The following is a 922,746-nucleotide window of genomic DNA, read 5'->3' as shown; positions in this document are numbered from 1 at the left end:
AAATGCCGCAAGGTTCATTGACTGCAATCGTGGGTCCCTCCGGCAGCGGAAAGAGTACAGTGCTGCGTTTGATCTCGCGTTTCTATGATCCTGACGAGGGAAGTGTTCTGCTAGGCGGACGCAATATTAAAGATATTGATCCAGAACATTTGCTAGGGTCTGTGTCGGTTGTGTTTCAGGATGTGTATCTGTTCCAAGATACCATTGGAAACAACATTGCCTTTGGGCGGCCGGGCGCGTCGCAGCAGGATATTCAACAAGCAGCAGAAATGGCCCGTTGCCATGATTTCATTATGAAATTACCGCTAGGTTATGACACGCCGGTAGGCGAGGGTGGCAGTACGCTTTCCGGAGGGGAGAAGCAGCGGATCTCCATTGCTCGTGCGATTCTTAAGAACGCTCCTATTGTATTGCTGGATGAGGCTACTGCATCGCTTGACCCGCAGAATGAAGCCGAAATCCAGAAGGGAATTGATGCGCTGATTACGGGCAGAACCGTTATTGTTATCGCGCATCGGCTGAAAACCATACGAGGTGCAGACAACATTATTGTGCTGGAAGATGGCCGACTGGTGGAGCAGGGACGACATGAAGCCTTACTACTACGAGGCGGATTGTACGACCGTCTCTGGAAGCTGCAGCAGCAATCCGTCGGATTCCGCATCACATCATAGGAAACTTCATTCACGCTTTTAGGAGGCAAACGTATGGTTATCACAAAGGATGAATCTACCTGAAGCCATCTAAATATAAAGACGAAGCCATTTATGGCTTCGTCTTTTGTAGGTTTACATACCCTTTTAATCCTAGAGAATAATGTCCTTTTTACAAATGAACTATTGCACCGAAAGTACAGTCTCCAGCTCAGGGATATATTCCTTGACCATATTGTTGTCTTCCCAAAGTCTCTTAGTCCCAGCTGGAGCTTGACCTTCGGAAACGACTAAGTACGGTTTGATGGTTACGGTACTCGGTATAGTCTTGAAGGGTTCAAAACGAACATTATAAGATTCGCTTAAGGGGTGAGCACCGATGGGCTTCAGTTGAACACCATGTTCATCCACAATGTCAAACTGAAGAGCGATGACGCCCCCGTTAGCAACCTTATATTTCGAAGGGACAGAAGCGAGCATTTCTTCTACGCTCTGGCCAGGTTTGGTTTTGTACTCAACGGAGACCTGCGTTGTGATTGGGGTGATTTCCACCTTACTGATCTGCAAGTTAATGTTATCGTGATGCTTGGTTTCCTCTGAAGTTAGAGCGGTAACGGGCGTTGAATTTGTAACGGGCAGAACGAATTCGAACGGGACATCGTAACCCTTTAACGTTACATTTACAGTCAAGTCAAATTGATCAGGGAACTGGACAGAATGGTTTGAGCTAGTAGTGCTGGTAACATCAACCATTAGGCTGGAAGCAGTCTCACCGTCCATGAATTCATAACCTGCGTTCAGAGATTGGCCTTTATAGAGAACCTCTAACGTATCCACCGCCCCTTTATTTGCATCGGAAGCCGGCGAATTGGGCTCCGAAGCCAGACGGTTTCCAGGAGTGGTTATGTTCATAAGAATTCGGGTCCCGTCAAATAACAACGTTGGAATATTCATAGTAACATTGCCATGGGTCACGCTTTGGTTTACGTTTGTGATGAAATCTTCGGCTTGTTGAACACCGGGATCTCCGTTGTTTTCGCCCCATAATGAATAGATTTGTCCCAGAACCGGAATTTGCTTGAGTGCATCAGCCATTGCGGGCGATACAAAGCCGGAAGCAAGGACTGTAACTCCAAGAATTGCAGCGGCTGCAGTGGAAATCAACCATTTATTAAAAGTTTTAGATACATTTTTCTTTTTCTGAACGGGGGAAATGGAATTATCGGTTTCCCTGATGATTTGGTAAGTCTCATTCAGCTTGGAGCGGGCAATATCCGATAACTGATCGGGAAGCAGGCTTTGGCAGTTCTTTAATTGTTCTTCTAACTTAGTGTTTACCATGTCGCAACTCCATTTCTTGATTAAATTGAGATGAATGCTTTAGCTTTTTGCGGGCGCGATGCAGCCGGGTCTTCACGGCTACCGTAGAAATTTCGAGAATGTCGGAAATTTGACTGATCGGCATGTCCTGTAGGTAATGAAGGTGAATGACAATCCGTAGATTCTCCTCAAGATGTTGAACGGCATCCCATATTTCGATTTTCTCATAATCCTTGGAAATGGAAGGGACTTCGGGAAGCTCTCCATAAGGGAGGGCTCTTGCGTTGTTTTTGATCATTTTGTTGCATTCATTAATCAGGATCCGGAAGATCCACGTTTTGAAAAAAGCGGGCTCTCTGAGTGTATGGATGGACTTAAAGGCTTTAAGCATCGTCTCTTGCAGGGCATCTGCACAATCCTCGTCTTTGTTGACGATGGACCTTGCAGTTCTATACAGAGGTAACTCTATCTCTTGCATCAGCTGCACGAATGCTTCAGAGTCCCCAGCTTTGGCTTTGACGACAATAGGATTAATATGCAAAGATTTACCTGCTTTCTTGACTAAAAGTCTTAGGATATTCGTAACGTTACTTAAATATTAGATCGGGTAGGTAGCTAGAAGGTTACAACGAAAGTAAACCTAAGATATCGGGGGACTGCACCGCTTGGGCAAATCAGCACACATGGGATTCTCCAAGCATTCTGGACTCACAAAATAATGTAGTATCTGGTGGGGCAGTTTTGCTTACTAAAAGCAAAAGCCCCCTCCGCCGTTTTGGCGGAAAGGGCCAGTCGTCCATGTTATTTGGTATTTTTATAAATGTTAGGTTTGTTTATTCAACATTATCTTTAAATTTTCTATTTCTCTCTTATAAAAATCAACGGTCTTACCCTCTGTGACTTTCCAGTCCCTTTCTAGCAGCTCAATTATTTCGTGATGCTTTTCAATAGACTTATCATATTCCCCTTTTATTATATATATATGAGAAATGGCTTCAAATGCATCTGTATACTTTGGACTTGGCTGTAGTTCGTAACCTTTGGAATAGTATTCTATGGCTTCGTCGTACCTGCAAAGTTTAGCCATACAGTCTCCTCTGGAGGACCATGCAAGCCAATCCTCAGGATACAAATCAGTCATTTGCTCCCAGAGAGCCAGCGCCTGAGAAAGGTTGCCCTCTTCCTTGCATATCAGCCCTCCATATTTTTGATATAAATGACCAGGATGGATTTGGTTCAATTGTTCCAGAATTTCTTTTGCTTCAATACATCTGCCGTCTGCGATTAAGTAGTTCATAAGCCAAACATAAGCCTGCCAGTAATCCGGGTGATTCGGCACGAAATTCTTATAATACGCAATGAGTTTATGGTGATTTGAAAAGTTCCAATCAAAAATGATTCCATTCTCCGCATCTCGCAAGGCATTATGATTACTTTTGCTGTCCGGAGCTAATAGCAGCGCATCCTTAGCATAATGGGAAGCCAATTCACGGTGCTCATCTGAACGATGAATGTGTAACTGAGCTAGCAAGGTGAGGGATGGGGATTTTTTTTGCGCATCATTTATTTTTCCTTTTAAAAATTGTTCAGCATAGTTAAAATCGTCTTCGGATATAAAATGTTCAGTACTAATCATATTTCCAATTCGTTCTAAATGGGTATCATCGGTTAATGCAAATAATTCATCAATTGTAACACCAAAAATCACGGATAAATCAGGAAGAATTTGAATATCAGGCATGGTTACATTATTTTCCCACTTAGATACTGCTTGGGATGACAGATTCAGTTTTGCTGCTAGTTCTTCCTGAGTCATTTCTTTTTGTAAACGAAGAGTCTTTATTTTTTTTCCTATCTCAACATTCATTTGGATAACCTCCAATTCGTATCATTTCGACTAGTCAATTGAATTATAACTTTTAGTATAAAATATCCTCAATGACCGCTTGGTTAAGCGAATTAACCTATCAGGTTACCTTGTAGGACATTGGTTCAATTTATAAGAAGGGCGATTTGAGATTTATCGACAATTCTCCTCTGAGGGTTGGAGGCGACGGAATGTAAAAAATTTACTTGTGATCTCGATTTTCTTTCTCAAGGTTGCGGAGCATATCTTGTTATGACATACTCGTCAGCAAATGGTTCACTAAGTTAAACGATTGAACGAAACGAAAGCGGTGAGAATCATTAATAAACAGCAACAAGTCGAAGTCATCAAAGACGATTTCAAGATGTGTCAGAAGGTCTTTTTAGCTATTGGTAATGAGACAAGACAATCTATTATTACTGTACTTATGGAGACTACCTGTACGAACGGGTTACGCGTAGGTGAGATTACTGAAAAAACGCATCTATCACGACCTGCTGTCTCCCATCATCTAAGAATCTTAAGAGAAGCTGGAATTATAATGGTGAGGGAAGAAGGCTCTAAAAATTATTATTTTATGGACGTTAGAACAAAATTAGGAGTGTTAAAAAATCTTATAAACCATCTCGATGAATTTATGGAACAATATTATTAGAATTGGAGGTTTCTTAATGAAAGCGATGATCATTGAAAAATACGGGAAAAGTCCTCTTCTAATGGCAGACATTCCAACTCCTTCAGTAGGTGATTATGATGTGTTGGCAGAAATCCATGCAGCGAGTATTAATCCTATCGATTTCAAGGTGCGGGATGGCAAAACTCGTATGTTGTTGAAATACGATATGCCGCTTGTGTTAGGAAATGATTTTTCAGGTATAGTCACCAAAGTAGGAAACAAAGTAACTAAATTCAAAATAGGCGATGCAATATACGGACGGCCAAGAAAAAATAGAATTGGAACTTTCGCAGAATATATATCCATACATGAGGACGATATAGCCTTAAAGCCACAAAATCTTTCTTTTGAGGAAGCGGCGTCAATCCCATTAGTCGGGCTTACATCCTATCAAGCATTACATGATATATTACAGCTATCGGCAGGGCAAAAGGTATTGATTCAAGCTGGTTCGGGCGGCGTTGGGACCTTTGCTATCCAGCTTGCTAAAGCGATGGGAGTTTATGTAGCTACAACTACTAGCGATGCTGGAGCTAATCTGGTCAAATCTCTTGGGGCCGATCAAATAATCAATTATAAAACAGAACAATTTGATAAGGTCTTACAAAATTATGATGGAGTATTCGATACGATTGGCGGAGAGACATTAGAAAAGGCTTTTAAAATAGTCAAACCAGGCGGACAAATTGTATCGGTTTCTGGGCTGCCCAATGCACGCTTCGGAGTTGAATATGGGTCTGGTTTTATAAAAACGAGTCTTTTTCGATTGGTTACTCGTAAGCTAACAAAATTAGAAAAGCAATATAATGCCAAATACAGCTTCTTGTTCATGAAACCAAGCGGGAGACAATTGGAGATCATTTCGGAGCTTATAGAAGCAGGGAAAATAAAGCCTGTAATTGATCAAATATTCTCTTTCGAAGAAGCTCAGAAGGCGATGGAGTATTCTGAATTGGGCAGGGCAAAAGGAAAGATCGTATTAAAGATAAAGTGATAGGGAATTTAACCCCACTCGTAGAATATAACTACTTGTGCCAAGAAAGGAGAATTTCGATGTGTTTTCACTGTTATAGGAAGATAAGAATCCGCCACCTCTCCGAAACCAACGTGTTAAAGTAAGATACTACACAAATCATATGGGGTGTACCGGATGAAGATAAATAATAATTATTTGAAGGAACAATTAAAACATGTTTACTGGCTTAATGGGGGGCCTTGTGCTGGGAAGACTACCATGACCAAGAAATTTGTAGAGGAGCTAGGCTTTCAAACATTGGGGGATGATGTCTTAAAATACAGACCATTCACTAGTCCTGTTGAATACCCTGCCCTTCAATTTCCTAATCCTGATTTGGATTGGAATAAGTGGTTCAATAAACCTGTAGATGAGCACTGCCAATGGCTATTTCAAATCGTCGAAGAGATGATGGACTTCTTTATCATTGATTTGTTAACAATGCCTAATGATAAACCAATAATAATTGATCTAGGAATAATGCCTGAGCGTATACTACCTTTTATTCCAAAAGAGAGAATGGTTTGTTTTTATACGTCCGACGAAGAGATAGAGAGATTATATTACTTTAGAGAAGATCATAAGATGATTTTAGATTGTATTAACGCCTACACGATAAATCCAGAAGAAGCGATTAAACACGGTAACAAATCTATGGTTAAGTTCTCCAATGAGATTAAGACTGCTTGTAATAAAATGGGGATCAAAACCGTTGAAAGAATACCAAGTATGAGCGTGGAAGAACAATTTAGGTTAGTTAGAGAACATTTTGGATTGTAGAGATAACCAAAAGGCAGATCTATTACAAAGACCCCTTCCTTGTTTAGGAGGGGGTTGTCTTTATATATTGGTGTAAATTTTAATATAAGTGCAACCCATCCTAAGAATTCTCTACTATATAGATAAGAGTGTTTAAAAGGAGAAAAACGAATGGAAGACCAAGGAATAATCCACCTATACTTACAGCGTTCACAGCAAGCCATTTTAGAGACTAAAAATAAATACGGGGCTTACTGCAGAGTCATTGCAAGAAACATTATTTCGAATTTCTCGGATGTTGAAGAGTGTGAGAACGATACATACTTAGCGGCATGGAATGCGATACCGCCTAATCTGCCTAGGAATTTTTCGGTATTTTTAGGGAAGATCACCCGTAATATTGCGCTTGATAAGTATGGTTATAACACAGCGAAAAAGCGTAATCGTGAGTTTGAAGTCATTCTAACGGAACTAGAAGAATGTCTAGCTTCGCCTGATACTGTAGAAACAGAGTATGAAGAAGGTGAGATCGCAAACTTAATAAATCAATTTTTATATGGCATAGATGAGCAAGCGAGAAACATATTTATTGGAAGGTACTGGTATTCCTATTCAATAGATGAGCTTTCTATGAGATTTAATATGAGTAGTAGTAAAGTGAAATCCATATTATTTAGGACAAGAAATAAACTTCGAGTTCATCTAGACAAAGAGGGGGTTAACCTATGAAAAAAGAAGATTTATTTAAGGAGATCGGACTCATTGATGAAAACTTAATTGAAGCGGCTGGGCACAATGGAACAGAGAAAAGGAAAAAAGGAATTTCTAAAAAGTGGGTTATTTTGGTTGCCTGTCTTGTCCTATATAGTTCAACCGCTTCAGCTTTATTAGCAACAGAATATTATAAAAATCAAAATTCAGAGCCTTACATACGTTATTTAAATGCTGAAGACATGGAGTTAGAGCCTGCTACTCAATATGATGCGGAAAAATTTCTACATGCTTTAAAAAGTGATAATAATGAATATGTATATATTGCTATTAATAGGCTGGTAGAAAGCTTTAATGATCCCACGTTGAGAGTAAAAGCGTTAAAAGAACTTCAGCCATTTATAAAAAATGAGAATCAAAAAATCGCTGATGCGGCTGCTTTTGCCGTAGATATTTTGTCGAAAAGTTATCGGAGCCCTTATATTGTTAAGCTAGCAGATGGAAGTATGATATTTACGTTGTTTAATAATTATTCGGACTATGGAAGTCAAAATGTCATTTGGAGAATAAAAGACAATGTGCTTAAAGAATATTTAAGTTTTTCTGCACCATCTATGTATATTACAAAAATGATCCCTTCTCCAAATCATAAATTAATTGCGATCGTAACATGCTCTAATAAAAGTAATTTCGTTCAAATTAGCAATATTGAAGAGGGAATGACAAGTCCAGAGTTAATAGAATCTGCAAGAGTCAAATATGGTGCACAAAAAGAATTAGATACATGGATTCGCACCGATCATGAGAATTATAGCTATGCTGATAACCTGGTGTGGAAAGACAATGATACATTAGTATTTGAAGGTTCTCTTGCCTACCAGAATACTGAGATTATTGAGAATGTTACAGTGAAATATCAGTTTAGTAAAAAGATAATAGAAGTAAAAGAGAAGGGGTTGTGACCATCGGATAAACGTACTTTTATTTCTTGTCCACATTTATACCTTACCAAAACGATGGAATTGCATTTAATGAATAATATCGATAATAAGGGAGGTTTTGAGGATGGGAAATAGAAAAGCTGGCGGTTATGACCCCGTACAGATCGTTAACTCCACATCGTTTAATGCATTTGGAAAAGTTGAATATGCATCCATCTTATGTAGTGATGACAATTATAATGTTCAGCGTGATGAGACTTGGAAAGCTTCTAGCCGTGGAGTCTGTTTGGTGACTAGAATCACTGCAACGGTTAGAACGCCGAGTGGAAATATTCAAGCGGAACCTTATACGTCTTCCGGCACTTCTTACAGCCAGTTTGCCATTATACAGGTAGGGGTAAATAAGTTCCAAGTGACGCGTGTTGTAAGTAACAAAAGACGTAAGTAAAATTGCAAGCGGGGTATTATCAAGGATAGGCACCAAGCATGAAAAGACGACAGACCAAAGATAAGAGGCTGGTCGTCTTTTTTTCGTTCTAATGTTTCTTATACCATAATATTCTGCGATGCATTGAGGAATCTTTCAAGAGTCGGAATGGGCGTAAGTCCGGTTGATAATTGCCTTCAATGATCCAAATCCGGCAGTTCCTGTCGATGCCTATATCGAACCCGACTTGTCTAAGCTTGGGGTAACGCTCTCCCAGTCGTGTGGCTGCCAATAATGCGATCTGTTCCGCTTTGATAAGCAAGCTCCGATCTCCGATTCGGGCTAATTTGAGTGCCTCAAGGACTGGAATGGTGCGGCTAGCCACATTCGTGACTAGATATCCTTGCTCCGCAACTTTCGCGTATGAACCTGTCACGTTCCAAGTGGATGAAGTGCTCTTTTGTCGCTGAACCATTACCCGAATGTCGAATGGCTTGTGTTGAATTTGGGCAAGCTGCAGACGCCTTTGGACGATATATCCACGACCTCTATTTTTTTTACGGAACAATTTAAATAACTTATCGCTGTCTGTCATGGTGAAAGCTTTCTTTTCGTTATGAATACGATAGGCGTTTGCACCGTTTCGTTTAATGAACAGGATATCCCTTCCGTAACTCCCGTTGCGAGGTTTCAATACGACGCTTTGATAGTGAAGCAGCATATTCGTTAATGCGTTCTTCTTAAGCAACTGTGTCTCTGGCAGCCGTCCGGCGAGAAAGGAGCCTTTGCGAAGGATGCGATATTGCAACCATTTGTCTCTTTTGATTAACATTAGAATCACAGCCTTTTTCAATCTTCTACGGTAATTCTAAGTCAAATTAGGAATCAGCATAAGTGGATATTCGTCCATATTTATGAGCCGAAGCAGGTGAAAAAGGCTTTTAGGCGGCTTAATTTCATTACTGTTCAGCTTCGGCTGGGCGCGGATTATTTATTGGCATTCGCCCAAACACTCTTTCCGCGAATGCATATGATGATTGTGCCTACTCATTGAAAGGAGTGATAACATATGGGATTTTTTCCAACGCCGGGAAGCGGCCAATTCCCAGGGTTTCCGGGTGGACCAGGTGGATTTCCTGGGACTCCGGGACCTCCAGGAGCTGCACCGGGAGGCGTTCAAGCGCCGACGGCACCTCCACCGCAATTCGTACCGCAAATGTCGGCCACCGCATTTGCCATCGACCCCGGTGCGATCAGAGGCTGTTTGTTCCGCAACACATACATTTGGCTGAACAACGGCGAGCAATTCTGGTTCTTCCCGGTATTCGTCGGGCGTAATTCTGTTGCAGGGTTCAGATGGTTCGGTCTCTTCTGGGGGTACTTCGGTATTGATCTGAATCGGATTCGCTCGTTCACCTGCTTCTAAGGCAGACAGCGAAAGAGAACAGTCTGGGGGCTGTTCTCTTTGGGGGTCTTTTATGGATTCATATCCTGGTATTTGTCGATATACAGACTCCCGTCCAATTGGAGCTCTGCGTAAAATACTTGATCTAAAGAATGAATGTTGGCTTTCTTTAATTGTTGGTTGAGCCAGACAACGGAGACATCTATTTTATTAAGATTCTTTTCTACGATTTTACCATCAACGATAAGCTCAGTTGGGATATTGTGAATAGGTGCAACATTTACTTTTATATCTTTTTTTGTTGCAGGCAGCAGTTCTTCTTTTACCAACACGCTAAGTTTACCGTCAGGTTCCAGAATTGCAAATTCGACTTCTTCGGGTGAGAAGACATCCTTATTCCGAAGCAACATGCTTAAATCGTCGATGTTGAGGTGCTGCTTAGCTAATGCCTCTTCCAGAATCTTGCCTTGTTTGACGAGAATCGTAGGTTGGCCGTCGAGAATCTCACGTGCTTTGACAGAGCGCAGTCCGATCAATGCAACGCTGAACGCCAAGAGTGACCATAAGACCAAGCTAGATATTCCTTGCAGCAGCGTGATTTGTCTGTTGACGATAATTTCCGCAGTGGTGGAGCCGAAGGTGATCCCTGTTACATAATTGAAAAACGTTAGATGTCCGACTTGTTTTTTACCGAGAAGACGCGTCAAAACGAGTAGAGCAACGAAAGACGTTGCCGTACGAAATAGAATTTCTCCATATGTCATATGCTGAGCCCCTTCTTGCATAACAGATAGTCTTAAAGTGACCCCCATTTTCCTCGCTTATACTTGTTAAGTGAAAGGAATCGAATGAACATGAACGGCTGGACGAACGTTTAGATAGGACATGCCGTTATGTTTTTAGTTAGAAACTGACAAAAAAGTATCCTGACTTTATAATTGTTTTATATATCCAAGTTGTGTCGCTGATCAGGAGGACGGAATGCAATTTCAACCAATGTATTATGACGGGGAATTATTACTACCGATGATTGAATTAAATATGACATTGAACCAATCGGTTGCCATTATAACGGACTTGAAGCGAAAGCAGCTTTTAATGAATCAATTGGTGGACCATTCTCAATATTATATATTTCGGGCTGGGCAAAGCGAGTATATGCGTTTAACGGTGGAAGAGCTAATTACTTTTCTTATCCAAGTAACGGAGAGGAATGAGCGTGCCGAGTTGTTAATGGATTATTTTGTTCTAAAAGAAGAACGGAAGGTGAGGATCAAGGATCTAAGCTCATCGAAAAGGATGAATGTGACCTTGCTACGTGTTTTTTTGCGCATCAGCCTACACTTGTACTGGAGGAACCTTATTTTTACTTGGAAGAGGAGGATCGTCGTCAATTCAAACGGATTCTGGATGATCTTTCGCAAGAAAAGCAGATATTGATTTTAACTTCGAATTTAGAGGATGCCCTTATTTCCTGTGATACCATTTATCGGTTGAACGAGTCCGGATTTCATCCATTGGATATTCGGGACATCGAAGAGGATAAGCAGGAATTACGGAAACAAGACGAGACCAATATAACCTTGCAGAAGATCTCAACCAAAAGAAATGACAAAGTGATTTTATTTAATCCGCCTGAAATCGATTTTAGCCCCCATAAATATGAACGCCACAGGGAGTATAGATAATGAGGCTTCAAGCAACGTCTTGGAGAATAAACCGCAAATCGTCCCGGCTGCAGTGTACAGAATAATCGAAAGAATGATTACTGCCACAAACGCCCATATATTAGCTGGCTCATAGCACCATGGGGAACGTTACTAGTGGATGATTTTCCTATCTTCAAAGTGCTGGAGTACGTACCAAGCACTCAACTTGTGTATTTCTTAGAAATAAGCATTATAAGCTTTACGACGGGAGATTTATTAAAACCCCTCCTCATTACCTTGGCATGGACGGTTGTGCTAACAGTAGTGTCTGTCATTTTGTATCAGCGGCGGTTGAAGGACGAGTAAGGGAGCTCTGAAGGGACTTTAGCCAGCCTTCGATGGGTCTTTGGTAGGGTCGAAACAAGCGGCCGACTGAGACTATATGACGATTATTCTCTAATTGAGGCTGTGATGTTGTCATGACGGGGCCTGCTGGGTAATAAAGATGATTAGAACTTTCAAATTTGGCTGAATTTGGATTGGTAGCCATGGAAACGGAGGGAAAGATCATGGCGGCACAGACAGTATCAGGCATCAGCTCCGTACAGACCATTGCGGCCTACGGCGGTACACAGAGTGATGTCAGTTCCCTGGAGAAACAGCGGAACCGGCTGATGATGGAACTGGATAAAGTAAACGCGGCACAAGGAAGTGAGATGCAGACTCCTTATCGCCGAGAGCAGCTGCAGCGGCAAATCCGGCTGCTGGAGTCCCAACTCGTACAGAAAAGCGGGAGTAGCGCCCCCGTAAATTTTGTACCGGCTTCTCCGCTTCAAGATCACCTCCCCCTCTCGCGGATTGAGTGGAAGGGAGGCCTCAAGGGCATCGGTCTGACCGATCCCCGGACGGCGACGGTGAACTCGGAGGGCCATTTCGACGCGTTAATTTAGGCAAGAGAGAGAAGGTGCGAAAAGCGTCCGGTGATGAACCGGCTTTTCGCACCTCTTTTTTGAATGCGCGGTGAACCGTATCTTAAGTAGCGGCAAGTTTCTCCTAGGTACCCAGCAAAACTGTGCATGAGATGTCGGATGGATGCCGACGATACTTGCTATATTGTTAGTGAAGGGAGGTCATTCGAATGGATTTGCTTGCAAATCTGAACGGGGCTCTACAATACATTGAAGAGAATCTTGCTGATGATATAGACCTGAAGGAAGCGGCGAGGTTGGCTTGTTGTTCCGAATATCATTTTTCTAGAATGTTCTCATTTCTTGCAGGCATCACGCTATCAGAATACATCCGTCGGAGACGCCTGACATCTGCGGCATTTGAGCTTCAAGCTGGAGAATTAAGAGTTATGGATGTGGCGGTGAAATATGGATATAGCTCAGCAGACGCATTTTCTAGAGCTTTCCAAGGCTTGCACGGTATTCCGCCCTCTTCGGTAAAGTTGCATGGCCCTTCATTAAAAGCCTATCCGCGCTTGACCTTTCAATTAACGATTCAAGGGGGAAGTGCAATGAACTATCGTATCATTGAAAAAGAGTCATTCTGTATCGTAGGCATTACGAGAAGGGTACCTATCCAATTTAATGGCGTAAATCCGGAAATCGCATCTATGTGGAAAAGCTTAACTAGCGATGACATCGACCAGCTCAAAAAGCTCTCGAATGTCGAACCTCAGGGACTGATTCAAGCATCGATGAATTTTTCTGAGGGGAGAATGGAAGAAAAGGGGGAACTTGACCATTATGTTGGCGTTGCTACAACCAAGGAATGCCCCAAAAATTTAACGAAACTAGATGTTCCTGCAGCAACATGGGCTGTATTCGAAGCCGTTGGATCATTCCCCGATACATTGCAAAATGTCTGGGGACGCATCTATTCTGAATGGTTCCCTACCGCTAATTATGAGTTGGCAAGAGGCCCGGAGATTTTATGGAATGAGAGTAAGGATATATCTTCACCCACCTTCAGAAGTGAGATTTGGATACCGGTTTTGAAAAAATAATAAACGGTGATTACTATTGTACTTCTGATTTGTCAGGCCATCCCATCGAAGGATGGCCTTTTTTTGTTGTGGGGGATGGTTTGTAAAGTTGAGATTGACCCTTATTTTTACATATGAGAGAATAATGGAAATTTAAAAATGAAAGGAAAATAATGTATGAGCAATCTTTTCCGATTCATTCCTATTAGTCAACTAGCAGATAAATTTCCGGAAGGATCTTGGTGGGCGAAGTTTTACCAGGATTTCAGTGACGAGCAGCTAGCCGCTTATTATGAAGGGGATTTGACGCTGCCTTCTCTTAATCTGGATTGGGAGCAGGCTTTCCCGCAACAAAAAGAGGTAATCATCATTTTTATCGATGGGAATTTTACTGTAGAGAATCTCTATAATAAAGAAACAGATGGTGCCATAGGGCTTATGGTAACCGGTAATTTGAATGCGAAAAATATAGCTGTAGGCGGTCAGGAAATCTATGTTTCGGGCAATCTGATGGTTGAGGAAATATTGTGCGGCACCTACAATCATGGGGAAACAATTGTTATAGGTGATCTTAGCGCTGCGGTTTTAGTTCAGGATGACGAGTACAGCATCAAAGTAGACGGGCAGAAATCTATTGCATGCTTAGTAAATGTATGGGAGGGAGACGGCGTATTTCAGGAGCTTCCGGTGGACATTCATGAGGTGTTGATTGATGAAGTTTTTCTGGATATGGATGAGGAGGACATGGAATTTTCCTTTTGCACGCTGGTGAATGTTATTGTAGAAGGGCGTTCCGCATTGAAAAAAGTAAATGAACCCCTCAAGAGAAAGAAACCTGTTCATTTATATTTTACCCATAACACGATCAATGAGGAAAATATATTGAAATTGACTCAGTGTATTTTAATGACGGATGACAAACCATCTTTTGATTTTCAGGAGCAAGGCGTATTTTTCAAAGTTCAACTGGAGCATATTGATGCAGACGGGGATGAGCGGGATCTCAGCGTTTATATGAAAGATCACCGGCATCACTATTATATTTGGCTGGAGCAAGATCATTCCATCGGTTTGTTGAGGAGAACCATAGATGAAGGGTCTGAGTGGGAGGATATTACAGAAGAGTCTCAGGAACAGCTAGCGGAGATTAGCGATTGCTGGACTATGCTGTTGACCTGTATTAATATGGCTGAGCTTTATTTACGAAACATTGAGGTCCAATATGTGCAAGACATTTTGCAACACACTGTAATTCAGGAATTATATTCGGAAGAGGAGGAGGATGACGGGTTCTGGGACGGCTCAAAATATTACAGCTTCCGTAAAGCGCATACGGACGAGGACGGAGACTACCTGCATGCCCGGATTGAAATCAAGACTCCTGATGAAGCGTATTATTTTTATACAGTGGATCATGGAACTTATGTCTCTCGGCATTATCAGCCGCCCAATCAATATGGCAAACAGGACATGTCTTTTTTGGACCTTAGGCGCTGGGAGGCATCAGAGCAGTATTTTACAAGATTCAAGCAATTTATTGATCAGAAGATAGAGTTTGGTGTAAATAGTTAAGCTTGATGACGTTCTAAGAGGTGAATTTTGTCGTCAAGGAGGTCACGCATCACGCATGGCAACAAATCTTCCACCTTGGAGACCAGCATGGCTGAAACAACAAAACAGGCGAGAAGGAAGCACCAGCACTTCCTCCTCGCCTGTTTGTGTTCATGTATTTTGCCTAGGGTTTATCCATTTTACTCCGGTGTTCCTTGGGTTACCCCATGGATATACGTTAAGGTCGGGGAATCGACGGCCCCTAGCCCCGGATTATAGGTAAAGGAGTACTCGATGGTATCCCCGTGTTGCAGGTTATTTACAGGGTAGGTATAGTTACCATTCCCTGCCGGGGTCATGGCTACGTTTAGCTGCCCTATTTCGATTTTCAATACCTACATCCCATCTGGTAGAATAGGGAAAACCATATTTCTCTATATTCTAGTAACTTGATTATAAGCTTTGGGAGGTAGACCATGGACAAAGAACTAACCGCACAGCTGACACAGTGGCATGAAGATGATGAACACCAGAAGATTGTAGACACCCTGATGGCGATTCCTCCAGAGGACAGAGATTACGAGGTAGTCAGCAGTCTGGCAAGAGCGCATAACAATTTGGGACGTTATGAAGAAGCGCTTGGACACTTCGCGATAATTGCGGAACAGGGGCAGAATGACCATCTGTGGCATTTTCGTGTGGGATATTCCTACTATTATTTGAATCAATATGAGGAAGCGGTGAGAGTGCTGGGTATTGCCCATGACCTCGATCCGGATGATGAGAATACGGTCATGTTTTTGAAATTCAGCCAGCGCAAGCTACGCAAAGAACAGCACGCCGCAGCCAGACAGGCAATCAGAGAGCAACATAATGATTCGGGGACGACTGCCACTCCTTTTGAAGGGATGGACCTCTCCGAATTTTGGAAAGATAGCGATTATGCGCTAAAAGAATATGTTTCGGCCCCGCCTACGGATGAGCTGATTGCTTCTGTAGAAGAAGAACTGGGTTACAAGCTTCCTGCCTCTTATATCAGTCTGATGAAGCAGCACAATGGGGGAGTGCCTTATAATACCTGTTTTCCTACGGAGGATGCGACCTCATGGGCTGAGGATCATATTGCGATTACGGGCATTATGGGCATCGGACGTGAGAAAAGCTATTCACTCTGCGGCGATCTCGGCAGTCCGTTTATGATTGAGGAGTGGGGATACCCTGACATTGGCGTGGTAATTTGCGATTGCCCTTCGGCAGGTCATGATGTCGTGATGCTGGATTACCGGAATTGCGGGGAGGACGGTGAACCCGAGGTGATTCATGTGGATCAGGAAGATAATTATGAGATTACGTTTCTGGCCCCAGACTTCGAGACGTTTATACGCGGCCTGGTGAGTGATGAAGAATACGACACCTCTGAAGAAGATAAAGAGGAGGATTTGCGCAAAGTAGCCGTAGGCCAATTCTCGCCTTTGCTTGCGAAGCTGTGCAGCCATGTGTCTGAGGTAGATCAGCTTGAGCAGAAGATCCGTAGAGTCTGTACCCGAATCGTAGAAGAGAAGGGACACTTTTCCTTTCATGCGGATGAGCTTTCTACTCTGATGTACGATGTGCAGTTCTGGCTGTACACAAGCTCTTATCCAAATATGAGCCGTCAACAATATCTGGATGTATATGAGGAAATGATCGCTTTTGGCGGCGAGTTCGGTCAAGGCGGGTATGCTCCGGGCTGGATCAGCGACTGGCTGGATGGGCGAATACGGGAAGGGCTGATTGTTCAGAAAAACGGGGTACTTTGCTTCACGGATCAAGCCCGCTCTGAGGTCATTGCACGGCTGGAAGCAGAATCCGCAGAAGAGGACGTTGCCCCTTTTATACTCGTGGATCAGCAAGGTGGAGGCATGTCTGTCATTCTAAATGTGGGTAGCTACCGATCGGAAGTGTTCGAGGCCCGGGCAGACGAAGGATTTGAAGGTAACGGGTACGATTGGGCTTCTTTGGCGGCTGTGTTTGTGAACGAATATATGCCTGAATGGGTAGATACGATTCATTTTGACCCGGAAGCGGATATGTTCTGTGCTTATTCGGAGAATAGCGAAGCTATTAAGCAGTTCGCGGTGCGGTTGAAGCAGGCCTGTGAAAATGAGACGTTGATCCGGGATCTATTCTCCCGCGCGGAGCTCGATTGATCACAACAGTATTCAGGGGCTCGTCACACAGAAGGTTGAGAGAAAGCGTCAGGTAGGAATCCGTTTCAAGGTTTGTTTTCGATGGTACCAATATATGGATGATACGGTTTTTAGCTGACCGTCAGCATCTGCTGCAAGGATGAAGGCTATAAGTCTTGGCCGATTTGCAGCAGATGCTCTTTTTTAGAAAGTTACGGGCATAGATTTGAACATGTGAAGTGGATTATTTTTGATATAATATAGTTAAAATTTTAGTTATTGTATTCTATTGATAGGGAATAATGAGAGAAAAGGAGAGATGGAAATGACGTATATCGTTGATTTTAAAAATGTGTCTACGGTCGGAGTAGAGTCTTCACCTGTAGCAGAAGCGCTTGCTGGTTTACGTGCGAATGAAGCTCGTTATTTTATGAACAAGTACAAGCATGAATTTACAGTTGTCCCAGCTAGCGAAAGCCAGGAAAACCTTGATTATGTGAGCCGAATTTTAAAAGAAGAACGTAATATTGAGTTTGCGGCAAAACCTTTAGAAACATCGCGTTTTCAAGTGGAAAATATTAAATTCACTTATGTCTTTTATGAAGATGGACTTGAGGTTAATGTCATGTATACGGTTGATGATCCTAAGAAGCGAGCCGTTGGTTTTAAGCTTTCTGAGGGGATGGAGATACCAAAGGAGTTAGAAGAGAAGTTTAAATTTGCTAGGCAAAAGTCTAAACTAGCCGGTACAATCCGTGGCTCGTATTTTGTAATCAAAGGAGAGTACTAAAGGAGTAAGAATAATACAAGCCTCTATTCCGAGTGGCGGGATAGAGGCTTTATTTATTTGCTATCTGCATAAGCCAAGTATCTTAAAATTAGAGCGTAACCAAGGGATTCACGGTAACTGTAACCATCGGACCAAGTAATTTAAAGTCCATACTTTCTTTTAATTTATCTAATCCTGCGGAAATGATTTTACAGAATTATCTCCGCAAGGCGATGTATCCCCTGCTCAATTGATGCTTCATCTACTTTTGCAAACCCCAATACCCATCCCTTTCTTTTGCTATCCAGACAATAGGGTCCAAGAGGGTAAACACGTATTCCATGTTGTAGGGCTAAATTTGTCACAGTTCCTTCGTCGTATGATTCCTCAGCCTCAAGTAACATATGCAATCCTGTTTCTACTCCACTGAGTGTAAAACGCTCCCCTAAACCACTAGCCATAATAGCTTTTGTCATGACTTCGTGTCTTCTTCGATATACATTTCTGACTCTTCTCATATGCCGCATAAAATGACCATTTTTAATGAAATGGGTTAGTGTTAGCTGATCCATAATCGGAAGATGACGGTAAGTCAGTTCCTGTACCTTCGCTAGTTGAGCAATTGCCTCGACTGAACCTATAATAGCCGAAATACGAATGCCAGGAGCAATCATTTTAGAGAAACTCATGAGATACAAAGTATTATTGGATGCCTGACTAAACAACGTTGGCAGTGGCTCCCCACGATACCGGAATTCACTATCATAATCGTCTTCAATGATCCAAAACCGTTCTTGAATCGCTTTATGTAGCAATTGTTGCCGACGGGGCTCCGACATAACGACCCCTACTGCGCACTGGTGAGAAGGGGTGGCAAAGATCAGTTTGGATTGAGGGTGAATATGCTCCACCACTAGACCATACTCATCAACGGGAATAGGTACCACATTCATTCGTCGATATTTCATCGCCATCCAAGCAGCTGGGAAACCTGGATCTTCTACTGAAACTGTGTCCCCATCAGCTAAAAGCGACTGTGCGATTAAATCGATACTATGCTGAGCTCCTGAGGTCAACAGAATCTGATTAGTTTGGATATGTATGCCCCGTTCAAGGGATAAATAACGCTGTATTTGCTCACGTAATGGTGTGTAACCGTAGCAATTACCGTAAGCCCAGCTTGATAAATCCATTTCAGCAGATGCGTGGAGCAGCGATTGCCGCCAGCTTTTTTGAAATTGTTCATCCAAATAGGGTTCATGAGGACTGAAATCAATATCCACTTCTAGCTGTTCTTTACCTCTGAACCAGTCATGTAAATGATCAACAGCTGAGTCTAACAAGGAGAGTGAAGGAGGTGTGGGACCCTCTGTTTCTATTTCCTTCGTTGACACATTGAATTGCTTCCATCTACTAACTCGCGTTCCTCCTCGGCGAGAGGTAACTGTATAACCTCGACTTAACAATTCCTCATAGACGATTTGTATAGTTGAGCGTGAGACACCTACGATGTGAGCAAGTTCGCGGGTAGGGATTAGTAATTCTCCTGGCGCCCAGACTCCGCTAGTAATATTATGAATTGCTTGATCAAGCAATTGCTGCCAGATCGGTCTCTTATCATTACGAATTACTTTCATCATCGTACACACCTCCAAATAGAAGCCCAATCATAATAATATTAATTATGGATTGCATTAAACGGTCATTTTTGGATATTTTAATGCAATCCATACATTGATATACTACCGTAACAACGCTGGTATTCGCAATTTGGTCGTTGCCGCACGCTAGAGTTAAAGGAGAGATATCGATATGAATTCGGTTCGTTACAAGAGCAGGGAATGCCTGGATCAAGAGAAGATTGAAAGGTTCCTTCAGCAAGCGAGATTGGGTTATCTTGGGTTGGCTGATGGCAATCTCCCCTATGTTGTGCCACTTAATTATGTATGGACAGAAGGGAAACTCTATTTTCACGGGGCTGGAGACGGAAGGCGTAATCAGGTGATGAGTGATAATTCAGAGGTGTGTTTTACGGTATGTGAGGAATACGGAACCATTACGGATCCGGTACCTGCGAAAACGGATACAGCTTATATGAGCGTAATGATATTCGGACAAGCAGAACCGATCACGGATTTGGATGAAGCCACTCATGTACTTCAGGAAATGATGAATAAGTATGTACCAGGTTACTATAATCGCCCCCTGTCCAAGCAGCATGTGGAGAAGTATAGATCAGCTGTATTCGGCGGTCCGGTTCAAGTTTATCGGGTAATTCCAAGCCATATGACGGCAAAAGAGAGTCCTATTGAAGCGGAAAAAATGTATAAAAAGGACATGGATACTGAACGCCAAGTTTAACCACAAGATATTCCCAATAACATTATTCAATAATGAAATTAGAGATTAGTCCTTAAGCTAACGAGTATCGATAGCTCAATAAACACGATAAGGCAGCCGATCAGTCAACGTGATCGGCTGCCTTTATTCAACTAACGGGCAGTTTAGTTGAACACTTTTACAACAAAATTGTTCAAATGATGAAATAACCCCTAACTTTAAGTACAATTATTTACCATTTGTTATTTGTTTTGAAATAAGCTATTATGAAGTTTGTTTCACATGAAGTAAACTTCATATGAAACAAACTTCACTTCAGAAGAATAAGTTAGTTAGGAGAATTACATTTGAAAAAACTATTCATACAGCGACTTTTATTATCAATCTTGTTAATGGTATTGGGATTTATTCAATTATATCTCGATACATCGGAAGGATTTAATTATGGTTATGTCATGTTATTCATAGGTGGAATAATTTTGTTGATTTCAATAATTTCTTACCTTAAATCCCGCAATAACAAAATATTGGAAAGGAACATGTCAAAGGAATATGATGAAAGAGATATTTTAATTGATGGAAAAGTTTCTAACTTTTCAATGCGGTTTTTGATGTATGTAATTATAATTATTATGTTTTTAACTAATTTTGTAGTAATTCCTACAAATACTGCATTATTAATTGTTTTAATATCTTTAATCATTAGTGAATTTGGTTCTAGAAAATATTATAATCATGTCCTTTAATCAAGGAGATATTTAATGAAAAATAGAGTGAAAGAATTACGACTAGAACAAGGAATAACTCAACAAGAGCTAGCTGATAAAGTAAGTGTATCTTCTAGAACAATCATCTCATTAGAAAAAGAAAAGTATAATCCATCTGTGCTACTTGCGTATAAAATAGCTTCAGTTTTTAATTTATCAATTGAAGAAACGTTTATTTTTGATGAAGATGACAAATAATATTTTTCATAAATATGCACATGTGAAACAAATAATGGAGGAATATAATTGCTTAGTATATTATTTATTTTCGGGGTAGTTTTGATAGTTTGGGGTCTTTATCTTATGAGAAAAGAAGATGGTTTATTTGGGAAAAATAGAAAAAGTAAAAACATATTCAATTTCATACTAATGGGACAAGCTTCAGGATTAGGACAATTTATAAGTGGGATTTTGTGTATTATAGTAGGGATTATCGCAATTATTATGAAGTAGTCATAAATATGAATTTCGATTTTTTTAGTATGTGTTAGCGGCGGATCCTCCTTTAGAGATCCGCCGCTTATTCAGTTTAAAGGGGCTACTCATGATTTCAATAAATTCCTCAATTCCTATTTCTGTCTCGTCCCTTTTTCTTGAACATGAGCAATGCTAATCTCCACAAAGTTCAGTACTTCGTCGGATATGGGATATAGTCCTGACTCTAATGTAGGGAGCTTCCTCACTTCCCAAAACTTCTCCATCAATTTCTCGTCTCCATTAAAGGTTTCGTGTGATAGCTTCATTAACTCGCAGGCAATGTTATAACCTTCATCAGATTCAGGTGGAACAGATTGCTGTATGCACCATTCAATCCGGCGCAGCAAAGAGGCATATTGCTGAGTGGTCTGGTCATTACTGTTGAGATTGGGGAGTGCATTCTGTAGAAATGCACTTTCGTCATCGTTGAAATAATCGATCCACTGTTTAGAAATGGGTTGTACGTTATGGACCAGATGACAAACCCGATCCCAGGAGAGTGTACCTTCTAGATCAATCATGTTGATCAAAGACGTAGTATTTGCAATACTGCCCTGAAGAGAAGTAAGCTGCTCCTGAAGATGATTATGATGTGCGATTAGAATATGACGAAAAGATAGCTTGTCCATTACATTTTGAATGTCTTCAAGCGGTAGTGATAGTGATTTAAGCAACGTTATCTTTTCGAGAGTGAATAAATCTTCCTCTGAATAATAACGGCGGCCGTTATCTTCCTTATAACTCGGTGTAAGAAGACCGATTTGATCATAATAACGTAGGGTTCGAACGGAAATGTTCCGCTGTTTGGATACTTGTCCTGTTGTCCATCTATTCATTTTTTCTTTCCTCTCGAAAATAATGCTTGTAGGTGACGTAACGTCACCTAATATCATTAAATTATATCACAGAGGATTGAGGGATTAAGGATGACCAGTACGGAAATGTGGAAGAAGATGGATCAGTGGACATGGCGTGAGTTTATTGCTTTACTTGCGCTTGAATTTGTATTCGTTATATTCGTTATCAAGTATGCGGTACAGTCAATGTATGAGCAATGGTTGGGGAATACTCTTTACTCAGGGACTCCTACAGGGCTTACCATCGCGATTGTACTTTTGTTAGGATTATATTTCATTGCTTTACGACCGAAGAAAATGTCCTGGACAGAGGTAGGAGTAAAGGGGTTTCCTGCGAAAGATTGGTGGAGGATTGCCCTGTGGACACTCATTCTCATCGTATTTAGTGTGGCCACTCTCTATCTCACGAGTTTTCTTGGGAATACGGTGGACAACAGCAAAACAGAGAGTCTGAAGCAAAATGTCACTCTATTTACTATAATTATTGGTATCGTGTCGGCAGGGATCGTGTCACCCTTTTATGAGGAGATATTTTACCGTGGATTTATATATCGTTGGCTACGGGCTCGTGTTAGTATGAGATGGGCGATTGTGATTAGTTCGCTAATCTTTACTTTTGCACATTTTCCCACTATGAATGCCATGCCCGTGAATTTTATTAGTGGAGTTGTGCTTGCATGGACCTATGAACGTACGGGATCGGTCGTGCCTGGTATGATTGTTCACGGTGTGTTTAATACGATTGCCGTATTGTTAACAGCGATGAGTTAGAATGATGATTATATTATGTATACACGATGAGCGCTGATGACAGGACACGATAGTTGAGTAATTATAAATAACTTAAGGATATGCCGGTTTCGCTAGAAATTTCATCAAAAAAAAGCCTTTTGGAATAAAATCCAAAGGCTTTTTGTATGCTTATTTTTTTCAAGACCTTATTCAACATCATAATTGATCAGAAAGAAAAAGTCTATACTTTGGGCTGGATTTTATTTACTATTGTGAAGCCGGCAAAACTTAATCAATGGAGTGTTGTTAATGGACGTTACCTATCATCTCGATCAGGCCGACTTACAGGATTATATTGGACGGATTTTTGGCACCAGTTATTTAGTTACTCGTGTTTCACGAATGCATGGTGGCGCACAAAAGGTGGTCTACAAGATTGAGTGCAGTAATGGATTTTCCTGCGTTTTGTATGTGTGGGATCTTTCCATGAATTATTTTGAAGAAGAAAAAGCGAATGAAGATATAAATGAACAGTCCTATGGAAGTGATTTGTTTGAATTAAACAATAAGTATTTAACACAACGTGGAATTCAGACCCCAGCACTTTATGATCTGAATAAGGAAAGAGACCGTTACCCATTTGATTATGCGCTTGTTGAGTATATAGATGGACGTAAGGCGGAAACCTTTTTCCAACATTCCGAATTGGCTGTTCAAGATAAAGTGTTTCAGCAGTTGGGGAATATGCTTACTACTATGCATACCACCGAAAGGCAGATTTTTGGGAAAGCCAATGCTAACGAGATCAGTACAGAACAATGTCATTCATTACAAATGAAAAATGCGAAAGTACAGCTAGCTTACGCCTCTCAGCATATGGAGAAGATCGGGTCTAATCAAAGTAAATTGCTCGATAAGTTGTATGAGCTTGAATCAAGAATTAAGCCTAGAAAGCAGTATGGATTTATTCATGGGGAACTGGGTCCTGACCATGTATTGGTTAATGATAAGCTGGAGCCCTTTCTGATCGATATCGAAGGAGCAGCGTTCTTTGATATTGAGCATGAGCATAGTTTTTTGGAGATGCGATTTGGAGATTTCTATCGGTATCTTAAGAACGATAAGCTTGATCCGGATAGGCTGTTATTTTATCAATTGCATCACCATATATCATTAACTTCAGCGGGTTTAAAGCTACAGCATAGAGGATTTCCCGATCAACAATTCGCAAAAGGTCTAGCTGAATATCAATCAGAACGTGCGCTTAGGTTTGTCGAAAAATGAAGAAATGGAAATGAAGCAAGAAGCGGCGCGTCATCTCTTGTCAAATATCGTGGGGAGCTGAATATTCGAGTGAATACACGGTAACGTTTCAACGAAGGGGGAGTCAACCTAACCTAGGGAGACTCCCTCTCTCTTGTGCGTTCTAGGGACAAGCCTGACGGTAGTCAAGAGGTGTATACGAAAGTAAAGACTAGTATATAGATGGGGGTCCTTTCCTTTCCTATACTAGAACTAGGAAGAGAAGCAGCATGAAGTAGATGCACGACCTATTTTGAGACAATGTGGAGGGGTAATATGAAGAAAAAAAGTAGAATACTTCTGATCGTCGCATTGATCCTAAGTTTAACTATCACGGCATGCGGCAAAACCACAAATGAAGGGGAGAAGCAGCCTGAGAAGCAGCCTGAGACACCTGTGGAACAAAAAAATGAAGTGATTGAAGTTTCAACAGTTTCGGCAAGCGATCAGTATCTCAAATTCGATGAGGGCGAAAGCTTTGAGAAGAACTCGGTCTATGATGCGTATGAGAAAGATATCGGTGTGAAGCTCACGAATAAATGGGTGTCCGCCGATGACGTTCAATTCAAGGAAAAAGTGAAGATGTCCATCGCCTCCAATGATCTTCCGGACTTCATGAAGGTTAATGCTACACAGCTGAAAGAGCTGACCGAAGCGGATATGATTATGGATATCACGGACGTATATGACAAGAATGCGACGGATGAGACGAAGAAATTCTTGTCGATGGATGGCGGAATGCAACTGAAGACCGCCACTTTCGACGGTAAACTCATGGGGATTCCAAGTTCTTATAATCCGTACCAGTATCAGTTCCTCTATGTACGTACGGACTGGCTGAAGAAATTGAACCTGCCGGAACCGAAGACGATGGCGGATCTCTTGACGATCGCAGAAGCGTTCAAAACAAAAGATCCAGGCGGCACTGGGAAACCGTATGGAATTGTAATTAGCAAAGATCCATTTAACAACCAGTCCACAGCTGTAACAGGACTAATAGCATTCTTGAATAGTTACCATGCTTATGAAAATCTTTGGATGGAAGACGGAAATGGCAATTTGGTCAACAGTGACATTCAGCCTCAAGTGAAAGACGCACTTAAGGCGCTGCAGGAAATGTTCAAGAAAGGATTAATTGATCCTGAGTTCGTCGTTAAAGATGTGGAGAAAGCAGCAGAGCTCCTCTATAACAACAACGCAGGTATCGTATACGGCCAGTCTTGGGTACCGGCTCAGCTCGCTAAAGGCGCAGTAAAGGATGGTAAAGTCGTACAAGAGTGGGGCGTATTCCCGATTCCATCGGTGGATAGCGAACCTGCACTATCGCAGATAGGTTTGGGTGTTGACGAATATTATGTTATCTCCAAGCAAGCGAAGCATCCGGAAGGCGTTATTAAATTGCTGAACCATTGGATTGTCGTGGATAATCATCCGACGCCAGAACAGAAAGTGTATGAGTATGGTAAAGACCTGAAGGAGAAAGGCAACAACTACTGGCTTCTAAGCCCGCTTCGTGTTGGTAAACAAAAGGATAATAACGGTGAAATATTGCCAAAAGCGATCGAGAACAAAGACGAGAGCATTTTGGAGACGAAAGATCAAAAAACTCGTTACGAGCGTGCCATGAAGTATGTTGACGGTACCGATATCAACATGTGGTGGGAATATCTGATCTCAGGTCCAAAAGGTGCATATTCACTTGTTCCTGAAATTCAGAACAATAAACAGTACCTACAAAACAAATTCTACGGCGCACCGACTCCAACCATGGCAGATCGACAAGAAATCCTGAAGAAGAAGCGGGATGAAGTATACTTCAAGATTATGATGAATCAAGTATCCGTGGATGAATTCGATAAATTCGTAGAAGAGTGGAAAAAGCTTGGCGGCGACGAAATGACCAAAGAAGTCAATGAATGGTACGCGACTCACAAACAATGATAGCAGGAGAATCGAGGGGTTGAACACAAACGACCTCTCTTTTCTTTAACCTAGTTCTTCATTTTTAGTCCTATAGCGAGGTGGATGGCATGAATGTATTAACGCGTATGTGGAAGAGGGAGTGGCCGCTTCACTTGATGTTGGTTCCTGGGATCGTATTGGTCCTCATCTTCAGTTATATCCCGATGGCCGGCATTATGATGGCCTTTCAGAAATACGTACCGAATAAAGGGTTGTTCGGCTCACCATTTATTGGTCTTAAAAACCTTCAATTACTGATGGATTACCCCGATATCGGCCGGATATTCTTCAATACAGTATACATTGCGGTGATGAAAATTGTAGCAGGTATGATCGTTCCGGTCACCATAGCGATACTTCTGAATGAGCTGCGGAAAGAATGGGTCAAACGGACCTTCCAGACGCTCGTGTACTTGCCGCATTTTCTATCATGGGTCTTGTTAAGCGGTATTCTAATCGATGTATTGTCTCCATCTTCCGGTATTCTCAATCAAGTGCTTGGCTTGTTTGGTATAGACCCTGTTTTTTTCCTGGGAGACAACAAATGGTTCCCTTATGTCATGGTCATATCGGATGTATGGAAAGAGTTCGGATTTGGTACGATTGTCTATCTGGCTGCGCTTACCAGTATTAATCCGTCACTGTACGAGGCAGCGGAGATCGACGGCGCAGGACGCTTTAAGCAGACGTTACATGTGACGCTGCCGGGGATGCTTCCTATTATCGTTCTCATGTTTACGCTTAGTATCGGGAATGTACTGAATGCCGGATTTGATCAAATCTTCAACCTATACAGTCCTCCGGTCTATGAAAGCGCGGATATTATCGATACCTTCGTATATCGTATGGGGATTGAGCAAGCACAGTTCGGTTTCGCTACGGCCGTAGGACTGCTGAAATCCGTCATCTCTTTCATATTCGTATCTATGTCCTATATCTTAGCCTATCGTGTAGCGAATTACCGCATTTTCTAATGCTATTGGCGGTAATTCAGAAGGGAGACACATCGTGCGTACTAACAGATCATTCGGAAGAAAATTGTTTTTGATATGTAATTTTATTTTTCTGGCATCCGTATCTTTGTTATGCCTCATGCCTATTATTCATATTTTGGCGCTCTCGTTCAGCTCCGGGCAGGCAGCATCCGCCGGAAAAGTCATCCTGTGGCCAGTTGAATTCACAACGGCTGCTTATGCTAACGTATTTGGAAAACCTGAATATTTACGCGCATTCTGGGTATCGATTCAGCGGGTCCTTATGGGAACGACAATCAGCATGTTCCTGACGATTATCACGGCCTATCCATTATCCAAAGATTCTCGCCAATTTCGGCTGCGGACCTTCTATTCATGGTTTTTCGTATTCACGATTTTATTCAGTGGCGGGCTTATTCCAAACTATTTAACCGTGAAGAACCTTGGGATGCTCGATACAATCTGGGCTTTGGTGCTGCCGGGAGCGGTCACGGTGTTCAACGTTATTCTGCTGCTGAATTTCTACCGCAGTCTGCCCAAAGAACTTGAGGAATCTTCGCTGCTCGATGGGGCGGGTCAATTTACTACCTTATGGAAAATATATGTGCCGCTATCGTTGCCGGCATTGGCAACGACAGGTCTTTTCACTATGGTGGGGCATTGGAATAGCTGGTTTGATGGTATGATTTACATGAATCATCCCGAGAATTATCCGCTGCAGACCTTCCTGCAGACGATCATTATCAAAATGGATTTCCGCTTTATTAAACCTGAGAGGGCAGAATTAATGATCAAATTGTCCGATCGTACGAGCAGGGCAGCTCAAATATTCGTAGCAGCATTTCCGATTCTTATCGTGTATCCGTTCTTGCAGCGGTTCTTCATTAAAGGAATTGTGATGGGGAGTGTCAAAGAATAAAATAGGGCACTCAAACTATGACATTGCATTGCAGGAGAACAAACGATGAAAATCCGATTCTTGATTAAAGATTCCTCTATATTCCAGAAAATAATGGCTGCCTTTCTGGCAGCCTTGTTTCCGCTCATGGCGATTACCTGGTTGATTAATGAGAAGGGTTCGGACAATATTCGGAGTGAAATTTCCGAGTCTATTCTAAATACGACTCGCTTCTATCTGGATTCACTCGACAAGGAAGCAGACCGGATCAGCCGTTATTTGCCGAACTATGTGATGGACAAAGACTTGATGGAAATTGCAACTACAGGCAATTACATGAGTTATTACGATCGTGCGCAAAAAATATTAGATATCCAAAGACGGCTTGAATTGATGAAGAACTCAAGTCCATTTATTCAAGAAGCAAGGGCGTATATCCCTCTTATCGACCGAACGATTCTTAGCAATAAATTTGAAACTTCGATGAATAAGCAGGAATATGCTTCTATGCAGCAAAACAAGAGATTATACGAAGAACCTTTCATTTACTGGAACGATCGATTATTTATTTCCATGCAATACCCTATTAATACCGTTAAAAATCCGATTTATATCGTAGCGGTTGAATTATCGACTATCAAAATCAGAGAAACGTTATCTCAAATCGGCAGCTCGCGTGGTGGACAGAGCGTATTGCTCAATCTGGAACGTGGTTGGGAGATCGAGAGTAACATGGATCCGGAACTGCTGGAACAAATGAAATCCTTCGCTGCGGATAAGCGGGAATTGCAAAAAGACGAAGGATACGAAACGATTATGTATAATGGTAAGCGGTTTCTTACGGTATATAAATACTCCAGTCTCTGGAATTCCTATTCGATTATGTGCATTCCCGAAGAGACGATTTTGGGTTCTCTTGAGATCTATCGAACATTGTTCTGGTGGGCTTGCGCGCTAGCTGTGGGTATTGTCGTTTTCTTCTCCTACTTTCTATTACGATTTATCTATCGGCCATTAATGAAACTTGTGCATTCCTTTCGGCGCGTTCAGCAGAATAGGCTGGAACCGATCGTGATCGATCGTGGAGCCGATGAGTTCGGGTATTTGTACCAAGCTTTTAATAATACGATCCGATCCTTGAAAACACTAATCGAGGAAAATTACGAGCAGCAAATCAGGAACCAGCGTTCCGAACTGAAACGATTGCAATCGCAAATTAATCCTCATTTTTTATATAATTGTTTTTTTGTATTGTGCCGGTTAATTAAATCCGAGAATCAGAAGGAAAAGGCTTATCAATTCTGCCTGTACATCGGACAATATTTTCAGTTCATTACTCGCGATGACGAGGATGATATTCCGCTGGGGCTGGAGGTCAATCATTCTCGCACGTATGTAGACATGCAAACCATATGTTACGGAGACCGTATACAAGTCAAGTTCGAAGGTGATGTTCCCGATCTCTTCGTGCCGAGGCTGATTCTGCAGCCGATCATCGAAAATGCTTATAAGCATGCCTTGGGCAATATGATTCAGCAGGGTGAGCTATGGGTTCATTGTGAGCGGGTGGGCGATGTATTCTCCATCTATGTCGAAGATAATGGCCGAAGCATCTCCGATGCGGAGATCGAACAGCTTCAGAAGCGACTGCGTCAATCCACCACTAGGATGGAGGAAACAACCGGAATCATAAATGTACATCGCAGAATACAGCTGCGGTACGGTGAGGAATATGGCATTACAGTGTCACGTTCTGCTCTTGGTGGACTTCAAGTAAGAATCAATCTGAGCGCGAACTAGAGGAGGAATCAGCATGTACCGACTGCTAATCGTCGATGACCTTCCCATTATTGTCGATGGTCTTCTGGAGCTATTCAATGAGACCGATCATTTACAACTCGAGGTTATGAAGGCATATTCAGGTGAAGAAGCACTGGAGGTACTGTCTCATCATCGTATTGATATCGTGATTTCCGACATTAAGATGCCTGGACTAGAAGGGATTGAGCTGCTTCGGGAAATCAAATCTCAGTGGCCGGCCTGCAAAGTTATTTTCTTAACAGGATACAATGATTTTCATTATGCTAAGAGCGCAATTACGTACGGTGGGTTCGATTATATTCTGAAGGTCGAAAGTGATGAGAAAATTATTCAGTCCGTAGAACGGGCGATTGAGAAAATTGAAGAAGAAAATAACCAAGAACAGATGATCGCTAGAGCGCAATCCAAAATGAGACTGGCATTGCCCTCCCTGCAAAAAGAGTATGTGTGGGAGCTCTTTCAAGGCAAGCATGTATCGGATAGCCAATTAAAGCAGGCGTTCAAAGAAATCGATATCCGGCTTGATGCGACATTGCCGGTTTACTTGCTCATAGGCAGGGTAGACGCATGGAAAGAAATGTTCACGACGCCGGATAAAGCGTTATTGACTTACGCCGTACAGAACATTTGCGATGAGTATTTGTCCACGCAGGTCAGATGCTATTCCGTTGTATTCGAGTTATCCAAAATCGTCTGGATGATTCAACCGAAAATCCCGGATGGATCGTCTATCGAATATGGGGATCAGGATTGGATCAGAGCTCATCGGTATACGAGCGGAATTCTGGAGACTGTGCAGGGAAATTGCAAGAGATTGCTGAGTTTATCGGTTTCTTTCCTTCTTGGAAGTGAAGCAACGACATGGGATAACATATCTGATCGGTTTCACTCGATCAAATACGGCCTGGTACAAGGACATGGATTATTTAATGAGGTCATATTGACCGATAAAGACATTCAAAGAGAAGTGAACGGTGATCTGAGTGGGAACTACCACGATGACTTCTATCACGCCCGTGTTCAATTGCTGATGTCTTGTCTCGAGAATAATCATCGGGAGCAATTCAACAAGCTGTATGCCGAACTAACGTCGATTTGGAATGATGAGGAGTCGCCGAATGAGCGGAAGATCGAACTGTATCATTCGCTTTCAGCTATTTTTCTGTTCTATATCCATAAGAATCGGGAAATTCGGGATTACATCAATACGCTGATGGATCTGGATAAGTTATATCGCTATGGAGATTCCGCATCATGGTCGGAGCTGATTCAATACTTCTCGCAAATGGCGGATTGCTTCTTCGAATGGAATGCGCTGCGGGGTACGCAATTGCCGACAGAGGTCGTGAATAAGGTACATCGATATATTGAAGAACATATTTCCACTGATATTTCCTTAAATGCGCTGGCCGATTACGTGAGCTTGAATCCATCGTATTTGTCCCGACTTTATAAGCAAATCACTGGAATGGGGTTATCTAAATATGTGAACGACTATCGTAACCTGATTGCCAAGGATATGCTGCTCAACACATCGATGAAAGTGAATGAAATTGCTGCTGCCCTGGGGTACAACTCAGCACTTGCGTTTATTCGCTTCTTCAAGAAGCAGAACGAAACGACGCCGCAAGATTTCCGTATGGCAAGGATCCATATACAGAATCAAGGTCAATAAATGTATATGAAATGTCAGTAACGATCTCTTTTGCCTCCGTGCCTACCGCCTTACAATGGAAGTACACTAGGTGCGCAAGAGGAGGAGTAGTCTTGAGAACATTAACAGCTGTATTACTTGGCGCTGGCAGTCGAGGAAGATATATTTATGGGCCCTACGCGGAGAAGTTCCCGAATGAATTAAAGATTGTTGCCGTAGCTGAGCCGGATGATGAACGTAGAAATCGATTTGCAGAGATTCATAGAATTGCCCCAGAACATGTCTACGATTCTTGGGAGAAAGTATTCGATCAGGGTCAAATGGCGGACGTGATGATAATTGCTACGCTCGATCGGATGCATTATATACCAGCGATGAAAGCGATGGAGCTAGGCTATCATGTCATGTTAGAGAAGCCGATGTCTCCTTCCATGGAAGAATGCATCGAATTGGAGCAAGCTTCGCTTCGGTATAAGCGATTGCTCGTCGTAACTCATGTCCTGCGATATTCCCCGTTCTGGTCTGGGATCAAAAAATGCATCGAAGACGGTGAACTCGGAACGATAGGTACGATTCAATTAACCGAAAATGTGGGTTACATGCATATGACACACAGTTATGTCCGCGGGAATTGGCGCAATTCGGAGGAGACGAGTCCCATGATCCTGGCCAAATCATGCCATGATCTGGATCTCATCTCATGGCTTATGAATCAACCGTGTACAAGCGTGAGCTCGTACGGATCATTACTGCATTTCAGGGCGGAGAACGCTCCGGAAGGCTCCGCGGATCGCTGTATCAACGGCTGTGAGGTTGAGAAGGAATGCGCCTTCTCGGCGATGAAAATATATATTCAGCCCCCGGAACACCCTTGGGCACGCTATATGACGAATGATTTGTCGCAAGAGGGTATCTTGAAGGCGCTGAAGGAAGGACCGTGGGGTCGCTGCGTGTATCGCTGCGATAATAATGTCGTGGATCACCAGGTAGTCAACATGGAGTTCGAGAACGGAGCGAATGCATCGTTCATCATGTCAGGGCTGACACAGAGCGGCACGCGCCGGGTTCAAATTATGGGAACACAAGGCGAGATCATCGGGGATATGGACAAAGGATCTTTCACGCTGTACCGCTATGTATCGGGCGAGAAGGTTGAGATTGGCTGCAATGTGGAAGGCGATGGCCATGGAGGCGGCGATGACCGTATGGTAAGCTCATTCCTGCGGAATGTGCGTCAATTCGACAGCAATCCATCGCAAGGTTTGACCTCGGCGACGGCATCCCTGCAGAGTCATTTGATCGCATTCGCGTCGGAACATTCGAGATTGAACGCAGGTCAGGCGGTCAAGCTTTCGGACTTGCAGAAGAAAGGACAAATGTCTGTATAAGATCAAATGATACTAGGAAGCCTCTTTCGAAGTGATGGGATGCCGTCATGGAGAGGGAGGTTTTTTAGTATGTATTTGATTCAAGAAATCGAGTCAATATGGAAAAGGTTTTTCGTTACATAATCTCAAGGCATAATAAAAGACCGCTCTACTGGAATGATTTCCGGATCTGCGGCCTTAGGACAAGATTCTATTATAGGGTCAATCTGTATCTAAAGGTGGTGAGATTAATGGAATTTAACAGTCTTGATACGAGCTTCTTCTTCATAGGTGAGTGGTTTTGGGGATCTTGGAGTGTGCAAGTGGCGTTGCACAGAATATTCCATTTTTTGATAATCCTCATTACCTGAATTCATCGTTGGATTCCAATTTTCCGTTACCCAATTTTTAAGTTCTTTAAGACCTGCTAGCATTTCCTCCAGCCTCCTTTGGCGAAGAAACAATATATTTTGTATTGTTCTGGTTACGCTTTCATTATATCATAGAAATTAGTTTTTTAAAGCTGTGTCCACGTGAAAAACACAGTTTTTAAGTGAACATTGTGTGTTAATTAGGGTTTGTGCTTCCTATGGAGAAAAGTGTCTCCTTGTAGGAGACACTTTTATTAGATTTAAAGGGATAATCTATTGCCCTTGCGAATCGCAAAGGATTTCTAATAATTACCGATTTGGCAGATGACTTTAAGGTCGTAGATAGTGTTACTCTGATAATAACTAGAGCTGCATATATCGTTCGATATTCTATTTTTAATTGGAAAATAAGGTCTTATTTTATGGGCGTTCACTTAAATGAAACTATTTTTTTAGTATGATTGTTATTCTGGTGGAAATAAATTTTATTTTTTAAAAAATAGAGAAAATAATTTACAGAACCAAATTTAAGTGATATCTTGATTATGTAGAAAAGAAACCGTTCACATCTTAAGGGGGATTATCAATGACACTCAACAAGTTCCACGGAATTATACCTGCCTTCTATGCTTGCTATGACGATCAAGGAAATATTTCCGAATCCCGGACACATGCCTTATGTGATTACTTATTTGAAAAAGGAGTTCAAGGTGTTTATGTGGGAGGTAGTTCTGGAGAATGTATCTACCAGAGTCTGGACGAACGCAAAGCGGTACTTAGCTATGTAGCTAGTAACCTGAAAGGTAAAATGACACTGATTGCTCATGTAGGAGCCCCTTCTACTAGAGATAGTATCGAATTAGCAAAACATGCGGCGAGCTTAGGATATGATGCACTATCCGCAATCCCACCTATATATTTCAAATTACCTGATAGTGCAGTAACTAAATACTGGAGCGATATTATGGAGGCAACTCCTCTACCGTTCATTATCTACAACATTCCTCAGACTACGGGATATACACTAACTCCAGCTTTATTCGAGAAACTGCTTACTAATAAAAAAGTTATCGGCGTTAAGAATTCTTCTATGCCACCTATGGATATTGAACGCTTCAAAAGAGTGGGTGGAAAAGATGTAGTGGTCTTTAATGGACCGGATGAACAGTATGTTGCGGGAAGAATCATGGGAGCTGATGCTGGCATTGGTGGTACTTATGCAGTTATGCCAGAGCTGTTCTTGCAAGCTAATACATTTGTACTTGCCGGCAAGTTTGAGGAAGCAGGACAACTTCAAAGTGAGATCAACGATATCATCATCGCGCTTTGTTCCCTCAAGGGTTCTATGTATGCGGAAATTAAAGAGGTTCTGAGATTAAGAGGCGTAAACATTGGTAGTGTAAGAGCACCGCTTGAAGGGGTAGCCGCTGAAGATGCTGGTCCAATCGCAGATATTATGAAATTGATTGATCAAGCGATCGAAAAATATTGTGGTTAATGCAATAAAGAGAACCATCGTATGCTTTGGTGATTCCAATACTTGGGGCTACGACGCAAAGACGGACCAAAGGTTTAATGATGAAATACGTTGGACCGGGCTTCTGCATGCAGAACTGGGCGACGCTTATCGTGTCATAGAAGAAGGGCTTCCTGGTAGAACCAGTGTTAGTGACGATCCGCTATTTGAAGGGTTAGCCGGAATAGCTTATCTCTATCCATGCCTCATGTCACATGCACCACTTGATTTGGTAGTGATCATGCTTGGGACGAATGATACGAAAGAAAGATTTGCACTAACTTCTTATAACATCGCACAAGGTATTGTTAGGCTCGCTCATAAAGCTAGAGGGAGCGGGGCAGGTCCAGCCGGAAAAGCTCCAGAAGTGCTTGTGATCGCTCCTCCTCCCATTGGGGCAGAGTATTTGAATACTCCTATTGGTAAGCCAATGGGAAGTAATTGTAGCGAGAAATCTATGGAGCTCTCTCAGCATCTTGCAGCTTTGCTTTCGGGGACAGATATCCACTTTATTGATTCCAGAGAATATGTATCGATGAATGAAATTGATTACATGCATCTTGATATACAAGGACATCGGAACATGGCTGATTTAGTGAAATATCATGTCAAACGGATACTAGAATAGGGGAGGATTTAAAATGAAGAAGAAACGTTTACTCTCGACAATGGTTGCATTAATGGTAATTATTTCACTGATTTCAGGATGCTCTGGTAACAACGCAGCAAGCTCTAATACATCCGATAATACTGCTAAATCTGGCAAGGAAAAAGTGGCGATTAAAGTATGGCTGACCCCTCAGTGGAAGGGTGTTGTGGATGCAACGGAACAAGGAGCTGACTATGATAGCTTCCTTAAGGCTGCAGCTGAAAAATTCAAGGCACAATATGATAAATATGATGCTGACATTCAGGTCGAAGTCATTGCCGGAGATCAGCGAGACCAACTCCTCAATGTTAACTTGAGCGGAGGAACGCCACCAAATGTCTTCTTTGAAAGCGTATTCCCGATGGGCGATTATGTTCACCGTGGAGCTTTGGAGCCTTTGACTGACATCATCGATGAGGACGCAAAAAGTGATATCGCACAAAATTACTGGGATGCAGTAACGTTCGGAAAAGATGTGTACTTCTACCCATTCCAACACAATCCAGGCACTTTGGTCTACAACGCAGACATGTTTAAAGCGGCTGGTTTAGAAAAGTTCGTTGGTGGAGAGTCCGAAATTAAGACTTGGAACTTGGATGAATATCAACAAATCTTGGATGGTCTGAAAAATAATCTTCCGAAGGACAAATATTCTAATGCCTATCCAATGGCACTGTACGCTGTAAATAACCAAGGAGATACGTGGAACCTTGCATACTTAAGAATGTTCGGCAACAAGTTCTTCGATGACCAAGGGAATATTGTTCTGAATGATGCGAATGGAGTTAAAGCTGCTACATGGTTGAAAAAATTATATGACGGTGGATATACAAATCCAGGTGCTGAATCTGTATCCTCCAATGATGCCAATGCCATGTTCCAGAATCAACAGCTAGCGATCAGTTTCACTAATCCAATCTTGTTCAATGGAACAAAAGCAAATATGGAATCCGGAACGTCTCCAAAGTTTGATATGCGTCTTGCTAATATTCCGTCCGAAAGCGGAGATCCTCTATCCTTTACTTATGTAGTGGGTGCTAGTGTATTCAAGTCTAAAGATGCGAAGAAGACTGAAGTAGCTAAAGATTTCGTGAAGTTCTTTTCAAGTGATCCTGAACTAGTTAAATCCTCTAAGAATGGTATTCCTGTGAGAAGCTCCGTGGCAGAAGAACTTAAGTCGGAGAATCCTCTCTTTGCTGCTTATGATGCCAACTCAAAATATTTGTTTAACTTCACGGGCAACGTTCCAGGATATAGCCAATTAAGAGAAGTTTTGTACCCTGATCTACAGGCGCTTTACATGGGAGCAAAGACACCAGAACAGTTTGTACAAGATTATCAGACCAATGGTAATAAAGTGATTGATACGAATAAAGCTAGCTCTGTTATTTTCCAATAATCTAAGAACAGGTAAACAATAAACGATTAACAGCCTTTAGAGTCTGAAGAGGCTCCAAGGGCTGTTAATTAGAAAGGTAAACGATATGAAACTACGTAGTAATTACCTAAAAGAGAATATTACAGGTTATCTGTTTATTTTACCTCAGATGATAGTATTCTTAGCCTTTCTTGTCTATCCGATCTTAGAAGGGATGCGCCTGAGTTTATACCAAATTAATTATGATAGTGAGAAGTTTGTGGGTCTGGCTAATTACACCACATTGTTTAATGATCCGGTATTCTTCAAGGCGATCTTCAATACGATTATATTCGTAGTCTTTATCGTCCTACTTACAGTGGGCTTTGCATTATTTGTAGCCTCGGCTGTATTTGATAAGAACGCTAAGTACGTTTCCTTTATAAGAGGGAGCTATTATATCCCGGTCATGGTATCCATGGTTGTAATGAGTATGGTGTGGAGTTTCCTGCTGAATCCTGCTAATGGACTTATTTCTTTTATATATAAAGATATGGGTCTTGGGACGATCAATCTTCTAGGAAATCCAAAGACAGTTTTGCCAGTGGTGATCTTTGTGACCTTCGCGACTAACGTGGGCCAAGCCATTATTCTGTATATTGCTTCGATGATTGGTGTATCTAAAGAGCTTTTTGAAGCAGCAGAAATCGACGGTGCAAGCAGATGGCAAGTAATTTCGAAGATCCTCATTCCTTCTGTAGGACCAACAACGACCTATATTACGATTATCAATATTATTGCTGTTCTAAAAATATTTGTAGTCATCCAGTTATTAACCGGCGGCGGACCGAACAACTCATCGGTAACCTTGATGTACTACCTCTATAATAATGCCTTTAAGTACAACCAACTCGGCGTAGCTTCTGCGGTAGGCGTTATCATGTTCGTGATTACATTGTTATTATCTGTGCCTCAGCTACGAAGCATGATTAAGGTGAAGTGAGGGGGAATACAACATGTCGAAAATAAGAAATAAGAAGAAGAGAGAGAAGTTTGATGTGATATCGAATGTGATCATTGTCCTCTTCGCGCTCCTTAATCTTTTTCCATTGTATTGGTTATTCACTAGTTCGCTTAAGAACAGTTCAGATGTTGTGAAGATGCCTCCAGACTGGTGGCCTAAATCGATCACATTCTCCAACTATGTGGATGTGTTTCAGAACCAACCGGCTTTAAGATGGACGTTTAATAGTATTTATGTCTCAGGCGTATCTACGATTATCGTTATTATTGTAGGCGCTATGGCTGCCTATGCATTCTCAAAGATCAATTTTAAAGGTAAAGATATCATCTTCATTATTTTCATATCGAGCTTGATGATTCCTAAGGAAATTATGATCGTGCCTTTATTCCGGATTACACAGCAATTTGGAATGGTGAATTCGTATAACGGTATGATTTGGCCGAACGTTGCGGGTGCATTTGGAGTGTTCCTATTAAAAGGATTCTTCGATTTAACCCCTAACGCTTTGAGAGAAGCCGGGAGAATAGATGGTGCAAATGAATGGAGAATCTTTACTCGCATCATGGTGCCTATTATTAAACCTGGTATTGGAGCCTTATTTATTCTGAATTTCGTGCAAGTCTGGAATGATTATTTGTGGCAGCTGGTTATAGGCCAAGAGAACAAAATGAAAACATTAATGGTTGGTACTGCAACCTTAATGCAGGATCTGAATCCTAATTTCGCATATAAAATGGCCGGAGCCACCATTGCTGCAATTCCGATGTTGCTAGTGTTCATGTTATTCCAACGTTTCTTCACCAATGGAATTACAGCAGGAGCAGTCAAAGAATAAATAAAAATGTGGAGTGGGTTACTGATGAATACTGAAAATAATGTACTTAAAAAGATAAAACATAAACTAGTCGTCTCCAGTCAAGCCTTACCCGAAGAACCGCTGCATAGTCCGTTTATAATGGGAAGAATGGCTTATGCAGCATACTTGGGTGGTGCTTCAGGCATTCGGGCAAATAGCGTAGCGGATATTCAAGAAATTAAGAAAACAGTGGATCTACCTATCATTGGGATCATCAAAAGGGTATACGAAGGTTCTGAAGTGTTTATTACACCAACCCTGAAGGAAGTAGATGAGCTTTACCGCGAAGGGGTAGATATCATTGCTATGGATGCGACAGACCGGACTCGTCCGGATGGATCAACCATCTCAGAACTATTTCCTCACATAAGAGAGACCTATAAAGATCAACTGTTTATGGCAGATTGCTCTACATTTGAAGAAGCTGCTAAAGCCGTTGAGCTGGGGTTTGATCTTGTGGGAACTACCTTAAGCGGATATACAGAATACACCAAAGAGCGGTCACTTCCAGATTTTGAGCTAGTCAAGCAAATCGTAAGCAACTTCTCTGTGCCTGTGATAGCTGAAGGCGGTGTTTCCACTCCTGAAGAACTGAAGAAAATGTTTGATCTAGGTGTTTTTTCAGCAGTAGTCGGCTCAGCGATTACAAGACCAATGGAGATTACCAAAAGGTTTGTAGACGCTATTCAGTAGATTGCCGGAGAGGGTAGATAAGGATGAGAATTCTCGCTGTAGATATTGGCGGTACCAATACCAAGATGTGTATATGCGATAAACTTGGGAATGTTCATAACTTTAAGGAGTATGCAACTGAGAGCCACTTGGGAGGGCCGCATGTAATCTCAAGATTGCTTGATAAAATTGCAGAAAATGATGATTTTGATGTCATTGCTATAAGTACGGCCGGTCAAGTCAATGCTGAAGAAGGAATTATAGTCTATGCTAACGAAAATATACCTAGATATACAGGGATGAAGATTAAGGAAATTGTAACTAATCATTTTCATAAACCTGTTATGGTAGAGAACGATGTGAATTCAGCAGCATTAGGCGAGGCTCATTATGGTGCTGCCCAGAACTTTAACAATTTCTTATGCTTGACGTTTGGCACGGGCATTGGTGGTGCCATTGTATTGAACCGCCAAATCTATAAAGGAGCAGATGGGGTGGCGGCCGAATTTGGTCATATCCTGACACATCCATTGTCAGATGCGGTGGAGGGACTGCCTTTTTATGAGAAGTATGCTTCAACTACTGCTTTAGTCAAGATGGCTCAGCAAGCAGATCCCGAATGTACAGACGGAAAAGTCCTTTTTGATAAAATTCACAAAGGGGACGAAGCTCTGAAACAGATCTTGGATTCATGGGTAACTGAGGTGTCCGCGGGTTTAGCCTCAATTATTCATATTTTCAATCCATCCGCTATAATTATTGGGGGCGGTGTTATGGAACAAGAAGATTTAGTTCAAAGGGTAGAGGAACGGACGAAGTCTTTAATTATGGAGAGTTTTGCGGGTGTAAGAATTGTTAAGGCCTCACTTGGGAATAAGGCAGGCTTGCTTGGCGCTTCCTCTTTATTCGCACATTAAATCATTGTAAAGGAGGGGCTTATTTGCGAACAATCAGTATTTTTTCTTCTATTCATTCCAAGTACAATAATTTGACGAATACGGAGAAGAAGGTAGCGGACTACGTCCTGGAGAACACGAGAAGTGTTGTCTATATGTCGATTACTGATCTTGCAGATGCGTGCGATGTAGGTGAATCAAGTATTTTTCGATTTTGCAAATCTTTAAGTTATAAAGGGTATCAAGAGTTCAAGATTGCACTCGCTCATAGTATCACTGTGGAGAATGAGATCCCGCAGCTTACGGATCAAATTCTAATGGACGACACTACTGAAGCTGTGGCTTCCAAAGTGCTGACCACAAATGTAAGTGCACTGAACGAGACCTATAATTTAATTGATATACAGAAGATCAATGAAGCTATTGATTATATGATAAACGCGGAACGAGTATCATTTTTCGGCGTAGGCTCTTCATTAATCACGGCGATGGAAGCCAAAATTAAATTTATGCGCATTACAAACAAAACGGAGTGTTTGATGGATTCACATCTTCAGATGATGTCTGCGGCGCTAATGTCTAACCGAGATGTAGCTGTAATCATTTCTTACTCCGGTTCAACGAAAGATAGTATCGAGGTTGCAAGAAAGGCGAAGGAACGAGGCGCTAAGGTGGTGTCCATTACGAGATTTGAAAAGTCACCTTTAACGTCGTATTCGGATCTTACCTTACTTTGTGGTGCTAATGAGGGTCCTCTGCAGGGCGGTTCATTATCTGCTAAGATCTCACAGCTCTATCTGCTGGATATTTTATATGTGGAATATTTCAAAAAGACTAGTGAGCAGTCCATTATCAATAAAGAAACAACAGCTGCAGCAGTTAGTGAGAAGCTCCTATAAGTGCGAGTTCAAAAAGTATGGTTTTCAACACCGAGAAGATTGGATGAAGGTAGAAACTGAGGAGCGGAGCGTAGTGGAAGCTACGTGAGCACCGGAAGTTTCGCCTGAATTCAATATTCGATGTCGAGTAAGCTTCTTGGGCTACTTCGTGATCAAAAGCGGACTTTTTGAACAACCTCTGTAAGATAATTGAGATGTGGGGAGAATGAGACATTATGATCTTAGGTTCATTGTCATCTTGGGAAGAGCATAGCAGATACGAGAATTCAGTCATTGTAGAGGCTATTGAGGAATTGAAAGTCATCTTACAACACGATCCTGATCTTGGGCGAATCGAGATCCACGGTAACGAGATATACGTTTCGATTATGGCGCTTGAGGCGAAGTCGCTAGAGGAACAGGTTGCTGAAAAGCATGAGGCTTATATTGATGTGCATTATCTGATCGAAGGTGAAGAAACGATCGGTTGGTCCCCTTTGCAAGAAGGGATCGAGGCTACTAAGCCTTACGATGCCGAAGCAGATTATGCGCTTTATCCTCCGTCATCCGATGAAATTTTGTTAACTTTGAAGCCGGGGATGTTCGCAGTCTTTTTCCCGCATGATGTACACAGACCTGGTATGGGTCAACCGGGCATGAAGATTAAGAAGGCTGTTATTAAGATACATGTAGGGTTATTAAGTTCATAGATTTTGTACAAGAGTGACAGACACATTCGATATTCTGAACGGTAAAAGTCAAGAAAGCAGCGATTCTCCTTTTTATTGGAGGATCGCTGCTTTGCGTTTCGGTCATTTGCAGCTTGCTTCTGTAGATTATGGGCAGGTAAAAGCCAAATCGACTTCTAGCACTACTGAAGAAGTGAAACGGAAGCTCTGATAGATAATTAGGGAAAATCTCCGTAAAATTCTGCGATTTTTGCTTATTTGACTAATAATTAGGGAAAATCTCCCTCTAATTCAACTGATTCGTTGGTGAATATAGATATTACCACGATTTTTAGGGAGGAATTCCCTAATTCTATTCATTAAAAGCAATTATCGGCTATAATCAGGGAGATTTTCCCTAATTACTCTCTACAAAGAATCCGTCCGATAATCAGGTTTCTCTAATTTTGTGACAACCACGTCTAATTTTACGTATAAACATTATAACGTTATATTTACTTAACGCGCTATTCGTGTTATTTTAAAGATTATAATGTTATATGGAAAAAGGTGAGAACAATGGATGAAAGATACGTGCTCCGTCAGGTGAAACGGGTAAGCGGAGAAGAGATCGACATTGTAATCGAAAATGGCAAGATCGCTGAGATCACCCCGGCAGGTGAGGCGCATGGGGAGCAGGAGTGGGAAGGTTCAGGCGCGTACGTATCCAGTGGCTGGATCGATATGCATGTGCATGCCTTTCGCGAATTTGATCCGTATGGTGACGAGATCGATGAGATCGGTGTCCGGCAAGGGGTGACCACCCTAGTCGATGCCGGTAGCTGCGGGGCGGATCGGATAGGTGATCTGGCTTTGGACGCGTCTCAGGCTAAGACGAATGTGCTGGCTTTCTTAAATATCTCGCGGATCGGACTGCTAAGAATTGATGAATTGTCCAACTTGGAATGGATTGATAAGGAGAAGATCCTGCAATCCGTCCGAACCTACGGGGAGATAATCGTGGGATTAAAGGCTAGGATCAGCAAGAGCGTTGTCGGCGCGAGCGGGATTGAGCCGCTGCATATTGCACGAAGCCTTTCAATGGAGACGGGCCTGCCGTTAATGGTACATATCGGTTCAGCACCGCCAGATATCAGAGAGGTTATGCCCCTTTTGCAGCGTAAGGATATCGTGACCCATTATCTCAACGGAAAAGAGAATAATTTGTTTGCTGCGGATGGTCAGCCTCTTCAGGTATTGACTGAGGCCATTGAACGGGGAGTTCATCTCGATGTGGGGCATGGAACAGCAAGCTTCTCTTTTAAGGTAGCTGAGGCTGCTAAACGTAATGGGATTGGATTGAATACGATTAGCACGGATATCTATCGAGTGAACCGATTGAAGGGACCTGTCTTTGGCATGTCTAATGTACTTTCCAAGTTTCTATGTTTGGGCTATGCTCTGGATGAGATTGTGGCAGCGGTTACTTCCAATGCGGCGGAATGGCTGGGCAGGCCGGAGCTGGGCCGAATTCAGGTGGGAGATCCTGCAAACTTGACTCTCTTCACCCTGCAGCATAAGTCTGCAGTGCTTGTTGATTCTGAAGGAGAAGAAAGAATGACGGATAAAGTAATCCATGCAAAAGGAGTGGTTATAGGTGGGGAATTCATTAAATGCGAAATACGGGCTTAAACGCGTAATCAATGCAAGCGGCAGAATGAGTATCCTGGGGGTGTCGGCTCCGTCTGACACAGTGATGGAGGCGATGAAGCAAGGCGGACAGAGTTATGTGGAAATAGCGGATCTGGTGGATAAAGCCGGAGACTACACGGCACGAATTCTCGGCGCTGAAGCAGCGCTTATCGTTAACTCAGCCTCCAGCGGTATTGCATTGTCCGTTGCGGCGCTAGTGACCCAAGGCAATCGGCGCCGCAGTGAACGTTTGCACCAAGAAGCCATTCCACGCAATGAAATCATCATTCTGAAGGGGCATAATGTACAGTACGGAGCTCCTGTGGAAACGATGGTCTATCTAGGTGGTGGGAAACTAATTGAGGTCGGTTATGCGAATGAAGGCCGTGCCGAGCATATAGAGGATGCCATTTGTGAGCAGACGGCTGCCATTCTGTACGTAAAGTCCCACCATGCGGTGCAGAAGAATATGTTATCCGTCGAAGAAGTATGGGAGATCGCAAACCGTAGGGGCATTCCACTAATCGTAGATGCCGCAGCGGAAGAAGACCTCTGTAAATATGTGAAATACTCTGACCTGGCAATTTATAGTGGTTCTAAAGCTATTGAAGGGCCTACATCCGGTATTATCGCCGGCAAACGTAATTATGTGGAATGGGTTAAGGTCCAATTGTATGGAATAGGACGCAGTATGAAGGTTGGTAAAGAAACTTCCTTTGGTCTGCTGCAAGCACTAGAGGAATACATGGTCAAGGAAGACAAGAGTGACACCGAGAAAGCGTCTTTGCAGGGATTGATGGTGTTGAATGAACTTCCGGGAATTCGTGTAACCATTGTGCAGGACGAGGCGGGCCGTGCCATCTATCGCGGCCGGGTTCAGGTTGATCCACAGCAGGCCGGAATTACGGCGAAAGAATTGGTGGAGGGGTTGCAGAAGGGCGAGATTGCGATCTACACCCGCGATTATGGAGTGAAGCAGGGATATTTCGATATTGATCCACGGCCGCTTCTGGGGGATGATCTGCACGTGATTGTAGACAGCATTCATAAATTAATAGGGGGACAATAAGATGACGATTTCACAACGTTTTTATAAGGGCCGCACCGCATTAAATGTACTCGCTAAAGATATCACTAATGCTAAAGAAATTTATGAAGCGGCGGAAGGTTATGTACTGGTCGGTGTGCTCTCTAAGGATTATAAGACGGTAGAAGAAGCCGTAACCGCCATGAAGCAATATGGTCAAGAGATTGAAGATGCGGTATCCATTGGCTTAGGTGCAGGGGATAATCGCCAAGCGGCAATTGTGGCCGAGATTGCTAAGCATTATCCGGGTAGTCATATTAACCAGGCATTCCCGGTGGTTGGAGCTACACGCGCTAATCTTGGTGGGAAAGACAGTTGGATCAACAGCATGATCGCCCCTTCTGGTCACGCTGGTTATGTGAATATTTCTACAGGAGTCTTCAGCGCTGCGCAGAGTGAAGCGGCGATTGTACCTATAGCATCGGCAATTGCGCTTGTTCGGGATATGGGTGGTAATGCACTGAAGTATTTCCCGATGGAGGGATTAAGCCGTGAAGAGGAATACCGCTCTGTCGCTAAGGCCTGTGCTGAGGCAGGGTTCGCACTCGAACCAACCGGTGGAATTGATATGGACAATTTCGAGGAAATACTAGAGATTGCGCTTGAAGCAGGGGTGCCACAAGTGATTCCGCATGTCTACTCATCCATTATCGATAAAGAATCGGGCCAGACCCGGACCCAGGATGTGCGTGATTTGCTTGGAATTATGAAGAGGCTGACAGATAAATATGCCTAAACGAATCGGGGCATTCGGAGAAGTGATGATGCGTCTGCAGGTGCCGGGAGTTCAGCTGCTATCCCAGGGAAACAGCTTAAACTATTCATTCTCTGGTACCGGGGTTAATGTCAGCGCTGCACTGGCACGCTTCGGGCATGAAGGTTATTTGATTTCCCGTTTGCCGACTACTTCCTTGGGAGAGGCCGCCGCCGCGTATTTGCGGAAGCTGGGCATCTCTTCTAGCCTCGTTATACGAGGAGGAGAATATCTGGGCTTGTATTTCTTGGAGAACGGATTTGGTGCACGTCCAAGCAAGGTAACTTACAGCAATCGTCTGGAGAGTAGCTTCAATACGGCTCCTGAGGAAACTTATAATTATGAAGAGATTGCGCGAAGCCTGGATGTGATCCATTTCTGCGGCATTACGCTGGCTATGAACGATAGTGTACGTCATCATATGAAATCCTTGGCTAGAGCTGTCAAGCAGCAGGGTGGGACTGTGATCTTTGATTGCAACTATCGTCCGTCCTTGTGGGGACCGGAAGGCTATTCACAAGCGAAGCCGCATTACGAGGAGATGCTGCAGCTGGCCGATATCGTAATGATGAATGAGAAGGACGCAATCTTTATCTTGGGGATCAGCACTGAACAAGCTGAACGTGAAGAGCAACTGATCGAACTGATTCCAGCAGTTGCGAAGCATTACGATATCTCGGTGATCGCAGGCACCCATCGCAGTATTCATGGCGACAACTCACATTCACTGCGTGGGTTTCTTTATAAGAATCAGAGCTTCTTCTTTTCGGATACGCTGAGATTTCTCGTCTATGATAGAATAGGGGCTGGAGATGCCTATACGAGCGGAATTGTGCATGGCGAGCTAACAGGATTTACACCTGAGCAGACAGTACGGTTTGCCGCTGCCGCTAGTATGTTAGCCCATACTGTCGAGGGCGACACTCCCATGGCTTCAGAAGCGGATATACTTCGAGCTATGACTCTATCCGTAGGCGATGTAGAAAGGTAGTGAACCTCTTGAGTTTGTCCCGAAAAGATAAGCCCTTATATATGCAAATTGCAAATATTATAAAGGATCGGATTCTACACGGAGTCTATCCTATTGGATTGAATATTCCTTCCGAGCCTCAGCTAGAGCAGGAATTCAATGTCAGCAAGATCACTGTACGCGGTGCCATTCAGGAGCTCGTCCAAGAAGGATTTCTGGAAAAGGGGAGCGGCAAGGGGACGAAGGTGATCCGTAATACCTCATCATCCAAGCTGTCCAAGTGGAAAAAATTCACGGAAATTCTAGTGGATGAAGGGCACCAAATTCGGAAGCAATGGCTGAAGGCGGAGCGAGTATATAATGAAGTTCAAAGCGAAGCCTTTCGTTTATTCGGCGAACGTTGTATACGCTTGGAACGCATATATAGTCTCAATGATATTCCATACGTTCATTACACGCATTATTTAGTAAATGGTATGGATGATTTGGATCTACTGGACTTAAATGCCCAGTCCTTGTATGAACTGCTTGAAGAGCGGAGCGTTTCCTTAGAGAAACTGCGTGATGAATTTTCCGTTGCCGTTCCTCCGCCTGATGTAGAGGAGATATTGCTCCTTGATAAGAAGTGTCCCTTGCTGAAGCGAACTCGTTATTCTTATGATGAGCTGGGCAAGGTAACTGAGTATAGTGTAGGCTTTTACAATACAGAGCTGCAGAATTATGTAGTGAACTATGAGGTGTAGTTAAAACGACTCGTGATATCGCGGGTCAATTATTCATTAGCAAGAAAACCATGCGCAATCACATCTCCAACATAATGCAGAAATTAAAAGTTAAAGGCCGTTCACAAGCGGTTGTCGAGCTGATTAGGCTTGGGGAGCTAAAAGTGACGCATTTATACCTTCTCCACCTTTACGGGTGTGGGGAGGTTTTTTGTGGTAGAGGAAAACTAAAACCAAGCGATTGCTGTCCACTGATGGATGTCATCGCTTGGTTTAGTGTTTAAGATCGATATTCATGGTGTCAAAATCAACCTTGCATTTAGCTCTTATCATAAAATCGATATATAATGGAAGTGAATGTTATAATTGTAGTTATATGTGCGGTTGATAAGACCTACATAAATTTCTTATATCTGAATCAATACCATATAAGCGATTGTACCGAATGCTATGGATAATAGCATATTTCTTCGCCAGAGATGAAGCAACGCGACGATTGCGACGGATATTAGCTCCGGTAATCCGTGATTACCGGACAATACGTTAGTGTTCTTTAGGCTATAAATAACAAGGAGTCCAATCGTTGCTGATGGAAGAACTCTACCTAGGTATTGAATGTACTTTGGGGTTGGACGTCCCGGTGGGAAAATAATGAACGGAATAAAACGTGTCATCATCGTGCCTAGCACAACCATAGCAATTGTAATGATCTGCTGAAAAGTAGACATCGTCATGCGGTTTCACCTACCGGTTCCTGTTGTTTACGAGTGATCGTAAGTGCTGCAATAATTAGGATCATTGCGGGGATCATGAAGCTGTCACGTCCAAATATGATAAGGCACAGTATGGAGATAACAACGCCTACTAGAGCACTTCTATGGGTGGATCCACTCTTCCATTGCTCAATAAAGATAACAACGAATAGTGCTGTCATCACAAATTCGAGACCTTCCATATTCATGTGAAAAATCGATCCGAATACTCCCCCGATACAAGCGCCTACGACCCAATAGCAATGATTTAGCAGCGTGACGAAGAACATATACCAACCGCGATCCACTCCTTCAGGGATCTTCGCGGAATAATTGATGGTGAATGATTCATCACAGAGACCAAAAATCAAATAAAGCTTCTTCAGCCCCGTACCTTTAAACTTCTCCAGCATAGATATGCCATAAAATAGATGTCGTGCATTAACCATTAAAGCAAACAATAATGCACTTAATGGATGATAAGCACCTAATAACAAGTGAACCGTTAGAAATTCCATCGATCCAGCATAAATAAGAGAGCTCATTAGAAAGGTATTGATCACATGAAACCCTGATACATTCATGTAAATTCCGTAGGCGATCCCCAAGAATAAAAAAGCGGCAAGAATGGGAAAGGTAGCGGGAGCCGCGGTGCGGAATGCTACATAAAGTTTGTTATTGTTACGCATGTTACTTACAACCCCTTAGCTTATGTCCATGTCATTGTAGCAGTGCGAATCCATACAATCAACGGTATAATTGTATGGATTACAATTTTGTGGGAGGACAATATGCCGATCAATTCTTTTGTTAATTACCCGATGTCGTGGCGACCTGACAGACATACTCTGAAGCGTCCGATCTATCATTCCATAGCCTCATTGCTTGAACAAGATATAGCTAGCGGTCTTTTGGTACCCGGAACGAAGCTTCCCCCTCAACGTGAGCTAGCGGATTTTTTAGATGTTAATTTCACAACAATTACACGCGCTTATAAGCTATGCGAAGCTAAAGGACTCATCTATGCTATTACAGGAAGTGGTACCTTTGTGGCAACGAATGCAACGCGCTCGATAGCAATATCGAAGGACAAAATTTCTCATGACTGTATTGATCTGGGGCTTGTTGCTTCGTTTGAGCAGAGTAACTCGATCGTAGCTCAGGTCGCAAGAAGGGTTATGCATAGAGGCAATATAGAGGAACTATTAAATTACAATGATCCTACAGGAATGCCACATCATAAACTGGCAGGCCTATCATGGATGCAAGCATTTGGAATACAGGCAAATATCAATAACATCGCAATTGCATCCGGTGGCCTGAATGCGTTGGTCATTACGTTATTTGCTCTCTTCGAACCTGGACAACGGATTGCCGTTGATGTATTCACCTATTCTAATTTTATTGAGCTTGCCCGAATGTATCGTATTCAGCTTGTTCCAATTCCAGGCGATGCCTCTGGAATGCTACCGCAAGTGCTGGATAACCAGTGCCAGCTGCTGGATATACGTGGTATATTCCTGATGCCTTCTTGTACGAATCCTACAACCGTTATGATGACTGATGGGCGGAAGCGTGATATTGCTAACGTTATCCAGAAACATAACTTGCTGCTCATAGAAGATGATATTCATGCGTTCTTAACGGCAGGTCATTTAGAAGAATACAAACAACCGATGTACTCATTGCTTCCTGATCAGACCATCTATATTAGCAGTACGACAAAATCTATTTGCTCTGGACTTAGGATCGCTTATATCGTATTTGGAGAGAAATTCAAAGAGAGAATTGAGCGGGCTATTTTCAATATTAATGTGAAGACATCCTCCCTAGATGCCGAGATTATTTCTGAGCTTATTGTATCGGGTAGTGCTGCTGAGATTGTCGCATATAAAAAAGAACTGGTCCAAGCTGCGAACAAGCTATTTTCGACATATTTTCCACAAACAGCAGCCGAAGGGCACCCCTTAAGTTTTTTTAAATGGATTCCCTTATCAGGATACCGTACAGCCGCTGAACTGGAGTCAGAACTGTTACAACAAGGCGTTCGAATATTCCATTCCGATTGGTTTCTTAGTGGTGCCAGCACACCGGACAAGTATGTACGTGTAGCCTTATCGTCGTCATCCTCATTGGATGAGCTGGACACTGGACTGAAGATTCTGAAGCAACATATGTCCTTAGACTAGGATGTGTCTGAAAGCTCAGCTTACAGAGAGATTCTCTGTGGGCTGATTCGGATTTTTTGCATCTTAGTATGTGATAAATATAACTATTTAAATTTATGAATATACAAGCTGTGATGACTGATGTAAAATTACACTACCTGAAGCGTTCTGGAACAGCTTAAGGGCTTTTTGCATGCTCTTTTGCAGATTGCAAAGAATAGGGGCATGTCTACTATAGAAAGATTAATGGAGGTAGGAGAGTTTTATGAAGAAAAAAGCATTAAAAAGAATGTTGATGTTGTCGATGATGGTCGTTGTCGTCGCTGTACTTGCAGTAGGTTGTGGTTCAAAGAATAACACGAATACAGCATCGACAGAGGGTAACGCAGCAGAGGACTCAAAAGAAGCTGTTACTTTGTCGCTTGGCTTACTCCCTTCGATTGATGCGATTCCTTTTGTAATTGCTCATGAGCAAGGTTTTGATAAGAAGCATGGAGTGAACCTAGATATCCAAACGTTCAAGAGTGCAAAAGACCGTGATGTCGCCTTTCAAGCAGGCAAGTTAGAGGGTATCAGTGCTGATTTGGTTGCGATTTCTATCTACAATGAAGCCGGGCTGGATGTGAAGATCACTAGCACAACTTTTGGTGAATTCGATTTATTGACTGGGAATGACGCCATCCAAGATGTGAAGGATCTCAAAGGCAAAACTGTGATTTTGTCCAAAAATACCTCCACACAATATACTGTGGCGATGATGCTGAAACAAGCGGGTTTAACAGAAGATGATATTACGGTAACTGAGGTCCCACAAATCCCTACCCGTTTAGAATTGCTTAAGAATAATAAGGCAGATGCAGCTATTTTGCCTGAACCATTTGTAACTATGGGTAAAGCTTCAGGCTTGCGCGTGCTTAGCTCCACGCATACAGCGGGAGTGAATCCATTTGTATTGGCTTTCCCACAAACCGCTATTGATGCTAAGGCAGATGCGATTCGCAATATGTATGCTGCTTATGACGAGGCGGTAGCGTATATGAAATCTCATGATCAATCTGAATATATCGATCTTGTGATCAAAGAAGTTGGTTATCCAGAAACGTTGAAAGATGAGATCAAGGTACCTGATTATGTCCCTGCCAATCAAGTGGATGTGAAAGAAGTAGAAGCCGCATTTGCATGGGCACGGGAAAAAGGTTTGCTTAGCAAAAATATCTCGGCTGAAGATGTGATTTCTGATGTCCAATTCAAAAAATAAGGGACTCGTCATTAAGGGTCTTAAAGTAGAGTACAAGACAGGTCAACTGGCCTTAGGAAAGATGGATCTATCTTTACCGGAGCATGGGATTTACACGATCATCGGACCCTCTGGCAGCGGAAAATCAACTTTATTACGGGCGATTGCGGGCTTGCTGCCAAGCTATATGGGGCAAATTCTTTTTAATGAAAAATCCGTGCATGATAAAGAAACTCTGATCGGCCTGGTACCGCAAAACTACGGGCTTCTTCCATGGAAGACTGTACATGATAATATTCAAATCGCAATGAAAATCTCGCATACTGCGAGTACATCCAAGCAAGAACGGGAGAATCAGATTAATCAGTGGCTGTCATCGATGGGAATCTCTGATTTAGCTGATCGTTATCCTCTTTCTCTTAGTGGAGGACAGCAGCAAAGAGTGGCAATCGCCAGAGCGTTCGCCATTTTGCCCACTATTTTACTCCTGGACGAGCCTTTCTCCGCACTGGATGCGATTACGCGGGAAACACTACAGATTCTGTTTTTGGATAACTGGTTAGCGCATCCGGCGACTACCTTATTTGTTACCCATGATGTGGAAGAAGCTATTCTGCTGGGGCAGAAAATTATTGTTATGCCATCTAATAAAGAAGAAGCTCCGGAAATGATCGACAATCAATTGGTATTTCAGATGAAACATGAAGATAAGCGGGACAGTGTAGATTTCTTTGAGCAGACTAAGCGAATCAGAAAGGTAATGCAGGAGATATGGTGAGAAAAAATCGGATTCATCACATAATAAGACTGTTGTTTGTGTTCTTTTGTATGAATGTGGTTTGGTATATTGCCTATTTGCTTATGAATCATTCGATTTTGCCGAGTCCATTCGCGGTATATAACGCTATGTTTCACTTAGGTGGTCAGGAGATTGCTTTAAATGTAGGGTATAGCTTGTTCAGAATTTTTGCAGGTGTAGTGCTGGCATTAATCATTGGACTGCTCATTGGTCTTCTGATGGGACGTTCGCTGACTTGGAATAAGCTGCTGGACCCTGTGGTCTACTTGACCTATCCTGTTCCCAAAATTGCCCTGCTTCCCGTTGTGATGCTGTTCTTCGGGCTTGGTGAAACGTCTAAAATCTTAATGATCATGCTGATTCTCTTGTTCCAGATTATTATCTCCGTTAGGGATGGTGTGAAGGCTATTCCTGAGAATACCTATGATGTCTTAACGAGTATAGGGGCAAGTACAGTGCAGAAATTCTGGCATGTGACACTGCCAGGTGCACTGTCGGTCATTCTGAGTACGATTCGTATTTCACTGGGAACAGCGATATCTGTACTCTTTTTCACGGAGATTTATGGAACTGAGCATGGCATGGGCTTCTTCATTATGGATGCTTGGTTAAGACTGGATTATCCGGAGATGTATGCGGGAATTATGCTGTTCAGCTTGGTGGGATTTGTCCTCTTCTTACTTGTTGATTATCTTGATTACAAGTTTATGAAGTGGCGGAATTAGTTGGAGATATAACTATAGCTTTCCTTTGTCGATTTTAGGCAAGGGGGAGCTTTTTTTGTGTGATTTTAGAGTGGCAACAAAGGGGCTTCAAATTAGTATATCAATTCGGTTAAGATGGATAAGTATTCGATAAACTGTATTGGATACACATCCAAACTAAGGGAGTAAAACGATGAATAAGCGCACATCGGGATTTGAGCACGGCACAGCATCCTTTGCTGAGAAGAAAGTTACCTGGCTGGAACTATTTTATGATCTGCTTTTTGTAGCTGCAGTTTCAAAAGCGAGTCATGTCTTGTTGCATGTAGAGGCGGGTACAATTCCACTTGAATATTTATCTAAATTTATCTTAATATTCATTCCGATCTGGTGGGCCTGGGTGGGACAATCGCTTTTTGTAAATCGGTTTGGACAGGACATCTTTTCACACCGAATATTTCTGATTCTACAATTATTTTTTGTATTAATCATGACAGCCAGCTTATCGGTTAACTTTGATCAATACTATATGCCATTTCTAATCGGTTATGTTGGCTTAAGAGCTATGACTGCCATTCAATATCTTACGGTAAATAAGAATGAAGCAGCTGATAGAAAGGACACTGCCCGTTATCTGGGAAGTCGTTTTTGGATTGGATTAGTGATCTCTGCTTTATCACTTTTCTTTGACTCTTGGATACGTTATGTAGTTTTGTATGCGGGAATTACAGTAGACATATTGCTTCCATTAATCGGTCGGAAATACTTGGTGAAAAGCCCGATAAATACTCATCATTTATTAGAACGTTTCTCGTTGTTTACCCTCATTCTACTTGGTGAATCAGTGGTCAGTATACTTGCAGTCCTACAGTCTAGCCACTGGACGTGGCAATCTATTTTATTTGCATTATTAACTTTTTTATTAATTATAGCTATGTGGTGGCAATACTTTGATAATGTTGAAAAGAAAGTGGACAAAACCATAGAGACTGCCGGGCAAACCATAATTTATGGGCATTTATTTATTTATGTATCCTTAAGCATGATTGCAGCTTCAATCCAATTGCTATTTTTAGAACAATTAAATTATACATTTATGGTATGTTTTATTTTTGGATCGGTCCTGCTCTACTTCTTCTCTACCTCGTTGGTCTTCCATAAATACAGACGTTTACAGCAAAGATTAGGGATGTTTCATTTAGCGTTATTATTAGGTCTACTTGGCGTTTTTTTCGCAGTAGATTTGTTGTTCCTTATACCCAATTACCTGATTATTGGAGAAATGGTGTTATTTTTTGCTGTGTATGCAAAATTAACGACTTGAGCTTCGTTGTATCGAAGCTGAATAAATTGAAGAAGGAAGCCGGGTCATTGCAACCCGGCTTCCTTCTTTCATAATGGGAGTGTGCGGTATCCCCCTGTCGTTATTGCCCAAGAAGCGCTGGCACGATAAATCGGCCGAACACATTAGCTGGTGAGCCTTTCTTGTATTTATCCGCAGTAATGACTGCAACCAGCTCATAGGATGGAACCACAATAATATGCTGGCCCATGAAGCCAAGCGCAAAATAATAAGGGATCTCCTTTGGCTGCTGCTCCGTACCTGCATTGAATGATGATACCCACCAGTGCCATCCGTAGAAGCCCTTCTGTGGTAGCGTGGCTGCGACATAGGGGCGAGTGGACTTCTGAACAGTACCCGAATGAATGAGCTGTTGATCCTTCCAGCGCCCTTCTTGCAAATAAAGGAGACCAAATTTAAGCATATCCTCAGGCATCATATAAAGGCCAAACCCACCAGTATGTATGCCTTGTGGATCACTGTCCCAGCGATAGCTTTCGATGCCAAGCGGCTGAAATAGCTGATCTTCAGCAAATGCTGCAACGTCTTGTCCAGAACATTCACGCAGGATAGCGGATAAAATCTGGGAGCAGCCGGAGTTATAGTTCATCTCAGTGCCTGGCGTATGAGATAGCGGCTGGGCGAGCACAAACTTTATCCAGTCTGCGGTTCTAGTCATGGTCGGAAAGGAATTTTGCCCCCCAAATTCTGTCCAGTTAAAGCCTGCTGTCATTGTTAATAAGTGACCGATCGTGATCTCTCTTTTTCTTGGGTCCTGATCCTCTTTTAATAAAGGGAAAAATAGAGAAATAGGGGTATCCGGTGGTGGAACGATTTGTTTATCTATGGCTATGCTGACTAAGGCGGCGAGCACGCTTTTGGTGCATGAGTTAATTTTACCTAGCTCTTTAGCGATTTCAGGCTCACGATAATGCTCCAGTATAGGTTTTCCATGTTGAATGATTAGACAACTGCGAATTTCTAGGCCAGTAATACCGTCTATAAGCGGCTGAAGGTTCCAGGCAGTGATGTGGATGGCCCCCTTTCATAGATGATTTGAAGCTGTAGCTGCCTACCATTATAGCTTATAGAGCACACATTACATAAACATTGTAATTTCCTGTCGTTAATTAAATATGGAAAATATAAGTAATTATCTGTATAATATTATGAATCACGTGTTAGAGGAGGATGAATTCTTTTGAAAAGCAATAATACTCACTTTGTTCATCAGACAGCTAAAACGGTATTGATTACTTCAGTGGCGCTCGCGTTATTATTACCCCCTGGCTTGGCCGCAGCCGATTCTACATCTGTTAGTAGCAACACTACGGTAACACAGGTTAGCTCACAAGCGCCGGTGACTACAACGAACTCTGAGGCAGATCTTACAAAAGTGAAATTCACGCAGGAGCAAGCGATTGCGAAGCTAAAAGAATTATTCCCATCCCTAAAAGATGCAACGGTAAACAATGTACAACTGGGATCTAATCAAAGCTACCCCCCTCCAGCAAATCAAATGATCTGGAATATTCAGTGGCAGATTCAAGAGGGGAATTCGGGATTTGGCTTTAGCAGTGAGGTAGATGCCATTAATGGAGATATCATCAGTACGTATATTTCATACCCTCGTGAGAATAACGAATCCTATTATCCACCGAAAGTATCGCAGACTCAGGCACTGGAGATCGCCAAGGCTTTTGTGACTAAGGCAGCCTCATCGGTTAAGAGCAGTGATCTCCAATTAAATGAGAATGCTGGTTATAATTATTTTTCGAACTCTTTATTCGGTCCTGTTCAATACAGCTATTACTTCAGTGTCATGAAGAATGGTCTTCCTTCTGGATCGGATAACATTAATATAGCCGTGGATGGCAACGGTAATGTAATTCAATTCTCTAAGTTTTCTCAAGGGCTTGAGTATCCGTCTGCACAGCCGAAGATTACCTTGGAGCAAGCACAGAAGCAATTTGCGGAACAGTTTGATGTAGGCCTTTTTTTCACTCCTATTTATAAGAACGGAAAACCTAACAACTGGATCCTAGGCTGGCGTCCAGTGGATCAGTCTCTATATCCTATCGATGCATTGACGGGCAAGAGAATAGATTATGAAGGAAAAGAATACGCATCTACCCCAGTCGTGTATTCAGATGTAGCAAAGGGTAAGGATGTCTTTCAAGCAAGAACTTCAACTACAGAGCTTACTGCAAAAGAAGCGGAACAGCTTGTAAAGAAGGTTGCATATATTCCAGCAGATCGTAAATTGATCTCCCAAAGCTTGAGAAATGACTATCAGGATACGAATCGGAAGATCTGGCAGTTATACTGGGGTAGTGCTAGTGGAAATGAACGTTACATTGGTGCTGGCTTTCCAGAACAATCCTCTGCTGAGATCGATGCAAAGACCGGTGAAATATTACAGTACCAGATTCAAACATATGGTGCTACTCAGGATAATAAGAAGGAAGAACCGGCTCCTGCTGGAGGGAAGAAGCTTAGTGAGGCTGAAGCTAAGACTAAAGTACTTAGTATAATTAATAGCCTGTATCCTCAGGCGAGCCAGAAGCTAAAACTTTTAGAATATGGAGATAACTCAAGCGTGACTTCAGACGGAACAGGATTTAGATATCAGTTTATTAGATATCATCAAGGGATTCCTGTGAGTGACAGTAACCTTACGGTAAGCTTGGATCTTTACGGCAGACTGATTTCTTACATGGGGAATCGGATAGACGGTATCGATGAAATTACACTATCGCCGAAGGCTACAATTTCCAAGAAGGAAGCGCTCGAAAGTTATAAACCTAAATATCAGACTAAGCTGAAGTATACTCAGGTTGGTGGATACTATAGTTATAATAGCTATGCCGCGCCAAAGGTGAAGCTGGTATATGATACAACTTTTGATGAATCTAATGGATTATATCAGGTTTTAGATGCAGCCACTGGAAAATGGGTAGCGGTCTATGATTACCTCGGTCAGCAAGATGCTCAAATATCTGCAACGGATATCAAAGGTCATGCAGCAGAACAACCCTTATCAGAATTAGTAAAATATCATGTGATTACTCCGGATGCCGATGGTAAAGTAAACCCAGATCAAGAAATAACAGTTGGCGATTGGTTAACCTATCTTGCCAAGGCTTCTAATCCGAATTTCAGCAGTTATATTGCTAATAATGAACGGAAAACTGTGGCAGGTGTGAAGCCTGAGAATTCATATTATGATGTTGTTACTTATGCAGCAGATCGTAAGTGGATCAACAAGGATCAAAGCCTGCAAATTGATAGTAAGTTAACCCGGGAACAGCTTGCTGTTCAGCTGGCTAATTTTTTGAAATACAACAAACTCACAGCCTATCTTGATAAAGATGTAACGGTAAGTCAGTTCAGTGATAGTGCATCTATAAACAATAAGGGTGCAGTGGCTCTTGTAGTGAAATTGGGAATCCTAAAGGATGACAACGGCAAGTTTAATCCGCAGCAGACGGTAACGAAAGCGCTGGCGGCTACGGTGATTATGAAGCTAGTGGAACTGCAAGGTAAGACTGATCAGATTATAGGTCAATAAAAATATATAATGCAGAGCCTGCTTCCTATTTGATGGTGGAAGCAGGCTTTTCTGTATGAGGAGCAAAATAGGGAATAAAAGAAAACAACCCGAAAGACAAACACCTTTACAGAAGGGGTGTGTCTTTCGGGTGATATTTGTTTTTGCTATTCAAATACAATTAATGGAGCTGTTTATCTACTTCTTTAACTGGATTCTCGTTAGCGTTCTCTTCTACCTTGCTGCTCATAAACCAACCGATTGCAGCGATGAGCACGAGTACAACATAGAAGGTAACCTTCCAAATGGTACTGTGCGCGAAATCCTCGGAAAGAACACCAAGTGAAGGGTGTGCCAAGGTAATGACTGCGAGCTTAACGCCGACCCAGCCTACGATGAAGAAGGCTGCAATTTCAAGACCTGGACGGGTGTGAAGCAGCTTAACGAAGAAGGAAGCTGCAAAACGCATAATGACCAATCCGATAAATCCGCCGGCAAAGATGACGAGGAATTGTCCACCGTCAAGGCCTCCGATTTTTGGAAGACCACTTGCAGGTAGTGCAACCGCAAGTGCAACTGCGGCTAGGATGGAATCGACCGCGAAGGCGATGTCAGCAACTTCTACTTTAAAGACAGTAAACCAAAAGCTGGATTTCTTTTTGTTGACTGCGCCGTCCGTACCGCTTTCAGCTGCTTCATCCGTAACGGGCTTCTTGATTAATAGTTTTCGGAAGATATGGTTCCCCGCGATAAACAGTAAATAAAGTGCGCCGATGGCTTGTACTTGCCAAATATCAACCAGGTAAGAGATGACAAATAGTGAACCGAAGCGGAACACGAAGGCTCCGGCTAATCCGTAGAATAGTGCTTTTTTTCTTTCCTCATCAGGAAGGTGTTTAACCATAATTGCCAATACCAGTGCGTTATCTGCGGCTAGTAGTCCTTCAAGTGCTACAAGAACTAGTAATACCCAGCCGTACTCTAATAATAATCCCCAATCCATTACTGTTGTCCTCCCTTTTCTTATGCAAATATCTACTAAAAGATACTCACCTTACCATTTTAACCAATTTTATATAAAAAAGACCTTTACCAAACAGATTAGCCTTTGGAATAAAGGTCTAACCTGATTGGTAAAGGTCTCGCTAACAATGTTAAATTGCCAATAAAGCCGGAGAATATCCTCATATTCTCGTATTGACGACTTTATTTAACAGCTACTCCCCTTTACGGGATATATTAAATTTTTGATTTAATTCGTTGTGATTTTGCCTAAGGAGATCATATACGAGTTGAAAGTTAATGTCAATAAAATGTTGGAGGAATAAAGCTAGAGTTCTCCACGCTTTTTGTATTAGCCCTTAACCGCTCCAGCGGTAATTCCCTTAGTCATCTGTTCTGTGAAGAGCAGATAGATCAGGATGGTTGGAATCGCAATGATCGTCATAACAGCGAACTGAGCACCGTAGTTGGACGAGTATTCTCCGGCGAATTTCATAATGGAGAACGGAATGGTTTTGAGATCCTCCGAGGTGAGGAAGGTGTTCGCCATAATAAATTCATTCCATGTGCTGATGAAATTGAGTACACAGATGGTAGCTAATGCGGGTTTCGTAATAGGGAAGATGATGCGGAAGATCACACCGTAAATGCCGCAGCCATCGATAACCGCCGACTCTTCAATCGCACGAGGGATGGTCTCTAGAAAACCAGTCATGATGAGCACACTCATTGGGATGACAATGGCCGAATAAGGCAGAATCAGTGTGTACATATTGTTCAGCATTCCGAGCTTGTTAAACAGAATAAAGTTCGGCAGCAGTGTCGCGTGAATGGGAATGATCATGCCCATCATGATAAGTGACAACACGATACCACTTAGCTTCCATTTCATACGGGTGAACGCATACCCCATCATCAGTGACACTAGTGCGGACAGCGCAACGGTAATTACTGTAATGATAAGACTGTTGGCAAAATAGCGTGGTACACGCCCATAGGTAAAAGCGTTTCTATAATTCTCCCATTGCGGAGGGGATGGCCATTTCAGAAAAGAGCTTCCGAAAAAATCACCACTCTTTAGCAGGGAGTAATCGATCAGCCAGATGAGCGGAAATAACTGAATCAAAGCAATGAGACAAAGAAACAACATCATTAGGATTTTGCCAGTTGTAGGTTTACTGCGCTTCTGTTTATGAAGCTTCAGATTGAGGGGCGAAGCGGCAGGTGCTAATGAATTATTCATATGATTTCCTCCGGTTACAGGGATTCTAAAACTCTCCGATATCTTTCTTCAGAACCTTGTTGAGTATTACGGTCAGTACAAGGCAGAACACAATGAATAGGATGGATATGGCATTACCGTAGCCGTATAGCGACGATGAGAAGGCTGTTTTGTAAAGGTAGTTCCCTAAGAATTGCGTGCTGTTCGCCGGGCCGCCGTTGGTCATTAAGAACACGGTTTCCATTTGCTTAAGACAGGTTGTTACCGCGATGATAATGGCAACTCGCATCATAGGCGAAAGAAGCGGTATGATGATGCGCGTGTAGAGGGTATAGTTGTTCGCGCCATCGATCTTTGCGGCTTCGCTTAGATCACTTGGAATGCCTTGCAGACCTGAATAATATAGCAGCAGTGCGTATCCAAAGCCTTGCCACATTACAACAATGATGATGCACCAGATCGCTGTCTTCGGATCTCCAAGCCAATCATGTGTGAGTGAATCCAGCCCAACGCCGCTAAGCAACTTGTTAAGCAATCCGTAATTGGGATGAAAAATCCCGCTCCACAGCTTGGCTGTAACCACAACAGAAATTACTGCGGGGATGAAAAAGATCGTCCGGAATATTTTTTCGTATTTGCCGGAATTGGTCAGGAATATCCCTATGAGAATTGCAAAGGGATGCTGTAAGAATACAGTAGCAGCGGTCAGTAACAGGGCATTGCCCAGTGAAGTCCAGAATACTTTGTCATGAAATAGGATTTCGCGATAGTTATCAAAGCCGATAAAATTGTACTTGCCGATCCCGCCCCAGTCCGTAGAGCCGTAATAAGCGCTCATGAAGATAGGGATGCAAATCATAAAAGCAAACAGGAATAGCCCGGGTGCGATGAGTAGGAATATCGCTTTTTTGTCGCTTAACACTCTGTGCATGGAAATCTCCGTCCTTTGAAAGAGTAATCTATCTACTACCATCGTAACGGGAAGCTAGACCCTGGAACATGCCGTATATTTCAGATGATTGTACACATTTTTTAAATTATGGAATGATAATTTTCTCTGATGTCGAAGGCGCTTATGCTCGAACAACAAACCCCCGACCTCTGGGGGAAGTCGGGGGTTGTACGCCACTATTTATGATGTTAAATCAGAAGCGCCGCCATTCATGTACTTAGTATTAGAGTTTATTTACCAGCCAATTTATCGGATGCAGCGTCAAGTGCTTTGGCGAATTCCGCTGTATTCATAGCGCCGGAGAGTAGACTTTGGTGAGCTTCCATTACCTTTTGCTTGAACTCGTCGTTACCAATATCCTGTAGCGGAGTTCCGCTAGAAGAGGTCATCGAGCTGAAGACATCGACTAGTTCTTTTTGGAGTTGAGTTTCATTACCAGTCAAGAATTCATCGAATTTTTGCGCAGGTGTACCCGCGCCAGCTTGCCATAACATCTTGGACCAGTTCTCAGGAGCGAAGAAATATTTCAAGAAATCAACAGCAGCTTCAGGATGCTTGGAGTTTTTACTTACTGCATATCCACCACCGTACCAAGCAGCATCATCCGTTGATTTACCTTTATCTGAACCAGGGAAGGCGAATGCGCCTACATTATTGCGGAATTCTTCAGAGAAGTTCACATCTGTAGCTAGGCCAGACTCCCAAGCGCCCATAAAGAACATAGCGGCTTGTCCTTGTCCGAACAAGTTACGCGCTGCACCGTAATCGGCGGTCAGCCAGCCGTCGGCAAAACCTTTAGCATTTGCGAAATCTTGCATTTCAGTTGCAGCTGCAACAAGACTAGGATCATTAAAGGATATTTTACGAGCAACAGCTTCATCCATCTTATTAAAATCACCATTTTGACGTTGAGCAACAAACTCATACCAGATTGGCAGTGTCCATGCATCCATACCGTTCATAGCGATAGGGTTAATCTTGTTTGCACGTAATGTTTTGACAGCTGCGAGCAGGTCAGCGGTAGTCTTTGGAACCTCGATGCCGTTGTCAGCAAAGATTTTTTTGTTATAAAACATAACCATATAGTCGGCACTACGTGGCAATCCATACAGTTTGCCATCTTTGCTGAAGCCGTCCATGGAACCAGAAACAAACTGATCACCTTCGAAGTCAGCGCTGTTCAGTTCAAGCAGTAAGTCATTATCGAGCAGAGGACTCAGGAAAGAAGGCTGACCCCAAGCTTGAATGATATCAGGCATCTGATTGCTGGAAGCATATACTTTGATTTTTGATTTATAAGGTTCATCTTGAAGCGCTTCCACTTCTATCTTGACGTTAGGGTGCTCTTTCATATAAGCGTCGATAATGTCTTGCTCCACCTTGCCTGAACCGTTTGCCCGATCCGCAAGTGCGGTGAAGAACTTCAGTGTAATTTTTTCGGCTGGTGCGTTCGCTGTGGCCTCGGCAGTAGCTTCGGCTTTGTCATTTGCAGGAGCATTTGTAGCTTTCGCATTGTTATTTCCGCCACCACAGCCTGCAAGCAGAGCTGGAAGCATTAGACTCATAAGCATTAGCTTGATTCCTTTACTTTTCATCAAAAACCCACCTTTTTAGAATGATGTATTTTGAAGAAACGATTGTTATCCATCAAGGAAGACGACAACCTCGTTTCTTCTTGAAATATAAGAATGTATAAGTTTCACGCTATACATTATCCTTATATTTCTCGCATAAACGCTGACCGTCTATAAGAGACGTCGAAGGCGTTTTTGCTTGCATCCTCATCTTAAGAGTTTCTGGCTAATAGAAACATGGTTCATATTTAAGAATGATGTAGGCATTTTTTAGCGAATGTAAAAAGCCGGTTCAGGGTGTAATGATTTCAGTTATACTTGCTTTACACATCTTTCTATTATATAAGAAGGTGGTTCTCATGAATCGAAACTTTCGCTTAGTCAGCCGTTATCGCCATCTTCCGCTCCAATTTAAGCTGTTGTTATGGTTCGTCCCCCTGCTTCTGGTGACCATATTCGCAATGGGCTGGAACTCGTATCAGATCTCTTCACAGCAGGTGGTGGAGAAAATGAAACAGTCGCAGGATCATCTTACCAAAAAAACAGCAGAGCAGATCGATGAGATGGTGCGAGGCATGATATCTTTTTCGAATACACTCTTTCTGGATGAAAGTGTGCAGCGGCTCTTAGCATCGTCTGAAGCACAAAAGGAACGTAATTCTGTATTTAAGACCGTTACCAATCTTATGGTTGCAGGCAATTCTATTCAATCTCTGATTCTGTATTCTTTAGACAATAACAATGGAGCAGAGCCTTTTGCTGCGAATCAGGCAGGATTGACGACAGGTATGAAGTACTCAGATTTTATCAAAACCTCGTATTATAAAGAAGCTATTAAAGCAGCAGGTAGCCCAACCTTTGGACTCTCCAGGCCGACTGACGGCATTTTTGTAGGCGATCATTATCATAAGATTGTGCTTTCCAGAATCATCATGAATATTTACACCTTAAAGCCGGCAGGACTCGCTGTGATCGGTGTGGATGCAGGGAAGATTGGGAGCCAATATCTCGACAATGCTGAAGATGATGTAGATATGTTCGTGATTGATCGGGATGGGTTGATTATTACGGCTTCGAATCCGAGCTGGATTGGCAAAAGAGATCTGGAACTTCCGTATTTTGCGGACAGCGACCCTAAGCTGACTGTGAAAAAAAGGCTGGAATCTACAGCGGATCATAAACAGTGGATTGTGTCGCATCTGCAGTCGGAGACGACAGGCTGGTATGTGGTGGTGGCTCATTCCAAGCGGCAGCTTGTTAAAGAGCTCGGTCAGATTTTACAGGTCACGATGACGATTGCTATTCTGTGTTTAGTAGTTAGCCTAATGGTTACCTGGCTGGCAGCTGCCGCTATCACGAAACCACTGAAGAAGCTTTCCCGTTCGATGCGCAGACTGCAGACAGGTGATTTTACGCAGCGGGTATTTTTTGAAGGAAATGACGAGATCGGCTTACTCGGGCATGGTTATAATCTAATGGTGCAGCGGATTAAATCGCTCATCAATGATGTATACGCCTCAAGAATGAAGCAACAGGAGGCAGAGTTGAAAACGCTTCAAGCTCAAATTAGGCCGCACTTTTTATATAACACGTTAAATACAATTTGTTGGGAAGCCGAGAAGAAGGGAGATAAAGAAATTGCCGATATGGTATATTCTCTCTCTCAAGTGTTCCGACTGAGCTTAAATGATGGACGGGATACGTTTACTTTGGAGCAGGAAGTAGAGCTGGTGACCAATTACTTGTTCCTGCAGAAAAATCGCTTTAAGGAGCGTTTTGAATTCGAAATTTCTCTGGATGAGAGTATCAAGGATTTCACAGTACCAAAGCTGCTGCTGCAGCCACTAGCTGAGAACGCAGTGATTCACGGGATTGAGCCGCTGTCTGGAAGCGGGCTGATATCCGTTCGAGCTTACCGTATAGAGAAGACTATTGTGCTTGAGGTACAGGATAATGGTGCAGGGATCACGGCAGATAGACTTCTAGAGCTTCATCAACGTTTAGCAAGGGGAAATTCTTTACCTGAGGAAGACAATGTTGGACGCACAGGATTTGCGCTCATGAATGTGCAGGAACGACTGGCCTTATTTTTTGCAGGAGCTTCTTTACAACTAGAGAGTGTGGAAGGGGCAGGCACACGTATTATTATTCATATCACTGTGGAGGGGCCATAAATGATGAAGCTGCTGATTGCTGAAGACGAAGATACGATCCGTGAGGGCATTGTGAATATGATTGATTGGAAGTCACATCAGATTGAGGTCATGGGTGAGGCGGGGAACGGAAGTGAAGCGCTGGCTTTGATGGAGAATGAACAGCCCGATCTTTTGTTAACGGATATTCGTATGCCACAAATGGGTGGTCTCGAGCTGATTGAAGTCGCACGGCGTAGAGGTTACGGCTTCCGGTCGATTATTTTATCCGGATATAACGAGTTCTCTTATGCGAAGCAAGCGATTTCCCTCGGTGTTGTTGATTATGTGCTGAAGCCATGCCGACCTGAGGAAATTCTGAAGACGGTACTGAAGGCCAAGGAACTCATTGAAAGACAACGATATCAGGAGGATGAACAGCTTAAAAGAGATCGTTCTTGGCATAAAAATGCACCGCTTGTCAAAAGCCAGGTTCTGTCTCAATGGATTTATCATCCCCCGGTTCCGCTAGAACGGCGACAGGAGCTGATCGGAGAGTTATCTATGGCGATTGGCTTTGAAGGACCACAAATTGGTCTGGTCAGCTTTGATTTTGATCCACCCTCCGCTACAGGAACAGGACAGGATTTTGTACTTCTACGTTACGCAGCGTTAAATATTATCAGTGAGACCTTGTCGCCTATCTATAGAGGAAAAATAGAGACTTTTCATGATGGCAATAACTTGCTATGGATTGGCAGCGGATTAGCCGGAACCGATTCTCGCAAGCCTTACCGAGCACCCCTCCAATTGAAAGAGCAGATTGAGAAGCTGCAGAGTAATTTGGAGAAATATCTCAAACTGTCAATCAGTATTGCCGTTGGCTCCTGTCGTTCGGATATTTCTGAAGCGCATCTGTCGTATAAAGAAGCCCTTCAGGCGATGGAATCGCGATTTTTGAACGGAAAAGGTGGTGTCTATTACTATACAGAAGGAACGGGAGTAATAGGTGGCGCTCCACAGGAAATCGGGATTTTAGATGATTCTGAATTAAATGTGCTGGAGGATGAAATGCTTGTGGCGGTGGGGGCTGGGAGCAATGAGCTCGCACTCGATCTGCTGGAGAAATGGCTGGATCGTTTTCGTAGCAATCCGGGATGTCTTAAGCAAGAAGTGAATATTCGGGCAACTGCTTTTGTAGTTCGATTAAAGAGACTCGCGCAGGAAAAACAAGTCGCTGGCTTCGAATGGAAGCAGCATTTGGTCAATTGGATGGAGCAGGCTCCACAGATAGAGACGTTGGAAGAATTGTCTACGATTTTGAATAAGGTCATGCAGAATGTGGTGGAGGCTTTTTCTAAACATCGTCCACTCCATCGTACAGTAGTCACTGCTATGGAGATCATCCGCAATAAATACAATACCAATCTGACACTAGAGTATGTCGCGAAAGAAGCCTATGTTTCTAATACTTATTTAAGCTCACTTTTCCGTCAGGAGCTTGGTGTGAATTTTCTCGATTACTTGCACCAATACCGGGTAGAAGAAGCGAAAAAGCTGCTCCGCCAAAATCTAAAGATGTACGCCGTTGCAAAATTGGTAGGGTACGGTGAAGAGCGTCACTTCAGTGCTACTTTTAAAAAATGGACTGGACTTACACCTTCACAATATCAAAAGGGATTAGGGAAGTAGGGGGGATTTGTTATCTACTAGGCTCTGTGTGGTTAAACTCTACATATAGCTAAATAGGAGGTAACCGAGTTATGAACCCCAAATGGTGGAAAGAAAGCGTCGTGTATCAGATTTATCCGATCAGCTTCATGGACAGTAACGGAGATGGAATCGGAGATTTGCAAGGTATTATATCCAGACTGGATTATTTACAGGATCTAGGTGTAGATGTGATCTGGGTCTGTCCTATTTATAAATCACCTAACCATGATAACGGGTATGATATCAGTGATTACTGTGACATTATGAAGGAATTCGGTACGATGGATGATTTTGACCGGTTGCTCAGGGAGTTGCACGCACGTGGAATGAAGCTGATGATGGATTTGGTTCTGAACCACACGTCACATGAGCATCCTTGGTTTGTAGAATCCAGGTCGTCGAAGGACAATCCTAAACGGGACTATTATATTTGGCGAAAAGGTAAAAATGGCGGCCCCCCGAACAACTGGGAGTCTTATTTCAGTGGCTCGGTATGGGAGCTTGATCCGCGGACGGATGAATATTATCTACATCTCTACTCCAAATACCAGCCCGATCTGAACTGGGAGAATCCTGTGGTCATTGATAAGCTGCATGAAATGGTGGAGTGGTGGCTGAAGAAGGGTGTGGATGGATTTCGTTTTGATGCGATTGCACATATCGTGAAGACGAAAGGGTATCCAGATGCAGACAACCCGAACGGAACACCTACGGTAAGGGCCTACGGTATGTTCTCCAATCTGGAGGATGTGCATACCTTGCTACAGAATCTATACGATAAGGTGTTATATTTCTACGATATTATGACGGTAGGAGAGACTTCGGGACTCGGACCAGAGCAGGCGCTGGATTATGTAGGTGACGGACGCCGGGAGCTGAATATGACTTTTCAGTTTGAACATATGTTTCTGGATGCCGCTTCGCCGGGTAGTGGGAAATGGGACGTGGTTCCCTGGAGTCTACTTGAACTGAAAAAGATCATGAGTAGCTGGCAGACAGTTTTACATGAGAGAGGCTGGAATGCGAACTATTTATGTAACCATGATCAGCCGCGTTCGGTGTCTCGGTTCGGGAACGATCTCTTTTACCGGATTCCTTCTGCAAAAATGCTTGCGACCTTTATTCATATGCTGGAAGGCACACCTTACATTTATCAAGGAGAAGAAATCGGCATGACGAATGTCTGTTTCGATTCCATTGATGAATACCGGGATGTGGAGACACTTAATTATTATGAAGAAAAGCGAAAAAACGGTGTTCCAGAAGAGCAGATTATGTCTGCGATTCATCATAAAAGCCGGGACAATGCCCGTACCCCCATGCAATGGGACGATGGACATGCAGGTGGCTTTACAACAGGGACACCCTGGATTGAAGTGAATTCCAACCATATGGAGATTAACGCTGGCAATGCGGTTAAAGATCCGGATTCTATCTACAACTACTATAAACAGCTGATAGCGTTAAGAAAAAAATACAAGGTGATCGTGTACGGATCATATGAGCTACTGCTTGCAGAGCATACTGAGATTTATGTGTATACCAGAACTTTAGAGGATCAGCGATTGTTGGTTATTTTGAATTTTTTTGATAGAGAGCCTGAATTCGAATGGCCAGCGGGGTTCGATCCCGATCAGCTGGAGTTATTAATCAGTAATTACCCGGAGTCAAAAGATCAGGATATTCGTTCTTTCAAGCTTCGTCCTTATGAAGCAAGGGTATATTTGCAGCAGCGTGTGTAAAGGAAGTTTCAATAAGAGTTGTCATTAAAGCCCAAGAGGTCAAGATGATGACTCTTCTTTGAGTTTGTCAGCAAAAGACTGTACAATGGCGATACATTAGCATACATGAAGTGGAGTTGCGGGATGACGCCTGTAGGAGGAGAGGAGAGACAACATGACTGAATGGTATGAAAAGAGCTTCGGAGAGGATTACCTGATCGTGTATAAGCACCGGGATTTCGGTGGAGCACGTAAAGAAGTAGATCAGATGATCGCCTGGCTGAGACTGCCCCCAGGTTCGAAAGTGCTGGATTTATGTTGTGGGATGGGACGTCATTCTCTGGCACTTGCGAAGGAAGGATACGAGGTTACCGGAGTGGATTTGTCGGAGGTCTTGCTGCGTGAAGCTCGATCTCAAGTCGGGGCGGAGGAGGTAACCTGGATCCGTTCCGACATGCGTGATTTACCACTAGATGGAGGATTCGATGCCGTAGTTAATCTGTTCACTTCTTTTGGTTATTTTGAAAAAGATGAGGAGCAAGTAAAGGTTCTGCGTGAAATTTATCGTCTGCTGAAGCCAGGTGGCAAGTTCGTTATTGATTTTTTGAATCCTGCGCATGTGATTCGTCATCTGGTGCCGCATTCTACGCGTGAGGACGGAGAGAATTTGATAGATGAGTCACGCCGGATTGAGGATGGTTATGTGAAGAAGGACATCATTCTAACCACTAAGAATGACCCTACGCCTCGTCAATATCATGAGCGTGTGAAGCTTTATTCACTGGAGGAGTTCAAGGAAATGATTGAGAAAGCGGGCTTGCAGCTCGAAGCTGTACATGGCAGCTATGAAGATGAGGTTTATGATGCAGAAAGGTCCACGCGGATGATCTTTGGTGGAACACGTCCCTAAATGGTTTCCGGAAAAAGATTTAAAGGTGGTGAACGCTCCATGTCTAAGGCAGAGCTTACTTCATGGGACAAGAACATTCTCCAAGTCTCGGTACCCATGGACTCGCCTCTTCGTCAAGTGAACAGCTATATTCTTTCGGACGAAGATGGCAGAGTCACTATTATCGATCCGGGTCCGCGCAGCCCGGATACAGAGAATTGCTGGCTCGGCATTCTGCAGGAGCTGGACTTGTCGTGGATGGATATTCGGGATATCGTCGTCACGCATCATCATCCCGATCATTATGGATTAGCCGGGTGGCTGCAGTCACAGAGTGGCTGTAAAGTGTGGATGACGGAGCGCGCCCATGCGGAGGCTAGGTTGATGTGGGGCTTGGGCACTGGTGAAGATCAGGGGAATGACATGGATGAAGATACGGGAAATGGCGTAGACAATGATGTAGGCATAAATGAGATCTTACCGGATTATTTCATCCGGCATGGGATGACGGAACAGTGGTCGAACGGGATTAAAGCCCACTTGGAAAGCTTTAATTCCCAAGTGGAGCCGCAGCCTGCCGTTTCTTATTTCAATGTGGCGGAGCCCTTCAAGATGGGCGGCCGTGAATGGCAGCTCATTATTACCGGCGGACATGCACCGGGGCATGTGAGCCTGTATCATGCTGACAGCGGGCTTATGATCTGTGGGGACGCTGTGCTCCCGCAGATCTCGCCCAATGTCAGCCTGCTGCCAGGCAGCGATCCACAGCCGCTGCAGACGTTCATTCAGGGGCTGCGGGAACTGGGCAGCTACCCGGTCAGCATGGCGTTCCCGGGTCATCGCGAGCCCTTCGCTGGCTTCGCGCACCGGGTAAGCAGCCTGCTCGCTCATCATGAGGAGCGGCTGGATACAGCGGCGGCGCTGCTCACCAGCGGTCCGCTCAGCGGATTCGCGGTGTGCGAATTCCTGTTTCGCAGCCGAGTAACGACTGTTCATCAGATGCGCTTTGCGATGAGTGAGACCCTGGCGCATTTGGCGGAATTAGTGCGCCGGGGACGGGCAGTCATGCTGAAGGCAGACGGCGGTTTCTTGTTCGACGCAGCTGAAAGTGTTGGAGAACATATCAGCTAGAGAGTATCATGCAAGATCGAAGTGAAGTAGATGAGTATAAAGTTTAAGAGCAGTCCTGATTGTGGGGACTGCTCTTTTTGTATTTGAGTAACCTTGTCCCTCCGTCCCTCTATTCATCCTTCGATCGCTTCCATATTCATGCGTTAGCGTATGTATTCGGACTCAGATGACGCTATTCGTTGATTTTGGAGCTTTTGAGGTTAGTATCGGACCGGAAAGGCGTTATTACTTGTGCAGAGTAGTGTTTTGGTCATTTTTGAGCGAATAGCGTCTCTGGAGTCCGAAAGTGTTCAAATTAAGGGTGATTAGTGAGTATAGCGTCTGCTGAGTCCGACAACGTGTGCGAAACGCTTCTTATGTAGAGTAACTAACTGTTGGTAGCTATTATAGGGAATTTCACCCTATAATTTTGGGTTTAATGATTCTAAATCTGTTTATAGGGAATTTCTCCTTATGATTCTACTGATTTGGCTATAGATTGAGATTTTCATAGAGATTATAGGGAAGAATTCCGTATAATCTCTGGATTTGAGCCAAAGTCGTTATTTTATAGGGAGGATTTCCCTATAGGCAACGAGCTCCTGTAGAATCCCCACCGTAGAACCCCCATAGTAGAAGCACCATCGTAGAACTCCTCGTCCGCTACCCACAAAAAAGCGATTGTCTCAACAGCCCGCAGGGCTGTGAAACAATCGCTTTTTCCTCAGAGTTTCATATAGTCGATCTGAAACTCATCATTCAGGTGTACCTAAAACTCCTCACTCCGGAGTTTCATCATATTCCGCAAGTTTCCTAGCGGCCTCTTCGCGATCCTCTGGTGTGTGAGGCAGATCCAGCTCAATTTCGCGCTCCGCTTGCTTGCGGTGTGCGATTCGGCTACTGGCTGCCGCCGCCACGGCTCCAACGATGTCGTCGAGATAGGTGTGGATTTGTCCGGTACTTTTGTCATTTAGCCTTTGAAGAACGCCTGGCTTCAGCTTGTCCACATAGCCATAGTTGGTAAATCCGATACTGCCGTATACGTTCACGATAGAGAAGGCAAGAATCTCATCTACGCCGTACAATCCCTCATCATTTTCGATCATATCTTGAAGTGGGGAGAACAGCTTGCCCTCTTCTGCCAGTACATCTAATTGAATGCCTGTTAGTACAGCATTTTGTACTTCTCGCTTGCTAAGCACCATCTCTACATTATGGATACATTCATCCATCGTTAAATTCGGATAGTATTTCTGTTGCAGGAACATAACGAGTTCCGCGATTTCTTCCAGGGTTACTCCACGCTTGTTCAGCCAGAATTTGGTCGCATCTGCGACGGCCTTGCTGTTCAGACTGTACGGAATTTTTTCGATTTTGTCATCAGCCATGTTCAGTCACCTCGTTGTTTAGTAAGTCATTTCATTACAGCAAACGTTAGTATGATGTTAAGGACTGTTGTTACCTCAGATTGTACGTTTACTGGAAGTATTTGTCCAGCGAGGGAAGTTTCAGCGAACTGAAATCCAGGCCCTACTTGAGATGAAGAAGTAGTTCACAGGCTTTTCCAACAATTTAGGATAAGCTGTTGTTATTTTTTGGACAAAGGTCTCGTATACATAGCAGTACAAATGATATCTAACCTTGAAAGGGGTAATAAATGATGAAACCTATGCAACAAATCCGCGGAATCTCCGCAGTATGCTTACTCGCAGTTCCACTGGCACTGTCCGGCTGTGGGCTGTTTGGTTCAGAATCGGCATCGATTGATGCTCCGCCACCAGAGGTTGAAGCACAAATGTTACAGACTAGTGGAAATACTACGTTGGATTCAGGTGTATTCGGTCCTGTGACACAGGATGATACACAGACAGCGGTTAAAGGCAGCACCAAAACTTCACAGGGCAATGCTTCCGGAGATCGCACAACTGTATTTTTGGAAGATGGTAATGGATTACTCGCTCCTGTATCCCTAAGCTTGCCAAAGAGCAAAGATTCCAGCGCACTCAAAAACTCGTTAATGGCATTAGTGAGCAAGGGAGAATATGCCTCATCAGTGCCTGAAGGCTTCCTAGGCGTTCTTCCAGCTGGAACGGAAGTTCAAAATATTACGGTAGATAAGAAGTCGAATTTAGCTGTCGTGGAATTTAATAAAGAATTCAATAACTATGATCCTTTAGAGGAACGTAAAATCCTCGAAGCTATCACTTGGACGCTGACCGGTCAAGATGACATTAAAAGTGTACAGCTCTGGGTAGATGGTAAAAAGCTCACAGAGATGCCGCTTCAAGGAACTCCGCTGGATCGTCCATTAACCCGCACAATGGGCATAAACTTGCCGAAGCAAGGTCCACTTCTGATGAACTCCAGTGCGGTTACTGTTTATTTTTCCACAACATCTCCTGACGGTATCCAATATTATGTACCTGTAACCCGATTTGTACCCGCCGGACAAGAACAGCTGACTGCTGCTTTGAACGAATTGATTGCAGGTCCTGAATCCGGAAATGGGCTGGAAATGGTCATGACACAGGGGACGATACTTGATTCCGTTGATGCTGGGCAGAACGGTGTAGTTACCGTGTCCTTGACGGATGATATGTTCACAGATGGTAAAGGTGTACCCGCTGAAATGCTGGAATCGGTCGTACTGACGGTTGCGCAAAATTCGGATGATTCTCTGGTACAAATTCGCTTGAACGGCAAGGAATCGATTACGGATACAGATAATGTGGACTACAGCAAACCTGTTTCCGCACCTGAATATTTGAATGAGATCCCGTTATAGAATGACCCTGTAAGGTTTAAAAGATGCTTTTGTGCCTCCTCTTTGGTAGAATAAAAGTTGCTCAAAAAGACGTTACGTCCCAAGCATTGTGCTACTCGGTATTTATGACGGGGCAATGGGACTCACGCTAAACTTTTAGCTATACGATGTAGGAGGCAGAAAAGATGAGATCAAACGGGCGAAACGACGACCAATTACGGCCGCTGACAATAACAACCCAAACGAATAAATATGCTGAGGGCTCCGTGATCATTGAAATGGGAGATACCAAAGTCATTTGTACGGCTACTGTGGAGGAAAAAGTGCCTCCATTTCTTAAAGGGCAAGGAAAAGGCTGGGTAACCGCTGAATATTCGATGCTTCCTCGGGCAACTCAATCCCGTAATCAGCGTGAAGCTGCACGTGGTAAGCTTACCGGACGGACTATGGAGATCCAACGGCTGATCGGACGAGCGCTTCGTTCCGTAGTGAATTTACAAGCGTTAGGCGAGCGTAGTATTACGCTGGATTGTGATGTGATTCAGGCGGATGGTGGTACGCGGACCGCTTCGATTACAGGTGCTTTTGTTGCTATGGCATTTGCTATTAACAAAATTGCACTTCAGCACAAGTTGCCTGTGTTTCCTATAACAGATTTCTTGGGAGCAATCAGTGTCGGTGTTGTAGGGGATAAAACGCTGCTCGATTTGAATTATGAAGAAGATTCCAAAGCAAAAGTAGATATGAATGTTGTTATGACTGGCGGTGGTGCCTTTGTTGAACTTCAAGGGACTGGCGAAGAAAGACCGTTCACTCGTCAAGAGTTGGATCTTTTGCTGGGTCTAGGTGAGAAGGGAATCTATGAACTGATTGCTGCGCAGAAAGAAGCGCTTGGAGCGATCGCTCTGAAAATCCCTTCTGGCCAGCCGGGCCAAGAGGTGTAGCATGAAGTCTGACGGCGGTATTCTTATTGTTGCGACGAAGAATAAGGGGAAAGTACGCGAATTCGAGCATGCTTTTGCCCCGTTAGGGCTGACAGTGAAAAGTATGTACGACTATCCGGATCTGCCCGATGTGGTGGAAGACGGAGCCACTTTTGCCGAGAACGCCTTTAAAAAATCCAAAGCCGTAGGTGACGCCCTTGGAATCCCGGTACTCGCTGATGATTCGGGTCTTTGCGTAGACGCTTTGGATGGCCAACCGGGTGTGTACTCTGCACGTTACGCAGGGGAAAATGCAGGAGATGAAGAGAACAATCTGAAGCTGCTTAGCGAACTTGAGAAGCTAAAACAGGGTGAGGATACCGGACAGCCTTTGCTAAGTACAGCTCGGTTTGTCTGTACATTGTCCTTATACGATCCAAGCTCAGGACGGGAGTTAACCGCTGAAGGTGCAGTGGAGGGATGGATCACATCCGAACCTGCTGGTGGTGGAGGCTTCGGCTACGATCCGTTGTTTTACTTAGCGGAATATGAAAAGACGATGGCCGAGCTAACGCTCGAAGAGAAGCAGCGGATTAGCCACCGAGGCACTGCGCTAAGGTTGCTGACGGAGAAGCTGGCAGCTGCAGATGACTTGAATTCCTAATCCTACATCTCTATGCGGTCGCATATGAGATGAAATAAAGAAGCTTGCAAATCCAAGGGGTGTACCTTGATTTGCAAGCTTCTTTTGATTTGTAAGGCTAGGCTTATAATTTTATTGAATTAGTTCAGCTTCCAGAGTGCGGGTGTAGCGGTCGGTTCCCAGCCCAGCAGTGAAGTGTGGGGCTGTAAACATGTATACGTTAACCCGTTGTAGCTAACCTTATCACCCGCTTTGTATGCGACTCCCGCTGCCCAGGCAGATACTCCTGGACTCGGTGTTGCAGTTGGCGTTGGTGTTACGGTTGGTGTTGAAGTAGGTACTGTAGTTGGTGTCGGCGTTGGTGCAACGGTTGGCGTTGGAGTAGGTGCTATAGTTGGTGCAACGGTTGGTGTTGGAGTAGGTGCTATGGTTGCAGTCGGCGTCGGTGTTACAGTGGGCTTCGGTGTTGGCGTTGCGGTTGGCGTCGCCGTTGGTGTTGCTGTCGGTGTCGGTGTCGCTGTTGGAGTAGGTGTAGGCGTTGGAGTGATGCCTCCATACAGTTTGTCGTATTCCTGCTGGGACGAGCTTCCGTTCAGTGTAATTCGCTGAGGACCACCCGAGAAATTCAGCTTCATCATGCCTGGAACTTCCAGTGTGGCTCCGTTTGCAATCGTTTGAGATGCAGTCCCGGTAATACGATAGCGATTAAAGTCCCAATCCGTAGAGATTTGCTCTACAGTACCGGCTCCCCATGCAGAGGTCAAGGTTGTTGTTGTCGGTAGATCGAATTCCAGCTTCCAGCCACCGGAGATATCCGCGCCTGTGTTATTCGTTATTTTCAGGGAGTAGGTATAATTCGGATGATCGTATGCGCCACTGAAGCTAAGACTGAAGTTCGTAGGTGCAGGTAGTTGTGGCTTCGGAGTTCCACCTGGCAGAGAGGCTGTCTTAAGCTGGTCATAGGCAAAATCGGTCAAGGAGTTGCCATACGTGTAAGTGCCATCACTCTTTTCAGAGTAGTCGCCGGTCAGTTCCCAGAACATCATCCCTCCCAAGCCTTTTTGCTTGATATAATCCAGTTTATAGCCGAGTGACTCCTTATCTTCATACGTAAGAAAGACCTTCTTGTCTGCGTTGAACAAATATGGAGTTTTGGTAACAGGATCGAAATAACGTTTGTTCGCTGGATCTTTGAGCAGATTCAGCACATGCCAGATTGGATTTGCGCCAGCCGGCTGCTCTGGTGCAGGATCATTCCAGATTCCGTATACGCCGTCGGCTCCACCTCCGGTTGTAGGAGCTGTACCATAAAGACCGGTGTTGTTGATGCCTCCATTTACATTCTTCCAGCCACGTGAGTAATAAGGAACTCCGATGACGATTTTTTCTGGAGGAAGCGTACCCAAATAGTATCGAACAGCCCAGTCGGTATTCAGAACCGGAGTGCCCAGCGCAGCTGTTTCAGTATCACGAGAATCCGGGTACAGGGCGGAATGCGGCCCTACATATCCATTCCAAGCGCCGTGGAAATCATAGGTCATAAGGTTCGCCCAGTCCAAATACTGGTTAGCTTCCCCAAGCTTCATTCCGCCCAGAATCCAGGAGGAGGCGGTTGCAGCAATGGTTAGATCATATTTCTGATTGTCCTGTGCGCCAGCCTGATCCAGCTTTTCACGAAGCTTTTTCATGAGGAGAACATAGTTGTTGTAATTCACTGTGCGCAGCGGCTCCGCCACACCGAAGTCATTCGGGTTACCGGATTGACCAGTACCGGATGGGTACTCCCAATCAATGTCCACACCGTTGAATTGGTAGGTACGTAGAAAATCCACAACACTGTTGGCAAAGGTCTCGCGGCCAGCTTCCGAATTGGCCATGTTATAAAAACCACCAGAACCCGACCAACCACCAACCGAAATTAGGGTGCGGACATCGGGATATAACTGCTTATACTTTACGAGTTGATTAAAATGTCCTTTATACGGCAAATTAGTTAATTGGTCAGGGTAGTCTTTTTCGATAGCTGCTGTACGGTCCATCAGATCAATCTTGTTCGTTTGAGAGTTTACCTTGGCGAACGCATAGTTAATGTGAGTGATTTTGCCCCACGGTATTTTATCGACAGTATAAAATCCTTTGTTCTCCTGATCTCCCCACTCCGGGAAGTAAGCTACAATTTTACGCGGATGATCTGCAGCCGGAGCTGGAGCAGTAGGCGTCGTCCCTGCTGCTAAGACTACTTGCGACGATCCACCTGCACTTGTGTATAGCGGAAGCAGAATGATGGCGCTCATTAAGGCCGCAATGTAGCGTGCGGATTTACTTCGCCTATTACGTGTACTTATGTTCATTTAACATTCCTCCAAAAGGGATAATATAACTGCGGGAGTAGATTAGGAACGGTGATCCTTTCGCGTTAATAATGAGTCTTAATTCAGCTTCCAAAGTGCGGGTGTGGTCGCTGGTTCCCAGCCTTGAAGTGAAGTATGGGGCTGGAGGCAAGTATACGTTTTGGCGTTGTAGCTAACGATGTCACCCGTTTTGTAAGCGATTCCTACAATCCAGCTAGAACTCCCAGGGGTCGGTGCTACAGTTGCGGTTGGAGCCGGAGTTGCTGTCGGTGCTACTGTTGCGGTTGGTGCTACTGTTGCTGTCGGTGTTACAGTGGCCGTTGGTGTGGGAGTTGCGGTTGGTGCCACTGTTGCCGTCGGAGTCGGAGTTGCTGTCCCGCATACGTTGATGAATTTCCAGACTCCAGCAGCACCGCTAAGGTCGGGACGATCGCCTTGAGTCCACCACTTAGCTTCATAGACTGAACCGTTGTAAGAAACTTGCTGGCCGCCAGTATATACGGCAGTCTGGTTCCACGCCGCTGCGCATTGTCCTGGAGTAGCTGTCGGCGTTGGAGTTACCGTAGGAGTCGGAGTTGCGGTTGGAGTTGCTGTTGCCGTAGGCGATGGTGTGGGAGTTGTTGTTGCGGTTGGTGTCGGTGTCGGCTGTACCACTCCTCCGCCAAGGTCGGCGTTCAGCTTGTTGGTCAGTGTTTTGTTCCGGTCACCACTTGTCTCCCAGAACATGGCACCCGCTAGGCCTTTTGATTTGAGATAACTGATCTTATGGCCAAAAGATTCTACGTCGTCATAGCTGATATAAGTTTGGTTTGTTGGATTATAGAGATAAGGCACTTTAGAAATGTCATTCCAATAACGGGTATAGCCGTTTTTGTTAATGTAATTAGCTTCGAGGTCATAGAAGTCATAACTGCCCTTTTCCCATGTACCCGTGGACGAAATACCAGCGGACAATTGATATTGGCCATTTCCTGCGGCAGGAGCACCTCCCCAACCACGGCCATAGAATCCCATACCAAGCACTAACTTGTTCGCGGGTACGCCATTTGCTAAATAGCTGGATACTGCGTTATCGACGTTGAAATTTTGCGGTTCGGTCAGGCCTGATGCAGAAGCGGCTGGATCATAGTACAAAGGAGCATTGTGACCGGTGGTCTTATTCCAGCTCCCGTTGAAGTCATAGGTCATAATATTAATCCAGTCAACAATGGAAGCAATACCTGCAAGATTATTGTTATTGACGTACGTCGGTCCTGCACCGGAAGCAATGGTCAGCAGATAGGTTTTTCCGTCGGTCTGACCGGCAGCATTTAGCTTCTCACGGATTTTTTGCAGAAGAAGGACATAGTTCTCCTTGTCTTCGGGACGGTAGCTGTTGCCTGCAAGCCCACCGCTGACTGGGTACTCCCAGTCGAGATCGACTCCGTCCATTTTATATTTACGAATAAAGTCTACCGCAGAGTTGGCAAAAACCTCACGGGTTACGGCCGTAGCCGCCACATCCGAGAAGCGGTTCGACCAGGTCCAGCCTCCAACGGAGATCAACGTTTTCAGGTTCGGGTTCTTTTCTTTCAGCTTCCACAGCTGCTTCAGGTTACCTTTGATGGGATCATCCCATTTGTCATCCCCAAAGCTCTTTCCGGTGTCAATCCACGGGTCACCCAGTACAATCGTGCCGTTCGGAACGTTAATGGTCTGTGCTTGCTCATTTTGACAGCTCCAAGTTACCGGATTAGGGCCAGTAGGGTCAGGGTTGCCGTGAATACCATTCCAACAAATATCTGCAAAGGCGTAGTTAATGACATTCATTTTGGTGGGATCGATATCTGATACATTGTAAGCCCGCCCGTAAGCGGCCCAAGAAGCGTAATAACCAACCAGTTTATAATCCTGTGCGGCGTTGGCCGTTTTGGCACTACTACCCAGGGCTGAAAAAAGTGTAAGAACAAGCGCGGCGATCATCGCGATCGCAAAGGTCTTACGTGAACTTTTTTTCGTGAATATCATTGATTTTATACCTCCAAGGTTCAATGTGTAGTTCGAAATTCTTTTCGGCAAGAAATCCCAACCTTCACCTCCCATAGTTTGAAATTCACTGTACCTTCACCCTTGCAAATCTCTCATTCTACTGACACCCATTTCATAGATTTAGCAGCAAAAAAAGCGGTCCACATAAAGCTTACACAACAAGTAAGCGCTTTCTAAACTGCTGTTTTAAGGATTCCTTTTTGATAAACTTGTAAATGTAACATTGTTGAAGGGGTGTAGGGTGAGTAGAAGAGTGGGTTTGAAGTTCAATAATTAGGATTAATTTCTTATTTATGGGTGAAGGCATTTCTTATTTTCAAGCATAGAGAGCGATTATGCTAGGGATAAAATTCAGTAATATAGGGGGATATTTTTCTAATTCATGGATACTTGTTTATTGGGAACTTTGATAGAAAAGGTGTATGTCCTCTTTTTAAGGAAACTCATGCAGAACACATAACCTCCGATGTTATGAATATAAATTATATACATGCCTGCAATAATTTTACGGAACTATGCAACGCATCGCTGTTTCTTTTCGTTATAGTAGTATCATAAGGAAGGTGGTGGGTTCACCGATGGTTGTGTTTTGGTTGATCGCAGCCGGTGTCCTGTTTGTTGTAGAGATGATGACGCTTACTTTTTATTTGCTATGGCTTAGTATTGGTGCGTTGGCCGCAGGTTTGGTGTCGTTGATTGTTCCTGAAGCCATTTTGTTTCAGGTGATCCTCGGATCACTGGTCGCACTTGGTCTGACTATATTCTCGAAACCACTGGTTTCTAAATTTCGCAGTTCACGTGGGTTCAAGGATACAGGCACAGAAATCGTAGGCAGGCAAGGAGTCGTCATTGAGCCGATTGAGCAAGGGCGCTATGGGCAAGTGAAGGTAGGCGGAGATACGTGGAGCGCGAGCTCTGACCAGTCTTTGGGCAAGGACGAAGTAGTCAGAGTAGTGAAGAGAGGCACAACCATTATCGAAGTAGAACGATGGGGGGACATGAACTAATGGAATGGGCAATTATTTCAATTATTCTAGTGGTAGTCGTAGTATTTGTAGCATTAACGATCAAAATCGTACCGCAACAACGGGTAGGTGTAGTGGAACGTCTGGGTAAATTCAATCGTCTACTGACGCCGGGTCTGAACATTCTGATACCTGTGATTGATCAGGTGCGTACTTACCATGATCTAAGGATTCAACAAGCGAATGTGCCTCCGCAAACGGTGATCACGAAGGATAACGTGCAGGTGCAGATCGACACGATTATTTTCTATCAGGTAGTGGGACCAGAGGAAGCTACGTATGGCATTTCCGATTATGTATATGGGGTAAGAAACATTTCAACGGCAACAATGCGGCAAATTATTGGTAAGCTGGAATTGGACGAAACGCTGTCTGGGCGTGAAAAAATCTCAACTGATATTCGTCTGGCGCTTGATGAAGCTACAGAGAAGTGGGGCGTAAGAATCGAGCGTGTGGAAGTCATCGATATCAAGCCGCCGCTCGATATTCAAGAAGCAATGGATAAGCAGATGAAAGCGGAGCGGAGCAAACGGGCGATTGTTTTGGAAGCGGAAGCTGCCAAGCAAGATATGATCCTGCGTGCTGAAGGGGATAAGCAGAGCAAGATTCTGAAGGCAGAAGGCGACAAGGAAGCACGTATCCGCCAAGCAGAGGGTTCAAGACAAGCACAGGAGCTGGAAGCTCATGGTGAGGCGAAAGCAATTCAAGCCGTGGCTGAAGCAGAAAAATCACGCATTGAGCTGATTCGCTCAGCAGGTCTGGATGAGCAGGTGCTCGCATATCGCTCCTTCGAGGCTCTGGCTGAAATCGCCAAAGGTCCTGCAAATAAAGTGTTCTTGCCGACAAGCGCTGTTGAAACGCTGGGAAGTCTTGGGGCGATCGCTGAGGTATTCAAAGCGAGCAAGGATAGTAAATAGATTTTACAATTCGTGCTTCTTCCGTTAAAGTAAAAAGCAAAAACAACCTTATGCATACGAAGCTATTGTTGCTCATGCAAACTTTGAAGGAGAGAAGCTACCGTGACACAAAAAGAAATCTCACCGTTAGTTGAACTGCTCGGATTACAGCCCCATGTTGAGGGCGGTTGGTACAAAAGACTTTGGAACTCCGAATTTGAAATTCCGCAGGAAGTGCTTGGGGATAGCTATTCCGGATCGCGCCATTCGGCATCTTCAATTTATTTTCTACTTCACGAGGGGGAACAATCTGATTGGCATACTGTTTTGTCCGATGAAGTTTGGTTCTGGCATTCCGGTAGTCCAATAGTTCTTAGTCTCGGAGGTAATGGAGATAAGCCTGAGAATGTGCAGGAAGTTATTCTGGGTCTCGATATTGCTGCAGGTCAACAGCCGCAGGTAGTAGTTCCAGCAGGCGTATGGCAGGCGGCTCGCCCGTTAGGATCAGAACCAGTACTGGTATCCTGTATCGTTTCTCCTGAATTCCATTTTGATGATTTCAAACTGATTGAGAAATAAACCCCTTTATCCTTTCAAAACGGTAAAACAAAAAGTAGCGAGTCTCCTATCTTGGGAGGCTCGCTACTTTTTGTTTTACCCCAAATATTAAGTCCTCTTCTACCATAAATGCACAATGTAAAAATCCTCGGAGTCTTGTAAATATCCTCTATTCCAGTAGAACCGGGCAATTCATATGATGGAGTTACTAAAAACATACGAACAAGGGGTTCGTAAGTGGAAGGAGTAACACCATGAAGCCAAATTTAGAAACTAATCTCTCTCTACACAAGTCAAAAAGCGGATTCGGGTCAAGATTGTCCGAATTGGGAAGTTCATCAAATTTCGTAGGCTACTTGTTTGTCGCCCCCATCCTGATCTTGATGGGAATCTGGTTTTATTACCCGCTGGTTCAATCGTTAATTTACAGCTTCCAGGACATTAGCTTCCTAAATCCGGATGCGGCAAAATTTATTGGATTCGGAAACTATGCGGAGATTGTCCAGGATAAGGACTTCTGGACGGCCTTGAGCCATTCTTTATTGTTGACAGTAGTAGCGGTACCACTGCAAGCAATCATCGCCTTGGTGATTGCAGTAAACCTGAACAAGGTGATGCGCTTTAAAGGTGTGTTCCGCACGCTGTATTACATGCCTTATATTACCTCAACCATTGCAGTGACGACCGTATTTATGTATCTGTTCATGCAGAATGAAGGGATTGCAACACAATTGCTGACTTGGTTTGGTTTCCCCGACGTTTCTTGGTATGCCAACGTTAAGTATGCACTTCCATTTTTGATGATTCTGACGATTTGGACTTATGTGGGATTCTACATGGTCGTGTACTTGGGGGGATTGCAAACCATTCCAAACGATATTTATGAAGCAGGACGTGTGGACGGAGCGAACGGATGGCAGCAGTTCTGGAAGCTTACGGTACCTATGTTGAAACCAGTGACCTTCCTTGTCATCATGTCCGGGATTATTAACGTCATGCAACTTTTTGACCAGCCTTATGCCTTGGCGAGAAACGGCTCGCTCGGAAGTCCGGCCGGCGCAACGAGCACGATAGTAACCTATTTCTATAGTCAGGCATTCAGCTTCAATCGTTCCGGTTACGGTAGTGCGGCTGCATTTATTATTTTCGCCCTTATTATTGCGCTATCCATGCTTCAAAAACGCTTTCTTAAGGAGGAGATTTAGATGATGCATAGCCGGAAAACTCAAATTTTACGATATGTACTACTGTTCGCATTCTCCATATTTTTCGTCGTACCGTTTGGTTATGCCATCTATACTTCACTTTTGTCCAAAGCAGACATCGGGCATCTTGTGCTTCCAAGCCAGTGGACATTTGAGAACTACAGGGACATCTTCGAAACTTCCGATATATTGATTTGGTATAAAAACTCGATCATCGTAACGTTCGGTATTTTGATTGGTAACTTGTTTGTTAATACGACGGCTGCCTACTCCTTGGCTCGTATTAATTTTCGGGGCAGAGGTGTAGTGTTTTTCCTAGTGATCGGGATGATGATGGTGCCTTACCAAGTGATGATTATTCCGATTTTCTCCATGATCGTTGATATGAAATGGCTTAACAGCTACCAAGGTCTCATTATTCCATTTCTGTTCCAGGGCTTCCTTGTCTTTCTGATGCGTCAATTCTTCTTGACCGTGCCGAAGGAACTTGAAGAGGCAGCGGAGGTTGACGGATTAAGCAAGATCGGTATTTTCTACCGGATTATGCTTCCGTTATCCAAAGGTGCAATCGGGACACAGATTATATTCAGTTTTACCGGTACATGGAACTCTTTCGTTTGGCCGGTGACCTTGGTGAATGACAGTCGTTGGTATGTAATGACTGTTGGTCTGAACACACTTAAGAATCGTTATTTTGAATGGCCAAACCTCACGATGACTGGTGTTGTACTCTTGACCCTGCCAATCATTATCGTCTTTTTGATGTTCCAGCGCCATATGGTGCAAGGCATTGCGACTACAGGATTGAAAGGTTAATACAGAATACGTTCAGACAGGAGGATGTAAAGTGATTGAATATACAGGATTGAATGCGCTCGATGACGGATGGGTGATTGCGGAAACAGAGTTTGACGCTAGATTTTTAGGGAAGTTTGAAACAATTTTTTGTCAGGGTAACGGATATCTTGGGCTAAGAGCTGCTACAGAGGAGTCCTATCCGGGTGAACGCCGCAACTTGTTTGTTGCAGGAGCGTTTAACCGCTTTGCCAATCAGGAGGTTACTGAGCTTCCGAATGGCGCAGATATGGTGCAGCTCGATATCCGTCTGAACGGTAAACCATTTCATTTAGAAAAAGGGAAAATTCACAGTTACCGTCGGGAGCTGGATTTACGGCAAGGAGAGCTCCGGCGTGACATCCTCTGGGAGGATGAGAACGGCGATCAGTTTAAGATGACTTTCTTGCGGTTCGTATCGCTACAGGACCGGCATCTAATGGGTATGCGGGTGGAAATCACCCCGCTGACGAAATCCGCGGAAATTACAATTCGTTCCGGTATCAACGGGCAGATGACAAATTCGGGCGCACAGCATTTTATAGAAGGTGAGCGGAGGGTGTTTGATAAAGAGCTGCTCCAGCTTACCGCAACGACATCGGAGTCGAATATTGAATTTGTACATACGTGTGTCCATCAGATGTATGAGGGGGGGGGACGTCTTACAACTGCGCCAGCTCCGAGCATGGATCGCAGAAGAGTTTCACTGACTTACAAGCTTAAAGCGGAAGTAGGCAAGTGCATTACGCTGGATAAAGTGGCTTCGGTGCATACGAGTTATGATAAGGAGTGGAGAGATCGGGGGGCCGCGCATCAAGCTTTGCAGGATACCGCCCGGGAATATCTCAGCAAGAAGGCAGAAAAAGGCTTTGATGTACTATTCAATGAAAACGAGCAGGCTTGGAAAAGTGTATGGGCTAAAACGAACATTGAGATCAAGAGCAGCGACTCCTTTGATCAGTTGGCCATCCGGTTTGCACAGTATCATTTGCTTCTGATGACACCTGCCCATGACAGTCGTTTCTCTGTAGGTGCCAAAGGACTTACAGGAGAGGGATACAAGGGACATGTATTCTGGGACACAGAAATTTTTATTCTGCCATACTTTTTGTATATGGACCCGCAAACAGCCCGTAAGCTGGTGGAATATCGCTATCACACCTTGAACGGTGCGAGAACAAAAGCGCGTGACAATGGTTATCGCGGCGCGATGTACCCTTGGGAATCCGCAGCAACCGGCGAGGAAGAGACGCCAGAGTGGGGCCCTGTAGATATCGTTACCGGAAAGCCAACCTTTATTTGGACAGGCAAAATCGAACAGCATATTACAGCGGACGTGGCATATGGCGTGTGGCATTATTATCAGGCTACCGGTGATCAGGAATATATGGATCGGTACGGATATGAGATTATATTCGAAACAGCGACCTTCTGGGCAAGCCGGCTGGAGTGGAGCGATAAGGAACAGAAGTATCATATCTGTGATGTGATTGGTCCGGACGAATATAAGGAACATGTCTCTAACAATGCATTCACCAACTATATGGCCTACTGGAATATGACAAAAGCAATCGAATGCTCCCGCAAGCTTATGCAAGCGCAAAGCGATGTTTATTTGACTTTGGAAAGTAAGTTGGCTGTAACCGAGCGATTGAAGGAATGGGAGGATAAATCCAAGCAGATCTATCTGCCGCAGCCGGATATGCATTCGTTCATCATTCCGCAGGACGATACTTATTTGAACAAGCAAATTATTGATCTGGAGAAGTACCGTAATCAGGAGCAGGTGGCTTCCATTCTTGCCGACTACAGCATGCCCCAGCTCAGTGAAATACAGGTTTCGAAGCAGGCGGACATTCTCGTTTTGTTTTACTTACTGGAAGACTGGTTCTCTAAAGAGACTAAAGCGGCGAATTGGCATTATTATGAGCCGAAAACGTTGCATGACTCTTCGCTCAGCTTATCCACGCACAGTATGCTGGCTAGCGATGTCAATGAACTGGAATTGGCTTACGATATGTTTACCAAGGCAGCCCGCATTGATTTAGGTACGAACATGCATAGCTGCGATGAAGGTATTCATTCTGCTTCGATTGGCGGCATTTGGAAGGCAGCGATCATGGGTTTTGGCGGGGTTCGTTCCTGGGAGGGCTCTCTTCGCCTGAACCCGAAACTTCCACAGGCCTGGGAGCGCTTGTCTTTCCCGCTTGCCTGGCAGGGTGAGCGTCTGCAGGTGACGGTTACCCGTGACAAGCTGGAGGTGGAGCGCCTAACTTCAGGATTGGGTGAGCTTACCTTGCTCATTCATGGCTGGGAATACGTGTTGAAGGATCGTATCGTTACAGACTTGAAGGAGGCTAAGTGAAGTGAATAAAGAACATCAGGAGATTCAAGCCTTTATTTTTGATCTGGACGGAGTGATAACCGATACGGCGAAATATCATTATGAAGCGTGGAAACAGCTGGCAGATGAGCTGGGTATTCCCTTTGACCTGGAATTTAATGAGCAGCTCAAGGGGATCGACCGCATGGCTTCCTTGGAAAAAATACTGAGTCAACTACCGGACGGCGGTGCAGCCTTCACTTTGGAACAAAAAAAGGAATGGGCTGATCGGAAGAACAACAATTATAAGCGATTGATTCAGACTGTGGATAAATCTGAAATATTGCCAGGCATCCTGGATTTGTTCCATGATCTCGAGTATGCCGGAATACCGATCGGGTTAGCTTCGGCCAGCCGTAATGCCGGGACACTGCTACGGCAGTTGAAGGTAGATTCATATTTTCATGTGATTGCCGATCCGGAAAATGTAGCCCATGGGAAACCGGCTCCGGATATTTTTTTGAAGGCAGCGGAGGAGCTGGGGGTTGATCCCCATTATTGTGTTGGAGTAGAGGATGCAGAGGCTGGAGTTCAGGCGATAAAAAGTGCGGGGATGTTTGCCGTAGGGGTTGGTGATGCTGAGATTCTGTCGAAAGCGGACTATATTATCTCGGAAACATCGAAGCTATCTTTGTCCGAGATTCAGCAGCATATGGCCGGACGCTAACTTAAAAGTTAAATCTCAAAATACTATGTAAGTTGAACGAATTCGTATGAATAGTTCAGCTTACATAGTTTGCTATTGAAGCAAACCAGGATATGACATAAGATTGATTCGTCATAATACAACAATTTTCTACAGGAGGAAGGAATCTCTTCATGCGGAAATGGAGTCGGTTTCGGGATCGCAATATACGGCAAAAGCTGTTTTTGACCTACACGCTGTTGATGATTGTTCCTCTCGTGGTCATTAGTATTTACTTTTACATATACGCTATGTCTGTTTTTGAATCCCGCATTGTGAAATCGTTTCAGGAGACCAATCAGCAGATGGTATCCACTGCGGACTCGTTTGTTAGCAGCATGTTCAAATCCTCGGAGCAGCCTTTTTATGATGAAAGGCTGATGCAAATTTTGTCGAAAGATTATTCTACTGTAACCTATGAGACTTTTGAAAAAAGTATGGATTACCGCTACATAAGTGACAACGTTTTTAAAGAGTTGATGACATTTAATCCAGATATCGATTCTATTCTGATCTACCCTGTGAATAGTTCATTAATCTACCGCAGGGGTTATGATACGACATTCAATTATAGATATAGTCCGGTGTATGAATCATGGTACCGAACTATTGTGGATAATGCGGAGAGACCCATTCTGGTCGGCATGCACGAGGAGAAACAAATGTATGCCAAGCCTCGTCCTGTACTATCTGTAGGCCGTGTACTAGTGGATGTGGGCACCTATCAGAAGCTTGGTGTGCTGCTCGTTAATTTCCGGATGGATAAGCTTGAAAAGCTATTCAGCGGACTGGATGACAAACAGGATGTAAACCAGTTCATCGTGGATGATGAAGGGATGGTAGTGTTCAGCTCAGATCCGGCCATGATTGGGATGGAATATAGTCAGGTCATGGCAAAAATGAAGCCGGACAATGAGAACTACTATGTTGTTCACGATGAATCCAATATGTCTGGATGGCAATTCTACAGCATCGTTCTTCGTGACAAGCTGCTCGCCGAAAGTAACCAGATACGCAATTTTTCTACACTCTTGCTTCTTTTGTTGATTGTGCTGGGATTCGTAACTGCTTATCTAGTATCCGGCAGTATCTCCAATCCGATTCGAAGACTCAATCGACTGATGCGAAAGGTAGAGAAGGGGGATTTTGATGTTACCGCTCAGCAGGATAGTCTGGATGAAGTAGGGCATCTGTCGCGTACCTTTAACCGAATGACTGTCGAAATCAAAGATTTGATTGAGCAAACCAAGATTGAAGAGAAGAAGAAGCGGAGTGCAGAACTTAATGCGCTGCAAAATCAAATTAATCCGCATTTCATTTATAATACGCTCTCCGTGATTAAATGGATGGCGCAGGCTCAAATGGCGAACAACATTACGGAAACAGTAGATGACATGATCAAAGTTCTGTCCTTTTCCACACGTAATACTCAGGAGTTTGTTTCTATTGAGGAAGAAGCGTCCTTTATACACAGCTACCTGGAACTGCTGCAGCTCAGGTATTTCAATGTGTTTGATTTTGAAATCGATGTTGCACCGGATGTTCTGGAATGCAGAACGTTAAAATTTATGGTGCAGCCTTTTGTAGAGAATGCGGTGTTTCACGGCTTTGCAGAAGATTCCCGTCAATATAACTTGAGTATACGCGTGCAGAGAAAAGGCAGCGATATTCAGTTTACGATCTCGGACAACGGGATGGGAATCTCGGAGGAACAGCTAAGTAGGCTCTTGCAACAGGAAATGTCAGACGGTCAAACGATGAATTCCATTGGTGTGGGCAATGTCTCCAGAAGATTGAAGCTTCATTTTGGAGAAAAGTACGGGGTGACTATAAATAGCGTAAAAGGGGAAGGAACCACCGTTCTTATCCTGATTCCTACCATGGAGCATCCTCAGAACTACGCTGGAACAAGGAAAGAGGGATACGCATGAAAATCATGATTGTGGACGACGAGTCCTTTATTCGAATGAATTTTAAGACATTTGTGGACTGGAAGCATCATGGCTATTACCTAGTAGGCGAAGCTGCAAACGGTAAAGAGGCTTTGGAGAAAATGGATGAGCTTCATCCGGATGTGGTCTTTTTGGATATCCGAATGCCACTGATGGATGGGCTTGAGGTTCTAAGGCAGCTCCGGCATGCCAAACATTCCTGCAAAGTTATTATTCTCAGCAGCCATAATGAGTTTGAGTATGCCCAAGAGGCGCTTAGGCTAGGTGCATGCGATTATATTCATAAACCGAATCTAACCCAGTCCGCTGTATTTGAAGCGTTGGAGCGTGTCCGGGCACAGGTGAATCATCAGCCTGTGGGAGATCATCTTGTTTCTTTACAGCAAAATATGGAGAAGAACCGAAATGAGTTGAAAACGCTTTTTTTACGGGATTTAGCGATCGGTGTTGTTCGTCATGAGTGGGAAATTGAGCAAAAGACAAAGCTGTACGATTTGAATCTGAAACAGCCTAATGTGCTTTGCATCGTCATGTTGATTGATCAGTATGACAAGGTGAAGGAACGTTACAATAAGGGAATGGAGCATTTACTCGGCTTTTCGATCCTCAACATTTTGCAAGAGGTGCTGCATCGGTACAGCGAGCTAGAGCTGTTTCTGATGAGTCCGAACGAGCTGGTTATTATAAAAACGTATTCCGGCATCAGAAGTATGAATGAGATTCTTGAAGAACGCTGGGGACTTATCCGTAAAATTGAAAAGACATTGAAACAGTTTTTGAACATACAAGTTAGTTTTCTTATCAGCGGGCTGCATGCCCGTCTGCTTGATATTCCCAAAGCCTATCATGAAGCTCAGGAATCTGCTGAAATGCTATTTTATGAGGATTGCAGCAACGTTGTTGTCTACGAACCAGGCAGCATCAAGGAAATGAATGATAAGGCACTGTTTACCCTGTTTGAACAGCGTATCCGCAAGGAAATGGATGAAAAGCACGTATCTTCTGCTATCGCCATAGTTCATGAGATGTTTGCTACGATCAAGGATAAGAGATCTTTAGGTCGGCATGCCACCTTGGAAATGTGCGTGAATCTCCACTGCCAGATTCAGTCCCATATGAAGGAGGACAGTGGGGAGGAAGACTATACCGGGATGCAGGAAATTATGTCAGCCGAGCGTTTGGAGCATCTTCATCTGCTGCTGATCCAGGAGTTGGAGAGTCTACAGGAGAGTTATACGGATGCGGCGACATCTACGAACTACAAGATTAAAAGGGTCATTGATTATATTCACCAGAATTACAATCAAGATTTGACACTGAATGAGCTAGCAGGTTATGTCGGTCTGAACAACAGCTATCTGAGTCGTATTTTTAAGGAGCAAACGGGTTCCATGCTGATTCCATATATCAACGGCTATCGTGTGAAAAAGTCTCTAGAGCTACTTAAAGAAGGAAAACTTAAAACGTATGAGATTGCGGAGAGGGTAGGGTTTAACAGTATTGACAACTACTATATCAGCTTTAAGAAGATTTATGGGCTCCCTCCGAACGAATACCGTAAGACTAGTATGGGAAAGTAAAAAATCACAAAGATATGTAAAGATCCTCTGTTTGCTCTCGATTGCTGTGTAGCTAAGATGAAGATAACACCACTTACGGTGAATCTTCTTAAATAAAAGGGGTAGTGACAAATGAGAAAGAAGTCAGTCCTGTTATTGTGCTCTCTGATGTTGATGCTGTCTACGGCAGCGTGTGGAACCAAATCTAATACCGGTAACTCTGGCAACGGAGCTTCAGACAACGCCGGAGCGGCAAAGCCGGAGAAGCAAGAAACCGTCGAAGTCACGATGGCATACTGGGCTAATGCGTCCGAGCAAAAGAACTTCGAATTTATGGTGGATGGCATTGATAAAGAATATCCGAACATTAAAGTTAAGATGCAAATGTACCCAACCAGTGATGAATTTTGGAAAGCGGTTCCAACGGCGATTGCTGCCGGGGTAGGGCCTGATATCATTGCTATGTCGGATGAAGGAAACTATGAGTATATCAAGAAAGGCGTACTCGCTCCACTCGATGAGATGATCGACAAAGTGGGGTTTGATAAAGAACGTATTACTGGATCGCTGTACAAAGGCTGGACAGATGATAATAAACTTTACGGAATTCCTTATGATTCTTCTACTTCTATGCTGGCGATCAACAAAGAGATGTTTGAAAAGTCCGGAATCACTAAATATCCAGAAACAATGGATGAGGTTGTTGAGTTGGCAAAAGCCATGACTAAAGATGGTGTGAAAGGTATTATCGGCAGTATCGATCCATTCCACATCACTCAATATGTTCACGCTTTCGGCGGAGACTGGGGCTTCGGAAAAACGATCAATTCCAAAGAAAACGTAGCTGGTGTGCAGTTCTTCGTGGACCTTTTCCTCAAAAATAAGGTTGCTATTGCTCCAATCGAAGTAGGGGCTCCATGGGACGGCGAAGTATTCAGTCAAGAAAAAGGGGCTATGTCCACGGCTGGTCCATGGTATGTAGGTCATTTGAAAGAAGCTAACCCTGATATGGGATTGATTGCTCTGCCGATGCCTAAAGGTACGGTAGAAGCACAAAGCGCTTACTCTCACGGCTTGTCGATACTGGACGGCAGCAAGCATAAGGAAGAAGCTATGCAAGTGATCAAGTATGCGCTGCGTGATGAAGCACAATTGAATGCAATTGAGGCAGTTGGATATTCACCGGCAGTATCTTCCCTGCTTCCTAAATATTTGGAGAAGAATCCTGAATTGAAAGCGGTATTCGACAATATGGAAAAAGTCGGTATGCCCTTTGCTTACCCTGAACAAACCAAAGCGTTTCATGCCGATCTGCTTAAAGGCGTAGAGGAAATCATCTTTAAGCAAGACGGCTTGACGGTTGAAAAGCTGCTGAATGATCTTCAAAGTAAATACGGTGAAAACTAGTTATCAAACGGTTGGACTTTGCCATAACCAAAGTCCAACCATTTTTTTCACAATCATTTAAGGAGGTCTAAGGGGAAAATGAAAAAGTCGTTTAACAGTGTCATTTCAAAGATTGTACTCATGTGCTTGTTCATCACATCCATCGGTCCTGTGTACTCTATGCAGGCAGCACCCGCAGCACCTGCTCCTAAGATTAATGAAGGCGTGGTCAATGGTGAGTTTCCACTGAATTTAACACAAACGGGAGATATCGACTGGCTACATTTTAAAGCGGATAATTTGAATCAGCTTCAACGAATTCAGAAGGCAGGCCCTAATTCAGTTACCTTCAGTGTATATGGAGATACAGCAACTGAGGGTAAGTTGAACAGAGGCACCGATGCCGATTACATGTCCTATACCTGGAGTAATGGTATGCCAGGATTTGAATATGGATTAAATGACACTGGGACGGGTTTATTTTATCCAAAATCCAGTCGAGACAAAGGAAGCTATAACAATGTTGGCTGGGACATTGAAGTAGCAGCGCAGCCACAGGATTCCACCCTAGTATTTGGTCTTGGGTTATGGCAAGCGGATGTAGATCTCAATATCTATACTGACGATGTACTCTCGGTAACCCGAAGCGTATACGGCGATTCTGTTTCCAAGAACTATAAATATCAAGTTAACGTGCCTGCGAATGTGAAGCTGAAAATTGAAGGGCGTTTGACAAAGGTTGTCGCGAAGAACGGAAATATATCATTCTCTGGACTCGCTTTAAGCAGTATGGCACTTGCGGATAAATTGGCGCTGCAAAATGAATACAACCGAGTTAGCAATATGACACAAGGTCTTTATACAAATGAGACGTGGCAAGTTCTGGTGAATACGCTGGCAGCTACCAAGCTTATGCTTGATAGAACAGAGGCAACGCAGACGGAAGTTGACAGCGCTATCAATGCTTTGGTAGCAGCGCAGCTTGGTCTGGTGAAGAGAGAATCGAACATTGTAATCGATTTTACGGATAAAGCGTTCAAGGAGTATACTTTCGGTGCAAAAACCGATCAACAGGACAGATATCAAACCTTCACAGTGAAGGAAGCTGTTGATATGAAGTATGTTCAGGTCAATGTCAAAAGATATAAAGAGCCTGTGAGCGACTTGATTATCAAGTTGCATGCAGTAAACAGTGAAGGGCTGCCGACTGGAGATCCGCTAGTCCAAACGACAGTGGACAAAAACCGGATTGTGGACGGAGGACTCACTACTGCGGAGCTTAGCTACAGTCTCCTTCAGGATACGCGATATGCGCTCGTTCTCACTCAACAAGAGCGGGGCTCCGGGGAATACCGCTGGGTCATTATGTCCAAAAACTTTGAATCTCAAAAGGAGTTCTTTGGTAAATCGGCATCAGGTGTCTTTAAATCTGAAGCAGGTCTGGGCACAGGCATCATGAGAATTGTCAAAGAGGGTAACGTGGATCGGGCCCCGCTGCAGGGCTTGATTGAAGAGCTTAAGCAATATAACAGACAACTTTACACGCTCCAGAGCTGGTCTTCCTTGGAGATAGCATTGAGCAGCGCTCATGAGCGCTTGAACGATGTGGATGTTAAACAGGCAGAGCTTGATACGGTATTAAATCAGGTGCAAACAGCCTTTAATAACCTAGTGCTAAGTACGAACCTGGATGTAATGGCTAAACAGATGAAGACAATCAGCCAAGCGGCCCTGATTGGCTACACCAGTCAGTCGGCAGATGCTTTGCATCAAGCGATCCAGGAAGCACAAGCTTTGAATATCGGTGCATCCGAGCAAGAACGAATCAAGGTGTATTCAAAAGTACTGAATGCAATGGATGGATTGCAACTGGAAATGAAATATCAGTACGAATTGAACCCTAAAATGACGGCTGGTTTTGGTTTTGAGGGTGACAAGAACGCCACGCTGGCTTTCCTTGACGGATCCTATCAGATCGGCGGAACCCGCCCTATGCAGAATGGGTTTGTGGCAACGAAACAAATCGTTACGTTCGGTGCCACAAATACGTCAGGCATCAAATGGTATAATGCCGAAGGCTATCTGCCAGTCTTTATAAATGAGTTTACCAAAGATAATATGGACTATAGAATTGAATCGTTTGGCAACAAGCAGACGGTAGAAAGCAAGGACTACGTGATTAATTATTCCAGAATGACGGTTACCAATCATTCGGATGAGACGCGCCTGCTGCCGGTTGTATCTGCCAATCTGGTTCCGATGAATCAGGCTGCAAACGAAGTTTATACGATCAAACCTGGTGAGACTGTTGTCAGAGAGTTTGCTATTGAAGGGGATAAGTATGAATATTTCGATGCGGGAAAAACGAGCTTTACATCCTTAACGAGAGAGCAAGTGTCGAAACTAGGTACGTTTGATAGCAACTACAGTGAGATGAAATCCTACTGGAATAACAGACTGTCCACAATAGTTGATATCGATCTGCCGAATAAAGAGCTGGTCAATGCTTTTAAAGCAGGCTACATTTACAATATGATTATTAAAGACGGCAATTATCTGCATGTGGGTGAGAATGGTTATGCCAGACTTTACTCTCACGATACCATCGGGATTGTTGTTCAATTGATTCAGAGCGGTGACTTTGCACACGCAAGAGAGTATCTGGAAAGCATACCTCTTACCGGCGGAATTAACATCGAGACCGGTCAAGTGGACCCGAACCTGTTCTGGGATGCCAACTGGAAGCTTCCGTGGACGTATGCTGTATATTTGAGCAAAACCGGCGATACATCCTTATTTGATGAAAAGATGAAAGCGGATGACGGATCAGAGGGTACCGTTTTCGATAAGCGGGTAAAATTCGGAGCAAGAAGCATTGAAAGCGACCGTGCTGGAGATGGCCGAATTATGAAAGAAACGAAAGCCATAGATTCATTGGGCTATTGGACGATTGACAATTACTCCGCTCTGACAGGATTGGCATCTTATGAATATATTGCGCGTGAGCTGTATAAGGTGAAAGGCCAAGCAAGTTATCTGGCAGAGGCGGAGTGGGCTAACGCTCAATACGAGGATCTGCTCGCTGCTTTTACGGATAAATTGCAAAAAACAATTACCGACAAAGCACTAAACTATATTCCTGCATCTGTTGTGCAAAGTAATGACGAGAACCGGATGAAGGACTCCCGTGATGCCAACTGGGCTTCCATGTTCCTCTTCGGAAGATGGCTGTGGGATGGATATTTGTATGGTGCGAACCAGCCAGAGGACAATATCAACCTGACGATGCTAGATGATACTTATACCTATGGTATGGATCGACGCGTCAAGGAAGGGACAACCGATTCTATTTATAACTTTGGCGGTTATCCGCATGGCTTTTACTCCAGTGCGTATAACGCCGGTTACGGTAGCGCCGCGCTTCGCGGTGAGAAATACAGAGACATGGGGATTAAAGCTTACGAGTTTATGATTGAAAACTCCATGAGTGGACCGTTTAGTTGGTGGGAAGGCGTAGCTTACCCTACCGCAGAATCTAGCCCTTGGACGGCAACCAATGATGAACTTGGTGTGCGTAATACGCCTGGCGGTGGCGGATCGGCCCAGCATATGTGGGGGCAGGCCGTCAATTCAAAGGTATTGGTGGACTCGCTGATCACTGAGCGTATCTACGATCAGAACACAAAATACGAAATTATTGTGGGACGTGGTATTCCTAAAGAGTGGGTTACGGATGCCGATAAGAACAACAATGTGGTAGTGGATGTTCAGAACTATCCTGCATTCCAAGGTGGAAGAGTAGGATACAATGTGGTTAGAAAAGCAAACCAGCTTGTGGTTACATTTACGACCAGTCTGGAGCAAGCCAAGGCTGATACGAGCAATGCACAAATCAGCATTCAATTGCCTAGTATGGTTAACAACATTCTGGAGTCTTCTGAGGGTGTTGTTGATAACGCCAAAGGTATCGTTACCGTTCCGCTCAGTACAAAAACATTAGCAATCACTTTGAGTGATCTACCTAAGCCTACCGATGTAGAGCTTGATAGAGAGGAGCTTACCATTGGATTTGCTACCGGCGACTCCAGTGACTCGGTAACCCAAAACGTGGTGTTGAGAGCGGAAGGAAAGCGCGGTAGCTCAATCACTTGGTCTTCAAGCGAACCGAATATAATTTCTAATACGGGTAAGGTGAAGCGCCCGACTGTTTCTACTCCAGTGACGTTGAAAGCAATTTTGGAAAAAGACGGCGTTCAGGTTGAAAAGACGTTTGTTTTAACGGTTATCAAGGCAAATGAAGATTCGGGCAATAACGGAAACAATAGCAACAACGGTAACAATAGTAATAATAGCAACAGCGGAAACACCAGCGATAATGGTAATAACGGGAACACCGGAAACAACGGAGGTTCGGTTCATCTACCGAAATTTCCGGACATTTCGAATCACTGGGCATTCGATTCTATTGTTACCGCAATAGAACGTGGAATTATCAAGGGTTATGAAGACGGAACATTCCGTCCGAATGCTGTGGTGAAACGCAGTGAGCTGATGGTTATGCTTGGCCGTGCGTTGAAACTCTCGGATACGGATACTACAACTCTTCCGTTTGAAGATGCAACTAGCATTCCGTCATGGGCGAAAACTTACATCTCCAGTGCAGTCAAATCTGGACTTATTAAGGGATACGAGGATAATTCTTTCCGTCCTGATGGTAAGGTGACCCGGATCGAATTTGTAGCGATGGTTGCACGTGCACTCGATTTGAAGAGCGGTACGAAGACAAGCTTGCCTTTTGCTGATGCTGATCAAATTCCTGCCTGGGGAAAAGATTATGCAGCAGCGGCATATGAGGCAGGTCTGATCCAAGGTAAAGGAAATGACCGATTTGCTCCAAATGATCCGGTGACGAGAGCGGAAGCGGTGACCCTGCTTTTGAGAATGTCTAAATAAGATTAGAATAATTTAGTTGGATAAACAAGTTAGAGGCTTGCGGGTAAGATGCAAGCCTCTTTTGATTTTACTCAGCACCTGTTTTTTATGAGGATTTTGGGAATGATGAAGCAGTCTGCTATACTTTTGTGGTAGCGCTTGCTTCTGAAGCGTGAATTTAGGTTAAGTAAGATTAATGAAATAACAATAAGCTTGGAGGGTTAAGAGATGAGTGAATTGAATGCACCGTTCTCGGGAGGTCCGACTTTAAATGATGGAGTGACCATGCCGTGGCTAGGCCTTGGCGTGTATCAGACTAAAGATGGGGAAGAGGTTATTCACGCGGTCAAGACCGCAGTGGAGCTTGGATATCGCAGTATTGATACGGCTGCAGGTTACAATAACGAAGAAGGTGTAGGTCAGGCTATTCGTGAATGTGGAGTGGCCCGTGATGAACTGTTTATTACGACGAAAGTGCGCAACCCTGATCAAGGCTATGAATCAACGCTGAAAGCGTTCGAGGTTAGCCGGCGCAAGCTGGGGCTGGACTATATAGATTTGTATCTCATACATTGGCCGGTGGCAGGAAAGTATCGGGAGACTTGGAAGGCTCTGATTCATCTGCAAAAAGAGGGTCTCATCAAATCTATCGGTGTGAGCAATTTTCAGATTCATCATCTGAAGGATATCATCGAGGACACTAGCGTAGTTCCAGTGGTAAACCAGGTGGAATTCCATCCGCTATTGACTCAGCGCGAGTTGCTGAAGTATGCCAATGAGCAAGGAGTCCAGCTTGAAGCTTGGAGTCCGCTAATGCAAGGGAACTTAGATCTCCCCCTCCTTAAAGAGCTGGCTGGAAAGTATGATAAGACCCCTGCTCAAATTGTACTTCGTTGGGATTTGCAGCAAGGCGTCATTACGATTCCGAAATCAGTACATGCGGATCGAATCAAGGAGAATGCGGGATTCTTTGACTTCACGTTAAGTGATGAGGATGTTAAAGCTATCGAAGATTTGAACAGAGACCATCGTTTCGGTCCGGATCCGGACAATTTTAATTTCTAAAAATTACGAATACAAGCCAAACAGCAAGCCACCGATACGGGGACTTGCTGTTTGGCTTGTCGCTTATTGGATGGAGACGTTATATTTACGCAGCCAGAGATCTACTTGAGCTAGGTAAGCAAACAGCTGAGGACCGGACATGAGCTGACCGAACCAAGGCAGATTGGTAGAGGATTCTGGGGAAGCGGCGATCTCACGGATTTTGGCAGCATCGATTAAAGGAAGTATAGGCGAAGTTGAGTCATCTAGAATGTTCAATACTTGTGTTCGTACTGCGTTTAAATAGGCTGGATTGTGGGTTTTCGGGTAAGGACTTTTTTTGCGATATAGCACATCATCTGGAAGAATTCCCTCAAGCGATTTGCGCAAAATCCCTTTTTCACGACCGTTCAGGTTCTTGATTTCCCAAGGAATATTAAAGACATATTGAACGAGGCGATGATCACAATAAGGAACACGTACCTCTAGTCCGGCGCCCATACTCATTCGGTCCTTACGGTCGAGCAAAGTAGGCATGAAGCGGGTGATGTTTAAATAGGACATTACGCGCATTTGTGCTTGTTTACCTGTCTCCCCATCTAATGTTGGGACTTCGGCTACTGCATCACTGTATCTGTCACCCAAATATTCCAGCGGCCGAATCCATTCATTAACTTCAGGGGATAATAGACTTGCACGCATTTTAGGAGCAACTGACCAAGGAAAAGTGCCCGAGGAGAGCATCTCCTCCCGGTGGAACCAAGGATATCCGCCAAAAATCTCATCGGCAGCTTCGCCGGAGATGGCTACAGTAGCATTCTTTTTAATCTCACGGCAAAATAAATACAAAGAAGAGTCCACATCGGTCATCCCAGGTAAATCGCGTGTGTACAGCGCATTATCAAGTGCTTCTACAAGCTCTGGCGTATCAAATGAGATATAGTGATGGTTCGTATTTAATTCATCGACCATTCGCTTAATCCATGGACCATCTGCTCCGGGCTGAAAAGTATGGCTCTTGAAGTGCTTGTCGTTGTCGACATAATCGACGGAATACGTATCCACTCGTCCCTGACCATTTCGGTTGTAGTAATCGACTGCAAGTGCTGTTAGCGCACTGGAGTCCAGCCCTCCTGACAAGAGCGAGCAGACTGGAACATCTGAAACCAGTTGGCGTTCGAGCGTATCCTGCAGCAGTTCACGTACTTTAGCGGCTGTCTCTGCTTCATTGTCAGTATGTTTTGCGCTTTCCAGCTTCCAATAAGCGTAACTACGCAGACCTTCACGACTATAGATCATGGCATGCCCCGGACGAAGCTCCTGCATATCCTTATAAACACCGTGTCCTGGCGTACGGGCTGGACCGATAATAAAAATTTCCGCTAACCCTTCGGGCCCGACTATTGGCTGTACCTTGGGGTGCTGCAGCAGCGCCTTAGGCTCTGATCCGAAAACTAAGACGTCATCCACTTTACTATAGAACAGAGGCTTCACACCTAAGCGGTCACGTGCAAAAAAGACCTGATCCCGAAGTCCGTCCCACACTGCAAAGGCAAAGATCCCATTGAGCTTTTCTGCACAATCCGGTCCCCATTCGATATAGGCATGCAGCAGAACCTCGGTGTCACATTGGGTACGGAATTGATGACCCCGCTGCTTAAGTTCTTGTTTGAGCTCGGGTGCGTTATATAATTCGCCATTGTACACAATCGCGTATACCTGTTCGTCATGGCGGGTGATCATAGGCTGCGCGCCGTTCTCTGGATCGATAACGCTAAGTCTGCGGTGACCGAATGCGCAAGGACCTGAAATCCAAGTTCCAGCTGCATCGGGTCCGCGGTTTGCTAAAGTTTCAGTCATTTTGACCAGCAACTGCGAGTGCTGCGTGAGATCTCCGCGCCACTGGATAAATCCGGTTATTCCGCACATGATGGTTCATCCTCTCTTTTTGTGCGATTGTTGTCCTTACTTTTTTGCCAAGTAATACAGATATATGCCGAAGGAAGGCATAAAATGTATGTCCTTATCCGAACACTAGGGGAGAGAGGAATTTGCCAGGAGGGAAGGATGACAGGTGTATTATATTAAAGATGCCAAAATTCGCAGAATGATGGAGTATGACGGTGCGCCTTGTGCAGAAGTAGGTGTATTGCCAGGTGCTGTTAGTGATCCTGCGCTTTTGGTGTATATCGTGGAAGATCAGCGCGAGGAAGGATACGAGATTGTCCGTATCCTCACTAACGACGCGGATACTTCTACCGATTGGTTTGATAACAATATGCATGACGCTTTTAAAGATGTTACTTCGAGCGCGTTTACAGGCAGTACGATTATGTCGCCAGAAGATGAACGTTCTAAATTTCAGAGAGAATTAATGACATACGGAGATTTAAAAAAGCAGCTGGAGCAGCATTTTCGGAATTTGGAGTAATATGGAGTAGATACGAGGGTATCCGTAAGCTATGAAAATAGCTAGGATACCCTTGTTATTATTAAAATAGGATTAAGATTACTTATTTTCCAAAATGTTTGATCTTGAAAATTCTGCTGAATAAGGTATAATAAATATCGTTGCGTCAATACATATCATTAATTCTTATATGTCCCGGTAGCTCAGCTGGATAGAGCATGCGCCTTCTAAGCGCACGGTCAGGGGTTCGAATCCCTTCCGGGACGTCAAGTAACAGCCTTCCTTCGGGAAGGCTGTTTTTGCGTGCAGGGAAAGAGAAGCCCGGGTGGTTCGTCGGAGCATAAGCATCGATAGGATCAGCTTCGCAGTCAGCCCGAAAGGGCTGCATCCCGCTCGGGGCAAGTAACAGCCTTCCTTCGGGAGGGCTGTTTTTGCGTGCAGAGAAAGAGAAGCCCGGGTGGTCGTCGGAGCATAAGCATCGATAGGATCAGCTTCGCAGTCAGCCCGAAAGGGCTGCATCCCGCTCGGGGCAAGTAACAGCCTTCCTTCGGGAAGGCTGTTTTTGCGTGCAGAGCATCCTCGCCAAAGTAAGTAAACTGAAGCTCTGATAGATAATTAGGGAAAATCTCGCTATAATTCAGAGCTTTCTGCTCAATAGACTAATAATTAGGGAAATCCTCCCTGTAATTTAACTAATTCGTTGGCGAATATAGATATTCCCCCGATTTTTAGGGAGGATTTCCCTCTTTTCATTCATTTCAAGCAATTATCGGCTAAATACAGGGAGCTTTTCCCTAATTATACGAAAAGAAGGTGCCGAGAAAGTAGTTTTCACTACTTTCTCGGCACCTTGAGCCTTCACGTGAGAAGGTTGTCTTGCATATGCCCACCGCTAAAGAAGCGGCCAGATCTCCTCCCAGACAGTGTCTAGAATAGCCTGCATATTATCTTCCATACTGTTAATAGCGATTACCACTTGTGCATCCGGTACAACAATGCAGAATTGACCATGAGCGCCATCGGCACGATAAGCATCGTGCGTACACAACCAGAATTGACAGCCGTACCCTTGGCCCCAATCACCAGCTCCGTTATTTTCGATCTGCTTTTGTGTAACAAAATCAACCCAAGCTGCGGGAATAAGCTGCTGTCCCTTCCACATTCCTTTTTGCAAAAGAAGCTGTCCAAATCGGCTTAGTTCTTCCGTATTGATCTGAAGTCCGGCACAACCGAGGGTGATCCCTTGAGGGGCCGTTTCCCAATCGACGTTTTCTATGCCTAGTGGGGTAAAGAGACGGGGAACGAGGTAATCTTTTACGGTTTGTCCGACACGGGCCTGAACCATTGCAGAGATCATAATGGTATCCCCGCTGCTGTAGGTAAATTGTTCCCCAGGAGGTCTGTCTAAAGGTAGCGATAGATAATGTTGTATCCAATTTACATCCTTCAAGGCCATTCTTTCTTCAACCCAAAATGGTGGGGAATCATGCCCTGTACTCATACGTAGTAAATCGAACAAGGTCAACTCCCCAGGTTGCATGGAAGGAAGGACTTCTTTATGAGTGAATGCATATTCTGGAAACACATCCTTAAGTGTTGTATTTAGTGATAGTTTTCCTTCTTCGATGGCTAGACCCACCGCCATGCATGTAAAAGATTTGCTGACCGAATGCTGCAAGCGCCGAATATCCTCTGCGAGATCCACTTTCCCCACTAACGTTCCATTTTTAAGCACAAGAACATTGAACACATTCAATCCACGTTCGCGGATCTGGGCTTCGAAGCGAGTCATGTTTAACATAAAATGTAGCCCTCTCTTTCTTAGATTCCAAGCTGGGATTAGGAAGTTTGGTAGTCGAAATCATTGAAAATGATGTGGAAACGTTTCCTCTGACTAGATATTAAATAGCTAAATCGATGCTATTCTATTCTTATTTTAAAGTCAATGCAAGCAGAAAGACTACTATTTAACATCGAAACAATTAAAATTTAAAACGAATTTGAGATGCGAATCATTTTTAGTCAAAAATCATAGGTTGACTTCTAAAAAATATCTGTCCATAATGAACGTATTAAGCGATTTAGATCCGAAAACAGTCAAAATGATGTCATGGGAAACGTTTCCCATCATTTTATGCGTTTCCACTAAGCTGATTATATCAGGTGCAGGGGGAGCTCATTATAGGGGTGAAACAGGGGGAATTATGAATATCAAGGATATTGCAAGGCTATCAGGCGTTGGTATCGCCACGGTCTCCAGGGTAATTAATAACTCCGGTGTCGTAAGTGATGCAACCAGAGCTAAAGTAATGGCTGTTGTAAGAGAACATAATTACATTCCAAATGGAAATGCAAGCAATCTGAAAAAAACGCGTTCTAATACGATAGCGCTTATGGTTAAGGGGATTGCAAATCCGTTTTTTGCAGACATGATCAAAGAAGTAGAGCGTCAAGTGAATCTGCGCGGCTGCCCGCTTCTGATCCAGCATGTTGAAGATGGAGTGGATGAGATCAATGCTGCTCTTCAGCTTGTGAAGGAAAAGAATTTATACGGGGTAATCTTTATGGGTGGTACATATGACCATTCTGAAGAAAAATTCAAACAATTGCCGATCCCATTCGTTTTGACTACCATCACGACTACGAAGGATGTTGATCCTGCTGTATTCTCCAGTGTGATCATTGATGATATGCAAGAGTCTTATAAAGCTGTGAGCTATCTAATTTCACTCGGACACCGGAACATTTGCTTTTTGGCCAGATTTCCTTTGGTTCAGCATACTACCGGAAACCGTCGTCTTATGGGTTATATTAAGGCGCTTGAGGATCATGGGATTGAGTATGATGCTTCCTTGGTAGAGGATTGTGAATACAGTCCAAGTTCTGGTTTCACGGCTACGAAAAGACTGCTTAATAAGAAAAAAGATATCACCGCTGTATTTGCCGCATCAGATACCATCGCTATCGGAGCTGCCAAGGCTTTATTGTCTTTGGGTCTATCGATTCCAAATGATATTTCGATCATCGGATTTGACGGTATAGAGATGGCAGAATACTATCACCCATCGCTGGATACGATTAGCCAACCTGGGGTGGATATGGCGAAAGCCAGTGTTGAAATTCTGTTTGACCTGATTTCGGGACAATCGGAGAACAAACATGTGGTATTCGAGTCTGTTTTGGTAAAGCGGGGATCTTGCAAGAAGATTAATAAACAAGCATAAACGCCTTCGGCATAATTTCTTATATTTTAAAAAAAGGTTCCGTAAGGAGATGACATATGGCACTTCTAACCGTTGAGACTGGTTCTCCTACCTTAAGAATGACAACGTCCATCAGTATCATCTCCCCCGTTGATTCGGGCAATACCACCGGAGGAACGCTCTATCTGTTACATGGTGCTGGCGACAATGCTAGCACATGGTACAGGCTGACTACCATTGAGCAGTATGCTAACAAGTATGGCTGTACAGTCATAATGCCTCAGGTAGGAAGAAGCTATTATACAGATATGGAGTACGGCCTGGATTACTTCCACTATGTTACGCAAGAGCTTCCTGAGCTTTGTGGCCGAATGATGAGGCTGGATGATGATCCGCAAAAGACGTATGTTGCCGGACTATCGATGGGCGGATATGGGGCACTAAAATGTGCACTTACCTATCCTGAGCGTTACAGCAAAGTAGTTTCCTTATCAGGCGTTACAGATATTCAGAAAAGATTGAAAGACCCGCAAATGTCTTCGGATATGGCGAGGGAGATGGCAGGCACTTTCGGAAAACGCTTACAAGTTAAGCCGGATCAAGATCTGTATGCTTTAGCGGCTAAATTGGTCGACGATAAACGTAAGCTGCCTTCAATTTTGACCTGCTGTGGCTCGGAAGATCCATTTGTGGAGATGAACCGGGAATTTGCTTCTCATATGCAAGTGAGTCCCTATACATTTCAATATGTTGAGACTCCGGGAACACATGAATGGAGATTCTGGGAGGAACATCTGAAGACAACTTTTGATTTTTTGTACAACTAAGAGCAATGAGCAATTGCAGAAAGAGATATTATGGAGGATTTGAGATGAAAGACCAGCAACTGACGTCGCTGCTAAACCAGATGACGCTTGAAGAGAAAATAGCACAATTGCAGCAGCTAGCTGCTAATTTCTATGAAGGAGCGGAAGAAGGAGGGCAAATCACTGGCCCTATGGCATCCATGGGGATTACGGATCACATGATTGAGAACAGTGGTTCAGTACTTGGACTTTCGGGCGCAGAGCAAGTCATTGCCGTCCAAGAAGCTCATTTACGTAAAAATAGATTGGGTATTCCATTGTTGATGATGGCGGATATCGTGCACGGCTTTAAGACGATTTTTCCGGTGCCATTGGCGATTGGCTGCTCTTGGGATATGGAGCGAGCAGAGCTAAGCGCCGAGATTGCGGCTAAAGAAGCGGCAGTCTCCGGTGTACACGTCACTTTTGCACCTATGGCGGACCTTGTTCGAGACCCGCGCTGGGGACGAGTGATGGAGTCTACTGGTGAAGATCCTTATTTGAATGGTAGGTTTGCCCGTGCATTTGTACGCGGATTTCAGGGGAATGACTTGACGGATGATGTAAATCGTCTGGCGGCTTGCGTTAAGCACTTTGCAGCCTATGGTCTATCCGAAGGCGGACGGGATTATAATACGGTCGATTTATCAGAACGTCAGCTACGAGAATATTATCTGCCAGCCTATCGTGCAGCACTGGATGAGGGTGCAGAAATGGTTATGACTTCGTTCAACACGATTGATGGGATTCCAATAAGCGGAAACGTTAAGCTGCTTCGTCAGCTGCTGCGTGAGGAATGGGGCTTTGACGGCGTGTTGATCTCCGATTGGGGCGCGGTGAAGGAACTGATCCCGCATGGTGTCGCCGAGGATGAGGCTGAAGCAGCACTTAAAGCTATCAAAGCTAGCGTGGATATTGAGATGATGACAGAGTGTTATGTGCACCAATTGCCAGCTCTTGTAGCTGACGGGCAAGTGGATGAAAGTATCATTGATGAAGCCGTACTTCGTATTTTGAAATTGAAGCAAAGACTGGGCTTGTTTGAGAATCCGTTACGTGGGGCAGATATAGAGAAAGAGCGCGAGGTAATTTTCTGTGATGCTCACCGGACAGCAGCGAGAGAATTAGCGGTTAAATCCTGCGTTCTACTGAAGAATGATCAGGTTCTGCCGCTTGCGACAGAGCAGCGGATTGCGCTAATCGGACCGTTTGCTAATAACGGAGATATTCTTGGACCATGGTCCTGGTTGGGTTCAACAGAAGAAGCTAGCAGTCTTGCTCCAGCTTTTGAAGCTCGTGCAGCTGCAGGTAAGGTTACCGTTGCAGAAGGCTCCGGGATTGAGAGCTTTACAGAAGAGCAATGGCTGGAGGCGAAAGCGGCAGCGCTGGAAGCCGATGTGATTGTGCTGGCGCTTGGAGAACATTCGGATATGAGCGGAGAAGCTGGAAGTCGTTCAGATATCCGCTTGCCGGAAGCGCAGCGTGAGCTTTTGCAACGTATGAAGACGTTGGGTAAGCCTGTTGTTGTGGTGTTGTTTAACGGACGCCCACTGGATCTTAGTGGTGTGATCGAGAATGCGGATGCTATTCTGGAAGCCTGGTTCCCAGGAAGCGAGGGCGGCGCGGCGATTACCAGTCTACTGTATGGTGACGAGAATCCGTCAGGAAGATTAACGATGTCTTTCCCTGTATCTGTTGGGCAAATTCCGGTCTATTACAATCATTTCAACACTGGACGTCCTCTACATGCACCGGGTGCGGACAAGCGTTATGTCTCACAATATCTGGACATTCCTAATGAGCCGTTCCTGCCATTTGGCTTTGGTCTTAGCTATACGACATTTGGCTACAGTGAACCGATCCTTTCCGGTGAAATAATGACGAAGGATCAGCCTATTAAAGTAACTGTTACGGTGACTAATACGGGTAATGTACAAGGTGAAGAGGTAGTGCAGCTCTATATCCGAGACATTTCAGGAGAAGTTGTCAGACCAATGAAGGAACTGAAAGATTTTGCTAAGATCAGCCTCTCCCCGGGAGAAAGCCAGGAAGTGAGCTTTACGCTTACAGAAGAACAGCTTCGTTACTATCATAGCGACTTAAGCTTTAGCAGTGATCCGGGACAATTCAAATTGTTTGTGGGTCCAAATAGCCAAGAGGTTAAAGAACGCGATTTTCGCTTAACATTAGCTTAAGTAGAATATATACGACACAGGCTGTCGTAATAGAGGAGTGCAAGAATATGACTACTAATATGAATTCTAACATCCATTTAAACGCTGGAGACTTATCATTCACTTTTACAAACAGCGGGGACTTGTTCCAAGTTCTCCATGAACGGACAATGATCAATCAATTGCTGCCTAATATCGTGGATGGCTCCTTATCCAACCTATATTTACGCATTCATAGTAATGGAAGCATTCAAGCTGTTCCTTTGCTGGGCATTCATTCCTCAAGCACTGTACGTAAGGCTGGGAACCGCTTAGTTTGGGAAGGTACTGCGGAAAATATCGAGTATCAGGTTATTTTTACTCCGACGGCTCAAGGCGCTTGGTTCTGGGACGTGAAGCTTAAAGGGCAAGATGCAGATGTGGATCTCGTGTACGGACAAGATGTGGGTATTGCCGATATCGGTGCTGTTCGCAGTAATGAAGCCTATCTGTCACAGTATATTGACCACGCCGTATTCGAGGATCAGTCAAAGGGATATGTAGTATGTTCCAGACAGAATCAACCGCAAGGTGGCAAATTTCCATACCTACAACAGGGTGCAATCACTAAGGCAGCAAGCTTCTCAACAGATGGTTTCCAATTCTTTGGATTGTCTTATAAAGAGACCAATCAACCAGAAAGCCTGAGCCGTGAGCAATTAAGTAATGAAATCTATCAATATGAATTCGCTTATACTGCGCTGCAATCGGAGCGGGTGAAGCTGAGTGGGGAAGCCCGGTTTGTATTTTATGGATTGTTCAAGCAAGATCATCCAGAAGCGATTACCTCGTTAGAATTCACGAAGGATGTTGCTGCGGCTTGGGAAACGGTAAAAGAGTTGCCTTTAGAAGCTGAAGCACCGCTCGAGCGTTCTTTCTTGACAAAAGAGCTGGGAGCACCACTAGCTGCAAATTCTCTGACGAGCGAAGAGATCGAAGCCTTGTTCCCGGTTCGCTATCAAGAGGAAAAAGAGGGAGACCAGCTTCTGTCTTTCTTCACGGAAAATTATGAGCATGTTGTATTAAAAGAGAAGGAACTTAAGGTAGAGCGTCCTCATGGTCATATTCTAATGAGTGGGGATAATGCCCGACTTAACGATAAGGTAATCACTACGACTTCCTATATGTACGGAATATTTAACTCTCAAATCGTTATTGGCAATACCAATTTCAACAAGCTCATGACCAATGCCAGAAATGCACTTAACATTCCAAAGGCTTCGGGACAAAGAATCTATGTACAGTGGAATGGCGAATATCGCCTCTTGACCATGCCTTCATTGTTCGAGGTTGGTTTCAACTATGCCCGTTGGTATTACAGAACAGATGGCGAATGCTTTATTATTACGAACTACACTACTGCAGATTCTCCGGAGATATTCCTGAATGTGCGTACGGAAAGTGGAAAAGCTTATCGCTATCTAGTCACTAATCAAATCACTATGAACGTTAACGAATACGAGCTTCCATATCAATTCAAACAAGAAGAGGGAACCGTAACCTTCTCGGCTGATAGAAGTGCACTAAGTGCAGGAGAATATCCTGATCTGCAATATAAATTCCAGGTACAGGGAGCGGATTTCACTCTTCAAAATGAAGGTAGACTTGTCTCTCATGCTGACCAGTCAGATGCGCCGCTAGCTATTCTGGAACTGTCGGAGAGCAGTGAATGGACATTGAACATTCAAGGTCTTCTGGATGGTAAGGAGATTCAATCGAGCAGCCGTACAGCCGAAGAGGAGATTTCCGCATACCGCGAGTTCTACAGCGGGGTTATGAATGGCTTCCGCTTGACGTTAGGTGATGGGTCCGAAGGTGAGTTGTTTAAGGTAAATGCTCTAGCTTGGTGGTATACACATAATATGCTCGTCCATTATTCAGTCCCTCACGGATTGGAACAATACGGCGGCGCTGCTTGGGGAACCCGTGACGTGTGTCAGGGACCAGTGGAATACTTCATGGCTACGCAAAAATACGATCAGGTTCGCGAAATATTGCTGACCCTGTATGCTCATCAATATGAAGATGATGGTAACTGGCCACAGTGGTTCATGTTTGATAAATATACGAAGATTCAGCAAGAGGAGAGCCACGGAGATATTATCGTATGGCCACTCAAAGTGCTTGGAGACTATTTGGCGGTAACGCAAGACTACAGTATTTTGCAAGCGACTGTGCCTTATACTCGTAAGCATAGCTTTGATTTTACAGAGGAAAAAGCGACGCTGCTGGATCATGCACGGAAGGAAGTTGCTTATATTAAGAATCACTTCCTGCATGACACGCATTTGTCTTCTTACGGTGATGGTGACTGGGATGATACACTCCAACCGGCTAATCCACAGCTGAAGCAGTACATGGTTAGCAGCTGGACAGTGGCGCTTACCTATCAGACATTGAATCAGTTCTCAGAAGTGCTTCATAAAGTTGATCCAGCAGGTTCGGAAGAGCTGAAAGCGATGGTGGAGGGAATCCGTGAGGATTTCAACACACATATGCTTCAATCTGAGGTAATTCCAGGCTTCTTGTATATGGAGGACCCAGAGCAAGTGAAGCTTATGGTACATCCAAGTGATACGGAAACAGGGATCCAATACCGTCTGCTGCCAATGACGCGCAGTATGATCAGTGAGCTGCTTACACCAGAACAAGCCGAAGCCCACTATGAAGTAATCCAGGATAAACTGTTCTGTCCAGATGGCGTTCGTCTGATGAACCGTCCAGCTCAATATGTTGGCGGCGTAAGCACCCATTTCAAACGTGCGGAGCAAGCTTCTAACTTTGGTCGGGAAATTGGACTTCAATATGTACATGCACACATCCGTTATGTAGAAGCTATGGCTAAGCTAGGGAAAACCGATCAGGTCTGGAATGGCCTAGCGGCGATCAATCCGATCGGAATCCGCGACGTGGTGCCAAACGCTGAACTACGTCAGGCTAACTCTTATTTCAGTAGCTCGGATGGTAAATTTAACACCCGTTACGAGGCGCAGGAGAATTTCGATAAACTGCGTAATGGTGACGTAGCGGTTAAAGGTGGCTGGAGAATCTATTCAAGCGGTCCTGGGATCTACATGAACCAGTTGATCTCGAATGCACTGGGGATCCGTACGGAAGGTGGAGATTTAATCGTCGATCCAATTCTGCCGGAGTCGCTGGACGGAATGCGCTTTAGCTTTGAATATGCAGGCACTAAGGTAGACTTTATTTATCACCTTACGGGCTCTGATAACAGTCGGATTACTGTTAACGGTACAGAAGTTCAAGCCGAAGGTACGCTTAATCGCTACCGTAGTGGTGGTATGCGTATCAAACGTGAGGACTTTGATCGTCTCTGCGTAGAAGCTGGAAATGTGATAGACATTTATAAGTAAGATAATAAAAGAAGGGCAATCTCCGCGATAAGCGTGGAGATTGCCCTTTTTGTACTACATACGGCTCGGTGTCGGTAACCCAAGAACCTCTAGCACATCACCTAAAGTGTCCTTAAATCTCGAAGTGAGCCAGAGGCGGAACGCGATGGTGTCCTCCGCACCTTTTAAAATCGGACATATAGAATAGAAGTTATTGAAAAGTGTGGCTAAGGTATGCGCATACGTGCAGAGTATATTCGGCATTAATTCTATGCTGGCAGAATACAATGTCTCTTGCCAGACGCCAAGCTGTCTCAGCAAAGCGAGCTCTGCTTTTTCCATTTCGAGTGGAAATTGAAGCTTTGAGGCATCTGTAATTAATGGGGTTGTTGATTTGCCCAAAACACTGCTAGCACGCGCATAGGTGTACATCAGATAAACCCCGGTATTGCCGGATATTTCGGTAGCCTGTTTGAAATCAAACACGATTTCCGTTCCCAGATTAAACCGCAGCAGATAATAACGAATAGCAGCAGCTGCAACGATGTGGCTGGAAAGACCCTCTTTATCGGAGCGTGAATGTTCTATGTTCTGTTCCATAAGCTTTACTAAATCGCTCACCTTAACGCCGATTCCTTGGCGTCCGGACATGGCATAAGAAGATTTTCCTTCTGAAATATCTATCCCCAGCTCAGCAGCAGAGGCCGGACTAAGAGAAACAACGCCATAACTTACATGATGGAGCTTCTCAGCCTGTTCGTTATATCCTAGTGCTCCTAAAGCCTGCTTAACCATTTGTTGCGGATATTCCTGTCTATAATCGATCACATTAATAACACGGTTGGCATGTCCATAGGGCTCATGGGTTCCAGTTAATCCTGTGGTCCATAAACCAGACGAGAATTCACTGTAGGTGAAATCTTTGGTTAGTAGACCGAATTTCCAGAGATGATAAGCAATGTCTTTGGCTGTGTACGTCAAAATCCCATTCGAACGCACAAGCACCTTATCCATCTGATGATCCTCTGAATCCGCTCCACTGCTAACCTCTGTCCCTTGCTTTAGCACCCAGCAGCCCGCAAGTTTGCCTTCAGTCTCCTGTACAAAAACTGCCGTTTGCTTCAATAGCTCAGATGCGGCTGTCCAGAAGCCCTCTTTTAAAATATTACTCTCCCACACCAGCAGGTCATAGTGAATACCAAAACGCTTCATTTCCGATACATGTTCTCTCACAATACGTTCAGCAACTAAGTTGCCTAGCCACGCCTCATTACCATCACCCTTTTCAAGGGCATGCAGCATATCCGTGCGCTTGTGAGTGATCTCTGGATTCCGTGCGTATTCTTTGTTCACTTTGGCATATAGATCCCAGCAATAATCACCGAAACGTTGATGATCCCCTTCCAAGGGTACATTTAATAAACCAACGACTGTATCTGCCAGCTGGTTGCCCAGATCATCCACGTAGTTATGGACCTCTACGTTATGTCCGGTTCTTTTCATGATTCTGACCAGCGCATCGCCGATGCAGGCATTTCTCAGATGACCTACATGAGCAGCTTTATTTGGATTGATTGAAGTGTGCTCGATGATGACCTTTTCCCTTGTGCTGTTAGGCAGATCAAAGGAATGTTTAGCCCACACCTGCCAATTCATATACAAATTAATAAATCCAGGAGCAGCTACTTCGACTTTTTGTAAAAGACCCGTGTAACTCTCTTGTAATTTGATTTCTGCTTTTACTAACTCTGCTATGACGAGAGGGGATTTACGCAGGAGTTTGGCTAGCTGCATAGCAATATTGCAGGAATAATCACCATGCTCTAGATTAGCTGGCTGTTCGATCAGAATTGCAACATCTTTTGGGTAGGCAACTTCTAAGGTGTGGAATACTTTTTTTACACTTTGTTCAATGCTGTTTTTGATGATTTGACTTAACATTTTATACCCTCCTTTGAAAATACAAAAAAGCCCTCGTCTCAAAAGAGACGAGGGCTTTAGCGCTCGCGGTACCACTCTCGTTGCTAAACAGATGTTTAGCCACCTTACAGGATAACGGTCTTTAGCCGGGACTTCCTACTTAGGTTCAGAAGTCCATCTCACGGGTGCGCTTCATTAGGTGATCTGTACCGGCTTGCACTTACCCGGCTCGCTGAGGACTAGAACACGTTAACTACTCTCCCGCTCATCGATGCTTGAATAATTTTTACCAGTATAACGAATATTTCGAAAAAAGCAATAGGGTGTTAGTTAGAATACGTAGAAAATGCTTGAGTTTAAGATTGTCCGATTAGTAGATTACAAATTCAAAGAATAGAAGGTTGTCTTTTTTTTGAGTGGCAATTCCTTTGCATAAATGTCCACACATTAACTTTGAATACAGAATATTACTATATAGAGCTATTAATTATGAACCATGTTACTAGTTTTATAGTTTTTTTATTTTTCAAACTGCAGCAGAAGAGAGGAGTGAAAAAGATGGCTTTATTCTCAACCGGACCTATAGATAATAGTCCAATTCTAGGGGTCAGACAGACACAAATCGTAACAGTAAAAGTAGTTAATCGTGATTCTCTTAATCCATATAATCTTGTTATTCAGGGATTTTTGCTAAATGGGTCAAGATCGATGTATGTGAATGAAATGATTAATCTCGCACCTAACCAAGTTCTAACTAGGAACTATTTTGCAGATTTAGATGCATTTGAATTTGAGTTTACGACATTAGAAGTTGTTGAAGCAGAGGTAGGGATCTCGGTCTGGGGAAAACAGGCTTCAGGGGAATTAGTAGAACCTCATCGTATAGTAGCGTGGGAAAAACATGTAGGAATAATCTAAAGGAGTGTTGAGAATTGAGCTATTTATCTACTGGGCCGATAGATAATACCATGGTGGGAGGTATACGACCTACTCAACATGTTACGATCAAAATCGATAACCGAAGTGACGTTGTTTCTTCTACGGTTCTCGTTCAAGGATATTATATGAATGGGACAAGAACCATGTATGTTAGTCAGCTTGTTAATGTTATGCCTGATCAAGTTGTAACAACAGATTATTATGCGGATTTTGATGCATTTGAATTTATTTTTACGACTTTAAGCCTAGTAGATGATCCAATTCAAATTTCAGTCTGGGGAAAAAATAGTGTGGGTCAAATTGTGGGTGCTCACCGACTAGTCCATTCTGAATTACTCGGAGCAACGGTAGGGGTAACTGGGGCAACAGGAGCAGGTGGAGCGACTGGAGCAACAGGAGCAACTGGAGCAACGGGAGCCGACGGAGCGACTGGAGCAACAGGAGCAGACGGAGCAACAGGAGCAACGGGAGCAGACGGAGCAGACGGAGCGACAGGAGCAACAGGAGCAGATGGAGCAGACGGAGCGACAGGAGCAACGGGAGCGACTGGAGCAACAGGAGCAGATGGAGCAGACGGAGCGACAGGAGCAACGGGAGCGACTGGAGCAACAGGAGCAACGGGAGCAGACGGAGCAGACGGAGCGACAGGAGCAACAGGAGCAACTGGAGCAACGGGAGCAGACGGAGCAGACGGAGCGACAGGAGCAACGGGAGCGACTGGAGCAACAGGAGCAACGGGAGCAGATGGAGCGACCGGAGCAACAGGAGCGCCCGGAGGAGCGACCGGGGCAACAGGAGCAGATGGAGCAACAGGAGCCGATGGAGTTACTGGGGCAACGGGAGCAACAGGAGCAACGGGAGCGACTGGTGCAACAGGAGCGGCTGGAGTGACCGGAGCAACGGGAGCGGATGGAGTGACCGGAGCAACGGGAGCAGTTGGAGCGACTGGAGCAACAGGGGCAGACGGAGCGACTGGAGCAACAGGAGCGGTAGGTGTAACAGGAGCAACGGGAGCCGACGGAGTGACTGGAGCAACAGGAGCAGATGGAGTGACTGGAGCAACAGGAGCGGCAGGTGTAACTGGAGCAACGGGAGCGGCTGGAGCCACTGGAGCAACAGGGGCAGCTGGAGTGACTGGGGCAACTGGAGCGGCAGGTGTAACTGGAGCAACGGGAGCCGACGGAGCGACTGGTGCAACAGGAGCCGACGGGGTGACTGGAGCGACGGGAGCGGCAGGTGTAACTGGAGCAACAGGAGCGGCAGGTGTGACTGGAGCAACGGGAGCCGACGGGGTGACTGGAGCGACTGGAACGGCAGGTGTAACTGGAGCAACAGGAGCGGCAGGTGTGACTGGAGCAACGGGAGCGGCTGGAGTGACCGGAGCAACAGGAGCCGATGGAGTGACCGGAGCAACGGGAGCAGCTGGAGCGACTGGAGCAACAGGAGCAGTTGGAGCGACTGGAGCAACAGGAGCCGACGGTGTGACTGGAGCAACGGGAGCGGACGGAGTGACTGGAGCAACGGGAGCGGCTGGAGCCACTGGAGCAACAGGGGCAGCTGGTGTGACTGGGGCAACTGGAGCGGCAGGTGTAACTGGAGCAACGGGAGCCGACGGAGTGACTGGAGCAACAGGGGCAGCTGGAGTGACCGGAGCAACCGGAGCAGTTGGAGCGACTGGTGCAACAGGAGCCGACGGGGTGACTGGAGCGACGGGAGCGGCAGGTGTAACAGGAGCAACCGGAGCGGCAGGTGTGACTGGAGCAACGGGAGCGGACGGAGTGACTGGAGCAACAGGGGCAGCTGGAGTGACCGGAGCAACCGGAGCAGTTGGAGCGACTGGTGCAACAGGAGCCGACGGGGTGACTGGAGCGACTGGAGCGGCAGGTGTAACAGGAGCAACGGGAGCGGCAGGTGTAACAGGAGCAACAGGAGCGGCAGGTGTGACTGGAGCAACGGGAGCGGACGGAGTTACCGGAGCAACGGGAGCAGCTGGAGTGACTGGAGCAACAGGAGCCGACGGAGTGACCGGAGCAACAGGAGCGGCAGGTGTGACTGGAGCAACTGGAGCAGCTGGAGCGACTGGAGCAACGGGGGCAACTGGAGTAACTGGAGCGACTGGTGTAACGGGAGTAACAGGAATAACTGGTGTGACTGGAGCAACAGGGCCGAATATTCAAGCTGAGGGATTCTCAGCGTTCCTATCAGCTTTGTCAGTTTCTACTTCTTCCCAACTGACTGGATGGTCTGTGGCTTCTCCTTTCTATTCTGATCCTTCCTTTAACCCAGTTACGGGAAATTACACAGTTCCGACAACGGGTAGATATTCTATTGAAGCGACCATTAACTATTCCACAACTGCCTCAATCTCAATTAGTCTTGGCAGTGGTATCAATCCAGCTTTCGTAGTTCAGAGAACTTCTCCTACTTCAACAAATCTGGTAAGTGGATTATTCCCTGTGTTGGATGTGAATGTTGCGCTTATTCTAGATTTGAGAGCTATTTTGGGAAGTGGGACTGTAACGCTGGTTGGAGAATTTGCACTAACAGCAGGTGATGTTATTGGCTTGTTCTATGTTTCTAATGGCTTGACGGTTCCTTTGAATCTGGGCGGTGCCAATACTTCTGGTATAGTTTGGTCTGTTCATGAATTGACGTAAATTTATCTCTGAGTTTGATTGTGAAAAAAGAGGATGCTCAGTAGCCGTAAGATGGCTTCCTGAGCTATCCTCTGTTTTGTGAACGGGACGAGTTGTGGGCAAAACGGAGTAATGCTCCTGAGATTTACAATCTATAAATATTGATAGGTTTCCGGATCCTTTTAAAAGTATTCAATATGTATAGTAGTAGCTTTTGATGGATGTCCACACATTAATACGAGATAAGAATATTACTATTAAGAGCCGAAAAATTCATTCTTAAAAATATAATAGGCTCATTGTTAGCGATTTAGAGTAGATCGGAGGAATGATTATAGTAACGCTACTATTCAGAATTTTTTTGGAGGACAATCTTGTTGTAGGCAATCTATTTTAAAATAAAAGGAGTTGAGAACTTGAGTTATTTATCCACTGGACCTATAGAAAATAATTTGGTAAGCGGTGAAAGACCTACTCAGCTTATTACTATTAAACTTGTTAATCAGAGTGATGTCACTACATCGTTGATTCAAGTCGAAGGATATTATATGAACGGGACAAGAACACTATATGTTAGTGAGCTTTATACTGTGGGACCTAATGAAGTATTAACGAAAGATTATTATGCGAATTTTGATTCATTCGAATTTGTATTCACAACTCCTATTCTATTAGACGATCCAATTCAAGTCTCAGTTTGGGGGAAAAGCAGCACAGGCCAATTAGTGACTGCACATCGGCTTGTCTACTCTGAATTGTATGGTGAGAATATAGGTTATTCAGGAGCTACTGGAGCTACTGGAGCCACAGGAGACACAGGAGACACTGGTGCGACGGGAAGTACAGGTGCGACCGGAGCAGCAGGAAGTACTGGCGTAACTGGGGCAACGGGGACAGCTGGAGCGACGGGAACAGCAGGAGCAACTGGAGCAGCGGGAATAGCAGGTGTAACTGGAGCCACAGGAAGCGCAGGCGTGACTGGAGCAACAGGAAGTGCAGGCGTAACTGGAGCCACAGGAAGTGCAGGTGTAACCGGGGCGACCGGGCCGGCTGGTTCAGGTGCAATCATTCCTTATGCTTCGGGCCTACCTGTAGCTATGACAACTGTATTGGGAGGCTTACTGAATACTTCGAGTATCATAGGATTCGGAAGTAGTGCAACAAATATAAGTGTTACTGGCGGTACGATAGATCTTACAGGTGCGGCTGGAACCTTGTTGAACTTTGCATTCTCCGTTCCACGTACGGGAACGATTACCTCTTTAGCGGCCTATTTCAGCACAACAGCTGCACTTAGTTTATTGGGTTCTACATTATCAATAACAGCTCGTTTATTTAGTTCTTCTACATCTAATAATATCTTTACAGCAGTACCTGGGGCTGTAGTAACATTAACTCCTTCCCTTCAAGGAATACTTGCTCTTGGTACGATTAGCTCGGGAACAACCACAGGTTTGAGTATCCCTGTGACTCTTGGAGAACGCTTATTATTAGTCTTTAGTGCATCAGTCATAGATGGAGTTGACGTTGCGACAACCATTGCCGGGTACGGTAGTGCTGGAGTTACCATCGTATAATGATGAATACAGAAATAGGGATATCCCAAAAACCGTATGGTTAGAGGATATCCCTTTATTTAGATCATCAGAATTTCTCGGATGTCTTGTTCTGTAAGGGTAGATAACCCTTCCTGACCTGGCTGGATCACTTCATCGATTAAGTTCCTTTTTTTCTGTTGTAGCTCATACATCTTCTCCTCCACAGTGCCTTGGGTGACGAGTCTGATCACTTGAACTACTTTTTTCTGTCCGATTCGGTGAGCCCGATCTGCAGCTTGCTGTTCGACGGCAGGGTTCCACCATAGATCGTATAGAATGACAGTGTCTGCCCCTGTTAAGTTGAGTCCGGTTCCGCCAGCTTTTAAGGAGATCAGGAAAATATCCCGCTCTCCTTCATTAAATTGATTACATAAATCTACCCGCTGAGACACAGGCGTTTGACCGTCTAGGTAAAAATATGGAATGCCTTGATAGCCGAGTTCACGTCCAATCAAACCGAGCATTTCTGTGAACTGGGAGAATACTAGCATTCGTTTACCCGAACTGCGGCATTCCTCTATGATTTCAAACAGCTGCTCGAACTTGGCAGAGCTTCCTTCATACCCATCCACAAATAGAGCCGGGTGACAGCATAGCTGGCGCAGACGGGTGAGACCAGCAAGGATTTTAATCCGATTATTATTACCGAAGCTATCCTGGGTCAGATGCTTAAGCGCCTCTTTTTTCAAACGGGCGAGATAAGCGACATATAACTTCTTCTGCTCAGGGAACAGCTCACAGGCTTGGAGTGATTCGATTTTCTCAGGCAATTCTTTTAACACATCATTCTTTAAGCGCCGCAGCAAAAAAGGACGTGCCCGTTTAGCGATAGTTTCCCTCGGCAAATCGTGAAAAGCCTTCTTACCTGGAAACAACCCGGGAAACACAGTGCCGAAGATGGACCATAGATCTTCTAGCGCATTCTCAACAGGAGTCCCAGTAAGTGCAAAACGATGCCGGGCTTGAAGAGCCATAACTGCTTGAGCGGTCTGCGTCGTATGGTTCTTTATGGTTTGCGCTTCATCGAGAATCAGGGTGTGAAAAGATTTCTTAGCATACAACTGAACATCTCTTCGAAGCAGCGGGTAAGAGGTGATAATTACATCCGCGTTCGCTGCATTTTTTAAAATTCGACCGCGTTCCGTTAAGCTTCCATCTGCAATAACAGCCTTAATCTCAGGCGTGAACTTTTTAAGCTCATTATGCCAATTGTAGGTGAGAGAGGCAGGAGCGACAATAAGAGCGGGCAGACCACTCTGACGAATATCCGGAAGCTCAGAGAGCAGAAAAGCGATACTTTGCAGCGTTTTGCCAAGACCCATATCATCCGCTAAAATTCCCCCGAAACGGTAATGGGCCAGCGTCTTCAGCCACTGAAATCCATACTGCTGATAATCCCGGAGCACAGGGGCCAGACTCTCTGGTATAGGGAAGTCAAGGTTCTCAGGATTGTGCATATTCGCAAGTAACCTTTTAAAGGATCTGCTCAGTTTGACTGAGTCACTTTGAGAATCGGAAGAGGTTAAGTGTAACCCACGAACGACTGGTAAAGAAAATTGCACACCTTTAATCTCACCTTCTCGGATGCCCATCTCGTTCATAAAGGTGATGATTTCTTGGAGCTCCTCGCTCTCCAGTGGTAGCAGTGCCCCTTCTGGCAAGCGGTAGTATTTACGTTTATCCTGAAGTGATTTTAAGACCATCACAATCTCAGATTCGGGAATACCACCCATGTCGAATTTAAAATCAAGCCAGTCGGTTTTCTCATTCCAACTAATACTCACTTTTGGTGGCGTGGTTCCCGTGAATAGTCTTTCTTTGACAGCGGTGGTCGCATAGACCGTTAATAGTGGTTCAAGCAACGGAATCGTGTGGTATAAAAAATCGTACTCACCGTCCTCATCCGTCATAACATACCCGCCTTCGGTTTTGGCGAAGGATTCATGCTCCATCAGCTCCAGAATTCGGGTCTCTCCTTCACCGTCGCGTATAAGAATCAAGTCCGTACCGCGAACATGGGCTTTTTCATCCAAAGGATTGATGATAATGTCACCATACTGAAACTCTAGCCCGGCGAGCAGTCGATCTCGCACGCGGTCCAGATAGAGCCTGGCTATAAGCTTATGTTGCACAATTCGATCAGCAATAGATTCGGCAATATGCACGTTTCCCAGTTTTTTCAGACCAGGAATAACCTTGTCCATAAAAGGCTCCATTTGTTCGGGGGCAATATCGATGCCATCTCGACGAGAGGATTCCAGCATTTTCTTCATCTCAGATAGGCGCATGCATTCCTGAGCAGTTAGCTTCAACAGCTTACCTTCAGACAGCACGAGTCCGTAATCTTCCAGAACTGAGATCTGCTCCAGTCCTTGAATATCCAGATGGTATCCTTCACCTTCGGCTTGCTCGAACGCAAAGCTAAGGGGTGGTGCTTCATTAGACATATGAATGCCTTCGTACAACACCTCTTCTTGTTGCAGATATACCGACTGAACCTCTGAAAGTGCGGGCTGAAGCGTCTCCCAGAAAAAAGGAGGGATAGCCAGCAGGCGATCTCCCCCCAGGTTGCCACCATATGGAGAGTAGTTAGTGACGTTATCGCGATACATTTTTTCATTTAAGACAATTTCAATTAGCTTCTGAAGAACGATGTTATCTTCCTTCCGAAAGCTGTGAATGGAAGGGTCATAGACGAAATGCTTCGAGAATTCGAAGGTTTCTCCACGATGCACACGTTCCAGAAAACCTCTTATTCTATGAACGACATATAGTCGTTTCGAGCCGATTTTCATTTCTATTCCCAGCATGGTAGTGCTATAGCTGTAAGTGAATGGCTTGCAGATGAACTCGACATTTAAAGGGATCCTATTATCTACAAAAGCCCCAGTACCGCTCGGACGCGGCTTATGGTTACTGAACATGCCTAGCAGGCTGCTCACAAGATGCTGGTCTCTGGACCTTCCTCCCATGTCTCGCGTAGAATCCGTAACATTACGTGGGGTTAAGACTCCAGTATCTTCAATAGTAGAATGACTGGAAGTTCCGGTACGGTCTGGCCGTTCTCCAGCAGTTTCAAGGGCATCAATGCTGATCAGTACGGCTGCGATATGTTTGCAGAAAGGCCCTCCATGCGTGTAAGCAGGACAAGTACATTCTGCCGTGACATCACCGTCGATATCGATGACAACCATGACTTCGTAGCCAATGCCCCCTTGAACGAGCGCTTCATAACGAGAGCGGGGAAGATCTGGGATGGATTCATTACGTTCTTCAACATCTATTATATCGACGCTTCCAGACTGGTAATAAGCCAATCCTTTTTCAAAAATAGACTTGCCGCACAGCAGCTTAATTACCCGTTCTGTCACACTAAAGCCCATAACATAATTCCTTCCTCGTAACTTGTTCTTCGAAAAGTCCGACTATTATATAGTCCTTATGATAACAGAACGGGCGTGCGCATCAAATAGGGGCTGCTACTCCACTAATCCCGTGCATAATAAAACGGATCGTCAGGTTAATCTCTTCCTCATCGTTCCAGTCCTTCTCCGGTTGGAGCAGCAGGCGATTAAGCAAATACCCACCAATGGATGAAATAGTGAAACGTAGAATAGCGGGTGTGGGTAATTCAATGACTTCACCTTTTGCCTTGAAGTGTTCAACAATTTCGATGACGCGCTCCAGCACCTTGCTTAGAATATTTTCTGCGAACTGTTCTCTGAGCAACGGTTGGAAAGGAATCTCCTGTATCAGAATCTTTAGCATTTTAAAATTTCTACGGGCGAACTCCAGACGATTGACGATAAATGATCGTAGGAATTCTTCAAAGCTGTCATAGGGAACATCGAGTACCCCGTTGAAATTCCGCAGTACAAAAGGAGCGAGCATACGACTCATGGTAGGGCCAATGATGGAGAGCAGTAAATCTTTTTTGGTTTTGTAATATCGGAAAATCGTACCCTCTGCTACGCCTGCCTTTTGAGCAATTTCACTAGTCGCAGCAGCAGCGTAACCTTTTTCGGAGAACACCTCAATCGCCGCATGCAAAATGGAAATCTGCTTCGGTGTCAGTTTATCCTCTTCACTTATGGCCAGCAGCTCTTCAATCCACTGCTCTTCTATATTTTGTTCCGCAGAATCATGTTCTTTCATTACAATTATCCTCCAAACTTGGTTCATTCCGTTCAACCGATGAATGTTCTTAGTGAGGCTACATTTTCCGGTGTTTGCGCAGTGCCAATACATTCAGCACCATGAATAATAGTGAGAATCCGATCAGTACATAGACATCCAGAGCGATGGAATTCCATCCTTTGCCGCGGATCATGATGTTCATAAGCGCTTCTGATCCATAATAAATTGGGGTTGCGTAGCCGATGTGCTGTAGCCATAGCGGTAGGGTGTCGAGTGGGAACAGTCCGCTGAGGAAAACTTGTGGCACGATAATAAGCGGGATGAACTGAATCATCTGTAGCTCGTTGGCTGCAAAAGCAGATAATAGCGTGCCCAGCGTCAAAGCTGTCATCGACAGGAGTAAGGTGATCAGCATTACGTAACCAAAGCTTCCCGTCATCATAATGCCAAGAATCTGAATAGAGAACCATGAGATCAACAGCGCTTGGAATACGGTGAAAATGCCGAAACCACATACATACCCGAGCACAATCTCCCATCTTTTTAAAGGAGTGGAAAGTAAACGTTCAAGGGTGCCTGTAGTCCGCTCTCGCAGGAAAGAAACACCGGCAATCAGGAATACGAAAAAGAAAACAAATACACCAATCATAATCGGACCGAAGCGGTCAATCGTCTTCATATTCTCAGAACCGTATAAGTAGCTGATCTGGGGCTGTAATTGCAGCTGTTTCTCTGTACTTGGAAGGAGCTTCTGAGAAAGCTTTTGAAGCGTCATAATTACCGCCTTGTTGGCTGTAGGGTTGCTCCCCTCTAACAACACTTGAGGGATGACTCCTGAATTCCCAACGTTTCCGTCCAAAGTGATCAAAGCGTCAATCTTTCCTTCTACTAGAGCACTTTTCCCTAGCTCTTCGGTGGCATACTCTTTAATTGTGGTATTTTCTTCTTTTAACGCAGCTGAGATATTTAGTGGCACACCGGATACTCCGATTTTTGGCTCATAGGCGTCCCCGTTGAATACCAAGCTCATTAAACTTAGAACGATGAGCGGTGCAATGAACATTAAGGCCATCGTTCTTTTATCATGAATAAATTGTCGCAAAATCCGTAAGGTGATCGCTCGGATTCTCATGAACGGACACCTCCATAATATAGAAAGGCTTCTTCAATAGAAGCTGAGCCAGTGGCTTCAAGCAATCCGGCAGGTGTGTCGGCGGCAAGCAGCTTGCCATCACGGATCATTCCAAGGCGATCACATTTCTCAGCTTCATCCATGACATGCGTAGTGAGTACAATCGTGGTACCTTTCTCGTTCAGAGCTTTTAGTTCTTTCCAGATGGATAGTCGGAGTACAGGATCGATACCTACTGTTGGTTCATCAAGAAGAAGTAGCGGAGGCTCATGGAGCAGCGCAATCGCCAGGGATAGGCGGCGTTTCATTCCGCCAGAGTATTGATCTACTCTTTTGCGCAGATGCTCCTGAAGATCTACTAGTTCCATAACAGCTTTGATGCGTTTGCCGCGCTCCGCACCTTTTAGTCCATATAGCGCAGCGAAGAACTCCAGATTTTCTTTTGCGCTGAGTTCTGTATATAGGGCATCAGATTGAGCCATGTATCCAATTTGCTGCAGCATGGATAACTTAGGCATGGTAACACCAAGCACCTTTACCTCACCTGAGGTCGCCTCATCGATACCTGTAAGCAGCTTTACTAACGTTGTTTTTCCGGAGCCAGAGGGTCCTAGTATGCCGAAGGTTTCCGCACGCTCCACTTGAAGTGAAATATCTTCGAGCACCTGTTTGTCTCCAAAGGCTTTACCAACATGGCTCACTGAAATGACTGGAACTTCCGAACCCATATTCATCTCCTCGATTCTGAATAGTCTGGGATACAAAGTGGTGTTACTGAGTGCTCTGCACAACAATAATGAGTGAGCGCTCACTCATTATTGTGCTCCGGAATCCAGTAAATGTAAAGTGCTAGATTTCCGCTACTTGAAACTAACTTACAATTAGGTGTAAATCGCAAAGTAGCGGCATTTTTGCACAAGATGCGAATACCTGCTCACGAACCAACTTGATATGATGTTAATAAGGAATACAGCTGGGATGTTCGACACCTCAATGATGCAAATGCCATTGCTTCCGAAATTGATTAGGCGTTGTGCCGAAATGGGTTTTGAACAATTTGCAAAAATGAGAGCAATTTGTAATTCCCACTTCCTCGGCGATGTGTGCAACTGTGTATTTGCTTGAAGTCAGAAGATGAACGGCTTCCTGCATTCTTTTGACCGTTAAATAATCGGAAATACTGCTGCCTGTACATTCCTTGAACAAGTGGGATAAATGATGGGGTGAAAGATGCAGATCCTTGCTCATTTGATCGAGCCGCAAAGGTTCCTTGTAATGCAGCTGTAGCCATTCCATAATACGTTCTGCCTGATGTGGTTTACGAAGCAATTGTTCCATGGAGGCCGGCTTCTGCTGTGTATCCCAAAGCGGCTTTAAAGTACGTAGGAACGTGATGAGAAACAATGAGACCTCTTCCATGAAATCATTTTTGTGCAAAGTTGGAAGCGCTTTATCCAGATCCTTTAGAAGAACTATCAGGGATTGCAGGTCCTGCTGTTCATACCATCGAGGTGAGGCAGAATTGCCGCTGTGAATATGATTGAAAAAGCTTTGTAGGATGGGCCACTTTTCAAAATAAGCTTTAAATATGCTGGGCTCATAATGCACGATCGAACGCACGAACGGAACCGCCTCATTAATTTCAATTTGAATATGATGCAGTTGATACGGCTGGAAAATACAAATCATCCCTGGCTTTATTTCATAGCTATTTTGATCAATGATCAGCGTCCCTTTACCTTCATGAACAATAAGAATTTCAACACCCTGATGAGCATGGAATGTACCTTGATAGTCGTCTGTATTTGTACTTGTTCTTTTATATACAAAATAGAGATGGAACGGTTGTAAGTCCTGCTGCTCATGGTACGTCACATTCGTGTTCCTCCTATTAGTAGGGATGCGGATAACCTATCGTTTACAAAAGTATAAGAGAACCATTGCACAGCTAGCAACATCTAGATTAAAAAGTCTTACTCACTAATGGAGGACACCGAATTATGGCAGAACAAAAGACAGAATTACATAACGCAGGGTATAAAGCTTGGCTCGAATATCCATATATTCAATCGAGTGCAGTAAGAGAGTGCTATTCTCCTTGGTGCTATAACATTTTGACAGTCAAACAAGATCATCCAGTGATCAAAAGTGCTGTGCAAGAACTAACACGTGGCATACTAGGAATGCTCGATATAGAAGCTACCATTGCTGAATCTCAGGATAAAGATAAACAAGCTTGTATTGCAATCGGTACGTTTGATAGTAATCATCCGTTGATTACGCATACCTTTAGCGAGGCTACAAGGACAGCAATTGGACCAGAAGGATATGCCATTCGAACAAACACGGAGAAGGACTGTATTGCAATTGGTGCTTCCACACCCGTGGGTTTACTGTACGGTGTATTTGCATTCCTACGCTTGCTTGGAACGGGTCAATCGATTAAGGCGTTGGATATGTTGGATCAGCCGGTAAATACGCTCCGCATGATGAATCAATGGGATAACATCGATGGAAGCATCGAACGTGGTTACGCAGGGAAGTCCATATTTTACTCAGACAACGAAATCACTAAGGACTTTGATCGATTGCAAGATTATGCGAGAATGCTCGCTTCGATAGGAATTAATGCGATTGCTATAAACAATGTCAATGTACATCGGTTTGAAACGATGTTTATTACGGAGCGCTATCTTCCTGACATCGCGAAAATTGCCGATATCTTCCGTACCTACGGGGTGAAGCTATTCCTAAGTATTAACTATGCTAGCCCGATCGAAATCGGTGGATTGAATACAGCTGATCCGTTAGATTCTGATGTACGCCAATGGTGGAAGGCAAAGGCAGTAGAAATTTATAAATTGATTCCAGATTTCGGCGGTTTCCTCGTAAAAGCTGATTCAGAGAATCGTCCAGGTCCATTCACTTATGATCGTGATCATGCAGAAGGTTCGAACATGCTGGCTGAAGTTTTATTGCCTTTCGGGGGAATCGTCATCTGGCGCTGCTTCGTTTACAATTGCAAACAGGATTGGCGGGATCGCTCCACCGATCGTGCACGAGCGGCATATGATCACTTTAAACCGCTAGATGGTCGATTCATGGATAATGTTATTTTGCAGGTGAAGAATGGACCGATGGATTTTCAAGTACGGGAAGGTGTGTCTCCGCTGTTCGGTGCCATGGAGCATACTAATATGATGATTGAGTTTCAGGTTACGCAGGAATATACAGGCCAACAGCGTCATGTCTGCTACCTCATTCCTCAATGGAAGGAAGTTCTTGATTTTAATACTTACGCAACGGATTCGGAGTCATCGGTGAAACGGGTCGTCGATGGATCCATGTACGGTTATAAATATAGCGGCTTCGCTGCTGTTTCAAATATTGGTAATGATCATAACTGGACGGGGCATTTGTTAGCGCAGGCCAATCTATATGGTTACGGGCGTCTCGCTTGGAATCCGGAATTAAGTGCAGAGCAAATCGCGAAGGAATGGACAATGCTCACGTTCAGTGCAGAGGATGAGCAGTTAATAGATACGATTCGTGAGATCTTGTTAACCTCATGGCATATCTATGAATCTTATACTTCGCCACTTGGGGTAGGCTGGATGGTCAATCCTGATCATCATTACGGTCCAAATGTGGATGGATATGAATATTCGAAATGGGGAACGTATCATTTTGCAGACTTACAAGGGATTGGCGTAGACCGAACAATAAAGACGGGTACGGGATATGTTGCTCAGTATCAAGGAGCGAATGTAGATTTGTATGAATCGGTAGCTACTTGTCCAGATGAGCTATTACTGTTCTTTCATCATGTACCGTATACGCATACTCTTAAATCTGGTAAAACGGTCATCCAGCATATTTATGATACGCATTTTGATGGCGTGGATCGCGCAGCAGGGCTGAAAGAGAAGTGGCAATCCCTTGGGGGGAAAATGGATGGCAGCAGGTTTGGACAGGTGGCAGACCGTCTGCACGAACAGGTACTACATGCCCGCGAGTGGAGAGATATCATCAATACGTATTTCTTTCGAAAAAGCGGTATCCCAGACCAGCATCAACGTACAATATACTAAATATTAGCAGTAGGAGGAGTGTGTCCAGCAGGGCCACTCCTTCTATTGCTCCATCCCTTTGTTTCATAATCCTATGAGAAGAAAGGAAGATACACCTTGAATCAGAAAAGATTATTTAATGAGGACTGGGAATTCGCCAAGAGTACTTTAGAAGTGACGAATGCTGAGTCCTTGGATTTCCATCCCATCGATCTCCCACATGATTGGTTGATTTATAACACGTTAGACTTATATGAGAATAGTATTGGCTGGTATCGAAAATATTTTATAAATACGAAGAACGATGAGCAGCTATTGCTGTGTTTTGATGGTATTTATATGGACTCCACGATTTATGTGAATCATCAATGGGTTGGGGAATGGAAATACGGTTATTCTTCCTTTGAATACGAAATTACAGATATGCTCATAGACGGGGAAAATGAAATTCTAGTGAAGGTCGTGCATCAGAGTCCGAATAGTAGATGGTATTCAGGAGCGGGTATCTATCGGAATGTATGGCTCAAGACAAGAGATTGCAATCACATCGTGACAGATGGAATTTACATTCATACGGTACAAAAAAATGAAGTTTGGCGGGTGGAAATCGACACCGACCTAAACATAACAGAAGATATGAGGCTTTCCCAAACCGTTCTGTACAAGGATCGAGAGATAAAGACCTGTGTTGAGAAAATCTCGGCTGGAGATCAAACACAAGCCACCTCACGTGTAAGTCAGGTGCTGACTGTAGAGAATGCTTTATTATGGAGCCCCGGTGAGCCGCATTTATATCAGCTAAAAACGGAATTGCAGCATAAGGCACCTGATCAGGGTTCTGATGAAGTGTGGACAACAATAGAAGAAGTAACACAGTTTATAGGCTTTCGAACGATTGTACTGGATCCGCAAGAGGGAATGCTTCTGAATGGGGTAAAGACTAAGCTTAACGGAGTTTGTGAGCATCATGATCTTGGAGCATTGGGTTCGGCGTTTCATACAGCAGCATTGCGAAGAAGACTTGAGATCTTAAAGGACATGGGCGTAAATGCAATACGCACCGCTCATAATATGCCTGCTGCAGAGCTTATGGATCTGGCGGACGAAATGGGGCTGCTTGTGGTTTCAGAAGCCTTTGATATGTGGGAGCGATCGAAGACCACATATGATTACGCAAGATTTTTCAAGGACTGGGCGTTAAAAGATGTGAGAAGCTGGGTCATGCGAGATCGTAATCATCCAAGCTTGTTCATGTGGAGTATTGGCAATGAAATTTATGATACGCATGCTGACAAGAAAGGGCAAGAATTGACGAGCATGTTGATGGAAGCCGTGCTTCAATATGAGCCGAAAGGCAACGGGAAAGTGACCATTGGATCGAACTATATGCCATGGGAGAATGCTCAGAAATGTGCGGACATCGTAAAGGTGGCAGGCTACAATTATGCGGAAAAATATTACCATCAGCATCACGCGGAACATCCTGACTGGATTATCTATGGTAGTGAAACCGCCTCTATTGTGCAGAGCAGGGGAATATATCATTTCCCATTCGAGCAATCCATCCTGGCTGATGACGATGAGCAGTGCTCTGCACTAGGTAATAGCTCTACAAGCTGGGGAGCGAAGTCAGCAGAAGCGTGTATTATCGCGGAGCGAGATGCAGCGTTCTCATTAGGGCAATTTATATGGACGGGTTTTGATTATATTGGTGAACCTACACCGTATCATACGAAGAATTCGTATTTTGGACAGATTGATACAGCGACCTTTAAAAAGGATTCATATTACATCTATCAAGCGGCTTGGACAAATTACAAGGAGCATCCGATGGTGCATATTTTTCCCTATTGGGATTTCAATCCCGGTCAAATGATCGATGTTCGAGTCTGCTCGAATGCTCCCAAGATAGAATTGCAGTTCAATGGTGAGACTGTTGGGACCTATGAAATCGATCATGTACATGGAACGCAGCTAGCGGGCTGGTGGAAGCTTCCTTATGAACCAGGCGAGCTCAAGGCAATCGCTTATGATGAGGCTGGCCAAATCATTGCAGTAGACATCAGGAAATCGTTCGGGGATGCGAGTCGAATCTGCTTAAAAGCTGATAAGGGTACACTCCTTGCGAACGGCACAGATTTAATCTTCATCGAAATTACGATGGAGGATGAGCGCGGGAATGCCGTTGAGAATGCAAACAATCGCGTTCAGGTTCAGGTGGGCGGAGCAGGCCGTTTGATCGGTTTAGATAATGGAGACAGCACGGACTATGATCCATACAAAGGAACGAGTAGACGCTTGTTCAGCGGTAAGCTTATGGCGATTGTTGCTGCGAGTTTAGAAGCGGGTACGATAACAGTTGAGGTTACATCGAAAGGTGTAGTAGGTAGTAAGCTACAGCTTCAATCGCTCCCTGTGGCAGATCGTGGAATAGGCATTTCAGCTAACACTAGAAATCTAGCATTGCCCTGTGTGATGGGAAATGTAGAAGAAATTCCTTTACGAAAGATAGAAATTATAAGTCATTCTGGACAACAGTTTAATGAAAATAGAAGAGAAATGAATGTACACGCCATCCTTTACCCTAAAGACACTTCCTATACTGAAGTGGAGTGGAGTATTGTAAATGATGCAGGGATTGAGTCCAATCTAGCGCGGCTCGAACAACTGGGACAAGAAGCCAAGATCACGGCGTTAGGAGATGGGAGTTTCCGCATTCGCTGTATGAGTAAGAACGGTACGGAAAAGACAAAGCTGATTTCACAGTTGGAATTTACAGCGTGCGGTCTGGGGACGGCTTACAAGGATCCGTATGGATTTATATCTGGCGGTCTATATGACGAGGTTAAAGGCGAAGTCGGAAACGGAAATGAACGAGGCGTAGCAACGAGTCGAGATGGTGAGACGCAGGTTGCTTATCGCGAGATTGACTTTGGAACTTACGGCTCGGATTTGATAACGATTCCCCTATTCGCATTGTCTAGCGAAGCCTACGAGCTCCAGATTTGGGAAGGCATGCCGGACGAAGAGAACAGTGAGCTTTTGGCAGACGTCATTTATCAGAAGGAATCGCAATGGAATGTTTATCAGGAGGCAACCTATCTATTATCCAAGAGACTCACGGGTATCAGCTCTATTTGTTTCGTATTACAGAAGAAGGTGCACATTAAAGGCTTCTCATTTGTGAAAAAGAACCGAGCATTCGAGCAGAATAGGGCTGTGGATTGTGATCGCATTTATGGTGATACGTTCACCATCGCGGAACAGGGTGTTGAAGGAATCGGGAATAACGTATCTCTCGTGTTCGAACAGATGGATTTTACGACGGAAGGTACTTCAAAGCTTATCATTTGTGGGAGATCTCCGATCGATAAGAATACCATTCATCTTCGCTTCGAAGAGGGTGAAGCATCTAACAATCAACTGATCGAATTTACACAGTCAGATGGATATGTAGAGCGAGTATTTGAGTTGGAGAAAGTGACAGGGGATCAGAAGGTAACGTTTATCTTCTTGCCTGGAAGTCAGTTCGATTTCGGTTGGTTTCGGTTTGAATGATCGATTGTCCTTTCAACTACTACGATAAATGAGGTGCGTGTACATGTTAACAGGCAAGATGAATGCTGCAATAATGGATGAGCAATTATCGATTTCTGTGAAGCAAATAGATATTCCTGTTCCTAAGGATAATGAAGCGCTAATTAAGGTGTATTGTATCGGAATTTGCGGGTCAGATGTTCATTACTATGAGCATGGAAGAATCGGTCGTTATGTAGTAAAGGAACCGATCATATTAGGCCATGAGCTGGCTGGTGAAGTCGTTGAGGTTGGTAAGCAGGTATCAAATATAGCTGTAGGTGACCGAGTAGCGGTTGAGCCAGGAGTGACCTGTGGACAATGCGACTATTGTAAATCAGGACGTTATAATTTGTGTCCAGATGTGGTCTTTCTTGCAACACCCCCAGTAAATGGGGCTTGGGCAGAATACATTGTCATGCCAAGCGATTATCTATTTAAACTTCCGGATTCTATGAGTTATGAGGAAGGCGCAATGCTGGAGCCATTGTCGGTTGGTTTTCATGCGATGATGCGTGGTAAGGTTCAACCGTTTGATCGAGTGCTAATAACGGGTCTTGGTCCGATCGGACTGCTTGCAGGACAAGCAGCAAAGCTATTTGGCGTTTCTGAAATTTATGGTACGGATGTCGTACCTTTTCGGCGTCAACTTGCAATGGAGATGGGCTTCACTGCAGCATTAGATCCAGTAAAAGAGAATGTTGGACAGCGACTCAACGAGTTAACGAACGGATTTGGAGTTACACTCGTCGTAGAATCATCGGGTAACGCAAGGGCGATGGCGGATACAATTAAGTGGGTTCGCCGTGGCGGGAGAATTGTATTTGTCGGTTTACCAGCCGATAGTGCTATTCCGATGGACATGGGACAATTTATCGATGGTGAGATCGATGCTTATGGTGTTTTTCGTTACGCGAATACCTATCCGGCTGCGATCCAAGCGTTGCAGCATTCTTCATTAGATATTGAGAAAATAGTTACGCATCGCTTTGCGCTTACAGATACTCAAGAAGCTCTTGAAGTAGCACGTAAAGAGAAGGATACAAGTATTAAGGTAATGATTTATCCGAATATGCCTTAATGCGTGTTATTTAAAAAGAGACCGTCCCAAAAGCCATGAAAATGGCTGCTTGAGGCGGTCTTTTTGTGTTTACGTAGGAGCAACTATTGCTTTTTATATGGACGCTCCGCGAACGGACCGTTGTTCCAATCGCTGTGGTCTCCAGATTTAATTTATTTTCCCTACGCGGTAAAAATCCGGAGACCAAGGCGAACGCTATCGCTTTTCCACAATCAGTCCGTCCTCTCCGCTGTTTTAGAGGGGGAAGTTTCAACAAAAACAACGAGACCGAAGACACATAGATATGCCAAGTTGGACAAATCTTTCTACTGTAGGACAGCCTCTTCGCGTATTACGCTTTAATATAATCTGCAAAATTCTCCAGTAAGTATAAGGAGTTCATATCTTCACGCAAATGATGCTGGACTAGCTCATCCACTTTGTCTGGTTCATGGTTTGTCATACAATCCAGGATCATGTGATGCTCGCTCAAAATTTTCTCCAGCTTTTCTGCCTTTAGCGTATGCAAGCGTCGATATCTTTCATAATGCACATGGGAAAACTTAATTTGCTCCCACAAAAATTCATGTCCTGCTAATGTGAATAACGTCTTATGATAGGCGTTATCCAAAGCAAAAAAGTGCTCAATGGAATGTTCTTGATGTATGGCATTTTTTTGTTCTTCTAGGTTCTTCTTAAGTTCTATAATTCCTTTAAGAGTAAGGCTATCGCATAGACCTTTGATAATATCCTTTTCTAAAACGCTTCTTAAATAGATCATTTGCTCGACAGATTCCAAATCAATGTATGAAACCAGATTCCCTTTCTTCGGATACACATCAATATAGGACTCGAGGGATAGCTGCTTTAGTACATCGCGCAAAGGTGTTCTGGATATCTGAAACCGTTCGGATAACACGGTCTCACTTAGAATGGTTCCAGGTTTTAGCGTTAAATTAAGAATTTCGTGCTTTAATAGGTTCAAAATATCATTTTTGGTGGACATGAGGTTGCGTCTCCATTGCCGTTGAATTTGTAATGCGGATATCTGAAACGGGATCCTGAAATAAGATAGTGATTTCATTATATAATTTTTTAATCTTGTATACAAGATCGGGAATATTGATTTTATGTCATTGACAAAGGTATTATTTAAATCTAATATTTGAGTATATTATATTGTATACAAGATCTCGACACATGAAATATAGGAGGTTTTATCTAGATGAACATGACATGGAGATGGTATGGAGAAGGCAATGACAACATTACGCTTGATCATATCCGGCAAATTCCGGGGGTAATGGGTATTGTCTGGTCACTACATCATAAGGTAGCGGGCGAAGTGTGGGAAATGGATGACATTCAAAAGGTTGCGGATCAAATTACGAGCAAAGGGTTTAGTACTGCCGTAGTAGAGAGTGTGAACGTCCATGATGATATCAAGATTGGACTCCCGACGCGTGATAAATATATCGATATTTACATAGACACCATACGGAAGCTAGCCAAGGTCGGTACTAAAGTGATCTGTTACAATTTCATGCCCATCTTTGACTGGACTCGGACGGAGCTGTACAAGGAATTGCCAGATGGCTCGAATGCTCTTTTTTATGAAAATGCGGCCATTAATGAGAACCCGCGCGACATGGTGAATCGTATTCTCAAGGGGGCCGGCGAATTTACGATGCCTGGCTGGGAGCCAGAGCGTCTTGCGAAGCTCGATGAGCTATTCGCCGCTTATGCAGATGTAACGGAAGAGAAGCTGTTCGAGAACTTGGTCTATTTTCTGAAGCGCATTATTCCTGTCTGTGAAGAAGTCGATATCAAAATGGCTATTCATCCCGATGATCCTGCTTGGCCGATCTTTGGCTTGCCCCGCATTGTCCGCAGCCGTGATACGATCCGTCGTTTACTTGACGCAGTAGATAGTCCGTATAATGGATTAACCTTCTGCACTGGGTCGCTCGGTACGAATCCGAAGAACGATCTGCCGGCTATGATTCGGGAATTCTGTAATCGCATTCATTTTGCTCATATTCGAAATGTTAAGGTTTTTGAGAACGGAGATTTTATTGAGGTCTCTCATCGTGGACGGGATGGCAGTGTGGATGTGGCAGAGGTTGTTAAAGCGTATCATGAGAATGGATATACGGGGTATGTGCGTCCAGATCATGGTCGACATTTGTGGGGGGAAGAGAAGACTTGCCGCCCGGGGTACGGGCTGTACGATAGAGCAATGGGGATCATGTATTTACTTGGTGTGTGGGATAGTCTCGACAATACGATGGGGGTGAAGTGAATGCTGCTTCTGACAAGAGAGAGTATTCAATCATGTGCAGAGGCGTGGAAGGACGCTGACGTGGAGCTTCCTCAGTTTGATTATGAGCAGGTGGCGGAGAATACGCGCGTTAGGCCGGAATGGGTTCATTTTGGAGCGGGAAATATTTTTCGGGGATTTGTTGCGAATGCTCACCAGAAGCTGTTGGATCTTGGAAAAGCAGATACAGGTATTATTGCCGCTACCTCCTCTGACTACGAGCTGATTGACAAAATTTATAAACCGCATGATCATTTAACACTTCTCGTACTAATGAATGCGAGTGGCGAGTTTACAAAAAAGGTCATTAGCAGCATTACCGAAGCTATTATGGCAAACAAGAATCGAGCGCAGGATTACTGCCGTTTGGTTGAAATTTTTGAAAACCCGAGCCTGCAGATGGCCAGCTTCACCATTACAGAGAAAGGTTATACCTTGACCGGTCCTGATGGAATGTACCTTGATATCGTGAAGAAGGATATGGAGCAAGGGCCAGAGCAGCCATCCCACAGCATGAGTGTTATCGCTTCTCTAGCGTACCGTCGATATCTTAAGGGGCAGTATCCGATGACTTTTGTCAGTATGGATAACTGTTCGCACAATGGGGATATGTTGAAAAATAGCGTGATTACAATCGCCAAGGCATGGGCTGCGAAAGGGGTTGTGGAGCAAGGTTTTGTTGCGTACCTCGAAGACGAGAGTCGCATAACATTCCCCTTATCGATGATCGATAAAATCACACCACGTCCATCCGAGGTAGTACGTAATGCTTTACAGGAGCAAGGGATTGGCGGCATGGATATACTTATTACCTCGAGGAACGCTCATACCGCGCCTTTTGTTAACGCAGAAGTTAGTGAATATCTGGTCATTGAGGATAAGTTTACGAATGGGCGACCTTTATTAGAAGAAGCCGGCATTATATTCACAGATCGTGAGACCGTGAACAGGGTAGAAACGATGAAAGTTACCACCTGTCTAAACCCCTTGCATACTGCATTAGCGGTCACTGGCTGTCTACTAGGCTACACACAGATTTCGGATGAGATGCAGGATCAGACCCTACGTACATTAGTCGAGCGGATTGGGTATAAGGAAGGATTGCCTGTAGTTGTAGATCCTATCATTCTACGTCCACAGCAGTTTTTGGATGAAGTACTGCAAGAGCGCTTGGCGAATCCATTTATTCCGGACACCCCGCAGCGAATTGCGACAGATACGTCGCAGAAGGTAGGCATTCGTTATGGGGAAACGATCAAATCCTATGTACAACGCGAAAATCTTCATCCAGCTGAATTGACGGCGATTCCACTAGCAATTGCTGCTTGGTGCCGCTATTTGATCGGAGTGGATGACGAAGGGAATTCATTTGAGCTAAGTCCCGATCCGTTAATGGAGTCGCTTCAAGCGCATCTGCAGGGAGTGACTTTGAGAGATTCAACCTCTAATGTGCATAGAATTCTAGATAATGAGAAGATCTTTGGTGTACCGTTATATGAAATCGGTCTGGGTAGCAAGATTGAAAGTTACTTCTATGAGATGCTGAAAGGCCCAGGAGCTGTACGGAGAACGTTGGAAAAGCACTTAAATGAAGAGTTAGTGTAGATCACATTTACAAAAATCCTCATGGAGTAAAAGCTACTGCACACCGCAGAGCTATCCCCCATGAGGCTTTTTCGTGTCTAGTCCATTTGGTTTATCTGAATTTAGCAGTCTAGTACGCTAATATACCTACTTTTTCAAAAAAATAATTATAGTTAATATTTCCATAACATTCCTCTGCAACAGAGTTGACAATTGTAGACGAAAATGACATTAGCAGTTACCTATACGAAAAGGGTGAATCTAATTGAAAAACAGTAAATGGATTAGCGCAACGTTGGCTTCAGCACTTCTTGCAACTGTAGGCGTTGGGAGTGTATCTGCAGCTAGCATCGGCAGTAATGTAAAATCTGTGGCTACCAATCAAACCGCTGCAAAAACAGCAGTTAAAGAAGGTACAGCCACTTGGAATGTAAATGGTACGCAGATTGTGTTTAACACCATTAATAGCAGTGGTTACAAGTTGTACTCGCTGAATCAGGTAGCTGGTGAAATTGGAGCTAAGTTAGTACTTGGAGCTGGCGGGTTTGAACTTAATGACAGCAAAGGATTACATAATGTGAAGCTCAAAACAGGCTCAAAGAGCTATCAAGTAGATGGTAATTCCGAGACATTCACAGTTGCTCCAGTATTTTATAACGGTAAAACCTATGTAGAGCTTTCAAAGTTAGTTTATGCATTAGGTGGAGAACTGGATGCTGACGCTAGCACGATTCTAAGCTTTGCTCGTCCTGAAGGATTGTTTGATACTTTGCACTGGACAGCAGCTGGAAGTCTGATTGCGAACAAAAGTGATGCTGAATCTGCTCAACTTATCAAGTTCAGCACAGAGCCAGGTAACTACGAAGTATTTTCATCAAATGACAGTGCAGTGGATTTTGCAGTATCGCCGGATGGGCAGTGGGGAGCTTTCAATGATGAGACTGGTTTGTTGAATCTGATTAACCTGTCTAGCGGAGCTACTAAGACACTTGGTACTGACAATAGCGTAAAAACGGATCTGGTGTGGTCGAACGATGGTAAAAGTATTTACTTCGTCCAAGGTGACAAGCAAGAGAAACTCGCAAAAATCGCTGTAGACACTGGTGAAGTTAAATCCGTATTGGCAGACAAAGTAGAAAACAAATCCGAACTGCGCATTTCCGCTGATGAAAAGAGCGCCGTTTATATCGTTAACTTGACGGGTGTTGCTAAAAACGATGCGGACAGCACAGAAGATTCTCTTACTGTAGACTTCAGCTCTGCTGGAGAGCAGCTTTATAAGCTTGACCTGGCTACGAAAGATGCTAAACCAGCTGCACTGACAACTACACCGGATAACAAGCTGTACCCTGAAATTTCTGCTGATGGTAGCGTCGTTTACCTGAGTGCAGATGCTGAAGGTAACGCAGCTAACACATTGAAGGTTCTAAAAGCAGACGGAAAAAGCAGCAACATTGCACTTGATGTTGAAGTAACTTGGTCTACTGGCGTTAAGAACGGCTTGGTTGTAGCAGGTTCAGCGGCAGATGGAAGCACAGTAGTCTATTCCGTTGATAACAATGGAGCTAAGACTGAGCTGTTCCGCTCCACTGAAGATGTATCTGAAGTAGCTGTTTCGAATGATGGAAGCAAGCTTGCTATCGTAAGTGATGGCGGTGTATGGGTGGTTCAAGGCGGTAAAGCATTGCAACTGTCGAAATAATAAATATCCCTAATCATATTTTAACGGCGTAGAGCCGAGAGGAGAAATAATACAAATGAAGATTTTCAAAAAGCTAACAGTAACGGCTCTAACGGCTGTAATTGCGGTAACCGCATCTTTCGCAGGGGTTGCAGCAGCAGCCGATTCACTTAAAGGTAAAATCACAGTTAACGGTTCAACCGCACTTCTTCCATTGACGCTTCAAGCGGCAAAAGAATTCCAAAAGCTGCACCCTAAAGTGAAAATCGCAGCCTCAGGTAAAGGTTCAGTAACTGGACCTCAAGCTGTTAAAAAAGGCATCGCTGATATCGGCGCTTGCGACTGGGATGCTAGCATCGACGTACCAGGCTTCAAAGCTTTTGACGGTCAAGTAGCAAACAAAGTAGCAGTTATTCCTTTTGCTACAATCGTTAACAAAAATGTTGGTGTAGATAACCTTACAACTGAACAGCTTAAAGGTATTTTCGCAGGTAAAATCACGAACTGGAAAGAAGTAGGCGGTTCAGATGCTGACATCGTGGTTATCACTCGCTCTTTCGGTTCCGGTACACGCGTTAACTATCAAGCTAAAGCTTTGGATGGCGGAGATATCGTTAAAAAAGCTAAAAACTACAAAGAAACAGGTTCATCCGGTGACATGAAGACTGCCGTAGGAACAACTCCTAACTCTATCGGTTATATCGACCTTGTATATGTAAGTGGCGACGTAAAAGCTGTTAAACACAACGGTATAGCTGCTACTACAGACAACGTAATCAATGGATCTTATAAGATCTGGGCTTATGGTTACTACATGACTAAAGGCCAACCTACTGGTGCTACAAAAGAATTCATCGAATACGTACAAAGCAAGAAGTTCCAACAAGGTTCCCTGAAAAAGCTTAAATTTATTCCGATCGCAGCAATGAAGGGCTAATAACATCTAAAGATCATATTGAACGGTAACAGCGGCCAGCTCCGATCTTGATACGGGGGTGGCCGCTTACAGGAGGGAAAGTATGGGGGCACCAGTCCAAGGCTTGGCAACTAGGGGAAAAGAGAGCGTAACGCAGGTTAGCGCTAATCCTAAACGTCATGGTAGACATTTGTTTAGCAACAAATTGTTTAAGTTTTATTTTTTATTCAGCATTCTTGCGCTTTGCTTCGTGCTTGGACTTGTAATTCTATTTATCGGCAAAACGGCTATGCTTCTGTTCGGCCATCTCTCGCCTGCGGACTTTTTCTTTTCCTTTAACTGGACGCCGGAAGAGGATTCTTTTGGAGCGGCTGCCTTCATTGTAAATACACTTTCACTAACTGCATTAACGCTGCTGATTGCAGTTCCTATTTCGGTAGGGATGGCAGTACTTTGTGCAGAGATTGCTCCAAAATGGATGAAGACTTTTATCCGTCCAGTGCTAGATTTATTGGTAGGTATTCCTTCAATTGTTTACGGATATATAGGCTTAACGGTATTACTTCCTTTCTTGCGCAGAATTAGTGGGGAGAGCTTAGGCGATGGCTTGTTAGCCGCTGCACTTGTGCTCGCATTAATGGTGCTGCCAACGATTTGCCGAATCAGTGATGATGCCATTGTCTCTGTACCGCGCAAATATCGGGATGCTGCATATGCTCTTGGATCTACCCGTTTACAGGTCATCATGCGTGTAGTACTGCCTGCGGCTAGCCGGGGAATTATCTCTGCGGTTATTCTAGGTATGACTCGTGCTGTGGGTGAGACGATGGCTGTAGTTATGGTTATCGGAAATACACCGCAATTGGCGAAGACGTTATTCACGCCAGCATCGGTGCTGACTAGTAACATCGTTATGCAAATCTCCAATGTAGAGTTTGACTCTACATGGAACTATGCGCTACATATGATGGCATTTCTCCTGCTAGTAATATCATTTGTATTAATTCTGATCATCCGCGTGCTGGGTAGAAAAAGGAGGGATGCAGCGTGAACGGATTCGCAAGTACAAAGCATACAGCGCGTGCTCAAAGAAACAATAAAATTGCAACCATAGGGTTTTATACGCTTGGGGCTTTAGTCATGCTGCTGATCTTCTGGCTGCTCTTCACGATTCTTAGTAAAGGTTTACCGGCACTTCGGCCCGATTTCTTGATTAAACAGCCTGAAGAGATTGACGCAGGTGGTGGGATTGGCCCGGTACTGTTTAACTCCTTTTACATTTTGTTCATCTCGCTGTTTATTTCCGTTCCAATTGGTTTGGGTGCGGGAATCTATATGGCTGAATATGCACCAGACAATAAATTTACAGGCGCACTACGTATTTGCGTAGAATCTCTATCATCGGTTCCATCGATTGTGTTCGGTATGCTCGGACTCGCAATTTTTGCGGAATATTTCGATATCGGTCTGACGATTCTTGGCGGAGGCGTCAGCTTGGCGCTGCTGAATCTACCTATGCTTGCGCGAGTGACAGAGGAAGCGGTACGTGCTGTCCCCGGGGAGATCCGCGAGGCTGGTTATGCGCTTGGGATGACTAAATTCCACGTGATCCGCACGGTAGTCCTGCCTGTTGCAATGTCTGCCATTGTTACTGGGATTTGTCTCGTTGCTGGACGCGCCTTCGGAGAGTCTGCGGTTATTATCCTTACCGCTGGTCTCAGTACCTCGGGCGAAATGTGGGATTTCAATCTGTTCTCGCCGGGTGAAACACTGGCCGTACATCTTTGGTATGTACAATCCGAGGCGATTGTAGAAGATGCGCGTCAAATTGCTGATAAGTCGGCAGCCGTACTTGTATTTGTAGTTTTGTTTATCAATTTTGTATTTCGATTTCCGCTGTGGCTGGGAAATCGCCGGAAGTAATGAATTGGGGTCTACGGGGGAAGCCTGTAGGCCTTTATTTGTTTATAGGGTTATTGATGGGGTGTCGATAGATTAGTAATGGATTGAAGTTGTTTATTCGTAATTAGGGAATATCTCCCTAAAATTCAGCGTTTTATGCTCTTTAGAAGCATAATTAGGGAAAACCTCCCTGAAATATCCTTGATTACTCATGATTAGCGGTTTTCAGGAAATATTTAGGGAGGAATTCCCTGAAAAGTTTGTTTTTTAGAGATTATAGGTAAATATCAGGGAGGATTTCCCTAAAACTATAGTCTCGGCAGGAAATAACCATTCGATCTGTTCAACCTATGTAGCTCCAAAAACTGAAAGGTCCTCGTCCTAATGTAAGCTGCCACGAATCCGATACCCAGTTGCTCATAATACGCCACCGTCGAGCTCCTAGTTCCCTCAACCAATCTAGTGTATCGAGCGTACCGCAGTTGATACAGCGCCCAAGGATGGTATGAGGAACGCCAACTGTACTCGGCCGAGACTTAGTTACTCAACAAGCCTAGTGCACTGATCATAGACCAGCCGACACACCACCTTAAGATGCCCCGAGAAGCATCACCAGCTGTCGGGTCAGGGCTGACTGCGAAGCGTATGCTTTCGATGCCTATACTCCGACGAACCTCTGTGCTTCTCATCCCCTGAACGCAAAAACAGCCTCCCCGAAGGAAGGCTGTTACTCTGACGTCCCGGAAGGGATTCGAACCCCTGACCGTGCGCTTAGAAGGCGCATGCTCTATCCAGCTGAGCTACCGGGACATGATTGCTGGCTGAAAAGCAAGCAGGAGTTATCATATCATGTACGCCAATGTTTTTCAAGCTGTTTTTTAAAAAGAGTACGGGGTATGCTATAATCTACAATTATTAAGTTTCGGAAGAAGCTTAAGGTCTTAATAACATTTATGACGTTTTAGAATTCAATTCACATAATTAGCTATAAGGAGGTGCCCTCATTAAAGATTCAGATTCCCCCGCCACAAAAGAGAATATCGTCCTGTTTCCCAAGACACTGGACTATTATCAAATCCAGCTTACGGTGATGCTGGAGAGTGAACGATACGGGGAAGCGATGGAGCTGCTGCGTTTTTTGTTGCAGTGTCAAGGACAGGAAGAACGAAATTACGAGGAATGGCGGTCTCTGCTGGAATGGCTCGAAACAGCTTTCCCCTACGCCTCTCAGAATGGAGATGCGGAAGGAGCCGTTCACCCCGAAGACGAAGATTTAAGGGAAGAAGATATGGCCCGTTTCTTGGCCAAATCAAAAATGACTGAGGATGCGGGGTATCCTCAAAAGCTGCTGCAGCGGATAATGAATGAGCCGCTGTCAGAGGCGACCATCCTAGCACTAGAGCAGCTTTCATATCTGGAAGGCGGCGGAGTCGATGAGGCGCTGACGGCATGGCTGCAGGGGGATAATGTTCACCCGCTGCTGCAATTTCGGACCCTGCAGACCCTTCGGCGGCGTGGGATGCAGGGAACAGTGAATCTGATTCGTGGTCACGAAACAGCAATTGTAGAGATTGAAAGTGTGCCGCTGCAGACAGAGGATTTTCCACCACAGGTGAGTCAGGTGCTCGAGCGGGTAGCCGAGCAGGCGGAGGTACATGAGCCTACGCTGTATTATTTTGCACAGGAGCTCTGGGGCCAGTTCGTCATGTCGATTTATGGATCGGAAGAGTATCGGAAAATACTGGATGGGGAAGACGCGCTACTAGATATTTGGGCGGGGGCGTTACACCAGTTTGTATCTGAGAGCTTAAACGGTACACGGCAAGAGGAGGAGACTCGTGGAATGTACGGCATTACAGACGGCATGCGCTTTCAATTTGAGGGGGCATATCGTGCGCTCAAGGGTTTTGTAAAGACTTCTCTACTTGATAAATAAAGTAATGTTGTATATAATATAATGGTTATTCTGTGCGTGGATTGTATCATTTTTTGAAGTAAACTTGTGAACCTATATTTTGGAGGGAAAAGTATAATATGAAAGCAACATGGGAAAAAATAGAGAAGAACCTTGGAGTTCTTGAAGTAGAAGTTGACGCAGAACGCGTTGCAGCAGCACTTGATAAAGCTTTTAACAAAGTCGTTAAGAAAGCTAACGTACCAGGCTTCCGTAAAGGTAAAGTGCCACGCCCGATCTTTGAATCCCGTTTTGGTGTAGAAAGCTTGTACCAAGATGCAATCGACATTCTTCTTCCTGAAGCTTACGGTGAAGCAGTTGAACAAACTGACATCTTCCCTGTAGACCGTCCTGAAGTTGATATTGAGCAATTTGCTAAAGGTCAATCCTTTATCTTCAAAGCGAAGATCACGGTTAAACCTGAAGTGAAGCTCGGCGATTACAAAGGTCTGGAAGTTCCAGTACAAAAAGCTGAAGTGACTGAAGAAGAGCTGAGCGCTGAGCTTGCTCGTCTGCAAGAGCGTCATGCTGAACTCGTAGTAGTTGAAGAAGAAGCAGCAGCTAACGGCGACATCGCTGTGATCGATTTTGACGGATATGTTGATGACGTACCGTTCGAAGGCGGAAAAGCTGAGCGTCATTCTCTTGAACTTGGTAGCAACTCCTTCATTCCTGGATTTGAAGAGCAAGTAGTGGGAATGTCCACTGGAGATTTCAAAGATGTTGAAGTTACTTTCCCTGACGAATACCATGCAGAGAACCTTGCGGGTAAGAAAGCAGTATTCAAAGTGAAACTGCACGAAATCAAACGCAAACAACTTCCTGCACTCGATGATGAGTTCGCTAAAGATGTAAGTGAATTCGAAACTTTGGAAGAGTACAAAGCAGATCTGAAAGCTCAGCTCGAATCCCGTAAACAGGATGAACTGAAAGGCCTTCGCGAGAACGCAGTTGTTGATAAAGCAGCAGCAAACGCTGAAGTTGAAATCCCAGAAGCAATGATCAACAGCGAAGTTGAGAACATGGTTCGTGACTTCGACACTCGTCTTCGCCAACAAGGTATGAACATGGATATGTTCCTTAGCTTCTCGGGTCAAACTCGTGAAGACTTGCAGAACCAAATGAAAGGCGATGCTGAAAAACGCGTTCGCAACAACCTGGTACTGGAAGTTATCGCTAAACAAGAGAACATTGAAGTTTCTGAAGAAGAAGTTAACGAAGAATTGGCTACTATGGCTGAAGCTTACAAACGTACTCCAGAAGAAATTCGCAGCATCTTGGCAGCTAACGGTTCACTGGGCAGCTTGAGCGAAGAACTTTCTTTGCGCAAAACCATTGATTTCCTTGTTAGCAATAGTGTAGAAGTTGAAGCAGTAGAAGAAGCAGCTGCTGAAGACACTAAAGCTGAGTAAGATTTTTTAAACTACCTAGAACGGCCGAGCAATCGGCCTCCATACAGATATGATAAGGCACGTAAGTTTCGTTACGTGCCTTATTTTTATCCTCGGGCACAGATATATGTGATTACATAGGTATCCGTATGAGCGTATGGTATTAAGGAAATTGGCGTGATGACGTCACTATCACAAGCAGTGGACAGGTCCGCTGTAGTGAAAAAATGACATCGGGCCGTGAACGTGTTAAAATATTTTTGAAACGATAAGACTAATCTGTATAGAGAAAAGAGGTTGGTGGCATGAGTCTGGTACCAATGGTTGTGGAATCAACAAGTCGTGGGGAACGTTCATACGATATCTATTCCAGATTGCTCAAGGATCGCATTATTTTCTTAAGCAGTGCGATTGACGATGATGTCGCCAATCTGGTTATTGCTCAACTGCTGTTCCTTGCAGCAGATGATCCCGAGAAGGACATTCACTTGTACCTCAACTCACCCGGTGGTTCAGTAACAGCCGGCATGGGTATATACGATACGATGCAATATATCAAACCGGATGTTTCAACCATTTGTGTAGGGATGGCGGCAAGCATGGGATCGCTCCTTTTAACAGCTGGGGCTCCGGGCAAAAGATACGCGCTGACTAACAGCGAAGTTATGATTCATCAACCGCTCGGTGGTGTTCAAGGTCAAGCGTCCGACATTTGGATTCATACCGATTGGATCCTCAAGACGAAACAGAAGTTGAATCAAATTTATGTAGATCGCACAGGTCAGCCCCTTGAAAAAATCGAACGGGACACAGACCGCGATAACTTCATGAGCGCGGAAGAAGCCAAGGAATATGGGCTTATTGACCAGGTTCTTTCTTCACCGATGAAATCTTAAAGGGGTGGTTAGATGTTTAAATTTAATGATGAAAAAGGGCAATTGAAATGTTCTTTTTGCGGCAAATCACAAGAGCAGGTTCGTAAGCTTGTAGCAGGACCGGGCGTTTATATATGTGACGAATGTATCGAGCTTTGCACGGAAATCGTGGAAGAAGAGCTCGGTCATGAGGAAGAGCTTGATCTGAAGGATATTCCGAAACCAAAGGAAATCCGTGATATTTTGGATCAATATGTAATCGGTCAAGAGCAAGCGAAGAAATCGCTGTCTGTTGCGGTTTACAATCACTATAAGCGTGTGAATAGCCAAAGCAAAATCGAAGATGTTGAACTGACGAAGAGTAATATTCTTTTGCTCGGTCCAACAGGTTCGGGTAAAACTTTGCTCGCACAGACGATGGCGAAGATTATCAACGTTCCATTTGCGATTGCAGATGCTACTTCCCTAACGGAAGCTGGTTATGTCGGCGAGGATGTTGAGAACATTCTGCTTAAGCTGATTCAAGCGGCAGATTATGATGTGGAGAAAGCCGAACGCGGCATTATCTATATTGATGAGATTGATAAAGTGGCACGTAAATCCGAGAACCCGTCTATTACTCGTGACGTATCCGGTGAAGGTGTACAGCAGGCGCTTCTGAAGATTCTCGAAGGAACGGTTGCTTCCGTACCTCCACAAGGTGGTCGTAAGCATCCTCATCAAGAGTTTATTCAAATTGATACGACGAACATCTTGTTCATCGTAGGCGGTGCCTTTGACGGTCTGGAGCAAATGATTAAACGCCGTATCGGTAAAAAAGTCATTGGCTTCAACGCAGCAGTTGAAGGACAAAAGGATCTCAAGCCTGGCGAATATTTGTCGATGGTATTGCCTGAAGACTTGCTCAAATTCGGATTAATCCCTGAATTTGTAGGCCGTCTACCGGTCATCTCGACTTTGGAGCCGCTTGATGAGAATACGCTGGTGCGTATCCTTTCCGAGCCTAAGAATGCACTCACGAAACAATACATCAAGCTGCTGGAAATGGATAACGTAGCGCTGAAGTTCGAACCGTTGGCACTCGAAGCGATTGCCAAGGAAGCGATCAAACGCAATACGGGAGCCCGTGGACTGCGCGCGATTATTGAGAGCATCATGCTTGATGTGATGTATGAAGTTCCTTCACGCGATGATATTAAAGATTGTGTGATCACGGAGCAGGTCGTTCAAGAGAAGGCTTTGCCTGAATTGAACCTTAAGAAAGACAAAAAGAAAGAGGAAAGCGCGTAAGTCGCTTACCTTAACAATACATGTCACTGTCTCCACCTTTCTTCCGCTTATCCCGCTTCACTAGCGGTTGCGAAGGGGTGGAGCTTTGGCGTTATGGGGGAGAAAAATCATGTTCTTGAGACACCAAACCCGTCCTGTCAATGTTGGCGGGCTCATTATTGGGGGAAACAACGAGGTTGCGATTCAAAGCATGTGTACAACCAAAACAGCTGATGTGGAGGCTACTGTAGCCGAAATTTTACGGCTTGAGGAAGCAGGCTGCCAACTGGTACGCGTTACTGTCAACAATGAAGAGGCAGCCGCCGCGATTAAGGAGATCAAGAAGCAGATTCATATCCCACTCGTAGCGGATATTCATTTTAACTATAAGCTCGCGCTGATGGCTATTGAGAACGGCATCGATAAAGTACGGATTAATCCGGGCAATATCGGTCGTCGGGAGAAGGTAGAAGCAGTAGTTAAAGCGTGTAAAGAAAAAGGAATTCCGATTCGGATTGGTGTAAACGCCGGTTCTTTGGAGAATCATCTCTTGGAGAAATACGGATATCCGACTCCAGAAGCTATGGTAGAAAGTGCACTGTACCATATTGGTATTTTGGAAGAGCTGGATTTCCACGACATTATCGTATCTTTAAAAGCATCCGATGTGCCAATGGCCATCGAAGCTTACCGTCAGGCTGCGGAAGTTATTCCTTATCCGCTGCACCTCGGGATTACAGAATCCGGTACCTTGTTTGCCGGTACAGTAAAAAGCTCCGCGGGTATCGGTGCACTGCTCTCTATGGGTATCGGCAGCACCCTGCGTATCTCGCTTAGCGCTGATCCAGTGGAAGAGGTTAAGGTGGCACGCGAGCTGCTGAAGACCTTCGGTCTGATCTCTAACGCGGCAACACTCATTTCTTGTCCGACTTGCGGACGACTTGATATAGATCTCTTCTCCATCGCTAATGAGGTGGAAGAATACATTTCGAAGCTTAAGGTGCCTATTAAAGTATCCGTGCTCGGCTGTGCCGTTAATGGTCCTGGTGAGGCGCGTGAAGCGGATATTGGTATTGCTGGTGCCCGTGGGGAAGGTTTGTTGTTCCGTTACGGTCAGATGATTCGTAAGGTGCCTGAAGCGGAACTCGTGAACGAGCTGAAGAAGGAAATCGATGCGATTGTTGTAGCGTATGAGGAAACTGGTGAAATTCCAGGGCGTGCTCACGCTAATCTTGCACCTCCGGTGCAATCAAAGTAATTTGGTCTTTTACGAATTAATGATTCAATTCATAATAAGTGGCGAAGAACGCCCTGTTACACCCCGGTATATCCGGTGGTGGGAACGGGGCGTTTTTTTTGTGTGGAATTAATGATTAAGGGGGGACATTGAATGCATTATGAACAAGCCCATGAAGCATTTATTGAGAAACATCTAGCAAGCAGGAATGGGGAACGACGAGGAAGGCTAGAGAGAGGGCATCGTCATGCCGAAGAAATGTTTTTACAGAATGTATGGTGGCCGCTTCGTGGAGATTTCAATGATCTACATCCGGAGTATGAAGTGCTGGATTGGCGCGGACGATCTTATTTCGCGGATTATGCTTTTTTGCCGGGGCCTATCAAGCTCTTGTTCGAGATCAAAGGGTATGCAGCGCATGTGAGGGACATGGACAGGCTGAAGTATTGTAATGAGCTAAATCGTGAGACGTTTCTGTACGGAATGGGTTACCAAGTAATTTCATTTGCCTATGACGATGTGGAACAGCGCCCAGAGCTATGCATTACACTGCTACGTGTGGTGCTAAGCCGTTACTTAATTGTAGATGCACCGCATGGAAAATTACTATTTGCAGAGAAGGAAATTATGCGATTAGTGGTTCGCCAAGCGGGGACAGTCCGTCCTAAAGATGTAGCTGATTATTTTGCTATAGACCCCAAAACGGTACGTTTGATGTTGGTGAAGTTGTGTGAAAAGGGCTGGTTGAAGCCTGTGAGAAGAGGGATCGGTGTTAAAAATGTTGAGTATAGGCTGGCTCGTGATGTCCTTTATTACTGGGATTAACATAGTAAGTTTAATGGTTGATGGGCTAATGTTTAAGGAATTACCTGCAGATGGGATGCTGGAAGTGCGAATGACTTGATTAGAAGGAGTGGGGTATGGAGTATGGTAAGGAAGTTGGTATGTTATATGTAGTTAGTATGGAATGTGATAAGGAATGTGGTGAGGAGTGCCGTAAGATGTGTACTATGGAGCGAAATTTGAAGCATTAATAAATAATTAGGGAAAACCTCCTTGAAAAAAGCCTAATATCGTTCCAAATCGATCTTTTTAGGGAAAACCTCCCTAATAAATGAGCGATTCACCTTATTTATAACCATTTTGGCTGATAATCAGGGAATAATTCCCTAATTATCAGCCTAGAGTCCATAAACAACATATAATCAGGGAGGAAATCCCTAATTATCCGCTTAGAGATCATCTTAAGCTTCTTCCATAGATGACTTAACGCCATTGAGCACACAGTCGACAGAAATAGGGGCCTATCGAACGTGAATGTAGCACCAAGTTCTATGGCTGTTCATACTCATCTTCCAGCTAGAGGGGGTGGTGAAGAATCTGAGGTGCATCTAGCACTCCTTAGAACTTTCAACCCCCCAATTATAAATTCCTGCTACTTGTCGTACACCAACAATTCAACAAATCCTCAATTGTGCGTTTACTAATTACCGAAACGGCTATACTACCTAATAGTAGCCAAAGGTGGAAAGGTAGACTGAACGAAACAGGAGGATGACCTATGGAATTAAGTATAGTTGTGATGATCGTGCAGCTCTTTTTCGCGCTGGTTATCGGCGTATACTTTTGGAATCTGCTGCGGGGTCAGAAGACAAACAAGACGGCGGTAGACCGAGAGTCGCGTAAGGAACTGGATAAACTACGGAAGATGCGTATGATTTCACTAACCAAACCATTGTCGGAGAAAACTAGGCCGGCTTCTATTGGAGATATTGTTGGGCAAAAAGATGGGCTCCGCGCCCTGAAGGCCGCACTATGTAGTGCTAATCCGCAGCATGTGATTATTTATGGTCCGCCAGGAGTCGGCAAGACTGCAGCGGCGCGCGTGGTCATGGAAGAGGCGAAAAAAAATGTCCTTTCCCCTTTTAAAAGTGACGCCAAATTCACTGAAATTGATGCGACGACCGCTCGTTTTGATGAGCGTGGTATTGCCGACCCTTTGATCGGATCGGTGCATGATCCTATCTATCAAGGTGCTGGAGCCATGGGCGTAGCAGGTGTGCCGCAGCCAAAGCCAGGAGCGGTGACGAAGGCGCATGGCGGGATTCTTTTTTTGGATGAGATCGGTGAGCTTCACCCCATTCAGATGAATAAGCTGCTAAAGGTGCTGGAGGACCGGAAGGTTCTGCTAGAGAGCGCGTATTATAATTCGGAGGACAATAATACTCCGGCTTATATTCATGATATTTTTCAAAATGGCTTACCCGCTGATTTCCGGTTAGTAGGCGCGACTACGCGATCCCCGGATGAGATTTCTCCCGCGCTGCGTTCACGCTGCATGGAGATTTATTTCCGTCCGCTATTGCCGGATGAGATTGCAGTCATCGCGCGTGACGCGATACAGAAGATCGGACTGAAGCCAAGCCCTGAAGCAGTCACTGTTGTGCAGCAATATGCAACAAATGGCCGGGAGGCAGTCAATATGATTCAGCTCGCAGCTGGATTAGCGCTAACGGAGCAGAGAGATACGCTAAGTGCTGCTGATGTAGAATGGGTGGCAGGCAGTAGCCAGCTTCCACTTCGAACAGAGCGCAAGATTCCTTCCGCGCCGCAGATTGGATTGGTTAACGGACTTGCAGTGTATGGGCCGGGAATGGGTACCTTGCTTGAGATCGAAGTATCCGCAGCACCTGCGCAGAACGGTCAAGGTAGACTGAACGTAACCGGAGTGGTGGATGAGGAAGAGATCGGTGGAGGTTCTCGCACGATTCGGAGAAAGAGCATGGCTAAAGGCTCCGTTGAGAACGTATTGACCGTACTGCGTACCATGAATCTGGAACCAGACCGTTATGATCTGCATGTGAACTTTCCAGGTGGAACACCCATTGACGGACCCTCAGCAGGGGTTGCGATGGCAGTTGCTATCGTCTCCGCCATTCGTGGTCTTCCCGTGGATAATACCGTAGCAATCACTGGTGAGATAGGCATACATGGGCGTGTGAAGCCTGTTGGTGGTGTAATTGCGAAGGTGGAGGCTGCTTTTCAGGCAGGAGCTACTACGGTGCTTATTCCAAAAGAAAACTGGCAGTCCCTATTCGCTGACCTCGCCCCACTACGCGTCATTCCAATGGAAACGGTGGAGGAAGTATTCCGTCATCTGTTTGGCGCCGATACAGCAGATGTAAGGCTTCCAGCAGTAGCTGGAGAGCTATTCTCAGCAGCACCCTCACTTCTGAAGGCCGATGCCGCTGGCGAGTCTGCAAAGGGTTGAGCTTAAATTATTACCTAAAATGTTAGCTAGGGTGTGTTATGGTTTCGATAAGTAAATCGTGACTTGCCACTGTGAAATAAAGGGAGCCGCAGGCGTGTCTGCTGCTTCCTTTTTTAAAGTATAGATTCACACTTTCCATAATCCTTACATTTCTTTGAGAAACGTTGCCGTTTTTTAAGGATAATAAGGTTGTTTATTCTTAAATTGCAAGTACTTTGTTGGTGTTTTGGGGCTGCTTTTGTTAGAATGAATTCATATGAGATTAATTGAGAGCCATGGGAGGTGCGAAAGCGATGATGACAAATAAAACAAAAGGTCGTCGTTTTCCTTTATTACCGCTAAGAGGTCTTCTTGTGTACCCAAGCATGGTTCTTCACTTGGATGTGGGCCGTGAGAAGTCAGTTCGGGCACTAGAAAAAGCTATGGTTGAAGATAATTTAATTCTTCTGTGTTCACAGTCGGAAGTGAATATTGAAGAGCCTGGTCAGGACGATATTTTTCGGGTCGGTACTGTCGCGAATGTGCGGCAAATGCTGAAGCTGCCAAACGGTACGATTCGTGTACTGGTTGAGGGTGTAGAACGAGCCGAAATTATTAATTATATCGATAATGATGAGTATTATGAGGTTATGGCGCGCGAGCTACCAGAAGAGGAAGATGGCGATCAAGAGTGTGACGCGCTGATGCGTACAGTACTTAATCAGTTCGAACACTATATAACGTTATCCAAAAAAGTGACACCAGAGACATTGGCTGCTGTATCCGATATTGAGGAGCCGGGTCGTCTTGCGGATGTCATTACGAGTCATTTATCGCTAAAGATTAAGGATAAGCAAGAAATTCTAGAGACTATTGATGTTAGTAAACGGCTAGAGAAGCTTCTTGATATTCTTAATAATGAGCGTGAAGTGCTGGAGCTTGAACGCAAGATCAATCAACGTGTGAAGAAGCAGATGGAGAAGACGCAGAAGGAATATTATTTGCGCGAGCAAATGAAAGCGATCCAGAAAGAACTCGGCGAGAAGGAAGGCCGGGTGGGAGAAGCGGAAGAACTGCGGAATCTCATGGAAGAGAAGAATTTGCCGGAACGCGTGAAAGAGAAGATGGAGAAGGAAATCGATCGTCTGGAAAAAATGCCAGTGAGCTCAGCGGAAGGTGGCGTAATTCGCAATTATGTGGATTGGCTGCTGGGTCTTCCTTGGAATGAACAGACAGAAGATGACCTTGACATCAAGAAGGCAGAACAGGTACTTGATGAGGACCACTACGGTTTGGAAAAACCAAAAGAACGGGTATTGGAGTATTTAGCGGTTCAGCAGTTGGTGAAGAAGCTAAAAGGTCCGATCCTATGTCTTGTAGGGCCTCCAGGTGTGGGAAAAACTTCACTCGCTCGTTCCATCGCCCGTTCACTTAATCGTAAGTTCGTTCGCATTTCGCTTGGTGGTGTACGTGATGAAGCGGAGATCCGTGGTCATCGCCGGACTTATGTGGGTGCGATGCCAGGCCGAATCATTCAAGGGATGAAGACGGCAGGCACGATTAATCCGGTTATCCTGCTAGATGAGATTGATAAAATGGCTGCAGATTTCCGTGGCGACCCATCCTCAGCATTGCTTGAGGTATTGGACCCAGAACAGAACAATACGTTCAGCGATCATTTCGTCGAGCTGCCGTTTGATTTATCGAACGTTATGTTTGTTACAACAGCGAATGTAGTGCATAACATTCCGCGTCCGCTACTCGATCGGATGGAAATGCTGTTCATTCCGGGTTATACGGAACTGGAGAAATTGCAGATCGGTAGCCGTTATCTTTTGCCGAAGCAGAAGAAGAATCATGGTCTTGCAGAAGATCAGCTGATCATCGAAGACGACAGTTTATTGCGTATCGTGCGCGAATATACTCGTGAATCCGGTGTGCGTAATTTGGAGCAGCAGATTGCAGCGTTATGCCGCAAAGCCGCGAAACAGATTGTGTCCAAGGAAAAAGAAAGTGTAGTCATTCTTCCGGATGACATCAAGGATTACCTGGGTGCATCGAAATACCGTTACGGTATGGCGGAGCTTGAAGATCAGATTGGCACAGTAACTGGACTGGCCTGGACTGAGGTTGGTGGCGATACGCTGCTGATCGAAGTGACTGTCGTGCAGGGAACGGGCAAGCTGACACTTACTGGACAACTGGGCGATGTAATGAAGGAGTCGGCGCAGGCCGCTTTCAGTTATACACGTTCGAAGGCGGAGGAGCTGGGACTCCAGCCCGATTTTTATGAGAAGATTGATATTCATATCCACATTCCTGAAGGTGCGATTCCGAAGGATGGCCCGTCTGCAGGGATTACGATTGCTACCGCATTGATCTCCGCACTTACGAAGCGTTATGTTTCGAAGGATGTGGCCATGACCGGTGAGATCACCCTACGTGGACGTGTATTGCCGATCGGTGGACTGAAAGAGAAGTCTTTAGCTGCACACCGTGCTGGATATAAAAAGATCCTTCTTCCTAAAGACAATGAACGTGATCTGAAAGAAATTCCAGAGAGCGTACGTAATGATGTGGAGTTCATACCAGTATCTAACATGGATCAGGTCTTGCATCATGCGTTAGTTGAGCATCATAATGAAATTAGCAGTGAGCCACCGAGTAGTGTGCATTAGAAAGGAAGTCCTATGAAAGTTAATATTGCCGAATTTATAATCAGTGCCGTTGGCCCTGATCAATACCCTGATGATGCTTTGCCAGAGGTTGCTCTGGCAGGGCGCTCCAATGTAGGGAAGTCATCCCTCATTAACCGAATGATTAACCGCAAGAATCTGGCTCGGACAAGCTCCACTCCAGGTAAGACCCAGCATATGAACTATTACCGTATCAATGAAGACAGCATGTATTTTGTTGACTTTCCAGGTTACGGATATGCTAAAGTGTCGAAGACGCAACGTGCAACATGGGGCAAGATGGTAGAAAAATATCTATCTGAGCGCGATACGTTGAAGCTTGTTCTGCTCATCGTGGATCTGCGTCATCCGCCGACCAGCAATGATAAGATGATGTTCGACTGGTTGAAGCATTATGATCTTCCTATGTGTGTAGTAGCGACTAAGGCGGATAAGATTCCGAAGACTCGCTGGCAAAAGCATATCAAGATCATGAAGCAGGAGCTTGGCGTGCTGCCAGGGGATAATTTCATTCCATTCTCTTCAGAGATTGGCCTTGGTAAAGAAGAACTTTGGGGATTGATTGATGGGTATGTTCTCTCCTCTCCAGATTCTGAAGATGCTGAAATAGATGGAAATGAACCTCAGCAAGAGGAACCTACTGAAGCATAAGACAAGAACTCATTTACAATCAAGCAACCATTCCATTTGGGAATGGTTGTATTTTTTTATGGGTAAAACTAAATTTTCTATGTGAAGGGACCGATAGATAACATATGAAAGATATCCATTGCCACATCTTACCCTTTATGGATGACGGAGCTACTGATTGGGAATCCGCTCTCGCCATGGCGCAAGACGCCTATAGGGACGGGATTACATCCGTCATTGCCACACCACATCACGCCAACGGTCAATATATGAATAACTCCGCTAGTATAAGAGAAGCAGTGGATCTGATGAATGAGAAACTTCGTCAGCATGGCAATCCACTGCTTGTTCTTCCAGGTCAGGAAATCAGAGTGTACGGAGATTTACTGGATGATCTGGAGCGGGGGCAACTGCTAAGTCTTGCAGACTCGCGGTATATTTTGCTAGAAATGCCTTCTTCACGAGTCCCACGCAACATGGAAGAAATCTGTCACGAGTTGATCATTCAAGGGTTCGTTCCGGTCATCGCCCATCCGGAGCGTAATGCTGAAGTAGCTGCCGATCCTTCTAAGTTAGAAAGATTGATAGAGCTGGGATCACTCGGTCAGGTAACCGCACAAAGTCTTGCAGGCGTCTTCGGGAATAAACTTCAGAAGCTATCTCTGGAGTTATGTCGTAGAAATGCAGTACATGTGTTGGCCTCTGATGCACATGACAGTGTTCATCGTCCTTTTGGATTAAATGCTGCTTATGTGGTTTTAGAGAAACAATTAGGTCCTGAGATGCGCGACTATATGCGCGAGAACTCTCAGCAAATTGTGGCAAATGGAGAGGTTATTCGTGGTAATCACGTACAAAAAAGGGGGAATCGACACAAATTGTTTGGGATTTTTTCCCGAAAGGGCTGACTAATCTACCTAATAGTGGTAGAATGGGTTTTATTGGGTGAATCGTTGATATACGTAATAGTGTAGATATAAGGTGAAATAGTCTAGGACTATAGTAACAAAAGGGATTTAAATACATATAAAGAGGTGGATATTTAGTGACTTTGAAAAAGAAACTAGTAGTATCAACATTGGCAGTTAGCATGGCAGCGGTTGCAGTAGCAGGACTTCCGCTTAGCAGCAAAGGATTGGCAGCGCAGTTTGGAATCGTTGGAACAGCATCCGCTGCGACTAGCGTGGATTTTGCAAGCTTGAAGGAGCGTGCAACGAAGCTTTATAGCACGCTTACTGATGCAGATAAGCAGACGCTTCGTGATTTCCGTACTGAGCTTCAAGGTCTTTCACGTGAGCAACTGGAAAAAGATTTCGCGCCTGTTTTGGCTCAACTTGAGCTTAGCGATGCAGAAAAAACTACATTGTTTGATCTCTATTTAAAAGTAGTATCATCTATCTATACTCCGGATTTATCCGCAGTGACAGATATTCTGAAGTCCCCAAATTATGAGGCTTATCAAGCACTACTTAAGGAGATCGGTAAACAAGCTGGTATAACTGATCTTTCCGTTGAAGAAGTTTACAGCTTCATCTTTGGTTCAAACGGTGTTGAACAGAAACTAATCAACCTGCTAAAAGGAAAATCAGAATCGGATCTGGCTGACCTTATTATTCATCCGAACAGTGAGTTGGCGAATCAAGTGAAGACTATTGTTCTCGACAGCACCATTGGTACTGCCAACTATTCCTTGAGAGCGTCTCTTGCAAATCTTAAGATTACTAAAGATATGATTGCGGCAACCAAGAATAATGTTGAATCCAGACTTACGAATGAAAAAGCAGCCGCTTTAGTTCTGGCGAAAGCTTACTATAACGCGTATCTGAAACCATCTACACCTACTAAACCAACAGATCCTAGCACGCCTGGATCTTCCAACTCCGGTTCAGATTTCACAACGAAACCACTAACTGTAGATCAGAAATTAGCAGCTGCAGCTACTTATGATGTATCTAAACTGGTACAAGTAGTAGATGGTAAAGCAACTGTGAAATTGGTAGATACCGATACAATCAATGCATTGGCTAATCTTGCTGCTGCAGCTAAAGCTGCCGGTAAAGAAGGTACTGCCCTTACGCTGACATTGAATCTTGGCACGATCACTGCGCCTACTGTTGAAGTTCCGTTGTCCAAAGCTATTGTTGAAGCAGCTAAGACTAATGGCATTGCGAATATCGCAGTAACCTTTAATGGCGTAACCGTAACAATTCCAGTGAGTCAGTTCAGCACAGCAATCGCATTGACTGTAACAACTGCTAAACCAGAAGTGGTAACTTCTGTTACCAAACTGAAATTGGCTTCGGATGTATACGAGTTCGGACTCAGTGTGGATGGTGTAGCGACTAGCACATTCAAACAACCAATCACCATTAAACTTCCGCTTAAGAATACTGATGGTCTTGATAAAGAATTGCTGTCCGTAGCGAAGCTTGTATACGGTAGCCTGCAATTCCAAGGTGGTGTGCTTGACGGAGAGTTCATCGTAGAACCACGTGATACTTTCTCATCCTATGCAGTGCTTGAGAATAAAGTAAACTTTACGGATATTGCTAGTGTACAAGCATGGGCTGGCAAACAAATTCAAGTCGTAGCTGCAAAAGGCGCGATTGAAGGCGTAGGCGAAGGTAAATTTGCACCGAAGAGCAATGTAACTCGTGCAGAGTTCGCTAAAATGCTGATTCGTGCGCTTAATCTGGAGAATAATTCAGCTGTACAAAGCTTTAGCGATGTAAGTTCAACTGCTTGGTATGCACCATATGTAGCAGTTGCAGCAGAAAAAGGAATCATTACTGGACGCAGTGCGGCTAAGTTCGATCCTAATGCAACCATCACACGTGCAGAGATGGCAACAATGATCGCCCGCGCAGTGAAATCTATCAATCCAGCTGCAACAACGAATGTAACGGCAATTAGCCAATTCTCCGATGCTGCTAAGATCAGCGCATCTTTGAGAGATGGCGTAGCATTCGCAGCAGATCATAACTTGGTTATCGGAAATGCTGGTAAGTTCAACCCGAACGATACAGCAACTCGTGCTGAAGCAGCAGTAATTATCTACCGTACCATTAATTTCAAGTAAGTAAATAAAAAAGTATAGTATACAGCCTCCTCTCATGTAGGTGAGAGGAGGCAATTTTTTGCCAATAGGGAAGTGCTGTAATATAGTAACGAAATATTTCAGAAATAGCTTGGAGGTAATTACACTTGTCATCACAAGAATTGGATCTTCGCGATTATTTTCAGATCGTCAGGAAGAGACTATGGCTGATTGTTAGCATAGTTGTTTTGGTGTGCGGTGTTGCTGGTGTGTACAGTCTGTATATTAAGAATCCGGTGTATGAAGCATCCACTAAGATTATTGTTAACCAGACTCCGACTCAATCGGCAGCAGCGCAGCTTGATTTGAACCAGATTAATACTAATATTCAATTGATTAATACGTATAAGGAAATTATTAAGACTCCGGCCATCCTTGATATTGTTACGAGAGATTATCCGCAGTTCAATATTACTGCAGAAGAGCTGTTGAAGAAGGTTAATGTGAGCTCCGTCAATAATACGCAGGTGATGACACTTGTCGTTCGAGATAATTCGCATCAGCGAGCCGCTGAAATCGTGAATGCCATTTCACTTGTATTCAAGGATGAGATTCCTAACCTATTTAACGTGGAGAACGTATCGATTCTGAATGAGGCCAAAGTGAATCCACTTATCGAGCCAGGACCTGTAGAACCGAATGTCTTAATGAATATGGCTATAGCTTTCATCGTTTCCCTGATGATTGGTTTAGGGATTGCTTTCTTGCTGGAATACATGGATGATACGCTGAAGACTGAGGCCGATATTGAGAAATATCTTGGTTTACCAACGATAGCTATGATTACAAGATTGGGTTCAGAAGAGAGCAAACAAGGCGCAACACAGGCACAGCCGCAAACATCCAGAAAGGCGGGCGAACTTGAACATGTCACAGCTGCCAAATAAACAACGTCATCTGATTACCGTTACGAACCCTCGCTCCCCTGTATCTGAAGCGTTTCGCGCGCTACGCACGAATATTGATTTTTCCTCTGTAGATGAGACTATCCAAGTAATCATGGTAACTTCGTCCGGACCGGAAGAAGGTAAATCAACAGTTTCTGCTAATTTAGCTGCGGCTTACGCACAGGCAGATAAGAAGGTATTGTTGATTGACGGTGATTTGCGAAAACCGACAGCACATAAGACTTTTTCGCTTAGTAACCGATTTGGGCTATCTTCACTACTGTCGCAGCAGGCGGTTCTTGAGGATACTGTCCAAGATTCTGGTGTTTCCAATCTTTCCATTATGACCTCAGGACCGATTCCTCCGAACCCAGCAGAAATGATGGCTTCTAATCGGATGAGTACTCTTTTGCAGGACTTGCGCCAGCGTTATGATGTCATTCTTATTGATACTCCACCGTTATTGGCGGTTACAGATGCGCAGATCATGGCTTCCAAGAGTGATGGTGTCATTATGGTTGTCAGCTATGGCAAGGTGAAACGCGATATTGCTGTAAAAGCTAAAGCTAACCTTGATCGTGTAGGTGCGAAAATGCTTGGCGTGGTTCTCAATAATGTAAAACGTAAAGCCAGCGAAGGTTACTATTACTACTACTATGGAAATTGATTTGTTCTTTAACAATAATGTTGTTTTTGGAGGCACTGAAAATGACAGCGAAATCTAGAGTGATTCTTTTATTCTTCATTGATCTTGCGATCATTTGGTTCAGTATTGTGACATCTTATTTGTTTCGGTACCCTAACCATGCTCTTCAGGAATACGTTGTACAGATGCTGCAATTTGGTTTGATTGCAACATTTGCATTCGGTGGAAGCCTGATATACTTCGGTCTTTACCGAAGAATGTGGCAATATGCCAGTATCGGTGAGATTATATCGGTTTCTAAAGCTATTGTAGTAGGATCTTTATTTTCATTTGCACTGGCGTATCTAATTTTGCCGGATAGAGTACCTCTTGCCATAGAAGTTCGGTCGATGGAGACTATTCTTTTATTAGTAGGTGGAGTTCGATTTTTGTGGAGAGTACTTCATAATGATCGAATCAATTACAAAGACACTCAGACCCATACACTTATTGTAGGTGCAGGCGATTGCGGAATATTAATTGCCAGGGAAATGATGGGACCTTCTTTTGCTCATACGAAGCTAGTAGGTTTCATTGATGATAGTATCAATAAATATCATTTGTCTATATTGGGTGTGCCAGTGTTGGGCAATCGTTACGCGATTCCCGCTATTGTGAAAGAACGGGAAATTCATGAGATTATTATCGCCATGCCTTCCGTTTCACGTACTGAAATCTCTGAAATTATTAATCTGGCGAAGAAGACAGGGGCTAAACTTAAGATTATACCGGCGCTTAACGATCTGATCGCGGGAAAAATATCAGTGAAGAAATTGCGAGATGTTAGCGTTGAAGATTTACTAGGTCGTGAGCCGATTATAGCAGATTTGAACAGTATTCTAGGTTATGTACACCACAAGACTGTGTTAGTTACGGGGGCTGGTGGATCTATTGGTTCAGAGCTATGTCGGCAGATTGCCCCATTTGGTCCCGACAAGCTAATGCTGCTTGGACATGGAGAGAACAGCATTTACATGATTGAAATGGAGCTTCGTAAGAAGTTTCCGGATCTGAATATTGTTACGGTAATCGCGGATGTACAGGACCGCAGTCGGATGATGGACATATTCAGCAGCCATAAGCCACATGTTGTCTTTCATGCGGCAGCACATAAACACGTCCCATTGATGGAGCGGAACCCTTCAGAAGCCATTAAGAATAATGTCTTCGGAACAAGGAATGTTGCGGATTGTGCAGATAAATATGGTGCGGAGAGATTTGTAATGATCTCCTCGGATAAAGCGGTTAACCCAACGAGTGTGATGGGTGCAACTAAGCGTATTGCTGAAATGTATGTGCAAAGTCTGCATACCACAAGTAGCACGAAGTTCTCAGCCGTGCGTTTTGGGAACGTGCTTGGTAGTCGTGGAAGTGTAATTCCGGCCTTTAAAGAGCAGATTGCTGCTGGTGGACCAGTCACTGTTACTCATCCGGAAATGGTCCGATATTTTATGACGATTCCAGAAGCTGTTCAGCTTGTAATCCAGTCGGGTTCTTTTGCCAAAGGTGGCGAAGTGTTCATTCTGGATATGGGAGAACCCGTAAAGATTCTAACGTTAGCAGAAGATTTGATTACACTTTCTGGTTATGAACCTTATAGAGATATTGATATTCAGTTCTCCGGTATTCGTGAGGGCGAGAAGTTATATGAAGAACTGTTAACAGATGAAGAGAATTTAGGCTCTACAGATCACGGAAGAATCTTTATCGGTAGACCTAATGTGATAAGTCTGAATCAGCTAGAACTGGAATTCAAACGATTGGATCGTGTGCTTGCTGAAGAACCAGAAGTTATTCGTGAAGTGATCAATCAGATTGTACCCATGCAGCCCGTTGCCCAAGTTGCTATCAGCTAATTTATTCATAAAGGGGGATACATAAGTGTTCAACAAACGATGGAAAAAGATCCTTTTATGGACGCTGTCAATCATTGTAGTTCTGGGTGTAGGTGGTCTGTTCGCTGCGAATTATGCTGTGGATAAGCTGATGAATTCAATGGCAGATGGTTTTGATCTGGAGTCTGAGGATCAAGTTAATGGTGTTCAAGATCAAGGAACTGCACCTGAAGATACAGTAGCAGATGATAAGGTCGAACCTGTAGCTTCTGCAACACCTGCTCCATCAACTGATGATAAGGGAAGCAAAGATACTGGGGAAACTGGAAAAGATACAACAGCTTCTACTACTAGTGAACCTACGAAAGCTCCATCAACAGATCAAAAAGATACCTCTTCAGATGGTTATACAGCGCAGGTCTCAACAGATAAAGCTAAAGAAATTCAAGATAACGTAACGATGAAGGATAAAGCAGATGTAGCTGCTATTGTGCTCGGTCAACTAAGTGTATCTGATATCAACCGTCTAAAAGATCTAGCCAAGGGTGGCCTAACGCTTGATGAGAAGCGGGAAGCACGCAGTATCATTCTCGGTAAGGTTTCCGAAGAACAATACAATGAGCTTTCACAGGTTGCCAAGAAATATGGTATCAGTCGCGGGAAGACACATGATGAAATTCTTAAAGAAGAAGAACAATTAAAAGCGAAAGAAAAGGGAAGTGAATAAGAATGTCTAAAGCAACAATACCAGTCATAGCTCTATCGTTAATAGCTTCAATAGGGTTAGCACCCTTAACGGCATCGGCTCCTATATCTGTTTCGGCAGCAGCTGCAACTAGTACAACGAGTAAGGCAGCAACAGCAACAGTCAAAGTACAAAGCATGAATGTGAAGATGATTTTTGACGGTGTTAGTATTCAACCGCCAACAGGTCAGTACGTCTTCATGTACAATAATACAACTTATGTTCCATTGCGGTTTATGTCATATGCCTTACAGAAGAGTGTAAGCTGGGATGCTAAGAACGTTAAGGTTATCGTAGCAGAGCCTAACAGCTCAGAACTAGTAGTGATTAAAGAGTATCTAATGAATGCAACAAACGGGAATAGTGCTTCAGCAGTATCTAAGAATCTTGTACTCAATCAAGTTAAGGCGAGTTATGTATTTAACGGTGTAACCAAGGCATTACCTACGGGCCAATCCAGCTTTATCTTGAATGGCTCCTTATATGTGCCGCTACGTTTTTTATCGGAATCTGTAGGTCATAACATTAGCTGGGATCAGAAGACGAAGATCATTACTGCTGCTTCAAAAGCTTATCAAGAACAAGGTGACACTAAGGCCCCATCTCCAGTAGCGACACCAGCACCAACCGGTACAACAGTTGGTGGTGCTGCGGGAAATGGAAAAATTTCTTATGAAACCATAACAAGTGAAACTGAAGCTAAACTTGTTGCGCTTAGAGAACAAAGCGAATCGACTTTAATGAGCATTTTAGGAGAGTATCTTGGAGCAAAAGATGAAGTGAGTAAGCAAAGCATTATGGCTAAAGGGGGACAACAGCTAGCTTCATTTACTTCCAATTTCAACAGTATAATAGCCGACACTGAACAAAAACTGAACAGTAACGGATATAGTACGGAGATTATTAAACAGTATAGAAGTGAATTTAAAGCGACGCTTGAGTTGGGGAAAAAATTAGCTGCGGGAATGGCGAACTAAACAAGATAAGACGATCACCTCTATGTCTCTCTGACATAGAGATGATGTACATAGATTGAAAATAGTAACTTAAAGGATCAGGTGAACTTATGAGACCTTATGTTTACGTGAAACAAACCATTGATTTCCTGATGGCTTTAATTGGGATGATAGTGTTATGGCCTGTTTTCTTGATCATTGCGATCGCGATTAAGACAAGCTCTAAAGGCCCTGTCCTATTTAAACAAAAGCGATTAAGCAAAAATAAATCGCAATTCTACATACTGAAATTTAGAACGATGCGAACAGATACACCACAAGACATGCCAACTCATCTGCTAGAAGATCCTGATTTCTTTATCACGAAAATAGGAAAGTTTCTAAGAAAAACAAGTTTGGATGAATTACCTCAGATTATCAATATTCTTAAAGGTGAAATGAGTATAGTTGGACCTCGCCCGGCGTTGTGGAATCAATACGACTTGATTGCTGAAAGAGATAAATACGGAGCTAATGATATTAAACCTGGGTTGACTGGGTGGGCTCAGATTAATGGTCGGGATGAATTGCCTATTGAAAAGAAGGCGAACCTGGATGGGGAATATGTTGCAAGTCTTTCTTTTATGTTTGATATAAAAGTGTTTTTTATGACGATCCTAAGTGTTCTTAAATCTGATGGTGTAAAAGAAGGAACAACCAAAAAGGAAGTGTCTTCTACTAAAGGGGTAACCTTATAACATGAGCAAACGAAAGATATTAATAACTGGTAAAGGTAGTTATGTAGGCACAAGTCTTATGAAATGGTTGCAGCAGTGGTCTGATCTATACAGTGTAGAATTCTTATCTTTAAGAGGAGAAGAATGGAGAAGTAAGGACTTAACTAAATACGATGTCGTTTTCCATGTTGCAGCACTTGTCCACAAAAAAGAAAAGAGTTCTATGGAAGATCAATATTTTAAAGTAAACAGAGATTTAACTATGGAACTAGCGATTAAAGCAAAGGAATCAGGAATTGGTCATTTTATCTTTATGAGTTCATTTTCAGTGTATGGTTTGAACGGAGAAATTGGTGGAAAAGGTGTAATAACAAATGATACACCGTGTAAACCAACTTCTTTTTATGGGAAGAGTAAACTTGAGGCTGAGAAGAAAATACAGCAAATAGCCAATAAGGATTTTAAGGTTGCTATAGTAAGAACGCCTATGGTTTATGGACCTAACTCTCCTGGAAACTATGAGCGATTAAGAAAAGTTATTTTAAAAATCAATGTGTTTCCATATATAAATAATCAAAGAAGCATGATATTTATTGATTACCTTTCTGAATTTATCAGAATGGTTATTGACAATCAGGCAGAAGGCCTTTTTTTTCCTCAAAACAGAGGATATGTGAATACACTTGAATTAATGAAATTAATTTCTAAAGAAAATAATAGGAATGTATTTTTTTCGAGAATTCTAGGTGCAGTGTTTTCTACCATTGGGAAACATATAAATGCTGTTAATAAAGTATTTGGAAATTTAGTATTTGATTTGGAGGATTCTAATCATTTTGAACATAAGTATTGCTTTGCAGACTTATCAGAATCGATTAGTATTTGCGAAAAAAAAGCGTGTGAAAGGATTGCTGGAAATTGAAAAAGGATGTACTAATTTTATGTCAGTATTTCTATCCGGAATATGTATCCTCTGCAACGCTTCCTACCGAGATGGCTGAAGATCTAGTTGAGAATGGATTAAGTGTTGATGTGCTCTGTGGTTATCCTTCAGAGTACAGTACAGATAAGGATTTACCGAAAAAACAAAAATACAAGAATATTAATATTAGACGAGTAAAATATATTCAATTAAATAAGAAGAGAACTTTAAGTAGGCTCATTAATTATTTCTCTTTTATTTTTAGCATGTTATTAAGATGGCCAAGAATGATGAATTATAAATGCATAATTGTTTATTCTAATCCTCCGTTGTTACCAATTATTCCAGCTATATTAAGTGCTATTTTTCGTAAAAAGTTTATATTTGTCTCTTATGATATTTATCCCGACTTAGCTGTACTCATGGATACTATAAAAAAAGGAAATATGATTTATAAATTGATGAGTTTCACTAATAAACTTGTTTATAAACATGCCTCGAAAGTAATTGCTTTAGGTGAGGAAATGAAAACATACATGCTAGATAATAAATTTACAACAGTTGAAGAAAAAATTATGGTTATACCCAATTGGTATGATGGAACTAAGATCCAACAAGTCAGTTCTAATACTAAGATGAATCCGATTGAAGATAACAAATTTAGAGTATTATATAGTGGTAATATGGGCACTTGTCAGGATATGGATACGATAATGAAATGTATTTACATAATGAATGACAATAGAAATGTTCAGTTTATATTAACCGGGCACGGGAATAAAGTTAATGAAATAAAACAATATATTGATGCTAATAATCTATTGAATGTAAAAATGTATGGTTTTCTTGTAGGCGATGAATATTTGAAAATGCTGGAATCAGCTGATTGTTACTTAGTGAGCTTAGAACGTGGAGTAGAAGGGATGAGTGTACCGAGTAAAACATACAGTTATCTGGCAGCTGGTCGTCCGCTACTTTCGATTATGTCCTCAGATACTGACATCTCTAAACAGCTAAACACAAATAACGCAGGTTATAGCTTCAACCAAGGAGATGCTAGAGGATTAGCTAATAAGATTGAGTTTTTATCTAACAATCTTGAAGTTTGTGAATATATGGGGTTGAATGCCAGGAAGATCTTTGATGAGAATTACGAGAGAAAAATTAGTACCGGTAAATATTTTGATGTCATTCGGTCGTTAATTACATAGTTATATTTCAGGAATAAAACTACTGGAATTATTTTGAGGAGTGGAATTACGTGTTTAAGGATAAAACATTATTGATAACTGGTGGTACAGGTTCTTTTGGTAACGCAGTCTTAAAAAGATTTCTAAATACTGAAATCAAAGAAATAAGAATCTTTTCGCGTGATGAGAAGAAACAAGATGACATGCGTAAAGAGCTAAGAAATGACAAGGTTAAGTTTTTTATTGGAGATGTTCGAGACTATAATAGCATCACTTCGGCTATGCATAATGTTGATTATGTATTCCATGCAGCGGCACTTAAGCAAGTGCCTTCTTGTGAATTCTTCCCTATGGAAGCGGTCAAGACAAATGTAATAGGAACTGAGAATGTCTTAAACGCTGCAATTGCATTTGGAGTGAAAAAGGTAGTATGTCTCTCAACAGATAAAGCAGTGTACCCAATTAATGCGATGGGGATATCTAAAGCAATGATGGAAAAGGTTATGGTCGCTAAGTCCAGAACGGTTTCTTCTGAGAACACATTAATCTGTGGAACTCGTTATGGTAATGTGATGTGCTCCCGAGGTTCGGTAATTCCATTGTTTATTGATCAAATTAAGAATTACGAGGATATTACAATTACAGATCCAGATATGACTCGTTATCTAATGTCATTGGAAGATGCTGTGGAACTTGTGCTATTTGCGTTCAATAAAGCAGTACAAGGTGATATATTCGTTCAAAAAGCTCCTGCATCTACTATTGGAGATCTAGCTCTTGCGTTGAAGGAATTATTCCAGTCAGACAGTCAAACGAGAGTCATTGGAACTCGACATGGTGAGAAGTTATATGAAACGTTGTTAACACGGGAGGAAATGGCTAAAGCAGAGGATTTGGGGAGTTATTATCGCATCTCGGCAGATACTAGAGATTTGAATTATGATAAGTTTTTTGAAGAAGGCGACAAGGAAATCTCTGAGGGGTGGGAATATAATTCTCATAATACAGAGAGATTAGATATTCAAGGAATAAAAGAACTTCTATTAAGTTTAGAATCAATCAAAAAAGAACTATTGGCAGGAGTACATTGATATGAAGACTGTCTTGGTAACAGGTGCTTTTGGATTTATTGGACGTAATTTAGTAGCAACATTAGACAGAAGAGAAGACATTGAAGTAATGAAGGTTGGTTCCAAGCATTCATTAAATGAGTTAGAAGAGTACGCTATTAAAGCAGATTTTATCTTTCATTTAGCGGGAGTTAATCGTCCTGAGAATATTGAAGATTTTACGAGTGGTAACACAGAATTTACTCAACAACTAATCGATATACTGAATGCTAACAATAAAAGAACTCCAATATTACTATCCTCTTCCATACAAGCCGAACATAATAATCCGTATGGTATTAGTAAACATGCAGCTGAGGAATCTATTTTGAATTATGGTAGATCGGCAGGAGTGAATACTTTTATTTATAGATTACCTAATGTATTTGGAAAATGGGGTAAACCTAATTATAACAGTGTAATCGCCACCTTTTGCAACAATATCGCTAATGATATTCCTATTATTATTAATGATCCTAGCGTTATTATGAATTTAGTTTATGTTGATGATGTGGTTGAAGAAATGATTAATGCATTACAAGGTAAGAGGAATATTAAAGAGAATTTTTATGAAGTCTCGGTTGTACACTCTATTAGCCTTGGTGAAATCGTTAAGCTGATTTATTCATTTAAGAATAGTAGACTAGATCGGACTATTCCGAACATGGCAGATTCTTTAACAAAAAAGTTATATAGCACATATTTAAGTTATCTTCCTGAAGATCGATTTAGCTATGATCTTCAGATGAATGTGGATGATAGGGGCTCTTTTACTGAATTTATAAAAACACCAGATAGAGGACAAGTCTCTGTTAATATTTCAAAAGCAGGAATAACAAAAGGAAATCATTGGCACCATACAAAAAATGAGAAGTTCCTTGTCGTAAGCGGTGAGGGCGTTATTCGATTTAGAAAAGTAGAAACAAGTGAAATAATAGAATATTACGTAAGTGGAGAAAAATTGAAAGTAATAGATATACCAGTTGGTTATACTCACAATATCGAAAACCTCGGTGAGAACGATATGGTCACTATCATGTGGGCTAATGAATTTTTTGACCCAGAGAAGCCGGATACATACTACTTGGAGGTTTAATAAATATGAAAAAGCTTAAAGTAATGACAGTCGTTGGTACACGGCCGGAGATAATAAGACTATCTGCTGTTATCAATAAGCTTGAAAAATCAAATGCGATAGAACATACACTTGTTCATACTGGACAAAATTATGATTATGAATTAAATGAAGTATTCTTTAAAGACTTTAATTTGAAAAAACCTGATTATTTTCTTAATGCTGCCGTCGGGGGCGCAATAGAAACTATAGGTAATATTCTTATTAAGATAGATCCCATAATGGAAGAAGTTAAACCCGATGCCTTCTTAGTTCTTGGAGATACAAACAGCTGTTTGTGTGCTTTAGCAGCAAAAAGAAGGCACATTCCTATTTTTCATATGGAAGCAGGTAATAGATGTTTTGACCAGAGAGTGCCAGAAGAGACCAATAGGAAAATTGTTGATCATATATCAGATATAAACCTAACTTATAGTGATATTGCACGAGAATATCTACTAAGAGAAGGTATCTCAGCAGATAGAATTATTAAAACCGGAAGTCCGATGTTTGAAGTTATTAACTCAAGAAGAGAAGATATTGAGAAGTCGGATATCATTAAAAGATTAGATCTTGTTGAAAGGGAATATTTTGTAGTTTCTGCTCACAGAGAAGAAAATATTAATTCAGAAACAAACTTTTTAGATTTAGTAGAAAGCTTGAATGCTATTGCTGATAAATATAATATGCCTGTTATAGTCAGTACACATCCTAGAACTAGAAATATGATTGAAGCCAAGAAGGTAGAATTTAACCCATTGGTAAAGATGATGAAACCTTTAGGCTTTAATGACTATATTAAGCTTCAAATGCAGGCTAAAACAGTACTTAGTGATAGTGGAACAATTAGTGAAGAATCATCAATATTAGGGCTAAGAGCACTGAATATCAGACAGGCTCATGAAAGACCTGAAGCAATGGAAGAAGCGGCCGTTATGATGGTTGGATTAAAAAAAGAGCGTATTTTACAAGGCATAGAAATACTCGATACTCAAGTGAAAGAAACACTGAGAAGTGTTTCTGATTATAGCATGCCTAATATATCGGATAAAATTCTTAGAATTATTTTGTCATATACCGATTATGTAAATCGAACCATCTGGGGGATTTGGTAATATGTAGATTTTATTCATTCTTTTTGAAATTGATCGAAAATTTAAGATAGATTCATCTATTTTAATTACTCAAGTACTGTAATAAATATAGTTTTTCAAACACCTACTTAATTCTCTTCTTTTGTTTATGAGGATCTTTTTAATTTGCTTGCATTACTATTAACAGGAGGCACTTTTCTTCTATTTGGTAGTATTTTGGCTAACCCACTTTACCAAATAATAAAGGTGTCTATTCTTATGTATAAAGTCGTAAAGATTAGGAGCTTAAGTTGCTAACTATTGTTTGTGTCCGTACATTAGAACTTTTATTTAGCGGTGAATGTTGAGTTATAAAAACTAGCAATTAATGAAAAAAATGCTTCTGATTTTTATAATTATTAAATTGCTTACTAAGATGGTGGGGAGGAAATGTCTTGAAAAGTAAAAAAATATTGTTATTTACTACTTACTATACACCTGGTATTAAAGGTGGTGGTCCTATTCAATCGATTAAAAATATTGTTGAGAATCTCTCAGATCAGATAACGTTCAACATTATTACAAGCGATAGAGATTTGGGAGATAGACATCCTTTCGAAAATATCCAAACGAATGTTTGGAATAGAGTTGGGAAAGCTAATGTGAAATATTTAAATGCAAATTCTTTTAACTTGCAGTTATTAATTAAAATGATAAAGGGTATGGATTATGACGTAATATATCTAAATAGTTTTTTTTCATTTAAATATAGTATTCTGCCTATTCTAATAAATAAATTAATCGGAGATCCGAATAAATTAATCGTTTTATCACCTAGAGGTGAATTTTCTGAAGGAGCACTTGGTTTAAAACGTATAAAAAAGTTGATTTATTTAAGGATAGTTAAAATATTGGGTATATATAAAAAAGTTAAATGGCATGCGACTGCTGAAGGAGAAAAAAAAGATATTATTAAAATTTTTGGTGAATACTCTAATGTTGTGGTCGCTAGTAATTTAACCGCTAATTATAGAGAATTAAAGTACATTGAGGAAAAAAGTAAATTTAGTGGCGAACTGAATATAGTTTTTTTATCACGAATACATCCTAAAAAGAACCTGAAAAAGGCCATAGAATATCTTAATTTTGTAAAGGGAAATGTTAGATTAACCATTTTTGGACCGATTGAAGACGATTCATATTGGAACGAATGTAGCTCAGAAATAAAAAAACTACCTCTTAATATCAAAGTTGAGTATAAGGGTACAATTGAACATAATGAAATCTTAAATATGTATAAAAATCATCATATTTTTTTACTTCCTACTCTTGGCGAGAATTTTGGCCATGTTATATCGGAAGCCTTGGTAGGTGGATGCCCTATTATCATAAGTGATAATACTCCATGGAGGAATTTAAACGATGAGAAAGTAGGCTTTGATATTTCATTGAAGGATGATTACAAATATATAAGTGCAATTCAATATTTTGTTGATATGAAGAGTGATGAATACCTTATATACTCTAAAAATGCATTTGAGTATGGTATCAAAATGTCAAATCATGAAGAGAATATTCAACTTACGTATGATATTTTTCAATAATGAAATATTAAACATTAAATCTTATTAAATTTGGATATTGCATAAGGAAATAATTGAGTGAGGTTAGGGAATAATGGCTGAAAAAATTGTTATAACAATATATATTTTATCTCATATTATTTCAGGTACATATATGATTATAAATCATAGGTATACTGGTGAAGCAAAAGCAATGGGTGATTTATTGGTAAATGAATTCACTGTTTTCTGGATATTGTTTATATTAGTCATTGGATACTTTTTTTTATATGGATTCTATAAAGCGACTAAGAATAAAAAATTTAGGTTTAGTTTTATGCCAAGTAAAATTGAAATTAATAAGAGTAAAGCCCATAAATTCATATTAATTATTCTAATAGCCCAATTAATTTTCACTTTTACAACTGGGGTAGGTAAGGTAGGATCGACTGCTACTTCTAATTTTTCTTTTCTTTTTGCTTTCTTTAGAGTTGAAAGTATTTTTTTGTTCTACTATATATTATGTCGTGATAAGAACAAAAATTATATTCTAAACTGTATTTTATTTTTTATTTATAGGCTATCGCTAGGCTGGACTATGTTTATTTTTCAATATGCTATTATCGAGTTATTCTTATATTTCAACAAGCGGCAAACAATTATTAAGTTTAGCAATATAAAAACAATAATGTTTACTGGAGTGTTATTACTACTAGGAGCAAAAGCGTACCAATTTTTTTATCAATTAAAATTTTATATCAGACTTAATACATGGAATTTTAAATTAAATTATTTTGATAGTCTTGAAGCGTTAACGAATAGATTTTCGTTTTTTCCATTATCGGTTTCGAATATTCAGAATTTAGAGATAATTAAGTTGTTATACAATCAAGAAGGAATTATATTGAAAGATATTTTAGCAATGTTTAGACCGTTAGTACCTGGTCTATTAATGCCATTTAAATATTTTAGACCTATGAATAATGTCTTTGTTCAAGCTATTCATAATGATATTACTCCTATTACAAGTTCAAATGCAGGATTACTTTCATATGCAGGTACGTTATTTTATTCAAATTTTTCTACTGGATTAATATGGTTGATAATAACTATTTTCTTGTTTATTGTAATTTCTTCGATAATAAGAGCTTTAGAGGAGTACAAAGGGCAACTAGATATTATTTATTTTTTGTTAATTATTGAAATATATAATGTTGCAGCTCTCGAACAAGTATTTTCATACGGGTATTTAAGTTTATTCTATATTGGTCCATTTTTATGGTTTTTTAAAATTATTAAAGTTAAGTATGGGAGGGAAATGAATGTTTAGCCAGAATAAAAGGTTTCTATTTGTTACATGTAATAATTATGATGATACTACATATGGAGGCGGTCAATGCTCAAATCGAAACCTAAAGGCACTTGAACAATTATCTCATGTTATAAAATTACGAATAAAGAAAAAATCCTCTTATAGAAGTTTGAAAACGATGTGTAGGGGCTTTTTTCCACCTATAGAAAGAAATGAACTAGGTTTAATAGAAAATATAATTCAATCGGAGCAAATTAATGTTATTTTTTTTGATGGATCCATATTCGGAATATTTGCACGTGAATTAAGATGTAAATATCCTGACGTAAAAATAGTCACTTTCTTTCACAATGTTGAATATGATTATGTTGAGGTTAGATTTGGGAAAAAAATCAGAAAATATCTATACCGGTTAATAGTGAAAAATAATGAAAAGTACATAGTGAAGAATAGTGATGAACTAATTGTATTAAATGAGAGAGATGCAAAAAGGGTGGAAAAGTTGTATTTGAGAAAACCAAATATGAAAATTCCAATTACATTTGAAGATAGAGCTAAGCTATCAGAGAATAGCGAGTTAGAGTATTTAAATGAAGAAGTATGCTTGATAGTTGGATCATTGAAAAGAGATACATATGAAGGTGTTGAGTGGTTTGTAAAAAATGTCTCTCCATTTATAAATGCAAAGACGCTCATAGTGGGTAAGGGCTTTGAAAATAAAAGAGATGAGTTAAGTAGTACCAAGGTTGAAGTTTTAGGCACAGTTGATGATTTGAGTGAATATTATAATAAGGCGAGTTTCGTAGCACTCCCTATACTAAGTGGTGCAGGAATGAAGGTTAAAACGGCTGAGGCATTGATGTATGGAAAAACTATATTTGGTACTAAAGAAGCATTCGAGGGATACGAATTTAATTATAGTAGCGCAGGAGGTTTATGTAATACTGCTCAAGACTTCATTGATCAGATAAATTTATACTCAAATAGAGCTAATAAAAATAAATTGAATAGCTATACTAGAGGTATATTTAATGATAAATATAGTTTCAATATATCGAATGAACTATTTAAAAAATTAATTTCGGAATTATAAATATAATGGATCATTCATGAAAATGCTAGGAGAGAGATTATGGGGATAAGAACATCAAAAAGTGATGTTATATGGAGCTATATAGGAACTTTTATGTCGTTGGCGGGTAACTTTTTATTATTACCATTCATGATGTATTATCTTACAGGTGATGCTCTTGGTTTATGGTATGTTTTTTTAAGTATTGGTGGGGTTGTGATTCTTTTTGATTTTGGCTTTAATCCAACTATAGCAAGGAATGTAGCTTACAGTTGGAATGGGGCCATAGAATTAAGGAAAAATGATGTTCACTTTGTTCAAAACTCAAAACCCAATATAAAATTATTAATTAAAATAATAGCTACATGTAAAAGAATATATTTGTTGATATCGTTAGTTGCATTACTAATATTATCAACAGCTGGAACATTTTATATAATTCATTTATCCGGTAAAGGTGAGGTGGGAAATTACTTAGTAGCTTGGTTTATATATAGTTTAGCGGTCTTTTTAAATATTTATTATGGATACTTTGCTACTCTATTACGAGGTGTAGGTGCAATAAAAGAGATTAATATAGCAACAGTTATCTCTAGACTAACACAAATTTTACTTTCAATTATATTGTTATATTCAGGGCTAGGATTAGTGGCTGTAGCATTAGGCTATCTGTGTTATGGATTGATTTTTAGAGTTATATCGAAGATCTTTTTTTATAAATACAAAAATATTGGTGAATTGTTATCGGAAAATAAGTTGATGTTAAGTTCATTAGAAATCAAAGATACATTCTCTATCGTATGGCATAATGCTTGGAGAGACGGACTAGTATCGTTATCATCTTATTTATCAAGCCAAGCATCAGTTATTATTTTCTCGATATACTTCAGCCTGACATTAACAGCTATGTATTCGATTTCGATTCAATTAGTCACCGCTATTGCAACGATTGCTGGTTCGCTTTACAATGCATATCAACCATCTTTACAAGCTGCATATGTAAAAAATGACGTTAAAGAGTCTAAGAGATTAATGGCAGTTGCGATGACAGTATATACCATTTTATTTTGGGTTGGGATTGCGCTAATAATTATTGGGTTGCCCGTACTATCGTTATTTAAATCAGACCTTGAATTTAGTATTCCAATACTTTTAGCAATATCAATTTATACGTTCCTACTTAAACATCATTCATTCTATGCTTCTTTTATTTCGAATACAAATAAGGTGCCCTATACAAGAGCATTTATATTATCTAGTTTTCTTAGCGTTATTTTCTCTATCTTTTTAATTTCATTTACTAATTTAAGTATTTGGGGTGTGTTATTGTCACAAATCCTGATTCAACTTTTATATAATAATTGGAAATGGCCGAAAGTAGTTATGAATTATTTAAATACGAATCCTATTGAAGTGTACAAAATTGGTCTCCGAGAAATTAAAAAAATGTATAATTACCGTCTGTGATTATTTTACTAACATAAAGAGACTTGAAATATGCTATATATGCTTCAAAAAAACATAACAAGAGGGGAGAAAGAGGCGTGTTTAGCTAATCTTTAAAATTCAAGTGTAATCTAAATTGTGTTTACTTTTGACTAAGGTACGGAATCTCCCCTCTTCCATTGGAAGTGTAAAATAGTATGATATCGGAGCAATTGAAGAGAATTCTCCATTAAAATCCCTTAGAATTAGCCTTCTACTATGATCGGAACTTCATTTATTTGCTCAAAAACCGCCGTTATTCAGTAGATAGACCAAATTAGAGGGATTAGTATTCACAGAGGGCGGTAAAAGAGATCAATCCCTAAAAGTAAAAGATGTTGTAGAGACACTGAAAATAAACAAAGATCCTAGGGCTGAATATCATATTCATAACTATCGTCCATGGGGCCAATATAAGATATTAGAAGAAGAAAAAGAAGTGTTTAAAATTAATAAAATACAGTTGGATCCGGGAAAACGTTTATCCTATCAACTTCACCAATATAGAAGTTAACACTGGATTGTGGTTAGTGGAGTTGCAAAAGTAACTATCGATCATGAAAAAAAATTGTACATGCTGGCAAAAGTATATATATGAAATCAGGACAAAAGCATAGGCTTGAAAATCCTGGAACAATCCCTCTTACTATAATTGAAGTTCAAATAGGGGATTATTTAGAAGAAGATGATATAACTAGATTTGATTAAGGACGAGGGACAATTAATTATATTTAATAAGGAGTTTATTGAAAATGAAAATAACAGTTGTTGGAGCAGGTTATGTAGGTCTATCTAACGCAATATTGCTAGCTCAACATAATGAGGTCATAGTACTCGACATTATGCAGGAAAAAGTAGAATTGCTTAATAATAAGAAGTCTCCTGTAATCGATTATGAGATCGAAAATTATTTATCAAAAGTAGAGCTAAACTTACAAGCTACAACCGATCTTAGGTTAGCATTTGAAAATGCAGAAGTTGTTGTAATTGCTACACCAACAGATTATGATCCTGAAAAAAATTATTTTAATACTAATACAGTGGAGGAAATAATTTCAAATGTAATTACTATAAATCCAAAGGCTGTAATGCTTATTAAGTCTACAGTACCAGTTGGATTTACAGAAAGATTGAAAAAAGAATATAAGTCATTAAATATTATCTTCTCACCAGAGTTTTTGAGAGAAGGTAGGGCTCTTTACGATAATCTGTATCCTTCTAGAATTGTGATAGGAGAAATATCAAATAGAGCTCAAGTAATTGCGAATCTTTTAATTGAAGGAGCCATTAAAAAAGAAATTTCAGTTTTATTTACTGATTCGACTGAAGCTGAAGCAATAAAACTCTTCTCAAACACTTATTTAGCTTTGCGTGTAGCATATTTCAACGAATTAGATTCTTATGCAGAAGTTCGTGGATTAGATTCAAAGCAAATTATCGAAGGTGTTGGACTTGACCCTCGTATCGGTGATTTTTATAACAATCCTTCATTTGGTTACGGCGGATACTGCCTACCTAAAGATACAAAGCAGTTACTAGCTAATTACACTGACGTGCCACAGAATATCATGTCTGCCATCGTTGATGCAAACAGAACAAGAAAAGATCATATCGCAAATATGATACTTAGAAAAAAACCTAAAATTGTGGGGATTTACAGGCTTACGATGAAACTGGATTCGGATAATTTTCGTCAATCTGCCATTCAAGGAGTAATGAAAAGGATTCAAGCACAGGGAATTGAGGTAGTGATATATGAACCAACAATTAATAAGGATGAATTCTTTCAAACAAAACTAATTAATAATATTGCTGAATTCAAGAGAATATCTGATGTAATTGTAGCAAATAGGCTGTATGATGAATTAGAGGATGTCTTAGAGAAGGTGTATACAAGAGATCTATTTAGTAGAGATTAAATAATCTGTTTTCTTGTTTTACAGTGAGGTATAATGTCTGTCTTATGAAACACTGTTGATATTACCGGTTATGTAATAATAATGGAGGAAGATGTGTAGGTGTGGGTAATATTTAGTTGCGGAGAGAAATTCTGAGTACTGGAATTTTAAAGTTGAATTGGAGTTTAAGTCTTGCTAGTGAGTATATGTTATGGATATCTGAAATGTGAGAACATACATACATTTATATATTAGATTACAAATACTAATCAAATTTCATTATCATCAGAAAGATGACCCATAGTTCTTATTTTATTTGAAATGTAAGAGTTGAGTCTTATGTGTGAAATGCCCGCGAAAGTGACAGACTGTGAGTTCCGTGAGCACGATACTCACATGTGAACTAGTGGTTACCTATTCTTAAAAGAACCAATAACTTCATTGTATCTAACAGATGAAATGCTTATTTGGACTTCTCCTCATTTCACCCCAACATTATTAATTTGTTGATGCAGAATACGAGGTCGTATTATTTGCAATGAAAGATAAAGAACATGGTGGTAATGGAACATTTAACTGGATTCTCGACTGAACATAATGAGAAAATTAAACAAACGGAAAAAACTAGAACACTAAGCTGTGTCTTTTTTCACCATCTACAATCCTCGTTATGTTTTGGGTGGATCCTAATGCCGGGGGAAATCATTTCTACAGACGGCAGAGGATAAAAAAGAATTCTACTCCTCCTGTCGAAAAGCGTTGACCTGTATCCTCTGCTCGAAAAGTAAGGTAGTTTTATGGGGACACTTATCTATTCGATGCCATTGCTGAAAAGCTTGGTATCACCTAAAATTGAACTAAATATTTCCAGATATAGTTTAGCAAATTTCATCTATTGTTTATTACATCATTCTTAATGATCTCAAATCGCTTTATCGCTTCGAGAAATGGAGTTTTCTACATAAGCATCCATAAGGCAAGAACATATTTTTCTAACATCGTAGTGGAATTTTACCTCTATTACAGAATAGGTTAAGATCAATTCTTCTGCTAACAAGGAAGACAGCTTACGGACAGAGAGTATTATGCTCACGAAATTACAGAAAATTTCAATTACTATGAAGGGCTGCGTAAGGTGCAATACGGTCGAATTGAAGAAGGTGACCCGTTAGCGCAACTGAATCTATTGTGTATATTGGGTGAATATTCCAATCCTACTTTTTATACCGCAAGCTGATGGGAAACATTCCAGATGTCGAAACGTCTGTCAACTTGCTGTCCGACTTCGCCACACCTGGATTTTCTAAAGTAAAGCTAGTCACGGATCACAGATTTTATATTGAGAGCAACATCAACGCCTTGTTTAAAACTCATTTGAAATTTCTTATTCCTGCCAAGATGTCGCTATTTTTCGCTGCTATGAATTGGAGGGCATGTATGATCGTTTTAGTACCTTCGTTTCCTACATTGAGAAAACTGCAATACGGTACAGACGCAATGGAACTACACCGAACACCTTCATTACAAAGGAGATACACTGATCGAGTCTAGTGACCTGTACATTTATTATATTACAACATTAATAAAGCCGTTGAGGAGGGAAAAGCTTTTGATCGAAAGCTTCTTAATGAACTGGAGTCAGGTCGTCGAGTTCCAGAGCATGAGTCACTATACAAGTAATACTTTGACTTTGAGGAACTGTCCACACCCAAACGTGGAACTCGCGTTACAGTCAGAGAGGACGCCGTTTTCAAAGCTAAACGTTATTAAGGTTATTTCGCTTTAATAACGAATGAAACGATGGATGCCGTCACTGCGCTTGAGTTGTTCCGGAACAATGATGTGGTGGAGAAAGCGTTTGGAAATCTAAAGGAACGGCTTAATATGCGTCGTACTTTAGTTTCTTCCGAACAAAATCTCGATGGTAAGCTGTTTGTAGAATTTGTCGCACTCATCTATCTTTCAAACATAAAAAAACAAATACAAGATACCTGACTATTTAAGTTGTACACAATGCAAGGGGCTCTAGACAGGCTTGATGTTACTGAATGCTTTGAAGCCCCAGGAGAGAAACTGCGAGTGGGTGAGCTTCTAGAGAAACAGAAGAACATCTACTTCAGCTTGGGAGTGGACCCGCCATCCTCGTTATGAGTTGGCGGGAATCTAGGATATAATAACTAATATTAAAGCCAATAGATCGGGGTGCATTCATTGATTAAGCAAAAGATGCTGGTTACAGGTGGTGCCGGATTTATTGGAGGCAACTTTGTACAGTATATGGTAGATAAGTATCCGTATTATGATATTGTGAATTTGGATTTACTAACTTATGCGGGTGATCTAACGAAGCATAAGGATATTGAATCCAAATCGAATTATCGGTTTGTTCAAGCTGATATTGCTGAGCGAGAGGCAATACTGTCTCTTTTTGAGCAGGAAAGATTCGATTACATTGTCCATTTCGCTGCGGAGAGCCATGTGGATCGCTCCATTACTGATCCTGCGATTTTCGTTCGCACGAATGTTATGGGGACACAGGTGCTACTGGATGCTGCTAAAAAGTTTGGGATTACTAAATTCGTACATGTCTCTACGGATGAAGTGTATGGTGAACTCGATTTTGACCCTACTGTATTTTTCACAGAGGGAACACCTTTACAGCCTAACAGTCCTTATAGTGCTAGTAAAACAGCATCTGATTTGCTAGTGCGTGCATATTATGAGACCTATGGTTTACCAATGAACATAACACGCTGCTCGAATAATTACGGGCCGTATCATTTCCCTGAGAAATTGATTCCACTAACAATCTCAAGAGTATTGAATGACGAGAAGGTTCCTGTCTACGGTGATGGAAAAAACATTCGCGACTGGCTCCATGTCTGGGATCACTGCGCAGCTATTGACCTCGTTGTACACCAAGGAGTAAGTGGTGAAGTTTACAATGTAGGTGGTCATAATGAGAGAACTAATCTTGAAGTAGTTAAGACAATTATCAGCACCTTAGGAAAATCTGATGATTTGTTTCAATTCGTACCTGATAGATTAGGACATGATAAACGCTATGCCATTGATCCAACGAAACTTGAGAATTTAGGTTGGAAGCCAACTTATACTTTTGAGACAGGAATTGCTCAGACAATCCAGTGGTATATTGATAATACTGAATGGTGGCAACAAATCCTTAGTAACGAATCGCATAAGTGATTTATGAGTAACTTATCTGTTAAGAAAAGAAAAAGTCATTTAACTATTAGGAAATTTGTTCTTTTCATATGCTTACTATTGTTGATCACTGTTTTCTTCACTGCTGGTCGTTTTCTGCCCCTAACTCAACCTTCAAAACAAGCAGATGCCATTATCGTACTCAGCGGTGGCCAAGGTCGAGTAGAAAAGGCAGCCGAGTTATATAAAGCTGGTTACGCTCCTTATATAATTCTTTCCAACTCTAAAGAGTCAGCGAGTTCATCAGGTGACATGCTCCAAACCGCCCTTAATCTCGGTATACCACAGGACGCGATCTATACCGAGAACGCGGCCGAAAGCACCTATCAGAATGCTGAGTTCACTCTCCCTATAATGAAGGAACACGATTTTCAATCTGCGATTGTCGTGTCTTCGGAATTTCACATGCGGCGGATAAAGCTTCTTTTTGAACGTGTGTACAAAAAATCAGATATTGAGCTTACGTATGTAGGATCTGCCTCAGGATATAACGCTAAGCGCTGGTGGAGTGACCGAAAGAGTCGGGAAACTACGTTCAACGAGTATGTAAAAATGATCGGCAACACCTTCGGTTACAATGGACCGGAGGCAAAAAGCACTCTTGATCAAATTAAGAACTGGTTCCGTTAGCTTCCTCTAAAGGAATGGAGTCTTTCATTTAGATAATCATCGTAACGTATGGAATACCGTATACTTTATCCGAGGTGATCGTTTTGAGTGAATCGAACTTAGTTTGTAAATCATGTGGTAGCACTACATTCACCAAAGGCGAAGTAAGCAGCGCAGATGCTAACCTTATGCCTATTGGAAAATCCTTTTCTTTTGGCTCACCACTTATCTACACATTTTGTAAAAGGTGCGGAGAAGTAGCTTCGATAAAAGTTGAAAAACCCGAGAAATTTTGAGTTAGTTAATAATTAATCACAAAATAACCCATCCTAACCGTAGCCACACTACGGTTTTTTATTTATAATAATTATTATCTGGATTTCATAAAGCGTTCAAAAAATCTGTAAAAAGTCGTATTTTCGTGTGATATACTTAACACAGTGTTTTGAGATGTTGTGAAAGTGAATATTATGTAAAAATATTCTTTAATATAACTGTACACAGTAATGAATAGAGACTAGGATGGTGAACTATCGATGCACATCGTCGTCGTTGGCCTGAATTATCGTACGGCTCCCGTGGAGGTTAGGGAACAGTTTGCTTTTGCGGAGAGTGATCTTCCGGCAGCGCTTCATCAACTGATGAAGACGAAGGGTGTGCTGGAAGGGGTCGTAGTAGCCACCTGCAACCGTACGGAAATTTATGTGGTCATGGACCGCCTTCATATGGGAGGCTATTTCCTCCGCGGCTTTATGGAGCAGTGGTTTGGAGTGAAAAATGAGCAATTTGCACAGCATATGTATATATATGAAGACGAGCAGGCGATTGCGCATTTGTTCCGCGTGACCTGCGGCCTGGATTCCATGGTGATTGGCGAGACGCAGATCCTGGGACAGGTGCGAAGTTCTTTTCTCACGGCTCAGGCTGAGGGTGTAACTGGAACTTGGTTCAATCGGCTATTTAAACAAGCGGTGACACTCGGCAAAAGAGCACATAGTGAAACGTCAATCGGCGAAAGCGCAGTATCTGTCAGTTATGCGGCAGTGGAGCTGGGCAAGCGGATTTTTGGCATGTTCACTGGTAAAAGAGTGCTGATTCTCGGCGCCGGCAAAATGAGCGAGCTCACTGTAAAGCATCTATATAGTAGTGGTGCGGCTGAGGTAATTGTCGCTAACCGTACGCTGTCGCGTGCGATTGAACTGGCAGAGAAGTTCTCGGGTAAGCCGAGCACGATTGAAGATGCGCTAAAAACTCTTAATGAGGTAGATATCGTGATCAGCTCAACGGGAGCTGACGGCTATGTACTTTCGGCAGATCAGGTAGTGAATGCTATGAAGCGTCGTCCTTCACGGCCGCTTTTTATGATTGATATAGCTGTACCCCGTGATATCGATCCTGCGGCGGCTAATGTGCCAGATGTTTTTTTGTATGATATTGACGATCTGGAGGGCATTGTGGAGAGTAACCTGGAAATGCGCCGGAGTGAAGCAGCGAAGATTGAAGTGATGATCGGTGAGGAAATGGATGAGTTCCAGCTGTGGCTTAAGACGCTTGGCGTGAGACCGGTAATCCGGGCGCTTCAAGATAAGTCGAATGCGATTCATGAGGAAACGATGGAGAGTCTGTTCAATAAGCTGCCTGAGCTGGACGAGCATCAGCGCAAGGTGATCCGTCGTTTGACCAAAAGCATTGTGAACCAAATGATGCATGATCCAATCAATGTTATTAAAGAGATGTCCGGTGGCAAGCAGGGGAATGAAGCTCTTGATTATTTCTCCAAAATCTTTGCGCTACAGGAACAGCTCGAATCTAATTCAGATGGCGGAGATTCCGCCCCGGTTAAGCAGTCTAGTTCCACAGAACGTACTGCCGGTAGCGGCGATTTTTCTGTGCCTAAGACGGTGCTTGCTCCGGCAGGCCTGTTGGGTAGGTGAGTGATATGCAACTGCTGAACGGAATATATGATGCCGCTCTGCTGCTATATGCCCTGAGCCTGCTGTTTGTTTTCTCGGATTGCCTTTATCGCAACCCGAGTGGGAAGCGGTTAGGCACGGGGCTTCTTGTTGTTGTGGGTCTTTTGCAAGCTGCAGGACTGGGGATTCGTTTCTCTCAGGAGAAGGGACTGCCCATTTTCACACCTTATGATTTCTTGTTCTGGTTTGCATTTAGTATTGTGCTGACTTCGCTTGCGGTGGCTTTTACACGTGGAGGCGAGTTTACGATTCTGCTGCTTAGTGTGGCTGGATTCTGTGTTTTTCTCCTAAATCGGGTGTGGCTGACGGCGGGGGGACATACGCTTGAGACTTGGAGCTCGGTGTATGGCTGGTTGACAATGCATGTGATTTTGGCCAATTTGAGTTTTGCTGCACTGACACTTGGGACGGTATTTGCAATATTGTACTTATTCCTGCACACCAGACTCAAAAGCAAGCAATGGAGTGACCGAATTCGTCGTTTACCGAACTTAGAGACTACAGATAAATATTCTTATACCGCTATTCTGGTGGGGACTCCTTTGCTGGCAATCTCTCTGGTGGTGGCTAGCTTATCTATTGTTTCTGAGGGACGGACACTATTATTGAAGGATTTAAAAGTACTAACGACACTTATTGGCCTTGGAATTTACATATTTTATATTATCTTTAAGAAATCCGGGCGGAAAAGTGGAGTAAGTATGGCTCGCTGGGCGATTTTAGGATATGCTTTTATTATCTTGAATTTTTTGTTGAATTCATTATCTGGTTTTCACGGTTGGAGCGGGGAGTGAAGAGTATGACTCGGTATTTGCCCATAATGCTGGATTGTGAAAAGCAACAGGTTGTGGTTATTGGCGGTGGTGCCGTGGCTGAACGGAAGGTGAGTGGGCTGCTGGAAGCTGGAGCGGTGGTTAAGATGATTAGTCCCTCTTTGACAGATACGCTTGCCTCTCTAGTGAAAAAGGGTCTCATGACCTGGCATGACCGCCCTTATGCTCCCGGAGATCTCCGTGGGGCCTTTCTCGTATATGCAGCCACTAACGATAGAACGGTTAATGAAGAGGTTGCGCAGGAGTCTAGGCGACTTGGCATTCATGTGAATGTGGCTAGCCATGCGGAAGCGGGGGATTTTATTACGCCCGGAGTTGTACGTAGGGGCCGTTTGACGGTAGCTGTATCTACTTCGGGTGCTGGTCCGCTTGCGGCTGCGAAGATTAAAAGTGTGCTTGAAGAGGCGCTGGATGCGGCGTATGAGCCATATTTGGATTTTGTACATACCATGCGAACCCGGATTAAGGAACAAGAATCTTCTGCTGAAGTTCGTAGCAGACTTTTGCGGAAGCTTGGGACGCTCGATGTATTGAATGAAATGAGAAACGGTAGCTTTATTGCGTGGAGCCCGGAGGATATGGATGCTTGGATTGCTGATCATCGGGCGGAGTAAAAGTGCGTGTGGACACTGTGAAGATTACAAAACTAGGTTAGATTAATGATATGAGTACGGCTAAAGTGGCTGAAATGGTCGAAAGAGCGGCAAAAATACCTCTTAATTGAGTAATAGTCGCAGATAGAGATAAATGAAGGGTATAAATACCCTTGAATTGCTCTAAAACGCTCATATTAGTCAAAAGAGGGGCAAAAATACCCCTTAATTGAGTAATAGTCGTCAAAAGAGATAAATGAAGGGTATAAATACCCCTGAATTGCACTAAAACGCTCATATCAGCAAAATGAGGGGCAGAAATACCCCTAAATTGAGCTATAACCGACGAAGGAGCTAAATAAAGGGCAAAAATGCCCTTTAAATAGTGCGTAGTAGCTTTTGGTTAGTTTGGATTACTATATACGGTCTACGGTGAAGAGTAAGAGGCAGACGTAATCAGGAGGAATGGACAATGCGTAAGATTATTGTGGGGAGTAGACAGAGTGCGCTTGCGTTGACGCAGACAGGGCATGTGATTGCGGATCTGGAGCGACTGAGCGAGGAGCATGGTTTTGGATTCACTTTTGAAGTGAAAAAGATTGTTACCAAAGGGGACCGCATCCTAGATGTCACCTTGTCCAAGGTAGGGGGCAAAGGGTTGTTCGTGAAGGAAATCGAGCAGGCCATGCTGGAAAAGGAAATCGACATGGCGGTGCACAGCATGAAGGACATGCCCTCCGAGCTGCCGGAGGGGCTGATCAACGGTGCTGTGCCGAAGCGCGTCGATCCGCGCGATGCACTGATCTCTAACGGAGGCGTCTCGCTGGACGAGTTGCCTCAGGGCGCACGCGTAGGCACAAGCAGCCTACGCCGTTCCAGCCAGCTAGCTGCGCTGCGGCCTGATCTGGTCATTGAGCCTGTGCGCGGCAACATTGACTCGCGGTTGGGCAAGCTGGAGAGCGGCGAATACGACGCGATCCTGCTTGCAGCCGCGGGGCTGTCGCGCATGGGCTGGCAGGATCGCGTGAGCGCCTACCTGCCGCCGGAAGTTTGCCTGCCCGCTGTAGGGCAGGGCGCACTCGGCATCGAGTGCCGCGCAGATGACGCCGACCTGCGGAAGCTGCTGGCGTTATACAACGACGCCAATACAGCGTTGACGGTGGCGGCGGAGCGCACTTTCCTTGGCGCGCTGAACGGCGGCTGCCAAGTGCCAATTGGCGCTTATGCGGTGCTTGACGCAGCCGCGGAAGCCACTACTGCGGAGCACAAAATAATCTCCTTAACCGGGATGGTGGGAACACCTGACGGTTCAACGATTTTGAAAGAAACTTGCACTGGAGTGGATCCGGTACAGCTCGGCGAAGAAGTCGCTAAGAAGCTGATCGCAAGAGGAGCGGAGAAGATACTGTCAGACGTTAGGGGATGAGGGGATTGACGGGGAAGGTTTATTTGGTAGGTGCAGGTCCCGGGGACGCAAAGCTGATTACTGTAAAAGGCCTCGAGTGTATTCGAAAAAGCGACGTGCTGGTGTACGATCGGCTGGCAAGTCCTAGATTGCTGAAATGCATGAAGCCCGGCGGCGAGAAGATTTATGTTGGCAAGCTGCCGGATCGCCACACGATGAAGCAGGAAGAGATTAATCAATTGTTAGTTGATCTGGCTTTACAGGGGAAAACAGTGGTGCGGCTGAAGGGTGGGGACCCTACGATTTTTGGCCGCGTAGGTGAAGAAGCGGAGCTGCTGCGCAAAAATGGGATCTATTACGAAATCGTACCGGGTATCACGTCGGCGATCAGCGTACCTGCTTATGCGGGTATACCTGTCACGCACCGCGATCATGCTTCTTCCCTGTCGATTATCACCGGACATGAGAGTCCAGATAAACTGGATCATTCCATTCATTGGGATAAAGTAACGAATGCCACGGGGACGTTAGTGTTCCTGATGGGCGTAGCTAAAATAGGATATATCAGCGCCCAGCTGATCAAGCATGGGCGTCCGCCAGAAACACCAGTGGCGCTGGTGCGCTGGGGTACCCGCGCAGATCAGGAGACGCTGACGGGAACCCTCGCCGATATTGAGGCGAAGGTGAAGGCGGCGGATTTTCAGCCGCCGGCCGTCATCGTTGTTGGCGACGTGGTGCTGCAGCGTGAGCAGCTGAAGTGGGCCGAGGCGATGCCGTTGTTCGGCAAACGCATCGTGGTGACACGGGCTCGCAGCCAAGCGAGCGAGCTGGTGGATATGATTGAGGAACTCGGCGGGGAACCCTACGAGTTCCCGGTGATCGAGACGATCATGCCGGAAGGCGCAGAGAAGAAGGAGAAGATTGCAGCGGCGTTTGGCGCGCTGGAATCGTACGACTGGGTATTCTTCACCAGCCCGAACGGCGTGGAGTTTTTTTGGCGCCACTTAGCGGAGCAGGGGGCGGACATTCGGGGGCTTCACCGCGCAAGGATTGCAGCGGTGGGGCCGGGTACAGCAGCCGCGCTGGCGCAGCGCGGGGTGATTGCTGAGGAGCTTCCGGCGAAGTTTCAGGCGGAAGGCCTGATTGAGAAGTTCGGTCCCCAGCTGCTGCCGGGGCAGAACGTGCTGTTGCCGCGCGGCGATCTGGGGCGCGACTGGCTGCCGGACAAGCTGAGACAGCTTGGCCTTCAAGTCACAGACGTCGATACCTATGAGACGGTTGTGACGGGTGAGGATGACGACGAGCTGCTGAAGCTGCTGGAGGAGGGGCGCGTTCACGCGGTGACTTTTACTAGTTCTTCGACGGTGCGCAATTTCATCCACATTCTGAAAAGAATGGGGATCGAAGATCCACTCCCATTGCTAGCTAACGTGAAAATAGCCTGCATCGGGCCATTAACCGAGCAGACTGCCGTGGAAGCGGGGCTTACCCCGGGACTGCTACCTGAAGAAGCAACTATTAATAGTCTGGTGCAGGAACTCTGTCGCTGGAATGCGGAGACTAGGCTCAAGTAGTTTCATAGAGATAGGTGAGCAATAGCCATATTAATATAAGTAACCTTAGACTGGTTGTAGTTTGTACAATAGAATCTCTTAAATTTAGAATCAATTTTAATTCTAAGTTTTTTCTATTGCACATTCTGCAATGAAATCAGATTGTTAACTAACTGGCAGTTAGACGGGCAAACTATAAATGTCCGTTGTGTCTATATATTTTATTTTCAGGAGGATGAACAAATGAGCTTTCCAATTACACGTCACCGTCGTCTACGCGGTTCTGCTGGAATTCGCGGTATGGTGCGGGAGACAGTACTGAATGTACTGGATTTTGTACAGCCTATATTTGTGACTTATGGAACAGGTGTGAAGAATGAGATTAGCTCGATGCCGGGCGTGTACCATTTTTCGCTGGATACTTTAAAAGCTGAAGTGGACGAGATTGCCGCACTAGGCATTCCGGCTGTACTGTTATTCGGGATTCCTGAAACGAAGGATGCAATCGGTTCTTCCGGTTTCGCAGAGGATGGAATTGTGCAAGAGGCTACTCGCTTGATCAAGCAGTGGTACCCTGAGCTGTTGGTCGTTGCAGATACCTGCCTTTGTGAATTTACGGATCACGGACATTGCGGGATGGTGCATACGCATACGGTAAATGGTGTGGTACACGGTGATGTCATCAACGATGCTTCGCTAGAGCTGTTGACCCGTACGGCGGTATCCCAAGCTAAAGCTGGAGCAGATATAATTGCCCCTTCGAATATGATGGATGGATTCGTACATGCGATTCGTGCGGGACTAGATGAGAATGGCTTTGAACATGTGCCGATTATGTCGTATTCGGTCAAATATGCTTCGGCATTTTATGGCCCTTTCCGCGAAGCTGCGGATTCAGCGCCACAGTTCGGAAATCGCAAAACCTATCAAATGGACCCTGCCAATCTGCGCGAAGCGCTTCGTGAAGCAGAATCCGATGTGCTGGAAGGTGCAGATATGTTAATGGTGAAGCCGGCTCTGGCTTACTTGGATGTGATTCGTACGATCCGCGACCAGTTTGATTTGCCTCTTGTGGCTTACAATGTGAGTGGCGAATATTCCATGGTAAAAGCAGCAGCGCTGCAAGGCTGGATTGACGAGCAAGCCGTTGTGCTGGAAATGCTGACTGGCATGAAACGCGCCGGCGCGGACATTATTATTACTTATTTTGCAAAAGATGCTGCGCGCTGGCTGCGTGGTTAATCTATACCTGTGTGACCAAGAACAGAATAGGAGTGAAGATAGATGAGCAATGAGCCAATGGCGCGTAAAGAGGAAGCGTCCCGCAAGGCTTTTGATGAAGCAAAACAATATATTCCCGGTGGGGTGAATAGCCCTGTACGGGCGTTCAAATCCGTAGGTCTGACTCCGATTTATGTGGATCATGGGATCGGATCGCGTATTTATGATATCGACGGCAACAGCTTTATCGACTATGTATGTTCATGGGGACCGCTGATTATGGGTCATGCGCATCCTGAGGTTGTAAAGGCATTGCAGGAGACGGCGGTAAAAGGGACAAGCTTTGGTGCACCAACTTTACTTGAAACTGAAATGGCAAAAACGGTTGTCGAACGTGTAGCCTCTGTAGATATCGTACGTATGGTTAACTCCGGAACGGAAGCGACGATGAGTGCGATTCGTTTGGCACGTGGTTATACAGGACGCAGTAAAATTTTGAAATTCGAAGGCTCCTACCATGGTCACGCGGATAGTCTGCTTATTAAAGCGGGTTCCGGTGTAGCCACATTAGGTTTGCCAGACAGCCCAGGTGTTCCCGAAGGTGTGGCAGTAAATACGATTACAGTTCCATACAATGATTTAGAGTCCACTCAGATTGCTTTCGAACGTTTTGGCAGTGAGATTGCCGCAGTGATCGTAGAGCCGATTGCCGGCAACATGGGTGTTGTACCACCACTTCCGGGATTTCTAGAAGGACTTCGTAAGTTAACTTCAGACAATGGATCTTTGCTTATCTTTGATGAGGTAATGACAGGCTTCCGTGTCAATCGTGGCTGTGCTCAAGGCTTGTTCAACATTACTCCGGATATTACCTGCTTCGGCAAAGTTATCGGTGGAGGACTTCCAGTCGGCGCTTATGGCGGCAAAAGAGAGATTATGGAGCAAATCGCTCCTACGGGACCGATCTATCAGGCTGGCACACTTAGCGGTAATCCATTAGCGATGGCGGCAGGACTCACTACACTGAAGCTGCTGACACCGGAAGTATATGATCGTCTGGAGCAATTAGGGGCGCGTCTGGAAGCAGGCTTGAAAAAGAATGCAATCGAGACCGGTGTTCCGCTGACAATTAACCGTGTGGGCTCGATGGTCTGTCCGTTCTTCACGGAAGGACCAGTAACTAATTTTGAAACGGCCAAGACTAGCAACACGGATCTATTCTGTCGTTATTTTGGTCATATGCTGAGCCAAGGCATTAGCGTGCCACCTTCACAGTTTGAAGGCATGTTCGTGTCGGCTGCGCATAGTGAGCAGGATATTGATGATACCATTGAGGGCCACTATAATGCCCTGAAGGCCCTTTGAGTATTGGAGCCGGAGAACGAACCGGTGGTGGAGCTTGGACTAGACGTGGGGAGTGGCTGGAAGTAACACCCGGCAAAATCATTACAGGAGCCGAGGATTCTGAAGCTGCAATTGATAAGTGGCTGCTGGAAACTGTAGGTATGCCTGAGAAGCTTCATCTGCGTCTGCGCCGCGAGGGGGGCATTCAGTGGAAGGGAGATCGACTGCGACTGGCACTTTTTCCGGATCGTGAAGCCGGCATTGAACCGGTATGGGAAGAGCTTGAAGTGTTGTATGAGGATGATTTTTGCTTGGTTGCCCACAAGCCGGCAGGCATGGCGGTTCATCCGGATGGCAGTGGCTTAGGTGTAACGCTGGATCACCTTGTAGCTGCGCATTATGTCGCTACCGGTGTTAGTGCAGCTGTAAGGCATATTCACCGACTGGACAAGGATACAACAGGTCCGGTGATGTACGCGAAGAATGAATTCGCTCAGCTTGTCCTAGACGAGAATATGCGTGAAAAAAGCATCTCGCGGCTCTACGCCGCGATCGTCGAAGGCACAGTGCCGCCTACGCTTAAAGTGATCGACGCGCCGATTGGGCGCGATCGTCATCATGCGGCGCGGAGAAGAGTCTCACCCGGCGGACAGTCCGCCGTGACTCGAATCATCGGACGCGAAGCACTGCATGGCGGGAGCCTGGTGCATGTGCAGCTGGAGACCGGACGGACGCATCAGATTCGCGTCCATCTCAGCCATATGGGTCATCCCTTGTATGGGGATGCGCTATATGGCGGCCCGGTCTGGGCTTCCAGCGCTGCCGACCGACATGCGCTCCATGGCGAGATGCTGTCTTTCCGCCACCCTTGGAGCGGTGAACAACTGGAAGTAAGCGATCCGTGGCCGGAGGATATGCTTCAGCTGCGGGAGCTGCTGTCTGAAGCGCCTTGACGGCTACGTTATAAACCTGAGAATCGTGGTATCAGCAAATGCTGGTATTACGGTTCTTTTTTTATCTATTTTTTCGTAGGGTATATAATTTTCTGTTTTTTCAGAAAGAAGCATCTATCTATGTCCTAATAGCAAAAGCAGCATATAATACTTTGTTCATGCGGAGTAGTTCATCTATTGGCCGGCAGATAGGTTCGAATAGTCCCTGAATTTATGAAATTAATAGCATCCTGTCCGGTTAGTGCTACCAAAGTTGTCATGCCTTTCTGTTTGAAGCATATACATGTGGGGAGTAACATTTTGGGCTTATGCTCTGGGCCTGTCTCAGGGTTAGATTATGCCAAGAAGGAGGACATATCCCGTGTTTGATCAGTCCCACGGCTTGCGGTTTGATATTTATGAACGCATTCACCTATCGGAAGAGCTTCCGGGAATAGCTGAGCTGGAGGAGGTTGAACTACTTCCGGAAATCCAGGTGATTCAGCGGGAGGATCGTGCCGAGTTATATGGTCAGCTGTTGCTTACCGGACTCTACCGGAGTGAAGATGACCGAACACAACGTCTGGAGCATGCCATTCCCGTTGAAATCACAGTGCCGCTTACACGCGTCAGCTCGATTGAAGATATCGGGGTGGAGATCGAGAATTTTGATATTGATCTGCTCACGATGCGCACAGTGAATATAACAGGCGTATTATCACTGCGGGGAATCGGTGGTGCGGAGCCTCAACCGCAACCGGCCTGGCAGCAGGAAGAGTACACAGTTGCCTATTCCCCTCTCAGTGATGACAGGGTAATCGAAGCATCTGTAGAGAACCAAGAACACGAAACTGATGCACTTTATGAAAATTCACAGTGGACCTTTGGTGAGGATGCATCGGAGGTTGCCGTGGAAGAACATGAGCATGCTGAAGCGAATGCAGGTGCATCAGAGCCCTCATTGGTCTCGAGTGGAGCTGGTCATTCGTCCCCTATAGTGAATTTCTCATCCGCTCATGAGAAGGACAAGGGCGCGAAAGCTCGGACGCATAGTCTGGATTCGCAAACAGAGGATTCCAAAGCAGGAATAGCGGATTACTGGTTTAAAGCTGAGTCACAGAATGACGCTGAGGCCACCCAGCTGGATCAAGTTAGCCAGGCGAGTCAAGCGGATCAAGAGCAAGAAGCTGAATACACTTTTGCTTCAAGAGAAACCGCTGTTCCAGCAGCTAATGCTGATGCAGACCAAGATATCGCAGTATTTGCTTCAGAAAACGTGGCAAACCATGAGCTTCACGCACAAGAAGAGAATGCGCAGCCGATCAGTGATAATACGAACGAAGGCTTAGTTTCTCAGGAGACTGTGCCACATACCGAGGAGAAACAAGATCTTAAGATTGCGCTAGGAAGCAAGAAAGAAGCAGAGGCTCCAGCCAAAGAACATCTCACCTTCTCTTCATTACTCAGCTCTAGTCGTTCTCGTAAAGAACAAGAGGCTCTCCTATCTGAAGGAAATGCATCGGCTGCAGCGATCATTCCAGAGGCCGGAAATAATACGGAGTGGAAGAGCAGATTCATTGCTGGAGCAGATGGCGCTAACCTATTCCGTAAGGTTCGCCTTTGCATCGTGCAGCGTGAAGAAACGCTGGATACAATCGCAGAGAAGTATCAGCTAAGTGCGCGGGAGCTGGGAATGTATAATCGATTGTCTGGGCAGAGTGTAGAAGAAGGGCAAGTGTTGTACATTCCGTAATTGAATTACAATGCGTACTCATATGAATAGGTGAATCCCGATCTGATAGTAGATCGGGATTTTTGTCAAATATAAGAATATATAAGTTTCACGTTATACATTATCCTTATAATTCTCGAATAAACGCTTACCGTCCGTAAAAGGATGTCGAAGGCGTTTATTCTTGTGTGACCGGAGAACGTTAGAATCTGGGGTATCTAACCAACGCAGAGTGATGAATCGAATGAAAATTCGACATATGCACGCTTTAAGTCGAAATTCCGCTTAAAGTCCCGCTGTAGAAGCCTATTCAGGTTGACTAGGGATGACTCAAAATGTATTATGGAGTAAGCAATATCTAAGTAAAGACTGGGAACGGGAAGAGTAGGCGGTCAGCCCTTCAGAGAGCGGAATGCAAGTGCTGTGACATTCCGTAGGATACAGCCACCGAAGTCGCCCCGGAGTCGCCCTTCTGAGCTTGTCTTCATGGATATGAAAGATAAGTTAGGATGTGGCCGGTAGCAGCCGTTATCTGTACGAGTGTCGCGCTAAGCTTCTGAACCGTAAGGTGAAAGAAGTGCAGGTTTATTTTTCATTGGCGCGAAACAAAGGTGGTACCGCGAAAGAATGGCCTTTCGTCCTTTGAGACGAGGGGTCTTTTTGTTTTTTAGAAACCAACTACAAGTAACCAAGTGGAGGTATCAGAGAATGGCTGACCAAAACAATCTAACAGCGGCAGAGTTGCCGAACTTGCAAGATACAGCGGCAGATGCTGCCGCTGCAAATGATTCTAAGAATGAAATGCCAACCACGTATGATCCAAAATCGGCAGAAACCAAGTGGTATTCCTACTGGACAGAGGGTGGATATTTCCGTGCAGGCGGGCGTCCAGATGCAAAAGCATACAGCATTGTAATCCCGCCGCCAAACGTAACGGGAATGCTGCACATTGGTCATGCGCTTGATTTTACGCTTCAGGATATCCTGATTCGTACAAAACGGATGCAGGGCTTCGACACGTTGTGGCTACCAGGTACGGACCATGCCGGTATCGCAACGCAGACAAAGGTAGAGCAAAAGCTGCGTGAGCAGGGAATTTCTAGACATGATCTCGGACGCGAGAATTTCCTGGAGCAGGTGTGGGAGTGGAAAGATAAATATGCGAACACCATTCATGAGCAGTGGGCTAAGATGGGGCTTTCCCTTGACTATTCCCGCGAACGTTTTACCCTGGATGAAGGGTTGTCGAAAGCTGTACGCGAGGTATTCGTTAAGCTCTATAATAAAGGCTTGATCTACCGCGGCAAACGCATTATCAACTGGGACCCTGCGGCTCGTACAGCATTGTCGGATATCGAGGTTGAATATAAAGAAGTTAATGGTCACTTGTATCATCTGCGTTACCCGCTCAAAGACGGTAGCGGATTTATTACCGTAGCGACCACACGTCCGGAGACCATGCTGGGTGATACAGCGGTTGCTGTTCATCCGGAAGACGATCGTTATAAAGATCTGATCGGCAAAACGTTGATCCTGCCGATTATCGGCCGTGAGATTCCGATTATCGCTGATGATTATGTAGACAAAGAGTTTGGTAGTGGTGCAGTTAAGATTACACCAGCTCATGACCCGAATGACTTCGAGATGGGTCAACGTCACAACTTACCGCAGATTAACGTAATGGATGAGAGCGGTACGATGAATGAAGAAGCAGGACCTTACCAAGGTCAAGACCGGAGTGTATGTCGTAAGGCTATCACTGCTGACCTGAAGGAGCAAGGTGTGCTGATCAATATCGAAGATCATGTGCATCAAGTAGGACACAGTGAACGCTCTGGAGCGGTTGTTGAGCCGTACTTGTCCACACAATGGTTTGTAAAGATGCAGCCACTCGCTGAAGCTGCCATCAATGCACAGAAGGATGGGAACGGGGTTAACTTTGTACCGGACCGTTTCGAGAGAACTTACCTGAACTGGATCGAGAACGTACGTGATTGGTGTATTTCCCGTCAGCTGTGGTGGGGACATCGTATTCCAGCATGGTATTCCGAGTCTACTGGTGAATTGGTTGTGGCAAATGACGAGGAAGAAGCGCGCCGGATCAGTGGTCTAACCGACTTGAAACAGGACGAAGATGTACTGGATACCTGGTTTAGCTCTAATCTGTGGCCTTTTGCCACACTAGGATGGCCAGATGAGAACAGTGCAGATTTCAAACGCTACTATCCGAACGATGTGCTTGTAACAGGCTACGATATTATTTATTTCTGGGTAGCGCGGATGATCTTCTCAGCTCTTGAATTTACCGGAGAAAAACCTTTCTCAGATGTATTGATGCATGGTTTGGTACGGGATTCCGAAGGTCAAAAAATGTCCAAATCACTCGGGAATGGCGTAGACCCCCTTGAAGTAATCGAGAAGTATGGCGCAGATGCAATGCGTTACATGATTTCTACCGGAAGTACAGCTGGACAAGATCTACGCTTCCGTTGGGAAAAGGTTGAGCAGGCGCGTAATTTCGCCAATAAGATTTGGAATGCATCACGCTTCGCGTTGATGAATTTGGAAGGCGTAAGCTTTGAAAATATTGACATTTCGGGTGAGCTAAGTACTGCTGATCGCTGGATTTTGCACCGTCTGAACGAAACTTCTCGTGAGATTACGCGTCTAATTGACTCGTACGAGTTCGGTGAGACCGGTCGCCAGCTGTACAACTTCATTTGGGACGATCTATGTGACTGGTATATTGAGTTCGCGAAGCTGTCACTTTACGGATCAGACGCCGCGGCCAAAGCGAAGACACAGTCTGTACTTGCCTATGTACTAGACCGCACAATGCGCTTGATTCATCCGTTTATGCCGTTTATTTCGGAAGAAATCTGGCAGCACCTTCCGCATGAAGGGGAGACGATTACGCTGGCTGCATGGCCGGAGTATGATGCTGCTCTGGAGAATCCGCAAGCCGTAGCGGAAATGAACCTGCTGATGGATGTAATCCGGGCCGTTCGTAATATCCGGGCTGAAGTGAATGTACCGATGAGCAAAAAGGTTGAATTGATCATCAAAGCGGGTAATGAAGAGACGCTGAGTATTATCACCCGTAACGACAACTACATTGGACGCTTCTGTAATACGTCTTCCTTCGAAGCTGGCCTGAATCCAGAAACGCCGGATAAGGTAATGTCCGCTGTAGTAACAGGAGCAGAACTGCTTCTGCCATTGTCGGGACTCATTGATATTGAACAAGAAATCGCTCGTCTGGAAAAAGAAGTGCAGACGCTGAACAGCGAAGTAGAACGCGTAGAGAAAAAGCTGAGCAATCAAGGCTTCGTGGCCAAAGCTCCTGCTAAAGTTATCGAAGAGGAACGGGCGAAGCAGGCAGATTATTCTGCTAAACGTGAGAAAGTACTTGCCCGCATCGCAGAGCTGAGAGGATAAGAGACATGGATGACCTAAATCGGGGCGGAAGTACCGCCCCTCTTGCGACATACACCGAAGCGGTTGATTGGATCAAGAGCCTAATCCCTTTTGGGATACGGCCAGGTTTAGATAGAATCGAGATGTTGATGGACAAGCTGGGAAATCCGCACCGTCGGCTGAAGTTTATTCATGTGGCGGGTACGAACGGCAAAGGTTCAACTTGTGCTTTTTTGACTAGTGCACTTATACAAAGCGGCTATTCAGTAGGCACCTTTACATCTCCGTATATTACAAAGTTCACGAACAGGTTCCAATATAATAATACGGACATCTCTGAAGAAACGCTTGTCGAGCTGGTTAACCAATTACGTCCACTAGTCCAAGAAATTTCGGAAACGGAGTTTGGCTCACCTACGATGTTCGAGGTAACTACAGCTGTAGCCATTCTATTTTTTGCGGGCGTCTCTTGTCCTGATGTTGTCGTATGGGAGACCGGGCTTGGGGGAAGGCTGGATGTAACGAACATCGTGACTCCGATTGTTTCTGTGATTACTAATGTTGGTCATGATCACATGGATATTTTGGGAGATACGCTAGAGAAGATTGCAATGGAGAAAGCCGGAATTATTAAGACGGGCGTACCTGTTGTTAGCTGCGTAACTCAACCGGAAGTCGTAGCGGTTCTGAAAGAGAAAGCAGCGGCTTGCCGCTCTACTCTTTATCTTGCCGGAGAAGATTTTAGCTATGAGGCTAATGAAATCCGTGAGGATGTGCAGACTTTTCATTTTAAGGGTCCCTTTCGTTCGCTTGAACTTGGGATCGTAATGAAAGGCGAGCACCAGATTAGCAATGCGGCAGCTGCCATGATGGTACTTGAGGTTCTGCGTCAGTATATGGCCTTTATGCTTGAGGATGAAGATGTGCTTGAAGGTTTGCGCCACGCATTCTGGGCTGGAAGGCTGGAAGAGGTAAGCAAGTCTCCAAGGATTGTACTAGACGGAGCACATAATCCGGAAGGTGCGGAGAGTCTTGCAAAAAGTCTGCCTCAGCTCTATCAATACGGTAAATTAAATTTACTTATGGGAATGCTGTCAAATAAGCATCATGAATCCTACTTTAAGCATATACTGCCTATAGTGGATACGCTCATCCTGACCGAACCGGATTTCCAGAACAAAATGGACGCGGAGAATCTGCAAGTTATCGCAGAAAGTCTGCGGGAGAAATATGCCAAGGAAAACTTGGCAATCATAGTAGAACATAATTGGGGAAAAGCGCTGCAGCTACTGAAGTCGATTACAGCGGAGGATGACCTTGCCGTCGTATCTGGTACGCTGTATTTAATCTCTGACGTACGCGGTACACTTTTGCAGCAACCCGATACTGAAAAAGGCTGGTGACGACTGTTGGATACTACTGAACGTGTGCATTTTATAGGGATCGGCGGCTACGGAATGAGCGCGATTGCCCGGGTAATGCTAGAAATGGGATATACAGTTACGGGCTCCGATGTGGCTGCCCAAGAATTAACGGATAAATTGATTGCTAAAGGTGCCAAGATTTATATCGGGCATACAGCAGAACAAGTAAAAGGTGCGGATCTAGTCGTATACTCTACGGCTTTGTCTAGTGATAATGTGGAATGGGTGGAAGCTGAGCGTCTTAAGATTCCAATTCTGCATCGTTCGCAAATGTTAGCCCGTTTATTGAATGAACGTAAAGGGGTAGCCGTTGCTGGAGCACACGGGAAAACTACCACCTCCTCCATGATTGCACTTGTGATGGAAGAGTGCGACGTTGATCCAACGTATATTATCGGTGGAGAGATTATGAATGTAGGTACGAATGCAAAGGCGGGACAAGGTGAGTTTGTAGTAGCGGAAGCGGATGAGAGTGATGGCTCTTTCCTGCACTATCACCCTTGGCTTGGGATCGTTACGAATGTTGAAGCGGATCACTTGGAAAATTACGACGGAGACTTTAACCGTCTTAAAGCTGCATACGTGCAGTTCATGAACCAAACGCGCGAAGATGGAACTGCTATAGTATGCGCTGATGACGAGAATGTGATCTCTCTTTTACCTGAAGTAACAGGTAAGGTGATTACTTATGGCATCAAGTCGAACACTGCAGATTATATTGCCACTGATATCGTTCTAGGCGATCGTCAGGTATCGTACACGATGAATCATAATGGAGAAGTGCTTGGACGGATTGAACTCTCTGTTCCCGGACAGTACAATCTTTATAATTCAATGGCAGCGGTAATCGCTTGTTTGAAATCAGGGATTTCTTTCGAGAAAATCGCTGAAGCGATTGTGAAATTCCATGGTGCGAAGCGCCGTTTTCAAGTGCTCGGAGAAGTCAATGACATTCTGGTCATTGATGATTATGCGCATCATCCTACAGAGATTCAGGCAACGATCAGTGCTGCCAAGGCAACAGGAAAACGGATTATTGCGGTATTCCAGCCTCAGCGCTATACGCGTACTTTCTTCCTGTTAGATGCTTTCAGCCGTGCCTTTAGCGAAGCCGACGAAGTCATCATCACCGATATTTACTCTCCGGCTGGAGAGAAACAGATCGAAGGTGTTACTTCTGCGAAGCTGGTTGAGCTAATCGTTAAGAACAGTAATGCGGGCGCGAGACATCTGCCAACCAAAGAAGATGTGCTAGCTGATCTGACACCTCGTATTGCTCCAGGTGATCTGGTGATTACGATGGGCGCAGGCGATATCTGGAAGGTCGGATACGCACTGGCAGACGGGTTGAAGAAGAAGCATTAAGTTTACAAATTGAGGCTAATTCGAGGATATTTATATTCTCTATTCAATAGCACTTCCCAAAAATTTCGTTCAGATAATCCTTGTGTTTATCTGAAGGGAGTTTAGAGGGAAGTGTTTTTTTGGTATTGTTAACGTATTTACTGATATAGTTATAAAGTGCTATAGTGCTGTCAGAAGAGGATCGATTTTTCAACGTATATTTGGGATCCCCACAAAGTACCCGAGTACGCATCGAAGCAAAGCCGCACTTTGTGGGGATATTTTCGCATAGGTGGTGACGTATGAGCTCCCTGCTTGAAATTAGAACACTGATTTATTTGTTTATTTTCGGAAATTTATTTATATTGCTGCTTATAACCAATTATCGAAGTACCGCTGTTAAAGATACAGCCTCCACCTTGTTCATCCGATCAAAGGAAGTGCAGCTACTCTTTTGGTGTTCGATTTTATTATGGGATTATCTCCCTCATGCGTTGTCCATTCCGCTTAGCAATGCTCTAATCCTTGGAGGGTGCTGTCTAGAAATTACAGCGTTACTGCTGATGATGGGAGTACTGGGGCCAAAAATAAAGCGATATTACATCATCCTTTCGGTATTGAGCATAATTAGTTTTAGTATCATCGCATTATTTTTTAATCATTCCAACTTGCGCATCGCTTGTACTTCACTTTGGTCTATACTATTTATAGTTTATCCAGCTTATCATCTAACTGTGAATAAAAAGGCTACCCCTCTTCAAAAAATATTAGGCGTATTATTTTATGTATTTGCAGCGATTATGCTGATGCGGGCGCTTGTTGCATTGATTTGGGAGCCCGAGATGAATGTGTTCTCAACAAATCTCACGCAATATTTGTATTATTTGGGGATGTATTTATTATTTATCGTAGGGGCTGCCGGTTATATTCTTCTCTCAAATGAGCATTCCTTCGTCAAACTAAAAAGAATAGCCAGTTATGATGATTTGACGGGGATCCTAAACCGTGGAGCATTTCTTCAGGAAGCGGAGATAAAGCTTGAAAAGGCATTTCGAGCGCAGGAGTACTTCTCATTTTTGCTATTGGATTTGGATTATTTTAAACAGGTCAACGATACTTATGGTCATGATACCGGTGACATTGTGCTGGAAGAGTTCGCATCGACGATTAAAAATAATCTCGGAAATGGCGATTTGTTTGGCAGACTAGGGGGCGAGGAATTCGCAGTCATACTCTGTGGGGTAGATGAGCAGAGCTGCGACCAGAAAGCTGAAGCGCTTCGTGAGGCGATAATGAATACTTCCACTAATAAGGTTCAACAGGGGTACACAGTTAGTATAGGTGTAATTACGATCATGCCAGATCAGGAGATTTCGATAAATAATTTGTACAAGCTAAGCGACAAGGCATTATATCAGGCCAAACAAGAGGGAAGAAATAGAGTCATCAGATACCGATATGTATACTGAGAGTCAGGAATACTAGGGGAGGTGAACTTCACTTATATGCATCTGGATCTCCAGACACTGCTGGTGTGTCTCTTTTTGTGGCAATCGTTCACGGTGCTGCTTATCGTGGTGTATCGTTTGCGTTATCCGCAGGAACAGACTTCTTCATTGTTTATCACAGCAAAATATTTGCAACTAGCAGCCTTGATCCTCTTATTACTGAAGGATTTTATAGATACACCACTTAGTCTACCGATCATAGCACTTCTTGCTTTGGCTGGAGGCACGCTCGAAAGCTTGGCGCTTCTAATGCTTCTCAGAGTATTCGGGAGCAAAGTGGAGAGATATTATTCTATATTATTCGGAGTATCCATTCTAGTTGTGGTGCTTATGTATTTGTTGATGCCAAAGGATCCTCTCGTTATTCCAGTCGCTTGTCTGGCTGGAGTTCTGATTATAGCCTATCCTGCTTATATACTATGTCTGAAGGTCATGGAGACTTCGCTACAAATAATAATGGGACTGCTATATTGTCTTGTCATCTTGTCGTTGGCCGGGAGAGCCTTAGAACCGCTGTATTCCGTATTAGGAATCAATATACAAGTTGCACAATTTCTTTATTTGTTTTTTTATCTCGGGATTTATTTGTATATGTTTCTAGGAACCGCGGGAATTATGCTGCTTTATAGAGAAGATTCCTTTGCAGAAATGGAGCGGGTAGCAACTTATGATGAGTTGACCGGTATTTTGAATCGCAGGTCGTTCGTTCTGCGTGCTCGGCCTTTAATAGCTGCTTCAGCGATGAAGAAACTGCCCTATTCTTTTTTACTGCTGGATGTCGATCACTTTAAGAGCATAAATGATAATTACGGCCATAATACAGGTGACCAAGTACTAACTGATTTGGCGTCTAAAATAGAGCAGCAGCTTGGCCATGGTGATCTGATCGGAAGATTTGGGGGAGAAGAGTTCGCAGTGCTCCTGCACAGAGCCGATGAGAAGAGTAGTGATGTTATTGCTGAAGGAATGCGCACAGCTGTTATAGGTTCAATGATTCATGGCGTACCGCTGCACTACACGATAAGTATTGGAGTCATTACGATAGAATCGGGTGAACGTTTTTCTCTAAATAATCTCTACAAACTTTGTGATAATGCATTGTATCAAGCTAAGAAAAAGGGTCGGAACTGCGTTGTTAGAAGCTATGAATTATAAAAGTGTCTTCCTTTCGTCATTAGATGAGGAAGACACTTTTTTGTTTGCATAGGGAATAGTTCAGAATACCTAACGAGTATAAAATTTTGGAATAGAAAATTCATGTTCATGTATTACTGGAAAAGTAGTTTTTTTGCTTGAATCTTCAAAAAAATAGCGATATATATAGGTTTATCGCAATGATTTTCGAATAAAGCATGAAAATATATAAAAATTTTAAAGGTTTCCCTATAAATCGACAAAAATTTTATGTGAAATGAGTTACTATTGAACTGCATCTAAAGTTGCAGTGATAAGTAGAGAGAATTTATATAAAAATTCAAGGAGCCAGAGTCATGCGAGAAAGAATGCTGTTCCTTTCAGCACAGAATCAAAGCGCAGAGGATCTAGAAGGAGAAATGAGAACAGGGAGTATTCTCGAGATTTTGCTAGGGAAATTTGATATTGATTTGCTGACGTATGCCAGTACGCACAAGGATATGTCTACAAATGATGGAACTGCACTAACGGTTCATTACATTAACGGGTGCATTACCTCGTGGAGATCTATGCTGCGTCCCTTACATATATTACGGAATTTCACTAATCGGAGTCATGCGGAGAAAGACATGAAGAGTACCATCATGGAGCTTTGTAGATCGAATAATTACAGACATGTATTTATATCGCATAGCTTGCTGGGAAATTGCATTGATATGGTTCGTAATCTGCTTCCTGAGGCCAGTGTTATTACAGATACGTATCGTTTTGAGAGCGGGCTTGCCGTTGGAAAAGAAATTGGGAAGCCGAGCAGCAGTAATCCTTATTATAAACTAAATGAGGCTTTGGTTCGGCGGAATAAGCGGAGACTAATGAATAAAACGGGTGTACTCTTGGCAACCTCGGAATGGGATGCCCTTTCATTCAAATCTCTATCCTTTGCGGATGCCCGTAAAGTTCATGTTGTTCCTCATTTCATAAAAATGAATGAATACGACGCTTTTACTGATCCTGTTGCAAAAGAAAATTCAATGGTTCTGCACTGGAATATGAACACCAGACAGGGGATTAAGGCTGCTCAAAACTTCTTTAAGAAAAGCTACCCTTTGATTAAAGAACAAGTGCCTGATATCAAGTGTTACATCACCAGTCATGAGGTTCATACGGATGTATTGTCGCTTGTAAAGGATGATGTATCAGTTATTATCACCGGACCTTTGAAACCATCTGCTGATTATATACGTCGTGCTAAAGCGGTACTTGTGCCTATCCTTGAAGGTTGTGAAGTCTCCAGAAACATTCTGGAATCATGGGCACTCAAAACGCCGGTGGTTACAAGTTCTATAGTATGCGAGCGATTGAACTGTGAGCATAACCGTAATATTTTGCTTGCTAATACCTCAGTTGATGTTGTTGCTAGTGTAATAACGTTGTTAAAGAATCCTGAGATGGCAACGATTATTGCTGATCGGGCGCATCGCACATTGTTGAAGGATTACGAAGTGAATTATGTGAAGAACAAGATTCTTAGTCTTGTGTAAATGGTACGCCCGAGAAGGCTCTGCCTACAGTATTTAAAAAAAACCGCGAGGGACGTTTTAAGGTCCTACGCGGTTTTTTCATTTTTGTATGATTTTACAGCAGGTTGCGGCGTAATTCTTCTGGAGATTTCGGAGACAACATTCCAAGTGGAATATCGAATACTGTACGCGCTCCACTCTGTCCTTCTTGACTCATACGCTGAGCGGCTCTGGCATAGGCCACGAGAACACTAGCTGTAAATTCTGGATTGCTCTCCAGCTTCAGGCCGAATTCAACAATCTGCTTCGTACCTTCCCCTGTTACACCACTGCGAATAACAAACCCGCCGTGCGGAATTCCGCTATGCTGAGCTGCCAATTCTTCTTCAGTGATGAAAGTAACTGTAGTATCATAATCTGCAAAATAGTTCGGCATATTCACGATTTCTGCACGAATGCGTTCTTGATCTGCCCCTGCCTCAGCCACTACAAAACACTCTCTAAGGTGTTTTTGGCGAGTGGTAAGCTCTGGTGTTTCACCAGCGCGAATGGCCTCAATAACCTCTTGTACTGGAACGGTATATTGTACACCAGCTTTAACTCCATCTACTCTGCGGATCGCATCGGAGTGGCCTTGGCTAACGCCTTTGCCCCAGAAGGTGTATTCTTTACCTTGTGGAAGAATAGCTTCAGCGAGCAGACGATTCATTGAGAATAAGCCTGGATCCCAACCAGTAGAAATTACGCTGAGTGTTCCACCTTGTTTAGCTGCGGCGTCAACAGTCTCGTAGAACTCGGGGATTTTGGCATGAGTATCAAAGCTGTCCACGGTATTAAACATCCGGGCAATGGCTGGTGTTTGTTCTGGCAGATCGGTAGCCGATCCTCCGCATAGAATCATAACATCCACTTTACCCTTATATTGTTCGACGGCAGAGATGTGTTCGAACTTCACACCGGCTTCTCCGGCTTCCAGTTGTCCAGGTTCTCTGCGCGTAAAGATCGCAACTAGCTCGATATCTTCACTTTGGTTGATAGCCTTACGTACACCTTTTCCTAAATTTCCGTAGCCTACAATAGCTGCTTGAATTTTTTGTTTCAGAAGAAGCCCTCCTAATCAGTAGTGAACTAAAGCATCATTTCTAGCTTACCTAGTATAGTGTACACTTTTAGCTCTTTTTATATAGTATATAAAAGGTACATGTAATGTAAACTGAATCTGCATAATCTTTCATAATTCCTATGGCTTAAAAATAGCATATCTCTCTATTGTCTATCATATATTTACTTATAGATTAGATGAGGTGAGGTGTAACTGTTGAATAACGGAAGAATGACATTCCGATTTGACGTGAACAAGGACGAGCCTAAACCAAAGCCTAAAGTGGTGGAGCGCTGGTCAAATGGCGGATTGGGCACAGCTGAAGAGTACGCTGAGGGACTGCGTCAAGAGGTAGGTCCAGCACAGCAAACATGGCTTTATGAGCCTGATTTTCGTTCCACGCATGAGGCACCACCGGAAGATTCCTATGACTATTACTCGGGTACTGTAGATCCACGCCAGGAAGAATGGGACGAACAGGATAAGGATTTTAGATATACACAGCAATCGTATCTTCTGTCAGATATGGTTTCGGATAGCAGGGATAAATTAGAGAATGTATCCTCTGGCAGTTACGGAGGCTCTTATCATACTCGACGTCCTTCGTATTGGTGGAAATTAGCTCTTTCTGTTACGGGAGCCATCGGCACAGGGGTACTGCTTGGTTATGCTGCACTTTCTTTCTTTTACGGAGGGAATATGGACAGCAGCTCTGGAAATGGGACAGCAGACATGGCGGCTACTTCAGTGCAGTCCAGTGGAGCTAAAGATCCGGCAGGTGTAGGTACATCAGGATTACCAGTGACGGGTACTGAAAATGCAGGGAAGAACACCATCCCAGTTCAAGTAGCTGCGCAAAGCTATTATCTGCTGCAGTACGGAGTATTCAGTACACCTGCAGGCGCTGAAGAGGCTCGCCAGGAGCTGTTAACTGCAGGTTTGGCCGCGGGTATGGATCCTGCCGACGGCAATCGTGTGTATGCTGGAATATCATCCGACCGTGAACAGGCCAAGCTACTTAGCAGCGGACTAAAGAATCAGGGGATTGAACTGTATGTGAGAGAGGTGGCGCTTCCCGGGGCAGAACAGCTTGTCTATACCGGTAATGCAGAGGAAGTGAAGAACTATTTCTCCGTGAGTGGGCAGCTGCTCAGTGAACTAAGTAGTCAATCTGCTTCTCTACTTAGCGCTGGCCAAACAAGTACGACAGCAAATACCTCCGCTGTGAGTGATCTCCACCTGCAATGGAATGAAGCAGTAAAAGTGCTGGAACAAGGCGTATCTCCTGAAGCCAAAAGCATTTGCGCAGCGTTAGAGAAATCAATGAGCCAAGGGATATCAGCCTGGAGTGAATATAACAAGAACAAGGCTCAGGGCCTACTTTGGGAAGTGCAAGAATCGATGCTGAGCTTTTTGACTAGCCAGAAACAGCTGCTAACTGCAATGAATTAACTGATAGATTGTTGACATTAAAGACAGCAAGCCTCCAGATGTGGGGGCTTGCTGTTTTGGCGCGAAAGAGGAAATTATCCCTATATAACTTAAACTATAATTGATACGGAGGATGGTATCGCTCCGCAACTTTTAGTGCAAATGGTGGTAAACATTACCGTAAGGGATTTTACGTTTGTATTGATCACAATTTCACCGTATAATAATTAGGGTGTCAAAAAATGGCGAGGGAAGACTGAGATGAAGAAGAAAAATGTAGGAACACTGCTGTTATTTCTAATTCTAGGCTGGCTGGCTGGAGCCTGGATCGCCAAGCTACTGCAGCCGGTAAAGGCTCTTTCTTTTCTAACAACATCGACTGTGCTTAAGTGGTCTCCGCGAGCCGATTTGGACATCATAACCTATGACATCACTATTCATTTGAAATTGTGCATGCTAAGTCTCGTCGGTATTATTACAGCTGTATGGCTGTACCGAAGACTGTAACTCTCGTTACTGATCAAGAAGGGACGTTTACAACGTGGACAACTCACAACACATTATTTTAGCCTCAGGTTCACCGCGTCGACGAGAGCTTTTGTCTTTACTGGGCTTGCCTTTTGAGGTCATTACCAGCGAAGCGGACGAAAGCACATCACCGGACTTTACGCCGGAGCAAATCGTGCGCAGTTTGGCTCTGCGAAAAGCAGAGGCTGTAGTGGCTGCAGCAGGAGAGCGTAACGCAGTAATTATTGGTAGTGATACGATTGTTGTACTAGATAACACTGTGCTAGGCAAACCGGTGGACGAGCTGGACAGTAAATCGATGCTTACCAGACTTCAGGGCCGGAATCATAAGGTATACACGGGTGTAGCCTGTATTGGACTTCCGCATGGAAAGACTATAGTGGAGCACCGTGTTACTTCCGTAACGATGAGAGCAATGACGGAGAATGAAATTATTGCTTATATAGCTACGGGAGAGCCCGCTGATAAGGCTGGCTCTTATGCGATACAAGGGCTTGGCTCCACCTTGGTGGAACGAATTGAAGGCTGTTATTTCAATGTTGTCGGATTGCCGCTGTCGCTTCTTGGCGAAATGCTGTCCGAGTTCGGTATAACTGTATTGAACCGGTAGGAAGCTTGGGAAAGAGGGATAGGGATGGAGTCGCAATCAGTAATGCTGCGGGACCTCCCCCATGAAGAACGACCAAGAGAGCGCATGATGCATTATGGGGCGGAATCATTAAGTCAAGCGGAGTTGTTAGCCATTCTGCTGCGTACGGGAACACGCCGTGAATCGGCTATTCATATTGCACAGCAGATGCTGGGGAAAATCGGTGGCCTGCGTGGGCTAGTTGACCTTAGCATCGAAGAACTGACCGAAATCAAAGGTATCGGCCCTGCCAAGGCCGTGCAACTAAAAGCAGGCATCGAACTTGGAAGGCGCCTTGCGAACTCCAGGTTTAACATGCCAGTCATTATCCGTTGTCCTGAGGACGCTGCGGAGATACTGACTGAGCAATTGCGTTATCTGCAGAAGGAGCATTTTGTCTGCTTGTTTCTGAATACGAAGAATCATGTGATAGGACAAGAAACGTTGTCTATGGGCAGTCTTAATGCTTCGATTGTTCATCCTCGTGAGGTATTCCGAGCAGCTATAAAATGTAGTAGTGCCTCTATCATATGCGCACATAATCATCCTAGTGGTGATCCAACGCCTAGTCCTGAGGATATCTCCTTGACCTCAAGACTGCTTCAGGCAGGCGAGATTGTCGGGATTGACGTGTTAGATCATCTAATTATCGGTGATAGCAGCTTTGTAAGCTTGAAAGAAAAAGGACACATGTAATATAAATGTGAAGATTTACTTAGGAAAAGGAGAATTAGCATGTTGGGTAGTTTTACGAAAGATTTAGGAATTGACTTGGGGACAGCGAATACGCTTGTCTATGTACGCGGTAAGGGGATCGTTGTAAGAGAGCCTTCCGTTGTAGCCATTAACACTGACACTAAGACGATTGAAGCCGTGGGTGAATCCGCTAAAAAGATGATCGGTCGTACACCGGGAAACATTCGTGCGATCCGTCCGATGAAGGATGGCGTTATCGCTGATTTTGACACAACGGCTACGATGATAAAATATTTTATTCGTCAAGCACAGAAACAACGTTCTATGTTCCAACGTCACCCTAATGTAATGGTCTGCGTACCATCCGGCATTACTGCTGTAGAGCAACGTGCTGTAGAAGATGCTACTAGACAAGCTGGTGCTCGCGAAGCTTACATTATCGAGGAACCTTTTGCTGCAGCGATTGGTGCAGATCTACCGGTATGGGAGCCAACAGGAAGTATGGTTGTTGATATCGGCGGAGGTACTACTGAAGTTGCTGTAATTTCACTCGGCGGTATTGTTACTAGTCGTTCCGTACGTGTTGCGGGTGATGAAGCGGATGAGTCCATCATTCAGTACATCAAACGTCAGTACAATCTGATGATTGGTGAACGTACTTCGGAACAGCTTAAAATGGATGTAGGTTCTGCCTTGCCACTTGAGAAAGCTGAGACTATGGAAATTCGCGGACGCGATCTCGTTACAGGCCTGCCAAAGACGCTTACAATTACTTCTGATGAGATCTGTGAAGCATTGTCCGATACAGTGAGTTCTATTATTGAAGCTGTTAAAGTAACTTTGGAAAAATGTCCACCGGAGCTCGCAGCAGATATTATGGATCGCGGGATTGTCTTGACAGGTGGAGGCGCCTTGCTTCGTAACTTGGATAAACTGCTTGCGCGTGAAACTGGAATGCCAGTTATTGTCGCTGAGAACCCTCTGGATTGTGTAGCGATTGGAACAGGAAAGGCGCTTGATAATATCCATTTGTTCAAGAGTCGCAGCAGTTCCAGTCTTCGCTCTAAGAGATAAGCCTATGTATTGCCACTTGTGTACGTCAACCCCTGTTATGGGAGAAATACTGTTGTTAGAGGGTGTTGAAACTGTTTAAACTCTTAAGCAATAAACGTCTGTTTATTCTGTTGATTACACTGGTGCTGTTCATTGTGGTGATGGGCTTCAGCTTGGCATCAAGGAGTTCCTTGTCCTGGCCGGAGAACTTTCTTAGAGATACTACTGGTTTCGTGCAAAAAATGTTCTACAAGCCCGCTGGATATGTAGCGGGCTTGTTTGAAGATATCGGAAATCTGAAAGATCTTTCTAAGGAAAATGAGCAGCTGAAGATTCTAGCCGCCCAATATGCACGTGATAAAGCGCAATACAATTTCATTCAGGTAGAAAATGAGCAGTTAAAGGAACAGTTGAAGTTCACGAAAGCTCAGGAGGAATTGTATAAATATCAATACCATATTGCACAGGTGGTTAGTCAGACAACAGAACCAAGCAATAGTACGATTGTAATCGATTTAGGTGCTAAAGATGGCGTTCGACCAAATATGTCTGTGATCTCGGTTGATGGATTAGTAGGTGTTATTAGTCAAGTCAGCAATTTCACCTCTACGGTGAAGCTGATGACCATGATGGATACGAATGACCCTAATTCTCAGCCGCCAATTGCGGCAACCGCTATTAACAAAGAGGGCAAAACCTTTGGTATGATTGAAAGCTATGATCCGAAGACAAACAAGTTATTGATGAACAAGATCCCGCCAGGTGATCCTATTGCGCCGAAGGATGTTATCGTTTCTTCTGGTATTGGGGGATTGTATCCGCGAGGATTGACCATCGGTACCGTTGAAAGCGTTGAGGTTGGTGAATTTGGATTAACCTCCACAGCAGTGATTAAGCCTTCAGCAGAATTTCAAGACTGGAAGCAGCTGATTGTTGTTTTTACGGAGGAGCGTGCTGAATAGTGAATATGCGCAGATCTGTTCTTGTTCTGTTACTGTTCCTCTTGTTCATTCTGGAGGGAACCATTCTGCCTTGGCTGATTCCAGATGTATGGCAGATGCGAATTATTCCGAATCTAGTGTTCGTTGTGCTATTGTTCGTGGCTGTATATCATCATCGTCATACAGCGCTTATACTGGGCCTAACTTTCGGACTATTACATGATGTCGTTTTTTATGGCAGAATTCTAGGAGCACATTCTTTTGCGATGGGTCTGTCGGCTTATTTAATTGGCCTTCTGTTTCAGATTCCGCGTGCGCCACTGCCTCTTATGATGACTGTGATTCTGCTCGGAAGCTTGCTAGAGGATAGTGTGTTATTTGGTATTTATAGTGTATTCAATCTCAATCAGGAGCCTTATAGCTGGGCTATTTTGAATCATATGCTACCAACGATGCTCTTTCATTTTGCTATTGCTCTGATCCTCTACATACCGTTACGACGCCAGCTTGAGCTGATCAAGAAAGAGAAGAGTACGGAAGAAGCGGCATAAAGAAGCTTCTATTTTCTTTCTTAATAAAGCAGGAATTTAAGGGGCCCGGCACGAATGAATGAGGATAGGGGGCCAGGCATATGACAGTAAAATCCAAGCATGTAAGGATTAAGGGCATCAAGGATGGCCTGATATTCCTGCTAGACGACAAGTGTCCCTTCGAAGATCTTCTGAGCGAGCTTCGCTATAAGTTGGAGCACAGCCATCAAAATATTTTGACTGGACCAATTGTCCATGTAGATATTAAGCTGGGCAATCGTCCCGTAACTGAGGAAGATAAGGAAGCTGTGCTGGAGATTCTGAAGGGACAGGGAAATCTACTGATTCGTTCCATAGAGGCGCTTCCAGTGCCCGGCAGTGAGGATAATGACGCGTTGTTTCTTATGAGCGGGATTCTTCGTTCCGGTCAGGTGCTGCACCATGATGGAAATCTTTTATATCTGGGGGATGTGAACCCAGGAGGAACTATTACCTGTTCAGGCGATATCTATATTCTAGGATCACTTAGAGGTATGGCGCATGCTGGAGTAGATGGAAATGAAGAGGCGATTATCGCTGCTTCATTAATGTCTCCGACACAACTGCGAATTGCTGATATTATCAGTCGTCCTCCCGATGAGTGGGAAACCCGAGAAAGCAGTATGGAGTTTGCATATTTAACGAACGGAGCTATGCAAATCGATAAAATTCATAATCTAGTCAAAGTACGTCAGGATTTAAATGTGTTTAAAGGGGTGTAGCCTCCATGGGAGAAGCGATAGTCGTAACCTCGGGCAAAGGCGGAGTTGGCAAAACAACCACAACAGCCAATATTGGAACCGCACTTGCACTGCAGGGTAAAAAAGTATGTCTCGTCGATACCGACATTGGACTGCGTAATCTGGATGTAGTAATGGGGCTTGAGAATCGTATTATTTATGATCTTGTGGATGTAGCGGAGGGTCGTTGTCGCCTAAATCAAGCACTCGTTAAAGACAAACGCTTTGATGAGTTGTATATGTTGCCCGCAGCTCAAACGAAGGATAAAACGTCCGTCACTCCTGAACAAGTAAAAGATATTATTCTCGAACTGAAGAAGGAATATGAATATATTTTGATTGATTGTCCAGCAGGGATTGAACATGGCTTCCGCAATGCGATTGCCGGTGCGGATAAAGCGATCGTGGTTACCACACCAGAGCATGCTGCTGTGCGGGATGCGGATCGTATTATCGGACTGCTTGAGCAGTCACACGTCGAATCGCCAAAGCTGGTGGTAAATCGTATTCGCCCAGGTCTTGTGAAGTCTGGGGATATGCTTGATATTGAGGATATTTTACAGGTGTTGAATATTGATCTTATCGGAATTGTTCCGGATGATGAACTGGTCATTAAGGCCGCAAATAGTGGAGAGCCTACAGTTATGAATCCCGATTCGTCAGCAGCTATTGCCTACCGCAATATTGCTCGTAGAATTTTAGGTGATGCTGTGCCGCTAATGCAGCTTGATCGGAAACCGGGAGCATTTAAGAAGTTCAAGAAATTTTTCGGTATGGCTTAATTCTGCAAAATATAAGAAAGATAAGTTTCACACAATACTTTATGTCTTATATTTCTCGCTAAAACGCTTACCGTCCTTATAAGGACGCCGAATGCGTTTTTGCTTGCCAAGCAATCTTACTATAGAAGCATTAACGGTCCCACCACTAGAGAAATCTATGGGTGGGATTTATTTATTTAGTGGTATTTAAGTGCTCCACCTTGGGCGGGCTTGTTCTAAAGAGACTTCCGTGCTTCATAAAATGGAAGTAAAACAAGCCCGTCCGGAGGGATAAACATGGATCTCAAATCAGATATCAAGAATCGCCGCAAGGAGCGTATCCGTAGTTTGCTGGAGGAAATCCCGAATATAGAAACAGCAGAGGTGCCTCCGTTATTCGTTATGCCCGAAAAGAGTACGAGCTTCAAGGAGTGGGGTACGGGGTTTAAGAAAAATGAGGAGCAATCATCTATAGAGCCTGATCCGGAAGTGATGTGGAAAGAGAGACGGGGTGGCTGGGAGGAACCAGGAGGAGGAGGTTCTAAATTTTCTTCCGGTTTTATTCGACGGGTTATAGCCAGTGTGCTTGTGTTTGGAGCGGTGTGGGGAGTTTTTACAGTTCACCAGCCATGGTCCTATAAAGTCCAAGCCTTTATTAGTGATGCCTTGAGTAATGACATGGATTTCACAGCAGTGCGGGTCTGGTATGAGGAGAATTTTAATGGTGCACCGGCGTTCATACCGATATTTGGTGACAAAGACGAACCTGCTCAAAAGGCAGCAGCTCAACATGAGCTTAGTGCTCCGGTAGCTGGAAGCATTGTGGAGCCCTTTGCTTCCACGCTAAAAGGTGTAGAAATTATGCCTCAAATCGATTCAACCTCAAATGTGACGGTGAAGAGTATAGACATGGGACGTGTTCTTTCCATTTCCAAAGAATTGGACGGTGGCATTCGAATTGCAGTTCAACATTCTGGAGGAATCATAGCAGAATACGGACATTTAAATGGCACTAAGCTGGAGATTGATGACTGGATTCAGAGTGGAGATGAACTCGGGTGGATGCTGGAGAAAGAGGGCTCCTCAGCTCCAACGCTATTCTTTGCAGTGATGAAAGACAAGACTTATATTGATCCTACAGAAGTGGTATCGTTTGATTAGGATCTTAGGGATCGATCTGTCACTACATCCATTGTTCGTAATCATTATGTTGTTCTCTGTACTCACAGGACAATTTCTGGAGTTGCTAACTTTATTTACGATCGTCCTCATTCATGAAATAGGACATGTGGTGGCTGCCCTTTTAGTTGGTGTTACAGTCAAATCGGTTCAGCTTCTTCCGTTTGGCGGAGTTGCGGTTATTGAGGATCATGGGCGGCTCACCGCTAGTCGTGAGATTGGTATTGCACTTGCCGGTCCGCTGCAAAATGGAATCATGATTGTTATGGCTCTTGGGCTTCAGCAAGCAGGTTATGGTAATCAGGAGTTTTTAATCTATTTTATAAATGCTAATGCCATTATTGCGCTCTTTAATCTTTTGCCTGTTCTGCCACTTGACGGAGGCAAAGTACTTCAGGCTACAGTTAGTTTATTTCTTCCTTATTACTATACTTTGCTATGGAGCGGACGAGTGAGTGTTGCTGCAAGCATTTTTGTGATTGTTTATGCGCTATTGCCTCTTGGAGCAGGTGGAGGCTTGAGGCTGAACATGGTTATGATCGGTGCTTTTTTATTGTATTCAAATCTCACGGATCATCGGAATTTACCGTACCGATTTGTTGCTTTTTTGATGAATAGGGAGGCGGTTTATGAGTATCATTTGCGGACAGGAAGTGTGGCTCGTCCAATTGTTGCCTTATCTGCGAAACCTTTAGATGCTATATTGCGTCTATTTAAACGTAATCAATATCATTTTATCTATGTATTAAACGGCGAAGGAAATGTTGTTGCTGTTGTGCCGGAACAGCGCTTAATATCTACCTACTTCGGAATGTAGTGTATTTATGCAGAGCGTGAGAAGGGATGAATGAATGAACGAAACCAGAGGTGAAGCCATGAAACAGATGATCGTTCACTGCACGCAGCACATTACCCGAATGGCTCTTCTGGAGAACGGAAGGCTTGTGGAGTACGCGGCTGAACGCGATCAGCAGCAAGGGCTGGTCGGAAGTTATTATAAAGGCCGTGTGATTAACGTACTTCCAGGTATGCAGGCTGCTTTTGTTGACATTGGACAGAAGAAGAATGCTTTTTTATATGTTGATGATGTATTGCACCCTCATTTGGATAGACAGCCGGATGTGAAGCCTTCTATCGAGACGCTTTTGCAGCCGGGTCAGGATATTGTTGTACAAGTAAGAAAAGAGCCTAGTGGCGGCAAAGGTGCGCGTGTAACGACCCATTATACATTGCCCGGTCGCTGGATGGTGTACATGCCTTTTGCCGATTATGTTGGGGTATCCAAAAAAATAAGTCGCGATGCAGAACGTAGCCGGCTCAAAGGAATTGGTGAACGTCTGCGAATGAAAGAAGAGGGGGTTATTATGCGGACCGTCTCTCAGGATGAGCCGCATGAAGCAGTGGAGGGTGATCTTTCATTTTTACGTGCGCAATGGGATAACATTACACGTCGGGCACAAACTGCAGAAGCCCCAGCTCTACTTCATCGTGATCTTAGTATTGTTCAGCGCTTTATAAGAGATGCTTTTAATCCACAGCGTGATCAGTTGATTATAGATTCTCCAGTTGCAGTTAAAGAAGCCAAGGCATTTCTGGATGACATGGCACCTGATGGGTACAAGCCTGTGAGTTTATATAATGGACCGGAGTCCATTTTTACAGCTTATGGGGTTCAGGAACAGCTGCACAAGAGCTTCAGTCGCAAGATCACTCTGGAGGGCGGAGCGACAATGATCTGGGATGAGACGGAGGCGCTCACCGTTATTGACGTGAACACCGCGCAATACATTGGAGGAGCATCCCTTGAAGAGACGGTGACGAATACTAATTTGCTTGCAGCAGAGGAGATTGGTCGTCTGATCCGTTTGCGAGATACGGGCGGAATTATTATTGTTGATTTTATTGATATGGAAGAAGAGATACACCGTAAAATGGTTACCGAGCGGCTGGAGAAAGTGATCTGCAAGGATCGAACTAAAACCCATATTCTCGGTTGGACAAGACTTGGACTCCTCGAGATGACTCGGAAGAAGGCAAGGCATGATTCAGCCAGCTTCGCACCTATCCTTTGTCAGTGCTGCGGAGGGACTGGGAAAGTTGGAGAATGGATGGAATGAGTTGACGATGGGCGATAAGTATGATAATATCTTCAAGTATGTGTTTGATTGATTCAGTCCTGCACATGCTGTAACCGCTCCGATCGGGTACATAAGTGCAGTTCCCACGGGAATCTGCCACCTAGACTAGGCGAGTCTGAGACATGAGGAGGTGCAAGTAAAATGTATGCAATTATCGAAACTGGCGGTAAACAATACAAAGTCCAAGAGGGCGATGTTTTGTTCATTGAGAAGTTGGAAGCTGAAGACGGCGCAAGTGTAACTTTTGACCGTGTATTGGCTGTTTCTAACGAAGGTGGTCTGACTGCAGGAACTCCGCTCGTAAGCGGCGCGTCTGTAACAGCTAAAGTCGAGAAACATGGTAAAGGCGCTAAGGTTGTAGTTTACAAATACAAACCTAAGAAGAACTACCACAAGAAACAAGGCCATCGTCAACCGTACACGAAAGTAACTATCGAGAAGATTCAAGCGTAAGAAGGTGCGTGAATGATTAACGTACGGATTACACGATCTTCGGATCTAGGAACTATCGTTGGCTTTGAGGTAAAAGGGCACGCGGGTTATGCAAAGCGTGGCGAAGATATCGTATGTGCCGGTGTTTCGGCCGTAACGGTTGGAACCGTCAATTCGATTGAGACTTTGACCGGAATCTCCATGGATACATCCATGAAGAACGGATTCCTAAGTGGAACATTAGGTTCCATTGATGATTTCGATACTTCCGCGAAGGTGCAATTGCTGCTTGAATCCATGGTCGTGATGCTAAATGATATCGCAGAATCATACGGAAAGTATCTTCAAATAGAGCAAGTAAATATTTAAAGAAGGAGGTTGACAACATGTTGAAATTGAATCTTCAATTGTTCGCATCGAAAAAAGGTGTAGGTTCCACAAAAAACGGACGGGATTCCCATTCCAAACGTCTTGGCGTGAAACGTGCTGACGGTCAAGCAGTAACCGGCGGTAACATCTTGGTTCGTCAACGCGGAACAAAAATTCACCCAGGCACTAACGTAGGCATCGGTAAAGATGATACGTTGTTCGCATTGGTGGATGGCGTAGTGAAGTTCGAACGTTGGGGCCGCGATCGCAAAAAAGTGAGCGTATACCCAGTTGATGTCGCTCCGGTAGCAGCGGCACTGGAAGCGTAAGCTTACGGAACCATATTTGCATGTAGAAGCCTCCGGCATGAGTGCCGGAGGCTTTTTTGTAGAATATTCAGAAGCGTTTGTGGATACCTCTTTGAGCACTTTAGAAATGTATACCTTCAGAGTTTTAAGAAAACATAAACATCCTTAGACATATGTGAAATCTCACGGTTATCTCTGGTGAACTACAGGGAACTGCTGTGTTATACTAGGAAATGGTAATTGATGAGGGTAATAATCTAAACGAAGTCATGAATTTTGCGAACTGAGGGACGGGGAGAAAGAATGAAATCCTGGAAAAGTGCAATCTGGGCAGTCATGTTATCCGTAATGCTTCCTTTAGGACTCGTGTATTGGCATACCTCCCTTTTGACGTGTTTGTTGCTTGGAATTTGGGTAGCAGCAACGGTTGCTTTCAGTTTGATTTGGAATCAGCGTCATTGGGAACGGGAGCTGCGTATACAAGAGAACACTCTGCAACAGGCGGCGATTCGGACACTGAATCATCATCGTCATGATTGGATGAATGATTTGCAGATTCTTTACGGATATATTCAGCTTGGAAAGCCTGATAAATCCGTGGAGTGTGTGGAAAGAATAAAGGAACGCATAGCGCTTGATAGTCGTATCGCGAAGCTGGGCATTCCTTCATTGGTCTTCTATATCCAATCTTTCCGAACTTACCGGACTAGTCTGGAACTGGAAGTTCAAGTGGAGGAAGGATTGCAACTGGAGGAGAAGCTAAACCGGGAAGCAGGAGATGAGCTGACTTCAGTGATCATGCAGACCGTACGAGCTTATCAATATAACGGACTGGCTCCTCAGGGTGAAACGCGCAAGCTGCGTCTTGGCTTTATTCAGGATGGAGGAGACATTCTTATCTCCTTCGAAGGTGAGGGAGAGCATGGCAATCCCGAGCAGCTCAAAGGGCAAATTTATAATATAGTACAAGGGAAAATCATGAAAGCGGAGCAGTTTAAGCCCAGCAAGGCTTATGTAGAGCTGCGTTTGCCGCTTGAAATGTGAGGAAGGTGAACATTAATGTTCGTAGATAAAGCTAAGATTTATGTTAAGGGCGGAGACGGCGGGGATGGTATCGTTGCGTTTCGCCGGGAAAAGTATGTACCGGATGGTGGTCCAGCAGGTGGTGACGGTGGCCGTGGTGGCGACGTTATCTTCCGCGTAGATGAGGGCTTGCGTACGCTGATGGATTTCCGTTATCAACGCCATTTTAAAGCGGACAAAGGGATTAAAGGACGTAACAGAAGTCAGCATGGGGCGAACGCTGATCATATGATCGTGCGGATTCCACCTGGAACCATGTTAATTGACGATGATACTCAAGAGATCATCGCCGATTTGACTCGTCATGGTCAGCAAGTTGTTGTTGCCCGTGGGGGTCGTGGGGGTCGTGGGAATGCTCGTTTTGCAACAGCAGCTAATAAGGCTCCAGAGCTAGCAGAGAACGGTGAAGAAGGTCAAGAGCGGTATATTGTCATGGAACTTAAGGTTATGGCTGATGTGGGACTTGTAGGCTTCCCGAGTGTGGGCAAATCTACGCTACTGTCGGTCGTATCCGCAGCTCAACCAAAGATTGGTGCATACCATTTCACTACGATTACACCGAACTTAGGTGTAGTAGATGTTGGGGATGGACGAAGCTTTGTAATGGCGGATCTGCCAGGATTAATTGAGGGAGCTAGTGAAGGCATAGGGCTTGGTCATGAATTCCTGCGTCACGTTGAACGTACACGGATCATTATTCACGTAGTGGATATGTCTGGTTCAGAGGGACGTGATCCCTTCGAGGATTGGGTTCTCATTAATGACGAGCTGAAGCAATATAATGCGGCTCTAATTGATCGTCCTCAAATCGTGGCCGCGAATAAAATGGATATGCCAGAGTCAGAGGAGAATCTCATCGCTTTCCGAGAACGCGTAGCTGAGCTGCGTCCGGATCTTGAGGTTATGCCAATCTCCTCGCTTACCCGTCAGGGTGTTCAGGAACTGTTATATCGTGCAACGGATATTCTTGATAGTATTCCGGTGGCACCGGTAGTTGAAGAAGTATCAGGAACAACTGAACGTAAGGTTTATAAGCTAGAAGCGGAAGATAATAACTCGTTCACCATTACACGTGATAATGAAACATATGTGGTCAACAGCCCTCGTATCGAGAAAATGTTGAAACGTATGCAGCTTAGCACACATGATGCGATTCTAAAGCTCGCCCGGACATTGCGACATATGGGTGTAGATGCAGAGCTTCGTAAACGTGGAGCTGTAGAGGGGACTATTGTCCGTATTGGTGAGTTCGAATTCGAGTTCGTAGAGAATAGCAGTTACTATTAATATTTAGCTGATTACAAAGCGCGACTTGTGTTCTCCTGTAGAGGAAGACACAAGCCGCGCTTTTTTTATTTCCATATCGAGTATATTTTTTTCGTGAAAAGAACCCAAATCACGATATATATCGTATACAATTAATATCGAAATACACAATTTCCCATCCGGGAACGCATACGTTATTCATATATCATAGATGATGAAAGAGGGAATAGCAGATGGCAATTATAGAAGTGGTGAAGTACGACGGTCCTCCGGGGATTTTCGCATGGAAATATCCTAACCAAGAGCTAGGGACATGGACTCAGCTAATCGTTAATGAATCTCAGGAAGCGATCCTATTCAAGGGCGGACAAGCGCTTGATTCCTTTACGGCAGGGCGGCACACCCTGAGCACCGCCAATATTCCTATTTTATCTAATATCGTTAATCTTCCTTTCGGTGGGAAGTCGCCGTTCACAGCAGAAGTATGGTATGTGAACAAGACCAATTCGATGAATGTTAAATGGGGAACCAGCGCACCTTTACAACTCCAGGATCCTAAATACAAAATTATGATTTCTGTTCGTTCCTTCGGACAGTTTGGTGTAAAGGTTGATAATCCGCGCAAATTTTTGTTGCAGCTTGTTGGAACGCTTCCTCAGTTTGATCACGATACGCTCGTGAATTATTTCCGCGGGTTGCTTATGTCAAATATAAATGAACTGATCTCATCCTACCTTGTACATAAGCAAATCAGTATACTGGAGATTAATGCCTATGTTGCAGAGATCTCAAAGCATATCCAGGGGCGGCTAGCATCAACTTTTCTGGATAATGGACTTGAGCTGAATAATTTCTATATTGATTCCATTAATATTCCTGATGATGATCCGGCAACGATTCGATTAAAGGAAGCTTTAGCTAAAAAAGCAGAAATGGATATTATCGGCTTCAACTATCAGCAGGAGCGCGGCTTTAACACGATGGAAAAAGCAGCAGGTAATCCTGGTAATCTTGGAGTAGGCATGATGAACACCGGGATGGGGCTTGGACTTGGTATGGGATTCGCTGGACCGGCTATGGATATGGTGAATCGTATGACCCGAGGGATGAGTTTTGATTCAGGGACTACAGTTGTGCGCCAAGAGCGCTCCTGTTCGAAGTGTGGGGTTATGAATTCTGTTGAGGGAAGGTTCTGCAGTGGCTGTGGGCATGCTCTGGAGAGCATTCAGCAAAGCGCATCGTCCGGAAACAAGATCAATTGTTTGGAATGTGGACATGAATTGAAAGCAGGAGCCAAGTTCTGTCCTGGTTGTGGCAATCCTTATCGTGCTTGTCCAACCTGTGGAGCAGATAATCCTGAGGGTGCATCTTCCTGTGTCTCTTGTGGAAAAGAAATGCCTAAAGCCTGTGGTAAATGTGGAGAAATGGTATCACCAGGGGTGAAATTCTGTCCTCACTGTGGAGATAGCTTGGTTATTAAATGCGGAGGTTGTGGGCATGAGCTGAAGCCTGGACAGAAATTTTGTGCAGAGTGTGGAACAAAAGCAGGCTGAAGGAGGACGTTATGAACAAGGGTAAAAGCTATATTCGTATCATCACCATTATTTATGTGGCTGCTATAATACTAACGGTGTTCTCCTTTATAGGGTTAGGCTTCTCTGAATCACTGTTTCGATTCGTGATTTCGCTAGTTGCTGTTCTGCTGGCGGAGAGTGTGGTGTATGGCTATTGTATTTTTTGGCTCCGTACTGCAGGTAGTGTGCAGCGGACCTCACCCGTTCTTCTCAGCGGTGCATTCATCACGGGGATTTATGCGGTTGGAGTATTCGCATCGGCTATTGTCTTCGATTGGCTACTGGAGTTGTCCCCTCTGTGGTATGCTGCCGTTCAACTGCTGATTCTTTTGATTGGTGGAATCACACTAGCTGTGATCGGGATTTATGGATGGAATGCCGGAACAGAAGAACAGCAAATGCAGAGGTCCTTGCAAGCTTTTCGGCAGCATCAGAGTGAAATAAACGAGATCAGTACGCTGGCAAGCAGCTGGAACAATCCCGAAACTGAACAGCTTGTAAAATTGCTCAATAAGTTACGAGATCAATTCAAGTTCAGTGATCCTGTATCAGATCCATCTTTATATGCTACTGAGGATATCATGCATCAGCAGATCTCCCTGTTGCATGATCATGTGAAGCTTCTGCTCATGACAAATGAGCCACATGAGAACTGGCAAGCTGAAATCAACGAAATGGCCGACAGTATTAAAGCTACACTAGAGCGGCGAAATCGGGAATTAGCGGCACTTAAATAGGAGGAAATAACTACATGAACAGATTGAACATACAAGAGCCGTCACCGACCCCAGCGGGGAGTGCAGCGGTTCCTCTGATTAAATTAGACCGGACTGGGTTTGATTATGTCATTCTTGCAGCAGCTTATCTATTCACACCCATTGGACTCGTTCTTGCATTGTTACGTTTGATGCTAACTCATTATAAAAATCATCGGAGACCCACCAATCTAAATCTGATCATGCATGTATTTATCGGAGGATTTGTTGAGCTCTCTATTGCAATGTTTGTGGATACCATGAGTGGAAACACTGGAACTTCCGAATTATTAACGATCCAGATTTTCCTTGCAGTCATATTTTTGATTCCGGCACTTATTCTTGCGAGTGTGACAGCAAAAGCTAAATATACACTTTCTAAGCTTAACACTTCTTATATAGAGCTGATTCAAAATAAAAATATCCGATATGTCGGCAGTATATCTGAACGGATAGGTCAAAGCGATAGCGATGTACGGAGAGATGTCCAGTATCTAAAGAATAAAGGATTATTGGATATTGATATTGTACTTTCAGAGGGGCGCCAGACGCCAGATCCATCCATGGCAGCACCTAATCTTGTTCATTCTGGAAGGACATCAGGCTTCGGAGCTCAAGCTTCGGGACAGCAGATTCATTCTCAACCGCAGTCCTCACCGCTGCTGCCTAAGTCTATCCGTTGTCCGGGCTGCGGAGCACAGAACACGGTTCAGCCTAGTCAGTCTAAGAGCTGTGAATACTGTGGCACGATGATATCGTACAGTTAATGCCAAGGTTCTCCCTGAGCATTGTAGATATAACTTAACTAGGGGAGATAAAAGATGAGTAAATTGGATATACGAAGGCAGCCACCAACAACTGGCAAACCGATATATAAGCACGAATATGAGCGGACGGCGTTTGATTATACGACTATTGTGTTTGCGTATGTATTTGCTCCGGTTGGCTTTATATTGGCTGCCGTTCGGTTATTATCTACACATTCCAAGAGACAGCGCAAAGCAAGCAATATTAACCTGTTTTATCATGCATGTATGGGTGCCTTTGTAGAATTGGCGATCTATTTCATTATTAGCAAGCTACTCGGTCAAATCGATTATGTCGCACTCTTGATCAGGCTGGTAATTATCTACGCATTGTTTAGGATTCCCGCCATCAAATTGTCGGTTAGGGCCGTAGGATGGAGAGAGGGATTCACCTATCTTTGCAATGACTATATCGCTTTGGTTCTTGTGGACGGCATAAGGCATATCGGCAGCCTATCCGATATTCGCGGATTCAGTGAAGAGAACGTCCGCGAGGTTTTGGAATATTTAAAAGATCAGGGAGTACTTTCTCCAGATATTGTTTATTATGAAGGACGTGTAGACAATCCATTTGTAAAATTGCCGCCGAAGCTTATTTATTCCAAACGGGCACAAGCACTGGTGCGTGCGCCTGAGAATAACCTTCGCTACCGTAACAAGCGAGACCGGACAGTGTTTGATCGAATCATCATGGCGATTGCCTATTTGTTTGCTCCGCTTGGGTTTGTACTTGCGATGCTTCGTTTTGTAAGCACTCATTATAAGAATGAGCGGAAATCATTTAACTACAAATTGCTCTATCATGTATGTATGGGAGCTTTTATGGAACTTGCCGTCCTCTTCGCCGTGGGGACCTACAAAGGGGATTTTAAGTGGTTCACTTTATTGATCATTCTGGTGGTCCTCTACTTGATCTTTATAATTCCGGCGGACAGCTTTGCAGGGAGGGCTACCTTCGCAACAGAAAACTTTGATTTTCTGTGCAAGAAGTATCTCATGCTGATCATAGTGGATGATGTTAGACATATTGGTAATTTAGCTGATATCACGAAACAAAGTGAAGATGATGTACGTAGAGACCTACGGTATTTGGTGAGATGGGGGTTACTTGCTTCTGATCTTGTCTATTATGAAGGACGTGTTAAGCTCTTAGATAAACAACCGCCCAATCTTGTACATCCTGACCGGGCACAGCCCTCCGCGGCATCAGAGAACCAGCCATCATCTGGGCGGCAGTCATTACCGGAGAAAAGGCCTAATCCACCTGTCCAACTGCCGAAATCCATCGTTTGTCCGAGTTGCGGTGCTAAGAGTAGAGTACTTCCTGGGCAGGATAAGATCTGTGACTATTGCGGGACGACGATTCCATACAGTTAGCGTACATACGATTGCCTGCTGCCCCCGGGAATCCGGGGGTTTTGCTGCACCGAACTCCCTGGCCTCAGAGTATACATATAAAGTTATTGCATTTTATAAGTCTTTTCCGATATAATGTCCACTAAGAAAACACAAAAGTCTTTGAGGTGAGGACGTTCGTGAAAGAACGCTATTATTTGGTCCGTGAGGACATATTACCTGATGCCGTACTTAAGACTATGCAGGTCAAACAATTGCTTGAGGCCGGGGATGCGAAGACCGTACATGAGGGTGTAGAACAGGTAGGATTGAGCCGGAGCGCTTTTTATAAATACAAGGATGGCATTCACCTGATCCATCAGCTCGAACGTGAGCGAATTGTTACGATCTCCATGGATTTGGAACATGAATCGGGGATGCTCTCCAAGGTTCTAGGATCTGTGGCGGGGCATGGGGCTAACGTGCTGACGATTCACCAGAGTATTCCCCTACAAGGACGAGCGAATGTGGTGATTTCCGTGGAAATCTCACATTTGAATGAGGAGCTCGGAGAGATGCTTGATAGTCTGAAGAATATTCCGGGAGTGAAGCGCGCCCTAATCGTTGGACAGGGATAGAGAAATTATATACGTAAAACTTTTAGGAGGATACTGATGAAGCCGGTTAAAGTAGGATTGCTGGGTCTGGGAACAGTTGGTACAGGTGTAGTTCGTATCGTGGAAGGAAATCAGGAGGATTTGAGCAGTCAAGTAGGCTCTCCAATACTCATTGAGCGCATAGCGGTGAATAATTCCAATAAGCTACGTGATATTGAGGTCGACCCTGCCAAAATAACAACAGATCCATGGGATGTTATTCGTGACCCTGAGATCGATGTAATCGTTGAAGTGATGGGTGGTATCGATGGAACAAAGGAATATATTCTTGAAGCTTTGGACCGCGGTAAACATGTCGTAACTGCGAATAAGGACTTGATGGCGCTGCACGGTTCGGAGATTCTGGCTAAGGCGCAAGAGAAGCAATGTGATGTCTTTTATGAGGCTAGTGTTGCAGGTGGTATTCCGATTATTCGGACGCTTATCGAAGGCTTTTCTTCAGATAAGATCATGAAGATTATAGGTATTGTGAATGGAACAACTAATTACATACTAACCAAAATGAGCCAAGAAGGCGCATCCTACAATGATGTGTTAAAAGAAGCGCAGGATTTAGGATATGCAGAGGCTGATCCAACTTCCGATGTTGAAGGTCTGGATGCTGCCCGCAAAATGGCGATTCTCGGGACCCTAGGCTTCCGTACTAACGTGGAGCTACATGACGTCAGTGTGAGCGGGATTTCAGAAGTGAGTAAAGCCGATATTGCCTTTGCAAAGCGTCTCGGATACGAAATCAAGCTGCTAGGCATTGCTGAACGTCAGGATGAGGAATTCAGTATCAGTGTTCAACCGACCTTGATTCGAGCAAGTCATCCACTTGCATCTGTAAATGGTGTCTTCAATGCAGTTTATGTGTATGGTGAGGCAGTAGGAGAGACAATGTTCTATGGTGCGGGCGCGGGTGCAATGCCAACGGCAACTTCGGTAGTAGCTGACTTGGTAGCCATTATTAAGAACCTCAAGCTGGGTGTTAATGGATTGAAGCAGAAAGTACCTTATAAGCAGAAGAAGCTTAAGAGTGATGAGGATATCTTTTATAAAAACTTCCTACTTTTACACGTTGATGATAAAGCAGGCGTATTGGCCAAGATTACTCAGGTGTTTGCCGAGTATGACGTGAGTCTTGATTCGGTAGTTCAGCAAGCCAATCCAAATAATCCTGATGCGGAGATTATTATTGTTACCCATAACGCCAGCAAAGCAAGTATGAATAAAGTGCTGCGCCACTTTAAGGAACTGAAAGTCATCCACCGGATCAAGAGTCATTATCGTGTGGAAGGTTAGCACTGTAGATGGACTATACTTTCTATATTTAAACAATGAGTAAGGAGATTGCACCTGTTATGAGTACTTATGGAGTAGCAAGGGTTAAAGTACCTGCTAGTACTGCCAATCTTGGTCCGGGCTTCGATACTCTTGGCATGGCATTGCCGCTGTATGCCTGGATTGAGATGGAGGAAGCAGAGGAGACAGTTTTTCATCTATATGGTGACGAGATGAAGGGAGTGGCTCGGGATAAGAGTAATTTACTCTATAAGGTCGCTCAAATGGTATTTGCAGAGGCTGGCGTTACGATGCCTGAAATATCTATTTCGATGTACTCTGAGATTCCGCTTACGCGTGGACTCGGCAGCAGTGCCTCGGCCATCATTGGGGGCATGGTCGCAGCTAATACGATGATCGGCTCTCCGCTCGATGATGCCAAGCTGTTTGATATGGCTACCCAGCTTGAGAAGCATCCTGACAATGTAGGAGCTTCCTTGTTTGGTGGCATCATTACCGCAGTGTGGGACGGTGATCATGCGGATTACGTTCGCCTTGATCCACCTCAAGACCTTGAAGTTCTCGTGGTTATTCCAGAATTCGAGCTGGAAACCACAAAAGCACGGGGAGTGCTTCCAACAGAAATCTCAGTTAGTGATGCTGTGTACAACATCAGCAGAACCTCTTTAATGACAGCCTCGTTTGCATCAGGTCGGCTTGACCTGATCAGTAGAGCGATGCAGGATCGTCTGCATCAGCCCTATCGTGCAGCACTTATTCCAGGCATGGAGAAGCTGCTCGCGGAAGCACCTAACCATGGTGCTTTAGGAATCGCACTTAGCGGTGCCGGTCCTACCCTACTGTGTTTAGTTGATCGCCATGAGACTCGTAAGCGAGAGCTTGAGGCTTTCCTGATGAATACGATGCAAGAACACGGCATCTCTGCTCAGACTTGCTGGCTGATGCCTTGTACTTCAGGTGTTACATCAGAGCTTCTTGAAAGAAACGAGATGCAAAACGTATCATTTTTGGATATGATAAAAGGAGAAGTACGGTTATGAAATCAATAGCGGTATTGCCGCAGGGCTCGGTATCTCACGAAGCGCTGCTGCATTTGTTTAACGGCGAGCCTGTAAAAATTGTGCATCACAAGCTAATTTCCGATGTCTTTCTCTCTACGGCTGGTGGCACCACTGATTACAGCGTTATCCCGATTGAGAATACTATTGAAGGCTCAGTTAGTCTACATATTGATTGGCTCATTAATGAGGTCGATCTGCCTATGCAGGCTGAATGGATCTTTCCATCGATACAGAATCTCATCGGTCACCCGCTGGAATTCAGAGATACGAACGGCAATAAGGATTTCACTAAAATTAAAAAAATCCTTTCGCATCCTGTTGCAATGGCACAATGCATGCAATTTGTTCGGAAGCATGCACCTTGGGCTGAACTGGAGTCGGTCGGAAGCACCTCTGAAGCTGTTGAAATCGTTAAGAACAATCCTGACAAGGGCTGGGCTGCGATTGGTACTGCTCTTGGCGCAGCAACTCATGGGCTGGAGATTGTTGATCGGAAAGTTACAGATCACAACAACAACTACACGCGATTTGTCCTTGTCGGTCCGCAGAAGGTTGATCTTCCACGGAGCAGCAATGGTGTAAAGACGAGTGTCCTAGTTACGCTGCCGGAGGATTTTCCCGGTGCTTTGCATCAGGTCCTCGCTGCCTTTTCTTGGCGGAAGCTGAATTTATCGCGTATTGAATCACGACCAACGAAAAAGAAGTTGGGTACTTATTATTTTTATATTGATGTGCTGGAACCGATAGAATCAGTCCTGCTGCCAGGAGCGATTGAAGAGATTAGCGCTTTAGGCTGTCAGGTTCGGATTCTGGGCTCGTATCCCACATACACCTATGAGGAAGAGAAAGCGGAGGTGCAGTAAATTCATGGCTGAACAATGGATCTATCTGGATGGACAACACGTAACTAAGGAAAATGCAAAGGTATCCGTTTTTGATCACGGTTTTTTGTATGGAGACGGCATATTTGAAGGTATTCGTATCTACAATGGTAATATTTTTAAATGTAAAGAGCATTTGGACAGACTATATGATTCGGCGAAGTCGATCATGCTGGACATTCCGCTCACTTATGACGAGATGCTGGAAGCTATGGCTGAAACGATTCGCCTTAACGACATGCGTAACGGTTATATTCGACTGATCGTATCCCGTGGTCCTGGTAACTTGGGTCTTGATCCACGCCGTTGCCCTAAAGCCAGCGTAATCATTATCGTTGAACAATTAGCTATTTACCCAGAGCAAGCGTACATTAATGGGCTTCGCGCTGTTTCTGTATCCCAACGTCGTAATATTCCGGATGCACTGAATCCGAAGATTAAATCGCTTAACTATCTCAACAATATCCTAGTGAAAATCCAGTCCAATCTGGCAGAAGCCGATGAAGCAATCATGATGAATGCTCAAGGATATGTTACTGAAGGATCTGGAGATAATATTTTCATCATCAAAAATGGTGTGGTCTTTACTCCTCCATGCTATTTGGGAGCGCTTGAAGGAATCACACGTCTGGCGATCATCGAGTTATGTGAGAAATTGGGTATTAAGCTAAAAGAAGAACCATTCACTATGCATGATGTTTACATAGCGGACGAGGTATTCTTCACAGGTACTGCTGCTGAAGTTATTGCTGCGCGTGAAATTGACGGCCGAATCATTGGTGAAGGACAAGCGGGTCCAATCACTTTGAGATTGCTTGAAGAGTTCCGCAATGTTGTTGACAAAGATGGCTACAAGGTTTGGGAATAACAGTTAATCGTACAATTTGCTCTTTACATGCTAGTCGAGTAATGAGTATTGAATAGGCATTAGATATCCTTTCATGTATATGAAGAAGATGGCCGGAGGTCTCTGGTAAATCTTTTCATGTCTCATGAAAGGATTTTTTTTATTTCAGGGATGTCATTCGCCCATGGGCTGCATAAGATGTAGTAACGAAGGAGGCGGCTGTACCGCATATAACTCTGTAAGAGAGCAATGTTCCATCCAAAGGGTGTTTGCTTTCAAAGCCAGTTTTGCTGTGTAGCTGTAAGAAAGCAATACTCCACAAAACTTTTAGGAGGTTAATGCTACGTGAAAATACACATTGTCAAACAAGGCGATAGTCTGTATGCATTATCGCAAAAGTACGGAGTGCCGTTACAGAAAATTATTGAAGCTAATCCACAGATCAGTAATCCGAATGTGCTGGCACTTGGTGAAAAAGTAAAAATACCTACGGCTCCTGTATCCGTACCGGATAACAGTGAAGTTTACTACAAGCATACAGTCAAACAAGGAGATACCTTATGGAAATTATCTAAGGCGTGGGGAATCCCTTTAAAAGATATGGTTGAAGCAAACCCCCAGCTGAAGAATCCGAATGTACTGATGTTAGGGGAAGTAGTCAACATTCCTAAAAAGACATCAAACGCTTCACCCGTACAGCCAGGCTACATGCCTTCTAATGCTTCTGAGAAAACACAAGTTGGCGGGAAGGAATATACGGGTCCAAAAGAACAGCCAGTAGCTGAGGTAGTTCCTGCACCAAAACCGGAAACTAAACCAGAGGTCAAACCAGAAACTAAACCGGAAGCAAAAGCAGAAAATAAACCAGAGGCTAAAGCGGAAACTAAACCTGCACCTAAATCATCGCCAAATATCTCGCCTTTGTACAATTCTGCACCACACCCATCGATGAACATTGCCCCTATTAATACTCAAAATGCTGCACCTAATCCTGCACCGAATATGCAGATGGAAGTTGCTCCTGTGCAAGAAATTGAAATGCAGAGCCTATTTGTTCAGATTACAGTTCCAAATCAAGAGCCTGTAGCTCATCATGAGGCAGCAAAAGCTGAGATAAAGCCAGTGGCTTGCAAAGAGGAAAAGGCAGATGCTTGTGACAACATGGGATATCCAGGACTTGGAGGGAATCCTTATCTCTATGATTCTTATCAAAATAGCCCAAATATGAACATGAATTGGGCACCAAGTTATGTTCAACCGGCGTCATATGGACCTGAATGCATGTCTCCATACTACTTTTCAGAAAATATGTATTCACCTAATATGAGTCCAGAACAATGGAATCCGAATGCTGCACCTAATGTGAGTCCAGAACAATGGAATCCGAATGCTGCGCCTAATGTGAGCCCAGAACAATGGAATCCGAATGCTTGGCCTAACATGAGTCCAGAACAATGGAATCCGAATGCTGCGTCTAACATGAGTCCAGAACAATGGAATCCGAACGCTTGGCCTAATATGAGTCCAGAACAATGGAATCCAAATGCTGCATCTAACAATATGGAGGCTAATGTTTCAGGGATGAACCCGATGTATGGGATGTCATCGAACCTTCCTTGGCCAACTACTTGTGGGTGTGGGGGAATGCATGTTCAACCCTATTCATATGAAATGCCCGTATATAATACCTATCCTGCATATGGAAACCCAAATGCATTCTCTGCTTATGGAGCGGGAACACCTAATCAGGGAATAGTTCCAACATCTCCTCTTGGAGCTTTTGGCGGGCCGATAATGTCGAGTATTCCGTCTAATCCGCAGTATCCAGGTATTGGTAATTATTCGCAGCATAATCGGGTTCCGGAAATCCAAGATCCTGAAACGTTTGTACAGGACACTCCCGAAGTTGTTAGAACAGTGAGTGAGGAATCTACTTCTGGCGCTTCTCTCAAGAGCAAGGGAACTGGAACGAAGGAAACGGCATCAAAAGCAAAGACCTCGAGTCAAAACAGCAGTAAGAAAAACAATACAGGTGTGAAGTCTCAACGTTCAAAAGCTGGTGGTCGTACAGAGAGCTCAAAGAAACGCAGAAATCCGTGGATTTCTAATTAATACAGTTCTGAACTAACATCCAATCTCTATTTAACGTGTAGGTTCTGATTATTAGAATCTGCACGTTTTTTATGAGAAGATGGGAACGAGAAGTAGGACTGAGGCGAAAGTACTTATTTATGTTTTTTGAATTTAGGGGTTGTTTTTAAAGTGGGTTATATGTTACATTATAAATCCAGTCGCAAAGAGGAGATATAAACTTTCGGTTGGTGAATGTTAATCCGGATGAAATTACAAAAGACTTTGAAAAAAAAGTGTTGCAATTCATCGGAAAACATGATATATTATAAAAGTTGCTGCTGAGACATTAAACGGCGCCAACGAGAACTTGATCTTTGAAAACTGAACAACGAGTGAGTAGGAAATCACGAAAGTGAAATCCAAAATTAGAGAATTAATTTTCTCGTCAGATGTTTCAAAATGAGCATATCGCTCTTTTCAATACTAATTGGAGAGTTTGATCCTGGCTCAGGACGAACGCTGGCGGCGTGCCTAATACATGCAAGTCGAGCGGAGTTACTTTGAAAGCTTGCTTTCAAAGTAACTTAGCGGCGGACGGGTGAGTAACACGTAGGCAACCTGCCCCTTAGACTGGGATAACTACCGGAAACGGTAGCTAATACCGGATAATTTCTTTTTTCTCCTGAAGAAAGAATGAAAGACGGAGCAATCTGTCACTGAGGGATGGGCCTGCGGCGCATTAGCTAGTTGGTGGGGTAACGGCCCACCAAGGCGACGATGCGTAGCCGACCTGAGAGGGTGAACGGCCACACTGGGACTGAGACACGGCCCAGACTCCTACGGGAGGCAGCAGTAGGGAATCTTCCGCAATGGACGAAAGTCTGACGGAGCAACGCCGCGTGAGTGATGAAGGTTTTCGGATCGTAAAGCTCTGTTGCCAGGGAAGAACGTCCGGTAGAGTAACTGCTATCGGAGTGACGGTACCTGAGAAGAAAGCCCCGGCTAACTACGTGCCAGCAGCCGCGGTAATACGTAGGGGGCAAGCGTTGTCCGGAATTATTGGGCGTAAAGCGCGCGCAGGCGGTCATTTAAGTCTGGTGTTTAAACCTTGGGCTCAACCTGAGGTCGCACTGGAAACTGGGTGACTTGAGTACAGAAGAGGAAAGTGGAATTCCACGTGTAGCGGTGAAATGCGTAGATATGTGGAGGAACACCAGTGGCGAAGGCGACTTTCTGGGCTGTAACTGACGCTGAGGCGCGAAAGCGTGGGGAGCAAACAGGATTAGATACCCTGGTAGTCCACGCCGTAAACGATGAGTGCTAGGTGTTAGGGGTTTCGATACCCTTGGTGCCGAAGTTAACACAGTAAGCACTCCGCCTGGGGAGTACGGTCGCAAGACTGAAACTCAAAGGAATTGACGGGGACCCGCACAAGCAGTGGAGTATGTGGTTTAATTCGAAGCAACGCGAAGAACCTTACCAGGTCTTGACATCCCTCTGAATCCACTAGAGATAGTGGCGGCCTTCGGGACAGAGGAGACAGGTGGTGCATGGTTGTCGTCAGCTCGTGTCGTGAGATGTTGGGTTAAGTCCCGCAACGAGCGCAACCCTTAACTTTAGTTGCCAGCAAGTAATGTTGGGCACTCTAGAGTGACTGCCGGTGACAAACCGGAGGAAGGTGGGGATGACGTCAAATCATCATGCCCCTTATGACCTGGGCTACACACGTACTACAATGGCCGGTACAACGGGAAGCGAAACCGCGAGGTGAAGCCAATCCCATCAAAGCCGGTCTCAGTTCGGATTGCAGGCTGCAACTCGCCTGCATGAAGTCGGAATTGCTAGTAATCGCGGATCAGCATGCCGCGGTGAATACGTTCCCGGGTCTTGTACACACCGCCCGTCACACCACGAGAGTTTACAACACCCGAAGTCGGTGGGGTAACCCGCAAGGGAGCCAGCCGCCGAAGGTGGGGTAGATGATTGGGGTGAAGTCGTAACAAGGTAGCCGTATCGGAAGGTGCGGCTGGATCACCTCCTTTCTATGGAGAATCGTCTTCTGCAATGAAGACATTCAAATCGGAAGTTAAACTTCCAAATCTCAGGTTTAGGCCTGTTACTCACTCGTTGCTCAGTTTTGAGAGTTTAAGCTCTCAGTAAGACTTGATCCTTGAAAACTGGATACCGAAACGAATTTGCGTTTTAGAACATCTTTTAGCAACTTGTGCAAACAAGTAAATGTTATTAGTGAGATGATTCCAAGAGAGATATCGTATGATATTTTCCTGCGGAAAAATCAAGGTTAAGCTAATAAGAGCACACGGAGGATGCCTAGGCGCCAGGAGCCGACGAAGGACGTGGCGAACAACGAAACTGCCTCGGGGAGCTGTAAGCAAGCTTTGATCCGGGGGTGTCCGAATGGGGAAACCCAGCTGTGGTAATTCGCAGTTACTCATCTCTGAACACATAGGAGATGTAGAGGCAGACCAGGGGAACTGAAACATCTAAGTACCCTGAGGAAGAGAAAACAATAGTGATTCCGTCAGTAGCGGCGAGCGAACGCGGAACAGCCTAAACCTAAGAGCTTGCTCTTAGGGGTTGTGGGACGTCTCACATGGAGTTACAAAGGAATATGGTAGGTGAAGAGGTCTGGAAAGGCCCGCGATAGAGGTAAAAGCCCTGTAACCTAAACTGTGTTCTCTCCGAGACGGATCCCGAGTAGTGCGGGGCACGTGAAACCCCGTATGAATCCAGCAGGACCATCTGCTAAGGCTAAATACTACCTGGCGACCGATAGTGAAACAGTACCGTGAGGGAAAGGTGAAAAGCACCCCGGAAGGGGAGTGAAATAGAACCTGAAACCGTGTGCTTACAAAAAGTCAGAGCCCTATTAATGGGTGATGGCGTGCCTTTTGTAGAATGAACCGGCGAGTTACGTTTAACATGCAAGGTTAAGTCGAGAAGACGGAGCCGCAGCGAAAGCGAGTCTGAATAGGGCGATTTAGTATGTGGACGTAGACCCGAAACCGTGTGATCTACCCCTGTCCAGGGTGAAGGTGCGGTAACACGCACTGGAGGCCCGAACCCACGCATGTTGAAAAATGCGGGGATGAGGTGGGGGTAGCGGAGAAATTCCAATCGAACTCGGAGATAGCTGGTTCTCCCCGAAATAGCTTTAGGGCTAGCCTCGGTATAAGAGTAGTGGAGGTAGAGCACTGATTGGGTGCGGGGTCCGCAAGGATTACCAAGCTCAGTCAAACTCCGAATGCCATATACTTATTGCCGGGAGTCAGACAGTGAGTGCTAAGATCCATTGTCAAAAGGGAAACAGCCCAGACCATCAGCTAAGGTCCCCAAGTGTGTGTTAAGTGGGAAAGGATGTGGAGTTGCACAGACAACCAGGATGTTGGCTTAGAAGCAGCCACCATTGAAAGAGTGCGTAATAGCTCACTGGTCGAGTGACTCTGCGCCGAAAATGTAACGGGGCTAAACACACCACCGAAGCTATGGCTAGATACGTATGTATCTGGGGTAGGGGAGCGTTGTATGTGGGTTGAAGGTGTACCGTAAGGAGCGCTGGACAGCATACAAGTGAGAATGCCGGTATGAGTAACGAAAAGATCAGTGAGAATCTGATCCGCCGAAAGCCCAAGGTTTCCTGAGGAAGGCTCGTCCGCTCAGGGTAAGTCGGGACCTAAGGCGAGGCCGAAAGGCGTAGTCGAAGGACAACAGTTTGAAATTACTGTACCACCGTAATCCGCTATGAGCGATGGGGTGACGCAGGAGGGTAGTGACGCGGACTGATGGATATGTCCGTCTAAGCAGTGAGGCTGATGTGTAGGCAAATCCGCACATCGTTAAGGCTGGGCTGTGATGGGGAGCGAAAATTACAGTAGCGAAGGTCATGATCTCACACTGCCAAGAAAAGCCTCTAGCCAGGAGAAGGTGCCCGTACCGCAAACCGACACAGGTAGGCGAGAAGAGAATTCTAAGGCGCGCGGAAGAACTCTCGTTAAGGAACTCGGCAAAATGACCCCGTAACTTCGGGAGAAGGGGTGCCCCGGTAGTGTGAATAGCACGAGGGGGCCGCAGTGAAAAGGCCCAAGCGACTGTTTAGCAAAAACACAGGTCTGTGCGAAGCCGCAAGGCGAAGTATACGGGCTGACGCCTGCCCGGTGCTGGAAGGTTAAGGGGAGTGGTTAGGGGTAACCCGAAGCTATGAACCGAAGCCCCAGTAAACGGCGGCCGTAACTATAACGGTCCTAAGGTAGCGAAATTCCTTGTCAGGTAAATTCTGACCCGCACGAATGGCGTAACGACTTGGGCGCTGTCTCAACGAGAGATCCGGTGAAATTTTAATACCTGTGAAGATGCAGGTTACCCGCGACAAGACGGAAAGACCCCATGGAGCTTTACTGCAGCTTGATATTGAATTTGGGTACGATCTGTACAGGATAGGTGGGAGCCGTAGAAATCGGAGCGCAAGCTTCGGTGGAGGCGCCGTTGGGATACCACCCTGATCGTATCTAGGTTCTAACCTAGTACCCTAACCGGGTACGGGGACCGTGTCAGGCGGGCAGTTTGACTGGGGCGGTCGCCTCCTAAAGAGTAACGGAGGCGTTCCAAGGTTCCCTCAGAATGGTTGGAAATCATTCGAAGAGTGCAAAGGCATAAGGGAGCTTGACTGCGAGACCTACAAGTCGAGCAGGGACGAAAGTCGGACTTAGTGATCCGGTGGTACCGCATGGAAGGGCCATCGCTCAACGGATAAAAGCTACCCTGGGGATAACAGGCTTATCTCCCCCAAGAGTCCACATCGACGGGGAGGTTTGGCACCTCGATGTCGGCTCATCGCATCCTGGGGCTGAAGTAGGTCCCAAGGGTTGGGCTGTTCGCCCATTAAAGCGGTACGCGAGCTGGGTTCAGAACGTCGTGAGACAGTTCGGTCCCTATCTGTCGTGGGCGCAGGAAATTTGAGAGGAGCTGTCCTTAGTACGAGAGGACCGGGATGGACGTACCGCTGGTGCACCAGTTGTTTCGCCAGAAGCATGGCTGGGTAGCTACGTACGGACGGGATAAGCGCTGAAAGCATCTAAGCGTGAAGCCCCCCTCAAGATGAGATTTCCCAATTAGTAAGACCCCTTGAAGACGACGAGGTAGATAGGTTGGAGGTGGAAGTGCAGTAATGCATGGAGCTGACCAATACTAATCGGTCGAGGGCTTATCCTATACTTAAGACGCAAATTCAATTCGGATTCAGTTTTCAGGCATCAAGTTCTAAACCATATGGTCCTAGTGGCTGTATGTTGATGAATTTTGTTTTCAGCATTTGGCGATGCTGAGACCTGAATAATGCATTTGTACCGCAAATGCCCGTTTGGTGGCGATAGCGGAGGGGTTCCACGCGTACCCATCCCGAACACGACCGTTAAGCCCTCCAGCGCCGATGGTACTTGGACCGAAGGGTCCTGGGAGAGTAGGACGTTGCCAAGCACGAAAGACCACTGTTGAGTAATCGACAGTGGTCTTTTTGTTGTGCCTTGTAGAGTGAATTTGCTTGTAAGGGTTTTTATGATAAAGTGGTTTAATAGAGTCACTAATAGATTATTCATGGGGGATAAAGATCTTGATTATATGGATCAATGGAGCTTTTGGTGCGGGGAAGACAGAAACTGCATATGAATTACATCGCAGACTTCCTGATTCTTTTGTATACGATCCAGAGAATGTAGGGTATTACATAAGAGCAAACATTCCCGATGTGATGACGAAAAGTGACTTTCAGGACTATTATCTTTGGCGTGAAATTAACCATTCCATGTTAAAATACATAGCTAGCGAATATAGGGGAACGATTATCGTACCTATGACCATAGTCAACCCAGAATATTGGATGGACATTGCTGGTAATCTAATAAATGAGGGATTAGAGGTTCATCATTTTACTTTGTGTGCCTCACGAGAGACGCTGCTCAAGAGATTGGGTGGTAGAGGTGAAGGGAATGACTCGTGGGCCGTTCAACAGATCGACAGATGCCTCACAGGGCTTAATAAGGACGTATTTAAAGACCATTTAGACACAAATAACCTGACTACTCTAGGAGTCGTAAAGATGATAGCTAGTAAGCTTGATATCACTTTAACGCCTATTATAGAAGAAAAGTGAAAATATATTAATTTAGGTATTGCTATACTTCGAAATACATGATATAATATTTTTTGTTGTCAAAACATTTTGTTTTCAATACGGCCCGTTGGTCAAGGGGTTAAGACACCTCCCTTTCACGGAGGTAACATGGGTTCGAATCCCATACGGGTCACCAATTTCTTTAAAACGTAATTGTTCTTCTGAAATAATATGTTGCATTACAGGTTGGATTGTGTTATGATAATTGAGTTGCTTCTTTACATGGAGGCTTAGCTCAGCTGGGAGAGCATCTGCCTTACAAGCAGAGGGTCGGGGGTTCGATCCCCTCAGCCTCCACCATGAAGCTTTCTTATGGTAATGAATAGCTAAATATTTTTAATGACGCGGGGTGGAGCAGCCCGGTAGCTCGTCGGGCTCATAACCCGAAGGCCGCAGGTTCAAATCCTGCCCCCGCAACCAATTTTCATCAAGCAATTATATCTTTTGGAACCGTGGTGTAGTTGGCCTAACATGCCTGCCTGTCACGCAGGAGATCGCGAGTTCGAATCTCGTCGGTTCCGCCATTTTTCTTGCTTCATGAGCCATTAGCTCAGTTGGTAGAGCACCTGACTTTTAATCAGGGTGTCGAAGGTTCGAGTCCTTCATGGCTCACTTCTTAAGTGAGTCGGACACTAATACATACCGTGTGCGGACGTGGCTCAGCGGTAGAGCATCGCCTTGCCAAGGCGAGGGTCGCGGGTTCGATTCCCGTCGTCCGCTCCATATAAATTTTGCGCCCTTAGCTCAGCTGGATAGAGCGTTTGACTACGAATCAAAAGGCCGGGAGTTCGAATCTCTCAGGGCGCGCCATATTTTAACTTCATACTTTGCCGGCGTGGCGGAATGGCAGACGCGCTCGACTCAAAATCGAGAGGGAAACCGTGGAGGTTCGAGTCCTCTCGCCGGTATCAATTAGCAAGCGAAGCTCTTATGCGTTAAGCTAAGGGCTTTTGTTTTTCAAGTATAGTAAGGTAAATCATTATATTGTGGACTCTTAGCTCAGTTGGTAGAGCAGTAGACTCTTAATCTATTTGTCCAGGGTTCGAGCCCCTGAGAGTCCATCCTTAAAAGAAGCGGCAGAGATGCCGTTTCTTTTTTTTATAAGAGTTATACGGTTTCAATTATAGTCACAAAAAAAGCCACGAAGTACGATATTAGCGTACTTCGTGGCTTTTGATATTTATGGAAGGATATTACCCGCAGCGCGGTAAATTTCATACCATTCTGGTCTGGTGAGTGTAATATCGGATGCTTTGGCAATATCCCGCAATCGCTGCGTATTGGTTGTACCTACAACAGGCTGCATATTTGCCGGATGTCTTAGAATCCAGGCAATGGCAATAGCGGTATTGGTAACCTCTTTTTCAGCTGCTAAGCGGTTAATGACCTCGTTCAATTCAGGGAACTTGTCGTTGTCCAAGAATACACCTTCAAAGAACCCATATTGGAAAGGTGACCATGGCTGAATGGTCATGTCGTGTAGACGGCTGTACTCTAAGATCCCGCCGTCATGAACAACCGAACCGGAGTTAGTCATATTCACATTGAAGCCGGTATCAATCATACCCGTAAACATAATGCTCAATTGCAGCTGGTTGAACAGCAGCGGTTGCTTTACATTTTTCTTAAGTAGCTCGATTTGTAACGGGTTCTGGTTGCTGACACCAAAATGCTTGACCAATCCCTTGCTCTCCAGAATGTCAAAAGCCTCAGCCACTTCTTCCGGCTCGAACAGCGTGTCAGGACGGTGAAGCAAGAGCACATCAATATAATCGGTCTTAAAGCGTTTTAGGCTACCCTCTACGGATTGTAGGATATGCTCTTTGGAAAAATCAAAATAACCCTTGCGGATTCCGCATTTGGTTTGGATCAGCATTTTATCACGCATACCAGGATTGTTCTGAAGTACCCCTGCGAATACCTCTTCAGCTTTTCCGTCCGCGTAAATGTCGGCATGATCAAAGAAGTCTATTCCGAGCTCCAACGCACTATGTACATGTGTATCAGCCTCTTTTGCAGACAAATCCGCAATCCGCATACAGCCCAGCGAAATTTGGGATACGTCAAGTACACCATTCGCTACACTAATTTTCTTAACCATGAGTGATTCACTCCTTAGAATGTAAGTTAGAACTTGAAGTATTCTATCAAACCATATCACAAAGTGGGAGGCTAAGCCAATATGCCCTACGACGTATAGGTAGGTTGTAAGCAAAGTACAAAAAAGAGGCCGCCACATCAGTAGACTTCACTACTTTTGCAGACAACCTCTTTGTTTATACATCCAGAATTAGCATATGGATGTATTCAGAATCATTTTAATACATATTCGGAATGTCGACATTAGGATCAATATCTGCTTCGTAGTCTACGCCATCTGTTCTAAAGCCAAACAGATTGAAGAAATCTTGGCGGTAGCCTTCAAGATCAGCCAGCTCACCTGCATTATCAGTTGTCAGCTCGTCCCAACGTTTCATAACCTCTGTCTGAACGTCCTCACGCATTTCCCAGTCGTCAATGCGGATCAAGCAGCTTCCGTCAGCAGTAGCCTTGCCTTCACCGTATAGGTGCTCAGAGAACAAGCGATACATTTGTTCAATACAGTTCTCGTGCAGGCCTTTTTCCTTCATCACTTCATAAAGTGCAGAGATATAAAGGGGTACTACAGGAATAGCTGAGCTGGACTGAGTTACGAGCGCCTTATTAACGGATACAAAGGCACGTCCGCCTTTTGATGAAAGAAGGTCATTCATTTGGATCGCAGTCTGTTCCAGATCGTGCTTGGCTTGGCCAATTGTTCCGTCCCGATAGATAGGGTGAGTGATTTCAGGCCCGATGTAGGAGTAAGCAACGGTAGTAGCACCATCTGCAAGGACATCAGCTGCTTGAAGCTGATCGATCCACATTCTCCAGTCTTCGCCGCCCATTACAGCGATGGTCTGACGTACTTCCTCTTCATTAGCAGGCTCAATGGTGGTCATGGAAACTTCGCCTGTGTGGAAGTTCAAAGTTTTATTCGAATAAGCTGTTCCCACCGGTTTAATAACGGAGGAGAAGGTTTCTCCTGTTACCGGATGGGTACGACGAGGTGAAGCGACACTATAAATAACTAAATCGATGGTGCCGTATTCAGCTTTAATCAATGCAATGGTCTTCTCTTTAATCGCATCTGAGAAGGCATCGCCAACTATGCTGTGTGATTTAAGTCCAAGCTCTGCTGCTTGTTGTTCAAAGGCAGCGGAGTTGTACCAGCCTGCAGATGCGGTGCGCTGACCTTCCGCAGCCTTATCGAAGAACACACCAATGGTATTGGCGCCAGCACCAAAAGCAGCTGAAATTCTAGAAGCCAGTCCGTATCCGGTAGAGGCACCGATGACAAGTACATTCGCAGGTCCCTCAATTTTCTTTTGTGCTTTTACATATTCAATTTGTTGTTCTATTTGTTTGGCGCATCCCTCTGGATGGGCTGTTGTGCATATAAATCCGCGTGTTTTAGGTTGAATAATCATCAAGGAATTCCCCTTTGTATAAAAATTTAAGTCTACTGATACACAGAGAAAGTATAGCAAACAATATTTACTAATACAAAGAATTTAGGATATTCGATAAGAATCCGCTACCCTGTATTTTTGTTTGTTAGCTAGCTGTGCTATCGAGTCTTGATCATTTATTAAGGCTTGCGGACTCCAGGGACGTTATTCCTTAGAAAAGGGGCTGCCCCAGTAGCCATTTCATGACTTCAAGGACAACCCCCTTTACATTACTTACATATAAGGATCTATTACGTACGGAAGATTGAATCAATCGCTTTGATCTCATCTGGTGTCAGCTGAACTTTTAGAGTCTGGAGATTCGATACGATCTGTTCCGGACGTTTAGCTCCGGGAATAAGTGCGTCGATGGAAGGTACGGTCAAATACCAGGCTAGCACCACATGTGCGACTTCAACACCTTTGGCATCGGCAATTTGGCGAACCTTGTCCACCTTCTCCAGGTTTTTGGCAAAGGTCGCTCCTTGAAACATTGGGTTGTTCTTTCTATTGTCGCTGAACGTATCGCCTTGCTTATACTTGCCGCCAAGAAGGCCGGACGCGAGTGGGAAGTAAGGAACGAAAGAAATGCCAAGCTCCTGCGTGTAAGGGAGCAGTTCTTTTTCTGCATCACGGTGCAGCAGGTTGTAATGGGATTGGAGAACATCCACATGCCCGTCCTTATTGGCTTCTCTCAGCTGTTCAATGGAGAAGTTGGAGACCCCGATCGCTTTGATCTTTCCTTCATCCTTCAGCTTCTTAAGCTCGCCAACAGCTTCATCCTTAGGAGTGCTTTCATCAGGGAAATGAATATAGTAAAGATCGATATAATCGGTCTGGAGGCGTTTCAAGCTGTCTTCCACAGACTGTCTTAGAAAAGCTGGAGAGTTGTCGATCGTAACCTTATCGCCAGTAATCTTGTGAGCGCCCTTAGTAGCAATAACCACATTGTCACGGCCGCCTCTTTCTCTCAGCACTTCTCCAATAAGTTCCTCGGATCTACCTGGACCATAGATAAAGGCGGTATCAATGAAATTGATCCCATGGTCAAGAGCGTTGCGAACGATGTCTTTACCAGTCTCATCATTTAAGCCGGGAAATAAATTATGCCCACCAACAGCATTGGCACCCAGTCCGAGAGGGAGTACCTGCAAATTTGTTCTACCTAACGTTATTTTACTAGACATAATCAATCATCAGCTCCTTAAAATAGAATATGAACTATATTAAGTATAGCTAATAGCCCGTGGTAAGACAAATTGCTGATTTCCAGCTTTATACATGAATATTTAAAGCGTATAAGTTATGATATAAAGAATAATTTTGCGTTCCCACATTTGTTGACACAATGAAGTAAAGGAGGTTTGTCTTATGCTAGTTATTAATCAAAATGAAGTGGCTGAGCTATTAGCAATGGAGTCTTGCATCACAGTGATGGAATCCGTTTTGAAGGACTTGTCCGCAGGACAAGCCATACAGAGCTTAAGACAAGTACTCCCGCTGCACCAAGGCAATCTGATTGGCTTAATGCCGGGCTTTTTGCAGAGTGAAGAAGTAGCAGGTGCCAAAATCATCAGTGTGTTTCCAAGCAACCATGGCTCAGGTTTACCTTCCCATCAAGGGCTTGTTACGTTATTCGATTCTTCTACCGGTGTTCTGAAAGCTGTAGTAGATGGACAGAAGATTACCGCAATTCGCACAGCAGCTGTTAGCGCAGTAGCCACTCGTTATCTGGCTAGAGAAGATGCAGAGGTACTTGCCATTCTAGGTACCGGCGAGCAAGCCAAAAGTCATCTGGAAGCGATGCTACTGGTTCGATCGATTCGTGAGGTCAGAGTTTGGAGTAGGGCACTTGCAAAGGCAAGAGATTTCCAAGCAGAAATGAGCCGTAAATATGGTGTGGATATCCTTGTGGCTGAGACTATTCAAGAGGCAGTTAATCCAGCAGATATCATTTGTACCGTAACAGCATCCACAGAGCCTGTACTCGAAGGAGAATGGCTGAAGCCTGGAGTACATATCAATGCGGTTGGAGCCTGCAGAGCAGCGGATCGTGAGCTGGATTCGGAGACCGTACGGTTAGCTAAGTTATATGTAGACCGATTGGAATCCGCGCATAATGAATCTGGGGATTATTTAATTCCGCTGAACGAAGGCGTGATTACTTCAGGCCATATTATCGGTGAAATCGGTGAACTGATCAGCGGGAATATTGAGGGCAGAGCTACAGCTGATGAGATCACTCTTTTTAAAGGACTAGGACTTGCAATAGAGGATTTAGCAGCAGCCAACTTCATTTATAATGAAGCTGTTAAATTACAAAAAGGCATTGAAATTGCATTCTAAGGAGCGACCACATGATGAGCACATATGAAGGTTTGTATGATTTCAAGTTGACGGAGCAAGACGAAGAACGGGCCGTACATTTGCATGAGCAGAACATTAATATTGATTTGCTATTTCAAGGTCCCTTATCTCCAAACGCAATTCCAGAGTCTGTGTCTAAAAAAATAAAAGAGCTGTGTGAGCCCTATAAAGATGAGCCGATGATATATAGCAGCATGCCAGCAAAAATGATCACAAAGCTGTCGGCCAGCGGTGAGATCCCCGAGTATAAAAGTGAGTGGTATAAATCGGGAATTACCGCGGGTAACCGGGAACTTCATTTAGAGTCCTTAGAAAGCATGATCAATAGCATGGCTGAAGTTCAGCTTCAGTTTGACTCCGCAGATTGGTTAGTTAAAGCTTTAACCGCAGAGGATATACGTGCAGCCAAGCGTAATGGCCATAAGGCGGGTATTATCACAGCTCAAGAAACGGATGGCCTAGGTACTAATCTGGACCTATTAGATGTGTTACATAATTTTGGCTTAAGAATTTTACAATTAACTTATAACAATCAGAATCAGGTCGGTGCAGGTTGTGCAGAACAGTCGAACGCTGGGATTACGAATTATGGAAAAAGATTCATTGAGCGTTTGAACAAGCTCGGGATCATTGTAGATACGGGACATTGTGGAAAACAGACCACGCTCGATGCTTGTCAGTATTCTAAGACTCCAGTCATTGCTTCACACACGGGTGTAGAGGCTATCTATCCACATATGCGCTGTAAAAGTGATGAAGAGATTATCGCGATAGCGAAGACGGGTGGAGTCATCGGTATTTTTGCTATGCCGTGGTTTGTTCATGAAGATCCTAACCATACGACCATTGATCATGTGTTGGATCATATCGAATATGTGATTCGGCTTGTAGGCGTGGATCATGTCGGGATTGGAACGGATTGGCCGATGAGCGATGTGCTATGGTCATTGATTTATTTTAAAGAACATATTGCACCTAAGCTAGGATTTGCCAAAGGAGACGGACCTTCTACTGAAACCGTTGCTGGGCTTGAAAAATATAGCTATTTTATCAACTTTACTAGAGGTCTAGTGGCTCGCGGTTATAAGGATGAGGATATTGCAAAGATTATGGGTGGCAACTGGCTGCGCGTGTTTGAAGAAATTTGGGGATAGGGGATAAATAGATGACAACATACTTGAACACAACTACATTTAACTTCTACTGTTCTGGCATTTATTCAGGGAAACTACATTTTACGGAACAACAAATTATGCTCGCTAAGGTTGATCCACGCAGACGAACACAAATGCAATACAATGCGCTGGATAGCCAGTTCAAGACCGTTCTTCCATTTCAAAAAATCCACGAACACATGGACGCTTACGCTAAAGCAGAATGGGTCAATGATGAGGTAGTTCTAAGTAATGGTGATCTTTATCAAAAGCATATTCAGTATCAGGCTGTATTGGATGGCCGTGAGCTTACTTCACAAGTATGGGCGCTACGAAAAGAGACGGCACTGGATATTGTGACCTTGGATGGTGAGATTATTGCCTTTCTTACGCCGAATCGGTATGGCATCGAGCTGATTGTTAAAGCAGGATATGAGAAGCTGACGCCTCTGGTTGTTTATGATGATCCCCTTTTGTCCAAGCCAGAGTATGGTGTAAATGATTTGGGTACGGATCTGATTCCGATGCGTGATGGCGTGAGACTGGCTACGGATGTGTTTCTTCCTGAGGGCATTCAGCCGGGAACCAAGCTGCCGACGATTCTTGTGAGAACCTGCTATGACCGTAACGGGAAAAAAGAGATTTTTATGAGATGGGCTAACAAAGGTTATGCAGTGGTGTCACAGGACGTTAGAGGTCGGGCGGATTCGGAAGGGGAATTGATCCCTTTTTATAATGAACGGGATGATGGCTACGATACGATCGATTGGATTATCGCGCAGGATTGGTCAGATGGCAATGTTGGAATGTGGGGCGCGTCCTATCTCGGCTTTGTGGTTGTCTCGGCGGCGACCAGTGGGCACCCTAATTTGAAGGCTGTTGTGGATGAAGTGAATGTTGGCTCACCGTTTGTAGATACAGCGCGTAAGGGTGGGACGCTTTGCTCTTGGCCACTCTTGTCTTGGACGCTTGCACAATCTGTGGGTACCCGGACGGATTTTGATATTTTTGGGGGCATTACGGTGAACCCAGAAGCTGCCGTCGATGCGAGACCGATTAAGGAGATTCCACAGCAAATGATAGGCAAAGCATCAGGACCATGGGATTTGTGGAGCCAGCATCCCGAGTATGATGATTTCTGGAGAAACTGTACCTTTACGGAACGTGGGGATCAAGTGCAGGTCCCTATGTATGTGATCTCAGGCTGGTATGATGGCGACAGCCCTGGCGTATCTGAGACTTGGAGAATGCTGACTGAACATGATGTGCCAAATCGTAAAATCCGTCTGGGTGCATGGGAGCATGGGCCAAACCGAGCTAGAGATTATGAGGGAGTAAGCTTCGGCAATGATGCAGTCGTCTATGATTATGATGTTTCTGTACTGCGCTGGTTCGACCGCTTCCTCAAAGGCATTCCGAACGGAATAGATCAGGAGCCTAGAGCCTCTTATTATGTCGTTGGTGAGAATCAGTGGAGAACGTCGGAGGATTGGACACCAGTTGAAGCTACAACTACGCCGTTTTATCTTTCCAGTGCTGGTCGGGCTAATTCAGGACAAGGAGATGGGAAGCTGCTCACAGCGCCAGAGGAACACTCTCCAGAAGATACTTATGTCTATAACCCAAATGATCCTATGAATGATAGCGGTGAGCGGGAGCCTGAAAATTTGCGGAAATATGAGCTCCGAAATGATATTCTTGTGTACACTAGTGAGGTGTTGACGGAAGAATTGACTATTGCTGGCGAATTGTCTGCTGTCATCTACGCCGTTAGCACAGGTAAGGATACGGATTGGGTAGTTACGCTTAGTGATGTGAATGAACATGGAGACTCTATCCGGTTATCTAACTATATTGTCAGAGCTAAATATCGTCATGGGTTTGATGCACCAGAACTGCTCACGCCAGGGCAAGTGGAGGAATACGATATTTTCATGCCGAATATTGCTCACAGATTTGCGGTAGGACACCGAATTCGTTTTTCGATTACCTCTTCCAGTAAATTCGTTGCTTTCCCGAATACGAATACTGGTGGTAACCCGTATGAAGATTCAGAGGCGATTACAGTGCTGCAGACTGTTTACCATAATAGTGAATATCCAAGCCATGTGAAGCTGCCGGTTATTCCTAACGCTTGAACGATACTGCAAGGTCAACCTTGCAATTAGGATAAAATAGCGATTATTCACAGAAAAGCGCATAAATGATCCCTTCTCAGGTCACAATAGGGAAAAACCAGAATGAAGGGATTAACGTGTCGCGCATAAAAAAACAACTTTGGCAGCGATGGAGACGTTGGAAAAAGGCGCTCTGGGTAGGGGCAGCTTGTTTAGCTCTTACTGTACTGGCATGGCGCAGTATGCAGGTACCTGAGGAAATCAGTGGACTGCTGACGGATTCTAGTTGGACGGATAGTGCCGAAAGCGAGTTGGCCGCAGCTGTATTTAAAGTAGGCGTGGACAGCGGTGAGGAGAAAGAGAAGGGCACCATAAAAAACGAACAACTGTTGCAGACGATCGCTCAAAGCGGACTCAGCAGAACCGTTCATTTAAAAATATCGTATGTATCTGGGGAAGAAGTTCAGACATTGCCAGGTGTAAAGAACCCGCTTCAGCTTAAAAAGATAATTCACGAACACCCTGCATGGAGCGGCTTCATCAGCAGTGATGGAGATTTGTGGCTGGAACAAAAAGTGAATGATCTATCGACCCTAACGAAAAAAGAAGCCTATATCGGGGTCGATGCATTTGGAAATTTGAAATTGTTTAAAGGCCCTCCGGTACAGGAAAAGGTTCTGAAGACCTTTTTTCAAATGGATATGGGTTCCTTGAAATCCTCCCTGCCGGAAAGTATTTGGAAAGAGCTTCATGAGGGCATTCGTGTACAAGATATTGAAGAGTACAACAGCGTATTGTCCACCTTCAGTGACTATGCGCGTGAGGCTGCCGAACATGTCATGCAGAATAAGCAATAGCATCCTTAAGCATATCAGCTGTCCTAAAGTCATTATTAATGGCTATAGGGCAGCTTTTTTTTGCAAATATAAGAAAGTTTGAGGTTCTCATTGTAGGCCTAAAGTTGTCATTTCGCATCAGAGGGTAAACTTTTTTTCTCCCGGAAGGGGTATTTTTGCTATAATGGTTTGAAGGAATACATATGTTCGCTTCGTAGCGGAGTAATGGATGAAAACGGTGGAATAAACTGCCTGTTATAGAGGAGAGATCGTGCTTGCGCATTTTGGGAATTGATCCAGGGCTGGCGATTGTCGGTTTTGGCTTTGTGGATAAGGAAGGTCATAAGTTGACCCCGGTCCAATATGGTTGTATCCAGACTGAGGCTCACACGCCTGAGGAAGAACGTCTGCTGCATGTCTATGAAGGCATGGGTCAGCTCATTGATAAATATAAACCTGATGCTGTAGCGATAGAGAAGTTGTTCTTTGCACGTAATGTTACAACAGCATTGCCAGTAGCACAGGCCCGCGGAGTGACGATATTAGCTGCAGTACAGCGTGGCTTACCCGTCTCGGAATATACACCTATGATGGTGAAGCAGGCTGTAGTTGGTTATGGAAAGGCAGAGAAACGACAGGTACAGGAAATGGTGAAGCTGCTACTGAAATTATCGGCGATCCCTAAACCGGATGATGTAGCGGATGCACTCGCGGTAGCGGTATGTCATGCCCATTCGAGCAGTCTTAATTCTAAATTAAATGAGGTATTGCGAAAATGATAGATTTCTTAAGAGGACCCGTCGTTCATTTAGAGTCGGAATATGTGGTGCTGGATGTGCAGGGCGTAGGATATCGGGTGTTCTGCCCGAACCCTTATGCATTTGCTAAAGTAGAAGGACCTGTAACGATCTATATTCATTATCAAACACGTGAGGATGCGACGCTTCTGTTCGGGTTCCCGACTCGGGAGGAGCAAAAATTGTTCCGCAAGTTGATTGAGGTATCTGGGATCGGTCCGAAGGTTGCGCTCGGAATACTGACAGGTGGAACTCCAGATCAGTTGATCTCGGCAATTTACCAAGAGAATATAATCTTCTTAACGAAACTGCCGGGCATTGGCAAGAAGACGGCGCAGCGGATGATCCTTGATTTGAAGGACAAGCTGGACGGACTCAGTATGGCTTCCATGCAAACGGGATTATTTGCAGTTCCAATGGAAGAAGCATCGGATGGGTTAGCTTGGCAAGAGGCTAGGGATGCCCTTAAGGGATTGGGTTATACCGAAAGTGAATTGGACCGTGTGTGGCTCGCTATGAAAAAAGAGGGCGCAGAGACAGGGACTGTAGATGTGTTGATGAAGAAAGCACTTGGGCTATTATATATTGCTAAGTAAAGCCGAACACATCCTTGAAGAAAGGGAGCGATAGGAATGGATGACCGGATTATATCCGCTAATTTGATGATGGACGAGCAAGCCGTAGAATTAAGTTTACGCCCTCGTTATCTGGGAGAATATATCGGACAGAATCAGGTAAAAGAAAACCTGAAAATATATATCGAAGCAGCCAAAATGAGAAGTGAAGCGCTGGATCATGTGCTGCTCTACGGGCCTCCAGGTCTCGGTAAAACAACACTCGCGAACATCATCGCCAATGAGCTGGGTGTGAATTTACGAACAACGTCCGGTCCTGCGATAGAGCGGCCGGGAGATTTAGCCGCCCTGCTGACGAACCTGCAGGAAGGCGATGTGCTGTTCATCGATGAAATTCACCGCTTACACCGGACGGTGGAGGAGGTTATGTATCCGGCGATGGAGGACTTCGCGCTGGACATCATGATCGGCAAAGGGCCAAGTGCCCGTTCGGTACGCTTGGATTTGCCGCCTTTCACACTTATAGGTGCTACCACCCGTGCTGGCCTGCTGTCAGCGCCACTACGTGATCGTTTCGGAGTGGTCAGCCGCTTGGAGTTCTATACCATAGATGAGCTAAGCTTCATTGTTGCTCGAAATGCAGATCTTTTAGGGATTGAGATTGTCGGAGATGCGGCGGAAGAGATAGCGCTTCGTTCCCGTGGAACGCCGCGGATTGCGAACCGACTATTGAAGCGAGTCCGTGATTTTGCTCAAGTGCGCGGCGATGGGATTATAACCCCTGAGATTTCTGGGGAAGCCCTGAAGATGCTACAAGTGGATCCACGTGGGCTGGACAGCATCGACCACAAGATGTTAAGAGCGATGATTTCAAGCTTTCGTGGCGGTCCTGTAGGACTGGATACGATTGCTGCTACAATTGGTGAGGAAAGTCAGACGATTGAGGATGTTTATGAGCCCTACCTGCTGCAGATAGGATTCTTGCAGCGGAGCCCTCGTGGAAGAATTGTAACCCCGGCCGCTTATCATCACTTAGGCCTTCCGCTCCCTCCGGAGCAGCATTGAGTCAGTAACTACATTTAAAAGGAGGATGCTGGATGAAGCATACGAAGATGAAATGGAGAGGAATAGCTCCACTAAGCAAAGGATTGCTAGCAGCTGCGATTGCTGTGGGAAGTCTCTTGATCCCTGCGGGTGCCAGTCATGCCGATTCTAATAGTACGATACGAGTTGCCCTTTATGCCGATATTGGTAGTAAATATAAATCTACCGTGCCAGTAGTAACTATGTTATCGACACAAAGCTTCACTTTGATGTCAAACCAACCAGGGAGCACTCCTTTGTTATCGGTGCCTGCCCAGAGCAGAATTCGTGTTAGTGTGGATGGTTATAGAGTAAAGGTAATGGAGACTTCAAGCTGGAAAACAGCTGCCGATGCGGCTAAAAAGCTTCAGTCCACCTCTGATAAGCCTCAGATTTATATGATTTCTAGAAATGGAACTAATGTGTATCAGTTGTATACAGGTGTCTATGCCAGTGAAGCTGCTGCCAAGGATGGACTTGCCCGTGTAGTAAAGGCAGGACTCGGCATTCCTGCTGATCAAACCCCTGCGGTGAAAGGGGATAAGCATTTATCGGCGGGTCGCTATTCTTCGGAACAAGAAGCTGATACTGCTCTGAGTAGTATTACAGCTGCTGGTTTTGATGCCTGGAAGGTGTTTCTCTCAGGAAGTGATGGCAGTGCTCAGTTTGAGGTATGGGTAGGCGAAGCTGCGAACGACAAAGATTTGGGTGCTGTTCAGACCGCAGTGTCTGCAGCATTGCCACAGCTTGCTATGTCTGCTGCAACTTCACCTGGGTTAATCATGCGTCTGGATGCTGGGCTGGACCTTAGTAGCGAGACACAAGCTAATCATTATATGGTTTCCGGAAATGAAGCTAAATTTTTGGCCGTTGGCAGTGAGGCTGGAATTCAGCTCGAAGAAAGATCCAAGCGTACCTACCGTGGAAATATGGAACTAAGTAATTTGAGAGGTTCCCTAGCGGTTATCAATGAAGTGCCACTGGAACAATATTTGTATGCAGTGGTTGGAGGAGAGGTTTCCTCCAGCTGGCCGGATGAAGCTCTAAAGGCTCAGGCTGTCGCGGCCCGAAGCTATGCAATGGCGCAAGGCAACCGTTTCGAAGTAGCGAATGTAGTAGATTCTACATTGAGTCAGGTATATAACGGAATCGGATCAGAGGCTCCAGTTATTATTAAGGCAGTGGATGCTACTGCCGGTGAAGTATTGATGAGCGGTGGTAAAGTTATAGAGGCTGTGTTCTCCTCGAACAGTGGCGGAGTAACCTCTGATCCATCAGAGGTATGGGGCAATGGTGGAGATGCATTTGCCAGCGTTCCCAGCAAAGAGGATGTCGCAGCTACCGCGACCGCTAAGAAGTGGTATTATTTACTGCTCGCTAATGGCACCTCTGGATACGCACGTGAGGATAACATTAAATTGACAGGAAATAAAACTGCAGCGGGACTGGATATAGCGACAGCCACCACTAAAGATGTCAATGTACGCCCGCTTCCTGCTGTTGAAAGTAGTGTAAGTGCGGTAGGTAAGCTGAATCCAGGCGAGAATGCTGTTGTTCTAGACAAAGTCTATGAGTCCGGTAGTTATAGCTGGATCAAAGGGCCATACACCTCTGCCGACCTTCTAAAAAGCTTGCAGGGTAAAACAACTAGCGCGCTTCCTTCTAGCATCCTTAATCTGCAGGTCACTCAGCGCGGCCCTTCTGGAAGAGCGATTCAGGTGAAAGCAAATGGTCAGGCACTGGATGTGAAATATCCTGATATGTTCCGTTCTGCGTTCAATGGATTGCCAAGTACATTGTTTGATATTGTACCAGCCGGAAGTTATACTGTATTAGGCGCTGACGGTGCTACCAGCACGATTGGAAGTTCACAGAGCGCAGGTGTACTCTCTGCATCAGGTAAGGTTAATGTGAACGGTAGTGGAACTGTAGTGATGGGTGGGGATTCCTCAGCCAGAGCGATTACTAACAGTTCGGGCTTTCTGTTCATTGGCCAAGGATACGGTCATGGTCTAGGCATGTCGCAATGGGGCGTGAAAGGCATGGCTGACAGCGGGTATGATTACAAGCAGATATTGCAACACTATTATCAGAACGTTACTATAGTTAAGGAATGAAGACAGACCATGAATGTAGACGCATATGATTTTCATTTACCGGAAGAATTAATTGCCCAGACACCACTCTCTGACCGTAGCTCTTCTAGACTGCTCTTAGTAAATAAGGAGGATGGGGAGCTGGCTCACCGGCATTTTACCGATATTATTAATTATTTTCAACCGGGAGATACGCTTGTTCTGAATGATACGAGAGTCATTCCTGCCAGATTGTTTGGGGCTAAAGAAGATACGGGGGCTAAAGCTGAAGTGCTTCTCCTTAAGAATCTGGGAGACGATCGTTGGGAAGCTCTTGTAAAGCCAGGTAAAAAGCTCAAGACAGGAGCGGTTATCATCTTTAGTGATGAGCTTCGTGCTGTTATTGAGGACGAGGCTGATATGGGTGGACGAACGCTTCGGTTCATTTATCAGGGTATTTTTCAGGAGATTCTGGACAGGCTGGGAACAATGCCACTGCCTCCTTATATTAAGGAAACACTCGATGATCGGGAACGATATCAGACCGTTTATGCTAAGCATGAAGGATCAGCTGCTGCTCCTACAGCAGGGCTTCATTTTACCAAAGAACTGTTGGATCAGATTGAAGCCAAGGGTGTAAATATTGCTTATATTACACTTCATGTAGGTCTCGGAACGTTCCGTCCGATGTCTGTTGAGAAGGTTGAAGAGCATGTTATGCATTCAGAGTATTTTGTAATGTCTCAAGAAACAGCAGACACTATAAATGCTACCAAGGAACAAGGTGGTCGCATTATAGCGGTAGGGACAACTTCTTGTCGGACACTTGAAACAGTCGGAAGACAATGCGAAGGCGGTCCACTAGTGGAATGTAGTGGCTGGACGGATATTTTCATCTATCCGGGCTATAAGTTTAGTGTAGTTAATGCGTTAATTACTAATTTTCATTTGCCGAAGTCAACTTTGGTGATGTTGGTTAGTGCTTTGGCAGGTCGGGAACATATTCTAGCTGCTTATGAAGAAGCGATAGAGCAGAAGTACCGGTTTTTTAGCTTTGGAGATGCAATGTTTATTTACTAAGGTAAGAGGATGGGTTAACTTATGGCAGCAATTACTTATGAGCACATCAAAACGTGCAAACAATCCGGAGCAAGACTTGGAAGAGTCCATACTCCACATGGTGTGATTGAGACACCTGCATTTATGCCAGTCGGCACACAAGCTACAGTCAAGACAATGAGTCCTGAAGAACTGAAAGAGATGGATGCTCATATTATTTTGAGCAATACGTACCATTTGTTCCTGAGACCGGGTCATGATATTGTCCGTGAAGCAGGCGGACTGCACAAGTTCATGAACTGGGACCGTCCCATTTTAACGGATAGCGGCGGATTTCAAGTATTCTCGCTTAGTGACATGCGCAAGATTACCGAAGAAGGCGTTCATTTCCGTTCCCATCTAAATGGGGATAAGAAGTTCTTGTCTCCTGAAGTAGCTATGGAAGTTCAGAACGCACTTGGCTCTGATATCATGATGGCATTCGATGAGTGTCCTCCATTCCCAGCGGAATATGACTACGTGAAAAAATCATTGGAGCGTACATCACGCTGGGCAGAACGTTGCCTGAAAAGTCATGCTCGCCCGAATGATCAAGGGCTGTTCGCTATCGTTCAAGGAGGTATGTATGAGGATCTTCGCCGTCAGAGCGCGGCAGATTTGACTTCCATGGATTTCCCGGGGTATGCTATTGGAGGGCTCAGCGTCGGAGAGTCCAAGCAGCTAATGTATGAAGTGCTGGATTATACAGTTCCCCTGCTGCCACAAGGCAAACCTCGCTATTTGATGGGCGTTGGTTCACCGGATGCGCTGTTGGAAGGTTCAATCCGGGGAGTGGACATGTTCGACTGTGTTCTGCCTACCCGTATTGCTCGTAATGGAACAACGATGACCAGTCAGGGAAGACTCGTTGTACGCAACGCAAAGTATGCCCGCGATTTTGGGCCGCTTGATCCGGAGTGCAACTGCTATACATGCCGGAATTATTCCCGCGCTTATTTGCGCCATCTAATCAAAGCCGATGAAACCTTCGGACTTAGATTGACGACATACCATAACTTGCACTTCCTGTTGGATTTGATGCGTAAAGTGCGCGAAGCCATCAAGGAAGATCGGCTGCTTGATTTTCGCGATGAGTTTTTTGCTAAATACGGATTATATGATAATCTTAAAGGCTTCTAAAGCTTCGTTGAGGTCCATGTTTTAATGTGCTTTGAAAGGGGGGAGAAATATGTTTCAATATGCAGCAGCAACAGGCGGAGGTAGTATACTGGGTCTTGTAGGTCCATTCGTACTTATGTTTGTAGTATTCTACTTCTTGCTGATTCGTCCGCAACAGAAGAAGACCAAAACACGTAATGCAATGTTGAAGTCTCTGAAAAAGGGCGATAAAATCGTTACTATTGGTGGTCTTCACGGTACGATCATGGAGATTTCCGATGATATCGTGGTTCTACGGGTCAATGATGTAACTAAACTGACCTTTGATCGCGGTTCCATTAGTCACTCCGTTGCCACGGACGTGGAGGAGAAAGTATAGTTTCGTTATTTAAAAGTACATAAAAAGCGGTGTCTTCTCATTAAGAGAATGACACCGCTTTTTTGATGTTCATCTTTCATCGTGATCTATGGGTTTAACGCATATCCGTTATTCGGCTGCGAACGGTGAGCGATTCTTCACGTCCCCGTAAGGTTAATTTGGCAAGCTGTACACCAACTGTTGAAGCTAGGACTGCTAGCAGAGTGCCGCCTATCATATCTGTAAGCCAATGAATGCCCAGATAGAATATACCAAAGACGATTACGACTGCGGAAATACTCGTAATGACCATCCACCGGCGGTTTCCTGAACGGAATGCCAGTAATGCCATCGTAACGGAAATGGACGTATGTAGACTCGGGAAGCAGTTGTTGAGACCGGATAGAGGGCGGTACTCTTCTTCAAACTTCGGAAATACATCCAGCATAGTAAATCTAACGCCTGCAGGTACATAGGACCATACCTCATTTACAGGGAAGTATAGGTAGAATGGAATTGCTACAGCATAGTTAATGATAATAGCATAGCAGGTAGCGTACAGCATCACACGGTTCTTATCTAACAGATAGACACCTAGAGAAGCTGCTAGTACAGATTGAAGCATAAAAATGTAGAAGAAAACTATGATAGGCGTTAGCCATGGACTATAGAATATATCCTGAACAGCTTGGACAAAATGCCCCTCTAGCCCAAATATAAATGATGTATAGTCTGAGGTAAGATGCATTTTTTCTTCAATTTGTAGTTCGTATTTATTCAAGACCAGTACACCAAACATGCCTACCATCAGTAGCAAAAACTTGTAGGATCGCAGCATCTCTTTTCCGATTTCAACTAATGCCATGATTGGATTTCGACGAGCGCCAATCCATACTAATATCACTACTAATGCAACTGTGTACAAAACAATATGATTCATTGATTGGTAAAACAAAGCATTCGAAGCCTCCTTGATTCTCTTTATGAAGTCAGATGATCACAGTTTAACATATTTCCAAGGAATGTTTCGAATTTTATGGAATAATAATTTTAGCTTTTCTGTAAATTAACCCCAAACATTCCGCCAAGTGCACCAATTGCTGCCGCAGCTAGAACCCAAAGAAGATCAATACCAGAGGGTGAGCTATCCAGTGCCAGAAATCCAATTAACAGAACGATAATCCCGTAAAAGATTCCTGTAAGACTTCCTTGATACCAGCCTTTGTTCGTGGCTCTGCGACCGGCGGTTAGTCCTCCGAATGCTGCGGCTATGCCGTGCACTATATAAGTGTACATTGAGAGATCCTGCTCCTTCAGACCGCTGCCCCATAATAAAAGAGAGAGGACAAACGCGCCAAGCAGCATCCAAAGGAATGATCGACATAGGCCAGACAATACAGGATTGGCTATTCTCCATGAGAACAGGCGCCGGATTAAATACATGGTACAACCTCCTAAAGTTTTTTTAGAAAAATAATCTACATAAGTTATTATTCATTGTATGGGGAGGCTTGCCCCAATAGTACAAGAATGGGCATTGTAGCCTTTTTACCATTAATTAATATGTGAGCTTCCGAATGTTCCCTGTGCTGAGCGGTCAGAATAGGGTTACATTAATCCGCCCGAGAAAACAAGTCTGCGGGTGAGAGTGGAGGGGAGCGAAGCTATATGTCCCAGCATATCACTACCCATATTTTCTTGACCGTGCTGATGTATTTCTTCATATTCCTGTGCATGCGTATCATGGGGAAGAGGGAAATCGGTAAGCTGTCTGTATTTGATCTAACGATCTCAATTATGATTGCTGAGATTGCTGTTTTTGTGATCGAGGATATTAATCGCCCGATTTACGAAGGTCTGGTTCCGATGGCCACACTGGTTATCATTCAAGTTGTAGTTGCTCAGCTCAGTCTTAAGAGTAGAAAGATTCGGCTGTTAATGGACGGTAAACCGAGCATACTTATTTCTGGAGGCAAGCTGCACCGGGGAGAGATGCGTAAACAAAGGTACAATATTGATGATCTATTGCAGCAATTGCGTGGTCAGAACATCGCCAGTCCTGCTGATGTGGAATTTGCGATTCTGGAGCCCAGTGGACAGCTTACCGTTTTCGAGAAAGACAAAGGACTTTCATCTTCCAATCAAACAGGCAATAGCAGTTCAGTTGCTGAGAATAATAAGACCGATGAGGATGCAGATGTAAGCAGTCAGAAAGTTAAACTGCCAAAGAACAAAATCAGATATGAAGGGCTTCCTATTCCATTGATTATGGATGGAAAGGTCCAGGATCATAATTTAGAGATGATAGGAAAAACAAGGTTCTGGTTAAGAACACAGATCCGCCAAAAGGGTGTATCAGATTTTCGGGATGTATTTCTTTGCTCCATAGACCATAAAGGCCGAGTTTATGTTGACCGTTTGGATAATCGCTAACCATTCTAAAGCCAACGCCTAATAAAAGGCAGTCGATCCAAATCACGAAGGGAAATAAGGCCAGCTAATAGACTGAGACCGAAATACAGGGCCATTCCTACCGCAGAGGCAAATAAAAATTGAATCCATTGTGCTTCTGCAATGGGAATGGAGATGTATACATAACGCACGCCTGCTCCCATAATGATCATTGCACATAAGGTCTTAATGGTATCGGTTATTCGTAAGGATAATGAAATTAGACTGACTACGCTGTACCCGTGCAGCAGAGTAACAAGAACGCTGTTCACAATAATGGCGATGATTGCGCCGTAGATTCCGTATTCTGGCTGTGAAGCTAATATAACAATCAGAATGATTTTGACTACTGCCCCAATAAGAGTATTTATGAGTGCCCTTCCCGGTCTGTCCATAGCTTGAAGTGCAGCTTGTAAGGGGGCTTGAACATAGATGAACAAAGCGAAAGGGGCCATTAGTTTTAGCATTGGAGCGGTGTCCGGATTTCCGTATAACAAGTTGCATAGTGGGACTGCCAGTACATACATAAGAACAGCAAAGGGAGCCCCTGTTACAAGAGCGAGTCGAAGAGCTTGGTGCATTCGTTTGTGAATGGTAGGCAAGTCCTTTCTCGCGGCAGCCTCGGATAAGGAGGGAACCAAAGACACTGCGAGAGAGGAAGTTAACGCACCGGGAAGTAGCAGTAAGGGGATAACCATTCCCTGTAAAGACCCATATTGAGCAGTCGCGGCGGCTGTTGCGATTCCGGCTAGTGCAAGACTGCGTACGGTAATTATAGATTCCAGTAGATAGGAAAAAGAACCGACAAGCCGGCTTGCCGTAACAGGAATTGATACACCTAGTAAACGCCGTAGTATGGGGGAAGTTGATTGTACGGCATCTGGATCAGGAGGTATAACTTCCTTCTCAAGCGTTTGCTGTTCTAAGATGGGGGTTGTTTTTTTATCCTTTTTCGTGATGACATAATATTGCCACAGAATGGCTAACATTCCGCCAATCTCTCCCACCGTTACGCCTAGCATCGCCCCTGCAGCTGCAAAAGCGATACCTTTAGGCAACAGCAGCCAGGAGAACCACAGCATAAAAAATATTCGCACGATAGACTCAAAAACTGAAGAAAGTGCGGAAGGAATCATGTTCTGCCTGCCTTGAAAATAACCGCGGTATATTGCAGATACAGCAACAATTGCAATCATTGGGATCATGGCAATAAAAGTATAATAAACTCTGTGGTCTGTTAAGATCACATTGGAGACCCATGAAGCACTGACCAGCGCAACAATGGTAAAGAAGATTCCTAGTCCGACACTAAGAGTAAGGCCAGTCCGTAAAATTTGCCGCGATTTCTCAGGGCGGTTCTCTCCCTCTGCTTCCGCTACCATCTTTGCAATTGCTAGGGGAAGTCCGCCTGTAATAACAGTAGCCAGCACGATAAAGAATGGGTACGCGAGCTGATATAGACCCACACCCTCTGCTCCAATGATGCGTGGCAAAGCAATTCGGGGTATAAATCCAAGCATTCGATTAATGATGCCGGCGGCAAGCAAGATTAAAGTTCCTTGTATAAAGCTCTGTTTCCTCAAAGGTCACGCCTTCTTCCCCAAATGAAATGAAACGCTGGCCAACTTGTCTATTCTTATGGATATGCTATACCCCTATCCCGGCATGCCTTGTTTTAGTAGTTGTAACTTTTTATGATGGAAGGAGGAAAGCAGAGAACTTGGGTCGAATACCTATGGTAAGCATACGAACACGAGCGATCTTTGGAGGTGTCATCACGTGGAATCGGAACAGTGGAATCATGATCAACATAGTGAAGAAATCGAAGCCATGTGCCGCAGCAAAGCTGAAGAATTCCGGCTCCTCGGCTATGAGTATGTAACCAGCAAGGATATTTGGGATTGTATCAGTCGTAATTATGATAAGGACGGAATGCCTCCCTTACATAAGCTGGTAAATGATATTTATTCCTTAAAAGCCAATAGTTACATGACTTATTTGACTCTTGCAGCTTATCGGGGGTTGAACTGAACAATACACATCTCGCTTCTTTTCTTTGCGAAAAGCCTTATAAAGCAGTAAAGTAAGAGAATAATAACAACTTCACATCTCCTATATAAACGGATGTCTTGCTGATATGTGCAGGGGCGGCCGTTTCTTTGTGTGAGTATAGCTATGACTATGCTGTGAATTGACGGTCATTTCACGTGTAGCTATAATAGGAATATTGAGTGAATGAAAGGGGAACTAGCTAGAGCATGAAGAGACTAATGGGCTTTATTATTACCGTGCTCGTTTTGACAGGCGTCATGGCATTTACTACTCCTGGACTGCTGGACAAGGTTAGACTTGGTCTTGACCTGAAAGGCGGATTTGAGATTTTGTACCATGCAGAACCTATGGAAGCGGGAGCAGCGTTGTCCCGAGCTTCACTGTTGAAAACAGCAGAAAGTTTGGAAAAACGGGCCAATGCGCTCGGAACCAGTGAACCAGAGGTTACAACTGAAGGTACTGATCGTATTCGTCTGAAAATTGCAGGCGTTACTGATGAAGCCGAGGTTCGTAAGAAGATGAAGGAGCCTGCAGTTCTGACTTTCCGTAGTGCTGCTGAAGGTGACGCTGAAGGTACTTACAGCAAGATCGAACTGGTAGGTAGTGATTTTGTTGAAGGTGCGGCAGAGGTTGGACGGGATAACCTGAATCAGCCAATCATCAGTATCAAAATAAAGGACAAGGATAAATTCGCAGAGATTACCAAACGCCTCTTAGGAAAGAATCTCGCAATTTATTTGGATGAGAACAAACTATCTGATCCTACGGTACAAGCAGTACTTACAGATGGTAGTGCGTCTATTTCCGGTCAGTATACAATTAAAGAAGCACGTGAACTGGCTGACACTATTAATCTTGGTGCGTTGCCACTGAAACTTACTGAGAAATACTCCCAAAGTGTGGGTGCAACACTTGGTAAACAATCGCTTGATCAAACGATCAAAGCCGGTCTTTTGGGTTCTTTGATTATTCTTATCTTCATGATCGGTATGTATCGCTTGCCAGGTCTCTTGGCTAGTTTTGCGCTGATCTTGCATACATGGCTGCTAATTGTAGTCTTTGTCTTAGCAGACTTCACATTGACGTTGCCTGGTATAGCCGCATTTATTCTGGGTATAGGGATGGCCGTCGATGCTAATATCATTACAAATGAACGGATAAGAGAAGAAATGCGCAGTGGTAAAAGTGTACTTTCCTCTGTTAAAGCAGGTAATAAATCCTCTTTCCGGACAGTAATGGACTCCAATGTCACAACTGTTATTGTGGCAGGTGTCATGTTCGCCTTCGGTACAGGTGCAGTCAAAGGTTTCGCATTGGTACTGATCGTGGAAATCGTTCTGAGTATCGCTACGAATCTTTATTTCTCCCACTGGTTGCTTAGCCAGCTTGTTAAAGCCGGTAAGCTGAACAAACCGAAGAGTTTCGGTGTTAAGGAGAGTGATATTCGTGCGCTTTAAGAAAGAGCTTGATTTCGTACATTTGAGTAAATTTTTCTATGTTTTTTCCATCGCCCTTACAGTGGCAGGTTTGATTTTCCTAGCAACCTTTGGATTGAATTACAGCGTTGATTTCAAAGCAGGATCTAATGTTGATATCTCTCTGTCTAAGAATTTGACATTGGAAGAGGTTAATTCAGCAGTTGAAAAAACTGGGATTTCAAGTGAGCCAAGCATTACGATAGGAAGTGAACGGGTTAACGTTCGTTATGATCAAGTGCTCGATGAGCAACAAGATGAAGCTCTTAAAGCAGAGATCTTGAAGCTGGACGAAAAAGCATCGTTTGAGATTAACACCGTGGATACTGAAATGTCTAAAGAACTTGCACGCAATGCGATCTATGCGGTTCTCATTTCTTGTCTAGGGATTATCATTTATGTAAGTATTCGTTTTGAATGGCGGTTTGCATTGGCAGCTATTGTTTCATTGATCCATGATGCCTTTATGGTCGTTGCAATCTTCTCCATCTTCCGCTTGGAAGTGGATTTGACGTTTATTATTGCGGTGCTTACGATTATCGGTTATTCCATCAATGATACGATCGTTATCTTTGACCGTATCCGTGAGAATTTGCGTTTTGGTAAACAAAAAACCTATGAGGATTTAAAAGAGCTTGTGAATAAGAGTGTGGCTCAAACGCTTATGCGTTCTCTTTACACAGCATTTACCGTATTTATTGCGGCGTTCTTCCTGTTGATTCTTGGAGGCGAGTCCATCAAGATGTTCTCGCTTGCGATGGTTATCGGATTGCTATTCGGAGCGTACTCCTCTATCTTTATTGCAAGTCCGGTCTGGCTACTGCTTAAGAAGCGTGAGAAGATAAAGGTAAAGAGCCCGGCTAAAGGGTAATGTCTCAAGAGAAATAACATGGCTACACTTGAATGAAAAAAACATCAACTTTATAATTTAAGAAAGCCGCGTCAAATGCGACGCGGCTTTCGAAATCTTTAGGGTAGTATGTCATGTGTATTGTATCATCATGAGATTACTTGCTAGTGGTAAGGGGGGCCTCGTATGAATAAAGAACGATCACCGCAAAGCAAGACGGTTGCTTGGACAGGGATCATCAGCGATGTTACTTTGGCAGTAGCTAAGGGGAGTTTTGGCTATATTTCAGGTAGCAAGGCTTTAATGGGCGATGCATTATATTCTGGAGCAGATGCTGCAGCTAAATTGGCGGATATTCTCCCATGGCGCTCTGAACAAAGCAGAAAGAGCAAGCAGCGGATAGAAGAGCGACGAGGGAATAAGGAGCCGCTTTTAGCTATACTTTTTTCGGTATTAATCCTTATGGGGGGGCTGCAAATCGCCTTCTCTGCAATCCGTGACTTAACCGAGGGACAGTCATCCACTCGCGGAGAACTTGCACTTGTAACTGTCTTACTATCTATTGTGCTTAAAGAAGCTGTATTTCAATATCAATATCGGTACTTTAAAAAAATAGGTGATGGCAGTCATGCTGCTTATGCCAATAGTCATCGTTTCAGTTTGTATACTTCTATCACAGTATTAGTTGGGATATCGTTATCAATGGGGGGTACCTATTGGCATCCTCTACTCTATATGGACCCTATTGCTGCACTTTTAACAGGATGCTTAATTCTACGTAAAGGTTATTTGCTCATTGTTAATACTGTTAGTGTTAAGAATGCGCAGGAGCTACCTTCTGAGGAGGCAGCTAATTTTATTGAAACCGTACAACGTGTTCATGGTGTTATTCGTGTAGAACATTTGAAGGCACTTGAGCAAGGGAATTATGTGAATCTGCAAGTGAAGATCAGTGTAAATCCGCGTATTACGGTGATGGAAGCACAGGATATTTCGGAATGTGCAAGAAAGTTGCTGCAGCACAGGTTTGTTCATGTTGGTGAGGTACATATGGACGTAGTTCCTTATGATCCTGGCTATCCATACAAAAGTAATTATGAATTGGTGGATAATGATATTCCGACGCTGCTTCAGTAGTTCGCAAGGTGAGAGAAAGGTGAGCGCTATTGCTTTATTCAAAAACAAGATGGCAATCTCCGGCAGCCGATCCCGACGTCGTAAGGGATATGGCCCGGAGCCTTTCTATTTCTCCGCTCTTATCCTCACTATTAGTGACTAGAGGAATTGATACGCCACATGAGGCTCTATCGTTCATGGATGGCGGTGTGGAAGCTCCGCATGATCCGTTCCTTCTAAAAGGAATGGCCGAAGCGGTTCCCAGAATTAGAAAGGCTTTAAAAGAAGAAGAACATATTCTGATTTACGGTGATTACGACGCCGATGGTGTGTCCAGTACAGCATTAATGATTCATTTGCTGCGTTACTTAGGCGCTTCCTTTGATATTTATATCCCGCACCGTTCTAATGAGGGCTATGGGCTGCATAATCATGCTTTGGATTGGGCTTTACAGCAGGGTGTATCCTTGATCATTACTGTAGATACTGGCATTAGCGCCTATCATCAGATTGCTTACGCTAATGAACTCGGGATTGATGTGATTGTTACGGATCACCATGAGCCACCAGAGCTTCTCCCAGAGGCTTATACGTTGATTAATCCGAAGCTGCCCGACTGCCCCTACCCGTTCAAAGGATTGGCAGGTGTAAGTGTAGCTTATAAGCTCGCCCAGGCTATGCTAGGGGAGGAAACTCCCGAAGAATGGGCAGAGATAGCTGCTATCGGTACTGTAGCGGATTTAATGCCGCTGCTGGGTGAGAATCGTGAGATTGTTCGAAACGGCTTGGTGAGTATGCAAAAATCTCGATTCCCAGGTATTCGTGCCTTACTCGATGTTAGCGGCGTAACCATGAGTACTGTGAGCGCGGTTAATATCGCTTTTGGAATGGCGCCTCGTATCAATGCGAGTGGTCGTCTGGATCATGCTGGACGGGCAGTGGCGTTGCTTACAACCGAGCATACTGATGAGGCAGAGCAACTGGCTGGGGAGCTTGATCTGCTTAATAAAGAACGCCAATTGGTCGTAGAAAGAATTGTAGTGGAGGCCACTGCAAAACTGGAGCAGATGACTCAGGGTGGAGAGATACCAGACATCATAGTCCTTGCTGAACAAGGTTGGAATGTGGGTGTGGTAGGCATAGTGGCTTCCAAACTGCTGGAGCGTTACTATCGACCTGTAATTATTCTGGATATTCATCCGGAGACCGGCATGTGCAAAGGTTCTGCCCGCTCTATTCCTGGACTTGATATATATGCGGCCTTATCCTCTTGTTCTAACTTAATGGATCATTTCGGTGGTCATCCAGCAGCTGCGGGAATGAGTCTGCATCGGGACGGCTTAGAAGCCTTCGCTGCGGCATTAAATGAATACGCTGCTACTGTGTTAACACCGGAGCATTTCGTTCCTGTTACTTCTGCTGATGCAGAAGTGTCGATTTCCGATTTGTCCCTACAGACCGCGCTTGAATTGGAAAGGCTTGCACCTTTCGGGATGTCGAATCCATTGCCAAAGTTCATCATTCGCGGGGCTACAGTGAAAGAGACACGCACCATGGGGCAAGACGGAAAACACTTGAAGATCGTCTTGCAACAGGGTAAGAGTACGATCGAAGCCTTGGCTTTTGGTAAAGGGGATTTGGCTAAGCTGCTCCCTGTGGGCACCCCGATCAATGTGCTGGCTGAACTGTCGATCAACGAATGGAATGGCTCGAGGAAACCACAGCTGATGCTACAGGATTTATCAGTTCAGGATGCTCAATTATTTGATCTTCGTGGTGCTGCTGACGCTGTACGGCAGGCTGCACATATTAGAGAGCTGCTGCTTCCCTATAGTGGTGCTGGCCCATATCGTGCTGCAGCAGTGTTTCAGAGTGGACGTATGTCTTCACAGACTGAATTGATAGGAATGTCCTTCTGGGTATATGATAAAGAAGCTGGCATTAGCGCCGCTATTAAGGATGATTCGATTCAGGAGTCAGGGCATGTCTCACTGTTATGTCTACTGGATATGCCGGAGACTCCTGAACAACTAGACGCATTACTGAAGGCTTTTCCTAATGCTGATAATATTGCGTTATTGCATTCTATAAAGGATGGCCGAGAACGACTTATCATTCCGACACGGGATCATTTTAAAATACTCTATAAACTGCTGGCTTCGATCACTGCTGTTGCAACGCCAGAACATGAAGTGCTGCTGCGGCTAAGTCGACAATCCTCATTAAGTATTCGAATGCTTAGTAATATGCTAGATGTGTTCGAGGAGCTGGATTTTATCGAAAGAAGTCACGGAAGTGTGACCTTTATTACGCAGCCTACAGCTAAAAGCCTTACAGCATCAAGACATTTTGTCAGACTGGGGAAGATGGCGGAAATGGAGCAGTACTTCATGGAAGGTAGCTTGTCTGAACTACAGGATTGGATGTTATCACGCCGTTTAGGCGTATCATAAAGACTAAACAAAACAAAGCAGACGCTTACGAAGCAAGTTTTGTCGAAACGGACTCAAAGTAGCATATGCTAACAAAACTTTTAGGAGATGAAAAATTTGGATTTTAAAGATAGTATTCGCGTGATTCCTGATTTCCCAAAAGAAGGTATTAGTTTTAAAGATATCACCACCTTGTTAAAAGACGGTGATGCATATCGCCAGGCAATTGATGCCTTGAAAGCTCTTGTATCCCACTTAGAAATCGATGTGATCGCTGGACCGGAAGCACGTGGTTTTGTAGTTGGTGCACCTCTTGCTTATGCATTGGGCGTAGGTTTTGTGCCGATTCGTAAGAGTGGTAAACTGCCGTATGAGACTATCGAGGTTGGATATGATCTTGAATATGGTAAAGACACACTTGCTGTTCACACGGATGCCATTAAGCCTGGACAAAATGTATTGATTGCTGATGATTTGTTAGCAACAGGAGGTACTATAGCTACTTCGGTTAACCTTGTGGAGCAGCTTGGTGGTAAAGTGGTAGGCGCAGCGTTTTTGATTGAATTGGTTGAGCTTGCTGGACGTAATAAGCTTTCTGGAATTGAAGTTATTACATTAGTTGATTACGAAGATTAATACGATAAACTTGTCTTTTCCCGGGAAATAAATTAGGATTTATGTATCGAATAATGTGGAAAAGTGCAAACAACAGCAATTCTCTGTTACTACTAGCGGAGGGTTGCTGTTTTTCGATTTTTTGGTCAAAAGAGATACGAAAAAAGACTGTCCAATCCATAAAATGGATCTGGAGCAGTCTTTTTGAATTATTAATACATAAATAAATTAGTGAGCAGCTTTATCGCTTTCTACACCTTCATTAGACAGTCCAAGAACTTCAATGAGTTTGAAGAATAGGGCTAGAACGATACCAACAATCGTAGCTAGAGCCATACCACTGAGTTTTACGCTACCCATAGTAAGGGTTGTACCACTAATTCCGACAACAAGCACCAACGTAGCCATAATCATGTTAGTGGCTTTGGAAAAATCAACTTTTTGCTCTACGAAGATTCGCAGACCGGATGCGGCAATTACACCGAACAATAGTAGTGATACGCCGCCCATTACAGGTGTTGGGATATTAGCGATAACGGAGGAAAAAGTACCGGAGAACGATAGCAGAATTGCAATCACTGCTGCGCCACCGATCACATATACAGAATAAACTTTAGTTAATGCCATAACCCCGATATTCTCACCGTAGGTTGTATTTGGAGTAGAACCGATAAAACCGGATATAATTGTAGATATCCCGTTACCCATCAGGGAGCGGTCAAGTCCAGGGTCTTTAGCCAGATCTCTGCCAACAATATTGCTGGTTACAAGTAAGTGTCCAATATGTTCAACGATTACTACTAGCGATACTGGGATGATAGTCAGGATTACATTCCAATCGAAGGATGGAGTAACAATAGTAGGGTGCGCTAAAAAATTCGCATTAGATATTGCAGCCGTATCCACCATTTTCATAATATAAGCTAAACCATAACCAGTTACGATACCGATGAGGATGTGAATGATTTTTGGGAAACCGCGGAAGAGTACAGCTCCAATTACGGTTACGCCCAGTGTCACCATAGAAAGTGTGATTGCTTTGCCATCTGGAGTCCAGTCTGCAACTGCAACACCTTCAGGGGCAATAAGTCCTGCCATTCGCGCGGCAACAGGCACAAGTTCAAGTCCGATCGTTGCTACGATAGCTCCCATTACTGCTGGAGGGAAGACAACATCGATCCATTTTGTTCCTGCATAACGGATGATCAAAGCAACGAGCACAAAGATAACACCTGTGATGATGAAAGCGCCCAAAGCAAGCGAGTACCCTTTCATATGATCATCTTTATGATCAGCAAGCACTGATAATACGGGTGCGATAAATGCAAAGCTGGAGCCAAGGTAGGCAGGTATTTTACCACGGCAAATCCAAATGTATAGCAGTGTGCCGATACCGTTCATCAGCAAAATCATGCCAGGGTCAACCCCGAACAAGTTAGGTACTAGCACTGTACTGCCAAACATGGCGAACAAATGCTGTAGGCTTAACAGAAAACCGGGGCCCCATGGAAGTTTTTCATTAACTTGAATTTCGCGTTGCAATGGAGTTCACTCCTCTTTCTTAATGGATATGATGTTGTCCAGCGAAAATCCGCCTTTACTAGATTAAATAGAACTGGACATTTTTACAACAACATTTTCACAAGTGTTATTAATTTGTCCGATTTTCATAACTTTTACTTCTTGAATACCATGAGATGGCAAGTGTTGACGTAATCCCTCGTAAGCGTCATAATTATAGACAACTTTGAACAAGAGCGTAAGTTGCTTGCGAAATGATTGGAACCTGCAGATTTCAGAATGATTGCGGGTTCATTTTATTATAGAAAGGAAACGGATACGACGAGAATGGGCATAGAGCGATTAATTGATAAGGCTGGCGCCTATATAAAAGATAAAGATCTTCTCCGCATCCGGGAAGCTTATGAATTTGCCGATCAGGCTCATCACGGGCAGATCCGCAAGTCGGGGGAGCCATACATTCTGCATCCGCTGGCGGTGGCAGATATTGTCGTCAATATGCAAATGGATGTTATATCTATTGTTGCGGCGCTTTTGCATGATGTTGTGGAAGATACGACGGTCTCATTGGAACAAATCCGCGCGAAATTTGGCGATACCTGCGCGATGCTTGTCGATGGCTTAACTAAGCTGGAACGCATCCGTTTTCGCTCAAAGGAAGAGCAGCAGAACGAGAATTACCGTAAGATGTTTATTGCGATGGCGCAGGATATCCGGGTCATCGTTATCAAACTAGCGGATCGCCTGCATAATATGCGTACGTTAAAGTATCAATCTGAAGAGAGCCAGCGACGTATTTCTTACGAAACGCTGGAGATTTTCTGTCCTGTGGCTGATCGTTTGGGGATTTCCGCGATTAAGTGGGAGATGGAGGATATTGCGCTTCGTTACTTGAATCCGCAGCAGTATTATCGCATTGCTAATCTAGTGCATAAGAAGCGGGCTGAACGTGAGCAATTTATCGACAGCGTAATTGGCCGTATTCGTGCCAAGCTGGATGAAATGGGCATTGAAGGTGATCTTTCAGGTCGTCCGAAGCATATCTACAGTGTCTATAACAAAATGAGTACGAAAAACAAACAGTTTAATGAGATCTATGACCTGCTGGCCATCCGTATCATTGTGGATAATATCAAGGATTGTTATGCAACCCTCGGAATTATTCATACCCTTTGGAAGCCAATGCCAGGTCGATTTAAAGATTATATAGCTATGCCCAAAGCCAATATGTATCAATCTTTGCATACTACAGTGGTAGGTCCTGGCGGAGAGCCAACCGAAGTGCAAATTCGCACTTGGGAAATGCATCGCACGGCTGAATTCGGGATAGCAGCACACTGGGCATACAAAGAAGGAACCAGCAATAATGTGAATCCTGAGAATCGGATGCCTTTTTTTCGCGAAATATTGGAGCTTCAGCATGAGGCCAAGGATGCCGAAGAGTTCGTAAAATCACTCAAAATGGACTTTTTCTCGGATCTTGTGTTCGTGTTTACGCCTAAAGGCGAGGTTATTGAGCTTCCTGCGGGTTCTGTACCACTTGATTTCGCATTCCGTATTCATACGGAAGTGGGTAATCGTACGATTGGTTCTAAGGTGAACGGGCGGATCGTACCATTGGATCACAAGTTGAAGACGGGCGATATTGTAGAGATACTGACATCGAAGCATTCGTACGGACCAAGCCGCGACTGGCTCAAGATTGCTCAATCCTCACATGCGCGAAGCAAAATTAAGCAATGGTTCAAAAAAGAGAAACGTGAGGAAAATGTCGAAAAAGGTCGCGAAGCGATTGAACGTGAGCTGAAGCGTCTGAATGTCGAAGTTTCTGAGTGGATTTCTGATGATAAGCTTTTAGAAGCAGCGAAGAAATTTGCTTTTAACGATGTTGAGGATATGCTGTCTGCCGTTGGATTTGGTGGGATTACCGCTTCGCAGATTGCTTCCCGTCTGACGGAAAAGCTGCGCAAAGAGCAGGAAGAAGCTGCTAATCATTTAGAGCTTACTTCAGAGATGAAGGAGATCAAGTCTTCCGGCGAAAAACGTAATCAACCGACCAATGGTGTTAGTGTAAAGGGAATTGAAAATTTACTTGTCCGTTTTGCACGATGTTGTAATCCGGTACCGGGTGACGACATTGTAGGGTATGTTACACGGGGCCGGGGTGTATCTGTACATCGCCAGGATTGTCCTAACATTCCGGGTGAAGGTGACGGAGAAGAAGCAGCAAGGGTGATTGAAGTGGAATGGGAAGGTACGATGGAAGCAAACTACAGTGTGGATATTGAGATTACAGGTCATGATCGTAATGGACTGCTCAATGAAGTGCTGCAGGCAGTTTCCGAGAGTAAAACGAACATTTCTGCAGTCACTGGGCGCTCTGACAAGAATAAAATGGCAATGATTCATATGACCATTCTCATTCGTAACACGGAACATCTGCAATCCGTTGTAGATAAAGTGAAACGAGTCAAGGATGTATATACAGTGAATCGGATCATGCAATAGGGCAAGGAGCGGAGTAGTACGATGAGAGTTGTAGTACAGCGTTGTAAGGACGCCAAAGTAACCGTGGATAAGGCAGTGACCGGAGAAATTGGCAAAGGCTTAATGCTGCTAGTTGGCGTTACGCATGAGGATACAGAAAAGGATGCCAAATATTTGGCGGATAAAATAGCAGGACTACGTATTTTTGAAGATGATGCTGGTAAAATGAACTACAGTGTCACAGAGACTGAGGGAGCAATTCTTTCAGTATCCCAGTTTACTTTATACGGGGATTGTCGTAAGGGGAGACGGCCGAATTTCATGGGAGCAGCAGCTCCCGCGGAGGCCGAGCGACTTTATGATTACTTTAACCAAGAGCTTAGAGCTGGCGGCCTTCAAGTGGAGACGGGGGTATTTGGAGCGATGATGGATGTGTCACTGACCAATTGGGGCCCGGTTACTCTCATTTTAGATAGCCGCAGTTAATGAAAAAAATGTCGAAGATTGCTTCCTATTTATCAAGACCTTAATCAAAAATTTCAAATTCAAAAAGCGTTCAACATATTAGTCGTGACTAATATGTTGGACGCTTTTTTGTTATTGTAATATTCGGTCTCCGTTGGTGTAATGAACATATTAATCTTGTTAATCACTTCAACACTAGCCGATAAGTCGTGAGTTTGGGCTTATTATCCACAAATGTGCTCGTCGAGACCATTAGTTGCTTGCCGGAAGGGCTCCAGGCGACGGTTGCGACATCCTGGAAATCGCCGAGTTGCTCGATCTTACCGGTCTTCGCATTCGCAACGTAGACACCGTTCATGCCGTCCCTGTCCTTGTTATACACGGCGAACGCCAAGTACGAGCTATCTGGGGACCAATCGAAAGCGTACATCTGAGTCGTCACGGCGAGCTTAGTCCGCTTCGAGGTGTCGTTCGAGTTCATGAGGAACAGCGTGCGTTCCGTATCCCCCGTACTCTTCAGCATGGCTAACTGATTGCCGTCAGGGGACAGCGACATTCTCCAGACGGATTTGTCCACGATCGTCTCTTTCTTCGTCTCCAGATTGTAGGCCGACAGTGTGTTATCGGGATTAGGGTTGACGTAGAAGAGCGTATTCCCGGTCTTCGCTGCATAATCGAACATGACGTTTTTATCTTTGCTAAGCAATACCTCGTCTTTACTAACTGTCCCAACCTGCAGAATAGCACCTTTACCGTTGCCGACGATCAGATGGCTGGAGTCTGTCCACTGGCCCCATTCTTGTCCGCCCTTATCCTTATCCGTGATTATTCGGCTAGTTCCGGTTGGCACATGCACAAGGACACCGCGGCCACCGTCCATCATGAACGAGGTGTTTTCATGGAAAAAGACATATTGGCCGTCCGGCGAGACAATCGGACTCTCATGCACGCGGTCTTCGCTCGGTTTCAGCGCCTTGACCTGCTTCGTTTTCAAATTGTAAATGTACAGCTGGGCAGGCTTCATTGGACCAGAGTCGGAATCAATCTTCTTCGCGTCCGGATTCGTCTGGGCAATTAACAATTCGTTCTCATTCAGCCAATCTTGCGCATACAGGCCGTCAAGTCGCTCGAGTTGATCCATGGTGATTGGTTTATCGGTTTGCGAATCAGGCTTCTCTGGCTTGTTCTTGTCGATGACGGTAACTGGTGGGCTATTAGTTGCTCCACCGCCGTTACTCTGTGTTGTGCTGCTGCAGCCTGCGATCCCAACCGCTAGTAATACGATCCCAACTTGTTTCATCTTCATGAATGATGTATCTCCTTCTAAGCTGTGTTATAAATCTGATAAGAGTGTACCAACAGGATGTCTCCACAGTATTTCGAATTGTTTCCAAGTTGTAAACGGATCGAGACTTGGAGAAGAGAGGAGTTGGGACTTATACAGAATCATGATTATAGAGGGAAAACTGTACTTCAAACACGCTCCCAGTGGAGTCTGACCGCTTTAATTGTATGATTCCTCTTTGCTTCTCCACCCATTGCTGAACGAGAGCAAGTCCCAAGCCGCTTCCTTTCGTTTCTTTTGAACGCGCCTTGTTCGCGGTGTAGAAGGGTTCAAAGATTCGCTCCTGGGATTCGAAAGGAATGCCAATTCCCGTATCAATAATTTCTATCTTTGCGTGATTCTGTTCGGTATACAATCGAATATTGATGCTTCCACCGGGGAGGTTGTATTTGATCGCGTTGTCCAGTAAATTAACGAAGATGTGTATTAAACTCTCGCGTTCCGCCCATATGGTGGCAGGTACTGTGTGAAGCTGAATGGTTAGTCCGAATTTGTCAGCCTTGCCTTTCATAAGAGAGACGAGCTCGTCCAGCACGATATCAAGTGACACGGCTTCAGCCTGATATTCGAATTCGTACTTCTCCAGTGAGGCAAGGCGCAGCGCGTTTTCCACTAGCTTGTGCAGTCTAGACGATTCCTTGCGAATGCTTTCCATCGCTTGCTGAAACAGTAAAGGATCATCTGGGTACAGTTCCAGTAGATCGGCATATGCAGTGATAGAAGTGAGAGGTGTCTTAAGTTCATGACTAATATTGTTAATGAATTGCTTCTGTTGCTGCTCCAATACTTGTAGCTTGTCTACGACAAGCGATAGCTTCACTTTCTCCGTTTCTAACTTCTTCATACTCGATTCGATCTCACGGCTCATGCTATAAATGCCCTCGCTTAATTCGCCAAGTTCATCCTTACGGACTAGTGGTGCATGATCAATATACGCTCCTGCTTCGATGTTGTTCGCTGTCTGCTTGAGCAGAGTTATAGCTTTGGATTGTCGGTAGACATAGAGGAAGCCGAGCAGGAAGCTGGCGAGCAGAACGGTTGACCCGGATAGGATGAACATTGTTCTTGTCTGCCGGTAAAAGGCGTGCAGCTCGCCCACGGGTCTCTGGAATTCGGCTACAGCGATCAGTTGTTCCTCGAACATGATGGGTGTGAAATAATATAGCACGTCCTGGACGTCCGAATAAGCAACCTTGCCCTGAAGTGCATACTGCAGCGCATCCGGCATAGTGGGGGAAGGAACGAGAGGCAGCGAATTCCCGATCTCGACACCGGTCTCATCGTACAGTCGGACGTGCAGTCCGTTGGATTGCCCCAATCGATTGGAAAGATCCATGCCACGATACTTCATAAATGCCTTCAAGCTGACCTGTTCCCCGGACAAGTAGCTCATCTTCACCGTCAATTCGGCGCGGTTCGCCATCTCCGCCATTTCACGCTCCAGTCCAGTACGTTGGTTGTGACGGATACTGCGTAGTACTAGCACACTAAGCACGCTCACCGTGAACAACAGCAGGCCGGCGAGCAGCAGAGAGAACTTCCATCGTAAGCTCACCCTCATAAGGACTCCCGGGTGGCCTTGTAACCTACTCCGTATACGGTCTGGAGTAGACGTTGACCTTCGTCGCCCAGCTTACTGCGGATTCGCTGTATATGAATGTCGACAGTGCGCGTGCCCCCGTCATAGTCGAGCCCCCAGACAAGATCTAGTAGTTCCTCGCGTGTGTATACCCGTTCCGAATGGAGGACGAGCAGGTGTAGCAGCTCGAATTCTTTGGGCGTCAGCCCCACCTTCTCACCGGCCACCTGTACGTCACGATGTGACGGGTTCACTGTCACCGCACCAATCATAATTGGACTGTCGGAGGGAGCGTGTTCCGCACTTTTCTCGACTCGACGGTGCAGCGCTCTAACTCGGGCGACGAGCTCCCGAATATCGAACGGCTTGGTCATATAATCATCTGCACCCAGCTCTAGGCCTAGTACTTTGTCTACAATGTCGTTCTTGACCGTGAGCAATAGGATGCCAATCCCTCTCCGGTTCTCCAGTCGACGGCACACATCATAACCAGACAGCCCTGGCATCATAACGTCCAGTACGAACACTTGCGGCTGGAACGATTCGACGAGCCTAAGCGCGGCTTCGCCGTCAGCGGCTGTTTCGACCTGAAAGCCTTCCCGCCGCAGTGCATAGGCGATCGCTTTCACGATAGAGCATTCATCGTCTGCGACAAGCACTCTTTTATCCATGCTGTTAATCCTTTCCACCTCGCTATTGTTGTATTGATACGCCTATTCTACATATTGCGCTCAGCAAAAGCGAACCAATTGGGGGTTTGAAAGCAAACACCAGCTCAAACGGAAATTCCGAAATTCCAGTCAGCCTCCTTCTTCTGATGGCTACAAGTATCTTGCGCGGATAGAGCCTCTTGGAGCTGGATAAACTAAAGGTAGACAGTTATCTCGCACGATGCAAGGAGCTTAGTAATGAGACATTCACAGAAGGCATGGGTATGGAGAAGTATCCCGGCACTAGCGACAGGGAGTCCTGTAGAAGCCTATGCATTAGCCAAAAAGACGGAAGATGATATTGAATCTCAAGTGATCAAAGGAAGAAGCCGTAATCTCTTACCGCGTACCTGAAATGGGTGGTGGAGGCGGCTTTTTGATGCGGTTAACCGGGGATATTTTCTGATTAGAGGTTAGAAATCATTGTGAGAAGGGTAATAGACGACAAGAAAGATAAATAAGTACCTATTCATTTGCACAAGCAGAGAGGAGAACTTATCACATGAGTAATGTTGCATTTTTACTAGCTAATGATTTTGAAGATTCTGAGATGAAGGTCCCTTACGATGAAGTTATAAAGGCAGGACATCAAGCTGACATTATTGGTTTAAAGAAGGGTGAGACCTTACTAGGCAAAAAGAAGGAAGTCTCCTACGCAACCGATAAAGCTATAGCTGACGTTCAAGCAGGTAGTTATGACGCGATAGTAATTCCTGGAGGTTCTTCCCCAGAAAATTTACGGCAAAATGCAGATATTTTGAAGTTTGTGAAAGAAGCAAACGAAGCTGGTAAGCCTATCGCTTCTATTTGCCACGGACCCCAAATTCTGATCAGTGCAGACTTGCTTAAAGGACGTACCATCACCTGTTATCCTCCGTTGAAAGATGATGCTGTGAACGCTGGTGCGGAGTTTAAAGATGAAGAAGTGGTAGTTGATCGTAATTACATTACTTCGCGTACCCCGAAAGATGAGCCTGCCTTCGTTCGTGAAATATTGAAGGTTCTGCAATAGCAATTAATAACACAGAGTCTTATAATCTAAAGGAGGTAATGGTAATGACCAGAAAAATCCAAGCATATTTTAAAACGGAAAATGAAGCAGAAGGTGCTAAAATAGCATTGATTAGTTACAAGGTAGATGGCTTGGAGGTATGGCCACTCACGGACCCTATTGGGGAAGATCGTAGAATTCTGTTTCCGATAGCTCCGTTTAGTAATACGACGTTAGCCGCAGGTACAGTGGGGACGCTTGGAACGGGTAGCACTCCGGCAGCTGGAGCTATGTTGGCCCCTGGTGTTGCCGCCTCCGAAACGCGTGATGAGCCTGAGACCCATTATAGCGTGGATGAAGACCAGGTTAGTGCGGATGTAGCAGATGGAGAGCTCGAAGATGGGGATTTAAGTAAACTTCGTTATGTGATGGACCTAAGTGTTGCAGAAGAGAATTATAATGAGGTTGTGGAAACCCTTCGGGGCAAAGGAGCATTTGTAGAGCAATTCGATTAACAACAATCTATTAAAATAAACCGCTTTCATGAATGTAATATAATCGTAATATTACATACATGTTTCCTTAATATAGCGTGTTTATAATAAAGGCATGACCCCCTTTTTAATAATATATGATGATGGACCTGCAGCATTTGGCTGCAGGTCATTTTTTTTGTAACGGTTGAAGTTAAAGGTCAAAAGTTGAAAGTTGTCGAATTTTTTATTCATCTTCGCATTTCCTGCCTTGACTTTAGCGCAGTAGTTCAGTAGAATTTAAAAATATACGATTTTATCATATGGTTTTGATGACGGGAACAAGTAATTCGAGGACCCACAACTCCAGAGAGGAATCCCCTGTAGATTCAGATGATATCCAGTACAATGGATGATCTATCGTTTCTGCTTGGCTGCAAGGATTCTGTTGATGAGCGAATGAATGACCTCCCCGAGAACGTACGGCGAAAGTGGGCAATGTATATTGCCGCTATCAGTAGCCGTTATGCGTAGGCGGGCGTTAACCGCTTTGAGCGGATTCAGAATGGTTCTGATCCGGAATGTGGGTGGTACCACGGGTGTATTATTGGTTATGATAATCCCTCGTCCCTGTTTTTTATAAACAGGGCGGGGGATTTTTTGTTTTGTTTAGCATGATGAAGTGATGAAGAGAGCAGATTTAGAGGGGTATTTTTTAGGAGGGATAGACTGTGGCTAAAGAAAGATTCGAGAAACCTACAGGAACGCAGGATGTGCTTCCGGGAGCTGTGGAGAAATGGCAGTATATTGAGGGGAAGGCTAGAGATTTATGCCGTCGTTTCAATTACCGTGAAATCCGTACACCGATGTTCGAGTATACGGGGTTATTCGAGCGTGGAGTAGGCGAAACAACGGATATTGTAGAAGGCGAGATGTACACGTTCAAGGATAAAGGCGATCGTGATCTGGCGCTGCGTCCAGAAGGAACGGCTGGTGTCGTTAGAGCTTATGTTCAGAACAAGCTTTACGGTGAACCTGATGTAAGTAAGCTGTATTATATCGGACCTATGTTCCGCTATGAGCGTCCACAGGCAGGTAGATATCGTCAATTCCATCAGTTTGGTATTGAGGCTTTTGGAGCTGTGGATCCGGCTATTGATGCGGAAGTAGTCTCCTTAGGCTATCAATTCTATAAGGATCTTGGCCTTAAGGATGTAAGAGTGGAAATCAATTCTGTCGGTAACGCACCTAGCCGTGCAGCTTATCGGGAGAAATTATTGGGTTTCTTAAGACCAATGAAGGATACCCTTTGCAGTGACTGTCAGCGTCGTATTGAGCGTAATCCGCTTCGCGTGCTGGATTGTAAGGTAGATCAAGATAAATTTACAGATGCGCCTTCCATTTTGGATAGTCTGGACGAAGAGTGCACGACTCATTTTGAAAAGGTGAAGATGCACCTTGATATCATGGGTGTGGAATTCACCATTAACCCTCGACTTGTAAGAGGACTGGATTATTACACGCATACAGCGTTTGAATATAAAGCAGCAGGTATTGGTTCGATTGATACCGTGGGCGGCGGAGGCCGTTACAACGGTTTGGTTGAAGAAATTGGTGGACCGGATCAACCGGGTATTGGTTTTGGGATTGGACTTGAACGAATTCTCCTCATTTTGGAGGATCAGAAGGTAGAGCTGGAGACGGCGAAGCCACTGGATGTGTACTTCGTAGCTCTCGGTGAGGAAGCTGATATCGAAATCTCTAAGCAGCTATATATTCTGCGCAGCCAAGGGTTCTCAGCAGAACGTGACTACCTAGGCCGAAAAATGAAGGCACAGATGAAATCCGCAGACCGTATGTCGGCACGTTATACTGCGATTCTTGGCGAAGATGAGCTGAAGAATGGTGTAATTACCGTGAAGTCGATGAATACAGGGGAGCAACGCACCGTGAAGCTGGATGAGCTGGGTCAGGCACTGGTTTAGACCATCTGACTAACGTCTTATGGTGACTGTATAGAGAAAGATTAAAAATGTATTTTTAACCATGAAGGGGAATGATAAATTATGCAAAGAAGTCATCAGTGTGGACAATTAACACCAGAACATATTGGACAGACGGTAACCTTGAACGGATGGGTGCAGACTCGCCGTGACCTTGGGGGCGTATTATTTATTGATCTGCGTGACAGAAGCGGTATTGTACAAGTTGTATTTAACCCAGACTACTCTGGCGAAGCCTTACAAATTGCTGATAAGGTTCGTAGTGAATACGTCCTGGCTGTTAAAGGTAAAGTTGTTAAACGTGATGAGGAAACCATTAACCGCAACCTGCCAACAGGTGAAATTGAAGTGCAAATTACGGACATTGATGTGCTGAACGCAGCTAAGACACCTCCGTTCTTCATCGAAGATGGTGTGGAAGTAGATGAGTCTCTGCGTCTCAAATATCGCTATTTAGACCTTCGTCGTCCGGAGATGCAAAGAACCTTGCTGCTCCGCTCGAAAGCTTCTAAGATTTTCCGTGATTTCCTTGACAGTGAAGGATTCATCGACGTAGAAACACCGATCCTAACTAAGAGCTCACCGGAAGGCGCGCGTGATTATCTGGTACCAAGCCGTGTGCATGAAGGCGAATTCTTCGCATTGCCGCAATCTCCACAAATCTACAAGCAATTGTTGATGGTCGGCGGCGTTGAGCGCTATTACCAAATTGCTCGTTGTTTCCGTGATGAAGATTTGCGTGCTGACCGTCAGCCTGAATTCACTCAAGTCGACATTGAGACTTCATTCCTGTCACAAGATGAATTGCTTGGTATGATGGAGAAGCTGATGCAGCGTCTGTTCAAGGAAACTGTAGGAGCAGATATTGAGCTTCCGTTCCAACGGTTGACTTATGCTGATGCTATGGGCAAATACGGTTCTGACAAACCTGATCTGCGTTTTGGATTAGAGCTTGTAGAAATGAACGATATTGTTGCTACTAGCGGTGTTAAGGTATTCGCTTCTGTAATCGAAAAAGGCGGCGAAGTGAAATGTCTAAATGCTAAAGGCTGTGGCACTTGGACTCGTAAAGAAATCGATGACCTTGGACCTTATGCTGCTCGCTATGGCGCGAAAGGCTTGGCATGGATTCAAGTGAAAGACGGCGAATTCAAAGGGCCGATTGTGAAATTCTTCTCCGAAGAAGAAATTGCGGCTGTGAAGGAACGTACAGGCGCTGAAGAAGGCGACCTTCTCCTCTTCTCCGCTGATAATAAAAAGGTTGTAGCAGACGTTCTAGGCGCCCTTCGTGTTAAAATTGGACGTCAGCTCGGTCTGATTGACGATAACGTGTTCAAGTTCGCTTGGGTTACAGACTTCCCACTCCTTGGATATGACGAAGATCAGAAACGTTATGTAGCAGAACACCATCCGTTCACTCGTCCACGTGAAGAGGATCTGCATCTATTTGACACAGATCCAGGTGCGATCCGTGCACAAGCTTATGACATCGTTCTGAACGGTTATGAAGTAGGCGGAGGCTCCATGCGGATTTACAAACGCGAAGTACAGGAGAAAATGTTCGAAGCCCTTGGATTTACGAAAGAGGTTGCTTATGAGAAGTTCGGCTACCTGATGGATGCGTTCGAATATGGTACGCCTCCACACGGTGGTATCGCTTTCGGTTTAGATCGTCTAGTTATGCTGCTGTCCGGTCGTACAAATCTGCGTGAAACCATCGCATTCCCGAAAACGGCAAGTGCAACAGATCTACTTATGGATGCACCTTCGCCAGTAGATGGTTCACAATTGGAGCAGCTGCACATTAAGCTGGCGCTTAAACCGAAGAAAGAAAAAGAATAATTAACTAATCGAAGCGGGCGAGGCAGATTTCTGCTTCGCCAAAGCTTTTGAAGGAGGCTGAACCTCATGCTACATCAGTTCTCACGCACGGAACTGGCGATCGGACCGGAAGGTCTGGAAATAATGAAGAACAGCACGGTAGCGGTGCTTGGCATCGGCGGTGTTGGCGGTATAGCAGTTGAGGCTTTGGCGCGTACCGGCATCGGCAGACTGATTCTGATAGATAAGGACACTGTAGACATCACCAATGTAAACCGCCAGATTCATGCACTCACAACTACGGTTGGGCAGAAGAAGGCTGAACTGATGGTAGATCGTGTGAAGCTGATCAATCCGGAATGCGAAGCGATTGCGCTCAACATGTTCTATACGGAAGAAACCTATGAGGAATTGTTCAAATTAAAACCTGATTATGTACTTGATGCTTCGGATACGATTATTTATAAGGTTCACATAATCAAAGAATGTCTGTCCCGTGGAATTCCAATGATCTCAAGCATGGGCGCTGCCAACAAAATGGATCCTACAAGATTCCAGGTAGCGGACATTTCCAAGACAACTTATGACCCTATTGCGCGTGTCATTCGTCAGAAGCTGCGTAAGGAAGGAATTAAGAAAGGCGTGAAGGTGGTTTTCTCTACGGAGCCGCCAATGAAGCCACGTCAGGATGTTACGGATAAGATCGTTCCGGAGAATGCGCCGGATCGACGTAAAGCGAAACAACCACCAGCTAGTAACGCCTTCGTTCCGCCGGTAGCAGGCCTGATCATGGTCAGTGTTGCCGTGCGTGATTTGCTTGAGGCTGGAGGCGTCAGCGTGTAAGTGAATCGCTGAGCTGAAGCTGTTTCAATTATAGCGATAGTAGTAGTAAAATGGACCAAAAGGGCGACCAGCTGAAATCCAGTTGCGTACGCCCTTTTGTTGTGGTTAACAGGCGGGTCTGCAAGATGCAGACCACAAATAGGCATAATAATTGAACCGGGATGAACCGTTGATTATAAGCCTTATTATCCGGGTAATATCCGCCTGCGGAACTTAATATCAGTGGAGGTTTTTGTACATGAAATCAAATTTTTGGCGAAATAGTGTAGGGCTTGCACCTGAGAATGACTGGAAACGGGAGTGGGCTGCAGGGATCCTTTCGTATTTTGCTTCGGTATACATTGTAATGGTGAATGCGACCATTCTTCATGACGCGGGTATGCCGCTTAGACCAGCAATGGTGGCTACACTATTGACTGCCATTACAGGCTGTCTACTGATGGCCTTCGGTGGGAAGACACCAATCATCGTGGTACCAGGGATGGGGATAAACGCATTTTTCACATACACACTTGTACATTCAATGAATTTAGGTTGGAGAGAGGCACTTACTGTAGTTGTAATAACCGGTGTGTTATTCGCTATCGTGGCCTTCACATCGCTTTATCGTATTCTAAGTGAGGCGATTCCTCAAAACCTACAGCATGCCATTACAGTCGGGATAGGGCTTTTTCTGACCTTTATAGGACTGCAAAAAAGCGGGATTGTGATTGCGCATCAGACCACGTTTGTTGCTATAGGACATTTTAGCGATCCAGCAGTTATCACTTCCTGTGTAACCTTGTTACTCGCTTTAGTACTGTTTATCCGCGGGACCAACGGTGGTTTGCTTATCAGTATGCTGGTTGGTACAGGTCTAGCCTACTTGCTGGGAGCGGCTCACGCGCCTGAGAAGCAGGCATCCGGTCATGTATTTACGGGTTATGAAAGCTTATTTCTGGGAATGGACTGGAGCGGCATAGTGAGCCTTGTGTTCTGGATTGCTGTTTTCTTACTGCTCTTAATTGTTGTATTTGAAAATATTGGGCTAGTCGCCTCACAGACTATGATGGCAGGGCGTCCTGAGCGCTTCAAGAGTAGCTTACGAGCACTCTCTATTGCCAATATCGCTGCAGGTCTCTTCGGAAGCAGTCCTGTAGTAGCCGCTGCGGAATCTAATGCAGGTATTGCTGCAGGTGGACGTTCGGGACTGACCTCACTCGTGGCAGGACTGCTGTTCGGGGCGACATTCTTGTTCCTCCCTCTGCTCTCCTACATTCCAGACAGTGCTATCGCTCCGATCTTGATTGTAATCGGTGGGCTTATGGTACAGAATGTGCGTGAAATGGACTTGGGAGATTTAACAGAGCTCTTTCCTTCTTTCCTAATCATGGTCATGATTCCATTCACCTATAGCATCGTAGATGGTATGGCTTTTGGATTTATTACTTATCCGATCGTGAAGCTTGCGGTGGGCAAGGGCAAGGAAGTACCTCCTGCGCTGTATGGCATTGCGGGCTTATTTGTAGCTAACTTTATTTTGCAAGCTGTGCTGTAGTCGTATGTTCGCTTGAAAGATTTGGTATTTTAGTGCTGATTATGCTACAATGGGTATCCTTTTTGCGTGAGAAGAGGGAATGAGGAGAATGAAAATTTAAGCTCGATAAACTTTTAGGAGGTAACTGAAATTGGAAGACAACTTTCAAAGTGCCTATCAAGAGGAAGAAGACAGGCTGAATCAAGCGCTTACTGAGATTGACACCTTACTGGAGAAACTTAACCAGACTCCGGTGTACACGGGACATGATTATACGGAACAGGTGTTAGAAGCGAACCGTGATCAGAAGCGCAAAGATCTTGCCAAGCTTCGGCAGGAGCCTTATTTCGGACGGCTTGATTTTCAGGGCAATGATGAGAAGCAGCGGAAGGCACTCTATATAGGAAAAATCGGCGTAGACCGCGAGCAGGTAAGCGACCGTCCGCTAGTCATCGACTGGCGCGCACCGGTAGCAAGCCTGTTCTATTCGTTTACCGGTGGTACGGAGCCTGCTTCTTATGAAGCTCCTGAGGGGCTGATAGAAGGACTGGTATACCTCAAGCGCAACGTGGTGATCCGGAAGCAGATTCTGGAGCGCGTCGCAGATACGTACAACCGGGAGAGTGACGCACCTGTGGTGTCAGATGAGTTTCTCGTCTATCGCCTGGGTGAGAACAAAGATAATCGTCTCCGCGATATCGTATCGACCATTCAGGAGGAACAGGACAAGATTATCCGGGCCGCCAAAAATACAGCATTGATCATACAGGGCGTAGCGGGAAGTGGTAAAACTACAGTTGCACTACACCGTTTAGCCTTTCTGCTGTATCAATACAAAGATCAGGTCTCTGCAGAAAAAATGATTATTTTTGCACCGAACCGAATGTTTCTGGATTATATTTCGGATGTACTGCCTGAACTTGGTGTAGGAAATATTGCCCAGAGCACTTTCCCGGATTGGGCTGCAAATGTACTAGGTCTGGAGCTTCCAGAGCAAGATGCTACGGAGACGATGAATCGTTGGTTCGAAACTCCGGGCGGCATGCCTGTGATTACAGAAGAGACACCTGGACGCTTCAAGGGTTCTACGGTGTTGATGGGAATAATAGAGTCCAGCATCAAGCTATTGGAAAGCAGCTCGGTACCTGAGGGTGATTTTATCCCATGGGAAGGTGCTGTACTGCGCCGCTCCATGATCTTGCGCTGGCATAATGAGGAGTACGCTCCTTATCCGCCAGCGAAGCGTAAGGAACGTGTAATGGCACGGATACATCGCTGGATTGAGATGGAGCTGAAGAAGAGTCCTTCAGCTGCAGCTATGAAGGATCGCAAGAAAAAAGGTGCTGCACGAGAAAAAGCATACAGTGCAAAATGGCCTAAGTATGATCCGCTGACGATCTACAAGCAAATCTTTCGTGCGGCTAAAGTCCCGGAAGATTGGCCGGTGGATCCACCTGAGAATATTCCAGCAGCTGTGCTGAAGGAAACGGCAAAAGAGCTGAAAAAAGGGATTATACGTGAAGAGGATTTACCACCTCTGTTATATATTTATTATCTTTTGAATGGGAACGAAGGCGGCGCTCGTTTTGATCATGTGGTGATCGATGAAGCCCAAGATTTCTCCCCCTTCCAAATTGCGGTGCTGGATTTATACGTGCGTGGACATTCCTTTACCATTCTAGGCGATCTGTCGCAGGGTATACACGCTTATAAAGGCGTACACGCATGGGAAGAGATGCAGACCTTATTTGCCCCTGAGAACACGGCTTACCATGCGTTGACACGCAGCTATCGTTCAACCATGGAAATTATAGACTTCGCTAATGGAATTCTATCCTCGGGAGTAGAAAGTTCGTTGTTGGCTGTTCCTGTCTTTCGTAGTGGTGACCCTGTTCGGATGATCGCCTACGGAGAAATAGTCGGAGAACGGGAAGCTGAAGGAAATGCTCGTTTGAGCACTATACAATCGGCACTGAAGTCCCTGTCTGGAAGGGAATATCGTACGGTGGCTGTGCTGACACGTAGTCTACGTGAAGCCACAGAGCTGTATGCTGAACTAGAGCAGCATTTTGAAGATATTCATCTGATCGACGGTAGCATGACGCAATATCAGGGTGGATTATCGGTACTACCTGTGTATTTATCTAAAGGATTGGAATTTGATGCGGTCATCTTAGCAGATGCCGATCAAGACCATTACGGAGCGACAGCATGGGATGCGAAGCTGATGTATGTAGGCTGTACACGAGCGCTTCACGAGCTGTGGTTACTCCATAATGGGGAAATGCCTTCCTATGTGCAAACGGCGGTTGAAAGCGATTCTGAGGGGAACTAAGTCTGGTGGAGAACAGTTATAACTGTTTTTGAACTTGTAACTCCCCTACGGGTATGGCTTAATAATAAGTGTCCGGCCGGGCAAGAACACTTCTGGAAGGAGGCTGAGTGAAATGATTTCAGTATACGAGGTGGTTTCCGTCTAAGACGGAAACCCGCTTAAAGCGAGGAGGCCGTAAGGCCTCCTTATTTCAAATCATGAGATATATGTACCGATTATTCATTACGAAATGTGAATTAGAATGTAGACGCTACCAAGAGGTTTTTATATAATGAAATTACGGATTTTTCCAAATATGAGGAGAAGAAAGGAGGCAGGTGACGTGGAAATTACTTTATCAGTAGTTGACGGACGCATAGGAACACACCTGTTGAAGGAGGAAATGCAAGTTGAGTTATGTAAATGGGAAGGATGTGCTCCCCCCTGGCTTGCTCAAAGAGCTTCAGGGATACATCCAAGGTGAACTGCTCTACATCCCGAAGAAAACGGAAGAGCGGGTTAGATGGGGCGAGAACAGCGGTTCGAGGAAAGAGATAGCAAACCGCAATGAGGAAATTTTCAGTTGTCATCGAAAAGGCGATTCCGTAGCAGAGCTTCAGAAGAAGTATCATCTGTCGGAAGAGAGCATTCGGAAAATCATATCAAAAATGCGGCTGGCAATAAATTGCTAGCGTACAGTTCAAGCATAAACGCCTTTGGCGTCCCTATAAGGACGGTAAGCGTTTATGCGAGAAATAATAAGGATAAAGTATAGCGTGGAACCTATACTTTCGTATATTTTGAAAAAAGAGCATGGCTCCCGCCTTTCTAAGACGAGATCATGCTCTTTTTATTTTTTTGTGAAAAATAAGTCTATGGTATGATAATGGGAGATGTACATTGGCTTTTATAAGAATATAGCAAGGAAGTGGAGTTATGGATTTATTTTCTATGGGAGAGGACAACGGGAGCGGACGGTTGCTTGCGGACCGAATGAGACCGGAGAATCTGGATGAATATATTGGTCAAGAACATATCATAGGCCGGGGAAAGCTGTTGCGAAGAGCGATCGAGGCAGACCAGGTCTCTTCGATTTTGCTCTATGGACCTCCTGGATGTGGCAAAACAACATTAGCTCATATCATTTCTCATCACACACAAGGTGAATTCGTACGCCTGAATGCGGTGGAGGCTTCTGTGAAGGATGTACGGGAGGTCATTGAACGAGCTCAAAATAATAAAACCCTTTACGGTTCTAAGACGATTCTTTTTCTGGACGAGGTGCATCGGTTTAACAGTTCACGTCAGGACGCGCTATTGCCAGCAGTAGAAAAAGGTACCATTACATTTATTGGCGCAACTACGGAGAATCCGTTCCATTACGTTAACGGAGCACTTATGAGCCGTTCTACCTTGTTTCAGCTAGAGGCGCTAACGAGTGAACACAGTCTGGTCGCGATGCGCAGAGCTTTAGCAGACAAGGATAGAGGGCTTGGATTCATGGAGCTTCAGGTCGATGAAGAAGCATTGCTGCATATTGCTACCATGGCTAATGGAGATATCAGGCGGGCTTTAAATGCTCTGGAACTAGCAGCGTTAACTACTGCTCCAGAGGTAGACGGGAGTGTGCATATCACGCTGGAGGTGGCGGAAGAGTCGATTCGGCGCCCTATTGTGAAGGCAGATGAATCGACGCAGTATGATGTTCTATCTGCTTTTCACAAAAGCATTCGAGGTTCTAGTGATGCTGCCTTGTTCTGGTTTCTGTATGCGGTAGAGAAATTGGGGATGGACCCGATGACTTTTATTCGTCGACTAATTGCAGCGAGCAGTGAGGATATTGGCTTAGCTAATCCCCAGGCTATGGTCCAAGCGGTGAGTGCGCTTGAAGCCTATAGAAATAACGGTTGGCCAGAAGCGAAGCTGAACATTGCACAAGCCATTCTTTTCGCGGTGGAGAGTCCGAAGTCTAATGCCGTCTATACTGCTATTTCAAATGCAATGGCGAGTATGGATGAGATTAAATCCGCTGAGGTACCGCTACATTTACGTGATACACACTATAAAGGTGCTACTGCACTAGGGCATGAAGGGTATCAATATCCGCACAATTTTCCGGGGCATTATGTGAAGCAGGAGTATCTGCCTAAGGAGATTTCTCAGCGTGTCTTTTATCAAGCGACCGAGCAAGGAAATGAAATTAAAATCCGTCACAACCAACGACTCCGACGAGAACAATAGTCCACCAGTGACTGTAGCATCTTCCATTTTAATGCTAATAAGCAAATAAATTTAATGTAACACGAAAAAAATTTATTCAAAAAAAAGGCGGCCTAGAGCCGTTTTTTTGTTGTCTGCGTTACTTTTAATCACATGAACGAATTTTTTTTATAGGAAAAGATTGATAATTTACCATAAGTTAATTAAAATGAACTACAAAGTTACGGAGAAACAAGTTTTTATTCCGATGGAAGTACTTGTTCTATTCTTAATGGTGTTAATAATCATAACAGTCAATGTTTGATATCTTTCATGAAAAGAATGCTGTTATATCAAAATTTACATAATATTTCATTGGGTAAATTTTGAAACTTTTGCCGTTAGGGGGATTAATTTGAGCGAAGAATTACTAGAAATCAAGAATTTGTCCACATCGTTCAGAATCGTAGATGACTATTATGCTGCAGTAGACGATGTTACCCTGTCCGTTCGCAAAAATGAGATTCTTGCCATTGTTGGAGAATCCGGCTCAGGAAAAAGTGCGCTCGCCTTTTCAATTATGGGATTGCACACAAGGGCCAAAATAGACGGACAAATCAAATACAAAGGTCAGGATATCGTTACTATGTCTCCTGCTGCACTCAACAAGCTGCGCGGTCAAGAAATGTCTATGATTTTTCAAGATCCTTTATCCGCATTAAATCCACTCATGATTATCGGTTCACAGATTGAAGAAGTACTCATCCTCCATGATTCCAAGCTTTCGAAGAAGCAAAGAAAAGAGAAGGTCATTGATCTTTTGACCAAGGTTGGAATCTCCCGTCCCGAACATACATATCAGCAGTATCCCCACGAATTATCTGGTGGAATGAGGCAGAGGGTTGTGATTGCTATTGCGATTGCCAACGGCCCCAAGCTTTTGATCGCCGATGAGCCGACTACGGCACTAGATGTAACCATCCAATTGCAAATTCTTGAACTTATAAAAAAATTAAAAAACGATATGCAAGCAGGCATTATCTTAATTACCCATGATCTAGGGGTTGTGAGTGAAATGGCTGACCGGGTTGCGGTAATGTACGCCGGGCAAATCGTAGAAATCGCAGATATTTATACATTAACGTCTAATCCAAAACATCCGTATACAAGATCCTTGTTGAACTCCATTCCAACCGTTAAAGAAGAGAAGTCTAGACTTCATGTGATTCAGGGAATTGTCCCACCATTACAGAATCTTCCGCGTAAAGGATGCCGTTTCGCGGCCCGAACACCTTGGATTCCGGAATGGGAGCATGAGGAAAATCCGCAGCTGCATGAAGTAGCCCCAGGGCATTTTGTTCGCTGCACCTGCCATAATAACTTTCATTTCCCGGATACTAACGAGGAGGCAATCTACAATGGGACTTCTTGAGGTTAAAAATTTAGCAGTTCATTTTCCAATCCACGGCGGCGTTTTTCGAAGGGAAATTGGCGTAGTCAAGGCAGTTGATAATGTTAGTTTTACTATTGAAGCAGGCAAAACTTACGGTTTGGTTGGTGAATCCGGATCAGGTAAGACGACTACTGGTCGTGGAATCATTGGACTCAATTCTATTACTAGCGGCAGTGTGATTTTTGAAGGACAGGATTTGGCTTCAAAGGGTGTACGTAAGCAAAAAAATATCCGCAAGGACATTCAGATGATCTTTCAGGATCCGTACTCTTCCTTGAATCCTAAGAAACGTGTGCTGGATATTATTGCTGAACCCTTACGTAATTTCGAAAAGATGTCTCCGGGCGAAGAAAAAAGACGTGTGCAGGAATTGCTTTTGCAGGTTGGATTAAGCCCTGAAAATATTCTTAAATATCCGCATGAATTCTCAGGCGGTCAACGGCAGCGGATCGGTATTGCAAGAGCTATTGCGCTCAAACCGAAGTTGATTATTGCGGATGAACCTGTCTCTGCGCTGGATGTTTCCGTACAGGCACAGGTGCTCAATTTTATGCAGGATATTCAAAAAGAACTGAATCTTACGTTTCTGTTCATCAGTCATGATCTCGGAATCATTAGGCATATGTGTGATCACATTGGGATTATGTATAAAGGACGTCATGTGGAGCAAGGGACTGCTAAAGATATTTTTGACAATCCTCGTCATATTTATACCAAACGTCTAATTGCTGCCATTCCTGATATTGATCCTAAGCAAAGAGAGAAGCAGACGGAGTTTAGAAAATCAGTAAGTCTGGAATATGAACAAGCGCACCGGAATTATTTTGATGAACAAGGCATGCCTTATCCATTGAAATCCATTTCCGAGACTCATCTGGTAGCCTTGCCTGAGAAAGGTTGAGAATATGTGGAAGATTATTGTTCGTAGAATTCTTATTATGATTCCTCAAATATTTCTATTAAGTATTCTTGTTTTTCTAATGGCGAAGGCGATGCCGGGAGATGCGTTATCAGGGATGCTTGATCCAAATATTGATCCTGCGGCCATCGATGCGATGAGAGAAAAACTAGGCTTAAATGATCCGTGGTACATCCAGTACTGGGATTGGATCACTAAAGCGATTCAAGGTGATTTTGGTCAATCCTTCCGTTTCAAAATGCCTGTATCAGAGCTTATCGGTCAACGCCTCATGAATACACTTTGGCTGGCGATTGTCACGCTGATCCTTACATACCTTATTGCTATTCCACTTGGTATTACTAGTGGTCGTTATAACGATTCATGGCTGGATCGCCTCATTACTGGATACACCTATATTGGCTTTGCCGCACCATTGTTTATTTTCGCTCTCTTAATGGTATGGCTCTTCGGATTTCATCTTCATTGGTTTCCTACTAGCGGCAGTGTTAGTCCTGGAGAAGTTCCGGGTACGCTAAGCCACTTCTGGAGTAAATTCTATCATCTGCTACTGCCCGCGTTATCAATGGCGCTGATTGCAACGGTGGGGACAGTACAATACCTGCGGAATGAGATTATTGATACGAAACAAAAGGATTTCATCCTAACCGCAAGAGCAAAAGGTGCTTCAGAGTCGCGCGTCTACAATCGACATATATTGAGAAATTCCTTACTGCCAATTGCTGCATTTTTCGGATATGAGATTACTGGACTGATCGGCGGAACGGTGTTCGTTGAAAGCATCTTTAGTTATCCGGGTATGGGTATGTTGTTCCTCAGTTCGATAACAATTCGGGATTTCAGCGTAGTAACGGCTCTCGTTCTTCTATATGGGATTGCTGCCATCGTCGGTGCGTTGTTATCAGATATTATCTTAAGTATCGTAGATCCGCGTATCCGGATTAAATAAGAAGATGAACACTTTGAGGTGAATAAAATGGCAAAGACAAGCGCAGAGTTAGCTCTGCTGCAGGAAACAGATAAAAGTCCATCAGGCTTCAGGATTGTTTGGCGTGAGATCGTGCGGGATAAACTGGCTTTGGTCTCACTGATTTTCCTATTTACGATTATTGCCGCCGTTTATGGGATTTCCTTATTTTTAGATCAAAAAGAGATTGTTACGGTTGACTTGTTCGCACTGTATGAGAAGCCTTCGGCTGTACATTGGCTGGGGACCGATTATGGAGGGCGGGATGTATTCGGTCAATTAATTATAGGCACACGAAATTCCATGTCGATTGCTTTTATGGTTACTTTTTTTACGGGAATCATTGGGATTCTAGTAGGTTTGTTCTCTGGATACTTTGGGGGAACGATAGATAATATTTCGATGCGTGTTGTAGATTTCTTCATGATTCTACCCTTTCTAATGATTGTTATAGCTTTTGTAAGTGCAGTTCCTAAATACAATACGTTAACCTTCTCCTTTATCATGACTGCCTTTCTATGGATGGGGATTGCCAGGTTAATACGTTCCAAAACGCTACAAGAGAAGGAACTCGATTACGTTCAGGCATCAAAGACATTAGGTTCCTCCAATCTTAAAATTATGTTCTCACAAGTGCTGCCAAACTTAAGCTCAATCATTATCGTCACGATGACTTTGAATTTGGCAGCTAATATTGGATTGGAATCAGGCCTATCCTTTCTAGGTTTTGGTTTTCCGGAAAGTACACCCAGTCTGGGCACTCTAGTGAGCTATGCGAGAAATCCGCAGACACTTGAGTTCAGATGGTGGATCTGGTTACCCGCATCACTGCTGATCTTGGTGTTGATGTTGAGTATAAATAATGTGGGTCAAGCGCTCAAACGTGCGACCGACGCAAGACAAAGAAAAGGATAATAAGGGAGGAAATGATTAAATGAGAAAACCCATCCGTTCAAAGGCACTACTAGTTTCATTAATGTTTGTAATGTTGTTCGCCCTTGCAGCCTGTGGCTCCAAGAACAACAACGGAGCGGCTGAGTCAACAGCAGCACCAAGTGCCAGTGCTCCTGCGGAAACCGCAGAAGCGACGGCAGCACCTGAAGCAGAAGACGGACTTTATAACATTAAAGATTTCAGTAACATTAAGACAAATCAAGGTGAAGCTATTGATGGAGGCTCGATTACTTTTGGTCTCGTTTCCGACAGTCCATTTGAAGGTACTTTGAACTGGAACTTCTATTCCGGAGATCCGGATGCACAAGTGTTGAATTGGTTTGATGAAGGTTTGTTAACATGGGATAAAGATTATGTATATACAAATGATGGTGCAGCAACGTATGAAGTCTCGGAGGATGGACGTACCTTTACCTTTACGATTCGCGACAATGTGAACTGGCAGGACGGCAAGCCAGTAACAGCAGAAGATTGGTTGTTCGCGCATGAGGTTATTGGTAATCCGAAATATGATGGACCACGTTATGGTTCTGACTTTACAAATATTGAAGGTATGGATGATTACCACTCCGGTAAGGCCAAGACCATTTCTGGAATTAAGGTGCTGGGTGATAAGAAACTGCAAATTACTTATCTGAAATCTACACCTTCTCTGTTAACAGGTGGGGTTTGGATTTATCCGTTAGCCAAACATATCTTTGGTGGCATGGATGTTGCGAAAATTTCCTCTTCTCCTGAATTACGTCAAAAGCCGATTGGCTTTGGAGCTTTCAAAGTGGAAAGTATTGTTCCTGGTGAATCTGTAGTATTCGTTAAGAATGACGATTACTGGCGTGGAGCTCCTAAACTGGATAAGGTAATTCTGAAGGTTATCAACCCTACAACGATTGTACAGGAGTTGAAATCTGGTGGAGTTGATTTAGTGGATTCCTTCCCTGTTGATCAATTCCCGGATAATGCAAAGATGTCAAACGTTGAATTCCTGGGTGCGATAGACCGTGCTTATACGTATATTGGATTTAAACTGGGGAAATGGGATGCAGAGAAAAAAGTCGTTGCTACCGATCCTAAAGCTAAAATGGCGGATGTGAACCTGCGTAAAGCCATGTGGGCTGCTGTAGACAATGATACAGTGGGTAAGAAATTCTATAATGGTCTTCGCTGGAATGCGACAACTTTAATTCCACCTTCCCATCCGGAATTCCATGATGCTACTAATCCGGGTGTAGCTTACGATCAAGAAGCCGCCAAGAAAATTTTGGATGATGCAGGTTATAAGCTTAATGGTGAATTTAGAACGAATCCAGATGGCAGCGAGCTGAAGATTAATTTCATTTCGATGACTGGTGGAGACATTGCTGAACCGCTGGCTCAATATTATGTACAATCTTGGAAAGCAATTGGCTTGAATGTAACTTTGGAAATGGTAGAGTTTAATACCTTCTATGATCGTATTGGTCAAAATGGTGAGGATGATCCTACCGTTGATGTGTATCAAGGCGCTTGGGGTGTAGGGATTGACGTCGACCCAACAGGTCTATACGGTAAAGATGCAATCTATAACTTCCCTCGTTATGCAAGTGCAGAGAATGATCGTTTGCTCGCCGAAGGGGTTTCCGAGGCTGCATTTGATGTAGACAAACGTAAAGAGATCTATAAAGAGTGGCAACAGCTCATGGTAAACGAAATTCCAGTATTCCCAACACTTTATCGTGCAGTAGTAGTCCCAGTTAACAACCGTGTCCTGAATTATGCGATTGGTGATGGCACAGGGCTCTACTATAACGACATCGCAGTATCTGCAGATAAAGCTGCAGTAGCTCAGTAAATAGAAACAACACAGAACAGCAGTTCAGGGAGAGCTTCCTGAACTGCTGTTTGTTTATTTCTATTTGAATCGCTCATTTGGTTATTATTCGCTTCAAAGTCGGTTAGTTGTATTTCATGCAACTAAAACCTAAATTTTAGAGCTAAGAATGTAATATAACTGTACTTCATACATCTATTTTCCGGATGTGAAGATAAATAAGGGTTATCGGGTGATTTTAACTGTACATACTACAACTAAATCGAAAAGGGATTCTGAACACAAGAAATAGCTGTATAAAATACAGCTATTTCTTAGGTTTTCGTATATTAGAGTTAATGTTGTAAGTTATAGAATACACTTAAGCTTGCGCTGAAGGAACAACCTTCTCGGCATATTCTATCGTTCCGCCACCGAGACATTGCTCATCGAGATAGAAGACAACGGCTTGGCCAGGTGTTATCGCTTTTTGTGGAACATCAAAGTCTACGTTTATCGTTCCGTCTTCCCGTGCTGTAAGGGTCACGCCCTGATCCGGCTGGCGATAGCGGAATTTGGCGGTGCATTTTAGCGGCTCAAGACCTAGCTCTTGCCCGTTAATCCAGTTTACACCGGAGGCAATCAGACTAGTGGAGTACAGGCTGTGGTGCTTGTCTCCTTGAACTACATAAAGAATGTTGCGGCTAAGGTCTTTTTCGGCTACAAACCAAGGTTCACCGTTACCGGAGCCGCCAATGCCAAGGCCTTGGCGTTGACCCAATGTATAGTACATAAGTCCATCGTGGCGGCCTTTGATTTCTCCAGTTGTTATATCTACCATATCACCCGATTGTGCTGGAAGATACTGGCTGAGGAATTCACGGAAGTTGCGCTCACCGATGAAGCAAACGCCTGTGCTATCTTTTTTCTTGGCAGTATAGAGTCCAGCTTCTTCGGCAATTCTCCGAACTTCCGGTTTCGGAAGATGACCAATCGGGAACATTGCTTTAGAGAGTTGATACTGTCCCAGCGCATTCAAGAAATAGGTCTGGTCTTTATTGTTGTCTACACCGCGGAGTAGCTTGTACACACCATCTTCTTCTATAACTCGTGCATAATGTCCAGTCGCTACATAATCGGCGCCAAGCTGAAGGGCTTTGTTCAGGAACTCTCCGAACTTGATCTCTCGGTTGCACATGACGTCTGGATTCGGCGTCCGGCCGGCCTTATATTCATCGAGGAAATAAGAAAATACTTTGTCGAAGTATTCCTTCTCGAAATTAACGGTATAGTAAGGAATATCAATCTGCTCGCATACGCGGCGAACATCCTCTGCATCGCTTTCGGCCGTACATACTCCCAATTCGTCGGTATCGTCCCAATTTTTCATGAAGATGCCGATGACGTCATAGCCCTGCTGCTTGAGCAGAAGCGCCGTGACGGAGGAATCGACCCCTCCGGACATGCCGACGACGACACGGGTGTCTTGTTTTGCTTTTGTCATCGTAATCACCATTTCTGTACCCAAAATACCGGTCATTCATGGAACACCCGGCTCAAAATGTATTATAACATACCTGTCTACTGTAAAGCCTAAAATAAGAGGCTGAGAATAGAAAAATGTCCACCAGGGGTGAACATTCTTGCAAAATGTTTCGTTTGCCATTTCATTTGTGACTTCGAATATGATAACATAAACTAAGAGTAATCATCGGAATACCTTGATATGACAAACGCATGACTTACCGAATCAATAGTATACAATAATTAGACACTAAACCGAAAGAGGTGCCCCTTTGAAAATATCAACCAAAGGACGTTACGGACTAACAATTATGATGGAGCTTGCACTGAAATTTGGTGAAGGACCGACCTCACTTAAGAGTATCGCTGAGAAAAATGGACTTTCTGAACACTATCTGGAGCAGCTAATTGCTCCTCTGCGTAACGCAGGACTGGTAAAAAGTATTCGTGGTGCATACGGTGGATACATTTTATCACGTGAGGCTAGTGCTATCACAGCAGGTGACATCATTCGTGTGCTAGAGGGCCCAATTTCTCCAGTAGATTTTACTGAAGAAGATGATGCAGCAAAACGCGATTTATGGCTGCGTATTCGCGATAGCATCGCCGACGTACTAGATTCCACGACTCTTCATGACTTGATTAATTATAAAGAAGAGAGCTTGGCGGACAACTATATGTTCTACATATAGTTAATGTATTTGGAATAAAAAACTTAAAGTTATAGCATTATCAGTGTTTTTGCCCCCTTTTTGGGGGCTTTTTTAATGGGAAAATCACATTCAGAGTAATCAATGAAGCTTGGCCTCTTGATTACCGGGAGAATGGTCAAGGTTACTCTCGTTACGCAAAAAAAGGATGCCCTATATTTGCTCGGCATCCTTTTAATTAATCATCAGAAGTTTATTAATAGCTTATTGATTATCACCAAACCAGATGTTCTCTGTACCGGTCCGCGTGTCCGTCCATACGCTCACTAGACGGCCTGTTTGGGGGACAATGGCATTGCCGATGTAGTCCCCAATTAGGGGGATGCCGGTGACGTCAAAGGAAGTTGTCGTTATACGGGTGTTTGTAAACGTCATCCCCCCATCTCTAGATGTAGCTAGATAAACATCAAGGTTGAGAGGATTGACTCGATTAGTGTAATAGGTAACGAATATTGCACCATCCGCAGGGGATACGGTGATGGCTGGGAAAAAGTTTTGGGAGCCTACTGGACTGCCCGTAATGGGTATTGGTGTACCCCAATCCACACCGAAATTAGTGGAAGTAGCAAGGAAAATATCGGAATAACCTTCTCGGAAATCTTGCCATACAGCATAGACATTCCCTCGCGTCGTCGGTGCATTAGAAATATCCGCTGCGAGGGAAGGGTATGTCAAACATCTAAATGTATATCCCGGCAATGGATCTGGTGGGACTACAACGGTGGCGACCATGGTTTCAGGGGTGAAAGTGACCCCGCCGTCTGGGGATGTGCGAATATTAAGATCAGTATTACCGGGAGGCTGATTGATCCATCCCACGACAACAATCCCATTTAATGTAATTGCTATACCGGGGAATTCTTCAAATTCTTCGACCGAGGACAGCAGGGCGGGACTGAAATAGGTATTGCCGCTGTCTAGGGAACGATTGAAGAATATCGTATTTCCTGGTATGAATTGTGTGTTGTAATCATGCGTATAACCAGTATATACATTTCCAAAAAAAGGACTTGATCCAGCCTTGTCGGTGACAACGACCACCTGGTCATCATTCACAAACTGTCCAAACCCTTGATTCACAATGACTGGCGGTCCGAAGGAAGAGGCGTTGTCGTCAGAGGTATAGGAAACGATCGACCCGCTGAGACCGTCTGAATCGAAGGCGTGAGCCAATACGACGAACGTGGTCGGAAAAATATAATCAATATGTGGTGCTTCGATGCCTGCAAATCCTGTCGGTAACGGTAATAACGTTGTTGTCCAAGTGGCACCTGCGTCAATAGATTTGTACAAACCTATATTGGGAGGGCCTGTTCGAAGATCTACAGCTACGGCGACCATAACCGAAGGATTAAGCCAATTTACCGCGATAGTGGGCTCAAACTGAACGCTTGCGCTCGGCGAAATTTGAATATTAGCCATGCTAAGCTCCTTTCGTCATAGAGTTTTCGTTACTTACGGGTTCAGCTGAGCTATGAAAGTAAGTTCGGATTGCAGCACTCTTTGATGGGGGATGACGTTTCCTGACGAATCCGTTCCGAACACCGTGATAATCGTGTCTGCCGGTGCGTTTCCAGTTACGAGAAATTGGACTTCATAAGCTGAATTGCCTGCGATATTAAAACTGAGAAACTGGCTGGTGTTCGCATTAACATTTAATGAGTTGGAGTAGACTAAACCTTTACTAACCAAGGTATTCCATACGTAAACGTGATAGACTACGTTAGATGAAAAACTAAGGTTGTCATTATCGATATTAATGACCACGTTGGATGCTGGGGTAGTACCTGTGTTCGTAATGATGCCTGTTGTTGTTGCCATGAGCTTCACCTCTTTATTAGTTTGCTATATATATATGAATTGAGATTCATTGTGTTTGGACAAGGGAATCAGAAAAATCGCGGAAATTGGAAAAATGAGAGGTATGCTATTATTCCATGAATCTCCCCTTCCTCTTGCCTCGCAACTTACAAATTAATCCTGAATAAATTGATAGAAAATGAGGGGAGGAGTGATGGAAATGGCTTTTACAACAGGTCTTATTACTAATACGAGAGCTACTGGTACTGCAGCAAGTAATGTAGTGGTCAGCGTTCGCAACACAAGTAACGCGAGTGCAATGATGATCGTCGAAGTTTTCGGCGTTCCATATTCAACGCTTGCACTAACACCACTGTATGTCACAGGTTATTATGTTCCAGCAATGAGTTCTGATGTCAGAGAGTTCTTCATTGCAGGGAATGTCGCTTACGAGGTTCAGGTAAGTAGTCCTTATCCATTGGCAAATGTGGTGTGCTCCATGTACGGATTGGATGAGTTCGGAAATCTTGTTACAGAACAGAGAGTGCTTCAATCTGAATTAACGGAGATTACCGCACTTTCTTTACCTGTATAACAGTATTTTGGGGAAATCAAGAAGCAACCACCGATGAGAATTGGGTGGTTGCTTCTTTTTTAGGCGCAAAAAATCCTCTTAGAGGCATTCACACAGGCACAAAGGTGGAATTTAAATATACTAATTTTATACTCCAATGTAGAGAGAGGTAAAAATCATGGCGGATGTAGGAGTAGTTATGCCTTTGTATACCCAAAAGCCGGAATTCCTCCGGCAAGCTCTGGAGTCTGTTCTGCGCCAAACCTTCACCGAATTTCGACTGATCATTGTAATTGATGGTGCACCAGATATGGAACCGCTTGTGAGATCAATAATTGCTGAGGATCCAAGGGTAACTATTATCTCTTATGTACAGAACAGGGGTATTGCACATGCGCTGAATACGGGCTTTGATCTTTTATTTAGCGAACCCAGTATTCAGTATTTGAGCTGGGTCTCCAGCGATAATGTTTATGAACCCCGTTTTCTCGAAATCCTTCGAGGGGCACTAGTGAAGGGGCCGCAGGAGCTAGGAATCGTGTACAGTTCTTTTCAAAGTATAGATAACGAGGGAAACCTACTTCATAACGAGCATCAGCTAGCTACTCAGCGAAATTACCAGTCACAGCCCAAAGAGAGATTGCTGGATTACTCGCTTATTGGTGTTTCTTTCATGTACAAATCGCAGGTTGCGAAGCTTGTTGGGGGGTACGGAATGGAGCCGGTGGAGGATTATGATTACTGGCTGAGACTTGCTGAACATTGTGATATTCGCTTTATCCCCGTGGAACTGGTGAATTATCGTGTGGACTCTACCTTTAGTGTATCTGCACAGTTACATTCCACTGAAAATCATCGGAGATGGAGATATACGTACCACTTGACCCGCCATCAGGCGCGATTCCGTAGAGGGATTCGTCCTATGATTACCGTTTTATATCCTGTAGTAAATGCTGGTGCGGAGGAAATAGCGAGGATAGAGAATTTGTATGAACAGACGTATAGCAATTATGAGTGTCGGGTGCTGGATTTATCACTTACGGGTCAACCATCTGTTCTAATAGGTTCAATCCCTCATCCTGCAACAGAGTTTGTTTACATGCCAGGAGTTGTGGAGTCGCACGCGATTTGTGGAGCGCTAGAGCACTTGGCCACTCCCTACACGATAGTTCTAGGTCCCAAGATTTTCATTGGAGCACTCGATATTGAATACATGCTGGAGGCTTTGATTACTACCGGTGGAGACACGATCTCCAATTATTATACAGATGATCATAGCTTGATTGGATTCCGGCATAGACATGTCCCATCGACTAAAAATCACTACTATAATGAGCTGTTTCGAAGCACAGACTTGTATGATTTGTTGAAGATCTATTTTTCCTAAAATAATATGTGAATGAGTGATCGTAATGAAGATTTTGTTCACCTTCTTCAACCCGAGCGGCGGCATGCAGACCCTGAACCGAGTGCGCTGCCAAGCATTACATGATCGCGGTGTAGAGTGTCATTTGTTGTACACACACCCTGGAAAAGGACAGCAAAATATCCCTAATATTCAAACCTATATTACCAATAATGATGACGAGATCAGGGGACTGCTCACTCGGGAAGCTTTTGACTTGATTGTAGTGTGTACGGATATTTACTTAGCGGAGAGGTTTAGAGGGTTTGGTTACAAGGGGCCGCTTGTTTTTGAGGTGCAGGGATTGGGGACCTTAGATGAAGCGGAGCAAGTTATTAGTAATTTTAATGAGCGGATTCACAAGCTAACCGATGCACTGCTCTATCCAGAAACCACTCATTTGCAGACGCTTTTTAAAGGTGGATTTCCATCTGTTCCTCAATATTGCTTTGACAATCCGATCGATTGCGATCAGTTTGGATATACCAATTATCCCGCAAAAAGCTTTCCCATCCTCGGCTGGGTGGGACGAATTCAAACGAATAAGAACTGGAGAGAATTTCTACAAATCGGACAACGGCTGCTGGCGATCCATCCCGAGCTTTATTTATGGATTTTTCAGGACGATACTTTGTTTGAGCCGGAGCAAAAAGAGAGCTTCGAACAATTTGTAGCCGAGACAGGGATTTCCTCACGTTTGATTTCGCATTCCAATGTTCCTCACGGGCAAATGGCAGATTATATGAGCATAATTGGTGACTCGGGTGGACTGCTATGTTCAACCTCTATTCTCGAGGGGTTTGGGTACGCAGTAGCCGAGGCGATGTTGTGTCGTTGTCCTGTTCTTACTACGGATTCGGATGGCATTCGGAGACTTGTCATTAATAATCATACTGGAAAAATATACACAAGAGGGCAGCTGGATGAAGCTGTGAATGGTGCTTTATCTTTAATGCATGATCCAGCACTGCGGGACAGAATTAGGATGAATGGCGAATGGCATATCCGAAACAATCTTTCCTCCGGGCTGTATGCGGATAGATTTCTCCAGATGTCTCATCAATTGATGAGACGTCGGTCTAAGATCGAGCGTCGATGGTCTTAACTCTGCGGTTATGTCGCAGGGTTAAGATGTTTATTAAAATATAAGAATTTATATGCTTACGTTATAAATTATCCTTCTATTTCTGCGCCTCTTCAATTAATTCCTTTGCATCATTCCTAACATTTCCGACAGCCATGGAAACTGGATAGGCTCGCATTAGTTGTTGATCATACGGTTTCAGGAGCTTTATTAGAGAGGTAGTGTCCTGATTGCCCCGATCCAGCCACTCTGTCTCATCCTCAGGCTTCAAAATAACCGGCATGCGATTATGGATTTCAGCCATAAGCTCGTTCGGAGTAGTCGTTATAATCGTGCAGGTACTTAGTTTATTACCCTCAGGGTCCATCCAAATATCATATAATCCGGCCATAGAGAAAATACCTCCATCGCGCATCACGATCCGCATGGGTTGTTTGCTGCTGCCCTGCACCTTCCATTCGTAGAAGCCGTCAGATGGGATGATGCAGCGGCGTGAGCTTACTAAGCGCTTGAAAGAAGGTTTCTCCAGCAGCGATTCTGCCCGGGCATTGATCATTTTATTGCCGATTTTGTCATCCTTTGCCCATGAAGGAACCAGGCCCCAACGCAGTTCCCCGAGCTTATTGCTGGAACCTGTATTAATGACTGCCGGAATTTGCTGCATGGGCGCGGCGTTATATTTAGGGGCATAGTGGATAATGGTTGAATCATTCGCAAAATATCTGACCATCAACTCTTCCATAGTGACGGTTATTGTATAGCGTCCGCACATTATTTACACTCCCCAGTCAGTAGATTAGAAGTTCACTCCGTTTACAGCTTAATTTCATCATGTTATGCTCGGAATATTTCTTATTATAAACGAAGCGGAATGAATGAAGAAAGAGGTGCTCATTGGTGATTTTGGTAAGCTCTTGTCTAGCTGGCATGAAGGTGAGATATAATGGTACGGATTGTTTGGATGAGAAAATTCAGAAGCTTTTGAATGATAATCAAGCGATTGCTGTGTGTCCAGAGTTGCTGGGAGGATTCTCAACGCCTAGAGAACCAGCCGAAATCATTGGTGGGAATGGCGAGGATGTGCTGGCAGGGACGGCTAAAGTAGTGGATCGATCAGGTACAGATGTTACAGATATGTATTTAAAGGGTGCTTATATCACGCTTGCAAAAGCCCAAGAGGTATCAGCTACGATGGTAGTGCTTAAAGAAAACAGTCCTTCTTGCGGCAGCAGTATGATTTATAATGGGGAATTCAAAGGGAAGAAAATAGCCGGAAATGGCGTTACTACAGCTTTACTTAGAAAAAATGGCATTGAGGTAACCTCTGAAGAGAACTGGCTACTATAATCCTAGCTTCATAGGGAAATGATTACAATATTGTGTTCTTTCGCTTGTGGAAAACTCACTTCTCGCGCGGTATAATTTAATAGTTCCAAGTATAAACGCCTTCGGCGTCCTTTTTAGGACGGTTAGCGTTTAAGCGAGAAATATAAGGATAATGTATAATGTGAAACTTATACCTTCTTATATTTTTAGAAGAACTAGTTTCCTATACTCTAGAAGCGGAGAAATGAATATGAAATCCATCTATTTGGACCACGCCGCATCAACCCCGGTTCATCCCGAGGTGGCTAAGGTCATGCTGAATATAATGACAGAACAATACGGAAATGCATCGAGTGTACATCAGTTCGGGCGTTCAGCTAAAAGAATATTGAACGGGGCGCGCGATAATATCGCCGCCTTTTTGGGCTGTTCACCTGACGAGTGGGTGTTCACTGGAGGCGGCACCGAGAGTGACAATTTAGCACTCTATGGAGCAGCAGCTGCAGTTTCCCATAAAGGAAAACATATTATCACCACCCAGATCGAGCATCATGCAGTGTTACATACCTGCGAAGAGCTAGAGAAGGAAGGCTTCAAAGTTACCTATCTCCCTGTGGATTCGACGGGTAGGGTATCTGTTACAGACGTAGAGGCTGCATTGCAGGAAGACACGGTGTTGATCAGCGTAATGTATGCCAATAATGAAGTCGGCACCGTTCAGCCTATCCAGGAGATTGGTCAGCTTGCTAGAGAACGGGGAATTCTGTTCCATGTAGATGCTGTACAAGCTCTAGGTACACTCCCTATTACACTCCGAGAGCTTCCTGTAGATTACATGAGCTTTACTGCTCATAAGATCAATGGGCCTCAAGGGATCGGTGGTTTATACGTTCGAAGCGGAGCGCCACTGCATCCAAGACTTCATGGCGGCCTTCAGGAGCGCGGCAGACGTGCCGGAACAGAGAATCTAGCAGGAGCAGCTGGGTTTGCCAAAGCCGTTGAAATAGCGGTTAAGGGTCTGTCAGAACGTCAACAGAATATGAAGCTCCTACGCAGTAGACTGCTCGAGGAGCTGGATACTCTGATTGGACGGGAGCGTTACTCGCTTAACGGTAATACCGAGGAGTTTTTGCCTAGTATTCTGAATTTGAGCTTCCCAGGGGCTGGGACAGATGTTATGCTGATGAACCTGGATATGGAGGGGATTGCGGCAGCAAGTGGTTCGGCTTGCACCTCAGGATCCTTGGAAATATCTCATGTTCTGAAAGCAATGGGACTTCCCCAAAATATTTTAGAGTCTGCGATTCGATTTAGTATCGGTTTGGGTAATACTACTGAAGAAATCGAGTACGTTGCTCGAAAAGTTGAAACCATTTTGAGTCGCCTACGTAAATGAGACTAGTTACTCTAGGTTTCGATCTGTATCGAGGCGATTCGGGCTTTTGGCTTTTTGAGAACTCGTAAGTACACTCAAAGTGAGGGGACCGAGGCAGCCATGAGACTACAAGATCTGATCGGCTTGGCTGTATTTGAAGTTGAAGAGGGGAATGAAATTGGCAAGATTGTCGATATCCTACTCGATTCAAACTGGAATATTACGGGTATTGAACTGGAAAGCAAATCTTTTTTTGGTGGCCATGTGAAATTTGTGGCATGGAAAGATATTGTGGCCTACGGCGAGGATGCTGTCATGATTCGTAGTAAAGAGTCGATTGATAAGACAGATGCCGATCATATACCTTGTACTTTTCTATTAGGAAAGAACAAACTTAAGGATTTGAAAGTACTGACTACAACTGGAACTATACTTGGACGAATATCGGATGTTTATTTTGACCAAAAGTTGGGAAACACAATAGGAGCGCTGGAAATCAGTGACGGGCTTGTGACTGATTTGATCGAAGGCCGCAAATGGCTGCCTTGTTCTGATGAGATGTCCATTGGTGAGAATGCTTTAATGGTTCCTGCAATGAGCGAAGAACGGCTACAAAAAGCCATTAATATTGTTAACGGATAGGTGGAATGTATTATATGAAGTGTCCAAATTGTAACTCCAAAGATATCGGAAAGATTGGTTCCCACCAGTTCTATTGCTGGGGCTGTTTCATTGAATTGACGGTAAACGGCGAGAAAATGTCGGTGTATCAAGTTGAAGAAGATGGCACACTCAGCTCGCTGGACGATCTCTTCTCCGGGGATGATATGACTCAGGATTTCCCGCAAATTCATGCGTCGTCTTAACTATGAATCTTGCTTTGTAAGCAAGAATGATCTATGTACTTAAAGCGTCAATCTCCTTTCAGTTGAAATCAGCTGCAGGGTTATTGGCGCTTTTTTTGGGGTTCCCCGCAAAGCATCGAAGCAAAGGCCTCACTTTGTGGGGTTATTTTGTGTGCTTGATGGTTATTTTGCTGCGGCCATACATATACTTATTTACGAAGCTAGTCCAGGCTACAGTCGCAGGAGGGTACACTCATGGAGCAATGGTCCCAAAGTAAGTGGTTCCGCTGGATGATCGGAGTGCTGCTCTCCCTGATCATTTTGTATTTTGTTTGGTTGCTTCGTCCGATGCTGCAGGGGATATTTGTATTTTTGAAGGCAATCCTCGCTCCATTTCTGGCAGCTATGATTATTTCCTACGTGCTGAATCCCGTCGTTAGTATGCTGGCTGGACGGAAGATGCCGCGTAGTGTAGCTGTTCTACTTATATATGCAGTATTCCTAACGGCGATTGCAGTGATCGCAATTAACCTTATCCCGATGTTTATCGAGCAGCTTGAAGAGTTAAATGAACATTTGCCAGAGATGACGCTGCAAGCCCAAGGGCTGATGCGACATATGAATTCTAGACTAATCCCGCCCGGGGTCGAGATGGGGATGAATAACTGGTTTTTCCAATTGGAAAGTCGTCTCGCCGAAGGGATTTCTAATTTTCTCGATAATATAGGGACAACGATTAATGTGCTATTCAATGCTTTCATCGTACCGTTTCTAGTGTTCTATATTCTGAAGGATTTTGATGTGTTTGAGCGGACGGTGGTGTCTTGTCTGCCCCGCGCACGCCGTAAGTCTATTGTAACTTTGTTAAAAGATATCGATGATGCACTCGGCAACTACATTCGTGGACAGTTTCTGGTCTGCATTATTATAGGTGTGCTTGCTTATATCGGTTATGCCATCATCGGAATGCCGTATGCTTTACTGTTTGCGAGTGTTGTGGCAGTGTTCAATATTGTTCCGTATATGGGTCCCTTTTTGGGGGCTGCACCAGCCATTGTAATGGCTTCGACTGTTTCTTTTCGTTTAGTGCTGTTGGTTGCAGTGGTTAACACAGTGTGCCAAATCGTGGAAAGTAACATTATTTCACCACAGGTGGTGGGAAAGAAACTGCATTTGCATCCGCTGCTCATTATTTTTGCGCTTCTGGTTGGCGGAGAATTGGCGGGAATGATCGGACTTATCCTTGCTGTACCGTTCTTCGCGGCTGCAAAAGTCGTTATTCAACACTTTATGACGTATTTAATCAAACGAAAGCCCGTGTAAATAGGGTAAAACATTGACTATAGTCAACAGTTTTGTATATAATGTTGGGGAATATTACTGATGAACAGTCGGTATATATAGTTGATCGATGATGAGGAGTATTAATTCTATACCGTTATTGCAGAGAGCCGGCACTAAGGTGCGAGCCGGTTAACGGAACGGAGTGAACTCACCTCGGAGTAACGGCGCAAGTTTCAGGATATCCACTAGACATAATGGATGCCCTAGGTGAACCGCCGTCGCCTCACCCCCGCTAAAGGGTGCAAAGTGAGTGGCAGAATAAAGTATATTCAGCCGCTAACTAGGGTGGTACCACGGGAATTATAACCTCTCGTCCCTAGCGATAATACGCTAGGGATGGGAGGTTTTTTTGTAAATATAAGAGGGTATAGGTTTCACGAAATACTTCATGTCTTATATTTCTCGCATAAACGCTTGTCGTCCTTATAAGGATGCCGATGGCAGTTTATGCTTGGTTAAGAAATCTAAGTAGTAACACTCCAAGGAGGAGCAGACAATGAGCGACAATCAAACAAACAGTATACCTGCCGGCGGTTACCGGGCGCAGGCTATTGAGCCCAAGTGGCAAAAGTTCTGGGATGAGAACAAAAGTTTTAAGACAGGTGAAGATCCAACCAAACCGAATTTCTATGCACTGGATATGTTCCCGTACCCTTCAGGTGCAGGACTGCACGTAGGTCATCCAGAAGGCTACACAGCAACGGACATCGTATCCCGTTACAAACGGATGCGTGGTTTTAACGTGCTGCACCCAATGGGCTGGGATGCTTTTGGACTTCCTGCAGAGCAGTATGCAATGGATACAGGTCAGCATCCACGTGATTTTACAGATAAGAACATCGATAATTTCCGTCGTCAGATCAAATCGCTGGGTTTCTCCTACGACTGGGATCGCGAGATCAGCACTACAGATCCAGATTATTACAAATGGACGCAGTGGATTTTCATCCAGTTGTACAACAAAGGCTTGGCTTATGTAGCAGAAGTACCTGTTAACTGGTGCGAGGCACTGGGTACAGTACTTGCCAACGAAGAAGTTATTGATGGTAAAAGTGAGCGCGGAGGACATCCGGTTGTCCGCAAACCGATGCGTCAGTGGATTCTGAGAATTACTGAATATGCTGAGCGTCTGCTTGAAGATCTGGAAGAGCTGGATTGGTCTGAAAGCATCAAGGATATGCAGCGCAACTGGATTGGCAAATCCACAGGTGCAGAAGTGAACTTTGAAATTGAAGGTCACGATGCTAGCCTGACCGTGTTTACAACACGTCCAGATACATTGTTCGGAGCTAGCTACTGTGTATTAGCACCAGAGCATGAACTGGTTGATGCCATTACAACAGAAGCACAACGTGCAGCGATTGCAGAATATCGTGTGAAAGCTTCTCATAAGAGCGATCTGGAACGTACAGATTTGGCTAAAGAGAAGAGCGGTGTATTCACGGGTGCGTATGCAATCAATCCTGTGAATGGCGCCAAGGCACCGATCTGGATTGCAGATTATGTACTTGCCGGATATGGAACGGGTGCGATCATGGCGGTTCCAGGTCACGATACTCGCGACTGGGAATTTGCTAAACAATTCGGCCTGAATATCGTTGAAGTCGTACAAGGTGGCAACGTTGAAGAAGAGGCGTATTCCGGAGACGGACCGCATGTCAATTCTGATTTCTTGAATGGGCTTAAGAATGAAGAAGCGATTGCGAAGATGATTGCTTGGCTGGAAGAGAAGGGCGTAGGTAAAGGTAAAGTAACCTATCGTCTGCGTGATTGGCTGTTCAGCCGTCAACGCTACTGGGGAGAGCCGATTCCAATTCTGCATCTGGAAGACGGTACAATGAAGACTGTTCCGGTTGATCAGCTGCCGCTGGTACTGCCTGATGTAGATGCGATCAAACCATCGGGTACTGGGGAGTCTCCACTTGCCAATGTAACAGAGTGGGTGGAAACGATCGATCCTGAGACTGGTATGAAGGCTCGCCGTGAGACCAACACCATGCCGCAATGGGCGGGCAGCTGCTGGTACTACCTGCGTTATATTGATCCGAAAAACGATCAAGAGCTGTGCTCCCCTGAGAAGCAAAAAGCATGGCTTCCAGTGGATCTGTACATTGGCGGAGCGGAGCATGCCGTACTTCACTTGCTCTATGCACGTTTCTGGCACAAGGTGCTTTATGATATCGGCGTAGTGGAAACGAAAGAACCGTTCCATAAGCTGGTTAACCAAGGCATGATTCTTGGAAATAATAATGAAAAAATGAGTAAATCACGCGGAAATGTCATCAACCCAGATGAAATTGTTGAAGCTTTCGGTGCGGATACACTGCGTGTCTATGAAATGTTTATGGGCCCTCTGGAAGCAACCAAACCTTGGAATGAAAAGGGTGTTGAAGGGGTTCACCGGTTCTTGTCCCGTGTATGGCGCCTGTTCGTGAATGAGGAAGGTAAGCTCAATGCCAAAATCACAGCAGATGGCGGTACGGAAGAGTTCAAACGTACTTGGCACAAAACGATTAAGAAAGTCACTGAGGATTTCGAACATCTGCGTTTCAATACGGCGATTAGCCAGTTGATGATTTTCATTAACGATGCCTACAAGCAAGAAACCTTGTCCCATGAAGCTGCCGAACACTTTGTGCAAATGTTGTCACCACTGGCGCCGCATATTGCTGAAGAGCTGTGGCAACTGCTTGGTCATGAAGGAAGCATCAGCTACGTGGCTTGGCCAGCTTATGATGAAGCATGGACAGTCGATGCTGAGGTTGAAATCGTTATTCAAGTTAATGGTAAAATCGTACAACGCGCCCTGATTCCGCTGGATATGGGTCAGGAAGAAATGCAAGCTCATGCGCTGTCACTTCCTAATGTGAGTGCAGCTGTAGAAGGTAAAACCGTACGCAAGATTATTGCGGTTCCTGGCAAGCTTGTAAATATTGTAGTGGGTTAAGCGAAGAACGCAATTCTGCCCGCAGCATCGGAGAAATCCGTGCTGCGGGCTTTGTTGTTCTAACGTTCTTTAGGACCCTGATTAATAGTGTCGTGTCTGAATAGCTCATCAAGCTTAATAACATCCTCATCATATTTATCATGCGTTGTCGTGATGAGGCGTTCAAATACACCATCTAGACTGGTACGTAAGTGGTTTAACGCTTCTGCGGTAATGCCACCGCGAACAGCGACCCGTTCTTGAAGCTCTTGCGGGGTAAACTCCCCTTCTGTCAGTAATTTGCCTGTTCCAAGCAGCATTTCACCAGCGAGTCGGCTGATTAATGTCTCTTCAATTCCAGTGGCCTCAACGGCTGCTTCTATCCAGCGCTCAATGAAATAGCTTAAGAACGCAGGTCCACAGCTGGAGAAATCAGAAGCGATTCGGGTATGTGCTTCTTGGATTTCTAAGGGAACACCTATGAAAGACAATAGCTGTAACAGTACAAGCCTGTCTTCTTTATTAAGCCTGCTGCCAAATATGCACAGTGAAGTCCCACTCTTGACGCAGTGCGTAATGCTTGGGATGATCTTGGCAATTTTGGACGGCAAAGCGGATTCCAGATGATGCAATTGAACTGGACTAGTAATGGATACGACAATTTGCTCACTCCGGAGACATGAGCCGATCTCATCTGTTAATGTTTTAAATTCAAGTGGCTTTACGCATAAAAAAACGATATCACTTCCTAACGCTGTCTCCCTATTGCTTCCGCAAATGGAAATGCCGGGGTGACGCTTCTCAAGCTCCAGCAGCTTATTCAGGCTGCGGTTGCTGGCAAGCACATCACACGGTTCTAGCGCTCCGGAAGAAAGAAAGGCGTCGATCAGCAGGCTGCCCATGCTGCCTGTTCCGATAAATCCTACTTTCACCTGTGGTTCCTCCTTTCTAGCATTGCTTTTTACTAACTGACATGAATTCTCTTCGTTATATGTATGCAGGATAGCCTTGGACAAATGACAGGTTTTGTATGAATTATTAAAGGGAATTCCAATTAAAGGAATGTATGAAGATTCACAAAAAAGTATAGGACGAATTTTCGTGAGGGGGAGCGCATTTTGAATAAAGGGAGTGTAGTGCTCGGAGTGGCTGTAGCTTTACTGGGTAGTGGATTGTTATGGGCTGCTGGGAGTAAGGGGGATTCCGGCATTTCCGGATGGGAAACCTTGAATGCAAGCATGGAACAAGCGATTGGAGTCGCTGAGCCAGACGAAGCTTCGGCTACAGAGGGCAAAGTGGGAGGCCAGCAGACGAAGGTAGATAAGCAAAGTGCTGGGAAAGTTACAGTGGGAGCCGAAGCTATTGGGAAGACTGATGCTTCTGGGAAAACAGATAGTGCTGGAAAGGCTGAAGTTAGTGATAAGTCTGATCCTGCTCAGAAGGTGAAGGATACTGCACAAGTAGAACATACTGTCCCGACTCCAGTAGATGAAAAAGCGACAACAGTTACTGGAGAGAATGCTTTGGAGGCGCTTGAGGTTACCACGTCAGTCGCTTCACAGGAAGGTAAAATAAATGTGAACACTGCGGGTGCTAAGGAGCTGATGGATCTCCCGGGCATCGGAGAGAAGAAGGCCCAGACTATAATCGAGTATCGCAACCGTGAAGGGGCTTTTCGTAGTCTGTCAGATTTGGGGAAGGTGAAGGGGATCGGGCCCAAAATGCTGGAAAAGCTAAAGCCTTTAGTAATATTTTGAAGATAAAAGGGTATTGAAGGTACTGTTGAATGTGCTACAACCGTTGTCCTAGTGAATACTTGCGGGGATGTGCTACAATAGTTAACAACTATTTAGAAGGATATGGAGATTAATTATGACTGCTGCTTATCGTAAAGACTGGGATACTTACTTCATGGACATTGCCTGCATGGTCTCAACTCGTTCACGCTGTAATCGCCGACATGTGGGTGCTGTGCTGGTACAAGGCAAGAAGTTGCTAGGAACAGCGTACAACGGGGCGCCAATGGGCGTACCTGATTGTTCAGAGGCAGGCTGTATGCTCTCGGAGCAATATGAAATGGAAATCGTGGATGGCGTAGAGACAATGGTGAAGAAACAGCGCTGTATTCGCACGATTCATGCGGAACAGAATCTTTTGCTATTTACAGACCGAATCGATCGGGAAGGCAGTACCGTCTATGTGACAGATGAGCCTTGCTGGACCTGCGCCAATATGCTGGCGAACAGTGGTATCGTGGAAATCGTGTATTACCGACCTTACCGTAAGGATATGGAAAAGGTTGAAGCGATGATGGCTGCCAAGGGTATCATATTTCGTCAATTGGAGAACTATGAGCCGCCAAGTGAAACGATGATCAAAGTGTCAGAGTAGCTGATCTGTACAACACTAATTTAATAAGATGGCTTGAGGAAGAACCTCTCGTGCGCTCTTGTAGCGCATGTAGAGGTTCTTTTTTTGTATTCAGTATTGATAAAGGGGGGAAGGAAACGTGAAGGAAAGACCTTTATTAAGCTTTACAGTATGTTGGGTGGCTGGAAGCGCAGCGGGTTGCTTAAGCTCAGGGAACGGACTGCTGTTAGCATGGGCTGGATTAATACTTTTATTGGTGAGTCTGAGGGTGTGGGGAACAGTAAGTTGGAAATACATAGCCGTGTTGTGTTTATCCATTTCTTTAGCGGCTGGATTTTGGGAGTGGAACGAAGCTCGCAATATTAGCGGAATGCCTGAAGCGCTGGGTAGCACGATTGCAGAGCTGAATGGGAGCGCCGTGGAAGCTAGAGGCACGATCATTTCCGTCGTGGAACGGGATGGGGATCGGGTTGATTTTATAATGAAGCTCTTATATATGAACCTGCTTGCAGAAGGGGATGAAAAAGCATCTGATCCTGTGGAAGAGCAGGGTGAAAAGGTGGAGGGTGAGTTAATAGCGGTGCAGATCAAACTTCTGGCTGAGCAAGAAATTGCTGTCGCTGCGGAGTGGCGAAGAGGGGATGAGGTGCTGCTTAATGGCGTGCTGGAAGAGCCGGCAGTAGCGCGTAATTTTGGAGGCTTCGATTATCGTGCTTATTTACATACGAAGAAGATTCATTGGCTATTGAAGGGGCTGGGAGCGGAAAATATAAGGGTAACCGTGCCAGATTCATGGAGTGCGTTAACGATTTTTCGCTTAAATGACAGCGCGCGAACGGCCCTTGGGGCGGAGCTGGACCATCTTTTTCAAGGACGCCACTCTGGGTACATGAAGGGCTTAATCATTGGGATGCAGGATGATCTCGATCCGGATACCTTTCAGCAGTTCTCCCAGCTCGGTTTGACGCATATTCTCGCTATTTCAGGTATGCATGTAGCGGTGTATGTAGGCGTTCTTTTATTTCTGTTCAGACGCTTACGCTTGACAATAGAGACCGCACTAACGCTCACTTTCATACTCGTTCCGGTATACGTCCTCTTGTCTGGTGCGGGTCCGTCCATTGTGCGTGCGGGGCTGATGAGTATGATTGCCTTGCTCGCTGCAAGAGTTGGAATGTTGAAGGATGGACTGAATATTTTGGCGGCATCGGCACTGGTTATGTTGATCTGGAATCCTTATATGCTGCTCAGTGTCAGCTTCCAGTTGTCTTTTCTGGTGACCTTGGGTTTGATGGTATACGTTCCGCTTATGAATCCTCTTTTGAGCATACTGCCACGCTGGCTTAAAGGTGCGGTCTCGGTGACGTTAGTGGCCCAATTAGTTTCTTTCCCGCTCACGATTTATTATTTTAATCAGTTTTCGCTACTGTCCTTTGTCGCCAATTTGGTCTTTGTACCTTTTATTACCTTTGTAGTATTGCCGCTAGGGACGCTTGCGCTACTGCTTGGACGACTGTGGGAAGATGCTGCAAAAGTACTGGCACATGTTACGGAGCTGTTGAATAACTTTACTTTTTACGCTGTGGAGTGGATCAATGAATTTACTGGTGGAGTACTGATTTGGGGCTCGCCTTCACTGCTGTGGATCGGGGTGTACTATGTTTTGTTGTATGGTCTGCTGTATGTTGCCAAGCTAGGAAAGGAAGCTCGTTCTGCACCGCAATATATGGAGGATGAGACGAGACCTTTAGCGGAGGCTGGTTTATCTATGAACAGTCACGGTGGGTTTGGGAGAGAGGGGAATGCACAGATTGCTGTTGGTGCTTCTAAGGTTGGACGCTGGAGCGGAGCGATTGTTCTACTATTGGCAGTTGGACTGGGGATGTTGCTGTATAGGGGTTATCAGTCGGATGGTCAAGCAGGTAGAGGTACAATTAGTTATCTGGATATCGGACAAGGCGACAGCATTCTCATCACTACACCGAGCGGAGCACATATTCTAGTGGACGGTGGTGGAACCTTAAACTTTGGTCAAAAAGAAGAGTGGCGCGTTCGCCGAAGTCCGTTCGAGGTTGGCGCTAAAGTGCTGGTGCCTCTGCTGAAAAAACGTGGTATCCAGCGTTTAGATGCGATTATTTTGACACATGGAGATCAGGATCATGCCGGAGGACTCCAAGCCGTGTTGGAAGAGATTCCGGTTTCGGCATTGCTTTTTAATGGGACATTAGTTGATCGCGAGTTTTATATGGGGATGATGAGGACTGCACTAGAGAGGGATGTTCAGCTGTACGCTGTGCATCAAGGAATGACCGTTTCCCCGGATGACAAGACAGAGCTGTTCTTTTTGTGGCCGGAGGGAAGGGGTGGAGAAGTGTCAGGTACTCCTTATCAGAATGGCATTCCTCTACTGGAAGAGCAGAACCACGATTCCGTAGCTTTTCGCTTCGAGATGAATGGTAGGAACTTTCTGTTCACCGGAGATATGGATTTGGAAGCTGAAGAGGAGATTATAGAGCAGGCTAAGCAAAAGGGCATCAGCGCTGGACCTGCTATAGATGTGCTGAAGGTAGCTCACCATGGGAGTAAGACATCCACTGGTGAAGCTTGGCTTGACTTCTGGCAGCCTGCAGCAGCGGTGATTTCTGCGGGTGTCAATAATCTGTATGGTCACCCGAAATCTGAGGTGTTGGAGCGATTGGAAGATCACCATGCATCTATATTCCGGACGGATCAGCAGGGGGAGATACAGATGCGGGTGCGGGCGGAGGGGGTTGAAGTGCGATATAAGTTGGTGGAGGCATTGCAATTTGTGCAATAGAACGCAATCCAAGATAGCTGGATCTTCATTCTACTGTACTTTGTACACTCAAAATGAAGGAAAAGCCTAATTCTCTGAATTTTAATAGTATCTATTGCATGAAGTGCAACAGAATCTTTCTATGGAGTTGGAAAATCAAGTTCTATTGCACGAAATGCAATAGAAAGCTATTTACAGATAAATTCAGCTCTCCCCAATCGGACACGTGAGCACCACTGATGACGTTTAAGCGTTCATCGGTGGTGCTTTTTAATATACAGATATAGAGATTATGCTGTTAAGTAATATATAACCTAATTATTTATTTTAAAGGGAACTTTTTCAAGTTTGGAAAGTCTTATTAGGCAAGGGGTGAGACGAAACATGCTAAGCGAAGATATGCCATATGCAGAAGCGTATGCGTCCGAGATGACCTTGCGGGAAATGATGGAGGAGTATGGATCGGATGTGTGGAATTATGCTTTTTTCTTAACTAGAAGCCGTGAGCAAGCGAATGATATTAGCCAAGAAGTGTTCTTGAAGGCATATAAAAATGTGGGGAAGTACCGGGGACAATCGTCGATGAAAACTTGGCTACTTACGATTACTAGAAATACAGCCTTTAGCTGGAGCAAAAATAGCTTTTGGCGCAGATTCATACCATTTGGGGATCAACCTGCCACTGTAACTGCTCTGTCTGCAGAAAGAGAAGCGCTAGGCAATCAGTATGCGAACCGAATCTGGGAAATTATTATGAACCTACCAGATAAGAACAGAGAGGTGCTTGTACTGGATATTCAGCATGGGCTATCGATCAGCGAAATGTCCGATTTACTGAATGTACCACAAGGGACTGTGAAATCTCGGCTCGCGCGCGCGAGGGAGAAGGTTAAGCAAGCCATCCAGAAGGAGGAGAGAGAATGAAAGGCAAAGCTGATAATAGTAATCCAGTGATGATCGGACAGACTGATTGGTATACACAAGCAGGCAAAAGGCCTTTTATTGAAGATGGCTTTACACCTGAGCTGATGATTCAGATCGAACAGGCTGCTACGCTTAAAAATAAAAATCACAGACGTTATCGAATAAACAAAAGTGTGCTACTGACCAGTGTGGCTATGATTTTGTTGATAGGTGCACTTAACTTGCCTATAGGCGCATGGAAGAGTCATGGTCCAGTCCAATCTTCATCGGTGCAGTCACAAGCTGCAGGGATACTACCTTCTTCTACTCCTGCTACTAATGACAAAGCGTTAGAGCCTCCGACAAGTCCAGCAGAGTTTGAGATTAGCGGTAAGAAATATTACATGCCTTTGCCAATGAGCAGAGATAAGAGCAAAGCATATGCCGTTGAGACAACAGCGGGAATCCTTTGGTCGCCGCCGCCCCCGATGGTTGACTACAAGAAGCCAAAGTACACACATCCTACAGAACCGTTCACCCTTTACCTGAGCTCGAAGGACCAGACGGAGCTATCGGCTTCTTCGGCTACTAGGATATATACTTTTCCTCTTTATGCGGGAGGGGCAAGTACCTATCAATATTTGAGTGGGGTTTTTGGAGCAGGAGATTATGTCCTGTTAACTTCCTATAAAAAGACTCTTGGTGTAGGTATGTATGAGGATGGTAAGTTTTCGATACTTAATGTTAAAAAAGCAGCGGCAGGGGAAGCTGTGGTTCCGATCGCGCTTAAATCCTTTGACAATACACTTTTAGAATACAAGTCAATCATTGCTATTGATAAGGAACATGAGCAGCTCGTAATTAGTTACTTAGAATATGCAGGGGATAAAAAGTACAAAGAGAAAACCGTGCTTTATGATATGGAGACCATGAGCATTCCAACGCCTGCTATAGCAATTGGTTTTAAAGAGATTAAGGGAGAAACTTTAATCATGGATTATAAAGTGGGTGGGGAACAACGTAAAGCGAATATTCTTATGAAAGGTGGACTAGGGTGGATAGATGAAGATTGGGCATTTTTATCAGAAGAGCAACGAAATGAGCTGTATCAGGAATTTATGAGTCAGACTCCTTAGTAGATAATTCCCCCAATAAAAGCTATACTTTTTGATAAAGTATTTTCTTTTGAGAAGAGTGGAGCCGAAGCGATGAAGAAGTTAACGATTGATGATGTGGCTCAAAAAGCGGGAGTGTCGAAGAGTACGGTCTCCCAATTTTTGAACAAACGTTTTAAATATATGAGTGAAGCGACGAAGAATCGGATTGAGGCTGTGATTGAGGAGCTCAATTATCAACCGAATGGACTTGCGCGCAGTCTGAAGCAGAATCGGACGCATATGGTCGGAATCATCGTTGCTAATATCGATTATTCGCTGTCTATCCAGTGTATTCGGGCAATCGAGAACGAGCTGCAGCAACACGGAATCCAAGTAATCATATGCAATGCCGATGAGAATGCGGAAAAAGAAAGCAAGTACGTCGAAACCTTAGTTGCCCGCCAGGTGGACGGTTTGATAATTTTTCCGACGGGGAACAATCCATCTGCATACAGCCGGCTAATAGAGGCGGATTTTCCGTTAGTGTTTATGGATCGTCTAGTAGATGGAATCACTACGCAGAGCTTGCTGCTCGACAATGAAATGGCGGCCAAGATAGGTGTGGGACAGCTTACACAGCAAGGTCATGAGCGAATTGCTCTGGTCACCCTGCCGCTAGGGGAACATGCGATTACCCCGCGTAAAGAGCGGATCAGTGGTTATAAAAAGGCGATGGAAGAAGCGGACCTAACGCTGCGTGAGGAGTATATCTGTAGTGTGCCAAAAGAAGAATTAGCTACAGGACTGAAGCGCCTTTTAGCGTTGCCGGACCCTCCGACAGCGCTATTGGCTACGAATGATATCACGCTAGCAGAGATTTTGAAATATGCGAATCGAAATGCCATCGTTATTCCGGAACAATTGTCTGTCATCGGTATAGATGATGCGGAGTTCGCGCAAATTTATAATCCGGTCATTACAACAATTCGTCAGCCTGCTTACGAAATGGGTATGCAAGCTGCTAAGATTATACTCTCTTGTATCGAGGATAAAGGCGCTTCTGTTCCTATCACTTATCGTTTTCCGCCGACCTTGCAACAAGGACAGTCCGTAAAGTCTTATAAATAAGCATAGGCTATAAAAATACAAAGAAATGCCGTTCCACAGTTCAACTGTGAGACGGCATTTTTTAATGAATATACTCAAATCTATGTGCTTAAACTTCCTGCTGCATAAACTTCGCAAGCTCCTCACGGGTCGGGAGTCCATCCATATCGCCAGGTGACATGACGGCTAACGCACCGATCGCATTGCCACGTTTGACGGCCTCAGCAATCGGAAGCTTTTCCAGCATCGCACTGATTACACCAACGGCAAACCCATCACCTGCACCTACGGTATCAACGACCTGCTCTACCTTAAACCCGTCTACATAATCTTCTCCTTCAGCGGATTTATAGTAAGCGCCTTCAGGCCCGAGCTTGATGACGACTAAGCTGACGCCACGCGCCAGATAATAGTCCGCAATCTCTTCTGGCGTACTTAGACCTGTAAGAATCTTGCCTTCACCGAGTCCTGGAAGGAACCAATCACAGCGTGTAGCCAGATCATTGATCGTCTTCACCATTGTTTCTGTATCCGGCCATAAGCTAGGGCGCAGATTTGGATCGAGAGAGACCGTCTTTCCTTGTCGCTTCATAAACTCCATAGCATGAACAGAGAATTCATGACAGCTCTTGGATAAGGCGGCGGAGATACTTGTTACGTGTAAATGTCCTGCAGCATTAAAGTATGCCTCGTCAAAATCAACCAGACTAAGCTTGGAGGCTGCGGAATTTTTGCGGAAGTATTCGACTTTAGGATCGCCTGTAACAACCTTTGATTTGATTAACATACCCGTTGAATTTTCTTTAGTAAAAGTAATGTTGGTGGTATCAATGTTCTCTTTCTTCATTGCTTGAGCAATGAAATGACCAAAGTTATCTTCGCCAAGCTTCGTAACATAACCTGTAGGATGATTTAAGCGCGATAAGCCTGTAGCAACATTGCTCTCGGCACCTGCCAACGCTTTGGAGAACGAAAATACTTCATGCAGGGGACCCGTTTCATTCGCATAAAACATCGCCATCGGCTCCCCGAAAGTGACGGCATCCAACTGTTTACTCATTTGAGTTCCTCCTAGGGTAATGAATTTATCCCAGTATAATGATGTATAATTTGAAATTATCACATAAATCGGTTTTGTACAATAAAAGAATGATTTTTAATCCAAAAGTTGTTTTGGACAAAAGAAAACAAATGACCAATAATTCCTTATAAAACAAGGATTTATTGGTCATTTCGATAAATTTATATCTCTATAACCATAAAAATGTATTGACTGTTAACCGTATTGTTATTACTATATGATTATAGATTATATCGTTTTGATTAGTAAATTTAATAAAAAAGTTTATCTAAATTAGTGTTTCATATTCATCTATGATCGTACCAAGAGAAAGGGAGTCTACTGATGAAGAAAATGAAAGTATTGCAGAATGTGGCGTCGGTTGGAGTTGTAGCCGTTATTCGTGCTGATAGTGCTGAGGAAGCTTTTAAAATGTCCGTTGCTTGTATCGAAGGCGGTTTGAATAATATTGAGGTAACTTTTACTACTCCGGATGCGGATGTGGCGATTAAACGATTGGTAGCGGAGTACGGAGATCGTGCAGTGATTGGAGCAGGAACTGTACTTGATCCATTAACGGCGAGAATAGCCATTCTTGCAGGCTCGGAATTTGTGGTCAGTCCCTCTTTTGAAGCAGAGACAGCTAAAATGTGTAATCTTTATGGTATACCGTACATGCCTGGCTGCATGACATTGAATGAAATGAAGGAAGCATTGAAGTTTGGTGTGGATGTGCTTAAGTTGTTCCCTGGCAGTGCGTTTGGTCCGGATTATGTGAAAGCGGTTAAAGGCCCTATGCCGCATGTGAACATTATGCCAACAGGTGGCGTGGATCTGAATAATATGGAAAAATGGATTGCCAACGGCTGTATAGCAGTAGGAATCGGGGGTAATTTGACTGCACCTGCGAAGGATGGTCGATACGATCAGATTACCGATCTTGCGGCTCAGTATGTGGCAAAATTTAAAGAGGTAAAAGGTATTTAATTCTGTTTTTTCTTAATTCGAATAGATAGATTTATTGAAGGTTGTATAGCTGACGCATGTCAGCCGTACAACCTTTTTTATATACATATTTTCCGACATTCAGATTTTCTTACATTATATGTTTTCATAAAGTATAGAATGAGGACAAAGGCAATAAACTATAAAGTAGAAGAGTTATGATGTTTGACTGACGTCTACGAATTGGAATGGTTTATTATCGGACCGGGAGTGAGTATATGCCTGCTTATCATGATAAAAAGCTGTATCTTGCAGCTGATGAAGAGGATGCGGAATACGTAGAAATTGCGTCGGCATTCCATGGTTGTAAGGTGACGGAAGGCCAGATCTATAGATTAGAGAGGAATTACAATAACCCTCATATTTTTGAGAATGGAGAGGCGTATGTTGTGGATGATGAAACTAGGGACAACTACTCAGTGTTCATGCTCTGCAAGATTGTGTTATATAAATAGAGTTATGTGCTCGATTCTAAGGTTATTTCTTGTTTACTGACGGCTTCTTTTCCGACAGGAGGATAAGCCGTTTCTTTTGGAAATGGGAGATATTTCTTACCTAAACGCTTGCCGGCCTTATTGGGATGCCGAAGGCGTTTATACTTGTGTCATTTTTGTTATAAAGTTATTCAAAAGAGTATTTGAATGATTGAAGTTTCCCCTGTATGCTTAGTAGGAATTATTGGCTGCGAAATGCTATGAAATGTGCGATAGCACTTTATAAAAGATGGCTTAACATGACGTTCTAAGAAAAGTTTGGTATTCTAAAAATATTAATTACAGGGTTGCAACAAATTCGCAGTCTTGCGCGTCAGTAAGATTGCATAGAGAGGGGGAACCTTCGTGGTGGAGCAGGGACTCATCAGAGCCGCTCAAGCGGGCGATCGCGACGCTCTAATCACCCTATTGCGAGAAATTGAAGGGCATGTATATAAAACCGCCTTCTACATTTTGCATAATGAACAAGATGCGCTGGATGCATCTCAGGAGGCCTTGATCCGGGTTTATACCAAAATCGGTTCATATGAGGAAAAGGCCCAGTTCAAAACGTGGGTTCAGCGAATCGTTACCAATATTTGCATTGATAAATTCAGAAGAACTAAACCTACAGTTTCTATTGATGAGCATGAAATGGTGTTTCAGGATAAACACAATGTGGAACGTGAGGTTCTATCCTCTTATTTAGCTGAGGATATACGTGAAGCGATTGATCAATTGCCCGAGCATCATCGGACGGTCATCGTCCTGCGCTATTTACAAGATTTTTCTTACAACGAGATTGCAGACTGCCTGGATTTGCCTTTGAATACAGTGAAATCATATCTGTTTAGGGCCAGACAGCAGCTGCAGAATAGACTTCAGGAGTACCAGAAAGGTGGTGTATCGGGATGAAATGCGCGGAGGTGATGGAATGGATGCACCGCTATATAGACCAAGACTTGAGCCAAGATGAGATTGTTGAGATGTTCCGTCATATCGATAATTGTCCTTCCTGCGCGGAAGTCTTTGAGCGGCTGACACTTCTCTCCAAAGAATTGGAGCAGTTGCCAGACGTGAAACCCCCGTTTAGTCTGGTTGACTCTATTTTACCTCAGCTTGCAGAATTGGATCGAAGCAGCCGTGAACAAAGCGCTGTGAGAACCGAGGAACCAGTTGTAGTTCCATTTTTACGTGAAAGCTCCCGTGGTAAACCTTCCAAGGGAACCTCTATAGCAGCACGGACAGGCATTGGAGCTATCGCAGCTGCCGTAATATTAGGGATCGCTATTTTTAATATGCCGGATAAAATGCCTGGGGCAGAGGTAGAACAAATGATGCAGGATAGTAGTAAAGCGACCAGCGATAGTGCTAATAATATGGCTATTGAATCGCAAACCTCTACTTCTGCTGAATCATATGAGGCTGCGCCTGCTAATAGCGGAACGGATTCGGGGGCTCTACCAGCTGCTCCTGATGTGAATGAAGATAACGCTGCATTAGATAGAGCGATGGGGCCGGTAGACCCTGCGTCGATGCCGACTTCTCCAACAGAAACTAATGCTGGATCTGGAGGACGGTCGATACCAGAACCAACAAATAATGTGAAGCCCAATCCAACGGAGAAGATTATGACGCCGAAGCCGGATACTGTAACGAAAGTTCAAACTCCGGATACTAGTGCTGGCGGTAATAATCAGCCCAAAGCGGATAAGAAGGATCAACCTGCTTCTATAGATAAAAGGATTGCAGCTGATTCAGCGCCACCTACGGAGGAATCATTAAAGACTTCTGATGACTTTGGAATGGGCGTTATGGGTTTTAACATTTCTAATGATTCTAATGATTCTAATGTACAGACTTGGACTTCCCCTGATGGGCATTATGCCGTTGAGTTTGCTGGATTACAGCTTGTTATTTATAAGAATTCACCCGAAGGTTCAGTGGACGATAGGATAGCAGTGACTTCTTATCCATTAGTAGGAAATTGGATTTCTGGAGAATGGTCGGCGGATAGCTCGCAGTTCACGTATGTGACGGAGAAAGATGGTGTGAATACCACTAAGGTGTACACTGTACAGGAAGCAGCAGCTTCTTCAACGCCGGTTACATCACCTGGGGCGACACCATCGAAGACTCCATCTTCAACGTCAACAAATTAAATTGAGGCTGGAACATTTTTCGAAGTTTCAGAATATACTATAGCAACCGGACAGGAACTAGAAAGTATAGGATTTGAAGAACATCGGTATGACCGTCGGATGGGAAGTTTCTAGGGCTTCTCACTCCGGCGTTTATATAGATGCGCCGCTTAAACGGAGGGGCTTTGGCCATGGCTGCCAGAGTTTCTCCGTTTTTGCATGTGCATTTATGTCGTTTTTTTTGCTACAATAGGAATCTGGGCAAATTGGGCTAGATGAATGGAAAAGGAAGTGGCGGAATGGATGCCAAAACGGCGATAAAAGAAATCAAACAAGGGAAAATCTCACCGCTGTACCTTTTGTACGGCAGTGAAAAATTTCGAATGAATGAATTCGCGGCATTGCTGGAAGACCAGCTGATTGCCAAAGAGGATCGCGATTTTGCGGTTATTCCCTTTGATCTCTCTGAGACGCCGGTGCAGGCTGTGGTAGAAGAAGCTGAGACTGTACCTTTTATGGTAGAACGTAAATTATTGCTGGTGCGGGACGCATCGTTATTTACAGCGGGAAAAGAAAATGCCAAACTTGAGCATCGTATAGATATTTTAAGTGATTATTTGCAGCATCCTGTAGATTTCAGTGTGATCGTCTTTATGGTGAATAGTGACAAGCTGGACGAGCGTAAGAAAATTGTGAAGACTGTTAAAACGGCGGGTACGGTATTAGCTTTCAACCCGCTAGGGGCAGAAGAACTGCTGCGCTGGGTAGAGAAAGGGATTCGTGAGCGGGGGTGTACGATGGCACCTGGCACCGCAGAGATTCTTATCACTAATGCCGGGACAGGTTTGCAGGGCTTATCCGCGGAAATGGACAAGCTATGTTTGTTCGCTGGTAAGGGCGGAACCGTAGACGCAGAAGCAGTAGAGAGTCTGGTGCATCGCGGAACGGAACAAAATGTGTTTACGCTTGTAGAGGATATCGCTAATCTGCGTCTAGATAAGGCGCTTGATACGCTGTATGAGCTGTTGAAGCAGCGGGAAGAACCCATTAAGATTGCTGCGCTGGTTGCGCGGCAGTTCCGAATTATTTTGCAGGTGAAGGATTTATCAGCACATAGTTATTCGCAAGGTCAGATTGCGTCTCAGATTGGACTTCATCCTTATGCAGTAAAGCTTGCAGGGGAGCAGGCCCACAAGTTCTCAAGTGAACGTCTGCGGCAAATTTTAAGTGCACTAGCTGATCTAGATTATAAGATGAAGACAGGAGCTATAGATAAAGTGCTTGGTCTGGAGTTGTTTATGTTGCGGCTAGGTACTTGAACAAAGCAGTGGAAAAAGTATATGGAGATGATCCATCTATGAAAAATGTCTAATCGGAATGAAAGTAACTTATTCAAAAGAGAAAAGTTGATCATTTAAGAAAACTACCTTCCTAAGGTGGTTTTTTTTCATTCAACTAACGTCTAAAGGAAACTATTACTTATATTTATAGAATAGTAGGCACAAAAAAACCCAACCGTATGAAACATAGCGGTCAGGTTCTTCAATTGCTCATTATGAATGTCGTCTTAGGCTTGAGCCTTAAGAGCGTTCAATTTCTTCGCCAAGCGGGATTTTTTGCGGGCAGCCGCATTTTTATGAACCAGACCTTTAGTTACGGCCTTGTCCAGCTTTTTGGAAGCAGCTTGGAAAGCAGCTTGAGCAGTTTCAACTTCCGTACCTGTCAGTGCTACATCAGCAGTTTTCACAGCTGTACGAAGCGCGGATTTTTGGGAAGCGTTCAGTGCACGGCGTTTTTCGTTCGTGTTTACGCGTTTAACCGCGGATTTAATATTTGGCATTGCATTCACCTCCTGTAAGACATTCGAAATCATTATCAAATGATTCACAACTTAAAATAGTTTAGCATGACCGGTAGTAAAAAGCAATACTTAAAGCTTTCAAATTAAACCATTTTAACCTGCATAAACAAGGGCTTTCTCTCGCACACTATCGACAAAAGAGCATAGGCAGAAGCTTGCAATTTGAGTTTTTGTTAGAAGTAACTCAAGGAAGTGTCTGCTCACAAAACTAAGTATCGCTTACGAAGCAAGTTTTGCTCGAAGTAATTCAATGGAGCGATGCTTACAAAACTTTTAGGAGGCTGGAACAATGGAACCGGATCTGCAGCTATATTCGGTACGCACGGACTTGGCGTTAGAGGCAAAGGAAATGGCTCAAGGGCCGCAAAGGACGCCAATCCCTGGTGTAAACGAAGAAGTGGAAGAGTCTGATGGGATAAAAGTTACCCGGCTTGGTGTGGCTAACGCTGCCGGATCACAGGCGATAGGTCGCGCGATTGGAAATTATGTCACGCTTGAGGTACCAGCATTGCGCAATGGAGATACTGGCTTGCAGCAAAAAGTAGCTGAAGTCTTTGCTCGCGAATTCGAGGACTTCCTGACTAGGATTGGGATTGGTAAGGATGCATCTGTACTGATCGTTGGACTCGGTAACTGGAATGTGACTCCAGATTCATTGGGGCCGCTGGTGGTGGAGAATGCGCTCATTACTCGGCAATTTTATGAGCTCGTGCCGGATCAGGTCTCTCCAGGCTACCGTAAGGTAAGTGCTATTGCTCCCGGGGTGTTAGGGTTGACCGGTATCGAGTCGAGTGAGGTTGTACAGGGGATCGTGGATCGTACAAAGCCGGATCTTATTATTGCCATTGATGCGCTGGCATCCCGTTCGCTGGAACGGATCAATACGACGATTCAAATTGCCGACATCGGTATCCACCCCGGTTCGGGGATTGGTAATAAACGGCGCGGATTGACGCAGGAAATTCTGGGTGTTCCTTGTATTGCTATCGGTGTTCCTACAGTTTGCTATGCTTCGACCATTGTAAATAATGTACTGGAGATGATGAAGAATCATTTCGGGCAAGGAGCTGGTCACACCAAGGAAATTATGGGGATGCTAGACGATATTTCTGAGCAGGAACGATTGTCACTAGTGAAGGAAGTACTTGAGCCACTAGGACATGATTTGATCGTTACACCTAAGGAAATCGATGAATTTATTGAAGGCATCGCCAATATTGTAGCCAGTGGTCTGAACGCGGCCCTGCATGATGCGGTCGATCCTGAGAATGTCGGCGCTTATACCCACTAATTGAATCATAGCTAGCACAAGTCCGGCGGGATGCTGATGTACAGTATCTCGCCGGACTCTATGTCTATTCTCTCATTTAGGGTTCTACTATTTCTCTTTCACTCATAGATTTGGAGTATAAGAGATTACAGAGGGCTGGAGGAGGACATAAATATAATGAATAAAAAATGGTTTCAGCTTTGGAACATCGGCCGTTTACGTGGAAGAGTGCTGGATGCTTTATCGCTGGGAAGAACGATGCTGCTGTTGGCCGGAGGTTCGCTAGTATTTTTTATGCTGCTTGGCGCTGGTGGATTGGCCGGACAGAAGTTGAACTCTTCACCCATTCCATCTATGAAGGGGCTTGCGGCCTCCCTATCGAGTGGATTTTTCATGGAGCTGTTGGGGATGGAGGTACCCCATTTACCGCAGGGTAAAGAGCCTTCTGCTTTTTCAGGTGAAAAAGTGACTTCCTTTGTATTTCAATTGCTGACCAGTGTGAATCCAAGTGATCCGAAGAGTCTAGTTTCTCGTGAAGTGCCAGGCTTGGCAGCGGATGATCCATTTCTTTTGCGAAAAGGCTCGGGTGGCTCTACAGGAGCTCCTGTTGATTATCATCCGGGAACGGATGAACTGGCTGAAGGTGGAGGGGAAGAGGTTGATCCATCGGTTCCAAACGAAGTGGACAAGCCCGAAGATACTCCAGCACAGCAGCCTGAAGCGACAATAGCTCCGTCTCCTGAGCCATCAGGAGCTGCGGGAGGTACGGATAAGAGTGATCCGCAAAGCGAGACAGATAATACCAAGGATACCTCAGTTAAACGGATCCTTATCTATCATTCACATCCTCGGGAGGCCTATAACCCTCTACTAGGAGTAGCGAACGAAAATCCAAGCTCTGCGGTTTCAACTAAAAATGTAATGCTGGTAGGATCATATATTACGAAAAGATTGGAACAACGCGGGATTGGTACAGTTCATGCCAAAGAAGATTTTCTAACAAAAATTGCCGACTATAACTGGAATTTTTCCTACAAATACTCTCGAATGCTGGTTAAATCTGCGATGAGCTCAAATCAAGAAATGAGTGAACTTATCGACATTCACCGCGACTCGCAGCGTCATGGCAAAACAACTGCAGTGATTGATGGGAAAAGTTACGCTCAGGTGTATTTTATTATTGGACATGCGAATAAAGATTGGAAGAAGAACGAAGAGTTTGCGAACAAGATCCATCAAACGATTGAGAAGGGCTACCCAGGAATATCTCGCGGGATATGGGGAAAAGCTGCGGGTAAAGGAAACAACGGAGAGTACAATCAAACCCTCTCGCCTAACAGTGTTTTGATTGAAGTGGGCGGTATTGATAATACAGCAGAGGAATTAAAGCGTACGGCTGATATTTTGGCAGACGCTATTGCGGATGTGTACTGGAGCAGTCATGACTCGGAGAAGGTAAACGCTGCTGGCAAGGCGACGAATCCCACAACCCAAGAGAGCAAGGGACAAACCAATGCTACAGCACCTCAAAAGTCGAACGGAGCTTCTTAAGCTACAGACATTTAATTTAGAATAAACAGCTTTATTACAAGTATTTAAAAAGGAGTGGCTTACATGTCTCGTTTCGGAAAAAAACTGGTTATGGTCGGTATTTGGGCAGGGGTCGGCATACTATTAGGTATGCAGTTTAGTGGCAGCGGAGGGGCAACCGTCTCTAAGCTGCTGCCAGGCTGGACCGACCTATCGACTACGCCAACCAGTCAAGTGACGGGCATGCAATCACAGCCGATTAAGAATGGGGTTACACAAGGTGGGCAGACTTATGTGTATGTTCCGATGATGATCGACCCTATCACAGGTGCATATACGCCTGTTTCTCCATTGCCTCAGAATAGCAATCCTGCGCCAACTACAGATCTTCCTCAGAAGGTGGTAGATGGGTATAATACGAAAACTCCAGAGCAGATTCTGATTCCTGAGGAACAAAAGCCGACAGTCGATGTGATAGCGGATAAAACGGCAGGCCTTCTGCAGCAAGCTTCTCAGAAGGGCATACGCTGGGTAGTCTCATTGTTCGATTCGGCGGAAGAATCACAATGATTTCAGGAGAAACAGTTATTTCACGGGTACGTGAATAGCTGTTTCTTCTGTTTTACGTAAGGGCGGGATTGATGGAGTAAGCTTGTACTGTTATAATAAGTGGATTAATATCAGGCTGTCTGTGGGGGTAAGGAATGACTGACGTTCAGAAAAGACAACAACAAATTCGCAATTTCTCGATTATTGCACATATAGACCATGGTAAATCGACACTAGCTGACCGCATTTTGGAATACACGGGGGCACTAACCACGCGTGAAATGCAGGAACAGGTACTCGATCAGATGGATCTGGAGCGCGAACGTGGTATCACAATAAAGCTGCAAGCCGTGCGTTTAACCTATCGTGCAGACGATGGTGTAGAGTATTATCTCAATTTGATTGATACACCGGGACACGTCGATTTCACCTATGAAGTTTCCCGCAGTCTTGCAGCATGTGAAGGCGCACTGCTGGTTGTGGATGCGGCTCAAGGAATTGAAGCGCAGACACTGGCCAATGTGTATTTAGCACTGGATAATAACCTTGAAATCCTACCTGTGCTCAACAAAATTGATTTGCCAAACGCTGACCCTGACCGGGTAAAGCAGGAGATTGAGGATGTTATCGGGCTGGATACCAGTGAAGCGGTTATGGCATCTGCCAAAGCCGGTATCGGGATCAAGGAAATTCTGGAGCAGGTGGTGAAGCAGGTTCCTGCGCCATCCGGTAATTCAGAAGAGCCGCTTAAAGCGTTGATTTTTGACTCTCATTACGACCCTTACAAAGGCGTTATCGTCTATGTGCGCGTAATGGACGGTAAGATCCGTGCGGGATCGAAGATTAAGATGATGGCAACTGAGAAGACCTTCGAGGTCATTGAAGTTGGCGCATTTATGCCGCGTATGACCATTGTCGATGAATTGAACATTGGGGATGTTGGATTTATCGTAGCTGGGATCAAGCATGTTGGAGATACCCGTGTCGGTGATACTGTCACTGACGCAAAGAATCCTACTGCTGAGCCGCTTCCAGGTTACCGTAAGATCAACCCGATGGTATATTGCGGGTTGTATCCAATTGAGACCTCCGATTATAACGATCTTCGTGAGGCATTGGAGAAGCTCCAGCTTAATGATGCTTCGCTAAGCTTTGAGCCGGAAAGCTCGAGCGCGCTTGGATTTGGTTTCCGTTGCGGATTCCTTGGACTCTTGCATATGGAGATCATTCAAGAGCGGATTGAGCGCGAGTTCAATTTGCCGCTAATTACAACAGCACCGAGTGTTATTTATCGAATTATGCTGACCAATGGCGAAATGATTCAAATCGACAACCCGTCACATTATCCGGAAATCGGAACGATTGACTACATTGAAGAGCCATATGTTAAAGCAGCGATCATTGTGCCTAACGACTTCGTAGGTACTGTAATGGAGCTGTGCCAGAACAAACGCGGCGAGTTCGTAAATATGGAATATCTAGATACTAATCGTGTAACGATTACGTACGAGATTCCGCTGTCAGAGATCGTTTATGATTTCTTTGATCAGTTGAAATCCGGTACGAAAGGATATGCTTCTTACGACTATGAAATTTGCGGATACCGTCGTTCGAATCTGGTCAAGATGGATATCTTGCTTAACAATGAGCAGGTCGATGCCTTGTCCTTTATCGTTCACCGTGATCGTGCATACAACCGCGGTCGTATCATTTGTGAGAAACTACGTGGGATTATCCCTCGTCAAATGTTCGAAGTGCCGATTCAAGCCTCTGTGGGTACGAAGGTGGTTGCGCGTGAAACCGTTAAGGCGATGCGCAAAAACGTACTTGCAAAATGTTACGGCGGTGATATTTCGCGTAAGCGGAAGCTGCTAGAGAAACAAAAAGAAGGTAAGAAACGCATGAAGCAAGTAGGTAGCGTAGAGGTACCACAAGAAGCATTCATGGCAGTACTGAAGATCGACGAGTAGAAATTAGGTAGAGCCGGGAGAATATCCCGGCTCTATTTTTTTGCGCAGGAGAAGATTACAATAGGGTGGAAGGATTGTAAGCACATACACTGTAAGGGGAGTCCTCTTTTGAAACGATTATATTTGAAACTTACGCCAAGTACCTTTAAGAATCGGATTTTGTTAGCTTTCTTACTGTTGGTACTAACACCCATTGCCATGCTCGTACTGTATAACTTCAAAGAGACAGAACAAATGCTGCAGGATAATGCGGAAACGAAGAACATAGAGCAGCTTATTGGGATTAAGAATGGTTTTGTTGATCTCATGAGTCTCGTTATGAAAACAGGGTCATTACTCGAACAAGATACAACGATTTTATCGATAATGAAGAATCCCGAGCAATCTGATGAAATCACGAGAAAAAAGCTCGTTGAAAACAAGTTTGGAGCGATTGAAAATACATTCTTCATGAGTGGAGCGACGGTGTATTATACTTTAATCGACCTTCATGGAAACGCATACACTTCCTTTATGCCGAGGGAAACCTTGAGCTACGACGAAATCCAATCGGAAGATTGGGTTCAAGCATTGAAGCGAGAAGGAGCGAATCGATATATATGGAATCCGAATGACAAGAACAATGTGGTCCGGGAAAGTACAACAAGTAAGAAAATGCTTAGCCTCTATGAGGTTATGCGTGATAATGGTTTTAACATTTATGCCTATGCAAGACTAAGTATCGATTATGAGGAGTGGTTTACTAGATCAACGTTAGGGAGTAAGCAGGAAGGGGCTTTTTTTCTGCTCGATGCCTCAGGGAGAATGATGCTTAATCCGGATAAGGATGAGACCTTTTCTCCAGATATTGCGCAGAGTATTGTGAAGAGTGACCACCAACGGCAGATAGAGCGTGCTGCATCCATCATCGATCCGAAGGAGAAAAGCTTATACACATACAGCTACATCGAAGAGTTAAATGGTTATGTCGTTAAAAAGGTACAGCTAGCACAGCTATTTCTTGAGGTGTATAAGCAGAAGCAACGATTTTTTGCTGTATTTGGAGTCATACTCCTGCTATTTGTTCTATTAACTTATTTTATATCATCGACGATTACAGTGCCGCTAAAGAAGCTGCAGAAGAAGATGGAGATGACCGCTAAAACGAATCTCAAAATGAAATTACCCGAGCAAGGGCGGGGAGAGATTCTTGCACTGACTCAGAGTTTCAATATAATGATCCATGATTTAAATGAACTGTTGCAGCGTCTTCAGCTTGAAGAAAAACAGAAGCAATTCGTTCGATTTCAGGTGTTACTTTCGCAGATGAATCCACATTTCCTACTAAATACATTGAATACTATAAAGAGCATCGCCTTAGATAAAGATGATGATGAAATTTATGGAATTTGTGTTGCACTAGGCAAAATATTGGAAACAACCTTAAATACGGAAGTGGATTTGATTCTGTTAAAGGATGAGATTGTACTAATTGAATCTTACATGGAGATTCAGCGGCAACGCTTCGGACATGGGATTGAGATTCAATATGATATCAACGAGGAACTACAATACGCATTAATCCCTAAATTCTGTCTTCAGCCCTTAATTGAAAATAGCTTGATTCACGGCTTCGGTCAGTCTGTGAAACAAGGGAAAATTGATATTTCCGCTAAGGTGACTGGACAGCAACTATATCTGCAGGTTAAAGATAACGGCATGGGGATAGATAGAGCACAGCTGAATAAGACTGCACGGAAACGACAAGGAATCGGTGTTCAGAATATTAGGGAGAGCTTAGAGCTGTTGTTCAAGAATCAACGGACAGGCATGGACATTGTATCATCAGACACAGGAACTGAAGTGATTATCCATTTTCCACTTCTTATTTCAAAACCTTACGATGGAGGTAAGCTCACATGTGGAGAACGTTAATTGTGGATGATGAACAACCCGCGGTTAAAAGTATACGGAAGTTATTCTTAAAGGCTGGAATCCCGTTTGAAATTATAGGTGAGGCGGAGAATGGAGAAGTAGGCTTGCAAATGATTCGTGAGCTTCATCCAGATGTGGTAGTGACGGATATCAATATGCCAGTGATGGATGGGGTGAAGCTCCTTCAAGTTGCGCGAGAGGAAGGCTTCGACTGCCGATTTGTAATGTTGACCGCGTTGAGTGAATTTGAATACGCCCGGCAAGCGCTCGTATTTGGGGCTTCGGACTACATTCTGAAGCTATCTTTAGATCTCCAAGGTTTGAAGCAGACCATGGATAAGGTTCATGCCGAGCTGGAGCGAATGGTGAAGATGAAGAAGGCCGATAAATGGTTTCCTGAGAAGCAACAAACGGGACCGACAGATCATGTGGAGATGAACAAAATAATTGCTTATATTGAAGAGCATTATTCTGAGGACATCTCGCTTAAATCCATGTCAGAGTTGATACGAATGGATGCCAGCTATATAAGTGACTTATTCAAGAAAAAGACAGGGAAAACTTTGACGAATTATATTCAAGAGCGGCGTATTCAGGCTGGAAAAATGCTGCTTGCAGAGACGAAGCTAACGATTAGTGAGATTGGGCAGCAGGTGGGCTTTGAGAACGATAATTATTTTATTAAAATTTTCAAAAAGTGGTGTGGCGTCACGCCAAATGAATTTCGCAAAGAACCAAAAAACGTTCTATAGTTTCCCAAATGTAGTTCATCCCCCAGAATCCGCTCTGATGATAAAGTTATAGACGTAGAGCACAACACATAATCCTTCCAAGGGGGAAGATATCGATGAAGAAAAAGTGGTATCCTGCAGTGCTTTCTGTCTTATTAGCAGGTACGATGCTGGCTGGTTGTGGTACTAGTGGAAGTAATGATGCGCAGGGCAGTGCAAATGGACAAACAGCAAAGGAGAAAATAAAGCTTACGATGTGGGGGGCAGTTCCGGCAGAAGCCGGGCCTCAAGCTGTAATTGATAACTGGAATAAAGATCATCCAGACATTCAAGTCGAGTATATCCGTAATGTAAATGACGATGCTGGAAACTTAAAGCTGGATACTGCCTTGATGACCAATCAAAACATAGACCTTTTCATGAACTACGATCTTGCTCATTTACAGAAACGTATGGATGCAGGCGTTGCCTTGGATCTAAGCACGAAAACAGATTATGATATCGACAGCCAGATCGGCGAGGACGCAGCAATGTGGAAAATCAATGATAAGTACTATGGGATTCCTACAAAGAAAAACATGGCGTTTGTGTGGTTGAACAAAGATATGCTGGATGCAGCAGGATTACCGATTCCTGCGGTGGACTGGACCTGGTCAGATCTTCAGGAGTATGCGAAGAAGCTAACGAAGCCTGGTGTGTACGGATTATTGCAGGCAGATTCCTCCTTCTCAACAACGATGGACGGTACGCTTGCTGGAATGGGTGTGAAACAGGCGGATGGTACTTCAAACTTTGGGAATGATCTATGGAAAGAACACCTGGAAATATTGCATAACATGATGTTCGTGGACAAATCCACACCGGAATATGGCGAGCAACTGACCAGTAAAATGCCGGTTGACACCATGTTCTTGCAAGGCAAAGCGGCAATGCTGGCAGCAGGTGAGTTTATTTTCCGAAATGCGAACAACTTGAAAGACTATCCGCATGATTTCAAAACCGCGTTCGCCGCTATTCCAAAAGTGAATAAAGATCAAAAGGATTATAAATATTCGGGCGGTGTGGGTGACATGCTTTCTCTTAATGCGAAATCCAAGAATCTGGACGCAGCTTGGGAGTTCGCAAAATGGTATGCGGATGGCGGTATGCTGCCAATGGCAAGCGGTGGTCGTATTCCAGCCTCTAAGAGTGTAGATAGTAAGGAAGCAATGAGCCTTCTCATGAAGGGTGTGGAAGACAAATATGATACAGATTCAATGAATAAAATTGTATTCGGCAAATTTCCGTCCTTCCAGCTAAATGTAACTCAACAAGCTATTGATGCACGTAAAGAAGAGTATGAAAAATACTTCTTAAATAAGCAAGATATTGAAACCACGATGAAGAATATGCAAACCCGTTCGCAAGAGTTATTGAAATAATGAAATAGTTAGCACAAATGAGAAGGAGGAAGATTTCTTCGTTCTTCTCTTTCGTGTACCCATTTTTCAGCATACGAAAGGCGGCGATACCGTGAAGCGGAGAAGCTGGATGGACAGACAAGGCTGGATCGGCATGACCTTTATTCTTCCGAATATGATTGGTATTCTCTTATTCTTTATTATTCCTGCAATCTATTCCTTTGTCCTCATGTTTACGAATTATCAATTTTCAAATCCGAATTGGCAATTTACTGGGCTGGATAATCTCAAACGATTGTTCCATGACGATAATTTCTATGCCTCGATCAAATATACGGTGATATTCCTGATATCGGTTCCAGTATCGATGGTGCTCGCATTTATTGTAGCGCTATTTCTAAACCGCAGTGTGTATCTTAAAGGCGTATTACGTGGAATGTTCTTCCTACCGTATATCTCCAGTGGAGTAGCCGTTGCATTTGTCTGGATGCTGCTATTTCAGCCTTCACAGGGACCCATCAATGAAATGCTTCGCTGGATTGGCATAACATCGCCGCCAGGATGGTTTGCGGATACGGAAACCGCAATGTATGCCATTGATATCGTACAAATCTGGCTGATGCTTGGCTACAATATGATCATATATTTAGCTGCATTACAGGAAATTTCGACAGAACAGCTGGAAGCTGCCCGGATTGATGGTGCAAGCACATTCAAAACAACATGGAAAATTGTATGGCCTCTTGTTAGTCCCACAACTTTCTTATTAATGATTACAGGATTAATTATGACGATGAAATCGTTCTCGATAATTCAAGCCATTACGGCTGGAGGTCCTAGCGGAAGTACGACGGTCTTATCACTATTCGTTTATAAAACAGCATTCAGTTATTACGATATGGGATACGCTTCAGCCATTTCATGGTTCTTGTTCGCCGTCATTCTCGTCATTACAGTCATTCAGTGGATCGGCCAAAAGCGCTGGGTTCATTACTAAATGATCCCACAAAGTGAAGCTTTGCGGGGGGCCCCGAAACCATAATTTAAAGGAGCAGGCGGTATGAATGAAAAAGCAGGAAACATGAAGGTGAAACTGCCAGTAACGATCATCATGTTTGTTCTAGGACTATTTATGATTGTGCCTTTCCTATGGATGCTCAGCACATCCTTTCAGACACCTGCCGAGGTGTTTAACAAATGGCTGCCTTCATCTCTCAACTGGAGCAATCATATTCGGGTGTGGACAGGAAGTCATGATTTTGTTCCGTATTATTTAAATTCACTTAAGATTTCAATTATTGGAACTGTGGGGGCGGTGTTTCTATCTGCCCTTGCTGCTTACGGATTTTCACGTACTTCGTTCAAAGGTCGAGATGGACTATTTGTCATATATTTATCCATGATGATGGTTCCGCCTCAGGTACTTTTTGTTCCAAAGTTTATCATGTTTAACTGGGTTGGGATTTACAATACGCATTGGGCGCTGATCTTACCAGCCATGTTCTCAATCTTCGGTGTATTTATGCTTCGGCAGTTCTTTATGAGCATTCCTAAGGAAATTACGGAATCCGCTTTTTTGGATGGGGCGGGGCATTATAAGATATTTTTTCGCTTAATTCTGCCATTAGCGAAGCCAGCAATAGCAACGTTTGCTATTCTCGATTTCTCCTGGCAATGGAATGATTATGAGAATGCGCTTGTATTCTTGCAAAGCCCTAAACTATATACCATTCCGCTTGGATTGCAGAATTTTATTCTTGAGAACAATGTGGACTACAACGGGATGATGGCTGCTTCATCGGCTGCGATTATTCCAATGATTATTATCTTCTTTGTGGGTCAGAAATACATTATTCAAGGGATTTCAAGTTCGGCTGTGAAAGGCTAACTATAGGAGGAGTACTAACATGAGAACAGAAATGGTTAAATCCGATGTAACAGTGGTCGGTGGTGGACTTGCAGGAATGAACGCGGCGATCGCTGCAGCGCGCCTAGGGTTAAAGGTAGCACTAGTGCAAAACCGTCCTGTACTTGGTGGTAACTCGAGTTCAGAGGTTCGGGTATGGGTATGTGGTGCAACAGGACATGGTGTAAATCGATATGCACGTGAGACAGGCATTATGGGTGAGTTATTCATCGAGAATCAATACCGGAACCCGGAGGGAAATCCATACTTATGGGATCTAACCTTACTCGAAGCCGTGAAGGCAGAGTCGAATATCAGCCTGTTTCTAAATACCGATGTACGCGAAGTGGAAGCGGAAGGTGAGGCAGAGGATCGGACGATTCGCAGTGTGATTGGTTGGATGATGGGATCTGAGCGGTTGATTACGTTCAAGAGTGAGGCGTTCATCGATTGCACGGGCGATGGTTTGGTTGGCTTCCTGGCAGGAGCTGATTTCCGATTAGGACGTGAAGCCCGCCATGAATTTAATGAGGAATGGGCACCTGAAGTGCCTGATAACATTACATTAGGCAGTACATTATTGTTTTATACACAGGATACAGGAAAACCGGTACGTTATGTTGCTCCATCGTTCGCGAAGGATATTACAACAACGTCGATTCCGATCCGTCGGGTCATTCGGAGTGGAGATTCAGGCTGTCACTACTGGTGGATTGAGTGGGGCGGTGAGCTTGATACGGTGGATGAGAATGAACGTATACGTGATGAGCTATCCTCTGTTATTTATGGGATTTGGGATTACATTAAAAACTCAGGTCATTTTGATGCCGAAAATATGACGCTGGAGTGGGTTGGCTCAATTCCGGGTAAACGTGAATACAGACGGTTTGTTGGCGATACGATCTTAACGCAAAATGATATTCTTGCGCAGCGTGAATTTGCAGACCGGATTGGATTCGGAGGATGGTCGATTGATCTGCATCCACCGCAAGGGATGTACGCAGAAGAGAGCGGCTCGAAACATCTGCATGCGGATGGGGTTTATCATATTCCATTTAGTTCGCTCTATTCGAAGAATGTGCGAAATCTACTCTTCGCGGGTCGGAATATCAGCGCATCTCATGTGGCTTTTGGAACAACACGCGTCATGGCAACCTGTGCGATCATGGGTGAAGCGGCTGGAGCAGGTGCAGCATTATCCGTCATCAAAGGTGTAACCCCTCGTGAAATTCGCAATCAGCATATGCATGAATTGCAACAGGTGATGTTAAAGCAAGATGCTTCGATTATTGGATTGCGCAACGAAGATCCGCTAGACCTCGCGAGAAATAGTGAGATTCATGCGTCCAGTACGATGAAAGGCATAGTACTGGATCGACCAGCTGAAGCTTATGAGCTTTCTCATGACGTAGGAATATTGTTTCCGGTTGAAGGAAATATCCTTGGGTTGAAGCTGCTTGTGTCAGCAAGTACTCAGTCAGAGCTGACCGTTGAGCTATGGACGACTGGGCGTGCGGAAAATTACGTTCCAGCAGAGTGTAGGCAGGTTGATGTTGTAATAGTACAAGCTGGAGAGCAGCAATGGATTGATGTTCCGGTACAAGAGAAGCAGTGGAGTTCAATCGGCGAATGTAATATCTTCGCTATTATTCGAGCTAATGAGCATATTCAATTGCATATTTCAGAAACCCCAATCACAGGTGTTATTACATTTGAGCGAGGCGTTAAACCTGTAGTCGATTCAGCGCTGGAGGATCATCAGCCAGATCAGCCGGTGATGGAGTGGAGCATGAAACAGCTTGTACGCAGGCATTTCTGCTTTGCGGTAGAAACATCCGCATATGCTGCATCCAAAGTCACTGACGGGTATGTTCGACCTTTTGCAGGGCCACATAGCTGGGTTTCTGAGCCGATGACTGCTGGTAGAACGGAGTGGGTAGAGGCGCGTCTCCCGGATGCTGCTTCAGTCTCTGAAATTCATTTTACCTTTAACGATGATGTTAATGAGGATCTTATCAACTTACATCACCATGAAACGCCATTTCTAGTGATTCCTGAACTAGTAAAGGCTTACGATGTAGAGTTACTCATTGATGGCGTGTGGCAAGTCATGTTCCGCGTCAAAGACAATCATCGCCGGAAGAACGTACATCGTTTAGAGAAGCCTGTCCTTACGGATGCTGTTCGGATCGTTGTTCATGAAACCAACGGAGGAGAACGTGCAGAACTCGTGGAAATGCGGATATATTAAGAAGAAACGGCTTAGCCGTCCTTATAGGGACGGTATCCGTTTCTGCGAGAAATACAAAATATATAGGATAACGTAAAACTTATACTTTTTTGTATTTTAAAATAGAGATCATTTATAAATGATCGCCCTTGGAGGGAAGCCGTCAGGCTTCCCTTTTCTTGTTTTTTAGATTACACTAGTCAAACGATATTTTTATATAAAGGAGACAGCTAATGACCACGAATACTAATGGCCGTCCCCCTGAGGCCGTATACATTCATATTCCTTTTTGTACCAATAAGTGCTTTTATTGTGATTTTAATTCCTACGTTCTCAAGGATCAGCCGGTTATGGATTATCTCCAAGCCTTGGATCGAGAAATGGAGCTGACCGTCAAGAACACTCCACCGGGTGTTATCAAAACGATCTTTGTCGGCGGTGGTACCCCAACAGTACTGAAGCCGGATGAGATGGCTTATTTTCTAAAATCAGTTCGGACACATTTCCCAAACTGGGATAAAGATATCGAGTTCTCTATGGAGGCAAATCCGGGAACTACGGATATAGATAAGTTGGCGGTTATGAAAGAAGGCGGCGTGAATCGGGTGAGCTTTGGTGTTCAGGCGTTTCAGAACGAACTCCTTACGGGTATTGGCCGGATTCATAATGTTGACGATGTATACCGCAGCTTGGAGAATGCTCGTGCAGTTGGTCTTAACAACCTGTCGGTTGACCTTATGTTTGGTTTGCCGAACCAAACTGTAGAGATGCTGGGCGAAAGTATTCGTAAGGCCTTGGAGCTTGATTTACCCCACTATTCTATTTACAGCTTGAAGGTGGAGGAGAACACTCTTTTTCACACCTTATTTAATAAGAACAAACTTCCTCTTCCTAATGAAGAAGATGAACTGCAAATGTACCTCTTGTTGATGTCATCTATGAAGGAAGCGGGTTATAACCAATACGAAATCAGTAACTTCGCAAAACCAGGTATGGAGAGTCGTCACAATATCACTTACTGGCGTAATGAAGATTATTATGGTCTCGGAGCAGGTGCACATGGATATGTGGGGCGCCAGCGTCATATTAATGTTAAGGGTGTAAATCCTTATGTTGAAGCTACACGTAAAGGGTTGCCTCGATTAGACGCATACCCAATCACTGAAGCAGAAGCGATGGAGGACTTTATGATGGTTGGCTTACGTATGCATGAAGGCGTCTCTAATGAGGCTTTTCAAGCGCAATTTGGGCGTTCGATAGAGGATGTATTTGCGAAATCCTTGCATAAGATGCTGCATGCGGGTCTACTTGAGCACGAAGAGGGGACTTACCGACTCAGCAAGCAAGGGATCCTTTTCGGAAACGATGTTTTCGCGGAATTTGTAGGCGCACTGACAGAAGTTTAATTTTAAAATACCCCTTGAATTGTAATTCACTCTGTTGTATATTTATTCATATTATCAACAGAGGGGTGAACTAAAGTGCTTGCCAAGACGGAAATGATCCGCCATTCGTCTCCAGCAGGAGACGCACAGGTGATTTGCAGAAATGCTGTGATAGAAGATGTTGAACCGTTGTATCTGATGATAGAAGAATACGCACAGCGCGGGATCATGTTGCCCCGTTCCAGGCAGGCGCTGACACGCCAGATCGATCAATTCGTTGTTGCAGAAATTGGCGGCAGATTCGTTGGCTGTGGGTCACTCTTCAGACTCGGGAATGATCTTGTAGAGATTCGCTCGATCGGTCTGAATGACGAAGGTAAGGGCAAAGGTGTAGGCTCAATGATTTTAGAGAAGTTGGTTGAGGAAGCCAGAAACCAGAAAATCCCTAAGGTCATGGCACTAACCTACGCCGTAGATTTCTTTCTTAGAAACGGATTCGAAGTTGTTGAGAAAGAGATTTTTCCCGAAAAGGTATGGACAGATTGCGTGAATTGTAAAAAGCAGCATGCCTGCGATGAAATAGCAGTACTTAAGATGCTGAACTGACTTGACAATGTCAATGTCAGTTTGGTATTTTTGTATTAGTGGTTAGCACTCATCTGAGTCGAGTGCTAACGAATCGGAGCCAACAGCCGATAGGAGGGGATAACATGTTAACTGATCGCCAGAGAATGATACTAAATGCAATTGTAGATGATTATATTTCATCGGCAGAACCAGTAGGATCTCGCAGCATTTCTAAACGGGGTGATGTAGGGTACAGCCCTGCAACTATTCGAAATGAAATGGCTGACCTAGAGGATTTGGGTTATCTCGAGCAGCCTCATACATCGGCGGGGAGAATACCTTCCCATAAAGGATACCGATATTATGTGGATCATTTGGTACCGTGGAATTCCGCCGAAACGGCAGAGATGGGCACGATCCGCGCTTTTTTTGCCGAGAAGCTGAATGCGATGGAGCAGGTAATCCAACATGCGGCGATGATTCTTTCCAATATGACGAATTACACTTCCATCCTTCTGGGACCGGAGGTTTTTCATACATCATTGCGTCATTTTCAGTTGTTACCACTAGATGATAAAACCGCTGTAGCGATTATTGTTACAAGTACGGGTCAAGTTGAGAACCGTACGGTGAACATTCCGCCGGAGATATCCGTTTCCGAGATGGAGAAAGTGGTTAACCTACTGAATAGTAAGCTGGTCAATGTACCACTCTATAAGCTGAAGACTCGGCTGTATTCCGAGCTTGGCGAGGAAATGCAGCGTCACATCTCACATTATGAAGAATTAATGCAAGTGCTAGACATTGCGCTGGAAAGTGATCAAGAGCAGCGTATCTATCTTAGTGGAGCGACGAATATGCTTACACAGCCTGAGTTCAAGGATGTTGACAAGGTGAAAAGCATTCTTGATCTGCTGGAAGAGACGCCTACATTGCTCAAAATGCTGGCCCCTACAACAGGCGGCACAGGTATCCAGGTCCGAATAGGGACGGAGAACAATCATGAAGCGTTCGCTAACTGCAGTCTGATCACCGCCACTTATTCTCTTGATGGGCAGGCACTGGGGAGCATTGGTATCCTTGGTCCGACACGAATGGAATATGCAAGAGTGATGGGGATCTTGGGCATTTTATCCCGAGATTTGACAGCGATGCTGGCACACTGGTATAAGTGAACAGAGTCAACATTGATTACGTGAATGATTTTAATGAATGATTTTAAGGAGGTGAAGACAACTTGAAAAAGGAACAAGTTCAAGATGCTAATGAATTCAAAGATGAATTGATAAATGAGGAACCTGAGGCTGATGTAGCTTCGGAAACCGACTCATTTACGGCAGAAGAAATTAGTGAAGGTGCTTCAGACACAGGTTCGGAGGTAAAACGTCTGCAGGATCTCGCTGATGAATATCAAGGACGTGCGCTGCGTGCGCAGGCTGATTTCGATAACTTCCGTCGTCGTACTCAGAAGGAGAAAGAAGAGTTGGCTCAATATGCCACCTCCAAGCTCGTGACTGAATTGCTTTCAGTACTGGACAATTTTGAGCGTGCTTTAGTGACTACTCCAAGCAGCCCAGAATCCGAAGCTTTCGTGAAGGGTGTTAATATGATTTTCCGTCAGCTAGATGGGGTATTGAAGTCCGAGGGACTTACGGCTATGGAAACAGTAGGACAGCCTTTTAATCCTGAATACCATCAGGCTATTATGCAGGTGGAGAGCGAGGAGTACGAAGAGGGTATCGTAACGGAAGAGGTCCAAAAGGGATACCTCCTGAAAGATAAAGTCCTTCGTCCTGCTATGGTCAAAGTCAGCATGTAATCTGTATATATAGGACGGGCAGTATCTGTCCACCATGTACCAATCGAATTTTTTAAATATTTTATTATTTTAATGAGCGAATGCTCCATATACCTTTAGAGGAGGCAAATTATTGTGAGTAAAGTTATCGGTATTGACTTAGGAACCACGAACTCTTGCGTTGCCGTAATGGAAGGCGGCGAAGCCGTTGTAATTCCAAACCCAGAGGGCGCACGTACAACCCCTTCGGTGGTAGGTTTTAAGAAAGACGGCGAGCGTATCGTCGGTGAAACAGCTAAACGCCAAGCAATTACTAACCCTGATCGTACGATCAGTTCTGTTAAACGTCACATGGGTACTAACCATAAAGAAAGCATCGATGGTAAAGACTACTCCCCACAAGAAATTTCAGCAATGATTCTTCAAAAGCTGAAATCCGATGCAGAAGCATATCTTGGCCAAACTGTTACTCAAGCAGTTATCACAGTTCCTGCTTATTTCAATGACAGCCAACGTCAAGCTACTAAAGATGCAGGTAAAATTGCAGGCTTGGAAGTTTTGCGTATTGTGAATGAGCCAACAGCTGCAGCTTTGGCATATGGTCTGGAGAAATCCGAAGATCAAACTATCCTTGTTTATGACCTTGGTGGCGGTACGTTCGACGTATCTATCCTTGAACTGGGCGATGGATTCTTTGAAGTAAAAGCTACAAGCGGCGACAACAAACTTGGTGGCGATGACTTTGACCAAGTGGTTATGGATCATCTGGTATCCGAATTTAAGAAAGAGCAAGGCATTGATCTGAGCAAAGATAAATCTGCTGTACAACGTTTGAAAGATGCAGCTGAAAAAGCGAAGAAAGAATTGTCGGGCGTACTGACAACCACTATTTCTCTTCCGTTCATCACTGTAGTTGACGGAGTACCTCAGCATTTGGAGATCAACTTGACTCGTGCGAAGTTTGATGAGCTTACTGCTGGTCTAGTAGAACGTACTTTGGGACCAACTCGTCAAGCATTGTCTGATGCTGGTATGACGCCTGCAGACCTTACCAGAATCGTTCTGGTTGGTGGTTCTACACGTATTCCTGCTGTACAAGATGCAATTAAGAAGCTTACAGGTAAAGATCCACACAAAGGTGTGAATCCGGATGAAGTTGTAGCTCTTGGTGCTGCTGTTCAAGCGGGTGTATTGACTGGTGATGTTAAGGACGTTGTATTGCTCGACGTAACTCCGCTTTCCCTCGGTATCGAAACTGCAGGTGGCGTGTTCACGAAGATGATCGAGCGTAACACTACAATTCCTACAAGTAAATCCCAAGTATTCTCGACCTTTGCTGACAACCAACCTAGCGTTGAGATTCACGTGCTACAAGGTGAGCGCCAAATGGCGAATGGCAACAAAACATTGGGACGCTTCATGCTGAACGAGATTCCACCAGCACCACGTGGCGTACCACAAATCGAAGTTTCTTTCGATATTGATGCCAACGGTATCGTGAATGTGTCTGCAACTGATAAAGGCACTAACAAGAGCCAAAAGATCACTATCACTTCTTCCAGCGGTCTGAGCGACGCAGAAGTAGAACAAATGATGAAGGATGCCGAGCTTCACGCTGAGGAAGACCGTAAGCGTAAAGAATTGGTAGAAGCGAAGAACAGCGCTGACCAACTCGTGTATTCCACTGAGAAAGTGATCAAAGATCTTGGTGATAAAGCTGATGCTTCCGAAGTTGAAAAAGCAAACGAAGCTAAAGATAAAGTGAAAGCAGCACTTGAAACTGACAATCTTGAAGAAATCAATGCAGCTACAGAAGCATTGACTGAGATTGTACAACAGTTGTCCATGAAGCTGTACGAACAAGCTGCTCAAGCAGAGCAAGGTGCTGAAGGTGGCGCTGGAGCTGCTGAAGGCGCTCCTAAGAAAGACAATGTAGTTGACGCTGATTACGAGGTTGTTGACGAAGATAAGAATCAAGGGTAACCTTAAACGATAAATGTATAGGGCGTAACTGATAAATTCTTATATAGTTAAGAAGGGAAGGTCAAAACCGGGTCATCCCGTGTTTTGACTTTCCTTTTGTAATATCAGTTTGCACACTCTTCGCGAATGCGCCTTCTGATATTGTAAGAATAAACATCTGCTGGAACTGGATGGTCAGATCCTGGGGTTTTATCGTATAATGGTTTCTTTGGCAGGTAATTAGGAATTTGAGTATGTAATGTACGGAGGTGAAAGCAGTGGCAGATAAACGCGATTATTATGAAGTGCTTGGCCTCAGTAGAGATGCTTCAGACGACGAGGTGAAGAAAGCGTACCGGAAATTGGCGCGCCAATATCACCCAGACGTGAATAAAGCAGATGACGCTGAAGCTAAGTTTAAAGAAGTAAAAGAAGCTTACGATGTTCTTAGCGACGGACAACAGCGAGCTAGATATGACCAATATGGCCATATTGATCCTAACCAAGGTATGGGCGGCTTCGGAGGCGGCGGTGGCGACTTCGGAGGATTAGGCGATATCTTTGATATGTTCTTTGGCGGCGGCGGACGTCGTGATCCTAACGCACCACAGCGTGGTGGGGATTTGCAGTATACGATGACCATTGAATTCAAGGAAGCGGTATTCGGTAAAGAAACTGATATCACTATTCCACGTACGGAAACTTGCGATACCTGCTACGGCTCCGGGGCTAAACCGGGTACTAAACCAGAGACTTGTTCCACTTGTCATGGTAGTGGGCAACAGGAATTCGTACAGAATACACCACTTGGACAGATGCGTAATCGTCGTCCATGTTCGCATTGCAGTGGTACAGGTAAGATTATTAAGGAAAAATGTACGACTTGTAGCGGACAGGGTAAAGTTAAGAAGCAGCGTAAGATTCATGTACGCATCCCTGCCGGTGTCGATGACGGTGCGCAGCTGCGCATGACTGGCGAAGGCGAGGGCGGCTTACGCGGTGGTCCTGCTGGAGACTTGTATATTGTCATCCGTGTCAAATCGCATGATTTCTTCGTACGTGAGAACGATGATATTATGTGCGAGGTTCCACTTACATTTGCACAGGCTGCACTTGGCGATGAGATTGAGATTCCTACCTTAACGGAAAAAGTGAAGCTGAAGATTCCTGCGGGAACGCAGACCGGTACTTTCTTCCGCCTTAAAGGTAAAGGTGTCCCACGTCTACGTGGATCTGGCCAAGGTGACCAGCATGTTAGAGTCATTGTTGTGACACCTAGCAAGCTGAATGATGAGCAAAAAGATTTGTTGCGACAGTTCGCCTCTCTAAATGGAGAAAACACACATGAGCATGAGCAATCTTTCTTTGATCGTGTGAAGCGTGCGTTCCGCGGGGACTGATATTTCTAACTTCATTAATTGAGCAAATAAATAATACAGCAGAGCAGCTATCCTCCCGTTATTTGGGGATCGCTGCTCTGTTTTTTTGATTAAGGCAGTTTGCTCATGTCGACTGTTAGTAGGGACAAGCTAGCCAATCTCATGGGGTGCTTTTCATGCCAATAGCGACTATGGGGTCCGTTAGCATACCAAATATCGCATAATCCAGCGTTTAAGGTCATCTGAGTCCGATGACTGCCTCGGAAACGCAAATGTGACTTATAGACGAAAAAGCCCCAGCAGTCATTGGCTGCTGGGGCTTTCTTTTAAAGTGCAACTAGATGTTGTTCGAAGAACGTAGGTTCTCAAGCACACGGCTCAGAATTGTTGCTGCTTGTGCACGAGTCAATGTACCTTGTGGATTGAAGCTGTCCGCAGTAACACCTTTGAGATAACCTTTGGTTACAGCATAGGCTACAGCGTTGCGTGCCTCCGCAGCGATGTTATCGGCATCCTTAAAGCTTAAAGGTGTCTTGGATACTGTAAGATCAGCACCAAGAGCCTTAGCGATGATAAGAGCTGCTTCCTCGCGAGTCAGCACATCACGAGATCCACTTTCTTTGATGCGAGTACTCCAAGTGTCACCTTTTCCAAGTAGACGGTCGAAGAGCGTTAGAAGCTCTGCCTGATTTAAAGTGTCAGCAGGTTTAAAGCTGCCATCGGCTCCTTTGCCGGCAATGATACCATGTGAAGCAAGGATTTCGATATCGGTTTGAGCCCAGTGTGTGCCAATATCTTTAAAGCTTATTTTTCGGGATGCTGCACTGTAAGAACCGTCACCAGTAACGTTAAACTGTAGAATCCCTTCTTTAGAGATAGAACCAGGTAGTAGATAGGACCATTTATGATCCTTTGATTCTACATAAGCGGCAGTCTTTCGTGCATCATGAAGACTGCTGGCCTTTAGATTAAGCTGAAGGATGATCGGCTTTCCGGTTGTCCAACCATTTTTGATAGTGAGAATGGAAGAACCGATATTTAATGCTGCTGAGCTACCTGCTAAAACTGCTGTGTTGCCCGCATCGGTCAGACTAATCGTAAGGGGTAAGCCGTTGCTGTTGATGAAATCCGGAAGTGTCGCCGCTGGAATGAGTACATTGAACCCACTACCGTTTAGGCGGAGTGCATACTCTGATTTCTTTAACTGCTCGGCTTGGGCCGGTGTAAGAGAAATAACAACTTGGCTATATTTATTGAAGCTTACATCGCTAAGATCAAGTACAGAAGTTTTATCTTTTGCATTCTGGATCGAATTTGCTAATGCAGTGTCTAAGATGTTGAACACCGCTGAAGACTTGCCACCTGCTGGATCTGCAGTCTCTACTAGCTTCCCAGATTTCAATGCGATTCCAGAAGCGGGAGCACTGGTTGCCGTAGGTACATTCGATTCAGGTGTAGGTGTTGGCTTCGGTGTTTCAGGTGTGTTAACAGTTACGCTTACCGTTCTCAAACCAGATGGGATCGTTGATGTTGTAGCATCATTCCAGACCTGTACATCGTATAGCTCCAAGTCGTATTTTCCCGCTTTAGATGGTTTGAAGGTTATTTTGCCTAGTGAGCCAGAGCCGTGATAAGCACCACCTGATAGATTGACGCTATACTGTGTCAGTTTGCGGCCGTCTCCGAGATCATAGGTTTCTGAGAATTCTGTAAGTGCAACACTAGAGAAATTCTCCTCTTGATACGTAGCCAGTTGTACGCTTGGCTGGATCGCTGGTGTTTCGAGAGAACCATCGTAGATGACAGCGAATGAAGCCCCATAGATGCCATAAACCTCATCAGTCACGGAATACCCTAGATCAACGGTTACCGGCTGTCCCAAATCAATAGTGGCTGCAGATAGAGACGGATTTACATTGAAAATACCATCCCCTGTGCTATAAAGCAGTCGCTGAGCATAATCATCGTCGTCTGCGCCATTACCTACTTTATCAACCACATAGATTTTGTACTCATTAAGCCCTTCGTTAACCGGAACGTCAATGGAAAAAGCACCATTACCTGCAATTACTCCACCGAATTTATAAGTATTTCCATCATAATGTTTACCTTCGGCGTACACGGTAAACCAGTTTCCAATAGGTTTTGTATTAGAAATATAATAGGCCATTAGGTCATCATCAATGAACCCACTAATTTCTGCCGCACCAGGATCGGTTGGCGCCTCACGTTCGTACTCCTCAAGTGTGATGCCGGAAACTAATGGCTTCTCGGTATCAATTGTGAACTTGATCTTTTGTGTCTCGAGCAGTTGTCCATTGGGAAGCACAGGAGTGATGTAGTAGTGACCATCTGGTAAAGTGGAATTGGCGGAGGTCTCCAGGTCTGTTAACGTTCCATCCCAATTTGTAATTTCGTACACGCCACGATAGACCTTTTCATCGATAGAATAAACTGCACCTAAAACTGTCGCAGGAGCATCTATTGAAGAGGCTACAAAACTTATGCCATCCAGCTCTTCATTGACAGAGAAGGTAAAGGTGGTATCGTCTGAGCGTCCATCCCCATTAGGAGAAATCTGTGGATCTTCAAAAGAAAGTTGATTAACAGGCTCTAAATTGAATTTATCGCCAACAAGTGCATTAAAGGGAAGACGAAGAGTTTCTGTATCAGAGGTTAGGAACAGGATGCCTTCATATGCTCCCTCTTTTGCAGTGTCAGAAACCTTCAGTGTAAATTGTGCATAATGATCTACACCTGAGGTAATACTTTTTGGTGCAATATTAATACTAATGTCACCAGGCGCTTCTGTAAGCCATTCGGTGGACAGCGTGTAGGTTGATCCAATCCCTTTAAAGTCCTCTACATAAACTGATTTTGTTACGCTAGCCCCTTTTGGGAGCAGGCCAAAGGACAAGGAACCTGTGTAATAAGGGATTTCTACAGTACCTGGAAGACCACTAATTAAGCTCTCCCCGACTTTAGCAATAGATTCAGCTTTAGCTGATTTCTCCAAATTAATTAATCCGGCACCTTGTTGATATAGTGAGTAAGGATTCCCATCACGGTTAAAGATAGGATCAGCATTGTTCATTAGCAGTGCTTTAATTTCATTTGGCTTAAGATCAGAGTTTTCACTCAGTAGCAAAGCTACAGCTCCTACAACATGTGGGGTTGCCATGCTGGTGCCGCTTTTTAAGCCATAAGCGTGTTCGTAATCCCCACTCCAGCTAGGAATTGTGGAGTTGATATTTACTCCAGGAGCTACAACATCAGGTTTGATTAGATAATCCGGCATCCCCGGGCCCATAGAGCTGAAGTTTGCTAACTGATTTACTTCAAGCCCTATATAGTAACTGATAATATCTTTAGCAGCATCCAATTGAGCTTTTATCTTTTTGCCATCTGCTTGAGAAATTCCGTAGGTAGGAATGTAATTCCCGGGTGCACCGAGGGTGGGACTAAGTTCACCTTCAGCATTATTAGCAATTAGGACAAGCTTGGCTCCAGCTGCTTTGGCATTTAGAGATTTATCTCCGAAACTCAGCTCACCTCGATCGACAAGGACTACCTTATCTTTGACATCCAAATTTGTGTAATCGGAAGTAGCTCCAAGACCAGCGTAAACGATCTTACTACCAGCGATATTATCAACTAAATCTGGGGAATAAGTGGCTAATGTCCCTGGGATTTTTTTAACATCGCCAATATCAAAGAATGGGGTATTCACTGGGGTAGTAGAAGCACCTACACTAAGTGCAAGTTGAGATCCAGCAGGTTCGCCTAATGTTCCTACATCCGGTCCAGCGTTACCGGCGGCAACTACAACATTCACGCCCGACTTTATGGCGTTGTCTATCGCGATTGAACTTGCGGAATAGCTTTGGTTAACATCAGAGCCCAGGGAGAGGTTAATTATATCGGCTCCATCAGCGACCGCTTTCTCAATACCCGCGATTACAACCGCTGTTGGACCGGAACCGTAAGGGCCAAGTACGCGATACGCGTACAAATCCACCTCAGGTGCAACATCCAATATTGTACCGGCTACATGAGTGCCATGCGAGGTTTCATATGGGCTACCATTTTTTGGAGGGAAGTTGGCATCAGGAGGTGTTTCTGACGGATCATTATCCTGATCATAAGCATCGTAACCGCCCTTATAATTATCCTTTAATAAAGGGTGGTTTTTATCGATGCCGGTATCTACAACCGCTACCTGTACCCCTTCTCCTGTGTAACCTAATGCATGTAGTGTATCCGCACCTATAAGATTGCCACTGTCCGAATAAGAACGTGTAACAGGCAAAGTCGCTACCTCAACACTGTCTGCTAACGCATGTACTTCATCATTTGGATAAACAGCTGCAACGCCCGGAAGCTCTAACAGCTTGTTTACTTGATTGGCTGGCAACGTAATGGAATACCCGTTAAAAATTTCACTGTATTCAAAACCGATGTCCGCATCGATTTTCTGCGCTGAGGAAATAAAGCTTTTATGCTCTGAGATAATTTTACTGCGTTGTAAGGAGACTGAGGATCGTAAAGAAGAAGTTTTAGCCTCATTTTCATACACACTGACTGGTTTATTAGTTAATTCCACGATCACGGATACTGGTGCTGAACCTTTGAGCACACCCGCGTAGTTATGAGGGGTCACACTTTGAGACTGTACATTATTAGCTAGGTTAGTTGATGTTTCAAGGGATGAGTTCGCAAATGCAGCGGATGGAAAAAGGACAGAAACAGCCAGTCCGAAGCTCGCCGCCCCAATACCAAATTTTTGAATAGAGTGTTTAAAGGTACGTTTCAAATAAGTTCATCCTCCCAAATGAATTTTTATATTGCAGTGTGTATCTGTAGTTCTCCTCCTCAGCGTAAAATGTAAAAAATTATGAAAATTAAATTTATTCTACAGCTATAACTTCAAATCGAATATACAACTTTAGCACTATATTGCAGGGAAGCGTCGAGGAAAATGTCGAATTCCCAGTAAATAAGTAGAGTATGAGAAAAAAAGGGCATAAAAGAAGTGAAATGAAGACAACATAAAGGAATGCAACAGATATCTGAATTTCAAGCGAGAGCGGGGATAAGATGTCGGAAAGATCTATTTTGGCTTTTTTTAAAAGTCCTGAGGAAGCGGAGGGTGTTGCTCGTAAGCTCCGGGCACTTCGGGCCATTGAAATTTCCGTTGATCGCTTCAGTAGATATGGAGGCACGAGCTTTAGCTCAGGGGTAAACCCAGTGACAGGCAATGTTGCCAGAATGGACTCCATGACTGCTGAGCGTGCACACACAGGCATACTAGCTGCTGCTGATACCAGCGCCAGTGGGATGAGTCATGGCGGAGATGGAGGACCGACGGGTAGAGATATTTTACTTACGGTGATCTTGAATTCGGAGTCCCATGATCAAGCATTACGCTTAATTGAAGAAGCAGGCGGGATGATTTGAATAATAATTTTCTTAATAAGAAGGGAGACGATCGATACTATGGATAGAGAGAACTCGCAAATATTCTCAAAGACCGAGAAGATGAAAATGCTGTACGAGGCGAAGGCAGAGGACGTAGAGTTTTCAGCAGCGGAGGCAGATCTGGAGGATATCGAAGCCCAGGCCCGGGCTTTAGAAGCAGACAAACGTCAGCTGCATGAAATTATGAAAAAAGAATAGATGCTAAAAGCTAAGGCAGATACCTCACATTGTGGGGTATTTTTGCGTTCTGGTGTGTATAATTAGGAGAATAGCCCAAACAGGGGGGAGAATATGGACAACGTTATTTTATGGATAGGTTTAGCACTGCTTATCGCATTCTTAACTTTTATGAATCAGAAGCAACTGTACTCTTCAAAAGTAAAACAGGCCTACCGTGAGCTGCGGGAGCTAACTGAAAAAGTTCGGCTGGAACGATCTGAGGCAAGCGATTTATACCGTTGGGAAGTAGAATTAGCCGAGATGGAGAAACACCCGAACGAACTTAATAAACTGGATGCTGAGATTGGGGTTCGCCAGGCGTTTGTGATGTATTTGGAAAGACATAGTCCTCAAGATGCAAGACTTCCAAGTTTAAAGGAGGCTGCTGCCCATCAGAAGGATTCAGTATGGGGAATCAAGATGGGAGATTACGGATCCAAGAAATAAGGAAATGTACATATAAGGGCTATGTTTGCTGGACCGTTTGGTATGTGCATTTTCAAGAGACAAATTAGTATTAATAGGAACTTGCTTCGAACCCTGGCTGGAATTACGGCTGGGGTTTTTGTGGTTAAAAATAATTACGGAAAAACTCCCTGTATTTTTCTCCAGACGCCTAAAAATGTGAGCTTTTAGGGAGAATCTCCCACAAATAACTCTTAAAACTAGAAAAAGGCTTGATTTTATAAGATTATAGGGAGCATTTCCCCAAAAAAGAGATAAATCTTCGATATTCGTGTATTTATAGGGAGGTTTTCCCTAATTATCATCACTTAAAAGTATTTCAGGGATCAATCTATTAGAAATGAGCAATACTCACTCGCCATCGGCCTTTTTTAACAACGAATTTTAATAAATTTAATAAGAATCATGTATTTCTCTCTGCGCAATAAGAGCGTATAATTGTTCAGATATACTTCATGATGACGCGACGAGTAACTTATAGATATCCAGGAGGAATTATTATATGGGAATGGTACACTCTCAGGGAGTTACCGATGAGCTTGTTGTCCGATCTTTAGAAAAAAATTTAGCGATTATAAGGTTTGATCTTGAGCGACGAGTGGCTTATGTGAATGACGTTTTTGCTAGTTCGATGGGGTATAACAAAGAAGAGATGTATGGTATGCATCATAAAGAGTTTTGCTTTCCTCACTTTGTAAATAGCCCGGGCTATGAGCTGTTCTGGCAGGATCTTTTTTCAGGAAAAAGTGTTCAGGATAAGATCGAACGAATGGATGCAAAAGGAAATGCGGTATGGCTGGAAGCTACATATATGCCTGTCTTTGATGAAAATAATGAACAGGTCATTGGCGTATCTAAGATAGCGACTAATATCACGGATCGACAAAATAACATGAGTGTTGTGGTACAGCGGATGAAAGAGATGTCGGACAGCTTAAATCATAGAGCCGAGAAAGGCATTGAACGTAGTCAAGAACTATTGCTGAGTATCGATAAAATAGCCGAAGTATCCATTGAAAATACACAGACTCTAGCTAATCTGGAGACACAAGCGGTATCGATTCAGGGAATTGTACAAACTATTCGTAACATTGCTTCGCAAACGCAACTGTTAGCGCTTAACGCAGCAATTGAAGCGGCACATGCCGGGGAGTTTGGGCGTGGTTTTGACGTGGTTGCAAAAGAAGTTAGGAAGCTATCTTCCATGGTGCAGGATTCGATCATTCAAGTGAAAGATAGTGTGGATGCCATTACGCTGGAAATCAATAAGATCTCCAAAGGAACAAACCAGGTGCAAGAAAATATAGAAGCTAGTCAACAGCAGATTCAAATAGCCTTAGATGATTTCAATAATATTTCTTCCTCAGCCCAGGATTTAGATACACAAGCACGAGAGGTTATGAATATCATTTAATTTCTGTATGCTGTTAGCGTGAATATAAAGGAAAGCCAGTTCTCAGATTTATGGGGAGTGGCTTTTTGTGTTGCGAGTATAATTGCTATCTTTCATCTGTTATTACTAGCATCTATAGTTTATGCTCAGAAAAACGAACCTTTTCCAGAGATTGGTTGTCATATAGATATCACAGATAAGAAAGGAGGGCGCGAGATTTGGAGACTAACCGGGAATTATTCGAAGCCTACAACAAGGATGTATATCGGACCTGCTACTATATGGTGCATGACGCCGCGGATGCGGAGGACTTGACGCAGGATGTGTTCATTACCGTATTTCACACGAATCGTGAGAACGTAGAGCATTTGAAGGCTTGGATTATGAAAATAACGGTCAACCATTGCCTGAATCATTTGAAACGGAAGCGTACTTTACAACAAAAAATCTCAGACAATCTTTATTTATTTAAGAAGTCTCCTGAAATCCCTGTAGAACGATTGATTGAGCAGCGGGAGACGACAATGGAATGGGCGAAATATTTGAGCCAGCTCCCAGTCAAACTTCGGATGGTGATTACGCTTAGGTACATGCATGATTTCAGCTTGGCTGAAGTATCAGACCTGCTATCCATCCCGCTCGGGACGACCAAATCAAGGCTGCATAAAGGGCTAAAGGTATTGCGGAGAATTTTGCTGGAGGCTGGGGTTCAAATTGAACGGAAAGAGGGCGAATCTTATGAAAAAGTTGGAGAATATGCTGGAGCATCAGCTAAATGAGGGTCAAAGTGTAACATATCCTGATTTTGAAAGCATGTGGGAGAGAATTGAACATAAAAATACAACATCTTTTCACGCTCGGATGAGCAGTGGTAGCCAGAAACAGGGGAGAAACTGGAGCAAAATAGCACTTGTTTCATCGTTTTCAGTACTTCTAGCGGCGGCGCCAGTATATGCGGCAGTTCATTATAATTGGGATACAATGCTCCGTGAAAAAGGTGGTATTCAGGCGGCACTGGCACAAAACCTCGGTCAAAAGCTGGATCAATCGGTGACAAAGGACGGAGTGACGCTAAAGCTACATACCGCCATTGTGGATGAGAATCGAACGGTCATCTTATTCACATTGGATGTTGGACAACGACAGGACAGTGAAACTTGGCGTGTGACTGAGATGACCCTGAAAGGTACTGAGGGGGGAAATAGTTCTGGAGAGTACAATTATCTGAACTGGGACGAAAAGAACCAAATTTATAACGGTTATTTCGAAAGTGAATGGACACCAGAGAAGGACACCGTGAATGTTCAGCTAGTTACAAATGATATTCAGGCTTTTAGTGAACAATCGTTAGATTTGCCGCTGGATATTCACTCGACGGAGACACAGAGCTTCCCTATTGGACAGGAGGGGATGCGCAGCATAGAGGTGAAGCCGTTTACCCAAGGTCAAGAGAAAATGTTATTCTCTTCAGCGATCATTTTTGATCAGCCAGAAGCAAAAGAATGGGCCTATCCAAATATTGTCGGTTACAAAAATGGAACGCTCATAAATTCGCTGCCTGGAGGTACTTTCGGTACACCAGGAGAAAAAGGGGAGTATACAGCGCAGCAATACTTTAAGGCGGAGGATGTTTCCGGTGGTCAAACGACTTATAAGCTGCAATATATGAAGAAAGAAAAAGATGTTAATGGACCACTTTCATTCGATCTTCAATTAAGTAAAAAGCAGATGGAGAGCGGGACGATAAAAACCAGTCTAAATCTGCCGCTCGAGGCAGGTGAGACTGATTACACGCTGGAGAATATGGTTGTGTCGCCTACTCAAATTCGAGTCACAGTTAGAAGTAAGGATATAGACAATGGCTTCCCTTATAAAAAGTATGCTCTTGAAGTAGCAGGCAAGACGCTTGAGGGGAATTTATGGAGATCTCCAGAGGGTGAGCCGGAGCTGACAGTGCTTCGTTTCGAGCGGCCAGTCGATCTTGAAATTACGAAAGAGACTCCGATTACCTTTGTAGCTAAATATAAGGTGATTCAGCATGGCAGCTATAAAATTACCAAAAATAATGATGACAAAATACCGCTTCTTTTAACGAACATCTCTCAAAAGAAACAGACGATTATCCAGCAACTCAACGGGTATCCGGTGAAGTGGACATACTATATGCAAGGATCCGATCTTTATGTAGAAACTGGAAGTGAAGATGCTCGCTTCGGTGGAATTAACCAGACACACATCGGGTTGGGTAAGGAGCGCATCCTAGGTAAACCGCTAACCGTCAATTTCGCGGGGGATGGAAACAACAAGGCCATTGATGTGTATAAGGATTTTAAAGGTACAGAAGCTACTATCTATATGTTCTACTATACAACTGATGATTCGGATAAAGAAACGAGAGTGCAGATCCAGTTATAAGAGTTAGAAGAAGCATAATTAAAGGAAATAGAATAACTTTTTTAGGGGATGAACCTTGTGTTCTTCCCTTTTTTTCGTATACAGTGAGTAGACGTTGTAAAGGTTTAGCTATGAATAATTAAAGGGGGGAAATGATGGAAGTCACTCGCTGTGCTTGGGTCAATGATGATCCTCTATATATTGCCTATCATGATGAAGAGTGGGGAAAGCCTCTGTATGGTGACCAAAAGCTGTTTGAATTGCTTATGCTGGAAGGGATGCAGGCAGGGCTGAGCTGGTACACGGTACTAAAAAAACGGGCGCGTTTCAGAGAGGTATTTGACGGATTTGATCCGAATAAGATTGTCCATTATGATGAAGCCAAAATGGCAGAGCTAATGAGTGATCCAGGGATTATTAGAAATCGATTGAAAATTGATGCTATCATTCGTAATGCGGGTGTGTATTTGCAAATTTGCGAGGAATATGGCAGCTTTGCAGAGTATCTCTGGAGCTTTGTCGGAGGTGTGCCAACTATTAATCATTGGAAGACTCGTGCAGATGTACCTGCTTCGACGGCTCAGTCTGATGAGATGAGTAAGGCATTAAAGAAGAAAGGCATGAAGTTTGTGGGTACTACAATATGTTATGCTTTTATGCAGGCATCGGGGATGGTGGATGATCATTCGCTCAACTGCTTTTGTAGGTGTAAAGAGGACGTCGTAGGTCGTTGAGCTGTAGTTTGGCGTTACACCAATAAGAAATGTTATACTATGAAGCGAATGCTTTCGAAGCGAGTTTTGCACGAAGTAAATCAATGAAGCAAATGCTCACAAAACTAAGCCTATGCTTTCGAAGCGAGTTTTGCACGAAGTAAACCAATGAAGCAAATGCTCACAAAACTTTTAGGAGGATTACATAAAGATGTTATGGCATGAAGTGACGATACATACAACAGAAGAAGCACAGGAAATGATTTCGAATTTTTTATATGAAGCTGGTGCGGGTGGGGTTTCTATCGAGGAATCCGGCACTCTGAATAAAGAACGGGATACACGTTACGGTGAATTGTACGACCAACCTTTGAATGATATTCCTGAAGGGGAAGCGGTCATAAAAGGGTATTATGCCGATTCCACAGATATGGATGCTGTTATAGAAGAATTGACTCCACGGGTAGCCGAATTGCATGAGTACGGGATTGATCCAGGCAAAGCGTTGATTTCTTGGAAGACTGTGGATGAAGACGAATGGGCGCATGCATGGAAGCAATATTTCAAGCCGCTACGCGTATCCAAACGTCTTACCATTAAACCAACCTGGGAGGAATATACGCCTGAGAGTCCAGATGAAGCCATCATTGAGATCGACCCTGGCATGGCATTTGGTACTGGGACTCACCCTACAACAGCTCTGTGCCTCCGTGCACTTGAAAAGAATATTAGCGGCGGTGAAGAAGTTATCGATGTCGGCACCGGTTCAGGAATTTTGGCTGTAGGTGCGATGCTGCTAGGTGCAAAATCCGTATTGGCCTTAGATTTAGATCCGGTGGCTGTGGAAAGTGCACGGGAGAATGTAGCCCTTAACAAGCTTGAATCATCCATAACGGTAAAAGAGAGCGATCTTCTATCGCTGCTGGGCGGGGAAGGCGTAGCTGATACAGCGGCTGGAGAGATGTGGCCATCCGCTAGACCTGGTCACTCACTAGAAGGAGCCGTTCCTGCTAAGCAAGAGCAAGAAGGCAGCCTTGGCGTGACATTGCCTGTACAAATTGTAGTTGCGAATATTTTGGCGGAAATCATCGTATTGTTTACGGATGATGTGTACCGCGCGCTTCAGCCTGGAGGCCTCTACATTACCTCAGGTATATATAAAGATAAAGAAGGACTTGTAGCGAACGCGCTGAAAGCGTCTGGTTTTGAGATTATTGAAATATCCCGTGAGGAAGATTGGGTGGCGTTTACAGCCGGAAAGAGGTAAAGATGGATATATTACAAAATATAATTCGAGTAGATTTAGATCAGCTTCCTTTCCTGCTCATTACAATTTTAATTGCTTTTACAGTACATGAATTCAGTCATGCATATTTCGCGAATAAGTTCGGTGACCCAACGGCAAGATTACTTGGCCGCATGACGCTTAATCCTGCTGTTCATTTCGATTTCTTTGGTATTTTGCTGCTGCTAGTTGCTGGCTTCGGTTGGGCACGTCCGGTTCCGGTAAACCGCGATAACTTTAGTCGTCCTCGTCTCATGGGAGTCATCGTGTCGGCTGCGGGACCAATCAGTAACCTGCTCTTAGGAATTATTGGTGCTATAATATACGGTGCACTTGCGGCAACTGGAGTTCTAGATAATATCTCGAATGATCGCATGCTTGAGGCTGTATACTTATTCTTTGGCACCTTCATTCAATGGAACTTCTTTCTGTTTCTGTTCAATCTTATTCCGCTGCCGCCACTGGATGGCTATCGGATTGTGGAAGATATCGCCCCACGTTCGATCCGCGGCAAATTACAGCAATTTGAACAATGGGCTGTATTTCTCTTTTTATTGATTCTGTTTATTCCTGGGCTACGGACGTATACGATTGATCCGCTCGCAGGCTGGGCTAGTGAAATGTCGAGAACATTTGTACAGTTGTCTCTAAGAATTTTTGGCAGCTAAGGCAAGGGATGAAGTCTGTTCAACCTTTGTCAAACATTGTATTATGTAATTTGATCAAAATTTGATCGTTAATTTTCGTCTGACCGAACCTTATATTTCTTGAAGAAACGGGTGATGTCCTTATAAGGGCGACTAAGCCGTTTCTTCAAATATAAGAAAGTATAAGTACCACTCTATACTTTATGACTTATATTTTTCGATTAAACGCTTACCGTCCTTATAAGGACGCCGAAGGCGTTTATACTTGTTACTGAATTTATGAACAGGATGATGATGAGATGCAGCGATATTTCGTTACACCGGAGCAGTTTGGTGCGGATACCGTGAGAATTGATGGGGAAGATGCCCGTCATATCGCTAAAGTGATGCGTGGTAAGGCAGGGGACAAGCTTATTGTTAGCGATGGTGTTTCCCGTGAGGCATTAGTAGAGATTGCGCAGATTGAAATTGGGGAAGTCACTGTGAACATTTTGGAGTCCTTGGAGATGACGCATGAACCTCGAATTAAAATTACAGTCGCTCAGAGCTTGCCTAAAGCCGATAAGATGGAAACTGTCATTCAGAAGTGTACAGAGATTGGTGCTGTAGGCTTTGTTCCTTTTCTGTCAGAACGCACAATAGTACAATACGACGAGCGTAAAGAAAGCAAACGACTGGATCGCTGGCGTAAAATTTGTAAGGAAGCTGCCGAACAGGCTCATCGGAACATCGTTCCGTCTGTAGGGTCACCGTTGTCCTGGAAACAGCTTTTGCAGACTTTTAGTGAATATGATGCTGTTTATTTCTGTTATGAAAAAGAGGAAGGCTTACAGCTTCGAAGCAGCGTCGCTCCATGGTTAGCATCGCTTTCGCCGCAGTCTGGCGGGAAAATTATGGTTGTGGTAGGTCCTGAAGGAGGTTTTACTCCGGAGGAATGCCTCAAGGCAGAAGAAGCCGGGGCAGTAACCGTAGGACTAGGACGGCGAATTCTGCGCTGTGAGACAGCGGGCATGGTTGCCGCTGCTTGTATATTATATGAATCTGGAGAAATGGGAGGAGCTTAAGAGATGCCATCCGTAGCGTTTTATACTTTAGGTTGTAAAGTGAATTTCTATGATACCGAAGCCATTTGGCAGCTATTTAAAAATGAAGGTTACGAGCAGGTTGATTTCGAGGGTCCCGCCGATGTATATCTGATTAATACTTGTACAGTAACTAACACAGGTGACAAAAAAAGCCGTCAAATGATCCGACGTGCCGTGCGCCGTAATCCAGAGGCCATCGTAGCCGTAACAGGCTGCTACGCACAAACCTCTCCTGGGGAGATTCTAGATATTCCTGGAGTTGACCTTGTCATCGGTAACCAGGACCGCGATCAGATCATGACACATGTGAAGAATATTGAAGCCTCACGTCAGCCGGTCAATGCTGTGCGTAATATTATGAAGACACGTGAGTTCGAAGAGATGGATGTGCCAGGCTTTGCGGATCGGACGCGTGCTTTTATGAAGATTCAGGATGGTTGTAACAACTTCTGCACCTTCTGCATCATTCCATGGTCGCGTGGACTTTCTCGCAGCCGTGATCCAAAAAGCATCGTAGCTCAAGCGCATCAATTGGTAGAAGCAGGGTATAAGGAGTTTGTACTAACGGGTATTCATACCGGAGGTTACGGTGATGATCTTGATAATTACCGTCTTTCCGATTTACTGTGGGATCTAGATAAGGTAGATGGTCTGGAACGGGTGCGTATCAGTTCTATCGAAGCTAGTCAGATTGATGAGAAGCTGCTTGAGGTGCTGAACCGTTCCTCCAAAATGTGCCGTCATCTGCATATTCCGTTACAAGCCGGACATAATGATGTGCTGAAAGCGATGCGCCGTAAATATACGACAGAAGAGTATTACGCCAAAATGCAATTGATCCGCCAGGCGATGCCAGATGTCGGGATTACCACTGACGTTATCGTTGGATTCCCGGGTGAGACCGATGAGATGTTCCGTGCCGGATACGATTTCATGAAGGCTGTAAATTACTCGGAGATGCATGTATTCCCGTATTCCAAGCGGACAGGTACTCCTGCAGCGCGGATGGAGAATCAGATCGATGAGGAGATCAAAAATGTACGCGTGCAGGAGCTGATTGATCTATCCGAAGAAATGCAATTAGCATATGCCCGTAAGTTTGTAGGACAGACGCTTAGTGTGATTCCGGAAAGATCCGCTAAAGGAGCTCCGGGCCGCAATATCCAGCATGGATTCAGCGACAACTATTTGCAGGTCTTCTTTGATGGAGAGGATTCACTTCAAGGAGAACTTTGTGAGGTGAAGATCACCGAAGCAGGTGTGAACGAATGCCGAGGCGAATTGGTCGGGGTTAGTCAGAGCGGTCTTAAGCTGGCTGTTCGTTAAGGAATAGACGTTAGTTAAAAGACAGCAAAGGAGCAATTCTCCCGTTAATGGAGAATTGCTCCTTTGTGTGTTTGGCGTTAGCTGAGAAATGTAACCGCATAGCAGAGGAATAGCTGCTACATGGGAGAGGTATAGCTCTCTCCTAATCTTGCGGTTTTATATGGAGATACCAGCATACTTTTTAGTCATTTGAGCATACTTTCGGACTCCAGGGACAATATTCTTGGAAAAGTGGTACATATATTAGCAGTGATTTTGTAAAGAAGCCCAAAACTGCGCCCGTATCGCCCGGAAGGCGCGAAAGGTGAAAAAGAGGGGTATAAATCCCCCAGATATCGCCCGGAAGGCGTGAAACGTGAGAAAGAGGGGTATAAATCCCCCAGATATCGTCCGAAAGGTGTGAAACGTGAGAAAGAGGGGTATAAATCCCCCAGATATCGCCCGAAAGGCGCGAAACGTGAGAAAGAGGGGTATAAATCCCCCGATATCGCTGAGAAGGTGGTGCGGAGCGCCTGAAAGAGAAGCTCTTGCTTACAATCACTATAAATGACTTGTACTAAGTCATCTTTTTAACTCTTTTATGGACGAAACTGGCATGATGAATCCTGATCGTTACGCAGAAATAATGCAGCTATTCCTGATAACGAATTCTTACGAGTAGCGCCAAGAAGTGGTCAGATAAGAGACGGGGGGGAGCAGCAGCCACGGTAACTCATTGCTTTTGGGGTCCCCTGCATGATCAAAAAAACATCCGCAGGATCATGATCGAAACAATCCCAACCAGTACAGTTCCTAGCAAACTCCGGGTCTTAATAGCGATCCAAAAAGTAGGGATTGCCGCAAAAAGCTCAACGTTATTAGCAATAGGCGAGAATTTTCCATCATTTAAGAGGATCTCCTGACCTATTAGTGCCGCCATAGCAGAGATAGGAACATAATTTAACCAGCGCATTCCCCATTCAGGCAATTCGAATCGGCTTAGAATCATTAATGGAACCACCCTTGGTATGAAGGTTACCAAAGCCGCCCCTAGAATAATCAAAAATACATCCCATCTCACTTCCATTTTTCAAGCACCATCCCTACTGTTGACGCAATGACCGTTGCAATAATGACACCCACACTACCGGAGAATACGAAGGAGCTAGCTACAGCGATGATTACTGCTAGGATTGCGACAACTAAATCAAGTTTTATTTTATTACGATCAATCATGGAAATAACAAGGATGCCAATGAACATGGCAGGTAAAGCAAACTGTAGACCGAATTGATCTGGATCAGAAATCCACTGTGCCAAAAAAGCTCCTGCTATATTCGCAATAAACCAATTTAAATAGGCAGTGAGATTAAGGCCATGCATCCATTTTTCACTGATTTTTTGCTTATTCACTGTTTGATTAATAGCAACTCCAAAGGTCTCATCTGTCAGCAGGGTTCCAACCAGCATGTTTCTCAGTGGGGTGAGATGCCGGAAATAAGGTGACAGAGCTGCACTAAGCAAAATATGACGAAGATTCACGATAAATATCGTAACGATAATAGCAACAGGTGAGCTGCTTACAGCTATCATTCCAGCAGCTATCCTCCTCTTTTGGAGTAGGGATTGTCTCTAGTTGAAAGTTCTCTAAACTCATCATAGCCCCCTTGGTTCAAAAAAAGACTGTAGTAGCTAGCATATTACTTCCTAATATATTGATCAACCTATCACCTGATTATCTAGTCTGAAAGTCCTGAATTTGGCTTTATGGAGTTATAGGGTAAACACTTGGTGTACAATTGTCGATATAAGTAAAAGAGTGTGGGGATAAACCACCAAACGACATTATAACCTAAGGGAGAGAACAAATGACTGTGTACAGGAAAATGACGAAAATGCTCCTCATCATGATATTGTTAGCTACTGCGGTTTTTCCGGTAAGTGTCTTTGCAGCTGCCGGCGATATCAACTCGATTGAGTTTGAAAGCTCAGCCAAAGTGCAGCTTACGGTTGGACAAACGCCAAAGCAACTGAAGGTATATGCGAATGTGGAAGGGTCCTCCTCCAAAAGAGATGTGACCGGTGCAGTGGTATGGAATTCTTCTAACACTAACGCTGTAAAAGTAGTAAATGGCTTATTGACTCCAATAGATAGCGGAAAGGCTATTATTACAGCTACTTATAATCATGCACTCGCTACTATAGAAGTAGAGGTTTCACATCCGATCAAAGAATTGAAGCTTGAATATAGCTCCGAAGGGAACTATAAATTGGGTGACGAAGAGGATAAACTGTTGGTCAAAGCCAATGCGATTGGTGGCGAAACAGCGACTTCTGCCAAGGATGTAACGGCTGATACCACTTGGAGCAGCTCCAATACAAGCGTATTGACGATTGCAGAAGGTAAAATCACACTGGCGGGTGAAGGTACCTCAACCATTACTGCCAAATACAAGGATCTAACAGCAACCTTTAAAGCTGTAGTCAAATTGCCTTATTCTGAAATTGAGCTTAAAAATGATAAGGGTATCGTAATTAAGGAAATTGAAATGCTCGTTGGCGATAATCCGGTGAAAGTAGCTGCGTTTACCAAAGAGACTACAAAGACGACCGCAAATGATATTTCAGAGAAAGCGGAATGGTCATCTTCTAATACAAGTGTCGCTACTGTAGACAAGGGAGAAATCAAAGTACTGTCCGCAGGAAAAGCTGTAATTACAGTATCTTATCTGGGGATTACACAAACTGTGGATGTATATGTACGTGCTCCTTACGAGGCGTTATTGCTTACTCCATCAGGCGATCAATTCTTGTTTATGGGTGAGAGCTTGAACGTTAAAGCAGAAGTTAGAGATGCTGCGAATTCCACTCCGAATGTATCCAGTAGTGCAGTATGGAGTTCGGACAACCAACTCGCGGCGACGGTTACTGCGGGTACTGATGCTGCAGCGATCACCGCAAAAGCAGTGGGAACATCGGTTATTAAAGCAGAGTACAGAGGGATTAATAAAAGCTTTAAGTTGACGGTATATCCTACGATTACTGAGTTGGAAGCTGATAAAAAGGAACTGGACATGTACACAGAGGATTCCGTTAGTTTGCCAAAGGTCAACGGAACTAAGCTAGATGGAACGAAACTGGATCTCAGTCAAGAAATCGAGTGGACTTCTGCCAACGATGAGATCGCCACCATCAAAGATGGCAAGCTCGTTGCTGAAAAGGCTGGTACTGTTAATATTGTCGGCAAAATAAAATCAGAGAATCCTACCTCCTCCAAAGCGGCTATCCGGGAAAAAAGTGTTGTAGTGAGTGTTACAGTTAAAGATAAGGTTCATATTTTGCTCGGACCAGAGGAAAACGTTGTGATTGTTACTGGTGAAGAGAAGGCTGTTCCTGAAGTCAAAGCTGTGATGGAAAATGGGAATGAACTCGATGCTACAAGTACTATGGAATGGGAGATTACCGGTACGAATGCAATTATCAAGACAACCTCTTCCGGCAAGGTAATCAAAGGTCTGGTGAAGGGTTCTGCCACTTTAAAGGGAACCTACGCTAATAAGACTATTAGTATCCCGGTTACTATTGAACAAAAGGTTACTAAAATTGTTGTAGAACCGAATGCGATTGAATTGAATATTAAAGGTTCTAAATCCATAAAGGTAACGGCTTACTACTCTAATGGTAAGACGGGGAATATCTCCAGCAGCATGAATTGGGAGTCCTCGAATGAAGCAGTTGCCACGGTTAAAAGTACATCTGTTAAAGCCATAACAGAAGGAACTGCGACGTTATCAGGTTCTTACCAAGGGCTCGCTGCTAGTGTCAAAATTAATGTAGTTCCTAAGCTAATGAAGTTGACTGTCAACGAGAATAGACTGAAGATGGCTCCAGGAGCTGTTCAGAATGCAGTTGTGATTGCGCAGTATGATACAGGGAAGACCGCTATTGTTACTGGAAGTGCGGCGTGGACTAGCTCTAAGCCTTCTGTAGCTAGAGTATCTGCTAGCGGCCAGATTGTAGCTGTGAGCAAAGGAACGGCATCCATTAAAGGAAAGATTGGCACCAAGACAGTGACGGTAACCGTTACTGTGAAATAGATAAAACAAATCATATAATAACTCTATAAGTGGTCTGGGTCTGCAAAGCCAACATTAATGTTGCTTTGCAGATTTTTTTATTTTAATCTATATTAATTCCGACTATTCCGATGTATAATTACATAAAATAAAAGAGAAGCGTTGGGGGAGATGAAAATATGGCAAAACAAAAGGTGTTATCGATTAAGACGATTGTTGCGATTGGTATCGGTTCTGCTTTATTCGTTATTTTGGGCAGGTTCGGTTCGATTCCATCCGGAATTCCAAACACTAACATTGAGACTACATACGCTTTACTGGCATTGTTCGCACTGTTGTACGGTCCGTTTGCCGGATTACTCATTGGCCTGATCGGACATACACTAAAGGATGCGATTTTTTATGGTTCCCCTTGGTTCAGTTGGGTGATCGCTTCTGGAATTGTTGGGCTCGTTGTTGGTCTGCTTGTGGCTAGAATTGGGATTCATGACGGGGAGTTCGGGCGAAAGGAACTGATTCGTTTTAATCTGGCCCAGATTGTAGCAAACGCAATCGCCTGGTTCTTAGTAGCACCTGTACTGGATATTCTAATCTATGCAGAACCAGCGAATAAAGTATTCACACAAGGACTTATCGCCGGAGCATCCAATATAGTCACTGTAGCAGTGATTGGCTCACTACTCGCAATTGCATATGCAAAGACAAGAACGAAGCAAGGCAGCTTGACCAGAGAAGCCTGAGTAGCATATAATCCAAACCAAAAGCCGGTGGAGATCACCGGCTTTTTTATGGCTGTAAAACATATAATGGAAGTGAAATTCTTCAAACGAAGCTAAGAGGAAGGTCAAGGATGAAAAAAGCAGTGATTGAATTTAAGGATTTTAGTTTTCAATATCGAGCACAGCAGGAGCCTACACTCACAGATATCAACTTAACGATTGCCGAAGGGGAGAAGGTACTTATTGTGGGACCCTCTGGTTCTGGAAAAAGTACACTGGCTCATTGTATAAACGGACTCATCCCTTTTGCCTATAAAGGTGAAATGTCTGGGTCATTGCGAATTATGGGTCTGGAGCAGAAAGAACTTAGTATTGCGGCATTGTCGGATCAGGTCGGGACTGTACTACAAGACCCGGATGGACAATTTGTTGGATTAACGGTTGGTGAGGATATCGCCTTCAGTCTGGAGAATCACGCGGTTCAACAGGCCGAAATGATAGAAAAGGTAGTGGCTGCGGCAACAGCCGTGGATATCCACGAATATTTGGGAGCGTCACCTCAGGAATTGTCAGGTGGTCAGAAGCAGAAAACAACCTTAGCTGGTGTTCTAGTTGGTGATGTGGACATCCTGTTGTTTGATGAGCCTTTGGCAAACTTAGATCCATATACCGGCACAAAAGCGATTGAGCTTATTGACCGAGTGCAAAAAGAGACCGGTAAAACGGTTATTATTATCGAGCACAGACTCGAGGAAGTACTTCACCGTGCGGTGGACCGCATTATTGTGATCCATGACGGACGCATTGCGGCGGATATGCCAGCCGCTGAGCTATTAAGCACTCGCTTACTTTCAGAAGTAGGTATTCGGGAACCTCTCTATTTAACGGCTTTAAAGTATGCAGGATGTACGATTGCATCAGATATGAATCCACAGCATATAGATGAAATTCGGCTGGACTCTTGCTCCAGCAAGCTTGAGTACTGGTATGATAATAATAATTCGCAGCAGGATAAACGTGAGAGTCTACCTATCCTTGAGTTACATGATGTTTCATTCGGTTATGAGAAGAGCAGACCAGTACTTCATAAACTTAACCTTCTTATTCATAAAGGAGAAATGGTCTGTATAGCTGGGAGAAATGGTGCCGGGAAATCCACGGTATCTAAGCTTATCTGTGGCTTTTATAAGCCCACTTCCGGTTCGATATTGATGAACGGAAGGGATATTGCCAAGGATACGATTAAGGAGCGGGCAGAGCGGATCGGTTTCGTGATGCAGAATCCTAATCATATGATTTCTAAGACGCTTTTATATGATGAGGTTGCGCTAGGCCTTAAATTACGAGGGGTGTCCGAGGAGATTATTCGTGAGCGAGTGCATCATGTTTTGAAAATATGCGGTCTATACGCTTTTCGTAGCTGGCCCATCTCTGCGCTCAGCTACGGTCAGAAGAAACGTGTGACTATTGCATCTATTATGGTCCTGGAGCCGGAAGTGATCATATTAGATGAGCCGACTGCAGCACAGGATTATAGGCACTACAACGAAATGATGGAATTTCTTTTGATGCTTCGGGAACAGGGAATGACGGTCATTATGATTACGCATGATATGCATCTTATGCTGGAGTATGCCGATAGAGCTGTAGTGTTGTCTGATGGTATTAAGCTTGCTGATGATAGCCCTGAGCGAGTATTAACCGATATAGAAGTAGTGAGGAATGCTAATTTGAAAGAGACCTCACTATTTACATTGGCTATGAAGGTCCAATTGGATCAGCCAGAAGAGTTCGTAAGAAGATTTATTGCATACGACAGGAGGAGCCGGGGCGGATGAAGGCCACAATGTTAACTTTTACGAAGCAAGATTCACCTATTCACCTTCTTACAGGCGCTACTAAGCTGATTTTATTTATAGTGTGGTCTGTGACAGGGATGATTACATATGATACAAGATGTTTAATAGTGATGCTATTATTTAGTTTGATTGCCTTTAGAGTCTCTAAAGTTCAATTTCAGGATTATGCTTTCGTACTATATTTTATCCTGATCTTCTTTGTGCTTAATCATATAGCTATCTTTATTTTTTCTCCTTTGGAAGGTGTAAAGGTTTACGGTTCACGTCATGATATTGTTCATCTTGTAGGTCGGTATACCGTTACATATGAGCAGCTATTCTATCAATTAAATATTGCCCTTAAGTATGCAGTAGTCATTCCCATGGCACTGTTGTTCCTTCTAACGACAAATCCTAGTGAGTTCGCAGCGTCTTTAAACCGGATTGGTGTGAATTATAAAATTGCGTATTCTGTATCGCTTGCGTTGCGGTACATTCCGGATATCCAAAGAGATTATGAGAATATATCGTTCTCTGCTCAGGCACGGGGAATAGACATCTCTCGAAAAGAAAAGCTGCCTAAGCGGCTTAAAAATATCATTTCGATTCTAATGCCCTTGATTCTGACTAGCATTGAGCGAATTGAGAATATTAGTACGGCTATGGAGTTACGTGGCTTCGGAACTAATAGAAAACGGACTTGGTACAGCAGTCGTCCGTTCTCAAGAAATGACTATATTGCTTTAATCATATTCGCTCTGATCGCAATATCTTCGACGGTAATCACTTTTTACGATGGATCGCGGTTTTATAATATTTTCGATTGAAGTATAATAGTACAGTTGTGGAAAGTTTGGGATCAGGCGTTACAGTATATTGTTACGATTGAAGACGTTTCTCCAGTCTTGACCATACAGGCAGGTAACATAATGGCAGTGCGATTAGCGAGCATACTACGTTAAAAATAGTCTGTGCATGGGCGATTTGTGAGGCGGCTCCTCCGCCAATCCATGCAGCAGTTGCTTGTAGGGGCCCAATAAGAGGTAGGAACAGTAGCGCACCGCTTACATTGAGGACAACATGCGACCAAGCGACAAAGACGCCAGAAGACGAGCCGCCGATGGAAGCGATGACTGCCGTGACGCAGGTACCGACGTTGGCACCGAGCACGATGGCTATGCCGAGCTCTGGTGGCATGGCACCCGAGGCAGCAATGCCCATGGCCATGGCTATAACTGCTGCGCTGCTATGTAACAGGGCAGTTAAGCAGGCACCTGCGGCGAGTCCCCATAGGGCACTTGTGGCGGCATGATTCAGGAACCAGAGGAATAGGCCACTCTCTTGAAGAGTTCCGCCGATGGATTGCATGACTGCGATTCCCCATAAGACTAGGGCGAATCCTGATACAGCCAGGCTGATGAATTGCAGCGGCTCTGATATTTTCCGGCACAGTGCTACCGCCCGTGACGTATGTGGTAACTCGCCTGCTATAACCGCAGCTGCCCACAGACTCAGCGAGGCAGCCAGCAATGGGGAGGCCATGGAATTGATCTGAAGTCCGATCAGTTCTGTGGTCAAAGTAGTGCCGATGTTGCTACCTAAGATAATGCCTAGTGTACGAGCATAGGTGAGCAGGCCGGCATTCACCATACCGATCGTCAACACGGTTACAGCCGTGCTGCTCTGAAGCAGGGCCGACAGCAAGCTACTGGCAATCATTCCTTTGATTGGTGTAGAGGTAGCCTTATTAAGGCTTCTAGTCATCAGAGGGCCTGCGAGCTTGGACAAGGCTGTTTCCATTAGCTTCATGCCAGCCAGAAAGATAATAAGACCATATATGATAGGGAAAAGCAGTTCACGGAACATAGGGCATACTCCTTTGGACGAGGGTTGTACACCAATATATGAAAGTAACAAGTAGGACATGTATAAAATCATTTTTAGAAAAACAGGGAGTTGAAGTCATTGGCATCGGTTATTTTAGAACGCAATCGCAAAAAAAGATTAGAACAGGGCCATCCATGGGTCTACGCAGGTGAAGTTGCATCAGTTGAAGGAAACCCAGAAGAAGGGGGATTAGTAGATGTCCTAAATCATCAAGGCCGGTTTTTGGCCGTGGGCTATTACAATCCAGCATCGCAAATCCGGGTGAGAATTGTATCGCAGGGACCACTGGCGATCATGGATACAGCTTTTTTCGTAGAACGGTTTACGAATTGTCTGCACCATAGAGAACGTTTCCTCCCTGGGGCAGATGCATATCGTTTGGTTTATGGTGAGGCGGACTTTTTGCCAGGGCTTATTGTGGATCGGTTCGGGGATATTCTGGTTGTACAACTCCTTACACTCGGAATGGACAAGCGCCGTACAGAGATTGTTGAAGCACTTGTACAGGTTATGGCACCGCGTGGTATTTATGAACGCAGTGATGTTAGCGTGCGCGAACTGGAAGGGATGGAGCAAACTACAGGTGTGCTGTACGGGGAATGCCCACGTCATGTTACCGTAAGTGAGAATGGCCTTAAGCTGGTAGTAGATATCGAAGAGGGCCAAAAGACAGGCTACTTCTTTGATCAGCGTGAGAATAGAGCATCTATTGCCCCACTCATGAAGGGCTGGGGTGGACGAAGTGGCATTACGCTGCAAGAAATCGAAGCAGAAGATGGCTCGTTACAAACTTTGCCGGTAAACAAGAGTGGTAAACATGTAACCTTCCCTTATTGGGATGGTGCTACAGTGCTGGAATGTTTCTCGCACACAGGCAGCTTCACTCTGCATGCTTGCAAGTATGGTGCGAAAAAAGTAACCTGCCTTGACGTTTCCGCTCATGCCATAGAGAGTGCCAAAGTCAATGTGGAGCTGAATGGTTTTAGTGATCGAGTGGAATTTGTAGTGGATGATGCTTTTGCCTACCTGCGCAATCAGGTAAAAGGTCTGGAGGAACGTTCGGAGCGCGCGACGATTGCAAGCGGAACGGAATCAACAGCAGCGTCTACAAATGCTAAATCCGGAGGCAAAACAACCAAAACGGATACCTCCAAGCCGATGACAGCAGGTGGAGGTAAAACTTGGGATGTAGTTATCCTAGACCCTCCAGCGTTTGCGAAAACCAAAAGTGCAGTAGCAGGTGCTTGCCGTGGTTACAAGGATATCAATCTACACGGCATGAAGCTGGTGAACGAAGGCGGATATTTGGTTACTGCAAGTTGTTCGTACCACATGCAGCCGGATCTATTCCTTGAGACGATTGCCGACGCAGCTAAAGATGCAGGTAAAGTATTGAGACTTGTGGAATGGCGTGCCGCAGGCAAAGACCATCCGCAGATTCTAGGCGTTAACGAAGGACACTATCTGAAGTTTGCGATTTTTGAAGTGCGGAGTAAGAAATAAGCTGGCTGTTCATATAGACAATGGATGTTGATCCGTAAAAGGAATCTTTAAACAAGGATTCCTTTTACGGATTTTTTGCTATGTTCTGAAAAAAGTTGAAATCGGGATTTACAAGATTGTTATTGTAAATCATTAGAAAATACTAGCAAACGCATGTTCTGATTTGTGCAGCTATGTTATACTGAGGGGACGAGGAACGACTGAACTTTTTCATTTGAACATTATCAAACGGTGAGTATTTCACCTTGTTTCATATACATTTTCTCCGCTACGGAAGGAGTCTATCATTTATGTCGGTAACCTTTTTACTAGGCCGCTCTGGTAGTGGCAAGACAACAAAAATATGGGAGTCTATTTCTTCTTCATTAGAGAAGGAGCCTCTTGGCGCGCCGATCATTATTCTTGTACCTGAACAAGGTTCCTTTGGAGCAGAACGGGGGCTTTTGACCGTAGGGAATGTGAAGGGAAGCATTCGGGCGCAGACACTGAGCTTTTCTCGGCTTGCCTATCGAGTGAAACAGGAAACTGGAGGCAGCGCTAGTCTGCCGATCAGTGAAGAGGGTAAAAAGATGTTGATTTACAAAATCATCAGTCGCCGTAAAGAGGAACTGAAATTATTCGGTGCCTCTGCCGACAGACCGGGTTTTGTCGAACGGTTGAATCAACTGCATACGGAGATGAAGCGTTGCTGCTTGGCTTCCTCTGATTTAGAGGAGCAGTTATCCGCAATGCGAGGCGCTATTGCAAGAAGTCCTATTCTTGAAGGGAAGCTGGATGATTTACAGCTGGTATTCAGCGATTTAGAGAAGGAAATGTCACGCCTCTATATCGACGAAGAGGATCGTTTAGCGGAACTAGCTGAGCATATTCCTGATTCCTCTTACATTCGCGGGTCGGAGATTTGGGTAGATGGGTTCCACGGCTTTACCCCGCAGGAATTCGTAGTGCTTCGAGAATTGATGCAGCAAGCATCGAAGCTGACCGTGTCCCTTACACTTGATCGTTCGTATCCCTATGGAGATCAGTTGAATGAGCTTGAATTGTTTCACCCAACTGCGGTTACTTACATTAAACTGCGTGGAATAGCTGAAGAGCTGGGCATTGATGTGTGGGACGAGCTTCTGGAGCCAGCGGTTCTTCCGCGTTTTGAAGAAAGTCCTGTTCTTGCTCATCTCGAAAGGGGATATGACCGCCGAAAGGTCTGGATGGGTGCAGATGAACTGGCAAATGAAGCGATATCTATAGGCGCAGCAGTTTCTCATAGAGCAGAGGTTGAGGGAGCACTGCGTGAAATGATCAGACTGGCGCGAGATGAAGGTGCAAAATATGGTGAAATGGCCGTATTGATGCGTAATATTGGAGATTACGAGCAACTGATTAAACCGTTGTTCCAAGATTACGGAGTACCTTTTTTTCTGGACCAGAAGGTAAATGAGCTGCACCATCCATTGGTAGAGTTTGTACGCTCCGCATTGGATGTGGTGCGTCGACGCTGGCGCTTCGAGGATGTATTCCGCTGTGTAAAGACAGAGCTTTTGCTACCGCTGGACGGTAGTATTACGCGTGAGGATATGGACGCCTTAGAGAATTATGTGCTGGCTTGTGGGATTCAAGGGTATCGCTGGACGGATGGCCGTTCATGGAAAGGGATTCCTAGCTTGTCGCTGGAAGGCGGCAGACAGATGGATGAAGAACTGCTTGCTACAATGGAGCGATGCCGTGCTAGTATAACGGGACCTCTATTTGCTTTTGAGAAACGGATACAGAAGAGTAGAAGCGGCCTTGAACTATGTACCGCAGTGTACAGGCTGCTTGATGAGACGGATGTTGCCCGAAAGCTGGAGAAACTTAGTGTCGGTGCTATGGAGAAGGGGCAACCCGAGAAGGCTAGAGAACATAGTCAGCTTTGGGGTGCAGTGCTTGATCTGCTAGATCAGATCGTCGAGATGATGGGCAACGAGAGACTTGAATTTGATGTGTTCACCGGAGTCCTAGAGACAGGACTTGCTGAGCTTAAGATGGGACTTGTTCCTCCCGCGCTCGATCAAGTACTGGTTGGTAACATGGATCGGACTCGACCAACGGGAGTTAAATACGCTTTTTTGCTTGGATTTAATGAAGGTGTTGTGCCTGCGCAGTTTAAGGAAGATGGAATTCTCTCGGAAGGCGAACGCTCTGTGCTTGAGAACGCCGGTATGGAGCTTGCTCCTGGTGCTTCTCGTAAGCTGCTGGACGAGCGGTTTTTGATCTATAATGCGCTAACGACAGGAAGTCGAAAGCTCTGGATTAGCTACGCCACTGCTGATGATGAGGGCAAGGCGCTTCTTCCCTCTGAGGTAATCCGTCATTTGCATAGAATGTTCCCAAGGGTTCATGAGCACAGCTTGGCAGCACTTCCACCTGTAGGACTACCAGAAGAAGTCAGAGATTCCATTCACCTCGGTTACATTGGTCATCCAGAACAGAGTCTTCGTGCATTGATTATGCAGCTACGCCAGTGGCGCCAGGGGACGGAGATACCTGAATTATGGTGGGATGTGTATAACTGGTTCGCTGCTGATGATATTCGTAGTCTCGAATTGAAACGTCTGCTCAGTTCATTGTTCTACCGTAACGTGGGAACGAAGCTAAAACGTGGAACAAGCCTTAGATTGTACGGTGGATCGACACTGCGAGGCAGTGTGTCCCGGATGGAGAAGTTTGTTGCTTGTTCCTTCTCCCATTTTGCATCTTACGGACTTAGACTGAAGGAACGCCAGCTATATAAGCTGCAAGCACCTGATATTGGACAACTGTTCCATGCTGCATTAAGTGACATGGCGGTAAGACTGAAAGAAGAGGGCCGCGGCTGGGGAAGCTTGTCTCCAGAGGAATGTCGGCGTGAGGCAAGTGAGACGGTAGAACGTTTATCGCCGATGCTGCAGGGTGAAATTCTGATGAGCTCTAAACGTTACGGATACATCTCACGCAAGCTGAAAAATATTGTTGGACGTGCTTCTGTAATTCTGGGCGAGCATGCCCGCCGAGGCAGCTTTGAGCCGGTAGGGCTGGAGCTGGATTTTGGACCGGATAAGGAGTTGCCTCCTTTAAGAATTACGCTGCCGAATGGCTGTGTGATAGAGGTTGTTGGACGGATTGACCGTGTAGACATGGCCCGAGGAGAGAATGGAATTCTTCTGCGGGTGATTGACTATAAATCGAGTCAAAAAGACCTCAAGCTGCACGAGGTGTACTATGGATTATCGCTACAGATGCTGACCTATCTGGATGTGCTGCTTACGTATTCGGAGCAATGGCTCGGGCAACCGGCGCTTCCAGCAGGGACACTGTATTTCCACGTACATGACCCACTGTTAACCTCATCTAACGGGATGAACAAGGAACAGGCAGAACAAGAATTGCTGAAACGCTTCAAGATGAAAGGACTGCTTACAGCAGACCGCGAGGTAGTATCCCTGATGGATACGACTTTAGACAAAGGGTATTCTTCTATCGTGCCTGTAGCAGTAAAAGCTGATGGCAGTTTTTATAGTAGTGCTTCTGTAGCTACACCAGAGCAATGGGGACACTTATTATCATCCGTTCGGGGAACGATCTCGGATATCGGGACACGCATTACGGAAGGTGATGTGGCGATTGAGCCATACCGGATTGGGCAAGAGACAGCCTGCACATTCTGTTCCTTTAGACCCGTCTGCCAGTTCGATGAAGCCGTGGAAGGCAATGGCTACAACAATCTGGGTAAGCCAGGGAAGGACGTTATTTGGGATCTGCTGTCCCGCAAAGGAGGAACTACACCGTGAGTATGAAGTCTGAAATAGAAGCGAAACCGGAAGGAAGCATATGGAGTGATGACCAGTGGCGCGCCATCGCTGAGAGCGGTGATGATATCCTCGTTGCCGCGGCGGCAGGTTCCGGTAAGACAGCGGTACTTGTAGAACGGATTATTCGCAAAATCAGCAAGGAAGAGAATGGCTTTAGCGTAGATAGATTGCTGGTAGCTACGTTTACCAAAGCTGCTGCTGCCGAGATGCGCCAGCGGATTAGGGAAGCACTAGATCGGGAGCTTGAGGAGAATGGAGAGAATGACCATTTACGCCGTCAGCTGTCGTTGCTCGGGAAAGCCTCGATTACAACACTACACTCCTTCTGTCTGGAAGTGATCCGGCGTTACTATCAGATTATTCCTATAGATCCTGGTTTCCGTATCCTGAACGAACATGAAGCAGAGATGATGCGGCAGGAGCTGCTTCAAGAGCTACTGGAGGAAAAATACGGTGAAGTAGGTGAAGATGGCGCGGATAGCGTATTTGTACAGCTTGCAGACTGGTTCAGTGGTGAACGCAGCGATGATGCGGTACATGCGCTCATACAGCGACTGCATGATTATGCCCGCAGCCATCCTTGGCCAGAGCAGTGGCTTCGTGATACCGCAGCTGATTTCTCATTACCAGACACAGATAGCTTAGGTCGAACTCCTTGGGTGCTAAGTATTCTTGAAGAAGCGAAGCTGACCCTTGCGGGTGCAGCCAGTCAGCTTATCCAAGGCCGGGAGATCGCGCTACAGCCGGGTGGTCCGGCGCCTTATGCCGAGAATTTGACGACTGACCTTGAGATGGTAAATGCATTGCAGGAGGCTGTGAATGAACGGCCATGGGCAGAATTATATGATATTTTCATGGAAGTATACTTTGGAAAATTGAAAGCTTGTAAGAAGGATTCGACAGATCCTGGACTGCAGGAAATGGTTAAAGAGCTGCGCGATAGTGTGAAGAAGAGTATTTTAGATCTTCAGAAGGCATTGTTTGGCCGTCCTGCAGATGTTTTTTTGAGAGAACTGAACGAGGCGGCTCCTCTTATGGCAGAGCTTGCTGAGACGGTGATAGCGTTCGGTGAACGTTATCGAATCGAAAAAGCAGGACGGGGTCTCGTCGACTTTAGTGATTTGGAGCATTATTGTCTGCAAATTTTGCGCCATCCTGATTCTCTACCAGGCCATTCCCTGCCTTCTGATGCAGCGATGGAGTACCGTGCCCAATTCGATGAGGTTCTGTTAGATGAATATCAGGATACGAATAGTGTGCAAGAAGAGATTGTGCGGCTTATCTCCCGCGAAACACCTGGTAACCGATTTATGGTCGGAGATATGAAGCAAAGTATATATCGGTTCCGTCTGGCAGAGCCGGGGCTGTTCCTGGATAAATACCGTAGCTTTGGCTCTAAGAATGCCGGAGATGGCAGTAATACAGTAGACGAATCCGAGTTATCTGAGAAGCCTAATGAATCGTCCGGCGGTTCGGTTATCGATCTAGCCCGTAATTTCCGTAGTCGTATGGAGGTTGTAAATGCCGTAAATATGATTTTTCGGCAGATTATGAACGAGACAGTGGCGGAGATTAATTATGACGAACGTGCTGAGCTTGTGTATGGAGCGAATTTCCCGGGTGCAGCAGAGAAGGGGCCAGATACTTTTTTTGCACCAGAGCTATTATTGATCGATCGCGGAGCGGCAGCAGGTAAAGTAGAAGAGACTGAGGACAGTGAGACTCCACTTCAGGAAAGCGAAGCTATTGAGAGTGAGACTGCGCAACTGGAAGCACGGGCGATTGCTCGCCGCATTTTACAGATGACTGGCCTGAATGGCGGATCTCCGCTGCTTATTTATGATAAAGGGCTTAAGATTATGCGCCCAGTGATTTATGGTGATATCGTGATTTTGCTTCGTTCGGCGAGAATATGGACCCCTTTAATTATTGAAGAGCTTCGGATGGAGGGAATCCCTGCTTACGGGGATCTGAATAAAGGCTATTTTGAAGCTACAGAAGTAGAAATTGCACTCTCACTCTTAAAAATAGTCGATAATCCTCAGCAGGATATTCCACTCGCTGGTGTGCTTCGTTCACCTGTTGTTGGTTTAACTGAAGAGGAACTGGCTAAAGTTCGGATGTACAGCCATGGTTCTTTCTATCGTGCTGTACAAATGGCAGCAAACATGCAAGATGCAAACGAAGCTGAGGAAGAATACGATCTTTTCTCGGCTCATGTGATAGAAACAGCAAGTGCAGCGGAAGAGAAAGTTACCTCAGATAATAATGATGAAGTCATTAATGAGGTGGAATCTGGAAGTGGAGCTTTACCGCAAATCAGCCTAAAGCTGAAGCAAAAGCTTAAGAATTTTCTAGAACGGCTTGAAAGCTGGAGAGATGCGGCTAGACAAGGCAGTCTCAGTGAGCTGATCTGGCGTATTTATGGTGAGAGTGGCTATCTGGAATGGGTTGGAGGCTTGCCTGGTGGCTCACAGCGACAGAACAATCTTAAAGCTTTGTATGATCGGGCTGTTCAATTTGAGAATGATACTGCGGCGCGTGGGTTGTTCCGTTTTCTGGTGTTCATTTCACGGCTTCGTGAGAATGGCGGAGATCTTGGTGTAGCTGGTGGTGGCGGTGAAGAGGGCAATGGGGTCAGAATTATGACCATCCATAAATCCAAAGGCTTAGAGTTTCCTGTTGTTTTTATAGCGGGTATGGCGAAGCAGTTTAATCGACAGGATTTGCATTCTCCTTTCCTGATGCACAAAGAGCTTGGCTTCGGGCCACGTTTTGTGGAGCGGGAAACACGGGTCAGCTACCCAACGCTTCCTTATTTGGCTATTAATCGTCGTACACGACTTGAATTATTGGCTGAGGAAATGCGGGTATTATATGTAGCTTTAACTCGTCCGAGAGATAAGATGATTCTAGTCGGTACCGTAAGAGATTTACCACGGAAAATTGCTAGCTGGAGCAGTGTGCAGAATCGGGATGAGCTACTGCTTGCTGATCATTTACTAGCCCGGGGTCGCAGCTATCTGGACTGGGTTGGACCGGCATTGATCCGGCATCCGGCGGCGGCTATTCTTCGGAAGCTAGGCGGCTCTGAAGGTACCGTCTCGACAGTGCTGCACAGCGATGTCTCGAACTGGAGCATCAGTGTGCAGAATGCTTCCGAGCTGAATTCCGGGGCTTTCCTTCCTTCGGATAACTCAGAGGGCAAAGCAGAAGAACGTCAATCTGTACTCAAGGCGCTGCAAAAAGGTGAATCTGTAAGTGTCTATGGATCAGTGAATAGCGATGAAATTGCTAGAAGACTAGAATGGCCTTATCCATTTGCGGCTGCCTCTGGTATTCCTGCCAAAACCTCTGTTACAGAGTTAAAATCTTTGTTGTCGATGCAGGACCAGCCTTCTTATGATCTCCTAGAGGAAAGTGGCTATCCTGTCACCTCAACAGAAAACAATAAACGTACAGATGTAGCAGGAGCAGACAGTCTGCATTTGCGGCGTCCGAAATTTATGGAAAAGCGCAGTCTAACCCCAGCGGAGCGCGGGACAGCCTTCCATACGGTTATGCAGCATATTCCGCTGGAGGGTTCTGTTGATCCTAAAGTTGTGGAAGAAACATTAGCCCGTCTGCAGAGATTAGCTATTCTAACTGCTGAGCAGGTGGAGGCGGTATCCCCCGATCAGATAGAGACTTTTTATACGAATGAACTTGGTCGTAGATTAATAGATTCTTCTTGGAAGCTTAGAGAAATGCCGTTCAGTTATATGCTTCCCGCAGGCGAGGCTTATGGAGGGCTCGATTATATGAATAAAGCCGTCTCAGAGCTAAGCCATGGAAATAATAATGAAGGCTTTAGTGAAGGAGTGCTGATCCAAGGGGTGATTGACTGCCTGTTCCGCGAGGAGGACCGGATTATTCTGTTAGACTATAAGACGGACTCTGTTTTAGAACATCAGGGTGGGTTAGAAGCGCTTAAGGAAAAATATCGTTTTCAGCTAGAGTTATACAGCAAGGCATTACATGATATTTTGGGAGAACCGATCAGCGAGATTTGGCTGTACTTTTTTGACGGCGGACATGCTGTGAAATTATAAATCTATTCATTACCGCATAGGAGCGGGGAAAGAGGACGAAGATGCGGATATTGCACACGGGAGATTGGCACCTCGGCCGAACGCTGGAAGGAAGAAGCCGGCAGAAGGAGCAAGAGCAGTTCATAGATGAATTGGTGGAGATCGCCGATTTTCATAAAGTGGATTTGATAATGATGGCGGGAGATGTGTACGATTCCGTTAATCCACCAGCGGCTTCAGAACAACTATTCTATGAGGCTGCCGCAAGGCTGACTTCAGGGGGCAGGCCCCTTGTTGTGATCGCCGGAAATCATGATCAACCGGAGCGCGTATCTTCAGTTTCACCGCTTGTATTAAGGCAGGGGATTACATTAGTGGGGCTTCCTACCTCAGAGCCAGTGACTGTTCATGCTGCACGCACGGGTGAGATCGCCAAAATCGCAGCTCTTCCTTATCCCTCCGAGGCGCGTCTCGGTGAACTGCTTGCAGGAGATAGCGGAGAAGAGGAGCTTCGACTGGCTTATAGCGCACGGGTAGGCAAGCTCATGCAGCTGTTGGGACGGGAATTCACGCCGCAGACTGTAAATTTGGCGATGAGCCATATTTATGTGCTTGGTGGTGTGGAAAGTGATTCGGAACGTCCAATTCAAGTGGGCGGAGCGTATACCGTTGATCCTTCTGCTTTGGCTTGTGGAGCGCAATATACTGCACTAGGTCATCTTCATCGCGCACAACGTGTCAAAGGGGAAGGAATGATCCGTTACAGCGGATCTCCACTGGCATACAGTTTTTCTGAAGCAGGACAGGCTAAATCGGTGACGCTGATTGATGTTGCGCCGGGTGGTGAGCCAACCTTTGAAGAAATTTATCTTCGCTGTGGGCGTCCGCTTGTAAGATGGAGCTCCACTGGTGGATTGCAGGAGGTATATAACTGGCTGGATGAAGGTAGAGATGCTTCTGCTTTTATAGATTTGGAGATTCGGCTTAGTGAAGCCATGTCGATGAATGATATTCAGCGCCTGCGCAAATCACGCGAGGGGATCATTCATATTCGTCCCATCTACCCGCAAATGGAGATGGAGCTCGAACAAACTGCCCGTTCACGAATGCCGGTGCAAGAATTGTTCCGTAAATTCTATCAGCGTCAGACAGGTGGAGCGGAACCGGAAGATAAGCTAATAGAGCTGTTCTTACAGCTAACCGAAGAAGAACGGCGTCAGCCGGAGGAAGGAGAGGAGAACTAAGGTGAAGCCTATTCTATTAAAAGTAGCAGGTTTACAGAGTTATAGAGAAATGCAAGAAATAGATTTTGAAAGTCTGTGTGAGACGGGTCTGTTTGGGATTTTTGGACCTACGGGCAGCGGCAAGTCTAGCTTGCTGGATGCTATTACTTTGGCAATGTACGGGAAAGTGGAACGTGCCGTTAATGGAACACAGGGGATTATGAACCACTCTGAAGATTCACTCAGCGTGGCGTTTACCTTTGAGCTCACTTCTTCCGCGGGGGCACATCGTTATCGTGTTGAAAGGAAGTTCAAGCGGACTGGTGAACAAACTGTCAGCAACACGATTAGCCGTTTCATTGAAATCACACCTGACGGTGATAATGTTATGGCGGATAAGCTCGCAGATGTTACACGCTGTGTGGAGGAGCATATCGGTCTTAAAATGGATGACTTCACGCGAGCGGTTGTATTGCCGCAGGGGAAATTTGCCGAATTCTTATCACTTCGTGGCGTAGATCGTCGGCAAATGCTGCAACGCCTGTTCCATCTGGAACAGTATGGCGATCAGCTGGCAATTAAGCTTAGTCGCCGGGTGAAGGAGAATGAGGCTGCGCTCCGCGCGCTGGAAGCGGAGCAGCAGGGTCTTGGCAGCGCAGGCAAAGGGGATGTAGAGGCAGCGGCGGAGCGCCTCGAGCAGGCCACCCTTTATGCTGCGGAATGCCGCCGCAAACTGGAGGCGGCGCTGCAGGTCTCGGAGCGTTTCGCGCGTATACGCGAGCTCCAAGAGGAACGGACCCGCCGCGAGTTGCAGCGGCAGGGGCTGCTCGCCAAGGAGGAGGAGATTCTCCTCCTTGAACAGAAGCTCGGCCAAGCTGACGAGGCCGAGGCAAGGCTTCCCGCGCTGAAAGCATGGCGCAGCGCGGAAGAAGCCTTTAAGAGCCGATTGGCCCGCGCGGAGGGCCAAGAGGTGATGGCCGCCGCCGCCGAGCAGGAGGCGGCGCGTGCCGCTGCCGTCGCGGCTGCTGCGCAGGCCGCACTTGCGGCGGAAGAGCCGGCCCTCCGGGAGGGGGCCGGCATCTACCGCCGCGCGCTCGAGCTCGAGTCCGAGCTCGGCGGCCTACGGCGCGAACTCGCGGCTCTGCGCGAGCGCCGCGAAGAGGCCTCCCGCAAGCTGGCGGAGCTGCGGGAGGGAATGGCCCGGGAGCGTGAGCTTTTGGCCAAGGGCCAAAAGCGCCAGCAAGAGCTGCAGCAGAGCTTGCAGCCGCTCGGTGTCCGCTCCCAGGAGCGGCAGTCTCTGCAAGAAGCGATGCAGAGACTGCAAGGGCTGCACTCCGCCGAATCCCAGTGGGATAAGGCGGAGAAGGAGCGCCGCGAGCGTGCCGCTGCACTCGCGGCTGCGCAGGCGCGACTCGCGGAGGCCGAGGGCCGTCGCGAGCTGCAGGAAGCTGCTCGCGGGCAACTGATCCGCGAGGCGGCGCTGCATCAAGAGAAGCTGCTGGCGACAGAAGAAGCTGCGCGCGCCGCAGCGGAGCGCCTGGAGCAACATGTCAGCACTTTGGAAGCGGCTATGAAGGATCAAGAGCTTCACAGATTATCGTTAGCACTAGCTAAGGAGCTGGAAGAAGGACAACCCTGCCCTGTATGCGGCAGCGAGCATCATCCTTCACCTGCATTATTGCAGGATAGCTTAGAGCAACAAGAACTGGAAATGAAGCTTCAGCAAGTCCGAACATTGTCTAGACGGGCTTTGGAAGCTCGTCATCTGTTCCGTGGTCTTCGTGAACAGGATCAAGTATGGCTGGAGCAGGTATTTGGAAATGAAGTCATCGAAGCGGCAAATCACCCTGCAGCTGCAGGTTCAGAAGTAAGTAGTGCAGTTACTTCCACCGATTTAATCATTCCAGATGAAAAAGCCTTGGCAGAACTTGAAGCTGCACATTTGGGATTAAAAGGACAGTCAGGTGAAGTACGCCGAACTGCGGTACAGTGGCAGCAATCGATGCAGGAGGTCCAGCAGCTGTGCCTCAAAGAAGCGGCAGCTGTCGCAGGTGAACGGAGCTGGGTAGAAGGAATTGCTGCCAAAGCTGAGGAACTCAGCGCCCAGCTAACGGCTCTACGGCAGAACTGGACACAGCAGTTCCCGGATCTGGCACCTGGAGAAGTGGAACAAGCTTACCGTGATCTGTTAGCTAAGGATGCACAAGCTGAAGAAATTAGATCTCGACTTGATATCAGTGTCAAGTTTCTGGAGGAGAAAAGTGCTTCAGTGCAGAACCTTCAAGAGACCATAACGGGGCTGGATAAAGAGCTGGCTCAGTGGATCACACAGATCGAAGGCAAGGAAGAATTGCAGCGTGAAAAAGAACAGCGTCTACTGGAGTGGACGAATGGTCGTGCTGCTGCTCCTCTTCTAGCGGAATGTGAAGGACGTCTGCAGGAATTGTTAACTGCTCTGGAGACAAGCAAGCAGTCACATCTCGCAGCGGCGGAGAAGGCTCAGCATGAGGTTAAGGAAGCAGCGATTACTCGCCAGGCTGCGGAATCTGCGCGTGAACATTACGTAGCAGCTACCAGTCATTGGGAACAAAGCTTGGCTTCTTCACCGTTTAGTTCAGCCACTGAGGTTGAAGGAGCAGCGCTCACATCCGAAGCAAGGGAAATGGCTTATTCCCGCGTACGTGCTCATCGTGCCGAAGAAGCTGAGGTCTCGTTGCAACTGCGTAATATTGAAGAGAAGCTTGACGGAGCCAGCTTAAGTGAAGAAGAATGGCAAGAAAGTCAGGGGATCTTAAGAGAAAGCAAGGCTGAGGATGAAGTATCTCTTCAGTCAAGAGCACGTGCAGAGCGTGATCTGGAGGACCTGCGGCATCGACATATTCGCTGGATGGAGCTCGAAGCTAAGCGGATTGAGCACGCTTCTATGCAAGATCAACTCTCCAAACTACAGACGGTCTTACGTGGGAACGCCTTTGTTGAGTACATTGCTGAGGAACAATTGATGCAGGTGTGTCAGTCCGCTTCCCAGCGGCTTCGATTCCTGAGTAAGCAGCGTTATGCATTGGAGGTTGATTCGGGTGGCGGCTTTGTGATCCGTGATGACGGGAACGGCGGGGTGAGAAGACCTGTCTCAACCCTGTCTGGCGGAGAGACCTTCCTAACATCCCTTTCGCTGGCACTTGCTCTTTCAGCTCAGATCCAGCTGCGTGGGCAATATCCGTTGCAATTTTTCTTCCTAGATGAAGGGTTTGGTACTCTCGACCCAGAGCTGCTGGATACAGTGATTACTTCACTTGAAAGGTTGCATAATGACCAGCTGTCTGTCGGTATTATCAGCCACGTTCCAGAGCTTCGTGCAAGGTTGCCGCGCAAGCTGGTGGTAGTTCCTGCTGAACAAGGTGGAGGGGGATCGCGTATCCTTTTGGAAAAAATGTGAAGCATTTTAAACTGTGTGATCGATATCACAGATACAGCATCAACGCGCTGTTATAATACAGCTAAGCCGACATTACTTTAGAAACACCTCGGCGGACGTATGACCGGGAATGTACTCCTTTTCATACGTCCGCCGCCGAATCAGCTTTATAAGCTGTGAAGGGTGTTTCTCTTTTTTTTGCCTTTTTAGGCCCTACGGGTATTTATATAGCTCAACTTCATTTGTAAACGGATTTCATTCTGTAATAGATACAGTTTTAGAGTGTGGATGTTGAATCTTCTAGCGTCTTTCGTAATTGGTGATTATCCTGTATGATTATCTTATGATGAAGTGGGATTTAACCAATTTTTAGGAGGCAAGCACTCTATGGAGACCGTTTTTAGCAAAATTATTGAGGGTACTATTCCTTCCAAAAAAGTATTTGAGAACGAACGTATTCTTGCATTCTACGACATCGAGCCGGCTGCACCGGTACATGTGTTGATCATTCCAAAGAAGTTTATTGCTTCCATGAATGATGTCACACCTGAGGATCTTCCGCTAATTGCAGAAATTCACAGTGTAGCGCAACAGATCGCTATCGACCTTGGGATTGCCGAATCTGGTTATCGTTTGATCAATAATTGTGGTCCAGATAGTGGACAAGCTGTGCCTCATCTTCATTATCACTTGCTTGGTGGGGCCAAGCTGGGAGCTCTCACAGGAAACTCAGCTTCTCACGCATAGTACAATCATTAAATGTTGAAGAACTTGCCAGAAAAAAAGAATAACACGAAGGTTGACACCCTATTTCCGTTTGACCTATAATGGAATTTGATAAACCGTGTTATGCTCTTGGACGGTATGGTCGGAGGGAGGGGAAACTGTGTCTGAAACGAAAGTTCGCAAAAACGAGACAATTGATGCTGCACTTCGTCGCTTTAAACGTTCCATCGCAAAAGATGGTGTCTTGGCTGAGGTGAAGAAACGCAAACATTACGAAAAGCCAAGCGTTAAGAAAAAGCTGAAGTCTGAGGCTGCTCGTAAGAGAAAGTTTTAGGAGGATTACCCACGCATGAATCTTAGCGAGAGATTGAACGAAGATATGAAGCAAGCGATGAAGAGTAAGGACAAGTTCACGCTCTCCACGATTCGAATGGTTCGTTCTACAATAAAGTATCTTGAAATAGATTTGAAGAGAACATTGGACGACAACGAAGTGCTTGATATCCTTAGTCGTGAAATCAAACAGCGCAAAGATGCCCTCCAAGAATTTGAATCAGCGGGTCGCGACGAGCTTGCCGCGAGTACGAAGGCAGAAATCGAGATTATTATTAAGTATCTTCCCGAGCAACTTTCCGAAGAAGAAATTAAAGCAATTGTACAGCAGACCATCCAGGAAACCGGTGCTTCTTCGAAAAGCGAAATGGGTAAGGTTATGAGCGCACTGATGCCTAAGGTCAAAGGTCGCGCCGATGGTAAACTCGTGAACCAAGCGGTTCAGCAATTTCTGCAATAATATAGCGCCAGCACCCCTTGTAAAAGGGGTGCTTTTCTTTGTTTTGAAACGTAATTACGCTTACAACGTAATAAAGTTTATGTGTCCCGGGTCAAGTTGAAGAAGGGAGGTAAAAACATTGAAAAGATTACGGAAAATTATGTTAGCCAGCATTCCAGTTGTTTTACTGCTACTGCTCTTAACGCCGTTTATCCCGAATGTCAGCGCTGATGTAACAGTACCAAAAGCACCGAATGCTGCGAATGGTGAGATGAAGAAAGGCCCTGTGTTTATTATTCCGGTTGATCAGAAAATTGAAAGAGGTCTGCAAAGCTTTTTGGAAAGAGGGTTCGCAGAAGCTGCTAATTATGGAGCGGTTCTAATTGTACTGGAGGTGGATACACCGGGTGGACTGGTGAGTTCAGCAGAACAGATTGGGACGATGGTAAGAGATAGTGACATACCTACGGCTGCTTTTATTAAAGGTGATGCCGCTTCCGCAGGCAGTTACATAGCACTTAACGCAGGTGCAATCATCATGAAGCCGGGCAGCATGATCGGTTCTGCATCTCTAGTAGATAGTAGCGGCCAGAAAGTAGATGACGCGAAGATGGTCTCCTACTGGAAATCAAAAATGATTGGAGCCGCTGCTCTGAATGAGCGTGATCCTGATATTGCTGCGGGAATGGTCGATAGTAATTTGGTTGTGGATAAGCCAGATCTTGGCGTATCTAAAGCGCAGGGCGAAATTATTGCCTTGTCTAGTGACGAAGCTTTAAAAGCTGGTTATGCTGATCAAATTACAACCACTCCAGAAGAGGCGATTACTTGGCTTGGTTATACTACAGATGACATTTTTCGTGTGGAGCATACGGGTGCCGAGAAAATGTCGCAATTTCTGACGAATCCGATTATTATGACGATTTTGCTATTCATCGGGATCACAGGCATTGTGATTGAGTTGATCGTTCCGGGCTTCGGTGCACCTGGGATTATTGGGACATTAGCCTTTGTTTTATATTTTTTCGGAAATTCTGTAGCAGGGTTTGCCGGATCAGAGACTTGGCTTTTGTTCATAATCGGACTTGTCATGCTTGTGCTGGAGCTAATCGTGCCGAGCTTTGGGATATTGGGGATACTTGGTTCCGTGAGTCTTGTGGCAGGTGTCGTACGCGCAGCATACAGCTTCACACATGCATTGTTTAGTCTCGGTATCGCATTCGCGGCTGCAACAGTAGTCATTGTGATTGTGGCTGTCGCATTTAAAGAACGTGGAATTTGGAATAGGTTTATTTTAAAGGATACGCTCTCTAAAGATCAGGGATTTGTACCTGTTGAAGAGAAGTTAAGCTTAGTTGGAGCTATAGGAAACAGTATTACTCCACTTCGTCCATCCGGAACGGCTATGATTGGCGGCGAGCGAGTAGATGTCGTTACTGAAGGCAGCTTTATTAGTGTTAATGCACCGGTCTCTGTTGTAAAAGTTGAGGGCGGACGGATTGTAGTGAAGGAAATTAAGGAATAAGGTAAAAGATAAAAGGTATGGCGAATAGTAGCTCCACAATAATTTACTGGAGGTTGTAAAGTTATGGAAGCATCTTTAATTACTTTTTTGTTGATTGCGGTAGTCGTAGTCATTTTGTTGAGTGTCTTTTTAAGCTTCTTCCCGGTCATGCTCTGGATTTCTGCACTGGCGTCAGGGGTTAGGATTAGTATTATTACCCTAGTAGCGATGAGGCTGCGTCGTGTAACACCAAGTCGAATCGTTAATCCAATGATTAAAGCGACTAAGGCAGGTCTTGGGCTGAATATTAATCAACTGGAGAGCCACTATCTCGCAGGTGGTAACGTAGACCGGGTGGTTAATGCGCTTATTGCAGCACAACGTGCAGATATTCCTTTGGAATTTACACGCGCAGCGGCTATTGATCTTGCAGGACGCGATGTGCTTCAGGCTGTGCAAATGAGCGTTAACCCTCGTGTAATTGAAACACCAGTTGTTGCGGCTGTCGCTAAAAACGGGATTGAAGTTAAGGTAAAAGCACGTGTAACTGTACGTGCCAATATCGATCGTCTCGTGGGTGGTGCGGGTGAAGAAACAATCATTGCCCGTGTTGGTGAAGGGATTGTAACGACAGTAGGTTCAAGTGATTCACATAAAGATGTCTTGGAAAACCCGGATTTGATTTCTCGGACGGTATTGTCGAAAGGTCTGGATTCAGGTACTGCTTTTGAGATCCTCTCTATTGATATTGCGGATATCGATGTAGGCAAGAACATCGGTGCGTATCTTCAAACCGAACAAGCAGAAGCGGATAAACGTATTGCACAAGCTAAGGCAGAAGAACGCAGAGCAATGGCTGTCGCTCATGAGCAAGAGATGAAAGCACGTGTAGTTGAGATGAAGGCGCTGGTTGTGGAAGCTGAATCTCAGGTGCCTATGGCGATGGCTGAGGCACTCAGAAATGGTCAAATCGGTGTGATGGACTACATGAACATCAAAAATATCGAGGCAGATACCCAAATGCGCGGTTCCCTCGGCAAAATGAATGATCAGGACGATAATAACCGTCCTAACAATAATAAATAAAAGGGGATGTGAATCTCCATGAGCTGGATCTATATTGTTGCGGTTATTATCTTCGCGATTGTATCCAATGTGAACAAAGCTACGAAGAACAAACCCAAAGGTACTACACGCGGAGGGATGCCGACCTTTGGCGGAGGAGACGGGAATCCTCTCCACCGTAATAAGGATGTAGACGGGAACAGAGATCAGCCAGAACAGTCTGGTAGCGGGTTTCCTGCTCCTGTTACTACATCCTCCCGTGAGTATGACGCATCACCTGCCTTTCCAGAGCCTGCGTACATCCCGACACCAGATTATTCTACTGGAGAAGGTATGTCTTTGGAGCATGCTGATGACGGAGTTGAGTTACGCACACAAAGAATGCAGGAAGAGGTGCGGCGTCTTCAATCTGCTTTTGATGGAATAGCGGGAGCAGATCCCAGGTCGAAGAAGACGAAGAGTTCATCCCCTGATACAGATGTTCAGTCAAATAGAACAGGGAATAGGGATGAGCTGCGTAATGGTGTGGTTTGGGCGGAGATTCTAGGACCTCCGCGTGCTCGCCAGCCGCATTCCTCCCGAAGATCGTAATTTTCGGTCAAGTAAACAATTAAGCCTTAGCTTTCTTATCTTAACGATAGGAAAGCTGAGGCTTTTTTTATGTTTTTTATACTTGAAAGGTGCTCCTTTATGAGTTCTTCTCATAAACAAAAGCGTTGCCGCATAAGGTGTACAGAAGGCAGGAAGGGGGAGCGTCTACTTATGACCCGTATTGGCCGCAGGCTGCGGGGATGGACAAACGGGGTGTTGGATTTACCACAGGACTTACTACAGGAAATGCCCCGGATCACCCTGATCGGCAATAAGGAACTGTATATCGAGAATCATCGCGGCGTGCTGCATTTTTCCTCAGGCCAGCTTAAGCTCGCGTTAGCTAAAGGATCGCTTGAAATCACAGGCGAGGATCTTGTCATTCGCAATATTCTTGGTCAGGAGCTGGCAGTAGAAGGCATTATCGGAGAGATCAGATATAAAGAAAGCGAGGGGAAATCATGAAGGAACCACCTCTTTCATCACTGCGGGGATTCGTTACACTGCATGTGACGGGGCCTCAGGTGGAGAGATTCATTAATGTCATTTCTGAAGCAGGTATAGTGATTTGGGATGTGAGGCCCGCTGAGGGCGGCGCTTCCCTTAAGCTGCTTCTGAATGATTTTTATGTCCTCCGTCCGATTTTAAAGAAGACAGGCTGTCGGATGCACGTTACAGGAAGAAGCGGACTGCCTTTTTTGATGGCGCGGCTTTGGAAACGTAAATTTTTTGGCATGGGAATATTGATATTCGGGATTATGCTCTTTATGTTATCTACGATGGTATGGAGCATTAGAGTCGAGGGGAATGAAAAAATTGCCTCCGAGGATATATTGGCAGCTGCTCGCCAGGAGGGGGTGTATCCTTTTCAATGGATATGGCGTCTGGATGAGCCGGACAAGCTCTCTAAGGGGCTCCTGGCCCAATTACCCGGCGTTTCATGGATAGGGGTGCAGCGGACGGGGACGAGCATTAAAATTCAGGTGGTAGAATCTAAACAGCCGGATATCAAACCTCTGCTTAGTCAGCGGCATTTGATTAGCAGAACAGATGCGGTGGTAACTGAAATATATGCGGAGCAGGGCAGACCGGTTGTGGCGCGTAACTCACGGGTTAAAAAAGGGGATATCCTGATCTCGGGTGCTTTAGGCGACGAAGAGAATGTACAGTACGTGGTGGCTAAAGGTGAGGTTAAGGGTCTAGTGTGGCATGAATACAATATAGAGGTGCCTCTTACAACAACAAATAGCTCATATACAGGGGAGCGTAAAGATCGAACCTATCTGGTGCTTGGTAAATGGGCTATCCAGCTATGGGGTTATGGCGATTCTCCTTTTGAGAAATCACGAACACTTACTGAGCACGATCCGCTGTCCTGGCGGTCCATTAAGCTGCCGCTGGGCCTAATGACTGAGAAAGAAATGGAGATTAGTGAAACAAGTGAGACATTAACTCCAGAGGCTGGATTTGAAAAGGGAATAGAGCGAGCGAAGAATGATATTTTGGCGCGTTATGGCGTTGATAGCGTCATCAAAAGTCAAAAAGTTTTGCATGAGAAGAAAGAGAATGGTAAAGTTTATATGAAAGTGATCTTTGAAGTAGAAGAAAAAATTTCCGAAGAACTGCCAATAGTAAACAATTGAGGAGAATGAGGCTACTTGTCAGAACAGACTGCAAGCATTCGTATTACTTTGCAAAATGCGGGAGAAGCGCAATCGCTGTTCGGCCCGCAAGATGGATTTCTAAAAATCATCGAGAGTGAAATTCCTGCTATTATTGATTCCCGTGAAGCAGAGTTAACGATACGTGGTGCGGAGCGGGAAGTAGACATGCTGGGACAATTGTTTAATGTGTTGCTGTCCCTCATTCGGAGCGGTTACATACTTACTGAACGTGATGTGCAGTACGCTGTGGAGCTGGCGAAAGACTTTCGAGTCGATCAATTGCTCGATTTGTTCAAGGGAGAAATTACAACAACTTTTCGTGGAAAGCCTATCCGTGTCAAAACGATTGGCCAGAAGCATTATGTGACAACGATCAAGAAGCGTGATATTGTATTCGGAATCGGTCCTGCAGGAACGGGTAAGACCTACTTGGCGGTAGTGCTTGCAGTTACGGCACTAAAAGAAGGTTCTGTTAAGCGTATCATTCTTACGCGCCCAGCAGTAGAAGCAGGAGAGAGTCTAGGGTTCCTCCCAGGGGATTTGCAAGAAAAGGTAGATCCATACCTCCGTCCGTTATATGATGCCTTATACGACGTTATGGGGCCCGATCAGGTGGCTAAGGCACTTGAACGGGGATTGATTGAAATTGCTCCGCTCGCTTATATGCGTGGTCGTACGCTGGATGATTCATTTATTATTTTGGATGAAGCCCAGAATACAACGCCTGAGCAAATGAAAATGTTTTTAACTCGACTCGGCTTCGGCTCCAAAATGGTGATTACGGGTGACGTTACCCAGATTGACCTGCCTCGCGGCAAGAAATCCGGTTTGATTGAGGCTAAAGCGATTTTATCCGGCATAGAAGAACTCGGTTTTGTTTATTTTGCGGAGCAGGATGTAGTACGGCATTCCCTGGTGCAGAAAATTATCGTTGCCTATGACCGCTCTGCCGAAAACCTCCAATAAAGGGGATTGTCTTCATGGCTTCAAAGCAACCATCTAAATTAAGCGGATTTGTATATACGAACAACGGATGGAAGTATAGCGCGGCGACACGCTATGCTCTTTTCCTGTTACTCGGACTTGTGTTCTACTTCAGTCTGTCGCCCGATCTACTACCTAAGCGGTACGATATTAAAGAGAATACGCTCAGCGCGAAGGAGATAACAGCGCCTAAGCAAATTTTGGACAAGAAGGCAACACTAAAGGCGGCGGAAGAAGCGGCCGAAGGTGTATCTCCAAAGTATAAAATCATCCCGATGAGGGCCGATAATCTTGTGACATCGCTGCTGGACCGGATTGATCGCCTGAATCAGGATGATTTGATTTCGCAAAGCGATAAGACTGAGATTTATCGTGATGAGATCCCGCAGAGAGCCAATGATTTTATTTTGAATTTCATAGCCTCAAATCGGGGTGGAGGCACTTATTCCGATCATCTTTTGGAGGAAATGCAATCTGTCATAAAAGAGCAGACCTATGTCATTCCAGATGAAACTTACATTAAGATTCCGCGACTGACCTCTCAGGACATTATCGAAATGAAGCCTGTTGCTCGTGATATTGTGACTAGGCTGATGAACGATCAGATCACAGATGCCCAGACTGCGCGCGCCAAAGTGGCGGAGCAGGTCAGTATCAGTTCTCTGAGTCAGCGTACGGCACGTGAGGTTGTGCAAGAGTTAGTCCGACTCGTTATTACAAGCAATAAGTTCTATGACGAAGATGCAACGAAGGAAGCGAAAGTACAGGCTCGTGAGAACACACCTGATGTGTTTATTGAGCAAGGGGAGGTTCTTGTCGCTAAAGGGCAAAAAATCACCCCTGAGCTGTACGCCCTATTGGATGAGAATGGCCTGCTAAGCAATGAGGTCAACTATTGGCCTCAGGTTGGATTGCTATTACTTGCTACCATGCTATCTGCGGGTCTGATGGTGTTTATCCGTTACTCTGGCGGAACTGCGGGCTTCAAGTATAATAATTCCCAGTTATTAATGCTGGTGCTTGTGTTTGTTATTACGATCATCTCCATGCGGTTGACCGCAATTTTGCAGACGGATGTCCATTCCTATCTCGGGTATCTGGCTCCAGTAGCCATTGGTGCTATGCTGATTACCATGCTTCTGGATATGACATTAGCGTATTTCTGTTCTATTCTGATCAGTATACTCGCCAGTATCATTTTGAATGTTCAGCAGAATTCGGTGTTTGATTTTACCTTTGGCTTCTTTTCAATTGTTGTTTGTTATGTAGCTATTTTTGCCACTCATCGTGCAGGCCAGCGTTCCACATTATTAAAAGGCGGGATTATGGTATCCCTTTTTGGCTGTGTGACCGTCTTTATGCTGACCCTCTTAGCTGGTGGTGAATGGAAAGATGTAAGCACGCTGTATGCCGTTGGTTTTGCTTTTGCGAGTGGGCTTTTGACTGCAGTGCTTGTGATTGGTCTGATGCCTTTCTTTGAAGCTACCTTTGGTATTCTATCTGCCCTGAAGCTGGTAGAGTTGTCTAATCCGAACCATCCCTTATTGCGCAAGCTTCTTACGGAAACACCAGGAACCTATCACCATAGCGTAATGGTAGGTAACTTGTCAGAAGCGGCCGCAGAAGCGATTGGAGCAGATGGTCTATTGTGCCGGGTAGGATCGTATTATCATGATATTGGTAAAACAAAACGTCCGTTTTATTTTATTGAAAATCAGAATAATATGGAAAACCCACATGATTCTATTGAACCGAAGCTTAGTAAATCTATCATTGTAGCTCACGCCCGCGATGGGGTGGAGATGCAACGAGAATATAAGCTGCCCAAACCGATTCGTGATATTGCTGAGCAGCATCATGGGACGACGTTCCTGCATTATTTTTACCATAAAGCCCTGAAGCTGGCGGAAGAAAAAGGTGTAGAGCCTGATTTTACCGAGGAAGATTTCCGTTATCCTGGCCCGAAAGCCCAGTCGAAGGAATCGGCTGTTGTAGGAATTGCCGACAGTGTTGAAGCTGCGGTGCGATCCTTGCGCAAACCAACCGTCCTTCAGGTGGAAACGATGATTGAGAAAATTATTAAAAGTCGACTGGATGATCATCAGTTTGACGAATGTGATTTAACGATTAAAGAATTGGACATTATTGCACGGACGCTGAAAGAAACGGTCATGGGGATTTTCCATTCACGGATCGAATACCCAGAAGATGTGCGTAAGCCGAAAAAAGAGGAAGGGGCAGCTAACCCATGAGTTTGGAGATCGTTTGGGATAACGAGCAAGAAGAATACGAGATAAAGGACGATCTCATAGCACTGCTGGAGAGCATTTTGCAAAAAGCAGGTGAAGCGGAAGGGATTGATCAGGGAGAGGTTGCGCTTACTTTTGTCGATAACACTCGTATTCATGAGTTGAACTTGGAATACCGGGAAATTGACCGTCCGACGGACGTACTTTCTTTTGCGATGAATGAAAGCGGAGAGGACGAGCTGGACATTATATACGAAGTAGAAGAAGGCGAAGCGCTGGAAGATGTTCCGGATGTACTGGGAGATATCATCATTTCCGTAACTCGTGCTCAGGAGCAAGCGCAGGAATATGGTCATTCGCTGGAGCGTGAGCTTGGTTTCCTCTTTGTGCACGGATTTCTGCATTTGTTAGGATATGATCATCAGGATGAAGCTTCAGAGGCTGAAATGATGTCTAAGCAAGAGAAAGTACTAGCTCAGGTTGGGTTGACTCGCTAATGGTGAAGAACACGGCGGTAGGACATAAGAAGTTCTGGCACTCTTTTCGGTTTGCATCGCAAGGTATCGTGTCGGCATTCAAATCCGAGCTTAACATGAAGGTGCATTGCTGTTTGGCTGTGGTTGTACTTGTTGCCGCTGCCGTGTTCAGACTTCCGCTGGCCAGTTGGATGTTGCTGCTCTTCTCCATCACGCTTGTCTTAACCGCCGAGTTGCTCAATACAGCAATTGAAGCGACGGTAGACTTGATCTCGCCGGAGATTCACCCACTGGCTAAGAGAGCAAAAGATACCGCCGCAGGAGCTGTGCTTCTTACGGCGGTGTTTGCTGTCTTAGTCGGGGTCTATGTTTTTTACCACCCGGTGATGGACTGGATTACCGGACTTATGTCATAATCAGGTTACAATTCAGGGGAGAGGCGGACCCGCGTTTTGCGATTCCGCCTCTTTGGTTACTGGATGTTTAGGAAGCAAGTTTTGTACGAAGAAAATTCAATGAAGTATTGCTAACAAAACTAAGTGGATGCTTTCGAAGCAAGTTTTGTACGAAGTGATTCCACGATGTAGCGCTAACAAAACTTTAGGAGGACCCAAATATGGATTCCGCTCTTCTTATGCAAGAAGCGATTAAAGCACGTGCTAAGGCATATATTCCGTACTCCCGATTCGGAGTTGGAGCCGCCCTTCTTGATCAGGATGGTCATATTCATCACGGATGTAATGTAGAAAATGCTGCTTTTGGCCCAACCAATTGTGCAGAGCGCACCGCGTTATTCCGTGCCATCGCTGACGGTCATGCTATCGGTTCTTTCAAGGCAATTGCCGTTGTTGCCGATTCCGATGGCCCCGTATCTCCTTGTGGTGTATGCCGCCAAGTTCTAATTGAGTTGTGTTCACCCGACATGAAGGTTATCCTTGGAAACATGAAGGGCGATATTGTTGAAACGACGGTGGGAGAATTACTTCCCGGCGCTTTTGGTCCCGTAGATCTGAAGCAAGGACAAGCTCCAGAGTAAAATGAGAGTTTGATTTAATGCCTATTTAAAGGAAAATCAGGTATAGTTAGACGAAGGTTGCTACTTTAATTGCACAATGTACAGTTAATGCTACTCTTTCGCACAAAAATGAATTTAGTTGCAGATAGTGCAATTAAATTTATGATATAGTCCATATTTGGCTCTTAAGACAGGATTTAATTGCACAGAATACAACTAAAACACCAAAAGCATAACTCAAACTCAAATTAGTTGTACAAAATACAATTAAAAGTGTGCGCTAACAATCAAGTTAGGCTAAAATCGTGCAAATTATGTGTTGTTAGAGTAACATTACGAGGTAAGCGCCGCGGCAACGCCGCCAGCGATTCTAATTACGTAAGGTTACTTGTAACACAGCCTAAAGCCAATCATCTCAGTAATCTCTATCCATGGTGAGCTTAATGCGAACCGTGTGAATAAGCGACAGTGAAGCATGTCCCCGATAGGGGACGAAAGCGCTCATGCACGACCGTTTCTAATCCCGCCGAACGTTGCAGGTACGCCTATTTCCGGGTGTCCAGAGGGCCGGGGCCCTTGGGGTCCCCCTTGGCTAAGGGGGATTTAGGGGGATCGAAAAAGCTTTAAAAAAGATTGAATGATTGAAAAAGATTGAACTAGAAGGAAAGTATGGAAGGAAGATAATATGAAATTCAAATCAGGCTTTGTCGCAATTATCGGCAGACCGAACGTAGGCAAATCGACACTCATGAACCAGGTTATTGGACAGAAGATTGCAATCATGTCGGATAAGCCACAGACCACTAGAAACAAAATCCATGGGGTCTATACAACGAATAATTCGCAAATCGTGTTCCTGGATACACCAGGTATTCATAAAAGACAGTCCAAGCTAGGCGACTACATGAACCAAACTGCAATGAGCACGCTGGGTGAAGTTGAGGCTGTGCTGTTCCTTGTGGATGCTGCAGATGGTTTGGGCGGTGGAGACCGATACATTGCTGAGCAATTAAACGGACTTAAGACGCCAGTTATTCTTGTACTCAACAAGATCGATAAAATAGAGCCGGAAGCATTGCTCCCACTTATGGCTCAGTACAACAAGCTGCATAACTTTGCTGAAATCATTCCAATTTCTGCTAAGATGGGTAGCAATGTTAACACGCTGTTAGAGCAAGTCGCTAAGTATTTACCAGAAGGTCCGCAATACTACCCAGAAGATCAAATTACGGATCACCCTGAGCAATTTGTGTGCGCAGAACTAATTCGTGAGAAGATTCTGCATTTGACGCGCGAAGAAGTACCGCATTCCATTGCTGTGGCTATCGAAGATATGAGGGTTGAGCCGAATGGTGTTGTGCATGTGTCTGCCGTTATTTTTGTTGAACGTGATTCTCAGAAGGGGATCATTATCGGTAAGCAAGGTGCGCTGCTGAAAGAGGTTGGAAGACGCGCTCGGACAGACATTGAGAACCTTTTGGGTTCGAAGATTTTTCTGGAGCTATGGGTAAAAGTGAAAAAAGACTGGCGTAATCAGGACCGCGTTCTGCGGGATTTGGGCTTCCATAAAGACCTTTAAGATCTTTATCCGTCATTCCTCGTTTGGCAGGAATTGCAAGGATAGAACCTGGCTCATCGCACATCCTAATTCTTGAAGAGACATCGTCTTTCCCAAGAAAGGATGAATACGAATGCGAAACTTTTCGTGGAAGTATTTTGCAATGACAGGAGACGTCGATGCTTACCTGCTATACAAGGAAGCTGGCTATCCACTTGAAGACAGTGGATTACAGCTAGTGGAAGAAGAGAAGGTCTGTGATGAAGAAGCGCAATAAGGACTGGTTGCTTGCCGAATGGTTGGGGGAAGAGGCATGCTACACAGGGTGGAAGGGATCGTCATCCGCAGCATGGACTACGGCGAGGGGAACGCAATTATTACGCTTTGCACCGAGAACGCCGGGAAAGTAGGAGTTCTGGTACGAGGTGCTAAGAAGGTTAAGAGCCGCCATGCTGCCCTGATCCAGCTGTTCACCGTCGGGGAATTTGTTTTTTTTAGAAATAACGGAGGTCTTGGGACGCTGAATTCCGGCGAGATCACGAAGTCTCACCATCCTCTGCGTGAGGATTTGATTAAAGCAGCATATGCATCATACGCTTGTGAACTGCTTGATAAAGTCCTGCATGATGAGGAGACGGGGAGCTTCTGGTTTCGCCAGCTTACGGCCTGCTTGAACGCACTTGAAGAAGATAAGGAACCTGGAGTTATCATAAATGTTTATGAAATGAAAATTTTGCAAGCAGCCGGTTATGGTCCAGAGTTCGACACCTGTGTGATATGTGGAGCTGAAAAGCCTGATGAACAACTGCTGATAAGCCCTCGCCTTGGTGGAGCACTCTGCCGCAGCTGTAAACATAATGATCCTCCAGCAATGGAGGTCTCTGCTCGTGCGTTGAAATTACTACGCTTATTCGCCAGACTTGATCTAACTAGATTAGGGAATGTGGATGTCAAAGAAAGCAGCCGTGATGAGCTAAAAAAAATTATGCGTGCCTTTATGGATGTGCAGCTTGGATTAAAGCTAAAATCACAGAATTTCCTGGATCAGCTCGACAAGTACAAGATTTGACGAAATCTGATTTTTCCGTTACTATAGGAACAGTTTAATTATAAGATTATCGCCGTTTTGCTCCACTTCGGGAGAACGTGCATTGATCGGGAAAGTAATGAGCGATATTGTCGCGATTCAGCGAGCTGGGGGTAGTGAGAGCCTGGCGGGACAATGTTCATGAACATGGCACCCGGGAGTACGGATACGGCGAATGAAAGTGGATTTCGTTCTTGTCTTTAGCAAGTGATATTGCTGAATCAAGGGTTGGAATCAAGTAGGGTGGAACCGCGGGAGAATAAGTTAAGCTCTCGTCCCTATGTCTGTTAATCAGGCATGGGGGCGGGGGTTTTTTGTTGCTGTCAGGAGCGAAAAATGCCGCCTCCATGGTAAGAAGTTTTAAGCAAGATGAACTAAAAAACTTGTAAAGCGAAGGAGACGGTATTATGAACTTTCAGCAGATGATTTTGACGCTGCAGCAGTTCTGGGCTGAACAGAACTGTATTATCGTACAGCCTTATGACACTGAAAAAGGCGCCGGCACGATGAACCCTATGACATTTTTACGCTCACTAGGTCCTGAACCATGGAGAGTTGCGTACGTAGAGCCTTCACGTCGCCCATCCGATGGACGTTATGGGGAGAATCCGAACCGTCTGTATCAGCATCATCAATTTCAAGTCATTATCAAACCATCGCCTGATAACATTCAAGAGATTTACTTGGATAGTTTGAAAGCACTCGGCATTGATCCGCTCTTGCATGATATCCGTTTTGTTGAGGATAACTGGGAGAACCCTTCGCTGGGTTGTGCAGGCCTAGGATGGGAAGTATGGCTAGATGGTATGGAAATCACTCAGTTTACGTACTTCCAACAGGTCGGTGGAATTGAGGCCAATCCAGTTGCCGTAGAAATTACTTACGGAATGGAGCGGCTAGCATCCTACATTCAAGATAAAGAAAATGTATTTGATCTTGAATGGGTTAGCGGCATGACTTATGGTGATGTTTTTCATCAACCGGAGTTTGAGCATTCTACTTACACCTTTGAAGTATCTGATGTAAAAATGCTATTTTCACTGTTCAACATGTACGAAGAAGAAGCGCGTAGAGCGATGGAGCAGCATCTTGTGTTCCCTGCCTATGATTACGTGTTGAAATGCTCACATAGCTTTAATCTGCTGGATGCACGTGGAGCCATCAGTGTTACTGAACGGACTGGATTTATTACCCGAGTGCGTAATCTTGCCCGCTCTGTAGCGGCAACATATCTTGAGGAACGCGAGAAGCTTGGCTTCCCGCTGCTGAAGAAAGAAGGTGCTGACCGTGTCTAAAGATATCCTGTTTGAGATCGGTCTGGAGGAAATTCCTGCACGTTTTATCCGCGCTGCGATGGAACAGCTGCAAGATAGAACATCCAAGTGGTTGGATTCTGCACGGATTACCCATGCTGGAGTTACTGCTTATGCAACGCCACGTCGTCTCGCTGTTTTTGTTAAGGATGCGGCTGAGAAGCAAGAGGATATCAGCGAAGAAGTCAAAGGACCATCACGCAAAATCGCACTGGATGCAAACGGGGACTGGAGCAAAGCTGCTTTAGGGTTTGCCCGTAGTCAGGGTGTATCTCCGGAGCAATTTACGTTCAAAGAGCTTGCTGGAGTTGAGTATATCTATGCTACTAGAAATAGTGCTGGGGTAGAGACAGCTTCGTTGCTTTCTGAAGGTCTTTTAGGGATCGTAAATGCGATGACTTTTCCGAAAAACATGCGTTGGGGAGCTTACGATTTTAAATTCGTGCGTCCGATCCGCTGGTTAGTTGCTCTTTTCGGGAAAGATATTATTGATTTGGAAATTACGGATGTAAAAGCGGGTAATGTGAGCCGTGGACATCGTTTTCTGGGTACAGAGACTGTAATTTCGGAGCCTGCACAATATGTTGAGATCATGCGTGCGCAGCATGTCCTTGTAGACGTGAAGGAACGGGAAGAATTGATCCTGAAACAAATCAATCAATTGGCTGAAGAAAAAAGCTGGACGATTGCGATCAAAGAGGATCTTTTGGAGGAAGTACTGTTCCTAGTTGAAACACCAACCGTGTTGTTCGGAACCTTCGACCCATCTTTCTTGAACATTCCACAGGATGTGTTGATTACTTCGATGCGTGAGCATCAGCGGTATTTCCCGGTATTTGATGCAGCGGGCAAACTTCTGCCTTTCTTCGTAACGGTGCGTAACGGGAATGCAGTATCTTTGGATGTTATTGCTAAGGGTAATGAGAAGGTACTCCGTGCTCGTCTATCAGATGCCAAATTCTTCTATCAAGAAGATCAAAAGATGAAGATTGATGATGCACTAGCCAAATTGGAGAATATCGTCTACCATGAAGAGCTTGGCAGTGTTGGAGATAAAGTGCGTCGTATTCGCCAAATCTCCGATCGTCTTGCTGTAAAGTTGGGATTGTCTGATATAACCCTTTCTGAAGTAAGTCGGACTGCTGATATTTGCAAATTCGACCTTGTGACTCAAATGGTTTATGAATTCCCAGAACTTCAAGGCACCATGGGTGAAGATTATGCACGCAAAGCAGGAGAACCTGAAACTGTGGCAAAAGCAATCTTTGAGCATTATCAGCCAAGGTTCGCGGGTGATGCAGTACCATCGACAGATGCCGGTTCAGTTGTCAGCATTGCGGACAAGATCGATACGATTGTAGGTTGCTTCTCTATCGGTATTATCCCAACAGGCTCACAGGATCCTTACGCACTGCGTCGCCAGGCTGCAGGGATTGTTCAAATCGTGCTGGAGCATAAATTGCCGATTACGCTGCGCGAGATTTTTGAAGCAGCGATTGAAATTCATAAAAATTCAGGGAATTCGAAACATTCTGACGATGAACTACGTATAAACCTGTACGAGTTCTTCGGTCTGCGTGTTAAACGACTTTTATCCGACAATGTACGTTATGATGTTGTGGACGCTGTTACAGCAGCTGGCTTTGACAACGTGGTAGATGTTGTGGGCAGAAGCCGTGCGCTTATGGGTGCTGTGTTAGACCAAGCAGACTTTAAAATTACAGTAGATTCACTCACTCGTGTCAGTAATTTGGCAGCTAAAGCAACCAGCGAAGTGATTGATCCTTCTTTACTTAAAGAAGATGCTGAGCTGAAGCTATACAAGACATGGCAGGAATTACACACACCGTATCTTGAAGCGATGTCCGCGAATAATGCCGAAGAAGCACTCCGTATTCTCTCGGGTCTAAAAGATGCTGTTACAGCATTTTTCGATTCCGTTATGGTTATGGCAGAGGATGAGCAGGTACGTGCTAACCGTTTAGCTTTGCTAGCTGGTATTGATGCTGACTCCAAGGCGTTTGCTGATTTTGGCAAGCTCGTTTGGTAAACGACTGAGCATCGGAGTTCCCGGCTGAATTCAAGATTCGACATTTGATTAAAGGACAGCTTTTTCAACAACATCTATAAGAAAAGTTTGTGTCTTATGGTATAGAATGTTGGTTTGGGGTATAAATATACGGAACGGTGCCAATGCGTCATTTGACATCCGTTCCGTATTTATGCATAGAAAGAAGGATTTCTTGCGGTAAGGGCGTATATATATTACACGGGAAATTGGTGATGATCATGGAGAAGAAGTCCCGGTCTAGAACTATAGTCGTGGATGGGGATGCTTGTCCGGTCAAAAAAGAGATAGCTGAAGTTGGTCGCGCCTTTGGTGTGCCGGTACTGATGGTATCTTCTTATGACCATGCACTGAAAGCTGAAGAGGGTGTAACGGTTGTGCAGGTGGACCGGGGAGATCAGAGCGCCGATCTATATATTGCCAATCATATTTCTGCAGGAGATGTGGTATTGACTGGGGACTATGGACTTGCAGCACTTGCACTCGGGAAACGTTGCAGTGTTCTTTCTTTTCGTGGCCAGGAATATGACGATTCCAAAATGGATTTTATGTTGGAAGGCAGGCATGCCAGGGCCGTGGAACGAAGACGGGGACATTATTCTAAGGGTCCAAAACCTATAACGGCAGAAGAAAAAATATATTTTCAACATAAAATGACAAAACTTTTAATACTTTTGCAGGAGAATGTGGAGCAATAGCGAATTATATTTATTTGTTAAGAATTGAAGGTGGTTGAAGTGGCTAGCGGACACGGGAATATTCCGGAAGAAGTTATCGAAAGCGTGCTTGCACGTCATGATATTGTCGATACAGTCGGTAAGGTAGTCCATTTGTCCAAGCAGGGGAAATATTTATGGGGCCTCTGCCCGTTCCATTCGGAGAAAACCCCTTCCTTTACAGTTACCCCCGACCGGGGAGTATTTCATTGCTTTGGCTGCGGCATGGGTGGAAATGCCATCAAATTTAGGATGGAAATCGAAGGATTAACCTTCCCCGAAGCCGTCAAAATAATGGCTGAAGAAAGTGATATTCCCGTTCCTGAAGGTAAGGGAGGCCTAATGTCTCCTCCTGATCCGGAACGCGATCGGTTGATTCAAGCTTATGAATGGTCTGCAAAGTTTTATCATTACTTGCTGAAGAATACGGAACACGGCAAAGCCGCAATGGAGTATTTAAGAGCCCGGAACTTCAGCGATAAAATGATTGACCAGTTTCAGATCGGATATGCTCCGGAACGCTGGGATACTTTGCTACAATTTTTGGAGAAACGGAATTTTGACCTTGCTGAGATGGAGAAAGGTGGACTCTTGTCTGCCCGAGGTGAGGGTAAAGGCTATATAGACCGTTTCCGTGGTCGGATTATTTTTCCGATTGCGAACCGCACAGGCAAGGTGATTGCGTTTGCCGGAAGAATTTTTGGTGAAGGACAACCCAAGTATCTTAATTCTCCAGAGAGTAGATTGTTTAACAAAAGCCGGATTTTATACAATTTGCACCAGTCCAAAGCATCCATCCGCAAAACGCGGCAAATCGTCCTCTTTGAAGGATACGGAGATGTCATTTCGGCCTGGGAAGCAGGTGTGCATAACGGTGTAGCAACAATGGGAACATCTTTAACTGAAAGTCATGTAGCACTGATGAAGAGTCTGGCCGATGAAATTGTACTGTCTTATGACGGTGACCGGGCAGGACAAGCAGCTGCTATGAAGTCCATTCCAATGCTTGAAGGCAGTGGCTTGCGTGTAAAGATCGCCTTACTGCCAAGCGGGCTCGATCCAGATGAATTCATCTCAATGCATGGTGGAGAAAGGTTTATGGATCAAGTTATTGATTCAGCGGTTTCATCCATAAAATTTAAGCTTATATATCTGAAAAAAAACCATATACTCCTAGAGGAAGATGGCAAAATTGCCTACGTCAAAGAAGCTTTGGAGGTCATTGCTTCGTTACATTCCTCGACAGAGAGAGAGGTTTACCTAAGGGAAATCGCTTCTGAGCTGGAACTTTCATATGATAGTTTGAAGCAGGATTGTAATTTACTTAGGGCATCGATGCAAAAAAACATCCCTGAAGGGGATAATAACGACAAAAGGTGGAATAATGGTAGGCATAAAAAAGGGCAAGTGCAGACACCAACTTTGCTGCCCGCTTATCATGTCGCGGAACGGCGTCTACTGTCCTTTATGATTCAGGACCCGGAAGCTGCCACGTATGTGGGCGAACGCCTCGGAGAAGATTTCAACATCGATGATCATGCGGCAATTGCCGCTTATCTATATGCCTATTACGCGCAAGGCAAACCACCCGGCATTAGTCGGTTTCTATCATCGCTTCAGGATGATCGTCTAGAGAAAACTGCTACATCAATTTCCATGATGGATACACCTCCAGACTGGAATATGCAGGTGCTGGATGATTGTATCCGTGAAGTACGGAAATACCCACTGCAGCGCAAGATGGATCAAAAGCGTGAAGAGATGATTCAGGCGGAAAAGTCAGGTGACTTTTTGCGTGCGGCACAAATAGCAAGTGAGATTATAGCCCTAGAGAGACAATGAAATGTTGACAGGATGTACCTAGGGAGGAGGGAGTCGAATTATGGCGAACGATCAGCATACTGAATTGGAAGCAGAATTTACTTTGGATCAGGTTAAGGATCAGCTTATTGAGCAAGGCAAGAAAAGATCATCATTGCTATACAAAGATATTATGGAGAAATTATCGCCGTTTGATCAAGACCCCGAGCAAATGGAGGAGTTCTATGAACAACTCAGTGATTTGGGGATTGAAGTTGTAAACGAGAACGATGAGGAGGTTAACAGCCTCCGGCCAAATGAGGACAATGAAGACAAAGAGGGCGATGAGTTCAGCTTTGATGATGATTTGTCACTGCCGCCAGGGATTAAGATTAATGACCCTGTCCGTATGTATCTAAAAGAAATTGGACGCGTTCCGCTGTTGTCGGCTGACGATGAAGTAGAGCTTGCTATGCGTATTAAGAATGGTGACGAGGAAGCCAAACGTCGTCTCGCTGAAGCGAACCTACGTCTTGTAGTAAGTATTGCTAAACGTTATGTTGGACGCGGTATGCTGTTCCTTGATTTGATTCAGGAAGGTAATATGGGTCTGATCAAAGCGGTAGAGAAATTTGACCATAACAAAGGGTTCAAATTTAGTACGTATGCAACTTGGTGGATTCGTCAGGCCATTACCCGCGCGATTGCGGATCAGGCACGTACGATTCGTATTCCTGTACACATGGTTGAGACGATCAACAAGCTGATTCGTGTCTCTCGTCAATTGCTGCAAGAACTGGGACGTGAACCTTCGCCAGAGGAAATTGCGGCTGAGATGGAGCTGACGGTTGAGAAAGTTAGAGAAATCATGAAAATTGCCCAAGAACCAGTATCGCTCGAAACACCGATCGGTGAAGAAGACGATTCACATCTGGGAGATTTCATTGAGGATCAGGAAGCCTTGGCTCCTGCGGATGCAGCAGCTTATGAACTGCTGAAGGAGCAGCTGGAGGATGTACTGGACACGCTCACGGAGCGTGAAGAGAATGTACTTCGTCTGCGTTTTGGCCTAGATGATGGCCGGACGAGAACACTTGAAGAAGTGGGCAAAGTGTTCGGTGTTACCCGCGAACGGATTCGCCAGATTGAAGCTAAAGCATTACGTAAGCTTCGTCACCCTAGCCGCAGTAAACGGCTTAAGGATTTCCTTGAATAGTATTTCATGAACTGGACCTTCTGCTGCTCAGTAGCAGGAGGTTCTTTTATTTGAATTACGACCCTAAAAGTGCTGACCTTGTGTATCTGGAAAGAAGGATGAGCCAGTGAATTTGGAAAAACGCGAAATTATTATAAAAGAGATACAGTATTGGAGAAATAACAAATTGCTGCCAGAGCAATATTGTGACTTCTTAACCAACCTGTATGATGATGAAGCTGCGGCGAAGGATAACAATCCGATTTCGCTGAAGAATCTACAGCAGGGAAACATCAAAATTTGGCTGTTTGGTTTTGGAATTATTTCCTTGATTTTCTTGATTAGTCTTTATTTTAGCGTTTTTCCCTGGCCTTTGCAACTTGCAACAGCACTATCCGTATTAATTATTTGTTATGGATACTCAGCGGTTTACAGGAACCGAAATCATGTTATTAGTCTTATCCTGGCGGGGCTGGGCAGTGTGTTATTGCTTGGTTTTGGGCTATGGCTGATTGCTTTGCATGATCTTGATCCTCAGCTCTGGAGACCGATTCTGATTGGGGCTTGTGGCTTGTTATGGTGCATTCTGGGATTTGTGCTCCGTATAGGCTTGCTGCAGTATTGCGGTTATGCTTTTTGGGCCTTATTATATGCGGGATTCTTCGGTGGAAAACGCCCTGAGGCTTCGATGCTAGAGCTTGAGCTCTTATGGCTTCCACTCTGTGTAATGATGGTGTGGCTGAGCTGGCTATTACATCACAAAGTTAAAGGCGTTGCCAGTGTTTTTTTTGCAGTGGGAGTATCACTATGGATGATGCCGGAACTCGATGCTCTTTTATTGAGGCAGGATTATCCACAGTGGATTTCGTTTATGCTAATTTTAAAAATTGCGGTAGGCTTGGCCCTGCTGTTCTTGTTTCGAAAAAAATGGATAACGTGGGTGGCAACATGAACAATGTGAAATTATCAGATCGACTTCAGCAATTGCTGGAACAAATTCCGCAAGGAAGCAGGTTGGCAGACATCGGCTCTGATCATGCTCTGCTTCCTGTGGCTGCTGTAGAAAGCGGTAAGGCTGTATTCGCAGTAGCAGGTGAGGTAAACCCGGGTCCCTTTGATGCTGCTTGTAAGGGCGTTGCAGAGGCCGGATTAGGGAAGATAATCTCGGTGCGTCGAGGAGATGGCCTTGAGGTACTGGAACCTGGTGAAGTTAATTGTATCACGATCGCTGGCATGGGAGGGGCTTTAATTGCCTCGATTTTAGACCGTGGTCAGAGTCAAGGCAAGCTTAAGGATGTTACAACACTGGTACTTCAACCGAATGTGGGCGAGGATATTTTGCGCCGCTGGCTGTTAAATAATGAATGGGTTCTTACCGCTGAAAGTATTCTGGAAGAAGACGGCAAGTTATATGAAGTATTAACAGCTGTACCAGAGGATGCAGGTGCCGGAATTACAAATGCCAATGTATATCGAGAGATAACGTTAGGCGATTCCGCTATGGTTCGTGGTCAGGATACCTTGCTACAGATGGGACCTTTTCTGATTCAAGCACCGAATGAAGTGTTTTTTGCCAAATGGCAGGGAGAGGTTCAAAAATTGGAAGGCATTCTTACTTCATTGTCACGTTCAGAACTCGAATCTGCGGAGAATAAACGAAAATTAATTCGAGAACAGATCAAGGAGATTACGGAGGTGCTGCAATGCTTGCCAAAGGACAAACAGTAATTCAATATATGGAGCAGCTGGCTCCAAAGCATTTAGCTGAAGATTGGGACAAAGTCGGTCTGCAACTAGGTTCCTTACAGAAAGAAATAACCAATGTACTGGTTGCACTGGATGTGAACGATGAAGTCGTTGAAGAGGCAATTCGTCTCGGCTGTAATCTAATCATTGCCCACCATGCGATTATTTTTCGTCCGCTGCAAGGGATTCAAACAGACACTCCAATGGGCCGAATGTATGAAAAATTGATTAAAAATGACATCGCGGTATACATCAGTCATACTAATCTGGATGTTACCGAAGGTGGAATGAACGATTGGATGGCGGAAGCTCTTGGTATAGAGAACGGAGTGCCTATTAAAGACATTCATTCCGAGCAATTGTCAAAGCTGGTTGTGTTTGTGCCGAAGGATCATCATCAGAAGGTACTGGATGCCATTTTGAATGCAGGAGCAGGGGCAATCGGCAACTATAGTCATTGCAGCTTCAATATCGAGGGATACGGGACTTTTATTCCGGGAGAAGGCACAGATCCTTATATCGGGGAAAAAGGGAAGCTGGAGCGTGCTGAGGAGATCCGTATTGAGACAATCGTGCCACACAATATCCGCAATAAAGTGGTACAGGCTATGCTCAAGGCTCATCCTTATGAAGAGGTTGCCTATGATTTGTACACGATGGATCTTAAAGGCCGCAGTTTAGGGCTTGGGCGGGTTGGAAAGCTCAAAGAGCCTACCACACTTGGGCAATTCGTTGAGACGGTAAAAAAAGGTCTGAAAGTTGACCATGTACGTGTTGTGGGTGATTTGGATCGTCCAATTCGTAAAGCGGCTGTTCTCGGCGGTTCGGGTGGAAAGTATTATAACAGTGCTATTTTCCGCGGTGCGGATGTGTTGGTTACGGGAGATCTTGATTACCATACAGCACAGGATGCCGTGCTCGCTGGGATCACTCTGATTGATCCAGGACATAATGCAGAGAAGATCATGAAAGAGAAAGTAGCAGAGTGGATGACTGGGAAACTGGTGGAGCATAAGTACGATACAGCTGTACATGCTTCGCAGGTGAATACGGAGCCATTTAAGTTCCTATAAAATTGCCATTTAATAATGCTTGTGCCAGACAGGTGATGTCTGTATAATATATAATGTTGTTCGGAAAGTTTGACAGACAATCGCCGGTGACGTGAAGACGTCACGGGAGGAAAGTCCGGGCTCCATAAGGCAGGATGCTGGATAACGTCCAGTCGGCGCGAGTCGAAGGATAGTGCCACAGAAATGGACCGCCGATGGCCGCCTTAGGGCGGCACAGGCAAGGATGGAACCGAGGTGTAAGAGACCCCGAGGAACGCTGGTGACTTCGTTCCTGGTAAACCCCATCTGGAGCAAGACCTAATGAGACGCAGCAGATTCCTTTATTGGAATAGGCAGCCTTAGCCTGAGGCGCGTCTAGGTTGGTCGCTGGAGCTGTGCAGTAATGTACGGCCTAGATAGATGATTGTCGCTTATGGTGGGAGGGTAGTTCCCGATTGAACCACGACGAGCACAGAACCCGGCTTACGGCAAACTTTCCTAACTGCAACGTTATGATAACAACAACAACCATACAAGCGGCGGCGTATCTCGGGAAACCGGATCACGTCGCTTTTTTATAAATATAAGAAAGTATAAGCTTCACGTTATACATTATCCTTATATTTCTCTCATAAATGCTTACCGTCCTTATAACGCTAAAGGTGTTTATGCTCGTGGCAAGAAGATATGTAGAAAGTGGGAAACGTGTAGCATGGGTAATTATCAGATTTGCGGGTTCTGCGGACATTTATATGAACGAAACAATAAGAGAATGTGCAATAGTTGTGATGAGATGTATCAGAGAATCAGGCAAATCGTAGAGACTTCACCCGACACGATGGTATTAAATATATCCCTTCAGACAGGGGTAAGTGTCAGCCGAATCATGTCTTTTGTTGAAAATGGATATTTTAGGATCAATAAAGATAGCATAGAAGTGTCTAAGAAGTAAATTACTCTGAGCATGCAGGGAATTAAATAACCCGGCTTCCCCATCCTATAAAGGATGAAGAAGCCGGGTTATTAGATCATGATTACGATCGAACCGTGAATTGATTCTCCCGCCATTGTACCAACGCTTTCTCCAGACGCTGAACAGCAACGGGTACAAGCTCAGGTGGCGTATGTGTGAAATTCAGACGCATCTTATTCTTATGGGGCTGTGATGAATAGAACACTTCACCTGGAACAAAAGCAACACCGTTCTCTACTGCTAGAGGAAGTAATTCCTTCGTGTTGATCTCTTGGGAAAGTGTTAGCCATAGGAACATACCGCCTCGTGGCTCCAGAAAATGAGCTCCTTCCCAGTTCTGCGATCGGAGTTCTGCCGATAAGAGCTTCATTCGGGAATAATATTCTCGTGAGATGACACGGATATGCTGCTCAATATCGAAATGCAACAGCAGTTCATCTAAAGCGCGCTGGTCAATGGTGCTAGAATGCAGATCAGCTGCTTGCTTTGCTTTGGCGATGGTCTTGATTAGATTGGAATCGCCGATAATCCAACCGGTACGCAGGGCAGGGGCTACGATTTTGGAAAAAGTTCCAGTGTAAGCGACACAATAATCGCCGTCATAACTTCTGTCGATGGACGCTAGTGAGGGTGGATAAAGATCTTTATTCTCCTCAAAGGTTATTTCACCGTAGGGATTATCCTCCAAGATAAGAACCTTGTAGCGGCGGCAAATTTCCACCACTTTCTCACGGCGTTCCTTACTCCAGGTTGCTCCTGAAGGATTGTTAAAGGTCGGAACTGCGTATAGGAGTTTGGGCCGTAGTTTCTGAATTTGATCTTCCAGGTGATCAGGCAGAATGCCTTGCTCGTCGTTATTTATCGTATGAATATCAGCTCGGTAAGAGCCAAGTACTTGTAAGGCTGCCAGATAAGTAGGAGCTTCAACAAGGACAGCATCACCGGGATCAAGCAGTATTTTACATAATAAATCTATGGCTTGCTGGGAACCTGTGGTCAGAATCATCTCAGACGCTGTTACAGGGATTCCTTGCCGAGTAAGTCTTTCAGCGATTTTGTCACGTAGTGGAGTAAAGCCCTCGGTTAGTCCGTATTGAAGCGCTGAGGTATCGCTGGAGAGTACACGGTTATAAGCGTCTCGTACTGCCTCCAAGGGAAACAAATCCTCCCCAGGCAGCCCGCCCGCAAGTGAAATAATGTCATTGCCCTGTGTAACCTTTAGAATCTCACGAACGGCTGACGATCCTAGATGATTGGCTGCGGCCGAGTATTTGATATCCATAAATGAGTTCTCCACCTTTCGATTTGGTGCTATCATAATAGGAATACTGTATAACAGTAAAGCGTTGAATATAACAGTGGAGGTGAGGGGTTCATGCATATCGATTTGATTCGCAGCGGCAGTAAATCTTTGCCTCATCAAATCAGTGAAACCCTAAGTCAGCGGATCTCATCAGGACTGCTCCAGCAAGGTGTCCGGCTACCCTCCGTAAGAAGTTTGGCTACAGCTTTGAGAGTAAGCCAGGTTACAGTAAGCAAGGCATACGATGTGCTTGAGAAGCGGGGACTTATTTATTGCAGACAAGGAAAAGGCTGCTTTGTAGCCGACCCTGAACACACCAGACGTCAGGAAGATGGTCGCTGGCAGGATGTATATGATGATTATTTGCCGCGAGCTCAGCTTTGGCGCAATTTTGATTACTCTGAAGTTAAGTATCCCTTTCATATAGCTGCAATTCATAGTGAGTTACTTCCTCTAAAAAATATTGGTGACTCCTTCGCATCATTAGTTACGCAGCAGCCGGAGCTTATGGCAACCTATGGGAACTTCCAAGGTGATCTGGAGCTGCGAGGAATTATGAGAGATCATTTAAAAACACGTGGAATTACACTTACTTCCTCTGATGTAATGATCACAAGCGGAACTCAGCAAGGCATTGATCTGGTTGCTCGTACGTTTGTCGGACCTGGGGACACAGTGTATCTTGAGGCTCCTAGTTATACAGGAGCTATAGATGTTTTTGCAGGACGAGGTGCAGAGATGATTTTTGTACCTACGGACGGTGAAGGGATGCGGGTGGATATTCTCACAAGAATGTGTGATCAAAGACCGCCTAAGCTAATTTATACCATCCCTACTTTTCAGAATCCAAGTGGAGTAACCATGAGCATAGCAAGAAGACAACGTCTGCTGGAATTAGCCCGCAGTTACCGTTGCCTTATTGTTGAGGATGATCCATTTAGTGATTTATATTTCCATGCGCCTCCGCCGCCTACGATCAAATCGATGGATTCCGAAGGGCATGTAGTATATATGAAGAGTTTCAGTAAAGTTATTGCACCCGGCTGCAGAATTGCTTGTGTAGCCGCTAGTGGGAATATTCTGTCACGACTTATCGCTGCCAAGTCCGCAAGTGATTTAGGGAGTCCGCTGCTTACACAAAGGGCGGTACTGCCATTCATAGCGGGCAAGTATGAAACCTATGCTGCTCAGTTACGAGTTACACTCCGTGGTCGCATGGAAAAGGCGGCGAAGCTTCTGAAGCTTTACGCGCCGCCTGGAGTAAAATATATTCTCCCAGAGGGTGGTCTTAATCTCTGGCTGGAGTTGCCGGCTTCACCTGATATCGGAAGGCTACATGAGCTGGCCGAACAGGAGAGCATTTCTTTTTTACCGGGTGATGTTTGTTACTCTGCGGAGACCCCTTCCCGGCATATCCGTTTGTGTTATTCACAAATGAATGAAACGGATATGGAGGAAGGCTTACGATTATTTCTCCGTTTACTTGGTAGATTTTTGAAGATGGGTGGTTAAGGTTGTTACTTAGAGTTACTTAATCTTTGTTTCAATTGATTCATTTGTTTTTGTACATGCTGTGGCCATAGCTGTAGTGGAACCTGATTGCCGCTAGCGGCTTGCAATGTTTTATAGATATCGACCTGACCCCAGCCAAAATATTTGTCATGCCCGGGAGTGCCTAAATCAACAGCATTTTTGGTCATAAGATCCATAACTTCCGTATTCGTTAGATTCGGATTTAGTGAACGCACCAGACCCGCCAGCGCAGCGACATGAGGACTGGCCATCGATGTACCGGATAACGCGGCATACTGGCTATCTGGGTAAGTGCTTGCTATGCTTTCTCCGGGTGCTGCGACATCAATATAATCGCCGTAGTTGGAGAAGGAAGCTTTTTCCCCTGAAGCATTTGTTGCAGCTACTGCAATCACTTCGGGATACGCAGCAGGAAAACCTGGTCGTTCTGTATTATCGTTGCCTGCAGCAGATACGAGGACGATATCTCGGTCGTAGGCATATTTGATCGCGTCATGAAGAAACTGGGAATCCGCATAGTTACCTAAACTCAAGTTAATGACTTTCGCACCGTTGTCCGCTGCCCAAATGATTCCTTCTGCAACAGAATAAGTGGTACCTGCTCCTGAATTATCGAGTGCTTTTACCGGAAGGATCTTGTTGTACCAGCTGATTCCAGCTACTCCCTCTCCATTATTGACCAGGGCGCCTATAATTCCAGATACATGTGTGCCATGTCCAACATCATCTTCTGGAGTGGAGCCATTGGTGATCGCGTTATACCCTGTCAAAAGCTTGCCCTTCAAATCCGGATGATTGATCTGGACTCCCGTATCCACTACGGCTACGATCACTTCTTTACTTCCCTTAGAAAGATTCCAGCCCAGCTCCGTTTCGATCGCTGGCAGATTCCATTGATAGGTGGAGAATAACATGTCATTTGGAGTAACTGTTCCCTCTGCGTTTTTAGATATCGTATCATTGGTTAAATACATATAGTGAGGCTCCGTATATTCGGGGTGCCATTTATTGGTGAAATAGTCTTTGAGCTCATAATAAGTCATCTTCTCCGAACGGAAAATATAGGCATACCCAAGCTTACGTGGCTTCTTGCCGTTGATATCAGCGGTTATCGTTTGAAGCTGCCCCGGAGTAGGTGAGTTGTTGCGGAAACGTACGACAATTTCATTCTCATAAAAATGGCTGGCGTTTTCGTTATCATGACCGGTCTTAACGGTGATATCTTTTAAATTATCGGTATGAACGGATTCTACACGGTACTTACCTTCCTTCGGATAAGGAATGAGACGCAGGTTCTTCAGCTGATGGTCTGCCACACGACCAAGCACCTTTTGGTTAATAAGTGCAATGATGCCTACATTTTTTTCTTTGTTCCGCTGAGCGATAAAGTAATATTTCTCTTTACCGATTGTAAACGTTGGAGATTCATAGGATTGATGACCATGGATCGCTGATTTCGCCGTCTTAAGATATTTTTGCAGCTGCTGATTCTCCTGTTCGGTTCCTTGAGGAAATGAAGAGGACTTAAAGGTTTCCGTTTTTTGCTTGCGAAAATCAATCCACATAAGCATAGTGATAAATCCGTGGTTCTGCTGCAAACGTTTTGCATACACTGATTTATCATGAAGCGAAGTCATTCCATCCGTTTCAGAGAGGAGCTTAGTCAAATGTCTGCTGACATCCACTCTATTCAGATGATCCGTCGCATCAACATCTTGAGATAAGGAGCTTTTCTTCAATGATTTTTCCTGTGAAGGGTTTGGTGCTGAATGTAGGGCTGAAGTTGGAGCAGGATTTGGTACAGCAACATTAGCGACTTCTCTGGTCGTCGTCCCATTAGTGGCAGGACGTAGCGCAAAGGTAAGTAATACAACTGTGAACGCAGCTGTTACCAAACCTGCAACCGTTAGATTTTTACGTGACATGATTTCCGCTCCTCTACGCATTGTAATGCCTATAGGTTTAGAAGAGAGCGTATGTTTTATGCATCTTAGAAAAGGATACCTTCCTAACGTTTTTTATGATAATATCAGAGAGAATAAGCATCTTGAGTTCGCATCCTGATATTGCAGGAGATACGTCGATAGATGTTCTTTTAATTTTCAGAAGGTTAGACTTCTCTGTGTTTGCATCCTGATATTGCAAGAATAAAGAGATATGTCTAAAGACTATTTCTTCATAAGATTAACTTTATTGACTACAAGAGCAGGGAATAATAAGGGGGAGCAACCGCCATGTCAGCAGCCAATGTGCAGAAATTATGTGAATCGACGAGAGACAAACTTAAAGATGTGATTGATAAGATGGAAATTTTTCTGAACGAGCATGCATTGCCTCAGCTTGTAACAGAAGATGATGAAGAAACTGTACAATTTTATCAAGGATTTCTGTCCGATGTCCGTCATCTGTTAGTGTTCTCGGAAATGTCTTATGAGAAGCTGGGAGTTGCGCTGCGTCGTGCTACATTCGATGAATCTTTTGCGCAGAAAGCGCTTTATAATGTATATCACTATGGCGTGAATAACTTCTTCTATCCAAAGAATGAAAGCTATTCTGAAGATGGACGTTATGCTTATACTGGACAGGATGCTATCCGTTTCCGTAAAAAGCCAGTTCGTCCGGCGCGTGATATCATTCTAGAAATTACCAAGACCTATGAAGAGCTACGCGATGACCTTACTTATTATGAGAACGACTATTTGACTGAGAAACGTATGCAAAATCAGGTTTAACAGTTCACTAGTTCATGTAAAGGATCAGCACTTCGTCATAATGACGAGGGCTGATCCTTTTTTGACGTATTAGAATTTATATATTTGGGGCCCGCACAAAGTACCTGAGTACGTATCGAAGCAACCCCCCCCCACTTCGTGGGGATATTTTGCGTGGGCATCGTTACATCAACTGGAAACCATTCTGTCGAATAGGGGGTAAATCGTGCGGACATAATGAAGCCGAGGTGATAAATATGTCGAGTGTAAAGCCATTAGTCAAATGCAGTGTAAGCAATTGTCATTATTGGGGCGAGCATAATTTATGCCGGGCAGAAGAAATTATTATTGAGATCGACAAGCACGCTGGCAGTGGATTTAAAGAAGAATATGCTGAAGAAATGACGAATGAAGGTCACCACGATCAAGTCGCAACATCGTCTGCAACATGCTGTTTAACATTTAAGCCGAACTCCTAGGAGGCCGCCCTAATGGACAGAGAAAAGGAACATGAATCAGGTTCATCAAATGAACAATCCGGTCCGAGAAAAGTTATTTTGCGTCCACGCAGAGTAGACTATCCACGCCGGGACAGAGAACATCAAGAGGAATATGCCGCAGAGGTGAATCCGGTTTCGATGCCGATCCGGGATACAACACCACGCGTGGCGAGTGAAGCTAAGGAGCATGAAGAAGAATATAGTGGAAGCAAAGCGATAGGTTATACTGGGCTAGCTATGGGTATTGCCTCCTTGTTTCTCTGGTCCATCATACTTGGGCCCATTTCAGTTGTGATTGGTTATTATGCATATGCCAAGGAGCAAAAAACGCTTGGGGCATGGGCGATGGGGTTAGGGATTGTATCCACACTTAGTTACTTTGTGATGATACCCTTTGCTCGCTAAAAATGAACTGGTAAGTTTGAATTATAACAGGCTTTAGACCTAAATATCAGGGTCTGAAGTCTGTTTTTCATTCCAGCATATAGCAATAATCTCGGATAAAATGTAATATTAAGCCGTAATTCATCGAAATCTAAGGTTAGACCAATAGATATGATTCAACAGGATCAAAGGAGTGCGCCGGTATGGAGATTAATCCCGCTGTAACCAATGGGTTAGGGCAGCTTAAATGGGTAAGCTTAAAGAGTGCAACCGACAAGAGTAGCTCAGCAAATGAAACTAAAAGATCGGGCGCGTCAGCCTCTCAATTTGCAGCAATGCTTCAAGCTTTATCTTCTAACTCGTCTAATGGCGGGGATACAAACTACTTGACGTCACTTCCGGATGCTTCATCAGTTAGTAGCTTGTTATGGCAACAGATCGGAACAGCTGAAAGCATCGATAGTGTAATTTCCGGGGAAATAACGGATACTAAACCAACAAGCTATGATGATCTGATTCAAACGGCGAGTGCTAAGTACGGGGTGCCAGTCGATTTAATAAAAGCTGTAATTGATACAGAATCTTCCTTTAATCCAAACGTTGTCTCTTCGGCTGGTGCTAAAGGATTAATGCAATTAATGGATGGAACAGCGCGTGGTTTAGGGGTTTCTGATTCATTCAATCCTGCTCAAAATATTGATGGTGGTGTACGCTATCTGTCTTATCAATTGAAACGCTTTGACGGACAGGAAAAGATGGCATTAGCGGCTTACAATGCAGGGCCTGCAAGGGTAATTAACCTTGGAGTAAGCAATGATCAAGAATTATTGGAGAAACTTACACTGCTCCCTAAAGAGACGCAGTCTTATCTCACTAAAATAGAACGCGCTCGCGCGGAATACGCTGTATAATAAAAAGGATCAAACGGGTATTTCCCTTAAACCACATGTTGGTATTTGGGATCACCGTTTGATCCTTTTTCGAAATTTAAAAAAGAATGATTCTGTACTTTAAAGAAGTAAAGGAGACAATCGATATATGCTTTACTGGGATTATGCCGCCGCCACACCACCCTATGAAGACGTGGTGAAGACGATGGAACAAATTATGAAGCTGCATTATGCTAACCCGTCCTCCTTACACCGTGCCGGTAGTGAAGCGGCAAAGCTGATCAGGCGTTCACGAGAAGTATGCGCGGCTGCGTTATCTGTACAACCAAAGGAGATCCTATTTACATCTGGGGCTACGGAGAGTAACAATTTAGCCATTAAAGGTGCTGCTTTGCAATATCAGTCAAGAGGACGTCATCTGATAACTACGGAAATAGAACATCCCTCTGTGTATGAAAGTTGTCTGCAGCTGCAGCAAAATGGCTGGGAGATTACTTTTGTAGCGCCTGACAGCACTGGAATGATTGATCCAGAGCGAGTGGCTGCTGCAGTACGGCGTGATACCGTACTCGTAAGTGTGATGCATGTAAATAATGAAATTGGAACAATACAGCCGCTGATGGAGATTGGCAGGCTGATTAAATCCGTAAATCCACGAACCTTATTTCATGTGGATGGCGTTCAGGGTTATGGTAAGCTTGCTGTTGACCTTAAAGGATGGAAAGCGGATCTTTACAGCTTGTCTCCTCACAAAATTCGAGGTCCTCGCGGAGCGGGGCTTCTCTATATTAAAGAAGGAATCCAACTGTTCCCCTTACTTTCAGGTGGTTCTCATGAAGAGGGACTACGTGCTGGAACTGAGAATGTACCTGCAATTGTTGCTTCTTCCAAAGCCGTGCGGATGGGTGTTGAGCAGCGCGAAACCTTCTATGCCCGATTGCTCCCACTTCGGGATCGGCTGTTACGCTTCTTGCACAGCGTTCCTGAATTTGTTATAAACAGCAGAGGGGATGGTGCCCCTCATATTGTGCATTTCTCATACCCTGGCATGAAAGGGGAAGTGTTTGCCCGTAAGCTGGAGGAACTAGGGATGGCTGTTTCTACTCGATCGGCTTGCTCCTCCCGGCTGGCAGAGCCTAGTCGTGTTCTATTATCTATGGGGAAAGATGTCTCTGTAGCTTCAGGAGGCATCCGCATCAGTTTCGGTGATAGTCACACTGAAGAAGATGTTGCAGCGCTTGAGAAAGCACTAATTACTGCGGTACGAGCTTTAAAGATTGCTGAAGGAGGTATGAAGTAACTAATGAGTGTGATGAATCAAGAATCTGCTAAAGGCAGTGCCAATAGTATTGATTATGCCGATATGCTGCTTTTGCGTTTCGGGGAGTTTACATTAAAGGGCAAAAACCGTGCCAGATTTGAGAAAACGGTACTACGTCATGTGAAAGAAATGATTAAGCCATATCCAAAGGTGGTTCTAACCAAAGAATTTGGAAGAATTTACGTGGAACTGAATGGAGAAACTGCTGCCCCATTGGTAGAAGCATTGAAGAATGTATTCGGAATCGCTTCTGTCAGTCCGGTAAAGGTGGCCAAGTCAGATCTCGAGGATATTGTGACTGTCAGCCGTCATTTTTTGGAGATCATCGCTCCTGCACCGGGAACTACATTTAAAGTTAATGCACGCCGGGTGTGGAAAGAGTTCCCATATGGCTCCATGGAGATGAATAAGCTAGTCTCGACACCACTGCTGCAAGGCTATTCCGGACTTACTGTGGATGTAAAGTCACCTCAATTGGAGCTGAAAGTCGAAATTCGTCAAGGTCATACTTTTATATTTTGTGAAAATATTGCTGGTGTTGGTGGATTTCCGCTTGGTACGAATGGAAAAGCGATGTTATTGCTGTCCGGAGGCATTGATAGTCCTGTAGCCGGTTGGTCATCCATGCGTCGTGGACTCGAAGTGGAGTGCGTACATTTCTATAGTTATCCTTATACGAGTGAGCTTGCCCGGCAAAAGGTGGTTGATCTTACGCGGGTATTGTCACGATATGCGGGAGTCATCAAGCTACACTTAGTACCTTTTACAGAGGTGCAGACATCTTTTACCGGAATAGGTCAGGATAATCTGATTATTACGTTGATGCGTCGAGCTATGCTGAGAATTACTACACAGCTTGCTGAACGTGAGGGTGCCCTCGCGATCGTAACCGGTGAAAGTCTTGGACAGGTTGCTAGCCAGACGTTACCAAGTATGAATGTGATCGGTCGTGCGACAGAACTTCCTCTTTTACGTCCGCTGGTAATGATGGACAAAAGTGATATTGTGGAGCTGTCTAAGAATATCGGCACCTATGACCTGTCAATTCTTCCTTATGAGGATTGCTGTACATTATTTGTACCTAAATCACCTACAACGAATCCGAATTTACGGATTGTAGATAAGATTGAAGCTACGCTCCCAGGTTACTCTGCATTACTGGAAGCAGCGATTAAAGCCACGGAGACCGTGCTGATCACTCCGTATGGAGATGAGAAGCCTAAAGATGTAGTAAGTGCTCAGGCTGGATTACAGGAAGAATGGTTCTAATATTATAAACAAAAGGCTGTCTCATTCGTAGCAACATCTACGGTTGAGGCAGCTTTTTTGAATTATTATGGCTTGATTGACGTCTCCAGTGTCCTCCAATTAAGATGCCAACAATGATCACAAATATAAACAGAGCTCTCAATAGTGGATGCTGCTCAAAAAATGGGGATAGCTGCTGCTCATCTGTAATCATGCTTGAGGCTGTAAACCCTAGGACTGCTGAGCCAATATAAATAATCCATGGATATTTGTTGATTAATTTAATAAAGAGAGTGCTTCCCCAGACCACAATTGGAACGCTGATTAACAGACCTATGACAACTAGAGAGATATTGTGCTTAGCGACTCCCGCAATGGCGATGACATTATCCAGTCCCATCGCAGCATCGGCTAGAATGATTGTACCCACAGCGGCCCCTAAGCTTTGACCAGCCTTGATATTCGTTGAATTGTTCTCATCTGTTAATAGCTTATAGGCAATTAGAATAAGTAAAATCCCGCCTGCCAGCAGTAACCAAGGGATTTTTAATAACCATACGACCAGAACCGTTGCGAAAATCCGTAATACGACGGCACCTGCTGTTCCAAGCACAATTGCTTTTTTTTGAGTGCTGTTCGGCAAATTACGCGCAGCAAGTCCGATGACTATGGCATTGTCTCCCGCCAGAATGAGATCTAGAAAAATAATATTGAGCAGTGATAATACAAACTCCCATATGGATGTATTCAAGGCATAGTCACCCCTAAAGTTAGTTAAGATGAGCACGAAGATATGCTTAGTTTTGTATACGCAAAAAAAGGGGCATACATGCTTTCATCCTCAAAAAAAAGTTGGACAGGAAGCATAGCTTGTCACTTCCGAACATACATGTAGTTACATGTGATTCGGGGAGGTAAAAGCGAATGGAATCATTATTGCTCCTTGGTGAAATATTGATGATCAATCTTGTGCTGAGTGGAGATAATGCTATGGTCATCGCGATGGCCAGTAAGGACCTTCCGGAGAAGCACCGGAAGATTGCGGTATGGTGGGGAGCTGCGGGAGCTGTTATTCTGCGCTGCTTGCTTACTTTTGTCGCGGTATTACTGTTGAAAATCCCTTATATCCAGGCTGGAGGAGGAATTCTGCTGCTATGGATTGCGTTCAAGCTGCTGCTGGAAGAAGAGGAGGACCTTAGAGTCGCGGAAACATCCTCCGTATGGAAATCCATCCGAACGATTCTCGTGGCTGATTTTATTATGAGTCTTGATAATGTCCTGGCAATTGCCGGTCTAGCCAAAGGGGATTTGGCTTTAATTGCCATCGGGATTGCGCTCAGCATTCCGATTGTAGTATGGGGAAGTGGCCTCATTGTGGGGTGGCTGCATAGATTTCCGATACTCGTATTTATCGGCGCTTATATTTTAGCCTTTACAGCAGGTGATATGATGCTTCAGGATGCAAAATTAGGGACAATGCTCTCCTTTTTGCTCCCATCCACGCATTCCATACTGCCGATCGCTTTAGGAATATTAGTAGTTGTTACAGGAGCAATTAAACGAAGAACAACATCAGTAGGTTAATAAATTGCAATAAAAGGCAATACTACAAGGACATCTCCATAAATTGGAATCGTCCTTTTTTGACGTATCAGAAAGTATATATTTGGGGCCCCCGCAAAGTACCTGAGTACGCATCGAAGCAAAGCGACACTTTGTGGGGATATTTTGCATGGTCAGTGATGGCATTTTGTGTATGTTTCAGATAATATATGAATAAGAATCCTGTCGTTTTCTGGGTATGAGACGGCAAGGTAATGAGGTAGACGTGAATTTGAAGGGATGGGTGAAGGATGTCTTCCAAGAATGACATGAGACTAGGTATATTCATTGTAGTTGCGGGCGTCTTGATTTTATTCGGTAAGCTGGGGGTCTTCGGATTTTTGGGACGGGCCCTTTGGCCGCTAGTGATTTTACTTCCAGGATTGGTTCTACATATGTTATTTTTTAGCCGCCGCGCTTCGGCAACAGTATTGATTCCCGCGGGAATATTAACGGTATATGGTTTATTGTTTGGTCTTTGCAATATATGGGGATGGGGGCTTATGAAATATTTATGGCCTGTGCTTCTGCTCGGCATTGCCGTAGGTCTGTATGAATATTCCATAAATTCTCCAAGACGGTCAGGGGGACTATCTGCAATTGCTGTAATATTAGGCGTTCTAAGCATAGCGCTTTGTATTTTCAGTCTTATGGGTACGGGTGTGATCTATCTAATTGGTATTGTATTCATCGCGGCAGGAATTTGGCTGATTACAGGTCGGGGTAGAACTCGTGGCCGAAATAGATGGTATCGAAGTTAATTAATGTTGGATCTTGTGAAAAAAAACGGAATTTGCCAACTGTTTTTTTCATAAAAAGACTTGCTTTTCATAGTGCTTTCACTATAATATTAATGTTATGTTGAAGCGTCGGCTTTCTGCCTGGCGCTTCTTTTGTGAGACTGCCGTGACATGCTAAGAATTTTAACAGTTTTAATTTGATAAATGAGAGGATTTGGATACAAATCATGCATTCAAGAAAAGATATTCGCAACATTGCGATCATTGCCCACGTTGACCATGGCAAAACAACACTCGTCGATCAGCTTCTTCAGCAATCGGGGATCTTCAGCGCACACGAACACGTACAAGAACGCGCTATGGACTCTAACGATATCGAGCGGGAACGCGGAATTACAATCCTAGCTAAAAATACAGCAATTACTTATAAAGAGTTTTTGATCAATATTGTGGATACACCTGGACACGCTGACTTCGGTGGCGAAGTAGAACGGATTATGAAAATGGTTGACGGTGTATTGCTGGTTGTTGATGCTTATGAAGGCTGCATGCCGCAAACGAAATTCGTTCTGCGTAAAGCATTGGAACAAAAACTTACACCGATCGTTGTCGTGAACAAGATTGACCGTCCAGCTGCTCGTCCTAAGGAAGTTATTGATGAAGTGCTCGATTTGTTCATCGAACTTGAAGCAAATGACGAACAATTGGAATTCCCGGTTGTCTATGCATCTGCTCTTAATGGTACATCAAGCATGGTTCCTGAGAAGCAAGATGAGACAATGCTTTCACTTTACGAAACAATCGTTGAGCATATCCCAGCTCCAACTGAAAGTGTAGAAGACCCGCTTCAATTCCTCGTAACGTTGATGGATTATAACGAATACTTGGGTCGTATTGCTATTGGCCGTGTAAACCGCGGTGTGATCAAACAAGGTCAATCTGTAACTGTAATTATGCGTGACGGTAAGAGTAAAACCGCACGTATTGAGAAATTGTTCGGGTTCCAAGGTTTAAAACGTATTGAAACAGAAGAAGCGGGCGCAGGGGATATCGTTGCTATCGCAGGGATCAAGGACATTAACATTGGTGAGACCATTGCTGATCCAGCGAATCCAGAAGCACTGCCTGTTCTTAAGATCGACGAGCCTACGATGCAAATGACTTTCCTTGTGAATAACAGTCCTTTTGCTGGTAAAGAAGGTAAATGGGTAACTTCCCGTAAACTGCGTGAGCGTCTCTTTAAAGAACTTGAGACAGATGTGAGTTTGCGTGTGGATGAAACGGATAGTCCTGATGCATTTATCGTTTCTGGACGCGGTGAGCTTCACCTTGGTATTCTGATCGAGAATATGCGTCGTGAAGGTTATGAAATGCAAGTTTCTAAACCACAAGTAATCATTAAAGAAATCGATGGTGTTAAATCGGAGCCACTTGAGCGTCTTATGATTGACATTCCTGAAGAAAGCATGGGCTCTGTTATGGAAAGTCTGGGCACTCGCAAAGCCGAAATGGTCAACATGATTAACAACGGTACGGGTCAAGTACGTCTGGAGTTCCTGATTCCTGCACGTGGTTTGATTGGTTACAACACTTACTTCTTGACTTTGACACGTGGTTACGGCGTTATGAACCATGCTTTTGACAGCTACGCTCCACTGGTTGCTGGTCAAGTTGGCGGACGTCATCAAGGTGTGCTTGTAGCCAGTGAGACTGGATCAACAACACAATATGGAATAGTGGGCGTTGAGGATCGTGGTATTCTCTTCTTGGATGCAGGTACAGAAATTTATGAAGGTATGATCGTAGGCGAGCATACCCGTGATAACGATATTATCGTTAACATCTGTAGAGAAAAAGCACTTACCAACATGCGTACCTCAGGTAAGGACGATACTGTAAAAATGAAGACACCACGTACCTTCTCTTTGGAAGGCGCACTTGAATATTTGAATGATGATGAATATTGTGAAATCACACCTAAATCCATTCGCTTGCGCAAAAAGATTCTGAACAAAGGCGAACGCGAACGTGTAGAGAAGCAACGTAAAATGGCACAAGCAAACGCGTAAGATCAGCTTATTATAGTAAAGAGCCGTCGGAGGTGTAACTTTCGGCGGTTTTTTTTATAACAAAAACTTCCCTTACTGATGATATAATGTAAACGTATCTTAAATTTGGGAGGAGTGCGGTATCTATGCAAGTCTGGTTTGCTGAGCATCCAATCGTCGCTTATATTGTTATTTTTATATTGCTTACATTTGTGTATAATCAGGTATTTCGTGTGAATCAAAAGTTATCGATTGGCAAAGAGATTATGCTGTACATAATGATGGCAATCGGCTCCGGCATGCTCCTCATTTTTCAACATGATAAGCTACCGATCATTCAGTGTCTGCTGGTCGCCGTCGGATTAATGCTGATGGTACGGATACGTTATATCGTAGAAGCTCGACAGAAGAGAAAGGCTGCAGCTGCAGCAAAAAGACAGTAATCGAAACTTTTACTGCTTATGCAACGTCTATTTAAGTGTAGCAATTTTAATTCCAAATGAAATGAAGAGGACTTTATTCTACTATGAGTACACGAAACAGCAGTTTACCTCCACGAGCAAGTGGTCAACAACCGAATAATAGAAAACAGCCTGTGAAGGGTGCTCCTAAGAAAAAAAAGAAGAAACCGCAAAAGAGAGGCTTTTTTGGCAGATTAGTTAGAATCCTGTTAACCTTACTCATTATTGCGATTCTTGGCGTATTGGGCTACGGGGGCTATCTGTATTGGAAGCTTGAAAATGGGGTCTTTAATGCAGGTAGTAAAGGAACGGTTGCCCCAGGACATTCGGCTACAGAAAAACCACTGACGATGCTTATCCTGGGTACGGATAATAGACCAAAACATCAATCTAGATTGACAGATGTTATTATGGTTGCAGCGCTTAATCCTAAGACAAAATCAGCAACCATTGTCTCTCTTCCGCGCGATACCTTAGTTGAGCTCAATGGATACAAGCAGACGAAGATTAACGAATTCTATGCTCGCTTTAAGGGGAAAGAAGATTCTTCTGGTATTTTGGCAGAAGATGAAATGAAGACAATGATGGGGAAATATCTAGATATTGACGTAGATTATACAACGATTCTGGATTTTCAAGGCTTCCGCGATGTGGTGGACGAGCTTGGTGGAGTCAAAGTCAACATTAGCGATAATATGTGTTATACAGACAGCGTTGACGGTACGAATATCAATTTGAAAAAAGGTCCGGCGGAGCTTGATGGAGATAAAGCGCTAGATTATGTGCGATACCGTAAATCTAATTGCAAGCCTAAGACTAAGGGTTCAGACGATTTTGATCGAAACAAACGTCAGAATGAGGTCCTTCATTCACTGGTGGATCAGATGCAATCGCTTGGTGGAGTATTAAAGATAGGTAAGGTGCTTGACGCAGTGGATAGTAATATGAAGACTGATATCGAAAATTCGCAGATTAAAGATATGATTGCGACTTATTGGAAGATTTCCAAAGATGATATCGAATTCAAGCCCGTGACTGGAACGTGGCGAAGTCCGTATGTATATATTAATGATGAGGAGCTTGAGGCTGCCAAGAAAAGCTTGCAGGATCGATTAGCAGGAGTTTCTGCTAATTCCACTTCAGAATCCACTGAGGCGCCTTAAAGTCCTTAATAACACTTCGCCCTAAAATTGAATGCAAGTTTCAGCCTGTGCTATAATATAATAAATTGAATGAATTTACGCCGCATAGGGGGCCAGTACTTATGTCCGAAGCCGTTGCTCAGCTGAACGAAACCTTGTTATCGATGCTGCAATCGGAAACTTTTGTTCTTCTCAACACAGTTGATGCGGAATCAGGAGGTCCAACGTCCACGGCCATTTCGTGGATTTATGCAGTTAGTCCTAGTACTGTGCGTCTGGCTGTAGATCATCGTTCCAGACTCGTGAACAACATGAAGGTCAACCCGTTAGTAACCGTCACTGTGTTCGGTGAGGGTACTGTCTATGCTATTAACGGCAATGCCGTTGTAAAGCAGGATCCACTTCAGGATGTACCTTTCAAGATGTGCTGCTTTGATGTTGAAATTATGGCGGTGCGTAACGCGCTTTTTTATGGAGCGCAGCTTGAATCCGCCCCAAGATATGCAAAGGTTTATGATGGACGTGCCGCTGAGAAGCTGGACGGACAAGTATTTGCTGCCATGAAAAAAGCCTAGTGAGAATATCACTGGGCTTTTTTTGTCCTCTACTGTGCATTTTTAATCGGCTTAGTATCCTCTGGCAGCTGCGGCATGATTCGACCGATGATATCAGCCAGTTCGGATGAGAATCCGGAAATTGGATGTCCCTGTGAGATATGACGGCTCATGTCCGCTAAGCGGCTGGAGAGATCCATATCGGCAGTGACAAGTGCACGTACGCTTCTAGGGTCTTTGCGGATAGCTTCCGCTACAGAATATTTAATGCTTCCAACACGTGATCGGTCTAGAGAACCTTCTACGTCAAGACCTACAATGGCTACCTTGTTCATGACTACACAGTGTGCACCATTCACACCAGGAACTCTTTTGGCCAACTGTTCAAAATGGTCCTTAAGTGCAATTTCACTTTCGCCCTTAACACTGACGGTGTGACCAGCTTTTGAGGTGGCCTTAGGATTAGTTGCACCATCGTTGGCCAATTGCCGAACCTCATGGTTTCCCGTACCCTTTACAGCATTCGCAGATTGTTTATTCTGAGGAGAGGGTGATGTCTTTTTATTAGCTATACCGCAGCTTGTCAATAGCAGCAGTACCAGCAACAGACACATTGATTTTCTCATATGTGATTACTCCTTTCAGCCAAGATCGTTTCTGTACCTTATCTTTTCCCTTGGCGGAAAGAGTTATGTATGATCAATCAAACCAGGCGCTGTGGAGGGGATAATATGAACAAGATATTTGTGCTAGATACCAACGTGCTTTTGCACGACCCCAATTCGATTTTCTCTTTCAAGGAGCATGAGGTGGTTATTCCGGCGGTTGTGCTGGAAGAAATCGACTCCAAAAAGCGCAACGCTGACGAAATCGGTCGAAATGCCCGCACGGTTTCCCGATTGCTCGATGGACTTCGTGAGCTAGGTCATTTGCATAGTGGTGTGGAGCTGGAGCATGGAGGCAAGCTGAAGGTAGAACTTAACCATCGCAGTTTTGTGAAGGTACAGGAAATGTTTGGTGAGGTATCTAACGACAATCGGATTTTGGCTGTAGCTCTCAACTATTTAATCGAAGAGAAAGAGAAGCCTGATCCGCGTCCCGTAGTGCTTGTGAGTAAGGATGTGCTGGTTCGTATTAAAGCGGATGTGCTAGGAATTACGCCAGAGGATTATTTGTCAGATCGCACTGGGGATTTAAATGAACTTTACACTGGTTACCAATCTCTGCAGGTACATCCGGCATTGATTGATGAATATTACAGTCACCGCTCTTTAACGGTTAAACAGCTCGGGTTGTCATATCCCTTGTACCCACATGAATTTGTGATCCTCAAGGATGAGATAGGCACGGGCAAATCAGCTCTTCTCAAAGTGAATAGTGATGCGACCCGTCTGGAGCCGCTTTATCTGGGCAATGATTCAGTTTGGGGGATCAGCGCCCGAAATGCTCAGCAACGAATGGCATTGGAGCTGCTTCTCAATGATGAAATCCCGCTTGTAACCATTACGGGTAAGGCTGGTACAGGGAAGACATTATTGGCGCTTGCTGCCGGACTATTCAAAGTTGAGGATGAGCATAAATACAAAAAACTGCTTATTGCTCGTCCAGTAGTTCCTATGGGTAAAGACATTGGTTATTTACCCGGAGAGAAGGATGAGAAGCTCAGACCCTGGATGCAGCCTATTTATGATAATCTGGAGTTTCTGTTCGACACCAAAAAAGCTGGCGATATCGATAAAATCTTAATGGGCTTAGGCAGCATACAGGTAGAAGCCTTAACTTATATTCGTGGCCGTTCAATCCCTGCGCAGTTCATTATTATTGATGAAGCTCAGAACCTTTCCCGTCATGAGGTGAAGACAATCGTCTCCAGAGCGGGTGAAGGAAGTAAAGTGATTCTTATGGGTGATCCGGAGCAAATCGATCATCCGTATCTGGATGCTGCGAGTAACGGACTTAGTTATATTGTTGAGAAGTTTAAGCAGCAAGGGATTAGCGGACATATTACTTTGGAAAAAGGCGAGCGTTCCCGCCTAGCCCAATTGGCAGCGGATCTTCTCTAACCTATTCCTATCTTCAATCTCAGCCGGGAGAAGCATAACTCCCGGCTTTTTCCTGCCCGCCCAGAAACGGCGGAGGAATTTGGTAGGTTATGATACATAAATGGAGAGCGGTTAGCGGAGGGGGAGGAATTGTTCTGGAGAAGCGACAGCGCTCGCCTTTGTCTTCAGATTTATACCGATAAGATATATAATCAATAAATCTGGGGACAACAGCGATCGGAAGAATAATCCGCACACGGAGCGCCCTTCGCTCACCAAAGAATTATGCACGAATAAACTCTTCCGTCGTTTCCCCTATATAATAGAAAGAGAACGTTTTCACATTCTAAAGACAAGCAGCGGCTGGTTTGGTAAAATAGGGGTGACGAATCATGTGGAAGGTGGGGAATTGTGCTGAAACGCAAAAATTATTGGCTGCTTTTTGCAATTTTACTACTATCGCTGACAAGCTTGTCACCCAGTATGGAATTGAGTACCAATAACGACCCACATCCTATGAAAAAACCACAAAGTCAGTCGACAAACCCCTCTTCAGGGGAAGAGGGAACTATAGATAGCCTGCGCATAACAGTATCGTTAAATAGTGAGGAATTCAATGAACTGGAGCTTTTAAGCAATCGTTATACTTTAGAAAGTGGAGTAAAGGTAATATTAAGAAATATTGATAGCGAGGATGCAGACGAAGTTTTGAAGCATGATCTAACCATCGGGGATAGCCCGGATATCGTTATGGCGGATGGACGAAGTATTCTCGACTGGGCAACACGTGGATATTTATTGCCGGTGGATGTGTATCAGAGCATTCCGGGAACTGCACCGTTAACTCAGTTAATCCCATGGATGCAATGGAACGGATATAATTGGGGAGTGCCGCTGGATATTGACCCTTATGTACTTGTTTATTCACCACAGCGTCTTGCGGAACTGGGATTCACTAACTTACCAAGAAGTCTGGAACAGTGGAACACGTTGCTTCAGAATGTGCTTAAAGAGCAAGGGAAATATTTGCTCGCAATGGATACACGTAATCCATATGGATTGTCCGCTGTTATGGAGAGTATGAACAGCAGCTTGCTATCGGATAATCAAGAAGTGATAAATTGGACTCAGAATGCTCGCAGTTATTTTTACCTTACCAGTCGATATAACAAAGATGTTTGGGATATGATTCAGAGCGGAAGCGTTGCTGTTGCTGCTCTACCGCTATCTGAGTGGAAAAAACACGGGAATTCGTCTTTAGTTGCTGAAGCACCACTGACCGCAAGTAACGGGAGAGGACTTGAATCTTATTACAGCCGTTCCTTTGCACTTCCAGCTCAATCCCCAAATCCAAAGGAAGCCGTGAATTGGCTGACGTTTATCACTTCTGAGGATTCTCAAATGGATTGGCTGGAGAACACGGGAAGTTTGCCTGCGCTGGATGTCCTATATCGTTCAGAACATGATTTCAAATATAGGCTTCCTTTTGGAGTCGAATTATTACTGACAGAAGAAACCGCCCCGGAGGTCGAATTCCAAGGCGGCTGGAGTAAGATTGTTGAAGCAGTATCCTTACTGCTTACAGGAAAAATTGATGCGGCTGGGTACAAAGATTTCATTAAGGAAGGCTTAGAATGAGATAGAAAGTTTAACTTGGAGGACGCCTTCTTTACTATCTACTTCTGTGGCGCGGAGGAAAGAAACGATTTTTCCAGGGTAAAAGCCTAAATCAAATTCCTCCTCAAGTGTTCTTCTAGTGGTGTCAGGTAATTCGAGACCATTAAATACAACATGATCTACTTGGAATATAAGTCCATTGATGGGTTCTTCCTGTATGATGTAGTGACCGGTTAATGAAAGGGCTAAAGCACCACTTTTTCCTGTGGCAGTAATCGTTCCGTCATTAAAATGAAATGCGAAATCGTTAAATAGCTTATTCTGGGACTGAAGGAATTCGTTTAAATCCTCTTCCTTCAGATTCAGAACATAAGTCATCCCCTTACGTGTAAGAACTCCCTCTCGATTCTGGACAAACTGCGGTAATTTATTCATTGCGGAAGACAATGCTTTGAAGTAAGTCTTTACCTCGCGCAAACCAATATTCTCCCAATATAATGTGAATTCTTGAAGTAGAGCGCTCATATTATCAGGATCACTACTGTCTTTAATCCCACCTTCAATTTCTTTATTGAGCGCGGCTACCCGAATTTTCTGTTCCTCCAGAGCGGTTCGCAGCTGTGCAAGATCCTTCGAGCTGCGCTGTGCAGTCTGGAGGGTCTTCTTTAAATCCTTATATTGGTCCTCGTATTGTGTGAGAATGTTGCGGTCATTTCCGATAATAATTTCATAATAATCGAATAGTGCCAGAAATCTGCTAATGCTCTTCGCGGATAGAAATGCGGCCAAGAGACCGTCTCTATCCCCCATATAATAAGAACGAAGGACCGCGCCTGCACGCTCTTGTTGGTTTGCGATGGCAGATTTTTTCTGGATAGCTTGCTCTTCTAGGTAATCTACCTTTTCTTCAAGCGCTTTTTGTTCGGCTGTAATCTTGATGATTTCCCGTTCGATTTCTGCGGAAGATAAAGTCTGCTCCAGAAGTTTACGCGTTTCTTCATTATCTGGTATAGAGGAATTGAAAAAAGAACCGCTAGGATCGGCAGACAGGTACATCGAAGATTGTAACGGAAACAATGTACAGCAGAAGAGAATTAGTATGGTTGCCATCATGCGGCTTTGGGCATTGCGGGAGCGCACCACACCACCACCTTTTTTTTGAATTTAAGATAAGAATTTATCTGTTTCACTCCATAAATCATCCTTCTATTTCTCGTAGAAACGGAAACGGTCCGTAAAAGACGGTAAAACCGGTCCTTTTTGAATGGATATATGTATGTACTAATAATATGTTTAACCCTTCTAAAATAGCATACATACAAAAAATCCCCACAAAGTGAGGCTATCCTTCAATGCGTACACAGGTATTTGGGGGACCTCATATATAATATATTAACTGATAAACAAAAAAACGGAAGTGATCCTTATTAGATAAGGACCTCATCCGCTTCAAGAGAGCACTGCAATTTATAGTGGAAGACCCATTTGAAAGATCGTCCAATAGCTGAAACCGGTGAAAGTCAAAATCATGTATGCCCAGAAAAGTAGGACATAAGTTTTTTCAGTAAACTTCAAATAACCGAGAATTACGAAAAAAGCGGTTTGCAAAAAGAAAAGCAAGGCCATTTCTGTCAGACCTCCGGCGAAAGCCATCAATCCAATAGCCAATGTAAAAAAACCTAATACCCGAAACATGCGGTCCAAGAGAGAGTCCCCCTTCCAGTATGTATCTCACGAATATTCCTTCGACTTATTATACCCGTTCAGTAAAAATGTGTAAACGAATTCATTGAAAAAAATACACTAATCTTGAAAAAATGTGATTTTTATAATTGACTGAAGTGATTAGTGCTTGAAAAAAGAGAATTTATTACTTAAAGCGTATGATGTGGGCAGATAATGGAAATACAATTTAGTATCAAATAGATTCTATGAACTCTATGAGAAGCATAGAAATGGAGTAAGCAGCTTTTATCCCTATTCACTACCCGGCAGAGCTGTCGGTTATGGAGATGGTTATTTCAAGATGTTGTTAGGAGGTTTGGTTGGATGACAGCCGTTAGACAGGATGCTTGGAGTGCAGAAGATGATCTAATACTGGCAGAAGTAACCTTGCGCCACATTCGGGAGGGCAGTACACAACTTGCTGCTTTTGAAGAAGTGGGTGAGAAAATCGGCAGAACGTCGGCTGCTTGCGGATTCCGCTGGAACAGCTGTGTTCGAAAAAGCTATGAAGGTGCAATTGGAATCGCTAAAGGCCAACGTCAAAAGAGAAGTTACCTGAAAAAGCAGCCGTCGGTAAGAGGAGCGCAGGTAGCGGGTCTGATTCTCGGGGATACCGATGAGGAATTCGGACGAGGCGAAGGATTAAGTGAAAACACATTATCCATTGATGCGGTTATACGTTTCCTGAGACAATGGAAAGGTACGATCCAGGAGGCAGGACGCCAGCTGAAAATGCTGGAGAGAGATTTGCGCGAGAAGGAAGATGAATTAACAGAATTAAGATCTGAGAATGAGCGGTTGTCAAAAGAGGTTAATCTTGCTCAAAGTGACTACCGGGTAGTCAATGATGATTACAAAGCTTTAATTCAGATTATGGATCGTGCGCGTAGGTTAGCTTTCTTAAACGAAGAAGAAGAAGAAATGAAGACTCGTTTCAAAATGGATGGGAACGGAAATTTAGAACGTATTGAATAAAAGATAGGCAAACTAAAACACCCGTAAGTGGTTCGCTTTATTAGCGCCATTTGCGGGCGTTTTGGTTTTGTATTGTCATTTATGGAGGACGACAACGGCGGTTCTTCTTGGTATATTAAGGCTATACTTAGAAAAATTGCGCTTGAGATCAACAGGAGGATCAGATGAAAATCGATATAATCGGTGCGGGTTCACTTGGGCTGCTTTTGGCAGGGAGGCTGGCCCAGTCCGGGAATGAAGTGAGGTTGTGGTGTCGAGGGGTAGAGCAGTGCCGGAAATTAAAAGATGAGGGCTTAACTGTGAGCTATGAGGATGGGCGCGATCCAATTTCGATTTCGGGGGATCGATTTGTGTCCGCACCAATAGAGGGATTTGCAGATGCCTATCTCCGTGAGCCTAGTGATTGGATCATAGTAACGGTTAAACAGGACATACTACATAATGTTTTACCTGAATTTCTAGCCCCTCTTAGGGAACAACAGGTACACATCATTTGTTTTCAAAATGGCATTGGACATATGGAGATGCTCAGTAACGTGCTGCCGAAAGCTAATTTATATGCTGCCGTAACAACAGAAGCTGCGAAGCGAAAGTCTTTAACTGAGGTCATTCATGCAGGTGCGGGGGAGGTATGGATAGGGAAATGGAGCTTAAAGGATGGACAAGCCCATAGTATACATACTGAATTACAAGTGAATTATTTAATAGAAGTTCTCATTATGGCAGGATTCTCAGCCTTTTTGTCGAATGAAGTGGATACCATGATTTACCGGAAGCTCCTAATCAATGCCGTTATTAATCCGCTCACAGCGATTTGGCGTATTCCAAATGGTGAACTGCTTGCTTCAGAAGAGCGCCTGCAGTTAATGAAAGAACTTTTTAGAGAAGCTACTATGGTATATGATGCCTTCGGAATTACTTATGATCATGATGCGTGGGATAACATCCTTAAAGTGTGCAGGACAACGGCTGGCAATACTTCGTCCATGCTGGCAGATGTTCTAGCTTCAAGAAGCACAGAAATTCATTGGATCAATGGAAGTCTTGTAGAAATGGCAGAACGCACTGGAACATTGGTTCCTTTACATCGCTTGATCTGCCAATTAGTTGAGGGAATATAGGTATGATCTCGGAGGAGAGGTGAAGCTATGGGATTGCTGATGAATTCGGTCGGTACTTTAAGTTTGATTCCAATAATACCGTTTTTAATTGTTTATTTCATTGGAAGAGGCTTGAAAAAAGATAAAAAGAAAACTTTTATGCTCGCTATGGACGTGACTACATTTTTTTTATTATTATCGGTCTCCGCATTATTTAACAACTTGTTTAATAACGGTTTTGGGTTTTATCTTATACTACTTATTGTATTAATATCCACTGGATTGATTGGCGGCGCTCAGAATCGACTGAAAGGAAAAGTAGATGGGAAGCGGTTATTTCGGGCAGTTTGGAGACTTTCCTTCTTTTTTATGAGCGTCGGATATTTATTATTTATGTTTGTAGGGCTAATTAAGTACATATCACAAGCGATGTAATGTTCCACTGCTCCGGTGAAGCGGCAACGTCACAAAAGTTTAAAGTTTTAATAAAAAAAGAATTTTCTGAAAACATACCACTAGATTTTTTTGACCACTGGTTGTATAATCATAAACCATATACCACATTCTATTTAGGGGGAACTGCTAGATGAAGAAGAGTAAAAGTCTATTGCTAATGCTTGCATTAGTACTTGTTATCGGCACAGTGCTTGCTGGCTGCGGCGGAAACAACGCGAACAGCGGCAATAAAGGTAATGCTGGTAACACTGGTAACACGGGAACTGGTAATGCGGCTACAGAAGAGAAATTGGCTGCGGACCAAACACTGAGAATCAACCTAAGCTCTGAGCCTCCAACATTTGATCCAGGATTGGCACAAGATAGCCAAGCTAACACAGTCCTGAAGACTATGTATGAAGGTTTGACTCGCATGAATGATGAATCTGGTCAAGCTGAACCAGGTGTTGCTGAAAGCTGGGACATTTCCGCTGACGGTCTGGTATATACTTTCAAACTACGTGACTCACAATGGAGTAACGGCGATCCTGTAACAACAGAAGACTTCGTTCGCGCTTGGAAACGCGTGCTCGATCCTGCTGCTGCATCCGCTGCGCCTTACGCTTATCAATTGTACTACATCAAAAACGCTCAAAAGTATTACAACAAAGAAATTACAGATTTCAGTCAAGTTGGTGTCAAAGCGGTTGATGAGAAAACTCTAGAAGTTACTCTTGAAGCCCCAACTCCTTACTTCCTTGGATTGCTTTCCTTCTACACGTATTACCCAATTCACAAATCCACTGAGGGTAATGCTAAATGGGCAACAAGCAAAGACAGTATGATCGTTAACGGTGCTTTCACTCTTACTGAGTGGACTACTGGTCAAACACTTGTTGTATCTAAAAATGATAAATATTGGGATAAAGATGCCATTAAACTTAGCAAAATCGACTTCTCTCTTGTAAACAGTGGTGCAACTGAACTGCTCAGCTACAAGAACGGTGAATACGATCGTGCCGGTGGACCAACTGGTGAAATTCCATCAGAACAAATTCCAATCGTGCAAAAAGAACTTCCTAAAGAATTCAGCCGTAAAGGTATTGCTTCCGTATACTACTACGAATTCAATATCACTGAAAAACCTTTCACAAACGCTAAAATCCGTAAAGCTCTTGCAATGTCCATTAACCGTCAAGCTTTGATTGACAATGTAGTACAAGGTGGACAATTCCCAGCATTCGGTTATGTACCTCCGGGTATCGCTGGTGCTGATGGTGAATACCGTACAGCAGTTAAAGATAGCTACTTCACTGAAGATCTAGAACAAGCTAAAACTTTGCTTGCTGAAGGTCTGAAAGAAGAAGGTATGGATAAACTGCCTACATTCTCATTGACTTACAACACAAGTGAAGGTCACAAGAAAATCGCTTTGGCGATTGCTGATATGTGGAAAAACAACCTTGGTATCGACGTACAAACCGTTAACCAAGAGTGGGCTGTATTTATTGAAAACCGTCAAAACCTGAACTACCAAGTTGCACGTGCTGGTTGGACTGCGGATTACAATGATCCAATGACTTTCCTTGATATGTGGGTAACAGGTGGCGGTAACAATGATACTGGTTACGCTAACCCTGAGTATGACAAGTTGATCAGCGAAGCTAAAGCAAGTACTGACTTGAAAGTACGTCAAGACAAGTTTGCAGCAGCTGAGAAATTGCTCATCGAGCAAGATCAAGTTTTGATTCCTTTGTACTACTACACTAACAACTCCCTGACTAAAGAGTACCTCAAAGGTGTTACTCTTGACTTCAGTGGTGCAATTGACTTGACTCGTGGATACTTGCTTGAGCACTAAGATTTAGCTCATGTAATTTAAACAGAATAGTTAGTTGACTGAAGTAACACAATACTTCGGGATATATATGTGGAACTCCATATATATCCCTTTTTTTTGTATTTCCGTCTATTTGTTATTTATTGTTATTTATAACATATTTAGAAAATGGACAAAAATCCGTTTTTTTCATAAAATCAATATAATGCTCTCAAAAAATTTGTCGGAGGAGGTGTGATGGGGATGGTTCGTTATGTCGCAAATAAATTCTTCTATATGTTGGTTTCATTATTTGTACTGATTTCAGCAACTTTTTTCTTGATGAAAGCTATTCCAGGGGATCCGTTTACTTCTGAGAAGAAAGTACCGCCAGAAATTAAAGCGCGTTTGATGGAGCAATATGGTCTGGACAAGCCGCTCTCTCATCAGTATTTTAAGTATTTAGGTGATATTATCCAAGGTGATCTGGGTGTATCCATGAAACGCCTGAATCAAGATGTATCACATTTGATCGGTCAAACCTTTTCAGCGTCGCTGAAGCTGGGACTCGTCGCAATTGTTGTGGCGGTTATTGTTGGGGTTCTTCTCGGCATGTTAGCGGCACTCTATCACAGAAAGTTTCTTGACAGCGCCGCGATGGTGTTGGCAGTTCTGGGGATTGCGGTTCCGAGCTTTGTAGTCGCGTCATTATTACAGTATGTGTTCGCTTTCAAATTGGGTTGGGTACCGGTTTCAGGTTTTAAAGGACCAATCTATTATTTCCTTCCTGTAGCAGCGCTCTCGGCTCAGCCAATAGCATTTATAGCGCGCTTGACACGTTCAAGTATGCTTGAAGTTCTGAATGCGGATTATATCAAAACGGCTAAGGCTAAGGGATTAAGCTGGATGGCTATTCTAAGTCGTCACGTACTTCGAAATGGTATCCTTCCGGTTGTTACTTACATGGGACCTATGACAGCTAACATCGTAACTGGTTCGGTTGTTATCGAGCAGATCTTTGGTGTTGGGGGTATTGGTAAACAGTTCGTGGAAGCGATTGGTGTCCGTGACTATACCGTTATTATGGGGATAACCATTTTCTATGGTGTACTACTCATGGTGGCCCGTTTCATTACTGATATTGCTTATGTATTGATTGACCCACGTATGAAATTAAGTGGAGGAAAGGAGGGCTAAAGAGTGGCATCTGATAATAACTTGTTAAAGAACATGAATCTAAAACCGGAAGATTTTCAAAAAGTCGGTGTAGATGAAAAAGAAGCCGAGGTAATTCAGCGGGAGAGTCTCTCTGCCTGGAAAGATTCTTGGCAACGGTTGCGTCAAAACAAAATGGCGATGACCGCGCTTGGGATTCTAGGCTTGATCGTGCTTGCAGCGATTATCGCTCCCTTATTCTCGAAATATAACTATTACTCCAATGACTTGATGAATACCAATAAGCCCCCTTCCTCCGATCACTGGTTTGGAACGGATGATCTTGGACGTGATATTTTCGTTCGTACTTGGTACGGCGCACGGATCTCCTTGATCGTTGGTCTAGCTGCGGCAGCCATCGACTTGTTTATCGGTGTTATCTATGGAGGTATTATGGGCTTCTTCGGCGGCCGTGTAGATAATATCATGAACAAATTCTCTGAAATTTTGTACTCCATTCCTTATCTGCTTGTTGTAATTTTGCTTTTGGTTGTGCTTGAACCAAGTCTTGGTACCATCATCCTGGCCTTAACCATCACGGGTTGGATTACGATGTCGTGGATTGTACGCGGTGAAATTATGCAGCTTAAGAATCGCGAGTTCGTATTGGCTTCTCGTTCCATGGGTGCAGGTTCTGCGAGACTGTTGTTCAAACACCTTCTGCCGAACGCAGTGGGTCCGATTATTGTAACGATTACACTTTCTGTACCAAATGCAATTTTTGCTGAGGCTTTCCTAAGCTTCTTGGGTCTTGGTGTACAAGCTCCTATCGCTTCACTTGGATCTATGATTAACGATTCACTCACCGGTTGGTTGTACTATCCATGGCGCTTCCTGTTCCCTGCCATTCTGATCAGTTTAACCATGCTTTCTTTCAACATTTTCGGTGATGGTCTTCGTGACGCGCTTGATCCTAAGCTGAAAAAATAGGAGGGTTATGGATGGAACCTATTTTACAAGTCAAAGATTTGCATGTTTCGTTCTTTGTTAAAGGCGGAGAAGTGCAAGCTGTCCGTGGTATGAATTTTGAAATTGGCAAAGGTGAAACGGTTGCCATCGTCGGCGAGTCCGGCAGCGGTAAGAGTGTAACTGCACAATCGATTATGCGGTTGATCCCTTCCCCACCCTCTAAAGTGAAAAAGGGAGAAATTATTTTCCAAGGACAAAATCTGCTAGACAAAAGCATGAAAGAAATGGAATCCATTCGCGGTAAAGATATTGGCATGATTTTTCAAGACCCGATGACTTCTTTGAACCCAACCATCAAAGTGGGCAAACAGATCACTGAAGTTTTGATTAAACATCAGAAAATGTCAGCGGCCGAAGCGAAAAAGCAAGGTATTGAGATGCTCAAATTAGTTGGCATCACAAATGCTGAGGCTCGCTTTAACCAATATCCCCACGAGTTTTCAGGCGGTATGCGCCAGCGTGTAATGATTGCAATCGCGCTAGCCTGCCGTCCGGCTTTACTCATAGCGGACGAGCCTACAACGGCTCTTGACGTAACCATTCAGGCGCAGATCATGGAAGTTATGAGAGAGATGCAGCAAAAACTAGGTACCTCCATCATTTTGATTACCCATGATCTTGGCGTCGTTGCCGGTATGTGTGATCGGGTTATTGTAATGTATGCAGGTGAAGTTGTGGAGACCGGAACAAGATGGGAAATCTTTAAGAATCCACAGCATCCATATACCAAAGGTCTGCTGCGCTCGATGCCGCGTCTGGACCAAAAGAAGGGCGAGCCGCTCATTCCGATCATCGGCACACCGCCAGATCTGATCAAGCCGCCGATCGGCTGTCCGTTCACCGCGCGTTGCAATGAAGCAATGCATGTTTGCGAACAAATCGATCCCGGCGCCACAGAATTCAGCGAAACGCATATGGCGCGTTGCTGGAATCTGCATTCGATGGCCAAGGAGGTGCAGTACTCTTGAGTAAGAACCTAATAGAGGTAGAAGGTCTTAAGAAATATTTTAATGTAGGTCAAGGCAAGGTTCTTAAGGCTGTTGATAATATTAACTTCTCCATCCGTGAGGGCGAGACGCTTGGAATGGTAGGGGAATCCGGTTGTGGTAAGACTACTGCTGGACGTACAATTCTTCGCTTGTATGAGCCAACTGCCGGAAGTGTGAAATATAATGGTACAGACATTTATAAATTGCCTTCTAACAAAATGAAAGCAATGCGCCGTGACATGCAGATGATTTTCCAAGATCCGTACGCATCACTTAACCCGCGTTTTACGGTTTCTGATATCATCGGCGAGGCACTGGACATTCACGGAATGGCTGGCAGTCGTGCAGAACGTAAAAAACGGATCGAAGAGCTGCTCGATATGGTTGGTCTTAACCATGATCACGCTACTCGTTATCCGCATGAATTCTCTGGTGGACAACGCCAACGTATTGGGATTGCCCGTTCGTTAGCGGTAAATCCTAAGTTCATCGTTTGTGATGAGCCGATTTCCGCGCTTGACGTATCCATTCAGGCTCAGGTCGTAAACTTGCTTAAAGAATTGCAAGATCGTCTGGGATTGACTTATCTTTTCATCGCGCATGATCTGTCCATGGTTAAACATATCAGTGATCGCGTAGCAGTTATGTATTTGGGTAAAATGGTAGAATTGGCGGAAAGTGAAGAGCTTTATGCAAATCCTATCCACCCTTATACCAAATCTCTCTTGTCAGCTATTCCAATTCCGGATCCGGAAATTGAAGTGAACAAGAAACGTATTCACTTGCATGATGAGCTTGGTAGTCCTATTTATTCTGCTAACGAAAAGAGCAATGATAGTGACTTTGAATTAGTAGAAGTATCCAAAGGACACTGGGTAAGCAAAAAATTTGCTTAAATCTATAGCGAGTATTAGACAGGCGGGAGCGTTATGCTCTCGCCTCTTGTATGTAGTGGGGATATTTAATAATCATTTTAATGGATAAGAAAATAAAACGGCTGCTCTTGCATTGCTTTTTTGCAGGTATGTAATTCTTTTGACGCGGCCCCTGACTTTGGATACAATCATATAGAGTTTACGAACTTGGATTTACATATAACTGCTCAGTAGAACTGGAGGCACTAGCAAATGAATATTGTTAAGGAACCGCTCCCGGGTGGATCTGCACTCGCGCGCGACTATATAGAAAATTTTGAAAAAGTTAGTCATTTGTATGGTGGGGATTTCCGAAGCAAAGAGAGTAGAAGCATTCGGGCAGAATGGCTGGATCGTAGTGAGGGTCTCCGTGCAGACCGGACACAAGTTGCTGCATGTCTACGGCAATATAATGAAAAGCATAATTCACATGATGCGGTGATGTCTTCCCTGGCACTTTTAGAACAGTCGGGAACGTTAGTGGTTACTGGCGGACAGCAAAGCGGATTATTTACAGGACCACTACTTGTAGTATATAAAGCAATGACAACCATTATGGCGGCAAAAGAAGCAGCAGAACAGCTCGGTCGACCTGTAGTCCCATTATTCTGGATTGCAGGAGAGGATCATGACTGGGATGAAGTGAATCATACGTATGTATTGAATCGTACGCAAGAGATTACAAAGATTAAGATAGAGAAATCAGAGGAGAAACGCTCCTCGGTGAGTAATATTCGTGTAGAAGATGAAAGCTGGGAGCAAGTAGTGGAACAGCTGGATGCACTACTTCAAGATAGTGACTTTAAACCGCAAATTATGGAATTTATTCGATCTTCTTCGTTTAGAGCAGATAGTATGACGGATGCTTTTGCCAAACTGATGGGTTCTTTATTTGGTAAATTTGGTCTGATCCTGCTTGATTCTGCTGATCCTAACCTTCGTAAGTTAGAAGAGCCTTTCTTTACTTCGCTAATTATGCAGAATGATGCACTGGAAACAGCGTACATGAATTCTGCTTCTGATATCGTGAACGCTGGGTATGAGCTTCAGGCTGACGTTACGGCAGGCAATGCCAACCTCTTTTATATACATGAAGGTGTACGATTATTGCTTCATAAGAAAGATGGCGTTTTTGCCGATCGCAAGGGCCAGGTATCGTTCACCCGGGATGAACTACTGGAGGAAGTGAAGGTTCATCCGGAACTATTCAGTAACAACGTGCTGACACGTCCGCTTATGCAGGATTATGTGTTGCCGGTTCTAGCAACGGTGCTAGGTCAAGGTGAGATTGCTTATTGGGCCATTCCGCATCGTGCGTTTGAGACCATTGGGGGACAAATGCCCCTGATCATCCCGCGAATGTCTTTCACAGTGGTGGAAGGTACGCTTCATAAGCATATGGATAAATATCAACTAAGCTTTGAGGATGTAAGACAGGGACTAGATCGTAAAAGACATGAGTGGTTGGCTGCACAGGATGAGTTGGGGATTGAACAACGTTTCGAAGAAACTAAAGCTACTTTCTCCGCCATGTACGAACCACTGATTGAGCAGCTTGGAACCATTCAAGCAGGTCTTCTAAAACTAGGGAATAACAATAAGGATAAGATTTTAGATCAGATCACTTTTTTACAAGCGAAAGCTCAAGATGCAATGGCAAAACAGAATGAAGCTGCAATCCGTCAATGGGAGCGAATCGAGTTGTCGTTAATGCCACTGGGTAAACTGCAAGAAAGAGTGTACAATATCATGTATTACTTGAACCGCTACGGACTTCCATGGTTAGATGAGCTGATGGCTATTGAACCGGATTATAGTGGGACGCATCGTATCATTTATATGTAGAGAAGTATTGCTCCATAAAACAAAGCGTATGCTTACGATGCAAGTTTTATTGCGAAGTAAAACATAGAAGTATTGCTCCATAAAACTTTTAGGAGGTTTCATTATGAGTTCATCAAAACAAAATAGTATCGTGGCTGATATGTCACTCGCACCCGAAGGTCATTTGAAAATCGACTGGGTTCGTCAACATATGCCGGTATTGAACCGTATCCGTGAGCAGTTCGAAGCTGAGCAGCCATTCAAAGGATTAAAAGTATCTATTACGCTTCATTTGGAAGCTAAAACCGCTTATCTGGCGAAGGTAGTCAAAGCAGGCGGTGCAGAAGTAACTATTACTGGATCGAATCCACTGTCTACACAGGATGATGTATGTGCGGCGCTTGTAGAGGACGGAATTACCGTATTTGCTAAATACAACCCGTCACCTGAAGAGTTCAAAGCCCTTAATATCAAGGCGCTGGAAAGCAAACCGGATTTGATTATTGATGATGGTGGGGATTTTGCTACATTGCTGCATTCGGAGCGTCCTGATCTAATGGAGAATATTCGTGGGGGTGCTGAAGAAACAACAACCGGCATCATTCGTCTAAAAGCTCTTCAAAAGCAAGGTGTGTTGAAGTTCCCAATGGTCGCAGTAAATGATGCTTATTGCAAATATTTGTTTGATAACCGCTATGGCACAGGCCAATCCGCATGGGATGGAATTATTCGAACAACCAACCTGATTGTTGCGGGCAAAACCGTAGTTGTTGTCGGATACGGCTGGTGCGGTAAAGGTGTTGCTATGCGTGCCAAAGGTTTGGGCGCAAAAGTGGTTGTCACAGAAGTGGATGCTATTAAAGCTGTTGAAGCACATATGGACGGTTTCGAAGTTATGCCTATGCTGGAAGCTGCTAAGGTTGGTGATTTCTTCGTTACAGTAACTGGTAATCGTTATGTCATTCGCGGTGAACATTATGATGTGATGAAGGATGGAGCAATCATGTGCAATGCAGGCCATTTCGACGTTGAAGTGAATAAGCCTGAATTGTCTGAAAGATCCGTATCTCAGCGTACTGTTCGCAAAAATATCGAAGAGTACCAGCTTCGCGACGGACGTAAACTATATCTGCTTGCAGAAGGCAGACTTGTAAATCTGGGTGCTGCTGATGGACACCCTGCCGAAATTATGGATACGACCTTTGCGCTACAAGCGCTGTCGTTGAAATATGTAAATGATAATTATAAGAGCATTGGCGTAAAAGTTGAGAATGTTCCTTATGAGCTGGATGAGCAGGTAGCACGCTACAAGCTGCAAAGTCTGGGCATTAACATTGATAGTCTGACTCCAGCACAAGTGGATTATTTGGACAGCTGGAATCTGAACGATTAATTACGGAACGCACAACAATAAAGTATATTAACCAAGTGTACCTTGAACTGAAGCAACTTTTGTAAAATATAAGAGAGTATAAGTTTTACGCTATACATTATCCTTATATTTCTCGCTTAAACGCTTCGGCGTCCTTATAAGGACACCGAAGACGTTTATGCTTGAAAAGCCATGCAGCGGACAAGATTCCGATTGTATGGCTTTTTTCTGTGGCGAAATGTTTTTTGGGTAACGATCCATCTGATTTAGCAAAAAATTCCTTTCACCAGAAAAAGGTTTTTGATTTTTAATGGCGAATCTATTATGCTTAAGTGGTGAAAAGTGGGGTAAAGTGGGGATTCGGGGATTAGGGGTGGGAAAAAGGATGTTCATGGGAGAGTATCAACACAGCATTGACGACAAAGGCCGAATTATTATTCCGGCTAAACTCCGTGAATTGCTTGGAACCTCCTTTGTGACGACCCGTGGTCTAGACTCGTGTCTATTTGTTTATCCCATGGAAGAATGGGCAATCATGGAACAAAAGCTAAAAAGCCTTTCACTGATGAAATCAGATGCCCGTGCATTCAGTCGCTTTTTTTTCTCAGGCGCGACAGAATGTGTATGGGATAAGCAGGGAAGGGTAAATCTGCCGGCCAATTTAAGGCAGTATGCCAAACTGGACAAAGACTGTGTTATTCTGGGCGTTTCGAACCGGGTGGAAATCTGGAACAAAGAGCTATGGGAGCAGTACTTCGAACAGTCCGAGGAATCGTTCAACGAAATTGCCGAAAAATTGGTGGATTTCAATTTTGATCTATAAAACACAATATCGAATACTGTCCTGGAGGGATGCAGCTTGTTTCACCACATCACGGTGCTTAAAGAAGAAGCGACAGAAGGGCTGCACATCAAAAAAGACGGAATCTATGTAGATTGCACTCTCGGTGGAGCAGGCCACAGCGCACTAATTGCTTCCAAACTTAGCGGCGAAGGCCGATTAATCTGTTTGGATCAAGATGATTGGGCTCTGGAGAACGCAAAAGAAAGACTAGCTGAATACGGAGACAAGGTTGTACTCATTAAGACCAATTTCCGTGATCTGGAGAGTGTACTTAAGGATGTGCCCTTTGTACCACAAAAAGATGGCATTCCCCAAGTGGATGGAGTCCTCTTTGATCTTGGCGTATCCTCTCCCCAGTTTGATGAGGGAGAACGCGGATTTAGTTACAATCATGATGCTCCGCTGGACATGCGGATGGATCAGACAGCGCTATTAACGGCTGCTGATATTGTGAATACGTGGTCTGAGCAGGAGATTGCCCGTGTGCTTTTCCAATATGGAGAAGAGAAGTTCTCGCGGAGAATCGCTAAGAAAATTGTAGACAGAAGAGAAGAAAGTCCTGTGGAGACCACAGGAGAATTAGCTGAGCTTATCAAGGAAGGTATTCCGGCGGCTGCACGAAGAACGGGAGGACATCCCGCTAAACGTAGCTTTCAAGGTTTACGGATTGCTGTAAACGACGAGTTGGGTGCTTTTGAAGAAGGATTACATAGCGCAGTACGTTGCCTTGCACCAGAAGGTAGAGTATCCGTTATCACTTTTCATTCACTCGAGGACCGAATTTGCAAGCAAATACTAAGCAGCTATTTAAGCAGATGTACATGCCCGCCTGACTTTCCGTTTTGTGTATGTGGCGCGAAAGGCACGCTTAAGTTAATCAACCGCAAACCGCTTGTGCCTTCTGAAGAAGAGCTTGAGCTTAATACTCGAGCCCGTTCAGCTAAGCTGCGCATTGCAGAAAAATTGTAATTGACGATAAAGGAGAGTCAGAGATGGCCTATACCCGCGGCAATTTAGCAGTTCAGCCCAAAAGAAAAGAAGAGGTAAACCCCCTTTACCGCGAGAAGACAAAAGTAGTTACCAAACGAAGAGTACTTCCGCTGCAAGAGAAACTTTTGTATATGCTGACGCTAGGAGTATGCGTTTTGGTGGCTATCACCCTGATTTCACGTTACGTTCATATTTATGATTTGAACTTGCAGGCCCAGAAATTAGATAAGGATATAGCGACTGCTAAGAAGCAAATTTCCACGTTTGAGATGGAGAAGCAGAACTTGGAGCAGAAGGTTGCCCAAAAGGCAAAGGATCTTGGATACGTAGCACCGGATGAAAATGCTACAATCTTTATTCCGGCGAATCCGATATCGACAGAAGGCGATAATTAGTGAGCGATTGGCAAGATCGCAATAAAAAAATTGTGAGGTTCGCTTATGGTAAAGAGAATAAAACTTCGCACGCTGTTTATAGGAGGGTGTATTACCCTCTTTTTTCTTGTTTTGATAGCTAGAGTGTTCTGGATTCAAGTTATGGAGGGTTCAGAATGGCAAGAAAAGGCTGCTACACTTTGGGCGCACACTTCGACTATCAAAGCAGAGCGAGGAACGATTTCTGACCGTAATGGGAGTGTGCTCGCAAGTGATGTTCCTGCTTATACTGTGGTTGTAAACCCGGCAGTCATTGCTGAAAAGGGAATTGGTGATGAGGTCGTTAAGGGATTGCATGAGCTACTCGGCAAGCCAGAAGATGAGCTGCGGAAGCTGGTTGAAGCGAAAGACGAGAACGGTAAATACCTCAAGAATCGTGAGGTTCGTAACGAAGGCTGGAAGATCGATCAGGAACTTGCTGATAAGGTGAAAGAATTTTATGTAGCCCTAGGTAAAGAGCATAAAATTCAAGAGACTGGAATTGGTCTTGTTAGAGAGCAGAAACGATATTACCCTAAGGGTTCGCTTGCTGCGCATATATTAGGCTATACAGATCGAGATGGCAAGGCGATTATGGGTCTGGAAAAATCCCTAGATGAACAGCTTAAGGGTGCCGATGGCAAGCTGCTTTATCAAAGTGACGGTCAAGGGGTTAAGCTGCCGGATTCAAAAGATACCTATAAACCTGTAGTGAATGGAAGTAATTTCAAGCTTACAATCGACAGTACAATCCAGCAATATATACAAGCGGCCATGGAAAAGGCATATGCGCAATATAAGCCGAAAAGTATGAGTGTCATTGCTGCTGATCCGAATACGATGGAGATTTTGGGGATGGCGAATATGCCTACCTTTGATCCTAATAAATATATGGATACGGGTGCTGATGCAGCGGGTTTCTACAATCATGCTATTAAATCAACTTATGAGCCCGGTTCGACCTTCAAAATTGTAACACTTGCTGCAGCTGTAGAAGAGAAGCTTTTTGATCCCGTAGCTACATTTCTGTCAGGATCTATCAGAATTAAGGGATACAGTAAGGCATTACATGATATTAATCGTGCCGGCTGGGGGCAAATCAGTTTCCTGGAAGGTGTGAAGCGGTCTAGTAACGTTCTTTTTGTAAAACTTTATGAAATGCTCGGACAAGATAGACTTTTACAGTATATTGATGATTTTGGCTTTAATGGGAAGACAGGAATCGATTTGCCAGGGGAAGCCAGTGGGGTCGTTAACCCTAACCTTGGACGTCCTATCGAAATTGCTACACTTGCATATGGGCATGGTAAAGTGCTAGTTACACCACTTCAACAATTGGTTGCTGTATCTGCTATCGCCAATGGTGGGAAACTGATGACTCCATATGTGGTAAAAGAGGTTACGGACCCAAACACCGGAGACACTAAGGTTACTCAGCCTAGTGTAGTGCGTCAGGTGATTGATGAGGCAAGCGCCAAGAAAACCGGTGAATACTTGGAGCAGGTAGTTGCCGACCAAGTCAAAGGTACAGGACGCAACGCTCACATAGAAGGTTACCGTGTCGCAGGTAAGACAGGAACGGCTATCAAGGTTGAAGGTAAGGACTACGTGAAGTCCAAAGTACTGGTCTCCTTTATTGGTTATGCGCCTGTGAATGATCCAAAGATCGCTGTTATTGTTATTATTGATGAACCGAACGTTGAGGTTGGTGGAGGTAAAGCTGCAGCTCCTGTATTTAAAGAAATCGTATCTCAGTCTCTGCAATACATGGGAGTTCCAAAGTTAGCGACTGAAACTAGCGATAAGGATAGTAAAAAAACAGTTGAATCTGAAGCGCCTGTGCTCCGGACCACACCTGATCTGATGGGCAAAACGATGAAGGAAGCAAGAGAGACGCTTCTGGATCAAGGATTTGATTTTGAAGTTGTCGGTGAAGAAGCTTCTGTGGAAACCCAATATCCAGAGGCTGGAACGAAGCTTGCTCAAGGTCAGCGTATATACCTATTAAGCAAGCAAGGGGACAAGCCTACCATTCCAAATTTACAAAGAGAGTCGCTGCGTGATGCGCTTGAGATTCTAACACTTCTAAAAGTGGAGATTGCGGTAGAAGGCGAAGGATATGTCTCGGAACAGATTGAAGGAACAAAGAACGGCAAAACATTGGTTACTTTGAAGCTGAAACCATTAAATGATAAGAGTGAAGAGGATCCTGCAACTTCGACTGCTGATGAGGGTACGGAATCGGAGAGTGGGCCATAGGCTTGTTCTAACCCCTGTTTGTCCCGAATAGTCATGAAGATAAGAGCTCATGTCTATAGGTGAAAGCGGGGGAGAACGGAATGAAGGTTTCGAAGGTCGTAACACGGCGGAGAATGTTGTGGACGCTGCTGGGACTGGCAGTGTTATTCGGTTCGCTGGTCGTGCGTCTTGGCTTTGTGCAATTATCCCAAGGCGAGAAATTAAGTGACAAGGTAGAAGATTCCTTGCGCCGCAATATTCCTTTTACAGCCAAGCGTGGTGAAATTTTGGATCGTGAAGGTATACCGCTGGCCTATAATATCAGTACGCCTACGGTTTATGCGGTGCCTGTGCAGGTGAAGGAGAAGCAAAAGACAGCGCAGCAATTGGCGCCTCTGCTTGGGATGACCGAGGAGAAGCTGATGAGCTTGCTGACTAAAAAATCAATGTCGGTGAAACTACAGCCCGGCGGCCGCAAAATTACGATGGAACTTGCCGCGAGCATCCGTGATTTGCAGTTGCCGGGCATCGTTGTCGCTGAGGATAGCAAAAGATATTATCCGTACGGCGATCTTGCCGCGCATATACTAGGCTTTACAGGTATTGATAACCAAGGGATTACCGGGGTCGAGAACATATACGATAATTTACTTAAAGGAATAGCAGGCAATATTTCGTATTTGTCTGACGCAGGTGGAAGACTCATGCCTGGATCATCGGAGAAGTATTCTGCCCCTCAGGATGGACTTAATCTGCAATTGACGATTGATAAACAGATTCAATCCATTATGGAACGTGAGCTGGATCAAGCTATGGTAAAATATCAGGCGCAGGGTGCTTGGGCTATAGCGATGAATCCGAAGAATGGTGAAATTCTGGCCATGGCTAGTAGACCGGGTTATGAACCGGGTTTATATAAGGAATATGATCCGCAGATCTATAATCGGAATTTGCCCATTTGGATGACTTACGAGCCTGGTTCGACGTTCAAAATCATCACACTTGCTGCAGCACTGCAAGAAGGTAAGGTAGACCTGCAAAATGATCATTTCTATGATCCTGGGTTTATCGAAGTGGCGGGTGCGAAGCTGCGCTGTTGGAAAAAAGGCGGCCATGGCAGCCAAACCTTTCTTCAGGTGGTTGAGAACTCCTGTAACCCTGGTTTTGTTGCTCTTGGGCAACGGCTGGGCAAAGAAACCCTCTTCAAATATATTCGTGATTTTGGTTTCGGCAGCAAAACAGGAATTGATCTAAACGGAGAATCTAATGGGATTCTGTTCAAGCTTAGTCAAGTTGGTCCGGTGGAGCTTTCGACTACGGCCTTCGGCCAAGGGGTCTCGGTTACACCTATCCAGCAGATTGCTGCGGTATCCGCGGCTATCAATGGTGGCAATCTCTATAAACCACATGTAACAAAATCATGGGTTAATCCTGAAACGGGAGAGACTGTATCAGAGGTGAAGCCTGAGCTTGTGCGGCAGGTTATTTCGGAGGAGACATCCAAGAAGGTGCGGGCAGCACTTGAGAGCGTGGTTGCCAAAGGCACGGGACGGCCGGCTTTTATCGACGGCTATCGTGTAGGTGGCAAGACGGGTACTGCACAGAAGGTTATAAATGGACGTTATTCTCCGACAGAGCACATTGTTTCTTTTATTGGCTTTGCGCCGGCGGATGATCCGCAGATCGTTGTCTACACTGCAGTGGATAATCCGAAAGGGATTCAATTTGGGGGTGTAGTTGCAGCTCCAATCGTGCAAAATATTTTGGAAGACTCGCTGCACTATATGAAGGTTCCTGAGCGCAGTGATCAGCTTCCAAAAACTTATAAGTATGGTGAAACTCCGATTGTGACCGTGCCTGACCTTACAGGTGCAACCGTACAAGATATCTATGAGGATTTAAATATGAATTTTAATCTGGCGCGTTCAGGCTCTGGCAATACGGTCATCAATCAGGCTCCGAAAGCTGGGGCAAGAGTAGAACAGGGCTCAACCATCAGGATTTATATGGGAGCTTCTAGTGAATAATGATAAAGGTATAAGGGTTCAGTTTGTATCCGAAAATGTAGAGTGAGGGATTACTATGAAAGTTAATGAATTATCTGCTTGTCTTGCCACTTCGCGTCTATATGGGGACGGGGAGGTGGAGATTACTGATCTTCAGACGGATTCCCGCCGTGTAAGTCCGGGTGATCTGTTTATCTGTTTACCGGGTCACACCGTAGACGGACATAAATTTGCGCCGCAAGCCGTAGCCTCTGGAGCATCTGCTATCGTATGTGAGCATAAGCTAGAGCTTGATATCCCACAGATCGTTGTGGATGACTGCCGTTTTGCGATGTCTGTCATGTCGAATGCATTCTTTGGCTCACCTAGCAGCCGAATGAGAATGATCGGGGTTACGGGTACAAACGGGAAGACAACTACGACTTATCTTATTGAGCGGATTATGCAAGACCAGAATATGAAGACGGGTCTGATTGGGACCATTCAAATGCGCTATGACGGCAAAAGCTACCCTATGTCAGGGACCACTCCAGAATCGCTAGATCTGCAGCGCTCGCTTCATGATATGGCCTCCAAAGGTGTGGAATGTTGCATAATGGAAGTCTCCTCCCATGCGCTTCAGCAAGGACGTGTGAAGGGTGCGGACTTCCGTACAGCAATATTTACGAACTTAACCCAGGATCATCTGGATTATCATCATACAATGGAGGAGTATCGGGCGGTTAAAGGTCTATTCTTCTCTAGACTAGGAAATGTGATCTCTCCTTGGAAAGAAGAACGCAAATATGCGGTGCTGAATGCTGATGATGAGGCGAGCCACTATTTTGCAACCCAAACTGCAGCGGAAGTGATTACATATGGCATTGATAACAACGCTAATGTCCGAGCTTCGCAAATCTCGATCACTGCAAAAGGAACTTTTTTCCATGTAGATACGTTTAAGGGTGAGACGGACATTTCGCTTCGTATGGTTGGTAAGTTCAATGTCTATAATGCACTTGCGGCGATTACGGCAGCGTTGTTGGAAGATGTGTCACTGTCAGATATCAAGACTAGTCTTGAGGCGATTGATGGGGTAGCTGGACGGGTAGAGTCAGTAGATGAGGGGCAAGAATATGCCGTTATCGTTGACTATGCACATACACCAGACGGGCTGGAAAATGTATTAAGAACGGTCTGCGAATTTGCTACAGGTAAAGTGCTTACTGTGTTTGGCTGCGGAGGAGACAGAGACCGCACGAAACGTCCTTTAATGGGTAAGATAGCTGCAAAATATAGCGACATGATATTCGTAACCTCTGACAACCCTCGGACGGAGGACCCTGGGCTAATTCTGAAGGATATAGAAGCAGGACTAGTAGAGGATGGAGTCACCTCTGACCGGTATCATATGATTGTTGATCGCCGAGAAGCAATTGGGAAGGCTATTGAAATGGCAAGCTCTGGCGATGTAGTATTGATTGCGGGGAAAGGTCATGAGACCTATCAACTGATTGGCGGAGTGGTTCACGATTTCGATGACCGCATCGTCGCTAAAGAAGTTATAAGGGGTCGAAGCTATTGATTACAAGAACACTGGGACAAATTGCTGTGATGTGCGCAGGGGAACTTCCTGCTGCCGAAGCTATGAATATACCACTTACGGGCGTCGTTACTGACTCCCGTAAGATAACTACAGGTTGCCTGTTTGTTCCTCTAACGGGAGACAAATTTGACGGTCATCATTATGCAGCTACAGCTATGGCTGCTGGTGCTGCAGGGACCTTATGGCAGCGTGATAAAGGTCCTGCGCCTGAGGGTGGCGGAGTCATAATTGTTGAAGATACGCTAGAGGCGCTTCAGAAGCTGTCCGCTGCGTATTTAAATGAGGTCGCTCCGAAGGTTGTCGCAGTTACGGGCAGTAATGGCAAAACAACGACAAAAGATATCATTATGGCCTTGCTCGAAACGCAGTACAAGGTGCACAAGACAGAAGGAAACTTCAATAATCATATTGGTCTTCCGCTCACGATTCTATCCATGGCTGAGGATACAGAGATTGCAGTGCTTGAAATGGGTATGAGCTCGCGGGGAGAAATTGCTCTGCTGGCTTCTTTGGCTGCACCAGATGTTGCAGTCATTACTAATGTAGGTGAGTCACATCTGCTGCAACTGGGATCCCGCAAAGAAATCGCCCGTGCCAAGCTGGAAATAGTTGAAGGGCTAAAGCCAGGTGGACTGCTAATTTATAACGGTGATGAACCGCTGCTGACTGAGGTAATGCAAGAGTCCACTTTTGAGGCTCCGGAGGAGATGGTGTCCTTCCGTTTCGGCCTGAACGGAGATAATGATGATTATCCGACTGGGATGATGTCCCATAGTGGTGGTATGACGTTTACGTCAAGCCTTCATAAGGAACATGCTTTTACATTACCGCTGCCAGGCCAGCATAACGTTGTTAACGCGTTGGCTGCACTAGCGGTTGCTCGCCATTTTGGAATTACAGAACAAAATGTAGAGAATGGGTTAAGCAATCTTAAGTTGACGGGCATGCGGATTGAAGTGATTCGGACTTCTTCCGGGCTTACACTTTTGAATGATGCTTATAATGCCAGTCCGACTTCTATGAAGGCGGCCATTGATGTGCTTCAAACTATGAAATGCAGTGGCAAAAAAATCGCAGTACTGGGGGACATGCTGGAACTTGGGCCGGATGAAATACAGTTTCATAAAGAAATTGGCTACTACCTAGACCCCGCAGTGACTGATTTTGTATATACCTATGGTCCATTGTCAGTCCATATTGCAGAAGCTGCAAAGGAAAGATTCGGAAACGAGCGTGTGCTGGCTTTTACGGATAAGTCAGAATTAACAGCCGTCCTTATCGAGAAAAGCAGCTCCAAGGATATTGTACTATTCAAAGGATCTAGAGGGATGAGGCTTGAGGAAGTGCTTCAGAGCCTTAATAAAGAGATTAAAGAGACCTAAAAAAATGGAGGGGGTGCACCCATGGATTATCAACTATTGTTATTGACTATTGCTGTTTCCTTTATCCTTGCGGTCATTGCCGCTCCGCTCTTCATTCCGCTACTGCGCAGGATGAAATTCGGACAGCAGGTGCGAGATGACGGACCGCAATCCCATTTAAAGAAAGCGGGAACGCCGACGATGGGCGGTATCGTAATCATCGTGGCTTTTACATTGGCTTATCTGAAATTTTCCGTGGTGAATAACGATTTCTACGTACTACTAGTGGCTACGCTTGGTTTTGGACTGATCGGATTTTTGGATGATTATATCAAAATCGTATTCAAGCGTTCTTTGGGCCTTACGGCGCGTCAAAAATTGTTCGGGCAGCTGTTGGTAGGTGCTGTGATGTGCGGTCTGCTGATTTCTGCAGGACATAGCACAAGTATCAGCGTTCCGGGTACTGATTTCAGCTTTGACTGGGGCGGCTTTTTCTACTATCCATTCATTATTATTATGATGATGGCAGTAACGAATGCTGTTAACTTTACTGATGGAGTAGATGGTTTGCTGTCTGGAGTAAGTGCTATTGCTTTGGCCGCTTATGCTGTTGTAGCGATGCAGGCTACGTCAATTGCAGCTGGCGTGTGTGCAGCGGCAATGATCGGGGCCGTTCTTGGATTTCTGGTCTTTAATGCCCATCCGGCTAAGGTGTTCATGGGAGATACCGGTTCATTTGGTATTGGCGGTGCGATAGGTGCGATTGCCATTGTCACAAAGAGCGAACTGCTGTTTTTAATTATTGGCGGTGTGTTTGTGGTGGAAATGTTATCTGTCGTGATACAGGTAGTTTCTTTCAAAACCCGTGGCAAACGTGTATTCAGAATGAGCCCGATTCACCATCATTTTGAACTTGGTGGCTGGTCGGAATGGCGTGTGGTAATTTCGTTCTGGGCGGTAAGCTTGATATTAGCCGCTGTTGGACTATTTATTAGCAAGGGGTTGTAGCGAATGAAACATCCAGATATGTATCGTGGTGAAGAAGTTGTGGTTCTTGGGCTCGCAAAAAGCGGTGTCCAGGTTGCTAAAGTGCTGCATGATCGAGGCGCTGTAGTTACGGTGAACGATAAAAAGGAAAGAGATCAAAGTCCCGAAGCTTCCGAATTGGAATCTTTGGGAATTTGTGTTATAAGCGGTGGGCATCCGGATGGACTGATTCATGAAGGTGTAAGTCTGGTCATTAAGAATCCAGGCATTCCTTATTCTGCGCCTCCTGTGCAAAAGGCTCTTGAGCTTGGCATTGAAGTAGTTACAGAGGTGGAGGTTGCTTACCGTCTTTGTGCAGCGCCGATGATTGGCATCACGGGATCCAATGGCAAGACGACAACGACGACCTGGGTAGGTCAAATGCTGGAAGCTGCAGGTATGAATCCGATTGTTGCAGGTAACATTGGCACGCCTCTCTGTGAGGCTGCGCAAGAAGCTACAGAGGATAACTGGATGGTGGTCGAACTCAGCAGCTTCCAGCTCAAAGGTACGGAGACTTTCCGCCCCAAAATAGGTTGTTTGTTGAATATTGCGGAGACCCACCTGGATTATCATGGGAGCATGAAGGATTATGTCGATTCCAAAGCAAAGCTGTTCGCCAATCAAGTAGATACGGATACGGCTGTGCTGAACTGGGACGATCCTTTTTGCCGGGAACTTGTGCCGTATATGAAAGCAACTATTCTTCCGTTCTCTATGTCCGAGGAGCTCACTCATGGTGTGTTTGTTAGCCCATCCTATATTACGGGTCAAGATGACGATCTGAAGCGCCGCATCATCTATCGCGAATCTGCAGACCAAGAAACAATCATTGCTGATGTAGATTCCATTAGTATTCCGGGACGTTTCAACGTGGGAAATGCACTGGCTGCATGTGGAATTGCCATTGCTGCTGGAGCTGACCCCTCTTTATTGGGTGAAGTGCTTGCTTCATTTCGCGGTGTGGAGCACCGGCTGGAGTATGTGGCTGATAAGGCTGGAGCCACTTATTATAATAACTCCAAAGCAACAAACTCCAAAGCGACGATTATGGCATTAACGTCCTTTGAGCGCCCTGTAGTGCTGATCGCTGGTGGATTAGACCGTGGTTCCGATTATTTGGAGCTGCTGCCTGTCCTGAGCGGTCGTGTTAAAGCGCTAGTGGCGTTAGGGGAAACTAAGGACAAGCTAACGAATGTAGCGCAGCTGGCAGGATTAAAGCAGATTATCTCCGTCGATAATGGGGAGAGTGCCGCTGCCGTGCTTGAGCAAGCTGTGCAGGAAGCTTCCGCTCTGGCGGAAGAAGGAGATATCGTTCTTTTGTCTCCTGCCTGTGCAAGTTGGGATATGTTTACATCCTATGAAGAGCGCGGGCGTATTTTTAAAGAGGCGGTGCATAACCTTTAAGTAGGGGGGTGGATAAGCCCCATCCCTACTACGGATGCAAGAGGTGTGCTCCTGATGAACAAAACTCGTCATGCTCCCGATATTTGGTTGCTGATTCCTATTCTATCTTTGCTGGTGATCGGCATGGTGATGGTATACAGCGCCGGGTCCGTTCTGGGCTTCCGCAATTATGGAGATTCGTTTTACTTTGTAAAAAGACAGCTTTTGTTTGCAGGACTAGGACTAATCGCAATGTTCGTTACGGCGAATACCGATTACAGGGTGCTGAAAAAGCTGGCTAAGCCGGCACTTCTGATCTGCTTTTTCTTACTTGTTATTGTGCTTATCCCTGGTATTGGTGTAGTACGCGGGGGAGCGCGCAGCTGGCTAGGAATTAGCTCCTTCGGGATCCAGCCTTCCGAATTCATGAAGATGGGGATGATTCTATTCTTAGCCAATTGGCTAGGAAAAGAGGAATACGACATCACTTCCTTCACACGCGGCTTGCTCCCACCACTTGCGCTTATTGGGTCAGCCTTCGCGCTGATCATGCTCCAGCCGGATTTGGGTACAGGTACCGTCATGTTTGGTGCAGCCTTGATGATGGTCTTCACAGCAGGGGCTAGAATGAAGCATTTACTTTCACTTGGAGTAGCTGGTGCGGCAGGGTTTGTTGCTTTGATTGCAGCAGCGCCTTACCGGTTGCAGCGGATTACCGCTTTTCTTGATCCTTGGTCCGACCCCCTTGGTGCAGGCTACCAGATCATTCAGTCGTTATATGCGATTGGTCCTGGTGGACTCGGTGGCCTTGGATTAGGAATGAGTCGGCAGAAGTACAGCTATGTACCTGAGCCACAAACAGATTTTATTTTTTCTATATTGGCCGAGGAGCTGGGGTTTATCGGTGGTTTGGCTGTGTTGATCCTATTTCTTATTCTAATCTGGCGCGGGATGAAGGTGGCGATGAGTCTACCTGACCGTTTTGGAAGCTATCTGGCCGTTGGCATCGTCTGTATGGTGGCTGTGCAAGTCATTATTAATATTGGTGTTGTTATTGGTCTAATGCCTGTAACGGGCATCACGCTTCCTCTGATTAGCTATGGCGGATCTTCACTTACACTGATGCTAACATCCCTTGGCATTCTATTGAACTTATCCCGTTTTGCGAGGTGAAAGAGATGCGTATCGTATTAAGCGGCGGAGGCACGGGTGGACATATCTACCCTGCGGTCGCTGTTGCTAGGCAAATGGAGTTGGAAGATAGCAAATCTACCTTCCTGTATATTGGTGGAACGCGTGGCTTAGAGAGCAAGCTTGTCCCTCAAGAGAATATCCCTTTCAAATCTATTGACATCACTGGCTTTCGGCGCAAGCTATCCATAGACAATGTCAAGACCGTGATGCGTTTCTTGAAGGGTGTTAAGGCGTCCAAAGAAATGTTAAGAGAATTCAAACCAGATGTTGTGATTGGAACAGGCGGTTATGTGTGTGGTCCAGTCGTTTATGCTGCATCCCGGTTGGGCATCCCTACTTTGATCCATGAACAAAATGCCATACCAGGTCTAACCAATCGCTTTCTGAGTCGGTATGCGAGTACAGTTGCCGTAAGCTTTGAAGGAACAGAGTCCTCTTTTCCGGGCAGCAAAAATGTGATCTATACTGGCAATCCACGTGCCACAACAGTTACTACAGCAAGTCCGCAACGTGGATTCGCATCGCTGGGGATTTCGGATGGCAGTACTGTTGTTTTGGTGGTTGGTGGCAGTCAGGGAGCTAAGGCTATTAATAGAGCCATGATTGAAATGGCCCCAAAAGTGGGTAAGGGTAATGGTGTTCATTATGTGTATGTTACAGGTGAACCTTATTTCGAAGAGACTCGGGCGGAATTGCGTCAAAAGCTGGGTAGCATACCAAACTGGTTGCATGTCCTTCCTTACGTTCATAATATGCCAGAGGTGTTGGCTTGTACCTCCTTGATCGTTAATCGGGCGGGAGCCTCTTTTCTCGCTGAGATTACAGCGCTGGGTATTCCCTCTGTACTCATTCCATCTCCTAATGTGACGAATAACCATCAGGAGGCGAATGCAAGACAGTTGGAACGTGAAGGTGCTGCTGTGGTGCTGCTTGAGAAAGATTTAAACGGCACGGCACTATATGAGGCGGTTCAAAAAATCATCGGAACTGAAGCCGTGCGTGAGCAGATGTCCGTGGCCTCCAAACGACTCGGCAAAAGAGATTCTGCGGCAGTAATCACAAGCGAGCTCCGAAGACTTGCGGGTAAGAAGTCTTAAGATATCATCGTTTTCCATACGGGTTTTCCTTATTGGCAGCTCTCTGTCACACACTTGGAGGAACGAACATAGGATAATCCTATAATCGTGACAATCACCCAGGACACTTCCAAACCTGAGATGTAGTGCAGGATATTCTTGAAATATAAGAAAGTATAAGTTTCACGTTATACATTATCCTTATATTTCTCGCTTAAACGCCTATCGTCCTTATAAAGGACGCCGAAGACGTTTATACTTGTACATTTCATATGAGCTTGTAACGGAAGTGTTTGTGGTGGGTGAGCGGTAATCTCGGAGGTGATACATTGGACAAATTGGTGATTGAGGGTGGAAGTCCCCTGTCAGGCACCATTCGTATCCATGGAGCAAAAAATGCGGCGCTGCCGATTCTAGCGGCAAGCCTGCTGGCCGAAGGAGTTCACTCACTGCATAATGTGCCGAAGCTGCTGGACATCGAGACTATGCTAGACATCCTAGATCGGCTGGGCTGCAGGTGCGTGCATCAAGAGGATACGGTGACGATAGATACGTCTGCCGTCGGGACATCTCATATCCCTGAGGATTTAATGCGGCAGATGAGATCTTCCATTTTTCTAATGGGACCGCTGTTATCCAGATTTGGAGAGGTAACGATCTATCAGCCTGGGGGCTGTGCGATCGGAGAGCGTAAAATCGATCTTCATCTACAGGGACTTAAGGCGTTAGGGGCGGAGATCGAGGAGAGCAACGGAAGAATATTCTGTCGGGGTTCTAAGCTTATAGGGAGTGATATTCATCTCGACTATCCAAGTGTAGGAGCAACGGAGAATATTATGATGGCTGCCGCAAAGGCAGAGGGAACAACAACAATATCGGGGGCAGCGAGAGAGCCGGAGATACAGGACCTACAGCAGTTTCTAAATAGCATGGGTGCTCAGATTATCGGTGCAGGTACGGACACCATCACAATTCAAGGGGTGAAAAACCTATATCCCTGTACGTACGAGGTGATACCTGATCGGATTGTGGCTGGAACCGTAATGATTGCTGCGGCAGCTACACGAGGGAATGTGACTTTGACACATGCCAATGCGGGGCATCTGACTTCGCTTATTCATGTGCTCAAGCGGGCTGGTGTTCAAATCACAGTGTGCAATGATATAATTAATATCAGTTGTATGGGGCGTCCACGTGCTGTTGAGAGAATTGTGACTTCTCCTTATCCTTCTTTCCCAACCGATCTGCAATCTCAGGTCATGGTGCTGTTGTCTCTCGCTGATGGCTTCAGTGTAATCAAGGAGACGGTGTTTGAGGGACGATTCAAGCATGTTGAAGAAATGGCGCGGATGGGCGCTGATATTTCTATTGATTTGAATCGTGCGTTTATTCGCGGCGTTCAGAGATTGTATGGTGCTACTGTGGAAGCTACTGACTTGCGTGCAGGTGCGGCTCTGGTCATTGCTGGGCTTGCTGCACAAGGGACTACAGTCGTTGAGCAAGCACACCATATTGACCGCGGGTATGATGGAATAGAGAAGCTGTTTCAGAAGCTTGGCGCGCGCATAAGCCGCAAGGTACCCGTACCGGATCCACTTGATTTGGCCAATTAAAGCTCCCTGTCTCCTTCAGTTCTACCAAGGAAGGAGACAGGGCCTTATTACGGAGATATGAGAATGACAACAACCCGATTACCTCTTCTTAAAGAGGACAAGCCTAAGAAAAAAATGAGCCGTAAGATTACGGCGATCCTGCTGCTACTGTTCACTGCGCTTCTTGCTGTGATTTTTTTCAGATCGTCTATTAGTCACATTACAGTGATAGATTTTCAGGGAAGCAAGTATTCTACTAGTGAGGAATTACTCTCGCAAAGTGGAATTCATATAGGTGGACAATTCTTTGCCGTTTCTACGAAGTCTGTGGAACAATCTTTGCTGGAGCTTAAGACGGTTAAGACTGTAGCCGTAAAGAAGGATTTCCCCGGGGTAATCACAGTGAAGATTGAAGAGTTCCCTGCGGTGGCCTATGAACTGGAACAGGGCGGCATCTTGAAGGCGATTCTGTCGAGTGGAGCAGCGGTGACTGTTAATGAGACTGGTATTGCTGTAGAGAAACCTATATTAACCAACTGGGATCCAGCTGATCCTAATAAGGCTATCCTATGTCAAACGCTTGGAAGCATTTCTAATGAATTGACAAGTGATATCTCTGAGATTGTTCCCTCGCCAACCTTGTCATTTCCGGATCGTATCAAGCTCTATACTAGATCCCGTTTCGAGGTGATCACTTCCATCTCTTTATTGAAGAGCAAAGTGTCATACTTGAATCAGGTAATAGAGACAAAGGAGCCTGGACTTATCACGATGCTTGAAGCCGACTCGTATGTTCCTTTTCAGGTCGAAAGTGAGGAGCAAAAGGGCGATGAGCAAAAAGATGTGCAAGAGTAGAGTAGAGGTAAATAGTCCCTACTAATAGAGTTCAAAAAATGCTACAATCGGAGTTACGGGCAAGAAGCTATATCCCTCTTTTTTCTTCGATTTTTTTGAAATATAATCTTTTATATGGTTAGTAATAACCAAATAGGTATATATTTCTTGTGATAATTATCATTCTTATAAAAAATTATGAGTAACCAATCACATTTAGGGATGTTGGAATATTATTCCGTTCAAAAAATTTGTAGAAAAAAGAGGGAAAGGGTTAGGTATGTTGAATATGTACAGAGAAGTTTCCCGGGACCGGGATAAGATTATGCAAATTATTTCGATTATAACAGGAGGTGCCATAGGACTTGAGCAACAATGACATCATTGTTAGTTTGGACATCGGTACATCCAAAGTTCGGGCAATAATTGGGGAAGTTACCAATGGAACCTTTAATATTATTGGCGTTGGATCTGCTGATTCGGAAGGAATACGTAAAGGCGCGATTGTAGATATCGACCAAACTGTGCAATCGATCAAAAGTGCTATAGATCATGCAGAGCAAATGGTGGGTATTCAAATATCAGAAGTTTATGTAGGCATTTCCGGTAATCATATTGGCCTGCAATCCAGCCACGGTGTCGTGGCCGTTCAGAATGAGGATCGTGAAATCGGTGAGGATGATATCGATCGTGTTATTAAAGCTGCGGAAGTCATCGCTATGCCTCCGGAGCGAGAAGTGATTGATGTTGTTCCTAAACAATTTATCGTCGATGGTCTCGAAGGTATTCAGGACCCGCGCGGGATGATTGGTGTTCGTCTAGAAGTGGACGCAACCATCATTACGGGTGCTAAGACGCCAATACATAATCTACTACGATGTGTTGAGAAATCAGGGCTGAAAGTGAAGGATCTTGTGCTGATGTCTCTTGGTGCTGGTGGATTGGCGCTGTCCAAAGACGAGAAATCGATGGGATCTGTTCTGGTTGATATCGGGGCCGGGTCGACAACGATAGCCATATACGAAGAAAGTTCCCTTTGTGCAACCTCTACGATTCCGATCGGCGGAGAATTTGTAACTAATGACATTGCATACGGACTACGTACACTTACTGATCAAGCGGAGAAAGTAAAGCTAAAGTATGGTTGCGCATGGATTGACGATGCAGCCTCTGACGTTGTCTTCAAGGTGCTGCGCATTGGCAGTAATGTAGAGAAGGAATTTAACCAAGAGGATTTAGCGGCAATTATCGAACCACGGGTGCAAGAAATCTTCCATCTGATTAAACAGGAAGTGAAACGGCTTGGTTACAGTGAACTACCTGGAGGTTATATATTAACGGGTGGAACTGTTTCGATGCCTGGCGTATTAAAGGCGGCTCAGACTGAACTGGCTGCATCTGTACGCATCGCTGTACCGGATTATATCGGTGTACGGGACCCTGGGTTTACCGGAGGTGTTGGTATCCTGCATAATGTTGTCCGTAGCTTCCGTGGAAGAAGCAGTGGTGGAAGCAGCAACAAAAAGACGGTCAACCGGAGTAAGCAGAACGCCACTCCAAATCAGGAAACGGTTCAGAAGACCGGGTTTGTCGAGCGTCTAAAGAACATGTTCAGCGAGTTTATATAAGTGTAAGTCCAGATATACTTGGACCGGCCATCCAAGCACATTGAGGGGGAGATGGAACAATATGTTAGAATTTGATTTTGAAATGGAGAGCTTGGCGCAAATAAAAGTCATCGGCGTAGGCGGCGGAGGTAGTAATGCTGTCAACCGGATGATTGAAAATGGCGTTCAGGGTGTAGAATTTATTACGGTTAATACAGACGCCCAAGCGTTGCATATGGCCAAATCGGAGCACAAGCTGCAAATCGGGGACAAGCTGACCCGCGGGTTGGGTGCAGGAGCTAATCCTGAAGTCGGTAAGAAAGCAGCGGAAGAATCCCGTGACTTGATCTCTAATACCCTTAAGGGCGCAGATATGGTGTTTGTTACTGCAGGGATGGGTGGCGGTACAGGAACAGGTGCAGCACCAGTTATAGCTGAGATTGCTAGAGAGTGTGGAGCCTTGACTGTGGGGGTAGTTACTCGCCCGTTCACTTTTGAAGGAAGAAAACGTTATAACCAGGCAATGCTTGGAATCGAAGCTTTGAAAGAAAAAGTCGACACGCTAATCGTCATTCCAAATGACCGTTTGCTTGAGATCGTTGATAAGAAAACACCGATGTTGGAAGCTTTCCGTGAAGCAGATAATGTTCTCCGGCAGGCTGTTCAAGGTATCTCTGACCTAATTAAGGTTCCTGGTCTGATTAACCTTGACTTTGCGGATGTAAAGACGATCATGACAGAGCGCGGTTCAGCGCTTATGGGTATTGGTATTGCAAATGGTGAGAACCGTGCGTCTGAAGCAGCACGTAAAGCCATCATGAGCCCACTCTTGGAAACGTCTATTGAAGGCGCCCGCGGCGTAATCATGAACATTACGGGAGGATCCAACCTCTCTCTATATGAAGTTAATGAAGCGGCTGAGATCGTTACATCCGCCTCTGATCCTGAAGTGAATATGATCTTTGGTGCGATTATTGATGAAGGCCTGAAGGATGATATCAAAGTAACAGTAATTGCTACTGGCTTTGAACATAAACCATCGCCTGAAACTCCAGGACGTCGTCCGGCCTCGACGAATAACGAGCCTGCGGCAGCACCGGATAAGAGTTCAGCTAATTTACGTCCTTTCGGCAATCAGAGTTCTTCTGACCAGCTCGATATTCCGACGTTCCTGCGTAATCGTACTCGGGGCAACAATGACTAATTAAATAGAATCAAGATTATACGAGAACACCGTATCGCTTAGCTGATTAGCTATAGCGGTACGGTGTTTTTTTTGCGTAAATGTAATAAGGATCAAGCAAGACTATGAACGGCACTGTGTAGCTCCAAGGGGGTGATGGTTGACTAAGTAGTTACAGTAGGTGGTAACTGGTAGTCGGAGAGCGGAAAGCGGCAACCATTAACTATCGGATAATCCTGCAAAAATACAGTATTTAATAATAAGTAGATGGTTGAAGCGTTGATTCCTGCGAATCTGCAGTAATTCCTGCGCCAAATAAAGATTTCTAGCCAAAAGTGAGAATAATCCTGTATATTTGCAGTTTTTGGACTTCATGAAGCGGAGTTTTGCACAAAAAGTTGTATATTTGCAGGATTCCTCTATTCCATTAAATGATCCAGCGAATGATGGAGCGAATGACGCAGTGAATAAAAGATATAAGAAATTCCATAAAGAAGGAATAAATCCCCACGCGCTATAACTCGACAAAAAAACCGTAAGAATGCCCCCCAAGTTTAGACAGACTTTGAATGCGAGACTTTCTATACTAATCATATCGTCCAAAAACAGAGCCTGATCCAATTTGGCTAGAGGATAGATTCCGCCATTAAGCAGGTGAATGCACTGGTTGTTTATATTGACTTGATATTCGCCGCCAATCTAGTGATCGACGGAATTCTTTTGTGGCTGACAGGCTGGATGGTTAAGCTGAGAATCTCATGGTGGCGTTTAATCCTCTCAGCTCTCGTTGGCGCACTGTATGTAGTGATGATGTTTGTACCGGAGCTGTCTTTCATGTATACCTTCCTTATCAAGTTTGGATTGTCGGTGGTTATGTTATGGATTGCCTTTGGTTTTGGGAGTCTGCAAAGCTACCTTCGCACTATGGGAGCTTTCTATATTATCAATTTTGCAGCCGCAGGTGGAATTGTTGGTATTCACTATTTGCTGCAGAGCTCCAGCGACATTTGGAATGGTATTATGTTCACTGCTTCAGGAGGGCATGCCTACGGCTTAAAGATCGGCTTTTGGTTTGTCATTGTAGTATTCCCCCTGGTGTTAATCTGCTTCAAGGCAGTGCATTCTTCACGAATCAGAAGGGAGCAGCTTGAAACCTATATCGGTGAGGTGGTTGTTGAAATTGATGGTGTAAGTGTTTCCTGTCCTGGCCTGCTAGACACAGGTAATCGTCTCTGTGATCCTTTGACCCGCATACCGGTGATGGTGATGGAATCGACGCTCTGGGAGGGGCATCTGCCTGCTGCATGGAAAGGGAGACTCACTCAGGATGGTGCGGACAGACTTTTGCTAGAAACGGACGGGCAGTCGTTTGCTTGGCAGGATAGGATGCGACTAGTACCTTACAGGGGGATTAACCGAGGGGCATCATTTATGCTCGCACTGAAGCCAGACCTTGTGACGATAAAGCTCGGTGAAGATATCTTTTATAGTAAAAGAGTCTTAATTGGGCTGGATGGCGGGACGCTCTCAGGAGATGGAGCCTATCGGGCGGTCATACATCCGGATTTAACTCAAAAAGAGAGCGCCACTGATGCAGCACTACCTTCCTAATCTTTAAAGCTAGCTGAACCAAACTTCTGATGGCTGAAAGCGGTAATTAAAAGCTTCATACGCTAACCGTGTACTTCTTGGAGGAGGAACAATAATGGTCAAATGGAAAATTGCTCTGCAGCTGCAATATTACCGCATGCTGTTTCTACTGGGGCTGAAGAGTCAGGAAATCTATTATATCGGCGGGAGCGAGGCTCTACCTCCACCGCTGACACGGGAAGAAGAAGAGTATCTGCTTCAGCGGCTATCTAGCGGCGATGCTGCTGTTCGTGCGATGCTGATTGAGCGTAACCTGCGCCTCGTAGTGTATATCGCTCGTAAATTTGAGAATACCGGAATCAATATTGAAGACCTGGTTTCGATAGGGGCTATCGGATTAATTAAGGCAGTTAACACTTTTGATCCCGAGAAAAAAATAAAACTAGCAACATATGCATCACGTTGCATAGAGAATGAAATTTTGATGTATTTGCGGCGTAATAGCAAGACACGGAGTGAGGTTTCTTTTGATGAGCCTCTTAATATCGACTGGGATGGTAATGAGTTGCTGCTCTCAGATGTTTTAGGGACGGAAAATGATACCATCTATCGGAACATTGAAGAACAGGTCGATCGCAAGCTGCTGCAAAAGGCGCTGGAAAAGCTGAGCGAACGGGAAAGACTCATTATGGAGCTGCGTTTCGGACTGCGTGGGGGCGAAGAAAAGACGCAAAAAGATGTGGCGGATCTGCTCGGCATTTCCCAATCTTACATCTCTCGTCTGGAGAAACGAATTATTAAGCGGCTGCGTAAGGAGTTTAACAAGATGGTGTAAGGTGAAATTAGCAAGGAATAAAATGGCCAACCCGGGAGATAATGTACAGTAATGTTTCTCCTTGGGAGGTAAATCATCATGACCCGAAATAAAGTCGAGATTTGCGGTGTGGATACTGCTAAGCTGCCTGTTCTAACGAATGTGGAAATGCGGCAACTGTTCACTTCGCTGCAGCAGCAGGGCGAGCGATCCGCCAGAGAGAAATTGGTAAATGGTAATCTTAGGCTCGTTCTAAGTGTTATCCAGAGGTTCAATAATAGGGGAGAATTTGTTGACGATTTGTTCCAGGTGGGCTGCATCGGTCTGATGAAAGCCATCGATAATTTCGATTTATCACAAAACGTTAAGTTCTCCACATATGCGGTTCCGATGATTATTGGTGAGATCCGCCGTTACTTGCGTGATAACAATCCGATTCGAGTATCGCGTTCACTTAGAGACATTGCTTATAAGGCGCTGCAGGTACGCGATAGTCTGACCAATCAGAATTCGCGGGAACCGACGATATTCGAAATCTCTGAAGCACTTGGCGTACCGAAGGAAGATGTAGTCTTTGCCCTTGATGCTATTCAGGATCCAGTGTCCTTATTCGAACCGATCTATCATGACGGTGGCGATCCTATTTATGTAATGGACCAGATTAGCGATGATAAGAATAAGGATGTGTCGTGGATCGAAGAAATCGCCTTACGTGAAGCGATGCGTAAGTTAGGTCAAAGGGAGAAACGAATTTTATCCATGCGGTTTTTCGAAGGGAAAACACAGATGGAGGTCGCAGATGAGATTGGTATCTCACAGGCACAAGTCTCACGTCTAGAGAAATCTGCGATTCAGCAAATGCAAAAGCATGTGAAGTCTTAAATCGTCTGAAATGAGGAGATATCCAGAATCCGTGATAAGGATTTTGGGTGATCTCCTCTTTTTACTGTTTCAGGAATTATATTGAGCCCCCGCAAAGTACCTTGGTAAGCATCTAAGCATAGCCTCACTTTGTGGGGATATTTCATGCATGTGGCCAAGCTTTCATAACATATATTGGACTATAGGTCTGATTGTACAGGGGTGGTGAGATGAACGAGGATTATTTAGGATCAGCCAAAAAAATGAAAATCTCTGATTTTCAGACTAAGGACGTTATTAACATTGTGGACGGCAAGCGGCTGGGCCAAATCAGTGACTTAGAGCTTGATTTACGCCGAGGTGTCATTGATGCAATCGTAATTCCCGGATACACTCGGTTTATGGGGTTGTTCGGAGGCGGAACCGATCTGATTATTCCATGGCGAAATATTGTCAAAATCGGGTCTGATGTAGTGCTTGTGAAGATTGAAGAATCAAGAATGCCTCAAGGGCAGGACGAACGAGAAACGATGTATTTGGAACGAGGGGACCGAGGCGAACGGCGCACTTATTAATTAGGTGCGTTTTTTGTTTTTTATAAAATGATTCGAAATGGCATGGCTTAAAAGTTAGTAAATTTAATGTTCTAGCTTAAGCGGCATTTTGTAGGGGTATTTACATGTGGTACACTAAGGCGGAGGTGAGGATATGGAACCGTTTGTGCAGGGGAAGGAAACACTTATGCTGCTTCATCTGGAGCCTTGGCGTGTGAAGCATAAAGAAATTACAGCAGGTTTTACGGGTAGACAGGGAGGGGCTAGCAAAAAGCCTTATGACAGCCTGAATTGTGCATTTCATGTTGGGGATGCTCCGGAAGATGTCTTAACGAATCGTAGGGCGCTTGCGAAAGCTCTTGATTTCAAACCTGAAGCTTGGACCTGTGGAGAACAAACCCATGGAGCAGAAATAGCAGTGGTAAGGGAAGCCGATCGTGGGCGGGGTCAAAAGGATAGAACCTCGGCATTTCAGGCAACCGATGGTTTGCTTACGGATGTACCGGGAGTTTTTCTGACTTCTTTTTATGCGGATTGTGTACCCCTTTATTTTTATGATCCTGTGCACCAAGTCGTCGGTCTTGCCCATGCTGGCTGGAAGGGAACTGTGGCCCAGATTGCAGCCGCTATGGTGAGTAAAATGGAGACCATTTACGGAAGCCATGCGCAGGACATTATTGCAGCGATCGGACCATCCATTGGTGACTGCTGTTATGAGGTGGACGATTATGTGATGGAGCATGTTCATCGACTGGAAGGTGATCTGAGTAAGCCAACAGAAACAGCCAATACTGTGGAGCTGTACAGAACATCTGACACAGATGAGAACAAATACATGCTAAACTTGAAAGAAATGAATCGACGCATTATGATTAAAGCAGGAATATTGCCGACTCATATCGAATGTACATCTTGGTGTACAAGCTGTAATCAAGATTTGTTCTTTTCTTATCGTAAAGAAGATGGGGTTACAGGCAGGATGACGAGCTGGATCGGAATAAAGGAGAGTTGAAAGTTGGCTTTAACACTGCAGGAGAGAATTGCTGAGGTAGAGGAACGTGTAGCACGTGCCTGCGCGGCAAGCGGCCGGGATCGAAATGACGTCAAGGTAATTGCAGTGACGAAATATGTTTCTCTGGAAATGGTGTCCTCCGTATTGGAGGCAGGCCTAGAGCATATTGCCGAGAGTCGCTGGCAGGATGCTGAGCACAAATGGAAGGTTTTAGGGGACCAAGGGACATGGCATTTTATCGGGCATTTGCAGACCAATAAGGTTAAAGACGTTATTGGCAAGTTTCAATATATACACTCTTTGGACCGGATATCTTTGGCGCAAGAATTACACAAAAAGGCGATTGCCGCAGATCAAGAAGTGAATGTCTTTCTTCAAGTAAACATCTCTGGAGAAGATACGAAATTTGGTCTGTCGCCTGAGGCGGTACCTGCATTTTTGCGTGAAATTGCTAGTCTAGATCGTGTAAAAGTAATTGGACTAATGACGATGGCACCTTTAGAAGGTGATCCGGAGCTTACCCGCCCTGTATTTCGCGGACTTCGTGAGCTGCGCGATGAGCTCAATCAACTTGCTTTGACACCTGAACCGATTACGGAGTTATCAATGGGAATGTCGAATGATTTTGAAGTGGCGATACAGGAAGGAGCCACCTGGGTACGCCTAGGTACGGTGTTAGTAGGCCATTAGGAGGGATCGTGATGAGCGTTATGAACCGATTTATGAGTTTTTTGGGCTTGCAGGAGGAAGAAGAAGTTGTGGAGCGGGAGCAAATCCACGAAGAGGATGAGTATGAGCCAGCCCCTGTCGAAACCCGCAAAAATCAAAGGGGCAACGTTGTCAGTATCCATTCGCAGAAGAATGTAAAAGTTGTACTTTATGAGCCACGTTCGTACGATGAGGCTCAGGAAATTGCGGACCATCTCCGTTCTCACCGGACGGTAGTGATCAATCTTCAGCGTGTCCGTAATGATCAGGCAATGAGAATTATTGATTTTTTAAGTGGAACCGTTTATGCCCTTGGGGGAGGAATCTCTAAAATTGGGGGCAATATATTTATGTGCACGCCAGATACCGTTGAAATTCAAGGTGCCATTACGGAAATCCTAGGTGACGATCCAGACTATAACAGAATGAGGTGAATGAGCTTTGCCCCAAATTGATTACATTATTGATATGCTGTTTAATATTTATTTTTACATGATTATTTTCTACGTACTGATGTCGTGGTTACCAAACGTTCGTGAGAACTTTATCGGAGAACTGCTGAGCAAGCTTGTTGAGCCGTATTTGACACCATTTCGTCGGTTTATTCCGCCACTCTTTGGTACGCTTGATATTTCCCCGATCATTGCACTATTCGTCTTGGAATTTGCGGCAGGTGGACTCAAATCCATTTTGCACTTAATTTTTTAGGCAGAAGTGATGAAGATAGAAGTTTACGGGCATTTTCATCCCGATGAAAGACAATTTGTGGACAAGGCTTGGGAATGGGTTACCCATGCTGGAGAATATCATGAGACGAAACTGACCGAATTTCTAGATCCGCGCCAAGGATTTATTCTGCAAAGTCTCGTCAATCGACATCCAGATGTTATCGTTAGATGGGAAGGCGGCCACCCTGAGGCAGAGCGGAAGCGAGCACTCATTGCGCCTGATTACCGTGATCTGGATCATGAGGACATGGAGCTGAGCGTTCTTGCGATAACCTCTGGTGAGCAAAAGTTTCTGGCGTTAGAGCATGGGGACTACATGGGCTCTATTCTGGGTCTTGGAGTAAAACGTGGAAAAATCGGTGATATTCATGTTCTGGACGATGGTTGTCATGTGGTAGTAGCTGCAGATATTGCAGATTATTTAGACATGAATTTAACTGGAGTACACCGAATACAGGTGAGCACGGAGGTATTGCCACTTTCTGCCTTGCGTAATAGTGAGGTGAAGCTGGAAATGATGGATTTGACTGTAGCGTCCCTACGATTGGATGGCATAGCCGCAGATGTAACACGGCTTAGTCGAAGCAAAATTCTTGCTCCCATCAAGGCTGGGCGCGTTCGGGTAAATTGGAAAGTGGAAGAAGACCCTTCCTGCGGACTTAAAGATGGTGACATGGTATCTATTCAAGGATTTGGTCGATTCAAGGTTCTAGAGGTTGGTAGTTTGACGAAAAAGGGCCGATACCGTGTTCAGGTTGGTAAATTTGTGTGAATCCCTTGCAGGAATCCGGCTTTACTTGTCGAAATTGATTATTTCGAGGGAATCAAACATTTTTAAAGCAGGACGCCGATATTTTATAAAAGAGGCGAACCATGAATGGCAGTTGGAACGTCGATACATCCTCTGCCTTTACTTGAAGTACAGTCTTTCTTCTTTGTCTGCTGCGCAGGTATGGTTCAGAGACTTAGAAGGTCCGAAATTTCTAGGAGGTGCACAGCATGCCATTAACACCGCTCGATATACATAACAAGGAGTTCTCTCGGAGACTTCGCGGTTATGATGAGGACGAGGTCAACGAATTTCTGGATCAAGTAATTAAGGATTACGAAAGTGTCATCCGTGAGAACAAAGAGCTGCAGAATCAGCTTTTGTCCATTCAAGAGCGTTTAGATCATTTTGTGAATATTGAAGAGAGTTTATCGAAAACGATCTTAGTCGCTCAGGAAGCGGCGGATGATGTGAAGAACAACTCCAAGAAGGAATCGCAGCTCATTATCAAGGAAGCGGAAAAGAACGCGGATCGGATTATTAACGAAGCGTTATCCAAATCCCGTAAGGTTGCTATTGAGACTGAAGAATTGCGTAAGCAAGCTTCGATCTATCGCACTCGTTTCCGCACATTGGTGGAAGCACAGCTCGAGCTGTTGTCACAGGATGACTGGAATGCCTTGGAGAGTCGTGAGGCAAGCGAGAGCGTAACTTTTAAGGATGATGTTCTACATCGTATCTAATGCATTATGATGAATGAATGCTGATTGAATTTATAGGGGGAATTCCCTCTAATTTATAATTTCATGCTAAAATCGGCTAAATAGAGGGAGTTATTCCCTCTATTTTTATTTTCTGCTAAAATCGATCATAATAAAGTATTCCGCCTGCACAGGTATAATCCTAATGTGGATTTCGCTAGCGGTTGTTGACATTTAGACTTAAAAAGTCTATAAATAGAACATATCTGTATAATGTTTATATGTATTCGATGACGGGACAAGTACGACAAGGTAACGTTCTCCAGAGAGTCGGCGATTGCTGAGAGCCGATTGTTCGAACCCTGCCGGAAGATCTTCCCCTAGAAGTTAAGCTGAAGCGTTGATCGTGCGTAAGCTTAGCCGTCCGCCGGACGTTACACCGGACCTGTGCATGAGATTTACGCGCAGGACTGAGATTGTGCTGAATACACTCCCCTTAAGGATGTGCTCATGCGCAGAATTAGGGTGGTATCGCGAGCGTTGTCTCGCCCCTTTGGGGGTGGGATGACGCTTATTTTGTTGTTCCGGGGCGGGCCATCCCCCTAAATCCCCCTTTCTAAGGGGGGCCCCAAGGGCTGCCGCCCTCTGGACACCCGCAATGTAAAGCCTCGTGCAAACGGGTACGATGGTGGAAGCGAACGGACTCAGGTGGCTGAAGGAGCGGCCCTTCTTAGGCTCCCCTGGCGGGTTCGCCTGCGGGGCCTCACTGCTAGAGCAGACCGGCGTTTCACTCGCCGCTCCATGTGGCACCCAGAGCCAGTGCTGCCCTACGGGATCGCAGCTCGGGTACCGAAGACAAGAGCTGAATGCGGCCAGCTGAACCAGACTGCCCAAGGATCGAAAAGAGCTTTACAGACTAAACCATGAAAGGATTGACCAACACATGCAAAAAGTAGATGTCAAAGAAAAAGCGCGGGCAAGAGATGTCCGCATACTCAAGAAATGGAGCGACGAAAATACGTTCCGTAAATCGATGGAGAATCGTGAAGGACGTCCGAACTATGTATTTTACGAAGGTCCTCCAACAGCGAACGGTGCCCCGCATATCGGGCACGTGCTGGGCCGTGTAATCAAGGATTTCATCGGTCGTTACCAAACGATGAAAGGTTACCGCGTGGTACGTAAAGCGGGCTGGGATACACACGGTTTGCCAGTAGAACTAGGCGTACAAAAGAAGCTTGGCATCTCCGGCAAACAAGAGATCGAGGAATATGGCGTAGAAAAATTCATCCAGGAATGTAAAGACAGCGTCTTCGGTTATGAGAAGCAATGGCGCGAGTTTACAGAGGGTATCGGATACTGGACGGATCTAGATAATCCTTACGTAACTTTGAATAACACGTATATCGAGAGCGTGTGGAACATCTTGGCTACTGTGCATGACAAAGGGTTGCTCTACCGCGGACACCGTGTTAGTCCTTACTGCCCAAGCTGTCAGACTACCCTAAGCTCCCATGAAGTAGCCCAAGGCTACAAGACTGTCAAGGATCTCAGTGCGACTGCAAAGTTCAAACTGGATGACAGTGGAGACTACGTACTAGCTTGGACGACTACACCTTGGACGCTGCCAGCACATATGGCGTTAGCCATGAACCCTGACATGGATTATGTACGTGTACAACAAGAAGACGGTATCTACATTGTTGCCAAAAATTTGGTAGAGGAAGTAATGAAAGGCGAGCACACAGTCCTTTCTACACATAAAGGTTCCGAGTTTATCGGCAAAACCTACGTTCCTCCATTCGGATACATCAAGGCAGAGAAAAGCAATGTCATCGTAGGTGCTTCCTTCGTTACAGATTCCAGTGGTACAGGGATCGTACACATGGCACCAGCGCATGGTGAAGATGACTACAAGACTTGCCGCGAGAACGGCATCAGCTTCGTGAACGTGGTTGATAATTCCGGTAAGTATACGGATGTAGTATCTGATTTTGCTGGACGCTTCGTGAAAGATTGCGATTTGGATATCGTTAAAGCTTTGTCTGAAAAAGGACTGCTTTACGGCAAAGAAAAATACGAGCACAGCTATCCGTTCTGCTGGCGTTGTGATACACCACTCTTGTACTACGCAACAGACAGCTGGTTCATCAACACTACAGCGATCAAAGATCAGCTGATTGCTAACAACAACAGTGTAGATTGGTATCCTGATCATGTACGTGAAGGCCGTTTCGGGAAGTTCCTGGATGAACTGGTGGACTGGAATATCAGCCGTAATCGTTACTGGGGCACACCGCTTAATGTTTGGGTATGTCAAGAAACGGGCAAAGAGTTCGCTCCACACAGCATTGAAGAACTGAGAGCGATGGCGATTGGCGATGTACCTGAGGATATCGAGCTGCATAAGCCTTTTGTAGATAAGATCAAGTTACGCAGTCCTTTCAGCGAAGGGGCAGAGATGGTTCGCACACCAGAAGTTATCGATGTTTGGTTCGATAGTGGTTCGATGCCATTTGCGCAAAGTCATTATCCATTTGAGAACGAGGATAAGCTGAATGATCAATATCCAGCGGATATGATCTGTGAAGGGATCGACCAGACACGTGGATGGTTCTACAGCTTACTAGCTGTATCTACCTTGTTTAAAGGTAAAGCTCCATATAAAGCTGTTATTGCTCACGGTCATATCCTTGATGAGAATGGTCAAAAAATGTCCAAATCAAAAGGCAATGTTATTGATCCTTGGGATATCATGAACGATTACGGCACGGATGCTTTCCGTTGGGCGATTCTATCCGATAGTGCACCGTGGAATAACAAACGTTTCTCTCGTGGCCTTGTAGGGGAAACCAAATCCAAAGTTGTAGATACACTGGTGAATACGCATGCGTTCTTGACGCTTTATGCAGGCATCGATGGTTATGATCCTGCCGATCATCCTTTTAAAGTATCGGAACATAAGCTGGACCGCTGGATTTTGTCCCGTCTGAACAGCTTGATTCTTTTGGTAGACAAAGGACTTGCAGTAAATGACTTCGTGAATACATCCAAAGGCATTGAGAACTTTATAGATGAGCTGAGCAACTGGTATATCCGTCGTTCCCGTGACCGTTTCTGGGGTAGTGGTCTAGGTGAAGATAAGCTGGATGCTTACCGTACACTGACCCATGTACTTTTGAAGACAGCGTCTTTGATGGCTCCATTTACACCGATGTTGTCTGAAGATATCTTCACGAATCTTGGCGGTGGAGAAAGTGTGCATTTAGCAGATTATCCGGTTGCTGATGAGAGCTTGATCGATAAAGAGCTGGAAGAGGATATGGAAAGTGCGAGACAAATCGTTGAGCTGGCGCGTAATGTGCGTAACGAAACAGGCATTAAGAATCGTCAACCGCTGTCTGAGCTGATCGTTTCGATGAACCGTGACTTCCATTTGGCTGAGTATGAAGAGATCATCAAAGACGAGATCAACATCAAAAACATCGTGCTAGAGACTAGCGATAGTGGATTTGTTGACTTCACACTCAAGCTGAATCTTAAAGTTGCCGGTAAAAAATACGGTAAAAACGTCGGCTTCCTGCAAGGCTTCCTAAAAGCTTTGGACAGTGACTCTACCCGCAAAGCAGTGCAAGATGGCTCAATCGCGATTGCGACGCCAGAGGGAGAAGAACTGGTGATCACTTCTGAAGAGCTACTCGTTGAAAAAGAAGCTAAAGCAGGTTTCGCCGCAGCTTCCGGATATGGAATTACGGTTGCGCTCAATACCGAAATCACACCTGAGCTTGAACAAGAAGGCTGGGTTCGTGAGATCATTCGTGCGGTTCAAGATTACCGTAAACGTTTGGATCTGCCGATCGAGAAACGGATCGCACTCACGCTGAGTGTAGACGATGAGCTTAAAGCAGCAGTTACAGCCTTTGAGAATGTATTGCGAGACAATGTACTTGTGACTACGGTTGATTTTGGCGGAGAACATGCTTTTGAAACGGTAGATGTCGGTGGTAAATCCATCGGTATCCATATTGAAGTGTAAATCTGCATTACCTGTCCCAAAACAGCATATACTAGCGGCACAAGTGTAAACAGAGAACTTCTGTTTATGCGGGAAATATAGTCTTTATATTTCGCCCGCGAAAATAACGAGCCTCGTGCTCAAGGAGATGTATTCTCTTTGACCGGGCTCGTTTACTTTGTGGCGAATATAGACGTATGAGAGGAGCTGTGGCTGTGGAGGATCAGAAGAACAGAATCTCCGTCAAGACATCCGGCAACAAGAACAGCCCAGATAAGGGAGCGGAGAAAAAGGTTATTCCTGAGGAAAACCCTGAGCGTTTAACAGCAGATCATCGCAATCCAGAAGACATTCCACTGGAAGAAAAAATGAATACAATGTATCGATTAACCTTTGAATGGGCCCATATCTTAGAGAAATCACGAATTTATCAGTATACGGAGCTGTTATATTCACCTTGGACTCTAATTTGGAAAAATATTTTATATGGAGCGGCTCGTGGAGTAGGGATTGCGCTAGGCTTTACTTTTTTTGCGGCAACGATCATCTATGTTCTTCAGGTACTTGGAGCATTGAATCTACCGATCATCGGAGATTATATTGCGGATATTGTACGAATTGTTCAACGTCAGCTGGAATTCAAATAGCTTGTTAAGGCGAAGCCGTCTTTATTTGGTTTGTTGAAGGGATTAGGGTTCGGTCAATCTTCTTTGGTGGATTTATCCAGCCTTGGGCTTCTATGTTTCTCCCCAGTCCGTACCTTTCCTTTTTTAATCTTTGGAGAGGGCTGCGCTGCTTTTTTTCCTCGTGTATGATGCGTAAGCCTCTCATTAATAATAAATATCGTCGGTCATCTTCATGACTGAGTTGCTGCACATTTTTAAAATAGTCGTGATTCACTAACGTTACACTCCTTGTATGTCGATTTCAGAATCCGTTAGATCAGTTTACCAGCTGAATCTGAACATTTTCTTAACAAAATGACATAGCGCAGAAAATATAAAAAAAACAGCGGGCCATTCCACAATGAAACTGGAACCGCACGCTGTTCATTTTTTCTTGTGGGGGACAATGCTTTTATTCCTCGCCTTCGAGTGGATCAAGCATGTAACTTCCCTCGCCACTATCCTTATAACGCTCGTAGCTACGTCCCGGTACTACAACTACATTGTTGCCTGTAATATCGGTGGCGATAAAGTTCTCCCAAGGCTCTACGCAGCCTTCAAGCTCATCGGCTTCAATCTCCATATCATTATAGGAGTCAATGTTGCTGCCCTCCGCCATGGCGGGGGAATCGGAGTTTCCATAGCTTTCTACAATCTGCCAGGCATCCTCACCGTCAAAGCCGTTTTGATCCTCTCGTTCATCGAGACTCGTACGCCCAAATGGAGGAGACAAAAATTCTTCTTCAATGGGCCGAGTAAAAGGTGCATTTTGACGTGGGGCATGCTCTTTACAATAAAGCGTGGAGGGAATAGCGGATAGACGCTCAAAAGAGATCGGTTTACCGCTAGCTTTACATATCCCATAGGTGCCTTCATCCATAGCGTTGAGAGCAGCTTCAATATCATCCAGCTCATGCTCGTCCCGCTCTAGCAGTGAAATATCCATGGAGCGGTTATACAAATCGGTGGCTGCATCGCCAGGATGGTTGTCATTCTCGGAAAGTTCTCCGGTGCCATCCCGCATGGATTCCTGTAAGCCGTAATTTTCATTATTCTGAAGCCTGTGCTGAATAGTATCACGGTCTTTTTCTAATCGGGCGCGTAGCTCTGAGAGCTGCTGTACTGTCAGGTGCGTCATGATGAGTAAGCTCCTTTCTGTACTTTATTAAGAATCCTTCCGACAAACCGATTTGCACCGGATGGTTCTTTGTTAGGTTGACCTGAGAGGCGTTATTTTAGCGATGGAAAATAGTCCCCAAGATTAAGCGCCCGAGAGGTGTCACGCAATAGACGATCTTCTAAGGGCTGTGCTACAATATACAAGTCTTATAACAGTATTCGTACCGCATTTGGCGGGAAAAATAAGAACGGAGTGACAACTTCTGTGGTGTACTATTTGATTGCTCTTATTGTATTTTTGGTGGATCAGGGAACGAAGTATCTCATTGCCACACGTCTGGAGCTTGGGGAACAGATTCCGGTGATCGGGAATTTCTTCCTAATTACCTCACATCGTAATCGCGGGGCTGCTTTTGGTATTCTACAAGGTCAGCAATGGTTCTTCTTTTTAGTTACGGTTGTAGTGGTTGCAGGTATCGTTTGGTACTTGAACAAAACTAGACATTCGCGGAAGATGCTATCGGTTGCCCTTGGACTTGTTCTGGGTGGAGCGATAGGTAACTTCCTAGACCGGATGATCAGTGGTGAGGTTGTCGATTTCCTTCTGTTTAATTTTGGAAGCTATAGCTTCCCGATTTTTAACGTTGCGGATTCATGTATCGTCATTGGGGTTGGGTTGATTCTTTTGGACTCCTTCCGCGATCTTAAGAATGGTGAAGAAATCACGGAAATCAAAGAAGTAAAAGAAGCAAAGGAAGTAAAAGAAGGGAATGAATGATTTGAGTAAAGACGTCAATCACCAAGCGGCATCTACGAGCGAAGAAGAGAGGGACGTCACGGAGTGGACCGTTTCAGCAGAGAACGCGCGGGAGCGAATCGATAAATATATAACGGAATCTTGGGAAGAGGATATTTCTCGTTCTCAGGTGCAGCTGTGGATCAGTGGTGGCCATGTTACGGTTAATGGGGCACCGGTTAAAGCTAACTATAAGCTCTCAGAAGGCGATAAAGTTTCCATTGTCGTACCAGAAGCGGAAGTTACAGACTTGATCCCAGAGAATATTCCACTTGAAGTTGTATACGAAGACAGCGATGTCATTGTTATAAATAAGCCGCGTGGTATGGTTGTACATCCGGCTGCCGGGCACCCGTCAGGCACCTTGGTAAATGCACTGATGTATCACTGCAAGGATCTGTCCGGTATTAATGGTGAGATTCGACCAGGTATTGTACACCGTATTGATAAGGATACCTCTGGTCTTATTATGGTGGCTAAAAATGATGCCAGTCACGCGTCGCTCGCAGCACAACTTAAAGAGCACAGTGTAACACGCCGCTATATAGCAGTTGTACACGGCAATTTGTCGCATGACAAAGGAACGGTTGACGCTCCGATCGGTAGAGATCCACATGATCGCAAGCTATACACTGTAACGGAAAAGAACAGCAAGAAATCTGTGACCCATTTTACAGTGATGGAACGTTTCGGTGACTGTACACTACTGGAGCTGCAGCTGGAGACTGGCCGCACGCATCAGATCAGAGTGCATATGAAATTCATTGGTCATCCGCTTGTGGGTGATCCGATTTATGGACGCAGTAAAGGAACAGCTATGAATGGACAGGCGTTACATGCGGCGGTGCTTGGATTTATTCATCCTACGACAGGTGAATATAAAGAATTCAGCAGACCTATTCCGGAAGACATGGAAGATGTTCTGTTCACATTGCGCAGCAGATAAGTACAAATGAAGTGATAATTAGTCTATGGTATTGAACTCTGCTTTCCATCATATTTAATAACATAAGGATAAAGAGAAGGTTATGCCTTATTCTTTATCCTTATTTTTTATCACAGAAACGGATCTCTAGAAACATAAGCCATCCAAGGGACGGCGAAGCCGTTTCTTCTAAAATTAGAATAGATAGCCAGGAGATGAGATGAAAGTATGAGTATTGAACAATACCAAGACAGCTTCATTCAGACTAATTTTGCAGACCGCATAGGCGGTGCGAACTACGGCAAGGACACTTCGATTTATAAATTCGAGAAAATCAAACGTGCTAAAGCATCCGCAAAACAGGATTTTCCTGATATTGAATTGATCGATATGGGCGTAGGCGAGCCAGATGAGATGGCTGATGCAGGTATTGTGGCTAAGCTTGCTGAAGAAGCAGCTAAGGAAGAGAACCGTGGTTATGCGGACAATGGAATTGTTGAGTTTAAGACAGCTGCTGCTGATTATTTGCGGGACGTATTCCGTGTTGAAGGCATTGATCCCGTTACGGAGGTAGTTCACTCGATCGGTTCTAAGCCTGCACTGGCGATGTTGCCTTCTTGCTTCATTAACCCAGGTGATATTACGATCATGACGGTGCCGGGTTATCCAGTGCTGGGTACACACACTAAATACTTGGGTGGACAAGTGTTTACAGTAGAGCTGAAGAAGGAGAATAACTTCCTTCCAGATCTGAACGAAATTCCAGAAGAAGTTGCTCATAAAGCCAAGCTTCTTTACTTGAACTATCCAAACAATCCGACGGGCGCTAGTGCGACTCCTGAGTTTTTTGCTGAGGTAGTTGCATGGGCTAAAAAATATGATGTAGTCGTTATCCACGATGCACCATATGCTGCCTTGACCTATGACGGTTTGAAGCCGCTTAGCTTCCTCTCTGTGCCAGGTGCTAAGGATGTTGGCGTGGAGCTGCATTCCTTGTCCAAGTCCTACAATATGACAGGCTGGAGAATCGGTTTTGTTGCTGGGAATCCTTTAGTTGTTAAAGCCTTCAGTGATGTGAAAGATAATAATGATTCCGGTCAATTTATCGCGATTCAAAAAGCTGCGGCTTACGGTCTTGCTCATCCAGAGATTACTGAAGCGATTGCTGCCAAGTATTCTCGTCGTCACAACCTGTTGGTAGATGCACTGAACAGCCTGGGCTTCCAAGCTGAGAAACCAAAGGGCTCCTTCTTCCTTTATGTTGCAGCACCTAAGGGTGTCAAAGGTGGTCGCCGTTTCGAATCCGGTGAGGATTTCTCGCAATTCCTGATTCGTGAGAAGCTAATCTCCACCGTGCCTTGGGATGATGCAGGTCCGTTTGTACGTTTCTCTGTTACCTTTATTGCTAAAGGGGAAGAGGAAGAAAGACGTGTCATCTCTGAAATCCAAAGACGCTTAAGCGATGTGGAGTTTGAATTTTAAACATTAGTTAGACATTGAAGCCGCCTAAGGGAAGCCTTGGGTGGCTTTTCTTTATGTAGTGGCTAGTCTACTGTGGATTAGACTACTGTAGAATAGAGCTACTGTAAGATAGGGAATTCTTCCCTCTAATTTTGTGTTTTAGCTTCAATCCGCTAGAATATAGGGAATCTCCCCCTCTATTTCAGCATATTTGGTTGTATTCAAGGAAATCCTTCAATTTATAGGGAGGAATTCCGCATAAACTGATCATAATGACTATTGTGGCCTATTTATAGGGAGGTTTTCCGGTTTTTCCTATAATACCGCCTTCCTTTTGTTGTTAATAGAAGCAGGCTTGGAAAGTGTTGTAGTTTAGGCAGATAAAGTTGACATGCAGGGTTTGTTCTGTCATAATTCTCATTAAATGAATAGCGCCTTTAATTCAGTCCTGTGAGGCTGGCAAGGTAACGTGAATCGAGGTTCGCGACTCTTAGAAAGGTATCCGTGTGTATACACCGGACTGTCTTTTTATGCGCGCGGCCGCCATCTTCTTCATCTGCGGATTTCACTCCTTGCCTGTTATAGGCAAGGAGTTTTTTGATTTCCAGGAACTTGAACAGGCGAAACAAGTGGAGGGTGACAAGATTATGGTTACTGAGAAAAATGTAATTATGGACGAAACGGCGATCCGCCGGGCATTATCGCGTATTGCTCATGAGATTTTGGAGAAGAACAAAGGGATTGAGAATTGTCTGCTGGTCGGTATCCGGACACGAGGCGTATACCTAGCACAGCGTATCGCTGAGCGGATCAAGGAAATTGAAGGCGTCGAGATTCCTTACGGCGAACTCGACATCACGCATTATCGGGATGACCGTGAAGTAGGAGGCAGTGAAGCGGTAGTGAAGAGTAACGTCATTATTACTTCCGGCAGTGATGGCATCCATGATAAGAAGGTCATTTTGTTCGACGATGTGCTTTACACCGGACGCACCATCCGCGCAGCGATGGACGCTTTGATGGATTGCGGACGCCCACGAATGATTCAACTGGCAGTACTGGCTGACCGTGGACACCGCGAACTGCCGATCCGACCAGACTACATCGGTAAGAATGTACCTACCTCAAAGCATGAGCAGATTGAAGTGGCGCTGAAGGAATACGACGGCAAAGATGAGGTCTACATTATTTCAAACCGGGAGGAACGATAACATCATGACACTTACCAAGGTAAAGGAACGTAGTCTGCTGGGAATAAAAGAGCTTGACCGGTCGGAAATCACTGGGCTGCTGGACAGAACGGCATACTGGGACAATCAGAGCGAGAAGCTAACTCCCATTTTGAACTCGCATTTTATTTCTAACATGTTCTTTGAGAACAGCACACGCACTCGTTTCTCCTTTGAAATGGCAGAGAAACGACTGGGTGCACAAGTACTGAATTTTACGGCTGCAGCTTCTAGTGTAGAAAAAGGGGAGTCGATCTACGATACAGTACGCACACTGGAATCGATGGGGATCGATGCCGGAGTTGTGCGTTTGAAGCCTGCAGGTGTGCTGCAGCAGTTAGCTGAGAAGGTGTCCATACCGCTTATTAATGCGGGTGACGGCAACAATGAACATCCAACACAAGCGCTGCTTGATCTTTACACCATGACCAAAACGTTTGGAGATTTAAAGGGTCTTACGGTTTCTATTATCGGGGACATCATGCATAGCCGGGTAGCACGCTCCAATCTGTGGGGACTTACAAAGCTAGGGGCTAAAGTGCAATTCTGTGCACCGGAGAATATGAAGGCTCCTGAGCTTATGGAATACGCACCTTATGTAACGATAGAAGAAGCTCTTAAAGCAGATGTAGTCATGATGCTTCGTGTGCAGCTGGAACGTCATTCTTCTGGTATCGTACTTTCCGCGGAAGATTACCGCAGACATTATGGTTTAACGGAAGAACGCGCAGCTAAGCTCGCAAAAGATACAATCATTATGCACCCAGCTCCGGTTAACCGGAATGTCGAGATTGATGATGCAGTTGTAGAGAGCAGTCAATCAAGGATTTTTCCGCAAATGTCTAATGGGGTTCCGGTTCGGATGGCAGTTCTCGAAAGAGCTTTATTATAAAGTTCAAAGAATGATGATGAATAAGGACTAATAAATATACACAAACATGAATTTTTATTATATAATAACGAGAGGGCCCGCAGCCGGGATCTGTGGGTAAAGGTAGAATCATGACAGTGATTATTAGAAACGCCAGCGTATTGACTAAGGAAGGCTTGTTAGAGCGGAAACATATTGTACTTGAAGAAGGTGTGATCTCGGCCTTAATCGATGGAAATGAAGCTGCTCCAGAAGCTGGAGAGATCATTGATGCTGAAGGTAAGCTGCTCATTCCAGGACTCATTGATATGCATGTGCACTTACGCGAACCGGGATTTGAACACAAGGAAACCGTGGAAACCGGAAGTCGTTCGGCTGCCAAAGGCGGATTTACAACCATCGCTTGTATGCCTAATACCCGTCCAGTAACAGATACCCCGGAAATCGTACAATTTGTCAAAGACAAAGCGCGTGAAGCAGGACTCGTTAAAGTCCTTCCTTATGCAGCCATTACGAAAAATGAGCTCGGACGTGAGCTGACTGATTTTGCAGCGCTTAAAGAAGCTGGAGCTATTGGTTATACCGATGACGGCGTGGGCGTGCAAAGTGCTCAAATGATGAAAGATGCTATGAACATCGCCGCAGCACTGGATATGCCAGTCATTGCTCACTGCGAGGATAATTCACTGGTTGAAGGCTGCTGTGTAGCCGAAGGTGAGTTCGCAAGAAAGCATGGCCTGAAAGGAATTCCAAATGAGTCAGAAGCCATCCATGTTGGACGCGATATTTTGCTGGCTGAAGCGACAGGCGTTCATTACCATGTGTGCCATGTAAGTACTGAACAATCGGTGCGACTGATTCGCCAAGCGAAAGAAATCGGCATTAAAGTAACTGCTGAAGTGTGTCCGCATCACTTGCTGCTCTCTGAAGAAGATATTCCAGGCCTTGATGCCAATTGGAAAATGAACCCGCCGCTTCGCTCCCGCCGCGATGTTGAAGCATGTATCGAAGGTTTGCTTGACGGCACACTAGATATGATTGTTACGGATCATGCGCCGCATAGTGAGGAAGAGAAGGCTAAAGGCATGCAACTTGCACCTTTTGGTATCGTTGGATTCGAAACAGCTTTCCCACTACTATACACAGCGTTTGTAGCAACAGGGAAATGGGATTTATCCTTACTAGTACAAAGAATGACTGCTGATCCTGCACGGGTATTCAGACTGAACACCGGTGTGATGGATATCGGAGCTCCTGCAGATTTGACACTGATTGATTTGGAGCAGGAGAAAGAAGTAGACCCAGGATCTTTCGCAAGTAAAGGACGGAATACTCCTTTCGGTGGCTGGAAGCTTAAGGGCTGGCCAGTAATGACATGGGTAGACGGCAAAGCCGTATGGACTGAGAAAAACTAGCGGACTGGTGGGGCGGAGTTGCTGATCTTTACGGATGCAGCGATTGTGTACACGTTCACTCCGGAAGGCTTGTAAGGCATAAGCATTAGACTACAGAAACAAGAAGGAGTGGAATGGAATGCAGGCGAGATTGCTGCTGCAAGACGGAACTTTATTTACAGGTACCGCATTTGGCGCTGAGGGCGAAAAGACAGGCGAGGTTGTTTTTAATACAGGAATTACAGGATATCAAGAGGTGCTGTCTGACCCTTCATATTGCGGACAAATCGTTACAATGACTTACCCATTGATCGGGAACTACGGGATTACTCGGGATGACTTTGAATCTGTTCGACCTTTCGTACACGGCTTTGTAGTGCGCCGTCATGAAGAGGTACCTAGTAACTGGCGTGCTGAATATAGTGTGGACGACTTGTTGAAAGAATACGATATTCCAGGGATCAGCGAGATTGATACTCGGATGTTGACTCGGATTATTCGCCACTACGGAACAATGAAAGCGATCCTGACCACCTCTAACAAACGTGTAGAGGAACTGATGGAAATGATGGGAAATACTACGATTGAGGAATTGCGCAATCAGGTAGCTCGTACATCAACTGCAAGTTCGTACAGCAGCCCAGGCAACAAAGAAAGAATTGTACTTGTGGATTACGGTGCGAAGGCTGGTATCCTACGTGAGCTTAACGAACGTGGTTGTGATGTTGTTGTAGTGCCACATGATGTAAAAGCGGAAGAAGTTCGCCGTCTGAACCCAGATGGTATCCTACTGTCCAACGGCCCTGGGGACCCTAAAGATGTACCTCACGCTGTCAAGACGATTTCCGAATTGCTTGGTGAATATCCGATCTTCGGCATCTGCCTTGGTCATCAGTTGTTTGCACTTGCTTGTGGAGCGGATACAGAGAAGCTGAAATTCGGTCACCGCGGTGGGAATCACCCTGTGAAGGAACTGGAAAGCGGACGCTGCTTCATCACTTCCCAGAACCATGGTTATACCGTGAATGAGGAATCTGTGAAGAACACTGAACTAGAAGTTACTCACATTAATAATAATGATAAGACTGTTGAAGGTATTAAACATACACGTTACCCAGCATTTTCGGTGCAATATCATCCAGAAGCGGCGCCAGGACCACATGACAGCAGCTACTTGTTCGATCGCTTCCTCCAATTGATTGCCGATCATAAAGCAAAGACACCTGTTGTTTCACGTCAGGCACAACTTGCGGCAAACGCCAGAATCACGGCGCCAAAAACTAACTTACAGCTTGAAGCCGTGAAAGGAGCTCTATAACATGCCAAAGAACGATAAACTTAAAAAAATACTAGTGATCGGTTCCGGACCGATCGTCATCGGCCAAGCAGCGGAGTTTGACTACGCAGGAACTCAGGCTTGCCAAGCCCTTAAAGAAGAAGGCGTGGAAGTCGTACTGATTAACAGCAATCCAGCAACGATTATGACAGATACAAATATTGCAGATAAAGTGTACATCGAGCCTATTACGCTTGAATTCGTAACTGCGATTATTCGCCAAGAGCGTCCAGATGGATTGCTTCCAACGCTGGGCGGTCAAACTGGCCTAAATATGGCTGTAGAATTGGCTCGTGCAGGTGTACTTGAGCAAGAGAATGTTAAGCTTCTCGGTACACAGCTTGATTCCATTGAGAAAGCAGAGGATCGCGATTTGTTCCGTGATCTAATGCGTGAATTGGATCAACCTGTACCGGACAGCACCATTATCACTACTGTAGATGAAGCAATGAATTTCGCTGAGGAAATTGGATTCCCTCTGATTGTACGTCCAGCTTATACACTTGGCGGCACTGGCGGCGGGATCTGCGATAACGAAGAAGAGCTGCGTGAAACTGTCAAAGCAGGAATTCGTTACAGCCCGATCGGACAATGTCTGGTTGAGAAGAGTATTGCCGGCATGAAGGAAGTTGAATACGAGGTTATGCGTGATGCTAATGACAACTGTATCGTTGTCTGCAACATGGAAAACTTTGATCCTGTAGGCGTACATACAGGTGACAGTATCGTTGTGGCACCTAGCCAGACGTTATCGGATCGCGAATACCAAATGCTGCGCACAGCTTCGCTCAAAATCATCCGCGCCCTGAATATTGAAGGTGGATGTAACGTACAATTCGCACTTGATCCGCAAAGTTATCAATATTATGTAATCGAAGTAAACCCGCGTGTCAGCCGTTCCTCGGCTCTGGCGTCCAAAGCAACTGGATATCCAATTGCCAAAATGGCTGCCAAAATCGCGATGGGTTACACGCTGGATGAAATCGTCAATCCAGTAACCGGACAGACTTATGCATGCTTCGAGCCAACACTTGACTATATTGTAAGTAAAATACCACGCTGGCCGTTCGACAAGTTCATTCATGCGAACCGTAAGCTGGGTACGCAAATGAAAGCGACAGGCGAAGTAATGGCGATCGGCCGTACTTTTGAAGAATCGATTCACAAAGCGATTCGTTCTTTGGAAATTGGTGTTCACCGGTTCCGTCTGCCAGGTGCAGAGACACTGGAAGAGAGCGTGCTGCGTGAACGTCTTGCGAAGCCTGACGATGAGCGTCTGTTCCTGATTGCTGAAGCTTTCCGTCGTGGTTACGGTTTGCAAGAAATCCAGGATATTACGAACGTGGACTGGTGGTTCCTCTCCAAAATTGAAGGTTTGATTAACTTTGAAGAGGTTATTCGCGGCGAAGAAACGTTGTCTGCGGAAACTCTATACCAAGCGAAACGTAAAGGCTTTACAGACCGTGCGATTGCTGAGATTCGTGCAGAAGGACAAGCGAACGGGAAATTCACCAAAGAAGCTGATGTACGCGCGCTACGTTTGGAGCAAGGTTTAACACCTGTGTTCAAAATGGTAGATACTTGTGCGGCTGAGTTCGAAGCTTCTACACCTTATTACTACTCGACTTATGAGACTGAGAACGAGGTCATTCATTCTGATAAGGAAAAGGTTATCGTGCTGGGATCTGGTCCAATCCGGATCGGTCAAGGGATTGAGTTCGATTACTCCACAGTCCATGCGGTATGGGCCATTCAAAAGGCTGGATATGAAGCGGTTATCATCAATAATAACCCTGAGACTGTATCTACAGACTTTAATACTTCGGACCGGTTGTACTTTGAACCATTATTCTTCGAAGATGTCATGAACGTAATTGCGCAAGAGAATCCGATTGGAGTTATTGTTCAATTCGGAGGTCAAACAGCGATAAACCTTGCGGCACCTCTAAGTGCTGCTGGTGTGAAGATTCTTGGAACTAGCCTTGATAGCATTGATGAAGCTGAGAACCGTAAGAAATTCGAAGCTTTGCTGGCACGCCTTGATATCGCTCAACCGAAAGGCAAGACGGTTACCGACGTGGATCAAGCTGTAGAAACTGCACAATCCCTTGGGTATCCGGTGCTGGTACGTCCTTCCTACGTACTAGGTGGACGTGCAATGGAAATCGTATATAACGATACTGAACTGCTTAGCTACATGGTAGAAGCGGTGAAAGTGAATCCGGAGCATCCGGTATTGATTGACCGTTACATGCTAGGTAAAGAGGTTGAGGTAGACGCGATTTGTGATGGTGAGACAGTAGTTATTCCGGGCATCATGGAACATGTCGAACGCGCAGGTGTTCACTCCGGTGACTCTATCGCCGTATATCCTCCGCAATATCTGGATGAAGGTCTAAAAGAGAAAATCGCTGAGATCACAATTAAAATCGCTAAGGAACTGAAGACGATTGGACTGGTCAACATCCAGTTTGTTATCTATCAGAACGAAGTATACGTAATCGAAGTAAATCCACGCTCCTCGCGTACGGTTCCTTTCCTGAGTAAGGTGACAGGAATTCCAATGGCGCATTTGGCAACCAAAATCATTCTCGGCAGCAAGCTGAAGGATGACGGTTATACAGAAGGGTTGTGGCCGGAAAGCGATTATGTATCGGTTAAAGTGCCAGTGTTCTCTTTTGCCAAACTGCGCAGAGTAGAACCTACACTCGGACCTGAAATGAAATCAACCGGTGAAGTTATGGGCCGTGATAAGTTGTATGCAAAAGCTTTATACAAAGGTCTGATCGGAGCAGGGATGAAAATTCCAGCTACTGGCGCTATCATCGTTACGGTGGCAGATAAAGATAAAGCAGAAGCTGTAGAACTTATGAAAGGCTTCCACTCCATGGGTTACAAAATCATTGCAACTGGAGGCACGGCACAAGCGCTTGAAGAAGCAGGCCTCAACGTAATGAATGTAAACAAGCTGGATGAAGGTGCGCCAAACATTCTCGACTTGATTCGTGGTGGGCAAGCTAACTTCGTCTTTAATACACTGACTAAAGGCAAAACGCCAGAACGTGATGGGTTCCGTATCCGCCGTGAAGCGGTTGAGAATGGCGTCGTATGTATGACTTCACTGGATACAGTGACGGCACTTCTCAGAATGCTGCAGACGATTAACTTCTCGTCACAGTCCATGCCTGCTTTTGTCGGACAATTGAACTAATCTCATAAAGATGCATAGGGCGGTTTGCGTTTACGCAGACCGTTCCGCTATGCCTAGGGTCTAATAAATAAAGGGTGTGGATGTAGTCTGCACTGGATAGGAGCATGGTTATGGGAGTAGGAGAAGTAGAGTGGAAAGCAATGGCGAATCGTCTGATGATCGCTTTGGATTATCCTGATGTGACTGGAGCAAGAGCCTTGATCGATAAGCTGGAAGGAATTCCTTGCTATATGAAGGTAGGCATGCAGCTGTTCTATGCGGCAGGACCAGAATTTATTCAAGAGCTGAAATCTCGTGGCTATTCTGTGTTCGTTGACGTGAAAATGCATGATATCTCTAACACGGTAAAAGGTGGCGCTCAAAGTCTTACAAATCTTGGCGCTGATATGTTTAACGTACACGCGGCAGGGGGCTCAGCCATGATGGCTGCAGCACGCGAAGGAGCGGCTTCAGCAGTTAGTGCTAATGCTGCCCTTAAGATGCCTTTGATTATTGCAGTTACCCAGCTAACCAGTACGAGTCAAGAAGTGATGAATAACGAAATTGGGATCGCTGGAGAGGTAGCGGATACTGTGGTAAGATACGCCAAGCTGGCTGCCGATGCGGGTCTAGATGGTGTAGTAGCGTCGCCACAAGAGTCCGCAGCTATCGCAGAAGCTTGCGGCCCAGCATTTTGCACGGTTACACCGGGTATCCGGCCAGCAGGTGCTTCCTTGGACGATCAGTCCCGGGTTATGACACCTGGAAAAGCCATTCGTCAGGGTAGTCACTACCTTGTTGTAGGACGGCCGATTACAGCTTCACCAGATCCACGTCAAGCAGCACTAAACATTATTGAGGAGATGACCCTAGCATGAGCTCATTAAATAGAAGTGAACAAGTAGCAAGTTATCTGTTGGAGATTGGAGCAGTAGCACTGCGTCCCCAGGAGCCTTTTACATGGACCTCTGGTATCAAATCGCCGATCTATTGCGACAATCGTCTGACTATGGCTTACCCAGAAGTTCGTAACTATATTGCAGATGCCTTCGCGCAGCTTATTAAGAGCGAGTATCCGGACGCAGAAGTGATCGCAGGTACAGCAACCGCGGGTATTCCACACGCGGCTTGGGTAGCAGATAAACTGAACCTGCCAATGGCTTATATCCGTGATAAAGCTAAAGGCCACGGCAAGCAGAATCAGATCGAAGGTCTGATTAAACCGGGACAAAAGGTTGTTGTTATTGAAGATCTGATCTCCACAGGTGGAAGCTCCATCAAAGCGGCTCAGGCCGTGCAAGAAGCTGGCGCAGAAGTGCTGGCTGTACTCGCAATCTTCAGCTATGAGCTGGACCGTGCAGTGGATGCTTTTGCTGCAGCTGAAATGCCATTACAAAGCTTGTCCAACTACAGCACATTGATTGATGTGGCTCTTGCACAAGGTAAAATTGAATCGACGGACGTAGAAGTACTGAAATCTTGGAGAAAAGATCCTTCATCATTTGGTGTTTAAGCTTAAATAAATGAGTATAGTTTAGGCGAGCCTCTCACTTTTCAGTGAGGGGCTTTTATTTTTTAACAGACATAACATACTCAACTGTCATCCAAGACACGAATAGTTGTATTTTGTACACTTAAACTAACTTTTCTTAGAGGAATTGGCACTATAGTTGCACTTTGTGCAATTATAATCAGCCTAGTATCTGCCGAAACCTTCTAGTAGTGGAGATCGTGTATCTGCAAAAGCTCCTAGTAACATTTTTATGAGAATAATATGAAGAAATCGTAGTATAACTTTAAACGTCCTGTAACTTCCCTTCTTGATTAAAGCTTTATACTGTTACTAGGATTATGGATTATTTATCCATAAGATGTAGAAGAATCAAGTATTTTATGGGAGGATATAATAATGAATCATATAAACAACAATAAACGGCTGTGGCGCCGCTGGTTAAGCCTTGGGGTATGCGCTGCGCTGATACTACCACTAATCTCTGATGGGTGGAATACGGCTTGGGCTGAGCCTTCTAAGGCTTCAGTGGAGCAACGTGTATTGCGTATTGGGAGTCTATGGTCTGGGGAGGACGATTCGTTTTTTCGTCAGCAGTTTACAGATATGTATGAATTGCAGCATCCAGAAATCAAATTGGAGATTATTCCGGCTATAGATACGAATGACCTTCGGTACAATAACACCTCCTCAGACGCAAGCTCTGACAATTTGGAAAATATCCGGGCGATTATGGGCGGGGATAAGCCTGTTGATGTGATCGTCGGTGATAGCGCATTAGTGAAGAGTTTGGTGGATCATAATCTTGTCCAATCGCTGGAGCCGCTTATAGCGCGTGATCAGTATGATTTAAGCAATATGGCGCCTACGATGCTGAATGGAGTTCGTGAGCTGGGTAGAGGAAGTCTTTTTGCGTTGGCGCCGATCTTCTCGTCTAGTGCGCTTTTTTATAACAAGGGAATCTTTGATGCTGCTGGTGTGGGCTATCCAACGGATAAGATGACTTGGAATGAACTGTTTACGCTAGCAGATAAGGTGACGAAGAAGTCATCTAATAAAGAAACTCGGATATACGGGTTCTCGATGAACCGTTACTTAAGTGATCCATTCTGGGATATGCAGAGCTATGTCGCACCGCTAGAACTTACGATGTACGATAATAAGGGTCAGCACATGACTGTAAATACCACACAGTGGAATCAGGCTTGGACTACTTACAGCCAGTTGGTTAAGAAACAAATTGTACCTGAGCTAAATGGGTTGGATTTTGCAGGAACAGAAGGGAATGCCTACAGTCCAATCCAAGGCGATCTGTTCCTCACAGGTAAAGCAGCAATGGTCGTTGGAGAATATGGTTATCTCAATGAACTGGCGGGAGTGGCCCGTAATGCTGCTAAGATCAAAAATTACAGTCCCATCAAATGGGGTGTGGTTACTGTACCTACCTTTCAGGAAAAACCGGATGTTGCCATTGGAACATGGCTTGGTAATATGATGGCTATTAGTTCTACGGCTACTAATAAGGAAGATGCCTGGGATTTGATTAAGTTCGTCAACAGTAATGAGGTTGCGAAAATCAAAGCCCATAACAAGAGTGAACTGACTTCCCGTAAGGACTATATTACCGCTCAGACCCCTTCTGTAAATTTGGAAGCTTTTTATACGCTTAAGCCTTTACCTGCAACGGATCCTTTATTGATCAGTTTACAGATGCAGAAGCCTGGGATTAGCCGGATTAGTGATGTTGGACGTCAATTATTTATTGATGTTTATCAGGGGAAGAAAACCGTCGAGAATGCACTCAAAGCTTGGGAGAAGCAAGGGAATACCATGCTGGATACACTTGAAAAAGATCCCACGGTCTATTTTGACTCGATCGGTGAATGACTCTGGAATATGCCCTAAGCCACCAGTTTTCTGGTGGCTTATTTTGTGGAACTTGGGCATGATAAGTTCAGAGCGGTGTATCATAAATTTGCGAAAAGGAGAAGAGGGCATCATGAATTGGATATACTTCGCGAAACTGTTCAGGACCAGATTTCAAGCAGGTTGTTTGGCTAAAAGATTGGAGCAAGATGGCTGGATTTACGGTTATCATGACCCGCGTTTTGTAGAAATTTATCGATCCCGTAAGGGAAGGTACGGGGTTAGATTTCTGCCTTGAGAACTTTTATAAATTTTTCCTTGACGTAGACCCGATTTGTACTGTATATTATTTATTGTCGCTGTTTGAATATTTTTTCTGACGCGGGGTGGAGCAGCCCGGTAGCTCGTCGGGCTCATAACCCGAAGGCCGCAGGTTCAAATCCTGCCCCCGCAACCAATTTATTTACAACAGCAATTCTACATTCGGATATTTTTAGATCCGGGCCCTTAGCTCAGTTGGTTAGAGCGGTCGGCTCATAACCGATTGGTCGGGGGTTCGAGTCCCTCAGGGCCCACTTATCAAAAACCCTTACTTTGTAAGGGTTTTTTGCTGTCTATAGGATTAGTGATATAAAGAAAATAGGATTGGGAAAGGCCGGGATTTTAAGATTGCTAACGGATTTGCTAACGAGAGTTATTTTTCTGCAGTTTCGAGCTGTTTTTCAGCGTATTTATTCAGTTCTTCTTCAATTTTGTCAACGGCCTCTTCCTGCATGATTGGGAGTAGGTGTGAGTATCGTTCGTTGAACATCGCAGGAGTTATACCCAGTCGTTCAGCAGCTACCTTTGGATTTATATAACCCCCGCCAGGGTAGCAACATACTAAATCATTATCCTCATATGAGTCTCCATATTCTTTTTTATAAGCCTCGATTTGCTTGTAGCGTTCCTTAAGGTCATCAATAATATTCTGAAAAAGTTTTACCCGTCGTATGGAATCATTCGTTTTCGGGCGTTGAATGACTAAACCATCACGTGTCCAGTTGGCCGTCTGGATCACCTTGAGTTCTTTCTTTTCGAAGTCGATATCACCCCAGCAAAGTCCAAGGATCTCACCACGTCTCATTCCAATATAAATTGCCAATGAAAACACAATAGACGGGCGGGCGCCTCATCAAGCTAACAGGCAGTAAAGTTTAACTTAAAATAAACTTTCCGTTTCCCGCAGTTAACTTAAGGTGTACTCTGAAAGCACCTTTTTTTGAAGGTGATACTCATCAAGAACCGTATTTATGAAGGAGTGACTTAATGCAAGCTACTAAATCTATAATAGAGTGTCCAGAGCGAAACGATAGTTGAATCTACAGAGGGATGGTATCAAACATGGACTATGAAATCAAAATAGCAACCTTGGAACATAAAGAAATACTCAGCAACCTGTTACAATTCTATATTTATGATTTCTCAGAATTTATGGAGTTGCAGTTTGAGGCAAACGGTAAGTATGCTAATTATCCAATTGATGAATATTGGTCTAAAGACCCCAATTATCCATATTTAATCAGTCTCAATGGGAAATTTGTTGGATTTGTCTTAGTCAAATTAAAAAATCGGGAAGAAGATGACGCATATTTTTCTATTGCTGAATTTTTTATTGCGAAGAAGTATCGTAGGCTGGGATTAGGGAGAATGGTTGCTAAAGATATATTTGATATGCACCAGGGAAAATGGGAAGTTTACCAAATAGATAACAACAAGCCTGCTCAACTCTTTTGGAAAAAGGCAATAGAAGAATATACAGGAGGAAAATTTACTGAGCGAATTGAAGTAGGAAGAAGAACACAAGTATTCATTAGTTAATGCGAGGTTCTTAATATTAATGGGGGTTGCTGGTTGACAAAAATGATAATTTTGTTGGTTATTCTTGCTATCATTACTGCTGTTTTTGTATTCAAAGTTTTATCTAGAAAGAAGAGTTACCCTCCCCAAAGTATAGTAATTGATCCACTTAAGATTACGATCCAGGACATAGACCGAATGGAAGACGGAACTGGCTTTGTAGAATATCTGTATCGTTTATTTTTGGCCATGGGTTATAGTGATGCATATAAAACGAGAGGAGGCAGAGATTTTGGATCTGACTTAGTGTTTACAGACGGGGAGGGGGTTCGAAATGTTGTTCAGGCAAAGTGTTATTCTTATCCAGTAAGGTTAGAAGCTGTTCAAGAGATCTATAGTTCCATGAGATATTACATGGCAAAAAAGTCCATGGTAATATCCTCAAATCAATATACCTCAGCCTGTGAAGAACTTGCTAGTTATAACGCCGTAAGATTACATAGTAGAAGTGACCTTATAGAAATTATAAACTTTTTCAAGTCAGGGCAGATTGATAAAGCAAAGGATATCCTTGAGTCAGAGCCCAGGATTATACTGGAGTCATGGGATGATAAAGTAATTAAGAAGGACTTCAAAGTTGAAAACGATGGGTTGCGAAGAAATAGATAGTTCTTAGAACAAGGAGCTTTTATACTGATGAACCATGAAGATTTTCAATACAGAAATACATACTTTTTCGTAGGGAATCAAACGATTCTATGGATCACCATACTTGGCTTTGTGTTGTTAGGATTTGTATTGTTTTATTTGATTAAGAAATACATAAAGCAGAGAAAATGAGACCAGGTATTTTAATACATAGGAGTACTGTTATGAAGAAAATATTCAAAGAATTTGGTGTCCATTTTTGTGCGGCAACTATTCTTCTAGGTATTTCTTTATTGTTCAATAATTATGATGTTGCGAATGAGGAACAACAATCTTTGATGGTTGTAATGATGTGTGGAGCCCTCATATTTATTGGTGGATATAACTATTTGAAAAACAGAAAAGGTGTTGTTGTGATGATCGTAGGAGTTATTGTATTAGGATTAGCGCTTTGTACCTTATCTTTTTAGAAGTGATCATGTTGAGTAATATATACAAAGTCCTAAAGACAGACACTGAATTTCTAACGACTGCTTTTTCACAGTCTCAAATGGATATACTTGAACGTCGTGGTGATCTAGCTAGCTGTATATTTGATTGTGAAGGTCCAGTACAAAAATGGAGCCCAGTCAGCGTTAAGGTCGCAGACGCTTATTACATGAGAAATGAATTTGAATTTAGAATGATATTGGCATAAGCATGTATAAAAAATCCCCCGTCAACCTTAACGGGGGATTTTTTTTATTTAATTAATTTAGTAATGAAATTAAGTTCAGTGAAATGTTCATTATATTTTTCCTGCATTATGCAGTACATTCAGGTAATATTCATAATGAGGATTGCCCAGTACGCAATATTCATTTGGAATACCCTTTAGTATAATTAGATCATTCAGAATTTTTTGAGACAAACCTTGCATAGTAAATGAAGATATAGAGTTGTTATCTACACTTTCTAGTACAATATTGATTCGTCTCCCTTCTTGTATATCTTTCCATATAAGTTCACTTTCAGATTTGTCTGACGATCCTCTATTATCCAAACTATTAAGATATAAGATCATTTCAGATAAATCCTGTTTCTCTTCCTGAGTGTAAATTGAATAAAGTAACTTTGTGTCCACTATTTTATAGCATTTTGCAATGTGGTCGTACTTTGCGTCTGGATCATTTTGTAGATTTTTAAAATCATCTTTACTTAGTTCAATTGCATTGTAATTTTTTTGAAGTAACTGTCCTGCTTGGTCTAAAGTGTAATTTGATGGTAGACCAGATGCTTTGAAATTTTCATCTAATTGTTTTAGCATTATATCTCCTTAAAAGAAAGAATGTCCTCCAACTCTATTATGCGTATGATAATGGATGTAGTAAAAATTACCTGGAAGCTGATCACAAGTTAACTCTGGACCTAAAGGTGTATTCCCACCACCCGCCAATCTTGCAACCGCATCTGCTAATGGTGCGCTTGTAGATCAGACATTTTTGGTATTTATGGTAAATATAGGATTTACTATCCTTGCAGCTGCTTCTGACAAGTCTATTGCGTTACCCACATAAAGATTTCCACTTAAAATTCGAGCTGTATAGTGATGGTATCTTTGATCTTTCTTTAAGATATCTCTTACTTCGTTAATCACACTAATAGTTTCGTACGCTACAACTAAGGCTGCTCCTATACTAAGCAAATACCCAAGCAAAGCTTCTCCAATAATAACACCAATCGGTATTACAAAGGAAGCTTGTAATTTATCCTGTTCAATCAAAAAACTCTCATTAGTTTCTAAATTTGTAAATGTAGCATTCATTTCTCCATCGTCATTAATACTATGTATCAATACTTCATAGACTGTTTCGTTTGAGGATCCATCTTCTGATTTTTCGTTTGTTACTAGTGTCATCTCTGCTTCTTTTTTATCTACAGTCATAACACCGACTATATCTGAGTCATTTTGTTCAGTTTTTCCAAAACTGCGGAACATATCGGAATTGCCATTAGAATATCTTGCTTCAACTTCCACTTTATTTTCATCTTTAGTTATAACATGAAAACTAGGAGATATTTCGTCTGACCGTTCACTCTTAGCATATGCTTGTGGCTGAATTACGAAACAAAACATAATAGCAAAGGTGAGTAGGGTTGAAATAATAGGCTTAATAATAGATCTTTTTTTATTCAATTTTATCCCTCTTTCATTTAGTTAGTTAGATAAGGAACCGTTTCCATAAACACCATAAACATTGTCGTAGCCTTTGTTGCCCAGATCCTTTGAATGGCTCGTTAAATCATTTTTAATAAAAGTATTAATATTTTCGTTCTTAGAATAGTCGTTAATCAGGAGTAGATTTGCAATAGTTCCAGTGATATGAGCAGTAGCAAAAGAAGTCCCGTTATAAACAGCATATTGGTCATTTGGAGCCAAGCTAAGAATATCTTTGCCAGGTGTACTAAAGTCAACTTTTCCTCTAGACGCTAGGCTAAAAATATTTTCTGTGCTGTCTATCCCTGTAACGGAAATAACCTTCTTATATGCTGCTGGAAACTCAACCTCAGAACCCATCTTATTACCCACCGCAGCAACAACAATAACTCCATGTTTGAGTGCTTTCTCAACGGCTGTCTTTAATTGTGGATCATCTCTCATAATTCCAAAACTCATATTAATAATATCCGCATCGTGATCGATAGCCCATTCAATACCTCTCACAAAACTCTCAAATTCACCTTTACCTTCATCGTTTAAGACTTTAATAGATAAAATCTCAACATGAGGGGAAACCCCTACTAATCCGAATTCATTGTCGTTTGCAGCAATGATACCTGCTATTGCAGTTCCATGACCTAATTTATCAAAAACTGGCTCTTCCAAGTCAACAGCATTGTATTGAATTATGGATGTGTTTTCTAAATCTTCATGTTGTTCATCAATTCCACTATCCATAATAGCTACTTTAATCACTTTAGAGAATTTGTTAGTTAAGGTGTACGAGATCTTTTGATTTTGATAGAGAACTCCCCAAGGTACTTGCTGTTTCTTATCAAAATTGATGACGCTGGCTTCTTTAGGGCTAACTATTTGATAATGGATATCACTAGAATGTTTGAAAGATGAAAATGCTAAACAGAAGAAAACTGTAAAGATTATTAATACCAAAATTGAAATTTTATATCTATTACATAAATTCAAAAGGCAGGGAATTAGGAAGGCTGGAATTTTGAGCTTGCTAACGGATGCACTGATACCAGATTTATCGCCATGCGCTTGCAGGGATAGTTTAAATCTTTTGAATGCACTAAAGAGCAGAGGGATTTAATAAATCTTAAATAGAGGTCTGACATTCATTTGAAAAAAGTGCTATAATTATTAAATCAGTGTGTAGAGATATTGGTCTTTTTATTGGGCCAAAAATATATGTCTCATGATACGTCTGCCATCTGAAATATGATTCACGGAGATGACAAACATGCATGGAGACACAAGACTGCCCAGAAACGGAAAAGAAGGTATATTATTTTTACTCATTATTTCAATCATTTCAGTAAACACTATTGCCCCTATTATTGTGGGGTTGGAACGGGGCTTCAGTAAGGAAGTGTATATAGATACACTAAAGGTTATTCCGTTTATGTGGATGATCGTAGTTTTATCCGTAAGATTAGTTGCCGGGCCGATTGTTGGGAAAGTGATGCCGAAATTCATGGGACAAACCGATGGATTTAATGCTAGGGTGCTGTTGAATACTTTATTGAATGTTACGGTGTTATCTATTTTACTATCGATAATCGGTACATGGGTTGGGACGAAACAAATAAGTCTAGAGCCACTTAAAAACTTCCTTCATATCTGGCCAAGAAACTTTGGTATAGCATTTTGGATTGAACTGTTGGTTGCTCAGCCGATAGCAAGATTTGCGATGAAAACATTACACACAAGACAGGATCGTAAAACAGAAAGTGTAAATGCGTAACTTGCTGAAACGTTGTATACGAATAAGAATCTCAGGAACGTCCATGGTGGGCGTTCTTTTTTTGAGTCCCGTTATCATAGCAGTATTGAACATGTAAAAGAGCCATCATAGGATTAATCTACAACGGCTCTTTTATACTTAGAATCTGATATTCTGACATGACGCAATGCAAACCATGCAGCCAACACAAAGAGGGCGCTGTCGCAAAGCCATGAAATGGTTTTGCAGCAACGCCTTTTTTTGTATCCAGCTAGACTTTTCTAATGGGTATGGTGCCCGAAAAGTTGTCCCAATCGTTGTTCCTATCGCTATACTTTCGGTTTCCGACCATCATTCTTATGGTTTCATACTATCCCATAGCAGCTGGAATGCCCCGGACTCGACCTCGAAGAATACAGGTGCCTGACCGTAACGTACTAGCCCTTGACCAAACAGCGTCAGCTCTACCCGGGCGTTGTCTTCCAGCTGGAGATAGAGAACCTTGCGGTCTTCGCTGTCGTAGATGCCTTGCGCGATAAGAGGCTCTGCTGCCAGCGGTTTGGCTGCTTGGAGTGCCTTCAAGAAGCCATTAAGTGCCTCGTCGTCAGCGAGCGGTGTGTACTGCTGCTGTCCGTTGTTCCAGCTGTCGAAGCTTTCCCACTGTGCGGAAGTAATTCTACCTTCCAGATTTAGCTTGCCAAATAGATCAGCGCCGCTGTTTACGGTGATCCCGTTTGTATGCTCATACAGTTCGGCGAATACCTCGCCGTTGATTTCCAAATAGGACATAATCAGGAAATTGGAATCATATCCCTTCACGGAATAGATATCCGTTTCGCCAATGTTAGAAGCCAACTCAATATATTTGTCTTTACCGCTCCATTCATCGATGCCACCTGTAGTACGTCCCAGCTTGTCACCACGCAGAGCGGCAGCATCGGCTGCGTTGATTCGAGTCGCAGACTGTGTATAAATGTTATCTTTATATACGACTAGAGCGATCATATCTGCCATAACGCCAGATTTGGTATCTGGCAGTTCCAACTTGGGGATAACAATGCTTCCGGACGCATTTATGCCAGAATTGTCTGGTTGGCTTGGACCTGGAGTTACCTGAGCGATTTGCCCTTGAGTACTCTGGCCGTTTAACTGCTGCCATATATTAGGTGCAGCTAAGCCGATCCCGGCGGCGAGGACGATACTTGCCGCGATATAAACCGTCTTGCGTGGACGTTTCCGTTCCTGCTGTTGCTCCAGTTTGTCTATCAATTCTTTTTTCATCTCTTCACCTGGTTTCATAGAATCCACCGCTCTCTTGTATGATGTTCGAAACTGATCTTCTTTCATTGTGATTCCACTCCTTCCAGCTCCAGTTTTAACAGTTGCCGTCCCCGTTGAAGTCTCATCTTCACGGCAGACTGACTAATCTGCAGAATCTTGCTGATTTCCTGGATGGGATAGTCCTCGTAATAATAAAGATGGATTACGGTTTTATACTTCATAGGCATCGCCATAACTAACTGCAGTAGAGCCAAATCCTCGGGGGTGTCTACCGCAATCGGCTCAGCATTTTCCAGCTTAACCTCGCGCTTGCGCCAGCCTCTGCCCAGTAATGTTTTACAATGATTGGTGATTACTCGGATCAGCCATGCTTTCTGATGTTCAGCGTCTATGAACTTTGGTGCTTTTTCTATCAGTTTGATGAAGGTGTCCTGAGTGGCCTCTTCGGCATCTTGGCGGCTGCCTAAATGGACCAAAGCAATCCGGAACAGCATATCTGCGTAGATTTCGTAACTCTTTATCACATGATTTCCCGGCCGGGTCATGGATCGTTGCATGATTCTATGCCCCCTTTACCTATAACACCATTTAGGACGGCATTTGGTCACATTATGTTCCTGAGAAAATTTGTTAGCGTCTAGATCAAGGGTTAGAATCTAAAAAAGGCGCGATTGCCCCAGCAGCCATATCATGACTACTGAGACAATCGCGCCTTTATAATAGAAGTTCCCCTTTACGGGAGGCCCTCCTCAATATGTTTATATGTATAGTTTGGATCAAACCTTTTTACAAGAGCCATGCTATATTGATAAATCCGATCCTTCTCTTTTCGATAAAAGTATCTTGCGTTAGGTTCATCTGCAAAAATCACCGTTGTACTTACGACGGGAGCCTTACTAATCTGGGTGTGTACTTTATAAAGATCTTCATTCTTATAATCTCTCGTAGCTACCAAATAATGAATCACTTCATTGTCCATATGATTTCGGAAGGCCTGAAGCGCTAAAGAAGCGACTCCATATACAATAACGAAGGTAATAAGGATTATTTTTGTTCTTTTCTTCATTAATTCCCTCCATTTAGCTAAAATGTATATATTATAAGATAATATATTGTGACTGGTATGTCATATCTATTGTATCTTGTAATCTACACATTAGAAGGGTGGAGAGAAAGATGACGCAGCAAGAAGAAAAAATACAGGAGCTGGAGCGGCGAATTAAGGTATTGGAGAATCATACTAGTCCCAGCCTACCAGGTCTCAGAATCTTATGGTTTATTATTTGGGGAGTTGTGGGTATGTTCCTCATTCTAATTCTTATTGGTTTGATTCAATTTGTCGCATAACAGAGCTTATAATTACAAATAAGGCAGCAAATTTCCTGCCGATAGTTAAACCCGCGTAGGTAAAGAATTGCCTGGGTATACTATACTTGCTGCCTTTTTATTATGAACTTACACAAATCATCTTCAGTCTTCTTTGGGTTCTTGCAATAAAATGGAGAAGGTCCCCGTTTCATGATCCACTTCAATCGACTCGATCCCAACAAAATCCGGAATTTCGGGGTGTACTGCATCTACGTTATAATCTGGATGAGTCATCAATAATTCAATTACTTTAATGGCTTCCATATCGATCCCCCTTGCGAGAAATTCCACCCTAATTAATGGTCCTTCATTGCGACTACCCTTATTATCTCCGCAGTCATTATTGAATATGTGTTAATCGTTCTTCGTTTCTTCCCATCACGGCCAATAATTGCCCCTGAAAAACACGTCTTTGAATTTGATCAATCCGCTGTAAAGCCAGCTCGCTTGGCACTTGAAATTCTGCTGCAAGATAGCTGATTGCATCTTCCCGTTGCTCAGGCAATGTCATGCGGGAGATCATGGAGTAGGGCATAGCTGCATAAAGAATAAATCGCTCAGATTCATCCTCCTGTGCCCGCGTAAAATGTTCTGGCATCAATATTTGATCAGTACCATGGCGGAGCAGATGACAGAGCTCATGGAGAAACTCTAGCCGCTGCAGACTGGCTGGAAGCCGGTTGTCAATAAACATGGTGTACATCCCCGCTGATGCTTCGATGCTCTTGCTTCTTACATCCAAATAATGAACCCAAATATTAAGCCGTTCTGCAATATAAGCAATCGAAATTTGCGAAGGCTGAGTAAGGTTCAGACGCTTGTATAAATCTTCTGTCCACTTCTCCAGCGCAGTCATTTGATAATAGGATTTCATGTTATTCATATCATTCACCTCATTCAGAATCAGTTATAGGATCGTATGTTCGCATAAATGAGCAAAAGAAAAGCCCGAAGGCTATGTAAAGTAAAAAACATAAGGACACATAAGAACGAGTGTTCTCGTGTGTCCTTAGCATAAAGCAATTAAACACTAATATCAAGTGTTTTTCCTAAATTCGGAGCAACGCTTTTGCCCAGCATTTCCACCATCGTTTGACTCTGGGTTTCAGCCTGATTTTTGGCAATATTCATGACTTGTATTCCTACATTTTGAGCTAAGGATGCCTGGCTCATTGCCATTGATAATGCGGCTATATCCATATTGCACCTCCTTCGTGTATATCCTGTTTATCGACAGTGCCTACCTAATTCATTAGGTGAATAGCATTTGTTTGCCAGTTCGCCCAAACGGCTTATCTCCTTTTTACATATCTTGTGCTGTAGTCATTAATCATTAGGAGGAATTAATTATGGGAATGGAACATTGTGGTTGTAACGTAGGTCCTGTAGTAAGCCCAGTAAATGTAGGTCCGGTGTGTAGTCCTTTTACTTCAACAGGAGCTATTCTGGTACTCTTCATCTTGCTGGTTATCATCACTAAAGCTTGCTTATTCTAAGCTAGCTGATGCACATTGTAGCCCCATCCGGTATACCGGATGGGGCTATTCTTTTGAAGCACTGTTCACGTTAGCTTATTATTTGAACATAAATTCTACGCGGGTTCCATCCGCATAATCTTCTAACTGATTGCCAACCCAGCTTCCTGCGCCGCGGTTATCTTTTGGGGTTATGTATTCAATGTCGGCCCCTTTGCCGCCTTCATTACACATGGCCATGGGCCATTCATCGCGGTCGTAGCCTTTTTTGGTGGGGATCCCTTTTAAGGATTCTTTGCGGTTGTCTTCAGCCTGCTCACGGTTAATCGTGCACGTCGCGGACTCCCCTTTAGCAATCGCGTCCTGAATGTGCTTAGCAGTCTCAGGATAACGATCTGATGGGAAGATCAGCTGAACAACTTCTGAATCAGATGTGGACGAGGGGGCTGACGGATCTCCGTTCTGTTCATACCAGTAACCGCCCAAAGCAAGTAACACAATAATGATGAGACTGGTGAGTAATTTCTGTATTTTCAAATCTGCTCCTCCTTTTTTGGAACTTAAAATAGTATATCTTATATCATAATGCAGTGCGATTTAATATACTTAGGAAAAATAAGAGGAGGACGGAATTGGATATGGAGTATTTGATTACGATTGAAGATCAGACGCTTATAGCCTCTGCTGAAGATATTATTACTAGACGCTATGAATGGGGAAGACACCATGTAGGGGCGGCGCTCCGTACTAAGACGGGGGAAATCTTTACAGCGGTACATGTAGAAGCTAGCATGGGACGAATTACAGTCTGTGCAGAAGCGATGGTGATTGGAAAAGCGATATCCGAAGGCTACAAGGAATTTGATACGATTGTTGCGGTAAGGCATCCTGATCCGGACAGCGAGGAAAGAGAAATTAAAGTAGTTTCTCCCTGCGGGATGTGCCGTGAGTTAATTGCTGATTACGGGAAGGATTGCAAAGTTATTGTATCCGAGGACGGCCGGTTAGCTAAATATGATATTTCTGAATTACTACCGCTGAGATATACAAGGTAAATTGGAGATTTAGTCAGGAGCCGCCGGGCTCCTTTTTTTATTGAGCCGTGAATTTATTCAGCAGTTCCTTACACTGTCCTAAATTAATTTACAACTTCATGTCCATTCGCTGAGTTCATGTCACTATTGTCCCCATACTATAACTTAAAAAAGTTAAAAGGATGTGAGAGTGGATGGAACAGCGCAATCTTCGAAATATGGTTGATTCGGCATCGAGGTTTGTGAGCGATGTTCAGTGGCAAATCGCGTATCGTAAATTGCAAATGGCTCCGGCGGATTCGGAAACGGTACCTTCTGCTCAGAAATTGTTGAATACCCTTTATTTTCTGCAAGGAAAAGGATGGATTAGTGGACAACATGATTATTTGGAGAGCGCGGATGAGTTCAATGGGAAGCTGAAAAATACTAGCGGGCAATACGCCGCCCTTCACGGCTATGAGCTGGGGGCAATCAATAATCAGACGGCGGCACTAATAGACAATCAGCGGGATTGGGTCGTTAGCAGCGCTATTCGCTGGTATAAAGACGGTGGAATCGTAACGATTAGCTATCACGCACAGTTGCCAGGGACTGCGCCAGCTTGGGATAACGTATCTACGAGCATAAGCAACGCTGATTTTGACAAATATATAACCCCGGGTACCTCTCAGTACAACGCACTGATCGCTGATCTGGATAAGATAGCCCTTTCTTTAAAAAAACTAAATGATGCAGGAGTTCCTGTGCTCTGGCGGCCGTATCATGAAATGAATGGCGGATGGTTCTGGTGGGGGAAGAAGATCAACTACGTGGGACTGTGGAACCTTATGTTTGACCGTTTCACCAGCTATCATAAGCTGCATAATTTATTGTGGGTCTGGAGCCCAAACGCCAAAAATCAGTGGAGTGATGACCCTGCCGAATACTACCCAAGCGGTGACAAAGTAGATGTGCTGGCACTAGATATCTATGATGGGGATTTTAAGGGGAGTCACTATGATAGTCTATGGGATCTGGGTCGTGGAAAAGTGATTGCGATTGGAGAAAATGGAGAGCTACCGTCCCCTGTACTACTATCTAAATCACAGCCTAAATGGTCTTATCAGATGACCTGGGGCAAGCTTCTTTATGAGAAGAATACCGATGCGGTAATTAGAGCCTTTATGAATGACAGCTTTGTATTCACGCGGGAAGAGTATGCTGTTGAGGCGGCAATTGTAGCCGCTAAGGGAGACAGTGTGCTGCAGAGTGGACTATGGGGGCAATATTACAATAATATGACTCTTAGCGGCGCACCTGCGCTGACGCGAACCGATGCTAACATCCAATTTTCGTGGAAACAGGGTTCGCCTGATCCAGCCATTCGTGTCGACGCTTTCTCTGTACGGTGGAGTGGAAAACTGACTGCAGCCTATAGTGAAACCTATACCATTTACTCCTCCTCTGATGACGGGGTACGGGTGTGGATTGATGGAGGGCTGATCATTGATAGCTGGGTGAATCAGAGTGGACAGGAGCGAAAAGGCAGTGTGAATCTTATAGCTGGCAAGCTACATGAAATAAAAGTGGAGTACTATGAGAATGAGGGGGACGCGCGAATTGTATTGCAGTGGGAAAGTCCTAGCCAACCCAAAGGGATTATTCCAGCAGGAGCGTTTTATCTTCCATAAGACGATATCCGAACTGATTCGAGCATCGGAATATTAGCGAAAAAGCCCCGGATTTCGGGGCTTTTTTAATGTGAAAGGTTCTTAGATTTGTTCACGGTAGCTAATGTTGTTGGCGATCTTCTCGTCACGAACAGCTTTGCGCAGAACATCTTTGACGGTTTGGGCATCATGGATTTTTCGGAAAAGAAGCTGAGGCGCTGAGGCATCATCAGAAAATACAGTTAATGTACCGATGCCGAGCATCCGGTCCATGATAGATTGTGCTACGGATAAATCGCGTACACGCAGTAATTCGATTTCTTCGACATTTTTACCGATAAGTCCGGTCTTTACCATAATGCGCTGGCTTGTAATGGTGTACGTAGTCGTGTTTAGGCGTACGATTCCTTTGAGGCGATCAGAGATACTGGCTGGTTTGCCTTTCCAGAGCACGACTTCTTGAGTAGCGTTTGGATTTGCTGATGGACGACGGGTGGTCACTGGAGCAGTTCCGTCAATGCTAGATCCGCATTCTCCACAAAATTTAGCGCCCTGCTTATATTCTGATCCGCAGGTTGTGCAATAAGGCATAAATACTCTCCTTCCCTGATTACAATTGAAATAATTATAACATAATAGTCATTTTACATAAATTTCATTTGCGCTTTACACAAACCGACATTATTCTGTTAAGTGGAGGGATAAATAATGAAAAAAGTGTTACTAATAGGAACGCTAATGCTGACTGTCATCCTTAGCGCCTGCAGCAATAATAATTCAACTTCATCGGCTCCTGCCTCGGAAGAAGAAGTGCAGGAAACCGTGCAAAACTTCTACAATGAAATGTCTAAACTTGATGAATTAGGAAAATCATCCTTAGCGGAGTTCAACGAAGCTATTGCTGCTTATTCAGCAGGAGAACTTTCGGACAGGCAGTTGGAGAAGAAGATTAACGAATTCCAAAAGACCGCAACAGACCTATCCAATCAGGCTGAGAAAGTGAAAATTTCCTCTAGCTTGCCCGAAGACATTCGTAAACTGCTTGATGAGTCCAAAATTGCTTTTCAAAGTGCTTATTCTCTAAAAGAACAGGCCTCTCAAGGTGCTGATTCCGCAGAGGTCACTGCTGAGAAGTTCGAGGAATTGAATCAGAACGCTGACGTCGCGATGCTATACGGCATTTCCAAGCTTAATGAAGCAAGAGAAGCAACAGGACTCATCGATGCTGATGGTCAGTCCACCGCTGAATCAGAGAAAGTTCAAGAATAGATCGAAATTTAGACGCTGAATAGTTCAACTGTCAGCGTCTTTTTGATGCGATTTTGAGCTTGAGTAGAGGTAACACTGCCAATCCTATAAATAAGCCGGCTATGATTCCTTTTGTGAGGTCTGAGAGGGTACTGCTTCGATATACGAGGGGGTATAGACACAGGAATAATACGGGAATTAGGATGAGCAGGGCTTTGTTTTTTTTCAATTGGAAAGCTCCTCTCATTTAGATATTAATTATTATACAACTTTTAGATAAAAGAGGAGGATTTTAAAGTGGTATCTTTTTCCTGATTATTGATTATTCAGCGAAGGTGTGGATATAATACAAACATACGTTCGTGTGTAGCGGAATGAGTATAGAAATTAGGGAGGGGTTACCATGGGCAAAAAGCTGGAGAAAAACGGACTGTGGGAAAGCAGTCGCATGATGCTGCCGGAGCATAAGGTAAGAATTATTAGGGATGAACGGGAGACCCTGCGCCGCATTAAGCCTATTCTGGATGAGCAGAAGCTGGAGGAGATCGAATGTACACTGGCCTTATCGTTACGGAGTCATGTGCGCGTCACTGTTGTGCTGTTTGATCCTTTTGAGAATACGACAATTAGTGGTTTTGTGACTTCCATTCACACCCACTCGCGTGAGTTTAAGCTGCAGTGGGCGGAGGAATGGAAGTGGATCAATGTAGATGATCTAGTGGAGGTTTACATCGTCTAATGCTGAGAACCGCTGACTTCACTTTTTTCATAAGCAATTAGGGTCACCGTTGGGTTGCCGGTCAGATTTGCAATGGAAGCTTCGGCATTTCGAATAATTTCGAGTGCTTCTTCCTGCTCGCTCAGGGCAGCAACTTTATAGCTATCACTATGAATGTCCATATGTGTTCCCACCTTTCGCTAATATTTTGCCCTTTTTTGTAGAAATGATCCAAGGTGAAGAAGCTATGAATAGGTGCTTTTCAGGGGAGATCTCGGGGATACCGGGGTCTTTTTTTAAAATATAAGAAAGTATAAGTTATACACCTATCCTTTATGTCTTATATTTCTCGCTTAAACGCTTATCGCCCTTCCTTATAGGGAAGCCGAAGACGTTTATGCTTGTATGTTAAGGCAAGCAGGGGTATTAGTACAAGCGAATGGGGAAGCGGGATCATTGATTATACCAAGGGGTGATTCTATGCTGACTTTAGATCAAGTGAGGGACAAATCGGCGGCGAGGCTTGTTGGGCTTCATCCTGTTTTGGCAGCAGGGGCGAAGGCTTTGATACAGCAAAGCTATGCCAGAGGAGTACCCATCGTTATTACTCAGGGATTGCGGTCGATTGCTGAACAAAATGCCTTGTATGCGCAGGGGAGAAGTAAGCCTGGACCTATAGTTACCAACGCCAAGGGTGGAACCAGCTATCACAATTATGGCCTTGCGTTTGATTTTGCGCTTTTGCTGCCGGATGGAAATAGTATTTCCTGGGATATGAATCGTGATGGTGATAAAGATAAAATAGCGGACTGGCAAGAGGTTGTACAGGTGGGAAAACAGCTAGGGCTTGAGTGGGGAGGAGACTGGACGTCTTTTAAAGATTATTCACATCTGCAAATGACCTTCGGCTTAACCACGACTCAACTTCGGGCAGGTAAACGTCCTACGACGGATCAGGTCAATGAAGCTTTAAAAAGAATTACTGGGGAGGATGACCAGGTGAACAAAGACGTTAAAGTAACGATAACCTTAAACGGCACTAAACTTACGGATGGTGTTCTTGATACCGGCGTAACGTATGTACCCGTGCGTGCTCTGGCTGAGGCGCTTGGAGCAAAGGTTACGTATGACGCAGCAAGCAAGACAGTGAATGTAGTAAAAGAGTAAAGCTATTCATGTATAGACAGTGCCACCCAAGGGGAAATTATCAGTGATAACTAACCATAAAGGGAGGCATAACACTGTGAACAAGCTAATAACAAGCCTTGCATGCGGTACTGTACTGTCAATGAGTATAATGGGAGCTAGTTACGCTAATCCAATCGGGTCAGCCGCTTTAGGCGGTATCCCGAACGCGAATACGGGCATGGATGGTACCGTGAATAACACTCGGATGATGAATACGGAAGGCAATCTAATGAACGGCACCACGGGAACGATGAATCAGCATGAGAGCATTATGAAAGATAAGATTCGCACAGGGGAAAATTATAGACCTAACACCAATAACTACAATGAAAATTACACCCGGGATAACTACAACAGAAATACGGTAACTCCACTATCCAACACTACAACGGATGGTAGATATCGGGCAACCAGCACAACTACCAATACTGGGACTACCAGCAGAGGATCAAACTGGGGCTGGCTCGGATTGTTTGGACTCTTGGGCCTTGTCGGAATGAGAAGCAGAAGTGACGAACGCAGATAATCAACATGCCAAATAACCCGTGTCGGTACAAGCTGGAACGGGTTATTTTTAATGTGATAAAACTTTTTTTGAAAAAAGGGATTGCGCGTTATCGATATTCATGATATTATATTTCTTGTCGCGTTATACGTAAACATCGTATGAAGCAACAACACATAATATGCCGGGGTGGCGGAACAGGCAGACGCACAGGACTTAAAATCCTGCGGTACGTGAGTACCGTACGGGTTCGACCCCCGTCCTCGGCATCACAGTGAAAACCTTGAGAAATCAAGGTTTTTTAACTTATTGCCATCAAGCAATGCTTACGTCAAAAGCTAAAGGTTCTGTGTGTCTAGGAATTGCTTTCTAACACACAGAACCCTGACGATAATACTCCTTTTCAGTGCTTGTCTAACCACAAGTTCTGGAGAGGAGTTTTTTATTATGGTTAGAGTTACAAAAATTAAAAAGAATAAGGCAGTGGATTGGAAAGAGGCGTTAAAGCAATTTCTATTTTGGAAGAAGGCAGAAGGAGTCAGTGAACAGACGCAAAAGGACTATGAGCAACATGTGAAGCTCTTCTTCAAGAGGTACAGCAACTCATTCGAGACTGTAGAATATCTAAAAAATAATCTGTTTGAATATCTTGGACAAGAAGGCATTAAGCCATGTACTTACAACAATCGTCTAGTCTATCTGCGGACTTTTCTGAATTGGTGTGTTGAACAGGAGTTGATTGACACTAATCCTGTGAAATCGCTCAAGAAGCGTAAGGACGAAGGACGAGTTGTGAATATAGATCAGGAGGTACTGATAAAGTTGTTGTCCCTTCCTAACAGGGACACTTTTGTGGGATTACGAGACTATGCTTTGATTCTTTTAACCTTAGACACAGGTATCAGACCTAAAGAAGCTTTGTCACTGATCATTCCAGACTTTAACGCTCATTCTCAAGAAATCTATATTACATCTGAGAAAGCAAAAACGAGAGTCTCCAGAGCACTACCAATCTCAATGCCAACCATCAAGGCTATTCAACAACTGATACATGTTAGACCTGATTCATGGAGTGTACACGCTCCAGTCTTTTGCACACTTGAGGGCAAAGCGCTGAATCGTCACACGTGGGGAGACAGAATGGAGCGCTATAGCAAGGAGCTGGGGGTGCACATACGTCCATATGATTTAAGACACACGTTCGCTCTGGAGTATATCAGAAATGGTGCAAATGTATTATTTTTACAAAAGACATTAGGGCATAGCGACTTATCCATGAGTAAGCGCTATGTAGCATTGACCAACAATGATTTGAAAAAAGAGCATGGTTTAGCTAGTCCTATTCATAAATTGTTACCTGAAAAGAAAAGACTAAGAAGTTGTGAACCGTCTAATACATTTAATCATCATTTGTTAGACCTCTAGAGGATAGAAAGTTGTTCCTAGAATTGATAATGGTGAATGCCGGTTGTTAAATATGAAAATGTCGCAAATCACATAGTATTATATTCCGTTCTTCTCTGCCAATATTGATTAACTATTTCAGTCGTAATTACTTTTATAGTTAGAAGATAATTTGAGGGGGAATACAGATGGAATTTAATATGAGTATCAGACAGGGGTATCAATTATTACGAAAACAGAAAAAGATTAAGTTGAAAGACCTTTCTGTAATAGTAGGTGTTTCAGTGCCTATGTTATCAATGTACGAAAATGAGAATGTCAATCTTCATAAAGAAAAAGAAAAGAAGTATCGTGAGTTCATTATCAGTCCTTCTAAAAGAGGGATAAAGTAGAGTGGGATTTTAACAAAAAGAATATTTCTAGTGTTATTTAGACCCTTGTTCACGTTTTTGATATGGACAAGGGTCTTTTTTTTATGTAACTAAAAATTGTTTTGGAAATAATTTAAATAGGAGTGATGTAATGAGCAATGCCACTGTCGTACAGACTAATGACAATATATTTATAGGTTCAGATTCAGCAACATCAGCAATGTTAGAAGGACAATTATATAGGGTGGATCAAAAAGCGACCAAGTTATATCATTTTGATAACTTGGTTTTATTTTGTTCTGGGAACTTAAACTATTGCTACAATTTAGTGGAGAAATTTTCTAAAGAAGAAGTCAAAGATGCTGCTGTTATCAGGAAATTATTAATAACAAGTCACAATGGAGAAGTAGTTGATATTTTGCTGTGTGAATTTAAAGATAATAAGTCGGTTGTATATCAAGTATCTCCTTATAATGATTTTGAAATTGTTTGTTTTTCAGATATCCCTATTGGTGGGGTAAATGTTGTGACAGCAGAGATAAAAACAAAAGAGTCTTACAAACTAGCATATGAAAATTTACTCCATGGGAAGAGTGTTATTGCAGATATTTACTAAGCCAACAACTACACCTGATTTTTAGAAGATCCATAGAAAGTGTGGAGCTATACGAAGCTTAATATATCGTTAACGAAGTAGAGAACGTAAACCGCATCGTCTACGATGTAACCTCGAAACCACCTGCAACGATTGAGTGTTAATAGACTGATAATTAAACGAATGCCCTCTTTTATTGCCTATTTGGCAATGAAGGAGGGCACTTTTTTATGTCTAACGATTATTGTTTTTTTGCAGAGCTTGTTATCATCAGGGTTGTTTTGTTCTTATCCCATTGCATATCAGCCCCAAGCAATGAGGTAAGATTGCGAGCTATAATGTATGATACCCCTGAAAATGTATAACAATTTGCTATTGTTTTTCCATCTATTGTTGGTAGTTTTTTGATGCTGTCATAGCCTGTATCTACTCCTAGCAATTTGCTGACAGATCGCAGTGGAACGAACACGGCGCTATCAAATAGTCTTCCGGGTTCCGCGGTTTTTCCATTCACTTTGATTTGAACGACTTTAGCTGCTGCAAAGCTTTTCTCATTTGGGATTTTGGTTTGGATGCCATAGTAGACTACTGGTTTTTCAATTAATTCAGGTGCATTCGCCAGGTATACCCTAACCTCATGTTTGCCAGTCATAGTACCTAAAGTAGCCATGACTGAAGCATTTCCTAATCCGATTGTCTGAAGACTCCCCCGACCTAAGGTCGCAATAACCTGTGGGTCCGTCGTTTCCCAAGAAGCTTGCTCGGTTACATATGCAGTGTCCCCATTATCGAAGATAGCTAGCGCATTTAATTCATAACCGTTATTTACAATTAGTTTGAATGGATCAGAGGATGGCGAGATCGTTCCGCGAACGATTTCAATTCTTTTGGGAGTGGGAGCACCAACTAGAAGCTGCTTAGAGGTTGTGCCATAGCTATGAACGGAGGCTCCCGTGGTATCTTGTAGCATAGTTCCCTCAGATACAATATTGATTAGTGTATTCTGGATCTTGACCTCATTTTTAACCGTTAGGGAAAAAGAGATAAACGCTTCATCAGCCGTTGAGTCGATCATTTTGCTATTTAGAGCTGACATAGACAGAACTACTTCCTTCCTGCCATCGGCAGGGTTGAAATCTTCAGGATATGGATTATCGATATGATAATCAGCAGTCTCAAAAGTTTTGGAAGGAATGAAAAAGTTATCATCTCTCCATATGTATTTCCCAAGAGCTTTATCGAATCGAATGTTATCCTCTGATGAAAATACATTTTCGTCATAGCTTACAGCAATCTTAGCAGAACGAAGCCCTTTGTGATCGGAGGGGATATTCGAAATCTTGACGCTCACCATGACACTCTGGCCTGGGAGTAGGCTCGAATAATTGCTTATAACATCAACGGATAACTTCTTTGATATTGATGCTGATGCTGTTACTATACCTGTAAAGCTGGCAATCGACACGAGCAAAGTAAGCAGCGCTGCGGTTGTTTTTCTTAGAATACACATCTAATAAACCTCCATCCATATAATAACAGCCGATATATATATATATATCGGCTGACTGGAGGGATTTGTAAATGCGCTAATTTCCAACTATAATCGCAAACAAGAAGATAAACATATCGAAGCCCCAATGGCATAAGCCAGAAACAAGAAGATTTCTCTCAGACTTATACCAAGCGTAAGTGAAAGGGACAAGCACCGAAAACAATGGATAAACTTGAACGTAATAAGCTGATTAGAGATATTGACCGTACAGGCAATAAGCGAGATTATGCTATTCTTATGACCCTACTCATGACTGGTATCAGGGTGTCAGAATTAGTGGCATTAGACCGCACAAACGTTGATGTAAGCGACCGAAAAGGATCGTTGGTAGTTAGGTTGGGCAAGGGGAACAAGGAGCGTACACTTCCACTCAACGTTGAAGCGAGAAGGGCTATTGAGAAGCATTTAGAAGAACGAGCAGATAGCCATACAGCTTTATTTATTAGCAACAGACAAGAGCGTATTAGCATCAGAAGCGTTCAGCACCTCATGGAGAAGAATGGTCACAACGCACACCAGACACGACATAGCTTCATTACAGGGCTTGTACGTGCAGGAGAAGATATAAGCGTGATACAGAGGAGTGGTCATAGGTCAGCAGATATGATTTTAAGGTATTCGATGCCAAGTGAAGAAGATAAGCATAAGGCTGTAAAAGCAATATATAAGGATCTGCCACTCAACATGAGTGGTTTTTTGTTTTTGTATCAAAATACATAAAGGTTAATTTACACATTTCATTTGTTTATATTTTGACACGTATCAAAAAATATGGTTTAACGGATTTCACACATCTGGCGTAAATTATACTTTTTGATATGGTTAGTACTTTATTGGAATGGCATACTTCAATGAACTTTATAAGATTATATCAATCAAATTTCATGATACAATAGTTAATATTATATAATGGAGGCTCAGACCTTGAAATATAAAGACTTAACCCAAGAAGAAAAATGGTACGTTAATGGTGTGCTTGGAAAATATATGGATAAATATGTTCGTGATCATTTAGTGTGGACACCTGAGCAAATGTATTCAGACTTCATTGATTATTTGACCAAATTTCATGAGCAGGGGTGGTATGGTAAACAATTCTTTGAAAATGGTGTAGGAATTTATAAAAACAAAAAAGAGGAACTTTGGATGGTCTCTGAGGGGGGGCGTGAACACATCATGGATTCCTTCACTAGAAAATATAATAAAAATCAAAAATTAGCAAGGAAGAAAGGACCATTGGTTGACCGAGTAAGATTGGGATATAGATGGGATAACGATTCTTTTTTTGATTTTGGATATGGATTACAATCAGGAACTCATAATTATAAGAAAGCAGAAATCGTCGAAGGTGAAACTTTGATTCCTTGGACGATTGCTCATGTTAATCACGAACTCGAACGGTATGGCACTAACTTAGAGGAGTTATTAATCAAGTTCTCAAAGAGTCCAATTGAGAAACATTTTTATAAGTATTGGTTAAATAATTATACAGACGATGAAAGTTTACCTGCCTTAGTTCCAGAGGTTTGTGGGACACGAGAAATGTTCTGGACTCAAACACTTGATGGAATGTACTATCTGAACATGTCACATATACCGAAAAATAATCCTAAGCGTATGGATGCAAAAGCAACAAATGTTAGATTTGATTTTATGCTGGTAAATTGGTATAAACAAAAAAAGCTTTTAATCGAACTAGACGGACACGATTACCATAAGACAGTCGAACAGCGGAGTAAAGATGCAGTGAAAAGAGCAATCGCAACATCACAAGGATTCCAACTAAATGTTTTCACTGGAACGCAGGTCACTAGAAATGTTAGTGCTTGCTTTGACACTATTAAAGATTTTCTATCTAAGCGATGAAAATATAGGTGTTAAGATAAGGAGTCTAAGGAAAGAATCCTAGGCTTTCTATTGTTGCTATTGAAAGCACTTCCAATGATCTACTATGGATTTGTTTTTGGCGATACGACAAAAGATGATTATATGATGCACTTAGTAAATTGGGCATGTTTGGAGTTAGGGGGCTATACGTTTGAATAAAACTATCCTACAGAACTTTCCGTATTTTAATAAATAGGATGATACCCGGGTGGAAAAACTCTGGTTAATCTTAACATCGAATAAGTATTGTGGGGTTATAGCGGGGCTTCCTACTACAGACTGTAATCTATATTTAGGAGAAGGAAAAATGAGAAAAGAAATTCCATTTCAAGAAGGTAAAGTGATCTTTTTTAAAGAATCAAATTTTTGGAATGATTTATTAGAAAGATGCAAGAGGGAAACAAAAGCTATCTACATAGCGACATACAACTTTAATTTTAGGGATAAATACGAAAGAACTTTTTACAAGCAGTTATCAAATCTCGCTAATTCAGGTATTGATGTTAACTTACTATATTCAAAAATGACATTTTCTGATGAAGACAAACTGGAAATCGAAGATATATTTAAAAACTTTGTGTTATGTGCCGAACTTACAACAAATCATTCAAAGCTCTTTATTACTGATGATTTCGCGTTTATTGGATCAGCTAATTTTAGTTTTGGGAGCAATAACAATTACGAGAGCGGTGTTATTTTTAGCGACAAAGAAATTATTTCAGAGTTAAGGAAATTTTACTGTGAAGAATTACTTGAAAAAAGTGAATTTACAAATGTCCCAGAGTGTTTCGATCCATTTGATTATTTACCGGAAATATTAAATGATGTTGAAAAATTGGGCAAAGTAGAAAGAAAAGAAGACTTATACGTAGGTAATACTAAAGAATTAATTCCAGAATTACGTTTTTTAGATGGCATGGAAAAAGATTTGGAGAAGCTGGGTTATCCAGTGCCTGTAAAATTTGACTGGTGGCAACTCTATATGCAACTTTATGAAGAAAAACATGTTCCTGATTTGACTTTTCATAAATTTAAGAGCTACCTTCATGAAATATCCTTATACTTAACACATTTAATGACTTTTGTTAACGAAGAGTATCAAAAAATCGGGAGAATGGAATTATTGAAGAGACTCAGAGTTATAAAATGAAGAGCGTTAACGATGCTGATTCAATTAACTAGATACTGGACACGTAAGTTCAATAAAAAAGAAGTTTATTTACTGAGCATCAACAAGGGGTTGGTGCTTATTAATATTCACAGAAAGAGTATTGAGGATGGTCTTTTGCGTGTCTACGAGTCACATTAATAGTATCTGTAGCACTTCAATCTTCTCCTGAAACTTCAACAACAAAATGGTATGAATATTATCTGCCTTGGTGTATCTCCAAATCCAAGTCCAGTGGGAGTAGTTTAGCGAATATGATGATTCTAAAGTATTCGATGCCGAGTGAAGAAAATAAGCAGAAAGTTGTAGATACAATGTAAAAGGACTAGCCACTCAATAAGAGTGGTTTTTTGTTATGTAGGAGCGGGTGGGGCAGGGGTTTACAGTTGGAAAGTGATTGTTGTTGTAGCGAAATGCTGGTACACATATAGTCAGCAACTAGATATTGATATTGAAGGATACTAAAAAGACTGAATTATTAAATTAGGAGTTGCAATAATTAATTAGAAGAGATTTCGAAGAATAAGAAAATGTTATGATGCTTTCCTTTAGGTAATTTGGTAAAGGTAGCTATGTTATGTTGAATATCTCATTCGAGTGCCTGGGTTGTTATTTTCATCAGAGAGATGATTATTTATAAACCAAAATTACATTGTGATAATGCAGAGAATGAATAAATAGATATAGTTTGATATTGCATGTCGAAAAATCCAATAAATTGATTTATTTCCAAGGAGATATGGTATGATTTTACTAATTTATAGTGGAGGTAGCCCTAATGATCTATGTTTTAACTGTATCAATAGTTGTAGTGATTGTTGTGTTAAGTTTGTTGATCTTGAGTTTCCAACGTAAACAAAATAAATCGGTAGTATTTACTGAAGAAAATTATGATTTGAAAACTATCACTATGGCTGAAATAGACAGAATGGAAGATGGTTCTGGCTTTGAGATGTACTTATATAGGCTGTTCATAGAACTGGGCTATTCTGGAGTTTATAAGACTGTAGGGAGCCGCGATTTTGGAGCAGATGTTGTTTTCACTGATCGTGAAGGTGTTAGGAATGTCGTCCAAGCAAAGCGATATTCCATTAGCAATCCAGTGGGTATTAGCGCAGTACAGGAGGTATTCTCTTGTATGCGGTACTATAAAGCTAAAAGAGCCATTGTGATCACTACAGCCAAATATACGGAGCCTTGCGAGACGCTTGCGGGCATCAACCATGTGAAGCTGCTTGATCGTATTGACTTGATAAACGTGATTGAGGCGTTCAGAAGCGATGAAATTGTTGCAGCACGTAAGATTATTGAAGGAGAACCAAGGATGATTTTGGAGTCATGGAGTGAAGCGAATAGCGGCGTGCTGCATGAGGTGCGTAAGGATTATAAGGCTGAAAAGTACGTGAAGAAGGTTATGGGGAGGTAATTTGGACTAGGGAGCGGTGAGCTTGAACATCTGGATGAATATAGGAATCATAATTGTAATAATAGCTGCATTTATAGTAATCAAAAAGCTCTTTGATCTAATATTTACACGATGCTTGTTACCTATCGCTGAGAAATACGGTGGGAAAATTGGTGATAAGATTCAAAAACGCTCAATTGTGTCTGTAATCGAAGTGTTTGTCTTACTCTTGATCGTTTTTTTCGTCGCTGTGCATCTAACTTTATATATTCTCACAGATGGGGAAGGAATGTTTTTTCTCTATTGGGCGATAATGATGTTCTTTTTTGTGGCAAGCATTCTCATTTTAAGTGCAGTGATACAGCAGTATAAAATGAAAAATCCTGAGTACACTTCGCAACTTGGGAGACGTATTAAAGAACTAGATATATCGAATAAATTAAAAGATAATTACATTTCAAACCGTTTAGGACTGTTTATGGAACAAACCCCTGATTTCTTTAAATCTTTAGTAGTATTACAAGTTTCGTTAACATGTCTGGTTACATTAAAATGGGATGCTAACTTCTACTTCCTTAGTGTTTGTTTTATGCCTTTATATGCTAACTATTGGGTGTATTACGTGAGAGTCCTAACCGTCAATACAAACTCAGAAGGTGTGTTCATTAGAAGATCATTCATGTATTTATGTTTAGTCACGGTTGTAGTCTTTGAACTGTATCAGAAGTTTCAAGGATATCTAAATGAGGAACCATATTCTCCTTCTATAAATACATTCTTGCTTACAGGTTCAGGTGTTTTTTATATTGCTTTAGATAGGATACTCAAAGACTTTACAAATGATTATGTAAAATTCAAGAAAGATTTGGCGAAAAAAAAAGAAAAAGTTGATAAAGTTGAAAACTGGTCGATTTAATTTGCTAATAGAAAATCCGAATTTTACGGAGTAGTAGAAGACGCTGCAAGATGGAATGCGCAGGCAGATGAAATCTTAACGAAGTTGCTGAAACATACCTATTTAAGTGATGGTCTAACGTTGGTGTGGAGATCAATATAGAAGACTCAATTATGTTGAGAACTATTAAACAAAAAGAGGCGTAACTGGTTACCTCTTTAGTTATTCTTTCATGTAAGTGCGAATCATATAATACCTAATTAGGCTGTTTGACACATACGTTAAAACGGCAAGGGGCTTAGTTTAGAAATGAGCTATGTTTCTTCTATATTATAGTACGACTAATTTATTTAGAGGTATACGTAGTAGAATATTTTAGTTCCAATTTTAATATTAGGACCTTTACTGTTTTATAAAGAAGTTAATTATAGTTTATGTTAGAGAGCGTTAAATTAACTTTGATTTGAAAGGAATGTTGCAATTGTATATATCTAATATAAAAATTAATGGATTTAGAAATTTTAATGAAGCAAACATTAATTTAAAACAGAAGTCGCTTATAATTGGCTCAAACGACATTGGAAAATCAAACTTAGTCTATGCTCTTAGATTACTACTTGATAAAAAATTATCAGACGCAGATTTAGAACTAAAGGATTCGGACTTTCATGTATATAATGAAAATAGTAATGAGATTTTTATACAGATTAAATTTGAAAGTGTTGTGGAAGATTGTGTAGTTGGTAAAGTAGGTAAATATGTTAATGAAAAAGACGAACTATTTCTTGCTTATGAGGTAAAGAAGGGCGGGTCTGGTGAAAAAAGCTATCAATTCTATATTGGTCAGCAGGAAGATGATCTACAACCTATTGAGTCCAGATATTACTTAAAAGTATTGAACATGGACTATATTGAGAGCAGTAGAGAGCTTAATTCATATATCAAAAAAGAAAAGAAAAACTTACTATTAGAATCAAGGAAGCAACGAGCTGAGCAAATAGTACAGTCTGATGATAAATTGACTAAGAAAATTGAAAAAACAATAGATATTCTAAATAGTAGAATAACAAAATTATCATATGTAAATAGTGCAACCAATAGTTTGAACGATGAATTATTAAGTCTATCATTTCACCATAGCGCTAGTACCATTGACTTTGATACAGGTGGAGTAGATGTTGAAGATTTTATAAATAGTGTAAATCTTGTTTCCAAGGTTAATGGAAAAAGTTTATCTGTTGGAGGAGATGGGCGTAATAATCAAATTTACCTCGCATTAAGAACTGCAAAAAACAGGATTTTAGATGACACGCTATTAGAAGTCACTATCTGTTGTATTGAGGAGCCAGAAGCTCATTTGCATCCGCATCAACAGAGGAGATTATCAAAATATCTAGTAGATTCACTTAAAAGTCAAGTTTTAATAACATCACATTCCCCACAAATAGCATCTGAATTTTCACCTGATTCAATAATCAGACTTTACAATGAAACTAACTCTTCGACTCAAGCGGCTAATGATGGATGTAACGCTGGATTAGAAAAATCAATCATTGAATTTGGCTATAGATTAAATATTGTTCCGGCAGAAGCATTTTTTTCTAATGTTGTTTTACTTGTTGAGGGGCCTTCAGAAGTATTGTTCTATAAAGCATTAGCAGTAGATATAGGAATTGACCTTGATAAATATAATATCTCAATCCTAATGGTTGATGGGGTGGGGTTCGAGCCTTTTATTGATGTTCTAAATAATCTAAATATTAGTTGGGTCATTAGAACTGATAATGATATTATTAAAGTTCCATATCAGGATTACTTTTACTATTCAGGAATATCTCGTTGCGTAAAGATTGTTGAGAATCATTGTTGTTATGAAGATACAGACCCTATAAATCAATTAATAAGTACCAAAAAGCATTTGCTAGGTAAAATAAATTCGAGAGAAAATTTAATTGATTCTGAAATAGAACTAGGTCAAGAGTTTGCAGGAGCTTTAGAGGATATGGATATGTATTTATCTAACATTGACTTGGAGAACGACATCTTAAACTCACCTTTACGTAAAGCAGTTGAAATATATTATGGAGAAAAAGATTATGAAGGTCTACTAAAGAAAATGCAGAAAAGCAAAGCAACATTTATGTATGACTTTTTATATAAGAATCAAGGGAGATTAAAAGTTTTATTAGATGATGATTTATCGCTTCCTTTAGTTAGGTGCACAGAAATTGTGGAGGAGATGTTCGATGAATCCGACACCAGAGCAAAAGGAAATTATTGATTATACAGGACATACAGTAGTGATTGCTAATCCAGGAAGTGGAAAAACATTCACAATATCACGGAAAATCATTAGCATATTAGGGGAATTAGAATTTTATCAAGGTGTAATAGCTATCTCATATACAAATAAGGCAAGTAGAGAACTCGAAAAAAGATGTTTAGAGAATGGTACGGATAAGAAAAGCTCATTCTTTGGCACAATGGATAAATTCTATATAACAGAAATTGTTTTTTCTTTTGGTAGGCATATTTTTGGTATTCCAAAGAAAGAACTGGAAATCATTGATATGAAAAATGATTTTTTTAGGGCATTTGCAGGGTTTGAGGATGAAGAAGAGGATATTAATGTATGGATTGATAACAATTTAAACTCACTAATTAAATTATATGTGGAAGGGTATGTATTACTTGAGTCAATTTCTAAACTTGCCCTGTACATAATTGATAAGTGTGTTTCCTGTAGAAAATATTTAAAAGCAAGATATAAATATATTTTTATTGATGAATATCAAGACTCTGGTTCTGACCAACATGATGTCTTCATTAGATTAAAAGATTTAGGTATCATTTCGGTAGCAGTTGGAGATACAAATCAATCAATATTCGGATTCTCCCAAAAATCATCTGAGTTTTTATTAAGACTCGCTCAGAATGCTGATTTTAAACTATTTCATTTAACAAAAAACAGAAGATGCCATCCGTCGATTATAAACTATGCAAGCAAATTAATATCAAAGGGATTTACCGATTATCTTTCTTCAGATGAAACTCGTATATTTTCTAAATCCATACGTGGGGGAGAAAAGGAAACCGCTGAATGGCTAAATACTGTGATTCCTAAAGTTATGATACACTTCGGTGTCCAGTCAAGAAATGAAATAGGAATACTCGTTAGAAATGGAAGAACAGCAAAAGGTATTCAAAAAAGTCTGACGCTAGAAAACAAGTTTTTTGGTAGCACTCCATTTGATGGAAATAGGAGCCTTTGGGGAAGCGTTTTTGAAAGTGTTCTTAGTTTTATATATGATGATTCGATAACAAAGTATGAGTTAATAGAAGATTATTTAGATATTGAGTTACAAGCCGGAAAGGCTAAAGAATTTATGCGTTTATTAAGTAAAATCGAAAATTGTAAAGATAATATACCGGAGATGCAGAATAGTGGCGCTAACTTTATTGAGATTGCAAGTATAATATACCCTCAAGCAGAAAATAAAACTGCTGTAACTACATTGAATAACATTCTTAATAGTGCGGAGTTACTTGAGTATTTTAAGCCAGCAGGTAAGAATCAAATTCAAATTATGTCTCTCCATAAATCGAAAGGTCTTGAATTTGATGTGGTATTCCACCTTGATCTTCATAGGTATGTTTTACCCAAAGAATTTAATGGGCAATTTCCCGAAGCAATTCAAGATTTGAATTTGCATTACGTGGGCATTACGAGAGCGAAGAAGTGCTGTGTTTTATGTACAAGTACAGTAAGGATAAATGGAAAAGGGGAATCTAAAAATGGTGTCCCCTCAATATTTTTAGAATTAAACAGACTGTATCCTTTAAGAAGTCCCTTTATGTATTAAAGTTCAAAGTTGACTCATGCTTCTTTGGACAAAATAATGAAGCTATCCAACGGTCACGTACCGAAACGAACGTTTTAACTCAGACCGCTGTAGCGGTTCAACTATAAAGTGCTATGAAGTCAATCAGCATAAGGGATTGCGAGTTTTTACAGCTAGGGGCGGTCTTGAAAACCGTTAGGGTGGATTGTCAACACAAAGCCTAACAACAATTATGAGGGCACTTTTTCTAACCTGTACTTGCGTGAGGTAGCCGATCGTACCGTGTCGCTGATGATTGAACCAATAGACATAGTTCTGCAACATCGATAGCATCAGCCACCTGTTCGGCTATACCATTAGTATCTCCAAATCCAAGCCAGTAGCTCGGAAGTTATTTCCATGGTAGTGAATGGTGTATTATGATTAATTAAAATTGACCCGTAGTAAATAATAGAGTATCTTAGTATCAGCACACAGAATCTCTGAATTTATTATATGATTTATGAGTATAGTCCTGTGTAGCTAGAAAAGACATTCACTGAAAAACCCAGTGTTATCAAGGCTTTGGCGGAACAGGCAGACGCACAGGACTTAAAATCCTGCGGTACGTGAGTACCGTACGGGTTCGACCCCCGTCCTCGGCATCACAGTGAAAACCTTGAGAAATCAAGGTTTTTTTGTTTTTCTTGATTAAAACTTCCGTCAAAAACTAAAGGTCCTTTACTTAGGAATCACATCCGAGCTCACAGAAATTAAGTTGGAAATACTCTTTTTCAGTGCTTGTCAATTCACAAGCTCTGGAGAGGAGTTTTTAATATGTAATATTTCATGAAGCACCGTATATCGAACGTTACGTACAGTGTGTGAGAGGTTGGAGTTCATTGATTATTGTCGAATAACATCTTAATTTGTTGTATTATTGATAAAGCTAGTTTTCAAGATTCAAGGAGGGTTATAGTTTGCTTACACTGAGAAGAGCCGAGCCGCGTCAAAGTAAAAAGCTCAGTCTCACATCGCTGCTTACGGGCTTGGTTACGCTGGTGGTTCTACTAACCTCAAGCATTCTTCTGATCGGTTCTTACGAGTCCAAAAAACAATCATTGATGGAGACTACGCTCCATTTGAATTACTACAACGCTGACCGAATGACCAAGACAATGGATTCCTTATTTCAGTCCATGCGCAGCAGTTTGGAATATAGCGCTGCCACACTCTCCGATGACGATGGCTCAACGCCGAAGCAAGTAGATGATAATTTAGAACTGATGCGCAATAGTAGCAATTACTTCAATTCTATCGCCGTGGTCGATGCCGACGGGCTGGTCCGCAACGTAGTACCGACTAGTTTGGGGACAACAGGTGACCATATTACTTCTAAAGTCGGTTTGGAAGCTCTGGCGTTCAAAAAACCTTACATATCCTCCCCCTATATGACCCAAACCACCAAGAGACTAATTGTGTTTATGAGTCAGCCGATTTTCAGCAACAATGGTATATATCGCGGTATTTTGAGCGGCACGTTTTATCTGCAAGAGAACAATATTTTGTCTATGATTTTTGGCGACAACAACGTGGACAATTCTGGCTCTTATTATTATATTGTGGATTCAAGCGGGCATCTGTTGTACCACCCGGATAAGCAGCTCATTGGGGAGGATGTCAGCAGTAACAAGGTTGTACAGAAACTTATGAAAGGGGAAAGCGGGGAACAGCAAGTGCGCAACACCCGTAGCGTTGAAATGCTTGCCGGATACTCCAGCGTACCGGCCAATGGCTGGGGAATCGTGGTCGTTTCGCCGATTAGTGTCATTCATCATCAACTGATGGGCCACCTTCGGACAATTCTCTGGTATTCGTTATTTCCGTTCATTATACTCCTGATGGGCGTCATTCTCGTAGCGTGCAAGTTGGCCCGGCCTTTTGTCTCCCTGGCGAATCTGGTGAGCAGGATGGGCAAGGAGAAGATTGTATTGCCGGAAGCGAAGCCGCAATGGAGCCGAGAGGCAGATCTGCTGACCAAGGCTGTGTTACTTGCCGCGACGGATATTCAGAAGCAAACGGATCAACTGACCCAAGAGGCTACGACGGATGCACTGACCGGTTTAATGAACCGGAGATCGTTAGAGTATACGATGGGCCAGTGGATTGCCTCAGAGCAACCGTTTTCGCTCATTGTGCTGGATGTAGACAAATTTAAAACGGTGAACGACACCTATGGCCATCTCATCGGCGACGAAGTGCTGAAACATGTAGCCAAAGTTATAGTTACCTCGTTTCGCCCAGACGATGTTTGCCACCGATACGGCGGTGAAGAGTTCGTAATCTTACTGGCCCACACTAGACCTGAGGAAGCCTTCATCGTAGCTGAAAGAGTCCGGCGGGCATTGGAACAAAGCAGGGGTCCAATCCCGACACAGGTTACGATCTCCCAGGGAATCGCCCATTATCCTGTTCATGCATTGGAGCGGGAGGGGCTGCTGGAGAAGGCGGATCAGGCGTTATACCTGGCTAAGAGCAGGGGAAGAAACCAGACGATGGTCGCTGATGGTTGAAACAATTGCTCGAAATTTGCGGTATGTGCTTTATCCTCTGGATCATAGTGAAAGTTGAAAATGCGGCACCAGCAACAATGGAAGAAGCATTGATAATATTCCCGAGGAAAGAAAACCAGTGTGGGAGTATTATTATCGTTGGGTATTTCCTAAGAGCAAGTAATTAAGAAAGCCAGAAACGTACATAATTCTGACTATTAAAGGGCTAGGTGTCGAACTTAAGCACTGAAAACTCTAGTGTTATCAACGCTTTGGCGGAACAGGCAGACGCACAGGACTTAAAATCCTGCGGTACGTGAGTACCATACGGGTTCGACCCCCTTCCTCGGCATCACTAACAAACAAGGGTTTCAGATCATTTGAGCTGGAACCCTTGTTTGATTTTAAGCGGGTTTACTGGCATTTTGCTAACGCCGGTTCATTCTGGTTTTATAACGGCAGCCTCCTTTACTGAATTTCCGTCAAAGGAGCCGGATGCCAACAATATGCAATGTTCCCTTTTCGTACTCGTTTCTTTCGGTTTCCGCAAAAGGGCGTGTACAAAGATTTGAATTCATCAGATCCAATGAAAGCGCATATTTATAAGGGTTACCAGGTTAGATACAGTCCGGATGCAAACATAATAACCATCGTATTATCAAGCGCAAACTTGAGCGGAATTAGATATGATGTTTTCAATTCAAACAACAACTCTGTTTTGAATGGTCTCATTTCCATAGCCGGAAAAGCAGCAGTTGCATGCGCTGGGGTAATAAAAGGAGGCAGTTATGCAGGATTTTGCAATGTCGATGTTATGGTTATGGATTTGCTATTTTATAGTGACTATTGTTGGAGTTTTACATACCGTATTTAATATTTATGCGTTAAAAATGAGTCCAATGGACGAAAAAGGTATGGGGGAGGGATATGAAAAAACAAAGCCTTGGCATCCTCTTTATAATGTCATTCTGTTTTCTATCTTTGGTTGGCTATATATGCGGGGGTTATCTGTACCCAACCTTGAAGAAGCTCTTATTACTGGGGCAATATGGGCCGGAGTTTGCATTATAATTGATGTTTTGGGCTGGGTGATCATTAAGCATCCTTGGAGTCTTTCTTTCAAAGAATTCTATATTCATTATCAGCCATGGATTACACTTATATATTTGGTTATTTTTATGGGTCCTGTAATCGGATATTTGTTCGTTTAATTAAATTTCATATGGAGCATGAGGGCATGGCATTGAAATCGGGCGGTCATTGATTTCTGTTTTGCATGCTACACTTGTTCGAGTCATTGAATCGTATACAATTGTTCAGGCACATGAGAAGGCTCTTAACTTTCTCATGTGTTTGTTTTTATTTGGCAGACCTGATCTCATCTTGCAAAGTTATAGTACTTCCAAGGGTGATGGCTTCATCGACCGCGAATGACAGTCTGATGTCTGTTAAGGCATCCGCTAATGAGTATGCTGAAATTCCCGTGTGCAGGAAGCTGGACATATTCAATAAGGCTTGTCCTATCCCAATCTCTTCATCAGAAAGGGGAGAGGGATGAAACGGGTTCTGAAATAGACTAAGCTGTCCTGCACGCAATTCATGCAAGGAGAGACTTTCCAGACTGCCTTCCTGTCCGCCTTGAATCCGACTAATGTTCATATACTCGGTCTCTTCGGTTCCCAGGCGACGGATAATCTCATTATCGCGAATTTCTCCATGTGATCCGCGGATGAGTACCCGGTTGGTACGGAGGGGCGAGAAATATTGGGAGCGAGTGAAGTCAAGCACAGCGCTTTTGCCGGAGGGAAACACCATAATTGCGATATCCTGCTGCTCTGTCTTCAGGTCATCTTCGGCCTCCCTCCCCCTATAAGAGAAGTCCATGATTGGAACCTCTAGCCGGCGAGCTGTGATTTCACATGCTGTGCCAGTGATCGAGAGCCATTTACGGATCAGGCTGATTCCATGATAACCATGCGCAACAGAGACTTGAACATGACCTACCTCGCCCAAATGTCCGGTTTGAATATAGGCGGTTCTTGCCTGATGATGAGGCAACAGCGGATATTGCTCGGCTATTTGAATCAGAGGGAAATCAATGGCACTGGATCGAAGCAGTTCATATTCAGCCGGCGTGGAGGCGGTGGGTGTTTCGGCCAATACAGGTACTTGCAGCGCTGCAAGCTCCAACAGCAGTGAGACGGCAGAGGTTTTGGACACCGCCAGAACCACAAAATCGCTCTCGGCCGCAAGACGTTCCATCGAGCTGTACACGGTCAGGTTCCATTTGTCGATCAGTTGCTGGTATTTGGCAGGGTTGCGGATCAATACACCGGTTACCTGAAATTGCTGCGGAAGCAGGTGAGCCAACTTAAGATACATTTCCGCCCGCCAGCCGCTTCCGATTATTCCAAAACGAATTGGTCTGTTCATCTTTAAAATACACCTCTAATGGTTGATTTGTATGTAAACACCTTCGTAGCACAGGTATCAGTTGTCTCTTATTATTGTATATAAAAAATGATAGAGTACATAGGATTATGTATAATATGAAACTATTACTTTTTGTTGTCTTTAGCTAAGCTATCTTTTGCATTTACATACAAAGAAGCGATTATCCAATAGCCGGATGATCGCTCCTTTGTATAATCCACTTATAAAATTTCAATCAATGACCTTCCGTGATTGTTAACGGTGTAAATTGTGGAACCCAAATTGACAGCGGAAGCACTTGCAGAGGCGATCATTAAGCTGGAACTAATCAAGACTACGACTGTAAGCAAGAACATTTTCTTTTTCATTAGTAAACTCTTTGACTATTATTTTTTCCATTATGTTGTGATACATTTGAAGTTGTGATTGATGAGCATGTTCTCTTAGGAGCTCAAAGAGTGCTACTGATTTCTTGAGGTTTGTATCGTTTTCAATTTTGATACTAAAAATCAGAGTTTCTAGAATAGTGTTGATTGCTTCGTTCATATTCTCTTGTTCGTAGTAATACATCACCAGCAAATAAATGTATTCCTCGTAATATCTTATTTCCACATTAGTCACATACTTTTCTATGTCATTTACGTTGTTTTTAAGATCACTCAGAATCCAATCTACGGAATAGTTATATTTTATCGAGGATTCCAAGATGGTAATTAGTCCTGGCAGTAACTCTTCCTCAGCACTGTTTCTAATAAATTCAACATACTCCTTTAGGACTCCTGTCTGGCCCTCCAAAAGGTCGAGCACGTAGGTATTGGCTTTTGCAATATTACAGTAGTATTTGACTTCATTAATTCCCTCATCATCTAGTCCTTTGATCCAGCCCAATTCAGCATATTTTTGAATACACATTCTAGCCTCAGGATACTTACCGAGCTTTTGCAGTGCGATTCCTTTTGAACATAAGCTAAATCCAAAATAATAGGGAATACTCCGCTTCAGGTTTTGTTCTCTCAATGTGTCACTGCTTGTCTCATATATGAATGCAATCTGGGTAATCAATCTATCTGCAATTTCAATCATAGCACCCCAATTTTCCAATGAAAAAGATGCCTTAAGCATACTAGTTAAGAAATCAGCATTTAATCCATCCAAATCCAACTTCAATGCGATCTTCCTTTCTTCTGTATATCATTCATCTGTTATAGCTATGTCGGTTGTATCTCTAGACTATTCTTTATTTTACCAATAAAGTAAGTGATTTTCATCACTGGAACGAGGAAACAAGAGTTTGTTTTGTGATTGTCCCAATATAACTAGGGTACAGTGTTTTTACTAAGTTCTTCGAATCGAGGGAATTATGTCTGTTAGGCTGTTTATTTGCCCCTCTATTTTGGGGTTATTTGTACGTAAAATACCGAAATGTACCTATCTTGGGAATCCATATTCAATTATGATCTTCCCGAAAGAAAGCGCTATCAAAGTAATTTTGACCACATTTCATGAGGGGGTAAGGATGATTTGAAGCGAATGGGAAAAAGATTGGGTATGAGTCTGCTAGTATTCATTATTGCAGCAGTACAGTTCGGTTTTACAGGAATGAAAGGCAATGTTGCGCAAGCGGCGGAAAAGAGTATGGCTCAAAAGCCGTATATGGGCTGGAGCAGTTACAGTATGCAAGTGTATGATGGGGCAGGAAACTGGACATCGGCGGAGAGCGTTAAGAAGCAATCGGATGCGATGCATGAGAAGCTGCAAGCCCATGGATATGAATATATTAATATTGATGCGGGCTGGAATGGCGATATGGATGAATACGGGAGACCTATTCCTAGTGAAGTCCTTTATCCGAACGGATTTCAGGAGGTCATTGACTATGTTCATAATAATGGACAAAAGATTGGGATCTATCTGATCCCGGGGGTATCTATCGATGCATATAACCGAAATCTTGAGGTGTATGGGACAGGCGGCGAATGTCGTATTCAGGATATTACGGCCAAGCCGCTTACCATTATGGATTATTGGAATTCCTACACCTATAAAATTGATTTCACGAATCCCTGTGCCCAGAAGTATGTGGATTCTATTGCAGATATGCTTGGCGAGTGGGGGATCGATTTCGTCAAATTCGACAGCGTAACCCCTGGGTCGGGGATTGACAACTTGAGCCGGGATGCACGCGGCGATGTAGAAGCATGGTCCAAGGCTTTGGATAGAAATAACATCTGGTTTGAGCTGTCCTGGGCGCTCGATCACAATTACGTAGAATTCTGGAAAAAATATGCTAACGGTTGGCGAATTGATTGGGATGTTGAATCTTATGACGGAAGTGGGTTGACAGCATGGCCGAGTATTTCCCGATTATTCCCCAAAGCGGCACTTTGGTGGCGGGACGCAGGCCCTGGTGGCTGGAATGACTTCGATTCCCTGAATGTTGGTAACGGCTCCATGGATGGTCTGACCAAGGATGAGCGGAAGACTGCGATGACGTTTTGGTCCATTTCTTCCGTACCGCTCTATACGGGGAATGACATGACACGGCTGGATAGTTATGGACTAGAACTGCTTACCAATGATGAGGTAATTGCCGTAAATCAGGCTGGACGGCCTGGACATCCGGTGTCGATGGATACCCAGCAGCAGGTCTGGTACGCCAATAATGGAGATGGGACTTACAGCGTTGCTTTGTTCAATCTGGGTAGTCGGGGTGCGGAGGTTAAAGTCAAATGGAGTGATCTTGGCCTTGATGGTCCGGCTTCAGTGCGCGACCTATGGAGCCATTCCGAGCTGGGAACCTTTGAGAAGGAATTCAGCGGTGGCATCCTTGAACCCCATGCCTCTCGCATGCTTAAAGTAACCGCGCTAAGCGGTACATCAGCTGTCAATAACGATGATACAGGGATGCGCTACAGCGGAGTTTGGAAGCGAAATGGAGGCAAGGAGCTGTTAGAGGGAAAGCAGGATCTGAGCATTACAATCAAGGATTCCAGTGCTGCTACCAGTACTCCTCAAGAGGATGCTCTTAGCTCTGGAGCTGCCCCTGCTGCGGATTCAGCTTCGGCAAGCAATACCACCGTTACGGATGTGGTTTACATTAATGATAATGACAGCGGCATTAAATACAACGGCACATGGCAGGTAAGCTCAGCCCGAGAACATGGAGATTATAATGGCGATGTGCACTATACCGAGAAGGACGGTGATTTTTTTGAGTACACCTTTACGGGAACGGGCATTGAGCTGCTGACGGAAAAGCATGAATCGCAAGGAGAAATGATTGTTACATTAGACGATGGGGTTGCACAGACTGTAAATGCGTATACAAGTGGACCGAGAGAGGTACAACAATCTCTTTATAGTGTATCAGGACTTTCTAACGGCCCTCACACGCTTAAGGTGAACAAGGGATCAGGAAATTATATGCTGCTCGACGCGCTGAAAGTGACAACAGAAAGTCCGGCTGGGGGTCAGAACAGTTCTATCACTCCGACTTCCGCTGGGTTTGATAAAGCAACGGAACAACAGAAGGATGTCACAGTCACGCTTAATCTGCATGGTAATACGCTGAGTGGTATTGAGAATAATGGAGTGGCACTCCGCGAAGAAGATTATACGGTGACTAATGACAAATTGACCATTAAGAAGGAATATCTGGCACGGCAATCTGCTGGCATAACAAGTCTTAACATCATCTTTAACGCCGGTGATCCACAGACACTAGCGGTACACATTAGCGATTCTACAGGCATCCGTTATGTGATGGTTAATAACGACGATCCGGGAATCAAATATAACGGTAATTGGTCCCGCAGTAGTGGAAGAGGAATGGGCGACTACAATGACGATGTGCAGTATGCGGAGCAGAATGGTGATTCTTTTGAATATACCTTCAGAGGAACAGGGATTCAACTGTTCACTGAGGTAGACGAATCACAAGGGGATATGGATATCTATGTAGACGATCAATTCAAGGGCACGGTAAGCGCTTATCGAAACGGGCGATTATCACAGCAGATTCTGTACAGTATCTCTGGGCTTACAGATGGACAGCACACACTCAAGGCTGTGAAAAAATCAGGCAGATTCATGCTGCTTGACATGCTCAAGGTAGAGATTCCGAATATGATTAATCCGATCGCAGCGAGCTTTGATAAATCGCCTTCTGCTCAGCAGGACATTGAGATTACACTTCTACAACAGCCGGAAAGCTTCATAGGCATTACGAATGGATCATATCATCTGGTTCCTGGGACCGATTATACGGTAGCTGGTGACCGTGTTACACTGAACAAATCTTATCTCGCAGCACAACCAGTGGGAAAGCTGAACCTCAGCTTTACTATTGGTGGCGATTATCTTAATGATGTGCATTCAACGACAGTGGACGGCGATTCCTTTGAATATACCTTCAAGGGCACTGGAATCCGATTGATCACACCTACGGGTCCAGATCAAGGTGAAGTAGATATTTATGTGGACGGACAATGGATTCAGACCGTGAATGCTTATAGTCAGAGTCGACTGACACAACAGGAGATTTATAGTATTTCTGGATTGGCAAGCGGCTTACACACACTTAAAGCTGTGAAGAAATCAGGTAATCTCATACTGACAGATCGATTGAAATTCACAGTCCCAACCAGTGATGGCGGAACAACGAACCCTACAGAACCTCCAACACCGACGCCGACGCCGACGGCAACACCTACACCGACTGATGCAGGGGGTCCGTCTATACCAGCTCAGCCTTCATTCACACCTACCCTGACTCCGACGCCAACGCCAACTCCGGCATCTGGAACTGATGGGAAGGATGATGCCGAGACGATGCGACATTCGGCGTATATCAACGGATATCCGGGAGGCTTCTTTAAACCCGATGCTCCCATTACCCGTGCTGAGATGGCAACCATCCTAGCGAAGGTTGCTGAGAAAGAGGCCACTGGATCAGGCGTAACATTCAGTGATGTTCCCTCCAGCTATTGGGGGGCAGATGCTATTGCCAAAGTAGCTAAGATGGGACTAATGAACGGTTATACTGATGGTACTTTTAAGCCTAATCAACCATTGACGCGTGCAGAAATGGCTAGTTTAACAGCCATGCTGAGCCCGAATTCTACAACATCGGGCCGCGGCTTCTCTGACATCACCGGTCACTGGGCACAGGCAGCGATAAAGAAAGCCCAAGATATAGGCATAATGAATGGCTACAGTGACGGAACTTTCCGTCCGAATTCCAAGCTTACTCGTGCGGAAGCCGTTACAGCTATCAACAGAGTTTTGGGCAGGGGCCCGCTTATGGGTGTCTCGCAGCCAGGGTGGAACGATGTTCCAGTCTCCCACTGGGCATTCGGTGATATTGAGGAGGCTTCGACCGACCATATCTCGAAGCCTAGTACACAAGGCGGAGAACAGTGGACAGAATAAGTTGAGCGATGAATGAACGGAGGGGCCTTCTTTGGCCCCTTTTTTCTGAATGATATGAGATGAGAAAAAGAAGGGGAGATGAGCATGAATATTCTGATTACCGGAGCAAGTGGATTTATCGGAACGGCTCTAGCCAAGTATTTGGCAGATAAACATACAGTGATTTGTCTGTCACGCCAAGCTCCGGAAGGGGCTTTTACGTATGTTCAGGGTTCTTTTGATTCGGCGGAGGATTTGAGCAGGCTGGACTCGTATGATATTCAGGCGGTGATTCATCTTGCCGCAGTAACTGGCGGCTCTACAGAGGAGGAAAGCCTTGCTGTTAATGTGCTGGGAACAAGGAGATTGTACCGATATCTGCTTGACCACGGTTGCCAAAAGTTCATCACAGCGAGCTCCATTGCCGTGGTGGGTGGACTCACTGAGGATTTTATTCCGCTTGAGCTGCCTATCCCAGATGATCATCCCTGTTTGGCAGCGGATGCCTATGGGCTAAGCAAGGCTATGGTCGAGGAGTTGACCCGGTATTTTCATCGCAATCATAAAGATACCGACTTTATCAATCTTCGCTTTGGAGCTGTAGCTTCCCCAGGCTGGATTCCTCCTGTCTTGAAGACAGGATCCAAGCCAACGCTCCCGTTCATCACACTGGGGCATGTCCATGCTGAGGATGTGGTGGAGGGAATTACTGCGGCACTGGAAGCTCCACTTAAGCCGGGGGTAAGAACTCTCAATCTGGTTGGGCCGGATGCTAGCAGCAATTTGCCAGTGGCTGAGCTCCTTACCCCGTTGGTGGGGAATGATTATAATTTGGATTATTATCATTTTTCCGGTCAAGAATATAAGCCTTTGTATGCTATGGATCGTTTTAAGGAGGAATTCGGTTTTGTGCCTTCACATTCTACCCGCCATACGATGGGTACAACTTAGGAGGGGTAACACACTGGAAAGATAAAAAAATTCGGATGGTGAATAAAAAGCAGTGATAACGGCGTATATCGCTGCTTTTTATCCAGTTCTGAAAGTTTTAACACCTGTAAAATTGGGTTTGCACACTTGACTATTAAGTAAAATGTTTTAATCTATGGTAATGATAGCGCTATCGAAATGATATTAGGGGAGGGGTCACTACGCTTAAATATTCCAATATCTTTCGTAAATTCTTAATCTCCTATGTAGTCATTTTGGTCATTCCCAGCATTGGCGGATATATGTCCTATCTGACTTCGATTTCTGTGACAGAGTCTATCTCTATTGAGAACGGGGTCACCCAGCTCCAGAAAAGTCAGGAAATATTGGAGCGCCGCATGGCGGAAGTAGAAGGGTTTACCAGGCAATTGGCAGTCAACCAGGAGCTAAACGTTCTGATGAATGAAAGAGACAATGAGACGAACGTGTATGGCATTTGGAGAACGATGCGGAATGTCCTGACTTTCGGTCAGACGAATGATTTTTTGCAAAACTATTATATTTACCTCGCCAATTATAATCTTATTCTAACCCCAGGTTCTTCTTACCGACCGGAACATTACTACTCTAATTTCAACTATAAGGATCTTTCACTACAGGATTGGACCAAAGAAGTGCTTGAGAAAACCCACCGCAGTGAAATCAAGCCACTCAGTGACTATGTTAGCAGGGGCATGCAAACCTCCGTTATTACCTATATGCAGTCACTCCCTCTGGATAGTTTCAACGATTCCTCACCAGCTGTCGCGGTAGTGATCATAGACGAGAAAATCATTTCTAGTCTGTTATCTGGTCTAACTGAGCGTTACGGAGGCTGGGTTCATATCAGCGATGCTGAAGGAAATACGATTGTCCTGCAGGGAAGTGATGAGCAGAAAATGGCCCATATGACCGCTGATTCGGATTTTGATAAAAACAAGGTTAGTCAGTTCTATGAAGACGATCTAGTGATCACGACTCGTTCTGATTCGAACGGCTGGGTATACCAGACAGGGATTCCCCGGCATATTTTGATGGAGAATGCTAACAAGATCAAGCAAATGTCCATACAAATTACTGGAGGGACATTACTCATCGGCTTGATAGTCGGACTAATACTTGCTTACCGTAACAGCGCTCCAATCAACCATATGCTTAGCGTCATGAAGGAGCAATTTGGCAAGGAAGAGGCCTCCGCCAAGAATGAATTTGACTTTTTAAGCGGAAATATTGCCAATATGATCACCAAGAACAAGTTGCTGGAAACCGAACTTAATCGTCAGCTTCCGTTGGTCAGGGATGCATTTCTGAAGCGGTTATTAGCAGGTGAATTCAAAACGCATGATGAGATTCTCACTGCCGCTGAGCAGGTGGGGATTAACTTGAAACAGAACACTGGATATGTTGGAATTGTTCAGATTAACGGCTATGCCGGTATGGACAGCGTTGAAATTCTCAATGAGCTGAATGCTTCCCGTTTGCTGCTGAAGCAGTCCCTATCGGATCTCGGAGTGGATGTACTAATGACGGATATGGGCTCCGACAAAGTGGTAACTCTGTTTTTCTCCAAGGAAGAAGAGACCGACAAAGCGTATGAGGCAGAAAATATCACTAACATTCTGGAGAATTTGGCGCAGTACGTTTTTAATGAGTACCGTATTACTACTCAGGCGGGCTTCGGTGATCTTTTCACAGAAATAACGGAGGTTAGCCTTTCCTTTGACCAAGCCAAGCAAGCTCTGGAATATGCCGTCTACATGAATAAAAAAGGAATTGTATGGAGTAGCGAAGCCCAAAATGAGAATACGACCTACTATTATCCACTGGATACAGAGCAACGTCTGATCAGTACCATTCGGGCTGGAGAACTAGAAGAAGCTAAACGGATTGTTCGTGCGATCGTCGCCCAGAACATGGAACAGCGTGAATTATCCATGGAAATGAAGCAACAGCTTGTTGGTGAAATAAAAGGGACGTTTCTTAAGCTTCTGGATCAAAAGGCTTTTACAGAATACCCGGACATCGAGAGTGTGAAGCGGAGGGTCATAGACATTGGTTCATCGGAACGACTCGAAATGATTCAGACCGAATTTTTTGTCATTATGGAAGAACTGTGTGGACTTATTGCAAATAAAAAGAAGGATGTTCATATTCAGATTATTAAGCAGATCAAGGAATATACCGTAGAGAATTATTCGGATACAGAGCTGAGTCTGTACCGGGTAGCTGAACAGGTGGAACGGCCTGAAAAATACATTTCTCAATTGTTTAAAGAAGTTACCGGTGTCAATTTCTCCGATCATCTGATAAAAGTGAGAATGGATCAGGCTGTGATTTTGCTCAAAGATAGTCGGTATACGGTCGATGAGATTGCCATGCGGGTGGGCTATAACAGTTCACATTCTTTCAGACGGGCCTTCAAGCGGTTAATCGGCGTTTCACCGAGCGCTTATAGACAGTCTATTGATGAATAAATAGTTGTTTGGTGAAAATTAAGTATTAGACTGATCCATTAAAAGAAGCAGCGGCGGACCAAGACTTGATAAATAAAGTCTTAGACTGCCGCTGTTGTCGTTCAACTAACGTTTCCCGTTAGCTTTGGGGATCGCCGACGGTCTATGCATCACCAATCTCTGATCTCCGATATACGTGTCTACTTTACTTTATTTAATAAGCTTGTCACCATTCTGCTCAATGTCCCTTGATCGACGAAAGGAGCAAGACTTGCCAGCAGATCTGGGCTAAGATGTTCAGCTTCGACTCCACCAATCAACTTGTCGAGATTTTCCCTGTCGAGAAAAGGTGCGAGGCTTATGATCTGGTCCGCATCGATAGTACCGTCTGCAACCCGGTCTACCAAGCGGTTTAATGTTTCTCTGCTAATAAAGGGTGCCAGCCCTTGAACGGAATGCCAGCTCAAGCTGCTCTCTTCTGCTTGTTGTACCAAGCGATCTACATGTTCTCTATCAAGAAATGGGGCAATCCCAACAAGATTATGCACTTCTAAGGAACCGTCAATCGATTTATCTACCAGTCGACTTAATGTGTCGCTGCTGACGAACGGAGCGAGTCCAGTAATGGTGTTCCACACAATTTCGCTTTCTTCTGCCTGACGAACCAGTTCATCCAATGTACCTGTTCCAAGGAACGGAGCCAGCTTCATGATCACGTCTAACTTAAGGACGCTGCTGTCTAATCGTTCTGTAACCTTATGCAGAGCGCTTGCTTTTACAAACGGCGCTACTTCTACAAGCTCCTCCAGCTCGGCCTCTCCGGTATTGACCATTTCTGCAACTTGTTCCGGCCTGTTCTCTGAGATCTCCTCAACGATCGTTCCTAAGTGCGGGTGTTCCCGAATTTCTGTATTGTCTCCTGCATTTAAAATGTCGTCTACCGTTTTGCCGAATAATTTCGCAAACTTCGGAAGCGTTCCGATATCCGGTAGCGAGTCGCCCCGTTCCCATTTCGATACCGCTTGATGACTTACATTCAGTTGATCGGCAAGTTCCAATTGGGTCAAATCCTGGTCTTTGCGAAGCTTCGAAATATAAGCTCCAATTTTACGCAAGTCGAGCATTGTATACCTCCAATAAAACAAAATGTACAGTGCGCACTGTCAAAAACAGCATAGCATTTCTGCAAACGCAATCCTATCAAGCGTTGGTTGAATTGTCTCATGCGCTTTATTCAACTGCCGGTAGAATTGTCCAGATTGAAAATCTCCAGAGAGGGGCCTGATTCCGGAAAAATGGCCGTTCTACAGCTATTTTGTTCTCCCTGAATAGGGTTATTTGTACGCTGAAATGCCCAAGTGTACCTTTTCTTTGGGGATAAAAGTCAATTATGATCAACTCGTAGAAAGCGCTATCATAAACTACTGGCGGTTGCTTAGGGGGGGATTGTTCTGGAGAAAGAAATAGTATTACACCACAAGTCGTTACCGAAGCGTAAGGGCTCTGTATTTTTACAAAATGCTCGTAGAAGTATGAAAAAGCACTGGCAGCTACATTTGCTCGTGATTCCACCTCTGTTATTTTTCCTCATTTTTAAGTATTATCCAATGCTGAACGCGGTTCTAGCCTTCAAGGACTACAACGTGATTAAAGGAATATGGGGAAGTCCATGGGTTGGATTTCATAATTTTCGATTATTTTTTGATAATCCGCAGTTTTGGACCCTGCTCAAGAACACCATCATGCTTAGTGGTTACCTGCTGCTGGCGGGATTTCCAATTCCGATTATCCTTGCGCTCATGATTAATGAATTGCGCGGGGGAAGGTTCAAAAAGTTCGTCCAGCTGGTCTCTTTTGCGCCTTATTTCATCTCGACGGTTGTCATGGTGTCCATTATTATGCTATTTATGGCACCTCGTCTTGGATTTGCGAACATCGCTCTCAACTTCTTCGGTTTGGAGTCGATCAATTTCCTTGGAGAACCGGGAATGTTTCGTTCTATTTATGTCTGGTCTGATATTTGGCAGACTGCGGGCTACAGTGCCGTTATCTATTTAGCAGCGCTTGCCGGTATAGATCCTACGCTTTATGAGGCAGCCAAAGTCGATGGCGCTTCACGCTTTCAAAAAATTCGTTATATTGATCTGCCAGGTATTGTGCCTACCATCGTCATCATCCTGATTTTGAATGTTGGGAATGTCATGGCTATTGGCTTTGAGAAGGTCTATCTTCTGCAGAACCCGCTCAATCTGGCGAATTCCGAGATCATTGCCACTTATGTCTACCGGGTCGGTTTGCTGAACGCCAATTATAGCTTTGCAACTGCGGTTGGTCTATTCAACTCGGTAATCAACCTTATTTTGTTGCTTACGGTGAATGGCTTGGCTAAACGCATCACAAACAACAGCATCTGGTAGGAAAGGAGCAACCACATGGCAGCAGTTCAACAAAAAATTAAAGAATCAACTGGCGATAAGCTATTTCTGACCACTATTTATATCCTACTCAGCCTCGTGGTCATCGCGGTGATTTATCCGCTAATTTTTATCATCAGCAGCTCGATTAGCAGTCCAGCAGCCGTTACCTCCGGTCGAGTCTGGTTATGGCCTGTAGATATTTCCTTCAAAGGTTTCAAGGTTCTGCTAAATACACCCGAGATCATTACAGGCTACGGCAACTCCATTTTTTATACAGCCGCAGGGACGTTCATTAGTGTTGTGCTTACGATCATGATCGCGTACCCTTTATCACGCAGAGGTTTCTTCGGACGCAACACTTTGATGATGATCATCACCTTTACGATGATTTTCAGCGGCGGGCTGATTCCGACCTATATGGTCGTGAAGGAACTCCATTTGATTGATACCCGCTGGGCACTGCTGATACCAAACGCGATTTGGGTATGGCAGGTCATTATTGCCCGGTCATTCTTTCAATCCTCCATTCCGGAGGAGCTGCTGGAAGCCAGCGAAATCGACGGTTGCAGTGATATGCGGTTTGTCTGGAGCGTTGTCATTCCGTTATCGAAGCCCATTATCGCGGTGTTAGTCCTTATGTATGCGGTAGGACAGTGGAATGCATACTTTGACGCTTTGATTTATTTGAAATCAGCGAATTTGTTCCCGCTTCAGCTTGTCTTACGAAGCATCATCATCCAGAACAACAGTGCAGGTACAATGGATGCGATGAAAATGGTGGAGCGGCAGCAGCTTGCTGAGCTACTCAAATATGCACTTATAGTTATCGCTACTCTGCCTGTACTTGTTATCTATCCGTTTGTTCAGCGTTATTTTGTCCAAGGAATGCTGGTTGGTTCAGTTAAAGGCTAATTCACAGCTTTCAAAATCTGGAGAGGGGGAGAGGCACGCAGTAAAATGACAGAAAGATATCGTACCTGCTAAATTATAAAAGGGAGTGATCGGATTTGAAGAAAAGTATGATGACCTTGTCATTGGTGCTGGTATTAATTCTTACGGTGGTGTTAAGCGGATGTGCTAATAAAAATACAGATAACACATCCTCCGCACCTGCTGACTCAGGTAACTCGGAATCAGCAAGCAAACCGGTGGAAATCAGCGTGTTCTCGGTTCAGGAATCCGGGATCGATGTTCCTACCAATAAATTTTCGAAATTTGTGGAAGACAAATTCAATATTAAATTCAAATGGGAAATCAACCCTTCAGACGGAGCCAAGGAAAAGCGCCAAATCTCACTTGCTAGTGGCGATTACCCTGATGCTTACCTGCTCACTCACTATATCGATCAGTTCTCACAGGCAGATCTTCTGAAGTATGGCAAACAGGGCGTGCTGATTCCTCTGAACGATCTAATTGATAAATATGCTCCGAATATTAAAGCGGCTATGGAAAAGAACGATAATTTAAGAACGCTTAACACAGCGCCTGATGGTAATATCTACGGGCTTGTCGCTTACACAGAGTGCTTTCACTGCTCCTATCCGAGCAAAATGTGGCTCAATACCGAGTGGCTGAAGAAGCTGAATCTGGAAATGCCGAAGACAACCGAAGAATTCAAAAAAGTGCTGGAAGCTTTCAAAACACAAGATCCGAACGGAAATGGAAAAGCAGATGAAGTGCCACTGAGTGGCTCCATTGAGGAGTTTGGTGTACGCATTGTACCATTCCTCATGAATGCCTTTGTATACGATGATGACCGCAATTATCTGAACATGATGGATGGAAAAGTTCAATCGGCGGCTGTCACACCGGAGTGGAAGGAAGGCCTGACCTATATCAAATCTCTGTTTGATGCAGGTTTGATTGATCCAGGGGCATTCACACAGAATGCGGAAGCCTTTAAGAAAATCGGTGAAAATGCCGATGCGGAAATTCTGGGCGCTGGTGCGGGCATGCACCCTGCGATTTTCGTCAATATTGATCCGGGCAATAGAAGTTCGGCACACTACAATCCTGTACCACCGATTAGCGGACCGGAAGGTATCTCCTATGCGACTCATGATGCAGGTGGCGTATCCCCAGGAGCGAAATTTGTCATCACCAACAAAGCTAGCGAGGAAGCACAGATCGCTTTAATTAAAATGGTAGACTACATGTTTACTTCTGAAGGACAGACCAATGGTGGCAGCGGTATGAAGGGCATTGATTGGACTGATCCAGAAGAAGGCGATGTAGCGCTGGACAAAGATGTTAAACCAGTGATCAAGACCATTCCTATGGCGGAGGGAGAAGCGCCGCGCAATGCGGGCTGGAGCGGTATGGGGCACTTCTATATGCCAAAAGAGTACCGTGATACCTTCGTTCAAGCTACTGACATCTACGCTTCCAGCGGTTATGAACGCAGATTGTATGATGCGACTCTGCTGTATGAAGGACATGAGCCTAAAGAATTATTCCCGATCTGGTCGATTTGGATTGATCCAAGTGAAATCGATGAAGCGAGTTTACTGCAAACCAACATCAAGAATTACATTGAGCAAAATCAGCTTCAATTCATCACGGGCAACAAGGATCTTAATAAAGATTGGGATGCATATATAAAAGGTCTGAAAGACTTGAAGCTAGATCGTTATCTCGAAATCTTGCAAAAGGCTTACGAAACTTCTAAAAAATAAAATATTGAAATCAGAATCAGGTGCTGTAAGATATACCCCAGCACCTGATTTCTTGATTTCAAGGAAAAATATACATTTTTATTTACGGAGGATTAGTCATGACAGAAGAGAAACATTGCAATCATCAATTTGTAGTTCCAAGACGGGGACTACCGAATACAAGCGTAAGACTTGCGGGAAAGGAGCCGGTGACTGTCGCCTTTTTGGGTGGTTCCATTACAGAGGGGGCAGGTGCTTCCGACGCGGACACATTTAGCTGGAGAGCGCTGACTGGTAAGTATCTGCAGGTGCGATTTGCGAATCATGAATTCCGCTTCATCAATGCAGGAGTGGGTGGAACGAATTCCACGCTGGGCGCTCACCGATTACAGTCGCATGTTCTGCAATACGGCAAGATTGATCTACTATTCGTTGAATTTAGCGTCAATGACGGCAACGACCGGGAAGAATCCATTAGAGGTCTGGAAGGAATTGTGCGCCAGTGCAGACGGTTGTCGCCCGGCACTGACATTTGCTTCTTGTATACGGCAGCAGAGAAGAATCTGTCAGGGAGCAATCCCTTTAACATTGCCGTCCACGAAGAAGTAGCTGAGCATTACGATCTTCCATCTGTTAATTTTGCAGCTAGAGTTTATGCACTGACCCAGGCCGGACAAATGGAATGGACTGAGCTGGCTCCGGATGGATATCATCCCAATGATGACGGACATGCGCTGTATGCTTCTTTTTTACAGGAATATTTGGATGCAGCTCTTGTTCCTGACAACACACATTCAAATACCGGAAGCGCGTTAAGTATTGCTCCTCTGGAGGAGCGAAATTATGAATACGGTAATTTACTGGATTTCAGAGGCGCTAATCATGCAGATGGGTTCGAGCTACGCGAGCTTACCTCTGATGATCCACTGATGAACTGGCGATTTGGAACGGAGCATTTATATACAGACAGCAAAGAGGCATCTTTTTCTTGCACAGTAACCGGACAGAGTGTGGGTCTGCTGCTGCTCTACGGCCCGGACAGTGGGATATTCGAATATTCGCTCAATGGAGGTCCCTTTCATGCGTTTAACTTATTCGATGAATGGTGTCCGCTTGCGTTTCGGCCTATTATTGCTATGTTCGGAATCGAGGAACAACGTCAGGAATTGCAAGTAACCGTGCGAATTACAGGGGAAAAGGATGAACAGAGTAAAGGCACCAGTCTGCGTATTTTGCAGCTAATGTACAATTGATTAATTTAACCGAGAGGATTATACTGCCTCATATTAAGCGTTTACAATACTAAGAAAGTGGGTGTTGATCATTTCTTTTACAGAACACAGCGTCGATTCTTCTCCTATCGTAATCCGCCTGACTGATTTTGGTGTTCTGCCGGATTCCGGCTTGGATGCTCAGCCAGCCATGACAAGAGCTATTGAGGCAGCCGCCGAAATAACTGGGCCGGTCCTGCTGGATTGTCCAAATGGCTGCTATCATTTCTATCCGGAAGAGGCGATCCGGAAACCCTACTACATCTCCAACACTACCAGTGAAGAAGAGAATCCTGATGTCACCAAGACTATAGGAATTCTCTTAAAGGGGCTGCACAATTTAACATTTGAAGGCAATGGCTCTCTATTTATCTTCCATGGCAAGCAGACTATGTTCTTGCTGGAAGGATGCAAAAATGTAGAGATTCGTAATTTACATACCGACTACGCTCGGCCGACTGTGACAGAGATGGAGATTACTGAAAGCGGTACTCATTATTTCGATGTCCAGGTTCACCCCGATTCACGGTATGAGATCAGGGATGGCAAGCTGGTCTGGATCGGTGAGGGCTGGAGCTTCTCGGAAGGACCAATGCAGACCTATGATCCACTTAGCAATACGACTTGGCGGGTGGACAACTGGTCGGAGCTGGCTGATTCGGTTGAAGAGCTGGAGCCGATGAAGCTCCGCTTGCATTTTGATCATGGGCCTGAGGTTGTCCCCGGGCAGGTCCTGCAAAGCCGTGATGGTATTCGCGATCAGGTAGGTGTCTTCATTGTGGAAAGCTCTAACATCACCTTCAGCGATGTGGGGCTGCATTTTTTACACGGACTTGGTGTTGTAGGGCAGTTCAGCGACAATCTCACCTTTCAACGTATGGATATTTCGCCGCGCCTGGAGACAGGCCGAACGGTTACTGGCTTTGCGGATTTCATCCACATGTCCAGCTGCCGAGGTAAAATAACTGTTGCGGACAGCCGTTTTGCCGGTTCTCATGATGACGTCGTCAATGTCCATGGTACCTATCTACGGATCGTGGAGAAGCTGTCTGCGAATAGGGTGAAGGTTCGGTTCATGCATCCGCAGACTTACGGTTTTATGGCCTTCCATCCAGGAGACGAAATTGAATTTGTTCGTTCTGGCTCTCTGACCACCTATACTGCTAATGAAGTGATAGAGGTTACGCGTCTCAACCCACGGGAGCTAATATTGACTTTAGCACAGTCTATTCCTGAAGGAATTGGCAGCCATGATGTGATCGAGAATGTAACCTGGACACCGGAGGTTGAAGTCGTAAATAATCACCTCGCTCGGGTACCGACCCGCGGTATCCTTGTGACAACCCGGCGTAAAGTAGAGATTAAGGGGAATGTTTTTGATCGGATGCAAATGAGTGCGATTCTGGTTGCCCTGGATGCGGAGTCTTGGTATGAGTCTGGCAAGGTGGAGGATGTAACCATCGCCCAGAATCATTTTATTGAATGCGGGGGCAACGAGCATCCGGTTATTTTCATTTCGCCAGAGAACACAGAGGTTGATGAGAGCACTCCTGTTCATCAGGGTATAGTTATTAAGAACAACAGGTTCGAGACTGGTGAAACGTTAGTCCTTAGTGCCAAGAGCACCCGCGGACTGGTCTTCAGTGCTAACGAAATTGTCATGGGTGGGGAAAGAACGAACTGTCTTTCCAGTGTTGCGGATGCGATACGTTTAACCGCCTGTAGCGATGTCGATATTCAGGATAATTAATTCAATGAGCTAGGGCAGGTTGTGTTAGATCGCGATATGGATCGGTAGATCGATGTATAGAAAACGCTTTATCTGATCTTTATAATGAGGGCAGACTTGGGGGAATACATTATTTAATTCATGACAGATCGTGAGGGAGAGAACCAATGAAACTTCAATATGACAAGCCAGCAAATGTATGGACCGAAGGGCTTCCGATTGGGAATGGCCGTCTGGGTGGTATGATCTTCGGCGGTGTGGAACAGGAGAAAGTCAGTCTAAACGAGGATACATTATGGTCGGGATTCCCGAAGGATGGGAACAATCCAGGTGCTAAGGAAGCTTTGCCAAAGGTTCGAAAGCTGATTCAGGAGGGCCGGTATACAGAAGCGGACACCCTGACTAGAGAGATGCTAGGTCCGTACACCCAATCGTATCTGCCTTTTGGAGATTTACTACTTCGTTTTGAGCATGGTGGTGTTTATCAATCCTATCGGCGGACATTAGATATTGAACATGCGGTTCACCGCGTTGAATACAAGATTGGTAATGTTACTTATACCCGTGAGATGTTCGCTTCACATCCTGATCAGTTGCTCGTGCTGCATCTGACTGTAAGTGCACCGGGAGCGCTGAATGTACATGCTACACTAGATAGTTCGCTTCGGCATAGCCTTCGCGCTCAGGGTGATAACTTTGTACTCTCGGGAACTGCACCGGAGCATGTTGATCCAAGCTATTTTTGGAGTGACAATCCGATCCAATACGGAGAACCTGGCAAGAGCAAGGGCATGGCCTTTGAAGGACAACTCTCCGTAGTAGCAGAGGATGGGGAAGTTACCGTTGACGGTAGTGGAATTCATCTGTTGGGAGGAACGGCTGCAACCTTCTATTTCAGCGCGGCTACAGGCTTTAATGGCTTTGACAAAATCCCGGGAGCTGAGGGGAAAGATGCTTCTGCTATTGCAGCTTCTTACTTGGCAGATGTGAATGGAAAGTCTTACGACAGCTTGCTTCAAGCGCATGTCGAGGATTATCGATCACTTTTTGACCGAGTGAAGCTCCAATTAGGTAAGACACAAGCCCCGGAGTCGATGTCCACGGAGCAACGGATTACGACATACGCGGCACAAGACCCTGGTCTTGTCGAGTTGCTGTTTCATTACGGGCGCTATTTGATGATCGCAAGCTCGCGCCCCGGAACACAGGCTACTAATCTGCAGGGAATATGGAATGCGGTTACCCGTCCGCCGTGGAGTAGCAACTATACACTGAACATCAATACAGAGATGAATTATTGGCCAGCTGAAATTTGTAATCTGGCGGAATGTCATGAGCCGCTGCTGGATATGATCGGAAATTTGGCGAAGATGGGTGCGGAGACTGCTCAAGTCAATTATGGTGCCCGAGGCTGGGTGGCTCATCATAATACGGATCTTTGGGCACAGACAGCACCGGTCGGGGATTATGGTGACGGAGATCCAAGCTGGGCTTACTGGACGATGAGTGGCGTTTGGCTGACACAACATCTCTGGGAGCATTATGCTTTTGGCGGGGACGAGGAATTTTTACGGACTTCCGCTTACCCTGTGATGAAGGAGGCGGCTCTGTTTGCACTGGACTGGCTTGTTGACGATGGTAACGGAAGGCTTGTGACCTCCCCATCCACTTCACCAGAGCATAAATTCCAGACAGCGGAGGGCTTGGCTGCAGTCAGCGCAGGTGCTACTATGGATATTTCGCTCATCTGGGAGCTGTTTACGAATTGTATCGAGGCTTCGGAAACGCTTGGAACGGATGAGGATTTGCGTGCAGAATTGGTAAGTGCTCGTGAACGTTTATTGCCACTGCAGGTTGGTAAGTACGGACAGTTGCAGGAATGGTCCTTAGACTTTGAGGATGAAGATATGTATCACAGACATACCTCACATTTGGTCGGTATCTATCCGGGCCGGCAGTTGTCAGAAGAAGAGACCCCTGAGCTGTTCGCTGCCGCCAAAACTTCGCTTGAACGGCGTGGGGATGAGAGCACGGGCTGGAGTCTGGGCTGGAGAGTTGCGCTCTGGAGCCGCTTCCGGGATGGCAACCGCTCACTACGACTGCTCTCAAACATGCTGCGGCTGGTGAAGGACGGGGAGTCCGAACAGTATAGTCACGGCGGGGTTTATGCCAATCTGCTTGGCGCACATCCACCGTTCCAAATTGATGGTAACTTCGCCGCTTCTGCCGGAATTGCTGAGATGCTACTGCAATCTCACCTCGGGTATCTCGATCTGCTGCCTGCACTGCCAGATGAATGGCAGGAGGGAAGCGTGGCGGGGCTACGTGCCCGCGGTGGCTTTGAAGTTAGCATTCAGTGGGATAGAGGCCATCTCGTGGAAGCACAGATTACCTCCCTTCTAGGCAATGAATGTGTGATCCGCACAGATGCTTCGCTCATGGTGAGTAATGGCGGCAACGAGATGGAATTTGACCGCTCCGTAGATGGAACGGTGAGCTTTCCAACGACCGCAGGTCAGACCTACAAGCTTATAGTTGGTAAGCAATAATAGTCAGTTTCATACGAATATGGACAGCAGCAGGGACATGAATTACAGGTCCTGCTGCTGTTTTTTTGTACGAATATAATACTGATCAACAATTAGGGAAAAACTCCCTGAAATTCGGAGATTTTTGCTCGCAAGACTAACAATCAGGGAATTTCTCCCTGAAATTCATCCGATCTGGTGGTGAATTTGGAATTCACTCTGTTTTTTAGGGCGGAATTCCCTCATTACATTGGAATATAGTGTTTTTTGGCTTTTTTTAGGGAAGTTTTCCCTAATCTATCTCTTCTAGCTGCCCGAAGGTGAAAACGGAGTGTGGATACGAAATTGTTGAGCATGAGCAGTATTTTATGTACAGTCTCTTCTTCTTGTCATCGACATGAATACTAGGGGGATTTAGGTTTGTGCTAGATGTGTTAGATCGCGGTATGGATCGGAAGATCGTTGTATAGAAAACGCTTTATCTGATCTTTATAATGAGGGCATACTTGGGGGACACAGGTACAGAGCCTGCCGCCTTCAAGGTCCAAAACGCAGTAACAAGGAGGCAAATCATGCTAACTGATAGTGCTACAACGGTAAAAGTGAATACGGACACAGCATCTTTTATCCGTGTAACCAATGATGAGGTGAATCTAGAGATTGATCTCGGGACGGGTGAAGCATCCGTTGCCCGCGGAAACACTTCTCATGTAAAAGGGATTCGCAGTGCATTCCGCTGGCAGGGCCGGGAATATAACACTGAACATTATCAGAGCCACACACTGAAGTCTCAGGAAGTGGTAGTTCGTGAGGGCTTTGGAAAAGGTGTTCACGTAGTCATTTTGCACGAAACGTCCCTGCTGCCACAGTTGGAGCAGCATTTCTATATTTATGAATCTTCATCATTTGTATTGATGCAAATCGTAATCGCAAGCGCAAGCGATGAAGAGATCAAGGCAAACCGGATGGCAGTCCTTCAGACCAAATCGGTGTCACTTGGCGGGGAGTCAGGGCAGCCCGAAGAACCAAGCATTCTGCGTGTGCCGTACGACAACGACAAGTGGGTCAGATATACAGTAGTGAAGCCGCCGATGGATATGGAAAGCTATGAAGTAACTGCATTGTTCGCGCCGGAAAGCCGGCAGGGAATTATTATGGGTTCCATTACGCACAAGGTGTGGAAGACTGGGATTCGTATCAAAAGCGAACGGAGCGGAGGGATCGAGGAGCTGGATCTTTACGGCGGTGCTGTAAGTGAAATGACCCGCGATTTCCAGCCACATGGTTATGTGAAAGGAACAAGAGTAGAGTCACCGCTCGTTTTCGTAGGGTTCTATGATGATTATAGAAAAGGGCTTGAAGCGTACGGTCAGGCTAATGTCTGGATAGAGGCTCCTCTGTCATGGGATGGCGGCGTTCCTATCGGCTGGAATAGCTGGTCTGCGGCAATGGCTGAGCTTGATTACGATCTGTATACATCCACCAGTAATTTTCTGAAAAATGAAGTGCAGCCGCTAGGATTCCAGAATGAGGACACACTGTACATCAACTTTGACGCTTTCTGGGACAATTTCACACCAGAAGAAATGAAGAATGCACTGGACCTGGTTCGGGAGAACGGTCATAGACCGGGAACTTACTGGACGCCTTTTGCCTTCTGGGGAAGTCCGGCTCAGTTTGGAGATCTCGTGGAAGGTACAAACGGCAAGTACACTTATGGTGATATCTTGCTGCGAGACAGCGAAGGAGAAATTTTGCCGGATGTTGATGGAGGGCTGGCCATTGACCCGACACATCCAGGCAACCTGCAAAGAATAGATTGGTATACGAATAAATTCATCTCGGAAGGCTTCGAGTATGTCAAGCTAGACTTCTTGGCACATGGTGCACTGGAAGGGCAACATTACAATTCGGAGATTACGACGGGAATTGCGGCATATCACTATGGGATGACTTACTTGCAGAACAAGCTCTCACCAGAGGTGATCGGCCGGCCGTTCTTTATCAATCTATCCATCGCTCCATTGTTCCCTTATGCATTTGCGCATAGCCGCCGGGTATCCTGTGATGTCTTCGGCACGCTACACGATACGGAATATTTGTTGAACTCGTTGACACATGGGTGGTGGATGAGTCATACCTTGTACCATTACAATGACCCGGATCATTCCGTGCTCTACAAGAGCCACAACCAAGATGCCACTGGCTGGCATGAAGGACGGAGCCGACTGACTGCTTCGGTCATCGCTGGAACGGTACTTCTGCTAGGCGATGATTTCCGAAAAGAAGAAGCAGCCGCACGGGCCAAAGCGTGGCTGGGCAATAAAGAGATTATGGATGTCGCCCGCCTAGGGAAGACTTTCCACCCTGTCGAAGGGGATCTTGGCAAGCAAGCTTCCGATACTTTCGTACTTGAAGATGCAGAAGATGATGTATTCTATCTTGCTGTCTTCAACTATGATGCTGCGAATTCTGCTCATAAATCTATCTCCTTGGAGCGTGCAGGGCTGAAGGGTCAAACAGCTTACCAACTGCTTGATCTATGGGAAGGCATACAAGGGGAAACAGCGGGAGAGCTTGTAGTTACGCTCGAACCGGCAGAGTCCAAAATCTTCAAATTAACGGCAAAAGCCAACTGATTATACACATTGAAAAAAGAATACGCGCAACCGCTTCTCGCGGATAGCGCGTATTCTTTTTTGTTGGAGTCTTACATTCGTATTCGGCTTTGCGGATTAAGGCGGTACTGTGTTGGATTAATGCCGTAGCAGGTACTGAAATGTCTAGAGAAAGGATGGATGGAAGGATAACCCAGCTTTTCAGCGATCGCAGTCACACTAAGCTCACTCTCCAGAAGCAGTCCTGCTGCCCGCCTCATGACTAAATTATGATGATAGACGCGTGGCGTCATTCCGGTCTCCCGTAGAAACAGCTCATGGAAATATGTCCGTTTGAGCCCGCAGAACTGTGCCCAATCTTCGATAGACTTACCACGCTCGGGGTGGGTATTCAAATATTCCAGCAGGCGGACAATACGATAATCACTTGGCTGATGCTGATGGAGGGCATTATACCAGCTCAAGATCCAGCCGTACAGATAGCTATTGGCCGTTTCATTACGATAGAACAGCGCGTCATTGTAAGACTTGGCAATCATCACAAGACTATCGTATAGCAGGGGATATTTAGCTAGTGGAAATACGCAAGGCAACTCGTTCAGCTCGGCGCAGGGTGCTTCGGTGGCTTTTTTTCAAATTGTAAGACCTCAGGGGCATGGATAAATAAAAGGTTATTAGATACTGGAGAGCGGTTGTCCCATAAATCAAAATAGATGTTGTAGGACGAAAGTGGATGAGAAGGCATGATATGAAAAGCATGGGGCTGACCGGGACGGAGAAAGACAAGTGTCCTCCGTTCAATCGGATAACGTATTCCGTCGATCTCCATCTCACCGGGGCCATCAGTAAACAAGTGGAACGCGTATGCATTACCGACTCTCAGATGCTCATTGCTGCTGCCGTCGTACACATAAGGCATGATTGCGCCGACATACGGAGTCATTTCAGATAGTTTATTCATGCGGCCCCTCTTTTCTTTTCTTTTCTTTTCTTTTCTTTTCTTACCGTACAAATCGTCAAATAATCGAACAGGTCAACAAAGACAGTGATTCATCCAAATGATACGATAAATACAATGAATCCGCAACATATTGGATAGGTTTAAGAAAGTGTGATTCATCTTGAAAGAGATGGGATTAGGAATAATTTTACACTATATAGCGGATTAATTAACAACATTTTTAGAGGGTTATCGCGCTTGCACAGATTCTACTATGGACAGGAGAAAATAAAATGAGCGATTTTAGATTATGGTATTCTACCCCTGCAACAGATTGGTCACAAGGATTGCCACTGGGCAACGGAAGAATAGGTGCAGTAGTGATAGCTGCTCCGTATCGTGAGGTATGGAACATGACCGAGGTTACCTACTGGTCGGGTCAAGCTGAGTCAGAGCCTGCTCCTTTCGGAGGCAAAGCTGCGCTGGAAGAGATGCGAAAGTACTTCTTTGCTGGCGATTATAAAGAAGGTGACCGTCTAGCCAAACAACATCTGCAGCCGAAGAAACGAAATTTTGGTACGAACCTTGGTTTATGCGAGGTTGTCATTGACTTTGCAGAACAGGACACGGATTCCAGGTCAGCAGCGGCTATCGAGCGAGAGCTGGATTTGACCTGTGCGGTGGCCCAGACAGTGGTTCAAAGTAGTGGAACAACGCTGCATCGTGAGATTTTTGCCTCCCATGCTGATGATCTGGTGGTCTCAAGAATTTGGAGCGATGAACCGGGAGGTGTATCCTTTACGATCGGTCTGGAGGGGGGTTCAGAGTCGTTTACGACTCAAGTCGTGAATGACGACACTATTGAATTCAGAGGACAAGCCACAGAGAATGTGCATAGTGACGGCACTTGCGGGGTATGGGCAAAGGGACAAATTAAGGTAAGCATTTCCGGTGGTACGATGTACAGAGGGGACGGTCAATTGAGAATTGCCGGAGCCAATGAGGCGCGAATTTATTTTGCCGTCAGCACCGATTACAACCGTAGTAACTCGGAGTGGGAAATGGAGAGCAGCAGCACATTACAGCAGGCTTTGATTAAAGGATATGCGCAGTTAAAAGAAGATCATATCGAAGATTATGAGCAAGAATATGGTAAGGTGGATATCCAATTAGGTACCACTGGGAAGGTGAATCTGCCGACTGACAGGCGTATTCGATTACTGGCACAGGGCCAGGAGGAAGATTCGCAGTTGTTCGCGTTGTTCCTGCAGTACGGACGTTACCTGACTATCGCTGGAGCACGGGCAGACTCCCCGTTACCGCTGAATTTACAGGGAATATGGAATGATGGTGAGGCTTGCCGTATGGGGTGGAGCTGTGACTATCATTTGGACATCAATACGCAAATGAATTACTTTCCGACGGAAGTCGTAAATCTTGGGGATAGTCATTTACCATTAATGCGCTATATTGAGGGTTTGTCTCATGCTGGAAAGTCAAGCGCTCGCGATTTCTATGGCAGCAAAGGCTGGGTAGCACATGTATTCTCGAATGTCTGGGGATTCACGGCTCCGGGCTGGGAGACATCTTGGGGGCTAAACGTTACAGGTGGACTATGGATTGCGACGCATCTGATGGAGCATTATGAATACAGTCAGGACCGTGTGTTTCTGGAGCAACAGGCATATCCAGTGCTAAAAGAAGCCGCAGCATTCTTCCTAGATTATATGACCATTCATCCAAAATACGGCTGGCTGGTGACCGGACCTTCTAATTCGCCGGAGAATCATTTCTATCCTGCGGATAGCAGCGAGGGCGCACAGCAGCTGTCTATGGGTACCACTATGGATCAGATGCTGGTGAAAGACCTTTTTGAGTTCTGTTTGAAGTCTGCGAAACTACTGAATACGGATGAGGAACTACAGGAGCAGCTGGAGCAAGCGATATCCAAGCTGCCACCATTTCAGATCGGCAAGAGAGGACAGCTGCAAGAATGGCTCGAGGACTACGAGGAAGCGCAGCCGGAGCATCGGCATTTGGCCCATTTGTTCGCGGTATATCCAAGTAATCAGATCACACCAGGTAAGACACCTGAACTTAGCGCCGCGGTGAGAGTAACACTTGAGAACCGGATGGTTCAGGAAGAACTGGAGGATGTGGAATTTACCGCAGCATTGTTCGGTCTCGGCTTTGCCAGATTGTATGATGGGGAAAAGGCCTTTAATCATATATCTCATTTGATTGGTGGACTCAGTTTCGATAATTTATTTAGCTTTTCCAAATCGGGCATTGGAGGAGCGGAGTGCAATATTTTTGTGATCGATGGGAATTTCGGGGGTACGGCTGTTATTGCCGAGATGCTGCTGCAAAGCCATGAGGGTGAGATTCATCTGCTGCCTGCACTTCCAAAAGCATGGGGGACAGGATCGGTATCTGGACTGCGGGCCAAAGGAAATGCTGAGGTTGATGTAGCTTGGGACAATGGTCAATTAGTGGAAGCTACGATCCGTACCTACTCGCCAGGAACCGTGACAATTCGGTTGGGAGATAGAAGAGCTACTGTTCAAGGAGAAATAGGAGGAAGCTACTATTTTAACAGTCAGTTAGAGTTGGTATAATGATTCAGCGGGGGTGATATGAACCCCCGCTTTAATTATGCTGGGTTATTAGCGCATGATTAAAGGGCTATCCGGTCTGTTATGGACCGGATAGCCCTTTTGCCGATGTCTGCAAATTAACGATTCATGCCTGAAAATAACTTTCATTTATTTGGATCATAGTAGCCTAAGGGGAAAAGAATATAATAGAAGAAACAGATGCAGACAACAAAGAGGAGGGGACATCAGTGTATAGTATTTTTCTAGTTGATGATGAAGAAATAGGCCTTGAGATGATGAGAGATTATATCCGCTGGGAAGAAATGGGTATTTATGTCGTCGGAACTGCGAGTAATGGTAGAGAGGCTCTAGAGAAGATAGAGGCCATTAGACCTGATATTATTCTTACAGATGTCCAGATGCCGATTATGAACGGTATTGAAATGGCTAAAAAAATACATGAGAGCTATGACTGGATGCAGTTAATGTTCCTGACTGGGCATGACGAATTCAACTATGTAAAATCGGCTCTAAATGTAGGTGCTGTTGGATATTTACTGAAGCCCCTCGACTTGAATGAAATTGGAAGCGTTATCGCAAAGGTGAAGCAGCGCTGTGAGGAAGTTCAAATGAAGAAACGTTCCATGGAGGCGGCTAAAACGAACCTTCTTAAGGAGCTTTCCTATGAAAAAAATGCGGAACATGCCGCTGATCTGGCGACCAGCTATTGCAAGCTTACCCGTGAGTCTGAGAGGAATCGCTACGCAATGGCGCTGTTCAGTATCGATCCGATTGAGGCAGAGGGGGAACAGCAGAGTCTGGAGGATTGTAAGAACCGGTTGGTAGCTTTTCTGGATCATTTCTTCAAGTCGAAGAATATAGAGACGGTATTTGTGCCCTACAAAGATGGGGAGGTAGGTGTGTTTATGGAAGCACGCCAACAGCCTGGGTATTATGCGTGGGAGGATTTGGCCGCGGCTATCCGAAGTGGACTGGATTTCACAGTGACGGCAGCAGTCGGTGCACAGGAAACCGAATTAACGGAGGTTCATTGTCTGTATAAGCAGACGCGTGAAATCCTAAACGAGCGTTTCTATAAAGGTACGGGTTCAATTATTCATGCCTTGGCGATTTCAAACCAGTTTGATAGTGAGTATGTGCCACCTTTTAATAGGAAAGAGTGGTTTGAAGCTATCAATCAGCTAGATTTCGAGCAAGCCGCACAGAAGCTGCATCAGTATTTCGAGGGGCTAGCCACACTAAGAATCAAGAAAAAAAATATCTGCGATTGGGCGATTGATCTTGTCGACGAGCTGCTGGAGCAACTGCATCAACCTGTTCCTGAGGGGGTTAAACGGGCGGAGTTATATCATTCCATCTATAATGCACTGACTTTAAATGAGATTGAGGATTTGATCCTGGGCACTGCAGGCAATGCTATGAGCTTGCTGGGTGAGCGGCTTATGGACAAAAACACGAAGCTAGTTCACAAGGTTCGCAGTATGATCGACCAAAATTTTGATCAGCCGATTACGATCAATAGCTTATCTGATCAGGTTTATTTATCGCCCAACTATTTACGCTCCATTTTTAAAGACAAGACCGGTATCACGATTCACGATTATTTAACACGTATTCGGCTCGATAAGGCTACAGAGTTGCTGGCTGACGGCTCGCTCAAAATTCAGGATATCGCCCAAAGAGTCGGTTACGAAAGCACGTCTTATTTTATCTCCCTATTTCTGAAGAACCAAGGAGTTACACCTAACGAGTATAGGAAGAGTCTATGATTGTGCCAGCGCTTCAGTTCGGCAAATAGGAAATAAAGTTACTTTCCCTTACGAATAGTAAACTTGCGATATGGATATTAATCCCTCTGCTTTTTACAATTAAGCATGTATTATAACTAGCACATGTGAGGGGCTTCATTCATCAAGGCAATCAAAGGAGTTTTAGTTCATCGAAAATCGGTAGCGCTTTCAAGATGCTTCTTAACCAACTCCTTTGATGACTTGATGGACAGATATAGCCCGAATATCACAAAAGTGCAAGGAGACCTACAAACGGAGGGATTAAATGTTTGGGAAAGCAATGAAAATAGGATTTTTGTTCTTTGTCATCATCTGCTTGGTAATAGGCAGTGGCGGTCAGTTTGTCAGTACGGTTTATGCCGATGATACGGAGAATACTACCTATGAAGCTGAAGCTGATGGAAATGCTATGACTGGCAATGCTTCTATTTCTGAACACCCAGCGGCTTCCGGGGGGCAGAAAGTCGGAGGCATGTATCAAGGAAGCACTTTGCAGTTTAATCATGTGACTGTAAGTGAGAGTGGGAATTATAAAATTACAGTGTACTATATCTCTGGCGATTCGCGGCCATTCAATATCAGTGCCAATGGCGGCGATAAGCAGTTTGAAGAACCACCCAAGACAGTGGATTGGGATACGGTGGGAACTTATGATGTAACACTTCCGCTGAATGCTGGAGAGAACAGCATCCTGATTGATGACAACAACTGGTATTCTCCAGACATCGACAAGATCGTAATTCGTGGACTGGACGACAGCGACCCAGGTGAAGGATCTGGAGGCGACTGGAAGGAGAAGCTGCATGGAACAGTCATCGAAGCTGAAGCGCTTGAAAATATAATTACAGGCAACGCCAAGATAGCGGACAGCAGTGTTGGTTCCGGCGGGAAAATTGTAAAGGATATGAATAAAAACAGTACTTTACAGTTCACAAATGTCACTGTGCCGGCAGCGGGAACGTATTTGATCCGTATTTCCTATATTTCCGGTGACCAGCGACCTGTCTATATGCAGGTGAATGATGGACTGGATGAATTGATTGATCTGCCAAAGACGGCAAGCTGGGATACGGTAGGAACTTATGATGTGGAAGTCTCCTTGCAAGAAGGGTTGAATAAGATCACTTTCTCGGATCATGACTGGTACTCTCCAGATTTCGACCGGATTGAAGTCATTCCATATACGATCAGTTATGAAGCGGAGTCTCCGGTCAATGATTTAACTGGAGAAGCACGAGTTGGCGATAGCCCTAATGCTTCTGGTGGTCAGAAGGTAGGGTATCTGAATGGTGGCAGTTCCTTAACTTTCAATAAGGTTATAGCTCCTATGACAGGGGATTATCGAATTACGGTAGCTTATTTCTCAGGTGACCCGCGCAGCTTATACGTCAGCGCTAATGGTGGGGCAGAGCAGTATTATGAACTGCCCAAGACACCAGACTGGGATACGGCGCTCACATATGAGCTTACACTGCCCCTGAACGAAGGCCAGAATACAATCAAATTCTCAGACGGCAATTGGTATGCGCCAGATCTGGATCGCATCATTGTAGAACCGGCAATGGGAACAGATCCTAATCCTCCAGTTGAAGAGGATGGTGATCTGGGGACACCAGGGACTTCGAATAACTACGGGGCCATCACCGTTACCGAATATACTTATGGAACGCTCGTATCGAATGGACAATATGAGGTTTCCTTTAATACTAAGTCTGGATACGCAAGCTATAAGTGGACGGATGGTCAGAAGCTGCAAGGAATCTATAGCAGCATCAAACTCGGTGATACTCTCGTTGAGACTGCAAGCTATGAGAATCATGCAAGTGCTGGTGCTCCAGTAGAAATTCAGGATGGCTTCGGCAAAGGGGTGGAGCTTACTTTTGTTCACACCTCAGCTGGACAGCCAACGCTCAAACAGGTTTACAAGTTTTATGATGATCAGAAGTATTTCTTAACTCGTCTGGATGCCGTTAGCGAGACGGCGCTGCAGACGAATTATATGTCACCTATTACCGTAAAACGTTCAGGTGGAGTAGATATCGGTGCCAGTGCAGATAACCGGGTACTGACCGTTCCTTTTGACAATGATGCTTGGATTCGTTATAAATCTCAATCTATGAACCGAGCGGATACCAGCTATGAAATGACGACTATCTTTAATAACTCGACGCGCAGCGGCCTTGTGCTCGGGTCGGTAACTCATGATACGTGGAAGACCGGGATCGACTGGAAAGGTTCTTCTAATCGGCTGAATGAGCTAGTGGTTTATGGCGGAGCAGCCAGCGACGTTACACGGGATACCCAGCCTCATGGCATCCTTACAGGCGCAGAATTGTCTTCGCCGATGATTATGGTGGGGGCATTCAGTGATTACCGCACAGGACTTGAGGAATACGGAAAAGCTAATGCGATCATCACACCTCCACTGTTGCTGAATCCTGAGTTGCCGCAAGGTGTACCTGTTGGTTTTAACAGCTGGGGAGCTTACGAAGGTACACTTTCATACCAAGACGTTGTGGATGTCTCCAATTATTATAAGGAGCACTTAAATGATTTCAATAATAACGGTAATGTATTTATTAATATGGATTCCTATTGGGACAATTTGAATGATAAGCAGCTTGCTGACGCTGTATCAGTAATTAAGGGCAATGGTCAGCATGCAGGTATCTATTGGGCACCATTTGTATATTGGGGCAACAATATGAGCCAGCCGGTAGAGGGTACCGACAATAAGTATACGTATGGCGATATTGTCCTCAAAGATGCCGAGGGCAAACCGCTGCCGACGCTGGATGGGGCTTTTCCTCTGGATGTGACACATCCAGGTGCTAAACTGCGCATGAATTATTTTTTGGACAAATTTAAGGATCTGGGCTTTACCTTCATCAAATTGGATTTCTTGACGCACGGTTCGCTTGAGGGACAACATTTCGATCCAACCATAACGACAGGGATTCAAGCTTACAATGAAGGAATGCGTTATGTGAAAGATCGTTTGGATGGAAAAATGTTCATTAGCGCATCTATTGCGCCAATCTTTCCAAGCCAATATGCACACAGCAGACGTATTTCCTGCGATACCTACGGCAAGATCAATGAAACGGAATACATGCTGAATTCGTTAACTTATGGATTCTGGCAAAATGGCACGATTTACACCTATACGGATCCCGATCATTTAGCGTTGGCCCGCGCTTCCAGCTTAACTGAAGCTCGCAGTCGAATGAACTCTGGCGTCATCGCCGGTACCGTACTTCTCGGCTCTGATGATGTTAACGATCCAAAGGCACAGGAGTACATGACTGCCTTGTTTAACAACAAGGAGGTTCTCGAATTAGCGTTAAAAGGAAAAGTATTCAAGCCGCTGGAAGGAAATACGAATGCGAATGCAGCGGATACTTTTGTTATGAAAGACGGCAACGATTATTATATGGCCGTATTCAACTACAGTGCCAATGCCGCGGCAGACAAAGCAGTGAATCTCGGTCGCGCTGGACTGGATGCAGCGGAATCGTACACGATGCAAGACCTTTGGACAGGAGAGGTTTCGACGATTTCAGGAACACTCGCGTTGTCCTTGCAGCCGACTGAATCGAAACTGGTAAAATTGACAGCTGCACCTAAGAAAGTAACAGGTGTATCGCTAGATAAGACAGAGCTAACATTAACCACTGGTGAAACCGGAAAGCTGACGGCTACGCTATCTCCGGAAGAGGCGGCGAATAAAGCAGTACACTGGACTTCGAGCGATACGTCTGTAGCTACCGTAGTGTATGGAACGGTAACGGCTGTAAATGCTGGGAAAACCACAATTACTGTGGAAACAGTAGACGGCGGCTTCAAAGCTACGGCAGAAGTTACAGTCAAAGCAGCCTCCACTATAGAACCGGGAAATCCTGAAGTCCCTGCGAATCCGGGTAACAACAACGGTACTCCTGGTAGCATTGTAGATCAAGAGAATGGCGCGGGCACTCTAATCCTTACACCAGAGATGCTGAAAGTGGATAGTGCATCTAGTAATGTCATCGTGGAGATTAAGGGAGATACACAGCAGATACAGTTATCCTCTGATGTAGTTCGCCAGTTGGCGAATCACACGCTGGTTCTGAAGTCCGGTAAGTTCTCCATGAAGGTGCCTGCGGATCTGCTCCGCCAGTTGCAGAGCAAGCTACCGGAAGGTCAGCGGGATGATAGCACGATAACCCTGAAATTAGTACCACTCAGCAGCAAGGCTAATGAGATCATTGCTGCAGCGGAGGGAACTACTCAAGCACAGGTTAGGCTCATGGGTGATATCTATGAGTTCAGTCTGTCGGTGACCACGAAAGCTGGCACAACAGGAACGCTTTCTGCGTTCGATCAACCCATTACGCTAAGCCTGACAGTGGGAGAAGGCTTTGATTCCAAGCGTGGAGGCATTTACTATATTGCGGATAACGGTAAGCTGGAATATATCTCTGCGAATTATGCTGATGGTGTATTGACAGCACAAGTTAACCACTTCAGTAAATATGCTGTGCTGGAGCTCAAACGGACCTTTGTCGATGTGCCAGCCAATCACTGGGCGAGTCCTGCAATCCAAGAACTGGCGGCGAAGCTGTATGTTCAAGGGACTAGCAAAGACAAGTTTGAACCAAACCGTGCGATTACGCGTGCCGAGTTCACCTCTATGCTCGTTCATTCCCTTGGGTTGACCACAAGGGGAGATGTTAGCTTTGCTGATGTTGCACCGTCTGCTTGGTACGCGGAGTCCATTTCTATCGCTTACAAGGCGGGCATCGTGAGCGGCAGAAGTACGACCAAGTTCGAGCCGGCTGCACAGATTACCCGTGAAGAAATCACGGTCATGTTAATGAAAGCCTATGAGCTGAAGAATGGCAAAGTAACTGTTGCTTCAACTGATGTGACATTCAAAGATATGAAGCAGGTCTCCTCTTGGGCAGCCGCTTCTGTAAAGGGAGCAGCCAGCCTAGGACTGGTTCAAGGTCAAAATGAAGGTCTATTTGCACCAAAAGGGATCGCTTCCCGAGCAGAAGCAACCCAAGTGATTTATAACTTGATTATGAAGTAAAACATTGCAAATATACAAATGAACGAAGGAGTTAAGCAATCTCTAGATGCTTAGCTCCTTCGTTTTTGGTGTTCACTGAAGCTTTATTAAAATGATAATGGTTATATCGAGGGGCTCGTGGCAAGCTCGTGGTAACTAGGCTAGGTGAGAGCGATTAGGGAAAATCTCCCTAAAAATAGCCAAAAAATTCTTGGATGCGATGTAATTAGGGAAATCCTCCCTAATAATCGGGCGAATTCTGAATTTACCTCCAAATCAGCAAATAATCAGGGAGGATTTCCCTGATTATCAGTATAATGAGCAAAAATCACCAAATTTCAGGGAGGATTTCCCTAATTGTTAATCAATATTTCTGATTTCTCAATAAGCTTTGCGGTTATTCAGATGCGTCGTTCCTTACATTTCCTTTTGCGGCAAACGAATTTGCACAGTGGTTCCTATTCCGAGCCTACTAAACACTGTAACGCCGTAATGCTCACCAAACCTCAGTTTTATCCGTCGATCTACGTTTGAAATCCCATAACCTCGCCCGGGTTTATCGTCAAGTAAAGTGTGAAGTGTCTCACGACTCATCCCCATGCCATCATCAATTACAGATAGAATAATATCACTATTTTCGACTATGCCTTTGATATGAATATTTAGCGGGCTTTCCTGATTCCACACCGCATGAAGCACCGCATTTTCTACAAAAGGCTGCAAGGCTAGCTTGACTGTAGAGTAAGGTAAGATCGCTTCATCAATATTGTAGGTGATGTTCAGTTGTCCTTTGAATCGGATCAGCTGAATGGCATTGTAGCTTTGCGTCAGCTTCAATTCTTCATTAATAGTTAAGATGCTCTTTCCTTTATTCAGGGAGATGCGATAAAACTTGGCGAGATGAAGCACCAAATCCTGAATGCGAGTATCTTGATGTTTTAGGGCAAGAGACGAAATGGAGCCCAGTGTATTGTACAGAAAATGGGGGTTGATCTGGGCCTGAAGCAGGTCAAGCTCTGCCTCCTTGTTCTGTAGCTCCTTCTGATACACTTCGGTGATTAGACTCTTTAAGCGTGTAGTCATTTGCTTGAAGGCAAAATGAAGCTGGCCAATCTCATCATTGCCTAAATATTCATCATTCGTAGGGTTGAAGTCACCACGTTCTAGCCGCCGGATCATTCGGATTAACATTCGAATACGCTTGCTAAACATCGATGCAGTAATATAAATCAGCAATAATGCGACGACTATAAAGCCTAAAGAGATTTTGATGATGAGCTCTGACAGTGATTTCGCATCCTGAATGATACTGTCATAAGGGAATATAGAGACGGTTTTCCATCCATTTGTGAGCGTGTTATAGACGGCGAAAGCCTTTTCCCCTTTATATGTAGTATCAAATCTGCCAGAAGGCAATTCATCAAAGTTCTGATCAAGCATTTCCGGCAGACTTGTATTTAATAATTGTTTGTCGGCGGCTGATAAAATAAGGCCCTTGTCATTAACGATAAAAATATCTTTGCCGCCTGCTTCTTTCTCCATTAAAGAATAGATCACCGATTCGGATATTTCGAAGACCAGAATACCGTAGGGATATTGGTTGCGATTATTGTTCAGTAACCTAGCCAGTGTAAACATTGCGGGATTATCTTGTGACTGCGGTGAGGACAGATGAATAATATTCCCGTGAGACTGCATCAGCTGCTTGTACAGCTCTGTCTCCTTCACTTCGGGTGTAACCGGCTTGATATAGTAATTATCCTTGGGCAGTGATGGATTGTCGGAATAAATGAAAACGCTACCAAAATCGGGATAGGCAGCCATTACTGTGTCTATACGATTGCCAATATATTGATAGACGTCTAGATAAGATGGATCATCTTGATATTCGCTCGTGAGGTAAGTGGCTAGCCTATTATCCAAGTAAATAGAAGCGGAAATATGCTCATAGCTGTCCAGTTTGTTCTCCAGGTTCTTGTTGATCTGGGCCGTTGAATTCATCATATTGATGTAGATTTGATCGGTCAGCTTTGATTTTGTAAGTTCGAATGAAAAATAGACAAAAAGCATCATTGGAAGAATGGTGACCAGAACGAACACGAGGAATAGCTTGGAGCGAAAGCTAAGGTCGATAAAAGGCATATAAATATACTTTTTGTAAAAATGACGCATCGTAGAAGTCCCTTCTTTACTGTGAATTCACGGAAAGCCAAGTTTATCATATCAGACTGAATATCGAAATCCAATGCTCGAATGTTAAGAAACTCCTTTAAAAAGCGCTATCATTCGGAGGATTGAAGTATAGAAAGGAGCTCTATACGGACTTAAGATAAATAGGAGAGAAGCTGAATCGAGATGTAGCAGGGCATGCTGCACTAAATAAAAAGGGAGGGTATTTGATGCATAAAGCAAGCGCTATCAAAACAGTCAGGGGCAATAATTTTTGGTACAGATTAAAAGAGCAGAAATGGTTATTTTTGCTAATGCTCCCTGCCATAATTGCGACATTGCTATTTTCCTATGGACCTATGTTTGGTATGTATATGGCATTTACAAACTATCAACCGGGTGGAGGAACATTTTTTCAACAATTTTTCCATGCTGACTTTGTTGGCTTTAAGTGGTTTGAATATTTCTTTACCACAGGAGACTTCTACCGTGTAATGCGTAATACGCTTGCGACAAGCCTCTTGACCTTGTTATTCGGGTTTCCTGCGCCGATCATACTCGCGCTTGTGCTGAATGAAGCAAAACAGGGATTTTTCAAACGCTTTACACAGACGGTTTCTTATCTCCCGCATTTTATCTCATGGGTTATCGCCGCTAACATTGTAATTACGCTGCTAGCTTCCGATGGGATGTTCAACAATCTACTAGTAACGCTCGGGATTGTTAACGAACCGGTAGCTTTTCTACAAAACGGACCCTTATTCTGGTGGATTATCGCCTTATCTAATATGTGGAAAGAAATGGGTTTTAGCGCCATTATGTACCTAGCTGCAATATCCGCTATTAATCCGGAGCTTTACGAAGCCGCAAGAGTAGATGGAGCTAGCCGATTCAAGCAAATGTGGAATATTACGCTCCCTGCTTTACGTCCAACTATCGTGATATTGGCCATTCTTGCAGTCGGAGGTATTTTGAATGCCGGCTTTGAACAACAATATCTATTGCAAAATAACACTGTACTTGAGTACTCGGAAGTTATCGATATTTATGCATACAAATACGGGTTACAAAACAGCATGTTCTCATACGGGGCTGCCGTGGGGGTATTCAAATCCGTTATTGCCTTCATTCTTGTTGTAATCGTGAATCGAATTTCTAGAAAAGTGAACGACCAAGCGTTGTTCTAAATAACAAAATGGAGAGGAGCGCTTGAGATGTTTTTGAACAGATACGGAGATCATATCTTTAAGTGTTTTGTATATTTGATTCTTATCCTTGTATTGCTAGTTACCTTCTTACCTTTTTGGAATATTCTCGTTCTTTCATTAAATGCTGCTGAGGATACTGTTCGTGGCGGCGTCTACTTTTGGCCAAGAGATATCACCTTTGATAGCTACAAACAAATTTTGAAAGATACCGAAATTATGAATGGGATATGGGTAACGGTTAAACGGACCGTAATTGGTGCACCACTGTCGGTTCTTGTGATTACGATGCTTGCTTATCCGCTAAGCCGGCGGAATTTGATGGGACGCAAGGGTTGGAACCTTTACTTCGTCTTTACGATGTATTTCGGAGGCGGTTTGATTCCTTATTACATGGTGCTTAAAGCCCTGAATATGATCGACACTTTCTCCGTTTTTATTCTGCCAGGCTTGATGAATGTCTTCTATATGATTATTGTCCGTACCTTTATGGAGGGATTACCTGGTGAGATTGAGGAGTCAGCGAAAGTAGATGGAGCGAACGACTTAATGATTTTCTTCCGGATTGTGCTGCCGTTAACAACACCAGTACTTGCGACAGTAGGCCTCTTTCAGGCAATATCGCATTGGAACTCGTGGTTTGACTCCTATGCATTTACTTACAGCTCAGACCTGAAGACCTTGCAAGCGGTCCTCGTCAAAATACTGAGTCAGTTCCAGACCGGAGGTATGGTATCGCAATCGCAAATGCTGGCAAACTCCGCCAAGCGAAATGCTGTTTCAAGCGATACGATCCGGATGGCAGCGACGATGGTTGCAACATTGCCTATCGTTCTAGTATATCCGTTCCTGCAAAAGTATTTTGTTAAGGGTATGACTTTGGGAGCTGTTAAGAGTTAATATGATTAAATAACCGAACGCCAGCCGGAGAGGAGTTGTCCAGCTGGCGGCCCTGAAGGGGGGTGAGCGGACAGACTTGCTTGGTTGCTTGATAGACTTGTGACGTAACTTAATTAATGGGAGGAATTAGGGTGTCTATGATAAAGAAAAACAAATTGTTGAGCGTAAGTATAACTGCTGCATTATCTGCTTCACTATTAGCGGGCTGTGGCTCTAATGATGGAACAGACAATACAAACAAAGCGGCTGGAGACAATACAAAACAAGAGCCGATTACACTTACATGGTTTGATTCAAATACTAAGGGAGAGCCTTTTACTGATGCTATCGCCCAAGAAATCACTAAAAAGACTGGCATTGAGATCTCTATTCAGCAGCCAACAGGAAATCCGACAGAGAAGCTAAGCTTGATGCTTGCCAGCGGTGACTATCCGGATGTGGTCGTGATGAGCCGTGGGGATGCTTCACTTGATAAATACATTACAAGCGGTGCCTTTATTCCACTCGATGAGCTGATTGAGAAGAATGGCCCTGATATCAAGGAAATGTATGGCGACACACTGACCAAGACTCGTTATAAAGATGGAAAGAACTATTACTTGGCTAACTGGTATGGACTAGATAGTGATCCAGTCTTCGGGATGCTGATGAGAAAAAATCTGCTTGCAGATCTGGCACCGGACAAAGCAGATGGCAGAGCACCGCTTACAACAGATGAATTAGAAGCGATTTTGAAGGATTTTAAAGCGAAAAACAAAACGATTGATGGAAAAGAATCGATTCCAATGACCATGAACGGCGAGAATATGGGCGCCAACCTTGGAACATTCAAAGGCATGTGGGGTCTGAAAACTTACTATGATAACAATGGAACATTGCAATATGATGTTAAGGATCCAAAGTATCGTGAAATGTTGCTCTACGTAAATAAATTATACAGAGAAGGTCTGATTGAGAAGGAATTTGCGATTAGCAAAACGCAAACTTGGGTTCAAAAGCTGGCTACTGGCGCAGTATTCTCCACACCAGGCGCTTACTGGGATCCAGGTAACGGGAACGGAACTTTGAAGAAGGATGGCGGAGAAGATAATCAGCTCTTCCCATACAAGGTTGTTGCCCCTGGAGTAGACCCTGCCCAAACGACATTTGGACCAAGAAGCTCACTTGGATGGGATGCTATCGCTATTACTAAGAACAACAAGCACCCTGAAGAAACAATGAAGCTGTTCAATTTCTTGGCAAGTGATGAAGGACAGCATTTGCTGCTGTGGGGCCAAGAAGGCGTTCAATACACCATGGTGGATGGCAAGAGACAACCGGACCCTGCATTCTTGGATAGCTTCAAGGAAAACTGGGACGACACAGTCAAGAAGAGCGGTGTCCGCAAATGGTTGTGGTTTATCAAAAATGGTCTGGATGCAAATGAACAGCCTTACGATATGGCCGTTAAATATCAACGCAGTGAAGTAGATCAGATGGCAATCAAGAGTCTTGGGGATTCCGTATGGGATACAGCGGCATATGACAACTTGAGCCCTGATGGCGGAACACCTGAAGCACTGACTGCACAGAAGGTAAAAGATATTATGGATCAAAGCATTACGAGAGTAATCATTGCTCCTACTGAAGCCGAAGCCAACGCGACATTCGATAAGATGCTTGCGGAAATGAAAAAGGCTGGGGATGAGAAAGTAGAAGAAATCATTAACCAAAAGTACGCAGAGCGTATGGAGCTGTGGAATTCAAAATAATTATTGTAAGGGCTTCCTCTCTGCATTCAGGCAGAGGGGGAGCCTTTTTCTATGTTTTCAAATGTTAATTAAACTAGTCTATTAGCATGCGCATTCTTGCGGAAATCCAGCGGGGCCTGGTGATAGTACTTTTTGAATTGATGATAGAAATGGCTGACATTGTCAAAGCCGGACTCCAGAGCAATTTCGACCACACGTAGTTCAGTAGTAAGTAGCAGATTACGTGCCACGTTGAGCTTAAGTTGGTTGATATATTCTGTTGGTGTCTGGTTCAAGTACTGGCGAAAGGCCCGGTTGACATGACCGGCGCTTCTGCCCGATAACTCGTACAGGGCATGAAGGCCTTTGTTTAAGTTTTCTTTTAGATGCATCTTGGAAACGGCATGTTCGAGCCACAGTGGGAATTCTGGCTGCTCGATGGTTTCTGGAGAGAAAAAATGCTGGGTAAGTGTATCTACGAGTATTCCTTTCAGATAAATCCTGGACTTTACTTTGTCTAAGGTAGAAAGCATTCGGATGCGTTCGAAAGAACGAATGAAATCATCCATCTCCATTTGAGATAACATGGCGATTCTAGGGAGCGGAGTATGTAATAGCCCGTGCAGGAATCCTTCTTCATTCAGGTAACTAAAGGCATCATTAATGAGGCTTTTTCGGCAGGGAATGTTCAGAAAGCGGCAATCGTTATCCCCGTCAGCTTCATAGCGATGGGTATCATCGGGCCGGATGAAGACAAGGCAGCCAGATTGAAGAAGCTGGGCAGCCCCGTTGACGATATGTCGGCACCGGCCTTCAGTGAGTATGAAAAATTCATAAAAATCATGCGTATGTTCTGGGGATACCTGACTCAGAGATTCTACCCAGAAGGGATCAGCTAGCAATTCGGGGTTTATATGGCTTGCCTCAGTGTATTTGATCATGTTTTTCCTCCAGTGTTAGTTATGTTAAAATAGCACACTATTTTTGCGAACACAATAGAAGAAATGTATACATATTATTGTTAAAATTTTTATACAAGAAGTCAAAATAGCACATTTGTGGAGGCGAAAATATGCAACTTGTCAATCTAAACGGAAAATGGGAAATGAAACGGCTTCATGAACCGAAATGGCTGGAAGCCAACGTGCCAGGCTCTGTCTACCATGATTTGTTGAATGCCGGTGAAATGCCAGATCCGTTCTACCGCGAGCAGGAGTATGAGGTTCTGGAACTGTCCAATTACGATTACGAATATAAGCGTAGTTTTCAGCTGGAAGCAGGCGTACTAGAGCATGACCGAGTATTTCTGCTGTGTGAAGGGCTCGATACGCTTTGTGAGCTTTCCCTGAATGGAACTAATATTCTGAACAGTGACAATATGCACCGGACGTATGAAGTGGATATCAAGGCTGTATTGACGCCTGGTGATAATACTATCCACGCCATTTTTCGCTCCCCAGTAGAATTCACTCTACGGAAGCAAGCAGAATTGCCGCTCAGTGGATGTGCTGATGCGGTAGAGGGGATATCGCATCTGCGCAAAGCGCACTCCATGTTCGGCTGGGACTGGGGTCCAAAGTTACCCGATCTAGGAATCTGGCGTAGTCTCTCTATTCAGGGTTACAACAGTGCTCGCCTTGATGATGTTTATATTACGCAATTCCATGAGAAGGATAAGGTCATGCTGGATGTTCGAGTTAGAACAGAGAGCTGGCAAGCGGCTGATCGAGAAATTGTGGTTAAAGTTCACACACCAGCGGGTCTGTGCATTGAGCATCGTGTGTCTGAAATGATTGGGACGGATCAACATATTGCACTGGAAATTATGGAGCCAGAGCTGTGGTGGCCGAATAATCTCGGTGCTCAGCCACTGTATAACGTAGAGGTTGTAATTGAGGAAAAGTCACAGGAGTTAGATCGTAGAGAATTTCGGATTGGACTTAGAACCATTACTGTGAAGCAGGAAGAAGATCAGTGGGGAGAATCGTTTGCTTTTGAAGTCAACGGTGTGCTTATTTTCTCTACAGGTGCCGACTATATTCTGGAAGACAATCTTCTACCTCGCGTGTCTAGGGATCGCACGGATCGCTTGCTCCAAAGCTGTGTCGCTGCCAATTTCAATACGATTCGCGTATGGGGTGGCGGGTATTACCCGGATGATTATTTCTATGATCTCTGCGATGAATATGGCCTCATTGTCTGGCAGGATCATCTGTATGCCTGCGGCATTTATGCTCTGACGGAAGCCTTCGAGGAGAATATCACTCACGAGACCATCGATAACATGAAACGTCTTCGCCATCATGCTTCGCTAGGCTTGTGGTGCGGCAACAACGAGCAGGAGCTGGCTTGGGACGAATGGGACTGGGAGAAGCATTACTCACTGCAGCTTAAGGCAGATTATATTAAGCAATATGAGGTGCTTCTACCGGCAATCGCTAAAGAAATTGATCCGAATACCTTCTACTGGCGTGCTTCACCATCCTCCAAAGGTAGCTTTGACAAGCCAAATGACGAGAATTACGGAGATATGCATTATTGGGGAGTCTGGCATGGGAAGGAACCGTTTACCGATTACCGGAAGCTATATCCGCGCTATATGTCTGAATTCGGGTTACAGTCGTTTCCGGGCCTGAAGACCATCGAGTCGTTCACGCTGCCGGAGGATCGCAATATCTTCTCTTATGTCATGGAGTCCCATCAGAAGAACAATACCGGGAATGAGAAAATTCTCTATTATATTGGGGAGACCTACAAATATCCGAAAGATTTTGATTCTGTATTGTATGCCTCACAGCTGATCCAAGCAGAAGGGATGCGTTGCGGCGTTGAGCACTGGCGTAGACATAGAGGTCGCTGCATGGGTGCATTGTACTGGCAGTTGAATGACTGCTGGCCGGTAGCTTCTTGGTCCAGTATCGACTATTATGGCCGGTGGAAGGCTATGCATTATGCGGCTAAACATTTCTTCGCGCCGATTCTTGTTTCTGCCCATGACGAAGGAACGAAGGTCTCCCTTCATGTCTCTAACGAAAGCAGAGAACAAGTTATTGGTGAACTGAGTTGGAGACTGCTTACTACGACATCGGAGGTCTTGCTGGAAGGCACAAAGCCAGTGGAGATTGCCGCGTTAAGTACTGCTGAGTTCGAACAGCTTGATTTCGGCCACATACTGGATACGAAAGGGAAGAAACGTGAGACTTATCTGGAATATTCTTTTGAGGTAGAGGGAGAGACAAAGAGTGGCGGCACGGTCCTGTTTGTTAAGCCGAAGCATTTTAGCTTCGTTGACCCTGAGCTTGAAGCTATGCTTACCGAGGAAGAAGAAAAATTTGTCATTACCGTGAAGGCTAAGACGTATGCTCGTTTTGTCGGCCTAGACTTCAAGGAGAGAGATGCCATCTTCAGCGACAACTATTTTGATATGTCGGGTGGTACAACTAGGACCATTATCATCGCTAAAAAAGATCTCGACAAGCCAGCTACGGTGGAAGAACTTCGTGCACAGCTTACTGTACGTTCCGTATTTGATATTTAATTAGGAAGATTCACAGGAAGTAGGCCCTTATCTTGGGGCCTCTTTTTTTATGTATTTTTTTTACTATAGCCGCTAATAATCATTTATTGGTCTGCAAAGCTTAATAACATGAAATTGAATTTTTTATAGATCAATATTTTACTACTTAAGGTATAGATATTAAGATTGTATCCCCTTCCAATTATCTTTAAAATAGACTTCAAACAACAAGATAAATTAAGTCAGTTATATTACAACAAGATCTGATAAGAAGAGTAGGAGGATATTATGAGCATTTATTATGATGACAGCCGCAAGGTGTTTCATTTACAGTCTGAGCGGTCCAGCTACGTTATTGAAGTCGTTAGAGGTGAGCTTCCAGCGCATGTCTATTGGGGTCCTAAATTAGAAGGAATAGTGCAACCGCTGAATTTGGTGGAACGTTGCTCTTTTAGCCCGACCTACACAATGGAGGACAAGAGAATCTCCCTCGACACTATTCCGAGTGAATTTCCGTCTTATGGGAATGGTGATTTCCGGGAACCAGCGCTTGAGGTTCATTTGGTAGATGGTACGACCGTTACGGATTTCCTTTATAAGAGCTATAAGATCAATAAAGGGAAGCCTGAGTTAAAGGGATTGCCTTCCACTTATGTTGAAAGTAAAGAAGAAGCAGAGACACTGGAACTTTTTCTTCAAGATGACAAAAGCGGGCTGATTGCTGTATTGAGCTACACCGTGTTTAATAATCAGGATGTGATCACACGTTCTGTACGGATTGAGAATCAAGGTAAGGACAATGTGGTGCTGAAGCGTGTGTTAAGCGCAAATGTTGACTTCCATGATTCTGATTATGACATGCTACAATTATCTGGTACTTGGACAAGAGAACGTCATATCCACAAAAGACCACTCGTGCCTGGTATCCAACGAATTGACAGTAAGCGCGGCGCTAGTAGCTCCACGCAGAATCCTTTTATGGCTTTGCTTGCAAAAGATGCAACAGAGGACCACGGTGAAGTATACGGGTTCAGCCTTGTGTACAGCGGAAGCTTTCTTGCGCAAGCAGAAGTGGATCCATACGGTATTTCCAGAGTGGGCATCGGCATTCAACCGTTTAATTTTCAATGGTTGCTTGAACCGGGAGAATCCTTCCAGGCTCCTGAAGCAGTGCTGGTAAGATCCAGCCAAGGCCTTGGCGGATTATCAAGAACATATCACCGTCTGTACCGGACCCGGTTATGCAGAGGTGAATTCCGTGATCGGAAGCGCCCTATTCTCATCAACAACTGGGAAGCGACCTATTTTAATTTCAACGCAGATAAAATCAAAGAAATTGCTCAAGCAGGTAAAGATCTTGGCCTTGAACTGTTTGTCTTAGATGACGGCTGGTTTGGGAAACGAGACAATGATGATAGCTCCCTCGGAGATTGGGTAGAGGATCGCCGCAAGCTTCCTGAAGGTCTTGGAAAACTTGGAGAAGATATTACGGCAATGGGCATGGAATTCGGATTATGGTTCGAACCGGAAATGGTATCGCCAGAAAGTGATCTTTATCGTGAACATCCAGATTGGTGTCTTCATGTACCAGGTCACAAAAGAACGTTAGCTCGCCAGCAGCTCGTTCTGGATTTATCCCGTAAGGATGTATGTGATTATATCGTTGATTCGGTTAGCTCCGTGCTGTCATCGGCTCCGATTACTTATGTGAAATGGGATATGAACCGGAATATGACGGAGATTGGATCTGCTCTTCTGCCAGCGGAACGTCAACGCGAAACGGCTCACCGCTATATTCTTGGACTTTATGATGTGCTGGAGCGTATCGTCACCCGTTTCCCTCATATTTTGTTCGAGAGCTGCTCCGGCGGCGGCGGACGATATGATCCGGGAATGCTGTACTATATGCCACAGACCTGGACCAGTGATGATTCGGACGCGATTGAAAGATTGAAGATCCAATATGGAACAAGCATGGTGTATCCTGCAAGCTCTATGTGTGCTCACGTATCGGCTGTTCCTAACCATCAGGTGCACCGTATCACACCACTCGAAACACGCGGTCATGTTGCGATGTCTGGTAACTTTGGCTACGAACTAGATATGACCAAGCTAACTGATGATGAGCGGGAGGATATCCGGAAACAGGTTTCTGAGTACAAGGAACTGAGAATGCTGATTCAGTTCGGTGATTTCTATCGACTGCTTAGTCCATTTGAGGGGAATCAGACTGCGTGGATGTTTGTTTCGGATGATAAAAAAGAAGCCTTTGCCACGTACTTCAGAGTTCTGGCCGAGCCTAATGCACCTCTCCGTAGATTGCGGTTGAAAGGACTCGACCCAGCTAAGAACTACAAACTTGAGCTTAACGGTGAAGTGTACAGAGGGGATGAGCTGATGCACTTCGGACTCTCACTTCCACAGCTTGAGGGCGATTTCAAAAGCTTATTATTTGTACTCAAAGAGGTTTAATAAGAAAAGGAGTAAGCCACTGGCTTGCTCCTTTGTTATATGGATCAATTTTCGAAAAATACATGTTTGGTTTGGAACGCCAGATCCTGTTCGCGGTAAGTCGAAGGATTGACCCCAAAATAGGACCGGAAAACCTTTCCGAAGTAGCTGGCATTATCAAATCCGCTTTCCGTCGCAATCTGGTTGATACTCAAATCTGTTGTTTTAAGCTTGGAAGCTGCCAACTCGATCCGCCGTCTTTTTAAATACTCAAAGGGTGAAAGATTGATGTTTTTTTGAAACAGTCTGCAAAGATGATGTTTGGAAACACCAACATGAGCGGCAACATCGTCTAAGCTTAGATTATTATTATGCAGATCATCCTTCATGAATTGAATAGCGGCGTGAAGCTTGTCATTTTTTATATAGGTGGTTAACAAATTTGGTTTCTTGAGGGTTTTCTCCATGGACAAGATCCACTGAAAGACTTTTCCCGTTAAAAGATGCAAATCCCTTTCTTCATGAACCTGAATGTCCTTGAATGTACTCCACAATAAATCCATCGAAACCGATTCTTGGGGGAGTTCTACAATTGGACCGCAATGAGCAGCGAGTTGGTTCCAAAGTGAAATCGCTAAAGGCCCCCGCAGATTGAGCCATAAAACTTCCCAAGGCTCGGTGCCTTCTTCCGGATAATAGTACCTGTGTATGCTGGGGACAGTCACTAGAAAAGCTTTGCCCTTCGTTAACCGATGAACAACCCCATCTATTTCAATTCTACCCTCTCCCGATAATGTGTACTGAAAAATAACACAACTTCTCTCCGTCCGGTTCTGGCCGTTGAAGGAGTAGGCAGGTGAATCGAGTTGTTCCCAACCAATAGAATCAAACAGAAGCATGGAAGCTTCTTCTTCCGAACGAAAGGTGTAGGAGGAACGGAACATTAGCAAAATTCCTTTCTAGAAAAAGCTTTTGAGTACAGATCAATAATTTACTACTGTTGTTTACTCTATCAAAGTGTAAACTTTTTTCGTTGTCTGTTCAATCTCTGTTGATTACGCAGGTCTGGATGCTCATTTTTTATAGCACATGGATGCACTCTAATGAACTGTGATCTCGTTCAGTCTGGATTAGATTATTCTTAGCTTTAAAAAAATCAGATCCGGTATGGTGGGGGAAATTACCTCACCTTTTTTGTTGCTTAAAATTCCCGATTGCGCATATAATACAAACAAGTGTTCTTATTTTTGTGGAGGCGATCGCATGCAAATAAGCATCGGCCAAATAATTGAAATTATTTACCAGGACAAATCGAGAAATATCAGCCAGCGAAAAATTGAAATACACAGTATCCGTGACGGCCGCATACGAGCAAGCTGTCTAACTACAGGAACGCCTCGCATGTTCTTGGCAGCGAATATTCTATCTTGGCAACCCGTTCAGGAAAAGCGTCATGCCTAAGGAGCGTGTCATACTACTGTCTGACTGCCAGGCATTTTACGCCTCTGTGGAGAAGGCTGCCCATCCTGAATATCGAGATAAACCTGTTGCAGTAGGGGATCCGACAAGAATGAACGGTATTGTGTTGGCGGCCTGCCCGCTTGCTAAAGCGAAGGGGGTAACAACGGCTTCGCGTGTAGGTGAAGCTTTAGCAAAATGCCCAGAGCTAATCGTAATAAGGCCACGCATGGGGACTTACATTAAAGTATCACTCTTGATATCAGAGATTTACCGAACATATACCGATCTGGTAGAACCCTACAGTATCGATGAGCAGTTTCTGGATGTCACAGGATCTCTTGCGTATTTCGGAGGATCGCTGCAGGATATGATTCATAAAATTCAGCACCATGTTTTACTTTCGACGGGAGTCTGGACACGGGTAGGTATTGGATCTACTAAGGTTATGGCAAAGATGGCGACAGATAACTACGCCAAAAAGATGAAGGATGGGATATATGAACTTTCTTTTGACCAATTAGAGACGACCCTTTGGAAACTTCCCGTGCAGGATATGTTTATGGTAGCGGCTAGAATGACCAAGAATTTTTGGCGTATGGGTATATCCACAATTGGAGATATTGCGCGAATGGAACTGTCAGAATTTAAGCGACGAATGCGAACTACCATGGGTAAGCAAAGTGATATTCAAGCGGAATATTATTGGCAAACTGCACGCGGGCTAGATCCTAGTCCAGTGGTCACAGGAATGCGTCATCAAATCAAATCAGTGGGACATGGCAAGGCTTTGCGCTGGAATTTATACACAAGGCATACGGATATTGAGGTTGTGCTGCTTGAGCTCGTCATTGAAGTATGCCAGCGAGCCCGGCGGTATGGTTATATGGGATCGGTAGTATCTATTTCAGTTTTAGAGACGGACGGAGAGCGTTCAAACGCTTACGAGCGTCAGATGACATTGCACGAACCCACATCACTAACACACGAAGTAGCTGCTGCTGCGCAAAAATTATTTGCAGACAACTGGTCAGGCCTTCCCATAGGTCGATTAGCGATTTCCTTGTCTAACCTATCAGATGATAGCGTCATCCAACTTACACTCTTTGATGACAGGGTTCGGGCTTACAACAAAGAACGTGCAATCGATCAAATAAAAGCTCGTTATGGCAGTAAAGCTCTAATCAGAGCTTCATCTATGCTTGAATCCGGTGTTGCCCTAGAAAGAGCTGAACAGATTGGAGGTCACTATAAATGAGTAAACTTGAGGGTAATGAACGCTGGAAAACGAAAATGATCATGACCGAGCATGTTGAGCAGTACGAGGAACAGCAGCGTGAGAACCCAGATAAAATGATAACTATGGAGGAACGTACGATGGTTCGAGACCTCATTTTGCTTCCTTATATAGATACTATGGTTAGCAAGAGCCTGAAAGAGATCGAGCCCTCCAGCAACATTCTTAAACGTGCCTATCTGATGGCTGGTCAAGCCATTCAACGCCGGATCATGCAGGATACTTATCGGCTGCAAAAAGAGCTGAAACAGCGGAATATCAGGGTGCTGGCAGATGAACAGGAGGAATTCTTGGTGTATTACAAAATCTTTTACCGTGGATATCAGGAACGCTTTGGTTTAACTCGAGATGTTATGCGTACAGAGATAAGCTTAAGGTTGACTAAATACACAGCTGAACTCGGAGCAATATTAAAAGATCATTTGAAATAAAACAAGGCTTTGTCAGTAATTATACTGGTGTGGTCTTGTTTTGTGTGAACCAGAAATTAATCCCGGAGACCTTCTACTGATGGAATAATCGCCCAGGGATATGATAAGCTCATGTAGAGTTATCATATCCCTAAACAGAGGAGGGAAATCTATGAGCCGTTTGATCACAGGGAACACTTATTATGGATTTCAGGTTGTTAATGAGGAATTTATCCCGGAGAACGAATCCAACGTATTCACGCTGGAACATCTGAAGAGCGGCGCCAGGCTGCTGTTCGTGCAGAATCAGGATGACAACAAGGTATTTAGTGTAAGCTTCAGGACCCCGCCTGAAGATAGTACGGGGGTCTTTCATATTTTGGAGCATTCCGTATTATGTGGTTCAGAGAAATATCCGGTCAAGGAACCTTTTGTAGAATTACTGAAAGGCTCGATGCAGACGTTCCTGAACGCATTTACGTTTGGGGATAAGACGATGTATCCAGTAGCGAGCCGGAACGATCAGGACTTCTCTAATTTGGTGGAGGTTTATCTGGATAGTGTTTTTCAACCGAATATTTATAAGCAACAAGAAATTTTTGAGCAAGAGGGCTGGCACTACGAGCTTCAGCATCCCGAAGATGAGTTAATCTATAAAGGCGTGGTTTACAACGAGATGAAAGGTTCATATTCCTCGCCGACTACGGTATTGATGGATAGAATCAAAAAGTCATTGTATCCGGACACGATTTACCGTCATTCTTCAGGTGGAGATCCACAGGAAATTCCTGCGCTAACCTATGAGCAGTTTCTCAAGGCGCACAGCAACTATTATCATCCGTCCAACAGTTATTTTTATCTCTACGGAGACGTTAATATTGAAGAAAAGCTGCAATTTATAGACCAGGAATATCTTGGGTCTTATGAACGAAATAGCTTCGATACTTCCATTGCGCTACAACAGCCCATTGGAATGACGGAGCTGGTAGCGGATTATCCGATTCTGGAAGCAGAAGCAGCCACTGATAAGACTTATTTGAGTCTAAATTATGTGATTGGAACTTCTACTGATCGGGAACTGAACCTTGCTTTTGATATTTTAAAAAGCATGCTGATGGACAGCAACGCAGCTCCGCTCAAGCAAGCCTTGCTCGAAAGCGGACTTGGCAAAGACGCGTTTGCTTTTTATTCCGACAGTATGGTTCAACCGCTGCTTGGTATTACGCTGACGCATTCCAATGCCTCCTCCAAAGATGCCTTTGTGGATCTGGTGAAGACTACCTTAAAGCGTTTGGTTCAGGACGGACTAGATGAGAAGCTGGTGCTGGCAGCGGTCAACAGTAAGGAATTTGAACTGCGGGAAGCGGACTTTAATCAGTATCCGAAGGGTCTTACTTACAATATCGAAGTGATGAAGTCCTGGCTCTATGACGGTCAGCCGACTACTCACATGCGCTATGAAGAGGTGCTCACGGCCATTCGGGAAAAGCTTGCGGACCGTTATTTTGAGAAGCTGATTGAGGACTATTTGCTGAACAGTGATCATTGCAGTGTAGTGGTACTGAACCCGTCCAAGACGATCGCAGCGGAAAAGGAAGCATCCACTCAGCATCAATTGAGTGAATACAAAGCGTCACTGCAACCAGATCAGTTGGAGCAGCTTGTTCAGAGTACACAGCATCTTCTGGCGCGGCAGAGTCGTGCGGATGCAGCCGAAGATTTACAGAAGCTACCGAGCTTGTCTTTACAGGATATTAACCGCAGCGTAGAACCTCAGGTGCCGACCCATGAACAAATCCATGAGGGAATAAAAGTGATCCACCATGAGGTAGCTACCCATAAGATTACCTACTGCAAGCTTTATTGGGATACGGGTGTTATAGCCCCTGAAAAGATTCCTTATTTGGTGCTATTGGCAGAGGTATTGGGCCAAATGGAGACTGCGTCCTACAGCATCGAAGAGCTCACCAGTGAAATCGGGATCAAAACCGGGGGCATATATTTCAGGAATGAGCTCTATGGCGCTGCAAAAGCTACGGGGGCGAGCTATCAGCCTAAATTCTCTGCGCTGGTGAAGGTGATGGCGGGGCATATTGGTGAATCACTGGACCTGCTGCGAGAGATACTCTACACAAGTGCGCTCGACAATCTGACCAAGCTGCAGGAAATCGTCCGCCGGGAAGCCTCGCAGATGGAATCGATTCTGAATCAAAGAGGGAATGAGATTGCGGCCAGCCGTCTGATGTCCTATTTCTCGGACATGGGAGCGTATCAGGAACAACAGGGCGGCGTTACTTATTATCGCTTTATCCGTGAGCTTGCCGAGACGTTCGATCAGCAGGGAGCTCAGGTGGCAGACACACTGAAGGACATCTGTGGGGATTTGTTCAATAAAAACAATTTGATCATCAGCGTAACTGGTACGCCTGATTTGTATGAAGAATTCATAGCTAATGCAGCGAAGCTGGGTATCCAGGATCGGCCAGTAGTAAATAAGCCTAAGATTACGGCACAGGGACATGCGGACAATGAAGGATTCATGTCTTCCAGCCAGGTGCAATATGTGGTCAAAGGATACGACTTCACTAAGCTAGGATTCACATATTCAGGCAAAATGCAGGTGCTCAAGAAAATCATGAGCCTTACCTATCTGTGGAATGCCGTACGTGTGAAGGGCGGTGCGTATGGCGGGAACCTGGTTCTGCGCAGAGATGGGATAATGATGTTCACCTCCTACCGTGATCCGAATTTGCAGGAGACGCTGGAGGTTTATGATCAGGCTTATCGATTTGTTGAGGGGTATGAAGCAGATCCCGATGAGATGACCAAAGCGATCATCGGTACCTTATCTATGCTGGATCAGCCTCTTAGTCCCAGCGCACAGGGACGGCGGGCGGACCGACATTATTTTGAACAGGTGACGGAGGCCGAACTGCAGCGAGAGCGGGATGAAATCTTGTCGACAACACCAGAAGATATCAGACAGTACACCGATTTACTTAAGGCTGTGACGGAACAGAACTATTTCACGGTGGTCGGCAATGCTTCAAAGCTGAAATCGAAAACCGCTTTATTCGGAAAGCTGGAAGAACTTGTGAAGTAAGTTTCTCTAATCGCTCCTTTTCAGTACATGTCTACGGGCATGTGCTGGAGAGGGGCGTTTTTTAATAAGGTGAACTAAAAAAACATTCTACAAGGGAACAGTGGCCGGAAGTCCAAACATTCACCGCCGTCAATGTACTTACCTTAAAGGAAGAATAAAACCAGTTTATTTAGTTAGAATATTGACAGTTAGAGTTCTAACTATTATGATAATGATGTTACTTAGAGTTCTAACTAATACGAATGCGGAGGAAATAATAATGAGCAAACCCGTTGAAAATACACCATTTTCTAATTTGATTCGAGAGATCGGGATGAAACTAAAAAGTACAGCTGACGCCAGGCTGAATGAGCTAGGGCTGAATTCACAGCAAGGACGCATGATCGGTTATATTTTTGAGCATCAAGAAAAAGGTGTGATTCAAAAGGATTTGGCGGAAGTCTTTAATAGAAAAGGGGCGAGTATCACCAGCATGCTTCAAGGGTTAGAAAAGAAAGGCTATATCAAGCGTGTCACACCTGAAAATGATGAACGGCAGAAGAGCATTTTTGTTTTGGAAAAGGGCGCTCTTTTGGTCGAGGAGTTCAATGAGATTTTCTCAGGGGTAGAAGCAAGCATTACAAAAGCACTCAGTCCGGAAGAAACAGCAAACTTAAAGTCTTTACTGCAAAAAGTTAATTCAAGTCTATAAACGTTCGGAGGGTTAATCATGGAAACAGAAGTCTCCAATCAATATTATTTAGAAACGGCGCCGATCAAGAAGGCAATTGCTCATTTATCCATTCCTATGATGATCGGGATGTCTGTTGGTACCATCTATAATGTAATCAATGCTTATTTCATTGGCTTACTTCACAATACTAGTATGCTGACTGCCATTACGCTGGGTCTACCCATTTTCACAGTCTTAATGGCCTTTGGGAATATGCTTGGCGTAGGTGGCGGAACATTTATTACAAGGCTCGCGGGGCAAAAGGATACGGAGAAGGGAAAGAAGGTTGCCGGATACACTTTTTATGGAAGCATTATAGTGGGTATTCTTATTGCTCTAATAGCGATGTTAGCGATTGATCCAATTACGCGATTACTAGGCGCAGATGCTGCTACTCTAGACTTTACTAAGGCTTATGCTTTGACCCTTTTTGCCGGTGGATTTGCCATTGTGCTTAATTTTGCCTTGGAACAGCTAGTCCGTTCCGAAGGTGCCTCCAAAGAATCGATGTACGGTATCTTTATTAGTACGGCTTTAAGTTTAATTTTTGATCCACTCTTTATTCTTGTGCTGAAATGGCATGTGGCAGGTGCTGCGTTGGCGATGGTTTTAGCGAATGTGGGTTCCGCGATTTATTATGTCTATTTTTTAGAAACGAAAAGTGAGCATTTAAGGGGATTTTTGAAGCATTTCAAGATATCTGTTCGAGATCAATTAGAAGTATACAAAATAGGTGTATCTGAGTTATTACAATTCAGTTTTGTGATTGTGAGCACGCTTTTGTTAAATAACTTCGCGATTCAATATGGAGAAAATGTGGTTGCCGGATTTGGTGTGGCCTTAAGAATTGTGCAAGTTCCGGAGTTCTTATCAATGGGCTTATTCTTAGGTTTGATTCCGCTATTTGCGTTTAACTTTGCTAGTCAAAATATGGCGAGACTTAAATCAACGATTAAACATGCTTTTGCCTATATCGGAGGTATTGCTTTTGTCTTTGTAGGTCTAGTGTTTCTGTTTAGAGGAACGATCCTGCACTTCTTCTCTAATGACCCTTCAGTGTTAAGTATGGGAACTTATATTTTGGTAGCCATGCTGATTTCCGCTTTATTTAATGGATTTACAGGTTTGTTTATGAGTATTTTTCAAGCGACCGGACAGGGGATACCAACTAACATTATGGCCATCACACAAGGCGTATTGTTTATCCCTATGATTATCGTGTTACATTCTGTTTTTGGACTTCATGGCGTGATCTGGTCAATGACCATAACAGAAGTTATAACGAGCTTAATGGGCGTCATCTTGTTTATGATTTTTAGTAAGAAGCTGAAAAGCACGGGTGGGGATGGAAAAGGTGTTGTAGAGGTTGCGTCCGTGTAAAACGATCTTTACTTTACGTGGAAAAATAGAAATGTAGTGGATGGCGGGAGCTTGGCTCGCGCTTTTTTTGCAAATATAAGAAAGTATAAGTTTTACAATATACTTTATGTCTTATATTTCTCGCATAAACGCCTTTGGCGTCCTTATAAGGACGCCAAAGGCGTTTATACTTGGTTGTCTAGAAAACTTCGCAACTAAAGGATCGGTAAAATTAGTTCCAAAATGAACAATTCTAGTTCTTATGATTACGGCTTACTTTTTCTACAATTATGGATAAGTAAAGGAGGAGAACTATGATACGAAAATTTCATCTTAAAATGGATACGCGCGAAGCAATCGCTGGGTATTTATTCGTCGCTCCACTGATGTTGGGGCTGATCATCTTGACCTTGATCCCAGTGCTGGGCTCACTGCTGTTAAGCTTCACGAACTGGAACTTTGTAGCTGGGTTAGGGGGGATTAAGTTCGCGGGCGTGGATAATTTCATAAGGCTGTTTCATGATGATGCTTTTATGAAAAGCTTGCTGAACAATCTGCTCTTTATTATCACAGTACCGGTTACGATCATCGTTGCTCTGCTGTTAGCGATCCTGATTGATAAACAGGTGTTCCTGAAGGACTTGTTTAAAGTGATTTACTTCCTTCCCTACATCTCCAGTGTAGTTGCCATCGCTATGGTTTGGCAGGTAATGTTTCATCCCTCACTAGGACCTGTCAATCAATTCCTGATGTCACTGGGGTGGAGTAATCCGCCAAAATGGTTAGCTGATATCCATTATGCTTTGCCGTCGCTTATGTTGATCCAGATTTGGATTCAGCTCGGGTACAACATTATTATTTTTATCGCTGGGTTACAGAGTATTCCGAAGGACCTTTATGAAGCGGCTGATATTGATGGGGCCAATAGCTGGCGGAAATTCCGCAATATCACGGTTCCCTGCATTTCGCCAACTACCTTTTTCCTGCTGGTTACAGGGGTCATTGGTTCATTTAAAATCTTCGATCTGATCCAAGTGCTGACACAGGGTGGACCGGCCAACTCCACGACCGTCATCGTCTATGAGCTATATGACACCGCCTTCAATCAATTGAAGACTGGTTATGCCTCTAGCATGGCACTTGTCCTGTTCCTCATCTGCCTGATCATTACAGCCCTGCAGATGTTAGCGCAAAAAAAATGGGTCAATTATTAAAGGCAGAAAGGAGAAATTACAGTGAGAAAAGAGCTTCTATCCAGAACCTTCTGGACAATCGCAATGGGACTGCTAGGTATCGCATTTCTTTTACCGTTTCTATGGATGTTATCCACTTCCTTTAAACTGGAGAAAGATGTGTTTGATTTTCCGATACAATGGCTGCCGCAGCAGTGGAACCTCATTGAGAATTATAAACAAGTTTGGTCAGGTGATTTCGCTCGTTATTACGGAAATTCCATTTATATTACGCTGGCAACGACTATAATTAATGTGCTGATATGCGCACTGGCTGCTTATGGGTTCTCCAAGCTGCGTTTTCCGGGTAGAGATGCGATGTTTGTAGTTGTATTGGCCCTTTACATGGTTCCTCCGCAGGCTTCGCTGGTTCCACAGTTTCTACTATTTAACTGGCTAAATCTGATTGATACGCATTTAGGATTGATCTTAATTAACAGCTTTAGTATTATCGGTGCGTTTATGCTCAAGCAATTTTTTATGGGGGTAAACAACGAGTATCTTGAATCGGCGCGGATGGATGGAGCAGGTCATTTTCGTTCTTTTCTACAAATTGCATTTCCGCTGATCCGTCCCGCTGTAGCTACTTATGCTATTCTGCGTTTTATCTGGACCTGGAACGACTATCAGTATCCACTCATTTTTTTGAAATCTAAAGAGCTGTTTACTATTCAGTTAGGTATTCGGTTGTTTGGGGACCAATACGGGGATGTTTATTCCCTCATGATGGCTGGTGCGGTATCTGCAATTCTGCCACTGCTGATTATTTTTGCTCTCGGTCAGAAGCAGGTTATTGAGGGAATTGCCCTCGGAGGCGTGAAAGGATAATAAAAGTCAAAATAGTTTCTCTTCGGTAGAATATGAGAACTTTCCTCGTCTATCCTGCATGTTAGGATGTTCTTGTAAGCAGTTACATAGCTTTGGCTGTAAAGCGAGGTATACCCAACACATTTATAGGAGGGTCTATATGAAAAAGAAATTATTATCCGTGCTTATGATCACATCTATGGCGTTGTCATTGGCCGCTTGCGGTGGAAATGCGAAAACAAATAATGCAGGAGCAACAGATGCGCCTGATGCTGGTGGAAATAAGGAGCCTGCAGCAGAGAAGGTTACGCTGAAGCTGAGTACCTGGCAGACGGAAGCTAAAGCGAAGTGGAGTACGATTATCGCAGAGTTTGAGAAGGCGCATCCCGACATTCATGTAGAAGTGGATCTACTGAATGAAAAAGGCGATTCAGTAGCCTCTATGCAGAAACTGGATTTGATGGCCGCTGCAAGTGACCCGCTGGATATTGTCGAACTGCCGTATACCAACTATTCGCAGCGAGCAGATATCGGTGTGTTAGCGCCGATGGACGAATATATTCAGAAAGAAGGGTATAAGCTCTCCGATGAATATCTAGTGGACACTACGGTCAATGGCAAAGTCTATGCGTTACCGTCATCTATGCAGCGCTGGTTCGTGCTTCTTAACAAAGAAATGCTAGATGAGGCTGGTCTGCCGGTTCCGACCGACTGGACTTGGGCGGATTTCGAAGAGTATGCCAAGAAATTGACCAAGGGTGAGGGCGCAACGAAGCGTTTTGGCGCCTATCTGCACAATTGGCCAGATTATTTCCAACTCCAGCTGATGAGTAAACCTGAGGATAATACTTTTCTAAAATCTGACGGAACCTCCAATGCCCTGGACCCGCAATTTAAGGCTAATCTGCAGATGATGAAGAAAATGATGTACGAAGATAAGAGTGCTACTCCTTACGAGGATATTATTTCGCAGAAGCTTGCCTACCGGAATCAGTATTTTAATGGTTTAGCAGCGATGCTTCCGATGGGTGACTGGATGGTTGCGGAATCGGGTGGTACGGATGCCATTCCAGCAACCTTCGTTACCGCGTTTGCGCCGATCCCTCGACTGGATAGTGAGAGCAAACATTACTCACCTGTTCAGCCAACCTATATGGGGATCGCTGCTAAATCCAAGCATAAGGAAGCTGCTTACACCTTTGTACGCTGGTATACCTCAGAAGGACTGGAAATTGGCGGACGTGTCTTCTCTGGCTGGGCGAAATCGGATACGAACAAATTGGTGGATACGATTGTGAGTGGTTCTAAGGATCCATCTATGATTGATGTTGATTCCCTGAAATATACGATGGAGAATTCGGCACCTGGTGCGACGCAAGTTCCGGCTAAATATGCGGATGAAGCTAAGAACAACGTTATTCCAGAAGCGGAAATGTATCTCCTTGGCCAACAGGATCTGGATGTCACCGTTACCAATATCGATAAGAAAATTTCGGAAGTCGTTCAGAACAACAGCGGAAAGTAGGCGGAGACTGATTGTACGCTTCCCCAAGGGGGCTTATAATGTGGGGGCAGGAAAGCATTTCTGCCTCCTGCTCCAAATTTAAAACAGATATGGGGCCTGTCATCCGTGTTTAGAAAGCATCAATCACTTCGAATGAAACTTGTCTGGTCTTCAATGATTTGCGTACTGATCCCGCTAGTCTGCATTTACATGGTTACAGATTATTTAACCCGGGATCTGATTCTGGAGAAGGCCGTTGGCAGCGCAAGAGAATCTCTCAATGCGTCCAGTGCCAATATGAATGCCATTTTTGAACAAACGCTGGAGCAGTCCAATTTTGTGCTTCAGAACAGCGAAATCAGGCAGATGATGTCTGCTGTTCCAGAGTCGCTCCATTCAGCGAAAGAGATCATCCAGTATAACCGTATGTCGCGGATGCTGGATGATATGTTCGTTCTTTCAGAGTATTTGAAAGTGACACTGATCGGTAAGAATGGATTTATTTATACGAGTTATCCTTATAGCGACTTTAATCCGAAAACCTTTTATAGCGAGCGTTGGATGTCACTATTGAAACAAACTCAGCCGATTTCGACTTTCTGGAGAGCGGAGCACGACACCTACTACAACTATTCTGATAAGGGCTCAGCCAATTGGGTAACTATTGCGAGACCTATACAATCGACCTCCAGCAGCACGATCGGATATATGATTATCAACATCAATGAGCGTAAACTCCGCCCTTATCTGAACAATGACAATGGCAAAGAGATGATGCTTTTGGATGACAAGGGAACTGTAGTCTCACATGCTGATCCAGCCCGAATTGGTGAAACAATGACGTGGTGGAAAAAGGAAGGTCGGCTTGATACTGTCGAGATCAGTGGGGAGAAATTTTTGTATGTTGACCAGGAGCTGAGCAGCAACAGATGGCAGATGGTGAGCATTATCCCTATGAAGGCGGCATTGTCAAAGAATAAACAGATTTTATTTATCAGCTTAGCCGTGCAAATTCTATTCTTTACCTTCTTTTCCGTTCTCTTAACCGTTCTAATCTCTAAGCTGACTCAGCCCATCGTGAAATTAAGTGCTTTTGTAAAGCGAATAGGTCGTGGTCAATTGGACGAACGTTCGCTAATCCGTGGGAATAATGAGGCGGCTCAACTGGCTCGTACCATCGACCAAATGCTAGATCGAATCGAGTCGATGATTGAACAAATCACCTATGAGCAAACAGGAAAAAGAAAAGCTGAACTGGAAATGCTGCAGGCACAGATCAATCCGCACTTTATGTTTAATCTGTTGAATTCGATCCGGTTAAATATTCTGATGCAAGGAGACAAGGAGAACGCCGAGTTGATTGGTTCGTTGTCGTCTTTGCTCCGTATGACCTTTAACAGAGACAATGAGTTTATCCCGCTTCGTGAGGAGACAGATACGATATCTCATTATGTGACTTTGATGAATTTTCGTCATGCCAATCAGGTCAGGCTGGAAATGAATTTAGCAGACGGAACTGCTGAAGCACTGGTGCCTCGGTTTATGATTCAGCCTATGATCGAAAATGCCATCATCCATGGTTTTGAGCAGTTTGGTGGTGAGATCTTTATTGAAGCTCGTATTATTGCAACTACAGGAACCTTGGTTATCACCATTAAGGATAATGGCATAGGAATGTCACAGGAGAATTTAAAAAGACTTCGTGAAACCGCATACAGTAGTGAGCAAATTGCAGAAGAGGACAGAAAAGGATTCTCCGGCATAGGCTTACGTAATGTGGCCCAACGCCTCAGTATGATTTATGGTGCTTCATTTAAGTTGAATATATCAAGCGAACCTGATGTGGGTACGGAGATTTGTTTGGAGTTTCCACTGAACTACGGAAAGGTGGGTATAGAGAATGCTGACGGCAATTTTGGTGGATGATGACTATCCGGTTATCCGTTATTTGTCGCAGGCCGTGTCATGGAGTGAGCTCGGGATTGAACTCACCGGATGTTATTATAGCGGTCTTGAGGCTTGGGAAAAAGCACGGCAGAATCCACCGGATCTGATTATCACCGATATTGGCATGCCTAAGATGAACGGACTGGAGATGCTTGAGAAATTCAGAGCGATGAAGCCCGGAATTCGTGCGATTATTCTGTCCTGCCACAACGAGTTCAAATACGCTCAGCAGGCGCTGAAATTAAACGTAGGAGAATATATTTTAAAAGAATCACTGAATATCGAGCAGCTGGAACATGCACTCAGAACACTTGTGAAGGAAGTGGGTCTGAACAGGCAGCAGCATACCGAGATGCAGGTATATAAGCAAAAGCAATCACAAAACCGTGCTGCGCTAAAAGAAAAGTTTCTAAAAGATACGTTATACCAATCTTGGGACAAGGTAGCTTGGATCGAGCAAGCCCGGTCAAACGGAATTATGATCCATGCCAAGACCTACATTCCAATGCTTATAGTGATTGACCGTCCAGAGGAAGCCTCACGGGTGCGGCGTATGAGTGAATATACGATTTCTTTTGCCGTCGAGAATATTATGCAGGAAGTGCTTGAGGCTGATCACAGTTTATTTATTTCGAGATACAGCCATAAGGAGATTGTTATTCTTTTCTGCAGCGATCAGTCTTCCAGAGACCACCAAGCGATCTATCATTCCATTCAAAATGCAGCCTCTGCGGTACAGAAATATCTCAAGCTGTCTGTCTCCTGCATATTTGGTGCTGAGGCACGCAGTCCTGAGGAAATTCGCGGAACACTGCAGCGGATGTTAAAGGAGAAGATCCAGCGGTTTTATTTTCCAGCAGCGGGCATCCATCGTTTTGAAGAGATTAGCTTTTCGCGGGATGATATTTATGCCGAATATGGAAGTCTGTACGCTGTTATTAATGATGATATTGCCCTGAATAGGGAAACAGAGCTTCGTGTTCATGTAAAGGAATGGCGAGAATGGGTGGCAACGCAAAAGTTTCATCCAAATGAAGTTAAGGAATGTGTTCTCCGGTTGCTGATGGACTTGCAATTGAAGACGAAACAGCTGTTGCAGTCTCCATTGCCTATGGCGGAAGAAAAGCTGTTTAGCGTGGTGAGTGACATTGATACCCTCGAGCATTTGGAAGAGTGGTTAGTTCAGTACTTGGAAGAATTAGCGCGGAAAATAAGTATATTCTCTATTAAGTCCAAACGGAGCGAGGTTATTAAAGCCCAGCAGTTCGTGATCAGTCATGTAACGGAGAAAATAACGCTGGAGGACATGGCTGGACGCCTGAACTTGAATGCCAGCTATTTCAGCCGCTTGTTCAAACGGGAAACAAACCAGAATTTCATCGAATACGTAAACATGCTAAAGCTCCAGAAGGCAAAAGAGCTGCTTAATCAGTCTGGAAAGACTGTGGAAGAGATCTCCGAGTATCTGGGATATGCCAACAAAAGTTATTTTATCAAGCTGTTTAAACGGGAAATGGGCATGAGGCCCAGTGAATATGCGGCTTGGCATTAAGTTTGGATTGGAGGAACCATTACTGTGGAACTGAAGGGTACTAAAAATGAATTACAAATGTTCTTAAATGACCTATATGCTCCGCTGGAGAGTCGATTTACTTCTGGATGTGCAGGAATCGATATGGGAGCTACAGGATCAATATACAATGAAGCTACCGCGCTTATGGAAGCCTTCGCTCGTCCGTTATGGGGGCTTGTTCCCCATGCCAGCGGGGGAGGGGAGAGTGCGCTTTGGCCGATGTTCCTCGAGGGGATCGTCAATGGGACTGACCCTGAACATGAAGAATACTGGGGTGAATTCTCGACTAAAGACCAGCGCATGGTGGAACAGGCTGTATTGGGACTGGGGCTTGCTCTTGCGCCGCATAAGCTGTGGGAGCCGCTGAGTGATGTTCAGAAAATGCAGGTATATAACTGGTTGAACCAGATCAATCATGTGGATCGTTCGAACCCGAATAACTGGCTGATGTTCACGGTTCTTGTGAATGTGGGCTTTAAGAAAGTCGGATTGCCCTACGATCAAGAGATAATGAATCATTATTTGGAGAAGATTGATACCTACTACTTGAGTGATGGCTGGTATTCCGACGGGCTGACCGATCAGAGAGACTATTATATTGCTTTTGCTATGCATTATTATACGCTGATATATGCTAAATTGATGGCGGATGATGATCCTCAGAGGGCTGCAGTTTACCGGGAAAGATCCGCGCAATTTGCCAAAGATTTTATGTATTGGTTTGCTGAGGACGGAAGTGCGATTCCTTTCGGACGTAGTCTGACCTATCGTTTTGCGCAGGTCTCTTTCTGGAGTGCGCTGGTGTATGCTGAGGTCCTTCCTTTTTCATATGGCGTTCTCAAAGGAATTATAATGCGTCATTTTCGTTGGTGGTTTGAGAAGCCTATTATGGGAATAGACGGATTACTAAGTATCGGATATGCGTACCCGAATCTGGTAATGACGGAGAACTACAATGCCCCCGGATCACCGTATTGGGCCTTTAAAGCTATGCTTATTCTTGCCTTACCGGACGATCATCCTTTTTGGCAAGCGGAAGAAGAACCACTGCCTGTATTGAAAGATCAACTGCCGCTTCAAGAGGCGCGTATGCTGGTGAGTCGTCCAGAAGGAAATAAGCATGTTATTGCCTATACCTCTGGTCAGATGGCTAACTTTGATATGGCCCATAGCGCAGCTAAATATTCCAAGTTTGCTTACTCCACGCTGTTCGGATTCAGTGTGCCGAAGGCGGGTTATGGCTTAGTTCAAGGCGCTTACGACTCTACATTAGCATTGTGTGAATGCGATGAGCATTACCGGGTACGCAGATTCTGCGAGACGTGGGAAATTGGAGAGAATTATGTATATTCACGCTGGCATCCCTGGAGCGATGTACATGTGAAGACATGGATTATTCCAGCGGGTCTGTGGCATGTCCGTATTCACAGCATTCACAGCGCCCGGTGTCTCGACGTAGCGGAGGGTGGATTTGCCATTGGCCAGTCTGCTGGCTTCTCACGCAGTGATCGGGAAACCATTCATGTATCTAACACTGCTGTCTCGGTGCAATTGCCTTGGGGAATCAGTGCCATACATATGCTAAGCGGTTTTGATCGGGGAGAATGCGTGCTACCCGAACCGAATACTAATCTGCTGAAGCCTCGGACGTTTCTTCCGAGCTTGATCTCCAGATTGGAGCCGGGAGATCAGGTATTAATATCTGCAGTCTTCGGAGCTACGAATACCCCAGAGAACCAGGAGAGTCTGTCATCACCGCCGATTATTCAGCGGCAGTCGGACGGAAGGATTGTTATCTACGATCCTCGTAACCAAGCAGTACTTCATACGGTTGATTTATCGGAAAGGAGAGACAAAGATGTGGACAACGGCAATTGAGGATGCTATTCGCAAGATCGAGAGTAATATCGCGGGCCATCCGGGCAAACTGCCTCATATCGCTGAGGGGCAACAATACGAATGGGGAGACAATGATGATTGGATAGAGGGATTCTATGTTGGTATGATGTGGCTTGCTTATGAATATAGCAAAGATTCATTCTATAAGGAGGCGGCAGCTTCTTGGTTAGGAGACTTTAAGCATCGTCTGGATCATCACATCGCCCTGGACCATCATGATATTGGCTTTTTGTACTCACTGACTGCAGTAGCAGAGTGGAAAATAACAGGCAGCGAAGAAGCCCGAGCTGTCGGTCTACAGGCTGCGGATACACTATGCAAGCGCTGGCGTGAAAACGCTGGAATCCTCCAGGCCTGGGGTTTAGAGAGTGACCCCGAGAATGCGGGACGTATCATTATTGACTGCTTGATGAATTTGCCTCTGCTGTTCTGGGCTGCGGAGGAAACGGGGGACAATCGCTATTATGATATAGCACTCGAACATGCGTTAAAGAGCCGGAAATTTCTTGTGCGTGGGGATGCTTCCTCTTATCATACTTTTTACTTTGATCCAGCTACAGGAAGTGCAATTCGTGGAGGAACACATCAAGGCTATGAGGATGGATCGACCTGGACACGTGGTCAAGCGTGGGGAATATACGGATTTGCCCTGGCTTATCGTTATACACGAGAGGAAGACTTTCTTAATACCTCTAAAAGTCTGGCTCATTACTTTATCAGCCATCTTCCAGAGGATAGTGTGGCGTATTGGGATTTTGATGTGCCGGTGGAAGCGAGTACCCCTCGCGACAGCTCGGCTTCAGCCATTGCGGCTTCCGGTCTTTTGGAGCTGCTGGATCTTCTGGACGCAGATGACCCGGATCGTGCTATTTATGAAGCAGCCTTACTCCGCAGCATGAAATCCTTAGCGGAACATTATGCGACATCCGGAAATCCGGAGGCGGAGGGGCTTCTAAAGCATGGTTCCTATCATGTCAGAGGTGGACGTGTGCCTGATGGCCATATGATTTGGGGAGACTATTATTATTTGGAAGCGCTGATCCGCATGCAGTCCGGAATCCGAGGATATTGGTAGTAGGGTGAATGGAACAACGGTCCATTCACGTAGTGACCACAACGAGCGTCAACATACATCCTAATCTGTAAGTAAAGGGAGAGTTCCACAGCCATTTCATGGCTCGTGTGACCCTCCCTTTTTGTGATGCGCGTGTATTTATTCTCCATACAACATTCCTGTCTATATGAACTGATTATGTATTTGGATGTTGTGTGGATTCCCGAATGATCAGATGGGTAGGAAGGAGAACTTCTATAAAAGGCTCCTCGGGATGATCAATGCGCCAGAAGAGTTGTTCTATAGCTTTTCGTCCAAAGTAAGACAAATCTACATCCATCGTTGTAGTCAAAGGAGTTGTTATCCGCGATAACTGTCCATTATCAAAGCTCACAATAGATACATCTTGGGGGATCTGATACCCAAGCTTGTACATCACGGAATTGATCAAGAACCCAAAGCCGTCATTGACACAGAACCAAGCCGTAGGCTGCTTATCCAACTTTTGTACAGCGTTGAACACATCATCCATTTCTTCAATGGCACGATCGAACACCCATATTGGGTTGTATTCAATGGCAGATTGGTATAGAGCCAGGCGATAACCTTCTAAACGCTCGTAATAGCTTGGTGAGAATTGAATATTGCCGATGAAGCCAATACGGGTATGTCCCAATTCAATTAAATGCTGCACCGCTGTATAAGCGGCATAACGATTATTGGTGAGAATACTATCGGCCTTAAGATCAGGGTGATGGTGGTCAATTAACACGGTGGGAATCCCTGTGCCCGTCACTGCTTGAATATATGGGGTCGTAATATGGGACAGAATCAAGATTCCTTCTACGGAAGGATCAAATAATATAGGAGGCAGAATCAATTGTTCGGAAGCGTGATGATCAATAGATTGAATAACCATACGCTTATTTCGCTTCGCTGCTTCCTTCTCAATACTCAAATAAATTTCTCCAAAAAAGTTACGTTTGGAAAATGCAAATTCTGATGCCAAAATGACAAAGGTTCCAGCTTCTTCTTCTGTGCTTTTGCGCCCTCGCGAATAGGTGTAACCCATTTCATTCGCAGTATCGATAATTAATTGTCTCGTTTCCTCACTCACACCGTCTTTACCGGACAGAGCCTGAGAAACAGAGTTCTTCGATATATTCAATCGATCGGCGATATCTTGCATTGTTACCTTCACCTTCATGCGAAGATACGTCCTTTCTAATTAGAAGTGTAATGAATATTCTTCCATACTGTCTCTCATAATACTAAAGATTATGCTGTAAAACTACATTACAACTATAAATTATTTTAACATTACAAAACATTTAAGTAAAGTTAATTTGTAATGTGATTAATTGTGTCTTTTTCATTAATACTCGAATAACAGGTTGACATTTTCGCTAAAAACTATAATAATAGCAATTGTAACGCTTACAAAGCCGCTTACAGGTATATATTCATCTAATTTTGTAACGTTACAAAATTATATCTAGGAATTACAAAATGCTGCACTGATGTGCATCGATACTCAGGGAGGGTTTATTTTATGAAGAAGAAGCTTTCAGTAATGCTTGCACTTACGCTTGTATTCACGATTCTTGCCGGTTGTGGATCAAAGAGCAGTAATTCAGGCACTTCAGCAGATGGAGTAACAACTATTGAGTTCTGGGCTGCACCTAACCCGACTCAACAAGCATATTGGCAGAAAATCGCCAAAGAGTATGAGACTGTTAACCCTAAGGTGAAAATTAACGTAAGTGCGATCAAGGAGTCCCCTACTTCTGAGGCAAGTATTCAAGCCGCAATCGCGGGTGGAAGCGCTCCGACGATGACTGAGAACATTAGCCGTGGTTTTGCAGCACAACTTGCAAACAGTAAAGCGTTAGTTCCATTGGATACGATTGCTGGCTTCAATGATATTGTGACAAAACGTAATATGACCAAAACGATTGAGCCTTGGGAATTTGCCGATGGCCATCAATATGTTCTTCCAATCTACTCCAATGCAATGTTGTTCGGATGGAGAACGGATATTTTGAAAGAAGCTGGTGTGAACGAAGTTCCAAGAACATACAGTGAAGTGATTGAGGCAACGAAAAAATTAAAAGCAAAATACCCAGATAAATATCTTTGGGCGAAACCTGACTTAGCAGACCCTACCTCTTGGAAAAGATGGTTCGACTTCTTTATGCTGTACAATGCCGCTTCAGACGGCAACAAATTCATTGAAGGCAGCCAATTTGTTGGCGATGAAAAAGCTGGTGTAGACGTTCTTACTTTTGTGGACAATCTTCGTAAGGAGAAAGGGCTGTTGTCTCAGAATGTAACAGAACCTTTTGAAAATGGAGTGGGCGTATTTACGGATGTAGGACCTTGGACATTCAGCACATGGGCTGAGAAATATCCAGAGCTTCAGTACAAGGAGAACTTTGAAGTAACATTGCCTCCTGTTCCTGACGGTATGGATCCAGCGAATGCAAAAACATTTGCGGATGCTAAAGGAATTGTTATCTATGCATCGGCAAGTCCAGAGCAACAAGCTGCTGCAATAGAATTCATCAAGTGGGTATATTCGGATGACAAAAACGATGTTGCCTTTTTCCAAGAAACTAACTTGCCTCCAGCACGTGATGATGTAGGTACAAATGAAGTGTTTAAACCAGTATTTGAAAAAACGCCTGTATTGCAAGAGTATGCAAAAGCAATCCCGAATGCTGTTCCATCCATGGACAATCCGAAATTCAACGAATTGCAAACCTTTATTGGTCAAGAGGCCTTTAACAAAATCGTTCGTGGTGAGATTGATCCAAAAATGGGTTGGGACAATATGAAGAAGGCGATTGAAGGGGAACTTCAATAATGATTGAAAAAAATAATAATCGGTTAGGCTGGCTTTTTGCCAGCCCTTACCTTATTTTTTCGACTGTGTTTTTCTTGGGCCCGCTTATTTGGTCTCTATATTTGTCTTTTACTAACTGGGACTTGATTTCACCGACTTATGATTTTGTAGGATTCAAGAATTTTACCAAAGCATTAGGCACACCAGGGGTAAGATCGGCATTTTGGGTAACGTACAAATTTATGATCGTATTTGTACCGATTGTCACAGCCATGTCGCTTTTTGTAGCGGTAATTGTAAAAGGCTTACCTAAATTAAAAACCGTATTTCTTATTGGATTCTTCTTGCCTTACCTATCCTCAGGGGTTGTTGCATCGCTTATTGTTAAAGGCTTTTTGTCACATACAAGTCCTGTTCAGACGTTTCTAAGGGATCGGTTAGGTCTTGATATTGACTGGCTCGGGGGATCTTTCTCGGCATTGTTCGTCGTTGCGATGATTATGGCTTGGAAATTTACAGGTTACTATGCGTTAATTCTTACTTCAGGTTTAGAGAGCATTGATCAGGAAGTATATGAAGCAGCGGCAATTGATGGCGTGAAGGACAGCCAAAGGTTCTGGAAAATTACCTTGCCTTTGCTTTACCCTGCGATTTATACAACCTTAATTTTATCCTTTGGTGCAACATTCGGTATCTTTACTGAGGTCTACCAATTAACAGGCGGCGGACCGAACTATGCAACGAATACATGGCAAATGGAAATATACAGTCAGGCATTTAAGAACCTGCAGGCAGGTTACGCATCAGCTATCGCGATTATGGCTGCGGTTGCGACATTTATATCTATATTCGTAATCCGAAAAATTCTGGAAATGTGGGGTAAGCGCAATGGTTGGGTCTAATTCAAACATCAAGCTCCGGCTGTCGATCCGCTATCTGATTGCGATCGTACTGCTCGTGATTATGGTATTCCCCTATTTATATATGGTATTGAACTCACTTGCAGATTGGTCACAGGTAGACCGGAAGCTGATACCGACGAAATTTACGCTGCGCTCGTATCAATGGCTCTTTACAGGTGGTGAGACCGGGATTACAAGACCATGGATTCACGCCTTCTTTAACAGTGTGTTCGTTTCCCTGGTATCTACAGCCTTAATGATGATGTTCGCGATTATGGTCGCTTATGCGTTGGCGAAGCTGAAATTCCGCGGGAGAGACTCTATTAACAACTTTGTGTTGTTTCATATGTTCTTTCCGGCAATCATTCTGATCATCCCTAACTTTTTGATTATTCAAAAAGTAGGACTGTTCGATACGTATTGGGCGCTCATTATTCCCAAGGCGATGAGTTTATGGGGGATCTTCATGTACACCAACTTCTTTAAGGCGGTACCCGACGCTTTCATTGAAGCTGCCAAGCTGGATGGGGCATCCGATTTCAAAATCCTGTATAAGATTATGATGCCGATGTCGAAGTCCATTACGACCGTTGTATTCCTATTCCTGCTAATGGAACGCTGGACAGAGCTCCTATGGGATATGATCGTCGTCCGAAGTGACGGCATGTTAACATTGAACGTTTTATTATCTCAGATGTTCGGTCCGTATCAATCGTATCCGGGTCCGATGTATGCCGGTGCAGTGATGCTCACCTTGCCAATCATTATTTTGTTCATTATTTTCGGCAAGAAGTTCCAGGAAGGCATGCAATTTAACTTGAAATAGGTCTGCACAGGAGGGGTTATCGGTTGGAACAGCCGTGGTGGAAAGGGACGGTATTCTATGAAGTGTATATGCCAAGCTTCTGTGATAGTAACGGGGATGGGATTGGTGATTTCGGCGGTCTTACTTCCAAGCTGGATTATTTGCGGGAACTTGGCATCGGAGGGATTTGGCTAACGCCGTTCTATAAGTCTCCAAAAGTAGATAACGGGTATGACATTGCAGATTATTGTCAGATTGATCCAGACTTTGGAACGATGGAAGATTTTGAACGGTTTATTCAGGAAGCGAGGGCTCGAGGGATCAGAGTGATTGCCGATCTTGTCCTGAATCATACGTCTTCAGAGCATGCATGGTTCAAGGAATCCCGATCCTCAAGGACGAACCCGAAGCGGGATTGGTACATTTGGAAGGACGCGGTGAACGGCGGCGTACCTAATAACTGGGAATCGTTTTTTGGTGGAACCGCGTGGGAATGGGATGCTGCAACAGAACAGTATTACTATCATGGGTTTGCGAAAGAACAGGTCGATTTGAACTGGGCGAATCCCGAAGTTAAAGAAGCGATGAAGGATGTTATGGCTTATTGGCTGGGCAAAGGCGTAAGTGGCTTCCGGTTAGATGTTATCAACTTCTTATCGGTGTCCGATCAATTCCCGGATAACCCGATGGATGAAGTAACGGGTGAGCAGAAGCATGTACATGATCAGAATCAAGATGGAATTATGGATGCCATCAAGGAAATTAGCAGGTTTGTTCATGCGCATAGCGGAATGTTCATGGTAGGTGAAGTCGGCTCTGAAGATATGGACATGCTGAAGCGTTACAGCGGAACGGGTAAGTTTGATGTGGTCTTTAACTTTAATCTGGGAAGCCAGAAGGAATTTAGTCCAGAGAATTTGTTCGCCGAGCTTAAGATGATGGAGCAGGTACACCGTGAGGATCAGATTCCAACGTTATTCTTCGGCAGTCATGATATGGATCGCGTGATTTCGCGTTTTGGCGAAGGGGACGCGGAGATTGAGGAAGAACGGGCCCGCCTTATGGCAACGCTGGCCTTGACCGCAAAAGGGGTACCTTTCCTATATTTCGGTGAAGAGATTGGGATGCGGAATTTCGTAGCCCATAAGCTGGAAGATATGCGGGACATCCAAGGATTGAAGGCATATGAAATCGCACTACAGCGGGGGATAACCCGGGCGGAAGCCCTGAAAATTGCGAATGCAAAGGGAAGAGATGCGTCTCGCTCACCAATGCAATGGAACGCAAGTCCACATGGCGGGTTTACGTCAGGAACACCATGGATTGGCATGGGCCCAAATTATCAGCAATTAAACGTGGAGTCCGAATGCAATCAACCGAATTCATTATTACATTATTATAAAAAGCTTCTCCACTTGCGCAATACACAGGATGTATTTCAATTCGGGGATTATGACGTGCTGGAACGCAGAGGCAATCTTATTTTATATGTAAGAACATTGAAAGAAACCAATACCAGAGCGCTCGTAGCCTTGAATTACGATAATCAGAGCATACAGATTGATCCTAGTGAGCTGCTGGATGGGCAAGCAACTAATATATTATCAAGCCGCCGAGACATAGTGAGCGGTACAGACTTGGTAACTCTGTTGCCGAATGAAGCCGCAATATGGATGCGTGCGCCGCTATTATTTGACTAGAGAGGAATTTTATTATTATGAAACTGCTCAAGAATGCTGTGAAGACATGTGAACAACTGCTCATGGAATACGCGATGAAAGACGTATCCGTAACCAATACACAGAAATTAACATTCACAGGTGTAGATAATAAAGATGTCTACAATATTACAGCTCCATTCCAAGATGAGGGTGAGTGGGTGATTGCGGGTCGAGTTGAATCCCGTGACAGCGAGCATTCCGATGTCGTTTTTTTTGTCGAACGTGATGGACAATGGGTACCCCGTGAAGGAGCGCCTACCCTTGAACTTCAAGATCCTTTTTTCACGAAAATTAATGGTGAATTGATAGTTGGAGGCGTTCAAATTTATCCACATCCGGTAAAGGCTGATGCCTTAATGTGGCGTACAGTATTCTACCGCGGGAAGAACATCGCGAGCTTAGAACCATTCTTTAAAGGACCGGATGGGATGAAAGATCTGCGCCTAGTGGATCTGAAAGATAGCATCGGAGTACTGACCCGCCCTCAAGGAGATAAAGGAGGACGCGGTAAAATCGGCTTTACCCGCATTGCATCGTTAGAAGCGTTATCTATTCCATTGATCGAAGAAACACCGTTATTGGATGGACAGTTTGTTGACGAAGAGTGGGGCGGTGCGAACGAAGCACACTTGCTAAAGAACGGACTGCTCGGTGTTCTTGGGCATATCGCATCTTTTGATGATTCGGGCGATCGTCACTATTACCCGATGGTATTCGCTATCGATCCGGCAACAGGTGAGTACTCGGATATTCAATTAATCGCTGTACGCAATCAGTTCTTGCCAGGCGTTGCCAAACGTTCTGATTTGGAGGATGTCGTGTTCAGCGGCGGGCTCGTACGTCATGAGGACGGTACAGCTAATATATATGCAGGAATCAGCGATGCGGAAGCACAACGAGCAACAATCCCTGATCCTTTTGCTCAATTTGAAATTTTATAAGTATGAAATCCATTTGGTTAAGGGAGTTATTACAACATGAAAATCTATCGTTATGAACAAAATCCACTTATTACACCGGCTGACGTTAAGCCGTATCACGATGACTTTGAAGTGATTGGTGCATTTAATGCCGGTATTGCTAGCTATAATGGTGAAATATTAATGTTTCTCCGTGTAGCAGAACGCCCAATTAGCAAGGATCCAAAAATTGTGAAAGCTCCGATTTATAATCCGGAGACCAATGAATTGGATATTTTGGATCTGAATACAGATGATGAGCGCTTCGACTTCTCTGATCCGCGTGTAATTAAGAATAAATCCGCTAGTGCTACATTTCAGTACTTGACTTCATTATCTTATATCCGAATCGCTCGAAGTAAGGATGGACATCATTTTACGGTGGATGAGAAGCCATTTGTGTACCCTTCCAATTCACTGGAGACCTTCGGGGTAGAAGATCCTCGGGTAACCCAAATTGGGGATACCTACTATATTTATTTCTCAGCAGTCTCCCCTGTGGGCGTTGGAGAATCACTGGTATCAACCAAAGATTTCGTGAATGTAACTCACCACGGCATGATCTTTGGGCCGGATAATAAAGACGTATTGATTTTCCCGGAGAAAATTAACGGCAAATATTATGCATTGCACCGTCCAACAACGAAAAGCACGGGAGATCCGGAAATATGGATCGCAGAATCGGACAACTTATTATATTGGGGTAACCATAAGCATCTGATCGGTTTGCGTGAGGGGATGTGGGATAGCGGCCGGATTGGCGGCGGTGCGGTTCCATTCAAGACCGATAAAGGCTGGCTGGAGCTGTATCACGGAGCCACGCTGGAACATCGTTATTGCATGGGAGCAGTCTTGTTAGATCTAAATGATCCCTCGAAGGTGATTGCGCGCTCCAATGCTCCTATCATGGAGCCGGAAGCGGATTATGAGAAGAACGGATTCTTCGGCGATGTTGTATTCTCTTGCGGTGCACTCGTGGAAGGCGATGTTGTTAAAATGTATTACGGAGTCGCGGATACATCAATGGCTTGCGCAGAACTTAGTGTACAAGAAATTTTAGATAGCTTGATATACGTATAACAATAAACGTCAAAACCGAAGTGGTTTTGGCGTTTTAATTTGGGAGAGAGGATGAAGAAAATGAACATTAAATTAACTGAAAACTGGAAACTTCGTGATTTTCATGTGGGGGAAGCCCGGGATCTTGAAGTTGCATCGCCAGAGTTTATTGATTATTTCTGGATGACCACAACAGTGCCCGGTGACATCCATACGACGCTTCGGGAGAAAGGCATTATTGATGATCCTTTCTTTGGCCACCAAGATCAGAAATGCCGTTGGATTGAAGAAAAGGTATGGTGGTATCGTACGGTCTTTTCATACGATTCTGATCTTAAACCTGGTGAGAAGATGGAGCTATTATTCGAAGGGTTAGATACCTATGCAACCGTATATCTCAACGGCGTGGAGCTTGGATCAACAGATAATATGTTCATTAGCCATTCATTTGATGTAACCCGTGAATTAAATAAGGGGAAAAATACGCTTGCCGTAAAATTTGATCCTATTCATGTACACGCAGGCGATAAAGTCCAATATTATTGGTCGGGCTATAGTAAGAAGCGGATTTGGACACGTAAAGCGCAGAGTCATTTTGGCTGGGACTGGGGTCCGTGTCTGGTCTGTGCAGGCATATGGAAAGAGGTACAGTTGATCAAACGGCGTCATGCACATTTAGATCATGTGTTTGCTCGTACAACCTCGATAGAGGGTCAAGTAGGTGTGGTTGATGTGGATTTATGCGCACATGCCTTTGATCGCGGATGTTCGTATACGGCGCGTGTGGAACTATTGGACGGGACGGAGCGTGTTGCGGAAGCGAATGTCGCTTTGGACAGAGCTTCAGGGATTGCAGTTGACGGGGCGATTACAGCGCGTACGCTTCATCATTCAGTTACCTTGCAGGTGATGGATCCAAAGTTATGGTGGACCCATGATCTAGGAACGCCTTTCTTATATCATCTACGCGTTACGTTATTTGCTGATGGGAAGCTAATAGATACCTATGAGCAGCCATTTGGGATTCGAAAGATCGAATTGATGCAACTGGATGAAGAAGGGCGCCATGCTTTCACTTTTGTATTGAACGGCGTAAAAGTTTTTGCTAAAGGTGCTAATTGGATTCCTATTGATAGCTTTATTGCGACCGTGCCAGACAGCCGCTATGCACATCTGCTTCAGATGGCCAAGGATGCCAATATGAATATGATTCGTGCTTGGGGTGGAGGCATTTATGAGCGGGATATTTTCTTTGACGAATGTGATCGGTTAGGAATTTTAATCTGGCAGGACTTCATGTTCGCTTGTGCACTGTATCCAGATTACAATCGTAATTTCATGAATAATGTTCACCGCGAAATTGAGCAGGTCGTAAAACGTCTTCGCAGTCGTACGAGCCTTGCTCTATGGTGTGGGAATAACGAGAATGATTGGTTGTATGAGGCACTGTCCTCTAACGGCGAGATCACACATCCCTTTTATGGAGAAAAAATTTATCATGAGCTCATGCCTGCAGTACTAGAGCAACTCGATCCCACACGAACGTTTTGGCCTAGCTCGCCTTTTGGCGGCAATGATCACAATTCACGTGAGGTGGGCGATACCCATAACTGGCAAGTCTGGCATGGGAATAATGAGCCACGTCAGTTTGGTGAACCGCAGACACAGGATTATAGTGTTGAAGGGATATCATTCAAACGATTCAAGTCAGACTTCACGAAATTCGCCAGTGAATTCGGGCTGCATGCCGCTTCCAATCGTTACACCCTAGCAAAGAACATGCCGGACAATCAGTTCTATTGGGATAGCGATGAAATGAAGTATCGTAATAAAGATGTCCATTATCCTAAGGGCATTATGCTCATGGAAGGTTATACAGGAGTTCCAAAGGATATCAATGAATATATTCAATTCTCGATGCTGACCCAGGCAGAGGGATTGAGGTATGGCATTGAGCATTACCGCCGTAATAAGCCGGATACAAGCGGGGCTTTATTCTGGCAGTTCAATGATTGCTGGCCGGGAACAAGCTGGTCTGTTATCGATTATTATGGTTTACCAAAGGCGAGCTACCACTATGCGCGTAAATTCTTTGCACCGGTACTCTTATGTGTGGATCATGATCCGAATGGACTGCTGCAGTTATGGGCTCTCAATGATCGCCGCGAAGCTTATCAGGATGAGGCGGAATTAACGATCTATCGGATGGATGGTACAATTGTATATCAGCGTGCATTCGACGTTACCGTTGATTCGAACAGTAAAGTTAATTTTGCCAAGTTAACTGAAGCTGAGGTACTGCAGCAACATAGCGCTTGCGAGGTTGTGGTCGTACTTCGTTCGAAGAAACGGTTAACAGAAGATTATGTACTCTATTTAAGAGACTATAAGGATATGGATTATCAACCCGCTCATGTTCAGATCTCCGTGGATGAAGCGAAAGGACATATCCACTTGATCTCAGATCGCGTTGCCCGGATGGTGATGATCGAACTAGATGCACCCTGGGTGATTATGGACGATAATTTCTTTGATCTGATTCCGGGTGAGGAGAAGACGGTTCGTGTGCATCATGTGGATGCCGGGGCACTGCCTTGGGAGACTTTACGTGTAACGGCAATGAATGATGCGGGTTAACAAAAACTTGGATTTAAGGAGATGAGTTAAGATGAAGGCGGCTGTATTTCAAGGAACTAAGCACATTGAATTTAAGGACTGGGAAGCTCCGGCTGTTGGCTCCAAAGAAGTTAAACTTCGTGTGAAATGCTGCGGGATCTGTGGTACAGATCAGCATATTTATCATGGATACCCAGGGTCTGCGGAGGTGACAGCTCCGATTGTGTTAGGACATGAGCTTGCGGGCGAAATAGTGGCTGTAGGTAATGAGGTTACGACCTTACAAGTGGGGGACCGTGTATCGGTTGATCCGAACATCTATTGTGGAAACTGTTATTTTTGCCGGAATGGAAAAGTACATTTATGCGATAACTTGCAGGCTGTTGGGGTGACTCGTGACGGTGGTATGGGCGAGTATTGTGTTGTTCCTGTAGCGAACTGTTACTTGCTACCTGATGAAATGAGCTGGATCGAAGGGGCGATGATTGAACCTTTAGGTTGTGTACTTCACGGTTATAAGAAGCTGGATATCCGTAAGGCACACCAAGTCCTGATTATCGGCGGAGGTTTTATTGGTCAATTGTTCTTGCAGCTCGTCAAGGCTGCGGGTGTTAAAGGGATTATTGTCAGTGAGCCAGAAGTGTTCAAACATGACCGATTAGTCGAATTAGGTGCGGATGAAGCCGTATCTCCTGCAGCAGAAGGTGTGATGGAAGCTCTCCATCATCAATTTGATATTGTGATCGAATGTGTAGGCCGGGCGGATTCCATGGAGCTGGCGGTTAAGGCATCGCGTAAGGGTGGACAAGTCTTAATGTTTGGAGTTGCTTCCCCGGACACGTTGATTCAAGTCTCACCATTCGAAATTTTTACAAAAGAGTTGAACATCATGGGCTCTTTCATTAATCCATATACACATGAGGAATCGATTGCGTTAATTGAGAAGGGAATCGTTCAGATTGAGTCGTTGATTAGCCATCAGTTTTCGCTGAAAGATATACCGGAAATCATGGGCGAATATCCGAAACTGCTTGTTTCTAAAGGGATTATTGTGCACGAGAGGTAGTATTTAATCATAGTAAGCGTACAACAACGATGACTATTGGCTATTTGCCATAGGTCATCGTTTTTTTGTGGGCAAAAACTGGCTGCGACGAGGTCTCTCTTTATAAAATATTGAAATTAATATTCAGTTAAGAATCCCTTCACTATCAGTTTACGATTCAGAGTTAGAGTTAAAGGAGGCCATGAGAAAAAGGAGCTTTGTCATGAACACAGATCCTAAAGTACTTATTGTTACGTCGGCATTTGGGGACGGGCATATGAAAGTGGCTGAGGCCATCGAACATTCATTTAGACGTCGGGGGATTAATCGGATTACAACTCTGGACCTATTCGCTGCAGTCCACCCTACCTTGAATGAGCTATCCCGAAGGTTCTATTTAAACAACACGGGGTATACGCAAGAATTTTATGGATTCTTGTACACAATGACGAGCAAGATGAGACCAGAGCAGTTCATGGGTAGACTCATCCATTCTATGGGCAAACGAAAAGTACAAAGGATCATCGACGAGATACAGCCGGATATTATTATTCATACCTTTCCTTATTTGGCTGCTGCTGAACTAGCTTCAACAACAGGAAGTCGAATACCTCTGTTCACGGTTATGACGGATTATGTAGTTCATGGCAGGTGGCTTCACCCACGAACGACGAAATATTTTATCGCTTCAGAAAGCATGAAGGCGACTCTGATGTCAGCAGGGATCGCTGAAGAGAAGCTTGTGGTCAGTGGGATTCCCATTCGCGAGGCTTTTGAACAATCTCAGGATCGTGAAGCGCTTTTGCGCAAACATGGGTTAAAAGGAAATCGTCAATATCTATTACTAGCGGCAGGAGCTTACGGTGTATTAAGTGACATTGGCGGTTTAATAAAACGAGTACTGCTTCAATCAAGCTTCGATGTCATCGTATTGTGCGGGAATAATCATAAGCTTCGAGAAGCTACGGGGGAGCTTTTTCAAGAGAACTCTCGAGTTCACATTTTGGGATATACCGAAGAAATGCAGGAGCTGATGTGCATAGCTTCCTGTCTATTGACCAAGGCTGGCGGGATTACCTTGACTGAGGCGATGGCTCAAACACTTCCAGTTATCGTCTACCGACCTCTCCCCGGTCAGGAGGCAGGCAATGCAGAATGGTTATCTGGGCAGCATTTGATAGAGATTGCACGAAATGAGGAGCAGGTAGTAGAGCAGCTCCAGCGATTGGAGCATATGGCGTACAGAGATGAAAGGGAACAGCATATGAAGGTCTTTTCGCGGAAATCAGCCTCGGATGCTATCGTTACCGAAGCTTTAGAGGCTATTAAATTGCGTCAGCCCTCTGTTCCCGCAGCAAAATCCATGCTTGTTGAAGGGCAGGCGAAGACGATTCATGGATATTATTAGGAAGAAAGAAAGACAACAGCAGACGTTTACCCGCCTCGCAATGATTCTCTTTTTTATAGAGTGGATAAGAGGGGCTGTCCTAATCACGTTCTTACCCACTTATATATTGACGAGCTGGGGGCTTTCAACGTCAGTAGTTGGCATTGCGGTCTCCGTACACTATTTAACGGACAGCTTGATCAAAAGCTTCATCGGCTATCTCTTGGATAGATATCCTGGGTGTACCGTGCTTCATGGAGGGTTCTTTCTTGGGTTCGTTGGACTGTTATTGATGGTGACAACGCATAGTCCGTGGATGCTTATTGTAGCCTCTGCTTGCTTAGGTGCTGGATTCTCACCGATCTGGATCCTATGTATGAGCCAGGTATCAGAGGAAAAACGAGCACAACAGATGGGAACCTTGTACGTATACTGGATGGCTGGCCTAGGTCTGGGTCCCGTTATGATGAATTTGTTAATTGGTGGTGGGCTGTCACTGTCCCTTGCTGTCATTGGATTATTTTTCGTAGCGGGCTGGATCATGGTAGGTCTTGTAAAGATGAACAAGGTCTCGGTGCAGAGTGTGAATATATCCGTAGGTGAGCAGTTTGTATCTCTATGGAACAAAGTAAAAAAGGGAGGATTTCTGGTCCCTGGCATGCTGCTGCAGACTACAGCGGGCGGGATACTAGTTCCTTTTCTAACAAGCTTTACTATTTCGCATCTGGGTCTGTCCCATTCTCAGCTGTCTATCGTGTTATTTATGGGAGGAGCAGGCGTAGTTCTATTTCTTGTGCCCATGGGAAAATGGTTTGATCAAGTCGGAGGGAAGTGGTTCCTTGTCATTGGGTTCGGCGTATTTGCGGTTGCCTTGTTCGGCTTAACTTCTATTAATTCCTTCTCCGCCGCCATTGGGCTCTCGCTTCTGCTAGGGTGTGCTTATGCTGCTTTGCTTCCCTCTTGGAATGCTTTAATGGCCAGTTACATTCCCGAAGATTCTGTAGGGATCAGCTGGGGACTATTGTTTTCCATAGAGGGTTTAGGGGTGGTTATTGGTCCGCTAATTGGAGGCTGGCTGGGAAGCTCAGGAAATCAATTGCTGCCTTTTCAAGTCAGTGCCTGTTTGTTTGGATTGATTAGTGTTGTCTACTTGCTATCCCCAGCCCGATTATTTATTCACAGAAACAGAGGGATGGAGAAGCTTCCAAATGTATCGTAGTTAAGATTTATTTAATAGACTCTTCACAACGAATTTAGGAATTGCACCTAAGCTTAATATACAAGACTAAATAAGTAATGAAGGGAAGGAACAAAGAATTTCAATAAAATTATTAGTATATCTTCCTTAGGACAATCAAACAGACATTTTAGTAAAGTCGATAATACACTATAAAGTAAACCATTCCTTCCATAATGTAGAACTGATCTTTCTCAATACGCTCAATCACGCTTCAGTATTTATATAGGATTTTTATGTAAAGGGAACATGAACCGATACGAAATCGAATTCAAATTCTTTCGGAAAGGAGGGAATAAAGGAATGGTAATTTTGTCGACTGGTCCCATTTCCAATAATCTCATTGGTGGTGTTAGACCGTCCAGCTTCGTTACGATTAAAATAGATAATCGTAACGAGGCGGATTATTCAACGATCTTAATTGAGGGATTTTATTTAAACGGTACGAGAACTATATATGTTCAAGAATTGATGTTAGTACTAACAAACACTGTAATCACTCGTAACTATTCTGTAGAATTTGACGCTTTCGAATTTGTGTTTACGATCATAGGTCCAGCTGAAAATGAAACGCAGGTTTCCTTATGGGGTAAAGATGAATCCCGGGAATTGGTAGCAGCCCATCGTATTCTATCGGACGAACTTTTAGGTAGCGTTGAAGTTGTAACGGGAGCAACAGGAGCGACAGGAGTAACGGGAGTAACGGGGGCAACGGGAACGACTGGAGCGACAGGAGTAACGGGGCCTGTACCTGTATCGGCATTTAGAGTTAATAAAGATGATCAGCAACAATTAATTGGAGACACTGTTATCACCTTCCAAACTGTAGAATTTGATTTAAATGGTGAGTTTAACCCACTAACCTCAACGTTTACGCCTATTCAGAATGGTATATATTTAATTATTGGATCGATATTCTTCGTAAATAATCTAGTTGCTGATTTCAAAGCATCTGTTCGTATTGAGAAAAACGGAGTGGTTGTTGCTGAAGATTCAGAAGTAAGTCTCGGTTCCTTTGGTAACGCAATTTACGTGGAAGTCTCTTCTATACTTTTATTACAGGCTGGTGATCAAGTACGTATCAGGGCTAACGCGTTGTCTGGCACAATATTTGCACAAGGGGGTATCGGTCTACCAGAACGTTGCCACTTTGAAGCTGCGAGATTTCCCTCGCCCACATAGAATCTTTTCTGTATCCCACTACCTGCCCATCGGAAGATAATGCAATAGGGTACTTGCTTAACGCGGGGGATTTGCTCTCGCTTTTTTTGCGGTTCACTGAGAAATGTCTATTTATTGAAGGCAAAGTTAAGCAACATCTGAGGTAGTTCTATGGTTTTTGAAGTATAAAAAATGTATTCGACTCTTATCCGGATATGCAGGACTATTTGGAGTAATTAATCAATTTATCCTCTCCTGCAACTCCCCTGACTTCCGGCGCCGCCGACTCATGAATACCAAAGACAATGCAATGATCGTGAGAATAATCCCAAGTACTTGAAATCCCTCAAAGCTGAACTTGCCTCTCATTACGATGCCTATCAACAAGGAAGAGAGAATGGTTCCCAAATATCTTGAAGTATTAAATAAACCCGATGCTACGCCGATCATTTCCTTGGGTGAACTTTGGAACAAAGCTGCTTGCATACCTACATTATTCAACCCATTGCTAATCCCGAATGCAGCCAAAGCCAGGCACACGCTAATAACCGGTGAAGATTGATTCAAAGTCACGAGCCATACCGATCCCGCAGTCATCAATATTGCAGACACTAGTAGTGCCGGTCCTGGTCCGGATTTATCGATCCATCGTCCTGCTATTGGAGAAGTAACTAGAGAGCATAGGCCTAAGGTTAGCATAAGTATCCCTGTTTGATACTCGCTGACATGGCGAACCATTTGCAAGTAGGACGGAACTCCGAAAAAGAGTGAGTAAAAGAGTACATTAACGAGCATGAATTCCACATTAACCCACGTCATTGCAGGATATTTGGCGAATGTGCGTAAAGGGATAAAAGGCGAAGTCGCTTTTAACTCATGTCGTACGAATACCCCTAGCAGAGCGAGTCCTATCAGTGAAACAATGACATTTCCTACAGCGATGTGCCCGGATGATTTTGCTGAGAGTAATCCAATGAGCAGGGCAACCAGTCCCACTGTGAAGAGCAGGATCCCTGATCCATCTATCCAATTGAACCATTTGCGAAGGGACATGCCCGATGAAACGGTTAATGACGAGTTTTCCTTAGGGACATTTCTCCAAGACAATAGAAAGCTCACTACCACAAATGGAATATTAACGAAAAAGATAGCGGGCCAGCCCCACCAGTGTATAATAACCCCGCCAATAAAGGGTCCAATGGCTGCCGCACCAGATAGGAAGATGGATAAAACAGACAGCGCTGTCGCTTGTTTTTCCGTTACATGAATTCGCACTATAGCCATACCGACGGCAACCATCATGCTTGTTCCAATGGCTTGCACAATGCGGAACACGAGGAGCCATGCGAAGCTTGGTGCGAATGGAGCTAATAATGAGGCAATGAAGGCTACTACAAGCCCGGTAAGAAATATCTTCCTCCTACCAAATAAATCGCTGGCCTTTCCCATGACGGGTTGAGCGATGCTACTAGCGATGTAGAAAGAAAAAATAATCCAGGAAACACCTGTATAGTCAAGTTGGAATACATTTTGCAATCTTGGAATAGCAACAGAAACCATTGAAGAGTTTAATGGGTTCAATAGTATCCCTAGCCCCACTGAAATCATTAACCACCAATTCCGAGCACTCATTTTGTGTCCCCCTAAAGCGTATTAATGTCATCCTACTTGATTTTAATTATTCATTCCAACGCATTTTATGTTATATTCTCATTGACTTAAAGGAATGAATGGGGTGCGAAATGGAACTTCTACAGCTGCAATATTTTCTCGCGGTAGCTCGGTTGGAACATGTGACCGAAGCTGCGCGAAATCTGCACGTTACTCAATCATCACTTAGCAAAACAATACAGCGCTTGGAGGAGGATCTAGGGGTCCCTTTATTCGATCGAGTAGGGCGAAACCTTCGTCTGAATGAGTTCGGAAGCAGATTCCTTCGCCGTGCAGAAAGAGCTTTGTTTGAATTGGAGCAGGGGAAGCAGGAGCTTAGCGATTTATCTCACCCGGAACATAACACGCTTGAATTAGCAGTGACCACCGCCAGTACATTACCCAATATCCTTCGCGAGTTTCGAAAAAAGCGACCTGATATTCAATTTCATGTGCAGATGCTGACTACGAAGGAAATGGTTACACTTTTGGATAGAGGAGAGGTGGATTTCTGCTTGTCCTCACCCCCTTTAGAAGGGGACGACATCGAATGCCAAGTCGTATTTATCGACCCAATCCTTGTAGTCGTTCCTAAGGGGCATCGGTTGGCAGATCGAAGCAGCGTATCTTTGATAGAGCTGAGAGATGAATGGTTCGTCGGGGTTAAGAGTGGTTATGGAACTCGGGATTTAATAGACTCTGTGTGCCAATCGGTTGGATTTACGCCTAAATATGTGTATGAGGGGGATGAACCTGCAAGGTTAATCACTCTTGTGGAAGCTGAGATTGGTCTTGCCTTCATACCAAGTACAGCAAGAAATTCACGGGAAGACATCAAATATCTCCAAATAAAGAATCACGAATTGGTACGGGAAATTGCTTTAATATGGCACAAGAGTCGGTATATTTCGCGAGCTGCTCTGGAATTTCGTAAGGTAGTTGTAGAATATTTCGGATCGTTATCCAAAGAGGCTTAAGACAATCGGGGATGGTTATCTAGAGGTATTTAACTGGATGCAAAAGAACAATTGCATCCAGCTCAAGGACGCATAGTCTATAGAAATATTTTATAATGAGGATGTAGAAAAATCTGGTAGTGTTTAGTTATCTGATGTTGGTTCTTCCATAAACCATGAGATATGGGTGCATCTCTTACAAATAAGTATAGCAGCGTTTTTATTCGCCCAGTCAAATCCTAGAAAGGATGCTCCGCTTGTGTTAAGCAGTTTATAATCCAGATGAAAGGTATCGTTTTGACAACAAGGACAGGTTATTCGCGCGCCTGCAGCACTGTATCTCATTTTAAAAACCTCCTGTGAATTTGTATAGTTCTTTAACGCATCTGAGGTTATTAAGGTTTCATGTACTCGAACTTACTAGTCAATTTGGGGTGGAATTATGAATAGCTGGGAAATAGCTTTGTCAAAGGTATGTGAGCTTTATTTTTCATCGGAAGTGAATTCGAAATTAGAATGGATCTTGCTTGGTTCGGTGGGTTCGGTTTTACAGGGCTGTGAAATGACTCCGGGAGACGTTGATATTTATACAAAAAATAAAGAAGGGATTGCACAATTTGCAGAACTTCTGAAGGAATATTCCTTGCTGGGTAAATGTGAATTCCCTCATGGAGAGAACTGGTTATCCTCTTTAGAAGAACCTACATACACTCAGACCTTTTCTTCAGGCTTTTCATGGACAAAAGGGAGTTGGATCATCGATGGGTTTAAAGTGGAAGTCGTTCATATCTCCAACTCAGCGGGAATTCCTGATTCTATGGATGGCGATGGGATATGGGAAGGTGGACAATTCATTTGGAATCATTTTAGGAATGTGACAATCGGACGGTACACTATTCCTACGGTTCCTCTAGAAATACAGCTAGAATCAAATTTAAGAAGACAACGATCAGACAGGACACAAGCGATTATTACTGCATTGCAAAAATATGGCTACGATCATGAACTAATCGAAAAAGCTCTATCAAAGAAACACTTACCTTATTTTCATTCTCAAATGAATTGAGCAAAGGAGATTATTTTTAAAAAGGGAATTAACTGGTATAATATGGTTTATAATCGAGAAAGGTGTTGATTTCTATGTCTGACTTTTTTGATCCAGGACCTAATCCAAATGTGACGGACCCTGGCGGTCATAAAGCAAACCATGATGTCAATGCGCAAAAATATCATACACAAGGTGTTCCTGGATTTTGGAGCGAGGTAACCAATCTGTTCATCGTGGTGGCAATAATTGCAGTTATTTTCTTACTCATATGGATCTTCTAATGGCCTTGTAATGAAAAAATGACAGCCCTCATTTAACTTGAGGGCTGTCATTATCGTTATTGAGCTGAGTATCCTCCATCGATGGAATTAATTTTCTGCCAATCCTCATCTGAGACAACATGCAATTTCATTTCATAAGCATTCTGTTTCTGGCTTACTTTCTCTAGCGCTACCTCATCAATGTCTGCGGCAATAACGATATGATCATTGTTAGTGTCAAAATAGCCCGCCTGCGGTCATAACGCCACTTTTTGCAACTCTAACCATTTAAACAAGTACTACTAATACCCACCACGCAAAATGGATTTTTTTTTGATTCATGATGTCCTCCTCGTTTTCTCTATGATGAAATAACCTACATTTGCTCCATGCCGGACATTCACCCAGTGATTCTTAAAAATTGCGATATTTCCTATAGACTTATCATAGTTGTCGTCTATACAAATCTCATTCCTCAGACGGAGAAAGTATCCATCTGGAGCCAGTTATCTAAATTTAGATACTCAAATAAAATAAATTTAACAATGGAATCACTCTTTTAAATCGTACGGGAGAGGATGGTTATAAGGTGGAGAAAATTATAGAAGTACGAGGGATTAGCAAGGTATACGAGAAAAGAAAGACGAAAGAGAAGATCCATGCCGTTCGTGATGTTTCTTTTCATGTAAATCGTGGAGAGGTTCTCGGTTTACTAGGCCCCAACGGTGCTGGGAAAACATCAACAATAAAGATGCTCTGTGGTTTGTTAGAATCGGATGGGGGTTCTATATCCATTAATGGCTTAGATATTTGTAAGAAGAGACTCAAAGCGCTAGAGCATATTAGTGCTGTATTAGAAGGGAACCGGAATTTATATTGGCGTCTTACGGTTCGGGAAAATTTAGAATATTTTGCAGGTAACCGGGGGTACTCTCGGAAGCAAATTGCCGATCAGACAGATAAATTATTAGAGCAATTCAACCTTAAAGAAAAGGAGAATGAGTTGGTTAATGGATTATCTCGGGGGATGCAACAAAAGCTGGCAATCGCTGTGGCGTTATTAGCTAATACGGATGTCATCTTGCTGGATGAGCCAACGCTCGGTTTGGATGTTGAGGTTAGTTATGAATTACGAAATATTCTAAAAACGATAGTGAGGGAAGAGAAACGTACGATCATTATTAGCTCACATGATATGCCCGTCGTTCAGGAGCTGTGTGACCGTGCCATTATCATTAACAAAGGTGAAGTTGTGATTGACGACAGGGTGGAGAATTTACTTAAGTTATTTGAAACAAGGGCATATTCCATTAAATTAGGTGAGCAATTAAGCCCTGAACAGGAGAATAAACTGTTGAGTATATTCCCTTTAAGTACTTATAAAGCAAGCTCTCATGAAACGATCGTGGAAGTGAATTTAGAGCATGGTCAGGATATCTACGAGTTGTTCGATCTTCTGAAAGAGGAAGGAACGATGGTGGAAAGTATTGATCGAATAACCATTGATTTTGAACAAGTGTTTATTCAGATTGTGAAGGGAGGTAAGACTCATGAAATGGCTCCATTTATTTAATGCTAATTTTCGTAAGGAATATATTGAGTTGAAACGATATTTACCGAACACGATTGCATTAGTAGTCACTTTTTATATTATATTTCTGGCTGCATTTTTTGGAATTATGTTCATAGGAGATCCAGCCAGTTTTGATACGAATGTTCAATATTCAATTGTAAGTGTGGTCTTTTGGAGCTTAACGATGATGACGATGAACTTTATTGGTTATTCGGTAATCACAGAAGCGACGCGTGGAACGTTAGAGCAGTTATATATGTCTCCCATGGGTGTGTGGAAAATTATGCTCACGCGGATCGTCAGTCAATTGGGCTTACAGTCCGTCATTATGATTCTCTTGCTGTTTGGAGCGATGCTAACCTCGGGACAATGGTTGAGTCTTAATCCCATGACAACGATCCCAATCATTATAGTTACTATGATAAGTATGGTAGGCGTTAGTTTTATGATTGCTGGTTTGGCTATTATTGTGAAACAAATTCAAGCATTTCTACAGATTTTCCAATTTGTCTTGATGGGACTTGTATTTGTTCCGATCACTGTAGCTCCGTTTTTAGCTTTTGCCCCATTCGTTAAAGGCGTGAATATGGTAAGAACGGTGATGCTTGAGAATCTAACGTTAACGGATCTATCTTTATCTGACTATGGCGTATTAATATTAAATTCGCTGGTTTATTTGATTCTAGGGCTCGTTGTGTTTGATCGCTGTGAAAAAATAGCCATGAAGAAAGGACTTCTGGGGCAATACTAGCGTACACAATCGTTTATTTATTAGGTATAGCTAATACTTATAACCTGCCATAACTCATTGGTGTAACGGTATAGGCAATCGGATATGCTATATTAATTTTAATAATTTGTTCACGAGGAGATTAATATATGAGCACTCAAACCGAACCTAAAAAGCGAACCGTTACTCCATTTCGATATGATATTGTTGGCAGCTTCCTGCGCCCTCAGGCGTTGAAAGAGGCTAGATTAAAATTCAAGAACAGCGAAATTACTGCCGAGCAGTTGAAGGAAGTAGAGAACGACGAGATCGTCAAGCTCGTGCAAAAACAAAAAGAGGTAGGTCTTCAAGCTGTAACCGACGGCGAATTCCGCCGCTCTTGGTGGCATCTCGACTTCTTCTGGGGTTTTGATGGTGTAGAGCGGACCATTATTGATCAAGGCTACCAATTTAATGGTGCAGAATCCAGACCAGAAACCGCACGACTGACCGGAAAAATAAGCTACAGCAGCCACCCTTTTGTAGCGCATTATGAATTCTTAAAAGGCGCTGCTGGTGAGGATGTTGTTGCGCGCCAATCGATTCCTGCAGCAGCGCAGTTCCTGTTTGAGCTGGATCGGGTAGAAAATAAGGAAAGCACGAATGAATTATACCCGAATCGTGAAGAGCTAATTTCGGATATTGCCAAAGCATACAAAGCGTCAATTCTTGCCTTTTATGCAGCGGGCTGCCGCAGCATTCAAATTGACGATTGCACGTGGGGAGCGCTGTGCGACGAACAGTTTATAGCATTTATGAATCAGGTTGGTGTGAATGTAGCTGAATATGCGAACGAGCTTGCGAAGTTGAACGAAGAAGTGGTATCCGGTCTGCCGGAAGATCTCGTTGTAACGACACATGTATGCCGAGGCAATTATGTTTCTACTTATGCTGGAGTAGGCGGAGGTTATGAACCTATCGCGCAAACACTTCTGAACATCAATAACTACTCAGGTTACTATCTGGAGTTTGATACTGAACGTGCAGGTGACTTCAAACCATTACGCTTCCTAAAAGACAATCAGCAGGTCGTGCTTGGCCTGTTCTCTTCCAAATTTGGTGAGCTTGAAAGCAAGGAAGATATTCTGAAGCGTATTGAGGAAGCGAAGCAATATGTCGATCTAAACCGGATTTGCCTGAGCCCGCAATGCGGCTTTGCTTCCACGGAAGAAGGTAACCACCTTACAGAAGAGCAGCAATGGCGCAAGCTTGCTTATATTAAAGAGATTGCTGAAGAGATCTGGAATTAACTCTAATTAAAAAGTAGACAGAGACAATACACCTTTAACCATTCGGATGTTCATCCGTACGGTTAAAGGTGTATTTTGATTTAAAGAGTGTACATGGATTTACTTGGCGTGCTGTCACTATACCAGTGGATTGTGAGTAATTAGGGAAAAGCTCCCTAATAAAAGCCGATAATTGCTTTAAATGAATGGAATCAGGGAATTCCTCCCTAAAAATCGGGCCAAAATATACTTTTACCGCTAAATTAGTTGAATTATAGGGAGGAATTCCCTAATTGTTGGCCTAATGATCAAAATTCACTGAATTTTAGGGAGAAATTCCCTAATCTATCAATGCCTTGATATGAAAGAGGGCACCGCAAAGTAAAAAAAAGGGGAGTCTCGTAGAGGAGACTCCCTTTTTGTATTTATCTTATTTTGTATAGTTATCGAAGTAACCTTGAATATAAATCATCGGTGTTCCTTTATCGCCACTACCAGAAGTCAAATCAGATAATGAACCAATCAGGTCCGTTAATCTACGAGGAGTAGTCCCTTGTGCTTCCATCGCACCAACCAGGTCATCATTTTTATTCTGGATGTATTTAGAAATGGCTTGTTTCAGCTCTTCACCACGAAGATGAGAGAAGTTGTTATCGGCCAAATATTTCAATTTCACTTCATTTGGTGTTCCATCAAGTCCGGCAGTGTAAGCAGGGGATACAACTGGATCTGCCAGTTCCCATATTTTACCGACTGGATCTTTGAATGCACCATCGCCATAAACCATAACTTCTACAGTTTTACCTGTTATTTCTTTGATTTTTGCTTGGATACCATCCACGATAGGTTGGCAGTTATTTGGAAATAGCTTTACGCTTTCTTCTGTTGCTTTATTGGATCCAAGCAGACCATAAGCTTCGTTAAAGCCGCTGCCATCAATGGATTGTGTAAGAATATCATCCAAGCCAAATACTTTTTCAGCACCATTGTTTGTGAGAATGCGTTTGGTTCTGAAGCGAGTGTGAATATCGCAAGTTAATACATTTTTTGTATAATTTAAAATGGTTTTTGGATTGTTGGAGAAGATGACTTCACAAGCCACACCTTCAGCTTCAATTAAACCTTTGTAATATTCAATATAGTCAACACCTGTGAATGGGTGCTTGATATAGCCGAAAAACTCACGAAACTGAGCTTCTGTTAATACATCCGTCCATGGATTGATACCTTTAGCATCTAGTTCGTCGATGTCTACAAGGTGGTTGCCCACTTCATCAGCTGGATAGCTTAGCATTAAGACTACTTTTTTTGCCCCTTTGGCAATACCACGCAAGCAGTTAGCAAATCGGTTACGGCTAAGGATTGGGAAGATGACACCCACGGTTTCTTCACCGAATTTTGCCTTTATATCAGCAGCAATATTGTCAATCGTCGCATAGTTTCCTTGTGCCCGAGCCACAATGGATTCAGTTACAGTTACAATGTCACGATCCTCGATCGAGAAACCTTCGACTTTTGCAGCATTCAATACGGTTTGAACTACGATTTCTTCAATATTATCCCCATTATTAATGATGGGCCCGCGGAGTCCACGTACCACTGTTCCAACTACTCTTTCCAATATGATCTCTCCTCTTATAAGGGTATACTCTCTATAAAAGTAATGGTTATAATCCCTATATTACTATACCCTTTTAGAGCGATATAAGTAAAATTAATGTTTATAATATCTAATATAAAAATGGTTTATAGATATAGAAGTTTTTAGAGATTTTTAACATTGTCGTTAGAGATAGAAAATCAATTTCTCGGGGAGGTAGAGCCGTATGAACAAAATGGACCGTTTGTTAGCTATAGTGCTTGAATTGCAGCGTAATAAAGTGCTGCGAGCGGAAGATTTGGCGGCTACGTTTGAAACGAGCGTGAGAACTATTTATCGGGATATTCAGGCACTTAGTGAAGCGGGCGTATCCATAATAGGAGCGCCAGGGCAGGGCTACTCCTTGATTGAGGGCTATTTCCTGCCACCCGTTAGTTTCACGCTGGACGAAGCAGTGACATTGCTTATCGGGACTGACTTTATCGAGCAGTGGTTTGATGCCCACTATGGCAATAAGGCTAGAAGTTCTAAAGCGAAAATAGAAGCTATCCTGCCAGAAGCCATCCGCAGTGAAGCATCACAGATCCGCAAAAGTTTTCGTTTATTTGCATCCGCAGCAGATATAGCACCAATACAAGAAAAGGCATGTCTGGAAGCCATTCGTCGAGCGATATTAGAGGAAAGGAAAATAAGATTTCGTTATTCCAAAAGAATCGCCGAAGCCGATGGGAACCGTCAAAGTATTCGTACGGTAGCTCCTTACGGACTTGTGCTTCATCAAGGATCATGGGTACTCGTCGCCTGGTGTGAATTGCGTCAAGACATCCGTCATTTCCGGTTATCCCGAATGAGGGAGCTTATTGATCTGGAAGATAAATTTATACGGCCAGCGGATTTTCAATTGGAGGTATACCAACCTCCTGATGATCGTAACGTTCATGTGGTTATCTTAGTCCATTCTGACATAGCTGATAAGGTAAGGGAATCGAACAATTTTTATATGGAAACTATAGAGGATCATGCGGAAGGCTTACGGGTTACTTTTCGGGTTCGAAAGCCAGCGGAATTGCTGCAATGGGTGCTGGGCTGGGGAGGTGGCATGGTTGTGCTAGAGCCGGAATCTTTTCGCCATCAAGTTAGAAACGAACTAGAAATAATGTTAAAACGCTACTGACATAACGCTGTCAGTAGCGTTTTTATATACTTGGATAATCAATGACTACAGGAGCTGATATATAATGATTACAACAAAAGAAGCCTTACAACGTTTTGAAGAAACTGCGACATACTATATTCAAGAAGTAGAGCGATTCAATCTGGAGCAGCTGAAGCTAAAGCCAAGTGAAAACGAGTGGTCCATCGGACAGATGGTTCAACATCTCATTAACTCGGCACTGTATATGCAGCTTCGTAATATCGATCAATGTCTGGTGCTCAACCAAGATCCCTCGGTATCTCATGTGGGGAAAACCGAGGATGGTGCGGCTATATTTGCACAAGGCAGTTTTCCGCCCATTCGTATTCAGGTTCCGCCTTCCGCCCAATATACGCCGGAGCAGCCGGAGAGCAAGGAACAATTAAGTCAAGGGTTACATTCAGTCATCCAAAGAATGAGAGAGATCGAACCGTCTCTTGAAAAAGCGTCCAAACAAAATACCGTATCTCACCCACGATTCGGTGGACTATGCGCGGAGGAATGGTTCCTGCTTATTGAGATGCACTATCGTCATCATCTTCTGCAGCTGGAGCGATTAAACAATGAATTGTTTCGGAAAGTGTTGTAATACCAAAAAAGAGGCCGTTGCTGATCTACAGCAACGGCCTTTCGTCGTAAAAGAAAGGATCTTAATTTCCTGAGCCAAGCGTCGCTTGAACATAATCTTTATATTCACTCGGATTAACTCCAAAATGCTTCTTGAAAAGTCTGGTGAAATAAAATTGATCATGTATACCGATTTGCGTAGAAATCTCTTTGACATAAGGGTTGCCCTTTAGAATTAACTCTGCGGCTTTCTCCATTTTTACGGTGTTAATGTAATGAATGATACTTTGGCCGACTTCTTCTTTAAAGATTCTGGATAGATAGTTCTCACTTAAGTTGACCTGCTTGGCAATCAGAGATAAGGTCAGCTTTTTCTGATAATTTGCATTGATATAATCAATTGTTTGTTTAACATCCCTATTATGGGTAGTCACAATCTGTTGTTTTTGATGTGAGAATAATTGAAATAAAAGCTCCATTTGCGTTAGAATCTCAGCACTTCGTTTACTGTTTGCAATATTCTCAATAGTTGTTTTCAAAAGCTTTGGATCTTCAACGATAATGTGAGCATCGCATAATGGAAGATAGTGCAGACAATTGACGATGAATGTTTTGGCTTCAGCCGGCTTTATTTGTTTCGATCTGCAGGTCTCAAGGAAATTTTGAGTGGCTTGATTAACGGCTTCAATGCCCGAACGTTTCCAGGCCTGTATTAAATTCGTAGAGAACTCATGAACGTTTTCGAAATCGAGCGTATCATTTAAATGGACAATCTCGGGATCAATAATCGTTATTTCGTTGTAAAATTGGATTTCCAAGGATTCTTTACATCGCTCTAGCATTACTTTCGCCTCAGCGTATCCTCTAATGGGCTGGGAATAAACAATGGTAGGGGTAATAGAAATATACATTTTGATCAACTGAATGACTCTATGGATAAAGTCGGTACGGATAATTTGCTGATTGTCCAAGGTATCAGTGGAGATTAGCAGCAACAATGCATTCGATTCAAGCTGAATAATTTCGAATTGATCTACGGTTTCCAGGATATCTAAGATGATGTTTTCAATGAAGGATACCGATAGCTGGTTTTTACGTGCGCTAGGGCTGGCGCTATTTTGCTCAAAGGTGATGTAGAACAAGTAGCAGCTATTGTCACTAAAAGCGAGTGTTATAGAATTTTGCTGCTCAAGCTGATTCATATCATAATATGGGTCGGTAAAATAATCTTTTAAAATCGCATTCTTCACACTCTTTAAATTGTGTTGCAATAGCTGAGATTGTGTCTCTAGCTGCTGCTTGGACTGAAGCTGTTCTTGGATTAGCTGCGTGGATTTCTCCAGCAACTGGATGAGGTCCGCAGTCTTCATACTAATCTTAAGCATATAATCTACAGCGCCAAGAACTAATGCTTCACGAACCAATTCATACTCCCCGTGGTTACTTGCCACCAGGATTTTCCCGGCAAACCCTCTGTTATTGAGTTCTTTTATCAGCTGCAAACCATCCATATTAGGCATTTTGAGATCTGTAATGATGATATGGGGATTAAACTTCTCAACAAGGGTTAAAGCTTCAACTCCGTCAGAGGCTGTAGCACAGATCATATATCCAAGCTCTTCCCATGGAATCATGGTTCTGAGCGCGACTTTTACAATGGGTTCATCATCCACCAGCATTACATTATACATTGGATACACTAGTATCACCCCTTATCTTCTTCGTAGGTTTGTTTGGGGATAATCAGGCGGCAACAGGTTCCTTGACCCACCAAGCTTGTGATGAATAGTCCGTAGCTCTCACCATATTGAAGCTTAATGCGATCGGCTACATTAGAAATTCCGATACCGGACAGCGTATCAGCCTTTTCCGATTTTTTCGTATCAAAGCCTTTTCCGTTATCAATGATTTCTATAACAAGTGTGTATTCATTTTTTGCGTAAGCCTTAATGCGGATAAGAACTTTTCCTCCAATGTCCGTAACCCCATGGATGATAGCGTTCTCAGCGATCGGCTGCAGAATAAGTTTAGGGATCAGACTATGTAATACCGATTCATCTAGATCATATTCAACGTCAAATCGATCAGCATAACGTATTTTTTGAATAGCAAAGTAATTGTCCAGATTATTAAGCTCTTGTTTGATGGTTATTTCCTCATCTTGATCGATGATGGTACTGCGCAGTAATTCTGCGAGAGAGGAGATACCATCACTTAGCACCGGAACTTGGTTAATCATTGCGAGCCATCGCAAGGAATTTAGAGTGTTGAATAAAAAATGAGGGTTAATCTGTGATTGTAGCATTTGTAATTCAAGCGAACGCTGCCTCTTTTGATCTTTCTGTTGATCCTCTATCAGTTGCTCAATCCGGCTGACCATGCTATTAATCCTATTAGCAAGAACACCCATCTCATCGTTGCTGTGATCTTCTATACGATTGGATAAATTGCCATAAAAAATTTGATTACAGAAGACAATAATTTGTTTGATAGGCTTTAGGATGCTTTTATACAAGACGATGATAATTAGGATACATAGGATTACAATGATGCTGACGACGATAAGGAGTCCAGTGGTGATTTTACTTGTCTCAGAATTAATATAAGAGAAAGGAACCGTAGAAATCATGTACCAGCCTAATTGATTATTATTGATATAGGAGATCTGATGCATTTTGCCATTGACTAAGCCTTGAAAGGAATGGTTCTTCTGTGCCTCTTGTTCCTTGATTTGCTTAAACAGTTGACCTTTATCATACGCTTCTCCAAGTGTTGTACCCTTTAGGTTGGAGGACATCACTATTCCTTCTCTATTCATGATAAGCAGATTAGAACCTGTTCCTAAGTCCACACTGGAAAGAATGACTTTTGAGAATAACTCCCCGCCGATAAAAACAAACACATAACCTAATGGAACGCCAATGTCTTCTTGATCAAAAATTTTACGCCCCAGGACAATCGTATGGGAAGCACGATAGCTTTTTACATAATTAAGACTGTCATAAGGGGCATTCAGATCTACCTGTTTCATGATTTCACCATACTTTGGATTGGGAATGCCATCATAGCCTAATTCATAAATAGGTTCGTTCTTGGAATCTATGATCCGAACGTTCTGAACATATCCCGGATAGATGGTTCTGTACACATTATCCATAGCGTGGTTAATGGTAGCATTGCTAGGAGCGGGTTCATTAGGTGCTGCCGTTAAACGCTCCTGAATAATAGGATTGGTAGAAACAGATCCGGCAAGATATTGATAGTTATTAAGCTCGCTTAACATCGTTCGATTGAGCAGTGTCAAAGCCTGAAAGGTGGATTTGCTTAATTTATTGTTAATGGATTTGGAGTAGATAGTATAGGAATAGAAACCTATAAAGATGATTGGAATCACGGAAACGATTAAGAAGATAACGGTTAAGCGATTTTGAATTTTAATTTTTCTTATGATTTGTGGGGGACTAGGAAAATACCGCTTCCCTTTGTTATGACTCAGGTGGATGACCTCCCATTCGATATCCTTTACTTACAAGTTAACATAAAAAGAAGAATGGAATATATATGCATGGGCGAAAAGCAAGAATAATCTATGGAATCGTTAGTATTATCCATTCCTTTAACCGCTAAGTTTACAATACATGTGATCCTGATGAATAAGCATATCTGAAACCTGAATGATAGATGGATAAAATAATACATAGGTAAGTTTGTATTGTAAATGTAAATAAAACGTAAACACTTCTATACTTAATTTATCAGATAAAGCGTTTTCAATATTTAATCTGTGGTTGGGTCATTAGCAAGAACATCTTAAGGAGGGCGTTTATGAGAAAGACAATGAGTACGTTATTAGCAGTTACGCTGCTGGGTGTGGGGTTGATTGGTTGTGGGAATAGCACGAATACACCAGCTGCCTCAAAGGATTCGAATTCTACAAAAGCTACGAGTACAGCGGAAGCGACAAGTACAACGAACGCCGAGAATACTTCTAAAGAGGATGCTAAGAAGGATTTTGATAACAAGGAACTGAGTATTGCTGTATTCCAAGGTGGATATGGCGCCGATTATTGGAATGAAATTGTCAGTAAATTCGAGAGTACTTATCCAGGGGTAAAAGTGAATATGACGATCAACCCTAAGGTTGGTGAAGTGATCAGACCACAGATTGTTGCCGGTAATCCTCCTGACTTCCTATCTGTTACGGATACAGAGCAAAGTGGGATTATGCTTTCCCTGATTAAAGAAAAAGGACTTCTAGACATCACTGATGTATTCGAAAGCAAGGCCTTAGATAAAGATGAGACGCTAAAGGATATGATTCTTCCAGGAATGTTGGACAGCACAAGATTTCAGCCGTATCAAGACGGGAAGATCTATCTGGCACCTTTTAACGCTGGACCGATGGGCTTGATTTACAACAAAACTTTGTTCGCGGAAAAAGGCTGGAGTGTTCCTGAGACTTGGGACGAGTTCTTTGCATTAGGCGATGAGCTGAAAAAAGAAGAGAACTTCTTGGTCAATGCAGATGGAACGAAAACGAAAAGAGCGTTGTTCACTTACCAAGGTATCTATCCGGACTATTTGGAAGAAATTCTGTATCCTGCGATTGCTAGTGCGGGCGGTAAAGAAACGTTAGATAAAGTCTTTGCTTATGAGGAAGGTTCATTTAAGAACGATACGATCAAAAAAGTATTGGATATATTCTACAAAATATCTAAAGACGGATATCTGATGGATGGCACAGTTGCCTTGAACCATACCCAATCGCAGACTGATATGATGATGGGGAAAGCGTTGTTTATTGTAAACGGCAACTGGATGGAAAATGAAATGAAGGATTCACCAAGGGAGAATGGCTTTGAATTTGGGATGACAACCGTCCCTGTATTTAATAAAGGAGATCAGAAGTACGTACTTTCCAGCTATGAGCAATTCTCCATTCCTGCAAAAGCTAAAAATCCAGAGCTGGCTAAAGAATTCTTAAAGTTCCTGTATACGGATGAGTCCGTTAAATTATTCGCGGAAAAAGCTAATGGTGCGTACGCACTTAATGGTGCGAAGGAGCTGTCGAAGCCATACTTGACCAAAGGTGTATATGACATGTTTGAGGCTTACAATGGTTCCATTTCAATTCTGCAAGGCTGGCAATCCTTACCGAAGGGCTCCAAAGTTAGTGTAGTCACTGAAATGTTCAAGAATACGATGACGCCAGTCATGACAGGTCAAATGACCACTGACCAATGGATGGATAATGTTGAAAAAGCTTTTGCACAGATTCGTAAAGAGAAAGCAGCTAGTAAATAATTTATAGCATCTCATGCCAATGCATCCTGTTAAGAATGGATACAGACATCTATGAACAGGATGCATTTTGCATGAAGAGGAGTGAGAAAGATGTCTGAGATGCAACTAACGGAAGTAGCTCCTAGAAACAGAAAATTAAAGACTAAGTCAACGAAAACTAAAAATCCGAAGCTATTCATAGCCGTATGTACCATTCCTGCGCTCCTGTTGACTCTCGTATTTATGATCATTCCAACCTTTCGGGCATTCGTTATGTCTTTTACGGATGCAACCGGGATGAGTGATGAGAACAAGTTTATCTTTCTGGATAACTATAAATATATGTTCCAAGATGAGATGTTCCTCAAAGCGCTTAGTAATACGTTCAAGCTGATGCTGGTCGTGCCGGTGGTTACCTTAGCCTTTGGCTTAGTGCTTGCTTTTCTATTGACGCAGACGAAGCTGAAAGAGAGAGGCTTTTACCGGACGGTATTCTTTTTCCCAAGCATTATCTCTTTGACGGTAGTCGGGATCATATGGTCCTTTGTGTTTCATCCGAACATGGGGATCTTGAACAATATTCTCTCAAGTATTGGGCTGGATCAACTGACTATGACTTGGCTTGGGGATAGCCGAACTGCATTATGGTGCGTTGCGGTCACTCTGATCTGGCAGGCGGTTGGTTACTATATGGTGATGTATATCGCTGCAATAGATGGGATTTCTGCGGATGTGTTCGAGTCGGCGACCATTGATGGTGCAGGGTATTTCCGGAAGCTTGTCAGCATTACGATCCCACTGTTAAAAGAAATCATTGGAATAACCTTCGTGCTGTCCCTGGCGGGTACGATCAATTTAAGCTTTATCGTCGTAACAATCATGACCGGCGGTGGACCGGCAGGTGGTACTACTGTATTACTCCATTACATGTACACTCAAGGGTTCCAAAATGCGAACTTTGGTTATGCCATGGCTATCGCGATTTTTACGCTTGCGTTTGCCTTTGTCCTTTCTTTTCTGTCTAGACTACTTACAAATCGAGCAGAAGGGTAGGGGAGAAGGGTGAATAGTAATCAACAGAGTCTTATAAAAATAAACATTATCAATTGGATCACTCGGCTGTTTCTGATTGTGGCTACTATTGTTTTGTTATATCCGTTTGTATGGAATCTTTTAGCCTCATTTAAGAGCAACACGGAATTTCTAACCGATCCTTTCTCCTTTCCACAAGCCTTACACTTGGATAACTATGTACGTGCTTTTCAGAAATCTAAGATGGGAAGTTATTTCCTGAATTCTATCTTTCTAGTGGTACTTTCCACTGCGATTCTAGTTATTTTTGTGGTCCCTATAGCTTATGTATTAACGAGATTTAAGTTTTGGGGTTCCAAAATGATTCTTAATATTTATATGGCCTGTATCTTTCTCCAAGCTTCTTATATCATGGTTCCTTTATTTATTCAGGTGAATTCTTTCGGGATGCTGGACAATCGCGGGATGCTCGGTTTGATCTATGCTGTCCTTCAGTTTCCTTTTGCGATCTTTGTGTTAAGCGGATTTCTGCGATCTGTCCCTAGAGATTATGAAGAGGCCGCCAAGATTGACGGTTGCGGGAATACAGGGGTACTCGTCAGAATCATTGCGCCACTAGCTAAGCCGGGAATTGTAACGGTCTGTATGCTGGCAGCGATGGGCTTTTGGAATGAGTATCCACTGGCATTAGTTCTAATTCAAACGGATAGCAAAAAAACATTACCGGTGGGTTTAGCCAATCTGTTTGAGGTTCAAAGGTATGCTACAGATTGGAGCGCACTATTTGCCGCATTGATCTTGGTACTCATTCCAACGATTCTCCTATATGTGGTAGGACAAAAACAATTGCTCCAAGGAATAAGCGCTGGTGGAATTAAGGGCTGAACTACAAAGTCATGGAGGGAATTTGTGTGGACAAAGGAAGATTTACACTACCTGGTGAAACAGGAATGGAAGAGGTCATAGCCGATCTTGTAGAGAGATGGGGCGTAGATGCTGTACGTGACAGTGATGGCACGAGTCTATCGCAGGACATTCTTGATATGGGTCTGCAAATCTATTCAACGCTTTGTCTGGTACGTGAGGACAACGAGTGGGCAAAGCAGCATCCACAGTATAGACAGCAGATTTATCTGATGTCTGCACCATTGATTGCGACATCGAAGGTGAAGACCATTGATATTATGGCAGATTTTTTTGCAGATCAATTTGTTCCTAACACAGATGTGGATATTAAAAAGTATTGGCAGGTTGTAAACCGGACCACAGGAGAAATAGTACCTTCGGCACATTGGAGTTATGCAGAGGGGATCGTCACGCTTGAGCAGGCGGAACAGTTTCACAAATATACCGTCAGTTTCTTGGCCTATCAGATTTGGGAACCGGTCTCTATGTACAATCACATCACGAATAGCTGGACGGAAGAGCATCGCTTACCACTGGATGTTCGTTATCCCGAGGCTCAAGAGCATGTATTGAAGGTGCTGAAAGATTGGCTAGCAAAGCATCCGAAGACTGATATCGTTCGTTTTACTACCTTTTTTTATAATTTCGACCTGATTTTTAATAAGGAAGGTAAGGAGAAGCAAGTTAATTGGTTTGGCTATCTAAGCTGCGTAAGTCCATTAGCTTTAGATCAGTTTGAACAAGCTTATGGATATCGTCTGACTGCGGAAGATTTTGTGGATCAAGGACGATATAACACACCGTTTATGAATCCGACGCCAAGGTATTTGGACTGGATGGAATTTAATCAGAAATTCATTGCAGGTTATGCCAAACAATGTGTTGATATGGTGCATGATTTCGGTAAGAAAGCCATTATGTTCTTTGGGGATCACTGGGCAGGGACAGAGCCTTATGGTAAATATTTTTCCGAGATTGGGCTAGATGCAGTGGTCGGGGCAGCCGGAGATGGGGTTACGACCCGTATGATCGCGGATATTCCTATTAAGGATACCGAAGCCCGGTTCTACCCGTACTTCTTCCCAGATGTATTCTTTGAAGGTGGAGATCCTGTTGGAGAGTCCATGCCGATCTGGATAAAATGTCGCCGGGCACTTATGCGTAAATCGGTTGGAAGAATGGGGTATGGTGGATATCTAAGTCTGGCGTACCAATTCCCTAATTTTATTGATCATGTGACGGAGATTGCGACTCAGTTTAAAGGAATTCATGCAAATGCTGAAGGGACTCAGCCGTATAAGGCATCGTTTAAAGTGGCGATACTTAATACTTGGGGCTACATTCGCAGCTGGCAGACGCACCAAGTGGCTCACTCTTTATGGAATCAAAGATGTTATTCCTACATAGGGGCACTGGAGTCACTCGCAGGATTGCCTTTCGACATTGAATTTATAAGCTTTGATGATATTAGACAACACGGGATTGATCCTAGTATCGGTGTGATCATTAACGCGGGTGATGTCCATACTTCTTGGAGTGGCGGAGATCATTGGAGCGATCCAAAAGTGGTGTCTAGCATTCGTGAATGGGTGCATCAAGGCGGCGGTTTTATTGGAATTGGTGATCCAACGGCATATGAGCATCAAGGGGTTCTTTTTCAACTAGCGGATATTTTAGGTGTTCAAAAGGAAATGGGTTTTACAGCAAGCGTTAATAAGCCTAAGGTAACGCCAGTAAAGAAGCATTTCATTACGGAAGATCTGGAAGGCGACATTGATTATGGTGAAGGGATGACCATGATTTATCAAGTGGAGATTGGAGCACAAGTCTTGGATGTACACGACAATAGCTGCAATCTTGCAGTGAATTCATTTGGGCAGGGTCGAGGCGTTTATATTGCAGGGCTGCCGTATAGTATCCAGAATACTAGATTACTGAGCCGGGCGATCTTTTGGGCTGCACATCAAGAGGAACAATTGTATTCTTGGTTCTCATTGAATCCGAATGTAGAGTGTCATGCTTACCCTGAGACTGGCCGCTATTGTGCTGTAAATAACACAGCGGAGACCCAAAAGACGACGATCCTGATGGAGAACGATTTGAGAATAGAGCTCGAATTGAACGGAATGGAAAGTGTGTGGCTGGATATGAATATGTAATAGTTTGGCGGATTCTTACCTGAAAGGAGTGAGAATCCGCCTTTTTCTGTTTAGCTACGTTGTACAGGTCAACGTCAGGGGGAACGATCGATTTAGTGGTGAATGCAAGAGTTTTCATGAGTCTTCGCTTCACATCCCACAACGGTAAAGGTATGCCTACTAATTTATCTATACTATTATTTGGATTGGGAAAAGTCAGTGGGTAGACTGGAGATAGTCTGTGGGTAGACTAAAGGAAACCTGTAGCTGAACTCGAGAAAGTCAGTAGCTGGAGTAGGGAAAGCTGCAAAAATACAGCAATTTACACAGAAATCCTCAGCATGAAGTCCAAAACCTGCAAATGTGCAGGAATATCCTCACTAATGGCTCGAAAACTTCTTCTGGAGCTATAAATACTGCAGATTTGCAGGAATCCATACTTTAACCACCATTGAAACATAGAATGATGTACTTTTGCAGGATTATTCGCTGGTGATCCGGTTTAAAGTTACTGGTTAGTCAATATCCAATCGTCAGCCTCTTGGAGCGACATCCTACTAGTTGCGCTTATGGAGACAGAGTCAGATTTTGCTCAAAAGCAGAATCTATTGATTCTATAGATTTTATAGATTCTTTAAACTAACTATATAGAATCTAGAGAATCCGAGACAACTTGCGATACGCCCGCGGAGAAATCCCCTCATTCGCCGTGAACACCCTGCTGAAATAATGGATATCGGGATAGCCGACCTGATCGCCCACCCTCTCAATCGGCCAATCCGTTTCTCGCAGCAGCTTACGCGCTTCCCTATGCCGGATCGAGCGGAGGTATTCTCCGGGGGGCATACCTGCAACCTCACGAAAGAGCTTGGCAAAGTGGTCCTCATGCATATTCATGGATGTGGCCATGGATTTATTGGTCCAGCGTTCTGCTAACCGCTCTTCTAGCTCGTCTATTAATGCCCTGATCCGCTCAGTATGAACTGAAGACTTAGCTGCAACGCGGGAGTTTTGCGTTCGAAGCAGCGAAGTCAGAATACCAAGTAGTAGCCCTCGACAGACCCACTCATAACCGGCAGGCCGCATAGTGAATTCATGAACGAGCTGTTCCATGGCATGAACACATTCGGGTGGCGGGGAGTAGATCGGTTCTTGTGACAATGGCATGAAGGGGACAGTTACGGCTTCAAAGGCGAATTTATCGTGTATGACTTCATCCTCATTAACTACCATATCTTCATCATGTGTAATAATTGATTCCCCAAAGAAATCAAAATGGATTCCAATAAGCTTAGTATCTGAATCTGACAGGATAACATTCTGATGATATACCCCAGATGAGAGGAAAATTAGCTGCCCAGCGTTCAGTATATATTCTTCCGTATCCATCTTTGTTAATAATTTGCCCTGGCGAACATATAGTAGCTCGAAGTCATATAGCCTTCTTCTTTGGAAGGTGCAAGGTGGAAGTGTCTGCAATTGTGCATAGTGAATTCCGGGTGCCCAATCACGAGAGGGTACCTGCTTTCTCAGTGGGTAAGAGGGATCTTTGTCAGACATGTCACTGCCTCCTGAATGTTTAATAGAATAGACCGGAATAGTGCAAAAAGTCTCTTCTTCGCCTAAATAAATCGAATTTAGAATCTAGTATAATATAAATAATTAAAGGATACAAAGTGCATCTAAGCCTAGGAAGTGGAAAACGGAAAAGAACAAATAGGAGGAGGATTCAAATGAAAAAGGGAATAAACATCTGGTCGTTTCGCGAAGGAACTGAAATTAAAGAATGCGTACGTCTAGCCAAAGTGGCTGGATTTGAGGGGATCGAGCTGTCATTAAATGAGTCAGGTGAACTTGGCCTGCAAACCACTGAGAAAGAAGCGCGTATCCTTCGTGATTCTATTAATGAAACGGGTCTGGAGATCGCGGGGCTGGCAACAGGTCTATATTGGTCTTATGCGATGACTAGTGAATCTGAAGCGAATCGAACCAAGGCAATCGATGTATGCAAAAAGCAACTGGAGCTGGCGGCTGCGCTAGGTGTAGATACAATTCTTGTCATCCCTGGCGCTGTTGGTGTGGATTTCATCGAGGGCTGTGAGGTTGTTGATTATGAAAAAGCTTATGATAGAGCGCTGGAAGCGATTAGTCATTTAGCCAAGGATGCTGAGCAAGCAGGCGTTTCTATTGGTCTTGAAAATGTGTGGAATAAATTCTTGCTGTCTCCGCTTGAATTACGTACTTTTATTGATACGGTCGGTTCCAGTTATGTAGGTTCCTATCTTGATGTTGGGAATATCGTGCATTCCGGTTATCCAGAGCAGTGGATACGGATTCTAGGCCATAGAATTAAAAAGGTGCATTTCAAGGATTACCGTCGGACGGCTGGTGGGCTTCACGGATTTGTTGATCTACTCGCTGGGGATGTGGATTATCCAGCAGTCATGAAAGCGCTTGAAGACATTGGATTCAACAATTATGTTACCGGTGAAATGATACCGTCATACACACATTATACGGAGCAAATTATTTTTAATACTTCTGCAGCTATGGATGCCATTCTCGGACGTACCACTTTCAAAGCTTAAAGTATGGGGGAAGGCGATGCTCAGCCTATAGCAATCATTGAGGCTGAGATACAATCCGCTGGGCTGGAAGGTGCTTGGATAGAGCTTGTTTAATTATTAATCATTTAGCTGGGGAGGCTTCACTATGTTGAAAATAGGTTTGATTGGCTTTGGATTTATGGGCCGGATGCATTTTGATAATTATGTTCGCTTAACGGAAGAGGGGCATCCCATTGCCCTTAAAGCCATCTGTGACTTGCGAATTGAGGAATTGAAAGACGGTAAAGCGGACGGCAATATGAGTACCGCTCGAGAAGTGTATGATTTAACAGCTTACAGTCTCTATGATGATCTGGAGAAAATGATAGCGAATGAGGAACTGGATATGATCGATATCGCAGTTCCTACTTACCTGCATGCTGAAATGGCTTGTTCTTTGCTGGAACGAGGATATCATGTCTTTTGTGAGAAGCCGATGGCTAGAACTTCAGTAGAAGCACAGAAAATGGTAGAAGCAGCGGAGCACAGTGGAAAGAAATTGATGATCGGACAGTGCCTGCGTTTTTGGCCAGGGTATGAATATTTGAAAGAAGTTGTGGAAACTGAGCAATTTGGTAAAGTGACAGAAGGATATTTCTACCGTGGTTCAGGGGCTCCTAAAGATTGGTTTCTGGATGAGAAGCTAAGCGGTGGATGCATTGTGGATATGCATATTCACGATACGGATATGATTAACTATCTGTTCGGCAGACCGGATAAAGTATCGACTTTGGGCCGGAATGTTCTACCGGGAAGTGGGTATGATATTGCTTCTACACACTATTTTTATAAGGATGCAAAGGTGATCAATGCTCAGGTGGACTGGACGCTGGAGGGCGACTTTGGATTCTACATGGGGTACAGGGTTAACTTCGAGCGAGGAAATGTTGTATTTGATGGTAGTGGAGTCAAGGTGAATCCCAATGATGGAGCAGGCTTTACGGTGGAGCTTTCCCCGGATGCGGGTTACTACAGAGAGCTGGTCTATTTCTTGGATGCGATTATTCAAGATAAGCCTATTATCATTTGTACGCCTGAGAGTGCAGCAGAATCTTTGGAAATCATAGAGGCGGAAGTACAGTCAGCAAATGCCGAAGGGGAATGGATTGTACTTAACTAGCAAGATATAGAGGATGCAAAGGCGTGACGAGAGGAACGATCATTATAGATGATTTCTCCAGTCACGTCTTTTTGGTATGCATTCTCATCTAACCTTTATTGCGCTGGAATTTTGTGTTGTCCCTAGCATAGTGTGATACGGAGCCGTCATATCTTCTAAGGCGTACCTGTACATCGGAGAACTCTTCAACGATTCCTGAGGCAACCTCAGAATACATTCCATCAGGGTCAAGCTGTAGGGCAGTGATATAAGTTTGGGATAAAGCGGCTATGAAAAAATCAATATTTTTATTAAGTGTATGTGGCATGGTATTCCCTCCGGTGATATCTTCAACATGTATGAATATAAATAATCCTAAGGAACTATTTTAACACGATTTGCGGATGAATTTGAGGAGGAATTACTTGATTTCGGTCAAAAATATGCGAAATTTGGTTGTAATTGTATTAAAATCCGAAGATCATCCGAGGGCAGGTAGCGAAGTTGTTTCGCTGTCTGTCTTTTTTTTACTTTCTGGTTTGAAAAGAAACCTGCGGACGGATATGATTTGTGTAGTGAAAGGATGATCGTCAAATGACAGAACAGCTACAAAGAGCCAAGGAGTTATACACACGATTTCTGGGTCATTTTTTAGATATGCATAAGGCAGGTTTGCTTAAGGAGTATAAGCGTTTTGAAATTCCTAGAGAACAAGAGATAGAATGGCTCAATGAAATGGCCTTGGCGTACGCCGAGCAGTTGTCGATCCGAGATTGGGATGCAATTACTGCCCTAGACGCTTTATCGAGAAACTATCAAGACAGCTGGATTGTGGAGAAGGTATCTTCTTTTGCCTCGCGGAATATGATGAGTGCGGATAGTCTGGTTAGATTGATCTACGCAGAGAAACTGGTAGGGATTATTGGTTCTCATAAACAAGTGATCCCAAAAGAACTATTATTTGAGGCCTGTAAAGTTGCTGTGCAAATTCTCGAAAATGTAATCTCACAGCCGCTGGTCATTGACCCTGGACATGAGCTTAAGGAGCTTGGCCTTAAAGATAAGAGAGCTTTGAACAGTCGTGCAGAGCAAAGCTTAGAACAGGTGAAGGTGCTAATTAATTAACCGTTGGAGGGGAAATATGAGATTACTCGTAGCGCAACCTAATCACGAACCCCATTTGGAGCATTTGCTCAAAGAAATGAGCAGACAGGATTCTTTTGACGCGGTGTTGTATCCAGAAGGTTATGTAGCAGATGAAGCCAGTTTAAAGACCTTATGTGAAGTTGCCAAAACATATAAAAAGCTGATCATTACAGGATATAGGAACAGCAATAACAAGGATAGAGCGCTAATGATTCATCCTTCTGGGGACATCATTTTGGAACGAGCCAAATCGCCGATGGATGAACAGCTGTATCGCCCGTCAGTTGCGGAAGCGGATGGCCTCAGTATTGGTTATTTGCTGTGTGTTGAGCTTCTGCAAGGATACGTTGGTTTGGAAGGACAGGCTAAGTCGTTAGATTTCATCGCACATCCGATTGGGGTAGGCATGTTCAGCGAAGAACAATTTGAATTATGGATCGAGGAAGCCACTAGGATTGCTGTGAAATATAACACGATGATTATTGGGACAAGCCATGCTGACGGATCTTACCGAAACTGTGGAATTTCGATTCCCATCTCATATTGGATCGACTCTACCGGACAACCTATTTATATTTCGCGTAATGATACGAGAAGTCGAATGATTAATCTCGATACTAGGCAGGTTAATGTTCAAGATTAGGGAATAGCCGAAGTTGACACACTGTTGTCAAATTGGGTGTGCTACGATTTCATAACAGATTAACTTCTGATGATTTATAGAAGAAAATGAGGGATACACAATGGCTGAACCTTTAAAAGCGATGTACAATGAACAATTCCTGCTTGGTTTTGGCGAAAAGATTCGCAGTGTACATAGTGTTTTTGATACTGATGCATTTGTAATTTCGGCTATGGCGGAACCTTGGGATACGCTCGAACTGAAGGCAAGGATGCGGCGGATTACGGAGACACTGGGAAGTCATTTACAGCTTCCTTATGAGGAAGCGCTGGCGATACTGTTCGCTATTACTGAGGATTGTGTGGGATTTCCATACTTGATCTTTCCAGATTTTGTAGAGGTATTTGGTCAAGGGGCTGAGCATTGGGAGTTGTCTATGCAGGCGCTGGAAAGGTTCACACCGAAATCATCAGCAGAGTTTGCGGTTAGACCGTTTCTCTTGCGTGAACCGGAGCGGATGATGGCGCAAATGCTAGTATGGTCGAAGCACCCCGATGAGCATGTGCGACGATTAGCAAGTGAGGGTTGTCGCCCTCGTCTACCATGGGGACAGGCGCTCCCAATGTTTAAGGTAGATCCAGCCCCTGTGTTACCTGTACTTGAGCAACTGAAGAAGGATTCCTCCTTATATGTGCGCAAAAGCGTGGCTAACAATCTGAACGATATTGCGAAGGATCACCCGGAGGTGGTACTTGAGACAGCTCGCCGCTGGATAGGTATAGATCCCCTCACAGACTGGATTGTGCGGCATGGTTGTCGTTCTTTAATCCGTAAAGCTAATCCGGAGATTATGGCTTTATTCGGATATGCGGAGCAAGCAGACGAAGCAACACCACTCATAACGAGTGCTTCTATAACGATTGATCCTACCCAATTGCGAATTGGAGAAAACTCTGAATTACAATACGAACTTCAAGTTTGTGAAGGAACTCCTGCCCGTGTTCGAATAGAATATGGCATCTATTTCGTGAAGGCTACAGGTCGAACCTCTCGTAAATCTTTCTTACTATCGGATAAAACAGTACCTGGGGGTACAATTCTGTCAGGCAAACGGACGCATCGCTGGGCGGATTTAACCACTCGTCGTCATTATCCCGGGGAACATCGGATTGTCCTGTTGGTTAACGGGCGGGAAGTTGCAGATACGTTGTTGAAACTTGAGGGGGATCAGTAAATGAAAAAAGAAGTATTGATTTTTATTTCTAATGGATATGCAGATTGGGAAGCTGGCTATATAAGTGCCGAACTAAACAAGCCAGAAAGTGAATACAAAGTTAAGACAGTTTCTTTAAATAGCGACAATGTACAATCTATGGGCGGATTTACTGTTATTCCAGACTATACTATAGATAGTTTACCCGCCCAGTTTGAAATGTTAATTTTAATTGGGGGTACAGGCTGGAAAGATAATTCAGCGATTACTCCAGTGATTGAAAGTTGTATTCAGAATAGAACTCCTATAGCGGCTATATGTGACGCATCAACCTTTTTGGCAGAACATGGCTATTTAGATGAGATTCCTCACACTGGAAATTCATTAGATTACTTAAAAGAGTTCGCTCCTAATTATAAAGGACACGCAAATTTTTTAGAAAAACAGACCGTTTCGAGTGACAATATCATTACTGCTAATGGTACGGCTTCTTTGGAATTTACAAGGGAAGTCTTGAAGAAGTTAAAGGTTATGCCATTAGAACAAATCGATGGATGGTATACCTTTTTCAAAAATGGGTTTTATCAAGAATAATGAAGTCATGAAAAAAAGGTGTTCTCAGGTCTTATCGACTTGAGAGCACCTTTTTACTTATTTTTTCACTTCTGTAACACCCGTTACTTTTCCTTGATCCGAGGTATCGAAGGTGGATTGATACTTAGCATCTGCGAAGTAAACATTCCCTTCAACCGATGCATTTACTAAACTGAAGCCATCTGCTTCGACGTATACATCACCAATAAATGTGCCGCCTTGAATACGGGCGTTTTTACTTTTGATCGTAAGTTTTGGTGCAGTTAGTTTAAAGGAGTTAGTAATATTGTGCTCTGCATCTTGTGTGTAGAGAGCGATTTTTCGAGCAGGTTCATCTTTATTCGTGAATTGTCCGTCCAGCACGAGATCCTCGGTGAAGGTTAAGTCTTTCAGCGTAGCAGCAATCCAAGTACCGTCCGCACTGATTGCCTTTTTAAAGGCCTCTTCATTATCCACTACCGACGCTGAGGTTACAGCATCAGTGGTGTTATTAGTGTTGCCAGCGTTATTGGTGTTACCAGGTGTAGTAGTGGCGGTAGGGGTAACGTTGGCATTGTTATTGGTTGAGTTTCCGCATCCGACTAAAAGCACAATTGCAAATACTGCGGCTACGCTTGCTATCTTTCTCATCTGTATAACCTCCCTGAGTAATTGTACTGATATCCTACGAGCTTAATATAGACTGATTAGTTAGTATTAATGTGTTGTAAGCACAAACGCTTACCGTCCTTGAGAGACGATGAAGACTTTTCTGCTTGAGTACACAATAATATTTACCGATCATTCTACAAATGGTAATATAGGCCTGGACATCTCTGGCGTATAGTATGACCTGGAAAATATGAATTATTCGAAGAAATTCACGAAAAATAACATTCTTCTTTTGATGAAGAAGCATTTTGGATTACAATAAGTTAAGGTGAAAAAAGGAGCTGTACCAATGGCTAAACAGAAATATTATGTAGTATGGGAAGGCAAGCAGCCGGGAGTCTATAGCACTTGGGCGGAATGCCAGGCGCAGACCGATCACTATACCGGAGCCAAATATAAATCGTATGAATCTAAAGCGGCGGCAGATGCGGCATACACAGCGGGCTGGAAAGGTAATTGGGGAACAGGGTCATCAGCATCCGGTGCGGCTAAGTCCAAGGGGACAAGTTCTTTTAAACGAAGCGCTACAGTGGAGACCTCAGCGGAGATCGATTACAACAGCATTTCTGTGGATGTTGGAACTCGTGGCAATCCGGGTCCAGTCGAATATAAGGGTGTGGATACGCAAACCGGAGATATTATTTTCTCTTGTGGGCCGATCAAGAAGGGCACTAATAATCTAGGTGAGTTTTTAGCGATTGTGCATGCCTTGGCGCTCCTGAAGAAAGAGGGAAGTAATAAGACAGTCTACAGCGACTCTGTGAATGCAATGAAGTGGGTAAAGCAGAAGAAAGTAGCGACAACCTTGCCACGCGATGCTTCAACAGAGGAAATATGGGTACTTATTGATCGGGCAGAACGTTGGTTGCAAACCAATACATATGACAATAAAGTGCTTAAGTGGCAGACTAAAGAGTGGGGCGAAATTAAAGCAGATTATGGTCGGAAATAGTTAGAGTAAGGTTCTGGGTTTCGGCTAGAGGAGGAGAATTGGGGATGTTCGGCAACGATTGGGATGAGATATTACAAGATGAAATGCAAAAGCCCTATTTTCTGGAGCTAATGGCTAATCTGGAAAGTGAATATAAGGAACATACAGTCTATCCGCCAAAAGAATTACTGTTCACGGCGTTAAAGCATACACCTTATAGTGAGACAAGGGTTGTTATTTTGGGACAGGACCCATACCATGGAGCGGGACAAGCACATGGTTTAAGCTTCTCGGTAAATCCGGGGGTGCGTATACCGCCTTCACTGCGTAATATTTATACGGAGCTATCGGAGGATATCGGTGTACCAATTCCAAACCACGGATCCTTACTGCGATGGGCAGAACAGGGAGTGCTTATGCTCAACTCGGTACTAACGGTACGTGAGGGAGAGCCGAATTCTCATAAAGGTCTAGGCTGGGAGACATTCACAGACACCATAATGAAGAAGTTAAATGAAAGAACTACGCCGATGGTGTTTATTTTATGGGGAAGTCATTCACAGAAAAAAGGTGCCTTCATAGACCAAAGTCGTCATGAGGTTATTCAGTCTCCACATCCGAGTCCGCTCTCGTCGTATCGTGGATTCTTTGGTAGCCGTCCTTTTTCGAAGGTCAATCAGTTTTTGGAGTCGAAGGGAATGAAAGGAATCGATTGGTTCATTTCGGACATATAACTAATGGGATGTTGGGAAGGGGGAGGGAGCAATGAAGCATTGGGTTGGTAAACCGGTTATCATGTACTGCGGGGACGAACCTTACACGATCATGAAAGGCATTCTTCGCAAATGGGATCTTTCCGCTTCTGTAGCGGTCATCGGTCATCAGGAAATTGCCGTGCCATTTCGGGATATTGTGGTCATCAAAGCTTTGGCTCCTAGAGAAAGAGCACTGCCTCCAGTCTTGCATTCTGTGGGTTATGTGATGAGGGAAAGGCAGCAATTTGATAATGCAGTATATTTTAAATCGGCTGTAAGTGTTTGGAAAGAAGATCGGCTGATTGCTCTGAATACGACCATCATTTCGCATACCAAAGGTTCAGTTACACTTCAGGATGGACAGAACCTTATGAAAGGCAATCACATCTTTGTAGTTCGTTCTTTGCGAGGTTAATTTCAGTAATCCTATAAAGAAGCACAAAAAGGTACATCTCCAATTGGAGACGTACCTTTTTTTATTTATGGAACCTCATTCAGTTCGTAAGTGCTATAGATTCTCATGCTTGAGAGGCTCAGCCTCTTCCTCTCGATCTGCAACAATAATCTCATACACTCGTAAAAAAATAATTTTGGCAATCATATAGACGGGCAGCGCAATAAGCACACCAATAATACCGTAGAAATCCCCACCTATAAGAACAAGAAGGACCGTGGTCAGTGGATGCACATCTAATGATTTGCCGTAAATGATCGGTGAGAGTACATTATCTTGGATTTGCTGTGCAATGAATATGACGACCAGCGACCATATTGCCATCGTGGGTGATTCAATGAATCCAACAATAACTACGGGTACTCCCGCAAGGAAAGAACCCACATAAGGAATGAAATTGAGCGGTACTGAAATTACTGCGAGCAGCAGTGAATAAGGCAATCCGATAATAAGGAAACCGATATACAACATAATACCGAGTACGACGTTTAGCACCACACGTGTGACGATGAAACTGCTCAGTGCGCTGTCGATATCCCCGAACATTTCTTTGCCTTCTTTACGGTACTTTCTAGGGATTAAGCCCTGTAGTTTTGGTGACAGCTTATAGTCATCTTTTAGCATGTAATACAAAATGATGGGCAAGGTAGCGATTAGAATAACAATGCTGGAAACTACGCCGATCAAATTGGACATCGAATTGGTTACCCAAGTAATAGCCTCGCTAAGATATTCTGATATACGGGCAGCTATGTCGGAGTCCCCTTGGAAAAAGCGTGAGAGTGTCGGATTATCCCTTAATGCATTGAACTGATCCTGTAATCCCTGAACAAGGTAAGGCGTGTTATCAATAAAGTTCTGAATTTGTTCTTGCAGTGTCGGCCAGACTAGAACCCAGAAGAGAATAAACAATCCGGCAAACAAGAAATAAATGAGCAGGATGGAGAATGCCCGGTTTAATTTTCTTTTCTCAAGAACTCTTACTAACGGTCGTAACAAGTAGTACATGAAACCTGATAGTACCATGGGAACGAGTAATAATCTGATAATGGCAGCCAGTGGTGCGAATAGAAACATTACTTTGGAGCCCAAGTACAAAATAAGTAAAAAAGCGATAATAGCAAGACTTGTCCGAAAATACTTCTGTTGTTGCAATAGGAACATCCCCCAAGTTCAAAATATAATCTATGTAGTTTAATAACCCTAATTCACATGACTTGATTCAAAAGAATGGATTACTCTCCTATAGGTAGTTCTTGGCATATCCGTGGAGGATGACCCTATGACTGAGGCTACGCCAAGTAAGTTGTTCACAACACATAACCATAACATCATCATATAAATCGCTCAGGGGCTTTGTGGATCATCTTAACTTCCGTCTAGAAGGTTTCTTCGTGGAAAGGGTGAATATTTCTGGTACTTCAATCTTGCCTCCGGTTTCCTTCGTAACTTGTCTTGCCTTGACGAGAGATAAAAAAGCAAAAAATTCCCCTAAAGTGGCCAGTGCGGCAGCAATGATTTCATAATCTTCAGCACTTAATTCTGCTGTTTCCTCACTATTACCGTTCCCGTTGTTATTTCCATTACTATTTCCGTTACTCTTAGCATTGCTGTTACCGCCCATTTTTTTGTTATTTCTTCCGTTGGCCATTTCTGATCACCCGCTTTTTCCTATATGTAGTATTAATATGTTTTAAACATCAGTGAGGAGATAGGCAATTGGTATGTAATTTTCTTATGGGCTTGTTTCACCTTGAGCGAAGCATGAAATCATTCCATTTATTACATTTTGCCGGAGTATCCTTTTTAATGTTAAAGCGCTTTACAGATGATGAAAACGCTGTTAAAATCATAAACGAGCACAAATGATCAATAACAGTCAGATATAATCAAATAATGGTCATGGATTTCCAAAGATAAGCGCATTTAATAAATGGGATAGCACTGTAACTTAAAGGAGCGAACCACGATGTTGTTTGAGGAAGAGAGAAAACAAAGAATCGTGCTTTTTGTGGAAAAGAATTCAAGAGCTTCGGTACAGGAGTTAGGTCAGGAACTGGGCGTGTCTGAGTCTACTGTGCGCCGTGACCTGAAAGAGCTTGAAGAAGCCAAGTTGCTGAAACGAACGCACGGCGGGGCAGTATCCCTGCAGAGTGTTAACTTTGAGGCGACTTATCCAGATAAGGAAGATCGATTGTTGGATGAGAAGCAGAGAATAGCACGCAAGGCCGTAGAGATGATTCAGGAAGGCGATGCTATTCTGCTGGATGCTGGAACCACAACGCTACAGATTGCCAAAGAGCTGAGGGCTTTTTCTAATATCAAAGTCATTACGAATTCGATTATGGCGCTTAATGAACTGCGGGATTGTCGCAATATAGAAGTCTCGATTACAGGCGGAATGTTGCGGCCGGATACATTGGCTTTTGTAGGACCGATGACAGAGCGCTCTTTAGAGATGGTAAGAGTTGATAAAACCTTTCTTGCAACCAACGGATTAGATTTACGAGAAGGAATCACTACACCTAATATGCTTGAAGCAGCGACCAAACGTAAGATGATCTCGGTTGCGAAGCAAGTAATTCTTCTGGCTGATCATAGCAAGCTCGGTCAAGTATCCTTCTGTAAGGTTGCCGACGTGACGGAAATGGATCACTTCATTATTGATTCTGGTGCGTCAGATAAGTTCATCCGTGAGATTACGCAAATGGGCGTAGATTTCTCGCTGGTATGACCTTTAGGTGGAGGATGTTCTACGGTTAGAAAATGTCTTAATTTGAGTGGTATGGAATCATTGTAAGATCGTTTGGAGAAATTACATTTGCCGCATGTTTAGCCGGTAATCTATGGCTTAGAAAACCAAAATAATTGAGGGATAATTATGATCTATACAGTAACGCTTAATCCTTCCATCGATTACATCGTGGAAGTTGAAGATTTGAGACTAGGTGGCTTAAACCGGATGAAACGTGATTTGAAGCTTCCTGGAGGTAAAGGGATCAACGTATCACGCGTGTTAAATCAGCTTGAGGTTCAGAATAAAGCTATAGGCTTTCTTGGTGGATTCACTGGACGATATATTGAGGAATGGTTGCGGAAAGAGTCGATTTCAAGTGATTTCGTATTTGTTTCTGATGATACCCGAATAAATATCAAGCTTAAGCATGGAGAGGAAACGGAGATTAATGGTGCAGGGCCCGTCATCCGAGATACGGAGGCAGAGGCATTATTACAGAAGATGGCTGTTCTGAATGCAGGGGATGTTGTGATATTGTCCGGAAGTGTTCCTCCTTCACTGGGTGCTGATTTCTATGACAAGTTGATATCTGTATGTAAGCAAAGAGGGGCAGAATTTGTCATTGATACTACAGGTTCAGCGCTGAAAAAGGCACTCCCTTATCAGCCGTTGCTCGTTAAGCCTAATCATCATGAGCTTGCAGAGCTATTCGGCGTTACGATACAGACTAAGGAAGAAATTATAACTTATGGTCGCAAGCTGCTCGAAGCTGGCGCGAAGCATGTGTTAGTTTCAATGGCTGGTGAAGGTGCCTTGTTCATTACGGAACAGGGGGTATACCACGCCAATGCTCCAAAAGGAGCAGTAAAGAATTCTGTAGGCGCAGGCGATTCTATGATCGCTGGATTCGTTGGCACATTTTCTTTGACTGGAGATTTAATGGAAGCTTTCCGTGCAGGTGTTGCCTCAGGTAGCGCAACAGCTTTCTCTGATGACCTGGCAGATAGAGCATTCATTGAGCAGCTGAGACCGCTGATCAACATCTCAGAAGTGTAAGCTAACAGCATTCAAAGTACTCAAGGGAGTTGGAAGATATGAGAATTACGGATTTGATGATAAAAGATACAATGATTATGAATTTAAAAGCAACCACTAAAGAAGGTGCAATTGATGAATTGATTGCCAGTCTTGCCGCAAGTGGTCGTATCAATGATCCTGTTCTATTTAAAGAGATGATCCTGAAGCGTGAAGAGCAGTCTAGTACTGGGATTGGTGGCGGTATCGCAATGCCACATGCCAAGACTAAAGCGGTGAATGAAGCGACAGTTGTGTTTGCTAAGAGTGCGACGGGCGTCGAATTCGAATCGCTTGATGATGAGCCGGCTCGGATCTTCTTTATGATTGCCGCCCCAGAAGGAGCGGGCAACATGCATCTTCGTACATTGGCCTCGCTGTCCAGACTGTTGATCGATAGTGAATTCATTGAACAGCTGATGAATACCCGAACTCCAGATGAGGTATCCGCCTTGTTCGATGTGAAGCAGGCGGAAGGAGAAGCCAAGGAGAAAGAGAGCGAAGCTGCTGAAGCTGTCAAGAAGTCAGAACCTGAAAAGCTAATCGTCGGCAACCCGGATTCCCAAGCATTCGTCGTAGCTGTTACTGCTTGTCCTACTGGAATTGCGCATACCTTTATGGCTGAAGATGCGCTCAAGAAGAAGGCTCTGGAAATGGGAGTTAATATCCGTGTAGAGACAAATGGTTCAGAAGGTGCCAAAAATGTCTTAACACCCGACGAGATTCGGCGTGCAAGTGGTGTAATTGTGGCAGCGGATAAACAAGTGGAAATGGCCCGTTTTGATGGTAAGCCAGTACTGCAAAGACCGGTTAGTGACGGTATTCGCAAATCGGAAGAGCTCATTCGCAAAGCAATGAACGGCGATGCACCGATTTACCATAATGAAGGTCGTAGTGGTAATGAAGGAGAGTCGAAAGAGAAATCCGGCAGTATCGGCAGTAAAATATACAAGGACTTGATGAACGGTATCTCTCACATGCTGCCGTTTGTAGTCGGCGGTGGTATTCTGCTGGCGATCTCCTTCCTGATTGAACAAGTCGGTGGAGAGAATCACCCTCTATTTCAGCTGCTGCAGACGATTGGTGGCGGTGATGGTGCCTTCCATTTCCTAATTCCGGTTCTTGCTGGATTTATTGCGATTAGTATTGGTGACCGTCCAGCCCTGATGCCAGGTATGGTTGGCGGTTATATGGCCCTGAATTCCAACGCTGGATTCCTCGGCGGTCTGGCTGCAGGTTTCTTAGCTGGTTATGTTGTTATCGGTCTGCGCAAAGTGTTTGCAGGTCTGCCAAAAACGCTCGACGGATTAAAGCCGATTCTGTTATATCCGGTATTTGGTCTATTGATAACCGGTGGATTGATGTATTACCTGTTCGATCCAATCTTTAGCTGGATGAACGTAGGACTCATTAATTGGCTTAACGATCTTGGAACCGTTAATGCAGTAATTCTGGGTCTCGTTCTCGGTGGAATGATGGCTATTGATATGGGAGGTCCTTTCAATAAAGCGGCCTACACTTTTGCCATCGGGGTATTCACTACCAGTGGAAATACTAACGGATTCATGATGGCGGCTGTAATGGCAGGCGGTATGGTTCCTCCACTTGCAATAGCGCTTGCTACTACTTTCTTTAAGAACAAATTTACAGAATCAGAACGTAAGTCAGGGTTAACAAACTATGTATTGGGCTTATCGTTCATTACAGAAGGGGCGATTCCATTCGCCGCTGCCGATCCACTGCGTGTCCTGACTTCTTGTATCCTAGGTTCAGCCGTAGCAGGTGGCCTCACTCAGTTTTGGAATATCAACGTTCCAGCACCGCATGGTGGGATCTTTGTAGCCGCGCTTTCGAGTCATGCGTTGTTGTTCCTATTGGCCGTTCTGATCGGATCTGTTATTTCCGGATTAATGCTCGGATTATGGAAGAAACCTCTTGAGGCAAAGTAATAAAATAAATAATTTGAACTGCTGGGTGCCAGACGCTTCTTCTGGTGCTCGGCAGTTTTTTGAAATATAAGAATTTTTAAGTTTACGCTAAAAACTATCCTTCTATTTTTCGCAGAAACGATCATCGTCTCTAAGAGGAAGCCAAAGGCGTTTCTTCTTACCTAAACTTTGACCACGTATGCCCCTCTACCCTTACGAGAATAATCTCCTTCATTGAGGTTTATTTTTGTATAATTGAAAATATATATAACAAGAGGGCAAAGGAGCGAGCGAGATGATACTGCACAAGGGGGAGGTCTTGTTCCGTCAAGGGGACAGCTGCGAATTCTTATATAAGGTGAAAAGTGGGCTGTTCAAGGTAACAAGGCTTCATGAAAATGGGAACATGGTGTTATTCAACATCTTGTATCCTGGTGAGATGGTTCCCCATCATTCACTCATTTCGCCAAAGGAGGCGCATGGAACAGCGGTTGCGATGATGAAGAGCGAGGTGGAGGCAGTTCCTTCAGCGGAATGGTATCAACAGGTACGGGATGAGCCAGGTCGAGCGATGGAGATCGCTATCCTTCTTCAGGAGAAGGTACGGTTTATGCAGACTCGGCTAGATCACCTTACTGTTGGAACACCCGCAGAACGTATGGAGCTCTTAACCCGTTGGTTCAATGACTACTCTCATGGCGCAGCGCTAACAGAGCTTTTGACACAGGAAGAAATTGGACAATTGATCGGTGTGAGACGCGAAACAGTCAATCGTTTGTTGCGTACCGTGGAGTGATTCCTGCCTATTTTTATAGCGAAGTGTTTAGAGTGGGGGATCTCCGTGGTATAATGTATTCAGAACTTATTAAATTACAGAAAGGATCAGGATACCATGTGTCCCCGAAGGACGATTCCCCAAAGGACGATTTGGAAACGTTATGATCTGTCTTATACTTAGCTTCCCTGTAGAAGGTGCGTGAACCGTTGTTACTCGACGAACCGCCTCTGCGAGGGGAAGGAGTATATATATGCGAAGGAGCAATACCTCCGGTTTTACCCGTCGTAGAGGTTGGTGGGACGTTTAGCCGCCATATACGATAAGGGGAGACCTGTATGAGGAACCACAATTACGGAGTGAATGTACTGCTCCGGTTGACAGTCATTTTGTTTGGAACATTTTTGCTTGCGTTTGCTTATTATCACATCAATTTTCAGAACCATTTGTCTGAGGGCGGATTCGTAGGATTATCGCTACTCGGCAAATATGTATTAGGAATTTCACCTTCAATTTCAACTCTGCTTCTAGACGTTCCAGTACTCTTGATTGCATGGATGTTCAAAGGGAAAGCGTTCGTGTGCAACACCTTTGTTTCTGTAGGAGCTTTTACAATCTTTTACGGACTCATGGAACGTTATTCCGGTTTGGTCATCAACTTGCAGAGCAACTTGGCATTAGCAGCTCTTTTGTCTGGCGTACTGACAGGTTTAGGCGCGGGAATTATTCTGCGAAGCGGCGGCGCAAGTGGTGGAGACGATATTTTGTCGCTGCTGATCAGTGAATGGAAGGGAATTAAAGTAGGTACAGTATTCATCATGTTGGACGTAGTCGTTCTGGCATTATCACTCTTCTATATGCCTGTTAGAGAAACGATGTATACGGTGATGGCGGTAGTTGTAGCTGGTTATGTGATCACCTTTACAACCTCTTTAGGTAAACCAAAGTTAGTGAAGGCGCCAAAGATTCAGTCTACGCTGCGTAAGCCACATGATGGTACGGTAATATGAATAAGACTGTATAAACAGCTTATTTCGGGGATATACTATATTTAAGGTCAGCCAGAATTTCTGGTTGACTTTTTTTGTTGTATAAGTGACGCGATTTAAAGGGTTGAAGATCTCAGTGGCGTTGCTTGGACGTTTCGCTCATAACAAAAGGTGGCGTACAGTGAAAATCCTGTACGCCACCTTTTAGTTAATTTAAGACTCTCTTGTGCTCGTCTTTGAATCGTGTAGAGACATTTGCGACCAGCTTGCCCTTTTATTTAGCCCACGGCATTCGTGATAGCTTCGCATTCGTCCGAGCAATGACCACTGTGCTGTGCTTCACAGTCCTCACAGCAAATATGCTGAAGGTGGCAAGCATCGTTGGCGCAGTTGATGAATTGGTCAGCTGGCTGACCGCAGTGATGGCAACGTCCGACAATGATATCCCCGTCGGTATGATTAATCTGTACGGAGATCCGCTCATCGAAGACATAACATTTTCCATCGAACAGTTCGCCCTGTACCTCAGGGTCTTTACCATAAGTCACAATGCCGCCATCCAGCTGGTACACCTGCTGGAAGCCTTCCTTCATCATAAACCCGCTTAATTTCTCGCAGCGGATTCCGCCTGTACAGTAGGTCAGGATTGGTTTATCTTTTAGCTCGCTCATATTCTCGCGAATCCAGTCCGGGAATTCTTTGAAGCTGTCTACTTCAGGGCGGATGGAACCGCGGAAATGACCAAGATCGAATTCGTAGCCGGTACGACCATCCAGAATTACCACATCATCGCGCTGCATCATTTCATAGAAATCTTTAGGCGCCAGATGCTCTCCGGTGATCACGTTAGGGTCCAGTTCATCCTCGACCCGGAACGTCACGAGTTCCTTTTTATAACGAACGAAGATCTTTTTGAAGGCATGACCATCAGCCTCATCGATCTTGAAGACGATATCGCTAAACAGCGGATTTGCGCGCAAATCCTTCATGTATTGCTCGGTTTGGGCAATCGTACCGGACAGTGTCCCGTTAATGCCCTCATCTGAGATGAGAATTCGTCCCTTTACGTCAAGCTCTTTGCAGTAAGCCAAATGCTCCTGAGCGAATTGTTCGGCATCAGGCACTTTTACAAATTTATAGTATAGCAGAATTGCATATTCCGATTGTGGTTTCATTCTTTTCACCTTTATCATTAGAATTAGACTACTAAATAAACGTTTAAGTATAAAAAGTATTGTAACATATTATCAAGACTTGAAAAAGATACTCTTGAATCGGTAATGGTTAAAACTTGGATATTAGTAAGAAAAACAGCGCAATGAATATGTCTGAATCATCATACCTATGGGGGAAGTCTGCAAATGGCGGCGCGAGTGGATGAGACGATATTTTACCGCTGCTGATCAGTGGATGTAGGAGTCAAAGTAGGTACTATATTCATCCTGTTGGATGTAGTCGTTTTGTCGGCTGGTATAAACTGCATTTTTCGGGGATACTACGATTAAGGTCAGCCAGAATTTTGGTTGACTTTTTTTGCTGGATATAAGCGAATAACATGGATAGTTATGATTGGCGAAACCGTGAATCACAACGCGCGTATTAATTTTCATTCGAAGAGTCACATGGTGACTTTAATAAGAAGGAGGAAATGCGGGATGAGTGCTCACGAGATTGATTATGTCATTATGGGCGAGGAAATTCAGTGTGTGGAGGTGCAGCTTGACCCCGGAGAGAGTGTAATTGCCGAAGCTGGAAGCTTCATGATGATGGATCAGGAAATTACGATGGAGACGATCTTTGGTGATGGTAGTGGGGGGACGCGCGGAAGCGGACTGATGGGTAAGCTGATGGGTGCGGGCAAGCGTCTGTTGACAGGGGAAAGCTTGTTCATGACCGTATTCACACATAGCGGTTCTTATGGACGAAAAAGTGTCACCTTTGCTGCTCCATATCCAGGAAAAATCATCCCGCTCGATCTTCAGCAATACGCTGGAAAAGTGATCTGTCAAAAGGATTCATTCCTCTGTGCGGCGAAGGGCGTCTCGATCGGTATTGAATTTCAGCGCAAGCTGGGCACCGGCTTTTTTGGTGGAGAAGGCTTTATTATGCAAAAGCTGGAGGGCGACGGTCTTGCATTCGTACACTCTGGTGGCTACGTTATGGAACGCACACTACAGCCGGGAGAGACGCTCAAGCTGGACACAGGTTGTCTTGTCGCTATGACGTCTTCCGTGGATTATAATATCGAGTTTGTAAAAGGTGTCAAAACCGCGCTATTCGGCGGAGAGGGCCTGTTCTTCGCCACACTGCGCGGACCCGGCAAGGTGTGGGTGCAGTCACTGCCATTCAGCCGTATGGCTGACCGCATTCTGTCCGCAGCTGGTAACAGCGGACGCAAAGAAGAAGGCAGCGTACTTGGGGGACTCGGCAATCTGCTGGATGGCAGATAGGTTTGGGCGAGGTTGATGGGTAGAACTTTCGAGGCACAGAATAAGCGGTTTTAGCGAGTGGCTTATTAGGGGGAGACAAGGACAGAAATACCCTTCTTGTGCGTGTTGGCCCGAATAGCGCGAAAGAGGGGCAAAAATGCCCTAGATTTCTGGGAATTGGCCCAAATGGGGCGAAAGAGGGGCAAAAATGCCCTAGATTTCTGGGAAATGGCCCAAATGGGGCGAAAGAGGGGCAAAAATGCCCTAGATTTCTGGGAAATGGCCCAAATGGAGCGAAAGAGGGGCAAAAATGCCCTAGATTTCTGGGAAATGGCCCAAATGGAGCGAAAGAGGGTTAAAAATGCCCTAGATTTCTGGGAATTGGCCCAAATGGAGTGAAAGAAGGGTAAAAATACCCTTAATTTGCACGGATTGAGCCGATCCGGCCAAATGAACGGTATAAATCCCGTAGAATGGGCTGGATTGAGCGAATCCAGCCAAATGAACGGTATAAATCCCGTAGAATGGGCTGGATTGAGCGAATCCAGCCAAAAGAACGGTATAAATCCCGTAGAAATGGCCGGATCCATTTCTAATTGCTTCAGCAAGACATTGGTTACTTATGTTCGATGTGATATCACTATTCGACGTTTGTATTATCGACTCTGTGATGTCCACCGCTACTGTATCTGCAACTAACTATATAGTGAGACCCGTGGATGATTATGCTCATTCACGGGTCTTTTTTTAGAGGTTGGGCTTGGGATAGTTTAATTCATAACCATCAAATACCTGCTTCGCGTTAGGCATGACGATTTGCCTCACGTTACGCATGATGATCTATCGCACAATCCCCCTAACAATTTGACTAACCCTGTCCGCGATGTATATATTATTTGGCAAAGCCCTTATAAGAGGTTGTTCAAAAAGTCCGCTTTTGATCACGAAGTATTCCAAGAAGATTATTCGACATCGAATATTGAATTCAGGCGAAACTTCCGGTGCTCACGTAGCTTCCACTACGCTCCGCTCCTCAGTTTCTACCTTCATCCAATCTTCTCGGTGCTGAAAACCGTACTTTTTGAACACGTACTATAATGTTAAAGCTGTTACCGGAGGCATGATATGTTCAAAATATTTATTATAGAAGATGACCGTGGACTGGTGGCTCTGCTGCAGGATTATTTACATAAGTTTGGATATGAAACACAGGCTGTGAATGATTTTGAGCGGGTTCGTGCTCAGTTTGAGACGTTCGCTCCGCACCTGGTTCTTTTAGATGTTAATTTGCCAAAATACGATGGGTATTATTGGTGCCGCCAGATTCGTGGGATTTCCACCTGCCCTATCCTTTTTATATCTGCCCGCGATGGCAAAATGGATCAGGTGATGGCGCTGGAGAACGGAGCCGACGATTATATTACGAAGCCCTTTGATTACGAAATTGCGATGGCCAAAATTAAAAGCCAGCTACGACGCGCCTACGGTACCTATGCGGGAAGCAACAATGAGCGTACCCTAACCGTTGCCGGAATGGCACTGGATGTGGAGCGACTAGTCCTTACCCGAGGAGAAGCCAAAGTGGATTTAAGTCACACGGAAGCCAAGATACTAGATGAGCTGATGCAAAAGTCGGGAACTATCGTTACCCGCGACAGACTGCTCGAAAAAATCTGGGATGATCAAGCCTTTGTGGATGAGAATACGCTTAATGTCTATGTCACCCGTGTACGTAAAAAGCTTGCCGCTCTTGAGATTACGGACGGTCTACAAACCGTTCGAGGTCAAGGCTACCGCTTGATTCCGAATTGGGGGGATGAGGATTGAAGCTATTTTTAAGGGAGCAGATCCCTTTAATTGTTGTCTATCTAGCACAGCTCATCTTGATCACACTAGTATATCGGCTGGATGGGGGCAGTGGTGTGAGTGTTAGTCTGTACGCTGCTCTTCTCAGCACTTGTCTGCTGCTTGGCTACCTCGCTTATCGGTATATCAGCAATCGTACGTTCTATGAACGTCTGGAGACTGTACCCACCTCTCTAGATGAAGCTGGCGGTCCATCACAGGATTCTCCGCTTGCCGTGAGTTTACGAGGACTACTAGGGTCACAATTCCGCCTCTACAAAAATGATTTACACAGCTACCGCCACAAGCTGGAGGAACATATTCACTTTATTAATCAGTGGGTGCATGGGATGAAGACGCCATTGTCTGTCATCCATTTGATGATTCAAGATAAAGACGGACCGCCTTTTACGGCGATAGGTGATGAATTGGATCGTCTGAAAAAAGGACTGGACACTGTACTTTATACGGCTCGGCTAGATACTTTTGAGCATGATTTTTACGTGGAACGTTTGGATTTGGAAACCCTCGTACGTAGCGTGACCTCAGAGCAGAAGCGTCTGTTCATACGTAACCGTATATTTCCTACTATTAAAATAGATGAACGAATCGCCGTAACCACAGATGAGAAATGGCTAAGCTTTGTGCTTACGCAAATTATTACGAATGCAATACGTTATACGACGGAAGTCGGCAAACATGTATATTTCCATGGGTACATACAAGAAGAAAAGAGAGCAGTACTGGAGATACGAGATGAAGGAGTTGGCATCCCAGCAGGTGATCTACCGCGTGTGTTTGATCCTTATTTTACAGGTGTGAATGGACGAATATTTCAAGAATCCACGGGGATGGGTCTATATCTTGTGAAACAGATCTGCGGAAAACTTGGTCACGAGGTGAGCATTTGCTCAGAAGAAGGTAAGGGCACAACCGTACGGATAGTGTTTAGGGAGTCCTACCTTACAAAAATGTAAGGTCATTGTAAGTTAGAGAAATGGCAGCCTGTGTATACACTTTGTATAATGAAGGCAATCCAGTCGAAAGAAGGAGAGGTAACACTTGCCCATTCTAGATGTTCATAATTTATCAAAAATATATGAGGGTAAAGTGTCCACTCAGGCATTGAATCATATCCGTTTTTCTGTTGAAAAAGGGGAGTTTGTTGGCATAATGGGACCTTCGGGGAGTGGGAAAACAACACTGCTCAACACGATCGCCACCATCGATCAGCCGACCTCCGGTCAGATTCTGATCAACGGCCGAGATCCCAATCTGCTTAGCAGACAAGAAAAGGCACTCTTTCGCCGCCATGAGCTTGGTTTCGTCTTTCAGCATTTCAATCTGCTGGATACGCTCACTGTAGAGGAGAACATTGTGCTGCCTCTCACGCTTGCTGGTGTCCGTGTAACGGAAATGGAGAGCAGATTGAAAGAAGTAGCAAGTATGCTGGACATTGAGCATCTGCTGCAAAAAAGGACATATGAGATTTCAGGTGGACAGATGCAGCGGACCGCCATCGCCCGGGCGATGATTCATCGTCCTTCATTGATTTTAGCAGATGAGCCTACAGGGAATCTGGATTCCAAAGCTTCAGGTGAAGTCATGAATATGCTGACAGAGGTGAATCAGGAAGAAGGGGCAACCGTGCTGATGGTCACACATGACGCAGTGGCCGCGAGCTTTTGTAACCGAGTCATCTTTATTAAAGACGGACGTTTCTATAGTGAAATGTACAGGGGGAGCAGCCGAGGCGCCTTCTTCCAAAGTATCATTGATATGTTGTCTCTGCTTGGGGGAACTAGCCATGACCTTTCGGCAATTCGCTTATAGGAATGTTACACGTAACAAGCGTAAATATGCGGCTTATTTTGTCGTCAGTGCTTTTTCAGTGATGATCTTTTTTGTGTGCGCATTGTTTATTTACCATCCGGATATTTCTAAGAGCTTGGTTTATAGTACAGCTGCTCATACAATGATGGCGGCAGAAGCCATTATTTATGTGTTTTGCTCGTTGTTCGTTCTTGTATCGGTCGGATCATTCCTGCAGTCACGTAAGATGGAGTTTGGGATTTTATTGATGCATGGAATGACGAAGCGACAGCTGAACATGATGGTATTTTTGGAAAATATGATGATCGGCACCTCTGCCATCCTGACAGGTACTTTACTTGGGTTAATTCTAGGTAAGTTGTTTTTGATGATCGGATCTACTTTTCTAGGGATACCTCTTTTAACGTTTCATCTTCCATGGCAGGCGCTTGTACTAACGATATGTAGCTTTGCGCTGTTATTTATTCTAATCTCGCTAAGCACGTTCTTCTTTATTGGGAATGAATCACTGATGCGGCTGTTTCAGGGAGAACGAAAAGCAGAAGAGGAACCTAAAGTTTCCTTGGTGTTATCTATACTGTCTGCTTTATTGCTGTTAACGGGCTATTTTATGGCAGCTACAGCACAAGCGGCTTCGGTTGAAAAGGTGATGTTCCCCGTCGTTATAATTACGGTTGCGGGTACCTATCTCTTTTATACTCAGCTCAGTATTTACACTGTTAAACTACTTAAGACGATCCGGCGCCTGTATTGGAACCACACGAATATCATTACTTTATCGGGTTTGTCTTACCGCTGGAAAGAGAATGCCCGAATGTTCTTTATGGTGACGATTGTATCCGCAGTATCTTTTACTTCAGTGGGAGTATTCGCATCGATCCATACGCTTTCCAGAGAGTTGAAATTGGACTATCCCGCAGCAGTTGGTTATGTAGCCAAAGGCAATCAATTGCAGGATCCTTTTGATCAGCATTTGGACGAAATTAAGGAAGAGCTTACAACGCTCGGTTTACCCTATGAGACACTTAGTATTCCGATTAAATACGCAGAGGTGGAATCTCAGACCGGGCCAGATCGCACGTTAAGGCTTCCCTTGATTGCTTACAGTGATTATAAGCTTGCTCTGCTTCGTGCAGGGTTTACGACGGATGAGCAGCCTCTAAGTAGAGATGAAGGACTGGTGATGATCGGTTCGCAACGAGACCGGAGTCTGCAAGCGGGTAGAGTAAAGCCGGTATACAGCCTGAAGCAAGGTCTTTCCATTCGAGAAATGGGCTATACCCAGCATGTTCCGATTGCCGAATATCTATTGCCGGAGCTGGATGGAAGGGATGGGGGAGATTTCAGTGGTGTTGTGATTAGCGATGAGCTTTACAAGGCCATTCATCCCGTACAGACCGATTTGTATACAGGATTTTACATGGATGATTTCCCGCGAACAGTAGGTATAGCGGCGGATCTTGCTCATAAAGGGAAACGGTCCTATGAAAGTAACTCGCCATACGCGATTGTTGTTAGCGGCACGCTGTTTGAAATACAAAGAACATTGTACAACACGATGCTATTCGCTTCTTTACTGGTGGGCACTGTCTTTTTCATTGCAGCAGGCAGCTTCCTTTACTTCCGGCTGTATACAGATCTAGATCATGATCGCCATCAATATTCTACATTGTCCAAAATGGGACTTACAGATCAAGAGCTAAACCGAATTGTAACGATACAATTGTCGTTGTTGTTTTTTGTTCCGGTTGGGGTAGCCATTTTGCATAGTGTGTTTGCCTTTATTGCGCTTCAGCGGTTGTTTTACTTATCTATTGCTGTGGAGACCGGGGCGGTGTTATTGGGATATTTGGCTGTCCAGGGACTTTACTTCTTTTTTATTCGCAGCCGTTATTTACGCAACTTGAAGAAGAACTTGATCTGAATAATGGGGGTTACGAAATGCAAGCATGGATTACAGATTTTATGGAGCAGTTTGGTTACTTTGGTATTTTCCTGATGCTCGCTTTTGAAAATATATTTCCACCGATTCCTTCCGAAGTGATCCTTCCTTTTGGCGGATTCATGACAACCACAACGAATTTGACCATTCCTGGTGTAATTATTGCTGCTACGCTTGGCTCACTGCTGGGTGCAGTAATTCTCTATTATATCGGTCGTTTGTTGGATGTAAATCGATTGGAAAAGATCGTTGAACGCTGGGGCGGCCTACTCCGGATTAGCAAAAAGGACATCCACAAGGCTGACGCTTGGTTTGACAAATATGGCTATTGGACCGTATTATTTTGTCGGATGGTTCCACTAGTGCGTAGTTTGATTTCGATCCCTGCAGGGATGTCGGGCATGAAATTTGGAGTGTTTATGATCTTCACAACGATTGGTACGCTGGGATGGAATCTATTGCTGGTGCTTATTGGTGCGGCATTGGGTGAGTCCTGGGAAGACATCGCCATGTATATGGATATGTACTCCAACGTAGTGTACGTGCTTCTTGCAGGTGGAGTAGTGATCCTTGGGTATTTGTTCTTCCGCAAGCGCAGCCGGAAAATGAACACCGAAGGTTGAGCCGAGAAGGACTTATAGATAAAAGTTATGATTAAAAGGAGGAGAAAAAATGGAGCTATTAACGATTATTAAAGCTATTATTTTGGGAATTGTTGAAGGATTGACTGAATTTGCTCCGGTATCCTCCACAGGTCATATGATTATTGTTGATGATATGTGGTTAAAATCGACAGAGTTATTTGGGCAATATACGGCCAATACGTTCAAAGTGGTTATACAGCTGGGGTCAATATTAGCAGTTGTAGTTATTTTTAGAAATAGGTTCATTGAATTGCTGGGCTTAAAGCGCTTCAGCCGCAAGCAGTTGGATCCTGTAACCGATCAACAACCACAGCTTGAAAAAGGCGGCCACCTTAAGCTTACACAGGTGCTTGTAGGTTTAGTGCCAGCAGGCGTGCTGGGGGTTCTGTTTAATGATTATATTGACGAGCATTTATTCTCTACATCCACCGTGTTAATCGGTCTAGTAGTCGGTGCTGTATTAATGATTATTGCGGATCTATTCGGACCAAAGAAGATTCAAACGGAGAGTGTCGATCAGATTACATATAAGCAGGCGCTAGGTGTTGGTCTGGTCCAGTGCTTCTCCTTGTGGCCGGGATTTTCCCGTTCCGGGTCGACGATTTCTGGTGGTGTTCTTCTGGGTATGAGTCATCGCGCTGCTGCTGATTTCACGTTTATTATGGCTGTTCCAATCATGGCAGGCGCCAGTTTACTCTCACTGATGAAGAACTGGCAATATTTCACCATCGATGCCCTGCCGTTCTTCATTGCAGGCTTTATCAGTGCCTTTGTATTTGCACTATTATCGATGCGTTTCTTCTTGAAATTGATCAACCGGATTAAGCTTTTACCATTTGCTATATATCGCATAGTACTTGCTGCAGTAGTATATTTCGTGTTTTTCTAAATCCGTTATAAGGAATCGATATAACAAAAGCCCCCGTAATCTATTGCAGATGACGGGGGCTTTCACGTATGATGACATCAGATTTAAGACACTCACTTTATCCTTATAATTCTCGCATAAACGCTTACCGTCCTTAAAAAGACGCTGAAGGCGTTTTAGCTTATGGATGATAAGAAAGTATAAGTATCACGAAATCCTTTCTTATCATTCTCGCATAAACGCTTACCGTCCTTAAAAGGACGCTGAAGGCGTTTTAGCTTGACAATATCGGAGACAGGTGCTTGCCGGAAATTAGTAATTCGGTAGGCTTAATAGGGAAATTCGGTTTGAAGCCGATGCGGTCCCGCCACTGTAACGGAAGAGTCCATAGCAACATATGTCACTGGCAATTTACTACTGCTGGGAAGACTGCTAAGGATGCTGACACCGCTAGCCAGGAGACCTGCCTGTTTCAACAGCACTGCTTCACCTACGAAGGATAGGAAGGTGTTAGACGTTAACCATAGGTATATTATGGGCGTCTTTCCCTTTGACTTTTTTAGGGAAGGGGCGCTCTTTTTTAAAGGAATGCAAGTGATATCGAGTCCAAAATAAGAAGATGGAGAAGGGGAGCTGCAAAGTGACGAACAAAGTAAAAGTAAGCAATCTTGGCTATCCAAGAATCGGAAAAAACCGCGAGTGGAAGAAAACGTTGGAAGCCTTCTGGGCGGGAAAAATAAATGAGGAAGCGTTCCGTACTGAAATGACAGGAATTCAGCTTCAGCATTTGAAGACTCAGCAGGAGGCAGGAATTGATTTAATTCCGGTAAATGATTTTACGTTCTACGATCATGTGCTAGATACAGCTGTAATGTTCGGGATCGTACCTCCACGTTATGCGTATGATGGTGGCGATATTGGGCTTGATCTTTATTTTGCGATGGCTAGAGGAAATGCTGAGGCTACTGCTTGCGAGATGACTAAATGGTTCAATACGAACTATCATTACATCGTTCCAGAGATCGGTGCACAAACGCCGCGTCTGACCGAGAATAAACCACTGGCTGCTTATCGTTTTGCCAAGTCCCAAGCGGGAATTGAGGGTAAACCTGTGGTTTTAGGCCTTTATACATTCCTTAAGTTGTCAAAAGGTTTTGCATCTGCGGATATTGCGAAGATTGCTGCTCGGTTTCTTCCGGTTTACGTTCAGCTGTTGCAGGAACTGAAGCAAGAAGGAGTAAGCTGGGTACAAATTGATGAACCAGCGATTGTTACAGGAATAAATGAATCAGAATTATCCTTACTTCACTCGATTTACACAGAAATTGCTGAATCCGTGCCTGGATTAAATATTATTCTGCAGACTTACTTTGAAGCTGCTGAACCGCTGGAGGCGCTGTTCAAACTTCCGGTACAAGGTTTAGGTCTTGATTTTGTCCATGATGGCGGGACGAACCTGGCATCGATTGAACGTCTTGGCTGGCCTGAGGATAAGTGGCTGGGAGCGGGTATTATTGACGGACGCAACATCTGGCGCTCAGATCTGGATGCTAAGCTGCAGCTAATCGAGAAGCTGAGTGTACATGTATCACTTGATCGTCTTATTATACAGCCTTCTTGCAGTTTGCTGCATGTTCCGGTTACTGTTCAGGGTGAGGTGAAGCTGAAGGCCACCGTTAAGGCTGCTTTAGCTTTTGCCGATGAGAAGCTTAGAGAGCTTGGCCTGCTTGCCGCAGCCTTAGAGGGTACAGCAGAAGCTGCTGCTGCGTTGACGGCCAGTCGTGAAGCCCTTACTGCCTTCCGTGCACTTCCTGAACGCGGTCGTAAGGATGTGGCCGAGCAAGTTCTCGGACTTACAGATTTACCAGACCAACGTAGCTTACCTTTTGCTGAACGCCTGAAGGTGCAGCAGGAGAAGTGGCAGCTGCCACTTCTGCCAACGACAACAATCGGAAGCTTTCCACAGACCGTAGAAGTGCGCCAGGCAAGGTTGAAATGGCGTAAAGGCGTATGGAATCAAGAGCGTTACGACGGGTTCGTTCGTGAGCAGATTGCAGATGCAATCACTTTCCAAGAAAAGCTGGGTCTGGATGTACTCGTGCACGGTGAGTTCGAAAGAACCGATATGGTGGAGTTTTTCGGGGAGAAGTTGGATGGTTACTTATTTACTAGTAATGGCTGGGTTCAATCCTACGGATCACGCTGCGTTAAGCCACCAGTTATTTATGCGGATATAGCTTTTATCCAGCCTATGACTGTAAAAGAAAGCGTCTATGCTCAGTCGTTAACTTCCCTTCCTGTTAAAGGTATGTTGACTGGTCCTGTTACGATTCTCAATTGGTCTTTCGTACGTGATGATCTTAGTCGGGAAGCAGTAGCGAATCAAATTGCCTTAGCGCTCCGTCATGAAGTTAAAGTATTGGAGGATGCAGGCATAGAGATGATTCAAGTAGATGAACCGGCTATCCGTGAAGGACTTCCTTTGAAGGCTGAAGATCATGAGGCATACTTGAATTGGGCGGTGAAGTCGTTCCGTATCGCGACGAATCATGTGAAGGCTACGACACAAATTCATACCCACATGTGCTATAGCGAATTTAATGACATGATAGACTCCATTTCAGCGATGGATGCGGATGTTATCTCTATTGAGACTTCACGTAGCCATGGGGAACTGATCGTTAGCTTTGAGGAGCAGGCGTATGATAAAGGAATTGGTCTTGGTGTATATGATATCCATAGTCCACGGGTTCCTGCAGTAGAAGAGATGACAGCTAATATTGATCGTGCGCTGCGGGTGCTTGATCCTGAACAGTTCTGGATTAATCCGGATTGCGGTCTTAAGACACGTGGCTGGCAGGAGACAGAAGATGCACTTCGTAACATGGTAAAGGCTGCCGCTATTGCAAGAGAAAATGCAGGAGTTAGTGCTTCCAAATAACATAAGAAGTATACAATAAATCATAGCCGGGGAATTTCTCCCTGGCTTTTTATTTCAGCCACTTGATAATAATTCTCATTCTTGATAGAATGAGAAAAGAAAAGAAGGAACCGTGGAGGGTCCCTTCAAATCATCACCTTATTTGCTTTCGAAAGTCTTGCAATCTGTTTCTTCTGCACGTGTAGGTTCTTGGGAGCTGTGGAAAGCTACAAAGATAGAATCAGCACTGCATTTGTTCTCTTCTGCCCAGTGGGTGCAGGAGTTAACTTCGCAAATTACGTCTTTTGCCATGAGGGTTCACCTCCCCTTTTAGTAATAGACAGCATTATTAAAAAACTTCTCTGTTCAACAAGGTGGAGCTTGTCCGAACAGAACCGTGTTCTGCCCTCATTCATTATGAATAGAGGGTTTTTGGTATTTTTTTACGTGTTTAGACGTGGTAATTGTACCAAATAAAGTGCTTGTAAGCAAATGAGTTATTCGAATGGTTATGGTGTCCCATATGTCACTAGAAGTGGTTTGACTAGAAGAATCTCTCAGCCTGTATACAACAGTGCTTCTGTATAATAGCTTAAACTAAAAGAGTTGCAGAAATGCGACTCTTTTTTTATTTAGAGAGCATAATTCAAAAGAAACTGTTCACAATTCCATTTTTCAGTGCAACCTTCCAAGTTTTGGAACGTCTTAGTAAAGAGTGACGGAAGAGATCTGCTTAGAACAAGACATTCCGTAACGATATTATGATCCGTGCAAGCGGTATCTATTACATTTTTGGAGGAATGAGAATGCGCAAATGGGGTCTGCATTACTTATGTTTATTAATTCTTGCGGTAGTCTTGGCGGGTTGTGGCTCGGCGGATAGGAATTCAGCGGCAGATAGTTTGGCAAAAGAAAATGGTAGTACGAGTAACGACGCAGCAGTAGAGGTACAATCGCAAAGCTCGATGGCCTCAACAGCGGATCAAAGCACTTCGGCAGCTCCTGAGGCAGAAGCAACTGGCAGCGAGAATATGGCTGTAAAGGGCTCCACATCAGAAAATACAGATCAAGCAAGTGCAGGATTTACTGGTAGCGATGTAGTAGCGGGCTTGAACAAGAAGCTGATCTATAAAGCGAATCTTAACATGGAAGTAGAAGACTATGGAAAAGCACAGACTGAAATACGTAATTTAGTAACCATGGCCAATGGATATATTATTGAGTTTAATGAAAATATGTCGCAGTACGAGCAAGGTGGGACGTTTATCCTTAAGGTGCCTGCCTCCGGATTCTCACCTTTTCTGAATAAATTAGAACAAGTAAAACACGAATCTCTACAGCGCAGCATTCAAGGTCAGGATGTCTCAGAAGAGTATGTTGATCTGGAGTCACGTTTGAAGGCAAAACAGCTAATGGAAGCACAATATACAGAGTTTATGAAAAAAGCGACGAAATCTACTGATCTGGTCGCCTTCGCGAACGAGCTTGGTTCGATTCAAGAAAGCATTGAGCAGATTAAAGGTAGAATGCGTTATATCAATCAGAATGTATCCTTTTCTACGGTAGAATTGAGAGTGTATCAGACGGATGAAAGTATTGCTGTCAAAGAGAAGAAGGAGCAAGGGCCGTTACTGGAACGTGCTTCAGATGCTCTAAACGGAAGCTTAAATGCACTATCTGTGATGTTTCAGTGGATTGTCGTTATCCTTGCAGGAGCGTTACCGATACTTATCGGGGCTGCCATTATTTTAGCTATTGTATTAGTTTCCCGTAAAAATATTCGCGAGCGTCGGGAGCAGCAGACCGAGAGAATTCGTCAGCGAAATAAGGAGCTGAACAGAGAGCAAGCCATCCCTGCGGCAACAGAGCCTAAGGAGGCAGTTTCAGAGGATAATTCGAAGGCTAATAAGGACTCAGAGGACTCAAAGAAAGAATAGCCCTACAAGCATAAGAATAATGTATAACGTGAAACTTATACTTTCTTATATTTTAAGAGAAAAAAACGGTTGTCATCCTAAAAGGACGACAACCGTTTTTTATGTGCTGAGGATTGATGTTTAGGCAGGCTGGAAGAGTATGCGATACTCCCCGTATCCTTCCTTCTCCAAATCCTCTTTCGGTACAAATCGTAGCGCCGCCGAATTTATGCAATAGCGTAAACCGTTTTCTCCGGGACCATCGTCAAAGACATGGCCTAGATGGGAATCCGCTACTTTGCTGCGAACTTCTGTCCGAACCATCAAATGGCTGAGATCCGTCTTTTCCTTCACAGCGTAGTCCCGGATCGGACGAGTGAAGCTTGGCCAGCCGCAACCGGAATCGTATTTATCCTGCGAGCTGAATAACGGTTCGCCAGATACGATGTCTACATAAATACCATCTCCATGGTGATCCCAAAAATCATTCCGGAAAGGAGATTCTGTTGCACTGTTCTGAGTGACTTCATATTGAAGAGGGGTTAAACGTTCTTTCAAACTTTGTTTGTCCTCTTTATGTGTCCAGTGGGTTTCGATAAAATCCTCTCGGCCAGAACCTTTGCGATAACGTTTGTAGTGGCCTGGATTCTTATGATGGTAACCTTGATGATATTCTTCGGCAGGATAGAAGGTGGCTGCCGGGAGAATCGGGGTTACGATCGGACTAGAGAACCGACCGCTTGCTTGCAGAGCTGCCTTGGAAGCTTCTGCTTGTTCTTTTTGTTCCTCCGAATGGGTAAAGATTGCTGTTCCGTAAGAAGTCCCGCGATCATGGAATTGTCCACCTGCGTCGGTAGGGTCAATTTGCTGCCAGAACAGCTCAAGTAACTTGCTATAAGGGAAAATATCTGGGTTGAACGTAATTTGTACAGCTTCAACATGTCCTGTCGTTTCAGAACAAACCTCTTCATAGGTTGGGTTCACTGTATGACCGCCGGTATAGCCAGAGACGACACTAATGATACCTGGCAATTCTTCGAACGGCGAGACCATGCACCAGAAGCATCCACCTGCAAAGGTTGCTTTTTCTGTCTTGGTATTTATATGGTTAGTCTGATGTTCACTCATTGATATCCCTCCATTCACATAATGCAATTAAATAGATCACAATTTAATTATAAAGCAAATACTAACTGCCTGCCAGTTTGTAACCGATAAGTTCTTTCGCTATCGGTTATTCTTCGCTTCTTGAGAGCGCGGACGCAAGCTCAGTCCAGCGATAATTAGCACAGCGATATAGGCGATGATGGCAATAATCGCACTTACAGGGTCCTGGAACAGATGATCCCCGAGGAAAGCGTATAATGCAATCCCCGGTATTTTTCCTATGCCAGAAGCTGCAATATAGCTCCAAAAAGGCAGACCAGCTGCTCCAGCGTAGATGTTAACAGCTGTTTGGGGAATGATGGGCACGAGTCGTGCTAGGACAATCGAAGCGAAAGGTCGCCGCTCAATGCCTACTGTGAACTTTTCGAGTGCGGGAATGGAGGCTAAATAAGCTCTCGCTTGGCTTTGAAACAAGTACTTCACAACGCCAAAAAGGATTGCGGCAGCCAAATTTGTAGCTAGCCAGCAAATCAAGGCACCCGCTAAACTTCCGTATGCATAACCGAAGAATCCGATGACAGCTTTATAAGGAACAACCGGAAACAAAGCAAGTAAAGTTGCGATCCCTATAGAACTGAAAAGATTATGATCCTCTTTCATCCAGCTTAGGATGTCATATCTGTAGATAAACGCAAGGATTGTACCCGAAACATAAAGAATAATCGAGAACCATTTCTTCATAGATAATATGCCCCTTCTTCCACTCATTCATCTCATCATACGGGATAAAGAATAAATATTGAAGTAAAGATCAATTGTCAGAGAATGAGAAGCAGGTATAATAGCATTTGTAGAGAACAAAGAGAAAAGAACGAGTTATTGAAGTGTTAAGAGGGGGATGGATCAGTGATTGTACCTGAACGTAAAAGAGTCGCCATAATAGGAATCGGCAATATAGCCCGCAAAGTATATTTACCACTGCTCTCTCAGCATGATTATGCCGAGGTAGTTGGTGTTCTTAGTCATTCACCGACAACGGTAGAGCAGGCCGTTCATACCTACCGTTTTCCTAAAGGGACGACTAATCTGGAAGAGCTGCTATCTTGGGATCTGGATGCAGTATTTGTACATAGCCCAACAACTACTCATTATGATATAGTAACAAAATGTCTCGAACGTGGGATTTCGGTATATGTAGATAAACCACTTTCCTATGATCTAGAAGAGTCCAGAAGGATGGCAGAGCTAGCACAAGATAAGGGGCTTTTGCTAGGAGTGGGCTTTAATCGCCGTTTTGCCCCAATGTATGTCACCGCCAAGCAATGGCTTGAAGAAGTTGGCGGAATTAGCCATTGCAGTGCGATTAAACATCGAACGAAGCTACAGACAAGCACCAGCCGCGAAACCGTGCATGATGATCTGATCCATCTGCTTGACCTGCTGTTGTGGTTGTGCGGAGATCATTATGAACTGCTTCGTAGTCATCTTCACTCTAGTGGAGAAGGTCGTCTGCTGCAGGCATCTGGAATGTTGGGCTGGAAAGATAGTGCAGTTGGGATGTACAGTATGGTTCGTGAAGCTGGTGTGGATTTGGAGAAGCTTGAGCTGCACGGAAATGGCAGATCGGTGGAAGTAGTGGATCTAGAAAAAGCCATTCTTTTTGAAAAAGATACCTTACCGCATATTCAAGGCTTTGGAAGCTGGGATACTGTACTCGATAGAAGAGGTTTTAGTGGAGTAGTGAATAATTTTCTTAGCAACATAAATACACCGGAGCTATGCAGCATTGCTGCTTCAGCGGTACTGCCTAGTCATATGCTGGCGGCACAGCTTGCTGAATGAGGTCTCTGAGAAAGGAGAAGAATATATGGAGGATAACCGTAAATTAGTGGAGGAACAGATCATCGAAAGCTATAAGCGCGAAGAAGAGATGATGATTCTTGTATTCGCTCAGTGGTGTGTAAATAATGGACTCGATCCACATGCTCTATACTTGCAGGCTTATCCGCAGCAGGAAGGGAATGAAGCCTTGCGTCAGGCACTTGCCCTCACGGTTTCCGCGGAGGAAGCGGGGGACATTTCTGATGACACCGTTTTGGGTGTGCTTTCGCTTTTTGGAAATGATGACTTGGCACAAATCGTAACTGAAGCGATTGCTCTAAGGGGATCTAAAGGACCAATGGGGGATTGACATTGGGGATATAATAATAGAGTCAGATGAACTTTTTTCGGTAAACGATGTTCATCATGGTTAAAATGTGTTAATATTATATATACTAACTAATAGTAAGTTTCGCTAGTGAGAGGTGAGAACAATGGAAGAACATCAATTTGCGATGTGTCCCAGATTTGAAACAGCCTTCTCTTTCTTAGGCAAACGTTGGAATGGACTTATTATTCAGACATTGATGAGTGGACCGAAGCGTTTTAAAGATATCTCCGGCCTCATTCCTTCAATGAGCGATAAGATGCTGTCCGAGCGGATGAAGGATTTGGAAGGTGAGGGTATCCTGGTTAGGCATGTATACCCAGAAACACCCGTACGTATTGAGTACGAATTAACAGACAAAGGCCGTGCGTTGCAGCCTGTTATGCAGCAGATTCAGTCTTGGGCTGAGAGCTGGGTAGACTAAAATTCACAGTGATGTTGTGGCCCTTTTTCCGGAATGGTGGAAAAGGGGCTTTTCAATTTCTAAATATTAGACAGTGACAGTTTTGTTCCAATCCTTTATGCTTGAAAAAAACTTGCACAGTTTAAAAATAATTGTAATATAATAGAAAAACATTGTATGATCCTTGAATGGAAACGCTCGCGTATTGGTTTTTGCTCAAATCTACTCAGCTGGAGTACAGGCATAGCAAAACTATTAGGAGGCGAGGGAGATGAAGACGAAGACGACCCTGTTTTCCCGGGAAATAACGTATGGAAAAAAGGATGTTGCTGAGCTAGAGAATGCTTCTATCAAAGTACAGCTCATCTATGACAAGACGTTGTTCATGCTGCATAGCCATCTTCCTGATTCCTTATGGGATGCGTGGATTGGCGTGCCTTACAGCATTATCTCTTCACTCTACAAAGGAAACAATGATAGTGGGACTATTTTTCAAAAATGGATTCAAAGTCCGACCGGCTGGAAGTGTATTGGTTGTGAACGGCACTGTCTGGAGTCCACGGAACCTCCACAGGATGTAAATGCGGCGAATCATGGACGACAATATAAGTTTCATAACGGCATTCGCCAGAGTATGGTGCTTCAAGCTTTAATTTGGTCCATGTACGAGAATACCGTATTATTCAAACCCTTTTTAGGCGACGAGCCTTTTTTTGACGATGATGATTTGCATACGATATCCTCTTATTTCGTTCCAACTTATCTTAATGAGTTCCACCTTATTGAGCGGTCTAAGCCATGTAAAGAATACAAAGATCAGGATATACGAGTCTTTCAGGAATGGATTTCCGCACCTGATCTTGTCCTTAAATGGAATGGTGGCTTGACGGAAGGCAGATGGATGACCGGTGTTTATATGGATCACTCCCGTTTTGCCGGATTGGGACCTTATTTGAAGGATTCAAAGGGACAGCGGACGTATATGCAGGCTTATGTGCAATAAAATGAGTTGAAAAAGCACCTTTGTAGGCAAAGGTGCTTTTTGCGTTTACGTTGCATGTACAACAATCTCCAATTTCGTTCAAAAATAAGATACAATTTCCGTGCGTACAATCACAAGTCAAAGTTCCTTTCAGGGTTAAGGTGAACAAGTGGATAAGATTTATTCAGAACCTAATCTCATAACCCAAGGAGGAGCTATAATGGAAACTAAACAACTTAATGATAGTATTTCGGATTCGAAGCAAGCACAACCGATACAGGCTGGGTTTACCCCAGATGCACTAGTGAGGGATATTGTATTGCAGTTCCCTAAAGCGGCAGATTATTTCAAAGCAAACCGGATTGATTTTTGTTGCGGTGGAGCTAAACCTCTTGCTGAAGCAGCTGCTGAGCGTGGTCTGGATCACGAGATAATCATCGGCGATCTAAACAAGCTGTTCGAAGAGTATCCAGTACCCCAAGAGGAAATCGCTTGGAATACTGCACCTTCAGAAGAGTTAATTGACCATATTATTAACAAACACCACCGTTATCTTCGTGAAGAGCTACCCCTCATTAGCCAAAATGTAACTAAGGTATATCGAGTGCATGGCGGAGATTCTCCCCATTTGGTGGAGTTATATAACTTGTTCAACACACTTAAGGAAGATTTACTTGAGCATACGGCTAAAGAAGAAGAAGATGAATTTCCTAAGCTGTTGACATACGCTGCTAATCCTAGTGAAGAAGGCCTGACGTCGCTTCGTGAGTCATTGTCTGAGCTGGAGAGTGAACATGATGGTGCGGGCGATATTTTGAGAAAAATACGTAGTATTACAGATGATTTCACTCCACCGGCGCATGCTTGCACGACCTATCGATTGACATATGCCCGGCTGGAAGAGCTGGAGAGTATGACTTTTGAACACGTACATTTGGAGAATAATATATTGTTCCCTAGGTTTCAGTGAAGATGAATAGTGTGCTAAAGAGTCCCTTAGGGGGCTTTTTTTATAGGGAATTATAGAATGTAAAGAAATGGGGATAACTCCGTTGAAAAAGATAGAAGAAATGATCGTAAAAAATATGGGTAAGATCGATTGATGGATAGATGGATGGCAGGCAGGCAGGCAGGCGGAAGGATTGCTTAAAAGCAGACTACGAGATAGGGCTGAACGAGCAGAAAGAGGGGGATAAATCCCCCAGAATATGCGAAATGACGCCGAATGAGCAGAAAGAAGGGGATAAATCCCCCAGAATATGCGAAATGAAGCCAGATGAGCAGAAAGAGGGGGATAAATCCCCCAGAATATGCGAGATGACGCCAAATGGACAGAAAGAGGGGGATAAATCCCCTAGAATATGCGAGATAGCGCCGAATGAGCAGAAAGAGGGGGATAGAGGTTAGCTTTTTAAAAAGTTTTTGTCAATTTTAGAAGTAAGCTTGTTATTACTTATTTGAGAACATGGCTTGTTTAAGTTATCCTTAAAAAGACAGTATACATAACTTTACAAGCCTGAGACGCTATATGGTCATTAGGCGGGACAAGGCGGTGCCAGGATGCCCATGCGATCTTTGTGGAAATTGATGCTAGGATTAGTCATTGTATTCATAATAGGTGGATGCTCTACTAACAATGACGGCAATAGTAATGCTAATAATGGTGTGGCAGGATCAGAGGGACCGACAATATCGATAAGGGTTGGAGATAATGAACTGCTTACTAAACCATCAGATAGGTTACTTAGTGGGAGTTATAGAAATGGAATATCGATCATGGAGCTACTGAAAGGTAGTAATGTTGCCACATTTGCTGAGGATAACTCAAGCATTGTTTCGGTAAAGGATTTTTCGCTAGAGGCGGGAATGGTTTGGGAGCTTCAGATGGGCGGTCAAATCATTGGGAATGCGGATTGGAATAATACTGTAGGGTATGATTCACAGCTAGTCTTCACCGCGAAGTCGAAGGACCATCAAGCACCACTTCAAACTGTAAGGCTGACCTTGAACGGTGGAAGTGTTGAAGTAGACTTGCATCATACGTATATTATGTTATTTGAAGAGGATTTAACTGTAAGAGATTTGCTCAAAAGCTGTAGTAGCGTACAGTTGGCCGATGACAATAAAAAGGTGCTTTCCGTCGACGATTATACTCCTCTTAGTAATGAAGAATGGAAGCTGAAGGTGAACGGAAAACAACTACTTGATGATGGAATGGATATGAAGCTCAGGGCTCATGATGAATTGGAGATTTTATTGACTTTACGCTAAAAAATCGTAAATTAAGCCAGATCAACGGTTGTTCAGAATCGTTAATCTGGCTTTTTATGTGGAAAATTTATCTAACAATTATCAGTAGACTAAAGTGTGAAAATATTCACAATTAAAGTGACTGCAATCACAATGACGACTTGAATTTGAACCGTATAATTCCAATATGTAGAAGAGAAATTGATCAGGTATTCATAAGCTTGAGGAGGCACCTAACCATGACAACGATAAGAGAAAAACTAGTATTAGTCGGCAACGGTATGGCAGGCATAGGTACGATTGAGCAGATATTGAAGCTGGGTGGAGCTTATGACATCACGGTTTTTGGAAGTGAACCTCATCCCAACTATAATCGGATCATGTTGTCTTATGTTCTTGAAGGAAGTAAGACCCTTAATGATATCATCCTAAACGACTGGAATTGGTATGAAGACAATAATATAACTCTACACACGGGAACAACGGTGACACGAATTGATGAAGGCTCGAAGCAAGTTGTTACGGATAATGGGATGATAGTCCCCTACGACAAAGTAATTATTGCGACAGGCTCGAATTCGTTTATTTTACCTGTACCTGGCAGTGATAAAGAGGGCGTTGTAGGATTCCGGGATATTTCAGACTGTGATGCGATGCTGGCAGCGGCCAAACAATACAGCAAAGCGGCTGTCATCGGCGGAGGTTTACTTGGGTTGGAAGCGGCAAAAGGTCTTGTGAACCTTGGTATGGATGTTACCGTAGTTCATTTGATGGAAGATCTGATGGAGCGTCAGCTTGATCGGAATGCCTCCTCGATGCTGCAAGCTGAGCTTGAGCGTCAAGGCGTGAAATTTGCTATGGGCAAACAAACGATAGAATTGAGCGGGGAACAGAGAGTAAGTGGATTGCGTTTTAGTGATGGCAGTACGCTTGCTGCAGATTTTGTGGTAATGGCTGTTGGAATCAAACCGAACGTGACATTGGCAAAAGATAGCGGAATCTCCGTAAATCGTGGGATCGTGGTGGATGATTATTTGCAAACTTCCATGCAGAATGTATATTCCATCGGCGAATGTGCTGAGCATCGTGGTATGTGTTACGGACTGGTGGCTCCACTATTTGAACAAGGCATGGTTCTAGCTAAACATTTATGTGGTAGCGATACCAAGCCTTATGAAGGTTCGATTGTTTCCACGAAGCTTAAAATATCTGGGGTGGATGTATTTTCTGCAGGTGAGTTTTTGGATTCTCCTGAACACACTGTGATTTCAAGCAAAGATGAATGGAAGAGAACTTATAAGAAAATTTTGCTCAAAAATAATGTGATTGTCGGTGCGGTTTTGTTCGGTGATGTAACGGAGTCCGCGAATCTGCAAAAGCTAGTAAAACAAGGCGCGGTAATGACCGATGAGATTTATACGGAGATTATGGGAACGGGCTGCTGCGGTGGCGGAGCTAAGAAGAGCACATCCGTAGAAGCAATGGCGGACGAAGAAATTGTCTGCGGCTGTAATGGTGTAACTAAAAAAGCGATCGTAGATGCTGTTACTGAACATGGTTTTACTAATGTGGATGAGATCAAAGCATGCACTGGCGCTACTCGCTCTTGTGGTGGTTGTAAACCCGTAGTAGAACAAATCCTGCAATTTGTCTTAGGTGACAGTTTCCAGCAAGCTGCTAAGCAAGGTATTTGTGGGTGCACAACGCTTAGCCGTGATGAAATTGTTGCTGAAATTACAGCTAAAGGTCTTAAAACAACAAAAGAGGTCATGAATGTACTCGGTTGGAAACAAGAGGAAGGCTGCTCCAAGTGTCGTCCGGCGATTAACTATTATCTAGGGATGATGAACCCTGATACCCATCAAGATGAGAAAGAATCCCGATTTGTAAATGAAAGAATGGGTGCCAATATTCAAAAAGATGGAACCTACACCGTGATACCACGCATGTATGGTGGGGTAACTACGCCGGAGGATTTGAAGAAAATCGCCGACGTCTCCCTTAAATATGACGTGAAAGTTGTGAAGGTAACTGGAGGGCAACGCCTGGATCTAATCGGTGTGAAGAAGGAAGATTTGCCTAAGGTATGGGAAGAGCTGGATATGCCTTCAGGCTACGGTTATGCCAAATCCCTGCGTACGGTTAAGACTTGTGTGGGCTCCCAGTTCTGCCGCTTTGGCACACAAGATTCACTGGGAATGGGCGCGCTCATAGAACGTAAGTATGAACGTCTTGATTTTCCTGCCAAGTTTAAAATAGCTGTCAACGGCTGTCCACGTAACTGTGCGGAATCCTGCACGAAGGATATTGGGATCGTTGGAAATGATGGTGGTTGGGAAGTGTTTATCGGTGGTAACGGTGGGATTAAGCCACGGATCGCAGACTCCTTCTGCAAAATTAAGACCGATGAAGAGTTGATCGAAGTGTGCTCCGCTGTGATGCAATATTACCGTGAGACCGGCAATTATTTGGAGAGAACTTCCGAGTGGGTTGAGCGTATGGGACTTGAGCAGATTCAAATGGTTATTTTGAATAATGAAGATAACCGCAAAGAGCTGGCCGCACGGATTGACTTTGCTCTGACTCAGGTTACGGATCCTTGGAAAAAAATGCTCAATGACAGCAGCACTCGTGCTGCGCTTTTTGAAGAAACAAGAGTCTAGCGGATATAACCCACACAGAAGGGGAGAGACCAATGAATAAGACAACACAAACGTATCCAATAGGATCAGTACAGGATTTCCTGCTGCAGATTGGCCGTGTGGTGATTGCTGGAAATGTGGAGCTGGCTGTATTTCGTACCTCTGACGGAGCGATCTTTGCACTTGAGAATCGGAGCCCTCATCCAAAAGGGGGGCCGCTTGCGGAAGGGATCGTTTCGGGTCACTTTCTTTACGATCCACTGTATGATTGGAAAATAGATCTTCGCACGGGTGAAGTTCAGGCACCGGATCAAGGTATCGTTATGACTTATCCAGTCTCTCTTGTCGGAGACATTGTGACAGTGAGCTTGTAGACACCGAAGCTTGTAGTAAAGGATGAAATAGAAAACGGTGGGGTGGAGTACTATGTTTACTCAAAGTGTGGAAAACATTGTCGAGGCGGCAGTCAGCAAGCGAGACCAAATGAATGAAAGTTTACCAAGATATTTTCTAGCAGCCCTTTTGGCAGGAGCATATGTAGGCATTGGGATTATCCTTATTTTTTCGCTGGGAGCGCCTCTAGCGGCTGCCAAATCGCCTTTCCAACCCCTCATTATGGGTGCATCCTTCGGTATTGCCTTGACTCTTGTTGTGTTTGCAGGCTCAGAGCTGTTTACCGGAAATAATATGTTCTTTACGGTTAGTACACTAGCTGGTAGAACAAGTATCTGGGATACTGTAAAGAACTGGGTGCTTGTGTTTGTAGGGAATGTGGTAGGGGCAGTGATTTTAGCACTTTTGATTCGAGGAACTGGACTATTCAGTGCGGCTCCCCCAGAGCATCTGATCTATGCGGCTGCAGCCAAGAAAATGAGCCTTCCGTTTTCGGAGCTATTTTTCCGTGGAATTCTATGTAACTGGCTGGTCTGTCTAGCGCTATGGATGGCCTCACGCGCTAAAAGTGAAACTGCGAAGCTGGTTCTAATCTGGTGGTGTTTGTTTGCCTTTATTGCGAGTGGATATGAGCACAGTGTGGCTAATATGACGCTGCTGAGTGTTGCTGTGTTGCTCCCGAATCACCCGGACACCGTTACAATTGCCGGATGGGTACACAATATGATACCCGTTACGTTAGGGAATATAATTGGCGGTGGCGTATTCGTTGGCATGGCCTACTGGATGATCTCTCCCGTGCGTGGTACTCAGACCAAGCGTTAAGAGTATATTTATAGTTATAGGGTTGACCCAATTTCGGGTTCAGCTCTTTTTCTAAATATAAGAAAGTATAAGTTTCACGCTATAAATTATCCTTATATTTCTCGCATAAACGCTTACCGTCCATTAGGGACGCCGAAGGCGTTTTTGCTTGTCTTGTGGGATAAAAAAAGACGCCTATGTTAGGCGCCTTTGACCACTCTATTTTATAATGTGCAGAATAATTGGGTCATGTATGTTTCATTGAGGAGAATAGAGGGTACATTATAATGGAATTAAATTCGGCAGATCTCGTTTGGACACATTTCGCAGTGGCAAATTTCCTGCAGCATGCCAAGATCCTTGATGACAATCATACCGTTCTCGTACTCAACCGCGTCTTTTTTACGCAAGTCACTCAGCATCCGGTTTACACTCTCACGAGTGGCACCGATCATGTTGGACAGATCTGTATGCGTAATTTTTTTGTTGATGAGGATGTTCTCACCATCGCTGCTCTTCTCACCATAAGTATTACCAAGTCGAATGAGAGTGGAGCAAAGTGCGCCTGGTTTGCCATACATCATCAGATCACGGAATTTCGTTTGAGTTAGACGGTGATGAATGCCCATCCATTTCATAAAGTCGATGGCAAAATCACAATGTTGGCAAATGAGAATTTCTAAATCCTTTTGCTCGATAACGCCAACTTCACTTTCTTCAATCACTTCTGCAGTAAAGCTGTGCTTGGTGCTGAAGAATGGGTCTGCTTGACCTACCATATCGCCGGCTTGGTACATATAAAGAATAAGTTCTTTACCTTCATCCGTTGATTTAGTTAATTTCACACGTCCACGTTTGATATAAAACAATTTATCCGAGTAGTCGCCTTCCCAGAAAAGATGTGAACCCTCTGGAACAACGCGTTCTTTCATAGTAACAAGAAGTCTGTTGAAATTCTGTTCGGAGAAACAGTTTGTATTTCCGTGGGCTTCGATGACATTGTAATGTTCTTTTAGCATAATCGACATCCCCTTTATTCCCTCAGTTTTTCAGTAAATTTTAAATTAATTATACCTCTAAAATCTTCGATTTGGTTAAGAAAAACCATTTAAAAGTGTCGAATTTTCAACATTGTGATTATTTTCACTTCAAAAGTGCTAGATGTAATATGATTTTTAACTAAAAAGGAGTAAGAAGTATATGTTCTTTATATATCAGCAGTGGCAATCCATTATTCTCAAATAATGGGTCTGTTGCTGTTTTTTTTGCTCTTATTAGATTCTACATATTATACTGCAAAAATTCATGATATAGAAATCCGTTCGATTTCAACTCCGTATAAATGCACACATCTTCATTAAGGTCAGACATTGGCGCAACGGGTATGGAACGATATCCTGAGAATGGAGCAAAAACCAGGAGAAGGGGAAATCATACATGGCTAAAGTGGCTGACAAATATCTTAAGGTAGATCCTTGGGCAATTATTGAAGAGGGCTTTGATCCAGAACGAAATCGGACCTCGGAATCTATTTTTTCACTGGGAAATGAGTATATGGGTGTGCGGGGGTATGCTGAGGAAGGTTACTCTGGGGATTCCCTGCAAGGCAGTTATTTCAACGGGCTAAATGAACAATTGGACATTGGCAATCATTATAAAGGGATTATTCGCTCGCTGAGATATATGGTAAATGCGGTGGACTGGCTGTATACGCGGATCACTGTGAATGGTGAACAGCTTGATCTGGCAAAAAGTAAGATATCAGATTATGTGCGCAAACTGGATCTTCGTAGTGGGACCTATCGGCGGGAGCTAATCTGGCACCTAGATGATGGGAAAAGCTTAAAAGTTGTCTTTACACGCTTGGTAAGTATGACGATGTCTCATCTGGGATTACAGCGGGTGGAATTTGAGCCCCTTAATTTCTCGGGCAGCGTGGACATTTGTGCAGGTCTTGATTTCAGCATTATTCATGAGGAACGCGGCGAATGTATGTGGAGTAGTCTCCGCAGTGGAGAACAAGGATCTACCACAGCTATTATGGCGAGAACAGTGAATACAGCTAACAAGCTATTCTCTAGCTTTTCGTTACAATCTTCACAGCCGCTTCAGCTTACGCGAGTTGAACATGATAAATTTATTGGACAAAGCTTTACTATGGATCTTGCTCAGGGAGAAGCGACCCATTTTACAAAGCTGGTTATCAACTGTTCGGATAGTGAATCTGCCCATACAGCTGAAGAGCTGTGGAGCAAAGGGATAGCTCTTGCTGAAAGTGCAAGCCAACTGAGCGATACTCAAATATTCGCGGATCAGACGGCATATTGGAATGGAATCTGGGAGACAAGTGATATTCGGATCGAGGGCGATCCTGAGAATCAGCAGGGCATTCGTTTTTGCATTTTCCAGCTTTATCAGACTTATCATGGTGATCATCCAGGGTTCAACATCGGCGCTAAAGGATTGACCGGGGAAGTGTATCGTGGTTTGGCGTTCTGGGATACAGAGTCGTATTGCTTACCATTCTATATGTTTAATAACCCTAAGGCTGCACGGAGTTTACTGGACTTTAGATATAAGACATTACCTCAGGCTATGCAACGTGCTAAAGATGTTGATTGCGATGGCGCTTGCTACCCTATTGCTACAATAGACGGAACTGAAAGCTGTGATCTCTGGCAGCATTCGAATCTTCAGCTTCATGTAGGGACTGCTATTTCCTATGGTATATGGCATTATGTTAAAAATACTGGTGATAAAGAATTCCTGCACAGTAAAGGTGCTGAAATGCTGATCCAGATCAGTAGATTCTATGCTACACGCGGTCAATGGGGTCAACAGAGTGGGAAATATGGATATTTTGGCGTAATGGGTCCTGATGAGTTCCAATTGATGGTGAATAATAACTGCTATATTAATTTGATGGCCCAAAAATCATTTGAATACACGCTAGACACCCTGAGTGAAATGAAAAAACAGGCACCAGAGGCTTTTGCATTGGTTGCGGAAAAGTCGGGGCTCCGTGACGAAGAGTTTACCGATTGGAAAAATAAAGCAGACAATATGAAGATTCCGGTTGACGAAGTGACAGGAGTATTTGAGGAGCATGATGGATTCTTCGATATGCCACATATTGATATTCATTCCATTCCTGTAACAGAGTTTCCGCTCTACTCGAACTGGTCGTATGATCGATTGTACCGTTATGACATGATTAAGCAACCGGATGTTCTCATGTTTATGTTCTTATATAATGGACAATTCTCTAAAGAAGCGAAGCTGGCTAACTATGAATATTACGAGTCTAGATGTATTCATGAGTCTTCACTTTCACCTTCGATCCATTCGATACTGGCAAGCGAAATCGGCAAGCCAGAAGAAGCCTATTCGTTCTTTGAATTTGCGACAAGACTGGATTTAGACAATTACAACCGTAACACACGCGAAGGATTGCACACGACTTCGATTGCAGCCGCTTGGATGAATATTGTGTATGGCTTTGGAGGTATGCGTTCAGATGGGGATCGTTTGTCCTTCCAGCCTTCATTGCCGGAGCGCTGGAACGAGTATAGCTTCCAAGTGATGTATGAAGGGGTATTACTACGTATTTTGGTCAACAAGACTTCAGTAACGCTCACCGCAATTAATGGGGGTAGCACTGATATTACAGTGTATGGGCAGTCAATTACGGTGGACGCTTCCGGGACGACGCTTCCGCTAGGTGAAGGGATGTTGGCTCGATGAGCTGGGCGGTTAGGGATAGCTGTTTTGACAAGCAACTTGTGACGACGAACGGGAACAAATATATGTTAGGCAATGGCTATATGGGATATCGCGGGACACTAGAGGAATTCGGTAAAACTGAGTTAGTTGCCGTAACTTTAGCTGGTCTATATGACAAAGCGGGAGAGAAGTGGAGAGAACCTGTCAATGCTCCAAATGGATTATGGACCAAGATTGTCTGCAACGGTCAACCTTTAAGTGTGCTAGAGCGTGAACCGAGCTCTCATGTTCAGGAGCTGAATATTCGTAGTGCCATTCATCATCGGAGCACTGGCTATAGTCTATCTGATGGTGGGATGTTGACATTTACAGCAGATCGTTTCGTAAGCCAGGACAATCTTCACCTGCTCGTTAGTAAATACTCTATCCATAGCACACAGGACTGCCAAATTGTGATTGAGACCGGGATTGACGTAGATGTATGGGATATCAATGGTCCCCACCTCTATGGTCAAAAAGTACAGTCACAGGGTGAGGTACTAGTCTCTTCCTCCACTAGTGGAGAATTGAACATTCCGGTAGTTGTGGCGGAGAGAGCCGTATTTAATTTCGGAGATCAGCAACTGGATGAGGGCGCTAGTATTCGCCGGATTTCTTTTGAAGCGCATGCGGGTGAGACCTATGAATGGTTTAAGTACGTTGCGGTATATACTGGACTTGATGTTAGTGTACCGGAGTCAGAAGCAGTAAAGTCTGTCCTAGCTGCTGAATCGCTCGGTTATGACGAGTTATTACAGGCTCATCGCCAGCAGTGGGAAGAAAGATGGTCACTTAGCGATGTCATTATCGAAGGTGATGAGGATGCCCAGTTTGCTCTAAGATACAGTATTTATCAGCTGTTAATTATTGCACCTACAGTTTCGGAAAAGGTTTCTATCCCGGCTCGAGGTTTATCGGGTCAGGTCTATAAAGGGGCCGTATTCTGGGATACGGAGATGTTTATGCTGCCTTTCTTCCTGCATACTGATCCAACGGTTGCTCGCAACCTGATGATGTACCGGATTCATACCTTGGACGGAGCTCGCCGGAAGGCCGCGGAATATGGTTTTTTGGGAGCATTCTATGCTTGGGAAAGTCAGGATACAGGAGACGATGCTTGTACTCTGTTTAATGTGAATGATGTATTTACCGGTCGACCAATGCGGACTTATTTCCGCGATAAGCAGGTTCATATCAGTGGAGATGTTGTACATGGGATCTGGAAATACGTTCAATTTACAGGTGACGAGAGTCTGCTGACTAGCGGAGGGGCGGAAGTGATCTGGGAATGTGCCCGGTTCTTCTACTCTTATGCTTACTATAATTCAGTAAAAGAACGCTTCGAGATTCTAGATGTAACAGGTCCAGACGAATATCATGAGCGTGTGAACAATAATGCTTTTACGAATGCTCTGGTTAAGGAGACACTGGAGATTGCCTTGCGCACAGCAGAATTGCTGCAAGATAAGTATCCGGAAGTGTACAATCAACTCTCTACAGAGTTTAGCGAAGGTCCGTTTCTGACAGAGTTCAAAGCTATGCTGGATAGCTTCTATGTTCCGCAGCCAGACCCTGCCAGTCTTGTCATCGAACAATTCGACCGTTACTTCACCTTAGAAGATGTTAGGCTGCCAGATTTGAAATCCCTTGTACTTAACAAAAATGAGTATTTGGGTGGCGGTAATGGATTAGCCACAACCACAACAATACTGAAGCAAGCGGATGTCGTACTGATGTTAAATCTATTCAAACATTCCTTCACCAAGGAAGTGAAACAAGCGAACTGGGAATTCTACGAACCGCGCACCGAGCATGGGTCAAGTCTTAGTCCTTGTATCTACGCTTTGGTAGCTGCCGATATTGGTTCGCCGGATTGGGGATATCCATATTTTATGCGCACGGCTACTGTTGATCTCACGGGAGAATCTAAGCAGTACGTAGGCGATCTTTATATCGGTGGTACCCACCCAGCCGCTAACGGTGGTGCTTGGATGGCTGCGGTGCTTGGTTTTGCAGGGTTGGATTATGATGGGGGAACTGTCCATATCAAACCTTCACTGCCTAAACATTGGCAGTCTGTTGAGCTTCCGGTTACGCTTCGGGGAGATACCTTTAAACTACGGATCAGCAAGGATGAAGTTACAGTTACCACAGCAGCTGACTACAGCGGGACTCTGGTGTTCTCGGTACAAGGGGGAGAAGGAAAGTCCTGTGGTGCAGGTGAGAGCTTGCGGCTAACCTTGGCTGAAGCAACAGTATAGACATTAACTAACAACGGAGAGGAAGTAAATCCATGTTGCAAAATATGAAGGGTGCCATTTTCGATCTGGACGGCGTTATCGTAGATACGGCCAAATATCATTATTTGGCTTGGGCGAGTCTTGCTGACGAGCTAGGCTTTACATTTACAGAGGAGGATAACGAACGCCTTAAGGGCGTGAGCCGGATGAGATCGCTCGATATTCTTCTGGAAGTTGGTGGCCTACAATTTGAAGAAGCGGAGAAGCTTGCGATGGCGGAGAAGAAGAATCGCCTATATGTAGAGTACATCTCTAAGCTTGAGGAGTCGGAACTGCTTCCTGGGGTCAAAGAATACTTAACTGGACTGAGAACGCGCGGGATTGGAATTGCGTTAGGTTCAGCTAGTAAGAATGCAGAGTTTATTTTGAATAAGCTGAACATTACGGATCTGTTCGATGCCGTAGTTGACGGTAACAAAGTGTCACTTGCCAAACCGGACCCGGAGGTATTCTTGATCGCTGGTCAGGAGCTAGGCTTACAGCCGGACGAATGTGTCGTGTTTGAGGATGCGGAAGCGGGCGTTCAAGCAGGTAAGGCTGCAGCTATGAAGGTAGTAGGCATAGGTAAGCCCGAAGTGCTGAAGGAAGCCGATATGGTTGTAAAAGGATTGTATGAGTTGTTGAGTTAAATAAAAAGGTGACCGACTCCAAAGTAGCTGATGCTACTGTGGGGTCGGTCTTTTTTTGCTTTAAATTCCTGTGCTCATGCTGTGTATTCAGCTATCAAGTACAACTGCGCACACCAAGTAGTAATGTCGCTCATTGGGTAATCCAATCGCTCATCCAAAGGCTCAACAAATGTGAAGCCCACAACAGTGTAAAGCAGAGGCGAATAATACCTCTCATAGCCCCACGCAGTGGCCTTCACTCTCCCGCCCTATTTTTCTATTTTTGTTTTTTAAGAATCGCGGCGATGGAGTTGCGGAGTGGAGGTTTGGAGCTGGAGAAACGAAGTGGTCGCCTTTATCCTCATATTTCTACCGCCAAGCGGTATAAAATCAGGAAATCTGAGGATAACAGCGATCGTAAGCCCAAACGCTCCACGCAGTGGTCCCTGCCCGCCCTCCCTTTTTTCTGTTTTCGGTTTTTTTGAGAGGAAAGAAGGTCATGGAGAGGAATTTTGGAACTGGAGGAGCGAAAGCGTCCGCCTTTGTCTCCGGATTTTATCCGCCAGTGGCGGTATAAATCAGAAAATCTGGAGACAACAGCGGCCGTAAGTCCAAAGTTTCCTCGTAATGACACCATGATTCCCTCTCATTCAAATCCGTACAACAGAAAAAAACTACATACAAATGACCATAAAAAACTTTAAAATGAACATATGTAAGCGTTTATCCCTTTGATATAGTTATTTAACCCGGAGGTGTGACTATAGTGTTGTCTAGGCTGATTAGATTGATTCGAAAGCTGAGCGTCAAGCAGCAGCTCATCCTACTATTCCTGATTATGATTTCTCCTATTTTCTTTTTGAACATATATGGGAATTTGAAGGCAGAACAAATACTGAAGCGCCATGTTACGAATGCATATGTGGAATTGAACAAGCAGAACTTTACGATCATTAATCGGGATATCGATACAGTAAATAAAATCACTACCACCGTGATTCAAAATCCTCTGATTCAGCAAATGAATATGACTGGCTCGGATACCATACTGGAGCGAGTCAAACGATATGAGACAATAGAGAAGCTGTTGGTCAGTTACTCTCAGGGGGCTGAACGTGGTGATGGCATCTATTACTCCCTTTATATATACGATCCGAATGATTATTACTTTTTTGCTCCCAATTTTCCACAGGTTAAGAAGGCGGGAGTTTATTTCTTTTCTAAAGCCGAAGAGCCTTACTGGTTTGAGGAGGTTGTTCAGAAGAAAGGACGCGGCTCGCTGAAGTTCACGGAGAGGCTAAGCGCTCAAGCGGAGAATTTAAAGACACTTACTTACATGAGAGCTGTAAACAACATTTCCAGAAAAGCAGAGACTATAGGGGTTTTGGTCATCACCAAAATGGACTCTAAAATTGGAGAATCTCTCAAATCGATCTCTTTGCCTGACGGCGAAATTTACTTAACAGACTTAAACAACCGTGTTCTCGCCTCTACTACGAATAATACTGGAGAAGTAATTGCGTTGCCGGAGACGGTTGTTGCCGAGGATCTGGAAGGTACTGTGGATGTGATTACCTCCGATTTTATCTATGTGGTTAACAATAACCATGCGCTTGGACAAAAACTGGTCTACAAAGTTCCGGTAAAGGCGCTACTGCAGCAACAGAACGAAATGAAAAGTGTTATTCAATACATCACCGTGGCTTATGCAGTATTTGGACTAATTATGATTACGTACTTCTGGCGTTCATTAATGACACCTTTGCAAAAGCTGGCTTTTTTCGTGCGAAAATACGAGCCGGGTAATCGAGTTCCAGAGACACCACGGAGGGGGAGTAACGATGAGGTCAGTGTGCTGATTGCTTCTACCTATGATATGGCCCGAAGGCTAAACGGATTAATCACATACAAATATCAGATGGAGCTTAAACAGAAGGAATCCCAGCTTCAACTTCTATATCAACAAATCAACCCTCATTTGCTTTACAACACCCTAGAGAGCATTTATTGGAAAAGCTCTTTAGAAGGAAATGCCGAATCCGCCGAGATGATCAAGGAATTGTCCAAACTAATGAAGATCAGTCTTAGTCGGGGGAGGGAGCTGATCAGCCTTGAAGAAGAGCTGGAGCATGCAACGGCCTATATCAAGCTACAGCAGCACCGTTATGATTATGTATTTCAAGTTGTGATGAATATTCACCCGGATACGAAAAGCAACCTAATTCCAAAAATCACGCTGCAGCCATTAATAGAAAATGCTATTATTCATGGGGTTAAAAATATGGGCGAGGATGGTGAGATCACCATCACTACAGTATGTGAGGATGAAACCGTTAGGATCTCTATTGAAGATAACGGCTATAAGTCTGTTGACTATGAAGCCATAGAAGCTGTATTGAATGATGAAAGCCCCAATCCCACTAGCGGTTATGGTATCCGCAATATTAACCAGCGTATTCATTTACATTTTGGCTCTGATTATGGCATCAGCTATACCCCTCGTACAGAAGGCGGAACGCTAGTAACAGTTAAGCTTCCGAAATCGGAGAATCAGGACTAAGGAAGGGGAGCATGCAGATATGTTCAATATATTGGTTGTGGATGACGAACCATTGATTTGTAAAGGATTGAGCAATTTATTAGCTTCATCCGGGCTGGATATTTCTAATATCTATACAGCTAATAGCGGATTTGAAGCACTAGACTGTATACGTATGGAGGAAATTGATCTGCTCGTTACGGACATACAGATGGGTGCGATGAGTGGAATTGATTTGATGCAGCATGCCAAACTAGCCAAACCATGGGTACAGACCATCGTGATTTCTGCTCATGAGACGTTTCAATATGCTCAAATGGCTGTTAGGCTCGGGGCAAAGGATTATTTAATCAAGCCTTTGAATAGTGAGCAGTTTTTGGATTCGGTCCGAAATGTACTCCTTAAGATGGGGAAGCCCTCACCAGAACTAGATGTCTTCATGTCTGGAATTAACGAAAGCTTTCGACTGGAAGAGCCGCTGCCGGAATATAGCAAGCTCTTGAACGAATTGCTCATTGACCCTGGAGTTGTACTAGCTGAAGGAGATAACCTGCTGAAGCTGGATAACCTGAAGCTACAAGGGCCGTATTTTTCCGTCTTAAAACTTAAGGTGCCACTGTCTGGAGTGAATCAGGAGAAGCAGTATACTATGCGGGACAGACGGCTTCTTTGTTATGCTGCGCTGAACATTGCCAAAGAATTAATGGATCAGGAATGGAACTCGATAGCCTTTTATGCGCCGGATGGAGAAATTACGATCATTATTCAATGGGATGAAAAAAGCTATGAAGATTCTTCTGCCGGCCAAATCAACAGGCTAGATATACTTGGTCGTAGTCTACATTTTAATATCCATAAATATTTACATCTGAACGTAGTCATTGGCATTAGCCAGATTTTAAAGGGGCTTTCGTTTATGGCCGTGTTGAACCGTCAGGCCTCTAATGCAATTCTTTGGAATAATGAGCATAGTGACCATTACGTGTTCTATTATGGGGATTTTAACTGGAATAGTTACACGAGTGATCCTTCTGTAGAAGAACTTCATACGCATAGCAATCTGATCGTACAAAAAGCAAAAGAATATATTGACGAGAACTATGCTCAAAAAGGACTTACTATTCACGATGTGGCTAAAAAGAATCATGTTAGCCCCAATTATTTGAGCTACCTATTTAAGAAAAATACAGGTTATAACCTGTGGGAATATGTAATTAAGCTCCGGATGGAAGAAAGTCGGGAGATGATTTTGAATACCGATCTTCGCAGATACGAAATTGCGGAACGTGTGGGTTATGAATCACCCGAGCATTTTAGTAAAATTTTCAAAAAATATTATGGGATTAGCCCCAGTGAATTGAAGAAGTAAAAACACTCATGACTTCGGTAGATATAGACATGTTCAGTACAACCCTCATTTCCTACAATTTAAGGTAGGAAGCATTTTGCGAAAAATGCTGATAGAACAATGGAATGAGGGAGCCTGATGAATCAAACCGCAGTAGTAACTGAAAACCCGGCGACGCTGAAGGGGACACCGTACAAGCAAAACCGCTGGAAGAAAAACTTTTGGGGATATATGTTCCTCGTACCTGCCGTAATTATTTTTATTATGTTCTTGTGGGTTCCAATTTTTAAAGGCTTACTGTACAGCTTTTACCATGTTGATTTTGTGAAAGGTAATAGCTTTGTAGGCTTTGAGAACTACAGTAGAGCACTTAGTGATCCAGATGTTTTGACCGCATTAAAGAACACTGGGTATTACATGTTTCTATGTCTTATTATCGGTTTTTGGGTTCCGATTGCTTTTGCCATCATGATCTCGGAGCTGAGAAAGTTTGGGGGCTTTGTACGTGTAGCGGCTTACCTTCCTTTCGTAATGCCTGGTGTGGTTCTCTATGGACTGTGGAGATGGCTTTATGATCCGGTGGGCCCGATTAATGCGTTACTAGGCACAATGGGTGTGGATCAGGTTGCCTTCTTAACAGATACAAGATGGTCGATGATTTCCCTTGTGTTTATGGAAACATGGCAGCAGTTCGGATCAGGGATGCTAATATACTTAGCTGCTGTACTCAGCATTCCAAGAGATTGGTATGAAGCCGCTGAGATTGATGGAGCAGGTATATGGGCACGTATAAAGTACATCACATTGCCTTCACTGCGTAATTTGATCTTTTTGATGCTGATCCTGCAAATTATTGGTACTTCACAAGGGTATCAGTCACAGATGGCGCTGCTTGATGGCGGGCCAAATAATACTACGCTTACCTATGCGCTGCTGATCGTGAAATATGCATTTACAAGACTCGATTATGGAACAGCTACTGCGCTTGGCATGTTAATGTTCATTGTCCTAGGTGGTTTGGGCATTTTACAGTTCAAGCTTAACAAGGAGGACTACTAAGATGAAAAGCGCAGATAGAGGAATTCTTTCAGAACACGATTTGAAAAAAACAAGTAATAAGATTGTTTATGGCTTGATGTGCGTAGTCATTTTGGTTATGGTTTTTAGCATGCTGTACCCGATTTGTATGACGTTATTCAACGGGTTGAAGTCGAATCAAGAAGTGAATTCATTCCCGCCGCATTTTTTCCCTCAGGAATGGCACTTCAGTAATCTTAAAGATGCGATGAATTACATTGATCTACCCATGTTCCTTAGAAACACCATTTATATCTTTTTAGGGAATATGGTCGTGACGCTTGTCGTATTGGGAATGTCGGCTTTTAGTATTTCTCGTATGAATGTTCCTTACAAAAGAGCTATTTACTTCTTCTTCCTGATGACATTGTTTATTCCGGCGACCAGTTACATGATCCCGAACTTTGTCAATTTGAAAGAGCTCGGATTGCTGAATCAGTATGCGGCCTTCTGGTTGCCAGCGGGAGCGAACACGTTCTACTTTCTATTGTTAAAGAACTTTTTTGACGGGATTCATCCAGAAATCTTTGAAGCAGCACGAATTGATGGGGCCTCTGAGCCGAGAAGCTTTTTCTCCATTGCCGTGCCACTATCCATTCCGATTTTTGCTACATTAGCGATCTTTATCTTTTCTACCGCATGGAATGACTGGTTCTGGCCATCTCTGGTTATGCACAGTGAAGAGAAATATACGCTTGCGACAGCCATTTATAAATACGTTATTAATGTGAAGGCACTCAATACTAATATTAAATTTGCAATCCTGTTTATAGTATCCTTGCCTCCAATCATTGTCTTCTTGATTTTCCAGAAATTCATTATGCGTGGGGTTGCTTTGTCGGCAGTGAAAGGATAAGCAATTATCGACGAATTTAACCACGGATCGTAAACATGCACATGAAAGGAATATAAATGCACCTCGTTTGTAAACGGTTTCTAATTTATGATCGATATGTAAGATAATTATGAATTGAAAAGGGGAGTTTCAATGCGTAAGTACTCTAGCGTTCTACTAAGCGTACTTGTAGCCGGATCGTTGCTATCTGCTTGCAGCGGCAACAATAACGGAAATACAGCGGGGAACAAAGGCGGTGAAGCATCTGCTGCGCCAACAAATGCGGTAACGGATAATACAGCAACCGCTACAGATGCGCCAGTGGATGACATTACTCAAAGAAAAGTGACGATCAAGATTCACTATCCAACACCTGACCTGACTGAAATAAGAGCACAGGAAGACGACAAAATCAAACGTTTCCAAGAGGTATATCCGAACGTAGAAATCGTTAAAGATGACTGGCAGTACAATGTAAGTGAAATCGGAATTAAAATGGCTGCGAATGAAGCACCAACCTTCTTTAATACTTTTGCTACAGAAGCTAAATTCCTGGTTGAAAAGGGCTGGGTTGCTGACATCACAGATCTGTGGAACAAATATGAATTTAAAGATCAAATTAACACAGTGCTTCAAAATCAATTTATCATCGACGGCAAAGTTTTCGGAGTAACACAAAAAGGTTATGTAACAACCACTATGATCAACAAAAAAATGCTGGATGAAAAAGGCGTAGCCATTCCACCTATGGATTGGACTTGGGATGATATGCTGAATACGGCTAAAGGTGTAGCTGATGCCAAAAAAGGGATTTCCGGTATTGCTCCAATGGGTAAGGGGAACGAATCAGGTTGGAACTGGACCAACTTCCTGTTTGAAGCTGGCGGAGAGATTCAAAAGATTGAAGGCGGTAAGGTTATAGCTACATTTAATTCCGATGCTGGCGTAAAAGCACTGGATTTCTACAAGAAACTTAGATGGGAAGCTAACGCGATTCCTCAGGACTGGGCACTTGGTTGGGGCGATGCTGTAGGTGCGTTCCAACAAAGTCGTACAGCAATGGTAATGGCCGGATCTGATGGCGTTATCGAGCAAGCGTTGAACCAAGGTGGACTGAAACCTGAGGATGTGCTTACGTATCCTATGCCAGCTATGGAAAAAGGCGGTAAGCACACAGGGGTACTTGGTGGTGACTATCTAGTAATCAATCCAAATGCTACGCCAGATGAACAAGAAATGGCATTCCGCTACATTACTTTTGATTATTTCTCTGACAAAGGTTTGGAAGCGCTGGATGCAATTCTTCAACAACGTACAACCGATGGCAAATACTTTATCCCGCCGCTCTTAGACTACTACTCAGCTGATTCTGAGTTTGGTAAGAAGACCAAAGCGGTTTATGACAAGTACACAAATGTATACCAATATAGCCCTGACATTATGGGACTTTTGGATGGTAAACCTGAAGCTCAATACAACACACAGGACTATTACGCAACCATGTCCAATGTTATTCAAGAGCTGTTCTCCAAAAAAGGAACGGATTCCAAGAGCCAGCTAGAAGCAGCAGCTAAAACAGTGCAAGAGAAATTCTTTGATACGATTAAAGCGGAATAGTTTAATGCAAAAACCGGCCCCTTTGGGGCCGGCTTTTTTGTTGTGAAGATTTATAAATTTATAAATCTTCAGAAATAGTGATAATCAATTGGAAATTATGACGGTGTAGAAAAATCGTAATTGACTGTGATGAAGAGTATACATTTTTGTGCACTGATTTTAGATATATGGAATAAAAAGGAGCTAAAATTTTGCTTATTAAAGTATAATTCTAAGATTTAAAGGGTTCTATAGCACATAATATGGTAAAAAGACTATAATATGATCGAATGAAAGCGCTTTGAAAACAAATCAAAAAAACTTTATACTTTGTGAAAGATTTCACTATACAAGGTGGAAATCATGTGATAAGATAAATGTGTAGAGAAAAACAACTAAAAATTGACAGGAGGACGAGGGAGATGGCAGTTAAGAACGAAGTCGCCGCCCAAGTTAAACAAGTTACCGCTGAAGAGTATATTCAGAATTTAGTGGATAAAGCAAAAAAAGCGCATGAGGCGTTCATGGCGCTAGACCAAGAGCAAGTTGACACAATCGTTCATGCAATGGCGTTGGCTGGACTCGACAAACATATGTACCTCGCAAAATTGGCCGTAGAAGAAACTGGACGCGGCGTATACGAAGACAAAATTACGAAGAACATCTTCTCAACTGAATATATCTGGCACGGAATTAAATACGATAAAACAGTAGGCGTTATTGAAGACAACGCTTATGATAGCTTCCAAAAAATTGCTGAACCCGTCGGAATTGTTATGGGTATCACACCGGTAACCAACCCTACATCCACCACGATGTTTAAAGCGTTGATTTCGATTAAGACACGGAACCCTATTATATTCGGTTTCCACCCATCTGCGCAAGAGTGTAGTGCAGCTGCTGCAAAAATTCTTCATGATGCTGCCGTGAAAGCTGGCGCTCCTGAGAACTGTATCCAATGGATTGAAATGCCAACAATGGACAAGACAAACGCATTGATGAACAACCCAGACGTTGCTCTTATCTTGGCAACTGGTGGTTCTGCAATGGTAAAAGCAGCTTACAGCTGTGGTAAACCAGCACTTGGCGTAGGCCCTGGTAACGTACCTGCTTTTATTGAAAAGAGCGCGGATATTGATCAAGCCGTAACGGACATCATTCTTTCTAAAACATTTGATAATGGTATGATCTGTGCTTCCGAGCAAGCTGTTATTATCGAAGAACCAATCTTCGATCAAGTGAAGAAAAAGATGATTGCTAATGGCTGCTACTTTGTGAATAAAGAAGAAGCTGCCAAACTGACTAGTGGAGCAATGAACGTAGATAAATGTGCGGTTAACCCAGCAATCGTAGGTCAATCCGCAGTGAAGATTGCTGAAATGTGTGGCATTCAAGTCCCTGCCGGCACAAAGATTCTGGTAGCAGAACTTGAAGGTGTAGGCACTAAATATCCACTTTCCGCTGAAAAATTAAGCCCGGTTCTTGCTTGCTACAAAGTTAAGAATGCAGATCAAGGTATCGAACGCGCAGCTCAAATTGTTGAATTTGGTGGTATGGGACATAGCTCGGCTATCCACTCCAACAATGAAGAAGTAATCATGAAGTTCTCTAACCGTCTGCAAACAGGACGTATTCTCGTTAACTCGCCTTCCACACATGGTGCGATCGGCGATATCTACAACACTAATATCCCTTCGTTGACTCTGGGCTGCGGATCTTATGGACGTAACTCCGTGTCGCAAAACGTTACAGCAATCAATTTGATCAACGTGAAAAGGGTGAATCGTCGTACCGTGAATATGCAATGGTTTAAAGTACCTGACAAGATCTATTTCGAAAAAGGCGCTACTCAGTACCTGACCAAAATGCCTGATATCACACGTGTCGCAATTATCACTGACCCAATGATGGTTAAGCTTGGATATGTTGAAAGAGTTGAACATTACCTGCGTCAACGTCAAACTCCTGTAGCTATCGAAGTGTTCTCTGAAGTTGAACCAGATCCATCGACAACTACAGTTGAAAAAGGTACTGCAATGATGAACAGATTCCAACCGGACTGCATTATCGCACTTGGCGGCGGTTCCCCAATGGATGCTGCAAAAGGAATGTGGTTATTCTATGAACATCCAGACGCAGACTTTAATGGTCTGAAACAAAAATTCATGGATATCCGTAAACGGGTATATAAATTCCCTAAACTTGGTAACAAAGCTAAATTTGTAGCTATTCCAACTACTTCGGGTACAGGTTCGGAAGTAACATCTTTCGCAGTTATTACCGATAAAACAACTGAACAGCACACTAAATATCCTTTGGCTGACTACGAGTTAACTCCAGATGTAGCTATCATTGATCCAGAGTTCGTATACAGCTTGCCAAAAACTGCTGTTGCTGATACAGGTATGGACGTATTGACACATGCTATCGAAGCTTATGTATCAGTTATGGCGAGTGACTACACTGATGGTCTAGCTATTAAAGCCATCCAACTGGTATTCCAATACCTTGAAAAATCGGCGCTGGAAGGCGACAGAGTAGCACGTGAGAAAATGCATAACGCATCAACACTTGCTGGTATGGCCTTTGCCAATGCATTCTTGGGTATTAACCACAGTTTGGCACATAAATGGGGCGGACAGTACCACACTGCTCACGGTCGTACTAACGCGATCCTTATGCCACACGTTATCCGCTACAATGCTAAAAAACCTACGAAGTTCGCTTCGTTCCCTAAATATTCGCACTTCGTAGCTGATGAGCGTTATGCTGAAATTGCCCGTATTCTGGGATTGCCAGCTCGCACAACTGAAGAAGGTGTAACTAGCCTGATCAATGCTATTCGCGATATGAATAAAAAATTGGGCATCGAAGAATCGTTCCAACAACTGGGCTTTGATCCTAAGGACTTCGAATCCCGCGTAGATTACTTGGCTGACCGTGCGTTTGAAGATCAATGTACAACTGCCAATCCTAAGCTGCCACTGGTTTCTGAGCTTGCTGATGTATACCGTAATGCGTTCTACGGAAGATTTGATAATTAATAAATGGTTAAATAGAGAATAGGATAGTTGTGGACTTAGATAAAGGTGACAAATATCACTCGAAAGGTGATATTTGTCACAGTGTTTTTATAGAAAATAAACTAGAATGTTTATATAAACAACGGTCCCACATATGAAATGTTGATTGTGAAATTTGGAACAACCACATCTTTTGGGGATCACGAGACACGGGATCAACCTTCAAGCCCGCGATCTCTACAAATATAATAAATATAGATGGAGGGATTTAGCATGTCGGTGATTGAAAAAGAAGTAAATGAAGTGAAATCCGGTTGGAGAAGTTTTACAAAAGGTAAATGGTCCAAGAAAGTTGATGTTAACAACTTTATCGCTAGTAACATTAAGCCTTATGAAGGTAACGAAGAGTTCCTCGTAGGTCCTACTAGTAACACAACTGAACTGTGGAAGATTATTTCCCAGCTGAGTAAGGAAGAAAGAGAAAGAGGCGGCGTATGGGATGTTTCCCTAGATACTGTCTCCACAATCACTTCACATGCTCCAGGCTACATTGACAAGGACAAGGAACAAATTGTAGGCGTGCAGACTGACGCTCCTTTCAGACGTTCCATCCAGCCGTTCGGCGGGATCAAGATGATGGTTGATGCTACGAAGGCTTATGGCTTCGAGCTTCCACAAAACATCGTTGACATGTTCACGAACATTCGCAAAACGCATAACCAAGGCGTATTTGATGCATATACACCAGACATGAGAGCAGTGCGTAAATCCGGCGTTATCACAGGTCTTCCTGATGCTTACGGCCGTGGACGTATTATCGGCGACTACCGCCGCATAGCTCTGTACGGTATTGATTTCTTGATTAAAGACAAAAAGCAACAACTAGCTGAGCTTGAAGTTGACTCCATGACAGAAGAAGTAATTCGTTTACGTGAAGAGCTGTCCGAGCAAATTCGTGCACTGGGCGAATTGAAAGAAATGGCAGCTGCTCACGGCATGGATATTTCCAAACCAGCGATGAACTTTAAAGAAGCTACTCAATGGGTATACTTTGGATATCTGGCAGCAGTTAAAGAACAAAATGGTGCAGCGATGTCCCTGGGACGTGTTTCTTCCTTCCTAGACATCTATGCAGAACGCGATATTGAAGAAGGTACTTTGACTGAAGAACAAGTCCAAGAAATTGTCGATCATTTCGTAATGAAACTGCGTATCGTGAAATTCTTGCGTACACCTGACTATAATGACCTGTTCTCTGGAGACCCTACTTGGGTAACTGAATCCATCGGTGGTATGGCTGAAGATGGAACCACTCGTGTTACCAAGAACAGCTTCCGTTTCCTGAACACCCTGTACAACTTGGGTCCAGCTCCGGAACCAAACTTAACTGTACTTTGGTCCGAAAGATTGCCTGAAGGCTTCAAAAAATATTGTGCTAAGGTTTCTATCGAAACTAGTGCAATTCAGTATGAAAACGACGATCTAATGCGTCCATACTGGGGTGAAGATTATGCGATTGCATGCTGCGTATCTCCAATGCGTATCGGTAAACAAATGCAGTTCTTCGGCGCTCGTGCCAACCTGGCAAAAGCTTTGCTGTATGCTATTAATGGTGGTAAAGACGAAAAATCCGGAGCACAAGTTGGACCGGAATTCCCAGCTATCACTTCTGAATATCTAGATTATGACGAAGTAATGAAACGTTTCAAACCGATGATGGAGTGGTTGGCTAAGACTTATGTTAACACTTTGAACATCATTCACTATATGCATGACAAATATTCTTACGAACGTATCGAAATGGCACTGCATGATCGCGACATTCTGCGTACAATGGCTTGTGGTATCGCTGGTCTGTCCGTTGCAGCTGACTCACTGAGTGCTATTAAATACGCAAAAGTTAAACCAATCCGTAACGAACAAGGTATTGCAATTGACTTCGAAACTGAAGGCGAATTCCCTTGCTACGGTAACAATGACGATGCTGTAGACAACATCGCAGTAGAATTGGTTGAAACCTTCATGTCTATGATCCGTAAACACAAAACATATCGTGATGCTGTACCGACACAATCGGTATTGACCATTACTTCGAATGTAGTGTACGGTAAGAAGACAGGTACAACACCTGACGGACGTAAAAAAGGCGAACCATTCGCACCAGGTGCTAACCCAATGCACGGACGCGACAAGAAAGGTGCTCTGGCTTCACTGAACTCTGTAGCCAAACTGCCTTACTCCGATGCACAAGATGGTATCTCCAATACGTTTTCTATCGTACCTAAGGCACTAGGTAAAGACGATGAATCCTGTAAGTCTAACCTGGTACACATGATGGACGGATACTTCCATAATAACGCTCAGCATTTGAACGTTAACGTATTTAACCGTGAACAGCTGATGGACGCTATGGATCACCCAGAGAACTATCCACAATTGACTATCCGCGTATCCGGTTATGCAGTTAACTTCATCAAGTTGACTCGCGAACAACAAATGGACGTAATTAACCGTACTTTCCACGGTTCAATGTAATTTGTTTATATTTATAAAGATCTTTCATTGAGATATGCACTAAAATATTTGCAAGGAATTACCGCTCTTGTTTCAAGGGCGGTAATATCTTGTTCAAGAATCATTAAAATTTTAAATTTTACGGTCGCGATTAAGGAGAACACAGTCTTAAGGGCAGGGATTCTTCTTCGTGAAAGATGGACTGTTAGTCAGTCCTGGAGAAAGGATGACATCCTATGATTAAAGGTCGCATACACTCCTTGGAAACCTTTGGAACCGTTGACGGACCTGGTATTCGATTTGTCTTATTTATGCAAGGGTGCTTGCTGAAATGCCAGTATTGCCATAACCCTGATACTTGGGCTTTAGATGAAGGTAAGGAAATGACTCTAGAAGAAGTGCTTTCGGAGATCGAGCCATATTTAAACTACTATCGTTCATCCGGTGGTGGGTTAACTGTATCCGGCGGAGAACCAACTTTGCAGGCACAATTTGTAAAACAGTTATTTACGGAAGTTAAGAAGCGTTGGAATCTGCACACCACATTAGATAGTAATGGTTATAACGAAGGTGACAAGATTAATGACTTATTGGATGTTACAGACTTGGTGATGCTCGATTTGAAGCATATTGATGAAGAAGCACACATTAAGTTAACTGGTAAATCTAATGATCGGACCTTGAAGCTTGCACGTTGGCTGTCAGACCATAACCGTAAGATGTGGATTAGACATGTATATGTTCCAGGCATTCATGACCGTGAAGAGGACCTTATCAATCTAGGTCGTTATATTGGAACCTTAAATGGCGTTGAGAAATTTGAAATCTTACCTTATCATCAAATGGGTATCTATAAATGGGAAATGCTCGGTAAGGCTTATGAATTGGATGGAGTGCCATCCCCTACGGATGAAGAAGTTCAGCGGGCGTACCGCTTAGTCGAAGAAGGTCGTAAGCAGACAGCATTGGTATAATTTATACCTACATTAAGTGGAGCCGTTCCTTCAGTGATTTACTGCTGAAGGAACGGCTTTTTTTGTTATGAGGGACGTCTGATGTCATTTAAAGGGGTAATTTTGTATTTTCGCTTTAAAAAAATGATATATTTACAGCTGTTAATTAACGAGTTGGAAATACGTTATGATATATATTGTATCATTGCATTGAGTTTTTATGATTATTTTCAAAGTGTATGTATGGTTAAATCACGCTATAAAGCTTTTAATCGTAATTATTACTGAAATTAAGTTATATTATATTACATATCGTGTAGTTGATTCCGCTTTCATTAGAGATTTTTATCCCTATAGTGGATGAATCTTAACCTTACGAGAATGGAATCTGTTTTCTATAATAAGAAGTGTAAAGCACAACATTATATGGGGGGTCACAAGAAATGAAAAAAGGTATGACTTTGCTATTGTCCCTGATTTTTGTATCATCAGCTTTACTGGCAGGTTGCGGAGGCAACAACAATGCATCTTCTAACAAAGGAGATGGAAACGCTACCGCGACGAATTCAGCGGATGCTACAAATGCTCCAGCAACAGAAGAACCGGTTAGTAGCGAGCCGTTCGAAATGACGATTCGTCACACTCAAATCGGTGCCGACAAACAGAAACGTTTAGCTATTCTGCAAGAAGTAGTGAAAAAGGTAGAAGGTGATGTACCGGGTCTGACCTTTAAGCTTGATGGAGTAGATTCAGATGTAAACCGTAAAGAAAAATTACGTGGTGAAATGGCTGCAGGTAATCCACCAGAGATCTTCGATCTTTTCGGAAGCCCTGACTCTAAGATCTATGCTAAAGAAGGTAAATTACTCGATCTGACTCCAATCCTAGAGGAACTTGGAATTAAGGATAAATTCTCAAATCTTGATCCTTTCACTTATGAAGGAAAAATTTACGGATTGCCTATCGGTGGATCTGGTGAAGGGTTCTTCTACAACAAAGAATACTACAATAGCAAGGGTTGGAAAGCTCCAACAACATTTGCTGAATTGGAACAACAATTGGCTGACATCAAGGCTGACGGAAAAGTACCTTTGGCTGGTGCATCTAAGGCTGGTTGGGTACCACTTATGCTAGCTAACCACTTGTGGTCACGTTATGCAGGTCCAGATGTAACCGCTAAGTTTGCAACAGGCGAAGCTAAATGGACTGATCCAAACGTTGTAAAAGGTTTTGCGAAGTACAAAGAATGGGTTGACAAAGGATACTTCAAAAAAGGCGAACTTGGTTTCGAGTATGCTGAATATACAACACAATTCACTAGTAGTGAAGCAATCCTCTTGTATGATGGTACTTGGAAATCTTCCGTATTTAAAGAAGGACAATCTGGCGAAGGTTTGATCGGTAAAGTTGGATTCTTCAATATTCCTCCAGTTGATGGTGGCGTAGGCGACCAAACTGCATTGATGCGCGATGTAAACAATGGTTACGGTTTCTCTGCTTCTGCTGAGAAAGATCCACGTCAATTGGCTGCTGTGAAATCTTTCATCAAAAACTTGTTTAACGAAGAAATGCAATTACGTGGTCTTGTTGAAGATGGCGTACTGCCAGCAATGAAAATTGATCAAAACGTGCTGAATGAAAATATTACGGATGATCTGATGAGCGAAATCGTAGGTGTACTTAATAACTCACAATCTTCGTTCCCAGCATTTGACTCACTTGTTCAAGCTGATGTAACTACAGAAATCAGTAACATTCAAATTCAAAAGCTAATTGGTGGTCAGACAACTCCAGAGAAAATGGGCGAAGCTTTACAGAAGGTACAAGAAGAAGCAAACGCAGCAGTTGAATAAGTAGCTGCAAATTGAATGTACCCTGGTGCCAGAACCAGGGTACATTTTTAAACTCAAAGAAATTATGTGTTTGCAAAGATCTAAAACATTCATTGTTCGCCAGATGTCAAAGCAACCGGAGGTAGTCATGAATAAAGCACTAAGAAATCCATTGGTATTTTTCCTTTTTATTCTTCCAGCACTGATCTTGTTCACGATGTTCTTCATCTATCCCATCTTTAGTTCAATCTATTACAGCTTTACTAGCTGGAATGGGGTATCTGACACAGTCAAGTCTGCCGGAATCAGTAATTTTGAGAAGGCATTAGGAGACGAGCGATTCTGGATATCTGTCAAAAATAACGGTTTCTTTATTCTTTTCTCCTGTTTTGTACAGGTACCGTTAATCATATTCTTCTCGTTATTGATATCGAATGTAAAGAAGCTAAAAGGCTTGTATAAGACAGCGGTCTTCATGCCTTCTATTATGTCTACAGCAGTTATCGGTATTCTATGGGGCTTCATTTATGAGCCCAACATTGGACTTTTAAATAAGGTTCTAGGCTTAGTTGGTATTGATCCACTTTACTGGCTGTCGGATGAAAGATTCGCAATGTTATCCATCCTGATCACGAATGCTTGGCAATGGACCGGATTCTACATTGTAATGGTACTTGCAGCTATTCTGTCGATACCAGGTGAATTGGATGAAGCAGCTGCCATTGATGGCGCAACTGGATTCCAACGTGCTACACGTATCACGCTTCCTTTAATTGTTCCGATCATTTCTGTTGTAATCATGTTGTCCATTGCTGGAGCAATGAAAGCGGCGGATATCGTCATTGTAATGACTAAGGGTGGACCTGCTGGTTCAACCGATGTAATGGCAACTTACATGATTAAATATGCTATCACTAACTTTAAGTACGGGTACGGTAATGCCATTGCAGTCCTGATCTTTGTATTTACATTGGTGGTTACAGCTATTTATCAGCTGCTGATAGCCCGACGCACAGAAAGGATTGAATACTGATGCCACGCGCCCTGAAAAAAAGTCTGCCACACGTCGCACTATTGTCCTATCTACTAGTTATTCTATTTCCTTTCCTGTTCGTGTTATTCTCCTCTGTGAAAAAGGATAACAATGCAATAGCGCTTAACCCTTTTGGGATTCCAAAGGAGTTCGTCTTCAATAACTACGTTGAAGCTTGGGTAAATGCCAAGATCAGCACCTACTTTTTTAACAGTTTGTACATTTCCATATTGGCTTCTGTAGTATCTATCATTCTAGCGTCTATGTTTGCTTTTGCAGTTACTCGGATGCGCCAAGGCAAATGGAATACGATTTTGTTCACCTTAGTTATGGTGGGAATGCTCATTCCAAACAACGCATTGATGCTTCCTATTTATACGATTGTACGTAAGATGGGAATTCTGAATACACACTGGGCATTGATTATCCCTTATATCGCGAATGCAATTCCGTTTACGATAATTATATTGGCTGCATTTATGCGCTCGTTGCCTAGAGAAATTGAAGAGGCAGCGGTCATGGATGGGTTGAAGGCACCAGGTATCTTTGCTAAAATTATTGTACCTCTAACCGTACCTGCCATGGTTACTGTATTCATTGTTAATTTCCTGGGCAATTGGAACGAATTCTTGCTGGCAAACTACTTCCTATCAAATGATGAACTACGTACGCTCCCAGTGGGTATGGTTCAATTCCGTGATCAATATCAGATGAACTATGCACAAATGTCAGCGGGTATCGTCTTCAGCGTTCTGCCAGTAATTGTGATTTATGCGATTTTACAGGAAAAAATTATTGAAGGCGTAACTGCGGGTGGCGTAAAAGGATAACTTTTTTTCTCAGTCAGGAGCACTAGCCGATGAATTTGCGCTATAAATTATTTACGGCATTTTTGGGCCTGATAATCATTCCCTTATTTATTCTAGGCATGCTTATGTTTTTCGTGACTTATAACTCTATTGAGAAGAAGTACAGTCAACAGTCGGAATACTCACTCAAAGCAATTAGTTACAGTATTTCAAATGTGTTAAAAGATATGGATAACGTTACAGACAACGGAATTGCTACCTCGGTTTTTCATATGGCACTTAGCGCAGAAGATCCTTCTAATCAAGATTTGACTGATGCTGAGCAACTCAATTTGAATGCAAGCCAGCGCAATTTCCGTAGTCTGTTGTTTAACCATCCATCGATTAGCTATGCTTTTTTATACAATTTTAACGGTAGAGGTAACTCTGAAATCGTGTCGCTTTTTAATAAGGAAAATTTCCGAACGCTACCCTATGATACTTTCAAAAAAAGTGATTTGTACCAGGAAGTAATGGATTTGAATGGCGTGCCAAAATGGCTGGCTCCTCATGAGTATCCCGAACTTACAGGAACTGAACCTGTGTTTACACAAATTCGACTCGTGAAGGAACTGAGCTTCTTTCAGAACATAGGTATCCTTGTTGTACAGATCAAAAATTGGGAGCTCGAATCGATATTTCGCAATTTAAAAATTGGGGATAGTAATCAGGATGTATCGTTTATGCTAGTAAATGATGACGGAATGATTTTATTTGACCCAGATCAAAAGCTGGATGGGCAGGATATTCAGTCATTCGCGAATAAAGAGATTACCTTCAAAAAAGGGTTTCAGAGTTTTAAAACAGAGTATAACGGGGAGAAAAGTATTCTCTCCATGTATCATTTAAAAGATTATCCCTGGAGTCTAGTGTCTGTAACCTCATGGGACTCTTTATCTCGAGAAGTTACAGTATTTGCACGCTGGTTTGTAGGGGTTATCTTCCTTTGCTTTTTGGCAGCGGTGATCTTCAATCTATTCTTTATGAATCGCATTACTGGTGCAATCGCCGTAATTGTTCGTTTTATGCGACGAGTTGAGGATGGAGATCTAACTTCGCGGGTAGAAGTGAAGGGGAATGATGAGTTAACGCTTCTTGGTAAGGGCTTTAATGATCTTATGGATAAAATTAACCGATTGTTTAACAGAATCCATTTGGAACAGCGTCGCAAGAATCAAGCCGAGATGCGTGTTCTACAGGCTCAGATTAAACCGCATTTTTTATTTAATACGTTAGAGTCGATTAATGTTCTGGCTATACAGAATGAAGGCAAGAAAGTCAGTGAGATGGTCTACCGACTGGCAAGTATTTTACGTATTAGCATTCAGGATCGAGAAGAAATTACACTGGATGAAGAGATTAAACATCTGCGCAATTATTTGGATATTCAAAAATTTAGATTTGAGGATTTATTTGAATACGATATTGATATCCCACAAGAATTGATGAGTTGCGGCATTTTAAAGCTTACTTTGCAACCGCTTGTAGAGAATAGCATTCAACATGGATTTGAGGGTATTGATTACAAAGGTCAAGTTTCTGTGAAAGTTTGGGAGAAGCAAGGGGACTTAATTTTACGAATTGAAGATAACGGTATTGGAATTACACCATCTCAGTTGTCTATTTTCCAATATATTGTGAATGATCCTGTGGAGCAAGAGGTTGAAGTTGAACGGGAAAACCGGATGAATCTTGAACGTAGAGGCCTTGGCATTCGCAGTGTAGCGGATCGCATCCGCATTGAATACGGTGACAGATATGGAATATTTATTTGTTCCAGTCCAGGATATGGTACTATTATTCAATGTGTCATACCTAAATACGAGCAGGGGGAAGATCATTATGCTAAAAGTATTATTGGTAGATGACGAAGCCCCAATTCTGAATAATCTGAAGAGAGTGTTGCCATGGCAGGAGATGGGAATGGAGGTCGTCGGTATGGCGCGAAGCGGTATGGACGCCTTGCGCATTGCTGAAGAGGAGCAACCCGATCTTGTGTTGAGTGACATTCGTATGCCAGTGATGGACGGGTTAACTTTTGTAGGAAAGCTGCGGGAATTGGGATTGGATAGTGAGGTACTGCTTCTTACCGGGTATCAGGAATTTGACTATGCACGGGAAGCGATCCGTCTTGGGGTAAAAGAATACATTTGTAAGCCGATACATTATGAGGAGCTTGGCAATAAGGTACGTGAGATCGGAGCTAATATCCGTAGTAAACAGTTTAAGAATAAACTGTATAATAGCATCCCTTTGTTTCAAGAGATTCCTGAAGTTGACAATGGCAAAAAAACGCCGGATCAGCTAATGAACTTGGCCGCTCAATACATCACTGAACATCTTCATTCAGATATCGGGATTGAGGAAGTGGCGAATAAGATCGGCATCAGTGGCAGTTACTTCTGCCTCTTGTTTAAGAACCGTTTTGCAATGACTTTCGTGGAATACGTAACACAACAGCGAATTGAAGCTGCCAAGTTTATGCTTACTAACAGCGATAAGAGCATTACGGTGATTGGTTCCGGAGTCGGTTATCAGGAACGACGTTATTTCACGAAGGTATTTCAGAAGCAGACGGGGATGTCTCCTAAGGAGTATCGTGACCGGTGCCGGGCAGAAGTGTTATGAGGTCGGCGGCGTATGGTGATGTTTAGCGTCACTGCAAGGAATGTCTGTTACTCAGCATGGTGAGGTAAGCGTCACTACGGAGGAATGTTTGGACTTTCGGTCGCTGTTATCCTCGGATTTCTGGATTGGAAACCGCTGCTCGCGGTTGAAATCCGAGGATAGCATATGCTTCCGAGGTAGCTTTCCAAGGAAAGCTTTTAGGCGAACGCTCCGCTCCTACAGTTCCAAACTTCCTCTCCGCTCCTTCTCCCTCACCACACTTCGTTGTGGGTATGGAGTCGTCCCACTCCTGCGGTTGTGGGGACTCCTTAGGGGAAAGAAGGGATTATCGATCAGCCTGCGGCTGTGATAAAGGTACATAAGTTATAACCAATTTAATGATTTTAAACATTAGAGATGATTATCCTTAGTTATTGAGGATAATCATCTCTTTTTTTATAGAAATATAATATGCTCCCTATACTCCCAAAATTTATCATATGTTTTAATTAGAGTGTAAGAAGGAAGTGCAAGGCGATAGTCAAGCAAGCGTGAAAAAGGCTCTAGATTGGGACGATGGGGAAATGGGGGAACAGAACATGAGTGTGACGAATCCTTCCGTCAGCTTATCAGAAGTAAAAAAACGCGGCAGGGGGAGAGTGCCGAATTTTCTGAGAGTGATGAAGAAATATTGGGTGTTCTATTTGATGATGCTCCCAGCCATTATTATTCTGATCATCAATAACTACATACCGATGTTAGGGACGGTAATTGCTTTTAAGGATATCAATTACCAGAAGGGCATTCTAGGCAGTGATTGGGTCGGGTTCTCGAATTTCAAATATTTATTCTCGACAGAGACGGCGTGGATCATTACAAGAAATACCCTATTGTACAACACTGCGTTTATTGTACTTACACTATTTTTTTCACTGGCTTTTGCGATTATGTTTAACGAAATGCGCAGCAGATGGCTATCAAAATTCCATCAGAGTGCGATGTTTCTCCCATATTTTCTCTCATGGGTCGTCGTCAGTTATTTAGTATACGGCTTTCTAAGTGCTGAGCACGGGTTCATGAACAAGACACTGCTTCCGTTCTTTGGGGTTGATCCAATTGAATGGTATTCGCAGTCGCAATATTGGCCGGGGATTCTAGTGATAGTAAAGCTGTGGAAAGAGATTGGCTATACGACGGTCATTTATATGGCTGCGATCATCGGCATAGATCACGAATATTATGAGGCTGCGCTGATTGACGGTGCTTCTAAATGGAAGCAGATTCGCAAAATCACGCTGCCGCTGATCAGTCCGGTTATCATCGTAATGACGCTACTGCAGATTGGTAGGATTTTTAACGCAGACTTCGGATTGTTCTTTCAGGTGACTAGAAACGCAGGAGCATTATACTCCACTACGCAAGTTATCGACACCTATGTATATCAGACCTTCCTGGCGATTGGTGATATTGGGATGTCCTCTGCCGCGGGTCTCGTGCAATCTATTGTAGGATTTCTACTGATATTCTTAGCAAATCTAGCAGTACGACGAATAAGTAAAGATGATGCGTTATTTTAGAGGGAGGTGGGCGTGTTGAGCCAGACAGAAACTGCAATCGGGCCGTCGGGTCGTACAGGAAAGAGAGCTAAACGGCAAAGACAACCCAATGAAATTTCTAATATCTCCAATTTGTTAATTAATATATTCTTCTGGATCTATACGGCGATTTGTGTGGTCCCACTGATCCTCGTGATTATCGTATCGTTCTCAGATGAACAATCGGTTGTGCAGCACGGCTACAGCTTTTTCCCGAACAAGTGGGATATCTCGTCATATGAATTTCTGTTAAAAGATTATTGGCAAATCATAGATGCGGCTGCCGTTTCCTTATTTGTGACGGTGGTTGGAACGATTCTGAGTCTCGTAATTATGGCAATGTATGCCTATCCTATCTCGCGTGGGGATTTTCCACATCGTAATTTCTTTTCGTTCTTTATGTTTTTTACACTTTTGTTTAATGGAGGCTTAGTGCCTTGGTATCTAGTTTATACTCAAATGATGCATTTGAAAGATACGCTATGGATTCTGATTATGCCACTGCTGGTTTCAGCATTCTTTGTCATCATTTTACGAACCTTTTTTGCAAACACAATCCCGCCGGCACTAGTTGAATCCGCTAAAATTGACGGGGCACCGGAGTTTCGGATCTTCGTTCAAATCATTCTGCCTTTGTCGTTACCGGTGCTAGCTACAGTGGGATTATTTCAAACCTTGGCGTATTGGAATGACTGGTATCTAAGCTTGATCTTTATTTCACCCGAAGGGCATGTCAATCTGCAATATCTAATGTATAAGACGATGTTGAACGTTCAGTTCCTGACTGCAAGCCCTCAAGCGATGGCTGCCTTAGCTGCACAAGGTGTAGAAATCAATCTGCCGACAGAGACAGTAAGAATGGCAATGGCTGTTATTGGGATCGGTCCTATCGTATTCGTTTACTCCTTCTTCCAAAAGTATTTTATCAAAGGACTTACCGTTGGTGCTGTTAAAGGCTAATGAGGATTGGAATGGCTTAATTCGGCGTTCCATGCAAGTGTGTGAACGTCCGATTCAGCATATATAAATATTTTGAGGGAGGTTATGGTGTACATGAAGGCTATTCGAACAAGCACACTTTTAACGCTGATGCTTATCGTAGTACTCAGTCTTAGCTTAGCTGGATGCGGAGGGAATAACGGGAATAATGAAGGAGCCTCACCAGCGCCAAGTGAAAATGCAACCGCTACCAATGCTGTGGCAACAGATGAGCCCGCTGCAGATCCTACAGCTGAACCGGAGAAGAAATTAGATCCTTATACTGTTAAGTTAATCTATGTCGGTGCCGTTCAAAAGGATGAGCAGGTTGTAGAAGACGCTATCAATAAGCTTCTGGAACCTAAAATTAACGCCAAATTGGATATCGCACCGATCGACTGGGGTCCATGGGACAATGATGTTAATCTGAAGATTGCCAGTCAGGAAAAATTCGATATTATTTTTACAGCCCAATGGAAAAATTATGTAACCAATTCAGCTAAAGGTGCTTACCTCCCACTTAATGATGATAACGGCAAGTACGGTAATCTATTGAACGAATATGGCCAAGGGATTCTTAAAAATCTCGACCCGCAATTCTTAAAAGGTTCTGCGATCAATGGTGTGAATTATGCCGTTCCTACAAATAAGGAGCTAGCAGCACAAGGCGGGATCGTTTATCGCTCCGATATTGCTGATGAACTGGGTATTGATATGTCGAATGTAAAGACCATTCAAGATTTGGATGCCGTGCTCAAAGTCGTAAAGGAGAAGAGACCTGACCTAACTCCACTGTACTTCAAGCAAGGAGAGACCTTTAACTCCCAGTACATGGCGCAGTACGATACGCTTGGTGATGCTTCAATTCCGGGCGTTCTGCTTAAGGATTCATCGGATACTAAAATTCAATCCATGATTGAACTGGATCGTTATAAAGAAATCATCAAGCTTACTCGTGAATATATGAAGAAAGGTTATATTAACAAAGATGCGGCCGTGGCTACAAATTCTACACAAGATGCAATGAAGGCCGGTAATGTCTTTATGACAGTACAATCACTTAAACCTGGTAAAGATAGTGAATTGGCTAATGCTACAGGTTTGGTTGGAAAACTGAAACAAATTGCTTTTAACGAACCGACGATTTCTACTAGTGATGCAGCAGGATCAATGTTAGCGATCTCCGCTTCCTCGGGTGATCCAGCTCGTGCCATGATGGTATTAGATCTTTTGCACACGGATAAAGAAATCAATAATCTGCTCGTATTTGGTGTAAAAGGTGTCCATTATGATGTCGTTAGCGGTGATACGATTAAAGCTACAGACAAAACGGGTGACTATAATACCGCTGCTGCCTGGATGCTTGGAAGCCAATTCCTGAATCCTGTATGGGAAAGTGAAGCTCCAGACAAATGGGAGCAATTCAAGGCCTTCAACTCCAAAGGTAAAGCTTCCGTTGCGCTCGGTTTTAACTTCGACGCATCCTCTATGAAGACTGAAATGGCAGCTTGTAAAGCTGTTATGGATGAATATGACATCAGTTTGGATACGGGTTCTGTTGATCCCGATACCGTATTGACTAAGTACGCCGACAAGCTGAAGAAAGCCGGACTTGATAAGATTATTGCAGAGAAACAAAAACAACTAGATGCTTTCTTGGCTGCTCAAAAATAAATACTTTAAATGAAACTAAAAGGCTATCCCCGGCATGATTAATGCGCTGGGGATAGCCTTTATTGTACGCTTGGTGAATAGGTTAGCGGAAAGAAGTATCTATTTTTTGCACTACCTGAATGGCAAGTGACCAAGCCTGCTCGGGATCTAGCTTACCTTGCTCGGCTTTGGTTAAATACTCGAGCATATTTGTTTCTACATCGGCGTGGTGCGGACCGTAGTAGGTGGGAACTACTTCTTGTGCTGCTGTAGAGAGGACACGTCCAACCTCAGAATTAGGAAAATAGGGATCAGACAGGTCATGGATCTCGGGATCGTCATAAATTTCGGGCGTGGAGGGAAATGCCCCTTCTGACTTAAATGAAATTAGCTGTTGTGCGGGCTCGGTTAACCATTTGATAAGCGCGAATGACTCCTCTGGATGACTGCCTGTTCTAGGCAAGGTAAGGACGGAACCTCCTCGATTAGCGCTATTTCCTGGGATGGTCGTTACATTCCATAATCCGCTGGCTGTTGGAGCACTACTTTTGATATGATCAATCATCCAAGCCGGACAGAGCATCACTGCAAAGTCGCCGTTTAGCAGACCTGCGCCCCAGCGCTGTGTATCTACAGCAATACCTGCGGATAAATTCAGCTTCAGAGCTTGAATTGCAAAGTCCCAGGCCCCTTTTACTGCTGGATTATTTCCTATGATCAGCTCTTGGGAAGTGGGGCTGTAATATTGAAGCTTGGACTGACGCAGAAGGGTTAGATAAAGATTCTCTAAGTCATTGACAAAGGCTTTGCCTGTTGCCTCATGGACTCTAGTGCCGGCCTTGAGGAATTGGTCCCAAGTTTGGATTCGCTTTGCTACTTCTTCAGGTTTGGTAGGGAGTCCAGATAACGCGAAGATGTCAGTCCGATACAACATAGCATAGGGACCAATATCAGTCGGTAATCCGAAGATAAAATCATTACCGAGCACCTCCTGCCATTTCCAACTCAGAAATTGATTCTTTAGATCATTCGCTCCAAATGTTGTTAGATTATAAAAATAATCGGGGAACTGCTTGAAACGATCCAAATAGCTAATATCAATGGCCGCCACATCAGGGGAACTATATCCTGCTGCGAATGAAGTTTGCAGCTTGGCGGGAAGCTGCGTGGAGGTTGAGGTCTGAATATGGATTTCTAGCTCGGGATGCTGCAATTGATACTCTGCTATAAGCGGCTCAAGACCTGATCCAGCCGTAAGCCAGATGTTCAGCTGGATCGGGTCTTGAAGGTCGATATCTTCCTTAGAAGGAGAGATCTGGCAACCGCTTGTATGAAGCAGCAATCCAAAGCTTAACAGGATAGTCAACAACTTAGCATTCACATGCAAGAGAACACACCTCGTCTTTATTTGTTGTGCTTCTGAAATTCCTGAGGAGTCATACCCATGTATTTCTTGAATATGAGGCTGAAGTACGCAGGATCTTTAAAGCCAACTAATTCGCTAACTTCGTAAACTTTGAGCGTAACATTATTTAGCAGTTCTATCGCTTTTTGAATACGAAGCTTGGTAAGAAAACTAGAGAAGCATTCTCCTACATCGTCTTTGAACAGACGGCCCAGATAGGTTGGATTCATGTATAATTCATCTGCAATCATTTTGAGAGAGAGGTTCTCTTGGAGTCGCGAATTCATAGCCTCAATCATCATAGAGATTACCCTGCGTGTAGCCTTCACCTGTAGTTGTTCCGTAAGCTGAGGAGAAGCTGAGCACATGGATACATCACTATAATAGATAACGGGTCGGGTACTATCCTTTTTGAGCTGTTGGCATGCCTGCAGGCTCTCATGATAAGCTGTTGCGAGGGCTCCAAGATCATAGTGAGGGTTGGAGACACCCGCGCTGAAAGGCGATTTCAAGAGGCTAGACAGCTTAATCATCATTTCCTGAGTTAGCGCCTCATCGATTCTTTCGGATTGTTCATCGGGATAAAACAACATGATTATCGCTTCTTGCTCCTCTTGAATGCCGACAACATTAGCGTAAAGCGAAAAACACTCTTCTAATATATTGATTACGGCCGCATACATCGCTTGTTCAGACCAGTACTGTGGCATAACATCACCTAGGTGATTTACAGTAATGATGACAAAAGAATGAAAGGGAGGTATGAGCTGTTCTTCAAAGTAGGGTAATGGAATGCCATAAAGTAGATCAGAAAGGCGTTTCTCCCGAAGATTCTTTTCTCGCAGCTGCGAGACTTGCCTGTGTTGCTTCTTCAATTCCAGACGTTCATACACACTTGTTACGACTTCGAGGATATTTTCAACTGAATTTGGCTTGACCAGATATTCTCGTACACCGTACCTTATGGCTTGGCTGGCATAGGAGAAATCCTGATAACCAGTGAGCAGTATCGTCTCGGTGTCAGGGTAACATTCATGGATATGCTTAGAAAGCTCGAGTCCATCCATGCCAGGCATACGTATGTCTGATATTACAAGGTCAATTGCCTGCTCTTTTAACAGTTGTATCGCTTCTAATCCGTTCTCTACTGAACCAATGATGCTAAAATTATGGTTCGCACTTCCCAGCATTTCTGACAGGGATCGTCGGACAAAACTTTCGTCGTCAACAATTAACACTTTCATCACTTCGCCCCCTACCCTTGATCGAACTGTAATGGAACAGTGACTTTTACGAGTAAGCCTCCGAGCTCGCTGGTTGATAAATGAAGGCCAAATCCATATCCATAGATTAGTTCTATACGATGATTCAGATTGGAGAGACCGATACCCGTGTGGAGCAGCTTCTCCGGATTAACCTCGCCGCTGATTAAGGCCTCTTCCATTCTTGCCTCGCTCATGCCTTCTCCGTTATCTTCTACTGTTAGCACAAGTGAGTTGCCTTCACTATAGGCCCGAATACGTATAAGCCATACTTCGCGTAGTGTAGGTTCAAGTCCATGCGTGATAGCATTCTCTACAAGGGGCTGAAGGGTTAGCTTCATAAGCTGCCTATTCATGACCTCAGGATTCACGTGCAGATCAACCTGTAGTTTGTCCTCGTAGCGTAGTTTTTGCAGGTAAATGAACCTTTCTAGTTGTTGTAAATCCTCATCAACCGTAACAAATTCCGATCCACGATCAATGCTGTATCGAAGCAAATCGCTTAGTGCAATAACCATCTGTGACTCTTCTCGCATATGTTTATTAGCCAGTGACCAATAGATGGTGTTCAATGTATTGTAGAGAAAATGAGGGCGAAACTGTGCTTTAAGAGCTACGATCTGAGCTTGTTTTTCACTGATTTGTTTGCTTGAGAGGTCAGCAATCGTATGGTCTAGGTTTTGAAGCATGGAATTATAGCTTGAGTATAGGATAGCCATTTCTTTATTCATGGTTGTTTTTACAAACGGTAGCGTGGTTCCGCGTTCAACGTTGCTTAGCTTGGTTGCGAGATTACGAAGCGGCTTAGACAGTGTCCACGAGAAAAAGAAGGTAAATAATAACGCTGCGGCCATCCCGAGCAGGCCAATTAAAATAATATTTCTGCGAATGCCATTTAAATCTTTAACAGCTTCTTTAGAATCAATGTAAGCAAAAATGCTCCACTCGCTGTAGGGGGAATAAGCGTAGGATACGAACATATTGCGGGAGTTTATGGTATTTGGGATGATTCGTGCTTTATGATTACTGAATTGACTTAGAATTCTATCATCCATATACAGACCTATCTCATCTGGATCGGTGGAATAAACAATGGTGTTGAAGGAATCAACAATTTGAATTTTCTCATTCTTACCAAGATGAAATTGGCTGACAGCGTTATGGATAACCTCCACAGGAAGGACGAGAAATAGGGTTCCTAGCCGATTTAAATCATTCCAATCATTAATTTGCCTAGCTCCCATGACCACAGGGATCGTGCCGTTCTGCCATACATCTACACCAAACCAGAGCATACGGCCGTTATTCTGGGCTATAGCTGGAAACCAATAGGCGCCGCGGATTTCTCTCTCGCTGTCCCAGATTACTTTTAAGGAGCTGCTATTGGTATATACCTGATTATCTGAAAGTCCGAGCAACTTGAACTGGATGTCATAATTGATGGAACGTGTCTGTTGATCGATGTAGCGGGTGATATCCATAGCGTCAGTAGGAGGTGTGCGGGATTCTGCTAAGTCTCCTAGTGTTTCTTGAATCAAGGGACTGAACATGATCGTAGAAGAGAGTTTGTCGTTATCTTGAAGGATAGCGTCCATTTTACCTTGAAGCTGTTTGACGGACTCCAGAATATATTGGTTCGACCGGTTAAGAACGGCTTGGGATGACGATCGGTAGGACAAAAAAATCGTAAAGGCTACGATAGTGAAAATGATCAGTGAGAAACCCATGATTAATTGAACGAGGATGGAGATTTTCTTGGACATGTCATCACCCGCATGAAAAGATATTCTTCCATACATTGTAACAAAAGCAAATGAAAGCGAATATACCTTGCCGTAAAATACACATATTTATATGGATAATCTCATATTTTTCGGGTAGCGGATGAAAGGTTGTTTTTGCTTGTTTTAATACTGGGTTAATCTTTCTTTACTTTAAAATGAAACTTTTTGCGGTCGGATGCGTCTAATACTATGTTTTGTTATAACGAACGTGGCAAAAAGCAATTCTTCCGCTCCGCTGAGAGCGGTTGCGTTTTTGCGGGGAATATAAGAGGAGTATGAAAAAGACAGAGACCTACTTATATTTACAAATAGGAGCAGAGGAGTCATATCATGGATTTGAAGAAATTAACGTTAGTTGCTGTTTTGGCCATATCTCAGGCCGCCTCGGCAGTGCCGGCTTTTGCTGAATCTGTCAATAGTACCTCAGGTAATACCAATGCAGTAGGAGCAGCTGCCACATCCGCGACGGATGTAATGCCAGAAGCTACTGACCCATTGCCGCCAATGCCAACTGAGGTACCAGGGGGAGTCGTATCACCTACACCAACTCCAATGCCTGGGGCAACAGCTGAACCGACGACAACAACTGAACCGACAACAACATCCGAACCTACAGCAACAACTGCACCAACTGCTACACCACTCCCAAGTGCAACACCTGAAACCACTACACAACCTACACCAACGGATGGTGTTCGTGCTGCAGCTAGTAATCAGCTTGTACTTATGATGAACAGCAACAAAATGTACCAAAACGGCGTTGAGTATTTGGCTAATCAGCCAATGGCCGTGAAGAATGGCGTCTCATACGTTTCGATCCGAGCTATGGTAGAACGCGTAGGTGTGAAATACATTTACGATTATAAAACGAAAGAGACCATTGTTACCAAAGGAAGCGACGTAATGCGCTTTAAAACGGACAGTAAGATCTATTCCGTTAATGGTAAAAATGTGACGATGAAAGGTCCAGCTTACCAAACTAATGGTACATTCATGGTTCCTTTGACGTCCATCACCGGGGCATTAGGCATTCCTTATACCGTTGATAATGTGCAAAAACGAGTAATTCTTACGCTGAACACGAAGCCAAAAGCTTCTTTTACAGTGCCAACTGAAATTTATGCTGGTGATCCTGTGAATTTTGTGACTTCCAGCTCTTCACCGAATGGTACGGCCATTGTCGATGAACGCTGGGAAGGAAATAAGCAAGATGTCTATGATACACCAGGATTTTATGTAGTATCCTATTCCGTTATGGATGCGAATGGACAGTGGAGTGATCCTTACTCTGTGACCATCAACGTACTAAAACCAAATACACCGCCAGTCGCTAATTTCACGACAGACAAAGATTCTTACAAGATGGGTGAAATGATCACTTATTCGGATCTAAGCAGCGACCCAGACGGTGATCCAATTGAAGTGACTTGGACGAACAAAGCAGAAGCTTTCTTTACACCAGGTCCAGCAACAGTCGCTATTCAAGTCAAAGATTCACATGGCGCAATCAGCACTTTTGAGAAAACCATTAATATTTCAGATGAAATCTTGTACAGTAAAGAAGATTTCTATAGATTATTCGGTGCTCCGGGTAGCGTATTTAACATCGACGGATCGATGGTTCCAACTTGGCAGAAGGTAGCCTATAATCTTTCTTCTGAGCCATATAACCTTATTCGCAGTAATAGTCCAGAAACAGTGAATACGGAAGGAATCACATATAAAGAAACATCATTCGGCGGAACTCGCTTCTTGGTCCACCATAAGAATAATATGAATATTAAAACGAAGGTGTATGTGATTGCTAAGAATAACAATCTGTACCCTACGACAATTACAACAGAGTATGTAGGCTTTGGCGGTCCAAGTTCATTTCCAGAAGGCACTGGTAAAATGTCTGTGGAACGTTACTGGAAGTCTATGATTACTAGGGAACATTATAAGACAACGGTCCTTCAACCAGGAGAAAGCGTCTCGATTCTTACGGATCTAAACAAAATTGCAATGAAACCAGGCGAGATTGTATCCCTCCAAGCGGATTTGTTTAGCGATTATCCTATTGAATATAATGTCATGATGATCGAAGCGAATAAAGATCCTCTAACTACACTTCCTACACTTCCAATATTGGATCGTGATGGGGTGCATAACCGAGGAACTTATGCTGATTCTACACGCATCATCACGGTTACCGACGAAGTAGGAACAACTCCTGCGAGACTTCTTCTCGGTGACAATTCGAGTGATTTGAATTTGACCGGTGTAGACCCAATGAATGGTACTGAAGCATCCAATGCAGGTAATTTTGGTGTGTTATACAAAATCAAATTCGACCGTGTTGCACCTAATTCATTGATTACGTTTAATCCACGTGGCGGTAATTACATGGGACCAGTTATGGTTAATGGTCAAATCGTACAAATGCCGAATTCAGGAAGTCTCTCTAGTGCTGACATGAACAGTGTGATTTATCGTACTGGCGATTATGGCGGCTCCGTGGAGATTTTGTTCACAGCAGCTTCTGGTAGTAACTTGCCGGTGAATTTCCTGGTTACACCGCTGCCAGCGAAGAAATAACAAAATAGGTCCATCCATTAAGTTATTTGGGATTCACCTGAAATAAAAGTCCGGCTGAATATTCCGCAAAGGAATACTCAGCTGGACTTTTTGTATTTAAATGTATGATTTTACTCTGATGAACGCTCATACACTTGGTTGTTTCATTGACGGGGCATTTATTTTGGGGCATTATTAAGAGAGTGAAGCATAAATGAAATGAACTGAAATCTAATGGGAGATGAGCGTATGCTGTCGACAGAACAAATATTAGAGGTCATGTCGGGGCAAGGTCTGCGAATCACCGACCAACGCAAAACGCTTGCCAAGTTATTCGGCGAGAATAAGGGTTATTTGTCAGCGAAGGATGTCTATGAGCATATGGGCCGCAAGTATAGCGGACTTAGCTTTGATACCGTGTACCGCAATCTGCGTGTAATGGAAGAGCTTGGTGTACTTGAACAAATCGTCTTTGAAGACGGAGTGAAATTCAAGGGAAGCTGTAATCATCAGGATCACCATCATCATATGATCTGCCTTCAATGCGAGAAAACCTACCCGATTAATTTCTGCCCGATGAATTTAACGGATACTCCTGATCAATTCCGGGTAGTCAAGCATAAATTTGAGGTGTTCGGTTATTGCAAGGAATGTGAAGAGAACCGGGAAGAAGAACTAGTCGCAGCAGCTAATCGCAAAAAAGGGGTCTAAGAATGGCGACCCTTCGTAGAACGATCCAGGCTCCCATTCGGGTGTACCGCAAGTACATTTCCCCGATTAAGCCTGCCACTTGTCGCTTCTATCCAACCTGCTCTGCCTATGCACTAGAAGCTATTGAAGTCCATGGTCCACTTAAAGGTTCATGGCTTGCTGCCAAGCGGATTGCTAGATGCCATCCCTTCAATCCAGGGGGACTTGATCCGGTTCCGCCTCTTGAGGAACACCCCACGAAGAAGGATTCTGCTCGCGCGACTTGACACGAGCCCTTACCATTGGGTATATTCACAGGTAATAGTATGAATTCCGAGGAACGGATGAGTAAATCGGTACGCCCATTACAGAGAGCCGGAACGAGCTGAAAGCCGGTATGGAGCGTTAGATTGAATATGGTCCGGGAGGAACTGTGTTCGAGCGGGAACTGCAATTGAGGTTCACGTAAGATAACGGCGTGTTCCAGCGTTAATGGACAGTTCCCGAGAGGGAACTGGCGAAGCCTGATCTCTGTGAAGAGACAGGAAATTTGGGTGGTATCGCGTGAGTTATACTCTCGCCCCATTAAAGGGGCGGGAGTTTTTTGTCTTTTTATGAAAGAAAGGATGATTAATCAATGAGCGAAAAGAAAACTTTTTACTTAACTACACCTATCTACTATCCGAGTGATAAGCTGCATATCGGACATGCTTATTCTACCGTAGCTGGAGATGCAATGGCCCGCTACAAACGTCTACGCGGCTATGATGTAAGGTATCTTACAGGTACAGACGAGCATGGTCAAAAGATTGAACGGAAGGCAGAGGAAGCAGGTAAAACCCCTCAGCAGTTCGTAGATGACATCGTTGTTGGCATTAAGGAATTATGGCGCAAGCTAGACATCTCCAATGATGACTTCATCCGTACAACGGAAGAGCGTCATAAAAAGGTTGTTCAGGATATTTTTGATCGACTGCTCAAGCAAGGTGACATCTATAAAGGCGAATATGAAGGCTGGTACAGTATTCCGGATGAAACCTTCTATACAGAAACACAATTGGTTGATATCGTTCGAGATGACAATGGCGTAATCATTGGTGCAAAAAGCCCTGATAGCGGTCATCCGGTTGAACTGGTGAAGGAAGCGAGTTATTTCTTCCGGATGAGTAAATATGCAGATCGATTGCTGCAATTTTATGAGGAGAATCCGGAGTTTATTTTGCCGGAATCCCGTAAAAACGAAATGATCAACAACTTTATCAAGCCTGGTCTGGAGGATCTTGCGGTTTCCCGTACGACTTTCGATTGGGGTGTTAAGGTTAAAGGCGATGAAAAGCATGTAGTGTACGTATGGATCGATGCATTGACAAATTACATTACTGCTTTGGGTTACGGTTCCGAGGATCGTAGTCTGTACGATAATTTCTGGCCTGCTGATGTGCATATTGTCGGCAAAGAAATCGTCCGTTTCCATACGATTTACTGGCCAATCATTCTAATGGCGCTGGGTGAGCCTCTTCCGAAAAAGGTATTTGCTCATGGTTGGCTGCTCATGAAGGATGGCAAAATGTCAAAATCCAAAGGGAACGTAGTAGATCCAGTTACATTAATTGATCGTTACGGCCTGGATGCACTTCGTTATTACCTGCTACGGGAAGTACCATTTGGTTCGGATGGTACATTCACACCGGAAAGCTTTGTAGATCGGGTTAACTATGATCTTGCTAATGACCTTGGTAACCTGTTGAACCGGACAGGTGCGATGGTAGAGAAGTATTTCGGTGGAGAGCTTCCAGCGTATGAAGGAAATGTAACAGCATTTGATGGTGAGCTTCAAGCTGCGGCAGAGAATACTTATGCCAAAGTAGAAGAAGCGATGGAAAAAATGGAGTTCTCCGTAGCGCTAACAGCGATCGGGATCTTTATCAGCCGCACCAATAAATATATTGATGAGACACAGCCTTGGGTGCTTGCTAAGGATGAGAGCAGAACAGCTGAGTTGGCTTCCGTAATGAGACATCTTGTGGAAGGTCTTCGCACCGCTTCCATTTTACTGCAGCCGTTCTTGACGCAAACCCCAGCGAAGATTTGGGAACAGCTTGGCATCGAAGTTGGTGAATTAACGACATGGGACAGCGGCAAGACCTTTGGTCTGATTCCGGCAGGAACAAAGCTGGTGAAAGGCAATCCAATCTTTCCACGCCTGGATGTGGAGCAAGAGGTAGCTTATATCGCCGAAGCCATGGGCGCTGGTAAACCGGCTACTGAAGCGACCGAAGCAGCACCTGCGGCTCCTGTGGTATCCGAGCCTGAGGAAGAGCATAAAGAAGAGATCGGCATCGACGATTTCGCCAAGGCTGAGCTTCGGGTAGCTCAGGTCATTGCAGCTGAGCCTGTGAAGAAAGCCGACAAGCTGCTGAAGCTGCAGCTGGATCTAGGTTATGAGCAGCGTCAAGTCGTTTCTGGTATCGCGAAGTTTTACACACCGGAAGAGCTGGTAGGCCAAAAAGTGATTTGTATTGTGAACCTGAAGCCAGTGAAACTGCGCGGAGAATTGTCCCAAGGGATGATTTTAGCGGCTTCTAAAGGTGATCAGTTAACCATCGCCACAGTTCCAGATAGCATGCCAAATGGAGCTATTGTGAAGTAAGATTCGTTATGTAGAATCTATATATGTAATTGTTATATAAGAAAGGGAATGCTCCTTCAGCCAGCTAGGCTGTGGGAACATTCCTTTTTTCAACGTAAAAGCAGGGATAAAATTCAGAATCATCTTATTAGGATTTATTGTTGACTTATCGTAATGATTACTATTATACTTCTAATAGTAAAGATTACGATTTGAGAGGGAGATCAATTTAATGGTTGCTATGAAGTCACGAATAAGTCTGCTTATACTTGCATTGGTGCTTGTATTTACACTCACTGCATGTGGACCTAAGAGCAGTGGAAGTATAGTTGAAGGGAAAGTAAATGTTGTAACTACTTTTTATCCTATTTATGAGTTTACTCGGGAAATTGGTGGAGATGATATAAATGCTATTAATCTTCTTCCGGTTGGTGTAGAGCCGCATGATTGGACACCACGCAGTCAGGATATTGTCAATACCTCCAAAGCGCAATTGTTCTTGTACAATGGAGCAGGGCTTGAGGGATGGGTTCCTAATTTTCTAAAAGGACTTGATAGCAGCAGTAAAGTGGAAGCTGTTGAAGTAAGTAAAGGTATTGATTTAATAATGACCGATGAAGATGACGGACATGATCATGGGGGAAGCGGCGAAGAGGATCATCACGAAGATGATGCTGATCATAATAGCCATTCTTCTGAGGACAGCCTTCATACGGACCCACATACCTGGGTAAGTCCGAAATCAGCGATCATCATGGCGCGCAATATAAAAGAAAGCCTTCAATCTGTGGACCCTGAGCATAAAGATGGTTATGAAGAGCGTTACAATAAGCTTGCTGAACGTTTACAGGCTTTGGATAGTAAATTTGAACAGGAGCTTACCAAGCTGCCTAACCACAAAATTGTAGTTTCGCACCAAGCTTTTGCCTATCTTGCCCGTGACTATAAGCTTGAGCAGCATGCGATTATGGGATTATCCCCAGACGCTGAGCCGCGTGGACAGGATTTAGTAAACCTGGCGAAGATGGTTAAAGAGGAGAAGATTCAATACATCTTTTTTGAAGAGCTTGTCTCCGATAAACTGGCTAAGACGTTAGCGGCTGAAGCTGGTGTGTCTACTATGGTTCTTAATCCGGTAGAGGGTCTTACTGCGGAGCAAGAAAAGAACGGGGATAACTACTTCACTTTGATGGAGAAAAATTTGCAAAATCTGATTATGGCTTTACAATAAAAAGGAAAGTATAAGGAAAAGGCGGTGCTAAAGCATGCAATCGGTATCCTTGGACTGCCATCAGCATATCATCGATATACAGGATCTTTCTTTTTCATATGGTGAACAGAAGGTGATCTCGAATCTTAACTATAGTGTAAGAGAACGAGACTTCCTTGGTATCATTGGTTCTAATGGCGCTGGTAAAACAACACTGATGAAGATGATCGTCGGTTTGCTACCGGCAAGCAGTGGTGAAATCAAACTATTTGGAACGCCTGTCCGCAAGTTTAAAGACTGGGAACGGATAGGTTATGTTCCACAAAAGAACGCCTTCAACCCGCTGTTTCCAGCAACGGTGCGTGAAGTAGTGCTATCTGGTTTGTACAACAACAAGAATCTTATACGAAGAGTATCTAAGGCTCAGCATCGTCAGTGCGAAGATGCACTAGAAGTGATGCGGATACAGGATATTGCGGAGAAAAGAGTAGGCCAGCTGTCGGGCGGCCAGCAGCAGCGTGTATTTCTAGCACGTGCGTTGATCAACCATCCGGATCTGCTGATTTTGGATGAGCCTACAGTCGGTATTGATGCTGAATCACAAGCAGGATTCTTTGAATTAATTACACATATGCATGCCCATCATCATATGACATTCCTAATGGTGTCGCATGATATTGACATGATTAAGAATTACTTAGGGAATGAACCTGTGCAAACGAACGGTAAGATTAACTTTTTCTCCCGTCATTCTCATGATTTGCAGAATTGTACAGAGGAGAACCTGCAGCACACACTCTCTTAGGTCATAGTTAAACTCTGGTAGTAAAAGGGAACACTCGATTATTGGGGGCGTACATAGAGAATCGGATATGTTCAGTAACCCCACCTCCTACGCCAGTTGCACTTGACGGGTGTCCAGAGGGCAGAGCCCTTGGGGCCCTCCCTTAGGAGGGAGGGTTTGGGAGGAATCAAAAAAAGATTTTAATAAAAGCTTTTAAAAATGTTTCAATTGTTCTACGGAGGAGAGTTAAAGTTGGAAATTCTATTTAGCGATTTTTTTCAGCGAGCGCTTGCGGGCGGTCTTCTGATAGGCATTACAGCGCCGCTTATAGGCGTTTTTCTTGTGCTCAGACGTTTATCTATGATTGGGGATACGCTGGCTCATGTTACGATTGCCGGTGTGGCACTTGGTTTTTTGACAGGATTTTACCCGCTGGGAGCAGGTCTTATTTTTGCAGTGGTGGCTTCCTTCGCTATAGAGAAGCTGCGCAAGGCTTATAAGAGTTATGCAGAGCTCTCGATAGCCATAATTATGTCGGGCGGAGTGGCTTTAGCCTCACTCTTTTTCACTTTAGGAAAAGGTTATAATGCAGATGTTATGAGTTACTTGTTCGGTAGCATTTATACGCTAGACAATACCGATTTAATCGTAGTAGGGATCGTAACGATAGCAGTTGTAGTAGTAGTATCTCTGTTCTTTAAGGAGTTCTTCTTACTTAGCTTTGAAGAGGATGCTGCGAGTGTCAGCGGACTCCCAGTGAAGCTACTTAACATGTTGATTACCATTCTGACGGCGCTTGTAATCAGTACTGCGATTAAAATTGTTGGATCTTTGCTGGTATCAGCTCTACTGACCATTCCTGTGGCCATCAGCTTATTGTTATCTCGAAGCTTTAAATCCTCAGTCATTCTATCCGTCATCATTTCGGAAATTGCTGTTGTAGGCGGACTAGTGGTTGCAGGAGTTTGGAATCTGGCCCCTGGTGCAACCATTGTGCTTTTACTCATATCACTATTAGTGTTGACTTTGATTGGTAAAAAGGGTTTGCCAGCATAAACAGCGAATAAAATATAGGGTATGCCCTGAAGTGACTCGAATGCTGGAAGGAGAGCCGCTACCTTGTCTAATATCAATGCAGGAATAGCCTTAGCAGCAGGGATAGCATCGTTTATATCACCTTGCTGCTTACCGCTTTATCCCTCTTATTTATCGTATATTACCGGATTATCCGTTCAGCAATTGAAGTCAGGCAGCAATACCAAAGAGGTCCGTATACGCACAATAACCCATACATTGGCATTTATTTTAGGTTTTTCAGCGGTTTTTTACACCTTGGGATTTGGTGCAGGACTATTTGGACAATTTTTTAATGGACAGCGTGATCTGATCCGGCAATTATCGGCGATTTTGATTATTGTGATGGGATTATTTTTGCTTGGGATCTTTCAGCCGCAATTTCTACTTCGCGAACGTAAGCTTGATTTAAAATGGAAGCCGGCGGGTTATGTGGGATCCTTTATTTTTGGGATCGGTTTTTCAGCGGGCTGGTCTCCATGTATTGGACCGATTCTGACTGCGATTATCGCACTTTCCGCCAGTGAGCCTGGCACGTGGTTTACGTTAATTACGGCTTATAGCATAGGGTTCGCCTTGCCATTCTTTGTCTTAGCCTTCTTTCTTGGAGGAGCCAGACGTATCCTTAAATATTCAAATGTGCTGATGAAGATTGGTGGCGTTCTCATGGTATTTATGGGCGTTCTGCTCTTTACAGATCAAATGTTTCGGATCACAGTTTGGCTACAGGGAATCACACCAGATTGGCTCATTTTTTAAGTGAAATAATCAATTCCTGCTTCTGGAAAATGTTCGAATATCCGCTCTGTGATAAACTCTCGCAGGGCGGTTTGCTGTTCATCTGGATAGACATATTTATTTTGTCCCCAGCGTCCCCATTTCTTCTTACGCTTCTCCATGTCCATTTCTAGCTTGGATTTGGGGTAGCGCTTCTCTATAACCGTCTTAGCGGTTTTGGTGAATCGATGCTGAATCATTTCGAAGGTTAGTCCTTTTCCGATTTCAGGGGGAAGGGTCTGGGCTAACTTGGCCAGTAGCTCAGCATAACCTTCTTGCCAGCCGTCATACCAAATAATTGGAGCAATGATAAAGCCAAGTGGATAACCCGCCCGTGCTACCTTTCCAGCGGCTTCAATACGCTCCTCAAAGCGGGAGGTGGCAGGCTCGAAATTTTTGATTACATAATCTGCGTTGACGCTGAAGCGAACTCGGGTATGTCCGTTATGCTCCAAAGCAAGCAGTGGTTCAACATGTTGGTATTTGGTCACAAAGCGCAGACGGCCAAGGGGTTCTTTTGCCATAAATGTAATTAGTTCTGCCAGAGAGCCGGTAATATGCTCAAGTCCTAAAGGATCTGATGTGCAGGCAGCTTCAAAAGTGGTGATTTCTGGATTGCGCTCCTCAATATATTTTTTGGCAGCATCTATAATGTCACCTGTGTTTACATATACGCGAATGTAGGGCTTTGCTCCTAAGGTAGTCTGCAAATAGCAATAATGGCAGTGCCCCATACAGCCGGTGGCAATGGGAATAGCATAATCAGCCGATGGCTTGGATTGGTCAAATTTCAAAGTTTTGCGTAGGCCGACAACAAGCGTTCTTTTGGCAATTTTATATTGCTCGACCTCAGTTTCACCAGGGAAATTCATAATACGATTATGTGATGTGGTCATACGATAAGGGATATTGTTAGCCTTTACCCATTCCATTATTTTTTCACCTTTAGGGTAATTTAAAGCATTCGGTTCGAAGAAAACAAGCTCTGGAAGAAAAAGTGCAGTAGGTTTTCTGGGTCTTTTTACAGTAGAGGGCTCTGGCGTCACTATAGTCATAAATTCACGCTCCTTTTGAATGACGAGTATGTTTATTATGTCTAACTCAGCCCCAATAGAAGCATGGTAAACATGTGCAACTCATCTGTAAGTTCCTTTGAAGGACTTGCCAAGGTGCGTTAGAAACATGTATCATTGTTAGAGCAAGGTTTGGCCCGGCGCCATGCTCATTATAGAAAAGAGGTAAAGTTTAATGCCAACACCCAGCATGGAGGATTATTTGGAGCGCATATACAAGCTCATAGATGAGAAAGGTTATGCGCGGGTCTCGGATATTGCCGAGGGACTGGAAGTACACCCCTCCTCTGTGACCAAGATGATCCAAAAACTGGATAAGGACGAATATCTCATCTATGAGAAATATCGTGGGCTTGTCCTAACCAACAAAGGGAAAAAAGTAGGAAAACGTCTGGTTGATCGCCATCAACTATTGGAGGAATTCCTCGGATTGATCGGAGTACAGCAGGAATACATTTATAATGATGTTGAAGGAATCGAGCATCACTTAAGTTGGGATTCGATTACGCGTATTGAAACATTGGTAGAATATTTCCGCCGCGATGAAGAACGTGTACAGACTTTATATGCGATTCACAACGAACTGACAAGCGATTCTTGAAATGTTTTTCCCGAAACGGATACTGTCCTAAAAGTTATGCGCAGCAAGGCTTTCGTGAGCATAATCAGTGGATAGTATAGCCGTTTCTATTTTGTTTAGTGCAACCTTTCCCAGTTTTTAGCGTCAAAACGGATACAGTCCTTTTAAAAATATAAGAGAGTATGAGTTTTATTCGGTACTTCTTATATTTTTTGCAGAGACAGATACCCCCTTTTTAGAAGGAGGCATTCTCTCATCTGCTTGAAGGATTTATCCGTTTTTTCTTATTTTTTGGATACATATTTTTTAGATTTGGGGAGGAATTATGAATTATCGTAAATGGATGTTGAGCTTGTTAGTACTTATGTTGTTTCTGCCTTTATGGTCTCCTGGTGCACGCGCGGCAGCGGTGCAAATTACGATTGAACTGGATGGAGAGGCGCTGGTTAGTGATGTGCCTCCGTATATCACAACTTCCAATGTAACGATGGTGCCAATAAGTGTGATCAGTAAAGGATTAAATGCCGGCGTAGTATGGAATCAAAATAGTAAGACTGTAACGATCACTCAAGGAGATACGGTTCTCAAGCTGACCAGTGGCCTGAAAAACGCATGGGTAAACGATACTTCGGTAGCGCTGGATACATCCGTGCAGATTAAGCAGGGGCGGGTAATGGTACCCATTCGTTTTGTAAGTGAGCAATTGGGACTGCAGGTGTTATGGGATCAGGTTAATAAGCATATTTCCTTGATCTCCAACACTGAACCACCACAATCTGTCGATCCAGAAAAACCAACGACACCAACGACACCAACAGTGCCGACGTTACCGACTATCCCTGGTGGATCGACTGGTAAGGAGATGAAGGGGGCTTGGATCTCTACCGTATTCAACCTGGACTGGCCTTCAACGTCTTCGGCAGGAAATGAAGCGAAACAAAAGCAGGAGTTTGATAATTTGTTAGACAAGCTAAAGGCTGTTGGCTTTAATGCTGTATTTGTTCAGGTTAGACCTTCAGCAGATAGTCTGTATCCATCGACTTTAGTTCCTTGGTCTAAGGTATTGACGGGTACACAAGGGAAGAATCCGGGATATGATCCTCTAAGCTATATGGTCAGTGCTGCGCATTCCCGCGGCATGCAGTTTCATGCTTGGTTCAACCCATTCCGTGCAACGACGGATGCTTCCACCTCAGCGTTAGCAAGTAACCATGTGGCAAAAGAACATCCAGAATGGATTGTGAATGCCGATGGTAAGAAATACATTAATCCAGGTATTCCGGAGGCTCGCCAACATATCATCGACACGGTGATGGAAGTGGTTAAAGGTTACGATATCGATGGTGTCCATTTGGATGATTACTTTTATCCTTCAAATGTTACTTTTGCCGATGATGCTGCTTATTCTACCTATAATACGAAAAAGCTTTCTAAAGCTGATTGGCGCCGAGATAATATTAATGAATTTGTCCGTCAGTTGGGAGAACAGATTCATAAGGTGAAGCCAAAGGCTTCTTATGGAATCAGTCCTTTTGGAGTATGGCGAAATATTAAAAATGATAGTACAGGTTCGGACACGACTGCAGGGGTATCTGCTTATGACAGCATGTATGCGGATGTTCGGACATGGATTAAGCAGGGCTGGATTGATTATGTCGCTCCGCAAATTTATTGGAGTTTGTCCTTTAGCACAGCTCGTTATGACAAGTTAGTAGATTGGTGGGTAAAAGAAGTCGAGAATACGAATGTTAAACTCTACATCGGGTTAGCTGGTTATAAGGTCGGAGCCAGTGATCAAAAGGCTGAATGGCAAAGTGGAGATCAAATTATTAATCAGCTCAAATATAATGAGAAGTACGAAGAGGTTGCAGGTAGTATTATGTTTAGAGCGAATGACGTCGTAGTCCGCAATCCGTTCGGATTGTCGAGCTTACTGACCTTTTATTTTAAATCCTAATAGTTTAGCTGTTATTCATAAGGAGTCATGAATGTTCCCCTGTGCTCATAGATAAGCAATAGAATCTATGGGAAACGGGGGATTTTTGTGTATGGAGATTAACGCAGTATTTGAAGGAGGAGGCGTAAAGGGGATTTCTCTTGCGGGAGCAGTTGAAGCTACAGAAAGGGCAGGCTGGACTTTTAAAAGGGTAGCAGGAACCTCCTCAGGTTCGATTGTAGCCACTTTACTAGCAGCGGGCTATGAAGGGGAGGAAATGTGTCGGATAATCCAAGGAACATCCTTTTCATCGTTTCTGAAGCGAGGTCCCGTTTATAATACGGCTATCGTTGGTCCTGCGCTGCGAGTGTTATTGAAGAAAGGATTATATTCTGGAGAAGCCTTGGAATCCTGGATAAGAGCATTATTACTGAAAAAGGGGATCATCACCTTCCGTGATCTGCCTGCCGGTAAATTATCTATCATCGCATCCGATATCACAAATGGAAGGATATTGGTCTTGCCAGATGGCTTGGAGCAGTATGGGATCTCTCCGGAGCATTTTGAAGTGGCCAAGGCAGTGCGAATGAGCTGCAGCATTCCTTATTTTTTTGATCCTGTGATGTTAAGACTAAACGGGCAGGCAGCAAGAGGGAAATCCTTTGCCGAGCAGTTTGTGTATGTTGTAGATGGTGGGCTCTTGAGTAATTTTCCTTTGTGGCTATTTGACAGCAAGAATAATGGGAGCAAACAACCTGGGAGCAGAATTCCTACGGTAGGTTATCAAACGGTAGGTAAGACCGATCCACAGCCGCATAAAATTAGAGGGCCATTCAGTATGCTCCAAGCTATGGTAACCACCATGCTCTCTGCTCATGATGAGAAGTTTATTGAAGGGGATAAATTTGTTCGTACGGTAAAAATTCCTACGCTTGGGATTGGGACGACTCAATTTGAAATTACAAAAGCGCAAAGCGATGAAATGTATGCTGCTGGACTTAAAGCAGGAGAAGATTTCTTTAAGGAGTGGCGACCAAGATAACGAATATGATAATAACCATATGAGAAAAAAGCATCCCGCACGTTACTTAAAACGTGGAGATGCTTTTTGGAGTTCTTATGAAGTTAGTGATACTTCGGAAGCTGATCGTCATTTTTCCCTTTACTTCCTTCGATCACTTGGAAAGGATAGCTTTTGCGTTTGCCTGGTGCAGATTGAGTCTTGCGAATTCCTGCTACCTTTGACATGGTTTTCTGGGAAGGCTTCACTTTAACCTTAGATCCACTGCTGCTACGAGCGTATTTGCCTGGTCCCATTTTTTTGTAAGCATAATAAATGATTGCTAACAGTACTAGGGGGAGAATCAGCTTCGACAGCGTAAAGAAGGGCTCAGTCAAGACTCCAATCACAAAACCGAAAATCGCAAGCGTAACCGTAATCCAAAAAATTAAAGCATGCCTGATCATAGATCACTCATCCTTTCGCAGGATCCAATATGCCGCCTGACACACTTGCCTCCGAATATCCTCTTGCTTCAATCGCAGCATCAAGCTCACGCATACGGTTAAAAGAGGCAATAGATACTTCTACCTGATCGTCTTTTGGCTCTTTGGTTGTAAGGAGTTGCAGCCACAATCCAGGGTAACCCAGATATTTAAGGCCTGGTACTTCTCTTACCGCATTGGTTCCCTTTAGAACTTCGAACGATACACCAATTACGACTGGCAACAAGATAATCCGCTGGATCACTCGTTCCCAAAGATTATCCCATGGGACTACGGAGTAAATAATCATACCGAGGATAATCGTCAGCATCATAAAGCTACTTCCACAGCGGTAATGCAGACGGCTGTATTTCTGAACGTTCTGAACAGTCAGTTCTTCGCCTGCTTCAAAAGCGCTGATGACTTTATGTTCGGCGCCGTGATACTGGAACAGTCGCTTGATCACAGGTGTTTGAGAAATCGCCCATAAATAGACCAGCAAGAGAATCATTTTGATGCCGCCTTCTATGAGGTTGTGCAGTACGTAGTTATCAAATACATTTTTAAATAAAAAATCCTCTACAAATACCGGAACAAGCGTAAAAATGAGCTTTCCGAACAAGAAGGAGAGAATACCCATTACAGCAACCCCAAAAATCATTCCAAGGCTCCAGCCCTCATCCTTTTTCTTCGGCTTCGCTTTTTCCTTCTCAATATCTTCTGGTTCCAACTCATCTTCAGCGTAGGATTCGGCTGAATAGTTCAAGTGCTTAGAGCCTTTAGCGCTGGCATCTATTATACTGACAAGGCCGCGAAGCAGCGGAATCTTGCGCAGTTTCGTGACCCAGCTCTTATCGCTTTTGGGTACTTCTAAAAATGTGATTTCCTGATTCTTGCGTCGCACGGCTGTTACATTGATATGCTTACCGCCGAACATGACGCCTTCAATGACGGCTTGGCCGCCGTAACTGGGAGTTTCCTGGGACAACCAATTCACCTTCTCGTATTTAATATGATTTATATAATACATTGTAACTAATTTTTGAAGACATTACTAGTTGGATCGCCTTTTGCTGTACATACTATCTTCTAGAGAGAACGAGAGATAAATCGGCATTGAAAATAAAGAAAGCGAGGCAATTTCATGAGCAAATCTCATCAACAACAATCGGGGCATACAAATATTTGGCTTTTTGCACTCGAATTAGGTTTTTTTGCAGGATTAATTTGGGGTGGGCTTCATTGGCTAGTCTATTGGTTCAGTTTTACCAAAGTCAGCCCTGGCTTTATCGCAGAGCCTTTTTTCAGGCATGCGTTTTTGACAACAGCATTTGGACATTTCGTGGGATATATGATGTTTATTGTATTTTCGGTCATCGCCTCCATGCTGTATGTACTGCTTCTCCGTAAGCTGAAGGGACCTTGGCCAGGCCTGGTCTACGGCGTTTTATGGTGGGCGATTATATTTATTCCTGGTTCGCAGATGTTTCTTATGCAGCCCCCATTCAAGCTGCCGTGGAACACTGTCATTAGTGAGTTCTGCATTTTTCTGCTATGGGGAATGTTCATTGGATATACAGCAGCGATCGAGTATACGGACGAACGGAAGCGTGAGCAAAGTACAGCGCTTGCCTAACGGCGCGAAAAAACTTCTCAAGGGGATATCCCTATGTTAAAATACAATGTGGCTATTTCGAGAGGAGAATGAAAATGGGTAACAAGCGTGTCTCCAAGCTGAGTAAGGTTTTGCAGGATCAAGGATTGGATGCAATGTTGATAACTAGCGGTTATAACCGCCGCTATTTAAGTGGATTTACCGGATCGTCCGGTTATGTACTGGTGACAAGTGATGATTGTTATCTGCTGACTGACTTCAGGTATATGACACAGGCCGCGGACCAAGCAATGGGGGTTAAGGTTGTAGAACATACAACTAAGTTCATTGATACAGTTCGCGAGCTTCTGCCTTCTGGTAAAGAGGTACGTATCGGTTTCGAACAGGATGATGTTTCATTCAGCGCGTACACCTCATATGCAGAAGCACTTAAGCCGGCAGTGTTAGTTCCAATTTCCAAAGCTGTGGAAGACCTTCGTATGTTCAAGGATGAGGAAGAGCTTGCCGTTATGCAACGTGCAGCAGATCTGGCCGATGCTACATTCAGTCATATTCTGAACGTGATCAAGCCGGGCATGACTGAGCGCGATGTTGATTTGGAAATGGAATTTTATATGCGTACCCATGGTGCAACTTCTTCATCGTTTGATACGATTGTTGCTTCAGGTGAACGCTCGTCCATGCCACACGGCGTAGCAAGCAGCCGTGTAATTCAAGGCAATGAATTCATTACCCTTGATTTCGGTGCATTACTTGATGGCTATTGCTCAGATGTGACAAGAACCATCGCACTCGGAGCACCGGATCCGAAGCTGAAAGAGATCTATGATATTGTGCTGGAAGCTCAGCTACATACTTTAGCACATATCAAGCCGGGTATGACTGGACGGGAATGTGATGCCTTGGCACGTGATATCATTGCTAGCTACGGATATGGTGAACAATTTGGACACAGCACAGGCCATGGACTTGGAATGGAAGTTCATGAGTGGCCGCGTTTGTCCAAACTTAGCGACGATATTATGCAGCCGGGGATGGTCGTAACTGTGGAGCCTGGTATTTATTTGCCGGGAATTGGCGGAGTACGTATTGAAGACGACATTGTGATCACGGAGAGCGGAATATCACTGCTGACCCATTCGTCTAAAGAATATACAGTACTGTAAGTAAGTGTGATGTATTAGATTGATTATAAATTTTGGAGGGATTTTTAGTGATTTCAGTTAATGATTTTAAAACAGGTTTGACCGTAGAGGTAGAGGGAGATATTTTTACCGTTATTGATTTCCAACACGTTAAGCCAGGTAAAGGCGCAGCATTTGTTCGTTCCAAGCTTAAGAACTTGCGTAACGGTAATACAGTAGAGCGTACATTCCGTGCAGGTGAAACGATTGGCCGTGCTATTATCGAAAACCGTGGTGTACAATATCTCTATGCCAGTGGATCGGACCACGTTTTCATGGATAACGAAACTTATGACCAATTCGAATTGTCCGAAAAGCAATTGGAATGGGAATTGAATTTCCTTAAAGAGAACATGACTGTAAACATCGTTAGTTACAAAGGTGAGATTCTTGGGATCAACCTTCCTACCAGCGTAGAGTTGAAGGTTGTTGAAACTGAGCCTGGCGTTAAAGGAAACACGGCTCAAGGTGCTACAAAATCGGCCAAGCTTGAAACCGGACATAGTGTTCAGGTTCCATTGTTCATCAACGAAGAAGACATCTTGCTGGTTGATACTCGTGAAGGTAAATATATCTCCCGTGCGTAGGAAACAGAACAATAACCTAGATATTACCAGAAGAGCCTCCCCGTTTATACGGTGGAGGTTTTTTTATGAACAGTAACGGATAAAGATGCTATGGAAACCTACATTAAAATACTGGAAGTTGAGTAAAATAAGCACAGCTGAAGGGTTGATGCTGACCTTATCTTTTTTTTCACAGCGGGGAAATTTAATAAATTTTTTATGAAACCATTAACGCAAGGCACTGTTTTCGTATTATACTGATTTAAAGCGGGAAACCGATTAGAAGCAACTACATAGACCGATATGGGGAGTGAATGGGACTTTGTCACTTTATGTTATGAAATTCGGAGGCAGCTCCGTCGGCGACACTGAACGAATGAAACGCGTCGCCAAGCGCATCGCAGACAAGCAAGATGAGGGACATCGCTGCGTTGTGGTTGTATCTGCAATGGGGGATACAACAGATGATTTGATCGATACGGCGAAGCAACTAAACGGGCAGCCGCCCGCACGTGAAATGGATATGTTGATGACGACAGGTGAACAAATCTCCGTCGCTCTATTGTCCATTGCCCTGCATGGGATCGGGCGGAATGCAGTTTCTTATACAGGATGGCAGGCTGGATTCCGAACAGACGAAACTCACGGCAGAGCTCGTATCAATGAAATTGACCCGCGTCGTGTATTAGCGTCTTTGGAGCGTGAACAGATCGTGATCGTTGCAGGCTTTCAGGGAATGACTGTGGACGGTGAGATCACCACATTAGGCCGCGGTGGTTCGGACACTACAGCCGTAGCATTGGCTGCTGCTATTCAAGCTGATGTATGCGAGATCTATACCGATGTAGATGGTATTTACTCCACTGACCCACGTATCGTGAAGAAGGCACGTAAGCTGAAGGAAATCTCTTACGATGAAATGCTGGAGCTTGCCAATCTGGGAGCAGCTGTATTACATCCACGTGCAGTGGAGTACGCTAAGCGTCATCAAGTTAAGCTGGTCGTTAGATCGAGCTTTAATCATAATGAAGGTACTGTTGTGAAGGAGGAAACAAGCATGGAGCAGGGAATCGTAGTTAGTGGTATTGCATTTGATAAGAATGTAGCACGTGTCAGTATTCTTGGAGTTCCTGATGTACCAGGTGTACTCGCTCAGGTCTTCGGCAAGCTTGCTGAAGAGGGCGTTAACGTAGATATCATCGTACAAAGTGGTGTACAGAATGAGCAGGCTGACTTCTCATTTACAGTTTCTCTTGATGAGCTGGATCGGGCGAAGGAAGTAATTAAAGAAATTCATAAAACTTTGCCTTATCGTGAAGTTACCTCCGAAGATAACCTGGTGAAGGTATCCATCGTTGGTGCTGGTATGGTCAGCCATCCAGGGGTAGCGGCTCAAATGTTTGATGTACTCTCCCAAGAGGGTGTAAGCATCAAGATGGTCAGCACTTCTGAGATCAAAGTATCTTGCGTCATAGAATCAGGCAATTTGCCATCAATCATACAGGCGCTTCATACCGCCTACAATCTTGATACAACAGAGCAGGCTTTCGTCGGAGGTCCTAAGGATCGCCGATAGGAGCTGCTGGGGAAATAAAAAGGGATGTTTACAGCTAAATGGCTGTAAGCATCTTTTTTTATTGTTTAGGAAATTATACAATACAAAAAAATGTGGATAGCTCCGAAGAAAGAGGAAGGAGGGGTGAACGTGAAGAAGCAGGAAACATGGAATAAACGAGGAGTCATCCGTCAGTTTCTAAAAACCGAGCGGACCTTATATCCTCCGAAATGCATGTTTTAGCCGAGCCTACGGACAAATGTATGCGAAAAATCGAATACAATGTGCCGCCGGTAACATAAACGAGCCAAATGTATGCGAAAAATCGAATACAATGTGCCGCCGGTAACATAAACGAGCCAAATGTATGCGAAAAATCGAATACAATGTGCCGCCGGTAACATAAACGAGCCAAATGTATGCGAAAAATCGAATACAATGTGCCGCCGGTAGCGTAAACAAGCCAAATATATGCGAAAAACCGAATACAATGTGTCGCCGGTAACATAAACGAGCCAAATGTATGCGAAAAATCGAATACAATGTGCCGACGGTAACATAAACGAGCCAAATGTATGCGAAAAAACGAATACAATGTGCCGCCGGTAACATAAACGAGCCAAATGTATGCGAAAAATCGAATACAATGTGCCGCCGGTAACGTAAATGTGCCAAATGTATGCGAAAAATCGAATACAATGTGCCGCCGGTAACGTAAACGAGCCAAATGTATGCGAAAAATCGAATACAATGTGCCGCCGGTAACGTAAATGTGCCAATTGTATGCGAAAAACCGAATACAATGTGCCGCCGGTAACGTAAACGAGCCAGCGCTGTTATTCGCCCCAGATCACCGGGAAGGGGCTTGTTATTAGGAATAAGTGCAATACGGTCCGTCCCTAATAGATGTGCTCATTTCATCGAAATAAAGCCATTCGGTCCGCAAGCGGAACCTCACTACGAAGGTGTATATGGATACGGGTATGGAATTACGGATGTACTCAGCTTGTAACTCTACCTCCAAGGACGACGTCAGGCGTTTTTCTTGTTTAGACTTATAAACCGACTTTGTTGCGGTATTCTTGCGGCGTTATGCCATAATGCTTCTTGAATAGATGAATGAAATAGCTAGGTTTTTGATAGCCAAGCAAGGTAGAAATTTCATAGATTTTTTCAGGCGACTGCTCTAGCAAGAGGATTGCCTTCTCCATACGAACACGAAGCGTATATTCACTGATTCCTTCACCAGTTTCAAGCTTGTAAATCTTCGAGAGATATGAAGGATTCAGATATACGCTTGAAGATATAGTCTGTAGTGAAGCTGTACCAGGGTTCTGCGCGATATAATCCTGTACCTTGCGGATAATGGAGTTTCGGGAATCCTTCTCCACACTGCTAACCGAGCGTCGGTAGCTGGCGATGACCCGTTCACTCCAGTTGCGTAGCTCATCGACTGTTTGCATAGGCTGCCCGCTAGTAACGGTGTAGAAATCTTCACCGATCGTGTCAGCCAGCCATTTTTTGGTGCGATGAATAAGAGAAGAAATGGAGGAGGCAATGGCAAAATAAGCTTCAAGGATATGCTCCTGCGAGTCTCGCCATTCTTCTTCCAGCTCTTTCAGGATTGCCGCCAGCTTATCGTTGGCTGCTTCCCATTGGCCCATTTCCAACAGCAAACCGAGAGTGGGCGTTACATAGAGCTCATTTAGCTGCTGCATTTCACCGCGGTTTGGTTCCTTGGCTAGTGAAATGAACAATTCGGTATCCCTTCCGATGAAATGCCTGAAACTCACCAGTGAGGACTGATACATGGTCCGGATATCTTGCGGAAATTGGCCTCTTTTACTCGTTAGAACGGATACGCCTACCTTTAAGTAGGATTTAGCCGCACGTTGGAGCTGAAAGGCCTGTGTTTCAATCCAGACATCGAGTTCCTCTTCTTCGCTTATCTTTGTTGATTCAATTGTATTTGGAAGGGACTTGTCTGACAGCAAGCAGACGATAAATCCGTGCATATCTGTACAATGCCATAACGCCATACGGGGGCCGAACAGCTCAGCAGCAATGTTAGTCAGTGCATATTCAATGAGTGTCTCATCACTCTGATCGTACTCGCCTTCTGTTGTGTCTATCCGCAGCAGCATCATGCTGTAGGAAGTGCCTCTGGCAATGGGAACTTCATACATTTGAAGTTTTTTGGAAAGTGGGCCAATGGCCGGGTCCTGCTTGCCGGTAATCAGATCCCGAAGTAGATATTCCCGTAGCTTAGGCAGCTGTTCTCTAAGCGTATAATTAATTTTTTGAATCGAAATGATTTCTTGCCACTCTTGTTCAAGCTCGTCTAGTGCTTTGCGAACGGCGCTCATTAATTCTTCGTCTTCAACGGGTTTAAGGAGATAATCGCTGGATCTCAGCTTCAGCGCCTGCTTGGTATATTCAAAATCGGCAAAACCTGTGAGCAGAATGCATTTTGTATGTTTCCAGTTACGTCTGATTTCGGCAATGAGATCGAGCCCTGACATTCCCGGCATGCAGATATCAGTTACAACGACGTCGATCGAATGTTCATAGAGTAGTTCTAGTGCTTCACGTCCAGAGTAGGCTTTATGAACAATGTCGATGCCTATTTCGTGCCAGGGAAGCATATCAGCTAAATCTTCTGCAAGGGCTGTCTGATCATCTATGATTAACAGTTGGTGCATTTCATGTTCCTCCTTGATGTAAGCCAGTTATGAAGCACTATCGTAATCTGACTGATTAGGCCAGTATAGCTGGGTTTCAACTCCGCCTTCCTCCCGCCTGATAATACGCAGCCCGGCTTCTTTCCCGAACTGCAGCTGTATTCGTTGCCTTGTATTCCATAAAGCACAGCCCTTATCTTCGACAGGAGGAAACGCAATCTGCCGCTGCAATGAGATAAGCTTTTCTTCCGTAAGACCAATCCCGTCATCCTGAACTGCGATAATATTATACTCTTCGGTGACATAGGCACTGATATGAATACTTCCGCAGCCTACCGGCTCTATCCCGTGCAATACGGCATTTTCAACTAGTGGCTGAAGGATAAGACGCGGCAGCTTAAGCCCTGCAAAGTCACTGGGGATATCAATCTCGTATTTTAAATCCTGAACTTTGATCGCCTGAATGGCGAGGTAGCTTTGAACCAAATCGATTTCCTCTTTCAGCTCGGCGGTTTGCCGCTCTGAGTAGGTCGTGTAGCGATAATATTTACTTAGATGCATCGTTAGCTGCATAACCGTCTCTTTCTCACCTAGACGTGTCAGACTGCGAATGAGTGTGAAGCAATTGTATAGGAAATGCGGATTAATCTGCGATTGCAGCTGCTTCAGGTTGGCGTCTCTTGAAGCTATCTGCTCCAGGTAAACATTCTGTATAAGCTGTTCAATCTGCGTGGCCATATCATTAAAGCTGACCAGTAGGAAGTGAAATTCATTATTTGGATGCAAGACATTGATCGTTGAGTAATCTCCACGTTTGACTCTGCGCACTCCACGAATAAGTTCACGAATAGGTACTTGAACGGTGTTGTATAGGAAGTACGCTGCGATAGTACTACCTACAAGCAAGAAGAAAATCGAGCTGTAGAATAAATAGCTGTTTGTTGTAATCGGCCGTACTACATCCTGAATTGGCAAATAATCCACCAGATATTGTCTGAGCTCCGGCATCCAGACGCAACTGACGGCGTATTCGCTTCCAGAGAGTGTAAGCCGTGTGAACGGATGTTTAGCGAGAACCTTCAGATCGATCTTTTCAATTAGCTCTTTCTGTAGCTTCTGATCCGCATCTATGGCTTGTATCACACTATGATCGGATGAAATAAAAAAAGGATCACCTTTGCCTCCTTTTTTGAAACGATCCAGTGCCTTGATCAAATCCGTGGCAGGAAAGCTCATTTCTACAATCAGCTTCGCCTGATCCAAGGAGGAATTAAATGGCTCGGTAATATGACGAACAAAGCGTTGCTGCCCACGATAGAAGGAGGGCACATCGGTCGTTATTTTCCAAGTCCGAGAAAAGTTGCGCCGTAGTTGGTTGTTGTCAAACACATTGGAAACATTGGAGGAAACAAAAGTTCGTGTGTCGGGGGCATAGATGCTAAGTGTTGTGTCCCAAGTTGAGGAAGCGATTACAAGTTTCAGCTTGTCATCAATTTTGAGCTTTTCATTAGTCTGCTCATACAGTGTCATAATTTCGATGAATTCGAGCGCGCGTACATTGATATCTTCGCTGAGGATGAGTCCGCCTTTTGAGAGCTGCGCGGCGACATTGTCAGTCTGCACGGCAAAGTATGTAAGGTCCTTATACATCGATTTCTCAATTTCGTCCGAGACCACACGCAGACTTGTCTGGTTGGAGAACCAATATAGTCCCACGAGCGGAATTAGCAGGATCAGGACCAAAGAGATGATTTTTGTAAATGTATTAAAGCGTGTGTTCATGCTTGCGACTCCTTCGCTTCATGAAAGTAAGGAAACAAAAAATCAGGCATTGTTCCAAAATTCTCGGCGCAGACGACCTTATAAGGCGATTGTATACTTACTATTGCAGGATGATGTTGCAGATGTCAATCCTAAAAAATGATGGTAGAGAGGATTATGGGGATGGAAACAGCAAAAAAGATGAATGTAAAAGGCACACTGGTCTCGCGGCCCTGGCTGAAAGGATTCCTAAAACGAACATGGCCACTGCATGTAATGTTGATACCTGCTGTTGTGCTACAGTTCATCTTCGGTTATTTGCCACTTGGGGGACTTGTGATCGCTTTCAAAGACTTCAAGCCTTATGACGGAATATGGGGATCAAAGTGGGTTGGACTTGAACATTTTCGCTTTATGTTTGAATACCCGGACAGTAAGAAAGTTATTGTTAATACCGTTCTGATCGCCGGTTTGAAAATTATATTGAATGTCATCGTGCCGTTTACATTTGCGCTTCTGTTGAATGAAGTCCGGCGAAATTCGGTCAAAAGAACGGTGCAAACGCTCGTATACTTACCTTATTTCATCTCTTGGGTATTTCTCGGAGGCATCTTGACGGATATGTTATCCGCTGACGGGATGATTAATTCTGTATTACAGAATTGGTTTGGCATTGAGCCTATCCTATTTCTAGCCAGCGGCAACTGGTTCCGTTTTATCGTAGTGGTGACCGATGTGTGGCAACAATTTGGGTATGGTACGATCGTCTATTTGGCAGCGTTAGCGGGTGTGAATCCGTCGCTATATGAAGCAGCTGAGGTAGATGGCGCGAACCGTTGGAGACAAACTTTAAGCGTAACGATTCCGTCGCTGGTACCTATCATCATTGTCGTTGCTACTTTGGCTATTGGTAATATACTTAACGCTGGTTTTGACCAAATCTTTAATATGTATAACCCGCTTGTATACGATAAAGGCGATATCATTGATACGTTTGTGTACCGAACCGGTATCTTAAATGGCCAGTATAGCTTTGCTACTGCTGTTGGCGTGTTTAAATCATTGGTTGGTTTTTTACTCATAGTGGTTGGTTACAGAGTGGCCTATAAATTGGCTGACTATAAAATATTCTAGGAGGTTCAGGGATGTATTACAAAACAAGAGGATACCAGTTGTTCACAATACTTAACTATTGCATTCTTGTCATAGCTGGACTGCTCTGTATCCTGCCGATTATTCATATTTTAGCGATTAGCTTCAGTGCAAGCGCACCGGCTAATGCTCATCTGGTCGGACTTTGGCCAGTCGATTTTAATATCGAATCCTACACCAAAACCTTGAACAATCCCAATTTCTTACGGGCATTTTTTATTTCAGTGGGTCGGACGATTCTTGGCACATTTATGACGATGAGCGTGATTACCCTTGCTGCTTATTCCTTATCGAAGGATTCGTCAGTACTCAAAAGCCGTAACATCTACGCTTGGTATTTTGTCTTCACGATGCTGTTCACAGGCGGGATGATCCCTTTATATATGGTCGTGCGGAATTTACACATGATGGACACGATTTGGGCGCTTGTGTTACCGGGTGCAGTGCAAGTATTTAATATGATTCTGCTTATGAATTTCTTCAAGGCCACGCCAAAAGAGCTGGAGGAGGCTGCGTTGATTGATGGAGCAGGACACTTTACCGTACTGTTCCGTGTGTATCTCCCATTGGCTATGGCTTCCATTGCCACATTGTCGTTGTTCTCAGTTGTCGGTAGCTGGAATGCATGGTTTGATGGTTTACTATATATCAATAATTACCGTAACTATCCGCTTGCCACATTTCTACAGACGGTTATTGTATCGCAGGACTTCAGTAAGTTGACAGCGAATCCTCGTGATCTGCTGAATATCTCTCAGCGGACAGTGAAAGCTGCACAGATTTTCATAGGCATGTTGCCAGTACTGTTGATTTATCCATTCCTACAGCGGTTTTTCGTGAAGGGGATAGTATTAGGAGCGATTAAAGAGTAATAGTAAAAAGATAAAAAAATTAGTATCAGCACCAAATATCGGGTATTTCCAAATTTTTCATCGAGAATTATAGTTTGATATGTAGAGCAGGGGGAAGCGCTCTCAATACGATCTAGGGGGAAAAGAAGAAAATGCAATACAAACGGATAAGCAACATATTACTGGCTTCGGTAATGGCGCTAAGTCTGGCGGCTTGCTCAAGTAATAATAACAACAGTCCGGCAGCTTCAAACGATGCGACAAAGAAAGAAAACAGCACTACTGATAATGCAGCACAGCCAAAAAGTAATGTTGACGAAACCGGTTGGGATGGCAGCAAATATGTTGAGCCAATCACACTTACGACGGTTAAGGCCATCGGTAATAACTATTACTATAAAACCGGCGAGAGTATGGAGAACAACGTTCTTAACACTTATATGAAAGATAATCTGGGCATTGATGTGAAATATGATTGGGTTGTCACCGACACCAACCAAGCCTATCAGACGAAGATTAGACTTATGTTGTCTTCAGGTGATAAAATGCCGGACGTGATTACTTACCGCGGCGATATGGAAACGGTCAATATGCTGATTGACTCCGGACAGTTCACAGATGTTGGTGGCTTGATCGACAAGTATGCTGGCGATGTATACAAGAAGGGTATGGAGCTGAATCCGGATACCTTGTTACCAGTAACACGCGATGGCAAAGTTATGGCGCTTCCGGTTCTGGATTACGCTTATAATGACGACATGGTTCTCTGGCTGCGTCAAGATTGGATGGATAAGCTGGGTCTGCAGGCTCCTAAGACACTTGCTGATTTTGAGAACATCATGGACGCTTTTGTAAACAAAGATCCTGATGGCAACGGTAAGAAAGACACTCTTGGTCTCGCTACCGGTTTTAAAAATACTTACTTGAACTGGATCGCTGATATCAGCTGGTTGTTCGGTGATTTCGGCACCATGCCTGAACAATGGAACAAAGGTGCAGATGGTACTCTGAGCTATGGCTCGATCGATCCAGGTGCGAAGCAAGCACTGTCTACACTGAAGACATGGATGGAAAAAGGTTATATCACTAAAGATGCAGGTCTTGTCGATGAAAATGGTGGTTACGAACAATTCACTAAAGGTCAAGCGGGTGCAATTGTAGGCCGCAACTGGCTTCCTGACTGGCCGTTTGGTGATCTGCTGAACAACGTACCTGGTGCAAAATACAAAGCTTATGCAATTCCTGCCGGTCCTGATGGCAAAATTGGTACACAAAGTGGTAACCCGTCTGTTAACGGATGGATGCTGATCAATAAAGATTCGAAGCATCAAGAAGCACTGCTGCGTTATTATAACTTCTTATTCGATAACTGGGCGAATCCACAAAAAGGTGGCATTTTCGAAAATGGTTTTGCTGAAGGTTATGACTATGCCAAGCAAGCAGATGGTACTGTAGTTAAAGACCCGGCGAAATATCCGGATCTATTCCCTGGCTATGGCGACCGGACACATTTAGTTGAACCGATCTACTACTCTCTTACCTTTGACGGTGCCCGTGAGCCGGGATTGTACGCAGAGACGATGAACAAACTGGCAAACGGTGGTACGCCTGAAACTCCGTATGAGATTGCTACAGCTGCAGTTCGTAAACCGGAGAATATTGAAGCCATGAAGATCGTCTTGGAGCAAAAGGATATTCGTATGAAGAATTACTTCCAAGGACCTCTGACTGAAACCATGAAATCCAAAAATGAGCTATTAAAGAAATTGGTACTTCAAACGTACTCCAAGATCATTTACGGTCAATCCCCTATCGAAGAGTTCGATACGATGGTGGCCAACTGGAAGAAATCCGGCGGCGATGAAATTACTAAGGAAGTGAATGACTGGTATATTTCCGCTAGTAAAAAATAAGCAAATAGCATCACTTATAGATGAAAAGGAACGCTGCAGATTTGAATGCAGCGTTCCTTTTCATTTATATAACAGCAAGGGAGGTAGGTCCCTGAATTTATCCTAATCGTTTGAACCGGCCCTGAATCTCTACAGTCTCCACAACATTGACGAAGGAGCTTGGGTCTGCCTCAAGAATAGTTCTCCGCAGATTTGCAAGTTCATACCGAGTCGTTACAGTCATTAGCATGGTATTTCCCTCATGACTGTATCCACCCTCTGCATTGACGACAGTGATGCCATGAGGTAACTCTCTGAGACGGGCTAACATCATCTCCCGTTCTTTGGTAACGATAAAGCAGGTCAGCTTCACATGGCGAATATGGATCATATCGACTACTCTACTCTTTACAAAAATACAGAGCATAGCGTATAAGGCGGAATCCCAGCTTTTAAAGAAGCCTAAACTCAGAATAACTAATCCATCCATTAAGAACATGATATTCCCCATGGGAATATCCCGTTTACGTGAAATAATCGAGCCTAATATATCAAATCCCCCAGAAGAGCCCCCAGTACGGAGAGAAAAACCAACGCCCCCAGCAATAATTACTCCGCCGAAAATACTTGCAAGAATGGGGTCCTTGGTCATTTGCACCTCAGGAATAATGGTAATGAACCAGGTGGTGGCCACGACGGAAAGCAAGCTTAGTAAGATGTACTTTTTCCCCACTGCAATAAATCCCCAGACAATTAAAGGAAGGTTTATTACAAAATAAAGTTTAGAAATGTACTTCGGATCCGTTAAATAACCGACGACCGAAGCCACCCCTGCTACCCCACCGCTCAGAAGCTGATGAGGAATTAGAAACAATCGCATCCCGCTTGCAATTAAAAAGGCTGAAAAAATAATGATAGCTACTTCCTTGAGTGGTCTGACTACGGTCCGCATGTTTTGCGGTAACCCGTAACTTCGAACTTGCATGACACAAATCCCCTCTTTTTCTTATGTCTTTATAGTCTGCTCTTTTTGAAAATATAAACCCACTATATTTCCAATTAACAAGGATACCACAGATGGAAGTGTTCGTAAAAAATAATTTTATCGTACTGATTATATTTATTTATATAGGTGTGTACTATGAACTCTTTCACAGTTGGACTTGCAATTCTGTCATTTCTCCTTGTCTAAAGTGAGTAATTATCGCATATCCATGGATAAGAGAAGGACAAACAAGCCCTGAATATCATTCTGTATGAAATAGTAAAAGTTAGGAGTGGAGTGGATTGGACAAGTATGTAAGCTGGATGGCGACTCTTCGGCTGTTCTCGGGTAGTGCGGAGATTATAGCTGCACTGATTATGCTGCGGTTGAATCAGGTAGACAAGGCGCTTGCAGTCAATTCTGGACTAGCTTTGGTAGGCCCGACGATCTTGATATTGACGACAGCGATCGGACTTACAGGGATGGCTCAGCAGTTGTCCTGGAGCAAACTGGGCTGGGTCGGTTGCGGTGTAGCCTTTCTCTTAATCGGGATTCTAAAAAAATGATAGATGATAGGCATATTGAGCGCGTACAAGCATAAATATGGAATAAAGCAATTAGATAGAGGACAACTTGGGGGTACTTTGTATGGCAGATGATTGGTTGCAATTGTTTCCTGAAAAAGTAAGAGCACTATTAAAGTGCCTTCCCCTTCCGTTACTTGGATTGGTGGAAGAGATTCGGGTCCGTGAAGGTCGTCCGCTGGAGATTAACTATTCAGGTAAATATCACTTTCTTAGAGCAAATGGCAGCGTAACGCAAAGGCCGGAAGAAGCCTATAGGCCGGATCGGGAGGACACTCATAGACTGCTAGATCTGATCAGCAACCATTCACTATATACGATGGAAGAAGAGCTGAGAAAGGGATTTATTACGATTCCTGGCGGCCATCGAATAGGACTTGCTGGTCGGACGGTGTTGAGTGGTGGTGGTGTGGAGCATCTACGCGACATTACAAGCTTCAATGTTCGCATAGCCCGAGAGGTTCCCGGAGTCGCAGATAAAGTGCTACCTTATCTGCTGGACAAGGGGAGGCAGCGAATGATGCACACCTTGATCCTCTCGCCTCCACAGCACGGGAAGACAACACTTCTTCGCGATATCGCAAGACAAATCTCCTTAGGAGATTTGGGGAAACGTGAAGGCGGAAGACCAGGTATGAAGGTGGGGATTGTCGATGAACGTTCTGAGATTGCCGGAAGCAGACGCGGGATTCCCGCCTTTGATGTTGGTCCGCGCACAGATATCCTCGACGGCTGTCCCAAAGCTGAAGGCATGATGATGATGATTCGTTCCTTGTCACCGGATGTATTGATCGCTGATGAGATTGGTCGTCCTGAAGACGCTGAAGCAGTCACTGAAGCGCTGCATGCTGGAATATCAGTCGTTGCTTCAGCTCACGGTAAAGAAGTAATAGAACTGGCTCGTAGACCCGGGCTTGGCGGGCTATTGGAACAAAAGATGTTCGAAAGATACGTCATTCTGCATCGCTCAGAAGCAGGACTCTCCTTTCGTGTTCTGGATGGACAGAAACGCGGATTACTTCTTATCTCACCCGGGGATCGATTAGGTGGTGATTTACATGCTTAAGCTATTCGGTGCCGTTCTGATTGTGCTGGCTGGTACGTTAGCAGGGCTCCAATTTGCAAAACAATATGCAGACAGGCCAAGACATATCAGAGGCTTGATAGCAGCGCTACAGCGGCTGGAAACAGAAATTATGTACGGCTTTACCCCATTGCCTGAAGCTATGCGGCGCATTGGGATTCAGTCTAAGGAACCGCTCAAAACGTTGTTTATTAAAACAGCTGAGGAGATGAGCCCACCCCATGATCGAAGTGCCCAGGATGCCATTCAGAGGGCTATGGACTCGCATTGGAAGTCTACCGCATTGAAGGGGACAGAAAAAGAGATTCTCCGCCAGCTCAGTTGTACTCTCGGTACAAGCGATAGGTCCAATCAGAGCACTCATATCGCGTTAGCATTGCAGCAATTGAAGCAGGAGGAGTCGGTGGCCAGAGAGGATCAAGGCAAATATGAAAAATTGAGTAAAAGCCTGGGTCTGCTGCTTGGAGCATTGATCGTCATTTTGATCTTTTAGCGAGGTGCCAGGAATGAATATTGAAGTCAATGCGATTTTTCAAATTGCCGGCATTGGCATAATTATCGCCATGATACACACGGTGCTTAAACAGATGGGAAAAGAAGATTTCGCACATTGGGTTACCGTGATCGGGTTCGTCGTCGTGCTATTTATGGTTATTCGAATGCTGGATGGACTGTTGCAGGAAATAAAAACGATCTTTCTTTTTCAATAGGCGTGCTATGGAGATCATTCAAGTTGTTGGAATAGGGCTGATATCGACCATATTGATTCTCGTGCTGAAGGAACAAAAACCGATGTTTGCCTTTCTTCTCGCTACTGCCACAGGGATTCTGATCTTCCTGTTTCTAATCGGCAAGATTGGAATGATACTTTCCACACTGGAGCGGGTGGCAGAGTCATCGGGGATGGAAATGATCTATTTGAAGACCGTGTTCAAAATCATCGGAATTTCATATATCGCTGAATTTGGAGCACAGATTGTGCGTGATGCAGGGCAGGAATCGATTGCTTCCAAAATAGAGCTCGCCGGAAAAGTCCTCATTATGGTACTAGCTGTACCCATTATCAGCATCATTATTGAAACGGTCATGAAGCTGCTACCTGCTTAAAGCAATTGAAGGAAGCTAAGCAACGATTAGGGAGGAGAAGTTATGCAAAAGTGCAGTGTTTTTCGTCCTCCAAAATTAAAAATAATACTGCTGCTGCTCCCATGCTTCTTCATTCTATGGTTTGCAGGTACAGCTCAGGTGGCCATAGCTTCTCCAGCAACTCCAGCGCCTGGATCGGGGAACGCCTTCCCAGTAGACCAGTGGGTCAAGGGTCAGGTGAACAATCTGCCAACAGATAAGGTGGAGTCGTACTGGGATCAACTGATGAAGGATTACGGAGGTTTTTTTCCAGACGGGGCAACACCATCACTTATGGACATGCTGCTTCCAGGGGATAAGGGACTCAGCTTACAAGGTGTATTATCCGGGCTTCTTGGATTTATGTGGCATGAGGTGCTGTACAACGGAAGGCTGCTGGTCACGATTGTCATGGTCAGTGTGCTCAGCATGATACTGGAGACGCTACAAACCGCTTTTGAGCGAAAAACGGTCAGCAAGGTGGCTTATACGCTCTGTTATATGGTAGTGCTCGTTATTGCCGTGAACAGCTTCAATATCGCTATAGGTTATGCGAAGGATGCTATCGACCGGATGATTGATTTTATGATGGCCATGATTCCGCTACTGTTCGCGTTACTAGCTTCCATGGGGAACATTGTTACCGTCTCGGTCACACATCCACTAATTGTTTTTATGATTCATACCGTTGGCACACTGATCCACACCATTGTCTTTCCACTATTATTCTTCTCGGCGGTGCTGCATCTCGTAAGTGCATTGTCGGAGAAATACAAGCTGACCCAGTTGGCGAATCTGCTAAGAAATATCGGAGCCGGATTACTAGGAGTACTGCTCACTGTGTTCCTCGGTGTGATTTCAGTCAGGGGAATTACGAGTTCAGTGACAGATGGTGTTACGATCCGGGCCGCTAAATATATTACAGGCAACTTTGTTCCGGTCATCGGAAAAATGTTCGCAGATGCAACAGACACAGTGATCTCAGCTTCACTCCTGGTGAAGAACGCTATTGGGCTATCGGGAGTGATCATCATTTTGTTCCTTTGCGCTTTTCCGGCGATCAAAATTCTGGTGCTTGCTCTGATCTACAATGTAGCTGCTGCTGTAATGCAGCCATTAGGAGAGACGCCGATTGTGGTCTGCCTCCAGACCATCGGAAAAAGCATGGTGTACGTATTCGCTGCTTTGGCAGCTGTATCGTTAATGTTTTTTATGGCCGTCACGATCATGCTAACCGCTGGCAATTTAACCGTCATGATGAGGTGAGCTTGAAGGCTATGCTAACAAAACTTAGCGGGTGCTTACGAAGCTAGTTTTGTACGAAGAAATTCTCTGAAGGCTATGCTAACAAAACTTTTAGGAGGGAAACGATGAGCTGGTTGGGCGATTGGCTACGAGAGATCATACTTGTCGTGCTGCTAGCATCATTCGTTGAATTACTGCTCCCAAGCAAATCCATGGAGCGTTATGCAAGGCTGGTGCTGAGCCTCCTGATCTTACTTACCATGCTTAGCCCGATCGTTTCTCTCCTTAAAGGTGACGCAATAGCCGAGCTGAGTATAGCCATGGGGCGTCAGGAGAAAGAGGGAGGCTTATTCACAGGAGGGGGAAGTGGAGATCCCTCTTTGGAAAAGATTCTGGCAGATGGTCAAAAGCTTGCACAAGGGCGACAGGATCAAAGCCTAAAGCTGGCCGCAGAAGAGGTTGCTGAGCAAATGAGGGAGCAGATCATCAGCGAGACCGGCAAACGCGGGGTTAATGTCACTGTAACGCTCGGCATGGGGAAATCCGGCGGCTCCGGTAATGAAGATATTCCTGTCATTTCTGCAGTGAAGGTCTCAATGTCCCAAGCAACAGCTAATTCCATAGGGGCTTCCGGTAATTCCAGCGCAGCCGCTGCTCCGCCGATTGCAATCGCTCCTGTAGAGCCTGTAGAAGTAAAGATCGGTACGAATCCAGAGAATGGATCAGCTTCTGCAGATGAGCCCAAAGCAGTGAACGGAAATGTAACAGAAAATAACACGACTTCAAGTGAAACGGAGTCCATCGTAAAGCTGTTGGAACAAAAATGGGATTTGGATCCCGAAGTAATCCAAGTGGATGGCGGCGTTGTGAATAACGTCAAGTTATGAGTCTGTAGCTTCTAAACTATCAATGTTAGGAGGGATAGGAGTGGGCAATTGGCTGAAAAAGCTGGAGCAATGGGCTGGGGGTGGGGCTGGCAGTCCGAAGAGAAGTCATACTTTTCGCTGGCTAATCATTCTGGGTCTGCTGGGCGCAGCAATTATGCTGTTTAATTCCTTCGTCAATGTGAAGAAGATTGATAACGAGAATACGGGGCGTGAGCCACCGCTGAATCAGTCCTCCCAAACGGCGCTGGTACAGAGTGATCCTGGAGCTACTAACTCGTTCGAGAGTATTGAACAGACACTGGAGAACCGGACGAAGGAGATTTTGGAAAAAATCGTTGGTGTCGGTACCGTTGATATCATGGTCACTGTGGAATCCACGGAAGAAATTGTCGTGGTGCGAAATATGAACGACTCCCAGCAGCTTAGTGAGGAGACGGATGCCAGTGGTGGAAAACGTCACACGACACAATATACGAGGGATGGCGAAATCGTAACCTACTCGCAATCGGGTGATGAAACACCTATTGTGACGAAGCGGATTAAGCCTCAGGTACGCGGCGTACTGGTAGTTGCCAAAGGTGCAGAGAACAAAGTCGTTCGTGGACTTATCGAGCAGGCTATCGAAAAAGGCTTGAATGTCCCAATTCAGCGCATTTCAGTAGTACCACGCAAACAAGAGTAGCAGGAGAAAGTCAAGAAGTGAGTGCTTCCGAAGCAGCCACTAGATTAAATTTTAGGAGGAATTAAGAATGAACGGCAAAAGACAAACAATATGGTTGGTTTCTATGCTCAGTTTGATGGTTGTACTCTCGGCATACTATTTATTTACTGAAGATTCAGGTGCATCGGTTCCAAAAGACACAGCAGGAACTATGCAGGTAGACTCCTTGAAAAAAGATACAGCAAACGCAGCATTACCAACGGTTGGCGACAAAGGAATCGTTGTGAACGAAGTGGTCAATCAAGGAGATGTTGTTGCTGATGGAGGCGTTGTAGATAACGCTACAGCCACTGACGATAGTGCAGCTACTGCAACTACTGATGACAGTGCAACTACAGCGGTTAAGGATGATAGCAGTAAAGCTGCAGCAGACAGCGGTAACTCTGAGAAAGCTTCGACGGACACTGCTGCAAAAGACTCCAGTAAAACTTCTGACACGGCAGCTAAGGACACGGCAGCTAAGGACACAGCAGCTAAGGACACAGCAGCTAAGGATACAGCAACTAAGGATACGGCAGCTAAGGATACAGCGGCTACTACAACATCCAAAACCCCTGCTAAGAATGATAAAGAAATCCTGGATGAAGTAGCTTCACAAAGTGTATCGGCGAGCAGCATGTTCACTAACTACCTGTATGAACGTGAGCAAAAGAATCTAAAGAGCCAACAAGACTTACTCGCTTTGATTAACGATATGGAGAAGACGCCTGCTGATAACGCAGTTGCTCAAGAACAGCTCCTTAACCTTGAAGAAAAAGAATCTAAAATTACGGGCATCGAAGAACAGCTTCAACAAAAATATGGGGAAGCCATCGTGAAGGAAGAAGCTGGGGACAGCTATAAAGTAGTCGTACTGAGTGACAAGCTGGATGTAAAACAAGCGGTTAGCATCGTTGATCTCGTAATGAAGGAACTGAGTGTGTCTCAGGATAAAGTTAGTGTTCAATACGTTTCCGAGAAATAATAAGACGTGAAATTATAGGAAAAATGACGAAAGAGCTCGGGTTCTCCCGGGCTCTTTCCATTTCTAGCGTTTATGATATAATACATAAAGTTATCTTGTCCGCTTAAGAAGTGGCTTCGAGAGAAAGCTGAAGGAGTGAACTAATGTATGTTCAAGTTGAGCGAAATTAAGGAATTAATTAAATTGCTGGACCAGACCTCCTCTGTACATGAGTTGGAGATCGAAAGCGAAGGAATGAAGCTTGCAATTCGCAAACCGGATCGCCCTGAAGCTGATGGAACAGCAGTACTGGCGACTCCTTATAATGCCTATCCCTTTACGCCTGCCCCGCAGCCGCAGAGCGTGCAGCAAGTGTCCTATCCAGTAATCAGTGAGGTTCCTCCAGCGCAGCAGCCACAAGCCGTCGCAGAAGGCAAACTACATAAAATTGTATCTCCAATGGTGGGAACATTTTATAGTGCCGCTTCTCCGGAAATGCCATCGTTCGTTAATGTTGGAGACCGTGTTGGTGAGAAAACAACGGTATGCATTATCGAAGCGATGAAGCTGATGAATGAGCTGGAAGCGGAGATTAAAGGTGAAATCGTGTCCGTACTGGCCGAGAATGGTCAGCTTGTAGAATACGGTCAACCACTATTCTTGGTTAAACCGGAATAAATACCGCAGATTACTTATGGAGCGGAAGCTTCGCAAAACTTTGGGAGGAAACGCATGAACATTCAAAAAGTGTTGATTGCCAACCGCGGCGAAATCGCGGTCCGCATTATTAGGGCCTGCCGAGAACTGGGCATTTCCACCGTCGCGGTCTATTCGGAACCCGACCGGGATTCACTGCATGTCCGGTTGGCTGATGAAGCTTACTGCATCGGTCCGATGCCGTCCAAGGACAGCTATCTGAACTTTACAAATATTATGAGTGTAGCCACCTTAACAGAATGTGATGCCATCCATCCTGGTTATGGATTTTTAGCTGAGAATGCAGATTTTGCAGAAATTTGTGAATCTTGCAATATTATCTTCATTGGGCCATCTCCAGATGCAATCAACCGTATGGGTGATAAAGCTGTGGCGAAGGAAACCATGAAGCTGGCTGGAGTTCCGATCATCCCGGGCTCAGATGGCCTTGTAGGTGATGTTGAGGAAGCCGTCATGCTGGGTCGTGATATCGGATACCCGATTATCATTAAGGCTACCGCAGGTGGCGGGGGTAAGGGCATTCGGATTGCTGAGGACGAGGAATCATTGGTGAAGCAGATTACTGCTGCACAACAGGAAGCGCAGAAGGCGTTCGGCAACGCTGGTGTATATTTGGAAAAGTACCTTACAGGTATGAAGCACGTAGAAATTCAAATTATTGCAGATAAGCATGGTAATGTAGTGCATTTAGGTGAACGCGACTGTTCCGTACAGCGTCGTCGCCAAAAGCTGATTGAAGAGGCACCTTGTTCTGTACTTACACCGGATATCCGTGAAGCGATGGGGAATGCAGCAGTTCGTGCAGCACTCGCTGTGAATTATTCGGGAGCGGGAACGCTTGAATTCTTGCTTGGACCGGATGGACAGTTCTACTTCATGGAGATGAATACTCGTATTCAGGTAGAGCATCCGGTAACGGAAATGGTTACGGGTGTGGATTTGATCAAGGAAATGATTTCGGTTGCAGAAGGAAATCCTTTGTCATTTACACAGGAAGATATCGTGATTAATGGCTGGTCGATTGAATGCCGTATCAATGCGGAAGATCCAGAACGTAATTTTATGCCTTCACCAGGTAAAATCGGCTTTTATTTGCCGCCTGGAGGTCTCGGTGTTCGTGTAGACAGTGCGGCGTACCCTGGTTATACGATTTCCCCTTTCTATGATTCTATGATTGCAAAGCTGATTGTATGGGCACCCACACGTCAGGAAGCGATTGCAAAGATGAAGCGCGCCTTGGCTGAATTTGCCGTGGAGGGAATCCATACTACGATCCCTTTCCATCAAAAACTGTTGGAGCATCCTGTATTTCTGGATGGTAATTTTGACATCAAGTTTCTGGAAGAGTATGAAATTTAGGACGACTTCGCTTTGTTTGTCATAAAGTTCGTCAAATGATATAGTATGTTTAATAAGAGACGTGCTTTACGCTTGAATTTATGAGAATCTTTGTTGAAAGGTGTGAAGTCTAAAATGAGTACATTGCCGACAGAATACGAACGGACAGAAATCGGTGAGATCCAGATTGCTCCTGAAGTGATCGAGGTGATCGCAGGTTTAGCGACCGTTGAGGTTAAAGGTGTAGCTGGCATGAGCGGTGGTTTCGCCGGTGGTATTGTTGAGCTTCTCGGACGTAAGAACTTGTCTAAAGGAGTTAAAGTAGAGGTTGGACAACGCGAAGCTGCAGTGGATGTTTCTGTAATCATTGAATATGGTAACCGTCTTCCTGAAGTGGCTGCTGAAATTCAGCGTAATGTTAAGCGTTCCATCGAGACTATGACTGGTCTGACTGTTGTGGAAGTGAATGTGCATATTCATGATGTACAATTCAAGAACAACAACACTGTAGACAAGAACGAGGAAGCTGAAACGGTTCTTCGCGTGAAATAACAGTCGTCGTTCTTCCATAAACCCCCGACAGTAAAGTCGAGGGTTTACTCTAATTTAAGGAGGTTATGAGACTCGTGGCAAAAATTTTGGACAGACTTTTGCTGTTTGTCTACAGCTTAAGTATCGGAATATTATCTGTTATTGCCATCCTCCTCTTGAGCGGTGCTATTCCTAAAACTTTGGAGATTGAGAATGGACCAGCAGCTTATATTACTGCAATTGTAGTAGCAGTTGTCTTGTTCCTTCTGAGCATCCGATTTTTCTACATCTCTTTGCGTCGTGATCGCGCTTCTTTACCTTCTGTTGATCAGCGTACAGAGTATGGGGATATCCAGATTTCAGTGGAGACCATTGAGAATCTGAGTCTGAAGGCTGCCGGTAAAGTGAAGGGAATCAGAGATCTCAAATCGCGTATTCGCGTTTCTCAGGCGGGCCTTGAAATTACAATTCGCGCAGTAGTGGATGGTGAACATTCATTGCCGCTACTAACCACAGAAGTGCAACGTCAGGTGCATGATTTTGTGCAGGAGACAACCGGTATTCCGGTTGCTGATGTGTCTGTATACATTGCTAACCTCACGCAGTCTCCAAGCTTCAAAAGTCGAGTGGAATAGAGGTGAATTTCCCTTATGTCTTGGAAAGAAGTATGGGAAAGTCACGGGGGTAGAATCGCCGGAGTGACTTTCGGCATTGGTCTAGGTTTGATATATTTAATTTGCGGTTTTTGGGATATGTTGTTCTTTGCACTGGTAGTGTTCATCGGATATACGTTCGGCAAAAGAAAGGATAACGCAGAGGCTCCCCTGTTTCAGTGGCAGGAGCTGATTACGCGTCTATCCGGACGCTGGCGTCCCTTCAAGTGAACCGCGATAGTCTTTTTCCCGGAGCAGGAAGCCGTAAGTTTGTGTTGTCCAATGCCCCTGGAAGAAAGACTTTGCGGTTTTTTTAATTGTGAAAGATATCTTTAACGGACATCGGACAATAATCCTCTAAGGATTAGGGATAGAATTCGAAGGATTTGGGCTTAAAATAATTATAGGCGATGTGATTAAAGTCTGAATTATTATCACACTTGAGGTGTGAAGTTATATTTATGGTTGCCCGACGTTATAGAAGTTTGAGTAAAGATGTTAATGCGATATAAGATTTTAGGAGGAACACATGAAAAGACGTATAGCGAGAGAGATTATTGTCCAAAGCCTGTATCAGATGGAAATGAACGATGTAGAGAGCGCGGAAGCTGTGGAAATGCTGCTGGAGGAAGCTTCAGAGGAGAATGAAACAGAGCGTGTAATTACGGACGAAATTCAGCTTAAGCACTATGTGGTGGAGCATGTAAACGGTGTGTGGGAGCACAAGGTTGCAATTGACGATATGCTTGAACATTACTTGAAAGGCTGGCAAATGAGCCGTCTGTCACGTGTGGATCGTCAAATTTTACGTCTTGCGGCGTATGAAATGGTGTTCGCGAATGATGTTCCGGCTAAGGTTGCTGTGAATGAGGCTATAGATTTGGCCAAGCATTTTGGAACGGATGATTCCGGTAAGTTTGTAAACGGTGTGCTTGGTAAGATGATCCAAGAGATAGATACAATTAAAGCTGACCATTCTTAATTATTAAAAATATAAGCAAGTATAAGTTATTCACCTATTCTTTATGTTTTATATTTCTCGCATAAACGCTTACCGTCCACATAAGGACGCCGAAGGCGTTTATGCTTGTACAATAGTAAAGTATATAAAAGGGGAGAGACTATCATGACAGCAGCAATCATCAGTGGTAAACAAGTATCTGAGGAAATTCGTATTGGTATTGCCCAGGAGGTTGCTGAACTGGCGAAACGTGGCGTGAAGCCCGGTCTGGCAGTAATTCTAGTAGGTGAAGATCCAGGATCACAAGTTTATGTTCGCAACAAGGAAAAATCTTGTATCAGCCTTGGTTTCCATTCGGAAGTGCATAAACTGGATGAGTCTACTACTCAAGAAGAATTGCTGGCTCTCGTAGCGCAGCTTAATGGACGCGATGATATTGATGGGATTCTAGTTCAACTTCCATTGCCTAAGCATATTGAGGAAAAAGCTGTTATTGATGCGATCTCCGTGGAGAAAGACGTTGACGGCTTCCACCCTGTAAATGTAGGTAACCTAGTGATTGGTGCTGACAGTCTGCTTCCTTGTACACCTGCAGGTGTAATTGAACTAATCAAACGTACAGGAACAGGAATGGCTGGTAAACATGCTGTGGTCATTGGCCGCAGTAATATTGTAGGTAAGCCAGTGTCTTTGTTATTGCAACGTGAGAATGCTACTGTGACGATGTGCCATTCCCGTACAGCTAATATGCAAGAGATTAGCCGTCAAGCAGATATTCTGGTTGTTGCGATCGGACGCGCGAATTTCATTGACGCTTCGTACGTGAAGCCGGGTGCTGTTGTCATTGATGTGGGTATGAACCGTCTGGATAACGGTAAGCTTGCGGGTGACGTTGATTATGATAGTGCAAAAGAAGTTGCCGGATACATCACACCTGTTCCGGGTGGGGTTGGACCGATGACGATTACAATGCTGATGAGCAATACGCTGATTGCGGCTAAACGCCGTCACGGCTTGGAATAGGGGTAGGAATTCATGGCGGCAGAGCGGCAGGTCTATTCGATAAAAGAACTCAACCGTTACATCCGCATGAAGCTAGACTCGGATAATTTACTTTCGGATGTATGGATTCGCGGAGAGATTTCCAACTTTACGCATCATGGTAGCGGTCATATGTATTTCACGCTAAAGGATGAGAGCAGTCGGATCAAGGCGATTATGTTTGCTTCTCATAACCAGCGCCTACCCTTTATTCCGAAGGAAGGTGCTCGGGTAATTGCTAGAGGTAATGTGACCGTATATGAACGGGACGGGCAGTACCAGTTCTATGCCACACACATGCAGCCGGATGGAATTGGTAGTCTATATTTAGCCTATGAGCAGCTGAAGAGCAAGCTTGAGCAAGAGGGGCTGTTTGCAGAAGCACGTAAACGCCCTTTGCCTCGCTTTCCAAAGTGCATTGGCGTGATTACTTCGCCAACGGGGGCAGCTGTGCGGGATATCGTGATTACACTCCAGCGGCGGTTTCCGCAGGTGGCTATTGTAATCTATCCCGTACTGGTGCAAGGCAAAGGCGCCGCGCCATCGATCGTGAAGGCGATTGGAGCGCTGAACCGCATGGGTGAGGCCGACGTGCTTATCGTCGGCCGCGGCGGCGGTTCGCTCGAGGAGCTGTGGGCGTTTAACGAGGAGGAAGTCGCGCGAGCGATATCGGCATCAAGGATTCCGGTCATCTCGGCCGTTGGCCACGAGACCGATTTTACGATTGCCGATTTCGCCGCCGACCTCCGCGCGGCTACGCCCACAGCGGCCGCGGAGCTGGCCGTGCCACACGCCGGCGAACTAGCTGCGCAGCTTCGCCAGCAACAGCAGCGGCTCCGCCAAGCGCTGCAAAGACGCGCCCAGCGCGGACGCGAGCGTCACGCGGGGCTGGAACGCTCGCTGGCGCTGGCAGGCCCGCGCCGCTCGCTGATGCAGCACACGCAGCGGCTGGATCAGCTGCGTGAGCGGCTCCAGCGCTCAGCGGATGCACGGCTCAGCCGTTCCCGCGAGCGCAAAGCTGTGCTGCATCATAGTCTGCAGCGGTTCCATCCGCACGGCAGTGTTGCCGCTGCGCGTCAGCGCACCGAAAGCATGCGCCGTGAGCTGATGGGTGCTATGCAGGCCCGCCTGCAGGAGAAGCGAGCTCGCTATGTAGCGGAGATTCGTCATCTGGATGCACTGAGCCCTCTTAAAGTTATGTCGAGAGGCTACAGCTTAGTCTATGACGAAGCGGAAGAACATTTAATCAAATCGCTGACCGAAGTACAGCTTGGCGATCTTGTAGTGATAAAGATGAATGACGGACAGCTGAACTGCCAGGTATGGGGAATGAAGGAGGATGGCAAAGACGATGACGAAGGAAGCGGAACTTGATTTTGAAGGCGCCATGGACCGGCTGGAGGAAATCGTACGTGAGCTTGAACACGGCGACGTTCCCCTGGAGAAGGCCATCGATTTATTTCAGCAAGGTATGAAGTTATCTCAGCTTTGCGGCAGCAAGCTTGAGCAGGTAGAGCGTAAGATCGAAATGATTACCCTAGAGGACGGAGAACTGCGTAAGAAGCCGTTTGGTGCACGTCTGGAAGGGGACGCCGATGACTCGCTTTGAGCATGAGCTTGAGAGAAACTCTGAAGGAGAAACAGTGCGTCAGCCACTGGAGGATTACATCGCGTCCTTAAGCGATCTAGTCTCACATGAACTAGAGGTTATTCTCCCCACACAATGGATGGTTCCAGAGAATTTGCAGCAAGCCATGAAATATTCACTTATGGCTGGGGGCAAACGCCTCCGGCCACTGCTGGTGATTATCGCATGTGAAGCACTAGGAGGAAATCGAGAGGCTGCCCTGCCTGTCGCTGCTGCTATAGAGATGGTACATACCTACTCGTTAGTTCATGATGATTTGCCTGCCATGGATAATGATGATTATCGGCGCGGGAAGCTGACGAATCATAAAGTCTTCGGGGAAGCGACCGCTATTCTTGCGGGTGATGCCCTTCTGACCCATGCTTTCTACAGTGTGGTACAAGCCTCGCGTAAATTTGGCGTCCCTGCGGAAAGTGTACTATCCATCGTGGAGGATTTGGCGGAAATGGCAGGCCCTCGTGGTATGGTTGGCGGTCAGATTGCAGATATGGAAGGCGAGCAGGGTCTAACCGATCTTGCACAGCTAAAGTACATTCATCTGCATAAGACAGGAGATTTGATTATCTTTTCGCTACTAGCTGGCGGTCGTATTGCAGGTGCTAACGAGCAGCAGCTTGAGGCTTTGCATAAATTTGGAACAGCCATTGGACTCGCTTTTCAAATCCAGGATGACATTCTGGATTTGATTGGAGACGAAGGTAAACTTGGCAAAAAAACAGGCAGTGATGTTAAGCAGCATAAAGTAACCTATCCTTATTTTATCGGCCTCGAAGCATCGCGAGAAGAAGTGAAGCAGCTTACAGAAACAGCCCGAAATGCTGTTCTGAACGGTGGTTTTCATGACAGCCAGCGCCTGCTGGAAATTGCAGATTACTTAATGGCACGTGATCACTAATTATGAACTTTCGAAACGGCTGTATTTCGACAGCCGTTTCGTTTGTGTTATAATGGGTTTTATATAATTTACAACATCTAGGAAAGCGGGGAACTATACGTGCTGCTTCCACAAATAAATGATCCTAAGCAACTAAAATCATTGTCAGTCGATGAATTAACTACCTTAGCGGAGGAAATTCGTCGATTTCTGATTGAGAAGCTTACAGCAACTGGGGGGCACCTCGGATCCAATCTAGGAGTCGTGGAGCTCACTTTGGCTTTGCATTATTGTTATAACAGCCCTCGTGACAAAATGATTTACGACGTTGGGCACCAGGCTTATGTTCACAAGATCCTGACTGGTCGTCAAGACCGCTTCGATACCCTGCGTAAATATCAGGGCTTGTGCGGCTTCGTTAAGCGCTCCGAAAGTGAGCATGATGTATGGGAAGCTGGACATAGCAGTACCTCATTATCGGCAGCAATGGGGATGGCGATGGCTCGCGATCTCAAGGGTGAAGACAATAAGGTTATTGCTGTGATTGGTGACGGTGCTCTTACTGGTGGAATGGCGTTTGAAGCACTTAACCATATTGGCCATGAGAAGCGTAAGCTGATGGTTATTTTGAACGATAATGAAATGTCAATTGCTCCTAATGTAGGGGCGATGCATAATTATCTAAGTAAAATACGTTCAGATCGCCACTATTTGCGTGCCAAAGATGAAGTAGAGGGGCTGCTTAAGAAGATTCCGGCCATCGGAGGACGATTAGCAAAGACTGCTGAACAGTTAAAAAATAGTCTCAAATATATGATGGTACCTGGAGTATTGTTTGAAGAGCTCGGCTTTACGTATCTCGGTCCTGTAGACGGACATGATCTGGAGAAGATGATTGACACCTTCCACCAAGCAGATAACGTGGCTGGACCTGTGTTGGTACATGTATTAACAACTAAAGGTAAGGGCTACAAACCCGCTGAGACCGATTTCTATAAATCACATGCCATTTCCCCATACAAAATTGAGTCGGGTCAGGCGCTTAAAGCTGTGGGTCCTCCAATGTACACAGAAGTATTTGGCGAGACGCTGATCGAACTGGGTCGGGAAGATTCCCGTCTGATTGCAGTTACACCTGCGATGCCAGGAGGTTCGGGCTTGTTTCCTTTTGCTAAGGAATTTCCGGATCGTATGATTGATGTCGGGATTGCGGAGCAGCATGCGGCTACTCTGTGTGCAGCTTTGGCTATGGAAGGGATGAAGCCGGTATATGCGGTGTATTCTACCTTCATGCAGCGTGCCTATGATCAGATCGTTCATGATATTTGCCGACATAACGCGAATGTTATGTTCGCCATTGACCGCGCGGGGTTTGTAGGTGCGGATGGTGAGACTCATCAGGGTGTGTACGATGTTGCTTTTATGCGCCATATTCCGAATATGGTGATGATGATGCCAAAAGACGAAAATGAGCTGCGTCATATGATGAAGACGGCGCTTGAATATAATGACGGTCCGATTGCTTATCGCTATCCGCGTATTAACGGTACAGGTGTAGCAATGGATCCTGAGCTGCGTACTATTCCAATCGGATCATGGGAACGACTGCGTACAGGCGAAGGTTATGCTGTTGTAGCCTGTGGACCTATGGTTCAAGTGGCTGAAGAAGCCGCTGATTTACTCAAGCGGGAAGGGATTCAGGTAGGCGTCGTAAATGCGCGGTTCCTGAAGCCACTCGACAACTCCATGCTGCTTGATTTGGCTCACGCTGGAACCAACATGGTTGTTATTGAAGAGGCTTGCCAAGCGGGAAGCCTCGGCAGCTCGGTATTAGAATTCTACGCAGAGAATGAAATTTATGACGCTCGTGTACATCTGATGGGTGTACCTGACATCTTTGTGGAGCACGGCTCTATTAAAGAACAGCGCCAGGAAACAGGTCTTACTGTAGAAGCGCTATGTGCACGTATCAAGTCCATGATGGCTTTGAGTGCTTATAACTACAAAACAACTTCGTCTTCCTAAATGGAAGCCGGAAATTAGCAACCCTTTGAACGATCGGGAGATGACCATGGAACACCGTAAAGAACGGATAGATGTACTACTTGTTGAGCAAGGTTTTTATGAAAGCCGTGAGAAGGCTAAAGCAGCCATTATGGCAGGACTGGTGCTCGCGGATGAAGAACGCATTGAAAAGGCTGGTATGAAGGTGTCACGGGAGGCCACCCTTAAGGTTAAAGGCTCTGTGCATCCATATGTCAGTCGTGGGGGCCTAAAGCTGGAGAAGGCTCTACGCCAATTTAATATTGATCTTACGGGACGGACCATGCTGGACATCGGTGCTTCTACTGGAGGCTTTACGGATTGTGCACTTCAGAATGGAGTAAGCCATGTGTACGCGATTGATGTTGGCTATAATCAGCTGGATTGGTCGCTGCGTAATGATGAACGCGTTAGTGTGATGGAACGAACGAATTTCCGATATATGACGCCTCCAGATTTGGTGGGTCCGATTCCAGATTTTGCGAGTATTGATGTTTCATTTATCTCCTTAAAAATAATTCTTCCACCGCTCAAAGCTTTGCTTAAGCGCCCGGCGGATATTGCTGCGCTGATCAAGCCACAGTTTGAGGCAGGACGGGAGAAGGTTGGTAAATCAGGTGTAATTCGTGATTCTGCTGTTCATAAAGAGGTATTAATTAATGTACTGACCATGGCGGCAGAGCTGGGTTACCAGCTGCAGGGATTAACCTTTTCACCGATTACAGGCGGGGAAGGCAATATTGAGTTTCTTGCTCACTGGAGACTAACGCCTGAATTGGCGGAAGCTGAAGAAGGTACATTACAGCCTTCAGATGCTGTATCATCAGTTATTCCAGTGGAGGATTTTCCATCCCTAGCGGATGAAGTGATTAAGCAGGCTACGGGTACTTTTAATGTAAATTCGACTCATGGAAACTCATCGCGCCGGTGAGTTTCTTTTTCCATATGGAAAATAACAATTATTCGGAAAGCTTCTAAAAAGGCAGCTTAGAAGAAGGAATTGGCATGGCTTCACGCGAATAAATCACCGAGGTGATTGATAGTGGCGGGTAGCTCTGACAAGGTCGTCATGGCGTTTATTGGAGTAGCATTATCGATTTTTATAATTTATCGGATATATATGTGGCTGCAAAGTTCTCCGCGTTCTTTCATGAAGGATCAGATCCCGTTTAATAAAGTGATTATTCCTCACCCGTCTATAGACATACTAGAGGATGAAGGGTACGAGGTCGTTGGAGGGAAGCTCAAAATCCCGTTGTCCTTCAACGTAAACGGGGCGCAGATGTATAGCCGGTTATTTATAGATTATGTGGCGACTAAAGAGGAAGGATCAATATATTTGGTTATCCTTTCTAGACCACGCAAACCTTTGGATTTCACAGGCAGTGGCTTACGAGATACCTTGCTTCCGTACTTGCTGATTTATCCGGAATGTAGCGGAGTTTTGTATGTTAATACTGCAGCGGGATCTATTCAAGTGATTAAGCTTGGCAGAGATGACGGAGAATCAAACTGAGTCCATATTTAACTAGGTGTATGCTTCCGAAGTAGTTTTGCCGAAGCAATTCGGGGAGCATCGCTTACAAAACTAAGTCCATGCTTCCGATGTAGTTTTGTCGCTGCTAATCTGGAAGTGTCGCTTACAAAACTTTTAGGAGGCAACAATGAAGGGTCAACGACATATTAAGATACGTGAGATTATTACGCAAAAGGATATCGAGACACAGGACGAGCTGGTAGAAGCCTTGCGTGAATCTGGTTTCCAGGTTACCCAAGCTACAGTATCTCGAGACATTAAAGAGCTATTGCTCATCAAGGTGCCTATGGATGATGGAAGATACAAATATTCGCTTCCAACTGACCAACGGTACAATCCAATACAGAAGCTGAAGCGCGTTTTGGTGGATAATTTTGTGCAGATCGATTCATCGGCTAATCTTGTGGTGATGAAATGCTTACCGGGGACGGCTAACTCAGTCGCTGCTTTGATTGATAATATTGACTGGCCACAAATTATGGGTACCATCTCTGGTGATGATACCATTCTAATTATTTGCCGCCAGCCTGAGGACAGTAAGACTGTAATTTCACAAATCATGGGTTACATTTCTTAAATTATAAGAAAGTATTAATTTCATTCTATTAAATTCTTATCATCTTCTCGGAGGTGCTCTATTAGTGTTAGAAACCTTGTCTATCCGCAATCTAGCCGTCGTTGAGGCGGTAGATGTGCATTTTTATCCTGGCTTCCATGTGCTCACAGGGGAGACTGGGGCAGGTAAATCCATTATTATTGATGCGCTTGGACTGATTGTCGGAGGGCGCGGCTCCGCGGATTCTATTCGTTACGGTTGTGAAAAAGCAGAGATGGAAGCGCTCTTCAGCCTCCCAAGCGGTCATCCCGTCTGGGATACTTTAGAGCGTCTTGGCATTGAGGCTCAGCGTGAGGAGCATCTTATAATACGCCGTGAGCTCACCTCTCAGGGTAAAAGTACATCACGAGTAAACGGACAGATGGTCAATCTTACTATGCTACGTGAAATTGGCGAGCAGCTGGTTAATATTCATGGACAGCATGAACACCAAAACTTATTGAAGGCAGAACGACATTTGGGACTTTTAGATACATACGGAGAACCCATTATCGGGCCGCTAAAAGCGGTATATCAGGAAAAGTATTCAGCCTTTGCAAAAGTGGAGAAAGAGCTCCGAGAGCTGCAGGAATCCAGCCAAAAGGCTTATCAAATGCTTGATTTGTACCGTTTTCAGTTAGAAGAAATTTCATCTGCAGCATTAAAACCGGGAGAAGATGAATTACTTGCCGAAGAACGGGTCAAACTATCCCACAGTGAGAAAATGATGGATTCCGTATCCGGTGCATATGAGCTTCTCTACGATAGACAAGGCTTAGAATCCATAGGTAATGTCATTTCCAGACTCGAGGATGCGGTTCGTTATGATGAAAAGGGTCTTAAATCCGTGCTTGAGCAGCTGCAATCTTCTTATTATCAACTAGAGGATGCTGCATTTCAGCTTCGTGATTACCGAGAAGAGATCGAATTCAATCCACAGCGACTCGAAGAAATCGAGAATCGTCTCGATTTAATTACCGGCCTCCGCCGTAAATACGGAGAAAGTGTAGAACAGATCTTGGCTTATTATGAACAAATCCATCGGGAAACCGATCTGCTTGAGAATAAAGATGAATATCTGGAGAAACTGACGACCAAACGCGATGCATTGCTGTCTGTATTGATGGAAGCAGCTACTGAATTAAGTGAAGCACGGAAGCTGTGTGCGTCTGATTTAGCCACGCAAGTGGAGAGTGAGCTTAAAGATCTTCAGATGGAAAGAACTTCGCTACAGGTTAAATTAGACACGTTGGAGGACCCACGTGGAGTTGATTATAAGGGTCGGCGTATTCGTCTTACAAGACAAGGGATCGACAGTGCGGAATTTATGATTTCCCCTAACCCTGGCGAGCCGTTAAGACCTCTTGGCAAAATTGCCTCGGGTGGTGAGTTGTCGCGAATTATGTTGGCAATGAAGAGTATTTTTGCGCGTCATGATGCGATTCCAGTTCTGATTTTTGATGAGGTAGATACCGGTGTGAGTGGTCGGGCTGCTCAATCCATTGCAGATAAACTGTATAAGCTGTCCTCCACTTGTCAGGTGTTCTCCATTACGCACTTACCGCAGGTGGCTTGTATGGCTGATCATCAGTACTTAATCCGCAAAAAGGTTGAGGACGGAAGAACCATGACAGAAGTGGAATCACTCTCGAATGATGGACGTGTAATGGAGCTGGCCCGAATGCTGGGTGGGGTGGAAATTACCGAAAAAACATTGCACCATTCGCAGGAAATGCTTAATTTGGCCGAGGCAAGTAAGGCTGCAACAAGCTAAGCGGAACAATGATTGACAGTAATAAAAGCCTGGGGGCAAGGTTATCTTATAGGTACGCAATTGGCGACCACCTTTTTCGTCAAGCGAAAGAAGCAAAAGGGAGCGTGACAGCCATTGAAGCCTAACCTCAGGAAGTTAATGCCAGGCCTTTTATTTGCCTTCTTTCTTAGTTTATCGGGCATAACGGGAACCCACCAAAGTTTTGCCGCACCACTGAACAGTGAACCTGCCAAGGTGACTGCGCATGGAATGAAACCGGAACTGAAGGTGATCCCGGGAGGTCAAACGATCGGAGTAAAGGTGAAATCAGCAGGTGTTCTGGTTGTTGGACATCATCTGATTGAAGTATCCGAGAAATCCAAGCTTTCCCCAGGTGAGGTCAGCGGTTTGGTGCCAGGTGATTTGATGATCTCCATTGATGGAGAGAAGTTGGACGAGTTATCTAAGGTGGCCAAGCTTGTGGATCGTGCTGGAAAAGCGAATAATTCTCTGACGATTGTCTTTAAACGCGCTGGGAAAGAGCATACAGCCAAGCTGAAACCCGCGTATGATATTAATGACAAAGTCTGGAGGTTAGGCCTGTACATTCGAGATTCTGCAGCGGGTGTCGGCACGTTAACTTTTTATGCCCCGAAACAGGGGGTTTATGGAGCTTTAGGACATGTGATTACGGACATGAATACAGGAACACCAATTGTTGTTGGCAGCGGTCATATTGTTCAGTCCAGTGTAACTTCGATTTCTAAAAGCCAGGATGGCGATCCTGGTGAGAAACGAGCCCATTTCTTAAAAGAAAGCCAAGTGCTTGGTAACGTGGAGAGTAACACAGATTTTGGCATCTTCGGTAAAATGAGTCGTAATCCCGAGCATAGTCTTTATAAAGAACCTATTCCTGTGGCAATGAGCAATCAAGTCAAGGAAGGTCCAGCTGAAATTCTTACCGTTGTAGATGGGCAGCAGGTAGAACGATTTAAGGTTGAGATCATTCATGTGGCACATCAGCAGACGCCGGCGACAAAGGGTATGGTCATTCGTATCACAGATCCGCGACTGATCGATAAGACAGGTGGTATCGTTCAGGGGATGAGCGGAAGTCCAATCGTTCAAAATGGACGGCTTATCGGCGCTGTAACTCATGTGTTTGTAAATGATCCTAAGTCCGGCTACGGTTGCTTCATCGAATGGATGCTTAAGGATTCTGGTGTAACCCTACAGGAGAATAGGTATCCATTAAATCTTAAGGCGGTTTAGCCTTAAGATTTTTTTGTCGAAGGATTACGAAGATCATCGAACTTTGAAATAAAATATTTAATTATAATCCATGCCAGAAAAAAAATAAAGAAAAATAATTTTCGACAGAAGGGAATTCAATCTCCATGTCGAAAATGTTAAGAGACAAGAAAAAAATGTTATTTTCGAATAGCAGATATAATTAAGGAGGAAGCAGCCAGTGCAGAATATTGAAGTGTTGTTGGCCGATGATAACAGGGAGTTTACGAATTTGCTTTCCGAATACATTTCTGAACAAGAAGATATGACGGTAACGGGTATCGCCTACAATGGTGAAGAAGTGCTTCAAATGCTAAGCGAAGCACGCAAAGTTCCCGATGTCCTTATTCTTGATATCATCATGCCGCATTTAGACGGTCTGGGTGTCTTGGAACGTCTGCGTGATATGGATCTGAATCCTCAACCGAAGATCATCATGCTGACCGCTTTTGGTCAGGAGAACATCACTCAAAGAGCTGTACAGCTTGGTGCATCCTATTATATTTTGAAACCGTTCGATATGGAGGTCCTGGCAAATCGTGTACGTCAGCTTGTAGGGGTCCAAGGCAGCATGAGCTCATCCTCTAACATGTACAACTATTCGTCGACGTCCAGATCGAATGTAGTGCCGCTTACGAAGGGCAAGAATCTTGATGCTAACATTACCTCGATCATCCACGAGATCGGTGTTCCAGCACATATTAAGGGCTACCAGTACCTGCGCGAAGCGATCACCATGGTATATAACAATATCGAGATCCTTGGTGCGATTACAAAAACACTCTATCCAGCCATAGCAGAGAAATTCAAGACCACGCCTTCACGCGTTGAACGTGCCATTCGCCATGCGATTGAAGTGGCTTGGACCCGTGGCAACATCGACTCCATCAGCCATTTATTCGGCTACACCATTAATATCTCCAAATCTAAGCCTACTAACTCAGAATTTATTGCCATGGTAGCAGACAAGCTGAGGATTGAGCATAAGGTTAGTTGAAAGGGTTAGGGGCAGTGCGTGGTAAGGGGTTGTGGGTTGCTGGTAGGTGTTTAGGCTGAAACGATCTTGCCTATAATCTTCTTTTTGTATATGTATAAATTTCACTCCTTTATTGGGTTCGGTAAATCCAATGGAGGAGTGTTTGTTTATGACTGATTTTCAATTTCAGATTGATAATTTTATGTTGTACTGTACTTCACAGGGAATATCTTATAAAACATCTTGTGCAAAATGAATTAGAAGCAGATGAACAGTTAACTTTCTTCAATAGAGTTGATTATAGAGATTATCTAATGGAACAATTTAGCATCTGATAAAACAAATATTTTATCTAAAAGGAGACATATGAACTTGGAAAAATAGTGGGAGTGTGAAATATGAAAAAAATATTATTGGTTTGTATTATGATAATGTTGATGCTAGCATCGGCTTGTGCAAATGTTGAAGTGACATCAAAGCCAAATACTTCTAGTGAGCCCATATCTGAAACGGATGAGTCTATTATTCCAAAAAACACATCCGTATATTGTGCTCAAGATAGTATAAATTTGAATAGTGAAACTGAAAAAGATTTCTATGGAACTTGGAAAGTTGAGAAGCTTTTAGGATTTGCAAATTCATATAATGATGCTTCTGAATATCCAACAGGGCAAAAATTTATTGGAGATGAAATTATCATCAAAAAAGACTTTTTTTCATCAAAAGGACTTAAAAACTATAGTGTTTATCAATATGAACTAAAAAACCCATTATATGAGATTACAGCGACATGTTATAACTCTGACTCTTTTTATAGATTATATAAAATAGATATCCCAGACATAAATATAAATGATGTAGTAAAAGTAATAAATGTAAGTGACCCTTCTACAAACCTTGGAATACCTTTAAGTTTTTTTGTTGTTAATAACGATAGGCTTATCTTGTTATCAGAGGCAACTATTTTTGAGCTTAAAAAATACTGATTAAATGAATGCGATTCTGAAAATGCCTGTGAAAATTAAAGGTTTACTTAAAAGAGTTAAAGGGGAATTGAGTCTTTGTAGAATATTAGGTCATTCCTCAGTGGAGGTTACTCAAAATGCATATCTTGATTTTTCAGACGAAGAGATTGGGAAATATCAACTACATAGTCCTCTGGCTAGTATGGATATATAATTATTCAAAAAGACAGCTAACTCTATTGTTTAGAATTAGCTGTCTTTTTGTTGTTTTATATTCTATTCCATCTGAAACCAAACTTACATACTCTCGAACTATTCATGTGGTGAAATAATGAAAATATTCTATAATATAACGATTATTTACTCAAAATAATAGTTAAATATTAATGGCTTCTTAACAAAATTGGAGGGTGTAAACGTGAATCGATATGTAGTTGGTGAAAATGTTACAACGCCAGATGGTAAAGGAAAGGTTTATGCCTATAGTAATAACTGGTATACAGTAAAGTTAGAAAAGCATGGTGAAATTAAATATTACACAGAACTGCAATTAAACAAAGTATAATAACACTGCTAATTAAAAAATGAATCCGAAGGAGATTACATAAAATGGGCCTATTTAAAGCGAACCCTGAAAAGGAAGCAAAGAAACGAGAGGCAAAAGAGCTGCGTAAGGCACTTGAAGCCGCTGATCGCACCAATTACGTTATGATTCATCACAAAGTCTGAAGCAAATGTAGTAATGGGGATTGGGCAGGGAGTCGAAAAGAACATACTTAGAATAAACCGTGAGACTATAACTGTCACAGGTTTGGAGTGGCGTATAACGAACTATGACAAGCATTTAGAAAGCGTAAGGAAACACGATTCTCAAGAAAAAATAAGAAAAAGAATTAGTTCGAAAACAGAAGGATTAATGGAAAGTTTAAGAAATGGACAAAGGAAAACAAGGATAGGTTAAGGGTATATAGAGATAAAAGGACTGCTAAAAATTATAATAATTATTTTGATAATTCGTGTGCTTACTCTGGATTAAAAGCAGATGATCATTATATTTCAAGAGGCGCTACCATGCAAAAACATGATCTACACAAAGAACATGTGAACGACGATGGAGCAAACGATTTATCCAACTGTGTACCAGCTTGTTATAGTTGCAACAGCCAAAAATGGAAATTCTGTTTTGAGGACTGGTACAATGAAAGCAACAAAAGCTATACTGAGGATCGGATTAATAAGATACATATTTGGTTAAAAATTGACTTTAGAAGATATCTGGAAAGTTAATAAATTTTTTGTTTTACTAAGATATATATAAACATGGTTAAGTTGAAAAAGCTAAAGATAATTAAACTTGAGAGAGCATTAAACATACATAAAAAATCAGGCGCGTTACAGAATTTACTGTATAGGCCTGATTTTTTCCATAAAATTAACTACTCCATAGAATTCCATTAATATTAATTAATTCTTTTATTTCTTTTCTGTATTAAGTAGAGAATTCCGCCAAATACGAATCCACAAATTACTCCAGCCAATAATGATTTAAGTACAGCGAGAGCAATTTCTTCAGTTGATGAATCAGTTACTGCAATATTAATAATAAATATTAAACTGAATAGTACTGTCGATACAAGGAAAGACTTTGATTTTAGAAAATTAATCATTTTTTCTCCTCTATTGTTTTTTAGTTGACAGTTTTATCCCAAAGTACTCCTCCACTTTTATCGCCTTCTTGGAATACATTATAAAATTTATCCTGAACAGTTAGTCCATAACCAGCGATTTCAAGTCCGAAATGAAATTTACCCTTTCCGAAAATCCTCACTTTTCCAGTCATTTCATAGGTAACTCCTTCTTCCCAATCGTCAACCTGCCAAATTGACAAAGTGCCTTTGTTATACCAAGCATCGACTAGATGAGGATTAACTGCTGTACCATTATAGGTAAAGTACCCTTGTACACTAATTGAAAAAATTGTGTTTCCCAGTATACTTTTAACATCGAGAGTATATGTTTTTGTTGGTGTTGCTTGACTTGCTGCTAATTTAGCCATATCGCTCGATAATAAAGCACTATCAATGACTTGTTCATCATCAGTTACTGTCTCGACAATAAAGAATGGGGAATCAGTTAATGTAATTTTAACATTATCTGAGATAATATGTTCTTTGAAATTTCCATTCTCAATGTTAGTTCTTAAATAACTTTTGAGATCCATGTCGCTATCAGCTTCAGTTTCTGGAAGAACAGTTTTTTGGTTTGTATTAACAAAGTAATCCGTTATTAAGGATTCATTCACAGGATTATTTTGAAAAAATGAATTGATTGCTTGATTTGCTTCTTTCGTATTGTCAACATCAGCCTGTTCCAAATTCTTGATAAGATTATCTTGAATACTTTGTATTTCTTCAAGATATTGAGTGTTCACTGCTGTAGCACCCACAGTAGCTGAGAATAAACTGAACAATAGTAAACAAGAGAATAAAGACATTAAACATTTCTTCATAACATAATCTCCTTTGTGGTATATTTGGAATAATATGGAGTGTTTTGATTGTAACATGAAATACTAAAATATAGCAAATGTTTACAAAAATAACTATATTTATATAAATAACTCAATTGTTATTTTTAATATTTAATATTTGTTCTTTAAAGATTGATGATATTTGGAGTATAAGATAATTTGATGTCTTTTATTATTAAATGTTTATTTGATAGCATTTGTACTAATTGTATTAATAGTCATTTCAAAAGAAATTACTTGTTAGTATAATCTTATAAAAAAGATTGATAGTTGGTGTTTGGTCATATGAAACCAAAATTATCATTTTCCCAAAGATTCCTCTTTACATTAGCGATATTTTTAATTATCTATGGAGTATGCGTCTCCATGTTTGAAATTCCTGTGCCCAAGGAAGTTGCTTCGTTTATTAGTATTTGTTCTTTTGTGTTTTCTTTATTTGCATATATTTGGGATACATTTAAAAATGCTGTCAGAGTATCTTATAAAGTGATCTTCTTTCTACTTTTTATTGTGACTGGAGTTTTTGCAATATTCGTACCAGCTCTTTTAGTTATTGAATTGCAGAAACCTGCGCCCAATCCGAAAATCGATATCCTCTCAAATTATTCAACCATAGTTGCCTTTGGCATATTTTTGTTGGCATTGATTTTTGCCGACAAAAAAGAAGTTAAAAAGAAACAAACTTATGTTAGTAGCAATATGAAAATTACGAAAAAGAAATTCTAATTAAGCTTGAAGGGGAGTCAATTTATTTGAAAGAGAATAAAAGTAGGAGTTGAAATTAAAGCCACTGGAGAATTCCAGTGCCTCCAACTTGGAAAAGTTCAAGATCACAAACTTGTAATTATTGAAAAACACAATGATGGCCATATTTTGGATATTTATCTGCTGGGGTTATTCTTGAGTTTAAGATATTTTAGTTCGATATTTTACTGATGGAATTAGATGGTATTTCAAATTCGTAAGTGGTATTAATGGAAGCCAAATCTAAAACTAAAGAGTAATTTTAAAGCCCTTGAGGATTATCTCAGGGGCTTTAATATATGTGTCTATTTCATATACTTTATTGATTAGTTCTCAGTAATCACCACAGTTTAGAGTTTAATCTCCTGGCTATAATTGTTATATGCAATTACGAGGGAGAACGTTTCATATGACTAAAAAAACCAACAAGAACGAATATAAACTTGTTATTCATTACGCCACTCCTGAAGCACATGATAAAAAGATCGGTAAAAATCAGATGAGCAAAAGGAACTATAAAATGAATTTAAGTTAGTTATTCACTATGCTAGCGAGGAAGAATCTAAGTCTATTGAATACTTTGAGGAAGAACTGATAAAGCGGTACTGATGAGGCAAAAAAGTTGGGTTTCGAATGGGGCGGAGATTGGACTTCGTTTAAAGATTATCCACATTTTCAATTGACGTTTGGACTGTCTACAGCAGATTATCGTAATGGTAAGCAGCCAACTCAAACACAAATAGTGTTTGCCTATGCTCTTATTAGTCCGAAACCAGATAAATCAGTTCAAAAAGAGGATGATAATGTGGAAGCAGTTAAGGACGTTCTAACTAAAGATAATAGTGTACATAACGGATTTATTAAAGATAATGAGAACTATGTTCCAAATTAGTGTATTGAAAGCACTAGGTCATAAGGTAAGCTGGGACAATGTTAATAAAAAGCTGTATATCAGCTAATTTATAGGTGTGATGCGAAAATGCATTGCACCTATTTTTTTATTTATATCTGGCTACGTAGTATAGTCACAATGTAATGTCATTGTTAACTCTAGATGCTTACGACATAATAAAATATGTAAACAATTTTGCGTACTAATGTCTAACCGTATGCCAATAAAGTCTATGAACTATTAACATAACCAAGATGTGAAATCCCTTACCCCATAAGGGCTACACCATTAATATCTCCAAATCTAAGCCTACTAACTCGGAATTTATTGCCATGGCAGCAGACAAGCTGCGGATTGAGCATAAGGTTAGTTGAAAGGGTTAGGGGCAGTGCGTGGTAAGGGATTGTAGGTTGCTGGTAGTGACTTACAGCTAATATATAAAAACCGATAAACTTTTTCCATCTCACCCGATAAACCTTTTTGGTTTATTGGGTTTTGTTATTATATTAGGCAGTATGTTGCGGCAAGAGCTATCAACAAATCAATGCAGTAAAAAGACACTGAGATCTTATTCATCAGTGTCTTTTTTATAGACATTTTTCCACCAGAGGGTTGTAGTTTAAAGCAGCTTAATCAGCTCTCCTAGCTCGTCAACCATACCTTTTGCAAGTTCAAAATTATTGTCTTTTAAAGCTAATTCTATTTTCATTTCAACTGCTTTTTTATTTTGTTCATTTTCTAAATAATCTTTATCAAAATGACTGGCATAAATCATCTTTCTGAATTTTCGCATACTCATTTTTCTAATCGTCTTCTCGTCAATGATTAATACATAATCCATACCATTTACTACAGAATAGAAATCATGAGAAATCATGAGAATCGCACCTTTATAGTCTTCAATGGCTTTCTCCAGTGCGATTTGTGTATAGGTGTCTAAATGACTTGTCGGTTCATCAAGAAGCAACAAGTTTGCTTTGCTAGCAGAAACTTTTGCCAATTGCAGTATATTTTTTTCGCCACCAGATAAAGATTCTATCTTTTGATTAAGAATTTCTCCTTCAAAGCCATAGTTTGAAAGATGTGCTCTAATCTCGTCATAAGTTGCAAACCCAGCATCGATGAAGTCTTCTAGTATGGTATTAGAATCCTTTAGCACTTCGTCTTGAAGCTGAGAAAGATAAGCCACTTTAATATCAGCATTTATTTCAATTGAATCATGATTATTTTTAAAGATATCTCGGAGTAAAGTCGTTTTCCCGGTACCGTTTGGACCGATAAGGGCTACTTTATCTGTAGGTTTCATCTCAAAGTTAACATTTTCTAAAATCAACTCATCAAAGGAAACACTATAATTATTCACATTTAAAACAGTGATGTCTTCTTCAATTTCATTGTCCACACCAAAACTGATTTTCGGTTGCTTAATATCAACGAATGGCGCTTTAATTTTTCGCGCTTCCAATCTTTCTTGAAACTTAACCCTAGCTTTTAACGCTCTCCCTCTAGATGCTTCTGAATTATAGGTTGCGATCGCTCTAAGATTATCAATAATGTTATCGTATCTCTCAATTTCTTCTTGTTCAGCGACTGTGATTTCTTGTAACTCAATTTTCGTCTGAAGTAATGAGAAGTTATACTCAATATATCGCCCATCGAACTCTTGGATCTCCATGTTTTCAAGGTGTATAATTTTGTTAAAACAATGATTCAATAGATAACGGTTATGCGTAACAACTAGCAATATTCCTTTGTGAGCATTAATAAGATTTTTAAGTGCATTTAGGTTTTCAAAATCTAAAAATACATCGGGCTCATCCATAATCATTAAGTCTGGACTAGTCAGCATTTCCTTCATTACTTGAATAAGCTTGAATTCCCCACCACTTAGATCGGATACCCTAGCATCTTTTAGCTTCAAGAGGTTGGCTAAATTTAGTTTCTTATTAATATTGCTTTCAAAATCATTTCCATCCATTGAATCAAAGGCATCTAGAGCTAATTGATACTTTTCGAGTAATGAATCAATATCTGATGATGTTTCCATTTCAGTGAGAATAGCTGTTATTTCATTTTGTATCTTAATAAATTCTTCTCCTATATATTCAAAAACGGTTATTTCTTTAGTTCTGTCTACTTGTGAGAACTGACTTACATATCCAATTTTGCAGGTTGGGTCAATTTCTAACTTGCCTTCGAACAAATATTTTTCTGGATCCATCAGTATATCGATCAGTGTACTTTTACCACTGCCACTTGTTCCTATAAAAGCGCAATGTTGTGCCTCTTCAAGCGTAAATGAAATGTTTTTATATAGCTCTTTTTGCGGGAATGCGAAGGATAAGTTATCAACTTTTATCATAGTGTTACCTTTCTTTATAACTAAAATAGTGACTACTAATAGAGGTATTGAGGAGCATAAGATTTTGAGTTTACCGTTGATAGAGTAACATTGTTTACAACTAACATCAATCATTTCGAAATAAAGTTGTTCGTGAAATCGAAAAACACAACTTAGAACAATAGGATCAAGCTTACTCAGATGGCTTCTTATAGCTAGATTACATATGGTCAGTAGTTGAGTTGGCTGTGGCAGAGTCTCTTAGTATATCTTTCATGTTACGAATTCATTGGTTATAATTGGAAGAATAATAAACTCAGGAGGTTCGTAGATATGAAGAAGAAAATAGTAGGGATTGTAGCAGCGGCGTTGTTACTTGGTGGTTCAATAGGATTCGCAGCGAGCTCGTCTTTAATTGGCGCTAAAGTTTCCGGAATGTATACGATAAAACAAGACGGAAAGAAGATTGCAGATGCGATTGTAGTAAATAACTCGGCCTACGTACCTGTGCGCACGATGTCCGAAGCGACCGGAGCAGGGTTGACGGTTGAAGGAAAGACGATAATATTGGAGAGTAAGGAGACTGAGAAGGCAGCGCTAAAAGCAAGTATTGCAGCGGCTAAACTCCGGGAAAGATTAGCAGGGGCAGAATCAAGCGTTCAAGTTCTCAAAGAAGCCATCCAACTGGCGGAAACTACTGCGGCCGACCGAACAAGCGCAGCAGACCAAGAGGCTCGAAGAAACTATATCGCGGAGTTGAATAAACGTGTGGATTTCATGGAAACAGAAATTGTGCAGCTCAAGGAGCAGCTCGGCGAATAATAAATGAATAATGATGAAGAGTCTCGCCATTACTGGTGTGGCACGTTCGATGATGAAATTGGCCGTGCACTTGCGGATTAACGCGCAGTGAAATGTCCGACATAGGCGTAGATAGTGGCTGAAACAGCAACAAGTAAATAAATTCTCTTAGCGATTCTTCTATGATCTGAAGAATCGTTGTTTTGTAATGACGGGAGAGTTTGTTTTCTTCGAACAAATGGATGATAATAAAGGAATGAGCTAGGCTAATCGCATGACATCGTTTTTATAAACTACATAACTTTATACCCTAAAAGCGAGGCGTAACGAAATGAATACATCTGAGTTTCAACAGTATGTGAAGAAGTTCAGTGAAACCAAAGGTTTTGACACGAGCTCCATTGAGCAGAGAATGCTGTACTTAATGACTGAAGTAGGGGAATTGTCCAAAGAGGTGCTATCCGTATCCTTCGACCCCGGTGCAGAGAAGAAAGAAAACTTGGGATTTGAGTTGTACGACGTGGTGTGGAATATTTTTGATCTAGCCAATAAACTGGATATTGATCTAGAGCAGGCATTTAAACGTAAGCTGGAAATCAATGAACAGAGATCATGGGAGTAATACAAAAAAATCCAAGGACTACCCGCTCGGGAAGCCTTGGATTTTTTGATTTATAATTATTTATTTAAATGAAGCATAACCTTCATCAGCCATTACAACACTACCGTTAATTGCACTAGCTTCTGGTAAGGAGAGCAAGTATACAGTGTCTGCAACTTGTTCAGGCAATGTTAATTTGTTACCCATTACTTTGCTCTTCATCTGGTCGACCATTCCTTGATCTTTATATCCTTGGATAATTGGCGTATCTACAGCGCCTGGAGCAACGGCAAGCACGCGGATGCCATGAACGGACATTTCAAGTGCTGCTGATTTTGTCATCATAATGACCGCACCTTTGGAAGCGTGATATGCAAATGTACCTGGGGAAGCTAGGAATCCAAATACAGAAGCTGTATTAATGATGACCCCCTTGATGCCGAGCTCACGCATTTTTTTACCTGCTGCGATAATACCGTGGGCAACACCATGCTGATTGACATTAATAACACTATGATAATCCTTAAGGTCTTGGTCTAGTACAGGAGTGACGCGGCCGATCCCGGCATTGTTGAACATAACGTCAATTCTGCCATATGTGGCAACAGTTTTCTCAACCAGTGCTTCTACCTCTTCGTATTTTGAAACATCCGTTTTGACGAAAATAGCTTCGCCACCATCCTTGATAATCTGTGCGACCGTTTCTTCACCTAATTGTTGATTGAAATCGGCAACGACCACTTGATCACCTTTACTAGCAAATTTAATTGCGGTTTGTTTCCCGATTCCACTGGCTCCACCCGTAATTACGGCTACTCTTTTGTCTGTCATTTGGGACTCCTCCTCGAGAAATATAGTTATACTAGAAATATAGGCTCATAAGGCGAAAAGGTTATTTACTAACTTATTTACATTGTAGCACTTGTCTAAATTAATTAAAATTTAAGTAAATTTAATAGGTGTTAAGTAAATATTAACTTAGGGAGTGATTCAAATGAATTTAGAGCAATGCGAGAATATCGTAGAAGTCGCAAAGATTGGTTCACTAACCAAAGCTGCTCAGAATCGTCATATCACCCTGTCTGCCATAAGCCAGTCCATAACACTGCTGGAAGCGGAGCTTGGAGTTACTTTGTTCATTCGTTCGCGAGGCCAACGAGCAGTTCCCACAGCAGAGGGACAGGCTATTATCGGCAAAGCAAATGAAGTCTTGATGAAAGTAAATGAATTAAAAGCTGAAGCACAGATCTACAGCGATGCGCTTAGTGGTCATTTGAAGATTGCTACGATTCCGGGACCCATGCATCTAATCGTGAAGGTCATATCTGGTTTTAAAGCGGATTTTCCAAATGTGAAAATAGAGATTTTTGAAAAGGGGCCTAAAGAAATTCTGGATAATGTGCTTCAGGATGAAATGGATATCGGACTGATGGTCTCGCCAGAGGGCTTATCAGAGAAACATAAAGGGGTCGTATTCGAGGAATTAATGGAAGGTAAGATTGTTGTAGGCGTACATCCTCAATCACCACTAGCTCTAAATACAATAATTACGCCAGAACAGTTAGTAGGCCAGACGTTGGTTTTATACGATGATCATTACATACAGGACTTTGTGGAGCGTTATTTACTAAAAGTTGGGCCGATGAATATTCTTTTTACAAGCAATAACACCCGTGCCATTGATAATGCAGTTGCGTCAGGACTCGCGATCACGATTGGGATGGATTATTCTTTTCTAAAAACATTTGAGGGTTCTCAGAAGATCATGAAGACGATCGAGCTACGATCACCAGATCGTAATACTCCGGGGTCCATTGTTTCAGCTTCTAAACAAGGATCGAAAACGGTCAGAAGATTTATCAACAGGTTGAAACATGAATTTGAGGAGGGGATTAGAAGAAGTTAACAGTATGCCTTGGTAGATTTTATCTAACCTTTACGCTTCCTAGTTAATATGAACCCTATGATGTTGTCCATTTCAGATCGTAATAAGGACAGCCAAGTGGGGAGGATGTCAACACAGTGAGAAGGTATCTAAGGCAAATTAATGTGGCAGTTATTTTTGTTTTGTTGATTTCGTTGTTGCAGCCGGGAGTATTTGTTCACGCTTCCATTTCTGATCTACCAGCAACAAACTACGGAACCGTTATTGATATACGGAAAACAGAGCTTGCACCTGGGGCGATGTACACCTGGATGGATCTTCAGAATGAACGTGGTTTACAAAAGATACATGCAGTGGAGTTCAACCCAGGGCAAGGCCATTTAGAACTGCGGGCAGGTACGAAGGATGGAAAGGTATACGGTATGAAGGGTGTTACAGAAATGGCCGCTTATGCGGATTCGCCTGGAAACCGGGTGATCGCAGGGATTAACGGTGATTTTTATGAAATCTCCGGTTTTGCCACGGGTGTTCCAAATGGATTATTTATGGATGATGGTGTAATCCTGAACAGTTCGATTTCAGCTTTTACTTTCGGTTTAAAAGAAGATGGCAGCTCGATTTATGGGATGCCGAAGCTGACCAAGAACGTAACGATTAATGGAAAAACAACTAATCTAACCAGCATCAACCGTTATCGAAATACGAATGAGCTGGTTCTTTATACGGAAGATTATAATACAACTACAAAGTCGACCAATGAGGGTGACGAGGTTGTTCTAGATATTGTCGAGGGAGAAGTGAAGAGCGGTCAGACCTTGAAGCTGAAGGTATCTGAGATTCGCAACAATCAAGGCAATACGCCGCTTACCAAAGGAAAAGTAGTTTTGTCTGCTAACGGATCGTCTCGTGCTGTTCTGCAGGGGTTATCGGTTGGCGATAACGTTACTGCGACCTTTGCGCTTAGCGGAGAATGGAATGATGTGAAGGTAGCCATTGGCGGCGAAGGGCCGCTGGTAAAAGACGGAGTAGTTCAACAAGGTGTTGGACCTTTAGGAATTCATCCGCGTACAGCCATTGGGACAAAAGCGGACGGAAGTCTTGTTTTATTCGAAGTGGATGGAAGATCGCCGGGTTTTAGTGAGGGCGTAGATACCGATGAGCTTGGCAACATTCTGAAGGATATGGGCGTAGTGAACGCCATGAATCTGGATGGTGGCGGCTCTTCTACTTTTGTGGCCAGAATGCCGGGTGCATCTGGTGTCAAAATGATGAATCAGGGCTCTGATGGCTATGAACGTAAAACCGGCAACGGTTTGCTGGTCGTCAACACAGCCCCAGAGCAATCTACAGCTTCTAAGCTGGTTGTGCAGCCGAATGCGGTACGTATTTTGCAAGGCTCCAGCTTTATGTTCAAAGCAGCAGGAGTGGACGAGAACGGCCATCCGGCACCTTATTCGGGTACACTGAATTGGCAGGTGGACGCTGACCTTGGTACTGTCGATGTGAACGGAGTCTTCACCGCAGGAACCACTGCCGGCACAGGAACGGTAATTGTAGAGGCTGGGACAGTCAAAGGCAGTGGGGAAATCGAAGTCGTGGATAAGCTCACAGACCTTAGGTTTCCTGATGAGATCAAAACTTATTCTTCAGGTGCTGCTGCGCAATTAACTGTGAAGGCGCTACGTAATGGACAGGTAATTCGAGCTGACAACCATAGTTTTGAATGGCGGGTTGAGGGCGAGATCGGAAGTGTGGACGAGAAGGGTTTGTTTCAAGCGACGAGTGAAAATGGGAAGAACGGGAAGATTTATGCTAAGTACGGGGACGCCCAGACCTCTTTTGAAGTAAATGTGGGGTTGCCGCCTGTAATGCTGGAGGATTTTGAGAATGGCATTGATAAATATATAGCCTCCAGTGCAGCAGCTAACAGTGTAGCGATTCAGGAAGTGACGGATCAGGATTTTGTCCGCAACGGGGATAAAGCCTTGAAGCTGGAATATGATTTTGTTAATAAAACAGGCACATCCGGTGCTTATTTAACCGCAAGCTCAACCGCCAATCGGATTCAGATTCCGGGGTATCCTGAGAAGATCAGTATGTGGATCTACGGAGATGGCAAAAAGCACTGGCTGCGGGGACAGATTCGTGATGGCAATAATGCGGCAGTGCCTGTGGATTTTACAGATCAGGTGAATGGAGTGAACTGGACGGGGTGGAAATACGTCGAAGTATCCGTGCCTAAGGGAAAAACCACCCCGTTAACGATGGATATGCCTGTCCGCTATATGGAGACAAGCAATCTTAACAAGAGTGCGGGAGCTATTTACGTTGATGATATTCGTGCAATTTATGGTCCGATAGAGGAGGATAGAACACCTCCTGTGCTTGAAGATGCCTATCCTGGCGTGAACGAAATTGTCAAAACAGCTACACCGACCCTTTCCGTCAACGGTGAGGATGATGGTTATGATCCTGTGGTGCATCCGGGAACGACCTTAATCGATCCGGACAAAACACGTGTGTATGTGGACGATCAATTAGTGGAGCATGGCTTTTATCCTCCAAAAGGTCAGATCACTTATAAACCAAAGGTTCCGCTTACAGAAGGCCGTCATAAAGTAAAAGTTGCCATTCGCGATTTGAGCGGTAACCAGACGATAAAAGAATGGTATTTTACAGTGAATTTGGGCTCTCCGTTCTATGTGTACAAAACACCAGAAGCCGTTTATGCCGGGAACACTTACACTTTGGATGTAACGGCTGAGAAAGCGGGCAAGCTGAAGGAAGGAAATATTACGTTTGCTTTTAATCCGGCTGCAGTTAAAGATTTGCAGGTAATTCGTGGGGATAAGGTATTAGAAACGCAAATGGAGTCAATTATTGATCCAGCTTTGGGCACTGTGCGTCTTAACCTAACGAATATCAATTCCTCCAATCTACGAGATACGGATCTCATCGGACAAATTCAATATACGGTTCGAAATGATTATGTGGGTCCCTTTACTCAGGAGCAGCTCGCTGGGGATACAAGCAAACCTTTTGTAATTGAAAATACATCCGGATCTGTAACTTCGACAGAAGGTACCGGGGTTCCTATTTCTTTTATTGGAGCGGCTGTTGAATCTATTGTAAAGACACAGTTGATGCTCACTTGGAACCATTATGATCTTGCGAAGGGCTTTGATGCGTCTTTTGCGGTAAAAGATCTGAATGGAAGTGTTGTTGAAGGTGCGAAACTACTTTTCGATGGATTGGAGGTACAAGGCGCAACTTCAGGGGGAAGTGGGACACTTACTACTGGCCTTGTCACTTCAGCAGAAGGAACTTTTAAATTGCAGGCGGTAAAAGGAAATACCTATAGTCCTGTAATGACGTTCAAGGTTGCTCCATATGACGGTACTGCTGCCCCGCGTAATGTTAATGTTACGATGGGCCAGGATGCAGCGACTTCTCGCCAGTTTACTTGGCAGACAGAACCGCTAACCATGAATACTGTAGTAGAACTTGTGAAAAAAGCAGAGTTCACAAGCTTTCAAGCCCTGAATGTAACAAAAATTACCGGCAACAGTTCAATTTACAACACCAACAATGATGGAACGATGCGAGTTCATAAAGCGGAGGCAGTAGGGCTTATCCCTGGAACCGAATATGTATATCGTGTGGGGGATGGGGAGTCAAATGTAAGTGAGCAAGGAACCTTCGTTACAAGCGGAGGGGAGAGCGCTTCTACAAAATTCCTGTTTATCGGAGATTCTCAAGCAGATTCTAAAGCGGGATTTGGTCTTTGGGGCAATACGATAGAGGCTGCTTTTGCCTATATGCCGGATGCTGAAATGTTGGTTCACGCTGGAGATATGGTGGATAAAGGCTTTGAACAAGAGCAGTGGAACTGGTGGTTTGATGCAGCCCAAAAGCAGCTGATGAATACCACGCTTGTTCCGGTTATTGGAAACCATGAAGTGATGGGAACCAATGGCGATGGGGATTACCTGGCGCAATTCAATAACCCGCAAAACGGTGCGGCGAGCGTAAAAGGTACGAATTATTCTTTTGACATTCAGGATACACATTTTGTGGTTATGAATACAGAGCATTCAGGTGCTCCATTCACTGAACAGGCAGAGTGGCTGGATCAGGATCTATCAGCTACAGATAAAAAGTGGAAGGTGATTTTTTTCCATCAAGGGCCCTATGGCAGCATCTATTCGAATGAACAGGTGCAAGCAAAGTGGGTGCCGGTGTTTGATAAGCATAATGTGGATCTAGTGATGAACGGCCATGATCATATTTACTTGCGAACTTTTCCAATGAAGGATGGTAAGCAGGTAGCAGAAGGCGAAGGCACACGATATGTTATCGGCGGTTCCTCCGGTCCTAAGTTCTATGCGCTGACGCCACGTTTTTGGCAGGAAAAAATATATGACGAAGATGAGCAAATCTATACGGCTGTTGAAATTGGGAAGAACGAGATTACGGTTACGGCAAGAACGGTAGACGGTGTAGAAATTGACCGTTTAGTGATCGGAAATTTTGTTCCAAAATCCATTACGCTAGATCAAACAGCTGTTGAGCTTGAGCCTGGTGCTAGTCTGCAATTGCAAGCTAAGGTAGTGCCGGATGAGGCTAATCATCTGACAAAACTTTGGTCCATCGTTCCTGACACGACAGAATCAGTAGTTACCGTAGATGGAAATGGCTTGGTTACAGCTCTAAAACCAGGGACAGCTAAGGTGAGAGTCACAGTGGCAGGTTACCCGAATGTTTTTGCGGAAAGTAAGATAACTGTAGATGCGCTGCAAGCCATTAAGCTTCAGGGCAAAGGACAACTTAAACCAGCAGAGGTCAACCAGACAGTCACCGAAGCTGTCTATGCATCCGGTAAACGAATCCCAATATTGGATGGACTTCATTATTCCAGCTCGAATGAGCATATTGCTACAATCAATGAACAGGGCTTGGTCCAGGCTCATCAGGAAGGCTCTACTGTGATCTCAGTAACCTACAGGGAGTTCGCCTCGGAGTATAGTCTCGTCGTAACAAATGATGAGGCTCCTATTCTTACAGAAATAACGATAAAAGGGCCGGATTCGCTGGAACAAGGAAATAAAGGCTCCGTTGTTGTTCAAGCGGTATATAGTGACGGAAGCAAGCAAGAATTGGTCGAGGGCGTAAGGTATGATACATCGGATCATTCCATTGCAATGATTAGTGAGGATGGGGAGCTTCACGCATTGAGTGCTGGTATAACAAAAGTCAGCGCTGTTTATAAGGGGTTCAGCACTGAATATATTTTGACAGTGACTGAGAGCACGCCAGGTACGACTCCGACACCAAGCCCAGAGCCAACACCAACACCAGGAGGCTGGGTGCCGGGACCTGCTGTGACACCAACGCCAACTGCTACACCGACACCAACTCCGTCGACATCTGCACAAACAGGTGTAGTAACTATAACAGCCTCTCAACTGTCAGAGAACAAGAATGCTCAAGGTGAAGTTGTGGTTTCTGTTGACGGATCGGTTACGGAGTTGCTTTTACCAGGCAATGCTGCAGAGCTGCTTGGACGCGCACCGCTTAGAGTGGTTATGCAGGATTTATCCGTTACGCTTCCTGCTACAGTACTGGCTGAACTAAGTAAGCTAATCTCAGCTGAGGCTCTTGCCAAGAGTACGATTTCACTACGGTTGAACACTTTAGCTAGTAACACAGCCGTGGATCTGTTAGATCGTGCAGGTACACTAGCTGGAGCACAATTGAGAGCGAAAAGTGATCTGCGAGATTGGTCGCTCATCATCCTCACAAAAAATGGCCAGTCCTTCTCATTAAGACAGTTTGCAGAGCCGATCACGATTTCATATAAGGTCGGTGCGACTGTAGAGCAAAGCTTACTTGGTATTTATTTTATGGATGATGCCGGTAAGCTGGAGTATATGAGCAGTACATGGATGAATGGTTATCTATCTGCTGCTGTCAGTCATTTTAGTAAATATGTTGTATTAGAATATGACAAAACATTCAATGATCTGAAGCCGGATCACTGGGCTTACCTTGCTGTGAAGCAGCTTGCGGCAAAACAGCTTGTACAGGGGGTAGCTGTGGATCGTTTTGATCCAAACCGTGCGGTTACACGTGCGGAGTTTACAGCGATGTTAGTCCGTGCGCTTGGCTTAAAAGGTCAAGCAGAAGCTGGTTTCACTGATGTACCTGCTGATAAATGGTATGCAGAAGCAGTAGGGTTAGCAAAACAAGCTGGAATTGTTAACGGTCAGACCGCTTTACTGTTTGAACCGGATGCCAGGATCTCTCGTCAAGAGATGGCAGCGATGCTGGCTCGTGCATATGCATACGCCAATAACAGCGTATCTGTAGCTAGTCTTAACGTTTCAGCATTTAATGATATTGGCACTGCAACACAATGGGCTCAAGAGGCTATCAGCGAGGTGTACAGACTTGGATTGATGCAGGGACGTGCTGTAGCGCAATTTGCTCCGAAGCAAAACGGCACACGTGCCGAAAGTGCACAGATGATCCTCAATCTGTTGAGTGTTTTGGAGTAACGATTATGGCCAGTTCCAGGTTGTTGGGACTGGCTGTTTTTTTACAAATTGGATTAGCTGGAAGCACACAATGGTTTGCATACAGTAGATGGTTTGGGATCGTTATGGACTGTATTGCAAGCTATTTCAACTTTTTGGTCTCTTTTTCCAAGTTTTCGGACATTATAACTCTTATTGTCATACTTTTGCACCGAACCGTAGTATATTTAAATGAACAGTTGCATCTGAGTCCGATAGCTGAGTGAAATGGCATAAATCAGCTTAATAAGATCTCCTCGGTCCGATACGCTGTAATTCCCAACCAACGATTACAATCCAGAGCCTGGCAGATGAGTATCAAATCTTCTCCGATATTTTGGGAATCTAGTATTATATTGGGTTTTTGGTGCTGAGAATCACCCTTCAGAGGCAAGTAATTACTAGTATTAATTGTTATAAGCCAACACAAATTGTTATGTTGTGTTATGATAGTAGGGAGGTGACTCCCATGAATGATTTTGAGAACTATCCCGATGAGCTGGGTAATTTCATTCGGCACATCAGAAAGACGAGAGGGTTAACCTTAAGAGGACTGGAAGAAAAGAGCGGCATAAGTTACTCACAGCTTAGCAAGATCGAGCGTGGAGAGAGCATTCCGCTAAAAGACAATCTGGACAAGATCATCGAAGCACTTGGAACAGATCTGAAGAATCGGATGTATCATTTGGCAGACTATATGCCAGATATTGAATATATCAAGACCTTAAAGCATGGTTATGAGCTGCCACAGCTTAAACAGTCTCAGGACTACATTTATGAGACGGCATTTAACAAGCTTAAGGAATTCAGGGCAAAGGAAGGTAAAGAAACATCTTACGTTTCCTTTGATTCTAATGAAGTCATAGTTTATGAAACGGAATATGGGGCAGGAATGGTAATAGAGAAGATTGAGAAATACAATCTTACCGACGTCCTGAACGATAAGTTTGAGGGTTGCCTCGACTCCTTAAGAAAGAGCCCTCGGAAAGGGCGTCAAGCCTTTCTATTTGGCGAGTGGTTACGGGAGTGCGTTTATGAGCTGAAGGAAGAAGAACAGGATCAGGTCATACAAGCGCTCAAAGAATTTACGCAGTTTAAAGTACAACAGATAAAGGGTGCTTATAAATAATGTGTGTTTCATAAATGATCTCAAAAATGAATAATGTTGCCCTTTCTTGCAGCCATCTATTCATCTTGATCCATAAACTAACAACTAAAAATGGTTTGACAGAAAAGGGGATATTAATAATGAAAATTAACATGAAGTTTACCAGCAAGGGAAAAGTCGCTATAGAGAATTTTAATAACGAGGAATTGCTGGAGATCTTCGCACGATACATCAAGACATTATCCAAAAAGTATGATATCGAAGTTGATGTTCCTCTTGAAGAGAATCAAAATATTGTTGGTGATGGCGCTGTAATTGCGACTGCACAAAATGTGAAATGCGATGTAGAAACATTTTTCAAAGAGCTGGGTAGAGATATTAAAGTTCCTTTGAAGAAAAGACTTGGCGGAAAATTGGAAAATGTATTTAAAACGGAAATTACGGAGTAGAAGATTACTCTATTTCAGGGAGTAGTCCTTACTGAACATAAAGAAGGTAGGGCCTTCAGGAGGCTCTACCTTCTTTATGTTGATGATGTTAACATGAAGACAATCTAGAGAACACTCGCAGTGAAGCCATAGGAAGTTATATAATTATGTCATAATTTTCGAATTAATTTGTGTATGGGGATGTTATGATTTTTCAGTTTGTATGAGATCTCTACTGTCTAAGATCTCTCTAACAATCTCTATGAAATCTGGTAAAGCTTGTGCCTCAAGCGCTAATTTATAGATGTTAAGTAATTCTTCATCAGATATTGATTCAAGAGATGAGGGGCGTGGTGAGGGATGAAAATAGTAATTCATTTGGTTCCTCCATCATATATTTGTTTTTATTACACATTTATATATATGGTATCATTTGGAATACAATCCGTCTCCTGTCATTCATCCTATGAATTTTTCTTTACATCTTAGGGGAATTATGGCATAATAGCTATTTTGTGTGATAATAGATTGGTTTACTTTGAATTTTAATAAACATAAACAATCCCGACATGTATAGTACATGTCGGGATTGTTTTAATCAGAATCTTTCTTATGAGTAGATAAGTACTTCTTTAGGCGAGGTTCATTGGATTCCGAAACGGTAGTGAACTGCTTACCTTGATTAAAGCATACAATCTTGCGTCCGGGATCATAGCCTTCTATGTTGTTGATATTAACGACGTTGCTGCGGTCAAGGCGTTCGAATCCCTTACCCTCATACGCTACGGAAAGATCGGAAAGCGTGGTGGGGAGAATAAATTCGCCTTCTTTCGTATGGACGAATATTGTATTCTTATAATTGGAGAAATACAATATATCTTCCTCTAGAATATCACTAGAGGAACCGTCTTTCTGTAAGACACGCATCTTTTCCCCATCCTTGTTTGATTACTTGCGCAGTTCTTTTGGAATCTCAGGGCTGTTAGCAAGTGGTTTCAGAATTGTTGCAAAAACAACAGCAGAAATACCTAATAGGTTAGAAGCATAACGAGCTAAATTTTTCTTCATTTGATTGGCCTCCTTTGTAATGGAATTATAACTGTAAAGGATTGAACTAAAAATGCCAATCCAATGACAGACGAATGGATCCAAAAATTCAAAGAAACCAGAATTATGGAAATGATCTTTAAACCCAAATACCATTCCTTGGGGATTTGCGCATTAGCATCAGGATTTGGAGCACATAAGATCATTACAAGCAAAGAAAAAAGATTAATCCAAAGGATATGGTTATGTATTAGATAAGTGATATGAGGGATCAGTGAACAGATAAAGATAGATACAATATTGCAGGACCTTGCGGATTTTAAATGCACTCCACCAGAAGACATTCTTAGGAGCATGCAGCTTGATAAGGCTAAGAATGTTTCCTTTAGCTGTCCAGTGAGCCCGCCGATGCATAACGAAGTTATAATAATGAATAAAGTATTTAAAATAATGCTAAGGGCATAATGCATGATTTCAATGGAATGCGTTTGCTCTGGATTACTTTTCTTAATGAGCTCAACAATTTTAAAAGTTAAATGACTCATAGTTATTTCTATCCTTTTTGTGCGAGAAATATAGATATCCCCATAATAGTACTCCATAAAAAATTGGGATGAAGAAAGAGAAAAAAGATTCAAAAAAGTAGGTGAGTAAAGTAACGACAATTACTGTAGGAAGATTAAGAGCAAATAATAATTTTTCGCTAGTCGTTGGTTTAATTCTTACATCGGGTTTGTCAGGTACAAAGTCAAATCCAATACGTTTATGACCCACATACATACCAATGAGAACCGCGGCTAATGCTGATAATATCTGCATTGTCATTATGTTTTTTGTAATCGGTTCCGAAGTATTTAGAGGCATGTTGATTACAGAGTCTAATAGATACATAATTATGGTTTGAATCACCGAGTAAGCTTGATAAGCCATTCCGGTTAATATGGAAGCGTAGAAGGGATGAATCCGGAATAACATCCACATAAAACAAAACATTAGTGCATATTGTGAGAAAGTATCTAATGAAGCTATCCCATAGTTGATTCTAAGGGTATAAGAAAAAAAGCCCATAATAAAACTAGCAAACAACATCTCTTTATGATATAAGTCAATTTTGAAAATTTTGAAAGCCAGAAAGAACATTGCATAGGTCTCTAGTATTGAAAATATCATAAAAAGCATAAAATCTATCATGCCGACACTCCCGATGACTTCTAGTTTAACTAACCCTATTATTGCAAGTATCGTATAAAATGGACTAAAATACAACAACTACAGTATAATTTTCCTCCTATTTTTTCAAAAAAATTCAAAATGAGAGGGGTTTAGACATGGATCGACGTCCAGAAAGCAGTGAGTATCTTGAAGAATTATCAAAGTATGTCGATTTAGTGCCAGTTGAAGGGGACATTTGTACTGTTTTTAGAGCGCAGACGGATGAGATTTGTAGCTTTATTTCGAACCTTACGGAAGAACAAGGAGAGCATCGTTACGCTCCCGATAAATGGAGTATTAAGCAAATGGTTGGCCATCTAGCGGATACTGGAAGAATTATGTCTTATCGTTTGTTGCGCGTTGCAAGAGGAGATAAGACCCCGCTGGCGGGCTTTGATGAAAAGGACTATGTGCCTACCGCAAATTTTGAAGCACACACTCTAGAAAAACTACTGGCTCATTACAAGCTTGTCCGAGAGTCAACGCAAGCTCTTTTGGACACTTTGCCGGAAGATGCATGGACTCGTAAGGGAACGGTTAACAATGCAACCATCTCCGCGAGAGCAGTGGCGTGCGTAATGATTGGGCATGATCATCATCATTTGAATATTCTTAAAGAAAGATATCTGGTTTAATCGAGTTTTATTTTTAAAAAAGCATTCCTGAGGCCATTGCGGCTTCGGAATGCTTTTTTAGCTAAAGGTATATATTTTGGGCTCCCCCGCAATGTATCTGAGTAAGCATCGAAGCAAAGCCTCACTTTGTGGCTGTATTTTATAGTGGAGGATTCTTGTGACATTTACGGCATACTGGATAGTAGGCTTCATTGCCGCCAATTTGGATTTGCTTGCCGCTGTATACAGGCTTACCATTTTCTACTCTTAGAGCCATCGTTGCTTTGCGCTCGCAGAACCAGCAAATGGTCTTCATTTCCTCGATTTTATCAGCGTAAATCAGCATGTATTTGCTGCCTTCAAATAGCTGGTTCTGGAAATCATTTTTAAGTCCAAACGCCATAACGGGAATGCCTAGTTCATCTACAATCCGTACTAGCTGTAAAATGCAGTCCTTGCTTAGAAATTGACATTCATCAATTAGTACACAGTGGGGTTTGGGCTGGTTACTGCTGACGATATTATAAATATCGGTATTCTCGTCGACGGGTATGGCCTGTTTCCGCAGCCCAATACGGGAGGAGATAAAACCAACTTCGTCCCGATCGTCTATGGATGGAGTGAAAATGAGCACCGATTTCCCTTGCTCTTCATAATTATGCGCAACCTTGAGTATCTCAATGGATTTACCGCTGTTCATTGCTCCGTATTTGAAAAACAATTGTGCCACTTCCATCTATCCTTTCGTATAAGCCAATTATTTAATCTTAAAAATGCGACCTCATTAGAGTATCATATTCGTGTCAGCTGTATCCAGTGAAAAGATTGCGATAGAATTGAATGTGGTATGATAAAAGGAATCATGTGATTGGAAAGGAAGTAATATGTGTGACTGAAAAAATAGATGAGTACAAGGAACGGTTAGCTCTGATTCAGCAGAATGGAAATCTTTCTATCGAGGCTGAGGCTTTGCTGGAAGAGATGATGGCAGATTTGGTGGAATTGAATCGAAGCAATAAAGCGCTGCGGCGGGCAATAATGAAAACTGGGCAGGCCTCCACAATGTCGACTCGTTTAAGGGATGCACTGTACGAATAGAAAAAGAGGGTATGCGAATGGGTTTGATTTTCTCTTTTCTCAAAAAATATAAAGTCGCTGCAATAGCTGCCCTAGTGATGATGCTTATTGAACTAGCGGTGGAATTGTCACAGCCTTTACTCATTTCCAAAATTATTGACCAGGGCATTAAAGAACAGAATTCCTCTGTAGTATGGCTCTGGGGCGGTGTATTGATCGGCAGCGCGGTAGTTGCGTTTATAGCTGGGGTATTAAGTTCTTTTTTTGCTGCCCATGCGAGTCAGAGCTTTGCGTTTGATCTTAGGGACAAGTTATATGAAAAGGTACAATCGTTTACATATGAAGTATTCAATCGGTTTGCTACCTCGTCGCTGATCACGCGTCTGACCGGCGATGTATCGCAGCTGCAGGACACTATATTTATGAGCCTCCGCTTTATGACACGGGTGCCACTGGTTGTGGTGGGCAGTGTGATTATGGCATTGGTTGTTCATGTCAAGCTGGGGTTATTTCTCACTGTAGCTCTACCTTTGTTGCTTCTCTTCCTTTACTTCATCATGAGAAAAGCTTCTTTGTTATTTCGCAACGTACAAAATCGGCTAGACGGTGTGAATGGTGTAATCCAGGAGAATTTAACGGGAATTCGCTTAATCCGTGTGTTCGTGCGCATGGGACATGAAATTGGACGTTTCACGGTCTTTAGCGGGAATTTGATGAAATCCACGGTATCTGCGCTACGTTTGACGGAGACAACGATGCCATTTGTTATGCTTATTGTGAATGCAGCGATTATGTCGATCCTATGGTTTGGACGGATTGAGATTGCAAATGGGGATGCTACTTTAGGAGAAACTGTTGCAGTTATTAACTACTCTTTACGAACCATAGGAGCGTTGTCAGCTATATCTGGACTTGTCGTTACAATTTCCCGAGCACGTGCCTCCTCACAGCGTATTACAGAAGTGATGTCAGCTGGCGCTGGAGTTAAGGAAGGCGGAGCTGCAAAGGGCGAACCGATACAGGGTCACGTCCAATTTGAAGGCATCAGCTTCAAGTATCCTGAGAGTGATATTTCGGTGCTAGAGGATATTAATTTTGAAGTTGCTGCTGGTGAGCGGGTAGCGATTATGGGAGCCACCGGATCAGGAAAGTCTTCTCTTGTCGGTCTAATCCCACGTTTATATGAAGAGACAGAAGGTACCATTCGCATTGATGGGCAAAAGAGCACCGATATCGATATTTCAAGATTGCGGCGATCGATCGGTTACGTTCCTCAAGAACTGCAGCTCTTCAGCGGATCGATTCGCGATAATATCGCTTGGGGCAATGAACATGCCACACAGGAACAAATCGAACACGCAGCAGCTGCCGCACAAATTCACGCAACAGTGATGGATCTGCCCAATGGCTATGATACAATGCTTGGTCAGCGAGGGGTAAATCTGTCTGGTGGACAAAAGCAACGCTTGACCATTGCTCGGGCGCTTGTGAGGAAACCTGCTATTTTGATCCTCGATGACAGTACGAGTGCGCTTGATGCTGTGACAGAAGGACTTTTGCTGGAGGCACTGAAAGAGATTTCATGTACAACCTTCCTGATTACTCAGAAGATCAGTTCTACTGCATCTGCAGATTTGATTCTGCTGTTGGATGAAGGACGCTTAATCGGTAAGGGAACACATGAGGAGCTTATGACAAGCTCTGCGCTGTACCGCAAGATTTATGAATCACAGGTAGAGGAGGCGAAGCAGCATGTTCGAAGCAATTCTTGAACCCTTTCGTCACCCAAAACCTGTCATTGAGCTTGGAGCAGGAAGAAGCCTTGGTTCAGCTGCTGGAGGGAAGCCAAAAGCAAAGGCGAAGGATTGGGGCGGCACGCTCATGCGGATTTGGAGCTACCTTGCCCAGCGTAAAGCTAAGCTTTTTCTCGTTCTGTTAATGGTAGTCTTCAGCTCGGCTTTAGCACTGCTCGGGCCTTATATGATTGGTAAAGCTGTGGATGATTATCTGGAAGGCACTGGCGGACGATCGTGGACGATTTTTCTGATCAGTCTAGCTAGTGTTTATATCTTCTATTCATTAACTTCTTGGCTGCAAAATATATGGATGATTGAAATTGCCCAGGAGACCGTATTTCGGATGCGCACGGAGTTGTTTTCCCATCTTCATCGGTTGCCCATCTCATTTTTTAATCGGAGACAGCAGGGCGAAATTATGAGTCGCCTCACCAACGATATTGAGAACGTCAGTTCTACGCTGAATAGCTCAGCTATTCAGATCTTTTCCAGTGTTTTGACATTGCTCGGCACGGTGGGGGTAATGCTCTGGCTCAGTCCTCTACTGACGCTGCTCACGTTCCTGGTTGTGCCGTTGATGTTATTAGGCATGCGCTGGATTACTCGGCGTACGGGTCCGCTTTTTAAGGAACGTCAGCGCAATGTGGGTGAGTTAAACGGTTATATAGAAGAGACGTTATCCGGTCAACGGATTATCAAAGCTTTTTCACAAGAGGAACGGGTCATCGCTGGTTTTCATGAACGCAATGAGCGAATTATGCTCTCTGGATACTGGGCACAGTCGATTTCTGGCTTCATTCCTAAGCTGATGAATGGACTTAATAATTTGAGCTTCGCTATTGTGGCTGGAGTCGGTGGTTTGTTAGCGATTCGCGGAGCGATTACGGTCGGTGTGATTATTGTGTTTGTAGAATATACGCGTCAATTTACTCGCCCTCTTAATGACTTAGCGAATCAGTGGAATACACTACTGTCAGCGGTTGCGGGAGCGGAAAGAGTGTTTGAAGTGCTGGACGAAGAGACGGAAGCTAAAGATGAAGGTGCAGCCACTTCGCTGGTTAAAGTTGAAGGTGCAGTGAAGTTCGAAAAGGTATCTTTTTCATATGACGGAAGTTCTAACACACTGCATGATATTAGCTTTGAAGCGAAGCCTGGCGAGATGATTGCCTTAGTAGGACCTACCGGTGCCGGCAAAACAACACTTATCGGGCTGTTATCTCGTTTCTATGATCCTAATCAGGGTAAGATTACGCTGGATGGCTTAGATGTCACTTCGATTCGGCGTGAAAGCCTGAGGAGTCATATGGCGTTTGTATTGCAGGACTCCTTTTTATTCAAGGGTAGCATCCGCGATAATATTCGTTACGGTAGACTGGATGCTTCAGATGAAGAGGTCGAGGCGGCGGCCAAGCTGGCTAACGCTCATTCTTTTATTATCCGTATGCCGGAAGGTTATGATCGAATGCTCTCTGCAGATGGTAGCGGTATAAGCCAAGGACAGAAGCAATTGCTATCCATTGCAAGAGCCATTCTTGCCAATCCTTCGATGCTTGTTCTTGATGAAGCCACTAGCAGTATCGATACGGTGACCGAGATCAAGATTCAGGAAGGACTTCAGGCGCTAATGAAGGGACGGACTAGCTTCGTTATTGCCCATAGACTGGGTACCATCCGTGCAGCTGATCGAATTCTTGTTCTTCAAGGGGGCAGATTGCTGCAGCAGGGCTCCCATGAGGAGTTGTTGAAGCAAGGTGGCTTGTACAGCGAGTTGGTGCAAGGCGGTCGTAGAGAAATACTTGATAAGGCTAGGCTTTAAGCTGTGCATAAAAAGGCGGGAGTTTTCAAGGAAGCGTAGGTCGCGTCCATGAAAACTCTCGCCTTTATGTAATGTGTGGATATTCATTATACATTGAAGTGAGTTGTCGGATGGTTTAATTGCAGAATGTGCAATAGATTTCGATTGTACAATGAGGGGATGATTATGCTGCTTATGAGATCGTTTCTTGCGCGGCAGCTTGTTTCTCTTTTTGTTTCTCCTTGAACCGAGGGCCAACATAATTACGTTTGCGGTCTCTTGCCAGAATCCAGCCGCCAAGGAAAGTCATACCTGCTGCAAAGAGCAGAAACCCACCGCCGAAATGCAGCCAAGCGAAATCTGGAACAACGGAGTCATCGCCATGCATAGAGATATAATCAAAAATATCGTCCTTCATCATTAAGAAGCCCTTCATTGCGATTAAACCAGGAAACACAAGAATAAGGATGGCAATGAAGCGTGAAATTAATAGTTTCATAAGTGTCTCCTACCCCTCTTAGCCCATTAGATTCAACCATATGATAACGCTTTAGTAAGAAAAAGTCCATTTGGATATGACGTTTATAAGTTTTGTAATACGCTAAAAAGAGAGTACAATATACAATGTAAAATGAACTTACGTGTAATGACTGGAGGATACATATCATGACAATTTCATGTGACGTGGCCATACTTGGCGGAGGAACCGGGGGATATGTGGCAGCCATTCGTGCTGCACAGCTTGGAAAGTCCGTCGTCGTCATCGAAATGGACAAACTGGGAGGAACCTGCCTGCACCGTGGCTGCATTCCTAGCAAATCGCTGCTCAGAAGTGCAGAAGTATATGCTGAAATCAATGAGAGCGAGAGCTATGGCATTGAGACAAGCGGTGTACAGCTTGTATTCCCAAAAGTACAAAAGCGCAAGGAAGCGGTAGTTGAACAACTTCATCAGGGCGTACAATATTTGATGCGCAAAAATAAAATACAAGTTATTAAAGGCAAGGGGCGCGTGACGGGTCCCTCTATTTTTTCCCCGCGTAGTGGTGCTGTTGCTGTGGAACTAGAAGACGGTGAAATGGAAACAGTGGTCTCTAACCATCTTATTATTGCTACAGGATCTCGTCCGCGTGTATTACCTGGTCTGGAACCAGACGGGAAAGTTATTCTTAGCAGTGACGAAGCGCTGACCCTCGACGAGTTACCCTCTTCCATCATTATTGTTGGAGGCGGAGTAATAGGGGTGGAATGGGCCTCTATGCTGGTTGATTTCGGAGTACAGGTTACGGTAGTTGAAGCTGCTGGTCAGTTACTCCCTCAAGAGGATGAAGAAGTAGCTAAAGAACTGCAACGTTTACTGAAAAAACGTGGGGTTAAAGTACTGACTGAAACTACAGTGGATGCTGCAACCTGCAAGGTAACGGACGATGGAATTTCGATTGATGCCCGCAAGGGAGAGCAAACTCAAAGTCTATCTGCAGAAAAGCTGCTTGTATCCGTAGGTAGAGTAGCGAATGTAGAGAATATTGGTCTGGAAAATACAGATATTCGCTTTGATAAAGGAATTATTGCTGTAAATGCTAGTATGCAGACGGCTGAGCCACATATTTATGCGATTGGTGACTGTATCGGTGGACTACAACTAGCTCATGCAGCCAGTCATGAAGGCATTATGGCGGTCAACCATCTCGCTGGTGAGAAACTTCACCCTTATCATACACATCTTGTACCGCGTTGTGTCTACACACGTCCTGAAGTTGCGAGTGTGGGTCACACTGAGAAGGAAGCTAAAACATTGGGGCATGATGTAGTAACTGGTAAATTCCCCTTCTCGGCCATTGGCAAGGCGATTGTGTACGGTCAGAAGGACGGGTTTGTTAAAGTTGTAGCGGACCGAAGCAGCGGAGATATTCTCGGTGTGCAGATGATAGGTCCGCATGTTACGGATCTAATCGGGGAAGCTGCATTGGCTCAACTGCTGGATGCAACACCTTGGGAGGTTGGCGAGGCTATTCATGCTCACCCTACACTTTCGGAGATCGTTGGAGAAGCAATGTTAGCTGTAGATGGAAGATCTATCGGGATTTAGCTTTTCTTTTTGGGTAGAAAGGGATTATAATAAACTCAAGCCAAGTCTTAGTACCAGGTTTTAAGATCAGGATACAATTGGTCTTAAATCCTGTAAGGCTCAGGCTTTATGAATAAGGAGGTATCTCTTTATGGAATCCCAAGATACTGTAGAAACGATTAACAGACATAAGCAGCTTGGACTAAGTGACGGCCAGGTCATCGATATGTACAGATATATGCTGCTCGCACGTAAATACGACGAGCGCAGTCTGCTGCTTCAGCGCGCTGGCAAGATTAACTTTCATGTCTCCGGCATTGGCCAGGAGGCGGGTCAGGTAGCAGCAGCATTTGCGCTGGACCGGCAGAATGATTATTTTTTACCTTATTACCGTGATTATGCTTTCGTACTCTCCGTGGGTATGACTACTCGTGAATTGATGCTGTCTGTGTTCGCAAAGGCAGAAGATCCAAACAGTGGTGGGCGGCAAATGCCAGGTCACTTTGGTAGTAAGCGTCTGCGTATTGTGACAGGCTCAAGTCCTGTAACCACGCAGGTCCCTCATGCGGTTGGTTTTGCTTTGGCAGCCAAAATGCAAAAGAAAAAATTCGTCTCATTTGTAACCTTCGGGGAAGGCTCTAGCAACCAAGGCGATTTTCATGAAGCTTGTAACTTTGCCGGAGTGAATAAGCTGCCGGTTATTATCATGTGTCAGAATAATCAGTACGCGATCTCTATTCCTGCTCACAAACAGCTTGGCGGTAAGGTCAGCGACCGAGCTCTGGGTTATGGATTTCCAGGTGTGCGTGTAGACGGCAATGATCCACTGGAAGTATATCGTGTCGTTAAGGAAGCTCGGGAAAGAGCACTTGCGGGTGAAGGTCCTACGTTGATCGAAGCCATGATGTACCGTTTATCTCCACACTCCACCTCGGATAATGATTTGGCTTATCGGACCAAAGAAGAGGTTGATGAGAATTGGAAGAAGGACGGCGTAGCAGGATTCCGTAATTACCTGATCGGTCTGGGACTTTGGAGTGACGAGCAAGAACAAGATCTTATTGCCGAATGCAATCTTGAGCTTAAAGCAGCAATCGAATATGCTGACAACGCTCCGTTCCCGAAACCGGAAGATACACTGCTGCATGTTTACAGTGATTCCGACCTGAAAGGAGGAGCATAAATCATGGCTATAATGGAATATATCGATGCCATTCGGCTCGCGATGAAGGAAGAAATGGAACGCGATGAATCCGTGTTTGTGCTTGGTGAGGACGTGGGGCTCAAAGGTGGCGTATTTACCACAACAAAAGGCCTGCAAGAACAGTTCGGAGAAGAACGTGTACTAGATACACCGTTAGCGGAATCAGCTATAGCTGGTGTGGCGATTGGTGCAGCTATGTATGGTATGAAGCCGATTGCTGAAATGCAGTACTCTGACTTCATGCTTCCAGCAACGAATCAAATCATTAGCGAAGCGGCCAAAATCCGCTATCGTTCAAATAACGATTGGAATTGCCCGGTTGTCATACGTGCGCCTATCGGCGGCGGTGTATTCGGCGGTCTGTACCATTCTCAGTGTCCGGAATCGATTTTCTTCGGTACACCAGGATTGAAGATTGTCGCACCTTACTCTGCTTACGATGCAAAAGGACTTTTGAAGGCAGCCGTACGTGATCCTGATCCGGTTTTATTCTTCGAGAACAAAAAGTGCTATAAGCTGATCAAGGAAGAAGTGCCAGAAGGTGATTACACCGTTCCAATTGGCGAAGCTAATCTGCTGCGTAAGGGAACAGATATTACGGTTATTGGTTATAGTTTGCCATTGCATTTTGCGATGCAAGCAGCAGAAGAATTGGAGCGCGAAGAAGGCATTACAGCGCATATTCTAGATCTGCGGACCTTGCAGCCTCTTGATCGTGAGGCGATCATAGCTGCTGCTCGTGAGACAGGGAAGGTTCTTATTGTGCACGAGGACAATAAAACGGGCGGTATTGGTGGCGAAGTGGCGGCGATTATCGCTGAGCATTGTCTATTTGAACTAGACGCGCCGATCTTCCGTCTTTGTGGTCCCGATGTTCCAGCGATGCCAATCAGCCCTCCAATGGAGAAGTTCTTCATGCTTAGCAAAGAAAAAGTGAAGGCGGAAATGCTTCGACTGGCGCAATATTAAAATAGTTGAGTGGACGCGAAGCTTCGTACAACTTAAAGATTATGCTTACGATGCAAGTTTTACTGCGAAGTATTTCTAAGAAGCGAAGCTTCGTAAAACTTAAAGATTATGCTTACGAAGTGAGTTTTACTTCGTAAAACATTTGAGGAGTGAAAAGATGTCTGACAACCAAAAGTTGACTGACGTGATCATGCCGCAGCTGGCGGAATCGCTAGTATCGGCGACGATCGGCAAATGGCTGAAGAAACCGGGCGATCCGGTAGAGCAATACGAACCAATATGTGAGCTTATTACAGATAAAGTAAATGCTGAATTGCCTTCAACGATAGATGGAGTTATGGGTGAACTATTGGCGGAAGAAGGTCAGGTTGTCAATGTCGGCGAAGTCATTTGTCGTATTGCCGTGCCTGTGACTGCATCTGCTGCTGCAAACGTGACTAACACTAACACAGTTGCAGCTAATTCCTCTAATAATGTTGCAGGACAAAGTGCGACTTCAACTGCTAACGATACGATGCGTGCACGCTATTCTCCTGCGGTACAGACTTTGGCGGCTGAGCATAACATCGACCTGACTTTAGTTATGGGTACTGGTATGGGTGGCCGAATTACCCGTAAGGATGTGCTGGCCTTCATCGATAGTGGCGGAGCTACATCTCCAGCTTCGATTTCTGCTAGTCAACCAACCCCAGTGGTGTCACAACCGCCTGCTCCACAGTTCGTTCAAGCCCAAGAGAAGAAGGCGGAAGAGCCTCTTCGCCATTCGGGTCTACATTTGAGCGAATCTCCTCGTATTCCAACAATTGAAGTCGAGGGTGGCCGAGGCAGCAGTTCGGAATACCTGATTGATGTAACACCAATCCGGAATACAATCGCTACAAGAATGCGCCAAAGTGTCTCGGAGATTCCGCATGCTTGGACAATGATTGAGGTAGATGTGACTAATCTGGTCGCACTGCGCAATAAACATAAGGATGAGTTCAAGCGTAAGGAAGGTATCAATCTAACCTATCTGGCTTTCATGATGAAGGCTGTTGTGAGTGCGATTAAGGATTACCCGATTATGAACTCTGTCTGGGCTGTAGACAAAATTATTGTCAAACGTGATATCAATATCTCGTTAGCGGTAGGTACTGAAGATTCGGTTATCACTCCTGTAATTAAGAAGGCGGATCAGAAAAACGTTGCCGGGCTGGCACGTGAGATTGATGAATTGGCACAAAAAACCCGCGAAGGCAAACTGAGTCTGGAAGATTTGCAGGGAGGGACTTTCACTGTAAATAATACCGGCTCATTTGGCTCCATTCTTTCTTATCCAATCATTAACTATCCACAGGCAGCGATTTTAACGTTTGAATCGATTGTAAAAAGACCTGTGGTCATTAACGATATGATAGGTGTACGGTCAATGGCTAATATTTGTCTGTCGCTGGATCATCGGATTCTGGACGGAGTGATTTGCGGTCGTTTCTTGCAACGCGTCAAGGATAACATTGAAGGATATACCCCAGATACGAAACTTTACTAAAAAATAATAACGAGCCAAACTGTGCAGGCATGAGACTGAAAAAGGGGACCTGACGGTATGAATAATTCGGATATTCGTAAGCTGCAGATTTCATATGACCCTATTATGGAGTATGGGGAGGCTTGGGATCTGCAAAAGGAAAGTGTGCACGCCATTGATGCTGGTGAGCAACCGGAACGATTGATTCTTTTGCAGCATCCGCCTACCTATACTATTGGTTCACAGAATCATCCCGAACATCTTCTTCTAGATGAAGAGCAGCTCAAAGAAAAAGGAATTGCGCTGTTTGAAATCGACCGGGGAGGAGATATTACATATCACGGACCGGGTCAGCTTGTAGGTTATCCGATCCTTATGCTCGGTGAAGAAGGTAAGGTGGATTTACGCGGGTACTTGCGCAGTCTGGAAGCTGTGATTATTGATTATTTGGCATCCTACGGAATTGTAGGAGAACGGAAGCCGGAGTATACAGGGGTATGGGTTGGCGACGAGAAGATCTGTGCCATTGGTGTTAAGTTTAACAAAAGCAAATTCCGAAGAGGGTTTGTTACTAGCCATGGTTTTGCTTTTAACATTTCTGAAGGAATATCTGGATACGGCTTTCAAGGGATTATTCCATGCGGTATCACTGAATTTGGAGTAACTTCCCTAGAGGAGTGTGCAGGTCGTCATTTTGAACTACAAGATGTGGCCAAAGAATTGGTTCCATATTTCCTAAGACACTTTCCTTATGAAGAGCAGGATGAGTTCTTTGGCACTATGGCTTAAGGTTTAATAACGAACTAACAGGCAAGCCAAATAGCGGCAAGGGGGTCCCTAGCCGCTATTATCAATGTTCCTTGTGAAGAGATTATCCTGCAAGGAAAGGCTCGATAACCATAAAGAGCGTAGAGGCAATCATGGCGAACAACATGACGTAGATGAAGATTTTGAACCACTTATTACGTTGCATGAGTAACTCCTTTAGATTTAGTTTAAGTTAATAGCATGAAGATGGATGGTCTTTCTGTACAACCATTGTAACGTATTCACGAAAGAGAGGGAAGTCCAGTGATTTCACAAGACAGATTGATTCAAGAATTTATGGAGCTTGTCCAAGTTGATAGTGAAACAAGAAATGAGCGGCAGATTGCCGATGTGCTCAAGAGCAAATTTAACGCTCTTGGCTTAGAGGTTACCGAAGATGATTCCCAGGAAAGAACTGGACATGGAGCGGGTAATCTGTTCATTACCTGGCCGGCTGAGAACGGTGGATCTGCGCCAAAGTTACTGTTCACTTGCCACATGGATACAGTTGTTCCTGGACAAAATATCAAGCCTACCCTCGGCGCGGATGGATGGATTACAAGTGACGGCACTACGATCCTTGGAGCAGATGACAAAGCTGGGCTAGCTGCATTGTTCGAAGCGATCAGAGTGATTCAAGAGCAAAAATTGCCACATGGTCAGATTCAGTTCGTAATTACTGCGGGTGAAGAATCTGGATTGCTAGGTGCACGTTCGATGGATCCGAGCAATTTGGATGCAGACTTCGGTTTCGCACTCGATTCCAATGGTGAAGTCGGTGCGATTGCAGTTGCGGCACCTACACAAGCTAAGATTACGATGCAAATCTTCGGAAAATCAGCTCATGCAGGTGTTAATCCAGAAGACGGCATCAGTGCGATTCAAGTAGCGAGCAAAGCGATTGCTGCCATGAAGCTTGGTCGGATCGACAACGAAACGACTGCGAATATCGGTAAATTCGCTGGCGGCGGACCTACGAATGTGGTGTGCGATCACGTTCAATTGGACGCAGAAGCACGTAGTATCGTGCAGGAAAAAGTTGGCGATCAAATCGCTTCGATGCGTGAAGCACTGGAGACCACGGTCCGCGAATACGGAGCAGAATGCGAATTCCGCAGTGAAATTATTTATCCGGCGTTCAGCTTTAATGAAAATGATCCAGTGGTACAGCTTGCGCAGCGGGCTATCACTTCTATGGGTCTTACGCCGCGTCTGTTCCACTCTGGTGGAGGAAGTGACGCTAACGTATTCAATGGCTTAGATGTTCCGACCATTAATCTCGCAGTAGGATACGAGCATATCCATACCACTAAGGAACGGATTAAAGCCGAAGATATCGTTAAAGTGGCTGAGCTTGTAGTAAATATTGTTAAAGAGAGTGTGAAGGGCTAACCTAAAGTTCTTTTAATTAAATGAAGGAGCTGCCTCCAAGTTATTAAGCTTGGGAGCAGCTCCTTATATTTATAAAAGCATGTTTGATTAAGAATTCACCCTGCTTTGGTTGGAATGATCTTGGATTGATCCTTTAGGGAGAGAATGTATGAGAGAGGCATATCGGGCCCATACCGCTCTATCCACCTAGCTAAAATGGCCTTAATTTCCTCCGGTTTACCTACCATTGTAACTGCGGATGAGCTTGTACGGCTGAAGATTTCGTTCATCTGAAATTCCTTCTTTCCCTTTAAGTTTGCTATAATACACCGTATGCACAATAGAGAAAAAGGAGACCAGAAACTTTATGGGAGAACAACATTTGCACAGCAAACCCGAGCTTGATGAAGTGACATTGTCTACGCAGCCTGTTTTTGATGGGAAGATTATATCTTTACAGGTGGACACAGTGAGACTGCCTGATGGAAATACTGCGACACGTGAAGTTGTGAAGCATCCCGGCGCCGTAGCGGTGCTTGCTTTAAACAGCAACAAAATGCTTGTTGTAGAGCAATACCGTCAGCCCATGCAACGCACTGAAGTAGAAATTCCGGCTGGGAAGCTGGATAAAGGTGAAGATCCATTAGTTGCGGCTGGTCGTGAACTTCAAGAAGAGACTGGATTTCACAGTGGAGATCTGAAATTGCTTAAATCCTTCTATACTTCTCCCGGCTTCGCCGATGAGATTATTCATTTGTATGTGACTACTAATGCAAAGCCAGGGGATATGTCCCTGGACGAGGACGAATTTCTAGAAGTTTCGGAGCTTACCCTGGAGGAAGCGTATCAATATATGGCTGACGGGCGCATCGCGGACGCGAAGACGATGATGGCAGTGTATGCTTGGCATCTATACACGCTGACAGGCCAATGGAATTAACAACTGAATTGAAAAGTTTCTATTGCGATCTGCATGTTCATATTGGACGAACGTCGGAAGGACAAGCGGTCAAAATCAGCGGTAGCCGCGAGCTTACCTTTGCGGGCATTGCCAAAGAGGCTGCAGAGCGCAAGGGACTAGAAATGATCGGTATTATTGATAGTCATTCACCAGGCGTTCTACGTGATATTCAGCGTTCCTTGGAATCTGGAGAGATGACGTTAGCTGAAGGTGGAGGGATTGCTTACCGAGGGACTACGATCATTCTGGGAACAGAGATTGAAATCCGCGAGCCTGGGCGAAAAGAGTGCCATGTGCTCGCCTACATGCCGGACGTGGAGCGCATGACCGATTTTAGTGCGTGGATGAGCCGCTATATGCGGAATGTGAATCTAAGTTCCCAGCGCCTGTATGCTCCGGCTAGGGAGCTTCAGGATGAGATTTATGGGCGGGGAGGCATTCTTATCCCTGCACATATATTCACGCCTCACAAGGGCTTGTACGGCTGTGCAGCGGAGCGTATGGCAGACATCTTTGATCTGCATCGCATAGCAGCAGTTGAGCTAGGGCTGAGTGCAGATTCGGAAATGGCGGGTTATCTTTCTGAGCTGGATGACTTCACATTCCTAACGAACTCTGATGCGCATTCACTGGGCAAACTAGGTCGAGAGTATAATGTAATGGCGTTGGCACGACCTTCTTTTGCTGAACTACGACTCGCACTAGAACGTAAGGAAGGGCGGAAGGTAACTGCCAATTTCGGACTTAACCCCCGGCTGGGTAAATACCACCGAACCTACTGCGGAGGTTGTGGCAGTATTATTGACGAAGCTTATGTCACATCGGAACGCTGCCAGTATTGTGGCAGTCTTAAATTGGTGAGAGGTGTATTCGACCGGATCCTAGATATCGCAGACCGCAAGACGCCTCTAGTACCCGCAAACCGTCCGCCTTATCACTATCAGGTTCCACTTGAATTTATTCCAGGCCTCGGGAAGGCTAAGATGAACGCGTTACTGCAAGCTTTTGGCACGGAGATGAACATTTTACATGGTTGTGGTGAAGCGGAAATTGCTAGCGTAGTAGGAGTGGATTTGGCGGCTATGATCGTTCGGGCCCGCTCAGGCATATTGGAATTATCAGCAGGCGGTGGGGGAACATACGGTAAAGTCGTACAACCTGGAAAGTAGAGTTATTGTCCTAAGGACAAGTCATATCGCGGGACGTTTTCTCATATGGTGTAACATGTAACCGGAAAGGGGAACGTCTCGATGCGTAATTTAAGGCTGATGATGAAGGAACAGACGCCTCTGTATATTTTTGTCGGCGTATTATTTCTGGTAGGTGTTGTATTTGGAGCTCTTATCGTTAGTGCGCTTACGATGGATCAGCAACAGGAGCTGGGGGATTATCTAGGAAATTTCTTTGTAACGGTTGATCAGCAGGGTCTACCCGCAGCACCTGATTCGTACTGGAGTATAGCGGCCTTAAATCTGAAATGGATTGGGCTGATCTGGATCCTTGGATTATCAGTCATCGGGCTGCCGGGAATCTTGATTCTTGATTTTCTTAAAGGGGTATTGATCGGCTTTACGGTCGGTTGTCTAGTAAGTCAATATTCATGGCATGGAATGCTGTTCGCATTAGTCTCCGTGGCTCCGCACAATCTGGTACTGATTCCTGTGTTGTTAGTAAGTAGTGCAGCGGCGATCGCCTTTTCCTTACAGATGATTCGTAGCCGAGTGCTAGGACAACGTCGGACGCCAGTGACTCGACCTTTTACTATGTACACCATATTGTCACTTGTAATGGCACTGTTGATTCTGGGCATTTCTAGTTTTGAGACCTATGTTACGCCGATCATGATGCGCTGGGTTACGCCTTCACTTGTACAAGCAGTGGCTACCTTGGGCTTGCAGTAAAAGCGTTTGACTTCTCAAAGCGACACCCCCTATAATGGAAGAAGTGGTTTGAAGACCGGTGAGGTTATTTTCCAAGGGGGAGGGAGACAATGGAAGCTCGGATAGACAAAATTAAGCAACAGTTACAATCCCAAGGATACAAGCTTACACCCCAACGGGAAGCGACCTTAAGAGTGCTGCTGGAGAATGAGGAAGATCATCTTAGCGCAGAAGATGTTTTTATGCTCGTGAAAGAGAAAGCTCCCGAGATCGGTCTTGCGACTGTATATCGTACCCTGGAACTTCTTAGCGAGCTTCACGTCGTAGAAAAGATTAACTTCGGTGACGGTGTCGCCCGTTATGATCTGCGAACAGATACTGCGAAGCACCATCATCATCATTTAATTTGTGTGCAATGCGGTAGTATGGATGAGATTCGCGAGGATTGGTTAGGTCCGCTAGAAGAGCGACTGGAGAAAGAATTTAATTTCACAGTGCTTGATCATAGACTTGATTTTCATGGGATATGCTATCGGTGTAGCGATAAGAATAATTCAAACGGAAATCCGTCCTAAGTCATCTTATAATGAAATTCACTTCATAAGCTCTCCCCGGTTTTTTTACCGGAGAGAGCTTTTTAAATGATTGGTCTATTGGAGATATACATATCAGTCCGTTTTGGTGCATAAGGTGAAGGACGAGCAGATCTTAACTGTATGTAGAGGGAGGCGTCCATATGATCGTTTCTGTGCCCAAAACAGTTCGAAAGCTGTATTTTATGATCATGTTTGTGGCTCTAAGCTATTTGCTATACAGTGCTATGAGCTGGCTTGGTGAATGGATCAGTCCGATAGAGAATTATGGAATTCCTGAAGGCTCCGCTGTTCGGGCTTTTGATCATGCCGATCGTGGTGATGATGGTCTGGATACAAGACAGCGTTTGCGCTTCTATTACTGGTATGGAGAATGAAAGCTTCGCAGGAAGCAGGAACAAGCGAGAAGAATGTCGAAGAAAACAAGGTGGATTCATGCAGCGTATACTAAATGTACACATCTGCAGAACCCTCATGCTGAATGTGCTGCAGGAAGTCACTATGAGTAGCTGCGCCAGGACAGGAGCGTGAAATAATGAAGTCACACTTGCAGCCGTTTTTACATTATTTGTCCGGAGATAAAGGATTGTCCCCGAATACACTGGAATCTTACGGTAGGGATGTATCGCAGTTTCTGGAGTTCGCTGAAGAGCGGGGGGCTAGTCAGCCTGATGAGATCCGAAGATCGCATGTGATATTATATCTTGGCTCATTACGCGGAGCTGGTCGAGCAACTGCAACGTTGAACAGGAACGCAGTGTCCCTTCGTGCTTTTTTTCATTATTTGCTGAAGGAACGTTTGATTGAGCAGGATCCAACACTGGACATGGAGACCATGAAGCCTGATAAGAAACCTCCTATGGTGCTTACCATTTCGGAAATAGAGCAGTTATTGGCTGCGCCGGATGTAAGTACGCCACAAGGGATGCGCGATAAGGCTATGCTGGAATTACTCTATGCAACAGGCATTAAGGTCTCTGAATTAATCTCACTTAACGTGGATGATGTGCACACGGATATGAAATTTGCGCGTTGTACAGGAACTTCTGGCAAGGAGCGGGTAGTTCCCATTGGAACCCTTGCAGCTGAGAGTGTAGCGGCTTACACTTCACTTATGCGGGACAAGCTGCTTCGTGATCACCAGGAGGAACCAGCCATGTTCCTGAATAGTCTAGGCGGAAGATTAACCCGACAAGGCTTTTGGAAAATCATAAAAAAATATGCACGGGAAGCAAACATTGAGCAGGATATTACCCCGCATACACTTAGGCATTCCTTCGCAGCCCATTTACTGGAAGGCGGAGCAGATTTGCGTTCCGTACAACAAATGCTGGGTCATGCCGATATTTCGACGACTCAGATTTATAACGGTATAGCGCGTAAGAATATGAAGGAAGTATATGAGAGCCACCATCCTAGAGCTCGATAATTCTGCTTTAAAGATGCTTTTTGTGAGTAAGATGGTTATGATGGAATCATACTGAAAGGATAGACTGGGGAATGATCCGCAGGTTATCTTTTAGCAGAAACGGATACCTGATAAGCGGTACATTGTATCGCTAACTTCGGAAGCGTATGTCTTCTGGAAGACGGTACAGCCGTTTCTTCTTGTTGGTACGAAAGAATATCTATATTAAAAAAGGAGTGAAGACAATAATGTCCTCATTTAAACGAATTGGTTTTATTGTTCTAGATAGTGTTGGTATCGGTGAAGCGCCAGATGCTGCGAATTTCGGTGATGCTGGGTCGCACACGCTTGGTCATATATTGGATCGTGTTCCTGGTTTGAAGCTTCCTAATCTCCAGAAGCTCGGGTTAGCTAATATTGCTCCGCTGCCACCGCTAGAGCCTGTAGCTTCACCAACAGGGTACTACGGCAAAATGCAGGAAGTATCTGTAGGCAAGGATACGATGACCGGACACTGGGAGCTAATGGGGCTGAAGATTGAGGTTCCTTTCAATACGTATCCTGACGGTTTTCCAGCAGAATTGATTGAGAAGTTCGAAGCGGCAACTGGTCGTAAGGTAATCGGGAATAAACCGGCTTCCGGAACGGAGATTCTTGTTGAATACGGCGAAGAGCAAATGAAAACCGGTGCTTGGATTGTCTATACCTCTGCGGACAGCGTATTCCAGCTTGCTGCACATGAAGATATCATTCCACTCGAAGAGCTGTACAGCGCTTGTAAAATAGCCCGTGAGCTGACGATGGCTCCAGAATTCTCGGTTGGTCGCGTGATTGCTCGTCCATATGTTGGCGAACCAGGGAAATTCGTTCGGACGCCAAACCGGCATGACTATGCTGTGAAGCCGCCAGAACCAACGGTAATGAACGCGCTGACTGATATCGGTAAAGATGTTATCGCGGTTGGTAAGATCAACGATATCTTTACAGGAGAAGGAGTTACGGCTTCTTATCCAACGAAGAGCAATGAACATGGAATCGAAGTTACTATTGAGCAGCTTCGTCAACCGTTTGACGGTTTCCTGTTTACGAATCTGGTGGATTTTGATTCTTTGTATGGACATCGTCGTGACCCAGAAGGATACGGCCGTGCACTGGAAGTGTTCGATCAGGCCCTGCCTGAAATTCTATCTACGCTCGGTGAAGATGATCTATTGATTATTTCTGCAGACCATGGTAACGATCCGATCCATAGTGGAACTGATCATACCCGTGAATATGTACCGCTCTTAATCTATAGCCCGCGGTTTAAACATCCAGAAAGTTTGGGCATTCGTGAAACCTTCTCTGATGTAGCTGCAACCATTGCTGATAACTTTGGTGCGAAGGCGCCGCAGTATGGGACAAGCTTTTTAGCGAAACTGCAATAAAAGGGTTGTGGGTTGCTCCACAACATCAATGAAGGAGGATCATCCATGAGCGCATTAACTCAAAAAGAAATTCAAGAAGCAGCCATTTATATAAAAGACAAATGTCCGGTGGCTCCGGAAATTGGATTGATCCTTGGTTCAGGCCTCGGTGTGCTTGCAGACCTTATTACGGATGGAGTAAGCATTCCATATGATGAGATTCCTCACTTTCCTGTGTCTACTGTAGAAGGACATGAGGGCGAGCTATTAATTGGTATGATCGAAGGCCGCCGAGTCGTGATGATGAAGGGCCGCTTTCATATGTATGAGGGTTATGGACCGGAGGTAACGGCATTCCCTGTACGGGTTATGAAAGAGCTTGGTATAGCCAGTTTACTAGTAACGAATGCAGCTGGTGGAGTGAACACTGATTTCACGCCGGGTGATCTTATGCTTCTTACGGATCATCTTAATATGACTGGACGGAATCCTTTAATAGGACCTAATGATCCTGCACTTGGTGTGCGCTTCCCAGATATGTCGACCGCCTACAGTCGCCGCCTGATCCAGGTAGCGAAGGAAACGGCAGCTCAGCAGAATTTCGAGTTCAAAGAAGGCGTATATGCGGGTCTATTGGGACCTTGCTACGAAACGCCTGCTGAAATTGTAATGCTTCGTACGCTAGGTGCCGATGCTGTGGGTATGTCTACTGTATCGGAGACCATTGTTGCTCGTCATGCAGGTATTGAGGTTTTGGGCATCTCCTGTATTACTAACATGGCCGCGGGAATCCTCGATCAACCTCTCAATCATGAAGAGGTAATGGAAACTGCAGAACGTGTGCGTGAGCGTTTCTTGAAACTGGTCTTAGGCTTTATTCCGAAAATGTAATTTCGGGCACTGCATTTTGAATTACTGGGAGGTCATATTTATGACACAAGTGATTAAATTTAAGCCATTGACGCATGAACAGGTAGTTAATTTAACTAAACCAAAATATATCGGATTTGCTCGCGCAAATGTCCGTGAAATGCAGGTGTAAAATGAGAGCTGTCGACATTATTCAGAAAAAAAGAGACGGTGGAGAGCTGAGCCGTGAGGAAATATCCTTTCTAATTCAAGGCTATAGTAAAGGTGAAGTTCCTGATTATCAACTTTCCGCTTGGGCCATGGCGGTTTATTTTCAAGGCATGAACGCACGGGAGACCGGTGATCTAACGATGGAAATGGCGATGTCCGGTGATCAAGTGGATCTGAGCCCAATCGCAGGCATTAAGGTTGATAAGCACTCCACAGGTGGAGTGGGAGATAAAACCACCGTGGTGCTTGCACCGTTGGTAGCCTCTGCTGGAGTACCGGTAGCGAAGATGTCCGGCCGCGGACTTGGGCACACAGGAGGTACACTTGATAAGCTGGAGTCGATCACTGGCTTTTCTATAGAGATGGATCGCGAGCGTTTTTTTGATCAAGTAGGGGAGATCGGAGCTGCCGTGATCGGCCAGTCGGGCAACATTACACCCGCTGACAAAAAGCTGTATGCCCTTCGGGATGTAACAGCAACTGTTGAATCCATCCCTCTTATTGCAAGCTCAGTGATGAGCAAGAAGATTGCAGCGGGTGCAGACGCCATTGTACTGGATGTCAAAACCGGCAGCGGTGCTTTTATGAAGACGCTTGATGATTCTATTGCGCTTGCCCAGGCTATGGTGGATATCGGCACCCATTTGGGTCGTAATACCGTTGCGATCATCAGTGATATGGATCAGCCACTGGGTTATGGGATCGGAAATGCGCTGGAAATTAAGGAAGGAATCGAGACCTTGAAGGGTCACGGTCCTAAAGATTTGCAGGAAGTCTGCCTTATTCTGGGCAGTCAGATGCTTATTCTTGGCGGTAAAGCCAAGGATGAAGCGGAGGCTCGTTCGATTCTGATGACACATATTGAAGATGGCACAGCGCTGGAGAAATTCAAACAGATCGTGAGTGCGCAAGGCGGAGATGTTTCGCAAATCGATGATCCGGAGAAACTCCCTGCTGCTAAACGATTCATTGAAGTGAAAGCGAAGACTAAGGGTTACATTGAGGGGATTCAAGCAGAAGAAATCGGCATTGCTGCTATGCTGCTTGGTGCAGGACGTGAAACCAAGGAATCTGTAATAGATTTGGCTGTAGGTATTCAACTCTCTAAAAAAGTTGGAGATGCTGTAGAGATTGGGGATACAGTTGCAGTATTGCATATCAATGATGCCAGTGATAAGAAAGTAGAGGAAGCTGAGGGCAAGGTGCTGGAAGCTTACCGTATTACTTCTGAATCGGTTCCACCATTGCCACTGGTATTCGCGCTTGTTACGAAGGATGGAGTAACACGGTACTAGCCAAGGAAATGTAATTATTTTCATGACAAAGACCTGAAATAGAGAGTAAAATAGCGAGCCTCCGTTAATAGGAGGCTCGCTGTTTTACGTTTTTGACGGAGCAGCTACAAATGCTTATCGATAAGATTGAAAATCTGAGAAGCCCCGCTGCTTGTATTACATAATACGACCACAGTCTCTCCACTAGCCGGATAGATAGCCGATCGGAAGGAAACACCGGGATCGTAGCCCATAATATGAAACTTGAACACTTTTTTTTCTCGGAGGGTGATCCATACACCATAACCATAATAGCCTTCACCATCCACATGTATGTGGGGAGTAAGCAACAATGAAGTGAGTACTGGACTCAAAAGGGTATGGTTCATTAGCCCATTCCAGAATAACTGCATGTCGGGAGCGGTTACGAAAGCTCCACCGTCAGCGCCTCCTTTTACCGGGATTGAATAGATGTTGCTTCTCCAGCTACCGTTCTCTTCTTCTATGTATCCTAGTGCACAGTTGGCTGGTAAGGCATCTAACGTAAAGTAACCGGATTGCTCCATTCCGCAAGGCTTAAAGATGTGAAGTTCCACATAATCGGAAAAGGACATTCCACTCAATTCCTCCACCAGAAGACCTAGCACGATATATCCGGTATTGTTGTAGTGGAAACGTTCACCAGGGGGCCACATCATGGGGAGGTTTCTAAACATCGGTACAAAGTCTTCCAGTTGCTGTAAAGTGTACATAGGTTGTGTCTTCCACAGTTCTTCGAAGTCACCCATGATTGTTTCATCAAAATAATCTGGAATCCCAGAGCTATGCGTAAGTAACTGATGTATGGTGATTTCAGAACTAAAGAGAGGGAACTCTACCTTCTTCAGATAGTCTGATAATCTGCTTTCGAAAGAAATCAATCCCCTTTCGACCAGTTGACAGACGGCAATTGCTGTGAATATTTTACACCCGGAAGCGATCCCGAACCGAGTATGAATATTGTTTTCGCGCTTATCCGACTTATTGGCATAACCGTGACAGCTGCTGGCGATTTCTTTATCATATTGTTTTGCTAGTACTACGCCTGAGAAATCGTTCTGTTTTGCTTCTGTCTCAATATAAGTTTCAAGTGGGTTCATTCGTATATTCACTCCTCTGTAAGACAGTATAGGTTCTTAGTTAACATTCGTGAAAGTCTACGATTTACCTTTTAAAGTCCTAAAATGAGAGCTAAAAAAATGGAAATACTTTAAATTTGAAATATTATTTAATCTCCCCTATAATAAAAATGCTCTGCAACTGCTGCTGGGCTTTTTTTAATTGATGACATCCTTAATTCTTGAGATAAATAATTGTTGTTATTTCCTTAAAAATGGAATAATTTTCACCCTTTCTGACGAAACTGGAACACAGTACCTGTGATATGAAGGTTAACGTTCAGGAGGGGAACCATTGTGAGAAAAATGCGTTTTGCTGTGCTTGTGCTCTGTATCGCTGTATCGGTTCTAGGACCTATGTCAGGCGCTTATGCAGAAGAAAAAACCAAGGACTCTGGCAGTAATGCTGCCGCTGTAGACCTCGCACCGGGAGCACGTTCTGCTATTTTGATGGACGCTGGTACCGGAACTGTTATTTATGAGAAGAACAGCCATGATAAGCTGCCCCCCGCAAGTATTACGAAGATTATGACGATGTTACTAACGGTGGAAGCGCTGGATGAAGGAAGGCTGCAGCTGACTGATAAGGTGCGAACAAGCGAATATGCGGCTTCTATGGGCGGATCGCAGATTTTTCTGGAGCCTGGTGAAGAAATGTCGGTAGACGATATGCTTAAAGGTATCGCTATGGCTTCTGGTAATGATGCTTCTGTGGCGATGGCGGAGAAAATAGCTGGTTCAGAGAGTGCTTTTGTCGATCTGATGAATAAACGTGCAGAGGAACTGGGTCTAAAAGATACCCATTTTGCCAACTGCAACGGTCTTCCAGCCGCCAATCACTATTCCTCAGCTTACGATATTGCGGTCATCAGTCGTGAGCTTTTGAAGCATGATCAAATTATCAAATATACCGGTTCCTATCAGGATTACTTACGTAAGGATTCAACCAAACCGTTCTGGTTGGTGAACACGAACAAGCTAGTGCGTTTCTACACTGGTGCTGATGGTTTGAAGACTGGTTATACTGCTGAGGCAAAATTCTGTCTGTCCGCTACAGCAGCAAGAGATGGCCTACGTGCTGTCGCTGTTGTGCTAGGCGAGCCGAACACAAAGACGCGCAATAGTGAAGTGTCAGGCATGTTCGATTACCTGTTCTCGCAATATAAAGTACACACGATCCACAAAGAAGGGGATGCCATCGGCACCCTAAAGATTGAAAAGGGCGTAAAATCCGAGCTGCCGATAACGGCCAAAGAGACGTACAGTGTTCTTTTGAAAAAAGGTGTGACTCAAGAAGGCATTCGCCACGAACTAGTATTGCCGGAAAGCGTGAAGGCTCCAGTAGCTGAAGGTCAATCTGTGGGCAAGCTAGTGGTCTACCAAGGAACCCAAGTGATTAAGGAATATGAATTAAAAGCAGGGGAAGCTGTGCCGAAAGCAGGCTGGTGGAAGCTCTTTAAGCGCACAACAGGCTCGATGTTCGGCGTAGATTAAAAACAGTTTTTTTGTAGATTACCCCCATGTACTCTGTAGATTCATAGGGGTTTTCTTCTAGTTTTGTCGTGAGGCAGGATTCCTGATTTGCCGCGTAGAAAACCTTGTCCTTGAAGGGAATAGGTACTGTCTTTCAAGGTCAGTTTTCAAAGCAACGAAGAGGAGAGTGGCAAGCATGAATTCTCATGTGGAGATGGAGCATCACAGGGGTGTGTTGATTGTCCGTTTATCAGGGGAGTTGGATCATCACGCAGCCGATTTTGTAAGAATGGATATGGATGAAGCGATTATGCGTGGTCAGGTATCGCATTTGGTTCTTAGTCTTAAGCATCTGCAGTTTATGGACAGTTCAGGCCTAGGCGTGATTCTGGGAAGGTATAAACTGATCCACAGTAAAGGTGGAAAAATGGTTGTGTGTGATGCAACGGCACCTGTGAAGCGGCTGCTGGAAATGTCAGGCCTGTTCAAAATCATGCCCCTATATGACGACGAGAGTACTGCACTCTCGGATTTGGAGGTTGCGTTATGACAAATAGTAAGGCTGGTAACTTCATGAACGTGCAGTTCGCTGCACGCTCGGAGAACGAATCGTTCGCGCGTGTAGTCGTAGCGGCGTTCGTTTCCCGGCTTGATCCTACAATGGACGAGCTGAATGATCTGAAGACAGTCGTGTCGGAAGCGGTCACCAACTGTATTATTCATGGGTATGATAGTGATCCGGAAGGTATTGTGACCATTTCGGCATCGCTAGACAACGAAACGGTACATCTAACCATTGAGGATCAAGGACGGGGCATTGAGGATTTGGAGCTGGCGCAACAGCCGCTGTATACCTCTAAGCCAGAGCTGGAGCGGTCGGGCATGGGCTTTACTATTATGGAGAATTTCATGGATGAATTTGAAGTCACTAGTGAACCGGGACACGGTACTTCTATCTCAATGAAGAAAACCATCGTCTCGAAAAAAGCTTTATACAATTAGGGGTTGGAGCCATGGATGCAGAGTCAAAAAAAGCTCCGCCGACCTATTTGGACGATGCGGAGGTCAAACGTCTTATCGCGCTCAGTCAGGCCGGAGATAGTCTTGCCCGCGACACGCTTGTAAGCTGTAATATCCGACTGGTCTGGTCGGTAGTACAGCGGTTTATGAACCGCGGGTATGAGCCTGACGATTTGTTCCAGATCGGTTGCATTGGACTCCTGAAGTCCGTTGATAAATTTGACCTCAGCTATGAGGTCAAGTTCTCCACTTATGCGGTGCCGATGATTATCGGTGAGATTCAGCGTTTCCTTCGTGACGATGGCACCTTGAAGGTCAGTCGTTCCCTTAAGGAAATGGCTAATAAAGTTCGTAAGATGAAGGACGAAATGTCTAAAACGCTTGATCGTCTGCCTACGATTGGTGAAGTTGCGGAAGCGCTAGGGGTTACACCCGAAGAAGTGGTGTTCGCTCAAGAAGCCAATAAACCACCGACCTCTATCCATGAGACGGTGTTTGAGAATGATGGAGATCCGATCACGCTGATTGATCAAATCGCTGACGAATCACAGGAGCGTTGGTTCGATAAGCTGGCATTAAATGAAGCTATCGGAGGCCTCAGTGAACGTGAACGTCTGATTGTCTATCTACGCTACTATCGTGATCAAACGCAGTCGGAGGTCGCCAGTCGTCTAGGGATCTCTCAAGTGCAGGTATCCCGGCTGGAGAAGAAAATATTGCAGAATATCCGTGAGCAGATTGCTCAGTAGGATAAAGTTATTCATGTAATGACGCTTGTAAAATAGCGAATTAGAACAAAAAGCCGCCCCGAAAAGGGGGGGCTTTTTATGTGGAGGTGATCTTAATATGCATTCACTCGGTGACGAGAATGTGATCACATGGTCTATGGATATGGAAGAAAATCTGCTGACGATGTCGAGAATTTTAGAGGAATGGGCTGGTTGCACAAGTAAGACTAAACCGCACAGCCCTAGTTTTTTACGGGAACTTGTAAATGTAGTGGATCGTGATCGATATGATGCTTACATGGAAAGATTAAATGCTGGTCATATCAGTAGTCTTGAGTATCGGATGCAACTACCTACTGAAGGACTGAAGTGGGTTCAAAATATCGGCACGCCTATCCTAAATAAGGAGAACAAGGTCTGCCGAATAGATGGAATTATGCTGGACATTACTGAACAAAAAACGGCACAGATTCAATTAGAGAGCACATTTTCTTTGTATCAACAGATGTTCTCTAATCTAGATGTGGCGGTTTGGTCTTACGATTACGTATCTAAGAAAGTGTTATTTATATCGGATGCCATACTCAATATCACCGGTTATTCCGTTGAGCAGGCGAAAGAGGATGATTTTTGGCTTCGTATTGCTTATAAGGAAGAAAATCCCTTGATTCAAGAGATCATATCATCAGTTGGTCAAGGGATTCCACAACTTAGTGAATATCGAATTATCCACGCAAGTGGTGAGCCTCGATGGTTACAGGTCAGAATCATACCCAGTCTAGATGAATCCCAAGCGGTAGTTCGGCTTGATGGGATCTTGGCAGATATTACTGAAAGAAAGCTAATGAAGGAGGCTTTACTCAAAAGTGAACAGCGCTATAAATCCTTATTTGACTATAACTCAGACGTCGTATGTGAGGTGAATCTACAAGGTAATATTTTGGCAATCAATTCTGCGGCACAGCAAATTACTGGAGAAGCTTTAAGTATGGTCGGAGAGAACTTGTCCATCATGAATCTATTTGGAGTAGAAAATATAACGAGGATGTCGGATTATTTCGGAAGAACAGTACGGGGATCTGCTCAGCATTATGTTGTGGCCTCTTCGCGTAAGGATGGATCAGTGAGCCACTGGACTATGAAAAACATCCCAATTTATGTGAATAGTCGTATTGTGGGTGCTTTTGTTGTCGCTAAAGATATAACATCAACAGTAGAAGTAGAACAAAAGCTGGCACAGCGAGAAGCAGAGTACAGACTAATTATTAATAACATGAAGGATATGATGGGGGTTCTGGATCAGAAAGGAAATTTCATTGTAGCCTCCCCCTCCTGTGAGACCCTAATCGGTATTCCTGTAGGTTTAATCAAGGACACTACCATCTTAGAGTATATCGATCCAGATGAGCAAGAAAGCTTGCGTGAACAAATAACAAATATTTTTCGGACAAAAGCAAGTAAGATGTTTTACAATCGTTTTATTCACACAAAAGGTTATATCTTAAATTTAGAATGTCTTGCTACTCCCGTTCTAGGTGAGGATGGAGAAGTAATGAGTATCGTAATTGTAGCAAGAGACATTACCAAGAGAGTCCAAATGGAACAAGAATTAAGGGAAAGCGAGGAATTCAATCAGCAGCTGATCAAGATGTCGCCTGAAGCGGTCGTTCTGCATAGCGATTATAAGTTTGTTTATGTAAATTTCTCTTGTCTTGGATTATTTGGAGTTAGCGATGAGAGTCAATTGATCGGTAAAAATATTTTCAATTGGGCGCATCCGGAGTATCTGCCGCTGGCGAAAGAACGCATGCGTGAGATCTATAAAGAACCCTATAAGATCTTAGTTCCTATTGAACAAAAGGTCGTACGTTCAGATGGGACGATTATCGATGTAGAGGTAACAGCTAGCTCCATTTTGTACAAAGGAAAAGTCGCATGTATCTCTATATTTAGGGATATTAGTGATCGAAAAAAAGCAGATGAGGATAGACAACATACAGAGCAGATTATTCGAGAGAGTGAGGAACGGTATTTTCGCCTGCAAACGAGTCTCGATCAGTTCTCCGAAGATCTTTTTGGTGTGATGAAGATTAGTCATATGGAACAGCGGTTACTTAGAGAAGTCAGAGAAACTCTGCAGATAACAAATATAAAATTTATCGCAGTTGAATCTAACCATGATAAATTATGTGAAATTATCGAGACGGAGCAAGGGTATTCACTCAAGATCGGGGAGTCCCGAGGAAAGAGCTACTTGCTATCGATTAACGAGAAGACGCTTTTACTAGAAATCAGTTCTATTCGTGTGTGGCTGGAGACGATTACCCGTTATGTCAGTGTTCTCTTTGATCATTTTTTGCTTATCGAAGATTTAACGAAGGATCTTGAGCTAGCGGCTTCTAAGCAAGTGGCCCCTACATGGCTTCTTCGCTTTATGTTTAATTTATCAGAGAATGAGCGAAAACGGCTTGCTCAGGATTTACATGACTCAGCGCTCCAAGAACAGATTATCTGGTATCGTAAGCTGGATTTTCTCTTAGGTGAAAGGTCCATTAATGGGGAACTTAGAGAACAACTAGAACAGATCTCAGAAGGTTTACTTGATGTTATTTATCAACTGCGGATTATTTGTAACGAGCTCCGACCTCCTGCATTAATTAATGAAGGTCTTATCTCCTCGCTGGAGACGTTGTTTGAATTTACGCAGCTACGTACCAACTATCAGATTTATTTCGAGTCTGAAGGATTCACGCATAAGTTAGATGATGAAGTGCTTATAGGTCTGTACCGTATTGTGCAAGAGCTTTTAGCTAATGCAGCAAAGCACTCTTTTGCGACAGAAGTCCACATCACCTTAGCTAGTGAAGACAATCATATTCATTTGGATTATAAAGATAACGGAATCGGAATGAATTTATTTGGTGAGGATTCACTTACAAGTATGGGGATTTATGGGATGAAGGAAAGGGTTCGAAGTATGGATGGGTCAATAGTATTCCGATCGCCAGATAAAAAGGGATTAGCGGTCAATATATCTATACCTACAGATTAATCATGCGGCATAACAATTGGATAGAGGGGTAGTCATAGGCATGATTCAAATATTGTTAGTGGATGATCATCCATCTGTTATGGAAGGGACTAAAATGATATTAGAGCAAGAGGGAGACATGAAGGTTACTCTAGCTAATTCAGCGGATGAAGTGCTTGAAATGGTGAGTAGTCATTCCTTTGACGTAATGTTATTTGATCTTCATATCGCGGATGTGAATGGGATTGATTTGGCGAAGCAGGTATTAACAATGAACGCGGATGCGATTATCTTAATCTACACCGGATATGAATTTACTAACAAATTTAACCTGATGATCGAATCGGGGATCTTTGGGTTTATCTCAAAAACAACCAATAGAGAGCAGTTGATTACAGCGGTACGATGTGCATTAAGAGGGGAAGTCATTCTACCGCGGACCTTAGTCAAGCAGTTAAGAAAAGTACCGCCTAAAGGATTAGAAATCAATGATGAACAAGCAACCTCCATGATTAGCAAAAGGGAACATGAAATGCTGACGGAAATCGCAAAAGGAAAAAGTAATAAGGAAATAGCGGAGATTGTGCTTATGAGTCAGCGGTCACTAGAATATAGTTTAACGAATTTGTTCCAAAAGCTAAATGTGAAATCTAGAATTGAAGCGGCTATAAAAGCTAAACGGCTCGGAATATTGAAGGAATCAGATTTTACTAATTCATTGTGAAAATACGTAACAACCCTATAGATTGAAATCCCGATCACTAGATAGTGAGGCGGGATTTTTTGTTTTGCGCGTCATTGCGGAGGTACGCAATAATTTTGCGTGATCACGCTATTTATTTTCGGTTACCATATTCTTCTTACCGTTTATGATGAAATAGTTCCTAAGAATTACTAAAAATTGACTAACGTAATGAGGTGCAGAAGGATGAAATGGTTTTATAATTTGAGAACAGCAGTGAAGCTAATCTCAGCATTTGTGTTGGTATCAGTCATTTTATGCTTTGTAGGATTCTATGGAATAAGTAATTTGAGTAAGATGGATGAGTCCATCGAGGATATGTATAAAAATCGCTTAACACCGATTGCCTATCTCGGTGAAGCGAATGAACTTTTTTTAACGAATAGAATAAACATCCGGGATATAAATACGATGGCCCAAACCGAGGTGAAGAAAAAAGAATATCGGGATAAATTACATAAGAATGTCCAAAGCATTGAAGACATCATGAGTAAATATAGTAAGACAAGATTGAGAGAAGAAGAATTAGAGAAAATGAAGGATTATCCTGAGATCTGGCAACGCTATACCACCAGCGTGGATCATGCAATTGAATTGGATAAGAAGATCATTAGTAATGAAGAATATACGAATTATTTGATAACAGGAGATTTACAGCTGGCCACTACGGAGATGACGGATTTCTTGCAAGGTTTAATTGACATCAATATGAAGCAGGCACAGGAATCCAGTGATAACGCCAATGAATTATATCAATCCTCTCGGTTGATTACCTTTAGTGTTACTATCATTGCACTTTTAATCAGCGTGGGTTTTGGCTATCTAATCTCGCAAATTATAGCACGGCCTCTTAATCAAGTGATGCGCCTGCTAGGTAAAGTAGCCAACGGAGACTTAAGCGAAACTTCGAATCTAAATTCTAAGGATGAGATCGGAAAACTTGCGAATTCTGTGAATGAAATGGTTCTGAACTTAAGGCATACTGTGGGGGGGATTTTGTCCTCTGCGGAAAGTGTCTCGGCGGCAGCACAGCAAATATCAGCAAGTACTGAGGAAGTAGCTAGCGGCAGTATGAGTCAAGCCACTGCAGCGCAAACGATGAATGAGTTGTTCCGAGAATTGTCTGAAGCGATTAATTCAGTAGCTCAGAGTGCAGAGCAAGCCTCAGAGCTGTCAGATCATACGATGCGTATTGCTCAGGATGGAGGTGCGGTGGTTACTGACTCCATTCAAGGGATGACGTTACTTAACAACCAAATGTCTAGACTAGAAGAAGGCTCAGATAAAATTGGCGAGATCATTGCGGTCATTGATGATATTGCAAAACAGACAAATCTGCTGGCTCTTAACGCAGCTATAGAAGCGGCTCGTGCAGGTGAACAGGGCCGAGGCTTTGCCGTTGTAGCGAATGAAGTAAGAAAGCTAGCAGAGCGGAGCAGTGAGGCTACTAAGCAAGTCACGGACATTATTAAAGAAATGCAGAAGAATACGCAGCATAGCGTGAAGGCTGTAGTCGAAGGCGTAGCATTTTCACAAAAAAATGGGGAAGCCTTTGATCATATTCTCTCTATGGTGAACGATACCGCTCATAAAGTAACAGAAATTGCTGCTGCCAGTGAAGAACAGGCCGCGCAGTCATCAGAAGTGTTGTACTCGATCGAGAGCATATCGGCAGCAACGGAAGAAATGGCGGCAAGCAGTAGTGAAACGGCAACAACGGCTAATGCATTAGCACAGCTTGCGGAGGAACTAAATGCACTCGTATCTATTTTTAAAGTTAAATAAGCCGTGTCATGGGGATCATCATTGATAGGAGAGGAGAAGTAGTGCAAAAGTTAAAGGTGCTCGTTGTAGCTACTTCAGTAATGATGCGTAAACAGATCTCGAACCTTATTGCGGAGGATTCAATTATCGAGGTCATTGGAGCAGCTCGAAATGCATCCGAAGCGGTTAGCATGGTTCAAGAACTCAGGCCTGATGTCGTGACGATTGATATAGAAGTGCCAGAATTGAATAGTTTAGTAGCGCTCTCTAGTATTATGTCGCAACGTCCAACCCCTATCCTTATCCTAAGCTCGGGATCAAAGGATGGAATAACAGCAACTATCACAGGTCTACAGAACGGAGCTGTAGATTTTATATCCAAGCCCACTCAAATCCATGGACCTGATTTGTCCCAAATAAAAGACGAGCTAATATTCAAAATTAAACAAGCTGCTCAAATTCCTTTGAGAACCCTTATCCTTAACAATATTACTGTTTCGAAAGTGATGACAGGACTACAGGCAGAAGACAATTCTAAGAACGGATGTACGGAAGAATTCGATCAAATCGTAGCCATAGGATGTGGAGTTGGTGGTCCGAAGGCGCTTGAAATCGTAATTAGCTCGCTCCCGGCAAACTTCCCATATCCTTTATTAATCGTTCAGCATATGCCACCCAAGTATACGAAAGTACTAGCAGAACGATTGAATCGATTCTCAAGTGTACGGGTGGTTGAGGCGAAAGATGATCAATTGGTACATGGCGGAACGGCATATATTGCACCTGGTAATTGTCATATGACCGTAGTTCAGCAAGGGCAAGTATGTAGAATCAAACTTCACAAGAAAGCTTCAGTGAACGGATACCGTCCATCCATTGATGTATTGTTCGAATCGATTTCTGGACTGAAAATCTTGAAGCAGCATTTGATTCTAATGACCGGAAGGGGAAACGATGGCGCGAGAGGCATGCTGATTGCCAAACAAGCTGGCGCCCAATCTACCCTTGTAGAGTCGCAAGAGACTTCGATTGTAAATGAAATGCCTGAAGCGGCGGTTGAGCTCAAGTGCGTGGATTATGAAGTTCCTTCATTTTTGTTAGCCTCGAAGATTATGGAGGTTACGGGGATGTTGGACGAACAAATTTGATGAATAATCATTACCATAGGCGTTGGTAGGAGGAAAATCCACCAACGCTTTTTTATGTAAACCTAGGGTTTCATCCCAAGTGGGGATAAAATTCCTATAGATTATTCCATGTTGACACCTCCAAATGATAACGATTATCATTTGAGTTGTGAATGGCTTTAATTGTATTGGCGAAGAAGGAGAGGCTTTCGATGGCTTTAAAAATATTGAATTTGGAGATTCATGATCTTTTTGAACAATTTACAGAGCGGATAGAAGGGCATGTTGAGCACAACCAGTGGGAACAACGTCTTACCATACCCTCGCATATCGGTCAGGGAAGCATTACACGTACGCGGATTCGTCCAGGTATGGAGATCATGTATACGGATATAACTTACGTACAAGATATGAAGCTCTACATTCAGGAAGCTTGTCCGTTATTCGAACTAAGCTATAACGTGAGTGGAGAAATCTATTGCGAATGGAACGGCAAGGAAAGTCACACGGAGAAACAAACAGGCAATGTTCTTTTTTTAGAGGATGTTCAGGTGTATGAAGAGAAAAAAGCTGGTGTCTCCAATCAATTGTTAGAAATACGGCTAGCTCCTAGCGAACTGCTGTATTATGCCGGAGATCTAGCGGAGAAACAACAGATGGAGACCTGGCTTAAACATCATCATGGAAATATTGACCGTTATCCTGACACTGCGGCGATTCGAAAATGTGTCTTTGAAATGATCCATTGTACTTATCATGGAACATTGAGACGATTATATATGGAGAGCAAAGCGCTTGAATTTATCGCTTTATTTGGGGAGTCCGATGGTTACGGCTCTAAGAGCGGGAGTATGACGTTCCGGCATGATGATATTATAAATCTAAAGCGGGTACATGAGTTGGTGCAAATCCATTTCGAACAACCGCTGTCCATACGTGAGTTAGCCAAGCGGGTAGGCATCAATGAATACAAGTTAAAAAAGGGTTTCCGTGAGTTATTTGGCATGACGATCTTCGAGCTTGTTCGTATAAAGCGGATGGAGAAGGCACTTTGGTACATGGAGGTAGAAGGTTTGAATATAGGAAAAACAGCCGTTTCGGTCGGATATAGTAATGTCAGCAATTTCACGACAACCTTCCGTAAGCACTACGGCTGCAATCCAAGCGAGTACTTAAAACGTATCGAACAACAGACTTTGGAGCGAAATAGGATCTAGAAGGATTTGTACTTACAGATGGCTTCATGCAGTAGGACATAGGGTTCGGAATCGAACACTATATTCTGCCTGTTTGAGGTTTTTTTGTGTTTGCTCCCTTATCAAGGAGTAAACCTCCCTTAACAGGTAGAGAAAAAGACTATTATAATTGATAATCATTATCATAGATTTCATGAAGAGGTGGTCATACAATGCAAGAAGTTGATTCGCGACGTTGGTATGCGCTTTGGGTTATTTTACTTCCAACATTACTCATTTCATTGAATACTTATATGATTCAAGTCGCCCTTCCATTAATGCAAAATCGCTTGAATGCGAGCTTCTCTGAAGCACAGCTTATCGTCACCGGATTTTCGCTAGGATTAGCTGTGGCGTTGATCATTAGTGGAAAGCTTGGGGATATATACGGCAGAAAACGAATGCTGATTATCGGAGTGAGTGGATTTACGATTATGGCGGTGTTGGGTGGTTTGACCTCAGATCCGACACTTCTGATTGTTATTCGCATCGTACAAGGTATGGCAGCTGCGCTTATCCAGCCTCAGGTTTTGTCTACACTTCAGGTCAGCTTTCTGCCAAAGGAAAAAGGGCTTGTTTTCGGTATTTATGGTGCAATGATTGGCATTGGATTCGCTTTCGGATTCATTCTCGGAGGCACTATTGTGAATTGGAATCCGTTCGATCTCGGTTGGCGGACGGTATTTTTTTTCAATGTGCCCTTCGGACTTCTCGTCCTGCTGTTAATGCCGATTGTTCCTGAAACAAGAGCCGAGCAGACGCACAATATTGATTGGACGGGAAGCTTCCTACTGCTGATCAGTTTGTTTCTGCTGATCTATCCGTTATCTGAGGGACAAAAACAAGGGTGGCCCTTGTGGATCTCAGGCTGTCTAATTATAGCTTTATTCGTGTTGTTTACTTTTATCTGGGTTGAAAATCGGAAAGGAAAGCAGGGGAATTGTCCATTAGTCGATTTGTCTATTTTCAGACATCGAACATTTAGTGTAGGTCTGGCGACCGTGCTTGTCCTTTATCTAGGCATGTTCTCCTTTTTTTTTGTTTTAAGCTACTATATGCAATTTGGCTTGCACTATAATGTTCAAGATACAAGTTTGGTTTTTTTGGCTATAGGTATAGGTTTTTTTCTGACTTCCCTGATATCGTCTCGAATGGTCAGAAGATGGGGGATGAGTGTACTTAAAATAGGAGCGTTGATGATGGGATGCTCTAGTTTATTGCTTATATGGGAGCTAAATGTGGATGCGACGCATCTGCTGGGCGCACGAAATATTTTAATATTATTGATATATGGCTTCGGTCTCGGCATGGCTACTACACCATTAGTCAACGTCACGCTCAGTTCAGTACCAGCAAGGATTACGGGCACAGGATCAGGTCTGATCACTACATTTATGTATTTAGCAAACTCGTTAGGGGTGGCTCTAATCGGTATTTTGTTCTCCACTTCGTTGAAACATTCTCTTTTGGAAGCAGATTTATCGGATTATGTAAGGGCGTTTTCCTTCTCACTGGCAGCTATCGGAGGACTTGCTTTTACTGGTTTTGTTTGTCTTTGTTTCTTGCGAGAGCGGAAATGATAGAGGAGGAATCAAGTTTTCTTGTTTTGTGAGCAATCTAACAACCGTTCTCTTCACTTAGTTTTATAGTATTTACAGGAATAACATAATTCCATTTAATGTTAATCCGCCAAGCTATGAAGGGGACGGTGCGAGCATGCCTATTCTAGAGGTAGATAATCTCTCAAAAGAATATAAAGGCAAGGGTAAAATGAATGTGTTTCGGGCGCTAAACGGCATAAGCCTGAGTGTGGATAGCGGAGAGCTTGTAGCGATTATGGGGCCTTCGGGGAGTGGTAAAACGACGCTGCTGAACATCCTTAGCGGGATCGACACGGAATATAGTGGGGTAGTCCGGATTGCAGAGACTAGTATAAGCGAGATGTCTAAGAACGAGCTTGCACTGTTTCGCCGGCAGCGAATGGGGTTCGTTTTTCAAGATTACAATCTGCTGGATAGCCTGACCCTACGGGAAAATATAATGGTGCCCATGGTTCTGGATGACCAAGAGGTAGACGATATCAATACCAAGACAGATGAGACGTTATTACTCTTTGATCTGGACGAGGTGAAGGATAAATATCCGTATATGGTTTCAGGAGGACAGCAACAACGAGCGGCGATTAGCAGAGCGATTATTAATGATCCGGAGGTGATCTTTGCGGATGAGCCGACGGGGAATTTGGATTCCAAATCCTCAAGTATAGTAATGAGGACCTTCGCCAAACTGAATGCTCTGAAAGGAGCAACGATTGTGATGGTCACACATGATCCTTTTGCGGCCAGCTATTGTAATCGCGTGCTCTTTATCAAGGATGGGAAGGCTCTATTAGAGATTACTAGGGACAATAAAGAACGGAGAGCATTTTTTGATAGGATTCTGGAGAGTCTGGCCTTCATTGGAGGGGGAGAAGATGACCTTTAGGAGAATGGCTATTCAGATTTTTAAGGCGAACCTTAGAAGGTATTTGTTATTTTTCCTATGCAGCAGCTTTACGATTATGGTCTTTTTCGCCTTTTACTCCCTGTATACCAACCCTGATTTTAATGACCCCTATCAAGTGAATGGAATGGTGTCCGGTAATTTATATGCTCCTTTTTTGGTGATGAGAGTATTTGCTGTTCTATTTATTGTATATGCGCAAATGGCCTTTTTGAAATTTAGAAAAAGCGACTTTGGGCTGTTAATGGTTCTTGGAATGACGAGCCACAATATCCGTAAAATTATTTTGTTAGAAAATAGCTTGATTGCATTAGCTTCGATTCTCACGGGTTTAGGTGCAGGGACGGTCTTCTCCGGTCTTTTCTTCTTCATCATCTCGTTGTTTGTTAATATAGGGGGCAGTTCTTTTTCACTTACGCTGGAAAGTTATCTGTATACCATTAAATTCTTCGGGATTATTTACATAGCTGTGATTGGAATCCAATTAATATTAACGCTGAGATACAACATTGTACACCTTCTAAAAGAATCCAGAGCCGCAGAACGTAGCCTTCTTCATGGTAAAATCACAGGGATCATCGGAGTCGTATTACTGGGGATCTCCGTTTATGATATGATTACTCATTACAGTCCTGATGATGCCCGTATGATGTTAATCAATCTGGGAGTAAGTATGGTGGGTGTCTATTTGCTGCTGTCAGGTCTTGGTGACTGGATGAAACTCATCTTTTCGCGATCTACGAAAGCTTATCATAAGCATTTAATGTTTAGCTCCGATTTGAACTATACCCTTGGTCGATCCAAAATAGTGCTTTCTCTTATCACCTTCCTCGTCTTCATAACAATTTCTCTAAGCGGTATTATCTTTTATATTACCTGGGATGCTGAGAATATTCCTGTAAAAAACAACCCTTATGATATTGCCTATTCAGAAGTATTTGGAAAAAATAGTATCTCACCAAAAATACTAAGCGAGATCATGGATCATGGCGCCACGCCGCTGCTTTCACACCAAAAGCTGGAGTATATCGACTTGTTTAATTTCAAAATATTTCTGGACCATAACATCAATGCATTAATCGGCACTGATTATCATGTGGAGAAAGATCACTTTCTTAATCTTGCCTTAGTTGCTCGAGGAGAAGAATGGAAGAATCAAAGACCAGAGATGCCCAGCTTCGAAATGAAGCTTTCTTCCGGAAATCATACGTTGTACTCACAAGGACTTATATTTAAAATGCTATTTAATCCTGTGCCGAATCTTATGAATGGTCTTCATGTCATTGTTAACGAAGAGGATTATATGGTGCTGAAAGCGGAAAATAAAAAAGCGATCGGTAACCTTCAGCTCTTGAATTTTAAGGATTGGAAAAAAACTGCGGATATAGATGCTAAGTTAAATGCCGCTTTAGCCAAATATAACAAAGACAATACAGAGTCCTGGTATGGCAATGAGCGGCAAGAGGCCCTCGTATTCTCTACGAAGTCTAGAATAAGTGACTATCTACAGTTACAGGAGTCTGGCCGATTTGGAATCTTCGTAATTTCATTTGTTGGTTTAATATTTTTCGGCGCCTCCGGGATAGTGCTGCATTTCAGTATTCAGACCGATTTAGAGCGTGAGAGGATCAAATTCAGGAAGCTGAATAAGATTGGAATTACTTCTAAGGACGTGGCTCGCATTATAGGCGGCCCTTTAAAAGTGCTGTTTTTTCTCCCGTATGCATTAGGTATTGCATTGTCTTCTTTTTATGTTGTTAGTTCTTCCAGAGTTGAAATGTCTACAGCTCTGGAGCCGATGTGGTTTTGTTTGTTGGTAGGCGGAGCGTTTCTTTTATTTCAAGTCCTTTTTTATCGTATATACACCAAATTATACACTCGCAATATGCTGGCTCATATCGGACTGCTTGATGTTCCCACAACGAATAATACAAGATGTAAATTTAATTCCAATTATGATAATATTAACAAATAAAATCATGGGGGGATTCCATTTGAAAAAGATTTTTTCCAGAATTGCAGTCGCATTAATGATCTTGATCCTTGTTGCGATAGTCACTTGCTTTTATATTGGTGAATTCACCTATGCGTATGGATTAATTTTGGTGCTGTTTTTCGTATTTGCGGGGATGGGGCAGCTCTATAAGCTTAAAAATGATGAGTATATGTACAAAAAATTAAATAACACTGATGAGTATAATGAATATACTAGATGATATAAATTTAATAGAAACTTCTTATGTATAACCAAAACACCCCACTTTAGGCGATGCCTAATAAGTGGGGTGTTTCTTTATGTGTCTATTCTTATTTCTTACCGTTGCGCTCAAGAATCATATCAACGAACAGATCGATTTGTGCGGTAATGGCAATAGGATCATAGCGATAAAAAGTATCAAAATCGTTGTAGAACAGATGGTCGTTCTTCGCAGCAGCAAGTCCGTTCCAAACGGGTGATTCCTTCAGCTCTTTCAGCTTATCATCTTTTTTATCAGGATCATAAGTAGTTAGGAACATGTAATCCGCTGCATATTCTGGCAACAGCTCCATGGATAGCTGCAGTGTTTGGTTGTCATTGCTGTTCTTAGTAGGCATTTTCAGCTTAAGTGCATTATATAGGGCTTGTCCACCACGGCCCGCATTGTTACCGAAGGTCCATAGCTCACCTTTGTCAGTCAGCTCATAAATTCCGAATGTATCATTTTCATTCACGATACCTTTAAGCTTTTCGCGGCCTTCAGCAGCCTTTTTCTCAAAGTCAGCAATGAATTGCTCAGCTTTATCAGGTGCTCCTACAATATCTCCAAACAGTTTTACGGTTTCATAGATGTTCGTAGCAGTTCCGTATGGAATATGAATGGTTGGAGCGATTTTGGATAAAGCATCATAGTTGTCATCGTACATAACTACAATTAGATCAGGTGCAAGTTCTAGTGCTTTCTCAGCATTGACTGGAGCACCAACATCTTGTGTGTTTTTGAGCAGGTCTTTCAAGAAGGGGTTATCAAAAGTACTAGGTTCAACGCCAATGACGTTAGCTCCAACGGAGAGTAATTCCCCACCATAATAATCTGTAACGATCCGCTGAGGTTTAACTGGGATTTGAACAGTACCTTTAGTAGTTTCATAGCTGCGCATTTCGGCAGCGGAAGCATCAGGAACAGCTGTTGCCTCTGCACTCGGGGCTGTTGTTGCTTCAGTTGTCGCTGTTGGTGTATTAGATGAAGCCTTGTTGTTTCCCCCGCAAGCCGTCACAAATACAGACAATAACATTACGAGTGCCAGGATGGGGAAAAGGGTCTTTCTTTTTAGCATGGTAAACCTCCCTAAGTATATGTACCGAATGATAATAATGAGAATCATTATCAACATCATTTTCAATTTGAACTGTATCAAAGCTTAGAATTTCTGTCAATGCAATAAATTAAATGGTACCAATTAAATCTATCTATTGCCAAACCTAGGAAATGTAATTTACAATAGTCTAATGATAATGAGAATCAATTTCACAGAAATAGGGTGGCATTCATGAATCAACAGATAACTACCAGGATAGGGGCCGATAAAGGGGCAGTTAAACGAGAATTTCGTTCACGTCCTTGGGCGGCAACATTAATCTTGGTCGGCGGTCTGGCGCTATTATTATTAGGAATCGCTGTTTCCGTCTCCTTCGGTGCAGCAGATATTAAGCTGTCTGTGGTATGGTCAGCTGTGTTTCACTTTGATCCGGAGATCATGGATCATCAGATTATTAGAGAATTAAGATTACCTCGTGTACTTGGCGGAGCAATGATAGGGGCTAGCTTTGCAGTTGCAGGTGCCATTATGCAAGGGATGACGCGAAATCCATTGGCTGATTCAGGTCTGATGGGTATCAACTCAGGCGCAGGATTTGCGCTTGCACTATGTTTTGCTTTTTTTCCAAATTTATCGTTTATGTATTTGATTCTATATTCTTTCGTGGGTGCCGGCGTAGGCGCGGGTGTCGTATACGGAATAGGATCACTTGCTAAGGGCGGATTAACTCCTGCTCGTTTGGTGCTGGCCGGTGCTGCTTTTAGTGCACTTTTGTCTGCGTTGAGTGAAGGGGTAGCTTTATATTTTCACATCGGTCAAGATTTAGCCTTCTGGTACGCGGGAGGTGTGGCTGGAACGAAATGGATCCAACTCAAAATCATGTTCCCTTGGATAGGGGCCGCTTTAATTGGTGCAATGGTAATCTCTCGATCGATCACGATGCTCAGTTTAGGTGACGATGTTGCGAAAGGTCTAGGTCAGCGTACAGGGCTTGTGAAGTTGGCAGGTGCATTAATCGTATTGATTTTGGCTGGATCATCGGTTGCAGTAGTTGGTGCAGTTGGTTTCATTGGACTAATTATTCCGCATTTGACACGATTTTTTGTGGGTGTTGATTACAGATGGATTATTCCTTGTTCAGCGATCCTCGGCAGTCTACTTGCTGTATTTGCAGATTTAACTGCGCGGATGATTAATCCACCTAATGAAACGCCACTTGGCGCTATTATTGCACTGATTGGTGTACCATTCTTCCTTTATCTTGCACGTAAAGAAAGGAGGGAGCTGTAATGATGGAAAAGACGACATTCGGTTCCTTCGAAGCCGCCAAAAACAAACGGGGCTCAATTATCATGATTTCGTTGGCTGTACTAATTGTGATTGCTTTTATTATTAGTATGAATACAGGTTACATACGTTTGACTCCTATGGAGTTGATTAATACATTGTTCGGTAAAGGAACCGACAAGCAGGAGTTAATCTTGTTTCAGTTTCGGCTGCCACGTATTGTGATTTCCGTTCTAATTGGGGCAGGTCTGGCTGTATCCGGTGCTGTGATGCAGGGCGTCTTTCGTAATGCGTTGGCGGACCCTGGTATCTTAGGGATTAATGCTGGTGCAGGAATTATGGTTATGCTGTTGATCTCTTTTTACCCTACGGCAACCGCGGCTCCAGTGTATCTGCTGCCAATGGTAGCGTTCGTCGGTGCGGGGCTTACAGCTGCCTTAATCTATGCTCTAGCTTATAAACGGCACCAAGGAATATCGCCTATGCGTCTACTGTTGACTGGTGTAGCTGTCGCAGCTGGGATGAGTGCAGCTATGATCGTGCTTACGCTAAGGCTTGATCCAGAAAAATACCAATTCGTCGCTACTTGGCTAGCAGGCAGCATTTGGGGAACAAGCTGGAAGTTTGTACTTTCACTCCTACCGTGGATTCTTATTCTGGTGCCTTATGTCATCTATAAGGCAAGGGTGATGAACGTACTGAATCTAGGGGAGCAGACCGCTGTGGGACTTGGTGCCGCAGTAACGAAGGAACAATTTCGGCTTCTTGCGGCTGCGGTAGGATTAGCAGCAGCGAGTGTCGCTGTCAGCGGTGGAATTGGTTTTGTGGGATTGGTCGGACCCCATTTGGCGAGACGGTTAGTTGGGCCTAAGCATCAACTCATGCTTCCAACTTCGGCACTGCTTGGGTCACTACTCGTTATTACAGCGGATACCATTGGACGCTGGATCCTTCAGCCGTCTGAGATTCCTACGGGTATCGTTGTAGCTGTAATTGGAGCACCATACTTTTTGTATTTGTTAGCCCGTACGAAATCTTGATGAAAGTAGGCTGATCTCTCACCAGAAGGAGCGAATTATTAACATGTTGCGTCGTTTTTTTACTTACTATAGGCCCTATAAGGGATTGTTTATTCTTGATTTTTCTTGTGCTATTGCTGCTGCACTACTTGAACTGGTCTTTCCGTTAGCCGTTAACCGGGTAGTAGATGATCTGCTGCCAAGCGGCAATTGGAGATGGATACTCTATTCATGCCTCGGCTTGCTGGGGATATATATTGTCAGTGCCTTTATGCATTTTGTCGTCACTTACTGGGGGCATAAGCTGGGGATTAATATCGAATCGGATATGAGAAAAAAGCTTTTTGACCGAGTTCAGAAGTTATCTTTCAATTTCTTTGACAACAACAAGACCGGCCACCTAGTATCCCGGATGACAAATGATTTGATGGACATCGGTGAGATTGCCCACCACGGGCCAGAGGATCTCTTTATAGCAGTAATGACGCTGCTCGGTGTGTTCGGCATTATGCTCAGTATCAATTGGCAATTAGCTATTCTGACGTTTGTAATCGTTCCGCTTATGATTTATTTATCCATGTACTTCAGCCGGAAAATGTCTAAAGCCTTCCACATCATGTTCGCGGACATTGCTGACTATAACGCACGCGTGGAGAACAATGTAAGCGGGATCCGCGTTGTGCAAGCTTTTGCTAATGAGAATCATGAAATTTCCCGTTTTGCGGTCAATAACGAACGCTTCCGTATAACGAAGCTGATGACCTATCGAATTATGGCTTGGAATTCATCCTTTAGCTTTGTTCTCATGAAACTGGTCTCGTTATTTGTTCTCGTATGCGGAACATATTTTGTAATCCAGAAGCAAATGACCTACGGTGAATTTATTGCTTTTGTGATGTTGTCCAATGTATTTTTAGGACCATTACAACAGATTAACTCGGTCATTGAGACCTATCCCAAAGGCATTGCAGGTTTCAAACGTTATCTCGAACTGCTGGAGACGGAGCCGGATGTTGATGATGCGATTGACGCTAAGACAGTTCATGATCTTAAGGGGAATATAACCTTCCATGATGTGGCTTTCGCCTACAGCGATAAAGAGAACGTACTCCAAAATGTGAATCTATCGATTCAAGCAGGAGAGACCGTTGCTCTGGTCGGTCCATCTGGTGCGGGTAAGACAACGCTTTGCAGTCTACTACCTCGCTTCTATGATGTAAGTGAGGGTAACATTAGCATTGATGGAATTGATATTCGTTCCATGAAGCTTGAATCTCTTCGTTCACACATCGGGATTGTACAGCAAGATGTATTTCTGTTTGACGGAACCATCCGTGAGAATATCGCTTACGGGCGGTTGGGTGCCTCCGATGAAGAAATCTGGGAGGCAGCACGGCGCGCCCAATTGGAAGAGCTGATCAAATCCCAGCCTGCTGGACTGGATACTATGATCGGGGAGCGGGGCGTTAAGCTCTCTGGAGGTCAGAAGCAGCGGCTGTCCATTGCCCGGATGTTCCTGAAGAATCCAACGATTCTCATTCTAGACGAAGCCACATCGGCGTTGGATACCGAGACGGAGTCCGCAATTCAGGAAGCACTTGCAGAGTTGTCACAAGGTCGTACGACGCTTGTTATTGCTCATCGATTGGCAACGATCAAGAATGCCGACCGTATTGTTGTTGTTGCGGAAGGTGGTATCGCTGAACAAGGCAGACATGAAGAACTGTTACAGACTACCGGAATATACAGTCGACTACATGAGGCACAATTTGGAGCGTAAGAAGCTAAGGGCATCAATAGAATATACTTTTGGAGGGACATAATGAACAATCAACTGGAATTATACGATGTAACGATTATTGGCGGCGGACCTGCTGGGATGTATACAGCTTTTTATAGTGGAATGAGAGACCTCAAGACGAAGTTGATTGAAGCGAAGGATGAGCTCGGAGGAAGAATGCTTATTTATCCTGAAAAAATGATCTGGGACGTAGGCGGAGTAACGCCGACTCTCTGTCATCAGCTGATCGGGCAGCTCAAGGAGCAGGCGCAGACCTTTGAACCCACCATTGTGCTGGGACAGCAAATCATGAATCAAGAGAGACAGGAAGACGGGACATATATCTTAACCTCGTCTACCGGGGAACAACACTGGACACGAACCGTTATTCTGGCAATTGGCTACGGAATCCTACAAATGGCTAAGCTCGAAATCGAAGGTGCGGATCGCTATGAGGTGACGAATCTTCATTATACCGTTCAGGAGCTAGAGCCATTCCGTGGCAAAAGAGTGCTGATCTCCGGCGGAGGAGACTCTGCAGTAGATTGGGCAAATGAACTGGAGTCCATTGCAGCAAGTGTAACGATTGTGCACCGTCGTGAACAGTTTGGAGGTCATGAGAAAAATATTGTGCGGATGAAGGAATCTTCGGTCAATGTCCGCGTGCCCTATGCAGTAAGCCAATTACACAGCAGTAATGGGGAAACGATAGATCAGGTGACGATCAACCACATAGAGACAGGTGAATCAGAGCAATTTGAAGTGGATGCAGTGATCGTAAACCATGGTCTTAAGAGCGATTTTGGTCCGTTAAAAGAGTGGGGCCTTGATATGGGCGAATGGTGTGCGAATGTATCTGATAAGCTGGAGACCAATCTCCCAGGCATATTTGCAGCTGGTGACTTTGTGGATTATACAAGTAAGGTACGTTTAATTGCCGGTGCTTTCACGGATGCAGTTCTGGCGCTTAATAGTGCCAAGCTGTTCATAGATCCAACTGCGGCTAAAGTTGCTTATGTGTCTTCTCACAATGAGCGGTTCAAAGAGAAGAATAAGGCGCTTGGTGTCATTGACGACCATTAATAGCGGTAAATTCTTAAGGAATAGGTTTGATTTTAATGTTGTGCGTATAGGGCTTCTTATCCATTTCGAGCGGAGAGAAGCCTCATGCGCTTTCTTTATATTTCAAGGTTTAATAGCCTGATGATCTGGAAGGGAGCAGGAATGAAGCTATCTAATAATAACCTGGTACACAGAATTTATATGTTAAAAGAGGCTGGGAAACGCCAATGCGGCGGTGGTCACATCAGTAATCTCCAGATGGCCCAGTCCCCACTCTTCCTGACACCAAAAGAAGCTACCGTTCTAATAACCATTGAAGGAGAGACAGTAGCTCTTAAAATAGGTGAAATTCTTTTTTTAAGTGCAGGTACGATTTATCATATTAATGCTCCATTAGAGACCGTTATCTCTGTTCTAGCAATCTCCTATGAGGTATATGGGCTAAGCAATAGCACTGAGCAAGAATTGGTTTATGGACTTTGCCGTGAATTTTTTCCGGTCAATGGGATTTTACCAGTACGTACGACGAATAAAATAACCCGCTTATTCAGCGAATTGGAAGACGTTGCTGCCAATAATTTAGAAGCACAGGCAGATAGAATTCAATCCTTGCTGCATCAGCTGCATCAACTGGTTGTAGAGGCTGAGACTGAAGCAGACATTACGGATAGTTCATATTTCAGAATGCTCTCTTATATTCACCAGAACATCCAAAAGGAGATTACGCGAGAGATGATGTCTAGAATGATGGGATTTAATCCTCGCTATTTCTCAGTATGGTTCCGCAAGCAGACGGGGTGGAGCTTCACCGAATATGTAGCTCATTTAAGAGTGAATAAAGCGAAAAAATATTTGATGTCCAGCCAAGCAACAATCCAGCAAATTTCTCAAAAAGTAGGCTATTCAGATGGACTATATCTGAGCCGGAAATTCAAGCAAGTCACCGGGATGACTCCAACAGATTTCCGTTTGCGTCCCAAACCGAAGCGGATTGTAGCGTTGCAATTTTTCGGGGATTTACTTGCGCTGGGAGTGAAGCCTGTCGCGGTTGAAAAAGATGTGATGAACTACTCATTGCTTTTACAGCCGGAACTGGCGGATGTACGATCGTTTGAGTTGCAGGGATGTCCGGCGGAAGCGGACTTGTCTGGACTGGAAGCTGATATAGTCATTGCACCGACCTATCTGAGCCCCCGTCAGCTTAAATGGATGGAAAAGTTGGGTCCACTAGTTACGGTGGAATGTGATGAAATGGACCGCTTAGAACAGATTCGTTTATTCGGCAGACTGCTGGGAGAAGAGGAGAGGGCAGAAGCATGGATAAGACACTATCATTTGAAAATAGATTTGGCCAAGCAGCGCTTGTCCTCACTAATTGAATCCGGTGAAACGGTAGCGGTGTATGAGATTAGGCAAGATAACAGTATTTATATCTGGAATCATACAGCCCGAGGTGTGTACAATCTGTATCCAATGCTAGGGTTAGCTCCGCCAGACAAGGTAAGGTCAGATGTTCTGGAGCGGAATGATCATCTATGCATCTCACTATCGGAATTGCCAATATACGCGGCTGACCATATGTTTGTGGTTGTATCAGGACGAGAGGACTGGATGTCGAGAACACGTAAACGCATTAGCAAGAGTGTGGTTTGGCGCAATCTTCCAGCATTCAGGAATGAACGCATATATTACCTCAAGCTTGAGGAATTTTGGGGCAGCGAAGGGCTTGCACTCGAACGTCAGTTGGAGATACAGACAGATTTGTTAATCGGCCATAAGTTAAGCTGACAATCGTCCATAGCCAAATTGATGTATTAGCGTGTATATATGTTTTCCCACGGAGACGTTATATTAAACATGGATCTAAATGATATTGATTATCAATATCACAATAATATAAAGTCTCAAGGGGGATTTACATTGTACAGAGTAATATCGTTAGGAAAAACAAGTATGATAGCCGTTGTACTTACGCTGGTGCTAATGTTGAGCGCATGCGGACAAGCTGCTAATCAGGGGAATGCTCCAGCTAGCACGTCTGCTGAAGTGGCTAAAAGCACTAATGATTCTGTAGTTGCCAGCACGGAGCCGGCTGCTGATGCAGAGTACTGGACATACGAAAGCGATAAAGGTCCGGTGCAGATCCCACGCAATCCACAAAGAATTGTAATTCCGGTACAAGACTTTATCGGTGATCTTCTGACGCTGGGGGTGACGCCCATTGCCGTAGCTGGGAATGACATCTTGAATCATCCATATTTCAAAGAGGCGCTTACAGGTGTAGAAGTAGTGGGTGATGACATGACGGTGTCCCTGGAGAAAATAACGAGCCTGGAACCGGATTTGATTATCACTTATCAGGAAGATACCTATGAGCAAATCTCCAAGATTGCTCCGACTGTCTTTATTCCTTGGGGCAAATACGACTATAAGGAACGATTGATCGAGATCGGGAAAATCTTGAACAAGGAGCAGCAGGCTGTAAAATGGGTGGCGGATTTCAATCAGAAGCTGGAAGCGAAGAAAGCGGAATTGGCCGATCTGATCGCAGCTGATAAAAAGGTGGCAATCTTTGAAATTGCCGGTAAAGAGCTGTATCTATACGGTTCGTCATATGGGCGTGGTGGAGAGATTATATACAACGGATTGGGGCTGCATGCACCTGATCTTGTCGAAGAGGTAGCCTTTAAGGAAGGCTGGGCTTCCCTTTCTCTCGAAACGCTGCCCGAGTATCTAGAAGAAGCTGATTATATATTCCAAGGCTTCAGCCGTGGTGTGGAGCAGGATAAACTGGACATTCTGGACAGTGTCTTCTGGCAAAGTCTACCTGCTGTTAAGGCGGGTCATGTGTTCACTTACGATCTCAAAACTTATTATCTCTCTGATGCTTATGCGCTGGACAAGCAGCTGGATGAGATAGTCACGTTGTTGAAGTCCCTACAATAAGTTAAATTTGAAGCGTGAGATAAAACTACTCACAGATAAAACGCCTTTAGATGCTTATAAGTTATCTTAGTAGGAATTTTGTACAACAATAAAGGGATGTCCGCTTAGCCGCTATGGCTTCGGACATCCCTTTTTCTCATGCATTATTTATTATTTATTAGCCAATCGGCCAGCTCTTCGGTCTGGGTTAATACCGCGATAGGGTCATAATACCAGGAACGTTCTTCTTTCCAAACATAGAGGTGTCCATTTTTGACTGCAGGAAGGTTGCCCCAAAATGAATCAGCCTTGTAATCAGCTTCTGTAAGGTTATTTGAGGTTAAGATAATATAATCTCCGGCATACTTAGTTAACGCTTCTTTAGAAATTTCCGCCCATTGTTTCTCCATAATCTCCGCTGCTACTTCTGTAGGCGGCTTGCGACCAAGTGCTTGATAGATGGGCTGTCCGCCTCGGCCAAAGTTATCGCCATAGACCCAGATGGATTTTCCACCGTCTTCCATGATGGAGAAGGTTGCATCTGCCGGGAGGACCTTGTCCACTTTTGCTTTAGCTTCGGCTATCCGTTTGTCATAATCTGCAAGCCAATTCTTTGCTTCTTGTTCCTTTCCAAGGAGTTCTCCGAAATAGGTTAATTCTGCATGAGCATCTTTTAAATCCCCGTAAGGCACAATGATGGTAGGAGCAATTTTGCTAAGCGTTTCATAGCTTTCTGCTTGTCCCGAAATAATCAAGTCAGGATTTAGTGCGATGATTTTTTCAGGTGACATTTTACCGTACGCCCCTGTGTCTGTAACACCGGTAAGAGCCTCCTTATAATACATATTCTCTAAGGTCAAGCCTGGAGCTCCGATAGGAATGGTATCAAGAGCTATTAGACTTCCCAAGTATTCCTCAGCGACAATTCGTTTAGGATGAACAGGGATTTCAACATCACCTTTTACGGTACTTACTGTCTTGACAGTAGGGGTTTCAGCACTTTCTGCTTCTTGATTAGTTTCGGTTGGTGCTTGTGTTGCTGCTGTTGTATTACTGGTACCACCTGTATTCTCCACCGTAGTATTGGAATTTCCACAAGCTGATAGGACTAGAATTAACGTCAGCATGAAGGGAAATAGAAGCCAATGATTCTGTTTCGAAGTATTCTTTTGTAGATTATGCAATTTGTTGTTCCTCCTATGGTAATTGATTATCATTCTCAATAAGAACTTTACAATCTTCTCTGATTATTTACTATGGACGAATATGATCTTCGTTTGTGCATATTTATGATGTCATCACATGCAACAATTCTTTAAGCTGTGCTTGAGAAGACAGCGGATCAAATCCATAGAACATGTCACCCTGGTTCAGGATGTATACCCGATTGTTACGGACTGCATCTAACTGCCTCCAATCACGAGAATGCAGAAGGCGAGAGAGGCGTTTTCTTCCCTCAGAAGATGATGGGATGCTAGTGATAATAATATAGTCTGCAGGATAGGTTCCAATTTCCTCAATAGATGACACTAGATACCCTGAATCCATTATTCCGTTCTCCATAATGATGGATGGTGGCTTGAATCCAAGATCTCCGTACAAAATCTGACACCCTCTACCGTAACTGCTACTGAAACAATAAGCTGCTCGGGAACTAAGCTCCCAAACGATAGCTGTCCCTCTTTCCGATCCTATCGAATGATTCAGTTTCTTATTGGCAGTATGGCAGAGCCCATCGTAATGACCTAACCATTCTTCTGCTCGCTGTCGCCGGTTGACTACATCAGCGATCAAACCAAATTGCTCTCGCCAGCTCATTTGCATAAAGGGTAATTCAATGACCGGAGCAACTGGAGTCAGCATCTTATTCTCAGGAATATTGTAGCTGATAATGATATCTGGTTCTGCTAAAGCTATCGAATCAAATAGAAGGGAAGAGTTACCTTCGTTCATCGTAAGTTGTTTGGAGGCTGGCACTTGCTCTAAGCTCCGATGCCAATCCGAATAAACACCGAGTTGAGGCATAATTTCCAGTACCCGTAGGATAGCTGTGTGATTGTAGTTTAAAGCAACAATTTTTTTGTTCTTATTCTGATAGGCTGTAGGTGAAAGACCCACAAGCTGCTTGAATTTACGGCTCAGATAAGTTCCTTCTTCATAACCAACCTCATGCGCCAGTGTTGTTAGATTTGGGGAACTGGTGAGGATTCGCTGCTGTGCTCTGCGGATTCTTAACAGTGTAATATAAGCGCTGAAAGTTTGACCCATAATTTTACGAAAGGTACGTGAGAAGTGTTCAGGGCTTACCCCAGCTAACGTAGCCATCTGCTCCCGAGTAATATCTTCGTTGTAATGAGCTTCTATGTATTCAAACACATTTTCAATCCAGCTTCCTGACGTCTCCTTTTTTGCAGCCAATTCATGATGAAGATCCACGATGAATTGAGTGAATAATTGCTGGACCTTAAACGGTTTCCGATCATCGGGTTCTATCCAAGCACTGTAAAGCTCACCAGACAGTGCGATCAATTGTGTGGAGGCGTGGTGTAAAGCTGGGCTGCCATTTAGAAAATAATGCTCTTGCCTATGGTTGGGCATACTGGTGTACTCTATCCACATCCCCTGTAACTGTTGCTCAGTCTTTATCTTCAATTTTGAAGTTGCAGCAAAGATCATGATGCTTCCGGATTCGAGGCTATGAAGTTCGCCATCTATCTCAAGCTGACCTTTACCTTCCCAGACAAACATAATACAGGAATTCGTAGCTGGGATGTTATCGGTTGCGTAGTGGGAAAGACTTGTTAGGCTACTAATCTTAACAGGCATATAAAAAGGATGGGAATGATGTGGCATCCCGCCGGATTGGATGGGCATGGTAGAAATCGCTCCCTTTTTCAATGATAATCATTCTCAGTTATAGTATACCAGTCTTTCTTTCTATTGACTATAATGGCTCTTATGATAGTGTTTAGAATAATCCGCTAACGGAATATTTTAGGCATGAAAGGAATGGGGATTTCATGACAACTTGGAATTTACAAGGAACCGTAAGTCACTTGTTGATATGTAATGGTAGCAGCTGCAAGAAACATAAAGGTGAAGAGGTAGCTGAAGCGATAGAAGATGAGATTGAAAAGCAAGGTGCACAGAGTCTTATACATACGACGGTAACCCGTTGTAATGGTAGATGTTCAGATTCCTGCGTCGTGATCGCATACCCTGAAGGTGTGTGGTACAAAGAGATCACACCTAAATCAGCGAAATCGCTAGTACGGAAGCATTTACAGGGCGAGAGACTTGAAGATCATCTGCTGTATACATATGATGGTCAGCTGATGGCTGCAAATGACAAGGGAGCTAAAGGGAAGAAGAAAAAATAGCTGTCCACTGATCGAAGGTTCGCAGCTAAGTGAAATCTAAGTAGAAATGATTGAAGTACCGTCAATGCGCTGGCGGTATTTTTTTGTCTTTTTCAGGAAAGCAACTTCGTTTCTTTTTGTTTAGTAGAGGATTATGATTGAATGAAAGGAAGATCTGGGGGGAATAGACATGTTTAAGAGGTTTACAGTGGATGATCATGCAGAAACGGTGCAGTTGTTTGCGGAATCTTTTTGTGAATTACATGAAGAAACTTTTCATACATATATGATGCTTGCGACTGAAAAATACAGTACTACGATTGCAGAATTCATGGCGTAGCAGATGCCAAAAACCCGGATTCTAACAAAGTATATCAATCGATTGGTTTTGTGAAGGCGGGCAGAATTGCAGATATCAAATTTGACTTGCGCCCCTAACGTTGACTATGCTATTAAAAAGTGAATAAAATAACACTTCATATAAGGTGGCGCATGGGGGAGAGGGTTCGATGGAGAGGCTGCAGGTGTGGCCGGGGAAGTTTAAGAAGTTTTTTCTGAACAATAAATTTGTGGTAACCTTACTTATTTTATTGTTAACTGGGGTAACTATCCTGGTGTTCTCAAAGATACCGTTTATTTTTACGCCTATATCTGTATTGCTGCACACGGTGGCTGCACCATTGTTACTATCCGGTATCGCTTATTATTTGCTGAATCCGTTAGTAGACCTGATGGGAAAAAGATTCAGGATGAAACGTGTGTATGCAATCATCATTCTTTATCTGTTAATTGCGGGTATTATTACGTTGATTCTGGTGATGGTGATTCCGATTCTTCGAACACAATTATCTGGTTTGATTGACGATTTTCCAAGGTATAGTGACTTGATCCAGGAACGATTTATGAATCTGACGGGAAGCGAATTCTTTGGTCAGGTTCAAGATAGTATAGGAACTAACCTAAGTGAAATCACCAGTAAAATTACGGCTTGGGGCACTTCTTTTCTGAATAATGCGCTAACAGGTGTAGGAAGCTTCGTCGGAGCCGTTACGGAGATTGTGCTGGCGGTGGTGACGACACCGTTTATTCTATTCTACTTGCTTCGTGATGGAAAAAGATTGCCAGATTACATTTTGAAATTTGTACCTACCGCGCTGCAGCCGCAGACTCGGATGGTAATGTCGGAGATGAACGCCCAGGTATCTTCCTATATTAGAGGGCAAATTATAGTAAGCTGCTGCATTGGTGCGCTGCTCTATATTGGCTACTTGATTATTGGTCTGGAGTATTCACTTGTCCTTGCCATTGCTGCTGCATGTACAGCAGTTGTTCCCTATTTGGGTCCGGCAATTGCTATTACACCAGCCTTAATTGTGGCCATGGTCACTTCGCCATTTATGCTGCTGAAGATGATCATCGTTTGGACGGCTGTACAGCTGATTGAAGGAAAGTTTATCTCTCCGCAGATTATGGGCAAGACACTGAAGATTCATCCGATCACGATCATTTTTGTGATTATTTTTGCCGGCAAAATGTTTGGCGTTCTTGGCATTATCCTTGCAGTTCCTGGTTACGCGGTGCTCAAGGTTGTATTTACACATATTTTTCAATGGTTCCGGTTCCAGTCCGGATTGTATAAGCAGATTGAAGAGAATAAGGAATAATGTGGAAGGGTGAAATGTAATGGTAGGACCGATAGCAGTAACCTCTTACGGTAAGCTTCAAGGACGAGAGGAGGATGGCGTGAACGTTTGGCGTGGAATCCCTTTTGCCGCTCCACCAGTTGGAGAGCTTCGATTTCGTGCGCCGCAGCCACCAGAAGCTTGGAGCGGAATTAGAGATGCTTCTGAATTTGGTCCAGTTAGCCATCAGCCAGCGGATACGAGAGGTACGCGTTTCGGTGGCTTAACACCTCGTCATTCTGAAGATTGTTTATATTTAAATGTATGGTCACCTGCATCCCCAGGCGAGGCACTTCCTGTAATGTTCTGGATCCACGGGGGTACATTTGTGACTGGTGCTGGAAGTCAGCCACAGTTTGATGGCACTAGTTTCGCGAAGAACGGTAATGTAATCTTGGTGACGATTAATTATCGACTGGGACCGTTTGGTTTTATGCATCTGTCTTCGCTTGGTGATGGATTTGCGTCTAATCAAGGCTTGCTGGATCAAATTGCCGCGCTGGAATGGGTAAAGCTTAATATTGCCGCCTTTGGAGGCGACCCTCAGCGAGTTACGGTATTTGGAGAATCAGCTGGCAGCATGAGTATCGCTGCCCTTCTGGCTATGCCTGCTGCAAAGGGATTATTTGCTGGAGCGATCATGCAAAGTGGGGCTGCTCAAACCTTGCCAAATCAGCAAGGAAAAGATATTGCTGTAGCATTACTTACTGAACTAGGCATTTCTCCTGATGGAGATACTAGCCTACTTAATACGTTCTCAGCGGAACAAATTATAGAAGCAGCCACAAGAATGACCATTAAATTAACGGGTGGTTCAATAGGCATGTTATTTCAGCCTGTCATTGATGGGGATACGCTTCCTGTAGATCCTGCACAGGCTGTGGCAGAAGGATCAGCCCAGGGTATTCCTTTGTTGATTGGAACCAATCGAGATGAGGGTAATTTATTTTTCAGGGGAGAAACACCAGGTGCAGACTTTGATGAATCGCTCAAGGCGCTGGAGCAGATGATGGGAACTGGAAGTCTGGCGGAGGTTGCCAGCCACTATTCTTCTACATGGGAAGGACAGGCGGAGATTCTAACGGATCTATATTTCTGGGGAACCTCTATATCCTTAGCTGAGAATCAATTGGCCTATGCGCCTGTTTGGATGTATCGTTTTGATGGGACGGTCCCTGGCCATCCATTGTTAAATAAAGCTGTACATGGTGCGGAAATTGTCTATGCTTTTAACAATCTGTCTCATGTAACTCGCTTGGGTGCGGAAATTACACCGGCGATGCAAAAATTGGCTGAAAGTATGCATACGGCATGGATTGCCTTTGCTCATCGAGGAAACCCAGCTACATCTGAGCTATCATGGCCTGAGTATAATCTGGAAGAACGTCCTACACTGATCTTTGATGAAGAGATGCGAGTAACTCAAGATCCCGATTCAGAGAAACGCAAGAGAATTGTCTCTATTCTGGTTTGAGAAGTCTGAGGAGATGAACGGGGATGAAGGTCCAAGGATTTAATCATGTGACGGTAAATGTGAGTGATTTATCACGTTCATTGAATTTTTATACTGGTATTTTGGGTCTTCAGCTAATACACAAAGGGAATACAGATGCCTATCTGGAATGGGGAAGCGCATGGATTTGCCTCATTGAAAAGCCAGAATACACTGAATTAATGGGCAGTGTAATTGGTATAGACCATATTGCCTTTAGTATAGCGGAAGAACATTTCGAGGAGGCTGTACAGGTACTCCGTACCCACGAAGTACGAATCATTAGAGGACCTGTTAAAAGGGGAGTAGGCTGGACCGTCAACTTTCTCGATCCAGATGGGATTCAGTTAGAGCTACACACCTCTAATCTAAGAGAGAGAATGAGTGTTTGGAATAACAAACAAGAATAAAATAGAAAGGGGAGCTTCTTAGCCAATTGGCTAAGAAGCTCCCCTTTTTTCTATCGACCTAAATATTCCTTAATCCCTAGAACTACTGCTTCGGCTATCCTATTCTGAACATCTACCGTGAAGAGTAATGCTTCGTCCTTGGTATTACTTAAGTAACCACATTCTAATAAAATGGCTGGCATTTTAGTTTCTCTTGTTACATGATAATTTGCTTGACGAACCCCTCGATCCTGAAGACCTGTAGCAACAGTAAGATATTTATGAACGGTTTGCGCGAATAATAAACTATCTTTACGTGTGTAATAAGTCTCTGTGCCACTAGGATTGCTCTTACTGCCCACAGGGATACTATTGGCATGAACAGAGATGAACAGATCTGCTTTTACCTTATTGGCGAGGTTAGATCTGTCCTGTAGGGTCGGGTATGTATCATCACTTCGAGTGAGCACAACCTCGATATTTGGCTCTTTCTTTAGTAATTCTGCAATTTTTAGAGCTGTTGGCAAGGTGAAATCCTTCTCTTTGCGGTTACTTCCAGTGCCAGGATCTTTCCCACCATGTCCTGCATCAATAACAATTATCTTCTTGTCTGTGTTGCCAGTAGAAGGTGGAGGCGTTGTGACCGGTACTTCAGGTACAGTGGTTGCAGGAGGCGTTGTGCTTGTCCCATTTAGATCCACTATAATAAGTCCATCGTTAGCATTCGTTACACTGTAGTTATTCGCACTGTTCAGATCAATCACGATCCGGATCGTAGAGGGAGAACTACTGAATAATGAATAACGAATGGTTGAGACGTTAGGATATTCGGTAATCGTCAACTGCCCACTTTGGTTTTTTCCGACAGAAAGGTTCTGATGAAAGCTGTCGCCAAAGCTGGTATTCGGTAAATCTACGACAATTCGGTCTTTATCTGTCATTGTGAATACATTTGGTGTTACACTGCCGTTCATCGCGATGATGAGCTTGTTATCGATGAAGCTAAGATTTGTGACTGCTGCCGTCGAGGTGTTTCCATCAGTTGTTGTGTTACCATTCGATCCATTATCAGAGGGTGCGGTTACAGATGTGTCTGGAACTGTAATTTCTGGTTCGCTTCCGCCAATCTCTGGTACTGGAGAAGTTAAGTATACCGTTTTGGTCACATTATCCCAACCGACAGTAGTTCCTGTCTGTTCACCAACAAATCTCAAAGGAACGAGGGTCGTGTTGCCACTGAGAAAAGGAGGGTTGTCCAGTTTTACCTGTTTCCCCGAAGCCTCTGCCATCGCATTATTCACGATAAGCTTTAATGTCGTTCCCTTTTGCTCAATGGTTGCAGTCTTGGTCACATTATCCCATTTCACGGTATAACCAAGCTGCTCCGTAACGAGGCGAAGTGGAACCATCACGCTTCCATTTACAATTTGAACTTGTGCTTCTTTTGAAATCTTAAGATCATTGCCGTCTAGATTGATGTGTGTCTCTGCAGAGTCGGCATAACCAGTTCCTGGATGAACCAGCACCAACAAAAGCAGCAGTAACGCCAAAAAACCAAACTTCTTCATCTGCAATCCCTACCATCCCCGTTTCTTGGTTTCTAGCAATTCTTACTTTTTCTTCCTATGATGCAGTTTCGGCTTATATAAATCTTAAACGACAATAGTTTCCAAAAGTTGCGCTCTTTTAGAGTGAAAAAGGAAAAATTTCGGTATAAAAAGCGAGAAGAGAGCTTTCCCAAACATTTGGGTTAGCTCTCTTTCCCTAACAACATTTTATTGCAAAGAAGTATAACCCGTTTTTTCTACCAATTCCTGACCTTGAGCAGATTGCATCCAATCTAGAAAGGGCTGAATATTGGGGTTGTCACTTCCAGCAGTCACAGCATAAAATTCTGTAGCCAAAGGGTACTGTCCACTGCGAATACTCTCTTTGTCGGGCTTAACACCATCGATGGCGAGTAGTGCAATTTCCCCACTTTGATTCATTTCTGAGGCGTAAAATAAGAAGCTGTACCCGAGTGCATTTTTATAATTGCGATAACTGGAGGTTTGTTTAATAATTCCGCTCATAATATCCGCCACGTCTTCCTTAGGAGGTGTCATGAGTGTAGTGTCTCCCATAAACTTTTGCAGCATCGTCTGGCTCCCACTATCCTCTGGGCGTTGAAAAGCGCGAATACGGTTATTAGCTCCGCCTACATCTTTCCAATTGGTGATCTTGCCTGCGTAGATATCTTTAAGCTGGGCGGTGGAAAGTCCAGTTACTTCGTTTCGTTTATTCACAAAAAATACGAAAGCCTCGCGGCCGATGGGTGTGAGCTTCAGCTCGACGCCTTTTCGCTTCGCATGTTTCTGTTGGGCAAGAGAAGGAGCAGCGACAAAGATAATATCAGTTTCACCTTCGATTAGTCTTTTGTAAGCTTCCGGTGTGCTACTGCAAATCACTTGACTTGTTTGAAAATCATATGGATTATAACTTGCCGCAGGATAAGCAGATTGCACGAAAGCTGAATACAGTGGGTATAGTGCGGTAGCGCCATCCAATTTTGGTAAGTTGTTATCGATATGATATGAAGAAGGTTTATCCAAATTCACTGCTTTGGTATTCTCAGCAAAAGGTTCGTATTGTACCAAATTAACTTCCCGATCATCGACCGTGGCAATGCTGTTGATATATGCTTGTTTGATCTCATATCCTGCGGTTACGAGCACACTAAGTCCGAGGATGGATAGCAATATAATATTGCTTGTTTTTCGGGACAACACATTAAATATAAGGAGTACAACATAAATAGCTATCACAACAGATAAAATCGCCACAAGTGGAGTATAAAACATTAGTCCCCCGAAAAGCGCGGTAATTATGGAACCTATGAATCCTAAAAAAGCTATGACTCCGACAGCAAAAAAGGAGAACAATAACTTCGTCCAGAATGACTCCTTCATCCAAAATGATTCTTTCATAACAACCTCCTTAGAAAAATTACTAAACTATGGAAAAATAAACATAATTTCATTATACAGATTTTTTGGGATGGGACAGTAGAACAATAACGAATAAAATATGTAAGAAAAGCTGTGATACATGAAAATTTTATGTATATTTTCATAAAGTACTGGACGAATGGCAAGAAGAGGTTTATTCTGAGATTGTGAAAAAAACAACGGAATACAAGATTCTCGGGGTAGGGTGAAATTCCCAACCGGCGGTAATGTTCAAAGCGAACTGAGCCCGCGACTCACTTGTTCTGCTTGCAGAGAAGTGACTGATCTGGTGTGAATCCAGAGCCGACGGTAAAGTCCGGATGGGAGAGGATCATAAGATAAAGGCGCTAGGAGTCTATCCTGTACGTCTTTATTGATAATGCCCCCGAGTCGACCTTTTATGGTGATTCGGGGGTTTTTGGTCTCTTATCGAGGGTTTGTATCGACAAGGAGAATGGAATTATGAGTAATGTAACAGCTTCATCATCAGCTAATAAGGTAAGCAGCACGTCGCCGTTACGCAGTGGGTTTTGGCTCGTTGTGTTCGGTGCAGCACTATGGGGCGTTGATCCGCTCTTTCGTATTATCCTCTTAAAATCTTTGACCTCATCGCAAATTGTTCTTTTGGAGCATGTGGTGCTTTTCTTGGCTGCTTCCCCTGTTCTTTGGCGTCACCGGGCGGAGCTAAAAGGTATTGGATTTCGCCAGATTGGAGCTTTGCTAATTGTTTCCTGGGGAGGTTCTGCCGGGGCGACAATTCTATTTACGATGGCACTCTCCAGTGGGGATTTAAATGCTGTGCTGTTGCTACAAAAGCTTCAGCCGATATTCGCTATCGGTCTTGCAGCCTTAATTCTTAAAGAACGTCTGCCTAAAAATTTCGGAATCCTCATTATTGTGGCACTGGTAGGAACCTATCTCCTGACCTTTGGCTGGAGTATTCCATTCGGACATGTGAACAACTTTATCGGTGTTAGCAGTCTGATGGCCTTAGGAGCGGCCGCATTGTGGGGTGGCTCAACAGTAATGGGACGTTATCTGCTTGGGTCTATGAAATATGAGACAGTGACTTCCCTAAGATTTATATTGGCGCTGCCGTTGCTTTTCGTTATCACCACATTAGAAGGTGCTCCTTGGCAGATTAATGGTGGGTTTGGTGCATCTGCTGCCATAGCCATTAATTTGTTGCTGCAGGCTCTGCTGCCAGGACTACTCAGTATGCTGATGTATTACAAAGGACTAAGCACTACTAAAGCTTCCTTCGCTACATTGGCTGAACTAAGCTTTCCTATGACGGGAGTAATCATTAACTGGATCGTATTCCAGCAGCTCGTCACGCTACCGCAAATTATCGGGTTCGCGTTGATCTGGACCGCTTTATTCTTCATATCGAGTCAACAATCTAAAGCACAAACGCTCTGAACAGACTCTGATTGTATAGATTGAACTAAATAAAGTATAAAGGGATGACTGGAATGCCTAGCGGCTTTCGGATCATCCCTTTTTGTATGTCTCTACAATACATTAGACTGCAAAAACTGCAGAAATGTTTCGTACGTAGCATATAGCGCAATAATTTAAGCCTTTACAATAGAGAAGACGATAACAGTGCTTGAACAAGCTATCACCTGTCTACCTCATTTTGCAGGCAGAAATTATCTATGCGTTAATGAAGATTATTTGTACAATAGAGGCTATGACATTTGAGTCGGAGTGTGAAGGAAAGTGTATAGATATAATTTATTTACCAAAATCGTAAGTATCATGGTCATCATGCTGATTCCTATTACGATCCTCTATTTCTATTCCAATAAGACGACCACGGATGTGCTACGTACGGAGTTAAATACTTCGAACAGCAATCAGCTCAGTTTTTTTCAGAATCAAGTAGAGAGTAATATGGAGCTGTTGTCCTCCTGGCCGATCCTGCTCATTCATGATCCTGATATTTTGAGCTTGAAGGATACTTATTTGAAGGGAACACATTTGAACCTGGATGCGATTAACCTGATTAAGCGGATTCAGACCAAAATCAGTATTCAGGAAAGCTCCTCCAACTGGAAGAGTAAGTTGTACCTCTATTCACCGTCCATCCACCGAATGGTGTCAGAGAATGATGCTATACCGTATTCGGATGAGGATTTGAAGCGGGAAGTTAAGTCAGGCTGGCATGTAGAAAAGATCGTTGAGCAAGATGGCGACCATTTTGTGTTCTCTTGGTTTTCTTTTACCCCCTTCATGTCAGAGTTCACTCCTGAAAAGGTCAATACGATTATGAAAGTGGAGTTTGACAGCCGAAACATTGAAGATATGCTGGATAAATTCAAAAGTGATGGCAGGAGAGATCCTTTTTATTATAAACAGGGTACTGGACTTATCTTTAACCGTAGTGCTGACAAGCTGCTAGCTAATGAATTGGTAAAAAGGCTGGAGCAAGAGCAGCTGAAGCAAAGTGAAAATCGTACAGTGAACATTAATGGTGAGTCCTACAGTGTAAACATAGTCTATTCGGATAAAATGGGCTGGTATTTGATCGACTATATGCCGCTGTCAGAAATACTACATCCGATCCAAACCTCCAATCGCTTATTTTATTTTGCTATTGGTGCATTGTTATTAATGAGCTGTCTCGTAGCCTATCTACTATATGTTCAGGTGCAGGTGCCCGTTAGATTATTGGTTGGAGGCTTCCAGAGATTGAAGCAAGGAGACTACTCTGCTCGGGTGGAGATCAAAGGTAAGAATGAGTTCAGCTTCCTGTCCGGAAGGTTTAATAGCATGGTGGAACAGATTCAGAAGCTGATTGAGAATGTGTTAATGGAAAAGATCCATGTCCGAGAAGCTAGATTAAAGCAGCTTCAATCCCAGATCAATCCGCATTTCTTTTATAATTGTTTCTCATTTATTACGAGTATGGCGAAGCTCGATAATATGGGTGCTGTCGTCGGTATGTCGCATAATTTATCCCGGTATTACAGATATACGACCCGCCAAGAACGCGATCTTGTCGCTTTATCTGAAGAAACGGAATTTGTGACTCACTATCTGGAGATCCAAAAAATGAGGATGAGCAGACTTCAATATGAAGTTCATATCCCGCCGCAAATGCGGAAAAGAGATCTTCCTCCGTTGGTTCTTCAGCCTTTGGTCGAGAATGCGGTTATCCATGGGATTGAACCTGTCTCTAAAGAGGGGCTGGTGCGAATTACGGGCACATGCAACGGAAGAGTTATGACATTAACGGTTGAGGATGACGGAAAAGGCATGACCCCGGAGGAAATTATCGTATTGGAAAATAAGCTAGGCAAAGCGATGGATGAAGAAATGGGCTGCGGGCTTTGGAATGTGCATCAGAGAATGCGGCTGCGTTTTGGTGAGGATGCAGGATTGACGATTGCACCATCATCACTCGGAGGATTGCAGGTTAAACTTCAGTGGTTGTTACCGCTAACTGACAATAATATGGATGACATCTAGGAGGGTATATGATGATAGAGATATTGTTAGTCGATGATGAGCCTTATGTAACAGAAAGTCTGGCCCGCACGATTCCGTGGGACGAGATTGGCGTAAAGCAAGTGCATCAGGCGGCATCGGGTGCCGAGGCTCTGGAAATATTGGAACAGCAGGACATAGATATCATGGTTACTGATATTTCAATGCCTGGAATGTCCGGTTTGCAATTAATTGAAACGGTGAGCGAGAGATGGCCGGATATCCGGTCGATTCTGCTGACAGGTTTTTCTGATTTTCAGTACGCTAAGAAGGCGATTCAGCTACAGGCTTTTGATTATATTTTGAAGCCAGTAAGTGATGAGGAATTTATCAATAGTATCTCCGGAGCGATTGAGTCTCTAAAAGACGAATGGGAGGCACATGATAAATATCATTTGCTACTCTATAATCGCAAAGCCGATTACAGTGTTTTACGGGCCAACTTGATGCATGAATTACTACTTGGAAGAGTGCTCTCTGAGCGGACACTTGCATTAAAGCTTAAGGAATATGAAATCTCTTTCGAATCAGATGTTGAAGCGGCGATGTTATTGATTCAGCTGGGTAAACATTACGCCGCAATGGATCATCATTCGGTTTCCCTAATGGAATATGCCATCGGCAATATTGCCGAAGAGCTCTTTAAGGAGCAGTTCCATGTCTGGTTTTGCAAAGCACCCCATGATTGTTTAATTTTGCTTGTGGAACTGAAGCCAGTCATCCAGCGAGAGTTAGAGAAGTCGAATAATTACGATGCTGCGAGACAACAGATCCTTAAGTCAGCGATTGCTAACTTCAGAATTAGTGTGAGTAACTACCTGAAGGGTGAGATATCGCTTATCGTAACGGAGTGGTTTGCTTTTCCCGAAGGGATGACGGCTGCCTATCGAAGTGGCTTAAGTTCAATGTATTTGACAACACATAATGAAACAGGATCGGTACTTTATCTGGGGGATCGTCATCTTCAGGAGATGATGAGCATCAAATCACTCGAAAGCCTTTATCGTCCGCCAACGCTCATTCATTTGCTGGAATCTAAGCAATGGGATACAGCCCGCCAGAAGATAGCTGATGTGTTCCGAGATATGGAGAATGCACGCTTTTCAAGTGAGCATCTGTATGAAGTCTTTCTGTCCATTACTAATGCATTCATGTACATTGCTCACAAAGGGGGGCAGTTCATCTCACAAATCGACCAATATGCGTTCGATCCGATGTTGACTCAGAGCATCATTGTTTCTTTTGACAAACTGAAGGACTGGGCGTTTGATATGCTAAACAAGCTGCAGAAGGAACTCTCAGAAAGTGATCAGAACACGAAAAGTTACATTATTAAGCAGGTACATGAGCTGGTAGGGAACCATTCTGGGCATGATCTGTCGGTCAAGACGATAGCGGATCATGTGTATCTGCACCCCGTATACTTATCTAAAATATATAAGGCAGAGACAGGGGAAGGGCTCGGAGACTATATTATCCGCATGCGGATGGAACGTGCACTTTATTTACTTAAGAATACGAATAAAAAAATCTACGAAATCACTACCGAACTCGGATATCAGAATCCGCAATATTTCAGCAAAATGTTCAAAAAGCATTACAATATGACACCAAATGAGTTTCGTGACGGATAGAGAGGTTGAGAAAGGTGCAGAAACCTTGTTTAAATGACGTATTCGACATCATTTCTGTTCCCTATAATTAAGTCATAACCAACACTTAAGGAATCTAAGGGGGAACAAAATGAGCGCGATGAAGAGAAAAAAATGGCTGCCGCTCCTGTGTATGAGTATGCTTTTAGTAGGGAGTCTCGCAGGTTGTTCAGGCAATAATGCTGCTGATGGAAAGAATACAGCCGGTGATACGACTACCAATACAACATCTGATTCTGAAAACGCCTACAAGGATAAATATGATCCTGAGGTAACCATTACTACGGTATGGGGTGTTGACCCTGAGCTTAAATTCAAGAACGGGGAAAGCATTGAGAATAACGTAGCTACGAAGTGGACAAAAGAAAAGTTCGGCATCAATATTAAATCACTTTGGTCCATTACAGATACGAATGGTGCTTTTGGAACCAAACTGCGCCTGTCGATGTCATCTGGTCAGGAAATGCCCGATGTTGTAACGATCGGTACGGGTGATAGCACGATTGCTCAGGATTTGATCGATTCCGGTATGTATGCTGAAGTGGGAACACTGTTTGATAAATACGCTTCAGCTACTTGGAAAGAAGCCATGGCACAGGATCCGAACGTATGGAACCAATACAGCCGTGATGGCAAAAGAATGGGTCTGCCTGTTCTCGATTACGCGTACAACCATGATTACATTCTTTGGATCCGCCAAGATTGGCTGGACAAGCTAAATATGCAAGCACCTAAAACGATAGATGAGCTAGAAAAAGTTATGGATGCATTCAAGAATCAGAACCCTGATGGCTTGGCACCAGACAAGGTAACTCCGCTTAGTATCGGCTTTAAGACATCGATGAACACTTGGATGGGCGATCCTTCCTGGATCTTCGGTGCTTATGGAACGCTTCCGCAGCAATGGAATCTTGATGCTGATGGTAAATTGGAATACGGCTCTGTAAATGCAGGTATGAAGCAAGGGCTGGAAAAAATGAAGGAATGGCTCGCAAAAGGTTACATTCCTCAAGAAGCAGCGCTTTGGGATGAGAACAAAACAGCTGAGCCGGCAGTGGCGGGTACAGCAGGTATTCTCCCAGGACCTTACTGGATGAGCGGTTGGCCGCTTCAAGATACTGTGAAGAATGCTCCGGATGCTGTATGGGCTCCAATTGAAATTCCAGCGGGACCAGATGGTAAAGTTATGCGTCATGGAACACAGTTCACCAACGGTGTAACTCTGATTAGCACTAAGATGAAAAATCCAGAAGCATTCTTCACCTATCAAAACTATCTGTTCGATAACTTCGCTGATCCTAAGCCTGGTAGCGAGCTGGATAATGGCCTCTTCGCAGGATATGACTATGAACTAGATGCAAACGGTAAGATGATTGAAAATGATAAAATTGCTGGTGGTTATGTGAACAGCGTTCGTTATATGCTGGTTCGTGACGGTGCCCGGATTCCGGATGCCCAAATGAAAGCCCTTCTTAATCTTGCGGATGGTGCTGAACCAACCACTCGTTTGGAGAAGGATGTAGCTGTGAACTATGGTAAGGATACCCCTGCAGCTGCAAAGGTTCTGCTGGCACAAGAGGATAAATCCTTCAAAAATATGTTCACTGGTCCTACTACTGAAACTATGAAATCGAAGATGGATTATCTGAACAAAATCGAGAACCAAACGTTTAATGAGATCATCTATGGCAACAAGCCACTAGAAGCTTTCGATACCTTCGTAGCGACCTGGAAATCAGGCGGCGGCGACCAAATCACTAAAGAAGTAAATGAATGGTATGACAGCGTAAAATAATGCTCTGTGAAGGGTATAAGTAGCACAATTAGGGACTGTTTCCTCAGCTGTATATTTAGCTGTGGGAACGGTCTGTTTTTGCGTTAGCGGTTATCCGAATTTGTATAAATTTGCTTCTGTTTCTATACGGTAAAGAGATTGGTTTTGTACCATATATATTGGTTTTGCTCGCTATTTGGGGAATCCTGTCGTTGCTATAATTTGAGTATGGTTACAGAAGAACTTGACACGATATGGGGGACCAAGGATGAGAACACTTAAAAAAACATGGCCATTTCACTTAATGTTGCTGCCGGCGATGATATTCCTGATCATCTTCAGTTTTATACCGATGGGCGGAATTGTGATGGCGTTTCAAGATTATAAGCCATGGCTAAAAATTTCGGGATCAGCGTGGGTTGGATTAGATAATTTCCGCTATCTATTTGAACGTAATGACAGCATGCAGGTCATTTGGAACACATTGATTATTGCCGTTCTGAAGATGATCTTCAATCTGGCTGTGCCATTTGTTTTCGCCATTCTTTTGAATGAGATTCGCAAGGTTTATATACAGCGTACAATTCAGACATTGGTTTATTTACCTCACTTCTTGTCTTGGGTCATCCTTGGCGGGATCTTGCTAGATTTGCTTGCAACAGATGGCTTCGTCAATCAGATCCTCGGGAGTATGGGGATTAAACCCATCTTTTTCTTAGGAGATAATAACTGGTTCAGGTTCACGGTCATTCTCACAGATGTATGGAAGGAATTTGGTTATAACACGATCGTCTTCCTGGCTGCTCTAGCAGGAATTAACCCTTCATTATATGAAGCTGCTGAAATAGATGGTGCAACCCGCTGGAAACAGACACGTTTTATCACAATGCCTTCTCTACTGCCAATGGTTGTTGTGGTAGGTACTCTGGCTCTCGGAAATGTATTGAATGCAGGGTTTGACCAGATCTTTAACCTCTACAATCCGCTGGTCTATCAGAAAGGCGATATTATCGACACCTTCGTATACCGGACAGCTATTCTGAATGGTGAGATGGGCTTTGGTACAGCAATCGGACTGTTCAAGTCAGCCATTAGTATGGTCCTAATCCTTGTATCATACAGTCTGGCTAAAAAATGGGCAGGATATCGCATTTTCTAAACTACCAATGGAAGAGGGAGACCTATGTATTACAAAACTAGAGGTTATCGTATTTTCAACATATTCAATACTTGTTTTCTGATCATACTCGCACTCATGTGTATTGTTCCTCTGATTCACGTATTAGCTGTATCTTTCAGTGCCAAGTCTGCGGCTGATGCCAATCTGGTGGGCTTGTGGCCAAAGCAGTTCTCTCTGGAAGCTTATAAAAAGACAATGAATAATCCGATATTCCTACACTCTATATGGGTATCCGTACAAAGAACTGTACTCGGAACCGGACTTACGCTTCTGATTACTTTTCTGGCAGCTTATCCGCTATCTAAGGAAAACTCAGCCTTCAAAGGCCGGAATGTTTATTCCTGGTTGTTCGTGTTCAGCATGGTGTTTAATGGTGGTCTGATTCCATTCTATATTGTTATTCAAAAGATTGGCTTAATGGATTCCTTCTGGGTACTCGTTCTGCCAGGTGCGGTGAATACATTCTTGGTAATTCTCATGCTGAACTTCTTCCGCGGTATTCCTAAAGATTTGGAGGAAGCTTCGCTAATTGACGGCGCAGGACATTTCCGTACCTTGTTCAGCATTTACTTACCGATTTCATTACCATCGATTGCGACGATTGCACTGTTTAGTATGGTGTTCCACTGGAACTCCTGGTTCGATGGACTATTGTACTTGAACAATTCCAAGCAGTTTCCGCTGGCGACCTTTCTGCAGACCGTTATCATTCAACGGGATATGAGCTCCATGAGCATTAATCCGAAGGAGATGGAATTAATCTCGCAGACAACGGTTAGAGCCGCGCAAATCTTTATCGGGGCTGCTCCTATTCTAATCGTATATCCATTCTTGCAGAAGTATTTTGTTAAAGGAATGACACTTGGTTCTGTAAAGGAGTAGGGATGATGATAACGACATTTATCAATGGAATGGACATCTCGTTTTTGGATGAAATAGAGCAGGGTGGAGGCAAATTCCATAGTCGCTCTGTTCAGACTGCTGAGGAAGGTGAGGATTTACTCCACATCCTTAAGGACAATGGAGTAAATGCCATACGGCTGCGGATTTGGAATGACCCTCCAGGTGTCTTTTGCAATTTGGAACGGACGCTGGTTATGGCAAAGCGGATCAAAGAAGCAGGGCTGGATTTTCTACTGGATTTTCATTATTCAGATAAATGGGCGGATCCAGCTAACCAATGGAAGCCAAAAGCTTGGGAGGCACTTGACTTCAGTGGTTTGACATCCGCCGTGTATGAGTATACACGCGAGACCCTTGAAGCTTTACAGTCCCAAGGCACACTGCCCGATATGGTGCAGATCGGTAATGAAATTACGCCAGGCATGTTATGGGGAGAAGGCAAGGTTGATGGAGATTGTGATACTCCGGAGCAGTGGGAGCAGTTCACTACGCTAGTTAAAGCAGGTATAGCGGGTGCGAAATCCGTCGATTCTGACTTGTCCATCATGATCCATATTGACCGGGGTGCTGATCATCCGGCGAGCCGTAATTTTTTTGATCGTTTCTTAGAACATGGTGTAAATTATGATGTTATCGGATTATCATTCTACTCTTGGTGGCATGGTACTTTGGACGACTTACAGCTTAACCTGAACGAATTAGCGCTGCGTTATAACAAGGATATCATTGTGGTGGAAACAGCCTATCCATGGACACTGAATGCACCTGAAGGATTTCCAGTAATTGTGAATGAGGAAGCCCAGCTCCATGAAGGTTATCCAGCCACAGTAGAGGGTCAAACTAAGTATATGAAGGATTTCATAAACGTAATTGAGAATACACCTGACGGAAAAGGAATCGGCTTTTATTACTGGGAGCCTGCTTGGATTCCTTCGCAAAAGGAATGGTCTGTTGGGCATGAGAATGGTTGGTCCAATTTAGCCCTGTTTGATTTTGAAGGCAAGAAACTGGATTCGCTCCATTTCTAAAGATTATTAGAAAAGAAGACAGCCAATGGTTAAGCACCGTGGCTGTCTTCTTTTTTAATTCAAAAAGGCATCTAAAGCCACCGTAGGCTTACCAGAAGAATCAAAGGCACCTTTTGTGTAAGCGTACCATGTACCGTAACTCTCCGGTTCCCAATAGAACACGCCAAGCCCTTTGCCGCCACTTACCGATTTTGTTTTGCTAATGATGTCGGTAAGAAAAGCTTTCGCCGTTGTTGGAGCACTAACGTCCATGCCGACCTCTGAAATGATCACCTCTTTACCATACCGGGCAACCATATCATTCATATTCGTTAATGTCTGAGCGTTCAGTGTAGACCAGTTGCTTGTAGTGGGATATAGTGACATGCCGATCACATCATAGTTGGCACCGTTAGACTTCAGACCGTCAAACATCCAGCGGAATAAGGAATTGTCGTAGCCGTTAGAGAGGTGGACGATGACTTTTGAACTACTACTGACCGCTTTTACTGCACTATATCCTGAATTGATCAACGCGGCAAAATTACTCATACTTACAGAAGCTTTTCCATCCTCCCAAAGCATTCCATTATTCGTCTCGTTCCCTACCTGTACCCATTCCGGCGTAACACCGCTAGCTTTGAGTGTATTCATAACATCATACGTGTGGTCATATACCGCTGTCTTTAGAGCTGTAAAGTTCTTGCTGGTCCAGGCAGCAGGTTTCTTCTGATTGCCGGGATCTGCCCATGTATCACTGTAATGAAAGTCAATCATGATTCGGAAACCCATGTTCTTGGCCCGAACGGCCTGTTTCACAACATCGGCTTTGTTAGAGAAATTAATGGAAGGGTTAACCCAGACCCGTAGTCTAATGGAGTTCATTCCGTGATCTTTGAGGATTTGCAGTAGGTCTTGTTTCACACCGTTATCATTGTAAAAAGACCAATTATAGTACTCCATCTCCGATAGCCAGCCTACATCAGCCCCTTTTGCAAAAGTCGTAGCAGCTTCCGCTGGTTTGTTATTCCCAAAGTTGAAACACATACTAAACACGAGAGACAGGTAAAAGAACAATTTGAACGTAGTTTTTGAGTTCTGTTTGTTCATGATCATAACCTCCGGATTAGGATTTTAACAACAGGCGCCCTTAGTTTAGCGATGTTTGTATCCGTTTACATAAAACTCCTCCCTTTCTCTTTTATAACAAGATTGTAAGGTGGGGTAAGCATTCCCGATACCAATAAAAATTCAACATTTCAGCTTCTTTGGAAATTGATTCAGAGCTACAAGAGTAAAAATAAGGCTTTACTCCCATACTACCGTTATCTTGCACCGGAGCTACTTGACCACAACCTTTAGGAGGAATGCGGATGAAACAACATTCTGCTCCCGCCATCTATATACAGCTTAAGAACCGGGTGACGGTGCCCAAAGGTAAAGGTGTCACATTGGGTGATATTGCATTTTTGATCGCGGAGCCAGAGCTGAAAGAGTCGCTGGAATCTATTCTGCTAATGAAGCCAGAGCAAAGTGACGGCAATCTGATTTTGATTGATCTTCTGATGGTTATTCCCCGCATTTATGAGCTTTTGCCGGAAGCGGACATTGAGCCGATCGGCGAAGGGAGAACGATTGTTCAGATTGAAGGTCCAGTGGAGAGGCGGAAGCCTTCAGTAGCGATGTTTGTCTTAGTGTGGCTGCTGCTGTTCTTTGGGTCTGCGCTGACCATCATGAATTTCCATGCGGATGTAAACATGCAGGAGGTTCAAATCCGAATCGTGGAGATGATTACCGGTCATCGGGATGAGCATCCGGTTGTATTTCAGATTGCGTATTCTGTAGGAATCGGCTTTGGGATGGTCATTTTTTTCAACCATTTATTTAAGAAAAAGTGGAATGAAGAGCCTACACCGCTAGAAGTGGAAATGTACCTGTATCAGAAAAATATCGACCAATACGTCATTAATGAGGAGTATAGCAAAATGAGGCGCCGTGGAGAAAATCAACCAGAGAACGTGGAGGACGGAAGATGACGGCACCTATAACACTAGGGTTGAATTTGCTGCTGGGTATTGCAGGGGGGATCGCTGTAGGTGGTGGTGTGATCGCTTTATTTGTGGTTCTCGACATGGTGCCCCGTCTGGCTCAATTAACTTCTTCTTACGATAAAGTACATTGGTACGAGGGTGCGATGGTAGTTGGATCATTGCTAGGAACCGTAAGTGATTTTTGGAATTGGAAAATATCCTCAGGTCCTTTAGTTGAACTTGGTATAGGACTTTTTGACGGGATTTTTGTCGGGATGCTCGCTGCAGCATTGACCGAGGTATTAAATGTGCTGCCGATACTCGCTAAACGCTTGAACATGACACATTATTTGTTCGGGCTGTTAATGGCGATGGTAAGCGGGAAGGTCGCGGGTTCTTTGTTCGACTGGTTTGTATACCGACAGTAAACGGGGGTTATGGAATGAGCAAATTTATTCACAGCGGTGATTCTGTGCCAGAAGAGGATCATCAGGAGAAAAACGCTGCGGCTGCCGCAGCAATGAAGAATACCGCAGAGGATCTAGTTGATGATCATACCGAGATTAACGGAGCTTCTATGACCAGTGAAGACGCAGATCCGGCGGAAAATACTACAGCAGCTGATCCGAGTCAAGAACAGCAGGATGCAGAAGCATCTGCGGAGCTAGGGGCAGAAGAGCAGAGTACCGAAGCGTCAGCACAGCCCGATTCCGGGCAACAGGATGCAGAAGCACCTGCGGAGCTAGGGGCAGAAGAGCAGAGCACCGAAGCGTCAGCACAGCCGAATTCCGGGCAACAGGATGCAGAAGCATCTGCGGAGCTAGGGGCAGAAGAGCAAAGCGCAGAAGAGCAAAGCGCAGAAGTATCAGCTCAGCCGGATTCCGGGCAGCAGGATGCAGAAGCATCTACGGAGCTAGGGGCAGAAGAGCAAAGCGCTGAAGCTGCACAACCGGATTCCGGGCAGCAGGATGCAGAGGCGTCAGATGAGCTCGGGAATCAGGAACAGAATGAGCCTAGTAAAGGATTTTTTGCCAGGTTATTCGGCTTAGATTCAGACTCGGAATCCGAAGATGAGGCGCAAGATCAGAATACCCAACAAGCAGGCGGATCAGAGTCCGCAACAGAGTCCGGGGAAGAATCTCAAGCCAAAGTGACGCCAAAGTCCAAACTATCTAAAAAGCAAGCGCAACAAGAGTCACAAGACAGCAATAAAAAGGGAAGCAGCAAGCTACAGAAGAAACGAGATCGCGAGCACTCCAACTCATTAAAAGAATCCGTCATTTACTGGCAAGGTAATGATGAAATCCCAATGTCCTTGCAAGATACGAAACAAACACTTACTGAGGTAATGGGACTGGGCACAAGCTTTGATGTAACGTTCAGACAGATGTCCTTTGGCGGACATAAGACAGCTCTACTCTGTTTAAGTGGTTTTACCAACACAGATGTGACCGATGATATTCTAAAACGTCTGACCTATCTCACCTCTGAGAATCTGTCTACGGGTGTGCTGTCTAGCTTTATGAATGAATATGTCCCTCACATCCAGGTGGAAGAGGGGAATTCTTTAAGTGAAAGTATCGAGAAGGTACTTGAAGGCTTGAGCGTGCTATTCGTCGAAGGTGAGAACAAAGTTATCATCATGGATACTCGTTCTTACCCTAGTCGCAGTCCAGCCGAGCCTTCGATTGATCGGGTGGTGCGCGGTGCGCGCGACGGTTTTACAGAGACTTTACTGAGCAATATCTCGCTTGTCAGAAGACGGGTTCGAGATCCAGGGCTGAAATATGAGCTATTTCGGGTTGGACGACGGACACAAACAGATGTATGCGTGGCTTACATTGATGATATCGTTGATAAAACACAGGTTATGTCTGTTATCGACAAAATCAAAAGCATTGATATTGATGGTATTCCTCTGGCAGATAAACAATTAGAGGAGGCGATTATCGGCGGTGGATGGAATCCATATCCTATGGTGCGTTATTCTGAACGCCCCGACGTCGTAGCTTCCAATTTATTGGAGGGACGGGTAATACTGTTTGTAGATACCTCACCAATTGTTATTGTTCTTCCGACTACTTTTTTTGATCTTTGTCAGCATGCAGAGGAGAATCGTCAGACTCCTTTTATGGGAACGTACTTGCGGTGGGTCCGTTTCATCGGTATATTTGCGTCCATGTTCCTGCTGCCGCTATGGATGTTGCTTGTCATTCATCCTGAACTAAAGCCGGCTATGCTGGATTTCATTGGACCTCAAAAGACCGCCAGAATTCCAATACTCGCCCAGTTTCTAATTGTGGAGCTTGGGGTTGATTTACTGCGGATGGCTGCAGTACACACACCAACGCCTTTAGGTTCAGCGATGGGTCTGATTGCAGCTATATTGATTGGCGATATAGCGGTTCAGAGTGGTTTGTTTGTAAACGAGGTAGTTCTGTATATGGCTGTAGCCTCCATTGGTATGTTTGCAACCCCGAGTTATGAGCTGGGTCTTGCGAATCGAATAGTCAGGCTTGTGTTGCTAATTGCCGTAGCGGCATTCCAGGTGCCAGGATTTATGATTGGCACGACGCTACTGACTATTTTCCTAACTACTCACCGCTCCTATAACTCGTCTTATATGTGGCCGTTTATACCTTTTAATGCAAAGGCAATGAGTGAAATTCTAGTGCGTAAGCCAGTCTTAAGCTCGAAGACAAGGCCGTCTTTCAACAAAACTAGAGACAATACAAGGGTGCCGCCTACTCAAAAGAATGATTAACAATCGTAGGAAAATACAAAACTACTGCAAATTAGTCCATTCAATGGAGTTCCCACTGTCTGTTATACTGAATACACTAAAGACAGGGTGGAACCTTGATATTCCACAGAAATTGGAGGACTAAAGAATGTTTCTACACGGTACTAGCCGAATTAACGATGCTGGGCATTTGGAGATCGGCGGATGTGATGTAACTGAATTGAAGGCGGAATATGGAACCCCGCTATATATATTGGACGAGCAATTGGTGAGACAACGTTGCCGTGAATATATGGATGCTTTTAAATCCTCTGGACTTGGGTTCCAAGTAGCTTACGCAAGTAAGGCGTTCTCAGTAATGGCTATGGTTCGTTTGGCTGATGAAGAAGGCTTGTCGCTTGATGTTGTATCTGATGGCGAACTTTATACTGCTTTGCAAGCTGGCTTTCCTGCAGAACGCATTCATTTTCATGGCAACAATAAGACTTCTGAAGAGATCGAAATGGCGATTGATGCCGGGATCGGCTGCTTTGTAGTCGATAATCTGGTAGAGCTTAATCTTTTGCAGTCGATTGCATCACGTAAAGAAGTTAAGGTTAACATCTTGTTACGTGTGACACCAGGTGTCGAAGCTCATACGCATGAGTATATAACAACAGGCCAGACCGATTCCAAATTTGGATTTGATATCGGTAATGGATCAGCTTATGAAGCAGTTAAAGCGGCAGTCAGCAAAAAGAATTTAGTGCTGCTTGGCGTACATTCCCATATTGGTTCTCAAATTTTTGAAACGGATGGATTCCAGCTTGCTGTTGAACGTGTAGCGAGTTTTGCTCGTAGTGTTAAAGAAGGTTTGGAAGTGGACTTCCGTGTAGTAAACCTAGGTGGAGGTTTCGGTATTCGTTATGTTGAGGGGGATACCCCATTACATGTTTCTGAATATGTAACTGCAATTACGGATGCCGTGAAGACTCATTTTGCTGGAATCTATAATGCTTTGCCTGAAATTTGGGTGGAGCCGGGCCGTAGTATTGTTGGAGATGCAGGTACTACACTTTATACAGTAGGTACGAACAAGGATATCCCAGGCGTGCGTAAGTACGTTGCCGTTGACGGTGGGATGACTGATAATCCACGTCCTGCATTGTACCAATCTAAATATGAGGCATTACTTGCTAATCGTGCGAATGAAGAGGCTACAGAAACTGTATCCATCGCTGGTAAATGCTGCGAGAGCGGAGATATGCTGATCTGGGATGTAGAGCTGCCTGAGGCTGAAAGCGGCGATCTGTTGGCTGTAGCCTGCACAGGCGCTTACAATTACTCCATGGCGAGCAACTACAACCGGCTTCGTCGTCCGGCTTTAGTGTTCGTTCAGAACGGACACAGTGATCTTGTAGTGCGTCGCGAAAGCTATAATGATCTTATTGCCAACGATATTGTTCCTGAGCGTATCGCTAAACAAGCTGCTGTTGCTAAGTAACAGCCGTTAATGTTATGTAGGGAAAACTGGTAAGGCATAAAGAGCAAGCAGGAATTACTCCTGCTTGCTTTGCTTTGTGAGTAGTTTCATAGTAATATAATTGAGGTATTCTAAATTTGTTAATTTTGAAAGGGGTCATTTACATATGGCAAAGCAAGCGAAAATTACTCTTGAAAATGGCGGCGTAGTGCTGATTGACTTGTTCGATCAAGATGCACCAAACACTGTAGCTAACTTTGAAAAGCTAGCAAAAGATGGTTTCTACAATGGATTGACATTCCACCGTGTTATCCCTGGTTTTGTAGCTCAAGGCGGATGTCCTAACGGAACTGGATCTGGTGGTCCAGGATACACAATCAACTGCGAAATCAACCCAAACAAACATGAGCGCGGAACACTTGCTATGGCACATGCGGGTAAGAACACAGGCGGAAGCCAGTTCTACATCTGCTATGCACCGCAACCACACTTGGATGGAGTTCACACTGTATTCGGTAAAGTAGTTGAAGGTATGGATCTTGTTGATACTTTCAAAGGACGCGACAAAATGACTTCGGTAGAAATCATCGAAGCTTAAGAATTCTTAATTTAAAAAGGCTAGTCTCCGGATTATCGGAGGCTGGCCTTTTCTTATTTAATAAGGAATCCGGCTTATTCGTTTACGTCTCGATTTACGCTGCTCTGGCACCCAGAAGAATACCAAATACATGAGCAGAAACACAATGAAGGCAAACAACTCTTCAACAAGCAGGTAATAAGGATAAGGCCCGAAATAATCCAATACAGAATAAGTGCTGGGCTTATGAGATAAGAACATGTAGTTAGATCCTAGGATGTAATTGGCGATCCACACACAAGCGGCTACAATGTTTAGTCCAAGCATGGTGAACAGGAGAGATTTCCAAGTGGGCTTATAGCCCTCAATCCAGGTCATATAAAGTGAAGCGAGAACAATACCACCATGTGCTATAAAGAACAGTAGAAATCGGAAATGAGGGAATGGATAGACCAGATTCGGTGTGAGTAAAGCAATGAATGCTCCACCAATCCCAGCAAAATACAGAAAGGAATATAGTGCTCGGCTGCGAGTGATCAGCATGATAACGGATAGTAGTAAAGTAATTCCGCATAGTTCGAGCGGGAGTGAGCTGCTGGATTGCCATACGCCTTGAGAGAGGTACCATATTTGAAGACCTGTTTCTGAGAACAAAAGAATAATAATCAGCAGCAAGCGCACACTTTGCCGAAGTTTCACATCAGTCCGAATCTCGAATCTTAAACTGTAAAACAGTATACAGACCAATGTAATGATAGACAGAGCAATCCAATGTGAAGGGGAGAACATAATGAAATCCTCCGTACGCTGTCGATCAAAATAAGATGAAAGATGCATGGAACCAACCTCCTTCGTACCTGAAAAGCACTTCAAAAAACATCTTTGTAAATTTTTGATATTTTCTGATTCGAAACATCCATAAAATGGTTATATATGTATGAATTCTGTCAGCTAACCCACAAAAGGATGGCTTTTCATTATTTTAACATAAGATGGGGCAATGGGCGCGGAATTACATAAGAAGCATTCGAGCATGAGGAATGGCAGAGATTACGCTTCAAGAGGGGATACAAACACAGAAAAATTAAATTGGAAAAGGAATTGGAGGCTTTAGGATAATGTTAAAAAAAAGAATAAGTGTGATGATCGTTATTCTGATGCTTGTAGCGCAATATGCCTATGGCATCGGGTTCACTCCACAAGTACAAGCAGCGGCAATCGATCAAGAGCGGAATATCATCACCAGTGTCTCTATGGCTGTATATGGTGAAGACGGGCAGACGGTTACGGATAGCGTCTATGAGCAAGAAGCTAATGTAACATTAGATTATACGTGGTCTCTTCCTAAAGCTCATCCGTACAAGCAAGGTGACACCTTTACCTTTCAGCTTCCAGAGCAGTTTCAGCTTTTTAATGATATTAGCGGCTTGTTGGTCTCAGAGGATGGAGATGTAGGAACTTTTACAGTTGAGCAGTTATCACACCAAGTAACAATGACCTTTAACGACTACATAGAAACGCATGATGATGTGCAAGGAACGCTTCGGATCAATACTAAGTTTGATAAACAAACAATCTCAGGAAGTACTGTTCAGCAGATTTTATTTCCGGTGAGCGGTGGTGTTCAGACGGTTACTGTGAATTTTAAACCAAATGTAGGATCGACCATTGAGAAGAGGGGGATTCCTCAGGGTTTTAATGCAGACCATATTCTATGGTCTGTTGACATAAATAAATCATTAAAAACTGTTGGAAATGCAGTCCTAACGGACCCTATACCAACAGGTTTGTCACTTAGCACTCCGGTTACTGTGAGTGTGTATCAACTGAGTATCCAGTTGGACGGTTCGGTAACACAAGGTGCACTACTCGATACCAGTAAATATTCTACAGAGTTCATTGGAGGATCGTTAAATGTTCGTTTCACTGATCCTGCGATTTCGAGTGCTTACCGTATTGAATACTCCACAGCTATTACTGATGAGCATCGGCTAAGCTTCACGAATACAGCGACTTTTACAGGAGATGGGCAAGTTCCTGCAAGTTCCTCTGCTACTGTTCAAGTAGAACGAGGAGGAAGTTTGAACAAGTACTCTAGCGGATATGACTGGAGCAATCAAATCATTTCCTGGGCAATCGAATATAACTATAATAAAAAAACGATTCCGCAAGGAAATGCTGTACTAAAGGATTTGTTTGATGATTCTCAAGCGTTAGTAGCCAATTCGATAAAAGTATACACGGTGCAACTGGATTCAGCGGGTACAGCAACGTTGAGTAATCTTTTGACCAAGGATATTGATTACACTGTAGTTGCAGCTTCAGACGTGAAGAAGTCAGGGTTCACCTTGCAATTTAAACAAGATGTAACATCTGCTTATCGAATCGAGTATAAGACCAAAGCTGTAAAACGTGTGTTTGAAGATATTATAATCACTAATACAGTTACGGACAGTACCTATACTGGAGAAGCTACACGCTTAATACGGTCAGCCATTTTGTATAAGAACTTATCAGGCGTAGATTATCAGAATAAAACGGTTGGATGGAAAGTCACATTAAACAGTGATAATTATCCAATGGGTCAGGTTGAAGTTACGGAGTCATTCCCGTTTGGCGGACTGAAGTTTATTCCGGAATCACTCGTAATTAGAAATTCTAATGGGAATGTATTGAATCCTTCCAAATATAGTTTGGTTTACAATGCTCCTGTTCAGGCTAATAAAGGATTCAAGGTTGTCTTTAATTCGCAGATTACTGGTCTTTATACAATTAGCTATACAACGGAATTTAATAAGGATTGGATTTGGTCTAATACTGAAAATTTCAATAACAAGGTTAGGATGGACTGGTTAGACACGTCCGAAATTCCTCGCACAACAGAAGCAGAAGGGCTATTTATTCCAAGAACCGAAGCGAAAAGCAATGGTATGAAGTTTGGTTCTTATAATGCTTCAACTAAAGAATTAGCTTGGACATTAGGGGTCAATTATAATAGCAAAACGGTTGCAGAGCCAGAAGTCGTGGATATTTTGAAATCGGGTCAAACCCTGGTTCCTGGATCGCTGAAAGTATACACCATGAATGTTGCTAAGAATGGAGACCCAACGAAAGGTGTCGAGGTAAACAGTAGCAAATACACTTACAGTGTTAATGGTAATAATGAGCTGAAGCTCTCTTTTACAGATGCTATTCAATCCGCTTATTATATAGAATTTCATACAAGTCTTGAAGGTAAAGTCATTGGCACTTCTATTGATAATAAAGCCAGCCTTTATGATGGAACAAAAAAGGGATCCAAGGATTTGAACGCTACCGTAAAGATTCCTTATGGAGACGAATATCTCTTGAAAAATGGTGTTCAGAATGGCGAAAAAATCGATTGGAGCATTCAAATTAATCGTAGTCAGTCTACTGTGAAGAATGCGTTAATCAACGATACTCCTAGCGCTAATCAGATTCTGCTGCAGGATTCATTCCATCTGTATCCTACAAGCGTAGCTGAAAACGGGGATGTAACAAAAAGCGGACCTGAATTGATTCAGGGTATCGATTACAGCTTAGAAATAAAAACGGATGTAGACGGCAAGCAGTCGTTTGCTTTAAGCTTCGGCAAGGAGATTAGTAAACCTTATATTCTCGACTATCAATCCCTGATTATGGCGAATACAGGAGACAAGGTTACTAATACTGTTCGTTTCAGTGGTTTTAATGTTATCGAAATAAGCAAAGATTCTTCTAAAGAAATTATCGTCGGTGTGTCGAGTGGATCAGGATCAGGCAGCGGGGTTAGAGGTTCCTTGATGATCAAGAAGCTGGATGCAGAGGACAACTTGAAGACGCTGGCAGATGCAACTTTTGCACTCTATCGCCTTAACGGCTCAGACAGGGTATTTATTAATAGCTTAACCACAGATTCCGCTGGTACAGCAACATTCAATAAATTATGGTTGGGTAACTACGTATTGATTGAGACGACAGCTCCTAGTGGCTATGTACTTGATCCTACAGAGCATCCAGTGTCCATTCATTCCTCATCAACGAATCAACTCGTAATTACGAATCATAAAGCAGTTGAGCCTACGCCTACTGCAACGCCAGAACCAACTATAGTCCCAACCGCAACACCATCAGCTTCATCGGAACCGACGGATACTCCGTCAACAGAGCCGACATCAGAACCTGCGTCTACACCAACCTCAGGAGCCCCAGGAGGTCCGTTGACACCTACACCTACGAGTTCGCAGGTGCCAGGAGTAATCATCAATGATCCGGCAGTACCTGCTGGCCCTGGGAATACGAGCGATCTGGAATCCGCGACATCAGAAGAAGTAGGAGCTCCTGATTTAGTTATTACAGATGAAAATGTTCCTTTGGGTGAAGTCGACATTGTTGATGAGGAAGTTCCGAAAGGTACAGTCAACAACAGCACTTCAAGTGCCCCTCAGCTTCCAAAGACGGGAGAAAGTAGCCCTGCGTCGCTCTACATGACAGGTATCGGATTAATAGCCATAGGCTTTATTCTAAACCGTGTGTTTAGACGTGGAGGGAACTTAAAGTAAGTGAATAAGTATGATTTGAAATTGAACTGAAAGAAGCACCCGGCGTGATTATAGTCGGGTGCTTTGTTTGTGTTTAGAACCTATTCACTCGCAGGGAAGGAAGTCTCGAATTCGGTTTGTTTACGTGAGCTTTTGGCTAAAATTGTTCCACCGTGGAGCTCTGTGATGCTCTTGGCAATCGCGAGTCCTAAGCCGCTTCCGCCAGTCTCCCTAGAACGTGACTTATCTACACGATAAAATCGCTTGAATAAGTGGGGGAGGTCCGTGGCAGGGATCGGGTTACCATAATTCGTGCATGTAGCAATCACACTGTCATCTTTTCTATAAACGGAAATATCTAGAATCTTACCTTCTTTACCGTATCTAACCGCATTGGTAAATAGATTCTCGTATAATCGTACTAACTCGTCCGCATCACCATGGATAATCAAAGGGCCCATATCCGTATGAATACGGTAGGTCATATCCGCTTGCTCCAATACGGGAGCGAATTCCTCGACAAGCTGTTCGAGCAGCTTGCCGAGATCTACAGGCTCCATATTAAGGGGAAGCCCGTTGCTGCTAACACGTGTATATTCAAATAAATCGTCGATTCGCTTTTTAAGAGTCAGGGACTTCTCATAGGCGATATTCACATAATAACGCAGCTCAACCTCGTTCTTATAACGATCCTTCTCCACATATTCCAGGAATCGCAGTACAGAAATTAGAGGGGTTCGAAGATCATGGGATACACCAGTGATTAGGTCGTTTTTTGCTTTCGCTGCTGCTCGTTCTTCATCTATAGCGGATTTTAGCTTGCCCGCCATGAGGTTCATATTTTCCGCGAGTTTACCGAGTTCATCCGTTCCTGTTACTGGTATCTTGAAAGATAAGTTGCCGTCAGCAATCGCTTGAACCCCGCTTGAAATGTTATGAAGATGGCTTGTTGTATTTCTGGATAGCTTCAGGATGAAAAAAATAAATAAAGGAACCCCAATGAGAATCACTATAGAAGTAGAACCGATGTTATTGGTCACCCAGCGGATGAGTTTAACGCCCCAGAAGGAATGAGAAGGATTGAGCCATAGCAAAAGGGATGTCCCATAATAGCCGACCAATAAAATTGCTGCTGTAAGAGCTAGACTCGTTAGGCTAAAGCCAACTATTTTCCAAGATAAGGTATCGAATCTTTTAAAGTTCAACTAGAAGAACCTCCTTTTTCCAGTTTGTAGCCAACGCCCTATACCGTCTTTAAATACAGTAGTTTACTCGGCTTAGCTTCAATTTTTTCTCTGATTTTTCGAATGTGTACCATGAGTGTATTACTGAGTCCAGTAATTTTATCTAGTTCCTGACCCTTGGCAGATAACATAATAATCGGGAATTTTTGTGTTTCTCGAATTTTTATACAGGTCTCTATACCGTCCGTACTACAAGAAGTATACAATATTCTCGATTGAAATCCTTATTTCAAGGCCGGCGAAGATCGATGGGAAACAGTTTGTTTAGCTCTTTGAAAAACTTAAAGCTATCATAAAGCCTTCCACATACCAAAGATGAGACAGGCGAACTTCCCAATGGCGGCATGTAAAAGTAAAAAGTAAACTTAATAGTTTCTTAACAAGCCTTAAGATTTGGGAAGCGGCTATGCTATAATAATTTCAAATTCAATAGGTTGGAGGAGAATTGGAAGATGTGGAAAGAGTTTAAAGCTTTTGCCCTGAAAGGAAATGTACTAGATTTAGCCATTGCTGTCGTTATCGGAGCAGCTTTTGGTAAGATTGTGACTTCATTAGTATCTGACATCATTACGCCAATTGTCGGCTTGATAACAGGTGGTATAGATCTGAAGGATCGGGCTCTAAGTGTTATGGTTATGCATAATGAACTGATTATTCCTTATGGGCAATTTTTGCAGGCGGTAGTTGATTTCTTTATTATTTCCTTCTCAATCTTTATGGTGATTAAATTGGCTAATAAATTCCAGCGTAAAGAAGCCGTTAAAGTTGAAGTGGTGGAGACGCCAGCACCCGCAGAAGATATCGTGTTGCTAACGGAAATTCGTGATTTGTTGAAACAACAAGAACGCGGATTGTAATTGGAAAAAGAAAAAGAAAAAGCGCCTGGAGATACAGTCCAGGCGCTTTTTCTTTTGTTATGTAAATGTATGGAATGGGTTTTAACTGTACATTTGCAGGCTATATATAACCATGTCGTTTCTTCTAGTAATCACCATACCTCTCAGAATTAAGTTACAAATTTTAAGTAAATATATAAAACGCACTTGCATTTCGAAGGTGTAAGTGATAATTTTGTTAGTAAGGAAAACTTGAACCTCAATTAAATAAAGGATCAATCCTTCAGGGCAGGGTGTAATTCCCTACCGGCGGTGATGTTGTTGTAGAGTGCTTATTTTTTAAGTTTATCTACCACACTTAGTCCGCTACCCGGCTCGCGTTGTTGACGCGAACGGTGGACCCGGTGAAATTCCGGGACCGACAGTATAGTCTGGATGGAAGAAGGAGAGGTTAACCGCTTGTCTGTAATAGACAGGTGGACTGCAGTGTTTTCATTTATTATGTGCGATATTTCACAATTGCCGTCGTTTGACGGTTATTTACGCACACTTTTATTTGGACTGCCGATAAACTCTCGCATAACCCATCTTTACTCCTCCTGGAGAATGAGATGGGTTTTTCTGTTTTTACGCATCAGATAGACAGTAAGTGGATAGGAGGAACGAGATGGATAATATGAATGACGAGTTTTATATGTCGTTAGCGCTGGATATGGCAGAACGGGCCCAAGGACAGACAGGAATTAACCCTGTTGTTGGCTGTGTTGTTGTAAAGAATGGAGCGATGATTGGACTTGGAACTCATTTGCAGCGCGGAACAGGTCATGCTGAGGTTCATGCCTTGAATATGGCGGCTGGCCAAGCACAGGGCAGCACTGCCTACGTAACACTGGAACCATGCAGTCACTATGGCAAGACTCCGCCCTGCAGCCAAAGGCTGATCGACGAGGGAGTAGCCAGAGTGGTAGTCGCTTGTGAAGATCCTAACCCTCAGGTTGCGGGTCGCGGCGTTCAAATGCTGCGTGAGCATGGCATTGAAGTAGAAGTAGGGTTGCTGCGTGAACGTGCGTTGCGGTTGAATGAGCGTTTTATCAAGTATATTTTAACAAAACAGCCTTTTGTTACGCTCAAGAGTGCCAGCACGCTGGATGGTAACCTAGCTACTAAATCTGGTGACAGTAAATGGATTTCAAATGGTGAAGCGCGGGAGATCGTACATACGCTGCGGCATCGGCATCAGGGAATAATGGTCGGTGTGAACACAGTGATTGCAGATAATCCTTCACTGACGACAAGAACGGAAGTGCCGGGTATTCATCCGATACGGATTGTGATTGATTCTGGACTACGTATTCCTTTGGATTCAGCAGTAGTAAGTGACGGTCTAGCGCCTACTATCATCGTGACAACTGAAGCCGCAGATGATGAAAAGAAAGCAGCACTTCTTCAAGCAGGTGTGCAAATCATTGTTAGCGGAGCAGGACCACGGGTGGATTTGAAGGCTGCTATGGTAACACTCGGTGAAATGGAAATCGGATCGATTTTACTTGAAGGTGGAGGCACGCTAAATGGTGCGATGCTGGAGAGTGGGCTCGTTGATCGAGTGATTCTCTTTTTCGCTCCAAAGATTGTTGGCGGTGGTGCTGAAGCGAAAGGGACGTTCGTATTTCCTGGTATAGAGCTAATGAAGGATGCGATTTCTCTGGAGGGATTGGAAGTAAAAGTGCTCGGAGATAATGTATGTATCAGCGGTACTCCGGTACGCTAAAGTGAATGGTTACAAAACTTAATCGTGTGCTTCCGGAGCAAGTTTTGTTCGGAGAGATAGCGGAGAAGTGTTACTCACACAAAACTCCTAGGAGGGAAAGCATGTTCACTGGATTAGTCGAAGAAGTTGGCACTCTGAGAAGTGTCTCTACCGGTGGAGAAATGATGGTGCTGAACATTGCCGCTTCCGTCATCATGGATGATTTGAAGATTGGTGATAGCGTATCGGTTAATGGCGTCTGTCTTACAGCGACAACTTTAGGCGAGAACTATTTTACAGTGGATGTCATGCCTCAGACCTATCGAAACAGTAATCTGAAGGAGCTACGTCCTGGCAGTCGGATGAATCTGGAGCGAGCAATGGCAGCCGGTGGTCGATTTGGAGGTCATATTGTTCAGGGACATGTAGATGGCACTGCTGTCATCAAAAGCGTAAAACGTGATCAAAATGCAGTAGTCTATGAGATTGCGCCGGATCGTAAATCGCTGTTTAAATATATCATCCCTAAAGGGTCGATCACGATTGATGGCATTAGCCTAACAGTAGTAAAAACGACGGCTTCATCGCTTACTGTATCCATTATTCCGCATACGTTAGGGGAAACTGTGCTAACTTATAAGCGGGCAGGAGATAGTGTGAATATTGAGTGTGATGTCCTGGGCAAATATGTAGATCATCTTCTTCATTATGGCTCAGCTGCACAGGATGAAGAAAGTGATAGCAGTTCCGGGATTAGCCGCGATTTCTTGGCGGCAAACGGATTTGTTTAAATAATGAGTAAGCTTACGAAGAAGGGAATAATCCTTCGTAAAGCTATTAGGAGGATAGGATCATGAGCGAACAATCGAAGAAGGATAGTGTCTTGGATCCGATTGAAGAAGCGATATATGATTTAATGCGCGGCAAAGTCATCATCGTGGTGGATGATGAAGATCGTGAGAATGAAGGGGATTTTATAGCTCTTGCTGAACGGGCGACACCAGAAGTCATCAATTTTATGATCACTGAGGGACGTGGTTTGGTCTGCATGCCAATTACCGCTGAGCGTGCGGAAGAGCTTGAACTACAGGCTATGGTCAGTCACAATACAGATAATCACGGCACAGCTTTTACTGTATCGGTTGACCATATAGATACAACTACTGGTATATCAGCAGGGGAAAGATCCTTGACTGTAAAGGCCATGATTGACCCTAAAGCGAAGCCGTCTGATTTCCGTAGACCTGGCCATATGTTCCCGCTGATTGCGAAAAAAGGTGGCGTACTACGCCGTTCCGGACATACAGAGGCTGCTGTTGATTTAGCCCGTATGTGTGGTGCATATCCAGCCAGTGTGATTTGTGAAATCATCAAAGAAGATGGCTCGATGGCCCGGTTGCCTGATCTGGTTGAGATTGCTAAGAAGCATGATCTTAAGTTGATCAGCATCAAAGACCTCATTCACTATCGGAACGAGAAGGAACAGCTCGTCAATCGCGAGGTGTCTGTACGTCTGCCTACCGATTTCGGTGAGTTTCAGACCATCGCCTATACAAATGAAGTGGATGATAAAGAACATGTAGCATTGGTGAAGGGCGATATTTCCGGTGATGAGCCAGTGTTAGTACGAGTACATTCCGAATGCTTGACGGGTGACGTATTCCACTCCCATCGCTGCGATTGTGGTCCCCAGTTTGAAGCAGCGCTTCGGCAGATCGAAGCTGCTGGTAGAGGCGTATTGCTCTATATGCGTCAAGAAGGCAGGGGCATTGGTCTTATTAATAAGCTTAAAGCCTACAAGCTTCAAGAAGAAGGACTCGATACTGTAGATGCCAATCTAAAGCTTGGTTTTCCAGCAGATTTGCGTGATTACGGGATTGGAGCACAAATTCTGAAGGATCTAGGTATAAGTCAAATTCGTCTCTTAACGAACAATCCTCGAAAGATCAAAGGGTTGGAAGGTTATGGATTGGAAGTTGTTGAGCGAGTGCCAATCCAAATGCCGGAGAATAAAGATAATACTAATTATCTCCATACCAAGCAGGCGAAACTTGGGCATTTGCTGTCTTTTGACGACATTGAACAAAATGAGGATTCGAAAGTATAATCACACACAATAAAAAACGAAGGGTAGATGAATGATATGCCGAAATATTTAGAAGGACATTTAGTTTCCGAGGGGTTAAAATACGGAGTCGTAGTAGGACGTTTTAATGAATTTATTACTAGCAAGCTTTTGTCAGGTGCACTTGATGCATTTAAACGCCATGGTGCTAACGATGATGAAGTAGATGTTGCTTGGGTTCCAGGCGTGTTTGAAATTCCGTTAATCGCTCAAAAAATGGCGGAAAGCGGTAAATACGACGCTGTAATCACTTTAGGAACTGTTATCCGTGGCTCTACAACGCACTATGATTATGTATGTAATGAAGTTGCAAAAGGGGTAGCTGCGATCAATCTTAAAACTGGCGTGCCGACGATTTTTGGCGTAGTAACTACTGAGAATATTGAACAGGCCATTGAGCGTTCAGGAACCAAAGCAGGGAATAAAGGCTGGGATGCTGCGACTGCTGCGATTGAAATGGCGAATCTTAACAAACTGTTTAAGTAAGACAGCTATTGACGAATCAGTCGAATTCGTGCTTATTTATAGTATAAGAAGAAAGCATGGATTATAGAGCCCTTTCTACTTGTGTAGCGTCCTTTAGGGCGCTGCACTTTACTTTTTTTGGCGGGAGGATGCTTCGTGACTGTATTGTACAAGCTGGAAACGTTTGAAGGTCCGCTGGATCTGCTTTTGCATTTAATTGATAAGGCGGAAATCGACATCCAGGACATTCCGGTCGCCGAGATCACCGAACAGTATATGGAATACCTGCGAAGTATGCAGGAGCTTGAACTGGATATTACGAGTGAATTTCTCGTGATGGCCGCAACCCTATTATCTATAAAGAGCAAGCTATTGCTGCCCAAACCACCGGTCATTGAGATCGATGATTTTGAATATTACGAAGAAGATGAATTTGATCCACGAGCTGAACTTGTTCAGCGACTGATTGAGTATCGTAAATTCAAGAGTATTGCTGTTCATTTAATGGATATGGAGAGCGAGCGGAGCTTGATTTTTACGAAGGAGCCGGAGGATCTGGGTCCATACGTGCCTGAAGAGATTGACCATACGCTAAAAGGACTACATACTTCCGACCTTATAGCTGCTTTCCGTAAAGCACTTAGTAAGGCGGCAAGAAGGTCATCTTACCAGCGGATCACCCGGGACGAAATATCGGTAAAAGATCGTATACGTGATGTATCGGATGCGCTGCAGCGCAGAGGGAAGGGCGGTAGGCTCCATTTCTCAGCACTGCTTCACGATGAAATGGCGCGGCACGAAATCGTAGTTACTTTTCTTGCGATTCTGGAACTGATGAAAATGAAGGCGATTTTTTGCTATCAAGAGAAATTGTTTGAGGACATCGTAATGGAGTGGAGAGGAGGAGAACACTTCAATGGATTACAAAACGCTGAAATCGATTATTGAGGGCCTGTTGTTTCTATCAGGTGATGAAGGGATCTCCGTACGGCAAGTAGCCGAGATTACAGAGCAGCGGCCAGAGCTTGCAGCTGGAGCATTAGAAGAACTGAAAGAGGATTATGTAACGCAGGAGCGGGGGTTACAGGTAGTCCAAATCGCCGGGAATTATCGGCTGGCTACCTTGCCTGAGCATGCCCATTATTTCGAGCGATTAGCTTATTCCCCTTCAAGATCAACCTTGTCACAGGCTGCATTAGAGACATTGGCGATCGTGGCCTATCGTCAGCCCATTACACGGGTGGAGATCGAAGAGATTCGAGGCGTGAAATCCGAACGTGCAATTCATACGCTGAATAATAAGGATTTGATCCATGAGGTTGGCCGTGCCGAGGCTGTAGGACGCCCAATTTTGTATGGGACTACTAAATCATTCTTGGAGAGCTTTGGCCTCGCAAGTCTGAATGAGCTGCCTGAACCATCAAACTTCGAATCCACTGATAATTTGGAAGAGGAGACGCAGCTACTGTTCAATAAGCTGGATACTCAAATGACGTTCGAGGATATTGAGCAACCATAGTTTTTTTGTTATTTCGCAATGATTTGTATTGCTGGGACTGCCCATAAACCATTCATATGGTTTATGGGCAGTCTCTATTTTTTTGTAAAGCCACTTTTTTTAACCAAACCCCGAATTTTTTCCAGATTAAATTGCCATACTAAACCAAAGGTTCCCATTATTAAGGTTTCTTGGAGGTAAATACGTGACGTTATGGCTTGGAATACCCCTCGGATTGCTGGTACTGGCAATGATCCTGGTTCTGTCTTCATCTATCGATTTCCGCATCCGGTGCTATAAACATGACAAAAATGATCTGATCGAGTTAGATGTTAAGACACTTTTTGGTCTGATCAAACTCCACTATGAACTGCCTCGATTGGTCTTTAAGGGATTGGAGCAAGGCGTGCTTGGGAAGTTTAAAGAGACGGGTACCGCGACTACAGGTGTTGACACTGTAAAGGAAGAACAATTCGATAAAGAAAGAATTGAGCGCTGGCGGGACAATGTACAGCTAGCAGTGAAATCCACACGTGGATTGAAGAAGTGGTTCAAGGAAACTGTATCACATGTCAAAATATCAAAGCTCGACTGGTCCACAGACTTCTCACTAGGTGATGCGGCAGACACTGCTATAGTATCAGGAGCCGTCTGGGGATTGAAATGGAGCATCGTTGGATTTATTTCGCAGAGGGTCAAATTGAAACACAATCCACGAGTATTTGTGAAACCTGTTTTTCAAGATGAGCATTCTTTTTCAATGGAGTTCGTATGTGAGGGTAAATTGTCCGTTTCCTATGCTGTATACGCATCATTGCAGCTTCTTCTTCGTGTCTTGAGGGAGGCGGGGGGAATCAGTAAGTGGAGAAAAATACTAAAACGGATGCGTAGGGAGTCTCATGGGCAAAGTTTAGAATGAAAGTTACATACAAATGCGTGGATGTGGGGATGATAAGCGCTGTAGAAGCAAGAGAAATCGTACTCAATTAAAGGAGGAAACAATATGAGCGACCATCCTATTCAGGGTCTAATGCAAACAGCGATGGAAAATATCAAGGGTATGGTAGATGTTAATACGATTGTTGGAGATCCAGTACAAACACCTGACGGCAGTATTATTCTGCCGATTAGTAAGGTGGCCTTTGGGTTTGCTGCAGGGGGTAGTGATTATCGAGTAGAGGATTCTATAAGTGGATCAAGCTCCCAAGGCGGTGTCAAAATGCTTCCTTTTGGTGGCGGTAGTGGGGGCGGTGTCTCCATCAGACCGATCGCTTTTCTAGTGGTTGGTAAAGATGGGGTAAACATTGTGCCACTCGACAATCAAACGCATTTGTTCGAAAAAATTATCGATGCTACGCCTGGGCTCATCGACAAAATCCAGACCATGTTCCAAAGCAGCAGTACTTCAGGTCAAGCTGGGTCAACTGCTACACAAGCATCACAAGCACCACAAGCACAAGCACCACAAGCACAAGCACCACAAGCACAAGCACCTGCTAAACCCGATCCAAGTACATCCCAATCTTCAACACATTAGGTACACATAATTGTTCAAATAGCCTCGGGGATATCGCCTTACATCAGGCGGTGTCCCTTTTTGTGTGGAGAGGACATACCCTAAGGCTGGTCCGCATACACTTGTACAACATAAGCATGAAATGAATGACTTTACTTAAGAACCGATAAGAATCCGGAGGATAAATATGAAGACAATAACCCGTAAATTTCCAATCGCCTTATTACTGAGCATTTTGCTGCTGTTTCTGACACCGCTAACTTTGATTCATGCGGAGAACAGCTCCATATCTACGCATGCAAGGGCAGCGGCGCTGATTGATGTGGAATCCGGGCGTATTTTGTATAGCAGTCGAGGAGATGAGCCGATGCTTATTGCCAGCCTGACTAAAATAATGACCGCCCTCGTCGCAATTGAGAATGGTGATTTAGCATCCAAAGTCAAAGTTGGTAAAAATGCTTTCGCCAAAGAAGGCTCCTCAATTTATTTACAGCAAGGTGAAGAGATGACGCTGGAAAATATGCTGTATGGTCTAATGCTGCGCTCTGGGAATGATGCGGCAACAGCGATCGCTGAACATATCGGCGGTTCTGAAGAAGGGTTTGTATACCTGATGAACAATAAGGCTGAAGAGCTCGGATTAAAAAATACTCATTTTGCTAATCCGCATGGTCTAGATGCTGAAGGCCATTATTCGAGTGCTAACGACTTAGCTGTGCTGACGGCGTATGCTCTTCATAATCCTGTATTTAAACAAATTGTGAAGACACAGGAGAAAACTGCGGACAATCCAAATGAGAAATGGGATTACAAGTGGAGAAACAAAAATAAAATGCTGTACTTATATGAAGGCGCAGATGGTGTGAAGACTGGATATACCAAAAAAGCGCTACGCTGCCTTGTCAGCTCAGCGACCAGAAACGGCCAGCAGCTTGTCGCAGTGACCATAAATGATGGGGATGACTGGAATGATCATGCCTCACTGCTAAACTTCGGGTTTAATCATTATCCACTAAAAACAATGATCGAACGCGGGGATCCCGTTAGTGGTTATGCTTTCGTGACAGCCAAAAAATTTGCCTATCCGCTCGGACAAGGCGAGCAGGATAGAGTGACTACTAAACTTGTCTTGAATCAGATCCCTGCAACGTCAGCCAAAGCTGCAAGATCAAACTTTGGATTACAAGGGGTTCTCGTTCTTGATCTAGGTGGCAAGGAGATAGGCCGGGTTCCAGTATATACACGAGAGTCCTTACCACCTGAGGAATCCGCTTATACTAAAAAATACAGTACAACGCAAGCACACACTTATCCTGCTGATAATTGGTTTCAGGCTATAGGGAGTGCACTGAAGGCGTTATTTAAATTGGGTGAAAGTTCCAAGTAAGCAGATAGCTGAATAATGAAGAGGGAGGCGTATCCATGATTAACGGGATCTGGCTAGGAATGATCATCATCGGTTTTCTGTTCGCCGCCGTTAACGGCAGAATGGATGAATTTACAGCCGCCGTATTCGACGGAGCCAAGAGTGGGGTTACAGTAAGTTTCGGCTTAATAAGTGTGCTTGTATTCTGGCTAGGAATCATGCGGATCGCAGAGGATGCTGGTTTGCTTAAAAAAATAGCCAAGATTCTTGGGCCAATCGTAGCCTTCCTCTTTCCAGATGTGCCGAAGGGCCATCCTGCAATCGGATATATTCTCTCCAACATGAGCGCTAATTTGCTTGGACTTGGCAATGCGGCTACACCTATGGGGATCAAGGCGATGCAGGAGCTGCAGAAGCTCAACCCGGATAAAGAAACGGCCACACCAGCCATGTGTACCTTACTGGCGCTTAACACAGCAAGCATTACGCTAATTCCCGCGACACTAATTGCGATCCGATTGAATTACAATTCGGCAGATCCTGCGGGAATAGTAGGCACAACCCTCGCCGCAACGGCTGTGGCGACTCTTGCGGCTATAGTGGCTGACCGGTTTTTCCGAAGGATGACATTGCTGCGCAAACCTCCAAAGCCGCCGTCAGCAAAGTCTGGTTCTGCTCCATTGGCCAAGACGTCGCTGCCTAATTCTTCATTGAAAGGGTGAGCATGACTTGTACCAGTTAATCAGTCTCCTATCGGCATGGGCGATTCCGGTCATGATTACGTTCATCCCGCTCTATGCTTTTACGCGTAAAGTCCCGGTGTATGAGTCATTTGTTGAAGGGGCCAAGGATGGATTTGGAACGGCAATCGCGATTATTCCTCATCTTGTGGGAATGCTTGTGGCGATCAGCGTCTTTCGCGCATCGGGCGCACTCGACTTCCTAATGGGATTCATATCTCCTGCTCTGCGGGGACTTGGCGTACCTCCAGAAGTACTGCCGCTCGGCCTTCTGCGGCCCCTCACTGGGACAGGCTCGCTTGCTTATACCACGGATCTGATTCGCGTTCATGGTCCGGATTCTCTAATCGGCATGATTGCCTCCACCATACAAGGCAGCACGGACACAACGCTCTATGTATTAACGGTTTATTTTGGAGCCGTTGGTGTGCGTAACGGACGTTATGCACTTAAGGTAGGTCTATTCTCCGATGTTGTTGGCTTCGTCGCCGCGATCGCGGTCTGCCTCCTGCTTTTTGGGTAGGAGGCGTCACCCCCTTTCCTTCCTCGACATATGCTATTGCAGCAATGTGGAGGGAGGCAATCCGCTATGAACTACAAAGGTTTTATTCTGCATCAGTCTCGCTGTACTTCCATTAATGGCAAAGGCTTTGATTTCTGGGTTGGTGTGGACGGAGCCATTTATGCAGCACCGCTGCTGACCGATCCGGAGTATATTCACATTTGCTTGGAAGGTGATTTCAGCAGGGAAGATGGCACTCCTCCATTATCTGGAAGGAAGGAACAGCTATTTGCCACAGGTAAACTCATTTTAGAACTGGTAGAGCGCTACCAAATCTCCCCTTTAATCATCGAACCCCACAATAATTACTGCCCAGGCGCATTTTTTCCATGGAATGAACTTGTGATTTATCCCTCTGATGGTTATCATTAATCTGAGGTGACTAGTCGAAAATGGAAAGATTACAGAAAATTTTGGCGCAGGCAGGTGTGGCGTCCAGACGTAAGTGTGAAGAAATGATTTTGGCCGGTAAAGTGGAAGTCAACGGGGAACTCGTAACTACGCTTGGCACGAAGGTGGACCCCGCAACAGATATTATTAAAGTCTCCGGTAGACTGATCCGGGGCGAGAACAAAATCTATATTATGTTCAACAAACCTAAAGGAGTCATTACAAGTGCTTCCGATCCAAAGGGTCGCAAGGTTGTAACAGACTACCTTAAAGGAATTACAGAACGGGTTTACCCTGTAGGCCGTCTGGATTATGATACGGAAGGACTGCTGCTGTTAACGAATGATGGAGATTTCGCTAACTTGCTTACCCATCCTAAGCATCATGTACCTAAGACGTATCACGCTACGGTCAAGGGTATTCCGCACGGTACTGCACTGGACAAGCTAAAGGCTGGGATCAAGCTGGAAGATGGTATGACAGCGCCTGCCGAAGTAGAGTACAAAGATATTGATGAAGCGAATAAAGAAGCAGTAATCAGCATTACGATTCACGAGGGACGTAACCGTCAGGTACGACGCATGTTTGATGCGATTTCACACCCCGTTCTCCGTCTGAAGCGGATTTCATTCGGGGATATTATGCTGCAAAATCTTAAACGTGGATCTTACCGTCATTTGACTAAAGATGAAATTAACCATCTGCAGCAAATTGCCAAAGCAGGATTACTCAAAGAAAGAACTCCACGTAAAGAGTCATAAAGACACACAATATTCACAATTAAACCCCCTAATACTGTGACGAAATTCGCTATAATGTTCATAGGATGTTCACACCTTACAACATAAGTATGAGTTGCGTCACAGAAGGGGGCTTTACATGTGGGTAAAGCGAGAAAACCAATTCAAATCGTAATTCTGTTTCTAATCGTTCTAGTAGGTGGTTATGCAATTGGTTCCTCTGTATTTGGTGGAAGCGGAAAACCAGAGGAAGGTAGTAAAGCGCCTGCCATTGATTTGCTGGGTCTTGATGGACTTGGGCATACGTTAGACGAGTATAAGGGGAAGGCTATTGTGCTGAATTTCTGGGGCTCATGGTGCACGCCATGTGTAAAAGAAATGCCGGCTCTCCAAGCACAATGGGAAAAATGGAAGGACAAAGATGTAGTCGTTATTGGAATCAACGTAGGTGAAGATCAGATGACTGTCGAGAATTTTGTGAAGCAAGTCAATATTGATTTTCCGATTTTGATGGACACGGGACGAGACGCTGTACGAAGTTATGGTATTTCTCCACTCCCCACTACTTTTTTTATTAATGCAAAGGGTAAAATTGACAGCATTCATATTGGCCAGCTTGATTTAGATTCACTAGATGATCAAATTGGGAAGCTGGTGGATTGATGAGTGAACGCGAGGCTTTTATAACCAATACCAAATGTGAATGTGGCCATCAGAACCCTGTAGGCACTGTTCTATGTGAAGCATGCGGAAAGCCGCTTGGCAAAGAATCGGACTGGGGCGAGAATCTGGAAATGCGTTATGATGGTGTAGCCCGTCGTTCGCAGCGTGTTAATCCAAGCATTATTGATCGAGTTTGGAACTTTTTTTCATCTGTCAAAATAGCGATATATCTAATCGTTTTGACACTGTTAGGCTCTATGCTGGGAACCATTTTCCCTCAGGAGAGTACTTTCCTTAATATTGATGCATCGAGTTATTATAAGCAGGAGTACGGAACAGCTGGGGACATCTACTATAAGCTTGGACTTTCACATACATACGAATCCTGGTGGTTTGTGACTCTACTCGTAATGATTGGTGCTTCATTAGTCATTTGTAGTTTGGACAGAGTACTTCCGCTATATAAGGCATTAACTAGGCAGAAGATTCGGAAACATCGTCAGTTCTTAACTCGGCAAAAGGCTGTGCTAGTTACTGAAGTGCAAGAAGAACCAGAAGCTTGGGTTGCTCGGGTGGTTCAGCCTATGCGTAAAAAGGGCTACCGAGTCAAGACGGATGGAGGAGCTCTGCTGGCAGAAAAACACCGCTTCAGCCGCTGGGGGCCTTACGTAATACATATTGGTTTGATTATTTTTTTACTTGCTGTACTGGCAAGAGGATTGCCGGGTCTCAACATGGATCAGCATCTTGCTTTCCCGCAAGGGGAAATTACACAGATTCCGGATACTACCTATTATTTAAAAAACGAGAAATTCACCGTAGAGTTCTACACCGATGAAGAGATGCCTGAGGAGTTTCGAGGCAAAAAAATCCTTCCAAAATTATTCCAAACTAAAGCAGTGCTATATAAATGTACCGCGGATTGCGCAGATCCTACTAAGGAACCGCAGCTTACTGAGGTGACAACGCATAATATCCAAGTAAACTCACCTTTGGATTATAAAGGATTGAAAGCGTATCAGTTTGATTATGATCTAACACCTGTGCTGCGTTCTGTACAGCCAGTGCTTAAGAATTCCACCACTGGGGAGTCGTACGGTAAATTCAAACTGGATATGAAGAATCCGCAGCGTACAATTACAGCGGGACCCTATACGATGACTTTAAAAGAGAAGTATATGGATTTTGGACTGAATGAGGATGGTCAGCCGATATCTAAGTCGCCTTATCCGAATGCACCAGCATTCTTATTCTTGATTCAAGGACCGAATTTGCCAGCGGAAGGGCAGCAGTACTTCTATTTTCCTAAGCAGGTAGATAAGTCTCAGTTTCAGCAGGTGGCTATTAACGATAAGCTTGGTGGCAGCAATAGATTTCTTGAGCTTGAAGTGGACAACATGAGCGATGTTGATTTTTCGGAATCGACTACATACTTGAATATACGTATTGATCGTGCAATGCCTTTTGTATGGTTAGGTGCAGCAATCGTGATGCTGGGTTTAATCCTTGGATTTTACTGGCAGCATAGACGCATCTGGCTTACCGTTGTAAACGGAGAGCTAATACTCGGAGGACATACGAACAAGAATTGGTTCGGTTTCCGTCGTGAGATCGTTTCTATTTTAGAAAAAGTAGATATGGTAGTCGATGAAAAATCAATAGATAATGGAGGAGGCCTTACATGAGCTTGCTCGATATCAGCAGTGCCGTCTTTATTGCCGCATTCTTATTATACAGCGGGTCGTTTATGTTATTCACTATCGCTATCATGGGTCGCAAGTGGTCGGGCCGCAAGCCAGAGGAACATACTGCTCGATGGGGTAAAATAGCTTTTATTGTTTCTTCTATAGGTCTTATCTTTCATCTTATTTATTTCTTTACACGTTGGTTTGGTGCAGGACATATTCCAGTCAGCAATATGTATGAGTTCATGACTTTCTTATCCATGATGGTTATGGTAGCCTTTACAGTGATGTACGCGATCTATCGCAAAGTTATTCTCGGTCTGTTTGCAGTTCCAATTAGCATTATTGTGATGGCGTACGCAGCTGTATTTCCACAGGAGGTTCAGCCGTTAATTCCATCCCTGCAATCGAACTATCTCAAGATTCACGTAACACTGGCAGCACTAGGTGAATCCTTTTTCGCGGTAGGTTTTGCGGCAGGGCTGATGTATCTGCTACGGACTGTTAATTTTTCCAGTAAAGAGAAGGCGGATCGTAAGCAACAGAGACTGATTGAATTTACTCTCTTTTCAATCATTGTTATAATTGGGTTTCTGGGTTCAGTTTTTGCTTTCCGCGGAGCAGGTTATGAGACTGTTTTTGTTCGTCCCAACGTTACGATTGACAGCGCAGGGCAGGAAAATAGTACAATAGAGAAAGTGAGTTATCGAATGCCGCCGATTGTGGCTCCTCACAATAGCGAAATTGAAAGCTTCCAGTCGTTTCTTGGCATGAAAGAACCTCTCTTTGAAGCTCCTTCATGGATGAATGGTGTGAATGCTGGCCGGAAGTTTAATACTGTAATCTGGTCGATTCTTTCCGGATTACTCCTTTACGGAATTCTTCGCTTGATCGTACGCAAGCCACTAGGCGCAGCGATTCACCCGGTTATGGAGGGGATTGATGAAGGCGATCTAGATGAGATAACGTATAGGGCGATAGCCATTGGCTTTCCTATTTTCACATTAGGCGCTTTGATTTTTGCAATGATATGGGCGCAAATAGCCTGGGGAAGATTCTGGGGATGGGACCCCAAAGAAGTCTGGGCACTCGTTACTTGGCTCTTCTATAGTGCTTATCTTCATTTACGATTGGCTCGTGGATGGCAAGGGCGAAAATCTGCCTGGCTTGCCGTTCTAGGCTTTTTGGTCGTAATGTTTACCTTAGTTGGCGTTAATCTAGTCATCGCCGGACTTCATTCTTATGCGGGGACGGACTGAGCATAGTTTACCTGCTAACACAGCACAATGGATTTAAGGTTACGTTCTACTGTATTTGATGAAGGGGTTGTTGTGAAATGGCAGATCATTTAAACAGAATTCTGGTAGTGGATGATGAGGAACGCATTCGCCGCCTGCTAAAGATGTATCTTGAAAAAGAAGGTTATGAAATCGACGAAGCTGAAGATGGCGAAATCGCTCTTCGCAAAGCAACAGCAAATGACTACGGTCTAATTTTGCTGGATGTTATGCTGCCTGGCATTGATGGAATGGAAGTGCTGACCCGACTCAGAGGGGTCAAATCGACACCTGTCTTAATGCTTACAGCTAAAGGCGAAGAGATTAATCGTGTACAGGGCTTTGAAATGGGCGCGGATGATTATGTCGTGAAGCCATTTAGTCCTCGCGAAGTGATTTATCGCGTGAAGGCCATTATGCGCCGTTCTTCAGCAACAGCATTTTTGTCCAAAGAGAGCAACTCCAGTAATAACATTGTATTCACTCATCTTATTATTGAGCATGACGCACACCGAGTAACTGCTGGCGGTGAAGAAGTGAGTCTGACACCGAAAGAATACGAACTTCTGCATTATTTGGCGATTTCACCGGATAAAGTGTTCTCTCGTGAAGAACTGCTTAAAGATGTTTGGAATTATGAGTTTTTCGGAGATTTGCGTACAGTCGATACCCATGTTAAGCGTCTTCGTGAAAAATTGAATAAAGTATCACCGGAATCCGCGGCGATGATTACAACTGTATGGGGTGTAGGCTACAAACTTGAGGTACCTAAATAAGTGAACTTCTGGAGAAGTCTTGTCGGCAAGCTGTGGGTCACGATCATCTGCCTGGTCGCTGTCGTGCTTATTACACTCGGGTTGTTTCTACTTCCCTATATCGACAGCAACTTTGCTAATTCCGGCGATATCAAACGTTTATTTATGTATACGTGCATGATCGGATTTTCTTTGACGACATTCTTCGCGTTGTTCTTGTTTACCAAGATCACTCAACCGATGCAACGTGTCATCGAGGCTGCAAACAACATTCGGCGTGGTGAATACGGAACAAGGCTGACGCTGGTCACAAGTGACGAGATTGGTCAATTGGCGACTTCCTTCAACCATATGGCTGAGGAGTTGGAAGAGAATATTCGCAGTCTGCATCATGAGAAGGGCCATCTATCCAGTGTTTTACGCAGCATGAGTGATGCTGTAATCACCTTTGACATCGAAGGCCAGATTATTCTGACCAATCCGCACGGTCAATCGCTACTTGAGAGCTGGAGCGATTTAGAGTGGGAACAAGAGAGTGACATTGAACCTCATACGGAAACGGCTGAGAGTAATGTTCCACCTCCCCTGCGTCCTTTATTTTTGAGCACGTTGAAACAAGGCGGCGATGAGCGTTCTAATGTACATGTCCGGCAGGGCGTGTGGTCCGTCCATATGGCACCTTTATATTCTGAGGGTAGCATTCGTGGAGTGGTTGCTGTTCTGCGTGATGTGACTGAAGAAGTACGACTCGAAAAAATGCGCCGTGACTTCGTGGCAAACGTCTCTCATGAGATTCGGACGCCATTATCGATGATGCAAGGTTATAGTGAGGCTTTACTTGACGGCATGGCTTCTTCACCAGAGGAAAGCAGTGAACTGATTCAGGTCATTCATGATGAATCGCTCCGTATGGGACGTCTTGTAAAGGATCTGCTCGACCTTGCGCGAATGGAAGCTGGACATACGGATATGTTGAAGGCAGAAGTAGATGTGAACGAACTGCTGGAACGAGTGTATCGCAAATTTTCCGTACGTGCGAAAGAGCGTGATATTCATCTGCAGCTAAATAAAGAGAGCGATGTCCTTGTTCTTAAGGCAGCGGATGAAGATAAGCTTGAGCAGGTCTTAACCAATTTGCTCGATAATGCTTTTCGTCATACGCAGGGTGGCAAGAAGATCACAGTTCATACAGGAACTTGTGTCTTAGAAGGGCGTCGCTATTTTGAAATTAAAATTCAGGATGAAGGCGTCGGCATTCCGCAGGAAGATCTGCCTTATATATTTGATCGTTTCTACAAAGCCGATAAGGCACGTGTACGGGGAGAATCAGGTGGAACGGGACTCGGGCTTGCGATTGTTAAAAATATTGTTGAGTCGCATCACGGAACCATTTCAGCTTCCAGTAAGTTGGGCGAAAGTACAACCTTTACCCTGAGACTTCCTGTCGAAAAACAGTAATTCCAAACACAATGTGTGATAGCGCCTCTGACAGCAGAGGTGCTTTTTGTTGAAACAAACACATTAATCTTGTTCATCGTGGAACATATCTCATTGTTTATGCTTGGGAGGCCATCAAATGATTTTATCTTTAGACCAAGGGACTACCAGTTCACGAGCCATAGTGTTCGATGAGGACGCTAGAATCGTCTCACAAGGGCAATATGAGGTTAAACAATCTTTCCCACACCCTGGCTGGGTGGAGCATGACCCAGAGCAAATTTGGGCGTCACAGCTTGCAGCTGCAAGAGATGCGATTACTCAGGGCGGGATAACGCCTCAGGAAATATATTCCATTGGAATTACAAATCAGAGGGAAACGGCCCTGATCTGGGATAGAGCAACAGGCAAGCCGATTTATCCTGCGATTGTGTGGCAGGACAGACGTACTGCAGAGCTGTGTGAAGAGATCAAGAGTAAGGGGTTAGAGGGACTCATTGCTAGCAAGACGGGACTCGTTGTGGATGCTTATTTTTCTGCAACAAAATTCTCCTGGATTCTTGATCATGTAGAAGGCGCACGAGAGCGGGCGAATAATGGCGAGCTACTAGCTGGGACAGTAGACAGCTGGCTAATCTGGAAGCTTACTGGCGGGGCTGTACATGCTACTGATGTAACTAATGCATCGCGTACGATGCTATATAATCTACATGAGCGCTGCTGGGACGAAGAGCTAATGGAGGAGCTTCATGTACCACGCTCCATCCTGCCAGAAGTGAGGATGTCCGGTAGTGAATTTGGAGCAGCAGACGCGCAGTGGTTCGGGACAGAAATACCTATTCACTCTGTATTGGGGGATCAACAAGCTGCTTTGTTTGGACATACTTGTCTTGAACCCGGCAGTGCCAAAAACACATATGGAACTGGATGCTTTATTCTGATGAATACAGGTACAGAAGCTGTAGTCTCCAGTCATGGGTTGTTGACCACTGTAGCTTGGGGAATGGGGGATGAACTCTATTATGCACTCGAGGGCAGTGTGTTTGTAGCCGGAGCGGCTGTACAATGGCTTCAGGAGGGGTTAGGACTCATAACGGAGCCGGCAGGCTCGGAAGACAAAGCGCGGGAAGTAGAGGACAGTGAAGGGGTTGTCGTCGTACCTGCTTTTACTGGACTAGGAGCCCCTTATTGGGATATGTATGCACGTGGAGCAGTCTTCGGTCTAACTAGAGGAACCACCTCGGGGCATTTGGTAAGAGCAACGTTAGAGTCATTAGCATTTCAGTCTAGAGATGTAATTGGGGCGATGGAAAAAGATGCAGGCATGCCATTGACCGGACTTCGTGTAGATGGTGGAGCGGTTCGTAATGATTTGCTGATGCAGTTCCAGTCTGATATCCTCGGTAGTGAAGTTACTCGAACTACATATGCGGAGACGACTGCGCTGGGAGCAGCACTTCTGGCTGGATTAACCTCAGGAGTCTGGACAAGAGAGCAGCTAGAAAGCTTTAACAAAGCTGAGAGGGTCTTTTCACCTGTAATGGGTATAGATGAGCGTGAACGACGTTACAACGCCTGGAAAGACGCTGTAGCGCGTACCATGGGCTGGGAAAAACATGAAAGATATCAGTGATCAGGGAGATGCATATGTCTATGTTTAATGGAACAGAATCTGATCTACCGAGTGGACTATCTAAGCCTGCACTCCGAGCACTTCATGGTGCTGGGTATACACAGATTCACCAAATCAGTAAGCTCACTGAGTCAGAGCTTCTGCAGCTCCATGGGATGGGACCAAAAGGGATTGATGTACTACGACGTGCGCTCACTGAAAAGGGGTTATCCTTTGCCAGCGAGTCCTAAAGAACAGATCAACCTAAAAAGCGGCAAGCTAAGGATAATCCTTGGCCTGCCGCTTTTTAGGTTGTAACGCTTAATATTCAATAACAAATGCAACGTTTTGCCATCCAGCGCCCACTGTCCAGAACAGAACTTTATCTCCGCGTTCGATCTTTCCTGTAGTAATAGCTTTGTGTAGAGCGATAAACGGGCTACTGGTTGAGGTGTACCCGAATTCATCACCTATGTAAACCGCAACCTCACGATCAATACCCACTTTTTCACAAACACCAATGATATTAGGCAGTGAAAGCTGTGAGAAACAGGCCGCTTTAATAGATTCAGGCGCTATGTTGTTATCAGATAGAAGTGTGCGAATCGATTCAGAAGCAGCATCTACGCAAATGGAATCATCAAATGGAATGAATTTCACATTGAATTCTCCAGCCGCTACGCCTTTTCTACCCAGATTAGCCAAGCCTTCAGCCGGGAACATGGAGTTGCCATAAACGCATGTGTCTGTTTGATAGACAGAATCAATGAAGCCTACCGCATTATCATCGCGCACAAGAAGGACTGCCGCAGCTGCATCACCGAAGTTAGCATAATAGACAGGATCATTCTTATCTGCATGAGGTGCTACATAATCGGATCCGATGACCAAAGCACGTTTAATTCTAGGATTGGCTTGCATTTGACGGCTCACCTGTTCTACGGAAGCAGTCATACCTGCACAGTTAGCGTTGCTATCTATACAAATTGTATGGGATGCGCCGTTAATTAAACGGTGAATCATTAAAGAGTTAGTAGGAAAGATATATTCAGGAGTTTGACTTGCATAGGCAATAAGATCGATATCAGCGCCAGTGAGACCATTTTTATCCAACACATTACTGGCAGCCTCAAAAGCCATCGTAAGAGAATTTTCTTCCTCATTCTTAATGCTATAGCGCGTATCACGACCTAAAGTGGTCAGTAGACCTCGGATATCAATACCCTTTTCGTCAAAATGCTTAATAAAAAAGTCGTTACCAACTTTATTACTAGGATGATAGATATCAATGTCTTGAATACGAATTCCGGTCATATGAATGAATCCTCCTGAAAAACTCTATAGTTTTTTTAGTTATAAGAAGAATTAAGCTGTAACGGTGGAAATGATCTCGATGTTATCTAGTCCTGCTTTACGACCCAGACGTGCAAGCTGCATTTTAAGAATTGGGTTATTCTCAAGGGTTAGATTTACTTTTACAAATCCATCATTCTTAAACATTACGAAGCAACCTTCCAAAAGAGGTACAACATCAGGTGCAGTTACGTTTAGCTTTCTGCAGTCGATTTGTAATTCATAGTCTGCTGGAGTTATAGGATTAATAGTTTGTTGATAAGCTTGGATAGATTTCAGACCATCTTCTTCAGAAAATGTTCCTTCCAGCTCAATATTGATCACTTTTTTAGTAGTGTCTGTCTTTAAAATAAACTGTCCCACGTTAACATCTCTCCCGATATTTTAATTTACTGAAAATAGTTACTTTATTTCTTCAATCGTTTCGAGAAGAATATTAAAAGCGGTGATGATTCTAGGTGCCCCTATAGCGGGTACTAAGTGTAATAAAATACCCTTGAGTTGTTCTACAGTAACACCCACACGAAGAGCCATGACATAATGAACACCCAATTGATCAAACTGACCCATCGAAATCAGGGCAGAGATAACTGCGATTTCCTTCCAGTCAGCTTCGATTGTGTTGCGTTGAAAAATATCGCCGTAGGCATTCCCCATAATAAATTCAGCCAAATCGGGGAAATGTTCTTTAATCGGAGCCAGTGCTTTAGCTCCGTAGTCTCCAGAGAGATTCGTGAAGTGGTTCAGACCACTGTTTACATTGTCTTTCATAAGTGACCTCCTAATTTAGGTTCAAAGTACGGTGAGCAGTCGGAGGGACCTCATCACGGTCTGTTAGCAGTTCAATGACGGCAACACGGTTGATGGCAACAGCGTCCTTGATGGCTGTTTCGAACTCCTCCGCTGTCTCACATTTGTAACCCTTAGCGCCTAGTGATTCTGCGAATTTCACAGCATCCATAGGGACTTCGTAGATAGTTCCGTCAATACGTCCTGTAGTTTTTTCCATACCTTTTAGAGCCATATCTAGCTGTTTATTATTCACAACAATGAATATGACAGGAATATCCTTGCAGACAGCAGCGTTAATCTCTGCGCCTAGCATCATAAAGCAGCCATCTCCTGTAATGCAGAAGATCGTTTCTTCTGGAGCAGCAACCTTTGCACCAATCGCCATTCCGATGGAATTACCCATGCAAGCAAAGTAAGCATCGAAAACAAAACTGCCCGGTTTCTTAACCTTGTACCATTTCGCAGCATGGAAACCGTGACTTCCATCATCAACAAAGACTGTGCTGTTATAAGGAATTAAATCACTCATCGTACTCAAGACCGATGCAAGTGAAAGGTTTGGTAAAATCGGAGGCTCTTCGGTATAATCGGAATTTGTCGGTGCTTCGCGTTTTGTGATGTTGTTCGTGTCAATATTATTGAGATAGTAAACTAGATTGTCCCGTAGATCTCCAGTCACTGGAATCGTTTTAGAGAACAATATTTTTCCGACAAAAGTCGGATCGCTATCAAACTGAATTAATGTTGCAGGATGATTTTCCCTTTTAAGATTACAAATAGTCATATCACTTAAACGTGACCCGAGAACGATAAATAGATCACTTTGATTCAGCAAGTCATCTCCATGGGTACAACCGCCTACTCCAATTGGACCGTGATAGAGTGGATGATCCCAAGCTATAGCCCCTTTACCACCTGGAGATGTAACTACAGGAATATTAAATGTTTCCGCTAATTGAATTAGCTCACTATGTGCTCCTGAGCGGTTAACGCCTTTACCCGCGATAATTATTGGATTCTTAGAGTTATTTATAGCATCAAGTACACGGTCGATATTAGCATGGCTAACCAGTGATTCGCGTTCAGGGATTACAATATTACATTCCTCTAGCAATTCCGTTTGTACATCAAAGGGAATACAAAGGTGAACTGGACCACGATTACCGCTCAAAGCAATGGATATGGCATGATTAAAGATTGTGTTAAAGTGATCTCCACGTTCAATAAGCTTGCTATATAAGGTGGCAGGTCTAAACATATCAGCTAAATCAGCTAGAAAAGAAGTAGAGTCCTGACATTGGGGAATTCCAAGCTCTTTAATAGATTGATGGCCAGTAATAAATAGGACAGGTAGGTTGTTAGCCTTAGCATGTGCTGCTGCAGTTAATAGGTTTGTTCCACCAGGACCTGAAGTACCAAAAGCTACACCTAGTTTTCCAGTTTTAAGCGCATACCCGGCTGCTTCGAAGCCGGAACTGGACTCATGTCTCCCAGGAATAAATTCAATACCGTAATCTACCATTTTAAGAACAATAGGGCAAATGGATTTCCCAATAATACCAAAGGAATGGGTAACACCTAGGTTCCGTAGTGCTTCCGACATGTAATCTGCGACTGTCTTCAAAAAATACACCTCACAAGTTGATTGTTATTTTAAAATCAAACATTAGAAAACCTGTGCTCTGAATTAGGGCACAGGTTGGTGGCATAAATCGCCATAGAGACTGAACAATTGTTCAGTCGTCTTGGTTTTCTGCAACCTGGCAGTCATGGCCTCTGATTAAAAATGAGGCTGTAGATCCATGGTTTTGCGTCATCCTCTTTCGAAGATTTTGCCAATATTAATTTTAAAATTTATAAGAAGAATTTTCCTTTACAATATATTCCTAGAGTACCTTTGTCAATATATTTTCGCAAATTAACTCGAATTTTGACGAAAGTCTTGTCCAACCTATGAAATAATAGATATAAAAAAACTCCCCCTAAGTCAAAACTTAGGAGGAGTTTTTGGACTTGTTTATATATTTTTGCAAGTGACTTAAAACTTGAAAATATGGATAGTCTTCTGTAGATTAAACACAGCCTGTGTCATTTTCTCAGTTTCTTCAGCAACGGACTGCAGGGCATTAATTTGTTCATTCATAGCGGCGGATACTTCCTCGGTGCCGGCAGCGGTTTGCTGTGTGATTGCAGAGATATTCTCTATTGCACTTGAGATTTTCAAGGCACTTTCCAACATCAGATCACTTTCAGCAGAGAAGGAAGAGATTTGCTCGGTAATATACTGCACACTTTGCACAATTTGAGCAAAGATATGAGCAGATTGAGTGATCATCTCATTCTGTACCTGTACGACTTCTTCGTTGATAGCGATATTGTCAATCGCTTGTTTGATATCAGTTTCGATGCTCCGAACTAAGCCAAAGACTTCCTTCGTTGAAGCTGTTGATTCCTCGGCAAGTTTACGAACCTCCTGTGCGACTACAGCAAATCCTCGACCATGCTCTCCGGCGCGTGCTGCTTCGATGGAGGCATTCAGCGATAAGAGGTTGGTCTGCTCAGCGATCTCTGTGATGGTTTTTGTAATCATCGTAATTCCGCGAGCATTATGAGACAGGGCTTCGATAGTATCAGCTACTTTTTGAGTAGCCTGGATGTTTTTGCGCATGCCTTCAGCTTGAGTATCAACGGACTGCCGTCCTTGTTCAACTAGTTCTAATGTATGTATTGAACGTCTGTTCATTTCTTTCGTAGAGTTCGTATAATTGGATACTTTATTCTCAATATCTTTAATAGATTCTGTCATTTCAGCGATATCCGTAGATATTTCATTTGCACCAAGAGCTAGCTCGTTAGACGAAGAGGCTACCTGTGCCATGACAATTTTCAAATTCTGATTCTTATCTTCGATTCCACGGCTTGCATCCATAACTTGACGAGTGATTTGTGATGCTTCTGTCAAAATCTTCTTGAGCTTGTCAATCATAGTATTAAAGGAACGACTTACGTCCCCCATAGACCCGTTCTCATCGGCTCTACTAGTAAAATCCCCTTTTGAAATACTATGAGATACATTCGCGATGTCATCAAAAGAAGATGTAAGCGTTCTCTCGATAAAGCGGGCCACGGGGAAAGTTAGAGCAGCAAGAACTACGATTAGAACAATACCCAAAATAATGTTGCCTAAGATCATAAAAGTAACTAAAACAGGAATGGCAAATAGTGCGGCAACGAGGTAACATCCGGCAACAATTCTTTGTTTTAACGGAAGTTTATGCATCCAGTTCATTGGTATAATGTCCTCCTTATTAATATTATGTATTGGTGTTATTATATGGGATTTAAAGGTGATTGGTCTATAGTAAGAACTGACATAAATCTTCTTTTCGGAGTAGTTCTTTAGATTTCGTGTCAAAAATCCTCATAAATAGCGGAAATTTTTGCGATAGCAGACTTTACCATCTCTAAAAGTTCTTGCGGTGAAAGTACAATAACCGAGGGACTAAAAGAAAGGATTATCCGGCAGGCCGACTCGATCGTATTAAATTCGGCATCTACGTTCACCCACTCTGCATTGCTTGTTGGCTCTATCAATTGGACAGTGACGAATCTTTCTCGCTGTAATTCTTTTAAGACAGATGTTCTAACCCTTAGCTTTACTTGATACTTTGGCAGTGCTGCTTTAAAGGCCGTGGTGGACTCTTCCCAGTACTGTTTTAAATCAAAGGCATCAGGTCTTTTAAACCACTCATGAGTCTCCTCAACGTTAACTAATCTGGACACACGAAAGGTCCGTAGTTCATCTTTGCTTTTGGCTACGACATACCATACACCGCGTTTTGCAACTAACCCAAGAGGTTCAATGAAACGGACCGTTGTCTCGTTGCTCCGGAGATAAGTGATTTTTACTTTGCGATCCTCCCAAAGTGCTCTCTGCAGTACAGAAAGGAACGGATAAGTCTCATCCGAAGGATGCCAACTGGCGCCATCAATATGAATACGCTCGCTTAGGTAATTTGCTGGGTTACTAAGTCGATGTGAGGATGCAGCCTCTAGTTTGAGAACAGCGGAAGAGTAGTCGTCTTGTATCCCCAGATCCTTCATTATAGATGCGTCAGCGGACAGAAGCAGTGAACCAATCTCTTGTGGCTTCATTCCCGTTAGGGAGGTTCGGTACCCTTCAGTAAGCATCCAGCCTCCTTCACGACCACGTTCAGCTAAAATGGGTATTCCTGAAGCGCTTAATGCTTCCATATCACGAAACACAGTTCGTTCTGATACCTCGAGTGTTTGGGCCAATTCTCTAGAAGTCATTTTTCCACGATTTTGCAACAGAAGTAATATTGATAACAAACGGTCGGCTCTCATTAGGCTATTGTACCTCCTCGAATTATTGATTAGACGATCACCATTAATCATTTCTAAATTATGATTATATTATATATGTCAGTTGATGTCATATATACGGGTTATACTTATAAAACGTAAGGAATATTCACAGAATATTGAAATCCGAACTCATGTGGAAAGGGTTGAGGGCTATGACATTGAAAGGGAAAGTCGCATTGGTTACCGGGAGCAGCAGAGGTGCTGGGAGGGGGATCGCTTTAGAATTAGCGAGAAGAGGAGCTTTTGTCTATATTACAGGGAGGACCACAGATGTATCCGTCACAGAACATATTAAGGGGAGTATAGATAGCGTACTTAGAGAAATAAAAGAGAGTGGAGGTTCTGGTGCGGTAATACGATGTGACCATACGAAGGATCAAGAAACAGAAGCAGTGATCCGCCAGATCGCTGAAGAGCAAGGTCGGCTCGATATCTTAGTTAACAACGTATGGGGAGGCAATGATTTAGCTATCGAGCAGAAGCCTTTTTGGGAGCTGCCTACAGCTCATTGGGACAATATGTTTAATGCCGGTGTGAGAGCACAGATGATCACAAATTATTACGCAATTCCCTTGATGCGCAAGGCAAAAACTGGTGGTCTAATTATCCATACAACCTTCTGGGATCATTATAAATATTTAGGCAACTTTTATTATGATCTTTCTAAAAATGCACTTTTACGTATGGCTTTCGGATTGTCGAAGGAGTTAAAGGATGATGGCATTGCGGTTATGCCACTTTCACCTGGATGGATGAGAACAGAAGCGGTTCTAGAAGCCATGAATACAGATGAGGAACATTGGCAAGAAGTTGAGGAACTGAAAATGAGTGAATCGACGACATATATTGGTCGAGCAGTGACTGCACTAGCCGCTGATCCAGAGGTTATGTCTATGTCCGGTGAGCCGCAGCTGGTTGGAAAGCTTGCTGAAAAGTATGGTTTTACTGATATTGATGGAAGGATAATCCCTTCGTTCATAATATAGGAAGAAAGAGATTCGTAAAATATAAGAAAGGCCACTCCAGTACATTCTGGAATGGCCTTTCTAAATTATAGATTAAAGAAGGATGATTTCTTCAGCGGTGTTAATTTCTGGTAAACCAGCGAGTTTCACAAGGACTTGCTTAGGAACGGCTTTGTCAACGGTCAGCAGCATGATTGCAGCGCCCCCAACAATTTTACGTCCCACTTGCATGGAAGCGATGTTTACATCGTTCTCACCAAGCAATGTACCCACGAGTCCGATAATCCCTACTTTGTCGTTATGGGATACAAAGATTTGATGACCTTCAGGAGCAATATCAACTGGGAACTTATTCACTTGAACAATCCGTTCTCCATAACCTTGCAGCAGGGTGCCGGCCACAAGATACTCTTGGTCACGATCAGCTTTTAGAGTAACAGTAATCAGATTGGTAAAGCCTTTAGTTTTAGAAGCTTTAGTTATTACTACGTTCACGTCGCGTGTTTTTGCTAAATGCATGGAGTTTACGATATTAACGTCCTCTGCAAAGTGGCGGGAGAGCACACCTTTTACAATGTAGCGGGTTAGTGGTTGGGTATCTACATCCGAAAGATCACCAGCGTATTCAACATGGATCTCACGGATAGCAGCAGCTGCAATTTGGGTAACAAAGCTGCCCAGTTTTTCCCCAAGCGTGAAGTAAGGTTGAAGCTTATTCATTACACTTGGAGCCACTGGAGGAATGTTGACCGCGTTAATGAACGGTTCATTACGCAGAATATGCAACACTTGCTCCGAAACATCGATCGCCACATTTTCTTGAGCTTCAATCGTAGAAGCGCCAAGGTGAGGAGTCACGATGATTTTTGGATGAGACAGGAAAGGATGATCTGCTTGCGGCGGCTCTTTCTCAAATACGTCGAACGCAGCGCCAGCAACAATACCGCTATCTATAGCTTCTACTAATGCCATTTCATCAATTACACCACCACGTGCACAGTTGATGATGCGCATTCCCTTTTTCATCACTTCGAATTGTGGGCGAGAAATCATATGGCGTGTTTCCGGAGTAAGTGGAGTGTGCACAGTAATGAAGTCTGCTCCGCGAACAACATCGTCTACGGAAGCCAATTTAACTTCCATCTTTTCAGCACGTTCAGCTGTTAGGAAAGGATCGAAAGCAAGAATTTCCATACCGAAAGCTTTAGCACGTTTAGCCACTTCGCTACCGATTCTGCCCATTCCGAGTACACCTAAAGTTTTGCCACGAAGCTCTACACCTACGAATGTTTTTCTATCCCAGGTTCCACCGATTGTTTTTGCATAAGCTTGTGGAATATGACGGGCCAGAGCCATCATCATTGCGAAAGCATGCTCACAAGTCGTAATTGTATTTCCATCAGGAGCATTGATTACAACAATACCACGCTTTGTTGCAGCATCCAGTTTGATATTATCTACACCAACACCTGCACGACCAATTACTTTTAGATTTTTTCCTGCTTCGATGATTTTGTCTGTTACAGTAGTTTGACTGCGGACAAGGAGACCATCGTATTCACCGATAATTGCAATGAGTTCGTCTTCGCTGAGTCCTGTTTTTTTGTCAACAACTACATCTTCTGCGTCCATCAATTGCTGAATGCCCAAATCACTGATTGGATCCGATACTAATACTTTAAACATGGTTTCTTATCCCCCTTAAAGTTGAAAAGCTTTATATGTCGAGGACGCCTTTTTGGGCAATCCACAATACCTGAAGATTCACGAACTAGTAGAGAAAAAACATGTGATAATAGTAGATCAACGCGGTGTCGCATAAAAGAAGCTGCGTGCAGAAATGCCGCGGAATCGGTAACTTTGGGCAAAAGGATAGTATAGATTAGGTATTTAGAAATTAAAAAAACTCCCGACCCCCATACTACTGCCGTAGTAAGGGACGAGAGTTATCTTCGTGGTACCACCCTAATTCACTGCAACTTGGAAGAAGCAGCCTCATTGGCCTGCAAAGGCCACACTGGTAACGGAGTTGATCCGATTGCACCTACTTTAAGGTTCGATACAATATCTCAGGAGTGCTAAAGACATCTGTTTGTCACCGGTTTACACCAACCACCGGCTCTCTGAAGACTTCCAGAATCTTTGTTCCATCATCGTTTTTGATTGATTAATTTTTTCATAATGTAACACGGTAATGTAGATGTGTCAATAGGCTTTGAAAGTAGGCTTTCTTGAAGTGAACTTCATTTTTCGTTATGATTCAATGACTGGTTCTATTCATAAAAAAACGGGAGCTGTGGAATCGTCTCCTTGCTATAGTACTGCTCTCGCCACTTCATAAAATCCTCTACCTGTATAGCACCTGTGGAAATAAGCAGGGTTACTGAGGACTGAACATCCGTAAGATTCAATGAACTGGCTGTACCAGAATGTATCAAATCGTCTATTTTTGCAGTAATGTCCTGAGGATCGTAGGCTGCAAAAATTCCGCGATTTAACATCATATCAGCGATGGATGCGTTCTTTTGAAGAAGAGGCATTTTTTTCCACTGGATAAAGGACATGGTCTTTAGCTCACCAGCAACAGAAGGGATTTTCTGGTTTGTCTTAGAGCCCCACTTTAGCATAGAATCATAAAAGTTCTTTTGTGCGAGCAATCCGAATTTAACCGCACCGGCAGTATAAGGATCATTTTTCAGCAATTTTGCCGTCTCTGCACCAGATGCACTTGCACTTATTTCACCAGAAGCTTTTGAGAATAAAGTTAAGCTTTTGAGTATGTTTAGCTGTGATTGATGTAATAAGGGAGAGTCGGAAAAGATAGAGTCCTGGTTAACTCTTTCATATTGCTTATCTGCTAGAAGGCTAAGATTCTTCATAGCTGCTGCATTTACACGGGCATCTGTACTGCGTGCCAACTTGTCCACTTGTGTGTTCCAATTCTGCTTGAATTCCCGATAAGGCAAAAATACGTTATGATAGAAAGTAACAAGATCCTTCTGTTGGTAAGAGCCCGTGAATTCTTCTAATCCATATCCATTACTGCTCTTTTGTTGCTCATATTTAGCTTCCGTTTTGTCTGCGCCAACCTTGACGCCTGTGAAAAATGCGGCGAAGGCGCAAATAAGGAAAAACAAAAAAAATAGAGTGTACAACATTTGTGTACGGGAGTTACGTTGGCTCATAATAAGTGCTCCTTTTTCTGGGGGAATTATCCTATGTATTATGTATTGATAGCAACATTATGGACGGTTTCTCTTTCGGAGCTGCCCCAAAAAATTAAAGAACAGGCAGGTCACGATGAAAAAATTCAAATTTGGCGAGATTAAGATAAAAAAAGTAGAGCCAGGTCAGTTAACAGACCGTCTTCTGCTCCTCAATCTCTACATTACTCAGGGGCTTACATTAATTATCGGTTTGATATGGATATTATTTCAGAAAAGAAATCCTTTTCAGCTATTAATTTTTCCAGAAAACGTACATTTTGTGGCATGGGGTCTTGGACTTGCTGCTGTAATGCTGGTAGTTGATTATTTATTGACTCATATTGTACCTGAAGAAAGTATGGATGACGGGGGAATAAACGACCTTTTATTTCGAAACCGGCCCGTATGGCACATTGTTGTAATTGCAGCTATGGTATCGATCTGTGAAGAGTTTCTGTTCAGAGGAGCCATTCAGTATTCCATTGGTCCATATTGGACTAGTATTTTGTTTGCTCTTATTCATGTTCGCTATTTGCGCCACTTTGTACCTACCGGATGGGTATTCTTAAGCAGCTATGGTCTTGGATATATATACATTCAATCAGGAAGCCTATGGGCACCTATACTTTGTCATTTCTTCATCGACCTTTTCTCTGGTCTGGTGATCCGCTACAGGAGGGAATCATGAGTGAGGAATTGAGCCGGTTGAAGTCTCGTCAGAAAAAGCGCAGTGGCGAAGGCAAAACTTCTGGCAAAAGTAAAAAAACGAATCCGCGATCGGAGGGGGCTCCTAGAAAGAGCAATCATTCCCGGACAACAACGGCAACTTTATCAAGGAAAGCGCGCCGTCCGGCAGCTTCTGCGAAGGGATCTAACGCTGGAAACAAAGAGCAGGAAGAATCTGTTCCATCACGTTCGGATACGTATTCATCAGAACGTGTTCGGCTTAGTAAAATGTTTGTTAACTCTCTGATTTTCATCTTTGTAATATTGCTGGTGGCGCTCCTCTGGTGGGGAATCGAAGGGGCGCCGCCTTTGAGTACTTTATGGTGATTTTTTGGATTTGGGGATTGGTTGTGGTTGTGCTTTTGATTGCACTAATCATTGCTGTGATTATGGTGAGTAACGCCTTTAGAAATAGAATTATTACCGAGGAAATAATTTTGAAGTCGCTCCCAGATGAGTTTGATGGGTTTCGTCTCTTATTTATAACTGACATCCATCGCCGCCGCCTTCCAACAGCACTGCTGACTCCGTTAAAGGGAACGGTGGGTGCTGTTTTATTAGGTGGTGATCTAACAGAAAAAAACAGTCCTCTGGATCGACTGACTGATAATATGACTTTAGTGACTTCTATTGCTCCTACCTATGTAGTACATGGAAATCATGATTATCGAGCTGATATTTCACTAGTTGATCAGATTATCCGGGGCAGTGGTGCAAAGCTGTTAATGGATGAGAATGTGCGTATTGAACGTGAGGGAGCTTCTCTTTGGTTAACGGGAGTGGATTTTCCGAAAAAGGGTGGTAACACTTCTTATCGTCCATTACCTGGATTAACGTCACGTGCTTCTTCACTAAATAACACTTGTCGTATCATTCTTGTTCACGATCCGCTCTGGTTGTCCAAACGTCAAAGTGTGCCAGCGGATCTGATATTAGCAGGCCACACGCATGGAGGGCAGGTCATTCTTCCTTTTTTGGGTCAAAGGCATGTGGAAAATTTCTATCATAAATATGATGCAGGAATGTTTCAATGGCCCAGAAGAGATGGGACAGGGAGGGATGCGAAGCTGCTGATTAGCAGAGGGTTTGGAACCTCTCACTTGCCGATCCGCTGGGGAAGTCCTGCTGAGATGCACGTGCTAACACTCCGAAAAGAGAAACATTAGAAAGCTGTCTTTGTACCGCTTGAACGGGTGGACAAAAAAACAGGTAATCTCCTTTCCATCAAGGGGATTACCTGTTTTTATTTATCCTAATTAGGAATTAGCGCATCTTAAGCTCAATACTGCGAGGATCTACAAAGCTATAGCCCTTGCCTTCAAGAGTAGTAAGCAGTTTATCCAACGCTTCAACTGTCCAAGGTAGCTCATGCATCAGAATATTACTGCCAGAATGCAATTGATCCGTCACATTTTTGATTAACTTATCTGTTTTTCCGGTTTCTTTCTCTTTCATTTCCCAGTCCAGTGATCCATTGGACCAGGTCATATACAACATCCCATTCTCAGCGGAAATCTTCTTCCCTACATCTCCGCCAGCACCATGTGGGGGACGGAAAAACTGAGGGGCTTCACCAATAATCTCCTTGACCGCATTTTGAACGTCTTCGATTTGCTTTTTGACCTCAGTGTAAGACTTGTCCTTCAACACAATATGATCCCAGCTATGGTTGCCGATAATCCCTCCGCGGTTATGAATTAACTCTAGAAGCTCGGGATGCGCTTTAACGCGGTATCCATTCACGAAGAAGATCGCTTTGGCCTGATGTTTGTCCAGAACATCCATTAACGGATTAATCATTTCCGCATCTTTGGGACCGTCATCAAAAGTGAGTAACACGACTTTTTTATTTGTAGTTTCCTCATTTGGGACGATGTCGTAATTTTTGTTCATATGGTACAGCAGTGGAATTTCAGCGGAGGCTTCATCCTTACTGGCTGTATTATTACTACCTGTAGTTCCTCCATCTGCTGACGCTTCAGGGCTAGGGCTGGCTGTAACTTCAGGGGAAGGCGCTGTAGTTTCTGCGCTCTGTGTAGCTGCCGCCGTAGGCGTATTGTTTGTGGTGTTTGTATCATCGGCTGTCTTTCCATTCGCACCGCTGTTGCCACAGGCTGTCAGCAGTAAGGTAGCCAGTAGGAGCACTGATGTCATTTTACCCACTTTTTTCAACTCGCTTTCTTCTTATTAGGTTGCATGAGCGGCAATCTTTCCGCGAACACTAAACATGATTTTACCATACAAGGAGGCTGGAAATATGAATACTTCGTCATTTTTATGTGGGGTGCTGATGGGCGTCGCAGCCAGTATGATTATGTCCAAAAAGCGGAATTCTCTAATGTCTTCGCTGGGGCAATCGGGCGGTTCCATGAGTGGAGCAGCAGATAAAGCAAAAGAAAAAATAATTGGTATGGCTACGACAGGGTTTGGAAACACTGCTGCTTCAAGCAGCAATGCAAGCAGTAATACAAGCGGCAATGCTCAAAGTAATGGTTCGAACAGCGGAACCTCTGAGCATAAAACGGAATCACCGGCAAAATCAAAAGAATCCAATCTCAAATTACTAAAGGATTTCATTCGCAACAATCCTGAAGTGAAGAGCGAAGTGGAGCAAATTCTTAAAGAAACGCATACTGCCATACCGGGATTGTAACCGTAAAGGACTCCTTCAGAATCATTTTGAGGATGAAATATTCCGCAGAATGATTCTTTTTTATATTCAAGGGCTTTAAAATGGTTTATGAATTAGAATAAGCTCTTCAGTAGTGGCAATGCTTTAAGAGGATTTTATATATTTATTTTCGTGCATTTATCTCTGCAAAATGATAACATACATACATAGTAACCATTTTTGGCTCATTACTCGGGACTCATCATACATTATAATAAATGAGCTTGCAAAAGGAGGATCCTGTCATGAGAATAGAGCGATTAAGTCAAGATAAGATACGGATTTTCCTCACTTTTGACGACCTGAGCGAGCGGGGCATCCAGAAGGAAGACATGTGGCAGGAAGTTCCCAAGGTTCATGACCTGTTTACGGAGATGATGGACCAAGCATATAGTGAACTAGGTTTTGATGCTACCGGTCCGCTTGCCGTAGAAGTTTTCGCATTGCCCGCCCAAGGCATGGTCGTTATAGTGACCCGAGGAAAATATGATCACCATCAGTACGGTGCGTCCGGGGAAGAAGAATTGCCAGAAGAGATTTACGAAATGGAAGTTACTCTTGAACAAAGCGACTCCATTGTATATGCATTCCGCGATTTCGAGGTTCTTGTTGAAGCGGCCCATGTGCTCATTGGTAATATTACTTCCCAGGGGAAACTGTATTCTTATAACAATAAATGGTATCTGTACTTCGATCCTAAGGAATTTGAAGAAACAGCGTTGTCAGGTCTTGTTGGCGTACTAGCTGAGTTTGGAGATTCCTCACCGGTTACTGAAGCTGTCCTCGATGAATACGGGAAGACAGTAATGCCGGAGAATGCAGTCCAGTTATTGTGCACTCATTTTAAGCGTCAGGATTAAATAGCATGATAGGGCTGATAAGCATCGTTTTAGCTAATTAGCCCTATTCTTGTTCTTGATGGTATGGCGGTCATTCTTGAATTAAAGCTGTTATCTGCCTTGCTGTAATCAGCAGAATAAGGCGCTAGGGATATAGGGAGGTTATTCGGTGCTCGTGTTATCGGTTATTTCGTCGGCAGTAGCGCCGGGACTTGCTCTGCTGACCTTTTTTTATTTGAAAGATAAGTATGATCAAGAACCGCTTCATATCGTTATTAAGGTGTTCCTGCTAGGCCTTCTGATTGTATTCCCTGTTATGATCATTCAGAGAGGACTAATGCTGGGGCTGAATGGCGGTCCTTATGTGGAGTCGTTTCTCATATCCGCTGGCGTGGAAGAATGTCTAAAATGGTTTGTGCTTTACCATATGATTTACAATCACACCGAATTTGACGAGCCATATGATGGGATACTATACGCCGTAGCGATTTCGCTCGGCTTCGCAACAATAGAAAATATAATGTACGCTTGGTATAGCAATGCATCAATCGGTTCCATGTTCCTGAGAGCACTGCTTCCGGTTTCTGGACACGCTATGTTTGGTGTAATTATGGGCTATCATTTAGGGAGAGCCAAGTTCTCAAAAGGAGCTAAAACAAAAGGGATTCTGTTAATCTCTATCTTGCTGCCATGGTTGTGGCATGGGATTTATGACTTTATTTTGAGTACGACAGCTAACTACTGGATATGGTTTATTGTTCCTCTGATGGCTATTCTATGGTACGGAGGGATGGGGAAAGTGGATAGGGCAAATAGCCGGTCCCCTTTCCGCTTTCTGAAACGAGAAGAAGAGGTTAACCTATAATCGAGATGGACACACTTATATTCAAAGGATTGTTCCTTAGCGGGAGATTCCAGAGAGGAGAGAGGTGTCTTTTTTTGCGTATAAAAGTCCGTATACTTTGCAAACAATGCGGTGAGACCTACATATTAAGAGGGATAAAAGAGCAGGGTGTGATTCAAACCGGCTTTAAGCAATGCCTTTGCAGTAATAGCAGTGGCTTTGAAATTGAAGAGAGAGCATAAGCGCTATGCTATGCAAATTTGGAGTGAAATCCCTCTATTCAAACACTTTAGTCATATTGTGTTACAGAAGGGTGCATAAGACTCCTAGTTTATTGTCAAACTAACGCCAATAAGCTATCGAAAGGAGTCTTGTAGCCCTATGTACAAAAGATTAAGTGCTGTAATGTTCCCGCTGACTGCGCTGCTGTTAATTGGCGCGCTCGTGTGGGGTTATCAGGAGAATCAGGAGAAGAATGCGATCCTAATTAAGGCGGAGAACCAATATCAGCGTGCCTTTCATGATTTGTCTTACCATGTGGAGCGTCTTCATGGAGAGCTGGGAAACACACTAGCTGTTAACTCCGCTTCTAACGGGATGCACCGCAAAGGACTTGTTAATGTGTGGCGGATGACCAGTGAGGCACAAAATGAAATCAATCAGTTGCCACTCACATTACTGCCATTTAGCAAAACGGAGGAGTTTCTGTCCAAAATCTCAAACTTTTCTTATAAAGCTGGGATTCGTGATTTCGCTAAGAAGCCTTTGACAGATGGTGAATTGAGCAATTTAAAAGCATTGTATAAGAGCTCTGGAGAAATCTCAAAAGATTTGCAAGATGTTCAGAATAAAGTGATTGGTAGCCGTTTACGCTGGATGGATGTTGAAACTGCATTGGCTACAGAGAATAAGGCAGAAGATAATTCGATTATTGACGGCTTCAAGTCGGTGGACAAACGTGTCGAAGGTTACCCTGACCTGGATTGGGGTCCTTCAGTTGCAAGTATTTACGATAAACGCTCTGTAAAAATGCTCGGAGGTACCCCTGTTTCAGTTGAAGATATCAAACGTAAAGCCATTAAGTTTGCTAATGCAGGCTCGAACGCTAAGGTAGACGTTAAAGAAAACGGCAAAAATACGAAGTGGCCTTCATATACGGCTACAGTCAGTGGTTCGAATAATAAGCAGATTATCAGTATGGATTTCACCAAAAATGGTGGTCTACTGATCTCTTATTACGATAACCGTGAGATAGGACCTGCTAAGGTGACCCTAGAAGAAGCAGTTACTAAGGCGGAGCAGTTTCTTAAGAAAAAAGGATATCCTCATATGACTGCGGTTAATGCTGACCGTTATGATAATATCGGGAATTTAACCTTTGTAACGAGCCAAAATGATGTCTTGATTTATCCTGAGAAAATGACGATCCGTATTGGACTTGATACTGGGACAGCGGTTGGATTTGAGGCTAGCGAATATGTCAATGAGCATAAGGACAATCGTAAAATTCCAAAGCCAAAGCTGACTCTGGCGGAAGCGAAGAAATTTCTGAATTCGGATTTCAATGAGAATTACCATCGCATGGCGTGGATTAAAAATGATGACTCCGTAGAAGTCTTGACTTACGAATTTGGCGGAGAGGTAAATGGTACTCAGTATCGTATTTACCTTAATGCGGACGACGGCATTGAAGAGTCCGTGGAAGAAATCAGGCCTTCTTCAGGAGTAGAACAAAAGTGAAAAAACAGGGCTCATCCATTATTTGGATGGGCTCTTCTTTATTTTTGAAATTCAAATAATATTTATCTCATTGGGTGATATTCCCATGCTATAATCATTGTTAACTATACTGATTTGGCGGTGACATCTTTGTATCCTAAAATTAATGAATATCTATACATACAGGTTGCTTCCAGTGACGCTGCTGAAGCAGAAGTTGAATATAGATCGAGAATTGCAGAGACAGAGGACGACGCATTCCTGATTGAAATTCCTATGCAGGAAAGTGACGGTCGTCTGAAACGACTTTTTATGGGGGACGAGCTTTCGGTTTATTTTATTACTGAGGGTGGCATTAAAAATTACTTTAATACTCATGTTCTCGGGTTTAAAGAAGATGTAATTCGTATGGTCCGGATACAAAAACCAGAGGCGGATTCGATTTTCAAAATTCAGAGACGAAGCTTTTTTCGGGTGAATGCAGATCTTGAATTAGCTGTGAAGGATAGCTTTGGCAAAAGATTCCTTGTACGTACAGATGATATCGGCGGCGGAGGAACGTCTTTCTTGGTGGATCACCAAGTGAAGCTCGAAGTGGGAGCGAAATTATCCTGCTGGGTTCTAGTGCCTTATCGAAATGGTAGTATTGAGCATGTGGACTTTGAAGGTGAAGTGGTCCGGATTAAAAAGCTTGAAAACGGGCGCCAATTGGCCATGCTGAAATTTGTGGCTATTACGGATAATGAGCGTCAGAAAATAATACGTTACTGCTTTGAACGACAGTTTGATTTCCGCAACCGATAGGCATTTTTCTTAGCTCTATTAAGTGTTCTGATTTTGCACTGAATTATAAACTGTGGTATAATTTTATAAGTCGCAGGCAATGCCTGCTTTTTTCTTGATAATATCATCAAGCATATCCATTTGTATGTGCTCCTTGATATTGCAGGAATGAACTTGACATCGCTAGATGCTTTTCTTATGAAAGAGTGTTTGAGGAGGAATGCCCCGTTGGATAGGCAGGGTACACATACTTACGACAGAATTAACGTCGCCATCGACGGACCTGCCGGGGCAGGCAAGAGTACTGTAGCCCGATTGGTAGCCCAGAAGTTGTCTTATATTTATGTCGATACAGGCGCAATGTACCGGGCAATCACCTGGTATATGATCCGAGAAGGCATAGAACCGGAAGATCAGAATCAAGTGAACCAGAAAGTTCACGATATGGTTATTGAGCTTATTCCGGAAAAAGACATCCAGAAGGTGCTGATTAATGGGGAAGACGTAACGCCGCATATTCGGAGTCTTCAGGTTAGCGGCCTTGTGTCGCAGTATTCGAAGATCGAAGGTGTAAGGTCCAGACTGAGTCATTTGCAGCGTCAGATGGCGCTTCGCAAAGGCGTTGTAATGGATGGCCGCGATATCGGTACGACCGTGCTGCCCGATGCCGAAGTAAAGATTTTTATGACGGCAAGTGTGGAAGAAAGAGCTCTCCGTCGTTATAAGGAATTGAGAGACGCGGAATCGGTGACGCTTCAGCAGCTTGAACATGATATTGCACAGCGGGATCGTCTGGATGAAGGACGGGAGATTTCACCGCTGCGACGTGCGGAAGATGCGATTCTTCTCGACACGACCTTTATGGATATCGATCAAGTCGTGGAGGCCATTGTATCCCATTGTAGATCTCATGTTGACGGGGAGAGAAATCATTTATGATTTATGTATTTTGCCGAGGATTGCTTCGCTTGATTTACGCAATTGTTTTCCCGCTTAAGATTGTGGGGGAAGAGAATGTGCCAAAGGAGGGCGGGGTGCTGCTCTGTGCCAACCATATTAGTTTGCTGGATCCGATGACTATCGGGATTAAGTTAGACCGTCAAGTAAAGTATATGGCTAAGGCAGAACTTTTTGAGGTTCCTGTGCTTGGCTGGCTCATTAACAAATTGGGTGCTTTTCCGGTCAAACGTGGTGGTGTAAGCAAAGAATCCATTAAAACGGCCCTTAACACACTTCGCGGTGGTAATGTCATGGGTATCTTCCCGGAGGGTACGCGTAACTCTGACGCCGGAGTTGCCAAGAAAGGTGCTGCAAGCTTTGCACTTCGAAGCGGTGCTGCAGTTGTTCCAGCCGCTATTGTCGGTGAGTACAAACCCTTTCGACGGATGGTTGTAGTCTATGGGGCTCCTATAGATCTCAGTCAATTTGCCGGTGCAGGAAGTGAATCTCTCGAGGCTGTTACCGATGTCATTATGGAACGCATCAATGAGATGAAGAAGTCGGGTATACCAACTGTTGGTTAAGGGATAAACGGAATCACAAATTTCGTCCTGTGCTATGATTAAATAACGGCATAGTCGCTATTTTTTGGAACATACTATCTTCAAGTGTAATTTGTAATACCAAGCAATGCTTGTTTTGAACTCTGCTATACGCAGGTTTAAATAAATGGGGTTTTGAATCGAGGAGGCTAATCACATGTCTGAAGAAATTAAAAATCAGGAAGCTACGGAGAGCAATGAAACCGTAGAAGCGGTGGAATCCGCTGTGACAGAAAATAACGGAGCTGTAGAAGTTGCTGCCGTTAACGAAGAAGAAGTGACTAACCAAGCTGACTTGGAAATCATTTCTCTGAAAAAAGGCGATACCGTGAAAGGAACAATCGTCAAAATTGAAGATAACCAAGCTTATGTAAGCATTGGATATAAATACGACGGTGTGATTCCGATTCGCGAATTGTCCGCAGTACAACTGGACAACGCTGCAGCAGCAGTAGAAGTTGGACAGGAAGTAGAATGTAAAGTTGTTAGCATCAACGACAACAAGGAAAGCCTTGTTCTTTCCAAACGTGCTGTTGATAGCGAAAAATCATGGGAAGATCTTGAGAAGTACTTTGCTTCCCAAGAAGCTTTCGAAGTTACTGTGGCTGACGTTGTTAAAGGCGGTCTAGTAGCTGATGTTGGAGCACGTGGATTTATCCCAGCTTCCATGGTTGAGCGTCACTTCGTTGAAGATTTCAGCGATTACAAAGGCCGTACCCTTCGCGTTAAAGTGAAAGAACTTGACCGTGAGAACAGCAAAGTAATTCTGTCCGCTAAAGAAGTTCTTGAAGAAGAGTTTGAAGCTAACAAGCTTAAAATTATGGCTGAACTGTCTGAAGGTCAAATCATTGAAGGTACTGTACAACGTCTGACCCAATTCGGCGCATTTGTTGATGTGGGCGGAGTTGACGGTCTTGTACACGTATCTGAAATCGCTTGGAATCACGTAGAGAAGCCTTCTGATGTAGTTTCTGAAGGTGATAAAGTGCGTGTTAAAGTACTTAAGGTTGATCCTGAAAAAGGAAAAATCAGCCTGAGTATTAAAGCTGCTGCTCCAGGTCCTTGGGACTCTGCTGCTGGCGAAATCAACATCGGTGATGTTGTAACAGGCGTTGTAAAACGTCTTGTGAACTTCGGAGCATTCGTTGAATTGCTTCCAGGTGTGGAAGGTCTTGTGCACATTTCACAAATCTCCCACAAACACATTGCTACTCCACACGAAGTATTGAAAGAAGGACAAGAAGTACAAGTGAAAGTACTGGACTTCAATCCATCCGAGAAACGTGTTAGCCTGAGCATCAAAGAAACTGAAGAAGCTCCAGCACCTACTGCTAGACCTGAACGCAGCAACAGCAGAGACAGAGCTCCTAAAGAAGTTTTGAATAACCCTAACGTTTCTCTAAGCAACGAAGGCCTTAGCTTTACGCTTGCTGAACGTTTTGGAGACAAGTTGGACAAATTCAAAGGTAATAACTAATCCTGCTTTTTGAATATACGGGTAAAGTAATCGGCGAGCCCTCGATACGGGGGTTCGCCGATTCTCTTTTTCCAGTGACAGAAAGAATTTATTAAAGCTAACATGAGTGTTAGCCAATTTTAATGTTTTTTGCTATGATGAGTATCGTAAGGATGACAGGAGGAATGAATATGGCAAGACCCGTTGTGGCAATCGTTGGGAGGCCTAACGTCGGGAAATCGACGATTTTTAATCGGCTGATTGGCGATAGATTGGCCATTGTAGAAGATAAACCGGGGATTACACGTGACCGGATTTATGGTATTTCAGATTGGAACGGCAAGTCGTTCAGTGTGATTGATACCGGAGGTATTGAAATTGATGGAGATGACACGATTCTGAAATCAATCCGCGTTCAAGCGGAGCTGGCGATTGAAGAAGCGGATGTTATTGTATTTATGTGTGAGGCAAAGAGTGGTGTGACGAATTCAGATGAAGAGGTAGCTCAGATTCTGTTCCGTTCAGGTAAACCGATCGTTCTTGCCATTAATAAAGTGGATAATATGAAGCGTGCAGATGATATTTATGAGTTCTATAGCCTAGGTTTTGGAGATCCAATCGGAATTTCCGGTAGTCATGGTACAGGACTCGGTGACTTATTGGACGCTGTCGTAGAACGTCTGCCAGAGAAAATAGATGATGAATATGATGACGATGTCATTCGTGTAGCTTTGATTGGCCGTCCGAATGTAGGTAAATCCTCTTTGGTTAACGCAATTCTGGGTGAAGAACGCGTTATCGTTAGTGATATTGCGGGTACTACTCGCGATGCTATTGATACGCCTTTTGAACGTGATGGACAACGTTATGTGCTTATCGATACTGCAGGTATGCGCAAAAAAGGCAAGGTCTATGAGAACATTGAGAAATACAGTGTTATGCGTGCTATGCGTGCGATTGAACGGGCTGATGTGGTTCTCGTTGTAATTAACGGTGAAGAGGGCATCATCGACCAGGACAAGCATATCGCTGGTTATGCACATGAAGCTGGTAAAGCATCTATTTTTGTTGTGAACAAATGGGATGCCATTGAGAAAGACGACAAGACTATGCAGAACTTCGAGTCTAAGATTCGTGACCACTTCTTGTTTATGAGTTACGCACCGGTTGTCTTCTTGTCGGCTTTAACTAAACAGCGCCTGCAAAAATTGCTGCCAGTGGTGCAGCATGTATCTCAACAGCATGCACTACGTATTACTACGCATCTGGTGAACGATGTTGTATCGGATGCCATTGCGATTAACCCTCCTCCAACTGACAAAGGCCGTCGCTTACGTATTAACTACGTAACGCAGGTTGCGGTGAAGCCACCGACGATCGTGGTGTTCGTAAATGACCCATCGCTGATGCACTTCTCCTATGAACGTTACTTGGAGAATAAAATCCGCGCGGCGTTTAATTTCGAGGGAACGCCAATCCGTCTCTTTACACGGCGCAAATCCGAAAACGAAGGTTAGGGGAGAAGAAGTGTGGCGCTTGAACTTCTGGTTATCGTTGTAAGCTATTTGCTTGGTTCTGTCAGCTTTAGTGTGCTGTTCGCCAAGCTACTAAAGGGAATTGATATCCGTCAATATGGGAGCGGCAATGCGGGGGCTACCAATACACTGCGTGTACTGGGAAAAGGTCCTGCGATATCTGTGCTAGTACTGGATGTACTGAAGGGTGTTGCCGCAGTTTGGTTAGGAACTTGGGTAGGCGGCTGGGGAACCTGGGTTGCTGCTCTTTGCGGAATCGCTGCCATTGTCGGACATAACTGGCCGCTTTACTTTCGTTTCCGTGGGGGAAAGGGCATCGCTACTACGATCGGTGTTATGGCCACACTGTGTTTATGGCCTGCACTGCTCGCTGGTGTTATCGCCATAGGATCTATCTTTATCACTCGTTACGTGTCACTTGGCTCGTTGATTTTTGTCGCGCTGACACCGGTTTTTCTATTATTGACAGGATTTACACAGCCTGTGCTCTGGACCAGTATTATCATTGCGGTTTTTGCCTTCTGGCGGCACCGGACGAATATTGTTAAGATTGTAGAGGGCCGTGAGAACAAGATAGGCTCAAAAGTAAAAGGAGGGAATCGTGTTGTCTGATAAAGTAACCGTACTAGTAGCGGGGAGCTGGGGAACTGCGCTGGCAAGTGTGCTGGCTGCGAATCACTCGGAAGTTTATCTGTGGACACGTAACTCTGATCAAGCTGCCGAGATCAATGGTTCTCATATCAATAATAAGTATTTACCGGGGATTTCTCTGCCCGCAAACATCATTGCAACCACCGATCTGGAGACCGCAGTTTCCGGTTCTAAAGCGGTTGTTATTGTAGCCCCATCTTCAGGTATGCGACAGGTTGCTCGCAGTCTGAAGCCGTTCTGGAAGGATGAAATGCTATGCGTTCATGCTACGAAGGGCTTTGAGACTGAAAGCAAGAAACGGATGTCCATAGTTATTGCTGAAGAACTGGGCTGTGACGAAGGTCAGATTGTCGTTCTCTCCGGACCGAGTCATGCAGAGGAAGTAGTGCGCCTGTGTCCTACTACAGTTGTTGTGGCTTCACCTGATGATAAGCGTACTGCTGAAGCACAGGAATTGTTCATAAACAATGATTTTCGTGTATATACGAACCGTGATCAGGTAGGAGTAGAGCTTGCCGGCGCACTAAAGAATATTATTGCACTCGGTGCAGGTTTATCCGATGGTCTAGGATTTGGGGATAATGCTAAGGCGGCGCTTCTGACACGTGGACTGGCCGAGATTTCTCGGGTGGGCGTCGAGCTTGGAGCGAATCCTTTGACCTTTGCAGGGCTTGCAGGTGTTGGCGATCTTGTAGTGACTGCTACGAGCCAGCACAGCCGTAACTGGCGTGCTGGCTTTATGCTCGGGCAAGGGAAACCACTGGATGAGGTACTGGAGTCGATGGGAATGGTTGTCGAAGGTATTCGTACCACGGAGGCAGCTTATGCCATTTCCATCAAGCTTGGAGTTCAAATGCCCATTACAGATCAAATTTATCATGTCCTATTTAAAGGTAGAAGTCCACGTAGTGCTGTTGAAGCTCTGATGGGCCGTGATCGTAAACCTGAGCTTGAGGCAATATCTCAGGAAACTTGGGAGCAGTGGCATTCCTGATCCTGTTCACCTTTTTCCGCAAATTCTCATATGTTGTATTGGGGATTGACGGAGGAGGGATGAAAAGTGAGCAGAGATTTTTCCAAGGATGCATTGAACGCCATTAACAAAAAGGCGGGCAAGAACATTACGGAAAGTGCCGTCAAAAAGCTAGCCAGTACGGTCAAACCAGGAACTACGCAGAATGAAGCCCAGCTCCGCCAGTTAATTAAGCAGGTGTCATCGATGGCGAAAGTGCCGGTCAGTGAAGCTACTGTGCAGGAAATTATTAATGCCGTCAAAAAAGGCGGCGCAGGTTCCGGCACAATGGAGTCTTTAATGAAAATGATGCTTAAAAAATAGCTTTAGGTTGGGTGAGCAAAGGATTCAGAATCCATGAGATTCTGTTATCTTTTGCTCTTTTTTTATTTATTGTAAAACTCTCTCAGCTAAAATATCTTAATAATAATATATAAAAAATGATGTTTTTTTACAGAATAGGATAAGGTCATGATATAATAATCCCTAATATATTACAGGCGAATGGGGGCTTTGACCTTGGATCCGATGACAAAAATGTGGTTGTCCCTGATTGCAATGCTGATTATGGGACTGTCTGTATTTCTAATAACTTTTGCTCGGAGCAAAACAAAGGGACTGCTTAAAGCACTGCTATCTATCCTTGCGTTTGTCATCATGTTAGTTGGCCTATTGGGCGGAGTTGTTTCGATTATGTAAGCAGTTACATAATGTTGAGGAAGGAAGTAACATCATGAAATCGCAAAATGGCGTCACCGTTATGTTTCAACCTGAAGGTCGTAAAGCTGTGGTGAATCGTGGTATCTCGGTACTGGAGGCAGCTCGTAAAGCCGGAGTGACGATTACCACTCGCTGTGGAGGCAAAGCAGGCTGTCTGATGTGCAAGGTTAAAATTGCGACTGAAGAGGCCACAGCGCTGAGACCGCCAGGGGATATTGAACGACGTAAGCTTGGAACTACGTTAGAAGAAGGAGTGCGTCTGGCTTGTCAGGCTGCCGTATGGAGCGATGTGAACGTTCAGGTGCCAGAAGATCCACTTAAGGCTGCTGTACGCCGTAAGCTTGAAGCTGCGCGGCGTGGGGAAGAAGATGAGCTGTGGTAGTGTTAGATTGTCACCGTGGGAGGGACTCGGTTGGAGTTTATACGAAAAAAGAAGAAGCTAAAGGCAGGAGCAAGACTTTTTCTGGTAGTGATGTCAATCGCTCTTACTCTTTCCGGTTGTCTGTATCCTGGAGAAGAAAAGCGTGCTAGCGTTAATTATCGAGAAAGTGTTAAACGGATACAAGCAGCCGTTGATGATTTTCAACAAGAGGAAGGTGTGCTTCCGATCCTTAATGCGGATGAAGCTACTCCAAGATATGAGAAGTTCAGGATAGACCTAGGCAAGCTGAACAATAAGGGATATTTGGATGATATTCCGGCTACGGCTTTTGAACAGGGCGGAAGCGCTTATTTTCTTATTTTGAATGAGGAAAGTGATCCAGTTGTTAAGGTGATGGACCTTGTTACCGTTCAAAAGGTGAATGATGTGCAGCGTCAGATTAATCGTTATAAATCAGCTCATGACGGCTCTTTGCCCGTACTGGATGAGCTATATCCTGGACTTTACACCATTGATCATAAGAAGGCAGGAACAAGCTCCATATCATTAACTAGCGTCTATTCCGGGCAGGTTCTTGATTTCATCATGGATAAGGCTGGAACGGTCTATGTAGATTATGTCTTTGATATTATAGCTGCCATCGAAAAGAATGGTGGGGAACATGACGAGAAAAAAGATTTGCGACTAGATCTGGAGGAAGCTTCCTATTACGTGCCCGTGAAGTCTTTGCCGTATCTATGGATTAACAATCAGCCTGTCCCGCAGTCTCCTAGTTGAAGTGGAAGTTAAAGCTTAAGAGCGTCTAAGCTTCGGTTATATCCGAAGGATTAGGCGTTTTTGTGTTGTTCAGATATTGCCTTAACAGAAGCTTAATTGTCTTACATAAATCGTAGATGGAATTAAGGTTCTGTTTAATGGCGCGTAAGACTGGATTGTTAGAATGAAGGTAGGAAGGGAGATTTAGTTCAGGCTAGAGATGAATCGTGAATAATTCATAATCGTACAAAATTAGAGACAAAAGGATGTTGATGACATGAAAAAAAATATCATATGGACGCTTGCAGCGGCCTTAGCCCTGACCCCACTTATTCCTACAAGCGCGATGGCTTCCAGCGTAGCTACGGTTTCTTCTAAGACACTAGAGAAGCTCGCTGCTGAGAAAGCAGCGCTTCTAACTGAACAATATGGGATAACCAGCGTACAGTATGCTTTGATCGACAATGGAGTGATCAAAGTATCGGGACAAACAGGAATTAACGACAAAGCAGGAAAAATCCCTTTAACGAAGGAAACAATCTATGGTATTGGCTCTACGAGCAAAATGTTTACGGCGTCAGCGGTCATGAAATTAGTTGATGAAGGCAAGATTAATCTCGATACTCCTGTCGTACAATATATTACGGATTTTAAAATGGAAGATGAACGTTATAAAAAGATTACCCCACGCATGTTGTTGAATCACTCATCCGGTTTGCAGGGTTCGAGTTTAAACAGTGCATTTTTATTCAATGATCCAGATACGTACGTACACGATTCACTGCTGGAGAACTTGTCTACACAGAAATTAAAGGCAGAACCGGGAGCTTTTTCAGTGTATTGCAATGATGGATTCACGCTCGCAGAAATTCTTGTAGAAAGAGTCAGTAACATGACATTTACTACATTCATTCATGACAATTTTGCTGTACCTTTGGGTATGAACCATACCATGACGCCACAAGACATGGTAGATTCAAGCAAATTTGCCGGCCTTTACTCTCCTGCATATGAGGGGCAGCTTCCAACGGAGACGACCAATGCGATTGGTACAGGCGGAGTCTACTCTACTGCGGAGGATTTGGTCCGATTCTCGCAAATCTTTACTGGGAAGCGAGCAGATGTACTCTCAACCAAATCAGTACAGGCCATGGAGCAAGAAGAGTATAGAAAGGGATTTTGGCCCAAAGACGGGGATAATTCTGCTGACTACGGACTTGGTTGGGATAGTGTGCGATTATTCCCTTTTAACGATTATGGTATAAAAGCTCTTGTTAAAGGAGGAGATACACAAATGTATCAATCCTCCCTCGTCGTGCTTCCTGTACAGAATATGGCTGCAGCAGTCATTACCTCGGGCGGGAGCTCCTCAATTAATCAACTGCTGGCAAGTGAACTGCTCCTTCAGGCGATGAAAGAGAAGGGCGCAATTAAAGAAATCAAGCCAGATAAATCATTTGGCAAGCCAGTTAAGGCTGACATGCCAAAAGATCTTGTGAAATACGCAGGTTATTACAGTACTCTAGGCGATCAGTGGAAGGCAGCTATCAAAGACGGGGAACTCTTGTTATCAGGAATGACTGCTCCGGAACAAAAATTTATTTACACCACGGATGGAACTTTTGTTGATGAGGAAGGCAGCACAAAGATTAATTTTGTAAAGGAAAGCAACGGACGGACTTATTTGTGGATGAGCCAGTATATTTCGGTTCCTGAATTAGGCCAGCTTGCGTATTCTGAATATAAGGCGGAGAAATTGGAAGTTGCAGCACTGAATAAACAAACCGCAGATGCATGGGCAAAAAGAGAAGGTAAGTTATACTATCCAGTCAGCGAGAAATTCAGTTCCATCACCTATATGAACATGATTAGACCAACAATACAGACAAGTGAGGGTTATTTCAAAGGTATGAAGATAACAGGTCCAAATACGGCTGGGAGCCAGCACCAAATTCCTGGCATCGCGGGCCGAGATACATTTGATATTCTTTTCTATGCCAAAGAGGGCATAGAGTACTTTAATGCGGCTGGAACCTTGTATATGAGTGAGGACGGAGTGAATCCGCTCTATAAAGGCAAATCGTCGATAGCTATGATACAAGCTGATGGTTATGCTAGATGGTTCAGTGTTCCCGAAACAGCGGCTGGAAAGAAAATGGTAGTTAAGATGCCAGCAAAAGGTGCTTTTATGGTATACGATGAAACGGGAGCCCTAGTGAATAACACGGTCATTAGTAGTAACAATGAGGTTGTACTACCTATTAAGGGCAATATTGTATTTGCCGGGAATGCCGGAGCTTCATTTGGTATTACGCTACTGAAATAGAGAGTAGATACGCATATATTGGATTGGGCCAGCTATTATAGCTGGCTATTTTGTTAGTTCTATCAATGAACCCTACCTCATATGATGGATGAGAAAGCTTCCGGGCGTCAGACGCCTTGCGGCGCGCACAACTAATTTTTAGAAATTACATTGCAAAATGCGCGATTATGGGTCATAAATTCGTTCCGGATACATATGATGATACTAGTCCAAATGCATGTCCGAGCATTCGGAGTTTAGCGCGGGGCCAGTACGTCCCGGTCGAAAGCAGCTAGGCTTCGGGCGGGCATACGATAAGTCCGGTTGATGTCCTGCAAGGGTCAGATTACCGGCGGAACGCGAAGTCGATGCTCTTCAGGCATTTTTTCTTCGGAGTAATATGAGGAGGGGATCTCTTTTGGAAAAAGTGGATATTTTCAAGGACATTGCCGAGCGTACCGGCGGAGACATTTATCTTGGCGTCGTCGGCGCGGTTCGCACGGGGAAATCGACATTTATCAAGCGCTTCATGGAAACAATTGTCCTGCCTAACATCACGAATGAGGCAGATCGGGTAAGAGCTGTGGATGAGCTTCCGCAAAGCGCAGCAGGCAAAACAATTATGACCACTGAACCTAAGTTCGTGCCTAACAACGCAGTCCAAATCAAGGTTGCGGAAGGGCTTGAGGTTAACGTTCGACTGGTAGACTGTGTGGGTTACGCTGTAGAAGGCGCTAAAGGCTACGAGGATGAGAATGGACCACGAATGATCTCTACACCTTGGTTTGAGGAGCCAATTCCTTTTCAGGAAGCGGCAGAAATCGGGACCCGTAAGGTCATCCAGGAGCATTCAACGCTTGGTGTTGTAGTAACAACAGATGGTACGATTGCAGAAATTCCGCGGAACTCGTACGTGGACTCTGAAGAGCGCGTCATTGCAGAGCTGAAGGAAGTGGGTAAGCCATTTGTGCTTGTCATTAACTCCACTCGCCCACGCAGTGAGGAAGCACAGCAGCTCCGTAGCGAGCTAGCCATCAAATACGATATCCCTGTCATGACACTCAGCGCAGCAAACATGACCGAAGAGGATGTAACAGGTGTACTGCGTGAAGTATTGTACGAATTCCCTGTTCATGAGGTAAACGTGAACTTGCCAAGCTGGGTCATGGTGCTTGGAGAGAACCACTGGCTGCGTAGTAGCTATGAGAACTCCGTTCGCGATACGGTAAAAGACATTCGCCGCTTGCGGGATGTTGACCGGCTCGTATCTCAGTTCACAGAGTATGATTTTATCGATAAAGCAGGCCTAAGTGGTATGAACATGGGTCAGGGTGTAGCAGAGATCGATCTGTATGCCCCAGAAGAGCTGTATGATCAGGTTCTGATGGAGGTAGTAGGGGTTGAAATCCGCGGTAAAGATCACTTGCTCCAGCTGATGCAGGAATTCTCACACGCGAAAAGAGAGTACGACCGTTTCTCTGAAGCTTTAGAAATGGTCAAGACTACCGGTTACGGTATTGCTGCTCCTTCACTAGCTGAAATGGCGCTAGATGAACCAGAGCTGATTCGTCAAGGCTCTCGCTTTGGGGTTCGCTTAAAGGCCACCGCACCATCTATTCATATGATTCGTGTTGATGTTGAATCTGAGTTCTCACCAATCATTGGTACAGAGAAACAAAGTGAAGAGTTGGTCCGTTATTTGATGCAGGATTTCGAGAACGACCCGATTAAGATTTGGGAATCCGATATTTTTGGGCGCTCCTTGCATTCCATTGTGAGGGAAGGTATTCAAGGCAAGATCGCGATGATGCCGGATAATGCGCGCTACAAATTGCAAGAAACGCTTGGTCGGATCATCAATGAAGGCTCAGGCGGGCTTATTGCAATTATTCTCTAACTTAAATTTAAGCAGATTGGAAGAGTGGGAGAGATCCCACTCTTTTTATGCGTAAAAATAACGAAACTTGATTCCTAGTTCCTATAATAACGGTGAATCTGACTCAATTTTTTTTCTGAAAAGAAGAATTAACCTGGTCTTATAGGTCTATAAAATTAGATGGCAATTGGACGTTTATGCAAGCATAGATGATAATTTCTACTCCTTTTTTGTCTAACTGCTTGAATTTATGGATGGGCTGTATTACTATAAGTTTGTTGCGCTTCAAGGTCTATGGGCGCCAGTGTTCAGTAATAAACGGGATTATCACGTATATTTTACGTTTAAACGGAAACAGTGTATGATACCGGAAATTTACTCAGGGAGGTGAGAAAACATGAATAAATCTGATTTGATCAATGTAGTTACAGAAGCAACTGAACTTCCCAAGAAGGATGCTACTAAAGCTGTAGATGCGGTTTTCGAAGCAATTACAGAAGCGCTGCAAAGCGGTGATAAAGTACAACTGGTTGGATTCGGAAACTTTGAAGTGCGCGAACGTTCCGCACGTAAAGGCCGTAACCCACAAACTGGTGAAGAAATCGAAATTCCTGCAAGCAAGGTACCGGCATTCAAACCTGGTAAAGCGCTGAAAGACGGAATCAAATAAAGATTTCTACATATCAATCCCATAGTCTTTTTAAGTAACAACTATGCCGCCCTCCAAGGCGGCATTTGTTTTTTGGAATAGCATGGGCTGTACATTAGGTTTAGAGGAGGATCAGCGATGACGGATAAAAATACGAGCGAAAATCCGCTTCCGACAGGTAGCGACTATATTGTGGTTAAGGCCAAAGAAAATGGCGTTCAAGTCATTGGGCTAACTAGAGGTACGGATACACGCTTTCATCATACAGAGAAGCTAGACAAGGGTGAGGTGTTGATTGCCCAATTTACCGATCATACCTCAGCAATGAAAATCCGCGGAAAAGCTGAAATTTTAACGAAACACGGACAATTGGAAAGTGAAAGCTGAAAAGCAGGCATAGCCTGCTTTTTTTCAAAATATAGTAAGGGTGAATGATCATATCCACAAAAAAAGTGGGTACTATGGATAAGGGGGCGTGTCCATGAACAAAGCCTGGTTGATTGGTGCCGTATTACTCTTGACTGCGACCTCTGCTGTTATTTTGCCGAAACTGGCAGACTTAGACTCATCCGTACAGCAGAGAAATGGGACAGTGGAGACTTTTACTGGCAGCCATAACATAGTGCTGGGCAATGACAATCTTGTTGATGTTCTGGGCGCTCTTCCGTTGACCTTATCCATAGATAGCGTTGGCTGGGAAGATCATGTTCTGTCACTGGATCTGAAAGTGAGCGGGAACGATCATGAACCTGAGGAACTCTATCAAAATATGGCTCAGGCCATTTCCTTTGCTATTCAGGAAACCTCGAATGTGGATCAACTTCTACTTCGCATTGTGGTAGAAGATAAATGGCTTGGTAGCCGCCGACTGCTGTTAGCTGGTGATATCAGACGTTTTGAATGGTCTTATACGCTGCAAGATGAACTTCAGTCTGCGGGTAATCTTCCTATATCGGATCGTCTCAAAACGGGCTTCCGCATTAGTGAAACCGAGCTCTGGAAGAAACAGTTCATTTATCCTTGAAAGGATTAAAAGAAACTCAGGCGTACCACAGTGCGTGACAAAAAAACATGTGATATAATAGACAAGATTGTGAACAAACGAATTATTATTATGTCAATGGCTTCGGAGGCTGAAATGAAACCGTACTGCATACCGCAACTGGCTAAACCCTACACCGACTACGACATGATTCAGAAGCATACGGATTTGCCGCCGTTTTCTGATGGCCGGGGTCATTTGTTATATATTTTTCTAAATCATGCTTCTTCTGCAAAAGGAAGTGCCGGAGAGTTGTACACGCTTGTGACAGCGCTTGTTCAACTAGGTCTGGACACGCATGAGGTCATTGACCGTTCGAATGATAGACGGGGGGGAGACCCTATGCGTTCCCGTCAATTGAAGGTACTAGCTGGCGATTACTTTAGCAGCTGGTTTTACCATTTGCTTGCAAAGAGTGATCAGATCGAGATGATTGGAATCTTGAGTAAGGCGATTGCAGATTTCAATGTCTTGAAAGCGAATCTCTACGTGAAGATGAGAGGCATACGCCTTTCGGCTGAACAATACTTGCGGCACATGGTACAGCTGAATATGCGGCTGTTCCTTTCTTTTACGCCTATGATTGAGAACTCCTTAGTGGAGCTGTGGGAAAAACTGCTGGCAGAATTCAGTCAGTGCGAGACCGTTGCTATTGAGCTTCTTCGTAGTGATGATCCTGCGAATGCAGGGAATGGCTATTGCTATTGGAAGATGATGGAGACTGCAACAGAGGAAGAACGTAAGCAACTTCAAGACCTGAACCTTGATCAGAAGGAATGGAAGATGCTAAAAATGAAATATAAATGTGATTCGCAACTGACGGACAAGCTTCATCAGTCGCTTCAGTCTATTCAGGGACTATTGCAAAGCGTTAAAGACGAGAGTTTACTTAGAGAGCTAGAGATCGCGCTGGATCGTTTTCTCCTGCAGATGAAGGTCACAGGACAAGCAGCCGTGGAGGGTTAAGGGATGACTATGGAAAAAACGACAACTGCTGTGGGTGACAACAGCAAACCAAAAGAGCAGTTTGTACATTCCGTATTTGAGAGTATTGCTGGAAAATACGATTTGATGAATGACATCCTAAGCTTTCGCCGCCACAAGGCATGGCGTAAATTCACGATGAAGAAGATGGGGATGAAGCGCGGGGATTCGGCCGTTGACCTATGTTGTGGAACCTGTGATTGGAGCATCGCTTTGGCGGAAGCCTCGCAGACTGGCAATGTAATCGGACTGGATTTCAGTGCAGGTATGCTTGAGGTAGGTCGCCGCAAAGTGGAAGAGCGCAAGCTTCAGGACCGTATTTCGCTGGTGCAGGGCAATGCTATGGAGCTGCCTTTTGAAGACAATGCGTTTGATTATGCAACGATTGGATTCGGACTACGCAATGTGCCAGATCCTGTTCAAGTGCTTAACGAAATGAAGCGGGTAGTAAAACCTGGTGGAATGGTTGTATGTTTGGAGCTATCCAAGCCGATGAAACAGCCGTTTAAAGGTGTATATTTCTTTTATTTCCAGCGTGTACTTCCATTGCTTGGTAAGTTATTCGCGAAAAGGTACGAGCAATACAAATGGCTGCCAGAATCATTGGCAATGTTCCCAGACCGGGAGCAACTGGCCACTATTTTCCGTGAAACCGGACTTCAAAAAGTGGAATCCTTCCCCTTGACCGGAGGCATCGCGGCATTACATATTGGGCTCAAGGAGAACAGGAATGTTTAAGAAAATCGGTATCTTTTTACAAATGATTAAGTTTGAACATACGGTATTTGCTTTACCCTTTGCCTTTATGGGTGCTTTACTGGGATCTGTTGTCATGAATGATAGCCTCCCATCCTGGAGTCAAATTGGCTGGATTGTAATCGCTATGTTTGGAGCACGAAGTGCAGCTATGGGATTGAATCGATTGATAGACCGAATCAGTGATGCTAAGAATCCACGCACAGCGGGAAGAGCGATTCCTGCAGGGTTACTTAAGATCGGTGAAGTTGTCATTTTTATAGGCATTTCGTTTTTCTTGCTCTTTTGGGCAGCCTTTAAATTGAATCCTTTGTCAGCTAAGCTGTTACCTATCGCTGTATTCCTTCTTGTTATTTATTCATTCACTAAGCGCTTTACATGGGCATGCCATCTTATCCTCGGCCTTACCATTGCGCTTGCACCGCTGGGCGGCTGGGTAGCTGTGACCGGTAGTGTGAATTGGACTTCAATGGTATTTTACTTCACAATTGTGTTTTGGACGGCTGGTTTTGATGTTATATACTCTTGTCAGGATGTTGAATTTGATCTTAAAGAAGGCTTAAAATCCATTCCAGTGCGATTTGGGGTCCAAGGTGCACTCGTTATTGCTCGTGTGTTTCACATTCTTACGGCGATTGGATTCGTATCGCTGCTGTTTTTGACGGATTTAAGCTGGTGGTATGTGGCTGGTATGATCCTCGCATATATTATTCTCTTTTATGAGCATTATATTGTATCTCCGAGTGATCTCAGTCGTTTACAGACCGCTTTTTTCACTATGAACGGCGTGCTAAGCATCGTGGTGTTCTCTTTCACTCTGATTGACTTGGTGGTGCATTTCAAAAAATGACGCTTACTAAATCGAAAAACTTCGTGGTAGGAATTACAGGGGCAAGCGGTGCTATTTATGGTATTCGTCTGATCGAAACGTTGCTATCGCTAGGCTACTCCGTTCATTTGGTAGTAAGTAATGCGGGCTGGCGCGTTTTTAAAGAAGAACTAGGTTATATCGCATCAGACCGGGAAGGCTTTTTGAACGAAAAGTTCAAAGGCTATCCCGGTTCTCTACTTTATCATCCTGTCGCTGATATCGGTGCATCTATTGCAAGTGGTTCGTTTCGTGTGGAAGGGATGATTATTATGCCTTGTTCCATGGGAACATTGTCTGCGGTTGCTAATGGAACCTCCGACAATCTGATGACTCGTGCTGCTGATGTTATGCTTAAGGAAGGACGTCCACTGGTCCTTGTTCCTCGTGAGACACCTCTGCATGCTATTCATCTTGAGAATATGTTGAAGCTGTCCCGTCTGGGGGTTCGGATCATTCCGGCAATGCCGGCGTTTTACTTTGGGCCACAAAGTATGGATGATCTGATTAATTTCATGGTGGGTAAAGTGCTTGACAGCTTTAATATTGAACATCAATTATTTCGCAGATGGGGGGATTGAAAGGATGGAGAATAACAGCCACACCATCATAGGCAAAATCAGCTATACTAACTCATGGCCGGTATTTCACAATTTTCATCCCTCTGCACTGAAATATCCGGCAGAGATGGTGAGTGAGGTACCTGCCATTCTTAATCAGGGGATGAGTCGTGGAACGATTCATGTGGGTGCATTATCCTCTTTTGCGTATGCTGAAGCCAGTGATAAGTTATTGCTGTTACCTGATTTATCGGTAAGTGCGGACGGTCCTGTGAGGTCTATTTTTCTTTTTTCTCGAGTGCCTCTTGCACAGATAGGTACAGGTACGATTGCTGTTACGAACACTTCTGCAACATCGGTAAATTTGCTGAAAATTTTAATGGAAAAGGCTTTTGGCAATAAACCAGAATATATTAGCGCTAATCCTGATTTGGATGCTATGATGCATCAAGCAGATGCCTGCTTACTCATTGGTGATCATGCGATTAAAGCCTCTTGGCAGGATCAAGGGTATATCGTTACGGATCTGGCGGAGCTTTGGAAAGAATGGACGGGCTTAGGGATGACCTTTGCGGTCTGGGCAGTGAATCGAAAAGCTGCGAATGACAAACCGGAAGCCATTGCGGAGATTGCAGAAGCTTTTGCTGAGAGTAAACTGCGGGGATTAAGTGATTTAGATCCTATAGTACTTGCAGCCTGTTCGACAATTGGAGGAACTAAGTCTTATTGGGAAGGGTACTTTCGCAATTTAAGCTATGATTTTGGAGAAAGGCAGCAGAAAGGTCTGAACCTCTATTTCCGCTATGCCTATGAGATGGGTCTGCTGCCGCAGGCAGTGAAGATGGAGATTTGGAGTCATAAACTGTTGACACGGGTGAAGGAATGAAACGACTGCAAATATTCGGATTACTGAACAGAGACATGGATCAGATTGAAAAAGATTTGTACCGTAGCGTACAGGGTGATGACGACCTACTAACCGAGACTTCTCTGCATTTATTAAAAGCTGGCGGTAAAAGATTGCGTCCCGTATTTGTTTTGATGGGTGGGAAATTTGGAAAGTATGATCTTGAGAAGCTGAAGCGTGTGGCGATACCGCTAGAACTAATTCATAGCGCTTCACTAGTTCACGATGATGTCATTGACGATGCAGAACTGCGCCGAGGTGAACTTACTGTTAAGGCCAAATGGGGCGATAAAATTGCCATGTACACCGGTGACTACATATATGCGAAAGCACTGGTGATGACGACGGAGCTGAAGAATCCGCGAATTCATCAGATTTTGTCCAAGGCTATGATTGAAATGTCGATCGGTGAGATGGAGCAGATTCGTGACTTCTTCAACAGTGAGCAAAGTGTGCGTCATTACCTGCGGCGGATTCGCCGTAAAACAGCGCTGTTGATTGCAGTCAGTTGCCAATTAGGTGCACTTGCTGCTGATGCTGAACCAGAGGTGGCTCGTCTACTTTATAATTATGGATACAATGTAGGGATGGCTTTCCAGATTCGTGATGATTTACTTGACCTCTCAGGCACCGAAAAACAAATCGGTAAACCTCCAGGTAGTGATATGCGGCAAGGGAACATCACCCTTCCTGTCATTTATAGCCTGGAGGATGAAAGATTGCGAGCTCCGCTTCTTGAGGAGTTGAAGTCTATTCGTGAAGGGAACAGCACAGTAGGGCGTGCTATTGATCTTATTCTTTCTGGAGACGGAATTGTCCGTTCCGAGGAGCTGGCTTCGCGATATATCGCGAAGGCACTTGCTGCACTAGATCAGTTGCCTAACAACAAGACTAAGCGTAATCTGCGCGATATTGCCTTTTTTGTAACAGGTAGAGCTTATTAGTATTTTGGTGATCATGAAATTAAACGTTTCCAGAAAGCTCGGTTTCTGTTAAGATAGCGTCAAAACAACCCAACTAATGGGAAATTGGAGAGTGCCTCTATGGAAAAGACGTATCTGATGGTCAAACCGGATGGAGTACAACGTGGATTAATTGGGCGTATTGTCTCACGCTTTGAAGATAAGGGCTTTAAGCTGGTCGCTGCAAAGCTGATTACAGTTAGTGAAGACCAAGCAAAAAGACATTATGCGGAGCATGCTAGTAAGGACTTTTTTGGAGAGTTGGTTTCTTTTATAACTTCAGGTCCAGTGTTTGCAATGGTATGGGAAGGCGATGATGTAGTAGCATTATCCCGTACGCTCATTGGTAAGACGAAAGTAGGAGAAGCCTTGCCGGGTACGATTCGAGGCGACTTTGCCAGCCATACACCGCTTAATTTAATTCATGGATCAGACTCGCCTGAAAGTGCAGAACGAGAAATTGCTAATTTCTTTACTCCAGATGAATTGAATCTTTATAACAAAGAGATCGCAGTCTGGATGTAGGAGCCAAGCGGGAGGCGGGGGATTAACATGTCTGATCGTAATGTTGCAGCATTAACAGCAGATTCTGATTATATCGGGTTTATTCATCATGTTAAGCAAAGCACCGGAATTGATCTGGCTCAGTATAAAGAAGCGCAGATGAAGCGGCGTTTAACGACTCTTCGTGTGAAGAATGGATATCAAACCTTTAGTGATTTTTTTGCCGCAATGATGAAGGACAAGGAATTATTTTATGAATTTTTGGACCGAATGACGATTAATGTCTCCGAGTTTTGGCGGAATCCGAATCGGTGGGAAGTACTGCGAGATATCATTCTTCCTGACATACAACAATCTGGTCGCAGATTGAAACTGTGGAGCGCTGCATGTTCCACTGGAGAAGAGCCATATACGCTGGCTATGATTTTATCGGATAAGAATTTATTGGGACAGACTGGCATTCTGGCTACGGATATTGACGACGGTGCGCTTTCCAAAGCAAAGCAAGGTTTGTATCTGGAACGTTCTTTAAAGGATGTGCCTAAGGATGTTGCTGATCGTTATTTTAAACCCGAGGGTCATTTATTCAAAGTTAGCGACACGCTTAAGAAAAACATAGATTTCCGTAAACAGAACCTACTGCTGGACAAGTTCGATGAGGGTTTTGATCTTATCATTTGTCGCAATGTAATGATTTATTTTACTGAAGGGGCGAAGAATAAGCTCTACCATAAGTTCTCGGCTAGTTTACGTCCAGGCGGGTATTTGTTTGTAGGTAGTACAGAGCAGATCTTTACGCCAGCGCAATATGGCTTTGAATCGACGGAAACCTTTTTCTATCGTAAAAAATAAATACTTCTTGCTCCTTCGTCTGTGTACTTTTATAGGTATACTTTCGCTATCGTTCAGTGATACTGGGTAGTAGAATCTGTAAGCTAAGCGAAAGGATCGTTAAACCGATGGACAAAAGCAAGGTCATTGCCGCGTACAAACGAGGCTTTATTACCGTTCGTGAGTGCGGGCAAATTCTCGGTGTAGAAGAAATGCAATTGAAGCGCCTTCTGCAACTGGAAGAGCGTAAGTCTACATTTCCTTCAACAAGTCAGCGGATCGGAAGCTAACAAGTGCCGGACCGAGCCGAGGAGCGCCATTCATACTCTTTAGAGTATGAATGGCGCTTTTTCTTTACACAAAAACCAATTCATTTTGTCGCGAATAGAGTCGTTTTAGGGAGATCCCTTTCTTGTCAAAGAGGATTGCCTATACTATAATGAGCAAAGATCATTAGGATTTTAGCGGTTTACAGTTTAAAAGTATAAAAGGGGGAACGCAGCATGAGTTTGCGCTATTTAACAGCGGGGGAAACGCACGGCCCCCAGCTTACGGCCATTATTGAGGGATTGCCAAGTAATTTGACATTGGATTTTGAAGAGCTTAATTTTCAATTGCAGCGTCGACAAAAGGGTTATGGACGTGGACGTCGCATGCAGATTGAGAAAGATACGGCACAAATTGTAGGTGGAGTGCGTCATGGCTATACTACAGGTGCTCCAGTAGCCTTGGTAGTAGAGAATAAAGACTGGACCCACTGGAAGAACATCATGAATATCGAGCCTATTCCTGGCAGTGACGAAGAAAAACGCCGCGTAAATCGGCCGCGTCCTGGCCATGCAGACCTGAACGGCGGATTGAAGTACAACCATACGGATCTTCGTAACGTACTGGAGCGCTCCAGTGCTCGCGAAACAGCAGCCAGAGTCGCATGTGGCGCTGTAGCCAGACAGCTGCTTGCAGCTTTTGGCGTGAAGGTAGCAGGGCAAGTTATTCGTATCGGTGAAATTGAAGCGCCTGCTAACGATCTGCCTATCGATGAGCTGATTGAGCGGACAGAACAGTCCTCTGTTAGAGTTGTCGACAAAGAAACGGAACAGAAGATGGAGGCTTACATAGATCAGATTAAGGAAGAGGGCGACTCCATCGGTGGAATCGTTGAATGTATCGTCGAAGGACTTCCTATCGGACTTGGCAGTTATGTACAGTCTGATCGGAAGCTTGACGGAGCAATCGCTGGGGCGGTAATGTCGATTAATGCATTCAAAGGCGTTGAAATTGGCATTGGGTTTGAAGCTGGCAAATTGCGTGGATCGCAAGTCCATGATGAAATTATGTATGAAGCTTCTAAAGGATACTACCGTGCAAGTAATCGCTTAGGTGGTTTTGAAGGTGGTATGACTAACGGCATGCCCGTTGTAGTACGCGGTGTCATGAAGCCGATCCCTACCCTTTATAAACCGCTTCAAAGTGTAGATATTGACACGAAAGAACCATTTACAGCGCAAGTTGAACGCTCCGATGCTTGTGCAGTTCCAGCGGCGTGTGTTGTTCTGGAAAACGTAGTGGCTTGGGAAATCGCAATAGCATTCCTTGATAAATTCGGTGGCGACTCACTGGAAGAAATTAAAGCAAACTATGAAAATTACCTATCACAGCTGGAGAGCTACTAATTATGCGTACTATTAATGTAGATTTGGGCGACCGCTCGTATCCTATTCTTATCGGTAGTGGTTTACTAAAGGACATCGCCCATTATTGTGCTGAGGCCGGATTTTCGGAGCGTAGTCCACTGTTAGTAGTGAGTGATACTGAAGTAGCGCCAAGGTACTTGCCGGCTCTTGAAGAAGGTTTACGTTCTCACGGCTATACTGTGGTTAGTCACATAATGACGGCAGGTGAAGCCTCTAAATCATTAGCCGTGTATGAAGAAGTCATGACAACCGCGATTCAAGCAGGATTAGACCGCAATTCAGCAGTTTTAGCTTTAGGCGGCGGCGTGGTTGGCGATTTAGCAGGATTTGTAGCAGCAACCTATATGCGTGGAATCGGCTTTCTGCAAATACCGACGACGATCCTAGCTCATGATAGTAGTGTAGGTGGTAAAGTGGCGGTCAATCATCCATTAGCCAAAAATATGATAGGGGCTTTCTATCAACCGTCAATGGTACTCTACGATTTGGATACACTAAGTACTCTTCCAGCACGGCAAGTGTCATCAGGTCTGGCTGAAGTGGTAAAGCACGGTCTCCTCGTGGACAAAGAGTTCGCATATTGGTGTCGTGATCATGCCGAAGAGCTGCTAGAGCTGAATGTCGAAGCCTTAGGTTATGCTTTAGAGCGTGGCTGTGCAATTAAGGCAGATGTAGTGGCGAATGATGAGCGTGAGCATGGACTTCGAGCGATATTGAACCTCGGACATACGATCGGACATGCCATTGAAGCAGTTGGTGGGTATGGGGTGTTTCTGCACGGAGAAGCGATTGCGATTGGGATGGCGGGTTCAGCGCTATTGGCTGCGAAGCTTGGGCGGGATACTTCCATTTATGAGGACACTGTATCTATGCTGACCGCGCTGTCACTGCCTGTACGGCTTCCTTCCGAGTATGATGAAGATGAACTGATGGACGCTATGATGCATGATAAGAAATTCAAGGAAGGCAAGATGACCTTTATCGTGCCTGATTCCATAGGCTCTGTAAGCATTGTGAACGATGTGCAGGAGTCACTTGTGCGAGAGGTTCTCGCAGAGCTTAAGAAGGAGGGAAGACCGTGGTAAACCGAGGAATTCGCGGAGCAACAACCGTGACTAAGAACGAAGAGGCAGAGATTTTACGTGAGACCGTTATATTGCTGCGGGAGATCGTAGAACGTAATGATGTTATAGCTGAGAATATAAGCAATGTATGGATTACGATGACCAATGATCTGGATGCTACTTTTCCTGCAAGAGCTATTCGTGAGATTGAAGGCTGGGAAATGGTTCCACTTATGTGTTCAACGGAAATCCCGGTTAAAGGAAGCTTGCCGATGTGTATCCGGTTGATGGTACAGATTAATACGGATAAATCGCAGCGTGAGATACGCCACGTTTATCTGAATGAGGCTCAGAAGCTACGTCCGGATTTATCAGAGAGCAAGTCTTAAATTATAGTTGTGGGTTGTCAATGACCCTCGTCATCATGTATAGTGTAGTTAGCCGAGTATAGAAGAGTTTAGTTTAGTTGAGATGAGTATAGTTGAGCAGAGTGCGAGAAGTTTTTTAGATTAGCATGTATCGTGTAAGCAGAGTCTTTATTTTGATATGCACTGAAGTCATTTATCAGTGATATATCTTATTTAGGGATAAGTCTGTAAACACTACATAATTATGCTAATCCATGCTCAAAAACATATACTTACTTACACAAACCCTCTACTTCGGTAGAGGGTTTTTTTGTATTTCGGAACCATTCATATATCTAAGGGGGCATCTAACAATGACGAATCCAAGTGTTCAAGAGGTGGTAAAGCTGTCGCGGGATTATAATCTGATTCCTGTTGTAAAGCGACTGCTCGCGGATATGGAAACACCTATCCGATTATTCCAACGTTTCGCTGAACGTGATCGCGCGTTCTTACTTGAAAGTGTAGAGGGTGGAAAACAATGGGCACGGTATTCGTTCATCGGTAGCGATCCCTTTTTGATGATATCCGGTAAAAAGGGTGCAATTAACGTTGAAGTCGGCGGAGAGAAGAAGCAACTATACGGAAAGCCGATTGAGGAGCTTAAAGCGTTACTTCGTTCATACCGTAGTCCTAAGCTTGACGAAATGCCTCCATTTACTGGAGGGGCTATCGGATTTTTCGGATATGATCTGCTGCAATATTATGAGAAGTTACCTCAGCATCCTGTGGATGATCTCCAAATGGATGATATAAGATTTATGTTTTGCGATCGGATCATTGTTTTTGACCATGTGAAGCAACAGATTCTGCTTGTTGGTAACCTGCATGTAAAAGACGGAGATACAGATTCGGATATCAGATCCAATTATGAAAGCCTGAGTCGTAAGTTGGAGGCTATGGCCGAAGATCTGCAAAAAGAAGGCCCTAAGGAAAATGTGAATCGTCGCAGCATTCCGCAGGATATCGAGCTTGGAGAGATTCATTCTAATCTCACTAAAGAGCAGTACATCAACAATGTAGAACAGGCGAAGGAATATATTCGCTCAGGCGATATTTTTCAAGTGGTATTGTCACAGCGGTTGCATATTGAAACGGAAGTTTCTCCATTGCATGTATACCGGATGCTCAGAACTCTTAACCCCTCTCCTTATATGTACTATTTGAAAATGGACGAGGAGATTATTGTTGGCACTTCACCTGAAGCACTCGTAAAGGTAGATGGAAATCGTGTGGAGACACGGCCGATTGCTGGAACTAGACCAAGGGGTGACAGTGAAGCAGCAGACCGGGCGTTTGCTGCGGAGCTCTTGGAGGATGAAAAAGAACGTGCGGAACATCTGATGCTTGTTGATCTGGGTCGTAATGATCTAGGGAGAGTATCCAAATTTGGTTCAGTAAAATGTGATTCCTTTATGGAGATTGAAAGATACTCCCATGTCATGCACATGGTATCGAATGTGTCAGGCACGCTCAGTGAGGATAAAGATTTCTTTGATGCCTTTCTCTCCTGTCTGCCTGCCGGAACGGTTTCTGGGGCACCGAAGCTGCGAGCTATGGAGATTATAGCAGAGCTGGAAAAAGAAGCTCGAGGTGCTTATGCCGGAGCAATTGGATATTTAGGGTTCTCAGGAAACATGGATTCTTGTATCACCATTCGTACCATCATCTTCCGGAAAGGTCGTGCGTACGTACAGGCCGGAGCAGGTATCGTTTGGGATTCGGTTCCCGAGAAAGAGTATGAAGAAACGGTGAATAAGGCGAAGGGCATGCTGAAAGCTATTCGTATGGCAGAAGCTATGTTTCCATCCGAAGTGAAAGAGAAACAAGTTATCAACCAAGATTATATGTACGAATATACCCCTGAACAAGTGGTTTGATTTAAATAGTAACTCATTAAGGCTGGGAGGAAGAACATTATGGATGCAACGAATTTAATTCAATCAGGAATCGCCGGACTAATCGAAGGCAAGAATCTGACACGTACAGAAGCACGGGATATAATGGGTGCTATAATGCTAGGAGATGCTTCACAAGCGCAAATCGGTTCACTGCTGACCGCTTTACGAATTAAAGGAGAAACCGTGGAGGAGATTACGGGTTTTGCAGAAGCTATGAGAGGGTTCGGCACATCCGTACTGACTGATCGCGCACGCTTGTTAGATACTTGTGGTACGGGCGGTTCCGGCATCCATAAATTTAATATTTCAACCGCCTCTGCGATTATTTCATCAGCGGCTTCTGTAAGAGTTGCCAAGCATGGAAATCGCTCTGCTTCAGGCAGAGCGGGAAGTGCGGATGTACTTGAAGCCCTTGGCGTAAACATTCATCTGAATGCAGACCAAGCCAGAGAATGTCTGGATCGTATCGGCATTTGCTTTTTATTCGCACAAATTTATCATCCTTCGATGCGGCATGCAGCAGCTCCTCGCAAAGAGCTTGGTGTACGTACGATCTTCAATATGCTGGGTCCTCTTACGAATCCCGCTGGGGCAGACCGTCAGCTCCTAGGGATTTATGACCGAAATAAGACGGAGACGGTGGCTAATGTACTGAAGGAGCTGGGTTCCAAGCGCGCAATGGTTGTAAGCAGTTCGGATGGTCTGGACGAGATCAGCATCTCTGCCTCTACATTAGTGTCTGAACTAAAAGAGGGTGTAGTGACCACTTATGAAATTACTCCGGAGGGATTAGGTCTTAACAGACATCCACTTGAAGCTGTTTTGGGTGGAGACGCAGCAGAGAACGCAGCAATTATTACCTCTGTGCTCCAAGGTGAGATTAATCCCTACCGAGATATCGTGTTAGCTAATGCAGGAGCATGTATATATGTTGCGGGTCTGGCAGATACCATGGCCGGAGGCGTCGAGAAAGCTAAAGAAGTAGTGGATTCGGGTAAGGCATTATCCAAGCTGAAACAGCTTGTTGTGATGACGGAGGAGCTTAATTATGTATCTTGATAAAATTGTCGCTACAAAGATCAAAGAGGTGGAGGCGCTCAGTAATAGCTTTTCTCTAGCTAAAGCTGAACGTGATATAGCAGCACTCCCTCAGACTAGAGGCTTTCGTAAGGCTTTGACCCAGGGGAAGAACAGGGATATGGGTTTGATTGCGGAGGTAAAAAAGGCATCCCCTTCAAAAGGGCTGATTCGTGAAGATTTCGATCCTGTTTCCATTGCAAAAGGTTATGAAGCGGGCGGCGCTGATTGTTTATCTGTTTTGACGGATACAGATTATTTTCAGGGCAGCGCTGCTTACTTGCAGCACGTGAAAGAAGCTGTAAATCTGCCGCTGCTACGCAAAGATTTTATTATCGATGAGAAACAGATTTATGAAGCGCGTATTCTTGGAGCAGATGCGGTGTTGTTAATCGTTGCTATTTTGACACCGGATAAACTGTCTCATTTTATAGAAATAGCTACTGGGCTTGGAATGGATGTATTAATCGAAGTTCATGATCGGAATGAGCTTGCGTTGGTATTAAGTACAGACAGGATAACACATCCTAATATTCTGCTGGGTATTAATAATCGTAATCTGCGTACCTTTGAGACGTCCTTAGAGACAACGGCAGAGCTGGCAGCACTAGTACCTCAAGGGGTTCCTGTGATCAGTGAAAGCGGAATTGCAGGGCCAAGTGATATTGACTACTTAAGAACGACTGGCGCTCACGGGGTCCTCGTAGGGGAATATCTAATGCGTCAAGCTAATGTAGAAGAAGCGGTAAATGGATTGCTAGGAATGCTTCCAAATGGAAAGGACCGTGTCCGGCATGGCTGAGACATTGGTAAAAATCTGTGGACTTCAGGACGTTGAAGTGCTAAAATCTATGTTACACTTACCACTAGATTATATTGGATTTGTATTCGCTCCTAGTCGTCGCAGGGTTACTCTGGAGCGTGCTTCCGAACTGATTGCTGAACTTCCGCAATGGAAGACTAGTGAAAAACCTAAAGCTGCTGGGGTTTTTGTTAATCCAGAGCTGGATGAGCTGAGCGAACTGCTCTCCGTTGTGTCACTAGATGTCATTCAGCTACATGGGCAGGAAAGTCCAGCCTTTTGTCAAAAGGTTCAGCAAGCTTTCCCACACGTTCAGGTGTGGAAGGCATTGTCTGTTGCTGATAAAGAGTGTGATGACGCTGATAACAAATATACATTGGAACAATACGCAGGCTTCGTTGATGCTGTATTGTTAGATACTTATGATCCTCAGCAGAGCGGCGGCTCTGGGCGCACGTTCGCTTGGGAGAGGTTGCCTGATTATCAGGAAATCGCGCTACGAAATGGTTTGCCGTTATTTGTGGCTGGCGGACTTCATCCTAATAACGTAGGAGAGTTGCTAGATACTTATGCTCCGTACGGAGTAGACGTATCTAGTGGAGTAGAGAGTGAAGGCGTTAAAGATATTATTAAAATGACAGCTTTTGTGGAAAGGGTGAAGCAATCATGACACAAGTACCGGACCAGCATGGACGTTTCGGTTCATTCGGAGGGCGCTTCGTGCCCGAAACTTTGATGACTGCATTGATTGAGCTGGAGGAAGCCTATGAGAAGTATTCGGCAGACCCTGCTTTTCAAGAAGAAATAGATTATCTATTAAAGCAATATTCCGGACGGGAGACCCCACTGTATTATGCGGAACGTCTAAGTAAACATCTGGGAGAAGCAAAAATATATTTGAAGCGTGAAGATTTGAATCATACAGGTGCTCATAAGATTAACAATGCGATTGGTCAGGGAATTCTGGCTAAAATGATGGGTAAAACCAAGGTGATCGCCGAGACTGGAGCTGGTCAGCATGGTGTAGCTACTGCTACGGTTGCAGCCCTACTTGGTATGGAATGTAAAGTGTTTATGGGGGAAGAGGATACTCGTCGCCAGGCACTCAATGTATTCCGTATGAAGCTGCTTGGTGCTGAGGTGATTCCCGTTACGTCCGGATCGCGTACCTTAAAAGATGCCGGCAACGAAGCGCTTCGCTACTGGGTTAGTAATGTGGAAGATACTTTTTACATTCTCGGTTCTGCCGTAGGCCCACATCCTTATCCGATGATGGTTCGTAATTTTCAGCGGGTTATTGGTGATGAAACGCGGCGCCAGATTCTGGAGGCTGAAGGAAGACTGCCGGATGTGCTTGTTGCTGCAGTAGGTGGCGGTAGTAATGCTATCGGCATGTTCTATCCATTCGTAGAGGATAAAGGTGTCGGTATGATTGGTGTTGAGGCAGCAGGCAAGGGAATTGACACACCATTTCATGCGGCGACGATGAGCAAGGGGACTCATGGCGTATTCCAGGGTTCGATGAGTTACCTTCTGCAGGATGAACATGGTCAAGTAACAGAGGCTCATTCCATCTCCGCAGGTCTGGATTATCCAGGCGTAGGTCCTGAACACTCCTATTTAAAAGATATCGAACGCGCAAAATATGTTCCGATTACGGATGCAGAGGCGCTTGATGCACTGAAGCTGCTATGTGTAACGGAAGGTATTATTCCAGCTTTGGAGTCAGCACATGCGATAGCCCATGTAGTGAAGATGGGTCCAACCCTTACCAAGGATGATATTGTTGTTATCTGCCTGTCAGGCCGGGGAGACAAAGATGTGGAATCGATCATGGCGTACACAGAAGGGAAGGGAAACGAATGACAACCGAAACTACAAACCGGATGGATTTGGTATTCCGGAAGCTTAAAGCTGAAGAACGGACGGCATTAATTCCTTTTCTGACGGTTGGAGACCCTGATCTGGAGACTACGCTTGCCATCATCGCAGAACTGGAGGCGGCAGGTGCAGACATTTTGGAGCTGGGAGTACCTTACTCTGATCCGCTAGCAGATGGCCCTGTCATTCAGCGAGCGTCTGCACGAGCTCTGCGGGGGGAGGTTCACCTGCGTACCTGTATGGAGACCGCGTTAAAAGCTCGTCAAGCCGGAAGCAGCTTGCCCTTTATTTTGTTTTCCTATTACAATCCTATCCTGCAAATGGGGCTGGATACATTTTTCGCAGAACTGAATGCTCATGAGATTAGTGGTCTTATTATTCCAGATCTTCCTGTCGAGGAATCAGAGGAGATGCGTCGCCGCAGTAGTGAAGTTGGCGTTAATCTCATTCCACTAGTTGCACCGACCTCAAGTGAACGTATTGCGAAGATTGTCTCAGGTGCGAGTGGGTTTATCTATTGTGTATCCTCGTTAGGTGTGACAGGGGAACGATCCACTTTCCATGCTGATGTAGAGGCGTTTATTGATTCCGTGCGTCAAGCTACGGATCTGCCGGTGGCTGTAGGATTTGGGATCTCAACTGGCGAACAGGTTGCCCGCTTTGCTCAGATTTGCGATGGCGTGGTAGTAGGTAGTGCGATTGTTCGTAAAATAGAAGAGGTCATTCCGCTGCTCGATAATCCCGCTACACGGAATGAGGGGCTGTTGCAAATTCGAGAATTTGTGGCACAATTAAAAAGACCATAACAGTGTCATTTTGACCTGTGTATAGTGGAGTAATCAACTATGGAGAGCGAGGACTATTCATGAATCCAAAACCGAATATAGTTAATCTCCCTGTCTACAAACCAGGGAAACCTATAGACGAAGTTAAGAAGGAGCTTGGCTTAAGTGAGGTTATTAAGCTTGCATCCAATGAGAACCCGTATGGAGCTTCCCCGAGTGCTAAAGAAGCTATTCTAGCAGAGCTTGAGAATCTTTATCTATATCCAGACGGATCGGCCGTTGAGTTGACGGCAGCACTTGCCAACCGTCTTGGTGTGAACAGCGATAATATTATTTTTGGCTGTGGTTCTGATGAGATTATTGCTCTTATTGCTCGTGCTTTCTTCTTGCCAGGTGATGAGACAATCATGGCTGACCAGACCTTCTCTGTGTATAAGAGTAACGCAGATATCGAAGGCGCTGTGTCCATCGAGGTACCACTTGTAAATGGTACACATGATCTGGATGGGATGCTGGCCCGTATTACGGACCGTACGAAGGTTATCTGGATTTGTAATCCGAATAACCCAACAGGAACGATTGTACCAGAGGAAGCCTTGGTTTCTTTCCTTGATGCTGTTCCTTCCAATGTAATGGTTGTTCTTGATGAAGCATACTGTGAGTACGTAACAGATCTTTCTTACTCCAACGGTATCCAATTATTAAATCGTTATACGAATTTGGTTGTGCTCCGCACATTCTCCAAAATTTATGGCTTAGCCGCATTGCGTATTGGTTATGGCGTTGCTAGTCCTGAGATTATTTCATTGATCAACAAGGTACGCGAGCCTTTCAATACCACTCGTCTTGCGCAAGCCGCGGCTCTTGCTGCCTTGAATGACCAAGAATACGTGGAGGAATGCCGTCGTCTTAATAGCGCGGGTATTGTCCAATTACAAGGTGAATTCAAACGTCTGGGCCTTGAATCCTTCCCTGCACACGGGAACTTCATTATGGTAGATGTTCGCAAACCTGCAACCGAGGTTTTCGATGCTTTGATGCGTAAAGGAATCATAGTAAGAGCGGGTCATCAAGTTTACCCTACTTATATTCGTGTTACTGTGGGCTCTGCTGAACAGAACACAGCGTTTATAACTGCGCTGGAACAAACGCTTATAGAGTCTGGTGTGCGGGCTTAGTAATAAACAGCAAGACTAGACTAAAAAAGGCAGGTAGTTCAAAGAACATGACGACAAAAATAGCTATATTCGGTGTCGGTCTGATCGGAGGCTCACTGGCCCTTTGCTTTAAAGGCAAGGAGGGCCTGACCGTCGTAGGACATGCCCACCGTCCTGAATCCGCGAGTAAATATATAAGCAGAGGTGTGGTTGATCAAGCCACGCTTTCTGTTGAAGAAGCGGCACTTGATGCTGATTTCATTTTTTTATGTGTACCGGTAGGGATGTTAGAGGATTATCTGCAGCAATTAAGTAAATTGCCTCTAAAACCCGGCTGCATTATTACAGATGTAGGAAGCACGAAAGCTAGTATTGCCGCATGTGCGGTCTCCTTAGATATTCCTGGAGTACATTTTATCGGCGGACACCCAATGGCAGGATCAGAGCGCTCAGGTGTTGAGGCAGCTTCATCACTGCTATTTGAGAATGCCTATTATGTGTTGACGCCTCCTCCAGGAGTGCCAGATGAGGCTTATCATGCACTGGAGTCTCTACTACACCACACAAGAGCACAGATAGTACGCCTTGATCCAGAACGCCATGATGAGATTGTAGGTGCCATTAGTCATCTACCGCATATTATTGCTGTTGCTTTGGTAAATCAGATTCGTGCCTATGACGATACAGACTCCTTATATAGCACGCTAGCTGCAGGGGGCTTTCGGGATATTACTCGGATTGCGTCCAGTGATCCTATAATTTGGCGAGACATTTTGCTGAACAATCGTTCCGTAATGCTTCGTTTATTGAAGGATTGGAACGAGGAAGTTTCTTCTTTTGTTCGTCTACTGGAAAGTGAAGATGGCGTAGGGATTGAAGAGGCCTTCGAAGAAGCGAATGGCTTCCGCAGTCAGTTGCCTGAACGGCGTAAAGGCATGATCGCACCTTTATTTGACCTACATATTGATGTACCGGATCATCCGGGGATTATCGGTCGTATCGCTACTGAGCTGGGGGACCAAGGCATTAACCTTAGCAACGTACAAATCATCGAGAGTCGTGAAGATGTGCCGGGTATTATGCGCCTATCTTTTCGTCAGGAGAACGATATGGAACGAGCGAAAGTGCTCCTGCAGGAGCACGATTATACCGTATATGTGTAGTATTAAGGTTCGCTCCGGGTCATTTTCAAATCGTAATAAATAGTAAAAACAGCGATTCTCATGTTATTAGAGAATCGCTGTTTTGTTATTCTGGCTTGTTGGTTGCTAGCTTCCACATGCCGCCGTTAGTACCACCTTTGAAGTAGTCTTTCGGACTCCACTGACGCTATTTCATTTGGAGGGCTTATATTGGGTGTTTTTCGCTCTAATTTAGATTTGGCTTTTTGCAACTGTTCCCGAACTCGCTTTCTCCATTTCGATCAGTATTTCTTCCAAGAAATTCTCAGGTACATATGTCATGCCGTTCATTATAAATTCCTGGCTGACATTAACCCAATTAACTTGAGTTTATTTCGCCGTAACTATTTTGGCTATCTACAAAACGATTTCTTGCTGCTCCTATACCAACTAAAAAGAGAAAGGCCGAAGCTCCAAGCAGAATGAAAAGTGGCAGGTTCCAACTATTTGTCGCATCATGCAGATATCCTATAAGGGCAGGACCGATTGCGGCAAGCAGATATCCGATCGATTGCGCCATACCAGACAGTTCCGCCGCTTGATGCGCATTTTTAGTACGTAAACCGAAAAACATCATGGATAAGCTAAAGGCGCAGCCTCCACCAATTCCGAGTATGATGATCCATAACAGAATGATATTGGAGCTTCCGTAAAGCAGTCCGAGCGTTCCCGTCAAAAGCAAAATGGTTGTGATGGCCACTAACGAACGTTGACTTGACATTCGCCCAGCAATAACGGGGACAATAAAGGTAAATGGAAGCAGCGCTAACTGCATTATTGAGAGGTACCATCCTGATTGGCTTGAGTCAATGCCTTGCTGCTTTAAAATTTCAGGCAACCATGCGATCAGCACATAGAAAATCATGGACTGCATACCCATAAACAAGGTTACTTGCCAGGCGAGAGGGGAACGCCAAACATTTACATCATTGCTGGCCATCTGTTGACTCGTCGAGGTTGTTCGCTTCGTATGCTTCCTTAATTGAGGCAACCAGCAGAGGATCGATACAAAGCTTAAGATTCCCCATATTCCCAACGCTTCCTGCCATTTTAAACCTACGTTTGCGGCTAGCGGTACACTAATTCCCGATGCGATCGCTCCAGATAAACTCATTGAAATTCCAAAGATACCAGTCATGGCACCGATTTTATTAGGGAAATCACGTTTGATTAAACTTGGCATTAATACATTACAAACGGCAATTGCAAATCCAAGAATTGCAGTTCCAATATACAGATTTGCAGCGCCAGCTAAAGAACGTATTACAATACCAACAGTCAAAAAGATCAGGGCAAACAAAATTAAAAGTTCTACTCCATACCTGCGTCCTAGTTTTGGTACTAGAGGCGATAATAAAGCAAAGGTAAGTAACGGTACCGTTGTTATCAGGCCTGCTAAAGTATTGGAGATATGAACGTCTTCCCTTATGAGACCCACTAAAGGACCGACCGAGGTTAAGGGAGCACGTAAATTTGCGGCAATAATAATAATGCCGAGTATTAGCAGCCCTAGAGATGATGGTAAGATTTTCTTGTTCGGCATTCTTCATTTCACCTTCTAGAATTATGTGTACTGTTGGTTTTCTGCTGATTGAAAAACTATGGAATAACATCCGCGCGGACAATAAAAGTATATTATAGTATATTAAATTTAACAATAAGTATTTTATAGTTAACTTTATGAAGAGTGTCCTATCACTTGAAGTGCTTTATATTAGTTAAAAAAAATACAACTCTGAGTTCCCATATATAATGGAATACTGAGTTGCATTTTATAAGTGAAATTTTCGGCTTTTAGAAACCATATTTTAAGGAGATATGGAGCACTGTTTCGCTATTCGTATGATTGGTATAAGAGTGAGGGCGATCTGCACGAAAACTGATCGTATCATATTGATTCAATGTGTACATCTCACTATTGACTTGAATTTCAATGGAACCAGTCATTACTGTCGCAATTTCAGTTGTATTCACATGATGACCTTCAGGGTGATACGAACTATTTGGCTGTAAGTAAGCTCGACACATTTCAATATCGTTGCTTACGTTTTTAAAGACGGGTTCAATGATCCAATTCTTTTGATCATTAGAAAACCGAAGACCTTCGCCTGCTCGATACAAACTAACAGGGTCTTCAGATTTGAACAAAGCTAGTAGGGGTAAAGATAGGCCTTTTGAAATTTTCCATATAATCGCCAAAGTTGGATTTGTCTCGCCGCGTTCGATATTCCCCAGAGTAAGTTTACTTACACCTGTTAATTCCGCTAAGTCATCTAAGTTCATGTTTTTTTCTTTTCTGTACTTTTTCAAGGCACCGCCGATTTGTAGTACAAGTTGTTTTGATTCATCGATTTCATTCATTTCATATTCACCTCAACAAATATCTTTATAGCTAGTATATTGTTTATCTTGACTCTTTTCCATACCTCTTCAAGTGAACGCAAACGGGGTAATAGATGACTGTGGGGATTTGTGGAAGCTAATTCGCTCGCTATAGTAAAATAACCTATTATAGATCATCTAACAAAAGGTACAGCGCTTACAGGACAAAAAAAGACCGCTTACAAAGTAAGCGGCTACAGTTCACAATAAATTGGAACCGTGTAGTATTTGGATAGGAGTGGAGAGAAACCATACTGTACTTTTATTATATGTATACGTTTACATTTTGTCAACAGTTTATTAAAAAGAGATTAAAGTCACATTACAGTGATCAAAGTCTTATGGTTGAACTTCATGTTCGTTTATAATCTGTTGTCAGGTCATGCTGACGAGATTACTGCTCTGAAGTCTATTAATGTCATCCTATGAGAATCTGTGATACAATAGATCTGGTATATTTCTAGATTCGTTATAAAATTTATATGCTCATAGAAATATGCCATTTTTCTTTTTATATTCATCACAATCATCATGCCTTAATTATTGGGTGTTTGAATATACATAGGTGTATTTCAAAATTGAAGAACGGATAAGTTGCACGTCATATATTTTCCCTTAAATTCCCACAAGGAACGTTTGTCTTACATAAAAGGTCGACAATATCGTTTCTTCTTGTAATAAACTAAAAAGTTGTAGTAAACCAGCGCAACTTTTAAAGCCCAAACCGGTATAATAAGTACGGACCGGACGGGAAAAGACGTGCAAGGGCGAGGAGGGCCAATCTCACCATGACGGATTCCCAGTTGATCCAGGAAATTAAACAAGGCAACACAGAATTATATTCAGAATTAATGCGTCGTTATCAACGAAAAATATTGGCATTTGTATATCATATGCTTAGAAACTCACAAATGGAGCTAATTGCAGAGGACCTTTGTTCGGAGACTTTCTACAAGGCATTCCGTAGCTTGCATTCCTTTCGAGAGGTAGATGCTTCCTTTTCAACGTGGTTGTACACTATTGCTCGTAATACCGTGCTAAGTGAGCTTCGTAAGAATCGTGCCGGAAATGTATCCCTAGAAGAGAGTGGATATACTCCCGTTGCACCGTTTGAAGTAGCGCCTGAGCAGGCTGCATTGCGTAAAGAACGGATGAATTTGGTTCGTGAGGCAATTAATAATCTTCCGGAGAAACAACGCTCTGCACTAATCCTGCGTGAATACGATCAGATGGATTATCAAGAAATTGCAGAAATTTTGGATCAGAGTGTAAGCTCCGTGAAATCATTGTTGTTTCGTGCCAGAAGTAGTGTGAAGCTTCAACTCGAATCCTATTTCAATGAGCCTGAAGTTGAAGAGCAGGTTGAGAGGGTGTAAGGCGAATGAATTGCAGGGAAGCGCAAGAATGTATTCCGCTCTTGTGGGACGCTCCCCCCACACATCCTAGGCGGATTTTGCTCGAACAACATATTGAAACTTGTCCTTACTGCGCTGCTGAATGGTCTCTGTGGCAAGAGAGTAGCCAGCTTATGCATGATTTGAAAGAAGAGATTAGTGAAGAGCGTGCAGAAGTTATAAATGTTAAAGTTATGGAGCGGATTTATCTAGAGAGTCCTTGGTTGATGCCAGGGGATGGGAAATCCGCAGGGACATCTGCCATTGTTCGTCATAGGCTTAGTCTCTGGATCGCTTGCTTCCTGGCGGTATTTTTGTCTAGTGTTCTTTACTTTACTATGTTTAGAACACCTGCAGATATCACTGTGGCTCAAAGTGGAATTGTAGAGACTGGTGTTGCTGGCTCTATGGAATGGACTTCTACTTATCCCATTTTAGGCTCTGAAGGTGGGATTATTGAACCGCTTGTAGTAAATATGGGACCTACTCATCCTCAATATTGGATGATGTTATCCATGCTTGGCGTGGGTTTTGCAGTGTTTTCGTTAACCCGGCTGAATCGATATCGCAGATCATAAAGGGTCTATTGATGTATGACTTAGCTATTGCAGTATTAAATAGTGTTAAGAACGATGTAGGAGTCCCTTTATGTAAAGATAAGGGGCTTTTTTGTATTCTAATACGCATAAAAGAAGACTTTTTATTTCATCCATGTTACATTAAGAGACAAATACTTGGGTGAAAAGGGGGAGGCAATATGCTAATCGGCTTGATACGCCATGGATTGACGGACTGGAACGCAATTGGAAAGATACAGGGGCAAAGTGATATTCCGCTTAATGATGAAGGACGGATGCAAGCTGCTATGCTTGCTGACCGCTTATTACAAGAGCCGTATCGCTGGGATTATTGCATTACAAGTAATCTTTCCCGGGCAGCAGAGACAGGCAAGATCATCGCTGATAAATTAAATGTACCGTTGCTTGATCCTGATGATCGGATCCGGGAACGTGCCTACGGGCAAGTAGAAGGGCTTACTGCCGCTGAGCGTGAAGAGAAGTGGGGGAAAGATTGGAGTCAGCTTTCACTTGGTCAAGAAACTGACGAACAGCTTCAAGCACGTGCACTTGCCTTTATGGAGGATATTTCTGCGCAGCATCCCAATCGGAATATACTAGTTATATCTCATGGAGGGTTCCTCGCTCAACTGTATACTGCATTTTACAAAGATAAGTATTCTGAGCGAATTGGGAATTTATCCCTGACAATTTTGGAGAAGAAAGAACGGGAATGGAACCCTATTCTATATAATTGTACTCGCCATATCCTGCAAAATCAGCGTTAACCCGTGCATCGGGTTATTTTTTTTGCGCAAAGGGGAATAAAAAGGGCTGTATTTCCCATAATGGTAGTAAAACGGTGAGGCGATAAAACATGAATCTGGCGGATATGCTCACTTATGCAGATATTGGACAGCTGACCGCCATAGCGGGACGCTACCGGTGTGAATGCAAGCAGAATTCCAAACATGACTTGATCCAGAGTATTTTGATTATGCTTGGAAGCAGAAGTTTTATGGAGTCTCATATCCGGGAATGTGCTCCGGAGGATCTACGGTTTCTGAATACATTACTTTTTGATGAACGCAGCTACTTTAGTCTGGAAGATTTGTTGGCTGTAGCTAGACAGGCTTCTTTTGATGCTCCAGAAGGAAAGACCGGAGGCTTCCGAGAAATGGTTTCTCGTTTCAAAAGCGGAGGCTGGCTCTTTAGCGGTTCCTCCCAGCAAACCAGATACTTGTTCCAAGTGCCTAAAGACTTGAAAGAGCGCTTTCGTGAGACGATGAGCGCACATATCAAGGATAAGGTTGCGGTTAGCTCTGAACCAGCCATGTATCGTAATGAAGGAGAATTGTTATTAAGTGATCTGGTTATGCTTCTGAGATATATCAAGGAAAATGAGCCAGAGCTTAATCAGGAAGGGGCAATGTATAGGCGGTATCAGCAAGGAGTGATGAATGCACTTCATATTCCGGAGGATCTTCTTAGCAAAGGCGGCTGGAGATTTGGTTATGGTAGGGCATGTGAGCATTATCCGCCTAGATTAGCGCTTCTGTATGATTATGTTCGTCATCGCCGCTGGATCACTGAAGAAGGTTTTCGGCTAAGGCTTACGGCGACAGGAGAGGCAGTGTTAGCCGACGGAAAATGTGACTCGTTGATGCAGATATTCTCTTTTTGGTTAAAACTATATAAGGGGGCTGTACCAAACCTGCCTTCACTTGTGTATTGGGTAAGCATTAGTGCTGGGAATTGGGTGAGTGTACCTTCATTAGTGGATGGTATTGGGTGGTTAATTAAACCGTTCTATTATGACAATGCTGCCTCTATTCTGGAGCAACGAATTATTCGGATGATGGTGCACCTTGGGATGCTTAAATTAGGGGAGACTACTGCTGGTCTCACTGTGATGATGACGCCGTGGGGGATGGAGATAGCCGTGCCTAAACATCTATAGTAGTATGAAGGCATACAAGCAAATGCTTATGGGGATTACATACGTAGATGAGGACTTCGCTTTGGTTGTTGATAGGAACAATAGATGAAGTATTGATCAGAATGGGTAAATATGTAGAACGTAGACAGGATTGTTGAATATGATTTAGTAGGTGCCGTCACTTTTGAAACCGAAAACAAAATCATCTTGATGGATATCAAAATATTAAAGCAATAAGGATCTCTTAAACAGCGGAGGTGTATCGAATGGACAAAATGAAGGCTACGTACGAAGTGATGCTAGGACTTGCGGCAGAAATGGTGTGGGATGAAGCGCTGCGAAAGCGTCGCTCCGACATCTTGCACCGTGAGATTGACACGGCGCTGGCTACAGGAGATAAATTGGCTTTTCGAAATCTTACAGAAGAACTTAAAAGTTTGGCATAAAGAAATGCGCTTAGCGCATTTCTTTTTTTATTAAATAGGTACCTGTTCAACTCACTTTCTGTATCAATTAGAGGTGAAGGAAGACGGGGGAAATCTAAATCTAGACGTTTGTCTTCCTCTTTCAATATAATGGGATTTATAACATCGGGCAAATTTGTGAAAAGTGGATGCGAAGAAGGATCGCAAATAGGGAGATGACATTAATGAAATTCAGTGATTTTGAAGTTGAACAGTGGGAAGAAAATCGAAAGTTCTATGATACATGTCTCATACCTTTTACAGGATTAAGTGGGTCCGAGAGTCCCCCTGAGACGGTTCAAGCATTAGAAAGATTACGTGATTTTATGGATTTGGTGGAAATACCGTTTAAGGGACGGATTGTAACTTACCCGGCGATTCAGTATGGAGGGGAAGGATATGTCGATCTAATTAATGAGGTTTGCCGAAAAGTCAAATCCAGTGGTTTCCAGTATGCCGTGGTGTTAACAGCAGATATAGCACTTCAGGAACAAGAAATTTTTGAAAGCGATTTAGTACTCTCTCTGCCTATCATTGAGGGCTCTCTGGAAGGTAAGATTAATAGTGATATTGGGATGAAAATTCAAAAGATGTGGGGACGGTGAGTCTCTTTTAAATGTGACAGAAAATCAACAATTGTAAGTGAAAATCACTTTTTGGCCTGTCACAAATTAGACAATATTCTTGACGGGTTTTAGTGCCTAAGCTATTATTAGGTTGAATCGAAATGGTATGTGATGTATTTCATTGAAAAGATTTGAAAACGGATTATTTATAGTAAGGCATCTCTGATCGGACACCTTAGATACTTTCTTATATCTTGAGAAGGGGGTTATATAACAGTATGAGCAGCCATAATGATCAACAGGATATTTGGCCTGAACAACCACCCAGCCGTAAAGAGATGTCGCGCAGGCAATTTTTGACCTACACGCTAGGTGGCGCTACTGCTTTTATGGGGGCAGGTACAATTCTCCCAATGGTCCGTTTTGTCGTGGACC

Annotated in this window: 791 protein-coding genes, 16 tRNA genes, 3 rRNA genes, 1 other RNA gene, 8 pseudogenes, 4 riboswitches and 6 other annotated features (2 of these 829 running past the window's edge); of the genes and pseudogenes, 681 read left to right on the top strand and 138 right to left on the bottom strand. The window is 44.0% G+C overall.

All coding sequences use genetic code 11. The features are described 5' to 3' along the window. Positions 1-674 carry the 3' end of an ABC transporter ATP-binding protein gene (locus MKY19_RS24990; RefSeq protein WP_076285995.1) on the top strand. Its footprint begins 1,066 nt before the window's first position, so only the last 674 of its 1,740 coding nucleotides appear in the window; the start codon falls outside the window, past its left edge; it ends in the stop codon at positions 672-674. 162 nt (positions 675-836) lie between these two features. Here MKY19_RS24990 and MKY19_RS24985 read toward each other — a convergent pair whose 3' ends face one another. The 3 genes from MKY19_RS24985 to MKY19_RS24975 form a co-directional block, all read right to left on the bottom strand. Further along, positions 837-1,994 carry a DUF4179 domain-containing protein gene (locus MKY19_RS24985; RefSeq protein ID WP_339798403.1) on the bottom strand — a complete coding sequence of 386 codons (1,158 nt, stop codon included), beginning with the start codon at positions 1,992-1,994 and terminating at the stop codon, positions 837-839. Further along, positions 1,981-2,514 carry a sigma-70 family RNA polymerase sigma factor gene (locus tag MKY19_RS24980; RefSeq protein ID WP_339798401.1) on the bottom strand — a complete coding sequence of 178 codons (534 nt, stop codon included), beginning with the start codon at positions 2,512-2,514 and terminating at the stop codon, positions 1,981-1,983. Before MKY19_RS24980 ends, MKY19_RS24985 begins: the two co-directional genes overlap by 14 nt. A gap of 282 nt (positions 2,515-2,796) precedes the next feature. Beyond that, positions 2,797-3,840 (bottom strand): helix-turn-helix domain-containing protein, encoded by a 1,044-nt coding sequence (locus tag MKY19_RS24975; protein ID WP_339798399.1) that lies wholly within the window; start codon positions 3,838-3,840, stop codon positions 2,797-2,799. Positions 3,841-4,150: 310 nt separating this feature from the next. On the opposite strand from MKY19_RS24975, the gene MKY19_RS24970 reads away from it, so the two are divergent. From MKY19_RS24970 to MKY19_RS24945, 6 genes are all read left to right on the top strand, one after another. Continuing rightward, positions 4,151-4,495 carry a metalloregulator ArsR/SmtB family transcription factor gene (locus MKY19_RS24970; RefSeq protein ID WP_143759553.1) on the top strand — a complete coding sequence of 115 codons (345 nt, stop codon included), beginning with the start codon at positions 4,151-4,153 and terminating at the stop codon, positions 4,493-4,495. Positions 4,496-4,511: 16 nt separating this feature from the next. Continuing rightward, positions 4,512-5,510, top strand: coding sequence for an NADP-dependent oxidoreductase (locus MKY19_RS24965; protein WP_339798397.1), 999 nt, complete (start codon positions 4,512-4,514; stop codon positions 5,508-5,510). 156 nt (positions 5,511-5,666) lie between these two features. After that, positions 5,667-6,311: a hypothetical protein gene (locus MKY19_RS24960; protein ID WP_339798395.1), complete on the top strand. Its 645-nt coding sequence runs from the start codon at positions 5,667-5,669 to the stop codon at positions 6,309-6,311. 150 nt (positions 6,312-6,461) lie between these two features. Next, on the top strand, positions 6,462-7,019 hold the full coding sequence (locus MKY19_RS24955; protein WP_339798393.1) for a sigma-70 family RNA polymerase sigma factor: 558 nt from the start codon (positions 6,462-6,464) through the stop codon (positions 7,017-7,019). After that, positions 7,016-7,963 carry a hypothetical protein gene (locus MKY19_RS24950; RefSeq protein WP_339798391.1) on the top strand — a complete coding sequence of 316 codons (948 nt, stop codon included), beginning with the start codon at positions 7,016-7,018 and terminating at the stop codon, positions 7,961-7,963. The genes MKY19_RS24955 and MKY19_RS24950 overlap by 4 nt, the downstream gene beginning before the upstream one ends. Positions 7,964-8,066: 103 nt before the next feature. Then, on the top strand, positions 8,067-8,390 hold the full coding sequence (locus MKY19_RS24945; protein ID WP_339798389.1) for a hypothetical protein: 324 nt from the start codon (positions 8,067-8,069) through the stop codon (positions 8,388-8,390). An 88-nt stretch (positions 8,391-8,478) separates the two neighbouring features. On the opposite strand, the gene MKY19_RS24940 is transcribed toward MKY19_RS24945, so the two are convergent. Continuing rightward, on the bottom strand, positions 8,479-9,201 hold the full coding sequence (locus tag MKY19_RS24940; protein WP_339798386.1) for a YheC/YheD family protein: 723 nt from the start codon (positions 9,199-9,201) through the stop codon (positions 8,479-8,481). A gap of 237 nt (positions 9,202-9,438) precedes the next feature. Between MKY19_RS24940 and MKY19_RS24935 the strand changes: the two genes are divergently transcribed. Next, on the top strand, positions 9,439-9,795 hold the full coding sequence (locus MKY19_RS24935; protein WP_339798384.1) for a collagen-like protein: 357 nt from the start codon (positions 9,439-9,441) through the stop codon (positions 9,793-9,795). Positions 9,796-9,845: 50 nt separating this feature from the next. Here the strand turns inward: MKY19_RS24935 and MKY19_RS24930 are convergent, their stop codons facing one another. After that, positions 9,846-10,538 (bottom strand): DUF421 domain-containing protein, encoded by a 693-nt coding sequence (locus MKY19_RS24930; RefSeq protein ID WP_339798382.1) that lies wholly within the window; start codon positions 10,536-10,538, stop codon positions 9,846-9,848. A 217-nt stretch (positions 10,539-10,755) separates the two neighbouring features. Between MKY19_RS24930 and MKY19_RS24925 the strand changes: the two genes are divergently transcribed. The 5 genes from MKY19_RS24925 (at position 10,756) to MKY19_RS24905 (ending at position 14,985) form a co-directional block, all read left to right on the top strand. Next, positions 10,756-11,214, top strand: coding sequence for a hypothetical protein (locus tag MKY19_RS24925; RefSeq protein WP_339798380.1), 459 nt, complete (start codon positions 10,756-10,758; stop codon positions 11,212-11,214). 383 nt (positions 11,215-11,597) lie between these two features. Next, positions 11,598-11,789 carry a hypothetical protein gene (locus tag MKY19_RS24920; RefSeq protein ID WP_339798378.1) on the top strand — a complete coding sequence of 64 codons (192 nt, stop codon included), beginning with the start codon at positions 11,598-11,600 and terminating at the stop codon, positions 11,787-11,789. Positions 11,790-11,992: 203 nt separating this feature from the next. Further along, positions 11,993-12,373, top strand: a complete 381-nt coding sequence (locus tag MKY19_RS24915; RefSeq protein WP_076286012.1) for a FlxA-like family protein — start codon at positions 11,993-11,995, stop codon at positions 12,371-12,373. Between the two features lie 188 nt (positions 12,374-12,561). After that, positions 12,562-13,434, top strand: a complete 873-nt coding sequence (locus MKY19_RS24910) for an AraC family transcriptional regulator (protein ID WP_339798376.1) — start codon at positions 12,562-12,564, stop codon at positions 13,432-13,434. Positions 13,435-13,590: 156 nt separating this feature from the next. After that, the gene (locus tag MKY19_RS24905) at positions 13,591-14,985 is read left to right on the top strand and encodes a hypothetical protein (RefSeq protein ID WP_339798374.1); all 1,395 of its coding nucleotides are present in this window, start codon (positions 13,591-13,593) and stop codon (positions 14,983-14,985) included. 179 nt (positions 14,986-15,164) lie between these two features. On the opposite strand, the gene MKY19_RS24900 is transcribed toward MKY19_RS24905, so the two are convergent. Beyond that, positions 15,165-15,356 (bottom strand): hypothetical protein, encoded by a 192-nt coding sequence (locus MKY19_RS24900; RefSeq protein WP_339798372.1) that lies wholly within the window; start codon positions 15,354-15,356, stop codon positions 15,165-15,167. Positions 15,357-15,440: 84 nt separating this feature from the next. On the opposite strand from MKY19_RS24900, the pseudogene MKY19_RS24895 reads away from it, so the two are divergent. From MKY19_RS24895 to MKY19_RS24885, 3 genes and pseudogenes are all read left to right on the top strand, one after another. Then, positions 15,441-16,802: pseudogene (locus MKY19_RS24895) on the top strand (SMI1/KNR4 family protein); the annotation flags it as partial. A 42-nt stretch (positions 16,803-16,844) separates the two neighbouring features. Beyond that, complete coding sequence (locus MKY19_RS24890; protein WP_256721739.1) at positions 16,845-17,153, top strand: immunity 51 family protein; 309 nt, start codon at positions 16,845-16,847, stop codon at positions 17,151-17,153. 304 nt (positions 17,154-17,457) lie between these two features. After that, positions 17,458-17,922, top strand: a complete 465-nt coding sequence (locus MKY19_RS24885; protein WP_042191399.1) for a hypothetical protein — start codon at positions 17,458-17,460, stop codon at positions 17,920-17,922. A 188-nt stretch (positions 17,923-18,110) separates the two neighbouring features. Here the strand turns inward: MKY19_RS24885 and MKY19_RS24880 are convergent, their stop codons facing one another. Next, on the bottom strand, positions 18,111-19,541 hold the full coding sequence (locus MKY19_RS24880; protein ID WP_339798370.1) for a PLP-dependent aminotransferase family protein: 1,431 nt from the start codon (positions 19,539-19,541) through the stop codon (positions 18,111-18,113). A 172-nt stretch (positions 19,542-19,713) separates the two neighbouring features. Between MKY19_RS24880 and MKY19_RS24875 the strand changes: the two genes are divergently transcribed. The 4 genes from MKY19_RS24875 to MKY19_RS24860 all read left to right on the top strand — a co-directional run bounded on the left by MKY19_RS24875 (position 19,714) and on the right by MKY19_RS24860 (position 21,461). After that, positions 19,714-20,262: a pyridoxamine 5'-phosphate oxidase family protein gene (locus MKY19_RS24875; RefSeq protein ID WP_042191395.1), complete on the top strand. Its 549-nt coding sequence runs from the start codon at positions 19,714-19,716 to the stop codon at positions 20,260-20,262. Between the two features lie 326 nt (positions 20,263-20,588). Continuing rightward, positions 20,589-20,987 carry a hypothetical protein gene (locus tag MKY19_RS24870; protein WP_339798367.1) on the top strand — a complete coding sequence of 133 codons (399 nt, stop codon included), beginning with the start codon at positions 20,589-20,591 and terminating at the stop codon, positions 20,985-20,987. A gap of 15 nt (positions 20,988-21,002) precedes the next feature. Next, the gene (locus MKY19_RS24865) at positions 21,003-21,206 is read left to right on the top strand and encodes a helix-turn-helix transcriptional regulator (RefSeq protein ID WP_076286019.1); all 204 of its coding nucleotides are present in this window, start codon (positions 21,003-21,005) and stop codon (positions 21,204-21,206) included. Positions 21,207-21,254: 48 nt separating this feature from the next. Next, a complete protein-coding gene (locus tag MKY19_RS24860) occupies positions 21,255-21,461 on the top strand; it encodes a hypothetical protein (RefSeq protein WP_262495542.1) in 207 nt (68 codons plus the stop codon). A 116-nt stretch (positions 21,462-21,577) separates the two neighbouring features. Here MKY19_RS24860 and MKY19_RS24855 read toward each other — a convergent pair whose 3' ends face one another. Further along, entirely contained in the window at positions 21,578-22,321 is a 744-nt protein-coding gene (locus MKY19_RS24855) for a MerR family transcriptional regulator (protein WP_339798364.1), read from the bottom strand. A 90-nt stretch (positions 22,322-22,411) separates the two neighbouring features. Here MKY19_RS24855 and MKY19_RS24850 point away from each other — a divergent pair, with 90 nt between their 5' ends. The 8 genes from MKY19_RS24850 to MKY19_RS24815 all read left to right on the top strand — a co-directional run bounded on the left by MKY19_RS24850 (position 22,412) and on the right by MKY19_RS24815 (position 33,073). Then, a complete protein-coding gene (locus MKY19_RS24850; RefSeq protein ID WP_339798362.1) occupies positions 22,412-23,113 on the top strand; it encodes a type II CAAX endopeptidase family protein in 702 nt (233 codons plus the stop codon). A 315-nt stretch (positions 23,114-23,428) separates the two neighbouring features. Continuing rightward, positions 23,429-24,358 carry a phosphotransferase gene (locus MKY19_RS24845; RefSeq protein ID WP_339804499.1) on the top strand — a complete coding sequence of 310 codons (930 nt, stop codon included), beginning with the start codon at positions 23,429-23,431 and terminating at the stop codon, positions 24,356-24,358. A gap of 294 nt (positions 24,359-24,652) precedes the next feature. Next, positions 24,653-26,317 (top strand): extracellular solute-binding protein, encoded by a 1,665-nt coding sequence (locus tag MKY19_RS24840; protein ID WP_042191393.1) that lies wholly within the window; start codon positions 24,653-24,655, stop codon positions 26,315-26,317. 89 nt (positions 26,318-26,406) lie between these two features. Further along, a complete protein-coding gene (locus tag MKY19_RS24835; protein WP_042191391.1) occupies positions 26,407-27,312 on the top strand; it encodes an ABC transporter permease subunit in 906 nt (301 codons plus the stop codon). 34 nt (positions 27,313-27,346) lie between these two features. Further along, positions 27,347-28,231 (top strand): carbohydrate ABC transporter permease, encoded by an 885-nt coding sequence (locus MKY19_RS24830; protein WP_042191389.1) that lies wholly within the window; start codon positions 27,347-27,349, stop codon positions 28,229-28,231. 45 nt (positions 28,232-28,276) lie between these two features. Next, positions 28,277-30,010: a histidine kinase gene (locus MKY19_RS24825; protein ID WP_339266893.1), complete on the top strand. Its 1,734-nt coding sequence runs from the start codon at positions 28,277-28,279 to the stop codon at positions 30,008-30,010. Positions 30,011-30,023: 13 nt separating this feature from the next. After that, positions 30,024-31,706 (top strand): response regulator, encoded by a 1,683-nt coding sequence (locus MKY19_RS24820; RefSeq protein WP_339798360.1) that lies wholly within the window; start codon positions 30,024-30,026, stop codon positions 31,704-31,706. 92 nt (positions 31,707-31,798) lie between these two features. Beyond that, the gene (locus MKY19_RS24815; RefSeq protein WP_339798358.1) at positions 31,799-33,073 is read left to right on the top strand and encodes a Gfo/Idh/MocA family oxidoreductase; all 1,275 of its coding nucleotides are present in this window, start codon (positions 31,799-31,801) and stop codon (positions 33,071-33,073) included. Between the two features lie 227 nt (positions 33,074-33,300). Here MKY19_RS24815 and MKY19_RS24810 read toward each other — a convergent pair whose 3' ends face one another. Then, positions 33,301-33,486 carry a hypothetical protein gene (locus tag MKY19_RS24810; RefSeq protein ID WP_042130754.1) on the bottom strand — a complete coding sequence of 62 codons (186 nt, stop codon included), beginning with the start codon at positions 33,484-33,486 and terminating at the stop codon, positions 33,301-33,303. Positions 33,487-34,009: 523 nt separating this feature from the next. Here MKY19_RS24810 and MKY19_RS24805 point away from each other — a divergent pair. From MKY19_RS24805 to MKY19_RS24730, 16 genes and pseudogenes are all read left to right on the top strand, one after another. Further along, positions 34,010-34,921 (top strand): dihydrodipicolinate synthase family protein, encoded by a 912-nt coding sequence (locus tag MKY19_RS24805; protein WP_042191380.1) that lies wholly within the window; start codon positions 34,010-34,012, stop codon positions 34,919-34,921. After that, positions 34,914-35,567 (top strand): SGNH/GDSL hydrolase family protein, encoded by a 654-nt coding sequence (locus MKY19_RS24800; protein ID WP_339798356.1) that lies wholly within the window; start codon positions 34,914-34,916, stop codon positions 35,565-35,567. Before MKY19_RS24805 ends, MKY19_RS24800 begins: the two co-directional genes overlap by 8 nt. A 13-nt stretch (positions 35,568-35,580) precedes the next feature. Continuing rightward, the gene (locus tag MKY19_RS24795; RefSeq protein ID WP_339798354.1) at positions 35,581-36,987 is read left to right on the top strand and encodes a sugar ABC transporter substrate-binding protein; all 1,407 of its coding nucleotides are present in this window, start codon (positions 35,581-35,583) and stop codon (positions 36,985-36,987) included. 85 nt (positions 36,988-37,072) lie between these two features. Further along, complete coding sequence (locus MKY19_RS24790) at positions 37,073-37,948, top strand: sugar ABC transporter permease (RefSeq protein ID WP_042191374.1); 876 nt, start codon at positions 37,073-37,075, stop codon at positions 37,946-37,948. Positions 37,949-37,961: 13 nt separating this feature from the next. Beyond that, positions 37,962-38,804 (top strand): carbohydrate ABC transporter permease, encoded by an 843-nt coding sequence (locus MKY19_RS24785; RefSeq protein WP_081390001.1) that lies wholly within the window; start codon positions 37,962-37,964, stop codon positions 38,802-38,804. 24 nt (positions 38,805-38,828) lie between these two features. Continuing rightward, a complete protein-coding gene (locus MKY19_RS24780) occupies positions 38,829-39,518 on the top strand; it encodes an N-acetylmannosamine-6-phosphate 2-epimerase (protein ID WP_042191372.1) in 690 nt (229 codons plus the stop codon). Between the two features lie 23 nt (positions 39,519-39,541). Then, a complete protein-coding gene (locus MKY19_RS24775; protein ID WP_339798351.1) occupies positions 39,542-40,414 on the top strand; it encodes an ROK family protein in 873 nt (290 codons plus the stop codon). A gap of 23 nt (positions 40,415-40,437) precedes the next feature. After that, a complete protein-coding gene (locus tag MKY19_RS24770) occupies positions 40,438-41,292 on the top strand; it encodes a MurR/RpiR family transcriptional regulator (RefSeq protein WP_076300453.1) in 855 nt (284 codons plus the stop codon). A gap of 215 nt (positions 41,293-41,507) precedes the next feature. Further along, a complete protein-coding gene (locus MKY19_RS24765; RefSeq protein WP_339798348.1) occupies positions 41,508-41,981 on the top strand; it encodes a YhcH/YjgK/YiaL family protein in 474 nt (157 codons plus the stop codon). 13 nt (positions 41,982-41,994) lie between these two features. Beyond that, a complete protein-coding gene (locus MKY19_RS24760; RefSeq protein WP_179086734.1) occupies positions 41,995-42,171 on the top strand; it encodes a hypothetical protein in 177 nt (58 codons plus the stop codon). 347 nt (positions 42,172-42,518) lie between these two features. Continuing rightward, positions 42,519-43,631, top strand: a complete 1,113-nt coding sequence (locus MKY19_RS24755; RefSeq protein WP_339798346.1) for an amidohydrolase/deacetylase family metallohydrolase — start codon at positions 42,519-42,521, stop codon at positions 43,629-43,631. Next, positions 43,597-44,700 carry a DgaE family pyridoxal phosphate-dependent ammonia lyase gene (locus tag MKY19_RS24750; RefSeq protein ID WP_339266876.1) on the top strand — a complete coding sequence of 368 codons (1,104 nt, stop codon included), beginning with the start codon at positions 43,597-43,599 and terminating at the stop codon, positions 44,698-44,700. The genes MKY19_RS24755 and MKY19_RS24750 overlap by 35 nt, the downstream gene beginning before the upstream one ends. Before the next feature lies 1 nt (position 44,701). Further along, the gene (locus tag MKY19_RS24745; RefSeq protein WP_339798344.1) at positions 44,702-45,454 is read left to right on the top strand and encodes a KDGP aldolase family protein; all 753 of its coding nucleotides are present in this window, start codon (positions 44,702-44,704) and stop codon (positions 45,452-45,454) included. After that, the gene (locus MKY19_RS24740; protein ID WP_042191359.1) at positions 45,447-46,463 is read left to right on the top strand and encodes a sugar kinase; all 1,017 of its coding nucleotides are present in this window, start codon (positions 45,447-45,449) and stop codon (positions 46,461-46,463) included. Before MKY19_RS24745 ends, MKY19_RS24740 begins: the two co-directional genes overlap by 8 nt. 41 nt (positions 46,464-46,504) lie before the next feature. Next, entirely contained in the window at positions 46,505-47,185 is a 681-nt protein-coding gene (locus MKY19_RS24735; RefSeq protein ID WP_197071327.1) for a GntR family transcriptional regulator, read from the top strand. 2 nt (positions 47,186-47,187) lie between these two features. After that, positions 47,188-47,331: pseudogene (locus MKY19_RS24730) on the top strand (LuxR C-terminal-related transcriptional regulator); the annotation flags it as partial. Between the two features lie 240 nt (positions 47,332-47,571). Here MKY19_RS24730 and MKY19_RS24725 read toward each other — a convergent pair. Further along, positions 47,572-47,898: a branched-chain amino acid transporter permease gene (locus MKY19_RS24725; protein ID WP_042191355.1), complete on the bottom strand. Its 327-nt coding sequence runs from the start codon at positions 47,896-47,898 to the stop codon at positions 47,572-47,574. Next, on the bottom strand, positions 47,895-48,605 hold the full coding sequence (locus tag MKY19_RS24720; RefSeq protein WP_339798342.1) for an AzlC family ABC transporter permease: 711 nt from the start codon (positions 48,603-48,605) through the stop codon (positions 47,895-47,897). The genes MKY19_RS24725 and MKY19_RS24720 overlap by 4 nt, the downstream gene beginning before the upstream one ends. A gap of 102 nt (positions 48,606-48,707) precedes the next feature. Between MKY19_RS24720 and MKY19_RS24715 the strand changes: the two genes are divergently transcribed. The 5 genes from MKY19_RS24715 (at position 48,708) to MKY19_RS24695 (ending at position 54,148) form a co-directional block, all read left to right on the top strand. Then, on the top strand, positions 48,708-50,105 hold the full coding sequence (locus MKY19_RS24715) for a PLP-dependent aminotransferase family protein (RefSeq protein WP_339266870.1): 1,398 nt from the start codon (positions 48,708-48,710) through the stop codon (positions 50,103-50,105). Between the two features lie 244 nt (positions 50,106-50,349). Then, a complete protein-coding gene (locus tag MKY19_RS24710; protein ID WP_339798340.1) occupies positions 50,350-51,342 on the top strand; it encodes an ABC transporter substrate-binding protein in 993 nt (330 codons plus the stop codon). Then, a complete protein-coding gene (locus MKY19_RS24705) occupies positions 51,323-52,099 on the top strand; it encodes an ABC transporter ATP-binding protein (protein WP_076300457.1) in 777 nt (258 codons plus the stop codon). The genes MKY19_RS24710 and MKY19_RS24705 overlap by 20 nt, the downstream gene beginning before the upstream one ends. A 50-nt stretch (positions 52,100-52,149) precedes the next feature. Continuing rightward, on the top strand, positions 52,150-52,845 hold the full coding sequence (locus tag MKY19_RS24700) for an ABC transporter permease (RefSeq protein ID WP_231573342.1): 696 nt from the start codon (positions 52,150-52,152) through the stop codon (positions 52,843-52,845). A gap of 172 nt (positions 52,846-53,017) precedes the next feature. Continuing rightward, on the top strand, positions 53,018-54,148 hold the full coding sequence (locus tag MKY19_RS24695) for a low temperature requirement protein A (protein WP_339266866.1): 1,131 nt from the start codon (positions 53,018-53,020) through the stop codon (positions 54,146-54,148). Between the two features lie 100 nt (positions 54,149-54,248). Here the strand turns inward: MKY19_RS24695 and MKY19_RS24690 are convergent, their stop codons facing one another. Beyond that, positions 54,249-55,196, bottom strand: coding sequence for a serine hydrolase (locus tag MKY19_RS24690; RefSeq protein ID WP_339804495.1), 948 nt, complete (start codon positions 55,194-55,196; stop codon positions 54,249-54,251). 171 nt (positions 55,197-55,367) lie between these two features. On the opposite strand from MKY19_RS24690, the gene MKY19_RS24685 reads away from it, so the two are divergent. Then, on the top strand, positions 55,368-57,737 hold the full coding sequence (locus tag MKY19_RS24685) for a YcdB/YcdC domain-containing protein (RefSeq protein WP_339266865.1): 2,370 nt from the start codon (positions 55,368-55,370) through the stop codon (positions 57,735-57,737). Positions 57,738-57,897: 160 nt separating this feature from the next. On the opposite strand, the gene MKY19_RS24680 is transcribed toward MKY19_RS24685, so the two are convergent. The 4 genes from MKY19_RS24680 to MKY19_RS24665 form a co-directional block, all read right to left on the bottom strand. Further along, entirely contained in the window at positions 57,898-58,719 is an 822-nt protein-coding gene (locus MKY19_RS24680; RefSeq protein WP_042191342.1) for a TerC family protein, read from the bottom strand. 351 nt (positions 58,720-59,070) lie between these two features. Continuing rightward, complete coding sequence (locus MKY19_RS24675; RefSeq protein ID WP_081951192.1) at positions 59,071-59,961, bottom strand: carbohydrate ABC transporter permease; 891 nt, start codon at positions 59,959-59,961, stop codon at positions 59,071-59,073. A 25-nt stretch (positions 59,962-59,986) separates the two neighbouring features. Then, a complete protein-coding gene (locus MKY19_RS24670) occupies positions 59,987-60,871 on the bottom strand; it encodes a sugar ABC transporter permease (protein ID WP_042130723.1) in 885 nt (294 codons plus the stop codon). A 251-nt stretch (positions 60,872-61,122) separates the two neighbouring features. After that, positions 61,123-62,487 carry an extracellular solute-binding protein gene (locus MKY19_RS24665; RefSeq protein ID WP_042191338.1) on the bottom strand — a complete coding sequence of 455 codons (1,365 nt, stop codon included), beginning with the start codon at positions 62,485-62,487 and terminating at the stop codon, positions 61,123-61,125. A 338-nt stretch (positions 62,488-62,825) separates the two neighbouring features. Between MKY19_RS24665 and MKY19_RS24660 the strand changes: the two genes are divergently transcribed. The 5 genes from MKY19_RS24660 to MKY19_RS24640 all read left to right on the top strand — a co-directional run bounded on the left by MKY19_RS24660 (position 62,826) and on the right by MKY19_RS24640 (position 70,052). Next, complete coding sequence (locus tag MKY19_RS24660; protein ID WP_339798337.1) at positions 62,826-64,640, top strand: sensor histidine kinase; 1,815 nt, start codon at positions 62,826-62,828, stop codon at positions 64,638-64,640. Further along, positions 64,641-66,290, top strand: a complete 1,650-nt coding sequence (locus tag MKY19_RS24655) for a response regulator (protein WP_076300464.1) — start codon at positions 64,641-64,643, stop codon at positions 66,288-66,290. 71 nt (positions 66,291-66,361) lie between these two features. After that, entirely contained in the window at positions 66,362-68,053 is a 1,692-nt protein-coding gene (locus MKY19_RS24650) for an alpha-glucosidase (protein WP_339798335.1), read from the top strand. A 154-nt stretch (positions 68,054-68,207) separates the two neighbouring features. Continuing rightward, positions 68,208-68,942 (top strand): methyltransferase domain-containing protein, encoded by a 735-nt coding sequence (locus MKY19_RS24645; protein ID WP_339798333.1) that lies wholly within the window; start codon positions 68,208-68,210, stop codon positions 68,940-68,942. A 39-nt stretch (positions 68,943-68,981) separates the two neighbouring features. Further along, complete coding sequence (locus MKY19_RS24640) at positions 68,982-70,052, top strand: MBL fold metallo-hydrolase (RefSeq protein ID WP_339798331.1); 1,071 nt, start codon at positions 68,982-68,984, stop codon at positions 70,050-70,052. Positions 70,053-70,810: 758 nt separating this feature from the next. Here the strand turns inward: MKY19_RS24640 and MKY19_RS24635 are convergent. Further along, the gene (locus MKY19_RS24635) at positions 70,811-71,419 is read right to left on the bottom strand and encodes a phosphatidylglycerophosphatase A (protein WP_339798329.1); all 609 of its coding nucleotides are present in this window, start codon (positions 71,417-71,419) and stop codon (positions 70,811-70,813) included. 272 nt (positions 71,420-71,691) lie between these two features. On the opposite strand from MKY19_RS24635, the gene MKY19_RS24630 reads away from it, so the two are divergent. The 3 genes from MKY19_RS24630 (at position 71,692) to MKY19_RS24620 (ending at position 74,382) form a co-directional block, all read left to right on the top strand. Continuing rightward, positions 71,692-72,816 carry a GerMN domain-containing protein gene (locus MKY19_RS24630; RefSeq protein WP_339248666.1) on the top strand — a complete coding sequence of 375 codons (1,125 nt, stop codon included), beginning with the start codon at positions 71,692-71,694 and terminating at the stop codon, positions 72,814-72,816. A gap of 164 nt (positions 72,817-72,980) precedes the next feature. Then, complete coding sequence (gene rph / locus MKY19_RS24625) at positions 72,981-73,739, top strand: ribonuclease PH (protein ID WP_042130710.1); 759 nt, start codon at positions 72,981-72,983, stop codon at positions 73,737-73,739. A 1-nt stretch (position 73,740) separates the two neighbouring features. Beyond that, a complete protein-coding gene (locus MKY19_RS24620; protein ID WP_149644743.1) occupies positions 73,741-74,382 on the top strand; it encodes an XTP/dITP diphosphatase in 642 nt (213 codons plus the stop codon). Between the two features lie 119 nt (positions 74,383-74,501). Here MKY19_RS24620 and MKY19_RS24615 read toward each other — a convergent pair whose 3' ends face one another. Further along, positions 74,502-76,712, bottom strand: a complete 2,211-nt coding sequence (locus MKY19_RS24615; protein ID WP_339798327.1) for a glycosyl hydrolase family 18 protein — start codon at positions 76,710-76,712, stop codon at positions 74,502-74,504. Positions 76,713-76,790: 78 nt separating this feature from the next. Further along, complete coding sequence (locus tag MKY19_RS24610) at positions 76,791-78,719, bottom strand: glycosyl hydrolase family 18 protein (RefSeq protein WP_339798325.1); 1,929 nt, start codon at positions 78,717-78,719, stop codon at positions 76,791-76,793. 599 nt (positions 78,720-79,318) lie between these two features. Between MKY19_RS24610 and MKY19_RS24605 the strand changes: the two genes are divergently transcribed. The 12 genes from MKY19_RS24605 to MKY19_RS24550 all read left to right on the top strand — a co-directional run bounded on the left by MKY19_RS24605 (position 79,319) and on the right by MKY19_RS24550 (position 97,220). Next, the gene (locus tag MKY19_RS24605) at positions 79,319-79,747 is read left to right on the top strand and encodes an NfeD family protein (RefSeq protein WP_076300470.1); all 429 of its coding nucleotides are present in this window, start codon (positions 79,319-79,321) and stop codon (positions 79,745-79,747) included. Further along, positions 79,747-80,682 carry an SPFH domain-containing protein gene (locus MKY19_RS24600; RefSeq protein ID WP_060621782.1) on the top strand — a complete coding sequence of 312 codons (936 nt, stop codon included), beginning with the start codon at positions 79,747-79,749 and terminating at the stop codon, positions 80,680-80,682. Before MKY19_RS24605 ends, MKY19_RS24600 begins: the two co-directional genes overlap by 1 nt. Before the next feature lie 102 nt (positions 80,683-80,784). Continuing rightward, positions 80,785-81,240: a cupin domain-containing protein gene (locus tag MKY19_RS24595; protein ID WP_076286056.1), complete on the top strand. Its 456-nt coding sequence runs from the start codon at positions 80,785-80,787 to the stop codon at positions 81,238-81,240. 233 nt (positions 81,241-81,473) lie between these two features. Continuing rightward, the gene (locus MKY19_RS24590; protein WP_339798323.1) at positions 81,474-82,424 is read left to right on the top strand and encodes a sugar ABC transporter permease; all 951 of its coding nucleotides are present in this window, start codon (positions 81,474-81,476) and stop codon (positions 82,422-82,424) included. Continuing rightward, on the top strand, positions 82,425-83,240 hold the full coding sequence (locus tag MKY19_RS24585) for a carbohydrate ABC transporter permease (protein WP_339266848.1): 816 nt from the start codon (positions 82,425-82,427) through the stop codon (positions 83,238-83,240). It begins immediately after the preceding gene. Positions 83,241-83,271: 31 nt separating this feature from the next. Beyond that, positions 83,272-85,623, top strand: coding sequence for a glycosyl hydrolase family 65 protein (locus MKY19_RS24580; RefSeq protein WP_339798321.1), 2,352 nt, complete (start codon positions 83,272-83,274; stop codon positions 85,621-85,623). Between the two features lies 1 nt (position 85,624). Beyond that, complete coding sequence (gene pgmB, locus MKY19_RS24575) at positions 85,625-86,308, top strand: beta-phosphoglucomutase (RefSeq protein ID WP_339266845.1); 684 nt, start codon at positions 85,625-85,627, stop codon at positions 86,306-86,308. 152 nt (positions 86,309-86,460) lie between these two features. After that, positions 86,461-88,257 carry a sensor histidine kinase gene (locus MKY19_RS24570; protein ID WP_339266843.1) on the top strand — a complete coding sequence of 599 codons (1,797 nt, stop codon included), beginning with the start codon at positions 86,461-86,463 and terminating at the stop codon, positions 88,255-88,257. Next, positions 88,254-89,858: a response regulator gene (locus tag MKY19_RS24565; RefSeq protein WP_339266841.1), complete on the top strand. Its 1,605-nt coding sequence runs from the start codon at positions 88,254-88,256 to the stop codon at positions 89,856-89,858. Before MKY19_RS24570 ends, MKY19_RS24565 begins: the two co-directional genes overlap by 4 nt. A 111-nt stretch (positions 89,859-89,969) precedes the next feature. Continuing rightward, positions 89,970-91,244: an extracellular solute-binding protein gene (locus tag MKY19_RS24560; RefSeq protein WP_339266839.1), complete on the top strand. Its 1,275-nt coding sequence runs from the start codon at positions 89,970-89,972 to the stop codon at positions 91,242-91,244. Between the two features lie 78 nt (positions 91,245-91,322). Beyond that, positions 91,323-96,176 (top strand): S-layer homology domain-containing protein, encoded by a 4,854-nt coding sequence (locus tag MKY19_RS24555; protein ID WP_339798318.1) that lies wholly within the window; start codon positions 91,323-91,325, stop codon positions 96,174-96,176. Positions 96,177-96,383: 207 nt separating this feature from the next. After that, complete coding sequence (locus tag MKY19_RS24550; protein WP_042191319.1) at positions 96,384-97,220, top strand: aldo/keto reductase; 837 nt, start codon at positions 96,384-96,386, stop codon at positions 97,218-97,220. Positions 97,221-97,283: 63 nt separating this feature from the next. Here MKY19_RS24550 and asnB read toward each other — a convergent pair whose 3' ends face one another. Next, positions 97,284-99,128, bottom strand: coding sequence for an asparagine synthase (glutamine-hydrolyzing) (asnB, locus tag MKY19_RS24545; RefSeq protein WP_339266835.1), 1,845 nt, complete (start codon positions 99,126-99,128; stop codon positions 97,284-97,286). A 145-nt stretch (positions 99,129-99,273) separates the two neighbouring features. Here asnB and MKY19_RS24540 point away from each other — a divergent pair, with 145 nt between their 5' ends. Together MKY19_RS24540 and MKY19_RS24535 are read left to right on the top strand one after the other, a co-directional pair. Continuing rightward, complete coding sequence (locus tag MKY19_RS24540) at positions 99,274-99,630, top strand: hypothetical protein (RefSeq protein WP_339266834.1); 357 nt, start codon at positions 99,274-99,276, stop codon at positions 99,628-99,630. Positions 99,631-99,801: 171 nt separating this feature from the next. Next, a tRNA-Arg gene (locus MKY19_RS24535) sits at positions 99,802-99,875 on the top strand. A 626-nt stretch (positions 99,876-100,501) separates the two neighbouring features. On the opposite strand, the gene MKY19_RS24530 is transcribed toward MKY19_RS24535, so the two are convergent. Further along, entirely contained in the window at positions 100,502-101,401 is a 900-nt protein-coding gene (locus MKY19_RS24530) for a serine hydrolase (protein WP_339798316.1), read from the bottom strand. Positions 101,402-101,813: 412 nt separating this feature from the next. Between MKY19_RS24530 and MKY19_RS24525 the strand changes: the two genes are divergently transcribed. The 4 genes from MKY19_RS24525 to MKY19_RS24510 are packed head-to-tail and all read left to right on the top strand — an operon-like array spanning position 101,814 to position 109,244. After that, positions 101,814-102,833, top strand: coding sequence for a LacI family DNA-binding transcriptional regulator (locus MKY19_RS24525; RefSeq protein ID WP_042191311.1), 1,020 nt, complete (start codon positions 101,814-101,816; stop codon positions 102,831-102,833). Positions 102,834-102,889: 56 nt separating this feature from the next. Further along, positions 102,890-103,639: an alpha/beta hydrolase family protein gene (locus MKY19_RS24520; protein ID WP_339798314.1), complete on the top strand. Its 750-nt coding sequence runs from the start codon at positions 102,890-102,892 to the stop codon at positions 103,637-103,639. A gap of 44 nt (positions 103,640-103,683) precedes the next feature. Next, on the top strand, positions 103,684-105,852 hold the full coding sequence (gene bglX, locus MKY19_RS24515) for a beta-glucosidase BglX (RefSeq protein WP_339798312.1): 2,169 nt from the start codon (positions 103,684-103,686) through the stop codon (positions 105,850-105,852). Between the two features lie 47 nt (positions 105,853-105,899). Then, entirely contained in the window at positions 105,900-109,244 is a 3,345-nt protein-coding gene (locus MKY19_RS24510; RefSeq protein ID WP_339798310.1) for a cellobiose phosphorylase, read from the top strand. Positions 109,245-109,298: 54 nt separating this feature from the next. Here the strand turns inward: MKY19_RS24510 and argS are convergent, their stop codons facing one another. Beyond that, positions 109,299-111,164 (bottom strand): arginine--tRNA ligase, encoded by a 1,866-nt coding sequence (gene argS, locus MKY19_RS24505; RefSeq protein ID WP_339798308.1) that lies wholly within the window; start codon positions 111,162-111,164, stop codon positions 109,299-109,301. A 40-nt stretch (positions 111,165-111,204) separates the two neighbouring features. Further along, positions 111,205-111,421 (bottom strand) — a binding site (T-box leader). A 280-nt stretch (positions 111,422-111,701) separates the two neighbouring features. On the opposite strand from argS, the gene MKY19_RS24500 reads away from it, so the two are divergent. The 3 genes from MKY19_RS24500 to MKY19_RS24490 all read left to right on the top strand — a co-directional run bounded on the left by MKY19_RS24500 (position 111,702) and on the right by MKY19_RS24490 (position 116,295). Then, entirely contained in the window at positions 111,702-112,061 is a 360-nt protein-coding gene (locus MKY19_RS24500; protein WP_339266825.1) for a hypothetical protein, read from the top strand. 14 nt (positions 112,062-112,075) lie between these two features. Further along, positions 112,076-114,739: a collagen-like protein gene (locus tag MKY19_RS24495; RefSeq protein WP_339798305.1), complete on the top strand. Its 2,664-nt coding sequence runs from the start codon at positions 112,076-112,078 to the stop codon at positions 114,737-114,739. 395 nt (positions 114,740-115,134) lie between these two features. Then, complete coding sequence (locus tag MKY19_RS24490; protein WP_339798304.1) at positions 115,135-116,295, top strand: exosporium glycoprotein BclB-related protein; 1,161 nt, start codon at positions 115,135-115,137, stop codon at positions 116,293-116,295. A 59-nt stretch (positions 116,296-116,354) separates the two neighbouring features. On the opposite strand, the gene MKY19_RS24485 is transcribed toward MKY19_RS24490, so the two are convergent. The 5 genes from MKY19_RS24485 to MKY19_RS24465 all read right to left on the bottom strand — a co-directional run bounded on the left by MKY19_RS24485 (position 116,355) and on the right by MKY19_RS24465 (position 123,460). Continuing rightward, a complete protein-coding gene (locus MKY19_RS24485) occupies positions 116,355-119,699 on the bottom strand; it encodes an SNF2 helicase associated domain-containing protein (RefSeq protein WP_339798302.1) in 3,345 nt (1,114 codons plus the stop codon). Between the two features lie 82 nt (positions 119,700-119,781). Beyond that, entirely contained in the window at positions 119,782-120,471 is a 690-nt protein-coding gene (locus tag MKY19_RS24480; RefSeq protein WP_339798300.1) for a TetR/AcrR family transcriptional regulator, read from the bottom strand. A gap of 58 nt (positions 120,472-120,529) precedes the next feature. Further along, positions 120,530-121,585 carry an ABC transporter permease gene (locus tag MKY19_RS24475; protein ID WP_339798297.1) on the bottom strand — a complete coding sequence of 352 codons (1,056 nt, stop codon included), beginning with the start codon at positions 121,583-121,585 and terminating at the stop codon, positions 120,530-120,532. Continuing rightward, positions 121,582-122,319: an ABC transporter ATP-binding protein gene (locus MKY19_RS24470; protein WP_339804492.1), complete on the bottom strand. Its 738-nt coding sequence runs from the start codon at positions 122,317-122,319 to the stop codon at positions 121,582-121,584. The genes MKY19_RS24475 and MKY19_RS24470 overlap by 4 nt, the downstream gene beginning before the upstream one ends. A 256-nt stretch (positions 122,320-122,575) precedes the next feature. Then, positions 122,576-123,460, bottom strand: a complete 885-nt coding sequence (locus MKY19_RS24465) for an AraC family transcriptional regulator (protein WP_339798294.1) — start codon at positions 123,458-123,460, stop codon at positions 122,576-122,578. A 125-nt stretch (positions 123,461-123,585) separates the two neighbouring features. On the opposite strand from MKY19_RS24465, the gene MKY19_RS24460 reads away from it, so the two are divergent. The 3 genes from MKY19_RS24460 to MKY19_RS24450 all read left to right on the top strand — a co-directional run bounded on the left by MKY19_RS24460 (position 123,586) and on the right by MKY19_RS24450 (position 130,312). After that, positions 123,586-125,676: an alpha-glucuronidase family glycosyl hydrolase gene (locus MKY19_RS24460; protein ID WP_339798291.1), complete on the top strand. Its 2,091-nt coding sequence runs from the start codon at positions 123,586-123,588 to the stop codon at positions 125,674-125,676. A 96-nt stretch (positions 125,677-125,772) separates the two neighbouring features. Continuing rightward, positions 125,773-129,213 carry a glycoside hydrolase family 2 TIM barrel-domain containing protein gene (locus tag MKY19_RS24455; protein ID WP_339798289.1) on the top strand — a complete coding sequence of 1,147 codons (3,441 nt, stop codon included), beginning with the start codon at positions 125,773-125,775 and terminating at the stop codon, positions 129,211-129,213. A gap of 43 nt (positions 129,214-129,256) precedes the next feature. Next, complete coding sequence (locus MKY19_RS24450) at positions 129,257-130,312, top strand: NAD(P)-dependent alcohol dehydrogenase (protein WP_076300700.1); 1,056 nt, start codon at positions 129,257-129,259, stop codon at positions 130,310-130,312. Between the two features lie 331 nt (positions 130,313-130,643). Here the strand turns inward: MKY19_RS24450 and MKY19_RS24445 are convergent, their stop codons facing one another. After that, the gene (locus MKY19_RS24445; RefSeq protein WP_339266809.1) at positions 130,644-131,297 is read right to left on the bottom strand and encodes a GntR family transcriptional regulator; all 654 of its coding nucleotides are present in this window, start codon (positions 131,295-131,297) and stop codon (positions 130,644-130,646) included. A 219-nt stretch (positions 131,298-131,516) separates the two neighbouring features. On the opposite strand from MKY19_RS24445, the gene uxuA reads away from it, so the two are divergent. From uxuA to pstA, 6 genes are all read left to right on the top strand, one after another. After that, positions 131,517-132,593: a mannonate dehydratase gene (gene uxuA, locus MKY19_RS24440; protein WP_076286454.1), complete on the top strand. Its 1,077-nt coding sequence runs from the start codon at positions 131,517-131,519 to the stop codon at positions 132,591-132,593. Next, on the top strand, positions 132,594-134,216 hold the full coding sequence (locus MKY19_RS24435; RefSeq protein ID WP_339798285.1) for a mannitol dehydrogenase family protein: 1,623 nt from the start codon (positions 132,594-132,596) through the stop codon (positions 134,214-134,216). It abuts the gene before it with no gap. 244 nt (positions 134,217-134,460) lie between these two features. After that, positions 134,461-135,897 (top strand): stalk domain-containing protein, encoded by a 1,437-nt coding sequence (locus MKY19_RS24430; protein ID WP_339798283.1) that lies wholly within the window; start codon positions 134,461-134,463, stop codon positions 135,895-135,897. 55 nt (positions 135,898-135,952) lie between these two features. After that, positions 135,953-136,813, top strand: coding sequence for a phosphate ABC transporter substrate-binding protein (locus MKY19_RS24425; RefSeq protein ID WP_076286457.1), 861 nt, complete (start codon positions 135,953-135,955; stop codon positions 136,811-136,813). An 82-nt stretch (positions 136,814-136,895) separates the two neighbouring features. Further along, on the top strand, positions 136,896-137,843 hold the full coding sequence (gene pstC / locus MKY19_RS24420; protein ID WP_042191272.1) for a phosphate ABC transporter permease subunit PstC: 948 nt from the start codon (positions 136,896-136,898) through the stop codon (positions 137,841-137,843). After that, entirely contained in the window at positions 137,840-138,715 is an 876-nt protein-coding gene (gene pstA, locus MKY19_RS24415; RefSeq protein WP_339798279.1) for a phosphate ABC transporter permease PstA, read from the top strand. The genes pstC and pstA overlap by 4 nt, the downstream gene beginning before the upstream one ends. A 715-nt stretch (positions 138,716-139,430) precedes the next feature. Here the strand turns inward: pstA and MKY19_RS24410 are convergent. After that, a tRNA-Arg gene (locus tag MKY19_RS24410) sits at positions 139,431-139,504 on the bottom strand. A 280-nt stretch (positions 139,505-139,784) separates the two neighbouring features. Here MKY19_RS24410 and MKY19_RS24405 point away from each other — a divergent pair. The 47 genes from MKY19_RS24405 to MKY19_RS24175 all read left to right on the top strand — a co-directional run bounded on the left by MKY19_RS24405 (position 139,785) and on the right by MKY19_RS24175 (position 199,442). Continuing rightward, positions 139,785-140,630: a hypothetical protein gene (locus MKY19_RS24405; protein ID WP_339243322.1), complete on the top strand. Its 846-nt coding sequence runs from the start codon at positions 139,785-139,787 to the stop codon at positions 140,628-140,630. A 98-nt stretch (positions 140,631-140,728) separates the two neighbouring features. After that, positions 140,729-142,060, top strand: coding sequence for a trigger factor (gene tig, locus MKY19_RS24400; protein ID WP_339798277.1), 1,332 nt, complete (start codon positions 140,729-140,731; stop codon positions 142,058-142,060). Between the two features lie 284 nt (positions 142,061-142,344). Further along, a complete protein-coding gene (gene clpP / locus MKY19_RS24395) occupies positions 142,345-142,935 on the top strand; it encodes an ATP-dependent Clp endopeptidase proteolytic subunit ClpP (protein WP_036685049.1) in 591 nt (196 codons plus the stop codon). Positions 142,936-142,947: 12 nt separating this feature from the next. After that, entirely contained in the window at positions 142,948-144,204 is a 1,257-nt protein-coding gene (gene clpX, locus MKY19_RS24390; RefSeq protein WP_042130648.1) for an ATP-dependent protease ATP-binding subunit ClpX, read from the top strand. 109 nt (positions 144,205-144,313) lie between these two features. After that, a complete protein-coding gene (gene ispG, locus MKY19_RS24385; protein ID WP_060621818.1) occupies positions 144,314-145,441 on the top strand; it encodes a flavodoxin-dependent (E)-4-hydroxy-3-methylbut-2-enyl-diphosphate synthase in 1,128 nt (375 codons plus the stop codon). A 132-nt stretch (positions 145,442-145,573) separates the two neighbouring features. Continuing rightward, positions 145,574-146,245: a type IV toxin-antitoxin system AbiEi family antitoxin domain-containing protein gene (locus MKY19_RS24380; protein ID WP_339798275.1), complete on the top strand. Its 672-nt coding sequence runs from the start codon at positions 145,574-145,576 to the stop codon at positions 146,243-146,245. Between the two features lie 736 nt (positions 146,246-146,981). Beyond that, a complete protein-coding gene (gene lonB / locus MKY19_RS24375) occupies positions 146,982-148,691 on the top strand; it encodes an ATP-dependent protease LonB (RefSeq protein ID WP_042191261.1) in 1,710 nt (569 codons plus the stop codon). A 293-nt stretch (positions 148,692-148,984) separates the two neighbouring features. Next, positions 148,985-151,348, top strand: a complete 2,364-nt coding sequence (gene lon, locus MKY19_RS24370) for an endopeptidase La (RefSeq protein WP_042191259.1) — start codon at positions 148,985-148,987, stop codon at positions 151,346-151,348. Positions 151,349-151,360: 12 nt separating this feature from the next. Continuing rightward, positions 151,361-152,017 (top strand): ribosome biogenesis GTP-binding protein YihA/YsxC, encoded by a 657-nt coding sequence (gene yihA / locus MKY19_RS24365; protein WP_042191256.1) that lies wholly within the window; start codon positions 151,361-151,363, stop codon positions 152,015-152,017. Between the two features lie 104 nt (positions 152,018-152,121). Next, a complete protein-coding gene (locus tag MKY19_RS24360) occupies positions 152,122-152,904 on the top strand; it encodes a CpsB/CapC family capsule biosynthesis tyrosine phosphatase (protein WP_076300707.1) in 783 nt (260 codons plus the stop codon). A gap of 137 nt (positions 152,905-153,041) precedes the next feature. After that, positions 153,042-155,075 (top strand): S-layer homology domain-containing protein, encoded by a 2,034-nt coding sequence (locus MKY19_RS24355; RefSeq protein ID WP_339798269.1) that lies wholly within the window; start codon positions 153,042-153,044, stop codon positions 155,073-155,075. Between the two features lie 125 nt (positions 155,076-155,200). Beyond that, positions 155,201-155,980, top strand: a complete 780-nt coding sequence (locus MKY19_RS24350) for a Wzz/FepE/Etk N-terminal domain-containing protein (protein ID WP_339798266.1) — start codon at positions 155,201-155,203, stop codon at positions 155,978-155,980. Continuing rightward, positions 155,961-156,647, top strand: a complete 687-nt coding sequence (locus MKY19_RS24345) for a CpsD/CapB family tyrosine-protein kinase (protein ID WP_042191248.1) — start codon at positions 155,961-155,963, stop codon at positions 156,645-156,647. Before MKY19_RS24350 ends, MKY19_RS24345 begins: the two co-directional genes overlap by 20 nt. Before the next feature lie 41 nt (positions 156,648-156,688). Next, a complete protein-coding gene (locus MKY19_RS24340) occupies positions 156,689-158,521 on the top strand; it encodes a nucleoside-diphosphate sugar epimerase/dehydratase (protein WP_076300710.1) in 1,833 nt (610 codons plus the stop codon). Between the two features lie 25 nt (positions 158,522-158,546). Continuing rightward, positions 158,547-159,227 carry a hypothetical protein gene (locus MKY19_RS24335; RefSeq protein ID WP_339798263.1) on the top strand — a complete coding sequence of 227 codons (681 nt, stop codon included), beginning with the start codon at positions 158,547-158,549 and terminating at the stop codon, positions 159,225-159,227. Positions 159,228-159,229: 2 nt separating this feature from the next. Beyond that, positions 159,230-160,222 (top strand): copper amine oxidase N-terminal domain-containing protein, encoded by a 993-nt coding sequence (locus MKY19_RS24330; RefSeq protein WP_339798260.1) that lies wholly within the window; start codon positions 159,230-159,232, stop codon positions 160,220-160,222. Between the two features lie 89 nt (positions 160,223-160,311). Continuing rightward, positions 160,312-160,938, top strand: coding sequence for a sugar transferase (locus MKY19_RS24325; RefSeq protein WP_339798258.1), 627 nt, complete (start codon positions 160,312-160,314; stop codon positions 160,936-160,938). A gap of 1 nt (position 160,939) precedes the next feature. Beyond that, on the top strand, positions 160,940-161,839 hold the full coding sequence (locus MKY19_RS24320) for an NAD-dependent epimerase/dehydratase family protein (protein ID WP_339798256.1): 900 nt from the start codon (positions 160,940-160,942) through the stop codon (positions 161,837-161,839). After that, a complete protein-coding gene (locus MKY19_RS24315) occupies positions 161,836-163,050 on the top strand; it encodes a glycosyltransferase family 4 protein (RefSeq protein WP_339798253.1) in 1,215 nt (404 codons plus the stop codon). The genes MKY19_RS24320 and MKY19_RS24315 overlap by 4 nt, the downstream gene beginning before the upstream one ends. Positions 163,051-163,100: 50 nt before the next feature. Next, entirely contained in the window at positions 163,101-164,120 is a 1,020-nt protein-coding gene (locus MKY19_RS24310) for a polysaccharide biosynthesis protein (protein WP_339798251.1), read from the top strand. Position 164,121: 1 nt separating this feature from the next. After that, the gene (locus MKY19_RS24305) at positions 164,122-165,234 is read left to right on the top strand and encodes an NAD-dependent epimerase/dehydratase family protein (protein WP_339798249.1); all 1,113 of its coding nucleotides are present in this window, start codon (positions 164,122-164,124) and stop codon (positions 165,232-165,234) included. Between the two features lie 5 nt (positions 165,235-165,239). After that, entirely contained in the window at positions 165,240-166,367 is a 1,128-nt protein-coding gene (wecB, locus tag MKY19_RS24300) for a UDP-N-acetylglucosamine 2-epimerase (non-hydrolyzing) (RefSeq protein ID WP_339798247.1), read from the top strand. 413 nt (positions 166,368-166,780) lie between these two features. Further along, positions 166,781-167,929 carry a glycosyltransferase gene (locus MKY19_RS24295; RefSeq protein ID WP_339798245.1) on the top strand — a complete coding sequence of 383 codons (1,149 nt, stop codon included), beginning with the start codon at positions 166,781-166,783 and terminating at the stop codon, positions 167,927-167,929. A 73-nt stretch (positions 167,930-168,002) separates the two neighbouring features. Continuing rightward, positions 168,003-169,217 (top strand): oligosaccharide repeat unit polymerase, encoded by a 1,215-nt coding sequence (gene wzy / locus MKY19_RS24290; RefSeq protein ID WP_339798242.1) that lies wholly within the window; start codon positions 168,003-168,005, stop codon positions 169,215-169,217. Continuing rightward, the gene (locus tag MKY19_RS24285) at positions 169,210-170,292 is read left to right on the top strand and encodes a glycosyltransferase (protein WP_339798239.1); all 1,083 of its coding nucleotides are present in this window, start codon (positions 169,210-169,212) and stop codon (positions 170,290-170,292) included. Before wzy ends, MKY19_RS24285 begins: the two co-directional genes overlap by 8 nt. Before the next feature lie 39 nt (positions 170,293-170,331). Then, a complete protein-coding gene (gene wzx, locus MKY19_RS24280; RefSeq protein ID WP_339798235.1) occupies positions 170,332-171,738 on the top strand; it encodes an O-unit flippase-like protein in 1,407 nt (468 codons plus the stop codon). Between the two features lie 585 nt (positions 171,739-172,323). Then, on the top strand, positions 172,324-172,464 hold the full coding sequence (locus MKY19_RS24275; RefSeq protein WP_339804489.1) for a mannose-1-phosphate guanylyltransferase: 141 nt from the start codon (positions 172,324-172,326) through the stop codon (positions 172,462-172,464). Positions 172,465-172,508: 44 nt separating this feature from the next. Then, positions 172,509-173,675 carry a nucleotide sugar dehydrogenase gene (locus tag MKY19_RS24270; RefSeq protein ID WP_339798233.1) on the top strand — a complete coding sequence of 389 codons (1,167 nt, stop codon included), beginning with the start codon at positions 172,509-172,511 and terminating at the stop codon, positions 173,673-173,675. A gap of 1,992 nt (positions 173,676-175,667) precedes the next feature. Beyond that, positions 175,668-175,805 carry a hypothetical protein gene (locus tag MKY19_RS24265; protein WP_339798230.1) on the top strand — a complete coding sequence of 46 codons (138 nt, stop codon included), beginning with the start codon at positions 175,668-175,670 and terminating at the stop codon, positions 175,803-175,805. A gap of 60 nt (positions 175,806-175,865) precedes the next feature. Further along, positions 175,866-176,861, top strand: coding sequence for a dTDP-glucose 4,6-dehydratase (gene rfbB / locus MKY19_RS24260; protein WP_339798228.1), 996 nt, complete (start codon positions 175,866-175,868; stop codon positions 176,859-176,861). A gap of 78 nt (positions 176,862-176,939) precedes the next feature. Next, the gene (locus MKY19_RS24255) at positions 176,940-177,509 is read left to right on the top strand and encodes a YdcF family protein (protein ID WP_339798225.1); all 570 of its coding nucleotides are present in this window, start codon (positions 176,940-176,942) and stop codon (positions 177,507-177,509) included. Between the two features lie 83 nt (positions 177,510-177,592). After that, on the top strand, positions 177,593-177,784 hold the full coding sequence (locus MKY19_RS24250; RefSeq protein ID WP_339798222.1) for a hypothetical protein: 192 nt from the start codon (positions 177,593-177,595) through the stop codon (positions 177,782-177,784). Between the two features lie 240 nt (positions 177,785-178,024). Further along, positions 178,025-179,422: a glutamyl-tRNA reductase gene (gene hemA / locus MKY19_RS24245; protein WP_339798220.1), complete on the top strand. Its 1,398-nt coding sequence runs from the start codon at positions 178,025-178,027 to the stop codon at positions 179,420-179,422. 5 nt (positions 179,423-179,427) lie between these two features. Continuing rightward, the gene (ccsA, locus tag MKY19_RS24240; protein WP_076300727.1) at positions 179,428-180,255 is read left to right on the top strand and encodes a cytochrome c biogenesis protein CcsA; all 828 of its coding nucleotides are present in this window, start codon (positions 179,428-179,430) and stop codon (positions 180,253-180,255) included. A gap of 5 nt (positions 180,256-180,260) precedes the next feature. Then, the gene (locus MKY19_RS24235; RefSeq protein ID WP_339798217.1) at positions 180,261-180,908 is read left to right on the top strand and encodes an NAD(P)-dependent oxidoreductase; all 648 of its coding nucleotides are present in this window, start codon (positions 180,261-180,263) and stop codon (positions 180,906-180,908) included. A gap of 451 nt (positions 180,909-181,359) precedes the next feature. Next, complete coding sequence (gene hemC, locus MKY19_RS24230) at positions 181,360-182,313, top strand: hydroxymethylbilane synthase (protein WP_339798214.1); 954 nt, start codon at positions 181,360-181,362, stop codon at positions 182,311-182,313. Between the two features lie 5 nt (positions 182,314-182,318). After that, positions 182,319-183,866: a uroporphyrinogen-III C-methyltransferase gene (cobA, locus tag MKY19_RS24225; protein ID WP_339798212.1), complete on the top strand. Its 1,548-nt coding sequence runs from the start codon at positions 182,319-182,321 to the stop codon at positions 183,864-183,866. Positions 183,867-184,088: 222 nt separating this feature from the next. Then, positions 184,089-185,087, top strand: a complete 999-nt coding sequence (gene hemB / locus MKY19_RS24220; protein ID WP_042191201.1) for a porphobilinogen synthase — start codon at positions 184,089-184,091, stop codon at positions 185,085-185,087. 42 nt (positions 185,088-185,129) lie between these two features. Beyond that, positions 185,130-186,431: a glutamate-1-semialdehyde 2,1-aminomutase gene (gene hemL / locus MKY19_RS24215; protein WP_339798210.1), complete on the top strand. Its 1,302-nt coding sequence runs from the start codon at positions 185,130-185,132 to the stop codon at positions 186,429-186,431. Continuing rightward, complete coding sequence (locus tag MKY19_RS24210) at positions 186,428-187,363, top strand: RluA family pseudouridine synthase (protein WP_339798207.1); 936 nt, start codon at positions 186,428-186,430, stop codon at positions 187,361-187,363. Before hemL ends, MKY19_RS24210 begins: the two co-directional genes overlap by 4 nt. A gap of 361 nt (positions 187,364-187,724) precedes the next feature. Further along, a complete protein-coding gene (locus MKY19_RS24205; RefSeq protein ID WP_339798204.1) occupies positions 187,725-189,095 on the top strand; it encodes a LysM peptidoglycan-binding domain-containing protein in 1,371 nt (456 codons plus the stop codon). Positions 189,096-189,436: 341 nt separating this feature from the next. Then, positions 189,437-189,720 (top strand) — a binding site (T-box leader). Between the two features lie 155 nt (positions 189,721-189,875). After that, entirely contained in the window at positions 189,876-192,512 is a 2,637-nt protein-coding gene (locus tag MKY19_RS24200) for a valine--tRNA ligase (protein ID WP_339804487.1), read from the top strand. 5 nt (positions 192,513-192,517) lie between these two features. Beyond that, positions 192,518-193,894 (top strand): folylpolyglutamate synthase/dihydrofolate synthase family protein, encoded by a 1,377-nt coding sequence (locus MKY19_RS24195; RefSeq protein WP_042191194.1) that lies wholly within the window; start codon positions 192,518-192,520, stop codon positions 193,892-193,894. A gap of 6 nt (positions 193,895-193,900) precedes the next feature. Continuing rightward, complete coding sequence (gene murC / locus MKY19_RS24190) at positions 193,901-195,280, top strand: UDP-N-acetylmuramate--L-alanine ligase (protein WP_042191191.1); 1,380 nt, start codon at positions 193,901-193,903, stop codon at positions 195,278-195,280. A 281-nt stretch (positions 195,281-195,561) separates the two neighbouring features. Then, positions 195,562-196,728 carry a GGDEF domain-containing protein gene (locus MKY19_RS24185; RefSeq protein ID WP_339266731.1) on the top strand — a complete coding sequence of 389 codons (1,167 nt, stop codon included), beginning with the start codon at positions 195,562-195,564 and terminating at the stop codon, positions 196,726-196,728. Positions 196,729-196,764: 36 nt separating this feature from the next. Further along, the gene (locus tag MKY19_RS24180) at positions 196,765-197,922 is read left to right on the top strand and encodes a GGDEF domain-containing protein (protein WP_339798198.1); all 1,158 of its coding nucleotides are present in this window, start codon (positions 196,765-196,767) and stop codon (positions 197,920-197,922) included. A 335-nt stretch (positions 197,923-198,257) separates the two neighbouring features. Further along, the gene (locus MKY19_RS24175) at positions 198,258-199,442 is read left to right on the top strand and encodes a glycosyltransferase (RefSeq protein WP_339798195.1); all 1,185 of its coding nucleotides are present in this window, start codon (positions 198,258-198,260) and stop codon (positions 199,440-199,442) included. A gap of 94 nt (positions 199,443-199,536) precedes the next feature. On the opposite strand, the gene MKY19_RS24170 is transcribed toward MKY19_RS24175, so the two are convergent. Continuing rightward, positions 199,537-200,523, bottom strand: coding sequence for a diaminopimelate dehydrogenase (locus tag MKY19_RS24170; protein ID WP_076286493.1), 987 nt, complete (start codon positions 200,521-200,523; stop codon positions 199,537-199,539). Positions 200,524-200,739: 216 nt separating this feature from the next. Between MKY19_RS24170 and MKY19_RS24165 the strand changes: the two genes are divergently transcribed. The 40 genes from MKY19_RS24165 to MKY19_RS23970 all read left to right on the top strand — a co-directional run bounded on the left by MKY19_RS24165 (position 200,740) and on the right by MKY19_RS23970 (position 233,186). Beyond that, positions 200,740-201,975 carry an SPOR domain-containing protein gene (locus tag MKY19_RS24165; protein ID WP_149645994.1) on the top strand — a complete coding sequence of 412 codons (1,236 nt, stop codon included), beginning with the start codon at positions 200,740-200,742 and terminating at the stop codon, positions 201,973-201,975. A 240-nt stretch (positions 201,976-202,215) separates the two neighbouring features. Then, positions 202,216-202,461, top strand: coding sequence for a DUF4321 domain-containing protein (locus MKY19_RS24160; protein WP_042191180.1), 246 nt, complete (start codon positions 202,216-202,218; stop codon positions 202,459-202,461). Positions 202,462-202,495: 34 nt separating this feature from the next. Beyond that, complete coding sequence (locus MKY19_RS24155) at positions 202,496-203,092, top strand: Maf family protein (RefSeq protein ID WP_339798192.1); 597 nt, start codon at positions 202,496-202,498, stop codon at positions 203,090-203,092. A gap of 24 nt (positions 203,093-203,116) precedes the next feature. Continuing rightward, a complete protein-coding gene (gene radC, locus MKY19_RS24150) occupies positions 203,117-203,806 on the top strand; it encodes a DNA repair protein RadC (protein WP_042191176.1) in 690 nt (229 codons plus the stop codon). Between the two features lie 39 nt (positions 203,807-203,845). Beyond that, positions 203,846-204,880 (top strand): rod shape-determining protein, encoded by a 1,035-nt coding sequence (locus MKY19_RS24145; protein ID WP_042191174.1) that lies wholly within the window; start codon positions 203,846-203,848, stop codon positions 204,878-204,880. Positions 204,881-204,942: 62 nt separating this feature from the next. Continuing rightward, positions 204,943-205,821 carry a rod shape-determining protein MreC gene (gene mreC, locus MKY19_RS24140; protein WP_042191173.1) on the top strand — a complete coding sequence of 293 codons (879 nt, stop codon included), beginning with the start codon at positions 204,943-204,945 and terminating at the stop codon, positions 205,819-205,821. Beyond that, positions 205,821-206,351, top strand: a complete 531-nt coding sequence (gene mreD, locus MKY19_RS24135; protein ID WP_081383060.1) for a rod shape-determining protein MreD — start codon at positions 205,821-205,823, stop codon at positions 206,349-206,351. The genes mreC and mreD overlap by 1 nt, the downstream gene beginning before the upstream one ends. Before the next feature lie 80 nt (positions 206,352-206,431). Further along, positions 206,432-207,091 (top strand): septum site-determining protein MinC, encoded by a 660-nt coding sequence (minC, locus tag MKY19_RS24130; RefSeq protein WP_042191171.1) that lies wholly within the window; start codon positions 206,432-206,434, stop codon positions 207,089-207,091. Between the two features lie 5 nt (positions 207,092-207,096). Beyond that, positions 207,097-207,891: a septum site-determining protein MinD gene (gene minD / locus MKY19_RS24125; RefSeq protein ID WP_042130573.1), complete on the top strand. Its 795-nt coding sequence runs from the start codon at positions 207,097-207,099 to the stop codon at positions 207,889-207,891. 276 nt (positions 207,892-208,167) lie between these two features. Beyond that, on the top strand, positions 208,168-209,031 hold the full coding sequence (locus tag MKY19_RS24120) for a M23 family metallopeptidase (RefSeq protein WP_339798186.1): 864 nt from the start codon (positions 208,168-208,170) through the stop codon (positions 209,029-209,031). Then, positions 209,024-209,866: a M50 family metallopeptidase gene (locus MKY19_RS24115; protein WP_339798184.1), complete on the top strand. Its 843-nt coding sequence runs from the start codon at positions 209,024-209,026 to the stop codon at positions 209,864-209,866. Before MKY19_RS24120 ends, MKY19_RS24115 begins: the two co-directional genes overlap by 8 nt. A gap of 58 nt (positions 209,867-209,924) precedes the next feature. Then, a complete protein-coding gene (locus MKY19_RS24110; protein ID WP_042194404.1) occupies positions 209,925-211,166 on the top strand; it encodes an Rne/Rng family ribonuclease in 1,242 nt (413 codons plus the stop codon). 62 nt (positions 211,167-211,228) lie between these two features. Next, positions 211,229-211,314, top strand: a sequence feature (ribosomal protein L21 leader region). Between the two features lie 14 nt (positions 211,315-211,328). Continuing rightward, positions 211,329-211,640 (top strand): 50S ribosomal protein L21, encoded by a 312-nt coding sequence (gene rplU, locus MKY19_RS24105; protein ID WP_042130566.1) that lies wholly within the window; start codon positions 211,329-211,331, stop codon positions 211,638-211,640. A gap of 12 nt (positions 211,641-211,652) precedes the next feature. After that, on the top strand, positions 211,653-211,988 hold the full coding sequence (locus MKY19_RS24100; RefSeq protein WP_042191166.1) for a ribosomal-processing cysteine protease Prp: 336 nt from the start codon (positions 211,653-211,655) through the stop codon (positions 211,986-211,988). 17 nt (positions 211,989-212,005) lie between these two features. After that, a complete protein-coding gene (gene rpmA / locus MKY19_RS24095; RefSeq protein WP_042130564.1) occupies positions 212,006-212,317 on the top strand; it encodes a 50S ribosomal protein L27 in 312 nt (103 codons plus the stop codon). 282 nt (positions 212,318-212,599) lie between these two features. Further along, entirely contained in the window at positions 212,600-213,340 is a 741-nt protein-coding gene (locus tag MKY19_RS24090) for a Spo0B domain-containing protein (protein WP_076300740.1), read from the top strand. Between the two features lie 15 nt (positions 213,341-213,355). Then, on the top strand, positions 213,356-214,666 hold the full coding sequence (gene obgE / locus MKY19_RS24085; RefSeq protein ID WP_042191162.1) for a GTPase ObgE: 1,311 nt from the start codon (positions 213,356-213,358) through the stop codon (positions 214,664-214,666). Positions 214,667-214,878: 212 nt separating this feature from the next. After that, on the top strand, positions 214,879-216,198 hold the full coding sequence (locus MKY19_RS24080) for an SPFH domain-containing protein (RefSeq protein ID WP_042191160.1): 1,320 nt from the start codon (positions 214,879-214,881) through the stop codon (positions 216,196-216,198). A gap of 11 nt (positions 216,199-216,209) precedes the next feature. Further along, entirely contained in the window at positions 216,210-216,956 is a 747-nt protein-coding gene (locus MKY19_RS24075; protein ID WP_339798178.1) for a hypothetical protein, read from the top strand. A 14-nt stretch (positions 216,957-216,970) separates the two neighbouring features. Next, positions 216,971-217,741, top strand: coding sequence for a hypothetical protein (locus tag MKY19_RS24070; RefSeq protein ID WP_339266713.1), 771 nt, complete (start codon positions 216,971-216,973; stop codon positions 217,739-217,741). Positions 217,742-217,795: 54 nt separating this feature from the next. Then, positions 217,796-219,157: a hypothetical protein gene (locus MKY19_RS24065; protein WP_339798176.1), complete on the top strand. Its 1,362-nt coding sequence runs from the start codon at positions 217,796-217,798 to the stop codon at positions 219,155-219,157. Between the two features lie 158 nt (positions 219,158-219,315). After that, positions 219,316-219,753: an ACT domain-containing protein gene (locus tag MKY19_RS24060; protein WP_042130552.1), complete on the top strand. Its 438-nt coding sequence runs from the start codon at positions 219,316-219,318 to the stop codon at positions 219,751-219,753. Positions 219,754-219,789: 36 nt separating this feature from the next. Further along, positions 219,790-221,076 (top strand): homoserine dehydrogenase, encoded by a 1,287-nt coding sequence (locus MKY19_RS24055; RefSeq protein WP_149646000.1) that lies wholly within the window; start codon positions 219,790-219,792, stop codon positions 221,074-221,076. 59 nt (positions 221,077-221,135) lie between these two features. Continuing rightward, entirely contained in the window at positions 221,136-222,116 is a 981-nt protein-coding gene (thrB, locus tag MKY19_RS24050) for a homoserine kinase (RefSeq protein WP_339798172.1), read from the top strand. After that, positions 222,113-223,000 carry a prephenate dehydratase gene (gene pheA, locus MKY19_RS24045; protein ID WP_042191147.1) on the top strand — a complete coding sequence of 296 codons (888 nt, stop codon included), beginning with the start codon at positions 222,113-222,115 and terminating at the stop codon, positions 222,998-223,000. Before thrB ends, pheA begins: the two co-directional genes overlap by 4 nt. A gap of 4 nt (positions 223,001-223,004) precedes the next feature. Continuing rightward, positions 223,005-223,886, top strand: a complete 882-nt coding sequence (gene ilvE / locus MKY19_RS24040; protein ID WP_339798169.1) for a branched-chain-amino-acid transaminase — start codon at positions 223,005-223,007, stop codon at positions 223,884-223,886. 324 nt (positions 223,887-224,210) lie between these two features. After that, a complete protein-coding gene (locus tag MKY19_RS24035; protein ID WP_339798167.1) occupies positions 224,211-225,977 on the top strand; it encodes a LysM peptidoglycan-binding domain-containing protein in 1,767 nt (588 codons plus the stop codon). A 445-nt stretch (positions 225,978-226,422) separates the two neighbouring features. Beyond that, positions 226,423-227,980, top strand: a 16S ribosomal RNA gene (locus MKY19_RS24030). A gap of 258 nt (positions 227,981-228,238) precedes the next feature. Beyond that, a 23S ribosomal RNA gene (locus MKY19_RS24025) occupies positions 228,239-231,167 on the top strand. 147 nt (positions 231,168-231,314) lie between these two features. Continuing rightward, a 5S ribosomal RNA gene (gene rrf / locus MKY19_RS24020) occupies positions 231,315-231,431 on the top strand. Together the 16S, 23S and 5S rRNA genes form the textbook arrangement of a ribosomal RNA operon. 133 nt (positions 231,432-231,564) lie before the next feature. Then, positions 231,565-232,104, top strand: coding sequence for an AAA family ATPase (locus MKY19_RS24015; RefSeq protein WP_076287119.1), 540 nt, complete (start codon positions 231,565-231,567; stop codon positions 232,102-232,104). Between the two features lie 82 nt (positions 232,105-232,186). Continuing rightward, positions 232,187-232,261: transfer RNA gene (locus MKY19_RS24010), tRNA-Glu, on the top strand. Positions 232,262-232,349: 88 nt separating this feature from the next. Next, positions 232,350-232,425: transfer RNA gene (locus MKY19_RS24005), tRNA-Val, on the top strand. Between the two features lie 43 nt (positions 232,426-232,468). After that, positions 232,469-232,545: transfer RNA gene (locus MKY19_RS24000), tRNA-Met, on the top strand. A 26-nt stretch (positions 232,546-232,571) separates the two neighbouring features. Continuing rightward, positions 232,572-232,649: transfer RNA gene (locus MKY19_RS23995), tRNA-Asp, on the top strand. Positions 232,650-232,664: 15 nt separating this feature from the next. Beyond that, positions 232,665-232,737 (top strand) — tRNA-Lys (locus MKY19_RS23990). Between the two features lie 36 nt (positions 232,738-232,773). After that, positions 232,774-232,848, top strand: a tRNA-Gly gene (locus tag MKY19_RS23985). A 10-nt stretch (positions 232,849-232,858) separates the two neighbouring features. Then, positions 232,859-232,935: transfer RNA gene (locus MKY19_RS23980), tRNA-Arg, on the top strand. Positions 232,936-232,954: 19 nt separating this feature from the next. Further along, positions 232,955-233,033, top strand: a tRNA-Leu gene (locus MKY19_RS23975). Positions 233,034-233,113: 80 nt separating this feature from the next. Further along, positions 233,114-233,186: transfer RNA gene (locus MKY19_RS23970), tRNA-Lys, on the top strand. A gap of 119 nt (positions 233,187-233,305) precedes the next feature. On the opposite strand, the gene MKY19_RS23965 is transcribed toward MKY19_RS23970, so the two are convergent. The 3 genes from MKY19_RS23965 to MKY19_RS23955 all read right to left on the bottom strand — a co-directional run bounded on the left by MKY19_RS23965 (position 233,306) and on the right by MKY19_RS23955 (position 236,842). Further along, positions 233,306-234,226, bottom strand: a complete 921-nt coding sequence (locus MKY19_RS23965) for an aldo/keto reductase (protein ID WP_339798163.1) — start codon at positions 234,224-234,226, stop codon at positions 233,306-233,308. A gap of 217 nt (positions 234,227-234,443) precedes the next feature. Beyond that, a complete protein-coding gene (gene fabV, locus MKY19_RS23960; protein WP_076284851.1) occupies positions 234,444-235,634 on the bottom strand; it encodes an enoyl-ACP reductase FabV in 1,191 nt (396 codons plus the stop codon). A 272-nt stretch (positions 235,635-235,906) separates the two neighbouring features. Further along, positions 235,907-236,842 carry an aldo/keto reductase gene (locus tag MKY19_RS23955; RefSeq protein WP_339798160.1) on the bottom strand — a complete coding sequence of 312 codons (936 nt, stop codon included), beginning with the start codon at positions 236,840-236,842 and terminating at the stop codon, positions 235,907-235,909. Between the two features lie 184 nt (positions 236,843-237,026). Here MKY19_RS23955 and MKY19_RS23950 point away from each other — a divergent pair, with 184 nt between their 5' ends. The 11 genes from MKY19_RS23950 (at position 237,027) to yajC (ending at position 249,255) form a co-directional block, all read left to right on the top strand. Beyond that, on the top strand, positions 237,027-238,001 hold the full coding sequence (locus MKY19_RS23950; protein WP_339243278.1) for an ornithine cyclodeaminase family protein: 975 nt from the start codon (positions 237,027-237,029) through the stop codon (positions 237,999-238,001). A gap of 11 nt (positions 238,002-238,012) precedes the next feature. Next, positions 238,013-239,176, top strand: coding sequence for a membrane dipeptidase (locus MKY19_RS23945; RefSeq protein ID WP_339798157.1), 1,164 nt, complete (start codon positions 238,013-238,015; stop codon positions 239,174-239,176). Between the two features lie 11 nt (positions 239,177-239,187). Beyond that, positions 239,188-241,314: a CocE/NonD family hydrolase gene (locus MKY19_RS23940; RefSeq protein WP_339798154.1), complete on the top strand. Its 2,127-nt coding sequence runs from the start codon at positions 239,188-239,190 to the stop codon at positions 241,312-241,314. Between the two features lie 116 nt (positions 241,315-241,430). Next, complete coding sequence (locus MKY19_RS23935) at positions 241,431-242,150, top strand: BofC C-terminal domain-containing protein (protein ID WP_197071247.1); 720 nt, start codon at positions 241,431-241,433, stop codon at positions 242,148-242,150. 254 nt (positions 242,151-242,404) lie between these two features. Further along, on the top strand, positions 242,405-242,908 hold the full coding sequence (ruvC, locus tag MKY19_RS23930; protein WP_036677679.1) for a crossover junction endodeoxyribonuclease RuvC: 504 nt from the start codon (positions 242,405-242,407) through the stop codon (positions 242,906-242,908). Further along, complete coding sequence (gene ruvA / locus MKY19_RS23925; RefSeq protein ID WP_339798150.1) at positions 242,905-243,522, top strand: Holliday junction branch migration protein RuvA; 618 nt, start codon at positions 242,905-242,907, stop codon at positions 243,520-243,522. The genes ruvC and ruvA overlap by 4 nt, the downstream gene beginning before the upstream one ends. A 36-nt stretch (positions 243,523-243,558) precedes the next feature. After that, positions 243,559-244,566 (top strand): Holliday junction branch migration DNA helicase RuvB, encoded by a 1,008-nt coding sequence (ruvB, locus tag MKY19_RS23920; protein ID WP_042191128.1) that lies wholly within the window; start codon positions 243,559-243,561, stop codon positions 244,564-244,566. Between the two features lie 32 nt (positions 244,567-244,598). Continuing rightward, on the top strand, positions 244,599-246,701 hold the full coding sequence (locus tag MKY19_RS23915; protein WP_339798147.1) for a SpoIID/LytB domain-containing protein: 2,103 nt from the start codon (positions 244,599-244,601) through the stop codon (positions 246,699-246,701). Between the two features lie 9 nt (positions 246,702-246,710). Continuing rightward, positions 246,711-247,739: a tRNA preQ1(34) S-adenosylmethionine ribosyltransferase-isomerase QueA gene (queA, locus tag MKY19_RS23910; RefSeq protein ID WP_042191125.1), complete on the top strand. Its 1,029-nt coding sequence runs from the start codon at positions 246,711-246,713 to the stop codon at positions 247,737-247,739. 21 nt (positions 247,740-247,760) lie between these two features. Next, complete coding sequence (gene tgt / locus MKY19_RS23905; RefSeq protein WP_339798144.1) at positions 247,761-248,897, top strand: tRNA guanosine(34) transglycosylase Tgt; 1,137 nt, start codon at positions 247,761-247,763, stop codon at positions 248,895-248,897. A gap of 49 nt (positions 248,898-248,946) precedes the next feature. Then, positions 248,947-249,255, top strand: a complete 309-nt coding sequence (gene yajC / locus MKY19_RS23900) for a preprotein translocase subunit YajC (RefSeq protein WP_042191123.1) — start codon at positions 248,947-248,949, stop codon at positions 249,253-249,255. 94 nt (positions 249,256-249,349) lie between these two features. On the opposite strand, the gene MKY19_RS23895 is transcribed toward yajC, so the two are convergent. Together MKY19_RS23895 and MKY19_RS23890 are read right to left on the bottom strand one after the other, a co-directional pair. Then, entirely contained in the window at positions 249,350-250,174 is an 825-nt protein-coding gene (locus MKY19_RS23895) for a phosphatase PAP2 family protein (RefSeq protein WP_339798140.1), read from the bottom strand. 110 nt (positions 250,175-250,284) lie between these two features. Then, positions 250,285-250,677 (bottom strand): TIGR04086 family membrane protein, encoded by a 393-nt coding sequence (locus MKY19_RS23890; protein ID WP_339798138.1) that lies wholly within the window; start codon positions 250,675-250,677, stop codon positions 250,285-250,287. 225 nt (positions 250,678-250,902) lie between these two features. Here MKY19_RS23890 and MKY19_RS23885 point away from each other — a divergent pair, with 225 nt between their 5' ends. Continuing rightward, entirely contained in the window at positions 250,903-251,667 is a 765-nt protein-coding gene (locus MKY19_RS23885; protein WP_042191118.1) for a DUF421 domain-containing protein, read from the top strand. A gap of 5 nt (positions 251,668-251,672) precedes the next feature. Here the strand turns inward: MKY19_RS23885 and spoVB are convergent, their stop codons facing one another. Further along, entirely contained in the window at positions 251,673-253,268 is a 1,596-nt protein-coding gene (gene spoVB / locus MKY19_RS23880) for a stage V sporulation protein B (protein ID WP_339798135.1), read from the bottom strand. 196 nt (positions 253,269-253,464) lie between these two features. On the opposite strand from spoVB, the gene MKY19_RS23875 reads away from it, so the two are divergent. The 6 genes from MKY19_RS23875 (at position 253,465) to MKY19_RS23850 (ending at position 260,246) form a co-directional block, all read left to right on the top strand. Continuing rightward, a complete protein-coding gene (locus tag MKY19_RS23875) occupies positions 253,465-253,716 on the top strand; it encodes a post-transcriptional regulator (RefSeq protein ID WP_042191115.1) in 252 nt (83 codons plus the stop codon). Positions 253,717-253,943: 227 nt separating this feature from the next. After that, positions 253,944-255,194: a protein translocase subunit SecD gene (secD, locus tag MKY19_RS23870; protein WP_042191112.1), complete on the top strand. Its 1,251-nt coding sequence runs from the start codon at positions 253,944-253,946 to the stop codon at positions 255,192-255,194. Then, positions 255,184-256,083, top strand: coding sequence for a protein translocase subunit SecF (gene secF / locus MKY19_RS23865; RefSeq protein WP_076284843.1), 900 nt, complete (start codon positions 255,184-255,186; stop codon positions 256,081-256,083). Before secD ends, secF begins: the two co-directional genes overlap by 11 nt. 165 nt (positions 256,084-256,248) lie before the next feature. After that, positions 256,249-257,199 (top strand): cation diffusion facilitator family transporter, encoded by a 951-nt coding sequence (locus tag MKY19_RS23860; RefSeq protein ID WP_042191108.1) that lies wholly within the window; start codon positions 256,249-256,251, stop codon positions 257,197-257,199. A 29-nt stretch (positions 257,200-257,228) separates the two neighbouring features. After that, on the top strand, positions 257,229-259,631 hold the full coding sequence (gene recJ, locus MKY19_RS23855; RefSeq protein WP_339798131.1) for a single-stranded-DNA-specific exonuclease RecJ: 2,403 nt from the start codon (positions 257,229-257,231) through the stop codon (positions 259,629-259,631). Positions 259,632-259,727: 96 nt separating this feature from the next. Then, on the top strand, positions 259,728-260,246 hold the full coding sequence (locus tag MKY19_RS23850) for an adenine phosphoribosyltransferase (protein WP_042191103.1): 519 nt from the start codon (positions 259,728-259,730) through the stop codon (positions 260,244-260,246). Between the two features lie 207 nt (positions 260,247-260,453). Here MKY19_RS23850 and uraA read toward each other — a convergent pair whose 3' ends face one another. After that, a complete protein-coding gene (gene uraA, locus MKY19_RS23845; protein WP_339798127.1) occupies positions 260,454-261,767 on the bottom strand; it encodes a uracil permease in 1,314 nt (437 codons plus the stop codon). 306 nt (positions 261,768-262,073) lie between these two features. On the opposite strand from uraA, the gene MKY19_RS23840 reads away from it, so the two are divergent. Together MKY19_RS23840 and dtd are read left to right on the top strand one after the other, a co-directional pair. Then, on the top strand, positions 262,074-264,254 hold the full coding sequence (locus MKY19_RS23840; RefSeq protein ID WP_149647662.1) for a bifunctional (p)ppGpp synthetase/guanosine-3',5'-bis(diphosphate) 3'-pyrophosphohydrolase: 2,181 nt from the start codon (positions 262,074-262,076) through the stop codon (positions 264,252-264,254). Positions 264,255-264,275: 21 nt separating this feature from the next. Beyond that, entirely contained in the window at positions 264,276-264,719 is a 444-nt protein-coding gene (gene dtd / locus MKY19_RS23835; RefSeq protein ID WP_076284841.1) for a D-aminoacyl-tRNA deacylase, read from the top strand. Between the two features lie 163 nt (positions 264,720-264,882). On the opposite strand, the gene MKY19_RS23830 is transcribed toward dtd, so the two are convergent. The 3 genes from MKY19_RS23830 to MKY19_RS23820 all read right to left on the bottom strand — a co-directional run bounded on the left by MKY19_RS23830 (position 264,883) and on the right by MKY19_RS23820 (position 268,293). Then, on the bottom strand, positions 264,883-266,004 hold the full coding sequence (locus MKY19_RS23830) for a hypothetical protein (RefSeq protein ID WP_339266679.1): 1,122 nt from the start codon (positions 266,002-266,004) through the stop codon (positions 264,883-264,885). A 130-nt stretch (positions 266,005-266,134) separates the two neighbouring features. Next, a complete protein-coding gene (locus MKY19_RS23825) occupies positions 266,135-267,598 on the bottom strand; it encodes a HAMP domain-containing sensor histidine kinase (protein WP_339798124.1) in 1,464 nt (487 codons plus the stop codon). Positions 267,599-267,600: 2 nt separating this feature from the next. Next, positions 267,601-268,293, bottom strand: coding sequence for a response regulator transcription factor (locus MKY19_RS23820; RefSeq protein ID WP_339798121.1), 693 nt, complete (start codon positions 268,291-268,293; stop codon positions 267,601-267,603). A gap of 237 nt (positions 268,294-268,530) precedes the next feature. Here MKY19_RS23820 and MKY19_RS23815 point away from each other — a divergent pair, with 237 nt between their 5' ends. The 16 genes from MKY19_RS23815 to MKY19_RS23740 all read left to right on the top strand — a co-directional run bounded on the left by MKY19_RS23815 (position 268,531) and on the right by MKY19_RS23740 (position 286,613). Further along, positions 268,531-268,686 carry a hypothetical protein gene (locus MKY19_RS23815; protein ID WP_156113176.1) on the top strand — a complete coding sequence of 52 codons (156 nt, stop codon included), beginning with the start codon at positions 268,531-268,533 and terminating at the stop codon, positions 268,684-268,686. Between the two features lie 148 nt (positions 268,687-268,834). Then, positions 268,835-269,344 (top strand): type 1 glutamine amidotransferase domain-containing protein, encoded by a 510-nt coding sequence (locus tag MKY19_RS23810; RefSeq protein WP_339798118.1) that lies wholly within the window; start codon positions 268,835-268,837, stop codon positions 269,342-269,344. Between the two features lie 44 nt (positions 269,345-269,388). Beyond that, complete coding sequence (locus MKY19_RS23805; protein WP_339798115.1) at positions 269,389-269,838, top strand: hypothetical protein; 450 nt, start codon at positions 269,389-269,391, stop codon at positions 269,836-269,838. Between the two features lie 351 nt (positions 269,839-270,189). Continuing rightward, a complete protein-coding gene (locus MKY19_RS23800) occupies positions 270,190-270,330 on the top strand; it encodes a hypothetical protein (protein WP_339266673.1) in 141 nt (46 codons plus the stop codon). A gap of 197 nt (positions 270,331-270,527) precedes the next feature. Beyond that, positions 270,528-271,781, top strand: coding sequence for a histidine--tRNA ligase (hisS, locus tag MKY19_RS23795; protein ID WP_042191091.1), 1,254 nt, complete (start codon positions 270,528-270,530; stop codon positions 271,779-271,781). An 81-nt stretch (positions 271,782-271,862) separates the two neighbouring features. Beyond that, positions 271,863-273,641: an aspartate--tRNA ligase gene (gene aspS / locus MKY19_RS23790; RefSeq protein WP_339798109.1), complete on the top strand. Its 1,779-nt coding sequence runs from the start codon at positions 271,863-271,865 to the stop codon at positions 273,639-273,641. A 66-nt stretch (positions 273,642-273,707) separates the two neighbouring features. Then, complete coding sequence (locus MKY19_RS23785) at positions 273,708-274,463, top strand: tRNA threonylcarbamoyladenosine dehydratase (protein ID WP_042191088.1); 756 nt, start codon at positions 273,708-273,710, stop codon at positions 274,461-274,463. A gap of 238 nt (positions 274,464-274,701) precedes the next feature. Continuing rightward, positions 274,702-276,000 carry an NCS2 family permease gene (locus tag MKY19_RS23780; protein WP_042191085.1) on the top strand — a complete coding sequence of 433 codons (1,299 nt, stop codon included), beginning with the start codon at positions 274,702-274,704 and terminating at the stop codon, positions 275,998-276,000. Positions 276,001-276,130: 130 nt separating this feature from the next. Next, entirely contained in the window at positions 276,131-278,314 is a 2,184-nt protein-coding gene (locus MKY19_RS23775) for a UvrD-helicase domain-containing protein (RefSeq protein ID WP_339243265.1), read from the top strand. A 389-nt stretch (positions 278,315-278,703) separates the two neighbouring features. Then, positions 278,704-278,985 carry a CD3324 family protein gene (locus MKY19_RS23770; RefSeq protein ID WP_042191081.1) on the top strand — a complete coding sequence of 94 codons (282 nt, stop codon included), beginning with the start codon at positions 278,704-278,706 and terminating at the stop codon, positions 278,983-278,985. Positions 278,986-279,229: 244 nt separating this feature from the next. Continuing rightward, positions 279,230-280,534, top strand: a complete 1,305-nt coding sequence (locus MKY19_RS23765) for a replication-associated recombination protein A (protein ID WP_076284834.1) — start codon at positions 279,230-279,232, stop codon at positions 280,532-280,534. A 373-nt stretch (positions 280,535-280,907) separates the two neighbouring features. Beyond that, positions 280,908-281,924: an ABC transporter ATP-binding protein gene (locus MKY19_RS23760; protein ID WP_042191077.1), complete on the top strand. Its 1,017-nt coding sequence runs from the start codon at positions 280,908-280,910 to the stop codon at positions 281,922-281,924. Continuing rightward, positions 281,911-282,846, top strand: coding sequence for an ATP-binding cassette domain-containing protein (locus MKY19_RS23755; protein WP_076284832.1), 936 nt, complete (start codon positions 281,911-281,913; stop codon positions 282,844-282,846). The genes MKY19_RS23760 and MKY19_RS23755 overlap by 14 nt, the downstream gene beginning before the upstream one ends. 4 nt (positions 282,847-282,850) lie before the next feature. Continuing rightward, positions 282,851-283,813: an oligopeptide ABC transporter permease gene (gene opp4B / locus MKY19_RS23750; RefSeq protein ID WP_042191072.1), complete on the top strand. Its 963-nt coding sequence runs from the start codon at positions 282,851-282,853 to the stop codon at positions 283,811-283,813. A gap of 27 nt (positions 283,814-283,840) precedes the next feature. After that, the gene (locus MKY19_RS23745; protein WP_042191070.1) at positions 283,841-284,746 is read left to right on the top strand and encodes an ABC transporter permease; all 906 of its coding nucleotides are present in this window, start codon (positions 283,841-283,843) and stop codon (positions 284,744-284,746) included. Positions 284,747-284,765: 19 nt separating this feature from the next. After that, entirely contained in the window at positions 284,766-286,613 is a 1,848-nt protein-coding gene (locus MKY19_RS23740) for an oligopeptide ABC transporter substrate-binding protein (protein ID WP_042191068.1), read from the top strand. A gap of 340 nt (positions 286,614-286,953) precedes the next feature. Here MKY19_RS23740 and mnmA read toward each other — a convergent pair whose 3' ends face one another. Beyond that, complete coding sequence (gene mnmA, locus MKY19_RS23735) at positions 286,954-288,075, bottom strand: tRNA 2-thiouridine(34) synthase MnmA (RefSeq protein WP_339804483.1); 1,122 nt, start codon at positions 288,073-288,075, stop codon at positions 286,954-286,956. A 292-nt stretch (positions 288,076-288,367) separates the two neighbouring features. Here mnmA and MKY19_RS23730 point away from each other — a divergent pair, with 292 nt between their 5' ends. Next, positions 288,368-288,787, top strand: coding sequence for an Rrf2 family transcriptional regulator (locus MKY19_RS23730; protein WP_042191066.1), 420 nt, complete (start codon positions 288,368-288,370; stop codon positions 288,785-288,787). A 222-nt stretch (positions 288,788-289,009) separates the two neighbouring features. Here the strand turns inward: MKY19_RS23730 and MKY19_RS23725 are convergent, their stop codons facing one another. Both MKY19_RS23725 and MKY19_RS23720 read right to left on the bottom strand, forming a co-directional pair. Beyond that, positions 289,010-290,227, bottom strand: a complete 1,218-nt coding sequence (locus MKY19_RS23725; RefSeq protein WP_339266669.1) for a sialidase family protein — start codon at positions 290,225-290,227, stop codon at positions 289,010-289,012. A 33-nt stretch (positions 290,228-290,260) separates the two neighbouring features. Continuing rightward, positions 290,261-290,626 (bottom strand): hypothetical protein, encoded by a 366-nt coding sequence (locus MKY19_RS23720; protein WP_042191062.1) that lies wholly within the window; start codon positions 290,624-290,626, stop codon positions 290,261-290,263. 199 nt (positions 290,627-290,825) lie between these two features. Here MKY19_RS23720 and MKY19_RS23715 point away from each other — a divergent pair, with 199 nt between their 5' ends. The 3 genes from MKY19_RS23715 to MKY19_RS23705 all read left to right on the top strand — a co-directional run bounded on the left by MKY19_RS23715 (position 290,826) and on the right by MKY19_RS23705 (position 293,689). Then, positions 290,826-291,200, top strand: a complete 375-nt coding sequence (locus MKY19_RS23715; RefSeq protein ID WP_042191060.1) for a hypothetical protein — start codon at positions 290,826-290,828, stop codon at positions 291,198-291,200. Positions 291,201-291,357: 157 nt separating this feature from the next. Further along, entirely contained in the window at positions 291,358-292,566 is a 1,209-nt protein-coding gene (locus MKY19_RS23710) for a glycosyltransferase (protein ID WP_076284827.1), read from the top strand. Between the two features lie 25 nt (positions 292,567-292,591). Further along, positions 292,592-293,689: a glycosyltransferase family 4 protein gene (locus tag MKY19_RS23705; protein WP_339798099.1), complete on the top strand. Its 1,098-nt coding sequence runs from the start codon at positions 292,592-292,594 to the stop codon at positions 293,687-293,689. A gap of 76 nt (positions 293,690-293,765) precedes the next feature. On the opposite strand, the gene MKY19_RS23700 is transcribed toward MKY19_RS23705, so the two are convergent. Further along, a complete protein-coding gene (locus tag MKY19_RS23700; protein ID WP_339798096.1) occupies positions 293,766-294,440 on the bottom strand; it encodes an SOS response-associated peptidase in 675 nt (224 codons plus the stop codon). Between the two features lie 125 nt (positions 294,441-294,565). Between MKY19_RS23700 and MKY19_RS23695 the strand changes: the two genes are divergently transcribed. The 6 genes from MKY19_RS23695 (at position 294,566) to leuS (ending at position 301,505) form a co-directional block, all read left to right on the top strand. After that, on the top strand, positions 294,566-295,015 hold the full coding sequence (locus tag MKY19_RS23695) for a DUF523 domain-containing protein (RefSeq protein ID WP_076299720.1): 450 nt from the start codon (positions 294,566-294,568) through the stop codon (positions 295,013-295,015). A 229-nt stretch (positions 295,016-295,244) separates the two neighbouring features. Continuing rightward, on the top strand, positions 295,245-296,390 hold the full coding sequence (locus tag MKY19_RS23690) for a cysteine desulfurase family protein (protein ID WP_339798093.1): 1,146 nt from the start codon (positions 295,245-295,247) through the stop codon (positions 296,388-296,390). A 99-nt stretch (positions 296,391-296,489) separates the two neighbouring features. Then, complete coding sequence (locus MKY19_RS23685; protein ID WP_042191050.1) at positions 296,490-297,011, top strand: PRC-barrel domain-containing protein; 522 nt, start codon at positions 296,490-296,492, stop codon at positions 297,009-297,011. 14 nt (positions 297,012-297,025) lie between these two features. Further along, on the top strand, positions 297,026-297,235 hold the full coding sequence (locus MKY19_RS23680; RefSeq protein WP_036677557.1) for a hypothetical protein: 210 nt from the start codon (positions 297,026-297,028) through the stop codon (positions 297,233-297,235). 234 nt (positions 297,236-297,469) lie between these two features. Beyond that, on the top strand, positions 297,470-298,537 hold the full coding sequence (locus MKY19_RS23675) for an AI-2E family transporter (protein WP_042191048.1): 1,068 nt from the start codon (positions 297,470-297,472) through the stop codon (positions 298,535-298,537). Positions 298,538-299,054: 517 nt separating this feature from the next. Next, entirely contained in the window at positions 299,055-301,505 is a 2,451-nt protein-coding gene (gene leuS / locus MKY19_RS23670; protein WP_339243256.1) for a leucine--tRNA ligase, read from the top strand. A 59-nt stretch (positions 301,506-301,564) separates the two neighbouring features. Here the strand turns inward: leuS and comER are convergent, their stop codons facing one another. After that, the gene (gene comER, locus MKY19_RS23665) at positions 301,565-302,416 is read right to left on the bottom strand and encodes a late competence protein ComER (RefSeq protein WP_339266653.1); all 852 of its coding nucleotides are present in this window, start codon (positions 302,414-302,416) and stop codon (positions 301,565-301,567) included. A 186-nt stretch (positions 302,417-302,602) separates the two neighbouring features. Here comER and MKY19_RS23660 point away from each other — a divergent pair, with 186 nt between their 5' ends. The 6 genes from MKY19_RS23660 (at position 302,603) to MKY19_RS23635 (ending at position 309,779) form a co-directional block, all read left to right on the top strand. Then, positions 302,603-303,241: a helix-hairpin-helix domain-containing protein gene (locus MKY19_RS23660; protein ID WP_339266651.1), complete on the top strand. Its 639-nt coding sequence runs from the start codon at positions 302,603-302,605 to the stop codon at positions 303,239-303,241. Positions 303,242-303,356: 115 nt separating this feature from the next. Next, a complete protein-coding gene (locus MKY19_RS23655) occupies positions 303,357-303,875 on the top strand; it encodes a dCMP deaminase family protein (RefSeq protein ID WP_042191041.1) in 519 nt (172 codons plus the stop codon). Positions 303,876-303,993: 118 nt separating this feature from the next. Further along, positions 303,994-306,672, top strand: a complete 2,679-nt coding sequence (locus MKY19_RS23650; protein WP_339266649.1) for a ComEC/Rec2 family competence protein — start codon at positions 303,994-303,996, stop codon at positions 306,670-306,672. Between the two features lie 363 nt (positions 306,673-307,035). Continuing rightward, positions 307,036-307,575, top strand: a complete 540-nt coding sequence (locus MKY19_RS23645) for an RNA polymerase sigma factor (RefSeq protein ID WP_339266647.1) — start codon at positions 307,036-307,038, stop codon at positions 307,573-307,575. Then, a complete protein-coding gene (locus MKY19_RS23640; RefSeq protein WP_339266645.1) occupies positions 307,572-308,690 on the top strand; it encodes a hypothetical protein in 1,119 nt (372 codons plus the stop codon). Before MKY19_RS23645 ends, MKY19_RS23640 begins: the two co-directional genes overlap by 4 nt. Before the next feature lie 72 nt (positions 308,691-308,762). Further along, complete coding sequence (locus MKY19_RS23635; RefSeq protein ID WP_339798085.1) at positions 308,763-309,779, top strand: LacI family DNA-binding transcriptional regulator; 1,017 nt, start codon at positions 308,763-308,765, stop codon at positions 309,777-309,779. Positions 309,780-309,867: 88 nt separating this feature from the next. Here the strand turns inward: MKY19_RS23635 and MKY19_RS23630 are convergent, their stop codons facing one another. Then, complete coding sequence (locus tag MKY19_RS23630; protein ID WP_339266641.1) at positions 309,868-310,818, bottom strand: sugar kinase; 951 nt, start codon at positions 310,816-310,818, stop codon at positions 309,868-309,870. 345 nt (positions 310,819-311,163) lie between these two features. Between MKY19_RS23630 and MKY19_RS23625 the strand changes: the two genes are divergently transcribed. The 5 genes from MKY19_RS23625 (at position 311,164) to holA (ending at position 315,756) form a co-directional block, all read left to right on the top strand. Then, positions 311,164-311,805, top strand: a complete 642-nt coding sequence (locus MKY19_RS23625) for a bifunctional 2-keto-4-hydroxyglutarate aldolase/2-keto-3-deoxy-6-phosphogluconate aldolase (protein ID WP_042130419.1) — start codon at positions 311,164-311,166, stop codon at positions 311,803-311,805. Between the two features lie 206 nt (positions 311,806-312,011). Beyond that, entirely contained in the window at positions 312,012-312,278 is a 267-nt protein-coding gene (locus MKY19_RS23620; protein ID WP_339798083.1) for a hypothetical protein, read from the top strand. 384 nt (positions 312,279-312,662) lie between these two features. Further along, positions 312,663-313,211 carry a sigma-70 family RNA polymerase sigma factor gene (locus tag MKY19_RS23615; protein ID WP_036677530.1) on the top strand — a complete coding sequence of 183 codons (549 nt, stop codon included), beginning with the start codon at positions 312,663-312,665 and terminating at the stop codon, positions 313,209-313,211. Then, positions 313,208-314,458 carry a zf-HC2 domain-containing protein gene (locus MKY19_RS23610; RefSeq protein WP_339798081.1) on the top strand — a complete coding sequence of 417 codons (1,251 nt, stop codon included), beginning with the start codon at positions 313,208-313,210 and terminating at the stop codon, positions 314,456-314,458. Before MKY19_RS23615 ends, MKY19_RS23610 begins: the two co-directional genes overlap by 4 nt. A 278-nt stretch (positions 314,459-314,736) precedes the next feature. Beyond that, a complete protein-coding gene (gene holA / locus MKY19_RS23605; protein ID WP_042191027.1) occupies positions 314,737-315,756 on the top strand; it encodes a DNA polymerase III subunit delta in 1,020 nt (339 codons plus the stop codon). A gap of 248 nt (positions 315,757-316,004) precedes the next feature. Here holA and rpsT read toward each other — a convergent pair whose 3' ends face one another. Then, positions 316,005-316,277: a 30S ribosomal protein S20 gene (rpsT, locus tag MKY19_RS23600; RefSeq protein WP_042130412.1), complete on the bottom strand. Its 273-nt coding sequence runs from the start codon at positions 316,275-316,277 to the stop codon at positions 316,005-316,007. 310 nt (positions 316,278-316,587) lie between these two features. Between rpsT and gpr the strand changes: the two genes are divergently transcribed. From gpr to dnaJ, 16 genes are all read left to right on the top strand, one after another. Further along, a complete protein-coding gene (gpr, locus tag MKY19_RS23595) occupies positions 316,588-317,589 on the top strand; it encodes a GPR endopeptidase (RefSeq protein WP_042191024.1) in 1,002 nt (333 codons plus the stop codon). A gap of 156 nt (positions 317,590-317,745) precedes the next feature. Further along, the gene (locus MKY19_RS23590) at positions 317,746-319,119 is read left to right on the top strand and encodes a stage II sporulation protein P (RefSeq protein WP_339266635.1); all 1,374 of its coding nucleotides are present in this window, start codon (positions 317,746-317,748) and stop codon (positions 319,117-319,119) included. Positions 319,120-319,182: 63 nt separating this feature from the next. Continuing rightward, entirely contained in the window at positions 319,183-319,668 is a 486-nt protein-coding gene (locus MKY19_RS23585; protein ID WP_339798076.1) for a hypothetical protein, read from the top strand. A gap of 134 nt (positions 319,669-319,802) precedes the next feature. Next, positions 319,803-321,617 carry a translation elongation factor 4 gene (gene lepA, locus MKY19_RS23580; RefSeq protein ID WP_036677511.1) on the top strand — a complete coding sequence of 605 codons (1,815 nt, stop codon included), beginning with the start codon at positions 319,803-319,805 and terminating at the stop codon, positions 321,615-321,617. 108 nt (positions 321,618-321,725) lie between these two features. Then, positions 321,726-323,531: a histidine kinase gene (locus tag MKY19_RS23575; RefSeq protein ID WP_339266632.1), complete on the top strand. Its 1,806-nt coding sequence runs from the start codon at positions 321,726-321,728 to the stop codon at positions 323,529-323,531. Beyond that, positions 323,516-324,283 (top strand): response regulator, encoded by a 768-nt coding sequence (locus MKY19_RS23570; RefSeq protein ID WP_149647635.1) that lies wholly within the window; start codon positions 323,516-323,518, stop codon positions 324,281-324,283. Before MKY19_RS23575 ends, MKY19_RS23570 begins: the two co-directional genes overlap by 16 nt. A 95-nt stretch (positions 324,284-324,378) precedes the next feature. Beyond that, on the top strand, positions 324,379-325,683 hold the full coding sequence (locus MKY19_RS23565) for an extracellular solute-binding protein (RefSeq protein WP_339287733.1): 1,305 nt from the start codon (positions 324,379-324,381) through the stop codon (positions 325,681-325,683). A gap of 91 nt (positions 325,684-325,774) precedes the next feature. Beyond that, entirely contained in the window at positions 325,775-326,659 is an 885-nt protein-coding gene (locus MKY19_RS23560) for a sugar ABC transporter permease (RefSeq protein ID WP_231573337.1), read from the top strand. Positions 326,660-326,722: 63 nt separating this feature from the next. After that, complete coding sequence (locus tag MKY19_RS23555; protein ID WP_076284811.1) at positions 326,723-327,550, top strand: carbohydrate ABC transporter permease; 828 nt, start codon at positions 326,723-326,725, stop codon at positions 327,548-327,550. A gap of 19 nt (positions 327,551-327,569) precedes the next feature. After that, positions 327,570-329,819: an FAD-dependent oxidoreductase gene (locus tag MKY19_RS23550; RefSeq protein ID WP_339798071.1), complete on the top strand. Its 2,250-nt coding sequence runs from the start codon at positions 327,570-327,572 to the stop codon at positions 329,817-329,819. A gap of 212 nt (positions 329,820-330,031) precedes the next feature. Beyond that, positions 330,032-331,204, top strand: a complete 1,173-nt coding sequence (hemW, locus tag MKY19_RS23545) for a radical SAM family heme chaperone HemW (RefSeq protein WP_042191005.1) — start codon at positions 330,032-330,034, stop codon at positions 331,202-331,204. A 93-nt stretch (positions 331,205-331,297) separates the two neighbouring features. Continuing rightward, positions 331,298-331,789 carry an N-acetyltransferase gene (locus MKY19_RS23540; RefSeq protein ID WP_042194380.1) on the top strand — a complete coding sequence of 164 codons (492 nt, stop codon included), beginning with the start codon at positions 331,298-331,300 and terminating at the stop codon, positions 331,787-331,789. A 104-nt stretch (positions 331,790-331,893) separates the two neighbouring features. Further along, positions 331,894-332,925, top strand: a complete 1,032-nt coding sequence (gene hrcA, locus MKY19_RS23535; protein WP_042191003.1) for a heat-inducible transcriptional repressor HrcA — start codon at positions 331,894-331,896, stop codon at positions 332,923-332,925. Between the two features lie 62 nt (positions 332,926-332,987). Beyond that, complete coding sequence (gene grpE / locus MKY19_RS23530) at positions 332,988-333,569, top strand: nucleotide exchange factor GrpE (protein ID WP_076284809.1); 582 nt, start codon at positions 332,988-332,990, stop codon at positions 333,567-333,569. A gap of 114 nt (positions 333,570-333,683) precedes the next feature. Next, on the top strand, positions 333,684-335,531 hold the full coding sequence (dnaK, locus tag MKY19_RS23525; RefSeq protein ID WP_042190999.1) for a molecular chaperone DnaK: 1,848 nt from the start codon (positions 333,684-333,686) through the stop codon (positions 335,529-335,531). Between the two features lie 257 nt (positions 335,532-335,788). Beyond that, positions 335,789-336,910: a molecular chaperone DnaJ gene (gene dnaJ, locus MKY19_RS23520; protein ID WP_042130386.1), complete on the top strand. Its 1,122-nt coding sequence runs from the start codon at positions 335,789-335,791 to the stop codon at positions 336,908-336,910. Positions 336,911-337,226: 316 nt separating this feature from the next. Here the strand turns inward: dnaJ and MKY19_RS23515 are convergent, their stop codons facing one another. After that, entirely contained in the window at positions 337,227-341,702 is a 4,476-nt protein-coding gene (locus tag MKY19_RS23515; protein WP_339798069.1) for a S8 family serine peptidase, read from the bottom strand. A 284-nt stretch (positions 341,703-341,986) separates the two neighbouring features. On the opposite strand from MKY19_RS23515, the gene MKY19_RS23510 reads away from it, so the two are divergent. The 12 genes from MKY19_RS23510 to MKY19_RS23455 all read left to right on the top strand — a co-directional run bounded on the left by MKY19_RS23510 (position 341,987) and on the right by MKY19_RS23455 (position 352,410). Beyond that, a complete protein-coding gene (locus MKY19_RS23510) occupies positions 341,987-342,346 on the top strand; it encodes a hypothetical protein (protein WP_339798067.1) in 360 nt (119 codons plus the stop codon). A gap of 39 nt (positions 342,347-342,385) precedes the next feature. Further along, positions 342,386-342,565, top strand: coding sequence for a YfhD family protein (locus tag MKY19_RS23505; protein WP_042130382.1), 180 nt, complete (start codon positions 342,386-342,388; stop codon positions 342,563-342,565). Positions 342,566-342,658: 93 nt separating this feature from the next. Continuing rightward, complete coding sequence (locus tag MKY19_RS23500; RefSeq protein WP_339798064.1) at positions 342,659-343,033, top strand: hypothetical protein; 375 nt, start codon at positions 342,659-342,661, stop codon at positions 343,031-343,033. Between the two features lie 520 nt (positions 343,034-343,553). Beyond that, on the top strand, positions 343,554-344,465 hold the full coding sequence (locus MKY19_RS23495) for a methyl-accepting chemotaxis protein (protein WP_339798061.1): 912 nt from the start codon (positions 343,554-343,556) through the stop codon (positions 344,463-344,465). A gap of 197 nt (positions 344,466-344,662) precedes the next feature. Then, positions 344,663-345,223, top strand: coding sequence for an RNA polymerase sigma factor (locus MKY19_RS23490; RefSeq protein ID WP_339266616.1), 561 nt, complete (start codon positions 344,663-344,665; stop codon positions 345,221-345,223). After that, positions 345,183-346,859: a DUF4179 domain-containing protein gene (locus MKY19_RS23485; RefSeq protein WP_339798058.1), complete on the top strand. Its 1,677-nt coding sequence runs from the start codon at positions 345,183-345,185 to the stop codon at positions 346,857-346,859. The genes MKY19_RS23490 and MKY19_RS23485 overlap by 41 nt, the downstream gene beginning before the upstream one ends. 134 nt (positions 346,860-346,993) lie before the next feature. Beyond that, the gene (locus MKY19_RS23480; protein WP_339271769.1) at positions 346,994-347,572 is read left to right on the top strand and encodes a DNA-3-methyladenine glycosylase I; all 579 of its coding nucleotides are present in this window, start codon (positions 346,994-346,996) and stop codon (positions 347,570-347,572) included. 190 nt (positions 347,573-347,762) lie between these two features. Then, the gene (gene prmA / locus MKY19_RS23475; protein ID WP_076299675.1) at positions 347,763-348,818 is read left to right on the top strand and encodes a 50S ribosomal protein L11 methyltransferase; all 1,056 of its coding nucleotides are present in this window, start codon (positions 347,763-347,765) and stop codon (positions 348,816-348,818) included. A 2-nt stretch (positions 348,819-348,820) separates the two neighbouring features. Then, positions 348,821-349,504, top strand: coding sequence for a site-2 protease family protein (locus MKY19_RS23470; RefSeq protein ID WP_042190984.1), 684 nt, complete (start codon positions 348,821-348,823; stop codon positions 349,502-349,504). A 278-nt stretch (positions 349,505-349,782) separates the two neighbouring features. Continuing rightward, entirely contained in the window at positions 349,783-350,547 is a 765-nt protein-coding gene (locus MKY19_RS23465; protein WP_339798056.1) for an RsmE family RNA methyltransferase, read from the top strand. Between the two features lie 3 nt (positions 350,548-350,550). Next, positions 350,551-351,894: a tRNA (N(6)-L-threonylcarbamoyladenosine(37)-C(2))-methylthiotransferase MtaB gene (gene mtaB, locus MKY19_RS23460; RefSeq protein ID WP_339243213.1), complete on the top strand. Its 1,344-nt coding sequence runs from the start codon at positions 350,551-350,553 to the stop codon at positions 351,892-351,894. Between the two features lie 348 nt (positions 351,895-352,242). Further along, positions 352,243-352,410 carry a hypothetical protein gene (locus MKY19_RS23455; RefSeq protein ID WP_339798052.1) on the top strand — a complete coding sequence of 56 codons (168 nt, stop codon included), beginning with the start codon at positions 352,243-352,245 and terminating at the stop codon, positions 352,408-352,410. A 223-nt stretch (positions 352,411-352,633) separates the two neighbouring features. On the opposite strand, the gene MKY19_RS23450 is transcribed toward MKY19_RS23455, so the two are convergent. Both MKY19_RS23450 and MKY19_RS23445 read right to left on the bottom strand, forming a co-directional pair. Beyond that, positions 352,634-352,960: an AzlD domain-containing protein gene (locus MKY19_RS23450; RefSeq protein WP_339798048.1), complete on the bottom strand. Its 327-nt coding sequence runs from the start codon at positions 352,958-352,960 to the stop codon at positions 352,634-352,636. Further along, a pseudogene (locus MKY19_RS23445) lies at positions 352,951-353,478 on the bottom strand (AzlC family ABC transporter permease); the annotation flags it as partial. The gene MKY19_RS23450 and the pseudogene MKY19_RS23445, both read right to left, overlap by 10 nt. Before the next feature lie 281 nt (positions 353,479-353,759). On the opposite strand from MKY19_RS23445, the gene MKY19_RS23440 reads away from it, so the two are divergent. The 4 genes from MKY19_RS23440 to MKY19_RS23425 all read left to right on the top strand — a co-directional run bounded on the left by MKY19_RS23440 (position 353,760) and on the right by MKY19_RS23425 (position 359,333). Next, positions 353,760-355,970: a hypothetical protein gene (locus MKY19_RS23440; protein WP_339798045.1), complete on the top strand. Its 2,211-nt coding sequence runs from the start codon at positions 353,760-353,762 to the stop codon at positions 355,968-355,970. Between the two features lie 158 nt (positions 355,971-356,128). Next, positions 356,129-356,689, top strand: coding sequence for an ECF-type riboflavin transporter substrate-binding protein (locus tag MKY19_RS23435; protein ID WP_042190972.1), 561 nt, complete (start codon positions 356,129-356,131; stop codon positions 356,687-356,689). Between the two features lie 110 nt (positions 356,690-356,799). Further along, entirely contained in the window at positions 356,800-358,506 is a 1,707-nt protein-coding gene (locus tag MKY19_RS23430) for an ABC transporter ATP-binding protein (RefSeq protein WP_339798042.1), read from the top strand. Further along, complete coding sequence (locus MKY19_RS23425; RefSeq protein WP_339798039.1) at positions 358,503-359,333, top strand: energy-coupling factor transporter transmembrane component T; 831 nt, start codon at positions 358,503-358,505, stop codon at positions 359,331-359,333. Before MKY19_RS23430 ends, MKY19_RS23425 begins: the two co-directional genes overlap by 4 nt. A 52-nt stretch (positions 359,334-359,385) precedes the next feature. Here MKY19_RS23425 and MKY19_RS23420 read toward each other — a convergent pair whose 3' ends face one another. Then, entirely contained in the window at positions 359,386-360,372 is a 987-nt protein-coding gene (locus MKY19_RS23420) for a Na/Pi symporter (protein ID WP_339798036.1), read from the bottom strand. 99 nt (positions 360,373-360,471) lie between these two features. Between MKY19_RS23420 and MKY19_RS23415 the strand changes: the two genes are divergently transcribed. The 30 genes from MKY19_RS23415 to rnpB all read left to right on the top strand — a co-directional run bounded on the left by MKY19_RS23415 (position 360,472) and on the right by rnpB (position 398,510). Continuing rightward, the gene (locus MKY19_RS23415) at positions 360,472-361,896 is read left to right on the top strand and encodes a class I SAM-dependent rRNA methyltransferase (RefSeq protein ID WP_339798033.1); all 1,425 of its coding nucleotides are present in this window, start codon (positions 360,472-360,474) and stop codon (positions 361,894-361,896) included. Positions 361,897-362,186: 290 nt separating this feature from the next. Then, positions 362,187-365,699 carry a helicase-exonuclease AddAB subunit AddB gene (addB, locus tag MKY19_RS23410; protein WP_339798030.1) on the top strand — a complete coding sequence of 1,171 codons (3,513 nt, stop codon included), beginning with the start codon at positions 362,187-362,189 and terminating at the stop codon, positions 365,697-365,699. A gap of 2 nt (positions 365,700-365,701) precedes the next feature. Beyond that, the gene (gene addA, locus MKY19_RS23405; protein WP_339804478.1) at positions 365,702-369,811 is read left to right on the top strand and encodes a helicase-exonuclease AddAB subunit AddA; all 4,110 of its coding nucleotides are present in this window, start codon (positions 365,702-365,704) and stop codon (positions 369,809-369,811) included. A gap of 41 nt (positions 369,812-369,852) precedes the next feature. Next, positions 369,853-371,034 carry an exonuclease SbcCD subunit D gene (locus tag MKY19_RS23400; protein WP_339798027.1) on the top strand — a complete coding sequence of 394 codons (1,182 nt, stop codon included), beginning with the start codon at positions 369,853-369,855 and terminating at the stop codon, positions 371,032-371,034. A 1-nt stretch (position 371,035) separates the two neighbouring features. Next, positions 371,036-374,449 (top strand): AAA family ATPase, encoded by a 3,414-nt coding sequence (locus MKY19_RS23395; protein ID WP_339798025.1) that lies wholly within the window; start codon positions 371,036-371,038, stop codon positions 374,447-374,449. Positions 374,450-374,815: 366 nt separating this feature from the next. Then, entirely contained in the window at positions 374,816-375,175 is a 360-nt protein-coding gene (locus MKY19_RS23390) for a histidine triad nucleotide-binding protein (RefSeq protein WP_042130338.1), read from the top strand. A gap of 139 nt (positions 375,176-375,314) precedes the next feature. After that, entirely contained in the window at positions 375,315-375,488 is a 174-nt protein-coding gene (gene rpsU / locus MKY19_RS23385; protein WP_036657994.1) for a 30S ribosomal protein S21, read from the top strand. Between the two features lie 15 nt (positions 375,489-375,503). Continuing rightward, positions 375,504-375,947, top strand: coding sequence for a GatB/YqeY domain-containing protein (locus MKY19_RS23380; RefSeq protein WP_042190953.1), 444 nt, complete (start codon positions 375,504-375,506; stop codon positions 375,945-375,947). 118 nt (positions 375,948-376,065) lie between these two features. Then, positions 376,066-377,451: an NfeD family protein gene (locus MKY19_RS23375; protein WP_339798020.1), complete on the top strand. Its 1,386-nt coding sequence runs from the start codon at positions 376,066-376,068 to the stop codon at positions 377,449-377,451. 63 nt (positions 377,452-377,514) lie between these two features. Beyond that, entirely contained in the window at positions 377,515-378,516 is a 1,002-nt protein-coding gene (gene floA, locus MKY19_RS23370; protein ID WP_042190951.1) for a flotillin-like protein FloA, read from the top strand. A gap of 18 nt (positions 378,517-378,534) precedes the next feature. Beyond that, positions 378,535-379,086 (top strand): hypothetical protein, encoded by a 552-nt coding sequence (locus tag MKY19_RS23365; protein WP_076284785.1) that lies wholly within the window; start codon positions 378,535-378,537, stop codon positions 379,084-379,086. Positions 379,087-379,257: 171 nt separating this feature from the next. Next, positions 379,258-379,551, top strand: coding sequence for a sporulation protein YqfC (gene yqfC / locus MKY19_RS23360; RefSeq protein ID WP_060621997.1), 294 nt, complete (start codon positions 379,258-379,260; stop codon positions 379,549-379,551). Beyond that, positions 379,548-380,729: a sporulation protein YqfD gene (gene yqfD, locus MKY19_RS23355; protein ID WP_042190946.1), complete on the top strand. Its 1,182-nt coding sequence runs from the start codon at positions 379,548-379,550 to the stop codon at positions 380,727-380,729. Before yqfC ends, yqfD begins: the two co-directional genes overlap by 4 nt. A 15-nt stretch (positions 380,730-380,744) precedes the next feature. After that, positions 380,745-381,716 (top strand): PhoH family protein, encoded by a 972-nt coding sequence (locus tag MKY19_RS23350; protein ID WP_042190944.1) that lies wholly within the window; start codon positions 380,745-380,747, stop codon positions 381,714-381,716. A 14-nt stretch (positions 381,717-381,730) separates the two neighbouring features. Beyond that, entirely contained in the window at positions 381,731-383,986 is a 2,256-nt protein-coding gene (locus MKY19_RS23345; RefSeq protein ID WP_076299663.1) for an HDIG domain-containing metalloprotein, read from the top strand. After that, a complete protein-coding gene (ybeY, locus tag MKY19_RS23340; protein WP_339798013.1) occupies positions 383,983-384,480 on the top strand; it encodes an rRNA maturation RNase YbeY in 498 nt (165 codons plus the stop codon). The genes MKY19_RS23345 and ybeY overlap by 4 nt, the downstream gene beginning before the upstream one ends. Next, positions 384,480-384,875, top strand: a complete 396-nt coding sequence (locus MKY19_RS23335) for a diacylglycerol kinase family protein (RefSeq protein ID WP_042190936.1) — start codon at positions 384,480-384,482, stop codon at positions 384,873-384,875. Before ybeY ends, MKY19_RS23335 begins: the two co-directional genes overlap by 1 nt. 200 nt (positions 384,876-385,075) lie before the next feature. Then, positions 385,076-385,495 (top strand): cytidine deaminase, encoded by a 420-nt coding sequence (locus MKY19_RS23330; protein ID WP_149647613.1) that lies wholly within the window; start codon positions 385,076-385,078, stop codon positions 385,493-385,495. A 664-nt stretch (positions 385,496-386,159) separates the two neighbouring features. Beyond that, positions 386,160-387,053 (top strand): GTPase Era, encoded by an 894-nt coding sequence (era, locus tag MKY19_RS23325; protein ID WP_042190933.1) that lies wholly within the window; start codon positions 386,160-386,162, stop codon positions 387,051-387,053. Between the two features lie 112 nt (positions 387,054-387,165). Continuing rightward, positions 387,166-387,309, top strand: a complete 144-nt coding sequence (locus MKY19_RS23320) for a YqzL family protein (RefSeq protein ID WP_076117313.1) — start codon at positions 387,166-387,168, stop codon at positions 387,307-387,309. Positions 387,310-387,345: 36 nt separating this feature from the next. Further along, positions 387,346-388,101, top strand: a complete 756-nt coding sequence (recO, locus tag MKY19_RS23315) for a DNA repair protein RecO (protein ID WP_042190931.1) — start codon at positions 387,346-387,348, stop codon at positions 388,099-388,101. A gap of 425 nt (positions 388,102-388,526) precedes the next feature. Beyond that, positions 388,527-389,414 carry a glycine--tRNA ligase subunit alpha gene (gene glyQ / locus MKY19_RS23310; protein WP_042130314.1) on the top strand — a complete coding sequence of 296 codons (888 nt, stop codon included), beginning with the start codon at positions 388,527-388,529 and terminating at the stop codon, positions 389,412-389,414. Beyond that, complete coding sequence (glyS, locus tag MKY19_RS23305) at positions 389,407-391,482, top strand: glycine--tRNA ligase subunit beta (protein ID WP_339798007.1); 2,076 nt, start codon at positions 389,407-389,409, stop codon at positions 391,480-391,482. The genes glyQ and glyS overlap by 8 nt, the downstream gene beginning before the upstream one ends. Before the next feature lie 239 nt (positions 391,483-391,721). Beyond that, on the top strand, positions 391,722-392,198 hold the full coding sequence (locus MKY19_RS23300; protein ID WP_042194373.1) for a DUF188 domain-containing protein: 477 nt from the start codon (positions 391,722-391,724) through the stop codon (positions 392,196-392,198). A 39-nt stretch (positions 392,199-392,237) separates the two neighbouring features. Further along, positions 392,238-394,058: a DNA primase gene (dnaG, locus tag MKY19_RS23295; protein ID WP_339798003.1), complete on the top strand. Its 1,821-nt coding sequence runs from the start codon at positions 392,238-392,240 to the stop codon at positions 394,056-394,058. Positions 394,059-394,098: 40 nt separating this feature from the next. Further along, entirely contained in the window at positions 394,099-395,232 is a 1,134-nt protein-coding gene (gene rpoD / locus MKY19_RS23290) for an RNA polymerase sigma factor RpoD (RefSeq protein ID WP_042130309.1), read from the top strand. A gap of 106 nt (positions 395,233-395,338) precedes the next feature. After that, a complete protein-coding gene (locus tag MKY19_RS23285; protein WP_339798000.1) occupies positions 395,339-396,163 on the top strand; it encodes a hypothetical protein in 825 nt (274 codons plus the stop codon). Positions 396,164-396,168: 5 nt separating this feature from the next. After that, on the top strand, positions 396,169-396,939 hold the full coding sequence (locus MKY19_RS23280; RefSeq protein ID WP_339804474.1) for a class I SAM-dependent methyltransferase: 771 nt from the start codon (positions 396,169-396,171) through the stop codon (positions 396,937-396,939). Beyond that, positions 396,915-398,030, top strand: a complete 1,116-nt coding sequence (locus MKY19_RS23275) for a Nif3-like dinuclear metal center hexameric protein (RefSeq protein ID WP_076284780.1) — start codon at positions 396,915-396,917, stop codon at positions 398,028-398,030. Before MKY19_RS23280 ends, MKY19_RS23275 begins: the two co-directional genes overlap by 25 nt. Positions 398,031-398,094: 64 nt before the next feature. Continuing rightward, positions 398,095-398,510, top strand: an RNA gene (gene rnpB, locus MKY19_RS23270) — RNase P RNA component class A. Between the two features lie 533 nt (positions 398,511-399,043). On the opposite strand, the gene MKY19_RS23265 is transcribed toward rnpB, so the two are convergent. Continuing rightward, entirely contained in the window at positions 399,044-400,264 is a 1,221-nt protein-coding gene (locus tag MKY19_RS23265; protein ID WP_339797997.1) for a PLP-dependent aminotransferase family protein, read from the bottom strand. 93 nt (positions 400,265-400,357) lie between these two features. On the opposite strand from MKY19_RS23265, the gene MKY19_RS23260 reads away from it, so the two are divergent. Next, positions 400,358-401,797 carry a PLP-dependent aminotransferase family protein gene (locus tag MKY19_RS23260; RefSeq protein WP_339797994.1) on the top strand — a complete coding sequence of 480 codons (1,440 nt, stop codon included), beginning with the start codon at positions 400,358-400,360 and terminating at the stop codon, positions 401,795-401,797. Positions 401,798-401,802: 5 nt separating this feature from the next. Here MKY19_RS23260 and MKY19_RS23255 read toward each other — a convergent pair whose 3' ends face one another. Next, positions 401,803-403,743: a S8 family peptidase gene (locus tag MKY19_RS23255; protein WP_042190916.1), complete on the bottom strand. Its 1,941-nt coding sequence runs from the start codon at positions 403,741-403,743 to the stop codon at positions 401,803-401,805. 309 nt (positions 403,744-404,052) lie between these two features. Between MKY19_RS23255 and MKY19_RS23250 the strand changes: the two genes are divergently transcribed. The 6 genes from MKY19_RS23250 (at position 404,053) to thiI (ending at position 408,893) form a co-directional block, all read left to right on the top strand. Continuing rightward, entirely contained in the window at positions 404,053-404,550 is a 498-nt protein-coding gene (locus MKY19_RS23250; protein WP_042190914.1) for a YpuI family protein, read from the top strand. 236 nt (positions 404,551-404,786) lie between these two features. After that, the gene (locus tag MKY19_RS23245) at positions 404,787-405,008 is read left to right on the top strand and encodes a DUF1540 domain-containing protein (RefSeq protein WP_042190912.1); all 222 of its coding nucleotides are present in this window, start codon (positions 404,787-404,789) and stop codon (positions 405,006-405,008) included. A gap of 12 nt (positions 405,009-405,020) precedes the next feature. Continuing rightward, positions 405,021-405,434, top strand: coding sequence for a DUF5353 domain-containing protein (locus MKY19_RS23240; protein ID WP_231573335.1), 414 nt, complete (start codon positions 405,021-405,023; stop codon positions 405,432-405,434). A gap of 182 nt (positions 405,435-405,616) precedes the next feature. After that, positions 405,617-406,324: a lytic transglycosylase domain-containing protein gene (locus MKY19_RS23235; protein ID WP_339797987.1), complete on the top strand. Its 708-nt coding sequence runs from the start codon at positions 405,617-405,619 to the stop codon at positions 406,322-406,324. A gap of 127 nt (positions 406,325-406,451) precedes the next feature. Then, complete coding sequence (locus MKY19_RS23230; protein WP_339797984.1) at positions 406,452-407,603, top strand: cysteine desulfurase family protein; 1,152 nt, start codon at positions 406,452-406,454, stop codon at positions 407,601-407,603. Between the two features lie 3 nt (positions 407,604-407,606). Further along, positions 407,607-408,893: a tRNA uracil 4-sulfurtransferase ThiI gene (gene thiI, locus MKY19_RS23225; protein ID WP_339797981.1), complete on the top strand. Its 1,287-nt coding sequence runs from the start codon at positions 407,607-407,609 to the stop codon at positions 408,891-408,893. Between the two features lie 37 nt (positions 408,894-408,930). Here thiI and MKY19_RS23220 read toward each other — a convergent pair whose 3' ends face one another. Beyond that, the gene (locus MKY19_RS23220) at positions 408,931-409,623 is read right to left on the bottom strand and encodes a TerC family protein (RefSeq protein WP_042190906.1); all 693 of its coding nucleotides are present in this window, start codon (positions 409,621-409,623) and stop codon (positions 408,931-408,933) included. 173 nt (positions 409,624-409,796) lie between these two features. On the opposite strand from MKY19_RS23220, the gene MKY19_RS23215 reads away from it, so the two are divergent. From MKY19_RS23215 to MKY19_RS23190, 6 genes are all read left to right on the top strand, one after another. Then, a complete protein-coding gene (locus MKY19_RS23215) occupies positions 409,797-410,456 on the top strand; it encodes a TerC family protein (RefSeq protein ID WP_339797978.1) in 660 nt (219 codons plus the stop codon). 269 nt (positions 410,457-410,725) lie between these two features. Beyond that, positions 410,726-411,235: a hypothetical protein gene (locus tag MKY19_RS23210; RefSeq protein ID WP_339797975.1), complete on the top strand. Its 510-nt coding sequence runs from the start codon at positions 410,726-410,728 to the stop codon at positions 411,233-411,235. Between the two features lie 206 nt (positions 411,236-411,441). Beyond that, on the top strand, positions 411,442-413,283 hold the full coding sequence (gene typA, locus MKY19_RS23205) for a translational GTPase TypA (protein WP_042190900.1): 1,842 nt from the start codon (positions 411,442-411,444) through the stop codon (positions 413,281-413,283). 125 nt (positions 413,284-413,408) lie between these two features. Continuing rightward, complete coding sequence (locus MKY19_RS23200) at positions 413,409-413,705, top strand: YlaH-like family protein (RefSeq protein ID WP_042190898.1); 297 nt, start codon at positions 413,409-413,411, stop codon at positions 413,703-413,705. 83 nt (positions 413,706-413,788) lie between these two features. Next, positions 413,789-414,886, top strand: coding sequence for an LCP family protein (locus MKY19_RS23195; RefSeq protein ID WP_042190896.1), 1,098 nt, complete (start codon positions 413,789-413,791; stop codon positions 414,884-414,886). Between the two features lie 101 nt (positions 414,887-414,987). Continuing rightward, entirely contained in the window at positions 414,988-415,440 is a 453-nt protein-coding gene (locus tag MKY19_RS23190) for a pyridoxamine 5'-phosphate oxidase family protein (protein ID WP_042190894.1), read from the top strand. A 29-nt stretch (positions 415,441-415,469) separates the two neighbouring features. Here MKY19_RS23190 and MKY19_RS23185 read toward each other — a convergent pair whose 3' ends face one another. Further along, positions 415,470-416,045: a YhcN/YlaJ family sporulation lipoprotein gene (locus MKY19_RS23185; RefSeq protein WP_042190892.1), complete on the bottom strand. Its 576-nt coding sequence runs from the start codon at positions 416,043-416,045 to the stop codon at positions 415,470-415,472. A 105-nt stretch (positions 416,046-416,150) separates the two neighbouring features. Between MKY19_RS23185 and MKY19_RS23180 the strand changes: the two genes are divergently transcribed. Both MKY19_RS23180 and MKY19_RS23175 read left to right on the top strand, forming a co-directional pair. After that, a complete protein-coding gene (locus MKY19_RS23180) occupies positions 416,151-417,482 on the top strand; it encodes a PhoH family protein (RefSeq protein WP_042190890.1) in 1,332 nt (443 codons plus the stop codon). A gap of 390 nt (positions 417,483-417,872) precedes the next feature. Continuing rightward, on the top strand, positions 417,873-419,099 hold the full coding sequence (locus MKY19_RS23175) for an extracellular solute-binding protein (protein WP_339797966.1): 1,227 nt from the start codon (positions 417,873-417,875) through the stop codon (positions 419,097-419,099). Here MKY19_RS23175 and MKY19_RS23170 read toward each other — a convergent pair. Both MKY19_RS23170 and MKY19_RS23165 read right to left on the bottom strand, forming a co-directional pair. Further along, entirely contained in the window at positions 419,091-420,218 is a 1,128-nt protein-coding gene (locus tag MKY19_RS23170; RefSeq protein WP_339797963.1) for a hypothetical protein, read from the bottom strand. The genes MKY19_RS23175 and MKY19_RS23170 overlap by 9 nt on opposite strands. Before the next feature lie 327 nt (positions 420,219-420,545). After that, on the bottom strand, positions 420,546-420,782 hold the full coding sequence (locus tag MKY19_RS23165) for a DUF2626 family protein (protein ID WP_042130273.1): 237 nt from the start codon (positions 420,780-420,782) through the stop codon (positions 420,546-420,548). Between the two features lie 345 nt (positions 420,783-421,127). Here MKY19_RS23165 and MKY19_RS23160 point away from each other — a divergent pair, with 345 nt between their 5' ends. The 38 genes from MKY19_RS23160 to MKY19_RS22975 all read left to right on the top strand — a co-directional run bounded on the left by MKY19_RS23160 (position 421,128) and on the right by MKY19_RS22975 (position 464,149). Further along, positions 421,128-421,778: an RsfA family transcriptional regulator gene (locus MKY19_RS23160; RefSeq protein WP_042130271.1), complete on the top strand. Its 651-nt coding sequence runs from the start codon at positions 421,128-421,130 to the stop codon at positions 421,776-421,778. 164 nt (positions 421,779-421,942) lie between these two features. Then, a complete protein-coding gene (locus MKY19_RS23155; protein WP_339797959.1) occupies positions 421,943-422,899 on the top strand; it encodes a 2-dehydropantoate 2-reductase in 957 nt (318 codons plus the stop codon). A gap of 27 nt (positions 422,900-422,926) precedes the next feature. Beyond that, positions 422,927-423,313, top strand: a complete 387-nt coding sequence (locus MKY19_RS23150) for a DUF3397 domain-containing protein (RefSeq protein WP_042190883.1) — start codon at positions 422,927-422,929, stop codon at positions 423,311-423,313. Between the two features lie 151 nt (positions 423,314-423,464). Continuing rightward, entirely contained in the window at positions 423,465-425,174 is a 1,710-nt protein-coding gene (locus MKY19_RS23145) for a peptide ABC transporter substrate-binding protein (RefSeq protein ID WP_339797955.1), read from the top strand. 222 nt (positions 425,175-425,396) lie between these two features. Continuing rightward, a complete protein-coding gene (locus MKY19_RS23140; RefSeq protein ID WP_042190878.1) occupies positions 425,397-426,329 on the top strand; it encodes an ABC transporter permease in 933 nt (310 codons plus the stop codon). Between the two features lie 33 nt (positions 426,330-426,362). Further along, complete coding sequence (locus MKY19_RS23135; protein ID WP_042194363.1) at positions 426,363-427,277, top strand: ABC transporter permease; 915 nt, start codon at positions 426,363-426,365, stop codon at positions 427,275-427,277. Positions 427,278-427,288: 11 nt separating this feature from the next. Continuing rightward, positions 427,289-428,284, top strand: a complete 996-nt coding sequence (locus MKY19_RS23130) for an ABC transporter ATP-binding protein (RefSeq protein ID WP_042190876.1) — start codon at positions 427,289-427,291, stop codon at positions 428,282-428,284. Next, positions 428,281-429,201, top strand: a complete 921-nt coding sequence (locus MKY19_RS23125; protein ID WP_042190873.1) for an ATP-binding cassette domain-containing protein — start codon at positions 428,281-428,283, stop codon at positions 429,199-429,201. The genes MKY19_RS23130 and MKY19_RS23125 overlap by 4 nt, the downstream gene beginning before the upstream one ends. 231 nt (positions 429,202-429,432) lie before the next feature. Then, complete coding sequence (gene bshC / locus MKY19_RS23120; RefSeq protein WP_339797951.1) at positions 429,433-431,064, top strand: bacillithiol biosynthesis cysteine-adding enzyme BshC; 1,632 nt, start codon at positions 429,433-429,435, stop codon at positions 431,062-431,064. Between the two features lie 100 nt (positions 431,065-431,164). After that, entirely contained in the window at positions 431,165-432,436 is a 1,272-nt protein-coding gene (locus tag MKY19_RS23115; protein WP_188114736.1) for an adenosylhomocysteinase, read from the top strand. A gap of 364 nt (positions 432,437-432,800) precedes the next feature. Continuing rightward, a complete protein-coding gene (gene mraZ, locus MKY19_RS23110; RefSeq protein ID WP_036683674.1) occupies positions 432,801-433,238 on the top strand; it encodes a division/cell wall cluster transcriptional repressor MraZ in 438 nt (145 codons plus the stop codon). Between the two features lie 36 nt (positions 433,239-433,274). Beyond that, a complete protein-coding gene (gene rsmH, locus MKY19_RS23105; RefSeq protein WP_042190866.1) occupies positions 433,275-434,228 on the top strand; it encodes a 16S rRNA (cytosine(1402)-N(4))-methyltransferase RsmH in 954 nt (317 codons plus the stop codon). Positions 434,229-434,251: 23 nt separating this feature from the next. After that, positions 434,252-434,644 (top strand): septum formation initiator family protein, encoded by a 393-nt coding sequence (locus MKY19_RS23100; protein WP_076284765.1) that lies wholly within the window; start codon positions 434,252-434,254, stop codon positions 434,642-434,644. Between the two features lie 45 nt (positions 434,645-434,689). Further along, positions 434,690-436,921, top strand: coding sequence for a penicillin-binding transpeptidase domain-containing protein (locus tag MKY19_RS23095; protein ID WP_339797948.1), 2,232 nt, complete (start codon positions 434,690-434,692; stop codon positions 436,919-436,921). 80 nt (positions 436,922-437,001) lie between these two features. After that, positions 437,002-438,927: a stage V sporulation protein D gene (locus MKY19_RS23090; protein WP_339797945.1), complete on the top strand. Its 1,926-nt coding sequence runs from the start codon at positions 437,002-437,004 to the stop codon at positions 438,925-438,927. A gap of 55 nt (positions 438,928-438,982) precedes the next feature. Further along, entirely contained in the window at positions 438,983-440,470 is a 1,488-nt protein-coding gene (locus MKY19_RS23085) for a UDP-N-acetylmuramoyl-L-alanyl-D-glutamate--2,6-diaminopimelate ligase (RefSeq protein WP_339797942.1), read from the top strand. Then, complete coding sequence (gene murF, locus MKY19_RS23080) at positions 440,470-441,873, top strand: UDP-N-acetylmuramoyl-tripeptide--D-alanyl-D-alanine ligase (protein WP_339248651.1); 1,404 nt, start codon at positions 440,470-440,472, stop codon at positions 441,871-441,873. The genes MKY19_RS23085 and murF overlap by 1 nt, the downstream gene beginning before the upstream one ends. Before the next feature lie 21 nt (positions 441,874-441,894). Then, positions 441,895-442,860 carry a phospho-N-acetylmuramoyl-pentapeptide-transferase gene (gene mraY / locus MKY19_RS23075; RefSeq protein WP_042190854.1) on the top strand — a complete coding sequence of 322 codons (966 nt, stop codon included), beginning with the start codon at positions 441,895-441,897 and terminating at the stop codon, positions 442,858-442,860. Between the two features lie 3 nt (positions 442,861-442,863). Next, positions 442,864-444,285 carry a UDP-N-acetylmuramoyl-L-alanine--D-glutamate ligase gene (gene murD, locus MKY19_RS23070; RefSeq protein ID WP_339243126.1) on the top strand — a complete coding sequence of 474 codons (1,422 nt, stop codon included), beginning with the start codon at positions 442,864-442,866 and terminating at the stop codon, positions 444,283-444,285. Positions 444,286-444,339: 54 nt separating this feature from the next. After that, entirely contained in the window at positions 444,340-445,437 is a 1,098-nt protein-coding gene (spoVE, locus tag MKY19_RS23065) for a stage V sporulation protein E (protein ID WP_339266547.1), read from the top strand. A gap of 5 nt (positions 445,438-445,442) precedes the next feature. After that, positions 445,443-446,555: an undecaprenyldiphospho-muramoylpentapeptide beta-N-acetylglucosaminyltransferase gene (murG, locus tag MKY19_RS23060; RefSeq protein WP_042190850.1), complete on the top strand. Its 1,113-nt coding sequence runs from the start codon at positions 445,443-445,445 to the stop codon at positions 446,553-446,555. Between the two features lie 308 nt (positions 446,556-446,863). Next, the gene (murA, locus tag MKY19_RS23055) at positions 446,864-448,147 is read left to right on the top strand and encodes a UDP-N-acetylglucosamine 1-carboxyvinyltransferase (RefSeq protein ID WP_042190848.1); all 1,284 of its coding nucleotides are present in this window, start codon (positions 446,864-446,866) and stop codon (positions 448,145-448,147) included. A 63-nt stretch (positions 448,148-448,210) separates the two neighbouring features. After that, entirely contained in the window at positions 448,211-448,981 is a 771-nt protein-coding gene (locus MKY19_RS23050) for an FtsQ-type POTRA domain-containing protein (RefSeq protein ID WP_339797940.1), read from the top strand. Between the two features lie 344 nt (positions 448,982-449,325). Beyond that, positions 449,326-450,588 (top strand): cell division protein FtsA, encoded by a 1,263-nt coding sequence (gene ftsA, locus MKY19_RS23045; RefSeq protein WP_042190844.1) that lies wholly within the window; start codon positions 449,326-449,328, stop codon positions 450,586-450,588. A gap of 61 nt (positions 450,589-450,649) precedes the next feature. After that, complete coding sequence (gene ftsZ / locus MKY19_RS23040) at positions 450,650-451,771, top strand: cell division protein FtsZ (protein WP_339797937.1); 1,122 nt, start codon at positions 450,650-450,652, stop codon at positions 451,769-451,771. 352 nt (positions 451,772-452,123) lie between these two features. After that, positions 452,124-452,270: a hypothetical protein gene (locus MKY19_RS23035; protein WP_223179028.1), complete on the top strand. Its 147-nt coding sequence runs from the start codon at positions 452,124-452,126 to the stop codon at positions 452,268-452,270. 143 nt (positions 452,271-452,413) lie between these two features. Continuing rightward, a complete protein-coding gene (gene spoIIGA / locus MKY19_RS23030; protein WP_339804469.1) occupies positions 452,414-453,361 on the top strand; it encodes a sigma-E processing peptidase SpoIIGA in 948 nt (315 codons plus the stop codon). Positions 453,362-453,452: 91 nt separating this feature from the next. Continuing rightward, positions 453,453-454,175, top strand: a complete 723-nt coding sequence (gene sigE / locus MKY19_RS23025; RefSeq protein WP_028530613.1) for an RNA polymerase sporulation sigma factor SigE — start codon at positions 453,453-453,455, stop codon at positions 454,173-454,175. Between the two features lie 78 nt (positions 454,176-454,253). Further along, positions 454,254-455,036: an RNA polymerase sporulation sigma factor SigG gene (sigG, locus tag MKY19_RS23020; protein WP_036683631.1), complete on the top strand. Its 783-nt coding sequence runs from the start codon at positions 454,254-454,256 to the stop codon at positions 455,034-455,036. A 209-nt stretch (positions 455,037-455,245) separates the two neighbouring features. Further along, a complete protein-coding gene (locus MKY19_RS23015) occupies positions 455,246-455,590 on the top strand; it encodes a YlmC/YmxH family sporulation protein (RefSeq protein ID WP_076284758.1) in 345 nt (114 codons plus the stop codon). 133 nt (positions 455,591-455,723) lie between these two features. Continuing rightward, positions 455,724-456,581 (top strand): peptidoglycan editing factor PgeF, encoded by an 858-nt coding sequence (pgeF, locus tag MKY19_RS23010; protein WP_339797933.1) that lies wholly within the window; start codon positions 455,724-455,726, stop codon positions 456,579-456,581. 3 nt (positions 456,582-456,584) lie between these two features. After that, positions 456,585-457,271 (top strand): YggS family pyridoxal phosphate-dependent enzyme, encoded by a 687-nt coding sequence (locus MKY19_RS23005; protein WP_339797931.1) that lies wholly within the window; start codon positions 456,585-456,587, stop codon positions 457,269-457,271. A gap of 11 nt (positions 457,272-457,282) precedes the next feature. Further along, positions 457,283-457,723: a cell division protein SepF gene (gene sepF, locus MKY19_RS23000; protein ID WP_042190833.1), complete on the top strand. Its 441-nt coding sequence runs from the start codon at positions 457,283-457,285 to the stop codon at positions 457,721-457,723. A gap of 34 nt (positions 457,724-457,757) precedes the next feature. Beyond that, positions 457,758-457,997 carry a YggT family protein gene (locus tag MKY19_RS22995; protein ID WP_042194359.1) on the top strand — a complete coding sequence of 80 codons (240 nt, stop codon included), beginning with the start codon at positions 457,758-457,760 and terminating at the stop codon, positions 457,995-457,997. A gap of 9 nt (positions 457,998-458,006) precedes the next feature. After that, on the top strand, positions 458,007-458,789 hold the full coding sequence (locus MKY19_RS22990; protein ID WP_339797928.1) for a YlmH/Sll1252 family protein: 783 nt from the start codon (positions 458,007-458,009) through the stop codon (positions 458,787-458,789). A 227-nt stretch (positions 458,790-459,016) separates the two neighbouring features. Then, on the top strand, positions 459,017-459,529 hold the full coding sequence (locus MKY19_RS22985; RefSeq protein ID WP_076299650.1) for a DivIVA domain-containing protein: 513 nt from the start codon (positions 459,017-459,019) through the stop codon (positions 459,527-459,529). Between the two features lie 239 nt (positions 459,530-459,768). Beyond that, positions 459,769-460,043: a binding site (T-box leader), on the top strand. Between the two features lie 387 nt (positions 460,044-460,430). After that, complete coding sequence (gene ileS / locus MKY19_RS22980; protein WP_339797924.1) at positions 460,431-463,523, top strand: isoleucine--tRNA ligase; 3,093 nt, start codon at positions 460,431-460,433, stop codon at positions 463,521-463,523. A 329-nt stretch (positions 463,524-463,852) separates the two neighbouring features. Beyond that, a complete protein-coding gene (locus MKY19_RS22975; RefSeq protein ID WP_042194357.1) occupies positions 463,853-464,149 on the top strand; it encodes a DUF5665 domain-containing protein in 297 nt (98 codons plus the stop codon). Positions 464,150-464,579: 430 nt separating this feature from the next. Here MKY19_RS22975 and MKY19_RS22970 read toward each other — a convergent pair whose 3' ends face one another. Then, positions 464,580-465,305, bottom strand: a complete 726-nt coding sequence (locus tag MKY19_RS22970; RefSeq protein WP_339797921.1) for a TraR/DksA C4-type zinc finger protein — start codon at positions 465,303-465,305, stop codon at positions 464,580-464,582. A 246-nt stretch (positions 465,306-465,551) separates the two neighbouring features. Here MKY19_RS22970 and lspA point away from each other — a divergent pair, with 246 nt between their 5' ends. The 14 genes from lspA to MKY19_RS22900 all read left to right on the top strand — a co-directional run bounded on the left by lspA (position 465,552) and on the right by MKY19_RS22900 (position 480,439). Further along, on the top strand, positions 465,552-466,064 hold the full coding sequence (gene lspA / locus MKY19_RS22965; protein WP_042190823.1) for a signal peptidase II: 513 nt from the start codon (positions 465,552-465,554) through the stop codon (positions 466,062-466,064). Beyond that, positions 466,057-467,028, top strand: coding sequence for an RluA family pseudouridine synthase (locus MKY19_RS22960; protein ID WP_042190820.1), 972 nt, complete (start codon positions 466,057-466,059; stop codon positions 467,026-467,028). The genes lspA and MKY19_RS22960 overlap by 8 nt, the downstream gene beginning before the upstream one ends. A 207-nt stretch (positions 467,029-467,235) precedes the next feature. After that, positions 467,236-468,489 carry an LL-diaminopimelate aminotransferase gene (locus MKY19_RS22955; RefSeq protein WP_042190817.1) on the top strand — a complete coding sequence of 418 codons (1,254 nt, stop codon included), beginning with the start codon at positions 467,236-467,238 and terminating at the stop codon, positions 468,487-468,489. A 626-nt stretch (positions 468,490-469,115) separates the two neighbouring features. After that, the gene (pyrR, locus tag MKY19_RS22950) at positions 469,116-469,679 is read left to right on the top strand and encodes a bifunctional pyr operon transcriptional regulator/uracil phosphoribosyltransferase PyrR (RefSeq protein ID WP_042130202.1); all 564 of its coding nucleotides are present in this window, start codon (positions 469,116-469,118) and stop codon (positions 469,677-469,679) included. A 4-nt stretch (positions 469,680-469,683) separates the two neighbouring features. Then, positions 469,684-470,589 carry an aspartate carbamoyltransferase catalytic subunit gene (locus MKY19_RS22945; RefSeq protein ID WP_042190812.1) on the top strand — a complete coding sequence of 302 codons (906 nt, stop codon included), beginning with the start codon at positions 469,684-469,686 and terminating at the stop codon, positions 470,587-470,589. A 110-nt stretch (positions 470,590-470,699) separates the two neighbouring features. Next, the gene (locus tag MKY19_RS22940; RefSeq protein WP_042190810.1) at positions 470,700-471,983 is read left to right on the top strand and encodes a dihydroorotase; all 1,284 of its coding nucleotides are present in this window, start codon (positions 470,700-470,702) and stop codon (positions 471,981-471,983) included. Between the two features lie 118 nt (positions 471,984-472,101). Beyond that, on the top strand, positions 472,102-473,280 hold the full coding sequence (carA, locus tag MKY19_RS22935; RefSeq protein ID WP_042190808.1) for a glutamine-hydrolyzing carbamoyl-phosphate synthase small subunit: 1,179 nt from the start codon (positions 472,102-472,104) through the stop codon (positions 473,278-473,280). A gap of 1 nt (position 473,281) precedes the next feature. Continuing rightward, entirely contained in the window at positions 473,282-476,509 is a 3,228-nt protein-coding gene (gene carB, locus MKY19_RS22930) for a carbamoyl-phosphate synthase large subunit (protein WP_339266539.1), read from the top strand. A gap of 110 nt (positions 476,510-476,619) precedes the next feature. Next, positions 476,620-477,366, top strand: a complete 747-nt coding sequence (gene pyrF, locus MKY19_RS22925) for an orotidine-5'-phosphate decarboxylase (protein WP_339797917.1) — start codon at positions 476,620-476,622, stop codon at positions 477,364-477,366. Further along, a complete protein-coding gene (gene pyrE / locus MKY19_RS22920; protein ID WP_042190802.1) occupies positions 477,363-478,001 on the top strand; it encodes an orotate phosphoribosyltransferase in 639 nt (212 codons plus the stop codon). The genes pyrF and pyrE overlap by 4 nt, the downstream gene beginning before the upstream one ends. 396 nt (positions 478,002-478,397) lie before the next feature. Next, positions 478,398-479,885 (top strand): extracellular solute-binding protein, encoded by a 1,488-nt coding sequence (locus MKY19_RS22915; RefSeq protein WP_339797913.1) that lies wholly within the window; start codon positions 478,398-478,400, stop codon positions 479,883-479,885. A 112-nt stretch (positions 479,886-479,997) separates the two neighbouring features. Continuing rightward, on the top strand, positions 479,998-480,162 hold the full coding sequence (locus MKY19_RS22910) for a hypothetical protein (protein ID WP_019909365.1): 165 nt from the start codon (positions 479,998-480,000) through the stop codon (positions 480,160-480,162). 82 nt (positions 480,163-480,244) lie between these two features. Next, positions 480,245-480,321: transfer RNA gene (locus MKY19_RS22905), tRNA-Met, on the top strand. A 44-nt stretch (positions 480,322-480,365) separates the two neighbouring features. Then, positions 480,366-480,439 (top strand) — tRNA-Ile (locus MKY19_RS22900). Positions 480,440-480,558: 119 nt separating this feature from the next. Here the strand turns inward: MKY19_RS22900 and MKY19_RS22895 are convergent. Further along, on the bottom strand, positions 480,559-481,017 hold the full coding sequence (locus MKY19_RS22895) for a site-specific integrase (protein ID WP_339797909.1): 459 nt from the start codon (positions 481,015-481,017) through the stop codon (positions 480,559-480,561). A gap of 230 nt (positions 481,018-481,247) precedes the next feature. On the opposite strand from MKY19_RS22895, the gene MKY19_RS22890 reads away from it, so the two are divergent. The 3 genes from MKY19_RS22890 (at position 481,248) to MKY19_RS22880 (ending at position 482,821) form a co-directional block, all read left to right on the top strand. After that, entirely contained in the window at positions 481,248-481,724 is a 477-nt protein-coding gene (locus MKY19_RS22890; protein WP_339266530.1) for a GNAT family N-acetyltransferase, read from the top strand. A 42-nt stretch (positions 481,725-481,766) separates the two neighbouring features. Next, positions 481,767-482,372 (top strand): restriction endonuclease, encoded by a 606-nt coding sequence (locus tag MKY19_RS22885; RefSeq protein ID WP_339804466.1) that lies wholly within the window; start codon positions 481,767-481,769, stop codon positions 482,370-482,372. Positions 482,373-482,575: 203 nt separating this feature from the next. Next, entirely contained in the window at positions 482,576-482,821 is a 246-nt protein-coding gene (locus MKY19_RS22880; protein WP_339797906.1) for a hypothetical protein, read from the top strand. Between the two features lie 317 nt (positions 482,822-483,138). Here the strand turns inward: MKY19_RS22880 and MKY19_RS22875 are convergent, their stop codons facing one another. From MKY19_RS22875 to MKY19_RS22865, 3 genes are all read right to left on the bottom strand, one after another. After that, a complete protein-coding gene (locus MKY19_RS22875; protein WP_339797904.1) occupies positions 483,139-483,657 on the bottom strand; it encodes a hypothetical protein in 519 nt (172 codons plus the stop codon). A 165-nt stretch (positions 483,658-483,822) separates the two neighbouring features. Next, on the bottom strand, positions 483,823-484,527 hold the full coding sequence (locus MKY19_RS22870) for an SAR2788 family putative toxin (RefSeq protein ID WP_339797902.1): 705 nt from the start codon (positions 484,525-484,527) through the stop codon (positions 483,823-483,825). 21 nt (positions 484,528-484,548) lie between these two features. Continuing rightward, positions 484,549-485,502, bottom strand: a complete 954-nt coding sequence (locus MKY19_RS22865) for a S8 family serine peptidase (RefSeq protein ID WP_339797900.1) — start codon at positions 485,500-485,502, stop codon at positions 484,549-484,551. Between the two features lie 310 nt (positions 485,503-485,812). Here MKY19_RS22865 and MKY19_RS22860 point away from each other — a divergent pair, with 310 nt between their 5' ends. Continuing rightward, complete coding sequence (locus MKY19_RS22860) at positions 485,813-486,316, top strand: hypothetical protein (protein ID WP_339243098.1); 504 nt, start codon at positions 485,813-485,815, stop codon at positions 486,314-486,316. A gap of 336 nt (positions 486,317-486,652) precedes the next feature. Here MKY19_RS22860 and MKY19_RS22855 read toward each other — a convergent pair whose 3' ends face one another. The 3 genes from MKY19_RS22855 to MKY19_RS22845 form a co-directional block, all read right to left on the bottom strand. After that, positions 486,653-487,642 carry a hypothetical protein gene (locus tag MKY19_RS22855; RefSeq protein WP_339797897.1) on the bottom strand — a complete coding sequence of 330 codons (990 nt, stop codon included), beginning with the start codon at positions 487,640-487,642 and terminating at the stop codon, positions 486,653-486,655. Then, positions 487,639-488,133: a sigma-70 family RNA polymerase sigma factor gene (locus tag MKY19_RS22850; RefSeq protein WP_339243095.1), complete on the bottom strand. Its 495-nt coding sequence runs from the start codon at positions 488,131-488,133 to the stop codon at positions 487,639-487,641. Before MKY19_RS22850 ends, MKY19_RS22855 begins: the two co-directional genes overlap by 4 nt. A gap of 176 nt (positions 488,134-488,309) precedes the next feature. Next, the gene (locus MKY19_RS22845) at positions 488,310-488,642 is read right to left on the bottom strand and encodes a DUF3139 domain-containing protein (RefSeq protein WP_076299638.1); all 333 of its coding nucleotides are present in this window, start codon (positions 488,640-488,642) and stop codon (positions 488,310-488,312) included. Positions 488,643-488,752: 110 nt separating this feature from the next. Between MKY19_RS22845 and MKY19_RS22840 the strand changes: the two genes are divergently transcribed. Further along, a complete protein-coding gene (locus tag MKY19_RS22840; protein WP_179086700.1) occupies positions 488,753-488,923 on the top strand; it encodes a hypothetical protein in 171 nt (56 codons plus the stop codon). Positions 488,924-489,046: 123 nt separating this feature from the next. On the opposite strand, the gene MKY19_RS22835 is transcribed toward MKY19_RS22840, so the two are convergent. The 3 genes from MKY19_RS22835 to MKY19_RS22825 all read right to left on the bottom strand — a co-directional run bounded on the left by MKY19_RS22835 (position 489,047) and on the right by MKY19_RS22825 (position 490,144). Next, the gene (locus MKY19_RS22835) at positions 489,047-489,208 is read right to left on the bottom strand and encodes a hypothetical protein (RefSeq protein WP_179085777.1); all 162 of its coding nucleotides are present in this window, start codon (positions 489,206-489,208) and stop codon (positions 489,047-489,049) included. 76 nt (positions 489,209-489,284) lie between these two features. After that, a complete protein-coding gene (locus MKY19_RS22830; RefSeq protein ID WP_231573332.1) occupies positions 489,285-489,827 on the bottom strand; it encodes an ImmA/IrrE family metallo-endopeptidase in 543 nt (180 codons plus the stop codon). Between the two features lie 140 nt (positions 489,828-489,967). Beyond that, positions 489,968-490,144 (bottom strand): YjfB family protein, encoded by a 177-nt coding sequence (locus tag MKY19_RS22825; protein WP_076098563.1) that lies wholly within the window; start codon positions 490,142-490,144, stop codon positions 489,968-489,970. Positions 490,145-490,293: 149 nt separating this feature from the next. On the opposite strand from MKY19_RS22825, the gene MKY19_RS22820 reads away from it, so the two are divergent. After that, complete coding sequence (locus MKY19_RS22820; RefSeq protein ID WP_156113170.1) at positions 490,294-490,440, top strand: hypothetical protein; 147 nt, start codon at positions 490,294-490,296, stop codon at positions 490,438-490,440. Positions 490,441-490,518: 78 nt separating this feature from the next. Here the strand turns inward: MKY19_RS22820 and MKY19_RS22815 are convergent, their stop codons facing one another. Further along, complete coding sequence (locus MKY19_RS22815; RefSeq protein WP_339248645.1) at positions 490,519-490,950, bottom strand: NucA/NucB deoxyribonuclease domain-containing protein; 432 nt, start codon at positions 490,948-490,950, stop codon at positions 490,519-490,521. Between the two features lie 107 nt (positions 490,951-491,057). On the opposite strand from MKY19_RS22815, the gene MKY19_RS22810 reads away from it, so the two are divergent. Continuing rightward, positions 491,058-491,474 carry a cytidine deaminase gene (locus MKY19_RS22810; protein WP_339248644.1) on the top strand — a complete coding sequence of 139 codons (417 nt, stop codon included), beginning with the start codon at positions 491,058-491,060 and terminating at the stop codon, positions 491,472-491,474. A 173-nt stretch (positions 491,475-491,647) separates the two neighbouring features. After that, positions 491,648-493,123 carry a glycosyl hydrolase gene (locus MKY19_RS22805; protein WP_339797891.1) on the top strand — a complete coding sequence of 492 codons (1,476 nt, stop codon included), beginning with the start codon at positions 491,648-491,650 and terminating at the stop codon, positions 493,121-493,123. Positions 493,124-493,204: 81 nt separating this feature from the next. On the opposite strand, the gene MKY19_RS22800 is transcribed toward MKY19_RS22805, so the two are convergent. Further along, entirely contained in the window at positions 493,205-493,693 is a 489-nt protein-coding gene (locus MKY19_RS22800; protein WP_339797888.1) for a PH domain-containing protein, read from the bottom strand. Between the two features lie 117 nt (positions 493,694-493,810). On the opposite strand from MKY19_RS22800, the gene MKY19_RS22795 reads away from it, so the two are divergent. Together MKY19_RS22795 and MKY19_RS22790 are read left to right on the top strand one after the other, a co-directional pair. Continuing rightward, the gene (locus MKY19_RS22795) at positions 493,811-494,371 is read left to right on the top strand and encodes a hypothetical protein (protein WP_149646645.1); all 561 of its coding nucleotides are present in this window, start codon (positions 493,811-493,813) and stop codon (positions 494,369-494,371) included. A gap of 382 nt (positions 494,372-494,753) precedes the next feature. After that, positions 494,754-495,089, top strand: a complete 336-nt coding sequence (locus MKY19_RS22790; protein ID WP_042130171.1) for a YolD-like family protein — start codon at positions 494,754-494,756, stop codon at positions 495,087-495,089. On the opposite strand, the gene MKY19_RS22785 is transcribed toward MKY19_RS22790, so the two are convergent. Beyond that, positions 495,086-495,250 (bottom strand): hypothetical protein, encoded by a 165-nt coding sequence (locus MKY19_RS22785; protein WP_179283823.1) that lies wholly within the window; start codon positions 495,248-495,250, stop codon positions 495,086-495,088. The two genes, MKY19_RS22790 and MKY19_RS22785, sit on opposite strands and share 4 nt — an antisense overlap. A gap of 298 nt (positions 495,251-495,548) precedes the next feature. Between MKY19_RS22785 and MKY19_RS22780 the strand changes: the two genes are divergently transcribed. From MKY19_RS22780 to MKY19_RS22755, 6 genes are all read left to right on the top strand, one after another. Next, positions 495,549-496,235, top strand: a complete 687-nt coding sequence (locus MKY19_RS22780; RefSeq protein ID WP_339797880.1) for a M15 family metallopeptidase — start codon at positions 495,549-495,551, stop codon at positions 496,233-496,235. 76 nt (positions 496,236-496,311) lie between these two features. Beyond that, positions 496,312-496,782 carry a hypothetical protein gene (locus MKY19_RS22775; protein WP_042190773.1) on the top strand — a complete coding sequence of 157 codons (471 nt, stop codon included), beginning with the start codon at positions 496,312-496,314 and terminating at the stop codon, positions 496,780-496,782. Between the two features lie 162 nt (positions 496,783-496,944). Continuing rightward, positions 496,945-497,030 (top strand) — tRNA-Leu (locus tag MKY19_RS22770). A 178-nt stretch (positions 497,031-497,208) separates the two neighbouring features. Then, entirely contained in the window at positions 497,209-498,186 is a 978-nt protein-coding gene (locus tag MKY19_RS22765) for a tyrosine-type recombinase/integrase (RefSeq protein WP_339797876.1), read from the top strand. A gap of 167 nt (positions 498,187-498,353) precedes the next feature. Continuing rightward, on the top strand, positions 498,354-498,557 hold the full coding sequence (locus MKY19_RS22760) for a helix-turn-helix transcriptional regulator (protein WP_339797874.1): 204 nt from the start codon (positions 498,354-498,356) through the stop codon (positions 498,555-498,557). A 130-nt stretch (positions 498,558-498,687) separates the two neighbouring features. Then, positions 498,688-499,152 (top strand): hypothetical protein, encoded by a 465-nt coding sequence (locus tag MKY19_RS22755; protein ID WP_339797871.1) that lies wholly within the window; start codon positions 498,688-498,690, stop codon positions 499,150-499,152. A gap of 220 nt (positions 499,153-499,372) precedes the next feature. On the opposite strand, the gene MKY19_RS22750 is transcribed toward MKY19_RS22755, so the two are convergent. Next, on the bottom strand, positions 499,373-500,641 hold the full coding sequence (locus MKY19_RS22750; protein ID WP_339797868.1) for a hypothetical protein: 1,269 nt from the start codon (positions 500,639-500,641) through the stop codon (positions 499,373-499,375). Between the two features lie 204 nt (positions 500,642-500,845). Here MKY19_RS22750 and MKY19_RS22745 point away from each other — a divergent pair, with 204 nt between their 5' ends. The 11 genes from MKY19_RS22745 to MKY19_RS22695 all read left to right on the top strand — a co-directional run bounded on the left by MKY19_RS22745 (position 500,846) and on the right by MKY19_RS22695 (position 512,760). Then, the gene (locus MKY19_RS22745) at positions 500,846-501,403 is read left to right on the top strand and encodes a tyrosine-type recombinase/integrase (RefSeq protein WP_339797865.1); all 558 of its coding nucleotides are present in this window, start codon (positions 500,846-500,848) and stop codon (positions 501,401-501,403) included. A 204-nt stretch (positions 501,404-501,607) separates the two neighbouring features. Then, positions 501,608-502,549 carry a DUF559 domain-containing protein gene (locus tag MKY19_RS22740; RefSeq protein ID WP_339797863.1) on the top strand — a complete coding sequence of 314 codons (942 nt, stop codon included), beginning with the start codon at positions 501,608-501,610 and terminating at the stop codon, positions 502,547-502,549. A gap of 229 nt (positions 502,550-502,778) precedes the next feature. After that, positions 502,779-503,720, top strand: coding sequence for a phospholipase D-like domain-containing protein (locus MKY19_RS22735; protein ID WP_339797861.1), 942 nt, complete (start codon positions 502,779-502,781; stop codon positions 503,718-503,720). A 12-nt stretch (positions 503,721-503,732) separates the two neighbouring features. Further along, complete coding sequence (locus MKY19_RS22730) at positions 503,733-503,879, top strand: hypothetical protein (protein WP_339797858.1); 147 nt, start codon at positions 503,733-503,735, stop codon at positions 503,877-503,879. 637 nt (positions 503,880-504,516) lie between these two features. After that, positions 504,517-505,164, top strand: coding sequence for a restriction endonuclease (locus tag MKY19_RS22725; protein ID WP_339797855.1), 648 nt, complete (start codon positions 504,517-504,519; stop codon positions 505,162-505,164). 22 nt (positions 505,165-505,186) lie between these two features. Beyond that, entirely contained in the window at positions 505,187-506,059 is an 873-nt protein-coding gene (locus MKY19_RS22720; RefSeq protein ID WP_339797853.1) for a hypothetical protein, read from the top strand. A 451-nt stretch (positions 506,060-506,510) separates the two neighbouring features. Next, the gene (locus MKY19_RS22715) at positions 506,511-508,319 is read left to right on the top strand and encodes an AAA family ATPase (RefSeq protein ID WP_339804461.1); all 1,809 of its coding nucleotides are present in this window, start codon (positions 506,511-506,513) and stop codon (positions 508,317-508,319) included. Beyond that, positions 508,285-509,901 (top strand): ATP-dependent helicase, encoded by a 1,617-nt coding sequence (locus MKY19_RS22710; RefSeq protein WP_339797851.1) that lies wholly within the window; start codon positions 508,285-508,287, stop codon positions 509,899-509,901. Before MKY19_RS22715 ends, MKY19_RS22710 begins: the two co-directional genes overlap by 35 nt. A gap of 545 nt (positions 509,902-510,446) precedes the next feature. Continuing rightward, a tRNA-Leu gene (locus MKY19_RS22705) sits at positions 510,447-510,521 on the top strand. Positions 510,522-510,839: 318 nt separating this feature from the next. Continuing rightward, positions 510,840-512,432: a sensor domain-containing diguanylate cyclase gene (locus MKY19_RS22700; protein WP_339797848.1), complete on the top strand. Its 1,593-nt coding sequence runs from the start codon at positions 510,840-510,842 to the stop codon at positions 512,430-512,432. A 253-nt stretch (positions 512,433-512,685) separates the two neighbouring features. Next, positions 512,686-512,760: transfer RNA gene (locus MKY19_RS22695), tRNA-Leu, on the top strand. Between the two features lie 260 nt (positions 512,761-513,020). Here the strand turns inward: MKY19_RS22695 and MKY19_RS22690 are convergent. Further along, positions 513,021-513,143 carry a hypothetical protein gene (locus MKY19_RS22690; protein WP_339797846.1) on the bottom strand — a complete coding sequence of 41 codons (123 nt, stop codon included), beginning with the start codon at positions 513,141-513,143 and terminating at the stop codon, positions 513,021-513,023. A gap of 56 nt (positions 513,144-513,199) precedes the next feature. On the opposite strand from MKY19_RS22690, the gene MKY19_RS22685 reads away from it, so the two are divergent. Further along, complete coding sequence (locus MKY19_RS22685; RefSeq protein ID WP_339797843.1) at positions 513,200-513,622, top strand: hypothetical protein; 423 nt, start codon at positions 513,200-513,202, stop codon at positions 513,620-513,622. 148 nt (positions 513,623-513,770) lie between these two features. Here MKY19_RS22685 and MKY19_RS22680 read toward each other — a convergent pair whose 3' ends face one another. Together MKY19_RS22680 and MKY19_RS22675 are read right to left on the bottom strand one after the other, a co-directional pair. Then, positions 513,771-514,844, bottom strand: coding sequence for a Gfo/Idh/MocA family oxidoreductase (locus tag MKY19_RS22680; RefSeq protein WP_339797840.1), 1,074 nt, complete (start codon positions 514,842-514,844; stop codon positions 513,771-513,773). Positions 514,845-515,168: 324 nt separating this feature from the next. Continuing rightward, the gene (locus MKY19_RS22675; RefSeq protein WP_339243060.1) at positions 515,169-516,011 is read right to left on the bottom strand and encodes a DNA-binding protein; all 843 of its coding nucleotides are present in this window, start codon (positions 516,009-516,011) and stop codon (positions 515,169-515,171) included. A gap of 363 nt (positions 516,012-516,374) precedes the next feature. On the opposite strand from MKY19_RS22675, the gene MKY19_RS22670 reads away from it, so the two are divergent. The 3 genes from MKY19_RS22670 to MKY19_RS22660 all read left to right on the top strand — a co-directional run bounded on the left by MKY19_RS22670 (position 516,375) and on the right by MKY19_RS22660 (position 523,696). Beyond that, positions 516,375-520,274: a X2-like carbohydrate binding domain-containing protein gene (locus MKY19_RS22670; RefSeq protein WP_339797837.1), complete on the top strand. Its 3,900-nt coding sequence runs from the start codon at positions 516,375-516,377 to the stop codon at positions 520,272-520,274. 84 nt (positions 520,275-520,358) lie between these two features. After that, positions 520,359-521,204, top strand: coding sequence for an NAD(P)-dependent oxidoreductase (locus MKY19_RS22665; RefSeq protein ID WP_339243058.1), 846 nt, complete (start codon positions 520,359-520,361; stop codon positions 521,202-521,204). A gap of 281 nt (positions 521,205-521,485) precedes the next feature. Continuing rightward, positions 521,486-523,696 carry a helix-turn-helix domain-containing protein gene (locus tag MKY19_RS22660; RefSeq protein ID WP_339243056.1) on the top strand — a complete coding sequence of 737 codons (2,211 nt, stop codon included), beginning with the start codon at positions 521,486-521,488 and terminating at the stop codon, positions 523,694-523,696. Positions 523,697-523,875: 179 nt separating this feature from the next. Here MKY19_RS22660 and MKY19_RS22655 read toward each other — a convergent pair whose 3' ends face one another. Continuing rightward, positions 523,876-524,799, bottom strand: coding sequence for a helix-turn-helix transcriptional regulator (locus MKY19_RS22655; RefSeq protein WP_339797834.1), 924 nt, complete (start codon positions 524,797-524,799; stop codon positions 523,876-523,878). 408 nt (positions 524,800-525,207) lie between these two features. Between MKY19_RS22655 and MKY19_RS22650 the strand changes: the two genes are divergently transcribed. From MKY19_RS22650 to MKY19_RS22620, 7 genes are all read left to right on the top strand, one after another. Then, positions 525,208-526,092: an ABC transporter permease subunit gene (locus MKY19_RS22650; RefSeq protein WP_143759569.1), complete on the top strand. Its 885-nt coding sequence runs from the start codon at positions 525,208-525,210 to the stop codon at positions 526,090-526,092. Between the two features lie 15 nt (positions 526,093-526,107). After that, positions 526,108-527,004 carry a carbohydrate ABC transporter permease gene (locus tag MKY19_RS22645; RefSeq protein WP_042190759.1) on the top strand — a complete coding sequence of 299 codons (897 nt, stop codon included), beginning with the start codon at positions 526,108-526,110 and terminating at the stop codon, positions 527,002-527,004. A gap of 95 nt (positions 527,005-527,099) precedes the next feature. Next, entirely contained in the window at positions 527,100-528,767 is a 1,668-nt protein-coding gene (locus MKY19_RS22640) for an extracellular solute-binding protein (protein ID WP_197071242.1), read from the top strand. Positions 528,768-528,865: 98 nt separating this feature from the next. Then, positions 528,866-529,999, top strand: coding sequence for an SGNH/GDSL hydrolase family protein (locus MKY19_RS22635; RefSeq protein WP_339797831.1), 1,134 nt, complete (start codon positions 528,866-528,868; stop codon positions 529,997-529,999). 64 nt (positions 530,000-530,063) lie between these two features. Then, complete coding sequence (locus MKY19_RS22630) at positions 530,064-531,767, top strand: right-handed parallel beta-helix repeat-containing protein (RefSeq protein ID WP_339797829.1); 1,704 nt, start codon at positions 530,064-530,066, stop codon at positions 531,765-531,767. A gap of 146 nt (positions 531,768-531,913) precedes the next feature. After that, positions 531,914-534,295 carry a glycoside hydrolase family 95 protein gene (locus MKY19_RS22625; RefSeq protein ID WP_339797826.1) on the top strand — a complete coding sequence of 794 codons (2,382 nt, stop codon included), beginning with the start codon at positions 531,914-531,916 and terminating at the stop codon, positions 534,293-534,295. 551 nt (positions 534,296-534,846) lie between these two features. Next, on the top strand, positions 534,847-536,913 hold the full coding sequence (locus MKY19_RS22620; protein ID WP_339797823.1) for an alpha-galactosidase: 2,067 nt from the start codon (positions 534,847-534,849) through the stop codon (positions 536,911-536,913). A gap of 71 nt (positions 536,914-536,984) precedes the next feature. Here the strand turns inward: MKY19_RS22620 and MKY19_RS22615 are convergent, their stop codons facing one another. Together MKY19_RS22615 and MKY19_RS22610 are read right to left on the bottom strand one after the other, a co-directional pair. After that, positions 536,985-537,485, bottom strand: coding sequence for an AraC family transcriptional regulator (locus MKY19_RS22615; protein WP_339797820.1), 501 nt, complete (start codon positions 537,483-537,485; stop codon positions 536,985-536,987). Between the two features lie 5 nt (positions 537,486-537,490). Then, positions 537,491-537,835, bottom strand: coding sequence for an AraC family ligand binding domain-containing protein (locus MKY19_RS22610; protein ID WP_339797817.1), 345 nt, complete (start codon positions 537,833-537,835; stop codon positions 537,491-537,493). Positions 537,836-538,125: 290 nt separating this feature from the next. On the opposite strand from MKY19_RS22610, the gene MKY19_RS22605 reads away from it, so the two are divergent. The 3 genes from MKY19_RS22605 (at position 538,126) to MKY19_RS22595 (ending at position 547,314) form a co-directional block, all read left to right on the top strand. Continuing rightward, complete coding sequence (locus MKY19_RS22605; protein WP_339797814.1) at positions 538,126-540,450, top strand: glycoside hydrolase family 95 protein; 2,325 nt, start codon at positions 538,126-538,128, stop codon at positions 540,448-540,450. A gap of 227 nt (positions 540,451-540,677) precedes the next feature. Beyond that, positions 540,678-542,219, top strand: coding sequence for a response regulator (locus tag MKY19_RS22600; RefSeq protein WP_339797811.1), 1,542 nt, complete (start codon positions 540,678-540,680; stop codon positions 542,217-542,219). Between the two features lie 286 nt (positions 542,220-542,505). Further along, on the top strand, positions 542,506-547,314 hold the full coding sequence (locus MKY19_RS22595) for an S-layer homology domain-containing protein (RefSeq protein ID WP_339797808.1): 4,809 nt from the start codon (positions 542,506-542,508) through the stop codon (positions 547,312-547,314). A gap of 396 nt (positions 547,315-547,710) precedes the next feature. Here MKY19_RS22595 and MKY19_RS22590 read toward each other — a convergent pair whose 3' ends face one another. Beyond that, positions 547,711-549,465 (bottom strand): sensor histidine kinase, encoded by a 1,755-nt coding sequence (locus tag MKY19_RS22590; RefSeq protein ID WP_076300759.1) that lies wholly within the window; start codon positions 549,463-549,465, stop codon positions 547,711-547,713. A 227-nt stretch (positions 549,466-549,692) separates the two neighbouring features. On the opposite strand from MKY19_RS22590, the gene MKY19_RS22585 reads away from it, so the two are divergent. The 3 genes from MKY19_RS22585 to MKY19_RS22575 all read left to right on the top strand — a co-directional run bounded on the left by MKY19_RS22585 (position 549,693) and on the right by MKY19_RS22575 (position 553,318). Further along, positions 549,693-550,649, top strand: a complete 957-nt coding sequence (locus MKY19_RS22585) for an ABC transporter permease subunit (protein ID WP_042190740.1) — start codon at positions 549,693-549,695, stop codon at positions 550,647-550,649. A gap of 27 nt (positions 550,650-550,676) precedes the next feature. Further along, positions 550,677-551,567 carry a carbohydrate ABC transporter permease gene (locus tag MKY19_RS22580; protein WP_042190738.1) on the top strand — a complete coding sequence of 297 codons (891 nt, stop codon included), beginning with the start codon at positions 550,677-550,679 and terminating at the stop codon, positions 551,565-551,567. 137 nt (positions 551,568-551,704) lie between these two features. Beyond that, positions 551,705-553,318, top strand: coding sequence for an extracellular solute-binding protein (locus MKY19_RS22575; RefSeq protein ID WP_339804458.1), 1,614 nt, complete (start codon positions 551,705-551,707; stop codon positions 553,316-553,318). Positions 553,319-553,386: 68 nt separating this feature from the next. On the opposite strand, the gene MKY19_RS22570 is transcribed toward MKY19_RS22575, so the two are convergent. Next, on the bottom strand, positions 553,387-554,238 hold the full coding sequence (locus tag MKY19_RS22570; RefSeq protein ID WP_042190736.1) for a helix-turn-helix domain-containing protein: 852 nt from the start codon (positions 554,236-554,238) through the stop codon (positions 553,387-553,389). Positions 554,239-554,369: 131 nt separating this feature from the next. Between MKY19_RS22570 and MKY19_RS22565 the strand changes: the two genes are divergently transcribed. Then, positions 554,370-556,835: a glycoside hydrolase family 2 protein gene (locus MKY19_RS22565; protein WP_339797803.1), complete on the top strand. Its 2,466-nt coding sequence runs from the start codon at positions 554,370-554,372 to the stop codon at positions 556,833-556,835. A 267-nt stretch (positions 556,836-557,102) separates the two neighbouring features. Then, positions 557,103-559,286, top strand: a complete 2,184-nt coding sequence (locus MKY19_RS22560; RefSeq protein ID WP_339797801.1) for an alpha-galactosidase — start codon at positions 557,103-557,105, stop codon at positions 559,284-559,286. A 44-nt stretch (positions 559,287-559,330) separates the two neighbouring features. Here the strand turns inward: MKY19_RS22560 and MKY19_RS22555 are convergent, their stop codons facing one another. Continuing rightward, positions 559,331-560,209, bottom strand: a complete 879-nt coding sequence (locus MKY19_RS22555; protein WP_339797799.1) for an AraC family transcriptional regulator — start codon at positions 560,207-560,209, stop codon at positions 559,331-559,333. 319 nt (positions 560,210-560,528) lie between these two features. On the opposite strand from MKY19_RS22555, the gene MKY19_RS22550 reads away from it, so the two are divergent. The 13 genes from MKY19_RS22550 (at position 560,529) to MKY19_RS22490 (ending at position 577,641) form a co-directional block, all read left to right on the top strand. Further along, positions 560,529-560,726 (top strand): hypothetical protein, encoded by a 198-nt coding sequence (locus tag MKY19_RS22550; protein ID WP_339797796.1) that lies wholly within the window; start codon positions 560,529-560,531, stop codon positions 560,724-560,726. Then, complete coding sequence (locus tag MKY19_RS22545; RefSeq protein WP_339797793.1) at positions 560,719-561,981, top strand: DNA polymerase IV; 1,263 nt, start codon at positions 560,719-560,721, stop codon at positions 561,979-561,981. Before MKY19_RS22550 ends, MKY19_RS22545 begins: the two co-directional genes overlap by 8 nt. After that, complete coding sequence (locus tag MKY19_RS22540; RefSeq protein WP_339797790.1) at positions 561,978-562,451, top strand: hypothetical protein; 474 nt, start codon at positions 561,978-561,980, stop codon at positions 562,449-562,451. Before MKY19_RS22545 ends, MKY19_RS22540 begins: the two co-directional genes overlap by 4 nt. A 151-nt stretch (positions 562,452-562,602) precedes the next feature. Next, complete coding sequence (locus MKY19_RS22535) at positions 562,603-565,533, top strand: insulinase family protein (protein ID WP_339797788.1); 2,931 nt, start codon at positions 562,603-562,605, stop codon at positions 565,531-565,533. A 259-nt stretch (positions 565,534-565,792) separates the two neighbouring features. Next, the gene (locus MKY19_RS22530) at positions 565,793-566,224 is read left to right on the top strand and encodes a MarR family transcriptional regulator (RefSeq protein ID WP_042190718.1); all 432 of its coding nucleotides are present in this window, start codon (positions 565,793-565,795) and stop codon (positions 566,222-566,224) included. 18 nt (positions 566,225-566,242) lie between these two features. After that, complete coding sequence (locus tag MKY19_RS22525; protein ID WP_339797785.1) at positions 566,243-567,625, top strand: MATE family efflux transporter; 1,383 nt, start codon at positions 566,243-566,245, stop codon at positions 567,623-567,625. A 293-nt stretch (positions 567,626-567,918) separates the two neighbouring features. Next, positions 567,919-568,818 carry a sugar ABC transporter permease gene (locus tag MKY19_RS22520; RefSeq protein WP_042190714.1) on the top strand — a complete coding sequence of 300 codons (900 nt, stop codon included), beginning with the start codon at positions 567,919-567,921 and terminating at the stop codon, positions 568,816-568,818. Positions 568,819-568,881: 63 nt separating this feature from the next. Next, positions 568,882-569,664 carry a carbohydrate ABC transporter permease gene (locus MKY19_RS22515; RefSeq protein ID WP_042194330.1) on the top strand — a complete coding sequence of 261 codons (783 nt, stop codon included), beginning with the start codon at positions 568,882-568,884 and terminating at the stop codon, positions 569,662-569,664. Positions 569,665-569,803: 139 nt separating this feature from the next. Then, complete coding sequence (locus MKY19_RS22510) at positions 569,804-571,168, top strand: extracellular solute-binding protein (protein WP_076284704.1); 1,365 nt, start codon at positions 569,804-569,806, stop codon at positions 571,166-571,168. Between the two features lie 132 nt (positions 571,169-571,300). Then, complete coding sequence (locus tag MKY19_RS22505; protein WP_076300792.1) at positions 571,301-573,073, top strand: sensor histidine kinase; 1,773 nt, start codon at positions 571,301-571,303, stop codon at positions 573,071-573,073. Next, positions 573,048-574,646 (top strand): helix-turn-helix domain-containing protein, encoded by a 1,599-nt coding sequence (locus tag MKY19_RS22500; protein ID WP_042190710.1) that lies wholly within the window; start codon positions 573,048-573,050, stop codon positions 574,644-574,646. Before MKY19_RS22505 ends, MKY19_RS22500 begins: the two co-directional genes overlap by 26 nt. A gap of 24 nt (positions 574,647-574,670) precedes the next feature. Continuing rightward, positions 574,671-576,545 carry a DUF2264 domain-containing protein gene (locus tag MKY19_RS22495; RefSeq protein ID WP_339797779.1) on the top strand — a complete coding sequence of 625 codons (1,875 nt, stop codon included), beginning with the start codon at positions 574,671-574,673 and terminating at the stop codon, positions 576,543-576,545. Then, the gene (locus tag MKY19_RS22490; protein WP_339797777.1) at positions 576,526-577,641 is read left to right on the top strand and encodes a glycoside hydrolase family 88 protein; all 1,116 of its coding nucleotides are present in this window, start codon (positions 576,526-576,528) and stop codon (positions 577,639-577,641) included. The genes MKY19_RS22495 and MKY19_RS22490 overlap by 20 nt, the downstream gene beginning before the upstream one ends. Positions 577,642-577,816: 175 nt before the next feature. Here the strand turns inward: MKY19_RS22490 and MKY19_RS22485 are convergent, their stop codons facing one another. Continuing rightward, a complete protein-coding gene (locus MKY19_RS22485) occupies positions 577,817-578,827 on the bottom strand; it encodes a LacI family DNA-binding transcriptional regulator (protein WP_076284701.1) in 1,011 nt (336 codons plus the stop codon). A 345-nt stretch (positions 578,828-579,172) separates the two neighbouring features. Here MKY19_RS22485 and MKY19_RS22480 point away from each other — a divergent pair, with 345 nt between their 5' ends. The 11 genes from MKY19_RS22480 (at position 579,173) to MKY19_RS22430 (ending at position 593,378) form a co-directional block, all read left to right on the top strand. Beyond that, positions 579,173-580,486, top strand: coding sequence for an ABC transporter substrate-binding protein (locus MKY19_RS22480; protein WP_339797773.1), 1,314 nt, complete (start codon positions 579,173-579,175; stop codon positions 580,484-580,486). Positions 580,487-580,488: 2 nt separating this feature from the next. Beyond that, a complete protein-coding gene (locus MKY19_RS22475) occupies positions 580,489-581,367 on the top strand; it encodes a sugar ABC transporter permease (protein ID WP_188114673.1) in 879 nt (292 codons plus the stop codon). Then, positions 581,354-582,193 carry a carbohydrate ABC transporter permease gene (locus MKY19_RS22470; protein WP_076284699.1) on the top strand — a complete coding sequence of 280 codons (840 nt, stop codon included), beginning with the start codon at positions 581,354-581,356 and terminating at the stop codon, positions 582,191-582,193. The genes MKY19_RS22475 and MKY19_RS22470 overlap by 14 nt, the downstream gene beginning before the upstream one ends. A gap of 23 nt (positions 582,194-582,216) precedes the next feature. Continuing rightward, the gene (locus tag MKY19_RS22465) at positions 582,217-583,872 is read left to right on the top strand and encodes an alpha-glucosidase (protein WP_339797771.1); all 1,656 of its coding nucleotides are present in this window, start codon (positions 582,217-582,219) and stop codon (positions 583,870-583,872) included. Between the two features lie 62 nt (positions 583,873-583,934). Continuing rightward, positions 583,935-584,834, top strand: coding sequence for a DUF1861 family protein (locus MKY19_RS22460; RefSeq protein ID WP_339804452.1), 900 nt, complete (start codon positions 583,935-583,937; stop codon positions 584,832-584,834). A 36-nt stretch (positions 584,835-584,870) separates the two neighbouring features. Further along, positions 584,871-585,932: a glycoside hydrolase family 130 protein gene (locus MKY19_RS22455; RefSeq protein WP_339266434.1), complete on the top strand. Its 1,062-nt coding sequence runs from the start codon at positions 584,871-584,873 to the stop codon at positions 585,930-585,932. A gap of 66 nt (positions 585,933-585,998) precedes the next feature. Next, a complete protein-coding gene (locus MKY19_RS22450; protein ID WP_339804449.1) occupies positions 585,999-588,548 on the top strand; it encodes a glycoside hydrolase family 2 protein in 2,550 nt (849 codons plus the stop codon). A 31-nt stretch (positions 588,549-588,579) separates the two neighbouring features. Continuing rightward, positions 588,580-589,593 (top strand): zinc-dependent alcohol dehydrogenase family protein, encoded by a 1,014-nt coding sequence (locus tag MKY19_RS22445; protein WP_339797768.1) that lies wholly within the window; start codon positions 588,580-588,582, stop codon positions 589,591-589,593. Between the two features lie 202 nt (positions 589,594-589,795). Beyond that, positions 589,796-590,980 carry a glycosyltransferase gene (locus MKY19_RS22440; protein WP_339797765.1) on the top strand — a complete coding sequence of 395 codons (1,185 nt, stop codon included), beginning with the start codon at positions 589,796-589,798 and terminating at the stop codon, positions 590,978-590,980. Then, on the top strand, positions 590,967-592,178 hold the full coding sequence (locus tag MKY19_RS22435; protein ID WP_339797762.1) for an MFS transporter: 1,212 nt from the start codon (positions 590,967-590,969) through the stop codon (positions 592,176-592,178). The genes MKY19_RS22440 and MKY19_RS22435 overlap by 14 nt, the downstream gene beginning before the upstream one ends. Positions 592,179-592,499: 321 nt before the next feature. Beyond that, a complete protein-coding gene (locus MKY19_RS22430; protein WP_339797759.1) occupies positions 592,500-593,378 on the top strand; it encodes a hypothetical protein in 879 nt (292 codons plus the stop codon). 219 nt (positions 593,379-593,597) lie between these two features. Here the strand turns inward: MKY19_RS22430 and MKY19_RS22425 are convergent, their stop codons facing one another. After that, entirely contained in the window at positions 593,598-594,989 is a 1,392-nt protein-coding gene (locus MKY19_RS22425; protein ID WP_339797756.1) for an MFS transporter, read from the bottom strand. 110 nt (positions 594,990-595,099) lie between these two features. Here MKY19_RS22425 and MKY19_RS22420 point away from each other — a divergent pair, with 110 nt between their 5' ends. From MKY19_RS22420 to MKY19_RS22395, 6 genes are all read left to right on the top strand, one after another. Continuing rightward, complete coding sequence (locus MKY19_RS22420) at positions 595,100-595,984, top strand: LysR substrate-binding domain-containing protein (RefSeq protein WP_339797753.1); 885 nt, start codon at positions 595,100-595,102, stop codon at positions 595,982-595,984. 421 nt (positions 595,985-596,405) lie between these two features. Further along, positions 596,406-597,029 (top strand): hypothetical protein, encoded by a 624-nt coding sequence (locus MKY19_RS22415; RefSeq protein ID WP_339797751.1) that lies wholly within the window; start codon positions 596,406-596,408, stop codon positions 597,027-597,029. A 74-nt stretch (positions 597,030-597,103) separates the two neighbouring features. Further along, positions 597,104-597,292 (top strand): hypothetical protein, encoded by a 189-nt coding sequence (locus tag MKY19_RS22410; protein WP_042190658.1) that lies wholly within the window; start codon positions 597,104-597,106, stop codon positions 597,290-597,292. 568 nt (positions 597,293-597,860) lie between these two features. Next, complete coding sequence (locus MKY19_RS22405) at positions 597,861-598,844, top strand: ABC transporter ATP-binding protein (RefSeq protein WP_042190654.1); 984 nt, start codon at positions 597,861-597,863, stop codon at positions 598,842-598,844. Further along, entirely contained in the window at positions 598,822-599,595 is a 774-nt protein-coding gene (locus MKY19_RS22400) for an ABC transporter permease (RefSeq protein ID WP_076284690.1), read from the top strand. Before MKY19_RS22405 ends, MKY19_RS22400 begins: the two co-directional genes overlap by 23 nt. Positions 599,596-599,723: 128 nt before the next feature. Beyond that, entirely contained in the window at positions 599,724-600,863 is a 1,140-nt protein-coding gene (locus MKY19_RS22395) for a 5-methyltetrahydropteroyltriglutamate--homocysteine S-methyltransferase (RefSeq protein ID WP_042190650.1), read from the top strand. Positions 600,864-601,272: 409 nt separating this feature from the next. Here MKY19_RS22395 and MKY19_RS22390 read toward each other — a convergent pair whose 3' ends face one another. Then, complete coding sequence (locus tag MKY19_RS22390; RefSeq protein WP_339797747.1) at positions 601,273-602,463, bottom strand: coenzyme F420-0:L-glutamate ligase; 1,191 nt, start codon at positions 602,461-602,463, stop codon at positions 601,273-601,275. Positions 602,464-602,668: 205 nt separating this feature from the next. Here MKY19_RS22390 and MKY19_RS22385 point away from each other — a divergent pair, with 205 nt between their 5' ends. Then, the gene (locus tag MKY19_RS22385) at positions 602,669-603,616 is read left to right on the top strand and encodes a YafY family protein (protein ID WP_339797744.1); all 948 of its coding nucleotides are present in this window, start codon (positions 602,669-602,671) and stop codon (positions 603,614-603,616) included. A gap of 67 nt (positions 603,617-603,683) precedes the next feature. After that, positions 603,684-604,226 (top strand): DinB family protein, encoded by a 543-nt coding sequence (locus MKY19_RS22380; protein WP_339804446.1) that lies wholly within the window; start codon positions 603,684-603,686, stop codon positions 604,224-604,226. 61 nt (positions 604,227-604,287) lie between these two features. Here the strand turns inward: MKY19_RS22380 and MKY19_RS22375 are convergent, their stop codons facing one another. Both MKY19_RS22375 and MKY19_RS22370 read right to left on the bottom strand, forming a co-directional pair. After that, the gene (locus MKY19_RS22375; protein ID WP_339804443.1) at positions 604,288-605,895 is read right to left on the bottom strand and encodes a response regulator; all 1,608 of its coding nucleotides are present in this window, start codon (positions 605,893-605,895) and stop codon (positions 604,288-604,290) included. A 14-nt stretch (positions 605,896-605,909) separates the two neighbouring features. Then, positions 605,910-607,598, bottom strand: a complete 1,689-nt coding sequence (locus MKY19_RS22370; protein WP_042190641.1) for a sensor histidine kinase — start codon at positions 607,596-607,598, stop codon at positions 605,910-605,912. A gap of 431 nt (positions 607,599-608,029) precedes the next feature. On the opposite strand from MKY19_RS22370, the gene MKY19_RS22365 reads away from it, so the two are divergent. The 4 genes from MKY19_RS22365 to gnpA all read left to right on the top strand — a co-directional run bounded on the left by MKY19_RS22365 (position 608,030) and on the right by gnpA (position 613,584). Next, entirely contained in the window at positions 608,030-609,508 is a 1,479-nt protein-coding gene (locus MKY19_RS22365; protein WP_042190639.1) for a carbohydrate ABC transporter substrate-binding protein, read from the top strand. A gap of 90 nt (positions 609,509-609,598) precedes the next feature. Next, a complete protein-coding gene (locus tag MKY19_RS22360) occupies positions 609,599-610,540 on the top strand; it encodes a sugar ABC transporter permease (protein ID WP_231573329.1) in 942 nt (313 codons plus the stop codon). A 9-nt stretch (positions 610,541-610,549) separates the two neighbouring features. After that, entirely contained in the window at positions 610,550-611,404 is an 855-nt protein-coding gene (locus MKY19_RS22355) for a carbohydrate ABC transporter permease (protein ID WP_231573328.1), read from the top strand. Positions 611,405-611,430: 26 nt separating this feature from the next. Then, entirely contained in the window at positions 611,431-613,584 is a 2,154-nt protein-coding gene (gnpA, locus tag MKY19_RS22350) for a 1,3-beta-galactosyl-N-acetylhexosamine phosphorylase (protein WP_339797739.1), read from the top strand. A 633-nt stretch (positions 613,585-614,217) separates the two neighbouring features. Here the strand turns inward: gnpA and MKY19_RS22345 are convergent. Beyond that, positions 614,218-615,123 carry an AraC family transcriptional regulator gene (locus MKY19_RS22345; RefSeq protein WP_076284683.1) on the bottom strand — a complete coding sequence of 302 codons (906 nt, stop codon included), beginning with the start codon at positions 615,121-615,123 and terminating at the stop codon, positions 614,218-614,220. Positions 615,124-615,296: 173 nt separating this feature from the next. On the opposite strand from MKY19_RS22345, the gene MKY19_RS22340 reads away from it, so the two are divergent. Together MKY19_RS22340 and MKY19_RS22335 are read left to right on the top strand one after the other, a co-directional pair. After that, the gene (locus MKY19_RS22340; RefSeq protein ID WP_339797736.1) at positions 615,297-616,151 is read left to right on the top strand and encodes a sugar phosphate isomerase/epimerase family protein; all 855 of its coding nucleotides are present in this window, start codon (positions 615,297-615,299) and stop codon (positions 616,149-616,151) included. Between the two features lie 124 nt (positions 616,152-616,275). After that, on the top strand, positions 616,276-617,289 hold the full coding sequence (locus tag MKY19_RS22335; protein WP_339797733.1) for a Gfo/Idh/MocA family oxidoreductase: 1,014 nt from the start codon (positions 616,276-616,278) through the stop codon (positions 617,287-617,289). 88 nt (positions 617,290-617,377) lie between these two features. Here the strand turns inward: MKY19_RS22335 and MKY19_RS22330 are convergent, their stop codons facing one another. After that, positions 617,378-617,596 carry a hypothetical protein gene (locus MKY19_RS22330; protein ID WP_042190628.1) on the bottom strand — a complete coding sequence of 73 codons (219 nt, stop codon included), beginning with the start codon at positions 617,594-617,596 and terminating at the stop codon, positions 617,378-617,380. 266 nt (positions 617,597-617,862) lie between these two features. Here MKY19_RS22330 and MKY19_RS22325 point away from each other — a divergent pair, with 266 nt between their 5' ends. From MKY19_RS22325 to MKY19_RS22310, 4 genes are all read left to right on the top strand, one after another. Next, entirely contained in the window at positions 617,863-618,393 is a 531-nt protein-coding gene (locus tag MKY19_RS22325; RefSeq protein ID WP_339797730.1) for a hypothetical protein, read from the top strand. 16 nt (positions 618,394-618,409) lie between these two features. Beyond that, a complete protein-coding gene (locus tag MKY19_RS22320; protein WP_339797727.1) occupies positions 618,410-619,057 on the top strand; it encodes a hypothetical protein in 648 nt (215 codons plus the stop codon). Positions 619,058-619,157: 100 nt separating this feature from the next. Next, complete coding sequence (locus tag MKY19_RS22315) at positions 619,158-620,270, top strand: hypothetical protein (RefSeq protein WP_339797724.1); 1,113 nt, start codon at positions 619,158-619,160, stop codon at positions 620,268-620,270. Beyond that, positions 620,271-620,843, top strand: a complete 573-nt coding sequence (locus tag MKY19_RS22310; protein ID WP_339797721.1) for a type 1 glutamine amidotransferase family protein — start codon at positions 620,271-620,273, stop codon at positions 620,841-620,843. It abuts the gene before it with no gap. A 57-nt stretch (positions 620,844-620,900) separates the two neighbouring features. Here the strand turns inward: MKY19_RS22310 and MKY19_RS22305 are convergent, their stop codons facing one another. After that, a complete protein-coding gene (locus tag MKY19_RS22305; RefSeq protein ID WP_339797718.1) occupies positions 620,901-621,473 on the bottom strand; it encodes a hypothetical protein in 573 nt (190 codons plus the stop codon). Between the two features lie 310 nt (positions 621,474-621,783). Here MKY19_RS22305 and MKY19_RS22300 point away from each other — a divergent pair, with 310 nt between their 5' ends. From MKY19_RS22300 to MKY19_RS22290, 3 genes are read left to right on the top strand one after another with little or no spacing between them, the layout of a single operon-like run. After that, entirely contained in the window at positions 621,784-622,446 is a 663-nt protein-coding gene (locus MKY19_RS22300) for a ribonuclease H family protein (RefSeq protein WP_076284676.1), read from the top strand. A 44-nt stretch (positions 622,447-622,490) separates the two neighbouring features. Further along, the gene (gene ung / locus MKY19_RS22295) at positions 622,491-623,159 is read left to right on the top strand and encodes a uracil-DNA glycosylase (RefSeq protein WP_076284675.1); all 669 of its coding nucleotides are present in this window, start codon (positions 622,491-622,493) and stop codon (positions 623,157-623,159) included. Between the two features lie 31 nt (positions 623,160-623,190). Then, positions 623,191-623,595, top strand: coding sequence for a hypothetical protein (locus tag MKY19_RS22290; protein WP_042190609.1), 405 nt, complete (start codon positions 623,191-623,193; stop codon positions 623,593-623,595). A 93-nt stretch (positions 623,596-623,688) separates the two neighbouring features. Here the strand turns inward: MKY19_RS22290 and MKY19_RS22285 are convergent, their stop codons facing one another. Both MKY19_RS22285 and MKY19_RS22280 read right to left on the bottom strand, forming a co-directional pair. Beyond that, positions 623,689-624,798: an AI-2E family transporter gene (locus tag MKY19_RS22285; protein ID WP_339242945.1), complete on the bottom strand. Its 1,110-nt coding sequence runs from the start codon at positions 624,796-624,798 to the stop codon at positions 623,689-623,691. Between the two features lie 199 nt (positions 624,799-624,997). Continuing rightward, positions 624,998-625,285: a hypothetical protein gene (locus MKY19_RS22280; RefSeq protein ID WP_339266389.1), complete on the bottom strand. Its 288-nt coding sequence runs from the start codon at positions 625,283-625,285 to the stop codon at positions 624,998-625,000. 309 nt (positions 625,286-625,594) lie between these two features. Here MKY19_RS22280 and MKY19_RS22275 point away from each other — a divergent pair. From MKY19_RS22275 to MKY19_RS22250, 6 genes and pseudogenes are all read left to right on the top strand, one after another. Next, positions 625,595-625,777 (top strand): annotated as a pseudogene (locus MKY19_RS22275) (DeoR family transcriptional regulator); the annotation flags it as partial. Positions 625,778-625,828: 51 nt separating this feature from the next. Then, complete coding sequence (locus MKY19_RS22270; RefSeq protein ID WP_339804440.1) at positions 625,829-626,368, top strand: hypothetical protein; 540 nt, start codon at positions 625,829-625,831, stop codon at positions 626,366-626,368. A 147-nt stretch (positions 626,369-626,515) separates the two neighbouring features. Next, on the top strand, positions 626,516-627,427 hold the full coding sequence (pfkB, locus tag MKY19_RS22265; protein WP_339797714.1) for a 1-phosphofructokinase: 912 nt from the start codon (positions 626,516-626,518) through the stop codon (positions 627,425-627,427). A gap of 38 nt (positions 627,428-627,465) precedes the next feature. Further along, complete coding sequence (locus MKY19_RS22260) at positions 627,466-629,394, top strand: fructose-specific PTS transporter subunit EIIC (protein WP_339797712.1); 1,929 nt, start codon at positions 627,466-627,468, stop codon at positions 629,392-629,394. A 274-nt stretch (positions 629,395-629,668) separates the two neighbouring features. Continuing rightward, on the top strand, positions 629,669-630,169 hold the full coding sequence (locus tag MKY19_RS22255) for a Crp/Fnr family transcriptional regulator (RefSeq protein ID WP_076284669.1): 501 nt from the start codon (positions 629,669-629,671) through the stop codon (positions 630,167-630,169). 317 nt (positions 630,170-630,486) lie between these two features. Then, positions 630,487-631,158 (top strand): YitT family protein, encoded by a 672-nt coding sequence (locus MKY19_RS22250; RefSeq protein WP_076284668.1) that lies wholly within the window; start codon positions 630,487-630,489, stop codon positions 631,156-631,158. Between the two features lie 257 nt (positions 631,159-631,415). Here the strand turns inward: MKY19_RS22250 and MKY19_RS22245 are convergent, their stop codons facing one another. Further along, positions 631,416-632,312: a rhodanese-related sulfurtransferase gene (locus MKY19_RS22245; protein WP_042190591.1), complete on the bottom strand. Its 897-nt coding sequence runs from the start codon at positions 632,310-632,312 to the stop codon at positions 631,416-631,418. 480 nt (positions 632,313-632,792) lie between these two features. Between MKY19_RS22245 and MKY19_RS22240 the strand changes: the two genes are divergently transcribed. Continuing rightward, positions 632,793-633,587 (top strand): TIGR00266 family protein, encoded by a 795-nt coding sequence (locus tag MKY19_RS22240; protein WP_042190589.1) that lies wholly within the window; start codon positions 632,793-632,795, stop codon positions 633,585-633,587. 345 nt (positions 633,588-633,932) lie between these two features. Here MKY19_RS22240 and MKY19_RS22235 read toward each other — a convergent pair whose 3' ends face one another. Continuing rightward, positions 633,933-634,244, bottom strand: a complete 312-nt coding sequence (locus tag MKY19_RS22235; RefSeq protein ID WP_339797708.1) for a hypothetical protein — start codon at positions 634,242-634,244, stop codon at positions 633,933-633,935. Positions 634,245-634,691: 447 nt separating this feature from the next. On the opposite strand from MKY19_RS22235, the gene MKY19_RS22230 reads away from it, so the two are divergent. The 7 genes from MKY19_RS22230 to metE all read left to right on the top strand — a co-directional run bounded on the left by MKY19_RS22230 (position 634,692) and on the right by metE (position 643,639). Then, a complete protein-coding gene (locus tag MKY19_RS22230) occupies positions 634,692-635,393 on the top strand; it encodes a response regulator transcription factor (RefSeq protein ID WP_149646713.1) in 702 nt (233 codons plus the stop codon). After that, the gene (locus MKY19_RS22225; RefSeq protein ID WP_339242934.1) at positions 635,390-636,388 is read left to right on the top strand and encodes a sensor histidine kinase; all 999 of its coding nucleotides are present in this window, start codon (positions 635,390-635,392) and stop codon (positions 636,386-636,388) included. Before MKY19_RS22230 ends, MKY19_RS22225 begins: the two co-directional genes overlap by 4 nt. Before the next feature lie 85 nt (positions 636,389-636,473). Then, positions 636,474-637,244: an ABC transporter ATP-binding protein gene (locus tag MKY19_RS22220; protein ID WP_076284439.1), complete on the top strand. Its 771-nt coding sequence runs from the start codon at positions 636,474-636,476 to the stop codon at positions 637,242-637,244. Further along, positions 637,219-639,168, top strand: coding sequence for an FtsX-like permease family protein (locus MKY19_RS22215; protein ID WP_339266377.1), 1,950 nt, complete (start codon positions 637,219-637,221; stop codon positions 639,166-639,168). Before MKY19_RS22220 ends, MKY19_RS22215 begins: the two co-directional genes overlap by 26 nt. 17 nt (positions 639,169-639,185) lie before the next feature. Next, a complete protein-coding gene (locus MKY19_RS22210) occupies positions 639,186-639,809 on the top strand; it encodes a DedA family protein (RefSeq protein WP_042190577.1) in 624 nt (207 codons plus the stop codon). Positions 639,810-639,858: 49 nt separating this feature from the next. Continuing rightward, positions 639,859-640,719 (top strand): undecaprenyl-diphosphate phosphatase, encoded by an 861-nt coding sequence (locus MKY19_RS22205; protein ID WP_339797703.1) that lies wholly within the window; start codon positions 639,859-639,861, stop codon positions 640,717-640,719. 258 nt (positions 640,720-640,977) lie between these two features. Then, positions 640,978-641,184, top strand: a riboswitch (cobalamin riboswitch). 154 nt (positions 641,185-641,338) lie between these two features. Next, positions 641,339-643,639: a 5-methyltetrahydropteroyltriglutamate--homocysteine S-methyltransferase gene (gene metE, locus MKY19_RS22200; RefSeq protein WP_339797700.1), complete on the top strand. Its 2,301-nt coding sequence runs from the start codon at positions 641,339-641,341 to the stop codon at positions 643,637-643,639. A 138-nt stretch (positions 643,640-643,777) separates the two neighbouring features. Here the strand turns inward: metE and MKY19_RS22195 are convergent, their stop codons facing one another. Then, on the bottom strand, positions 643,778-643,930 hold the full coding sequence (locus MKY19_RS22195) for a DUF1540 domain-containing protein (RefSeq protein ID WP_076120659.1): 153 nt from the start codon (positions 643,928-643,930) through the stop codon (positions 643,778-643,780). Positions 643,931-644,424: 494 nt separating this feature from the next. Between MKY19_RS22195 and MKY19_RS22190 the strand changes: the two genes are divergently transcribed. Next, the gene (locus MKY19_RS22190; RefSeq protein WP_339797697.1) at positions 644,425-645,555 is read left to right on the top strand and encodes a DUF4349 domain-containing protein; all 1,131 of its coding nucleotides are present in this window, start codon (positions 644,425-644,427) and stop codon (positions 645,553-645,555) included. Between the two features lie 120 nt (positions 645,556-645,675). Here MKY19_RS22190 and msrA read toward each other — a convergent pair whose 3' ends face one another. Then, positions 645,676-646,662, bottom strand: a complete 987-nt coding sequence (gene msrA / locus MKY19_RS22185) for a peptide-methionine (S)-S-oxide reductase MsrA (protein ID WP_042190568.1) — start codon at positions 646,660-646,662, stop codon at positions 645,676-645,678. A gap of 99 nt (positions 646,663-646,761) precedes the next feature. Next, positions 646,762-647,382: a VTT domain-containing protein gene (locus tag MKY19_RS22180; protein ID WP_339797694.1), complete on the bottom strand. Its 621-nt coding sequence runs from the start codon at positions 647,380-647,382 to the stop codon at positions 646,762-646,764. 165 nt (positions 647,383-647,547) lie between these two features. On the opposite strand from MKY19_RS22180, the gene MKY19_RS22175 reads away from it, so the two are divergent. From MKY19_RS22175 to MKY19_RS22130, 10 genes are all read left to right on the top strand, one after another. Further along, positions 647,548-648,483: a Gfo/Idh/MocA family oxidoreductase gene (locus MKY19_RS22175; RefSeq protein ID WP_339797691.1), complete on the top strand. Its 936-nt coding sequence runs from the start codon at positions 647,548-647,550 to the stop codon at positions 648,481-648,483. A 25-nt stretch (positions 648,484-648,508) separates the two neighbouring features. Then, positions 648,509-648,832 (top strand): hypothetical protein, encoded by a 324-nt coding sequence (locus tag MKY19_RS22170; RefSeq protein ID WP_042190561.1) that lies wholly within the window; start codon positions 648,509-648,511, stop codon positions 648,830-648,832. Between the two features lie 124 nt (positions 648,833-648,956). Further along, entirely contained in the window at positions 648,957-649,274 is a 318-nt protein-coding gene (locus MKY19_RS22165) for a helix-turn-helix domain-containing protein (RefSeq protein ID WP_042129916.1), read from the top strand. Between the two features lie 250 nt (positions 649,275-649,524). Beyond that, the gene (locus MKY19_RS22160; RefSeq protein ID WP_339797688.1) at positions 649,525-650,256 is read left to right on the top strand and encodes a hypothetical protein; all 732 of its coding nucleotides are present in this window, start codon (positions 649,525-649,527) and stop codon (positions 650,254-650,256) included. Between the two features lie 253 nt (positions 650,257-650,509). Continuing rightward, positions 650,510-651,205: an iron-sulfur cluster repair di-iron protein gene (gene ric, locus MKY19_RS22155; RefSeq protein WP_339804437.1), complete on the top strand. Its 696-nt coding sequence runs from the start codon at positions 650,510-650,512 to the stop codon at positions 651,203-651,205. A gap of 140 nt (positions 651,206-651,345) precedes the next feature. Next, a complete protein-coding gene (locus tag MKY19_RS22150; protein WP_339797685.1) occupies positions 651,346-651,642 on the top strand; it encodes a hypothetical protein in 297 nt (98 codons plus the stop codon). 153 nt (positions 651,643-651,795) lie between these two features. Beyond that, positions 651,796-652,506, top strand: coding sequence for a hypothetical protein (locus tag MKY19_RS22145; protein WP_339266364.1), 711 nt, complete (start codon positions 651,796-651,798; stop codon positions 652,504-652,506). A gap of 218 nt (positions 652,507-652,724) precedes the next feature. Continuing rightward, positions 652,725-655,148, top strand: coding sequence for a nitrite reductase large subunit NirB (gene nirB / locus MKY19_RS22140; RefSeq protein WP_339266362.1), 2,424 nt, complete (start codon positions 652,725-652,727; stop codon positions 655,146-655,148). A gap of 32 nt (positions 655,149-655,180) precedes the next feature. After that, positions 655,181-655,501: a nitrite reductase (NAD(P)H) small subunit gene (locus MKY19_RS22135; protein ID WP_339266360.1), complete on the top strand. Its 321-nt coding sequence runs from the start codon at positions 655,181-655,183 to the stop codon at positions 655,499-655,501. Positions 655,502-655,553: 52 nt separating this feature from the next. Then, on the top strand, positions 655,554-656,345 hold the full coding sequence (locus tag MKY19_RS22130; protein WP_339797682.1) for a formate/nitrite transporter family protein: 792 nt from the start codon (positions 655,554-655,556) through the stop codon (positions 656,343-656,345). A gap of 272 nt (positions 656,346-656,617) precedes the next feature. Here MKY19_RS22130 and MKY19_RS22125 read toward each other — a convergent pair whose 3' ends face one another. Next, on the bottom strand, positions 656,618-657,343 hold the full coding sequence (locus MKY19_RS22125) for a Crp/Fnr family transcriptional regulator (protein WP_042129903.1): 726 nt from the start codon (positions 657,341-657,343) through the stop codon (positions 656,618-656,620). A gap of 418 nt (positions 657,344-657,761) precedes the next feature. Between MKY19_RS22125 and MKY19_RS22120 the strand changes: the two genes are divergently transcribed. From MKY19_RS22120 to MKY19_RS22030, 19 genes are all read left to right on the top strand, one after another. Next, positions 657,762-660,068: a glycosyl hydrolase family 65 protein gene (locus tag MKY19_RS22120; RefSeq protein WP_339797678.1), complete on the top strand. Its 2,307-nt coding sequence runs from the start codon at positions 657,762-657,764 to the stop codon at positions 660,066-660,068. Next, a complete protein-coding gene (locus MKY19_RS22115) occupies positions 660,065-662,347 on the top strand; it encodes a glycosyl hydrolase family 65 protein (RefSeq protein ID WP_339797676.1) in 2,283 nt (760 codons plus the stop codon). The genes MKY19_RS22120 and MKY19_RS22115 overlap by 4 nt, the downstream gene beginning before the upstream one ends. Positions 662,348-662,379: 32 nt before the next feature. Continuing rightward, the gene (gene pgmB, locus MKY19_RS22110; protein WP_339266351.1) at positions 662,380-663,015 is read left to right on the top strand and encodes a beta-phosphoglucomutase; all 636 of its coding nucleotides are present in this window, start codon (positions 662,380-662,382) and stop codon (positions 663,013-663,015) included. A gap of 817 nt (positions 663,016-663,832) precedes the next feature. Further along, positions 663,833-665,554, top strand: a complete 1,722-nt coding sequence (locus MKY19_RS22105) for a histidine kinase (RefSeq protein ID WP_339804434.1) — start codon at positions 663,833-663,835, stop codon at positions 665,552-665,554. A gap of 19 nt (positions 665,555-665,573) precedes the next feature. Then, positions 665,574-666,902, top strand: a complete 1,329-nt coding sequence (locus MKY19_RS22100) for a response regulator (protein ID WP_076300845.1) — start codon at positions 665,574-665,576, stop codon at positions 666,900-666,902. A gap of 117 nt (positions 666,903-667,019) precedes the next feature. Beyond that, entirely contained in the window at positions 667,020-667,940 is a 921-nt protein-coding gene (locus tag MKY19_RS22095; protein ID WP_042129891.1) for a sugar ABC transporter permease, read from the top strand. Between the two features lies 1 nt (position 667,941). Beyond that, the gene (locus MKY19_RS22090) at positions 667,942-668,814 is read left to right on the top strand and encodes a carbohydrate ABC transporter permease (RefSeq protein WP_042190530.1); all 873 of its coding nucleotides are present in this window, start codon (positions 667,942-667,944) and stop codon (positions 668,812-668,814) included. 132 nt (positions 668,815-668,946) lie between these two features. Then, entirely contained in the window at positions 668,947-670,410 is a 1,464-nt protein-coding gene (locus tag MKY19_RS22085; RefSeq protein ID WP_076300846.1) for an extracellular solute-binding protein, read from the top strand. 401 nt (positions 670,411-670,811) lie between these two features. Then, on the top strand, positions 670,812-673,433 hold the full coding sequence (adhE, locus tag MKY19_RS22080; RefSeq protein ID WP_042129885.1) for a bifunctional acetaldehyde-CoA/alcohol dehydrogenase: 2,622 nt from the start codon (positions 670,812-670,814) through the stop codon (positions 673,431-673,433). A 252-nt stretch (positions 673,434-673,685) separates the two neighbouring features. Next, positions 673,686-675,947 carry a formate C-acetyltransferase gene (gene pflB / locus MKY19_RS22075; RefSeq protein WP_042190525.1) on the top strand — a complete coding sequence of 754 codons (2,262 nt, stop codon included), beginning with the start codon at positions 673,686-673,688 and terminating at the stop codon, positions 675,945-675,947. 215 nt (positions 675,948-676,162) lie between these two features. Next, positions 676,163-676,900, top strand: coding sequence for a pyruvate formate-lyase-activating protein (gene pflA / locus MKY19_RS22070; RefSeq protein WP_042190523.1), 738 nt, complete (start codon positions 676,163-676,165; stop codon positions 676,898-676,900). A 422-nt stretch (positions 676,901-677,322) separates the two neighbouring features. Next, positions 677,323-678,732 carry an extracellular solute-binding protein gene (locus MKY19_RS22065; RefSeq protein ID WP_042190521.1) on the top strand — a complete coding sequence of 470 codons (1,410 nt, stop codon included), beginning with the start codon at positions 677,323-677,325 and terminating at the stop codon, positions 678,730-678,732. Positions 678,733-678,859: 127 nt separating this feature from the next. Then, positions 678,860-679,744 carry a sugar ABC transporter permease gene (locus MKY19_RS22060; RefSeq protein ID WP_042190519.1) on the top strand — a complete coding sequence of 295 codons (885 nt, stop codon included), beginning with the start codon at positions 678,860-678,862 and terminating at the stop codon, positions 679,742-679,744. Next, positions 679,744-680,574: a carbohydrate ABC transporter permease gene (locus MKY19_RS22055; protein WP_042129876.1), complete on the top strand. Its 831-nt coding sequence runs from the start codon at positions 679,744-679,746 to the stop codon at positions 680,572-680,574. Before MKY19_RS22060 ends, MKY19_RS22055 begins: the two co-directional genes overlap by 1 nt. 29 nt (positions 680,575-680,603) lie before the next feature. Continuing rightward, the gene (locus MKY19_RS22050; protein WP_076284461.1) at positions 680,604-682,460 is read left to right on the top strand and encodes a sensor histidine kinase; all 1,857 of its coding nucleotides are present in this window, start codon (positions 680,604-680,606) and stop codon (positions 682,458-682,460) included. After that, positions 682,435-683,220, top strand: coding sequence for a response regulator (locus MKY19_RS22045; protein WP_076284462.1), 786 nt, complete (start codon positions 682,435-682,437; stop codon positions 683,218-683,220). The genes MKY19_RS22050 and MKY19_RS22045 overlap by 26 nt, the downstream gene beginning before the upstream one ends. Positions 683,221-683,750: 530 nt before the next feature. Next, a complete protein-coding gene (locus MKY19_RS22040; protein ID WP_339266345.1) occupies positions 683,751-684,776 on the top strand; it encodes an ABC transporter permease subunit in 1,026 nt (341 codons plus the stop codon). Positions 684,777-684,791: 15 nt separating this feature from the next. Then, the gene (locus MKY19_RS22035; RefSeq protein WP_231573325.1) at positions 684,792-685,754 is read left to right on the top strand and encodes a carbohydrate ABC transporter permease; all 963 of its coding nucleotides are present in this window, start codon (positions 684,792-684,794) and stop codon (positions 685,752-685,754) included. Positions 685,755-685,847: 93 nt separating this feature from the next. Continuing rightward, positions 685,848-687,446, top strand: coding sequence for an ABC transporter substrate-binding protein (locus tag MKY19_RS22030; RefSeq protein ID WP_339266343.1), 1,599 nt, complete (start codon positions 685,848-685,850; stop codon positions 687,444-687,446). Positions 687,447-687,528: 82 nt separating this feature from the next. On the opposite strand, the gene MKY19_RS22025 is transcribed toward MKY19_RS22030, so the two are convergent. From MKY19_RS22025 to MKY19_RS22015, 3 genes are read right to left on the bottom strand one after another with little or no spacing between them, the layout of a single operon-like run. Further along, the gene (locus tag MKY19_RS22025; RefSeq protein ID WP_339266341.1) at positions 687,529-688,806 is read right to left on the bottom strand and encodes an extracellular solute-binding protein; all 1,278 of its coding nucleotides are present in this window, start codon (positions 688,804-688,806) and stop codon (positions 687,529-687,531) included. Between the two features lie 23 nt (positions 688,807-688,829). Beyond that, the gene (locus tag MKY19_RS22020; RefSeq protein ID WP_076300850.1) at positions 688,830-690,074 is read right to left on the bottom strand and encodes a response regulator; all 1,245 of its coding nucleotides are present in this window, start codon (positions 690,072-690,074) and stop codon (positions 688,830-688,832) included. Between the two features lie 11 nt (positions 690,075-690,085). Further along, positions 690,086-691,855: a sensor histidine kinase gene (locus tag MKY19_RS22015; protein ID WP_339797668.1), complete on the bottom strand. Its 1,770-nt coding sequence runs from the start codon at positions 691,853-691,855 to the stop codon at positions 690,086-690,088. A gap of 351 nt (positions 691,856-692,206) precedes the next feature. Between MKY19_RS22015 and MKY19_RS22010 the strand changes: the two genes are divergently transcribed. The 8 genes from MKY19_RS22010 to MKY19_RS21975 all read left to right on the top strand — a co-directional run bounded on the left by MKY19_RS22010 (position 692,207) and on the right by MKY19_RS21975 (position 701,578). Beyond that, entirely contained in the window at positions 692,207-694,453 is a 2,247-nt protein-coding gene (locus MKY19_RS22010) for a stalk domain-containing protein (RefSeq protein ID WP_339797665.1), read from the top strand. Between the two features lie 228 nt (positions 694,454-694,681). Then, a complete protein-coding gene (locus MKY19_RS22005) occupies positions 694,682-695,143 on the top strand; it encodes a Fur family transcriptional regulator (protein ID WP_042190503.1) in 462 nt (153 codons plus the stop codon). Positions 695,144-695,145: 2 nt separating this feature from the next. Further along, entirely contained in the window at positions 695,146-695,409 is a 264-nt protein-coding gene (gene yidD, locus MKY19_RS22000; protein WP_042190501.1) for a membrane protein insertion efficiency factor YidD, read from the top strand. Positions 695,410-695,449: 40 nt separating this feature from the next. Continuing rightward, positions 695,450-695,710, top strand: a binding site (T-box leader). Positions 695,711-695,759: 49 nt separating this feature from the next. Further along, a complete protein-coding gene (gene metG, locus MKY19_RS21995; protein WP_339797662.1) occupies positions 695,760-697,772 on the top strand; it encodes a methionine--tRNA ligase in 2,013 nt (670 codons plus the stop codon). Between the two features lie 220 nt (positions 697,773-697,992). Next, positions 697,993-698,982: a zinc ABC transporter substrate-binding protein gene (locus tag MKY19_RS21990; protein ID WP_339266336.1), complete on the top strand. Its 990-nt coding sequence runs from the start codon at positions 697,993-697,995 to the stop codon at positions 698,980-698,982. 34 nt (positions 698,983-699,016) lie between these two features. Continuing rightward, positions 699,017-699,766, top strand: coding sequence for a metal ABC transporter ATP-binding protein (locus MKY19_RS21985; protein WP_042190495.1), 750 nt, complete (start codon positions 699,017-699,019; stop codon positions 699,764-699,766). A gap of 231 nt (positions 699,767-699,997) precedes the next feature. Further along, positions 699,998-700,801: a metal ABC transporter permease gene (locus MKY19_RS21980; protein ID WP_042194307.1), complete on the top strand. Its 804-nt coding sequence runs from the start codon at positions 699,998-700,000 to the stop codon at positions 700,799-700,801. A gap of 63 nt (positions 700,802-700,864) precedes the next feature. Further along, the gene (locus MKY19_RS21975) at positions 700,865-701,578 is read left to right on the top strand and encodes a cytochrome c biogenesis CcdA family protein (RefSeq protein ID WP_339797658.1); all 714 of its coding nucleotides are present in this window, start codon (positions 700,865-700,867) and stop codon (positions 701,576-701,578) included. Here MKY19_RS21975 and splB read toward each other — a convergent pair. Then, positions 701,575-702,651: a spore photoproduct lyase gene (gene splB, locus MKY19_RS21970; protein WP_339266333.1), complete on the bottom strand. Its 1,077-nt coding sequence runs from the start codon at positions 702,649-702,651 to the stop codon at positions 701,575-701,577. The two genes, MKY19_RS21975 and splB, sit on opposite strands and share 4 nt — an antisense overlap. A 193-nt stretch (positions 702,652-702,844) precedes the next feature. Between splB and mntR the strand changes: the two genes are divergently transcribed. The 3 genes from mntR to MKY19_RS21955 all read left to right on the top strand — a co-directional run bounded on the left by mntR (position 702,845) and on the right by MKY19_RS21955 (position 706,227). Continuing rightward, on the top strand, positions 702,845-703,270 hold the full coding sequence (gene mntR / locus MKY19_RS21965; protein WP_042190488.1) for a transcriptional regulator MntR: 426 nt from the start codon (positions 702,845-702,847) through the stop codon (positions 703,268-703,270). A 304-nt stretch (positions 703,271-703,574) separates the two neighbouring features. After that, positions 703,575-705,206 (top strand): family 10 glycosylhydrolase, encoded by a 1,632-nt coding sequence (locus MKY19_RS21960; protein ID WP_339266331.1) that lies wholly within the window; start codon positions 703,575-703,577, stop codon positions 705,204-705,206. A gap of 91 nt (positions 705,207-705,297) precedes the next feature. Continuing rightward, complete coding sequence (locus tag MKY19_RS21955) at positions 705,298-706,227, top strand: patatin-like phospholipase family protein (protein WP_339266329.1); 930 nt, start codon at positions 705,298-705,300, stop codon at positions 706,225-706,227. A gap of 83 nt (positions 706,228-706,310) precedes the next feature. On the opposite strand, the gene MKY19_RS21950 is transcribed toward MKY19_RS21955, so the two are convergent. Further along, positions 706,311-706,652, bottom strand: coding sequence for a hypothetical protein (locus tag MKY19_RS21950; protein WP_339266327.1), 342 nt, complete (start codon positions 706,650-706,652; stop codon positions 706,311-706,313). 7 nt (positions 706,653-706,659) lie between these two features. Beyond that, positions 706,660-707,658: a DUF1385 domain-containing protein gene (locus MKY19_RS21945; protein WP_339804430.1), complete on the bottom strand. Its 999-nt coding sequence runs from the start codon at positions 707,656-707,658 to the stop codon at positions 706,660-706,662. 156 nt (positions 707,659-707,814) lie between these two features. Between MKY19_RS21945 and MKY19_RS21940 the strand changes: the two genes are divergently transcribed. The 4 genes from MKY19_RS21940 to MKY19_RS21925 all read left to right on the top strand — a co-directional run bounded on the left by MKY19_RS21940 (position 707,815) and on the right by MKY19_RS21925 (position 711,611). Next, a complete protein-coding gene (locus MKY19_RS21940) occupies positions 707,815-708,306 on the top strand; it encodes a YqhR family membrane protein (protein ID WP_076284474.1) in 492 nt (163 codons plus the stop codon). A 74-nt stretch (positions 708,307-708,380) separates the two neighbouring features. Further along, positions 708,381-709,451, top strand: coding sequence for a Xaa-Pro peptidase family protein (locus MKY19_RS21935; RefSeq protein WP_339797653.1), 1,071 nt, complete (start codon positions 708,381-708,383; stop codon positions 709,449-709,451). Positions 709,452-709,498: 47 nt separating this feature from the next. After that, positions 709,499-710,056, top strand: a complete 558-nt coding sequence (efp, locus tag MKY19_RS21930; protein WP_042190473.1) for an elongation factor P — start codon at positions 709,499-709,501, stop codon at positions 710,054-710,056. 301 nt (positions 710,057-710,357) lie between these two features. Then, positions 710,358-711,611, top strand: coding sequence for an aspartate kinase (locus MKY19_RS21925; RefSeq protein ID WP_339797651.1), 1,254 nt, complete (start codon positions 710,358-710,360; stop codon positions 711,609-711,611). Positions 711,612-712,645: 1,034 nt separating this feature from the next. On the opposite strand, the gene MKY19_RS21920 is transcribed toward MKY19_RS21925, so the two are convergent. Both MKY19_RS21920 and MKY19_RS21915 read right to left on the bottom strand, forming a co-directional pair. Beyond that, positions 712,646-714,292 carry a response regulator gene (locus MKY19_RS21920; protein WP_339797649.1) on the bottom strand — a complete coding sequence of 549 codons (1,647 nt, stop codon included), beginning with the start codon at positions 714,290-714,292 and terminating at the stop codon, positions 712,646-712,648. 27 nt (positions 714,293-714,319) lie between these two features. After that, positions 714,320-716,053, bottom strand: a complete 1,734-nt coding sequence (locus MKY19_RS21915) for a histidine kinase (protein WP_339266322.1) — start codon at positions 716,051-716,053, stop codon at positions 714,320-714,322. A 180-nt stretch (positions 716,054-716,233) separates the two neighbouring features. Between MKY19_RS21915 and MKY19_RS21910 the strand changes: the two genes are divergently transcribed. From MKY19_RS21910 to MKY19_RS21900, 3 genes are all read left to right on the top strand, one after another. Then, the gene (locus MKY19_RS21910) at positions 716,234-717,166 is read left to right on the top strand and encodes an ABC transporter permease subunit (RefSeq protein ID WP_339271741.1); all 933 of its coding nucleotides are present in this window, start codon (positions 716,234-716,236) and stop codon (positions 717,164-717,166) included. 11 nt (positions 717,167-717,177) lie between these two features. Beyond that, positions 717,178-718,056 (top strand): carbohydrate ABC transporter permease, encoded by an 879-nt coding sequence (locus tag MKY19_RS21905; protein ID WP_283908428.1) that lies wholly within the window; start codon positions 717,178-717,180, stop codon positions 718,054-718,056. Between the two features lie 131 nt (positions 718,057-718,187). Next, complete coding sequence (locus MKY19_RS21900) at positions 718,188-719,948, top strand: extracellular solute-binding protein (protein WP_339266319.1); 1,761 nt, start codon at positions 718,188-718,190, stop codon at positions 719,946-719,948. Between the two features lie 97 nt (positions 719,949-720,045). Here the strand turns inward: MKY19_RS21900 and MKY19_RS21895 are convergent, their stop codons facing one another. After that, on the bottom strand, positions 720,046-720,912 hold the full coding sequence (locus MKY19_RS21895) for a YitT family protein (protein ID WP_339797647.1): 867 nt from the start codon (positions 720,910-720,912) through the stop codon (positions 720,046-720,048). Positions 720,913-721,235: 323 nt separating this feature from the next. Between MKY19_RS21895 and MKY19_RS21890 the strand changes: the two genes are divergently transcribed. The 29 genes and pseudogenes from MKY19_RS21890 to MKY19_RS21750 all read left to right on the top strand — a co-directional run bounded on the left by MKY19_RS21890 (position 721,236) and on the right by MKY19_RS21750 (position 744,988). Then, entirely contained in the window at positions 721,236-721,478 is a 243-nt protein-coding gene (locus tag MKY19_RS21890; RefSeq protein ID WP_036683194.1) for a YqhV family protein, read from the top strand. A gap of 82 nt (positions 721,479-721,560) precedes the next feature. Then, a complete protein-coding gene (gene spoIIIAA, locus MKY19_RS21885; RefSeq protein WP_339797645.1) occupies positions 721,561-722,562 on the top strand; it encodes a stage III sporulation protein AA in 1,002 nt (333 codons plus the stop codon). Beyond that, positions 722,555-723,073 (top strand): stage III sporulation protein SpoIIIAB, encoded by a 519-nt coding sequence (spoIIIAB, locus tag MKY19_RS21880; protein WP_042190466.1) that lies wholly within the window; start codon positions 722,555-722,557, stop codon positions 723,071-723,073. The genes spoIIIAA and spoIIIAB overlap by 8 nt, the downstream gene beginning before the upstream one ends. A 13-nt stretch (positions 723,074-723,086) precedes the next feature. Next, a complete protein-coding gene (gene spoIIIAC / locus MKY19_RS21875) occupies positions 723,087-723,290 on the top strand; it encodes a stage III sporulation protein AC (RefSeq protein WP_036682849.1) in 204 nt (67 codons plus the stop codon). A 7-nt stretch (positions 723,291-723,297) separates the two neighbouring features. Beyond that, positions 723,298-723,687, top strand: coding sequence for a stage III sporulation protein AD (gene spoIIIAD, locus MKY19_RS21870; protein ID WP_042129828.1), 390 nt, complete (start codon positions 723,298-723,300; stop codon positions 723,685-723,687). A 42-nt stretch (positions 723,688-723,729) separates the two neighbouring features. Further along, the gene (gene spoIIIAE / locus MKY19_RS21865) at positions 723,730-724,971 is read left to right on the top strand and encodes a stage III sporulation protein AE (protein WP_339797641.1); all 1,242 of its coding nucleotides are present in this window, start codon (positions 723,730-723,732) and stop codon (positions 724,969-724,971) included. A gap of 104 nt (positions 724,972-725,075) precedes the next feature. After that, a complete protein-coding gene (gene spoIIIAF / locus MKY19_RS21860; RefSeq protein WP_339266310.1) occupies positions 725,076-725,837 on the top strand; it encodes a stage III sporulation protein AF in 762 nt (253 codons plus the stop codon). 40 nt (positions 725,838-725,877) lie between these two features. Further along, positions 725,878-726,519 carry a stage III sporulation protein AG gene (spoIIIAG, locus tag MKY19_RS21855; RefSeq protein WP_042190462.1) on the top strand — a complete coding sequence of 214 codons (642 nt, stop codon included), beginning with the start codon at positions 725,878-725,880 and terminating at the stop codon, positions 726,517-726,519. Between the two features lie 67 nt (positions 726,520-726,586). Beyond that, positions 726,587-727,522, top strand: a complete 936-nt coding sequence (locus MKY19_RS21850; RefSeq protein WP_339797639.1) for a SpoIIIAH-like family protein — start codon at positions 726,587-726,589, stop codon at positions 727,520-727,522. Positions 727,523-727,669: 147 nt separating this feature from the next. Continuing rightward, complete coding sequence (gene accB, locus MKY19_RS21845) at positions 727,670-728,179, top strand: acetyl-CoA carboxylase biotin carboxyl carrier protein (RefSeq protein ID WP_149646747.1); 510 nt, start codon at positions 727,670-727,672, stop codon at positions 728,177-728,179. Positions 728,180-728,233: 54 nt separating this feature from the next. Next, positions 728,234-729,577 carry an acetyl-CoA carboxylase biotin carboxylase subunit gene (gene accC, locus MKY19_RS21840; protein WP_042190455.1) on the top strand — a complete coding sequence of 448 codons (1,344 nt, stop codon included), beginning with the start codon at positions 728,234-728,236 and terminating at the stop codon, positions 729,575-729,577. Between the two features lie 114 nt (positions 729,578-729,691). Beyond that, positions 729,692-730,108, top strand: coding sequence for an Asp23/Gls24 family envelope stress response protein (locus MKY19_RS21835; protein ID WP_042132343.1), 417 nt, complete (start codon positions 729,692-729,694; stop codon positions 730,106-730,108). Positions 730,109-730,182: 74 nt separating this feature from the next. After that, the gene (gene amaP, locus MKY19_RS21830) at positions 730,183-730,722 is read left to right on the top strand and encodes an alkaline shock response membrane anchor protein AmaP (RefSeq protein ID WP_042129814.1); all 540 of its coding nucleotides are present in this window, start codon (positions 730,183-730,185) and stop codon (positions 730,720-730,722) included. A 15-nt stretch (positions 730,723-730,737) separates the two neighbouring features. Next, positions 730,738-730,971, top strand: coding sequence for a DUF2273 domain-containing protein (locus MKY19_RS21825; RefSeq protein WP_042190453.1), 234 nt, complete (start codon positions 730,738-730,740; stop codon positions 730,969-730,971). 298 nt (positions 730,972-731,269) lie between these two features. Further along, positions 731,270-731,722, top strand: a complete 453-nt coding sequence (gene nusB / locus MKY19_RS21820; RefSeq protein WP_042190451.1) for a transcription antitermination factor NusB — start codon at positions 731,270-731,272, stop codon at positions 731,720-731,722. A gap of 144 nt (positions 731,723-731,866) precedes the next feature. Further along, a complete protein-coding gene (gene folD, locus MKY19_RS21815) occupies positions 731,867-732,724 on the top strand; it encodes a bifunctional methylenetetrahydrofolate dehydrogenase/methenyltetrahydrofolate cyclohydrolase FolD (protein ID WP_042129810.1) in 858 nt (285 codons plus the stop codon). Between the two features lie 12 nt (positions 732,725-732,736). Beyond that, positions 732,737-734,116: an exodeoxyribonuclease VII large subunit gene (gene xseA, locus MKY19_RS21810; RefSeq protein WP_042190449.1), complete on the top strand. Its 1,380-nt coding sequence runs from the start codon at positions 732,737-732,739 to the stop codon at positions 734,114-734,116. Further along, positions 734,094-734,351 (top strand): exodeoxyribonuclease VII small subunit, encoded by a 258-nt coding sequence (gene xseB, locus MKY19_RS21805; protein ID WP_042129807.1) that lies wholly within the window; start codon positions 734,094-734,096, stop codon positions 734,349-734,351. Before xseA ends, xseB begins: the two co-directional genes overlap by 23 nt. Continuing rightward, entirely contained in the window at positions 734,338-735,285 is a 948-nt protein-coding gene (locus MKY19_RS21800) for a polyprenyl synthetase family protein (RefSeq protein WP_339797633.1), read from the top strand. The genes xseB and MKY19_RS21800 overlap by 14 nt, the downstream gene beginning before the upstream one ends. A gap of 99 nt (positions 735,286-735,384) precedes the next feature. Then, positions 735,385-737,289, top strand: a complete 1,905-nt coding sequence (gene dxs, locus MKY19_RS21795; RefSeq protein WP_076284485.1) for a 1-deoxy-D-xylulose-5-phosphate synthase — start codon at positions 735,385-735,387, stop codon at positions 737,287-737,289. Positions 737,290-737,335: 46 nt separating this feature from the next. After that, positions 737,336-738,238 (top strand): TlyA family RNA methyltransferase, encoded by a 903-nt coding sequence (locus MKY19_RS21790; protein ID WP_042190442.1) that lies wholly within the window; start codon positions 737,336-737,338, stop codon positions 738,236-738,238. A gap of 138 nt (positions 738,239-738,376) precedes the next feature. Further along, positions 738,377-738,823, top strand: a complete 447-nt coding sequence (locus MKY19_RS21785; protein ID WP_339797629.1) for a hypothetical protein — start codon at positions 738,377-738,379, stop codon at positions 738,821-738,823. A gap of 148 nt (positions 738,824-738,971) precedes the next feature. After that, a complete protein-coding gene (gene argR, locus MKY19_RS21780) occupies positions 738,972-739,421 on the top strand; it encodes a transcriptional regulator ArgR (RefSeq protein WP_042190440.1) in 450 nt (149 codons plus the stop codon). Between the two features lie 64 nt (positions 739,422-739,485). Continuing rightward, complete coding sequence (gene recN, locus MKY19_RS21775) at positions 739,486-741,213, top strand: DNA repair protein RecN (RefSeq protein ID WP_339797626.1); 1,728 nt, start codon at positions 739,486-739,488, stop codon at positions 741,211-741,213. Between the two features lie 114 nt (positions 741,214-741,327). Then, the gene (spoIVB, locus tag MKY19_RS21770) at positions 741,328-742,464 is read left to right on the top strand and encodes a SpoIVB peptidase (RefSeq protein WP_076284487.1); all 1,137 of its coding nucleotides are present in this window, start codon (positions 741,328-741,330) and stop codon (positions 742,462-742,464) included. 199 nt (positions 742,465-742,663) lie between these two features. Next, positions 742,664-743,479, top strand: a complete 816-nt coding sequence (gene spo0A / locus MKY19_RS21765) for a sporulation transcription factor Spo0A (RefSeq protein ID WP_042129795.1) — start codon at positions 742,664-742,666, stop codon at positions 743,477-743,479. Positions 743,480-743,856: 377 nt separating this feature from the next. Next, a complete protein-coding gene (locus MKY19_RS21760) occupies positions 743,857-744,444 on the top strand; it encodes a hypothetical protein (RefSeq protein WP_339797621.1) in 588 nt (195 codons plus the stop codon). Between the two features lie 61 nt (positions 744,445-744,505). Beyond that, positions 744,506-744,637 (top strand): annotated as a pseudogene (locus MKY19_RS21755) (site-specific integrase); the annotation flags it as partial. 204 nt (positions 744,638-744,841) lie between these two features. After that, positions 744,842-744,988, top strand: coding sequence for a hypothetical protein (locus MKY19_RS21750; RefSeq protein ID WP_339266295.1), 147 nt, complete (start codon positions 744,842-744,844; stop codon positions 744,986-744,988). Positions 744,989-746,110: 1,122 nt separating this feature from the next. Here the strand turns inward: MKY19_RS21750 and MKY19_RS21745 are convergent. Beyond that, positions 746,111-746,932, bottom strand: a complete 822-nt coding sequence (locus tag MKY19_RS21745) for a hypothetical protein (RefSeq protein WP_076284492.1) — start codon at positions 746,930-746,932, stop codon at positions 746,111-746,113. A gap of 306 nt (positions 746,933-747,238) precedes the next feature. Between MKY19_RS21745 and MKY19_RS21740 the strand changes: the two genes are divergently transcribed. The 4 genes and pseudogenes from MKY19_RS21740 to MKY19_RS21725 all read left to right on the top strand — a co-directional run. Then, entirely contained in the window at positions 747,239-747,679 is a 441-nt protein-coding gene (locus tag MKY19_RS21740) for a hypothetical protein (protein ID WP_339797618.1), read from the top strand. A gap of 427 nt (positions 747,680-748,106) precedes the next feature. Continuing rightward, positions 748,107-748,232 carry a hypothetical protein gene (locus MKY19_RS21735; protein ID WP_339797616.1) on the top strand — a complete coding sequence of 42 codons (126 nt, stop codon included), beginning with the start codon at positions 748,107-748,109 and terminating at the stop codon, positions 748,230-748,232. 72 nt (positions 748,233-748,304) lie between these two features. Then, a pseudogene (locus MKY19_RS21730) lies at positions 748,305-748,439 on the top strand (M15 family metallopeptidase); the annotation flags it as partial. A gap of 428 nt (positions 748,440-748,867) precedes the next feature. Beyond that, positions 748,868-748,963 (top strand): annotated as a pseudogene (locus MKY19_RS21725) (sporulation transcription factor Spo0A); the annotation flags it as partial. Between the two features lie 245 nt (positions 748,964-749,208). On the opposite strand, the gene MKY19_RS21720 reads toward MKY19_RS21725, so the two are convergent. Continuing rightward, positions 749,209-750,951 (bottom strand): ATP-binding cassette domain-containing protein, encoded by a 1,743-nt coding sequence (locus MKY19_RS21720; protein WP_339797613.1) that lies wholly within the window; start codon positions 750,949-750,951, stop codon positions 749,209-749,211. 312 nt (positions 750,952-751,263) lie between these two features. Between MKY19_RS21720 and MKY19_RS21715 the strand changes: the two genes are divergently transcribed. After that, complete coding sequence (locus MKY19_RS21715; RefSeq protein ID WP_339266286.1) at positions 751,264-751,752, top strand: hypothetical protein; 489 nt, start codon at positions 751,264-751,266, stop codon at positions 751,750-751,752. 310 nt (positions 751,753-752,062) lie between these two features. Further along, on the top strand, positions 752,063-752,353 hold the full coding sequence (locus MKY19_RS21710; protein WP_339797609.1) for a MazG nucleotide pyrophosphohydrolase domain-containing protein: 291 nt from the start codon (positions 752,063-752,065) through the stop codon (positions 752,351-752,353). 60 nt (positions 752,354-752,413) lie between these two features. Here MKY19_RS21710 and MKY19_RS21705 read toward each other — a convergent pair whose 3' ends face one another. Then, positions 752,414-753,163: an SDR family oxidoreductase gene (locus MKY19_RS21705; protein ID WP_042190424.1), complete on the bottom strand. Its 750-nt coding sequence runs from the start codon at positions 753,161-753,163 to the stop codon at positions 752,414-752,416. 163 nt (positions 753,164-753,326) lie between these two features. On the opposite strand from MKY19_RS21705, the gene MKY19_RS21700 reads away from it, so the two are divergent. From MKY19_RS21700 to MKY19_RS21685, 4 genes are all read left to right on the top strand, one after another. Beyond that, entirely contained in the window at positions 753,327-754,238 is a 912-nt protein-coding gene (locus tag MKY19_RS21700) for a LysR family transcriptional regulator (protein ID WP_339266282.1), read from the top strand. Between the two features lie 116 nt (positions 754,239-754,354). Next, positions 754,355-760,774: a phosphodiester glycosidase family protein gene (locus tag MKY19_RS21695; protein ID WP_339797605.1), complete on the top strand. Its 6,420-nt coding sequence runs from the start codon at positions 754,355-754,357 to the stop codon at positions 760,772-760,774. A gap of 487 nt (positions 760,775-761,261) precedes the next feature. Continuing rightward, a complete protein-coding gene (locus MKY19_RS21690) occupies positions 761,262-761,921 on the top strand; it encodes a helix-turn-helix transcriptional regulator (RefSeq protein WP_042190416.1) in 660 nt (219 codons plus the stop codon). 119 nt (positions 761,922-762,040) lie between these two features. After that, the gene (locus MKY19_RS21685) at positions 762,041-762,349 is read left to right on the top strand and encodes a hypothetical protein (protein WP_042190413.1); all 309 of its coding nucleotides are present in this window, start codon (positions 762,041-762,043) and stop codon (positions 762,347-762,349) included. A 183-nt stretch (positions 762,350-762,532) separates the two neighbouring features. On the opposite strand, the gene sda is transcribed toward MKY19_RS21685, so the two are convergent. The 4 genes from sda to MKY19_RS21665 form a co-directional block, all read right to left on the bottom strand. Continuing rightward, positions 762,533-762,706, bottom strand: coding sequence for a sporulation histidine kinase inhibitor Sda (gene sda, locus MKY19_RS21680; protein ID WP_081382883.1), 174 nt, complete (start codon positions 762,704-762,706; stop codon positions 762,533-762,535). Positions 762,707-762,922: 216 nt separating this feature from the next. Further along, on the bottom strand, positions 762,923-763,255 hold the full coding sequence (locus MKY19_RS21675; RefSeq protein WP_042190411.1) for a LytTR family DNA-binding domain-containing protein: 333 nt from the start codon (positions 763,253-763,255) through the stop codon (positions 762,923-762,925). Between the two features lie 21 nt (positions 763,256-763,276). Further along, a complete protein-coding gene (locus tag MKY19_RS21670; protein WP_143764066.1) occupies positions 763,277-763,396 on the bottom strand; it encodes a cyclic lactone autoinducer peptide in 120 nt (39 codons plus the stop codon). Between the two features lie 504 nt (positions 763,397-763,900). Further along, positions 763,901-764,566 carry a hypothetical protein gene (locus MKY19_RS21665; RefSeq protein WP_143764067.1) on the bottom strand — a complete coding sequence of 222 codons (666 nt, stop codon included), beginning with the start codon at positions 764,564-764,566 and terminating at the stop codon, positions 763,901-763,903. Between the two features lie 137 nt (positions 764,567-764,703). Between MKY19_RS21665 and MKY19_RS21660 the strand changes: the two genes are divergently transcribed. After that, complete coding sequence (locus MKY19_RS21660) at positions 764,704-765,222, top strand: DinB family protein (RefSeq protein ID WP_076204837.1); 519 nt, start codon at positions 764,704-764,706, stop codon at positions 765,220-765,222. A gap of 139 nt (positions 765,223-765,361) precedes the next feature. Here MKY19_RS21660 and MKY19_RS21655 read toward each other — a convergent pair whose 3' ends face one another. Next, positions 765,362-765,931 carry a thymidine kinase gene (locus MKY19_RS21655; RefSeq protein ID WP_042129772.1) on the bottom strand — a complete coding sequence of 190 codons (570 nt, stop codon included), beginning with the start codon at positions 765,929-765,931 and terminating at the stop codon, positions 765,362-765,364. Positions 765,932-766,089: 158 nt separating this feature from the next. Between MKY19_RS21655 and MKY19_RS21650 the strand changes: the two genes are divergently transcribed. From MKY19_RS21650 to MKY19_RS21640, 3 genes are read left to right on the top strand one after another with little or no spacing between them, the layout of a single operon-like run. Continuing rightward, complete coding sequence (locus MKY19_RS21650) at positions 766,090-766,299, top strand: hypothetical protein (RefSeq protein ID WP_042129770.1); 210 nt, start codon at positions 766,090-766,092, stop codon at positions 766,297-766,299. Positions 766,300-766,316: 17 nt separating this feature from the next. Continuing rightward, entirely contained in the window at positions 766,317-768,050 is a 1,734-nt protein-coding gene (locus MKY19_RS21645) for an ABC transporter ATP-binding protein (RefSeq protein ID WP_339797596.1), read from the top strand. After that, positions 768,031-769,890 (top strand): ABC transporter ATP-binding protein, encoded by a 1,860-nt coding sequence (locus MKY19_RS21640; protein ID WP_339797593.1) that lies wholly within the window; start codon positions 768,031-768,033, stop codon positions 769,888-769,890. The genes MKY19_RS21645 and MKY19_RS21640 overlap by 20 nt, the downstream gene beginning before the upstream one ends. Positions 769,891-770,062: 172 nt before the next feature. Here the strand turns inward: MKY19_RS21640 and MKY19_RS21635 are convergent, their stop codons facing one another. Next, positions 770,063-770,368 carry a DUF2627 domain-containing protein gene (locus tag MKY19_RS21635; protein WP_339797590.1) on the bottom strand — a complete coding sequence of 102 codons (306 nt, stop codon included), beginning with the start codon at positions 770,366-770,368 and terminating at the stop codon, positions 770,063-770,065. A 167-nt stretch (positions 770,369-770,535) separates the two neighbouring features. Here MKY19_RS21635 and lpdA point away from each other — a divergent pair, with 167 nt between their 5' ends. The 5 genes from lpdA to lipB all read left to right on the top strand — a co-directional run bounded on the left by lpdA (position 770,536) and on the right by lipB (position 776,405). After that, the gene (lpdA, locus tag MKY19_RS21630; RefSeq protein ID WP_339797587.1) at positions 770,536-771,957 is read left to right on the top strand and encodes a dihydrolipoyl dehydrogenase; all 1,422 of its coding nucleotides are present in this window, start codon (positions 770,536-770,538) and stop codon (positions 771,955-771,957) included. Positions 771,958-772,087: 130 nt separating this feature from the next. Further along, positions 772,088-773,119, top strand: a complete 1,032-nt coding sequence (locus tag MKY19_RS21625; RefSeq protein ID WP_042190387.1) for a thiamine pyrophosphate-dependent dehydrogenase E1 component subunit alpha — start codon at positions 772,088-772,090, stop codon at positions 773,117-773,119. Between the two features lie 3 nt (positions 773,120-773,122). Continuing rightward, positions 773,123-774,109: an alpha-ketoacid dehydrogenase subunit beta gene (locus tag MKY19_RS21620; protein WP_042190385.1), complete on the top strand. Its 987-nt coding sequence runs from the start codon at positions 773,123-773,125 to the stop codon at positions 774,107-774,109. 157 nt (positions 774,110-774,266) lie between these two features. Continuing rightward, positions 774,267-775,637, top strand: a complete 1,371-nt coding sequence (locus MKY19_RS21615) for a dihydrolipoamide acetyltransferase family protein (protein ID WP_339797583.1) — start codon at positions 774,267-774,269, stop codon at positions 775,635-775,637. 57 nt (positions 775,638-775,694) lie between these two features. Beyond that, on the top strand, positions 775,695-776,405 hold the full coding sequence (gene lipB / locus MKY19_RS21610; protein WP_076284505.1) for a lipoyl(octanoyl) transferase LipB: 711 nt from the start codon (positions 775,695-775,697) through the stop codon (positions 776,403-776,405). 82 nt (positions 776,406-776,487) lie between these two features. On the opposite strand, the gene prli42 is transcribed toward lipB, so the two are convergent. Then, positions 776,488-776,589: a stressosome-associated protein Prli42 gene (gene prli42, locus MKY19_RS21605; RefSeq protein WP_094872112.1), complete on the bottom strand. Its 102-nt coding sequence runs from the start codon at positions 776,587-776,589 to the stop codon at positions 776,488-776,490. A 98-nt stretch (positions 776,590-776,687) separates the two neighbouring features. Here prli42 and MKY19_RS21600 point away from each other — a divergent pair, with 98 nt between their 5' ends. Further along, entirely contained in the window at positions 776,688-777,815 is a 1,128-nt protein-coding gene (locus MKY19_RS21600; RefSeq protein WP_339266270.1) for a tripeptidase T, read from the top strand. A 95-nt stretch (positions 777,816-777,910) separates the two neighbouring features. Here MKY19_RS21600 and MKY19_RS21595 read toward each other — a convergent pair whose 3' ends face one another. Further along, positions 777,911-778,084 carry a hypothetical protein gene (locus tag MKY19_RS21595; protein ID WP_179085764.1) on the bottom strand — a complete coding sequence of 58 codons (174 nt, stop codon included), beginning with the start codon at positions 778,082-778,084 and terminating at the stop codon, positions 777,911-777,913. A gap of 77 nt (positions 778,085-778,161) precedes the next feature. Between MKY19_RS21595 and MKY19_RS21590 the strand changes: the two genes are divergently transcribed. The 9 genes from MKY19_RS21590 (at position 778,162) to MKY19_RS21550 (ending at position 786,417) form a co-directional block, all read left to right on the top strand. Beyond that, the gene (locus tag MKY19_RS21590) at positions 778,162-778,734 is read left to right on the top strand and encodes an NUDIX hydrolase (RefSeq protein WP_339797578.1); all 573 of its coding nucleotides are present in this window, start codon (positions 778,162-778,164) and stop codon (positions 778,732-778,734) included. After that, positions 778,725-779,924: an endonuclease Q family protein gene (locus tag MKY19_RS21585; RefSeq protein ID WP_339797575.1), complete on the top strand. Its 1,200-nt coding sequence runs from the start codon at positions 778,725-778,727 to the stop codon at positions 779,922-779,924. Before MKY19_RS21590 ends, MKY19_RS21585 begins: the two co-directional genes overlap by 10 nt. 81 nt (positions 779,925-780,005) lie before the next feature. After that, complete coding sequence (gene spoIIM / locus MKY19_RS21580; protein WP_339797572.1) at positions 780,006-780,656, top strand: stage II sporulation protein M; 651 nt, start codon at positions 780,006-780,008, stop codon at positions 780,654-780,656. Positions 780,657-780,745: 89 nt separating this feature from the next. Then, on the top strand, positions 780,746-781,210 hold the full coding sequence (locus tag MKY19_RS21575; RefSeq protein WP_042129744.1) for a Fur family transcriptional regulator: 465 nt from the start codon (positions 780,746-780,748) through the stop codon (positions 781,208-781,210). 161 nt (positions 781,211-781,371) lie between these two features. Beyond that, a complete protein-coding gene (locus MKY19_RS21570) occupies positions 781,372-781,605 on the top strand; it encodes a DUF4227 family protein (RefSeq protein WP_188114651.1) in 234 nt (77 codons plus the stop codon). Positions 781,606-781,763: 158 nt separating this feature from the next. Continuing rightward, positions 781,764-782,657: a site-specific tyrosine recombinase XerD gene (gene xerD / locus MKY19_RS21565; protein WP_339797568.1), complete on the top strand. Its 894-nt coding sequence runs from the start codon at positions 781,764-781,766 to the stop codon at positions 782,655-782,657. Between the two features lie 227 nt (positions 782,658-782,884). Continuing rightward, positions 782,885-784,063 (top strand): phosphopentomutase, encoded by a 1,179-nt coding sequence (gene deoB, locus MKY19_RS21560; RefSeq protein WP_042190363.1) that lies wholly within the window; start codon positions 782,885-782,887, stop codon positions 784,061-784,063. A 45-nt stretch (positions 784,064-784,108) separates the two neighbouring features. Continuing rightward, a complete protein-coding gene (locus tag MKY19_RS21555; protein ID WP_076284512.1) occupies positions 784,109-784,933 on the top strand; it encodes a purine-nucleoside phosphorylase in 825 nt (274 codons plus the stop codon). Positions 784,934-785,085: 152 nt separating this feature from the next. Beyond that, positions 785,086-786,417, top strand: a complete 1,332-nt coding sequence (locus tag MKY19_RS21550; RefSeq protein WP_339797565.1) for a pyrimidine-nucleoside phosphorylase — start codon at positions 785,086-785,088, stop codon at positions 786,415-786,417. Positions 786,418-786,521: 104 nt separating this feature from the next. On the opposite strand, the gene MKY19_RS21545 is transcribed toward MKY19_RS21550, so the two are convergent. Then, complete coding sequence (locus tag MKY19_RS21545) at positions 786,522-787,535, bottom strand: serine hydrolase (protein WP_339797562.1); 1,014 nt, start codon at positions 787,533-787,535, stop codon at positions 786,522-786,524. 375 nt (positions 787,536-787,910) lie between these two features. Between MKY19_RS21545 and MKY19_RS21540 the strand changes: the two genes are divergently transcribed. The 13 genes from MKY19_RS21540 to MKY19_RS21480 all read left to right on the top strand — a co-directional run bounded on the left by MKY19_RS21540 (position 787,911) and on the right by MKY19_RS21480 (position 803,391). Beyond that, positions 787,911-789,047 (top strand): D-alanyl-D-alanine carboxypeptidase family protein, encoded by a 1,137-nt coding sequence (locus tag MKY19_RS21540; protein WP_231573502.1) that lies wholly within the window; start codon positions 787,911-787,913, stop codon positions 789,045-789,047. A 175-nt stretch (positions 789,048-789,222) separates the two neighbouring features. Beyond that, positions 789,223-789,576, top strand: coding sequence for an anti-sigma F factor antagonist (gene spoIIAA / locus MKY19_RS21535; protein WP_042129729.1), 354 nt, complete (start codon positions 789,223-789,225; stop codon positions 789,574-789,576). Beyond that, the gene (gene spoIIAB / locus MKY19_RS21530; RefSeq protein ID WP_042129726.1) at positions 789,573-790,028 is read left to right on the top strand and encodes an anti-sigma F factor; all 456 of its coding nucleotides are present in this window, start codon (positions 789,573-789,575) and stop codon (positions 790,026-790,028) included. The genes spoIIAA and spoIIAB overlap by 4 nt, the downstream gene beginning before the upstream one ends. A gap of 11 nt (positions 790,029-790,039) precedes the next feature. Then, positions 790,040-790,795 carry an RNA polymerase sporulation sigma factor SigF gene (gene sigF, locus MKY19_RS21525; protein WP_042129724.1) on the top strand — a complete coding sequence of 252 codons (756 nt, stop codon included), beginning with the start codon at positions 790,040-790,042 and terminating at the stop codon, positions 790,793-790,795. A 97-nt stretch (positions 790,796-790,892) separates the two neighbouring features. Continuing rightward, positions 790,893-793,826, top strand: a complete 2,934-nt coding sequence (locus MKY19_RS21520) for a PAS domain S-box protein (RefSeq protein ID WP_339797558.1) — start codon at positions 790,893-790,895, stop codon at positions 793,824-793,826. A 40-nt stretch (positions 793,827-793,866) separates the two neighbouring features. After that, positions 793,867-794,529, top strand: coding sequence for a response regulator transcription factor (locus MKY19_RS21515; RefSeq protein ID WP_076284516.1), 663 nt, complete (start codon positions 793,867-793,869; stop codon positions 794,527-794,529). Between the two features lie 204 nt (positions 794,530-794,733). Then, positions 794,734-796,332 carry a methyl-accepting chemotaxis protein gene (locus MKY19_RS21510; protein WP_339797554.1) on the top strand — a complete coding sequence of 533 codons (1,599 nt, stop codon included), beginning with the start codon at positions 794,734-794,736 and terminating at the stop codon, positions 796,330-796,332. A 41-nt stretch (positions 796,333-796,373) separates the two neighbouring features. Beyond that, on the top strand, positions 796,374-797,459 hold the full coding sequence (cheB, locus tag MKY19_RS21505; protein ID WP_339266259.1) for a chemotaxis-specific protein-glutamate methyltransferase CheB: 1,086 nt from the start codon (positions 796,374-796,376) through the stop codon (positions 797,457-797,459). Between the two features lie 191 nt (positions 797,460-797,650). Beyond that, on the top strand, positions 797,651-798,655 hold the full coding sequence (locus MKY19_RS21500; protein ID WP_339797551.1) for an AraC family transcriptional regulator: 1,005 nt from the start codon (positions 797,651-797,653) through the stop codon (positions 798,653-798,655). Positions 798,656-798,846: 191 nt separating this feature from the next. Then, positions 798,847-800,253 carry an MFS transporter gene (locus tag MKY19_RS21495; protein WP_339797547.1) on the top strand — a complete coding sequence of 469 codons (1,407 nt, stop codon included), beginning with the start codon at positions 798,847-798,849 and terminating at the stop codon, positions 800,251-800,253. 136 nt (positions 800,254-800,389) lie between these two features. Further along, the gene (locus MKY19_RS21490) at positions 800,390-801,157 is read left to right on the top strand and encodes an ABC transporter ATP-binding protein (protein WP_339797544.1); all 768 of its coding nucleotides are present in this window, start codon (positions 800,390-800,392) and stop codon (positions 801,155-801,157) included. Beyond that, positions 801,147-803,150 carry an ABC transporter permease gene (locus MKY19_RS21485; protein ID WP_339797541.1) on the top strand — a complete coding sequence of 668 codons (2,004 nt, stop codon included), beginning with the start codon at positions 801,147-801,149 and terminating at the stop codon, positions 803,148-803,150. The genes MKY19_RS21490 and MKY19_RS21485 overlap by 11 nt, the downstream gene beginning before the upstream one ends. Positions 803,151-803,169: 19 nt before the next feature. Next, positions 803,170-803,391 (top strand): hypothetical protein, encoded by a 222-nt coding sequence (locus tag MKY19_RS21480; RefSeq protein WP_339266252.1) that lies wholly within the window; start codon positions 803,170-803,172, stop codon positions 803,389-803,391. A gap of 91 nt (positions 803,392-803,482) precedes the next feature. Here MKY19_RS21480 and MKY19_RS21475 read toward each other — a convergent pair whose 3' ends face one another. Further along, entirely contained in the window at positions 803,483-804,490 is a 1,008-nt protein-coding gene (locus MKY19_RS21475) for an ABC transporter substrate-binding protein (RefSeq protein WP_339797538.1), read from the bottom strand. A 213-nt stretch (positions 804,491-804,703) separates the two neighbouring features. Between MKY19_RS21475 and MKY19_RS21470 the strand changes: the two genes are divergently transcribed. The 6 genes from MKY19_RS21470 (at position 804,704) to MKY19_RS21445 (ending at position 812,566) form a co-directional block, all read left to right on the top strand. Then, complete coding sequence (locus tag MKY19_RS21470; protein WP_339797536.1) at positions 804,704-805,762, top strand: iron ABC transporter permease; 1,059 nt, start codon at positions 804,704-804,706, stop codon at positions 805,760-805,762. After that, the gene (locus tag MKY19_RS21465) at positions 805,762-806,799 is read left to right on the top strand and encodes an iron ABC transporter permease (RefSeq protein WP_339797533.1); all 1,038 of its coding nucleotides are present in this window, start codon (positions 805,762-805,764) and stop codon (positions 806,797-806,799) included. The genes MKY19_RS21470 and MKY19_RS21465 overlap by 1 nt, the downstream gene beginning before the upstream one ends. A gap of 43 nt (positions 806,800-806,842) precedes the next feature. After that, the gene (locus MKY19_RS21460; protein WP_339797531.1) at positions 806,843-808,558 is read left to right on the top strand and encodes an ABC transporter ATP-binding protein; all 1,716 of its coding nucleotides are present in this window, start codon (positions 806,843-806,845) and stop codon (positions 808,556-808,558) included. 42 nt (positions 808,559-808,600) lie between these two features. Continuing rightward, entirely contained in the window at positions 808,601-809,641 is a 1,041-nt protein-coding gene (locus MKY19_RS21455; RefSeq protein WP_339797530.1) for an NAD(P)/FAD-dependent oxidoreductase, read from the top strand. Between the two features lie 141 nt (positions 809,642-809,782). Beyond that, positions 809,783-811,408, top strand: a complete 1,626-nt coding sequence (locus tag MKY19_RS21450; protein ID WP_339797527.1) for an AraC family transcriptional regulator — start codon at positions 809,783-809,785, stop codon at positions 811,406-811,408. A 132-nt stretch (positions 811,409-811,540) separates the two neighbouring features. Then, positions 811,541-812,566 (top strand): iron-hydroxamate ABC transporter substrate-binding protein, encoded by a 1,026-nt coding sequence (locus MKY19_RS21445; protein WP_339266245.1) that lies wholly within the window; start codon positions 811,541-811,543, stop codon positions 812,564-812,566. 143 nt (positions 812,567-812,709) lie between these two features. Here the strand turns inward: MKY19_RS21445 and MKY19_RS21440 are convergent, their stop codons facing one another. After that, the gene (locus tag MKY19_RS21440; protein WP_339266244.1) at positions 812,710-813,729 is read right to left on the bottom strand and encodes an ABC transporter substrate-binding protein; all 1,020 of its coding nucleotides are present in this window, start codon (positions 813,727-813,729) and stop codon (positions 812,710-812,712) included. Between the two features lie 103 nt (positions 813,730-813,832). After that, positions 813,833-815,443 (bottom strand): AraC family transcriptional regulator, encoded by a 1,611-nt coding sequence (locus tag MKY19_RS21435; protein WP_339797525.1) that lies wholly within the window; start codon positions 815,441-815,443, stop codon positions 813,833-813,835. A 122-nt stretch (positions 815,444-815,565) separates the two neighbouring features. Between MKY19_RS21435 and MKY19_RS21430 the strand changes: the two genes are divergently transcribed. From MKY19_RS21430 to MKY19_RS21410, 5 genes are all read left to right on the top strand, one after another. Next, positions 815,566-815,925, top strand: a complete 360-nt coding sequence (locus MKY19_RS21430; protein ID WP_042190321.1) for a (2Fe-2S) ferredoxin domain-containing protein — start codon at positions 815,566-815,568, stop codon at positions 815,923-815,925. A gap of 169 nt (positions 815,926-816,094) precedes the next feature. Further along, positions 816,095-816,244, top strand: coding sequence for a hypothetical protein (locus tag MKY19_RS21425; protein ID WP_339797522.1), 150 nt, complete (start codon positions 816,095-816,097; stop codon positions 816,242-816,244). A gap of 169 nt (positions 816,245-816,413) precedes the next feature. Then, the gene (locus MKY19_RS21420; RefSeq protein WP_042190319.1) at positions 816,414-817,568 is read left to right on the top strand and encodes an AI-2E family transporter; all 1,155 of its coding nucleotides are present in this window, start codon (positions 816,414-816,416) and stop codon (positions 817,566-817,568) included. Between the two features lie 19 nt (positions 817,569-817,587). Continuing rightward, positions 817,588-819,060 (top strand): carboxylesterase/lipase family protein, encoded by a 1,473-nt coding sequence (locus tag MKY19_RS21415; protein ID WP_339797519.1) that lies wholly within the window; start codon positions 817,588-817,590, stop codon positions 819,058-819,060. Positions 819,061-819,083: 23 nt separating this feature from the next. Further along, positions 819,084-819,488 (top strand): VOC family protein, encoded by a 405-nt coding sequence (locus MKY19_RS21410; protein ID WP_339242789.1) that lies wholly within the window; start codon positions 819,084-819,086, stop codon positions 819,486-819,488. Positions 819,489-819,538: 50 nt separating this feature from the next. Here MKY19_RS21410 and MKY19_RS21405 read toward each other — a convergent pair whose 3' ends face one another. Together MKY19_RS21405 and MKY19_RS21400 are read right to left on the bottom strand one after the other, a co-directional pair. Then, entirely contained in the window at positions 819,539-821,035 is a 1,497-nt protein-coding gene (locus MKY19_RS21405) for an N-acetylmuramoyl-L-alanine amidase family protein (protein ID WP_339797517.1), read from the bottom strand. A gap of 207 nt (positions 821,036-821,242) precedes the next feature. Next, positions 821,243-822,433: a substrate-binding domain-containing protein gene (locus tag MKY19_RS21400; RefSeq protein ID WP_339266235.1), complete on the bottom strand. Its 1,191-nt coding sequence runs from the start codon at positions 822,431-822,433 to the stop codon at positions 821,243-821,245. Between the two features lie 208 nt (positions 822,434-822,641). Continuing rightward, a riboswitch (FMN riboswitch) is annotated at positions 822,642-822,790 on the top strand. Between the two features lie 126 nt (positions 822,791-822,916). Between MKY19_RS21400 and MKY19_RS21395 the strand changes: the two genes are divergently transcribed. The 7 genes from MKY19_RS21395 to MKY19_RS21365 all read left to right on the top strand — a co-directional run bounded on the left by MKY19_RS21395 (position 822,917) and on the right by MKY19_RS21365 (position 832,486). Continuing rightward, positions 822,917-823,876, top strand: coding sequence for a DMT family transporter (locus tag MKY19_RS21395; protein WP_076299551.1), 960 nt, complete (start codon positions 822,917-822,919; stop codon positions 823,874-823,876). A gap of 303 nt (positions 823,877-824,179) precedes the next feature. After that, a complete protein-coding gene (locus tag MKY19_RS21390) occupies positions 824,180-825,931 on the top strand; it encodes a histidine kinase (RefSeq protein WP_339797514.1) in 1,752 nt (583 codons plus the stop codon). 11 nt (positions 825,932-825,942) lie between these two features. Further along, positions 825,943-827,583 (top strand): response regulator, encoded by a 1,641-nt coding sequence (locus MKY19_RS21385; RefSeq protein ID WP_042190308.1) that lies wholly within the window; start codon positions 825,943-825,945, stop codon positions 827,581-827,583. A gap of 109 nt (positions 827,584-827,692) precedes the next feature. Next, entirely contained in the window at positions 827,693-829,396 is a 1,704-nt protein-coding gene (locus tag MKY19_RS21380) for a sugar ABC transporter (protein ID WP_339797512.1), read from the top strand. Positions 829,397-829,643: 247 nt separating this feature from the next. Continuing rightward, positions 829,644-830,534: an ABC transporter permease subunit gene (locus MKY19_RS21375; RefSeq protein WP_042129685.1), complete on the top strand. Its 891-nt coding sequence runs from the start codon at positions 829,644-829,646 to the stop codon at positions 830,532-830,534. A 24-nt stretch (positions 830,535-830,558) separates the two neighbouring features. Beyond that, positions 830,559-831,437: a carbohydrate ABC transporter permease gene (locus MKY19_RS21370; RefSeq protein ID WP_042190304.1), complete on the top strand. Its 879-nt coding sequence runs from the start codon at positions 830,559-830,561 to the stop codon at positions 831,435-831,437. A 2-nt stretch (positions 831,438-831,439) separates the two neighbouring features. Further along, on the top strand, positions 831,440-832,486 hold the full coding sequence (locus MKY19_RS21365) for an arabinogalactan endo-1,4-beta-galactosidase (protein ID WP_339266228.1): 1,047 nt from the start codon (positions 831,440-831,442) through the stop codon (positions 832,484-832,486). Between the two features lie 54 nt (positions 832,487-832,540). Here MKY19_RS21365 and MKY19_RS21360 read toward each other — a convergent pair whose 3' ends face one another. Beyond that, positions 832,541-833,575 (bottom strand): glycosyl hydrolase 53 family protein, encoded by a 1,035-nt coding sequence (locus MKY19_RS21360; protein ID WP_339266227.1) that lies wholly within the window; start codon positions 833,573-833,575, stop codon positions 832,541-832,543. 263 nt (positions 833,576-833,838) lie between these two features. Here MKY19_RS21360 and MKY19_RS21355 point away from each other — a divergent pair, with 263 nt between their 5' ends. From MKY19_RS21355 to MKY19_RS21335, 5 genes are all read left to right on the top strand, one after another. Then, positions 833,839-834,501, top strand: a complete 663-nt coding sequence (locus MKY19_RS21355) for a stage V sporulation protein AA (protein ID WP_339266226.1) — start codon at positions 833,839-833,841, stop codon at positions 834,499-834,501. Next, a complete protein-coding gene (locus MKY19_RS21350; protein WP_076284537.1) occupies positions 834,498-834,923 on the top strand; it encodes a stage V sporulation protein AB in 426 nt (141 codons plus the stop codon). The genes MKY19_RS21355 and MKY19_RS21350 overlap by 4 nt, the downstream gene beginning before the upstream one ends. A 722-nt stretch (positions 834,924-835,645) precedes the next feature. Continuing rightward, positions 835,646-837,259: a spore germination protein gene (locus MKY19_RS21345; protein ID WP_339271738.1), complete on the top strand. Its 1,614-nt coding sequence runs from the start codon at positions 835,646-835,648 to the stop codon at positions 837,257-837,259. 127 nt (positions 837,260-837,386) lie between these two features. Continuing rightward, positions 837,387-838,721 carry a diaminopimelate decarboxylase gene (gene lysA, locus MKY19_RS21340; protein WP_076284538.1) on the top strand — a complete coding sequence of 445 codons (1,335 nt, stop codon included), beginning with the start codon at positions 837,387-837,389 and terminating at the stop codon, positions 838,719-838,721. Between the two features lie 145 nt (positions 838,722-838,866). Beyond that, on the top strand, positions 838,867-839,298 hold the full coding sequence (locus MKY19_RS21335) for a peptidylprolyl isomerase (RefSeq protein ID WP_042190291.1): 432 nt from the start codon (positions 838,867-838,869) through the stop codon (positions 839,296-839,298). Between the two features lie 57 nt (positions 839,299-839,355). Here the strand turns inward: MKY19_RS21335 and MKY19_RS21330 are convergent, their stop codons facing one another. Continuing rightward, positions 839,356-840,114: a TIGR02206 family membrane protein gene (locus MKY19_RS21330; RefSeq protein WP_339797504.1), complete on the bottom strand. Its 759-nt coding sequence runs from the start codon at positions 840,112-840,114 to the stop codon at positions 839,356-839,358. A 281-nt stretch (positions 840,115-840,395) separates the two neighbouring features. Here MKY19_RS21330 and MKY19_RS21325 point away from each other — a divergent pair, with 281 nt between their 5' ends. Further along, a complete protein-coding gene (locus MKY19_RS21325; protein ID WP_339797501.1) occupies positions 840,396-843,839 on the top strand; it encodes a collagen binding domain-containing protein in 3,444 nt (1,147 codons plus the stop codon). Positions 843,840-843,919: 80 nt separating this feature from the next. On the opposite strand, the gene MKY19_RS21320 is transcribed toward MKY19_RS21325, so the two are convergent. Together MKY19_RS21320 and MKY19_RS21315 are read right to left on the bottom strand one after the other, a co-directional pair. After that, positions 843,920-845,023 carry a HAMP domain-containing sensor histidine kinase gene (locus tag MKY19_RS21320; protein ID WP_339797498.1) on the bottom strand — a complete coding sequence of 368 codons (1,104 nt, stop codon included), beginning with the start codon at positions 845,021-845,023 and terminating at the stop codon, positions 843,920-843,922. 38 nt (positions 845,024-845,061) lie between these two features. Then, positions 845,062-845,247: pseudogene (locus MKY19_RS21315) on the bottom strand (hypothetical protein); the annotation flags it as partial. 267 nt (positions 845,248-845,514) lie between these two features. Here MKY19_RS21315 and mscL point away from each other — a divergent pair. The 21 genes from mscL to MKY19_RS21210 all read left to right on the top strand — a co-directional run bounded on the left by mscL (position 845,515) and on the right by MKY19_RS21210 (position 864,727). Continuing rightward, positions 845,515-845,919, top strand: a complete 405-nt coding sequence (gene mscL, locus MKY19_RS21310; RefSeq protein WP_076284542.1) for a large-conductance mechanosensitive channel protein MscL — start codon at positions 845,515-845,517, stop codon at positions 845,917-845,919. A 254-nt stretch (positions 845,920-846,173) separates the two neighbouring features. After that, positions 846,174-846,349, top strand: a riboswitch (FMN riboswitch). A 216-nt stretch (positions 846,350-846,565) separates the two neighbouring features. Continuing rightward, on the top strand, positions 846,566-847,666 hold the full coding sequence (gene ribD / locus MKY19_RS21305) for a bifunctional diaminohydroxyphosphoribosylaminopyrimidine deaminase/5-amino-6-(5-phosphoribosylamino)uracil reductase RibD (RefSeq protein ID WP_042190282.1): 1,101 nt from the start codon (positions 846,566-846,568) through the stop codon (positions 847,664-847,666). Between the two features lie 101 nt (positions 847,667-847,767). Then, positions 847,768-848,436, top strand: a complete 669-nt coding sequence (gene ribE / locus MKY19_RS21300) for a riboflavin synthase (protein ID WP_149646793.1) — start codon at positions 847,768-847,770, stop codon at positions 848,434-848,436. Between the two features lie 62 nt (positions 848,437-848,498). After that, the gene (locus MKY19_RS21295; RefSeq protein WP_076284543.1) at positions 848,499-849,752 is read left to right on the top strand and encodes a bifunctional 3,4-dihydroxy-2-butanone-4-phosphate synthase/GTP cyclohydrolase II; all 1,254 of its coding nucleotides are present in this window, start codon (positions 848,499-848,501) and stop codon (positions 849,750-849,752) included. A 36-nt stretch (positions 849,753-849,788) separates the two neighbouring features. Beyond that, positions 849,789-850,256, top strand: coding sequence for a 6,7-dimethyl-8-ribityllumazine synthase (gene ribE, locus MKY19_RS21290; protein ID WP_042194286.1), 468 nt, complete (start codon positions 849,789-849,791; stop codon positions 850,254-850,256). 135 nt (positions 850,257-850,391) lie between these two features. Next, complete coding sequence (locus tag MKY19_RS21285; RefSeq protein ID WP_042190275.1) at positions 850,392-851,183, top strand: segregation/condensation protein A; 792 nt, start codon at positions 850,392-850,394, stop codon at positions 851,181-851,183. After that, positions 851,152-851,754, top strand: a complete 603-nt coding sequence (scpB, locus tag MKY19_RS21280) for an SMC-Scp complex subunit ScpB (protein WP_042190273.1) — start codon at positions 851,152-851,154, stop codon at positions 851,752-851,754. Before MKY19_RS21285 ends, scpB begins: the two co-directional genes overlap by 32 nt. A 184-nt stretch (positions 851,755-851,938) precedes the next feature. Continuing rightward, entirely contained in the window at positions 851,939-852,652 is a 714-nt protein-coding gene (locus MKY19_RS21275) for a DUF2953 domain-containing protein (protein WP_042190271.1), read from the top strand. A gap of 84 nt (positions 852,653-852,736) precedes the next feature. Continuing rightward, complete coding sequence (gene ytfJ / locus MKY19_RS21270; RefSeq protein ID WP_339797492.1) at positions 852,737-853,270, top strand: GerW family sporulation protein; 534 nt, start codon at positions 852,737-852,739, stop codon at positions 853,268-853,270. A 166-nt stretch (positions 853,271-853,436) separates the two neighbouring features. Beyond that, complete coding sequence (locus tag MKY19_RS21265; RefSeq protein WP_339266213.1) at positions 853,437-854,636, top strand: D-alanyl-D-alanine carboxypeptidase family protein; 1,200 nt, start codon at positions 853,437-853,439, stop codon at positions 854,634-854,636. A gap of 35 nt (positions 854,637-854,671) precedes the next feature. After that, positions 854,672-855,337: a nucleoside recognition domain-containing protein gene (locus MKY19_RS21260; protein ID WP_076284546.1), complete on the top strand. Its 666-nt coding sequence runs from the start codon at positions 854,672-854,674 to the stop codon at positions 855,335-855,337. 7 nt (positions 855,338-855,344) lie between these two features. Further along, positions 855,345-855,878: a spore maturation protein gene (locus MKY19_RS21255; RefSeq protein WP_143759457.1), complete on the top strand. Its 534-nt coding sequence runs from the start codon at positions 855,345-855,347 to the stop codon at positions 855,876-855,878. 66 nt (positions 855,879-855,944) lie between these two features. Further along, entirely contained in the window at positions 855,945-856,289 is a 345-nt protein-coding gene (locus MKY19_RS21250) for an N-acetylmuramoyl-L-alanine amidase (RefSeq protein ID WP_339797487.1), read from the top strand. 20 nt (positions 856,290-856,309) lie between these two features. Further along, complete coding sequence (locus MKY19_RS21245; RefSeq protein WP_036676166.1) at positions 856,310-857,068, top strand: pseudouridine synthase; 759 nt, start codon at positions 856,310-856,312, stop codon at positions 857,066-857,068. 120 nt (positions 857,069-857,188) lie between these two features. Next, complete coding sequence (locus MKY19_RS21240) at positions 857,189-857,710, top strand: redoxin domain-containing protein (RefSeq protein WP_042190261.1); 522 nt, start codon at positions 857,189-857,191, stop codon at positions 857,708-857,710. Then, positions 857,710-859,395 carry a cytochrome c biogenesis protein ResB gene (locus MKY19_RS21235; protein WP_076284548.1) on the top strand — a complete coding sequence of 562 codons (1,686 nt, stop codon included), beginning with the start codon at positions 857,710-857,712 and terminating at the stop codon, positions 859,393-859,395. Before MKY19_RS21240 ends, MKY19_RS21235 begins: the two co-directional genes overlap by 1 nt. Further along, positions 859,392-860,654: a cytochrome c biogenesis protein CcsA gene (gene ccsA, locus MKY19_RS21230; RefSeq protein ID WP_042190256.1), complete on the top strand. Its 1,263-nt coding sequence runs from the start codon at positions 859,392-859,394 to the stop codon at positions 860,652-860,654. Before MKY19_RS21235 ends, ccsA (MKY19_RS21230) begins: the two co-directional genes overlap by 4 nt. A gap of 77 nt (positions 860,655-860,731) precedes the next feature. Continuing rightward, complete coding sequence (locus MKY19_RS21225; protein ID WP_036676174.1) at positions 860,732-861,448, top strand: response regulator transcription factor; 717 nt, start codon at positions 860,732-860,734, stop codon at positions 861,446-861,448. After that, complete coding sequence (locus tag MKY19_RS21220) at positions 861,449-862,885, top strand: ATP-binding protein (RefSeq protein ID WP_076284549.1); 1,437 nt, start codon at positions 861,449-861,451, stop codon at positions 862,883-862,885. A gap of 118 nt (positions 862,886-863,003) precedes the next feature. After that, the gene (gene glpK / locus MKY19_RS21215) at positions 863,004-864,497 is read left to right on the top strand and encodes a glycerol kinase GlpK (protein WP_339797482.1); all 1,494 of its coding nucleotides are present in this window, start codon (positions 863,004-863,006) and stop codon (positions 864,495-864,497) included. A 14-nt stretch (positions 864,498-864,511) separates the two neighbouring features. Continuing rightward, positions 864,512-864,727: a DNA-binding protein gene (locus MKY19_RS21210; RefSeq protein ID WP_339242753.1), complete on the top strand. Its 216-nt coding sequence runs from the start codon at positions 864,512-864,514 to the stop codon at positions 864,725-864,727. Positions 864,728-864,797: 70 nt separating this feature from the next. On the opposite strand, the gene MKY19_RS21205 is transcribed toward MKY19_RS21210, so the two are convergent. The 6 genes from MKY19_RS21205 to MKY19_RS21180 all read right to left on the bottom strand — a co-directional run bounded on the left by MKY19_RS21205 (position 864,798) and on the right by MKY19_RS21180 (position 870,989). Further along, on the bottom strand, positions 864,798-865,790 hold the full coding sequence (locus MKY19_RS21205) for a 3-oxoacyl-[acyl-carrier-protein] synthase III C-terminal domain-containing protein (protein ID WP_339797478.1): 993 nt from the start codon (positions 865,788-865,790) through the stop codon (positions 864,798-864,800). A gap of 51 nt (positions 865,791-865,841) precedes the next feature. Further along, positions 865,842-866,192 (bottom strand): hypothetical protein, encoded by a 351-nt coding sequence (locus MKY19_RS21200; RefSeq protein ID WP_042190245.1) that lies wholly within the window; start codon positions 866,190-866,192, stop codon positions 865,842-865,844. Between the two features lie 39 nt (positions 866,193-866,231). Then, on the bottom strand, positions 866,232-866,600 hold the full coding sequence (locus MKY19_RS21195) for a carboxymuconolactone decarboxylase family protein (protein ID WP_042129622.1): 369 nt from the start codon (positions 866,598-866,600) through the stop codon (positions 866,232-866,234). Positions 866,601-866,610: 10 nt separating this feature from the next. Next, positions 866,611-868,254, bottom strand: coding sequence for a thiamine pyrophosphate-binding protein (locus tag MKY19_RS21190; RefSeq protein ID WP_052404378.1), 1,644 nt, complete (start codon positions 868,252-868,254; stop codon positions 866,611-866,613). Between the two features lie 118 nt (positions 868,255-868,372). Next, positions 868,373-868,468: riboswitch (cyclic di-GMP riboswitch) on the bottom strand. A 191-nt stretch (positions 868,469-868,659) separates the two neighbouring features. Beyond that, the gene (locus MKY19_RS21185; RefSeq protein ID WP_042190241.1) at positions 868,660-869,910 is read right to left on the bottom strand and encodes a HAMP domain-containing methyl-accepting chemotaxis protein; all 1,251 of its coding nucleotides are present in this window, start codon (positions 869,908-869,910) and stop codon (positions 868,660-868,662) included. A 122-nt stretch (positions 869,911-870,032) separates the two neighbouring features. After that, complete coding sequence (locus tag MKY19_RS21180; RefSeq protein WP_339797475.1) at positions 870,033-870,989, bottom strand: YafY family protein; 957 nt, start codon at positions 870,987-870,989, stop codon at positions 870,033-870,035. A gap of 173 nt (positions 870,990-871,162) precedes the next feature. On the opposite strand from MKY19_RS21180, the gene MKY19_RS21175 reads away from it, so the two are divergent. Continuing rightward, a complete protein-coding gene (locus MKY19_RS21175; RefSeq protein WP_339797472.1) occupies positions 871,163-871,996 on the top strand; it encodes an SDR family NAD(P)-dependent oxidoreductase in 834 nt (277 codons plus the stop codon). 72 nt (positions 871,997-872,068) lie between these two features. Here the strand turns inward: MKY19_RS21175 and serA are convergent, their stop codons facing one another. Both serA and MKY19_RS21165 read right to left on the bottom strand, forming a co-directional pair. After that, positions 872,069-873,661: a phosphoglycerate dehydrogenase gene (gene serA, locus MKY19_RS21170; RefSeq protein ID WP_076284555.1), complete on the bottom strand. Its 1,593-nt coding sequence runs from the start codon at positions 873,659-873,661 to the stop codon at positions 872,069-872,071. A 246-nt stretch (positions 873,662-873,907) separates the two neighbouring features. Next, positions 873,908-874,138: a binding site (T-box leader), on the bottom strand. Between the two features lie 110 nt (positions 874,139-874,248). Beyond that, positions 874,249-875,160: a hypothetical protein gene (locus tag MKY19_RS21165; RefSeq protein ID WP_042190235.1), complete on the bottom strand. Its 912-nt coding sequence runs from the start codon at positions 875,158-875,160 to the stop codon at positions 874,249-874,251. A gap of 115 nt (positions 875,161-875,275) precedes the next feature. Between MKY19_RS21165 and MKY19_RS21160 the strand changes: the two genes are divergently transcribed. The 3 genes from MKY19_RS21160 to MKY19_RS21150 are packed head-to-tail and all read left to right on the top strand — an operon-like array spanning position 875,276 to position 877,073. After that, positions 875,276-875,869: a CPBP family intramembrane glutamic endopeptidase gene (locus MKY19_RS21160; protein ID WP_339797468.1), complete on the top strand. Its 594-nt coding sequence runs from the start codon at positions 875,276-875,278 to the stop codon at positions 875,867-875,869. After that, entirely contained in the window at positions 875,866-876,234 is a 369-nt protein-coding gene (locus MKY19_RS21155) for a hypothetical protein (RefSeq protein ID WP_042190231.1), read from the top strand. Before MKY19_RS21160 ends, MKY19_RS21155 begins: the two co-directional genes overlap by 4 nt. Then, the gene (locus tag MKY19_RS21150) at positions 876,192-877,073 is read left to right on the top strand and encodes a metallophosphoesterase (RefSeq protein ID WP_339797464.1); all 882 of its coding nucleotides are present in this window, start codon (positions 876,192-876,194) and stop codon (positions 877,071-877,073) included. Before MKY19_RS21155 ends, MKY19_RS21150 begins: the two co-directional genes overlap by 43 nt. Positions 877,074-877,170: 97 nt before the next feature. Here MKY19_RS21150 and MKY19_RS21145 read toward each other — a convergent pair whose 3' ends face one another. Then, a complete protein-coding gene (locus MKY19_RS21145; RefSeq protein ID WP_339804426.1) occupies positions 877,171-878,070 on the bottom strand; it encodes a polysaccharide deacetylase family protein in 900 nt (299 codons plus the stop codon). A 94-nt stretch (positions 878,071-878,164) separates the two neighbouring features. Between MKY19_RS21145 and MKY19_RS21140 the strand changes: the two genes are divergently transcribed. From MKY19_RS21140 to MKY19_RS20945, 40 genes are all read left to right on the top strand, one after another. Next, the gene (locus MKY19_RS21140; RefSeq protein ID WP_339266200.1) at positions 878,165-878,560 is read left to right on the top strand and encodes a hypothetical protein; all 396 of its coding nucleotides are present in this window, start codon (positions 878,165-878,167) and stop codon (positions 878,558-878,560) included. 263 nt (positions 878,561-878,823) lie between these two features. Further along, positions 878,824-879,438, top strand: coding sequence for a genetic competence negative regulator (locus tag MKY19_RS21135; protein WP_042190227.1), 615 nt, complete (start codon positions 878,824-878,826; stop codon positions 879,436-879,438). Between the two features lie 148 nt (positions 879,439-879,586). Further along, positions 879,587-880,282, top strand: a complete 696-nt coding sequence (prsW, locus tag MKY19_RS21130; RefSeq protein WP_042129603.1) for a glutamic-type intramembrane protease PrsW — start codon at positions 879,587-879,589, stop codon at positions 880,280-880,282. A 360-nt stretch (positions 880,283-880,642) separates the two neighbouring features. After that, positions 880,643-882,001: a germination protein YpeB gene (ypeB, locus tag MKY19_RS21125; protein WP_076284556.1), complete on the top strand. Its 1,359-nt coding sequence runs from the start codon at positions 880,643-880,645 to the stop codon at positions 881,999-882,001. A gap of 129 nt (positions 882,002-882,130) precedes the next feature. Next, positions 882,131-882,784, top strand: a complete 654-nt coding sequence (locus MKY19_RS21120) for a flagellar brake domain-containing protein (RefSeq protein ID WP_042190221.1) — start codon at positions 882,131-882,133, stop codon at positions 882,782-882,784. Between the two features lie 207 nt (positions 882,785-882,991). Continuing rightward, positions 882,992-883,702, top strand: coding sequence for a (d)CMP kinase (gene cmk, locus MKY19_RS21115; protein ID WP_231573321.1), 711 nt, complete (start codon positions 882,992-882,994; stop codon positions 883,700-883,702). Beyond that, positions 883,699-884,286 (top strand): lysophospholipid acyltransferase family protein, encoded by a 588-nt coding sequence (locus tag MKY19_RS21110; RefSeq protein ID WP_042190219.1) that lies wholly within the window; start codon positions 883,699-883,701, stop codon positions 884,284-884,286. Before cmk ends, MKY19_RS21110 begins: the two co-directional genes overlap by 4 nt. A gap of 175 nt (positions 884,287-884,461) precedes the next feature. Further along, a complete protein-coding gene (rpsA, locus tag MKY19_RS21105; protein ID WP_197071234.1) occupies positions 884,462-885,781 on the top strand; it encodes a 30S ribosomal protein S1 in 1,320 nt (439 codons plus the stop codon). 170 nt (positions 885,782-885,951) lie between these two features. Then, positions 885,952-887,277, top strand: coding sequence for a ribosome biogenesis GTPase Der (gene der / locus MKY19_RS21100; protein ID WP_042190218.1), 1,326 nt, complete (start codon positions 885,952-885,954; stop codon positions 887,275-887,277). A gap of 12 nt (positions 887,278-887,289) precedes the next feature. Continuing rightward, positions 887,290-887,907, top strand: coding sequence for a glycerol-3-phosphate 1-O-acyltransferase PlsY (gene plsY, locus MKY19_RS21095; RefSeq protein WP_042129592.1), 618 nt, complete (start codon positions 887,290-887,292; stop codon positions 887,905-887,907). Next, on the top strand, positions 887,900-888,940 hold the full coding sequence (locus MKY19_RS21090) for an NAD(P)H-dependent glycerol-3-phosphate dehydrogenase (RefSeq protein ID WP_042190215.1): 1,041 nt from the start codon (positions 887,900-887,902) through the stop codon (positions 888,938-888,940). The genes plsY and MKY19_RS21090 overlap by 8 nt, the downstream gene beginning before the upstream one ends. A 66-nt stretch (positions 888,941-889,006) precedes the next feature. Further along, the gene (locus tag MKY19_RS21085; RefSeq protein ID WP_042190213.1) at positions 889,007-889,282 is read left to right on the top strand and encodes a stage VI sporulation protein F; all 276 of its coding nucleotides are present in this window, start codon (positions 889,007-889,009) and stop codon (positions 889,280-889,282) included. 195 nt (positions 889,283-889,477) lie between these two features. Further along, entirely contained in the window at positions 889,478-889,657 is a 180-nt protein-coding gene (locus tag MKY19_RS21080; RefSeq protein WP_042129589.1) for a DUF2768 family protein, read from the top strand. A 34-nt stretch (positions 889,658-889,691) separates the two neighbouring features. Beyond that, a complete protein-coding gene (locus MKY19_RS21075) occupies positions 889,692-890,060 on the top strand; it encodes a 2Fe-2S iron-sulfur cluster-binding protein (protein ID WP_339797458.1) in 369 nt (122 codons plus the stop codon). Between the two features lie 30 nt (positions 890,061-890,090). Beyond that, the gene (locus MKY19_RS21070; protein ID WP_339797456.1) at positions 890,091-890,837 is read left to right on the top strand and encodes a hypothetical protein; all 747 of its coding nucleotides are present in this window, start codon (positions 890,091-890,093) and stop codon (positions 890,835-890,837) included. Between the two features lie 256 nt (positions 890,838-891,093). Then, positions 891,094-893,142: a serine hydrolase domain-containing protein gene (locus tag MKY19_RS21065; RefSeq protein WP_339797453.1), complete on the top strand. Its 2,049-nt coding sequence runs from the start codon at positions 891,094-891,096 to the stop codon at positions 893,140-893,142. 397 nt (positions 893,143-893,539) lie between these two features. Next, a complete protein-coding gene (gene spoIVA / locus MKY19_RS21060; RefSeq protein ID WP_042129583.1) occupies positions 893,540-895,018 on the top strand; it encodes a stage IV sporulation protein A in 1,479 nt (492 codons plus the stop codon). Positions 895,019-895,394: 376 nt separating this feature from the next. After that, the gene (locus tag MKY19_RS21055; RefSeq protein WP_036676223.1) at positions 895,395-895,667 is read left to right on the top strand and encodes an HU family DNA-binding protein; all 273 of its coding nucleotides are present in this window, start codon (positions 895,395-895,397) and stop codon (positions 895,665-895,667) included. A gap of 117 nt (positions 895,668-895,784) precedes the next feature. Further along, positions 895,785-896,033, top strand: coding sequence for a trp RNA-binding attenuation protein MtrB (gene mtrB / locus MKY19_RS21050; RefSeq protein WP_042190204.1), 249 nt, complete (start codon positions 895,785-895,787; stop codon positions 896,031-896,033). 94 nt (positions 896,034-896,127) lie between these two features. Further along, positions 896,128-896,670 (top strand): hypothetical protein, encoded by a 543-nt coding sequence (locus tag MKY19_RS21045; RefSeq protein WP_339266187.1) that lies wholly within the window; start codon positions 896,128-896,130, stop codon positions 896,668-896,670. A gap of 30 nt (positions 896,671-896,700) precedes the next feature. Beyond that, entirely contained in the window at positions 896,701-897,654 is a 954-nt protein-coding gene (locus MKY19_RS21040) for a heptaprenyl diphosphate synthase component 1 (RefSeq protein ID WP_231573320.1), read from the top strand. Between the two features lie 3 nt (positions 897,655-897,657). Further along, entirely contained in the window at positions 897,658-898,410 is a 753-nt protein-coding gene (locus tag MKY19_RS21035) for a demethylmenaquinone methyltransferase (protein ID WP_143764070.1), read from the top strand. Then, positions 898,403-899,278 (top strand): UbiA-like polyprenyltransferase, encoded by an 876-nt coding sequence (locus tag MKY19_RS21030; RefSeq protein ID WP_042190197.1) that lies wholly within the window; start codon positions 898,403-898,405, stop codon positions 899,276-899,278. Before MKY19_RS21035 ends, MKY19_RS21030 begins: the two co-directional genes overlap by 8 nt. Further along, positions 899,275-899,877, top strand: a complete 603-nt coding sequence (locus MKY19_RS21025; protein WP_339797447.1) for a flavin prenyltransferase UbiX — start codon at positions 899,275-899,277, stop codon at positions 899,875-899,877. The genes MKY19_RS21030 and MKY19_RS21025 overlap by 4 nt, the downstream gene beginning before the upstream one ends. Positions 899,878-899,881: 4 nt before the next feature. Further along, complete coding sequence (locus MKY19_RS21020; protein ID WP_076299575.1) at positions 899,882-900,742, top strand: menaquinone biosynthesis protein; 861 nt, start codon at positions 899,882-899,884, stop codon at positions 900,740-900,742. Continuing rightward, positions 900,739-901,707 (top strand): polyprenyl synthetase family protein, encoded by a 969-nt coding sequence (locus MKY19_RS21015; RefSeq protein WP_339797444.1) that lies wholly within the window; start codon positions 900,739-900,741, stop codon positions 901,705-901,707. Before MKY19_RS21020 ends, MKY19_RS21015 begins: the two co-directional genes overlap by 4 nt. A gap of 99 nt (positions 901,708-901,806) precedes the next feature. Further along, positions 901,807-902,250: a nucleoside-diphosphate kinase gene (gene ndk, locus MKY19_RS21010; RefSeq protein WP_339797441.1), complete on the top strand. Its 444-nt coding sequence runs from the start codon at positions 901,807-901,809 to the stop codon at positions 902,248-902,250. Positions 902,251-902,277: 27 nt separating this feature from the next. Further along, positions 902,278-903,081 (top strand): protein-glutamate O-methyltransferase CheR, encoded by an 804-nt coding sequence (locus MKY19_RS21005; protein WP_339797438.1) that lies wholly within the window; start codon positions 902,278-902,280, stop codon positions 903,079-903,081. 107 nt (positions 903,082-903,188) lie between these two features. Then, positions 903,189-903,350 (top strand): hypothetical protein, encoded by a 162-nt coding sequence (locus tag MKY19_RS21000; RefSeq protein WP_170880309.1) that lies wholly within the window; start codon positions 903,189-903,191, stop codon positions 903,348-903,350. Positions 903,351-903,563: 213 nt separating this feature from the next. Next, a complete protein-coding gene (gene aroC, locus MKY19_RS20995) occupies positions 903,564-904,733 on the top strand; it encodes a chorismate synthase (protein ID WP_339797435.1) in 1,170 nt (389 codons plus the stop codon). Positions 904,734-904,735: 2 nt separating this feature from the next. Continuing rightward, a complete protein-coding gene (gene aroB / locus MKY19_RS20990) occupies positions 904,736-905,839 on the top strand; it encodes a 3-dehydroquinate synthase (RefSeq protein WP_339242713.1) in 1,104 nt (367 codons plus the stop codon). Further along, the gene (aroH, locus tag MKY19_RS20985) at positions 905,833-906,207 is read left to right on the top strand and encodes a chorismate mutase (protein ID WP_042190180.1); all 375 of its coding nucleotides are present in this window, start codon (positions 905,833-905,835) and stop codon (positions 906,205-906,207) included. Before aroB ends, aroH begins: the two co-directional genes overlap by 7 nt. Positions 906,208-906,539: 332 nt before the next feature. Next, complete coding sequence (gene trpE / locus MKY19_RS20980; protein ID WP_339266181.1) at positions 906,540-908,105, top strand: anthranilate synthase component I; 1,566 nt, start codon at positions 906,540-906,542, stop codon at positions 908,103-908,105. Between the two features lie 39 nt (positions 908,106-908,144). Next, the gene (trpD, locus tag MKY19_RS20975) at positions 908,145-909,185 is read left to right on the top strand and encodes an anthranilate phosphoribosyltransferase (RefSeq protein WP_339266179.1); all 1,041 of its coding nucleotides are present in this window, start codon (positions 908,145-908,147) and stop codon (positions 909,183-909,185) included. Next, the gene (gene trpC, locus MKY19_RS20970; protein WP_339797430.1) at positions 909,175-910,005 is read left to right on the top strand and encodes an indole-3-glycerol phosphate synthase TrpC; all 831 of its coding nucleotides are present in this window, start codon (positions 909,175-909,177) and stop codon (positions 910,003-910,005) included. The genes trpD and trpC overlap by 11 nt, the downstream gene beginning before the upstream one ends. Next, a complete protein-coding gene (locus MKY19_RS20965; RefSeq protein ID WP_339266175.1) occupies positions 909,998-910,675 on the top strand; it encodes a phosphoribosylanthranilate isomerase in 678 nt (225 codons plus the stop codon). Before trpC ends, MKY19_RS20965 begins: the two co-directional genes overlap by 8 nt. Next, positions 910,672-911,871 carry a tryptophan synthase subunit beta gene (gene trpB, locus MKY19_RS20960; protein ID WP_042190170.1) on the top strand — a complete coding sequence of 400 codons (1,200 nt, stop codon included), beginning with the start codon at positions 910,672-910,674 and terminating at the stop codon, positions 911,869-911,871. Before MKY19_RS20965 ends, trpB begins: the two co-directional genes overlap by 4 nt. Next, complete coding sequence (trpA, locus tag MKY19_RS20955; RefSeq protein ID WP_042190168.1) at positions 911,868-912,692, top strand: tryptophan synthase subunit alpha; 825 nt, start codon at positions 911,868-911,870, stop codon at positions 912,690-912,692. Before trpB ends, trpA begins: the two co-directional genes overlap by 4 nt. A gap of 59 nt (positions 912,693-912,751) precedes the next feature. Continuing rightward, the gene (gene hisC, locus MKY19_RS20950) at positions 912,752-913,849 is read left to right on the top strand and encodes a histidinol-phosphate transaminase (RefSeq protein WP_076284569.1); all 1,098 of its coding nucleotides are present in this window, start codon (positions 912,752-912,754) and stop codon (positions 913,847-913,849) included. A 47-nt stretch (positions 913,850-913,896) separates the two neighbouring features. Next, positions 913,897-914,991 (top strand): prephenate dehydrogenase, encoded by a 1,095-nt coding sequence (locus MKY19_RS20945; RefSeq protein WP_042190163.1) that lies wholly within the window; start codon positions 913,897-913,899, stop codon positions 914,989-914,991. Positions 914,992-915,328: 337 nt separating this feature from the next. Here the strand turns inward: MKY19_RS20945 and MKY19_RS20940 are convergent, their stop codons facing one another. Beyond that, positions 915,329-916,552 carry an MFS transporter gene (locus MKY19_RS20940; RefSeq protein WP_339797428.1) on the bottom strand — a complete coding sequence of 408 codons (1,224 nt, stop codon included), beginning with the start codon at positions 916,550-916,552 and terminating at the stop codon, positions 915,329-915,331. A gap of 251 nt (positions 916,553-916,803) precedes the next feature. Next, complete coding sequence (locus MKY19_RS20935) at positions 916,804-917,370, bottom strand: XRE family transcriptional regulator (protein ID WP_339797426.1); 567 nt, start codon at positions 917,368-917,370, stop codon at positions 916,804-916,806. An 809-nt stretch (positions 917,371-918,179) separates the two neighbouring features. On the opposite strand from MKY19_RS20935, the gene MKY19_RS20930 reads away from it, so the two are divergent. The 7 genes from MKY19_RS20930 to MKY19_RS20900 form a co-directional block, all read left to right on the top strand. Next, positions 918,180-918,767: a sigma-70 family RNA polymerase sigma factor gene (locus tag MKY19_RS20930; RefSeq protein WP_042190156.1), complete on the top strand. Its 588-nt coding sequence runs from the start codon at positions 918,180-918,182 to the stop codon at positions 918,765-918,767. Between the two features lie 5 nt (positions 918,768-918,772). Then, positions 918,773-919,363 (top strand): zf-HC2 domain-containing protein, encoded by a 591-nt coding sequence (locus tag MKY19_RS20925; RefSeq protein ID WP_042190154.1) that lies wholly within the window; start codon positions 918,773-918,775, stop codon positions 919,361-919,363. Positions 919,364-919,542: 179 nt separating this feature from the next. Further along, positions 919,543-920,130, top strand: a complete 588-nt coding sequence (locus MKY19_RS20920) for a histidine phosphatase family protein (protein ID WP_042190151.1) — start codon at positions 919,543-919,545, stop codon at positions 920,128-920,130. An 89-nt stretch (positions 920,131-920,219) separates the two neighbouring features. Then, positions 920,220-921,302, top strand: a complete 1,083-nt coding sequence (locus MKY19_RS20915; protein WP_042190148.1) for a hypothetical protein — start codon at positions 920,220-920,222, stop codon at positions 921,300-921,302. Between the two features lie 245 nt (positions 921,303-921,547). After that, the gene (locus tag MKY19_RS20910) at positions 921,548-921,727 is read left to right on the top strand and encodes an IDEAL domain-containing protein (protein WP_042129535.1); all 180 of its coding nucleotides are present in this window, start codon (positions 921,548-921,550) and stop codon (positions 921,725-921,727) included. A gap of 203 nt (positions 921,728-921,930) precedes the next feature. Further along, positions 921,931-922,350: a DUF2487 family protein gene (locus MKY19_RS20905; RefSeq protein WP_339797422.1), complete on the top strand. Its 420-nt coding sequence runs from the start codon at positions 921,931-921,933 to the stop codon at positions 922,348-922,350. 239 nt (positions 922,351-922,589) lie between these two features. Further along, positions 922,590-922,746 carry the start of a ubiquinol-cytochrome c reductase iron-sulfur subunit gene (locus MKY19_RS20900; protein WP_042190144.1) on the top strand. Its footprint extends 398 nt past the window's final position, so only the first 157 of its 555 coding nucleotides appear in the window; the start codon lies at positions 922,590-922,592; its stop codon lies beyond the right edge, outside the window.

The organism is Paenibacillus sp. FSL R5-0744 (genome assembly GCF_037972555.1).
GTDB lineage: Bacteria > Bacillota > Bacilli > Paenibacillales > Paenibacillaceae > Paenibacillus_AQ.
Note: the sequence above shows the minus strand (reverse complement) of the source record. Positions and strands in the feature narration are given on the sequence as shown.

Excerpts from the sequence above, each read along its gene's own strand:
- trpD (WP_339266179.1), top strand. The coding sequence starts at position 908,145 with ATGGATGCAACGAATTTAATTCAATCAGGAATCGCCGGACTAATCGAA.
- typA (WP_042190900.1), top strand. The coding sequence starts at position 411,442 with ATGCATTCAAGAAAAGATATTCGCAACATTGCGATCATTGCCCACGTT.
- fabV (WP_076284851.1), bottom strand. The coding sequence starts at position 235,634 with ATGATTATTCAACCTAAAACACGCGGATTTATATGCACAACAGCCCAT.
- MKY19_RS24755 (WP_339798346.1), top strand. The coding sequence starts at position 42,519 with ATGGATGAAAGATACGTGCTCCGTCAGGTGAAACGGGTAAGCGGAGAA.
- MKY19_RS21625 (WP_042190387.1), top strand. The coding sequence starts at position 772,088 with ATGGAATCCCAAGATACTGTAGAAACGATTAACAGACATAAGCAGCTT.
- accC (WP_042190455.1), top strand. The coding sequence starts at position 728,234 with ATGAACATTCAAAAAGTGTTGATTGCCAACCGCGGCGAAATCGCGGTC.
- MKY19_RS24200 (WP_339804487.1), top strand. The coding sequence starts at position 189,876 with ATGCCAACCACGTATGATCCAAAATCGGCAGAAACCAAGTGGTATTCC.
- MKY19_RS22990 (WP_339797928.1), top strand. The coding sequence starts at position 458,007 with ATGAAGATAGAAGTTTACGGGCATTTTCATCCCGATGAAAGACAATTT.
- MKY19_RS24305 (WP_339798249.1), top strand. The coding sequence starts at position 164,122 with ATGAAGACTGTCTTGGTAACAGGTGCTTTTGGATTTATTGGACGTAAT.
- MKY19_RS22550 (WP_339797796.1), top strand. The coding sequence starts at position 560,529 with ATGCAAATAAGCATCGGCCAAATAATTGAAATTATTTACCAGGACAAA.
- pfkB (WP_339797714.1), top strand. The coding sequence starts at position 626,516 with ATGATCTATACAGTAACGCTTAATCCTTCCATCGATTACATCGTGGAA.
- MKY19_RS24975 (WP_339798399.1), bottom strand. The coding sequence starts at position 3,840 with ATGAATGTTGAGATAGGAAAAAAAATAAAGACTCTTCGTTTACAAAAA.
- MKY19_RS24585 (WP_339266848.1), top strand. The coding sequence starts at position 82,425 with ATGATGCATAGCCGGAAAACTCAAATTTTACGATATGTACTACTGTTC.
- MKY19_RS21905 (WP_283908428.1), top strand. The coding sequence starts at position 717,178 with ATGTATTACAAAACAAGAGGATACCAGTTGTTCACAATACTTAACTAT.
- MKY19_RS22460 (WP_339804452.1), top strand. The coding sequence starts at position 583,935 with ATGGAATACGCGATGAAAGACGTATCCGTAACCAATACACAGAAATTA.
- MKY19_RS22590 (WP_076300759.1), bottom strand. The coding sequence starts at position 549,465 with ATGCGTCATTTTTACAAAAAGTATATTTATATGCCTTTTATCGACCTT.
- MKY19_RS21575 (WP_042129744.1), top strand. The coding sequence starts at position 780,746 with ATGGAAGCTCGGATAGACAAAATTAAGCAACAGTTACAATCCCAAGGA.
- MKY19_RS24820 (WP_339798360.1), top strand. The coding sequence starts at position 30,024 with ATGTACCGACTGCTAATCGTCGATGACCTTCCCATTATTGTCGATGGT.
- yqfC (WP_060621997.1), top strand. The coding sequence starts at position 379,258 with ATGACCCGTATTGGCCGCAGGCTGCGGGGATGGACAAACGGGGTGTTG.
- mntR (WP_042190488.1), top strand. The coding sequence starts at position 702,845 with ATGCCAACACCCAGCATGGAGGATTATTTGGAGCGCATATACAAGCTC.
- MKY19_RS24810 (WP_042130754.1), bottom strand. The coding sequence starts at position 33,486 with ATGCTAGCAGGTCTTAAAGAACTTAAAAATTGGGTAACGGAAAATTGG.
- pstC (WP_042191272.1), top strand. The coding sequence starts at position 136,896 with ATGGGGGCACCAGTCCAAGGCTTGGCAACTAGGGGAAAAGAGAGCGTA.
- MKY19_RS22445 (WP_339797768.1), top strand. The coding sequence starts at position 588,580 with ATGAAGGCGGCTGTATTTCAAGGAACTAAGCACATTGAATTTAAGGAC.
- pflA (WP_042190523.1), top strand. The coding sequence starts at position 676,163 with ATGATTAAAGGTCGCATACACTCCTTGGAAACCTTTGGAACCGTTGAC.
- deoB (WP_042190363.1), top strand. The coding sequence starts at position 782,885 with ATGTCCTCATTTAAACGAATTGGTTTTATTGTTCTAGATAGTGTTGGT.
- MKY19_RS24380 (WP_339798275.1), top strand. The coding sequence starts at position 145,574 with ATGCATTATGAACAAGCCCATGAAGCATTTATTGAGAAACATCTAGCA.
- MKY19_RS24175 (WP_339798195.1), top strand. The coding sequence starts at position 198,258 with ATGCGAGAAAGAATGCTGTTCCTTTCAGCACAGAATCAAAGCGCAGAG.
- MKY19_RS24635 (WP_339798329.1), bottom strand. The coding sequence starts at position 71,419 with ATGGCTGATGACAAAATCGAAAAAATTCCGTACAGTCTGAACAGCAAG.
- MKY19_RS22165 (WP_042129916.1), top strand. The coding sequence starts at position 648,957 with ATGGAAGAACATCAATTTGCGATGTGTCCCAGATTTGAAACAGCCTTC.
- MKY19_RS20965 (WP_339266175.1), top strand. The coding sequence starts at position 909,998 with ATGGCTGAGACATTGGTAAAAATCTGTGGACTTCAGGACGTTGAAGTG.
- MKY19_RS24960 (WP_339798395.1), top strand. The coding sequence starts at position 5,667 with ATGAAGATAAATAATAATTATTTGAAGGAACAATTAAAACATGTTTAC.
- MKY19_RS23380 (WP_042190953.1), top strand. The coding sequence starts at position 375,504 with ATGAATCTTAGCGAGAGATTGAACGAAGATATGAAGCAAGCGATGAAG.
- MKY19_RS22490 (WP_339797777.1), top strand. The coding sequence starts at position 576,526 with ATGTGGACAACGGCAATTGAGGATGCTATTCGCAAGATCGAGAGTAAT.
- MKY19_RS24865 (WP_076286019.1), top strand. The coding sequence starts at position 21,003 with ATGAAAAATAGAGTGAAAGAATTACGACTAGAACAAGGAATAACTCAA.
- MKY19_RS23860 (WP_042191108.1), top strand. The coding sequence starts at position 256,249 with ATGAATAAAGAACGATCACCGCAAAGCAAGACGGTTGCTTGGACAGGG.
- MKY19_RS22170 (WP_042190561.1), top strand. The coding sequence starts at position 648,509 with ATGGAGGATAACCGTAAATTAGTGGAGGAACAGATCATCGAAAGCTAT.
- MKY19_RS23640 (WP_339266645.1), top strand. The coding sequence starts at position 307,572 with ATGAAAGGCAAAGCTGATAATAGTAATCCAGTGATGATCGGACAGACT.
- MKY19_RS22125 (WP_042129903.1), bottom strand. The coding sequence starts at position 657,343 with ATGCTAAAAGAACATTACAATGTCATCGAAGCCCACGGAAATACAAAC.
- MKY19_RS24435 (WP_339798285.1), top strand. The coding sequence starts at position 132,594 with ATGCTGCTTCTGACAAGAGAGAGTATTCAATCATGTGCAGAGGCGTGG.
- MKY19_RS21350 (WP_076284537.1), top strand. The coding sequence starts at position 834,498 with ATGACGGCACCTATAACACTAGGGTTGAATTTGCTGCTGGGTATTGCA.
- MKY19_RS21155 (WP_042190231.1), top strand. The coding sequence starts at position 875,866 with ATGAGTGAGGAATTGAGCCGGTTGAAGTCTCGTCAGAAAAAGCGCAGT.
- MKY19_RS24460 (WP_339798291.1), top strand. The coding sequence starts at position 123,586 with ATGGCAGAACAAAAGACAGAATTACATAACGCAGGGTATAAAGCTTGG.
- MKY19_RS23470 (WP_042190984.1), top strand. The coding sequence starts at position 348,821 with ATGGATATATTACAAAATATAATTCGAGTAGATTTAGATCAGCTTCCT.
- MKY19_RS23095 (WP_339797948.1), top strand. The coding sequence starts at position 434,690 with ATGGTAAAGAGAATAAAACTTCGCACGCTGTTTATAGGAGGGTGTATT.
- MKY19_RS21690 (WP_042190416.1), top strand. The coding sequence starts at position 761,262 with ATGAATGATTTTGAGAACTATCCCGATGAGCTGGGTAATTTCATTCGG.
- MKY19_RS21545 (WP_339797562.1), bottom strand. The coding sequence starts at position 787,535 with ATGAACCCACTTGAAACTTATATTGAGACAGAAGCAAAACAGAACGAT.
- gpr (WP_042191024.1), top strand. The coding sequence starts at position 316,588 with ATGGAACCGGATCTGCAGCTATATTCGGTACGCACGGACTTGGCGTTA.
- wecB (WP_339798247.1), top strand. The coding sequence starts at position 165,240 with ATGAAAAAGCTTAAAGTAATGACAGTCGTTGGTACACGGCCGGAGATA.
- pheA (WP_042191147.1), top strand. The coding sequence starts at position 222,113 with ATGAAATCAATAGCGGTATTGCCGCAGGGCTCGGTATCTCACGAAGCG.
- MKY19_RS21160 (WP_339797468.1), top strand. The coding sequence starts at position 875,276 with ATGAAAAAATTCAAATTTGGCGAGATTAAGATAAAAAAAGTAGAGCCA.
- MKY19_RS22750 (WP_339797868.1), bottom strand. The coding sequence starts at position 500,641 with ATGTGTATTCTAAGAAAAACAACCGCAGCGCTGCTTACTTTGCTCGTG.
- der (WP_042190218.1), top strand. The coding sequence starts at position 885,952 with ATGGCAAGACCCGTTGTGGCAATCGTTGGGAGGCCTAACGTCGGGAAA.
- MKY19_RS22160 (WP_339797688.1), top strand. The coding sequence starts at position 649,525 with ATGAAGACGAAGACGACCCTGTTTTCCCGGGAAATAACGTATGGAAAA.
- MKY19_RS23195 (WP_042190896.1), top strand. The coding sequence starts at position 413,789 with ATGAGTACACGAAACAGCAGTTTACCTCCACGAGCAAGTGGTCAACAA.
- MKY19_RS21670 (WP_143764066.1), bottom strand. The coding sequence starts at position 763,396 with ATGAAGAAAAATTTAGCTCGTTATGCTTCTAACCTATTAGGTATTTCT.
- serA (WP_076284555.1), bottom strand. The coding sequence starts at position 873,661 with ATGTTTAAAGTATTAGTATCGGATCCAATCAGTGATTTGGGCATTCAG.
- MKY19_RS22840 (WP_179086700.1), top strand. The coding sequence starts at position 488,753 with ATGACGCAGCAAGAAGAAAAAATACAGGAGCTGGAGCGGCGAATTAAG.
- MKY19_RS23895 (WP_339798140.1), bottom strand. The coding sequence starts at position 250,174 with ATGAATCATATTGTTTTGTACACAGTTGCATTAGTAGTGATATTAGTA.
- MKY19_RS23755 (WP_076284832.1), top strand. The coding sequence starts at position 281,911 with ATGGGACTTCTTGAGGTTAAAAATTTAGCAGTTCATTTTCCAATCCAC.
- spoIIIAA (WP_339797645.1), top strand. The coding sequence starts at position 721,561 with ATGGCAGATGATTGGTTGCAATTGTTTCCTGAAAAAGTAAGAGCACTA.
- MKY19_RS22305 (WP_339797718.1), bottom strand. The coding sequence starts at position 621,473 with ATGAGAAAGATAGCAAGCGTAGCCGCAGTATTTGCAATTGTGCTTTTA.
- MKY19_RS22880 (WP_339797906.1), top strand. The coding sequence starts at position 482,576 with ATGAAGAAAATATTCAAAGAATTTGGTGTCCATTTTTGTGCGGCAACT.
- MKY19_RS24680 (WP_042191342.1), bottom strand. The coding sequence starts at position 58,719 with ATGGATTGGGGATTATTATTAGAGTACGGCTGGGTATTACTAGTTCTT.
- MKY19_RS22435 (WP_339797762.1), top strand. The coding sequence starts at position 590,967 with ATGGATATTATTAGGAAGAAAGAAAGACAACAGCAGACGTTTACCCGC.
- MKY19_RS24620 (WP_149644743.1), top strand. The coding sequence starts at position 73,741 with ATGAAGTCTGACGGCGGTATTCTTATTGTTGCGACGAAGAATAAGGGG.
- spoIIM (WP_339797572.1), top strand. The coding sequence starts at position 780,006 with ATGCGTAATTTAAGGCTGATGATGAAGGAACAGACGCCTCTGTATATT.
- ileS (WP_339797924.1), top strand. The coding sequence starts at position 460,431 with ATGCAAAAAGTAGATGTCAAAGAAAAAGCGCGGGCAAGAGATGTCCGC.
- MKY19_RS22180 (WP_339797694.1), bottom strand. The coding sequence starts at position 647,382 with ATGAAGAAATGGTTCTCGATTATTCTTTATGTTTCGGGTACAATCCTT.
- metG (WP_339797662.1), top strand. The coding sequence starts at position 695,760 with ATGAGCGAAAAGAAAACTTTTTACTTAACTACACCTATCTACTATCCG.
- ribE (WP_042194286.1), top strand. The coding sequence starts at position 849,789 with ATGCCGAAATATTTAGAAGGACATTTAGTTTCCGAGGGGTTAAAATAC.
- MKY19_RS22310 (WP_339797721.1), top strand. The coding sequence starts at position 620,271 with ATGAAAAAAGAAGTATTGATTTTTATTTCTAATGGATATGCAGATTGG.
- ftsZ (WP_339797937.1), top strand. The coding sequence starts at position 450,650 with ATGTTAGAATTTGATTTTGAAATGGAGAGCTTGGCGCAAATAAAAGTC.
- argR (WP_042190440.1), top strand. The coding sequence starts at position 738,972 with ATGAAGGGTCAACGACATATTAAGATACGTGAGATTATTACGCAAAAG.
- MKY19_RS23430 (WP_339798042.1), top strand. The coding sequence starts at position 356,800 with ATGAAAAAAGCAGTGATTGAATTTAAGGATTTTAGTTTTCAATATCGA.
- MKY19_RS22420 (WP_339797753.1), top strand. The coding sequence starts at position 595,100 with ATGGAACTTCTACAGCTGCAATATTTTCTCGCGGTAGCTCGGTTGGAA.
- MKY19_RS23680 (WP_036677557.1), top strand. The coding sequence starts at position 297,026 with ATGAAGTGTCCAAATTGTAACTCCAAAGATATCGGAAAGATTGGTTCC.
- MKY19_RS22050 (WP_076284461.1), top strand. The coding sequence starts at position 680,604 with ATGAATTTGCGCTATAAATTATTTACGGCATTTTTGGGCCTGATAATC.
- MKY19_RS24950 (WP_339798391.1), top strand. The coding sequence starts at position 7,016 with ATGAAAAAAGAAGATTTATTTAAGGAGATCGGACTCATTGATGAAAAC.
- MKY19_RS22230 (WP_149646713.1), top strand. The coding sequence starts at position 634,692 with ATGTTCAAAATATTTATTATAGAAGATGACCGTGGACTGGTGGCTCTG.
- MKY19_RS21360 (WP_339266227.1), bottom strand. The coding sequence starts at position 833,575 with ATGAACAAACAGAACTCAAAAACTACGTTCAAATTGTTCTTTTACCTG.
- hemL (WP_339798210.1), top strand. The coding sequence starts at position 185,130 with ATGAGCAATGAGCCAATGGCGCGTAAAGAGGAAGCGTCCCGCAAGGCT.
- MKY19_RS21385 (WP_042190308.1), top strand. The coding sequence starts at position 825,943 with ATGATAGAGATATTGTTAGTCGATGATGAGCCTTATGTAACAGAAAGT.
- tgt (WP_339798144.1), top strand. The coding sequence starts at position 247,761 with ATGGCAGCAATTACTTATGAGCACATCAAAACGTGCAAACAATCCGGA.
- MKY19_RS22195 (WP_076120659.1), bottom strand. The coding sequence starts at position 643,930 with ATGGCAAAAGACGTAATTTGCGAAGTTAACTCCTGCACCCACTGGGCA.
- MKY19_RS22830 (WP_231573332.1), bottom strand. The coding sequence starts at position 489,827 with ATGAATAACATGAAATCCTATTATCAAATGACTGCGCTGGAGAAGTGG.
- MKY19_RS22515 (WP_042194330.1), top strand. The coding sequence starts at position 568,882 with ATGGGACTGCTAGGTATCGCATTTCTTTTACCGTTTCTATGGATGTTA.
- MKY19_RS22115 (WP_339797676.1), top strand. The coding sequence starts at position 660,065 with ATGAGCTGGGCGGTTAGGGATAGCTGTTTTGACAAGCAACTTGTGACG.
- MKY19_RS24195 (WP_042191194.1), top strand. The coding sequence starts at position 192,518 with ATGGATGACCTAAATCGGGGCGGAAGTACCGCCCCTCTTGCGACATAC.
- MKY19_RS23610 (WP_339798081.1), top strand. The coding sequence starts at position 313,208 with ATGAAATGCGCGGAGGTGATGGAATGGATGCACCGCTATATAGACCAA.
- MKY19_RS23700 (WP_339798096.1), bottom strand. The coding sequence starts at position 294,440 with ATGTGCGGACGCTATACAATAACCGTCACTATGGAAGAGTTGATGGTC.
- MKY19_RS23685 (WP_042191050.1), top strand. The coding sequence starts at position 296,490 with ATGAGACTACAAGATCTGATCGGCTTGGCTGTATTTGAAGTTGAAGAG.
- MKY19_RS23505 (WP_042130382.1), top strand. The coding sequence starts at position 342,386 with ATGGATAGAGAGAACTCGCAAATATTCTCAAAGACCGAGAAGATGAAA.
- MKY19_RS21705 (WP_042190424.1), bottom strand. The coding sequence starts at position 753,163 with ATGACAGACAAAAGAGTAGCCGTAATTACGGGTGGAGCCAGTGGAATC.
- MKY19_RS23235 (WP_339797987.1), top strand. The coding sequence starts at position 405,617 with ATGGAGATTAATCCCGCTGTAACCAATGGGTTAGGGCAGCTTAAATGG.
- MKY19_RS24605 (WP_076300470.1), top strand. The coding sequence starts at position 79,319 with ATGGTTGTGTTTTGGTTGATCGCAGCCGGTGTCCTGTTTGTTGTAGAG.
- bglX (WP_339798312.1), top strand. The coding sequence starts at position 103,684 with ATGAAAGACCAGCAACTGACGTCGCTGCTAAACCAGATGACGCTTGAA.
- MKY19_RS22375 (WP_339804443.1), bottom strand. The coding sequence starts at position 605,895 with ATGTATAATGTAATGCTGGTGGATGATGAACCCATTGTAAAAGTCGCG.
- MKY19_RS23805 (WP_339798115.1), top strand. The coding sequence starts at position 269,389 with ATGACCAGAAAAATCCAAGCATATTTTAAAACGGAAAATGAAGCAGAA.
- MKY19_RS22790 (WP_042130171.1), top strand. The coding sequence starts at position 494,754 with ATGGGCAAAAAGCTGGAGAAAAACGGACTGTGGGAAAGCAGTCGCATG.
- MKY19_RS22120 (WP_339797678.1), top strand. The coding sequence starts at position 657,762 with ATGGCTAAAGTGGCTGACAAATATCTTAAGGTAGATCCTTGGGCAATT.
- MKY19_RS24525 (WP_042191311.1), top strand. The coding sequence starts at position 101,814 with ATGAATATCAAGGATATTGCAAGGCTATCAGGCGTTGGTATCGCCACG.
- MKY19_RS23540 (WP_042194380.1), top strand. The coding sequence starts at position 331,298 with ATGATCCGCCATTCGTCTCCAGCAGGAGACGCACAGGTGATTTGCAGA.
- MKY19_RS24715 (WP_339266870.1), top strand. The coding sequence starts at position 48,708 with ATGCCGATCAATTCTTTTGTTAATTACCCGATGTCGTGGCGACCTGAC.
- pyrF (WP_339797917.1), top strand. The coding sequence starts at position 476,620 with ATGGGAGTAGGAGAAGTAGAGTGGAAAGCAATGGCGAATCGTCTGATG.
- lipB (WP_076284505.1), top strand. The coding sequence starts at position 775,695 with ATGAATAATTCGGATATTCGTAAGCTGCAGATTTCATATGACCCTATT.
- hemB (WP_042191201.1), top strand. The coding sequence starts at position 184,089 with ATGAGCTTTCCAATTACACGTCACCGTCGTCTACGCGGTTCTGCTGGA.
- MKY19_RS20915 (WP_042190148.1), top strand. The coding sequence starts at position 920,220 with ATGAATCTGGCGGATATGCTCACTTATGCAGATATTGGACAGCTGACC.
- MKY19_RS22565 (WP_339797803.1), top strand. The coding sequence starts at position 554,370 with ATGCAACTTGTCAATCTAAACGGAAAATGGGAAATGAAACGGCTTCAT.
- MKY19_RS21510 (WP_339797554.1), top strand. The coding sequence starts at position 794,734 with ATGAAATGGTTTTATAATTTGAGAACAGCAGTGAAGCTAATCTCAGCA.
- MKY19_RS21620 (WP_042190385.1), top strand. The coding sequence starts at position 773,123 with ATGGCTATAATGGAATATATCGATGCCATTCGGCTCGCGATGAAGGAA.
- MKY19_RS22585 (WP_042190740.1), top strand. The coding sequence starts at position 549,693 with ATGCATAAAGCAAGCGCTATCAAAACAGTCAGGGGCAATAATTTTTGG.
- MKY19_RS21430 (WP_042190321.1), top strand. The coding sequence starts at position 815,566 with ATGACAACTTGGAATTTACAAGGAACCGTAAGTCACTTGTTGATATGT.
- MKY19_RS22100 (WP_076300845.1), top strand. The coding sequence starts at position 665,574 with ATGTTCAATATATTGGTTGTGGATGACGAACCATTGATTTGTAAAGGA.
- MKY19_RS24955 (WP_339798393.1), top strand. The coding sequence starts at position 6,462 with ATGGAAGACCAAGGAATAATCCACCTATACTTACAGCGTTCACAGCAA.
- MKY19_RS23630 (WP_339266641.1), bottom strand. The coding sequence starts at position 310,818 with ATGAGTAAACAGTTGGATGCCGTCACTTTCGGGGAGCCGATGGCGATG.
- pyrE (WP_042190802.1), top strand. The coding sequence starts at position 477,363 with ATGAGCTCATTAAATAGAAGTGAACAAGTAGCAAGTTATCTGTTGGAG.
- MKY19_RS22555 (WP_339797799.1), bottom strand. The coding sequence starts at position 560,209 with ATGTTCCGTTCCTCCTACACCTTTCGTTCGGAAGAAGAAGCTTCCATG.
- MKY19_RS22300 (WP_076284676.1), top strand. The coding sequence starts at position 621,784 with ATGGCTAAACAGAAATATTATGTAGTATGGGAAGGCAAGCAGCCGGGA.
- rpsT (WP_042130412.1), bottom strand. The coding sequence starts at position 316,277 with ATGCCAAATATTAAATCCGCGGTTAAACGCGTAAACACGAACGAAAAA.
- MKY19_RS21380 (WP_339797512.1), top strand. The coding sequence starts at position 827,693 with ATGAGCGCGATGAAGAGAAAAAAATGGCTGCCGCTCCTGTGTATGAGT.
- MKY19_RS22660 (WP_339243056.1), top strand. The coding sequence starts at position 521,486 with ATGTCCTATCTGACTTCGATTTCTGTGACAGAGTCTATCTCTATTGAG.
- MKY19_RS22280 (WP_339266389.1), bottom strand. The coding sequence starts at position 625,285 with ATGGCCAACGGAAGAAATAACAAAAAAATGGGCGGTAACAGCAATGCT.
- MKY19_RS22910 (WP_019909365.1), top strand. The coding sequence starts at position 479,998 with ATGAATTGGATATACTTCGCGAAACTGTTCAGGACCAGATTTCAAGCA.
- MKY19_RS22795 (WP_149646645.1), top strand. The coding sequence starts at position 493,811 with ATGAAAAAAGTGTTACTAATAGGAACGCTAATGCTGACTGTCATCCTT.
- thiI (WP_339797981.1), top strand. The coding sequence starts at position 407,607 with ATGAGTGTGATGAATCAAGAATCTGCTAAAGGCAGTGCCAATAGTATT.
- MKY19_RS24630 (WP_339248666.1), top strand. The coding sequence starts at position 71,692 with ATGAAACCTATGCAACAAATCCGCGGAATCTCCGCAGTATGCTTACTC.
- leuS (WP_339243256.1), top strand. The coding sequence starts at position 299,055 with ATGAGCGACAATCAAACAAACAGTATACCTGCCGGCGGTTACCGGGCG.
- MKY19_RS20945 (WP_042190163.1), top strand. The coding sequence starts at position 913,897 with ATGACGACAAAAATAGCTATATTCGGTGTCGGTCTGATCGGAGGCTCA.
- lon (WP_042191259.1), top strand. The coding sequence starts at position 148,985 with ATGATGACAAATAAAACAAAAGGTCGTCGTTTTCCTTTATTACCGCTA.
- MKY19_RS23840 (WP_149647662.1), top strand. The coding sequence starts at position 262,074 with ATGGGCATAGAGCGATTAATTGATAAGGCTGGCGCCTATATAAAAGAT.
- MKY19_RS22430 (WP_339797759.1), top strand. The coding sequence starts at position 592,500 with ATGGTAATTTTGTCGACTGGTCCCATTTCCAATAATCTCATTGGTGGT.
- MKY19_RS24670 (WP_042130723.1), bottom strand. The coding sequence starts at position 60,871 with ATGCACAGAGTGTTAAGCGACAAAAAAGCGATATTCCTACTCATCGCA.
- ypeB (WP_076284556.1), top strand. The coding sequence starts at position 880,643 with ATGTACAAAAGATTAAGTGCTGTAATGTTCCCGCTGACTGCGCTGCTG.
- MKY19_RS22400 (WP_076284690.1), top strand. The coding sequence starts at position 598,822 with ATGAAATGGCTCCATTTATTTAATGCTAATTTTCGTAAGGAATATATT.
- yidD (WP_042190501.1), top strand. The coding sequence starts at position 695,146 with ATGGCGACCCTTCGTAGAACGATCCAGGCTCCCATTCGGGTGTACCGC.
- MKY19_RS21005 (WP_339797438.1), top strand. The coding sequence starts at position 902,278 with ATGTCTGATCGTAATGTTGCAGCATTAACAGCAGATTCTGATTATATC.
- MKY19_RS22240 (WP_042190589.1), top strand. The coding sequence starts at position 632,793 with ATGAGTGCTCACGAGATTGATTATGTCATTATGGGCGAGGAAATTCAG.
- thrB (WP_339798172.1), top strand. The coding sequence starts at position 221,136 with ATGAGTACTTATGGAGTAGCAAGGGTTAAAGTACCTGCTAGTACTGCC.
- MKY19_RS21355 (WP_339266226.1), top strand. The coding sequence starts at position 833,839 with ATGAAACAACATTCTGCTCCCGCCATCTATATACAGCTTAAGAACCGG.
- MKY19_RS24915 (WP_076286012.1), top strand. The coding sequence starts at position 11,993 with ATGGCGGCACAGACAGTATCAGGCATCAGCTCCGTACAGACCATTGCG.
- MKY19_RS22190 (WP_339797697.1), top strand. The coding sequence starts at position 644,425 with ATGCGCAAATGGGGTCTGCATTACTTATGTTTATTAATTCTTGCGGTA.
- queA (WP_042191125.1), top strand. The coding sequence starts at position 246,711 with ATGAATGTAGACGCATATGATTTTCATTTACCGGAAGAATTAATTGCC.
- MKY19_RS22105 (WP_339804434.1), top strand. The coding sequence starts at position 663,833 with ATGATTTCTCCTATTTTCTTTTTGAACATATATGGGAATTTGAAGGCA.
- MKY19_RS22890 (WP_339266530.1), top strand. The coding sequence starts at position 481,248 with ATGGACTATGAAATCAAAATAGCAACCTTGGAACATAAAGAAATACTC.
- MKY19_RS22860 (WP_339243098.1), top strand. The coding sequence starts at position 485,813 with ATGCATGGAGACACAAGACTGCCCAGAAACGGAAAAGAAGGTATATTA.
- pgmB (WP_339266351.1), top strand. The coding sequence starts at position 662,380 with ATGTTGCAAAATATGAAGGGTGCCATTTTCGATCTGGACGGCGTTATC.
- MKY19_RS22825 (WP_076098563.1), bottom strand. The coding sequence starts at position 490,144 with ATGGATATAGCCGCATTATCAATGGCAATGAGCCAGGCATCCTTAGCT.
- MKY19_RS23345 (WP_076299663.1), top strand. The coding sequence starts at position 381,731 with ATGGCTTCAAAGCAACCATCTAAATTAAGCGGATTTGTATATACGAAC.
- MKY19_RS24640 (WP_339798331.1), top strand. The coding sequence starts at position 68,982 with ATGTCTAAGGCAGAGCTTACTTCATGGGACAAGAACATTCTCCAAGTC.
- MKY19_RS23255 (WP_042190916.1), bottom strand. The coding sequence starts at position 403,743 with ATGTCACGTAAAAATCTAACGGTTGCAGGTTTGGTAACAGCTGCGTTC.
- MKY19_RS21585 (WP_339797575.1), top strand. The coding sequence starts at position 778,725 with ATGGAATTAACAACTGAATTGAAAAGTTTCTATTGCGATCTGCATGTT.
- asnB (WP_339266835.1), bottom strand. The coding sequence starts at position 99,128 with ATGTGCGGAATAACCGGATTTATCCAGTGGCGCGGAGATCTCACGCAG.
- MKY19_RS24270 (WP_339798233.1), top strand. The coding sequence starts at position 172,509 with ATGAAAATAACAGTTGTTGGAGCAGGTTATGTAGGTCTATCTAACGCA.
- rpsA (WP_197071234.1), top strand. The coding sequence starts at position 884,462 with ATGTCTGAAGAAATTAAAAATCAGGAAGCTACGGAGAGCAATGAAACC.
- MKY19_RS24065 (WP_339798176.1), top strand. The coding sequence starts at position 217,796 with ATGAGTAAATTGGATATACGAAGGCAGCCACCAACAACTGGCAAACCG.
- MKY19_RS24695 (WP_339266866.1), top strand. The coding sequence starts at position 53,018 with ATGAATAAGCGCACATCGGGATTTGAGCACGGCACAGCATCCTTTGCT.
- MKY19_RS21635 (WP_339797590.1), bottom strand. The coding sequence starts at position 770,368 with ATGAAACTATTAATTTCACGCTTCATTGCCATCCTTATTCTTGTGTTT.
- MKY19_RS24765 (WP_339798348.1), top strand. The coding sequence starts at position 41,508 with ATGATCTTAGGTTCATTGTCATCTTGGGAAGAGCATAGCAGATACGAG.
- MKY19_RS22685 (WP_339797843.1), top strand. The coding sequence starts at position 513,200 with ATGCAGGATTTTGCAATGTCGATGTTATGGTTATGGATTTGCTATTTT.
- MKY19_RS21760 (WP_339797621.1), top strand. The coding sequence starts at position 743,857 with ATGAAAAAAATATTATTGGTTTGTATTATGATAATGTTGATGCTAGCA.
- MKY19_RS22500 (WP_042190710.1), top strand. The coding sequence starts at position 573,048 with ATGCTGACGGCAATTTTGGTGGATGATGACTATCCGGTTATCCGTTAT.
- MKY19_RS21175 (WP_339797472.1), top strand. The coding sequence starts at position 871,163 with ATGACATTGAAAGGGAAAGTCGCATTGGTTACCGGGAGCAGCAGAGGT.
- MKY19_RS22760 (WP_339797874.1), top strand. The coding sequence starts at position 498,354 with ATGGAATTTAATATGAGTATCAGACAGGGGTATCAATTATTACGAAAA.
- MKY19_RS22410 (WP_042190658.1), top strand. The coding sequence starts at position 597,104 with ATGTCTGACTTTTTTGATCCAGGACCTAATCCAAATGTGACGGACCCT.
- MKY19_RS21295 (WP_076284543.1), top strand. The coding sequence starts at position 848,499 with ATGAGCGAACAATCGAAGAAGGATAGTGTCTTGGATCCGATTGAAGAA.
- MKY19_RS22480 (WP_339797773.1), top strand. The coding sequence starts at position 579,173 with ATGAAGAAGAAGCTTTCAGTAATGCTTGCACTTACGCTTGTATTCACG.
- MKY19_RS22065 (WP_042190521.1), top strand. The coding sequence starts at position 677,323 with ATGAAAAAAGGTATGACTTTGCTATTGTCCCTGATTTTTGTATCATCA.
- addB (WP_339798030.1), top strand. The coding sequence starts at position 362,187 with ATGTCGGTAACCTTTTTACTAGGCCGCTCTGGTAGTGGCAAGACAACA.
- hemW (WP_042191005.1), top strand. The coding sequence starts at position 330,032 with ATGACCACGAATACTAATGGCCGTCCCCCTGAGGCCGTATACATTCAT.
- MKY19_RS22285 (WP_339242945.1), bottom strand. The coding sequence starts at position 624,798 with ATGTTCCTATTGCAACAACAGAAGTATTTTCGGACAAGTCTTGCTATT.
- MKY19_RS24910 (WP_339798376.1), top strand. The coding sequence starts at position 12,562 with ATGGATTTGCTTGCAAATCTGAACGGGGCTCTACAATACATTGAAGAG.
- MKY19_RS22885 (WP_339804466.1), top strand. The coding sequence starts at position 481,767 with ATGATAATTTTGTTGGTTATTCTTGCTATCATTACTGCTGTTTTTGTA.
- MKY19_RS24935 (WP_339798384.1), top strand. The coding sequence starts at position 9,439 with ATGGGATTTTTTCCAACGCCGGGAAGCGGCCAATTCCCAGGGTTTCCG.
- MKY19_RS21825 (WP_042190453.1), top strand. The coding sequence starts at position 730,738 with ATGTCTTGGAAAGAAGTATGGGAAAGTCACGGGGGTAGAATCGCCGGA.
- MKY19_RS23495 (WP_339798061.1), top strand. The coding sequence starts at position 343,554 with ATGGGAATGGTACACTCTCAGGGAGTTACCGATGAGCTTGTTGTCCGA.
- MKY19_RS22605 (WP_339797814.1), top strand. The coding sequence starts at position 538,126 with ATGAGCGATTTTAGATTATGGTATTCTACCCCTGCAACAGATTGGTCA.
- MKY19_RS24075 (WP_339798178.1), top strand. The coding sequence starts at position 216,210 with ATGAACAAGGGTAAAAGCTATATTCGTATCATCACCATTATTTATGTG.
- MKY19_RS23485 (WP_339798058.1), top strand. The coding sequence starts at position 345,183 with ATGAAAAAGTTGGAGAATATGCTGGAGCATCAGCTAAATGAGGGTCAA.
- MKY19_RS23645 (WP_339266647.1), top strand. The coding sequence starts at position 307,036 with ATGCTAAGCGAAGATATGCCATATGCAGAAGCGTATGCGTCCGAGATG.
- MKY19_RS21700 (WP_339266282.1), top strand. The coding sequence starts at position 753,327 with ATGAATTTAGAGCAATGCGAGAATATCGTAGAAGTCGCAAAGATTGGT.
- MKY19_RS24600 (WP_060621782.1), top strand. The coding sequence starts at position 79,747 with ATGGAATGGGCAATTATTTCAATTATTCTAGTGGTAGTCGTAGTATTT.
- MKY19_RS24090 (WP_076300740.1), top strand. The coding sequence starts at position 212,600 with ATGAAATCCTGGAAAAGTGCAATCTGGGCAGTCATGTTATCCGTAATG.
- aroC (WP_339797435.1), top strand. The coding sequence starts at position 903,564 with ATGAGTTTGCGCTATTTAACAGCGGGGGAAACGCACGGCCCCCAGCTT.
- MKY19_RS21410 (WP_339242789.1), top strand. The coding sequence starts at position 819,084 with ATGAAGGTCCAAGGATTTAATCATGTGACGGTAAATGTGAGTGATTTA.
- MKY19_RS23450 (WP_339798048.1), bottom strand. The coding sequence starts at position 352,960 with ATGGAAGTGAGATGGGATGTATTTTTGATTATTCTAGGGGCGGCTTTG.
- MKY19_RS21500 (WP_339797551.1), top strand. The coding sequence starts at position 797,651 with ATGGCTTTAAAAATATTGAATTTGGAGATTCATGATCTTTTTGAACAA.
- minD (WP_042130573.1), top strand. The coding sequence starts at position 207,097 with ATGGGAGAAGCGATAGTCGTAACCTCGGGCAAAGGCGGAGTTGGCAAA.
- MKY19_RS24930 (WP_339798382.1), bottom strand. The coding sequence starts at position 10,538 with ATGACATATGGAGAAATTCTATTTCGTACGGCAACGTCTTTCGTTGCT.
- spoIIIAE (WP_339797641.1), top strand. The coding sequence starts at position 723,730 with ATGCAAAAGTGCAGTGTTTTTCGTCCTCCAAAATTAAAAATAATACTG.
- MKY19_RS22150 (WP_339797685.1), top strand. The coding sequence starts at position 651,346 with ATGGATGGCAGGCAGGCAGGCAGGCGGAAGGATTGCTTAAAAGCAGAC.
- ribD (WP_042190282.1), top strand. The coding sequence starts at position 846,566 with ATGGATAATATGAATGACGAGTTTTATATGTCGTTAGCGCTGGATATG.
- MKY19_RS22985 (WP_076299650.1), top strand. The coding sequence starts at position 459,017 with ATGCCATTAACACCGCTCGATATACATAACAAGGAGTTCTCTCGGAGA.
- MKY19_RS24405 (WP_339243322.1), top strand. The coding sequence starts at position 139,785 with ATGCTGGAGAGTGAACGATACGGGGAAGCGATGGAGCTGCTGCGTTTT.
- MKY19_RS22995 (WP_042194359.1), top strand. The coding sequence starts at position 457,758 with ATGCTGTTTAATATTTATTTTTACATGATTATTTTCTACGTACTGATG.
- MKY19_RS23550 (WP_339798071.1), top strand. The coding sequence starts at position 327,570 with ATGAGAACAGAAATGGTTAAATCCGATGTAACAGTGGTCGGTGGTGGA.
- MKY19_RS22455 (WP_339266434.1), top strand. The coding sequence starts at position 584,871 with ATGAAAATCTATCGTTATGAACAAAATCCACTTATTACACCGGCTGAC.
- MKY19_RS22915 (WP_339797913.1), top strand. The coding sequence starts at position 478,398 with ATGAATCATATAAACAACAATAAACGGCTGTGGCGCCGCTGGTTAAGC.
- MKY19_RS24345 (WP_042191248.1), top strand. The coding sequence starts at position 155,961 with ATGTCACAGCTGCCAAATAAACAACGTCATCTGATTACCGTTACGAAC.
- MKY19_RS23135 (WP_042194363.1), top strand. The coding sequence starts at position 426,363 with ATGAATCTAAAACCGGAAGATTTTCAAAAAGTCGGTGTAGATGAAAAA.
- MKY19_RS23740 (WP_042191068.1), top strand. The coding sequence starts at position 284,766 with ATGAGAAAACCCATCCGTTCAAAGGCACTACTAGTTTCATTAATGTTT.
- MKY19_RS21210 (WP_339242753.1), top strand. The coding sequence starts at position 864,512 with ATGTCTATGTTTAATGGAACAGAATCTGATCTACCGAGTGGACTATCT.
- MKY19_RS23955 (WP_339798160.1), bottom strand. The coding sequence starts at position 236,842 with ATGTCTAGTAAAATAACGTTAGGTAGAACAAATTTGCAGGTACTCCCT.
- MKY19_RS22845 (WP_076299638.1), bottom strand. The coding sequence starts at position 488,642 with ATGAAGAAAAGAACAAAAATAATCCTTATTACCTTCGTTATTGTATAT.
- rph (WP_042130710.1), top strand. The coding sequence starts at position 72,981 with ATGAGATCAAACGGGCGAAACGACGACCAATTACGGCCGCTGACAATA.
- MKY19_RS22745 (WP_339797865.1), top strand. The coding sequence starts at position 500,846 with ATGGATAAACTTGAACGTAATAAGCTGATTAGAGATATTGACCGTACA.
- recO (WP_042190931.1), top strand. The coding sequence starts at position 387,346 with ATGCTACACAGGGTGGAAGGGATCGTCATCCGCAGCATGGACTACGGC.
- spoIIAB (WP_042129726.1), top strand. The coding sequence starts at position 789,573 with ATGACAAATAGTAAGGCTGGTAACTTCATGAACGTGCAGTTCGCTGCA.
- MKY19_RS24735 (WP_197071327.1), top strand. The coding sequence starts at position 46,505 with ATGCAAATTGCAAATATTATAAAGGATCGGATTCTACACGGAGTCTAT.
- MKY19_RS22960 (WP_042190820.1), top strand. The coding sequence starts at position 466,057 with ATGAATGATTTGAGTAAAGACGTCAATCACCAAGCGGCATCTACGAGC.
- MKY19_RS23570 (WP_149647635.1), top strand. The coding sequence starts at position 323,516 with ATGTGGAGAACGTTAATTGTGGATGATGAACAACCCGCGGTTAAAAGT.
- ccsA (WP_042190256.1), top strand. The coding sequence starts at position 859,392 with ATGAGCTTGCTCGATATCAGCAGTGCCGTCTTTATTGCCGCATTCTTA.
- MKY19_RS24480 (WP_339798300.1), bottom strand. The coding sequence starts at position 120,471 with ATGAAAGAACATGATTCTGCGGAACAAAATATAGAAGAGCAGTGGATT.
- ybeY (WP_339798013.1), top strand. The coding sequence starts at position 383,983 with ATGAGTTTGGAGATCGTTTGGGATAACGAGCAAGAAGAATACGAGATA.
- xseB (WP_042129807.1), top strand. The coding sequence starts at position 734,094 with ATGACGAAGGAAGCGGAACTTGATTTTGAAGGCGCCATGGACCGGCTG.
- MKY19_RS20935 (WP_339797426.1), bottom strand. The coding sequence starts at position 917,370 with ATGAATGAAATCGATGAATCAAAACAACTTGTACTACAAATCGGCGGT.
- mraZ (WP_036683674.1), top strand. The coding sequence starts at position 432,801 with ATGTTCATGGGAGAGTATCAACACAGCATTGACGACAAAGGCCGAATT.
- MKY19_RS22215 (WP_339266377.1), top strand. The coding sequence starts at position 637,219 with ATGACCTTTCGGCAATTCGCTTATAGGAATGTTACACGTAACAAGCGT.
- MKY19_RS24330 (WP_339798260.1), top strand. The coding sequence starts at position 159,230 with ATGTCTAAAGCAACAATACCAGTCATAGCTCTATCGTTAATAGCTTCA.
- MKY19_RS24120 (WP_339798186.1), top strand. The coding sequence starts at position 208,168 with ATGGATCTCAAATCAGATATCAAGAATCGCCGCAAGGAGCGTATCCGT.
- lepA (WP_036677511.1), top strand. The coding sequence starts at position 319,803 with ATGACTGACGTTCAGAAAAGACAACAACAAATTCGCAATTTCTCGATT.
- splB (WP_339266333.1), bottom strand. The coding sequence starts at position 702,651 with ATGACTATAGTGACGCCAGAGCCCTCTACTGTAAAAAGACCCAGAAAA.
- MKY19_RS21955 (WP_339266329.1), top strand. The coding sequence starts at position 705,298 with ATGGAGATTAACGCAGTATTTGAAGGAGGAGGCGTAAAGGGGATTTCT.
- MKY19_RS21900 (WP_339266319.1), top strand. The coding sequence starts at position 718,188 with ATGCAATACAAACGGATAAGCAACATATTACTGGCTTCGGTAATGGCG.
- MKY19_RS23780 (WP_042191085.1), top strand. The coding sequence starts at position 274,702 with ATGAAATCAAATTTTTGGCGAAATAGTGTAGGGCTTGCACCTGAGAAT.
- murD (WP_339243126.1), top strand. The coding sequence starts at position 442,864 with ATGAAACATCCAGATATGTATCGTGGTGAAGAAGTTGTGGTTCTTGGG.
- MKY19_RS22540 (WP_339797790.1), top strand. The coding sequence starts at position 561,978 with ATGAGTAAACTTGAGGGTAATGAACGCTGGAAAACGAAAATGATCATG.
- MKY19_RS23440 (WP_339798045.1), top strand. The coding sequence starts at position 353,760 with ATGACGAAAATGCTCCTCATCATGATATTGTTAGCTACTGCGGTTTTT.
- MKY19_RS24185 (WP_339266731.1), top strand. The coding sequence starts at position 195,562 with ATGAGCTCCCTGCTTGAAATTAGAACACTGATTTATTTGTTTATTTTC.
- MKY19_RS21475 (WP_339797538.1), bottom strand. The coding sequence starts at position 804,490 with ATGCTAAAAAGAAAGACCCTTTTCCCCATCCTGGCACTCGTAATGTTA.
- MKY19_RS22470 (WP_076284699.1), top strand. The coding sequence starts at position 581,354 with ATGGTTGGGTCTAATTCAAACATCAAGCTCCGGCTGTCGATCCGCTAT.
- ccsA (WP_076300727.1), top strand. The coding sequence starts at position 179,428 with ATGCAACTGCTGAACGGAATATATGATGCCGCTCTGCTGCTATATGCC.
- MKY19_RS21030 (WP_042190197.1), top strand. The coding sequence starts at position 898,403 with ATGTTTAAGAAAATCGGTATCTTTTTACAAATGATTAAGTTTGAACAT.
- MKY19_RS21035 (WP_143764070.1), top strand. The coding sequence starts at position 897,658 with ATGACTATGGAAAAAACGACAACTGCTGTGGGTGACAACAGCAAACCA.
- MKY19_RS22560 (WP_339797801.1), top strand. The coding sequence starts at position 557,103 with ATGAGCATTTATTATGATGACAGCCGCAAGGTGTTTCATTTACAGTCT.
- MKY19_RS24825 (WP_339266893.1), top strand. The coding sequence starts at position 28,277 with ATGAAAATCCGATTCTTGATTAAAGATTCCTCTATATTCCAGAAAATA.
- ndk (WP_339797441.1), top strand. The coding sequence starts at position 901,807 with ATGGAAAAGACGTATCTGATGGTCAAACCGGATGGAGTACAACGTGGA.
- MKY19_RS21615 (WP_339797583.1), top strand. The coding sequence starts at position 774,267 with ATGTCTGACAACCAAAAGTTGACTGACGTGATCATGCCGCAGCTGGCG.
- MKY19_RS21890 (WP_036683194.1), top strand. The coding sequence starts at position 721,236 with ATGGCGACTCTTCGGCTGTTCTCGGGTAGTGCGGAGATTATAGCTGCA.
- rplU (WP_042130566.1), top strand. The coding sequence starts at position 211,329 with ATGTATGCAATTATCGAAACTGGCGGTAAACAATACAAAGTCCAAGAG.
- MKY19_RS21985 (WP_042190495.1), top strand. The coding sequence starts at position 699,017 with ATGCAATCGGTATCCTTGGACTGCCATCAGCATATCATCGATATACAG.
- MKY19_RS22625 (WP_339797826.1), top strand. The coding sequence starts at position 531,914 with ATGAAACTTCAATATGACAAGCCAGCAAATGTATGGACCGAAGGGCTT.
- MKY19_RS22575 (WP_339804458.1), top strand. The coding sequence starts at position 551,705 with ATGATAAAGAAAAACAAATTGTTGAGCGTAAGTATAACTGCTGCATTA.
- hemC (WP_339798214.1), top strand. The coding sequence starts at position 181,360 with ATGCGTAAGATTATTGTGGGGAGTAGACAGAGTGCGCTTGCGTTGACG.
- MKY19_RS22255 (WP_076284669.1), top strand. The coding sequence starts at position 629,669 with ATGATACTGCACAAGGGGGAGGTCTTGTTCCGTCAAGGGGACAGCTGC.
- MKY19_RS22610 (WP_339797817.1), bottom strand. The coding sequence starts at position 537,835 with ATGACTCCGTATGTCGGCGCAATCATGCCTTATGTGTACGACGGCAGC.
- MKY19_RS21405 (WP_339797517.1), bottom strand. The coding sequence starts at position 821,035 with ATGAAGAAGTTTGGTTTTTTGGCGTTACTGCTGCTTTTGTTGGTGCTG.
- MKY19_RS24660 (WP_339798337.1), top strand. The coding sequence starts at position 62,826 with ATGAATCGAAACTTTCGCTTAGTCAGCCGTTATCGCCATCTTCCGCTC.
- MKY19_RS24565 (WP_339266841.1), top strand. The coding sequence starts at position 88,254 with ATGAAAATCATGATTGTGGACGACGAGTCCTTTATTCGAATGAATTTT.
- MKY19_RS22055 (WP_042129876.1), top strand. The coding sequence starts at position 679,744 with ATGCCACGCGCCCTGAAAAAAAGTCTGCCACACGTCGCACTATTGTCC.
- MKY19_RS23725 (WP_339266669.1), bottom strand. The coding sequence starts at position 290,227 with ATGGCTAATATTCAAATTTCGCCGAGCGCAAGCGTTCAGTTTGAGCCC.
- MKY19_RS24700 (WP_231573342.1), top strand. The coding sequence starts at position 52,150 with ATGAATGTGGTTTGGTATATTGCCTATTTGCTTATGAATCATTCGATT.
- MKY19_RS22810 (WP_339248644.1), top strand. The coding sequence starts at position 491,058 with ATGGAGTATTTGATTACGATTGAAGATCAGACGCTTATAGCCTCTGCT.
- yihA (WP_042191256.1), top strand. The coding sequence starts at position 151,361 with ATGAAAGTTAATATTGCCGAATTTATAATCAGTGCCGTTGGCCCTGAT.
- MKY19_RS24790 (WP_042191374.1), top strand. The coding sequence starts at position 37,073 with ATGAAACTACGTAGTAATTACCTAAAAGAGAATATTACAGGTTATCTG.
- MKY19_RS23190 (WP_042190894.1), top strand. The coding sequence starts at position 414,988 with ATGTCCGAAGCCGTTGCTCAGCTGAACGAAACCTTGTTATCGATGCTG.
- MKY19_RS24265 (WP_339798230.1), top strand. The coding sequence starts at position 175,668 with ATGCAAGGGGCTCTAGACAGGCTTGATGTTACTGAATGCTTTGAAGCC.
- yqfD (WP_042190946.1), top strand. The coding sequence starts at position 379,548 with ATGAAGGAACCACCTCTTTCATCACTGCGGGGATTCGTTACACTGCAT.
- MKY19_RS24740 (WP_042191359.1), top strand. The coding sequence starts at position 45,447 with ATGCCTAAACGAATCGGGGCATTCGGAGAAGTGATGATGCGTCTGCAG.
- MKY19_RS23015 (WP_076284758.1), top strand. The coding sequence starts at position 455,246 with ATGAACGAGGATTATTTAGGATCAGCCAAAAAAATGAAAATCTCTGAT.
- MKY19_RS24520 (WP_339798314.1), top strand. The coding sequence starts at position 102,890 with ATGGCACTTCTAACCGTTGAGACTGGTTCTCCTACCTTAAGAATGACA.
- MKY19_RS22945 (WP_042190812.1), top strand. The coding sequence starts at position 469,684 with ATGACACTTACCAAGGTAAAGGAACGTAGTCTGCTGGGAATAAAAGAG.
- MKY19_RS21785 (WP_339797629.1), top strand. The coding sequence starts at position 738,377 with ATGGCGTTTATTGGAGTAGCATTATCGATTTTTATAATTTATCGGATA.
- MKY19_RS24925 (WP_339798380.1), top strand. The coding sequence starts at position 10,756 with ATGCAATTTCAACCAATGTATTATGACGGGGAATTATTACTACCGATG.
- MKY19_RS23150 (WP_042190883.1), top strand. The coding sequence starts at position 422,927 with ATGGGATTGCTGATGAATTCGGTCGGTACTTTAAGTTTGATTCCAATA.
- MKY19_RS22060 (WP_042190519.1), top strand. The coding sequence starts at position 678,860 with ATGAATAAAGCACTAAGAAATCCATTGGTATTTTTCCTTTTTATTCTT.
- MKY19_RS24485 (WP_339798302.1), bottom strand. The coding sequence starts at position 119,699 with ATGGGCTTTAGTGTGACAGAACGGGTAATTAAGCTGCTGTGCGGCAAG.
- MKY19_RS22395 (WP_042190650.1), top strand. The coding sequence starts at position 599,724 with ATGAGCACTCAAACCGAACCTAAAAAGCGAACCGTTACTCCATTTCGA.
- opp4B (WP_042191072.1), top strand. The coding sequence starts at position 282,851 with ATGTGGAAGATTATTGTTCGTAGAATTCTTATTATGATTCCTCAAATA.
- spoIIIAF (WP_339266310.1), top strand. The coding sequence starts at position 725,076 with ATGAGCTGGTTGGGCGATTGGCTACGAGAGATCATACTTGTCGTGCTG.
- MKY19_RS23480 (WP_339271769.1), top strand. The coding sequence starts at position 346,994 with ATGGAAGTCACTCGCTGTGCTTGGGTCAATGATGATCCTCTATATATT.
- MKY19_RS21185 (WP_042190241.1), bottom strand. The coding sequence starts at position 869,910 with ATGAACTGGATGCATAAACTTCCGTTAAAACAAAGAATTGTTGCCGGA.
- nirB (WP_339266362.1), top strand. The coding sequence starts at position 652,725 with ATGACAACGATAAGAGAAAAACTAGTATTAGTCGGCAACGGTATGGCA.
- MKY19_RS20920 (WP_042190151.1), top strand. The coding sequence starts at position 919,543 with ATGCTAATCGGCTTGATACGCCATGGATTGACGGACTGGAACGCAATT.
- MKY19_RS20940 (WP_339797428.1), bottom strand. The coding sequence starts at position 916,552 with ATGCCGAACAAGAAAATCTTACCATCATCTCTAGGGCTGCTAATACTC.
- argS (WP_339798308.1), bottom strand. The coding sequence starts at position 111,164 with ATGTTAAGTCAAATCATCAAAAACAGCATTGAACAAAGTGTAAAAAAA.
- MKY19_RS22670 (WP_339797837.1), top strand. The coding sequence starts at position 516,375 with ATGGGAAAAAGATTGGGTATGAGTCTGCTAGTATTCATTATTGCAGCA.
- MKY19_RS22085 (WP_076300846.1), top strand. The coding sequence starts at position 668,947 with ATGCGTAAGTACTCTAGCGTTCTACTAAGCGTACTTGTAGCCGGATCG.
- MKY19_RS22320 (WP_339797727.1), top strand. The coding sequence starts at position 618,410 with ATGAGATTACTCGTAGCGCAACCTAATCACGAACCCCATTTGGAGCAT.
- MKY19_RS23300 (WP_042194373.1), top strand. The coding sequence starts at position 391,722 with ATGGAGAAGAAGTCCCGGTCTAGAACTATAGTCGTGGATGGGGATGCT.
- MKY19_RS21180 (WP_339797475.1), bottom strand. The coding sequence starts at position 870,989 with ATGAGAGCCGACCGTTTGTTATCAATATTACTTCTGTTGCAAAATCGT.
- MKY19_RS21470 (WP_339797536.1), top strand. The coding sequence starts at position 804,704 with ATGAATCAACAGATAACTACCAGGATAGGGGCCGATAAAGGGGCAGTT.
- MKY19_RS24785 (WP_081390001.1), top strand. The coding sequence starts at position 37,962 with ATGTCGAAAATAAGAAATAAGAAGAAGAGAGAGAAGTTTGATGTGATA.
- trpC (WP_339797430.1), top strand. The coding sequence starts at position 909,175 with ATGTATCTTGATAAAATTGTCGCTACAAAGATCAAAGAGGTGGAGGCG.
- MKY19_RS21205 (WP_339797478.1), bottom strand. The coding sequence starts at position 865,790 with ATGACCGGAATTCGTATTCAAGACATTGATATCTATCATCCTAGTAAT.
- MKY19_RS21225 (WP_036676174.1), top strand. The coding sequence starts at position 860,732 with ATGGCAGATCATTTAAACAGAATTCTGGTAGTGGATGATGAGGAACGC.
- MKY19_RS24145 (WP_042191174.1), top strand. The coding sequence starts at position 203,846 with ATGTTGGGTAGTTTTACGAAAGATTTAGGAATTGACTTGGGGACAGCG.
- MKY19_RS23465 (WP_339798056.1), top strand. The coding sequence starts at position 349,783 with ATGCAGCGATATTTCGTTACACCGGAGCAGTTTGGTGCGGATACCGTG.
- MKY19_RS21800 (WP_339797633.1), top strand. The coding sequence starts at position 734,338 with ATGACTCGCTTTGAGCATGAGCTTGAGAGAAACTCTGAAGGAGAAACA.
- MKY19_RS23705 (WP_339798099.1), top strand. The coding sequence starts at position 292,592 with ATGAAGATTTTGTTCACCTTCTTCAACCCGAGCGGCGGCATGCAGACC.
- MKY19_RS21260 (WP_076284546.1), top strand. The coding sequence starts at position 854,672 with ATGATTAACGGGATCTGGCTAGGAATGATCATCATCGGTTTTCTGTTC.
- MKY19_RS24985 (WP_339798403.1), bottom strand. The coding sequence starts at position 1,994 with ATGGTAAACACTAAGTTAGAAGAACAATTAAAGAACTGCCAAAGCCTG.
- MKY19_RS23785 (WP_042191088.1), top strand. The coding sequence starts at position 273,708 with ATGCTACATCAGTTCTCACGCACGGAACTGGCGATCGGACCGGAAGGT.
- MKY19_RS21025 (WP_339797447.1), top strand. The coding sequence starts at position 899,275 with ATGACGCTTACTAAATCGAAAAACTTCGTGGTAGGAATTACAGGGGCA.
- MKY19_RS21165 (WP_042190235.1), bottom strand. The coding sequence starts at position 875,160 with ATGAGCCAACGTAACTCCCGTACACAAATGTTGTACACTCTATTTTTT.
- MKY19_RS21685 (WP_042190413.1), top strand. The coding sequence starts at position 762,041 with ATGAAAATTAACATGAAGTTTACCAGCAAGGGAAAAGTCGCTATAGAG.
- MKY19_RS21950 (WP_339266327.1), bottom strand. The coding sequence starts at position 706,652 with ATGATCAGGCATGCTTTAATTTTTTGGATTACGGTTACGCTTGCGATT.
- MKY19_RS23765 (WP_076284834.1), top strand. The coding sequence starts at position 279,230 with ATGGATTTATTTTCTATGGGAGAGGACAACGGGAGCGGACGGTTGCTT.
- MKY19_RS21570 (WP_188114651.1), top strand. The coding sequence starts at position 781,372 with ATGATCGTTTCTGTGCCCAAAACAGTTCGAAAGCTGTATTTTATGATC.
- MKY19_RS22415 (WP_339797751.1), top strand. The coding sequence starts at position 596,406 with ATGAATAGCTGGGAAATAGCTTTGTCAAAGGTATGTGAGCTTTATTTT.
- MKY19_RS23155 (WP_339797959.1), top strand. The coding sequence starts at position 421,943 with ATGAAAATCGATATAATCGGTGCGGGTTCACTTGGGCTGCTTTTGGCA.
- carA (WP_042190808.1), top strand. The coding sequence starts at position 472,102 with ATGCAGGCGAGATTGCTGCTGCAAGACGGAACTTTATTTACAGGTACC.
- MKY19_RS24710 (WP_339798340.1), top strand. The coding sequence starts at position 50,350 with ATGAAGAAAAAAGCATTAAAAAGAATGTTGATGTTGTCGATGATGGTC.
- MKY19_RS24665 (WP_042191338.1), bottom strand. The coding sequence starts at position 62,487 with ATGAAAAGTAAAGGAATCAAGCTAATGCTTATGAGTCTAATGCTTCCA.
- MKY19_RS24905 (WP_339798374.1), top strand. The coding sequence starts at position 13,591 with ATGAGCAATCTTTTCCGATTCATTCCTATTAGTCAACTAGCAGATAAA.
- MKY19_RS22290 (WP_042190609.1), top strand. The coding sequence starts at position 623,191 with ATGAAGCATTGGGTTGGTAAACCGGTTATCATGTACTGCGGGGACGAA.
- MKY19_RS24615 (WP_339798327.1), bottom strand. The coding sequence starts at position 76,712 with ATGAACATAAGTACACGTAATAGGCGAAGTAAATCCGCACGCTACATT.
- MKY19_RS24055 (WP_149646000.1), top strand. The coding sequence starts at position 219,790 with ATGAAGCCGGTTAAAGTAGGATTGCTGGGTCTGGGAACAGTTGGTACA.
- ruvA (WP_339798150.1), top strand. The coding sequence starts at position 242,905 with ATGATAGATTTCTTAAGAGGACCCGTCGTTCATTTAGAGTCGGAATAT.
- era (WP_042190933.1), top strand. The coding sequence starts at position 386,160 with ATGAAATTCAAATCAGGCTTTGTCGCAATTATCGGCAGACCGAACGTA.
- holA (WP_042191027.1), top strand. The coding sequence starts at position 314,737 with ATGGATGCCAAAACGGCGATAAAAGAAATCAAACAAGGGAAAATCTCA.
- spoIIIAC (WP_036682849.1), top strand. The coding sequence starts at position 723,087 with ATGAATATTGAAGTCAATGCGATTTTTCAAATTGCCGGCATTGGCATA.
- MKY19_RS23815 (WP_156113176.1), top strand. The coding sequence starts at position 268,531 with ATGAGACATTCACAGAAGGCATGGGTATGGAGAAGTATCCCGGCACTA.
- MKY19_RS22650 (WP_143759569.1), top strand. The coding sequence starts at position 525,208 with ATGAAAAAGCACTGGCAGCTACATTTGCTCGTGATTCCACCTCTGTTA.
- MKY19_RS24795 (WP_339798354.1), top strand. The coding sequence starts at position 35,581 with ATGAAGAAGAAACGTTTACTCTCGACAATGGTTGCATTAATGGTAATT.
- MKY19_RS24850 (WP_339798362.1), top strand. The coding sequence starts at position 22,412 with ATGACCAGTACGGAAATGTGGAAGAAGATGGATCAGTGGACATGGCGT.
- mnmA (WP_339804483.1), bottom strand. The coding sequence starts at position 288,075 with ATGACAAAAGCAAAACAAGACACCCGTGTCGTCGTCGGCATGTCCGGA.
- MKY19_RS23140 (WP_042190878.1), top strand. The coding sequence starts at position 425,397 with ATGGTTCGTTATGTCGCAAATAAATTCTTCTATATGTTGGTTTCATTA.
- MKY19_RS20910 (WP_042129535.1), top strand. The coding sequence starts at position 921,548 with ATGGACAAAATGAAGGCTACGTACGAAGTGATGCTAGGACTTGCGGCA.
- MKY19_RS21665 (WP_143764067.1), bottom strand. The coding sequence starts at position 764,566 with ATGATAGATTTTATGCTTTTTATGATATTTTCAATACTAGAGACCTAT.
- MKY19_RS23365 (WP_076284785.1), top strand. The coding sequence starts at position 378,535 with ATGAGCTGGATCTATATTGTTGCGGTTATTATCTTCGCGATTGTATCC.
- MKY19_RS21395 (WP_076299551.1), top strand. The coding sequence starts at position 822,917 with ATGAGTAATGTAACAGCTTCATCATCAGCTAATAAGGTAAGCAGCACG.
- MKY19_RS22875 (WP_339797904.1), bottom strand. The coding sequence starts at position 483,657 with ATGCTAAAACAATTAGATGAAAATTTCAAAGCATCTGGTCTACCATCA.
- mscL (WP_076284542.1), top strand. The coding sequence starts at position 845,515 with ATGTGGAAAGAGTTTAAAGCTTTTGCCCTGAAAGGAAATGTACTAGAT.
- MKY19_RS24645 (WP_339798333.1), top strand. The coding sequence starts at position 68,208 with ATGACTGAATGGTATGAAAAGAGCTTCGGAGAGGATTACCTGATCGTG.
- MKY19_RS22330 (WP_042190628.1), bottom strand. The coding sequence starts at position 617,596 with ATGCCACATACACTTAATAAAAATATTGATTTTTTCATAGCCGCTTTA.
- MKY19_RS24320 (WP_339798256.1), top strand. The coding sequence starts at position 160,940 with ATGAGCAAACGAAAGATATTAATAACTGGTAAAGGTAGTTATGTAGGC.
- MKY19_RS24325 (WP_339798258.1), top strand. The coding sequence starts at position 160,312 with ATGAGACCTTATGTTTACGTGAAACAAACCATTGATTTCCTGATGGCT.
- MKY19_RS21850 (WP_339797639.1), top strand. The coding sequence starts at position 726,587 with ATGAACGGCAAAAGACAAACAATATGGTTGGTTTCTATGCTCAGTTTG.
- lonB (WP_042191261.1), top strand. The coding sequence starts at position 146,982 with ATGGAATTAAGTATAGTTGTGATGATCGTGCAGCTCTTTTTCGCGCTG.
- MKY19_RS21990 (WP_339266336.1), top strand. The coding sequence starts at position 697,993 with ATGAAGTCACGAATAAGTCTGCTTATACTTGCATTGGTGCTTGTATTT.
- MKY19_RS21455 (WP_339797530.1), top strand. The coding sequence starts at position 808,601 with ATGAACAATCAACTGGAATTATACGATGTAACGATTATTGGCGGCGGA.
- MKY19_RS23330 (WP_149647613.1), top strand. The coding sequence starts at position 385,076 with ATGGATTCCGCTCTTCTTATGCAAGAAGCGATTAAAGCACGTGCTAAG.
- MKY19_RS23435 (WP_042190972.1), top strand. The coding sequence starts at position 356,129 with ATGGCAAAACAAAAGGTGTTATCGATTAAGACGATTGTTGCGATTGGT.
- MKY19_RS24235 (WP_339798217.1), top strand. The coding sequence starts at position 180,261 with ATGACTCGGTATTTGCCCATAATGCTGGATTGTGAAAAGCAACAGGTT.
- MKY19_RS21745 (WP_076284492.1), bottom strand. The coding sequence starts at position 746,932 with ATGAAGAAATGTTTAATGTCTTTATTCTCTTGTTTACTATTGTTCAGT.
- carB (WP_339266539.1), top strand. The coding sequence starts at position 473,282 with ATGCCAAAGAACGATAAACTTAAAAAAATACTAGTGATCGGTTCCGGA.
- MKY19_RS21400 (WP_339266235.1), bottom strand. The coding sequence starts at position 822,433 with ATGAAAGAATCATTTTGGATGAAGGAGTCATTCTGGACGAAGTTATTG.
- MKY19_RS21375 (WP_042129685.1), top strand. The coding sequence starts at position 829,644 with ATGAGAACACTTAAAAAAACATGGCCATTTCACTTAATGTTGCTGCCG.
- MKY19_RS24650 (WP_339798335.1), top strand. The coding sequence starts at position 66,362 with ATGAACCCCAAATGGTGGAAAGAAAGCGTCGTGTATCAGATTTATCCG.
- MKY19_RS20905 (WP_339797422.1), top strand. The coding sequence starts at position 921,931 with ATGAAATTCAGTGATTTTGAAGTTGAACAGTGGGAAGAAAATCGAAAG.
- MKY19_RS24180 (WP_339798198.1), top strand. The coding sequence starts at position 196,765 with ATGCATCTGGATCTCCAGACACTGCTGGTGTGTCTCTTTTTGTGGCAA.
- MKY19_RS21000 (WP_170880309.1), top strand. The coding sequence starts at position 903,189 with ATGGACAAAAGCAAGGTCATTGCCGCGTACAAACGAGGCTTTATTACC.
- spoVE (WP_339266547.1), top strand. The coding sequence starts at position 444,340 with ATGAACAAAACTCGTCATGCTCCCGATATTTGGTTGCTGATTCCTATT.
- dtd (WP_076284841.1), top strand. The coding sequence starts at position 264,276 with ATGAGAGTTGTAGTACAGCGTTGTAAGGACGCCAAAGTAACCGTGGAT.
- MKY19_RS23675 (WP_042191048.1), top strand. The coding sequence starts at position 297,470 with ATGGAGCAATGGTCCCAAAGTAAGTGGTTCCGCTGGATGATCGGAGTG.
- scpB (WP_042190273.1), top strand. The coding sequence starts at position 851,152 with ATGGATTACAAAACGCTGAAATCGATTATTGAGGGCCTGTTGTTTCTA.
- MKY19_RS24655 (WP_076300464.1), top strand. The coding sequence starts at position 64,641 with ATGATGAAGCTGCTGATTGCTGAAGACGAAGATACGATCCGTGAGGGC.
- MKY19_RS22015 (WP_339797668.1), bottom strand. The coding sequence starts at position 691,855 with ATGTCCAAGAAAATCTCCATCCTCGTTCAATTAATCATGGGTTTCTCA.
- MKY19_RS23230 (WP_339797984.1), top strand. The coding sequence starts at position 406,452 with ATGCTTTACTGGGATTATGCCGCCGCCACACCACCCTATGAAGACGTG.
- MKY19_RS21485 (WP_339797541.1), top strand. The coding sequence starts at position 801,147 with ATGACCTTTAGGAGAATGGCTATTCAGATTTTTAAGGCGAACCTTAGA.
- MKY19_RS23245 (WP_042190912.1), top strand. The coding sequence starts at position 404,787 with ATGTCGAGTGTAAAGCCATTAGTCAAATGCAGTGTAAGCAATTGTCAT.
- MKY19_RS21055 (WP_036676223.1), top strand. The coding sequence starts at position 895,395 with ATGAATAAATCTGATTTGATCAATGTAGTTACAGAAGCAACTGAACTT.
- MKY19_RS23265 (WP_339797997.1), bottom strand. The coding sequence starts at position 400,264 with ATGGATATCAAATACTCGGCCGCAGCCAATCATCTAGGATCGTCAGCC.
- MKY19_RS24720 (WP_339798342.1), bottom strand. The coding sequence starts at position 48,605 with ATGCGTAACAATAACAAACTTTATGTAGCATTCCGCACCGCGGCTCCC.
- MKY19_RS22850 (WP_339243095.1), bottom strand. The coding sequence starts at position 488,133 with ATGCAACGATCCATGACCCGGCCGGGAAATCATGTGATAAAGAGTTAC.
- MKY19_RS24530 (WP_339798316.1), bottom strand. The coding sequence starts at position 101,401 with ATGACTCGCTTCGAAGCCCAGATCCGCGAACGTGGATTGAATGTGTTC.
- MKY19_RS22005 (WP_042190503.1), top strand. The coding sequence starts at position 694,682 with ATGCTGTCGACAGAACAAATATTAGAGGTCATGTCGGGGCAAGGTCTG.
- MKY19_RS22970 (WP_339797921.1), bottom strand. The coding sequence starts at position 465,305 with ATGACGCACCTGACAGTACAGCAGCTCTCAGAGCTACGCGCCCGATTA.
- MKY19_RS22365 (WP_042190639.1), top strand. The coding sequence starts at position 608,030 with ATGAGAAAGACAATGAGTACGTTATTAGCAGTTACGCTGCTGGGTGTG.
- minC (WP_042191171.1), top strand. The coding sequence starts at position 206,432 with ATGACAGTAAAATCCAAGCATGTAAGGATTAAGGGCATCAAGGATGGC.
- prmA (WP_076299675.1), top strand. The coding sequence starts at position 347,763 with ATGTTATGGCATGAAGTGACGATACATACAACAGAAGAAGCACAGGAA.
- trpB (WP_042190170.1), top strand. The coding sequence starts at position 910,672 with ATGACACAAGTACCGGACCAGCATGGACGTTTCGGTTCATTCGGAGGG.
- MKY19_RS21640 (WP_339797593.1), top strand. The coding sequence starts at position 768,031 with ATGTTCGAAGCAATTCTTGAACCCTTTCGTCACCCAAAACCTGTCATT.
- sigF (WP_042129724.1), top strand. The coding sequence starts at position 790,040 with ATGGATGCAGAGTCAAAAAAAGCTCCGCCGACCTATTTGGACGATGCG.
- MKY19_RS24450 (WP_076300700.1), top strand. The coding sequence starts at position 129,257 with ATGTTAACAGGCAAGATGAATGCTGCAATAATGGATGAGCAATTATCG.
- MKY19_RS22510 (WP_076284704.1), top strand. The coding sequence starts at position 569,804 with ATGAAAAAGAAATTATTATCCGTGCTTATGATCACATCTATGGCGTTG.
- MKY19_RS21895 (WP_339797647.1), bottom strand. The coding sequence starts at position 720,912 with ATGCAAGTTCGAAGTTACGGGTTACCGCAAAACATGCGGACCGTAGTC.
- MKY19_RS23500 (WP_339798064.1), top strand. The coding sequence starts at position 342,659 with ATGGACAACGTTATTTTATGGATAGGTTTAGCACTGCTTATCGCATTC.
- mraY (WP_042190854.1), top strand. The coding sequence starts at position 441,895 with ATGGATTATCAACTATTGTTATTGACTATTGCTGTTTCCTTTATCCTT.
- MKY19_RS24510 (WP_339798310.1), top strand. The coding sequence starts at position 105,900 with ATGACTACTAATATGAATTCTAACATCCATTTAAACGCTGGAGACTTA.
- MKY19_RS23510 (WP_339798067.1), top strand. The coding sequence starts at position 341,987 with ATGTCGGAAAGATCTATTTTGGCTTTTTTTAAAAGTCCTGAGGAAGCG.
- murG (WP_042190850.1), top strand. The coding sequence starts at position 445,443 with ATGCGTATCGTATTAAGCGGCGGAGGCACGGGTGGACATATCTACCCT.
- MKY19_RS23180 (WP_042190890.1), top strand. The coding sequence starts at position 416,151 with ATGAACAAGATATTTGTGCTAGATACCAACGTGCTTTTGCACGACCCC.
- MKY19_RS20930 (WP_042190156.1), top strand. The coding sequence starts at position 918,180 with ATGACGGATTCCCAGTTGATCCAGGAAATTAAACAAGGCAACACAGAA.
- ytfJ (WP_339797492.1), top strand. The coding sequence starts at position 852,737 with ATGAGCGACCATCCTATTCAGGGTCTAATGCAAACAGCGATGGAAAAT.
- MKY19_RS23940 (WP_339798154.1), top strand. The coding sequence starts at position 239,188 with ATGACAACATACTTGAACACAACTACATTTAACTTCTACTGTTCTGGC.
- MKY19_RS24725 (WP_042191355.1), bottom strand. The coding sequence starts at position 47,898 with ATGACGATGTCTACTTTTCAGCAGATCATTACAATTGCTATGGTTGTG.
- MKY19_RS22820 (WP_156113170.1), top strand. The coding sequence starts at position 490,294 with ATGGGAATGGAACATTGTGGTTGTAACGTAGGTCCTGTAGTAAGCCCA.
- MKY19_RS24880 (WP_339798370.1), bottom strand. The coding sequence starts at position 19,541 with ATGATGAAAGTAATTCGTAATGATAAGAGACCGATCTGGCAGCAATTG.
- MKY19_RS24590 (WP_339798323.1), top strand. The coding sequence starts at position 81,474 with ATGAAGCCAAATTTAGAAACTAATCTCTCTCTACACAAGTCAAAAAGC.
- MKY19_RS22755 (WP_339797871.1), top strand. The coding sequence starts at position 498,688 with ATGAGCAATGCCACTGTCGTACAGACTAATGACAATATATTTATAGGT.
- MKY19_RS24775 (WP_339798351.1), top strand. The coding sequence starts at position 39,542 with ATGAGAATTCTCGCTGTAGATATTGGCGGTACCAATACCAAGATGTGT.
- MKY19_RS24550 (WP_042191319.1), top strand. The coding sequence starts at position 96,384 with ATGAGTGAATTGAATGCACCGTTCTCGGGAGGTCCGACTTTAAATGAT.
- MKY19_RS21135 (WP_042190227.1), top strand. The coding sequence starts at position 878,824 with ATGAGAATAGAGCGATTAAGTCAAGATAAGATACGGATTTTCCTCACT.
- MKY19_RS21720 (WP_339797613.1), bottom strand. The coding sequence starts at position 750,951 with ATGATAAAAGTTGATAACTTATCCTTCGCATTCCCGCAAAAAGAGCTA.
- MKY19_RS24945 (WP_339798389.1), top strand. The coding sequence starts at position 8,067 with ATGGGAAATAGAAAAGCTGGCGGTTATGACCCCGTACAGATCGTTAAC.
- MKY19_RS22635 (WP_339797831.1), top strand. The coding sequence starts at position 528,866 with ATGACAGAAGAGAAACATTGCAATCATCAATTTGTAGTTCCAAGACGG.
- MKY19_RS22520 (WP_042190714.1), top strand. The coding sequence starts at position 567,919 with ATGATACGAAAATTTCATCTTAAAATGGATACGCGCGAAGCAATCGCT.
- MKY19_RS23945 (WP_339798157.1), top strand. The coding sequence starts at position 238,013 with ATGATGAGCACATATGAAGGTTTGTATGATTTCAAGTTGACGGAGCAA.
- xerD (WP_339797568.1), top strand. The coding sequence starts at position 781,764 with ATGAAGTCACACTTGCAGCCGTTTTTACATTATTTGTCCGGAGATAAA.
- MKY19_RS21425 (WP_339797522.1), top strand. The coding sequence starts at position 816,095 with ATGTTTAAGAGGTTTACAGTGGATGATCATGCAGAAACGGTGCAGTTG.
- MKY19_RS21420 (WP_042190319.1), top strand. The coding sequence starts at position 816,414 with ATGGAGAGGCTGCAGGTGTGGCCGGGGAAGTTTAAGAAGTTTTTTCTG.
- MKY19_RS22940 (WP_042190810.1), top strand. The coding sequence starts at position 470,700 with ATGACAGTGATTATTAGAAACGCCAGCGTATTGACTAAGGAAGGCTTG.
- MKY19_RS22710 (WP_339797851.1), top strand. The coding sequence starts at position 508,285 with ATGAATCCGACACCAGAGCAAAAGGAAATTATTGATTATACAGGACAT.
- nusB (WP_042190451.1), top strand. The coding sequence starts at position 731,270 with ATGAAAAGACGTATAGCGAGAGAGATTATTGTCCAAAGCCTGTATCAG.
- MKY19_RS21460 (WP_339797531.1), top strand. The coding sequence starts at position 806,843 with ATGTTGCGTCGTTTTTTTACTTACTATAGGCCCTATAAGGGATTGTTT.
- MKY19_RS21715 (WP_339266286.1), top strand. The coding sequence starts at position 751,264 with ATGAAGAAGAAAATAGTAGGGATTGTAGCAGCGGCGTTGTTACTTGGT.
- aspS (WP_339798109.1), top strand. The coding sequence starts at position 271,863 with ATGCAAAGAAGTCATCAGTGTGGACAATTAACACCAGAACATATTGGA.
- MKY19_RS22955 (WP_042190817.1), top strand. The coding sequence starts at position 467,236 with ATGAGTATTGAACAATACCAAGACAGCTTCATTCAGACTAATTTTGCA.
- MKY19_RS23215 (WP_339797978.1), top strand. The coding sequence starts at position 409,797 with ATGGAATCATTATTGCTCCTTGGTGAAATATTGATGATCAATCTTGTG.
- MKY19_RS24070 (WP_339266713.1), top strand. The coding sequence starts at position 216,971 with ATGAACAGATTGAACATACAAGAGCCGTCACCGACCCCAGCGGGGAGT.
- MKY19_RS22145 (WP_339266364.1), top strand. The coding sequence starts at position 651,796 with ATGCCCATGCGATCTTTGTGGAAATTGATGCTAGGATTAGTCATTGTA.
- MKY19_RS22245 (WP_042190591.1), bottom strand. The coding sequence starts at position 632,312 with ATGAAACCACAATCGGAATATGCAATTCTGCTATACTATAAATTTGTA.
- MKY19_RS21045 (WP_339266187.1), top strand. The coding sequence starts at position 896,128 with ATGAACAAAGCCTGGTTGATTGGTGCCGTATTACTCTTGACTGCGACC.
- MKY19_RS21915 (WP_339266322.1), bottom strand. The coding sequence starts at position 716,053 with ATGAACACACGCTTTAATACATTTACAAAAATCATCTCTTTGGTCCTG.
- MKY19_RS22045 (WP_076284462.1), top strand. The coding sequence starts at position 682,435 with ATGCTAAAAGTATTATTGGTAGATGACGAAGCCCCAATTCTGAATAAT.
- MKY19_RS22095 (WP_042129891.1), top strand. The coding sequence starts at position 667,020 with ATGAATCAAACCGCAGTAGTAACTGAAAACCCGGCGACGCTGAAGGGG.
- MKY19_RS21065 (WP_339797453.1), top strand. The coding sequence starts at position 891,094 with ATGAAAAAAAATATCATATGGACGCTTGCAGCGGCCTTAGCCCTGACC.
- MKY19_RS22855 (WP_339797897.1), bottom strand. The coding sequence starts at position 487,642 with ATGAAAGAAGATCAGTTTCGAACATCATACAAGAGAGCGGTGGATTCT.
- MKY19_RS23720 (WP_042191062.1), bottom strand. The coding sequence starts at position 290,626 with ATGGCAACAACAACAGGCATCATTACGAACACAGGTACTACCCCAGCA.
- sda (WP_081382883.1), bottom strand. The coding sequence starts at position 762,706 with ATGAATTACTATTTTCATCCCTCACCACGCCCCTCATCTCTTGAATCA.
- MKY19_RS24745 (WP_339798344.1), top strand. The coding sequence starts at position 44,702 with ATGACGATTTCACAACGTTTTTATAAGGGCCGCACCGCATTAAATGTA.
- hisC (WP_076284569.1), top strand. The coding sequence starts at position 912,752 with ATGAATCCAAAACCGAATATAGTTAATCTCCCTGTCTACAAACCAGGG.
- MKY19_RS24705 (WP_076300457.1), top strand. The coding sequence starts at position 51,323 with ATGTCCAATTCAAAAAATAAGGGACTCGTCATTAAGGGTCTTAAAGTA.
- MKY19_RS21140 (WP_339266200.1), top strand. The coding sequence starts at position 878,165 with ATGAATACTTCGTCATTTTTATGTGGGGTGCTGATGGGCGTCGCAGCC.
- MKY19_RS23625 (WP_042130419.1), top strand. The coding sequence starts at position 311,164 with ATGAAGAAAATGAAAGTATTGCAGAATGTGGCGTCGGTTGGAGTTGTA.
- MKY19_RS21365 (WP_339266228.1), top strand. The coding sequence starts at position 831,440 with ATGATGATAACGACATTTATCAATGGAATGGACATCTCGTTTTTGGAT.
- MKY19_RS24940 (WP_339798386.1), bottom strand. The coding sequence starts at position 9,201 with ATGTTAATCAAAAGAGACAAATGGTTGCAATATCGCATCCTTCGCAAA.
- rpmA (WP_042130564.1), top strand. The coding sequence starts at position 212,006 with ATGTTGAAATTGAATCTTCAATTGTTCGCATCGAAAAAAGGTGTAGGT.
- MKY19_RS23745 (WP_042191070.1), top strand. The coding sequence starts at position 283,841 with ATGGCAAAGACAAGCGCAGAGTTAGCTCTGCTGCAGGAAACAGATAAA.
- MKY19_RS22425 (WP_339797756.1), bottom strand. The coding sequence starts at position 594,989 with ATGAGTGCTCGGAATTGGTGGTTAATGATTTCAGTGGGGCTAGGGATA.
- MKY19_RS23690 (WP_339798093.1), top strand. The coding sequence starts at position 295,245 with ATGAAATCCATCTATTTGGACCACGCCGCATCAACCCCGGTTCATCCC.
- MKY19_RS22325 (WP_339797730.1), top strand. The coding sequence starts at position 617,863 with ATGACAGAACAGCTACAAAGAGCCAAGGAGTTATACACACGATTTCTG.
- sepF (WP_042190833.1), top strand. The coding sequence starts at position 457,283 with ATGAGCGTTATGAACCGATTTATGAGTTTTTTGGGCTTGCAGGAGGAA.
- lysA (WP_076284538.1), top strand. The coding sequence starts at position 837,387 with ATGTTTCTACACGGTACTAGCCGAATTAACGATGCTGGGCATTTGGAG.
- wzy (WP_339798242.1), top strand. The coding sequence starts at position 168,003 with ATGGCTGAAAAAATTGTTATAACAATATATATTTTATCTCATATTATT.
- MKY19_RS23800 (WP_339266673.1), top strand. The coding sequence starts at position 270,190 with ATGATATCCAGTACAATGGATGATCTATCGTTTCTGCTTGGCTGCAAG.
- folD (WP_042129810.1), top strand. The coding sequence starts at position 731,867 with ATGACAGCAGCAATCATCAGTGGTAAACAAGTATCTGAGGAAATTCGT.
- MKY19_RS23565 (WP_339287733.1), top strand. The coding sequence starts at position 324,379 with ATGAAGAAAAAGTGGTATCCTGCAGTGCTTTCTGTCTTATTAGCAGGT.
- MKY19_RS23585 (WP_339798076.1), top strand. The coding sequence starts at position 319,183 with ATGTCTCGTTTCGGAAAAAAACTGGTTATGGTCGGTATTTGGGCAGGG.
- pyrR (WP_042130202.1), top strand. The coding sequence starts at position 469,116 with ATGGTTACTGAGAAAAATGTAATTATGGACGAAACGGCGATCCGCCGG.
- MKY19_RS22010 (WP_339797665.1), top strand. The coding sequence starts at position 692,207 with ATGGATTTGAAGAAATTAACGTTAGTTGCTGTTTTGGCCATATCTCAG.
- MKY19_RS21020 (WP_076299575.1), top strand. The coding sequence starts at position 899,882 with ATGGAGAATAACAGCCACACCATCATAGGCAAAATCAGCTATACTAAC.
- MKY19_RS22595 (WP_339797808.1), top strand. The coding sequence starts at position 542,506 with ATGTTTGGGAAAGCAATGAAAATAGGATTTTTGTTCTTTGTCATCATC.
- ruvB (WP_042191128.1), top strand. The coding sequence starts at position 243,559 with ATGGATGACCGGATTATATCCGCTAATTTGATGATGGACGAGCAAGCC.
- MKY19_RS24675 (WP_081951192.1), bottom strand. The coding sequence starts at position 59,961 with ATGAATAATTCATTAGCACCTGCCGCTTCGCCCCTCAATCTGAAGCTT.
- MKY19_RS21495 (WP_339797547.1), top strand. The coding sequence starts at position 798,847 with ATGCAAGAAGTTGATTCGCGACGTTGGTATGCGCTTTGGGTTATTTTA.
- MKY19_RS22580 (WP_042190738.1), top strand. The coding sequence starts at position 550,677 with ATGTTTTTGAACAGATACGGAGATCATATCTTTAAGTGTTTTGTATAT.
- MKY19_RS24965 (WP_339798397.1), top strand. The coding sequence starts at position 4,512 with ATGAAAGCGATGATCATTGAAAAATACGGGAAAAGTCCTCTTCTAATG.
- MKY19_RS23260 (WP_339797994.1), top strand. The coding sequence starts at position 400,358 with ATGCATATCGATTTGATTCGCAGCGGCAGTAAATCTTTGCCTCATCAA.
- wzx (WP_339798235.1), top strand. The coding sequence starts at position 170,332 with ATGGGGATAAGAACATCAAAAAGTGATGTTATATGGAGCTATATAGGA.
- MKY19_RS23400 (WP_339798027.1), top strand. The coding sequence starts at position 369,853 with ATGCGGATATTGCACACGGGAGATTGGCACCTCGGCCGAACGCTGGAA.
- secD (WP_042191112.1), top strand. The coding sequence starts at position 253,944 with ATGAAGAGACTAATGGGCTTTATTATTACCGTGCTCGTTTTGACAGGC.
- MKY19_RS24080 (WP_042191160.1), top strand. The coding sequence starts at position 214,879 with ATGGCAATTATAGAAGTGGTGAAGTACGACGGTCCTCCGGGGATTTTC.
- MKY19_RS23655 (WP_042191041.1), top strand. The coding sequence starts at position 303,357 with ATGACTGCTGCTTATCGTAAAGACTGGGATACTTACTTCATGGACATT.
- MKY19_RS22135 (WP_339266360.1), top strand. The coding sequence starts at position 655,181 with ATGAATAAGACAACACAAACGTATCCAATAGGATCAGTACAGGATTTC.
- MKY19_RS22020 (WP_076300850.1), bottom strand. The coding sequence starts at position 690,074 with ATGAAAGTGTTAATTGTTGACGACGAAAGTTTTGTCCGACGATCCCTG.
- floA (WP_042190951.1), top strand. The coding sequence starts at position 377,515 with ATGGAAGCATCTTTAATTACTTTTTTGTTGATTGCGGTAGTCGTAGTC.
- MKY19_RS23085 (WP_339797942.1), top strand. The coding sequence starts at position 438,983 with ATGAAAGTTAATGAATTATCTGCTTGTCTTGCCACTTCGCGTCTATAT.
- MKY19_RS21540 (WP_231573502.1), top strand. The coding sequence starts at position 787,911 with ATGTCAGGCGCTTATGCAGAAGAAAAAACCAAGGACTCTGGCAGTAAT.
- MKY19_RS21370 (WP_042190304.1), top strand. The coding sequence starts at position 830,559 with ATGTATTACAAAACTAGAGGTTATCGTATTTTCAACATATTCAATACT.
- MKY19_RS21515 (WP_076284516.1), top strand. The coding sequence starts at position 793,867 with ATGATTCAAATATTGTTAGTGGATGATCATCCATCTGTTATGGAAGGG.
- MKY19_RS22785 (WP_179283823.1), bottom strand. The coding sequence starts at position 495,250 with ATGGACATTCATAGTGATAGCTATAAAGTTGCTGCCCTGAGCGAGCAG.
- MKY19_RS22345 (WP_076284683.1), bottom strand. The coding sequence starts at position 615,123 with ATGTCTGACAAAGATCCCTCTTACCCACTGAGAAAGCAGGTACCCTCT.
- MKY19_RS21015 (WP_339797444.1), top strand. The coding sequence starts at position 900,739 with ATGAAACGACTGCAAATATTCGGATTACTGAACAGAGACATGGATCAG.
- spoIIIAD (WP_042129828.1), top strand. The coding sequence starts at position 723,298 with ATGGAGATCATTCAAGTTGTTGGAATAGGGCTGATATCGACCATATTG.
- MKY19_RS21245 (WP_036676166.1), top strand. The coding sequence starts at position 856,310 with ATGGAAAGATTACAGAAAATTTTGGCGCAGGCAGGTGTGGCGTCCAGA.
- MKY19_RS22665 (WP_339243058.1), top strand. The coding sequence starts at position 520,359 with ATGAATATTCTGATTACCGGAGCAAGTGGATTTATCGGAACGGCTCTA.
- MKY19_RS22335 (WP_339797733.1), top strand. The coding sequence starts at position 616,276 with ATGTTGAAAATAGGTTTGATTGGCTTTGGATTTATGGGCCGGATGCAT.
- MKY19_RS21110 (WP_042190219.1), top strand. The coding sequence starts at position 883,699 with ATGATTTATGTATTTTGCCGAGGATTGCTTCGCTTGATTTACGCAATT.
- MKY19_RS24340 (WP_076300710.1), top strand. The coding sequence starts at position 156,689 with ATGACAGCGAAATCTAGAGTGATTCTTTTATTCTTCATTGATCTTGCG.
- MKY19_RS21490 (WP_339797544.1), top strand. The coding sequence starts at position 800,390 with ATGCCTATTCTAGAGGTAGATAATCTCTCAAAAGAATATAAAGGCAAG.
- MKY19_RS22530 (WP_042190718.1), top strand. The coding sequence starts at position 565,793 with ATGAGCAAACCCGTTGAAAATACACCATTTTCTAATTTGATTCGAGAG.
- MKY19_RS24855 (WP_339798364.1), bottom strand. The coding sequence starts at position 22,321 with ATGAATAGATGGACAACAGGACAAGTATCCAAACAGCGGAACATTTCC.
- MKY19_RS23635 (WP_339798085.1), top strand. The coding sequence starts at position 308,763 with ATGAAGAAGTTAACGATTGATGATGTGGCTCAAAAAGCGGGAGTGTCG.
- MKY19_RS21740 (WP_339797618.1), top strand. The coding sequence starts at position 747,239 with ATGAAACCAAAATTATCATTTTCCCAAAGATTCCTCTTTACATTAGCG.
- bshC (WP_339797951.1), top strand. The coding sequence starts at position 429,433 with ATGAATATTGTTAAGGAACCGCTCCCGGGTGGATCTGCACTCGCGCGC.
- MKY19_RS22340 (WP_339797736.1), top strand. The coding sequence starts at position 615,297 with ATGAAAAAGGGAATAAACATCTGGTCGTTTCGCGAAGGAACTGAAATT.
- ribE (WP_149646793.1), top strand. The coding sequence starts at position 847,768 with ATGTTCACTGGATTAGTCGAAGAAGTTGGCACTCTGAGAAGTGTCTCT.
- MKY19_RS21920 (WP_339797649.1), bottom strand. The coding sequence starts at position 714,292 with ATGCACCAACTGTTAATCATAGATGATCAGACAGCCCTTGCAGAAGAT.
- MKY19_RS24780 (WP_042191372.1), top strand. The coding sequence starts at position 38,829 with ATGAATACTGAAAATAATGTACTTAAAAAGATAAAACATAAACTAGTC.
- MKY19_RS23420 (WP_339798036.1), bottom strand. The coding sequence starts at position 360,372 with ATGTTCCGTGAACTGCTTTTCCCTATCATATATGGTCTTATTATCTTT.
- MKY19_RS22835 (WP_179085777.1), bottom strand. The coding sequence starts at position 489,208 with ATGGAAGCCATTAAAGTAATTGAATTATTGATGACTCATCCAGATTAT.
- MKY19_RS22570 (WP_042190736.1), bottom strand. The coding sequence starts at position 554,238 with ATGATCAAATACACTGAGGCAAGCCATATAAACCCCGAATTGCTAGCT.
- MKY19_RS24805 (WP_042191380.1), top strand. The coding sequence starts at position 34,010 with ATGACACTCAACAAGTTCCACGGAATTATACCTGCCTTCTATGCTTGC.
- spoIIIAB (WP_042190466.1), top strand. The coding sequence starts at position 722,555 with ATGCTTAAGCTATTCGGTGCCGTTCTGATTGTGCTGGCTGGTACGTTA.
- yajC (WP_042191123.1), top strand. The coding sequence starts at position 248,947 with ATGTTTCAATATGCAGCAGCAACAGGCGGAGGTAGTATACTGGGTCTT.
- MKY19_RS24555 (WP_339798318.1), top strand. The coding sequence starts at position 91,323 with ATGAAAAAGTCGTTTAACAGTGTCATTTCAAAGATTGTACTCATGTGC.
- MKY19_RS23915 (WP_339798147.1), top strand. The coding sequence starts at position 244,599 with ATGAAGCATACGAAGATGAAATGGAGAGGAATAGCTCCACTAAGCAAA.
- MKY19_RS24475 (WP_339798297.1), bottom strand. The coding sequence starts at position 121,585 with ATGAGAATCCGAGCGATCACCTTACGGATTTTGCGACAATTTATTCAT.
- MKY19_RS23320 (WP_076117313.1), top strand. The coding sequence starts at position 387,166 with ATGCGAAACTTTTCGTGGAAGTATTTTGCAATGACAGGAGACGTCGAT.
- MKY19_RS22505 (WP_076300792.1), top strand. The coding sequence starts at position 571,301 with ATGAAACTTGTCTGGTCTTCAATGATTTGCGTACTGATCCCGCTAGTC.
- MKY19_RS21910 (WP_339271741.1), top strand. The coding sequence starts at position 716,234 with ATGAATGTAAAAGGCACACTGGTCTCGCGGCCCTGGCTGAAAGGATTC.
- MKY19_RS23035 (WP_223179028.1), top strand. The coding sequence starts at position 452,124 with ATGAAGCGGAGTTTTGCACAAAAAGTTGTATATTTGCAGGATTCCTCT.
- MKY19_RS21675 (WP_042190411.1), bottom strand. The coding sequence starts at position 763,255 with ATGCGTGTCTTACAGAAAGACGGTTCCTCTAGTGATATTCTAGAGGAA.
- glyQ (WP_042130314.1), top strand. The coding sequence starts at position 388,527 with ATGAACTTTCAGCAGATGATTTTGACGCTGCAGCAGTTCTGGGCTGAA.
- MKY19_RS24570 (WP_339266843.1), top strand. The coding sequence starts at position 86,461 with ATGCGGAAATGGAGTCGGTTTCGGGATCGCAATATACGGCAAAAGCTG.
- MKY19_RS21935 (WP_339797653.1), top strand. The coding sequence starts at position 708,381 with ATGGGTAACAAGCGTGTCTCCAAGCTGAGTAAGGTTTTGCAGGATCAA.
- MKY19_RS21595 (WP_179085764.1), bottom strand. The coding sequence starts at position 778,084 with ATGAACGAAATCTTCAGCCGTACAAGCTCATCCGCAGTTACAATGGTA.
- MKY19_RS23715 (WP_042191060.1), top strand. The coding sequence starts at position 290,826 with ATGGCTTTTACAACAGGTCTTATTACTAATACGAGAGCTACTGGTACT.
- msrA (WP_042190568.1), bottom strand. The coding sequence starts at position 646,662 with ATGAGTGAACATCAGACTAACCATATAAATACCAAGACAGAAAAAGCA.
- MKY19_RS21250 (WP_339797487.1), top strand. The coding sequence starts at position 855,945 with ATGAACTACAAAGGTTTTATTCTGCATCAGTCTCGCTGTACTTCCATT.
- MKY19_RS21590 (WP_339797578.1), top strand. The coding sequence starts at position 778,162 with ATGGGAGAACAACATTTGCACAGCAAACCCGAGCTTGATGAAGTGACA.
- lpdA (WP_339797587.1), top strand. The coding sequence starts at position 770,536 with ATGACAATTTCATGTGACGTGGCCATACTTGGCGGAGGAACCGGGGGA.
- MKY19_RS22645 (WP_042190759.1), top strand. The coding sequence starts at position 526,108 with ATGGCAGCAGTTCAACAAAAAATTAAAGAATCAACTGGCGATAAGCTA.
- MKY19_RS23335 (WP_042190936.1), top strand. The coding sequence starts at position 384,480 with ATGGTGAAGAACACGGCGGTAGGACATAAGAAGTTCTGGCACTCTTTT.
- MKY19_RS22715 (WP_339804461.1), top strand. The coding sequence starts at position 506,511 with ATGTTGCAATTGTATATATCTAATATAAAAATTAATGGATTTAGAAAT.
- MKY19_RS23160 (WP_042130271.1), top strand. The coding sequence starts at position 421,128 with ATGACAGCCGTTAGACAGGATGCTTGGAGTGCAGAAGATGATCTAATA.
- MKY19_RS21450 (WP_339797527.1), top strand. The coding sequence starts at position 809,783 with ATGAAGCTATCTAATAATAACCTGGTACACAGAATTTATATGTTAAAA.
- MKY19_RS21335 (WP_042190291.1), top strand. The coding sequence starts at position 838,867 with ATGGCAAAGCAAGCGAAAATTACTCTTGAAAATGGCGGCGTAGTGCTG.
- MKY19_RS22385 (WP_339797744.1), top strand. The coding sequence starts at position 602,669 with ATGAACAAAATGGACCGTTTGTTAGCTATAGTGCTTGAATTGCAGCGT.
- MKY19_RS23425 (WP_339798039.1), top strand. The coding sequence starts at position 358,503 with ATGAAGGCCACAATGTTAACTTTTACGAAGCAAGATTCACCTATTCAC.
- MKY19_RS24835 (WP_042191391.1), top strand. The coding sequence starts at position 26,407 with ATGAATGTATTAACGCGTATGTGGAAGAGGGAGTGGCCGCTTCACTTG.
- MKY19_RS23390 (WP_042130338.1), top strand. The coding sequence starts at position 374,816 with ATGGAGACCGTTTTTAGCAAAATTATTGAGGGTACTATTCCTTCCAAA.
- MKY19_RS23950 (WP_339243278.1), top strand. The coding sequence starts at position 237,027 with ATGCTAGTTATTAATCAAAATGAAGTGGCTGAGCTATTAGCAATGGAG.
- MKY19_RS21195 (WP_042129622.1), bottom strand. The coding sequence starts at position 866,600 with ATGAAAGACAATGTAAACAGTGGTCTGAACCACTTCACGAATCTCTCT.
- MKY19_RS21265 (WP_339266213.1), top strand. The coding sequence starts at position 853,437 with ATGAAGACAATAACCCGTAAATTTCCAATCGCCTTATTACTGAGCATT.
- MKY19_RS23240 (WP_231573335.1), top strand. The coding sequence starts at position 405,021 with ATGGACAGAGAAAAGGAACATGAATCAGGTTCATCAAATGAACAATCC.
- MKY19_RS21645 (WP_339797596.1), top strand. The coding sequence starts at position 766,317 with ATGGGTTTGATTTTCTCTTTTCTCAAAAAATATAAAGTCGCTGCAATA.
- MKY19_RS22535 (WP_339797788.1), top strand. The coding sequence starts at position 562,603 with ATGAGCCGTTTGATCACAGGGAACACTTATTATGGATTTCAGGTTGTT.
- mtrB (WP_042190204.1), top strand. The coding sequence starts at position 895,785 with ATGACGGATAAAAATACGAGCGAAAATCCGCTTCCGACAGGTAGCGAC.
- MKY19_RS21235 (WP_076284548.1), top strand. The coding sequence starts at position 857,710 with ATGAGTGAACGCGAGGCTTTTATAACCAATACCAAATGTGAATGTGGC.
- MKY19_RS23810 (WP_339798118.1), top strand. The coding sequence starts at position 268,835 with ATGAGTAATGTTGCATTTTTACTAGCTAATGATTTTGAAGATTCTGAG.
- MKY19_RS23555 (WP_076284811.1), top strand. The coding sequence starts at position 326,723 with ATGAATGAAAAAGCAGGAAACATGAAGGTGAAACTGCCAGTAACGATC.
- MKY19_RS24445 (WP_339266809.1), bottom strand. The coding sequence starts at position 131,297 with ATGTCCACCAAAAATGATATTTTGAACCTATTAAAGCACGAAATTCTT.
- clpX (WP_042130648.1), top strand. The coding sequence starts at position 142,948 with ATGTTTAAATTTAATGATGAAAAAGGGCAATTGAAATGTTCTTTTTGC.
- uxuA (WP_076286454.1), top strand. The coding sequence starts at position 131,517 with ATGAACATGACATGGAGATGGTATGGAGAAGGCAATGACAACATTACG.
- MKY19_RS22780 (WP_339797880.1), top strand. The coding sequence starts at position 495,549 with ATGCTGACTTTAGATCAAGTGAGGGACAAATCGGCGGCGAGGCTTGTT.
- MKY19_RS24500 (WP_339266825.1), top strand. The coding sequence starts at position 111,702 with ATGGCTTTATTCTCAACCGGACCTATAGATAATAGTCCAATTCTAGGG.
- MKY19_RS21710 (WP_339797609.1), top strand. The coding sequence starts at position 752,063 with ATGAATACATCTGAGTTTCAACAGTATGTGAAGAAGTTCAGTGAAACC.
- aroB (WP_339242713.1), top strand. The coding sequence starts at position 904,736 with ATGCGTACTATTAATGTAGATTTGGGCGACCGCTCGTATCCTATTCTT.
- MKY19_RS22090 (WP_042190530.1), top strand. The coding sequence starts at position 667,942 with ATGAAAAGCGCAGATAGAGGAATTCTTTCAGAACACGATTTGAAAAAA.
- mtaB (WP_339243213.1), top strand. The coding sequence starts at position 350,551 with ATGCCATCCGTAGCGTTTTATACTTTAGGTTGTAAAGTGAATTTCTAT.
- clpP (WP_036685049.1), top strand. The coding sequence starts at position 142,345 with ATGAGTCTGGTACCAATGGTTGTGGAATCAACAAGTCGTGGGGAACGT.
- MKY19_RS23185 (WP_042190892.1), bottom strand. The coding sequence starts at position 416,045 with ATGAGAAAATCAATGTGTCTGTTGCTGGTACTGCTGCTATTGACAAGC.
- MKY19_RS24425 (WP_076286457.1), top strand. The coding sequence starts at position 135,953 with ATGAAGATTTTCAAAAAGCTAACAGTAACGGCTCTAACGGCTGTAATT.
- MKY19_RS24560 (WP_339266839.1), top strand. The coding sequence starts at position 89,970 with ATGAGAAAGAAGTCAGTCCTGTTATTGTGCTCTCTGATGTTGATGCTG.
- MKY19_RS22655 (WP_339797834.1), bottom strand. The coding sequence starts at position 524,799 with ATGCTCGACTTGCGTAAAATTGGAGCTTATATTTCGAAGCTTCGCAAA.
- addA (WP_339804478.1), top strand. The coding sequence starts at position 365,702 with ATGAAGTCTGAAATAGAAGCGAAACCGGAAGGAAGCATATGGAGTGAT.
- MKY19_RS22620 (WP_339797823.1), top strand. The coding sequence starts at position 534,847 with ATGCTAACTGATAGTGCTACAACGGTAAAAGTGAATACGGACACAGCA.
- MKY19_RS23090 (WP_339797945.1), top strand. The coding sequence starts at position 437,002 with ATGAAGGTTTCGAAGGTCGTAACACGGCGGAGAATGTTGTGGACGCTG.
- MKY19_RS23275 (WP_076284780.1), top strand. The coding sequence starts at position 396,915 with ATGCTTGCCAAAGGACAAACAGTAATTCAATATATGGAGCAGCTGGCT.
- MKY19_RS21940 (WP_076284474.1), top strand. The coding sequence starts at position 707,815 with ATGAGCAAATCTCATCAACAACAATCGGGGCATACAAATATTTGGCTT.
- MKY19_RS22250 (WP_076284668.1), top strand. The coding sequence starts at position 630,487 with ATGAGGAACCACAATTACGGAGTGAATGTACTGCTCCGGTTGACAGTC.
- MKY19_RS22030 (WP_339266343.1), top strand. The coding sequence starts at position 685,848 with ATGAAGGCTATTCGAACAAGCACACTTTTAACGCTGATGCTTATCGTA.
- radC (WP_042191176.1), top strand. The coding sequence starts at position 203,117 with ATGGAGTCGCAATCAGTAATGCTGCGGGACCTCCCCCATGAAGAACGA.
- MKY19_RS24840 (WP_042191393.1), top strand. The coding sequence starts at position 24,653 with ATGAAGAAAAAAAGTAGAATACTTCTGATCGTCGCATTGATCCTAAGT.
- MKY19_RS21555 (WP_076284512.1), top strand. The coding sequence starts at position 784,109 with ATGAGCGCATTAACTCAAAAAGAAATTCAAGAAGCAGCCATTTATATA.
- MKY19_RS23965 (WP_339798163.1), bottom strand. The coding sequence starts at position 234,226 with ATGGTTAAGAAAATTAGTGTAGCGAATGGTGTACTTGACGTATCCCAA.
- tig (WP_339798277.1), top strand. The coding sequence starts at position 140,729 with ATGAAAGCAACATGGGAAAAAATAGAGAAGAACCTTGGAGTTCTTGAA.
- MKY19_RS23710 (WP_076284827.1), top strand. The coding sequence starts at position 291,358 with ATGGCGGATGTAGGAGTAGTTATGCCTTTGTATACCCAAAAGCCGGAA.
- pflB (WP_042190525.1), top strand. The coding sequence starts at position 673,686 with ATGTCGGTGATTGAAAAAGAAGTAAATGAAGTGAAATCCGGTTGGAGA.
- MKY19_RS22205 (WP_339797703.1), top strand. The coding sequence starts at position 639,859 with ATGGAGCTATTAACGATTATTAAAGCTATTATTTTGGGAATTGTTGAA.
- MKY19_RS23050 (WP_339797940.1), top strand. The coding sequence starts at position 448,211 with ATGACAACAACCCGATTACCTCTTCTTAAAGAGGACAAGCCTAAGAAA.
- rpoD (WP_042130309.1), top strand. The coding sequence starts at position 394,099 with ATGGCGAACGATCAGCATACTGAATTGGAAGCAGAATTTACTTTGGAT.
- xseA (WP_042190449.1), top strand. The coding sequence starts at position 732,737 with ATGGCGGCAGAGCGGCAGGTCTATTCGATAAAAGAACTCAACCGTTAC.
- MKY19_RS23890 (WP_339798138.1), bottom strand. The coding sequence starts at position 250,677 with ATGTATTTAATCCGGCGCCTGTTCTCATGGAGAATAGCCAATCCTGTA.
- MKY19_RS22800 (WP_339797888.1), bottom strand. The coding sequence starts at position 493,693 with ATGCCTTATTGCACAACCTGCGGATCAGAATATAAGCAGGGCGCTAAA.
- MKY19_RS22485 (WP_076284701.1), bottom strand. The coding sequence starts at position 578,827 with ATGAAGGTGAAGGTAACAATGCAAGATATCGCCGATCGATTGAATATA.
- MKY19_RS21465 (WP_339797533.1), top strand. The coding sequence starts at position 805,762 with ATGATGGAAAAGACGACATTCGGTTCCTTCGAAGCCGCCAAAAACAAA.
- MKY19_RS23200 (WP_042190898.1), top strand. The coding sequence starts at position 413,409 with ATGCAAGTCTGGTTTGCTGAGCATCCAATCGTCGCTTATATTGTTATT.
- MKY19_RS22545 (WP_339797793.1), top strand. The coding sequence starts at position 560,719 with ATGCCTAAGGAGCGTGTCATACTACTGTCTGACTGCCAGGCATTTTAC.
- MKY19_RS22690 (WP_339797846.1), bottom strand. The coding sequence starts at position 513,143 with ATGAGACCATTCAAAACAGAGTTGTTGTTTGAATTGAAAACATCATAT.
- MKY19_RS22440 (WP_339797765.1), top strand. The coding sequence starts at position 589,796 with ATGAACACAGATCCTAAAGTACTTATTGTTACGTCGGCATTTGGGGAC.
- MKY19_RS22765 (WP_339797876.1), top strand. The coding sequence starts at position 497,209 with ATGGTTAGAGTTACAAAAATTAAAAAGAATAAGGCAGTGGATTGGAAA.
- MKY19_RS23210 (WP_339797975.1), top strand. The coding sequence starts at position 410,726 with ATGTCTTCCAAGAATGACATGAGACTAGGTATATTCATTGTAGTTGCG.
- MKY19_RS21325 (WP_339797501.1), top strand. The coding sequence starts at position 840,396 with ATGTTAAAAAAAAGAATAAGTGTGATGATCGTTATTCTGATGCTTGTA.
- MKY19_RS21520 (WP_339797558.1), top strand. The coding sequence starts at position 790,893 with ATGCATTCACTCGGTGACGAGAATGTGATCACATGGTCTATGGATATG.
- MKY19_RS22730 (WP_339797858.1), top strand. The coding sequence starts at position 503,733 with ATGCTGATTCAATTAACTAGATACTGGACACGTAAGTTCAATAAAAAA.
- accB (WP_149646747.1), top strand. The coding sequence starts at position 727,670 with ATGTTCAAGTTGAGCGAAATTAAGGAATTAATTAAATTGCTGGACCAG.
- MKY19_RS20925 (WP_042190154.1), top strand. The coding sequence starts at position 918,773 with ATGAATTGCAGGGAAGCGCAAGAATGTATTCCGCTCTTGTGGGACGCT.
- MKY19_RS22525 (WP_339797785.1), top strand. The coding sequence starts at position 566,243 with ATGGAAACAGAAGTCTCCAATCAATATTATTTAGAAACGGCGCCGATC.
- ispG (WP_060621818.1), top strand. The coding sequence starts at position 144,314 with ATGTTCTTGAGACACCAAACCCGTCCTGTCAATGTTGGCGGGCTCATT.
- MKY19_RS23885 (WP_042191118.1), top strand. The coding sequence starts at position 250,903 with ATGTCCCAGCATATCACTACCCATATTTTCTTGACCGTGCTGATGTAT.
- MKY19_RS24160 (WP_042191180.1), top strand. The coding sequence starts at position 202,216 with ATGAAGAAGAAAAATGTAGGAACACTGCTGTTATTTCTAATTCTAGGC.
- MKY19_RS23590 (WP_339266635.1), top strand. The coding sequence starts at position 317,746 with ATGAATAAAAAATGGTTTCAGCTTTGGAACATCGGCCGTTTACGTGGA.
- ilvE (WP_339798169.1), top strand. The coding sequence starts at position 223,005 with ATGGCTGAACAATGGATCTATCTGGATGGACAACACGTAACTAAGGAA.
- MKY19_RS22680 (WP_339797840.1), bottom strand. The coding sequence starts at position 514,844 with ATGAACAGACCAATTCGTTTTGGAATAATCGGAAGCGGCTGGCGGGCG.
- sigG (WP_036683631.1), top strand. The coding sequence starts at position 454,254 with ATGACCCGAAATAAAGTCGAGATTTGCGGTGTGGATACTGCTAAGCTG.
- hrcA (WP_042191003.1), top strand. The coding sequence starts at position 331,894 with ATGTTAACTGATCGCCAGAGAATGATACTAAATGCAATTGTAGATGAT.
- MKY19_RS23620 (WP_339798083.1), top strand. The coding sequence starts at position 312,012 with ATGGTTTATTATCGGACCGGGAGTGAGTATATGCCTGCTTATCATGAT.
- MKY19_RS21415 (WP_339797519.1), top strand. The coding sequence starts at position 817,588 with ATGGTAGGACCGATAGCAGTAACCTCTTACGGTAAGCTTCAAGGACGA.
- spoIIAA (WP_042129729.1), top strand. The coding sequence starts at position 789,223 with ATGAATTCTCATGTGGAGATGGAGCATCACAGGGGTGTGTTGATTGTC.
- MKY19_RS21550 (WP_339797565.1), top strand. The coding sequence starts at position 785,086 with ATGAGAGCTGTCGACATTATTCAGAAAAAAAGAGACGGTGGAGAGCTG.
- MKY19_RS24100 (WP_042191166.1), top strand. The coding sequence starts at position 211,653 with ATGATTAACGTACGGATTACACGATCTTCGGATCTAGGAACTATCGTT.
- MKY19_RS21790 (WP_042190442.1), top strand. The coding sequence starts at position 737,336 with ATGGAACACCGTAAAGAACGGATAGATGTACTACTTGTTGAGCAAGGT.
- MKY19_RS21960 (WP_339266331.1), top strand. The coding sequence starts at position 703,575 with ATGAATTATCGTAAATGGATGTTGAGCTTGTTAGTACTTATGTTGTTT.
- MKY19_RS24470 (WP_339804492.1), bottom strand. The coding sequence starts at position 122,319 with ATGAATATGGGTTCGGAAGTTCCAGTCATTTCAGTGAGCCATGTTGGT.
- MKY19_RS22360 (WP_231573329.1), top strand. The coding sequence starts at position 609,599 with ATGTCTGAGATGCAACTAACGGAAGTAGCTCCTAGAAACAGAAAATTA.
- MKY19_RS21835 (WP_042132343.1), top strand. The coding sequence starts at position 729,692 with ATGAGTACATTGCCGACAGAATACGAACGGACAGAAATCGGTGAGATC.
- MKY19_RS23830 (WP_339266679.1), bottom strand. The coding sequence starts at position 266,004 with ATGAAGATGAAACAAGTTGGGATCGTATTACTAGCGGTTGGGATCGCA.
- MKY19_RS22725 (WP_339797855.1), top strand. The coding sequence starts at position 504,517 with ATGATCTATGTTTTAACTGTATCAATAGTTGTAGTGATTGTTGTGTTA.
- obgE (WP_042191162.1), top strand. The coding sequence starts at position 213,356 with ATGTTCGTAGATAAAGCTAAGATTTATGTTAAGGGCGGAGACGGCGGG.
- MKY19_RS23100 (WP_076284765.1), top strand. The coding sequence starts at position 434,252 with ATGGCCTATACCCGCGGCAATTTAGCAGTTCAGCCCAAAAGAAAAGAA.
- MKY19_RS22130 (WP_339797682.1), top strand. The coding sequence starts at position 655,554 with ATGTTTACTCAAAGTGTGGAAAACATTGTCGAGGCGGCAGTCAGCAAG.
- MKY19_RS23145 (WP_339797955.1), top strand. The coding sequence starts at position 423,465 with ATGAAGAAGAGTAAAAGTCTATTGCTAATGCTTGCATTAGTACTTGTT.
- MKY19_RS22805 (WP_339797891.1), top strand. The coding sequence starts at position 491,648 with ATGGAACAGCGCAATCTTCGAAATATGGTTGATTCGGCATCGAGGTTT.
- MKY19_RS24110 (WP_042194404.1), top strand. The coding sequence starts at position 209,925 with ATGAAACAGATGATCGTTCACTGCACGCAGCACATTACCCGAATGGCT.
- MKY19_RS24360 (WP_076300707.1), top strand. The coding sequence starts at position 152,122 with ATGAAAGATATCCATTGCCACATCTTACCCTTTATGGATGACGGAGCT.
- MKY19_RS24285 (WP_339798239.1), top strand. The coding sequence starts at position 169,210 with ATGTTTAGCCAGAATAAAAGGTTTCTATTTGTTACATGTAATAATTAT.
- MKY19_RS24610 (WP_339798325.1), bottom strand. The coding sequence starts at position 78,719 with ATGATATTCACGAAAAAAAGTTCACGTAAGACCTTTGCGATCGCGATG.
- trpE (WP_339266181.1), top strand. The coding sequence starts at position 906,540 with ATGACGAATCCAAGTGTTCAAGAGGTGGTAAAGCTGTCGCGGGATTAT.
- MKY19_RS21075 (WP_339797458.1), top strand. The coding sequence starts at position 889,692 with ATGAAATCGCAAAATGGCGTCACCGTTATGTTTCAACCTGAAGGTCGT.
- MKY19_RS22315 (WP_339797724.1), top strand. The coding sequence starts at position 619,158 with ATGGCTGAACCTTTAAAAGCGATGTACAATGAACAATTCCTGCTTGGT.
- adhE (WP_042129885.1), top strand. The coding sequence starts at position 670,812 with ATGGCAGTTAAGAACGAAGTCGCCGCCCAAGTTAAACAAGTTACCGCT.
- MKY19_RS24875 (WP_042191395.1), top strand. The coding sequence starts at position 19,714 with ATGAATTCGGTTCGTTACAAGAGCAGGGAATGCCTGGATCAAGAGAAG.
- MKY19_RS21330 (WP_339797504.1), bottom strand. The coding sequence starts at position 840,114 with ATGCATCTTTCATCTTATTTTGATCGACAGCGTACGGAGGATTTCATT.
- hemA (WP_339798220.1), top strand. The coding sequence starts at position 178,025 with ATGCACATCGTCGTCGTTGGCCTGAATTATCGTACGGCTCCCGTGGAG.
- trpA (WP_042190168.1), top strand. The coding sequence starts at position 911,868 with ATGACAACCGAAACTACAAACCGGATGGATTTGGTATTCCGGAAGCTT.
- ung (WP_076284675.1), top strand. The coding sequence starts at position 622,491 with ATGTTCGGCAACGATTGGGATGAGATATTACAAGATGAAATGCAAAAG.
- MKY19_RS22210 (WP_042190577.1), top strand. The coding sequence starts at position 639,186 with ATGCAAGCATGGATTACAGATTTTATGGAGCAGTTTGGTTACTTTGGT.
- prli42 (WP_094872112.1), bottom strand. The coding sequence starts at position 776,589 with ATGCAACGTAATAAGTGGTTCAAAATCTTCATCTACGTCATGTTGTTC.
- MKY19_RS21735 (WP_339797616.1), top strand. The coding sequence starts at position 748,107 with ATGACTAAAAAAACCAACAAGAACGAATATAAACTTGTTATTCATTAC.
- MKY19_RS24885 (WP_042191399.1), top strand. The coding sequence starts at position 17,458 with ATGACGTATATCGTTGATTTTAAAAATGTGTCTACGGTCGGAGTAGAG.
- MKY19_RS21660 (WP_076204837.1), top strand. The coding sequence starts at position 764,704 with ATGGATCGACGTCCAGAAAGCAGTGAGTATCTTGAAGAATTATCAAAG.
- MKY19_RS23130 (WP_042190876.1), top strand. The coding sequence starts at position 427,289 with ATGGAACCTATTTTACAAGTCAAAGATTTGCATGTTTCGTTCTTTGTT.
- MKY19_RS23820 (WP_339798121.1), bottom strand. The coding sequence starts at position 268,293 with ATGGATAAAAGAGTGCTTGTCGCAGACGATGAATGCTCTATCGTGAAA.
- MKY19_RS22260 (WP_339797712.1), top strand. The coding sequence starts at position 627,466 with ATGAGAATTACGGATTTGATGATAAAAGATACAATGATTATGAATTTA.
- MKY19_RS23250 (WP_042190914.1), top strand. The coding sequence starts at position 404,053 with ATGTCAGCAGCCAATGTGCAGAAATTATGTGAATCGACGAGAGACAAA.
- glpK (WP_339797482.1), top strand. The coding sequence starts at position 863,004 with ATGATTTTATCTTTAGACCAAGGGACTACCAGTTCACGAGCCATAGTG.
- pgeF (WP_339797933.1), top strand. The coding sequence starts at position 455,724 with ATGGAACCGTTTGTGCAGGGGAAGGAAACACTTATGCTGCTTCATCTG.